Source organism: Idiomarina abyssalis (assembly GCF_019797805.1).
Taxonomy (GTDB): Bacteria; Pseudomonadota; Gammaproteobacteria; order Enterobacterales; family Alteromonadaceae; genus Idiomarina; species Idiomarina abyssalis.
In genome coordinates this window covers 1,439,259-2,362,004 of sequence record NZ_CP081832.1, presented here as the reverse complement: position 1 = coordinate 2,362,004, position 922,746 = coordinate 1,439,259, and the positions used below count along the sequence as shown (strand labels likewise).

The 922,746-nt window shown below is 47.1% G+C and carries 881 protein-coding genes, 23 tRNA genes, 6 rRNA genes, 3 other RNA genes, 1 pseudogene, 2 riboswitches and 1 other annotated feature (2 of these 917 running past the window's edge); of the genes and pseudogenes, 571 read left to right on the top strand and 343 right to left on the bottom strand.

Going from position 1 to position 922,746, the window contains the following annotated elements; all coding sequences use genetic code 11:
• On the bottom strand, nt 1-398 hold the 5' portion of the coding sequence (locus tag K5X84_RS11355; protein WP_234972492.1) for a MaoC family dehydratase. It extends 502 nt beyond the left edge of the window; 398 of the gene's 900 nt are visible here — the first part of the coding sequence; it begins with the start codon at nt 396-398; the stop codon falls past the left edge of the window.
• Nucleotides 399-500: 102 nt separating this feature from the next.
• Entirely contained in the window at nt 501-2,543 is a 2,043-nt protein-coding gene (locus K5X84_RS11350; RefSeq protein WP_222235903.1) for a BCCT family transporter, read from the bottom strand.
• 152 nt (nt 2,544-2,695) lie between these two features.
• Here K5X84_RS11350 and K5X84_RS11345 point away from each other — a divergent pair, with 152 nt between their 5' ends.
• Nucleotides 2,696-3,862 carry a GGDEF domain-containing protein gene (locus tag K5X84_RS11345; protein WP_199493784.1) on the top strand — a complete coding sequence of 389 codons (1,167 nt, stop codon included), beginning with the start codon at nt 2,696-2,698 and terminating at the stop codon, nt 3,860-3,862.
• A 9-nt stretch (nt 3,863-3,871) separates the two neighbouring features.
• Here K5X84_RS11345 and K5X84_RS11340 read toward each other — a convergent pair whose 3' ends face one another.
• Complete coding sequence (locus tag K5X84_RS11340) at nt 3,872-5,119, bottom strand: AMP-binding protein (RefSeq protein WP_222235902.1); 1,248 nt, start codon at nt 5,117-5,119, stop codon at nt 3,872-3,874.
• A gap of 1 nt (nt 5,120) precedes the next feature.
• A complete protein-coding gene (gene pyp, locus K5X84_RS11335) occupies nt 5,121-5,498 on the bottom strand; it encodes a photoactive yellow protein (RefSeq protein WP_054490088.1) in 378 nt (125 codons plus the stop codon).
• Nucleotides 5,499-5,638: 140 nt separating this feature from the next.
• Here pyp and K5X84_RS11330 point away from each other — a divergent pair, with 140 nt between their 5' ends.
• Nucleotides 5,639-6,229, top strand: coding sequence for a TetR/AcrR family transcriptional regulator (locus tag K5X84_RS11330; protein WP_199493786.1), 591 nt, complete (start codon nt 5,639-5,641; stop codon nt 6,227-6,229).
• Here the strand turns inward: K5X84_RS11330 and K5X84_RS11325 are convergent.
• The gene (locus K5X84_RS11325) at nt 6,213-7,400 is read right to left on the bottom strand and encodes a cyanate transporter (RefSeq protein WP_244994786.1); all 1,188 of its coding nucleotides are present in this window, start codon (nt 7,398-7,400) and stop codon (nt 6,213-6,215) included. The genes K5X84_RS11330 and K5X84_RS11325 overlap by 17 nt on opposite strands.
• Before the next feature lie 136 nt (nt 7,401-7,536).
• On the opposite strand from K5X84_RS11325, the gene gmk reads away from it, so the two are divergent.
• The 4 genes from gmk (at nt 7,537) to K5X84_RS11305 (ending at nt 11,111) form a co-directional block, all read left to right on the top strand.
• Nucleotides 7,537-8,172 (top strand): guanylate kinase, encoded by a 636-nt coding sequence (gene gmk / locus K5X84_RS11320; RefSeq protein ID WP_199493787.1) that lies wholly within the window; start codon nt 7,537-7,539, stop codon nt 8,170-8,172.
• 66 nt (nt 8,173-8,238) lie between these two features.
• Nucleotides 8,239-8,508 carry a DNA-directed RNA polymerase subunit omega gene (rpoZ, locus tag K5X84_RS11315; RefSeq protein WP_011235607.1) on the top strand — a complete coding sequence of 90 codons (270 nt, stop codon included), beginning with the start codon at nt 8,239-8,241 and terminating at the stop codon, nt 8,506-8,508.
• A 103-nt stretch (nt 8,509-8,611) separates the two neighbouring features.
• Complete coding sequence (gene spoT / locus K5X84_RS11310) at nt 8,612-10,717, top strand: bifunctional GTP diphosphokinase/guanosine-3',5'-bis pyrophosphate 3'-pyrophosphohydrolase (protein ID WP_199493788.1); 2,106 nt, start codon at nt 8,612-8,614, stop codon at nt 10,715-10,717.
• Nucleotide 10,718: 1 nt separating this feature from the next.
• Nucleotides 10,719-11,111: a RidA family protein gene (locus K5X84_RS11305; RefSeq protein WP_222235901.1), complete on the top strand. Its 393-nt coding sequence runs from the start codon at nt 10,719-10,721 to the stop codon at nt 11,109-11,111.
• Nucleotide 11,112: 1 nt separating this feature from the next.
• Here K5X84_RS11305 and K5X84_RS11300 read toward each other — a convergent pair whose 3' ends face one another.
• Nucleotides 11,113-12,453 carry a Na+/H+ antiporter NhaC family protein gene (locus K5X84_RS11300; RefSeq protein ID WP_222235900.1) on the bottom strand — a complete coding sequence of 447 codons (1,341 nt, stop codon included), beginning with the start codon at nt 12,451-12,453 and terminating at the stop codon, nt 11,113-11,115.
• A gap of 121 nt (nt 12,454-12,574) precedes the next feature.
• On the opposite strand from K5X84_RS11300, the gene K5X84_RS11295 reads away from it, so the two are divergent.
• Nucleotides 12,575-14,104, top strand: a complete 1,530-nt coding sequence (locus K5X84_RS11295) for a bifunctional GNAT family N-acetyltransferase/carbon-nitrogen hydrolase family protein (protein ID WP_222235899.1) — start codon at nt 12,575-12,577, stop codon at nt 14,102-14,104.
• Nucleotides 14,105-14,107: 3 nt separating this feature from the next.
• On the opposite strand, the gene K5X84_RS11290 is transcribed toward K5X84_RS11295, so the two are convergent.
• The gene (locus K5X84_RS11290) at nt 14,108-15,316 is read right to left on the bottom strand and encodes an EAL and HDOD domain-containing protein (protein ID WP_222235898.1); all 1,209 of its coding nucleotides are present in this window, start codon (nt 15,314-15,316) and stop codon (nt 14,108-14,110) included.
• A 97-nt stretch (nt 15,317-15,413) separates the two neighbouring features.
• On the opposite strand from K5X84_RS11290, the gene trmH reads away from it, so the two are divergent.
• Genes trmH through hemB form a run of 11 tightly spaced genes read left to right on the top strand, consistent with a single transcriptional unit; the run spans nt 15,414 to nt 26,155 of the window.
• Nucleotides 15,414-16,094 carry a tRNA (guanosine(18)-2'-O)-methyltransferase TrmH gene (gene trmH / locus K5X84_RS11285; protein ID WP_199493791.1) on the top strand — a complete coding sequence of 227 codons (681 nt, stop codon included), beginning with the start codon at nt 15,414-15,416 and terminating at the stop codon, nt 16,092-16,094.
• Between the two features lie 9 nt (nt 16,095-16,103).
• A complete protein-coding gene (recG, locus tag K5X84_RS11280) occupies nt 16,104-18,185 on the top strand; it encodes an ATP-dependent DNA helicase RecG (RefSeq protein ID WP_222235897.1) in 2,082 nt (693 codons plus the stop codon).
• Between the two features lie 41 nt (nt 18,186-18,226).
• Nucleotides 18,227-18,982, top strand: coding sequence for a bifunctional demethylmenaquinone methyltransferase/2-methoxy-6-polyprenyl-1,4-benzoquinol methylase UbiE (gene ubiE, locus K5X84_RS11275; RefSeq protein WP_222235896.1), 756 nt, complete (start codon nt 18,227-18,229; stop codon nt 18,980-18,982).
• Nucleotides 18,982-19,587, top strand: coding sequence for a ubiquinone biosynthesis accessory factor UbiJ (locus K5X84_RS11270; RefSeq protein WP_054490112.1), 606 nt, complete (start codon nt 18,982-18,984; stop codon nt 19,585-19,587). The genes ubiE and K5X84_RS11270 overlap by 1 nt, the downstream gene beginning before the upstream one ends.
• A gap of 2 nt (nt 19,588-19,589) precedes the next feature.
• Nucleotides 19,590-21,251: a ubiquinone biosynthesis regulatory protein kinase UbiB gene (gene ubiB, locus K5X84_RS11265; protein WP_222237027.1), complete on the top strand. Its 1,662-nt coding sequence runs from the start codon at nt 19,590-19,592 to the stop codon at nt 21,249-21,251.
• Between the two features lie 20 nt (nt 21,252-21,271).
• Nucleotides 21,272-21,496 carry a twin-arginine translocase TatA/TatE family subunit gene (tatA, locus tag K5X84_RS11260; protein ID WP_199493794.1) on the top strand — a complete coding sequence of 75 codons (225 nt, stop codon included), beginning with the start codon at nt 21,272-21,274 and terminating at the stop codon, nt 21,494-21,496.
• Nucleotides 21,497-21,847, top strand: coding sequence for a Sec-independent protein translocase protein TatB (gene tatB, locus K5X84_RS11255; RefSeq protein ID WP_222235895.1), 351 nt, complete (start codon nt 21,497-21,499; stop codon nt 21,845-21,847). It begins immediately after the preceding gene.
• The gene (gene tatC, locus K5X84_RS11250) at nt 21,844-22,578 is read left to right on the top strand and encodes a twin-arginine translocase subunit TatC (protein ID WP_054490121.1); all 735 of its coding nucleotides are present in this window, start codon (nt 21,844-21,846) and stop codon (nt 22,576-22,578) included. The genes tatB and tatC overlap by 4 nt, the downstream gene beginning before the upstream one ends.
• Nucleotides 22,568-23,359, top strand: a complete 792-nt coding sequence (locus K5X84_RS11245; RefSeq protein WP_222235894.1) for a TatD family hydrolase — start codon at nt 22,568-22,570, stop codon at nt 23,357-23,359. The genes tatC and K5X84_RS11245 overlap by 11 nt, the downstream gene beginning before the upstream one ends.
• Nucleotides 23,352-25,130: a sensor domain-containing diguanylate cyclase gene (locus tag K5X84_RS11240; RefSeq protein ID WP_222235893.1), complete on the top strand. Its 1,779-nt coding sequence runs from the start codon at nt 23,352-23,354 to the stop codon at nt 25,128-25,130. The genes K5X84_RS11245 and K5X84_RS11240 overlap by 8 nt, the downstream gene beginning before the upstream one ends.
• A 17-nt stretch (nt 25,131-25,147) precedes the next feature.
• On the top strand, nt 25,148-26,155 hold the full coding sequence (gene hemB / locus K5X84_RS11235; protein ID WP_222235892.1) for a porphobilinogen synthase: 1,008 nt from the start codon (nt 25,148-25,150) through the stop codon (nt 26,153-26,155).
• Here hemB and K5X84_RS11230 read toward each other — a convergent pair.
• Together K5X84_RS11230 and rhlB are read right to left on the bottom strand one after the other, a co-directional pair.
• Nucleotides 26,152-27,117 (bottom strand): Ppx/GppA family phosphatase, encoded by a 966-nt coding sequence (locus tag K5X84_RS11230; RefSeq protein ID WP_244994785.1) that lies wholly within the window; start codon nt 27,115-27,117, stop codon nt 26,152-26,154. The genes hemB and K5X84_RS11230 overlap by 4 nt on opposite strands.
• On the bottom strand, nt 27,080-28,360 hold the full coding sequence (rhlB, locus tag K5X84_RS11225; RefSeq protein ID WP_222235891.1) for an ATP-dependent RNA helicase RhlB: 1,281 nt from the start codon (nt 28,358-28,360) through the stop codon (nt 27,080-27,082). The genes K5X84_RS11230 and rhlB overlap by 38 nt, the downstream gene beginning before the upstream one ends.
• Before the next feature lie 91 nt (nt 28,361-28,451).
• Here rhlB and trxA (K5X84_RS11220) point away from each other — a divergent pair, with 91 nt between their 5' ends.
• From trxA (K5X84_RS11220) to K5X84_RS11180, 9 genes are all read left to right on the top strand, one after another.
• A complete protein-coding gene (trxA, locus tag K5X84_RS11220) occupies nt 28,452-28,778 on the top strand; it encodes a thioredoxin TrxA (RefSeq protein WP_054490132.1) in 327 nt (108 codons plus the stop codon).
• 249 nt (nt 28,779-29,027) lie between these two features.
• Nucleotides 29,028-30,296, top strand: a complete 1,269-nt coding sequence (gene rho, locus K5X84_RS11215; RefSeq protein ID WP_011235587.1) for a transcription termination factor Rho — start codon at nt 29,028-29,030, stop codon at nt 30,294-30,296.
• 7 nt (nt 30,297-30,303) lie between these two features.
• Nucleotides 30,304-31,776, top strand: a complete 1,473-nt coding sequence (gene ubiD / locus K5X84_RS11210; protein WP_199493802.1) for a 4-hydroxy-3-polyprenylbenzoate decarboxylase — start codon at nt 30,304-30,306, stop codon at nt 31,774-31,776.
• Nucleotides 31,777-32,478, top strand: coding sequence for an NAD(P)H-flavin reductase (fre, locus tag K5X84_RS11205; RefSeq protein ID WP_222235890.1), 702 nt, complete (start codon nt 31,777-31,779; stop codon nt 32,476-32,478).
• A gap of 50 nt (nt 32,479-32,528) precedes the next feature.
• Nucleotides 32,529-32,627: riboswitch (TPP riboswitch) on the top strand.
• A gap of 52 nt (nt 32,628-32,679) precedes the next feature.
• Nucleotides 32,680-34,809, top strand: coding sequence for a TonB-dependent receptor (locus K5X84_RS11200; protein ID WP_222235889.1), 2,130 nt, complete (start codon nt 32,680-32,682; stop codon nt 34,807-34,809).
• Between the two features lie 11 nt (nt 34,810-34,820).
• Nucleotides 34,821-35,078, top strand: a complete 258-nt coding sequence (locus K5X84_RS11195; RefSeq protein WP_222235888.1) for a YkoF family thiamine/hydroxymethylpyrimidine-binding protein — start codon at nt 34,821-34,823, stop codon at nt 35,076-35,078.
• Nucleotides 35,071-35,697, top strand: a complete 627-nt coding sequence (gene pnuC, locus K5X84_RS11190; RefSeq protein WP_054490142.1) for a nicotinamide riboside transporter PnuC — start codon at nt 35,071-35,073, stop codon at nt 35,695-35,697. The genes K5X84_RS11195 and pnuC overlap by 8 nt, the downstream gene beginning before the upstream one ends.
• Nucleotides 35,694-36,437, top strand: coding sequence for a phosphotransferase (locus tag K5X84_RS11185; RefSeq protein WP_222235887.1), 744 nt, complete (start codon nt 35,694-35,696; stop codon nt 36,435-36,437). Before pnuC ends, K5X84_RS11185 begins: the two co-directional genes overlap by 4 nt.
• A gap of 15 nt (nt 36,438-36,452) precedes the next feature.
• Nucleotides 36,453-37,766, top strand: a complete 1,314-nt coding sequence (locus K5X84_RS11180; RefSeq protein WP_222235886.1) for an MFS transporter — start codon at nt 36,453-36,455, stop codon at nt 37,764-37,766.
• A gap of 22 nt (nt 37,767-37,788) precedes the next feature.
• Here K5X84_RS11180 and K5X84_RS11175 read toward each other — a convergent pair whose 3' ends face one another.
• Complete coding sequence (locus K5X84_RS11175; RefSeq protein ID WP_054490148.1) at nt 37,789-37,986, bottom strand: DUF3185 family protein; 198 nt, start codon at nt 37,984-37,986, stop codon at nt 37,789-37,791.
• A 179-nt stretch (nt 37,987-38,165) separates the two neighbouring features.
• Here K5X84_RS11175 and K5X84_RS11170 point away from each other — a divergent pair, with 179 nt between their 5' ends.
• Entirely contained in the window at nt 38,166-40,622 is a 2,457-nt protein-coding gene (locus K5X84_RS11170; protein WP_222235885.1) for a TonB-dependent receptor plug domain-containing protein, read from the top strand.
• A gap of 75 nt (nt 40,623-40,697) precedes the next feature.
• Here K5X84_RS11170 and K5X84_RS11165 read toward each other — a convergent pair whose 3' ends face one another.
• Nucleotides 40,698-41,174 carry a Dps family protein gene (locus K5X84_RS11165; protein ID WP_222235884.1) on the bottom strand — a complete coding sequence of 159 codons (477 nt, stop codon included), beginning with the start codon at nt 41,172-41,174 and terminating at the stop codon, nt 40,698-40,700.
• A 145-nt stretch (nt 41,175-41,319) separates the two neighbouring features.
• A complete protein-coding gene (trhO, locus tag K5X84_RS11160; RefSeq protein ID WP_222235883.1) occupies nt 41,320-42,243 on the bottom strand; it encodes an oxygen-dependent tRNA uridine(34) hydroxylase TrhO in 924 nt (307 codons plus the stop codon).
• Nucleotides 42,244-42,362: 119 nt separating this feature from the next.
• Here trhO and K5X84_RS11155 point away from each other — a divergent pair, with 119 nt between their 5' ends.
• On the top strand, nt 42,363-43,121 hold the full coding sequence (locus tag K5X84_RS11155; RefSeq protein ID WP_222235882.1) for a sulfite exporter TauE/SafE family protein: 759 nt from the start codon (nt 42,363-42,365) through the stop codon (nt 43,119-43,121).
• On the opposite strand, the gene K5X84_RS11150 is transcribed toward K5X84_RS11155, so the two are convergent.
• Both K5X84_RS11150 and K5X84_RS11145 read right to left on the bottom strand, forming a co-directional pair.
• Nucleotides 43,038-44,084, bottom strand: a complete 1,047-nt coding sequence (locus K5X84_RS11150) for a CNNM domain-containing protein (RefSeq protein WP_222235881.1) — start codon at nt 44,082-44,084, stop codon at nt 43,038-43,040. The genes K5X84_RS11155 and K5X84_RS11150 overlap by 84 nt on opposite strands.
• A 15-nt stretch (nt 44,085-44,099) precedes the next feature.
• Nucleotides 44,100-44,684 carry a YqaA family protein gene (locus tag K5X84_RS11145; protein ID WP_054490160.1) on the bottom strand — a complete coding sequence of 195 codons (585 nt, stop codon included), beginning with the start codon at nt 44,682-44,684 and terminating at the stop codon, nt 44,100-44,102.
• A 132-nt stretch (nt 44,685-44,816) separates the two neighbouring features.
• Between K5X84_RS11145 and hemH the strand changes: the two genes are divergently transcribed.
• The 4 genes from hemH to K5X84_RS11125 are packed head-to-tail and all read left to right on the top strand — an operon-like array spanning nt 44,817 to nt 49,692.
• Nucleotides 44,817-45,914, top strand: coding sequence for a ferrochelatase (gene hemH / locus K5X84_RS11140; RefSeq protein ID WP_222235880.1), 1,098 nt, complete (start codon nt 44,817-44,819; stop codon nt 45,912-45,914).
• A gap of 44 nt (nt 45,915-45,958) precedes the next feature.
• Entirely contained in the window at nt 45,959-46,429 is a 471-nt protein-coding gene (locus K5X84_RS11135; protein ID WP_244994784.1) for a retropepsin-like aspartic protease family protein, read from the top strand.
• Nucleotides 46,430-46,450: 21 nt separating this feature from the next.
• Nucleotides 46,451-46,990: a type VI secretion protein gene (locus tag K5X84_RS11130; protein ID WP_222235878.1), complete on the top strand. Its 540-nt coding sequence runs from the start codon at nt 46,451-46,453 to the stop codon at nt 46,988-46,990.
• Between the two features lie 26 nt (nt 46,991-47,016).
• A complete protein-coding gene (locus K5X84_RS11125; protein ID WP_222235877.1) occupies nt 47,017-49,692 on the top strand; it encodes an EAL domain-containing protein in 2,676 nt (891 codons plus the stop codon).
• A 2-nt stretch (nt 49,693-49,694) separates the two neighbouring features.
• Here K5X84_RS11125 and K5X84_RS11120 read toward each other — a convergent pair whose 3' ends face one another.
• Nucleotides 49,695-50,324 (bottom strand): peroxiredoxin, encoded by a 630-nt coding sequence (locus K5X84_RS11120; RefSeq protein ID WP_222235876.1) that lies wholly within the window; start codon nt 50,322-50,324, stop codon nt 49,695-49,697.
• 127 nt (nt 50,325-50,451) lie between these two features.
• Here K5X84_RS11120 and K5X84_RS11115 point away from each other — a divergent pair, with 127 nt between their 5' ends.
• The 3 genes from K5X84_RS11115 (at nt 50,452) to gdhA (ending at nt 53,528) form a co-directional block, all read left to right on the top strand.
• Nucleotides 50,452-50,895 carry a YaiI/YqxD family protein gene (locus K5X84_RS11115; RefSeq protein ID WP_054490176.1) on the top strand — a complete coding sequence of 148 codons (444 nt, stop codon included), beginning with the start codon at nt 50,452-50,454 and terminating at the stop codon, nt 50,893-50,895.
• A 2-nt stretch (nt 50,896-50,897) separates the two neighbouring features.
• Nucleotides 50,898-52,094 carry a GGDEF domain-containing protein gene (locus K5X84_RS11110; protein WP_222235875.1) on the top strand — a complete coding sequence of 399 codons (1,197 nt, stop codon included), beginning with the start codon at nt 50,898-50,900 and terminating at the stop codon, nt 52,092-52,094.
• A gap of 81 nt (nt 52,095-52,175) precedes the next feature.
• Nucleotides 52,176-53,528, top strand: coding sequence for an NADP-specific glutamate dehydrogenase (gdhA, locus tag K5X84_RS11105; RefSeq protein WP_222235874.1), 1,353 nt, complete (start codon nt 52,176-52,178; stop codon nt 53,526-53,528).
• Nucleotides 53,529-53,530: 2 nt separating this feature from the next.
• Here gdhA and K5X84_RS11100 read toward each other — a convergent pair whose 3' ends face one another.
• Both K5X84_RS11100 and K5X84_RS11095 read right to left on the bottom strand, forming a co-directional pair.
• The gene (locus tag K5X84_RS11100; protein ID WP_222235873.1) at nt 53,531-55,147 is read right to left on the bottom strand and encodes a serine hydrolase domain-containing protein; all 1,617 of its coding nucleotides are present in this window, start codon (nt 55,145-55,147) and stop codon (nt 53,531-53,533) included.
• A 20-nt stretch (nt 55,148-55,167) separates the two neighbouring features.
• On the bottom strand, nt 55,168-58,041 hold the full coding sequence (locus K5X84_RS11095; RefSeq protein ID WP_222235872.1) for an insulinase family protein: 2,874 nt from the start codon (nt 58,039-58,041) through the stop codon (nt 55,168-55,170).
• 144 nt (nt 58,042-58,185) lie between these two features.
• On the opposite strand from K5X84_RS11095, the gene K5X84_RS11090 reads away from it, so the two are divergent.
• Both K5X84_RS11090 and K5X84_RS11085 read left to right on the top strand, forming a co-directional pair.
• Nucleotides 58,186-58,860 carry a hypothetical protein gene (locus K5X84_RS11090; protein WP_222235871.1) on the top strand — a complete coding sequence of 225 codons (675 nt, stop codon included), beginning with the start codon at nt 58,186-58,188 and terminating at the stop codon, nt 58,858-58,860.
• 96 nt (nt 58,861-58,956) lie between these two features.
• Complete coding sequence (locus K5X84_RS11085) at nt 58,957-59,406, top strand: SRPBCC family protein (protein ID WP_054490187.1); 450 nt, start codon at nt 58,957-58,959, stop codon at nt 59,404-59,406.
• 83 nt (nt 59,407-59,489) lie between these two features.
• Here the strand turns inward: K5X84_RS11085 and K5X84_RS11080 are convergent, their stop codons facing one another.
• Nucleotides 59,490-60,125 (bottom strand): hypothetical protein, encoded by a 636-nt coding sequence (locus tag K5X84_RS11080; RefSeq protein ID WP_054490189.1) that lies wholly within the window; start codon nt 60,123-60,125, stop codon nt 59,490-59,492.
• A 34-nt stretch (nt 60,126-60,159) separates the two neighbouring features.
• Here K5X84_RS11080 and K5X84_RS11075 point away from each other — a divergent pair, with 34 nt between their 5' ends.
• Entirely contained in the window at nt 60,160-60,501 is a 342-nt protein-coding gene (locus K5X84_RS11075) for a YnfA family protein (protein WP_054490191.1), read from the top strand.
• A gap of 27 nt (nt 60,502-60,528) precedes the next feature.
• On the opposite strand, the gene gorA is transcribed toward K5X84_RS11075, so the two are convergent.
• The gene (gorA, locus tag K5X84_RS11070; protein ID WP_222235870.1) at nt 60,529-61,881 is read right to left on the bottom strand and encodes a glutathione-disulfide reductase; all 1,353 of its coding nucleotides are present in this window, start codon (nt 61,879-61,881) and stop codon (nt 60,529-60,531) included.
• 138 nt (nt 61,882-62,019) lie between these two features.
• Nucleotides 62,020-64,320, bottom strand: a complete 2,301-nt coding sequence (locus tag K5X84_RS11065) for a S9 family peptidase (RefSeq protein WP_222235869.1) — start codon at nt 64,318-64,320, stop codon at nt 62,020-62,022.
• Nucleotides 64,321-64,455: 135 nt separating this feature from the next.
• On the opposite strand from K5X84_RS11065, the gene prlC reads away from it, so the two are divergent.
• The gene (gene prlC / locus K5X84_RS11060; protein ID WP_054490197.1) at nt 64,456-66,498 is read left to right on the top strand and encodes an oligopeptidase A; all 2,043 of its coding nucleotides are present in this window, start codon (nt 64,456-64,458) and stop codon (nt 66,496-66,498) included.
• A 35-nt stretch (nt 66,499-66,533) separates the two neighbouring features.
• On the opposite strand, the gene K5X84_RS11055 is transcribed toward prlC, so the two are convergent.
• Entirely contained in the window at nt 66,534-66,755 is a 222-nt protein-coding gene (locus K5X84_RS11055) for a DUF2970 domain-containing protein (protein ID WP_054490200.1), read from the bottom strand.
• A complete protein-coding gene (locus K5X84_RS11050; RefSeq protein WP_054490202.1) occupies nt 66,755-67,057 on the bottom strand; it encodes a hypothetical protein in 303 nt (100 codons plus the stop codon). Before K5X84_RS11050 ends, K5X84_RS11055 begins: the two co-directional genes overlap by 1 nt.
• A gap of 135 nt (nt 67,058-67,192) precedes the next feature.
• On the opposite strand from K5X84_RS11050, the gene rpe reads away from it, so the two are divergent.
• The 5 genes from rpe (at nt 67,193) to K5X84_RS11025 (ending at nt 72,760) form a co-directional block, all read left to right on the top strand.
• Complete coding sequence (rpe, locus tag K5X84_RS11045; RefSeq protein WP_054490204.1) at nt 67,193-67,867, top strand: ribulose-phosphate 3-epimerase; 675 nt, start codon at nt 67,193-67,195, stop codon at nt 67,865-67,867.
• Between the two features lie 10 nt (nt 67,868-67,877).
• A complete protein-coding gene (gene trpS, locus K5X84_RS11040; protein ID WP_222235868.1) occupies nt 67,878-68,885 on the top strand; it encodes a tryptophan--tRNA ligase in 1,008 nt (335 codons plus the stop codon).
• Nucleotides 68,886-68,893: 8 nt separating this feature from the next.
• Nucleotides 68,894-70,942 (top strand): putative bifunctional diguanylate cyclase/phosphodiesterase, encoded by a 2,049-nt coding sequence (locus tag K5X84_RS11035; RefSeq protein WP_222235867.1) that lies wholly within the window; start codon nt 68,894-68,896, stop codon nt 70,940-70,942.
• Between the two features lies 1 nt (nt 70,943).
• Nucleotides 70,944-71,525 carry an anthranilate synthase component II gene (locus K5X84_RS11030; protein WP_222235866.1) on the top strand — a complete coding sequence of 194 codons (582 nt, stop codon included), beginning with the start codon at nt 70,944-70,946 and terminating at the stop codon, nt 71,523-71,525.
• A gap of 68 nt (nt 71,526-71,593) precedes the next feature.
• Nucleotides 71,594-72,760 carry an HDOD domain-containing protein gene (locus tag K5X84_RS11025; RefSeq protein WP_054490212.1) on the top strand — a complete coding sequence of 389 codons (1,167 nt, stop codon included), beginning with the start codon at nt 71,594-71,596 and terminating at the stop codon, nt 72,758-72,760.
• 4 nt (nt 72,761-72,764) lie between these two features.
• Here the strand turns inward: K5X84_RS11025 and K5X84_RS11020 are convergent, their stop codons facing one another.
• Nucleotides 72,765-73,472, bottom strand: a complete 708-nt coding sequence (locus K5X84_RS11020; RefSeq protein ID WP_222235865.1) for a flagellar brake domain-containing protein — start codon at nt 73,470-73,472, stop codon at nt 72,765-72,767.
• A 341-nt stretch (nt 73,473-73,813) separates the two neighbouring features.
• Between K5X84_RS11020 and K5X84_RS11015 the strand changes: the two genes are divergently transcribed.
• From K5X84_RS11015 to K5X84_RS10990, 6 genes are all read left to right on the top strand, one after another.
• Entirely contained in the window at nt 73,814-75,019 is a 1,206-nt protein-coding gene (locus K5X84_RS11015; protein ID WP_222237025.1) for an aspartate aminotransferase family protein, read from the top strand.
• A gap of 13 nt (nt 75,020-75,032) precedes the next feature.
• A complete protein-coding gene (gene astA, locus K5X84_RS11010; RefSeq protein WP_054490215.1) occupies nt 75,033-76,055 on the top strand; it encodes an arginine N-succinyltransferase in 1,023 nt (340 codons plus the stop codon).
• 14 nt (nt 76,056-76,069) lie between these two features.
• Nucleotides 76,070-77,539, top strand: coding sequence for a succinylglutamate-semialdehyde dehydrogenase (gene astD / locus K5X84_RS11005; RefSeq protein ID WP_222235864.1), 1,470 nt, complete (start codon nt 76,070-76,072; stop codon nt 77,537-77,539).
• A 70-nt stretch (nt 77,540-77,609) separates the two neighbouring features.
• Entirely contained in the window at nt 77,610-77,960 is a 351-nt protein-coding gene (locus K5X84_RS11000; RefSeq protein ID WP_054490257.1) for a DUF3802 family protein, read from the top strand.
• Between the two features lie 30 nt (nt 77,961-77,990).
• Entirely contained in the window at nt 77,991-78,422 is a 432-nt protein-coding gene (locus K5X84_RS10995) for an OsmC family protein (protein WP_054490219.1), read from the top strand.
• Between the two features lie 3 nt (nt 78,423-78,425).
• On the top strand, nt 78,426-79,277 hold the full coding sequence (locus tag K5X84_RS10990) for a 23S rRNA (adenine(2030)-N(6))-methyltransferase RlmJ (RefSeq protein ID WP_222235863.1): 852 nt from the start codon (nt 78,426-78,428) through the stop codon (nt 79,275-79,277).
• On the opposite strand, the gene K5X84_RS10985 is transcribed toward K5X84_RS10990, so the two are convergent.
• From K5X84_RS10985 to K5X84_RS10975, 3 genes are all read right to left on the bottom strand, one after another.
• Complete coding sequence (locus K5X84_RS10985) at nt 79,278-80,177, bottom strand: phosphoribulokinase (RefSeq protein ID WP_054490221.1); 900 nt, start codon at nt 80,175-80,177, stop codon at nt 79,278-79,280. It lies immediately after the preceding gene.
• 75 nt (nt 80,178-80,252) lie between these two features.
• Nucleotides 80,253-80,477: a SlyX family protein gene (locus tag K5X84_RS10980; protein WP_054490223.1), complete on the bottom strand. Its 225-nt coding sequence runs from the start codon at nt 80,475-80,477 to the stop codon at nt 80,253-80,255.
• The gene (locus tag K5X84_RS10975; RefSeq protein WP_222235862.1) at nt 80,474-81,469 is read right to left on the bottom strand and encodes a WD40 repeat domain-containing protein; all 996 of its coding nucleotides are present in this window, start codon (nt 81,467-81,469) and stop codon (nt 80,474-80,476) included. The genes K5X84_RS10980 and K5X84_RS10975 overlap by 4 nt, the downstream gene beginning before the upstream one ends.
• Nucleotides 81,470-81,563: 94 nt before the next feature.
• Between K5X84_RS10975 and fkpA the strand changes: the two genes are divergently transcribed.
• Nucleotides 81,564-82,310 carry an FKBP-type peptidyl-prolyl cis-trans isomerase gene (fkpA, locus tag K5X84_RS10970; RefSeq protein ID WP_222235861.1) on the top strand — a complete coding sequence of 249 codons (747 nt, stop codon included), beginning with the start codon at nt 81,564-81,566 and terminating at the stop codon, nt 82,308-82,310.
• Between the two features lie 61 nt (nt 82,311-82,371).
• Here the strand turns inward: fkpA and K5X84_RS10965 are convergent, their stop codons facing one another.
• Nucleotides 82,372-82,848 (bottom strand): Rsd/AlgQ family anti-sigma factor, encoded by a 477-nt coding sequence (locus K5X84_RS10965; RefSeq protein ID WP_054490229.1) that lies wholly within the window; start codon nt 82,846-82,848, stop codon nt 82,372-82,374.
• Nucleotides 82,849-82,950: 102 nt separating this feature from the next.
• Between K5X84_RS10965 and nudC the strand changes: the two genes are divergently transcribed.
• From nudC to K5X84_RS10945, 4 genes are all read left to right on the top strand, one after another.
• Complete coding sequence (gene nudC / locus K5X84_RS10960) at nt 82,951-83,748, top strand: NAD(+) diphosphatase (RefSeq protein ID WP_222235860.1); 798 nt, start codon at nt 82,951-82,953, stop codon at nt 83,746-83,748.
• Between the two features lie 78 nt (nt 83,749-83,826).
• Nucleotides 83,827-84,903: a uroporphyrinogen decarboxylase gene (gene hemE, locus K5X84_RS10955; RefSeq protein ID WP_222235859.1), complete on the top strand. Its 1,077-nt coding sequence runs from the start codon at nt 83,827-83,829 to the stop codon at nt 84,901-84,903.
• A gap of 109 nt (nt 84,904-85,012) precedes the next feature.
• Complete coding sequence (locus K5X84_RS10950) at nt 85,013-86,068, top strand: efflux RND transporter periplasmic adaptor subunit (protein ID WP_222237024.1); 1,056 nt, start codon at nt 85,013-85,015, stop codon at nt 86,066-86,068.
• A 3-nt stretch (nt 86,069-86,071) separates the two neighbouring features.
• A complete protein-coding gene (locus K5X84_RS10945; RefSeq protein WP_054490236.1) occupies nt 86,072-89,170 on the top strand; it encodes an efflux RND transporter permease subunit in 3,099 nt (1,032 codons plus the stop codon).
• 12 nt (nt 89,171-89,182) lie between these two features.
• On the opposite strand, the gene K5X84_RS10940 is transcribed toward K5X84_RS10945, so the two are convergent.
• Genes K5X84_RS10940 through rsgA form a run of 3 tightly spaced genes read right to left on the bottom strand, consistent with a single transcriptional unit; the run spans nt 89,183 to nt 91,832 of the window.
• On the bottom strand, nt 89,183-89,911 hold the full coding sequence (locus tag K5X84_RS10940) for a glycerophosphodiester phosphodiesterase (RefSeq protein ID WP_222235858.1): 729 nt from the start codon (nt 89,909-89,911) through the stop codon (nt 89,183-89,185).
• Entirely contained in the window at nt 89,908-90,786 is an 879-nt protein-coding gene (asd, locus tag K5X84_RS10935; RefSeq protein WP_054490240.1) for an archaetidylserine decarboxylase, read from the bottom strand. Before asd ends, K5X84_RS10940 begins: the two co-directional genes overlap by 4 nt.
• A 2-nt stretch (nt 90,787-90,788) precedes the next feature.
• Nucleotides 90,789-91,832: a small ribosomal subunit biogenesis GTPase RsgA gene (rsgA, locus tag K5X84_RS10930; protein ID WP_222237023.1), complete on the bottom strand. Its 1,044-nt coding sequence runs from the start codon at nt 91,830-91,832 to the stop codon at nt 90,789-90,791.
• Nucleotides 91,833-91,900: 68 nt separating this feature from the next.
• On the opposite strand from rsgA, the gene orn reads away from it, so the two are divergent.
• From orn to K5X84_RS10915, 3 genes are all read left to right on the top strand, one after another.
• A complete protein-coding gene (gene orn, locus K5X84_RS10925; RefSeq protein ID WP_199493626.1) occupies nt 91,901-92,452 on the top strand; it encodes an oligoribonuclease in 552 nt (183 codons plus the stop codon).
• A gap of 68 nt (nt 92,453-92,520) precedes the next feature.
• Nucleotides 92,521-92,596 (top strand) — tRNA-Gly (locus K5X84_RS10920).
• 39 nt (nt 92,597-92,635) lie between these two features.
• Nucleotides 92,636-92,711, top strand: a tRNA-Gly gene (locus K5X84_RS10915).
• A 72-nt stretch (nt 92,712-92,783) separates the two neighbouring features.
• Here K5X84_RS10915 and K5X84_RS10910 read toward each other — a convergent pair.
• The 3 genes from K5X84_RS10910 to K5X84_RS10900 are packed head-to-tail and all read right to left on the bottom strand — an operon-like array spanning nt 92,784 to nt 96,738.
• Nucleotides 92,784-93,929 (bottom strand): dicarboxylate/amino acid:cation symporter, encoded by a 1,146-nt coding sequence (locus tag K5X84_RS10910; protein ID WP_222235857.1) that lies wholly within the window; start codon nt 93,927-93,929, stop codon nt 92,784-92,786.
• Nucleotides 93,930-93,975: 46 nt separating this feature from the next.
• The gene (locus K5X84_RS10905) at nt 93,976-94,893 is read right to left on the bottom strand and encodes a histone deacetylase family protein (protein WP_222235856.1); all 918 of its coding nucleotides are present in this window, start codon (nt 94,891-94,893) and stop codon (nt 93,976-93,978) included.
• Between the two features lie 3 nt (nt 94,894-94,896).
• Nucleotides 94,897-96,738: a GNAT family N-acetyltransferase gene (locus K5X84_RS10900; protein ID WP_222235855.1), complete on the bottom strand. Its 1,842-nt coding sequence runs from the start codon at nt 96,736-96,738 to the stop codon at nt 94,897-94,899.
• Nucleotides 96,739-96,829: 91 nt separating this feature from the next.
• Here K5X84_RS10900 and K5X84_RS10895 point away from each other — a divergent pair, with 91 nt between their 5' ends.
• Nucleotides 96,830-98,926, top strand: coding sequence for a tetratricopeptide repeat-containing diguanylate cyclase (locus K5X84_RS10895; RefSeq protein ID WP_222235854.1), 2,097 nt, complete (start codon nt 96,830-96,832; stop codon nt 98,924-98,926).
• Nucleotides 98,927-98,929: 3 nt separating this feature from the next.
• Nucleotides 98,930-100,153, top strand: coding sequence for an Nramp family divalent metal transporter (locus K5X84_RS10890; RefSeq protein ID WP_222235853.1), 1,224 nt, complete (start codon nt 98,930-98,932; stop codon nt 100,151-100,153).
• A 41-nt stretch (nt 100,154-100,194) separates the two neighbouring features.
• Here the strand turns inward: K5X84_RS10890 and K5X84_RS10885 are convergent, their stop codons facing one another.
• On the bottom strand, nt 100,195-101,193 hold the full coding sequence (locus K5X84_RS10885; RefSeq protein WP_222235852.1) for a DUF4382 domain-containing protein: 999 nt from the start codon (nt 101,191-101,193) through the stop codon (nt 100,195-100,197).
• 198 nt (nt 101,194-101,391) lie between these two features.
• On the opposite strand from K5X84_RS10885, the gene K5X84_RS10880 reads away from it, so the two are divergent.
• Nucleotides 101,392-101,757, top strand: a complete 366-nt coding sequence (locus tag K5X84_RS10880; protein WP_222235851.1) for a MaoP family protein — start codon at nt 101,392-101,394, stop codon at nt 101,755-101,757.
• Here K5X84_RS10880 and K5X84_RS10875 read toward each other — a convergent pair.
• The 12 genes from K5X84_RS10875 to cutA all read right to left on the bottom strand — a co-directional run bounded on the left by K5X84_RS10875 (nt 101,711) and on the right by cutA (nt 114,199).
• Nucleotides 101,711-103,519, bottom strand: coding sequence for a GGDEF domain-containing protein (locus K5X84_RS10875; protein WP_222235850.1), 1,809 nt, complete (start codon nt 103,517-103,519; stop codon nt 101,711-101,713). The genes K5X84_RS10880 and K5X84_RS10875 overlap by 47 nt on opposite strands.
• Nucleotides 103,520-103,591: 72 nt before the next feature.
• Nucleotides 103,592-104,875, bottom strand: coding sequence for a phosphoribosylamine--glycine ligase (gene purD, locus K5X84_RS10870; RefSeq protein ID WP_222235849.1), 1,284 nt, complete (start codon nt 104,873-104,875; stop codon nt 103,592-103,594).
• A 17-nt stretch (nt 104,876-104,892) separates the two neighbouring features.
• Complete coding sequence (locus K5X84_RS10865; protein ID WP_222235848.1) at nt 104,893-105,720, bottom strand: class I SAM-dependent methyltransferase; 828 nt, start codon at nt 105,718-105,720, stop codon at nt 104,893-104,895.
• An 86-nt stretch (nt 105,721-105,806) separates the two neighbouring features.
• Nucleotides 105,807-107,363, bottom strand: a complete 1,557-nt coding sequence (gene purH / locus K5X84_RS10860) for a bifunctional phosphoribosylaminoimidazolecarboxamide formyltransferase/IMP cyclohydrolase (RefSeq protein ID WP_222235847.1) — start codon at nt 107,361-107,363, stop codon at nt 105,807-105,809.
• Between the two features lie 78 nt (nt 107,364-107,441).
• Entirely contained in the window at nt 107,442-107,735 is a 294-nt protein-coding gene (gene fis / locus K5X84_RS10855; protein ID WP_011235515.1) for a DNA-binding transcriptional regulator Fis, read from the bottom strand.
• 7 nt (nt 107,736-107,742) lie between these two features.
• Nucleotides 107,743-108,714 carry a tRNA dihydrouridine synthase DusB gene (gene dusB, locus K5X84_RS10850; RefSeq protein WP_054491315.1) on the bottom strand — a complete coding sequence of 324 codons (972 nt, stop codon included), beginning with the start codon at nt 108,712-108,714 and terminating at the stop codon, nt 107,743-107,745.
• 124 nt (nt 108,715-108,838) lie between these two features.
• Nucleotides 108,839-109,720, bottom strand: coding sequence for a 50S ribosomal protein L11 methyltransferase (prmA, locus tag K5X84_RS10845; RefSeq protein ID WP_199493638.1), 882 nt, complete (start codon nt 109,718-109,720; stop codon nt 108,839-108,841).
• A gap of 3 nt (nt 109,721-109,723) precedes the next feature.
• Nucleotides 109,724-111,073 (bottom strand): acetyl-CoA carboxylase biotin carboxylase subunit, encoded by a 1,350-nt coding sequence (gene accC / locus K5X84_RS10840; RefSeq protein ID WP_222235846.1) that lies wholly within the window; start codon nt 111,071-111,073, stop codon nt 109,724-109,726.
• Nucleotides 111,074-111,093: 20 nt separating this feature from the next.
• Nucleotides 111,094-111,552, bottom strand: a complete 459-nt coding sequence (gene accB, locus K5X84_RS10835) for an acetyl-CoA carboxylase biotin carboxyl carrier protein (RefSeq protein WP_054491318.1) — start codon at nt 111,550-111,552, stop codon at nt 111,094-111,096.
• Nucleotides 111,553-111,566: 14 nt separating this feature from the next.
• Nucleotides 111,567-112,025: a type II 3-dehydroquinate dehydratase gene (aroQ, locus tag K5X84_RS10830; protein WP_054491329.1), complete on the bottom strand. Its 459-nt coding sequence runs from the start codon at nt 112,023-112,025 to the stop codon at nt 111,567-111,569.
• Between the two features lie 144 nt (nt 112,026-112,169).
• A complete protein-coding gene (locus K5X84_RS10825; RefSeq protein WP_222235845.1) occupies nt 112,170-113,882 on the bottom strand; it encodes a protein-disulfide reductase DsbD in 1,713 nt (570 codons plus the stop codon).
• Nucleotides 113,879-114,199 carry a divalent-cation tolerance protein CutA gene (gene cutA / locus K5X84_RS10820; protein ID WP_222235844.1) on the bottom strand — a complete coding sequence of 107 codons (321 nt, stop codon included), beginning with the start codon at nt 114,197-114,199 and terminating at the stop codon, nt 113,879-113,881. Before cutA ends, K5X84_RS10825 begins: the two co-directional genes overlap by 4 nt.
• Before the next feature lie 163 nt (nt 114,200-114,362).
• On the opposite strand from cutA, the gene K5X84_RS10815 reads away from it, so the two are divergent.
• The 3 genes from K5X84_RS10815 (at nt 114,363) to K5X84_RS10805 (ending at nt 116,988) form a co-directional block, all read left to right on the top strand.
• A complete protein-coding gene (locus K5X84_RS10815) occupies nt 114,363-114,653 on the top strand; it encodes a co-chaperone GroES (protein WP_054491321.1) in 291 nt (96 codons plus the stop codon).
• A 57-nt stretch (nt 114,654-114,710) separates the two neighbouring features.
• On the top strand, nt 114,711-116,357 hold the full coding sequence (gene groL, locus K5X84_RS10810) for a chaperonin GroEL (RefSeq protein ID WP_054491322.1): 1,647 nt from the start codon (nt 114,711-114,713) through the stop codon (nt 116,355-116,357).
• A gap of 124 nt (nt 116,358-116,481) precedes the next feature.
• Nucleotides 116,482-116,988, top strand: a complete 507-nt coding sequence (locus K5X84_RS10805) for a DUF3016 domain-containing protein (RefSeq protein WP_222235843.1) — start codon at nt 116,482-116,484, stop codon at nt 116,986-116,988.
• On the opposite strand, the gene priC is transcribed toward K5X84_RS10805, so the two are convergent.
• On the bottom strand, nt 116,969-117,289 hold the full coding sequence (gene priC, locus K5X84_RS10800) for a primosomal replication protein PriC (RefSeq protein WP_222235842.1): 321 nt from the start codon (nt 117,287-117,289) through the stop codon (nt 116,969-116,971). The genes K5X84_RS10805 and priC overlap by 20 nt on opposite strands.
• Nucleotides 117,286-118,332 (bottom strand): EF-P beta-lysylation protein EpmB, encoded by a 1,047-nt coding sequence (gene epmB / locus K5X84_RS10795; protein ID WP_222235841.1) that lies wholly within the window; start codon nt 118,330-118,332, stop codon nt 117,286-117,288. Before epmB ends, priC begins: the two co-directional genes overlap by 4 nt.
• Nucleotides 118,333-118,440: 108 nt before the next feature.
• Between epmB and efp the strand changes: the two genes are divergently transcribed.
• From efp to K5X84_RS10780, 3 genes are all read left to right on the top strand, one after another.
• Nucleotides 118,441-119,010: an elongation factor P gene (gene efp, locus K5X84_RS10790; RefSeq protein WP_011235502.1), complete on the top strand. Its 570-nt coding sequence runs from the start codon at nt 118,441-118,443 to the stop codon at nt 119,008-119,010.
• 6 nt (nt 119,011-119,016) lie between these two features.
• Entirely contained in the window at nt 119,017-119,994 is a 978-nt protein-coding gene (gene epmA, locus K5X84_RS10785) for an elongation factor P--(R)-beta-lysine ligase (protein WP_222235840.1), read from the top strand.
• A gap of 102 nt (nt 119,995-120,096) precedes the next feature.
• Nucleotides 120,097-120,501 (top strand): MerC domain-containing protein, encoded by a 405-nt coding sequence (locus tag K5X84_RS10780; protein ID WP_222235839.1) that lies wholly within the window; start codon nt 120,097-120,099, stop codon nt 120,499-120,501.
• On the opposite strand, the gene trmA is transcribed toward K5X84_RS10780, so the two are convergent.
• Nucleotides 120,498-121,601, bottom strand: a complete 1,104-nt coding sequence (gene trmA / locus K5X84_RS10775) for a tRNA (uridine(54)-C5)-methyltransferase TrmA (protein WP_222235838.1) — start codon at nt 121,599-121,601, stop codon at nt 120,498-120,500. The genes K5X84_RS10780 and trmA overlap by 4 nt on opposite strands.
• A gap of 135 nt (nt 121,602-121,736) precedes the next feature.
• Between trmA and K5X84_RS10770 the strand changes: the two genes are divergently transcribed.
• The 11 genes from K5X84_RS10770 to K5X84_RS10720 all read left to right on the top strand — a co-directional run bounded on the left by K5X84_RS10770 (nt 121,737) and on the right by K5X84_RS10720 (nt 135,605).
• Nucleotides 121,737-123,329 (top strand): S8 family serine peptidase, encoded by a 1,593-nt coding sequence (locus K5X84_RS10770; protein ID WP_222235837.1) that lies wholly within the window; start codon nt 121,737-121,739, stop codon nt 123,327-123,329.
• A 472-nt stretch (nt 123,330-123,801) separates the two neighbouring features.
• Nucleotides 123,802-125,344: ribosomal RNA gene (locus tag K5X84_RS10765) — 16S ribosomal RNA — on the top strand.
• Between the two features lie 66 nt (nt 125,345-125,410).
• Nucleotides 125,411-125,487: transfer RNA gene (locus tag K5X84_RS10760), tRNA-Ile, on the top strand.
• 151 nt (nt 125,488-125,638) lie between these two features.
• A tRNA-Ala gene (locus K5X84_RS10755) sits at nt 125,639-125,714 on the top strand.
• A 223-nt stretch (nt 125,715-125,937) separates the two neighbouring features.
• A 23S ribosomal RNA gene (locus K5X84_RS10750) occupies nt 125,938-128,826 on the top strand.
• 118 nt (nt 128,827-128,944) lie between these two features.
• Nucleotides 128,945-129,060, top strand: a 5S ribosomal RNA gene (gene rrf / locus K5X84_RS10745).
• Together the 16S, 23S and 5S rRNA genes with 2 tRNA genes alongside form the textbook arrangement of a ribosomal RNA operon.
• A gap of 174 nt (nt 129,061-129,234) precedes the next feature.
• Nucleotides 129,235-131,637, top strand: a complete 2,403-nt coding sequence (locus K5X84_RS10740) for a TonB-dependent receptor plug domain-containing protein (protein ID WP_222235836.1) — start codon at nt 129,235-129,237, stop codon at nt 131,635-131,637.
• Nucleotides 131,638-131,809: 172 nt separating this feature from the next.
• The gene (locus K5X84_RS10735) at nt 131,810-132,127 is read left to right on the top strand and encodes a hypothetical protein (RefSeq protein WP_054489679.1); all 318 of its coding nucleotides are present in this window, start codon (nt 131,810-131,812) and stop codon (nt 132,125-132,127) included.
• A gap of 44 nt (nt 132,128-132,171) precedes the next feature.
• Nucleotides 132,172-132,582 carry a copper chaperone PCu(A)C gene (locus K5X84_RS10730; protein ID WP_222235835.1) on the top strand — a complete coding sequence of 137 codons (411 nt, stop codon included), beginning with the start codon at nt 132,172-132,174 and terminating at the stop codon, nt 132,580-132,582.
• A gap of 29 nt (nt 132,583-132,611) precedes the next feature.
• The gene (locus K5X84_RS10725; RefSeq protein WP_222235834.1) at nt 132,612-133,298 is read left to right on the top strand and encodes a TIGR04219 family outer membrane beta-barrel protein; all 687 of its coding nucleotides are present in this window, start codon (nt 132,612-132,614) and stop codon (nt 133,296-133,298) included.
• Between the two features lie 93 nt (nt 133,299-133,391).
• Complete coding sequence (locus K5X84_RS10720) at nt 133,392-135,605, top strand: bifunctional diguanylate cyclase/phosphodiesterase (RefSeq protein WP_054489675.1); 2,214 nt, start codon at nt 133,392-133,394, stop codon at nt 135,603-135,605.
• On the opposite strand, the gene K5X84_RS10715 is transcribed toward K5X84_RS10720, so the two are convergent.
• From K5X84_RS10715 to K5X84_RS10695, 5 genes are all read right to left on the bottom strand, one after another.
• Entirely contained in the window at nt 135,602-136,075 is a 474-nt protein-coding gene (locus tag K5X84_RS10715; RefSeq protein ID WP_054489673.1) for a DUF3299 domain-containing protein, read from the bottom strand. The genes K5X84_RS10720 and K5X84_RS10715 overlap by 4 nt on opposite strands.
• The gene (locus K5X84_RS10710; RefSeq protein ID WP_054489671.1) at nt 136,072-137,298 is read right to left on the bottom strand and encodes an ABC transporter permease; all 1,227 of its coding nucleotides are present in this window, start codon (nt 137,296-137,298) and stop codon (nt 136,072-136,074) included. The genes K5X84_RS10715 and K5X84_RS10710 overlap by 4 nt, the downstream gene beginning before the upstream one ends.
• The gene (locus tag K5X84_RS10705; protein ID WP_222235833.1) at nt 137,295-137,990 is read right to left on the bottom strand and encodes an ABC transporter ATP-binding protein; all 696 of its coding nucleotides are present in this window, start codon (nt 137,988-137,990) and stop codon (nt 137,295-137,297) included. The genes K5X84_RS10710 and K5X84_RS10705 overlap by 4 nt, the downstream gene beginning before the upstream one ends.
• A 27-nt stretch (nt 137,991-138,017) precedes the next feature.
• A complete protein-coding gene (ppa, locus tag K5X84_RS10700) occupies nt 138,018-138,548 on the bottom strand; it encodes an inorganic diphosphatase (protein WP_054489667.1) in 531 nt (176 codons plus the stop codon).
• A gap of 82 nt (nt 138,549-138,630) precedes the next feature.
• The gene (locus K5X84_RS10695; protein WP_054489665.1) at nt 138,631-139,614 is read right to left on the bottom strand and encodes a class 1 fructose-bisphosphatase; all 984 of its coding nucleotides are present in this window, start codon (nt 139,612-139,614) and stop codon (nt 138,631-138,633) included.
• A gap of 150 nt (nt 139,615-139,764) precedes the next feature.
• Between K5X84_RS10695 and mpl the strand changes: the two genes are divergently transcribed.
• From mpl to panP, 6 genes are read left to right on the top strand one after another with little or no spacing between them, the layout of a single operon-like run.
• On the top strand, nt 139,765-141,129 hold the full coding sequence (gene mpl / locus K5X84_RS10690; protein WP_222235832.1) for a UDP-N-acetylmuramate:L-alanyl-gamma-D-glutamyl-meso-diaminopimelate ligase: 1,365 nt from the start codon (nt 139,765-139,767) through the stop codon (nt 141,127-141,129).
• On the top strand, nt 141,126-141,746 hold the full coding sequence (locus K5X84_RS10685) for a flavin prenyltransferase UbiX (protein WP_222235831.1): 621 nt from the start codon (nt 141,126-141,128) through the stop codon (nt 141,744-141,746). The genes mpl and K5X84_RS10685 overlap by 4 nt, the downstream gene beginning before the upstream one ends.
• An 8-nt stretch (nt 141,747-141,754) precedes the next feature.
• A complete protein-coding gene (locus tag K5X84_RS10680; protein WP_054489657.1) occupies nt 141,755-142,684 on the top strand; it encodes an ABC transporter ATP-binding protein in 930 nt (309 codons plus the stop codon).
• The gene (locus tag K5X84_RS10675; protein ID WP_054489655.1) at nt 142,681-143,457 is read left to right on the top strand and encodes an ABC transporter permease; all 777 of its coding nucleotides are present in this window, start codon (nt 142,681-142,683) and stop codon (nt 143,455-143,457) included. The genes K5X84_RS10680 and K5X84_RS10675 overlap by 4 nt, the downstream gene beginning before the upstream one ends.
• On the top strand, nt 143,457-144,131 hold the full coding sequence (gene trmB, locus K5X84_RS10670) for a tRNA (guanine(46)-N(7))-methyltransferase TrmB (RefSeq protein ID WP_054489653.1): 675 nt from the start codon (nt 143,457-143,459) through the stop codon (nt 144,129-144,131). Before K5X84_RS10675 ends, trmB (K5X84_RS10670) begins: the two co-directional genes overlap by 1 nt.
• Nucleotides 144,132-145,781 carry a pyridoxal-dependent aspartate 1-decarboxylase PanP gene (panP, locus tag K5X84_RS10665; RefSeq protein ID WP_222235830.1) on the top strand — a complete coding sequence of 550 codons (1,650 nt, stop codon included), beginning with the start codon at nt 144,132-144,134 and terminating at the stop codon, nt 145,779-145,781.
• Here the strand turns inward: panP and panC are convergent.
• The 7 genes from panC to sfsA all read right to left on the bottom strand — a co-directional run bounded on the left by panC (nt 145,774) and on the right by sfsA (nt 151,554).
• Entirely contained in the window at nt 145,774-146,619 is an 846-nt protein-coding gene (gene panC, locus K5X84_RS10660) for a pantoate--beta-alanine ligase (protein WP_222235829.1), read from the bottom strand. The two genes, panP and panC, sit on opposite strands and share 8 nt — an antisense overlap.
• Nucleotides 146,616-147,416, bottom strand: coding sequence for a 3-methyl-2-oxobutanoate hydroxymethyltransferase (gene panB / locus K5X84_RS10655; protein WP_054489648.1), 801 nt, complete (start codon nt 147,414-147,416; stop codon nt 146,616-146,618). The genes panC and panB overlap by 4 nt, the downstream gene beginning before the upstream one ends.
• Nucleotides 147,417-147,434: 18 nt before the next feature.
• Nucleotides 147,435-147,941, bottom strand: coding sequence for a 2-amino-4-hydroxy-6-hydroxymethyldihydropteridine diphosphokinase (gene folK / locus K5X84_RS10650; protein ID WP_222235828.1), 507 nt, complete (start codon nt 147,939-147,941; stop codon nt 147,435-147,437).
• Nucleotides 147,928-149,247, bottom strand: a complete 1,320-nt coding sequence (gene pcnB, locus K5X84_RS10645; protein ID WP_054489643.1) for a polynucleotide adenylyltransferase PcnB — start codon at nt 149,245-149,247, stop codon at nt 147,928-147,930. The genes folK (K5X84_RS10650) and pcnB overlap by 14 nt, the downstream gene beginning before the upstream one ends.
• Nucleotides 149,248-149,396: 149 nt before the next feature.
• Nucleotides 149,397-150,248 carry a tRNA glutamyl-Q(34) synthetase GluQRS gene (gluQRS, locus tag K5X84_RS10640; protein WP_222235827.1) on the bottom strand — a complete coding sequence of 284 codons (852 nt, stop codon included), beginning with the start codon at nt 150,246-150,248 and terminating at the stop codon, nt 149,397-149,399.
• A 6-nt stretch (nt 150,249-150,254) separates the two neighbouring features.
• Nucleotides 150,255-150,707 (bottom strand): RNA polymerase-binding protein DksA, encoded by a 453-nt coding sequence (gene dksA, locus K5X84_RS10635; RefSeq protein WP_054489640.1) that lies wholly within the window; start codon nt 150,705-150,707, stop codon nt 150,255-150,257.
• A gap of 142 nt (nt 150,708-150,849) precedes the next feature.
• A complete protein-coding gene (gene sfsA, locus K5X84_RS10630; RefSeq protein ID WP_199494282.1) occupies nt 150,850-151,554 on the bottom strand; it encodes a DNA/RNA nuclease SfsA in 705 nt (234 codons plus the stop codon).
• A gap of 58 nt (nt 151,555-151,612) precedes the next feature.
• On the opposite strand from sfsA, the gene pepB reads away from it, so the two are divergent.
• The 3 genes from pepB to mrcB are packed head-to-tail and all read left to right on the top strand — an operon-like array spanning nt 151,613 to nt 157,653.
• Nucleotides 151,613-152,911: an aminopeptidase PepB gene (gene pepB / locus K5X84_RS10625; RefSeq protein WP_222235826.1), complete on the top strand. Its 1,299-nt coding sequence runs from the start codon at nt 151,613-151,615 to the stop codon at nt 152,909-152,911.
• A 6-nt stretch (nt 152,912-152,917) separates the two neighbouring features.
• Nucleotides 152,918-155,389 carry an ATP-dependent helicase HrpB gene (gene hrpB, locus K5X84_RS10620; protein ID WP_222235825.1) on the top strand — a complete coding sequence of 824 codons (2,472 nt, stop codon included), beginning with the start codon at nt 152,918-152,920 and terminating at the stop codon, nt 155,387-155,389.
• Complete coding sequence (gene mrcB / locus K5X84_RS10615; protein WP_222235824.1) at nt 155,386-157,653, top strand: penicillin-binding protein 1B; 2,268 nt, start codon at nt 155,386-155,388, stop codon at nt 157,651-157,653. The genes hrpB and mrcB overlap by 4 nt, the downstream gene beginning before the upstream one ends.
• A gap of 10 nt (nt 157,654-157,663) precedes the next feature.
• On the opposite strand, the gene hemL is transcribed toward mrcB, so the two are convergent.
• The 4 genes from hemL to K5X84_RS10595 all read right to left on the bottom strand — a co-directional run bounded on the left by hemL (nt 157,664) and on the right by K5X84_RS10595 (nt 162,169).
• Nucleotides 157,664-158,947, bottom strand: coding sequence for a glutamate-1-semialdehyde 2,1-aminomutase (hemL, locus tag K5X84_RS10610; protein ID WP_222235823.1), 1,284 nt, complete (start codon nt 158,945-158,947; stop codon nt 157,664-157,666).
• A gap of 15 nt (nt 158,948-158,962) precedes the next feature.
• Nucleotides 158,963-159,976 (bottom strand): aspartate carbamoyltransferase, encoded by a 1,014-nt coding sequence (locus tag K5X84_RS10605; RefSeq protein ID WP_222235822.1) that lies wholly within the window; start codon nt 159,974-159,976, stop codon nt 158,963-158,965.
• Between the two features lie 70 nt (nt 159,977-160,046).
• Nucleotides 160,047-160,478, bottom strand: a complete 432-nt coding sequence (gene hemJ / locus K5X84_RS10600; protein ID WP_222235821.1) for a protoporphyrinogen oxidase HemJ — start codon at nt 160,476-160,478, stop codon at nt 160,047-160,049.
• Nucleotides 160,475-162,169, bottom strand: coding sequence for a chloride channel protein (locus K5X84_RS10595; RefSeq protein WP_054489628.1), 1,695 nt, complete (start codon nt 162,167-162,169; stop codon nt 160,475-160,477). Before K5X84_RS10595 ends, hemJ begins: the two co-directional genes overlap by 4 nt.
• Nucleotides 162,170-162,265: 96 nt before the next feature.
• On the opposite strand from K5X84_RS10595, the gene K5X84_RS10590 reads away from it, so the two are divergent.
• From K5X84_RS10590 to pepQ, 3 genes are all read left to right on the top strand, one after another.
• Nucleotides 162,266-163,012: a DUF6776 family protein gene (locus K5X84_RS10590; protein WP_054489626.1), complete on the top strand. Its 747-nt coding sequence runs from the start codon at nt 162,266-162,268 to the stop codon at nt 163,010-163,012.
• 56 nt (nt 163,013-163,068) lie between these two features.
• On the top strand, nt 163,069-163,419 hold the full coding sequence (gene erpA, locus K5X84_RS10585; protein ID WP_054489624.1) for an iron-sulfur cluster insertion protein ErpA: 351 nt from the start codon (nt 163,069-163,071) through the stop codon (nt 163,417-163,419).
• An 83-nt stretch (nt 163,420-163,502) separates the two neighbouring features.
• Nucleotides 163,503-164,819: a Xaa-Pro dipeptidase gene (pepQ, locus tag K5X84_RS10580; RefSeq protein WP_054489622.1), complete on the top strand. Its 1,317-nt coding sequence runs from the start codon at nt 163,503-163,505 to the stop codon at nt 164,817-164,819.
• A 5-nt stretch (nt 164,820-164,824) separates the two neighbouring features.
• Here the strand turns inward: pepQ and K5X84_RS10575 are convergent, their stop codons facing one another.
• Together K5X84_RS10575 and K5X84_RS10570 are read right to left on the bottom strand one after the other, a co-directional pair.
• Nucleotides 164,825-165,934 carry an anhydro-N-acetylmuramic acid kinase gene (locus K5X84_RS10575; RefSeq protein WP_222235820.1) on the bottom strand — a complete coding sequence of 370 codons (1,110 nt, stop codon included), beginning with the start codon at nt 165,932-165,934 and terminating at the stop codon, nt 164,825-164,827.
• Nucleotides 165,934-167,250 carry an OapA family protein gene (locus K5X84_RS10570; protein ID WP_054489618.1) on the bottom strand — a complete coding sequence of 439 codons (1,317 nt, stop codon included), beginning with the start codon at nt 167,248-167,250 and terminating at the stop codon, nt 165,934-165,936. The genes K5X84_RS10575 and K5X84_RS10570 overlap by 1 nt, the downstream gene beginning before the upstream one ends.
• 212 nt (nt 167,251-167,462) lie before the next feature.
• Between K5X84_RS10570 and tyrS the strand changes: the two genes are divergently transcribed.
• Nucleotides 167,463-168,668, top strand: coding sequence for a tyrosine--tRNA ligase (gene tyrS, locus K5X84_RS10565; protein WP_199494291.1), 1,206 nt, complete (start codon nt 167,463-167,465; stop codon nt 168,666-168,668).
• Between the two features lie 61 nt (nt 168,669-168,729).
• On the opposite strand, the gene K5X84_RS10560 is transcribed toward tyrS, so the two are convergent.
• Genes K5X84_RS10560 through K5X84_RS10530 form a run of 7 tightly spaced genes read right to left on the bottom strand, consistent with a single transcriptional unit; the run spans nt 168,730 to nt 177,359 of the window.
• Complete coding sequence (locus K5X84_RS10560) at nt 168,730-170,730, bottom strand: methyl-accepting chemotaxis protein (RefSeq protein WP_054489614.1); 2,001 nt, start codon at nt 170,728-170,730, stop codon at nt 168,730-168,732.
• Between the two features lie 30 nt (nt 170,731-170,760).
• Nucleotides 170,761-171,579 (bottom strand): symmetrical bis(5'-nucleosyl)-tetraphosphatase, encoded by an 819-nt coding sequence (locus K5X84_RS10555; protein ID WP_054489612.1) that lies wholly within the window; start codon nt 171,577-171,579, stop codon nt 170,761-170,763.
• 2 nt (nt 171,580-171,581) lie between these two features.
• Nucleotides 171,582-171,956, bottom strand: coding sequence for a Co2+/Mg2+ efflux protein ApaG (apaG, locus tag K5X84_RS10550; protein WP_054489610.1), 375 nt, complete (start codon nt 171,954-171,956; stop codon nt 171,582-171,584).
• Entirely contained in the window at nt 171,943-172,794 is an 852-nt protein-coding gene (gene rsmA, locus K5X84_RS10545) for a 16S rRNA (adenine(1518)-N(6)/adenine(1519)-N(6))-dimethyltransferase RsmA (protein ID WP_054489609.1), read from the bottom strand. Before rsmA ends, apaG begins: the two co-directional genes overlap by 14 nt.
• Nucleotides 172,787-173,779, bottom strand: coding sequence for a 4-hydroxythreonine-4-phosphate dehydrogenase PdxA (pdxA, locus tag K5X84_RS10540; RefSeq protein WP_222235819.1), 993 nt, complete (start codon nt 173,777-173,779; stop codon nt 172,787-172,789). Before pdxA ends, rsmA begins: the two co-directional genes overlap by 8 nt.
• Entirely contained in the window at nt 173,776-175,074 is a 1,299-nt protein-coding gene (gene surA / locus K5X84_RS10535; RefSeq protein ID WP_199494293.1) for a peptidylprolyl isomerase SurA, read from the bottom strand. Before surA ends, pdxA begins: the two co-directional genes overlap by 4 nt.
• An 11-nt stretch (nt 175,075-175,085) precedes the next feature.
• Entirely contained in the window at nt 175,086-177,359 is a 2,274-nt protein-coding gene (locus K5X84_RS10530) for an LPS-assembly protein LptD (protein ID WP_199494294.1), read from the bottom strand.
• 139 nt (nt 177,360-177,498) lie between these two features.
• Here K5X84_RS10530 and K5X84_RS10525 point away from each other — a divergent pair, with 139 nt between their 5' ends.
• The 3 genes from K5X84_RS10525 to djlA are packed head-to-tail and all read left to right on the top strand — an operon-like array spanning nt 177,499 to nt 180,000.
• Nucleotides 177,499-178,503 carry an aminoglycoside phosphotransferase family protein gene (locus K5X84_RS10525; protein ID WP_222235818.1) on the top strand — a complete coding sequence of 335 codons (1,005 nt, stop codon included), beginning with the start codon at nt 177,499-177,501 and terminating at the stop codon, nt 178,501-178,503.
• On the top strand, nt 178,500-179,168 hold the full coding sequence (gene murU / locus K5X84_RS10520) for an N-acetylmuramate alpha-1-phosphate uridylyltransferase MurU (protein ID WP_222235817.1): 669 nt from the start codon (nt 178,500-178,502) through the stop codon (nt 179,166-179,168). The genes K5X84_RS10525 and murU overlap by 4 nt, the downstream gene beginning before the upstream one ends.
• 1 nt (nt 179,169) lies before the next feature.
• Nucleotides 179,170-180,000 (top strand): co-chaperone DjlA, encoded by an 831-nt coding sequence (gene djlA / locus K5X84_RS10515; RefSeq protein WP_054489597.1) that lies wholly within the window; start codon nt 179,170-179,172, stop codon nt 179,998-180,000.
• Nucleotides 180,001-180,010: 10 nt separating this feature from the next.
• On the opposite strand, the gene K5X84_RS10510 is transcribed toward djlA, so the two are convergent.
• The 3 genes from K5X84_RS10510 to rapA are packed head-to-tail and all read right to left on the bottom strand — an operon-like array spanning nt 180,011 to nt 184,157.
• Nucleotides 180,011-180,814 carry a DUF3530 family protein gene (locus tag K5X84_RS10510; RefSeq protein ID WP_234972470.1) on the bottom strand — a complete coding sequence of 268 codons (804 nt, stop codon included), beginning with the start codon at nt 180,812-180,814 and terminating at the stop codon, nt 180,011-180,013.
• A gap of 26 nt (nt 180,815-180,840) precedes the next feature.
• Nucleotides 180,841-181,497: an RluA family pseudouridine synthase gene (locus K5X84_RS10505; RefSeq protein WP_054489592.1), complete on the bottom strand. Its 657-nt coding sequence runs from the start codon at nt 181,495-181,497 to the stop codon at nt 180,841-180,843.
• The gene (gene rapA, locus K5X84_RS10500; RefSeq protein WP_222235816.1) at nt 181,497-184,157 is read right to left on the bottom strand and encodes an RNA polymerase-associated protein RapA; all 2,661 of its coding nucleotides are present in this window, start codon (nt 184,155-184,157) and stop codon (nt 181,497-181,499) included. The genes K5X84_RS10505 and rapA overlap by 1 nt, the downstream gene beginning before the upstream one ends.
• A gap of 148 nt (nt 184,158-184,305) precedes the next feature.
• Between rapA and K5X84_RS10495 the strand changes: the two genes are divergently transcribed.
• A complete protein-coding gene (locus K5X84_RS10495; RefSeq protein ID WP_222235815.1) occupies nt 184,306-185,691 on the top strand; it encodes a PhoH family protein in 1,386 nt (461 codons plus the stop codon).
• Here the strand turns inward: K5X84_RS10495 and K5X84_RS10490 are convergent, their stop codons facing one another.
• From K5X84_RS10490 to K5X84_RS10465, 6 genes are read right to left on the bottom strand one after another with little or no spacing between them, the layout of a single operon-like run.
• Nucleotides 185,692-186,651: a hypothetical protein gene (locus K5X84_RS10490; RefSeq protein ID WP_222235814.1), complete on the bottom strand. Its 960-nt coding sequence runs from the start codon at nt 186,649-186,651 to the stop codon at nt 185,692-185,694.
• A gap of 21 nt (nt 186,652-186,672) precedes the next feature.
• Entirely contained in the window at nt 186,673-186,963 is a 291-nt protein-coding gene (locus K5X84_RS10485; protein ID WP_054489587.1) for a hypothetical protein, read from the bottom strand.
• A gap of 37 nt (nt 186,964-187,000) precedes the next feature.
• Nucleotides 187,001-187,435, bottom strand: a complete 435-nt coding sequence (gene ruvX, locus K5X84_RS10480; protein WP_054489585.1) for a Holliday junction resolvase RuvX — start codon at nt 187,433-187,435, stop codon at nt 187,001-187,003.
• Nucleotides 187,432-187,989, bottom strand: a complete 558-nt coding sequence (locus tag K5X84_RS10475) for a YqgE/AlgH family protein (RefSeq protein ID WP_054489583.1) — start codon at nt 187,987-187,989, stop codon at nt 187,432-187,434. The genes ruvX and K5X84_RS10475 overlap by 4 nt, the downstream gene beginning before the upstream one ends.
• Before the next feature lie 60 nt (nt 187,990-188,049).
• A complete protein-coding gene (gene gshB / locus K5X84_RS10470; RefSeq protein ID WP_222235813.1) occupies nt 188,050-188,994 on the bottom strand; it encodes a glutathione synthase in 945 nt (314 codons plus the stop codon).
• Nucleotides 188,995-189,004: 10 nt separating this feature from the next.
• Entirely contained in the window at nt 189,005-189,736 is a 732-nt protein-coding gene (locus K5X84_RS10465; RefSeq protein ID WP_222235812.1) for a 16S rRNA (uracil(1498)-N(3))-methyltransferase, read from the bottom strand.
• Between the two features lie 115 nt (nt 189,737-189,851).
• On the opposite strand from K5X84_RS10465, the gene metK reads away from it, so the two are divergent.
• The 10 genes from metK to tgt all read left to right on the top strand — a co-directional run bounded on the left by metK (nt 189,852) and on the right by tgt (nt 201,665).
• Complete coding sequence (gene metK / locus K5X84_RS10460; protein WP_222235811.1) at nt 189,852-190,997, top strand: methionine adenosyltransferase; 1,146 nt, start codon at nt 189,852-189,854, stop codon at nt 190,995-190,997.
• Nucleotides 190,998-191,088: 91 nt separating this feature from the next.
• Nucleotides 191,089-193,089, top strand: coding sequence for a transketolase (gene tkt / locus K5X84_RS10455; protein ID WP_222235810.1), 2,001 nt, complete (start codon nt 191,089-191,091; stop codon nt 193,087-193,089).
• Nucleotides 193,090-194,115, top strand: coding sequence for an erythrose-4-phosphate dehydrogenase (epd, locus tag K5X84_RS10450; RefSeq protein WP_199494304.1), 1,026 nt, complete (start codon nt 193,090-193,092; stop codon nt 194,113-194,115).
• 18 nt (nt 194,116-194,133) lie between these two features.
• Nucleotides 194,134-195,315: a phosphoglycerate kinase gene (locus K5X84_RS10445; protein WP_222235809.1), complete on the top strand. Its 1,182-nt coding sequence runs from the start codon at nt 194,134-194,136 to the stop codon at nt 195,313-195,315.
• Between the two features lie 28 nt (nt 195,316-195,343).
• Nucleotides 195,344-196,408: a class II fructose-bisphosphate aldolase gene (fba, locus tag K5X84_RS10440; protein WP_054489570.1), complete on the top strand. Its 1,065-nt coding sequence runs from the start codon at nt 195,344-195,346 to the stop codon at nt 196,406-196,408.
• 38 nt (nt 196,409-196,446) lie between these two features.
• Nucleotides 196,447-197,232 carry a DUF481 domain-containing protein gene (locus K5X84_RS10435; RefSeq protein ID WP_074930807.1) on the top strand — a complete coding sequence of 262 codons (786 nt, stop codon included), beginning with the start codon at nt 196,447-196,449 and terminating at the stop codon, nt 197,230-197,232.
• 170 nt (nt 197,233-197,402) lie between these two features.
• Nucleotides 197,403-198,083 carry a TIGR00153 family protein gene (locus K5X84_RS10430; protein WP_054489568.1) on the top strand — a complete coding sequence of 227 codons (681 nt, stop codon included), beginning with the start codon at nt 197,403-197,405 and terminating at the stop codon, nt 198,081-198,083.
• Between the two features lie 14 nt (nt 198,084-198,097).
• Nucleotides 198,098-199,369 (top strand): inorganic phosphate transporter, encoded by a 1,272-nt coding sequence (locus K5X84_RS10425; protein ID WP_054489566.1) that lies wholly within the window; start codon nt 198,098-198,100, stop codon nt 199,367-199,369.
• A 93-nt stretch (nt 199,370-199,462) separates the two neighbouring features.
• Entirely contained in the window at nt 199,463-200,518 is a 1,056-nt protein-coding gene (queA, locus tag K5X84_RS10420; RefSeq protein WP_222235808.1) for a tRNA preQ1(34) S-adenosylmethionine ribosyltransferase-isomerase QueA, read from the top strand.
• A gap of 31 nt (nt 200,519-200,549) precedes the next feature.
• The gene (tgt, locus tag K5X84_RS10415) at nt 200,550-201,665 is read left to right on the top strand and encodes a tRNA guanosine(34) transglycosylase Tgt (RefSeq protein WP_222237022.1); all 1,116 of its coding nucleotides are present in this window, start codon (nt 200,550-200,552) and stop codon (nt 201,663-201,665) included.
• On the opposite strand, the gene K5X84_RS10410 is transcribed toward tgt, so the two are convergent.
• Entirely contained in the window at nt 201,641-202,978 is a 1,338-nt protein-coding gene (locus tag K5X84_RS10410; RefSeq protein ID WP_222235807.1) for a serine/threonine protein kinase, read from the bottom strand. The two genes, tgt and K5X84_RS10410, sit on opposite strands and share 25 nt — an antisense overlap.
• Nucleotides 202,979-203,181: 203 nt before the next feature.
• Between K5X84_RS10410 and K5X84_RS10405 the strand changes: the two genes are divergently transcribed.
• From K5X84_RS10405 to K5X84_RS10375, 7 genes are all read left to right on the top strand, one after another.
• Entirely contained in the window at nt 203,182-203,940 is a 759-nt protein-coding gene (locus K5X84_RS10405; protein WP_222235806.1) for a PilZ domain-containing protein, read from the top strand.
• A gap of 56 nt (nt 203,941-203,996) precedes the next feature.
• Nucleotides 203,997-204,212 carry a 30S ribosomal protein S21 gene (gene rpsU / locus K5X84_RS10400; protein WP_054489551.1) on the top strand — a complete coding sequence of 72 codons (216 nt, stop codon included), beginning with the start codon at nt 203,997-203,999 and terminating at the stop codon, nt 204,210-204,212.
• A 138-nt stretch (nt 204,213-204,350) separates the two neighbouring features.
• Complete coding sequence (gene dnaG / locus K5X84_RS10395) at nt 204,351-206,096, top strand: DNA primase (RefSeq protein WP_222235805.1); 1,746 nt, start codon at nt 204,351-204,353, stop codon at nt 206,094-206,096.
• Nucleotides 206,097-206,198: 102 nt separating this feature from the next.
• Nucleotides 206,199-208,028 (top strand): RNA polymerase sigma factor RpoD, encoded by a 1,830-nt coding sequence (gene rpoD / locus K5X84_RS10390; RefSeq protein ID WP_222235804.1) that lies wholly within the window; start codon nt 206,199-206,201, stop codon nt 208,026-208,028.
• 25 nt (nt 208,029-208,053) lie between these two features.
• Nucleotides 208,054-208,830, top strand: coding sequence for an amidohydrolase family protein (locus tag K5X84_RS10385; RefSeq protein WP_199494309.1), 777 nt, complete (start codon nt 208,054-208,056; stop codon nt 208,828-208,830).
• An 18-nt stretch (nt 208,831-208,848) separates the two neighbouring features.
• Entirely contained in the window at nt 208,849-210,267 is a 1,419-nt protein-coding gene (locus K5X84_RS10380; RefSeq protein ID WP_222235803.1) for a sensor histidine kinase, read from the top strand.
• A 45-nt stretch (nt 210,268-210,312) separates the two neighbouring features.
• Nucleotides 210,313-210,388, top strand: a tRNA-Ile gene (locus tag K5X84_RS10375).
• A 78-nt stretch (nt 210,389-210,466) separates the two neighbouring features.
• Here K5X84_RS10375 and K5X84_RS10370 read toward each other — a convergent pair.
• The 3 genes from K5X84_RS10370 to K5X84_RS10360 form a co-directional block, all read right to left on the bottom strand.
• Nucleotides 210,467-211,471 (bottom strand): reverse transcriptase domain-containing protein, encoded by a 1,005-nt coding sequence (locus tag K5X84_RS10370; RefSeq protein ID WP_222235802.1) that lies wholly within the window; start codon nt 211,469-211,471, stop codon nt 210,467-210,469.
• A gap of 244 nt (nt 211,472-211,715) precedes the next feature.
• Nucleotides 211,716-212,060 (bottom strand): hypothetical protein, encoded by a 345-nt coding sequence (locus K5X84_RS10365; RefSeq protein ID WP_222235801.1) that lies wholly within the window; start codon nt 212,058-212,060, stop codon nt 211,716-211,718.
• Nucleotides 212,057-212,905: a phosphoribosyltransferase gene (locus K5X84_RS10360; RefSeq protein WP_222235800.1), complete on the bottom strand. Its 849-nt coding sequence runs from the start codon at nt 212,903-212,905 to the stop codon at nt 212,057-212,059. Before K5X84_RS10360 ends, K5X84_RS10365 begins: the two co-directional genes overlap by 4 nt.
• A gap of 523 nt (nt 212,906-213,428) precedes the next feature.
• Here K5X84_RS10360 and K5X84_RS10355 point away from each other — a divergent pair.
• Entirely contained in the window at nt 213,429-214,142 is a 714-nt protein-coding gene (locus K5X84_RS10355; protein ID WP_244994783.1) for an integrase domain-containing protein, read from the top strand.
• 293 nt (nt 214,143-214,435) lie between these two features.
• Here K5X84_RS10355 and K5X84_RS10350 read toward each other — a convergent pair whose 3' ends face one another.
• Nucleotides 214,436-214,648 (bottom strand): helix-turn-helix domain-containing protein, encoded by a 213-nt coding sequence (locus K5X84_RS10350; protein ID WP_336511859.1) that lies wholly within the window; start codon nt 214,646-214,648, stop codon nt 214,436-214,438.
• A gap of 996 nt (nt 214,649-215,644) precedes the next feature.
• Between K5X84_RS10350 and K5X84_RS10345 the strand changes: the two genes are divergently transcribed.
• Entirely contained in the window at nt 215,645-217,696 is a 2,052-nt protein-coding gene (locus K5X84_RS10345; protein ID WP_222235798.1) for a P-loop ATPase, Sll1717 family, read from the top strand.
• Between the two features lie 51 nt (nt 217,697-217,747).
• Nucleotides 217,748-218,530: a phosphoribosyltransferase family protein gene (locus tag K5X84_RS10340; protein WP_222235797.1), complete on the top strand. Its 783-nt coding sequence runs from the start codon at nt 217,748-217,750 to the stop codon at nt 218,528-218,530.
• A gap of 240 nt (nt 218,531-218,770) precedes the next feature.
• Here K5X84_RS10340 and K5X84_RS10335 read toward each other — a convergent pair whose 3' ends face one another.
• Nucleotides 218,771-219,820 (bottom strand): hypothetical protein, encoded by a 1,050-nt coding sequence (locus K5X84_RS10335; RefSeq protein WP_222235796.1) that lies wholly within the window; start codon nt 219,818-219,820, stop codon nt 218,771-218,773.
• 146 nt (nt 219,821-219,966) lie between these two features.
• Here K5X84_RS10335 and tehB point away from each other — a divergent pair, with 146 nt between their 5' ends.
• The 11 genes from tehB (at nt 219,967) to K5X84_RS10280 (ending at nt 231,696) form a co-directional block, all read left to right on the top strand.
• Nucleotides 219,967-220,536: a tellurite resistance methyltransferase TehB gene (gene tehB, locus K5X84_RS10330; protein ID WP_222235795.1), complete on the top strand. Its 570-nt coding sequence runs from the start codon at nt 219,967-219,969 to the stop codon at nt 220,534-220,536.
• A gap of 38 nt (nt 220,537-220,574) precedes the next feature.
• Nucleotides 220,575-221,042, top strand: coding sequence for a cytochrome c (locus K5X84_RS10325; protein ID WP_222235794.1), 468 nt, complete (start codon nt 220,575-220,577; stop codon nt 221,040-221,042).
• Nucleotides 221,043-221,086: 44 nt separating this feature from the next.
• On the top strand, nt 221,087-222,616 hold the full coding sequence (locus K5X84_RS10320; RefSeq protein WP_244994782.1) for a S10 family peptidase: 1,530 nt from the start codon (nt 221,087-221,089) through the stop codon (nt 222,614-222,616).
• A gap of 29 nt (nt 222,617-222,645) precedes the next feature.
• A complete protein-coding gene (locus K5X84_RS10315) occupies nt 222,646-223,257 on the top strand; it encodes a hypothetical protein (protein ID WP_222235793.1) in 612 nt (203 codons plus the stop codon).
• 200 nt (nt 223,258-223,457) lie between these two features.
• Complete coding sequence (locus K5X84_RS10310) at nt 223,458-223,991, top strand: hypothetical protein (protein WP_222235792.1); 534 nt, start codon at nt 223,458-223,460, stop codon at nt 223,989-223,991.
• An 18-nt stretch (nt 223,992-224,009) separates the two neighbouring features.
• Complete coding sequence (locus K5X84_RS10305; RefSeq protein WP_054489534.1) at nt 224,010-225,293, top strand: hypothetical protein; 1,284 nt, start codon at nt 224,010-224,012, stop codon at nt 225,291-225,293.
• Nucleotides 225,294-225,314: 21 nt separating this feature from the next.
• On the top strand, nt 225,315-226,742 hold the full coding sequence (locus tag K5X84_RS10300) for a tetratricopeptide repeat protein (protein WP_222235791.1): 1,428 nt from the start codon (nt 225,315-225,317) through the stop codon (nt 226,740-226,742).
• Nucleotides 226,743-226,783: 41 nt separating this feature from the next.
• Complete coding sequence (locus K5X84_RS10295) at nt 226,784-228,766, top strand: SUMF1/EgtB/PvdO family nonheme iron enzyme (protein ID WP_222235790.1); 1,983 nt, start codon at nt 226,784-226,786, stop codon at nt 228,764-228,766.
• Between the two features lie 137 nt (nt 228,767-228,903).
• Nucleotides 228,904-229,674: a MotA/TolQ/ExbB proton channel family protein gene (locus K5X84_RS10290; RefSeq protein WP_054489528.1), complete on the top strand. Its 771-nt coding sequence runs from the start codon at nt 228,904-228,906 to the stop codon at nt 229,672-229,674.
• Between the two features lie 13 nt (nt 229,675-229,687).
• A complete protein-coding gene (locus K5X84_RS10285) occupies nt 229,688-230,746 on the top strand; it encodes a VWA domain-containing protein (protein WP_222235789.1) in 1,059 nt (352 codons plus the stop codon).
• Nucleotides 230,746-231,696 (top strand): vWA domain-containing protein, encoded by a 951-nt coding sequence (locus K5X84_RS10280; protein WP_222235788.1) that lies wholly within the window; start codon nt 230,746-230,748, stop codon nt 231,694-231,696. The genes K5X84_RS10285 and K5X84_RS10280 overlap by 1 nt, the downstream gene beginning before the upstream one ends.
• Before the next feature lie 8 nt (nt 231,697-231,704).
• Here K5X84_RS10280 and K5X84_RS10275 read toward each other — a convergent pair whose 3' ends face one another.
• A complete protein-coding gene (locus K5X84_RS10275; protein ID WP_222235787.1) occupies nt 231,705-233,387 on the bottom strand; it encodes a GGDEF domain-containing protein in 1,683 nt (560 codons plus the stop codon).
• A gap of 103 nt (nt 233,388-233,490) precedes the next feature.
• Nucleotides 233,491-235,665, bottom strand: a complete 2,175-nt coding sequence (locus tag K5X84_RS10270; protein ID WP_222235786.1) for an OsmC domain/YcaO domain-containing protein — start codon at nt 235,663-235,665, stop codon at nt 233,491-233,493.
• A gap of 169 nt (nt 235,666-235,834) precedes the next feature.
• Between K5X84_RS10270 and K5X84_RS10265 the strand changes: the two genes are divergently transcribed.
• Entirely contained in the window at nt 235,835-237,475 is a 1,641-nt protein-coding gene (locus tag K5X84_RS10265; RefSeq protein WP_222235785.1) for a methyl-accepting chemotaxis protein, read from the top strand.
• Here K5X84_RS10265 and K5X84_RS10260 read toward each other — a convergent pair.
• On the bottom strand, nt 237,469-238,008 hold the full coding sequence (locus K5X84_RS10260) for a DUF3750 domain-containing protein (protein WP_222235784.1): 540 nt from the start codon (nt 238,006-238,008) through the stop codon (nt 237,469-237,471). The genes K5X84_RS10265 and K5X84_RS10260 overlap by 7 nt on opposite strands.
• Nucleotides 238,009-238,169: 161 nt before the next feature.
• On the opposite strand from K5X84_RS10260, the gene K5X84_RS10255 reads away from it, so the two are divergent.
• Nucleotides 238,170-239,579, top strand: coding sequence for a YdgA family protein (locus K5X84_RS10255; protein WP_222235783.1), 1,410 nt, complete (start codon nt 238,170-238,172; stop codon nt 239,577-239,579).
• A 57-nt stretch (nt 239,580-239,636) separates the two neighbouring features.
• Here K5X84_RS10255 and kynU read toward each other — a convergent pair whose 3' ends face one another.
• Genes kynU through K5X84_RS10235 form a run of 4 tightly spaced genes read right to left on the bottom strand, consistent with a single transcriptional unit; the run spans nt 239,637 to nt 243,574 of the window.
• Nucleotides 239,637-240,884, bottom strand: coding sequence for a kynureninase (gene kynU, locus K5X84_RS10250; RefSeq protein ID WP_222235782.1), 1,248 nt, complete (start codon nt 240,882-240,884; stop codon nt 239,637-239,639).
• Nucleotides 240,881-241,777 carry an alpha/beta hydrolase gene (locus K5X84_RS10245; RefSeq protein WP_222235781.1) on the bottom strand — a complete coding sequence of 299 codons (897 nt, stop codon included), beginning with the start codon at nt 241,775-241,777 and terminating at the stop codon, nt 240,881-240,883. Before K5X84_RS10245 ends, kynU begins: the two co-directional genes overlap by 4 nt.
• A 43-nt stretch (nt 241,778-241,820) precedes the next feature.
• A complete protein-coding gene (locus K5X84_RS10240; RefSeq protein ID WP_222235780.1) occupies nt 241,821-243,089 on the bottom strand; it encodes a mechanosensitive ion channel family protein in 1,269 nt (422 codons plus the stop codon).
• Nucleotides 243,086-243,574, bottom strand: coding sequence for an Mpo1 family 2-hydroxy fatty acid dioxygenase (locus tag K5X84_RS10235; RefSeq protein WP_222235779.1), 489 nt, complete (start codon nt 243,572-243,574; stop codon nt 243,086-243,088). Before K5X84_RS10235 ends, K5X84_RS10240 begins: the two co-directional genes overlap by 4 nt.
• A gap of 166 nt (nt 243,575-243,740) precedes the next feature.
• On the opposite strand from K5X84_RS10235, the gene K5X84_RS10230 reads away from it, so the two are divergent.
• The 3 genes from K5X84_RS10230 to K5X84_RS10220 all read left to right on the top strand — a co-directional run bounded on the left by K5X84_RS10230 (nt 243,741) and on the right by K5X84_RS10220 (nt 247,938).
• Entirely contained in the window at nt 243,741-245,654 is a 1,914-nt protein-coding gene (locus K5X84_RS10230; protein WP_222235778.1) for a hypothetical protein, read from the top strand.
• Between the two features lie 145 nt (nt 245,655-245,799).
• On the top strand, nt 245,800-247,353 hold the full coding sequence (locus K5X84_RS10225) for a methyl-accepting chemotaxis protein (RefSeq protein ID WP_222235777.1): 1,554 nt from the start codon (nt 245,800-245,802) through the stop codon (nt 247,351-247,353).
• Nucleotides 247,354-247,377: 24 nt separating this feature from the next.
• Nucleotides 247,378-247,938: a gamma-glutamylcyclotransferase gene (locus K5X84_RS10220; protein WP_054489497.1), complete on the top strand. Its 561-nt coding sequence runs from the start codon at nt 247,378-247,380 to the stop codon at nt 247,936-247,938.
• A gap of 1 nt (nt 247,939) precedes the next feature.
• Here K5X84_RS10220 and K5X84_RS10215 read toward each other — a convergent pair whose 3' ends face one another.
• Both K5X84_RS10215 and K5X84_RS10210 read right to left on the bottom strand, forming a co-directional pair.
• Complete coding sequence (locus tag K5X84_RS10215) at nt 247,940-250,195, bottom strand: EAL domain-containing protein (RefSeq protein ID WP_222235776.1); 2,256 nt, start codon at nt 250,193-250,195, stop codon at nt 247,940-247,942.
• Nucleotides 250,195-251,886 (bottom strand): EAL domain-containing protein, encoded by a 1,692-nt coding sequence (locus tag K5X84_RS10210; RefSeq protein WP_222235775.1) that lies wholly within the window; start codon nt 251,884-251,886, stop codon nt 250,195-250,197. The genes K5X84_RS10215 and K5X84_RS10210 overlap by 1 nt, the downstream gene beginning before the upstream one ends.
• A gap of 111 nt (nt 251,887-251,997) precedes the next feature.
• Between K5X84_RS10210 and K5X84_RS10205 the strand changes: the two genes are divergently transcribed.
• A complete protein-coding gene (locus K5X84_RS10205) occupies nt 251,998-253,044 on the top strand; it encodes an AI-2E family transporter (protein WP_222235774.1) in 1,047 nt (348 codons plus the stop codon).
• Here K5X84_RS10205 and cfa read toward each other — a convergent pair.
• The 3 genes from cfa to K5X84_RS10190 all read right to left on the bottom strand — a co-directional run bounded on the left by cfa (nt 253,041) and on the right by K5X84_RS10190 (nt 255,758).
• Complete coding sequence (gene cfa / locus K5X84_RS10200) at nt 253,041-254,156, bottom strand: cyclopropane fatty acyl phospholipid synthase (RefSeq protein ID WP_222235773.1); 1,116 nt, start codon at nt 254,154-254,156, stop codon at nt 253,041-253,043. The two genes, K5X84_RS10205 and cfa, sit on opposite strands and share 4 nt — an antisense overlap.
• Nucleotides 254,157-254,236: 80 nt before the next feature.
• Entirely contained in the window at nt 254,237-255,409 is a 1,173-nt protein-coding gene (locus tag K5X84_RS10195; protein WP_199494341.1) for an ammonium transporter, read from the bottom strand.
• Between the two features lie 10 nt (nt 255,410-255,419).
• Nucleotides 255,420-255,758, bottom strand: a complete 339-nt coding sequence (locus K5X84_RS10190) for a P-II family nitrogen regulator (RefSeq protein WP_054489485.1) — start codon at nt 255,756-255,758, stop codon at nt 255,420-255,422.
• A 219-nt stretch (nt 255,759-255,977) separates the two neighbouring features.
• On the opposite strand from K5X84_RS10190, the gene K5X84_RS10185 reads away from it, so the two are divergent.
• On the top strand, nt 255,978-257,030 hold the full coding sequence (locus tag K5X84_RS10185) for a cysteine synthase A (protein WP_222235772.1): 1,053 nt from the start codon (nt 255,978-255,980) through the stop codon (nt 257,028-257,030).
• Nucleotides 257,023-258,042 (top strand): glycerophosphodiester phosphodiesterase, encoded by a 1,020-nt coding sequence (glpQ, locus tag K5X84_RS10180; RefSeq protein WP_222235771.1) that lies wholly within the window; start codon nt 257,023-257,025, stop codon nt 258,040-258,042. Before K5X84_RS10185 ends, glpQ begins: the two co-directional genes overlap by 8 nt.
• Here glpQ and K5X84_RS10175 read toward each other — a convergent pair.
• Complete coding sequence (locus K5X84_RS10175) at nt 258,017-258,484, bottom strand: GNAT family N-acetyltransferase (RefSeq protein WP_054489479.1); 468 nt, start codon at nt 258,482-258,484, stop codon at nt 258,017-258,019. The two genes, glpQ and K5X84_RS10175, sit on opposite strands and share 26 nt — an antisense overlap.
• Complete coding sequence (locus tag K5X84_RS10170; RefSeq protein WP_222235770.1) at nt 258,474-259,934, bottom strand: RimK family protein; 1,461 nt, start codon at nt 259,932-259,934, stop codon at nt 258,474-258,476. The genes K5X84_RS10175 and K5X84_RS10170 overlap by 11 nt, the downstream gene beginning before the upstream one ends.
• A gap of 143 nt (nt 259,935-260,077) precedes the next feature.
• On the opposite strand from K5X84_RS10170, the gene K5X84_RS10165 reads away from it, so the two are divergent.
• Complete coding sequence (locus K5X84_RS10165) at nt 260,078-260,584, top strand: DUF2062 domain-containing protein (RefSeq protein ID WP_199494344.1); 507 nt, start codon at nt 260,078-260,080, stop codon at nt 260,582-260,584.
• Nucleotides 260,585-260,586: 2 nt separating this feature from the next.
• Nucleotides 260,587-262,338: a TIGR03545 family protein gene (locus K5X84_RS10160; RefSeq protein WP_054489475.1), complete on the top strand. Its 1,752-nt coding sequence runs from the start codon at nt 260,587-260,589 to the stop codon at nt 262,336-262,338.
• Nucleotides 262,339-262,349: 11 nt separating this feature from the next.
• Here the strand turns inward: K5X84_RS10160 and K5X84_RS10155 are convergent, their stop codons facing one another.
• Genes K5X84_RS10155 through K5X84_RS10145 form a run of 3 tightly spaced genes read right to left on the bottom strand, consistent with a single transcriptional unit; the run spans nt 262,350 to nt 266,469 of the window.
• A complete protein-coding gene (locus K5X84_RS10155) occupies nt 262,350-263,528 on the bottom strand; it encodes an E22 family MetX-like putative esterase (protein WP_222235769.1) in 1,179 nt (392 codons plus the stop codon).
• Nucleotides 263,525-265,153, bottom strand: coding sequence for a long-chain fatty acid--CoA ligase (locus K5X84_RS10150; protein ID WP_222235768.1), 1,629 nt, complete (start codon nt 265,151-265,153; stop codon nt 263,525-263,527). The genes K5X84_RS10155 and K5X84_RS10150 overlap by 4 nt, the downstream gene beginning before the upstream one ends.
• Nucleotides 265,154-265,176: 23 nt before the next feature.
• The gene (locus tag K5X84_RS10145; RefSeq protein WP_222235767.1) at nt 265,177-266,469 is read right to left on the bottom strand and encodes a GntP family permease; all 1,293 of its coding nucleotides are present in this window, start codon (nt 266,467-266,469) and stop codon (nt 265,177-265,179) included.
• Nucleotides 266,470-266,685: 216 nt separating this feature from the next.
• Between K5X84_RS10145 and K5X84_RS10140 the strand changes: the two genes are divergently transcribed.
• Entirely contained in the window at nt 266,686-268,896 is a 2,211-nt protein-coding gene (locus K5X84_RS10140) for a TonB-dependent receptor (protein ID WP_222235766.1), read from the top strand.
• Between the two features lie 98 nt (nt 268,897-268,994).
• On the top strand, nt 268,995-269,645 hold the full coding sequence (locus tag K5X84_RS10135) for a response regulator transcription factor (RefSeq protein ID WP_222235765.1): 651 nt from the start codon (nt 268,995-268,997) through the stop codon (nt 269,643-269,645).
• Here K5X84_RS10135 and K5X84_RS10130 read toward each other — a convergent pair.
• The gene (locus tag K5X84_RS10130) at nt 269,619-272,966 is read right to left on the bottom strand and encodes a PAS domain-containing hybrid sensor histidine kinase/response regulator (protein WP_222235764.1); all 3,348 of its coding nucleotides are present in this window, start codon (nt 272,964-272,966) and stop codon (nt 269,619-269,621) included. The genes K5X84_RS10135 and K5X84_RS10130 overlap by 27 nt on opposite strands.
• A gap of 2 nt (nt 272,967-272,968) precedes the next feature.
• Nucleotides 272,969-273,586 (bottom strand): trimeric intracellular cation channel family protein, encoded by a 618-nt coding sequence (locus K5X84_RS10125; RefSeq protein ID WP_054489461.1) that lies wholly within the window; start codon nt 273,584-273,586, stop codon nt 272,969-272,971.
• A 144-nt stretch (nt 273,587-273,730) separates the two neighbouring features.
• On the opposite strand from K5X84_RS10125, the gene K5X84_RS10120 reads away from it, so the two are divergent.
• The 12 genes from K5X84_RS10120 (at nt 273,731) to K5X84_RS10065 (ending at nt 283,961) form a co-directional block, all read left to right on the top strand.
• Nucleotides 273,731-275,245 (top strand): sigma-54-dependent transcriptional regulator, encoded by a 1,515-nt coding sequence (locus tag K5X84_RS10120; RefSeq protein ID WP_222235763.1) that lies wholly within the window; start codon nt 273,731-273,733, stop codon nt 275,243-275,245.
• A 138-nt stretch (nt 275,246-275,383) separates the two neighbouring features.
• The gene (yajC, locus tag K5X84_RS10115) at nt 275,384-275,719 is read left to right on the top strand and encodes a preprotein translocase subunit YajC (RefSeq protein ID WP_054489456.1); all 336 of its coding nucleotides are present in this window, start codon (nt 275,384-275,386) and stop codon (nt 275,717-275,719) included.
• 28 nt (nt 275,720-275,747) lie between these two features.
• Nucleotides 275,748-277,592 carry a protein translocase subunit SecD gene (secD, locus tag K5X84_RS10110; protein WP_222235762.1) on the top strand — a complete coding sequence of 615 codons (1,845 nt, stop codon included), beginning with the start codon at nt 275,748-275,750 and terminating at the stop codon, nt 277,590-277,592.
• 8 nt (nt 277,593-277,600) lie between these two features.
• A complete protein-coding gene (gene secF / locus K5X84_RS10105; RefSeq protein WP_222235761.1) occupies nt 277,601-278,548 on the top strand; it encodes a protein translocase subunit SecF in 948 nt (315 codons plus the stop codon).
• 40 nt (nt 278,549-278,588) lie between these two features.
• Nucleotides 278,589-279,365: a peroxide stress protein YaaA gene (yaaA, locus tag K5X84_RS10100; protein WP_222235760.1), complete on the top strand. Its 777-nt coding sequence runs from the start codon at nt 278,589-278,591 to the stop codon at nt 279,363-279,365.
• Between the two features lie 11 nt (nt 279,366-279,376).
• Nucleotides 279,377-280,255, top strand: coding sequence for a DUF3014 domain-containing protein (locus K5X84_RS10095; RefSeq protein ID WP_222235759.1), 879 nt, complete (start codon nt 279,377-279,379; stop codon nt 280,253-280,255).
• Nucleotides 280,256-280,259: 4 nt separating this feature from the next.
• Nucleotides 280,260-280,862 (top strand): lysophospholipid acyltransferase family protein, encoded by a 603-nt coding sequence (locus K5X84_RS10090; protein ID WP_199494353.1) that lies wholly within the window; start codon nt 280,260-280,262, stop codon nt 280,860-280,862.
• A complete protein-coding gene (locus K5X84_RS10085; protein WP_224798084.1) occupies nt 280,856-281,506 on the top strand; it encodes a GNAT family N-acetyltransferase in 651 nt (216 codons plus the stop codon). The genes K5X84_RS10090 and K5X84_RS10085 overlap by 7 nt, the downstream gene beginning before the upstream one ends.
• A gap of 55 nt (nt 281,507-281,561) precedes the next feature.
• Entirely contained in the window at nt 281,562-282,026 is a 465-nt protein-coding gene (ribH, locus tag K5X84_RS10080; protein ID WP_054489444.1) for a 6,7-dimethyl-8-ribityllumazine synthase, read from the top strand.
• Between the two features lie 10 nt (nt 282,027-282,036).
• Nucleotides 282,037-282,456 (top strand): transcription antitermination factor NusB, encoded by a 420-nt coding sequence (gene nusB, locus K5X84_RS10075; RefSeq protein WP_222235758.1) that lies wholly within the window; start codon nt 282,037-282,039, stop codon nt 282,454-282,456.
• Between the two features lie 3 nt (nt 282,457-282,459).
• A complete protein-coding gene (gene thiL, locus K5X84_RS10070) occupies nt 282,460-283,464 on the top strand; it encodes a thiamine-phosphate kinase (RefSeq protein ID WP_222235757.1) in 1,005 nt (334 codons plus the stop codon).
• 14 nt (nt 283,465-283,478) lie between these two features.
• Complete coding sequence (locus tag K5X84_RS10065; RefSeq protein ID WP_222235756.1) at nt 283,479-283,961, top strand: phosphatidylglycerophosphatase A family protein; 483 nt, start codon at nt 283,479-283,481, stop codon at nt 283,959-283,961.
• A 27-nt stretch (nt 283,962-283,988) separates the two neighbouring features.
• Here the strand turns inward: K5X84_RS10065 and dxs are convergent, their stop codons facing one another.
• Genes dxs through K5X84_RS10050 form a run of 3 tightly spaced genes read right to left on the bottom strand, consistent with a single transcriptional unit; the run spans nt 283,989 to nt 286,973 of the window.
• Nucleotides 283,989-285,845 (bottom strand): 1-deoxy-D-xylulose-5-phosphate synthase, encoded by a 1,857-nt coding sequence (gene dxs, locus K5X84_RS10060; RefSeq protein ID WP_222235755.1) that lies wholly within the window; start codon nt 285,843-285,845, stop codon nt 283,989-283,991.
• Between the two features lie 4 nt (nt 285,846-285,849).
• A complete protein-coding gene (locus K5X84_RS10055; RefSeq protein ID WP_222235754.1) occupies nt 285,850-286,737 on the bottom strand; it encodes a polyprenyl synthetase family protein in 888 nt (295 codons plus the stop codon).
• Nucleotides 286,734-286,973, bottom strand: a complete 240-nt coding sequence (locus tag K5X84_RS10050; RefSeq protein ID WP_054489432.1) for an exodeoxyribonuclease VII small subunit — start codon at nt 286,971-286,973, stop codon at nt 286,734-286,736. The genes K5X84_RS10055 and K5X84_RS10050 overlap by 4 nt, the downstream gene beginning before the upstream one ends.
• 202 nt (nt 286,974-287,175) lie before the next feature.
• Between K5X84_RS10050 and pomA the strand changes: the two genes are divergently transcribed.
• From pomA to K5X84_RS10030, 4 genes are all read left to right on the top strand, one after another.
• Complete coding sequence (gene pomA, locus K5X84_RS10045; RefSeq protein WP_222235753.1) at nt 287,176-287,943, top strand: flagellar motor protein PomA; 768 nt, start codon at nt 287,176-287,178, stop codon at nt 287,941-287,943.
• 2 nt (nt 287,944-287,945) lie between these two features.
• Entirely contained in the window at nt 287,946-288,884 is a 939-nt protein-coding gene (locus K5X84_RS10040; protein WP_222235752.1) for a flagellar motor protein MotB, read from the top strand.
• 66 nt (nt 288,885-288,950) lie between these two features.
• Nucleotides 288,951-290,402, top strand: coding sequence for a tRNA uracil 4-sulfurtransferase ThiI (gene thiI / locus K5X84_RS10035; RefSeq protein WP_222235751.1), 1,452 nt, complete (start codon nt 288,951-288,953; stop codon nt 290,400-290,402).
• 19 nt (nt 290,403-290,421) lie between these two features.
• Nucleotides 290,422-290,766 carry a VanZ family protein gene (locus tag K5X84_RS10030; RefSeq protein ID WP_054489423.1) on the top strand — a complete coding sequence of 115 codons (345 nt, stop codon included), beginning with the start codon at nt 290,422-290,424 and terminating at the stop codon, nt 290,764-290,766.
• Here the strand turns inward: K5X84_RS10030 and srmB are convergent.
• From srmB to K5X84_RS09985, 9 genes are all read right to left on the bottom strand, one after another.
• The gene (gene srmB, locus K5X84_RS10025; RefSeq protein ID WP_222235750.1) at nt 290,763-292,007 is read right to left on the bottom strand and encodes an ATP-dependent RNA helicase SrmB; all 1,245 of its coding nucleotides are present in this window, start codon (nt 292,005-292,007) and stop codon (nt 290,763-290,765) included. The two genes, K5X84_RS10030 and srmB, sit on opposite strands and share 4 nt — an antisense overlap.
• A gap of 31 nt (nt 292,008-292,038) precedes the next feature.
• Complete coding sequence (locus K5X84_RS10020; protein WP_222235749.1) at nt 292,039-292,887, bottom strand: universal stress protein; 849 nt, start codon at nt 292,885-292,887, stop codon at nt 292,039-292,041.
• Nucleotides 292,888-292,904: 17 nt separating this feature from the next.
• Complete coding sequence (locus tag K5X84_RS10015; protein WP_054489417.1) at nt 292,905-294,395, bottom strand: SulP family inorganic anion transporter; 1,491 nt, start codon at nt 294,393-294,395, stop codon at nt 292,905-292,907.
• Nucleotides 294,396-294,604: 209 nt separating this feature from the next.
• Complete coding sequence (locus K5X84_RS10010; RefSeq protein ID WP_222235748.1) at nt 294,605-295,282, bottom strand: NADPH-dependent FMN reductase; 678 nt, start codon at nt 295,280-295,282, stop codon at nt 294,605-294,607.
• A 77-nt stretch (nt 295,283-295,359) separates the two neighbouring features.
• Nucleotides 295,360-296,571, bottom strand: coding sequence for an organoarsenical effux MFS transporter ArsJ (gene arsJ / locus K5X84_RS10005; RefSeq protein WP_222235747.1), 1,212 nt, complete (start codon nt 296,569-296,571; stop codon nt 295,360-295,362).
• On the bottom strand, nt 296,571-297,566 hold the full coding sequence (locus K5X84_RS10000) for an ArsJ-associated glyceraldehyde-3-phosphate dehydrogenase (RefSeq protein WP_222235746.1): 996 nt from the start codon (nt 297,564-297,566) through the stop codon (nt 296,571-296,573). Before K5X84_RS10000 ends, arsJ begins: the two co-directional genes overlap by 1 nt.
• A 244-nt stretch (nt 297,567-297,810) precedes the next feature.
• Entirely contained in the window at nt 297,811-298,851 is a 1,041-nt protein-coding gene (gene arsB / locus K5X84_RS09995; RefSeq protein WP_222235745.1) for an ACR3 family arsenite efflux transporter, read from the bottom strand.
• On the bottom strand, nt 298,838-299,578 hold the full coding sequence (locus K5X84_RS09990) for a metalloregulator ArsR/SmtB family transcription factor (RefSeq protein ID WP_222235744.1): 741 nt from the start codon (nt 299,576-299,578) through the stop codon (nt 298,838-298,840). Before K5X84_RS09990 ends, arsB begins: the two co-directional genes overlap by 14 nt.
• Before the next feature lie 420 nt (nt 299,579-299,998).
• Nucleotides 299,999-301,651, bottom strand: a complete 1,653-nt coding sequence (locus K5X84_RS09985) for a dipeptidyl-peptidase 3 family protein (RefSeq protein ID WP_222235743.1) — start codon at nt 301,649-301,651, stop codon at nt 299,999-300,001.
• 97 nt (nt 301,652-301,748) lie between these two features.
• On the opposite strand from K5X84_RS09985, the gene K5X84_RS09980 reads away from it, so the two are divergent.
• A complete protein-coding gene (locus tag K5X84_RS09980; protein WP_222235742.1) occupies nt 301,749-302,597 on the top strand; it encodes an HDOD domain-containing protein in 849 nt (282 codons plus the stop codon).
• Here K5X84_RS09980 and rdgC read toward each other — a convergent pair.
• The gene (gene rdgC, locus K5X84_RS09975; RefSeq protein ID WP_222235741.1) at nt 302,594-303,484 is read right to left on the bottom strand and encodes a recombination-associated protein RdgC; all 891 of its coding nucleotides are present in this window, start codon (nt 303,482-303,484) and stop codon (nt 302,594-302,596) included. The two genes, K5X84_RS09980 and rdgC, sit on opposite strands and share 4 nt — an antisense overlap.
• A 71-nt stretch (nt 303,485-303,555) precedes the next feature.
• Entirely contained in the window at nt 303,556-305,289 is a 1,734-nt protein-coding gene (locus K5X84_RS09970; protein ID WP_222235740.1) for a sensor histidine kinase, read from the bottom strand.
• 181 nt (nt 305,290-305,470) lie between these two features.
• Here K5X84_RS09970 and K5X84_RS09965 point away from each other — a divergent pair, with 181 nt between their 5' ends.
• The 15 genes from K5X84_RS09965 (at nt 305,471) to phoU (ending at nt 321,506) form a co-directional block, all read left to right on the top strand.
• Nucleotides 305,471-306,265 carry a DUF3450 domain-containing protein gene (locus tag K5X84_RS09965; protein WP_222235739.1) on the top strand — a complete coding sequence of 265 codons (795 nt, stop codon included), beginning with the start codon at nt 305,471-305,473 and terminating at the stop codon, nt 306,263-306,265.
• A gap of 12 nt (nt 306,266-306,277) precedes the next feature.
• On the top strand, nt 306,278-307,657 hold the full coding sequence (locus K5X84_RS09960) for a MotA/TolQ/ExbB proton channel family protein (RefSeq protein ID WP_222235738.1): 1,380 nt from the start codon (nt 306,278-306,280) through the stop codon (nt 307,655-307,657).
• A gap of 2 nt (nt 307,658-307,659) precedes the next feature.
• Nucleotides 307,660-308,190 (top strand): MotA/TolQ/ExbB proton channel family protein, encoded by a 531-nt coding sequence (locus K5X84_RS09955; protein ID WP_054491243.1) that lies wholly within the window; start codon nt 307,660-307,662, stop codon nt 308,188-308,190.
• Between the two features lie 21 nt (nt 308,191-308,211).
• Nucleotides 308,212-308,619, top strand: coding sequence for an ExbD/TolR family protein (locus K5X84_RS09950; protein ID WP_199494367.1), 408 nt, complete (start codon nt 308,212-308,214; stop codon nt 308,617-308,619).
• A 3-nt stretch (nt 308,620-308,622) separates the two neighbouring features.
• Nucleotides 308,623-309,228 (top strand): energy transducer TonB, encoded by a 606-nt coding sequence (locus K5X84_RS09945; RefSeq protein ID WP_222237020.1) that lies wholly within the window; start codon nt 308,623-308,625, stop codon nt 309,226-309,228.
• An 11-nt stretch (nt 309,229-309,239) separates the two neighbouring features.
• Nucleotides 309,240-310,496, top strand: a complete 1,257-nt coding sequence (locus K5X84_RS09940) for a tetratricopeptide repeat protein (RefSeq protein WP_222235737.1) — start codon at nt 309,240-309,242, stop codon at nt 310,494-310,496.
• A gap of 150 nt (nt 310,497-310,646) precedes the next feature.
• Nucleotides 310,647-311,618, top strand: coding sequence for a porin (locus tag K5X84_RS09935; RefSeq protein ID WP_222235736.1), 972 nt, complete (start codon nt 310,647-310,649; stop codon nt 311,616-311,618).
• 88 nt (nt 311,619-311,706) lie between these two features.
• Entirely contained in the window at nt 311,707-312,624 is a 918-nt protein-coding gene (locus tag K5X84_RS09930; RefSeq protein ID WP_222235735.1) for an AEC family transporter, read from the top strand.
• Between the two features lie 94 nt (nt 312,625-312,718).
• The gene (gene phoB / locus K5X84_RS09925; protein WP_054491237.1) at nt 312,719-313,405 is read left to right on the top strand and encodes a phosphate regulon transcriptional regulator PhoB; all 687 of its coding nucleotides are present in this window, start codon (nt 312,719-312,721) and stop codon (nt 313,403-313,405) included.
• Between the two features lie 17 nt (nt 313,406-313,422).
• Nucleotides 313,423-314,718 (top strand): phosphate regulon sensor histidine kinase PhoR, encoded by a 1,296-nt coding sequence (gene phoR / locus K5X84_RS09920; protein ID WP_222235734.1) that lies wholly within the window; start codon nt 313,423-313,425, stop codon nt 314,716-314,718.
• Nucleotides 314,719-314,815: 97 nt separating this feature from the next.
• Entirely contained in the window at nt 314,816-315,793 is a 978-nt protein-coding gene (locus tag K5X84_RS09915; RefSeq protein WP_054491235.1) for a PstS family phosphate ABC transporter substrate-binding protein, read from the top strand.
• A 161-nt stretch (nt 315,794-315,954) separates the two neighbouring features.
• Nucleotides 315,955-318,219, top strand: a complete 2,265-nt coding sequence (locus K5X84_RS09910) for an ABC transporter permease subunit (RefSeq protein ID WP_222235733.1) — start codon at nt 315,955-315,957, stop codon at nt 318,217-318,219.
• 23 nt (nt 318,220-318,242) lie between these two features.
• Nucleotides 318,243-319,898 (top strand): phosphate ABC transporter permease PstA, encoded by a 1,656-nt coding sequence (pstA, locus tag K5X84_RS09905; RefSeq protein WP_222235732.1) that lies wholly within the window; start codon nt 318,243-318,245, stop codon nt 319,896-319,898.
• Nucleotides 319,899-319,957: 59 nt separating this feature from the next.
• Nucleotides 319,958-320,776, top strand: coding sequence for a phosphate ABC transporter ATP-binding protein PstB (gene pstB / locus K5X84_RS09900; protein ID WP_199494386.1), 819 nt, complete (start codon nt 319,958-319,960; stop codon nt 320,774-320,776).
• Between the two features lie 10 nt (nt 320,777-320,786).
• Nucleotides 320,787-321,506, top strand: a complete 720-nt coding sequence (gene phoU / locus K5X84_RS09895) for a phosphate signaling complex protein PhoU (RefSeq protein ID WP_054491232.1) — start codon at nt 320,787-320,789, stop codon at nt 321,504-321,506.
• On the opposite strand, the gene serA is transcribed toward phoU, so the two are convergent.
• The 3 genes from serA to K5X84_RS09880 all read right to left on the bottom strand — a co-directional run bounded on the left by serA (nt 321,503) and on the right by K5X84_RS09880 (nt 324,061).
• Entirely contained in the window at nt 321,503-322,732 is a 1,230-nt protein-coding gene (serA, locus tag K5X84_RS09890) for a phosphoglycerate dehydrogenase (RefSeq protein ID WP_222237019.1), read from the bottom strand. The genes phoU and serA overlap by 4 nt on opposite strands.
• Nucleotides 322,729-323,400, bottom strand: coding sequence for a ribose-5-phosphate isomerase RpiA (gene rpiA, locus K5X84_RS09885; protein ID WP_199494374.1), 672 nt, complete (start codon nt 323,398-323,400; stop codon nt 322,729-322,731). The genes serA and rpiA overlap by 4 nt, the downstream gene beginning before the upstream one ends.
• A 73-nt stretch (nt 323,401-323,473) precedes the next feature.
• Entirely contained in the window at nt 323,474-324,061 is a 588-nt protein-coding gene (locus K5X84_RS09880) for a 5-formyltetrahydrofolate cyclo-ligase (protein WP_222235731.1), read from the bottom strand.
• A 50-nt stretch (nt 324,062-324,111) separates the two neighbouring features.
• Between K5X84_RS09880 and K5X84_RS09875 the strand changes: the two genes are divergently transcribed.
• Nucleotides 324,112-325,680 carry an amidohydrolase family protein gene (locus K5X84_RS09875; protein WP_222235730.1) on the top strand — a complete coding sequence of 523 codons (1,569 nt, stop codon included), beginning with the start codon at nt 324,112-324,114 and terminating at the stop codon, nt 325,678-325,680.
• A 6-nt stretch (nt 325,681-325,686) separates the two neighbouring features.
• Here the strand turns inward: K5X84_RS09875 and ssrS are convergent.
• Both ssrS and zapA read right to left on the bottom strand, forming a co-directional pair.
• A non-coding RNA gene (gene ssrS / locus K5X84_RS09870) (6S RNA) lies at nt 325,687-325,871 on the bottom strand.
• Nucleotides 325,872-325,905: 34 nt separating this feature from the next.
• Nucleotides 325,906-326,217, bottom strand: a complete 312-nt coding sequence (zapA, locus tag K5X84_RS09865) for a cell division protein ZapA (RefSeq protein ID WP_054491227.1) — start codon at nt 326,215-326,217, stop codon at nt 325,906-325,908.
• 109 nt (nt 326,218-326,326) lie between these two features.
• Here zapA and K5X84_RS09860 point away from each other — a divergent pair, with 109 nt between their 5' ends.
• From K5X84_RS09860 to K5X84_RS09845, 4 genes are read left to right on the top strand one after another with little or no spacing between them, the layout of a single operon-like run.
• Nucleotides 326,327-326,917, top strand: coding sequence for a UPF0149 family protein (locus tag K5X84_RS09860; protein ID WP_244994781.1), 591 nt, complete (start codon nt 326,327-326,329; stop codon nt 326,915-326,917).
• Between the two features lie 24 nt (nt 326,918-326,941).
• Nucleotides 326,942-328,264 carry a Xaa-Pro aminopeptidase gene (gene pepP, locus K5X84_RS09855; RefSeq protein ID WP_222235729.1) on the top strand — a complete coding sequence of 441 codons (1,323 nt, stop codon included), beginning with the start codon at nt 326,942-326,944 and terminating at the stop codon, nt 328,262-328,264.
• The gene (gene ubiH / locus K5X84_RS09850; RefSeq protein WP_222235728.1) at nt 328,246-329,412 is read left to right on the top strand and encodes a 2-octaprenyl-6-methoxyphenyl hydroxylase; all 1,167 of its coding nucleotides are present in this window, start codon (nt 328,246-328,248) and stop codon (nt 329,410-329,412) included. Before pepP ends, ubiH begins: the two co-directional genes overlap by 19 nt.
• Nucleotides 329,409-330,590: an FAD-dependent oxidoreductase gene (locus K5X84_RS09845; RefSeq protein ID WP_222235727.1), complete on the top strand. Its 1,182-nt coding sequence runs from the start codon at nt 329,409-329,411 to the stop codon at nt 330,588-330,590. Before ubiH ends, K5X84_RS09845 begins: the two co-directional genes overlap by 4 nt.
• Nucleotides 330,591-330,772: 182 nt before the next feature.
• Here K5X84_RS09845 and K5X84_RS09840 read toward each other — a convergent pair whose 3' ends face one another.
• Nucleotides 330,773-331,615, bottom strand: a complete 843-nt coding sequence (locus K5X84_RS09840; RefSeq protein WP_222235726.1) for a LysR family transcriptional regulator — start codon at nt 331,613-331,615, stop codon at nt 330,773-330,775.
• Nucleotides 331,616-331,756: 141 nt separating this feature from the next.
• On the opposite strand from K5X84_RS09840, the gene gcvT reads away from it, so the two are divergent.
• The 3 genes from gcvT to gcvP all read left to right on the top strand — a co-directional run bounded on the left by gcvT (nt 331,757) and on the right by gcvP (nt 336,290).
• Entirely contained in the window at nt 331,757-332,836 is a 1,080-nt protein-coding gene (gene gcvT, locus K5X84_RS09835) for a glycine cleavage system aminomethyltransferase GcvT (protein WP_222235725.1), read from the top strand.
• A 50-nt stretch (nt 332,837-332,886) separates the two neighbouring features.
• Nucleotides 332,887-333,276, top strand: coding sequence for a glycine cleavage system protein GcvH (gene gcvH / locus K5X84_RS09830; RefSeq protein WP_054491221.1), 390 nt, complete (start codon nt 332,887-332,889; stop codon nt 333,274-333,276).
• Between the two features lie 125 nt (nt 333,277-333,401).
• Nucleotides 333,402-336,290, top strand: coding sequence for an aminomethyl-transferring glycine dehydrogenase (gene gcvP, locus K5X84_RS09825; protein ID WP_222235724.1), 2,889 nt, complete (start codon nt 333,402-333,404; stop codon nt 336,288-336,290).
• 167 nt (nt 336,291-336,457) lie between these two features.
• Here the strand turns inward: gcvP and K5X84_RS09820 are convergent, their stop codons facing one another.
• Nucleotides 336,458-337,171 carry a hypothetical protein gene (locus K5X84_RS09820; protein ID WP_222235723.1) on the bottom strand — a complete coding sequence of 238 codons (714 nt, stop codon included), beginning with the start codon at nt 337,169-337,171 and terminating at the stop codon, nt 336,458-336,460.
• 541 nt (nt 337,172-337,712) lie between these two features.
• On the opposite strand from K5X84_RS09820, the gene K5X84_RS09815 reads away from it, so the two are divergent.
• From K5X84_RS09815 to K5X84_RS09795, 5 genes are all read left to right on the top strand, one after another.
• Entirely contained in the window at nt 337,713-338,822 is a 1,110-nt protein-coding gene (locus K5X84_RS09815; RefSeq protein ID WP_222235722.1) for an FRG domain-containing protein, read from the top strand.
• A 141-nt stretch (nt 338,823-338,963) separates the two neighbouring features.
• The gene (locus K5X84_RS09810) at nt 338,964-339,629 is read left to right on the top strand and encodes an AbiV family abortive infection protein (protein ID WP_222235721.1); all 666 of its coding nucleotides are present in this window, start codon (nt 338,964-338,966) and stop codon (nt 339,627-339,629) included.
• A 349-nt stretch (nt 339,630-339,978) separates the two neighbouring features.
• On the top strand, nt 339,979-341,754 hold the full coding sequence (locus K5X84_RS09805; protein WP_222235720.1) for a GmrSD restriction endonuclease domain-containing protein: 1,776 nt from the start codon (nt 339,979-339,981) through the stop codon (nt 341,752-341,754).
• 457 nt (nt 341,755-342,211) lie between these two features.
• Entirely contained in the window at nt 342,212-342,532 is a 321-nt protein-coding gene (locus K5X84_RS09800) for a helix-turn-helix domain-containing protein (RefSeq protein ID WP_222235719.1), read from the top strand.
• Entirely contained in the window at nt 342,529-343,854 is a 1,326-nt protein-coding gene (locus K5X84_RS09795; protein WP_222235718.1) for a type II toxin-antitoxin system HipA family toxin, read from the top strand. Before K5X84_RS09800 ends, K5X84_RS09795 begins: the two co-directional genes overlap by 4 nt.
• A 7-nt stretch (nt 343,855-343,861) precedes the next feature.
• Here K5X84_RS09795 and K5X84_RS09790 read toward each other — a convergent pair whose 3' ends face one another.
• From K5X84_RS09790 to K5X84_RS09760, 7 genes are all read right to left on the bottom strand, one after another.
• Nucleotides 343,862-344,257, bottom strand: a complete 396-nt coding sequence (locus K5X84_RS09790; RefSeq protein WP_244994780.1) for a TM2 domain-containing protein — start codon at nt 344,255-344,257, stop codon at nt 343,862-343,864.
• 14 nt (nt 344,258-344,271) lie between these two features.
• Entirely contained in the window at nt 344,272-344,496 is a 225-nt protein-coding gene (gene yidD, locus K5X84_RS09785; RefSeq protein WP_222235717.1) for a membrane protein insertion efficiency factor YidD, read from the bottom strand.
• An 8-nt stretch (nt 344,497-344,504) separates the two neighbouring features.
• Entirely contained in the window at nt 344,505-344,720 is a 216-nt protein-coding gene (locus K5X84_RS09780; protein ID WP_222235716.1) for a DUF4177 domain-containing protein, read from the bottom strand.
• Nucleotides 344,721-344,744: 24 nt separating this feature from the next.
• Complete coding sequence (locus K5X84_RS09775; RefSeq protein WP_222235715.1) at nt 344,745-345,092, bottom strand: VOC family protein; 348 nt, start codon at nt 345,090-345,092, stop codon at nt 344,745-344,747.
• Nucleotides 345,093-345,180: 88 nt separating this feature from the next.
• Nucleotides 345,181-345,327 (bottom strand): hypothetical protein, encoded by a 147-nt coding sequence (locus K5X84_RS09770; RefSeq protein WP_244994840.1) that lies wholly within the window; start codon nt 345,325-345,327, stop codon nt 345,181-345,183.
• 115 nt (nt 345,328-345,442) lie between these two features.
• A complete protein-coding gene (locus tag K5X84_RS09765; RefSeq protein ID WP_222235714.1) occupies nt 345,443-345,967 on the bottom strand; it encodes a CC0125/CC1285 family lipoprotein in 525 nt (174 codons plus the stop codon).
• A gap of 200 nt (nt 345,968-346,167) precedes the next feature.
• Entirely contained in the window at nt 346,168-346,818 is a 651-nt protein-coding gene (locus K5X84_RS09760; RefSeq protein ID WP_222235713.1) for a hypothetical protein, read from the bottom strand.
• Nucleotides 346,819-346,988: 170 nt separating this feature from the next.
• Here K5X84_RS09760 and K5X84_RS09755 point away from each other — a divergent pair, with 170 nt between their 5' ends.
• The gene (locus K5X84_RS09755) at nt 346,989-347,381 is read left to right on the top strand and encodes a thiol-disulfide oxidoreductase DCC family protein (protein WP_222235712.1); all 393 of its coding nucleotides are present in this window, start codon (nt 346,989-346,991) and stop codon (nt 347,379-347,381) included.
• A 23-nt stretch (nt 347,382-347,404) separates the two neighbouring features.
• Here K5X84_RS09755 and K5X84_RS09750 read toward each other — a convergent pair whose 3' ends face one another.
• The gene (locus K5X84_RS09750; protein ID WP_222235711.1) at nt 347,405-347,656 is read right to left on the bottom strand and encodes a TIGR03643 family protein; all 252 of its coding nucleotides are present in this window, start codon (nt 347,654-347,656) and stop codon (nt 347,405-347,407) included.
• A gap of 240 nt (nt 347,657-347,896) precedes the next feature.
• Between K5X84_RS09750 and K5X84_RS09745 the strand changes: the two genes are divergently transcribed.
• The 5 genes from K5X84_RS09745 (at nt 347,897) to K5X84_RS09725 (ending at nt 350,981) form a co-directional block, all read left to right on the top strand.
• A complete protein-coding gene (locus K5X84_RS09745; protein WP_222235710.1) occupies nt 347,897-349,237 on the top strand; it encodes a diguanylate cyclase in 1,341 nt (446 codons plus the stop codon).
• Nucleotides 349,238-349,329: 92 nt separating this feature from the next.
• Nucleotides 349,330-349,527 (top strand): hypothetical protein, encoded by a 198-nt coding sequence (locus tag K5X84_RS09740; protein ID WP_054489355.1) that lies wholly within the window; start codon nt 349,330-349,332, stop codon nt 349,525-349,527.
• A 15-nt stretch (nt 349,528-349,542) separates the two neighbouring features.
• Nucleotides 349,543-349,842 (top strand): Rho termination factor N-terminal domain-containing protein, encoded by a 300-nt coding sequence (locus K5X84_RS09735; RefSeq protein ID WP_222235709.1) that lies wholly within the window; start codon nt 349,543-349,545, stop codon nt 349,840-349,842.
• 76 nt (nt 349,843-349,918) lie between these two features.
• Nucleotides 349,919-350,626, top strand: coding sequence for a nuclease-related domain-containing protein (locus K5X84_RS09730; protein WP_222235708.1), 708 nt, complete (start codon nt 349,919-349,921; stop codon nt 350,624-350,626).
• 184 nt (nt 350,627-350,810) lie between these two features.
• Nucleotides 350,811-350,981, top strand: coding sequence for a DUF3545 family protein (locus tag K5X84_RS09725; protein WP_074930865.1), 171 nt, complete (start codon nt 350,811-350,813; stop codon nt 350,979-350,981).
• A 61-nt stretch (nt 350,982-351,042) separates the two neighbouring features.
• Here the strand turns inward: K5X84_RS09725 and suhB are convergent, their stop codons facing one another.
• Nucleotides 351,043-351,819: an inositol-1-monophosphatase gene (gene suhB, locus K5X84_RS09720; protein WP_054489349.1), complete on the bottom strand. Its 777-nt coding sequence runs from the start codon at nt 351,817-351,819 to the stop codon at nt 351,043-351,045.
• Between the two features lie 108 nt (nt 351,820-351,927).
• On the opposite strand from suhB, the gene trmJ reads away from it, so the two are divergent.
• From trmJ to K5X84_RS09705, 3 genes are all read left to right on the top strand, one after another.
• Nucleotides 351,928-352,650 carry a tRNA (cytosine(32)/uridine(32)-2'-O)-methyltransferase TrmJ gene (trmJ, locus tag K5X84_RS09715; RefSeq protein WP_222235707.1) on the top strand — a complete coding sequence of 241 codons (723 nt, stop codon included), beginning with the start codon at nt 351,928-351,930 and terminating at the stop codon, nt 352,648-352,650.
• A 67-nt stretch (nt 352,651-352,717) separates the two neighbouring features.
• A complete protein-coding gene (gene iscR / locus K5X84_RS09710; protein ID WP_054489344.1) occupies nt 352,718-353,197 on the top strand; it encodes a Fe-S cluster assembly transcriptional regulator IscR in 480 nt (159 codons plus the stop codon).
• Nucleotides 353,198-353,227: 30 nt separating this feature from the next.
• Nucleotides 353,228-354,385, top strand: coding sequence for an IscS subfamily cysteine desulfurase (locus tag K5X84_RS09705; protein WP_222235706.1), 1,158 nt, complete (start codon nt 353,228-353,230; stop codon nt 354,383-354,385).
• On the opposite strand, the gene msrA is transcribed toward K5X84_RS09705, so the two are convergent.
• A complete protein-coding gene (msrA, locus tag K5X84_RS09700) occupies nt 354,382-354,927 on the bottom strand; it encodes a peptide-methionine (S)-S-oxide reductase MsrA (RefSeq protein ID WP_054489340.1) in 546 nt (181 codons plus the stop codon). The two genes, K5X84_RS09705 and msrA, sit on opposite strands and share 4 nt — an antisense overlap.
• Before the next feature lie 165 nt (nt 354,928-355,092).
• On the opposite strand from msrA, the gene ndk reads away from it, so the two are divergent.
• The 9 genes from ndk to der all read left to right on the top strand — a co-directional run bounded on the left by ndk (nt 355,093) and on the right by der (nt 364,120).
• Entirely contained in the window at nt 355,093-355,524 is a 432-nt protein-coding gene (gene ndk, locus K5X84_RS09695) for a nucleoside-diphosphate kinase (protein ID WP_011235266.1), read from the top strand.
• A gap of 58 nt (nt 355,525-355,582) precedes the next feature.
• Entirely contained in the window at nt 355,583-356,719 is a 1,137-nt protein-coding gene (rlmN, locus tag K5X84_RS09690; protein ID WP_222235705.1) for a dual-specificity RNA methyltransferase RlmN, read from the top strand.
• A gap of 33 nt (nt 356,720-356,752) precedes the next feature.
• The gene (locus K5X84_RS09685) at nt 356,753-357,208 is read left to right on the top strand and encodes a tetratricopeptide repeat protein (RefSeq protein ID WP_054489336.1); all 456 of its coding nucleotides are present in this window, start codon (nt 356,753-356,755) and stop codon (nt 357,206-357,208) included.
• A gap of 20 nt (nt 357,209-357,228) precedes the next feature.
• Entirely contained in the window at nt 357,229-358,335 is a 1,107-nt protein-coding gene (locus tag K5X84_RS09680) for a RodZ domain-containing protein (RefSeq protein ID WP_222235704.1), read from the top strand.
• A gap of 19 nt (nt 358,336-358,354) precedes the next feature.
• Nucleotides 358,355-359,473 carry a flavodoxin-dependent (E)-4-hydroxy-3-methylbut-2-enyl-diphosphate synthase gene (gene ispG, locus K5X84_RS09675; RefSeq protein WP_222235703.1) on the top strand — a complete coding sequence of 373 codons (1,119 nt, stop codon included), beginning with the start codon at nt 358,355-358,357 and terminating at the stop codon, nt 359,471-359,473.
• Between the two features lie 72 nt (nt 359,474-359,545).
• Nucleotides 359,546-360,823 (top strand): histidine--tRNA ligase, encoded by a 1,278-nt coding sequence (gene hisS, locus K5X84_RS09670; protein WP_222235702.1) that lies wholly within the window; start codon nt 359,546-359,548, stop codon nt 360,821-360,823.
• Between the two features lie 4 nt (nt 360,824-360,827).
• Nucleotides 360,828-361,436 carry a YfgM family protein gene (locus K5X84_RS09665; protein WP_222235701.1) on the top strand — a complete coding sequence of 203 codons (609 nt, stop codon included), beginning with the start codon at nt 360,828-360,830 and terminating at the stop codon, nt 361,434-361,436.
• On the top strand, nt 361,436-362,674 hold the full coding sequence (gene bamB, locus K5X84_RS09660; protein ID WP_222235700.1) for an outer membrane protein assembly factor BamB: 1,239 nt from the start codon (nt 361,436-361,438) through the stop codon (nt 362,672-362,674). The genes K5X84_RS09665 and bamB overlap by 1 nt, the downstream gene beginning before the upstream one ends.
• 6 nt (nt 362,675-362,680) lie before the next feature.
• Complete coding sequence (der, locus tag K5X84_RS09655; protein WP_199494909.1) at nt 362,681-364,120, top strand: ribosome biogenesis GTPase Der; 1,440 nt, start codon at nt 362,681-362,683, stop codon at nt 364,118-364,120.
• 45 nt (nt 364,121-364,165) lie between these two features.
• On the opposite strand, the gene hslO is transcribed toward der, so the two are convergent.
• Entirely contained in the window at nt 364,166-364,990 is an 825-nt protein-coding gene (gene hslO / locus K5X84_RS09650; protein ID WP_222235699.1) for an Hsp33 family molecular chaperone HslO, read from the bottom strand.
• 29 nt (nt 364,991-365,019) lie between these two features.
• Nucleotides 365,020-365,421 carry a ribosome-associated heat shock protein Hsp15 gene (hslR, locus tag K5X84_RS09645; protein ID WP_222235698.1) on the bottom strand — a complete coding sequence of 134 codons (402 nt, stop codon included), beginning with the start codon at nt 365,419-365,421 and terminating at the stop codon, nt 365,020-365,022.
• Nucleotides 365,422-365,571: 150 nt separating this feature from the next.
• Between hslR and gspC the strand changes: the two genes are divergently transcribed.
• The 13 genes from gspC (at nt 365,572) to K5X84_RS09580 (ending at nt 377,664) form a co-directional block, all read left to right on the top strand.
• A complete protein-coding gene (gene gspC, locus K5X84_RS09640; RefSeq protein ID WP_222235697.1) occupies nt 365,572-366,462 on the top strand; it encodes a type II secretion system protein GspC in 891 nt (296 codons plus the stop codon).
• 1 nt (nt 366,463) lies between these two features.
• Nucleotides 366,464-368,554, top strand: coding sequence for a type II secretion system secretin GspD (gene gspD / locus K5X84_RS09635; protein ID WP_054489315.1), 2,091 nt, complete (start codon nt 366,464-366,466; stop codon nt 368,552-368,554).
• Entirely contained in the window at nt 368,547-370,031 is a 1,485-nt protein-coding gene (gene gspE / locus K5X84_RS09630; protein WP_222235696.1) for a type II secretion system ATPase GspE, read from the top strand. The genes gspD and gspE overlap by 8 nt, the downstream gene beginning before the upstream one ends.
• A 3-nt stretch (nt 370,032-370,034) precedes the next feature.
• Nucleotides 370,035-371,261 (top strand): type II secretion system inner membrane protein GspF, encoded by a 1,227-nt coding sequence (gene gspF, locus K5X84_RS09625; protein ID WP_054489312.1) that lies wholly within the window; start codon nt 370,035-370,037, stop codon nt 371,259-371,261.
• A gap of 2 nt (nt 371,262-371,263) precedes the next feature.
• Complete coding sequence (gene gspG / locus K5X84_RS09620; protein WP_054489310.1) at nt 371,264-371,701, top strand: type II secretion system major pseudopilin GspG; 438 nt, start codon at nt 371,264-371,266, stop codon at nt 371,699-371,701.
• Nucleotides 371,676-372,242, top strand: a complete 567-nt coding sequence (gene gspH, locus K5X84_RS09615) for a type II secretion system minor pseudopilin GspH (RefSeq protein ID WP_244994779.1) — start codon at nt 371,676-371,678, stop codon at nt 372,240-372,242. Before gspG ends, gspH begins: the two co-directional genes overlap by 26 nt.
• Before the next feature lie 2 nt (nt 372,243-372,244).
• Nucleotides 372,245-372,637, top strand: a complete 393-nt coding sequence (gene gspI / locus K5X84_RS09610; RefSeq protein ID WP_222235695.1) for a type II secretion system minor pseudopilin GspI — start codon at nt 372,245-372,247, stop codon at nt 372,635-372,637.
• The gene (gene gspJ, locus K5X84_RS09605) at nt 372,627-373,310 is read left to right on the top strand and encodes a type II secretion system minor pseudopilin GspJ (RefSeq protein ID WP_199495129.1); all 684 of its coding nucleotides are present in this window, start codon (nt 372,627-372,629) and stop codon (nt 373,308-373,310) included. The genes gspI and gspJ overlap by 11 nt, the downstream gene beginning before the upstream one ends.
• Entirely contained in the window at nt 373,300-374,286 is a 987-nt protein-coding gene (gene gspK / locus K5X84_RS09600; RefSeq protein ID WP_054489302.1) for a type II secretion system minor pseudopilin GspK, read from the top strand. Before gspJ ends, gspK begins: the two co-directional genes overlap by 11 nt.
• Before the next feature lie 3 nt (nt 374,287-374,289).
• The gene (gene gspL / locus K5X84_RS09595; protein ID WP_222235694.1) at nt 374,290-375,510 is read left to right on the top strand and encodes a type II secretion system protein GspL; all 1,221 of its coding nucleotides are present in this window, start codon (nt 374,290-374,292) and stop codon (nt 375,508-375,510) included.
• Nucleotides 375,507-376,025, top strand: coding sequence for a type II secretion system protein GspM (gspM, locus tag K5X84_RS09590; protein WP_222235693.1), 519 nt, complete (start codon nt 375,507-375,509; stop codon nt 376,023-376,025). Before gspL ends, gspM begins: the two co-directional genes overlap by 4 nt.
• Nucleotides 376,022-376,768, top strand: coding sequence for a type II secretion system protein N (locus K5X84_RS09585; RefSeq protein ID WP_054489296.1), 747 nt, complete (start codon nt 376,022-376,024; stop codon nt 376,766-376,768). The genes gspM and K5X84_RS09585 overlap by 4 nt, the downstream gene beginning before the upstream one ends.
• 77 nt (nt 376,769-376,845) lie before the next feature.
• Entirely contained in the window at nt 376,846-377,664 is an 819-nt protein-coding gene (locus tag K5X84_RS09580) for a mechanosensitive ion channel domain-containing protein (RefSeq protein WP_222235692.1), read from the top strand.
• Between the two features lie 48 nt (nt 377,665-377,712).
• On the opposite strand, the gene K5X84_RS09575 is transcribed toward K5X84_RS09580, so the two are convergent.
• Nucleotides 377,713-378,981, bottom strand: a complete 1,269-nt coding sequence (locus tag K5X84_RS09575; RefSeq protein ID WP_222235691.1) for an O-acetylhomoserine aminocarboxypropyltransferase/cysteine synthase family protein — start codon at nt 378,979-378,981, stop codon at nt 377,713-377,715.
• Complete coding sequence (locus tag K5X84_RS09570; RefSeq protein WP_222235690.1) at nt 378,978-379,886, bottom strand: alpha/beta fold hydrolase; 909 nt, start codon at nt 379,884-379,886, stop codon at nt 378,978-378,980. The genes K5X84_RS09575 and K5X84_RS09570 overlap by 4 nt, the downstream gene beginning before the upstream one ends.
• A gap of 154 nt (nt 379,887-380,040) precedes the next feature.
• Between K5X84_RS09570 and xseA the strand changes: the two genes are divergently transcribed.
• The 3 genes from xseA to K5X84_RS09555 all read left to right on the top strand — a co-directional run bounded on the left by xseA (nt 380,041) and on the right by K5X84_RS09555 (nt 383,147).
• On the top strand, nt 380,041-381,351 hold the full coding sequence (gene xseA / locus K5X84_RS09565) for an exodeoxyribonuclease VII large subunit (RefSeq protein WP_222235689.1): 1,311 nt from the start codon (nt 380,041-380,043) through the stop codon (nt 381,349-381,351).
• Between the two features lie 75 nt (nt 381,352-381,426).
• Complete coding sequence (locus K5X84_RS09560) at nt 381,427-382,734, top strand: alkaline phosphatase (protein ID WP_222235688.1); 1,308 nt, start codon at nt 381,427-381,429, stop codon at nt 382,732-382,734.
• Between the two features lie 65 nt (nt 382,735-382,799).
• Entirely contained in the window at nt 382,800-383,147 is a 348-nt protein-coding gene (locus K5X84_RS09555; protein WP_054489284.1) for a DUF4870 family protein, read from the top strand.
• Between the two features lie 46 nt (nt 383,148-383,193).
• On the opposite strand, the gene K5X84_RS09550 is transcribed toward K5X84_RS09555, so the two are convergent.
• The gene (locus tag K5X84_RS09550; protein WP_199493581.1) at nt 383,194-384,366 is read right to left on the bottom strand and encodes a DcaP family trimeric outer membrane transporter; all 1,173 of its coding nucleotides are present in this window, start codon (nt 384,364-384,366) and stop codon (nt 383,194-383,196) included.
• Between the two features lie 182 nt (nt 384,367-384,548).
• Between K5X84_RS09550 and acs the strand changes: the two genes are divergently transcribed.
• Genes acs through K5X84_RS09515 form a run of 7 tightly spaced genes read left to right on the top strand, consistent with a single transcriptional unit; the run spans nt 384,549 to nt 394,042 of the window.
• Complete coding sequence (gene acs, locus K5X84_RS09545) at nt 384,549-386,489, top strand: acetate--CoA ligase (protein WP_222235687.1); 1,941 nt, start codon at nt 384,549-384,551, stop codon at nt 386,487-386,489.
• A 21-nt stretch (nt 386,490-386,510) separates the two neighbouring features.
• The gene (locus tag K5X84_RS09540; protein ID WP_054489278.1) at nt 386,511-387,143 is read left to right on the top strand and encodes a response regulator transcription factor; all 633 of its coding nucleotides are present in this window, start codon (nt 386,511-386,513) and stop codon (nt 387,141-387,143) included.
• Complete coding sequence (locus K5X84_RS09535; RefSeq protein ID WP_222235686.1) at nt 387,140-390,613, top strand: PAS domain-containing hybrid sensor histidine kinase/response regulator; 3,474 nt, start codon at nt 387,140-387,142, stop codon at nt 390,611-390,613. Before K5X84_RS09540 ends, K5X84_RS09535 begins: the two co-directional genes overlap by 4 nt.
• Nucleotides 390,610-391,611, top strand: a complete 1,002-nt coding sequence (murB, locus tag K5X84_RS09530; protein ID WP_222235685.1) for a UDP-N-acetylmuramate dehydrogenase — start codon at nt 390,610-390,612, stop codon at nt 391,609-391,611. Before K5X84_RS09535 ends, murB begins: the two co-directional genes overlap by 4 nt.
• Nucleotides 391,608-392,603, top strand: a complete 996-nt coding sequence (gene birA / locus K5X84_RS09525) for a bifunctional biotin--[acetyl-CoA-carboxylase] ligase/biotin operon repressor BirA (RefSeq protein ID WP_222235684.1) — start codon at nt 391,608-391,610, stop codon at nt 392,601-392,603. Before murB ends, birA begins: the two co-directional genes overlap by 4 nt.
• Nucleotides 392,590-393,378 carry a type III pantothenate kinase gene (locus K5X84_RS09520; protein WP_222235683.1) on the top strand — a complete coding sequence of 263 codons (789 nt, stop codon included), beginning with the start codon at nt 392,590-392,592 and terminating at the stop codon, nt 393,376-393,378. The genes birA and K5X84_RS09520 overlap by 14 nt, the downstream gene beginning before the upstream one ends.
• Before the next feature lie 37 nt (nt 393,379-393,415).
• A complete protein-coding gene (locus K5X84_RS09515) occupies nt 393,416-394,042 on the top strand; it encodes a tetratricopeptide repeat protein (protein ID WP_222235682.1) in 627 nt (208 codons plus the stop codon).
• A gap of 35 nt (nt 394,043-394,077) precedes the next feature.
• Here K5X84_RS09515 and nspC read toward each other — a convergent pair whose 3' ends face one another.
• The 9 genes from nspC to K5X84_RS09470 all read right to left on the bottom strand — a co-directional run bounded on the left by nspC (nt 394,078) and on the right by K5X84_RS09470 (nt 407,174).
• The gene (nspC, locus tag K5X84_RS09510; RefSeq protein ID WP_222235681.1) at nt 394,078-395,211 is read right to left on the bottom strand and encodes a carboxynorspermidine decarboxylase; all 1,134 of its coding nucleotides are present in this window, start codon (nt 395,209-395,211) and stop codon (nt 394,078-394,080) included.
• Nucleotides 395,212-395,226: 15 nt separating this feature from the next.
• A complete protein-coding gene (locus K5X84_RS09505) occupies nt 395,227-396,426 on the bottom strand; it encodes a saccharopine dehydrogenase family protein (protein ID WP_222235680.1) in 1,200 nt (399 codons plus the stop codon).
• Nucleotides 396,427-396,498: 72 nt separating this feature from the next.
• Nucleotides 396,499-398,655, bottom strand: coding sequence for a prolyl oligopeptidase family serine peptidase (locus tag K5X84_RS09500; protein ID WP_222235679.1), 2,157 nt, complete (start codon nt 398,653-398,655; stop codon nt 396,499-396,501).
• A 65-nt stretch (nt 398,656-398,720) separates the two neighbouring features.
• Nucleotides 398,721-400,559 carry a tRNA(Met) cytidine acetyltransferase TmcA domain-containing protein gene (locus tag K5X84_RS09495; RefSeq protein ID WP_222235678.1) on the bottom strand — a complete coding sequence of 613 codons (1,839 nt, stop codon included), beginning with the start codon at nt 400,557-400,559 and terminating at the stop codon, nt 398,721-398,723.
• 1 nt (nt 400,560) lies between these two features.
• Complete coding sequence (locus K5X84_RS09490; RefSeq protein WP_222235677.1) at nt 400,561-401,979, bottom strand: sodium-dependent transporter; 1,419 nt, start codon at nt 401,977-401,979, stop codon at nt 400,561-400,563.
• 250 nt (nt 401,980-402,229) lie between these two features.
• Nucleotides 402,230-403,351: a cell division protein ZapE gene (zapE, locus tag K5X84_RS09485; RefSeq protein WP_222235676.1), complete on the bottom strand. Its 1,122-nt coding sequence runs from the start codon at nt 403,349-403,351 to the stop codon at nt 402,230-402,232.
• Nucleotides 403,352-403,427: 76 nt separating this feature from the next.
• Nucleotides 403,428-404,279 (bottom strand): thioredoxin, encoded by an 852-nt coding sequence (gene trxA / locus K5X84_RS09480; protein WP_222235675.1) that lies wholly within the window; start codon nt 404,277-404,279, stop codon nt 403,428-403,430.
• 82 nt (nt 404,280-404,361) lie between these two features.
• Nucleotides 404,362-405,735, bottom strand: coding sequence for an aldehyde dehydrogenase family protein (locus K5X84_RS09475; RefSeq protein ID WP_222235674.1), 1,374 nt, complete (start codon nt 405,733-405,735; stop codon nt 404,362-404,364).
• Nucleotides 405,732-407,174: an NAD-dependent succinate-semialdehyde dehydrogenase gene (locus K5X84_RS09470; RefSeq protein WP_222237016.1), complete on the bottom strand. Its 1,443-nt coding sequence runs from the start codon at nt 407,172-407,174 to the stop codon at nt 405,732-405,734. Before K5X84_RS09470 ends, K5X84_RS09475 begins: the two co-directional genes overlap by 4 nt.
• Nucleotides 407,175-407,518: 344 nt before the next feature.
• Here K5X84_RS09470 and K5X84_RS09465 point away from each other — a divergent pair, with 344 nt between their 5' ends.
• Nucleotides 407,519-409,297, top strand: a complete 1,779-nt coding sequence (locus K5X84_RS09465) for a DEAD/DEAH box helicase (protein ID WP_054489249.1) — start codon at nt 407,519-407,521, stop codon at nt 409,295-409,297.
• Here the strand turns inward: K5X84_RS09465 and K5X84_RS09460 are convergent.
• Complete coding sequence (locus K5X84_RS09460) at nt 409,294-409,830, bottom strand: lipocalin family protein (RefSeq protein WP_222235673.1); 537 nt, start codon at nt 409,828-409,830, stop codon at nt 409,294-409,296. The genes K5X84_RS09465 and K5X84_RS09460 overlap by 4 nt on opposite strands.
• Nucleotides 409,831-409,841: 11 nt before the next feature.
• Complete coding sequence (locus K5X84_RS09455) at nt 409,842-411,398, bottom strand: cryptochrome/photolyase family protein (protein WP_222235672.1); 1,557 nt, start codon at nt 411,396-411,398, stop codon at nt 409,842-409,844.
• A gap of 119 nt (nt 411,399-411,517) precedes the next feature.
• Here K5X84_RS09455 and K5X84_RS09450 point away from each other — a divergent pair, with 119 nt between their 5' ends.
• Together K5X84_RS09450 and K5X84_RS09445 are read left to right on the top strand one after the other, a co-directional pair.
• Complete coding sequence (locus tag K5X84_RS09450) at nt 411,518-412,294, top strand: glycosyltransferase (RefSeq protein ID WP_222235671.1); 777 nt, start codon at nt 411,518-411,520, stop codon at nt 412,292-412,294.
• Nucleotides 412,295-412,299: 5 nt separating this feature from the next.
• Nucleotides 412,300-414,285: a 3-deoxy-D-manno-octulosonic acid kinase gene (locus K5X84_RS09445; protein WP_222235670.1), complete on the top strand. Its 1,986-nt coding sequence runs from the start codon at nt 412,300-412,302 to the stop codon at nt 414,283-414,285.
• Nucleotides 414,286-414,356: 71 nt separating this feature from the next.
• Here the strand turns inward: K5X84_RS09445 and K5X84_RS09440 are convergent, their stop codons facing one another.
• From K5X84_RS09440 to mutY, 4 genes are all read right to left on the bottom strand, one after another.
• Nucleotides 414,357-415,610, bottom strand: a complete 1,254-nt coding sequence (locus tag K5X84_RS09440) for a glutamate-5-semialdehyde dehydrogenase (protein ID WP_222235669.1) — start codon at nt 415,608-415,610, stop codon at nt 414,357-414,359.
• A complete protein-coding gene (proB, locus tag K5X84_RS09435) occupies nt 415,607-416,722 on the bottom strand; it encodes a glutamate 5-kinase (RefSeq protein WP_054489237.1) in 1,116 nt (371 codons plus the stop codon). The genes K5X84_RS09440 and proB overlap by 4 nt, the downstream gene beginning before the upstream one ends.
• Before the next feature lie 154 nt (nt 416,723-416,876).
• Nucleotides 416,877-417,149, bottom strand: a complete 273-nt coding sequence (locus tag K5X84_RS09430) for an oxidative damage protection protein (protein ID WP_054489235.1) — start codon at nt 417,147-417,149, stop codon at nt 416,877-416,879.
• 7 nt (nt 417,150-417,156) lie between these two features.
• Nucleotides 417,157-418,200: an A/G-specific adenine glycosylase gene (gene mutY / locus K5X84_RS09425; RefSeq protein ID WP_222235668.1), complete on the bottom strand. Its 1,044-nt coding sequence runs from the start codon at nt 418,198-418,200 to the stop codon at nt 417,157-417,159.
• Between the two features lie 115 nt (nt 418,201-418,315).
• Between mutY and K5X84_RS09420 the strand changes: the two genes are divergently transcribed.
• Both K5X84_RS09420 and trmB (K5X84_RS09415) read left to right on the top strand, forming a co-directional pair.
• The gene (locus tag K5X84_RS09420) at nt 418,316-419,407 is read left to right on the top strand and encodes an OmpA family protein (protein ID WP_199495119.1); all 1,092 of its coding nucleotides are present in this window, start codon (nt 418,316-418,318) and stop codon (nt 419,405-419,407) included.
• Between the two features lie 112 nt (nt 419,408-419,519).
• A complete protein-coding gene (gene trmB, locus K5X84_RS09415) occupies nt 419,520-420,236 on the top strand; it encodes a tRNA (guanosine(46)-N7)-methyltransferase TrmB (RefSeq protein ID WP_199495118.1) in 717 nt (238 codons plus the stop codon).
• A gap of 17 nt (nt 420,237-420,253) precedes the next feature.
• Here trmB (K5X84_RS09415) and hemW read toward each other — a convergent pair whose 3' ends face one another.
• Both hemW and rdgB read right to left on the bottom strand, forming a co-directional pair.
• Nucleotides 420,254-421,405, bottom strand: a complete 1,152-nt coding sequence (hemW, locus tag K5X84_RS09410; RefSeq protein ID WP_222235667.1) for a radical SAM family heme chaperone HemW — start codon at nt 421,403-421,405, stop codon at nt 420,254-420,256.
• Complete coding sequence (gene rdgB / locus K5X84_RS09405) at nt 421,402-422,013, bottom strand: RdgB/HAM1 family non-canonical purine NTP pyrophosphatase (RefSeq protein ID WP_222235666.1); 612 nt, start codon at nt 422,011-422,013, stop codon at nt 421,402-421,404. The genes hemW and rdgB overlap by 4 nt, the downstream gene beginning before the upstream one ends.
• A 131-nt stretch (nt 422,014-422,144) precedes the next feature.
• Here rdgB and K5X84_RS09400 point away from each other — a divergent pair, with 131 nt between their 5' ends.
• Nucleotides 422,145-423,875: a potassium/proton antiporter gene (locus tag K5X84_RS09400; RefSeq protein ID WP_222235665.1), complete on the top strand. Its 1,731-nt coding sequence runs from the start codon at nt 422,145-422,147 to the stop codon at nt 423,873-423,875.
• On the opposite strand, the gene K5X84_RS09395 is transcribed toward K5X84_RS09400, so the two are convergent.
• From K5X84_RS09395 to K5X84_RS09380, 4 genes are read right to left on the bottom strand one after another with little or no spacing between them, the layout of a single operon-like run.
• Nucleotides 423,872-424,297, bottom strand: a complete 426-nt coding sequence (locus K5X84_RS09395; protein WP_222235664.1) for a DUF4426 domain-containing protein — start codon at nt 424,295-424,297, stop codon at nt 423,872-423,874. The genes K5X84_RS09400 and K5X84_RS09395 overlap by 4 nt on opposite strands.
• 23 nt (nt 424,298-424,320) lie before the next feature.
• Complete coding sequence (locus tag K5X84_RS09390) at nt 424,321-424,848, bottom strand: YggT family protein (protein WP_054489223.1); 528 nt, start codon at nt 424,846-424,848, stop codon at nt 424,321-424,323.
• Between the two features lie 8 nt (nt 424,849-424,856).
• Nucleotides 424,857-425,681, bottom strand: a complete 825-nt coding sequence (gene proC, locus K5X84_RS09385) for a pyrroline-5-carboxylate reductase (RefSeq protein WP_199495112.1) — start codon at nt 425,679-425,681, stop codon at nt 424,857-424,859.
• Nucleotides 425,681-426,391, bottom strand: coding sequence for a YggS family pyridoxal phosphate-dependent enzyme (locus tag K5X84_RS09380; protein ID WP_222235663.1), 711 nt, complete (start codon nt 426,389-426,391; stop codon nt 425,681-425,683). Before K5X84_RS09380 ends, proC begins: the two co-directional genes overlap by 1 nt.
• Before the next feature lie 36 nt (nt 426,392-426,427).
• Between K5X84_RS09380 and K5X84_RS09375 the strand changes: the two genes are divergently transcribed.
• The gene (locus K5X84_RS09375) at nt 426,428-427,462 is read left to right on the top strand and encodes a type IV pilus twitching motility protein PilT (RefSeq protein ID WP_054489217.1); all 1,035 of its coding nucleotides are present in this window, start codon (nt 426,428-426,430) and stop codon (nt 427,460-427,462) included.
• A complete protein-coding gene (locus K5X84_RS09370; RefSeq protein WP_222235662.1) occupies nt 427,462-428,502 on the top strand; it encodes a metallophosphoesterase family protein in 1,041 nt (346 codons plus the stop codon). The genes K5X84_RS09375 and K5X84_RS09370 overlap by 1 nt, the downstream gene beginning before the upstream one ends.
• Here the strand turns inward: K5X84_RS09370 and K5X84_RS09365 are convergent.
• On the bottom strand, nt 428,480-430,036 hold the full coding sequence (locus K5X84_RS09365; protein ID WP_222235661.1) for an amidase: 1,557 nt from the start codon (nt 430,034-430,036) through the stop codon (nt 428,480-428,482). The two genes, K5X84_RS09370 and K5X84_RS09365, sit on opposite strands and share 23 nt — an antisense overlap.
• 126 nt (nt 430,037-430,162) lie before the next feature.
• Between K5X84_RS09365 and tsaD the strand changes: the two genes are divergently transcribed.
• Complete coding sequence (gene tsaD / locus K5X84_RS09360; protein ID WP_222237015.1) at nt 430,163-431,197, top strand: tRNA (adenosine(37)-N6)-threonylcarbamoyltransferase complex transferase subunit TsaD; 1,035 nt, start codon at nt 430,163-430,165, stop codon at nt 431,195-431,197.
• Here the strand turns inward: tsaD and plsY are convergent.
• Entirely contained in the window at nt 431,181-431,771 is a 591-nt protein-coding gene (gene plsY, locus K5X84_RS09355; protein WP_222235660.1) for a glycerol-3-phosphate 1-O-acyltransferase PlsY, read from the bottom strand. The two genes, tsaD and plsY, sit on opposite strands and share 17 nt — an antisense overlap.
• 97 nt (nt 431,772-431,868) lie before the next feature.
• On the opposite strand from plsY, the gene folB reads away from it, so the two are divergent.
• Together folB and folK (K5X84_RS09345) are read left to right on the top strand one after the other, a co-directional pair.
• Entirely contained in the window at nt 431,869-432,252 is a 384-nt protein-coding gene (gene folB, locus K5X84_RS09350) for a dihydroneopterin aldolase (RefSeq protein ID WP_126783000.1), read from the top strand.
• A gap of 11 nt (nt 432,253-432,263) precedes the next feature.
• Complete coding sequence (gene folK / locus K5X84_RS09345; protein ID WP_222235659.1) at nt 432,264-432,773, top strand: 2-amino-4-hydroxy-6-hydroxymethyldihydropteridine diphosphokinase; 510 nt, start codon at nt 432,264-432,266, stop codon at nt 432,771-432,773.
• Here the strand turns inward: folK (K5X84_RS09345) and K5X84_RS09340 are convergent.
• Nucleotides 432,770-433,882, bottom strand: a complete 1,113-nt coding sequence (locus K5X84_RS09340; protein WP_222235658.1) for a tRNA nucleotidyltransferase/poly(A) polymerase-related protein — start codon at nt 433,880-433,882, stop codon at nt 432,770-432,772. The two genes, folK (K5X84_RS09345) and K5X84_RS09340, sit on opposite strands and share 4 nt — an antisense overlap.
• Nucleotides 433,883-433,991: 109 nt before the next feature.
• On the opposite strand from K5X84_RS09340, the gene K5X84_RS09335 reads away from it, so the two are divergent.
• The 4 genes from K5X84_RS09335 (at nt 433,992) to K5X84_RS09320 (ending at nt 438,453) form a co-directional block, all read left to right on the top strand.
• On the top strand, nt 433,992-435,422 hold the full coding sequence (locus K5X84_RS09335) for an ExeA family protein (RefSeq protein WP_222235657.1): 1,431 nt from the start codon (nt 433,992-433,994) through the stop codon (nt 435,420-435,422).
• A gap of 2 nt (nt 435,423-435,424) precedes the next feature.
• Complete coding sequence (locus K5X84_RS09330; RefSeq protein WP_222235656.1) at nt 435,425-436,132, top strand: general secretion pathway protein GspB; 708 nt, start codon at nt 435,425-435,427, stop codon at nt 436,130-436,132.
• Between the two features lie 109 nt (nt 436,133-436,241).
• Nucleotides 436,242-438,026: an acyl-CoA dehydrogenase C-terminal domain-containing protein gene (locus tag K5X84_RS09325; RefSeq protein ID WP_222235655.1), complete on the top strand. Its 1,785-nt coding sequence runs from the start codon at nt 436,242-436,244 to the stop codon at nt 438,024-438,026.
• The gene (locus K5X84_RS09320; protein ID WP_222235654.1) at nt 438,016-438,453 is read left to right on the top strand and encodes a hypothetical protein; all 438 of its coding nucleotides are present in this window, start codon (nt 438,016-438,018) and stop codon (nt 438,451-438,453) included. The genes K5X84_RS09325 and K5X84_RS09320 overlap by 11 nt, the downstream gene beginning before the upstream one ends.
• Nucleotides 438,454-438,503: 50 nt before the next feature.
• On the opposite strand, the gene putA is transcribed toward K5X84_RS09320, so the two are convergent.
• A complete protein-coding gene (gene putA, locus K5X84_RS09315) occupies nt 438,504-441,671 on the bottom strand; it encodes a bifunctional proline dehydrogenase/L-glutamate gamma-semialdehyde dehydrogenase PutA (RefSeq protein ID WP_222235653.1) in 3,168 nt (1,055 codons plus the stop codon).
• A 225-nt stretch (nt 441,672-441,896) separates the two neighbouring features.
• On the opposite strand from putA, the gene K5X84_RS09310 reads away from it, so the two are divergent.
• On the top strand, nt 441,897-443,396 hold the full coding sequence (locus K5X84_RS09310) for a CYTH domain-containing protein (RefSeq protein ID WP_222235652.1): 1,500 nt from the start codon (nt 441,897-441,899) through the stop codon (nt 443,394-443,396).
• A 7-nt stretch (nt 443,397-443,403) separates the two neighbouring features.
• Nucleotides 443,404-446,253 carry a bifunctional [glutamate--ammonia ligase]-adenylyl-L-tyrosine phosphorylase/[glutamate--ammonia-ligase] adenylyltransferase gene (glnE, locus tag K5X84_RS09305; protein WP_222235651.1) on the top strand — a complete coding sequence of 950 codons (2,850 nt, stop codon included), beginning with the start codon at nt 443,404-443,406 and terminating at the stop codon, nt 446,251-446,253.
• On the opposite strand, the gene lpxL is transcribed toward glnE, so the two are convergent.
• Nucleotides 446,244-447,170, bottom strand: coding sequence for an LpxL/LpxP family Kdo(2)-lipid IV(A) lauroyl/palmitoleoyl acyltransferase (lpxL, locus tag K5X84_RS09300; protein WP_199495031.1), 927 nt, complete (start codon nt 447,168-447,170; stop codon nt 446,244-446,246). The two genes, glnE and lpxL, sit on opposite strands and share 10 nt — an antisense overlap.
• A 99-nt stretch (nt 447,171-447,269) precedes the next feature.
• Nucleotides 447,270-448,652, bottom strand: coding sequence for an outer membrane channel protein TolC (tolC, locus tag K5X84_RS09295; protein ID WP_222235650.1), 1,383 nt, complete (start codon nt 448,650-448,652; stop codon nt 447,270-447,272).
• A gap of 185 nt (nt 448,653-448,837) precedes the next feature.
• Here tolC and K5X84_RS09290 point away from each other — a divergent pair, with 185 nt between their 5' ends.
• The 6 genes from K5X84_RS09290 to rraB all read left to right on the top strand — a co-directional run bounded on the left by K5X84_RS09290 (nt 448,838) and on the right by rraB (nt 455,290).
• Entirely contained in the window at nt 448,838-449,449 is a 612-nt protein-coding gene (locus K5X84_RS09290; RefSeq protein WP_199495029.1) for an NUDIX domain-containing protein, read from the top strand.
• Nucleotides 449,450-449,463: 14 nt separating this feature from the next.
• Nucleotides 449,464-449,925, top strand: a complete 462-nt coding sequence (locus K5X84_RS09285; RefSeq protein WP_054489177.1) for a DUF1249 domain-containing protein — start codon at nt 449,464-449,466, stop codon at nt 449,923-449,925.
• A gap of 66 nt (nt 449,926-449,991) precedes the next feature.
• Nucleotides 449,992-451,884, top strand: coding sequence for a DNA topoisomerase IV subunit B (gene parE / locus K5X84_RS09280; protein WP_054489175.1), 1,893 nt, complete (start codon nt 449,992-449,994; stop codon nt 451,882-451,884).
• A 26-nt stretch (nt 451,885-451,910) separates the two neighbouring features.
• On the top strand, nt 451,911-454,157 hold the full coding sequence (parC, locus tag K5X84_RS09275) for a DNA topoisomerase IV subunit A (RefSeq protein WP_199495028.1): 2,247 nt from the start codon (nt 451,911-451,913) through the stop codon (nt 454,155-454,157).
• A 9-nt stretch (nt 454,158-454,166) separates the two neighbouring features.
• A complete protein-coding gene (locus K5X84_RS09270; protein ID WP_054489171.1) occupies nt 454,167-454,907 on the top strand; it encodes a 1-acylglycerol-3-phosphate O-acyltransferase in 741 nt (246 codons plus the stop codon).
• Nucleotides 454,904-455,290, top strand: a complete 387-nt coding sequence (rraB, locus tag K5X84_RS09265; protein ID WP_054489169.1) for a ribonuclease E inhibitor RraB — start codon at nt 454,904-454,906, stop codon at nt 455,288-455,290. Before K5X84_RS09270 ends, rraB begins: the two co-directional genes overlap by 4 nt.
• Nucleotides 455,291-455,302: 12 nt before the next feature.
• Here the strand turns inward: rraB and K5X84_RS09260 are convergent, their stop codons facing one another.
• The 4 genes from K5X84_RS09260 to pepA all read right to left on the bottom strand — a co-directional run bounded on the left by K5X84_RS09260 (nt 455,303) and on the right by pepA (nt 460,673).
• A complete protein-coding gene (locus tag K5X84_RS09260) occupies nt 455,303-455,740 on the bottom strand; it encodes a hemerythrin domain-containing protein (protein WP_054489167.1) in 438 nt (145 codons plus the stop codon).
• 119 nt (nt 455,741-455,859) lie between these two features.
• Nucleotides 455,860-458,709, bottom strand: coding sequence for a valine--tRNA ligase (locus K5X84_RS09255; protein WP_222235649.1), 2,850 nt, complete (start codon nt 458,707-458,709; stop codon nt 455,860-455,862).
• Nucleotides 458,710-458,716: 7 nt separating this feature from the next.
• Entirely contained in the window at nt 458,717-459,166 is a 450-nt protein-coding gene (locus K5X84_RS09250) for a DNA polymerase III subunit chi (RefSeq protein WP_199495025.1), read from the bottom strand.
• A 1-nt stretch (nt 459,167) separates the two neighbouring features.
• Nucleotides 459,168-460,673 carry a leucyl aminopeptidase gene (gene pepA, locus K5X84_RS09245; protein WP_199495024.1) on the bottom strand — a complete coding sequence of 502 codons (1,506 nt, stop codon included), beginning with the start codon at nt 460,671-460,673 and terminating at the stop codon, nt 459,168-459,170.
• 133 nt (nt 460,674-460,806) lie between these two features.
• On the opposite strand from pepA, the gene lptF reads away from it, so the two are divergent.
• A complete protein-coding gene (lptF, locus tag K5X84_RS09240; protein WP_174507663.1) occupies nt 460,807-461,916 on the top strand; it encodes an LPS export ABC transporter permease LptF in 1,110 nt (369 codons plus the stop codon).
• Nucleotides 461,916-462,986, top strand: a complete 1,071-nt coding sequence (gene lptG, locus K5X84_RS09235) for an LPS export ABC transporter permease LptG (RefSeq protein WP_199496430.1) — start codon at nt 461,916-461,918, stop codon at nt 462,984-462,986. Before lptF ends, lptG begins: the two co-directional genes overlap by 1 nt.
• Before the next feature lie 17 nt (nt 462,987-463,003).
• On the opposite strand, the gene K5X84_RS09230 is transcribed toward lptG, so the two are convergent.
• Nucleotides 463,004-463,513, bottom strand: coding sequence for an RDD family protein (locus K5X84_RS09230; RefSeq protein WP_054489157.1), 510 nt, complete (start codon nt 463,511-463,513; stop codon nt 463,004-463,006).
• Nucleotides 463,514-463,710: 197 nt separating this feature from the next.
• Here K5X84_RS09230 and K5X84_RS09225 point away from each other — a divergent pair.
• Nucleotides 463,711-463,796, top strand: a tRNA-Leu gene (locus K5X84_RS09225).
• 70 nt (nt 463,797-463,866) lie between these two features.
• Here K5X84_RS09225 and K5X84_RS09220 read toward each other — a convergent pair.
• Nucleotides 463,867-464,454, bottom strand: coding sequence for a CBS domain-containing protein (locus K5X84_RS09220; protein WP_222235648.1), 588 nt, complete (start codon nt 464,452-464,454; stop codon nt 463,867-463,869).
• 587 nt (nt 464,455-465,041) lie between these two features.
• On the opposite strand from K5X84_RS09220, the gene rnr reads away from it, so the two are divergent.
• From rnr to dnaB, 11 genes are all read left to right on the top strand, one after another.
• Entirely contained in the window at nt 465,042-467,351 is a 2,310-nt protein-coding gene (gene rnr / locus K5X84_RS09215; protein WP_199494390.1) for a ribonuclease R, read from the top strand.
• Nucleotides 467,348-468,094 carry a 23S rRNA (guanosine(2251)-2'-O)-methyltransferase RlmB gene (gene rlmB, locus K5X84_RS09210; protein ID WP_199494391.1) on the top strand — a complete coding sequence of 249 codons (747 nt, stop codon included), beginning with the start codon at nt 467,348-467,350 and terminating at the stop codon, nt 468,092-468,094. Before rnr ends, rlmB begins: the two co-directional genes overlap by 4 nt.
• Nucleotides 468,084-468,515 carry a signaling protein gene (locus tag K5X84_RS09205; protein WP_199494392.1) on the top strand — a complete coding sequence of 144 codons (432 nt, stop codon included), beginning with the start codon at nt 468,084-468,086 and terminating at the stop codon, nt 468,513-468,515. The genes rlmB and K5X84_RS09205 overlap by 11 nt, the downstream gene beginning before the upstream one ends.
• A 137-nt stretch (nt 468,516-468,652) precedes the next feature.
• The gene (gene rpsF / locus K5X84_RS09200) at nt 468,653-469,003 is read left to right on the top strand and encodes a 30S ribosomal protein S6 (protein WP_054489148.1); all 351 of its coding nucleotides are present in this window, start codon (nt 468,653-468,655) and stop codon (nt 469,001-469,003) included.
• A gap of 24 nt (nt 469,004-469,027) precedes the next feature.
• A complete protein-coding gene (gene priB / locus K5X84_RS09195; RefSeq protein ID WP_011235167.1) occupies nt 469,028-469,327 on the top strand; it encodes a primosomal replication protein N in 300 nt (99 codons plus the stop codon).
• 10 nt (nt 469,328-469,337) lie between these two features.
• Entirely contained in the window at nt 469,338-469,565 is a 228-nt protein-coding gene (gene rpsR / locus K5X84_RS09190) for a 30S ribosomal protein S18 (protein WP_011235166.1), read from the top strand.
• A gap of 41 nt (nt 469,566-469,606) precedes the next feature.
• On the top strand, nt 469,607-470,059 hold the full coding sequence (rplI, locus tag K5X84_RS09185; protein WP_054489146.1) for a 50S ribosomal protein L9: 453 nt from the start codon (nt 469,607-469,609) through the stop codon (nt 470,057-470,059).
• Nucleotides 470,060-470,193: 134 nt separating this feature from the next.
• Nucleotides 470,194-470,718 (top strand): RNA polymerase sigma factor, encoded by a 525-nt coding sequence (locus K5X84_RS09180; protein WP_222235647.1) that lies wholly within the window; start codon nt 470,194-470,196, stop codon nt 470,716-470,718.
• On the top strand, nt 470,711-471,226 hold the full coding sequence (locus tag K5X84_RS09175; RefSeq protein ID WP_199494394.1) for a hypothetical protein: 516 nt from the start codon (nt 470,711-470,713) through the stop codon (nt 471,224-471,226). The genes K5X84_RS09180 and K5X84_RS09175 overlap by 8 nt, the downstream gene beginning before the upstream one ends.
• Nucleotides 471,227-471,239: 13 nt before the next feature.
• A complete protein-coding gene (locus K5X84_RS09170) occupies nt 471,240-472,202 on the top strand; it encodes a DUF4097 family beta strand repeat-containing protein (RefSeq protein ID WP_222235646.1) in 963 nt (320 codons plus the stop codon).
• Nucleotides 472,203-472,297: 95 nt separating this feature from the next.
• Nucleotides 472,298-473,692 (top strand): replicative DNA helicase, encoded by a 1,395-nt coding sequence (gene dnaB, locus K5X84_RS09165; protein WP_199494396.1) that lies wholly within the window; start codon nt 472,298-472,300, stop codon nt 473,690-473,692.
• 6 nt (nt 473,693-473,698) lie between these two features.
• On the opposite strand, the gene K5X84_RS09160 is transcribed toward dnaB, so the two are convergent.
• From K5X84_RS09160 to zur, 4 genes are read right to left on the bottom strand one after another with little or no spacing between them, the layout of a single operon-like run.
• Nucleotides 473,699-474,169 (bottom strand): chemotaxis protein CheX, encoded by a 471-nt coding sequence (locus K5X84_RS09160; protein ID WP_199494397.1) that lies wholly within the window; start codon nt 474,167-474,169, stop codon nt 473,699-473,701.
• Between the two features lie 3 nt (nt 474,170-474,172).
• A complete protein-coding gene (locus tag K5X84_RS09155; protein WP_199494398.1) occupies nt 474,173-474,679 on the bottom strand; it encodes a DUF6702 family protein in 507 nt (168 codons plus the stop codon).
• Complete coding sequence (locus K5X84_RS09150; protein ID WP_199494399.1) at nt 474,672-477,002, bottom strand: M1 family metallopeptidase; 2,331 nt, start codon at nt 477,000-477,002, stop codon at nt 474,672-474,674. The genes K5X84_RS09155 and K5X84_RS09150 overlap by 8 nt, the downstream gene beginning before the upstream one ends.
• A gap of 41 nt (nt 477,003-477,043) precedes the next feature.
• On the bottom strand, nt 477,044-477,484 hold the full coding sequence (gene zur / locus K5X84_RS09145; protein ID WP_054489128.1) for a zinc uptake transcriptional repressor Zur: 441 nt from the start codon (nt 477,482-477,484) through the stop codon (nt 477,044-477,046).
• A 196-nt stretch (nt 477,485-477,680) separates the two neighbouring features.
• On the opposite strand from zur, the gene dusA reads away from it, so the two are divergent.
• The 15 genes from dusA to K5X84_RS09070 all read left to right on the top strand — a co-directional run bounded on the left by dusA (nt 477,681) and on the right by K5X84_RS09070 (nt 487,215).
• Complete coding sequence (gene dusA / locus K5X84_RS09140; protein ID WP_244994839.1) at nt 477,681-478,640, top strand: tRNA dihydrouridine(20/20a) synthase DusA; 960 nt, start codon at nt 477,681-477,683, stop codon at nt 478,638-478,640.
• Nucleotides 478,641-478,813: 173 nt separating this feature from the next.
• Nucleotides 478,814-479,071 carry a hypothetical protein gene (locus K5X84_RS09135; RefSeq protein ID WP_054489123.1) on the top strand — a complete coding sequence of 86 codons (258 nt, stop codon included), beginning with the start codon at nt 478,814-478,816 and terminating at the stop codon, nt 479,069-479,071.
• 183 nt (nt 479,072-479,254) lie between these two features.
• Entirely contained in the window at nt 479,255-480,466 is a 1,212-nt protein-coding gene (locus K5X84_RS09130; RefSeq protein WP_404813281.1) for a dipeptidase, read from the top strand.
• A gap of 208 nt (nt 480,467-480,674) precedes the next feature.
• Nucleotides 480,675-480,986, top strand: a complete 312-nt coding sequence (gene rpsJ / locus K5X84_RS09125) for a 30S ribosomal protein S10 (RefSeq protein ID WP_053954198.1) — start codon at nt 480,675-480,677, stop codon at nt 480,984-480,986.
• Between the two features lie 38 nt (nt 480,987-481,024).
• Nucleotides 481,025-481,663, top strand: a complete 639-nt coding sequence (gene rplC, locus K5X84_RS09120; RefSeq protein WP_054489121.1) for a 50S ribosomal protein L3 — start codon at nt 481,025-481,027, stop codon at nt 481,661-481,663.
• An 18-nt stretch (nt 481,664-481,681) separates the two neighbouring features.
• A complete protein-coding gene (rplD, locus tag K5X84_RS09115; RefSeq protein WP_054489119.1) occupies nt 481,682-482,287 on the top strand; it encodes a 50S ribosomal protein L4 in 606 nt (201 codons plus the stop codon).
• Nucleotides 482,284-482,586: a 50S ribosomal protein L23 gene (gene rplW / locus K5X84_RS09110; protein ID WP_054489117.1), complete on the top strand. Its 303-nt coding sequence runs from the start codon at nt 482,284-482,286 to the stop codon at nt 482,584-482,586. The genes rplD and rplW overlap by 4 nt, the downstream gene beginning before the upstream one ends.
• Nucleotides 482,587-482,600: 14 nt before the next feature.
• Entirely contained in the window at nt 482,601-483,425 is an 825-nt protein-coding gene (rplB, locus tag K5X84_RS09105) for a 50S ribosomal protein L2 (protein WP_011235150.1), read from the top strand.
• Between the two features lie 16 nt (nt 483,426-483,441).
• Nucleotides 483,442-483,720 carry a 30S ribosomal protein S19 gene (gene rpsS / locus K5X84_RS09100; protein ID WP_034822534.1) on the top strand — a complete coding sequence of 93 codons (279 nt, stop codon included), beginning with the start codon at nt 483,442-483,444 and terminating at the stop codon, nt 483,718-483,720.
• A 13-nt stretch (nt 483,721-483,733) separates the two neighbouring features.
• Entirely contained in the window at nt 483,734-484,066 is a 333-nt protein-coding gene (gene rplV / locus K5X84_RS09095; RefSeq protein WP_054489115.1) for a 50S ribosomal protein L22, read from the top strand.
• Between the two features lie 10 nt (nt 484,067-484,076).
• Complete coding sequence (gene rpsC / locus K5X84_RS09090) at nt 484,077-484,757, top strand: 30S ribosomal protein S3 (protein WP_054489113.1); 681 nt, start codon at nt 484,077-484,079, stop codon at nt 484,755-484,757.
• An 11-nt stretch (nt 484,758-484,768) separates the two neighbouring features.
• Nucleotides 484,769-485,182, top strand: coding sequence for a 50S ribosomal protein L16 (gene rplP / locus K5X84_RS09085; RefSeq protein ID WP_011235146.1), 414 nt, complete (start codon nt 484,769-484,771; stop codon nt 485,180-485,182).
• On the top strand, nt 485,182-485,373 hold the full coding sequence (gene rpmC, locus K5X84_RS09080) for a 50S ribosomal protein L29 (protein ID WP_011235145.1): 192 nt from the start codon (nt 485,182-485,184) through the stop codon (nt 485,371-485,373). Before rplP ends, rpmC begins: the two co-directional genes overlap by 1 nt.
• A complete protein-coding gene (gene rpsQ, locus K5X84_RS09075) occupies nt 485,373-485,636 on the top strand; it encodes a 30S ribosomal protein S17 (protein WP_054489112.1) in 264 nt (87 codons plus the stop codon). The genes rpmC and rpsQ overlap by 1 nt, the downstream gene beginning before the upstream one ends.
• A gap of 169 nt (nt 485,637-485,805) precedes the next feature.
• On the top strand, nt 485,806-487,215 hold the full coding sequence (locus tag K5X84_RS09070; protein WP_222235644.1) for a carbohydrate porin: 1,410 nt from the start codon (nt 485,806-485,808) through the stop codon (nt 487,213-487,215).
• A 44-nt stretch (nt 487,216-487,259) separates the two neighbouring features.
• Here the strand turns inward: K5X84_RS09070 and K5X84_RS09065 are convergent, their stop codons facing one another.
• Genes K5X84_RS09065 through K5X84_RS09040 form a run of 6 tightly spaced genes read right to left on the bottom strand, consistent with a single transcriptional unit; the run spans nt 487,260 to nt 493,066 of the window.
• Entirely contained in the window at nt 487,260-487,652 is a 393-nt protein-coding gene (locus K5X84_RS09065) for a Na+/H+ antiporter subunit G (protein WP_054489109.1), read from the bottom strand.
• Between the two features lie 12 nt (nt 487,653-487,664).
• The gene (locus tag K5X84_RS09060; protein ID WP_054489107.1) at nt 487,665-487,934 is read right to left on the bottom strand and encodes a K+/H+ antiporter subunit F; all 270 of its coding nucleotides are present in this window, start codon (nt 487,932-487,934) and stop codon (nt 487,665-487,667) included.
• Nucleotides 487,928-488,416, bottom strand: coding sequence for a Na+/H+ antiporter subunit E (locus tag K5X84_RS09055; protein ID WP_054489105.1), 489 nt, complete (start codon nt 488,414-488,416; stop codon nt 487,928-487,930). Before K5X84_RS09055 ends, K5X84_RS09060 begins: the two co-directional genes overlap by 7 nt.
• Nucleotides 488,417-488,421: 5 nt before the next feature.
• Nucleotides 488,422-489,936: a monovalent cation/H+ antiporter subunit D gene (locus K5X84_RS09050; RefSeq protein WP_222235643.1), complete on the bottom strand. Its 1,515-nt coding sequence runs from the start codon at nt 489,934-489,936 to the stop codon at nt 488,422-488,424.
• Nucleotides 489,936-490,277, bottom strand: coding sequence for a Na+/H+ antiporter subunit C (locus K5X84_RS09045; protein ID WP_054489101.1), 342 nt, complete (start codon nt 490,275-490,277; stop codon nt 489,936-489,938). The genes K5X84_RS09050 and K5X84_RS09045 overlap by 1 nt, the downstream gene beginning before the upstream one ends.
• On the bottom strand, nt 490,277-493,066 hold the full coding sequence (locus K5X84_RS09040; protein ID WP_222235642.1) for a monovalent cation/H+ antiporter subunit A: 2,790 nt from the start codon (nt 493,064-493,066) through the stop codon (nt 490,277-490,279). The genes K5X84_RS09045 and K5X84_RS09040 overlap by 1 nt, the downstream gene beginning before the upstream one ends.
• A 271-nt stretch (nt 493,067-493,337) precedes the next feature.
• Between K5X84_RS09040 and rplN the strand changes: the two genes are divergently transcribed.
• From rplN to rplQ, 17 genes are all read left to right on the top strand, one after another.
• Nucleotides 493,338-493,706, top strand: coding sequence for a 50S ribosomal protein L14 (gene rplN, locus K5X84_RS09035; RefSeq protein ID WP_006956444.1), 369 nt, complete (start codon nt 493,338-493,340; stop codon nt 493,704-493,706).
• A gap of 10 nt (nt 493,707-493,716) precedes the next feature.
• Nucleotides 493,717-494,031, top strand: a complete 315-nt coding sequence (rplX, locus tag K5X84_RS09030) for a 50S ribosomal protein L24 (RefSeq protein WP_034822544.1) — start codon at nt 493,717-493,719, stop codon at nt 494,029-494,031.
• A 20-nt stretch (nt 494,032-494,051) separates the two neighbouring features.
• Nucleotides 494,052-494,591 carry a 50S ribosomal protein L5 gene (gene rplE, locus K5X84_RS09025; protein ID WP_054489097.1) on the top strand — a complete coding sequence of 180 codons (540 nt, stop codon included), beginning with the start codon at nt 494,052-494,054 and terminating at the stop codon, nt 494,589-494,591.
• An 11-nt stretch (nt 494,592-494,602) separates the two neighbouring features.
• Nucleotides 494,603-494,908: a 30S ribosomal protein S14 gene (rpsN, locus tag K5X84_RS09020; protein ID WP_011235134.1), complete on the top strand. Its 306-nt coding sequence runs from the start codon at nt 494,603-494,605 to the stop codon at nt 494,906-494,908.
• 26 nt (nt 494,909-494,934) lie between these two features.
• Nucleotides 494,935-495,327: a 30S ribosomal protein S8 gene (rpsH, locus tag K5X84_RS09015; protein WP_011235133.1), complete on the top strand. Its 393-nt coding sequence runs from the start codon at nt 494,935-494,937 to the stop codon at nt 495,325-495,327.
• Nucleotides 495,328-495,341: 14 nt separating this feature from the next.
• On the top strand, nt 495,342-495,875 hold the full coding sequence (gene rplF, locus K5X84_RS09010; RefSeq protein ID WP_054489095.1) for a 50S ribosomal protein L6: 534 nt from the start codon (nt 495,342-495,344) through the stop codon (nt 495,873-495,875).
• Between the two features lie 9 nt (nt 495,876-495,884).
• The gene (rplR, locus tag K5X84_RS09005; RefSeq protein ID WP_054489093.1) at nt 495,885-496,238 is read left to right on the top strand and encodes a 50S ribosomal protein L18; all 354 of its coding nucleotides are present in this window, start codon (nt 495,885-495,887) and stop codon (nt 496,236-496,238) included.
• A 9-nt stretch (nt 496,239-496,247) separates the two neighbouring features.
• The gene (rpsE, locus tag K5X84_RS09000; protein ID WP_011235130.1) at nt 496,248-496,748 is read left to right on the top strand and encodes a 30S ribosomal protein S5; all 501 of its coding nucleotides are present in this window, start codon (nt 496,248-496,250) and stop codon (nt 496,746-496,748) included.
• Between the two features lie 6 nt (nt 496,749-496,754).
• Nucleotides 496,755-496,937: a 50S ribosomal protein L30 gene (rpmD, locus tag K5X84_RS08995; RefSeq protein ID WP_054489091.1), complete on the top strand. Its 183-nt coding sequence runs from the start codon at nt 496,755-496,757 to the stop codon at nt 496,935-496,937.
• A 3-nt stretch (nt 496,938-496,940) separates the two neighbouring features.
• Nucleotides 496,941-497,375, top strand: coding sequence for a 50S ribosomal protein L15 (gene rplO, locus K5X84_RS08990; RefSeq protein ID WP_054489089.1), 435 nt, complete (start codon nt 496,941-496,943; stop codon nt 497,373-497,375).
• 5 nt (nt 497,376-497,380) lie between these two features.
• Nucleotides 497,381-498,709 carry a preprotein translocase subunit SecY gene (gene secY, locus K5X84_RS08985; RefSeq protein WP_054489087.1) on the top strand — a complete coding sequence of 443 codons (1,329 nt, stop codon included), beginning with the start codon at nt 497,381-497,383 and terminating at the stop codon, nt 498,707-498,709.
• 24 nt (nt 498,710-498,733) lie between these two features.
• On the top strand, nt 498,734-498,847 hold the full coding sequence (rpmJ, locus tag K5X84_RS08980) for a 50S ribosomal protein L36 (RefSeq protein ID WP_006956433.1): 114 nt from the start codon (nt 498,734-498,736) through the stop codon (nt 498,845-498,847).
• Between the two features lie 120 nt (nt 498,848-498,967).
• Complete coding sequence (rpsM, locus tag K5X84_RS08975) at nt 498,968-499,324, top strand: 30S ribosomal protein S13 (RefSeq protein WP_011235126.1); 357 nt, start codon at nt 498,968-498,970, stop codon at nt 499,322-499,324.
• A 12-nt stretch (nt 499,325-499,336) separates the two neighbouring features.
• Nucleotides 499,337-499,726: a 30S ribosomal protein S11 gene (gene rpsK, locus K5X84_RS08970; protein WP_011235125.1), complete on the top strand. Its 390-nt coding sequence runs from the start codon at nt 499,337-499,339 to the stop codon at nt 499,724-499,726.
• Between the two features lie 28 nt (nt 499,727-499,754).
• Entirely contained in the window at nt 499,755-500,375 is a 621-nt protein-coding gene (gene rpsD, locus K5X84_RS08965) for a 30S ribosomal protein S4 (protein WP_054489085.1), read from the top strand.
• 25 nt (nt 500,376-500,400) lie between these two features.
• Nucleotides 500,401-501,390: a DNA-directed RNA polymerase subunit alpha gene (locus tag K5X84_RS08960; RefSeq protein WP_054489083.1), complete on the top strand. Its 990-nt coding sequence runs from the start codon at nt 500,401-500,403 to the stop codon at nt 501,388-501,390.
• Between the two features lie 39 nt (nt 501,391-501,429).
• Nucleotides 501,430-501,831: a 50S ribosomal protein L17 gene (gene rplQ / locus K5X84_RS08955; protein ID WP_034822551.1), complete on the top strand. Its 402-nt coding sequence runs from the start codon at nt 501,430-501,432 to the stop codon at nt 501,829-501,831.
• Nucleotides 501,832-501,899: 68 nt separating this feature from the next.
• Here the strand turns inward: rplQ and K5X84_RS08950 are convergent, their stop codons facing one another.
• Entirely contained in the window at nt 501,900-502,685 is a 786-nt protein-coding gene (locus K5X84_RS08950) for a hypothetical protein (protein WP_199496424.1), read from the bottom strand.
• A gap of 504 nt (nt 502,686-503,189) precedes the next feature.
• On the opposite strand from K5X84_RS08950, the gene K5X84_RS08945 reads away from it, so the two are divergent.
• The 5 genes from K5X84_RS08945 (at nt 503,190) to rrf (K5X84_RS08925) (ending at nt 508,447) form a co-directional block, all read left to right on the top strand.
• Nucleotides 503,190-504,732 (top strand): 16S ribosomal RNA (locus K5X84_RS08945).
• 66 nt (nt 504,733-504,798) lie between these two features.
• Nucleotides 504,799-504,875 (top strand) — tRNA-Ile (locus tag K5X84_RS08940).
• A gap of 151 nt (nt 504,876-505,026) precedes the next feature.
• Nucleotides 505,027-505,102 (top strand) — tRNA-Ala (locus tag K5X84_RS08935).
• Nucleotides 505,103-505,325: 223 nt separating this feature from the next.
• Nucleotides 505,326-508,213 (top strand): 23S ribosomal RNA (locus K5X84_RS08930).
• 118 nt (nt 508,214-508,331) lie between these two features.
• Nucleotides 508,332-508,447, top strand: a 5S ribosomal RNA gene (gene rrf / locus K5X84_RS08925).
• A 325-nt stretch (nt 508,448-508,772) separates the two neighbouring features.
• Here the strand turns inward: rrf (K5X84_RS08925) and K5X84_RS08920 are convergent.
• Both K5X84_RS08920 and K5X84_RS08915 read right to left on the bottom strand, forming a co-directional pair.
• Nucleotides 508,773-512,147, bottom strand: coding sequence for a translocation/assembly module TamB domain-containing protein (locus tag K5X84_RS08920; RefSeq protein WP_222235641.1), 3,375 nt, complete (start codon nt 512,145-512,147; stop codon nt 508,773-508,775).
• Nucleotides 512,144-513,871, bottom strand: a complete 1,728-nt coding sequence (locus K5X84_RS08915) for an autotransporter assembly complex protein TamA (protein ID WP_222235640.1) — start codon at nt 513,869-513,871, stop codon at nt 512,144-512,146. The genes K5X84_RS08920 and K5X84_RS08915 overlap by 4 nt, the downstream gene beginning before the upstream one ends.
• 86 nt (nt 513,872-513,957) lie before the next feature.
• Here K5X84_RS08915 and K5X84_RS08910 point away from each other — a divergent pair, with 86 nt between their 5' ends.
• From K5X84_RS08910 to K5X84_RS08870, 9 genes are all read left to right on the top strand, one after another.
• Nucleotides 513,958-514,815, top strand: a complete 858-nt coding sequence (locus K5X84_RS08910) for an HDOD domain-containing protein (RefSeq protein ID WP_222235639.1) — start codon at nt 513,958-513,960, stop codon at nt 514,813-514,815.
• Nucleotides 514,816-514,910: 95 nt separating this feature from the next.
• Nucleotides 514,911-514,987 (top strand) — tRNA-Trp (locus K5X84_RS08905).
• 67 nt (nt 514,988-515,054) lie between these two features.
• A complete protein-coding gene (locus K5X84_RS08900) occupies nt 515,055-515,381 on the top strand; it encodes a hypothetical protein (protein ID WP_054491107.1) in 327 nt (108 codons plus the stop codon).
• Nucleotides 515,362-515,823 carry a ribosomal protein S18-alanine N-acetyltransferase gene (gene rimI / locus K5X84_RS08895; protein WP_222235638.1) on the top strand — a complete coding sequence of 154 codons (462 nt, stop codon included), beginning with the start codon at nt 515,362-515,364 and terminating at the stop codon, nt 515,821-515,823. Before K5X84_RS08900 ends, rimI begins: the two co-directional genes overlap by 20 nt.
• Before the next feature lie 10 nt (nt 515,824-515,833).
• Nucleotides 515,834-516,580, top strand: a complete 747-nt coding sequence (gene deoC / locus K5X84_RS08890) for a deoxyribose-phosphate aldolase (protein WP_222235637.1) — start codon at nt 515,834-515,836, stop codon at nt 516,578-516,580.
• A 3-nt stretch (nt 516,581-516,583) separates the two neighbouring features.
• Nucleotides 516,584-517,918, top strand: a complete 1,335-nt coding sequence (deoA, locus tag K5X84_RS08885; protein ID WP_222235636.1) for a thymidine phosphorylase — start codon at nt 516,584-516,586, stop codon at nt 517,916-517,918.
• Between the two features lie 2 nt (nt 517,919-517,920).
• Nucleotides 517,921-519,117 (top strand): phosphopentomutase, encoded by a 1,197-nt coding sequence (locus K5X84_RS08880; protein WP_222235635.1) that lies wholly within the window; start codon nt 517,921-517,923, stop codon nt 519,115-519,117.
• A gap of 123 nt (nt 519,118-519,240) precedes the next feature.
• Nucleotides 519,241-520,830 carry a peptide chain release factor 3 gene (gene prfC / locus K5X84_RS08875; protein ID WP_054491102.1) on the top strand — a complete coding sequence of 530 codons (1,590 nt, stop codon included), beginning with the start codon at nt 519,241-519,243 and terminating at the stop codon, nt 520,828-520,830.
• A gap of 5 nt (nt 520,831-520,835) precedes the next feature.
• On the top strand, nt 520,836-521,633 hold the full coding sequence (locus K5X84_RS08870; protein WP_222235634.1) for a TatD family hydrolase: 798 nt from the start codon (nt 520,836-520,838) through the stop codon (nt 521,631-521,633).
• Here the strand turns inward: K5X84_RS08870 and K5X84_RS08865 are convergent.
• Complete coding sequence (locus tag K5X84_RS08865) at nt 521,590-522,222, bottom strand: YtjB family periplasmic protein (RefSeq protein WP_233399240.1); 633 nt, start codon at nt 522,220-522,222, stop codon at nt 521,590-521,592. The two genes, K5X84_RS08870 and K5X84_RS08865, sit on opposite strands and share 44 nt — an antisense overlap.
• 27 nt (nt 522,223-522,249) lie before the next feature.
• On the opposite strand from K5X84_RS08865, the gene serB reads away from it, so the two are divergent.
• Nucleotides 522,250-522,912 carry a phosphoserine phosphatase SerB gene (gene serB, locus K5X84_RS08860; protein ID WP_199493871.1) on the top strand — a complete coding sequence of 221 codons (663 nt, stop codon included), beginning with the start codon at nt 522,250-522,252 and terminating at the stop codon, nt 522,910-522,912.
• Here serB and K5X84_RS08855 read toward each other — a convergent pair.
• Complete coding sequence (locus tag K5X84_RS08855) at nt 522,886-525,390, bottom strand: PilZ domain-containing protein (protein ID WP_222235633.1); 2,505 nt, start codon at nt 525,388-525,390, stop codon at nt 522,886-522,888. The two genes, serB and K5X84_RS08855, sit on opposite strands and share 27 nt — an antisense overlap.
• A gap of 65 nt (nt 525,391-525,455) precedes the next feature.
• Here K5X84_RS08855 and radA point away from each other — a divergent pair, with 65 nt between their 5' ends.
• Nucleotides 525,456-526,820 carry a DNA repair protein RadA gene (gene radA, locus K5X84_RS08850; protein ID WP_054491098.1) on the top strand — a complete coding sequence of 455 codons (1,365 nt, stop codon included), beginning with the start codon at nt 525,456-525,458 and terminating at the stop codon, nt 526,818-526,820.
• Nucleotides 526,821-526,867: 47 nt separating this feature from the next.
• Here the strand turns inward: radA and ettA are convergent, their stop codons facing one another.
• Nucleotides 526,868-528,532 carry an energy-dependent translational throttle protein EttA gene (gene ettA, locus K5X84_RS08845; RefSeq protein WP_222235632.1) on the bottom strand — a complete coding sequence of 555 codons (1,665 nt, stop codon included), beginning with the start codon at nt 528,530-528,532 and terminating at the stop codon, nt 526,868-526,870.
• 159 nt (nt 528,533-528,691) lie between these two features.
• On the opposite strand from ettA, the gene glyA reads away from it, so the two are divergent.
• The 4 genes from glyA to ribBA are packed head-to-tail and all read left to right on the top strand — an operon-like array spanning nt 528,692 to nt 532,685.
• Nucleotides 528,692-529,948: a serine hydroxymethyltransferase gene (gene glyA, locus K5X84_RS08840; RefSeq protein WP_222235631.1), complete on the top strand. Its 1,257-nt coding sequence runs from the start codon at nt 528,692-528,694 to the stop codon at nt 529,946-529,948.
• Nucleotides 529,949-529,987: 39 nt separating this feature from the next.
• Nucleotides 529,988-530,437 carry a transcriptional regulator NrdR gene (gene nrdR / locus K5X84_RS08835; protein ID WP_054491095.1) on the top strand — a complete coding sequence of 150 codons (450 nt, stop codon included), beginning with the start codon at nt 529,988-529,990 and terminating at the stop codon, nt 530,435-530,437.
• Nucleotides 530,430-531,557: a bifunctional diaminohydroxyphosphoribosylaminopyrimidine deaminase/5-amino-6-(5-phosphoribosylamino)uracil reductase RibD gene (gene ribD, locus K5X84_RS08830; RefSeq protein WP_222235630.1), complete on the top strand. Its 1,128-nt coding sequence runs from the start codon at nt 530,430-530,432 to the stop codon at nt 531,555-531,557. Before nrdR ends, ribD begins: the two co-directional genes overlap by 8 nt.
• Before the next feature lie 12 nt (nt 531,558-531,569).
• Entirely contained in the window at nt 531,570-532,685 is a 1,116-nt protein-coding gene (gene ribBA / locus K5X84_RS08825; protein ID WP_222235629.1) for a bifunctional 3,4-dihydroxy-2-butanone-4-phosphate synthase/GTP cyclohydrolase II, read from the top strand.
• On the opposite strand, the gene K5X84_RS08820 is transcribed toward ribBA, so the two are convergent.
• The 4 genes from K5X84_RS08820 to K5X84_RS08805 are packed head-to-tail and all read right to left on the bottom strand — an operon-like array spanning nt 532,686 to nt 536,050.
• Nucleotides 532,686-533,579 (bottom strand): ketopantoate reductase family protein, encoded by an 894-nt coding sequence (locus K5X84_RS08820; RefSeq protein WP_222237014.1) that lies wholly within the window; start codon nt 533,577-533,579, stop codon nt 532,686-532,688.
• A complete protein-coding gene (locus tag K5X84_RS08815) occupies nt 533,569-534,912 on the bottom strand; it encodes an AmpG family muropeptide MFS transporter (protein WP_199493866.1) in 1,344 nt (447 codons plus the stop codon). Before K5X84_RS08815 ends, K5X84_RS08820 begins: the two co-directional genes overlap by 11 nt.
• A complete protein-coding gene (locus K5X84_RS08810) occupies nt 534,912-535,502 on the bottom strand; it encodes a peptidylprolyl isomerase (protein WP_222235628.1) in 591 nt (196 codons plus the stop codon). The genes K5X84_RS08815 and K5X84_RS08810 overlap by 1 nt, the downstream gene beginning before the upstream one ends.
• A gap of 2 nt (nt 535,503-535,504) precedes the next feature.
• A complete protein-coding gene (locus K5X84_RS08805) occupies nt 535,505-536,050 on the bottom strand; it encodes a YajG family lipoprotein (protein ID WP_222235627.1) in 546 nt (181 codons plus the stop codon).
• A 129-nt stretch (nt 536,051-536,179) separates the two neighbouring features.
• On the opposite strand from K5X84_RS08805, the gene K5X84_RS08800 reads away from it, so the two are divergent.
• The 3 genes from K5X84_RS08800 (at nt 536,180) to ffs (ending at nt 538,218) form a co-directional block, all read left to right on the top strand.
• A complete protein-coding gene (locus K5X84_RS08800; RefSeq protein ID WP_054491088.1) occupies nt 536,180-537,268 on the top strand; it encodes a ketoacyl-ACP synthase III in 1,089 nt (362 codons plus the stop codon).
• A 20-nt stretch (nt 537,269-537,288) separates the two neighbouring features.
• Complete coding sequence (locus K5X84_RS08795; RefSeq protein WP_222235626.1) at nt 537,289-538,038, top strand: enoyl-CoA hydratase-related protein; 750 nt, start codon at nt 537,289-537,291, stop codon at nt 538,036-538,038.
• Nucleotides 538,039-538,121: 83 nt separating this feature from the next.
• Nucleotides 538,122-538,218: signal recognition particle sRNA small type (ffs, locus tag K5X84_RS08790), an RNA gene on the top strand.
• 17 nt (nt 538,219-538,235) lie between these two features.
• Here the strand turns inward: ffs and K5X84_RS08785 are convergent.
• Genes K5X84_RS08785 through K5X84_RS08775 form a run of 3 tightly spaced genes read right to left on the bottom strand, consistent with a single transcriptional unit; the run spans nt 538,236 to nt 539,971 of the window.
• Entirely contained in the window at nt 538,236-538,511 is a 276-nt protein-coding gene (locus tag K5X84_RS08785; protein ID WP_222235625.1) for a late competence development ComFB family protein, read from the bottom strand.
• Entirely contained in the window at nt 538,501-539,454 is a 954-nt protein-coding gene (locus K5X84_RS08780; RefSeq protein ID WP_222235624.1) for a histone deacetylase family protein, read from the bottom strand. Before K5X84_RS08780 ends, K5X84_RS08785 begins: the two co-directional genes overlap by 11 nt.
• Nucleotides 539,441-539,971 (bottom strand): primosomal replication protein, encoded by a 531-nt coding sequence (locus K5X84_RS08775; protein ID WP_222235623.1) that lies wholly within the window; start codon nt 539,969-539,971, stop codon nt 539,441-539,443. Before K5X84_RS08775 ends, K5X84_RS08780 begins: the two co-directional genes overlap by 14 nt.
• Nucleotides 539,972-540,437: 466 nt before the next feature.
• Between K5X84_RS08775 and K5X84_RS08770 the strand changes: the two genes are divergently transcribed.
• From K5X84_RS08770 to K5X84_RS08685, 19 genes are all read left to right on the top strand, one after another.
• Nucleotides 540,438-541,226: a DUF3450 domain-containing protein gene (locus K5X84_RS08770; protein ID WP_222235622.1), complete on the top strand. Its 789-nt coding sequence runs from the start codon at nt 540,438-540,440 to the stop codon at nt 541,224-541,226.
• Nucleotides 541,223-542,590: a MotA/TolQ/ExbB proton channel family protein gene (locus K5X84_RS08765; protein WP_222235621.1), complete on the top strand. Its 1,368-nt coding sequence runs from the start codon at nt 541,223-541,225 to the stop codon at nt 542,588-542,590. The genes K5X84_RS08770 and K5X84_RS08765 overlap by 4 nt, the downstream gene beginning before the upstream one ends.
• Nucleotides 542,591-542,593: 3 nt before the next feature.
• Nucleotides 542,594-543,118 carry a MotA/TolQ/ExbB proton channel family protein gene (locus K5X84_RS08760; RefSeq protein ID WP_222235620.1) on the top strand — a complete coding sequence of 175 codons (525 nt, stop codon included), beginning with the start codon at nt 542,594-542,596 and terminating at the stop codon, nt 543,116-543,118.
• 12 nt (nt 543,119-543,130) lie between these two features.
• Nucleotides 543,131-543,532, top strand: coding sequence for an ExbD/TolR family protein (locus K5X84_RS08755; RefSeq protein WP_199493857.1), 402 nt, complete (start codon nt 543,131-543,133; stop codon nt 543,530-543,532).
• Between the two features lies 1 nt (nt 543,533).
• Nucleotides 543,534-544,145 (top strand): energy transducer TonB, encoded by a 612-nt coding sequence (locus tag K5X84_RS08750; RefSeq protein ID WP_054491078.1) that lies wholly within the window; start codon nt 543,534-543,536, stop codon nt 544,143-544,145.
• Nucleotides 544,146-544,148: 3 nt separating this feature from the next.
• Nucleotides 544,149-545,447: a tetratricopeptide repeat protein gene (locus K5X84_RS08745; protein WP_222235619.1), complete on the top strand. Its 1,299-nt coding sequence runs from the start codon at nt 544,149-544,151 to the stop codon at nt 545,445-545,447.
• Between the two features lie 69 nt (nt 545,448-545,516).
• Nucleotides 545,517-546,326, top strand: a complete 810-nt coding sequence (locus tag K5X84_RS08740) for an HvfB family MNIO-type RiPP peptide maturase (RefSeq protein WP_222235618.1) — start codon at nt 545,517-545,519, stop codon at nt 546,324-546,326.
• Nucleotides 546,319-547,074, top strand: coding sequence for an HvfC family RiPP maturation protein (locus K5X84_RS08735; protein ID WP_222235617.1), 756 nt, complete (start codon nt 546,319-546,321; stop codon nt 547,072-547,074). The genes K5X84_RS08740 and K5X84_RS08735 overlap by 8 nt, the downstream gene beginning before the upstream one ends.
• Nucleotides 547,075-547,140: 66 nt before the next feature.
• A complete protein-coding gene (locus tag K5X84_RS12565; RefSeq protein WP_263621018.1) occupies nt 547,141-547,263 on the top strand; it encodes a hypothetical protein in 123 nt (40 codons plus the stop codon).
• A gap of 35 nt (nt 547,264-547,298) precedes the next feature.
• Nucleotides 547,299-547,676 carry a response regulator gene (locus K5X84_RS08730; RefSeq protein WP_199493853.1) on the top strand — a complete coding sequence of 126 codons (378 nt, stop codon included), beginning with the start codon at nt 547,299-547,301 and terminating at the stop codon, nt 547,674-547,676.
• A 16-nt stretch (nt 547,677-547,692) separates the two neighbouring features.
• On the top strand, nt 547,693-548,226 hold the full coding sequence (locus K5X84_RS08725; protein ID WP_222235616.1) for an adenine phosphoribosyltransferase: 534 nt from the start codon (nt 547,693-547,695) through the stop codon (nt 548,224-548,226).
• Nucleotides 548,227-548,251: 25 nt separating this feature from the next.
• Nucleotides 548,252-550,201, top strand: a complete 1,950-nt coding sequence (gene dnaX, locus K5X84_RS08720; protein WP_222235615.1) for a DNA polymerase III subunit gamma/tau — start codon at nt 548,252-548,254, stop codon at nt 550,199-550,201.
• A gap of 29 nt (nt 550,202-550,230) precedes the next feature.
• On the top strand, nt 550,231-550,557 hold the full coding sequence (locus tag K5X84_RS08715) for a YbaB/EbfC family nucleoid-associated protein (protein ID WP_199493850.1): 327 nt from the start codon (nt 550,231-550,233) through the stop codon (nt 550,555-550,557).
• Between the two features lie 16 nt (nt 550,558-550,573).
• Nucleotides 550,574-551,179: a recombination mediator RecR gene (gene recR / locus K5X84_RS08710; RefSeq protein WP_054491062.1), complete on the top strand. Its 606-nt coding sequence runs from the start codon at nt 550,574-550,576 to the stop codon at nt 551,177-551,179.
• 65 nt (nt 551,180-551,244) lie between these two features.
• Complete coding sequence (gene htpG / locus K5X84_RS08705; RefSeq protein WP_199493849.1) at nt 551,245-553,158, top strand: molecular chaperone HtpG; 1,914 nt, start codon at nt 551,245-551,247, stop codon at nt 553,156-553,158.
• Nucleotides 553,159-553,275: 117 nt separating this feature from the next.
• Complete coding sequence (adk, locus tag K5X84_RS08700; RefSeq protein ID WP_054491058.1) at nt 553,276-553,923, top strand: adenylate kinase; 648 nt, start codon at nt 553,276-553,278, stop codon at nt 553,921-553,923.
• A 75-nt stretch (nt 553,924-553,998) separates the two neighbouring features.
• Nucleotides 553,999-554,406, top strand: coding sequence for an MAPEG family protein (locus K5X84_RS08695; protein ID WP_199493848.1), 408 nt, complete (start codon nt 553,999-554,001; stop codon nt 554,404-554,406).
• 9 nt (nt 554,407-554,415) lie between these two features.
• Nucleotides 554,416-555,207, top strand: coding sequence for an alpha/beta fold hydrolase (locus K5X84_RS08690; protein ID WP_222235614.1), 792 nt, complete (start codon nt 554,416-554,418; stop codon nt 555,205-555,207).
• Nucleotides 555,208-555,225: 18 nt separating this feature from the next.
• A complete protein-coding gene (locus K5X84_RS08685; protein ID WP_054491052.1) occupies nt 555,226-556,614 on the top strand; it encodes an MATE family efflux transporter in 1,389 nt (462 codons plus the stop codon).
• On the opposite strand, the gene hisIE is transcribed toward K5X84_RS08685, so the two are convergent.
• From hisIE to hisG, 8 genes are read right to left on the bottom strand one after another with little or no spacing between them, the layout of a single operon-like run.
• Nucleotides 556,611-557,219, bottom strand: a complete 609-nt coding sequence (gene hisIE, locus K5X84_RS08680; protein WP_199493846.1) for a bifunctional phosphoribosyl-AMP cyclohydrolase/phosphoribosyl-ATP diphosphatase HisIE — start codon at nt 557,217-557,219, stop codon at nt 556,611-556,613. The two genes, K5X84_RS08685 and hisIE, sit on opposite strands and share 4 nt — an antisense overlap.
• Complete coding sequence (hisF, locus tag K5X84_RS08675) at nt 557,216-558,013, bottom strand: imidazole glycerol phosphate synthase subunit HisF (protein ID WP_222235613.1); 798 nt, start codon at nt 558,011-558,013, stop codon at nt 557,216-557,218. The genes hisIE and hisF overlap by 4 nt, the downstream gene beginning before the upstream one ends.
• Entirely contained in the window at nt 557,995-558,732 is a 738-nt protein-coding gene (hisA, locus tag K5X84_RS08670; RefSeq protein WP_222235612.1) for a 1-(5-phosphoribosyl)-5-[(5-phosphoribosylamino)methylideneamino]imidazole-4-carboxamide isomerase, read from the bottom strand. The genes hisF and hisA overlap by 19 nt, the downstream gene beginning before the upstream one ends.
• Complete coding sequence (gene hisH, locus K5X84_RS08665; RefSeq protein ID WP_199493843.1) at nt 558,726-559,316, bottom strand: imidazole glycerol phosphate synthase subunit HisH; 591 nt, start codon at nt 559,314-559,316, stop codon at nt 558,726-558,728. The genes hisA and hisH overlap by 7 nt, the downstream gene beginning before the upstream one ends.
• The gene (gene hisB, locus K5X84_RS08660; RefSeq protein ID WP_222235611.1) at nt 559,313-560,389 is read right to left on the bottom strand and encodes a bifunctional histidinol-phosphatase/imidazoleglycerol-phosphate dehydratase HisB; all 1,077 of its coding nucleotides are present in this window, start codon (nt 560,387-560,389) and stop codon (nt 559,313-559,315) included. Before hisB ends, hisH begins: the two co-directional genes overlap by 4 nt.
• Nucleotides 560,386-561,444: a histidinol-phosphate transaminase gene (hisC, locus tag K5X84_RS08655; RefSeq protein ID WP_222235610.1), complete on the bottom strand. Its 1,059-nt coding sequence runs from the start codon at nt 561,442-561,444 to the stop codon at nt 560,386-560,388. Before hisC ends, hisB begins: the two co-directional genes overlap by 4 nt.
• Nucleotides 561,441-562,754 carry a histidinol dehydrogenase gene (gene hisD / locus K5X84_RS08650; protein WP_222235609.1) on the bottom strand — a complete coding sequence of 438 codons (1,314 nt, stop codon included), beginning with the start codon at nt 562,752-562,754 and terminating at the stop codon, nt 561,441-561,443. The genes hisC and hisD overlap by 4 nt, the downstream gene beginning before the upstream one ends.
• A 2-nt stretch (nt 562,755-562,756) precedes the next feature.
• Complete coding sequence (gene hisG, locus K5X84_RS08645) at nt 562,757-563,650, bottom strand: ATP phosphoribosyltransferase (protein WP_011235066.1); 894 nt, start codon at nt 563,648-563,650, stop codon at nt 562,757-562,759.
• Between the two features lie 336 nt (nt 563,651-563,986).
• Between hisG and K5X84_RS08640 the strand changes: the two genes are divergently transcribed.
• The 11 genes from K5X84_RS08640 to K5X84_RS08590 all read left to right on the top strand — a co-directional run bounded on the left by K5X84_RS08640 (nt 563,987) and on the right by K5X84_RS08590 (nt 573,465).
• Complete coding sequence (locus K5X84_RS08640) at nt 563,987-564,262, top strand: hypothetical protein (protein WP_054491036.1); 276 nt, start codon at nt 563,987-563,989, stop codon at nt 564,260-564,262.
• 49 nt (nt 564,263-564,311) lie between these two features.
• The gene (locus K5X84_RS08635; RefSeq protein ID WP_222235608.1) at nt 564,312-566,264 is read left to right on the top strand and encodes a DNA repair helicase YoaA; all 1,953 of its coding nucleotides are present in this window, start codon (nt 564,312-564,314) and stop codon (nt 566,262-566,264) included.
• On the top strand, nt 566,242-566,925 hold the full coding sequence (tsaB, locus tag K5X84_RS08630; protein WP_222235607.1) for a tRNA (adenosine(37)-N6)-threonylcarbamoyltransferase complex dimerization subunit type 1 TsaB: 684 nt from the start codon (nt 566,242-566,244) through the stop codon (nt 566,923-566,925). Before K5X84_RS08635 ends, tsaB begins: the two co-directional genes overlap by 23 nt.
• A gap of 66 nt (nt 566,926-566,991) precedes the next feature.
• The gene (locus tag K5X84_RS08625) at nt 566,992-567,291 is read left to right on the top strand and encodes a hypothetical protein (RefSeq protein WP_222235606.1); all 300 of its coding nucleotides are present in this window, start codon (nt 566,992-566,994) and stop codon (nt 567,289-567,291) included.
• A 12-nt stretch (nt 567,292-567,303) separates the two neighbouring features.
• Nucleotides 567,304-567,882 (top strand): Slp family lipoprotein, encoded by a 579-nt coding sequence (locus K5X84_RS08620; protein ID WP_054491030.1) that lies wholly within the window; start codon nt 567,304-567,306, stop codon nt 567,880-567,882.
• A gap of 11 nt (nt 567,883-567,893) precedes the next feature.
• Complete coding sequence (locus K5X84_RS08615) at nt 567,894-568,763, top strand: alpha/beta fold hydrolase (RefSeq protein ID WP_222235605.1); 870 nt, start codon at nt 567,894-567,896, stop codon at nt 568,761-568,763.
• Nucleotides 568,764-568,851: 88 nt separating this feature from the next.
• Nucleotides 568,852-570,519, top strand: a complete 1,668-nt coding sequence (gene fadD, locus K5X84_RS08610) for a long-chain-fatty-acid--CoA ligase FadD (protein ID WP_222235604.1) — start codon at nt 568,852-568,854, stop codon at nt 570,517-570,519.
• Nucleotides 570,516-571,685: a ribonuclease D gene (gene rnd / locus K5X84_RS08605; protein WP_222235603.1), complete on the top strand. Its 1,170-nt coding sequence runs from the start codon at nt 570,516-570,518 to the stop codon at nt 571,683-571,685. Before fadD ends, rnd begins: the two co-directional genes overlap by 4 nt.
• Before the next feature lie 52 nt (nt 571,686-571,737).
• Nucleotides 571,738-571,986 (top strand): YcgL domain-containing protein, encoded by a 249-nt coding sequence (locus K5X84_RS08600; protein ID WP_054491022.1) that lies wholly within the window; start codon nt 571,738-571,740, stop codon nt 571,984-571,986.
• Nucleotides 571,980-573,017: a lytic murein transglycosylase gene (locus K5X84_RS08595; RefSeq protein ID WP_222235602.1), complete on the top strand. Its 1,038-nt coding sequence runs from the start codon at nt 571,980-571,982 to the stop codon at nt 573,015-573,017. Before K5X84_RS08600 ends, K5X84_RS08595 begins: the two co-directional genes overlap by 7 nt.
• A 4-nt stretch (nt 573,018-573,021) precedes the next feature.
• Entirely contained in the window at nt 573,022-573,465 is a 444-nt protein-coding gene (locus K5X84_RS08590) for a YcgN family cysteine cluster protein (protein WP_233399243.1), read from the top strand.
• 12 nt (nt 573,466-573,477) lie between these two features.
• Here K5X84_RS08590 and dsbB read toward each other — a convergent pair whose 3' ends face one another.
• Nucleotides 573,478-574,023, bottom strand: a complete 546-nt coding sequence (gene dsbB / locus K5X84_RS08585; RefSeq protein ID WP_054491018.1) for a disulfide bond formation protein DsbB — start codon at nt 574,021-574,023, stop codon at nt 573,478-573,480.
• A 143-nt stretch (nt 574,024-574,166) separates the two neighbouring features.
• On the opposite strand from dsbB, the gene fadR reads away from it, so the two are divergent.
• From fadR to K5X84_RS08550, 7 genes are all read left to right on the top strand, one after another.
• Nucleotides 574,167-574,877, top strand: a complete 711-nt coding sequence (gene fadR / locus K5X84_RS08580) for a fatty acid metabolism transcriptional regulator FadR (protein WP_222235601.1) — start codon at nt 574,167-574,169, stop codon at nt 574,875-574,877.
• Nucleotides 574,878-575,112: 235 nt separating this feature from the next.
• Nucleotides 575,113-575,709 (top strand): DUF5610 domain-containing protein, encoded by a 597-nt coding sequence (locus tag K5X84_RS08575; RefSeq protein ID WP_222235600.1) that lies wholly within the window; start codon nt 575,113-575,115, stop codon nt 575,707-575,709.
• Nucleotides 575,710-575,761: 52 nt separating this feature from the next.
• Nucleotides 575,762-576,529, top strand: coding sequence for a M90 family metallopeptidase (locus K5X84_RS08570; protein ID WP_222235599.1), 768 nt, complete (start codon nt 575,762-575,764; stop codon nt 576,527-576,529).
• A 169-nt stretch (nt 576,530-576,698) separates the two neighbouring features.
• A complete protein-coding gene (locus tag K5X84_RS08565; RefSeq protein WP_222235598.1) occupies nt 576,699-577,286 on the top strand; it encodes a hypothetical protein in 588 nt (195 codons plus the stop codon).
• Between the two features lie 99 nt (nt 577,287-577,385).
• Nucleotides 577,386-578,381, top strand: a complete 996-nt coding sequence (locus K5X84_RS08560; RefSeq protein ID WP_222235597.1) for an alpha/beta hydrolase — start codon at nt 577,386-577,388, stop codon at nt 578,379-578,381.
• Nucleotides 578,382-578,547: 166 nt separating this feature from the next.
• Nucleotides 578,548-579,000, top strand: a complete 453-nt coding sequence (locus tag K5X84_RS08555; RefSeq protein WP_143441132.1) for a hypothetical protein — start codon at nt 578,548-578,550, stop codon at nt 578,998-579,000.
• A gap of 76 nt (nt 579,001-579,076) precedes the next feature.
• Nucleotides 579,077-579,583 carry an Lcl C-terminal domain-containing protein gene (locus tag K5X84_RS08550; RefSeq protein WP_222235596.1) on the top strand — a complete coding sequence of 169 codons (507 nt, stop codon included), beginning with the start codon at nt 579,077-579,079 and terminating at the stop codon, nt 579,581-579,583.
• 56 nt (nt 579,584-579,639) lie between these two features.
• Here the strand turns inward: K5X84_RS08550 and K5X84_RS08545 are convergent, their stop codons facing one another.
• The gene (locus tag K5X84_RS08545) at nt 579,640-580,221 is read right to left on the bottom strand and encodes a superoxide dismutase (protein ID WP_054491003.1); all 582 of its coding nucleotides are present in this window, start codon (nt 580,219-580,221) and stop codon (nt 579,640-579,642) included.
• A 204-nt stretch (nt 580,222-580,425) separates the two neighbouring features.
• On the opposite strand from K5X84_RS08545, the gene K5X84_RS08540 reads away from it, so the two are divergent.
• Together K5X84_RS08540 and K5X84_RS08535 are read left to right on the top strand one after the other, a co-directional pair.
• Nucleotides 580,426-580,764: a Grx4 family monothiol glutaredoxin gene (locus K5X84_RS08540; RefSeq protein ID WP_011235037.1), complete on the top strand. Its 339-nt coding sequence runs from the start codon at nt 580,426-580,428 to the stop codon at nt 580,762-580,764.
• A 157-nt stretch (nt 580,765-580,921) separates the two neighbouring features.
• Nucleotides 580,922-581,527 carry a peroxiredoxin gene (locus K5X84_RS08535; protein ID WP_054491001.1) on the top strand — a complete coding sequence of 202 codons (606 nt, stop codon included), beginning with the start codon at nt 580,922-580,924 and terminating at the stop codon, nt 581,525-581,527.
• A gap of 67 nt (nt 581,528-581,594) precedes the next feature.
• On the opposite strand, the gene rnt is transcribed toward K5X84_RS08535, so the two are convergent.
• Entirely contained in the window at nt 581,595-582,242 is a 648-nt protein-coding gene (gene rnt / locus K5X84_RS08530; protein WP_222235595.1) for a ribonuclease T, read from the bottom strand.
• A 128-nt stretch (nt 582,243-582,370) separates the two neighbouring features.
• Between rnt and K5X84_RS08525 the strand changes: the two genes are divergently transcribed.
• Complete coding sequence (locus K5X84_RS08525) at nt 582,371-583,267, top strand: flagellar protein MotY (protein ID WP_054491111.1); 897 nt, start codon at nt 582,371-582,373, stop codon at nt 583,265-583,267.
• Nucleotides 583,268-583,272: 5 nt separating this feature from the next.
• Here the strand turns inward: K5X84_RS08525 and nth are convergent, their stop codons facing one another.
• The 7 genes from nth to rsxA form a co-directional block, all read right to left on the bottom strand.
• The gene (gene nth / locus K5X84_RS08520; protein ID WP_222235594.1) at nt 583,273-583,908 is read right to left on the bottom strand and encodes an endonuclease III; all 636 of its coding nucleotides are present in this window, start codon (nt 583,906-583,908) and stop codon (nt 583,273-583,275) included.
• Nucleotides 583,909-583,937: 29 nt separating this feature from the next.
• On the bottom strand, nt 583,938-584,618 hold the full coding sequence (locus K5X84_RS08515; RefSeq protein ID WP_054490994.1) for an electron transport complex subunit E: 681 nt from the start codon (nt 584,616-584,618) through the stop codon (nt 583,938-583,940).
• On the bottom strand, nt 584,615-585,256 hold the full coding sequence (gene rsxG, locus K5X84_RS08510; protein WP_054490992.1) for an electron transport complex subunit RsxG: 642 nt from the start codon (nt 585,254-585,256) through the stop codon (nt 584,615-584,617). Before rsxG ends, K5X84_RS08515 begins: the two co-directional genes overlap by 4 nt.
• A gap of 1 nt (nt 585,257) precedes the next feature.
• Complete coding sequence (gene rsxD / locus K5X84_RS08505; protein ID WP_222235593.1) at nt 585,258-586,310, bottom strand: electron transport complex subunit RsxD; 1,053 nt, start codon at nt 586,308-586,310, stop codon at nt 585,258-585,260.
• Between the two features lie 150 nt (nt 586,311-586,460).
• Nucleotides 586,461-587,954: an electron transport complex subunit RsxC gene (rsxC, locus tag K5X84_RS08500; RefSeq protein WP_244994778.1), complete on the bottom strand. Its 1,494-nt coding sequence runs from the start codon at nt 587,952-587,954 to the stop codon at nt 586,461-586,463.
• The gene (gene rsxB / locus K5X84_RS08495) at nt 587,951-588,532 is read right to left on the bottom strand and encodes an electron transport complex subunit RsxB (protein ID WP_222235592.1); all 582 of its coding nucleotides are present in this window, start codon (nt 588,530-588,532) and stop codon (nt 587,951-587,953) included. The genes rsxC and rsxB overlap by 4 nt, the downstream gene beginning before the upstream one ends.
• Nucleotides 588,532-589,113, bottom strand: a complete 582-nt coding sequence (gene rsxA / locus K5X84_RS08490; RefSeq protein ID WP_054490984.1) for an electron transport complex subunit RsxA — start codon at nt 589,111-589,113, stop codon at nt 588,532-588,534. Before rsxA ends, rsxB begins: the two co-directional genes overlap by 1 nt.
• Nucleotides 589,114-589,305: 192 nt before the next feature.
• Between rsxA and K5X84_RS08485 the strand changes: the two genes are divergently transcribed.
• Together K5X84_RS08485 and K5X84_RS08480 are read left to right on the top strand one after the other, a co-directional pair.
• Entirely contained in the window at nt 589,306-589,815 is a 510-nt protein-coding gene (locus K5X84_RS08485) for a phosphatase PAP2 family protein (protein WP_222235591.1), read from the top strand.
• Complete coding sequence (locus tag K5X84_RS08480; RefSeq protein WP_222235590.1) at nt 589,812-590,846, top strand: glycosyltransferase family protein; 1,035 nt, start codon at nt 589,812-589,814, stop codon at nt 590,844-590,846. Before K5X84_RS08485 ends, K5X84_RS08480 begins: the two co-directional genes overlap by 4 nt.
• Nucleotides 590,847-590,862: 16 nt before the next feature.
• Here K5X84_RS08480 and K5X84_RS08475 read toward each other — a convergent pair.
• The 3 genes from K5X84_RS08475 to K5X84_RS08465 form a co-directional block, all read right to left on the bottom strand.
• Nucleotides 590,863-590,939: transfer RNA gene (locus tag K5X84_RS08475), tRNA-Asn, on the bottom strand.
• A gap of 22 nt (nt 590,940-590,961) precedes the next feature.
• Nucleotides 590,962-591,038 (bottom strand) — tRNA-Asn (locus K5X84_RS08470).
• 718 nt (nt 591,039-591,756) lie between these two features.
• A complete protein-coding gene (locus K5X84_RS08465) occupies nt 591,757-592,944 on the bottom strand; it encodes a pyridoxal phosphate-dependent aminotransferase (RefSeq protein ID WP_222235589.1) in 1,188 nt (395 codons plus the stop codon).
• A gap of 133 nt (nt 592,945-593,077) precedes the next feature.
• Here K5X84_RS08465 and K5X84_RS08460 point away from each other — a divergent pair, with 133 nt between their 5' ends.
• From K5X84_RS08460 to K5X84_RS08445, 4 genes are all read left to right on the top strand, one after another.
• The gene (locus tag K5X84_RS08460) at nt 593,078-594,436 is read left to right on the top strand and encodes an MATE family efflux transporter (protein ID WP_222235588.1); all 1,359 of its coding nucleotides are present in this window, start codon (nt 593,078-593,080) and stop codon (nt 594,434-594,436) included.
• Nucleotides 594,429-596,462, top strand: coding sequence for an excinuclease ABC subunit UvrB (gene uvrB / locus K5X84_RS08455; protein ID WP_222235587.1), 2,034 nt, complete (start codon nt 594,429-594,431; stop codon nt 596,460-596,462). The genes K5X84_RS08460 and uvrB overlap by 8 nt, the downstream gene beginning before the upstream one ends.
• A 98-nt stretch (nt 596,463-596,560) precedes the next feature.
• Nucleotides 596,561-596,779, top strand: coding sequence for a DUF2061 domain-containing protein (locus tag K5X84_RS08450; protein WP_222235586.1), 219 nt, complete (start codon nt 596,561-596,563; stop codon nt 596,777-596,779).
• Nucleotides 596,772-597,215, top strand: a complete 444-nt coding sequence (locus tag K5X84_RS08445; protein WP_244994777.1) for a DUF2919 family protein — start codon at nt 596,772-596,774, stop codon at nt 597,213-597,215. Before K5X84_RS08450 ends, K5X84_RS08445 begins: the two co-directional genes overlap by 8 nt.
• On the opposite strand, the gene K5X84_RS08440 is transcribed toward K5X84_RS08445, so the two are convergent.
• From K5X84_RS08440 to K5X84_RS08420, 5 genes are read right to left on the bottom strand one after another with little or no spacing between them, the layout of a single operon-like run.
• On the bottom strand, nt 597,202-597,585 hold the full coding sequence (locus K5X84_RS08440) for a YchJ family protein (protein ID WP_222235584.1): 384 nt from the start codon (nt 597,583-597,585) through the stop codon (nt 597,202-597,204). The two genes, K5X84_RS08445 and K5X84_RS08440, sit on opposite strands and share 14 nt — an antisense overlap.
• 43 nt (nt 597,586-597,628) lie before the next feature.
• Nucleotides 597,629-598,234: a DUF502 domain-containing protein gene (locus K5X84_RS08435; protein ID WP_054491295.1), complete on the bottom strand. Its 606-nt coding sequence runs from the start codon at nt 598,232-598,234 to the stop codon at nt 597,629-597,631.
• A 48-nt stretch (nt 598,235-598,282) separates the two neighbouring features.
• Nucleotides 598,283-598,996, bottom strand: a complete 714-nt coding sequence (locus tag K5X84_RS08430) for an SIMPL domain-containing protein (RefSeq protein WP_222235583.1) — start codon at nt 598,994-598,996, stop codon at nt 598,283-598,285.
• An 18-nt stretch (nt 598,997-599,014) separates the two neighbouring features.
• Nucleotides 599,015-599,698, bottom strand: coding sequence for a DNA-3-methyladenine glycosylase I (locus K5X84_RS08425; protein WP_222235582.1), 684 nt, complete (start codon nt 599,696-599,698; stop codon nt 599,015-599,017).
• Between the two features lie 14 nt (nt 599,699-599,712).
• The gene (locus K5X84_RS08420; RefSeq protein WP_222235581.1) at nt 599,713-600,402 is read right to left on the bottom strand and encodes an aspartate/glutamate racemase family protein; all 690 of its coding nucleotides are present in this window, start codon (nt 600,400-600,402) and stop codon (nt 599,713-599,715) included.
• Nucleotides 600,403-600,627: 225 nt separating this feature from the next.
• Here K5X84_RS08420 and K5X84_RS08415 point away from each other — a divergent pair, with 225 nt between their 5' ends.
• From K5X84_RS08415 to K5X84_RS08390, 6 genes are all read left to right on the top strand, one after another.
• Nucleotides 600,628-602,988, top strand: coding sequence for a TonB-dependent receptor domain-containing protein (locus tag K5X84_RS08415; RefSeq protein ID WP_222235580.1), 2,361 nt, complete (start codon nt 600,628-600,630; stop codon nt 602,986-602,988).
• Between the two features lie 77 nt (nt 602,989-603,065).
• Nucleotides 603,066-604,109 carry an alkaline phosphatase D family protein gene (locus tag K5X84_RS08410; protein WP_222235579.1) on the top strand — a complete coding sequence of 348 codons (1,044 nt, stop codon included), beginning with the start codon at nt 603,066-603,068 and terminating at the stop codon, nt 604,107-604,109.
• Between the two features lie 23 nt (nt 604,110-604,132).
• Nucleotides 604,133-604,711: a transcriptional regulator BetI gene (gene betI / locus K5X84_RS08405; protein WP_222235578.1), complete on the top strand. Its 579-nt coding sequence runs from the start codon at nt 604,133-604,135 to the stop codon at nt 604,709-604,711.
• Nucleotides 604,712-604,740: 29 nt separating this feature from the next.
• Nucleotides 604,741-606,204: a betaine-aldehyde dehydrogenase gene (gene betB, locus K5X84_RS08400; protein WP_222235577.1), complete on the top strand. Its 1,464-nt coding sequence runs from the start codon at nt 604,741-604,743 to the stop codon at nt 606,202-606,204.
• Nucleotides 606,204-607,898, top strand: coding sequence for a choline dehydrogenase (gene betA, locus K5X84_RS08395; RefSeq protein WP_222235576.1), 1,695 nt, complete (start codon nt 606,204-606,206; stop codon nt 607,896-607,898). The genes betB and betA overlap by 1 nt, the downstream gene beginning before the upstream one ends.
• Nucleotides 607,892-609,091, top strand: coding sequence for a BCCT family transporter (locus tag K5X84_RS08390; protein ID WP_222235575.1), 1,200 nt, complete (start codon nt 607,892-607,894; stop codon nt 609,089-609,091). Before betA ends, K5X84_RS08390 begins: the two co-directional genes overlap by 7 nt.
• A 69-nt stretch (nt 609,092-609,160) precedes the next feature.
• Here K5X84_RS08390 and K5X84_RS08385 read toward each other — a convergent pair whose 3' ends face one another.
• Both K5X84_RS08385 and K5X84_RS08380 read right to left on the bottom strand, forming a co-directional pair.
• Nucleotides 609,161-610,150: a c-type cytochrome gene (locus tag K5X84_RS08385; protein WP_199494514.1), complete on the bottom strand. Its 990-nt coding sequence runs from the start codon at nt 610,148-610,150 to the stop codon at nt 609,161-609,163.
• A 10-nt stretch (nt 610,151-610,160) separates the two neighbouring features.
• Nucleotides 610,161-610,820 carry a c-type cytochrome gene (locus K5X84_RS08380; RefSeq protein ID WP_199494515.1) on the bottom strand — a complete coding sequence of 220 codons (660 nt, stop codon included), beginning with the start codon at nt 610,818-610,820 and terminating at the stop codon, nt 610,161-610,163.
• Nucleotides 610,821-610,921: 101 nt separating this feature from the next.
• On the opposite strand from K5X84_RS08380, the gene K5X84_RS08375 reads away from it, so the two are divergent.
• Nucleotides 610,922-611,917: a porin family protein gene (locus K5X84_RS08375; protein WP_222235574.1), complete on the top strand. Its 996-nt coding sequence runs from the start codon at nt 610,922-610,924 to the stop codon at nt 611,915-611,917.
• Between the two features lie 45 nt (nt 611,918-611,962).
• On the opposite strand, the gene K5X84_RS08370 is transcribed toward K5X84_RS08375, so the two are convergent.
• Nucleotides 611,963-613,243, bottom strand: coding sequence for an acetyl-CoA hydrolase/transferase family protein (locus tag K5X84_RS08370; RefSeq protein WP_199494517.1), 1,281 nt, complete (start codon nt 613,241-613,243; stop codon nt 611,963-611,965).
• Between the two features lie 204 nt (nt 613,244-613,447).
• On the opposite strand from K5X84_RS08370, the gene K5X84_RS08365 reads away from it, so the two are divergent.
• The gene (locus K5X84_RS08365) at nt 613,448-615,286 is read left to right on the top strand and encodes a methyl-accepting chemotaxis protein (RefSeq protein WP_199494518.1); all 1,839 of its coding nucleotides are present in this window, start codon (nt 613,448-613,450) and stop codon (nt 615,284-615,286) included.
• 9 nt (nt 615,287-615,295) lie between these two features.
• On the opposite strand, the gene fghA is transcribed toward K5X84_RS08365, so the two are convergent.
• Together fghA and K5X84_RS08355 are read right to left on the bottom strand one after the other, a co-directional pair.
• Nucleotides 615,296-616,132 (bottom strand): S-formylglutathione hydrolase, encoded by an 837-nt coding sequence (gene fghA / locus K5X84_RS08360; protein WP_222235573.1) that lies wholly within the window; start codon nt 616,130-616,132, stop codon nt 615,296-615,298.
• A gap of 11 nt (nt 616,133-616,143) precedes the next feature.
• Nucleotides 616,144-617,262, bottom strand: a complete 1,119-nt coding sequence (locus K5X84_RS08355) for an S-(hydroxymethyl)glutathione dehydrogenase/class III alcohol dehydrogenase (RefSeq protein WP_271331215.1) — start codon at nt 617,260-617,262, stop codon at nt 616,144-616,146.
• 131 nt (nt 617,263-617,393) lie between these two features.
• Here K5X84_RS08355 and K5X84_RS08350 point away from each other — a divergent pair, with 131 nt between their 5' ends.
• A complete protein-coding gene (locus K5X84_RS08350; RefSeq protein ID WP_222235572.1) occupies nt 617,394-618,272 on the top strand; it encodes a LysR family transcriptional regulator in 879 nt (292 codons plus the stop codon).
• A 19-nt stretch (nt 618,273-618,291) separates the two neighbouring features.
• Here the strand turns inward: K5X84_RS08350 and K5X84_RS08345 are convergent.
• A tRNA-Val gene (locus tag K5X84_RS08345) sits at nt 618,292-618,367 on the bottom strand.
• Between the two features lie 36 nt (nt 618,368-618,403).
• A tRNA-Val gene (locus K5X84_RS08340) sits at nt 618,404-618,479 on the bottom strand.
• 192 nt (nt 618,480-618,671) lie between these two features.
• Here K5X84_RS08340 and gltX point away from each other — a divergent pair.
• Nucleotides 618,672-620,078, top strand: coding sequence for a glutamate--tRNA ligase (gene gltX, locus K5X84_RS08335; protein WP_222235571.1), 1,407 nt, complete (start codon nt 618,672-618,674; stop codon nt 620,076-620,078).
• Between the two features lie 45 nt (nt 620,079-620,123).
• On the opposite strand, the gene K5X84_RS08330 is transcribed toward gltX, so the two are convergent.
• Entirely contained in the window at nt 620,124-620,990 is an 867-nt protein-coding gene (locus K5X84_RS08330) for a LysR family transcriptional regulator (RefSeq protein ID WP_199494522.1), read from the bottom strand.
• Nucleotides 620,991-621,102: 112 nt separating this feature from the next.
• On the opposite strand from K5X84_RS08330, the gene K5X84_RS08325 reads away from it, so the two are divergent.
• The 8 genes from K5X84_RS08325 to K5X84_RS08290 all read left to right on the top strand — a co-directional run bounded on the left by K5X84_RS08325 (nt 621,103) and on the right by K5X84_RS08290 (nt 626,366).
• A complete protein-coding gene (locus tag K5X84_RS08325; protein WP_222235570.1) occupies nt 621,103-622,422 on the top strand; it encodes an NADH-quinone oxidoreductase subunit L in 1,320 nt (439 codons plus the stop codon).
• A complete protein-coding gene (locus tag K5X84_RS08320) occupies nt 622,419-624,686 on the top strand; it encodes a putative inorganic carbon transporter subunit DabA (RefSeq protein ID WP_222235569.1) in 2,268 nt (755 codons plus the stop codon). Before K5X84_RS08325 ends, K5X84_RS08320 begins: the two co-directional genes overlap by 4 nt.
• Nucleotides 624,665-624,886, top strand: coding sequence for a hypothetical protein (locus K5X84_RS08315; RefSeq protein WP_222235568.1), 222 nt, complete (start codon nt 624,665-624,667; stop codon nt 624,884-624,886). Before K5X84_RS08320 ends, K5X84_RS08315 begins: the two co-directional genes overlap by 22 nt.
• A gap of 273 nt (nt 624,887-625,159) precedes the next feature.
• Nucleotides 625,160-625,816, top strand: a complete 657-nt coding sequence (can, locus tag K5X84_RS08310; protein WP_054491278.1) for a carbonate dehydratase — start codon at nt 625,160-625,162, stop codon at nt 625,814-625,816.
• Nucleotides 625,817-625,951: 135 nt separating this feature from the next.
• A tRNA-Ala gene (locus K5X84_RS08305) sits at nt 625,952-626,027 on the top strand.
• A gap of 45 nt (nt 626,028-626,072) precedes the next feature.
• Nucleotides 626,073-626,148 (top strand) — tRNA-Glu (locus K5X84_RS08300).
• Nucleotides 626,149-626,181: 33 nt separating this feature from the next.
• Nucleotides 626,182-626,257 (top strand) — tRNA-Glu (locus K5X84_RS08295).
• 33 nt (nt 626,258-626,290) lie between these two features.
• A tRNA-Glu gene (locus tag K5X84_RS08290) sits at nt 626,291-626,366 on the top strand.
• A gap of 45 nt (nt 626,367-626,411) precedes the next feature.
• Here the strand turns inward: K5X84_RS08290 and K5X84_RS08285 are convergent.
• On the bottom strand, nt 626,412-627,029 hold the full coding sequence (locus K5X84_RS08285; protein ID WP_054488465.1) for an arylesterase: 618 nt from the start codon (nt 627,027-627,029) through the stop codon (nt 626,412-626,414).
• Nucleotides 627,030-627,032: 3 nt separating this feature from the next.
• On the opposite strand from K5X84_RS08285, the gene K5X84_RS08280 reads away from it, so the two are divergent.
• The 5 genes from K5X84_RS08280 (at nt 627,033) to K5X84_RS08260 (ending at nt 632,197) form a co-directional block, all read left to right on the top strand.
• Entirely contained in the window at nt 627,033-627,713 is a 681-nt protein-coding gene (locus tag K5X84_RS08280) for an ABC transporter ATP-binding protein (protein ID WP_054488463.1), read from the top strand.
• Nucleotides 627,703-630,228, top strand: coding sequence for an ABC transporter permease (locus K5X84_RS08275; protein WP_199494525.1), 2,526 nt, complete (start codon nt 627,703-627,705; stop codon nt 630,226-630,228). The genes K5X84_RS08280 and K5X84_RS08275 overlap by 11 nt, the downstream gene beginning before the upstream one ends.
• 19 nt (nt 630,229-630,247) lie before the next feature.
• Nucleotides 630,248-631,138 carry a TIGR01777 family oxidoreductase gene (locus K5X84_RS08270; RefSeq protein ID WP_222235567.1) on the top strand — a complete coding sequence of 297 codons (891 nt, stop codon included), beginning with the start codon at nt 630,248-630,250 and terminating at the stop codon, nt 631,136-631,138.
• A 63-nt stretch (nt 631,139-631,201) separates the two neighbouring features.
• The gene (locus tag K5X84_RS08265) at nt 631,202-631,609 is read left to right on the top strand and encodes a septal ring lytic transglycosylase RlpA family protein (RefSeq protein ID WP_199494527.1); all 408 of its coding nucleotides are present in this window, start codon (nt 631,202-631,204) and stop codon (nt 631,607-631,609) included.
• A 105-nt stretch (nt 631,610-631,714) separates the two neighbouring features.
• Nucleotides 631,715-632,197, top strand: coding sequence for a hypothetical protein (locus K5X84_RS08260; RefSeq protein ID WP_199494528.1), 483 nt, complete (start codon nt 631,715-631,717; stop codon nt 632,195-632,197).
• A 64-nt stretch (nt 632,198-632,261) separates the two neighbouring features.
• On the opposite strand, the gene K5X84_RS08255 is transcribed toward K5X84_RS08260, so the two are convergent.
• Nucleotides 632,262-632,882 carry a thiol:disulfide interchange protein DsbA/DsbL gene (locus tag K5X84_RS08255; protein ID WP_222235566.1) on the bottom strand — a complete coding sequence of 207 codons (621 nt, stop codon included), beginning with the start codon at nt 632,880-632,882 and terminating at the stop codon, nt 632,262-632,264.
• 164 nt (nt 632,883-633,046) lie between these two features.
• Between K5X84_RS08255 and K5X84_RS08250 the strand changes: the two genes are divergently transcribed.
• Nucleotides 633,047-633,820 carry an MBL fold metallo-hydrolase gene (locus K5X84_RS08250; RefSeq protein WP_244994776.1) on the top strand — a complete coding sequence of 258 codons (774 nt, stop codon included), beginning with the start codon at nt 633,047-633,049 and terminating at the stop codon, nt 633,818-633,820.
• A gap of 21 nt (nt 633,821-633,841) precedes the next feature.
• Complete coding sequence (locus tag K5X84_RS08245; RefSeq protein ID WP_222235565.1) at nt 633,842-634,816, top strand: GlxA family transcriptional regulator; 975 nt, start codon at nt 633,842-633,844, stop codon at nt 634,814-634,816.
• Here K5X84_RS08245 and K5X84_RS08240 read toward each other — a convergent pair.
• The 12 genes from K5X84_RS08240 to K5X84_RS08185 all read right to left on the bottom strand — a co-directional run bounded on the left by K5X84_RS08240 (nt 634,803) and on the right by K5X84_RS08185 (nt 647,518).
• On the bottom strand, nt 634,803-635,930 hold the full coding sequence (locus tag K5X84_RS08240) for a DSD1 family PLP-dependent enzyme (RefSeq protein ID WP_222235564.1): 1,128 nt from the start codon (nt 635,928-635,930) through the stop codon (nt 634,803-634,805). The two genes, K5X84_RS08245 and K5X84_RS08240, sit on opposite strands and share 14 nt — an antisense overlap.
• A 25-nt stretch (nt 635,931-635,955) precedes the next feature.
• Nucleotides 635,956-637,218 (bottom strand): MgtC/SapB family protein, encoded by a 1,263-nt coding sequence (locus K5X84_RS08235; protein ID WP_222235563.1) that lies wholly within the window; start codon nt 637,216-637,218, stop codon nt 635,956-635,958.
• Nucleotides 637,219-637,259: 41 nt separating this feature from the next.
• The gene (locus tag K5X84_RS08230; protein ID WP_222235562.1) at nt 637,260-638,108 is read right to left on the bottom strand and encodes an alpha/beta hydrolase family protein; all 849 of its coding nucleotides are present in this window, start codon (nt 638,106-638,108) and stop codon (nt 637,260-637,262) included.
• Between the two features lie 18 nt (nt 638,109-638,126).
• The gene (locus K5X84_RS08225) at nt 638,127-638,429 is read right to left on the bottom strand and encodes a YciI family protein (RefSeq protein ID WP_222235561.1); all 303 of its coding nucleotides are present in this window, start codon (nt 638,427-638,429) and stop codon (nt 638,127-638,129) included.
• Nucleotides 638,429-638,971 carry an inner membrane-spanning protein YciB gene (locus tag K5X84_RS08220; protein ID WP_054488444.1) on the bottom strand — a complete coding sequence of 181 codons (543 nt, stop codon included), beginning with the start codon at nt 638,969-638,971 and terminating at the stop codon, nt 638,429-638,431. The genes K5X84_RS08225 and K5X84_RS08220 overlap by 1 nt, the downstream gene beginning before the upstream one ends.
• Before the next feature lie 20 nt (nt 638,972-638,991).
• A complete protein-coding gene (gene trpA / locus K5X84_RS08215; RefSeq protein WP_222235560.1) occupies nt 638,992-639,801 on the bottom strand; it encodes a tryptophan synthase subunit alpha in 810 nt (269 codons plus the stop codon).
• Nucleotides 639,798-641,021, bottom strand: a complete 1,224-nt coding sequence (gene trpB / locus K5X84_RS08210; protein WP_054488440.1) for a tryptophan synthase subunit beta — start codon at nt 641,019-641,021, stop codon at nt 639,798-639,800. The genes trpA and trpB overlap by 4 nt, the downstream gene beginning before the upstream one ends.
• Nucleotides 641,018-642,472 (bottom strand): bifunctional indole-3-glycerol-phosphate synthase TrpC/phosphoribosylanthranilate isomerase TrpF, encoded by a 1,455-nt coding sequence (trpCF, locus tag K5X84_RS08205; RefSeq protein WP_222235559.1) that lies wholly within the window; start codon nt 642,470-642,472, stop codon nt 641,018-641,020. Before trpCF ends, trpB begins: the two co-directional genes overlap by 4 nt.
• The gene (gene trpD / locus K5X84_RS08200; RefSeq protein ID WP_222235558.1) at nt 642,465-643,478 is read right to left on the bottom strand and encodes an anthranilate phosphoribosyltransferase; all 1,014 of its coding nucleotides are present in this window, start codon (nt 643,476-643,478) and stop codon (nt 642,465-642,467) included. The genes trpCF and trpD overlap by 8 nt, the downstream gene beginning before the upstream one ends.
• Entirely contained in the window at nt 643,475-644,110 is a 636-nt protein-coding gene (locus tag K5X84_RS08195; RefSeq protein WP_222235557.1) for an anthranilate synthase component II, read from the bottom strand. Before K5X84_RS08195 ends, trpD begins: the two co-directional genes overlap by 4 nt.
• Entirely contained in the window at nt 644,110-645,708 is a 1,599-nt protein-coding gene (locus K5X84_RS08190) for an anthranilate synthase component 1 (RefSeq protein WP_222235556.1), read from the bottom strand. The genes K5X84_RS08195 and K5X84_RS08190 overlap by 1 nt, the downstream gene beginning before the upstream one ends.
• Nucleotides 645,709-645,760: 52 nt before the next feature.
• Nucleotides 645,761-645,865, bottom strand: a sequence feature (Trp leader region).
• Between the two features lie 117 nt (nt 645,866-645,982).
• Nucleotides 645,983-647,518, bottom strand: a complete 1,536-nt coding sequence (locus tag K5X84_RS08185) for a S10 family peptidase (protein WP_222235555.1) — start codon at nt 647,516-647,518, stop codon at nt 645,983-645,985.
• A gap of 122 nt (nt 647,519-647,640) precedes the next feature.
• Here K5X84_RS08185 and K5X84_RS08180 point away from each other — a divergent pair, with 122 nt between their 5' ends.
• The 8 genes from K5X84_RS08180 to K5X84_RS08145 all read left to right on the top strand — a co-directional run bounded on the left by K5X84_RS08180 (nt 647,641) and on the right by K5X84_RS08145 (nt 655,205).
• Complete coding sequence (locus K5X84_RS08180) at nt 647,641-648,339, top strand: AsmA family protein (protein ID WP_233399180.1); 699 nt, start codon at nt 647,641-647,643, stop codon at nt 648,337-648,339.
• Nucleotides 648,340-648,409: 70 nt separating this feature from the next.
• Nucleotides 648,410-650,431 (top strand): NADPH-dependent 2,4-dienoyl-CoA reductase, encoded by a 2,022-nt coding sequence (locus tag K5X84_RS08175; RefSeq protein ID WP_222235554.1) that lies wholly within the window; start codon nt 648,410-648,412, stop codon nt 650,429-650,431.
• Nucleotides 650,431-651,258, top strand: a complete 828-nt coding sequence (locus tag K5X84_RS08170) for a PHP domain-containing protein (RefSeq protein ID WP_222235553.1) — start codon at nt 650,431-650,433, stop codon at nt 651,256-651,258. The genes K5X84_RS08175 and K5X84_RS08170 overlap by 1 nt, the downstream gene beginning before the upstream one ends.
• A gap of 18 nt (nt 651,259-651,276) precedes the next feature.
• Nucleotides 651,277-651,900, top strand: a complete 624-nt coding sequence (locus K5X84_RS08165; protein WP_199494621.1) for an L-threonylcarbamoyladenylate synthase — start codon at nt 651,277-651,279, stop codon at nt 651,898-651,900.
• 26 nt (nt 651,901-651,926) lie between these two features.
• Nucleotides 651,927-652,742: a segregation and condensation protein A gene (locus tag K5X84_RS08160; RefSeq protein ID WP_199494622.1), complete on the top strand. Its 816-nt coding sequence runs from the start codon at nt 651,927-651,929 to the stop codon at nt 652,740-652,742.
• Nucleotides 652,723-653,295: an SMC-Scp complex subunit ScpB gene (gene scpB, locus K5X84_RS08155; RefSeq protein WP_222235552.1), complete on the top strand. Its 573-nt coding sequence runs from the start codon at nt 652,723-652,725 to the stop codon at nt 653,293-653,295. The genes K5X84_RS08160 and scpB overlap by 20 nt, the downstream gene beginning before the upstream one ends.
• The gene (gene rluB, locus K5X84_RS08150; protein ID WP_199494624.1) at nt 653,295-654,155 is read left to right on the top strand and encodes a 23S rRNA pseudouridine(2605) synthase RluB; all 861 of its coding nucleotides are present in this window, start codon (nt 653,295-653,297) and stop codon (nt 654,153-654,155) included. The genes scpB and rluB overlap by 1 nt, the downstream gene beginning before the upstream one ends.
• On the top strand, nt 654,156-655,205 hold the full coding sequence (locus K5X84_RS08145) for an agmatine deiminase family protein (RefSeq protein ID WP_222235551.1): 1,050 nt from the start codon (nt 654,156-654,158) through the stop codon (nt 655,203-655,205).
• Here K5X84_RS08145 and K5X84_RS08140 read toward each other — a convergent pair.
• Nucleotides 655,202-657,046, bottom strand: coding sequence for a tetratricopeptide repeat-containing diguanylate cyclase (locus tag K5X84_RS08140; protein WP_224797222.1), 1,845 nt, complete (start codon nt 657,044-657,046; stop codon nt 655,202-655,204). The two genes, K5X84_RS08145 and K5X84_RS08140, sit on opposite strands and share 4 nt — an antisense overlap.
• A 71-nt stretch (nt 657,047-657,117) precedes the next feature.
• The gene (locus K5X84_RS08135) at nt 657,118-657,837 is read right to left on the bottom strand and encodes an SIMPL domain-containing protein (protein WP_222235550.1); all 720 of its coding nucleotides are present in this window, start codon (nt 657,835-657,837) and stop codon (nt 657,118-657,120) included.
• 50 nt (nt 657,838-657,887) lie between these two features.
• Between K5X84_RS08135 and K5X84_RS08130 the strand changes: the two genes are divergently transcribed.
• The 9 genes from K5X84_RS08130 to K5X84_RS08090 all read left to right on the top strand — a co-directional run bounded on the left by K5X84_RS08130 (nt 657,888) and on the right by K5X84_RS08090 (nt 665,180).
• Complete coding sequence (locus K5X84_RS08130; protein ID WP_222235549.1) at nt 657,888-658,355, top strand: regulatory protein RecX; 468 nt, start codon at nt 657,888-657,890, stop codon at nt 658,353-658,355.
• An 81-nt stretch (nt 658,356-658,436) separates the two neighbouring features.
• Nucleotides 658,437-661,034, top strand: a complete 2,598-nt coding sequence (gene alaS, locus K5X84_RS08125) for an alanine--tRNA ligase (RefSeq protein WP_222235548.1) — start codon at nt 658,437-658,439, stop codon at nt 661,032-661,034.
• A 148-nt stretch (nt 661,035-661,182) separates the two neighbouring features.
• Nucleotides 661,183-661,371 (top strand): carbon storage regulator CsrA, encoded by a 189-nt coding sequence (gene csrA / locus K5X84_RS08120; protein ID WP_011234973.1) that lies wholly within the window; start codon nt 661,183-661,185, stop codon nt 661,369-661,371.
• Nucleotides 661,372-661,534: 163 nt separating this feature from the next.
• A tRNA-Ser gene (locus K5X84_RS08115) sits at nt 661,535-661,627 on the top strand.
• Between the two features lie 20 nt (nt 661,628-661,647).
• Nucleotides 661,648-661,724: transfer RNA gene (locus K5X84_RS08110), tRNA-Arg, on the top strand.
• Nucleotides 661,725-661,745: 21 nt separating this feature from the next.
• Nucleotides 661,746-661,822 (top strand) — tRNA-Arg (locus K5X84_RS08105).
• 154 nt (nt 661,823-661,976) lie between these two features.
• On the top strand, nt 661,977-662,237 hold the full coding sequence (locus tag K5X84_RS08100; protein WP_054488408.1) for an oxaloacetate decarboxylase subunit gamma: 261 nt from the start codon (nt 661,977-661,979) through the stop codon (nt 662,235-662,237).
• Complete coding sequence (oadA, locus tag K5X84_RS08095) at nt 662,237-664,051, top strand: sodium-extruding oxaloacetate decarboxylase subunit alpha (protein WP_222235547.1); 1,815 nt, start codon at nt 662,237-662,239, stop codon at nt 664,049-664,051. Before K5X84_RS08100 ends, oadA begins: the two co-directional genes overlap by 1 nt.
• A 1-nt stretch (nt 664,052) precedes the next feature.
• Complete coding sequence (locus K5X84_RS08090; protein ID WP_222235546.1) at nt 664,053-665,180, top strand: sodium ion-translocating decarboxylase subunit beta; 1,128 nt, start codon at nt 664,053-664,055, stop codon at nt 665,178-665,180.
• Here K5X84_RS08090 and K5X84_RS08085 read toward each other — a convergent pair.
• Both K5X84_RS08085 and K5X84_RS08080 read right to left on the bottom strand, forming a co-directional pair.
• Nucleotides 665,177-665,350, bottom strand: coding sequence for a hypothetical protein (locus tag K5X84_RS08085; protein WP_167336995.1), 174 nt, complete (start codon nt 665,348-665,350; stop codon nt 665,177-665,179). The two genes, K5X84_RS08090 and K5X84_RS08085, sit on opposite strands and share 4 nt — an antisense overlap.
• A 9-nt stretch (nt 665,351-665,359) precedes the next feature.
• Nucleotides 665,360-667,960: a response regulator gene (locus K5X84_RS08080; protein ID WP_222235545.1), complete on the bottom strand. Its 2,601-nt coding sequence runs from the start codon at nt 667,958-667,960 to the stop codon at nt 665,360-665,362.
• Between the two features lie 168 nt (nt 667,961-668,128).
• Between K5X84_RS08080 and gshA the strand changes: the two genes are divergently transcribed.
• Together gshA and K5X84_RS08070 are read left to right on the top strand one after the other, a co-directional pair.
• Nucleotides 668,129-669,742, top strand: coding sequence for a glutamate--cysteine ligase (gshA, locus tag K5X84_RS08075; protein WP_222235544.1), 1,614 nt, complete (start codon nt 668,129-668,131; stop codon nt 669,740-669,742).
• 126 nt (nt 669,743-669,868) lie between these two features.
• The gene (locus K5X84_RS08070) at nt 669,869-670,507 is read left to right on the top strand and encodes a transglycosylase SLT domain-containing protein (protein WP_054488398.1); all 639 of its coding nucleotides are present in this window, start codon (nt 669,869-669,871) and stop codon (nt 670,505-670,507) included.
• Here the strand turns inward: K5X84_RS08070 and K5X84_RS08065 are convergent.
• A complete protein-coding gene (locus K5X84_RS08065; RefSeq protein ID WP_222235543.1) occupies nt 670,504-671,802 on the bottom strand; it encodes an HlyC/CorC family transporter in 1,299 nt (432 codons plus the stop codon). The two genes, K5X84_RS08070 and K5X84_RS08065, sit on opposite strands and share 4 nt — an antisense overlap.
• Nucleotides 671,803-671,870: 68 nt before the next feature.
• Nucleotides 671,871-672,665 carry a cytochrome C assembly family protein gene (locus K5X84_RS08060; RefSeq protein ID WP_222237011.1) on the bottom strand — a complete coding sequence of 265 codons (795 nt, stop codon included), beginning with the start codon at nt 672,663-672,665 and terminating at the stop codon, nt 671,871-671,873.
• A 159-nt stretch (nt 672,666-672,824) separates the two neighbouring features.
• Here K5X84_RS08060 and ffh point away from each other — a divergent pair, with 159 nt between their 5' ends.
• The 7 genes from ffh to tyrA all read left to right on the top strand — a co-directional run bounded on the left by ffh (nt 672,825) and on the right by tyrA (nt 678,083).
• Complete coding sequence (gene ffh, locus K5X84_RS08055) at nt 672,825-674,189, top strand: signal recognition particle protein (protein WP_054488392.1); 1,365 nt, start codon at nt 672,825-672,827, stop codon at nt 674,187-674,189.
• Between the two features lie 119 nt (nt 674,190-674,308).
• On the top strand, nt 674,309-674,557 hold the full coding sequence (rpsP, locus tag K5X84_RS08050) for a 30S ribosomal protein S16 (protein WP_011234962.1): 249 nt from the start codon (nt 674,309-674,311) through the stop codon (nt 674,555-674,557).
• A 28-nt stretch (nt 674,558-674,585) separates the two neighbouring features.
• On the top strand, nt 674,586-675,110 hold the full coding sequence (gene rimM / locus K5X84_RS08045) for a ribosome maturation factor RimM (protein ID WP_222235542.1): 525 nt from the start codon (nt 674,586-674,588) through the stop codon (nt 675,108-675,110).
• Between the two features lie 11 nt (nt 675,111-675,121).
• Nucleotides 675,122-675,868: a tRNA (guanosine(37)-N1)-methyltransferase TrmD gene (gene trmD / locus K5X84_RS08040; RefSeq protein WP_222237010.1), complete on the top strand. Its 747-nt coding sequence runs from the start codon at nt 675,122-675,124 to the stop codon at nt 675,866-675,868.
• 32 nt (nt 675,869-675,900) lie between these two features.
• Nucleotides 675,901-676,260, top strand: coding sequence for a 50S ribosomal protein L19 (gene rplS, locus K5X84_RS08035; RefSeq protein WP_054488388.1), 360 nt, complete (start codon nt 675,901-675,903; stop codon nt 676,258-676,260).
• Between the two features lie 72 nt (nt 676,261-676,332).
• Nucleotides 676,333-676,944, top strand: a complete 612-nt coding sequence (locus K5X84_RS08030; protein ID WP_222235541.1) for a DNA-J related domain-containing protein — start codon at nt 676,333-676,335, stop codon at nt 676,942-676,944.
• Nucleotides 676,941-678,083, top strand: a complete 1,143-nt coding sequence (gene tyrA / locus K5X84_RS08025) for a bifunctional chorismate mutase/prephenate dehydrogenase (protein ID WP_222235540.1) — start codon at nt 676,941-676,943, stop codon at nt 678,081-678,083. Before K5X84_RS08030 ends, tyrA begins: the two co-directional genes overlap by 4 nt.
• 3 nt (nt 678,084-678,086) lie before the next feature.
• Here tyrA and K5X84_RS08020 read toward each other — a convergent pair whose 3' ends face one another.
• Entirely contained in the window at nt 678,087-678,446 is a 360-nt protein-coding gene (locus K5X84_RS08020) for a response regulator (protein WP_199494633.1), read from the bottom strand.
• Between the two features lie 78 nt (nt 678,447-678,524).
• On the opposite strand from K5X84_RS08020, the gene K5X84_RS08015 reads away from it, so the two are divergent.
• A complete protein-coding gene (locus tag K5X84_RS08015; RefSeq protein ID WP_222235539.1) occupies nt 678,525-679,169 on the top strand; it encodes a cytochrome b/b6 domain-containing protein in 645 nt (214 codons plus the stop codon).
• Here K5X84_RS08015 and K5X84_RS08010 read toward each other — a convergent pair whose 3' ends face one another.
• Entirely contained in the window at nt 679,170-679,634 is a 465-nt protein-coding gene (locus K5X84_RS08010) for a c-type cytochrome (RefSeq protein WP_222235538.1), read from the bottom strand. It lies immediately after the preceding gene.
• Nucleotides 679,635-679,776: 142 nt separating this feature from the next.
• Between K5X84_RS08010 and K5X84_RS08005 the strand changes: the two genes are divergently transcribed.
• Together K5X84_RS08005 and K5X84_RS08000 are read left to right on the top strand one after the other, a co-directional pair.
• Nucleotides 679,777-682,857 carry an amidohydrolase family protein gene (locus tag K5X84_RS08005; protein WP_222235537.1) on the top strand — a complete coding sequence of 1,027 codons (3,081 nt, stop codon included), beginning with the start codon at nt 679,777-679,779 and terminating at the stop codon, nt 682,855-682,857.
• Nucleotides 682,857-684,158: an amidohydrolase family protein gene (locus tag K5X84_RS08000; protein WP_222235536.1), complete on the top strand. Its 1,302-nt coding sequence runs from the start codon at nt 682,857-682,859 to the stop codon at nt 684,156-684,158. The genes K5X84_RS08005 and K5X84_RS08000 overlap by 1 nt, the downstream gene beginning before the upstream one ends.
• A 76-nt stretch (nt 684,159-684,234) precedes the next feature.
• On the opposite strand, the gene K5X84_RS07995 is transcribed toward K5X84_RS08000, so the two are convergent.
• Nucleotides 684,235-685,029 carry a response regulator gene (locus tag K5X84_RS07995; protein WP_054488372.1) on the bottom strand — a complete coding sequence of 265 codons (795 nt, stop codon included), beginning with the start codon at nt 685,027-685,029 and terminating at the stop codon, nt 684,235-684,237.
• A 101-nt stretch (nt 685,030-685,130) separates the two neighbouring features.
• Here K5X84_RS07995 and K5X84_RS07990 point away from each other — a divergent pair, with 101 nt between their 5' ends.
• Both K5X84_RS07990 and K5X84_RS07985 read left to right on the top strand, forming a co-directional pair.
• On the top strand, nt 685,131-685,436 hold the full coding sequence (locus K5X84_RS07990; RefSeq protein ID WP_126779991.1) for an STAS domain-containing protein: 306 nt from the start codon (nt 685,131-685,133) through the stop codon (nt 685,434-685,436).
• Entirely contained in the window at nt 685,436-687,106 is a 1,671-nt protein-coding gene (locus tag K5X84_RS07985) for a PP2C family protein-serine/threonine phosphatase (protein ID WP_222235535.1), read from the top strand. Before K5X84_RS07990 ends, K5X84_RS07985 begins: the two co-directional genes overlap by 1 nt.
• Here the strand turns inward: K5X84_RS07985 and yciH are convergent.
• From yciH to K5X84_RS07970, 3 genes are read right to left on the bottom strand one after another with little or no spacing between them, the layout of a single operon-like run.
• Nucleotides 687,087-687,422 (bottom strand): stress response translation initiation inhibitor YciH, encoded by a 336-nt coding sequence (gene yciH / locus K5X84_RS07980; RefSeq protein ID WP_222235534.1) that lies wholly within the window; start codon nt 687,420-687,422, stop codon nt 687,087-687,089. The two genes, K5X84_RS07985 and yciH, sit on opposite strands and share 20 nt — an antisense overlap.
• Before the next feature lie 5 nt (nt 687,423-687,427).
• A complete protein-coding gene (locus K5X84_RS07975) occupies nt 687,428-688,186 on the bottom strand; it encodes a hypothetical protein (protein ID WP_199494159.1) in 759 nt (252 codons plus the stop codon).
• 27 nt (nt 688,187-688,213) lie between these two features.
• Nucleotides 688,214-688,897, bottom strand: coding sequence for a sensor histidine kinase (locus K5X84_RS07970; protein WP_199494160.1), 684 nt, complete (start codon nt 688,895-688,897; stop codon nt 688,214-688,216).
• A 123-nt stretch (nt 688,898-689,020) separates the two neighbouring features.
• On the opposite strand from K5X84_RS07970, the gene cysB reads away from it, so the two are divergent.
• Entirely contained in the window at nt 689,021-689,995 is a 975-nt protein-coding gene (cysB, locus tag K5X84_RS07965; RefSeq protein WP_222235533.1) for an HTH-type transcriptional regulator CysB, read from the top strand.
• Between the two features lie 22 nt (nt 689,996-690,017).
• Here the strand turns inward: cysB and K5X84_RS07960 are convergent, their stop codons facing one another.
• The 3 genes from K5X84_RS07960 to pabB form a co-directional block, all read right to left on the bottom strand.
• Nucleotides 690,018-691,391 carry an L-serine ammonia-lyase gene (locus K5X84_RS07960; protein WP_222235532.1) on the bottom strand — a complete coding sequence of 458 codons (1,374 nt, stop codon included), beginning with the start codon at nt 691,389-691,391 and terminating at the stop codon, nt 690,018-690,020.
• 96 nt (nt 691,392-691,487) lie between these two features.
• A complete protein-coding gene (locus tag K5X84_RS07955) occupies nt 691,488-692,102 on the bottom strand; it encodes a CoA pyrophosphatase (protein WP_222235531.1) in 615 nt (204 codons plus the stop codon).
• The gene (gene pabB, locus K5X84_RS07950; RefSeq protein ID WP_222235530.1) at nt 692,099-693,481 is read right to left on the bottom strand and encodes an aminodeoxychorismate synthase component I; all 1,383 of its coding nucleotides are present in this window, start codon (nt 693,479-693,481) and stop codon (nt 692,099-692,101) included. The genes K5X84_RS07955 and pabB overlap by 4 nt, the downstream gene beginning before the upstream one ends.
• Nucleotides 693,482-693,618: 137 nt before the next feature.
• Here pabB and K5X84_RS07945 point away from each other — a divergent pair, with 137 nt between their 5' ends.
• Complete coding sequence (locus tag K5X84_RS07945; RefSeq protein WP_222235529.1) at nt 693,619-695,142, top strand: fumarate hydratase; 1,524 nt, start codon at nt 693,619-693,621, stop codon at nt 695,140-695,142.
• Entirely contained in the window at nt 695,142-696,485 is a 1,344-nt protein-coding gene (gene rmuC, locus K5X84_RS07940; protein ID WP_222235528.1) for a DNA recombination protein RmuC, read from the top strand. Before K5X84_RS07945 ends, rmuC begins: the two co-directional genes overlap by 1 nt.
• Before the next feature lie 25 nt (nt 696,486-696,510).
• On the opposite strand, the gene cysZ is transcribed toward rmuC, so the two are convergent.
• Nucleotides 696,511-697,251: a sulfate transporter CysZ gene (gene cysZ / locus K5X84_RS07935; RefSeq protein ID WP_222235527.1), complete on the bottom strand. Its 741-nt coding sequence runs from the start codon at nt 697,249-697,251 to the stop codon at nt 696,511-696,513.
• A 144-nt stretch (nt 697,252-697,395) separates the two neighbouring features.
• Here cysZ and smc point away from each other — a divergent pair, with 144 nt between their 5' ends.
• From smc to ligA, 3 genes are read left to right on the top strand one after another with little or no spacing between them, the layout of a single operon-like run.
• Nucleotides 697,396-700,854: a chromosome segregation protein SMC gene (gene smc / locus K5X84_RS07930; protein ID WP_222235526.1), complete on the top strand. Its 3,459-nt coding sequence runs from the start codon at nt 697,396-697,398 to the stop codon at nt 700,852-700,854.
• A gap of 21 nt (nt 700,855-700,875) precedes the next feature.
• Nucleotides 700,876-701,775 carry a cell division protein ZipA gene (gene zipA / locus K5X84_RS07925; RefSeq protein ID WP_222235525.1) on the top strand — a complete coding sequence of 300 codons (900 nt, stop codon included), beginning with the start codon at nt 700,876-700,878 and terminating at the stop codon, nt 701,773-701,775.
• Between the two features lie 12 nt (nt 701,776-701,787).
• Complete coding sequence (ligA, locus tag K5X84_RS07920; RefSeq protein WP_222235524.1) at nt 701,788-703,800, top strand: NAD-dependent DNA ligase LigA; 2,013 nt, start codon at nt 701,788-701,790, stop codon at nt 703,798-703,800.
• Here the strand turns inward: ligA and K5X84_RS07915 are convergent.
• Genes K5X84_RS07915 through gloB form a run of 3 tightly spaced genes read right to left on the bottom strand, consistent with a single transcriptional unit; the run spans nt 703,797 to nt 706,753 of the window.
• Nucleotides 703,797-704,303: a hypothetical protein gene (locus K5X84_RS07915; protein ID WP_222235523.1), complete on the bottom strand. Its 507-nt coding sequence runs from the start codon at nt 704,301-704,303 to the stop codon at nt 703,797-703,799. The two genes, ligA and K5X84_RS07915, sit on opposite strands and share 4 nt — an antisense overlap.
• Nucleotides 704,304-704,311: 8 nt before the next feature.
• Nucleotides 704,312-705,943, bottom strand: coding sequence for a lytic transglycosylase (locus tag K5X84_RS07910; RefSeq protein WP_222235522.1), 1,632 nt, complete (start codon nt 705,941-705,943; stop codon nt 704,312-704,314).
• A 48-nt stretch (nt 705,944-705,991) separates the two neighbouring features.
• Nucleotides 705,992-706,753, bottom strand: coding sequence for a hydroxyacylglutathione hydrolase (gene gloB / locus K5X84_RS07905; protein WP_222235521.1), 762 nt, complete (start codon nt 706,751-706,753; stop codon nt 705,992-705,994).
• Nucleotides 706,754-706,827: 74 nt separating this feature from the next.
• Here gloB and K5X84_RS07900 point away from each other — a divergent pair, with 74 nt between their 5' ends.
• Together K5X84_RS07900 and K5X84_RS07895 are read left to right on the top strand one after the other, a co-directional pair.
• Nucleotides 706,828-707,583, top strand: coding sequence for a methyltransferase domain-containing protein (locus K5X84_RS07900; protein ID WP_222235520.1), 756 nt, complete (start codon nt 706,828-706,830; stop codon nt 707,581-707,583).
• A 15-nt stretch (nt 707,584-707,598) separates the two neighbouring features.
• Nucleotides 707,599-707,988 carry a rhodanese-like domain-containing protein gene (locus K5X84_RS07895; protein WP_054488326.1) on the top strand — a complete coding sequence of 130 codons (390 nt, stop codon included), beginning with the start codon at nt 707,599-707,601 and terminating at the stop codon, nt 707,986-707,988.
• Nucleotide 707,989: 1 nt separating this feature from the next.
• Here K5X84_RS07895 and rnhA read toward each other — a convergent pair whose 3' ends face one another.
• Nucleotides 707,990-708,463 (bottom strand): ribonuclease HI, encoded by a 474-nt coding sequence (gene rnhA / locus K5X84_RS07890; protein ID WP_222235519.1) that lies wholly within the window; start codon nt 708,461-708,463, stop codon nt 707,990-707,992.
• A 51-nt stretch (nt 708,464-708,514) separates the two neighbouring features.
• Between rnhA and dnaQ the strand changes: the two genes are divergently transcribed.
• The 9 genes from dnaQ to tilS all read left to right on the top strand — a co-directional run bounded on the left by dnaQ (nt 708,515) and on the right by tilS (nt 720,501).
• On the top strand, nt 708,515-709,222 hold the full coding sequence (gene dnaQ / locus K5X84_RS07885) for a DNA polymerase III subunit epsilon (RefSeq protein WP_222235518.1): 708 nt from the start codon (nt 708,515-708,517) through the stop codon (nt 709,220-709,222).
• Nucleotides 709,207-710,535, top strand: a complete 1,329-nt coding sequence (locus K5X84_RS07880; protein ID WP_222235517.1) for a TIGR03503 family protein — start codon at nt 709,207-709,209, stop codon at nt 710,533-710,535. The genes dnaQ and K5X84_RS07880 overlap by 16 nt, the downstream gene beginning before the upstream one ends.
• 140 nt (nt 710,536-710,675) lie before the next feature.
• Nucleotides 710,676-710,752 (top strand) — tRNA-Asp (locus K5X84_RS07875).
• A gap of 25 nt (nt 710,753-710,777) precedes the next feature.
• Nucleotides 710,778-710,854 (top strand) — tRNA-Asp (locus tag K5X84_RS07870).
• Nucleotides 710,855-711,062: 208 nt separating this feature from the next.
• Nucleotides 711,063-713,240 carry a M3 family metallopeptidase gene (locus tag K5X84_RS07865; RefSeq protein WP_222235516.1) on the top strand — a complete coding sequence of 726 codons (2,178 nt, stop codon included), beginning with the start codon at nt 711,063-711,065 and terminating at the stop codon, nt 713,238-713,240.
• Nucleotides 713,241-713,340: 100 nt separating this feature from the next.
• Nucleotides 713,341-714,636, top strand: a complete 1,296-nt coding sequence (locus K5X84_RS07860) for an NAD(P)/FAD-dependent oxidoreductase (protein ID WP_199494177.1) — start codon at nt 713,341-713,343, stop codon at nt 714,634-714,636.
• A gap of 78 nt (nt 714,637-714,714) precedes the next feature.
• The gene (dnaE, locus tag K5X84_RS07855; RefSeq protein WP_222235515.1) at nt 714,715-718,191 is read left to right on the top strand and encodes a DNA polymerase III subunit alpha; all 3,477 of its coding nucleotides are present in this window, start codon (nt 714,715-714,717) and stop codon (nt 718,189-718,191) included.
• A gap of 15 nt (nt 718,192-718,206) precedes the next feature.
• Nucleotides 718,207-719,163 (top strand): acetyl-CoA carboxylase carboxyl transferase subunit alpha, encoded by a 957-nt coding sequence (gene accA / locus K5X84_RS07850; RefSeq protein WP_222235514.1) that lies wholly within the window; start codon nt 718,207-718,209, stop codon nt 719,161-719,163.
• Between the two features lie 6 nt (nt 719,164-719,169).
• Entirely contained in the window at nt 719,170-720,501 is a 1,332-nt protein-coding gene (gene tilS / locus K5X84_RS07845) for a tRNA lysidine(34) synthetase TilS (RefSeq protein WP_222235513.1), read from the top strand.
• On the opposite strand, the gene K5X84_RS07840 is transcribed toward tilS, so the two are convergent.
• Nucleotides 720,467-721,372 (bottom strand): GGDEF domain-containing protein, encoded by a 906-nt coding sequence (locus K5X84_RS07840; protein WP_222235512.1) that lies wholly within the window; start codon nt 721,370-721,372, stop codon nt 720,467-720,469. The genes tilS and K5X84_RS07840 overlap by 35 nt on opposite strands.
• A gap of 166 nt (nt 721,373-721,538) precedes the next feature.
• On the opposite strand from K5X84_RS07840, the gene K5X84_RS07835 reads away from it, so the two are divergent.
• The 9 genes from K5X84_RS07835 (at nt 721,539) to K5X84_RS07795 (ending at nt 735,136) form a co-directional block, all read left to right on the top strand.
• Nucleotides 721,539-723,506: a monovalent cation:proton antiporter family protein gene (locus K5X84_RS07835; protein ID WP_222235511.1), complete on the top strand. Its 1,968-nt coding sequence runs from the start codon at nt 721,539-721,541 to the stop codon at nt 723,504-723,506.
• A gap of 120 nt (nt 723,507-723,626) precedes the next feature.
• Nucleotides 723,627-724,853, top strand: a complete 1,227-nt coding sequence (locus K5X84_RS07830) for an efflux RND transporter periplasmic adaptor subunit (protein WP_222235510.1) — start codon at nt 723,627-723,629, stop codon at nt 724,851-724,853.
• A gap of 5 nt (nt 724,854-724,858) precedes the next feature.
• A complete protein-coding gene (locus K5X84_RS07825; RefSeq protein WP_222235509.1) occupies nt 724,859-728,035 on the top strand; it encodes an efflux RND transporter permease subunit in 3,177 nt (1,058 codons plus the stop codon).
• 125 nt (nt 728,036-728,160) lie between these two features.
• On the top strand, nt 728,161-728,871 hold the full coding sequence (locus tag K5X84_RS07820; RefSeq protein WP_054488304.1) for a DUF599 domain-containing protein: 711 nt from the start codon (nt 728,161-728,163) through the stop codon (nt 728,869-728,871).
• Nucleotides 728,872-728,883: 12 nt separating this feature from the next.
• Nucleotides 728,884-729,915, top strand: a complete 1,032-nt coding sequence (gene astE, locus K5X84_RS07815) for a succinylglutamate desuccinylase (RefSeq protein ID WP_222235508.1) — start codon at nt 728,884-728,886, stop codon at nt 729,913-729,915.
• Between the two features lie 160 nt (nt 729,916-730,075).
• Nucleotides 730,076-731,263 (top strand): thiamine pyrophosphate-dependent dehydrogenase E1 component subunit alpha, encoded by a 1,188-nt coding sequence (locus K5X84_RS07810; RefSeq protein ID WP_199494570.1) that lies wholly within the window; start codon nt 730,076-730,078, stop codon nt 731,261-731,263.
• Complete coding sequence (locus K5X84_RS07805) at nt 731,263-732,240, top strand: alpha-ketoacid dehydrogenase subunit beta (protein WP_054488299.1); 978 nt, start codon at nt 731,263-731,265, stop codon at nt 732,238-732,240. Before K5X84_RS07810 ends, K5X84_RS07805 begins: the two co-directional genes overlap by 1 nt.
• 12 nt (nt 732,241-732,252) lie before the next feature.
• On the top strand, nt 732,253-733,833 hold the full coding sequence (locus tag K5X84_RS07800) for a dihydrolipoyllysine-residue acetyltransferase (RefSeq protein WP_054488297.1): 1,581 nt from the start codon (nt 732,253-732,255) through the stop codon (nt 733,831-733,833).
• A 247-nt stretch (nt 733,834-734,080) separates the two neighbouring features.
• Nucleotides 734,081-735,136, top strand: coding sequence for an endonuclease/exonuclease/phosphatase family protein (locus K5X84_RS07795; protein ID WP_222235507.1), 1,056 nt, complete (start codon nt 734,081-734,083; stop codon nt 735,134-735,136).
• On the opposite strand, the gene K5X84_RS07790 is transcribed toward K5X84_RS07795, so the two are convergent.
• Both K5X84_RS07790 and K5X84_RS07785 read right to left on the bottom strand, forming a co-directional pair.
• Nucleotides 735,126-735,974, bottom strand: a complete 849-nt coding sequence (locus K5X84_RS07790) for a DMT family transporter (protein ID WP_336511858.1) — start codon at nt 735,972-735,974, stop codon at nt 735,126-735,128. The genes K5X84_RS07795 and K5X84_RS07790 overlap by 11 nt on opposite strands.
• A gap of 72 nt (nt 735,975-736,046) precedes the next feature.
• Nucleotides 736,047-736,460 (bottom strand): DUF3293 domain-containing protein, encoded by a 414-nt coding sequence (locus tag K5X84_RS07785; protein ID WP_222235506.1) that lies wholly within the window; start codon nt 736,458-736,460, stop codon nt 736,047-736,049.
• Nucleotides 736,461-736,530: 70 nt separating this feature from the next.
• On the opposite strand from K5X84_RS07785, the gene K5X84_RS07780 reads away from it, so the two are divergent.
• The gene (locus K5X84_RS07780) at nt 736,531-736,941 is read left to right on the top strand and encodes a VOC family protein (RefSeq protein WP_222235505.1); all 411 of its coding nucleotides are present in this window, start codon (nt 736,531-736,533) and stop codon (nt 736,939-736,941) included.
• A gap of 15 nt (nt 736,942-736,956) precedes the next feature.
• On the opposite strand, the gene K5X84_RS07775 is transcribed toward K5X84_RS07780, so the two are convergent.
• Together K5X84_RS07775 and K5X84_RS07770 are read right to left on the bottom strand one after the other, a co-directional pair.
• Complete coding sequence (locus K5X84_RS07775) at nt 736,957-737,742, bottom strand: SDR family oxidoreductase (RefSeq protein ID WP_222235504.1); 786 nt, start codon at nt 737,740-737,742, stop codon at nt 736,957-736,959.
• Between the two features lie 4 nt (nt 737,743-737,746).
• A complete protein-coding gene (locus K5X84_RS07770) occupies nt 737,747-739,318 on the bottom strand; it encodes an AbgT family transporter (protein ID WP_222235503.1) in 1,572 nt (523 codons plus the stop codon).
• Between the two features lie 103 nt (nt 739,319-739,421).
• Here K5X84_RS07770 and rnhB point away from each other — a divergent pair, with 103 nt between their 5' ends.
• The 4 genes from rnhB to K5X84_RS07750 all read left to right on the top strand — a co-directional run bounded on the left by rnhB (nt 739,422) and on the right by K5X84_RS07750 (nt 744,007).
• Nucleotides 739,422-739,985 (top strand): ribonuclease HII, encoded by a 564-nt coding sequence (rnhB, locus tag K5X84_RS07765; RefSeq protein ID WP_222237008.1) that lies wholly within the window; start codon nt 739,422-739,424, stop codon nt 739,983-739,985.
• A 66-nt stretch (nt 739,986-740,051) separates the two neighbouring features.
• A complete protein-coding gene (locus tag K5X84_RS07760; protein WP_222235502.1) occupies nt 740,052-740,987 on the top strand; it encodes an isopenicillin N synthase family dioxygenase in 936 nt (311 codons plus the stop codon).
• A 12-nt stretch (nt 740,988-740,999) separates the two neighbouring features.
• Nucleotides 741,000-742,805, top strand: coding sequence for a bifunctional metallophosphatase/5'-nucleotidase (locus tag K5X84_RS07755; RefSeq protein ID WP_222235501.1), 1,806 nt, complete (start codon nt 741,000-741,002; stop codon nt 742,803-742,805).
• Nucleotides 742,805-744,007 carry a multidrug effflux MFS transporter gene (locus tag K5X84_RS07750; RefSeq protein ID WP_199494576.1) on the top strand — a complete coding sequence of 401 codons (1,203 nt, stop codon included), beginning with the start codon at nt 742,805-742,807 and terminating at the stop codon, nt 744,005-744,007. The genes K5X84_RS07755 and K5X84_RS07750 overlap by 1 nt, the downstream gene beginning before the upstream one ends.
• Nucleotides 744,008-744,012: 5 nt before the next feature.
• On the opposite strand, the gene K5X84_RS07745 is transcribed toward K5X84_RS07750, so the two are convergent.
• Nucleotides 744,013-745,581, bottom strand: coding sequence for an AbgT family transporter (locus K5X84_RS07745; RefSeq protein WP_222235500.1), 1,569 nt, complete (start codon nt 745,579-745,581; stop codon nt 744,013-744,015).
• A 102-nt stretch (nt 745,582-745,683) separates the two neighbouring features.
• The gene (gene fadE, locus K5X84_RS07740; protein ID WP_222235499.1) at nt 745,684-748,137 is read right to left on the bottom strand and encodes an acyl-CoA dehydrogenase FadE; all 2,454 of its coding nucleotides are present in this window, start codon (nt 748,135-748,137) and stop codon (nt 745,684-745,686) included.
• Between the two features lie 146 nt (nt 748,138-748,283).
• Between fadE and K5X84_RS07735 the strand changes: the two genes are divergently transcribed.
• Nucleotides 748,284-749,036, top strand: coding sequence for a DUF3108 domain-containing protein (locus tag K5X84_RS07735; RefSeq protein ID WP_222235498.1), 753 nt, complete (start codon nt 748,284-748,286; stop codon nt 749,034-749,036).
• Between the two features lies 1 nt (nt 749,037).
• On the opposite strand, the gene purN is transcribed toward K5X84_RS07735, so the two are convergent.
• Together purN and purM are read right to left on the bottom strand one after the other, a co-directional pair.
• A complete protein-coding gene (purN, locus tag K5X84_RS07730; RefSeq protein WP_222235497.1) occupies nt 749,038-749,676 on the bottom strand; it encodes a phosphoribosylglycinamide formyltransferase in 639 nt (212 codons plus the stop codon).
• Complete coding sequence (purM, locus tag K5X84_RS07725; RefSeq protein ID WP_199494580.1) at nt 749,676-750,731, bottom strand: phosphoribosylformylglycinamidine cyclo-ligase; 1,056 nt, start codon at nt 750,729-750,731, stop codon at nt 749,676-749,678. Before purM ends, purN begins: the two co-directional genes overlap by 1 nt.
• A gap of 117 nt (nt 750,732-750,848) precedes the next feature.
• Between purM and K5X84_RS07720 the strand changes: the two genes are divergently transcribed.
• From K5X84_RS07720 to ssrA, 4 genes are all read left to right on the top strand, one after another.
• Nucleotides 750,849-751,991 (top strand): peptidase C39 family protein, encoded by a 1,143-nt coding sequence (locus K5X84_RS07720; protein ID WP_222235496.1) that lies wholly within the window; start codon nt 750,849-750,851, stop codon nt 751,989-751,991.
• A gap of 84 nt (nt 751,992-752,075) precedes the next feature.
• Nucleotides 752,076-753,194 carry an NADH:flavin oxidoreductase gene (locus K5X84_RS07715; protein ID WP_222235495.1) on the top strand — a complete coding sequence of 373 codons (1,119 nt, stop codon included), beginning with the start codon at nt 752,076-752,078 and terminating at the stop codon, nt 753,192-753,194.
• 35 nt (nt 753,195-753,229) lie between these two features.
• Nucleotides 753,230-753,883 (top strand): isoprenoid biosynthesis glyoxalase ElbB, encoded by a 654-nt coding sequence (gene elbB / locus K5X84_RS07710; protein WP_222235494.1) that lies wholly within the window; start codon nt 753,230-753,232, stop codon nt 753,881-753,883.
• A gap of 101 nt (nt 753,884-753,984) precedes the next feature.
• Nucleotides 753,985-754,343: a transfer-messenger RNA gene (gene ssrA / locus K5X84_RS07705) on the top strand.
• Between the two features lie 83 nt (nt 754,344-754,426).
• Here the strand turns inward: ssrA and K5X84_RS07700 are convergent.
• Nucleotides 754,427-754,621 carry a hypothetical protein gene (locus K5X84_RS07700; protein ID WP_222235493.1) on the bottom strand — a complete coding sequence of 65 codons (195 nt, stop codon included), beginning with the start codon at nt 754,619-754,621 and terminating at the stop codon, nt 754,427-754,429.
• 210 nt (nt 754,622-754,831) lie between these two features.
• Here K5X84_RS07700 and K5X84_RS07695 point away from each other — a divergent pair, with 210 nt between their 5' ends.
• Nucleotides 754,832-755,851, top strand: coding sequence for a zinc-dependent alcohol dehydrogenase family protein (locus K5X84_RS07695; protein ID WP_222235492.1), 1,020 nt, complete (start codon nt 754,832-754,834; stop codon nt 755,849-755,851).
• 157 nt (nt 755,852-756,008) lie between these two features.
• A complete protein-coding gene (locus K5X84_RS07690; protein ID WP_222235491.1) occupies nt 756,009-756,878 on the top strand; it encodes an aspartyl protease family protein in 870 nt (289 codons plus the stop codon).
• Nucleotides 756,879-756,951: 73 nt separating this feature from the next.
• Here K5X84_RS07690 and smpB read toward each other — a convergent pair whose 3' ends face one another.
• On the bottom strand, nt 756,952-757,431 hold the full coding sequence (gene smpB / locus K5X84_RS07685; RefSeq protein WP_054488260.1) for an SsrA-binding protein SmpB: 480 nt from the start codon (nt 757,429-757,431) through the stop codon (nt 756,952-756,954).
• 107 nt (nt 757,432-757,538) lie between these two features.
• On the opposite strand from smpB, the gene K5X84_RS07680 reads away from it, so the two are divergent.
• Genes K5X84_RS07680 through sixA form a run of 3 tightly spaced genes read left to right on the top strand, consistent with a single transcriptional unit; the run spans nt 757,539 to nt 758,819 of the window.
• Complete coding sequence (locus K5X84_RS07680; protein WP_222235490.1) at nt 757,539-757,982, top strand: type II toxin-antitoxin system RatA family toxin; 444 nt, start codon at nt 757,539-757,541, stop codon at nt 757,980-757,982.
• Entirely contained in the window at nt 757,975-758,340 is a 366-nt protein-coding gene (locus K5X84_RS07675) for an RnfH family protein (RefSeq protein WP_054488256.1), read from the top strand. Before K5X84_RS07680 ends, K5X84_RS07675 begins: the two co-directional genes overlap by 8 nt.
• Nucleotides 758,337-758,819, top strand: a complete 483-nt coding sequence (sixA, locus tag K5X84_RS07670; RefSeq protein WP_054488255.1) for a phosphohistidine phosphatase SixA — start codon at nt 758,337-758,339, stop codon at nt 758,817-758,819. The genes K5X84_RS07675 and sixA overlap by 4 nt, the downstream gene beginning before the upstream one ends.
• Nucleotides 758,820-758,822: 3 nt before the next feature.
• Here sixA and smrB read toward each other — a convergent pair whose 3' ends face one another.
• Nucleotides 758,823-759,386, bottom strand: a complete 564-nt coding sequence (gene smrB / locus K5X84_RS07665) for an endonuclease SmrB (protein WP_222235489.1) — start codon at nt 759,384-759,386, stop codon at nt 758,823-758,825.
• A gap of 86 nt (nt 759,387-759,472) precedes the next feature.
• Between smrB and prmB the strand changes: the two genes are divergently transcribed.
• Genes prmB through K5X84_RS07640 form a run of 5 tightly spaced genes read left to right on the top strand, consistent with a single transcriptional unit; the run spans nt 759,473 to nt 763,337 of the window.
• Nucleotides 759,473-760,402, top strand: coding sequence for a 50S ribosomal protein L3 N(5)-glutamine methyltransferase (prmB, locus tag K5X84_RS07660; RefSeq protein WP_222235488.1), 930 nt, complete (start codon nt 759,473-759,475; stop codon nt 760,400-760,402).
• The gene (gene aroC, locus K5X84_RS07655; protein ID WP_222235487.1) at nt 760,402-761,490 is read left to right on the top strand and encodes a chorismate synthase; all 1,089 of its coding nucleotides are present in this window, start codon (nt 760,402-760,404) and stop codon (nt 761,488-761,490) included. The genes prmB and aroC overlap by 1 nt, the downstream gene beginning before the upstream one ends.
• 6 nt (nt 761,491-761,496) lie before the next feature.
• Nucleotides 761,497-762,042, top strand: a complete 546-nt coding sequence (locus K5X84_RS07650; RefSeq protein WP_199494214.1) for an elongation factor P hydroxylase — start codon at nt 761,497-761,499, stop codon at nt 762,040-762,042.
• 20 nt (nt 762,043-762,062) lie between these two features.
• A complete protein-coding gene (locus K5X84_RS07645) occupies nt 762,063-762,191 on the top strand; it encodes an entericidin A/B family lipoprotein (protein WP_074930774.1) in 129 nt (42 codons plus the stop codon).
• A 3-nt stretch (nt 762,192-762,194) separates the two neighbouring features.
• Nucleotides 762,195-763,337, top strand: coding sequence for an ATP-NAD kinase family protein (locus K5X84_RS07640; RefSeq protein ID WP_222235486.1), 1,143 nt, complete (start codon nt 762,195-762,197; stop codon nt 763,335-763,337).
• Nucleotides 763,338-763,351: 14 nt separating this feature from the next.
• On the opposite strand, the gene K5X84_RS07635 is transcribed toward K5X84_RS07640, so the two are convergent.
• Nucleotides 763,352-763,672: a 2Fe-2S iron-sulfur cluster-binding protein gene (locus tag K5X84_RS07635; protein ID WP_054488243.1), complete on the bottom strand. Its 321-nt coding sequence runs from the start codon at nt 763,670-763,672 to the stop codon at nt 763,352-763,354.
• Between the two features lie 109 nt (nt 763,673-763,781).
• Here K5X84_RS07635 and K5X84_RS07630 point away from each other — a divergent pair, with 109 nt between their 5' ends.
• A complete protein-coding gene (locus tag K5X84_RS07630) occupies nt 763,782-765,074 on the top strand; it encodes an NCS2 family permease (protein ID WP_222235485.1) in 1,293 nt (430 codons plus the stop codon).
• Nucleotides 765,075-765,081: 7 nt separating this feature from the next.
• Nucleotides 765,082-765,567, top strand: a complete 486-nt coding sequence (gpt, locus tag K5X84_RS07625) for a xanthine phosphoribosyltransferase (protein ID WP_054488237.1) — start codon at nt 765,082-765,084, stop codon at nt 765,565-765,567.
• A gap of 68 nt (nt 765,568-765,635) precedes the next feature.
• On the opposite strand, the gene K5X84_RS07620 is transcribed toward gpt, so the two are convergent.
• Both K5X84_RS07620 and tsaA read right to left on the bottom strand, forming a co-directional pair.
• Complete coding sequence (locus tag K5X84_RS07620; RefSeq protein WP_222235484.1) at nt 765,636-767,339, bottom strand: proline--tRNA ligase; 1,704 nt, start codon at nt 767,337-767,339, stop codon at nt 765,636-765,638.
• Nucleotides 767,340-767,417: 78 nt separating this feature from the next.
• Nucleotides 767,418-768,125: a tRNA (N6-threonylcarbamoyladenosine(37)-N6)-methyltransferase TrmO gene (gene tsaA, locus K5X84_RS07615; RefSeq protein ID WP_222235483.1), complete on the bottom strand. Its 708-nt coding sequence runs from the start codon at nt 768,123-768,125 to the stop codon at nt 767,418-767,420.
• A gap of 211 nt (nt 768,126-768,336) precedes the next feature.
• On the opposite strand from tsaA, the gene K5X84_RS07610 reads away from it, so the two are divergent.
• Entirely contained in the window at nt 768,337-768,981 is a 645-nt protein-coding gene (locus K5X84_RS07610) for a hypothetical protein (RefSeq protein ID WP_222235482.1), read from the top strand.
• Here K5X84_RS07610 and rcsF read toward each other — a convergent pair.
• The 12 genes from rcsF to K5X84_RS07550 form a co-directional block, all read right to left on the bottom strand.
• Entirely contained in the window at nt 768,978-769,274 is a 297-nt protein-coding gene (rcsF, locus tag K5X84_RS07605) for an Rcs stress response system protein RcsF (RefSeq protein WP_222237007.1), read from the bottom strand. The genes K5X84_RS07610 and rcsF overlap by 4 nt on opposite strands.
• Before the next feature lie 186 nt (nt 769,275-769,460).
• Nucleotides 769,461-769,877, bottom strand: coding sequence for an H-NS family histone-like protein (locus K5X84_RS07600; RefSeq protein WP_054488227.1), 417 nt, complete (start codon nt 769,875-769,877; stop codon nt 769,461-769,463).
• A 160-nt stretch (nt 769,878-770,037) separates the two neighbouring features.
• The gene (locus K5X84_RS07595; RefSeq protein ID WP_222235481.1) at nt 770,038-770,463 is read right to left on the bottom strand and encodes a hypothetical protein; all 426 of its coding nucleotides are present in this window, start codon (nt 770,461-770,463) and stop codon (nt 770,038-770,040) included.
• A 133-nt stretch (nt 770,464-770,596) separates the two neighbouring features.
• Complete coding sequence (locus K5X84_RS07590) at nt 770,597-772,246, bottom strand: electron transfer flavoprotein-ubiquinone oxidoreductase (protein WP_222235480.1); 1,650 nt, start codon at nt 772,244-772,246, stop codon at nt 770,597-770,599.
• Between the two features lie 17 nt (nt 772,247-772,263).
• Complete coding sequence (locus K5X84_RS07585; RefSeq protein ID WP_222235479.1) at nt 772,264-774,480, bottom strand: putative bifunctional diguanylate cyclase/phosphodiesterase; 2,217 nt, start codon at nt 774,478-774,480, stop codon at nt 772,264-772,266.
• A gap of 3 nt (nt 774,481-774,483) precedes the next feature.
• Nucleotides 774,484-776,427 carry an acetoacetate--CoA ligase gene (locus K5X84_RS07580; RefSeq protein WP_222235478.1) on the bottom strand — a complete coding sequence of 648 codons (1,944 nt, stop codon included), beginning with the start codon at nt 776,425-776,427 and terminating at the stop codon, nt 774,484-774,486.
• A gap of 2 nt (nt 776,428-776,429) precedes the next feature.
• Nucleotides 776,430-777,335: a hydroxymethylglutaryl-CoA lyase gene (locus tag K5X84_RS07575; RefSeq protein ID WP_222235477.1), complete on the bottom strand. Its 906-nt coding sequence runs from the start codon at nt 777,333-777,335 to the stop codon at nt 776,430-776,432.
• 2 nt (nt 777,336-777,337) lie between these two features.
• On the bottom strand, nt 777,338-779,308 hold the full coding sequence (locus tag K5X84_RS07570) for an acetyl/propionyl/methylcrotonyl-CoA carboxylase subunit alpha (protein WP_199494904.1): 1,971 nt from the start codon (nt 779,306-779,308) through the stop codon (nt 777,338-777,340).
• Between the two features lie 14 nt (nt 779,309-779,322).
• On the bottom strand, nt 779,323-780,108 hold the full coding sequence (locus K5X84_RS07565; RefSeq protein WP_199494903.1) for an enoyl-CoA hydratase/isomerase family protein: 786 nt from the start codon (nt 780,106-780,108) through the stop codon (nt 779,323-779,325).
• Between the two features lie 16 nt (nt 780,109-780,124).
• On the bottom strand, nt 780,125-781,732 hold the full coding sequence (locus K5X84_RS07560) for a carboxyl transferase domain-containing protein (protein ID WP_222235476.1): 1,608 nt from the start codon (nt 781,730-781,732) through the stop codon (nt 780,125-780,127).
• A 15-nt stretch (nt 781,733-781,747) separates the two neighbouring features.
• Entirely contained in the window at nt 781,748-782,917 is a 1,170-nt protein-coding gene (locus tag K5X84_RS07555) for an isovaleryl-CoA dehydrogenase (protein ID WP_199494901.1), read from the bottom strand.
• Nucleotides 782,914-783,333, bottom strand: coding sequence for a MerR family transcriptional regulator (locus tag K5X84_RS07550; protein ID WP_054488207.1), 420 nt, complete (start codon nt 783,331-783,333; stop codon nt 782,914-782,916). The genes K5X84_RS07555 and K5X84_RS07550 overlap by 4 nt, the downstream gene beginning before the upstream one ends.
• Nucleotides 783,334-783,411: 78 nt before the next feature.
• Between K5X84_RS07550 and K5X84_RS07545 the strand changes: the two genes are divergently transcribed.
• Entirely contained in the window at nt 783,412-784,593 is a 1,182-nt protein-coding gene (locus tag K5X84_RS07545) for an acetyl-CoA C-acyltransferase (RefSeq protein ID WP_054488206.1), read from the top strand.
• A gap of 20 nt (nt 784,594-784,613) precedes the next feature.
• On the opposite strand, the gene K5X84_RS07540 is transcribed toward K5X84_RS07545, so the two are convergent.
• A complete protein-coding gene (locus tag K5X84_RS07540) occupies nt 784,614-785,492 on the bottom strand; it encodes an EamA family transporter (protein ID WP_054488205.1) in 879 nt (292 codons plus the stop codon).
• 68 nt (nt 785,493-785,560) lie between these two features.
• Here K5X84_RS07540 and K5X84_RS07535 point away from each other — a divergent pair, with 68 nt between their 5' ends.
• From K5X84_RS07535 to rlmM, 9 genes are all read left to right on the top strand, one after another.
• Nucleotides 785,561-787,060, top strand: coding sequence for a CoA-acylating methylmalonate-semialdehyde dehydrogenase (locus K5X84_RS07535; RefSeq protein WP_054488204.1), 1,500 nt, complete (start codon nt 785,561-785,563; stop codon nt 787,058-787,060).
• A gap of 12 nt (nt 787,061-787,072) precedes the next feature.
• On the top strand, nt 787,073-788,230 hold the full coding sequence (locus K5X84_RS07530) for an acyl-CoA dehydrogenase family protein (RefSeq protein WP_199494897.1): 1,158 nt from the start codon (nt 787,073-787,075) through the stop codon (nt 788,228-788,230).
• A 9-nt stretch (nt 788,231-788,239) separates the two neighbouring features.
• The gene (locus K5X84_RS07525) at nt 788,240-789,361 is read left to right on the top strand and encodes an enoyl-CoA hydratase/isomerase family protein (RefSeq protein ID WP_222235475.1); all 1,122 of its coding nucleotides are present in this window, start codon (nt 788,240-788,242) and stop codon (nt 789,359-789,361) included.
• Nucleotides 789,362-789,388: 27 nt separating this feature from the next.
• Complete coding sequence (gene mmsB / locus K5X84_RS07520) at nt 789,389-790,285, top strand: 3-hydroxyisobutyrate dehydrogenase (RefSeq protein WP_054488201.1); 897 nt, start codon at nt 789,389-789,391, stop codon at nt 790,283-790,285.
• A gap of 20 nt (nt 790,286-790,305) precedes the next feature.
• Nucleotides 790,306-791,070 (top strand): SDR family oxidoreductase, encoded by a 765-nt coding sequence (locus K5X84_RS07515; RefSeq protein WP_054488200.1) that lies wholly within the window; start codon nt 790,306-790,308, stop codon nt 791,068-791,070.
• Nucleotides 791,071-791,167: 97 nt separating this feature from the next.
• Nucleotides 791,168-792,067: a transcriptional regulator GcvA gene (locus tag K5X84_RS07510; protein ID WP_054488199.1), complete on the top strand. Its 900-nt coding sequence runs from the start codon at nt 791,168-791,170 to the stop codon at nt 792,065-792,067.
• The gene (locus K5X84_RS07505; protein WP_222235474.1) at nt 792,067-792,690 is read left to right on the top strand and encodes an alpha/beta family hydrolase; all 624 of its coding nucleotides are present in this window, start codon (nt 792,067-792,069) and stop codon (nt 792,688-792,690) included. The genes K5X84_RS07510 and K5X84_RS07505 overlap by 1 nt, the downstream gene beginning before the upstream one ends.
• Nucleotides 792,687-793,067, top strand: a complete 381-nt coding sequence (locus K5X84_RS07500) for a DUF423 domain-containing protein (RefSeq protein ID WP_222235473.1) — start codon at nt 792,687-792,689, stop codon at nt 793,065-793,067. Before K5X84_RS07505 ends, K5X84_RS07500 begins: the two co-directional genes overlap by 4 nt.
• Complete coding sequence (gene rlmM / locus K5X84_RS07495) at nt 793,067-794,176, top strand: 23S rRNA (cytidine(2498)-2'-O)-methyltransferase RlmM (protein ID WP_054488194.1); 1,110 nt, start codon at nt 793,067-793,069, stop codon at nt 794,174-794,176. The genes K5X84_RS07500 and rlmM overlap by 1 nt, the downstream gene beginning before the upstream one ends.
• Before the next feature lie 44 nt (nt 794,177-794,220).
• On the opposite strand, the gene K5X84_RS07490 is transcribed toward rlmM, so the two are convergent.
• The 5 genes from K5X84_RS07490 to K5X84_RS07470 form a co-directional block, all read right to left on the bottom strand.
• Nucleotides 794,221-795,225: an isocitrate dehydrogenase gene (locus K5X84_RS07490; RefSeq protein ID WP_199494893.1), complete on the bottom strand. Its 1,005-nt coding sequence runs from the start codon at nt 795,223-795,225 to the stop codon at nt 794,221-794,223.
• Between the two features lie 106 nt (nt 795,226-795,331).
• On the bottom strand, nt 795,332-796,855 hold the full coding sequence (locus tag K5X84_RS07485) for a hypothetical protein (RefSeq protein ID WP_222235472.1): 1,524 nt from the start codon (nt 796,853-796,855) through the stop codon (nt 795,332-795,334).
• A complete protein-coding gene (locus K5X84_RS07480) occupies nt 796,852-797,238 on the bottom strand; it encodes a DUF3192 domain-containing protein (RefSeq protein WP_222235471.1) in 387 nt (128 codons plus the stop codon). Before K5X84_RS07480 ends, K5X84_RS07485 begins: the two co-directional genes overlap by 4 nt.
• A 7-nt stretch (nt 797,239-797,245) precedes the next feature.
• Nucleotides 797,246-798,601 (bottom strand): nucleotide 5'-monophosphate nucleosidase PpnN, encoded by a 1,356-nt coding sequence (gene ppnN / locus K5X84_RS07475; RefSeq protein WP_054488189.1) that lies wholly within the window; start codon nt 798,599-798,601, stop codon nt 797,246-797,248.
• Nucleotides 798,602-798,674: 73 nt separating this feature from the next.
• A complete protein-coding gene (locus K5X84_RS07470) occupies nt 798,675-800,198 on the bottom strand; it encodes a GGDEF domain-containing protein (RefSeq protein WP_054488188.1) in 1,524 nt (507 codons plus the stop codon).
• A gap of 151 nt (nt 800,199-800,349) precedes the next feature.
• On the opposite strand from K5X84_RS07470, the gene K5X84_RS07465 reads away from it, so the two are divergent.
• Nucleotides 800,350-802,128, top strand: a complete 1,779-nt coding sequence (locus tag K5X84_RS07465; RefSeq protein ID WP_222235470.1) for a M61 family metallopeptidase — start codon at nt 800,350-800,352, stop codon at nt 802,126-802,128.
• Nucleotides 802,129-802,132: 4 nt separating this feature from the next.
• Here the strand turns inward: K5X84_RS07465 and queF are convergent, their stop codons facing one another.
• Entirely contained in the window at nt 802,133-802,957 is an 825-nt protein-coding gene (gene queF / locus K5X84_RS07460) for an NADPH-dependent 7-cyano-7-deazaguanine reductase QueF (protein WP_222235469.1), read from the bottom strand.
• A gap of 59 nt (nt 802,958-803,016) precedes the next feature.
• Here queF and syd point away from each other — a divergent pair, with 59 nt between their 5' ends.
• The 4 genes from syd (at nt 803,017) to K5X84_RS07440 (ending at nt 805,121) form a co-directional block, all read left to right on the top strand.
• Entirely contained in the window at nt 803,017-803,565 is a 549-nt protein-coding gene (gene syd / locus K5X84_RS07455) for a SecY-interacting protein (protein ID WP_222235468.1), read from the top strand.
• 141 nt (nt 803,566-803,706) lie between these two features.
• Nucleotides 803,707-804,087 carry a DUF3192 domain-containing protein gene (locus K5X84_RS07450; RefSeq protein ID WP_222235467.1) on the top strand — a complete coding sequence of 127 codons (381 nt, stop codon included), beginning with the start codon at nt 803,707-803,709 and terminating at the stop codon, nt 804,085-804,087.
• 33 nt (nt 804,088-804,120) lie between these two features.
• Nucleotides 804,121-804,801, top strand: a complete 681-nt coding sequence (locus K5X84_RS07445; protein ID WP_222235466.1) for a GNAT family N-acetyltransferase — start codon at nt 804,121-804,123, stop codon at nt 804,799-804,801.
• A 5-nt stretch (nt 804,802-804,806) separates the two neighbouring features.
• A complete protein-coding gene (locus tag K5X84_RS07440; RefSeq protein WP_199494888.1) occupies nt 804,807-805,121 on the top strand; it encodes an Mpo1-like protein in 315 nt (104 codons plus the stop codon).
• Here K5X84_RS07440 and K5X84_RS07435 read toward each other — a convergent pair.
• On the bottom strand, nt 805,092-805,403 hold the full coding sequence (locus K5X84_RS07435; protein ID WP_054488180.1) for a DUF3301 domain-containing protein: 312 nt from the start codon (nt 805,401-805,403) through the stop codon (nt 805,092-805,094). The two genes, K5X84_RS07440 and K5X84_RS07435, sit on opposite strands and share 30 nt — an antisense overlap.
• Nucleotides 805,403-806,434: a DUF3549 family protein gene (locus K5X84_RS07430; protein ID WP_222235465.1), complete on the bottom strand. Its 1,032-nt coding sequence runs from the start codon at nt 806,432-806,434 to the stop codon at nt 805,403-805,405. The genes K5X84_RS07435 and K5X84_RS07430 overlap by 1 nt, the downstream gene beginning before the upstream one ends.
• A gap of 93 nt (nt 806,435-806,527) precedes the next feature.
• Here K5X84_RS07430 and K5X84_RS07425 point away from each other — a divergent pair, with 93 nt between their 5' ends.
• Both K5X84_RS07425 and truC read left to right on the top strand, forming a co-directional pair.
• Complete coding sequence (locus tag K5X84_RS07425) at nt 806,528-806,872, top strand: YqcC family protein (RefSeq protein WP_054488177.1); 345 nt, start codon at nt 806,528-806,530, stop codon at nt 806,870-806,872.
• Between the two features lie 2 nt (nt 806,873-806,874).
• Nucleotides 806,875-807,585, top strand: a complete 711-nt coding sequence (truC, locus tag K5X84_RS07420) for a tRNA pseudouridine(65) synthase TruC (protein WP_222235464.1) — start codon at nt 806,875-806,877, stop codon at nt 807,583-807,585.
• Between the two features lie 3 nt (nt 807,586-807,588).
• Here the strand turns inward: truC and dapD are convergent, their stop codons facing one another.
• The 3 genes from dapD to map are packed head-to-tail and all read right to left on the bottom strand — an operon-like array spanning nt 807,589 to nt 811,869.
• On the bottom strand, nt 807,589-808,413 hold the full coding sequence (gene dapD, locus K5X84_RS07415) for a 2,3,4,5-tetrahydropyridine-2,6-dicarboxylate N-succinyltransferase (protein ID WP_054488173.1): 825 nt from the start codon (nt 808,411-808,413) through the stop codon (nt 807,589-807,591).
• A gap of 9 nt (nt 808,414-808,422) precedes the next feature.
• On the bottom strand, nt 808,423-811,062 hold the full coding sequence (gene glnD, locus K5X84_RS07410) for a [protein-PII] uridylyltransferase (protein WP_199494886.1): 2,640 nt from the start codon (nt 811,060-811,062) through the stop codon (nt 808,423-808,425).
• A gap of 18 nt (nt 811,063-811,080) precedes the next feature.
• On the bottom strand, nt 811,081-811,869 hold the full coding sequence (gene map, locus K5X84_RS07405; RefSeq protein ID WP_222235463.1) for a type I methionyl aminopeptidase: 789 nt from the start codon (nt 811,867-811,869) through the stop codon (nt 811,081-811,083).
• 286 nt (nt 811,870-812,155) lie between these two features.
• Here map and rpsB point away from each other — a divergent pair, with 286 nt between their 5' ends.
• The 16 genes from rpsB (at nt 812,156) to K5X84_RS07325 (ending at nt 827,851) form a co-directional block, all read left to right on the top strand.
• Nucleotides 812,156-812,884: a 30S ribosomal protein S2 gene (gene rpsB, locus K5X84_RS07400; RefSeq protein WP_054488169.1), complete on the top strand. Its 729-nt coding sequence runs from the start codon at nt 812,156-812,158 to the stop codon at nt 812,882-812,884.
• Between the two features lie 15 nt (nt 812,885-812,899).
• Nucleotides 812,900-813,778: a translation elongation factor Ts gene (gene tsf, locus K5X84_RS07395; protein WP_222235462.1), complete on the top strand. Its 879-nt coding sequence runs from the start codon at nt 812,900-812,902 to the stop codon at nt 813,776-813,778.
• 103 nt (nt 813,779-813,881) lie between these two features.
• Complete coding sequence (pyrH, locus tag K5X84_RS07390; RefSeq protein WP_222237006.1) at nt 813,882-814,616, top strand: UMP kinase; 735 nt, start codon at nt 813,882-813,884, stop codon at nt 814,614-814,616.
• Nucleotides 814,617-814,647: 31 nt separating this feature from the next.
• On the top strand, nt 814,648-815,205 hold the full coding sequence (gene frr / locus K5X84_RS07385; RefSeq protein WP_054488165.1) for a ribosome recycling factor: 558 nt from the start codon (nt 814,648-814,650) through the stop codon (nt 815,203-815,205).
• Nucleotides 815,206-815,287: 82 nt separating this feature from the next.
• Entirely contained in the window at nt 815,288-816,061 is a 774-nt protein-coding gene (uppS, locus tag K5X84_RS07380; RefSeq protein ID WP_199494885.1) for a polyprenyl diphosphate synthase, read from the top strand.
• Between the two features lie 3 nt (nt 816,062-816,064).
• Nucleotides 816,065-816,928, top strand: a complete 864-nt coding sequence (locus K5X84_RS07375) for a phosphatidate cytidylyltransferase (protein ID WP_222235461.1) — start codon at nt 816,065-816,067, stop codon at nt 816,926-816,928.
• Between the two features lie 4 nt (nt 816,929-816,932).
• On the top strand, nt 816,933-818,126 hold the full coding sequence (gene ispC, locus K5X84_RS07370) for a 1-deoxy-D-xylulose-5-phosphate reductoisomerase (protein WP_054488161.1): 1,194 nt from the start codon (nt 816,933-816,935) through the stop codon (nt 818,124-818,126).
• Nucleotides 818,123-819,478, top strand: a complete 1,356-nt coding sequence (gene rseP / locus K5X84_RS07365) for a sigma E protease regulator RseP (RefSeq protein WP_222235460.1) — start codon at nt 818,123-818,125, stop codon at nt 819,476-819,478. The genes ispC and rseP overlap by 4 nt, the downstream gene beginning before the upstream one ends.
• Nucleotides 819,479-819,510: 32 nt before the next feature.
• Nucleotides 819,511-821,994 carry an outer membrane protein assembly factor BamA gene (gene bamA / locus K5X84_RS07360; RefSeq protein WP_222235459.1) on the top strand — a complete coding sequence of 828 codons (2,484 nt, stop codon included), beginning with the start codon at nt 819,511-819,513 and terminating at the stop codon, nt 821,992-821,994.
• Between the two features lie 45 nt (nt 821,995-822,039).
• The gene (locus K5X84_RS07355) at nt 822,040-822,555 is read left to right on the top strand and encodes an OmpH family outer membrane protein (protein WP_224797305.1); all 516 of its coding nucleotides are present in this window, start codon (nt 822,040-822,042) and stop codon (nt 822,553-822,555) included.
• Nucleotides 822,556-822,558: 3 nt separating this feature from the next.
• Nucleotides 822,559-823,584, top strand: a complete 1,026-nt coding sequence (gene lpxD / locus K5X84_RS07350) for a UDP-3-O-(3-hydroxymyristoyl)glucosamine N-acyltransferase (protein ID WP_222235458.1) — start codon at nt 822,559-822,561, stop codon at nt 823,582-823,584.
• Between the two features lie 14 nt (nt 823,585-823,598).
• A complete protein-coding gene (gene fabZ, locus K5X84_RS07345) occupies nt 823,599-824,054 on the top strand; it encodes a 3-hydroxyacyl-ACP dehydratase FabZ (RefSeq protein ID WP_054488152.1) in 456 nt (151 codons plus the stop codon).
• The gene (lpxA, locus tag K5X84_RS07340; protein WP_054488150.1) at nt 824,055-824,822 is read left to right on the top strand and encodes an acyl-ACP--UDP-N-acetylglucosamine O-acyltransferase; all 768 of its coding nucleotides are present in this window, start codon (nt 824,055-824,057) and stop codon (nt 824,820-824,822) included. It abuts the gene before it with no gap.
• Nucleotides 824,822-825,961 (top strand): lipid-A-disaccharide synthase, encoded by a 1,140-nt coding sequence (gene lpxB / locus K5X84_RS07335; protein WP_222235457.1) that lies wholly within the window; start codon nt 824,822-824,824, stop codon nt 825,959-825,961. Before lpxA ends, lpxB begins: the two co-directional genes overlap by 1 nt.
• A gap of 94 nt (nt 825,962-826,055) precedes the next feature.
• Entirely contained in the window at nt 826,056-827,018 is a 963-nt protein-coding gene (locus K5X84_RS07330; protein ID WP_222235456.1) for a glutathione S-transferase family protein, read from the top strand.
• Entirely contained in the window at nt 827,015-827,851 is an 837-nt protein-coding gene (locus K5X84_RS07325) for a pirin family protein (RefSeq protein ID WP_222235455.1), read from the top strand. Before K5X84_RS07330 ends, K5X84_RS07325 begins: the two co-directional genes overlap by 4 nt.
• On the opposite strand, the gene K5X84_RS07320 is transcribed toward K5X84_RS07325, so the two are convergent.
• Nucleotides 827,848-829,491 carry a tetratricopeptide repeat-containing response regulator gene (locus K5X84_RS07320; protein ID WP_199494204.1) on the bottom strand — a complete coding sequence of 548 codons (1,644 nt, stop codon included), beginning with the start codon at nt 829,489-829,491 and terminating at the stop codon, nt 827,848-827,850. The genes K5X84_RS07325 and K5X84_RS07320 overlap by 4 nt on opposite strands.
• Before the next feature lie 85 nt (nt 829,492-829,576).
• Here K5X84_RS07320 and K5X84_RS07315 point away from each other — a divergent pair, with 85 nt between their 5' ends.
• Nucleotides 829,577-830,545, top strand: a complete 969-nt coding sequence (locus tag K5X84_RS07315; protein WP_222235454.1) for an NAD(P)H-quinone oxidoreductase — start codon at nt 829,577-829,579, stop codon at nt 830,543-830,545.
• Nucleotides 830,546-830,549: 4 nt separating this feature from the next.
• On the opposite strand, the gene K5X84_RS07310 is transcribed toward K5X84_RS07315, so the two are convergent.
• Nucleotides 830,550-830,634 (bottom strand) — tRNA-Tyr (locus K5X84_RS07310).
• Nucleotides 830,635-830,745: 111 nt separating this feature from the next.
• Here K5X84_RS07310 and K5X84_RS07305 point away from each other — a divergent pair.
• The 6 genes from K5X84_RS07305 (at nt 830,746) to lysS (ending at nt 837,388) form a co-directional block, all read left to right on the top strand.
• On the top strand, nt 830,746-831,216 hold the full coding sequence (locus K5X84_RS07305; RefSeq protein ID WP_222235453.1) for a VC2046/SO_2500 family protein: 471 nt from the start codon (nt 830,746-830,748) through the stop codon (nt 831,214-831,216).
• Nucleotides 831,217-831,297: 81 nt separating this feature from the next.
• Entirely contained in the window at nt 831,298-832,200 is a 903-nt protein-coding gene (xerD, locus tag K5X84_RS07300) for a site-specific tyrosine recombinase XerD (protein WP_054488138.1), read from the top strand.
• A gap of 55 nt (nt 832,201-832,255) precedes the next feature.
• Nucleotides 832,256-832,987, top strand: a complete 732-nt coding sequence (dsbC, locus tag K5X84_RS07295) for a bifunctional protein-disulfide isomerase/oxidoreductase DsbC (protein ID WP_054488542.1) — start codon at nt 832,256-832,258, stop codon at nt 832,985-832,987.
• A gap of 3 nt (nt 832,988-832,990) precedes the next feature.
• Nucleotides 832,991-834,703 (top strand): single-stranded-DNA-specific exonuclease RecJ, encoded by a 1,713-nt coding sequence (recJ, locus tag K5X84_RS07290; protein WP_222235452.1) that lies wholly within the window; start codon nt 832,991-832,993, stop codon nt 834,701-834,703.
• Between the two features lie 38 nt (nt 834,704-834,741).
• Nucleotides 834,742-835,840, top strand: a protein-coding gene (gene prfB / locus K5X84_RS07285; protein ID WP_143441131.1) for a peptide chain release factor 2 whose coding sequence is annotated in 2 segments (ribosomal slippage) — nt 834,742-834,816 and nt 834,818-835,840 — 1,098 coding nt in all. Because the reading frame shifts where the segments join, the coding sequence is not laid out codon by codon here.
• 36 nt (nt 835,841-835,876) lie between these two features.
• Nucleotides 835,877-837,388, top strand: coding sequence for a lysine--tRNA ligase (gene lysS / locus K5X84_RS07280; protein ID WP_054488136.1), 1,512 nt, complete (start codon nt 835,877-835,879; stop codon nt 837,386-837,388).
• Between the two features lie 87 nt (nt 837,389-837,475).
• Here the strand turns inward: lysS and K5X84_RS07275 are convergent, their stop codons facing one another.
• Nucleotides 837,476-837,958 carry an FKBP-type peptidyl-prolyl cis-trans isomerase gene (locus K5X84_RS07275; RefSeq protein ID WP_199494195.1) on the bottom strand — a complete coding sequence of 161 codons (483 nt, stop codon included), beginning with the start codon at nt 837,956-837,958 and terminating at the stop codon, nt 837,476-837,478.
• A gap of 4 nt (nt 837,959-837,962) precedes the next feature.
• Nucleotides 837,963-838,856 (bottom strand): CAF17-like 4Fe-4S cluster assembly/insertion protein YgfZ, encoded by an 894-nt coding sequence (gene ygfZ, locus K5X84_RS07270; RefSeq protein ID WP_222235451.1) that lies wholly within the window; start codon nt 838,854-838,856, stop codon nt 837,963-837,965.
• An 80-nt stretch (nt 838,857-838,936) separates the two neighbouring features.
• On the opposite strand from ygfZ, the gene K5X84_RS07265 reads away from it, so the two are divergent.
• Together K5X84_RS07265 and K5X84_RS07260 are read left to right on the top strand one after the other, a co-directional pair.
• Nucleotides 838,937-839,209, top strand: a complete 273-nt coding sequence (locus K5X84_RS07265) for an FAD assembly factor SdhE (RefSeq protein WP_054488124.1) — start codon at nt 838,937-838,939, stop codon at nt 839,207-839,209.
• Nucleotides 839,206-839,475, top strand: a complete 270-nt coding sequence (locus tag K5X84_RS07260; RefSeq protein WP_054488122.1) for a hypothetical protein — start codon at nt 839,206-839,208, stop codon at nt 839,473-839,475. The genes K5X84_RS07265 and K5X84_RS07260 overlap by 4 nt, the downstream gene beginning before the upstream one ends.
• A 10-nt stretch (nt 839,476-839,485) precedes the next feature.
• Here K5X84_RS07260 and nadB read toward each other — a convergent pair whose 3' ends face one another.
• Entirely contained in the window at nt 839,486-841,099 is a 1,614-nt protein-coding gene (nadB, locus tag K5X84_RS07255; RefSeq protein WP_222235450.1) for an L-aspartate oxidase, read from the bottom strand.
• A gap of 145 nt (nt 841,100-841,244) precedes the next feature.
• Between nadB and rpoE the strand changes: the two genes are divergently transcribed.
• From rpoE to K5X84_RS07120, 27 genes are all read left to right on the top strand, one after another.
• Entirely contained in the window at nt 841,245-841,823 is a 579-nt protein-coding gene (gene rpoE, locus K5X84_RS07250; RefSeq protein ID WP_054488120.1) for an RNA polymerase sigma factor RpoE, read from the top strand.
• 17 nt (nt 841,824-841,840) lie between these two features.
• Nucleotides 841,841-842,425 (top strand): sigma-E factor negative regulatory protein, encoded by a 585-nt coding sequence (locus K5X84_RS07245; RefSeq protein ID WP_199494194.1) that lies wholly within the window; start codon nt 841,841-841,843, stop codon nt 842,423-842,425.
• A 4-nt stretch (nt 842,426-842,429) separates the two neighbouring features.
• The gene (locus K5X84_RS07240) at nt 842,430-843,395 is read left to right on the top strand and encodes a MucB/RseB C-terminal domain-containing protein (protein WP_054488118.1); all 966 of its coding nucleotides are present in this window, start codon (nt 842,430-842,432) and stop codon (nt 843,393-843,395) included.
• Complete coding sequence (locus K5X84_RS07235; RefSeq protein ID WP_054488117.1) at nt 843,395-843,844, top strand: SoxR reducing system RseC family protein; 450 nt, start codon at nt 843,395-843,397, stop codon at nt 843,842-843,844. Before K5X84_RS07240 ends, K5X84_RS07235 begins: the two co-directional genes overlap by 1 nt.
• Nucleotides 843,845-843,938: 94 nt before the next feature.
• On the top strand, nt 843,939-845,750 hold the full coding sequence (gene lepA, locus K5X84_RS07230; RefSeq protein WP_054488116.1) for a translation elongation factor 4: 1,812 nt from the start codon (nt 843,939-843,941) through the stop codon (nt 845,748-845,750).
• Nucleotides 845,751-845,753: 3 nt separating this feature from the next.
• Nucleotides 845,754-846,674 carry a signal peptidase I gene (gene lepB, locus K5X84_RS07225; protein WP_222235449.1) on the top strand — a complete coding sequence of 307 codons (921 nt, stop codon included), beginning with the start codon at nt 845,754-845,756 and terminating at the stop codon, nt 846,672-846,674.
• Nucleotides 846,671-847,360 (top strand): ribonuclease III, encoded by a 690-nt coding sequence (gene rnc, locus K5X84_RS07220; protein WP_222235448.1) that lies wholly within the window; start codon nt 846,671-846,673, stop codon nt 847,358-847,360. The genes lepB and rnc overlap by 4 nt, the downstream gene beginning before the upstream one ends.
• Nucleotides 847,357-848,274, top strand: a complete 918-nt coding sequence (gene era / locus K5X84_RS07215) for a GTPase Era (protein ID WP_054488110.1) — start codon at nt 847,357-847,359, stop codon at nt 848,272-848,274. Before rnc ends, era begins: the two co-directional genes overlap by 4 nt.
• Before the next feature lie 3 nt (nt 848,275-848,277).
• On the top strand, nt 848,278-848,991 hold the full coding sequence (recO, locus tag K5X84_RS07210) for a DNA repair protein RecO (RefSeq protein WP_222235447.1): 714 nt from the start codon (nt 848,278-848,280) through the stop codon (nt 848,989-848,991).
• 3 nt (nt 848,992-848,994) lie between these two features.
• Entirely contained in the window at nt 848,995-849,723 is a 729-nt protein-coding gene (gene pdxJ / locus K5X84_RS07205) for a pyridoxine 5'-phosphate synthase (RefSeq protein ID WP_199494203.1), read from the top strand.
• Nucleotides 849,723-850,103 (top strand): holo-ACP synthase, encoded by a 381-nt coding sequence (gene acpS, locus K5X84_RS07200; RefSeq protein WP_199494189.1) that lies wholly within the window; start codon nt 849,723-849,725, stop codon nt 850,101-850,103. Before pdxJ ends, acpS begins: the two co-directional genes overlap by 1 nt.
• Nucleotides 850,104-850,124: 21 nt before the next feature.
• On the top strand, nt 850,125-851,486 hold the full coding sequence (rlmD, locus tag K5X84_RS07195) for a 23S rRNA (uracil(1939)-C(5))-methyltransferase RlmD (protein WP_222235446.1): 1,362 nt from the start codon (nt 850,125-850,127) through the stop codon (nt 851,484-851,486).
• A 3-nt stretch (nt 851,487-851,489) separates the two neighbouring features.
• On the top strand, nt 851,490-853,679 hold the full coding sequence (gene relA / locus K5X84_RS07190; RefSeq protein ID WP_222235445.1) for a GTP diphosphokinase: 2,190 nt from the start codon (nt 851,490-851,492) through the stop codon (nt 853,677-853,679).
• A gap of 50 nt (nt 853,680-853,729) precedes the next feature.
• On the top strand, nt 853,730-854,494 hold the full coding sequence (gene mazG, locus K5X84_RS07185; protein ID WP_244994836.1) for a nucleoside triphosphate pyrophosphohydrolase: 765 nt from the start codon (nt 853,730-853,732) through the stop codon (nt 854,492-854,494).
• A gap of 189 nt (nt 854,495-854,683) precedes the next feature.
• The gene (locus K5X84_RS07180; RefSeq protein ID WP_222235443.1) at nt 854,684-855,178 is read left to right on the top strand and encodes a hypothetical protein; all 495 of its coding nucleotides are present in this window, start codon (nt 854,684-854,686) and stop codon (nt 855,176-855,178) included.
• 105 nt (nt 855,179-855,283) lie between these two features.
• On the top strand, nt 855,284-855,616 hold the full coding sequence (locus K5X84_RS07175; protein ID WP_222235442.1) for a hypothetical protein: 333 nt from the start codon (nt 855,284-855,286) through the stop codon (nt 855,614-855,616).
• Between the two features lie 60 nt (nt 855,617-855,676).
• On the top strand, nt 855,677-855,847 hold the full coding sequence (locus tag K5X84_RS07170) for a hypothetical protein (protein WP_159430337.1): 171 nt from the start codon (nt 855,677-855,679) through the stop codon (nt 855,845-855,847).
• A 6-nt stretch (nt 855,848-855,853) separates the two neighbouring features.
• Nucleotides 855,854-856,333, top strand: coding sequence for an energy transducer TonB (locus tag K5X84_RS07165; protein ID WP_222235441.1), 480 nt, complete (start codon nt 855,854-855,856; stop codon nt 856,331-856,333).
• Between the two features lie 13 nt (nt 856,334-856,346).
• On the top strand, nt 856,347-856,571 hold the full coding sequence (locus tag K5X84_RS07160) for a hypothetical protein (protein ID WP_222235440.1): 225 nt from the start codon (nt 856,347-856,349) through the stop codon (nt 856,569-856,571).
• A 57-nt stretch (nt 856,572-856,628) separates the two neighbouring features.
• On the top strand, nt 856,629-856,853 hold the full coding sequence (locus K5X84_RS07155; RefSeq protein WP_222235439.1) for a hypothetical protein: 225 nt from the start codon (nt 856,629-856,631) through the stop codon (nt 856,851-856,853).
• Nucleotides 856,846-857,088 (top strand): hypothetical protein, encoded by a 243-nt coding sequence (locus K5X84_RS07150; RefSeq protein ID WP_222235438.1) that lies wholly within the window; start codon nt 856,846-856,848, stop codon nt 857,086-857,088. Before K5X84_RS07155 ends, K5X84_RS07150 begins: the two co-directional genes overlap by 8 nt.
• A gap of 7 nt (nt 857,089-857,095) precedes the next feature.
• The gene (locus K5X84_RS07145) at nt 857,096-857,452 is read left to right on the top strand and encodes a DUF488 domain-containing protein (RefSeq protein WP_222235437.1); all 357 of its coding nucleotides are present in this window, start codon (nt 857,096-857,098) and stop codon (nt 857,450-857,452) included.
• Between the two features lie 18 nt (nt 857,453-857,470).
• On the top strand, nt 857,471-858,052 hold the full coding sequence (locus tag K5X84_RS07140; protein ID WP_222235436.1) for a DUF2238 domain-containing protein: 582 nt from the start codon (nt 857,471-857,473) through the stop codon (nt 858,050-858,052).
• A gap of 143 nt (nt 858,053-858,195) precedes the next feature.
• The gene (locus K5X84_RS07135) at nt 858,196-858,639 is read left to right on the top strand and encodes an energy transducer TonB (protein ID WP_222235435.1); all 444 of its coding nucleotides are present in this window, start codon (nt 858,196-858,198) and stop codon (nt 858,637-858,639) included.
• Nucleotides 858,640-858,738: 99 nt separating this feature from the next.
• The gene (locus K5X84_RS07130; RefSeq protein WP_222235434.1) at nt 858,739-858,945 is read left to right on the top strand and encodes a hypothetical protein; all 207 of its coding nucleotides are present in this window, start codon (nt 858,739-858,741) and stop codon (nt 858,943-858,945) included.
• Between the two features lie 11 nt (nt 858,946-858,956).
• Nucleotides 858,957-859,190: a hypothetical protein gene (locus K5X84_RS07125; RefSeq protein WP_199494953.1), complete on the top strand. Its 234-nt coding sequence runs from the start codon at nt 858,957-858,959 to the stop codon at nt 859,188-859,190.
• Nucleotides 859,190-859,501 carry a MazG nucleotide pyrophosphohydrolase domain-containing protein gene (locus tag K5X84_RS07120; RefSeq protein WP_222235433.1) on the top strand — a complete coding sequence of 104 codons (312 nt, stop codon included), beginning with the start codon at nt 859,190-859,192 and terminating at the stop codon, nt 859,499-859,501. Before K5X84_RS07125 ends, K5X84_RS07120 begins: the two co-directional genes overlap by 1 nt.
• Nucleotides 859,502-859,538: 37 nt before the next feature.
• Here the strand turns inward: K5X84_RS07120 and K5X84_RS07115 are convergent, their stop codons facing one another.
• Nucleotides 859,539-860,174: a cation diffusion facilitator family transporter gene (locus K5X84_RS07115; RefSeq protein WP_222235432.1), complete on the bottom strand. Its 636-nt coding sequence runs from the start codon at nt 860,172-860,174 to the stop codon at nt 859,539-859,541.
• 159 nt (nt 860,175-860,333) lie between these two features.
• Between K5X84_RS07115 and K5X84_RS07110 the strand changes: the two genes are divergently transcribed.
• The 3 genes from K5X84_RS07110 to K5X84_RS07100 are packed head-to-tail and all read left to right on the top strand — an operon-like array spanning nt 860,334 to nt 863,934.
• Nucleotides 860,334-861,971 carry a CTP synthase gene (locus K5X84_RS07110; protein WP_199494951.1) on the top strand — a complete coding sequence of 546 codons (1,638 nt, stop codon included), beginning with the start codon at nt 860,334-860,336 and terminating at the stop codon, nt 861,969-861,971.
• Between the two features lie 39 nt (nt 861,972-862,010).
• Nucleotides 862,011-863,303, top strand: coding sequence for a phosphopyruvate hydratase (eno, locus tag K5X84_RS07105; protein ID WP_110014058.1), 1,293 nt, complete (start codon nt 862,011-862,013; stop codon nt 863,301-863,303).
• Nucleotides 863,257-863,934, top strand: a complete 678-nt coding sequence (locus K5X84_RS07100) for a hypothetical protein (RefSeq protein ID WP_222235431.1) — start codon at nt 863,257-863,259, stop codon at nt 863,932-863,934. Before eno ends, K5X84_RS07100 begins: the two co-directional genes overlap by 47 nt.
• On the opposite strand, the gene thiH is transcribed toward K5X84_RS07100, so the two are convergent.
• The 11 genes from thiH to K5X84_RS07045 all read right to left on the bottom strand — a co-directional run bounded on the left by thiH (nt 863,885) and on the right by K5X84_RS07045 (nt 874,089).
• On the bottom strand, nt 863,885-865,027 hold the full coding sequence (gene thiH / locus K5X84_RS07095; protein WP_222235430.1) for a 2-iminoacetate synthase ThiH: 1,143 nt from the start codon (nt 865,025-865,027) through the stop codon (nt 863,885-863,887). The genes K5X84_RS07100 and thiH overlap by 50 nt on opposite strands.
• Complete coding sequence (locus K5X84_RS07090; RefSeq protein WP_222235429.1) at nt 865,024-865,794, bottom strand: thiazole synthase; 771 nt, start codon at nt 865,792-865,794, stop codon at nt 865,024-865,026. Before K5X84_RS07090 ends, thiH begins: the two co-directional genes overlap by 4 nt.
• 3 nt (nt 865,795-865,797) lie before the next feature.
• Complete coding sequence (gene thiS, locus K5X84_RS07085; RefSeq protein ID WP_054488062.1) at nt 865,798-865,998, bottom strand: sulfur carrier protein ThiS; 201 nt, start codon at nt 865,996-865,998, stop codon at nt 865,798-865,800.
• Complete coding sequence (locus tag K5X84_RS07080) at nt 865,982-866,740, bottom strand: HesA/MoeB/ThiF family protein (RefSeq protein WP_222235428.1); 759 nt, start codon at nt 866,738-866,740, stop codon at nt 865,982-865,984. Before K5X84_RS07080 ends, thiS begins: the two co-directional genes overlap by 17 nt.
• On the bottom strand, nt 866,730-868,247 hold the full coding sequence (thiE, locus tag K5X84_RS07075; RefSeq protein ID WP_244994775.1) for a thiamine phosphate synthase: 1,518 nt from the start codon (nt 868,245-868,247) through the stop codon (nt 866,730-866,732). The genes K5X84_RS07080 and thiE overlap by 11 nt, the downstream gene beginning before the upstream one ends.
• Complete coding sequence (thiC, locus tag K5X84_RS07070; RefSeq protein ID WP_199494943.1) at nt 868,244-869,947, bottom strand: phosphomethylpyrimidine synthase ThiC; 1,704 nt, start codon at nt 869,945-869,947, stop codon at nt 868,244-868,246. The genes thiE and thiC overlap by 4 nt, the downstream gene beginning before the upstream one ends.
• A gap of 83 nt (nt 869,948-870,030) precedes the next feature.
• Nucleotides 870,031-870,149: riboswitch (TPP riboswitch) on the bottom strand.
• 43 nt (nt 870,150-870,192) lie between these two features.
• Nucleotides 870,193-870,819, bottom strand: coding sequence for an SCO family protein (locus K5X84_RS07065; protein WP_199494942.1), 627 nt, complete (start codon nt 870,817-870,819; stop codon nt 870,193-870,195).
• Nucleotides 870,812-871,564, bottom strand: a complete 753-nt coding sequence (locus K5X84_RS07060; protein WP_199494941.1) for a formylglycine-generating enzyme family protein — start codon at nt 871,562-871,564, stop codon at nt 870,812-870,814. Before K5X84_RS07060 ends, K5X84_RS07065 begins: the two co-directional genes overlap by 8 nt.
• An 11-nt stretch (nt 871,565-871,575) precedes the next feature.
• Nucleotides 871,576-872,733 (bottom strand): multicopper oxidase domain-containing protein, encoded by a 1,158-nt coding sequence (locus K5X84_RS07055; protein ID WP_199494940.1) that lies wholly within the window; start codon nt 872,731-872,733, stop codon nt 871,576-871,578.
• 33 nt (nt 872,734-872,766) lie between these two features.
• Nucleotides 872,767-873,159 (bottom strand): c-type cytochrome, encoded by a 393-nt coding sequence (locus K5X84_RS07050; protein WP_199494939.1) that lies wholly within the window; start codon nt 873,157-873,159, stop codon nt 872,767-872,769.
• Nucleotides 873,160-873,294: 135 nt separating this feature from the next.
• Nucleotides 873,295-874,089: a hypothetical protein gene (locus K5X84_RS07045; protein ID WP_222235427.1), complete on the bottom strand. Its 795-nt coding sequence runs from the start codon at nt 874,087-874,089 to the stop codon at nt 873,295-873,297.
• Nucleotides 874,090-874,177: 88 nt separating this feature from the next.
• On the opposite strand from K5X84_RS07045, the gene K5X84_RS07040 reads away from it, so the two are divergent.
• A complete protein-coding gene (locus K5X84_RS07040) occupies nt 874,178-874,834 on the top strand; it encodes a Fe2+-dependent dioxygenase (protein WP_222235426.1) in 657 nt (218 codons plus the stop codon).
• Between the two features lie 21 nt (nt 874,835-874,855).
• On the opposite strand, the gene K5X84_RS07035 is transcribed toward K5X84_RS07040, so the two are convergent.
• The 3 genes from K5X84_RS07035 to K5X84_RS07025 are packed head-to-tail and all read right to left on the bottom strand — an operon-like array spanning nt 874,856 to nt 876,372.
• Nucleotides 874,856-875,278, bottom strand: coding sequence for an MAPEG family protein (locus K5X84_RS07035; RefSeq protein ID WP_222235425.1), 423 nt, complete (start codon nt 875,276-875,278; stop codon nt 874,856-874,858).
• Between the two features lie 22 nt (nt 875,279-875,300).
• Nucleotides 875,301-876,038 (bottom strand): ZIP family metal transporter, encoded by a 738-nt coding sequence (locus K5X84_RS07030; RefSeq protein WP_199494549.1) that lies wholly within the window; start codon nt 876,036-876,038, stop codon nt 875,301-875,303.
• Nucleotides 876,039-876,069: 31 nt separating this feature from the next.
• Entirely contained in the window at nt 876,070-876,372 is a 303-nt protein-coding gene (locus K5X84_RS07025) for a putative signal transducing protein (RefSeq protein WP_222235424.1), read from the bottom strand.
• 107 nt (nt 876,373-876,479) lie between these two features.
• Between K5X84_RS07025 and K5X84_RS07020 the strand changes: the two genes are divergently transcribed.
• A complete protein-coding gene (locus K5X84_RS07020) occupies nt 876,480-876,746 on the top strand; it encodes a DksA/TraR family C4-type zinc finger protein (protein ID WP_199494548.1) in 267 nt (88 codons plus the stop codon).
• On the opposite strand, the gene K5X84_RS07015 is transcribed toward K5X84_RS07020, so the two are convergent.
• A complete protein-coding gene (locus K5X84_RS07015; protein ID WP_222235423.1) occupies nt 876,743-879,235 on the bottom strand; it encodes a bifunctional diguanylate cyclase/phosphodiesterase in 2,493 nt (830 codons plus the stop codon). The genes K5X84_RS07020 and K5X84_RS07015 overlap by 4 nt on opposite strands.
• Before the next feature lie 40 nt (nt 879,236-879,275).
• Nucleotides 879,276-879,998: a sulfite exporter TauE/SafE family protein gene (locus K5X84_RS07010; RefSeq protein WP_199494546.1), complete on the bottom strand. Its 723-nt coding sequence runs from the start codon at nt 879,996-879,998 to the stop codon at nt 879,276-879,278.
• Nucleotides 879,999-880,090: 92 nt separating this feature from the next.
• Between K5X84_RS07010 and ftsB the strand changes: the two genes are divergently transcribed.
• The 9 genes from ftsB to rpoS all read left to right on the top strand — a co-directional run bounded on the left by ftsB (nt 880,091) and on the right by rpoS (nt 886,609).
• On the top strand, nt 880,091-880,372 hold the full coding sequence (gene ftsB, locus K5X84_RS07005; protein ID WP_222237003.1) for a cell division protein FtsB: 282 nt from the start codon (nt 880,091-880,093) through the stop codon (nt 880,370-880,372).
• Between the two features lie 6 nt (nt 880,373-880,378).
• The gene (ispD, locus tag K5X84_RS07000) at nt 880,379-881,137 is read left to right on the top strand and encodes a 2-C-methyl-D-erythritol 4-phosphate cytidylyltransferase (protein WP_199494545.1); all 759 of its coding nucleotides are present in this window, start codon (nt 880,379-880,381) and stop codon (nt 881,135-881,137) included.
• A complete protein-coding gene (gene ispF, locus K5X84_RS06995; RefSeq protein ID WP_054488022.1) occupies nt 881,134-881,613 on the top strand; it encodes a 2-C-methyl-D-erythritol 2,4-cyclodiphosphate synthase in 480 nt (159 codons plus the stop codon). Before ispD ends, ispF begins: the two co-directional genes overlap by 4 nt.
• Nucleotides 881,613-882,665: a tRNA pseudouridine(13) synthase TruD gene (gene truD / locus K5X84_RS06990; RefSeq protein WP_222235422.1), complete on the top strand. Its 1,053-nt coding sequence runs from the start codon at nt 881,613-881,615 to the stop codon at nt 882,663-882,665. The genes ispF and truD overlap by 1 nt, the downstream gene beginning before the upstream one ends.
• A complete protein-coding gene (surE, locus tag K5X84_RS06985) occupies nt 882,662-883,414 on the top strand; it encodes a 5'/3'-nucleotidase SurE (RefSeq protein WP_199494543.1) in 753 nt (250 codons plus the stop codon). The genes truD and surE overlap by 4 nt, the downstream gene beginning before the upstream one ends.
• Nucleotides 883,414-884,055: a protein-L-isoaspartate(D-aspartate) O-methyltransferase gene (locus K5X84_RS06980; RefSeq protein WP_404813262.1), complete on the top strand. Its 642-nt coding sequence runs from the start codon at nt 883,414-883,416 to the stop codon at nt 884,053-884,055. The genes surE and K5X84_RS06980 overlap by 1 nt, the downstream gene beginning before the upstream one ends.
• Nucleotides 884,052-884,636, top strand: coding sequence for a YqaA family protein (locus K5X84_RS06975; RefSeq protein WP_199494542.1), 585 nt, complete (start codon nt 884,052-884,054; stop codon nt 884,634-884,636). Before K5X84_RS06980 ends, K5X84_RS06975 begins: the two co-directional genes overlap by 4 nt.
• Nucleotides 884,636-885,553: a peptidoglycan DD-metalloendopeptidase family protein gene (locus K5X84_RS06970; RefSeq protein ID WP_054488012.1), complete on the top strand. Its 918-nt coding sequence runs from the start codon at nt 884,636-884,638 to the stop codon at nt 885,551-885,553. The genes K5X84_RS06975 and K5X84_RS06970 overlap by 1 nt, the downstream gene beginning before the upstream one ends.
• Nucleotides 885,554-885,631: 78 nt before the next feature.
• Entirely contained in the window at nt 885,632-886,609 is a 978-nt protein-coding gene (gene rpoS / locus K5X84_RS06965) for an RNA polymerase sigma factor RpoS (protein WP_054488010.1), read from the top strand.
• A 26-nt stretch (nt 886,610-886,635) separates the two neighbouring features.
• Here rpoS and mutS read toward each other — a convergent pair whose 3' ends face one another.
• A complete protein-coding gene (mutS, locus tag K5X84_RS06960) occupies nt 886,636-889,224 on the bottom strand; it encodes a DNA mismatch repair protein MutS (RefSeq protein WP_222235421.1) in 2,589 nt (862 codons plus the stop codon).
• 30 nt (nt 889,225-889,254) lie between these two features.
• Between mutS and K5X84_RS06955 the strand changes: the two genes are divergently transcribed.
• Complete coding sequence (locus K5X84_RS06955) at nt 889,255-889,761, top strand: CinA family protein (protein ID WP_222235420.1); 507 nt, start codon at nt 889,255-889,257, stop codon at nt 889,759-889,761.
• Between the two features lie 99 nt (nt 889,762-889,860).
• Nucleotides 889,861-890,955 carry a recombinase RecA gene (gene recA, locus K5X84_RS06950; protein WP_054488004.1) on the top strand — a complete coding sequence of 365 codons (1,095 nt, stop codon included), beginning with the start codon at nt 889,861-889,863 and terminating at the stop codon, nt 890,953-890,955.
• A gap of 65 nt (nt 890,956-891,020) precedes the next feature.
• Here recA and K5X84_RS06945 read toward each other — a convergent pair whose 3' ends face one another.
• The gene (locus K5X84_RS06945; RefSeq protein WP_054488003.1) at nt 891,021-892,343 is read right to left on the bottom strand and encodes an anti-phage deoxyguanosine triphosphatase; all 1,323 of its coding nucleotides are present in this window, start codon (nt 892,341-892,343) and stop codon (nt 891,021-891,023) included.
• Between the two features lie 80 nt (nt 892,344-892,423).
• Between K5X84_RS06945 and rssA the strand changes: the two genes are divergently transcribed.
• Nucleotides 892,424-893,398 carry a patatin-like phospholipase RssA gene (rssA, locus tag K5X84_RS06940; RefSeq protein WP_054488001.1) on the top strand — a complete coding sequence of 325 codons (975 nt, stop codon included), beginning with the start codon at nt 892,424-892,426 and terminating at the stop codon, nt 893,396-893,398.
• Nucleotides 893,399-893,458: 60 nt separating this feature from the next.
• Here the strand turns inward: rssA and ggt (K5X84_RS06935) are convergent, their stop codons facing one another.
• The 8 genes and pseudogenes from ggt (K5X84_RS06935) to pspF form a co-directional block, all read right to left on the bottom strand.
• Complete coding sequence (gene ggt / locus K5X84_RS06935) at nt 893,459-895,168, bottom strand: gamma-glutamyltransferase (RefSeq protein ID WP_222235419.1); 1,710 nt, start codon at nt 895,166-895,168, stop codon at nt 893,459-893,461.
• Between the two features lie 106 nt (nt 895,169-895,274).
• On the bottom strand, nt 895,275-896,804 hold the full coding sequence (putP, locus tag K5X84_RS06930; protein WP_199494536.1) for a sodium/proline symporter PutP: 1,530 nt from the start codon (nt 896,802-896,804) through the stop codon (nt 895,275-895,277).
• Nucleotides 896,805-896,827: 23 nt separating this feature from the next.
• A complete protein-coding gene (locus tag K5X84_RS06925; protein ID WP_222235418.1) occupies nt 896,828-897,640 on the bottom strand; it encodes a peptide ABC transporter ATP-binding protein in 813 nt (270 codons plus the stop codon).
• Nucleotides 897,637-898,629 carry a peptide ABC transporter ATP-binding protein gene (locus K5X84_RS06920; protein WP_054487993.1) on the bottom strand — a complete coding sequence of 331 codons (993 nt, stop codon included), beginning with the start codon at nt 898,627-898,629 and terminating at the stop codon, nt 897,637-897,639. The genes K5X84_RS06925 and K5X84_RS06920 overlap by 4 nt, the downstream gene beginning before the upstream one ends.
• Complete coding sequence (locus K5X84_RS06915) at nt 898,629-899,522, bottom strand: ABC transporter permease subunit (protein WP_074930767.1); 894 nt, start codon at nt 899,520-899,522, stop codon at nt 898,629-898,631. The genes K5X84_RS06920 and K5X84_RS06915 overlap by 1 nt, the downstream gene beginning before the upstream one ends.
• Nucleotides 899,509-900,537, bottom strand: coding sequence for an ABC transporter permease (locus K5X84_RS06910; RefSeq protein WP_054487991.1), 1,029 nt, complete (start codon nt 900,535-900,537; stop codon nt 899,509-899,511). The genes K5X84_RS06915 and K5X84_RS06910 overlap by 14 nt, the downstream gene beginning before the upstream one ends.
• Nucleotides 900,534-902,158, bottom strand: a pseudogene (locus K5X84_RS06905) (ABC transporter substrate-binding protein). The gene K5X84_RS06910 and the pseudogene K5X84_RS06905 overlap by 4 nt, the downstream one beginning before the upstream one ends.
• Nucleotides 902,151-903,224, bottom strand: coding sequence for a phage shock protein operon transcriptional activator (gene pspF, locus K5X84_RS06900; RefSeq protein WP_054487986.1), 1,074 nt, complete (start codon nt 903,222-903,224; stop codon nt 902,151-902,153). The pseudogene K5X84_RS06905 and the gene pspF overlap by 8 nt, the downstream one beginning before the upstream one ends.
• Nucleotides 903,225-903,414: 190 nt before the next feature.
• Here pspF and pspA point away from each other — a divergent pair, with 190 nt between their 5' ends.
• From pspA to K5X84_RS06830, 14 genes are all read left to right on the top strand, one after another.
• Nucleotides 903,415-904,089 carry a phage shock protein PspA gene (pspA, locus tag K5X84_RS06895; protein WP_054487984.1) on the top strand — a complete coding sequence of 225 codons (675 nt, stop codon included), beginning with the start codon at nt 903,415-903,417 and terminating at the stop codon, nt 904,087-904,089.
• Between the two features lie 15 nt (nt 904,090-904,104).
• Nucleotides 904,105-904,347 (top strand): envelope stress response membrane protein PspB, encoded by a 243-nt coding sequence (pspB, locus tag K5X84_RS06890; protein ID WP_199493744.1) that lies wholly within the window; start codon nt 904,105-904,107, stop codon nt 904,345-904,347.
• On the top strand, nt 904,344-904,727 hold the full coding sequence (pspC, locus tag K5X84_RS06885; RefSeq protein ID WP_222235417.1) for an envelope stress response membrane protein PspC: 384 nt from the start codon (nt 904,344-904,346) through the stop codon (nt 904,725-904,727). The genes pspB and pspC overlap by 4 nt, the downstream gene beginning before the upstream one ends.
• Nucleotides 904,724-906,097 (top strand): YcjX family GTP-binding protein, encoded by a 1,374-nt coding sequence (locus K5X84_RS06880; RefSeq protein WP_222235416.1) that lies wholly within the window; start codon nt 904,724-904,726, stop codon nt 906,095-906,097. Before pspC ends, K5X84_RS06880 begins: the two co-directional genes overlap by 4 nt.
• Nucleotides 906,094-907,077, top strand: coding sequence for a YcjF family protein (locus K5X84_RS06875; protein ID WP_222235415.1), 984 nt, complete (start codon nt 906,094-906,096; stop codon nt 907,075-907,077). Before K5X84_RS06880 ends, K5X84_RS06875 begins: the two co-directional genes overlap by 4 nt.
• 108 nt (nt 907,078-907,185) lie before the next feature.
• Nucleotides 907,186-908,412: a trans-sulfuration enzyme family protein gene (locus K5X84_RS06870; RefSeq protein ID WP_222235414.1), complete on the top strand. Its 1,227-nt coding sequence runs from the start codon at nt 907,186-907,188 to the stop codon at nt 908,410-908,412.
• 59 nt (nt 908,413-908,471) lie between these two features.
• Nucleotides 908,472-909,266 carry a phenylalanine 4-monooxygenase gene (phhA, locus tag K5X84_RS06865; protein WP_054487971.1) on the top strand — a complete coding sequence of 265 codons (795 nt, stop codon included), beginning with the start codon at nt 908,472-908,474 and terminating at the stop codon, nt 909,264-909,266.
• Nucleotides 909,267-909,285: 19 nt separating this feature from the next.
• Entirely contained in the window at nt 909,286-909,627 is a 342-nt protein-coding gene (locus K5X84_RS06860) for a 4a-hydroxytetrahydrobiopterin dehydratase (protein ID WP_222235413.1), read from the top strand.
• Between the two features lie 116 nt (nt 909,628-909,743).
• Nucleotides 909,744-911,324: a transcriptional regulator TyrR gene (tyrR, locus tag K5X84_RS06855; protein ID WP_199493748.1), complete on the top strand. Its 1,581-nt coding sequence runs from the start codon at nt 909,744-909,746 to the stop codon at nt 911,322-911,324.
• Nucleotides 911,325-911,514: 190 nt separating this feature from the next.
• Nucleotides 911,515-912,588, top strand: a complete 1,074-nt coding sequence (hppD, locus tag K5X84_RS06850) for a 4-hydroxyphenylpyruvate dioxygenase (RefSeq protein ID WP_199493749.1) — start codon at nt 911,515-911,517, stop codon at nt 912,586-912,588.
• Nucleotides 912,581-913,711, top strand: coding sequence for a homogentisate 1,2-dioxygenase (locus K5X84_RS06845; RefSeq protein WP_011233973.1), 1,131 nt, complete (start codon nt 912,581-912,583; stop codon nt 913,709-913,711). Before hppD ends, K5X84_RS06845 begins: the two co-directional genes overlap by 8 nt.
• Before the next feature lie 6 nt (nt 913,712-913,717).
• Nucleotides 913,718-914,743 carry a fumarylacetoacetate hydrolase family protein gene (locus K5X84_RS06840; RefSeq protein WP_222235412.1) on the top strand — a complete coding sequence of 342 codons (1,026 nt, stop codon included), beginning with the start codon at nt 913,718-913,720 and terminating at the stop codon, nt 914,741-914,743.
• Nucleotides 914,743-915,381, top strand: a complete 639-nt coding sequence (maiA, locus tag K5X84_RS06835; RefSeq protein ID WP_222237002.1) for a maleylacetoacetate isomerase — start codon at nt 914,743-914,745, stop codon at nt 915,379-915,381. The genes K5X84_RS06840 and maiA overlap by 1 nt, the downstream gene beginning before the upstream one ends.
• A 29-nt stretch (nt 915,382-915,410) precedes the next feature.
• Nucleotides 915,411-917,894, top strand: coding sequence for a S9 family peptidase (locus K5X84_RS06830; protein WP_222235411.1), 2,484 nt, complete (start codon nt 915,411-915,413; stop codon nt 917,892-917,894).
• Nucleotides 917,895-917,905: 11 nt separating this feature from the next.
• On the opposite strand, the gene rrtA is transcribed toward K5X84_RS06830, so the two are convergent.
• Nucleotides 917,906-918,475 carry a rhombosortase gene (gene rrtA, locus K5X84_RS06825; protein WP_222235410.1) on the bottom strand — a complete coding sequence of 190 codons (570 nt, stop codon included), beginning with the start codon at nt 918,473-918,475 and terminating at the stop codon, nt 917,906-917,908.
• Between the two features lie 77 nt (nt 918,476-918,552).
• Between rrtA and ggt (K5X84_RS06820) the strand changes: the two genes are divergently transcribed.
• Both ggt (K5X84_RS06820) and K5X84_RS06815 read left to right on the top strand, forming a co-directional pair.
• Entirely contained in the window at nt 918,553-920,292 is a 1,740-nt protein-coding gene (gene ggt / locus K5X84_RS06820) for a gamma-glutamyltransferase (protein WP_222235409.1), read from the top strand.
• Nucleotides 920,293-920,298: 6 nt separating this feature from the next.
• On the top strand, nt 920,299-920,742 hold the full coding sequence (locus K5X84_RS06815; protein WP_222235408.1) for a hypothetical protein: 444 nt from the start codon (nt 920,299-920,301) through the stop codon (nt 920,740-920,742).
• 4 nt (nt 920,743-920,746) lie between these two features.
• Here K5X84_RS06815 and K5X84_RS06810 read toward each other — a convergent pair whose 3' ends face one another.
• Both K5X84_RS06810 and hspQ read right to left on the bottom strand, forming a co-directional pair.
• The gene (locus K5X84_RS06810) at nt 920,747-921,115 is read right to left on the bottom strand and encodes a histidine triad nucleotide-binding protein (RefSeq protein ID WP_054487947.1); all 369 of its coding nucleotides are present in this window, start codon (nt 921,113-921,115) and stop codon (nt 920,747-920,749) included.
• Nucleotides 921,116-921,176: 61 nt separating this feature from the next.
• Nucleotides 921,177-921,488: a heat shock protein HspQ gene (hspQ, locus tag K5X84_RS06805; protein WP_199493755.1), complete on the bottom strand. Its 312-nt coding sequence runs from the start codon at nt 921,486-921,488 to the stop codon at nt 921,177-921,179.
• 98 nt (nt 921,489-921,586) lie between these two features.
• On the opposite strand from hspQ, the gene K5X84_RS06800 reads away from it, so the two are divergent.
• Nucleotides 921,587-921,889, top strand: coding sequence for a PilZ domain-containing protein (locus K5X84_RS06800; protein WP_222235407.1), 303 nt, complete (start codon nt 921,587-921,589; stop codon nt 921,887-921,889).
• A gap of 11 nt (nt 921,890-921,900) precedes the next feature.
• On the opposite strand, the gene metG is transcribed toward K5X84_RS06800, so the two are convergent.
• Nucleotides 921,901-922,746, bottom strand: the end of a protein-coding gene (gene metG / locus K5X84_RS06795) for a methionine--tRNA ligase (RefSeq protein WP_199493757.1). 1,188 nt of this gene lie beyond the right edge of the window; 846 of the gene's 2,034 nt are visible here — the last part of the coding sequence; its start codon lies off the right edge, out of view — the gene reads right to left on this strand; the stop codon is at nt 921,901-921,903.

Below are 922,746 nucleotides of genomic sequence, written 5' to 3'. Positions count from 1 at the left end.
GAAACATCAGGACCACGTTTAGGGACTTTGACTTTTGAAATCAGTTGAAAAGGAGCTTGTGCAGAAATAACCTGATGTCGTTCGATTTTATTGCTGACATGAACGAGACCGGGTGCGGGCCAGGGAAAACTGTCATCCAGCATTTGAGAAAGATGTGCTCTTTGGGCTATACAGTAAAGCATAGCTAAAGGGACATCGCTGACAAAACCATTAAACGCTTGATGATAACGACTCAGGTGTTTTTCTGTAGGCGCAGGAATAGAGTAACTTTTGCATAAAGTCTCTGATTCGGCCTCAGACTCGTCACTGCGCTGCAAGGTTAGCAGTGAGCGCAACAGCATGCTTGGCATAGGTGCCAGCTTCTGAGTAGGTGTATCAACACGTTCCATAGTGACCATTAAACTCCATACTGATAATACGGCTATTCTCGCACATGTCTCGTACTATCAACAGTCCGACCACTGAAAGGCCGCTCCGTAGAGCGACCTTTTACACTCCTTTTACTTCTTTGTCTCAAGGTCGTCGTTCAAGTCCTCGTCATGTTTCTCAAGATCCCAGGGTAAGACACCTGGACTATGATGACGAAAATGAAGGTAGTTCTCAAATTGATTGATCACGTCGTTGATAATATCTGTTGTCTCATAACCATAGAGATCGTACGACTGACCACCTTGTCTAAGGAAAACCTCTGCCCGATAGTAAATTTCTCTATTTTTGTCATTAGTTAAGGCAAACTCTGGTAACAGATAGTCTCTTAAACGAATCTCATAAGCAAAATCGAGATCATCTTTTCGTTCAACACTAAGGATAATTCGGTTGTGTTCGTCATCAGCCCTGAATTCAGCAGGCCAGTCCTGGCCTTTCAGTTCGTCACGAACATTTTTAAGACTCTCTGTGGCAGGCCCGCTAATAAAGTCCAGTACCGGCTCCTTCTTCGGGAAATCTACCAGCCCGGCCAGACGTTTTTTCCAATAGTCCGGGCCTTCGTTAACACCACGGCGGTGAGAATGACGGTGACTCTGGAGACTATTGGACTGGTACCCTTCAATGACCAGAGCACGCCACATGCCCACTGCTGATATCAATATAATGACGGCAAAGGGTAAGGCGCTGGTAATGGCTGCCGTTTGTAGAGCCCCAAGGCCGCCTGCTACGAGCAGTACTGCGGCGACAATACCTTCCGTACTGGCCCAGAAAACACGCTGCCATGTAGGCGTTTCCATCATGCCGCCAGAAGATAGGGAATCAATGACCAGTGAACCGGAATCTGACGACGTTACGAAGAAGGTAATAATTAAAAGTACGGTCAGAAAGCTCAATATGCTGGTCATTGGCAGGTTTTCGTAAAGCTTAAACAGTGCGACTGCCTGGTTGTCCTGAACTTCTGAGATTAAGGTGGTATAACCCTCGTTCATTATCATGTTGAGTGCGGTGTCGCCAAACACTGCGAACCAGAAGAAAGTAAATATCGTAGGCACCAGCATGACCCCGAAAACAAACTGGCGAATGGTTCGGCCGCGGCTTATTTTAGCAATAAACAACCCGACAAAAGGCGCCCAGGCAATGGTCCAGCCAAATATAAATAAGGTCCAGTTACCAATCCAGTCGCTGCGCTCATAAGCTTGCAGGTTAAAGGTCCGCTCGACAATACCACTTAAATAAGCCCCGGTGTTTTGCAGGAAGGTTTCCAGGATGTGTATTGTTGGCCCTACCGCGAAAACAAACAGCAGCAAGAAGACAACCAGCGTCATGTTAATCAGTGATAGCCGTTTTATCCCTTTGTCCATACCGGCTACCACTGAAGCAATAGCGGCTAGAGTAATGAGTCCGATGGAAATAACCTGAACCATGGTGCCAACGGGGATATCCTCCCATAGATAATTGAGCCCTGCGTTAATTTGAATAACGGACAGCCCCAGAGTTGTTGCAATACCAAACATGGTGCTGAGAATGGCGAACGTATCTATGGTATGCCCAATGGGTCCATTTATTCTGTCGCCAATAAGCGGGTAAAGGGTTGAGCGCATGGTAAGTGGTAACCCGTGGCGAAAAGAAAAGTAAGCCAACACCAGGCCTACCAGGCCATAAATAGCCCAAATATGGAAGCCCCAGTGGAAGTACGCAATTTGCATGGCTTGTTTTGCCGAGCTGACAGTTTCAGCCGCGCCTGCAGGAGGCTCTGCATAATGTAATATGGGTTCGGACACGCCGAAAAAGAGCAATGCAATGCCGTAGCCAGCCGAGAACAGCATGGCAAACCAGGACGTAAAGCTGTATTCCGGCTCGCAATGGTCGGGACCTAGTTTAATCTTGCCCCAATTGGAAACAGCCACACCAATAATGAATATAAGAAACAGTGCGACTGCCAGCATATAAAACCAACCGAAATTGTCAGTAATGCCTGCTAATGTCCAGTCGAATAGCTCCCCGGCTTTGTCAGGCGCACTCAAAGTGCCTATAACCAGCAGTGCAATAACGATTACTGCAGGGAGAAATACTGGCACTAAAATCGCAGAATGCCATTTGCTCTTTTCGGCCGACATAAAAGCTCCTGTTTTTTCTAAGATTTATTTATATATAGACTACTCAGAAAGATTTGTAATGGGTCACTTTGTATTAATTTGCTGTTTAGTTTCTGGCCACTGCGGTATTATGAGCACTGTTGTTGCAGTAGATAAAAAGTGACTTAGTCGTTATGAATACTGATAAAAGCCGCGTGAATTTAGAGCTCTTAGCAAATGCTGTTCCAGGCGCTCTTTACCAACTTGAACGTTCGCCAGACGGGGAATTAAAATTTAACTATGTGAGCCAGGGCGTGGAAGCTATTTTCGGATGTTCCGCCGAGGCATTGAGTCACGATATTAATTTGCTCAGCAACATTATCCACCCCGATGACTTACAGTCGGTACTGAAAAGTATGCACGACTCCGCCCGTTACAAATACCGCTGGATAAAAGAATACCGTGTGATTAGAAACGGTAAAGAAGCCTGGATATACGGACACGCGGTAACGATTCAACAAGATGACGGCAGCACCTTGTGGAATGGGCAAATGCTCGACATTACCGAACGAAAAATGCTGGAACTGAAAGCTGAAGAGAACCAGCGGAATTTAATGTTAGCCGAGCGAGTCGGGGGGCTGGGTCATTGGCAGCTGGATTTAAAAACAGGGCTGTCCAAATGGTCCGATACTATGTACGACTTACATGGTCTGAATAAAGCAAAAACCAAACCGTCTTTAGCATTGGTTATGGATAAGACCCACCCGGAAGACAGACAAGCGCTGACTGAAGCTATTGAAGCGGTTAAGCAGTCGGGTGCGCGGGACGTGGAGCATCGCATCATGTTAGCGGACGGCGAAATTCGATGGTTACGGGAATCTGGTATTTACCGGACGAATGACAATGGTCAGGAAATTATTTTTGGCACCACTCAGGATATTACCGACTACAAAGAACTTGAACTGAAGTTACGGCAAACGGGGGGCAGCGATGAGAACACGGGGTTTTACAATCGGCGGCTTATGCTGCAGTCATTGCAACGCCGCTTTAGTCTATTTCAGGCGCACTCCGAATACCAATATTACGTTCTTGTTGTAAAAGTGGCTGATGATGTTGCGACGTTAAAAGCGACAAGCCATATATTGCGTAATAGCATTCGTGATTACGACATTCCGGGTAGCTTAGGGAATGGCCTTATTGTTGTGCTTATGTCGACTCTTTCTGCTGATCGTAATAATGAATGTCTGAACGCTGTTCGGGAGCAGTTAACACAACAGAATGTAAAGCATAAAATTGCTTTGGAATGTGCCCAGGTAACGGATCTACGCTTTGACGATGTACTCGTCAGAGCGCTGCATTAATTGAGTCGCTTAAGGTTTATCGATAGCCCAGTCACAGGCCTTGCCCATGGTATTAAGCGGTAACTGCTTACCAAAGCTGATGTGCTGAGGGACTTCGGCCGCAAGTAAACGTTCACTTAGCCAGTTTTTTAGACTTTGCTCAGTCATGGTGTTTTCAGAATGCCTTTGTAAAACAATAAACGCCTTTAAGCCTGTTCCTTCGTCCGCTACGAGTGGCCTGACAGTGGCATCAGCAATATCAGGGTGCTGGCGTAGACAATCAGCAACATGGTCGGGAAATACATTGGTTCCCCGTATTGAAATAGCTTTATCAACACGCCCTTTAATCTGAAATTCACTGTCGTTTTTCCAAGCTGCGCTATCCGGTAAATCAAAGGTTAATAGCGTCTGCCTGTCAACGATACACTGAGGATTGCTGTCGTGGCTGCGCCAGCGGGGAAGCAAACGATAATTATCCTCTGGCTCGCTGCGATAACCCACACCTGCAGTTTCTGAACTACCGTAAACCTCGACAGTTCTTGCAGCACCCATAGAGTAGAGCTGGTGCAATGTGCCTGGTGGGCAGTGACCCGTTGAACTCATAAAAAGCACTCCCGGCGGTAATGGCGGGATCTCTGTAGAAAGCTGAGTCAATAACTCTGGAAAGCCAACAACGATGTCGCCTGCACGCAAGCCGCCGTTACGAACATGGCTATAGGCTTTGAACCCTCTTATAACGGGAATATCGACGAGATTAGGTAATAACACAGTAAACAGGAAGCCATAAATGTGATGGCTGGGAACTAAGGAGACCACTCTGTTAGGCGATATGTCGTATTCATTATTAAAAATACGTATAAACGCATGAGCTTCCTCAACCAAAGTGCTCCATGAGTGTTCACAAGCCTTAGGTTGTCCGGTACTGCCAGAAGTCGTTACGGTTAAATTTTGAGAGTGAACTTGTCGTGACTTAAGCACCACTTCAGCCCATTCGGACAGACTGTGGCGACGTAAGAGATAGTCCTCGACTCCGCTGTCTCCCATGTGGAAAAACTGGACAACCCGCCCGGCCAGAGCAAGCCTTTCCAGGGAGTCTACCGCAACAGCTTCGTCGCCATCGTCTTTTGTGACCTGGTTTTTCGATATCAAATAATCGTCTTCGTGCCACTGACGGCGCTTCCAGTGCTCGCTTTCAGCCGGACGCATTCTGGAGAGCTCATCGGCGATAAGATCGCCGATGACAGTTACAATGAAGTGGTGATTAAGTGAGTTTGCCACGTTATAGCCGCTTAACAAACACCCAGTAGGTATCCCCTGTCAGGGCTTTTTTCATGTGAACTTTGACCTTAGTCGGCTTCATTTCATAGTCAAAAACGTATTCGAACATGGTGTTCAAGTCGCCATTTTTTACGCCCTCATCGAAGCGGCCTTTAAACTCAGGGCTGTTGGTACAAGGAGCGACTTCTTTAAAAAAGTTTTTACCAACAACAGCACCCGGATCGCGACCTGTAATATCGCCTTCAGCGGCATTGTACTGGATGATTTTGCCACTGCCGTCGAGCTGAATCGCGCCAAACGCAATGTCGTTTAATTTGTCATCTGACATTTTCGCCAGAGTATTTTCAATATCATCGGAACCGAACTGAACAATTTCCATAGTGTTACCCTTATTTGTAATGTTCCTTCTAATAGTCGTTCCCGAAAACTTTGGATCATAATTCTTAACACTTCTTAAAGTGAAATTAGGGACAAGCAGGTCTATACTTGTTTCCAGGTCAATAATTAAGGATGAAGAAAATGCCCAGAACGCCTAAATTTCACCGGGAAACAGCGCTTAATAATGCGCTCAAGCTTTTCTGGCGCAAGGGATATCATGCGACCTCGATGAAAGACATCGAAGAAGAAATGGACATGAGGCCAGGAAGTATTTACGCCGCCTTTGGTAACAAGGAAGCGCTATTTAAAGAAACTCTGGAAAAGTTCGCTGTGCTTGCAACGGAAGAGTTTGAACAGACATTGGCTCAAAGTTCGTCTATTTTGCAGGGTATCAGTTTGTACCTTCGCAATATAGCGGTAATGACATCTAATGAGTCGCCGACGAAAGCCTGCATGTTAGTGAAAACTTTGCTTGAGTTCACTCCGGAAGACAAGACGTTTAGTGAACCTGCCAAAGCTTATCTGGACGAGTTTGAGCGCGGCTTCACCGATGCTTTCAAGTTGGCGCAACAGCGTGGAGAAATTGGTCGGGCTCAGTCTCCCGAACGTCTTGGTCGCTTGTTGCAAACGAATGTTATTGGGTTGCGCACCATGGCGGGACGAGGTTTACCTCAGCAACAGCTAGAGAGTTTGGCCGACGACATTATTGCGAGAATTATTCCCGCAAGTTAAATAAGCCTTTGTAACTCTTGGGGTTAAAGCGCCAGGTTATCAGCAAAATTAATAAGCCAACAATGATGTGTAGTTGCCAGCCTAAACTGTAGTTGCCTGAAACATCTCTGAACCATCCGGTTAAAAGCGGCATGAGGCTGGCAAACATAAAGCCTATACCCTGCATAAAGGAAACCAGACGCCCGGCCTGCACTGGGTTATCGATATGGTCCAGTGCCATAACAATGCACAGCGGAAAAGCGCCACCTAAACCAAAACCGCACAGAGCGGACCATAACCACGGAGCCGCTGTCGGAAACCAACTGAGTCCGGCAAACCCCACCATTTGGGTGATAACCGCTAGCATTAGCCAAAAGCGTCGGTCTTGTGTTCGAGATAAAGCCGGCAACAATAAAGCGCCAATAACCTGAACTAAAGAAAACAGTGCCAGTAAATTTCCGGCTTTTTGTGCTGGCCAGTCAAACTCCGCGTAAAAAGGTGCTATCCAGGCAATGAACCCTGCATAGCCTGCATTAACCAGGGCAAAGTAAATACCGAGCAGCCAGGCCCGTGGATAACGATGAGCACGCAAAAGCAGGTGTCTTGGAGGGATGCTGGCTACCGGAACCCGGTTAAAAGGGAGATACCAAATGACGAGCACCAGTAAGGCCAACAGGGACCAGCTTCCCAGAGCCTGGAACCGTTCAGGTAGTAAGTTTGCGGCCCAGGGGGTGGCAACGGCGCCGAGTGCAGCACCGCCCATCAGTGCAGCAGACCAAAGACCGGTGACCATGCCTAAGCGATTCAGATACTTTTGCTTGGTCAGCTCAGGGATCACAATATGAAGCAGTGCAATACCAACCCCTCCAACCAGGGCACTACTGATTAAGCTTATATTTGTCGGTTCAAATAAGCGTACTAGCAGGCCTGCGCAAAGTACAAGCAGGCCAAGACCTATGCCCTGCTTATAACCTAATGCTGTCGTTACCCGGCCAGCGAATAACGCCATTAAACCAATCATTAAGATGGGCAGTGTGGTCAGTAGCGAAACTTCACTAAAAGACAGTTTGGTAATGGTTTGCAGTTCGTCGGCAAGAGGTCCTACCGAGGTTAGCAGCGGGCGTAGATTGAGCCCCAGCAACACCAGAACCAACAGGCCGAAAAAGAGGGGAAGTTTTGATGGTTTCGCCACTGGCGCTGATGAAGTCTGCAAATTAGTACCGCTGCTGCGTAAAAGCCATACTCTACTCAATTTTCATCGCGGTGTGAAACCGTGTTATTATTTCGCGCCAACAGTGATCGTCCGTTTCTTAAAAAGAGAACCCGTTATGACCGCGTCTCCGGTGTTAGGGAATTTGTTTATCATTGCGGCCCCCAGTGGCGCAGGCAAGTCGAGCCTGATACGGGCTTTGTTGGAAAAACACCCCGATCAATCCATGCAGGTATCTGTATCGTCTACTACGCGTGCTCCGCGCCCAGGTGAAGTGCAGGGCGTCCACTACCATTTTCTCAATACTGACGAGTTTGAACAGCGTATTGATGCGGGTGAGTTTTATGAATGGGCACGTGTGTTCGGCAATTATTATGGAACCTCTCGTAAAGTCGTCGAGTCCTTATTGGCTGAAGGCAAAGACGTTTTCCTCGATATTGACTGGCAGGGCGCGCAACAAGTTCGTGAACACCACCCTGAAGTGCGATCGGTTTTTATTGTCCCCCCAAGCTTGGATATTCTGGAAGAAAGGTTGCGATTCCGAGGTCAGGATTCCGACGAAGTTATTGCTGAGCGCATGGCAAAAGCTCAGGCAGAAATGTCGCATTATCATGAGTTTGACTACTTACTGGTAAACGATGATTTTGATAGTACTCTGGCATCGCTGGAGCATATTGTCTTTGCCCAACGGCATAAAATGCCGCACCAACAAGTAAGATATTCAAAGGTATTGAAGGAATTGCTTGGATCATAGGGCTTAATTCCGTATAATTCTTAGCCTTTCGAAAAATACGACTCACGCTTTATTTGGAGTAAAACCATGGCTCGCGTAACTGTAGAAGATGCTGTAGACCGTGTTGGTAACCGTTTTGATTTAATTTTGTTAGCTTCACGCCGCGCGCGTCAGTTGGCTAATGGTAAAGAGCCATTAGTTGAAACAAAGAACGAAAAGCCAACTGTTATTGCTTTGCGTGAAATAGAGCAAGGTCTTATCGACAACGAACGTCTGGATATCGAAGATCAAGCCGCTCAAAAGCAGCAAGACGCTGAAGAACTGCGCGCCGTAGATGCGTTGCGCGGTATCGAATAAAAATTTCTATTCGCCAACGGCATCAATGCCGTTGGCAATTCTATCAAATCCCCTTATTCTGAAAGTATATTCATAAGTCCGGTGTGACCCGGGGAGTTATCTGGTGTACTTATTTGAAGGCTTAAAGGCTCAAGTTAGTGAGTATCTTCCATCTGAGCAGGTGGAGCGTATTCGTGATGCCTTTGTTGTAGCAAATGAAGCCCATAGTTCGCAAAAACGCAGCAGTGGTGAACCCTATATTACTCACCCGGTTGCCGTAGCCAGTTTGCTTGCGGATATGAAGCTGGATTGTGAAACACTCATGGCTGCCTTACTGCATGACGTGATTGAAGATACCGAAACCAGCCGGGAAGACCTGGCCGAGCGCTTTGGCGCAACGGTTGCCAGTCTGGTCGAAGGGGTTTCTAAACTGGATAAACTTCAGTTTAACTCTAAAGAAGAAGCTCAGGCGGAAAACTATCGCAAGATGATTATGGCGATGGTGCAGGATATTCGGGTTATTCTGATTAAACTGGCTGACCGCACCCATAACATGCGCACTATTCAGCACCTCCGGCCCGACAAACGCCGCCGCATTGCCCGCGAAACCTTAGAAATTTATGCGCCGTTAGCGCACCGTCTGGGTATGCACGATATTAAAAACGAGCTGGAGCAACTGGGCTTTTGGGCGTTGTATCCCTGGCGCGGGAAGTTGCTGGAATCGGAAGTTAAACGGGCACGTGGTAATCGACGCGAGTTTACTGAGCGTGTACAGAGTGAAATCAACTCCCGGCTTGAAGGCAATAATATTAAAGCGCGGGTGTCCGGCCGTGAAAAGCATCTGCACAGTATTTACCGCAAAATGCAGGCCAAAGAAGTTAAGTTTGAACAGGTCATGGATATCTACGCTTTCCGCGTCATTGTGGACAGTGTGGATACCTGCTACCGGGTTCTTGGCGCGCTGCACAATTTGTATAAACCCATTGAAACGCGGTTTAAAGATTATATTGCAATTCCTAAGTCAAATGGCTATCAGTCGCTGCATACCTCTTTAAAAGGACCACACGGGGTACCGGTAGAAATTCAGATCCGCACTGAAGAGATGGATCTTATGGCTGACCGGGGTGTCGCGGCGCATTGGATGTACAAAAAATCTGATGACTCCAGTACTACCGCTCAGGTGCGCGCCCGTAAGTGGATGCAGAGTCTGTTAGAGCTGCAGCAAAGTGCCGGTAACTCTTTTGAGTTTATTGAAAGCGTCAAATCTGACCTGTTCCCCGATGAAATTTACGTATTCAGCCCGGACGGACGTATCACCGAATTACCTCAGGGCGCTACGGCAGTAGACTTTGCTTATGCGGTACACACCGATATTGGTAATACGTGCATTGGCGCCAGGGTTAATCATCGCACTTATTCATTGAGTAAACCGTTAGAAACAGGGCAGACGGTTGAGATAAAAACAGCACCGAACTCGCGTCCTAATATTGCCTGGTTGAACTTTGTCGTAACCGGTAAAGCACGAGCGAAAATCCGTCAGTACCTGAAAAGCCAGGAAGCTGATGAAGCGCAGCAACTGGGTGAACGTTTACTTCGCTCAGCGCTTGGGCAAGTCAGTTATGACGAAATTCCGGAATCGGAATTTAACCGAGTGTTGCAGGAAACCAAAATTGATACCCGCGAGAACCTATTAAAGCAAATTGGCCTGGGAAATATGATGTCGATAGCTATTGCGAAGCGGTTATTAGGCGATTTACAGCCAATAAAAGACGACAACGCATCGCAAAAAAGCCTCTCAATTAAAGGAGCTGAAGGTCTTCTGGTAAGCTTCGCGAAGTGCTGCCGGCCTATTCCGGGCGATGATATTATTGCCCATGTCAGTCCGGGTAAAGGTTTGGTTATCCATCGCCGTGAGTGTAAAAACGTTCGCGGACATGAAGATGATCCCGGTCGTTACTTCCCGGTTGAGTGGGATAACAAGCCCGACGCCGAGTTTATTTCTGAGATTCGCATTGAAATTGTTAACAATCAGGGTGTGCTGGCCAAGTTAACCTCGTCAATTGCCACCACGGGTTGTAATATTGACGGTCTGCAGACCGAAGAAATTGACGCCAACATTTATTTCATTGATGTGGCTTTAACCATAAAAAACCGTAAGCACTTAGCGGACGTGATACGTCACATTCGTAAAATGCCGGATGTTCAGCGCGTGACGCGCTTAAGGAAGTAATATGTCTAAAGTAATTATTTCAACGGATAAAGCGCCTGCTGCTATCGGCACTTATTCGCAAGCAGTCAAAATTGGCACGACCGTTTATCTTTCCGGGCAAATTCCGCTGGTTCCTGAAACTATGGAGCTTGTTAGTGAAGACTTCACGGCTCAGGCGGAGCAGGTGTTTAAAAACCTGACTGCAGTTTGTGAAGCATCCGGTGGTGAATTACAGGATATGGTCAAGGTTCAGATTTATCTGACCGACCTGGGTCAGTTCGCTATTGTGAACGAAGTGATGGCAAAACATTTCAGACAGCCGTATCCGGCTCGCGCGGCTATCGGCGTAAAACAATTACCGAAAGGCGCGCAGATTGAAATTGACGGCATTATGGAACTGCCCAGCACCAACTAATTTAGGCTGACTCTGGTGTCGGCTCTCTGTCCTCCAGAGGTCGGCGCCAGATGATAATAGCAATAGCCACTGCTGCCAGAATAAAGCAATAACCCGTATGCAAACTGACTGACAATGGGGATATTTTAAAGCTAGCCCCCATTAGCAGTGCTTGCGCTCCATACGGCAACGCGCCTTGTACAACACAAGCAAAAATATCTAATAAGCTGGCGCTTTGTCGTGGTGCTAAGTTACCCACTTTTGCCAAACGCTTGCTGACCTCACCGGCTAACAGAATACTGACGGTGTTGTTGGCAACACAGAAATTGGTCAGTGCGGTTAGTGCGGCAACGCCAATGGCGGAGGCTCGTTGCTTGTGTTTACTCACCTTGTTGGCTGCACTTTCGACAAAAGCGGCTAAGAAAGCCAGTCCGCCCTGCTGACGGATTAGCGCTGATAAGCCACCAATGAGTAACGACAGAAGGAAAATTTCCTGCATGCTGCCAAAGCCTTCGTAAATATCCTGACTGAAAGCAACCCATTCATAGTCGACCGTGAACATGCCAAAAGCAGCGGCTAAGACAATACCAAGGCCTAATACGGCAAAAACGTTAAGCCCCGTTACCGCCAGTACAATGATGGCGAAGTAAGGCAGTGACAGCCAGAGGTTAGCTTCCGGGATCTCCAGAGGCACCTGACTGGTATCGTAAGTGATCAGCCAAATAACGGTGAAAATAGCTGCTGGTATTGCAATTTTAAGGTTCGCACGGAATTTGTCCCTCATAGTACAACCCTGTGTACGGGTTGCAGCAATGGTGGTGTCAGAGATGATGGATAAGTTGTCACCAAACATCGCGCCGCTAACCAGCACTCCGGCCAGCAATGGCAGACTGATATCCGTTGCTTCACCAATACCCAGAACGACCGGGGCCAGTGCCGCCAAGGTACCCATTGATGTGCCCATAGCTGTGGATATAACGCCCGCTATGATGAATAGCCCGGGCAGCAGAAATGACGGAGGGATAATGTTTAAACCTAAAGCCACCATGGCATCTACACCGCCGGTTGCTTCTGCGACCGTGGAAAAGGCACCGGCCAATAAGTAGATTAAACACATGGTAATGATGTTGTTGTCGCCGACACCACCGACGAAGGTTTCAATACGTTCTTCAAAAGCCTGTTTGCTGAGCAGTATACCCAGCACTATTGCCGGTAAAATAGCCACCGGGCTGGGCAGTTGATAAAACGCGTACTCTACGCCTTCGCTTTGAAAATACAGCCCTGTTCCTAAGAACAAAACTAAGAATAACGCTAGAGGTAACAGCGCCTTAGCGCTAGCCGGTTGTGGCGAAGCATCTGTCATGTGTCAGCCTTTTATTTTTATTTGGACGTCCAGAAGTTTATACAGCTAATTATCCTGATGCAACCTTATTCCAATTACGTGTAGACTGTCGGTAAAGTTGTTTTAGATCAGGATAGAGATAATGAGCCCGGATGAACTGCATTTGCAAATACGAAATTTGCGCCTGGAAGATTACGAACAGTTGAAAGCGTTAATGGATGCGGTCTATAAAGATATAGGCGGCTCCTGGAGTCAGTTTACGATAGAAAAGCTGATAAAAGATTTCTCGGAAGGCCAGTTTTGTCTGGAGGACAATGGACGCATTGTCGGGGTCGCCTTGACCGTAAAAGTTGAGTACACCAAGTTCTCTAACCCCCACACCTACGACGACTTAATTGGTCACAGAGAAGCCATTCTTAATAATAAGAAAGGCGATGCGCTCTATGGCCTGGATGTTTTAATTCACCCTGAATACCGGGGTTACAGACTGGGCCGCCGTTTGTACGATGCGCGTAAAGAGCTTTGTCGACAGGCGAACCTGAGGGCTATTCTGGCAGGTGGTCGTATCGTCAATTACTATAAGTACTCTAACGAACTGACGCCAAGCCAATATTTGGATAAGGTGCAGCGCCGTGAAATTTATGATCCCATTCTGACCTTTCAGCTGGCCAACGACTTTAGCGTAAAACGCCTGCTGGGCAAGTATTTACCCGAGGACGAGAAGTCGCGCGGCTTTGCGACTTTGCTGGAATGGAATAACTTTCTGTACGAGCCATCGGATAACATTCTCACCACCCGTATTCAAAACGTACGCGTGGGGGCCGTGCAGTGGCAAATGCGCTCGGTTGAGTCGGTAGAAGAGCTGCTGAAGCAGGTGGAATACTTTGTTGATGCTTTGTCGGGTTATCAAAGTGACTTTGCTGTCTTTCCGGAGTTTTTCAACGCACCGTTAATGGGGCTGACTGACCAGAGCCAGCAAATGGACGCGATTCGTTTTCTGGCTGGGTACACCGATCTGTTTAAGCGTGAAATGTCGCAAATGGCGGTCAGTTACAACGTCAATATCATTACTGGCTCTATGCCGCTTCAGGATGGCGATACAATTTATAACGTGTCGTATTTATGCCGTCGCGATGGCTCGGTGGAAGAGCAGTATAAGTTGCATATTACGCCACACGAAAAACGCGACTGGGTTATTGAAGGCGGCAACGAAGTTAAAGTTTTTGATACCGACGCCGGACGCATTGGTATTTTGATTTGCTATGACGTCGAGTTTCCTGAGCTTGGCCGCATAATGGCCGATGAGGGTTTGGAAATTCTGTTTGTGCCGTTCTGGACGGACACCCGCAATGCCTATTTGCGCGTACGTCATTGCGCTCAGGCTCGTGCGGTGGAAAACGAATGCTATGTGGTTATTTGTGGCAGTGTGGGTAACTTACCTGAAGTAGAAAGTCTGGACGTGCAATATGCGCAGTCAGCTGTGTTCTCACCGTCTGACTTTGCTTTCCCGCATGACGCAATTATGTCGGAAACGACACCGAACACCGAAATGCTGATGTTTTCTGACTTAAACCTGGATGAGCTTCGTTATTTGCATCACGAAGGGTCGGTAACGAATAAAAAAGACCGTCGGACGGACATCTATGAGGTATCGCGTAAGCTTTTAGGTTAAGGTTCAAAATAGCGCTAAACGGCACCATTGGCTGGCATCGATATAGAGCTGCCCAATATCGGTGCCGTTTAATTTTTGTTTTAAAGGGTGCTTATCCAGAGCATCCCACTCGCCGCGCTCGTAAATTTCGGTCATTTGCAGTAGATAGCCCCAGACACCTTCGCGGCTTTTCAGCCCCTTTGTTATTTCTGAAGAAAGTGGCAGTTGTTTGAGAACATCGTCCATCGGTACCCCCAGTATAATATCCAGTAACGAAAGCATACCGGCTAGAAAAGCGCTGGAGCGGTGTTTTTCATTGAGAATTTCGACCGTGACTAACTCCATAAAACGCGCCCGGGTCACTGACTTAATGGTCAGCTCTTCAGGTTGCCCTGCCGAGACATTGGCTAACACCACCAAGGTAACAAAGCGGCGAATTTCGGCATCGCCTAAATAGACTAAAGCGTGCTGAATGTTTTCTATTTTCTTACGGCCGCCGTAAAGTGCGCTGTTCACCAGTTTCAGTAAACTGTATGTCAGCGACAAGTCCTGCTCGATGATCTGCCTTATGGTATTTAAGTCGAGCTCTTTTTTATGAACCTCAGATAATAATGTCAGCTTACTAATACGGTTTGGCGAGAGCGATTTTTGTTGTACGACCTGAGGTTTCTCAAAGAAAAAGCCCTGAAAATAATCGAAGCCCAATTCAAGACAACGTTCAAACTCGTCGTAAGTCTCAACCCGTTCGGCTAAAAGAGGAATTCCCTTTTCTTTGAAGAACCGAATTTTACTTTCGAGGTTTAAGCCCTGCTCCTGAATATCAACTTTCACCATGTTGATCATCGGAATAACCGGATCCCACTGCCCGTCAAAGTCGTGATCGTCTAACGCAATGCGGTAGCCTTTCGACGTAGTGCTGCTGCAGGCTTCAAGTAAAGGAGCATCAACGCCAACAGTCTCCAGCAGCTCCACCCATACCGTTCGGGCATTTAAAAAAGAAGGAAAGTCGTTTAACAAAGTGCGGGCATGGAAATTAATAAACGCCTGCTTTCCCATGCACAGCGTCTGAATATCACCCAGTAAGTGCTGCTCCAGAAGCAACTTGGAGGTTGCCTCATTTGGGTCAATATTAGGAAAACTGTTGGAGTTGCTGTCGCGGAAAAGCAGCTCATAACCATAGACTTTTTGGTCTCTGGTGAGTATCGGTTGCCGAGCAATATAGGAGTACGACATTATTATTCTTGTCTTCCTTGATGAAGCATAGGGTTAGTTCTGACCGATTCTCTCGGGTATACTGCTTATATCTAGTCCTATTTTTATAAAAAAGCAAATGAGTCCTGAACGATATCAACGAATTAACCAAATGCTGGACAAACGCCAGCCAGACCTGACCGTTGTCATGGAGAACGTGCATAAAAACCATAATTTGTCTGCGGTGGTTCGCTCGGCAGATGCGATAGGCGTCCATGAAATGCACGCGATATGGCTGACCAAAAAGGCGAGGTTGTCCGGCGGAACTGCTTTAGGAAGCCAGAATTGGGTAAAAATTCACAACCATAAAACCATTGGTGAAGCGCTGGAAGCAACTCAGGGGCAAGGTATGCAGGTGGTGGTGACTCACTTGTCAGAACACTCTGTAGACTTCCGTGAGGTCGATTACACCAAGCCGACCGCTATTTTACTGGGTCAGGAAAAATATGGCGTAACCGATGAGGCGCTGGATATTGCTGATCATCATGTGATGATTCCTATGGTGGGCATGGTACAGTCACTGAATGTTTCTGTAGCTGGCGCTGTGATGTTGTATGAAGCGCAACGCCAGCGTGAACTGGCTGGTTTGTACGATAAAACGCACGTGAGTGCCGAAGAACGACACCGAGTGCTGTTTGAAGGCGGTCATCCGATTTATGCCAAGGCATGCAAGCGTAAGAATATGCCTTATCCGGAGTTGGATGAAAATGGACAAATTGTCGCGGACGAAGCCTGGTGGCTGGCGATGCGTGCAAGATAAGGAGCAAAGGTGGCGGTAAAAGGACTGCAGCACATTCCACTGACGGTACTTAAAGGTGTGGGCGAAAAGGTTGCGGTTAAACTGCGCAAGCTGGGCTTAGCCTCTGTCAGTGATGCACTGTTGCACCTGCCGCTGCGATACGAAGACCGTACCCAAGTGACCGACGTTGCAAATTTGCGTGCTGGTGTGGCAACCAATGTTTTGGTCACGGTGCGGCATGCCGATATTAAGTACGGCCGTAAGCGCATGCTGATTTGTCAGGCCAGCGATGAAACCGGCAGTATCAGTCTGCGTTTTTTTCAGTTCAGTGCTGCTCAGTTAAAACAATTTGCTCAAGGCACGCATTTATTAGCCTTTGGTGAAGTGCGCCGCGGCATGACCGGCTGGGAGATGATCCACCCGGAATACCGCGTTGTTAAAGCCGGTGAGCCATTGAATATGCAGGAAACTCTGACACCAGTCTACCCAATGACAGAAGGTGTAACTCAAGGGCTATTGCGTAAGATCATTGAGCAGGCACTGACGTATCTTCAGCCTGGTTCTTTGCCCGAGCTTCTGCCGGAAAAATTAAGGCCCCATCAACTTTCTCTCGAACAAGCGATTTTAACTCTGCACCGGCCGCCGGTAGATGTTCCTTTGCATCAGTTGGAGCAAGGCGAGCATCCGGCGCAGCAGCGACTGGCGTCGGAAGAACTTATTGCGCATCAATTAAGTTTGCTGCAGTTACGCCAGTCCCGACAGGCTCAGGCGGGCTTTACCATTAAAGGCAATGGTGCGTTACAAGAGGCATTTTTAAAGCAGTTGCCGTTTTCACCCACTGGCGCGCAGGCAAGAGTGGTGAAAGAAATTACCAGCGATATGGCCCGAGGCCAACCAATGATGCGTCTCGTGCAGGGCGATGTTGGCTCGGGCAAAACTCTGGTTGCTGCGCTCAGTGCCCTGGCTGCGATTGAAGCGGGATACCAGGTGGCTTTAATGGCACCAACCGAGCTTTTATCTGAGCAGCACGCTATTACCTTTAGTCAGTGGTTAATGCCGCTGGGCATTAATGTCGCCTGGTTGAGCGGCAAATCAAAAGGTAAGTCCCGTCAGGAGTTACTGGCACAGTTAAAACAAGGTGAGATCCAGTTACTGGTTGGAACCCATGCGCTGTTTCAGGCGGATGTTGAATATCAGCACCTGGCATTGGTTATTATTGACGAGCAGCACCGTTTTGGTGTGCATCAACGGTTACAATTACGCGAAAAAGGCGTTCAGGCCGGTGTGCATCCTCATCAATTGATTATGACCGCAACACCCATCCCGCGCACTTTAGCTATGACAGCGTATGCGGATTTAGCCACATCAGTTATTGATGAATTGCCGCCCGGACGCACACCGGTCACGACGGTTGCCATTCCGGATACCCGGCGGGAACAAATTGTGGAGCGTGTGCGGGAGGTCTGTGCCACTGAAGGCCGTCAGGCGTATTGGGTGTGTACGCTTATTGAAGAGTCCGATGTACTTGAATGTCAGGCCGCAGAAGACACCGCCAATGACTTGCAGGAGCAGCTGCCAGGTTTAAGTATTGGCCTGGTGCATGGCAGGCTTAAGCACGAGCAGAAAGAACAGGTGATGCAGGCGTTTAAAGCGGGTGACATTGACCTATTGGTCGCAACGACAGTCATAGAGGTTGGGGTGGATGTTCCTAATGCGTCGCTGATGATCATTGAGAACCCGGAGCGGCTGGGCCTGGCTCAGTTGCACCAGTTGCGCGGACGAGTTGGTCGTGGCTCGGTAGCCAGTCACTGCGTGCTGCTGTATCACAGTCCGTTGTCACAAACGGCGCAGCAGCGACTGGGCGTTTTACGGGAAAGTAACGACGGTTTCGTGATTGCACAGCGAGACTTAGAAATTCGCGGACCGGGTGAATTGCTGGGGCACCGGCAGACCGGTCTGGCCGAATTGAAAGTGGCTGATTTAGAGCGCGATGAAGCGTTAATACCAGAAGCCCAAAATATTGCTCAGCACGTATTAGAGCACTACCCACAAAGCGCTGAAGCGTTAATTGAGCGCTGGTTACCGCGTCGTGACCACTATGCTCAGGTGTGATCATCAAGTACACTAGTACAAAATCAGTTCGGGATAGTTAAATGAACGATAAAAACGAAGAATCCATTGACTTTGGGTACCAAAAAGTTGCCCGCAGTCAGAAGAAAAGCCTGGTCGCTGATGTCTTTCAATCGGTAGCGGCAAAATACGATGTCATGAACGACTTAATGTCGTTTGGCATTCACCGTTTATGGAAACGTTACACCATTGACTGCAGTGGTGTTCGCCGCGGTATGAAAGTGTTGGATATTGCCGGTGGAACCGGCGACTTAACCGCGCAGTTTTCACGCCGTGTCGGGGCTGAGGGCGAAGTTGTACTGGCCGATATTAACGACGCTATGCTGAAAGTAGGCCGTGACAAATTGCGCGATAGCGGCGTTATTGGCAATGTACGTTATGTGCAGGCTGACGCGGAAGAACTTCCGTTTGATGACAATACCTTTGACGTTATTACCATAGCTTTTGGCTTGCGTAATGTCACCGACAAAGACAGAGCTCTGCGCTCTATGCTGCGGGTACTCAAACCTGGCGGACGTGTATTAATTCTTGAGTTTTCTAAACCGGTATCGGCTACGCTGAACCAGGTGTACGACTTCTATTCGTTCAACATTTTACCCAAAATGGGACAGGCTGTTGCTAACGATTCTGACAGCTACCAGTATTTGGCGGAATCTATCCGCATGCATCCGGACCAGGAAACACTGAAGTCGATGATGAGCACTGCCGGGTACGAAAAAGTCGATTACCAGAATATGACTGGCGGCGTGGTTGCACTGCACCGAGGGTATAAATTCTGATGACGCTATTACCGCTTATTCCAACTTTGTTGGTTGAAAAGGTAGCGAATAATCTGTTGCACCGTGACCCGGAGTCGGTGGAGCGTTTGCAGCGTCTGGACGGAAAGCGTCTGCGCTTTCATCTGAAAGAGCTGCCTTTTGAAATTACCGTGAGTGTGGACACCCACGGTGTGCAGCTCAGTACGTCGGATGAGAGCGATGTAGACTGCCGGATAGCAACAGAAATGGGTGTACTGCCCGAGCTGCAGGATACAGCCAACCTGACGCGACTGATCAAAGCGGATTTACTGGATATTGACGGTGACCCTATGCTGGCGCAACAGGTGGTGAGCTTGTTTAAGTCGTTAAACGTCGACTGGGAAGCGGAACTGGCGAAGACCATAGGCGACGTGCCTGCACACTGGTTGGGCAAGCTTTGGCGTCGCAGCCGCGAGCAGGTAAAAACACAATGGCAACAGCAGCAGCGCTGGGTCCATGGTGTGCTAACTGAAGAGAAAAAACTATTACCGGTAAGAGCTGAATTTGACCAGTTTAAAACCGATTTACAACAGCTGCGGGCTCAAATTGAGCGCCTTGAACGTCAGTGTCGTGAGAAGAAGGGTTAATGATGCGGACGCGTCGCTTTTATAAAATTACCAAAACACTACTGAGCTATGGGTTAGATGATCTTATCCCCGCACGCTGGTTGCCCTGGACCATTCGTTTAGGACGTCATGCGTTGTTTTGGTTACCCAATAAGCACAAAGACAAGCCTGCGGGTGTGCGGTTAAGGCTGGCGCTTGAAGAGCTTGGTCCGGTGTGGGTTAAGTTTGGTCAAATGCTATCTACCCGCCGCGATCTATTACCGCCTGATATTGCGATTGAACTGGCACGCCTGCAGGACAAAGTCCCTCCTTTCGATGGTCATGCAGCGCAGCGTATTATCGAAAAGTCCTTAGGTTTACAGAGTATTAGTGACTGCTTTGCTGATTTTGAAACAACCCCTTTGGCGTCGGCGTCAATTGCTCAGGTGCATACCGGTAAACTGAAGAAAAGAGACGGCGAGTTAACGGATATTGTTATAAAGGTTATTCGTCCGGATATCCGCGAGACCATTAATGCCGATTTGGAGCTGATGGAAACCCTGGCGTCGGTAGCTGCAAACCATTTACCGGATGGGCGGCGCTTAAAGCCGAAAGAGGTGGTTAAAGAATATCGGAAAACCTTGCTCGATGAGCTGGACTTAATGCGCGAAGCAGGTAATGCAATACAGTTAAAGCGCAACTTTGAAAACTCAGACATGCTTTATATTCCGGTGGTTTACAGTGACTACAGTCGCCATAACGTGATGGTTATGGAGCGCATTGACGGTATTCCGGTAAGCGATATTGCGACCCTGCAAGCTCGTGGTGTCGATATGAAAAAGCTCGCTGAACGGGGCGTTGAAGTCTTTTTCACCCAGGTATTCCGCGACAGCTTTTTTCATGCGGACATGCACCCGGGTAATATTTTTGTGGCGAAAGATGACCCCAGAAACCCGCGTTATATCGGTATTGATTTCGGTATTGTCGGAACCCTTAACCGCGACGATAAACGCTATTTAGCCGAAAACTTTCTGGCCTTTTTTAACCGTGATTATCGCAAAGTTGCGGAGCTTCATGTTGACTCAGGCTGGGTACCCAAGCACACCAATATTGAAGAGTTTGAGTCTGCCATAAGAACGGTTTGTGAGCCTATTTTTGAGAAGCCACTGGCGGAAATATCCTTCGGACACGTGCTGATCAACTTATTTAATACGGCGCGACGTTTTGAGATGGAAGTGCAGCCGCAGCTGGTTTTACTGCAAAAAACCTTATTGTACATTGAAGGTTTGGGTCGCCAGCTATACCCGGAACTGGACTTATGGAAAACCGCTAAACCATTCCTCGAGCGTTGGATGAATGAGCAACTGGGCTGGCGTGCTATTGTCCGTTCGGTGAAAGAGAACGCGCCGTACTGGGCTGAGAAATTGCCTGAAATGCCAATGATGCTGTATGAAAACTTACGCCAGCAACACAATATTGATGAACGAGAACGGCAGCTGCGCAGGCAACAGCTTTTAACTCAGAAGCAGGCTTCAACCTCCCTGTTCTGGACGGTATTAACCGGCAGCGGTTTAATTTGTACGACATTACTTTGGAACCAGTCCGAGTTATCTGAGGTTACTATTGGTTCCGGAGTCGTCACTGTTATTCTGGGAATTATGGCCTGGCGCACCCGGCCTAAAACGACAAATAGTGAACTTATTTAACGTAAACGATAGGAAATAAAATGGGTATATCACCTTGGCAGCTCCTCATACTGTTAGTCATTGTTGTCTTGCTGTTCGGCACCAAGCGTCTTCGCAATCTGGGTTCCGACCTGGGAAATGCGGTAAAGGGCTTTAAAAAGTCCATGGGCGATGAAGCGGATGACAAAGATAAAGACGATGACTCGCTGCAACACAAAGAAGAGCATGACGACAAGTCAGATTCGGATAAAACCGGGAAGTCGTAGATGTTCGATATTGGTTTTTGGGAGTTATTGCTTATAGCGATAGTCGGCTTGCTGGTGCTCGGTCCCGAGCGCCTGCCGTCAGCTATTCGCGGCTTTCAGAGAACCTTATCTGGTATCAGGCAATACTCCCAAAAAGTGCAAAGTGAGCTCGATAATGAGCTGCGCATAAAAGAATTGCACGAGCATTTGAAACAAGCTGAAAGTCAGGATTTGGAAAATTTAAGCCCGGAGCTGCAGCGCTCACTGGTTGAGCTAAGGAACGCGGCAGCCGATGTTCAGCGACCGTATTCAAAAGCCAGGCCGGAAACTGACAACAAGCCAAAAACGGACACGGATAAAGGTGCGGAATGAGTGACTCGCCTTTATTAGACCACTTACTTGAACTGAGAAACCGGTTACTGCGCTCTATACTGGTAATTTTGTTGGTGTTTGCTTCACTGGCTTACTTTGCCAATGACATTTACCACTTTGTTGCACAACCTTTGCTCAGTAATATGCCGCTCGGCACGCAAATGATAGCCACAGACGTCGCCGCCCCTTTTTTCACGCCCTTTAAATTAACTCTGGTGGTAGCCCTTGCGCTGGCGGTTCCTTATTTATTATGGCAAGTGTGGGGGTTTATTGCGCCGGGCTTGTATGGACGCGAGAAGCGCTTAGTGATTCCGCTTTTGGCCACCAGCACGTTACTTTTCTATGCCGGCATTGCTTTTGCTTACTTTGTGGTTTTACCTGTTGCTATGGCGTTTTTTACCGGCGCAGCACCGGAGGGTGTCACAGTAGCCACAGACATATCCCGTTACCTCGACTTTGTTTTAGCTATCTTCGTCGCGTTTGGTATTGCGTTTGAAACGCCAGTTGCCATTATGCTGCTTATTTGGACGGGAACCTGCAGTCGGGAGTCGTTGGCGAAAAAACGGCCTTATATTATTGTTGGTGCCTTCGCTATCGGAATGTTGTTAACACCTCCGGATGTTATTTCTCAAACTTTGCTGGCAATACCCATGTGGATGTTGTTCGAGTTGGGCTTACAAGTCAGTCGTTGGTATACGCCGGGTAAAAAGGAAGAGGACGATGTGGTTTGATGCGGGCGTAAACCTAACCAATAAGCGACTGCTGAAAGACCTGGATGGCGTCATGCTGAGGGCTCAGCAAGCAGAGGTGCGGAAGCAACTGATCATATCAACCTCTATTGATGAGGCTGAACAGGCCATTAAATTGTGTCAGCAGTTTCCTGAGCAATTGGTGATGACTGTAGGTATTCACCCTCATGATGCCGGTGAAGCGCCTGCGGATTACAAACAGAAGTTAAAAGAGTTAGCCCAGCACCCTGGCGTGGTTGCTATAGGAGAGTGCGGACTCGATTTTAATCGCAACTATTCTCCCAGACCCGAGCAGGAAGCTGTATTTGTTGCGCAAATTGAACTGGCTAATGAGCTCAACCTGCCGCTTTATTTACATGAACGTGACGCCATTGACCGACAAATTGAGCTGCTTAACCAATACTGTGCTGATAACACCTTATGTTTAACGCATTGCTTTACAGGCGGTGCCGATGAACTTAAACGCTATGCTGAGCGCGATCACTGGTTTGGTATTACCGGTTGGCTGTGTGATGACCGGCGTAATCAGGAGTTGGTAGCGGCGCTGCCGAATTTGCCACTCGACAGATTGGTTTTAGAAACGGATGCGCCGTTTTTATTGCCCAGAGGTATTAAACCGCGTCCTAAAATGAACGAGCCTGCATTGTTACCTGTTATCGGTGAAACGCTGGCAAAGCATCTGCAGATATCAACGCAAAAGTTAGCAGAGTTAACCTACGCAAACACTGAGCGTTTTTTTGGGCCGGGAGAACAAAGTGACTAAAGCATTCTCGCTGAATGTGTTGAAGTGGTTAGTGACAGCTTTCGTTCTGCTGGTGGTAATGATGCCCGCAGCTCAGGCGCAACTGTTACCGACAAGCCAGTCGGAACTTTCCATTGAATATACTCACAGCGAGCAAAAACTCGACCTGGAAACAGTCCGAAACCTGTCAGCCAGCCAATGGTCAAAACTGGAGAGTGATCGGGCATCCTTTGGTTATACCAGTGACGAATATTGGTTTCGTTTTCAACTTGAAAATAAACCCTACGATCGCATTCTGCACATTGCCTACCCGTTACTCGACGAGCTGACCATTTATATCATTCAGCCTGAAGGGGTCAGAACTTACCAGATGGGTGACACGGTGCCGTTCGGTGAGAGGCCGATACCCACTTCAGAGTTTGCTGTCCCATTACCTGAAAATACCAACGGTGAGATTTACATAAAAACCAATACTCAAAGCTCTATGCGTCTGCCTATTGCAGTGCGAACTGAAATTGGTTTCTTTGAAACGCAAATGAACCGACGGATAGCTGAAGGTGTTTACTTTGGTGTTTTGCTTTGTATGGCGGTATATAACTTGTTTGGTTTTATCGCTTCACGGGAACCGGAGTTTGGCGTTTACTCACTTTATACCTTATTTTTTGCCGGCCTTATGTTGTCGCTGGAGGGGCTGGGTTTCCATTACCTTTGGCCTAACTCCCTGTATTTGCAAGATAAAGGGATTCCCATATTCGGGAGTTTAACCTTTTTAACGGCTGCCTTATTTGCTTATCAGCTGCTTGAACTTAAGCGTTATCGGTACACATGGGGCCGGGGGCTGATGGTTATGGCGTTTCTGTCAGCTATCAGTCTGTTAATTGCAATTTTTGCCAGTTATCGAATCAGTATCCACGTGCTGCTGAGTCTGGCAGTGCCGGGATGTCTATTCCTGTTACTTGTCGGCGCCTACATGTGGCGTAAAGGCTTTGTCTACGCCCGTATTTTCACGCTGGCCTGGTGCAGTTTGTTGGTCTCGGTTGTTGCTAACTCGCTGGGATACCTTGGCGTTATTGACAGCATGTTCATTCAACGCCATGCCATTATGATAGGCTCCGGTATTGAGATCCTGCTGCTGTCCTGGGTTCTGGCTGTACGTTATAGCGAACAACGCAAAGAGCGGCTGCTGGCCGAGAAACGCTATAACCGTGAGCTTGCAGAAAGCGTTGATGAACGTACATTTGAGCTGCAAGTCGCTTTAAGAGAATTGCAGGATGTAAATACCGAGCTGGAGCAAAAGAACACTGAAGACCCATTAACGGGGCTTTATAATCGCCGTTACTTTCAACAGCATCTTGATAGAGAACTAAGACGAACGTTACGCCGTGAGTTGCCACTGGCGTTATTAATGATTGACGTTGATCACTTTAAGCCCGTTAATGACACCCACGGGCATTTGGCAGGTGACCAAATCTTGCAGCAGCTGGCAAGTTTAATGCAGAAACATGCAAAGCGTGCTGCTGATATTGTGTGCCGTTATGGCGGAGAAGAGTTTGCCATCATTCTTCCTGAAACCGACTTACAGGAAGCTGAGATTTTTGCAAAACAATTGCTTGAGCAAGTTCGTGAAACTGAGTTTGAAACCAATGCCGGCTTGCTTAAAATTACCTTGAGTGTTGGCGTTATCTCCACCAGTGCACGTATTTTTGATAACGTTGATGAACTCTTTAAAGCCGCAGATGACGCATTGTACGCCGCGAAACATGACGGCCGCGACCGAGTTGCGGTGCAGTAACTAATTAGGAGTCAAAGATGATAAACCAGGGTGCTTTTCCGGGCAGACGACTGCGACGCTTACGCCGCCATGACTTTAGCCGGCGGCTTGTGGCGGAAAATCAGTTAAGCGTTGATGATCTCATTTATCCGATGTTTGTACTGGAAGGTGACAGTCAGCGCGAACAAGTCAGCTCCATGCCTGGTGTTGAACGCGTCAGTATCGACTTACTGCTTCAGGAATGTGCAGAGCTGGTCGGCCTGGGTGTTCCTATGGTCGCATTATTCCCCGTTACGCCGGCATCGGCAAAGTCGGAAATGGCAGAGGCTGCTTATGACGATAACGGATTAGCCCAGCGTGCAGTTAAAGCGATAAAAGCGCAGTTTCCTGAACTGGGTGTTATGACCGATGTTGCTCTGGATCCATTCACGACTCATGGCCAGGACGGCATTATCGATGACAGCGGCTATGTACAGAACGATATTACTACCGATATTCTCGTTAAGCAGGCCTTGTCTCATGCGCGCGCCGGCGCTGACGTTGTGGCGCCGTCGGATATGATGGACGGCCGAATTGGTGCTATTCGAAGCGCGCTGGAATCTGAAGGTTTTATTAATACACAAATTATGGCGTACTCGGCTAAATATGCCAGTGCGTTCTACGGTCCGTTCCGCGATGCTGTCGGCTCTGCAGGTAACCTGAAGGGTGGCAATAAAAAGACCTATCAGATGGACCCTGCAAACTCAGATGAAGCCCTACAGGAAATAGCATTGGATATTCAGGAAGGCGCTGACATGGTTATGGTAAAACCGGGTATGCCTTATTTGGATATCGTGCGCCGGGTTAAAGACAACTTTGGGGTACCAACTTTCGCTTACCAGGTGAGCGGCGAATACGCCATGCTACAGGCTGCCATTACTAACGGTTGGTTAGGTCAGGATGTTATTGAAGAGAGTCTGTTAAGCTTTAAGCGTGCAGGCGCCGACGGCATTCTCACTTATTTTGCAAAAACGGTTGCCCAACACTTAGCTGAGAAGAAACGTTAAGCTGTGATTTCATTGGCAAGCTGTGCGAGTAGCCCCTCGCGCAGTGCGCCTGTAGTAACCTCAAATTTATCGACATTGAGTGTTTTTAGCACGGCAAACAGTATGGTGATTCCACCAACTAGAACAGCACGACGGTCATCCCTTAAGCCGGCAAAATTAAGGCGTTCCACTTGTCCCTGTTCAATACATCGCTGAATCAGTTGACCTAACCAATCCCGGCTTAGTACCTGCAGGCCTTCTGCTGTCGCAATTTCACTGATTGCACGAAAAGTACCTGACGCTCCCAATACTCTTAACCAGCCATGCTTTTGGTAGTCATCAACATAGGGAGCAAGTAACTGCTCGGCGGTTTTTGACGCTTGCTCAATGCTTTCGCTGTCAATGTGCCCCTGTTTAAAGAAGCGGTTTTGAAAAACCACACAGCCCATATCGAGACTGTTGAGAATATTGGCCCGGGAGCCGTTGCCTGCAATAACTTCCGTGCTGGCGCCGCCAATATCAATAACCAGGACCTTGTCTTTGCATTGAGAAGCACTGCAAACGCCGGAATAGATCAATTCGGCTTCGCGTTCACCGGTAATGATTTCAATGGGAGAGCCCAGCACAGCTTCAAATTTCGCAAGAAGTTGTGCTTGATTACTGGCTTTACGCAAAGCAGCAGTCGCCACTGCTTTAACGGCATGTGGCTGAAAACGTTCTAGCTCTTTCGCAAACAAATTCAGGCATTGTGCACCGCGTGAAATAGCCGGGTCGTCTATGCTGTCATTCTCATCGAGTCCGTCAGCTAAACGAACCTTTTGCTTATGGCGAGCCAAAATGCGGGGTTTAGGGAAGAACCCTGTCATGGAAACTTCTGCCATCAACAAATGAAAACTGTTGGATCCCATGTCGATGGCAGCGAGTTTGCGCTTTTTTGCAGGCATATTACGACGCGTTGCGCGGTGGTCCTGAGCGACGACCACGAGGCTTACCTTTGCTTCCGCCGCCAGAGTTGTGGCGACGGCGACGCTGTACAGGACGAGGGCGTCTTAAGTCTGACAGTAAAGCGTCAGGGTCGTATTTGGTTACCGGAATTGTATGACCAATATAGTCTTCAATAGCCGGTAAGTTGTAGACGTACTCTTCGCACGCCAGGCTGATAGCTGCACCACTGGCACCGGCACGTCCGGTACGGCCTATACGGTGTACATAGTCTTCGCAGTCGTCAGGCAGGTCGAAGTTATACACATGCGTCACTTCGGGAATATGCAGACCACGTGCCGCAACATCGGTTGCGACTAAAAAGTCGAGTTTACCTTCGGCAAAGTCTTCCAGAATGCGTAAGCGTTTTTTCTGCGGGACATCGCCGGTGAGCAGACCTGCGCGGTGTTCATTCGCAACCAGCCAGCCGTGTACTTTCTCACAACCATGCTTGGTATTTGCGAAAACGATAGCTTTATCCGGCCAGTCTTCTTCAATAAGCGTGAGTAATAACGGGAATTTTTCCGGCTTCGAGGGGTAGAACAACTCTTCGGTTACCCGTGTCGCGGTTTTCTGTGACGGTTCGACCTCAAGCTTCGTTGGTGCGTTCATGTGCTCGTAGGCGAGTTCTTGCACGCGATAAGACAATGTTGCTGAAAACAGCAGGTTTAAGCGCTTGGCCGGTTCCGGCATTTTCTGCAACAAATAACGAATGTCATCGATAAAGCCAAGGTCAAACATGCGATCAGCTTCATCCAGAACCACAACCTCAATGTCATTGAGACTGAACAGACCTTGCTTATAAAAATCAATAAGTCGGCCTGTGGTACCAACCAGTATGTCGGGTTGTGAAGCTAGCTGCTCTTTTTGGCCTTCGTAACCTTCGCCGCCATAGATAACGCCCATTTTTAATCCACAGTGCTCAATAAGAGCATCGGCGTCGTGCGCTATCTGAATAGCCAGTTCGCGAGTAGGAGCCATAATGAGTGCGCGCGGCCCCGATTCTGTTTTTTCGGACGATTCGTTCTGCATTAAGCGGTTGAAAGTAGCCAGCAGAAATGCCAAGGTCTTTCCTGTACCTGTCTGGGCTTGGCCGGCAACATCACGCTCAGAGAGAGCAACAGGCAGACTTAACGCCTGAATTGGAGTACAATACTCGAATCCGGCACTGGATATTGCTTGCTGGATTTTGGGGTGAAGCGCCAAATCAGCAAAGCGAGTTTCTGTAAGATGTGTTTTAGTCATAAGTTATAAGCATATCAGTTTGCGCTTGTATTCAAAAACAGAAATAATACTATTCTAATATTTCCACGCGAAGAAAGTAGCGGAGAGTACCATGAGTGACGCAATAGTTCAGCTAAGTGATGACAGTTTTGATGCTGATGTCATTAATTCCGATAAACCCGTATTAGTCGACTTTTGGGCTGAGTGGTGTGGACCATGTAAAATGGTAGCGCCTATTCTTGATGACATTGCCAGCGAATACGCTGACAAATTGGTTATCGGCAAGCTGAATGTCGACCATAATGAACAAACACCACCTAAGTACAACATTCGTGGCATTCCAACGTTATTGTTGTTTAAAGGCGGTGAAGTTGTTGGAACCAAAGTGGGCGCATTATCACGTGCTCAGTTAACCGAGTTCCTTGAGCAGCATATTTAATGATTGTCAAAAAGCGGCGCGTTATGCGCCGTTTTTGTTGAGAAAACTGGACGGATTGCTTTTTTGGTGATAACTTCTGCTCATTAACTGTTCATACGGGTTCACCAACTCCACCGGTTAACCTGTTTTAAAATGAAACTTCTGTTTCTGGTTTCGCACTTCGCGAATTCCGAAAGTTCCAATTGTTTTACTTTCTAGAGTCAAATTAAAAAAGGCTTTGTGTTCAATCGATAACTCGAAAACCCTCCTATGAATCTAACAGAACTTAAAGACAAACCCGTAAACGAGCTAGTTCAGCTCGCGGACTCAATGGGCCTTGAGAATATGGCCCGCTTGCGCAAGCAAGACATCATTTTCGCTATTTTAAAAGCGCATGCTAAAAGTGGTGAAGACATTCACGGTGGCGGTGTGCTGGAAATTCTGCAGGATGGTTTCGGCTTCTTGCGTTCAGCCGACTCCTCTTACCTGGCTGGTCCGGACGATATTTACGTCTCCCCAAGCCAGATTCGTCGCTTTAACCTGCGTACGGGTGACACTATCGGCGGGAAAATTCGCCCACCGAAAGACAGTGAACGTTATTTTGCCCTGCTGAAAATTCGCGAAGTTAACTTCGACAAGCCTGAAAACTCCCGCAATAAAATCTTATTTGAAAACTTAACACCGCTGCATGCGGAAGAGCGTTTTCACTTAGAGCGTGGTAACGGCAGTAAAGAAGATATCACGGCACGGGTACTGGACTTATCTGCCCCTATCGGGAAAGGTCAGCGCGGGCTTATTGTCGCGCCACCAAAAGCGGGTAAAACCTTACTATTGCAGAATATTGCGACTTCTATTGCGGCGAATCACCCGGATGCTGAACTGATCGTTCTGTTGATTGATGAGCGTCCGGAAGAAGTTACCGAAATGCATCGCCTGGTGCATGGTGAAGTGGTTGCCTCAACCTTTGATGAACCTGCCAGCCGTCACGTTCAGGTAGCTGAAATGGTTATCGAAAAAGCGAAACGCCTGGTTGAGCACAAAAAAGACGTGGTGATTCTGCTGGATTCAATTACTCGTTTAGCCCGTGCTTATAACACCGTTATTCCAAGTTCCGGTAAAGTGTTAACCGGTGGTGTGGACGCTAACGCATTGCATAAGCCGAAGCGTTTCTTCGGCGCTGCTCGTAATGTTGAAGAAGGTGGTAGCTTAACCATTATTGCAACGGCCCTAATTGATACTGGTTCGAAGATGGACGAAGTCATCTACGAAGAGTTTAAAGGTACCGGTAACATGGAGCTGCACCTGAATCGTAAGCTGGCTGAACGTCGTGTGTTCCCTGCCATTGATTTCAACCGTTCAGGTACACGTCGTGAAGAGTTGTTAACGACTCCGGACGAGCTGCAGAAAATGTGGATCCTGCGCAAAATCATGCATCCAATGGGCGAAGTTGAAGCCATGGAGTTCTTGATTGACCGTCTGCAGATGACCAAAACCAATGACGAATTCTTCGAATCGATGAAACGTCAACGCAACAGCTAAGCGGCGTATGAAATATCAAGATTTGCGCGATTTCATCGCGCTCCTGGAGGAGCGCGGTGAACTTAAACGCATCCAACAAGAAATCGATCCCTACCTAGAAATTACCGAAATATCAGACCGCACCTTAAAAGCCGAAGGCCCTGCCTTATTGTTTGAAAACGTGAAAGGCCACGATATGCCGGTATTAGCTAACCTGTTTGGTACGCCAGAGCGGGTGGCTTTAGGTATGGGGCAGGAATCGGTGACCGCTTTACGGGATGTCGGTAAGTTACTGGCGTTTTTAAAAGAGCCGGAGCCACCTAAAGGCTTTCGTGACGCACTGAATTTACTGCCTAAGTACAAAAAAGTGCTGAGTATGTCGCCGAAAAGCATTAAAAAGGCGCCGTGTCAGCAAGTGGTCATGAGTGGCGATGACGTTGACTTAACTAAGTTGCCGATTCAGCATTGTTGGCCGGGTGATGTAGCGCCGTTAGTGACCTGGGGTCTTACGGTAACTCGAGGGCCACATAAAGAGCGCCAGAACTTAGGCATTTATCGCCAGCAACTTTTGGGGCCGAATAAGCTTATTATGCGCTGGTTGTCGCATCGCGGCGGCGCGTTGGATTTCCAGGAGTGGTGTCAGCAGCATCCGGGTGAAAAATTCCCTGTGTCGGTAGCCTTAGGTGCTGATCCTGCGACCATTTTAGGTGCAGTAACACCGGTGCCGGACAGCTTGTCTGAATATGCTTTTGCCGGGCTGCTGCGCGACAGCAAAACCGAAGTGACGCAATGCATCAGTAATGAACTACAAGTACCGGCGCATGCAGAAATCATTCTTGAAGGTTACATCGAGCCGGGCGAAATGGCGCCGGAAGGGCCTTATGGCGACCATACCGGGTATTACAACGAAGTGGATGAGTTCCCGGTATTCACCGTGACTCATGTGACTCATCGTAAAGACCCAATTTATCACAGCACTTATACCGGACGTCCGCCGGACGAACCTGCGGTGCTGGGCGTTGCTTTAAATGAAGTTTTTATTCCGTTGCTGCAAAAACAGTTTCCTGAAATTGTCGATTTTTATTTGCCACCGGAAGGCTGTTCGTACCGTTTAGCAGTAGTCACTATGAAGAAGCAGTACCCGGGCCACGCCAAGCGCGTGATGATGGGGGTCTGGTCGTTCCTTCGTCAGTTTATGTACACCAAGTTTGTGATTGTGTGCGACGACGATGTGAATGCGCGAGACTGGAAAGATGTGATTTGGGCCATGACGACCCGAATGGATCCGGCACGCGACACTACCTTGGTTGAAAACACGCCAATTGATTACCTCGACTTTGCCTCTCCGGTGTCTGGTCTTGGATCAAAAATGGGTATGGATGCAACCAATAAGTGGCAAGGCGAAACCGACCGCGAATGGGGCGAGCCTATTGTCATGAGTGATGATGTTAAGCAACGTGTCGACCAGCTTTGGGACGAATTGAACATTATGGAGTCGTGAATGAGTCAACAAATGACCTGTAAAGCCGATATTTCGCGCCAGTTAGCGGACGCTGTTTGGGAAGTGCGTTTGCAACTGCCGCAACCGGTTAAATTTAAAGCAGGCCAATATCTGATGGTAGTCATGGGTGAAAGAGACAAACGGCCTTTTAGCATTGCTTCATGTCCTTCAGATAAAAGTGAGTGGTTACTTCATGTTGGTGCTACGCCGGATAACAGCTACGCAATGGAAGTTTTGGATAAAGTGCGCGCCGACGGGGAACTAGAGATTGATGCACCGGATGGTAGTGCCTTTTATCGTCAGGAAAGTACCCAGCCTGCGGTTTTAATTGCCGGTGGTACAGGGTTTTCTTATGCTTACTCTATTTTGCAGCAGCATTTACGCTTGTCACCAGAGCGCTCACTAAGCCTTTATTGGGGAGCAAAAAGCCTAAGCGACCTGTATTTGCATGACGAATTGGAACGTTTAGCAGGCCAGTACGAACATTTCGATTATCATCCGGTGGTCGAAGACGCGGATAACGACTGGTCTTATTCAATTGGCTTAGTACATCATGCGGTTATGGCGAGACAGAAAAACTTGCCGGACTGTGAGGTCTATATGGCTGGACGTTTTGAGATGGTGCGCGTTATCCGCGACGACTTTGTGGCTAAAGGCGTGCCGTTAGAGAATCTTTACGGCGATGCCCTGTCCTTCATTTAATTGTACTGAAAGTAAATTTGTTTAACGAATAAGCTGCGTTATACTGACGCCGCTTTACCAAGGGGTGCCGGCAACGGCTGAGATGCATTAGCGAACCCTTAAAACCTGATCCGGTTAATACTGGCGTAGGGATGGTAGAAAACCCGTCTAATACAGCCTTACCGGATCGTTTCTGACTCTGTTGTTTTGAGGAAATGATCCATGAAAATAATCCATTCATACCTGGCAGCCAGCATAACTACTGCGCTATTCACGTCACCTGTATTTGCTGATGTTGCAGAAGACACTCAAGATACGCAAGACATAGAAATTATTGAAGTGAGTGGTGACTTTCACCGCCGTACCTTAAATGAAACCACCAGCAGTGTTTCTATTATCGATAAAGACGCCATGCAGCAGCGTCACTCTCAGCATTTACAGGACACCCTGAATAGCTTTGCCAACGTAAACTTCTCAGGTGGTACCTCCACGGCTCGTTTCATTCAAATTCGTGGTATTGGCGAGCGTTCTCAGTTTGTTGATCCGGTGACACCGTCTGTCGGCTTATTGATTGATGGCATTGATTACAGCGGACTAGGCAGTGCCGCATCGCTTTTCGATATTAATCAGGTCGAAGTTTTCCGTGGTCCGCAAAGTGGTCGCTTTGGAGTGAATGCGATGGCCGGCTTATTGTTGCTTGATAGCACGGCACCGAGCAGCGATTTCAACGGTGAATTTCAGTTATCGGCGGGAAATTATTCTGAAGCCATGGGTGGTTTAGCCATGGGCGGTAGCCTGGGAGTATTGGGTAACGCGCGTTTCTCAGTCAGTCAGTTCCAACAAGACGGCTATATGGAAAATACTTACCTGGATAGGGATGACACTGAACAGCGCGATGAGTTAAGTGCCCGCTTACTGCTCGATACTGAGCTTAGCAAAGACTGGTTACTGCAGACGGTTCTGCATTATAACGATGTCGATAATGGTTACGACGCTTTCAGTCTGGATAACACGCGCGAGACTCTGTCTGATGAGCCGGGTTTTGACCGTTTAGAAAGTCAGGCGCTGCGTTTGCAGTTGAGTTACCTGGGCTTTGATAACAGCCGACTGGAAATGTCCGTTAACCAGCTAGATGCCGACACGGGTTATGCCTACGATGAAGACTGGACTTACGAAGGTATCGCTCCGGGCTGGGAATATTCTTCTTTTGACGCGTACTTCCGTGAACGTGACGACAAAACAGCCGAAGTTCGCTGGCTTTCAGATGATCCTGAAGCTCTTTTGGGCATTGACAGTGAATGGGTCCTGGGCCTGTATTACTACGATAAGTCGGTACAGTTAACCCGCGATTACTTTAATTGGGATTTAGGCGTGCCGGCCATTTTTGAAAGCGATTATGACAGCAAGCACGGTGCGTTGTACGGTGAGTTGACCCAACATTGGACTGACCGTGTTAGCACCATTACCGGTTTGCGGGTTGAGCGTTATAACAATGACTATCTGGACAGTCGGGGCGTCACGGCAGAACCAGAAGACACTATGGTTGGCGGGAATTTCAGTCTGCGCTACCAAGCTTCCGATGAGAGTTACCTGTACGCAACAGTAGCTCGAGGTTATAAAGCCGGAGGTGTTAATGGGGAAGCCCTGGGTAAAGCTGAAGATCAGGGACTGGAAGAATTAGAAAACTATCTATTAGAGCGAGCAACTTTCGCGCCCGAAATTCTCTGGAGTACTGAGTTAGGTGTTAAAGGTAGTAGCCCCGATGGCCGTTTAACTTCACGGGTTAGCGCGTTTTACCACTGGCGCGACGATGTTCAGCTAAAAGGTTGGGTGAATCGCGATCAGTCTTTTGTCGGTTATATCGAAAATGCAGCGGAAGGCACGGGCTATGGCCTGGAAGCAGAAATTCGAAATCAGTTGACTGACTGGCTGGCTGTTTTCGCTTCCGCCAGTTGGTTAAAAACCGAAATTGACGGTTTTGTAACGGAAGACGGTATGGACATGACGGGCCGTGAACAGGCGCAAGCACCTAACTACCAGTTTAATATTGGCCTTGAGGGCTGGGTCGGCGAGAACTTCCAGTGGGTGATTCAGGCCGACGGCAAAGATGAATTCTATTTCTCCGATTCGCATAACCAAAAAGCCGATAGCATGGCAGTATTGCACCTTGCGTTGAACTATCATTATCAGGACTGGCGTATCAGTTTGTGGGGTCGTAACTTATCAGATGAAGATTATGAAATTCGTGGCTTCTATTTTGGTAATGACCCACGTAAAGAGTACATCCCCGAAACTTACGTGCAGTATGGTGAACCCCGCCGCTTTGGGGTTACTGTCAGTAAGTCGTTTTAAAGGAGGGTAACATGCAAGTTTCAGTGGAAATGTCGTTGTATCCTTTAGCTGACAGCTATCTGGATACCATAAAAGACTTTATTGAGCGCTTAAACCAGCATTCAGAGTTAACGGTTCTGACCAATACGATGAGCACCCAAGTCTTTGGTGAGATGCAGGACGTTATGCGTATTTTAGGTGAAGAAATGGAACTGCTTTTTCAAAATGTGCCTTCGAATGTTCTGGTTTGTAAGTTTATTAATAAGGATTTAAGGCCGGAGAATGCTTGAGTCTTCGCTCGAGTTCTGGCTTGAACAGCTAATGGTCAGCTCCCCCTGGGAACTGACCGCTTTAGTTCTGGCGCTTGGCTATCTCGTACTGGCCGCGCATCAACGACAATGGTGTTGGGCTGCTGCCGCGGTCAGCTGTACTATTTACGCCGTATTGTTTTGGCAGGGCCGGTTGTATATGGAGTCTTTGCTGCAGACTATATACATTGCTTTGGCCGGATATGGCTGGTGGCAATGGCAACGTCAGCAAAGCGCCGCAAAAGAGAGTCCTGACGGTGCAAAGTATCCGCTGCGATGGCACCTTATACAATGGGCCTGGTTAGTTCCCCTGGCCGCTTTAATTGCTTATTTGTTGTCGGTCTACACAGACGCGGACGCTGTGTGGCTAGACACTTATACAACGGTCTTCAGTTTGTTAGCTACTTGGTTGGTAACCAAGAAGGCGTATGAAACCTGGTGGTACTGGCTGGTCATAGACAGTGTTTACGTTTATTTGTACGCCAGCAAAGGCTTTGTGGCTACTGCTTTGCTTTTTGTTGTTTATCTTATTCTGGTTGTTTACGCCATGTGGCGTTGGCGCCATGACACCCAGTTAAAGTCCGTGGGCGAAATTGGGTGATAGATAAGCCAGAAGAAATAAAGCTTTTAGCGTCCGGGCAGTCCAATCAGGCCTTACGCTTAATAACGGGCACTGACGACTACGTATTGAAACGTTGGCGGAATGAAGAAGTATTTGCGGTTGACAGAGAGCGGGAAGTATCGCTTCAGCAGCAGCTGGCCAAGCTTTCTTTAGCGCCGGAAGTATTGGATTACCACACTGGGCAAGGTTGGCTATTGCAGCATTATTACAAAGCCCCTTCGCTAGAGCAGGTCACTTTATCTCCGTTAATTAAAGCCACAGTGCTGGCTGAGACACTGGCCAAAATTCACTCCGTGCGCGTTGATGTTCCAACCTGGTCAATGGCGGATCGGATTGAGCATTACTTGCAGCAACTGCAAGCTTTTGACGCACCGTCTGTAACAGTTATGCGGCAGCAGCTAAAACCTATTGCCTCAGTTATTGATGACTGGCTCAGTTTTCCTGTGTTGTGTCACAATGACTTATCGATGAACCATATATTGATGACCGACCCAATGAGAATCATTGACTGGGAATATGCGGGCATAGGAAATCCGCTGTTTGATATTGCCAGTACCATAAAAATTAATCAGTTAAATAGCGGAATGGTTGAGCGTTTGATTTCTGATTATGAAAAACGAACTCACTACCAGGTTGATCGGCAACGTTTGTCACAATGGTGTGAGTTTGTGGAATGGCTGAACAAAGTGTGGCAGCATTTGTTCCGACATACCTCTTAATGTGAACACACTGCCATGACGGATAGAAAACTGACGGAACGCGTGTACGGTTATTTAGCTGAAGACGAAGATGCCCGTGTATGTAAAGACATTCCTGAATCAGCCTGTAATGAGCAGCCTCGCTCGTTTGTTTTAATGTTGCTATCGTTAATGCTAACAAAGTTGGGCGATAGCCTGGTCAGCGCCCGTTTGGTACTGCCGTGGATGCTGAGTTCGCTCGGAGCCCCTGCTATATTCATTAGTGCGCTGGTACCACTACGTGAATCATTAGCTCTATTACCTCAGCTTTTTGTTGCTCAAAAGCTTCGTGAACAACCGGTACGCAAATGGTTCTGGGTTGCCGGTAGTATCGGTCAGGCACTATCCCTGTTGGCCATGTTGTTTGCAGTAGCGACCTTAGATGGCGATATGCTGGGCTGGTCGGTCGTTATCCTGCTGGCGCTGTTCAGTTTGTCACGAGGCATTTGTTCGGTGGCCAACAAAGATGTGACGGGAAAAACGGTGTCTAAAACCCGCAGAGGGCGCATGTCGGGTGTCGCGGCTTCGGCTGCCGGACTGCTGACCTTACTCACTGCACTCGTTATCATTTTTGCTCCGGAGATGGATGGTCAGCGGCCTCTGTTTGTTGCTCTTCTAGGGGCGGGAGTCGCGTTATGGGTGGTTGCTGCACTGCTTTATGCAGGGATCCCTGAAGTTGCGGGGGCAACAGAAGGCGGCGGCAATGCGTTGACCGAAGCAGTAAAATCCATGTCGCTGCTTTGGCAGAATCGTCAGTTTGGTCATTTTGTAGTATCACGTGCGTTATTGGTAGCGGCTGCTTTCGCCATTCCTTACATTGTGGTTTTAATACAGCGAGAAGGCGAAGCCGAGTTAACAAGCTTAGGCAGCTTAATGCTGGCCAGTGGGCTTGCTGGTTTACTGGCAGGGCGTTTTTGGGGGCGTTGGTCTGACTCAGCCAGTCATCATGTTATGGCTGCCGCTTCCGTTATGTCGACCCTGGTTATGGGCATAGCTTTAGCCCTTTATTATTGGGCTCCTGATGCGTTAGGTATGCAATGGGTGGCAGCTGCTTTGCTGTTCAGTTCAGCGGTGGCTCACCATGGTGCCAGGGTTGGGCGAAAAACTTACTTGGTGGATATGGCAACTCAGGATAATAGAGCGCAACTGACCGCCGTATCTAACACAGTAATGGGTGTTGTGCTTTTAGCGGGTTTATTGTTGGGCTGGGTTGATGCTGCTTACGGCGTAGCTGCGGTACTGTGGGTGCTGGCGGCTATAGGCGTTATTGCAACCTTTGCAGCATTGCGATTGCCAGACGTATCAGGTTGATACGCCCGGCTAACCGAATCCGTTATTTTCCGCGAATTACCGCGTAGAGGCCAACAATCACAGCGGCAACTCCACCAATTAAATACCAAATGGTGTTGTCAGTTGGCTCATTTGTCGCCATTTCAGACATTTCAGAAGCCAGAGACTGAGAAGCTTCATAAGAAAAATACAGTAAAATAGCACCAACAACTAATAGAACAATACCTACGATACGAGTCATAAAGTCTTCCTTTTGTTGTGTTAACAACTTATCAATATAAAGCAGTGAGCAAGATCTTCAAGTTTCCTTACGAAATTTTGATCTATGTCATCTGATATATTCCCAAACCAGAAAAATGTCGGTAATTGTTAAAGGGCTGATCGCGTTTAAAACGAAAATAACAAAAGTAAGGCGGAACTATGAGCAGAGCATCTTTCAAGCTGGGTTATTTAGCCCTTTCACTGTCTGCCGCGTTAGCAATTCCGAATACCGGTTTTGCACAGCAAGCAGACGTTAATGCAGAGTCAGACGAATCGATGGAGCGCATTGTTACTCTGGGTTCTCGAGTGAACGGCCGTACAGCAACTGAGTCGGCATCGCCTATCGATATTATTTCCGCTGAGCAACTGGTGAATACCGGTGCAACGGAATTAGGTAAAGCTCTGCAAATGAGTGCACCGTCCTTTAACTTCTCCAGTACCACTATCTCTGATGGCTCCGATATTATTCGTCCGGCTACTTTGCGGGGACTTAACCCTGACCAGGTATTGGTGCTGGTTAACGGTAAGCGTCGCCACCAACAAGCTCTTGTGAACGTACAGGAAACGATTGGTAAAGGCTCTGCTGGTTACGATATTAACGCGATTCCTATTACAGCGGTTGCGCGTGTTGAAATTCTTCGTGATGGAGCCGCCGCTCAGTACGGTTCTGATGCGATAGCTGGTGTCATTAACATTACGCTGAAAAGTTCTGACGGCGGAAGTATTTCAGCGGAAGTTGGACAAACTTATGAAGGCGATGGCGAAGTTAATACCGTTGGTATCAACTTTGGTAAAGAGTTTGATAAAGGCTTTTTCAACGGAACGTTAGAATACCGTGACCGTGGTATGACAAATCGTGCGGCACCAGCTGAAGCCTCATTGATTGGTGACTGGTCGTCGCCCAGTGGCGACCCTGTGGTTCGCCTGCATATTGGTGACGCAGACTCTGAAAACTTATACGCCTGGTTTAACTCCGGCTTTAACTTGAACTCCAGCACAGAACTCTATGCCTTCGGTGGCGTTTCAACTCGCGATGGTGGATCTTCGGGCTTTTTCCGTGGTAGAGGACACCCCAGAACAATCGAAGCCATTTATCCGGACGGCTTCTTACCAAAACTAGAAACCGAGGCGGATGACCAGTCTCTGGCGGTTGGTATTCGAGGTGATCTGCCGAATGCCTGGTTATGGGACGCGAGCGTTGTCTACGGTAAAAATGAATTCGGCTTTAATTCATCGAACTCAGCGAATGTCAGTTGGTACTATGAACCTCACCCAGATGGCGGCATTTACGGTGAAACCCCTACGTCAGCCTTTGACGGTGAGTTAGTGTTTGAGCAAACTACGTTCAACTTAGACTTTAACGGAACCGTTGATATAGACAATGAACTGCTTTATTTAGCTTTCGGCCTGGAAATGCGCCAGGATGGTTATGAGATAAATCCGGGTGACCCTGTTTCCTGGGCTTATGGCCGGACCAATGATCCCAGTGTGGAAATCGTAACCCCATCGGGAGCTGGTGCAGAGGCTGGTATACAAGGCTTCCCGGGCTTTAGCCCAAGCCAGGCTGTGGACGCAACTCGTGACAGCTATGGTGCTTATGTCGATGCAGAATATTATGTGACTCCTGACTTTTTGTTAGCCGGTGCGTTGCGTTACGAAGACTACGACATAGCGGGTGACAACATCTCAGGTAAGCTTTCTGCTCGTTATGACATCGATAGCGACTTCTCTGTTCGAGGAACGGTAGCGACAGGCTTCCGTGCGCCGGGTGTGCAGCAAATTTATTACAGTCAGGTATCGACAAATATTGTTAATGGGACCTTGGTGGAAACAGGAACCATAGCTAATGATGATGAAGTGGCGCGTCAGTTTGGTATTAACGCACTCGAGGAAGAAACTTCTGAGAGTATTAGTTTAGGTTTAATTAAGCGCTTCGACAGTGGCTTTGATCTAACAATGGATTTCTACCAAATTAATATCGATGATCGGATTGTTTTGTCGGAATCTTTAACAGCCAGTGTCGGTGCGGAGTTTGGCCAGGTCCTGGAGGATAATAACCTTGGCGCTGCTCAGTTTTTTACCAACTCTGTTGATACAAAAACAACAGGTTTAGATGTCATTGCTTCATATCCAACTGAGCTTCTGGACGGTAATCTGAACTTAACCGCCGCTATGAGCTTTATGAATACTGACGTTGAACAGGTTAATTCGGTGTCTTCACTAATTCCGGGCGAGCAAATTTTTAACGATACTCAAATTTTGCGCCTTGAAGAAGGACAACCGAGTGAAAAAGCAACATTAAGTGGTGACTGGACTCGAGATGCCTGGAACGTCAACTTAGCTCTAAATTATTTTGGACCCGTTGAAGGCCAGGCTTTTACTGGTGTTCGTCATGAGTGGGGCGGCAAGTGGTTAACGGACCTTTCTGTTGGTTACGACTTTACCAGTAACCTGAACGTACGAGTTGGTGCCAATAACTTATTTGATACTTACCCGGATGAGTGGGGCAGTGCAGGCTCGCCATTCTCTGATGCCGGCTTTAAATACGGTTGGGAAACCTTCCCGTTTGGTATCAATGGTGGTTATTACTATGCACGTCTGAACTACACGTTCTAGGTGTTGCATGATCTACCAATAGAAACGAAAACGCCCCTTTCAAAGGGGCGTTTTTTATTTGGCCAGGCTGACAGTTTAGTTACCTAAATAAGAGGTCAGCATCCACGCTGTTTTTTCTTGCTCTTTAATGTAGTCACTCATTAGTGCATTAGTACCTTCATCACCAGCTTCGTCAGAAATTTCAAGAATTTCACGTTGCAGACGAATTGTAGTCTGATAGCTGTCCAGAATATTAGCTACACAGGCGCGGCCTTCGTGAACGTCTTTTACTTCTTCTATTTCACTGTTCTTGATATAGGTCGAGTAAGCATGCTGAGGGCGTTGACCCAGAGTCAGAATACGTTCTGCAATTTCATCAATTTTCAGCAGTAAGTCATCGTAGGTTTCTTCAAACTTAGCGTGCAATTCGAAGAAACGTTCGCCTTTAATGTTCCAATGGAAGCCGCGAACATTCATGTAAAAAACTTGGTAGTTTGAGAGCAACTCATTCAACTTGTCGCCAAGCCTCTCTGCTTTTTTCTGGTCTAAACCAATAACGCTTAACTGTTTCATAAACCCTCCTTTGTCATCGTTATGCCTTAACAATAGTTGAATCATAGAGTTAAAGAAAGCGATGAAAACCGATATAGCTGACAGTTAAAATCGATAACTGTCAGCTATAGCTTACATAAAGGTTACGGAGTTTCAGTGAGGCAGATCAACTGAGGCTTTCGACTTTACCGTCGCGAATGTGTTTCTCGCCGCGGGCTTTCGCCAGTTGAATTTGACGCTCGCGTTCTGCAAAACGTTCTTTCTGTTCGGCTGTGGTTTTATCGTAGCAGTGCGGGCAGCTGACGCCCTTCTGGTAGTGCTCTGACTGCATTTCTTCTTTGGTTATTGGCATACGGCAGGCGTAACATTGGTCGTATTCACCGGGTTCCAGGCCATGCTTAACAGTAACCCGTTGGTCGAAGACAAAGCATTCGCCATTCCAGCTGCTTTTCTCTTCGGGCATCATTTCCAAATACTTAAGAATGCCGCCCTTTAAGTGGTAGACCTCGTCAAAGCCTTGTTCTTTAAGATAAGCGGTCGACTTTTCACAGCGGATGCCGCCAGTACAGAACATCGCGACCTTTTTGTGTTTTTCCGGATTCAGGTGCTCTTTAACGTACTCAGGAAACTCACGGAAGGTATCGGTTTTGGGGTTAACAGCACCTTCGAACGTACCTACGGCATATTCGTATTCATTACGGGTATCAATAACCAGAACTTCCGGGTCGGCAATTAAGTCATTCCACTTGTCGGGGTCAACGTAAGTGCCAACAGAGCTTTTGGGATCAACCCAGTCAACGCCTAAAGTTACAATTTCTTTTTTAAGCTTAACCTTGGTGCGGTAAAAAGCCTGGCCGTCGCTGGGGGACTCTTTGTGTTCAATATCCGCAAAACGTTCGTCCGAACGTAAGTAATCGAGCACGTTATCAATACCCTCGCGAGTGCCACAGATAGTGCCATTAATACCCTCGCGGGCTAATAAAAGAGTGCCTTTTACATCGTTTGCAATAAGCGTTTGATACAGCGGTTCACGCAGCTCTTTATAGTCATTGAGCTCAACAAACTTGTACAATGCCGCACAAATATACATATCATGTTACCTTTTTCAGCGGTCCGGAACGTAAATCCGGAGCCCTATTTAAAATCGCGCGGATTATACCGTTTTGATCCTGATCAGCGCAAATCAGGTTTCCCGGGAGCAGTAAAGCCATGGTAAGCGACGCTTTGTTTTTTGGTTTAGTTCTTTTGTCGGCCGCAACCTCGTTACTGACAGCTGTAGCTGGTGCAGGTGGCGGTGCGGTCTTGATAGGTATGATGGCATTAGTCTTGCCGGGGGGCGCGGTGATACCGGTACACGGACTGGTGCAAATGGGTTCTAATGTGGGCCGTACCGGGTTGTCATGGAAGCATATTCACTGGCCTACCGTTGCCTGGTTTGTCCCTTTTGGTCTGCTGGGAACCTTTATTGGTAGTCTACTATTGGTTCAGCTTCCCACGCATTTTTTGCAAATTACCATCGCGTTATTTTTAATCTGGCTGACCTGGGGGCCTAAGTTGCCGCAAAGCTTCCGCGGCCGGGCAGGCTTAGTTGGCGGAGGTTTGGTAACCGGTTTTATTTCGCTATTTGTCGGGGCGTCAGGGCCGCTGGTAGCGGCCTTTGTAAAAGCTCGTTTTAGTGAAAGGTTGCAAACGGTCGCGACATTTTCTGCTGTAATGACCATGCAGCATGCCCCTAAAGCGTTGGTCTTTGGCATGGCAGGCTTTGTTTTTCAGGATTGGCTGCCGTTGGTGTTGGCAATGATTGCCGCCGGCTTTGTTGGTACCTGGGTTGGTCTGCATTGGTTGAAAAAAATCACCAACCAACGCTTTGACCAATTGTTTCGGTTAATCATTACCTTGCTGGCTCTTCGCCTGCTTTGGGTCGCGCTTGAGCCTTTTGTCCCAGCGTTGGCGAGCATAGCGGCGTAAGCTGGCAATGTTATCGGTTTCATCCATTATGGGCGTGCCCAGTATGGTTTCGATAATATCTTCCAGAGTAATGAGCCCGAGCCAACTGCCGTGTTCGTCGTAAACCAAAGCAAGATGCTGGCGCTCTTTGATGAGATGACTCATTAGCGCTTCCACGCTCACAGTTTCTGTTACTATTTCCACGGGTCGGACAATGTCACTTAATGCGTCTGACTCGTCAGCATCTAAAACATCACTTCGGAAAATGATGCCCTGAGGTTCCTCTTCACTGTCAATGACCGGGTAGCGTGAAAAAGGTAACTTGCGGATCTTCTCGCTGACTTCCAGCATACTTAAACTCGGGTTAATCGACTCGCAGACTGTGCGAGGTGTCATTACTTGACGCACGCGAATTTCATGTAAATCAAGAATGTTTAAAATTACCCGGCGCTCGTCATCGTCTAAAGCTTCTTCTTCGTGACCGATAGTTGCCATGGCCTTAATTTCCGAGCGAACATCAATGTCCGCTTCACCGCTGCCAATACGTTTTGTAATTTGATCAGAGAGCCAGATAAAAGGCTTAAGTGATAAAATCATAAAGTTAAGTATGGGAGGAAGCGAAGGTGCAATGGGTCGCCAGAACTTGGCCCCGATAGTCTTAGGAATGATTTCAGATAACACCAAAATAAGCAGCGTCATAACGGCTGAAGCGACACCCAGGTAGCCATCACCAAAAACCACTCCGACTTGAGCGCCAACACCGGCTGCTCCGGCTGTATGGGCTATCGTATTGAGTGTTAGTATAGCCGCGAGAGGTTTATCAATAGAGTCTTTTAGCTTGCGTAATTGCTGATGGGTTTTAGGCCTGCTCTCTTTTAATTGTGCAACATAACTGGGCGTAACCGATAAAAGAGCCGCTTCTAAAACCGAACAAACGAACGAAACACCCACCGCAATGATGGCAAAAACAATAAGTAAAAACATTAGTACCCTAAATGCTTACAGAAATTGCGTCAGTAATAACATAGTTCCTGCCAGAATCAGAATTGACCAGCCGACAGGACCTGCGTACTTACCCCATAAGCGCTCAGTATAAGGCCCTAACCACAAAACGATAAGCGCTAATACATAATATCTTAAAGCGCGCGCTGCACCTGCGGCGAATAAAAACAGAGAAAGTGGGTAGTCGCCAGCTCCGGCAGCCAGCATGGCAACCTGGAAGGGGACCGGAGTCACACCAACTAAGAAAATAGCGACAAAGCCGTCTTCTTTTAGTGTTTCCTGAAACTCTTGATAATAGTCCTGAATGGACAAGTAGCTGATAAACCATTCGCCCGCAGTGTCGAACAGCGCAAAGCCAATGTAGTAACCGCCAACGGCACCTGCCATGAAGCCAGCTAAAGCAACCGAGGCTACTAGCCAGATGCGTTTGCGCTCAAGCACCATGTAAGGCACGAGTACTAACTCTAAAGCAATGGGGAGTAAGGTTGCTTCCATAGCAGAAAGAAAAAAGAGAAGTACCAGAGCATGGGGGGAACTGGCAAGTTTCTGATACCATTGCTGCGTCTTTGTGTTTTCTGTCATTGGCGCGTCAATTTATTAATTTCGATAGTATTTATCGGTTTAGTGTAGCGTTATTTCTTTGCAAATAGGGATCGAAGCCGTTAAAACTTACGTAAACTTTGCATTAAGCGTATTGTTAAAAGGTAACTGAAAATGAAATATCGAGGAAGCCCTGCATTTTCTCACGGACAGGCAGATAAAATAGGGGTGCTGGTGACTAACTTGGGCACTCCTGAAGCTCCAACGAAGGGCGCGCTCAAGCCTTATTTAAAAGAGTTCCTGTCTGACCCAAGGGTGGTTGAGGTTCCTCGCCTGCTTTGGTACTTCATATTAAATGGCGTGATCCTTCGATTTCGTCCGAAACGTTCAGCCGAGGCTTATGAAACTGTTTGGACAGAACGCGGTTCGCCGTTGCTTTTTCATACTCAGGATCAAGCCGCTGCTATTGAGAAAAAACTGAAGGAAACCTGGGGCGACAATATTGTCGTCGACTTTGCCATGCGCTATGGGAATCCGGCGTTGGGTGATGTGGTCGAGAATATGATGCAAAAAGGGGTACGGAAATTACTGGTTCTGCCGCTATACCCGCAATATTCAGCATCTACCACAGCCTCAACTTTTGATGCTCTGGCAAAAGATTTCACCAAACGCCGCTGGTTACCTGAACTGCGTTTTATTACTCATTACCATGACTTTCCGCCGTTTATTGAAGCGGCAGCAAAACGCATTGAGAGACACTGGGAGCAGCATGGGCGCACTGATAAGTTACTATTTTCTTACCATGGTATTCCGTTACGCTACTTGAAAAATGGCGACCCTTACCACTGTGAGTGCTACAAAACCTCACGTTTACTGGCTGAACGTCTGGGACTTGGTGAGGAAGAATACCTGACAACATTCCAGTCGCGTTTTGGTCGCGAGGAGTGGCTACAACCGTATACTGATATGACCATGAAAGCGCTTCCCGGAAAAGGCATTAAGTCTGTTCAGGTATTTTGTCCGGGCTTTTCTTCAGACTGTTTAGAGACGGTTGAAGAAATTGGCGAGGAGAACCGAGAATACTTTATGGAAAGCGGTGGTGAACGGTACGAGTATATCTCAGCCCTAAATGCCGAAAGTGATCATATTATTGCGCTGACACAGCTTATTGAGAATAATTTGCAGGGTTGGTCAGTGGAAGAGGTTTCTGGGCTGCGACAGCAAAGAGCTGATGAAGTTAAGAAGCAAGGCTTGCCCTACAATAATGATTAAAGGGGGCTCCTTTGGGCAGAACGAATTCATTCGGTAAGCCTTTCATGTTTATTGCATGGGGGCTTGCTATTGCTATGCTGGTTTGGTTTTTTGAAGACAAACTTCAGCAACAGTTTAATCCTAACTCTCAGGTTCAAAGTCATGTAGACAATGGGCAGGTCACAGTCGTGCTGGAACAAAACCGTATGGGCCATTACGTAGCCCGGGGAAAGGTTAACGGGCAGTCGGTGACATTTTTATTAGATACCGGAGCTACCCTGGTCGCTATTCCCGAAGGTTTAGCGCAAAAGCTCGGACTTCGTAAGGGACGTCAGGGAATGTCCCAAACCGCCAATGGACGTGTTATAACATACCGTACAGAAATTGATCGTTTGCAGCTGGGTGATATTCAGTTGAGCAATGTTGCTGCTTCAATTACACCCGGGATGGACGGCGATGTCATACTTTTGGGCATGAGTGCATTGAAAGAATTTGAGTTAATGCAGAAAGGCGATACTCTTACTTTACGTTATTAAAAATTAGAGCAGGACGGATGTATGTATAGAAAACTACTAGGCGCAACGTTATTCATTATTGCCGGTACGGCCGGAGCGCAACAGGAAACAATGAAGGAATGCGCGGCGATTGAAGACTCACTGGAGCGCTTGGTGTGCTATGACAACTTAGCCAAGCGTCAGCAAGGTGAACCTCAGGACGAAAAAGCTAAAGGTAGAGCTAAAGCGGAAGAGATGAAAGCCCGGGGACAAAGCAAGGCCGAAGAGATGAAAGCTAAGGCTAAGCAACGGGGCAAGCGGAGCGACAATGCCGCAGAGCAGAACTTTGGTATGGAGCACAAAGGTAGTCAAAATAATACGATTGAAAGGTTAGAAGTAGAAGTTGCCAGCAAAAAGCAAGACCCTTACAAGAAATGGCAAATTGAGCTGACTAATGGTCAGGTTTGGAAGCAAATCGATAGCCGGGGTTATTTTTCCTGGGACGATGATGACACCTATTACATTGAGCGCGGTGCGTTGAACTCCTTTTTCTTCGGTCGAGAAGATTCAAATCGTCGGCTTAGAGTGCAGCGAATTAAATAAGCCAGGAACAATTATGCAGCGGACTAATGCAAGATAACTTACTCAGTTATAGTCAAATAGCGACAGGAGTCGTGCTGCTCCTGATTACTGCGACAGTTTTTGTCAGCGTGGTCCGTAGAAGAGCGGATAAGAAGTATCAGGGATTAAATCAGTTAATTCAGGCTCATTATAATACGTTTAATGCCCTGGCCCAGCAGCGGGATATTGAGGGTCGCTTGCTGGGTATTTGTCACCTAATTGAATCTCAAATTGATGGCGCCATGTGTTCTATCATGGTGGCAAATAAAGACAACAAAACTTTATCAACGGCTGCTTCAGCTTCATTACCCCGCTCCTTTTCTAATGAATTAAATGGATTAAAAATTGCTGATGGTTCAGGCGGCTGCGGTACCGCAGCCGCCATCGGTGAACCCGTTCTGGCTGCCGATATGAGGAACGATGAGCGTTTTGAGGCGTTCATGCCGTTAATTAATCAGTACGGCTTAGCTGCTTGTTGGTCTCACCCCATTTTTGGGGCTGCAGAGGGTGAAGTTATAGGAACTTTCGCTATCTACTTTGCCCAGCCGAGAGTGCCAACCGGGGGTGAGCTGGAACTGATTGTACGTAACCGCGACTTAGTTGCCTTAATCCTCGAGCAAGAAGAGCAACGAAAAGCGCAGGTTCGTTTAGAGCAACATCAACGCTCCTTATTTACATACAACCCCGATTCAGTTTTTACACTGGATTTAAACGGAAACTTCACCAGCGTTAATCGTGCAGGTTGCGAGCTTTTACTTCTTAGTGAGGAAGAGTTGCTGGGGCAGCATTACGAGCTGGCGGTTCCGGAAACCGAGCGGGAAAGAACGCTAACGTACTTTGAAACAGCAAAAAAGGGCACCCCTCAGTCTTACGAAATTAAAGTTGCGGACAGAATGGGGCAACTGCATGACTTATCAATAACCAATATCCCAATTATTATTGATGGCGAAGTTACCGGGGTGCATGGTGTCGCTAAAGAGGTTACTGAGCATCGGGCGAATGAGGCAAAACTTAAAGTTTTTCGAAGTAGCGTGCATGCCAGTGTTAATGGCGTCGTTATTAGCGAAGCCAATAAAAAAGGTTTCCCGGTTCTTTATGTGAACCCCGCTTTTGAGAAAATGAGCGGTTACTCTCTTACCGAAATGAAAGGGATAAGTTGCAACATACTGCAAGGCCCAGATACGGATCCAAAGGTAATTAATGAGATTCGAAAAGCTTTGCAGGAAAAACGAGAAATAAAAAGTGTTATTCGGAACTACCGCAAAGATGGAAGCATGTTTTGGAATGAGCTCTTAATAGCACCGGTTAAGGGCCCGGATAACAAAGTAACGCATTTTATTGGGTTACAAAGCGATATTACGGAACGAGTCCAAAGAGAGGATGCTTTAGCTTTTTATGCCTCACATGACAGTCTAACGCAGTTAGCCAACCGAAGTGCAATGGAAGAGCGACTACAACAGTTAGTATCCAATGACACGAACCAAGCCGTTTTTGTGTTGTTTATTGATTTGGACGGGTTTAAACCGATAAATGACAGTTTAGGGCACTACCTTGGTGACGAGGTGTTAATTGAAACTGCGCAGCGTCTGCAGCAGGTAATCCGTGAACCTAACCTGATTTGCCGCTTTGGCGGAGATGAATTTGTTGCTGTTATCCAAAGCATGGGGTCAGCAGAGCAGATTAATGTTTTATGTACCGAAGTATTAGCTATTTTCGACGAACCATTTCGTATCGATGAGATTGAAGTTTCCTTGTCGGCAGCCATTGGCGTTGCCGCAAACGATATTCAATATAAGCATCCCATGGAACTGACTCAGCGCGCCGATGTAGCAATGTATGAAGCGAAGAAGCGCGGCGGTAATGCAGTTTGTTGGTACTCCGAAAAGCTTGATGAGGGGCTGGGCTACAAGGTTGCTCTGCGGACACAAATTCAGGAGGCGCTGGCCAAGAAGCAATTTGAGCTGTTTTATCAACCCATCATGACCAGTACAGGGCAAATTTCAGGGGCTGAAGCGTTGATTCGCTGGCACCACCCAACCAAAGGCTACGTTTCTCCAGCGGACTTTATTCCTATTGCTGAGCGTACAGGTCAGATCATCCAAATTAGTGAATGGGTTCTTAGACAGGCCTGCCAAGACTTAAGTGAGCTGAAACGTTACGGTATTAACACTGTTTCTGTGAATTTTTCGCCCATTCAGTTTTATCGTGACGACTTTATTAGTAAAACCAAGTTTGTGCTCGAAGAATTTAATATAAAGCCGGGTGAAATTACCGTTGAAATAACAGAGAATGTGCTGGTTAACGACACTCAGCGTATCGCTGAACTTTTACAACACCTGCGCGAGTTAGGTCTTGATGTTGCAATTGACGATTTTGGAAGCGGGTTTGCCAGTTTGCGATACCTGAATGTCCTGCCCGTAAATAAACTGAAGATTGACCGCAGCTTTATTGAGAACATTGACCATAACAGACATAACGCTGCAATAACGGGTGGCATCTTAAATATGGTCGAGCACCTCGGTATACAAACGGTTGCTGAGGGTGTCGAAACTGAAAACGAATACCGCTACCTGGTCGAACACGGGTGTCCATTAATGCAGGGCTTTTTATTCTGTAAACCGAAGCCGCTGGGCGAACTACTCGTGTGGGCAGAACGCCAGCAGTCTCTCGAAAACGAAAGTTAAAGCTATTTGATATCGGTCAGACGTAAGTATGGGCGCAGCGTTTTCCAACCTTGCGGAAACTTCTGTTTTGCGTCTTCATCGCTTACTGTCGGGCGAATGATAACTGAGTCGCCAGGAACCCAGTCCGCCGGACAGGCAACTTCTTCGCGATCGGTCGTTTGCAGCGCATCAATAACACGTAAAATTTCATTAAAGTTACGACCTACCGTCATGGGATAAGTCATGATAAGCCGAACCTTCTGGTTGGGGTCGATGATGAAAACTGAACGTACAGTAGCGGTTGCGCTCTCGTTTGGGTGGATCATGTCGTAGAGTTCAGCAACTTTACGATCTTTATCCGCTACAATAGGAAACTCTAAGACGGTGCTTTGAGTGTCGTTTACATCCTCAATCCAGCCTTTGTGCGCATCCACAGTGTCAGTTGATAACCCCAGCGGTTTGACATTGCGCTTTTCAAACTCAGGGGCCAGTTGTGCTGTTCTTCCCATTTCGGTGGTGCAAACAGGGGTGTAGTCAGCCGGGTGACTGAAGAAGAACACCCAGGAGCCCTTTGCCCAGTCATGAAATTTTATCGAACCCTGAGTGGTATCAATGGTAAAGTCTGGTGCAGTATCGCCAATACGTAATGTCATAAAGTTACTCCTGGAGTCATTGTTGATAACCTTTATTGGTAACAACTAAATAGTAGCTTAGTAAACGCATTACAAGGTAATAGGCTTAGAACCATTTACTCTAATATAGACTCATGGATTATTAGTAATGACTTTATTTATTGATGCCGATGCCTGCCCACTGGCTATAAGAGAGATTCTGTTTCGAGCGGCGCAGCGTAAGCAGCTACACCTTTATTTAATCGCAAACCAGCGTATTCAGACACCAAAATCGAAGTTTATCCATATGGTTCAGGTAGGCAGTGGTTTTGATGTGGCTGATCATGAAATTGTCCGTCGCTGTGAAGCCGGCGACCTGGTGATAACCAGCGACATTCCTCTGGCGGCAGAAGTTATCGAGAAAGGTGCAAAAGCTCTGAGCTCCCGAGGCGAACTATTTACGCCGGACAATATTCGTCAGCGTCTCAATATACGCGACTTTATGGACACCATGCGAAGCAGCGGCATTCAGTCGGGAGGCCCTCCGCCTTTAACCAACGTTGATCGCAAAAATTTTGCTGACCATTTAGATCGGTTACTTGCGGGGAGTTGAATTTGGGATTTATTGCAGCATTACCGGCAATTCTCTGGGCTTTGGTTGCCTGGCTTTATCCTGAATGGTTGACGCAAATTCAGCTGCCGGTGCCGGGTGCCGTTTCTGTGGGCCTGGGTATTGTGTTTTTACTGGCCGCCTTTTTCCGGCAATGGCACTGGTTTTATTGGTGCGCCTGGGTTGGAGGTAGTTATGCAACGATTCAACTGGGGTTGCAGCAACCACTGGCGCAAAAAGAAGTGTCACAACTGTATCAGGCATTGCCTGTTTGGTTATCGGTCAGTGCCCTGTTATTAGCCTTTATAAAACAGCCAACCTTACTGACGCTAAAGGGTGTTCTTCTATTTATTGTTGTGGGAATTTTACCCTTAGCTTTGCTTTTGGGGCCGGTTGCTAACTCAGTTGCAACCCTGAGCCCAGTTGAACTGCTGACTCTGCCTGACTGGGAAGACACTGGACTTGCTGTTGGTTTGCTTCTTTGGATTGTTGCAATGGGAGGAAGTTGGGCAACTTTCCTATTGTATAAAGGCTCATCTTCCTTTGCCTGGAGCCAGTGGGCTTCATGGCTGGCACTGATGGTTTTTTTGCTGGTTGTTGACCATCGGGATGCGTCAACCTGGTCCTCGGTCGCGGCGGTAATTGGCCTATTATTGGCATTGGCCGATCAGATGTTGAAGTTGGCTTACATTGACGAGTTGACTGGATTACCGCAACGCAGAGCACTGGTCAGTCAATTGCAGCATTTACGCAGGCGCAGTGCGGTGTGCATGCTCGATGTCGATTACTTTAAGAAGTTTAATGATCGTTACGGGCATGAGGTGGGTGATCAGGTATTAAGGTTGCTTGGCAGTATTTTGAAAGATCATCGGGGTTTTAAAGCGTATCGTTATGGTGGCGAAGAGTTCACTCTGGTTTTTTCTCACAGCGACCCGGACAAATTGAAAAGTACATTAGAAAGTGTGCGCAGCAAAGTGGCGAATTATCCGCTTAAATTAAGGGAGTCCTCGCGACCTGACAGTAAACGCAAAGGCAAGGACGCTCGCGGAAAAAAAGATGCTGCAAAAGCCGTAAAAATAACGATCAGTTTAGGAGCGACTTTAAAAGAGCCCGGGGATACACCCGATAGCATATTAAAGCGCGCTGATGAGAACCTGTACTCTGCTAAAAAGTCGGGACGTAACCGGGTTGTCTTAAAATAGTGGCGATCTAAACTCACTGGTATACGTTATTAGTAGGTGCAAACCGTAAATCATGCTCTGTACACAATAACAGGTAGGTCAATGAGCTACATAAAAGAAACCATTGAAAAATTAAAACAAACGAGCCCCGCTCAAGTTGAGTTCTATCAGGCGGTAGAAGATGTGCTGGAGTCGATAGAGCCACTTCTGGAAGAGCGGCCTAAATATCGTGAGCATTCTATTATTGAACGCTTGGTTGAACCTGAACGGCAGATTATGTTTCGGGTTCCCTGGATGGATGACGACGGTAATATTCAGGTGAATAAAGGCTATCGAATTGAATTTAACTCGGCGCTAGGCCCCTACAAAGGTGGTCTACGTTTTCACCCAAGCGTCAATGCCGGCATTATTAAATTCCTTGGGTTTGAGCAAATTTTTAAGAATGCATTAACCGGGCTACCCATTGGTGGCGGTAAAGGTGGTGCCAACTTTAACCCGAAAGGAAAGTCCGATGCTGAAATTATGCGGTTCTGCCAGTCTTTCATGAGCGAGCTTTACCGTCATATTGGACCCAATACGGATGTGCCTGCCGGGGATATTGGCGTGGGGTCGCGCGAAATTGGTTACTTATTTGGTCAGTATAAGCGTTTGGCAAACCGCTTTGACGGCGTGCTTACAGGTAAAAGTCTGCTGTGGGGCGGGTCTCATGTCCGTAAAGAAGCCACCGGGTACGGTGCAGTTTATTTTGCGCAGTGCATGATGGATGACAAAGGTGACTCGCTGGAAGGCAAGCGCTGTTTAATTTCCGGCTCTGGCAACGTTGCTATATACGCTATGGAGAAGCTGTATGACTTAGGAGCCAAGCCCGTAAGCTGCAGTGATTCCAGCGGTACGATTTATCATGAGCAAGGTATTGATCTTGACCTGGTTAAGCGCATTAAAGAGGAACAAAAGGGGCGGCTGGAAGAGTACCTTGAAACTCATAATAACGCGGAATATACGCCCCGGGACGATTACCCTAAAGACGGTCATACGGTTTGGCGTTATAAAGCCGACTTAGCTTTCCCTTGTGCAACTCAGAACGAGCTGACCGAAAAAGACGCTCAGTCACTTTTGGAGAATGGCTGTAAATGTATTGTAGAAGGCGCGAACATGCCTTCAACACAGGCCGCCGTTGATCTCTTTATTGAAAGTGGTGCCGCATACGGCCCCGGGAAAGCTGCTAATGCCGGCGGTGTTGCAACAAGTCAGTTAGAAATGGTGCAAAATGCCAGTATGCTGCGCTGGGACTTTGAAGAAGTGGACGAAAAGCTCAAAGACATTATGCGGAATATCTATCAGGACGCAAAACGCACTGCAGAAGATTTCGGGCACCCGTCCAACTTGGTTCTTGGCGCAAACATTGCGGGTTTCCGTAAAGTTGCCGACGCCATGATAGAGCAAGGTGTGGTCTGAACTTATTGGCCTCCTGCATTCTGGGTCAGTCGTTTAATGGCTTCATCATTTACCGGTATCGATTGTGCGTTTAGCATAACGACAGCCCTTGAGCCATCGAGGTAAAAGCCAACAAAACTGCTGAACCCGGCTGTTTGTCCGTTGTGCCAGGCGTAGGCTTTACCGTTTTCGTCTTCGCTAATAAGCCAGGCTAAAGCCTGCTGGCAGCAGCCTTCAATGTTTTTTTGTGGGGCAAGTAACTGCTCGACAGTGGTATCGCCTTCTGCACTTTTTCGCATGATTGCTCTGGTGTAGTTGGCCATATCATTCAGTGTAGAAACGACAGCTCCGGCGCCGGCCAGAGATTGAAAGTGCCAGTGAGGTACTACGTCGCCCAAGACATTATGTCCTTTTGACAGGGAGCCTGAAGTATTTTCTTTACGGGTTGCCACATAAGTATCCGGCATACTGAAAGGTTCAAACACAACGTCATTTAACAGCTCAGGAAAAGCTTTTTCTGCACTCTTAGCGAGTGACTCTGCCAGTAAGCCATACCCGAAGTTGGAATATTCGTAATTGTTGGCACCGGGCTCTACCTCAGCCAAGGCACTTTCCAATTCTGACTGACCATAATGAGCGTAAGGGTCTGTCTGGTCGGCCTTACTTAATAAATTTTCAGGAAGTCGGGGCAGCCCGCTGTGGTGTGTGGCAAGCTGTCCCAGAGTCACTGTATCGGGTGCTTGCGGCCAAAACTCGTTGACCGGGGTATCAAGGGTTGTAGACTCATTAACTACTGCATGGGCCAGCAAATAAGCCACCATGGTTTTTGTGACCGAGCCAATTTCGTATTGTGTATTATGGTCATGCTCGCCATAAAACTGCGTTTTGACTTCATCTTGGTCAATGATGGCAACCGCTGCACCGTGCTCGCCCAACTCGGGTGTCGGGGTGCTGGCCTGTTTCTCATCCGAACCGGCTTTTTTGAAGGTGAGAGGAAATTCCTGCCCCTGTTTGAAAGTTCCTTCGTAGCCTTCTGTTGTCTTTTTCCCGTTAAAGCTCGCCTGAATCATCGGCGACTTAAAGCTGAGTGTGTTGTTATCAATATGAACGTCAGTCAAAGGTATACCAAAGCTTTGCTGAGCCGGACTGTCTAAAGTCGCAATATACCCGTCGTGCACAACGGCAATATTCACTTGTAAGGGTAAACTCGAGTTTTCACTGACGGGCAAGTCACCTTTGTAGGTTGCTTCGTAGGTAAGGCGGGCTTTGTCTTCCTGAGTTAGCTTATGCATGGTAATACTGCGTTCTTTACCTTGTGTGAATGTGCCCTCTAACTGACCATCATTCAGAGCACCCTGATAACTGGCCCTAAGGCTTGTATCGGTGAACTCTATCTTATTACCCTTAACTGAAAACTTCGTGGGTTGGTGGTCAAACATGTCCTGGTTCGGGCTATCGAGAGTTAGCTGGCCGTTATCGACATTAATACCAAGCGTAATGCTAACACCCTCTTGAAGGACAAGCTCTCCGCGCCATACGCCTTCCAGTTCCTCCTGATACTCTTTAGCTTGTAAAGCATGGTGGCAGAAAGCTGCCACCATAATAGTTGAGTAAATAAACCACTTAATAAAGGTCTTCATTTTATTGCCTCATTGGTTAATTACTGCTTTTTCATCTCCTGCTGGAATTCCGCCAGGTCAGAAATTACCGTTTGATTCGGTAAATCTGCGTATGGTTCATCAGCAAATTTAGTGCCGCGTAGTTGTACCGAAATACGAGCAGCATCCGGGTTTAACAGAGTTTCCTGATAGAAGGCTTTTGCGTTTTCCAATGTGACACCCTCAACAGCCTTGATCAGTTGCTCTTTGCTATCAAACTCAAAGCGCTGCAGTCTCAAATCGGCCAGAAGCGGAGACACCTCCTCGTTAAGGTTCTTTGGTGTCTCGTTCAAGGTAATGAGCGTGCTTTGCTTAAGTTGATTGAACTCTTCCTCAGTCATACCCTGCAGGTCTTCCCAGTATTCTTTCTTGAAGCTGTCAAAGCGTTCCTGCATATCGGCAACATTTTTCACCGGAGTTTGGATGTATAACCCAAAGCCGGCGTAATGGTCTAAGCTTGGGGCAAAGGCGCCAACTGCGTAGGCTAACTGCTCTTCTGTACGCAGCGTATCGAAAGCAACGGTACGGAAGTGACTTTGTAATACCGTACCGGCAGCTAACGACTCAAAACCAGGCTGTGGATGAATGTGTGCATCAACCAGTGCAACATCAGCGACCTCTAAGTCACGGCGCAGCACAATAGATTGCTCTGGTTGAGGTTCCCAGAACTGAGCCTGCTCAAAGTCTGTTACTTCCCGATTCTTCGGTAAGCTGTCCTTGATGCGTTTAACCGACTCATTAAGCCCTGCTTCGTCGTAGTTACCAAAAGCGAAAATGCGAATAGCATTATTACTCAGCATGGTATTCATGTAGTTCGATAAGTCTTCTGCACTTACAGAACCTGCTGTTTCAACTAACTCTTCCTGATTAAACCCACCTTCGCGGATCAACTGCCCGTAAGCATCGAAGCTTTGGTAAATAGGGAATTGCTGCCCCTTGTTGTTAAGCTCTCTAATATAGCGGTCAACTGCTTGTTTAAAAGCTTGCTGTTCAACTGTAAAACTCAGGTTGTTAATCGCCCTTTCCAGCAGTTGAGGCTGCTTATCGGTGAAACCTGACACCGTCAACGTGAGGCCGGTGCTGTCGCTTAGACTGATGTTCATTCCGGCAATATTTGCTTCGGTATCAAGCGCGCTAATATTCATATTGTATAAGTCGCGCCACAAAGCGGTTAAAACATTCGCTTTTGCACTTTCAAGCGGGGCCGCATTATTGATTTGAATGTTGAATACACCCCGAGGTTGATCGCTGTATAGTTGACTTGGGTACTGCCACACCTGAATACCATCGTCTTCAATAACCACCTGAGGTCTGTCAAAAGCATCGTTCTGTTTAATGGCAAAGTTTTCGGGTAAAAGTGTATTTACCTTAGGCAGGTTAATTGCCATTTTGGGCTCCTGGTCCCAGCTTGCGATTTCTTCTTGCGGTATATCCACAACTTTGTACTTACCTTCGTAAAAGTCGAGTTGACTGTCGTGCGGTTCATCCTGGCTGATGTACCAAACACGCAAATGCTCCGGAGTTAGCTGAGACAAAACAGAGCGTATGGCTTCAGGGTCAAACTCCTGATACTCGTAAGGTGCACTGATAGCGTATTCAGCCGGGAAATTTTGCATGGCTTCAGCCAAGTTAGAAACGTAACTGAATTCGTCACCTTTTTCTAAGAAACGGAAGCGATTGCTCAGGCTGGTTTTAATTTCGTTAAAGTATTTTTCATCAACGCCTTCAGCACGAACTTTATCAATGTACTTCATAATGAGAGCAACAATTTCTTCACGCTGCTTCATACCCGCATTGGTTAGCTCAACGTCAATTGCCAGAACGCCGTAGTTGCCGTAGAAAGTAGGCTGTGCCGATGCGTTTAAATTGGCAATAAGACCGGCATCTTTCAGTTGTTGTGCTGGTGTGCCCGGCATTTCAGAGCCAAGCAAATAGCTGACATAGCGGTTTGGTTTAACCGCGAACTGGTCTTGGTTGTCGTTAATAATGAACTCAAGTTTCAGCTGTTTAACATCTTCATTCGGCACATAATGAATGCGTTTTTTGCCCACATCGTCGAAGTTAATTTGAGCAGTAACCTCAGGCTCTTCAATACCGTCATCTTCAATGCTGGCAAAATGCTTGCGGGCCAGCTCTTCCATTTCTTCTAACGAACGGTTGCTTATCATGGCAACTTTCATGATATTAGAAGAATAAAAACGGTTATAAAAATCCACAGTTTCCTGATGAAGCTCGCTGCCTTCTTTGTCGCTTAAGCTGTCCAGATTACCGATAAGGAAGCGGTTAGACGGGTGTTTGCCCAAAAGCAGTCGGCCCAGTTTGAACTGACCAAAAAAGTCCATCTCGCGGCGCATAGACCACTCGGCATTAACTGCATTACGTTCTTTGTCGACATACTCTGGATACAACTTAGGAGCTTTGAAAAAGTCCGAGAAGCGATCCAGGCCCTCATTGTAGGCATCGTTATTGACTTTAAACATGTAGTTGGTGATATCCAGCCAGGTGTAAGCATTCTGACTACCACCGTTATTACTCATAAATTCGCTGTAGCCATTAGTGTCCGGGTATTTCTCGGTGCCCAGGAACAGCATATGCTCCAGATAGTGCGCCATGCCCTGTTGTGTTTCAGGGTCCTGCAGTAAGCCAACACCAACACTTAACGATGCGGCAGACTTATCCGTATTAGGATCAGACACCAACATAATTTCAATATTGTTATCCAGAGTTAATACACGATACTCACGCTGATCGTTAGGGCTTTTAATAACTTCCCCGGCAATAGCACTTTGCTGTGTGCTGGTTTCGGTCGCTGGTTGACTGCAGCCTGCGGCTAATAAGGCGGAGCTAATAGCGCTCGCAAGTAGTAACTTTTTCATACAATATTTTCCTTTAACAAGTTATAGCAACATCATACCTAGGAGTAATGGTGTAATTGAAGCGGCCCTGTTAATTATTTGTTGACTAATTTGTAACAGATTGTGAGAGTCATTTTATTAATGAAAAGACAAGGATGTTTAAAAGTGAAACGATTGGTCTCATCACTGGCTTTGCTGGTAATAACCGGATGTGCTTCTCCGACAGTGTTTTTAACAACTGAAAGGTTACCAGAGAAGGACAAGCAAGAGCTTGTAAAGGCATTATCTGAAAGTGGGTTTACCGTAAAAACAACCTCTGGTGTCAGGGTTCCGGAGGAATTCCCGAGTGTTGTTGTTGCTACCAACCCCGCGAATGAGAACCTAGAGTTTTTCGATAAGCTCGAGCAAGTTATTCGTAAGAAAGATTACCCTCCAGTCACTTATCAGAAGTTTTATCAGCAAAAGCATTATTACAAAGGGCGTAATGTCGGGCTTTATATAAGAGGAGATGCTGAAGAGTTAGTTCTTCCTCCGGTACTGCGCGGTAGCGAGGAAACTTGCAATGGTCAACGGATGATCCTTGAGTTTAAAGATAAAACAGAAATGAGCCTGGATATTGAAGATGAAGAAATTACTTCTTATACGGGAAGTTATCAGTCGGTATTGCCGGATACTGTATACGCCAACTTTGAGGATATGAAAGAGCCTGTGACATTTAAGTTTTCGCAGGTTGAGGTAAAAACTTATGTCGGTATGAAAACAGCAGATAAACTGGTGGTGACAAAGAGTGAAAACAAAGTGTTGCCTGTTGGTTGTGAGTTTATGATCATTAACTACTAACAACCCATGTTATCCATTTCAAAATTGCTGTCGAAATTCAAATCACCTATTCGATTAGTTGAAGCCATCTACTCATTTATTTAATGGAGGAAAGCTATGTCGAATACGATTCGCTTACATCGAGTTATTAAGGCACCGGCGGAGCGCATTTATAAAGCGTTTTTAAATTCTGATGCTCTGGCCAAATGGCTACCACCACACGGCTTCACGGCAAATATTGAGAGACTAGACGCTCGTGTTGGTGGCACTTACAAAATGTCATTTACGAACTTTTCTACGGGGAGTAGCCATGCGTTTGGTGGTGAGTATCTCGAGTTAGTGCCGAATAAAAAGCTGCGCTATACCGATAAGTTTGATGCCCCGGATCTGTCAGGCACTATGATAACCACGGTTGAACTTAACAGTGTGTCATGCGGAACTGACTTAAACGTTGTTCAGGAGGGTATTCCGAGCGTAATTCCCAGTGAAGCTTGCTATCTAGGCTGGCAGGAGACATTAAGCCAATTAGCACAGCTTGTAGAACCTGATATTCCGGATGATATGTAGATGTTGAGCGGCTTAGCCGCTCTTTTTTCCAGATAGTCATCAGAGATCTGGTACTGCAGTAAATAATGCATAAAGCTTTTCGTTTAAGGTTGTTTCTCTTGTGTGCATCCACTGTAAACTTCAGCATAAGTCTGGCCGAAACAACTGATAAACTTATCCACAATATTTAAGTTAAGTGGCCAGTCTATTTCGATAGGGTTTCCGTCAGCGTCTTTCGGATTAAAGTTTTCCGGCTTCGGAACCGCAGCGAGTTTTTCTCGGTGTATTCTTAGTTTTTCCATGTCTGACTGCAAAAAAGCAATGGTCGCGGCGACATAATGATTCCAGCCTGAAATATCCCTTTGTACTGGTTTCTCAGCTTGTTCCATAAGTTGAATAGCTTGGCGGTATTGCCCTATTTCCGCTCGAAGTTGCCCTTCGTGCCAAACAAAGGTTCTCTTAGCGCCAGCAGAAACTTCATTGGTTGTATAGTAGGTACGGATGAGATTGGCTGCGACTTCAAGGCAGTCATTATTTTTAGCAACTACTCGCCAACCGTTTTCAAAGTTCTGATCAAACTCGCGAGGAGACAGTTCCATCATTGCTTTTTCGTTATAGGTGCATGACTGTTGCAGTCTATTCTTGTCCTCTGCGAAGCTTAAAGGTGAGGCAATAGTTGCTAACAGAAAACTCAAAAATAGTGAGCCCCGAAGAGTTAGCTCACTTATAGTAGACTGCATAATGTCATTCTCCCGCTAAATTAAGGTTTTGAATATGTCCCTTTTATTAATAGCCAAAACGCTCGGACTGTTTTTTATAACCGCTATTGCTGAAATTATAGGCTGCTACTTACCTTACCTGTGGTTGAAAAAAGATGGAAGCGCATGGTTATTGATACCTGCGGCAATTAGTTTGGCGCTGTTTGCCTGGCTTCTTACTTTGCATCCGGCGGAAAGTGGTCGCGTTTATGCAGCTTATGGAGGTGTGTATGTGGTTACTGCACTGCTCTGGTTAAAGGCTGTGGAAGGGGCGTCGCTGTCTATGTACGATGCTGTGGGTGCTGCTTTTACTTTAACCGGTATGGCAATAATAGCCGCCGGTTGGAAAGCCCCCTGATTCATTCAGAGGGCTTAGAGTCGCAGGCTAGCGGAGCGTGACGAACTCCTCAGCGCTAGTAGGGTGCAGCGCCACAGTCGAGTCTAAATCAGCTTTTGTCGCCCCCATTTTCAGGGCAACGGCGAAGCCTTGTAAGATCTCATCCATGCCTTCGCCAATACCGTGAATACCAACTACTTTTTCTTCTTTGCCGTGGCAAACCAGCTTAAAGTAGCTGAGCGCACGGTGTGGTGTGACGGCATTGTACATAGCCGCAAAAGATGACTTATAAACGCTAATATTCTCTTCACCGAATTTCAGCTTCGCGTCTTCTTCGCTCAGGCCAACAGTACCAATGGTTGGATGGCTGAATACAACGGTTGGAATGTTTTCAAAGTCCATATGCGCGTTCGGCATGTTGTTAAACAAGCGTTCTGCGAGCAATCGTCCGGCTTTGATAGCAACCGGTGTGAGTGCGGCCGCGCCGGTATTATCACCAACAGCGTAAATGCCTTGTACGTTGGTATTCTGGAACTTATCGACATTAATGTAGCCTTCGTTATCCAGTTCAACACCGGTGCATTCCAGGTTGATGTTGTCCGTGGACGGCACGCGGCCTATGGCCCATACCAGACAGTCCACGCCGTCCATGGTTTTACCGCCTTCAAAGTGCAGCGTTAAGGTACCATCGTCCTGCTTAACCACTTCACGAACGGTGGTTTCTGTATGAAGTTCAGGACCATCCTGCTTCATGCGTTCCAGCAAACCATCAGTAATGTCTTTATCGAAGGTGCGCAGTGGTCTATCACGACGTACCAGTAAGTGTGTGTCCGTTCCTAACGCGTGGAACACACCGGCAATTTCAACGGCAATATAGCCAGCGCCAACGACAGCAGCTTTTTTAGGTTGCTCTGTTAATGCGAAAAAGCCGTCAGAGTCGATACCATGTTCAGCGCCCGGAATTTCAGGGATCATCGGGCGTCCGCCGGTGGCAATGGTAATATGGTCCGCAGTAATTTCTTCACCGTTGACTTCAACGGTTTTGTGGTCGATAAACTTGGCGAAGCCTTCAATAAATTCAACGCCGTTGCTTTGGAAGCCACGGTGGTAACCGCCATGAATGCGTTCAATGTAGGCTTCACGGTTATGCACCATGGTTGCCCAGTCAAAACCTTTTTGTTCAAGGTCAAAGCCATAGGACGGCGAATATTTGATAGCTTCTGCAATATGAGCGCCATACCACATGACTTTCTTAGGTACACAACCCACGTTTACGCAGGTACCGCCAACAAATTTTGCTTCAATAACGGCGGCCTTTGCACCACGAATGGCGGCACGGTTGGCTGAGGCAATACCGCCACTGCCGGCACCTATCGCCAGATAGTCATAATGTCTGCTCATACTGCTTAACTCCTGTGCTTAATTCAAAAACTGCGCATATCTTGAATAAAAACCCCGTATCTTGCAAATAAAGACACGGGGTTGTCATGCTTTTAATACCGATAGTGGCAATCGAAAGATCAGTTTACAGCACTGCTCTTAACGACCACCTGCCGGTAAGTTTTCTTTGACGAACTCGGTCATCATGGTGCGCAGGTGCAAAGTGGTGCCTTCACCCTCGTAAATACCATGTGAGCGGTTCGGGTAAGCAAAAAATTCAAATTGCTTACCGTGTTTAATCAGTTCGTTAACTAAGCGCTCACTGCCCTGGAAGTGAACGTTATCGTCGCCGGTGCCATGTACTAACAATAAGTCGCCTTTCAGGTTCTCAGCATGAGTAATCGCTGAGGTTTCTTTATAGCGCTCGGCTGATTCCGGCAATAACCCGGAGTAACGCTCCTGATAAATGGTGTCGTACAAGGTTAAGTCGGGTACTGGTGCCAGCGCCATACCCATGTTGTAGGCGTCCGGATAACGGAACAGCGCATTCAGGGTTTGTGAACCACCGCCGCTGTGTCCCCAAATACCAACACGGCTTTCATCAATAAAGTCCCAGCGTTCCAGCATTTGTTGCAGCGCGTCGTACTGGTCGCGTACGGTGACAACGCCCAGGTTTTTGTAGATAGAACGGCGCCAGTCAAAGCCGCGTGGTGACTTAGTGCCTCGGTTATCAATGGAGGCAACAATATAACCCTGCTGTGTCAGCATGGTGTGCCACAAATACAACGAGCCACCCCATTTATTGGCCACAGTCTGCCCCCAGGGTTCGCCGTAAACGTAGAACAAAATAGGATATTCTTTGCTCGGGTCAAAGTCGGTTGGCTTCATGATGTAGCCATCCAGTTCAAGGCCGTCGCGCGCCTCAACACGGAAAAACTCAACCGGTTGTTTCTCGACGTTTTCAACCGCTTTTTGGGCGTCAGTGTTATCGACGACCGTACGAATAACCTTATGGTCTGGCAAAGAAATCATCTTGGTTACAGGCACCTGATTCACAGAGTGAAAGGTGTGCTCTGCGTATTTGGCGTCTTGCGAAATACTGTAGCTGTGAGTACCTTCCATATCTGGCGTCAGACGTTCTAAGCGACCACTGCCGTCTAGGCTGGCGCGGAACAAATAACGCTCTAACGGTGTTTCAGGTGACGCAATAAAGTAGACCCAACCGTTATCTTCGTTGACACGCAGCACTTCAACAACGTCCCAGTTACCGCGGGTAACGGCGGTGGTTCTGCCCGAGTCGCGTTGCACACGGTAAATATGGCGGTAACCACTGCGCTCGCTTAGCCAGGTAAATTCGCGACCATCATTTAAAAAGTGAATGTCGTCTACATACTCGGCCCACGAGTCGGTGCTTTCGCGTAACAGCTCCTGACTACGACCGGTTTCAATATCGCTGATAAAGGCGCGGTTAATGTGTTGTTTGCGAGTCAGTTGCTGAATTAACAGCTGCTCGCTGTTCCCGGCCCAGTTCATACGCACCAGGTAATGTTGACGCGGATCACCTGGAATATCCATCCACTGAGTTTTACCGCCGCTGGCTGGCATAACGCCAATGCGCATGGCAGCGTTGGTTTCACCCACTTTCGGGTAAGGAAATTCTTTAAGCGTAGGGTACAGCTCGTCGGTGTTATTAATCATGGTGAATACCGGCGTACCCTCTGTGTCCAGCTGCCAATAAGCAATGTGCTTGCCATTGGGGCTCCAGCGGAAACCGTCACGCAGGAAGAATTCCTCTTCATTCACCCAGTCAAAGGTGCCGTTTACAATGGTTTCGTTACCGTCACTGGTCAGGGCATTAATTGTAAAGCTGTGAAGGTTCTGCACGTAAATGTTGTTCTGCATCACATAGGCGACTTTGGTGCCCTGCGGGTTAAACTTGGCAAACTGAAGGGTCGACTCGGGAGCATTACCGCCGAGCTTTCGCAGTTCGTTGTTGCTGCGGTCTAGTACCCAGTAATCGCCTAAAGTGTGAGTACGCCATGAGCGTTTTGTATTGGTGAAAATTAATACTTTGTCGCCATCGTCGGACCAGACGTAGTCAGCAATATGCAGTGCTTTATCTCTACCCTGTGGCGTAAGCTGTTCGGCGCTGACTAACACAGTGCGTTCGTTAGTCTCCGGATGATAGCGCACAATATCGCGACCATCGGCTGAATCAGATTGTTCCAGGGTGGTGTAACCTGAGCCGTCTTCCAGCCAACGCGTAGGGGCGGGGCGATCAATGCTAAAGATGTCGCTGGCAAAGATCTTTTCAGGTGTTAGCTGGTTAGTGCCGGTAACTTCAGCCGGTTTAGATTCATCGTCTGGTTGTGTACTACCCAGGTTACTACAGGCACTTAAGGTGATAATGGCCGTAACTGCTGCCATTAAACGCAAAGAGCGAAAAGAGGTGTCAGACATGACATTTACCTTTATTCTGATTTATTAACGATTTGATAATACCGTAAAAAACGCAGGAAACCACATAAGCGTGGTTGAAGACTAGCCTAAAGCCCCAATATCCACTGTAAGCATTTTGAAAAAATTGAGGTAACAATGAGCCGTAATCCGTTATTAGAAAAGAGCCAGCTTCCTGACTTTGAGCAAATTAAACCTGAGCACATTCAGCCAGCTTTGAAAGAGTGCATAGAGCATGCCCGGCAGACGATTGATGACGTGCTTGCGAGAGGAGATTTCAGCTGGAACGGCTTAATTGAGCCTTTAACCGACGCTGATGAAAAGTTAGAGCACGTGTGGGCGCCGGTGTCGCATTTAAACTCGGTTGTCAGCACGCCTGAGTTGCGTGAAGCCCATGACAGCTGCCTGCCGTTGCTGTCTGACTATGCAACTTATGTTGGTCAGCACAAAGGCTTGTTTGATGCCTACGAAACGCTGCGTAACAGTGATGAATTTGCCGAACTGACCGAAGCTCAGCAGAAGCTCATTAACGATACCTTACGTGACTTTCGTTTGTCGGGTGTCGATTTACCCGCGGACAAAAAGAAACGCTACGCTGAAATTTCTTCTCGCCTATCTGACTTGTCGTCGACGTTCAGCAACAACTTGCTGGATGCGACTCACGCCTGGACTTGCTTAATTACGGACGAAAGTCGCTTAGCCGGACTGCCTGACAGCATTAAAGAAGCGGCGAAAGAAACAGCGGCCGATCAGGAAAAAGAAGGTTGGTTATTTACCCTGGATATCCCCAGTTACTTGCCAGTGATGCTGTATGCCGAAGACCGGGAGCTTCGCAAGGACATGTATCAGGCATTTGTAACCCGAGCGTCAGAAACTGGGCCTAACGGTGGTAAGTTCGATAACTCGGCAGTGATGGATGAGACCCTGGCTTTGCGCCATGAAATGGCTAAGTTGCTTGGCTTTAATGACTACGCCGAAATGTCGCTAGCAACAAAAATGGCAGAGTCACCAGAGCAGGTATTGGGCTTTGTGAAAGACTTAGCTGACAAGTCGATGTCGCAGGCAAAAGAAGAATACGCTGAGGTGGAAGCCTTTGCCAAAGAGCAGGGCGTTGAGAAAATGGAAGCCTGGGACGTGCCGTATTTCAGTGAGCAACTGAAGCAACAACGCTACTCCATTTCCGATGAGTTACTGCGCCCGTACTTCCCGGAACAACAAGTGTTAAATGGTCTGTTTGAAGTGGTTAAGCGCTTGTTCGGCATGACGGTGAGTGAGCAGAAAGACGTGAAAACCTGGCATGAGAATGTGCGCTTTTTCCGCATTCATGACGCCGATGGTCACTTGCGTGGCAGCTTTTATTTAGACTTGTATGCCCGCCAGGGTAAACGCGGCGGCGCCTGGATGGCGGACTTTGTTGGGCGTCGGGTTCATGCCGACGGTGAGCTACAAAACCCTGTGGCGTTTTTAACCTGTAACTTCAGTAAACCAGTGGGTGGTAAGCCTGCGCTCTTTACTCACGACGAAGTACTGACGTTATTCCACGAGTTTGGCCATGGTCTACACCATATGCTGACACAGGTCGATACGGCAGGGCTTTCTGGTATTAACGGTGTTGAATGGGATGCCGTAGAGCTGCCAAGTCAGTTTTTAGAGAACTGGTGTTGGGAGCCGGAGGCACTGGCGCTTATTTCTGGTCATTATGAAACCGGCGAACCATTACCACAGGAACTGCTGGATAAAATGCTGGCGGCACGTAACTACCAGTCGGCGATGCAAATGATGCGTCAGTTAGAGTTTTCGCTGTTTGATATGCGCATTCACCACGAGTTTGATGAAAGCAAAGGCGCGCATATTAGCGAAATTTTGAGTGAAGTTCGCGAGCAGACCTCTGTACGTATTCCGCCGGAGTACAATCGGTTCCAGCACAGCTTTGGTCATATCTTTGCCGGTGGTTATGCTGCGGGGTACTACAGCTACAAATGGGCGGAAGTATTGTCGTCAGATGCATTCGCACGCTTTGAAGAAGAAGGCATTTTCAGTGCCGCAACCGGGCGCGACTTCCTGCAAGTTATTCTGGAGCGCGGCGGCAGTCGTAAAGCTGCTGACTTATTTCAGGAATTTCGTGGTCGCGAACCCAGCGTCGAGCCGTTGCTAAGACATAGCGGCATTAAAGCTGCGTAAATGAAGTGTCATGCCGTAGCCTGGTGTTATTTACGTCAGGCTACGTTCGCCATCACAATATTAACGAGGCCAACTAAACCAAGTACAAACAAAATGGTAAGAATAACGCCAATGATTATGTAGGCTTTGGGGCTTCCGTGCTGGAAGTCGCGTTGGCGGTTTTTTTCAGTTTGCACACCCAGAAACGCAGCCAGGACACTTACAACCATACTGACAATGCCGAGCTTAGGTGCTTTGTTATCGGAAGAATCTGACATTAATCGGTGTATTCGTTTTGGTAACGTTTTTTGCTGCTATCGCTTGAGCTTGAGATTAACTCAACCAAATCGAAAAAGTGGAACTGTACCGAACGACTGTCACCGGTTAACCAACTAAACCAGGTAACTTGCTCTGCTGCTAATTGGCACTGAGTTGAATTACTGTTTTGTTCGGATTCAGTCATAAGTTGTTGGCATTTTTGGGTAGCATTTTGTTGGGCCATAAGAGACGACGGGCTCACCAAAGCAAATGCGGTAAACGCAGCTAATGCCAGTGAAGTAATCATTGTGAGTAGTCGCATAAAGCCTCTCCAAAATCTAGATTGACCAATTTATCAGCGATTTTGTAAAAATTCTAGTCATCGATGCGAATTTTTTTGTCCGGGGTTAACTGCTACAATAACGCTCTTTTTTAATCAAGGTCGGGAAAACGAACGATGAAACCACTAATTGCGCCATCTATACTGTCGGCAGACTTCGCCCGTTTAGGTGAAGAGGTAGATGCGGTATTAAGTGCAGGTGCCGATGTTGTACATTTTGACGTTATGGATAATCATTATGTCCCTAACCTGACTATCGGGCCTATGGTTTGTAAAGCGCTGAGAGACTACGGTATCAAAGCGCCCATCGACGTACATTTGATGGTGAAGCCTGTTGATCGGATTATTCCTGACTTTGCAGAAGCCGGTGCTTCCATTATTACTTTCCACCCAGAAGCTTCCGATCACGTTGATAGGACTTTGCAGCTCATCCATGAAAGTGGTTGTCAGGCTGGGTTGGTTCTAAACCCTGCGACGCCGCTGCACTACCTTGATCATGTAATGGATAAAGTCGATGTGATTTTGCTGATGTCAGTAAATCCGGGCTTTGGAGGGCAGTCATTTATTCCTTCAACTCTGGATAAGTTGAGAGCTGTGCGTAAACGTATAGAAGAGAGCGGTCGTGATATCCGTCTGGAAGTCGACGGTGGAGTTAAGGTTTCAAATATTGGTGAAATTGCGGAAGCTGGCGCGGATATGTTCGTTGCGGGTTCAGCTATTTTTAATACGGATGATTACGCCAGTGTCATCCAGACAATGCGCGATGAAATCGCTGCGGTAACAGGTTCGTAGAGGAATAAGAATGTCTAAACCAATTGTATTAAGTGGTTGTCAGCCGTCAGGGCAGTTGTCTATTGGTAATTACATTGGCGCACTACGTCAGTGGGTGAATATGCAGGATACTCACGACTGCAAGTTCATGCTGGTTGATCAGCACGCAATTACCGTGCGCCAGGAACCTGAAAAACTGCAGCAGGCAACACTGGATGGCCTGGCTTTGTATTTAGCCTGCGGCCTGGACCCGGAGAAAAGTACCGTTTTCATCCAGTCGCATGTTCCAGAACATACTCAGCTGGCCTGGGTTCTCAATTGCTACACACAAATGGGTGAGCTCAACCGCATGACGCAGTTTAAAGATAAGTCTCAGCGTCACGCTAATAATATTAATGCGGGACTGTTTACCTACCCGGCACTAATGGCGGCAGACATTCTGTTGTATCAGGCAAACGAAGTACCGGTTGGTGATGACCAGAAGCAGCACTTGGAAATGACACGCAATGTGGCCGAGCGCTTTAATAATCTGTACGGCGATATTTTCACCATTCCAGAACCAATGATTCCAAAAGTGGGCGCGCGGGTCATGTCGCTGCAGGAGCCGACTAAGAAAATGTCAAAGTCGGACGACAATCCAAATAACTTTGTTGGCTTACTGGAAGAGCCGAAGAAAATTCTGAAGAAAATAAAGAAAGCCGTTACCGACTCCGATGAACAGGCACGCATTTACTTTAATCCTGAGGAGAAGCCTGGCGTTTCAAATTTACTCAGCATTATGTCCGCAGCTACCGGTAAATCAATTGACGAACTGGTTCCGGAATATGAAGACAAAATGTACGGACATTTAAAAGTCGATGTAGCGGAATCAGTGGTTGCTATGCTTGAGCCTATTCAGCAGCGATATCACGAAATGCGTAATGATCAGGCGTTCTTGCAGCAAGTTATGAAGCAAGGTGCTGATAAAGCACGTGAAGCCTCAGCAAAAACTTTGTCAGATGTTTATAAAGCGGTAGGTTTTGTACCTTACCCTGGGTAATTGTCATTATGGTGAGTGAGTCTCCGGAACAGCGCGAACAAGAATTGTTAACCAGCGTCGAGACCATGGCTAACATTGGTAGCTTTTGGTACGAACCGGCGACGGAACACCTATATTGGAGCCGCCAGTTAAGAGAGATTCACGGTATAACCGACAATGAGCCCATTAATTATGAAAAAGCGATGGCGTTTCATTTACCTGAGTACCGGGAAAACATAAAACAGCTTGTTGCACAGAGTCTGGAGTTCAATAGAAGCTGGTCGGCAGAGAGTTGTCTGGAAGACACCGCTGGTCATATCCACTGGGTGACCATTACCGGAGTGACTAAGCAGTTAGAAAGCGGTGAGACGGTTCTGTTTGGTGCGATTCAGGATGTAACTGAAAAAAAACACCGGCTGCAGCAATTGCAGGAACAGACAAGCGCGCTTCGCAGTACTCTGGATAATTTAATTGACGCCGTTATTACAATTGATAGCAAAGGTATCATTACTAACTTTAGTGCTCCGGCGGAGCGGATGTTTGGATACAGTGAAGCTGAAGTTAAAGGTAATAATGTCAGTATGCTCATGCCTGAGCCCTACGCCAGGGAGCATGATCGTTATATTGAAGCTTATCAGGAGACGGGTCGGGCGCGTATTATCGGCATTGGTCGAGAGGTTCAGGGCAAACGTAAAAATGGTGAAGTATTTCCCATCGATTTAGCCATAACCGAGGTAAGCCGTGCCGGAGAAGCTCAGTATATAGGTGTTATACGAGACATTACCGAGCAAAAAGAGAACGCGCGTAAGCTGGAGTATCTGGCCAACTTTGATGAGCAAACGGGTTTGCCGAATCGCCATCGCTTTCTCGATTTGGTAGAAAAACGCCTGGAGAGTAACCGGGCGATAGTCGTTGCTGCGGTTAATATGGACTATTTTAACCGAGTAAATACTATACATGGGCACGAAGAAGGTGATCGTGTTATTCAGTTAATCGCGCAAAGACTGAGAGAGACTATTGGAGACTCGGGCTGGATAGCAAGAGACCTTGGAGACAGGTTTTGGGTGGGAGTCATGCGTGACTCTACGCAGGCTGGCCTCGAGGTTATCAGGAAACTGCATGACGCTCTGCGTGAGCCCTTTAAAACGAAATTTCAGACACACTATTTAACGGCAAGTATTGGGGTCGGTTTAAGCGGCGGCGATGAGAATGCATCCGAGCTACTGTCTCTGGCTGATACAGCCACCTCTAATGCGCGTCATAACGGGCGTGACCAAATTGCGGTTTACGAAGCGGAAATATCCGAGTCCGTTGTTGCCGACGCGAAAACCGAGGTTGCCTTGCGAGCGGCACTGGGGAAAAGGCAATTTGAATGTTGGCTTCAGTCGAAAGTCGATACCCAGGGCGTTATTCGTGGCGCAGAAGCTTTGATGCGTTGGCGTAATGAGAACGGTGAGCTCGTTTCCCCCGCTCAGTTTATTCCGGTAGCAGAACGCTTACAGCTTATTATTCCAATGGCCAGAGAATTACTGCAGCAGGTAGCCTTTACACTGAACAAATTAAAAACACAGGGGCTGGATGACAATATCGCGGTTAATGTGAGCCCGGTTGAGTTTTTGCAAAGTGACTATGTGGAAACCGTACAGCAGATTTTTGCGGAGTATGATGCACCACTGAACCAGTTGACCATGGAAATTACTGAAAACCTGCTTTTAGCTGATGCCGAGAAAGTGCAGCAAACTATGGCCCGTCTTGCTGAGCTGGGCGTTGTGTTTTCAATTGATGACTTTGGTACCGGCTACTCTAATTTATTGAGGATTCAGCAGTTACCCATTACTGAATTAAAAATAGACAGAGAATTTGTTCAGCTCGCGGAAGTGAATGAAAAGCACATGGGCTTGCTAATGGCAATGTTAAACATGGCTCGTTCTTTGTCGGTTTCCTCGGTAGCTGAGGGGGTAGAAACCGCCGAGCAAGTTAAATTGCTTGGCGAAAATGGTGCTGATTTATTGCAAGGTTTTTACTTTGCAAGACCCGTGCATTATAAAACCTGGCTGGACGAGCGGTTGCCTCAGTAGCATGATCGTACTAATTGATAACTTCGACTCATTTACTCACAACCTGGCTCGCTATTTCCGTGAATTGGGGGAAGATGTTGTTGTTTTTCGTAACAATGAAATAACAGTTCCGGGCATTGAAGAACTCTCTCCGAAAGCTCTTGTGATATCTCCCGGACCTTGCACACCCAACGAGTCCGGCGTGTCTTTGGCCGCTATTCAACACTTTGGAAAGAAGCTTCCGATACTGGGCGTTTGCCTTGGGCACCAGGCATTAGCTCAGGTATTTGGTGCCAAAGTTGTTCGCGCCGAAAAAGTGATGCATGGAAAAACATCGGTTATTCGACACAACGGTAACGGACTGTTCCAACAGTTAGATAACCCTCTTGAAGTTACGCGCTACCATTCCTTGGTAGTTTGCCCCGCCAGTTTGCCAACAGATTTCTTAATTGATGCCGATACAGAGAGCGAGCGGGGAGTGATGGAGATTATGGCAATAAGGCATAAGGACTTACCTTTATTTGGCGTACAGTTCCACCCAGAGTCGGTAATGACAGCTCAGGGCCATAATTTGTTAGCGAATTTTTTACGTTATATACGATAATCAGTAAGTAGCATTTGTGGAATTTATTCAACATAATGCTGCCGCAGTTCAGTTAATATAGAGGTAATATGTTCCACTTTTTTGCGGGTACCACGGAAGGCGGCAGTAATGACCCGGCCCTGCGTTTAGAAAAACGTTTTATCAACTATTTGATAAGTTTTCCGTTTGCGCGCAAAGCTCGTTCAAAGGCTGACGGTACCGACGAGGAAGACAAAGAGCAGTTACGTAAACTGCTGGAAGTGGAGCGTCTGAACTATGAAGAACGTGACCGTAAGGCCCAGGCGCGCCAACGTTATGCTGACCGTATTTCTGACGAACTGCATGAAGAGATCTACCACCGCGCATTGAAAACGATAGATGACGGCGATTACATTCGCGAACGTTTGATACCGCTTCCTGAGAAACTGCCAGAGCTACTGGATACCTTAAGTCTGAAAGCCGCTTCTATGCGTCGCATTGAGTCAGTGGTGCAAGGTATGGACTGGTTTCACACAGGGTTGCTTCGAACGGTCAATCAACCTCCTTTTATCGATCGCAACAAGCAGGTAAAAATTGATAATTTACGTGTTGCCATGAGTTTTGTGGGCACCGAAAACCTGCGACTGTTAGCGCCCGCATACATCATGCAAAACTGGCTGCCTCCGGCTGCACAACCTTTCATGTTGTTCCGTCGTAAAATTTGGGAACACTCTTTGGGGACGGCTATTGCAGCGCATAACATTGCGGTAGAGCGTAAGCTGCGGGATCCGGTACTTGCTTATACTATTGGCATGTTCCATGAGCTTGGGAAGATAGCGTTAACCAAACTGTATCTTCGCTTATTCGACGACGTGCAACGTGAATTTGCGATGCAAAGCGTGAACGATAAATCACCTGAGCGGCATAATACGATTGTAAAACTGACTCCGGATGAGCGCTTTTTACGCGACTTAATGTTAGAGAAGGACAAAGACGTCAGTTACCTGGTGGCTGAAGGCTGGGGGTTGAAACGCGTTCCTGTCAGTAAACACCTGTTAGCTTTCACTCAAAGTCAGACCGCAGAGAATGAATCTGATTACGCGCAAGCTCTGGCGCAGGCAAACGCCTATTGTGAATTCAGAATGTTAAGAGAAGTGGACTTAGCCAGCCTGGAAGAAGGTAAACACCTGTTGAATAAGTACTCGATAACAGCAGACACCATTGCGCGCTTAAATAATGTGAGTTTAAAGCGACCGCCTATTGTTGTGCCGGAGTAAAGCGTTAACACTCAAACTCTGTGTCTATCAACAGATGGTCGAATACATTATTAATATGGGCTTCATCGTCGGTGAAGCGGACTCCAACACTGATCATCCCTCGTTCTTTGCGTTGGTTCATAATTTGGCCTGAAAGGCTCAGTGCTTCTTTATGCGCGCCAGAACCAATGCCCACCTTAATATTCATATGAGTAACATTACCGGCTTCATTGGGCGTGGCTTTAAAAACGATCCTGCATCCGGCGGAAGAGATATCGACAATGACGCCACTGGCGAGCTTTTTCTTAGTGCTTGCCTGGCTATTGTCCGCAGTGACATCAACCGGAATGTGGGTGCGTACTCGCTTTTGCGCTCTTAACGCCCTGTTCTCAACTTGCTCAGGGTATTCTAAGTACAACAACCTGAACGGGAAGTTAGTTACCGCTCTAATTTTCGTTTTAAACGCAATACACTCGCCAGTCTCTCCCTCTAAAACCAATCGGACAATAACCGGGTTACCCTCAAATAAAACATCTGAGTAGCTCCCTTCGGTACGGGGGTTGGGCTGTTTTAATAAAAGGTATTTGCCGGTGTCAAAACCGACCAGCTGGAGTTTTGTGCGTACTTTCGCTGCGGACGCAAACTCTACATCAATCATATCGCCTGGACGTAAGTAAGCCAGCTTTAGCTGTGGTTGAGACGGGGATTCCAGAGTTGGGGTCTGATTGTCCATAGTATTCTCTGTCGCCGAGCATTCATTCAATAAACTTCAGGCTAAGGTAAGTACTAATAAAAAGCAATGCAATTTTGCGTAGGTAAATGTTACAAGGTGTTTAACAAGTTATCTTGAGAAAAAATTATGACTAAAGATTCATTCTTTCTGCATGCATTAGCATAACTATTCGTATCTGATGCAAGAAAAGCGTAAAGCCCCGTTTTAAGCGATTTATAACGGAATTATCACAGACAAAGTGAACAAATTTTGGCATAATAGCGGGCTACTTTGAGAAATGAATTTGTTGACACCTTTGTTAACTCGCTAAGGCGATAAGGACGAGAGTAATGGCAGACAATATGACAGTAAACCGTGAAATGTTTAATGACGTAATGGTTCCCAACTATAACCCTGCATCAATGATCCCGGTAAAGGGCGAAGGCGCCCGGGTATGGGACCAGGACGGTCGTGAATACGTTGACTTTGCAGGCGGTATTGCTGTGAACTGTCTTGGTCATTGCCACCCGGCGATGGTGTCAGCTCTGCAGGAACAGAGCCAGAAGCTTTGGCATTTAAGTAATGTGTTTACGAACGAGCCGGCAATTCGTCTGGCGAAAAAGCTGACCGAGGCAACTTTTGCTGATCGTGTTTACTACGCTAACTCAGGCGCTGAAGCCAACGAAGCGGCATTAAAACTGGCGCGTCGCTGGGCGATTGAAAAGCACGGCGAACATAAACAAAAAATCATTGCTTTCACTAAAGGCTTCCACGGGCGTACTTTCTTTACGGTAACTGTTGGTGGTCAACCAGCATACTCTGATGGTTTTGGACCGAAACCTGGCGGTGTTGATCATGTTGATTACAACAATATTGATGCGCTAAAGGCGCTGATTTCTGATGACACTTGTGCTGTCATGATGGAACCGCTGCAAGGTGAAGGTGGCGTGGTTAGCCCTGACGTGGAGTTTGTGAAAGCGGTACGTGAACTTTGTGACCAGAACAACGCGTTGCTCATTTTTGATGAAGTGCAAACGGGTTTTGGCCGTACCGGTAGCCTTTATGCTTATGAGCAGTTGGGTGTTACACCGGACATTCTGACGTCAGCGAAAGCATTGGGCGGCGGTTTCCCTATTGGCGCTATGCTAACAACAACTGAAATTGCAGAGCATCTTAAACCAGGTACACATGGCAGTACTTACGGCGGAAACCCGCTGGCTTGTGCTGTGTCAGAAGCGGTGTTCGATATTGTTAATACCAAAGAAACTCTGGATGGCGTTAAGCAACGCGAGCAGTGGTTTAAAGAGCAGCTGGCGGCAATTAACGAAAAATATAACGTGTTTAGCGAAATTCGTGGCCAGGGTCTATTGCTTGGTGCGGCAATGAATAAAGAATACGAAGGACGCGCACGCGACTTCCTATTAGCGGGCCAGGAGCATGGCGTAATGGTTTTAATTGCCGGCGCTAATGTCGTGCGCTTTACCCCGTCACTTGTTATTTCTGAAGAAGACGTAAAAGAAGGCCTGCAGCGCTTTGAAAAAGCCGTTGCTCAGGTTGTCGGTCAATAACTGAGGCTGTTTTATGTTGCTAATCAGACCCATTAAGCCGTCAGATTACGAAGCGTTATATCAGTGCGCGATTGAGTCCGGTCATGGTTTTACTTCCTTACCGGTAGACCAGTCGCTGCTGGAGCGTCGTATCAATGCGGCGCAAAAAGCTTTTGCTAAAGACACCGTTGAAACACCCGGTGATGAAAGCTACCTGTTTGTTATGGAAGATACCGAAACTGGTACTATTGCAGGTGTTAGTGGTATCGAAGCTGCGGTGGGTTTGAATGAAGCCTTCTGGCATTACCGTTTGGGTAAAGTTGTGCATCATTCAGAGAAACTCAATATCTATAATGCGCTGGAAACTCTTACTCTGTGTAATGACTACACCGGTGTTTCCGAGCTATGCACGTTGTTTTTGCGAGAACCTTACCGACACAACATGAACGGACGTACATTGTCACGTTTCCGCATGTTGTTTTTGGCGCAATTTAAGCAACGCTTTAGTGACTGGGTAATAGCCGAAATGCGTGGCGTCTCAGATGAAAATGGAGACTCGCCATTTTGGAACTGGTTGGAAGAGAACTTTTTCTCAATGGACTTTCCAAAAGCCGACTACTTAAGCGGAATTGGCGATAAAGTCTTTATTTCTGAGCTGATGCCTCGCTTCCCTATTTATACCAACTTGTTGAGTAAAGAAGCGCAAGCGGTGGTCGGAAAGGTGCACGACAATACGCGCCCGGCTCTTAAACTGTTGGAATCGGAAGGTTTCCGTTTCAGAGGTTTTGTGGACATTTTTGACGCCGGACCAACGGTTGAAGCGGAAGTTTGTAATCTCAACAGTGTGCGTAACAGCCGTTTAGTGCCGGTAGCAGTGCGCGACTCGGTAGCAGAAGGTGAGGGTGTTCCTCATATTGTGTGTAATACGCAGTTGAAGAACTTCCGCGCGACAAAGCTTTCTTTGCCAGAAGGCGCAGAAGAACTCATATTGACGACAGAACAAGCACAGGCAATGCATTTAGAAAGCGGCGATGAAGCCCGCATTGTTGCACTCTAAGCAGGAGTATTTGTATGACGAACAGTATTCAATTTATCGATGGTTGTTGGGAAGCAGGCGAAGGTCAGTTGTTTAAATCAATTGATCCAGCCCGTAATGAAGCTATCTGGAGCGGTGAATCCGCCAGTGAAGCTCAGGTAGAAAAAGCGGTAATGGCTGCTCGCAAAGCCTTTCCTGACTGGGCGGGCCGCAGCGTCGAAGAGCGCTTAGCCATCTGCAAAAAGTTTTCAGCGCTACTTGAAGAAAATAAAGAGCACTTGGCGCAGGTCATGGCAAAAGAAACCGGCAAACCTGTGTGGGAAACCCGTACCGAAGTGGGCGCTATGATGGGCAAAGTCGCGATTTCTGAGCGTGCTTACCATGAGCGCACGGGTACCGTGGAAAACGAAATGCCGGGGGCTAAAGCTTTTATTCGTCATAAACCACACGGTGTGGTTGCCGTCTACGGTCCTTATAACTTTCCGGGACACTTGCCAAACGGGCACATTGTACCAGCACTGATTGCCGGTAACACGGTAGTGTTTAAGCCAAGTGAACTCACACCAATGGTTGCTCAGGAAACCATTAAGTTATGGGAAAAAGCAGGCATTCCAGCCGGCGTTTTAAACCTGGTTCAGGGCGAAGTTGAAACCGGTAAAGCATTATCGGCACACCCTCAAATTGATGGCTTGTACTTCACCGGCTCATCAAACACAGGGCACTTGTTGCACAAACAATTTGGCGGTCGTCCAGACAAAATTCTTGCGTTGGAAATGGGCGGTAATAACCCCTTGCTGGTTACTAACGTTGCTGACATTGATGCGGCGGTTCATAACATCGTGCAGTCGGCTTTTATTACTTCAGGTCAGCGTTGCACATGTGCACGCCGCTTGTTCATTGAAGACTCAGAACAGGGTCGGGCAGTGCTTGAGCGTTTAATTGAAGTGACTGAAAACATTTTGGTCGATGACTACGAAGCAGACCCTCAGCCGTTTATGGGCGCAATGATTTCTGCTAAAGCTGCGGGCGAAATGGTCGATGCACAAAATGAGTTGCTGCATAAAGGCGCTAAGTCATTAGTGCGCATGAAGCTGGCTGACTCAAAGAAAGGTTTTGTAACCCCGGGCATCGTCGATGTTACCGGCGTTGAAAACCTGCCGGATGAAGAGCATTTTGGTCCGTTACTAAAAGTGTATCGCTTTAAAGATATTGATGAAGCCATCAAAGAAGCGAACAACACACGTTACGGCCTATCTGCCGGTGTGCTTTGTGACGATGAACAAACGTATCGTTACTTTTTTAAACATATTCGCGCAGGTATTGTGAATTGGAATAAGCCGATTACTGGTGCCAGCAGTGCAGCACCTTTCGGCGGCATTGGAGCAAGTGGTAACCATCGTGCCAGTGCTTACTATGCGGCCGACTACTGTGCGTATCCGGTTGCGTCAGTGGAAGCTGACAGCATGAGTTTACCTGAGAATTTAGCGCCAGGGCTTAAATTTTAATCACAATCTGTGCTAGTTTATCGGCTGGGCAACGTGAATGGTTGCCTGGCCGCGTGACAAAGAGAAGCAGATGATAGTTGAAACAGACGGATATATTGAGCTCATCCAGTACCTGACAGGTCAGTTACCGGTCTTTACTGAGCAGGGTAATAGCGCAAAAACAGCCGATTACACCTTACGTGACTTAATGGAAGAGCGCTTATCAGAAAGCATGATGGCGGTTTTTGAGCAAAATGAGCTTGATCAGGAAGTGCGTCTGGATATTGTCCGTGAAACCGACGCTATTGTTTACGATTTAGAGGAAGTGTTATCTAAAGTTCTGGATACACACCCAACCCCTCAGCAGGAAGCTTTCATTAATGAGTTTGTCGGCCTGGTGAAAAACCTTTTTGATGAACGCCTGCAAAGTTACCGGCTATAGTTTTTAAGCACTCCAGTAAGGATTCTCCTAATGTCAGCAAATAATATGAGCGCGAAGGTTGCCTGGGTTGATGATATGACCTTTGTGGCTACATCAGGTAGTGGCCATCAGGTGGTCATGGACGGTGACAGCCCGGGGAATGCGCCAAGCCCAATGGAAATGGTGCTGATGTCCGCAGGAAGTTGCGCATCGGTTGATGTTGTCAGCATCCTTAAAAAAGCCAAACAAAACCTACATCGCTGTTACTGCGAGTTATCCGGTAAGCGGGCGGAGTCAGTTCCTAAAGTCTTTACCGAAATTCATTTGGAATTTGTTGTGGTGGGTGAAGACATTAACGAAAAGCATGTTGAGCGTGCAGTAAAACTTTCAGCCGACAAGTACTGTTCTGTTGCTAAAATGCTGGAAGCTTCCGTTAAAATGACACACAGCTATCGCATTGAATCTCCTCAAAAAGACGACTGACCTTTGAATTACCGACACATTTTTCACGCGGGCAACTTTGCGGATGTTTTTAAACATTTGCTGCAGGCCCGTGCACTTGAGTACTTTCAGCAGAAGAACAAGCCATATTTTGTACTGGATACCCATGGTGGTATTGGCTATTACGATTTACAAGGTGACGAAGCTGTTAGAACGGCAGAAGCCGAACAAGGTATTGTGCGCTTTGCTGAGCAAGCGGCAGATGAGCCCTTAGCAAAACAGTATTTACGAATTGTCAGTGGTCTTAATCCAGGCAGTGAGAGTTTGCGTTATTACCCGGGCTCGCCCGTGTTAACCTCAGAGTTTCTGCGCGAGGGTGACCGGCTGGTTGTTTGTGAATTGCACAAAGAAGATGCAGAAACGCTTAAACAGACGCCTTTAGGAAGACATCAACAGGTGCAGGTACTGGCGCCGGTGAATGGGTACGAAGCGGTTCGTTCACAATTGCCCCCAATTGAAAAGCGGGGCCTGGTTCTGATTGATCCCCCGTTTGAAAATACAAGCGAATTCGATGACGTGGTTGATGCTCTTAAACAGGGTTTGAAGCGCTGGAAAAGCGGCAGTTTCGCGGTTTGGTACCCAATAAAAGACGAGTTGAAAACAGCGGCTTTTCATCGTGATGTTGCGGCTCTTCCGGGTATTCCTAAAACCATGATAATGGAGCTCAACATACGAACAAACGATGAACGTAAAGGTCTCCATGGCTGTGGCTTTCTTTGGGTGAATCCGCCTTATGGTGTCGTTCAGGACAGTGAGCAATTACTGCCTTTGTTATGCAAAACATTAGCGCAGGACAAAGGTGCGAATTTTCACAGCCGCTGGCTGGTTGGTGAGTAGTTACTTACTTGATATCCAGTCAACTTGACGCCGTACCTGGTTTTTCCTTTCCATAATTTGTTCAATAAGCGGCGTTAAAATCAATTCCATAGCTAACGCCATTTTGCCGCCGGGCACAACCAGGGTGTTGGTCCTCGACATAAACGAGCCATCAATCATTTGCAGATAATACGGGAAGTCGACGTTTTTAATACCACGAAAACGTATGACAACAAAGCTCTCATCCAGCGATGGTATGTCTTTTGCGCTAAACGGGTTTGAGGTATCGACAGTGGGAACCCGCTGAAAGTTAATATGAGTTCTCGAGAATTGCGGCACAATATGGTGAATGTAATCTTCCATACCACGCACGATACTGGTCGTTACCGCTTCACGTGAGTGACCGCGCTCAGATGTGTCACGAATCAGTTTCTGGATCCATTCCAGGTTAACGATGGGTACCATACCTATCAGCAGGTCGACATACTGCGCAACGTCGTAACCATTACCACAGACACCGCCATGTAAACCTTCGTAGAATAAGGCATCGGTGCTCTCTGGAAGCTCTTCCCATGGGGTGAACGTGCCGGGCATCTGGTTATAAGGCACGGCATCGTCAAAGCTGTGTAAGTAACGACGAACTTTACCGTTACCAGTTTGCGAGTATGAACGAAATAAAGACTCCAGACGGTCGAAGTCGTTGGCTTCAGCTCCAAAGTAACTGATATGCCGCCCTTGCTCTTGCGCTTTGCGAATGGCCAAATCCATTTCGGGGCGAGAATAGCGATGAAAACTGTCGCCTTCCACAAAGGCGGCGCTGACATCTAACGAGCGAAAGATGTGGCGTACCGCCTGACCTGTTGTGGTAGTTCCTGCTCCTGATGAACCGGTAACGGCAATTATCGGGTGCTTCGATGACATAACATTCTCGCAAACTAAATAAGAACAGTTGTTATACTGACCTGTTTTACCAAGGTCAAGGTAAACTCGATGACTTTAATAGTGAGGTGGCGGTGGTTCAGCGGCCGGATCGGAGTCAGTTGACTGATTCTCCTGCATTTGTTTTAAGCGTTTGCCCAGCCACCGAATCTGCTTTTGCATTTCAGTCATTTGTTGAGTTTGTTCGGTAACCAGCTTATTTAATGAGTTGATGGTGTCTTCCTGAAAGGTGAGCTGCATTTCCAGGTTATCCAACTGCGCTTCAATTTTTTCTATTGTCATTCTTTACTACCTGTTAAATCAATATTCCACCACTCGGCGAGGCCGGCAGAACTTTCACTAATAACCATTTGTTCTTCTTCATCGAAGACGACAGATAACACAGAAGCGTTGCTTGGGCGGCCACCGTCGCGTAAATCCACCCGCCAATGCGAAAGTTGTTTCCCTGTCGCTGTGTCCCAAATTGCAATTTGACGTGATGGTGACCCGGTAAGGAGGTAATCACCGGATGCGCTAAAGCGAGCGGCGCTAAAAATTTTATGACGCTCCATGAATTTAAGCTTGGAAACGGTTTTTCCATCAGGGAGAGAGCGGATAACGGCGTTATCGGTAGCGTCTGCAATAAATGCGAAATGTCCATCGGGGTGCAGAGCAACCTGCGTGGTGCGTCCGTCTAGTGGCCAGCGGTGGACAATTTGTCCGCTACGGGTATCCCATAGTATGGCTGAGTGGTCATTAGAACCACTGAGCACATAAAAACCGTTGGGAGAAATAGCTAGTGCATTAATGGTTTCGGTATGACCATAAAATTCAATGCGCCGACCTGAAGCAGGGTTAAAGGCGACCTGTGTGCCATCACGCTTGCCCAGCACCACTGTTCCGCCCTTTTTACTGACGACAAGCTTTTGTATACCCCCGGAACCTATTTTCCAGAACCCTAAGTTTTCGCCGCTCTCAATGTCCCACATGGAGAACTCTTTACGAGAAGCAGCGACGGCAACTGCGCCATCTGCGCTGATATCAACATCGATAATTTGCGAAACTTCACTTTCATTATGTTGCCACTGATACTTTGCGTTGGTGGCGTAACGTGGCCAAAGCAGTAACCCGGTCTCATCTGTAGAAACCAGACTGAAACTGCCATCATCAGCTATATCGGCGGCGTAGGTACCATTTTCCGCGTGAATTGCTTTATTGACCTTCTCTGGTGATGGTTGGCAACCTGCCATGGCAATGAGCAGCATGAGTGCGCTGCACAGCTTGAGAAAAGGCATAGGCAAGTTCCTTATGGTTGTGTAGTATGGGTCTGTTACATAACACTATTATGGCATAGTCCGAAAGGATGCAAGACGATAATTGGAGAAAACGATGAAACAACTGATGAAGCCGTTAGCTATCTCAGCCATCGCGCTGGCGCTGACTGCTTGTTCACAAGAGAAATTTCCTGCTAATGACACTGAATTAGTTGATGAGAAAGATAAGCAGGCGTATGCCTTAGGCTCGTCTGTTGGTGGCTTTATCGCGCGTAACCTGGAGCGTCAGGAAGAAGCGGATTATATGCTTGAGCGTGATGTTGTTATTGCCGGCTTTGTCGATGCGATAAAAGGTGATCCTCAACTGACTGATGAAGAAGCAGAAGAAATTCTAAACGCGATGCGTCAGGAAGTCATGGAACAGCGCCAAAACGTTTTAGGTAAAAAGTCAGAAGAAGAAGGCAAGGCTTATTTAGCTGAAAACGCGAAGAAAGAAGGTGTGCAAACCACTGACTCAGGTCTTCAGTACGAAGTGCTGGAAGAAGGTGATGGAGTCAGCCCTTCAGAAACCGACATGGTTGAAGTTCACTATGAAGGTACGCTGGTAAATGGCGAGGTGTTTGACAGCTCTTACGAGCGTGGCGAGCCAACATCATTTCCATTGAACCGCGTTATTCCTGGCTGGACAGAAGGTTTGCAGCTGATGAAAGAAGGCGGTAAATATCGCTTCGTGATTCCGGCTGAACTGGCTTATGGTGAGCGCGAAGTGGGTGGTGGCCAGATACCACCAAATTCAACGCTAATTTTTACTGTTGAATTGCTGAATGTTCAAAAAGACGAACTGGATACAGAACAAAAGTAAGAACGGCTTAGTTGATAAAAGCGCCGGTAGATTTGCCGGCGCTTTTTTGTTGGTAACTGTGCTAGGCGGGTATTAGGTTATGTTCGTCTAAATGGTTGAGGAGTTTATCTTCAAATTCCATTCTTAACTCAAGCGCTTCGCCTAATGCGGATAAATCTCTATCGAAGGTTTCACAGTGGTCCGTGGAACTGATATCCCCGTATTTATCGTTAAAGTCTAAGGCAATCTCGGTCGTGTCAGAAATTAAAGGAAATAGCTCATCTGCTAGGTCATCAACAGAGTTTCCCTGCGAGCTGGCCTCGCGCACAATTTGATCATAAATTTCAAAATGACCGCTTGATACATAGTCGACCAGCTGACCGCAAAAGTTCCGGATATCGACAACATCAGGTAAGCCTTGACGGATGCTTTCGTAAGGAGGGAGCGCGGCAAGCTTAAAGTAATTAACTAATAAGTCCTGGCGTTCAGACAACCAGATATCGATACTTTTATGAGCGCCACCCCAGCGCTTTTTTGCCTGCTCATTACGGCTTAACATGATACTCTCCGTTTATAGTTTCAGTACCTAATGTAAATTCAGAAGCATTAGAACTCAACTGATTTTACAGAAAACTCAGCGGATTCGATACGCGGAATTATTATGGCCACTTTGTATTCAAAACCTGCAGATGATGAACCAGCATGGTGGTTCGTCGTCAGCTCCGATCACCTTTTTTTAGATGCGGCCGGCGAAGTGCCATTTGGCTGTTTACAGGAGCTAAGCTTTCCGGATTTGGATGAATACCGGGTTGTCGAGATAGGTGAGCTGCGTGAGCGCAGTTGCTATCTGGTAATGGCAGATTACATGGATGAGCAATTTACAGGAGGTGAGTTTGCTCCCTTGCGACAGCTTCTTGCCGTTGAAGACATGGAAAAGTTTGCAATGGCTGGCAGGGCACGCCAGTTCAGTGATTTCCTCAATACACACCGGTTCTGTGGTCGCTGTGGTGCGCGGATGCAGGCTATCGAATGGGAATTGGCAATGCACTGCAACCAATGCCAGCATCGCTGTTACCCCAGAGTGTCGCCGTGCATTATTGTGGCTATTCGCAAAGGCGATAACATTTTATTGGCTCAGGGTAAGCGACATAAAGCCGGACTGCACTCCATTCTCGCTGGCTTTGTTGAGGCGGGTGAGAGTCTGGAGCAGGCATTAGAGCGAGAAGTTTATGAGGAAGCAGGAATTCGCGTTAAGAACATTCAATACCATTTGAGTCAGCCCTGGTCTTTCCCTCATTCATTGATGATGGGGTTTACCGCCGAGTGGGCAGAAGGTGAGCTGCATATTGACCCACACGAACTGATTACCGGCGACTGGTTTGCTTTTGATAATCTGCCCATGATCCCCCCCGAGGGAACCATCGCAAGAACCTTGATTGATCTCTCTCAAAAGAGGTAAGCACAAGTTTTCATGGAGCCAATGCCTGCGGACTGATAAAATACCGGGCATTGATGTTGATTAAAAATTGGATTCGCTATGACCGCTCCGGCGCTTAAAAATGATCGTTACCTTCGTGCATTGGCAAAACAACCCGTTGATCGCACTCCCGTCTGGATGATGCGTCAGGCTGGACGCTATTTACCTGAGTATAAAGAAGTGCGCGCGCAGGCAGGCGACTTTATGTCACTATGCCGCAATACTGAACTCGCTTGCGAAGTGACCATGCAGCCGTTGCGCCGGTTTGACCTGGATGCCGCCATACTCTTCAGTGATATTCTGACCATTCCTGACGCCATGGGTCTGGGCTTATATTTTGAAACAGGTGAGGGGCCAAAGTTTAAAGACCCGGTACGCAGTATGGCCGCTATTAAAAACCTGGCCGTGCCCGATATGGAAGACGAGCTGGGTTACGTTATGGATGCCGTGCGTGCTATCCGTCATGAACTGAATGGCAGTGTGCCGCTTATTGGTTTCTCTGGAAGCCCATGGACACTGGCGACCTATATGGTTGAAGGTGGCAGCACCAAAAACTTTTCTAAAGTGAAGCAGCTAATGTTTGCTGACCCTGAAGCCATGCATACCTTGCTGAATGTATTGGCTGAATCAGTGACTCAGTACCTAAACGCGCAAATTGCTGCAGGCGCGCAGTCTGTCATGATATTCGATACCTGGGGTGGTGTACTCTCTCCGCGCGACTACAAAGCATTCTCTCTGGCTTATATGGAAAAAATTGTGGCTGGCCTTACACGGGAAGCCGACGGACGCAAAGTGCCTGTTACGTTATTTACTAAAAATGGCGGGCAATGGCTGGAAGCTATGGCGGCGACTGGTGCGGACGCACTGGGTGTGGATTGGACAACCGACTTAGGTGATGCCAGAGGGCGTGTCGGCGGGCAAGTTGCGCTGCAGGGGAATATGGACCCCAGCGTGCTTTATGCTAAGCCAGAGCGTATTGAAGAAGAAGTACAAACCATATTACAAAGCTATGGTTCAGGTACCGGCCATGTTTTCAACTTAGGTCATGGCATTCACCCTGAGGTCGACCCGGAACACGCCGCTGCTTTTATTAACGCCATTCATAAATACAGCCCAGCGTTTCATTCAAACGACTGAATTTGCGATTAAACCGCTATAATCCTCGTTAAGTGCACCGCCTTTTGGGCGGTGTTTTGCGTACAATGGTCTATGTTAAAGGCGTTGTATTATGAACTTAGAGGTAAACATGGCGAAACGTTCCTGGATAAACCCTATCACTATTGTTGTCGTTATTTTAATTGCGGCAGCTGTGTATTTGTTTGGGTTCCCTCCTGAAGAAAAGGTTGAAGAGGGCAAGGAACAGACTGTCCCGGTCAAAATTCAGACCGCTGAAATTAGTGAGTTCCGCGATACCATTGAAGCGCTTGGCACCGCCATGGCCAATGAAACGGTTCGTATTACCGCGCAAACTCAGGACGTTGTTGAAAAAATTTATTTTGAAAGCGGCGACTTAGTTGAGCAGGGACAACTGCTTGCTGAGTTAAATGCTCGCAAAGAAGTTGCCCGTGTGCAGCAGCTTAAGTTTAGTTTGGATGAAGCCAAACGTCAGCTTGAACGAGTCAGTGAACTGCGCCGCGGTAATGCTGCATCGCAACAACAGGTCGACGAGCAACAAGTACGTGTTAATGGTCTGCAGGCTGACTTAGAAGTGGCTGAAGCGACATTACGCGAAATGAAAATTTATGCGCCGTTTTCAGGCCGTGTGGGTATTCGTGAAATTAGTGCAGGTTCCTTAGTCAGCCCCGGCGATGTGTTTACAACGCTGGATGACATCAAGCCCATTAAAGTCGACTTTAGTGTTCCGGAACGCTATTTCGCCAGTATTGCCGTTGATCAGGAAGTGATTACCCGCAGCCGGGCTTACCCGGGAGAACAGTTTGTCGGACGTATTTCCAGTATTGATTCGCGCGTTGACCCCGTGACTCGTTCCGTGAAAGTGCGCGCTAAAATTGATAATGATGATGAGCGTCTGCGTCCGGGGATGTTGCTCCAGATAACGCTATTGCGGAGCATTGATGAAGCTTTATTGCTTCCTGAAAAAGCTCTTATTCCAATTCAAAACAGACAATATGTGTATGTGTTAACTCCGGATAACCGGGCGCGCCAAAAAGAAGTGACCATTGGCCGTCGTAAGCCGGGAATCGTAGAAATTACTGACGGCCTTAAGCCGGGAGAAAAAGTCATTATAGAAGGCATTGTTCGCCTTCGTGACGGTGTACCTGTTTCTGTGCAGGGAGGTTAAGTTATGTTGTTGTCTGACCTTTCTGTAAAACGTCCGGTTTTTGCAACCGTACTGAATATTCTGCTGGTGGTTTTCGGTATTGTCGCTTTTACCATGCTGCCGTTGCGTGAGTATCCGGATATTGATCGCCCCATAGTCTCTATTGATACCGACTACCCAGGGGCCTCTGCCGAAGTTGTAGAAACGCAGGTAACGCAGTTAGTTGAAGACCGCATTAGCGGCATTGAGGGCATTAAAAACATTAGCTCGAGCAGCCGCAATGGACGCTCCAGTATCAGTATTGAATTTAATCTGACTCGCGACATTGATGCTGCTTCTAACGACGTTCGTGAGCGCGTGTCGCGGGTACTCGATAATCTTCCCGAAGAAGCCGACCCACCCGAAGTTTCAAAAGCCTCAAGTGATGAAAGTACCATTGTTTGGTATAACCTTCGCAGCGAGAGCATGTCGATTCTTGAACTGACTGATTATGCGGAACGATACATTGTAGACCGTCTGTCGGTCGCCGATGGTGTCGCGCGAGTGGTCATTGGTGGTGATCGTCGCTATGCCATGCGCGTCTGGCTGGATCGTGACGCCATGGCCGCACGACAGGTAACGGTAACCGACATAGTCAGCCGCTTGCGTGAAGAAAACGTTGAGCTTCCGGCGGGGGAAGTTGAGTCAACCGATAGAGAATTTTCGGTTCGTATGGCGCGGGCTTATTTGTCGCCGGAAGACTTTAAAAACCTAGTGATACGACAAGGCGACGATGGCTATTTAGTGCGTCTGGGCGAGGTTGCCCGGGTAGAACTGGGTGCTGAGGATGACAAAACCGACTTCCGGGGTAACGGGGTTAACATGGTCGGTGTGGGTGTCATTAAGCAGTCGAAAGGCAACACTCTGGACGTGGTGAAGAACGTGCACCGGGAGATGAGAAAAATTCAGGAAACGTTGCCTGAAACCATGTACCTGGCGCCCAGTTACGACTCTTCGATATTTATTCAGGGCTCCGTTGATGAAGTTTACAACACGCTGGCTGTGGCGATGGCACTGGTTATTGTCGTTATTTACCTGTTCCTGGGGAATATAAGAGCCACCATAGTACCGGCGTTGACGGTACCTGTTGCCATTATTGCTTCCTACATAGTTTTGTTTGCACTGGGCTTTTCCATCAACTTACTCACCCTGCTGGCGCTGGTCTTAGCCATCGGTCTGGTCGTTGATGACTCTATTGTGGTGTTAGAAAACATCTATCGCCGCATAGAAGAAGGCGAGCCGCCTATTCTGGCTGCTTACCGGGGAGCCCGTGAGGTTGGTTTTGCTGTCATAGCAACCACACTGGTATTGATTTCTGTGTTTGTGCCTCTGGCCTTCTTAGAAGGTAATATTGGTAAGCTCTTTACCGAGTTTGCTATAGCCATAGCCGCCGCTGTGGCCTTTTCCAGTATCGCAGCATTAACTCTGACGCCGATGCTGAGCTCGAAGGTATTAAGCAAGAAAGAGCGAACCAGTAAATTCGGCAGAGCTTTTGATGCGACCTTTAACTGGCTTGAAAGAGGCTATCGCAATGTGCTCGAAAAGAGCGTAAAGCGTCCGCTTATGGCTGTCGTGTTGGTTGTTATGTCCGGCGTTGTTGCCTTTGGCTTGTTCAGCTTTATTCCTCAAGAGTTTGCGCCACCGGAAGATCGCGGTACGTTCTATATTCAGGTACGCAGTGCCGAGGGGGCCAGCTTTGAGTCGAGCTCCCGACATATGGACGAAATAGAGCAAATTCTTCTGCCTTATATCGATGAAGGAAAAATTGACCGCCTAATTGTTCGGGCTCCGGGCTGGGGTGGTAGTGCAGGTATTGCTATTGTCGGTGCCGTGCCTTTCGACGAGCGAGAATGGTCAAGTTTTGATTTAATGGAAGAGATGCGATCGCAGTTGGATTCTGTTGTGGGCGTTCAGGCTTTTGCGTTTATGCGCAGCGGCATTAGCGGAGGCGGTGGCCGGCCGGTACAGTTTGTGCTGCAAGGTAATACCTATGAGCGACTGGCTGAGTTTCGTGACATTGTGATTGAAGAGGCATCGACCAATCCTGGGTTGCAGAACCTCGACAGTGACTATAAGGAAACGCTGCCGCAGCTACTGATTCAGGTTGACGAAGCCAGTGCAGCCGATCTGGGTGTTTCCGTACAGGATATTGGTATTACGCTCCAGTCGGTACTGGGTCAAAGGCGAGTAACCACTTACCTTGACCGTGGCGAGGAATATGACGTCATGCTGGAAGGTGAAAAAGCCGATTATCGCAGCCCAAGTGCCATAGATAACATTTACGTTCGTTCACGCAAAAGTGACGAACTGATTCCGTTGTCAAACCTGGTGACGATTACTGAGCAGGCTACGTCAGCCCGGCTGAATCGTTATAACCGTATGCGCAGTGTGACTATTGAAGCGAACCTTGCGGAAGGCTACTCGCTGGGTGAAGCTTTGAGTTATCTGGAAGGAGTTGTGCAAGAGAAGCTGCCGGAAGACGTTTCTATTGACTATAAAGGTGAGTCGCAACTTTATAAGGAAAGCGGCAACTCAATCATCTTTGTTTTCGGTCTTGCATTGGTGATCACCTTCCTGGTTCTGGCGGCACAGTTCGAAAGCTTTATTCACCCGCTGGTTATTATGCTGGCCGTGCCTATGGCTATAGTAGGTGCCTTATTGGCATTGTACATAACGGGTATGAGTATCAATATTTACAGTCAGATTGGTATTGTGATGCTAATAGGCCTGGCTGCTAAAAACGGCATTCTTATTGTTGAGTTTGCGAACCAGTTGCGCGACTCCGGTATGGAGTTCAAAGAGGCAGTACTTAAAGCTGCTCAGCAACGCTTACGACCTATTGTGATGACGGCGTTCACAACCTTAATGAGTGCAATGCCGCTGATTCTTGGGTCAGGGCCCGGAGCAGAAAGTCGTATGGTCATTGGTACGGTGATTTTTGCTGGTGTTGCCGTATCCGCCTTTTTGACGCTATTTGTTATTCCGGCTCTGTATATAGCACTGGCTAGAAACACCAGCTCACCAATGGCTATCACTCGTAAGCTGGAGTCGTTGCAGGAAGAGTACCCGGACCATCATAGCTAATGGTCCGTCAGGCTAATAATGCAGAATAGGTTCGTTGCCGACGGTGGTTAAGCCGGCAATGACATTTTGAGCGTAGTTGGGGTGGTTGGTAAAAATGCCATCCACACCCATTGCGTGCAGCTCTTCAATATCGTGTTGGCCGTCTACTGTGTAGACATAAACTTGTAAGCCCCTGCGATGACCATCCTCAACCAGTTCAGGTGTCACAAAATCTACCGCAAAATGGGTTGAAAACGCCTGTAGCTCCTCTGCGAACTGACAATAGCTCAATGGGCAGCTGGCACTCAAAGCGCCAATTTTAATCTCAGGGCGACGCTTTTTAAGCCGCTGCAACCAGTGGTGATTAAAAGACGAAACTAAGAGTTGTTCAGGTTTGAAATTGGTGTTCTTTAGAGCGTAATCAATATCAAGCAGAAGCTCTTTGGTGGGCATATCACCTTTAAGCTCAATATTTACGTGACAATGTCCGTTAATATGAGCTAATGCTTCGCGCAAGGTGGGTATAGACTGCTGACCAAACACTTTCAGATGCTTTATCTGCTCAGCGGTTAAGTCTTTTAGCCGGCCGGGTGTGGCAGTCAGGCGTTCTAAATACCGGTCGTGGAACACAAAACGTTCACCGTCTATGGCATAAACGTCCAGTTCAATACCATGCACGCCGCTGTCCATGGCTCGCGAGAAAGCGGCAAGCGTATTCTCCGGGGCCTCATAACTGGCCCCTCGGTGCGCCCATAAAATCAATCGTTGCTCTCTTTTATCTCTGCCATAGTTTCTCCCATACGCGTGGTGGAAAGTGGCTTAAGATCGTCATCAAATTCAATCGAGTTTTCGGCAAAGGTAAGCACCACGGTTGAACCGAGTTTGAAATGACCCATTTCTTCACCTTTTTTGAGGTGTATAGCTGAGTGGCCTGACGTTGGATACGACCAGCTTTGAATACGGCCGCCGGTAGGCGGTGTGACGGTGCCGGACCAAACCGTACCGATACTGGCGACGATAGTTGCGCCAACCAATACCATGGACATGGGGCCAACTTCGGTATCAAAAATAGCTACAACGCGCTCGTTACGAGCGAACAGGTTCGGTACATTAGCCGCGGTTAACGGATTTACTGAATATAAATCACCCGGCACATAAATCATCTTTTTCAGGACACCATCGCAAGGCATATGAATGCGGTGGTAATCTTTCGGTGCCAGATAAATGGTCGCAAATTTACCGTTTACAAAAGGCTTGGCGTCTTCTTCGTTGCCACCGAGCAATTCCTGTAATGAATAGTCATGCCCTTTAGCCTGAAAAATGCGTCCGCCATCAATGTCGCCTAACTGGCTGACTGCACCGTCGACCGGGTGTGCTAATTCGTTGTCGTCTGCTTCCAGCGGTCGAAGCTCTGGTTTTAGCCTGCGTGTGAAGAATTCATTAAAGGTTTTATAAGCCTTGGGTGACTCGTGAATGGCCTCACTCATGTCAATTTTATACTGCCGAATAAACCAGCGGATAAAAACCTGTGTGAACCATCCGGCACGTGCAGCGGCAAACTTTCCCATTAACCTGGAAATTAAATGCTTCGGCATCACATGCTGGAAGAAAATTTTGACTTTATCGGTCTTTGACACAGTTACTTACCTCTAATTGCCCGACTGGGCTTTTGTGTTTTCATCGTCTCTATAATGCGATGATAATTAGAAAGGCGCCATTCATGCAATTGATTGTTACCGACAGCCTCTTGCAGTGCGCAGCCCGGATCATCGCCATGTTTACAATCGCGGAATTTGCAGCCGCCTAGGTAGTCGCGGAAATCGACATAGCACCGGGCTACTCTCTCAGGTTCCAGGTGCCATAACGAAAACTCCCGGATACCGGGTGAGTCAATAAGGGCTCCGCCTTCCTTTAAGTCATACCAGGTTGCAACCGTCGTTGTGTGCTGTCCTAATCCAGAGTTATCTGACACTAAATTTGTGTCGGCGTTCACGTCGGGTAAGAGCTGGTTTACCAGCGACGACTTACCCACGCCTGACTGACCGACAACAATCGAAATATGGTCTTTCAGCATCTCCTGCAAAGCATCCAGCCCGCTTTGAGTTGCACTGCTGACGTGAAGCACTTTGTAGCCGATGCTTTCATAGTCTTTCAGCCTTTGCTCAATATATTGACGTTCGGTCTCGTCAATTTCGGGCAGCAAATCAGCCTTATTCAGCACAATAACGGGCTCTATGCCAATGTCCTCGCAGGCGACTAAGTAGCGATCGATAATTTGCGATGAGAAGCTGGGGAGTACGCTGGAAATAACGAAAATTTGATCAATGTTAGCGGCAACAGGCTTTAATCCGTCGTAGTAATCAGGACGGGACAGCAGGCTATGTCTTTCCTGAACGGCAACAACTACACCCTGCATACCTTGTTGTTCGGCACTTGCTCTGGACCAGAGAACGCTGTCGCCACATACCAGGCTATCGACAACCCGGCGTATATGGCAGCGGTAGGTATTGCCTTCGGCATCGCGAATATCGGCGTGCTGACCGAAGCGGCTGATAACACGGCCTGCTTCCGGTGCATTGAGTTGGTTATCCGTCCACTCAATATCGGTGTTTTTCAGCCGTTTTTTTTGGTTGGCTGAAACCCGCCGTTGCTGGCCTTTGTTCAGACGTCTGCGTTTTACCAAGCCTGTAACCTGTTGTCGTGCTGGAAATGACGCTATCATACAACAAATTGCATTAAGAGAGCAGGGTAATGACAGAAGACGACAAGAAACAACGCCTAATTTGGATTGACCTCGAAATGACCGGGCTGGTGCCGGAAGAGCATCACATTATTGAAGTAGCAACCATTGTTACTGATGCACAGCTGAATACCTTAGCGGAAGGGCCTGTCATTGCTATTCATCAACCTCAAAAATACCTGGACAGAATGGACGACTGGAATGTCAAAACGCATACAGGGTCAGGCCTCGTTGAGCGAATAAAGCAAAGCCAGTATGACGAAAAGACAGCGGCAGCAGAAACCATTGAGTTTTTAAAACAATACGTTGATGCCGGGGTTTCTCCTATGTGCGGTAACAGTATTTGTCAGGACCGTCGCTTTTTAGCGAAACACATGCCTGAACTCGAAGCCTTTTTCCATTACCGCAACCTGGATGTCAGTACGTTAAAAGAGTTGGCAAAACGCTGGCAACCGGAGGTTGTTAATAGCTTCAAAAAGTCGGGTGCGCATGAAGCTTTGGCTGATATTCGCGAGTCTATTGCTGAATTGCAGCATTACCGAGAGCATTTTTTCAGCAAATAAGCCAATTGCGGCGCAAAAACTATTGACCTTATCGGTGGTATCAGTAGAATACACGCCGCACTGACGAAGCGGGAATAGCTCAGCTGGTAGAGCACAACCTTGCCAAGGTTGGGGTCGCGAGTTCGAATCTCGTTTCCCGCTCCAACGTCAGACTTTCCAGAATACTGTAAAAAGTACCAATACGCGGGAATAGCTCAGCTGGTAGAGCACAACCTTGCCAAGGTTGGGGTCGCGAGTTCGAATCTCGTTTCCCGCTCCAAGTTTTAATCGCTAGTACGGTTAAACTTCGTTTAATACGCACCAGCGACTCAATGCCTGCAATATTCGTTCGCTAACTCTTCTTCGAGCTGTCCACAAACATCGCAATAGCACCATCACCGGTAATGTTACAGGCGGTACCGAAGCTGTCCTGTGCCATGTACAAGGCTATCATTAAGGCGACTGCGGTTTCGCCGAAACCCAGCATGGAACCTAACAGGCCAACCGCCGACATAACCGCACCGCCTGGAACGCCCGGTGCAGCTAACATGACAATACCCAACATTAAAATAAACGGCAGCATGGTAAAGAACCCGGGAATGGCGAGGGAATTATGCAGCACCATAACCGCAACAGCACAGCTGACAATGGTAATGGTGGAACCGGCTAAGTGAACGGTGGCACAAAGTGGCACGGTAAAGTTGGCAACGTCGTTATCGACTTTGTTCTTGCGTACGCTTTGCAGGGTGACAGGAATAGTGGCGGCGCTGGACATAGTACCTAGTGCCGTAAAATACGCAGGCAGCATGTTTTTGATTAAAAACAGCGGAGAACGACCGGTTTTTATGCCCGCCATAATGTACATAGAGGTAATGTAAACCCAGTGCAGTGCGACAGCGAGTATCAGAATAACACCAAAGGTTTTCAACGTGTTAAACACAGTGCCTGCAACGGCCATTTCCGCAAAAATGCCGGCAATATACAGCGGCAGTAAAGGAATAATGACTTTAATCAGCAGCAGCTCAATAATGTCACGGCCTTGATCCGACAATTTCTTCAGGTTTTCAGCCTTGGTACTGGCAATACCCAACCCAAAGATAAAGGCTAAAACCAGTGCTGACATCACCTCCATTAGCGGTGGAACCGACAGCTCAATAAAGGGTTCGATAGTGGCTTTGGCTTCTGTAGAAACACTCTGAGCGTCGGTTGTCAGCCAGGGCACGACAATGCTGGCAGCGAAAAAGGCAACAATACCTGCAATAACGGTTGAGGCATAAGCAATGCCTAAGGTTTTACCCAGCATTTTTCCGGAGTTGCTCGGTAAGCTGGCAATACCGCTGGTAATGAAGAACAAAATAAGTAATGGGATAGTGAAGAACAGCAGTTGACCGAACAGTGTTTTGAAAGTCAGCAGAAGTTGGCTGACCCATTCTGGCATGTATAACCCAATAAGAATACCGGCGACAATACCCGCCACAAGCTTAAGAACTAATCCCATAATATTCGACTCTTTTTTTATGAATGTTTTAAGAATAGAGGTGCGCTTAGAGTAAGCCTTTTAAATGCGCAACAACACTGCGGCCTAACGCGCTGAGATTATACCCACCTTCAAGCGTAGATACGATACGACCGTCACAGTGTTTGTCGGCAATTTCTTTCAGCTTAACGCTTATCCAGTGGTAGTCTTCTTCTTTCAGGAGAAACTGAGACATGTCGTCTTCTGCGTGACCATCGAAGCCGGCAGAAATAAGCACCAGTTGGGGTTGGAAGTCGTCGAGTGCATGAAACCACTTTTCTGAAACGGCTTGTTGCCATTGTTCGCCTTTGCAACCAGCTGGTAGCGGCACGTTATGAACATTACCGGCGCTGCTGTCTTCGCCGGTAAACGGGTAGAACGCCTGCTGGAATGACGAGCAAAACAAGATACGGTCATCACCCTGAACAATGTCTTCGGTACCGTTGCCGTGGTGTACGTCAAAATCGACAATGGCAACGCGCTCAAGTCCGTGTTTTTCAATAGCGTGGTACGCCGCAACGGCAACATTGTTGAATAAACAAAACCCCATGGCTTTTGAGCGCGTAGCGTGGTGGCCTGGTGGGCGAACGGCACAAAAAGCCTGTTTGTTGAGGGTGGTCATAACATCGTCAACCGCATTAACCGCTGCTCCGGCTGCTTTCAAGGCAGCGGTTAAGCTACCTGGTGTCACTAAGGTGTCCGGATCTATCCATTCATGGTCGTACTCAGGAATTTCCGCACGAATAAAGTCGATATGTGCTTGGGAATGCGCCACCTGAATAGCTTCCCAGGGCGCTTCTGTTGCTTCTTTTCGTATAAGCACAAAGTCGAGGCCGGAGCGAATGAGTTGGTCATTAATGGCTTCAATACGGGCCGGGCACTCGGGGTGCTGCTCGTTGGGTATGTGTTTGAGGCAGTCATCATGACTGAATACGACTATCGACATAATTTACTCACTGCCTTGTTTAAGATCGAGTTTGAGCAAGACTTCACCCGGCTCTTCACTGGGCAAGCGTTTGAAGCCGCCCCGTTCAAACACACTTAACATGGGTTTATTCGCGGCTAATACGTAGGCTTGCATACTGTCCAGGCCACGCTCGCGTGCTATGCGAATCATTTCATCTAAGAGCTTGCCCGCCATGCCGCGGCCCTGGTATTTCTCGCGGGTCACAAAAGCGACCTCGCAACTATTTTGCGACTCGATGTAGTAGTAACGCCCAACCGCCTGAATCTGAACCGCAGAGCCTTTTTGATGCACAATACACAAGGCAAGATCTTTCGACTGGTCAACACTGACCAAGGTGCAGGATTTTTCCCGGGTCATGGTTGTGGGTACGGCGTTGTAGCGCAGTTGTAGAGTTTCTTTCGTATGAGAATAAAAGAACTCCTGCAGCCGACGTTCATCCGACGGATAAAGCGGTCTTAAATCAAAAGATTCGTTATTAATTTTGAGCTTTTTAAAGCCAATATCGCCTAACTCCGGCACATCAACTGGTGTTTGTTGCTGATAGTGGGGAACCCAATAATGTTTACGAACTTCCTGCAACAGGTGGCTACGGAATTTAGGGTGAGCAACGCGAATTAGCTCCATAGCCCGCTCGCGAATACTTTTTCCCCGCAATGAAGCGACGCCAAATTCGGTGACGACATAGTGTACGTGCCCGCGCGTTGTTACTACACCTGCGCCTTCCCGAATGAATGGGACAATGCGTGACACCTTACCGTCTTGTGTTGTTGAAGGTAGAGCGATAACGGGTTTACCGCCTTTACTTAAAGACGCTCCACGACTGAAGTCCACTTGCCCACCAATACCGCTGTAAAACTGGTGGCCAATAGAGTCCGATACGATTTGTCCGGTTAAATCCACCTCAATGGCGCTGTTAATTGCTATTAATTTGTCATTACGGGCAACGTTTGCTGGTGAATTTACATATTCACTGGGATAAAAACCGACATGTGGGTTGTGGTCAACAAAGTCATAAAGGGCTTTTGACCCCATGCAGAAGCTGGTCACAATTTTATTCGGGTGGAAGGTTTTTTTGCGGTTATTAATGACTCCTTTGAGCATTAAATGCATGACGTCGTCAGTAATAAGCTCGCTGTGAATGCCCAAGTCCTTATGGTTACTTAAGTAACGCAGTGCCGCAGCGCAAATAGTACCGACACCAATTTGAAGCGTAGAGCCATTATCAACCAGCAGCGCAATGTATTGGCCTATCCGCTCAATGATTTTACTGTCTTCAAGGCTGGGTGGTGGCAGTTCGGGCAGAGGTGCTGCATGTTCCCAAAAGTAATTAATTTGATTCGTGTGCAGAAAAGACTGTCCGTAAGTGACCGGCATATTAGGGTTCACCTGGGCAATAACGGTCTTGGCAGATTTAGCAGCGGCGGCGACCACGTCGACTGAAACCCCCATTGAATGGTAGCCGTACTTGTCTGCAGGACTGACCATAATTAAAGCGGCATCTAATGGCAGAATGCCGTTATTAAACAGGTTGGGAATATCGGAAATAAAGCTGGGGGTATAATCCGCACGGCCTTCATTCACCGCGGTTCTTACGGTATCGCCACCAATAAAAAAGGTATTGACCTTAAACAACTGCTGGTACTGCGGACCGGCCCACTTATTGTCGGACAGCGTCATTAACTGCACAATTTCAATATCATGCAGATTTTTTGCGTTTTCTATCAGGTCATCGATAAGCGCGGTTGGCACCGCAGCGTGAGAGCCAATAAAGATTCTTTGCCCTGACTTAAGTATCTTCGACCAGTCTAACTTTGTCGTTGTCATACTGCTGTTTTACCTCAGTGATTAGCTTTGTGCAATCATTCAAATTGAGATAAACTTGGTCGTTAATTAATCATTGAACGGACTCGCTCCCATGAAAAATAAAAACAAGAAATGGGTCAACTATTGCTTAGCCGCTTCAGCGTTTTTTCTGCTGGTAAGTTTTGGGTCCGTCTCAGCTCAGCCTTCGACAGAAAATATTAACGGTGTTCCGGTCGATATGGCCATGGAGGAGCAGCTGGATGATTACCTTAACTCTCTGGGTGAAGAGGAAGACTCGAGAGCTATTTTGTTTAATGTGCTGGAAGATATTTCGCCGAAAACGCCCGTAGCTACCCGGGCCAGAGCTAAAAGCTATGAAGTGTCCTGGTATTACTACGAGGGTGAAACCGAGTTAGCTTTCGAAAAACTGGATGAACTGCTGGCTCTTGCTGAAAACAGTGAAATTTCTGATGTAAAAGCTGAAGCTCAGGCGACGCGAGTTGAAATACTTCAAATGGAAGGTAAGTACGGCGAAGCGTTTTTGCTGCTCAACGATGTTGAGATTCCCCTTTCTAACTCTCGTATGCCAAGGGTTCGTTATTACGGTCACAACCTTATTTCGAGAATCTATGCTGACTGGAACCGTTACGATGATGCTTTGCGTCACTTGCTGCTGGCTCAGGATGCCGTCAACGAAACGCACAATGAAAGAACGCCCATCCGTCAACAATATCTGGACTACTCAATCGCAATTATTCAGTCTGAGTTGAAAAACTGGGAAGGGTCGTTAAAAACAATTAATAAAGCAATTCAAAGCGCTAAGCAGAACGAGCTGGAATACGACTTGCCTGATTTTTACCTGCACAAATCTTATATTGAAGCGGAAATGGACGAACGAGAAGCTTCTCTTGTTTCGTTAAGAAAAGCTTACCAAGCGGCAGTTAAAGATGAACGAGAGTATTTACTACCCGTTATTTTAAATAATTACGGTGACCACTACATGTCTGAAAAAAAGTGGGAAGAAGCCCGAAGTCATTTACGAGAAGCTTTGGAGTTGGCCGAAGAAGTCGAAGATATCTGGATGGCACAGACCATCCATTTCAATTTAGGCTTCATTGATGTGCATCAGGGCAACACGGAAGCCGGCCTTGAAGAAATGCGCGAAGCGGTTGAGTTTTATCGTGAGGAAGACATAAAAACGGAAGTTGAAGGGTTACTTGGCGAGCTTGCTGAAGCCTATGAGCTTGCCGGGCAACATCAAAAACAGGCCGAGACTCTAAAACAGCAGATGGAGTTGATGGAAGAGCTCTATCAAAGTGATCAACAGCAGAACCTGGCTAATTTACAGCAGCTTTATGAAAGCAAAGATAAAGAGCAGCAGATTGAGTTGCTGGAGCGCCAAAACGAACTTAAACAGCAGTTACTGGAAATTAACGAACAGAGAAACCTAATTTGGTTGTTATTGGGGATTGTTGCTGTATTCGCTGCTTTATTTGTTTTTCTAATGTACCGCAAAGCCCGACGCGCCAACTTAAGATTAAAAGAAGCTAATAATTTGTTGGCTGACCAGTCACGTAGAGACCCTCTTACTGGCTTGTGGAACCGCCGTGCTCTTCAGGAAGAGATGGAAGCGCGTAAACAGCATGGTGAGAGACGCGAAGCGGCGGCCCATTCCGATGGCCTTATTCTGCTTGATATCGACTTTTTTAAACGCATTAATGACAAATATGGGCACGCGGCCGGTGATAAAGTATTGATTGAAATCAGTCAACGCTTACAAAAAGAGTGTCGTGCAAGCGATAAACTGATCCGTTGGGGCGGTGAGGAATTTCTCTTTCTTGTTCGTAACGTAAGCAGTGCAGACCTGGAAGAAATGAGCGAAAGAATTTTGAAAGCGATAGCGAAAGAGCCGATTGCTTACGAAGGACAGGAAATTTTTGTGACAACTACTATAGGCTTTATTCGCCTGCCGTTTGCCGACATACCGGAACATGAAATGGATTGGGAGAAGGTCCTTCAGGTTGCCGATATGGCACTGTATACAGGTAAAGCCCATGGCCGTAATAGAGCCTGTGGCGTCACCGATTTATATGTTGAGTACGGCACGGCTCGCTCTGTGCTTGAGTCGGACTTATCCGAGGCACTGAATAAAAACTGGATTTCAATGGTGACTATTGAAGGCCCTCAATCCGCGAGAAAGTCTGTTTAGGTTATGTTGAAACTCTCTCAGTTCGGGCCTGGTGCGCTAGTAGCCGCGGCATTTATTGGGCCGGGAACCGTTGTTACAGCGTCGCTGGCCGGAGCAAACTTTGGTTACGCATTGCTGTGGGCTTTACTGTTCTCTATTGTGGCCTGCGTTATTCTTCAGGAAATGTCGGCCCGCATTGGTTTGGTGACACAAGCCGGGCTTGGCGAAAACATCCGTAATAACCTCACCTCTGGCTGGCTTCGTTGGTTGGCATTAATTCTCATTTTTAGCGCTATTGCTATTGGCAATAGTGTTTATCAGGGCGGAAACCTTTCCGGAGCCAGTTTAGGTGCTGGTGAGCTACTTGGGCCGGTACCAATACTGGATGCTTGGCTGAGCAATGCCTGGGCGCTTGTCATTGGTATTATTGCACTACTGATACTCTGGTCGGGTAACGCCAGGGTAATCGAGAAGGCCCTGATTGGAATGGTTCTGCTAATGAGCGTGGCCTTTATCGGCACCTTTTTATTAACAGCTCCAGACTGGAGTGCTGTATTTAAAGGTACCTTTGGGTTTTCATTGCCTACCGGAGCGACGCTCACTGTCGTTGCGCTAATTGGTACCACGGTAGTTCCGTATAATATTTTCCTGCATGCCTCCAGTGTGTCTAAAAAATGGCAATCTCCGAATGACCTTTCAGCTGCCCGTCGGGACCTTTTTCTTTCAATACCTTTTGGTGGTCTTATTTCTATGGCTATTGTTGCCACTGCAGCTTCGGCCTTCTTTGGCCAGCAAGTGACAATTGAAAGTGCAGGCGATTTAGCCGGATCGCTGCGTCCACTTTTTGGCGACGGGGCTACTTACTTAATGGCAATCGGGTTATTCGCTGCGGGCATTTCATCGGCGACAACGGCGCCTTTAGCCAGTGCTTATGCATTATGCGGCATTATGGGTTGGTCGGTTAATTTACGAAGCAGGGCTTTCAGAACGGTTTGGCTATCGATTTTGCTAATAGGTATTGTTATTTCAAGCGTTGGCATAAAGCCGGTAACGGTTATTTGGTTTGCTCAGGTTGCGAATGGGATTTTACTGCCAGTTATTGTCGGATTTCTGTGGTGGCTTTGTCAGAGTTCGATGTTAGGCAATTACCGTAACTCCGCTTTGCAAAATATGCTGGCTGCAGTCATCTTTTTAATTTCGGTGTTGCTCAGTGGCAGAAGTCTGGGGTCAGCATTTGGTTTTTGGTAAGAGGAAGGCTACGTCCCTGTAGCCAAAACTATCGAATGCCTTTATTCCTCAGCTGCACCAACAAACTCTAATTCCTGTGGCTCGCTAGATTCTTCAATAGTGACGTTCTCGGTTAAGAAAAAGTTCACGTCATCATCGGCTTCCGGATCGTCCCCACCATTACAGGTAAGCGCAGCTGTGTAGTCTCCTGCCGCAACAAAACCTATAGAGAAGTCGTAGGTGTCTACCCCGTCAAAATAAACCGCTGTGCTGGCATAAGGTTCGTTTTCTTCCGAACCGCCGTTATCAGCTAAGGTTGTTTCATCAAGGTCACTGCCTTCGTAGAGATAAACATAAGCTACCGGTTCTTCTGTGTTTTCCGGTGCTACGGTACAGGTTTCGTTAAATAGCAACGCACCTTCAGCAACAGTACCTTTCAGGTGACCAACAGCAGAGTTATCAACCAGACGAACGCCGCGCGGCTTAAGGATGTAGTGATCCTGGCCGACTGGGTTAGTCATGGCGTGGCGCAAATCAAACTCAACGGTAAAGTTAAGGTTTCCGCCTGCATCGGCAACAAAACCGTCTAACTTCAACTCGTTTGAAGGGACTTGTACGGCAACTTTTTCAGCTTCACCATCATCGTTGGTGTCTGTCATGATGTAAGAACCTTCAGCCATGACCAGTCTTAGCTGTCCGTACTGACCCGCATCAATTTCTGCGTTTTCAAGAAAAACCATCGAGTCATTGCCCGTAAACTCCAGCAAGTCGATGCCAATGGTATTTGCAATGGGTTGGCCATCTTCGTCGGTACAAAGGTCATTCTCTTCAGGGGCCTCAATATCCTCGCCGACGGTGAAAGTGCGGGGCTCATCGCCATTACCGGTAAGTTCAACTGCGTTAAAGCAGGCAACAACAGACTCAGCGTTGTCGACCGGGGCGTCACTAATGCCGAGGGAAAATTGTGCGGTATCGGTGTTATTGTCATCACTGTCAGAGCCCCCGCATGCGACTAGCCCTAACGTGGCGGTGGCTAGTGCCGTCAACATTAATTTATTCATAGTGCCCTTCCTTTTTATTTACGAAATAAAATGACATAACTTATTACACAGGGCTAATTTATAGGTGCTACAACCCTTTGTTAAAAGGTATTTTACAAAAATTTTCGTTGACAAAAGTTCGATATCGCTCTATATCGTCTTTGTCGTATACAACGACAGACTTTTTGTTCGGTTTTAGTCTGTAGGAAGGGCTTACACATGACCAAGATGACCCGTGAAGTATTGTTAAAGAAACCGTTTAACGATTTCCGCAACTACCCTTATGGCTTTTCTCGCTCAGGCGATTTCTCTATTCGTGAAAGCGATGCTTTGACCCATTACGGCTGCCTCATTACGGCAATGCTGGCGGGAGAGTTTGAACCTGTTTTACAAGAAGATATTGAGTTGCTGGCTGCGTGTCGGGGGGAACAAGCCCCTGTAACGGATGTAGAAAAGGTCTGGGCAAAATATCAGGCACGTATTCATCGGCCAAAAGTCGCCAGTATGTACGGGCGCGGTAAATTTGCTGATGATTCATTTAGCTCAGCGTCTGATACTGAAGATGATCTGATTGTTGAAGATTAACCTGGCGTAAACGTCTGGGTTTTTGACGGTGGCACATGTAGCAGTGGCTGCCGTCAGATTGTTTTGCTTCTTTTTTTGCTTCGCTGGCTAATAGTGCGACATCGTGATGTGATAAACACTCCGAGGGATCTGGCTGAACCACACCAATAGCAAGACTTAGTAATGGGTAGAAGGCCGGTTTACCGTTACGGGATAATGCTTTTATTCCCCCTAACTGAATGTGCTCCTGATGATAAAATCGGGTAATGTCTTGCTCAAAGTCTTTGATAATTTTATGACATAACTCTTCGGTTTGTTTTTTATCGGTGTCTTTGAAAATAGCGACAAAGTCGTCTCCGCCAATGTGACCAATAAAATGACCATGCCTGAATAAATTTTTTTGTAGTATCTGTGCTAACCATTTAATAATCTGATCGCCTTGTTCGTAACCGTAAATATCGTTAAAAGGCTTAAAATGGTTCAAGTCAAAGTAGGCCACTTGAAACGAACAGTCTCGGAAAAGCTGGTCTTCTATAACTTGGTTGATAGCTACGTTCCCCGGAAGTTGAGTTAAAGGGTTAGCATGGCGTGCGTTGGTAACTTTTAAATCGGTTATTCTGCGTAATAAATTTTTAATGGATGCTACACCGTAGTAAACATCTCTCTTAGTAACAATAATGTGCTGATAAATATCGACTTCATCATTATCGGTAATTAACTGACTCACTTCCTCCAGCGATGTTTGCCAGTCAACGGAAAGAGGGCGATCATCCATAATGTAAGAAACCGGTTTGTTGGCATAAAGAGCATGACCGTAGGAGCCAGAGAAGAATTCCATAACCTTTTCTCTTCGTATAATTCCGACGACCTTTTTCTCATAAATAACGGGCAAGGAGGATAACGTCTTATCTTGTGTGAAGGTGTCGAGCACTTGTGAAGAGCGAGTTTCCGCTGATACGCCGTGAATGGTATCGACCACACTGGCGATAGTTGTTTGGTAGTTTAGTGCAACAGAATGATTAGGAACGACCAGTGAAGAAGAGACCTCCAGTACCGGATAAAGCTGCGGCTTTCCGAGCAAGAATCCCTGACAATAATTAACACCCATAGACTGTAATTGCTCAAGTTCATCTGTGGTTTCGATGCCCTCTGCGATCACTTTCGTGCGTAAACTTGTGGCCAGCGATAGAATACTTTGCACAAATTCTCGTTTTACCGAAGATGTTTCAAGAGACTGAATAAAATAGCGATCGATTTTGACATAGTCAGGATGTAATTCCGACCAGAGCTTGAGCCCGGAGTAACCCGCACCTAAATCGTCAATAGCAATCATAAAGCCAAGTTTCTGATAGTGAATAATGGCGTGTTTCAGATTTTCGGTATCTTCAATTGGGTAGCGTTCTGAAATTTCAATGACAATTTGTTCTGGTGATATGCCAAATTGCTGGGACAAACGCAGTGTCGATCCATGCGGGTGAGAGTCATCCTGCAGAACATTGGGATTCACATTAAGAAAAAGTTTACCCTGCATAGAGTTTTTCTGAAACGCTTCCATGGCAGCAGAGCGACATGCTAGTTCCAGTTCTGATAATAGTCTTACTTTGCTGGCGAGAGAGAATAAGTTATCCGGGGATTCGAGAGAGTGTCCTTTAGGGCCGCGAATAAGCGCTTCATGGCCAATAACAACTCCGCGGACAGTGTCCATAACGGGTTGAAATAGAGGGTAAAGTTGCTTCCCCTGAATAAGGGTTAATAGCTCTTTTTTTAAATCACACCCAGGCATGAAACCTCCCATCACAACAGAGACAAAAGCTTAGTAAGCTTTTATGACAATGTAATGACAGGAGGTGGGTATTTAGCTTTCGCGTTTTATCGCACGGTGCGCGATATCGGTGCGATAATAAGCATCATTCCAGTTAATTTTATCAACCAGCTGGTAGGCAAGTTGTTGAGCCTCAGTAACGGTTTTACCCAGGGCTGTACAACAGAGAACCCGGCCACCACTTGTGACCACATTGCCGTCATCCATTTTAGTTCCCGCGTGGAATACCTTCTGGTTTTCAGAAGCTTGTTCAGGAAGGCCGTGAATGACATCTCCTTTGTTGTAACTTTCAGGATACCCTCCGGCAGCCATAACCACACCAACTGCAGCGCGCTCATCAAAGTCGATAGGCGCCTGATTAAGTTTGCCTTCAATTGCCTGCTGGCAAAGCTCAACCAAATCCGACTTTAAACGCATCATAATGGGCTGAGTTTCAGGGTCCCCAAAGCGACAGTTATACTCCAGAACTTTGGCTGTGCCGTCTTCAGCAATCATTAAACCGGCATAGAGGAACCCTTTGTATGGCGCTCCTTCTGCTGCCATTCCATCGACTGTAGGTTTAATAACGTGCTGCATAACCCATTTATGGATGCTTGGTGACACCACCGGCGCCGGCGAATAAGCGCCCATCCCACCTGTGTTAGGTCCTTTATCGCCGTTATCACGTGCTTTATGATCCTGGCTTGACGCGAAAGGTACAGCGTGTTCGCCGTCCACCATCACAATAAAAGAGGCTTCTTCACCGCGTAAAAACTCTTCTATAACGACGCGGTGCCCGGCATCGCCGAAACGGTTACCGGCCAGCATGTCGTCGATAGCGGCATCCGCCTGCTCCTGACTTTCAGCTATAATAACGCCCTTGCCAGCGGCAAGGCCGTCTGCCTTTATGACAATAGGAACGCCTTTTTCAGCGACATAGGCTTTGGCTGCCTCAACCTCTGTAAAGTTTTGGTAGTCGGCGGTGGGTATATTGTGGCGCTGCAGAAAGTCTTTGCTAAACGCTTTAGAGCCTTCTAGCTGCGCTGCTTTAGCTGTGGGGCCGAATGCGGCGAGTCCGGCTTCACTAAAGCGATCAACAATGCCCGCAACTAAAGGTGCTTCCGGACCAACAATGGTCAGTTCAACACCTTCGCTTTTGGCAAAGTTAAGCAAGCCTTCAATGTCTTCGGCGCTGATGGCCACATTTGTCAGGTTTGGCTCACGCTCTGTACCTGCGTTACCCGGGGCAACATATACGCACTCTACTTGCTGTGATTGTGCTGCTTTCCACGCCAGAGCGTGCTCACGGCCTCCGCCGCCAACGACCAATACTTTCATAAGGTTAGTTCTGTCCTCTAGTCTGTAACGGGTTTGCGAAACTTCAAGGTGAAGCGATCGCTTTCACCAATGGCTTCGTATTTTTCTCTGTTTTCTTCACCCAGCGTCAGGGTTGGAGGTAAAGTCCAGACACCTTTAGGGTGATCAGCTGTATCTTCTGGGTTTGCGTTGATTTCGGCACTAGCCACAAACTCGAAACCGGCTTGTTCAGCTAAGTCTATTACCCAGCTTTCTTTTACATAGCCAGAGTCTTTAAAAGCTTCAGCATCTTTTGACTCGGGCAGGCGATGGTCAACGATACCTAGCATACCGTTAGGTTTCAGCGTTTGATGAAACTGACGGAATGCCTGAATGACACCTTCTTCGCCTTCTTGCATATACCAGTTGTGAAGGTTGCGGAACGTGAGCACACGATCGGCACTACGAGCCGGTGCCAGGTCAGTGTCTTTACCCGGTGCAAATTCGGTCAAAATGACATTGCCATAGAGCGGATTAGTGGTTAATTTTTCTTTGAAGTTTTCAAGTGAACGTTGGTAGTAATCGCTACCTGAATCTTCCGGAAAGTGTGCAGCATAAAGCTGTCCTTCATCCGCCAGATAAGGGGCTAATATTTCAGTATACCAACCACCACCTGGCCAAATTTCCACTACCGTCATACTCGGCTCTAGCTCAAAAAACTCTAAAGTTTCTTTTGGGTTACGGAATTCATCACGAGCAGCGTATTTGTCGGTGCGGGATTCATGGTCGACTGCCGCTTGCAAAGAATCCGCCTCGGGGGCTGGAGAGCAGGCACTAAGGGCACTTGCTAATACTATGACAGAAGCGGATGTTATTAATTTTCTCATGCTATCACCTGTAGGGTTGGGAACTTGTCTATTAGACTAGCCCCCAAACGTTACGGACGCAATGCTATGCCCACTGGTTAAGTTGCCTAGTGGCGGAAATGTCTCATGCCGGTGAATACCATCGCGATACCGTGTTCATTAGCTGCGGCGATGATCTCTTCGTCACGGATCGAGCCTCCCGGCTGGATGATAGCGCTGATACCTGCTTCGGCGGCGGCATCAATACCATCTCTGAACGGGAAGAAAGCATCAGAAGCCATAACGGAACCAGGCACACTAAGATTTTCGTCGGCCGCTTTTATACCGGCAATTTTAGCGCTGTAAACGCGGCTCATTTGGCCGGCGCCTACGCCTACTGTCATGCCGTCTTTGGCATAAACAATGGCATTAGACTTAACAAACTTGGCAACTTTCCAGCAGAATAATAAGTCGGTCATCTGTGCTTCTGTTGGTTGCTTTTCAGTGACCACTTTTAATTCGTCTGCGTTAAAGTCCTGATTGTCGGTATCTTGTACTAATAAACCGCCACTAACTCGCTTGTAATCTAGCTGGGTGTTGGTTTCTTCCCAATTGCCGCACTCTAACAAACGAACGTTCTTTTTACCGGCAACCGCAGTTCTGGCTTTGTCGCTGACACTTGGCGCGATAATAACCTCAACAAACTGGCGCTCGACAATAGCTGTTGCCGTTGTTTCATCCAGCTCACGGTTGAAAGCAATAATGCCACCGAAGGCGGAAGTTGGATCGGTCTTAAAAGCGCGATCATAAGCATCGGTAATGGACTCACCAATTGCGACACCGCAAGGGTTTGCATGCTTAACAATAACGCAGGCCGGCTCATCAAAGCTCTTTACGCATTCAAGCGCCGCGTCTGTATCGGCAATATTGTTAAAGGACAACGCTTTGCCCTGAATTTGCGTAGCGCTGGAAACGGTACCGGCTGGAGCATTACGTTCGGTATAAAATGCTGCTGACTGGTGTGAGTTTTCGCCGTAGCGTAAGTCCTGCTTTTTCGATACCTGCAGGTTTAATGTACGCGCAAAGTCATTTCCACTCAGTTGCTTACCAAGGTAGTTGGCAATCATACCGTCGTATTGGGCGGTGTGTTCGAATGCAGCGACCGCTAAGTCAAAGCGAGTGCTGTGGCTGACTCCGTCCTGTTCTTCTAGTTCAGCAAGCACGCGTTGGTAGTCATTGGCATTGACAACAATGGTCACGTCTTTGTGATTTTTAGCTGCAGCGCGAACCATAGTCGGGCCGCCAATATCGATATTTTCTATCGCGTCCTCTAACGTGCAACCTTCTTTGGCTACCGTTTCAGCAAAGGGATACAGGTTAACCACAACCATATCGATAGGCGCAATATTCTGTTCCTGCATGACTGTCTGATCGATATCGCGACGACCTAAAATGCCTCCGTGAACTTTCGGATGCAAAGTTTTTACGCGCCCGCCCATAATCTCTTCCTGGCCGGTATGCTCAGAAACGTCAATAACGGTTATGCCTGAATCGCGAAGTAGCTTAGCGGTGCCACCTGTAGAGAGAATTTCAATGCCTTTTTTGGCCAGAGATTGAGCGAATTCAACAATACCGGTTTTATCAGAAACACTGATTAAAGCGCGTTGGATTGGACGGGTTTTCATTGTTTTGCCTTTCTATAACTCAGTTAAATTACGGGGAGGTCAATAAAAAAAGGGCGCCAAAAGGCGCCCAAAAAATTCTTAATTCATGCCGTATTTTTTCAGCTTCTTGCGTAAAGTGCCGCGGTTAATACCTAACATAGTTGCGGCGCGGGTTTGATTACCCCGGGTATAAGTCATGACTTCTTCTAGTAGCGGCGCCTCCACCTCGGATAACACCAGCTCGTACAATTCTTCAGGGTCCTGACCGTCCAGCTGGCGCAGAAAGCTATTCAACGCTTGCTTCACGGAGTCACGCAACGGCTTTGGCTGTGCGTTATTACCGATAGTGGTCAGGGGAGATACGTTTTCACGACTAGGGTTTTGATCAAACATAATACGCTTATCTCTTCTCTACAGTGACAAAATAATCTTCAAGTGCCTTAAGTTGCGCTTCGGCATCCTCAAGACGATTAAATGTTTGCCTGAATTCATCATTGCTGGCTTTTTCTTTTAAATACCAACCAACGTGTTTCCTGGCGATTCTGACACCCTGGTAACTGCCGTAAAATTCGTGCAATTTACCAACGTGATGAATGACGGTTTCAGCCACTTCAGTTAGCGACGGCGGTTGAAGTTCCTTGCCTGTCTGAAGAAAGTAAGCAATTTCTCTAAACAGCCAGGGATTACCCTGCGCGCCACGACCAATCATAATGGCATCTGCCCCGGTATACTCAAGAACTTGTTTTGCCTGTAACGGTGTACGAATATCGCCGTTAGCAACAACGGGAATCGAAACGGCGTTTTTAATTGCTTTTATCGTGTCGTATTCTGCACTACCTTTATACATGCAGGCGCGAGTACGACCGTGAATAGCAAGTGACTGAATACCACAGCGTTCTGCTAACTGCGCTATATCAATACCGTTTTTATGTTCAGGATCCCAGCCGGTTCTTGTCTTTAGCGTTACCGGAACGTCGACAGCGTTAACGACCGCTGTCAGTATCTCTTCAACTAACTCAGGGTGCTGCATAAGCGCCGAGCCAGCCATTTTTTTATTCACCTTTTTCGCCGGGCAGCCCATATTTATATCGATAATCTGCGCGCCCATACTGACATTAACCCGCGCAGCTTCAGCCATTAACTCTGGTTCAGAGCCCGCTATTTGCACGGCACGAATGCCAAGCTCTCCCGAATGATCCATGCGTTGCCTGGATTTATCGGTCTGCCATACCTTGGGGTTACTGGACAGCATCTCTGATACTGTAAGCCCAGCCCCCGTGCTGTAACAAAGCTGACGGAACGGCTGGTCAGTAACTCCAGCCATGGGAGCTAATATGACCTGATTGTCGAGTTGATATGGGCCAATCCGCATCGGTTAAAAACTACGCAGCGAAAGGGTGAGGAATTTTAGGGAATTTGCGCAATAAAGAAAAGGCTATTTATTACGCAATTTGGGTCTTTTTTTCATTTTTTACTATTGACAAAGCGGACGCTTGTTAACCAACCCGAGTACCGCTAAGCATTGCCCAGTCGCCGTCTATAGTCGGAGTGTCGAACTGTATCTGAGGTTGATAAGCTTCAATAACCCCTTCTATTTGTCGCTCCAATATTCCGGATAAGACTAATTGTCCCCCTGGCGCAACGAAGCCAATTATCGTATCGGCAAGTTCACGTAACGGGCCGGCAAGAACATTGGCCAGAACCAAATCAACTTGAGTATTAGGTTGCTGAGTCGGCAGGTAGAGACTGAATTTATCACCGACCTTGTTACGTTCGGCGTTGTCTTTTGTCGCAATCAGGGCTTGCTGGTCAATATCAATACCAGCGACATGTTTGGCGTCAAATAGTAACGCGGCAATGCCGAGAATTCCTGATCCGCAACCAAAGTCGACAACGGTTTTACCCGTGGGGGGATTGGCATCTATCCAACGTAAACACATAGCGGTTGTTGGGTGAGTTCCGGTACCAAAAGCCATGCCCGGATCGAGCAAAATATTAACGGCATCCGGCTGCGGTACTTCCCGCCAGCTAGGACAAATCCACAAGCTTTCGCCAAAACGAATAGGGTGGAAGTTATCCATCCATTCGCGTTCCCAGTCCTTGTCTTCCAGTGGGTCGACTTTGTATTGCAAGTCGTTGTCGAAAACGTTGGACTGCTTCAGGTTGGCAATAATAGCTTTTATATCAGCTTCGGCGTCAAACAAGCCCGTCGCTAAGGTGTGTTCCCACAATATAACGTCGCCGGGGCGTGGCTCAAAAATGGGGGTATCAGCGCCGTCGCGGTATGTAACCGCCTGAGCGCCGTTAGCCATGAGCATGTCCCCCACCTGGGGAGCATGCTCTTCACTGCAAGAAAGCGTCAGTTGTATCCAGGGCATTAATTAATGCCCGCCCAAACCGAGCTTTTTCTCTAGGTAGTGAATATTAGTACCACCGTGCTGGAAGTTTTCGTCTGCCATAATTGATTTTTGCAGGGGAATGTTCGTTTTAATGTTCTCGATGATCAGTTCACTCAAAGCATTACGCATACGTGCTATAGCAATATCGCGGTTCTCGCCGTAAGTAATCAGTTTACCTATCATTGAGTCATAGTTAGGCGGTACTTTGTAATCCGCGTAAACGTGTGAGTCCCAACGAACACCAAAGCCGCCCGGAGAATGGAAACGAGTGATGGTACCGGGAGATGGTGTAAAAGTATCAGGGTCTTCGGCGTTAATGCGGCACTCAACCGCATGACCGCGAATAACGACATCTTCCTGACTAATCGATAGTTGGCGGCCTGCCGCAATGCGCAATTGCTCTTTAATTAAGTCGATACCAGTGACCATTTCAGTAACCGGGTGTTCAACCTGAATACGCGTGTTCATTTCAATGAAATAAAACTCGCCGTTTTCATACAGAAACTCAAAGGTACCAGCACCGCGGTAACCCAGCTCTACACAAGCTTTCGCACAACGCTCACCAATGAACTTGCGCATTTCCGGAGTAATACCGGGAGCTGGCGCTTCTTCAACGACTTTCTGGTGACGACGTTGCATAGAGCAGTCACGTTCACCTAAATGAATGGCGTTACCTTGACCGTCGGCCAGAACCTGAATTTCAACATGGCGAGGGTTCTCAAGGAATTTTTCCATATAAACAACAGGGTTGCCGAACGCTGCACGAGCTTCGTTCTGAGTCATACTAATAGAGCTGAGCAATTCGCTCTCTTCGCGTACAACCCGCATACCGCGACCACCGCCGCCGCCTGCTGCTTTAATGATAATAGGGTAGCCGATGCGCTTGGCAAGCTTCATGTTACGCTCGTTATCATCGTCTAACGGGCCATCGGAGCCTGGTACGCATGGAACGCCGGTTTTCTTCATGGCTTTAATGGCTGACACTTTATCACCCATAAGACGAATGAGATCAGGTGTTGGGCCAACAAAGATGAACCCGGACTGCTCCACCTGCTCGGCAAAGTCAGCGTTTTCAGCAAGAAAACCATAGCCCGGATGGATGGCCGCAGCATCGGTAATTTCAGCGGCGCTGATAATACGTGGGATATTCAGGTAGCTTTCGTTTGCTGGCGCTTTACCAATACAAATCGCTTCGTCAGCAAGTAAAACGTGCTTTAAATTTCTATCAACCGTTGAGTGAACTGCCACTGTTTTAATGCCGAGCTCTTTACAGGCTCGCAGTATGCGCAGTGCAATTTCGCCACGGTTGGCAATGACCACTTTATCTAACATGACAAATTCCTGCGGTTACTTTATTCAATGACAAACAGAGGTTGATCAAATTCAACTGGCTCTTCGTTGTCTACTAAAATTTGCTTAACGACACCGGACTTGTCAGCTTCAATTTGGTTCATCATTTTCATGGCTTCAATAATGCACAGTGTTTCGCCAGCATTAACACGAGAGCCTACAGTGACAAATGGCTTGGCATCAGGCGATGGTGCTTCATAGAAAGTTCCAACCATAGGCGAACGAACAACATGACCGCTAATTTCTTCGCTGGCTGGCTCCGCTGAAGCTGCTGGCTGGCTTGCCGGTGCCGCTGGGGCTTGCTGAGGCGCCTGTTGAGGCTGTGGCGCATACTGCATTGGCGCAGGTTGCGCACTGTAACGGTTAATCCGAACGGATTCTTCACCTTCGGTTATTTCCAGTTCAGCAACGCCAGATTCTTCAACGAGCTCAATCAGTTTCTTAATTTTTCGGATATCCATGCTAACGTCTACCTTTAGTTATCTGTGTTATTCAATATGTTTAAAGCTGCTTGTAATGCGTATTCGTAGCCGCGGGCGCCAAGCCCGCAGATAACGCCGTCGGCCACATCGGCTAAATACGAGTGGTGGCGGAAGCTCTCCCGGCGATAAATATTAGAAAGGTGTACTTCGATAAAAGGGATTTGCACAGCGAGCAGAGCATCACGCAGCGCAATGCTGGTGTGAGCGTATGCTGCTGGATTGATCACGATATAATCGACAGAGTCTTTGGCGGCTTGTTGGATCCAGTCAATCAATTGATGTTCAGCATTTGACTGTCTGAAATCGAGCGAAGCGGAGTGCTTTTGGGCAATAGCGTCTAACGACTGGGCGATGTCATCCAGACTTTGACTACCATAAACCTCTGGCTCACGTTGTCCCAGTAAGTTTAGGTTAGGGCCATTTAGCACCAATATTTTAAAACGTTCTGCCATTGTGCCGCCATCTGCTGTGAAGTTACGGTAACTATTAAAATTGACCATAACTTTCAGTTTGGGTTCCTATAACAACAGTATTATAGGGAAAAAAAGCAAGATTGCAGCACTTTACTGGTCTTATCAGCGCATTTAGGCACAAGTTTACTCGGAAACTATCTTTTCCAGATGCGTTTCAAAATCTTCAGCGTTCATATAACCGGTAACTCGATACTCAGCTCGCTCCTTGCCTTCAGGGTCAAAGAACAGAATTGTGGGTAACCCCAATACCTGGTAGCGGCTTAGAATTTCAACGTCTTGCGCGTTATTGCGAGTAACGTCGGCCTGAATCAGTGTAAATTGCTCAAATTGTGCCTGAACGCCGGTATCCGAAAAGGTATATTGCTCAAACTCTTTGCAGGCAACACACCAGTCCGCGTAAAGGTCCAGCATAACCCAGCCGTCGCTATTTTCGACTTGTTGCTGTATTTCGTTAATGCTACTTACCTGGGTGAACAAGCCATGACTTTGCTGCTCTAACTGTGCTTTATTGACTTGCCAATAGCTTCCCGCGGTAGCCATAGCTGCCAATAAAATAATTGCAGTGACTTTGGTTGCAGTCCTGATTGACTGGCTGATTGCTACTGCCAGTGATACTGCCGCTAGAATGAAATAGAAAATCCACAACCACATACTGATGCTGGTGGGGAGTAATCGTTCTACTAAAAATAAACTGACCGCTAAGAGTAACCAGCCGAAAAACTGTTTCACCACCACCATCCATGCTCCGGCTTTTGGCAGAAGCTTCCCGCCGCTCAACCCGAACAATATTAATGGAACACCCATACCCAGGCTTAAGGCATAGAGAATTGCTGCACCGTTAATAATGTCGCCGGATTGCGCGATAAAAAGCAACGCGCCTGAGAGCGGAGCTGTGGTGCAAGGTGATGCAACCAGGCCTGAAATAGCTCCAATAACAAAGACACCAACAACATTGCCGCCGCTCTGCTGACCACTTAGGTTTTGTAGTTTTGACTGCCAGCTAATGGGCAGTTGCAGGGTATAGGCACCGAGCATACTGAGTGCAAAGAGTGCAAAGAGTGCCGCAAGAACAAGAAGTACGACGGGGTGCTGAAAATAAGCCTGATACTGCATACCTGCTGAGGCGACGACCAAACCTAATAAAGAATAGGTAATGGCCATGCCCTGTACATAGATAAAAGACAGCCAAAGCGTGTTTTTCCAGGTGCGTTCACGGTTGCCCAAAACCACACCGGATAAGATGGGGTACATGGGAAAGACGCAGGGAGTAAAAGCTAAACCAATACCCAGGGCAAAAAATAACAGTAAAGTGATAATTAAGTGTTGGTCTTCTATCCCGAAAAGACTGTTACCAGCGTTCTCTGCTGGTGCTGAAATGTCGCTGTTACCACCATTTGTAGGTAGTTTTATCTGCTTTTCTGTTGGTGGATAACAAAGTCCTGCATCGGCACACCCCTGGTAAAGTATGGTAATGCTGTCACCGGAAAAAGATGGATCCAGCGTAAAAGACCATTCAACGTAGTTACGGTAAACAACCGACTCGCCAAAAAACTCGTCCGTATGAGACTCTCCTTCCGGAAGTTCGGGGGCTTGAGCAGCAGCATTTGAGGGCACAACCTTGAACCGGTGTTGATACAGGTAGTATTCCGGGGCGATGACCCAACTGACAGTGATCTCGTCGCCGTCAATTTCGCTATCAAAATCAAAAGCCTGATCGACGGGTAAAAACTCATTCTGTTGCTGAAAAGGGTTAGATTGAACACCATGAGCAACGGGCGCAACCAAGGTTAGCGCTACGGTAAAAAGTATCAGGCATGAGATGAGCCGTTTTATCATTTGACTGAATCCTGTATCCACGTCAGGTAATCGGGTAATCCGTCTTCTATGTTAATGCTGATTAACTCCGGGGAATCGTATGGGTGATTCGCACTGACAAAGTCTTTTATGTCACCGAAGCGTTCATCGGTTGATTTTATCAGCATAAGCCACTCTTCATCTTCATGTACTTGCCCTTGCCAGGAGTAAATCGATGTCATATTAGGCACTATATTGACGCAGGCGACGAGCTTTTTCTCAACTAAGTTGCGGGCAAGTTGTTTCGCAGAAGAGTAACTGTCTGTGGTGCATAAAATCAATTTGGGTTGCTGAGTCATAGAACCTCCATATAGCGCCAGTGAGTCTGGCAAATTACCATAAAATTTTTTGCGCTTCCCCCTTGATAACAAAAATTCCTCCCCCATTTAATGAGCACGATGATTTTTACACGCCCTTAGGGGTACTAACCACTAACAACAATAGGTTGAGGAGTTATCAACAATGAAACTTCGTCCTTTACACGATCGAGTCATTATCAAACGCATTGAAGTCGAAGCGAAATCGGCTGGCGGCATTGTTCTGACTGGTTCTGCGGCAGAAAAATCTACGCGCGGTGAAGTCGTAGCGGTAGGCAAAGGCCGTATTCTGGATAACGGTGAAGTGCGTGCGCTTGACGTAAAAGCCGGTGATAAAGTGCTGTTCAGCGAAGGCTACGGTGTAAAAACCGAGAAAATCGATGGTGAAGAGTATTTGATCATGAGCGAAAGCGACATTCTGGCAATTGAAGAATAAGACGCCTGAGTCGCTTATTAGCACAACCGAATAAACGTATTTAAGAGGAAAGCAAAAATGGCAGCTAAAGAAGTCAAGTTTGGTAATACAGCACGTCAAAAAATGCTGAAAGGCGTAAATGTTCTTGCTGACTCAGTAAAAGTTACTTTGGGTCCAAAAGGCCGTAACGTTGTATTAGATAAATCGTTTGGCGCACCAGTTATCACCAAAGACGGTGTTTCTGTTGCGAAGGAAATCGAGCTGGAAGACAAGTTCGAAAACATGGGCGCTCAAATGGTTAAAGAAGTGGCGTCTAAAGCAAACGACGAAGCGGGTGACGGTACGACAACTGCAACCGTTCTGGCTCAAGCCATTGTTAACGAAGGTTTGAAGTCAGTAGCCGCGGGTATGAACCCAATGGATCTTAAGCGCGGTATCGACAAAGCCGTTATTGCCGCAGTTGAAGAGTTGAAGAAAATTTCTCAGCCTTGTGCCGATAGCAAAGCTATTGCTCAGGTAGCGACTATTTCTGCTAACGCGGATCACACGATTGGCGAAATCATTGCTCAGGCAATGGATAAAGTAGGCCAGGAAGGTGTTATTACAGTTGAAGAAGGTCAGGCACTGACTGACGAGCTGGATGTTGTTGAAGGTATGCAGTTCGACCGTGGTTACTTGTCTCCTTACTTCATTAACAATCAGGAAAGCGGTTCGGTTGAATTAGACAACCCGTTCATTCTTCTGATTGATAAGAAAATTTCTAATATCCGCGAATTACTGCCGGTATTAGAAGGTGTTTCTAAAGCCGGTAAACCTCTGCTTATTATTGCGGAAGACGTTGAAGGCGAAGCGCTGGCAACTCTGGTTGTGAACAACATGCGTGGCATTGTTAAAGTTGCTGCGGTTAAAGCACCAGGCTTTGGTGACCGTCGTAAAGCGATGCTGCAGGACATTGCTGTTCTGACTGGCGGTACTGTGGTTTCTGAAGAAATTGGCATGGAGCTGGAGAAAACTCAGCTGGAAGACTTAGGTACCGCGAAGCGCGTTGTCATTACTAAAGACAACACGACGGTTGTTGATGGTAACGGTGATGATGGCGCTATTGACGGCCGCGTTAACCAAATTAAACAGCAGATGGAAGACACAACGTCTGACTACGACCGCGAAAAACTGCAAGAGCGTCTGGCTAAATTAGCTGGCGGTGTTGCGGTGATCAAAGTCGGCGCTGCTACTGAAATGGAAATGAAAGAGAAGAAAGCGCGCGTTGAAGATGCGTTGCATGCAACTCGTGCGGCCGTTGAAGAAGGCGTAGTGCCCGGTGGTGGTGTTGCCTTGATTCGCGCAGCCAGTAAATTAGGTGACCTACGCGGTGACAACGAAGATCAGAACGTAGGTATTCGTCTGGCATTACGTGCAATGGAAGCGCCTCTGCGTCAAATTGCTATGAATGCTGGTGCTGAAGGTTCTGTTGTTGCTAACAGTGTTCGCGGTGGCGAAGGTAACTACGGTTACAACGCTGGTAACGACACTTATGGCGATATGCTGGAAATGGGTATTTTGGATCCAACCAAAGTTACTCGTTCAGCACTGCAGTTCGCAGCTTCGGTTGGCGCGCTGATGATCACCACTGAAGCGATGATTGCTGACATTCCACAAGATGACAACGCAGGCGGTATGCCTGGCGGCGACATGGGTGGAATGGGCGGTATGGGCGGCATGATGTAGTGCGCTCAAAGCTCGTTTAAAGAAGGGAGCCACTGCGGCTCCCTTTTTTTATGGAATTTTTTTGTAAAATAGTACTCTAACCGAATGGTAGTGTCCTTGGCGAAAGTATGGGAGGAAAATTAGCATGCGTGTTCAAGGTATATTAGGAACAGTTTTATTAGCTTTTAGTTTTTCGGCGTTAGCTGGAACGGCTGAGGTTTCGTGGAAAGATGTTGATAGTTACACAGATATTCGACCTGCGGATGGCCTGAAAGATCGTTATCAGCAAAAGGTAATGGACAATTTGACTGAACACTTTCAAAGTTTGGCCGAAAAACTGCCTGAAGAGCAAAAGCTAGAAATTACAGTAACAGATGTTGACCTAACCGGTCGTCTTGAGCCCACGTTTGGACGCTCAACTTCCAATTTCGTCCGTATTGTTCGGGAAATAGACTTCCCCAGAATGGAATTCGATTATCGCTTAGTTGGTAGTGCGGGAGAAGTTTTGAAGGAAGGCCAGGCAAATGTGAAAAACATGAGTTTTAACTACGATGGCCTGGCGTCAAGAGTACGTCGAAATGATCTGTACTTCGAAGAAGAAATGCTAACAGAGTGGTTTGAAGAAACGTTACTTAACCAGCCTGACGAATAGCTTTAAGGCGAGCAAGAGTTTCAGTCATCAACTGTAATTGTTGTACCAGTAACTGCAGCTGTTGTTCGTTGTCTTTGTTTTGTTGCCACTTTTCAAAGTTAGCAGCAATTTCGTTTAGATATGGCTGAAAACGGTTGCCTTTGCTTTCAAATACAGTTTGTTCTGCGAATACACCCTGGAACTTGGCTTTGCCTTGTTGACGTAAATCGTCAAGGTATTGGTCGGCATCAATAACTTGGCGATACAGTTGTTGAAGGTGTTCTTGTAATTTAACTTCTACACTTTCCAGGTTGTCGCTCATAATTTATCCTTTGTTGATTCATTTGTGCCATCCGGCATGATAGCTGTTTTACTGAGCTCCCCCGCCTGCTCGCGTACAAGGCGGGGAACCAGGAATCCCGGTAGCTCGTATGTCATTTGTTGCCACAACGTCTGGGCTTTATCATCGCCGACGGCGAAATGGCTGGCGCCTTCTACCTTATCCAGTTGATGTAAGTAATAGGGTAAAACACTGGCATTAAATAACTTCTCACTGAGCTGAGTAAGAGCTTCGATATTGTCATTCACACCATTTAGTAAAACGCTTTGGTTTAATAAGTGTATACCGGCGTGATGCCATTCTTTTAAAGTGCGAGTTAAGGTTTCTGAAACTTCGTTCGCGTGGTTCACATGCAAAACCAAAACGCTTTTAAACCGACTTTTACTCAGCAAATCTTTCAGCTCGCTTGTCAAGCGAGAGGGTATCACAACTGGCAATCGACTATGAATGCGTAAGCGGGTAAGTTGTGGCAAAAGCTCAAATTCTTTAATGAGATCTTTAAGCCGTTTGTCATTTGCCATTAATGGGTCGCCGCCACTTAGAATGACTTCGTTGATTTCCGGGTTGTCTTTAATGTAATTCAGTGTGTCTGATAACTGCCGTTTACTGAAGGTTAGCTCGTCATAAGGAAAATGACGGCGGAAGCAGTAACGGCAGTTTACGGCGCAGCCCCCCTGCAATATCAGTAGCACGCGACTTTTATATTTGTGCAGCAGCCCCTCTACCGGTCCTTTCTGCTCCTGCAATGGGTCTGTGCTGTAACCCGGTGCTGAGTCAAACTCGTTGCGTAACGGGAGCACTTGTCGTAGCAAAGGGTCGTTGCTGTCCCCCACTTTCATTTGTTCAACAAAAGGCCTGGGGACTCGCATGGAAAATAGCTTTCTCGCTTTAATGTCACCTAAAAACAACGAAGGCTCTAAACCAAGTGCACGCAGCAAATCTTCGGGTCGGGTGTAGGCTTGCTTCAGTTCGAACTGCCAGTCGGGGCGGTCGTTTAGAGAAATGGGATACGCTGACTCGGACACTTCGCCTCCGTAGCTGCTGCAAATAGCGTATATTTTACCTGAAAAAAGTCGCTATTTGTTTTATTATTGCGCGCAAATCATCAGGTATTTACAAAGGAAAGTCTCGTTATGGCGAACTACAGCACTAGTGAATTCAAAGGCGGTTTAAAAATCATGCAGGATGGTGAGCCTTGCTCCATCGTTGAAAACGAAATGGTTAAACCGGGTAAAGGTCAGGCCTTTAACCGTGTAAAAATCCGTAAGTTGATTAGTGGTAAGGTGGTCGAAAAGACGTTTAAATCTGGAGAGTCCGTTGAGGGTGCCGATGTTATTGAGCTTGAGTTATCGTACTTATATAACGATGGTGAGTTCTGGCACTTCATGAATAACGAAACCTTTGAACAGGTGCCTGCCGATGAAAAGGCGGTAGGTGAAGCGGAAAAATGGCTTGTTGAGCAAGATGTTTGTACCTTGACGCTATGGGAAGGTAAACCTATTAACGTTCAGCCACCAAATTTTGTTGAGCTAGAGATTACCGAAACCGACCCGGGCTTGAAAGGTGATACGGCTGGTACTGGTGGTAAGCCTGCGACTTTAAGCACAGGTGCCGTTGTTCGCGTGCCTTTATTTGTGCAAATTGGCGAAGTGATTAAAGTTGATACCCGTTCAGGTGAATACGTTTCCCGGGTGCAGAAGTAACTTAATATGACGATGAACTGGCGGCCGACAGCGGATTGGTCAGTGCTTGTTAAACGCGCTGAGTTAATGCGACAAGTCCGCCAGTTTTTTTATGAACGACAGATAACTGAAGTCGATACGCACCTCTTATCGCAGTTCGGTGTCACAGACTGTCACCTGAATAATCTCACAACCGAGTTCAAACACCCATTACCTTCAGGAAAGAAAAAGCTCTACCTTCAGACATCACCGGAATACGCAATGAAGCGAATTCTTGCTGCTTATGGGCAAGATATTTTTCAGTTAAGCCATGTGGTTCGTGATGATGAAATAGGCCGTTTTCACAACCCTGAGTTTACCTTACTTGAGTGGTATCGGGTTGGTTACGATGATGTTCAGCTAATAACCGAGGTTTCTGAGCTGCTAACGTCACTATGTGGCGCACCGGAAACTAAAGTGGTCACTTACCAACAAGCTTTTATTGAATATCTGGGCGTGGATCCATTGAGTAGTGCAGGTGTGGATACAATACGGCGACACCTGGTTGAGCGTCCTTCTTTGTCGGAGTGGATGTCAAAGGAAACAGACGAAGACACCATTCTACAAGTGGCTTTTTCCGAGCTTATTGAAAGCCAGTTTCCTGATAATAGACCAATTTGTGTAACCGAGTTTCCACAGTCACAGGCTGCTTTGGCCAGAATCGACAGCAATGATGCACGTGTCGCACGCCGGTTCGAGTTTTATTACCGTGGGGTGGAGTTGGCTAATGGTTATCACGAACTTTCGGATGCCGCTGAACAGCGTGTCCGCTTCAAAAAAGATAATGAGTGGCGAGAAAGGCATGGGCGGGAGATTCAGCCTGAAGATACCCGTTTACTCGATGCTTTAGACTCCGGTTTACCTGCATGCTCTGGTGTTGCTCTGGGATTTGACCGACTTTTGATGATTATATGTGGAGCAAACACAATAAGTGAAGTCCTGCCTTTTGCTATTGATACAGCATAAGTTTTCGCTGTTTAGAAACAATTTCTCATGATCTCCCTTGGTTATTCTTTCCGTATGTTATAATATAACAACTAAGCGTTTTCGAAGAAGGTATTGCCAAGTATGTCAGCAGAAACATCCAAAAACTTGGATAAAGCAGGAATCTGGATCACCACCTTGTGTGCGATTCACTGCCTGCTGCTGCCTGTTATTCTGCCGCTACTAGCTATGGCGGGGTTGGCCTTTATCGGTGAAGACGCGTTAGAAAATACTATTTTAGGGCTAAGTGTTGTTGTGGGGCTCTGGTCGTTGATTAGTGGCGCACGTAAGCATGGCAAATGGCACCTTTTATCATTATTACTTTTAGGTGCCGTTATTTACTCTCAACGGGATATTCTGGGCCACTGGGGCGAACCTATTATTATTCTCTTCGGTGCCGGGCTGATTATATACGCTCATGTATCCAATCTACGCTTAAACCGTAAGCTCAACTTTTCTACCCTTGCTGAAGAGCCTGCTCAAAACTAGTTGTGCTTTTCTAAAACCACGCCTGTTTCAATGTGATCGGTATAAGGGAATTGATCAAACATTGCTGCCGCTGTGACCTTATGAGTAGCCGATATCGCCTTAATATTGTCTATTAGCGTACTTGGGTTGCAGGAAATATAAATGATCCGCTGGTACTGAGAAACCAGTTTCAAGGTGTCTTTATCTAACCCAGCTCTGGGCGGATCGACCAATACCGTTTTGCAGTCAAAACTGTGAATATCTGCGTCAGCCGCTCGCTTTGATTCAAGCTCACCACTTAAAGCCGCACTAAACTCTTCAGCTGACATGCGTACAACAGTAACATTCTCGATGCCGTTTAACTGCGCCCCTTCACGGGCTGCAGCAACCGAGCCTTTGCTAATTTCGGTTGCCAGTACCGAATTGAACTGACCGGCCAATGGCAGAGTGAAATTTCCATTACCACAATAAAGCTCTAGTAAATCATGATTATTTTGGCCCGCCTGCTCACTGACCCATTCAATCATTTTCTCGTTAATACCCGAGTTTGGTTGAGTAAAGCTATTTTCGGTCTGAATTGACTGGTAGGTTTGCCCATTAACTTGAACATTCTCGATAACTGATTCAGAACCAAAAACAACTTTTTGTTTACGAGCCCGGCCAATTAGATGAACAACATCAGCAAAGGATTGAAGATAGCCATGTAACTCTTTTGCTTCAGCCTGCCACTCTTCTTCTAAGGGGCGGTGATAGAGAAGTGATACGATGGCCTGGTTGGACTTTGTCGTTAGAAAATCGACCTGAAACAACTTATGCCTCAATAAGGGTTTGTCGATAACGTGGTCTATGACCCCCTGCATCAGGCTATTTATAAGCTTGCTTCCCGGAGCAAAGTCATCTTTACGTATTTTTTCCCGAGTTTCAGGGTTAAACATAATGTAGTAAAGATCATCACCTTCGTGCCATACCCTGAACTCAGCCCTCATACGGTAATTGACAGGCTCTGATGGAAAAACGCGAAAGTCTTCAATACCAACTTCACTAAAGCTTTGGCGAATCTTATTAGATTTTTCAATAAGCTGTGCTTCGTAATTTAAAGTCTCGATAGACCGATACGTCATTTATCATACCTGTGTAAAATTTGGTTACAATTTGTTACAAATTGTGGCAACTTAATTTTGCCGACGAAAGAATAACTATTCTCTCACGTTGTGTTGGCCCTGAAAATTCAAAACATAAAAAACACAGGGTTAATTATGAAACTGTTATCAAAAAAATCTCTCGTATTTTTAGCTTGTTCTTCAGTCCTAGCGGCATCTGCTCAGGCTGCTAATGATAAAGAGCGAGTGATTGTTGCCTTTAAACCAGGTAACAAAGCTGCAATTGAGTCTGCAGTGGCAAAAGCTGGCGGGCAGAAGAACGTTGATTTGTCACGCTATAACGCGATGTCAATCACGGTTCCTGCGAACGCGCTGAAAGGGCTCAAGAATAATCCTAATGTTGAATACGTAGAAGCCGATGAAAAAAGACATTTAATGGCATCGGAGTATGAACCCAACCAACCCTACGGGATTTCTCAGGTCCAAGCTGATCTCGTTTCGGATGCTGCTGCAGGTAATACAAAAGTTTGTATTATCGACTCGGGCTACGATTTAGGGCACCCGGACTTACAAAGTGCCGGTGTTGATGGTAGCTATGACTCGGGAACAGGCAACTGGTACACCGACGAAAACAGTCATGGTACTCACGTAGCCGGTACAATAGCCGCACTTGCAAATGGTACGGGTGTTGTTGGCGTATTGCCAAATGGCAATATTAACCTCCATATTGTAAAAGTGTTTAATGCCGATGGTTGGGGATACTCCTCTTCACTGATAGCAGCAGCTGACGAATGTGCGGCGGCTGGTGCAAATGTTATCAATATGAGCCTGGGCGGCGACCGTGGCAGCAAAACCGAAGAAAGAGCTTTTGGTGACCTGGACTCACAAGGCATTCTGAGTGTTGCTGCTGCGGGCAACGCTGGTAATACTCGTCATTCTTATCCTGCGTCGTATGATGCGGTTGTCTCAGTTGCTGCAGTTGACGAAGCGAAGCAAGTTGCTTCTTTTTCTCAGCAAACCAATCAGGTTGAACTGTCGGGCCCTGGTGTTGCGGTTTTATCGTCAGTACCTCGCGGAATGGGTGAACGTTCCGAGGTTACGGTCTCCAATACTGCATACGATAATTTAGCGATGGATGGCTCTGCTAAAGGCAGTGCATCCGGTGCATTAGCGGATTGCGGCATTGGCGACCAGGCTTGTGCTGACGCAGTTGGCGATATTTGCTTAATTGAACGTGGTTCAATTAGCTTTGCGGAAAAGGTTCAAGCTTGTGAAGCCGGCGGTGGTGTTGGCGCTATCATATACAATAATGAGCCTGGTGTCGTTTCTGGCACGTTAGGCGAAACCGTAACATCAATTCCTTCTGTTGGAATTAGTGATGTCGATGGTGCTTCACTAATGAACCAGTTGGGAGCTTCTGCAACAGTATCTGTAGAAGACAGTGACTGGGCTTTCTTTGACGGGACGTCAATGGCGACCCCTCATGTTGTTGGTGTAGCTGCGTTAGTCTGGAGTCACTATTCAGAATGCTCCAACGGCGATATCCGCTCTGCATTGGCATCAACCGCTGAAGATTTAGGTACTGCTGGTCGTGATGATGCATATGGTTATGGGTTAGTCCAAGCTAAGGCAGCTTACGATTACTTGGCAACTAATGGATGTGGCGGATCGGATGGCGGTACCGACGATGGAGGAGATACTTCTGGCCCAGGTAACGGTAATGGGAAAGGTAATGGTAAGAACAAGTAGTAATACATACCTTTAGTAATAAGCAAGAAAGCCTCCATATACTGGGGGCTTTTTTGCTTTTAGGTTATAAAAAATGTTGGTTCAAATAACATCTGAGCAAACTTTACGCAGTCAGCAAAAAAACAGTTATAAAGGCATAAAAAGCGCTTGACGGGGCGAGTTAAATCTCTAAAATGCGCTCCACGTTCGAGGCAGGCAACGAAGCCGCCGAAAACCTAAGTTTTCTAAAAAATCTTTTTTCAAAAAAGTATTGACGGAAAACACACGGTGTGTAGAATACGCACCTCTCGCAGCCAAGGCTGCTGAGAAACGCTCTTTAACAATTATATCAAGCCAAGCAAACTGTGTGGGCACTTGCAGAAGTAAGCAAACAGAAATATTTGTATTGCAACTTTTGAATGAGTGTTCAGCAAGGTTTCATTAATGAAGCTAAGCAAAAACGCGTAATTCATTGAGTTGATTGAACTACTTTTAATTGAAGAGTTTGATCATGGCTCAGATTGAACGCTGGCGGCAGGCCTAACACATGCAAGTCGAGCGGTAACAGAGAGAAGCTTGCTTCTCTGCTGACGAGCGGCGGACGGGTGAGTAATACTTGGGAATTTGCCTTTAGGCGGGGGACAACCACGGGAAACTGTGGCTAATACCGCATAATGTCTACGGACCAAAGTGGGGGACCTTCGGGCCTCACACCTAAAGATGAGCCCAAGCGGGATTAGCTAGTTGGTGAGGTAAAGGCTCACCAAGGCGACGATCCCTAGCTGTTCTGAGAGGATGATCAGCCACACTGGGACTGAGACACGGCCCAGACTCCTACGGGAGGCAGCAGTGGGGAATATTGCACAATGGGGGAAACCCTGATGCAGCCATGCCGCGTGTGTGAAGAAGGCCTTCGGGTTGTAAAGCACTTTCAGCGACGAGGAAGGAGTGTGTGTTAATAGCGCACATTATTGACGTTAGTCGCAGAAGAAGCACCGGCTAACTCCGTGCCAGCAGCCGCGGTAATACGGAGGGTGCAAGCGTTAATCGGAATTACTGGGCGTAAAGCGTACGTAGGCGGCGTGTTAAGCAAGATGTGAAAGCCCCGGGCTCAACCTGGGAATTGCATTTTGAACTGGCATGCTAGAGTCCTGAAGAGGGTGGTAGAATTTCCAGTGTAGCGGTGAAATGCGTAGATATTGGAAGGAATACCAGTGGCGAAGGCGGCCACCTGGTCAGAGACTGACGCTGAGGTACGAAAGCGTGGGGAGCAAACAGGATTAGATACCCTGGTAGTCCACGCCGTAAACGATGTCAACTAGTTGTTCGTGTCATTAAGACGTGAGTAACGCAGCTAACGCACTAAGTTGACCGCCTGGGGAGTACGGCCGCAAGGTTAAAACTCAAATGAATTGACGGGGGCCCGCACAAGCGGTGGAGCATGTGGTTTAATTCGATGCAACGCGAAGAACCTTACCATCCCTTGACATCCAGTGAATTTTCCAGAGATGGATTAGTGCCTTCGGGAACACTGAGACAGGTGCTGCATGGCTGTCGTCAGCTCGTGTTGTGAGATGTTGGGTTAAGTCCCGCAACGAGCGCAACCCTTATCCTTAGTTGCCAGCACGTAATGGTGGGAACTCTGGGGAGACTGCCGGTGATAAACCGGAGGAAGGTGGGGACGACGTCAAGTCATCATGGCCCTTACGGGATGGGCTACACACGTGCTACAATGGCGCATACAAAGGGCAGCAAGCCAGCGATGGTTAGCGAATCTCATAAAGTGCGTCGTAGTCCGGATTGGAGTCTGCAACTCGACTCCATGAAGTCGGAATCGCTAGTAATCGTGGATCAGAATGCCACGGTGAATACGTTCCCGGGCCTTGTACACACCGCCCGTCACACCATGGGAGTGGGCTGCACCAGAAGTGGTTAGTTTAACCTTCGGGAGAACGATCACCACGGTGTGGTTCATGACTGGGGTGAAGTCGTAACAAGGTAGCCGTAGGGGAACCTGCGGCTGGATCACCTCCTTACAAAACAGCTTACGGAAGTGAGTGTCCACACAGTTTGCAGGCTTGATATGAAAAGAGAAGAAAACTGGGTCTGTAGCTCAGCTGGTTAGAGCGCACCCCTGATAAGGGTGAGGTCGGCAGTTCAAGTCTGCCCAGACCCACCATTTTGTCATTCTGGACGGCGTTATTCGGGTACTCGCATACTGGTGTATGCTTCGCACCCTCTTGCCTTGCCAAAATGCCAAAAACATTTCAAGTCTCAGGCTTTGCCTTACTTGAAATGCCCTTATCGGGGGTGGTCGAAACGCCCATAACGGGGCCATAGCTCAGCTGGGAGAGCGCCTGCCTTGCACGCAGGAGGTCAGCGGTTCGATCCCGCTTGGCTCCACCATTTCTTCTCTTCGTAACCGTTAGCGTTAAGTGTTCTTGCAAAAGAATGTTTACCGGTAACTTAGTGTTACGTGCTCTTTAACAACATGAAAAGCTGATTGTAATATTAAAAGTAAGAAATGCCACTCTACTTGAACAAACTGATTTGGTAGAGGCGTATCGAACTTGTGTACAGCGAGAACAAACAATCTTGGTCACGTATGCCAGACACCTTCGGGTTGTATGGTTAAGTGACTAAGCGTACACGGTGGATGCCTAGGCAGTTGGAGGCGATGAAGGACGTACTAACTTGCGATAAGCCATGATAAGCCAGTAAGAGGCATTTGAGTCATGGATTTCCGAATGGGGAAACCCACTCTGTTTACAGAGTATCCGGCACTGAATCAATAGGTGCCAGGAAGCGAACCCGGAGAACTGAAACATCTAAGTACCCGGAGGAAAAGAAATCAACCGAGATTTCCCCAGTAGCGGCGAGCGAACGGGAAGCAGCCCTTAAGCTTAACTTGTGCTAGCAGAATCCGATGGGAAGCGGAGCCACAGACGGTGAGAGCCCGGTATGTGACGGTGCAAGATAAGTGAAATCGAGTAGGTCGGGACACGTGATATCCTGACTGAATATGGGGGGACCATCCTCCAAGGCTAAATACTCCCAACTGACCGATAGTGAACCAGTACCGTGAGGGAAAGGCGAAAAGAACCCCGGCGAGGGGAGTGAAACAGAACCTGAAACCGTGTACGTACAAGCAGTAGGAGCGGACTTGTTCCGTGACTGCGTACCTTTTGTATAATGGGTCAGCGACTTATATTCTGTAGCAAGGTTAACCGTATAGGGAAGCCGTAGGGAAACCGAGTCTTAACTGGGCGTTGAGTTGCAGGGTATAGACCCGAAACCGGGCGATCTAACCATGAGCAGGTTGAAGATTGAGTAACATCAATTGGAGGACCGAACCCACTAATGTTGAAAAATTAGGGGATGACTTGTGGCTAGGAGTGAAAGGCTAATCAAGCCCGGAGATAGCTGGTTCTCCCCGAAATCTATTTAGGTAGAGCCTCGGACGAATACCATTGGGGGTAGAGCACTGTTTGGGCTAGGGGGTCATCCCGACTTACCAACCCCATGCAAACTCCGAATACCAATGAGTACTATCCGGGAGACACACGGCGGGTGCTAACGTCCGTCGTGAAGAGGGAAACAACCCAGACCGCCAGCTAAGGTCCCGAAGTTATGGCTCAGTGGGAAACGATGTGGGAAGGCAGAGACAGCTAGGAGGTTGGCTTAGAAGCAGCCACCCTTTAAAGAAAGCGTAATAGCTCACTAGTCGAGTCGGCCTGCGCGGAAGATGTAACGGGGCTAAGCCATACACCGAAGCTGCGGCTGCATACTTATGTATGCGGGGTAGGGGAGCGTTCTGTAAGTGGGTGAAGGTGTGTTGAGAAGCACGCTGGACATATCAGAAGTGCGAATGCTGACATGAGTAACGATAATGGGAGTGAAAAACTCCCACGCCGGAAGACCAAGGTTTCCTATCCCATGCTAATCAGGGTAGGGTAAGTCGGCCCCTAAGGCGAGGCGGAAACGCGTAGTCGATGGAAAACAGGTTAATATTCCTGTACCGATGTTCATTGCGATGGGGGGACGGAGAAGGCTAGGTGAGCCGGGCGTTGGTAGTCCCGGTGAAAGTGCGTAGGCTGAGGACTTAGGTAAATCCGGGTCCTTAAGGCCGAGACACGAGACGAGCACCCACGGGTGCGAAGTCATTGATGCCATGCTTCCGGGAAAAGCCTCTAAGCTTCAGATGAACATTGACCGTACCCCAAACCGACACAGGTGGTCAGGTAGAGAATACTAAGGCGCTTGAGAGAACTCGGGTGAAGGAACTAGGCAAAATAGTACCGTAACTTCGGGAGAAGGTACGCCACTGGCGGTGATTGACTTCGCGTCATGAGCTGTTGGTGGTCGCAGTGACCAGGTGGCTGGGACTGTTTATTAAAAACACAGCACTGTGCTAACACGAAAGTGGACGTATACGGTGTGACACCTGCCCGGTGCCGGAAGGTTAATTGATGGGGTTAGTTTTCGGACGAAGCTCTTGATCGAAGCCCCGGTAAACGGCGGCCGTAACTATAACGGTCCTAAGGTAGCGAAATTCCTTGTCGGGTAAGTTCCGACCTGCACGAATGGTGTAACCATGGCCACGCTGTCTCCACCCGAGACTCAGTGAAATTGAAATCGCAGTGAAGATGCTGTGTACCCGCGGCTAGACGGAAAGACCCCGTGAACCTTTACTACAGCTTGGCACTGAACATTGAACCTACATGTGTAGGATAGGTGGGAGGCTTTGAAGCATTGGCGCTAGTTGATGTGGAGCCATCCTTGAAATACCACCCTTGTATGTTTGATGTTCTAACATTGGCCCCTTATCGGGGTTGTGGACAGTGCCTGGTGGGTAGTTTGACTGGGGCGGTCTCCTCCCAAAGAGTAACGGAGGAGCACGAAGGTTGGCTAAGTACGGTCGGACATCGTACGGTTAGTGCAATGGCAGAAGCCAGCTTAACTGCGAGACAGACACGTCGAGCAGATACGAAAGTAGGTCATAGTGATCCGGTGGTTCTGAATGGAAGGGCCATCGCTCAACGGATAAAAGGTACTCCGGGGATAACAGGCTGATACCGCCCAAGAGTTCATATCGACGGCGGTGTTTGGCACCTCGATGTCGGCTCATCACATCCTGGGGCTGAAGTCGGTCCCAAGGGTATGGCTGTTCGCCATTTAAAGTGGTACGCGAGCTGGGTTTAGAACGTCGTGAGACAGTTCGGTCCCTATCTGCCGTGGGCGTTTGAGAGTTGAGAGGAGCTGCTCCTAGTACGAGAGGACCGGAGTGGACGAACCGCTGGTGTTCGGGTTGTCATGCCAATGGCACTGCCCGGTAGCTACGTTCGGAATCGATAACCGCTGAAAGCATCTAAGCGGGAAGCGAGCCTCGAGATAAGCTCTCACTAGCACTTAGAGTGCTCTGAAGGGTCGTTGAAGACGACAACGTTGATAGGCGGGGTGTGGAAGCGTAGTAATGCGTTGAGCTAACCCGTACTAATTGCCCGTGAGACTTAACCATACAACACCCAAGGTGTTTGGGACGTTACGCACAAGCGAGCGACTTTACCGAATTAGAGCAAATAGAGTGGCTTTTACTTAAAAAAGCAGTCAGTTTTTACATGTTGTGACAGTTTATGTCTGGCGGCCATAGCGGTGTGGCACCACCTGAATCCTTTCCGAACTCAGAAGTGAAACACACCAGCGCCGATGGTAGTGTGGGGTCTCCCCATGCGAGAGTAGGTCACCGCCAGACTATTAATAAAACAGCCCTCAGCTTACGCTGGGGGCTTTTTTTATGTCCGTCACAAAATACCTCACTTCAGCATCACGCTATTATAACTTTTGCTTATATCTAAGGTTTTTCCAGACTGAACCAAATCACTGATCTCCTGCTATATTCATTGTATAACCACAGGGGGAGAGCAGTATGAAACGTTTTAATGCGATAACACTTGCGTTGGCAAGTTCATTCTTCATAGCGCCAATTGCGTCTGCGCAACAAGGCTCTGAAGCTGAGAGTGTGGAAGAAGTCATTCAGGTGGTGGGTTCCCGATTGTCCATGCGCACAGCGACAGATGGTTCGGCGCCGGTAGACATTATTAGTGGCGAAGATTTAGCTGCAACAGGTATTACGGAAACAGCAAAGGCGCTTCAATACGCCGTACCAAGTTTCAATTACCCTTCATCATCTGTTACTGACGGTACGGACGCCGTTCGACCAGCTTCATTAAGAGGGTTGTCACCTGATCATACGCTGGTACTTATTAACGGTAAGCGACGCCATAGCTCAGCTTTGGTGCATCTAAACGGCACCACCGGACGCGGCAGTTCGAATGTAGACTTAAATGCGATTCCTATTGCGGCAATTAAGCGCATTGAGGTTTTAAGAGACGGAGCGGCAGCCCTTTATGGTTCTGATGCCATAGCGGGTGTGATTAATATCGTATTAAAAGACAATGACAGTGGCGGCAGTGCAAACTTTCAGGCCGGCCAGACGCATAAAGGCGATGGTGAGCAATGGAAACTGTCTGCAAGCTCCGGCTTTTCTATAGGCGATGACGGCGCTTTTACGTTATCAGGAGAGCTGCATCACAAAAACAGAACAAACCGGGCAGGCAATGACCCGCGCCAACAATACCCTGAACTGCCAAGCGGTGGGCTTGATCCCCGCGAACAGACTTTTGATAGACAAAGCTTTCACGTCGGTGATGCGGAATATGAAAATGCAGCCTTGTTTGCCAATCTTGACATCGGCATAGGTGACGGAAACTTTTACGCTTTTGGTGGTATTAGCGATCGCACGTCAGAGTCTGGTGCCTTCTACCGTCGTGCATTACAAAGCAATACATTAACCGAAATTTACCCTGACGGATTCTTGCCAATTTTAGCTCCCGACGTAAATGATTATTCTGCTTATGCCGGATACGAATGGGCTGTGGGCGAGTGGACACTAGATTTTAGCGGTGGTTATGGTTTCAGCAAATTCCAGTACAACGTTGAAAACTCTTTGAACGCATCTTTGGGTCCTGACTTAACACCAACTTCTTTTGAAGCCGGAACACTGGAAAACAGTGAAGCGAACCTGACATTTGATGCTCAGCGCTTCATTCCTTTTGCCAATAACTCCGAGCTTTCTATTGCTATGGGTATTAGCTACCGTGAGAATTCTTATGAAGTCATTGCCGGCGATGAAGCCTCTTACATCAATGGTGGTTACCAGGATCGCCCAGGCGGAAGTCAGGGCTTCACAGGGTTCACGCCTGAGTCGGCGGTTGATGAATCGCGTGATAACCTTGGTGTATACGTAGAAGCTGAAAATCAACTCACTACTGACTTTATGTGGGGAGCAGCAATTCGTCATGAAGATTACTCAGACTTTGGTAACAACACGAGTTGGAAGCTCTCCGGAAGATACGATTTGACGGACAGAGTTGCGGTTCGCGGCGCCATTAATACAGGCTTCCGGGCACCGAGTGTTCAGCAACTTTACTTTACTAATATTTCTACGCTGTTTGTTGATCGTGGTGATGGCCTGGCGCCAGAGCAGTCAGGAACATTCAATAACATTAGCCCGGTGACTCAGGCTTTAGGAATTGGCGACTTGCAACCTGAGGAATCTGAAAGCGTGAGTCTGGGAATGGTCTGGAACGGTTATGATGGTCTTGCTATTACCGTCGATGCGTTCCAAATAGAAATTGAAGATCGCATTATTCTGTCAGGCGATGTTTCACCGGTTGATTCACCTGCGGTTGAAGAAGCTCTAGCGACAACATCCGCTGAAAACGCCCGGTTCTTTTTGAATGCTGTTGATACAACGACTAAGGGTCTGGATATTGTTGCCAGTAAAACTTTTGGTGTCGGTGCTTATGGCGATCTGAAAGCACAGTTGGCGTATGGTTATAATAATACGGAAATAGACTCTATTAACTTACCACAATTGCTGGATGGTCTGGACGACGTTCTGTTTGATAGTGATGAGCAAATTAGAATGACCCGATCGACACCTGATCATTCAGGATCAATAGGTTTAACGCATACGAAAGGGAAGTGGACCAGTAATGTACAGTTTAGTTACTTTGGGAATTACTCTATAGGTTACACGAGTGGAACTGAAACCTACGGCCCAAATTGGATAACAGACGTTACTGTTAATTATCAATGGAACGATGCGCTAGCCCTAAGGGTAGGAGCTCAGAACCTATTCAGTGAGTACCCTGATGAACGTGCAGAGGGCAATCAGTTTAATGGTATTTTTAAATACCCATTAACCAACTCACCTATTGGTTTTAACGGTGGGTATTTTTACTCAGAAGTTGAGTATAAGTTCTAGCTTCTTGATAAAAACGAATATTAGTAAAAACCGCCAAATAGTGGCGGTTTTTTTATACCCGCTCTCCAAGTATATTTTTAACTAATTGAAAACATTAAATTAAATAGTTGGCATGGTAGTTGTAACTGTATCAATAAATCTTTTTAAATCGTTCGTTACTGAGGTCATGGTCATGTCAAATCGAAGCTTTGGTTGGTTATTGGTTCTATCTATTGTTGGGCTGCTATTTTTTGCAGAGGAAATATTTTCTGTTTTTGGAATGGCAATTGGATCTGTAATTGAAATATCGGTCTCATTATTGGTGAGCTTATTTTTTGTTGGTCTGGTGTTTTTTATCGTTGCAACCGTATTTGGTAGCGTGCTTCTGGGTATTGGAGCAGCACTTGTTGCGCTGTTACTCAGTGGCATAGGCTTATTCTGGCCTCTTATACTTTGCGTTTTGGTTCTTTACTTTATTTTTCGTAAACCAAAGGTTTCTAGAACAGGCTAATCACGTGTACTATAAGCCCTTAGTTACATTAAGAGGCTAAGGCAATGCTAAAAATAATCGCAGCCGCGGCGTGCTGTCTACCTGTTCTGGCTTTTGCAGATTCTTTAACGGTTACCGATGCATGGGCTCGTGCCAGCATTCCGGGAACTGAAAACGGAGCCGCTTATGCAACCTTTAAAAACGCAGGGAATGAAACCGTAAAAATAACTCACATCAGCTCGGATGTTAGCCGCGTGGCAGAAATACACCGGCATGTTATGTCTGCTGATGTGATGAAAATGGAAGCTGTCGAATCCCTATCTCTTGATCCTAATAAAGTTATCAAGTTCCAGCCTGGTGGTTACCACTTTATGTTGTTTGGACTTAATGCGCCTTTAAAAGCAGAAGAGCGCTTTTCTCTGACGTTAAATTTTGAATCAGGCTCAAGCCAAGAAATAGAAATTTTAGTTAAATAACCAAAGCTTCAAATTTTATAGGAATGGATATGTACAAAAGAACCTTAGTGTTGGCAGCTGCATTAGTAGCTCCGGGTAGTGTATTAGCTGACACCGTTTTCGGTGTTTATGCCGGTGGTCAAATTTGGAATGCTGACAACGAAGGGCAATATGCCGTTGGTTCTAATTTGATAGAACCTAATTTCGAAAATGATAATCACAGCAGCTATTACATTGCACTTGAGCATCCAGTCCCATTAATTCCTAATATAAAAATCAGAGAAAACTCTATAGAAGTTAATGGTGGTTACGGAGAAAACGACTTTAGTCATAGAGATTACATTTTATACTACGAAATTTTCGATAATGATTTAGTGTCTTTCGATATTGGTATAAACGCAATGGACTTTGACGGTACTTTGCGGACCGAAATAAGTAATACCTTTGGTCGTCAGGATTTTTCTGTTGTCGTGCCAACAGCCTACGTTGCAGCAAGAGTGGGGGTGCCCGCTACCGACTGGACGTTCTTTGCTGATGCCAGTGCGCTTAGCGTGAAAGACAGTAAAGTTCAGGATGCTCAAATTGGTGTGGAATATCGTTTGGTAGAAAATTTAGCGGTCGATATAAATCTTAATGCGGGCTACCGTCATTCAGTTGTTGAACTGGATGATGTTGATGAAATTTATTCAGATGTCACCTTTAAAGGTCCATTTTTTGGGGTAGAAGTACATTTTTAATCGATTAATTAGACTATTCTAAGCTTGCAGGCCATCCGTTATATAAGCTAGATTGTTATATGTTTGTAATTTCTTATTAATGGATGGCCTCGGATGGTCAGTAGTCAAGACGAACCTCTATTTCTTCACGATGATGACGAAATAATTCAGTCGGAATACAGTAAAGGTTTTTGGAAAATCCTGATTGTCGATGATGATCAGGAAATTCATGCAGTGACTAAGATGGCTTTAGCCGATGTTGTTATTTGTGGCCGCCAGCTTGAGTTCCATCATGCTTACAGTGGAAATGAAGCGCTGGACCGCTTAGTCGAGCATGATGACATTGCGATGGTGCTGCTTGATGTCGTCATGGAAACCGATAACGCTGGCTTGAAAGTGGCACAAGCCATTAGAGAGCAACTTGGCAATGATGAGATTCGGATTGTTTTGCGTACTGGTCAACCGGGTTATGCACCGGAAGAAAGTGTCGTAAAGAATTATGATATTAATGATTACAAAACTAAAACGGAATTAACCCGAAGCCGGTTATTAACGACTGTATTTTCCGCTGTCCGTTCCTATCAGCAACTCTGCACAATTAATGAAAACCGCCGTGGTTTGAGAAAAATTATTCATTCAGCGTCAAACCTGATGGAAAAGCATTCCATTGTGAATTTTTCTGAAGGTGTTGTTACGCAAATTGCGTCTTTGCTGGGATTGAGTGCAGAAGGCATTGTCGGTGCCAGAGCCCCTCATAAAGATAACGAAATTTTAGTGTTAGGAGCCGCAGGACACTTTGCAGACAGTATTAATAAGAGCTTATCAACGCTGAACTCAAGCGAAATTGAGAAAAGCGTCAGGCAGTGTCTGAATGAACAACGTCATATTCATACTGAGGATGCTACCGTTTTTTTCATTGATGGACAGGTGCATCAAGCCGCAGCCTATATAGAAACAAAAAACATTGTAGCGGAATACGATCAAGAGTTACTGGAAGTCTTCCTCGCTAATATCGCTGTTGGTTTTGAAAATGCCAACTTGTTTGAAGAGTTACAAACTGCCGCGTACCTTGATCCGCTAACGGGTATTCCTAATCGGGCTGAGTTTACAAGAAGCCTTCAGGCTTTGTCGGAGAAACCCGACAAAGATAAAATGGTCGCAGTTATCGATATTGACCACTTTTCTGACGTAAATGATGGCTTGGGCCAGGATGTAGGAAATTTGCTTCTTCGCTCAGTAGCTTTACGCCTTACTGATCAACTCGGCAGTAATGTATTCGTTTCCCGTATTGCCGCCGATGTATTTGGTATTTTTGGTCCGACAGATATTGTCACACCTAACGCTTTTAATGAGCTTTTTTCTTTACCTTTTAGAGCTGGCGAGCATTACATCCCACTGCGCGTTACCTGCGGCTTTGCATCGGGAGCTAACCCGGAAAGAGTTAATGGCAAAGGGCTATTGAAGCAAGTTTATATCGCCTTAAAAAATGCGAAGAATAACTCTTTTGACCGTTATAACTACTACCAACCCTCGATGGAGCAAGATACCCAACGCAGGCTTCATCTGGTACGCCGATTACGTGCGGATTTTGCTAACAGAAAACTGGAAGTTTGGTATCAGCCTCAGGTGGAGTTAACAACCCAAAAAGTCATAGGGGTGGAAGCGCTATTACGCTGGCCTCAAAGTGACGGCTCGTTTATTTCGCCGGCTGAGTTTATTCCTCTTGCTGAATATTCTGGGCTTATTGTAGAAATTGGCTCCTGGGTTATTGAAGAGGCTTGCCGGCAAATTAATGCATTTGATGAAATTGGTCTGCCACAGTTAAGAGTTGCTGTTAACGTATCGGTACCTCAGTTTCGTAAACGCGACTTCCCAGAGCTTGTTGAAAAACAAATTGAACAATGGGGAATTAATCCGGAACGAATTGAATTAGAAATTACTGAAAGTATCGTTATGGAAGATCCTGATCTGGTAGCTGATATTTTAAGACGATTAAAGCAGCAAGGTATAAAAGTTGCCATTGACGACTTCGGCGTTGGCTTTTCGTCGCTAAGCTACCTTCAGAAACTGCCGCTTGACCGAATTAAGATAGATAAAACCTTTGTAAACAACTCCGATCAGGCGAGTGGACAAATCATCATCGAAACTATTGTCGATATGGCCGGTCGTTTGGGCTTGAATGTTTTAGCTGAAGGAATTGAAGAACAGAGTCAGCTCGATTACTTTTTAGGATTAGAATGCGCCGAGGGGCAAGGTTATTTCTTTGCCAAACCTATGCCCGCGGATCAATTAATAAGCTTGCTGCAAAAGCAAATGAGTTACTCTTAGTTGTAAACTTCAACGCTATCGGCATCCATTTGATAGCCGACAACAGCAAGATCACCTTCTTTGCGTTCAACCTTTATGGTGCCTTCTATCCAGACGGCATCATAAGTGTTCTCATACGGAACACCTTCTTCATACTCAACATGGATAATTTGATTGGGAGGTGGTGGTGGCACATGAATGCAGGCACCAAAATAAGGAACCAACAGAAACTCAGTGACCTTATCAGCATCCCCTTCTAGTTGAACAACATACCCGGGAATACGGACTTTCTTTCCGTTAAGTGACTCGACTACCGGGGCGTCCAGGTTAGTCTGCCGATCTTCTTCAGGGTTAGCATCATAATATGATTGAGGCTTAACCGGAGGCGGTGTAAAACCTTCGGGAATTAAATCTTTCCAGCCAATTTTTTCCGCAGCCGCAAATGCGGGAAAAGTTAGCATTAATAATACAACCGCTAATAACTTCTTCATATTTTCACCGTAAGTCCGTCTGCAAGAGATTGGCGATAAGCTCGCCAGGCCGGAATTAAACTTAACATAAAGCCGACAATAATCACGAGTGCCATACGCCACCATTCACTAGCGCCAGGCCAGGTGGTGCTGAGTATTAGTCCTGTCTGAGACTGAATAACGCCTGCTAATGACCACTGCAGACCATATAGCAGAAGTAAGCCGGAAAAAGCACCAACTACAGTTAATAGCAGAGCCTCACTGAGCAACAGGCCGAATATGGTTCCAGGACCAGCTCCAACTGCTCTTAGGACAGCCATTTCGCGTCGGCGTTCCCTTAAGCTGGCCAACATAATTGTCAGCATGCCCAATAAACCTATGAGTACAACCATTGCCGATATTGCTGTTAAAGCCTGCTCAAAGACTCGCAGCGTTTTCCATAGCTCCTGCAAGGTCATACCCGGTAAAAGAGCGGTTAAGGGCTCTTTCTCATAAGTATTTATCTGACGCTGCAAGCGCAAAGCCAGTGGTTTTGCCTTTAAGCCAAGCAGGGCCGCGCTGATGCTGTCTGCCGGGGCTTCATTGTGATGATCGTGACCAGAATGCTCATGCTCACCGCTGTGAATCATTTCAAGGCTGTGTAATGTAACGAACACAGCCTGATCAACCGGAGTTCCTGTTCGTTGCAGGACACCAGTGACAGTAAGCGGGTGCTGGTCATGTTCGCTGAAGCTAATGCCACCGCTGCCATGAGCAATAATAATGTCGTCACCCATGGTTTTAGAGAGCTTCTCGGCGGCATCGGCTCCTAGTACGACTTCCTCATCTGAAGCAAAAGCACTACCTTGAGAAAACTCCAGAGCCTGCTTGTTGCCGTACTTAAAATGCTCAAAGTAGGCATTGGTTGTTGCGACAACGGGCAGGCCCTGAACGCTGTCACCTAATGACATGGGTATTGCCCAACTGACTTCGGGGCGTTCACGAATATCTTCAAAGCTTTCCCAGCTCATATTGTTGGTCATGCTGCCAATGTGGAAGACTGAAGACAGTAGTAATTGTGTCTGTCCGGTTCGGGCGCCAATTATTAAGTCAGTGCCAGAAACCGTATTAGCAAAATGACTTTGCACCTGTTCGCGAACCCGTTCCACAGCTAGCAGTAAGGTAACGCTGACGGCAATAGCAATAACAGTCAGCAGAACACTGGCGCGCCTGTTCATTAAGCTTTTTATGGCCAGGCGGATCATGGTTGAGCTCCTGCCTGATTGAGCTCATTAAGCTCAACATGCTTATCAAAGTAGGATGACAATGCAGCGTCATGAGTGACAAAAATAACTGTGGTGTTATTTTGGCTACTGAGCTCAAGCAACAATTGAATAAACGTATCCCGATGCTCGGCATCGAGTGCTGAGGTTGGTTCATCCGCTATAAGAAGCTTAGGAGCACCCAACAAGGCGCGTGCCGCGGCAACACGTTGCTGCTGACCAACACTCAGAGTATGAGCCGGTTGCTCAATTTGTGCGGAATTTAACCCTAAGCGCTGCAGCATCTCATTTGCTGTCGCTTCAGCAGAGCTGCCTTGTTCTGCGATACGTTGCCGCCTTTTTTTGGAAAATTGACAGGCGAGCAGCGCATTATCTAGAGCCGATAAATAGGGCAGCAAATTGAATTGCTGAAAAATATAGCCAATGTTGTCGGCACGATAACGGTCACGCTGTCTGCCGGACAAATTGGAAAAAGCGGTTTCAAATAGATTTAAAGAGCCACTTTGTGGGGTATTAATGCCGGCCAACAGCGATAGCAGTGTTGATTTACCACTACCGCTGGGGCCGCGCAGCAGCACCGTCTCACCTTGTTTTATCTGCCAGGCAGGAATATCCAGGGTGGGCTGTTGTCCAGACCATGAAAAGAGTAACTTTTCTATGCTGACAGCATGCATTATGTCGGTGCTATGGTTCACTCTAAATTAAGATTTTTTTGCGCGCTCAAAAGAAGACACAATTTCTTCTTTTGCGGCAGCTGCGTCAGCCCAGCCGTCAACTTTAACCCACTTGCCTTTTTCAAGCTCTTTGTAACGCTCAAAGAAGTGAGTAATTTGTGCTTTGAGTAGCTCTGGCAAGTCATCAATGTCGTTGATGTGGTCGTATTCTTTGGTCAGTTTACTCACCGGAACAGCAATGACTTTTGCGTCTTCACCAGACTCGTCCGTCATTTTCAATACGCCAACTGGACGGCATTTGATGACAGAACCTGCCTGCAGAGGGTATGGAGTAGGCACTAACACATCAACCGGGTCGCCATCCAATGACAAGGTTTCGTTAACAAAACCGTAGTTCGCCGGATAGAACATGGGTGTCGACATAAAGCGGTCAACCCAAAGTGTACCAGTGTCTTTATCGACTTCGTATTTGATCGGGTCAGCGTTTGCCGGGATCTCGATAATAACGTTAACTTCTTCAGGCATATTGGCGCCTGCGGTGACGTTTCCTAAGCTCATAGTACTTCCTGCTGTATGTATAAAATAAAAGTTACTGCGCGATTATAACGGTTGGACCTTTTCACGCAATATCGATATCAGTCTAATAAGGTTTTGGGTGCTTACTGTGGTACTCCATACACATATCCACTTCGTTTGCGGACCCCATAACCACGGATACCCGTTGGTGAATATGTTCCGGCACAATCTCCATTAAACGACGATAACCGTCAGTCGCTTTACCGCCGGCTTTTTCAACCAGCATAGACATTGGCGCAACTTCATATAAAAGGCGCAGTTTAAAAGGTTTGTCGGGGTTACGGGCATCCCAGGGGTAAGTGAACAATCCGCCGCGTGAAATCACACGGTGTACGTCGGAGACCATAGCGGCGTTCCAGCGCATATTAAAATTCTTGCCGCGAGGACCTTCTTCACCGTCGAGTAAATCAGTAATATAGGCGCGAATAGGATCGGCCCAGTGACGGCGGTTCGACATATTAATCGCGAACTCTTTGGTGTCTTTCGGAATTTCTGCTTTTTCGTGGGTCAGTAAAAACTCACCAACGGTTTGATCCAGAGTGTAAATGCGCACTGCTTTGCCTGTGGTCATAACCAACATGGTCGCCGGTCCATACAAAACATAGCCTGCTGCTACCTGAGCTTTGCCGGGCTGCAAAAACATGTTCTCGCTGGTTTCTTCGCCTTCGGGCTTGCGCAGAATAGAGAAAATAGTACCAACACCACCATTTATATCGATGTTAGAGCTGCCATCCAACGGGTCAAAGGCAACCAAATAATGTCCTGAATTTGGGCTTTCGACAATGGAATCTTCTTCTTCAGAAGCAATAGCATGTACGTTAGGTGATTCCAGCAACAGAGTTTTTAACAGCTGATTTGCAACAACATCGAGTTTTTTCTGTGTCTCGCCCTGAATGTTTTCATCCAGTGTTGAGCCTAATACACCGGCTAATGCGCCCTGGTGCAGACGGAAAGAAATTTCCTTGGCCGCAATTTGAATGGTGTTAATAACAGAGATAAGCGACTCGCTGGTTTGATCCGCTCTCAGTGTTGGTAATAAACGTTTCATGAAAGTTCCTGCAGCTCTGGTTGTTGGATGCTTACAAATGTATGTTCAGAGAGCGCAAATGATACCTTATTTTTTGGTAAAAATCCTGCTTGTCAGCGACGACGGTGGTACACTTTCGATATTTTTTAAACGAACGGGTTTGGATAACGCATGCACATTCATATCGTCGGGATTTGCGGTACTTTCATGGGGGGCGTCGCCGCTATAGCACAGCAATTGGGACACCGTGTTACCGGGTCTGACGCTCAAGTCTATCCGCCTATGAGTACGCAACTGGAAAATCTCGGCATTGAATTAATGCAGGGGTATTCGCAGAACAACTTAAAGCCGCGCCCCGATATGGTGATTATTGGTAACGCGCTAAGCCGCGGTAACGATGAAGTAGAAGCAGTCCTACGCGAGCGCATTCCCTACGTTTCTGGCGCGCAGTGGCTGCACGATAATGTGTTGACTCAACGCTGGGTGCTGGCGGTTGCCGGCACTCATGGAAAAACCACGACAGCCAGTATGCTGAGCTGGATTTTACAAGATAGCGGTTTTGAACCCGGTTTTATGATTGGTGGCGTACCGGGGAATTTCCCTGTGAGTGCACGCCTAACCGATTCCAACTTTTTTGTCATTGAAGCGGACGAGTACGATACGGCCTTCTTCGATAAGCGTTCTAAATTTGTTCATTACGCTCCGGATACTTTGATTCTGAATAACCTTGAGTTCGATCATGCGGATATCTTCCCTGACTTAGCTTCTATTCAGCGACAATTTGCGCATTTACTGCGGGTGGTTCCCGATACCGGACAGGTGATTTTACCCAGCGATGATGCCGCTCTGGAAGCGGTCATTGAGCAAGGTTGCTGGAGCCCGGTCGTACGTGTCGGAGAGGAAGGCGAATGGCAGGCTAAACTGCTTAAAGCTGATGGGACTGAGTTTGAAGTACATTATCAGGGCAAGTGTATCGCACGGGTTAACTGGAACATCCTGGGGACCCACAATGTAAATAACGCCATGATGGCCATTATTGCTGCAGCTCATGTTGGTATTAAAGCAGAGCAAAGCGCACAGGCTCTTGCCTTATTTAAAAGCCCGAAACGGCGCATGGAGTTATTGGGTGAATACGGTGGTATAAAGGTCTTTGATGATTTTGCCCATCACCCCAGTGCAATCAAAACAACCGTATCTGGCTTGCGACAGCATCAACCAACGAGCCGCATTATTGCCGTACTGGAGCCCAGATCAAATACCATGAAAATGGGGGTTCACAGCGATACTCTGGCTGAGTCGTTAGCCGATGCCGACGACATATTTGTACTGCAGCCAGAAGGGCTGAAGTGGCGCTTAGCTGAAAAAATGCCGAATGCTCATGTGTTTGAATCTACAGATGATTTGCTGGCAGGGTTGTTGACCGAAGCGCAAGCGGGGGACTCTGTACTGATTATGAGTAACGGCAGTTTCGATGGCTTGCATCAACGTTTTCTTAAAGCGCTGCAAGAACTGGATGACACAGGAGCCGAGTCATGAAAAACGACAATAGAATCACTGTTGCGATAACCGGCGCCTCGGGTGCCCCTTATGCCCTGCGTTTGCTACAATGCCTACTTGATCAAGATCAACAGGTACTGTTGTTGATCTCAAGTGCCGCGCGAGTAGTGCTGGCCACAGAGCAGAATATGCAAATTCCGGCAGCTCCTGAGAAAGCAGCTTCTATGCTGTGTGAGCACTTTTCGGTAGATGCTGAAAAGCTCAAAGTCTACGGCAAAGAAGAGTGGTTTTCGCCGGTCGCATCTGGTTCAGCGGCACCTGCTAAAATGGTGGTTTGTCCTTGTTCAACCAGTACTTTGTCAGCCATTGCCCATGGCAGTAGCAATACGCTGATCGAGCGAGCTGCCGATGTCGTAATGAAAGAGCGCGGCCAACTTATTTTGGTGCCGAGAGAGTCGCCGCTTTCAACTATTCATTTACAGAATATGCTGCAACTCAGTCAGCAGGGCGTGACCATAATGCCGGCAGCGCCTGGCTTTTATCATCAACCCGAAAGTATTGATGATTTAATTGATTTTATGGTGGCCAGAATTTTAGACCACCTGGGCCTTGAGCAGCGTTTAGTTAGCCGCTGGGGCTATGGAAAGGAGTCATAAAGAGGTTTATGAAAGCTTTAGAAATTGAAGACTTACGCAAAACATACCGCGGTGGCTTTGAAGCCCTGAAAGGTATTAATTTGGTGGTCGAAGAGGGCGATTTCTATGCTCTGCTGGGTCCTAATGGTGCCGGCAAGTCGACCACTATTGGTATTATTTCTTCGCTGGTTAATAAGACGTCAGGCAAGGTAAAGGTATTTGGTTATGACCTGGATACACAACTTACTGACTTAAAACGTCAAATTGGCCTGGTACCTCAGGAGTTTAACTTCAACCAATTTGAAACAGTGCATCAGATAGTGGTGAATCAAGCGGGCTATTACGGTGTGCCTCGTTCGCTAGCGAAAGAACGCTCAGAGAAATACCTTAAACAACTTGGGTTGTGGGATAAGCGTAATGAACCATCGCGGTCGCTTTCCGGTGGTATGAAGCGACGCCTGATGATTGCCCGGGCGTTATTGCACGAACCGAAACTGTTGATTCTTGATGAGCCGACAGCGGGTGTCGATATTGAGCTTAGACGTTCAATGTGGGATTACCTGACAAAAATAAATCAACAAGGCATTACCATCATTTTGACCACACATTATTTAGAAGAGGCGGAAACTCTGTGTCGTAATATAGGCATCATTGATAGTGGTCGTATTATTGAAGACACCTCAATGAAGCGTTTGCTGGCGCAGTTAAGTCGGGAGACTTTTGTGCTGGACCTGGCCCCTGGCCATAACGGAGCTGAGATTAAAGACTTCAACCACCTCTGGAAAGACGAACATACGTTAGAAGTTGAGGTAGATAAGGATGCCGGACTGAATGCGGTATTCGAGCAGCTTTCAGCACAAAAGGTAAAAGTCTTATCGATGCGTAATAAAGCGAACCGTTTAGAGGAGCTGTTTGTGTCTATGGTAGAACAAGGGCGTCAGCAGGAGGCCGCGAAATGAGTCATTCCGCCGCTAACTTTATCGCGTTAAAAACCATCTGGATTAAAGAGTGCACCCGTTTTCTCCGTATTTGGATACAAACTCTGGTACCGCCTGCTATCACTATGACTCTGTATTTTGTCATTTTCGGTAGCATTGTGGGTGAACGAATTGGTGACATGAGTGGCGTGGGTTATATGGAGTTTATTGTGCCCGGGCTTATCATGATGTCAGTCATTACTAACTCCTATTCTAATGTCGCATCGTCATTCTTTAGTGCTAAATTTCAGCGCAACATTGAAGAAATGCTGGTGTCGCCGGTACCTACTGCCGTTATTATTGCCGGTTATGTCGGTGGTGGTATGGCAAGGGCGATGATTGTTGCCGTTATTGTCACCTGCGTATCCTTCTTATTTGCCGATATCCAGATTGCCCATATTGGTTATGTCATCTTAACCGTGGTCTTAACCTCGACCTTATTCTGTCTGGGCGGACTAATTAATGCGGTTTACGGTAAGACTTTTGACGACATTTCTATTGTGCCAACGTTCGTTTTAACGCCTCTTACCTATTTAGGCGGGGTGTTTTACTCAGTCAGCTTGTTACCTGAGTTTTGGCAAAAGGTTTCTATGGCAAACCCTGTTCTTTATATGGTTAACGGTTTTCGTTACGGCTTTTTAGGACAGTCTGATGTAAGCATTGGCCTGGCTATAGGAGTCTTAGTTGGTTTTAATATTCTGTTTTTCGCGGCGGCTTATTATATTCTGGATAAAGGCATAGGAATTCGCTCCTGATGCAGCAGGCAAGACCAGTTTCGACGAATCAAAACGGGCCGCACGAAGATACCGAAGCGGTGGTTCGTCGTCATTTGCAAAGCGAGTTTCTGAAGCCGATTCAGGAGCATAACCAGCAGGCGTTTGATGAAATTAACGCACAAGTTGAAAGCTGGGGCGGGCCAATTATTCTCGACTCCTGCTGTGGTGTTGGAGAAAGCACCGCGAAACTGGCAGAGCTTAATCCTCACGCAATGGTTATTGGTGTCGATAAATCGGCGCACCGGGTAGAACGGCACAGTCACTACCAGAGCGGCGAGAATGGTCAGCGCTACTGGGTTGTGCGGGCTGACTTGAATGACTTCTGGCGACTGGCTAACCAGGCAAATTGGCAGCCACAGCAGCATTGCATTTTATATCCTAACCCCTGGCCTAAATCTGCTCACTTATCGCGTCGCTGGCACGGTAGTCCAGTATGGAAAGACGTTGTTGCGCTGGGTGGTCAACTGCAGATGCGTTCAAACTGGAGCCTGTACTTGCTTGAAGTGGCTCAGGCCCTTAAGGTGAGCGGATACCATGCCGATATTTCGTTATTGGCAGACAATGCAGACCCGATAACACCGTTTGAACGTAAATATAAAAACAGCGGCCAGGCGTTATGGCAACTGCATGCGAACCTATCTAAGGAGTCTTGATTGAGCCCCAAAAATGACATAGCGGAAGTCAGCCAGGAATCTCTGTATCGTATATTTACCATACCAGAGGCACCGGACTCGACGCTGGGTAAAATCGAAAAGCACCTTTCAGAAAACCTGATGGGGTTTCTGGGTGAGCACATTGTCGCCCGCGAGAAGCCTTTGCAGGAAATTGAAAGGGACTTCGATAAATCACAGATCCCGGAAGAGCCTCAGTTTGTTTCTGACCATACCGAGTTTCTGCTGGATAAGTTGGTTGCACATTCTGTGCATACAGCATCGCCTCGCTTTATTGGTCACATGACATCGGCCCTGCCGTATTTCCTTTTGCCATTGGCCAAACTGATGGTCGGGCTCAATCAGAACCTGGTAAAAATTGAAACCTCCAAGGCCTTTACACCTTTAGAGCGTAACGTTATCGGCATGCTGCATCATTTGGTGTATCAACAGGATGCGCCGTTCTATAACCGCTGGATGCACAGTGCTCAGCATTCTTTGGGGGCGTTTTGTTCGGGTGGAACCATCGCCAATATGACGGCGCTTTGGGTAGCCCGTAACCGCTTATTGCAGGCTGACGGTGACTTTGCCGGTATTGCAGCCGATGGCCTGGCTGCCGGTCTTCAGCATTATGGCTACTCTAAGCTAACGGTGGTGGTGTCTGAGCGAGGGCACTATTCGCTGAGCAAAGCAGCTGATGTACTGGGTATTGGTCGTAAGAATTTAGTCTCAGTGGCGACAGACAGTAATAACCGCATTCGTATAGATGAGTTGCGAAAGACCTGTGAACAGATTGCAAAAGAGGGCGGCAAGGTGCTGGCGCTGGTTGGTGTTGCAGGTACAACGGAAACGGGGCACATTGATCCGCTGGACGATATGGCAACAGTTGCGGAAGAAGTGGATGCTCACTTTCATGTTGATGCTGCCTGGGGCGGGGCAACGTTATTGTCTGAACAGCATCGTCCATTACTGGCGGGTATTGAACGGGCCGACAGTGTCACTATTGATGCTCACAAACAAATGTATGTGCCTATGGGTGCGGGTTTGGTGTTGTTTAAGAATCCGTCTTTGGTCAAATCTATAGAACACCATGCGGAATACATTATTCGTCAGGGCTCTAAGGATTTGGGTTCCCATTCAATGGAAGGTTCGAGAGCGGGTATGGCCATGATGGTATTTTCGGCTATGCACGTTATTGGGCGCCGGGGTTATGAATTACTGATTAATAACAGCATTGATAAAGCGCGTTATTTCTCAAAGCTCATTGCAGAGCAGGACGATTTTGAAGTGATTACAGAGCCGGAGCTTTGTATTTTAACGTACCGTTTTGTTCCGGCTAAAGTGAAAGCGGCTCTGGAAAAAGCAACGCCTGAGCAGTTGGCACGACTGACCCCTCATTTGAATGCCCTGACCCGCTATATTCAAAAACGTCAGCGGGAAAGTGGCCAATCTTTTGTGTCGCGTACAAAGCTAACGCCAGGCCAATATCATCATGAGCCAACCGTGGTGTTTCGTGTGGTGCTGGCTAACCCATTAACAACGGATGAAATGCTGCAGGAAGTTTTGAATGAGCAGCGTCAAATTGCCTCAAAAGCGACCAGTTTGCGAGGCGCACTGCATACCGAAATGCGTGAACTCGGTATGCTTACCTAGCGCTGGTGTTGGAAACCCTTAGGTTGTCAATCAGGCGCGTTTTCCCCATAAAGGCGGCTGCCAGGATCACCCACTCAGGGTCTTCTGCTGTCGCTTCCTGCAAGTCTTTTGCATTACGAATACTGAAGTAGTCAGGTACAAAGCCTGCTTGACTTAAATCTTCTTCGGCTGCTTTTTCCAGTTCAGAAAAGTTAGTGCTTACACCCAGTTCAACTTTGGTCTTTTGAAGAGTCCGGTAAAGTGCGGCCGCTTGTTGCTTCTGTTCAGGCGATAAATAACCGTTGCGCGAGCTCATCGCTAAGCCACTGGTTTCACGCTGAGTTGGTGCGCCCAGAACTTCAACGGGTAAGCTTAAGTCCTGTGTCATTAAACGAATGACCTGTAACTGCTGATAGTCTTTTTCGCCAAATACGGCTAACTGCGGCTGTACCATATTAAAGAGTTTGCAGACAATGGTCGCAACTCCGGTGAAATGCCCAGGCCGACTGGCTCCGCATAAAATGTCACTAATACCCGGCACTTCAATACGGGTCTGTTTGTCCAGGCCTCTGGGATAAACGTCACTGACCTGTGGCGTAAATACGGCAGAAACGCCAAGGGCATCCAATGCCTGGCAGTCGGCCTCTAAAGTGCGCGGATAGCTGTCGAGATCTTCGTTTTCTCCAAATTGCATAGGGTTCACAAAAATACTAACGACAACGTTATCGCAACGCTCCAGCGCTGTTTTTACCAGATGCAGGTGTCCATCGTGTAAGTTACCCATGGTCGGTACCAGAGCAACTTCTGATTGTTGCTGGCGCCACTTCCGAAGCTCAGCCAGTGACTTTAGTACCCTCATTTATAGCTGTGCTCTGAAGTTGGGAATTCGCCTGACCGTACCTGCTCTGCAAATGAGCGAAAGGCATCGGCAAGAGAGCCGCCCTGGCCTAAGAAGTCTTTAGCGAACTTAGGCAAATAGTCGCTGTTCATGCCCAGCATATCGTGCATAACCAGAATTTGTCCGTCAGTATCGGCACCTGCACCAATACCAATGGTTGGAATGGATAACTGCTCAGTAATGCGCTTACCAAGTGAAGCCGGAACGCACTCCAGAACAAGCAACTGAGCCCCCGCTTTTTCAAGCAATAGTGCCTGATTGAGCGTATCGTCAGCTTGCTGTTGCTCTTTACCCTGCACTTTATAGCCACCCAGAACATTCACCGACTGTGGCAATAATCCCAGATGTGCGCAGACCGGAATGCCGCGAGTTTTTAAGCCTTCAATGGTCTCGACTAACCACTGTCCGCCTTCTAACTTAACCATATTTGCGCCGGCCTGCATTAAGCGGCCGGCAACCTCGTAGGCTTGCTCAGGTGTGCTGTAAGTCATGAAAGGCATATCGGCTATAACAAAGGCGTCGCTGGCGCCACGACGAACGCACTGCGTATGGTAGACCATATCGTCGGTGGTAACCGGTACAGTTGAATCCCGGCCCTGTACGACATTACCCAGGGAGTCACCGACCAGAATAAAGTCCACGCCCTGTTCGGTCATAAGTTTGGCAAAGCTTGAATCGTATGCAGTCAGGGAGCTTATTTTGGTCCCTTCTTTTTTCATTTTCTGTAACGTTGCAATGCTGGTTTTGGTTGTTGCCATAACGCACCTTCAGCAGTATTAGATTATGATCTCAGACGAACAGATTATCACGTCTAAGCCGTCTTCGGTAAGTGCCTCTGCCTGTTGCTTAACGGTATTTCCGTTCGGAAGAATCCTGTCCGGCGCTATTTCGGCTAAAGGGAAAAGAACAAAGTTACGTTCGTATAAGCCTGGGTGGGGCACTTTCAATTGCTCGGAATGATGCTGTTGCTCACCAAACAGAAGCAAATCAAGATCCAGCGTGCGTTCTCCCCAATGTCTCACTCGTTTGCGACCAAATGCATCTTCAATATCGTGTAAGGCCTGAAGAAGTTCGGCTGCTGTTAATTCTGTCGCCACCGAGCAAACGGCATTAACGTAGTCTGGCTGATCCTGAGGGCCCATTGGCTTGCTACCGTAAAGAGACGAGTAAGCTAATAACTGCCAGCGCGAGTCCTCGTTCAGAGCCTGTAATGCCGACAGAAGGTTGTCTGTCGGCTGGCCCAGATTACTCCCTAGTGCAATAAAGGCCTTATGTGGCGTCATTGCCTTTATTTTCCTGAGGTTTACGGCGCGGTCCACGGCGTCTGCGTGGTTTGCGGCGGCCGCTTCCGGGGCCTGGCTTTGAAGCTTTTAGTTGAGCCGGGTTGTCCTGTGCTTTGCTCCAGTGGGCCGCAAGTTCAGACAGTTTTTTGTCACCGCTTTCGGCAAATGAACGCAGTAAAAGAAAGTCGTAAGCAGCACGGAAGCGCTTGTGCTCCAGCACCTTCATGGCACGAACGCCTTTAGTTACATTCAGCCGGCGCTGTAACTGCCAGATATCTCGCGCTGGCAGGCTAAAACGCTTAGGCAGTGATACGCGCTGTGACTGTCTGTGAATAACGTCAGCCGCTGCAACATTGAGGGCATCCATTGGCGGCAGACCGCCTTCGTTTTCAAGTTGTTCACGACGAGCCTGCAGCGGCCACCATAAGAGCACCGCAATTAAATATGCGGGCGTTACGCGTTGCTCTTCGGCAATACGCTTGTCGGTGTCTCTAAAAGCTTTCAGCATCATTTGGTAAGGTGCGGCCTGCTCATCGGCTAAGTAATCTTTCAGCATTGGGAAGAGCTGTTGGAACAGGCCAAACTCTACCATCATAAGAAAGTTTGCTTCCGCCTTACCCGACATGAACATCTTCAGAAATTCGTCAAATAAACGAGCCGGAGGAATGTTAATCAACAAGGGGGCAAGCTCTTTTAGCGGACCGCTGACCGAGTTATCCATCTGCATATTGAGCTTGGTGGCAAAGCGCACCGCACGAAGCATTCGTACCGGGTCTTCCCGGTAACGTACTTCCGGGTCGCCAATCATGCGTAATATACCGGCATTAATGTCACTAACGCCGTTAGCAAAATCGTAAATTGCGAAATCGGCAATATTGTAATAGAGCGCGTTGGCAGTAAAATCACGACGTTCCGCGTCTTCTTCTATAGTGCCGTAAACGTTGTCGCGCACCAACTGACCGTGCTCATCTTGATCTGCTGTCCGGTTCTTTTTATTTTCTTCCTGGGGGCTGTCGCCATGATGGCCGCGAAAAGTTGCAACTTCTATGACCTCACGCCCGAACACCACATGAGCCAGACGAAACCGACGCCCAATTAAGCGACAGTTGCGAAACAAAGACTTTATCTGCTCAGGTGTGGCATTAGTGGTAACGTCAAAATCTTTTGGCTCCAGGCCGAGCAGAATGTCGCGGATACAGCCGCCAACAAGATAGGCTTCAAAACCGCTGTTGTGCAGGCGGTAAAGAACCTTTATGGCGTTCTTACTGATATCGTTACGAGATACGGGGTGTTTATCCCTGGAGATAACTTGTAATTTGGGTAAACGGCTGGAGTCCTGCTCCGCCGCTTTACTGGAAAAGGCGCGCTTTGCCAGTGCTTTAATTCGCTTAATAATGGTGGTTCTCCCTTACCATTTTTTTATTCAGAGTTAGTAGCTGTTTGGATATTGTACCGTTAACAACCCAGGATATGCCACTTTTTGCGCCAACTTTGCAGCGCCTCCTGCAAAATGTCGTTCACTGAGCCTGTATGCAACTCTGGCTCAAGCTGAATCCCCAAATAGTCGAGCGCCGTCAGCAGGTTATTGCTGGCATAGCGTGAATCGATTGAGGGCGCATGATTTTGCTTACTCAGCTTCAGACCCTTGTCATTAGTTACCAGAGGCAAATGCATCATTCTGGGTTGCTTACCGGTAAAGTACTGCCATAAAGTGAGCTGCCAATAGCTGGGTGTGATTAAGTCACTCCCCCTGACAATGTCGGTAACCCCTTGCTCAATATCATCAACCACAACGGCCAGCTGGTAAGCATACAAACCGTCCCGACGTTTCAACACGAAATCTTCGCTAACAGAAGGCGAGTGGTCAGAAAGTAAGCCTTGGGCTCGGTCATTAAACTCAGTTATGGGGGCGTTATTTATAAAGCGCAGAGCATAAGGCGGTGTACGTGGTTGACGGTTTCGGCAGTATCCATCGTAATGGTCATTACGAGCCCGAATAGCCTGGCGACTGCAGTCACACTGGTAGAGAAGTTCAGCTTTTTGTAACTGATCTAACTGAGATTGATAAGTTGAGTCACGCTGGCTTTGGTACAAAACGGAGCCGTCCCATTCTAAACCATGGGACTCCAGCTGCGTTAAAATGGTATCGGCCGCTCCGGGAGTCGCTCTTGGTTTATCGACATCTTCGATACGAACCAACCATTCTCCCTGGTGGGCTTTGGCATCTAAGTAACTACCGACGGCAGCAACTAATGAACCCAGATGCAAAGGCCCTGAAGGTGTCGGCGCAAAACGGCCACGATACATGAGCCGTTAGGCTCCGGTCATTTGTTTCTCTTTGATTTCAGCCAGCGTCTTACAGTCGACACATTGGTCAGCTGTAGGGCGAGCTTCTAAACGGCGAATACCAATTTCAATGCCGCAAGAGTCGCAAAAGCCAAAGTCGTCTTCTTCAATTTTCTGTAACGTTTTTTCAATCTTCTTGATCAATTTACGTTCGCGGTCACGAGTACGTAATTCGATACTGAATTCTTCTTCCTGAGCAGCACGGTCTACCGGATCAGGAAAGTTCGCCGCTTCATCTTTCATGTGATGCACGGTGCGATCAACTTCCTGACGTAATTGACGACGCCATTCTTCCAGAATACGACGAAAATGCGAGCGCTGCGCATCGTTCATGTATTCTTCGCCCTGTTTCTCCTGATACGGCTCTAAGCCGGCCATCGCCAGGATGCCATGGGTTTTCTTATCCTTGCCTTGAGGCATCATGGATCTCCTACATTCTCTATTAAAGAGTGCTTTAAAAGCGTGCGTTTAAAAAAAGGACGCTACGTATACCAGAAAGGATTGGTATTGGCAACGTTATTAGCATCAATTTTATTGCTTAAAATCCCCACTGTGCTGAGTTTCAAAGGGTTACGGGAACTGGTCTCTCCAGTTTAATTTCCTGCGGCGTGATAACACATTTCACGGCGTAGAACTCGACGCCTTCAGACTCTGCTTGTTTACAGAGTTCAGCGTACTTAGGATCAATATGTTTTGCTGGTGTAACCGATTCGATTCCCTGGTGCATCACCATATAAAGTTGTATGGCGCGATGACCGTCTCTGGTCATTTGCATGAGTTCATTGAGGTGTTTGTGAGCCCTTTGGCTAACGGCGTCCGGGAAGTAACCGCACTTATCATCGGCTAAGGTGACGCTTTTCACTTCAATAAAACATTCCTGACGGTTTGCATCTATTCCCCACCAGTCGATACGACTTTTTTCCCTGCCATAGCGCAGTTCGGGCTTCAGCTCCTGCCACTGACTAAGTTCAGGCACAAGGTTCGCCTGCAATAATTCGCCGGCCATACGATTGGCGTGTTGCGTATTGACCACAATCATCTCGGCTTTGCTGTTTTGAGCCAGTTCCCAGGTGAGTGAGTATTTACGTTTAGGGTTTTCGGAAACACTACACCAGGCTTTAAAGCCTGGCTGGGCACAACCCGTCATAGCACCAGTGTTAGGACAATGCGCTGTGATGATATCACCCTGACCAAAATCGATGTCAGCCAGAAAGCGCTTGTACCTTTTTTGCAAAACTCCCTGGCGCAGGGGCTTGTTAAATTGCATCAGAGGCCTCATAACTCTAAAGTATAAACAGACAGCAAATTATCGGGAGAGGTACAGAATGTCCAGCGCACTCGCAATCTATTTAACTCAGGAAGCCCCCGCAAGTTATTGGAACCCAAAATCGAATTTAGTGTTTGGTGAAAACAAAGCACAAATCGTCTTAGTTGATGATGAAGCTGAAAACTTGCGACGTATCCAGAAAGCAGGCCGGACTCTGGACAATACCGGAGCCGTTACCATTGAAGCTGCCGGCGGTGACTGGAACCTGGAGCGTCAGTGGGCGTTGTCACAAGGTTTCACCTCAACTTTGTCAACCAATCAGGTTATCTGGAATAAAACCGATGAGCCCGCTGCAAAAGAGCTTAATGCCATGCGTGAAGCGACTCGCTTCAGTCGCGAACTGACCAATTTGTCAGCCGAAGAAATTTACCCTGAAAGCTTAGCGAAGCGGGTAACCGAGCACTTTAACGCCTTGGCACCGGATGCAGTCAGTGCGGAATTTATAAAAGGTGAAGCACTGAAAGATGCCGGCTGGATGGGAATTTACACGGTAGGTCGTGCCAGTCAGCACGCACCGGGGTTACTGGTGTTGGATTACAACCCAACCGGTGATGACAACGCGCCGGTTGAAACAGCCCTTATTGGTAAAGGTATTACCTACGACAGTGGTGGTTACAGCATTAAGCCCAGCGAAGGCATGTTGTCTATGAAGTGCGACATGGGTGGTGCTGCCACAGTATCCGGCGCATTGTCACTGGCAATACGTCGCGGCCTGAATAAGCGCGTGAAGCTGCTGCTCTGCTGCGCTGAAAACATGATTGATGGCCGTGCTTACAAGTTGGGCGACATTATTCGCTATAAAAACGGCCTGACCGTTGAAGTTGTGAATACCGATGCAGAAGGTCGACTGGTGCTGGCCGATGGCTTACAAGCCGCGGGCGAGTTTGGTGCGAAACAGATTATTGATGCGGCAACTCTGACCGGCGCTGCGCAAATGGCGGTCGGTAATGAGTACAATGCGTTATTTAGTGTAGATGAGCCTGCTGCCACTAAAGCTCTGGCCAACGCCGATAAAGAAAACGAGCTGTTGTGGCGTTTGCCTCTGGCTCCGTGGCACAGTGAAAACTGCCCGTCGCCTTTTGCTGATACGGCAAACAGCCGTCCACAAAAAGGTGGTGGTGCCGGTGGTGCAAGTAACGCTGCAGGCTTTTTACTGCGTTTTGCCCCGAACAAAGGCAAGGGTTGGCTGCACTTTGACTTAGCGGGTGCTTACCAAAAATCGGCGACCTCTATGTGGGCGACAGGTGCAACCGCTGCCGGTGTGCGTACCATAGCAGCAACCGTACAAGGTGATTAATTTGGCATGACCTTGCCAATTGAAAGCGTACTGCCGGAGCTGGCAAAAGCCTTTCCGGCAGCACGTGTCGTTATTGAGGCACCGCCCGGTGCCGGTAAATCCACACAACTTCCGCTATTTCTGTTGCAGCAGGGTGTTGCCGATGACGGTCTTATTGTCATGCTGCAGCCCCGGCGTGTTGCTGCGCTGAATATTGCTCATTATTTGGCTAAGCAGTTGGGCGAGTCGGTGGGGGAGCAGGTCGGTTATACGGTGCGCGGCGACAGCAAGCGCAGTAAGGAAACTCAGTTACTTATTATTACGGAAGGCGTGTTGGTGCGGTGGTTACAGGATGACCCTGAACTTAGCGGCATTGGCACTCTGATTTTCGATGAATTTCACGAACGCAATTTGCACAGTGACTTGAGCCTGGCGCTGGTTATTGATGCCCTGCCACTGCGTCCAGACTTAAACCTGCTGATTATGTCAGCCACCTTACCGGCAGAAAGTCTTAAGGTCTGGTTAGAAAACTACTGCGATAAAGTTCAGGTTCTGCGCAGCGAAGGCCGCAGTTATCCGGTTGAATACCATTACCGTCCTCCGTCTCATGTCACCCAGTGGCTGACTGAATTGCCCAAAGTGGTTGTTGAGGCCTTTGCTGTCGCCGAAAAAGGCGTTTTGGTGTTCTTGCCCGGTGTCTATGAAATACAAAAAGTGGCAGCTGAATTGAGCCAACGACTCCAGCCGGGAACACTCATTCTACCCCTCCATGGTCGTATCCCACTGCAGCAACAGCGGCAGGTATTAAAGGCGACGGACGAGAAGCGCATTATTCTGGCAACCAATATTGCTGAAACCAGCTTAACGCTGGATGGTATTGATGTGGTTGTTGACAGTGGCCGCGAGCGTCGGGCTCAATATCTGCCTCAGTACGGTTTAAGTCAGTTGGTGACTCAACGTATTGCCAAAGCATCGGCGACACAACGTGCTGGCCGTGCGGGGCGTCAGCAGGCAGGGCAATGTTTTCGTTTGTGGTCGCGCTCCGATGAGCATGGTTTTGCTGAGTACGCCCCGCCGGATGTCGCGACACAGGATTTATCGGCCTTAATGCTGGACGTTCTGCGCTGGGGCTCTCAGGTGAAGCAGCTGGCTTGGTTTTCTCAGCCTGAACCGGGACATTGCGCTGCAGCTATCGACTTTTTAACCAGTACTGGCCTATTGGAGCATGGGCAGTTAACGAGCAAAGCCCGGCAACTGGAACTCGGCGGCTCAGATCCCAGAGTCTTACTTGTGGCTAGTGCCGCGAAACAGTTGTCTGAAAAACAGCAGGCGGCTATGGCTTGTATTCTGGCAACCATTGAAGAGCCACAAAGCAGTATTAAATCGGTTGATTTGGCGGAGCGAACCCGGGCGCATTTCCAGCAGCGTAATCAGTTTGCTTTGTGGCAGCAGCGCTGGCGCTATTGGCTTAATTACTTTGGGCTCACGGATTCGTCCGGGAGTCATGACAAGATTGGTGATGACGGGCTTAGCGAAGCATTACTGCAGGGTTATCCCGATCGGTTGGCAAAGTTTGATGCCACCCGAGGTGACTTTCAACTAGCCTGTGGCGGACGGGTCACTGGCGACAGTAGCCGCCTTAAACAACCGTCCTGGGCCGTTATTTTTGACGTGACCTTCAATGAGCAAAGTAACTTGGGGCGCAGTCGCTGCCTGTTACCGGTTGATGACATCATGCCACTTTTAAAAAAGGCAGGGATTGCACCGCAAGTTAGCCAGACAAGCGAGTGGTTCGGTGAAAAGCAACAGCTGCGGCAGATAACTCGTGAAAAGTTAGGCGCTATAGTGCTGAGCGAGAAAGTCAGTAATGCCCCTGTAAATGACGAGCAAAGGGCTCAAGCTTTCTGTTTGTGGCTGCGAGAGAATGGCCTGGACAGGCTGAACTGGAGCAGGCGGTCACAGCAGCTACAGCGACGAATACACTGGCTACAACAAGTTGGTGGAGAACTGCTCTCTTATGATATGACCACAAAAGGCTTACTGAGCACCCTGGAGCAATGGGCTGTACCTTACTGGACGAGCGTTCGGTCTTTGAAACAGCTGCAACAGTGGGACCCTTATGAGGCTTTATGCTATTTTCTCGACTACTCAGAACTGCAACGTCTGAATTCGGCTTGTCCTGAATGGTGGCACACTCCGACAGAACGTAAAGTGTTTATAAATTATCTGGACGACACCCCCCGGGTTGAGGTCAAATTGCAGGAAATGTTTGGTGTTTCTGAGTCACCCAAAATTATCGATAATCGACAAGTTGTAACCGTTGATCTTCTTTCGCCGGCTGGCCGGTTGTTGCAGCGCACGAATGACCTTTCCAGCTTTTGGCAGAACGCTTACGCCGATGTGCGTAAAGAGATGCGTGGCCGCTATCCTAAGCACCCGTGGCCTGAAGACCCATTGAATGCAACCGCAACGTTTAAAACCAAAAGGCAGCAGCAGTGATTAAAAGTCGGTGGTTTCAATACCTTTTCTGGACAAGTTTTAAGATAGGGCTGGTACTTATCGCTGTAATTGGTCTTTACGCGATTTACCTCGATGCCAGCTTATCCCGTCACTTTAGTAATGAGCGCTATCAGGCTCCGGCGTTGGTTTATGCTGGTGAGGTGACACTAGAAAAAAATCACCCTATGCGTTTACAAAGGTTAGTCGATATTCTGGAGCGGGTGGGCTACCAGCGCAACACTAACACTGAACAGTCAGGTTACTATTCGGTCGGCGAAAGCAATGTCATGGTGCACCGTCGGCCTTTTGATTTTTCTGACGGGCCGCAAATGGCTCAACGAGTGCAGGTAAACTTCCGGGGCGAGCGCATTGAGTCGTTGAAAAGCTGGCCTAGTGGTCGGGAGTTAGAAAGATTACGACTGGAACCTGAATTGATAGGGCGTATTAGCACGTTGAGTAAAGAAGACCGTTTGTTAGTTGGTCTGGAGGTGGTTCCTAACTTACTCATTGAAACTTTGCTGAAAGTTGAAGACCAGGAGTTTTATCATCACCAGGGAGTGTCCCCCTGGTCTATTCTGCGGGCACTGGTTGCTAACCTTAAAGCAGGCAGAACGGTACAGGGCGGCTCAACGCTTACTCAGCAACTGGTTAAGAATATCTATCTGACCAGAGAACAAACACTGTGGCGTAAGTTTCATGAAGCCATGATGTCGCTGGTGATTGATTACCGCTTTGATAAAAACACAATTTTAGAGACCTATCTGAACGAGGTTTATTTTGGTCAGGATGGCAGCAACGCCATTCATGGCATTGGACTTGCCAGTCAATTTTATTTTGGTAAACAGGTTCAGGAGCTTAGTCCGAGCGAGATTGCGTTAATGGTGGGGATGATAAAGGGACCTTCCTATTACGACCCCAGGCGCTTCCCTGAGCGCGCTCGCGAGCGCCGTGATACGGTGCTTAAGGTCATGTTTGAGAATGACTTAGTCGGTAAAGACAACTTTGTTGCTGCTGTTGAACAAAAGCTCGATGTTAAAGAGAGTCGACGTTTGGTCGAGCACCCATACCCACATTATATGGATCTGGTGCGGCGTGAAATGAAACGCATTGTTTTACCGGAAGACTGGGAGGACACCGGATTAAAGATCTTTACTCACCTTCAGGTAGACACCCAAAACGCAGTGCAACGTTCCTTGGCAAAAAAGCTGATGGCAGATGGCGAGGATGAGAAATTAGAAGGCGCTATGGTGGTAGCTGACTATCGTCGTGGGACGGTTACTGCGCTGGCCGGAGGACGTTTGAGTCAGGCAATAGGTTATAACCGCGCGTTGTTAGCCTTAAGGCCCATTGGCTCCTTAATGAAACCAGTTATTTATGCTGCAGCTATGCAGGACTCCAACATAGGTTTAAATACGCCGGTGGCTGACGAGCCTGTTACCCTGTCCGATAAGAACGGTAAAGAATGGCAGCCGCTAAATTATGATGAAGAATTTAGTGGCAGCTTACTGCTTTATGATGCGCTTGTTCAGTCGCGGAACTTGCCCGCGGTCAGGGTTGGTATGGAAGTGGGTATAGACCAGTTAGTGCGGTACTTACGTGAGTTAGGCGTGACAACACCGTTACAGGCCTACCCATCATTGACGCTGGGCTCTGCTTCGCTATCTCCCATGGCGGTCGCGCGAATATACAGCGCGTTAATGAACGATGGCCATTACCAGCCTTTAACAGCGGTCTCCTCAATTACTACTCATCAGGGAGAGGTCTTATACCGTCGTCAGACACCTGAACAGAAGAAGGTATTTGACCAAAGCGTTTCCTATTTGACGCGTTATGGCTTGCACGGCGTGGTCGCTGAAGGCACCGCCAGCCGGCTTCAAAGTGCACTGGCCGGACAGATTGTTGGTGGCAAAACAGGCACCACGAATGACTACCGTGACAGTTGGTTTGTGGCTGTTGATGGAGAGCAAGTTGTGACTGTCTGGTTAGGGCGGGACGATAACCAACCCGTTGGTTTAACGGGAAGCAGCGGAGCACTGAAAGTTGCCGCCGACTTCTATGGGTATCTGCCGCCGTTGAGCATGGCGCTGGACGTACCCGAACCTTTGTTTATGCAGAATTTTCACCCAACTACGGGGCAGAGAATTCCGGAGGATTGTAATAATGGTCGTAAATTACCGGCAGAGGAAGTCAGACTCCCCGAGGATATTACCTGTGACGGTAATATCCGCGAGAAAAACTGGTGGGAACGTTTGTTCGGTGGCTAATCAGCTGATACTAAAGCAATTTAGCGAAAGCTTTTTCAGCGGCATCCAGGGTCTGCTGAATATCTTCTTCACTGTGTGCCGCAGACATAAAGCCGCCTTCGAAGGCTGACGGTGCCAAATACACTCCTTGCTCTAACATGGCGTGATAGAAAGTTTTGAAGTGTTCCATGTTGCACTGGGTAGCCTGAGCAAAGGTTGTGACTTCAGGTTCTTCGGTAAAGAAGAAACCAAACATGGAGCCGGCACGGCTGGTGGTCATTGGAACTCCGGCACGGTCAGCACGTTCCTGTAGTCCGTTGAGTAAAGTGTCAACTCGCTGATAAAGCTGGTCGTATAACCCTGGTGTTGATAATTGTTGTAAAGCCGCTAAGCCTGCAGCCATAGCAACAGGGTTACCCGATAACGTACCGGCCTGATAAACAGGGCCGACCGGGGCAATGTAGTCCATCACTTCCTTTTTGCCGCCAAAGGCACCAACCGGCATACCGCCGCCAATAACTTTACCCAAAGTAGTCAGGTCAGGCTTTATGTTGTAACGCTCCTGGGCCCCGCCAGGTGCTACACGGAAACCGGTCATAACTTCGTCAAAAATTAATACCGAACCGTGATCGTCGCAAATGCTGCGTAAACCTTCCAGAAAGCCTTCAACCGGAGGAATGCAGTTCATGTTTCCGGCGACAGGTTCAACAATAATACAGGCAATTTCGTCACCCATTTCAGCAAAAACTTTTTTCACTGATTCAATATCGTTGTAATTCACAGTTAGGGTGTGTTTGGCAAAGTCTTCCGGGATGCCGGGCGAATTAGGTACACCCAGAGTCAAAGCACCTGAACCGGCTTTAACCAGCAATGAATCAGCGTGACCATGGTAGTTACCTTCAAACTTCAGAATTTTATCCCGGCCGGTATAGCCTCGGGCCAGGCGAATAGCGGTCATGGTTGCTTCTGTACCAGAATTCACCATACGCACTTTTTCAATTGAAGGCACAATTTTGCGGATAGTTTCCGCCATAGTGATTTCAACTTCTGTCGGCGTTCCGAAGCTTAAGCCTCGCTTGGCCGCTTGCAGAGTCGCCTCTAAAACTGCCGGATGGTTGTGGCCCAGAATCATAGGTCCCCAGGAGCCAACGTAGTCTATGTAACGTTTGCCGTCAGCATCGAACATATAAGCGCCTTCAGCGCGCTCAAAGAAGATGGGTGTACCACCAACGCCATTAAAAGCCCGAACCGGCGAGTTAACGCCGCCAGGAATACTGATTTGTGCTTGAGTGTATAATTCTTCTGAGCGACTCATGTCGTAACTACCTCTTTACTGTTGGCTTTTCTCGCTGTACCAGTTGACCTCGCATTGGTGTTTATCAACTTGATCAACGACCCCAAGTGTTAATGCAAACAGAGCCATACGAATTAATACGCCGTTGTCTGCCTGGCGGAAAATAGCCAGATTGGGGTTTTGGTTTAAGTCATTATCCAGTTCATTTGCCTCGGCGCGGGAATCTCGCGGCAGAGGGTGCATGATGACGGTGTTGGGTTTGTAGTGCTTAGTATATATATCCTGGTTTAAACGAAACTTACCGCGATACTGATCAGCGTCTTCCGGGCTGGCAAAACGCTCTTGCTGAATGCGAGTCTGATAGACAATATCAGCGTCGACAAGACCGTCGACCTTTTCTGTGACAGTGACACGGTGACCTGCGTTTTCCAGCGTATCTAATACGGAGCCCGGCATAGAAAGTTCACGTGGAGAAATTAAAGTGAACTTAATATTTTTGTACATGGATAGTAGCGTCGACAGCGAGTGAACTGTACGTCCGTATTTTAAATCGCCAATCATGCAAATGTGCATGTTATCAATGCTTTGTTGATGATATGCCAGCTCTTTTTGAATGGTGTAAAGATCCAGTAGTGCCTGCGTGGGGTGCTCGTTTGCTCCGTCACCGCCGTTAATGACAGGCACCCGGCTGCCTTCGGCAAACTCTCTCACTGACCCCGATTTCGGGTGACGCATAGCAATAACGTCACTGTAACTGCTTAGCACACGGGCGGTGTCGTAAAGCGACTCACCTTTGGCTATGGCAGAACTTTCCATTCCGGTGGTTTCGCGTACTTCGCCCCCTAGCAGGTTGAACGCAGTACCAAAACTGACCCGGGTACGGGTAGATGGTTCAAAGAACAGGTTGCCGAGAATAGCGCCGTCGAGAACGCGGGTGCGTGTTTTGCGCCTTGCATAAGGTTGCATCTTGTCAGCAACGGAGAAAATATAATCAATACTGTCGCGATCGAACTGGTTTACAGAAAGAATATTGGAGCCGGTGAAATTCATCTTTAGGTGCGCCTCTGCCGCAGAATGTCACTGGGCGCACACTATAGCAAATCATGTGGCACAAGAGAATCTAATAAGGCTTAACCACGGCCAAAATTATGATCGCGAACAGCGCCAGTACCGGGAGCTCGTTAAAAACACGATAAAATCGATGGCTACGGCGGTTATTACCGGTTTTAAAGTCTTTAAGCAGCTTAAAGCAGTAGCCGTGATAGATATAAAGCAACAGTACCAACACCAGCTTAGTGTGCATCCAGCCACTGGCGGCAAACCAGGCCGAACCATAAGCAAAAATCAGCACAACGCCGAAAATGAGGGTAAGAATAGCGAAAGGCGTGACAAAATACAGTAGCCGCCTTTCCATGACGCAGAGCTGCTCGTCGACTGCTGGTTTTGCATTCATTGCGTGATAAACAAACAAGCGTGGCAAATAAAAAATGCCAGCGAACCAGGCAACCATAAAGGCAATGTGCAGGGCTTTAACCCATAGTATCCACGTCATGCGAGCTCTCTCTGTAAGGCTTTACGAACTATTTCCCAGGTGACAATTCCACAAGGTTGTCCGTCATCTGTTTCATAAACAAATACGGCGCCTCGTCTTTGCTGGCCTATTTCATCATAAACTTCAGCCAAAGTAGAGGTTACCCGAATTCCTTTAATTGGCGTATAGCTCAGGCTTGGGCTGTCACCGGCATTGATATCATAGGATACGAGTCGGTAAAGGGCCTGATTTTCTTCATCGACCGACATTACGATAACGGTTTTTGCCTGTGCTGATTCTAATGCGTCAACCAGTTCATTTTGAGTCGGTTCAAGCAGGAGTTTAAAGTCGGTTTCCATAACATTTTCAACCCCCGTTTTTTGCAGAGCAACATGTACTGGCGCAAGTTGATAGGGCAAGTTCTGAAGGTCAAGTTGGGCAATAAAAATCGACTTGGATTTGAGTAACTGGCTGGATATCAGATAAGCGGGCACAATAACCAACATAGCCGGAATAATAATTTCAACGCTACGGGACAATTCAACGATAGCCAGAAGAGCAGCCATGGGGGCATGAATACAGGCTGCCAAAATGCCTGCCATACCCAACAAGATGAAGCTGTCAAAAGAGAGACCCTGCTGAATACCGAGACCATTGACAGCCCCTACGAATACTGCCGCAATAATAGCGCCTATTCCAAATACAGCACCGATTAACCCGCCAGGTATGCCCATACCTAATGCAATCGCAGAAGCAAAGAGTTTGGCAATCAGTAAGGTGACCAGTAATGACATTTGACCTTGATGATTCAGCACCTGCTCAATGGCGGTAAGCCCCGGGCCTAAACTGGTGGGTATAATGACAGCAAGCATGGCGGTGATAAGCCCGGCAAATAATAAACGGGTAAACAATGACATGTCCTTGACCGTTTCCATGACATCCAGCATCAGTTTTTTAAACATTACGCCGACTAATCCAAGAACGACACCAAGCAATACGACCCAGGGCAGCTGCGTGGTCGGAATATCCTGTGCAGACAAAACGGCTAATTCGGAGGCAACACCAAAAATCTCTTCAGTTATCAGCGAGCCAGCAACCGCCGAGAGCATAACCGGGATGAAAACATGAACCTTATATTCCCGCAGCACCACTTCCATAACCAGAATCATAGCGGCTAGAGGGGTATTGAAGGATGCAGCTATTGCAGCTGCAATACCACAGGCCGCCAGGGTGCGAACGGCATTTTTGGGTGCATCAAAATGAAAGCCCAGCCAGGTTGCAGCCGCAGCGCCTAAATGAACGGCGGGACCTTCTCGGCCAACACTAAATCCCGCAACCAATGCAATAATACCGCCGAAGAACTGATTCACCGTGCTGCGCCAGGGCAGCATACCGTAGTGCTGCTTCATGCGGTGAATAACGTAAGGTATGCCCATTCGAACATGCTTCGACCCTGAAAGCCTGAACAGAATATAAATCATGACAGCCGCAACAACCGGGAGTAAAAAGCGGTAAGTAGTTGGTAAAGGCTGTTGCCAATAGCTGTCATTACCGACAAGATAGGCGCCTTGCTCTATGGCGAACCGAAAACCGGCAATCATGAGTGCTGCCAGAATACCGCCGGCCAGGCCCATTAAACAAATTGCGATAGTCGTAGAGGGCGTCGCCAGTTGTTTTCGCAGTTGTTGCCGGAGTACGGAGCTAGTGGCCATTTGAAATACGATCCTTACCTTAAACCGTGGGATGACGCTTGCATATTTATCAATAACATATCAGCATAAACGCTTGATGGAAATGAGCTGGAAGTTATGAAGCCCTATTTTAACCTGAAATACTGGCAACAGCGCTGGGGAGCCTTCCCGGTATTTTTAGTAATGATCCTGGCTGCCGTTTTGGTTGTCTACCTGGCGTATTTGGCTGGTGTGTGGCACGCGCAGGCGTTAAAGGAAGAAGTTGCAGAACAGGAAGAGCAGTTAGATCAGCTGTATCAGCGACTAGAGCAAATGGAATATCAGAGACATGTGCTGCAGGTTGAATTGGACATTGAACGTTCAGCGAACCAAAGCCTGCAGGACGAGCTGTCCGCACTGCAAAACGATAATTATGGGCTGCGACGCGACTTAGCTTTCTATCAGAAAATTATGGCGCCGGAGTTGCAGGAAAGCGGGGTTACTATTGACTCGCTGACTGTCACCGCGAACCGTTCTGAGAATCACTTTCACTTCTCTCTCGCGTTATTGCAGATAGAACAACGCCGTAATTTCGTTCAGGGTAATGTGACAGTCGAGCTTATAGGTCGCATCGACGGAGAAAAAAAGCGTTACGACTTATTAGATCTGGCGAACATTGGCGACGACGACCGCAGCTTTTCAATGCGCTACTTTTCGCTGTATGAGGGAGACTTTTTTATGCCGGAGGGCCTGGCTCCTGAGCGGGTTGAAGTTAGGGTTCGGTTAACCAAAGGTGGCAAAGGAACCCTGGACAGAGCTTTTTTCTGGAAAGAAATTAGCCGTAATGAAACAACCCCTGGTGTGCGGAGCGATGGCGATACTTGACCAAAATACTCAGGTAAGAGAAAATAGCCGTAGAGTTCAACGAAGGTAGAGAAATCATGAGCAGTGCAGCAGAACAGGCGATGCCGATTGAGTTTACTGAGCAAGCGGCAAGCAAAGTGGGTAAGCTGATTGCTGAAGAAGAAAACCCAAATTTGAAGTTGCGTGTTTACGTAACCGGAGGCGGATGCTCTGGCTTCCAGTACGGTTTTACCTTTGATGAAAAGAAAAACCCGGGTGACATGGAAATAGAGAAAAATGGCGTTACGCTATTGGTTGACCCTATGAGTTTACAATATCTGATGGGCGGTGTGGTCAGTTACGAAGAAGGGCTGCAGGGCTCTCGCTTTTTCGTTGACAACCCCAATGCAACCACGACCTGCGGTTGTGGGTCCAGCTTTTCGATTTAACGCCTTCCCCAATAGACTTGAGCGGCTGAAAGTTTGCGCTTTTTCCGCTAGAATAACCTCACAATTTTTTGTGAGGTTTTTTTATGGGCGCGTACGCAGAACACATCAAGACAGTTTGTAGCCGCTTTGATAAAGCGTTAGAGGACAATCAATTTGAATCCGTATTGGTTTACTCGGGGCAACCCCGGGTTGATTTTCTTGATGACAACGCGCCGCCGTACCGTGTTAACCCTCTGTTTAAGTATTGGGTACCGGTTACAGAAAGCCCTAAAAGTGCGATTTTTTATCGCAAAGGCAGTCAGCGTCCTACTGTGTACTTATTTCAGGCACGTGACTTCTGGCACGCTCCGGTTAACGTTCCGGAAGAAGAGTGGCAGCAGTATGTCGATTTAAAAATTATCGACGACTTAAGCATGTTGACCGAAGATTTAGGCAGTGACCTGGAACAGGCAGCCTTTATTGGAGAAGACTTTGCTCAACCAGTCAGTGACTGGAAAGTAAAAGCTCGTAACCCACAGGCACTGATTGATCACCTGCATTTCCACCGCTCGATAAAAACCGAGTGGGAAGTGGAAAATCTGCGCGAAGCCAACCGTTTAGCAGCAAAAGCTCATGTTGCAGCCAAAGAAGCATTTTTTGCGGGTAAAAGTGAGCTGGAAATACACCATGCCTACTTAGGAGCTATCGACTTTCGCGAGTCACAAGTGCCGTATAACAGCATTGTTGCTCTGAACAGCCACTCAGCAATTTTGCACTATGATGTTTACGACACGGTTCCGCCTAAGCAAATTCGCTCGTTCTTGATTGATGCTGGCGCACGATATCGCGGTTATTGCTCTGATATAACCCGTTCTTACGCTTATGAAGAAGGTTTCTACGCAGACTTAGTTGAAGCCATGGATAAGGCTCAGCAGGAGCTATTAAGCGAAATTAAGCCAGGCGTGAATTATTACGACCTGCATGTGTCAATGCATTTGAAAGTTGCGCAAATTTTAAGTGACTTTGAGTTTATTAAAGGTGATGCACAAAGCATTTACGACAAAGGTTACACCAGCGCCTTTATGCCGCACGGACTGGGCCACTTTATTGGTTTACAGGTGCACGATGTTGGTGGCTTCCTGAAAGACGATAAAGGTGACAGCTACGAGCGTAGCGAACGTCATCCATTCTTGCGTTTACTGCGCGACATTGAAGTGGGTCAGGTCTTTACTATTGAGCCGGGCTTATACGTGGTCGATCAGTTGCTGGAAGAGCACAAAGACAGTGCTGATATCAACTGGGATAAGGTGGATGAATTGCGTCCATACGGCGGTGTGCGTATTGAAGACAGTATCGTGGTTGGAGCCGATGGAAATGAGAATCTGACCCGCGATGCGTTTAAAGAATTGGGCGCTGAATAATACGTCTATTGATGCAGAACTTTGGAACCTAAAACAACCGGGTGGCTGGCTCCTGTAACTTCAGGCTGGTTACCCGGTTTTTTATGCTCATAGCACCAGCCTAGCCAGGCAAAGGCCATGGCTTCAACCCATTGCGGATCCACTCCCAGATTCTCCGTGGTATTGCATTTAGCCGGCGTCAGTAGCTCTGCAAAGCGCTCCATGAGTAACGGGTTGTTCGTGCCGCCGCCGCAAAAATAAACCGCGTCGGGTTGTTGTGGTAGTGTTTTCAGAGCATCTTTGACCGTTATAGCCGTAAGTTCAACTAAGGTGCGTTGAACATCGTCAAAAGAAAGCTGCTTTTTCTCTAATAGGGGCTTAAGCCAGTCTAAGTTGAACTCTTCCCGACCCGTGCTTTTGGGGGCAGGTTTTGAAAAGAAGGGGTGCTGAAGTAACTGTTCTAACAGTGCAGCCTGAACTTCACCTGCGCGAGCAAACTGTGCGTCTTTGTCGAAACTTTCATTCGGGTAATGCTGCTGAACCCATTGGTCCAGCAAGGTATTGGCAGGGCCTGTATCAAAGCCGAGCACCTGGCCTTCTGGACCTAACCAGGTGACATTGGCTATACCGCCTAAATTAATGACAGCAATACTTTGCTTCTGATGCGCAAATACTTGCTTGTGAAAAGCCGGAACCAGTGGAGCTCCCTGACCACCGGCGGCGATGTCTTTGCGCCGGAAATCATAAATGACATCGATACCTGTGCTAACTGCCAAGCGGGCCGGGTCGCCAATCTGGCAGGTATAAGGGGTTTTAATGTTGGGTTTATGGCGTACCGTTTGACCGTGACTGGCAATTGCGGTGATGCTTTCGGGTGTAAGCCGTGCCTTCACTAAAAGCGCTTTAACGGCTTGAGTGCAGTGTTCAGAAAACGCGACGTCCAGAGCTGCCAGCTCATCGGCTATCCAATTGTCGGTATGACTTATTTTAAGTAAACGAGAGCGGAGGTTTTGGGGTATCGCCAGAGAGTAGCAGGCTTCCAGTTTAACCTGACCTTGAGCGTTTATCTGGACTAATGCCGCGTCAACAGCATCCATACTGGTGCCCGACATGAGTCCGATAAAACGCTGAGGCATTATCGCATCGCCAAATAAACGCGCTTGTTGTCGTTGAGTATTGCCATCACCTGATCCGCATGCTGGCGGAAAGACGGAAGTTCTGACTCAGCCAATGACTTGGCTTTGGGCAGCTCAACGGTACGCGGATTACGGTGCACGCCGTCGACAAGAAATTCATAGTGTAAATGAGCGCCGGTAACGCGACCTGTTGCTCCGACACGTCCAATGACCTGACCCTGCTTAACTCTGTCGCCATTTCTTACGTGTTTGCGACTAAGGTGCAGGTATTTGGTAACGTAGCGCTCACCGTGTTGAACAAAAATATAATTCCCGTTTAACGAGGTATAACCTGCAGCTACAACTTTTCCATCGCCGGAAGACATCACCGGTGTTCCTGTCGAAGCCGCGTAATCAATGCCATTATGCGGTCGTACTCTACCGGTAACCGGGTGCAAGCGTCGAGGGTTAAAGCTCGAGCTGATATAGGTGAAGTTTACCGGCGAGCGCAAGAAGGTTTTGCGCATGGCACGTCCATTCGGTGTGTAATATTGACCGTTGTCGTGCAAAATCGCCTGGAAGTTTTCATCCCGGTTAACAAATTCTGCGGCTAAAATTTTGCCGTAACCGACAAATTCGCCGTCGACATAGTGAGTTTCGTAAAGCACGCTAAACTCATCGTTCTTGCGTAAATCTAAAGCAAAGTCGATATCCCAACCAAAGATATTAGCAATGCGCATAATTTGATTGTCAGTCAGTCCTGAATCTATGCCTGCGTTCCAGAAGCTTGAATCAATAACGGCGTGAGTAAACTCGGTACGAATCTCGACTTCTTTGGTTTCTACCTCTGCTACAAAGTTGTCGCTTTGACGAGTAATGATGAGAGTCTCGGTATCATTGATTTGATGTGCCAGCTGAACCAGCTCGCCTTCACCGTCAGTTGCGAAGCGCAATAAGTCGCCCGGGTGAACTTTACGCAAGTACTTAGCTTCGTCACCCGACTCGGTAACGCGATACAGCTGTTGAGCGCTAAAGCCCACTTTACTGAATATTTTGGCCAGGCTGTCGCCGGACTTAACTTGATAAGTTTGCCAGGTAAGCTCGGAGCTCTCAGAATTTTCATTCGAGTTTGATTGCTCAAACGCCAGCTCCAATTGGTAGCGTTTGCCTGGCATTAACTGTTCCGCTGGCGTACTGTTCTTAGAAGCAGTTGCCGGTTCTGACGGAATGATCAGTAATAGCAGGAGAGCAACGCTGATCGCACTGATCAGAATTTTATGAGAATGCGGAAGTTGCAGGAACATCCGCTGAATTTGGGTGACAGATTTCAATGTCATATTTTAGCGCACTTCACTTTCTTTATTGTGATTATCCAGTAAACATTTGTCAGCAAACACGGGGTTTACCGCACCTGTTTACGACCACGGAATAACCTTATGGTTTCGAGGATAATACGAAAAAAAGAAGAATACCAGATTAATAAGCTTAAAACAGTGTTAATAATCGCGTAAAATGGCTGGTTTATCAGTTTTTACAGTTGGAGATGAGGATGAAAACCGAAGTGGCGGAAGCTATTGCCGAGATTACTCGCGGTGCCGAAGAAGTTTTACTCGAGCAGGAACTGGCTGAGAAATTAGCGAGTGGTAAGCCACTAATAGTGAAAGCTGGCTTTGATCCAACTGCCCCGGATCTGCACTTAGGCCACACGGTCTTAATTAACAAATTGAGAGTGTTTCAGGACTTTGGCCACAAAGTGGTGTTCCTGATAGGGGACTTTACCGGCATGATAGGCGACCCCACAGGCAAAAATGTCACCCGAAAGCCGCTGACCACTGAACAGGTTATTGCAAACGCTGAAACTTATAAAGAACAGGTTTTTAAGATTCTGGACCCCGCTAAAACGGAAATTCGCTTCAACTCTGAGTGGATGTCGAAAATGGGGGCTGCCGATATGATTAAGCTAGCTGCCCGTCAGACGGTCGCGCGTATGTTAGAACGTGATGACTTTAAAAAGCGTTACCAGAACAATCAGTCTATTGCGATTCATGAGTTTCTGTACCCGTTAGTACAAGGTTGGGACTCTGTTGAGCTAAAGGCGGATGTTGAGCTTGGTGGTACCGATCAGCGTTTTAACCTGCTAATGGGGCGCGAGCTGCAAAAAGAAGAAGGGCAGCGTCCACAAACTGTCATTATGACGCCGTTACTGGAAGGCCTCGATGGCGTTCAGAAAATGTCGAAGTCATTAAACAACTATATTGGCATTACCGAATCCGCTAATGACATGTTTGGTAAAATTATGTCGGTATCTGATGAGCTTATGTGGCGTTACTTCCAGCTGCTCAGCTTCCGCTCCATAACGGAAATTGATGAATTAAAGGCAGCGGTAGCCGACGGTAAAAACCCACGCGATGTCAAAGTACTGTTGGCAAAAGAAATTATTGCACGCTTCCATTCTGAAGAAGACGCAGAGAAAGCGGAACAGGATTTTATTCAGCGCTTCCAAAAGAATGCATTACCGGATGATATTCCGGAAAAGACGGTGCAAGTTGGAACCGAGGGAATGGCGATAGGTAATGTGCTAAAGGAAGCCGGTTTAGTTCAGTCAACCTCTGAAGCGTTGCGGATGATAAAGCAAAATGCCGTTAAAGTAGATGGTGAAAAGTTCAGTGATGCGCGTTATGTGTGCACTGAGAAGGACTCAGGGGTCTATCAGGTAGGCAAGCGCCGCTTCGCAAAACTTAACTTAACGGCTTAACCGTTCAAGGTTTCAGACAATAAAAAAGGTGCCAGTTGGCACCTTTTTTGTTTCCGTGCTTTTAGACTCTAAAGCTCTTGATTGAGTCCTGCAGCTCATCGGCCAGTTTCGCTACTTCGTTAGACGCCTGAGCGGTTTGTTTCGAACCAGAAGCGGTTTGTTCTGCAATAGAAACAATAGCTTCAAGACGTTCGCTGATATCGTGTGCGGTACTGCTCTGTTCTTTCGCTGCGTTAGCAATATGGTTACTGCTGTCAGAGGCCTGGTGGACTGACTCAGTGATTGACTGCAGTGCCTGAGCGGCTTCATCCGACTGTTGAACACTGAGTTCGGCTTGTTCGCGGCCCTTATTCATTACACTAACAGCGCGTTGAGAGTCGTTCTGCAAGCTTTCAATCATATCCTGAATTTCTTCGGTCGACTCCTGAGTACGGCTGGCCAGGGTACGAACTTCATCGGCAACAACAGCGAAGCCCCGACCTTGTTCACCAGCCCGAGCAGCCTCAATAGCAGCGTTCAGGGCAAGCAAGTTGGTCTGATCCGCAATACCGCGAATAACATCTAAAATACCGCCAATGTTTTTGCTGTTCTCTGATAACTGATCGATAACCTCGGAGGCACTCTGAATTTCGCGAGCCAGGCCTTCGATAGTGGTACGGTTTTTATCTGAAATTTCCCGTACGCGCTTGGCTTCGTCATCGGAGTGCTGAATTTCCTGAAGAGCCTGATCAGCGCCATCAGCCATTTCGCTCGCTGTATTATTCATTTCTTGGGTGGCTGTTGCCACTTGCTCTATTTGACGGCGCTGTTCATCAATCGCGTTCGTTGTTTCGTCAGAGACATTGGAGGATTCCTCCGCCGCTGTCGCTAATTGAGTCGCGCGGTTAGCGATACCTTCAATAAGTTTACGCAAATTGCCGGTCAGCTTGTTCGTATTTGATGCCAGTTCACCAAACTCATCCTGAGCGTTGTAGTCGACTCGCTCAGTCAGGTTACCGTCGGCCATAATATTCAGCATATGGTTAACACGAGACAGTGGCTGACTGATACTGCGTACGGTATACCAGGAAATTAAAATGGCCAGTGCAATTGAAACAACCGTAATAATGCTGTTTATCCAGCTGCTGGTTGAAATTGAATCTGTCACAGAAACTCGTGTGTCTTCAGCAATGCCACGAACCGCATTCTGCAACTCATCCGTTTCTGTCATTAACTTGTTCAACTGGGTTTGTGAACTATTCAGTGAGTTTTCCGCGTCTACGCGAAGTTGTTGACGGCGAATGACATTTGCGGGATAGGAACCATTACCCTGCAGACTGTCGATGGCATTACGAACGGTCGTGATAGCGTCACTAACCATTGTCTCAGTTCTGCCGGTTGCCTCGTTCTCTAAAACTTCTAAGCGGGGGCGGATACTGTCAATATTAATATCAATTTCACTACGAATAACTTCGGCACTGTCTAGTTTGTTGGCTTTGTTTAAGTCGTACATCAAAGTGATAAGGCTCGACAGCGAGGACTCAACATTACTGGCTTCGCGTGAAATAACTTCGTTGTTAGACATATCCATGGTGTCTAGCAGCATTATAGCAGCGTCATCGATATTGAATGCAATTTCATCCAACTGAGAAGCTGTTGTGGTTTGAAGTTCCAGGTATTCGCGTTGCTGATTGAATAAGCGGTCGATTAAGTCGACATACTTCTGAGAGTCCTTTTCAATAGCATCAATTCTGTCGCCTTGACCGGCGCCCTGAATTAATCGGTTGAGTTCGTTTAACGAAGAAAAAAGCGAACTACGGGATGCTTCAAATTCTTTTCTGTGAGCATCGACCTCGCCAACTTTTTCATCATAGAAAGTTTCTAATTGCACGCTGCCCAATTCAAGAATATCCACTTTGACGGCAGCTACTTCATTGAGCGCGGGCACGGCCTGGTCGTTGAGATTATCAACCGATGAGCCAATGCTGTTGATATTAAACAACGAGCTTAAGCTAATGATGAGTAACAGCAATGTAATGATGGCAAAACCACCAATGACTCGCATGGCAACAGTAATTTTCATGAAACTTTCCTCAGCACTGCATGATTATTATCACTTCCCGGACAAAGCCGGTTGATGAAAGAATGTCTTACTTTCAACGTTATATAACGTCATATGCTGACCCCAGACACAGCCAGTATCGAGCGCTATTACATCTTGACGTCGGGTCTCACCCATTAACGCAGCCCAGTGTCCAAATATTACGCGATTATCGGATTCAGGCCAAAAGTTAAACCACGGCTTAAACGAATCCTGCGATGAACTTTGATACGGATTATCTTTTTTAGAAAATTCGAGTTCACCATCCGGGCTGCAGTAACGCATTCTGGTAAATGCGTTCACTATAAAACGGTATCGGTCGAATTCTTGCAGACTTGAGTCCCATTTTTCAGGAGTGTTGCCAAATAGTTCGCGCATGAAGCTCTCAAATTGAGTGCTGACAAGAACATTTTCGACTTCGTTAGCGTATTGAGCTGCTTCTTCCAGCTTCCACCAAGGGTAAATTCCTGCATGGGCTATAACCGTTTCATGACTTTTTAGCTGCTGCAGCAAGGGCTGCTGACGCAGCCAGTCTAGCCAACGGAAACGTTCGCTATCAGCAAGTAAGGTGTCGAGTTTATCCTTCGGGTTTGGCTTGCGGTAGCCGAGTAATACGGCCATTAAGTTTAAGTCGTGGTTGCCCAATACAGTATGCACTGAACGGCTGTTTTGATAGAAGAACCTGAGTGCATCACGAGAGTCCGGACCGCGCGCAACAATATCCCCAACGCACCATAGAGTATCGTTTTCTGGGTTAAAACTGACTTTGGTTAGCAGAGCTTCAAGTTCGCGGAAGCAGCCTTGAATATCTCCAACAATGTAATGGCTCATAGTTAATGAATAATATTAGGAATAGCCAACCGGAATGAGGGAATCGGTGTTTTAAACTGCTCGCCCTGGGCATCTATCATCAAATAATGACCTTCCATAGTACCAATAGGTGTTGCCAGGACCGTACCGCTCGTATAGCTAAAAGACTCTCCTGCCTCAAGCTTCGGTTGTTGACCGACAACACCGTCACCAGCTACCCGGGTTATTTTACTGTCTGCATCAGTAATTCGCCATTCACGGGCAAGCAATTGTACCAACTGACTGGATTCATTGGTTATGGTTATCGTATAAGAAAACACGTACTGGCCGGCATCAGGGTTCGACTGCGCCGCTAAATATTGCGTTTTTACATCAATTTCAATTTTACTGACTGTCATTCTTTTCCGCTTGTTCTGTGAGCCAGTCCGATATTCTGCAGTAGTCATCCACCGATAACGTCTCTGGTCTGGCGCCAGGATTAATGCCAAGCGCTTCGAGTTGCTCTGCAGGAACCAGCTGTTTTAAGTTGTTACGTATTGTTTTACGGCGTTGATTGAATGCTGTCAAACATAAGCTGTGTAGCTGAGCTTTGTCTTTCACCGGGTGTGGGCTGTCTTTGTATGGCTCTAAACGAACGACGGAAGACTCAACTTTAGGTGGCGGTGTAAAGGCTGACGGTGGAACCGAAACTACAGGTGTTACTCTGCAGGCTTGTTGCACGCCGACGCTAATTCGACCATAGCTTTTTGAGCCGGGTTCTGCAGCCAGGCGATCCACAACCTCTTTTTGCAGCATAAAGTGCATGTCCTGTATGTGCTCTGCAAATTTTAGCAGGTGGAAAATCAAAGGCGTCGAAATATTGTAAGGTAAATTACCGAATACTCTTGCCTGCGCTTTCTCTGCAAACTGGCTAAAGTCGATGCTTAATGCGTCTCCCTGTATCACTTCGAGTTTCGCACTTAAAAAAGGATGGTGTTGAAGACGCTCAACCAGGTCTCGGTCAATTTCAATGACCTTCAGATGGCCGGCGCGATCCACTGTGGGTTCGGTTAACGCTGCTAGCCCCGGACCAATTTCAATGAGGTTTTCACCAGCTTGAGGGTTAATGGCATCAACTATCTGTTCAATAATGTGCTCATCGTTCAGAAAGTTCTGACCAAACCGCTTCCGTGCACGGTGCCCCAGATGGGTTTTGCTCCCGCCTGAGTGTTTACTCCCATTTTGGTTTTTACTCATAGTACGCTGCTCTTGCCATATCGATAGCGGTTTTCATTGCCAGTCGACAACTACCGTCATTTATTTTACCTGTTCCAGCCAGTTCAAGGGCTGTACCGTGGTCCACAGAGGTTCGTATATAAGGTAGACCCAGAGTGATATTTACCGCTTGACCGAAGCCCTTATATTTTAGCACGGGGAGCCCCTGGTCATGATACATAGCAACTACTGCACTGGCGTCTTCCAGGTATTTTGGCTGAAAGATAGTGTCCGCCGGGTAGGGGCCATGTAGGTTCATACCCTGTTGCTTCAGATGCTCTATGACTGGAGATATAGTCTCAATCTCTTCACGGCCCAAGTGTCCGGACTCTCCGGCATGAGGGTTTAAACCACAAACCAGAATTTTTGGGGAGGACTCACCAAATTTCTTGCTCAGGTCGTTATGCAGAATCGTTAAAATGTTGGTCAGGCGCTCTTTGGTCACTGCTTTTGCAACATAGGCTAAAGGGATATGAGTCGTTACCAAAGCAACGCGTAAGCCTTCGGTGGCCAGCATCATCACAACATCATTGCAGTTGGCTTCGTGGGCTAAAAACTCTGTGTGTCCCGAGAAAGCAACGCCTGCCTGGTTAATCACGCCTTTATGCACCGGACCTGTGACGATTGCATCAAACTCGCCTGCAAGGTTGCCATCGGAGGCTCGCTTTAAACAGTCCACTACGTAATGACCGTTAGATACAGATAGCTGACCGGCAGTGACTTCTTCGCATACAGGGATGTGCTCAACCCATAAATGGCCAGGCTGGTGTTCTGGCACGTCCTCACCTTTACGATAGCGATGCAAAGTAATGGGCAGGTTGAGTTGCTCAGCGCGCTGTTTTAATAAGTTTTTGTCGGCACAGACAATCACAGCAGCCGGCCAGGGCTGCTGTGCAATTTTTATAATCAGATCCGGGCCTATACCTGCCGGCTCACCCGGTGTAAAAACTAGTGTCGGTAGACTCACTCGGCAACTCTTCTGACATAGGCCTGATCACGTTTTTCCTGTAGCCAGTTATCTAACTCTTCGCGGAACTTCCGACTGAAAAGCATTTGATAAGCTCGTTCTTGTTTACTTTCTTCAGTGGCGTCCTGAGTTCTGCGTTCAGTAACTTCCACGATGTGCCAGCCAAACTGAGTACGGAAAGGCTCGCTTATGGTGTTTGCTTCAATGGTTTCAACTTTTTGCTTGAATTCTGGTGCATATTTGTCAGGGCGTGCCCAGCCTAAATCACCGCCGCGTGAAGCTGAGCCTGGATCCGCTGAGTGCTCTCGGGCAAGTTCGGCAAAAGTTTTTTCGCCATTGGCAATTTGCTCACGATAGTTGTTGAGCATTTCTTTCGCTTTATTGTCCGACAAGATAACTGATGGTTTTACTAAAATATGTCGAGCTTTGACTTCCTGGACTTCTACCGTTTGTTCGCCACGTTTGTCCTGAACTTTTAGAATGTGAAAGCCAATACCGCTACGAATAGGACCAACAACTTCACCAACGGGTTTTCCGTCGACGGCTTCAGCAAATAGTGTCGGCATACTGTTCGCTGTCATCCAGCCCATATCACCACCTTCTAAAGCAGCAGAGCCTGATGAAGAACGTACCGCCAGGTCAGAAAAGTCCCGCCCTTTTTCAAGAAGGCTTAAAACGGCATCAGCACGTTCTTTGGCTTTTTCAAGTTCAGCTTGCGAAGCATCGGAATCCGCGGCGATTAATATTTGAGCCAAGCGGTATTCTTCCTGAACTTCCTGATTATTATCAATGAGTTTTACCAGGTTATTTATTTCCTGAGGCGTAATTGCAACTCGTTGTCGCACGGCAGCTCTTTGAACTTGCTGAATAACAATTTCATTACGGACATTTTCCCGGTACGAAGCCCAGGTCATGCCGTTATTGACCATCTCTTCGCGCAGCTCAGCAACAGTGATGTTTTGATTGTTGGCGATGTCGCTAATGGCTTGCTCAAGTTGACCGTCATCGACCTCGATGCCCATGCGGTCAGCCATCTGAAGCTGAATTTCCTGTAATATTAAACGTTCAATTGCCTGAGTTTCCAAAACCTCATCGGAAGGGGCATTACCATTATTAAAGTTTTGACTGTTTTTTACTTGCCGAACCAGATGATCAATTTGGCTTTGCAGAACCACGCCTTCGTCAACAATAACGACGACACGATCCAGAATCTGTTGAGCCTGAACGCTATTATTCAGCAAAAGGGACGATGCTATCAGCACTGCTGCTGAACAAAACATTGCAATTTTTTTCATTATACCTACCACTAGTTACTGAGATAAAAAGGACGGCGGTAGCCGTACGTACTTTTCTCAAGCATGTTAATTAGACCACTGTTATCAGAAGCTAATCCACTGATAATAAATTGTATACTAATGCCGTTGTCAAACTGTGTGTCGCCGTTTATCTGGTTCGCACTAAATGCTGGCTCGAGATCACGGTTTATACGTCGGTAAGCACTAACTCGTAATGCCCAGCAACAACTGCTGTATTGGACGCCCACCATAGCATCATTTAAACGGTCATGTGTGAGATCGTAAAAGACATTTGCAGCTACTTGCCAACGCGAACTAGCCGACCAAACTGCTTGTGTTCCAACCTGCTCTATATCGTTATTCAAAATATTTGTTGCTGTGCGGTGACTCACTTGTACCAGGTTCGAATTGTCTTTGCGAAACTCTATCGCGGTCTGACTCTTACGGGTGCTGTTAAGTTCCGTATCGTACTGAATTGAGCTGCGCAACGACCAGTTCTCATCAACCGCCCAGTTTATGTCAGCCACCCACTCACTGTTACTGGAAGTCGTGGTTTCTTCATTAGCGGCGAATAGCTGCGTGCGACTGTCTTCAATGTTGTATATTTGACCAAGACTGGCGCGTAGCATTTCACGTTCATTCTGAGTGAACAAGCTGCTACTGATTCCGTAAGTTACCTGGTTGGCCTCTGCTATACGGTCCAGACCTGAAAACCGACGGCTACGGAATAGACCATGATAGTCGTCCTGTAACAGCGAAGTGTCGTAAATACCGATGTCTTGTTGGTTTTCATAGGGCACGTAAAGGTATTGAATTTGCGGCGATAACGTTTGACGGTATTGATCATTGCCAATTTCAACAGACCTTTCCAGGTGCATACGAGCTCTGACCCGCGCTCTTGGCAACGTCCGTGTGACACTTTCCGCAATTGCACTGTCCGGACTTTCCTGCCAGTAGCGTGTATAAAGATAAGACAGCTCCGCTTCGGTATCGAAGGCCGGCTTTTCATAACGATATCTTAGGCTCGGTTCAATATGGGCGCGGGTAGCGTATTCGCGTGATTGGTCCTGATTCTGAAAATAAGTCAGTTCGTTATAAATACCTGCACTGAAACCATGAAGAGTCTTTGCGCTATAGTCCACGCTCAATTGCGGAAGTGTCCGGTAGGGGCTTCGGTAATCACCTATCAGCTCATAGTCTTCAGTCCGCAGTTGAGCGGTCCAGTTATCGTTATCGTAGTCCAGCTGTGCGACACGGTATAAATGAGTATCGGCTCTGCCAGCGAAGTCACTGCCAAAGTCGTTTAAATAATTGTCGTCGCTAATTTCGGTGGCATCCAGGTAAAAGCTTAGGTCCGGATTAATCTGCGCTGCATGCTGAACATGCCAAAGGTAACGCTTTTTATTTTCGATGCGGGTATCGTCATTACCTAAATACTCTAAATTGAATTGTCCGGCATTTTGCCCAAATAGATAGCGATACTCGCTTTTCAACATAGTGCCGCGTTCGGACATATAGACTGGCGCTATAGTGGCATCCATATTGGGTGCAATATTAAAGTAATAAGGGATTTCTACTTCAAAGCCACTGTTAGATGATGAGTCAAAAGTAGGGTAAAGCAGCCCGGTCTTTCTCGCGTCACTTATAGGAAAGTTAAAGTAAGGCAAATAAAGAATGGGCACGTCGAATAGCTCGAAACGGGCATGCCAGGCTTCCCCGAAATCACTGGTTTCATTAATTTGAATACGCTGCGCGCGTAATTGCCAGGCTGGTGAATCTCCGGGGCAAGTGGTAAAGCTTGAGTCCTGCAATAACACCTCTTGTCGAGATAAAGACAGACGTTCAGCATGACCCCGGGCATTATGATCCTGCAGACGATAATCGCTATTATAAAGCTCTGCTCTGTCTTCATTCAGGTCGAGAAATAAAGAATCGCCTGTGACGTTAAGGTAGCCGTCACTAAAGGTAATACCGTCAGAGGCAATAATTTCTCCTTTTTGCTGGTCGACTGTCGCTTTTGATGTGGATAGCCATTGCCCATCACGGTGAATAATAACGTTACCGGTAAAGTACGCCTTCTCATCTGCAAAAATTTCGGCGCTGCGCGATTCAACGCCAATAGTGCCTGCTTCAGTTTGCTGCAGTTGCACTGAACCAATTACATTTTCTGCGGGCCGGGAAGCCTCACAAGCCATGCCTTGTTGCACGTTTTGATTTTGTAAAGCCGCTAGCGCATCGCCAGTAAACGACAGTAGCATCAGCGGAGTAATAAACCTTAGCAGCAATTGAATCTTCCGTTCGTTGTTATTAAATGCATTTATTCTGTTTTGCAGCGCGAGGGTATAATAAAGCAATTTTGTTTGTTTCGCTATTTGGTACACTGCTAGTTTTAAGGCTTTGCGACAAAATTTGGTGGAGGATAATTTGGAAGACAAACGAGAAGTGGCTCTGCAGGCTTGGTGCGAAGCCCAGACCGGGGTTCCCCAGCCGACTTTAGAGGTTGTATCCGGCGATGCCAGTTTCCGTCGTTATTTTCGGGCAACTAACGGAAAAGAAAGCCTGATAGCGGTTGACTGTCCACCGGAAAAGGAACCTATGGAACCTTTTTTGGCGGTTGCACAAGCGTACGCTGATGCTGGCGTTACTGTGCCTGAAATTATCGCAGCCGATACCGAGCAAGGTTTTATGTTGCAGTCAGATTTCGGCCAGATTTTGTTGCTCAGTAAGCTACACCCTCGTAATGCCCGGCAGTACTATCAGCAAGCTTTAGCGGCTTTGCCGAATATTATGTCAGTACGCAGTACCGAGTTAGGTGAATTGCCTGCGTTCGACACGGCTTTGCTCAAACGCGAGTTGTCGTTGTTTAAAGACTGGCTGCTCCAGACTCACTTAAACCTTAACTGGAATAATGAAGACCAGGAAATTTGGCAGCAATTCAGCCAGCAACTTATTGATAATGCACTGGAACAGCCTCAGGTTGGGGTGCACAGAGATTACCACTCACGTAATTTAATGCTGCTGGATGACGACAGCATTGGGGTTATTGATTTTCAGGATGCGGTGTTGGGACCGGTCACCTACGATGCGGTCTCGCTGTTACGAGACTGCTATATTGAGTGGCCCGATGAATGGGTGGCTGAACTGGGTGAGGGCTTGCGGCAAAGGCTCGTTCAGTCAAACCATTTGGCTGCTCAGATTGAGCCTGAACAATGGCAGCATTGGTTCGACTGGATGGGCTTGCAGCGTCATACTAAGGCCGCAGGTATCTTCGCCCGCCTGGCTCATCGTGACCACAAGCCGGGTTACTTACAAGACGTTCCCAGAACTTTAGGTTATTTACAGCGAGTAAGTGCTAACTATTCACAGTTGTCAGATTATAACCAATGGCTGGAAAAACGCGTCATACCGGCCTGGAAGGAAGCAAAGTGAGAGCAATGATCTTAGCCGCTGGCCGAGGCAATCGCATGCGGCCGTTAACTGATAATCAGCCTAAACCTTTGCTACCCATAGCGGGTAAACCGTTGTTGGCTTATCACTTAGAAAAGCTGGCGCAGGCCGGCGTGAATGAGGTTGTTATTAATCATGCCTGGCACGGTGAGCAAATTGAGAACTTTGTTGGTGACGGCAGTCGGTGGGGGTTACAGGTATCTTTTTCCGCAGAACCGGAAGGTGGGCTGGAAACTGCCGGTGGTATTATTAAAGCCTTGCCCCTATTAGGTGACGAACCTTTCTGGGTCATTAACGGAGATATTTGGACCGACTGGGACTACCGTGATCTGCCGACTCAACTGGAAAAGGAACAGTTGGCGCATTTGATCATGGTTAAGAACCCTGTTCATCATCCTGAGGGCGACTTTGCTTTAGAAAATGGCTTGTTGGTTAATGACGGAAGTGAGCGCAAGACGTTTTCCGGTATTGGCTTATACCGAAAAGAGCTGCTGGAACCATACCCTCAGGGCAAGCAGCCACTTAAAACCTTCTTTGACCGGGCAATAAATCAAAGCAGGTTAGCAGCAAGCTATTGGGAAGGGCACTGGACCGACGTAGGGACCCCTGAGCGGCTGCATCAACTTAACCAGCAGTTGGAGAAATAACATGGTTTGGGGAAAAGTAGTAGGAGCCTTGGCAGGTTTTGCATTTATGAAATGGCCGGGCGCTATTTTAGGCGTTCTGATTGGCCATTGGTTTGATCGGGGAATGGCTCAGGACTTTTCCCAAAAAGGCGCCTGGGGACGCTTTTTATACGGTGCAGAGAAGGCTGCCGGGGATGCCAACTTCATTTACACCTTGTTTGCTGTAATGGGTCATGTTGCCAAGGCAAAAGGAAAAGTAACAACCAGTGACATTGCGCAGGCGCAGGAGCTTATGCGGCGCCTGAACTTAAGTTCTGATGCAACCCGTGAAGCGCAGGAAGCGTTCAGAGAAGGTAAAGAACCGACATTTCCTTTGCAGCAGGTCATGAAAGATTTTAGTGCGTCCTTTTACGGCAACCGGGATGTCTTGCAGCTTTTCATGGAGCAGTTAATTGGTCTGGCATTGAATGACGGAATTCTGGAAAAGTCGGAGCATGAAGTGCTGGTTAACGTTGCTAAGTCTCTGGGCTTTACGCGCTTTCAGTTAGACCAATGGTTAATGATGGAAAAAGCGGCTTTTCGTTTTCATCAGCATCGCCGTCAGCAGCATCAACAACAGCGTAAAACCACCAGTCAGGATGAAATTAACAACGCCTATGAAGTGCTTGGCGTGACCGCCCAGAACAGTAACGCTGAAATTAAAAAAGCTTATCGTAAACTTATGGCCCGACATCATCCGGACAAGCTGGCATCGAAAGGCCTACCTGAAGAAGTCATGAAGCAGGCTCAGCAACGGGCGCAGGATATTCAGGCGGCTTATGAAAAAATCAAAGAAAAGCGGGATATTCGTTAAAAGATTGCTGCTAAAAGCCGTGAAACTCAAGCCAGCCTTTTATGGTTGAGATTAACTCACGCTGCCCGGCATTCCCGGAGTTGATAAGTTGTCGCTGCCGGTAAGCCGGGTGCTGATATTTACTCGCCAGCTTTTTGCGCAGTTGCCAGTGCTTGCTTATCCATTGATTACTTTCAGCACTGCGAATATCCAGAACCGGCAGTTGTGACTGACTAATACGGTCGGCAAGAGCGCGGTTATACTGAAATTGCGGAACATAAGCATTAATCAGGACGATAGCATCCGGCATTATCGACGGATCACTTTCTAACAGTCGCAAAGTAATATCCGCTGTAATACCTTCAACCACCCACACTGAGAAGCCCGGCCGGCTTAAGGTCTCGTCCAGAAGCAGTGTCATGCGTTGTTGCAAGGCGCCAACCAGAGGCTCGAAGACCTCTTCATCAGCTGCTTCAGGAAAGTGTGTGGCACTGGCGGGGGTCTGCAGATTGTCCGTGCGTATGTCATTTTCCGGCGGAGTGAGCGCCCAGGTGGTCCAGCCAAAATCCGGTGCGTTTTCATACACCGGGCGAATATAAAAAGACTGCAAGGGATGATAGTGCCAGTCGGGTATAAGCACGATTTGACCGCGCTCAAAAGCCTGTAGGTATTCTTTCTTTAAAACCAAATAGCGTTGGTCGTCATTACCGGACAACCAGTGTAGCTGGTCTTGCGGTAAATAACGTTGTAAGTCGTCCTGGCTGACTGCGGGACTGATACACAGTGCCGCGAGTAGCAATAATGAATAACGCTTCATGCAGCTTATATCGGCCACAGCGGCGTCAGCTTGAGCGCAAAGTATTAAAACGGAACCGGGCTATGAAAGGCTATAGGTTGTTCAGTTTGTGGGTGTGTTACGCAAAGGTCCTCAGCATGCAGCAATAAGCGTTCAGCGGCAGAAAACGCCTCACTGTGCGCATAGAATTTATCGCCTAATATCGGGCAGCCAATGGCCTGCATATGAACTCTAAGCTGGTGCGAGCGGCCAGTGTATGGGGTCAGTTCAACACGACTACACTTGCCGTCAAATTCACTCACCCGGTAGAAGGTCGTACTTGGTTTGCCGGTGAAAAAATCCATATGCTGGCGCGGGCGATTCGGCCAGTCGCAGGAAAGCGGGAGTTCAACTTCGCCCTGTGAAGCAGGTAGTTCCCCCCATACCTTGGCAATGTATTTTTTGTGGGTTGTGCGGTCCTGAAATTGTTTGTTCAGGTGGCTTTGTGCAGCTTTGGTTTTTGCCAGTAACAAGATACCGGAGGTGGCCATATCCAACCGATGAACCACTCTAATTTCCGGGTGTACCCGTTGCACTCGAGTATAAGTGGAATCTTTATGCTGCGGTCGTTTTCCCGGAACACTCAATAGTCCGCTGGGTTTATCAACCACCAACAACTGAGCGTCTTCATAAATAACTTGAAGAAATGGCGTTGTTGGTGGCTCATAGTGAAGCAGCGTCATTAATGGTTGTTCACCAAAATGCGAACAGCCTGTAGCGACAACTGCGGACTTTCCAGTGCCGCTGTAATCTGCTCTTCGCGCCAGTTTATAGCTTCTATTTCACTGCTGCGTACCGATGGGTTTTTCTTCTGCAAGTCGAGCAGTCGTTGGCGTTCATGTTGCAGTGCCGCTGTAGCCTCTTGTCTTACCTGCTCCAGTTGCTCTTGCTGCCATTTGCGTGCTTGTTGTTGGCCTGACTGGATAAGCTTTTGCGCTGCATCTCTTAGCTGGCGCAATACCTGACGGGCGGTTTTCTTATCAATGAAGTTAGACTGCTGATCCAGTAGCTCGCGCGATACTTTGGCAGAGAGCTCCTGCCCCTGACCATTAAACAGAAGCCGCAGGCTTTGCAGTGGGCAAAACTCCTGTAGGGCCGCGGCTTTAGGCGCAGGAACTATGCTGGCAAAGTCTAATTCAAGGAACCAGCTGCCCGCCGGAATTGCCGGGTTTTTTAACTCGGCCACACAAGTGCTGCCAAAGTCATCAGCAGTCAGCAACTCGAGCGCTGCTTGTACCATCGGGTGATCCCAGCTCAGAAAGTCGGTATCTTCAAAGTTCAGCGCGGTAACCCTGTCAAAGGTTATGGTAATACCGTCGTCTGGCAAACCAGGCAGACTGCCAACACGCATGTGTTCTCCCGGGCGAATAAACCAGCGTTCTTCATCCAGAACTTCGTTATTAACACCAAAACGGTCAAAGAAGGCAATCATGAAATCGGCGAGCGTATCGGTATCGCTGTCGCTATGAATTTGCTCTATGATTTTTTCTGCGGTTTCCGGGCGACAAGCATTGAGTGCCTGCAGCTTGTCCTGACCTTCCCTGTTGTGCTCCAGCCAGGTTTTGTGCAGCTCTTTTGTCTGCTCTAATAGTTCAGAACTTAAAGGCTGCTGTTCAGTAATAGCCTGCTCAATTTCAGCGCCGAAAGCGTCGTACAGTTTACGGCCTATCGCATTACACTGAGTGAAGGCATTCATTCCCTGCTCGTACCATGGCAGCAATATAGCTTCGGCAGAGCCTCTACAATAAGGCAGGTAAATATCAATGTCCTGCTGCTGGCCAATACGGTCTAAACGACCAATACGCTGTTCCAGCAAGTCGGGGTTGGCTGGTAAGTCGAATAAGATCAGTTGATGCACGAACTGAAAATTGCGGCCTTCACTGCCAATTTCTGAGCACAGTAGGATAGGGCTGCCATCTTCTTCGCTCGCAAAAAAGGCAGCAGAACGGTCTCGTTCGGTCAGCGTCATTCCTTCATGAAAGGTGGCCGCGTGCACACCTGCGAGTACGCGCAGAGCTTCAGACAAATCCAGCACTTGCTCCGCAGTTTTACAGATTAGCAGCGCTTTTTCTGAGCGGTTTTGCTTAATGTGCTCCAATAACCAGTCAATACGCGGATCTTCCATCCACCAGGGCATGTCTTCATCGGGTTCGCACTCGTCCAGTTCTACCGGATGAAAATGGCGTTCAGGGAATCCGCCGATATCGGCCCGACGGTTACGAAACATAACGCGCCCTGTGCCGTGTTTATCGAGCAAGTCATCAAGCTCTGCCGGGTCAGTCACAGACTCCGCCTGTTCCGCTAACTCTTTGTAGTGCGCCTGTTCTTGCTGGAAACTGGCAAAGTCGGAGAACCTGTCCGGATCCAGTAACTGCAGTCGCTGGAAATGTCCCTCAGCACCTTCTTGTTCTGGTGTTGCCGTTAGCAGCAGCAAACTGGGCACAGCTTCGCAAAGGTCTTTTACGGCGCTGAATTCAGGAGCATTCGGTTGCAGATGGTGGGCTTCATCAATAATCAGCAGATCAAATTCCGCATCGAGTAAGGCCTCATTCCAGCGTGACTCATGCATAAACCGACTACTGATAATAATGTGTTGTTCGGTCAGAAAAGGATTTTCACTGTCGGCTTCCGCTTGCTCACAACGTTCGTCATCAAACAGGGTAAAGTTCAGTGCAAAGCGGCGACGTAGCTCCACTAACCATTGGTGCATAAGAGACTCAGGCACAACAATGAGTGCGCGTTGAGAGCGTCCGGTGGTTAGTCGACGCTTAATGATCATGCCGGCTTCAATGGTTTTTCCTAAGCCCACTTCGTCGGCCAAAAGCACGCGTGGGTGATAGCGATCAGCGACCGTCTTAGCAATATACAGCTGATGCGGCAGCAAATGGGTACGAACGCCTAATAAGCCGGCCACCTCGCTTGCCTGGTGATGCGCCAAATGTTCACCAGCCTCACAGCGCAATTGATACATATCGAGTCGGTCGGCCTGACCAGCAAGCAAACGAGTTAATGCCGGATTACTGTCAACTTGATGCGAGAGTTGAGTTTCAGGAACAACAACTGACTCCTGGTTGTCATCACGCAGTCCGTGGTAAGTCACAATACCCTGTGACTCAGTCAGCTCCTGAATAGTGAAGCTCCAGCCGTCGGCGTGCTTACCTTGCTGTTGAACTTGCAACTGATATCGAGCCAGAGGCGCATCTTGAGCAGAGTACAGTCGCACTTCACCGGTGGCAGGGAACATCACGGTTAAGTGACGACCTTCGGCCTGAGTTATCATACCCAGCCCTAATTCGGTTTCAGTTTCACTGAGGTAACGTTGTCCAACTCTAAACTCGCTCACTACACACTCCCGCATGCCATTTTCTAAGGCCGCAATGGTACTTAATTCAGTCACCAATTCCGAGGAAAAATTTATTTCTGTAACCGTTATGTCATGAATTTTAGGCTAAGCTGTAAGAAAAGAATAATCACAGCAAAGGTATGCGCTAATGACTAAACACACCGGCAAGTTCTTTATCCTGGATACCAATATTCTTCTGCACGACCCGCTAGCCTTCCTCAATTTCGATGAACACAACGTTATTATTCCCATGGTGGTTCTGGAGGAACTCGACAAAATCAAAGATCGGAATAAGGACGTCAGCCGGGAAGCCCGGGTGGCTATTCGCTCTTTAGAAGAAGTGTTAAAAGAAGCAACACCAGAGGAAATTGTTGCTGGAGTGCCCTTAAGCAGAATGCATGGTGAGCATACCGCGAACGGAACCTTGGCTATTTTCCCGGATTATCAGCTTGAGCAAACCGAGTCGGTACTTTCGTTAGCGGAAAATGACCACCGGATTATTCAGGCCGCTCTGGAAATTCAGCGCGAGCGAGCCCCCGCGGGTGTGGTGCTGGTAACCAAAGACATCAATATGCGTCTGAAAGCCAAAGGCGCGGGCATGAAATTTGTTGAAGATTATCGTACCGACCAGCTTATTGATGACATTCGATTGTTGACCAAAGGCTTCTATAAATTTGAAGGGGATTTCTGGTCGCAGGTAGGTGAAGTGAAAACTCAACAGGAAGGTCGCGATGCGTATCACACCGTAAGCCGGGACTTGCTGCCGCAAATTTTTGCCAATGAATACATTATTGACTCAACAGACAGCTTTGCTGCCCGGGTAGAGGAGTACGACAACGACACCGTTACTTTAATGGACTTGAGCATCGAACGCATGATGTCTTACGGCGCCTGGGGTGTTCACCCTAAGAACATCTATCAGGCCATGGCGTTGCATGCATTGCTTGATACCAGCATGGATATGGTCATCCTGACTGGTCCTGCTGGCAGTGGTAAGACTTTCCTGGCTTTGTCAGCGGCCTTGCAAATGGTGGTAGAGCAGGGAATTTATGAGAAAGTTATCGTGACCCGCAATACCCCGGAAATTGCCGAGTCAATTGGCTATTTGCCGGGCACGGAAGAGGAAAAAATGGCGCCCTGGTTATCGGCAATAACAGATTCCCTGGAGGCTTTGCATAAACACGATGAGAGTATGGAGTCGAGCCTGAACTATATTATGAAAAAAGCCAATATTCAGTTTAAGTCACTCAACTTTATGCGCGGACGCAGCATACAGAACGCTATAGTCATTCTGGATGAAGCGCAGAACTTAACGGCGTCTCAGTTGAAAACCCTAATAACGCGTTGTGGTGAAAATACTAAGCTGGTGGTATCGGGTAATTTGGCACAAATTGACAGTTATTACTTAACGGCTGTGACTTCAGGTTTAACTTATATTGTTGAGCGCTTTAAAGACTACCCCGGTAGTGCAACAGTTAACTTGAATGGGGTGGTGCGGAGTCCGTTAGCTAAGTTCGCAGAAGAGCATCTTTAATCAGTTAATGGGCACAACCGTGTATTGCTCAGTGTTGACCTGAAACTCGGTTTCTCCTCCAACCTGGCCCAGAGGCATTGCCGCCGGGCCAGTAACATCTACTAGTATGTAATTCACGCCATTGTGTTTCACGCTAATGTCATCGCTTCTGCTACTAATAGATATACCGAAAACCGCATGGTTGGGCAGGTAAATGATTGCCATTTTTGGGGTCTCAATAATTTCTTTAATTACCGAGCTCATTAACGTGACTTTGCTGTCGCAGTCGCCCTGATTATAGTAGAGCAGCTGGTTAGGGGGTACGAAGCCATCTCCACGGCTATCAAGCTTACTGCTCAAGTCGTTATAAGGGATCTGCTGAATAAAGCTGGCGATGTAATTGATGTAATTGCGCTGTGTGTTGTTACCTAACTGCTCTCCAATAGCTTGTATTAACGGGCGTAATACAGCCGTCATTTCGCTGGCAATAGCGGGGTGGTCGGGAATAATGCCCTGTTCACCCGGAGGCAGAGTGAGCTGACGATAAAAGTTGGCTTCTAAATAATCATTCCAGCGTTCATTGTAGTATTCGTGTAAAAGCCTTTTGTATTCATTCAGCTGCGCTTGTTTTTCCTGAGTTCTGCTATTGGCGGTGACCAGCTCTACTGACTGTTGACGGGGTGTAAGGCGAGCCTGAATACCCTGCCATTGTTGCTGCCGGATGTAGCGATTCAACTGGTGAGTAAGCTCGCGTTGACTGCGCTCCAGATTAAATCCCCGATAACGCTTTAAAGGTTGCAGGAACTCTCTTTTATCGACCTGGAAGTCAAAGGATTGCTGACTGTCGTTAAAGTCACGCCATTGATAAGAAAAGGTTAACTGGCCGTCTTGGGTTCCGTTAAGGTTAAAAAAGTTTTGGCCATTTGCTGTTAGAGGAAGAGTAAAGAGTAACCAGATAACAGCACAGATTTTATGTGTCACTCTGATTACTCCTGTTGCCCCTTAAAACTTCATTTCAGTAATAGGGCTGTCTTCGAATTTAAGGTCTACTTGATACTCAATGCCGCCGGCGCGAACGAAAAAATAAGTCTTTTCTTTCTTAAAGACTTCTTGCAGGGAAACAAGCCTTAAGCCTGGGCGACGCTCAGCAGGTAAGTCTGTAAATTCAACTGAACCTCGCGAAACCAGTATGTTTTGGTAACGAGGACCAGTAATTAAAAGCAGTTTCTTATTTTCGTCTTTCAGTAGAATGGTATTACCCGTTACTGAATAGGGTTCTTCATTACCAAACAAAGCCAGCTCCTGTCGTGTCAACTTATTACTGACGACACTATAACGAATTATCGGTTTTTGGCAAATAACCGTTCAGAAAATCTTCAACAATTATTAACGCCGCTTGACTGTCGACAAGTCCTTTTTCCAATTTTCGAAAGCCGCCTTCGGCAAACAAGCTTTCGCGTGCGGCGGTTGAAGTCAGTCTTTCGTCCTGAAAAGTAACAGGTAAGCCGAAACGCCCATGAAGTCGGTTACCAAACTTTTTGGCTCGTTGCGTCAAGGGTTGTTCGGTGCCGTCCATATTCAGAGGCAGGCCAACGACCAGTTGCTCTGGTTGCCATTCGGCAAACAGCTTTTCAATAAGCTGCCAGTCGGGTATACCTTCCTTTGCTTTTAGCGCGGTTAATGGCGAAGCTGTTGCGGTAACGGTTTGACCAACCGCAACACCAATGCTTTTGGTACCAAAGTCAAAGCCAATAACAGTACTCATGCGTGGCCGACATCCGGTCCCAGTTGCCACACATCAAAACCAAGCTGCTCTGTGGCTTTTTGCCAGCGCTCACTTGCTGGTGTATTAAATAACAGCTCAGGGTCTGCCGGAATCGCTAACCAGGAATTCTCACCCAGTTCTTCCTCTAACTGACCGGCTTCCCAGCCTGCGTAACCCAGGGTCAGTAAAAACTGAGGCGGAGCCGCTGATGAACCTAAGGCTTCCAGAATATCCCGAGAGGTGGTCACCATGATGTCATCGCTCAGCTTCTGACTGGCACGCCAGTTATCCTGAGGTGGGTGAATCACAAAGCCCCGTTCACGACCCACGGGACCACCCTGGTAGACATTACCCTGCAAGTGCTGGTTATTTTCCGGGTAAACAATTTCCAGTTTATCCAGCAGCGAGGTAACGCTTAAATCTGCAGGCTGATTAATTACCAGCCCCATCGCACCTTCTTCATTATGCTCACAGATATAGGTCACGGTCCGTTTAAACATCGGATCGTTCAGCATAGGTGTTGCTATCAAAAAGTGATTCTGCAAATTGTTCATCGATTCACCGACTCCTTAACGATAATCTCTAACAAGGATATGGGGGCGTCTCATAGAAATTCAATTCAGCTTCTCTTCAATTGCCTGAAAGACCATTTCTGCAATATTGATGTCGTAGGCGTTTTCAATTTCACGCATACAGGTTGGGCTGGTGACATTAATTTCGGTAATGCGGTCGCCAATCACGTCCAGCCCAACGATAATGAGCCCTCGTTTTTTCAGTTCAGGTGCGACCTTACGAGCCAGAGCCCAGTCATTGTCGGATAAAGGTTGAGCCCGTCCGTTGCCCCCGGCGGCAAGGTTTCCGCGAGTTTCTCCGGCGCTGGGAATTCGCGCTAAAGAGTAAGGCACTGGTTCGCCATTAATGATAAGAATACGTTTGTCGCCGTCTTTAATTTCAGGCAGGTACTTTTGCACCATGGCGTAGCGCTGACCTTTTTCGGTCAGGGTTTCAATAATAACGCCCAGGTTACTGCCGTCTGCCCCTACTTTAAATATCGAAGCTCCGCCCATGCCATCCAGAGGTTTTAAAATCACATCACCGTGTTTTTTATGGAACGCTTTAATCACGTCAGCCCGGGAACTGACCAATGTGTCAGCAATAGAATCTGCGAACCATGAAGTAAAGAGCTTCTCGTTGCAGTCACGCAAGCTCTGCGGTTTATTCACCACCAGGCTACCGCGTTGCTCGGCCAGTTCCAGAATTTGCGTCGCGTATAAGAACTCGCTGTCAAAGGGCGGATCTTTACGCATCATAATGACATCAAAATCTTCAAGCGGGCGGTACTGGCTGTCACTTAAGCTGTAAAAGTCACTTTTTTGATCCTGAACACGAACTTCCCGAGCAAAGGCCATTGGTTGACCGTTATCAATAACTAAGTCGCCCATTTCCAGATAAAAACATTGATAGCCGCGAGCCTGAGCTTCCAGCAGTAAGCGGAAACTGGTGTCTTTTTCGGTTTTTACAGCGGCGATTGGGTCCATCACCATAGCTAATTTTTTCATGTAAACTCCTTTAACCTAAGTCGCCAAACTGATATTGCACGGTGGTAAGCGCCGATAGCGCGGCGGTTTCTGTTCGTAACACGCGAGGACCCAAACGCATTGGATTAAACCCTTGCTGTTCAGCAGCACTGACTTCTTCGTCAGTAAACCCACCTTCGGGCCCAATGAGCAATTGTATCCCCTTTTCGGCGTGTTGAAACGATGAAAGCGGTTTTGTCGCAGTGGGGTCTAAAGTCAGACGAAGCCCGGCAAATGTGCTTTCAATAAAGTCGCTGAATTGCTGAGCTGGTTTAACTTCAGGAATTACACTGCGACCACATTGTTCACAAGCTGAGCGCACAATTTTTTGCCACTGCTGCTGCTTTTTCTCCAGCCTGTCGCCACTGAGTTTAACGCCGCAACGTTCACTGAACAGAGGCGTAATTTCGGTAACGCCCAGCTCGACTGACTTTTGCAGAACAAAGTCCATGCGGTCACCGCGTGAAATGACCTGAGCAAGATGCACGCTGACAGGCGACTCTGAATCATTTACCTTGCTGCCGGTTGCAAGAAAATACGCAGACTTTTTTTGAACCGAGGTTATGGTCGCCTCGTAGTCTTGTCCGTCACCGTTAAATAAAGCAATGTTATCACCTACGTTCAAGCGCAATACTTTGATCAGGTGCTGGAATGCATCCGAGCTCAGTTCGGTTTCAGTTTGTAAATTTATAGAGGCGGGGTGATAAATCCGCGGTACTCGCATGTCGTCAGCCTTATTCGGACTTTTAGACGTCCAGAAGTAGAAAAAAACAGAGTGATCGGTTACATTATGCAACCAGTATTGAGTGATTTCATCAAAATAAAGGAATAGTGGGCATATGTCACGTCACCTGTTTACCTCAGAGTCAGTGTCCGAAGGGCATCCGGACAAAATTGCCGACCAGATATCCGATGCGGTTTTAGACGCAATTTTAGCAAAAGACCCGAAAGCCCGTGTTGCCTGTGAAACCTATGTAAAAACCGGTATGGTGCTGGTTGGCGGCGAAATCTCAACAAATGCCTGGGTGGATGTTGAAGACCTGGCCCGCGAGACTGTCAAAGATATCGGTTACCGACATTCTGATATGGGTTTTGACGGCGCATCGTGTGCGGTATTGAACGCCATTGGTAAACAAAGTGGCGATATCAACCAGGGTGTTGATCGCGCTCATCCCGAAGAGCAGGGCGCTGGTGATCAGGGCCTGATGTTCGGCTATGCTTCTAATGAAACCTCTGTTTTAATGCCTGCGCCAATTACTTATGCGCACCGCGTTATGCAGCGTCAGTCGGAAGTGCGTAACAATGGCACCCTGGACTGGCTACGTCCTGACGCCAAAAGCCAGTTAACCTTCGTTTACGAGAACGGTAAGCCGGTCGCTATTGATACCGTGGTTCTGTCAACTCAACACAGAGAAGACATTACTCAGGAAACGCTGCGCGAAGCGGTTATGGAAGAAATCATTAAACCGGTATTGCCGGAGCAGTGGATTTCCAAAGATACGCAATTCCATATTAACCCAACCGGACGCTTCGTCGTTGGTGGGCCTATGGGCGACTGCGGTTTGACGGGTCGTAAGATCATCGTCGACACCTATGGCGGTATGGCGCGTCACGGTGGCGGTGCTTTCTCAGGTAAAGACCCGTCAAAAGTTGACCGTAGTGCGGCTTATGCGGCGCGTTATGTTGCTAAGAACCTGGTTGCAGCCGGTTTAGCAGAGCGTTGCGAACTGCAAATTTCTTACGCTATTGGTGTTGCTGAACCAACCTCTATTAGCATTGATACCTTCGGAACGTCTAAGCACTCAGAAGAGCAGTTAATTGCGCTGGTGCGCCGTCATTTTGACTTACGTCCTTACGGATTAATCAAAATGCTTGACCTGGAGCGCCCAATTTATAAGCAGACAGCGGCATACGGGCACTTTGGCCGTAATAACCTGCCGTGGGAGCAAACGGACAAAGCCGCCGATTTACAGGCTGATATTTAAACAAAATTTTGCCTATAAATTTGCTTGTACCCCCTGAAATGTGGAGAATACGCGCATCGCAAGTTGCTCTTCATCTTCCAGGGGGTTTTTCATGTCAGATCGTCAATATCTCGCCAATGCTATCCGCGCGCTTAGTATGGATGCGGTTCAAAAAGCTAAGTCCGGCCACCCGGGAGCGCCCATGGGTATGGCAGATATCGCCGAAGTGCTATGGCGTGACTACCTGAAACATAACCCTAATAATCCGGGCTGGGCTGACCGCGACCGCTTTGTTTTATCAAACGGGCACGGCTCAATGCTGATCTACTCGCTGTTACACCTCTCAGGTTATGACCTGAGTATTGATGATTTAAAGCAATTCCGTCAGTTAGACTCAAAAACCCCGGGTCACCCTGAATATGGTTATACCCCTGGTGTGGAAACTACCACCGGTCCGTTGGGGCAAGGGCTTGCAAATGCGGTAGGTATGGCATTGGCCGAGAAAGTATTAGCCGCGCAGTTTAACCGTGAGAACCACGAAATTGTTGACCACCACACCTACACTTTCCTGGGTGATGGCTGTTTAATGGAAGGCATCTCTCACGAAGCTTGTTCGCTGGCGGGCACCTTAGGTTTAGGTAAGCTCATCGCGTTTTACGATGACAACGGCATTTCTATTGATGGCGACGTTGAAGGCTGGTTTACCGACGATACTGCGAAGCGCTTTGAGTCTTATGGCTGGCACGTAGTCAATAAAGTCGACGGACACGACTCAGCAGCCATCACCCGGGCTATTGATGAAGCCCGTGCTAACGAAGATAAACCGACTCTGATCATTTGCAAAACGGTGATTGGCTATGGCGCACCGAACAAACAAGGCTCTGAAAGCTGCCACGGTGCACCTTTGGGCGATGACGAGATTGCAGCAGCGCGCAAACAGTTGAACTGGCCACACGAAGCCTTTGAAGTGCCGGCTGATGTTTACCAAAAATGGTCTGCGGTCGATAAAGGCGCAGCGGTTGAGTCTTCGTGGAACAAACGCTGGGTGGCTTATGAACAGGAACACCCGCAACTGGCAAAAGAATTGAAGCGCCGTTTGAATGGAGAGCTTCCGGAAAACTTCGAAAACACGGTACACAACTATGCTAAGCAACTGCAAAGTAGCCCAGAAGCTATAGCTACGCGCAAGGCGTCATTGAATGTACTGAATGAGTTTGGTCCTAAATTACCTGAACTGTTAGGTGGCTCGGCTGACCTGGCCGGCTCCAATCTAACCTTATGGAAGGACGCAAAAGGCATTACGGCGGATGACGCCAGTGGCAACTATGTGTTTTATGGCGTTCGTGAGTTTGGTATGTCCGCCATTATGAACGGCGTAACCCTGCATGGCGGGTTTAAAGCCTACGGTGCAACCTTCCTGATGTTTATGGAGTACGCCCGCAATGCTGTGCGTATGTCAGCGCTTATGAAACAGCCCAGCATCTTTGTTTATACCCACGACTCTATTGGTTTGGGTGAAGACGGGCCGACTCACCAGGCGGTAGAGCAGCTGGCTAATTTACGACAAACCCCTAATTTGCAGTGCTGGCGCCCGTGTGACCCGGTTGAAACCGCCGTTGCCTGGGGTGCGGCAATACAAAGCAGCAAAACGCCGACTGCGCTGGTTTTCAGCCGTCAGGGCATGCAACAGCAGGAGCGCAATGAAGATCAGCTCACTAATATTGCCCGTGGTGGTTATGTGCTGAAAGACTGCGACGGTGAGCCCGAAGTCATCTTAATAGCTACTGGCTCTGAAGTTGATTTAGCGGTTGAAGCTTATGAGCAACTTTCAGAACAAGGCCATAAGGTACGTGTTGTTTCTATGCCATCGACGAATGTATTTGATATTCAGGATTCTGAGTACAAAGAGTCTGTGTTGCCATCAAAGGTTACTCGTCGCGTTGCAATTGAAGCCGGTATTGCGGACTTCTGGTACAAGTACATTGGCCTCAACGGCGAAATCGTCGGCATGACCACCTTTGGTGAATCTGCTCCGGCCGGCGACTTATACAAACACTTTGGTATTACCGCAGAAAATACTGTGGCTGCCGCTAAACGTTTGCTGGGAGCGTAAATGAGCAAACCGGCTCGTATTGCAATTAATGGTTTTGGCCGAATTGGCCGCAGCTTTTTGCGTGCTTTGTATGAAAATGGCTATCGCGACAGCGTGCAGGTGGTTCTAATTAATGAACCTGCAGCGTCGGAAGCAATAGCTCATTTACTGAAATACGACTCAAGCCACGGCCGGTTTGGAGAAAAAGTGACGCACTCTGGTGACACTTTAACAGTCGCTGGTGACGCCATTGCTTTAACGCATCAAACCGAGATTGAAGCTGTTGACTGGCGCGCTAATGACGTTGACTTTGTGGTTGATTGTACCGGGGTATTTGGCAGCCAGGCTGACGGCCAGCTTTACCTGCAGCAAGGGGTGAAGCGAGTACTGTACTCTCACCCCGGCAAACCGGATGTTGATTTCACTGCAATTTATGGGGTGAATGAAAAAGAGTTAACGGCCGAGCATAAAGTCGTGTCTAACGGCTCCTGCACAACGAATTGTATTGTGCCGGTGATAAAAGTGCTGGATGACACTTTTGGTATTGATTCAGGCGCCATTACCACCATTCATTCAGCGATGCACGACCAACAGGTTATTGATGCCTACCACCCTGATTTAAGGCGTACCCGTGCCGCCGGGCGTTCTATTATTCCGGTGGATACGCGGCTGGCGCGAGGCATTGAACGTATACTGCCGCATTTAGAAGGGCGTTTTGAGGCTATTGCGGTGCGAGTGCCTACCACAAACGTCACCGCCATGGACTTAAGTGTTACGTTAAACAGTGATGCCACAATCGAGCAGATAAACCATGTGCTGCGTGAGCAAAGTGAGCATCAACTGGCGGGTATACTGGACTATACTGAAGAACCTTTAGTTTCAATAGATTTTAACCATGATCCACATTCTTCGATTGTCGATGGCACGCAAACCCGGGTCAGCCACAAGCGGCTGGTTAAGTTGTTGTGCTGGTGTGATAACGAGTGGGGCTTCGCTAATCGTTTGCTGGATACGGCAAAGACGATGGCTGAACAAATAGAACACTAAGTTTAGAGAGGATACCGCATGTCTGTCATTGCTATGACTGATTTGGATTTAAGTAATAAACGCGTACTTATCCGGGAAGATTTAAACGTTCCGGTAAAAAATGGCAAAGTTACCTCCGATGCGCGTTTAAAAGCAGCAATGCCAAGTATTCAACAAGCGTTAAAGGCTGGCGCTAAAGTTATGGTGATGTCTCATCTTGGTCGCCCGACCGAAGGTGAGTATGACGAGCAGTTCTCTATGCAGCCGGTTGTTGATTACCTAAAAGAGGCACTGGATTGCCCTGTCCGCCTGTGTAAAGACTACCTGGATGGTGTTGAAGTTAGTGCCGGGGAGCTGGTAGTTTTTGAAAACGTTCGCTTTAATGTGGGCGAAAAGAAAAACGACGACGAGCTTGCCAAAAAATTAGCCGGCTTGTGTGATGTTTATGTGATGGATGCTTTTGGCACCGCGCACCGGGCTCAAGCATCTACTCATGGTGTCGCTAAATATGCGCCAGTTGCCTGTGCCGGACCTCTGCTGGCTGGTGAACTAGAAGCTTTAGGCAAAGCACTGGAAAACCCTAAGCGGCCATTAGTGGCCATTGTTGGTGGTTCAAAGGTTTCGACCAAACTCACGGTACTGGAGTCATTGTCCGGCGTTGTTGACCAGTTAATTGTGGGCGGCGGTATTGCGAACACTTTTGTTGCGGCTGCAGGCCATAAGGTTGGTAAGTCATTATACGAAGCCGATTTAACCGACGAAGCTACCCGTTTAATGGCGCAGGCGAAAGCCAAAGGCGGTGACATTCCATTACCCGTTGATGTGGTGACAGGTAAGGAATTCAGCGCAGAAGCAACAGCTGAAACGAAAGCCGTTAACGCCGTTGCAGATGACGACATGATTTTTGATATTGGCCCGGAAACAGCACAGCAGCTAGCCGCTATGCTGAAAAATGCAGGCACCATAGTCTGGAACGGGCCAGTGGGTGTTTTTGAATTTGAGCAGTTTGGGCATGGTACAAAAACCATCGCCGAAGCCATTGCACAAAGTGATGCGTTTTCAATTGCAGGCGGTGGCGACACCTTAGCGGCAATTGATCAATACGCTATCGCTGATAAGATAAGCTATATTTCAACAGGTGGCGGAGCGTTCCTGGAATTCCTGGAAGGTAAAACATTACCAGCCGTTGCAATTTTACAAGAACGGGCTAAAGACGCCTGAACATAAGTTTTAAATAAGGAGTATTTTTATGGCCCTGGTGTCATTACGACAGTTACTTGACCATGCTGCAGAGCATGACTACGGTGTCCCGGCGTTTAACGTCAATAACCTCGAGCAGATGCGCGCAATTATGCAGGCTGCTGATGCAACCGACAGCCCGGTTATCGTGCAGGCTTCTGCTGGCGCTCGTAAATACGCCGGTGCTCCTTTTCTGCGCCACTTAATTCAGGCAGCCGTTGAAGAATGGCCACATATTCCTGTGGTTGTGCATCAGGACCATGGTACCTCTCCGGCGGTATGTCAGCGTTCTATTCAACTGGGCTTTAGCTCTGTGATGATGGACGGTTCTTTGCTGGAAGACGGAAAAACACCAGCCGAGTACGACTACAACGTAAAAGTTACCAAGCAAACTGTTGAAATGGCACACGCCTGTGGCGTTTCTGTTGAAGGTGAGCTGGGCTGTCTTGGTTCACTGGAAACTGGTGAAGCGGGTGAAGAAGACGGTGTTGGTGCCGAGGGTAAACTGTCGCATGAACAACTGCTGACAGACCCTGAAGAAGCGGCTGAATTTGTTAAAGCTACAAATGTGGATGCACTGGCTATTGCTTGTGGTACGTCACATGGTGCCTACAAATTCACTCGTCCACCAACTGGTGATATTTTGGCCATTGATCGCATTAAAGAGATTCATCGTCGCATTCCGGGTACACACTTGGTTATGCATGGTTCATCATCTGTACCGCAAGAGTGGCTGAAAATTATTAATGAATTTGGTGGCGAAATTCCGGAAACTTACGGTGTGCCGGTAGAGCAAATTCAGGAAGGTATTAAGCACGGTGTTCGCAAAGTAAACATTGATACCGATTTACGCTTGGCTTCAACCGGTGCTATTCGCCGGCACTTGGCGGAAAACCCGTCAAACTTTGACCCGCGTAAATTCTTTGCGGCAGCGACAACGGCAATGGAAGATATTTGCCGTGCACGCTATGAAGCCTTTGGTTGTGCTGGTATGGCGAGTAAAATTAAGCCAATTAACTTAGAATCAATGTTTCAGCGCTATGAAAATGGCGAATTAGACGCCATTGTTAAGTAACGAAATACTTTATAAAAGACACAAATAACGAGGTTAGTGTGCGATTTTCTTTATTATTCGCTAGTTTGTTTTTACCTGTTGTAGCGAGTGCTCAAACATTTATGTTTGACGATGCTGATGACATTGATACAGAAACGGTTGAAGAGTGGGAGGCGAGTGCAGAGTTTGGCTTGCTTTACACTTCTGGTAATACCGAAACAGAAAGCCTGAAAGGTAAATTTAATGCATCGCGCGATATTCAAAATTGGCGCCATAAAGGTGTCTTTGATTATTACACCGCCGAACAGGAAGATCAGGAAACTGGTGAAAGTGTAGAAACTGCAGACCGGATGTTCGTATCCGCTCAGAGTAACTACAAGTTTGATCCTGATAGCCGCGACTCGCTGTTTGTTTTCGGTTCTTATGAAGAAGATGAATTTAGTGGCTTTGAATATCAGGCAACCGTAGCAACCGGTTACGGTGCTCGCTATCGCTACGACGAAGACATCTATGCCGACTATGAAATTGGTCCTGGTTATTCACGAACCAAACCGGTTCAGGTTGAAGGTGAACCACCAGTGGAGTCTGATGGCTCTATGATTTTGCGTCTGGCTGGCGGTTTGAACTGGAAAATCAGTGAAAACTCGCGCTTTAACGCATTGTTGTCATCGGAGATTGGTGAAGACAATACCAAGAGCAAAGCTGAACTCTCTGTATCTGCTAACATTAATAGCTCTCTGGCTATGAAGTTTTCTGTTGGTGCAAATCACAACTCTCAGGTTGCTGATGAAAGCATCGAAAAACTGGATACAGAAACCGCTGTGACTTTAGTTTACTCCTTTTAATAAACTGTTGTGACTGCAGATAAAAAGCCGTGGCTATGCCGCGGCTTTTTTCTTTGCGAAGAAGTCGAATAAAAATTGAGTAATTAATCAAATCTTACGGTTTCCTTTATCTTTAGATTTCGCTAACATTCGCCGCAGCTAACATCGGCTGAAAAAAATCGGATAATGTTATGTCAGTGAACTCATTTCTTGGCGTATTTGCGAAGTCGCCAATCAAACCGATGATTGAGCACATGGATGAAGTGCACCGCTGCGCCTATGCGTTGAAAGATTTCTTTAAAGCGGTTTATTCAAAGGACTGGCAGAGTGCAGAAGTCGCTCGCGCAACCATCGTAAAACACGAATCCACCGCGGATGACATGAAGCGTAAAATCCGCCTGAACCTTCCCAGTGGCTTATTTATGCCTGTAGAACGAGCTGACTTACTTGAGCTTGTTTCACAGCAGGACAAAATTGCTAATAAAGCCAAAGACATCTCCGGTCTGGTTACGGGACGTGAATTGAGCATTCCTGAGTCATTAGTTAAAGACTTTGATGCGTATTTAAGTCGTTGCCTGGATGCTACAGACAAGGCTCGTGAAACCATTGGTGAATTTGACGATTTACTGGAGACGGGCTTTAAAGGCCGCGAACGTGATCTTGTCGACAACTTCATTGCCGAGCTTGACGCAATTGAAGCCGATACTGATCAACTTCAAATTAAACTACGTCAGGACTTGCGTGGAATTGAGCTCGAAATGAATCCGGTAGATGTGATGTTCTTATATCGTATTCTCGATTGGGTGGGCGATTTGGCCGACTTGGCCGAGCGAGTCGGTGCACGTTTCGAACTGATGCTAGCACGCGTCTAAGCGGAGTCTGATTTATGGATATTATTTCTAGCTACAGCCTCCTGCTTATCGGGATGGCAGCAGTTTTTGGTTTCTTCATGGCCTGGGGCATTGGCGCAAATGACGTCGCAAATGCCATGGGTACGTCGGTTGGTTCCAAGGCGCTAACAATAAAACAGGCAATTCTTATTGCTATGGTTTTTGAGTTTGCCGGTGCTTACCTGGCAGGTGGAGAAGTCACTTCAACCATCCGCAAAGGCATTATTGACTCGGGCTACTTCGTTGATCAACCCGAACTACTCGTATTTGGTATGATCTCAGCGCTATTAGCCGCCGGCTTTTGGTTGCTGATAGCTTCTTACCTTGGCTGGCCGGTATCAACGACTCACTCCATTATTGGTGCCATTGTTGGCTTCTCTGCCGTTGGCGTTAGTATGGAGTCGGTTCAGTGGATGAAAGTGGGAGGTGTCGTTGGAAGCTGGGTTGTCACCCCCGCCATATCCGGGTTTATTGCCTATCTCATATTTATGAGTGCACAAAAGCTCATTTTTGACCGCTCTAATCCTTTAGCAATGGCTAAGCGCTATGTGCCTTACTATATGGGGTTAGCCGGCTTCGTACTGTCGTTGGTCACCATCAAAAAAGGCCTTAAGCACGTTGGACTGAACCTTGGTAGCATTGAAGGTTATTTATGGGCTCTGGGTATTGCTGTATTGGTCTTTGCTATTGGCAAAATGGCCATTGGTCGTCTTAAGTTTAACCCTTCAGACGACAAAGACATGCACTACACCAATGTGGAAAAAGTCTTTGCGATATTAATGGTGGTAACCGCCTGTGCTATGGCTTTTGCTCACGGTTCAAACGACGTTGCTAACGCTATCGGCCCACTGGCCGCTGTAGTGAGCGTGGTTACCAGCGGTGGTGATATTGGCAGTAAAGCGACATTAGCCTGGTGGGTATTACCTTTAGGCGCTGTAGGTATTGTGGCTGGTCTTGCTATGTTGGGTAAACGCGTTATTGCCACCATTGGTAACGGAATTACGCATTTAACCCCAAGTCGCGGTTTTGCGGCGGAACTTGCCGCTGCTTCAACTGTGGTTCTGGCGTCAGGTACCGGGTTGCCGATATCAACCACACAAACGCTGGTTGGTGCAGTATTGGGTGTTGGTATGGCGCGTGGTATCGCGGCCCTGAATCTTGGTGTTGTTCGCAATATCGTTATTTCATGGGTTGTTACCTTGCCGGCAGGTGCCATTATGTCCATCATCTTCTTCTACATTCTGAAAGCAATTTTCGGTGTAGCTTAAGCTTGCGATAAACGGACAGCCTGTAACAGTGACAGGCTGTCCACTTTCCAGTAAAATCCGCGCTTCATTACATCTCGCAATTGCAGCACGGACATGTCAAATACCAATCATTCTTCTTTAAAAGTCAGTGACTTTTCATTCGAACTACCCGATGAGCTTATAGCCCGCTATCCGCAGGAGCAGCGCAGTGCAAGCCGGCTATTGTCGGTGAATGCGAATGAAAACAGCATTGCTCACAAACAGTTCAGGAATATCGTTGATGAGTTAAACGCGGGTGATTTACTGGTGTTTAACGATACCCGGGTTATTCCGGCCCGGTTACTGGGTGAAAAAGTCTCTGGCGGTAAAGTAGAGGTGTTAGTTGAACGTTTGCTGGACGACCATCGTGTACTGGCTCATGTTCGCGCTAATCGTGCGCCAAAGGCAGGTGCTGAGCTGCTGTTAGAAGGCCACGTAAAAGTCACTATGCTGGCCCGGCATGATGCGCTTTTTGAACTGAAATTTGAACACGAAGAAACGGTACTGGAACTGCTGGAACAATACGGGCACATGCCATTGCCGCCTTATATCGACCGCCCCGATGAAAGCTCTGACAAAGAGCGCTACCAAACCGTTTATAACCGCGAACCCGGTGCCGTTGCAGCACCTACCGCAGGCCTGCACTTTGACGACGAAATTTTGCAGCAGTTGCGGGATAAAGGCGTGAACTTTGCCTATGTCACCCTGCATGTAGGCGCCGGAACCTTTCAGCCAGTGCGTGTTGAAGACATTAACGACCATGTAATGCACAGCGAATACGCCAAAGTCAGTGCCGAAACCTGTCATGCTATTAAGCAAGCTAAAGCTTCGGGCGGCCGGGTGGTGGCGGTTGGTACTACCTCTGTTCGCTCGCTGGAGTCAGCTGCTCAGGCTTCAGCGTCAGAAGACATTGAACCGTTTTTTGATGACACCGATATTTTTATCTTTCCGGGGTATGAATTTAAAGTTGTCGACAGTTTGATAACCAACTTTCATTTACCTGAGTCCACGCTCATTATGCTGGTGTCAGCATTTGCGGGTCGTGATTTGATTATGAAGGCTTATAATGAAGCCATTAAAGAGCGCTATCGATTCTTTAGCTACGGCGATGCCATGCTGTTACAGCGCTAAATTTAATACACTGAAGTGAATACTTATGACAATGAAATTTGAATTAGATAAAACCAGTGGTCGCGCGCGTCGCGGACGTATGGTGTTTGAACGCGGAACCGTAGAAACGCCGGCATTTATGCCTGTTGGGACTTTAGGTACGGTAAAAGGCATGACACCAGAGGAAGTGAAAGAAACCGGCGCACAAATTTGCCTGGGCAATACCTTTCATTTAATGCTGCGTCCGGGGACACAAATTATCCAGCAGCACGGTGACCTGCACGACTTCATGAACTGGGACAAGCCTATTTTGACCGACTCAGGTGGCTTTCAGGTTTTTAGTCTGGGTGAGCTCCGTAAAATTACCGAAGAGGGCGTGACTTTCCGTTCGCCAATTAACGGTGAGAAAATTCTGTTAACGCCTGAAAAGTCTATGCAGGTTCAGCGTGAGCTGGGCTCCGATATTGTCATGATATTTGATGAATGCACACCGTTCCCTGCGACGCAGGCAGAAGCCCGCAGTTCAATGGAGCTTTCGCTGCGTTGGGCCGAACGTTCTAAGCAGGAGCACGGCGACAACAAGGCCGCGCTTTTCGGCATTATTCAGGGCGGCATGTACGAAGAGTTGCGTGATATTTCTCTGAAAGGCCTGACCGATATCGGGTTCGATGGCTATGCTATTGGTGGCTTGTCGGTTGGCGAGCCTAAAGAAGACATGATGCGCATTTTAGAGCACACTGCACCGCAAATGCCTGAGCAAAAACCTCGCTACTTAATGGGTGTGGGTAAACCAGAAGACTTAGTTGAAGCGGTGCGTCGTGGTATCGATATGTTCGACTGTGTTATGCCAACCCGTAATGCTCGTAACGGCCATTTGTTTATTAGCTCGGGCGTGGTAAAAATTCGTAACGCTGTGCACCGCACAGATACCTCCCCGTTAGATGAAAACTGTGACTGCTACACTTGTAAAAACTATTCTCGCGCGTATCTGCATCATTTGGATCGTACTAACGAGATGCTGGGCTCACGCCTGAACACCATCCATAACTTACGCTTTTATCAAAAAGTGATGAGTGACATGCGTGACGCTTTAGATGCGGGAACCTTTGATGAATTCGTAGAAGAGTTCTATCGATTAAGAGATCAGTCAGTACCACCACTGGACTGATACTGACTTATTTGACGGTGTAATTTTTGGTAGCGATCGACATTCGGTTGACTGTTGATCGCTGCTTTAGCGGATTGCGAGGCCGAGTCCGCCCACTGTTTTACCAGGTGAGGCTGTTCACTATTAAGCTTGGCTAAGCCTAAATACATTCTGGCTCTCAAATAAAAAGCTCCCGGTTTATCTTCATAATGTTCAGGTTCACCCAATTCATTAACGGCGTTAAGTAGCATAGTGGTGATTTGGGCCTGACTAAAAATACGCTCCGAGTTTAAGATGAAGTTTGCGCGCTCAACATGATATTGAAGCTTGTCGGGGTTATTACTGACAGCGTCGTCAAAGTGCGTCAAAGCTAGCTCAGCCTGCTCTGTTGCCTGCTGAATATAACCATCGTTAACTAAGTGTATGGAATAATGTGCAAAAACAACTGCGTGCGCATACTGATTTTTGTCGGTTGAATAATTTTTAAAAAGAAAGGCATTGGTTGGTTCGCGCAAAAACGCGAACATAACCAGTACGATAATCAGAGCGGCAGCATTGGCGGCACCAAGTTTCAAGAAACGTTGCTTCAATTTATAACGATGGAACCAGGTGTTCAGAGCCTTTTGAAAATCTCGACAGTTGCGAAAATTGGAATTCGGCTCCAGCGAAAGTGCCCGTTTTATAATTTCTCCCAGCCCCGATGGAAGCCGGTTGCGCTGTACGACTGAATTTTGAAAAAATGGTTCGGGCTTCATTCCCGTTAACAAAAACAGCAGCAACGCACTTAGCTGATAAATATCTCGTTGAATGGTTAGTGGAGAGCTTGGAGCGGCAATGCTTAAGTCAACTAATGCAACTTTATTGCGGTATTCTTTCGTAGCCTCCGCCGATGAGCGGATCATAATATTATGAGGATGAATGTCGTTGTGTGCGTAACCAGCTTCGTGCATACGGCAAACGGCATCCACTAAAGAGCTCGTAACACTTATAGCTTCGTTAGTCGACATACTGGCCTTAGCTTTACTAAGGGGCTCACCATCAATGTACTCTAAGACCATGAACAATGACGATGAGGAAACGTCAGGCTCACCAATGTCGAACACCCGGCACAATGCAGGGTGGTTAACGCTGGATAAAAGGCGCGCTTCATTGACTAATCTATGGCGACTGACAATAGACGGGGAGCGCGCAAACTTAATTGCGACCTCACGTTTTAAGCGCTGGTCGTAAGCTTTGTAGACCAGACCACTGCCACCATGCCCCAATAACTTTATGCACTGGTATCGTGCCGGTATTGGATAAGGAAATGTTTTGTCCGGATGTGCTTCAGCCAAATTCGTATCCTTACTGGTTAAGCTCAAATCCAGTCTAACTATGACTATGATCAAACAACAGGTTTTGAGTGGCTAGTCATCATTAACTTTGGGGTTGACGTCAATTGACATCAATTAAAAATAATCGAGCCAGTGCTTAAAAAGTAGCAGATATAAGCTATGATGAGCTTCATAAAAAAATAATAAAGCAGGGGTTAGCACTGATGCAGGAAGACAGTGATGTTTTAGCAAACAGTGGATTCAGGCAATTTGTTGAAGTCCAGATTAAGAACAATGACAGCTATACGCGTTTGAATATGACGTTAGTGGGGCAGCAGCATCCAGACTACCTTATTCTGGAACTGTCCCGGCAGTACTGTTGGCAGGATACTTTACCGCTTTTGGTTGCTGATAAAACCATCGGATTAAAGACCGTCTCTCCAAATGGCGAACAGATAACAGGCGTTGTCGATGTGCTTCACATGACACAATACCCACAAAAGCTGTTGTTTGTCAGCTATCCAAGACAGGCTGACGTACAAGTGTTACGTTCGTCCCCACGAATAGCGGTAAACTGCGACGCGACACTGCAATTCAATCTGAATAATAAATTTGGCGATCCTCTGCCTGGTAAGGTGGTTGATATTTCAGATAAGGGAATAGCTTTTAACTACCGCGGAACGTCCCCTGTTAATGCAGCTGAAATGAACCAGCTGAAGGCTGAAGTGAAAGTTAAAACTACCCCGCAGGCAGTCGTTTTTTCGGAGCTTTTGGTGAGAAGCGTTAAGTCTGTCGGCCCACAGCTTTGGCAATTAGGGCTGGCGTATAAAGAAAAACCAAATAATTTACAGGATTTAGTCAGTACACTCTTACTCGATTCCACGCCAGTCCGCGAGCTGCTTAGCGATAATGACTCTGGTTGGGATGCATCGGATAACACTTTACAAGGCGATTCTGAGTCGGTACAATTCAGCACCAATTGAACCCGTAGTGGTTAATTTTTAACCGAAACAGATAATTTATCCGAGGTGATTTTTTAATGCCAGTCGTTAAAGTGAAAGAAAACGAGCCGTTTGACGTAGCTTTGCGTCGCTTTAAGCGCTCTTGTGAAAAAGCAGGTGTTCTGTCTGAAGTCCGTCGTCGCGAGCACTACGAAAAGCCGACTTCAGAGCGTAAGCGCAAGAAAGCTGCTGCGGTAAAGCGTCACGCGAAAAAACTGTCTCGTGAAAACGCTCGTCGTACTCGTCTTTACTAAGACATTACTTACGACAATTTGAGTGTTCACTTTTTCGTAAAGTGCTGAAAGCCGTGACTGTATTGTCGCGGCTTTCGTGTTTCTGCTACTTTATTGTTTTCCAAATTCACGCTTTTAAAATTTTAATATTGAGACAATATGGCAGGCTTGATCCCCAAAAGCTTTATTCATGATTTGCTTGAACGAGCAGACATTGTCGAGATAGTAGATAGCCGCGTGCCGCTGAAAAAAGCCGGCAAAAATCATCAGGCCTGTTGCCCTTTTCATAACGAGAAGACCCCCTCATTTACGGTTAGCCAGGACAAGCAGTTTTACCATTGCTTTGGTTGTGGCCAGCATGGCAATGCCATTGATTTTCTGATGGAGTTCGACGGCTTAAACTTTCCTGATGCAGTGGAAGAGCTGGCGGGAATCATGGGGGTTGAAGTGCCGCGCGAACAGGCGGAAAACCCGGAGCTGGCTCAAAAGAAACAACAGCAAGTGCGGGACGATGCCGAGCTGATGAGCAAAACAGCCCGCTTTTTTCAGCATCAGCTGAAACACCATGAAAACTCTGAACGGGTTATTGATTACCTAAAAGGTCGCGGTTTAAGCGGTGAAACGGTAAAGCGTTTTCAAATTGGCTATGCGCCGGACGCCTGGGACAGCTTGCTGAGTACGTTTGGTAGTTCGGCGCCGCAAAGGCAACAGTTATTAGAGTTAAAGCTCATTAATCGTAATGAAAAAGGGCGGCATTACGACTTTTTCCGTGACCGGGTCATGTTTCCTATTCATGACAGACGCGGTCGGGTTGTTGGTTTTGGCGGGCGGATTATTGATGGCGACGGACCTAAATACCTGAACTCGCCGGAAACGCGCTTATTTCATAAAGGCAGTGAACTCTACGGATACTGGCATATGCAACAGGCGGTGCGTAAGCCTGAACAGGTCTGCATTGTCGAGGGTTACATGGACGTTGTTGCCTTGTCGCAGGCCGGTATTGATTATGCGGTCGCATCACTTGGAACGGCAACAACAAGTGAACAATTACAGCGTTTATTCCGTACGAGTCCAAGAGTGGTTTGCTGTTATGACGGTGACCGGGCAGGTCGGGACGCAGCCTGGCGTGCATTAGAAAATGCACTACCCTTATTGCGTGACGGACTGGATATGGCGTTCTTGTTTTTACCGGAAGGTGAAGACCCGGACTCTGTCGTGCGGGAACATGGCGCAGAAGCTTTTGAACAGCAATTAAAACGAGCGACACCTTTCACTGAGTATTTCTTTGAGCATTTACAGGCGGATATTGATGTTACTTCTGACGCCGGACGCTCACAATTGCTGAGTATTGCAAAACCATTAATAGAGAAAGTCGCGAGTGACTACTACCGCGATACCCTAATGCAACGGTTGGCAGAGAAGCTTCGTCGTGAAACCTCACAACTGGAACGTCATTTTGATAAGCCTCAGCGTCAGTCCCGGCCAAAAGACAGCGTTAAAATGACTCCGTTACGTAAGGCGATAGCTTTGCTGGTTCAATACCCTCAGCTAGCGCAGTCAATTCCGGTTAGAGAGGAACTGCGGGAGTTGCAAGTCAATGGTATCGATTTACTCATAGCGTTGCATAAACAATGCGCAGAACGAGCTATGACGACAGCGCAGGTTTTAGAAGGGTGGCGCGATACTGAGTATTACCAGCCTTTACAGAAGCTGGCTTTATGGCAGCATCAGCTCGACGAAGACAACGTTGAGCAAGAATTTAACGATATATTTATTTATCTTATTGACCAATATGTGGAACAGCGTGCAAACGCACTTTTAAAGAAAGAGCAGAAAGGGGCTTTAACCCGGGGGGAACGTCAAGAATATCAGACGCTCATTCAGTACTTAAGTAAGGCAAGATAGTACATCCCGGTGCGTCTTACGCTAGCTTAAAAGTCAGTATTCTGTTATACTGTTTGGTCATTTTGGATACTCTACATTCACAGTCACAGGTGGAACGTCTGTATGCAGCAGAATCGGCAATCGCAACTTAAGGTCCTTATTGCGAAAGGCAAAGAGCAAGGGTTTTTGACATTTGCTGAAGTCAACGACCATTTACCGCAAGAAATTGTTGATTCCGATCAGGTTGAAGACATTATTCGCATGATCAACGACATGGGGATCCGCGTTTTTGAAAGCGCGCCCGATGCCGATGATCTGATGATGGCAGAAAGCGCTGCTGATGAAGACGCTGCTGAAGAGGCCGCTCAGGCGTTAGCTTCTGTTGACGGTGAAATTGGTCGTACGACCGACCCTGTGCGTATGTACATGCGTGAAATGGGTACGGTTGAGCTACTGACCCGCGAAGGCGAAATTGACATTGCCAAGCGCATTGAAGAAGGCATTAACCAGGTTCAGTGCTCCGTTGCTGAGTATCCTGAAGCCATTAACTTCCTGCTTGAGCAATGGGACTCCTACGAAGCCGAAGAACTGCGCTTAACCGACATTATTTCCGGATTCATTGACCCTGACGAAGTAGACGAAGCTCCTGTGGCTGCTACTCACGTTGGTTCTGAACTTCCAACCGAAGAGCTGGAAGATGAAGACGATGATGATGACGATGACGAAGAAGAAACGGATACCGGTATTGATCCGGAATTTGCTCGCAGCAAGTTCAATGCACTTCGCGAACAATACGAAGCAACTCGTCAGGCTATTGCAAAGCATGGTCGTGATGGTGCCGATGCCCGCGTTGAAATTGACAAGCTCAGCGACTTATTCAAACAGTTCCGCTTAGTTCCTAAACAGTTTGACCGCTTGGTTAAAGACATGCGTGCCATGATGCAGCGCGTGCGTGTTCAGGAACGCATAATTATGAAGATAAGCGTTGAACAGGGGCAGATGCCGAAACGCAGCTTCATGAAAGCCTTTGCCAGCCACGAGAATAACCTGGCCTGGGTTGATAAAGAGATAGATTCCGGTGCAGCCTACGCCGATACATTGAAAGAAGTTCGCGGTGAAATAGAACGCTGCGTTAACAAGCTGGTTGATGTAGAAAAGGAAACAGGCTTAACCATTGGTAAAGTTAAAGAAATTAACCGTCGTATGTCCATTGGCGAAGCGAAAGCACGCCGTGCGAAAAAAGAGATGGTTGAAGCGAACCTACGTTTAGTTATCTCTATTGCTAAGAAGTACACCAACCGCGGGTTGCAGTTCCTGGACTTAATTCAGGAAGGTAACATTGGCCTGATGAAAGCTGTGGATAAATTCGAATATCGCCGTGGTTATAAGTTCTCAACTTATGCTACCTGGTGGATCCGTCAGGCTATTACTCGCTCCATTGCGGACCAGGCTCGTACTATTCGTATTCCGGTCCACATGATAGAGACCATTAATAAGCTTAACCGCATTTCACGCCAAATGTTGCAGGAAATGGGGCGTGAGCCTCTACCGGAAGAGCTGGCCGAGCGCATGATGATGCCGGAAGACAAAATCCGTAAGGTATTAAAAATTGCGAAAGAGCCAATTTCGATGGAAACCCCAATTGGTGACGACGAAGATTCGCACCTGGGTGACTTTATCGAAGACAATACGCTGGACCTTCCTATTGATTCAGCAACGTCAGAAAGCCTGCGTAACTCGGTTCGTGACGTGCTTGGCGGCTTAACAGCTCGTGAAGCAAAAGTATTGCGTATGCGCTTTGGTATTGATATGAATACAGACCATACTTTAGAAGAAGTTGGTAAGCAGTTTGATGTAACTCGTGAACGAATTCGTCAAATTGAAGCCAAAGCATTAAGAAAGCTTCGCCATCCAAGTCGCTCTGAGCAGCTTAAATCGTTCTTGGATGAGTAAGATATTCTCTGACACAGGAGGCAGCATGGGTAACAACCGTGACAATTGGCCGAAACGTATTATTGACTCTCATTTGCACATTTATGATGACGAGTTTCCGCTAATTGAAAACCAAGGTCATATCCCTGAGCCTTTTTATATTGATGATTATCGGAACTTAGTCCGTGGCATGCCGATAGAAGGCGGTGTCATTGTGTCTGGCTCTTTCCAGGGCTTCGAGCAACGCTATTTAAAAGCGGCGCTGGAAAACCTGGGAGGCAATTTTGTTGGTGTTACACAGTTACCAGGCTCAGTTAGCGATGAAAAAATTCAACAACTGAATGAGCATGGTATCCGCGGCGTACGCGTTAACTTAAAACGCGGCGTTCATCGTGACATTGAAGGTATTGTCGAGTTTGGTAAGCGTATTTGGGACTTAGCCGGTTGGCATTTAGAAATTTACGTCGATAGCCGTGAGCTCGACGACATGGTACCTACCTTACTTAAGTTGCCTAAACTGAGTGTAGACCACTTAGGTATGGCAAAATCAGGGTTGTCTCAGGTGCGTCGTTTAGCTGAAGGTGGTGTAAAAATTAAAGCCAGTGGCTTTGGTCGTACCGAAGTTAACGTAGAAGACGCCATTAAAACACTGAATAAGACCAACCCGGATGCTTTAATGTTTGGTACCGATTTACCGGGTACGCGCAGTACTCGCTCATTTGAACCCTCTGACATTACCACTATTGTGAATGCACTGGACGACGATGAAGCGGTTGATAAGGTGTTTTATCAGAATGCCCGAAATTTCTACAAACTACCTTAGTAAAAGAGAGTGAGGTAAGTGCAGTCTCTCTCTTCCCACACAAAACATAACCGCTGGCTGGCTATTGCAATGATTGCAGTAGCCGTTGGCGGTTTACTTGTTGCGTTCTGGTTTTCCGCGGGCGAGACTTTGCAGCGTAATCAAACCCTAATGGGCAAAGCCTGTAAAAATGCGCAGCTTGCTGTCGACAGTCTTTACCCTGAATCGGAGTCGCCGCAGCAGCAAGTAACTAACCCCGATTTAATGCATCAGGCACTGGCTGAAGCGCTAACTAATGCCGATGGCGTTAAAGGCGGTTTTTGGCATACAGCTCAGGGGTTTATAGGCTTCTCTTTACCGACCAACGGTGGTGACACCACAGACGTTGGTATCAGTAACGACGATGTTCCAATTGTTCGTTCCGCTGTGCAACGTTCTTTAGAGCAGCAAAGAGACATTGTGTCTGTTCAGTCCAATGAGCAGGTTGCAACTGTCGTGGCGGCCTGCCCTGAAAAGAATCACTACAACCTGGGTATTTGGCTGAAAAAGCGTGTCCAGTTTGTACCTCCTAACTTTACTCTTATTGTTAGCGCCCTGTTTGTGGTGCTTGCCGTTATTGGCGGCGTTTTAATTGTGCGCGAGTCTGTCTTTAACCGTAACTGGCACTCAGAGCGAGATCGCATTGTTGCACAGGCCGAAGACAGCTCTCAGGCGGTTTCGGTTACCACTGAAATTCCGGAAATTCAGCCATTGTTAATGCTGTTGTATCAAGCTCGACAGCAAATTCAGTCTAAAGAGCGCGAATTAAGCCAGCAAATGAACAAAGTTATTATGGCTAATCAGAAAACGTTGATTGGTCGTATTGCTCGTTCTATGACAGCTCTTGCAATGACTGAGCTTGAAGAAATAAAGCGTAAGTTACCCAAAGCAAACGCCAACGACATTAAAGAAAGGGTGTTACAGCTGACTGAGTTGTTCAGTTCTTTTGAGAGAGTTACTGAGGGTGCCGGGCATAGCAAGCCAACGTCCATTGATGCCGAAGACTTTCTCCAGGAGCTGTCCGACTACCATGAAAGCACCGGAAATGTTAAAGACATAACGCTTACCGCAATAGCTGAAAAAGGCCTTAAGTTTGAAGCAGAGCCCTTATTACTGCGTTTTGCACTGGATTACCTGATACGGCATATCATAACCTTTGTGCCAGCCAATTCAGAAATTATGCTGCAGGCAACGGCCGAAGAAAACTTTGTGAAAATTGCTATTAGCGATGAAAGTGCCGGTATAGAGAATAAAAACAAACACTTGCTGTTTCATGCCGATGAGCTTGCGCCGACCCAATACGGTATAGGGCTTAAGGTAGTGCGTGATACACTGCGGAACCAGAATGGCGACATTAGCTACGAAAAAGTCGATAAAACTTCGCGATTTAACGTGCTGATACCCATGACAAAAGCGTAAAAACTTCGTATAATCTGCGCCGCTTTACAGCTTCCAATCAAAAATGGCCCCTTAGCTCAGTGGTTAGAGCACCCGACTCATAATCGGTTGGTCCGCAGTTCAAATCTGCGAGGGGCCACCACTTTTTAAAAAGCTATATAGGTTAGCAGCCACTAACATGATGTTTATTTTTTACGGGATGTAGCTTTTATGTAGCTCTTTACTCTAGTTTTCGGAGATAGTTTAGTGCATCAATAGCGAACTCATTATCGGGCTCTACCTGCTTCAAGAAGTTTAGTTTACCGATTAAGCTCAGCTTATAGTTCGGATCTCGTATTTTTAGTTTGTTAATGTGCGATAAAAAACCAAACTTTTTAATGTAGTGCACTTCTTGACTTAGCTTACGTTTAAGTTGTTTGCTAGCTCTTAATCGGTTCCCTGATACGATGATTCCGGTGATCGCCTTTTTACTGTTACCAGTTCTAAGCGACGTTTTTGAATGGTTAACCATAAGACCAAAATCTGTAATGACCTCGCCAACTGAACTTATGAAGTTTTTTGATACGTAAGCTCCTGAGAAGCTCATATCGTCAGCATACCTAGAATAAACTAAGTGATGTTTTAGCGATAAGTTTGTTAGCCGCGAATCGAGCTGCTTTACCAATAGGTTAGATAAATATGGACTCGTAACGGCACCTTGGCTTAAGGAGCCCTCTAAGCAGCATAGAGATGCTAAGTAAAAACTGATATTACGAGGATAACCAAGCGAATAAAAAAGATTAATCACCCAATTGATAGGGATTGAATTAAAAAAGTCTTTTAGATCGATCTTAAGAACTGCGTTTTTGGAAAGGTGGCATTTGGCATTGGTTATAATTGAACGTCCGGGAGCAAATCCATGAGCAGCAGAGTGAATATCTAGTTTCAGTAGTATATTTTTGTATATCCACCTTTGACACTCTAGCAGTGAGGGATATGGAGAGCATATCTCTCTTTTTCCACCTCTCCTTTTAGGTATATAAAAAGTCCTGTAAAAGTTGCTAGGACTATTTATCATTGATGCTAAAGAGGCCTCGTTAAAGCCTAATATTTTTGCTAAGTGCTCAAATTCAAAAATGACTGGGAGCTTGTTGCTAGAGAGGGTTTGTATGATAGGACTTAGGCTTTCTATTACTTCAGTTTTAACCCCCCTATCATTTAAGAAGTCAATCCATTGCTCGAACACTTTACTCTCCGGAAATGTTGGGCTCTAAGAAACAACCTTCTATACTTGCGTGCACACCACTGAATCATTTGCAAGAGTCGCGAAACGCGACTATTGTTAATGATTCAGTGGTGATGCAAAATTTTGCTGGCAAAATTTTGCATCATTTGCTTTTCTTGCATCGGTTAAAGTAAACCTCAGCCACATGAGCGACTCGCTCAAAACTACTAGCTTCTTAGAGCCCAAAACTTTATTTTCCCTCAAACTATGACTTTACTACTGCACTGTCAAGTTTACTAAGACTTGGTGTATAAAATTCATTCTTTTTTAGTTTAGGTGCTTTAAAACGTTTTGGAACTGAACGGAACTCTTTGGTCGCCCTCCCAAATGCAATTTTTGATGCGCCGGTTTCGTTAAAGGCATCCCCTCCCAACTTATACTTCTTATTGTTATTGCTTAGGATGTACTTTTCTTCTTCGAGACTAATGAGAGCTTTAAAAAACGTTGAGAAGCCAACATGGGAACGCTTGAAAAGAGTGTATATATCTAATCCATCGCTACTTAAGTAGAGCTCTTTTAATATTGTCCGATGCAAATCATTCAAATTCATAAATCTTTTACCGCTCTTGTCAGTATAGAAGATCTTGGTGTTTTACCTAAGTATTGTGGCCACCAAAAGATAGGAAATACTGAGTTCGGTGTGTTGCCTCCATCGCGGCAATACAACGCTTCAGTTTCACCGTAGCCAAGGCTGGGTAAATCTGAATCGTTTACCACAGGCTCTAAAGAACGCTCAAGTTCACGCATAAGCTCTAACTTGTCACTTATTTCTTGAGAAGACAGGTCTCTATCGGATATACCTCTCTTTAATTCGTACAGACTATTTAGCTTTATTCCACTTTTCTTTAACTCTTGGGCTCCAACACTACATGCGGCGATTACGCAAGCTCTAATTTCTATATTCAAGCCTTTATCTGAAAAGAGTTCTTTTAAACTATCATGCGTCAAAGTTACAGTCTTTCCTGACCCCACAAGTTCATCAACTAATACGACATTTTTTATCTGCGGATTTTCTTTAACTTTTTTATAGCATTTATCTGCTGTGTTTATGTCTAAAAACTTTGACCATCCAAATTCGCTGAACCAAGGTTTCAAAGCATATGCAATGTTCTGACCGCTATCAAACTTGCTTGATCTAGTCATCGCGACAACAGCCGTAGATTCGTCTGTTAGGTCGGGATCCGTAACTATTAGCTCCGCTAACTCTTTTTGGCTGTTCGCATAATTATTGGAGTCAAGATATCGAAAATCATTAATCAGCTCCAGAAGAAGATCACGTTGCTCTTGACGTTTAGCTTCTTCGAATAGAAGCGTCTGGAGCTCTTGGTATTTGTTTACAAGCCAAGGCTGTTTTTTTGCCAATCCAAAGATAAGGTGAAAGTTGAATTTATCCATAGTTCCTCAGCATAAAAAAAACAGTGTACACTATAACCTTAATAGTACAGTTATTCCCAGTACTCCAAGGGAGGCGGCTATGCCGCCCCTGAATCAGAGCACCGATGCCAGCTTTCAGTCCGAGTTAAAAGGTGCATACCATTGGACTGCAAACCAACAACCTTAAATAGCGGCTCTCGGTCGTATTGGCCTAACCTTATCTCCCCGGTTTCCTTATCAAAGTTAGCGTCGTATAGAAGCTTTATAGGGCGCTTTCGGGCGGGAATACAAACTCCTCCCATGGCTCTTATATAGCTCGCAAAATCACCGGAGTCAGCAGCCGTATGCGAGAGGTGAAACGGTGAAGATTCGGGTAGTTCCTGTTTGACTTTGCGAAGCTCTCTCCAGCCAGTAATAAAAGGTAAGCCAAATGATTGGAATTGTCGGATTCCCCAACAACTAGCCCAGGCTTCTACTCTGAAGGCTTTAATTAGAATGTCGTTATCCTCTTTTTCCAAACCAAACACGTTAATTATTTTGTGCAGTGCGCTGGCAAGATGAGGGCCTCGCAGCAAAAACGATTAAAAATAGAATGGCTGCACTTCGTTGGCTCGCGCAAAAAATTGGCAAGCCCAACATTTGCTTACGTGGAAATGATGACTACGGCATTCCGCGAGTACGCAATAATCCCATTAGTAAGTCAAAAACACTCAAGCATGAAAAAATCAAAAGCGATTTGATCAAGCTTTCTCTGCGTTTGCAGCGGGAGTTTGGGCTGCGTAAGGAAGAGTGTATGAAGTTCAGCTTATCTTATGCGATGAAAGACGCTCAAACACTGAGAATCAAAAGTACTTGGGCCAAAGGTGGCAAGTATCGAGAAATTCCAATTTGGAAGGAGTCCCAATGGCGCCTCATTAAAGATATTGCGGCAGTAACCAAAGGCGCGCTTATCGAGCTGGAGAAGAAGTACGTGGATCAAATGCGTGAATATGACCGAGAAACAATACGAGTCGGGTTAAACAAAAATCATGGATTGCGGCACCACTTCGCACGGCAGCGTTATCTTGAACTCACGGGGTGGAAATGTCCTGCCGATGCCGATGCTGGGCCTCGTCGCAGGGAGCTATCTCCGATTGATTATGAACCAGATACTGAGGTGAGAGAGCAAATTAGCCGAGAGTTGGGCCATGAACGATTGAAGATTACGTATGCCTATTTGGGCCAGCTAGAATTTGGGATGCTCTTTAGAACCGAGTAAAAAAATAACCCTAAAATATTGAAACATAATAATTTTTAATTAAAACTTGTCCATGGGACCATAACTTGGAAAGTTAAATAAATTCGGGGGAGAAATGATAGATATTAAAAAAATTAAGGATGAGACTTCTGGCAATTTTCGCTATGAAGTAAGGAATTCTAGCGGTAAAGTTCTAGCTACTTTCAATTCCTTGACTGAAGCAGAAGAATACGTCAGAAAACTACGTCGTGATAACGATAACGATAACGACTACACACCGCATGGTCCCCGTATGTAGAGTTCATACTCCAACGTCATTTTTTAAGTGACCATATAAATATGTTCTCAGCCAAATCGTCTTCCACACAAAAAAGGAAGGCGGTCGGCACCTTCAATATCGCACTTAAAGCCATGACAGTCTTGAAGTCGGGAGTATTGACATCGCGTTCGTACTGATTCATTCGAGCAGACGCAACGATCTCGTCCAAACCAGCCTGGATTCCCAGCTGCTTTTGAGATAGACCCATCCGTTTTCTTATCTGCATTAACCGCTTAGGAAACGGCGAATTATCGTTCGCTTTCAATGAAGTTTATATCCGCTCTTGAAAACTAAGATTTTCTTAGCTTTAAATTTGGCATGCCAAATTGGGATGTTCCTATTTTGATGTTCTATTTTTCGCCGACCATTTATCGACCCAAGACCCTCCCCTTAAACTTACCCGAGTTTTTCCCAGCAATATAAAAATCACTCCCACAAAATACTCGCATCTACTTTCTTTTAATGAAACAAGAGGTGTTTTATGCGAGTTAATCCACTCTTTTACACCATGCAAGAAGTTGCAGATTTACTTTGCATGGCAAAACAAACGCTTTACAACAAAATTTGTGCAATAAGCTCTATAAGTTAAGCGGGCCAAGGGCATTTATAACATGGGAAGTGCTGAATAGTAGGGTGTTTACTAATTACCGACACCTGAAAGTATGGCCGTTTAAACAAAGGTTTATAGATGCTGTGGCTTTAATAAAGACGATTTACCCACAGCTGACTACTAAGGTAATTACTGATAGTAATGATGGAGTCACTCTGCGAAAGCATATCATAGTGCCTGTGGAAAAAGATGTTAGTAAATTAACTAGAGTTATGTAAAAGTAAAGAATAAGTTAAATCGAATTAAGCCAAAGTAGAGCGAAGTAAAATTCCAGTTGCGACGTCCAAGTGGTAGTTTGTGACGCACAAATTGTGTGTTGTGTCGGGGATTCGTTATTTTGTGTCGGACATCCGGATTTTTATGTCGCTCAAATTGGTATGCTTATCTCTATCCCCTTATTGACAAAGGATCTAGAGTATCTCTTATAAGGCTTTTAACTGAAGAACAAAAAACCTGTAACTTGAGTCGGCTTCGCCGATAAATAGTTGAAGCGTCAATGGAATATTGATGTAAGTCCAATAAAAGTAACAGCTGATTCGAGGGTGCTGTGTTGTGAATCCTAAGGTAAACATTTGACGTTGATATGGAGATATAATGAACAGAATACAATTACCAAAGGACGCGTTAAAGCGAGTGCGAATTGGTCAAGCTTTTGCGGAGTATGATGTTATAAGAAGTGAGCCAGAGCTCTTCGTTTCCACTCCCGCAACTTTAAGTTCATTAGCTCCCGATGCGACAGATTGCTTTTTTGTTGGAAGGCGAGGAGCCGGTAAGACCGCAATAACGTTTGAAGTACAACGTAAGTTTAAAAGATCAATTCACATAATCCCTCAAATCTTTGATCTTCTCTCTTTACCCTTACAACACGAAGAGTTTTTCGATACTCGTCAGCGACCTTTTAAATCACTAATGCACTCCATGGAGAGAGCATTAGTTGATGAGGTTGTGAAAGAATGGTTCGATAGAGGGTTATTTAAATTTGATAAAGATTATGACGCATTGAGGCGCGAGCGAGGTTTAATAGAGGATTGTGACTTTGATGTGAGAGTACTTAATCTTACTGAGGAGATATTTGAAGCGTATTCAAAAGAGAATGATAAGCTTTGGCTTCGGCAAATCAAGAGAGCCAAAGAAATCACCCAAGAAGCTAACGAGGTTGCTGCAAATGGCAATTATGACTTTATAATTTTAGTCGATAGGCTTGATGAATCGTGGGATGGCTCGGAGTCTGCCATTATCTGTCTCATGGCGATGATGCATGCCGCCGTGAGATTAAGAGCATCTACAAACTTTCTGAGGCCTTATATTTTCATTAGAGAAAATATCTATGACAGAATAAGAATGCTTGATAATGAATTTTCAAGATTAGAGACTTCCTCAGTATTTTTGGGCTGGTCAGAAACAAAACTTCTAGAATTAGTTGAAAGGCGGTTAGTAAGTCCGTTTAACACGAAACCGAAGCTTGGGGGGGAGGCTTGGAGTTATTTTTTCGAGGAAAAAGAGCATCGAAAAGACAACACCTCGTCACGGGTCATGGCTCTTTGCCAACATAGGCCACGTGATGTGCTTATGCTTTGCAGTTATGCAATAGATAACGCGATTAACAATGGACATGAAAGAGTTTCACATGATGACCTAGATAGTGCTGCGGTACGATACAGTACAAGTCGCCTCAAAGATCTAGGAGATGAATTTGCTGAGAACTATCCAAACATCAGTCTTGTTCTCGAGTACTTTTATGGTTTGGGGAATCAATTTACAGTAAATGGTATTGAAGATTTCATACAAAAGATATTAATTAATGAATTGATAGCTAAGCATTGCAAAGAGTGGCTTTTTGAACATACCACTCCGTTCTCATTCATTGAAGTATTGTATGGAATAGGATTTATCGGGATTAAAAGAAAGACTTCCACTCAATTCAAAGAATCAGGTAAAGACTCCAACGCAAAACCTGCCTTCGACAATAATTCGATATTCGAAATACATCCAACTTACCATCAAGCCTTAAACCTAAGATCTGTTCTTATAGCGGATCTTAAAGATGAAACGATGCTAAAAAACGAAGGTATACTGGAAGAACTACCAGAAAGCTTTCAAATAGATGACTATAAATTGGCGCTAGAGGAAGTTTTGGATCAGTTACAGTCTCTTCCCGAAGGGAAAAAAGGTGCCAAGGAGTTTGAAGAAATTGTTGGAATGGTAATTAAACTTTGTTTTTTTAGAGCGTTAACAAATGTTCAACCCCATGAAAGAGATGAAGATGGATCAGTTATAAGAGACTGGGTTGCATCTAATAGGGCGTCGGGAGGCTTCTGGGAGATGGTCAGAAGCAAATATGGGGCTACTCAAGTTGTTTGGGAGTGTAAAAATTATTCGGAATTGAAAGCTGATGACTTCCATCAAATTCAATATTATCTTAACGAAAACTTTGGACGGTTTGGGATTATTGTATTTAGAGGGGAAGAAATAAAAGATAAATATATAAAGCACATTTCTCGCATAGTAAATAAAAGCAGATCTGGTCTTGTTGTTTTATTAACACAAAGAGATATTGAGGTTTTTTTAAGACAATCTATAAAAGGAGCGTTTAAGGAAAGCCATATTCAGGATAGGCACGACTATTTTATTAGAAAGATAACTTAAGCGCAAAAACTTATATCGAAAGAATGGTCAAATTAATGGTTTAATAAGCTTATGGGATTTAAAGTTGACGGCTACGGTATTGTTTATTTGGACGAAAACACGGACATGTTTGGCGATACTAGGCTATCTCATAATCCAACATGTACAAAAACACTATGCAAAGAAGATCCGATATTTATTTATTCGCTCTTCTTAAGAAAAAGGAATAGAACTAAGAAACGTGATGTAGGTGATAACTGTCCTCTTATTTATGCCTTGAAGTCAAAGGAAAACCTTAAGGTAACTTATAACTCAATCAAGCCAGTAATATTGTTATTGAACGATATTATCGATAAATTTTTGGAGCAACAGTTGGCTATGGGTTGTAATTTTGAAGCTATCGTTCCGGTTCCATCGAATCATAAGATTGTTAGGATCCTCTCCCGACGTTTAGGTAAAAAGTTAAACATTCCCGTAGAAGAGAACTTGTTCAGAAAAGCGAGAAATGACGATATTAAAGGTCAGCTCTTGCTTGACAAGTTTGGTAATAATGCTGTTCCACAGGGGGCTCGTGTAAATATAATGAATGCAGTCGGAAATGCTGACAAAAATGGTAAGGACTTTTCTATAAGTGACGTAAAAACTAAGAATCGAAAGTATGTTAAACCGGTAATCTTTAATGAGGAAACGGATAGTAATAAATACAGGTCTATAGTTTTAGTTGACGATGTATGTTCTACTGGGAGTACTTTGGTACACGCAAAAGATGCGTTGCATTTAAACTCCTTCTGTTCGCAGATAGTTGCTGTCTGTTTATTCAGCCCGTTAAGTGGCCGTCTCAAAGAACGAATATAAATGTCGTTTTGGGGTTGTGGATTGGTTAGTAGTCTGCTACCTTAAAAGGAGATCGGGTATGAGTCCTCCCTATCTTAAAACATGTAACAGGATCTGCGAAGCGCCCTAGGTGGCCAGCGATAAGAGCAAGTAGCCTACAGAGTTCGAGAGCAGCGAGTCCGACTTAGTCTAGTCGTTAAAAGACAAAACTTTAGTTATTTTAAAAAAGGAGCCACTAGGCTCCTTTTTTTATCTTGAGTGTTAAAGCTTACTAGACTCCGCTTCTTTTTGTTTGATTATTTGCAATATTTTCTCAGTGTCTACTAATGGACTACCTGTTGTGAAGCTTGACTCAACTGTTCTGTCTTTTTTGGTCATGTTTAGATGTAAGTGGTCGGGGCCGTAGTCAATATCATGATGATTAGCCGAATCTACTCGCGCAACCTGCCTTCCACCAGGGTTAAAGACCATGTAAGCATAATTAGTTAACGAGTCGAGCCTGAAAATAATTTTAAAGCCAGATGGCCTTAGAAGTGTCACGGTGCTATCGCTAATTTTCTCTATTTTACAGTTTAGCTCTTTAGGTAACCAATCAAGAACCAGCTCAAAGTGTTCGTCTGCTTGCAGAGGAACGAACTGAAATGGTGAAGGCTGCTTGCCTAGCTTGGCTAGGTACTCAAGAAGACTTAACTCTGAGTTTGCAATTGCAGCATGCTCACTGCAAAGGTTGAAGCCTAAGATAAGCCCATTTCCTGAGGACACAGTTGATGTCATCATCTGGTATTTACTATTCCCACAAACTAAACATCCTGGCGAGTTAAGAAATATGGACTTACCTATACCTAAAGACCGAGAACGGCCCTCAAAAAGCCCCCTGAACGCCTTTGTTTCTTTAGCTTGTTGTAATTTAAAGTCCCTTACTCGGCTTTGATACTCTTTTATTTCTATTTTTTCGTTAAGCTCGCTAGGAGGGATAATCGGCAGCGGAAGTCCTTTAGACTTAAAGTAAGAGTGCATTCTGCCAATTCTTGCAAGGCTAGTTTCTCTAATGAAATAATTTCTACCTACAGGATATCGAGAGTTATGAGCGTAATAGGCGCAGAAATAAAAAGTGCCAGCTTCACCGTAAATATGAGGGAAGTCAGCGTCTTTTAACATTAGCAAAAGATGGTTAAGGTTTCTGAGCTCTATCGCCTGAAAAGGTAGATCTTCACTTATAGAGTTACACAATATGGACTTAGCGCATATGTCGGCGCTTATACCACTGCTAGTTTTGTTTAATGTATATTCGACAACGTTTATAACTTTCATTGCTATTAGCCTTGCTCCTCTGCAATAGAAACTTTCTTTACAACGCAGATATTGATCTATATCGCCTAACTCATCAGCTACGGTTATTCAATAACGAACTAAAAGTAGTACCATGCCAGCTCATTATTGAAAACTAGGTGAGTACAATGTCAGCTGATATAAATAGCCGTTATGGACTAAACCCTGCGCACAGCGAAGTCATAGAAGCAGGCGAGATTATAGCGCCGTGTAACGCCCTGGATATGGGCTGTTCTAATGGCCGTAACGCTTTGTATATGAGCCAGCTTGGTTTCAACGTGACCGCGTTAGACAATAACCCTGATGCTATCAATATGCTGCGGCAAATTATCAGTGAAGAGGGTATCAACAACATTGAAGCTCGAGTCTATGATATTAATGATGCAGCGTTAAGCGACGACTATGGGTTGATTGCCTGCACGGTAACTTTAATGTTCCTTAATCCCACGCGTATTGATGCAGTTATTGAAGATATGCAATCGCATACCCTACCCGGTGGTTATAACTTAATTGTTTGTGCTATGGATACTAATGAGCACCCATGCCCGGTTCCTTTTCCTTTTACTCTTAAAGCTGGTCAGCTGCGTGATGTTTATGAAGGATGGGAGTTAGTTAAGTACAACGAAGATGTCGGTACTATGCACAATGGCGCGCAACTGCAGTTTGCAACCATGCTAGCGCGTAAACCTAGAAAATAAAGAACACAAAGCTACGGTAGTTTTATTAAGGAGGCATCATGAAACTTCGTCAGAAAGTAGGCTATGTAGGTTTAACGTTAGCCGCCGTTGGTTTGTCTTTAAATACTTTAGCGGCGGATCCTGTCACCCCTAAACTTACAGACAGGCTAAGTCAGTTATTACAACAAGAAATGCGTTCAATTCAATCGGCAATGGCCTCAATTCATGTTTCCATGGTTACGGGTGAGCATGAACGGGTAGAAACCAAGGCGCAGCAAATACACGACAGTTTTATAATGAAGCAGGCTTTGACTGAACAGGACAAAGAAGACTTAATGTCGGCGGTTCCAGAGGGCTTCGTAAAGCTGGATAAAGACTTTCACCGACTCGCAGCAGGGCTGGCTGAGGCGGCGAAAGACAGAGATACTCAAAAACAATATGAACTTTATAACGAAATGACGGCTAGCTGTATTGCTTGTCATAGCCGGTATGTATCAGATCGTTTTGATGGGTTAGCAGAACAGTAATTTGTGGTAATCTGAAGAAATTACCCTGATTAGGAAGTAAAACTGTGAAATTGTTGACCAACTATCTAACTCTTTTATCTTTTCTTCTGTTGGTGTCATTACCCACCAGCGCGCTGGCACAAACCACTGAATCAGAAAGTGAAGAAAAACCTGTTCCTGATCCAACCGAGTTTGTTTCCGAGCATACCGGCTCCTTTAACGGAGAACGCATTGATTATCGGGTTACTGCCGGCGAGACCTACCTGCAAAACGCTGAGGGCGAGCCGACGGCTAGCATTTTCTCTTTTGATTATGTTGCCGAGGATGAAGAAAATCGTCCGGTGACGTTTGTCTGGAACGGCGGCCCGGGTTCGTCTTCAAACTGGCTGCATATGGGCGGTTATGGCCCTAAACGTATTGTTGTGCCAAGTGACGCAGAACATCCGGGCGCTGCGCCTTATACCATTAAAGATGCACCTGAAACCATTCTCGATGTTACCGACATGGTGTTTGTGGATCCGGTTGGCACGGGCTTTTCACGCGCTATTGGTAAGGGTGAAAAAGAAGATTTTTGGGGGCTGACGGAAGACGCAGACTCCATGGCTGCTTTCATTGCTCAGTGGCTAACCGAGAACAACCGCTGGAACTCGCCGGTGTTCTTGTTAGGTGAGAGCTTTGGTACCACCCGAGCCGCTGCCGTTGCTAAGGTACTGCTCGACGACTACGTAATAAACGTTAACGGTATTGTGTTTGTGTCCCAGGCACTTGATTATCAGGGTTCTACCCCGTATGTCGATGACAATATCATTTCCTACATTACTTATATTCCGACCATGGCTGCTACAGCGTGGTATCACGGCAAAGTAGATAACTCGGGTGACTTTGAGGCTTTTATTCAGCAAAGCCGTGAGTTCGCAACACAAGAGCTACTACCTGCGTTGTTTAAAGGGAATTTGCTCAACGAGAAGAAAAGAGCAGAGTTAGTCAGCGAACTGCAACGTTTTACCGGTTTGAGCAAAGAGTATATTGAGCGTGTTGACTTGCGCATTAATGCGTTTCGTTTTGCTAAAGAGTTGCGGCGCGACGAAGGTGTAGCCGTAGGCTTGCTCGATAGCCGTTATACTAAAGATGAACGCGACGATGTTGCCGCAAGCCCACGTGAAGATGCAGCCCGCGCTATTTCACCGGCCTATAAGGCATCGCTGATGAACTACATGCGCAATGAATTAGGAATTGATTGGGGTCGCACTTACTTAAATCCGGCTGACCCGGAGCTTTCCGGCAAATGGCGTTGGAGCCCTAAGCCTGAAGGCCAAACATGGGAACCTCATTACGTGAATACGGCTCCTGATTTAGCCGCGGTTTTGCGCAGTAACCCCGCGTTAAAAGTCATGGTGGGTTCTGGCTATTATGATCTGGTTACCCCGTTTTTTGATGCTGAGTACACACTGAATCGCCACGGTATTGCGAGCGATGACATTATTTACCGCTACTACCACGGCGGCCACATGATGTATGTGCATGAACCGGCGAGAAAGGCGTTACTGGAAGATACCCGACAGTTTATTCAGAGGCAGGCCGGAACAACGGAATAACTACTACGGATTTAATATTAGGGATAATAATGAAAAACACTTTGAAGATACTGGGGATATTGGCGTTTGGTGTGGTTGCCTATTTACTGGGGAAGAACCAGGCGTTTGAAACCGAAAAAACAATTACTTATGACGCCTCCGCTGCTGCTGTGAACACAGATACGCAAACGCAACGTGAAGCTCGCAGAGAACCAACCGCTGAACATGAAAACTCAACACCTAACCCCAGTGATGATTTGGGTGGCGAGAGCCTTGAGTTAACTTCTCAAAGTGAACCAGATAAATCTGTTGAGGAGTTATATCCACATTATTTTGAAAATGACTTTGAATTACTCGCCAGGAAAAGTGATTTATACGTAAGCGCTGTGGAATCACTGACGGCAGAGAACGGTATTAGTACGTGGGGAAAATCGCGCCTTAACTTAATGAAAGATGCGCTCCGTAAGAGATCGAATTTGATGACAAGCAATGAATTGGACTGCCGAATTTCTACCTGTTTGTTGACAGGATACACACGCGATTTAGAGTCTCTAAATAGTACTTTTGAAGAAATCATAGAAACGGAAGAGTGGGGTGTGCATATGAACTACAAAACACTAGATGACGGTAACCTCGTATTCTTTATCGCGTTGTATGACTAGGTTCAATTTCTCTAATGCTTTACACACTGTTGAATAGCTTCAATGAGCAACCGAAGTGCGCAATGGGGTTTTCTTACCTAAAACTGGCTTTTCCAGCAACACAAAAATTTCGTATTTACAGTTTATTTACACTTCTTTATATAATATCTTAACCTTATATTCTTTTCGAGTTACCCGTAAGGCAAGGTTATAGGCCCACCGTGGATAAAATCAGTTCATCACTTATTAGCTTTACATACGCTTCGGTCTCTTTGTTCGTTGCTCTTGGTTTAACAAGCGGAATGTCTGAGGCACAAGAGACTGGCTACTCCGACTGTTCGTATATTGAGTTTGATGACGTAGACCCCAGCACTCTCACACTGCAAGAGCGCATTGCTCTTGAAGAAGCTGCGCTTTTTGCGTCTTTGGATGAGTCTGCCGAGTGTATGGAAGCGGCAACGGCATCGGCCGCCGACAACCTTGCTGAAGCCGCAGCTGGCAGTTCCGGGGGGGGAGGCGCATCGGGTTCAACCGGCTCGAGCGCAGGCGGCGCAACGGGCAGTGAAACACAACAGCAGTCGAGCTCAGCTGTATCGGAAAGCTCCTCAGTGGATACAAAAGACCATAAGCGTGGCAATAGCGGTAGTGGCAGTTCGGCGGTATGCGACGCGGTGAAAGAAGGTATGGCTTCTGCCACAACAGAAGCCGAAAAAGAGCATTTCAAAGGCCTGATGGCCGAATATGGATGTCAATAATTAATGGAAGACAGAACAATGAATACACTAGCTCAACTAAAAAAAATAAAACGATTTTCAGTCGTTATGACACTCTCCGCACTATTTACATTAGCCGGATGCCAGTCAACCCAAACCAATGTCACCAGTGTAGGCCCAAGTATGAGTGGCCCGGGCAGTTCTAAGGCGCTAGGAAAAGAAGAGCGCAGCTACAGCTATAATTCCAATGTTTATCTTAATGTCGCTATTCCGGTTTTTGACCCGGGTTTGCCAAAAGATGAGTACGGAAATATCGACGATGAAGAGTTGGTTGAGGAAGACATTTGGCCACAGGTACGTCGTTTAGAAGCCAATCGTTTTGCCGTTAATACTCGCGAAGCGCTTTCTGACACTAAAGCTTTTGGTGCGGTTAATGTCACCCCCGATGCCAACGTAAGCGCGGATGTTTATGTGCTGGGAAAAATCAATTATTCAGACACTGAAACGGTTGAAATTGGCGTTCGCGTTATGGATGCCAGTAACCAAATTTGGGGCGAGGAAGAGTTTGAGTTTCGCGTGGGTGAGGGTTTCTACCGCGATGCATTAAGAAAGGGTGAGAACCCGTACGGACCTATTTTTAAAAGCATTGCGGGTTATGTTTATGACTTGCTAATGAAAAAGTCCGATGAGGAAAAGAAAACCATTCAGGCGGTTTCAGATATGCGCTACGCCACTATGTACAGCCCTGAGGCCTTTGGAGGCTATTTGGGTGAGTCCAGTAACTTTTTCTCGAACCGTTCGACTATAACTTTGACCGGCGCTCCGGCTGAGTCTGACCCTATGTACCAGCGGGTTAACGTTATTAAGGCGAAAGACGAGCAGTTTATTGACTCGCTACAGGACAGTTACGACACGTTCTACGCAAGCACACACGATGCATATCGTACGTATCAGCAGGAAACTCTTCCGGTTGCTATTGATATACGCCGGAAAAAAGAAGAGCGAACGCGTGCTCAGGTTGGCGCCGGTATTTTAGCAACAGCGGCAATTTTGCTGGGCAAAAACTCCGGCTCTACAGCTGGCCAGGTAGCAAGTGCGGCAGCAGGTTTAGGTGCGGTATACAGCTTAAGCGAAGCAATAAAGACTAACCGCGAGTTAGGCACACAGCGTGCGTTGCTTGATGAAATGGGTCAAAACCTGGACATTAAAGTAACCCCACAAGTTGTTGAGCTGAATGAGCAAAACATTGAGTTAACTGGTACCGCCGGCGAGCAGTACGCTCAGTTACGCGAAAAGCTGAAAGAAATTTATGACCTTGAATCTACACCATTAACTCAGCTTTAATTCACTCAGGGAAGGGTAACAATGTCGTCTGTCGATGAGCAAATAGCGCAAAGCCGGGCTAAAAAGAAGAGAGTTATTGTAACTGGCGTAATTACCTCCGTTTTTGCCTGTTTGCTGATTGGCGTTGTCGTTACCTTACTCGCCTATTTCCCGGTCTCTGGCGGCGACACGCCGGTAGCCGAGGAGAAAGGTGAGTCGCAGGCTAGTTTAGCTAACCATGCAGTAGACAGAAAAGCGCTGCAAACGGCCTTAAATGAGACTAATCAGCGCGTTTCTGAGCTCGTTGCTACTCCGTATTTATCAAAGTGGCAGTCCGCCAAAGTTGAGGGTTTTCAGGCCGACATAGATCAGGCTTTTAATGACTATGGCGCCAGTAATTATAGCCAGGCGCAAACCACTATTGAGCAACTCAATACAGATATTACAAAGTACCAAAGAGCGTTTGAACAGGCTTATAAGCAGGCTTATGAAAATGCAGGACAAGCCTTTGCGGAAGACGATATTGATGAAGCCGCTCAGCTGAACGCTCAGGCGTTAAAGGTAAAAGGCGACTCTAGCGACGCGCTGGCATTGCAGAAACGTATAGACACCTACCATGAAGTCGCTGATTTGTATGAACAGGCCAGAGTGGGCAGTGTAGAAGGTAACATAGAGAAGCAGCGTGCTGCTTATCAACAAATTATAAAGCTTGATCCGCAACAGCAGGATGCAAAGGCCGCCTTAGCGAAAGTGGAACAGCAAATTAAACAACAACGTTTTGCTCGTGCTTTGGCAACGGCGGTGAATGCGATTGATCGCAAGGACTTTGATCGCGCCCAGGAAGCATTAGCCAAAGCTTCGGCGATAGACAACAATCGACCGGAACTGGCAACCCTACAGGCGCAAATTGACGCTGAGTTAAAAAGTCAGGGTATGGAGTCGCTGGAAAAGCGAATTCAGGTATTTGCAGGGGCTGACGAATGGCAAACCGTGCTGATACTGGCGGAAAAGGGGATGGCTGATTACCCGGACAGCCAGGTTGTGCAGCAGGCTAAACAAAGCGCAGGTGAGATATTAGCAGCCAGTAGCGCGCTGGATGTTTATATTGATAGGCCGGATCGTCTGGCCGATAACAACATTCGTCAAAATGCTGTGAATGCGGTTTCGCGCTACAGCGGGCTTACGCAGCTGAGCGCTAAACTGGGTGAAAAAATAAGCCAGGTTGAGCAGCTAATTGAGCAGGAAAATCAACCCATAGACGTAACGGTTCGCTCCGACAACCGAACCTATATAAAAGTATTAGGTGTTGGGGTTGTGGGTGAAGTCAGAGAAAAAACCATTCAGTTAAAACCGGGTAAGTATCAATTTGAAGGCAGTCGCGAAGGATACCGCTCAACCATTGTCGATGTTGTGGTGGAGAAATCAGGCACACCTATTGTTATTAACGTTCAATGTAACGAACGCGTTTAGCATCATTTAGCGAAAAATAATAAAAGAACAGGAGAGACTTCGTGAACTCACTTGACGAAGCCATTGAAAAAGGACGACGCAAACGACGGTTAATGGCTATTGGCTTCTCGGTCGGTATTCTTGCACTGCTGGTTATTTATTTTGGCTGGCTGTTTTTAACCAAAGGTTACAGTTTTACGGTAAAACCGGCAGAAGCCGTTCAAACTCAGCGCTTTGCTGTTCATTCTGGTGTTGGCTTTTTCATCGACAACAAATATTACGCGGTAGGCTCTGGTGGCCTTGTAGCCGTGTCGGCCGACAAGTACCAAACCAAAGAAGTGCAGGTAAACGACAACAGCCCTTCAACCATTGAAGTTGAGTTAGAGCCGAAGCCAGCAAAAGTGACGATAACAACAGAGCCGGGCGCAGATAATATTGTCTGGTCAGTTAACGGTGAGCAGCGAGAAACGGCTTCTACCTTTGAGGGTGAATTTGCTCCGGGAGCTTATACGGTGTCGGCCTCGCATCCGGCTTACGAGCCGGCTTCAGTGGCTATTGAAGCGCTAATAGACGGTAAAGTTGAAGAACAAATTCGGTTAACTCCTATTAGTGGCACTATCTCTATTAATTCCAGCCCGGCTGGCGCTGCGGTTACCCTTGACGGCAAAGAGGTTGGGTCAACACCGGTAACCGTTGCTAAAGTGGGTGGCGACTACCCTGTAGTGGTGAATTATCCGGGGTATGAGCCGGTCACGGACACCGTGTCTTTAAACGTGCGCAACAAAGAACCGAAGCGTAACTACCGTCTTCAGCCCGTTCAGGCAACGGTCAATGTCTCAGTGAGTCCGAAAGGCGGTGCGTTGCTGGTCAACGGAGCGCCGGCAAAAAATCCAATTAGTGTTGATGCCAATAAAGAGCACGTTATTCGTTACGAAAAAGCTGGTTATATTAAGCAAAGCCAGACCGTTAAATTAGGGCCAGCGGAAAATCAGCAGCTGAGCTTCAGGTTGACGCCAGAAATGGGCGATGTGGCCTTTGCTGCAAACGAGCCAAGTGAAGTATACATTAATGGGCAGAAGCAGGGCGTAACGCCTTTTCGTGCCAGGCTACAGACGTTGCCTTCACAAGTTGAATTCCGAAAAAACGGGTACCGTACCGTGAAACAGGAATTTCAGCCAAGCAGCGAGCGAACTTTGAACGTAAAAGCAGAAATGCTGCGCGAGTTTGATGCCAGAAGAAAAGAAGGCAAGCCTTTGTTTGTCAGTACTCTGGGTATTGAAATGAGCCGCCTGTCACCGAAAAAGTTTACTATGGGGTCACCGGTTAATGAACCTAGCCGTGGGCGTAATGAGCATCAGGTGAAAGTGGATTTCTCACGGGACGTATGGATATCGCGCCATGAAATTACCGAGGCGCAGTTCGCCGCGTTTAAAGGCTCTGGTGGTAAAACCAAAATGCCGGTTACGAATGTGTCCTGGGACGAGGCTGCGTTATTTACCAACTGGCTGAGTGAACAGGAAGGCCTGCAGCCTTTTTATAAAGTCAACAATGGTAAAGTGGTGGGAACCGATGCGAGCTCGCGAGGTTACCGCTTGCCGACCGAAGCCGAATGGGAATACATTGCCAAAATTAATCGCAGAGCTGACTCTACTACTTACGTGTGGGGCAGCCAGGAACACCTGCGTGACAAGCAGGGCAACTTTGCCGATGAGTCTGCAAAAGGTCAGCAAACTTTCATTTTACGTGGTTACAATGACGGTTTTGCCGGTAAAGCACCTGTTGGCAGCTTTAAAGCAGAACGTGGCGGCTTTTTTGATTTAGACGGTAACGTCAAAGAGTGGGTGCACGATAGCTACACTTTAAACCCTCCAGACCTTGACCGGGTGTATACCGACTACCTGGGCGCGTTGCGTGGTAATGGCCATGTGGTAAAAGGCGCGTCATACAAAGTCGGACGGTTGAAAAATATTCGTGCCAGCGTTCGCGACGGTGAAAGTGCTTCGGCCGAGGATATCGGTTTTAGAATAGCCCGGTATCATGAGTGATGAGGAGAAACATCATGAAAAAACGCGTGATTTTGGGCGTCATACTGCTGGCTCTGGCCGGCAGCGCGACGGCTTATTTTGTGTCTTTGGATGCACCACAAGATTTCCCCACCAACATTTAACGCCCGGAATGCATAATGTCTAAAAATAATACGCTTTCAATGAGCCCTAACTTTTTTGTCAGTGGTGGTGTGCTACTGGCCATTTTTACCCTTGTACATTTGCTGTATGCAGGACTTATTCGCCCGGCGGCCGAAGTGGCAATGGCAGAGCAAGGAACCGAAGCTCTAACTGCATTTTCGGTTATCTTCAAAGATGTTGAACAGCAGGTGTGTATTTCGCTCATGTTGTTCTGCTTATTCCTTATGCTGTATAAGCTGTGGCGGTTAATTGACGAAGAAGAAATTTATTCGCGCGACTTACTGGAAAGCTACGACAAGTCTGAAGCGCTGGACGTTGATGCAGCATTAAATGACTTAGAAAGCTCGGCTTATAAAGAAACTCCCGCATACAGCACCTGGATTAACTGTATTCGTCGTTTTAAAAACACCAAAAACGTTCAGCACGCCGCTGACACTATTGAGTCGTCGGTAGACAATATTGCCATTCAGTTAGAAAGCGGCAACAACATGATCCGCTACATTATCTGGGCTATTCCGTCTATTGGCTTCGTGGGTACGGTGCGCGGTATTGGCTCGGCGCTGGCGCAGGCCGACAAAGCACTGGATGGTGACATTGCCGGTATGACTGCATCGCTGGGTGTGGCTTTTAACTCAACGTTGGTGGCGCTGTTCATTTCTTTGATTCTGATGTTGTTTATGCACTTGCTGAACAGCCGTCAGGACAAGATGGTGATCCGCACGCAAGAGTCCTGCGAGAAGCATTTGCTGTCTCATTTACACAGTTAATTGAGCGACTCAGATGCGACGAACACGCCAGGCTGGCGACGGCTTTAATCTATCTTTTCTGGATGTCATGGCATGCGGGCTGGGCGCCGTTATCCTTATTTTCATTCTGGTAGACTTTAAAGCCTTTACGCCCGAGTCCTCGGAAGAAAAGGAAAAGCTCGAACAGGAATTGGCGGCCTCAATGGACGAGCAGCAGCGCCTGAAAAAATCCATTGACGAAATCAATGACAAAATTGCGCTGGAGTCGGCTAAGCAGGAAGACTCTAAAGAAGCGAAAAACGACACCACACAAGATCAAACTAAAGCTTTGCAGGACTTGTCGACTCAGTTGGCTGTTGTTGCCGACCTGGAAAACCAGTTAGCGGCTTTGTCCAAAGAAGTTGAGAAGTCAGCCAACGTTGAGCTTTCGGGTACGGGTGAGCAGAACTTTATTACCGGCATGAAGGTGGAAGGCGAACAAATAGGCATTCTGGTGGATAAAAGCGCCTCCATGATGGGCGACAACTTAATCGACGTGCTGAGCAAGCTGGCTTTAAGCGATGGCGACAAAGTGTCTACCGCTAAGTGGATAAGAACCCGCCGGGTTGCTCAGTGGTTGCTGGCACGTCTACCGCAAACCTCAAAAGTGAGTGTGGTGACGTTTTCCAATACGGCGAACCGTTTAGGGCAACGGAACGTTAGCACTGCCTCAGTCAGCGGCTCTATGAACTCTATTGTGAAGGACTTAGGCGCGGTTGTGCCAGAGGGCGGAACCAACCTTCAGCTGGGTATTAGCACGTTATTTGAGACGAACCCGGATATTACTGACGTATACATTGTAACGGATGGGCTGCCAACATTGGGAGACGGCCTGCCGCTTTCCTGTCGTAATTTTATTTCGACGAAAAAATCTATTTCCTCAGACTGCCGTCAGGCATTGATGGTTGAGACCATAAAACGTGCGCCTAAAGGTATTCGCTACAATATTATCCTTTTGCCAATAGAAGGCGACCCTTACGCTTCACCGCTTTACTGGAACTGGTCGCGGGTAAGTGGTGGCACCTTCTTATCACCAGCTCCGGAGTGGCCATAATGAGAAAAATTCAGCGTGCGCCAATTGAGGTTTTTAACCTCTCATTCCTGGATATTATTTCTTGCGCTTTTGGTGCAGTTATTATGCTGGTACTGCTGGCGAAAAATGGTACAGAAGACACAGAACGCGGACCGGCTAACCTCAGTACCTTAGTTTCTGAAGTGCTTCAGGCCCAGCAGTCGGTTGAAGAATTAAAAGGTGCTTTGTCGGACAAACAAGACGAACTGTCTGCCGCCGAACAGAAAACGGCTTCAGTGACCGAGCAGGAAAGAAATTTAGAAAGCTCTATTCCGCGGGCGCAGAAAACCTTACGGCAACTGCAGAATAAAGCGTCCTCGTTACGAGCCGAAATACGGCAAGCCACTGCAATGCTAAACACTCCTAACAGCACGGATACGCCGGACGATGACGTCGGTGGTATTCCTACCGATGCGGAGTACGTGGTGTTTGTGATTGATAACTCAGGATCGATGTCCGGAGGCAACGGCTGGAACCGCGTCATTAGTGTGGTCAATGACATTATTGAAAGCCACCCTAAAATGAAAGGGTTCCAAATTATGGCCGCTGATGGCGATTTTATGTTCAGCAGTAAAGCTGGTGACTGGTTGCCAGATACCAAAAGCTTCAGGCAAACGGCTATGCAGCAAATGCCAAACTTCACCGGCGGTAAAAGTGCGCCTGAGCTGGGTATTCTGAAAGCCATTAACCTTTATAAAAAAACCAAGGGCACAACCAGCATTTATGTTTTTGGTGATGATTATCGGGTAAATAATCTGGATGCGATAGTTCGGCAGATCACCAGTCAAAATCAGGGCGCTGACGGCAAGCCTGTAATGCGCATTCATGGTATCGGCTTTAGCCGCGCAAGTGGTAACGCAGAAACTTTTGCTGCCTTTATGCAGGCAGTGGCTAAACGTAACCGTGGTGCTTTCGTCGGGCTGAACTTTTAAGGTTTAAATTAAAGGTCACTCGCCAGAAAAACCTGATCACGGCCCGACTGCTTACCTCGATACAACGCTTTATCGGCGCGGTTGAAGAGCTTGGTCCAGTTATCTCCGGACTGCACTTCTGCCACGCCTAATGTCACTGTCACAAAAATATCGTCGCCATTTTTCGAGAATTTATGTGCTGAAATTGTCGTGCGTAGCTTCTCTGCTACTGCAGCGGCGTCAGCCTGGTCAGTTTCCGGAAGCAAGGCTGCAAATTCTTCGCCGCCAATTCGGGCAGCGGTGTCGTGAGAGCGAATAGCATTTTCAAGGAGCGATGCAATTTTTATGATCACTTCGTCACCAAAGGGGTGTCCGTAAGAGTCGTTGCAGTTTTTAAAGTGGTCGATATCAAGAATGATAAGGCTTAAAGGGCGACCGTTTCGCTTTGCGCGTGACAGCTCTTTGTCCACTTGCTCTGTAAAATAGCCCCGGTTGTATATTCCGGTCATTCTGTCGGTGGATGACTTTTTCAAAAGCTCCAGTTCTAATGTTTTTTGCTCTGTAATGTCTCTGAAGGTACCAATTAGCGTGTAGCCATCGTCTTGCAGCTCAGCGAATTCCTCAACCCAAATATAATGCCCGTCGGCATGTTGCATACGGTGCTGAATTTGAAGTTTATTGTTGTCAGGGGTGAGTCTTTCTAGCGATTTAACATCTTCCAGGTCGTCCGGGTGAACTAAACTGTTAAAGCGCTCTATCGAGGTGTTGGAATCCGTTTTATCTAACCCAAGCAATTCCCTAACCATTGTAGAGCGAATTAATTCGCGGGATTTCAAATTCGCCTGCCAATGACCAACACGACCGACTTGCTGAGCACGTTTCAGCTCGTCATTTGTCCGCTTTAGCTCAAGTTCCAGAGACTTTTTATCAGTATTATCAATAAAAAGGCCGTTCCAGATAAGGTTCTCTTCTACTTGTTTGTCCGGCACGGCCCTGCCCGATATCCAAATTACTTTCCGCTCAACCATAACCCGGAACTCAAACTGCCATGGGGTGAGCTTGTTGCTGGCATCCTCCAGGCTTTCAATAAGAGGCTCCCGGTCATCTGGGTGTACTTTGTTAAAAAAGGCTTCGGCAGAGTCGGTTAATTCGCTGGGTGATATATCAAACAGTTTTTTTGAGTGAGCACTAATTAGCGGAAACGAAATGTCAGAGCGACTAACAAACCGTAATTGATACAAGACGCCGGGAAGAATGTAGCTCAATTGACGGAGTTGCTCCCGGGTTTTTACTAAGTCTTCAATAACTGTAATGGTGCCGACGAACTGGTCTGCGTGGTGTGTCGATGAAGAATGCTTTCTGATTAGGTCTTCGACCCAGAGGTAGCCTTCGGTTTTGTGTTTAAACCGATATTGACGTCGTAGTAATCCTTTAAAGTCGGCCTGTTGCCAACGGGAGAACTGGTCATTAGCAATGTTTATATCATCGGGGTGTACATTGCCATACCACCAATCTTCCAGGTTGTTTATAGTCGCCCTGGGATAGCCCAAAGACCGTTCAACGTCGTTAGAAATAAACGCGGTTTTAGGGCCCCCATTGTCTGATGACATGGGTGTTCTAAAAACGATGGACGGGATGTCGTCAACAATAGCCTGAAACTCATCAATGGCATCGAGCGGGTCAGTTCCGGCAATAAGACTGTTTTGAATCAAATGCTTACTCTGCTACTTAAGATCGTTCTGAAAATTGTACAATTTACAAACAACGATCTTATCCCTTGCCGGAACTTTTGTACACTATGCCAGAAGGAGTAGTCTACTTTGCTCTGGCGGTGTGTAGCTTCTTATAGCTCTCTATAAGGCGCAAGTGTCTGTCCAGACCTTCCAGTTGCATATTGGTCGGTTCCAAACCGTGGAAGCGCGCAGTGCCTTTAACAGAGCCTATAACCGCTTCAATGGTTTTTTCGCCGTACATGCGGCCTAAGTTGTAGCGGTAGTCATCCAGCTCCAGTTCTTCGTCCAGAGTAATTTCAAGCACCGCTTCAACAGCGCGATAAAACAACGTACGCTCAACGGTGTTGTCGTTGAACTGCAGGAACATTTCCACATATTCGAAAGCGTCGTCATGGCGTTGCAGTGCAAGGTAGATAAGCAGTTTCAATTCAAGAATGGTGAGTTGACCCCAAACCGTGTTTTCGTCAAACTCAATACCAATCAGGGTGATAATATCCATGTAGTTATCAAGCTGACTGTCTTCTAAGCGCTCAACTAAGTCTTCTAGCTGATCGTCGGTTAAGCGGTGCAGGTTGAGAATGTCTTCACGGTATTGCAAAGCTATATTGGTGTTGTCCCAAATGAGGTCTTCTACGGGGTAGACTTCCGAATAGCCCGGGACCAGAATACGACACACCGGCGCGCCAAGGTCTTCATGCACGGCTACGTAAGCTTCTTTGCCCATGTCCTGCAAAATACCAAACAGAGTATCGGCTTCTTCCTGGTTAGAGCCGCTAAAGTCCCATTCAACGAATTCAATGTCGGACTTGGCGCTAAAGAAACGCCAGGACACAACGCCCGACGAATCAATAAAGTGCTCAACAAAGTTGTTTGGTTCGGTCACAGCCATGGAGTTAAAGGTTGGTGCCGGGAGGTCGTTTAAACCTTCAAAGCTTCGGCCTTGCAATAACTCGGTCAGGCTGCGCTCCAGCGCCACTTCAAAGCTTGGGTGCGCACCAAAAGAAGCAAAAACACCGCCGGTGCGTGGGTTCATTAAGGTAACACAGGCAACCGGGAACTGACCGCCCAACGATGCGTCTTTAACCAATACCGGGTAGCCTTGTTCTTCTAAGGCTTTTATCCCTTCCTGAATATTCGGGTACTTGTTAAGTACCTCTAGCGGTACGTCCGGCAGGGCAATTTCTTCTTCAATAATTTGCTTTTTAACGGCGCGCTCAAAAATTTCTGATAAGCACTGAACCTGTGCTTCGGGCAGAGTGTTACCCGCACTCATACCGTTACTTAAATACAGGTTTTCAATTAAGTTCGACGGAAAATAGACCGTCTTGCCGTCGGAATGACGCACAAACGGCAAGGACACAATACCGCGGTCAGCCCGACCCGAGTTAGTATCAATTAAGTGTGAACCTCGCAGCTCGCCTTCCGGGTCATAAAATTCACGACAGTATTCGTCCAGAATTTCGGTGGGAAGCTCGTCGTTCACGCCGGGTTTAAACCATTTTTCGTTGGGGTAGTGTACGAATTCGGCGTTTGCTATTTCTTCGCCAAAGTATTGGTCGTTATAAAAGAAGTTACAGCTTAAACGCTCAATAAACTCGCCCAGAGCAGAGCATAAGGCACTTTCTTTGGTGGCGCCTTTGCCATTGGTAAAGCACATAGGAGAGGCGGCATCGCGAATATGCAGCGACCAGACATGCGGGACAATATTACGCCAGGAAGATATTTCTATCTTCATGCCTAAGTCCGCCAGTATGGCGGTCATATTGGCAATGGTTTGTTCCAGCGGTAAGTCTTTGCCTTCAATAAAGGTTCTGCTGTCGCTGTCAGGGCGTATGGTCAGTAACGCCTGAGCGTCTTGAGTAATGCTTTCAACCGCTTCAACGTCGAATTCCAGATCATTTTCTATAACGCGCTTAACGGCACAACGCTCAGCTGCCCGAATAATGGCTTTGCGGTCTTTCTCGGAAACATCGGCCGGTAATTCAACCTGAATTTTGAACAACTGCTTGTAGCGGTCTTCCGGGTCGACAACGTTGTTTTGTGAAATGCGGATATTCTCGGTTGGAATATCGCGGGCGTCGCAATACAGACGAATGAAGTGCGCCGCGCACATAACGGAAGACGCCAGAAAGTAGTCAAAAGGGCCGGGGGCGGAACCGTCGCCTTTGTATCGAATGGGCTGATCCGAAATAACCGTGAAGTCATCGAATTTTGCCTCAAGGCGCATATTGTCGAGAAAGTTTACATTGATTTCCATGGGAAAATTAACCGCTGAACGAAGGTATTTTAAATATGAGCGTATTATGCCTGCTTTCAGTGTTGGCGTCTTGGGTGAATGCTTTAAATTGAATATTTATTGACCGGCTAAAGCTTTGTTGCTTTGCTTACGATATAAAGTAATAGAACTGTCACAGGAACAAAAATCTATGGGCTGGTTTAATAATTTAACCGTTCGTTACAAGCTGCTATTACCCATCGTATTGTTAGCTTTGGTTCTCATTGCGATCACGGCTGTGAGTATGACTAACTTCAAATCGGTGGCGGGCAGTGTTGACAAAATTTCAGCCGAGCATTTACCGGGCCTTAATTTTTTGCTGCAAGCGGACAGAGATTTACACCAGGCCCAAGTGGCGGAGCGCACACTGCTGTCTGTAGAGCCGGGTAGCTCGCAACAGCAAAAGCTCATTGATACTCACAATGAAAATATTGAACAAGCACAGCAGCGGGTCGATAAGTTTCTGAAGCTTACCTCAAGCGATACTGAGCGCAGGATGGTGGCCGACTATAAACAAAAGAGTGAGGTCTGGATTGCAACAGCCGCAGAAGTTATCGCATTGCATGCTAGCGGTAACCTTGATGCCGCGGTGGGTTTAAGTCAGCAACAAAGCGGCCCCCAGTTCGAGACAATGCGCAGTGTCCTCGATCAGTTGGAACAGCGGCAAGAAGAGGCGGCACTTGCTCAGACAGAGTTAATTGATTCAACCATTGCACAAAGTAACTGGACACAAAGCGCAGTGCTTATTATTGGTTTAGCGGTTTGTGTGCTTTTAGCATTGTTTTTCCCTCCACTGATTTCTAAGCCACTGAATTTATTATTGGAGCGTTTCCGTGATATGGCCAAAGGTGAGGGAGATTTAACCGCACGAATTCACTTACAACGGACGGATGAACTAGGAAAAGTTGCCGATGCGTTTAATGAATTTATTGAGAAGTTGCAGCGAACCATTCAGAAAGTGAGCAGTATGGCTGAACAAGTGGCAACTTCGTCTGAGCAGCTTTCCAGTATTTCTGAGCAGTCTAACCAGAGCATTAAACAGCAACATCAGGCGGTCGAGCAGGTTGCGACTGCTATACATGAAATGTCGGCAACGGTGGATGAAATTGCCAAAAATGCCAATGAAGCTGCACAATCAGCGCAAGAAGCGGATACTCATACGAGAAGTGGTCGCAAGGCTGTAGGTGAAACTGTTGATGCTATTCAGGCATTAGCTAATCAGGTTCATCAAATTACTCAGGTAATTGATAAAGTAGCTGACGACAGCAACAATATTAACAGAGTAATTGAAGTTATCGGCAGTATTGCAGAACAAACCAATTTACTGGCACTTAACGCAGCGATTGAGTCTGCTAGAGCCGGTGAACATGGTCGGGGCTTCTCTGTGGTTGCGGATGAAGTGCGTACTTTGGCAAGTCGTACTCAACAATCGACCCAAGAGATTCAGGATATGATTGAACGTTTGCAGAGTGCAACAAGTGAAGCCGTGAGTTCTATGAACGCGGGCCGTGAAAGTGCCGATGCTACGGTGGATAAAGCTCAGCGAGCTGATAGTGCGCTTAAAGGAATTACTGACGCGGTGACTGAAATCAATGATATGAACAATCATATCGCCACCGCAGCAGATGAACAAAGCTCAGTAACTGAAGATATTAACAAGAATGTCAGCACCATAACCGATATTGCAGAGCAATCGGCGCAAAGTTCGGCTCAAGTTAGAGAGTCGAGCGATGATTTGGCCAAGCTTTCAATGTCACTGCAAAGAGAGCTTCAGCAATTTAAAATTCATTGATCATTATCCGCGTAGCCGCTGCCAATAGCACTGAAAGGTAATTTTAGGCCAAGCTCAGGAACTTGTATGGCTATCCAGGCCGGAAAGGTATTGCTGTTAGGCCCCGGTAGCACTTCGTATTGGTCCGCCCAGGGGTAACGGGAGGCTGCTTCCTCAATGCGCGAGATCATGCCGGCGGCCTGAGCTCCCGATACCGAGAGTATTTTTTCGGGTTCAGCGCCATACCAGTAGCGGTCAGGGGTTGCTGTCTGATAAACGCGCAGTGCCGGACGTCCATGCTCCACACCCCAGCCTACAACTTCGTATACGGTATACTCACTGGCATTTTCTGGCTTCACTGCCAGCCAGGTATGAACGGCAAACCAGCCACGCCAGCCAAAGGCATCGGCGGCATAGGCTTCTATGACGGCTTGTTTCTCAATCTCAGGGTCAGGCGCGATACCCGCGGGCTCTCTGGACGCATCTCGCCAGTCGCCTGAGGAACATCCAAAAAGAAGGAGGGCAGTCAATGCTGCCGTTACTATCCTGACCATATTGCTATACCTGCTTAAAAAAGACCTGTTACTTCTACTGGAAAACTAACACAAAGGTTCACACTCGCCTATTGCGGGCATAACTTTTGCTGTCGGTTTTCAATCTATGTATAATTTCAACATAATAATTACAACTCACCTCTATAAATGAAAGGACTACTATGAATAAGAAAGGACTCCTTGGCGGCGTCGCTATTGTCGTTGTCGCTGCTGCTTTAATTGGCCCCCGCTTTGCCGGCTCCCAAGTTGAAGACACATTGAAACAGCACGTCGAGGCATTAAATAATGTGCCTGCCTATACAGCGCAAGTTGTGTCATTTGACAGAGGCTGGTTTGGCTCAACCGCAACCGTCGAGCTGGGCGTTGATTTCAGCGGTGCGTTCCCCGAAGCAGAACAATCTGAAGAGCTTTCTTTTGAGGTGGTTATTGATGTTCAGCATGGCCCTGTGCTTACTCAGTTTTCTCCGGGGCTTGGTCTGGCGTCACTTGAAGCCAGCTCTAAAGACAAAGGCTTACGTGAGTTTCTGGACTGGGAAGATGAAACGCCTTTTTATCATATGGTTGGCTCTGTCGGCTTTTCCGGCAACTTTAGCTACAGCGACTCCATTTCTTCGTTTACCTTAGCGCCAAATGACGCGCGACAGCAGATTTCAGTGTCCCGCTATGAAGGCATTGGCGAGGTTTCGTCAGACAGCTTCAGCTATGAGGGCGTATTAGACGGTGCTGAAGTGCTTATGGAAGTTCAGGCTGTCAGCGTTGGTGAGATGAAAGTCCGTACGGAAGCTAAAGGCGATTTGCTCAGTATTATGCAGGGTGGACTTTATGAAAGCGAAATGTCGATGCAGCTTGAAAAGGTTACCGCGCGCTCGCCTGATGATGTTGATTTTTTCAATGTAGAAGAGCTTGATGTCGAGGCTATCAGTGCATTTAGCGATAATCAAAAACACATGAATGTGGATATGAACTATTCGATGAAATCATTTATGTTTGGCGACACTCACCTTGATAATCTTGTTGTAAACATGGCATTTAATAATCTCGATGCCGAGTTTTTGCGGGCCTACAACCAGACTATGCAAACTATTTATGACCAGGGGCCTGACGAAATGGAGGCAGCAACTGAGAAGTTGGTAAAAGACAGTTTACCGCAACTACTGAAGGCAGAGCCTGAGTTTGTTGTTAGTGAGTTTAGCGGTCAAATGGAACCGGGAAATTTTGAAGGCGACTTATCAGCTAAATTGGTTGGTGTGGCTCAGGTACCTGATAATTTGGATGATATTCGGTTCTGGCTTTCTAGTTTGATTGCCGATGCGTCGCTGACTGTTGATAAACCTCTATTAAAGTGGCTTGCTGAACAACAACTGTTATCAACTATGCGTATGCAGTATCCGGGTGCTGATGAGGCCGAGATGCAGAAAATGGCTGAGCAACAGGCGCCAATGATGATCAACATGTATTTACAGCAGGGCTTACTGACGGAAACTGAAGACGATTACCGCAGTGAGTTCCAAATGGAAGGCGGTGAGGCTATGCTCAATGGTCAAAAAGTTCCGTTAGGAAATATGATGTAAACCAAAGCCGTTCTGAAAAAGCCTCAACGCAGTGAGTTTCGTTGAGGCTTTTTGGTTTTAGGTGACGGTATTACGTTGTTGCCAGCGCGGATCCAGATGTTCATTTTCTGCTAACACTTGTCGCAACTGTTCGGCGGCCTGCCAAATGTCCTCGAAGCTGTTATACAGTGGGGTGAACCCAAAACGAATGTAGTTAGGTGCACGGAAGTCAGCAACAACGCCTCGTTGAATTAAAGCCTGGCAGAGACCGTAAGCATGCTCGTAGTGATAAGACAGTTGGCTGCCTCGTTCGCTTCGTTGCTCTGGAAAAATAGGCTGCAGTACGTCATCAAGGTCATGAGTCTTTAATAACTGATGAAACACATCGGACAGTTGTAGCGACTTTTCTCTTAGCTTTTCTAAGCTAACGCCTTTAAAAACATCCAGCGCGGCGTCCACGGCTGACATAGCCAGAACCGAAGGTGTTCCGGTAAGCATCTGCTGTATACCCGCAGCCGGTTCGTATTCCGGTGAAAAGTCGAAGGGCCTGGCGTGACCAAACCAGCCGCTTAAGGGTTGGCTCATGTTTTTGTGGTGCCGTTTTGCTGCATAGATAAAAGCGGGGGCACCGGGCCCTCCGTTCAGGTATTTGTAGGTGCAGCCGACCGCAAAATCCACTTGCCAGTCATCCAAATGAACGGGCATAGCACCGGCACTGTGTGCTAAATCGAGAATTACCAGAGCGCCGTTTTCGTGCGCATTGGCGACCAACTGCTTTGCGTTAATACGTCGGCCGGTCCGAAAGTTCACTTCGGTTGCCAGCACCAGAGCGGTTTTGCTATTTATGTGCTGTTCAAGCTCGCTTTCGTCAACGAGCTTCAATTGGCAGCGATGCTGCCCTAAAAACTGAGCAACACCCTGAACCATATATAAGTCGGTAGGGAAGTTGTCTTTTGTCGACAGCACAACTGTGCGCTCCGGGTCCTGCGTCTGAACGATGGTCAGCGCAGCGGTGAGTGCTTTGAATAAATTGACCGATATTGAGTCGCAGCAAATGGTTTGCTCTGGTTCGGCCCCTATTAAATGCGCAATTTTTTCACCGACGGTTTGCGGCAAGTTCACCCAGTTATGGTCGTTCCAGCTATTGATAAGATCTTGTGACCATTGTTTTTGTATAACGTTCTGCAAGCGAGTTTCTGTTGCTTTGGTCATTACTCCTAAAGAATTGCCGTCCAAATAGACTTTATTCTCAGGTAACTGAAATTGTTCGCGGTGCTTTGCGAAAGGGTCAATGATGTCAAGTTCTTGTATGTCGGTAAGGTTCATGGATTAAGCTCGTTGTTCAGGCGTTTAATAATGGCTTTCCATGCGCTTGAGTGTGGGTGTATCAGGTCAAAATGGCCGACACCTTCCAGTATCTCTGTTTCTACGTCAATATTGTGAGTTTGGCTCAGTGGCACAATACGGTCGGCATCTCCCTGAATTAACCAGGTATTATCGCGCAGTTTTTGGGTTCTTGGACTGGCTTTCTGGTAATCACTGGTATTTTCGTAGGCGGTTTTCATTAAGTTTAAAGCCGCGCGGTTACAACTACCATCGGTTTGTGTGTAACTGACCATGTCGGTAATGGCAGCAAGGCCAATCACAACGTTAATGTTAGGCGATGCAGGAGTGTCATTTGCAGTGGCCAGAAATGCAAGGTGCCCGCCTGCAGAGTGCCCCATAACAGCGCTGGGTCGGCCATTAAGCTTGTCGCCAATAAAGTCGATAGCGGCTTCTACGTCGTTTAAGCTCGCTGGCCAGTCACCGCCTTCTTGGCCTAAACGACGATACTCTATTGACCACACATTAAAGCCTGCGTTTCTTAATGCATTGCTGGCGGGGTTGGTGTGAGTAATGTCGTAGTCTTTTAGCCAGCAGCCACCGTGAATAAAAATAACGTTAGCGGCTGAGTCTGAATGTTCGCGCGTGCTCCAGAACTGGATAAACTGTGAAGTCTGGTCTCCGTAAGAGTAAGCTTTTGTCGGGCCCTCACTGTTAAGGGCGAGCACCTCATTAAAGGTAACTTGTTTAAGCGGCTCTTCGTTGTCTGCACTGACATTAGAAGTGCCGAAAATGAAGAGCAGCAACAAGCTTTTCGATAACAAGGAGAACGCTTTCACAACGATACCACCACTGTATTTTCGGGTTACAAATGAGGTGAAAGACCATACAAGCATTTTTGATCTGACTCAATAAATACTTGATTGATTACTACAGATCTCACTCCGGCTTATTTTGAGTCAGCCCTAGTTGCTGCACGGCTGTGCGCACATCCTGACCGGATGTTTCCTGAAATACTTGCAAATCAAATTGCGGCAGTATGGCAAACAAGTGATCAAAAATATCAGACTGTATGCCTTCGTAGGTTTCCCATGCTGTGTCATTGCTAAAGCAATAGATTTCAATAGGTAAGCCCTGAGGGCCAGGGTTCAGCTGCCTTACCATTAATGTCAGCCCTTTATGCACGTCAGGTCTGTTACTAAGGTACTGTTTCACATAGGCGCGAAAGGTACCAATATTTGTCACCTGTCGGCCATTAATTGGATCAGCTCCGGTTTGCTCAAGGCTAGAGTTCCACTCTGAAATATCTTTCTCTTTTTGCTCCAGATAGTCGCTAAGCAAGGAGAAACGCTTAAGCTTTTTCTTCTGCTCGTCGGACAAAAAATGAATGCTGTTCTGGTCAATATACAAGGCGCGCTTTATACGGCGTCCGCCGCTTTCCTGCATACCGCGCCAGTTTTTAAAAGACTCAGAGATAAGGCGTTTGGTCGGGATGTTAGTGATGGTTTTATCCCAGTTCTGAACCCGTACGGTATGAAGTGCGATATCAATGACATCGCCATCGGCGTTGAGCTGTGGCATTTCTATCCAGTCGCCAACCCGAATCATGTCGTTAGAGGAAAGCTGAATACTGGCAACCAGTGACAGTATCGTGTCCTGAAACACCAACATAGCAACGGCACCCATGGCACCAATACCGGAAAGCAGTATCACCGGCGAGCGGTCGAGTAATGACGCTATGATGAGAATGGACGCGACAACGTAGACCACAATTTTCGCTATTTGCAGATAACCTTTAATGGGCTTTTCATGCGCGTCGGGCTGACGGTTGTATATTTCATTAACGCTGGTCATGGCAGCGCTGAATGAACGCGCCAGAGTCAGTATTAAGTAAGCAATACTGATGTTACGTATGACTGTGGTAACGGTTTCAGGTAGGTCGGGTACCAGATAAATACCGGCGGACAATACCAAAGCAGGAACAACCTGAGCCAGACGGTGTACAATAACCCGAATGCCAACGCCTGGGTCACTGCCTAACTCTGTTTGTGACAGTAGTCGCGAAACACCACGTAATAAAACTTGCTGAGTGATGAGCTGGGATATCCAAACGGCAACTGCCAGAATAACACAGGCACTAATGGTATAAGCCCAGGGTTGGGAAGCCGCCCAGTCATGAAACCACTGAGGGTAATCCAGTTCCATCATAGTTTTTGTTCCACCGCTGCTTTTAAGTCCTTTCTAAAGCCTAAAATGAATACAACTTCTGCCACCACAAATAAGGGACCAATTGCTAAACCCATAATGTCATCAACAAAAGCGGGCTTTCTGCCCTCAAAATAATGGCCAATGAATTGGAAGATCCAGCCGACTACGAATAGGCCAATGCCCCAACTAAGCCACAACATTGTTGGTAAAGCTGCAATGTCCCGGCCAATGGCTAAAGACAGCCATAGCAGCACGGTCATGAGTAGCCCAAGCTTAATATCAAGCCGAATATAAAAAATAACAGCGGCTAAAACAACCAGACTGGCCGGGGTGATCAACAGATAATCCAAAGGTAGTGCAGGTCGAGACAAGAGACTAATGATACCAACGACAATCATAGGAATGCCGACAATGTGGGTCGCCACATTCTTACGATTACGATGATAAGCCGCATACTGCGCTAAGTGATCAACGATGTTTTTCATAGGTTTTGCCAGTTGGTGCCTAAATAGAAGGTTAGATTGCTACGCGTGGGGCTTGATGTCAATGAAGTAAGCGCCTTTGCCATACCTAACTTTCTATTGCTCAGCCGTTAACTTACCGCTAACCTAAAGCCTTTATTTTTATTAGGTATTAAATAGGGGAAGTTCGGTGGCGTTTGATTACGGTTCGATTGATCTGGGGTTAAAGAACCCGTTTAAAACCGAAGGATTGGTGACGAGTGTTCGCGGTGTGGTGCAATCGCTGTTTGGCATTTATTTACTGGTAGCAGGTGCAGGGGCCGTGAAGCCTGATGCAATTACAGGTTGGGTATTAGCTATCTTCGGGCTGCTATTGCTGGCTGGCGGTATTAAAGTGCTGAGTGGCGGTATTATGGCTATGCTGCGCTACTTTGTTGGTCGTAACCATCCAACATCATTGGCACGTAATTTTAGTAAGTCTGAGCGCAGTACAGCGCAGGAAGAGTCGCGTTACGTTGCTTATAACGATCAGGCATTGGAAGAAATGCTGATGGGTCGTAAGAACAGTACCTTTATAGAGCCAAAAGGCTTGTTGGCGCGCATTGCTCACACGGTATTTCCCAAGTTGCTGTTTATGCCTTACCCCATTCGAAACATGGCGCAGCGTTTGTTAGGTGCGTGGGTGCGTACTCTGACTGCAATGGTTGCCTTTGGTTTTGCTGCCTTTGTTTCTCTGGCTGGGTTTGCCGGTGACGCTGGTGTACTTGCGTTCCCGGTTTATACTGTATTGTTAACGCTGTATATCATGCATGTATGGAAGTCTGCAGGCCAGGCTATATCGCGCGGAGCAGAGCAGTCTATTGATTCAATGGGCAGTGGCGACTTGGTTAAAACTATAGCCTTTGCGCTGCTTCTACCGGTTGTTGTAGGTCTGGTTGTTGGGTGGTGGATGAACGCCGCAAATTTAACCGCGGCTGCAATTGAGCAACAGTTTGCGGCGTTACCAAACTTTCATGCCGGTTGGTATCTATTGAGCATTTTTGTCGGTGCTATTGTTTGTACGTTAGTAACCGTGGTGCTGTTGAAAAAACGCTTAGCCGATGCGAACCCGGTTTCCGAAGTTTCAGAGCTACGCGAAAACTGGCAGGAGTCAGTACACCCTAAAGAAATCTTTATTAATTTGGATAATCTGGTAATGGCGAACCGCCGTTACCGCGAAGTACCTAACCGAGTCTACCGTGAGCTTGATCCTAACTTGCAGGAACAAGTAGACGGTAAAGGCGCGTTCAGCGGTGAGATGATTCAGGAAGTGCAGCCACGAGTTAAACCTATGGGGTTGGGCGCTTTATTTGAAAAATCCCGCTTGGTGAGTTTGTTGTTGGGTAACAGCCTGTTTATTGTTGGTGCGCTTTTCACTTTCTTTTTAGCTTATGCCACGGTGGATGTGGTGAAACTGCTGGATAGCATGAACTACCGGTTATCAGAGAACACGCCTTACGCTGACTTAATGGCTCTGGCTGGTGTTGCCATGACGGCTATTCATTTCTTGCTTATCGGTTATGTGTTACGTGCCTTTGCGCGGTTAGCGGCAAATATTGCGCATCTGTTCTATGCTGAAATTCAGTTTGAATCAATGCTTATCTACTTTAAGTGCGAAGGTACTTTCACCGAGTCTAAAATATCAACTGGTGCGGGTATTCACGACAGTACCCGTTCAGAAAACACCTTAGTACGCAGCAGTATCACTCCCTGGGTTATTGTCTCTCGTATTGTGTCGACAACTTTTGCGGCCACAGGAATGAAAAACCTCGAACACCCTCGACACATTCTGGAAATGCATAAATCGGACGATGAAATGGCCTCGATTCGCAACGATGTCATCGACTTCCTTAAAGATCGTGAGTCTATTGCTTCTATTACCAGCAACAGAGACTTAGGTAATGCCTCCCAGATACATCAGCTAAATGAGCAGACACGCGCAATTCCTGCAAGTCAGGAAAAGTTGCAGCAAAACAAACCGCAGGCTTCGGACGAAGAAGCGGCGGGTTATTTGCGACAGCAAGAAGAACTTGACTCAAACGACGAAACTGAAAAGGAGCGTTGATTCTAATCAATTAAATGGTCAGGCGAGTTAGCGCTCGCCTGGCTTTGCTACCAAGGTCGTAGTGCACCGCCATAAAGTTTCATAGAAACTGTTCGATAAATATACATGGTTTGTTGCGTTGTTTACGCCTTATGGAAGCGAAAAAATGTCCACAGTTGATGTGAAACCACCTTTACTAATAACGGTTTTAGCGATAGTTGCCAGTTTAATCGTTACCTCTTTTGTCCCCTGGCTTTGGCTTCAACTCTGCCTGCAGTCTTTATTGTTCATTGGTTTAAGCGTTTTTTATATTAGCTACCTGCGGCGAGCCCAGGCTCCTTTTGATGAGCCTGAAGATACCGACGACAGCACCGACCACCTTGCTGAAAACTCAGGAAAGAATGCTATTGCAACGGCCGAACTCAGCTTTGCAATTACCCGTTTTAAGACTGTACTGGCCGATATTGTAGAGCGCCTGGAAGAGAGCGTCGATAACTCGTCCCGGGTGAGTGAGAGGGCTCAGGGAATAGAGGCTTTCTCGTCGGAAGTTGCGGTTGCTGCTGAGCAAACTAAGCAGATAAGTCATGAAGGCAGAGAACGAATAAAGCAGCTGACCCACGAAATTGATCTCGTTGTATCAGACAGCCGGGGAAGTGCCGAAGCAGTTAAGGGCCTGCAGGAGAAGGCCAGTGACATTCGCAAAGTGACTCAGGTTATTGACAGCATTGCCGAACAAACCAACTTGCTGGCGCTTAATGCGTCAATAGAGTCGGCTCGTGCAGGTGAGCATGGCAGAGGCTTTGCGGTCGTTGCTGATGAAGTGCGAACGCTGGCGGGAAGAACCTCGGATGCTACCGTAGAAGTCAGTAATCTGGTAGAGGCGATTCATACCGAAACGACTGCTGCTGTCAAAAATATCGAGCATTTATCAAAGCACATTGAGCAGCAGTCTGAGACAACTGCAGGCATTGTTGAGCAGCTGGCTAGCATTGTTGAGCAAGCAGAAACCGTCGAGCAACAACTGCAGAAAATAACGGCATTAATGGGAGAAAACGCTCAGGATCTTTCCCGAAACGGCGAGCTGCTGCATTCGGTTAATTCGGACCTGTCGGAACAGTATCAGCAACTTGATGATGTCAGTGGTCAGGCAGAGCAACTGGAAATGCAGTCGGAACAGTTATTTGCGCACTTGGTTGAGAACGACGCCGACGCAGAGCATAGAGTTATTTACAAAGCCGCGACGGATGCGGCACAGCAAATTGAACAGCGTTTAGAGCAGGCGCTCGAGCAGGGTGAACTGACATCCTCTGAGTTGTTCTCAAAAAACTATGAACCCGTGCCGGGGACAGATCCGGTAAAATACAAAACCGCTTACACAGAGTTTTTCGACAGTGTATTGCCCGCTATTCAAGAACCGGTTCTGAAGCGTCACGAACATATTGTCTACGCTATCGCGACTGATCCGAATGGGTATGTCGCCCGACATAATGACGCCTTTAATAAACCATTAAGCGGGGATCCAAACAAAGACTTGATCGGTAACCGTTCCCGTCGATTGTTTGATGATAAAACCGGTGCGCGTTGCGGAGCCCATACACAAGCGTTATTGTTACAGACGTACAAGCGCGACACGGGCGAGGTTATGCACGATTTATCGGTACCTGTCTATGTGAATGGAAAGCATTGGGGAGGTTTCCGTATCGGCTACAAACCTTTGTAACTGAGAAACGGGCAAGAGAGTTGTATGTCACACGATACCATTGCAATAAATAGAGAACGTCAGGATTTAAGTGGGCTGGAAGCTGTCTGGCTATTTGGTTATGGGTCACTCATTTACAAAGTTGACTTTCCTTATCTGGAAAGGGCGCCCGCCTCTATTGAAGGCTGGTCGCGCCGCTTCTGGCAAGGCTCGCATGACCATCGTGGTACGCCGGAAGCTCCGGGTAGAGTGCTCACCTTAATTGAAACGCCGGGTGAAGTTTGTACTGGTATGGCCTATAAAGTATCGCCGGATGTGTTTGAGCATTTGGATCATAGGGAGAAAAACGGTTACCTGCGTTTTACCACGGCAATGACGTTTCGCGATGGCTCTCAGAACGAAGGTCTGGTTTACATTGCAACAGAAGAAAATGAAGCGTTTCTTGGTGCTGCCCCTGAATCTGAAATAGCCCAGCATATTGCCCGTGCATCGGGACCCAGTGGCCCCAATGCCGAGTACCTGGTAAAGCTGCAACTGGCGCTACAGCAACTGGGTGTGAATGACCCACATATTACTCAGATTTATGAGGCCTTAGTAGAAGACTAAATCAGTCACTGCTAAAAACATCATCAGCGGCCTGGGGTAGCTTATAAAGCTGCCCTTGCCAGTAATGGCAGCCAAACTCTTTGAGTTTATCCAGTTGGGCCTGATTCTCTACGCCAACTGCCTGTACTTCTAAGCCTAACTCGGTGGTCATGCGTATAACTGCTTTGACCAGGTTTCGTGAGCGTTCGTTGGTATCAAGGTCGCGGATAAACTCACGTTCAATTTTAATTTTGCTGACCGCCATAGTTTTCAAATGCAGCATACTGCCTATGCCCTTCCCAAAACGGTCGATAACCAGCGTAATACCTAATTCGTGCAGTTGTTCAATAATATCGAGCGTGTTCGGCAGAGGTTCGCTTAAGCTACTCTCGCTTAAATCGAATTCAATTTTAGCTAAAAGCTTAGGGTTTTCTTTATTTAACCTGTTCATGGCCTGGTAGAGCCGCTGTGATATTTGCTCAGTGGCCAAATTAATGGCTATTTTACCTGGCGTAATATTCTGCTGTTGCCACCTTTCAACCTGGGCTACAACGTTTTCGATGACCCAAATACCCAAAGTGTCTAACATGCCGTTAGCGTCAAACTGGGGAAGGAATTTTTCAGGGTGTAAGGTACCAAGCTCTGGGTGTTCCCAACGCAGCAAAGCCTCAACACCGACGACCTGCTTATCCATATTGAGCACTGGCTGATAGACCAGTTGCATTTGCTCACTCTGAAGAACGCTATGTACATCTTCCTCTAGCTGAATTTCATCGTAAGAGCGGTTCTCAAGTTCTTGTTTGAAGTAAGCCTGGTTTTCATTCTGCTGGTCTTTAGCTGAGTTCATTGCCAAATTAGCCTGAGCTAAGAGCTTTCCGCTATCGTGCCCGTCTAAGGGGTAAACGCTGGCACCAATACTGGCTGTTAGTTGAACTTGCTGATCATCACTGGTCAGCCCAAAAGGGCGCTCGTAGGCTTTTTGAATTTGTAAGATAATATTCTGAATATCGATGTATTCGACAATGTGATTCAGCACAATAGCGAACTCGTCACCACCCAGATTGTATAGTTTAGTGCCAAAAGGAGTGACTTCTTTTAGCCTTTGGGTCAGGCGCTGTAAAATTTTGTCGCCAATGTGATGACCGTATTTGTCGTTTACCTGATGAAAATGATCGACGTTCATGACTAACACTGCAGCGAGGCGATCGCTGGGCAACTCATCCAGCAGTCTGGACAAATCTAATGCCAATGAATTGCCGTTAGGTAGCCCGGTTAAGTCGTCAAAAAATGCTAACTTCTGTAACTGCCGCTGTTGCTGTTTCATTCGGGTTACATCGCTTAATGTAGCGGTATAAGTCGCTTCTTCAGAAAAGCCTGAAACGGCCTCTCTAATTGTCAGAACAGCGGAGTAACGTTTTTTCTCTGCGTTACGGCCAACAATTAAAATGCTTTGGTTACAAGGGAAGTTACTGTCAAGATCGTCGATATCTGTAGCGGTGAAAAGCTCCTCTAACTTTGAGTTAACACACTGAGCTTCGGTTAATCCGGAAATTTCGGTAAATGGAGCATCCACGCTAATGACTTTGCGGTGCTTATTGAGCAAGGCAATACCAGATAAGACCCCATGTTCTGAGAGCTCGCCTGCTTTGCCGTTTGAGTTATCAACATAATCGGCTGAGATATTGGTCCATGAACCCTGAAAGCTTAAAGGGCGTCTGTTGGTGCGGCGTAATTCGTCCCGCACCCACACGTAGTGGCCTTGTTTATGACGGAAGCGATACTCGTAAACGAATTGGTCTTCTTCAAGGCTTCGCAAAATGGTTTTCTTGGCTAACTGCGTATCGTTCGGGTGGATATTGCGTAACCACCAGCCTGGCGCTTTCACCTCCTCGGGTGAGTAGCCCATAATGCGTTCACAATTTGGGCTGACCCAGTCAATGCGAATGCCTGAGTCCAGTGAACGCAGTTCGTAATGAATGGTAGGGCTGTTCCCAAGATAGTTATAAAGCAGTTCGCGAGATTTTTTTAGTCTTAAAACCCAAATACGAGTAAAGAAAAACAGAAAAAACACAGATAAAACGACAAAGCCCCAGGGTTTCCACCGGTTCATAAGGTTTTGGGTATCGGTTGCTAACGTTAAATTCTGAATTAGGGCGCTGGATCCAAGCTCCCAAACTATAGCTGCAACTATGTAGGCTATTACCAGAATAACTTCCGGGCGCTTGAAAAACGGTCGGCGCCACTTATGCTGAGTTGTTAACTTCATTTTGTCTTTCATTATCTTATCCGGGCCCAGGGTATATCAGCCTTTTTCAGCGACTTACTTAGAATCGATCCTTGTAGTTCCTCACATCCTATTTGTTTTAAGAGAAGGAGTTTAGCGCGGTCATTAATGCCTGTGGCTATGGTGGTTAAACCACGAGCTCTTGCCATTTTGACCATAGACGCTAACTCTCGTTTTTTGTCACTGTGCGACGTTGCTTTTTGTACCAACTCTTCAGAGAGTTTTACGGCATCTACGGGTAGTACAAAAAGTGACTGAATGGTCGAACGACCCTCTCCAAAATGTGAGGCTATGACGTTACAACCAACGCTTCTTAAACGCTCCAGATACCGTTTCGACTTATCAGACAGTGACATTAGAGCACGTTCGCTCACTTCAATATAAACTTGCCGCGCAGGAAACTTAGAGTCCTGTAGCTCGTGTGCCAGAACGTTTAGCACAATAGGGTCGACAATATCATTAATAGTGATATTAATAGAAACTCGCACTATGACTTTTTGTTTTAGCCAAGTTTTCAAGTCTTTAAAGGTGCGTTGAATCATCCAGGATGTGAACTGCTGGGTTAACGAAGCTTCCTCTATCATGGGCTTGAACTCTTCTAAATTCATGCCGCCACGTTTTGGGTGCACCCATTTTGCCGATATTTCCAGAACGGAAAAGTAACCCGTATTGGTGTTAAGGCGGGGCTGGAAGTAAAGCTGAATGTCATTATTCTTCATGGCCTCGCTAAACTGACGAGAGAACGTCACCTCTTCAATTTGGTCTATCGCGTTATCATTTTGTTCCAAAAATGAAAACTGCTGTTTTTTCTGAAAGGCATTAAATGCATGTGCCTGAGCTTCATCGAACACTTTTTGATGGTCTTCTTTTAGCTGGTCTTTTTTGACCCGGAGTACACCTGCTGCACTATCCATTTGGTACGAAACTCCGTCGACCACTATCGGCTTTTCTAAAAAGCTTTCAATTTTACTCTGCAGCTCTTTGGTATTCTCTTCTGCCTCTGCGCTAACGCCAACGAGTTCATTTTTCGACGTCTGCCCAACGTGGACCTGGTCGCCAAGTAGCTTTTTCAATTGTATTGCCATTTGTTTGACCAGTTCATTGGCTTTTTCAGTGCCTACTTGCTGCTGAATTTTCTCCATATTCTGCAAGCGAAAGTTGAAAATATCGATAAGGTCGTCCGGAGCTCCGTCCTTACTGTGACCAATAGTTTCTAGCTGTTCCAGTAAGGCATTAATGTTAGGCAAGTCTGTGCCCTGATATTTGAACTTCGCACTTTTTTCCGCGCCATTAAGTTCTTTAACGACTCTTGCAATAATGCCGGCGATAGTGGCAATGAAAGTGAAAGCCAGTAAGCGAAGGATCCAGCCGCCGGCAATTTCGTTACTGCTTATTAATGAATCAGAAAAAGAAAATGGGCTCAGTAAAACTCCGCACATGAATCCGGCCAGTGCGCCAATACGGGGGCCAAGTAGTAGTCCGGTTAATACTAAAGGAAAGTAAAGTAAATGCTCGTACAGGCTTGGAAGCCCACCGGTCATTTCAATAACCCGGATAAAAGCTGCAATAAATATCGCCAATACAAAGCCAATAAACACCTGTTTTTCGGCGTTCATCTTTGTAAAGTTAATCAAACTTTCTTTGCACCAAGTGGCAAAGCTGTATGGATCTTCCGATTTCGGCATTTATTCTTATCAGTTGTGATAAATTAAGCAGTTAGCTATGTTGAGATTGTTATCTAACGGGAAGTCTGTCAAGTCTTTACGCAAAGAATTACTAATGCCAAGGAAGCAAGTATGCGGGAATCATTAGAAAGACGTTCATTTTTACTGACACTGGCACTTGTCAGCGTTGCTTTTGCCTGGGTACTTATACCTTTTTGGGCTGCTATTTTTTGGGCCTGTGTCGTTACGGTAATTTTCTCGCCGTTGCAGCAACGGTTGAAGAACAAGTTTGGAGACAAGCCTAACCGGGCAGCGCTTGTTACGCTGCTAATTGCACTTGTTATTGTTGTTATACCGGTACTGGGAATTTCGTATTCATTCGTACAAGAGGGCGTTAGTTTTTACCAGCGACTGGATGAAGGCAAAATTAATCCAGGAAAACTTTTTGATGAAATTCAGACCGCCTTTCCGGTCATTAATGACCTACTTGCTCAGTTTGATATTAAAGCCAGCGATGTGCGAGACAAAATATCCTCGACAGCCGTCAGCGGTAGCAAGTTCTTAGCGGAAGAAGCACTCAGCATTGGTCAAAACACGTTTTCTTTTCTGATTAGCCTGGCTTTAATGATTTACCTGACTTTTTTCCTGCTAAGGGACGGACACCGTTTAATTAACTTGATGGTTAAGGCGTTACCTCTGGGAGATGAACGGGAGCGTAAGCTATTTACTAAGTTTGCGGAAGTAACACGCGCAACGGTCAAAGGGAACTTGGTGGTTGCGATAGTTCAGGGGGCGTTAGGCGGTATTATCTTTGCGTTGCTTGGCATTCCGGGTGCTTTACTTTGGGGTGTTGTGATGGCGTTCTTGTCACTCATTCCTGCAGTGGGTGCCAGCCTGGTCTGGCTACCTGTGTCTATTTATCTATACGCGACAGGAAGCTGGATAGCCGCGACCATACTCGTTGCTTACGGTGCAATTGTTATTGGTCTGGCCGATAATGTATTACGCCCAATTTTGGTTGGCCGCGATACAAAACTGCCGGACTACTTAGTGTTGTTTTCCACTCTGGGTGGTTTGTCTCTATTCGGAATTACCGGTTTTGTATTAGGGCCGCTTGTTGCAGCCCTGTTCCTGGTATTCTGGGATATCTTTATGACGGAATTTAACGCGGACCCTTAAAGCTGAGGCCGTGAATACCCGCCAACGCGCCCTTTAGGTGATAATACCCACTGCCAGAGTTGGATATCACGGGCGCGGAAGGCTCCGGCGCAAGATAGTAAGTAGTATTTCCACATACGGTAAAACTCATCATCAAATTGCGATTTAAGCTCCGGCCAGGCCTTATCAAAATTCTCAAACCAGGCCATTAGGGTTTTATCGTAATCAGCCCCAAAGTTGTGAAAGTCTTCGCAGACAAACTTTTCTTCCAGCGCGGTGCCAATTTGTGAAATAGAAGGCACTTCGCCATTAGGGAAAATGTATTTACTGATCCATGGGTCAGCTGCTGTGTCGCTGACATTTTTGCCTATCGTGTGAAGTAAAAACAGACCGTCTTCTTTAGTGCAGCGCAGGGCTACATCCATATAGTCGTCATAGTTTTTCTGGCCTACGTGCTCGAACATGCCCAGGCTGATAACCCGATCAAACTGCTCATCAAGCTCACGGTAGTCTTGTAATCGAAACTCGACAGGCAGGCCTTTACAGCGCTCTTCACCCAATGCAACTTGTTCTTTAGATATAGTAACGCCAACGCATTCAACGCCGTAATTTTCAGCAGCGTATTGCATAAAACTGCCCCAACCGCAGCCTATATCAAGCACTCGCATACCGGGTTTCAGGCCTAACTTTTTACAGCAAAGCTCAAGTTTGTGCCGTTGCGCTTCATCGACATCTTTCGCTTTTTCCCAATAAGCACAGGTATAAACCATGCGTTCGTCAAGCATAGCTGAGTACAAGTCGTTGCCCATATCGTAATGGTGCTGTCCAACTTCCCAGGCTTTCGACTGACTTTGTAGATTGAAAATGCGGCTTTTCAGAGAGTGAAAGATAAGGCGTGCGGGGTTTACTTTGTCTTGAATGCCCGACCGCAAAAGCTTGAAAAAAAACTGATCAAGAGACTCGGCATCCCATAAGCGTGCCATATAGGATTCGCCAAGACCCAGGTTGCCACGCGACAAAGCCTGATCAAAAACGGTTTCATCGTGTATTTGCATGTCCCAGGCCCGATTGCCGTTAATGCGAATATCTGCCTGAGCTAAAAGTTCTTCAACATACTCTCGTGATGTCGACATAATTGTCCGCCCATTCATGAAATTGATGGCATAAAACCGTATCAAGAACGGGCGGGCCTGGCAATATGACGTCGGTATTGCTACTTCTGCGAAGTAAACTCCGGATAAGCCTCAACGCCACAGTCAACCTGATCTAAGCCTACGTATTCCTGTTCTTTCGTCACGCGAATACCTACGGTCAGCTTGAGTATAGTCCAGATGATAAAGCTACAGGCAAAGACCCAACCGAAAATTGTGGCAACGCCGGCGAACTGAATCATAAAGCTGGCGCTGGAGTCAGTTATGGGCACTAGCAGGGTACCGAATATACCCACGACACCATGTACCGAAATGGCCCCAACCGGGTCGTCAATGTGCAGCTTATCCAGAGCAATAATTGACAACACAACAATGAGTCCGGCGACAAAGCCAAAAACACTTGCCTGCCAGGGTTCGGGAGTAACGGGTTGTGCAGTTATGGCGACTAAACCGGCTAAAGCACCGTTTAGTATCATAGTCAGGTCGGCTTTTTTCCAGAGTAACTTGGTAAACAGCAGTGCCGCTATTGTTCCTGCTGCTGCCGAGGTGTTGGTATTGACCATAGCGCGTGCAATGGCGTTGGCGTCATCAACTGAGCCCAGGGCTAACTGTGACCCGCCGTTAAAACCGAACCATCCGAACCAGAGAATAAAAGTACCCAGTGCGGCGAGAGGCATGTTTGAACCCGGTAAGGCATTAATACTGCCGTCACTCAGGTATTTGCCAGAGCGGGGACCCAGCAATATGACCGCCGCCAGTGCTGCTGATGCCCCGGTTAAGTGAACAATACTGGAGCCGGCAAAATCGACAAACCCCCAGTTTGCTATCATGCCGCCGCCCCAGGTCCACAAGCCCTGAACCGGGTAAATAAATGCGCTGAGTACCACACAAAAAACTAAAAAGCTCATGAGCTTCATTCGCTCTGCTACGGCGCCGGAAACAATGGACATAGCGGTTGCAACAAACACAACCTGAAAGAAGAAGTTTGCATCGGCGGCGTAAGCAGGGGAAGGATCCGGGTACATGACTTTATAACCAATGGCTAAATAAGTAATACAGGCAATGGAGTAGAGAGCAATATTTTTGGTCAGAATTTCAGTGGTGTTTTTGGCTCTTACCAGGCCTGCTTCTAGCATTGAAAACCCGGCCGCCATCCACATGACCAGCGCGCCGCAAACAAGCAGATAAAAAGTATCGAGGGCAAAAGTGAGTTGCTGTAAATCTTGTGCTTCCATGGGGGACTCCTTAAAGAGCGTCTTTGTCAGTTTCACCGGTACGTATGCGAACGCAGTGCTCAAGTGGCAGAACAAATATCTTTCCGTCTCCGATATTGCCGGTATGAGCCGCTGCGCTAACAACTTCCAGCGCCCGTTCAAGGGTTTCATCGGGAAGCGCCAGTTCTATTTTCATTTTGGGAAGAAAGTCGACCTGGTACTCGGCTCCTCGATACAGCTCGGTATGGCCTTTTTGCCGGCCAACACCACGAACTTCGGTTACAGTTAAGCCGGAGCAGCCAATTTCAAACAAAGCCTGCTTTACATCCTCCAGCTTGAAAGGTTTGATTAACGCAACGAGCATTTTCATGAGGCTTCCTTATTAAAAGATTGTTAAGCAACCTTCTAATTCAGGAAATGTGCCAAAGATTAATTTGTTGATATTTATGGATAAATAGAATTTCGATGAGAGCTCTGCACAAAAAACGTGCGCAACCTCTGTGCACTGCACCAAAAGTGCTATTGAACCCAGACCTTACAGGGGAGATACTATTTACCTACAGTAATGCAGGATGAAAGGTGCAGTAGCATGAAACTTGGAGCACGGCAGAGCGACCTTATTGGTGAGACAGATCTGTTACGGATACCATCGCTGTCTGATTTAACCGGGTGCGATATCTTTATTAAGTGCGAGTTTCAGAACCCGGGAGGCTCAATAAAAGATCGTGCTGCTAAACAGCTCATTGACGACGCTATGCAGCGCGGCGAACTTAAGCCGGGTATGACCGTAGTGGAAGGTACTGCCGGCAATACTGGCATTGGCCTCGCGGTTGTTGCTAAGTCCTATGGGCTGAACATGCTGGCGGTTATGCCTAATGATCAGACACCAGAAAAAGAACGGATGATACGCCTGCATGGCGGTGAGCTAATGGCCGTTGACCCGGTTCCTTTTAAAAACGAAAACCACTTTTATCACACAGCGCGTCGCTTAGCTGAAGAGCGTGACGACTGTTGGTGGGCCAATCAGTTTGAAAATACCAGCAACGCCCGCGCGCATTACCTTCATACTGGCGCGGAAATTTGGGAACAAACCGGTGGTAAAGTTGATGTTCTGGTTTCTGTAGCAGGTACTGGTGGCACCATTGGTGGTAACTCGCGCTTTTTGAAAGAGAAAAATCCGGATATTGATGTTTGGGTTGTGGACCCGGATGGCTCGGGAATTTATGAGTTCCTTCGCAGTGGTGAGTATGTTTCGACGGGCGGTTCCATGACAGAAGGCATTGGTATTATGCGGTTAGTGGATAACTTTCGTCAGGCACGCATTGATCATGCCGTTAACTTGCCCGATCAGGATTTAGTCACGCTGTCGCGTTATGTCAGAGACAAGGACGGTATTGTGCTGGGTAGCAGCTCCGCGCTTAATGTTGCCGGCGCTTTGGCTGCTGCTTTGCGAAAGGGGCCGGGGCAACGTATCGTGACGTTTTCCTGTGATTTAGGTGAGCGTTCGGTCAGTAAATTGTATAACCCGGAGTATTTACGAGGGCGTGAATTAAACCCTGAGCCCGAGCCCATTGAGGTGCTGATAAAACGTTACCGCGAGCTCGGCGATAAAGTGCTAGAGGTTAACTGGAATAATGAATAGATTCATCATTTGCACTTTGTTATCAGGCTTGGCAGTTGCTGCACCAAAAGCACAGGAGACTCTGCCGGACGCGCCGTTTCATGATTTAAAAGTACCTGAGTTTCTGGATATTGCGCATCGTGGTGCGTCGGGTTATCTACCGGAACATACTCAGGCCAGTACGGTTATGGCCCATGCATTAGGTGCGGACTTCATTGAACAGGACATACAGCTAACTCGTGACGGTGTGCCGGTGGTTTTGCACGACGAAAAACTGGACCATGTTACCAACGTGTCTGAAGTATTCCCGGAGAAGCACCGGCCCGATGGTAAATATTATGTGGTCGACTTTTCCCTGGATGAATTAAAGCGCTTAACGGTTGTTGCCCGCCATAAAGACTATGAGCTGGTCTATCCTAAACGCTTCGCTCAACCGGATGTGCGCTTCCCTATTCAAACCCTGGATGAACACATTAAGTTGATTCATGAACTGAACCGGGTGCGTGAGATGTCCACCGGTATTTATGTGGAGCTGAAATCTTCACGTTGGTATCAGCAACAAGGGTACGACATTACTTCAGCTGTTATGTCGGTACTTGCACGAAATGGCTATTCTGACAAACGGCCTACCCCTATTTATTTGCAGTCTTTTGATCCGGAAGTCTTGCGGCGCTTAAAACGAGAGTTTAACTGGGACGCGCCCCTCATTCAGCTGGTTGGCGATAACGAGTGGGGCGCGACAGATATTGACTACAGCGCTATGCGATCCAGTGCTGGTTTAGAGTCGGTTAAGAGCTACGCAGAAGGGGTCGGGCTGTGGTTAAATCATGTATTAGAAGGTGTCTCTGAAAACGGCGAGCCGCAATGGAGCGATGTTTTAGACTCTGCGGAAGAAAAGGGACTGAATGTTCATGTTTATACCTTGCGAGCTGACGACCTGCCCGACGGCGTTAAGTCTCATGGTCAGCTACGACAGTGGTTGAAGCAGGCCGGTGTTGAGGGTGTATTCACAGACTTTCCGGATAAAAAGTAAACCGCATTTTAAAACCGTCACTGCCGTCATCATAATAGTTTGGCAGAATATCGATAGTTTCGAAGCCACAGTTTTGATACCAATGAATGGCGGTTTTATTATCACTTTTTACTTCCAGAGACATAGCTTCAGCGCCCTGCCTTTTGGCGGTGTCCAGTACGTGATTAATGAGTAAATTGCCGACACCAAAACCACGAAAGTTTAGTGATACAGCAATAGAGTACAGGCGCCATACTTTACTGTTGCGCCGGGTGAACGCAATGGCATACCCGGCTAGCTGGTTTTCTGAACGCGCCACCCAGCAATAATTATGATCAGACTGAATAACCTGCCGGAAGCTGCGGCGACTAATACAACTGTAATTAAATGTCGCCCGCTCCAGTGTAACTAATTGATCAAGATCGGTGAGCTTTGCAGGCTCAACCCTAAACTCAGTATTCATCCAGACGTCGTCCAAAGTCAGCCATTATCAGCCGATAGAGTTCATATCCTAAATGTTTATCTTCAACACCTGACTCAATTGACGGGTTATCGTTAATTTCAATAACCACCGGGCCTTTAGGTGTTTGCTTAATATCAACACCGTACAGGCCGTCGCCAATTAAGCGAGTTGCCTGTAGTGCCAGTCTGACCACGTCTTTCGGGGCCTGATGTACGCCTAAAGTTGCAAAAGACCCACTCTTACCCCGCGAAGACGACTCGCTATGATTATAAATTTGCCAATGGTTACGGGCCATAAAATACTGACAGGCGTATATGGGGCGGTTATTCAGCACACCGATACGCCAGTCGTATTCGGTTTTCATAAACTCTTGTGCCAGCAAAATAGTGGATTGTTTGAAAAGCTCCGCTGCCACTTGTTTAAATTGCTCAAGGCTTTCTGCTTTTTCCACACCGATAGAAAATGAACCGTCAGGGATTTTCAGCACGACCGGATAACCCAGGCGCTCGCCTATGGCTTGGTAATCAATTTCTGACTGGCTCAGCAGCAGTTCTGTTTTCGGCGTTGCAACTTTATGCTTATCCAACAGTTCAGTTAAGAACACCTTATTGGCACACTTAACAATAGAGTCGGGGTGGTCAATAACCACCATGCCATTAGCCTCCGCTTTTTTAGCAAAGTGGTAGGTGTAGTGGTTAATACGGGTCGTTTCCCGTATGAAAAGCGCATCAAACTCCAGTAAACGGTTAAAGTCGTTCGCCGTAATCAGCTCAGCTTCAATATCCGCTTCTTTTGCGGCCTTAATAAACTGTGCCAGTGCCTTTTTGTCGCTGGTCGGAATGGCCTCGTCCGGATTATAAAGAATGGCTAAATCAAAACGGTACTCTTTACGTGTACGTGCCTTTCGCCACACTCGCTTACTGAAATGGTCCAGTGAGTTACCAAAAAAACTTTGTTGCTCGTCACTCAGCTCATTAAGCGCGCCGGAGGTGAGCTTGTTGATGTGCCAACGGCCGCTAAATTCCAGCTCAACTTTTAAAATAGGACACGGATAGCGCTCAAAAATTTGCCGTGCAAAAGACGCCAGTTCTGGCTGTTCGCACAAGCCAAAGCAAATTAATAGGGATAGCGACTTCTGATCATAGTTCTGCAAATACTTTGTGAGTGATCGGTCAGCGGTATTAATCAGTAACTGATAATGAGAGAAGTTAGTCAGGTCGTTAATGGTGGCGACAGAAGGCATGACTCTTTGCCCTCGGGCTTCTGCGAGCAGGCTGACGTAATAGCCGGTGGATAAGTAAGATAGGTCATTGCACAAATTTAAGACGTGATAACGACTTTGCAAATGCGCTGATTGTAAGTATTCACTTGCAGTGAGTAAGCTTTGACTTGGGTAATAAGGCTGCCAGTCGGCGGCATTATCTATGATAAGGTGAACGTGTTGCTGCATGTCGTAAAGTACTCGAAAGTCGCTAAAAGAGGTGTAAGTTATTTGCTTATTATTTGCGTAATAAATGCAACTCACACTATATTAGAAAGACAACGGATAACAAGCAGATTTGCTGTTTTATCTTTTTCAAAGGAGTCAGGTGAATGCTGACAATTCTGGCAAAGTTGTTAAAGGCTTTGAATTCTGAAACTAGCGCGTGGGCCCTGGCCTTAGCTGTCGTACTAGGGATGTTCATCGGGATAACGCCGCTATGGCGGATCCATAACTTAATTATAATTCTGGCGGCCTTGATCTTCCGCGTTAACCTCAGTTTATTTATCGTATCTTTTGGTGTGTTCTCGGGTATCGCCTACCTGCTTGACCCCTGGTTTCACAGCTTAGGGTTGAGCTTGTTAGAAGCTTCAAGTTGGCAGGGAATTTACGAAGCTATGTACGCTACTGCGTTAGGTCGCCTTTCCATGTTTAACCACACTATTACCATGGGTAGCTTTGTTATCGCTCTTATCGCTGCGCCAATAGTGGCAGCCATAAGCTACTGGGTTATTGCCAATTACCGCAAACGCATTCAGGCGAAAATAATGAAACTTCGTGTTGTACAGGTCATTCGTGGCAGCCGTTTCTGGCAAATTTATACGGACTTAAGGGGGTGAGCATGAAACGTAGCATCATTCGCTGGCCGGGACTGGCCGTATTTGCCGGATTTGTGCTGTTATTAGTCGCTATTTCCTGGCTCTTTCTGGACACCATTATAAAAGTGACCCTGGAACATACTATGGGTCGGTTAAACGGTGCTGAAGTGAATATTGAGCGAGTAGAGCATCGCTGGGTTCCGTTGTCTTTAACGGTAGCCGGAGTTCAGGTGACTGACCCTAACGCCCCTCAGAATAACCGGGTACAAATTGGTGAAGCCTCTGCTGACATCAGTCCAACCGAGCTGGTACTTGGCAGAACCTTAATTGAACAGCTTACTATGACAGGTATACGTGTCAATCAACCCAGAGAGAGCGAAGGTGAGGTTTACGTATTACCGGACAAAGAAGATATGCAGGGGTGGGCGAACCAATCCTGGGATAAGCTGACCATGTCGCTGCCTTCTGTGGATGAGATTGTTAGTCAGGTTGATTTGCGTACCGAAAAAGTCATTGAAGAAGCCAAAACGGCTTATGAACAACAAGAACAGGAAGTAAAAGCCGCGCAGGAAGCACTGCCCAGCGAGGAGAAAATAAAGGAATATGAGCAAAAAATTAAGCAAATAACCGAAGGTAAAGTAGAAGGTCTGGGCGATATTGCCGCCAGGAAAAAGGCTTTAGACGAGTTGAAAGAGTCGATAAGAGCCGATAAAGAGGCGGTAAGCAACTTTCGTGATGAAGTCAAACAAGCGAAAGACGTGGTGCAACAGCAAATTAGTGAGTTAAAAAATGCGCCCGGTAATGATATTGACCGCATTAAATCCTTTTTCAGTATGGACGGCAGTGGCTTACAGAACGTGACTGGTTTGCTTTTGGGAGATAAGGCCCGCGAGTGGAGTAAGTATGTACTTCTGGCGTATGAGCAGCTGGGCCCTATGCTGGCGCGCTCCGATAACTCAGCGACAGTAGAACCGGTTCGCGGTGAAGGCCAGAGAATCTCATTCGCTGATGACAACGCTCCGCCTGAGTTTTTAATTAAAAAAGCTCGTACGGAATTTATGGTGGGCGGTACCGTTATTGATGTCGACTGGCAGAACATAACGCATCAGCACAATTTACTGGGACAACCCACAACCTACCAGGCCAGAGCAGACAACAGCGATTTGTGGAGCGCATTTAACCTTAATGGTGAGATGTCGTTGACCGACTTGGGCATAGACGCAAGGCAGCAATGGCAGTTGAAAGGCGCTCAATTACAAAACCTGGGCCTTAGTGACAGCAGTGAGCTGAGTGCTCGTGTTTTGTCTTCTTTGCTGGATAGCGACGGAACGGTACTGGTTCGTGAGAATAAGCTTGATGGCAAAGCCATGGTCCGGATGTTGAACCTTGATCTGGAAGCCGAGGGCAGTAGCAAACTGACATCAGCTATTGCCGGTGCTTTGAAACAGCTGCAAAGGCTGGATATCACCACCAATATTGGAGGTGACATTCAAAGCCCTTCGCTGAGTTTTGAGTCGGACCTGGATAACCAGTTAGGTGACTTACTGACACAAAGTGCAATGGGTGAGGCCGATGAGAAACTGGCGGAAATTAAGGCCGATTTGACCGCAAAAGTCTCTGACCAATTGGGCGGTCAGCAAGGTTTGCTGGAAAACCTGACTCAGTGGGATAACGAATCAGGCGATAAGAGTGAGCAGCTCGAAGAGTTACTTAAGGCAAAAATTGAAGACAGCCTGAAAGATAAGCTTAAGGGCCGCATTTTCGGCGACTCTTAAGCTAAGCAGAGTTACTCAGTGGTTAAAAACTCGCTGAGTAACTCGGCTTTTTGTTGAATAGAAAACAGTCCGTTTAAGTGTCCCCAGGGACCATTAATTTCTTCGTACTGAACCTCTTTACCCATTTCTCTAAGTTGCTCCGCCGTGTTTTCTGCCATGTACGGCATTAACAGCAGGTCGTTACTGGATGGCAAAAACAAGGCTTTTGCGGAAATGTTTTTTAATCCATCTTTTAAAGTATCCTGATGACCGGCAACAAACAGCTGGTTTGCACGCACCAGGTAAAGAATATGGTTCGCATCTGCCAGTGGTGCACGCGCACGGCTGGCACCGTATAACCATTCTACGGCCGGCAGTTCATTAGTCACGGACTCAAGGCCCTTTTCAGGCAGGGTTTCCTGTTTCGGTACGGCCTGATTAATGTATTCCGGATGCATCGCACCATGGGTGATCATGGCTTGTGCCATAGTGACACCATCTAAAGGCGCGTCGCCGTCGTAGTAGTCACCACCGTTCCAGTTAGGGTCCAGCTTAATGGCTTGTGCCCACTGCTCCAGACCCATTATGGTCCAGGCGTCTAACGAGCCGGCACCAATAACAGAGACCATACGCTCAACCCAGTCCGGGTAAGCCGCTGCCCATTCAATGGCCTGCAATGAACCCATAGAAGCGCCAACCACTGCGTGCAGTTTTTTAACGCCTAATTCTTCCAGTAGGGCTTTTTGCACATTCACAAAGTCGCGTATGGTCACCACCGGAAAGTCTAAACCGTAGGGCTTTCCGGTATCCGGATTAATGCTGGCAGGACCGGTAGTAATGACAGTAGGAAGGTTAGGGTAAGCGTTGACTAACGAATCAACGCTAATAACATAGTACTTATCGGTATCAATGGCTTTGCCTGGGCCGATAATAGAATCCCAGTAGCCAGCCTGTTGGTCATCCTCACTGTACTTGCCAGCGGCGTGACTGTTGCCGGAGAAAAAGTGTGTAATAAGCACGACATTATCTTTTGCTTCATTAAGTGTTCCGTAGGACTCCCAGCCCACTTTGACGTCTTTAATGGTTTCACCGCCGTGGGTGGTATAACTGTCCATACTAAAGGTCTTTTTCTCGACCCATTGCTCGGCTGCTAAAGGTAAGCTGATCAGCAATATCGCAATGCTAATAACCGTTGTCCATAATCGTGTCATGACACATTCTCCTGCAAGTAATTTTGGTACTGCTCACGCAATTTATTTTTAACCAGCTTACCGGTGCCGGTATGGGGTAATTCATCAACAAAGACTACGTCGTCCGGCATCCACCAACGGGCAATTTTACCGGTTAAAAAGTCTTTAATGTCTTGCTTTGACAGCTGGTGACCTTTATTCAACACCACCAGCAATAACGGCCGTTCGTCCCATTTCGGGTGCTTAACACCAATAACACAGGACTCGTTAACTGCTTCCTGCTGGCTGACAATGTTTTCGATATCCAGAGAGCTTATCCATTCGCCGCCGCTTTTAATCACATCTTTTTTACGGTCAACCACTTTCATAAAGCCTTCAGGGTCAATAACGGCAATGTCTCCCGTAGCCAGCCACCCATCCGGAAAGCTACTTAAGTCATCATTGCGAAAATACTGCGACGCAATCCAGTGTCCGCGAACCTGTAATTCTCCGCGGGTTTCACCGTCGTTAGGCAGTGGCTGATCATCGGCATCAACAATGCGATGTTCAATACCAAAAACAGGACGGCCTGCGGTTGTCTGTAACAGATATTGTTCGTCCTTCGGTCTACTCACAATATCCGCTTGCGGCGGTACCGAATGAACCAGGGGCCCGGTTTCTGTCATACCCCATATCGGCTGCCAGTAAACGTCGTACTCTTGATCATAGGTTTTAACCAGCCCCATAGGGGAAGCCGCCCCTCCTACGCAAACGCGTTGCAGCGATGGGATGTCCAGCTTATTTTCATTCAAATAATTGTGCAAAGTGAGCCAAATGGTCGGTACGCCTAAGCCAACAGTGACGTGTTCGTTGCGAATCATGTCCGCCATAGCCTCACCCGAGGTACCGTCGCCAGTGAACACTAACTTACAACCGGACAAAGGACCGGCGTAGGGCGCGCCCCAGGCGGCTACGTGATACATAGTGACCATGGGCATTAATACAGTATCACTGCGTAGGTCAAGCATGTCGGCACTGACGGTTGCCTGGGCGTGTAACACCATAGCGCGATGTGAGGCTAGCACGCCTTTGGGGTTGCCCGTAGTGCCCGAGGTGTAACAAAGCAGCGCCGCGCTGTTTTCATCAACGTCTGGCCAGTCATAGTCTTTAGGTTCTGATTCCAGAAGTTCTTCATAACAAAGCACATTCTTAAGCTTGGTATTCGGCATGTGGTTTTGGTCGGTCATTACTACAAAGCCTTTTACCCCGGGCAGTTCGTCTTCAATGGACTCCAGTAGCTCGACAAAACTTAGGTCGACAAAGACCCACCCGCTTTCAGCATGGTTTAGGATCCAGGCTATCTGTTCGCCAAACAGGCGGGGGTTTACGGTATGCATAACAGCGCCGCTGCCGCTTACCGCATAGTAAAGCTCCATATGACGATACGTGTTCCAGGCCAGACTGGCTACGCGCTCGCCGGGTTGTACCCCCAGCTTTTTTAATGCGTGGGCTAATTGTCCGCTTCGTTGCCAGCATTCGGCATAGCAATACCGGTGAATGTCACCCTCCAGCCGTCGGGTGACAATCTCCTGTCGAGGGTGGCGGCTCGCTGCAAATTTCAGTAAATCGATAATTTGCAGCGGCCGTTTCATCATATTTCCTAACATGGTCAAATCCCCTTACTGCTGGGTTACAACATGAATAAGCCAATGGCCACGGCTAAGCCCATTAACGGCACAACAACGGTCACGGCTGCAACTGCCCAGTAAGCAGCACTGTGTTTCTCGTTACAAATGGCGCGAATGGTGGTAACCACATAGCCATTGTGCGGCAGGGAATCCAGTGCACCGGAGGAGATTGAGACAATACGGTGCAATTGCTCCGGGTTAACGCCGGCAGCCATATAGTGCGGTCCTACTTCAGGTAAGGCGATTGCCTGACCCCCAGAAGCCGAACCGGTTAAACCCGCGATAACGCTTACAGCAACGGCCGCGCCGACTAATTCATTACCCGGCAAACTGGTCATAGCATTTACCGCTGTATCAAAGGCTGGAGTAATCTTGGCGATGCTGCCAAATCCAACCACTGCCGCGGTGTTGCCTATAGCCACCAAAGCGCCGGTTGTGGCTTCATGAATGGCGGTTTGTGGCTTATGAAAATGTTTGAAGTTAATGACCGCAATGGCAATAACACCGCCCAGCAAAGCAACAATTAAAGCGTTTTGCTGCAAGGTATCGTGAAAGGTAAAGGACAGCCCAAGCACAACCAGTAGTGGAATTAATCCACTTATAGGAGACGGCAGTTCTCGTTCTAAAAGTATTGGGTCGCCTTCACGTGCTTCAAATTGCTCGCCGTTTGCGACGGCACGGTTAATGATTTTTTTGAGCCACCAGTAACCGAAGGATGCCATTAACACTGCAACGACCAGGCTCACTTCCCAGGCGGCATAGGGCGAAGTACCTAAGTATTTAACCGGTATCCAGTTTTGAATTTCCGGTGAACCTGCCGAGGTCATGGTAAAAGTCACAGAGCCAAAGGCTAACGCAGCAGGAATAAAGCGACGAGGTAAGTTCGCGTCTTTAAACAAACTGAGCGCCATTGGGTAAACCGAGAACGCCACCACGAATACGCTGACACCACCGTAGGTTAAAATGGCACAGGCTAACACCACAGCAAGCACCGCCTGCTTACGGCCTAACTTGTTAATTATCCAACGCGCAACACTGTCAGCAGCACCGGTGTCTTCCATAAACTTACCGAACATCGAGCCCAGCAAGAACATAAAGAACCAGGCCGCCACAAAGCTGGCAAAGCCGTCCATATAGGCACTGACAAAGTTCACGTCACCCGTGAGTAATGGCACGCCGCTACATAAAGCCACGACCACGGCGCAAAGAGGGGCACTGATAAACAGGTTCATCCCTCTTAAAGTGAGTATGATGAGCAACACAAGGCCGCCGATCAGACCAATCATACTTAACATGAGTTACCTCGCAACGAAAAAGAAAACGGACCATGCTCTGAATCGCTGCATGGATGTATTGTGCGTGATAAAGGGATTTGCCCCTATAGTACTATGGTACAGATCACAATCTTAACAATTTGCGCTAGTTTAGTAAGCAACCATGACTCTGAACCGTTAAATAGCTGTAAACGGAAATAACAATTACAAACGACATTATCTGTCAGGGGAACAACAATGAAACAACCCAAATTTCAGAAATCACTGATTGCAGCGGCGGTAACCACTCTGCTTAGCAGTCCTATGGTTTTGGCTCAGCAAAATGAGAATGCCGAGGCTGAAGACGGCAAGCTTGAACGAATTGAAGTGACCGCGCGCCGGACAAACGAGAGTTTACAAGAAGTACCCGTTGCAGTTTCGGCTTTCGGTGAAGGTGAACTGGAACGAGATGGTATCGAGGATATCACCGAGTTGCAGTACAAAATGCCGAATACAACCTTCCAGGTCAGCCGCGGCACTAATTCAACATTAACGGCCTACATTCGGGGCGTTGGTCAGCAGGATCCGCTATGGGGGTTTGAGCCAGGCGTTGGTATCTATATTGACGACGTTTACGTTGCAAGACCTCAAGGGGCGGTTTTAGAAGTATTAGATGTTCAGCGTGTCGAAGTCCTTCGTGGTCCTCAGGGAACGTTATATGGTAAGAACACCATTGGCGGCGCGATGAAATATGTGACTCGCGAACTAACAGGTTATGACGAATTTGAAGTTAAAGGCACTGTTGGAACTTATAACCAGCGAGACTTAAAAGTATCGGGACAGACCGCTTTAGCCGACAACTTCTATGTTGGGGGAGCCTTTGCGACATTAAACCGGGATGGCTTCGGTGAGTTCGTTAACACGGGCGATGAAAACTACAACAAAGAATTAATGACGGGGCGCTTTAACGCCAAATGGCTCGTCAATAAAGACATTAACGTTAAATTTGCGGCTGACTGGACAAAAGACGACTCAAACGCACGTGGTGGTCACCGGGAACAAGAGTCTCTGTTGAGTGATGAACCTCGTTTAACCGATGTTTACGACGCTTATACAGCCATGCCTACCTGGAACGAAGTTGAGAACGAAGGTTACTCAATGACGGTTGACTGGGCAATTAATAACGACTGGATGTTTAAGTCGATTACCGCATACCGGGAAGGTTCCACAAACACGAATATCGACTTTGATTCCACAGTAAACCCTGTATTACTGGTGCCTGCGGTCTATGAAGATGAACAGACGACACAAGAATTTCAGTTCATGTATCGTGATGACCGTTTAGATTTCGTGGGTGGTTTGTACTTTTATGAAGGTGAAGCCTGTGGTGAGTTCGGGACTGTCTTAGGTTTACTGGGACTTTCTATCGATACCGGCGGTTGTGTTGATACGTCAAGCGAGGCGTTGTTTGGTCAGGCAACTTATCAGCTGGATGATCAATGGTCAGTGACTTTGGGCGGGCGTTATACACGTGATGATAAGAGTGCCGATGTATTTCGATACACTTATGCTGGCATCAAATTCCTGGACCGCGGCGATTACTCGGCGGACCCTATTGTAATTAATTCAGACTTTACGACTCAGGCTGACTGGAGCAAGTTCAGTCCTCACGCAAGTGTCAGTTATCAAGTCGACCCTGCAGTTATGCTTTATGCAAGCTATAGCAATGGTTTCAAGTCGGGCGGTGTCGATATGCGAGCGGACGTGTCGTTGAACCCTGACGCTTCAAACCCTTATGACCCAGAAACGGTTGATACCGTTGAATTTGGTGTGAAGAGCGAAATGCTTGACGGACGTATGCGTTTAAATGCTGCCGCTTTCTTCTCTGATTACCAGGATATGCAGGTCACTGTGCAACGGGCTATCGAAGGCGGAGGTGTTGCCTCTCAAGTTCTGAACGCAGCCGATTCAACCGTTCAAGGGTTTGAGATTGAGTCCACTTTTGCGGCTACTCCAACATTAAACTTCAACGGCTCACTCGGGTATATCGATGCGGAATTCGATTCAGTAGCGTTCTTTAATCCGGAAACGCAACAAGTTGAAGACGTGTCTGATTTGTGGTCTTTCCAGAATACACCGAAAGTGACTGCCAACCTTGGTTTCACAAAAGAGTTTGCACTTGAAAGTGGCTCTTTGGTTTGGTCAACGAATGTCTCTTATCGCGATGACACACAGATTTTTGAAGTCCCATCACCATTAGATGAAGAGGCTTATAGTCTGACTAATACCAGTGTTGTTTGGTACTCAAACTCAAGTCAGTGGACGGTCGGTTTGCATGCCAAGAACGTATTTGATGAGGAATATCGCGTATCGGGCTACAACTTTGGCTCAACCTTTGGCGAAAATATTGTGACTGGCTACTACGGTGATCCGCGGACCGTATCTTTGTCTGTCGGTTATCGTTTTTAACCCCCCGGCCGGCGTTGCTGCATAAAGCGGTAACGCTGGCTTTTTTCTTTTAAGTCGCTAGCATGGTCATTAACTCACAGTTGAATTCAGCAGGAACTATGGCCAGAGCAATTATTGCTGATGATCATCCGCTTTTTCGGGCGGCAATGAAGCAGGCATTAAGTGATAGTTTAGATAGCGACATTATTGAAGCTTCAAGTTTTTCTCAGTTAGAACAGCAGTTAAAGCAGTTTCCTCAAATTGAACTGGTGTTTCTTGATCTCTCAATGCCGGGTAATCGGGGCTTAACCGGACTGTCTGTTTTACGCAGCCAATTTCCGGATATTCTGGTCGTTATTGTTTCTGCAAATGAAGACACTCGTGTTATACGCCAGGCAATGGCGCTGGGTGCCAGTGGCTATATTCCAAAATCTGTTCCTTTACCCGAATGGCAGACGGCTGTAACAACAGTGTTGTCGGGCGATAACTGGCTACCGGAGTCGATGTTAAGCATGAATTTAGCAGAGCCTGACGAAGAGATGAGTGAATTTGCTAATAAGCTTGAGCAGCTAACACCGCAGCAATTTAAGGTTTTACAGTGCATTGCCGACGGTTTACTGAACAAGCAAATAGCCTATGAACTGGGCGTGCAGGAAACCACGATTAAACAACACGCTTCCGCAATTTTGCGCAAATTAAACTGTGTAAACCGCACCCAGGCCGGCATTATGTTCCGAGAAATGCTAGACACGTCGGATACGCTTGAGTAAACGCTTTAAAGCCCCACTTTTTAGAGGTTTTGGAATAAAGTAAGCGTTGGCTTCTAACGCTTGCTCTCTGAGTTGTTCATCGGGGTCAGCTGAATTGATAATCGCCGGGGTATCAGCACTCCAGGCTTTTCGCATAGCCCAAACAAGTTCAATTCCGGTATGACCGTCGTCGAGATGATAATCGGCCAGAATCAGTTCACAGGGTGGTTGCATTTTAGCTTGTTTGATATCGGCCGCCGTGAAGGTTTGTGCGCCCCAGTCAGTTAGAAGACCCGCGGTAGCAACCAGAACCTGTGGGTCATTATCAATAACCAGTACCTTCATACCCTGTAATAACTTCTCATCAACGGAATAGTTTTGAATAACCATAGGTTGAGCTTCTTTCTCCCATCCTACAACAGGCAGGGTTAGGCTAAAAGCTGTGCCTTGTCCGGGCGTTGAAGACAGGCTTAACTCAATTTTCAACAGCCGGCACATACGTTCAACGATAGAAAGACCAAGCCCAAGTCCCGGGTTGTCGCCACTGGATTGCAGCTGATGAAACTCGCGGAATATCTCTTGTTGTTTATGCTCAGGAATGCCCGCGCCTGTATCAACAATGCAGATGGTAAGTTTATCTTTGCGACGGCGAAAGCCCAACACAATACGGCCTTGCTCGGTATAACGTAAGGCGTTAGACAGCAGGTTCTGCACAATGCGGGTCAGTAGTTTTCTATCCGTTTTTACCAAGCCAGAGCTTTTGTGGTAGTTCAGTTGCAGTTGCTTTTCTTTCGCCATCATTTGATAACGTTCAACGAGAGGTTGTAGCGCCTGATCAATAGAAAAGCACTGGTAGTCGGGTTGCAGGTTTCCTGCATCCAGTTTAGTCATATCGAGCAGCATGGTAAGCAACTCTTCGGCGTGTTCTAAAGACCGTTGAATATTTGAGGCTAGTGGCAGGTAGTCCTGTGGTAGTCGAGACTGCAGCATTTCACAAAACAAGCTGGCGGCATTAAAAGGCTGCATTAAGTCGTGGCTTACCGCTGCAAAAAATCGGGACTTACTTTCATGAGCTCTTTCTTCCGCCTGTTTGGCGGATAATAACTGCTGTGTTCGCTCGTCAACGCGTTGCTCTAGCTCCTGATTAACTTTTTGTAGCTGTTTTTGGGCTTCGATACGCTCAGTAATATCACTGTAGGTTGTAACAAAGCCTCCGCCCGGCATTGGGTTTCCCTGAAGCTCTATTGTTAATGAGCCCTGCTGGCGCTGGTAACGATAGGCACTACCAGCACGTAAGTAACTCAGACGTTTTTGAATTTCACTTTCGACGTCTCCGTTTTCGGAGGTACTTAGCAGACCGCGACTGGCGTTGTAACGCAGCAGTTCTTCAACAGGCATTCCTGAGCGGACTAATCCGTCCGGGTAAGCAAATATCTCCAGATAACGACGGTTCCAGGCTACCAGTCTCAGTTTTTGGTCGACCACACTAATGCCCTGCGGAATATTTTCGACGGAAGCCTGTAAAAGCTCCCGGTTAAACTGATAAAGACGTGACGCTTCTGTTGCCCAGTCAACCACCCGGGAAACCGGGAATTCCTGCTGTTCCGAAACGGTATCCAGCAGAAGCCGGCTGGCTGAGGTGCCTATTACCGCTGACAACTCGCGCTCGATACGAACCAGCATAGGAGCCGGAACCATCGCCTGGCCTTCCGGGGTTAACAGATCCATTCTCAGCCGCTGTTGAATAGCCGCTAGCTGCTGGTCATCGTAAAACCGGGATAAAAGTGAGCGCAACCGGGCCCAGGTGAGACTTGGCTGTTGTGTATAACTGTCACTGTTATCAATATGGGGCAGTTCCGTCTGAACATTTCTGCTAATTACCGAGAATAACCAAAAGCAGGCCAGGTTGGCTCCCAGGCTAATGAGTACGCCATTGGCGATATCAATATCGGTAACCAGAGGTTGACGGCCGATGGAAGGAATGAGTAAAAGTACCAGCCAGAGAATCGTACCGACAGCGAGTCCGGCCAGTACGCCGGTTTGAGTCGCATTTCGCCACACAACCGTCGCTAAAATCGCGGGAGCCAACTGAGCCAGTAAGGCCAGTGAGAGTAACCCGGAGTTTACCAATGGCATCGACTCAATGGTGGCCTGATAGTACAGGTAGGCCATAAACATGACCACGACCATTGTCATGCGCCGAATGGACAAAATTCGCTTGGGCGTAAAGCTAAACTGCCTGAGTTTTTGCCGGGTCATGCGCAACCAGACGGGCATAACCACGTCGTTTGAGACCATGATGCTCAACGCCAGTAACGCAATAATGACCATACTGGTCGCTGCTGACAAACCGCCAATAAAGGCAATAAGGGTAATATCCGGCCTGTCCATCATAAGCGGAATGGCAAGCAGAAAGGTATCCTGACCGGCGTGTTCCGGTGCAAGGTGTAATGCGCTTAATGCCAGCGGCAGTATGAAAAAGTTAATAGCGAACAGGTATAGCGGAAAAGCCCAGCGTGCTGTTTTTAATTCATCGGGATGGGTATTTTCCACATAGCCCACGTGAAACTGCCGTGGCAGACAAAACATGGATAGCCCGCCTAACAGCATATGTACCGCAAACACATAGCCGCCATGCTCACGCCCGGCCAGAACCTCCTGAGTGTGCGCAGACTGAAAACTGGTCTGGAAAAGGTCGGCTAAACCGTCGAACACGGTATAACTGGCAAATAACCCCACAATGATAAAAGCACCAAGCTTTACTAAAGACTCGAAAGCAATGGCATCCATTAAACCGGAGTGCTGTTCGGCCAAACTAAGGCGGCGTGTACCAAAAAGGAACCCGAATCCAATCATGGTTAAAGCTACCAGGAAGGAAAGGTCGAATAGCCACGAGGGGTTATTATCAAACCCAGTGACAGCCGCAAAACTTGATGTGACCGCACGTAATTGCAGTGATATGTAAGGCACAACGGCGATAAAGGCGGTAATGGCGACAATTCCGGCTAATAAAGGCGACTTGCCGTAGCGGGTGCCGATGAGATCGGCAATGGACGTAATATTCTGATGTTTACAATAATTGAGTAGCTTAAGTTGTAAGCCATGAAGCACGATAAAAACAACAATTGCACCGGCGTAAGTTGGCGCAAAGGCCCAGCCATAGTAGGCAGACTGAGTAATGGTTCCGAAAAACGCCCATGACGTGCAGTGCACACCCTGAGCCAGGGAGTAGCGATAAGGCTTTACCCGGTTGGACGCTGCCCGGTCACCGCGATAAGCAATGCTGAATAGAATGGTTAAGTAAGCAATTGCTGCAAAAACGGTGACTTCGATGCTTAGCATGGTTAATGGTGATCCTGTTGATCACGGAAAACAGTCAGCGACCAGTTAAACTTAATTGCCCCTAAGCGAATCAGCAGCGTTGATGTCATACCAGCAGCTAATGCAATCAAAGGTTGGTAAGGAACCAGCAGAACATAAACCGTAGCCCCTGCGATGCAAGTCGTTGCGTACAACTCACTTTTTAAAACCATGGGAATGTCACGGGCAAGAACGTCACGGAGCATGCCACCAAAACAGGCCGATATGGTTCCCATAATAATAGCGATAAAAGGTGAAAAGCCCGCTGATAAGGTTTTCTCCGCGCCCATTGTTGCAAAAAAGGCAAGTCCAATGGCATCGGCAACCATTAATGTTGTCATGGGAATATAGGCTTTAAAGCGCAGCCAGACTATAGTGAGTAACGCCGCAATAATAATGGTGTAAAGGTAGTTGGGATCGTAAGTCCAGAAAACCGGTAAACCCAGTATAAGATCGCGAGTCGTTCCGCCGCCAATAGCCGTTGCTGATGCTAAAACCAGTACGCCAAAACCATCCATTTTCTTACGAAACGCTAATAACGTACCAGCTATCGCAAAAACCGCGACACCAGCATGATCTGTCCAGTAAAATATCAATTCCATGAGTAATCAGAAAGTAGCAATGGTATAACTTAGTTTGTCATTAACCTTTATTGATTCCCAGCACAAATTGAGTGGCTATTTGCTATTCATAATTTTATCATGGCACCAACGTCAGAAAGGCTGTTGGGCTAAGGATTAGCGAGAATGAGTGCAACTCAGTACACGACAAAACACGCGGTTGACGAACTCGTTGACAGTTATCAACGAGTTCCCATGTTAGTTATTGCAACGCACCCGGATAGATCACGGATAGGCGAACGTGCCGCATTAATTGATTTGCACAATGAGGGCAATGATTATTTAAGCCGGGTAAAACCCGAATTCGCTAAAAATGGCAATGCCGGTAGAGCCTTGCTTGATGAATTTATTAGTCGTTCACCCATTATTTTTCAAAGTGAACCCGATGGGCGCATAAAGCTTCGGGCACATAGCACCAAAACGACGGTAACCGTTGTTGGCCGGGGCGTTCAGGACGAGTATGTGCTGCACGAAAGAGAGCTGGATAATGGCGTGGTTATTGGTTTAAACCATAGAATCGTTTTATTGTTGAAGCTTCTGCCGCTGCATGACTCTGCGGTTGATGATAACGATGTACTTTTTGGTATCAGTTCCGATATTCGGGCTATCAGACAACGTGTAGAGCAACTGGCCAGTATGAGCCTGCCGGTTATGATTAGAGGTGCGGCCGGAGTAGGAAAACAGCAGGCGGCTTATGCCATTCATCAGGCCAGTGAAAGGCGCGACAAGCCGTTCATCAGCGTGAACCTCGCTGCAATTCATGACGCAGTCGCCGAAGCTGAACTGTTTGGGAGCGAACGCGACGGAAACCGTCAGCTTGGCTATTTTGAGCAAGCAAACGGTGGAACTATTGTACTTGAAGATATCGAAGACGCTTCGGTGAATGTGCATCGCTTATTGCACACTGTTCTGCAAAGTGGCTCAGTTGTCCCTGTCGGCACCGAGGATACGCAGCCTATCAACTGTCGTATTATGCTTACCAGCCATAAAGACCCTGGCGACATTGAAGAAAACTCGACGTTATCGATGCTCATTGAAAAGCTATCCGCTTATCAGTTGTTTATTCCGCCTTTAACGGAAAGGCGTGAAGACATTGGCTTGTTGTTCGATTATTTTGTTCGGGAACAATGGCAAAAGCTTTATGGTAACCGCGCGTACGATGCGAAAATTTCCGGTGAACTAATGAGCCAGCTAATGACATTTCATTGGCCTGGCAATGTGCGGCAGTTGCGAAATGTTGCTCGACAGGTGGTTATTGATAGCCGCGATCAGGAGCAATTGCATTTGGATCCGCAACTACTCTCTATGCTTAGGCCCACCTCGGTAAATGGTCATTGGGAAGAAGAAACACATGTTCAGCGGCGACCAAACAGTGTGAGCCGCAACGAGTTATTAGAAACGCTGGAAAGTTGTCGCTTTGAGCTGCAGGCTACAGCGAAAAAACTCGGTATTTCCCGAGCGTCTGTTTATCAGTTAATTCAACGTTTTGAAGGTGTGCGAACCGCACAGGATTTATCCGAAGAAGAGATTAAGCAAAGCTACGAGAAAAACCGTTCTGACACCGAAAAAATGATGTGGGATTTACAAGTATCACAAATTGGTTTGAGGCGCAGGCTGAAAAGTTTGGGATATGATATTTGATAATACTGAGCGGCGTTAAACTTTCTGATAGTATAACGGGTTTAGATAAATTGAATTGTATTTTGCAATAGCTGTCCCCATATCGTGAGATGGTTGTTCAAAAATTAATAATAAATTTAAATTAACTGAGGGAATTTTATGGACTTTTTTATTAGCTCAGCTTACGCGCAAGACGCAGGTGGCCAAAGTGGCGGTGGCATGGAATTAATTTTCATGCTGGTAATGTTTGCTTTGATTTTCTACTTCATGATTTACCGTCCGCAAGCTAAGCGTGTTAAGCAGCATAAAGAATTGATGGGTGCATTGAGCAAGGGTGATGAAGTACTTACTCAAGGCGGTTTAGTCGGTAAAATTACCAAAGTAAGCGACGATAAAGACTTTCTTGTTATTGCTTTGACTGACGAGCTAGAAGTAACCATCCAGAAAGGTTCTGTGACTTCCGTTCTTCCTAAAGGAACAATGAAGTCTCTCTAATCTCTGACATTAGAAACAGGGGCACGACGTGTTAAATAAATACCCGTTGTGGAAAAACCTGCTGGTTATTTTTATCGTTTTAGTGGCAGCGCTTTATGCGCTGCCAAATATTTACGGTGAAGACCCGGCAGTTCAAGTTTCCGCAAACCGAAATGCGACCATTGATACCAGCACTATGGATCGCGTAAAAAGCAGTCTGGAAAACGTTGGCATACAAGCAAAAAGTATCGCACTGGAAGAAGAGCAGCTACTGGTCCGCTTAAACTCCGACGATGAGCAGCTAAAAGCCCGGGAAACTATCCTGGACAGCTTAGGTGATAATTACATTGTTGCTTTGAACTTAGCGCCCGCAACACCTGAGTGGCTGAAAAGTGTTGGTGCTCAGCCGATGAAGCTTGGGCTTGATTTGCGCGGCGGTGTGCACTTCTTAATGGAAATCGACATGGACGAAGCTGTCCGCAAAATTGTCGATGGTATGAAAGACACAATCCGCACAGAGTTGCGTGAAGAGCGTATTCGTTACAGTGCCGTTAGAGTTGACGACACTACGGTAGAAGTTGAGCTGCGTACTGACGAAGCCTATGCCGAGGCCGCAAGCTACTTAGACGGCAGGTATCAGGGCTATAACCTGGTAGAAGACGAAGAAAACCGACTGCTGCAGTTGCAGATGAGTGATCAGAAGCTTGCGGAAACTCGAGATTACGCGGTGTCGCAAAACATCACCATTATGCGTAACCGGGTGAATGAGCTGGGTGTTGCAGAGCCAGTTATTCAACGTCAGGGCTCTAACCGCATTGTTGTTGAGCTTCCCGGGGTGCAGGATACTGCCCGGGCGAAAGAAATTTTAGGGGCTACAGCAACGCTGGAGTTCCGTATGGTTGATACAGAAAATGACGTGCGTGACGCCATCAATGGCCGAGTGCCTTTCGGAAGCGAGTTGTTGCCAATGCGTGACGGTCCAACTCAGCTACTGAAAGAAGAAGTTATTGTAACGGGCGACCATATCGTAAATGCCGATGTCGGTTATGACGAGTACAACCGTCCGCAAGTTAACATTACGCTGGATGGTGCCGGCGGTGATAAAATGTCGCTGGCAACCAAAGACAATATCGGGAAACCAATGGCAACGGTTTTTATCGAATATAAAGCCACCGATGAGCGTGATGAAGAAGGTAACCTGCAGTTCACCAAAAACGCAGAAGTTATCAATGTAGCGACCATCCAGTCACGTTTACCCAGTAGCTTCCGCATAACAGGTGTTGGTGCTCAAGAAGCGAAGAGCCTTACATTGCTGCTTCGCGCCGGTGCGCTGATAGCACCCATACAGATTGTTGAAGAACGCACCGTAGGACCAAGCCTGGGACAGCAAAACATTGATTCAGGTACACAGGCCATTTTCTGGGGTTTTGTTTTAGTACTGGCCTTTATGGTTGTGTACTACAAAAAGTTTGGTTTGGTGGCAAACACAGCTTTGGCAGCTAACCTGATTCTTATTATCGGTGTTATGTCGATGATACCCGGCGCAACACTGACCTTGCCAGGTATGGCCGGTATTGTATTGACCGTCGGTATGGCCGTTGACGCCAATGTGCTTATTTTTGAGCGTATACGCGAAGAAATTAAAGCTAAGCGGAGTCCGCAACAGGCCATTCATCATGGTTACGACAGCGCTTTGTCGACCATTGCCGATGCTAACGTCACAACGTTAATTGCGGCGCTTATATTGTTCGCTATTGGTAACGGTCCTATTAAAGGCTTTGCCATCACTCTTGCTATCGGGATTATCACATCCATGTTTACTGCGATAGTCGGAACCCGAGCCATTGTTAACTCAGTTTGGGGCGGCAAAAAGCTGTCTAAACTGCCTATCTAGGGGGAGCCATGCAAGAGATTATAAAGACAAATGAACGACTTCCCTTCATGCGGTTCCGCGGAATTATGGGCATTATCAGTATTATACTGGTGGTGGCTTCCATAGCTTCTTTATCGGTTAATAAGCTCAATTTTGGGCTTGATTTTACCGGCGGAACATTACTTGAGGTGGGGTTTGAAAAACCAGCAGATTTAAGCCGGGTGAGAAGTGCGTTAGACAATAAGGGCTTCGGTGATGCCGTGGTGCAGAACTACGGCACCCAGGAAGATATCCTTATTCGTCTGGAGCCGCGTGAAGGCGTGAAAGCCGAGCAGCTCGGCACCGATATTCTTGACTCTTTGCGCGGTGAATTTGAGCAAACCGTTGAGATGCGCCGTATAGAGTTTGTGGGCCCCAATGTTGGTGATGAGTTCATCGAACAGGGTGGGCTGGCCATGTTAACCGCTCTTATTTGTATTTTGCTCTACATTGCGATGCGGTTTGAATGGCGTCTGGCAGTAGGTGCTGTCGCAGCATTGGCGCATGACGTTATTCTGACGCTGGGCTTGTTTTCAATACTGGGGCTTGAGTTTGACCTGACGGTATTGGCGGCATTACTTGCGGTTATCGGTTACTCCATTAACGATACCGTTGTTGTCTGTGACCGAATTCGGGAGACTTTCCGTAAATACGCTAAACTGACTCCTATACAGACGGTCAACCGCGCACTAACGGACACACTGAGCCGGACATTGGTTACCTCGTTAACAACCATATTGGTGTTGTTAACCTTGTTCTTCCTTGGTGGACCGTTAATTCACGGGTTTGCTACGGCTTTATTATTTGGTGTGGTTATTGGTACTTATTCATCCATTTATATCGCCAGCACAGTGGCTCTGGCCTTTGGCGTAAGCCGTGACGACTTAATGCCGACGGAAGTGGAAAAAGAAGGCGCGGATCAGGATCCTTTGCCTTAATATAGGTATAACTGTTTAACTTGAACGGAGTGCATTTGACATGTTGGCTGTAGTTTCACCTGCAAAAAACCTGGATTATGAAAGCAACTTGCCGAGCCTCGATGTAACTCAGCCACGATTGCTGGATAACGCCGAAGAGTTGGTGAAGGTGTGCCGGCAGTTGAGCCCTCAGCAATTGGGTTCGTTAATGAAAATTAGCGACAAACTGGCCGGGCTTAATGCCGCGCGGTTTGAGCAATGGCAACGGCCTTTTAATGAAGAAAATGCACGTCCGGCAATGTTCGCGTTTAACGGTGATGTCTATACTGGATTAGATGCTGCCAGTTTGAATTCGGAAGCCATTAATACGGCACAGCAACAGCTGCGAATTCTTTCTGGCCTTTATGGTGTCTTGCGTCCGTTGGACCTTATGCAGCCTTATCGGCTGGAGATGGGAACTAAATTGGACAATCCAAAGGGTAAAAACCTATATGAATACTGGGGCGATACCATTACTGAGCTGCTGAATGACGACTTGGCCAGGCTGGGGAGCTCGACGTTAGTGAACCTGGCGTCAAATGAGTACTTTTCTGCCGTTAAGCCAAAAGCGCTTAATGCGGATATTATCACGCCGGTATTTAAAGACGAGAAAAACGGCCAGTATAAAGTTATCAGCTTTTATGCGAAGAAGGCGCGGGGGCTTATGGCGCGATTCATCGTGAACCAAAAGCCAAAATCTGTGTCTGATCTTAAAGAGTTTGATGCAAGTGGTTATCGCTTTAATGAAGCAATGTCGAGCGATAAGCAATTGGTTTTTTGTCGTGCTGAGCAAAAATAAAGGAGCGCACAATGAGTGACGATCAGGTTGAAACATCACCGGCAACTGAAGAAGCCAGTCGTAAAACGACTTGGGTTGTCGTTAGCTTAATTGTGTTGGCAGTTATCGCCGCTATTGTATGGTGGTGGTTACCCGCTTCTGAGGACAAAAAACCACAAACTGAGACGGTCGAGGTGGATCAGCAGCAGTCTAGTGAAGTCGAAGTTGAAAGCTATGACGAAGAAACTGCAGAGCCGGAACCAGAGCTGGAGTTAGAGCCAATTCCAGCTGAGCCGGAAGCGGCTCCTGAACCTCAGGAACCGGAGCCTGAACCCATAGCTTTGCCTGAACTTGATGAAAGCACACCAACTGTGTTGCAAAACCTTGATTCAGCGGAAATCAATATTCGTCCATTAAAAAGCTCGCAGCTTATTCGCGATGCTGTTGTGCTAATGGATAACATCAGTAACGGCAGTATTGTTCGCGAGCGTACTATTGTACAACGCCCAGATGGGCGCTTTAAGGTATTGGAAGTTGATGGCGAGCTTTATATCGATGAAAGCAGTTATCACCGCTACGATGCCTTAGTTGACTGGTTTGTTAGCCTGGAAGCGGATGTCTTAGTTGAAAACTACGAGCTATTTAAACCCTTAGTGCAGGAAGCTTACGCAGAAATAGGGTATCCGGAATCTGACTTTGACAGTACTTTACTGGAAGCTATCGAAGTTGCTCTTGATACACCGGTGCCGGATGGACTGGTTCAAGTAAAAGACGATAGCGTAATGTATACCTTTGCGGACGATAGCTATGAGTCATTACCTGCGGCGCAAAAGCAGTTATTACGTATGGGGCCAGATAACATTCAGCGTGTAAAAGATAAATTACGCGAAATAAGAAGAGCGTTGCAGTAAATTTATGACTGATAAAAATACCATTCCGGAATTCGTTAAAGGCGAGTTCCCTGTTACCCATAATCGATTTCTGCGCTGGGTTGGCCGACTCGGCATGAGGGTTCTTGGTGGCTGGAAAATTAATGGTGAAATGCCGAGTGTGAAAAAAGCTATTCTTCCTGTGGCACCACATACCTCAAACTGGGATTTTCCAGTCGGTGCATGCGTTATGTTAGCTATGGGTTTGAAACTGAATTACCTTGCCAAGCATAGCTTGTTCCGTTTTCCGCTCAAAGGACTGCTGACAAAACTGGGTGGCATTCCTATAGACAGAAGTAGCGCCAACGGCGTGGTCGGCAATATGGTAAAGCAGTTCAGAGAAAAAGATGAACTGATTCTGGTCATAACGCCGGAAGGCACCCGGAAACGCGTGCATGAATGGAAAAAAGGGTTTTTACACATGGCACAGCAAGCAAAAGTGCCTGTTGTCCCCATAGCGTTTGACTATGCACGTAAAGCGATTGATATTGGCCCGGCACTAATGATTGGTGACGAAATTGAGAAAGAACTGGAGCGAGTGAAGTCCTATTTCGAACATGCTCAAGGTAAGCGGGGAGAGGCGTGTTGAAGCTTCCTTTGCGGCTTTGTCTACTGCTGTTAATACTGCCGGTTTTTCATTCGGCGGTAGCGGCAGACTTCTGGCGCAGTGAATGGATGGTACCTGAGTCTGCTGAAGGCAAAAAACTAATAATTCGCCCAATAGAAGCATCGGATGCTGATCGCTTCTTCCACAGTTACATGACATCGCAAAAGTGGCTGTATAACCGTCTTGGGTGGGCCTGGCCTTCGGAAAAAAGCAGTTTGGAACAAAATGAAACTATGGTGAGCTACCACCTGGAGCAAGCCAAAGAAAGAACAAGCTTTACCTACTTAGTACTTGATAAAGAAGACAAGTCCATAATTGGCGCCGTTTACATGGTACCCGTTGCCGCCAGCAGAGAAGAGAAAAGCGGTATTCCCCGCAATGCTTATAACGCTGAAATTAGCTGGTGGTTATTAGAGTCAGCGGTGAATGACAATTTGCACAATGACTTTTTTGTTTTGTTAACAAATTGGCTGGAGGCAAGCTGGCCCTGGCGGCAAGTGTTGTTCCCGGTATCGCAAAGCAACGATACAGCCTTACAGCTATTAGAAAGTAGTAACGCGCGTTCGCTCGGGCGTGACTTAGATGCAGAAGAAAAGTATTTCTCCTACGCAATATCACGCAAATAATCCCGCATTGTGCTATCATCGCGCGCAATTAACGAACGGTTAATAAGGAAAACTCATGCAGGTAATTGAAGGCGGAATTAACGCAGCTGGTAAAAAGTTTGCCATTATTGTCTCCCGGTTTAACCATTTTATGGTGGAAAGCCTGTTAGACGGTGCTGTGCAGACGCTGAAACACTACGGTGAAGTAGCCGATGAAGACATCACGGTTGTGCGTGTTCCCGGTGCTTATGAAATGCCGGTAACGGCTAAGCGCCTGGCCAGCTCAGGTAAATACGATGCGATTATTGCCGTTGGTGCTGTTATTCGTGGCGGAACACCTCATTTTGAGTTTGTTGCAGGTGAATGTAATAGCGGGTTAGGCCGGGTTGCAACGGAATTTGATTTGCCAGTGGCGTTTGGTGTTATCACCACCGATACGCTGGAACAAGCCATTGAACGCAGTGGTTCTAAAGCCGGCAATAAAGGCTCGGAAGCCGCACTAAGCGCGCTTGAAATGGTTAATGTACTGAAACAACTCTGAGACACATTAGATGAAACCCGCAGCAAGAAGAAAGGCCCGTAAGCTGGCCGTGCAAGCAATTTACTCATGGCAGTTATCGCAAAATAGCTTTAGCGATATTGAGGCTCAATTTTTAACAGAAAACGATACCAGCAAAGTTGATGTCGACTACTTTTTAGAGTTGGTTCGTGGTGTTGGCGGGCATTACCGGACACTGGACGATGCGCTGGAACCGTTTTTAGACAGACCCATTAAAGAACTCGACCCAATTGAAATGGCCGTTCTGAGACTGGCTGCCTACGAGTTGCGCGAGCGAGTGGATGTACCTTATAAAGTCGCGATTAATGAAGCGATAGAGTTGGCTAAATCTTTCGGTGCCGACGAAAGCCATCGTTTTGTAAACGGCGTTCTCGATAAAGCAGTAGATACTTTCCGCCCAACCAGGCAGTAACTTATGCCCCGCGATGAATTTTCGCTAATCAATGAATACTTTACTCATCGCTCCGCAAAACGGGGCGATGTTGCTATGGGGATTGGAGATGACGGCGCTGTTGTCCGTCCACTGCCCGAGCATGACCTGGTCATTGTTACTGACACTCTGGTAGAAGGCGTGCATTTTGATAAAACCACGCCGCCAAGAGCAATTGGTCATAAAAGTGTGGCTGTTAACCTAAGTGACTTAGCGGCAATGGGTGCCCAACCTTGTTGGGTGAGCCTGGCTTTAACCCTGCCAAACGTTGATGAAGACTGGCTGCAGGAGTTTAGTGGCGGGTTGGATGAAATTTGCAGTTACTACGACTGTCAGTTGATTGGTGGCGATACAACCAAAGGGCCACTCACTATTACCGTAACCGCGCATGGTCAGCTGCCTTCAGGAAGCGCAATACCGCGCTCCGGAGCTAAAGCAGGAGACTGGATTTACGTTAGCGGTTCTCTGGGCGATGCAGGCTTAGGCCTTAAGGTAACTCAGGACAAAGTCAGCACGACAGGACGGCACTTACAGCAAGTGATTGAGCGATTGCATTTTCCTACGCCCAGAGTGGCTTTGGGGCAAACGTTACGTGGCATAGCCAGCTCCTGTATTGATGTTTCCGACGGCTTACTTGCAGATTTGGGTCATCTAATGACTGAAGCCGGAACTGTCGGTCAACTCGAATTAGATAAACTGCCCTTGTCTTTAGCCCTAACCGAAACATTAAAAGTGGATGAAGCATTAGCTTTGGCACTAACAGCAGGCGACGATTACGAGCTTTGCTTTACCTTGCCAGAAGAGCATCGCGGACGTATGGAAACCCTGACAGCCCACCTTAAAACACGGCCAGTTTGTATTGGCAGGGTCGCTAATGGCGGACAAGGGGGCATTCAATTGCGTTATCAGGGCGAAGAATGGTCTCTGGCCGATGGTTACCACAGTTTTAATCATTTTGCGGAAAATGATCTTTCCGGGGAAAAGGGCTAGAGGGTTATGTACTAATGTCAAAGACATCGCTTTCATGGTTTAACCCAATACATTGGCTGGCTCTGGGGTTTGGTTCGGGTCTGGCGCCCAAAGCTCCCGGTACTTTTGGTACTCTTGTTGGTATCCCTGTTGTTTTCTTAATGGCTCAGCTTAACTGGTGGGAGTATCTGCTCGTGCTAGTGATTATGACGCTTGCGGGTATCTGGATCTGCCAGTATACGGCTAAGGCTATGGGAGAGCACGATCACCCTGCTATTGTCTGGGATGAAATAGTTGGCTACGCCATAGCCATGTTCGCGCTGCCGGTGGAACCTTTCTGGCTGATTGCTGCTTTTGTCCTATTTCGTATTTTTGATATCTGGAAACCCGGTCCAATAGGCTGGGCTGACAGAAAGCTGCACGGTGGTAACGGCATCATGATGGATGATGTCCTCGCCGGTATTTTCTCTGCTGCGTTACTGCACCTTGGATGGTGGGTATCGGGTTTACTCAGCTAAATAAACCCGACACTCTAACCGTCTGTTCTAACCTTTTTTCAGGAAGTTACTCACCTGGCTTTGGATGCCTTTCGCGTCAAGTCCAATTTCCTCACGAACCTCGCTTTGAGAGCCATGTTTAATGAACTCATCGGGCAAACCAATATTGAGAACCTGAGGACGGGCTTTGTGCTTAGCCACGTATTCACTGACTGCGCTGCCTGCACCGCCCGCTACAACGTTTTCTTCCACCGTAACCAGTACTGAGTGGTCTTTCATTAATTCGTCCACACAGTTGGTGTCCAGCGGTTTTACGAAACGCATGTCAATGACGGTAGCATTAAATGCTGAAGCGGCTTCTTCTACTTCGGGCAACAGGGTGCCAAAGCTTAAGAATGCGACGTCCTGTCCTTTTTTAACGGTTACCGCTTTACCAATTTCTATAGCCTTACCCTGACGTAACTCCAGACCAACGCCTGCACCACGAGGGTATCGTACGGCAGCTGGACCTTTATGCTGGTAGCCTGTGGTTAGCATATCCAGACATTCTTGTTCATTACTGGGCGCCATAACCAACATGTTTGGAATACAGCGCAGGTAGCTTAAATCGAAAGCGCCCTGGTGGGTCGGTCCGTCGGCACCGACAATGCCGGCACGATCTATGGCGAACAACACGTCTAAGTTCTGCAAAGCCACGTCATGAATTAATTGGTCGTAACCGCGTTGCAAAAAGGTAGAGTAAATGGCAACAACAGGCTTCATTCCGGCAATGGCTAAACCTGCGGCGTAGGTCACGCTGTGTTGCTCAGCAATAGCCACGTCAAAATACTGTTTTGGGAAGCGCTGCGAAAACTCAACCATACCTGAGCCTTCACGCATTGCCGGAGTTACTGCCATTAGCGACGGGTCGCCACTTGCGGTATCACACAGCCATTGTCCAAAAATTTCAGAGTAGCTGGGAACGCCTGCCGCTTTTTTCGGCAAGCTGGATTCCGCGGGGTCAAACTTAGGAACGCCGTGATAACCAATGGGGTCTTTCTCGGCCGGTTTATAACCTTTTCCTTTTTGCGTCACTATGTGCAGTAATTGCGGACCTTTTAAATCGCGCATGTTGGACAAGGTTTCCACCAGGGTGTCGACATCATGGCCGTCGATAGGACCTATGTAGTTGAAGCCCAGCTCTTCAAAAATAGTACCCGGTGCCATCATGCCTTTCATGTGCTCTTCAGCGCGGCTGGCAAAATGACGAATATGCGGCAGAGGACTGAGTAACTTTTTACTGCCTTCGCGTAATGAAGTATAAAAACGACCGGATAACAGACGGGCGAAGTGATGGTTCAAAGCACCGACGTTTTCAGAAATGGACATATCGTTGTCGTTTAACACCACCAGCATGTCGGGTTTTATGTCACCAGCATGGTTCATTGCCTCGAACGCCATGCCTGCGGTCATGGCTCCGTCACCAATAATAGACACCACTTTCTGGCGTAAACTTTGGCGTTGCGCTGCCACGGCCAGGCCTAAAGCAGCAGATATCGACGTGCTTGAGTGCCCCACCGATAAGACATCGTATTCGCTTTCTTCCCGCCACGGAAAAGGGTGTAACCCGTCTTTCTGGCGAATGCTGTGCAACTGCTGTTTACGCCCGGTCAGTATTTTATGCGGATAAGCCTGATGGCCAACATCCCACACCAGCTTGTCTTCAGGAGTGTGGTAGATGTAGTGCAGGGCGACTGTTAACTCAACCGTACCTAAACCGGAGGCAAGGTGGCCACTGCTCTGACTGACCGATGTCAGCAAAAACTGACGAATTTCAGCGCACAAGTCAGGTAATTGCGAGCGTGACAGGCGACGCAAGTCGGCGGGTAAATTAATTTTATCGAGTAACGGATATTGTTGAGTCATTCAGTTAGTGGTCCCGCTTTAACAGCAAGTCGGAAAATTGTTCGAGTTTGTCGGTATTGTAAGGGATATCGCTTAATGACTGTAGCGCTTTGTTATGTAAGTTTTGTAAGCGTCGTTGAGCGCCTTCAATACCTAACAAACGCACGTATGTGGATTTTTCAGACGCGGCATCTGAACCCTGAGGTTTACCCAGTGCTTCAGTGTTACCTACAACATCGAGAATATCATCCTGTACTTGAAATGCCAGCCCCAAATAACGCGCAAATTGTTCGAATTTTTCTTGCCACTTTTGGGCGTCGCTGCTACCACATAAAACGCCCATGCTGGCTGCTGCTGTTATTAATGCGCCGGTTTTACTTAAATGCATTTGCTCCAGTGCACTTTCGGTAAGGTTCTTTGCCGTTGCCTGTAAATCAATTGCCTGACCGGCACACATGCCCCGGGCACCGCTGGCTTTCGCCAATACATGAACGAGTTGCAGTTGGCGCTCTGCCGGTATGTCCTGCATGTTGCTTTCGGTCAGTATTTCAAAGGCCAGAGTTTGCAGTGCGTCACCTGCGAGAATAGCCGTAGCTTCATCGTACGCAATATGGCAAGTCGGTTGTCCGCGACGTAAATCGTCATCGTCCATGGCCGGTAAGTCGTCATGAATTAATGAATAAGCGTGAATTAATTCAATAGCAGCTGCTGCACGCAAGGCATCGTCCTGGTTAGCGCCGCAGATATCGGCAACAGTCATTACCAGATAGGGGCGAATACGCTTTCCACCCAGTAAAACACCATGCTGCATTGCCTGACTCAAACGCTTATTTAACGTCAGGGGCTCGAGCTTCTGCTGTAAAAATGTGTCGACTTGCTTTCTTGTATCTGCTGTTAACGAATTAATCGTCACATCAGTTCTCCATCACTTTCATCATTGCCTGATTGTTGTTGCTCGGCTAACAGGGTTGTGACTTTTTGTTCAGCCTGCTGCAATTGTTGCTGGCTGGAGCGTGACAGCGCAATGGCCTGCTCAAACTTTTTCAGCGACTGCTCTAAGGGTAAATCGCCTTGCTCCAGTTCATTAACCAGTTGCTCTAACTGTTCAAGAGCCTGTTCAAAGGATTGCTGCTTCTGTTCTTCTGCCATAGCTAAGTCTGCCTTAAAATCTGTTTTGAGCCGCATTGCTACAAGAATGAAAGTTAATTATCCGATAAAGAATCCCGAATGTCAGCCGATGATCTCATTATTCCTGTGTAAGATGATCAGATGTCGCTTGTCAGAGCGGCGCTATTGTTTAAGAATGAGCACAGCAGCATAAGCGAAAACGCAAATCGGGGAGGAAAGCTGAGTGGATATAGCAACGCTCATAGGAATTATCGGCGCCATCGGCTTTGTTGTGGTCGCCATGATTCTGGGTGGGGATATAAGTCTTTTTATCGATGCGCGTTCGTTTTTTATCGTATTCGGTGGCTCATTATTTATAACCTTAGCTAATTTCTCGTTAAGCCAGTTTTTAGGGACGGGAAAAGTCGTCGTTAAGGCCTTTTTCTTTAAAATTGAACACCCACAAGAGCTTATCGACACTGCCGTTGAAATGGCTGACTCTGCGCGAAAAGGCGGTTTCCTGGCATTGGAAGAGGCGGAAATTCCGAATAAGTTCTTTCGTAAAGGCGTCGACATGCTGGTTGATGGTCATGACGCCGAAGTGGTTCGCCAAACCTTGTCAAAAGACATAAAAATGAGTTTTTCTCGTCACGAGGAAGGTGCTCGCGTATTTAAAATACTCAGTGATGTCGCCCCGGCAATGGGTATGATAGGTACCTTGATTGGTTTGGTCGCTATGCTTTCCAATATGGACGACCCTAAAGCCATAGGTCCGGCTATGGCCGTTGCCTTGTTAACCACGCTTTATGGTGCGTTTCTGGCGAACGTTATTGCTATTCCTATTGCCAATAAACTGTTGCTGCGCGCAGAACAGGAAAAATTGAATCAACAATTGATACTGGATGCCATTTTAGGTATTCAGGACGGTCAAAACCCTCGTGTCATTGAAGGTATTTTGCGTAATTACCTGGCTGAATCTAAGCGTATTGGTAATGAGGATGAGGACGAGTAGTCATGGCCTCAGAGAAAGTCAGAGACGAAGAAGAAGAAGACTGCAACTGCCCGCCAGCGGGCTTACCTATGTGGATGGCAACCTTTGCCGATCTCATGACTTTGCTCATGTGCTTCTTCGTGCTCTTGCTGGCTTTCTCCGAGATGGATGTATTAAAGTTTAAGCAAATTGCCGGCTCTATGAAGTACGCCTTAGGTGTACAGAATAAAATTGAAGTTAAAGACATTCCTAAAGGTACCAGTGTCATTGCACAGGAATTCCGGCCCGGCCGTCCAGAGCCGACCCCCATTGAAACCATTCAGCAGCAAACCGTTGAAATGACCCAGCAAATGCTGGAATTTCAGGAAGGCGAGTCTGACTTTGCCGGGGGGCAACAAACCGAACGTGGTGGTCAGGAAGCTGACAGCGCAGAAGATCAAAAAGAAGCTGAATCTGAAAACACCGAAGCCATGACTCAGGTGTCTAAAGAGCTTATGCGCCGCATTGAACAACAGCTAGAGAATGAAATTAAAGCCGGAACCATAGAGCTGGAACAGCATGGTCAGCAAATCATTATTCGTATTCGCGAGCAGGGCTCATTCCCTGAAGGTTCTGCGTTCTTGCAGCCGCAGTTCCGGCCTATCATTCAGCAGGTTGCCGAGGCATTAAAAGATATTCCCGGCGAAATTACCATTTCCGGGCACAGTGATAATGAACGTCTGGTTTCAGAAATCTACTCGTCGCGTTGGGATCTCTCCAGCAAACGCGCGGTGGCCGTTGCTGAAGAAATGCTGAAAGTTGAAGACTTTAGTGAGGACCGCTTGGTTGTCATGGGCTTCTCCGACACTAAACCATTAGTACCAAACAATTCTGAAGAAAATCGTAAGCGCAATCGCCGGGTTGAAATTTCGGTTATGCAGGGTAAGGCGGCAGAATCTGACCCGGTTGATGTTATTGACTGAGTGCTGGTTTCTGTCGGGCAGGACACGTATAATTGCCCACTTTCCTAAAGACTTGACGATTTTGCTATGAAGTTTGTTGTTCGCCTGCACGCCGAAATTACCATTAAAAGCCGCTCTGTACGCAAGCGTTACGGTAAAGTACTTACCAATAACCTGCGTAAAATTCTGGCGCCAATCGATGACTCGGTTTACGCAAAGTGGCTGTGGGACCGAATTGAGGTTTCAGCCGATGGCGATGATTCTGAAGTACGTAATCAAATCAAAGAAGTCTTACAGAATACGCCGGGCATTTCCTGGTTTGCAGAGGTTATCGAGCAGCCATTAACCGACTTTGATGCCATTGCGGAATTAGTGGGCGAACACTGGCTACGGCGCCTGCCGGGTAAAACCTTTGCTATGCGTGTTAAGCGCAAGGGGCATCACGAGTTTAACTCGCAGCAGCTGGAGCGTTACATTGGTGGCTATTTGCTGCAACGCGTTCCCGATGCATCCGTTAACCTTTCTAAACCCGACCTTGAAATTGCACTGCAAATTACGAATAAGGTCGTGCACCTGGTTGGAGAACGTATTAACGGTTTAGGTGGCTTTCCAATTCCTACTCAGGAAACTGTATTGTCCTTGCTTAGCGGCGGTTTTGATTCAGGCGTTGCAACCTATGAGTTTATCCGGCGCGGTGCGCGAACGCACTTCTGCTTCTTTAATTTAGGCGGCGATGCTCATGAAGTGGCTGTGCGTCAAATAGCCTATTACCTCTGGAAGCGTTACAGCGCTTCGCATCCCATTAAGTTCATCAGCGTTGATTTTGCGCCCATTGTTGATGACATTCTTACCAATGTGGAAAACGGGCAAATGGGCGTGGTATTGAAGCGTCAAATGCTACGTGCTGCCGATAAAGTTGCGCGCTATGTCAAAGCTCAGGCTTTGGTCACCGGCGAGGCGATGGGGCAAGTTTCCAGTCAAACTCTGGCTAATTTGCGGGTTATTGACCAGGCAACGGATGCGTTAGTTTTACGGCCTCTTATTACCAAGGACAAACAAGAAATTGTTGATGAAGCCAAGCGTATTGGCACCGAGCCTTTGGCAAAATCGATTCCCGAATACTGTGGGGTTATTTCAAATAAGCCAACGGTTAAAGCTATTCCTGCGGTTATCGAAGCCGAAGAAGCAAAGCTTAATAAAGATTTACTCGATCAAGTGGTGCAGGCGTCAAACGTACTCAGCATGCAGGATATAGCAACTCAAACTGATAAAGAACTGGAGCTGCCGGATACAACCACGGAACTCAAAAGTCATACCACCATCATAGATATTCGAAATGATGAAGAAATTGAAGCTGCGCCTTTGTCGGTAGATGTAGAGGTTATTGAGATACCATTTTTTAAATTAGCCACTCAATTTGCTGAATTGGATCAAAGTCGTGAATACCTGTTGTATTGTGATCAGGGCATTATGAGCCGGATGCAGGCTTTGTTATTGCACGAAAATGGCTATAGCAACGTATCGGTTTATAAGCCTTAATTTAATAGAGAAGTAAATTATGCTGGCAAGAGTTCTGTTTTTTGTTCTGCTGTCGATAACCACCTTTTTATTTCTGTGGCAGTTCCCCAGTACCGGAGCTCAGAGTATCCCTTATATGGATAAGCTGGTTCATTTTGTGATCTTCTTCGTTCTGGCTTTGACGTTCCACCGGGCCTTTGCGTTGTCTGCCAGGTTATCGCTTTTGTTTTTAGCCTGCTACGGTTTAATGATTGAATTGGCTCAGGCTTATGCGCCGGGGCGTGGCGCAGATGTTTATGACTGGTTAGCGGATGCCAGCGGTGTTATCGCTTACTTTGCCTGGCATCACTTGAGAGAAAAATACCTAAGAAAAAAGTCGCGTTAACGCGACTTTTTCTTTGTATCTTTTTTCTTTGCATCCTTTTTCTTTTTATCTTTCTTCTTAGAACGAGCCTTTTCTGTCGACGGGAACTTATACTGAGGCTTCAAGCCCTGAATGGTTCTTCTGTCGAGCTTAGCGTCTAAGTAACGTTCAATACGCCCCAGTAATAAAGCATCGTGCGCTTCCACTAATGAAATGGCTATGCCTTTTTGCCCACCGCGAGCGGTGCGGCCAATTCTGTGCAGATAAACGTCCGCTTGCTTTGGTAAGTCGTAGTTAACAACCACGGTAATATCATCAACGTCCAGGCCCCTTGCGGCTATATCGGTAGCTACTAGCGTGATATCTGTGGTCTGTTTTAACTCGTTCATGATGCGCTGGCGATCACTTTGCGGCATGTCACCCCGCAAGGTGACAATTTTGCGCCCGGTACCAAACTGACTGCGTAAAAAGTTGGCGATGAGCTCTACTCGCTCACGTGTTCTGACGAAAACAAACTGCCGCCCCTGGTGTTCTTTCAGTGTGCTCATTAAAAGCTGGCGTTTATGCTCATCGGTATCCGCTAAGTGTACCCACTGAACAATTTTACCGCGTTCACGCTTTGGTGGCTGAACGTCAATGTATTCAGGTTCCGTCAGCAGCTCGCGCGAAAACTTAATAACACCAGAGCTATTCAATGTTGCAGACAGCAGCAATGACTGTTGGCGGTGGCGTGCCTGCAGTGCCATTTCTTTAACTGTTGCTGCAAAGCCCATGTCCAACATGCGGTCGGCTTCATCAATAATCAGCCACTCTATGCCTTCCAGGTTGTACTGCTCGGCTTCGAGCAAATCCATTAAACGACCGGGTGTGGCGACCAGAATATCGTGCGTTTTTTCCAGCAGAGACAGTTGCGAGCCGTAATTAATACCGCCGGTTACCACAACGGACGACAGCCCCGTCTTGCTTTCAAACTGCTGGGCCTGCTGATGAATCTGCTCAGCCAGTTCGCGAGTTGGAGCAAGAACCAGAATGCGGGCAGGACCTGGCTGTTGACGTGGGAAGTCCAGCAAATGTTGCAGAGCCGGTAACAGGAAGGCTAAGGTTTTGCCGGTTCCTGTCGGGGCACTAACAAGCAAGTCTCTGCCATCGAGGGCTGCAGGAATGCTCTGTTGCTGTACTTTTGCCGGTTTGTTCAGTTGTGCGTCCCGAAGGACCGCAATTAAGCGGTCATCAAGATCAAACTCTTCCCAGTCTGGGGTCATATTATTTTCCTTGAGATCATTTTGTCTGCGATTAACGCAGCAGCAATAAAGCAGAGTTGGTCGTTTGTAACAAACTGGTTGTGGTACTGCCAACTAAAAACTGACGAATACGCGAATGACCATAGGCACCCATTACCATTAGATCAATATTATGCTCTTTTTGATAGGCGTGCAGAGTCGGTTCAACTTCCCCGGAGCGTATTTCAAAATGCACGTTATGACCCAGCTCACGCAGATGGTTTGCTGCCGCTTCAATAGAGGCGTAGCTGTCATTCGTGTCAGCACCCACCATCACCAAATGCAGTGGCAGTCCACGAAATATTGGGCTTTCAGCCAAAAGACGAATGCCTTTTCGAGAAGAGTCGCTGCCATCAAATGCCAGCATGACACTTTTCGGTTCAGTGAACTCTTCAGGCGCAACCAGTATTGGTCGGTGCATGGTTCGTACAACAGTTTCAAGCTGACTACCCACGCGGTTGGTGCGAGAAGTGTCTTCGCCATGAAGACCCATAACCAGTAGCCGCATAGAGTCTTCAATTTCTAAAAGAGACTCGGCTAAATCACCATGACGTTGTCGCAGATTGACCTGTTCGACACCGTCATGAAGCGCTCTTTCCTTTGCGCTTTCAAGCATGTGGTGACCTTGCTCTAAAGCAAGCTTGCTGCGTTGCTGGTCCAGTTCTGCTAATTGCTCAAGCAAGGCTTCTCTGCTGCCTAAACCTATGTTGCCGGTCATATCCGGTTCGGTAGGGTAGCGGGCTTGGTCCAGAACATGAAAGAGTGTCAGAGGCGTACTTAAACGTAACGCCGCCCAACTGGCGTAATCACAGACCGACTGCGTTGACGCGGAACCATCAATACAAGCAACAACATGTTTCATTATTGAATCCTTTTCCATTAGTGACCGCCCATCAGCTTGTCAACGGCATCAGGCTTGTCGTGTACGCCAAAACGGTCAACGATAGTTGCACTGGCTTCGTTCAGCCCAATGACTTCAACTTCGGCACCTTCACGGCGAAATTTGACCACAGCCCGATCAAGCGCATCAACGGCGGTAATATCCCAGAAGTGAGCATGACTCAGGTCAATGACAATCTGCTCAACCCCTTCCTTAAAATCAAATGCCGCAAGAAACTTTTCAGATGAACTGAAAAATACCTGTCCAATGACACGGTAGGTACGCTTATTGCCGTCCGCATCGATGTCTGATTTAACGTAAAGATAATGACCAATTTTGTTCGCAAAGAACATAGCAGCCAGAAGCACGCCAACCAGAACGCCATAAGCCAGGTTATGTGTTGCGACAACGACAGCAACCGTGGTTACCATGACAATATTGGTGGACAGTGGATGCTTCTTCAAGTTCTTAATGGAGCTCCAGCTAAAGGTACCAATAGAGACCATTATCATTACGGCAACTAATGCGGCCATTGGAATTTGCACCAGTAATTTATCCAGAACTAAAACCATGACCAATAAGAATATACCGGCGACAAGTGTGGAGAGTCGAGTACGACCGCCAGACTTTACATTAATAATCGACTGACCAATCATGGCACAACCCGCCATACCGCCGAGTAAACCAGAGCCAATGTTCGCAATACCCTGACCTTTACATTCGCGGTTTTTGTCGCTGGAAGTATCGGTTAAGTCGTCAACAATGGTTGCTGTCATTAGTGACTCAAGAATACCAACAACCGCAAGTGCCGCAGAGTAAGGGAAAATTATCGCTAAGGTTTCAAAGTTTAACGGAACATCAGGCCACAGGAATATCGGCAGAGTGTCCGGGAGTTCGCCCATATCACCCACGGTACGAATATCCAGACCTAAGAATACGGCAACTATGGTTAAGGACACGATACAAACCAGCGGAGAGGGCAGTATTTTACCGATAACCGGAACGTAGGGGAAACCGTAAATAATGGCGAGGCCTGCTGCGGTCATGGCGTACACATGCCAGGTGACGTTTGTCAGTTCTGGTAGCTGAGCCATAAAAATCAGAATAGCCAGAGCATTCACGAAGCCGGTCACCACTGACCGCGAAACAAAGCGCATCAGCTCCCCAAGTTTGAGGTAGCCGGCAATGATTTGCAGTACGCCGGTCAATAGAGTGGCGGCTAGCAGGTACTGAAGTCCGTGATCTTTGACCAGAGTGACCATTAGCAGGGCCATAGCGCCGGTTGCGGCAGATATCATACCCGGGCGGCCACCCGTAAAAGCGATAACAACGGCAATACAGAAAGAAGCGTACAAGCCTATTTTCGGATCAACACCGGCGATAATAGAGAATGCGATAGCTTCAGGAATTAGCGCTAGAGCAACGACAATACCTGAGAGCAAATCACCACGTATATTAGAAAACCAGTTCTGCTGGATAGACTTCAACATAGTTAAATGACACCAAATTTTAGTAGCAAACATAAAGCGGCCGGAATGGCCAGAAAAGCAGTGAACAGCCTACTGCGCACCTGTGACAGGGAAGTGACGGCTAGGGTGGCGTAATACGCGTCAGCACGTAGGTGGCTCCTTCTGGTTTGAGGCTGGTCAAAAAAAGAGCGCGAATTTTAGCATAAAATGTGCCAACTACAACCGAAAAATTATTTTCGGTCGCTGTCTGGGGCATTGCGTTGTGACGGATCAGTCTTAAAGTCGTTGACCAGTTCACGCGGGTTTAGTGCTTCGCGTTGTTTTTGTGTGGCTTCGGCCCACCAGAATAACTGATTCAGAGTTCGGCCAAAATATTGGATCCAGCGTTCAGTGTCTTTAACTTCCTGATTGAACTTGCCATTTTCCTCAAACACGGTTTGTGCTTTAGGCACGTGGATCATAGCCGATACTGGCAAGCAGCCTAACTCTGACAGGAAAGTGCGCATGTTAACCGCAGCGCGAACACCACCCCACTGACCGGCCGAGTAAGTCACAATGGCACTGGGTTTATAGGAGTACAAAGACGCACCAAAATGATTCAGCAAGTTTGCCAGAGCTGGACTCATGGAGTGGTTGTACTCAGGACTGACCATAACGTAAGCATCGGCAGCTTCAATCTTTTTAGCCAGAGCGTCCAACTGTTCGGGAACGTCTTTTTCATGGTATGAAAAATGTGGCTTAAAAACATCATCAAATGAGTAGTCTAAAGGGTCGATAAGTTCGACTTCTGCGTTATCGAAGCTTTGTTCCAGATAATTAACGCAGGCCTTAGCTACACGTTCGCCCAACCTGGCCGGCTTGGGCGGTGTGCTATCGCGTACCGTACCTAAAAACACTAAATATTTCATTGTGGTTCCTTAATAGTAGCCTGACGTTTACGTCAGGTCAGATATCGCACCTGACATAAATGTCAGGCTACGACATATCAGACGCGCTGCTGCTCCCGCTCGGGCAAAAAGCTAATTGCAGCCGTGGATAATAGCAATAACAGCGTTGATATCATTAAACAAGCAATGAGCCCCCACTGTTGATATACCCAGCCCGACAAAATGGTGCCTAATAGACGCCCTGCGGCATTGGCCATATAGTAAAAACCAACGTCCAAAGATACACCGTCGGCGCGTGAGTAAGAGACAATAAGGTAACTGTGTAGCGACGAATTAATAGCAAACAGAATACCGAACAACCCTAAGCCAATAATAATGCTTTGGGTAACCGGCAAGTGTTGCCAAAGCGCCAGGGTTAACGCAAGCGGACTCAGCGTCAGTAGTGCATTCCATACCACCGCCTGAGTTTTGGGCACGTCCTTGCTACTTTTTGTGAATTTAGGCGCAATGCTTTGCACAAAACCGTAGCCAATAACCCACAAGGCCAAAAAGCTGCCCACTTGCCAGTGGCTCCAGTCCAGCTGGCTGGCTAAGAACACCGGTAAAGCGACGACGAACCAAACATCACGCGCGCCAAAAAGTAAAAAACGCGCGCACGATAGAATATTGATAGGCCGGCTTTTGGATAAAATGTCTTTAAATTTAGGTTTGAACTTGGCTTTGCCAGACTCTTTTTTCAGGAAGATCAAACTGCCTACCCAAACCAGGCTGAGCATAACTGCCATGGCAAGCACTGCGCCCTGAAAGCCAATTAATGTAAGCAACAAGCCACCCAGGAAAAAGCCAACGCCTTTTAATGTGTTTTTTGAGCCAGTGAGTATGGCGACCCACTTATACAGCTGGCCTTGTTTGTCGTCCGGCACCAGTAGCTTAATGGTGCTTTTGGCGCTCATTTTATTGAGATCTTTGGCAATACCGGACAGCGCCTGAGCGGCCATCACCCAAATAACAGTGAGCATCGAACTGGGCACCAACAGCATGGCAAGTGCCACAATCTGTATGCCGAGCCCAATGTTCATGGTGCGATTGAGCCCCCAACGGGCCCCCAGCCAGCCACCAAACAGGTTAGTGACTATGCCGAAAAACTCGTAGAACAGGAACAACATGGCCACTTCCAGCGCACTGTAACCCAACTGGTGGAAATGCAGCACCACCAGCATGCGCAGCGCGCCGTCAGTCAGGGTAAAGGCCCAGTAGTTGCCGGTAACAATTAAATATTGGCGTATTGCCGGCGACAGCTTACTTAGCATTATCCGACCTTTTCGACCAGCTCAACCGCGCGGTTGGCATAACCCCACTCGTTGTCATACCAGGCATAAATTTTTACGTGAGTGCCGTTAATGACTTTAGTGGATAGCGCATCCACAATGCTTGAGCGAGGGTCGGTTTTGTAATCTATTGACACTAACGGGCGTTCTTCGTAACCCAGAATGCCTTTAAGCTCACCTTCTGCGGCTTCTTTCATCCAGTCATTAATTTCTTCCACGGAAGTGGATTTTTCAACTTCAAACACACAGTCGGTTAGGGACGCATTGGCAAGGGGGACTCGTACAGCGTGGCCGTCAATTTTGTCTTTCAGTTCCGGGAAAATCTCCACAATGGCCGTTGCTGAACCGGTGGATGTAGGAATTAAGCTCATGCCGCAGGCACGGGCTCGGCGTAAGTCTTTGTGCGGCGCGTCCAGAATGGTCTGCGTGTTGGTTAAATCGTGAATAGTGGTAATGGACGCGTGCTTAATACCAATTTTGTCCTGCAGCACTTTGACTACCGGCGCCAGACAGTTAGTGGTGCAGGACGCGGCAGTGATTATCTGATGCTTGTCAGGGTCATAGAGGTGGTCATTAACGCCCATAACAATGTTCAAAGCGCCGGGCTCTTTGACTGGAGCTGATACCACCACGCGTTTAACGCCCTGTGACAGGTAATCGTTGAGCACCTTCACGGTTTTCATCTTACCGGAGGCTTCTAAAACCACATCACAACCACTCCAGTCGTTGTCAGCAATGGTTTTGTGTTGAGTGAAAGCAATGCGTTCATCACCAATTTGAATAGCATTGTCCGCGCCTTCGGCTTCATAACCCCAGCGACCATGCACCGAGTCAAAATTGAGTAAGTGCGCAAAAGTAGCTGCATCGGCACCCGGGTCATTCACCTGAACAATCTCCAGCTCAGTGTTTTCCCACGCCGCGCGTAGCGCTAAACGGCCAATACGACCCAAACCGTTAATTCCAACTTTAATCGTCATAAAAGACTCCTTTTGTGTATCTCTTACCTGCCTGCTTTTGGGCTCGGGGGGAGTTTGCTGTCTTGTTTCGCTTGAGCATTGCGCCCCCTATGGCGGAGACGCGACAAGCTCATCCATGAGGGCTTGACGAAGGCCATCCTTGGCCTTCGACACTCCACCATAGGGGGCGCAACACTCATAACGCTTACAAGACAACAAACTCCCCCTCCAGTATCTAAAGGGTTTTTGCGCTCATCATTCCCCTTTAACTTGGTGTAAACCAGTGTTTCGTCTTATTCGCGAACCAGACTAAAGAGAGCATCACCGGTACTTCAACCAGTACACCAACAACAGTGGCCAATGCGGCGCCGGACTGCAAACCAAATAATGAAATAGCCACAGCTACTGCTAACTCAAAAAAGTTGGATGTGCCAATTAAGCAGGCCGGAGCCGCAATTCTATAAGGCAACTTAATCAGCAACGCAATAATAAAAGTGATAGCAAAAATGCCGTAGGTTTGAATCAGCAACGGGGTTGCTATCATGGCAATGTCCAGTGGACGTGTGAGTAACACCTCTGCCTGAAAGCCAAACAGCAGCACCACGGTTAGCAGTAAGCCGACAATGGACCAGGGCTTCATGCGTGCATCAAAGGCCTGCAGTGCAGAGTCGACATTATGCTGCTGCGATGTTGCTTTGCTCTTTAGCCGCTGGCGCGTTAATAGCCCGGCAATAAGGGGTGCCACGACGTATAAGCCAACACTTAACAGCAAGGTTTGCCAGGGCACAATAATATCGGTAATACCCAGCAGCAGAGCGGCAATGGGGGCAAAGGCAAAAATCATAATGACGTCGTTGACCGACACCTGTACCAGAGTATAGCTGGCATCGCCTTTGGTCAGCTGACTCCAGATAAACACCATAGCCGTACACGGCGCAACACCAAGTAGAATGACCCCGGCCAGGTATTCGTTAGCGGTCTCGGGCTGAATAAAGTCAGCAAATACACCTTTGAAAAACAGCCAGCCAACCAGCGCCATGGTGAAGGGTTTTACCAGCCAGTTAATAACGATGGTTAGAATAAGCCCCTTCGGCTCTTTAGCAATTTGTGTAATAGACTCGAAGTTTACCTGCACCATGACCGGATAAATCATCAGCCATATCAGTACGGCGATAATCAGGTTAACCTGGGCAAATTCAATACCTGACAAGACTTCAAAAATTGCCGGGAATACATTGCCCAGTAAGGTTCCTGCAATAATCGCCAGAGCGACCCAAACCGATAAAAAACGCTCAAACACACCCATTATCGACATCCTTGACCTGTTGAGGAATTAACGACGCGTGATAAGCCGCCGTGGTTTTAATCATAGTCGCCATCCAGTCCTGTAGGGCGGGATTAATTCGATAGTACACCCAGCGCTGATCTTTACGGTCGGCCAACAAGCCGTATTCGCGCAGTTGCGCCAAATGCCGCGACACTTTTGGCTGTGACATACCAGTCGCGTCCACGAATTGGCAAACACATAACTCACCATGGTGTTGCAGCATTAAAATCATTTTCAGGCGCAGGGGGTCAGCCATAATTTTGAAGAACTCATGAGGTGCATCAAACAGCTGCGGACGGTCACTTTTCTTGCGTAAAATAAGCAACAGCATCTTTATACGCTCGCTTAATTCATGCGCCGTTTTCTTAAAAGCATCCGCTTTTTTACTGGCCACCGGGTCGGGGAAGTCCCAGGCAATGAAATGCTGCTCGCCGCATAAAGCTTGGCACTCAGTACGAGCTCGATCACACAGGCTTATCACGTAATCAAAGCTATTGAGATTAATTTCATCAAGCGCTTTTGAGTGCAGCCCATCCGTTTCAACACCCAAGTGCTCTAATGCCGCTAAAGCTCCTGGTTCAGGTTGTGTCGGCTCAGTACCCGCGCTGGCAACCTCAAAGTCATCACCAGCAAACTGCCGAAAAATAGCCTCCGCCATCAAAGACCGCGCAGAATTCGCCGTACACAGAAACAAAACCTTCGTCATCAGGTAACACCATACATTCGATAATCCATATATATGCTATACCGAATATATTGGCCGCGCAATAGCCAAGCTGGGAGGCTGGGGACTGAACCAAGAGCGCTGAGGCTACAGGAACCATTGTGGAGGACGCCCGTGAATACATCCCTGTAGGGCTTGGGCAGCGCCATCCATGGCGCTGCACACCTCCACAATGGCCCGCTGTAACCGTCGGGCGCGCTCCTGTTTCAGCCCTCACCTGATATCAATGGCAGGTAGGTGTAGATAGGGTAGGTTGCTCACTTGTAAGCGTTATGAATGTTGAGCCCCCTGTGGCGGAGTGTCGAAGGCCAAGGATGGCCTTCGTCAAGCGTTCATGGATGAACTTGTAGCGTCTCCGTCACAGGGGGCTCAATGTTCAAGCGAAGCAAGTGACAACCTGCCCTATAGCCCTAGCACGTCTTTGCCTTGTTTGAAAGTGACGTCAACGGGGATGCCGGCGTCGGCGAGTTTATCGAGGTCGGCTTTTAGCTGTGGGCTGACAACGCCTAAGGTTGCAACCAGTTCAGCCACACCGTTGTAGTCACCGTCGCCTTGCAGGGTCAGAATTTTTTCTGAAAGGCTGTTCATAGCGGCACGCATTTTGTCCATATCAATGGCGTATTGGCCTTTTTCATTGCGCTTGAAGGCGCCTTCATCGGCAAAGTAGTTGAAACGAATCATGTTGGCTTTGCCGTGGGCACTGGATGCACCAAAACGCACCGAGCGGAAAATGCTGGCCATAAAGGTGGTGTAATAGTCTTCCAGCTCACCTTCGGCTAGAACGCCTTGTTCAAACAACTGCGTTACCATGTAAAGCCCCAGAATATCAGCTTTACCTTCTTCCAGCGCAGAAGCGTGCTCTTTCAGCGCCGAACGCACGGTGCCTTTGTCATTCAGTGTGTTTTTAATACCCAGGCCGTGTGCTACTTCGTGGAACATGGTGTTCGCGAAAAAGGCATTAAACGTAATGTTCTCACGCTGCTCCGGTACAATTAACTGCTCAGCAATAGGCACCAGAATTTTATCGAACTTAGCCTGCATGGCGTTTTTCAGCTGTAAGCGGCGAGTGCCTTTTTCCAGTTGAACTTCTTCGTCGTTAGGCAGGTTTATGGCAATGGTCTTACTGCCTGCATTGGAGTGACCGGCATAGTAAACCGCGTCGTAGGCATTTAGCTGAGCATTGGCGCCCGGCATTTCTGCTTTATAAGCCGGCTCAACGGGCAAGCCTTCCTGTAATTGCGGTAAATACTCAGCGTATTTCGCTAAGCGCTCGCTCCATGCTTTATCTTTTATCAAAACATAAGACTCAAACGCGGTTTTGTAACCGTACAGATGGTCTTCGTAGTTTTCGATAGGGCCAATAACCACATCAACATCGTTATCGGTCATTTCCATCCAGGCCATATCTGACGGCTGGTATTCATTACTTAAAAAAGCCTCGGCGCGCAGACGCAAATATTTAGCGAACGCCTGACTCTCTGCCAAATCTGCGGCTTCAAGGAGTATGTCTGAGGCTCTGGTTAATGAATCTTTAAAAGCTTCTGAATAGGGTACGGTAATCAATTCACCTTGCTCATCACGGCGCAACAACGTGTATAGACTGTCTTTGTCAGCAAGGTCTGCATTTTCAAATTCAGTTTTGCTCATATCAGCCGGGTAAAAATTCGCTCCTTCAGGTTTTTCCTCAAAACCGGTCAAGAAAGGTTTGTTGTTATTGAGGCGATCCCAGGGGCCGTAGTTAATGGCGGTAAAATCTCGTACGTCACCTTCAACACTGCTTAAAAGGCTTTCTTTATTTCCGGGAAAAGCTTGTCGCCAGAACAGGTTGTCCATAATTTCCGACGCATCTATGAGTAAACTGACCATCTTTTTCTGGTCGTCTGACAAGTGCGATAAGTCGGTCTTGAGCTGATAAGGTGTATAAATATCAAGCCGTTGTTCAGCTTCAGCAACTAATTCGTAATTCTCAATTGATTTTTTATCGGCTGGCTCAGGCTCGCTGCAGCCCATTAAAATCAGCGCCAGTGGGGCTAAACTAAACAGTGTTTTTTTCATAATATGACTTTTGTATAAATTGTGTTGTTGGCAAGTTCTGTTAATCTACTTCCAAGCTTTTTGAGAAGCAAGAAAACCATAATAATAAGGACTTAAAATGTCATCGCAAAATGCGTTATATCTGCTAATTGACGAGCGACTTAAGCGCGATGAGCTCAAGCTTCCGGGCTTACCTGAAACAGCAGAGCAAGTGCGTAACGCAACCATGGACCCAGATTGTAACCTGCACGATCTTAGTCACATTATCCAGCAAGATACCGTATTGAGTGCCCGCCTGATTCGTCTGGCAAACAGTGCTTATCTGGGCGGAAGAAATAAGGCTGAGAGTTTGATGCAGGCGTTGACCCGTATCGGCATGCGGCGTATTCGTACTCTGGCACTGGCAATGGCGATGGAACAGGTATTCAAACCCGATAATGACATCGTAAAAATGTTTTCTGAGCAGTTTATTAACGAAAGCCGTGAAATAGCCGCAGCCTCGGTCGTTATCACTCAGGATCTTCAGCGGCGGGGAATCGGTCATCGGTTACATCAGGATGTGTCTTTGTTAGCCGGCATGATTTCACGCATTGGTGTTGCCCCAATTTTGCGTATGGCGAACGAGTTTGAAGACAGTTTCGCGAATCCGTCGTTTATTAACGAATGTATTACTCAATTCAGTTCTGCATTAGGCAGTAATATTCTGCGTTATTGGCAGTTCACACCCAACTTGGTGCAGGTGCCGTTGCATTTTTACAAAGGCCGGATGGAATTAGACGATGCGATAACGGTGAACTACTGCGATATTGTCCATTTAGCGAGCTTATTGACCGGTAATGCCAAACCCAATAAAAACAGTGTGACTGTTGTTGAGTATCAAATGCGAGGAGTTATTAAAACGGATGATTTTTGGCAGCAGGAATCGGTTCAGGATTCCTACCGCCAAATGCTGGAGTTACTGTCTTAACCAAAGGCTCGTTTTAAATCATCAAATAGAAGTCCGGCTTCTGCACTCACTAAGGCGAAGTCGGCATCAATTTTCTCTTCCGGGCTTGGATCCACTAAATCATCTTTGGCGTCAAGCAGACGGTCAGTGGGCTTAACTCGTTTAAGGGCCATGTCAGACTCGATAATAAACTCTAAGTTTTCCTGCCAAACCAAACCTAAGCGAGTCACCTGTTTGCCGCCGGCTAAGTGCGCCTGAATGTCTTCGCGGGTTAAGTCTTCCTGTTTACAACGAATGATGCCGCCATCGGCCTGCGGGGAACGTAGCTCGGCCTCGTCACCAAACTCAAAAGGGTTTGGTAAGTCTGTGCTTTGCAGCCAGTGAGTCAGGTAAGTTTCAACGGCATCGCCGGGGCTTACCGGACGCACAGGTAAAGAGCCTACAGAAGAGCGCAGTAACCCTAAAAAGTCTTCGGCTTTGTTGGCTGCAGATTCATCAATCGCAATAATTTGACGGTCGAGGTCAATATAACCCCAACTTTGACGAAAACGACTAAACGCCTGTGGTAAAAGCTGGTGAATTAAATCTTCTTTTAAATTCTGTTTTTCTTTACGTGGTACCGAACGGCCTTCAACTTCACTAATCTGGCGAACTTTTTCATCCAGCTGTGCGTTGACCACTGTGCTTGGCAGCACTTTTTCTTCACGTTTTGCACAAAGCAGCCAGCAGTTACCCAGGCTGTGGGTCAGTACTTCGTTGTCCGCACCAAAAGGGGAAGTCCAGCCGAATGAGCTCTGATCGGAGCGCGAACAGGGGTGAAAGCTGTGTTCCGCTAGCTGTTCAGAGAAGTCATCGGGTAATGAAAAGGTTTCGCTGAATTGGTAAAACCGAAGATTTTTAAACCACATAGATAAGCTGTTCCTGTCGCAACATAGTAAAGAAAGATAACAGCGGATTGTATCCCGTTAAGGGAGGTCTGTCAGTTTAAAACCTGTACAGGAAACGAAAAGAAATAGCTTAAACCGTCACCGGGTTCGCTCTCGGCTCTAATTTCGCCGGACAGAGTCTGGGTTACCAGGTTTCTGACAATATGCGTCCCCAGTCCGCTGCCACCCTGGTCCCGTTTGGTGGTAAAGAAGGGGTCAAACAGACGGCTGAGCTGGTCCTGAGATAAACCGTTGCCGGTATCTGAGTAGCGCACCTGAAGTGTTTCACCATCGAGCTTAATCGAAATGGTCATAACGCCGTTATTGATGCCGTCGAAAGCATGGCGTAATGAGTTAAGAATCAAGTTGGTAAATATCTGTGATAAAGCCCCTGCAGGGCAACGTATAAAAATGTCATCGGCGCATTCAAGTTGCACCTGATGGTTGGTTTTCTTCAAATGAGGCTGTAATGACTGGACCAGATCTTCGATATAACTTTTTAGATTAATATCGCGGATGGCGTCAGATGCCTGATCGACGGCCACCTGCTTAAAGCTGCTGATAAGATCAGACGCGCGGTGCAGGTTATTGTCCAGTAAGTTAAGACTTTCACGGCCTTCTTCAATAAACTTCTTCAATTGTGCCTGAGTCAGCTCTTTATTAAGCAGTGACTGATCCAGTGTGTCGAGCTTTTCCCGTAAGTAAGATGAGGCCGTGACACTAATGCCAATGGGCGTGTTTACGTCGTGAGTAATACCGGCCACCAGACCGCCCAATGAAGCCATTTTTTCTGATTCAATTAATTGCTGCTGTGTTTCCCGTAAATGGTTCAGTGAAGACTCTAAGCGTTGGTTCGACTGACGTAAGGTATTTTCAATGGCACGGCGCTGACCCACTTCGCGCTCCAGTTTGTCCTGGCGCATTTCCAGTTCGTTTTTCCGTTGCTCCAGGTCCAGCATAACCTGACTTAAACGCGACGTTTTGCGTGCCACTTCTTGTTCGAGTATGGCATTTTGTTCATCCAGCTGGCGGTTAGCTGCTTTGAGCTTCTTTTGGGTCCGGTCCAGGTCTGCCTGGTATTCCTCGATATTGTCGAGTAACTGGTTGTAGGCCTGCTCAACTAACACCAACTCGTTGTTGTGCTGGTCGTTCAGACGAATTCTTGAACGCTCCAGATTATCCAGCCGGAACCCTTTAATTTGCTGAGTTAAATCACTTAATGGGCGGCTCAACATACGGTTAAAGGCAATGGTAAAAAGCACAATAAGGAAGGTACTTTTAATAATGGCATTACCGATAATAAAGCCAAGACTGACTTTTATGCGGTCAATCGCAATATCGCGCGTCGAGAACAGACTGACGTCGCCGACTTTGGTGGAGTGACCGGAAAACTCGAAGATTAATGAATCGTAGTAACCGAAAATGCCTTCGCGTTCCGGAAGTAACATACCTTCGCTATTATCGTCCGGTAAATCACTCATTTCTGTGGTTTCACCCAGCTGTACCAGGATATTTCCGGCGTCGTCGCGGATAAGTACCCCGGCTATGGCGGGAATGCTGATAAGTCCGTCGGCGATGGTATCAATTTGGTTGCTATTGAACTCCCACAACGAGCGCGTAAGTGAGCCATTGAAGGTACTTTGTTGGTTCTGAAGTTCAGCAATCAATACACGCTTGGTATCGAAGTACTCCGCCCCTATCTGCACCGCAGTTACTATCAGTGTCAGCACGAAGTAAACGGATAATACCCGGGTAAGCAGCGAGGAAGAAATGCTTTTGATTGCCATAGACAGATGTCAACGAATTGAACAGATAGGGATAAACTAATTCATTGGCCAGAATAACGCAATAAAGCAATCCGCTCATCCTAAATAAAGCCACTGACATAAAAATGACATTTTTCGGTCATTAAGCTGTCACGAAAAGTCACTAAAGTCGCCACAAATTAATTCACAAAGGTCATAATTTATGAAGTTAATTACTTCTGCTGGCGTTTTAGTTGCCGTTGCCTTAGCTGTTGCTCCTGCTTATTCACAGGAAGATAAACTTGAGCCTGTGGTTGAGGGGGCTTCATCCATCAACGATTCAGCCCGTAAGTCGCAGCTTACCATCGATCAAGTCTCGGATGATATGCAGGAGCGGCTGCAACAGTATAAACGCATCATGAAAGAAATTGATGGCTTAAAAGTTTATACCACCCAAGTTGAGCAGCAAATCAGCAGCCAGGAAAGTGAAAAGCAGGACATCAATAATTCTATTGATCAGGTCAGCTATGTCGAGCGTCAAATTACTCCTCTGATGTTGCGAATGATTGACTCCCTTGAGTCTTTTGTTGAATTAGATGTGCCATTTTTGCAAACCGAGCGCAGTGAGCGGTTACAACAACTGAATGACCTTATGGAACGCGCGAATGTTGACGTTTCGGAGAAGTTCCGCCGGGTCATGGAGGCTTATCAGATAGAAGCCGATTATGGCCGCAATATTGAAGCCTATACCGCAGAACATGAAATTAACGGTCAGCAGCAAGACGTTACCTACCTCCGCATTGGTCGTGTGGCATTGATTTATAAAACGCGTGACGGTCAGCACTTAGGTCTTTGGAACCAGGAGCAGCGCAGTTGGCAAGAGTTGGACAGTAAACACCTACCTGCCGTAGACGAAGCGATTCGCATAGCCAGAAAGCAGTTAGCACCTGACTTACTGATGATGCCGCTGTTTGCAAATAAATCAAACAGTTCTACCCAAAACAGCGCCGGTCAATAAGGAGTAATAACCATGAATTTAATACAGCGTATCGCAAAATGGTTTTCAGTAACGGTATTGGCCTGTGCTTCTGTTACGGCGTTGGCAGCTCCTGTCCCTCAGGACCCGATTAACTTAGATGAACTTTTACAGCAGTTACAGCAGGGTAAGTTTTCTCAGTCGGAAAGTAATAAAGAGCGCGAACAGCGTTTCCGTGAAAAAGAGCAAGAGCAAAAAGCCATGCTGGCTGACGCTATTGCTGAGCGTAACCGTTTAGAGCAGCGAGCTGAAAATCTGGAAACTCAGTTCGAGCAGAATGAAGTCGACTTGGGTAACTTGAGCGATACCTTAACGCAGCGCATGGGCTCACTAAAAGAGCTGTTTGGTGTGCTGCAGCAGGTTGCCAATGATGCATCCAGTAACTTTAATAATTCGGTTATTTCGGCGCAGTATCCGGGCCGGGCTGAGCAGTTAGACGAGCTTGCTGAACGTATGGGGTCGTCTTCTAAGCTGGCGTCAATTGAGGACATTGAGAGTGTCTGGTTTGCTCTGCAACAGGAAATGACAGAGTCGGGCAAAGTGGCAGAATTCACCACCGAAGTAACGGCTGCTAATGGCGACAAAGCCGAGCAGGACGTGGTTCGTGTTGGCGCTTTTAACCTGGTTTCAAACGGTAAGTATCTGGAGCGCATGAACTCAACGGGCTCGGTTGCTGAGCTGGTGCGTCAACCTTCGGGTCGTTATCTGAACACTGCCGAAGACATTCAGCAAACCGACAGTGGCATTGTAACCTTTGGTCTGGACCCTACAGGCGGATCTATTCTTGGTTTACTGGTTCAGGCACCGAGTTTAGGTGAGCGCATCGACCAGGGCGGTACGGTTGGTTACATCATTCTGGCTTTGGGCGCTATTGGTCTGCTGTTTGCCTTAGAACGCTTTGTATCACTGATGCTGCTGGGTAACAAAGTTAAACGTCAGCTTAAGAAAGACAAGCCAAGCAATGATAACCCGCTCGGTCGCGTCATGCTGATTAAAGACAAGTACCCACAGGCGGATACAGAAACGCTTGAACTGAAGCTCAGTGAAGGCATTTTGCGGGAAGTGCCGAAAATCACTCGTAACCTGACGTTTATAAAGATCATTTCTGTGGTTGCACCGCTGATGGGTCTGTTAGGAACGGTAACCGGCATGATCAACACCTTCCAGGCGATAACACTGTTTGGCACCGGTGACCCGAAACTGATGGCAGGCGGTATATCGCAGGCTCTGGTAACAACGGTGCTGGGTCTGGTGGTTGCGATTCCTATGACCTTATTATTTGCCACCTTACATACCCGTAGTAAGAACCTGATTCATATATTGCAGGAACAAGCATCCGGCATTATAGCGGAGCGGTCTGAGCGAGGAGAGTAACCGTGTTATTCCTCATTGAATTCAGTAATGCGATTAGAGACTTCATCGAGGCCGGCGGACAAGTGCTGCTGGTCATCGGTATTCTCATCTTCACCATGTGGCTGATGATTCTTGAACGCATTTTTTACTATCTGAAAGGACACCGTGCCCGCGTTAAAGACACGCTAAAACGCTGGCAGCAGCGTGAAGACAAGTCGTCCTGGAATGCCGAACAAATTCGCCAGGCAATGATCTCGCGAGCCAGTTTAGCGCTTGGCGGCAACTTACCGGTTATTAAAGCGCTGGTTGCTCTTTGCCCCTTGCTGGGGCTGATGGGTACGGTAACCGGCATGATAGAAGTGTTCGATGTTATGGCTGTCACCGGAACCGGTAGCGCACGTTCAATGGCATCAGGTGTTTCTAAGGCCACAATTCCGACCATGGCTGGCATGGTGGGGGCTTTGTCCGGCGTTTTCGCAGCAACCTGGTTGCAACGAACCACACGTCGCGAGCGCATGAAGCTTGAAGATAAAATTTTATTGGAACGTCACTAAGGTGACGTTGAGGACAAGATTATGAAGCAGCATTTTGCCAATTTAATTGAAGAAGAAGAAAGTGCTATTGATATGACGCCGATGCTCGACGTGGTGTTCATTATGTTGATTTTCTTCATTGTCACCGCGTCTTTTGTGAAGGAAGCCGGAATTGATGTTAACCGTCCGGATGCCGCGACTGCGGTACAGAAAGATCGCGCCAACATTCTCATTGCAATAAGTGAAAACAATGAAATTTGGATAGACAAACGACAGGTGGACGTAAGAGCGGTACAAGCCAACATTGAACGTTTGTATGCGGAAAACCCTCAAGGTTCTGTTGTTATCCAGGCCGATGAAGAGTCAAACACCCGAGTGCTGATTAAGGTGATGGACGCGGCCCGATCAGCAGGTGTTTACGATGTTTCTGTAGCAACGGATGAAGACTAAATGATGAGATTCCTGGCAGCACTATTGGTTGCGGCATTTGTCACCATAGGCTTGTTCTACCTGATGCAATCGTTAATCAGTGGTGGTGAAGGTGCCATGAGCGAGCCTCCGCGCGGTAGCGTACTGGACTTTGTGCGTACGCCGGAGCCTGAAGAGGTGCAGGAAAAAGAGCGCAAGCCCGAGCGTCCTCCAGAGCCTGAACAGCCGCCTGAAGACTTACCGCAGCCGCAAATGAATAACGACATTGCCGATTCTGACAGCGGTTCAGGTTATGACTTTTCTGCCAACATGGATGCTGGCGGAGATATTGGAAATGGTATGTCGCTGCAGGCAAGTGACGGTGAGTATTTACCTATCGTTAAGGTACAGGCTGCTTATCCTCGCAGAGCCTTGCAACGTGGCATCGAGGGCTATGTGGTGGTTGAGTTTACAGTGACAAAGCAGGGGTCAGTACGAGACCCGGTTGTTGTAGAGGCGGAACCGGAAGGTATTTTTGATCAGGCTGCCATGGATGCCGTGCTGAAGTTCAAATACAAACCCCGGGTTATTGATGGTGAAGCCGTTGAAGTGGCCGGCGTTCGTAACCGCATGACCTTTGAAATGAACTGAATGGGTGACTTATGAAATTACAATTTCTGGCGTTAGCGGTTTGCAGTGTTTGGTTGTTATTTGTGCATCCGGCTCAGGCTCAACAGACAGAGCGTGTTCCGGCGTTGCGCGAAAAAGTCTACGGACAGCTAGCCCGTGCTCAGGAGCAGGCGGACAATGGTAACCTGGAGCAGGGGCTATCAATACTGGGCGAGGTAGCTGAAAAAGCGGACAGCATGAACAGCTATGAGCGCGCCATGATGTGGAACTTTTATGGCTTCATGTATTACGAGCAGGGCAATACCAAACAAGCCATTAATTACTTTGAAAAGGTAGTGAATGAGTCGCCTATTCCCGATTCTTTACAGAAAAGCACACTCTACAGCCTGGCTCAGTTGGCTTTAAGTGACGGTCAGTTCCAACGCGCAATTGGCTTTTTGGGGCAGTGGGAAGGTTTAGCGAAAGAGAATGAGATGAGTAAAGCCTGGGTGTTAAAAGCGCAAGCCTATTACCAGGCCGATAAACATCAGGAAGCCTTGCCACTCATTGATAAAGCCATAGCCGCCGCAGACTCGAAAAACAAAACACCCGATGAGAACTGGCTGATTTTAAAGCGTGCGCTGCATTACGAACTAGAACAGCCCAAACAGGTTGCTAAAGTGATGGAGCGTTTGGTTGCGGACTACAGCAAGCCGGAATATTGGTTACAGCTTGCCGGTGTTTATGCTCAGTTAGAGCAGGATGACAAGCAGTTAGCGGTTTTAGAAGCGGCGCGGCAGCAAGGCTTTATTGAAAAAGGCGGTGAGTGGAAGCAACTGGCGCAGGCTTACTATTTTAACGAGTTGCCGTATAAAGCCGCTGAAACTATGCACCAGGCAATGTCTGACGGTCAGGTTGAAAAGTCAGTAGATAACCTGAAATTTATGGCTCAGGCTTATACTCAGGCGAAAGAATATGAACTCGCAATTGAAGCCTACAACGAGCTTTCCGGTAAGGTTGAGCACGGGAACTTTGCGCTGCAGGTTGCCCAGTTACACTTAACTCTGAACAATAACGAGAAAGCTCTGGAAAGTGCGGAAAGCGCTCTCAGTAAAGGAAACCTGGACAACGAAGGCAACCTTTACTTGATAAAAGGTATGGCGTCTCTGAATTTAAAGCGCTACGAACAGGCAACGTCGCATTTTGAACAGGCTTTAGGTTATCAGGCAACGGAACAGTCGGCACAGCAGTGGCTCAAATACGCCAAAAGTCAGCTTAAGCAACAGCAGCAATTAGCAAAACTGAAATAAATCTTAAATAAAACCTTCATCTGTCATATTTATGTCATAAAAAGGACATAGAATTGACTCACGACAGAAAAATAACTGCAATAAATTTTGCGGGCACTATAATGTGCGTAAAATTTAGACAGTTCCAGTTTAGACCTCGTGAGGATGACTATGAAAAGGTACTCGGTTCCGCTATTAATTGCTGCTACTGCAGCCAGTTTTTCCACTTTTGCTAATGATGACGACAGTTTAACGGTTTACGGTCGCGCGAATGTGTCTTTGCAAAGCAATGACTATGGTAATGGGGCGGATACTGAAGTTGTCAGTAACTCGTCGCGTTTTGGATTTAAAGGCGCTGCTGAGCTGGAATCTGATTTAGAGGTTTTTTACCAAATTGAGTTTGGTATTGATCTGGCTGATTCAGATGATGATAAAGACGCTGTCACGAACCGTAATCAGGTGGTTGGTTTGCGTGGTAATTTCGGTGAGGTCATGATTGGCCGGTACGATACTTTTCTGAAAGATTCCCAAGGTTCAATTGATGAATTTACAGACTATGAAGCTGACCTGAAAAGCTTGTTCCGTGGCGAAAACCGCCCGGATAACACGCTGACCTATTACTCACCTTCGTTTAATAACTTTAAACTGGGTGTGACCTACGTTGCATCAGAGAATGACAATGAAGACGACGGTTTTTCATTTGGCCTGCTTTACGGTGACAGCAAGCTGAAGAAAACCAATTATTATGCAGCGTTAGCGTTTGACCGTGACGTTAATGGTTATGACATTACTCAGTTAACCGGCGCAACAAAGTTTGGTAAAACACGCGTTGGTGTGGCTCTGCAGCAGTTTGAAACCATTAACGGTGCGAACGACTCCGACGGCTACCTGGTAAGTGCTGCACACCCGTATCAAAACTGGGTGTTTAAAGCGCAGTATCAAGCTATTGATGACGGCAATGATAACGACGCTTCTTTGTCAGTGGGAGCCGATTACTTCTTTAGCGGTGATACCCGCGTTTACGCCTGGTACACAGGTCGTGAATGTGACATCGCGCTTTACTCAACCCGTGGTTGTGGTGCAACCCCCGGCGTAGAGCAAGACTTTATTGCTGTCGGCATTCGCCACGACTTTTCCTGGTAAGCGCTTTCTCCTAAAGTAAACACAAAAGTAGCCTGACAGTAGCTGTCAGGCTACACTATAGCGGTCACTCTCAAACTTTCTGTACGCTATGATCAACCTCGCAGTCTTGGGGCTCTACCTACTTATTGGTTTTATCCTTAAGCGTACCGGCAAGTGTCCGGATAACACCGCACAAGTTCTTAACCTTTACGTTATTTATGCCGCACTCCCCGGTGTTATTTTCAGCAAAGTTCCGGCCCTGGAGTTTTCCTCTGAGCTACTGATCCCGGTTGTTATTCCCTGGGTTTTACTGATAGCCAGTGCGGTTTTTATATGGCTGCTGGGTCGCGCTTTTAAGTGGCCAAGAGAGGTAGTCGGTGCATTACTCATTTGTGTGCCGCTGGGTAATACGTCCTTTTTTGGCTTCCCTATGATAGAAGCCTTTTACGGCAGTGACGCTATTGTTTACGGGTTATTGTACGATCAGTTCGGCTCTTTTTTCGGTTTAGCAATTTACTCGACAATTATTATTGCCTTGTATCGTGAGCAGGACGAAAAGCCCACAGTTGGCAGTGTTTCGCGGCAAATTTTGACCTTCCCACCATTTATTGCGCTGGTTATTGCGTTATTAACTAAGTCTTTCACTTACCCTGAAGTTTTTCAGCGGCTGATTGACTCATTAGCGGTAACTTTAGTGCCGGTTATTATGATTGCCGTTGGTTTTCAGCTTAAGTTTCGCTTGCCCAAGGGCAGTAAAACACCGTTAACCATTGGCTTGTTAACTAAATTGGTCTTAATGCCGGCATTAACAATTGCTTTATTGTTCGGCTTTGGTTTTGAAAGCACGCTGGTTCAGGTAACCGTATTTGAAAGTGCTATGCCACCTATGATCACGGCAGGTGCAGTGGCCATTATGGCAGGGCTGGCGCCAAGGTTATCGGCCGCCATGGTGGGTTACGGTATTCTGTTTGCTTTTGTTTCTCTCCCAATTGTTTACGAGTTATTGCAGTGGCTCTCTGTTCAATGACATAAGAAATTTTACAGAGATGTGTCCAGGTTCATAAAAGTGTCATATTCTTTAGTAATAATTGCAGCATCAGTTCATATTAGGGAACCAATGCATGTCACGTAGAATTCTAATTGTTGAAGACGAAGCGCCCATTCGTGAGATGTTGAGCTTTGTTATGGAACAACACGGTTATCAGGCTGTAGAGGCCAATGACTTCGATGCTGCTGTTAGTAAAATTGCTGAACCATACCCCGACATGGTGTTGCTGGACTGGATGCTTCCCGGCGGTTCTGGTCTGCAGTTGGCGAAGAAAATAAAAAGCGATGATTTCACCCGTAATATTCCCATCATTATGCTGACAGCACGAGGTGAGGAAGAGGATAAAATCAAAGGGCTGGAAGTTGGCGCTGACGACTACATTACCAAGCCGTTTTCACCGAAGGAATTGATGGCTCGTATGCGCGCTGTTTTTCGGCGTGTTGCTCCAACGGTTCTGGACGAGCCTCTGGAAGTTGAAGGGCTGAAACTTGATCCGGTATCACATCGTATTTCAGTCGATGATAAAGGTATTGATATGGGGCCAACGGAGTTCAAATTACTGCACTTTTTTATGACGCACCCGGAGCGGGTTTACAGTCGAGAGCAGTTACTTGATCACGTATGGGGTACCAACGTTTATGTTGAAGACAGAACTGTCGACGTGCATATTCGCCGCCTGCGTAAAGCGCTGACTGAGCATGGTTATGACCGTTTGATTCAAACGGTGCGGGGAGTCGGTTATCGTTTCTCAAGTCGTTAAGCTTAGGCTGATTTAGCATGGACAGGAACTACTCTAATTGGCAGTCTTTCAGCAATCTGCTTTTATTTTTGCTGCCTTTTTTATTTGTTGGCTGGTTATTTGACCTGTTCTGGCCAATAACGACTTTAGCCTTATTGGGGCTGGTTTGCTGGCATTATTATTATCAGCAAAAGCTCATAAAGTGGCTTTGGCAAAGTCGTACTTTAATGCCGCCCTCTGCACCGGGAAGCTGGTCTTATATTTACGACGGTATCTATCGGTCCCAGCGCCGCAGCCAAAAGCGACGTAAGGCTCTAGCGCGTTTATTACGGCGTTTTCGTGAAGCGGCTGAAGCCTTGCCCGACGCCGCTATTGTATTCCGTGCTGACGGTGCTTTGCTTTGGAGCAATAAGTTAGCCCAGTTTTATTTCGGCCTGCGCTGGCCTGACGATGCCGGTCAACGTTTATCGAACCTTATTCGTCACCCGGAATTCTATGCCTACCTGAACGAAGGTAACTTCGAAGAAGAGCTGACAATACCGTCGCCAATACGCGAAAGCCTGGATATTGAAATTCGTATCATGCCTTACAGTGAAGATCAGTTCTTGTTGGTTGCGCGTGATGTGACGCAGGTGAAACGGCTGGAAAATTTGCGTCGGGAGTTCGTGGCCAATGTATCGCATGAATTAAAGACGCCATTGACAGTACTGCAGGGCTATCTGGAAATGATGGACGACCCACAGCAAACGCCGCCGGCCATGTTGAAAAAAGCCGTTGAAAACATGAATGCACAAAGTACTCGTATGTCGAACCTGGTTGATCAGTTGCTGACGTTGTCACGCATGGAAACGCCCAGTGACGACGTATTCGACCATGAAGTGGATATGCCAGCTATGCTTGAACAATTGCAGGCTGAAGCCAAACGTTTAAATGAAGCGAAGCAGCATACTATTGAGTTCCAGGTGGCTCCTGTCAGAATTTACGGTAAAGAAAACCTTCTGCGCAGTGCGATGCAGAACCTGATAACCAATGCTATTTATTATACGCCAGAGGGCGGGAACATTACGGTGTCGTGGAAACGAGTGGCCGGCGGTGCGGAGTTTAGCGTCACGGACAATGGTAAAGGCATACCCGCTGAACACCTTCCTCGCCTGACCGAACGTTTTTACCGGGTTGAGGATGATCGTAACAGTGCCAGTGGCGGAACCGGGCTGGGCCTTTCTATTGTTAAGCATGCAATAGAGCATCATAACTCACAGTTGGATATTAATAGTTCACTAGAAAAAGGCAGTCGCTTTTCATTTCGCATTCCGAGCGGACTTTTAGTGAATTAGTCATAAATTTTTCACATTGTCATAAAGCTGTCACATAAGCGTCTTAAACTGGCCATAATTCGAAAACAGTTCAATAACCCTTAGAGGTGAATACACTATGTTTCAATCTACTTTGAACAAGACATTAACAGGCTTAGTTGTTGCAGGCTCACTGGCATTCAGTACATTGGCAGCGGCAACTGACGATTTACCAGAATACAAAAAAGTAAGTGGCTTATCCGGCAACTTATCTTCAGTGGGTTCTGACACTCTGGCCAATATGGTGACCTTCTGGAGTGAAGAGTTTAAGCGTAACTACCCAAGCGTAAACATTCAGGTGCAGGCGGCAGGTTCTTCAACGGCTCCACCGGCTTTAACTGAAGGCACGTCAAACTTCGGTCCTATGAGCCGCGCAATGAAGTCAAAAGAAATCGAGTCTTTTGAAAAGCGCCATGGTTACAAACCTACGCCAGTTCGTGTTGCTATCGATGCTTTGGCCGTTTTTGTGCATAAAGACAACCCAATTGAAGGTCTGACGATTCCGGAAGTTGACGCAATATTTTCCTCAACCCGCAAATGTGGCCTGAACGAGCAGGTTAATCGCTGGGGTGACCTGGGCATGGAAGGTGAGTGGACTAACCGTGACTTGCAGCTTTACGGCCGTAACTCGGTATCAGGTACCTATGGTTACTTTAAAGAAATTGGCCTGTGTGACGGCGACTTCCGCTCGAACGTGAATGAACAGCCCGGTTCAGCGTCGGTTGTGCAGTCAGTTTCAACCTCAATTAATGCCATTGGTTATTCCGGCATCGGCTATGTGACTTCAGGTGTTAAAGCGGTGCCTATCGCAAAAGCCGAAGGTCAGGAGTTTATCGGCGCAACTGCTGAGAATGCGTTGGCAGGTCAATATCCATTAGCTCGTTTCCTATATATTTATGTGAACAAGCATCCGACGAAACCACTGGGTAAAGCGGAAGGTGAGTTTCTGCGCATGATCTTGTCAAAAACAGGTCAGGATATTGTCAATAAAGACGGTTACATTGGACTGCCTAAAGCGGTTGTTGAAGCTGAATTGAAAAAGCTTGGCTTAGATTAATTTGTCCCTGAGACTGCTTTGCCGGTAGCTTGCTACCGGCTTTTTTATAACTATTACTGCATTATTAAGAAAATATGACAGTGGTGTAACAATACTGTCATATTTTTCAACTAAACTATTTGCAGAATTTTAGTAACGCGTATTCAAACCTGAGGTTTCTGATGGCATCACTGTCAGCTCAACAATTAGCCGCTAACCGGGGACGACTATTTAAAGATCGTGCCGCTCGCTATGGTGTCACTTTAGGTGGCATTATGGTGTTGGTAGCGCTGTTGCTTATCTTTTTCTATCTGCTTTATGTTGTTCAGCCTATTTTCGAGTCGGTTTCCTTAAAAGAGGAACAGAGCTTTTCATTGCCAAACAGTGATGATGTAGAAGCACTTGGCATGGAGGAGCAGGCCGAAATTGGTTACCGTCTAATGAAATCGGGGAAATTTGAGTTCTTTGCGCTGGCCGATAAATCTATCGTTAAGCGCAAGGCCGGCGATATCATCGACTCAAAAGAAGTGGTCTCTGATGACAAAATAACGAGCTTTGCCAGCACTCTGCCAGTCAACAAGCAGTACGCATACGGTCTGAACGATGGTACGGCGATGGTGGTTCAGCCTAAGTTTAAAGTGTCTTTTGCTGAAGACCCTCAGACAGGCGCACTTGAGCGTACGATAACGCCGCGTGTGGAGGTATTGAATAATGGCGAACCATTAGTTGTCGATGAAAGTGGTCAGGCTTTAGAAAAACTGGCTTACGAGAGCGATGGTGACACTATGATGTTTGCTGCTGTGCAGGGCGGCAATAATCTGCTTATTACCAAGTACGCAGCAGAAGAAAACTTTATGACTGGCGAAACGACATTAAAGCCGGTTTTTCATAAGGTGACACTAAACGGTACTATCGATGACTTAATTGTCACTCCGGATTTACGTCAGGTTATGGCGCGTCGCGGTAACCGAATTCATGTATTTGATGTCGGAATTTCAGGTCAGGTAAGTGAGCGTGAATTAATGCTGGTTAATGCGCGTGAGCAGGGTAATGCCACGGGTCTTTATTTACTGGCCGGAGCAAGCTCTATTTTGGTGACTCATGATACCGGGCTGGTAACACAGTGGTTCCAGGTATCGACAGATAAAGGTCGGCAATATCAATATATTCGCTCATTTGATGCTGGCTCACCGGTTAAAGACGTTGAAGTTGAATATTATCGACGTACTTTCTACACCGTTTCAGAAAACGGACAGCTAGGCATATTCTATACCACTTCAGAGGCGGACCTGTACCGGGGCAACCCTCTTGAATCCAGTTTAGAGCACGTCATGGTCGACCCTCGAGCCAACTACCTCATTATGCAAAGTGGTGATCGCTTCAGTGTGTTTGATATTAAGAACGAACATCCTGAAGTCACCTGGAGCGCTATGTGGCAGGAAGTCTGGTATGAGGGATACCCTGAGCCCGACTACACCTGGCAGTCGACCTCTGGTTCCGATGACTTTGAGTCTAAATACAGTTTGGTTCCTATTGCTTTTGGCACCATCAAGGCAGCCGCGTATGCAATGCTGTTTGCTGTGCCTATTGGTTTGGCTGCTGCTGTTTACACGGCGTACTTTATGTCTCCGTCGGTGCGTAAATACGTCAAACCGACCGTTGAAATTATGGAAGCCTTACCGACGGTTATTCTCGGCTTTTTGGCCGGTCTTTGGCTGGCACCGATAATTGAGAGGTATCTTCCGGGCCTGATAGCCGTGCTGCTGCTGGTGCCGTCAGCGATAATTTTGACCGCATTCTTATGGTCGAGGTTACCTTCCCATATTCGTAACACCGTTACCGATGGACGAGCCGCTTTGCTGCTCATACCTATTGTTATTCTGGTCGGTTGGTTATCGTTTGGCCTTAGTCCCTGGGTTGAGCAAGTGTTGTTCGATGGCAATGTGCGTGGCTATTTAACCAATGAGCTGGGTATTACCTTCGATCAGCGTAATTCCCTGGTTGTTGGTATTGCGATGGGCTTTGCGGTTATCCCAACCATTTTCTCAATTGCAGAAGATGCGGTATTCAGTGTGCCGAAGCATTTATCTAACGGCTCGCTGGCGCTGGGTGCTACACCATGGCAAACCCTGACTAAAGTGGTTCTGCTAACCGCCAGTCCGGGCATATTCTCAGCGGTTATGATGGGGCTGGGACGCGCCGTAGGCGAGACGATGATTGTACTGATGGCAACCGGTAACACACCCATTATGGACTGGAACATTTTTGAAGGTATGCGCACCTTGTCGGCAAACATTGCGGTCGAGATGCCGGAGTCGGAGGTTGGCAGTTCACACTACCGAATCTTATTCCTGGCAGCCTTTGTGCTGTTCGTATTTACCTTTTTCTTTAACACCATTGCTGAATTTGTTCGCCAACGTCTGCGCGACAAATACAGCTCGATGTAATTCCGGAACAGAGGTTTAATTCAATGAATACATGGTTTAAGTCCGGAAAGCCCTGGATCTGGTTAACCGCCGGCTCAGTTAGCATCAGCTTAATAGCGGTTATCGGGCTGGTATTAATGATTGGCTGGCGTGGACTGTCGTTTTTCTGGCCCGCCGCCATTCATGAAATGTCTATTGAACAGGCTGACGGTTCAACACGCACGCTCATTGGTGAAATCTATGAGAGCGAGTCGGTGCCAACATCACGAATCAGTAACTCGGGCACCATCATGGATGGTTACGAAGAAGAGGAAGTGACTCGTTACCTGATGAAAATTGGTAACCGTGAGTACGTACCTTTAGATTTTGCCTGGGTGCTTGGTCCTGCCATCCGCTCCGATGAAACACCGGCTGGTCTGGCGGTTATTGAACGTACCAAAGATGGTAATTTCTACGGTTATCCAGTTGCTATCGAGCAGGCAGGCGAACGTGTTGCGACACATGGCGACTTGCGAGATGAATTGTTTAAGCGGGTTGAGCGCGCCGTTGAGCTGAATGAACAGGCTATGGCGCTGCAGGAAGGTGAAATTGGCGCTATTAACTATGAGTTAACGCAATTGAACCTACAACGCCGTGGCCTTGAGCTTAGCGGCAGCTTGACTGAAGAAGCGATAAACGACATTGAGCAGCGTCGCGAAGAGCTTCAGGCCGAGTACCTGGAATACGAGAAAGAACTTTTTGCACTGCGTGACGAAGCCGGTCGTGACTCTTTAATTATGCGTGATATGCGCGGCGAAGAAGTCAAAGTACCTATGTACCGCGTACTGGATGTAAACTTCCCTAACGATATGGGCTTTTTCTCAAAGCTTGGGCATTTTTTCCAGCAAATTGGCAAGTTTGTTTCTGAACCGCCCAGGGAAGCTAATACCGAAGGTGGGGTGTTCCCGGCCATTTTCGGCACGGTATTTATGGTGCTGTTAATGTCCGTTATTGTCGCTCCGTTTGGTGTTATTGCGGCCGTCTATTTACATGAATACGCGGGCAAAAATGCGGTCACTAAATTAATCCGTATTGCTGTCATTAACCTTGCCGGGGTACCGTCGATTGTTTATGGCGTATTTGGTTTAGGCTTCTTTGTTTATATGGTGGGTGGGAGCCTCGACCAAATTTTCTACCCCGAAGCCTTACCGAATCCGACTTTTGGTACGCCGGGTGTTTTATGGTCTGCCGTTACTCTGGCTATATTGACATTGCCCGTGGTGATTGTTGCGACCGAGGAAGGACTTTCGCGCATTCCACCGGCGTTACGTGAAGGCAGCTTGTCGTTGGGCGCAACGAAGTGGGAAACCATTTGGCGTATTGTTCTGCCTATGGCATCACCGGCTATTATGACGGGTCTGATTCTCGCGGTTGCAAGGGCGGCAGGTGAAGTTGCGCCACTGATGCTGGTTGGTGTGGTTAAATCGGCACCTATGCTGCCGGTGGACGGGAACTTCCCTTACTTCCATCTGGACAGAAAATTCATGCACCTGGGCTTCCACATATACGATGTTGGTTTCCAGAGTCCCAACGTTGAAGCGGCCAGGCCGCTGGTTTACGCCACGTCATTCTTGCTGATCACCATTATTGTTGGCTTGAATTTAACAGCGATTGGTGTGCGTAACCATTTACGTGAAAAATACCGCTCACTTGAGCACTAATGTTGAACACGACAGTTGAACACGACAGTTTTGATGAATTAGCGAAAAGGTCTGAACTTATGATTTCGGTAAACCCGAGTACAAGCAACTTAGAAAAGCTGGACTTACACAACTTGCCAGCAGAACAGACTGCTTTAGATATTAAAAACTTGAATCTTTACTACGGTCAAGATCAGGCGTTACACGATATTTCTATGCGCATTCCCAATAACCGCGTAACCGCGTTTATCGGGCCATCGGGCTGCGGTAAATCAACACTGTTACGTTGTATTAATCGCATGAACGATTTAGTAGAAATTTGCCATATTGACGGCCAGATTGATATGCACGGTCACAATATTTACGACAAAAACGTCGATGTTGCGGCTTTGCGTCGCCGTGTGGGCATGGTGTTTCAGCGTCCAAACCCCTTTCCTAAATCCATTTATGAAAACGTGGTTTATGGCTTGCGTTTGCAGGGCGTGAAAGATAAGCGGGTATTGGATGAGGCGGTAGAAACCTCGCTTCGTGGTGCGGCGTTATGGGATGAAGTTAAAGACCGTTTAAACGCCAGTGCGTTCAGTTTATCCGGCGGTCAGCAACAACGTGTGGTTATCGCGCGTTCTATTGCCATTGAACCTGAAATTTTGTTGCTGGATGAGCCAACCTCTGCGTTGGATCCTATTTCAACCCTGACCATTGAAGAGCTGATTACTGAGCTGAAGGAAAAGTATACCGTTGTTATTGTTACGCATAACATGCAACAGGCGGCGCGCGTATCAGACCAGACCGCGTTTTTGTATATGGGTAAATTGATTGAGTATGCTGATACGGATACTTTATTTACTACCCCGTCTGAAAAACAGACAGAAGATTATATTACTGGTCGTTACGGTTAAGGAGCGAGTCATGGACAAGATGAATATGGGTAAGCACATTTCCGGTAAGTTTAATGACGAACTGGAAGCTGTGCGTAACCGTGTGTTAAGCATGGGCGGATTGGTTGAAAAGCAATTGCAGGATTCACTTCTGGCAATTCAGAAGGGCGACATCGACTTGGCAGAGAAAGTCCTGACCAGTGACCATAAAGTGAACAAGCTCGAAGTGCAGATTGATGAAGAATGCGTGCACATTATTGCTAAACGCCAACCAACCGCCAGCGATCTGCGTTTAGTCATTGCGATTATCAAAACCATTGCTGACTTAGAGCGTATTGGTGACGAAGCAGAGCGTATCGCAAAAGTCGCTAAGGAAAGTTTCAGTAACGACCAACAGCAACTGTTAGTCAGTCTCGAAAACCTGGGGCAACACGTATTAAGCATGCTGCGTAATGTACTGGATGCTTTCGCCCGTATGGACCTGGAGTCGGCTTATAATGTGCACCAGCAGGACGAGCAGGCTGACCGTCAGTACGAAGCGCTGACACGCCAGTTAATGACATACATGATGGAAGACTCGCGCTCTATTCCAAAAATTATGAATGTGCTTTGGTCCGCACGTTCTTTAGAGCGTATTGGTGACCGTTGTCAGAATATTGCCGAATACATTATCTTCTTTGTGAAAGGCAAAGACGTGCGCCATGTCTCACCAGAGAGCATGGAACGCACGGTTATGGGCAAAAAAGACTAGAATAAACGCCGGGCACGAATAGTGCCCGGAATGTCTTTCAGTTGTTGCAGTATATTGGCGCCGTTGTCACCGTCAATATCCATTACCACGTAGCCCACACTTTCATCGGTCTGTAAGTACTGACCGGCCACGTTAATTTCATTGTCGCTAATAATGCGGTTAATGGCGTTTAGCATACCCGGCTGGTTTTTATGAATATGCAGCAAACGCTGTGCGGTGGCGTGGGTTGGTAAGCTCACCTCAGGGAAATTCACGGCAGACAGGGTAGAGCCATTATCCGAATAACGGACCAATTTTCCGGCCACTTCAACGCCAATATTTTCCTGAGCTTCTAAGGTTGATCCGCCAATGTGTGGTGTTAACAGACAGTTCTTCAAGCCACGCAGAGGCGACATAAACTCGTCGTTATTACCTTTAGGTTCAACCGGAAACACATCAATTGCCGCACCCGCCAGGTGCCTTGATGACAGGGCTTCAGCCAGGGCGTCAATGTCCACTACCGTTCCGCGCGACGCGTTAATGAGCAGGCTGCCCGGCTTCATACGTTCAATTTGCCGACGGCCTATCATCCATTGCGTTTGTTCGGTTTCCGGTACGTGCAGAGTGACAATATCGGCTTGCGTGAGTAAGTCATCCAAAGTGGGAACCGACTGAGCGTTACCCATGGGCAGTTTGTCTTCAACGTCGTAGTAGCGAATGTGCATGCCCAACTGCTCGGCGAGCACACTCAACTGGCTGCCAATGTGACCGTAGCCGACAATACCCAGTATTTTTCCGCGTGCCTCAAAAGACTGTTTAGCCGATTTTAGCCAGCCACCTTCGTGGGCTACGGCATTTTTTTCAGGAATGCCCCGTAACAGCATAATAGCTTCGGCTAAAACCAGTTCGGCCACACTGCGGGTATTCGAAAAAGGCGCGTTGAAGACAACGACGCCGTGTCGCTTGGCCGCATCTAAGTCAATTTGATTGGTGCCGATGCAAAAGCAGCCAACCGCAATGAGTTTGTCGGCTGCGGAAAATACGCGTTCATTCAACTGGCTGCGTGAGCGAATACCAAGAATATGAGCGTCTTTAACTTTTTCGCAGAGTTCATCTTCGCTCAGAGAGGTTTGCAGTATTTCCAGGTTATGGTAGCCGTGGTGACGAAATAGCTGGATGGCACTGTCATGAACCCCTTCGAGCAATAAAACTTTGATTTTGTCCTTTGCTAGTGAGGTTTGCATCAGCCACTTACCTTCAGTGTCTGAACCCCGTCTTCACGGGCAATAAGCGCCACATCCGCACCACGCTGGGCAAAGAGTCCGTTGGTGACTACGCCGACAATATTGTTCAGTTGAGCTTCAAGCTTCATGGGCTCCATGATGTCAAAGTTGTGCACATCGAGTATCCAGTTGCCGTTGTCGGTGGTAAAACCCTGGCGCCAGACCGGGTCGCCGCCAAGTTTTACAATTTCGCGGGCAACGTATGAACGCGCCATAGGAATCACTTCAACCGGCAGCGGGAATTGACCTAAACGGCCAACCATTTTGGTTTCATCAGCGACACAAACAAACTTTTTAGCGACTGCGGCTATAATTTTTTCACGGGTCAGCGCTCCGCCTCCGCCTTTAATCATTTGCCCATGCTCATTAATTTCATCAGCACCGTCTACATAAACGGGAACATCGGCAACGGAGTTCAGTTCAAACACCTCAATACCATGAGACTTCAGGCGCTCGGTAGAGGCTTCAGAACTTGAAACAGCCCCTTCAATGTCATGTTTTCGCTCGGCTAATGCATCGATAAAAAAGTTTACGGTTGAGCCGGTACCGACTCCGACGACAGTGCCGTCTTCAATGTATTGCATAGCAGCTTCTGCTGCCGCTTTTTTTAGTGCATCAGCGTTGCCTGACATGAGCGTTTCTCCGTGTTTGTGCTTTAAGCTCAGTATAGGGAATTTGTTGTTTTTTATCGATCTTTCTTTTACTTCAAAAGCGCCAGTGTTGCGCTGGTGTAATGATTTCCGGCAGCGGAATATCCCAACTCTCAACCGGTATTTTTTCAACCTGTTGTTCGTTATAGCTTAACCCAATGGGCGATAAGTTGGGCCTATTCCCATTATGCCATTGAGCTAATGTTCGATCGTAATAACCGCCGCCCATGCCTAACCGGTTGCCCTGACTGTCGAAGCCGACTAATGGCATCAGCAGTATCTGAATACTGGACAATGGCACCACGTTTTGGACATTCAGTTCGGGTTCAGCAATACCGTACTTGTTGGTTGTCATTGGCGTATCCGGGGCATAGTGTAAAAACAGTAAATGACCTTTAGCAAAAGGGTGAAGCACGGGTAAAACGGTATTAAAGCCTGACTGCCACAGTTTTTGAATAATGGCTGAGGTGGGTAACTCGCCGGCAAAGCTTTTATACACGGCAACGGTGGTCTGCTGAGGGACCCGGTTGCTCAGATGTTGCTCCAGTTTGTCAGCAACCAGATGTGCCGCTTCGCTCTGCTGTTCGGCGGTTAAATTGCGGCGAATTTGCTGTAACTTGCGTCGGAGGTCCTGTCGAGTCATGCTAGAGTCTGCTTAATGATAACCGCTGAGTAATTGCCAGAGGATAACCGATGAAAACAATAAAAACGATAGCTTTAGCCATGGTAGCGATGGCTTTTACGGTTGCAGCCCATGCTGTACAGGCTCCCCCGAAAGCGCCGGAGCGTGATCGCGGTGAAGGTCCGTACGAGCGCCTGATATTACGGGGCGGAACACTAATTAATGGCGAAGGCGCACCACCAATTGGTCCGGTAGACATCGTCATTGAAGACGATCGTATCGTGAATATTGTCAGTGTTGGGAATCCGGGAGTGCCCGTTAAGCCCGAGGGGCGTCCTGAAGCTGAAGCAGGTGATAAAGAGCTGGATGTCAGCGGTCAGTACATCTTGCCCGGCTTTGTTGATATGCATGCGCATATTGGTGGCTCCGCAAAAGGTATTCCGGCGGAGTATGTACTGAAGTTGTGGTTGGCTCACGGCATTACAACCATTCGGGAGCCCGGCAGTTTTAATGGTCTGGACTGGGTTCAGTGGCACGAAGAGCGCGCTGTCGATAATCGCATTACTTCGCCGCGAATCATTCCTTATGTCGGTTTTGGGCAAGGCTGGGATAAGCCTATTTATAACGGCGAGCAGGCGCGTGAATGGGTTCGCTACATTAAAGACGAGGGAGCGAAGGGTATTAAGTTCTTCGGTGCTTCTCGCAAGGTTATGGAAGCGGCGCTGGACGAAGCCAACGAGCAGGGCTTAGGCACTATGATGCACCACGCTCAGCTGAATGTAATGTCGATGAATGCACTGGATTCCGCCCGCCTGGGTTTAACCTCTATGGAGCATTGGTACGGTTTGCCGGAAGCTCTGTTTGAAGAGCGTCGCGTGCAGGACTACCCGGCAGGTTATAACTACAATAATGAGCAAAACCGCTTTGAAGAGGCTGGCCGCTTATGGAAGCAGGCCGCGGAGCCCGGTTCAGAGAAATGGAATTCAGTGCGCAATGAACTGATTGAACTGGACTTCACGATTAACCCCACCTTAACCATATACGAAGCGTCGCGTGACTTAATGCGTGAACGTCAGGCCATTTGGCACGACGAATACACCTTGCCGCGGTTGTGGGAGTTTTTCGAGCCAAGCCGCTACGCTCACGGCTCTTATTGGTTCGACTGGACTACCGACAATGAAATTGCCTGGAAAAACAATTACCAGAAATGGATGGCGTTCTTAAAGGATTTCCACTCCAACGGCGGCAGAATTACCGTTGGTTCTGATGCGGGCTACATTTATAAGATTTATGGCTTTGGTTACATTCGCGAGCTGGAGTTACTGCGTGAAGCCGGTTTGAATGCGTTAGAGGTGATTCACGCAGCCAGCCTGGCCGGTGCCGAGGCATTGAATATGGAAGACGACATTGGCTCCGTTGCTATTGGTAAAAAAGCCGACATGGTTATTGTTAACGAAAACCCGATGGATAACTTTAAAGTGTTGTACGGCACCGGGCACTTCAAGCTGGACGGCAATAACGAACCAATGCGTACCGAAGGCATTCAGTACACCATTAAAGACGGTGTGATTTTCGACGCACAACAATTGCTAGAGGACGTTAAAGCCATTGTTGCTGATGAAAAGGCGGAGCGCCAATAGTAAGGGTGGTTTCCCAAGGTGCCGCTGCTGGCTGTAGCCCTTGAACCCATTGGTTCAAGGCGGGGAGCAAATGGTATCTGCCGTAGGCTTCCCGGTTCATGCCGGGCTTGCACATGGCAGGCCAGTGATCCCCTTTTAATACAAGCATCGGCTCAGGGACATAAGCCTGCTGGCAAACACCCCAGGAAACCGCAAAAGGGTTACAATGTTGCTTTAGGTTAACCGCTAACGGTTACGTTGTGAGCGTTGCTCACTCATTGCCTGTTCTATCGTTGCCTGAAGTAACTGAATTTTTTCTTCAAGCTTAGCTGTTTTTGCAGATTGTTCATTTTGATCCTGAATCCATTCATGGCATAAATTCAGGGCTGTCATAACAGCTATTTGTTCGACATTGGTCAGTTGCGTTCGTTCTTTGGTTTCCATCAGTCTTTCGTTGAGCGTATCTGCCGCTTGCTGCAACGCGCTTTCCTGCCCAACAGGGCAAGCCACCTTATAATTACGTTCCAGCAATTTTATATCCATGGTTTTTGCGGCCATTCAAAAGACTCCTTGCAACTGACTCAACAGCTTTGATAACTGCATTATGGCATGAGCTACCGGTGTTTGTCAGCTAGCGATTATGTAAAGCCAGTGTTAGGATTAATGCATGATAAATAAAGGGCAGAATTTAATGTCGACACGTTTTAATTATGACCGCTTAGTGGAACTTTACGCACAATACGACATGACGCCAAGTGCGTCAGAAGTGCAGGGCATGTTAACCGGGCTAATAGCCACCGGCAGCGACGCCAAAAGCAATGAATTAATGATCTTAATGTCAGACCTGGCATACGACGGCCAGGGCTTACCCGTCGAGCTGGAGAACTTGCTGCAACAGCAGGCCGAAGAAATCGAACACTCGCTGGGCGACGAAGACTTAGGCTACCGTTTGTTGTTACCTGAAGACACGACGCCGCTGTCTGACCGCTTAAGCGCACTGGCTGGCTGGGTTAATGCCTTTTTAGTGGGCTATGGCGTTAACCAGGAAAATATGACCAACTTAAGTGGTGACTTAAAAGAAGCCATTGAAGACATGGTCGAGCTGGCGAAAATAGAGTTTACCGACGATGGTGATGAGGAAGAAGAACGAGCTTACACCGAAATTGTCGAGTATCTGCGTGTTTCAGCCATGATGTGCTACGCCGAATTAGGCCGTAATGAGCTACCGGCAAATCAGCCACCCAAAATTCTGCATTAATTACTGACGGAGTAGAGGTCGTTGATGAGAAACGTTATTCCTCAGGATGAATTTAAGCAGCGCCGACGCCAGCTGCTGGAGTCTTTGCCTCCGCACTCGGTGGCACTGGTGGCTGCTAACAGTGAAGTTACGCGCAGCAATGATACCGAGTACCCTTTTCGCCAAAACAGCGACTTTTTCTATTTAACCGGTTTTAATGAGCCGGACGCGGTGTTGCTGCTGATTAACGACGGCAACCCACGCAGTGCTTTATTCTGTCAGGACAAAGATCCAAAGCACGAAGTCTGGCATGGGCTGCGTTTAGGCTATACCAATGCTGTTGAAGCCTTAGCCGTTGACAGCGCGGAAGATCTCGACACTTTGCCGGAACGTTTACCGGAGTTGCTGGAGGGTATTGAATCGGTTTTCTACCCCATGGGTGAAGACTCGGTGCTGGCTGAACTGGTGAGCGAAGCGCGCGATGAAGTCAGTGTAAAAGCAAGGCGAAGCGGTAAATTAGCGCCTCAAAGCTTGTCTGACTTAAGACCTCAGCTGGACGCCATGCGCCTTATTAAGTCAGCCAATGAAGTGGCAGTGATGAAAGAAGCTGGCCGAATCAGCTTGGGGGCATTCCGCCGCATTATGCGCTTTGTCGAAGCGGGCAAGCACGAGTACCAGGTAGCGGCAGAGCTGCACCATGAATTTGCCATGAACGGCGCTTTGCATCCGGCTTACGGTATTATCAGCGGAGGTGGTGCTAATGCCTGCGTTCTGCATTACACCGACAATAAGGACGAGCTGAAAAATGGCGACTTGCTGCTGGTAGACGCCGGCGCGGAGTATCAGGGTTACGCGGCCGATATTACCCGTACTTTCCCGGTAAATGGCAAGTTTAGTGAGCCACAGAGCATACTTTATAACTTAGTGTTGGAAGCCCAGCAGGCGGCCTTTGCTGAAGTTAAACCCGGCAGTAACCTGGTTCAGGCGAGCGAAGCGGCAGCCAGAGTCATTAGCGATGGTCTCACCGAACTGGGTATTTTAACCGGCGATGCCGAAGAAAACTTCAAAGAGCAACGCTGGAAAACGTACTTTATTCACGGCCTGGGCCATTGGCTGGGTCTGGACGTTCACGATGTCGGGCGTTATCGCGACAGCGAAGGCGAGCCCGTACCTTTCAAACCCGGCATGGTGCTGACAGTAGAACCCGGTATTTATATCCCGGAAGACGCTGACGTTGAAGATAAATGGCGAGGTATAGGCATTCGCATTGAAGATGACCTGGTTGTAACAGCGGACGGTTTTGACAACATGACCGCCGATGTACCCAAAACCATTGAAGAGATTGAGACATGGATGAAAGGCCAGTAACGCACGCCGATGTGGTAATAGCCGGAGGTGGCCTGGTGGGCGCCTTAACTGGCTTAATGCTGGCGCAACAACGGCCGGACTGGCACATTGTTGTCTGTGAACCCCGCGCTGAGGGTCCGCCCGCCGACAAACGCATTATTGCTCTGGCTGCTGCATCAGCGCAGCGGCTGCAAAGCCTCGGTGTACTCAATGGCATTGACACTACCCCAATAAAACACATTCACATTTCCGACCGGGGCTTTGCCGGTGCTACTGAACTGCACGCCGAGAACGAGCGGGTTGAGGCCTTAGGCCGGGTTGTTGCGGCCTCCGAGCTGGTTAATAACTTGTACCTTAGCTGTCAGAAGCAGACCAATCTTGAGTGGTTATCGGGTGTTCGTTTAGATTCATTGCAACAGCAGCAAAAGCAGGTGGAATTAAACCTGGATAACGGACAGCAGCTGTTGGCTAAGTTACTCATTGGTGCCGATGGCCAGAATTCACTGGTGCGCGAGCAACTGGGGCTAAAATCGGATGTTTACGACTATGGCCAGTTTGGGTGCATTGCAACGCTTGATTTAGAGCAGCCATTAGATGGCTGGGCCTATGAGCGCTTTACCGAGAATGGGCCTATTGCCTTACTGCCAATGCAGGGAAGTCAGGCTTCACTGGTGTGGAGCTTTACCGAAGCGCAGCGTGACGTTGCCCAGCAATGGTCCGACACCGAATTTATGCAACGGTGTCAGCAGGCGTTTGGCTACCGCGCAGGCTTATTTAGCGGCGTGTCGAAACGAGTTTTCTATCCGCTGACGTTACGCCGGGCAAAGCGCTCGACTCACCACCGCAGTGTGATCATCGGTAATGCATCGCACGCCTTACACCCCATAGCCGGGCAGGGTTTTAACCTGGGGCTGCGCGATACCGAAGTACTATGCGAGTCGCTGGCCAATGTCGATGACGCCGGTAACTTTCAGGCGTTACAAGGCTACGAGCAAAACCGCGAACGTGATTATCAGGCCATTATTAAACTGACTGACGGTTTAGTGCGCGGCTTTTCGAATCACTACTGGCCCACGGTGTTGGGTCGCAACAGTGCGCTGATGTTACTGCAGCATTGTTCGCCGCTGAAATCCGCCTTTGCACGCTTAACCATGGGGATGCAACCATGACCATGAAACGCAAAAAGCTCGATGTTGTGATTGTTGGCGGCGGCATGATTGGCCTGAGCCTGGCGATACGTCTGGCTCAGCAAAACCGGCGAGTAATGGTGCTGGAAAGACATTCTCAGCCTGAACTTTCTGAAGAGCTGGCATTGCGGGTAAGCGCACTGAATGATCGCAGTCGCAGCGTATTAAAAGACTGTGGTGCCTGGCCTTTAGTGCAGGCACACCGAATTGGCCCTTACCAAAGCATGCAGGTGTGGGACAAAGACAGCCCCGCGCACATTGAGTTTTCAGCCCGGGAAATTAACGCCGCAGATTTAGGCGCTATAGTTGAAAACAACGTGGTGGAGCATTTTTTGTGGCAACGTGCTGAGCAGGTCGGTGTTGAGATATTGCAGACGCAGCAGTGGACAATGGTTCATGCCGGCGATGATTCTCACCCCGCAGAAATAGACGTTGGTGAGTGGTTACTGTCAGCCGATCTTATAGTAGGAGCCGACGGTGGCCGTTCGAAAGTGCGTCAGTATGCTGAGTTACCACTAACTTTCTGGGACTACGGACAGCAAGGTATTGTTGCGAACATTCGCACGGAGCAACCGCATAATGGTGTGGCTCGTCAGGTATTTTTACCCACCGGGCCGCTGGCGCTTCTGCCAACGCCTGACTCTCATACCGTTTCCATTGTCTGGTCTGCCGATGAAGATCTCGCCAGAAACTTACTTAGTGAGCCGCCTGAGCGCTTTGCAAAACAGGTGGAAACAGAGTCAGGCCGGGTATTAGGCCATTGCGAGTGTGTCTCTGATATAAAAGCCTTTCCGCTTAAAATGCAGTACGCGCGCCAATGGTATCAGCATCGTATTGTTTTGGCGGGCGACGCGGCTCACACCATTCATCCGCTGGCCGGGCAGGGCGCGAACTTAGGTTTTGGTGACGTGAAAGCCTTAACCGAAAAAATTGAGGGTGTGGATTTGTCTTCACTGACGCAACTGCACCGCTCGCTGAGTGCGTATCAGCGCGAGCGCAAAGCCGACACTCAGCTAATGATAGCTGCAATGGAAACGTTTAAACGCGGTTTCGGCACAGCAAACCCAATAGTGAAAGGCTTACGCGCACTGGCCTTCGCACTGCCAAACAAACTCACCTTTTTAAAACGCAAGCTAGCCGAAGTGGCTCTGGGGAACTAGGTGGCGGTGGTTGCTACGTACTGGTCCGGGAGCCGCCCGTGAATACGTCCCTGTAGGGCTTGGGCGTCGCCATCCATGGCGCCGCACACTCCCTGACCAATAGGTACCAACCATAAGCGCCACCTATCTCAGCGGCTCAGCACTCACCAGATGTAGCCTGACGTTCACGTCAGGTGAGATGTTCAAATCCTCGCTTTCAGGTAGTCGGCTAATTGAGAGGCTGCACTTGAAGCGCCGCCGGCCAGGCGCATAATGACGTTTACAGAGCCGGGGGCTGGCAATTTCTTTCCATTGGCAAGCGCATCAATTACCGAAACACTTTCTGGCACCGTGCTACGGGCCAATACGGTTATTCCCAAGCTGCTGTGCAGGGCGGCGGTAAGCCCTGAGAAGTCGGTGTTGGTGTAGGTAATTCTGTAGGGCTGATGTATCCGTTGCAGACTCTGTTCGGCACGGCGGCGGTAAATGCATCCTTCCGGAGCTACAACCAAAGGCAAGCTGGGCTGTTCGACCAATGCAGGGGAGCCCACCCAAACCAGCTCTTCGCGCTGAATCAACACATCGCTTTTATTGGTCTGTTCGCGCAGTGCCAGAATAATATCGAACTGTTGCCCCAGTCCGGACAGTAAGTCTTTACTCAACGCCGAAGTCACCTGCAGTGTGACCTGTGGGTAAACCTGAGCAAACTGACCCAATACTTTGGGCAACAGACTGGACGCGAATTCACTGGTAATACCCAGCCGCACTTTACCGCTAACCTGTTGCGGTTCGAACTGCGCCCAGGCCTGGTCATTTAGCGCCAACATTCGCTGCGCGTAATCAAACAGTACGTCACCGTCGGCGGTAAGAGCAAAGCCGCTGCCCTGGCGCGTTAGCAGTTCAACGCCCAGTTGCTGCTCCAGCTTTTTAAGCTGCAAACTAATAGCAGGCTGAGAACGGCCCATGCGCTCGCCGGCAAGTGTCATACTGCCCAGCTCTATAACCGCACTAAAACTGCGTAAGGCTTCTAAGGATAAATGTTTCATTGGTTCGCTTTATAAAGTAGTTACTGGGTATTTGAAAAATTAATACCATTATAAGCATTATTGATTTTAAGTTTAAACGAATCACGCCTATAATTTGCGCCCATACACACGCACATAAAGTGAACAGAGAAGGAACACGGTATGGGTAGCAGAACGCCACTGTACGATGCACACGTAAAAGCGGGTGCGAAGATGGTTGATTTTCACGGCTGGGACATGCCGCTGAACTACGGCTCACAAATTGAAGAGCACCATGCTGTACGCCGTGACTGCGGTGTTTTTGATGTGTCGCATATGACCATTGTTGACGTAGAAGGGCCACAGGCTCAGGCGTTTTTGCGTTACCTGCTGGCTAACGACGTTGCTAAGCTAAAAACCGAAGGCAAAGCACAATACACCAGTATGCTGAATGAAAACGGCGGTGTTATTGACGACCTTATCGTGTATTTCTTCTCAGAAACCGCTTACCGCATGGTTGTTAACTCAGCAACCCGCGACCGCGACCTGGCATGGATTGAAAAAGTCGCGGCCGATTTTGATGTCACCACCAAAGAGCGTGACGACATGGGTATGCTGGCTTTGCAGGGCCCTAAAGCCGCTGAAAAAATTCAAAACGTATTAACCGCAGAGCAGTACGCAGACATTGACGGCATGAAGCCTTTTGTGGGTAAAGACGTTGGCGATTACTTTATTGCGACCACAGGTTACACCGGCGAAAAAGGCTACGAAATTGTGGTTCCGGCCGAGCAGCTTGAAGCCTTGTGGAATGACTTGCTAAAAGCCGATGTGGCTCCATGTGGACTGGGTGCTCGTGATACACTGCGCTTAGAAGCTGGCATGAACCTGTATGGTCAGGACATGGACGAGAACATCACGCCGCTGGAAGCCAATATGGGCTGGAGCGTAGCGTTTGAACCGGCTGATCGCAACTTCATTGGTCGTAAAGCCTTAGAGCAGAAAAAAGCGAAAGGTCATGACAAATTAGTCGGTCTTGTAATGGAAGAGAAAGGTGTGCTGCGCCACGGTCAAAAAGTAACCGTTGAGGGTGGCGAAGGTATCATCACTTCTGGTACATTCTCGCCTACACTTGGTTTCTCAGTTGCAATGGCTCGCGTTCCATCCAGTGTTGGTGATACAGCGGAAGTGGAAATGCGTAAGAAACAAATGCCGGTGAAGGTGGTTAAGCCAGGTTTCGTCAGAAACGGTCAATCTGTTTTATAATCGAACAAGATTCAATACATTCCGGGTAACCCGGGTAGAAGGAAAGCAATATGAGCAATATTCCAGCAGATCTGAAATACGCATCAACCCACGAATGGGTTCGTGATGAAGGCGACGGTACTTTTACTGTCGGTATCTCCGAGCACGCGCAGGAACTTCTTGGCGATATGGTGTTTGTTGAGTTACCGGACGTAGGCGACAAAGTTGCCACAGGCGACGATATTGCTGTCGCTGAATCTGTAAAAGCCGCTTCAGATATCTACGCACCAATGACCGGTGAAGTTGTTGCGGTTAACGAAGATCTGGAAGATGCCCCTGAAACGGTCAACAACGACCCTTACGGTGACGGCTGGTTATTCCGTATAAAAGCAGATGACAGCGGCGAGCTGGACAACTTATTAGACGCGAACACTTACGAGGCTTCAATCGACGAAGACTGAGGCCATTGGCGCATAGCACCAATGACACAGAGCGTCCTGAGCCCCGGAAATTAGCCGGGGTTCATTGTTTTTTGTATCCGATAAGTTTTCGATAAATTTCCGATAAATGTACGAGGCTGAGTTAAATGAGCAGTACTACCCTGACGCAATTAGAGCACCACGATGAATTCATTAGCCGCCACATTGGCCCAAGCGCTGATGAGCAAAAAGCCATGCTGGCTGAGCTGGGTGTAGATTCTTTAGAAGCATTAACCAAAGACACTGTGCCTGGTGCGATTCTGCGTGAACCGTTCCTGCAGACAGGGGAGCCGCAAACTGAACGCGAAGCTCTGGCCCGTCTTAAAAACATCGCGAAAAAGAACCAAATTTGTACCTCGTACATTGGTATGGGTTACTACGACACCGTAGTACCTAACGTTATTTTGCGTAACGTGCTGGAAAACCCGGGTTGGTATACCGCGTACACGCCGTATCAGCCGGAAATTGCTCAGGGCCGTTTAGAAGCGCTGCTTAACTTCCAGCAAATGACCATGGACTTAACCGGCCTGGATTTAGCCAGCGCCTCATTGCTGGACGAAGCCACCGCGGCCGCCGAAGCCATGGCTATGGCGAAGCGCGTTTCTAAAAACAAAAAATCCAACGCGTTTTTCATTGCCGACAACGTTTACACGCAAACGATTGACGTGGTGAAAACCCGTGCCGAATACTTTGGTTTCGACATTATTGTCGGACCGGCGCGTGAAGCCTCTGATCATGACGTGTTTGGCGCACTGTTGCAGTACCCGGACAAACAAGGCCAGTTGCATAGCATTGAACAGTTAATTGGTGAGCTGCAGGAGAAGAAGGCCATTGTTGCCGTTGCTTCTGACTTAATGAGCCTGTTAATGGTGAAGTCTCCGGGCGAAATGGGCGCCGACATGGTGTTCGGTAACGCTCAGCGCTTTGGCGTGCCAATGGGCTATGGTGGTCCTCACGCCGCGTTCTTTGCTACGCGCGACAAGTTTAAGCGTTCATTGCCTGGTCGTATTATTGGGGTTTCTAAAGACTCGCGCGGACGCCCTGCATTGCGTATGGCCATGCAGACCCGTGAGCAGCACATACGCCGGGAAAAAGCGAACTCGAACATTTGTACTGCGCAGGTTCTGCTGGCGAACATGGCGTCGTTTTACGCTGTGTATCACGGCCCTGAAGGCTTGCGTCGTATTGCCAACCGCATTCACCGTTTAACCGACATTGTCGCGCTAGGTATGCAGGACAAAGGCGTGAAACTGGTTAACAGCCACTGGTTTGACACCCTGACCTTTGAAATGAAAGAAAACGCCGCAGATGTACTAGCGCGCAGTAAAGCGCTGGGTCTTAACCTACGCGTTGACGGCGAAGGCGTATTTGGTATTAGCCTGGATGAAGCCAAAACACGTGACGACGTTGAAAACTTATTTGCCGCGCTGTTTGGCGACAACCACGGTTTAGACATTGACGTATTAGACAGCCGTGTTGCTGGTGGCGACGTTGAATCTATTCCTGCTGACTTAGTGCGTACTTCTCAGTATTTACAGCACCCGGTATTTAACGAGTACCACTCAGAAACCGAAATGCTGCGTTACATTAAAAAGCTGGAAAACAAAGATTTAGCCCTGAACCATTCAATGATTTCTCTGGGCTCGTGCACCATGAAGCTGAACGCCACCGCCGAGATGATTCCGGTCACCTGGCCCGAGTTTGGTCAGTTGCACCCGTTCTGCCCGGCAGAGCAGGCACAGGGTTATTACGAGTTAGTTTCCACCTTGTCTGAGTGGTTAATTGACGTAACCGGTTACGACGATATGTCGATGCAACCGAACTCGGGTGCGCAGGGTGAGTACGCGGGTCTGCTGGCTATTCAGAAGTACCATGAGAGTCGCAACGAAGGGCACCGCAATATCTGCTTAATTCCAAGCTCTGCACACGGTACTAACCCGGCTTCAGCTCAGATGATGAACATGAAAGTGGTGGTGGTTGACTGTGACAAGCACGGCAACGTGGATATGGACGACTTAAAAGCCAAAGCCGAAGAAGCGGGCGAGAACCTGTCGTGCATTATGGTGACTTATCCGTCTACCCACGGTGTTTACGAAGAAGGCATTAAAGACATTTGTGACCTGGTTCACAGCTATGGTGGTCAGGTTTACATGGACGGTGCCAACATGAACGCACAGGTTGGCGTAACCTCACCGGGTTACATTGGCTCTGACGTATCGCACCTGAACCTGCACAAAACCTTCTGTATTCCGCATGGCGGTGGTGGTCCTGGCATGGGTCCTATTGGTGTGAAGCAGCACCTGGCTGAGTTCCTGCCAAACCACTCTATTGTGAATATCGACGGGCCTAAAGCAGGCAACGGCGCGGTATCTGCTGCGCAGTTTGGTAGTGCCAGCATTCTGACCATTTCCTGGATGTACATTGCCATGATGGGCGGACGTGGCTTACGTGAAGCCTCAGAAACCGCTATTTTGAACGCCAACTACCTGGCTGAGAAGCTCAGTAAGCACTTCAAAATATTGTATCGTGGCCGCAACAGCCGTGTCGCGCACGAATGCATTATCGACTTGCGCCCAATGAAAGACGCTGCCGGTATTGCTGAAATTGATGTAGCTAAGCGCCTGCAGGACTACGGCTTCCACTCACCCACCATGAGCTTCCCGGTAGCGGGCACCATTATGGTTGAGCCGACCGAGTCTGAGTCTAAAGCTGAGCTGGACCGCTTTATTGAAGCCCTGGTCAGCATTAAAGCCGAAGCCGAGAAAGTAGCTGCCGGTGAATGGCCAAAAGACAACAACCCACTGGTGAATGCACCGCATACACTGGCTGACATTACCGACGCAGAGTGGGACCGCCCATACGACCGCAAAACGGCAACCTACCCGGTAGAAGCCGTTGGTTACGACAAGTTCTGGCCAACCGTTAACCGTATAGACGACGTATTCGGCGACCGTAACCTGATGTGCTCATGTCCGAGCATTGAAGAATATCGGTAATAGTCTTGCGGTGGGGGCCTGACGTTTACGTCAGGTTCGATATCTCAGTGACATGAATATGGAGCCCGCTTTTTAGCGGGCTTTTTTATGTATAAAGTCGTATCGCCAATATCGTTGGTCAGCGAGTAAAATATCTGTGTGTATCGGTTTGTTATGACGAATTAATTCTATGGAAATTCTCTCCAAACAAAAACCATTGCATCTTCAGGTTTTACACCAGAGGAGACGTAATTGAGAAAATGACGACACCTAGACAAGCCAGTCATTTTTTCTTCTTGAAGTTCCCCCCAACTCATTTCATCTTTTTTAATTAGTTTTTCCAAATAGTTATTCAAATTGTCCTTTTCAAAACTTGCCCAAACAGAACTGGCAATTTCCGGAAGATTTCTGTCATATTTAGCGCAAATATTTATTACTGGTTCACCGACTGTAGAGTCATTGCTTTTACCCGTAGTATTCCACTTTGGCTGAATTGCCTCGATGATAATTTGCTCTATGCCCTTGTTTATATTTACCTTTCGGCCATCACTTAATTCGGCATAAGGATCAACCGAAAGCCAAATGGAAACTTTTCGCCCTTCGATTAACGCCGCTTTTATAGTGTCGTCATGCTTGCCATGCCAAATATATTTACCTTTTTTCAGCCCCCAGCGATCTTTAAACACCCCAGAATACTGACCAACATAAACTGGTTTAACTTCATCATCTAAATAAACCAAATAGCAAGATTGCTCAGCTTTAGCGACTTCGGGGTACAATAAATCTAAAGCGGCATCCCATTCTATCTTTCTTCCCTCATAAGTCACTTTCCAAGGTACTTGTGACAAAAATGCATTAGCCACATGTAAAAATTTGAATCCCTCAACTTTTTTGTATCGCATAAACTTTCCTTTCTTCATAACATTTATATATTGTGCGTGCGCACTTCGGAACTCGTTCAATTGGCAGTTTTCGGTTCTTAACTTATTGTTCAAGCTAGCATTGCTGCTTTGAAAGGCTCCGAGTTAGCAAAGGCAATTTGAGCATTGCTCAATTACACTCTATCTAGCGCACAATATCTAATCTTTATTTTTCTTATGTCATTGACAGTAAACGATTTAAATAAACAACAGAACAACAAAGCGCGCAATATTGTCGTAGTGAACCTACTGCGCATCGTTAGCATCACCCACACTTACGAGTAACAGGACGGGTCGTCACTAGTTGAAGTAGGTCGAAAGTCAGAAGGTCCGCTGCTCGCTCATAGCGGACAATTTGCGCAGTGATATGTAACTTTTTAGATTTGGATAAAGCGTTCATTATTTCCACTCTATATTTTGTTAGTATTGTTAAGAATCTTCCTCAAATGATCCTGGACAGAAAAGCAGTTAGTATTTGTCTAACCCTAATTGTAATTTTGTTACGGACGCAGGTACTTTGATTATGGAAAGAAACATGGTTGGTCAATGGATAGGTCGATATCAAGGTTCAGCAGATGGCAGGCTAATGATCAATATCGATCAAGTTGGCAGTCATTTGGAGGGTGTGGCTTACGTTATGCCAGACGACAGAAACCTCCCCTCCTCAGTAGGCCGCTTTGCTACAAAGAGTACAGGTAATGAACATGTTTCCGAGGCTTTTATAAACCCTGTCGATCCTCGCTCAGGTTTCCAGTGTCAATGGGACGATATTAAGCATCTATACTCTGATCAGGTCCATCACTCAAGTGAAGCAAAAATATCTTTGAAACTAGAGAATGAAAAGTTAATAGTTGTAGCCAATTCGAGTGAGGGTTTTTATTGGGAAAGCACTTTGTCTCGGCCGATAAGTAACTCGCAGTCCAAAGTAACTAGCACAGTTAAGAGCTGGAAAGATTTTAAAGATTATTTGTCGGGCTTTTCTAAATCTAAATATTTATTTCGCGGCCAAAGAGAACCATGGCGCCTAAGAACGTCTTTTCATCGGAAGGGGAGGTATAGAATCAGTGAATTTACCAGTAAAGATGTCAAGCAGCTCCATAAGAGGTTGAGTGCGATAACGAAACACTATTTCAACTTGGAGGTTCCAGATCAAAATGGATCTTTTTTCAACTTATTACAGCATCACGGATATCCTACCCCTTTGTTAGACTGGTCTTATTCTCCTTTTGTATCAGCGTTTTTTGCTTTTCGAGACTTACCCCAAAATTATGACGGGGACGGCTATGTAAGGATCTATATATTCAATAGTGAAGCCTGGATAAACAATTACACCCAGATTCAAAATTTAGATCCTCCTTGTCCTCACTTGTCGGTTATGGAGTTCATCGCAATTGACAATCCGAGACTTGTACCCCAACAGGCTGTAACTACCGTGACTAATATAGATGATATTGAGGCCTACCTTCTTGAAAAAGCCAAGGATGACAAGGTAGCCTACATACAAGCTATTGATATTCCCGCTAATGAAAGAGAGCATGTCATGAGAGATCTTCGGTTCATGGGTATTACTGCTGGATCGATGTTCCCAAGTATCGACGGTGTTTGTGAAGAACTTCGTGAAACCAACTTTTAAAAAAGAATAAGCAGAATAGCTACTAGCTAAGATTGAGAACTCATAACAATGTTAGTTACAGCGGCGTAATTTTCGTTGCGACTTCGCCTTTACCATAAAACCATGCGTGCTGGCGACGTTATAACCGACGGATAAAGTTTTATGGCAAATGTTCTGAAGCAGTTCAAGAGTAACCTTAGCTATTCACAGATAGCTGATGGCATGAATGTGGCTTGTGAAAATGCTCGAAGACTAATTGAGGATGCACAAATTCTCTTCGATTCTCAGAGATATCCCTCCGCCGCTTCTCTTGCCATATTAGCAATAGAAGAGTCCGGTAAAACTGCTATCTTGCGCGAGATGGCTACTGCTCGAGACGGTAAAGCGTTAAAAGCAGCCTGGAAGTCGTATCGTTCACACACAAAGAAGAATGTTGCATGGATTCTGCCTGACTTGGTCTTTAATGGCGCTCGCAAATTAGAAGAGTTTGCTCAGATTACCTACCCTCAGGGAGAGCATCCAAAAGTTCTGGATAATGTTAAGCAGATAGGCTTCTACACAGACTGCCTGGGTAACGCTCATTGGTCTGTTCCGTCAGTGGTGATAGATGAGAGTACAGCGAAAAGCATTTTGTCTGTAGCTCAAATTCTTTCAAAAAGCAGAGTCCATACAGAAAGAGAAATTGAGCTTTGGGTTGCCCATATTGGCCCAGTCAAGGAAAGTACATTGGAACAGCAGAAAGAAGCTTTATACGGTTGGTTCAGAGCAATGGAGTCGGAAGGGCTTATCGAAGAAGGCGAGATCCCTTTCTCTAAATTTCTCGACTGACAAAAAGTTTTAAAAAGTAGTTGAAGCTCATTACGGGTCTGACTGCCAGCCATCGAGTGCCCGTTTCGCTGTGCGAGAAGGGTACCGCTGAACAAAGGCGTTAATGTCTGCCTCTGCCAAAACAGTCAGTCTGCTATGAGTGAGAGGCGGCCATCATCTATACCTGACTTCTTTCATAAAAACCGTTTTAAGATAAGGCTACTTTCCTTATTTTTCTTGTAAAGCAAGCTCTTCGGTTCCTGACTCGTTTTACATGTAGATCACAATGTGTGAGTATTGATGATTATTTATACTATTTAAAAAGCGATTTGCCGCAGCTCACTGCGGTCAACAATACTAGGGACAGGTCATGAGTATTACACCGAGAGGTATGAGTGTTCAGGAGGCATACCGATTATTTAGAGACGACAAGCTGATAGTAAACAGAAAGTACCAAAGAAAACTTGTCTGGACTACAGAAGAAAAGCAGAACTTAATCGATAGTTTAATTAAAGATTATCCAATTCCTCTGATTCTACTAGCTGATGCGTCAGAGGGAGCTAATCAAATTTTTGAGATTATGGATGGAATGCAAAGGCTGAATGCAATTTTCTCATTCATTGAAAACTCATTTCCTGTTAATGGTAAGTACTTTGATACGAACGAATTCACTAGGGCACGACAAGCGGCAGAATCAGGGGCGTTCACTCCTTCAAGTAAGGACAGATGTGAATTCTTTGCTCCTAATGTTTGCGCCGATATCTTAGATTACCAGTTGGCAGTTACTACCTTTCCAATAGAGAGCGATAAGCAGGTTACGGATGTTTTCGGGAGAATAAATTCAGGAGGCAAACAACTTAGTGCTCAAGAAAAACGACAAGCGGGAATGACTGACAGTTTTTCTATGGTTGTCCGTGAGCTTTCTTCTGAAATTCGAGGCGACTCGTCAAAAAATAAACTCGCACTTTCAGAAATGCCTGAAATTAGTATTGACTCTGTGAGAACAGATTTAGGCTATGCGTTAAAAGCAGAAGAAATATTTTGGTGCAAACAGGGCATATTGTGGAATAGGCACCTAAGAGATAGCGAGGACGAAGAAATGCTTGCAGATATTTGTTCCTCAATCGTACTCGGCGAACCTATAGCAAGAAGTAAGGTTTTATTCGATAAAATATATGATGAATCTGCAAGTGAATATGAAAAAGTTAGGCGTGAATTTACAAGTTATGGAAAAGATAGGCTCATAGAGGAAGTAAAGGTTACACTCTCTGTTTTGAGAGAGGTAATTGACGGTTATAGCACAGAACCAAATGCACTGAGAACCATAGTAAACCCTAAATCAGCGAACCCGATAAAAGGGTCTTTCTTTGCTATCTTTATGGCATTTCATAAGTTAGTAATTTCGGAAGAAAAAACACCAAGTGACTATTCTGGAATCATGGAGGCATTAAGTGGTCTCCACAAAAAGATGATTTCAAGTGCGAAGTTTTCAACAACACCTGACCGAATAAAAAATATAGATACCACTACAGGATTAATTCAGCGCTACTTTGTAAAGACTGAGCCTCCGATGCTGAGACATGGAGCAGGCTTAGCTCTGGACTTAGAAAACTCTCTTCGAAGATCTCGAATTGAGACATCTAGGTATGAATGTAAGCAGGGGTTTGTTGATCTCTCAGCCAGTAGGAAGTTTGATTCAAATCTTCCTAAGAAAATAATTGAAACCATATGTGCAATAGCAAACGTCGGTCCAGATGCCGATGGATATATATTTATTGGTGTTGCTGACTCTGCTACTGACGCAAATCGAATAGAGAAACTTGATAACGTAACACCCGTAAAAGTAGGCGCTCGTTATGTTGTAGGGCTTGAGAGGGAGAGAGCTATATTGGGGTACGATGAAGAACAATACCTCGAAAAAATTATGGCTTATATTCGCAATGCAGATTTATCAGAACCTTTAAAAAGCCAAGTGCTTTCTCAATCTGATTATGTTGAATACAAAAGCAAATCCGTATTGCGTTTGAGGATCCCCGCTCAGAGCGAGTTATCGTTTTTAGGAGATGATGTTTATATTCGTGAAAACTCATCAACTGTCTTAGCTACCGGAAAGAAAATGTTGGCTGCGAACAAGATATTTTTGTAAGGAAGCATGGCCTAGGTCATTTTAGGCTTTATTACGGTCACCGCAGGGTACAATTTGCCGTTCTGAAAGCGTTTTATGAGTAAAATGGTATTGGTAATAAAGTTCAAAGTTGACTATGAAGGCTTCATAAGTTTCAAAGATTAGCTTTCAGCGTAGGTTTAGAGCTCCATCGTTTCAAAAAGCTCAGAGCAAGTTTCAGTTTAGATTAATCTTTTAGGTAACGAATAACCGGATCATAACGTCCGCTCCTGGCACGAAGCGGACTATCGATTCGTACTCAAATCAAGTGTTATTAACAACCCTCTTTAAATAATATTTTATAGCCCTTAAAAAGGCTTCTAACATAACTCAATCACTTTATAGTCTATATAAAGGTTTTTATATAAATACAATTGCATGCCTTAAATAGTCTGCTACACTCTAATTATCAGTTTAAAACCTATTTAAGGTTCTTTATATGGATTCTGATCGAGTTTCAGCACTTATTGGTCAGCGAGTCAGGCAGTATCGGCTGAATCAGGATTTAACTCAGGAGGACTTAGCTACCTTAGCTAATGTCTCACTGAATGCGGTTAAATCCGCGGAGGGTGGTAAAAGCACCTTACCGACCTATGTCGCTATTCTTCAGGCTTTGGGTCATATCGACAATTTACTGGCCGCATTCCCGGACGAGGGCGTTTCTCCTGTGCAACTGCTCAAAAGTAGCACCAAACAAAAGAAACGAGCGAGCGGTAAAACGCGTGTGAAACCTGCTGACAATGGGGAGCTGGACTGGTGATTAATACCATTGAAGTTCGCTACAAAGGTGAGCCTGTCGGTGCCTTAAGTTATAACAAAGGCGACACGGCAGCGCGGTTCGAGTACTTATCTGAATTTGTCGAAAAAGACATTCCGCTGGCGCCTTTAACCATGCCTGCCGAGAAAGGACGAATTTACTCCTTTCCGGGGTTAAACTGGGATACGTTCAGAGGTCTGCCGGGCATGCTGGCAGACTCTTTACCCGACGACTTCGGTAATGCGGTACTGAACCAATGGGTTGCGCAACAGCCCGATCGCACCGAACCTCTGAGCCCGCTTGAACGACTTCAATATACCGGTGAGCGGGGCATGGGCGCTCTTGAGTATCATCCTGCTCGTAAGAATCAAACCAACGCCAAAAACAAAGACATTGAGCTTGAAAGCTTAATGAAGTTAGCACAGGAAGTGCTGGATGCACGAAAGGGTTTTCGCCAGCGCACGCACTTTGATGACGAGGCAGACAAAGAAATGATGCAGGCCTTATTAGCGGTTGGCACCAGCGCCGGTGGCGCAAGACCAAAGGCGGTACTGGCGTTTAATAAGGATTTCAGCCAGGTGCGTTCCGGGCAGGGGCTTGTGCCCGAAGGGTTTGAGCATTATCTGCTGAAGTTTGACGGGGTAAAGGAGCGCGACCCATCTCAGCAAACTTTTGGCGATCCGCTCGGTTACGGTGCCATGGAGTATGTGTATTACTTAATGGCCACGCAAGCCGGCATTGATATGATGCCATGCCACCTGCTGGATGAAGGCAACAGACGCCATTTTGTGACCAAACGCTTTGACAGAATAGGCAATGAGAAAAAGCACATTCAAACGCTGACCGCTATTAAGCACGTGAACTATCACGACATTGGCGCGTTTTCTTATGAAGAGCTGTTTCAGGTCGCCCGCCAGCTAAGGTTGCCACGGGCGGACGCTATAGATCTATTCCGGCGTATGGTCTTTAACCACGTAGCAACGAACCACGATGACCATTCCAAGAACTTTGGTTTTATGCTGGAGGATCAGCAGTGGCGGTTGAGCCCGGCTTACGACGTGGCCTTTAGCTTTAAGCCTGGAAACCCCTGGGTAGAGCAGCATTGGATGTCTTTAAATGGCAAGCGCAGCGGTCATACCCGCGCCGACTTTTACGCGCTGGCAGACGTTCAGTTACCAAAGGTAGAGCGCAAAGAAATTGATGCCATTATTGATGAGGTGATTAACGCGGTGTCTCAGTGGCGGGAATTAGCCACTGAACATGAGGTGCCCAAAGCGCTCGCCGACTCAATAGAGGGCCATCTCAGGCTGAAAGACTTTGCCTGAGAGGCGCTTAGGCGTTATCTGACTTCACTTTATGAATGAGCTCGCGCATAACGTTATTGTTGTAAGCATGGACAATTTGTTGCGACTTAAACAATTGCGGTAGCTCTACAATGACAATACCGACAAGAATAATAACCCCGACTATAGGCAAGAAAGGTAAGAAAACCAGGCCAACCAGCATGACACAAAGGTTGATTACACCACGCTGCGTGTTGCCTAAATAAAAGTGATGTAAACCGGCCATAATGAACCAGTTCAGTACCGCGTAAGTGTCTGGGTCTTTAACTTTCTGACCTTCAAGGCGGTGATATTCTTTTCGCTGCTCAGGCGTTAGCTCGCGTATTTGGTTACGCAGGGCTTCTTCTTCATCTCGCAACTGCTCAGAAGACATTTCGTAAGACATAAGGGCTACCTTATTTAAGGAACTGGGTCGTGTTTTTTGTGTACGCAGTCAGGGTCGTTACAACGCTTAATACGCGCTACACCAAGCTTTATACCTCGCCAGGTACCGTATTGGCTAATGGCCTGGTAAATATAGTGCGAACAGGACGGCTCAAAATTACAGTCGGTATTAAAGAAGTGACGCGAACCGCCACGACGCTGATACCAACGAATTGAAGCTAAAATGAGCCGCTTTACCATGGTCGGTTTTATCGACCCAGAGTTAAAATTGCCGCTTCACGTGTCCAGAACAGCCAAAAGCGTTTTTGCTCAAGTACCTGAAACACCATTTGCCAGCCGTCGGCAGCTTCCTGGTTCAAAGTAGATTCAATTTTCTTTAACGGCAGGCCACTTGAGCCCAGAAGCAGAGTACCACAGCCACCTTCCGCAATATGAATGACTTTGTATTCCGTAAACTTAGGCATGCTTTTTCCTTATTGTTATTTTGATTATTCTGACCATACTGCGTATTCGTTGCCGCTAGGGCAAGTAAATTGAAAGCGTCGACCACCGGGAAAATCAAATATAGGCTTAATGATTTTACCGCCTGCGTCTTCAACGCTTTTTAAACTTTGTTCAAGGTCTTTGCTATACAAAACCACCAACGCGCTGCCGGTAGATGTCTGAGCAACCAAATCAGATTGGTAAAACCCACCATCGAGCCCCGCATTTTGAATAGCAGAGTATTCCGGACCATAGTCGACAAACTCCCAGCCAAAGGCCTGCTGAAAAAAGCGCTTGGTTGCGTCAAGACTCCGCGCCGGTAGTTCAATGTAATTAATTTTGGTTGAGTTCATTGTGTGCCTCGCCTAGGGCTTTTAGAAAAACGATTTTGTCTTTCGTAAGCGTATCAGAGTTTTCGTAACCTACCATCAATCCAAATGTTTATTCACCTTCTACGGTTTCCCTAACTCGTAAAAAGCTGGTAAAGCGTGGCACGCCATTATTGGTGTAACCATGGTACTTGTAGGTAATGATACTGCCGACAGGTGGCGGGGTAGCGTGTTCTGCGTCTGTAAACTTTGGCTTTATGGTGTGGAGGCTACCAGTAGAGGGAGTTAGCGACAGAAAATGAGGTGCCTAACCGTTTTTGGACTCAATCGCCAGGCACCTCAAGTTGAAAGACTTTGCCTAATAAGTCTGTTTACTAGGAGCCTTCTGCTTTCGGTTTAAGGTTTTCATGCACTTCGCTAGCATCGAAGCTTGACTCTGAGTCCGGTTGCTCACCTTTACCGAACTTAATGCTCATTATGGCTTCGACTTCGCTGTCGCGGTTACCCCCTACAAAGACACCCGTTTCATAGGACGTCGATGGCCTGGTAGTGGTGCGGCACGACAATATGCCACATTCGCGAACTTGCTCATAACGACGAGTAAAACCTGCTTGAGAAGTGCTTTGCGTCTGCTCTCTGTCGACCAGGGTTTCACGGCTGGAAACCGTAAACCAGTCGTAGTCATTTTGTAAGGTCAATTCAGCTGCGCGAAGCATAGCAAAGTCCATTGCTTTTTCAGTATCGGAACCTTTCGCCTTAAAGTGAACCCGATATTGGGTGTCGCTTAGCTGGCTTTCCTTATAGCCGAAACCGTTATCTTCTGCCTGACGGTACTCAGGCGAACTTGAGCATGCAACCAATGCTATTGATGAAAGTAAAGCAAGTGCCCAATATTTCATAATATTGCCTCCTCATTGAGTGAGTTAGGTCAAAAACCTATTTATAGACTAGGTAAATTTTAGATAAATAGATTGGTATTTTCGAAATTTTTACGGCGGTTTGCGTTGTTAAGGCTAACCAGTATTTACACGGGTAGACGAATTACGATGAAATGATTTATGTGCCGCTTTGTTTGGTCTCAGCCTAATAAGTGAGTCAATTACAATTTAGATCTGCTTGGCTGTTTACAAATAAAACGTTCAGCTAGAGTATCAAATATGCAGTTCATTCGGTTTGTTTCTTCTTCGTTTGGCATGGATTGCGGTAACCCGAAAGAAAACTGAAGTAGGAGTTTGCCGATAGAAGATGGAGAGTTTTCTACGAGAATAAACTTTGACTCGTAGAAATCGAACAGCATACTTGCGTATGGAACACCGGTTTTTGACTCTAATAATAGCTTGTGTAGTTTATGGCCTGCGGTGTCGTGCATAATGAAAGGTGTAACGGATAGTCTCAATTCATCGACAAACGTTTCCCCTTCATATCTAAAGCCGAATCTATCGAAAAGCAACTCTAGTAAACTATCACTGTCTTTTCCCAAGCTACTGATCGTTATGTTACTAACGCTCGTTATGCCGTCACCATTAGAGGAAACCGGCTTATCAAACTCGATTTTAAGACCAATAGGATTTGAATAGCTCTCATCAGAGATATAAATATGATTATTTTTAATACCAAACGGAATTGAGATTGACTGAACACCAGCGTTGTAACTTTGTGTGTTCTCTTCCCAGCTCAATTTTTGCCCTGCTACTGAAGCAGAAGTAAAAATTATTAATGTGCAGATTATAACTTTTAGTTTTTGAAGCACTTCGACCCCTAAGGTAGATATACTGAAAGTCAGTAAATACTAATTCAAAAGTAAAAATGGAGGAAGCTGTTCACTAGCTCCAAGTCAACTTTTTTCATGAAATGAGAAGTCAAAAACAGGAAATACTCGTATTAATAAGTAAGCAATTCATAACCTCGGTGGTGGTATTCATGCAGAACGCTCAACTCATTATTTTTTACGATGGCGGATGCCCATTGTGCGTGAAAGAAATGCGGCATCTAAAACGGTTGGATAAAGAAGGGCGGATTCAATTCGAAAACGTGAATGAACCAGACTTTAGTCAGCGCTACCCTCAAGTTGACGTTGCTAAGGCCAACCAGTATTTACATGGGCAGACCAGCTCCGGTGACATGATCTACGGTCTGGATGTCACCCATGAGGCCTGGTCGTTAGTCGGTAAAGGCTGGATGATTGCCCCTCTGCGCTGGCCTGTTATTCGGTGGTTTGCTGACAAAACTTATTTATTTTTTGCACGTAACCGCAACCGCATTTCAAAGCTATTAACCGGTAAAGAGCGCTGCGCGCAGTGTTCTATTGATTGAGCTTTCTAATTTTTGGGAGGTTTTTAACGCGACTTGTATTGGGTAGGGCGATAGCCGCGGGATACTCCAGCCGGACGTAGCTTGCGGTGTTTGGTGGAACGACCTGTAACGCGTTGGCGCCAGAGCCGAAAGCTGCCAGGCTTTAGCTGCAATCGCATAAACTTCACAACCTGCTTTTCCTGCAGGCCAAATTGTTCTTCAATAGCCTCAAACGGCGTGCGGTCTTCCCATGCCATTTCAATAATTCGAGATTTCTCAGGTTCGGTCAGGTTCATAGGTGACTATGTAAAAGGTTTTATCAAATTACGTTGGCCAATCTTAATCGGATCGTTTTTTTGTGGTATCGATAAAGCGCTAAAACTATTTAGCATCGTTGAATGAACCCTTTGTCTGGCGCACTCGTATAACTAATGACATATTTAAACGCGAGTTGGGTCTATTTGATAATCCAATTCGTACCACATAGAACCTGTGCGGGTGACCCCCAGCAGTTTAACTTCAGACCAGGGGAACCTTTGGCTATAAAAAAACGAAGTTCACTGATAGCGATAATCCTCTATGTTGTGGGGTTAATTCCTTTATTAATGGTCGCGGCCTGGATCGGAGCTTTAGTGGAGGAACGAATTAAGCAATCCGCTAAAGATGAAGCACTAACAGAGCTTCTGCTTGCTAAGTCCTCTTTAGAGGCGTCTCTTTTCAGGGATGTTTTTTTATCCGATAGTCTGGCAACCGTATTCAGTATCGACCCTGAAGATGCGTCTAAGAATTTTCAAAACATTGGTTCTCGTCTGATTGAGAGATCGCAAAATGTTCGTAACGTTGGTATAGCACCAAATGATGTGGTCGAGAAAATTCTACCTCTAAAAGGAAATGAAAGGGCTGTTGGTTTAGATTTTAGAACCGTACCCTCTCAATATAAAACGGTGAAAGCTGCTCGTGACTTAAAAGATGTCTTTCTTGCAGGGCCTTTAGAACTGGTTCAGGGGGGGCGAGCTGTTATAGCCCGGCTTCCTATTTTTTATGATTACCCACGTAGTGAGAATTACTGGGGCTCAATAAGTGTGGTTATTGATTACGACAGACTGATGAACTCGGCAGGGCTTTTAGATATTGAGAATGCCAAAGTCGCTTTACGCGGAGTTAATGGACTTGGGGAAAAAGGGGAAGTATTTGAAGGGGACAAACTAACTTTTGAGCAGTCGGATTACCAAGGAACCTTAATAGTCCCTAATGGTGAATGGGCGGTAGCTGCGAAATTTGATGCGACAATCACTCAAACACAATCTCTTCTAATCGATATTGGACGGCTGAGTCTCTTATTTTTGTATACGTTGATTTTCTTTGGAACCTTTATGCTTTGGCGTTCTTACCAAATAGAGCGCAGCATGGCGAATCGAGATGCTTTAACTCAGCTTTTTAATCGACGGTTTTCACTCAGTTATCTCGAAAACTTAATGAGTAAGAGAAAGCCCAAAAAACATTTTTATGTGTTGGTTATTGATCTCAACCGGTTTAAGGAAGTGAATGACAAATATGGTCATGATGTGGGTGATAGCATGTTACAACTCGTCGCTAATGGTCTTGAGAAGTCGGTCCGAGCTTCGGATATCGTGGCCCGAATGGGAGGTGACGAGTTTTTAGTAGTTGTGAATAGAGTTGAGACCGAAGAAGCCATTACATCTATCATTGAAAATATAAAAAAGAACGTTGAAAGTGAGAGCGTCGAAGTGTCAGGAAGCATATTGAAACCATCGTTGAGTATTGGGTTCGCGAGTAACGCAGAGGGCGCGGGCACACCTAAAGATCTTTTGAAGCTTGCTGACCAGAGAATGTACGAGGATAAGAGTAAGGGCTAAGTGTATGCCTTTATTTTACTGTTTTTTCTTCTACACTTAATGATGAAAAGGAAAGAAAACGCACTGACATTTTTAATGATTAAGGAGGCTTTATGACAGGGCCAATGAATCCGAAAGTTAAAAAACACGAGCAGGATCTGACCGAAGAAGAAAAGCGCAAGCTGCAGTCGCAGCAGGATAAAGAGAACCAGAGCCGCGAAGATCACCGTCGGCCGGGTTCAACGCATGACACTCATTCGCAAAAAGATAAGCAGATTGCCCCTGAGCAACGTGGCAAGGACTCCCAATAGGAGTAGGAGGCTGTTATGCCTGACGTTTGGCGTGATAAAGACGAGCGAATGTATCAGCATATCAAGCAGTCGCAGCTAGATGACGGTAAGAGTGAAGACGAGGCTGAGGAAATTGCCAGTCGTACCGTGAACAAGCAGCGGCGCGAGGAAGGGGTTACTGATAACACCACCACTCAGGGTACCGGTAACCCCAATACCCGGCTGGAAGAGCGCACCAAAGATGAGCTTTATAACCGGGCGCAGCAGCTTGGTATTGATAACCGCAGCGAAATGAGTAAAGACGAATTGATTGAGGCGATAAGGCAAAAGCAGTAATGGATTAAAGCTGACGACTGACTGCTTTGATGGTTTAATATGGCCATTAGTAGCAAGGAAAAGTTGTCAAATTGTCATGGCAGACACGCAGTACATAACCAAAAATCGTCTTTCGCAAGAAGTGAATAAAGCCCGCGTATGGGTCGCTATTATTGGCGCGCCTATTGCGGGTTTTTTAATGTATAAATTACCAAATCTTTGGTGGATTGTTGGGCTAGCCTACTTATTCAGTGTTATTGGAGCAGCATCTACTAAACGCTCAGGTGCCCGGGGTGAATTAAAAACGCTTAGGCTTTTAGATAAACTCCCCGATAGCTATGTCCTGTTTAACCAGGTTGATGTCCCTAACTCGCGAGCAAAACGCGGGTTTACTGAGCTGGATTTAATTGTTGTGGGCCCTAACGGTGTGTTTGTAGTAGAAGTGAAAAACAACAATTCCAAAGTAACAGGAGATGAGCAGTCGGCTAACTGGATAGCCCATAAAGTGGGGCGTAAAGGTGGCCGTTATACAGCCAAAGTTCGCAATCCAATAAAACAGTTAAAAAAACAGATTCATGTTTTAGCTGAGCACCTGAAGAAAAACCGCGCATCAACCTGGATAGACGGCGTTGTGTTTTTCTCGCACCGCAGTGCACGGGTTAAACTGTCTTCACCACCCAGCGTGCCTGTTCTTGAACGTAAAGGACTGGTTGAATATATATTGAATTATCAGCCCAAGCGGGCACCCTCAAATGTAGAGAAAGTCGTGCAGCAGCTAGTAGAACTTAAGCAAATGACGGTTTAGTAATACTAACCAATGATTCTTCATACCTTTGCCACAACCTGTTAACAAAACCGTAACAAAGTTCTTTTAATGTGTCCCGGTGTGTGGTACTTATGAGTTGTGGTTTTTTTGTTAACGAACAGATTAACTGCAGCGCTAATACCATAATTAAAAAAGTTGTATCAAAAAAGCAGAGGGTCATACCATGGATAATTCCGAAGAACTGCAAAAGGTAAATGACAAGTCTGGAAAGGGTCGCGCCGCAAAACGTAAATGGCGTGAAATAGAACAACTAAAAGAGAAGTACCGGTTGCGGGAAGAACTCTCTGAAATGGATTACTCGCTAGAGCTCGATTTGGAAGAAATCGAATTATAAAAAAGAACGCCGTCTGGGTTAGCTCAGACGGCGTTTTGCTTTTTAGCGACTGAAAAACAGCTTAGCGAATTTGTGCCAGCATTTGTTTTAATGCTTTTGGTGCACCGGCTGCTATGTTGCCTGACTGAATGTAGTTGTGACCACCTTGAAAGTCACTGACTATGCCACCTGCTTCGCGAATTAATAATTCGCCGGCCAGCATGTCCCAGGGTTTTAAACCCATTTCCCAAAATGCATCATGACGTGCAGCAGCTACGTAAGCTAAATCTAAAGCGGCTGCGCCTGCGCGACGTACGTCAGCACAGTGTTCAAACAGTTTGCTGAACATATCCAGGTATTCTGGTAAGCGGTTTTTCATTTTGAATGGGAACCCGGTAGCAATAATTGCGCCTTTTAATTCCACTTTCGGTGAAATACGTAAACGACGGCCATTCAGCTGAGCGCCTGCCCCGCGAGATGCGGTGAAGAGTTCTTCGCGCATAGGGTCATACACAACGGCCTGCTGAACAGAGCCTTTGTGAAGCAAAGCAATAGAAATACAAAAGTGGGGAATACCGCGCATGTAATTGGTGGTGCCGTCTAGCGGATCGATAACCCACTGGAAGTCATTTTCTTTACCAGCCTGGGTACCGCTTTCTTCTGCAATGATGCCATGGTCCGGGTAGGACTTTTTGATAGTGTTGATAATAGCCTGCTCTGCGGCTTTATCCATTTCAGTAACCCAGTCATTTAAGCCTTTTGATTCGGCTTCAACAGGGCTGCCCTGATCGAAATTTTTAACTAAAATTTTGCCGGCCGCACGCGCTGCGCGCACCGCAATATTTAACATCGGATGCATACCAATTACCTGTGCTGTAAAAGAACAATTTTCGGTCGCGGATCATACCAGTGTTACGGTATCATGCCAAACTTTTCCATAAGTCGAGAAAAATCCAAGGGAAACGCCATGCTTGATAACATTCGTATTGTTCTGGTGAACACTTCTCACACCGGGAACATAGGCTCTGTTGCCCGTGCCATGAAAACCATGGGACTGTCTAAATTAACGTTAGTAGACCCTGTGCAGGAGCCGGACAGTCACGCATCCGCTTTGGCGGCTGGTGCAACTGATATTTTGGCATCGGCGACTATTGTGGACACCTTGCAAGAAGCGATTGCAGATTGCGGTCTGGTTATTGCGACCAGTGCTCGTAACCGTACGCTGGACTGGCCGCTTTTAGGGCCTCGCGAGTGTGCTGGAAAAGTGCTGGAAGAAGTAGGACAGCACGAGGTAGCTTTAGTATTTGGTCGTGAAAACAGTGGCCTAACCAATGAAGAGCTGCAGCAAAGTCAGTTCCACCTGCATATACCAACAAACCCGGATTACAGTTCTCTGAACCTGGCTATGGCGGTACAAACCGTGTGCTATGAACTGCGCATGCAGTGGCTGGAATCACAACAACGCAGCTCTGGAGAATTACCGGAGTATCCAAGAGCCGAAGATTTAGAACGGTTTTACGAGCACCTTGAGAAGACGTTGAGCCAAACGGGTTTCATTGTGCGTCAGCACCCGGGGCAGGTAATGACGAAATTACGCCGCTTATTCACCCGTGCCCGGCCGGAAGAGAACGAAATTAATATTTTGCGGGGTATTTTAGCCTCGGTGGATAAATCGACAGGCAATACTTGACTAAAATAGTCAGGAATGTAAAATTTCATAACATATTATGCTGATTTAAACACCAGAGGAAACCACCATGCGCCTGACGTCAAAAGGTCGATACGCAGTTACAGCTATGCTGGACGTTGCGCTTTTTACGGCAAATGGTCCTGTGCCGTTAGCGGACATTTCTGAGCGTCAGGGAATATCTCTGTCGTATTTAGAGCAACTGTTTGCGCGTTTGCGTAAGCACGGACTGGTGGACAGTGTGCGTGGTCCGGGCGGTGGTTATCGTCTGGGTTGCCCGGCAACCGATATTTCTGTTGGTGCGGTCATTCATGCAGTTGATGAATCTATCGATGCGACTCGTTGTCAGGGTAAAGCTAACTGCCAGGGCGGTGAGCGTTGTCTGACTCATTCGTTGTGGGAAGGCTTAAGCGACCGTATAGCCGACTTCCTGGACGGCATTACCTTGGCTGAACTGATGAAAAAGCGTGATGTTGGTGATGTTCTGAGTCGGCAAAATTCACTTCATAATAAAAGTGAAGAAGAGATTAAGTTAAACTCACATCTTTAATATTGTCTTTAGTTTGTCAGGAGCAACGAAGTGCCCAAGCTACCCCTTTATTTTGATTATGCTGCAACCACCCCTGTAGATCCTGTTGTAGCAGAGAAGATGATGGGCTGTTTAACTCAGGATGGTCTCTTCGGAAACCCTGCGTCACGTTCACATAAATACGGCTGGCAGGCTGAGGAAGCCGTTGATGTTGCCCGGCATCAGGTTGCTGATTTGCTCAATGCCGACGCGCGCGAAATTGTGTTTACCTCCGGCGCGACCGAGTCGGATAACCTGGCAATAAAAGGTGCGGCTCAGTATTACTCGGCTAAAGGCAAGCATATCATTACGCTGAAAACTGAACACAAGGCAGTATTAGATACTTGCGCTCAGTTAGAAAAAGAAGGTTTTGAAGTTACTTACCTGGACGTTGGCAGCGACGGACTGCTGGATATGGATCTGTTCCGCTCAGCTCTGCGTGAAGATACAGTCCTGGTAAGCGTTATGCTGGTTAATAACGAAGTTGGCGTTATTCAGGACATTGCTGCTATTGGGCAACTTTGTCGTGAAAACGGCACCTTATTCCACGTTGATGCTGCCCAGGCTTCCGGCAAAGTTTCTATGGATATGGCTGAGTTGCCGGTCGACTTAATGTCTCTTTCTGCTCACAAAATGTATGGTCCTAAAGGTATTGGGGCGCTCTATGTGCGTCGTACGCCCAGAGTTCGGTTACTTGCGCAAATGCATGGCGGCGGTCACGAACGGGGTATGCGTTCAGGTACCTTACCAACACACCAGATTGTCGGCATGGGTGTTGCGGCTGAAATTGCGCGTAATGAGTTGGAGCTGGAGCCTGTGCGGGTTAAAAACCTGCAGCGGCGGTTATGGAAGGGTGTTAGTCAGTTAGAAGGTGTAACCCTGAATGGCTCTGACCAGCAACGGGTTCCGCATATTACCAATATCAGCTTTGCCGGAGTTGATGGTGAACTGCTGCTAATGGCGTTAAAAGATCTTGCGCTTTCGTCGGGCTCGGCCTGCACGTCGGCCAGCGTTGAACCTTCGTATGTGCTGAGAGCATTAGGCGTTGAACATGAGCTGGCAATGAGCTCATTGCGCTTTAGTATTGGCCGTTACACGTCCGAAGACGATATCGACAGTGCAGTAGAGCTTATCCACCGCACTATCGGTACCTTGCGAGGGGCTGCTTAGTCTTTCAGCAGGCCGGCAAAGGTTTTGCGGAACTTAGCCAGCTTAGGTGAAATGACCGCCTGACAATACGGGTTTTCCGGGTTTCTGGCGTAGTAGTTTTCGTGGTAATCCTCCGCCGGATAAAAGGTCCCTAACTCGGTGACTTCCGTTACTATAGGCGCTGCAAATGCATCGTCAGCCTCTAGCTCAGCAATAATTTTCTCGGCTTCTCGTTTTTGCTCGTCATTATGATAGAAAATCGATGTGCGATATTGCGTGCCAACATCGTTACCCTGGCGATTCACCTGAGTCGGATCGTGCAGGGTGAAAAAGATTTCTAAGATTTGACGGTAAGAGATCTGCTCCGGATCGTACTGGAGTTGAGCGACTTCTGCGTGGCCCGTGTTTCCCGTGCAAACTTGTTCGTAAGTGGGGTTTGGCGTATGACCACCCGTGTAGCCGGATTTAACCGACTGAATGCCTTTTACCTGAAGGAAGGCAGACTCAACACACCAGAAGCAGCCGCCGCCCAGAGTAGCTTGTTGGTATTCATTGTTCGCCATGTCAGAACTCCTTATCGTCAAATAGACGTCTATATGGCTAATTTGTTTTAGCATCCTAGCTGAGAATAAGTGAAAAAACAATCACTGGGTATTCGATTTCTGCGCTGATCTCACGTATAATCCGCGCGACTAATTTATCCCTTTATTTTATTGGAGTTTATAACCATGGCTTTAGAGCGCACTCTATCAATTATCAAGCCTGATGCAGTTGCAAAAAACTTAATCGGCGCTATCTACAACCGTTTTGAATCTGCTGGCCTACGCATTGTCGGTGCTAAAATGATGCACTTAAGCAAAGAGCAGGCGGAAGGTTTCTACGCTGAACACAAAGAACGTCCTTTCTTTGGCGCTTTGGTTGAATTCATGACTTCAGGTCCTATCGTTGTTCAGGTTCTTGAAGGTGAAGACGCTGTGCGTAAAAACCGTGACATTATGGGTGCTACGAATCCTGCAGAAGCACTGGCAGGAACTATCCGTGCCGACTATGCTGAAACTATAGACGAAAATGCGGTACACGGTTCAGATGCAACTGAATCTGCTGCGCGCGAAATCTCTTACTTCTTCAGCGACGAAGAAGTTTGCCAGCGCACTCGTTAAGACGTAAGAAAATATAGCCTGACGGGAACGTCAGGCTACATCAGAACACTGGAGCTTTATGACCAACGCAATAGATAAAAAAGTGAACTTACTCGACCTGAATCGTGAGGGAATTAAAGAATTCTTTCGTGAAATGGGTGAGAAACCGTTTCGTGCCGAACAGGTTATGAAATGGCTGTATCACTTTTGTGTCGATGACTTTGATGAGATGACGAATCTCAATAAAGCTTTGCGTGAAAAGCTCAAGCAAGTAGCCGAGATTCGCGCACCTGAACTTCGTGAACAACAGCAGTCGTCAGATGGCACCATTAAGTTCGCGATGACTTTGTTTGACGGTCAGGACGTGGAAACGGTATGGATACCCGAAGGTGACCGCGCTACTTTGTGCGTGTCTTCTCAGGTTGGTTGTGCATTAGAGTGCACTTTCTGTTCCACAGGGGCTCAGGGCTTTAACCGTAACCTCAGTGTGGCAGAAATTATCGGTCAGGTGTGGCGGGTGAACCAGCTGTTAGGGGCTTATGGAAAAACCGGAATTAAACCCGTAACGAACGTTGTCATGATGGGCATGGGTGAACCACTGCTTAACTTAAACAATGTTGTTCCGGCAATGGAGTTAATGTTAGATGATCTGGGCTTTGGTTTATCAAAGCGTCGTGTCACTTTAAGTACTTCCGGTGTTGTTCCCGCATTGGAAAAGTTACGTGAACGCATTGATGTCATGCTGGCAATTTCGCTGCATGCACCAGACGATGAACTCCGTAACGAAATTGTACCTGTTAATAAGAAGTACAATATTGAAGAATTTCTGGCATCGAGCCGTCGTTATGTTGAGCAGTCAAAAGCTCAGCGTAAAGTAACGGTAGAGTATGTCATGCTGGACCATGTGAATGATTCAACTGATCAAGCGCATGCGCTGGCGAAAACATTAAAAGATACCCCAAGTAAAATTAATCTTATTCCTTTTAACCCGTTCCCGGGCTCGGACTACGGCCGTTCCAGCAACTCGCGTATTGACCGTTTTGCTAAGGTACTGATGGAGTATGGGTTTACTGTAATGGTAAGAAAAACCCGGGGTGACGATATTGACGCAGCTTGCGGACAATTGGTCGGCGATGTCATTGATCGTACAAAACGCATACTGAAGCGTCAGCAGAAACAGCGTGGTGGAGAAGCAATAGTTGTAAAGACCGCGTAAATTAACAGAATCGCAGGCACAAGGAGTGTGATAATGCGAGCCGCTTTATTATTGATAGCCGTAGTGCTATATGGTTGTACCGCTAACCCTGAACAGTCGGTTTCTGAGGGTAAAGATGTACGGTTGCAGCTGGGACTTGCTTACTTAGCGCAAGGGAAGTTAAAACTTGCGCATCCACATTTGCAAACCGCATTAAAGAATAACCCTCAGTCTCTGGATGCCAACCTTGCCTTAGGGCAATGGTATTTATCGACAAATGACGTTGATTCAGCTTTGTCACTTTACCAACAGGCATTATCATGGCAACCTATGAGCGGTGCATTGTACAATAACTATGCGGTTGCACTGTGTGTGGCTGGTGACTGGAAAACAGCACTGACGTATTTTGATAAAGTGAGGTTGGATAGTAAGTATTCACATCACGACCGGGCCAGGAAAAACAGAGCCGAATGCTTGGCACGAGGAAGTCACGACGCAGCTCAACCATAACAGGGAAACCCCTTACAATCATGACTGCTGAAAACGAACCAACACAAGATAACGAAAAAACAGAACCTGAAGCGGTAAAAGAAACAGAACAAATGCCGAGCAAGGGTCCTGGACAAATACTAAAAGAAGCTCGTGAAGCAAAAGGCCTAAGCCAACGCGAGGTTGCAGACCAACTGCGTTTGAGAAAGCAGATCATTGAGTTGCTGGAAGTCGATGACTACTCAACTTTTTCGACGCCTACTTTTATTAAAGGTTATTTAAGAGCTTACGCCAAGTTACTGGATCTGGACGACACTGAGTTATTTCAGGCCTACAAAGCAAAAGGCTTTCAAGAAGTTCAAAGTAGCCAGATGCAGAGCTTTTCACGACGTAAGAAGCATCAGGAAAACGATAACCGCTTAATGCTGATTACATACGTGGTCATTATTGTTGTTATTGCCTTAGTTATTTGGTGGTGGCAGGAGCCTGACCTTGGTTTTAATGAAAAAGCTAACGGCACTCAGGAAAGTTCAGAAGTTGCTCCGACGGATGCGGATGGTGAAGCCGACAGTGTTGGCGGTATTGAAATTTCGAATCAGCCGACCGAGCCACAAATCCGGCCTGACGAAGAAGACGCTGTATTAGAGTCAGATGTTGAAGCCGAAGACACTAACGTTGCTGTTGAATCTGTTCAGGAACCGACTGCAGAAGGCGAAGAACTGAATAGCGAGTCGACGGGCGACACCTTAGCAGGTGCTGAGCCGGTTACCGAAGAGACTGATAATGATTCGTCTCTTGAGAGTGCTGAAGAAGCTACCCCGGAAGCTCAGTCAGCAGAAGCTGATGCTGAACCTGTGGAAGCCGCTCAGGTGGCGGCAGAGCAATCTGAGCAGCCTGAAGCGAGCTCACCCAGTTTGGTTTTAGACTTTAATGAAGAATGCTGGGTGAAAATTGATGACGCCACCGGTGAAACTCAGGCCGTTGGTGTTAAAGCAGCGGGCTATCGCATGCCGGTACCGGGCGAGGCTCCATTTTCGGTTACACTATGTAAACCCGAAGCAGTTAACGTAAGTTTTAACGGTAATGCAGTTGATATGAGCCAGTTCCGTACGGGCCGTGTTGCGCGCTTTACCGTGCCGACAGAGTAGTAGAGGTCAATTTAAGGTTATGATGCACGAAAATCCAATTAAACGCCGTCCTTCACGCCGTTTGTATGTAGGTAATGTACCTATTGGCGATGGCGCACCGATTGCTGTGCAGTCTATGACAAATACTGAAACAACCGATGTTGATGCTACCGTTGCTCAAATTGATGCGTTGGCTCAGGCCGGAGCTGATATTGTTCGGGTTTCGGTACCGACAATGGAAGCGGCTGAAGCTTTCAAACAAATCAAATTACGCAGCTCTGTCCCTCTGGTTACTGACATTCACTTCGATTATCGCATAGCACTAAAAGTTGCTGAATACGGCGCTGACTGTTTACGCATTAACCCGGGCAACATTGGCCGTGAAGACAGAATCAAAGCCGTTGTTGATGCTGCGCGTGAGCGCAATATTCCAATTCGCATCGGTGTTAATGGCGGGTCGTTGGAAAAAGACTTACAGGAAAAGTATGGTGAGCCTACGGCTGAAGCCTTAGTTGAGTCTGCCATGCGGCATGTCGATATTCTCGACAAACTCGACTTTCACGACTTTAAAGTGAGCGTTAAAGCATCCGATGTGTTTTTAGCCGTTGACTCCTACCGTCTGCTTGCGAAGAAGATAGACCAGCCACTGCACTTAGGTATTACCGAAGCGGGTGGTAAACGCAGCGGCGCCGTTAAATCGTCAGTAGGCTTAGGTATGCTGCTCGCCGAAGGCATTGGTGACACGCTTCGGGTTTCGCTAGCGGCCGACCCAGTCGAAGAAATTAAAGTGGGATTCGACATTCTGAAGTCATTGCGCATTCGCGCACGTGGTATCAACTTTATTGCCTGCCCAAGTTGCTCGCGTCAGGAGTTTGATGTAATTAGCACGGTTAATGAGCTGGAACAGCGCCTGGAGGATATAACCACGCCTATGGACGTTTCGGTAATAGGCTGTGTTGTTAATGGTCCGGGCGAAGCCTTGATATCTCATGTTGGTCTTGCCGGCGCTAAAAATAAAAGTGGTTTGTATATTGGTGGTGCACGCCAGAAACAACGTTTAGATAACCATAATTTAGTGGATGAGCTGGAAGCGCAAATTCGCGAGCAAGTGAAGTTTATTGAAGCTAATAAAATTGACGTAAAAGAAATTAACGGTTGATTTTACCCGCATCGACAAAGTCCTTATAATACCCGCTTATTTTCTGTATCGATAACCAGACGAGAAGGTTCCGTGGCGAATACAATACAAGCAATTCGTGGCATGAATGATTTGTTGCCAGAGCAGAGTCCGGCCTGGCAGCAGGTTGAAGCAGTAATACGCCGTGTTGCTGCAAGCTACGGCTACAGCGAAATCCGTATGCCTGTGCTGGAAAGTACGCAACTTTTTAAACGTTCAATTGGCGAAGTAACGGATATTGTCGAAAAGGAAATGTACACTTTCGACGACCGTAACGGTGAAAGTGTCACTTTACGCCCTGAGGGAACGGCCAGCTGTGTTCGTGCAGGGAACCAACACGGTTTGCTGTATAACCAAATTCAGCGTTTGTGGTACATGGGACCCATGTTCCGTTACGAACGCCCGCAAAAAGGCCGTTACCGTCAATTTCACCAGTTTGGTATTGAAACCTTTGGTTTAGAAAGTGCTGATGCCGACGCTGAAGTCATCCTGCTTTCTGCCAGGCTATGGCGTGAGTTTGGTATTGCGGATCAGGTTGAACTGCAACTGAACTCTTTAGGGTCTAATGAAGCACGGACGAATTATCGGGATGCGTTGAAAAATTACTTATCTGACTACATTAGCGAGCTGGATGAAGACAGTAAACGCCGGCTGGAAAGCAACCCGCTGCGTATTCTGGATAGTAAAGATGAAAACACTCAAAAGATTCTTGAAGGTGCGCCAAGCCTGTCCGAATACTGGGACGCAGAATCGAAAGAACACTTCGAGCAATTAACGGCTCGCCTGGAAGCTGCTGGTATTTCCTATACCCTGAACGAACGTTTGGTGCGTGGTCTGGATTATTATAACCGTACCGTGTTTGAATGGGTAACCACAGCCTTAGGTGCTCAGGGTACTGTTTGTGCAGGCGGTCGTTATGATGGTCTGGTTGAACAGTTAGGCGGTAAAGCAACGCCTGCGGTTGGCTTCGCAATGGGTATGGAACGTCTTGTGCTGCTACTGCAGGAGCAAGAAAAGCTGACCCCAAGACGAGTCGTTGATGCTTACTTAATGCCGTTAGGCGAAGAAGCGGAACTAAACGCCCCGCGAATTGCCGAACAGCTGAGAAATGAGTTACCGGAACTGCGGCTGGTAAGCCACTGTGGCGGCGGTTCCATGAAAAAGCAAATGAAAAAAGCTGATAAGTCGGGTGCTGAAGTTGCTCTGATTATCGGTGCTGATGAAATCGCTCAGCAGCAAGTAACGGTAAAACCGTTGCGTACTGCTGAAGAACAACAAACTCTGGGCTGGCAGGCACTAATTGAGTATCTGCAACCAATGACGAGAGGGTAGTCAGGTGGATGAAGAACAACAAGTAGAACGTTTAAAAGAGTTCTGGAAAGAACACGGTAAAGGTATTGTTGCCGGTGTAGTCATTGGCTTTGGTTTGTTTTACGGTTGGCGTTACTACGATCAGCATACACTGGAAACGCAGGAGCGTGCGTCAGCTAACTATGAGCAATTAACCTCGGGGTTGTCCGAAGGTAGCGAGAACGCCGTACTCGAAGCTCAAAACTTTGTCAGCGAAAACCCAGGAAATGTGTACGCACAGCTTGTTGCGTTCCAATTGGCACAGCATGCAGCTGAACGCGCTGACCTGGCAACGGCAGTTACCGTTTTGCAATCCGTTGTAGATAACGCAGATGATGAAAACATGTCGGCTTTGGCGAGTATTCGTTTAGCTCGGGTGTTAATTGCTCAGGAACAACTGGACACGGCTTTAAGCTTGGTGCAAAAGCCTCTACCTGAAGCTTACGCTGGTTTTGCGGCGGAGTTGGAAGGTGACATACTTGCTGAGCAGGGCAATACCGAAGAAGCCCGAGCAGCTTATGAACGCGCATTGCAGGCAGGTGAGTCACTGACTCCGGCTTTGCAAATGAAACTCAACAGCTTGGCTAAGTCATAATGCAATTGATTAAACGCTTTATTAAAGGCAGCTTATTATTTTCTGCCACTCTTCTTGTTACCGGTTGTTCTATTTTTGGTGACGATGACGAAGAACCGAAATTTGCTGAGTTACAGCCCATTTCTTCGGAAGTACAGCCAAGAGTTTTATGGGATGCCTCTGTTGGTAGTGGCATAGGAGAGTATTTTTCCCGACTGAACCCTGTGGTTGAGTATGGCAAAGTTTTTGCCGCTGATCGTAATGGAATAGTCAGTGCTTTTGATAAATCCACAGGTGAGCGCTTATGGCGAATTGATTTACGTCAGAGTATTCAGTTTGACCAGGCAACCGATGAAGGTTGGTTTGGCGGTATTTTCTCAAGCCCATTCCCTGCGCGTATTTCAGGTGGTTTAGTGGCGAGCTACGACCGCGTTTTTCTGGGAACAGAAAATGGTGATGTCGTTGCACTAAATGCTGAAAGCGGTGACATTGTCTGGCACACAGAAGTCAATAACGAAGTCATGTCAGATCCTGCTGTCGGTGAAGGACGCGTTGTTGTGCATACTGGTGGCGGAAAAGTTATTAGCCTGGATGCGGAAACTGGCGAACAGCAATGGGAATATGAGTATCAGGCTCCAATGCTGACAGTTCGTGGCGCATCTGCGCCTGCTATTATTAGTGGCGGTATCGTTGTTGGAGACAGTAATGGTACAGGCATGATACTTATTGCCAATAATGGACAGCAGGCATGGACTCAAACCATTGGTAAGCCAAGCGGAAGCAATGAGCTCGAACGCCTGGCGGACGTTGATGCGAAGCCAGCTGTTCAGGGTACTACATTGTACATGATTGCTTTTAACGGTGAGCTGGTTGCGCTGGAATTAAGAGATGGCGAAGTACGCTGGAAGCGCGATTACAAAGCCTTTGAGAATATGTTGGTAACCAATGGTCGGATATTTTTAACTGATGTGAAAAGCCACGTTTATGCACTTGAGCAAAGCGGTGGTGTAGAACGTTGGGGTAATTCACAGCTGTTCGGACGTAAGTTAAGTGCGCCTGCATGGCATCGCGATTACGTTGTTGTCGGTGACTTTGAAGGTTACTTGCATTGGTTAGATAGCGACAGCGGCAATATTGTAGGCCGTTATGAAGTCGGTGGTGACGGTGTTTATGTAGCCCCGGTTGTTGATGACAACATTATGTATGTACAGACTCGGGACGGTGATATCATCGCGCTCGATATTCAATCAGGAAATTAATAAGAGATGTTACCTGTTGTCGCGCTGGTTGGGCGCCCAAATGTGGGGAAATCCACGCTTTTTAATCGTTTAACGCGGACACGCGACGCACTGGTAGCGGACTTTCCCGGGTTAACTCGGGACAGGAAATACGGTCAGGCAAATTACGACGGTTTTCAGTTTATTGTTATTGATACCGGTGGTATTCATGGCGATGAAGAGGGCATTGATGAAGAAATGGCAAAGCAGTCCCTGCTTGCTGTTGATGAAGCCGATGTTGTGCTCTTTATGGTCGATGCCCGAGACGGTGTGACCGTTGGCGATCAAGCTATTGCGGAACATTTGCGTAAGCAAAATAAGAAAGTTTATTTAGTCTGTAATAAAATTGACGGCATCGATGCGCACTCTGCGATGGGCGACTTTTATTCGCTGTCTTTGGGTGAACTCTATGGTATCGCTGCAGCTCATGGGCGAGGGGTTGAGCAGTTATTAGAAACCTGCTTTAGACCAATAGCGGAAGACTATCCCGATGTTATTGTGCCCAAGGACGTTGAGTCTGAAGAGCTTGAGCATGACGAAATCGATTACGAAAAGCTGCCGTTAAAGCTGGCTATTGTCGGCCGTCCTAATGTTGGTAAATCAACTTTAATTAACCGAATACTGGGTGAGGAACGGGTTGTTGTTTACGACATGCCGGGCACCACGCGTGATTCGGTTTATATCCCCATGCAACGCAACGAGCGTGAATATGTCCTGATAGATACGGCCGGAGTGCGTCGGCGAGGTCGTATTGGCGAGGCTATTGAGAAGTTCTCTGTGGTCAAGACATTGCAGGCGATTGAGGATGCAAACGTTGTCCTGATTGTTGTTGATGCGCGTGAGACTATCAGTGACCAGGACCTTAACCTTATTGGCTTTGCATTAAATGCCGGCCGCTCAATTGTTATTGCAGTGAACAAATGGGATGGTCTGCAAAACGACCACAAAGAAGAGATAAAGCGCGAGCTTGACCGCCGCTTAGGTTTTGTCGATTTTGCACGGTTACATTTTATCTCTGCTTTGCACGGTACTGGTGTAGGGCATTTGTTCGAGTCAGTGGAAGAAGCCTACAAAAGTGCAACTCAGCGAATTAGCACCTCTAAGCTGACTAAAATTATGGAAATGGCGCAGGAAGAACATCAGCCGCCATTGGTTAGCGGCCGCCGGGTGAAGTTAAAGTACGCGCATGCCGGGGGTTATAACCCACCACGTATTATTATTCATGGTAATCAGGTTAAAGATTTACCTGGCGCTTACCAGCGTTATCTCATTAATTACTTCCGTAAAGCGCTGGGCGTAATGGGAACGCCGATAAAAGTGGAATTCCGCGAGCCGGTTAACCCGTATGAAGGAAAGAAAAACCAACTGACGTTGTCGCAGCAGCGAAAACGCCGGCGTTTGATGAAGTTCCTGAAAAAGAAAAAGTAGTTTTAATAGAAAGAAGCCTGCAAAAACTGCAGGCTTTTTTATTGATTAATTGAAGTCTGAAGGCGCAAAGCGATATTCCGTCAGGCAATAATCGCAAGTCATGACAATTTCACCCTCCTGCGCCAAAATTTCCTGAATTTCTTCAGGGCTTACTGACGCCAAAGCTTCTAATGTTCGTTCACGCGAACAACCACAAACAAAGCTGACACCTTGTGATGGGTACAGATGGACTTTTTCTTCGTGATAAAGGCGATGCAACAACTCTTCAGCAGGCAAGGTATAAATTTCTTTTGCCGTAATAGTGTCGGTCAGAGTTGCCAGGTGCTCAAAGCCGCTTAAGTCCTTTCCGGTAGCGGGTAAGCGCTGCAGTAACATGCCGGCAGCATGCTCGCCGTCGGCGTATAACCAGACCCGGGTGTGCAGCTGTTCTGACTGTTCAAAGTAGTTTTCCAGCATGGTGGCAATTGAGTCGGCGTCTGCACTTACGACACCCTGATAGCGCTCACCGGTATCCGGCGTTAAAGTGATAACAAGCTGTCCTTTGCCTATCATTGAGCGCAGATCTGTAGCTCCAAGCTCGCTTTTTAAGCGTGCAATGCCCCGGAGTTCCTGATTATGGTTACCATTAACTGCAATAAAATTAAGTGGTCCATCACCCTGAAGCTGAACGGCTATGTGGCCGTTAAATTTTAATGTTGCCGTCAGTAAGGATACTGCCGCCATCATCTGCCCCAGTAACTCCTGAACCGGTGCCGGGTAATCGTGACCACGAATTAAGGTTTGGTAACTGCTGGTCAACTGAACGAGTTCACCGCGCACATCGTGCTCTTCAAAGGTGTAACGTGACAATTGATCAGTTGGGTATTCCATGGGCACTCCTATTTATCGACGACAGGGGCTTACTCGCCGCTATCTTTCATTCTGATAAGTTGACGGCGCTGTTTCTTATCCGGCCGTCCTTCCGGGTGCGGATTATACAACGCATTAAGCTTTCTTGCTTCAGCATTTTGTTCGCGCTTTTCAACGCTTTCTGCGGTTTCCTGATAGAGCAGCTGAGCTTCACTTGCGCCGCGACGTTGCTCACTTAAAGCCATTACTTCCACTTCTTTGGTATCAAAGCCCTGGCGCAAAGTAATAACAGCACCCACCTGTACAATTTTTGAAGGCTTGCTACGCTGTCCCTCATAATGTACTTTGCCTGACTGAACCATTTGCCGGGCAAGTGCTCTGGTCTTATAAAACCGGGCTGCCCATAGCCATTTATCAAGGCGAATAGAGTTCTCTTTTCGATTTCTTGTCATAAAAACGCAACGAATTCGTTATAAACTTTGTGTTAATCGATTGTTGACTCATGTTGCCTGCGCTAGAATGCATGAATCGTCTTTTGTCAGTGTAACAAGAATAAGAATAAAGTGACTGTCCGACTCAAACAAATATTTACAGATCCTCAAATGTGGCGCAGATTAATGCAGGCGCTCACGGCATTCGCGTGGTTTTTGGTCGCAGTACTACTGGCGCGTTTTACCTGGTCTTTAATTAATCCGGCAGAACCGGAGGGGACTGCGGTTCTGCCTAAAGTGACGGTTGACGTTGCGGACAACCGGAATACTGACTTAAGTAGCTTAAAATCATTAAACTTATTCGGTGCCGCTGAGCGAAATGACCGTTCAACGAATACCCGTAACGCACCAAAAACATCATTAAACGTGCGCTTAATTGGGGTTTCTGCCAGCTCTAATCCAGAGCGTTCAGCCGCTATTATCCAGCAAGGAACTAAGCAACAAACCTATGTTATTGGTGAGAACCTTGGTAGCTCATCTGTCACTGTTGAAGAAATTCATGCTGACCGTGTCATTCTTGATAATAACGGACGTTTAGAAACTCTTGAAATGGAAGACATTGGCGAAGATAGACCGGCACTGTCGCTGGTTATTGATGGTTCAGGAAATGGTGACGGGGCTTTGGTCCCGGAAGATGACGAAGGTGCTAATGCTGATGAAAGCAACTTGCCAGACGATGCGAGTGTTGAGGAGCAGTTGGCTCAGGTTGCCAATAACCCGTCTTCTCTACTGGATTACGTGAGTATTTCACCGGTGCAGGCGGATGGTGAACTCAAAGGGTATAAATTAAATTCGGGTAAAAACCCTGAATTGTTTCGAGACGCAGGTTTTCAAAACGGTGACTTAGCAGTAGCCATTAATGGCTATGACCTGACCGATATGGAGCAAGCAATGCTGGCCAGTCAGGAACTCTCAGAGCAAAAGCAAGTCAGTATCGAAATTGAGCGCGACGGTGAACGCATGGAGCTGTCGTTTGAGCTACCGGTAAAACAGGATAATTAATATGAACGTGGCAAAGAGTGGCTTAAAAGCATGGCTGGGAGCCTTAGGGATAACTTTAACCCTTATGAGCTCGCCATTAAGCAGCGAAGAGTATGCCGCTAGTTTCAAAAATACCGACATCAACGAATTCATTCAGGTGGTTGGACGTAACCTCGAGAAGACCATCATTATCGATCCAAACGTCAGAGGCAAAATTGATGTCCGCAGCTACGATGTCATGAATGAAGAGCAGTACTATCAGTTTTTCCTGAATGTGCTTGAAGTTTATGGTTTTGCTGTGGTCGAAATGGAATCTGGCGTGTTGAAAGTGATTCGTGACAAAGACGCAAAAACCTCGTCTCTGCCTGTGTTGGACAGAGATACCCGCGGCTCGGGCGACACTATGGTAACTCGTGTTGTGCCGGTAGAGAATGTATCAGTGCGTGAGTTGGCTCCTTTGCTTCGCCAGTTGAATGATCAAAGCGGGGGCGGCATGGTCGTCAGCTATGACCCTTCTAACGTGATTATGATGACCGGCCGTTCAGAAACGGTGCAACGTTTAGTCGAGATTATTGAGCGAGTGGATCAGGCCGGCGATCAGGATGTTGACATGGTCAGCCTGGAATACGCTTCTGCGAGTGAAATAGTGCGCATTGCTCAGTCGCTTTATGAAAAAAATAATGAGGGTGTGCCAGCTTTATTGATCCCGAAAATTGTTGCCGATGAGCGCAGTAACAGTGTCATTGTGAGTGGTGAGCCTCGTGCCCGCTCTCGCGTAGTGAAACTGATTAAACAACTGGACCAGGACTTAAAAACCGAAGGAAACACACGGGTTTTCTATTTGAAATATGCCAAAGCTCCCGAGGTTGTTGAAGTATTAAAGAACGTTAGTAGCTCTATTCAGGCGGAAGTAGAGCAGCAAACAAGCACCGGAAATAACAGTCAGCGTCGCCGTAGCAGCGGTAATGAAACGGTTAGTATCAGCCCGCACGAACCGACTAACTCGGTTGTTATTACAGCGCAAAAAGACATGCTGGCGTCACTGGAAAAGGTGATTCGGGAGTTAGATATTCGCCGCGCCCAAGTTCAGGTTGAAGCCATTATTGTCGAAATTATGGAAGGCGATAGCGTTGATTTTGGAGTGCAATGGATTAGCGAAGATGGCGGCATGGTGCAGTACAACAATGGTAACCAGGTTCCCATTGGCAGTTTGGCGGCTGGGGCTTATCAGGCTCGTGAAAGGCCAGGAACCACCACCACTCGTATAACGGACGGCGGTGTCGAAGTTACGACGACAGAACCCGACGAGCCAGGCGATATTTCGTTGTTGGCGAATTTACTCGGATCGGTAAACGGGATGATGTTCGGTACAATTCAGAATGATTGGGCTGCTGTCGTACAGGCCGTCACTCAGGATACTCGTTCCAATATTCTGGCAACGCCCAGCATTGTCACAGTGGACAACGAGGAAGCAAGTTTTCTGGTTGGTCAGGAAGTACCGACTATTAGTGGCTCAACTACTGGCGATAACAATGACAACCCATTCCAGACAGTTGATCGCACCGAGATAGGTATTAAATTAAAAGTTACCCCTCAGATTAACGAAGGGGATGCTGTGCAAATGACCATTGAGCAGGAAGTTTCCAGCTTGAGCGGTGCTACAGCGGTTGACGTTATTATTAATAAACGTGAACTGAAAACGACAGTGATGGCTGACGATGGCGAAACCATTGTACTTGGCGGTCTGATTGATGAAGACGTGCAGGAGTCGGTATCCAAAGTTCCTCTATTGGGTGATATTCCTATTTTGGGTAAGTTATTCAGTTCAACATCAACTTCTAAGCAAAAGCGAAATTTGATGGTGTTTATTCGCCCGACAATTGTGCGTGACGGTAACCGTATGCGAGATTTGAGCTCGGCCAAGTACAACTACATCAGGGCTTTGCAACTGGATGAACGCTCACGCGGCATTTCATTGATGCCAACTGAGGAAACGCCTTTACTTAATGACTGGGACAACAAACTGACATTACCTCCTGGATTTGATGAGTATCTGGAGAAGAAGGGTAAGGAAAGCAGCGACGACAAAAACAATGAGTCGACAAATGACTGAAGCTAGTGCCATTGCAACAACCCGCCTGCCTTTTGGCTTCGCTAAGCGTTTTGGCGTGGTCGTGGAGCATGGCGAACCCATGATTCTGCATTGTCGCGCCGGTATTTCTGCTGCAGCACTAAAAGAAGTAAGGCGTGCGATGGGACAGCCGGTAACCATAAAAGAGCACGCCGCCAGTGACTTTGAAAGCCTGTTAACTCGTGCTTATCAACGTGACTCATCCGAAGCCAAACAACTGATGGAAGATATTGGCAACGAGTCGGACTTATTTTCACTGGCTGATGAATTGCCGCAAACGGAAGATTTGCTGGAAAGTGAAGACGACGCGCCTATTATTAAGCTCATTAACGCTATGCTGAGTGAGGCGATAAAGGAAGGGGCTTCTGATATTCATATCGAAACCTTCGAGAAAGCCTTATTAATTCGTTTCCGTATTGATGGTGTATTGCGTGAAGTGCTGCGTCCAAACCGCAAGTTGTCGTCGCTGCTGGTGTCACGAATAAAGGTTATGGCGCAGCTGGATATCGCTGAAAAGCGGGTGCCTCAGGATGGCCGTATCTCATTATTAATTGCAGGCCGGGCGGTAGATGTTCGTGTTTCGACCATGCCGTCGAACCATGGTGAGCGGGTGGTACTGCGTTTATTGGATAAAAACAACGCGCGGCTCAATTTAACTGAACTGGGAATGACTGACGAGAACCGGAAAATTTTCCAGGAACTGATTTATAAACCGCACGGTATTATTTTGGTGACTGGCCCTACGGGGTCGGGTAAAAGTACGACCTTGTATGCAGGCCTTAGCGAGATCAACTCAAAAGACCGTAACATTCTGACCGTAGAAGATCCGATAGAATACGCTATTGATGGCATTGGTCAGACTCAGGTTAACCCTCGTGTTGATATGACTTTCGCTCGCGGACTTCGTGCTATTTTGCGGCAGGACCCTGATGTTGTAATGGTCGGGGAAATACGAGACGTTGAAACGGCACAAATTGCTGTTCAGGCGTCCTTAACGGGCCACCTGGTACTTTCTACTTTACACACCAACACCGCTGCAGGTGCTATTACCCGTCTGGAAGACATGGGCGTTGAACCGTTTCTGCTGTCCTCCAGCTTGCTGGCTGTGTTGTCCCAGCGTTTGGTGCGAACACTTTGTACTGAGTGCAAACAGCCGCATGAGCCAGACGACGAAGAAAAAAATATGCTGGGGCTCAGTGCCTCAGATAACAGCGTAATTTATCGGGCCGGTAGCTGCGAACGTTGTAATCATACGGGTTACCGTGGGCGGACCGGTATTCATGAATTACTGGTTGTCGATGATCATGTGCGTGAGTTAGTGCACAACGGGCATGGTGAGCAGTCTATTGAAAAGTACATTAGACAGTCGACTCCGGGCATTCGTCAGGATGGTCTGGCAAAAGTACTGAAAGGCAAAACAACGCTGGAAGAAGTGCTGCGGGTTACCCGCGAGGAGTAAAGGGTGGCAGCATTTGAATACCAGGCTGTTGAAGCTAACGGCAGAAAGAAAAAAGGGGTTTTAGAAGCTGACACTGAGCGTCAGGTGCGCCAGTTGCTGCGAGAGCAGGGCTTAATGCCATTGAGCATAGCCCCCGCAGCTGATCAGGACAGAAAGAAAACCTTAACGCCGCGTTTCGGCTTGCCTCAACGTAAAGTTAAAGCTCAGGATTTAGCGCTTATAACCCGTCAGTTGTCTACGCTGGTGGGTTCTGCACTTCCTATTGAACAGGCACTGCTGGCTGTTGCGGATCAAACCGAGAAGCCACGACTTAAAAAGCTGCTAATGTCAGTAAGAAGTAAAGTCGTTGAAGGTTACGGGCTGGCCGAAGCCATGTCTGAGTTTCCCGGGGTATTTGACTCCTTATATACAGCCATGGTGGCTGCCGGGGAAAAGTCCGGGCATTTAGACACCGTACTGGATGAACTGGCGAACTATACCGAGCAGCGGCAGCACATGAAAAGCCAGTTGACTCAGGCGCTTATCTATCCGCTCATGCTGACTTTGGTTGCAGTTGGTATTGTTGTCTTTCTGTTGGTGTCTATTGTGCCGCAGATAGTGGATAACTTCTCTACTATGGGACAGGAATTGCCCCCTACAACACTGGCGATGATAGCCATAAGTGAGTTCTTGCAGAACTGGGGGCTGTGGTTGTTAATAGCTATCGCCTTAGTTTTGGTGGCTTTTAATCAGTGGCTGCGAAACGAAAAAAACCGCCTGAAATATCATCGTCGACTGTTAAAACTTCCTATGCTGGGTAAGGTCATAAGAGGGGTGAGTACGGCGCGTTTTGCCAGAACACTCAGTATTTTGACTTCTTCTGCTGTTCCGCTGCTTGACGGCTTGCGCATTACATCGTCAGTGATAGGCAATTTAGCCATACGGCAGGCTGTCGATGAAGCTGCTGACCGTGTGCGCGAGGGCTCTTCAATGCGAGGTGCGCTGCAGGAAACCGGGTTATTTCCACCTATGATGCTGCATATGATAGCGGCTGGGGAGAAGTCAGGTGAACTGGAGCAGATGCTGAAACGCTCGGCAGATAACCAGGATAAAGAGTTTGAGAATTTGGTATCGGTCAGTTTAAAGGTATTCGAGCCGGTGCTCATTGTGACTATGGCCGGTATCGTATTCTTTATTGTGCTGTCTATCATTCAACCCATTTTACAATTAAATAATAGTGTAGGGCTTTAGCTATGAGACGTAATCAATCAGGTTTTTCATTAGTCGAAGTAATGGTCGTTATTGCCATTATCGGTATTCTGGCGACTATGGTGCTACCCAATGTTCTGGGCAATCAGGAAAAAGCGAATGAACAAAAAGTTATCGCTGACATTGTTGCTTTAGAAAATGCATTGGCACAGTATCACCTCGACAACGGCATGTTCCCAACGACTGAGCAAGGCCTTGAAGCTTTAGTTAACGAACCGAACTTAGATCCTCAGCCGCGCAGTTATCGTCGTGGTGGTTATATCCGCCGGTTACCACAAGACCCCTATGGTAATGACTATCTGTTATTGAACCCGGGCCAGTATGACGACGTTGATATTTTCTCGCCGGGTCCTGATGGGCAGCCGGGCACTGATGATGACTTCGGCAGCTGGATGATTGGCAACAACGACCGTGATCAATAAGCGTCGTCAATTTGGTTTTACCTTAATTGAAGTCATGCTGGTGATGGCCATCCTGGGCCTTATCGCCAGCGCTGTTGTGTTTACCCTGCCAGGCGGTGAGCGTGGCGGAGACTCTCCTCATAACGCTGCTGTTGCGTTACGTCAGCAGCTTAACTACGCACGCGAATATGCCATGGTCAGGCAGCAACCTGTTGGTCTCAAGTTTCATGAGGACGGATATCGTTTTTTATTCTGGCAGGACGAACAATGGAAAGAGAAGAGTCCCCGCGGTTTGCGGGCCCAGAAGACCGAATGGCCAATGCGCTGGGAGTTTACCAGTCGGGGTATAGCCATACTTGAGCAAAGTGAGTCCTTAGAGAGTGGCCTATTCGCGGATGAAAGTGACGATGACAGTCTGGTTCCCGATATTCTGATTCTTCCAAGCGGCGAGATGACATTGTTTAGTGTTCATATCGAGCATTTAAACGAGCCTGAAGCGGAACGCTGGCTGATTGCACAAAACAGTTGGTTAATCAGTATCTCCGAAGAGGCTCCGGAGTAGTTATGCGGCTAATGCGAGGGTTTACATTAATTGAAGTCATGGTCGCTTTATCGGTTTTTAGTCTGGCCGCTTTGGCGGCGTTACAAGCGGCCAGTGGACATTTGACCGGGTTAAGTGCCCTGCAGGATAAAACCTTCGCACAGTATGTGGCTTCTAACCGTCTGGCTGAGCTTTCTATTGAAAACAACTGGCCGCTGGAAAACGGGCGAAAAGGCCAGCAAGAACAAGCTGACATTACCTGGTACTGGCAACAACAAGTGACCGAAACCGTAACGCCAAATGTGGTTGCGGTAACGATAAAAGTGATGAAGAGCGAAAACGGCCGTGAACACTTTCGGCTAACCCGTTACGTGCGTAAACCGGATTCAGCGGGGGAGTCTCGCAATGGTCGCTAACTCTGCAAACAGAGGGTTCACCTTAGTTGAGGTGTTGGTCACCATGGTGATATTCGCCATCATCGGTATTGCGAGTTTTCAAGTGCTGAACCAAATGGTCAGCACAGAAGAGCAATCGCAGAAACAACGTGATCAGCTAGAGCGTTTGCAGTTTAGTCAGTTGCTGATGCAGCAGGATATTCGCCAAATGGTCGCTAAACCGACGCGGCCATCGGCTATGGAAATTACGCATCAGTATTTAAGTAACGACCCAAGATACTTTGAATCAGACGGCGGCGTGCTGGCGTTTGTCAGAAGCGGTTTTGATAACCCCGGCTATATTCTGCCGCGCAGCGAATTGCAGCCGGTGGTTTACCGCCTATGGGAGGGTGACTTACAGCGCGTTACCGAGACATTTGTTAATGATCGCTCATCAGAGCCGTCAATTCAGACGTTATTAGAAGATGTGAATGAACTCTCTTTTCGGTTTTATCGCAGTGAGACCGGGAGTCGCTCCAATCAGGACACAGAAGAAGGCTGGAGCGATAGCTGGGAGAGTGCAGGTGACTTACCTCAGGCGGTTGAAGTTACCATTGGCAGTGAAAACTTTGGCACCATTAGGCGGGTGTTTCTGATTGCTGGTGTTGGTCAGTTAGCAGTTGATGACTCTGAGGGGGATCGAGGTGCCAACTAACTTAACCCGGTCGTCGCAAAAGGGAGCGGCACTGATAACCGTCCTGCTGGTCATTGCTTTAGTATCGGTTATTGCCGTCAACTTAGGTGGCAAACTACAGTTGCAAATAACCCGTATGGGAAATCTGCAACAAGCTGAGCAGGGCTACTGGATGTGGCTAAGCGCCGAAGATGTTTTAAAAGAAGTGCTTAAAACAGAGCTCGATGAGAATGATGGTGTCGCCCATAGTGAACAAAACTGGGCGGGTCGCAATGGGCCTTTCCCTGTCGAGGGCGGCCAAATCGCCGCACGAGTAAATGACTTGTACAGCTGCTTTAATCTAAACAGTTTGAGTGCTGACGCGGAAGATCCAGGCACACTGGAAAAGCGCAAACGGCAATATAAAGCCTTGTTACAGGCATTAGATATTGATAATTATCAGGCCGAAATTTTGACCGACAGTCTGGTAGACTGGATAGATGAAGATAGCGAGTTATCGGGAAGCAATGGTGCAGAAGATCCAGACTACGAAAGCTTACCTAAGCCCTATCTTGCAGCAAATAGTCACTTGCTGGACTTGAGTGAGCTAAGAATGGTACGCGGTTACAGTGCTAAAATTGTTAATAAACTGAAGCCCGTTGTTTGTGTTATTCCTAATGAATCTGAATTAAAAATAAATATAAATACACTGGAACAAGAGCAGGCAGCGGTACTGACGGGCGTGACAGAAGGTAAGTTGTCAATTGCTGATGCTATGTCGCTTTTGGCCAATAGGCCGGAGCAGGGCTACGAGTCGGATGAAGAGTTAACCGAATTAGCTGAGCTTGAAAATGTTCGTTCTGAACTGGAAAGTGACCTTTCAGAGCTGACGGTAAAAAGCGAGTATTTCCAGCTGGTTGCGATGATCCAGTGGGGTGAAATAGAGATGAGAGCGCGCTCGGTATTACATTTAAACCAAGGTCGAGTACAGACATTGTACCGGGCGATGGGAGATTAGTTTATGCAAGAAACACTGATTCTGCGTTTGCCAGCTTACGGTACGAATGAACCCATACCCTGGCTGGTTTGGCATAAAAATCAGCAGGAGTTAATTGCCAGCGGTAGCCTGAATTCAGTCGATGAGCTTTCTCAGCTCAAAGACAAAGCAGGCCGTTGCGAGGTTGTTGTTGCCTTGCCGGGGCAGGACGTCTTTATGACAAAGGTAACACTGCCTGCGGGTACTAAGAGACACCTGCAACGCATTATTCCTTATGCACTGGAAGAAGAGCTGGCAAGTGACATAGAGCAGCTGCATTTCTCCTGGCCGGACGTAAAAGGAACGGAATTACCTGTCGCCGTAGTCGCAAAAGAGCGAATGGATGAATGGCTAAAACTGTTTTTAGAGGCCGGTATTGACGCTCCTTACTGGGTGCCTGATTGTTTCCTGCTTCCGTATCAGGAAGATGTTTGGCAGGCAATAGAGCTTGGTGACAGCGTTATTGTCAGAACGGGAACCTGGGAAGGTTTTACCGTTGAAAAGGAACAGTTTGCAGAGTTAGCACCGGCCCTTGCTTCAGAGCAGGAAAACCCAACCGAAATTGTTCACTACGGTGAGTTAAACTGGCCTCAGTCTCCGGCACCTTTAACTGCTGCCGATATCGAAGTACCTTTTACTATTGCGGTGCAAAGTCTTGAAACGGGTAATAAGCTTAACCTAAGGCAGGGAAACTACCGCTCACACAGAGCGAAACGTTCAGTAGAGCTTCCCTGGCGGGCTTTTGCCACAGCCGCAAGTGTGCTTTTTGTGTTGGCTATTGTGTTAAATGGTGTGCGTTACTGGCAGCTAAATTCACAAAGCGAAACGTTGAAAGCTCAGGCTGAGCAACTTTATCGGGATGCATTTCCAGGTAATACCCGAATTGTGAATTTGAAAGTTCAATTGCAACGACAGTTAGACGGACTGGGTCTTGGTAATTCAGACCAGGTATCAGTGCTTGCTGTTCTGCAGCAATTAGAACCGGCATTTAAGTCTCAACCTGACTTGCAGCTTGAGCTGTTGCGGTTTCAGAATAACGAATTGCGGTTGCAGGCAACGGCTAAAAGTTTTTCCCAGTTTGAATCTTTCCAGCAAGCCGCAAAGGCAGAAGGCCTGAATATTGAAGCCGGTTCAATGAGTAACCGCGGAGAAACGGTATCAGGCGCATTGACGGTGCAAGTTGAAAGTGGAGGGGCACAGTCATGAACGGACTCAAACGCTACTTAAAGCCTTATCTGGATTTGGGCGCCCAACGCTGGCGCCAGTTTAATCAACGTGAGAAGACGTTGCTGTCTGTATTAGGCGGTGTGCTTTTTATTGCTTTACTGTATTTCGCTGTGTGGCAACCCAGTGCTCAGGCCGTGGCTAATGCCGAGCGCAAGTTAGAGGCTCAACAGCAGCAGTACCAGTGGGTACAGCAAGCTATCGCACGTTATAAAAAGTTAGAGGGTAAAACCGGACAACGAGAAAGCGCGTCTGGTTCAGTGAGTCAACGCATTAACCGTGCTGCTGCAGCGCAAGATATCCAAATAGCGCGTTTGCAGCCTCAGGGTCAGGACTATTTATTGACCGTGGATGAAGTGTCTTTCTCTGACCTGGTAAGTTTTTTGGCTGAATTAGAGCAGCGACAGCAGTTAGTATTGACGTCGGTCGATATTGCGAAATTGAATGCACCCGGACAAGTTAGGCTCCGCAAACTTTTAGTAAGAGAGGCTTCATGAATCTAAAGCGCTGGATACCCTGGTTAGTTGTCGTGTATCTGGTTGCCATGCTGGTTATGTTACCGGCACGAGTGGTTTACTGGTTTCCGCTACCGGATAACATCCGGATATCTCAGGTGAGTGGTAGCTTATGGCAGGGGACTGCCGGACAGGTGGCTGTTGATGACATAGTGCTGAGTAATCTGGCGTGGGATTGGCAAGTCTCGTCTGTGTTGCTGGGCGAGCTTGTGGTGGATGTTAACCTTCCTCAGAACAACAACCCTTTTGCGTTGAACGGTCAATTGCTGGCCGGCTCAACAAAGGTTGGCGCGAAGAATGTAACAGCCAGTGGTGATGTCAACGCGCTATTGCAGCTGGTTGGTACTCGCTTACCGCTAAAAACGGGTGGTAACTGGCGCTTGTCGCTGGACAGCTTTGTGGTCACTGCTCCCGGGCCTGTGCGTTGGTGTGACGAGCTGCAGGGGCAGGCACGAGGAGAACAAATACGCGTATTGGTCAATAACCAATGGCAGTCTCTGGGGGATTTTCCGGTTGAACTCGGCTGTAGTGATAATAATGCCGTTACACTAGCTATGGACGGAAATAATAGTCTGGGGCTGAACTTTAACGGCAGTATTAATAGCCAAAGCTTTAATGCTCAGGGAACGGTTAAACCGACACCAAGAACACCTGAAGGTTTAGCTAGAATGATGGAGTATATGGGGAAACCAGACTCTCAGGGACGTTACTCCTTCCGGTTGTGATCTGACTTGCAGGTCAGTCCGTTTATAATTACTGTAATTAATAACTCGTTTAAGCCTCTGCCTAATAAGGAATTTGTATGGATAACATCGTTCAGTGGATTAATGATAACCAGGATATGCTGATCGGTTTCTCGATTAAGTTTGTTATCGCGATTGCGATACTCATTATCGGTAAAATGGTTGCGAATGCTGTTACCGGTGTAATGACCAAGAACATGCGTAAGCGCGAAGTAGACGGTGCAGTCATCAGCTTTGTGGGTGCGATTCTGAAAACGGTAATATTCATTGCCGCTATTATGATGGCGTTGTCACACGTTGGGGTTGAAACCACTTCCTTTATTGCTATTTTAGGTGCGGCAGGTTTGGCTATTGGTCTTGCTCTGCAGGGGTCTTTGTCAAACATTGCATCGGGCGTTTTACTGATTATGTTCCGTCCTATTCGTGCCGGCGAATATGTAGACGCTGGTGGTGTTTCAGGAACGGTTGAACAAATTAATATTTTTCAGACGATAATGAAAACGCCGGACCGTAAGGTGGTTTTTGTTCCTAACTCTGAAATTATTGGCGGCCCAATCGTCAACTACAACCGCGAAGAGTTGCGCCGTATCGATTTAGTGATTGGTGTTAGTTACAGTGCTAACTTACAGCAAACGAAAAAAGCACTGATGGATGTTATTACCAGCGATGAGCGTGTACTAAAAGATCCTGAACCCGTGGTTACGGTAACTAACCTAGGAAACTCTTCGGTCGACTTTAACGTGCGTCCGTGGACAAAAAATGAAGATTACTGGCCGACCCGCTGGGATCTTCTGGAACGTATTAAAGACCGTCTGGATGAAGAGGGTATTGGCATTCCGTTTCCCCAAATGGACGTTCACCTGAAAAAAGAAGACTAACGTTTTGTTTAAAAAGGCCACTGAAAAGTGGCCTTTTTTTGTACTTAATTAACTCAAAGCTTGTGAGATATCAGCAATAATATCTTCCACATTTTCAATACCCACACATAAGCGTATGGCTTCAGGTTTTACGCCAACCGAGGCTTGCTCTTCCGTTGATAGCTGACGGTGGGTTGTTGATGCAGGGTGGCAGGCCAGTGACTTGGCATCACCGATATTGACCAGACGCTTAAACAGTTTCAGCTTGTCATAAAAAGTCACACCGGCATCGTAGCCACCCTTAACACCAAAGGTTAGTAGCGAAGCCGGTACTGCATTCTTAATGTATTTCTTTGCCAGCCCGTGATTCCGATGTTCTGGTAAAGCTGCAAAGTTAACCCACTCTACCTGAGGATGTGCTTTTAAATATTCAGCCACTTTTAATGCGTTTTCACAATGGCGTTCAATACGTAAAGCCAGAGTCTCCAGCCCCTGCAATAGCAGGAAGGCGTTAAACGGTGACAGGCAGGCCCCGGTATTACGCAGCGCAACGGTTCGCACTCGTGCTATAAATGCGGCGGGGCCAAAAATATCAGTATAAACCACGCCATGATAGGCGGGCTCGGGTGAGCTAAACTGAGGGAAACGCTGTTTTTCCTGAGCCCAGTCGAAACGACCACTGTCAACAATTAGACCGCCAACCGAATTGCCGTGACCACCGATGTATTTCGTTAGCGAGTGAACAACAATATCGGCACCGAAATCAACAGGCTTGCAGAGTATGGGGGTTGCGACTGTATTATCAACGACCAAAGGTACCCCATGTTTATGTGCAACCTGAGCATACCCTTCTAAGTCGGCGATGTTACCGGCAGGATTGCCGATACTTTCGCAGTAAACCGCTTTGGTTTTACTATCAATAAGCTTCGCTATATCTTCAGGCTTGTCGGAGTCGGCGAAACGCACTTCAATACCAAATGATGGCAGCATATGACGGAATAACGTATAAGTTCCGCCGTAAAGCTGTGGTGTAGTGACAATATTGTCGCCCTGACTGGCCAAAGTAATGAGAGCATATTCAATAGCAGCCATGCCTGACCCCACGGCAAGTGCTGCGACACCGTGTTCCAGTTCTGCCACGCGTTTTTCCAGAACATCGTTGGTCGGGTTCATAATGCGCGAGTAGATATTTCCTTCAACCGCTAAATCAAACAGGTCGGCGCCGTGCTGAGCGTTATCAAACTCGTATGACACCGTTTGATAAATGGGCGTTGCTACCGACTTGGTTGTTGGGTCGGTTTCATAGCCATGATGTATGGCCAGTGTTTCGTCTTTCATGCGGACTCCAGTTGAGATTCAGTTAAAAAATGCGTTAAAGCCGATTGGTATTGTTCGACATTTTTAATAAAACCATCGTGACCAAAAGGTGTTTCAATGGTGACTCGACCTGTGTGATTAGGGAGTAATTGCTCCAGCTCCGTGACCAGACTTGGAGGCGCAATAGCATCATTATGAAAGTCGATAAGTTGTACCTTTGCCTGAACCCTGGTTGGATCAATGCTGTAGTCATTCAGTATTGGCGTTAGGTGTGTGAACAGGCTGCGACAGTTATTACCGTTTTGTTTTAACAGCTTTTCTCCCTGATACAGAAGATACTCAAACGCATCGTCGGCGTGGTTAAACCGTTGCTCGAACTCTTCAGCGGTACGGTAACTCAGCATGGCCAGCGCCCGGGCGAGAATAATTCCGGACTGGTCATCACCGCAGCGCTGAATCAATGCTTGTTGAAAATAGCGCAACAGGGCGGAATGAACAGAAGGCTTATGAGCGGCTCCAATAGCTGTCAGATGAGTTAATTCCGTTGGGTGGTCAGCAGCAAACTGAAGCCCCAAAACACCACCAAAAGATCCGCCAACCCAGGCTTGCAGATCAATGGTTTCATCTCGTAGTGCCTGACGTATGGCCTCACTGTGCTGTTGAACCGTTAAAGGAATAGCAGGGCAGTCAGAACCTCCCAACCCGCCAAAGTAATCAAAGCTAATGACTTGTACATCATCGAGATCAGAAAATACCGGGTGAAGTGACTGCCACCAGCCGCTTTTATCCGGCTTCCATAGTCTACCGCTGGCGCTGATGCCCCCTTGTACAACAATTGCAGGCGCACCGGCATTACCATAACGGTAGCCTTTGATGCGTCCGAAGGAGGTCTCTTTGTAAAAACTGCGGGCAACTGGCTGAACCATAGCTAACCTCACGTTGATGAACCATTCCCCGACTGTAATAAATGGATATAAAGCCGTCAAGACATTTAGACGTCTAAATGTAATTGAGCTTATTTTGATATCCATTGAGTGTGGTATGATTTCGCTATTAACTTTAAAGAAAAGAGTGACGTTCATGGTGTATTCGGTCAGCCAGTTAAACATTGAGATTCGGCAACTGTTAGAGCAGGGGTTTGGGCAAATTAGTCTGGTTGGAGAAATCTCAAATTTTGCGGCACCGGGCTCCGGACATTGGTACTTCACTTTGAAAGATGAGCGTGCTCAGGTTCGTTGCGCTATGTTCCGCAATGCCAATCAACGCGCTAAAGTTCGACCGCAAAATGGTATGCAGGTTCTGGTGCGGGCCAAGGTCACGGTTTATGAGCCGCGCGGCGACTATCAACTGATTATTGAGCAGGTGGAAGATGCCGGGCAGGGTCTATTACAGCAACGCTATGAGCAATTAAAGGAAAAGCTTTCAGCCGAGGGGCTGTTTGCGCCTGAACGCAAGCGGCCACTGCCCGATCATATTCATAAAGTGGGTGTGCTGACGTCGCCAACGGGTGCTGCAATAAAAGACATATTAGCTGTCATGAAGCGTCGCGACCCTAGCGTTGAAGTCATTATTTATCCTAGTGCCGTTCAGGGTGAAGCGGCGGTACCGCAGTTGCAGGCCATGCTGAAAACCGCTTTTGAACGTAATGAAGTGGATGTGCTTTTAGTCAGCCGTGGTGGTGGTTCACTGGAAGATTTATGGTGCTTCAACGATGAGAATTTTGCGCGCCTTTTGGCCACGGCACCCATGCCAACTATTAGCGCGGTCGGTCATGAAATTGACTTCACCATCTCTGACTTTGTTGCGGATGTCAGAGCTCCGACGCCGTCGGCGGCTGCCGAGCTGGTAACTCGCGACCAGCAGCAACAGCAACAAAAAGCTCAGGCTCTGCAACAACGCTTAGCTCTGGCCCAACAAAGACTGTTACAGCGTTTAAAGCAGCGCTGGCAGTTTCTGCAGACTCGTCTTCAGCAACAGCACCCGCAACGTCAGCTGCAACAACAATCACAATTGGCTGATGAATTGCAGGCTCGAGCCAGCCGTGCACTGCAGAATCGATTAGCACGTCAGCAACAGCGGGTTTCTTACCTGCAAGGCCGATTACAGGCGGTTCACCCGCAAAAGGAGCTACAGCGTTTACACGAAAAGTTGAATCATCAGCAACAGCGTCTGCCATTAGTCATGCAACGGTTGTTAAAAGAGAACAGGGCCCGACAGCAGCAGTTAATGCAGTCGTTAAACCTTGTTAGCCCGCTCAACACACTGGAACGCGGCTACGCAATTGTCCGCACTGAGAGCGGTGACGTTGTTCGCAGCGAGAAACAGGTGAACGTTGGCAGCACAATAGAGGTTAGGCTGGCCGACGGAAGCATTACCGCTAAACGGCAATGATCCTGAGTTTATTGTCATATTCCTGACATCCTGGCTTTGTTATACTGCGCAAGTTATTCAAAAAGGAGTCGTGGTATGAAACTCAAAGCATTAGTGGCTGGTATTGGACTGGCTTTCGCATCCTCTATGGTGCATGCAGAAGAACAGAAGCCAAATATTATCTATATTATTGGCGACGGTATGGGGTTTGAATTTATTACAGCCTACCGTTATGCCATGTCCGATTTAGACAGTAAAACCATTGCTAAAACCGAGTTTGACGCCATGCTGAAAGGCGCGGCAACAACCTATCCAGATGATGATACCTGGGTGACCGATTCGGCAGCCGGTGCAACGGCCCTTGCAACAGGGGTTAAAAGTTACAACGGTGCTATTGGTGTTGACGCTGACAAGTATCCTTTGCAGACGATGATGGAACTGGCACGTGAGAGCGGTTGGTCAACGGGCTCGGTATCGACTTCGCAAGTGAACCATGCCACGCCGGCATCCTTCTTTACTCACCACCCATCGCGCTACGAGTACAACCAAATAGCGGATAAAATTGCGACTCAGGTGGTTGAGGGTGAAGCTTCTTTTGATGTCATGTTAGGTGGTGGACAAAGCTACTTTGACCGTGATGATAAGAACTGGCTGGATATTTTACCGGAACATGGGATGCAAATTGTAACCGACATGGAGCAGTTGGAGTCAGTCGATACGGCACCAGTAATGGGACTTTTTGCTGAGAAAGGTTTGCCTTATGCCATTGATGGTGATGTTGATGCTCTGGCAAATATGACACGCACGGCTTTACGTTTGTTGGATAAAAAGCAGCAGCCTTTCGCGCTAATGATTGAAGGCAGTGAAATAGACTGGTGTGGCCACGCCAATGATATTGCTTGTGCTGTGCACGAAATGGACGGTCTGAACCGGGCACTGCAAGTTGTTCGTGAGTACCGCGAGAATAACCCGAATACTTTGATTGTTATGACGGCAGACCACTCGACCGGTGGGCTGACTATTGGGCGAGATGGCGAGTATGCATGGTATTCTGATCGCGTTATGCAAATTGAAAGCTCAATTGCGCATATGAGTGAAGAGATGCTGAGCATGGACTCTGATAATTGGCCGGAGTACGTTGCGGACAAAGTCAACTTTGAACTCACTCAGGACTATATCGATGAACTCGCTATCGCCGCTGAAGAAGAGGGCGAAGCGCGGGAAGACAGCCTACACCAGGCACTGGTTTATATAACGGCTGATATTACCGGTACCGGCTGGACAACCAGCGGGCATACGGGTGTTGATGTTCCTGTATTTGCCGCAGGTCCTTATAGTGAAAACTTCGGTGGCTATATGGATAACACCGATATTGGTAAAGCACTGATTGAGATTGTTCGTTAAAAGTAGTTAAATCGGTAGTTGTTGATGATGCAGTTTGGGATAAAACAACAATAAGAGGAAACCTTATGACAATGGAAGTGAACTCAGAACATCAGGAACAACTAAAGAAAATGGCACTTGTTGGGTATATTTTATATGCCCTGAGTCTCATTATTCCTTTTGCGTCGATTGCCGCTGTTATTTTAGCTTACTTAAAGCGTAGTGAAGCCCGTGGAACTTGGGTGGAAAGTCACTTTAACTGGTTAATTAAAACCTTCTGGGTAGGCGTTATTGGAACAATCATTGGTATTATACTGTTGTTTGTTGTGATCGGTTATTTAGTGCTACTGGCGGTTACCATATGGGTTATTTACCGTGTAATCCGTGGTTGGCTGGCGCTGTCAGAAAACAAACCTGTTATTGCTGACATTTAATAAAGAAAGATGTGTAGCCTGACATAAATGTCAGGCTACACGGCCTTTAGAATTTATACATCGCCATAAGTTGAAGGCGGTTTAAGTCACCGTCTACACTAGCTTCCGTTTCACGATTTGCTTTTGAAATCTCTGCACCGAAAGTCAGGTTAGATGCCGGTGAATACATTAAGTTAAACGCAAGGCGTTGAGTGTATTCTGTCATATCGCCTGCCAAAGCCAGTACTTCACCATCGTTATCTGCCCAGCCGCGAGAATACACCACGTTTGAACGCAGTTTCTCTGACCAGAAGTGGCGATAAGCAAAGGATACACCGGTTGAGTCAATGGCTTCTAACTCACCATTACTGTCAATATAGGCACCGTTCCAGGTGTTTAGACCTAAATAACGACCTAAACCAGAGCCCGTAGTAACTGATGCGCGGATATCATCCATGCCGAAGGTGTATTTAGCGCCAAAGCTGACACCGTAACCAAAGGTGGTTTCATCATCGCCAGTTTGACTGACATCGTAAGTTAATTGGCGTAAAAGTGCGGAAGCCTGCCAGGTTAAGTTGTCGGTTTTACCGGTATATTTAAAGGTTACGTCCGGTGCAAAACCGTCACTGGAAATAATACGACCGCCACCAACCGGTGTTACGGTTGTTTCAGGGTTTTCAATTGAGGCGCTAAAGCCGCCGGAGGTGTAGCGAATTTGTGCCTGACGGTTGAAGATAATGCCGTCGGTGATGCCGATAAAGTCGACGGATTCAGCCAGAATGTTTAGGTCCTGAAAGTTAGACCAGGTTTGACCAAAAGTCCATTTCCCATATTTTAAAAATGCGTGACGTAGACGCGGATTATAAGAGTTTGAAATACGTTGGTCACCGTCAGGGGTCAACATAAAATCCATTTCGATATGGCCGGTCAGCGTTTCGCCATTATCTAACTCAGTGTCGGTGGTAAGGAAAAAACGCGACTGACGTGCGTGAAAATCGGTGACCATGTCGTCGCCTTCACCACCCACAGGGGTGAGGCTTGGAATATACTGTTGCCGAGCGATACTGCCGCTTGAAGGTGCCTGACCATCGGTGTAGTCCGATACCATCATGTCCAGTTTAACAAAACCACCAAAATCGATGTCAGTTTCGTTTGCCTGAGCTCCTAAGCTCATAACACCGAGTACGGCAGCGCTTGCTGCTGATACGGTGAATTTCTTTGCGATACTTGCTTTAGCCATGGTGTTCTCCCCTGTAAGCCAAGTGTTCGTTTTGATCGTGCATTTTATTGTTATGCCAAAGATAAACGCTGTTAATTCTCGTTAACTGGTCAATTTTTATCAATCTAGACTATGGTCTAATAGTGTTTAAGCCCTTTAAAACGTACAACAGATACCATCTTGCGAATAAGGAGGAAGAGGTAATGTCGCAACTGTATTCAGTTCCTGAACATATCAAAGCTAAAGCCAAAATCGATAATGACGGTTATAAGAAACTTTACCAACAGTCAGTAGACGATCCTGAAGGTTTCTGGAGTGAACACGGACAGCGAATTACTTGGTTCACACCTTACACCAAAGTTAAAAATACCAGTTTCGAACCGGGTAAAGTCAGTGTTAAGTGGTACGAAGACGGCACTTTAAACGCCTGTTACAACTGTGTCGACCGTCACCTTGCTGATAAGGCCGATAAAACCGCGATTATCTGGGAAGGCGACGACCCTAGTGTAGACAAACACATCACCTACCGCGAGCTACATAAAGAGGTATCCCGTTTTGCTAATGGCCTGAAAAAACTAGGTATAAGCAAAGGTGACCGCGTTGCTATTTACATGCCAATGGTGCCGGAAGCGGCTTATGCCATGTTGGCTTGTGCGCGCATTGGTGCGGTTCACTCGGTTATCTTCGGTGGGTTCTCACCAAACGCCATTGCTGACCGTATTAACGACTGTCAGGCAAAAGCCATTATTACCGCGGATGAAGGTCGTCGTGGCGGCAGTACCATTGGTCTGAAAGCCAATGTGGATAAAGCTTTGTCGGACGGCGCCTGCCCTTCGTTAGAGCACAGCATTGTGTGCCGTGTAACTGAAGGTGATGTCGACTGGACTGAGGGTCGTGACGTTTGGTGGCATGAACTGGTTGGTAACGTCAGTGACGAATGTCAGGCAGAAGTGATGAACGCCGAAGACCCGCTATTCATTCTTTATACCTCGGGTTCAACCGGCAAGCCAAAGGGCGTGGTGCATACTACCGGTGGTTATATGGTGTACGCATCCATGACCCACGAGTATGTTTTTGACTATCAGGAAGATGAAGTCTACTGGTGTGCCGCGGACGTTGGTTGGATCACTGGTCACTCGTACATTGTTTACGGACCGTTAGCGAACGGTGCGACGACCCTGATGTTTGAAGGTGTTCCTACCTACCCGGGTGTTGGTCGTATTGGTGAAATTGTTGATAAACATAAAGTGAACATTCTTTATACGGCACCAACAGCTATTCGTGCGTTAATGGCAAAAGGTGACGAGGCAGCGAAAACCTCGACCCGCGAAAGCTTACGTATTTTGGGCAGTGTTGGTGAACCGATTAACCCGGAAGCCTGGGAGTGGTATCACCGCGCTATTGGTAACGGTAAATGCCCAATTATGGATACCTGGTGGCAAACGGAGAACGGCGGTATTTTGATTACTCCACTGCCGGGAGCCACGGATTTGAAGCCGGGTTCTGCCACTCGTCCTTTCTTCGGTATTCAGCCGGCATTAGTCGACAGCGAAGGCAACCTTCAGGAAGGCGAAGCGGAAGGTGGTCTGGTGATTAAAGATTCCTGGCCGGGTCAAATGCGGACACTGTGGGGTGACCACGAGCGCTTTGAGCAAACCTATTTCTCTACCTTTAAAGGTATGTACTTCAGTGGCGACGGCGCACGCCGTGATGCCGATGGTTACTACTGGATAACCGGTCGCATGGATGACGTTCTGAATGTGTCAGGACACCGTCTGGGTACCGCTGAAATTGAAAGTGCGCTGGTAGCACATAAGTCTGTGGCGGAAGCGGCCGTTGTTGGCTATCCGCATGACTTAAAAGGTCAGGGTATTTATGTGTATGTAACACCCGTTGAAGGTGTTGAGGTAACCGATGAGTTGACCAAAGAAGTTCGTAACTGGGTTCGCTCTGAATTAAGCCCAATTGCAACGCCTGATTTGATTCACTGGACCACTGGTTTGCCTAAAACACGTTCGGGTAAGATCATGCGCCGCATTTTGCGTAAGATTGCTGCGAATGAGTATGAAAACCTCGGTGACACCTCTACGCTTGCTGATCCAAGTGTGGTAGATTCATTGATAGAAAATAGAATGAATAAATAATGTCACTTAATTTGGAATCTCATGGCGAAATTTTTAATCGCAGATGACCACCCATTGTTTCGCGAGGCGCTGCAAGGCGCTCTCGCGAATCACTTTTCTGAACTTACCTTACGCGAAGCCGAAGACTTAGATTCAACTTTGGCTGCGTTAAATAAAGACGATGACGTTGATTTGCTTCTGCTGGATTTACATATGCCCGGCAGTGGCGATTTATATGGCCTTATTCGTGTAAGAGAAGATTACCCGCTTTTACCCGTCGCTATTATTTCTGGTAGTGAAGACTCGTCAATTGTTGCTAAGTGCATTGGTTTTGGCGCATTGGGCTTTATTCCAAAATCATTGCCTTCTGCCGAAATAGCAGAGGCTATAGACACCATTTTACAGGGGGAGACCTGGGTTCCAAAAGAAACCCGGGAGCGGCTGGATGTTATTTCAGATGAAGATCAGGAGCTGGCCCGTAAGGTTGCCGAACTGACTCCGCAACAGTACCGGGTGCTGCATTTCCTTCACGAAGGTCTGCTGAATAAGCAGATTGCCTATCAGTTGGGAATAACCGAAGCAACGGTTAAAGCGCACATTACTGCAATCTTTCGAAAACTGGGGGTTTACAGTCGTACCCAGGCTGTTTTGGTGGCTGAACGTCTGCAATTATGACCTGGCTATTAATATTTGCCTCACTGGCTTATGTGATCTTTCTTTTCGCAGTTGCCACCTGGGGTGACCGGCTTGGCTCGTGGGCGAATAAGGTCAGTCATAAGCCTTTTGTCTATTCCATGTCGTTGGCAATTTATTGCACGTCCTGGACTTATTATGGCGCTGTAGGAAACGCCGCTGTTGACGGCTGGGCATTTTTCCCTATTTTGTTGGGGCCTATTCTTCTGTTCTTGTTTGGTATCCGAATTCTGGAAAAACTGGTTTCGGTTAGTAAACAACAAAACATCACCTCCATTGCCGATTTCATTTCATCCCGCTTTGGGAAAAGGCGACGCCTTGCCGTAGCTGTTACCGGTATTGCGGCTGTTGCTATCATTCCTTACATAGCACTTCAGCTTAAGGCTGTCGGTATCAGCTTTGCCGTATTAACCGAAAATACCGGCATGATGGCTGAGTTCTCAATCAAAGAATTGGGTGCTGCGGCCTTAATGGCTATTTTCGCCATGCTGTTTGGCACCCGGCATGTTGAGGTTACCGAGTATCGCAGCGGTATGATTCTGGCGATAGCGGTAGAGTCCATGATTAAACTGGTGGCACTAATGGCTGCGGGTATATTTGCCTGGTCTCTTATTCAGGGCGATGCGCAGTCTGATTTAATCAGTTCGTTTACCGACATTAGTAAGCCGCAGTGGTCTTTCGCCTCATTCGGTGAGTTTGAGTTTATTGTCCAGACCTTTATGGCCGCCGGCGCAATTCTTTGTCTGCCCAGACAGTTTCACGTTGCGGTTGTGGACAATGTCGACGTTCGGCACTTACGCACTGCCCGTTGGGGGTTCCCGCTTTATTTAGCGTTAACGGCCGCCGCTATAGTTCCCATTGCTATTGCCGGTACCTTTTATCTTTCGGCAAGCTCTGACGGTTCAACTTATGCGCTGCAGCTGCCGCTTTTGAAAGATCAGTTGTGGTTATCTCTGGTTATCTTTATTGGCGGAATTTCGGCCGCAACGGCTATGGTGATTATTGCCTCTGTCACGTTGAGTACCATGATCACTAACGATGTCATCATGCCTATTTTGCTGCAGCGTGAATCGCGCTTGCCGTTAAAGCACAGACGTAGAGAATACGACCGGGCGTTATTGTTAATCCGCCGTGTGGCCATTGCCGTGACTATGGTTTTGTCTTTTCTGTGCTACTACTTCTGGGCGGCACGTACCAACCTGGTCAGTATTGGGTTGCTGGCGTTTTCTCTGGTTTTGCAGCTGCTGCCGGCTTTACTGGCTGCACTTTATTGGCGAAAAGGCCATGCCCGTGGTGTCTATGCAGGGTTGCTGGCTGGGTCCGTGGGTTGGGTCATTGCGGTACTCATTCCTTTGTATACGAACAACCAACTGACCGACGTTGAAATTATAACCCGGGGTACTGTTGTTTCACTGGGGCTCAATACCTTCAGCTTTATTGTTTTTTCTCTGCTGGCAAAGCCGCGGTTAGTTGACAGGATTCAGTCAACGGCTTTTGTAAAGCCAAGAGCAGCTCTACCTGACTTACACTTAAACAAGAATGACAACGCGACCAACGCAGACATGTTGTTGCTGCTCAAAACTTTCCTTGGCGCAGAGCGTGCCCAGCAACTGATGCAGTACTATCAGCGTCCCGAAAATACGGAACTTAAGCTGGAAGAAATTGCAGAAAAGCCGTTTATTAGCTTTGTTGAAAGGGCCATTGCCGGTGTCTTGGGTTCGGCAACAGCCCGTTCGTTAATTGATGCCGCCCTGAGGGATAAGCAGCTTAATCTGGAAGAGGTTGTTCACTTTTTTGATGACACGACTCAGGCACTACAAACGCAGCAGTCAATACTGTTCAGTTCACTTGAGAACCTGGCTCAGGGTATTAGTGTTGTCGATGCCGAGTTACGCTTGGTAGCCTGGAATAAGCGGTATCTGGATTTATTCGAATACCCTGAGGGGATGGTTAAGCCGGGCCAGCCGATTGCTACGCTCATTCGTTATAATGCAGAGCGCGGTGAATGTGGCCCGGGTGAGGTGGACGAGCTGGTTGATAAGCGTCTGCGTTATATGCAAATGGGCTCGGCGCACCGCTTTATTCGTCGCAGAGCGGACGGACGGGTTATAGAAATGGTAGGGAACCCGCTACCAACCGGCGGTTTTGTTACTAGCTTTACCGATATTACATCACACGTTGAGACTCAGCAGGCGCTGGAAGATGCAAATATTGACCTTGAGCAGCGGGTTGATGTTCGTACGCAGGAAATTCGGGAAATTAACCAGGAGCTGACGGCTGAAATCGATCGGCGCCGTCAGGTAGAAGAAGAATTAGAAAAGGCGAAAGCAGAGGCTGAAGCTGCAAATGCTTCGAAAACACGCTTTCTGGCCCTGGCCAGTCATGATATTTTACAGCCGCTAAATGCAGCACGGTTATACCTCTCGGCAATTCAGGAAAAAGAACTCTCAGAGCGTAACTTGTCGTTAGTGGGTAAACTTGATACGGCGCTTGGCTCAACCGAGCATCTTTTGTCGACTTTACTGTCGATAGCGAAGATGGATCAGGGCGCGTTAAAGCCGCAGTTCCGGCATGTTCAGCTCAGCTCCGTTCTGGAGCCTCTGGTGGAAGAATACGCTGTACTTGCTGAACAGAGAAAGCTGGACTTTCGCGCTTTTTATAAAGACAGGCCTGTGTATACCGATCCGACGTATTTACGGCGTATCGTGCAGAACTTCTTATCTAATGCCATTAAATACACTCAGAAAGGCAGTGTATTATTAGGGGTTCGTAAGCGCGGAGACGAACTCCAAATTGCGGTGTGGGATACCGGTCCGGGTATTGCTGCGCAGCAACAGAACAAAGTATTTGATGCATTTTATCGAGTGCAAAACCAGACGGTAGACGGAGTCGGGTTAGGGTTAAGTGTTGCTCAACGTATGGGTGAGCAACTCAATTGCGATATTCAGGTTGAATCGGTTGAAGGCAAAGGTTCCTGTTTTTCGGTGCGAGTACCGTTAGGTAATGCCGCTCAAGTCATCAGCCGCCCTAAAAAACAACAGGAAGATGCGCTGTCTGACCGCCTGCAACTGATGGTTGTGGATGACGATAATGAAAATTTGAGTGCCTTAAGTGCTCTTTTGAGTAAGTGGGAGTGTGAAGCTCTGACTTTTAACAGTTATAGCAAAGCTTTGGCTTATGCCAAGGCACACCGTGGTGATAAAGCTCCTCAGGGGCTGCTGCTGGATTACCAACTAGGTGACGGCGACGGTTTAGCCTTAGCAGAAGAGTTACGTGACATTTGGCAGCAAAAGATACCGGCGGCGTTAGTCACTGCAATGCGTGATGACGCTGTGAAACAGGCCGCCAGAAAAAGTGGCCTGCAATTTTTACCAAAACCGGCTAAACCCGCCGCATTAAAAGCATTTTTGAAGTACATCAGCACCCGAAAGGCAGGAGGAGCCAGAAGTTGATAGAGCTTGCTGAGCGACATACTTTTAAGTTACCGGCCAAATGCCGGACTTTAATTGAACTGAACAGCAGCGACGAGGTTGAGCAGCTAGCTTTTGAAGAGCCTTACTACTTACTGGGTGAAGGCAGCAACACCTTGTTTCTGGAAGACTTTCAGGGAACCGTTGTCTGTAACCGTTTGCTTGGCGTGTGCATTGAAGAGCAGGATGCAAGCTTTTTAGTTACCGCGGCAGCCGGTGAAAACTGGCACAATTTTGTGACCGACTTACGTGGCCGAAACATTGATGGTATGGAAAATTTGGCATTGATACCCGGCTCAGTGGGAGCGGCTCCAGTTCAAAATATTGGGGCCTATGGTGTGGAAGTGGCGACATTTATTGAACAGGTAACAGCCTGGGATATTAGCGAAAAATGCTGGGTGAGTATGAGCACAGAGGACTGCCAGTTTGCTTACCGGGACAGTTTGTTTAAACAGCACCCCGGGCGCTGGCTGATAACATCCGTAACTTTTCGTTTACCTAAAGACTGGCGGCCTGTGACTCATTACTCTCCACTGAACCAGTTGAGCGATAATGCGAGTGCACAAAGCATTTTCGACAAGGTTATAGAAGTGCGTCAGAAAAAATTACCTGACCCCAAAGTCATTCCGAACGCAGGAAGCTTTTTTAAGAATCCTGTTGTTTCTAATGCTCTACTGGAAAGCTTATTGCAGAAATGGCCAGATATAGTCTATTTTCCCGCTGACGAGAGTCGTTCAAAAGTAGCCGCCGGCTGGCTGATTGAACACCTGGGTTTGAAGAGCTTAAACGAAGGCGATGCAGCGGTTAATCCGAATCAGGCACTGGTGTTAATTAACCGGGCAAGAGCGACTGGAGCAGATGTCAGCCGGTTGGCACAGAAAATTATGAAGCACGTAAAAGAAGCCAGTGGAATTGAACTGGAGCCGGAAGTTCGTCTGGTTGGCCAGCACGGGCTTGTGCAGTTGGCGGCAGAAAAATGAAACAATCAGAGCGTCTTGATCAACTGATTACCTTGTTAGCTAATGGTGAATTTCACTCCGGGCAAGCTATTGGTGAGTCTCTGGGGATATCCCGGGCAGCGGTTAATCAGCATATTCATAAGCTGGAAGAGCTTGGTCTTGAGTTGTTTTCTGTCACAGGGCGTGGCTACAAACTGGCAAGGCCTATTGAGTTGCTGCGCTCACAAGCGATTGAAAAAGAAACACCGGCGCAATGGAAGAATAAACCAGAGTTTGAAGTACGCTCCGTGGTTGATTCCAGCAATGACCAGGTAAAAGAACTTGCTAAGTCAGGGACTTTGGACGCCGGCTTCTCCTTATTTGCAGAAGCTCAGACAGCCGGTCGTGGGCGGCGAGGCAAACAGTGGTACTCGCCTTTTGGCAGTAACCTCTACCTAAGTATTTACTGGCCTCTGGATGACGGTATTCATGGCGCTATGGGGTTAAGTTTAGCCGTTGGTGTTGCTTTGGCGGAATGCTTTACCAATTTGGGTATTGATGAGGTCAGTGTAAAATGGCCTAACGATGTTTATATTGCTGGTAAGAAAGTGACCGGAATTCTGGTTGATTTAGAAACCTCCCCAGAAGGTGCTGCGCACAGCATTATTGGTATTGGTATTAATTTAAGAATGCCGGACCATGTCGGAGAAAAAATTGATCAGGCGTGGACAGATTTAAACTCTGAGTTACCACAACCTGTTTCACGTAATAAGGTTGCGGCCGAGGTGCGGGCATCGTTGTTGTCTGCTTTGCAGCAGTATGGACAGAGCGGGCTTTCCGCGTTCCAGCAACGCTGGCAGCAGTACGACCGCTTTATCGATCAACCGGTAAAACTGATTATGGGGCAGAGGGTTTGCTTAGGAACCTGCCGTGGGATTGATGAGAACGGTGCTTTACTCGTAGAAGATGAGCAGGGCGTACGTCGCTATTTTGGTGGTGAAGTTTCATTGAGGGCGCAAGATGCTATTAATTGATGCCGGTAATACCCGCAGTAAATTTGCCTGGTGGGATACTGACACCGACGAGATTGAAATACTGGGTGCGATACCTCACCAAAGTTGGCTTAATGACTTGAGTCATTCGCTAAAAGAGCTATTGCTGGAAGTGATCAGCAACCAACAAATTCAGCACGAGAAAAAAGCCATAGGTTGCAGCGTTGCTGCGGTACAGGTGATGGATACCCTGAATAGCTCACTGGCGGAGCTTGGTATCAGTGTTGTCTGGCAAAAAACGAAAGCGGAACAGGCGGGAGTCATTAACGGCTATGGTGAACAAGCTGAGCGTCTGGGTTCTGATCGCTGGATGGCATTACTTGGCTGTCACGAGCAAATTCAAAAGAATGCCTTGATAGTAGATGCCGGTACTGCATTAACGATTGACTGGCTGAGAGCTGACGGCCGACATCTGGGAGGCTGGATAGTCCCCGGACGGCAGCTCATGCTAAATGCCCTTGGCCAGGGAACAGCGAATTTAAAAGGTATTACGGTAGACGACATTGAGCGTGACGGGCTTGCGGCCGGGCAAAATACCTTTGACGGTATTGCTCAGGGAACGGAAGCTGCGCTCACAGGCGCTATTGCACAGGCTATTCAGTTATCTCGGGAGCATTTCTCGCAAGAGTCTTTCGATGTCGTTGTTACCGGTGGCGATGGTGAGCATTTAATGCGAACCTTGTCTGGTAAATTTCGTCGTTATGACGATTTGTTGTTTAAGGGTTTGCGACTCTGTGCCGATAACCTAAACAGTTAAACCTTTAGGTAAATTCAGAGAGAGCACAGGCAACTTTATGAAAATAGTCATTCCAATGCTGATTGCTGTAGCCGGACTGACCGCAGTGCACAAAGCGCAGGCGCAGGACGTTGAGGCTGTGCAACTGTACTCAGACGCCGAACTTGTTGAGATGTTTGCAACCAACGCGCATCTTAAAAGAGTACGCGATACCGACCGCTGCCAGCTGGCGCAGGATATTGAGGCTCAGGCAGAGCTCGAGCGTCGTCCAACGTATCAGTTCTTATATGGCGACATGATGGCCTGGGGCGTCTGTTATGACCGTGACCCTGAAATTGGCCTGCTTTATATGGAAAAAGCGGCTCAGCATGGCTTACTGGAAGCTCTGGAGCAGTTGGGGCGCTATTATCATGAAGGAGTTCTGGTTCAAAAGGATATTGACCGCGCCATTTTGTATCTTCGTGAAGCTGCTTCGCTAGGGAATTTGCCGGCGCAACGACGCTTTGCTGAGATCTTGCTAGCGGATAAAGGCAGCCCGTATGACTACGAAAAGGCCTATCATTGGTTACATAATGCGATAACAGCAAACCAGGGCACCTATCAGGATATTGAGCAAAAACTGGCAAAGCTGGCTGAGAGAATGCCACCTTCGGTCGTTGAAAAAGCAAAAAGGCCACTGGATTAGTGGCCTTTGTTTGAGTTGCGCAAGTTTACTTGTGCTTAAGACAAGCGGTTGCGGAAATCTTCGTAACTAAATTGCCGTACACAGTCAAACTGACCACTTTCCCGTAAAATACCAATAGCGGGATGCTGAACGCCGTTAAAGAAGGATGTCTTCACCATTGTGTAGTGCATCATGTCTTCAAAAACTAAACGGTCACCCACAGCCAGAGGCTGATCAAAACTGTACTCACCGATAACATCCCCGGCTAAGCAACTGTTGCCACCTAAGCGGTAATTGAAGGCTTTCTCGGCGGGTAAGCCTGCGCCGGTAATGACCGGGCGATAAGGCATTTCCAGCACGTCAGGCATGTGAGCCGTTGCTGAAATATCCAGTAAAGCGATTTGTCCCTGGTTCTCAACAATATCCACCACTTCGCAGACCAGCGGACCGGTTTGCCAGGCCACTGCCGAGCCAGGCTCCAGTATCACTTGCAGATCATAAGTTTCGCGCAAGCGTTTCAGCTGCTTTATCAGGTGATCAACATCGTAACCCTGACGGGTCATGAGATGCCCACCGCCTAAGTTCAGCCACTTCATTTGTTTTAATTGCTCGCCAAAACGGCTTTCAACAGCATCAAGTGTGCGCTCAAGAGCAAACGAGTCGCACTCGCACAGGTTGTGCACGTGCAAACCGTCAACGCCGGTTAAGTCCTGCTGCTGAAGCTCGCTGGCGCGAATCCCCAGACGTGAACCGGGAGCACTGGGATCATAAAGCTCGGTTTCTGCTTCCTGATGCTCCGGGTTAATACGAAGACCAATAGAAACACCGGCAGCTGCAGTTTGTTCACGGTATTTATGCCACTGAGAGACACTGTTGAAGGACAAGTGATTGACCAACGGCAATAGCTCGTCGATGTCTTCTTGTTTATAAGCTGGCGCATAAGCGTGAACTTCGCGTGAAAACTCTTCCGCTGCCAGCTTTGCCTCCCAGACAGAGCTGGCTGTGCAGCCTTTCAGATACTGACGGATAAGCGGAAAGGCCGACCACATGGCATAGCCTTTCAGTGCCAGAATAATGTCAGCACCACTTTGCTCTTGCACCTTTTGCATCAGCTCCAGGTTCTTGCGCAGCAGTTTTTCATCCAGCACATAGCAGGGAGACGGAATTTCCGGCGATGTATATTGGCTCATGCGTTGTCTTCTCTGTTACTTCTCAAATGGCTTATTGCATTCCTGAACTTGCCATGGAAGGCCATACTTGTTCAGGCGCTCCATAAACTCGTCCGGGTCAAACTGCTCCATATTCCAGACACCAGGCTCCATCCATTTACCTTGTAACATTAAAGATGCGCCAATCATTGCTGGTACACCCGTTGTGTAGGATACCGCTTGTGCGCCCACTTCTTTGTTGGTTTCGGCGTGGTCCGTATTATTGTAAATGAAAATGGTCTTTTCCTGACCGTCTTTCATTCCTGTCACATAAGTACCAATACAGGTTTTGCCGGTGTAGCCTTCTGCCAGAGAACCCGGGTTAGGTAGCACGGCTTTTAAAAACTCCAGCGGTACAATTTTTTTGCCTTCAAACTCTACCGGTTGGATAGAGGTCATGCCGACGTTTTCAAGTACGCGTAGGTGAGTCAGGTATTGATCGCCAAAGGTCATCCAGAAGCGTGCGCGTTTAATGGTCGGGAAATGCTTAACCAGCGACTCTAACTCTTCGTGGAACAGCAGGTAAGAAGGGCGCACGCCAACATTAGGGTAGTCCAGATCTTTACGAACACTGATAGGATCTGTTTCGTGCCACTCGCCGTTTTCCCAGTACTTCCCTTTTTGGGTAATTTCGCGAATATTAATTTCCGGGTTAAAGTTGGTTGCAAAGGCCTGACCGTGGTCACCACCGTTACAGTCAACAATGTCCAGGTAATGGACTTCATCAAAGTAATGCTTAGCGGCATAGGCGGTAAAGACGTTGGTTACGCCCGGATCAAACCCGGCTCCTAATAACGCCATTAAGCCTTTTTCTTTGAAACGCTCCTGATAAGCCCACTGCCATGAGTATTCAAATTTGGCTTCGTCTTTTGGTTCGTAGTTTGCGGTATCAAGGTAGTGCACGCCGGTTTCCAGACAAGCGTCCATGATAGGTAAGTCCTGATACGGAAGTGCGACGTTAATAACCAACGATGGGTTAATACCACGGATAAGTTCAGCCACTTCTGCTGAATCATCGGCATCTACCTGATACACACCAACAACGCGGTCTTTACCTGCTTTTTCCTGCAACGCCTGACATTTTGACAGGGTACGGCTGGCCAGGTGAATCTCAGAGAATACTTCCGGCAGGCCTGCACATTTTTGTACGACTACGCCAGCAACACCGCCGGCACCAATAATTAGAACTTTAGACATGAATGCTATCCTTCACAGAAATCTTTTAACTAATAAAGTTGCTGCGAAAGATAGCATATTTTTATGGAATCATCATTCAGAAGCGTTGCTTTGTGCTGCCTCGGAATCCATACCTAAATGCTTATGTAAAAATGCCCAGTTTTCGGCATGTTCTTCAATACGCATCCAGGTTGGTGTACCGGCACCGTGTCCGGCCCGGGTTTCTACGTTTAATAATATTGGGTTGTCGCAGCTTTGGTCTCGCTGCAGTGCTGCTGCAAATTTATAACTGTGCCAGGGGACAACTCGGTTGTCGTGATCACCCGTAGTAATAAGGGTTGGCGGATAACAGGTACCACTCTCTGTATTGTGAACAGGGGAGTACTCGTACAATGTTTTAAAGTCTTCCTCGTTTTCGCTTAGACCAAACTCACTACTCCAGCCTCTGGCATTCGCGCTGGGAAGCTGATACCTCAGCATATCGAGCACGCCAACAGCCGGAAGAGCCGCAGCAAAGAGTTCAGGTCGCTGAACCATTGTTGCTCCTACCAGTAAACCGCCATTACTGCGCCCCTGAATAGCCAGTTTGTCTTTATTCGTGTAGTTATTATTTATTAGCCATTCGGCCGCGGCAATAAAGTCATCAAATACATTTTGCTTGTTTTCTTTAGTGCCCTGCTGATGCCATTTTTCGCCGAACTCACCGCCACCTCGTAAGTTGGGAATGGCCAGTACGCCGCCCATTTCCAGCCAGACAACACGAGTTGTATCGTAGCCGGGAGTGAGGGAAATATTGAAACCGCCGTAACCATATAACAGCGTCGGATTGTTACCATTTAGTTCCAGGTCTTTATGATGAACAAGGAACATAGGCACTTCGGTGCCATCAGCACTGTTATACACCACTTGCTCGGTTGTATATTGGTCTAAACTCGCTGGCACCTCGGTTTCATACCAAAGGGTTGTGCGCTGTTGTTCTGGTTGGTAACGATACACTTTGCCCGGCTCGGTAAAACCTTTAAACGTGAAGAATGTATCCGGCGCTTTGTGGCTGCCCTTAAAACCGTCAATTGAGCCAATACCCGGTAAAGCAAGCTCCTGCAGCATCGTTCCCTCGATATCAAAGATAGCCACCCGCGAGCGAGCCGACTGCAGGTAGTGAGCAAACAGCTGTCCACCTACGGCGCTGACCTCTTTTAAGGTATGAGTTTTAGGTGCGATAATTTCTGTCCAGTTTTCGGGGGCCGGTTGCTCAGGGTCAACGGCAATAACCTGGCCAGTTGGTGCGCCATTTGTGGTTTTAAAATAAAGCTTTCCGTTGTGACTGGTAACATATTGGTATTGCCCGTCCCACGCTGTGAACAGACCTTTAAATGGTGCGTCTTCCTGCGCTAAAGGTCGCACGTATACCGCGTTGGCATCATAGCCTTTGAATACATCAACGAGTAAGTACTGGCCGTCATCGGATATTTTTGGATAAGGGTTCCAGCTTGGTTTTTTATCAAAAGCAAAAATGAGCTCATCTTCACTTTGTTTGGTTCCCAGTTTGTGGAAATAGACACTGACCGGCTTTGAGTCATCAAAGCTTCCGTCTTCTTTTTGCGGATAACGGCTGTAATAAAAACCACGCTCGTTAGGCAGCCATGCCACCTCACTAAATTTCACCCCTTTGATCAGGTCGCTGGTGTCTTTTCCTGATTGAATATTACGGACTTTTATCTGTGTCCAGTCACTGCCCCCGTCAGATAGTGCGTATGCCACGTATTTTGCCTGTGGTGAAACACTAATGCGGGCCAGTGAAACGGTACCGTCGTCGCTAAATGTATTAGGGTTAATCAGTACATCCGGTGCGCTGCTTAGGTCGGTCATAGTATAGAGAACGGCTTGGTTTTGCAGCCCGTCGTTGGAGAAATAGAAGTAACGATCAGCATAGCGAAAGGGCGTACTCACTTTTTCGTAGTTCCAAAGCTCCGTCATTCTGTCTTTAATGTTCTGAAATTGAGAGTAGTCCTGAAGCGCCGGTGTTGATAGCTGGTTTTGCTCGTTAACCCAGTTCTCAACTTCTTGGTTGTTTTGTTCTAACCAACGATAAGGGTCTTCCACCAGAGTCCCGTGATAGTTATCTTGTTGTTCAACGGTTTTTGTTTCCGGGTAAGGGCCCTCAGGCTGTTCTTTCTCTTTTTCAAAAGAACTACAGGCGTTCAGTATCAGCACAGTAGAACAAGCAATAAAAACCGAATAACGAGTCATGGTAGAGATTCCTGATGAAGTTCTGTGTTGATGATAGAAAGTTGTAACGAAAACAACAAGTCACATTAGCGCAGTGCTCGTACGTCTTTACACAGTTTTTCGTTAGCTTGCCGCTGCGAAAGCCCGCCCCAGACTTGGCCGAGTTGTTTCAGTGTTATATCTGGCTTGCAGATCAACGATGTTAATGTGTGGTCGGGATATTGCCAGTAAAGCCACTGTGCTAAGGCAAAATGCGCGGCATCGAAGGGAATTATATGGCGAGTATAGGCATCGATAATCAGGGCTCTTATTTCGCTAAGATTTTCGGTGGAAGCTAACGCAGCTATATCTTTAGACAGCCACTGTAACTGCTGCTGCCCCCACGCACTGAGGCGTTGAAACTGTTGCGAATTGTTGGTGCTAAGCGGGTATGCATAAATAGCAGCAGGGCGGGCGGAAACGGAATCAATACGGCTGCTTATACGCCATGGCGCGTAATTGTTATTTTGCCAAAACCTATCTAACTCTGATGACCAGGCAAAACTGGTTCCTAATACTTGAAAGTGATTATCTCCGGCCCATTTGGATATTTCAGAGAGTAATGCTGAAGCGTATTTGCGGCGACGCTTGTCGGCTGGCACTGCTATTCGGGCTACTCGTAACCAGGATAAATCGAAAGCCCATTCTTGCTGCAGGAAATAGCCGATAGCCTGAGGAAGTAAGTTACCTTTTGGACGGCGTCGCCCCTGTTTAATATCGTGCTTTAATGGTGCGTCAATAGGGCCTTCAGCCATTAACCAGGCAACGGCAGTAACTTTACCTTGCTCAAGGCTATACGCAACTTTATGCAGCGGCTCGGTTAGTAAGAGGTTTAAGTCGTTAGGGCTGCTTTGGTAGTGAGCATTGAGCAGGAGTTGAAAGCATTGTTGTAAGAGGCTTTCTTCGAGTTCAGACGCGTGTTTTATAAAGGTGCCTGTCATGACTTCAGTTGAGACAACCAAGGGGCGTTTTTCGTCTAACAAAAAAGTTTCTGTTAGCCATTGTTCTAGTGGATCATTGACGGGCCAGCGCATGGGCTGAGTCAGCTGGTGAATAGCAACCCCGGCCAGGTTTTTCTTTGCCCAGTCTGTAAAATGCACCGCAAAGCCACGGCCACAGCCTTCATATCCGGCTACTGTGGTGGCAAGAAGCCACGGTGTAAACTTTTGACAAAGCCTCTCAGTTGCCCAAAGCGGCAGACCGGCGGCTTCATCGATAATTAACTGCTTGCCGGGGGCGTCTGGTTGTTCAAGAAGCTTATCCCAGGCGACAAACTTAGCCTGAGGAGCTTGTTGCAGTAAAACTTTGGCGTTGGCTTTTCGTGGGGCGGTGACAATAACAGAGCTTTTATTCTTTGCATGGGCGAGAGCCTGCCCCAGTAAAGTACTTTTACCCCGTCCACGCTCAGCCGTTATGATGTGAGTTGTCGGCTCACTCTTGGTGCCTGAACCGGTCTCGTTAACGAGCTTCAAAATGTCACTTTGTTCCGATGTGAGTTTAAGCTTGTTACCTGCCGGTAATGATTCAGTAGAGGTTTCAGGAGAAAGGTCAGCGGCGGCATTGCTCCAGTACTTTAAAGCAAAATGCTCCATGCGCTGGCTCATGGCATTGGGCTTTTCAGGTAGCAGTATCGATAAGAGCCCGCCGGCGGTTACCGTTCCGCAAAGCGCCGCAATGGCGTCAGCATGCAAACTGTCGCGGCAATCTATAAAGACACGTTCAAATTCATGGCCAAGGTAGTCACGATAACGTGAGAGCGCAGCATCTGCCCGTTTATCCGTGTCGGATAAATAGATAGAGAGGTTGGAGCGAGCCTGACAATGTTGTTGCCAAAGGCTCGCATCATGCAGCAGTTCAAGTTTTCTGTAACCGCTGCGTTTAGACATGCTAGAAAATAGAAATTGCGAAGAATTTCGTGAGCACCGTATTAATAAATACTGCTGCCAATATCAGTGGAATAAAGGTGCAAATGGATAAACGAACGTATTTAGCCAGCAGTGTATTTGGGTACCCTGGGTTGCCCTCGGCAAGTTCAGCGTCCAGATTCTTACGACGCCAGTGAAAGCTGACAAACAAGCAAATCAGCAGGCCGTTCAGTGGCAGAATGGTATCGTAGAAAACGTCATAGATAACATCAAAAACTGACTTAGGCGTGTCCGCGTAGAAAGTAAACTCAGTAAACGCCGGAACAAAACCAAAAGAAGTGGCGGCAATAAGGGTTAAAACGGTAACGGCAATACCCATAAACAACAGGGCTTTTTTACGGCTGATCTTGGCTTGCTCAATAACCGCTGCGGTCGGAACTTCAAGAATTGAAACCAGTGAAGTAATGGCTGCAATAAAGGTCAGAAGAAAGAAGACCGTCGCAGCAATACTCGCTCCCACATAACCGACAACGCCTTCAAGCGCGATGAAGATTTGCGGGAAAAACGAGAAGATCATGCTAACCGATGAGTCACTTAATGCGTCCGGGTCCGTATTTGGGTTGATGGCAAATATTGCCGGCAGTGTCATTAAACCTGCGGTAAAGGCTACGGCGGTATCTGTTAATGCGACCAGTTTGCCTGAAGTAACAATGTCATCGCGACGGCTAAAGTAAGAGCCATAAGTAATTAAAATACCCATGCCCAGAGAAAGCGAGAAGAATGCCTGTGCTAAAGCGCCGTTTATCACTGAACCGTCAATTTTTGAAAAGTCAGGGACTAAATAAAACTCCAGTCCGAGTACGGCGTTGTCCAGCGAAAGAACAAAGATAACCAGCAGAATAAGCATAATAAACAAGGCTGGCATAAGGAATTTGGCCGCTTTTTCAATACCCTGGCGAACCCCTCCAATCAAAATAACGTTAATAATGATAGTGACGGCGACAAGAAAGCCAACAAAACCGTAGTCGTTAACGAATTGAGAAAAATACTCCGGGTTGGCAAGCATATCGAGGTTACCCATGATGGAATGCCACAGGTAACCAAATATCCAGACAGTAATGACCATGTAGAAAACGGCAATCATGAATGGCGTAATCACCGCCAGTATGCCAGCAATGTGCCACCCTTTATTATTTGGCGATAAGGCCTTATAGGAGCCGAGAGGGCTTTTTTGTGCGCGACGGCCGAGACCCATTTCGGCAAGCATGACCGGTATACAGATGAAAGCAACGAACAAGGCATAGATAATTAAAAATGCACCGCCACCGTTCTTGGTAGCCGCAACCGGGAAGCCAACCAGGTTGCCAATGCCGACAGCAGAACCTGCTGCCGCTAATATAAATCCAATCTTAGAGCTAAATTGATCGCGTTGTTCGCTCATTCTGAACCTTCTTTTCTCGTTATTGTTTTAACGCCTTGTAAGCGCTGCCGTTCAGCAAATTTCAGCAATCCTAGCAAGGTGGCAATTTAACGGCAAGCAGCTAATCAGTGATTGTGCGGCAGAATGCGGGAAATTAGGTTTAAAAACAAAATTTATTTTAACATCCATTACAATTGCAATATTGGAATTTGTTAAAAATAATATAACCTTTTTATAACTCAGTTTTAACACGCTGGTAAATACAGGGAATTTAGCTCTCTGGAACAGATTGGCGTCTTTTTACCAGCGTGTTTCCTTTCATTGAGTTTCCCCACTGCTGCATTTCAAATAGACGAGAAACGCACCGTCTGAAAGGAAACTCCAGCTGCTTTGCCTGATACAACTTATCGATATCGGTTTCTGCGGTCAGTATTAGCAGGCACTTGTTGTCGTAGCATTCGTCAACCAAAGCGATAAAACGACGCGCTTCATTATCCAGTTTGCTGACGCTATTGGTTTGATGCTCACGTTGATAAGTTTCTTCAACGCCGTGTACCAGGTCTTTATCGGGCAGATAAGAAAATGTGGGCACACCATGGACCGCAATTGCACTATATTGAGCGGCTAACTCCATGTAGTCGCGTTGGCTTCTGGGGCCTGAGCAAAGTGCCATAAACTCAAAGCCAATGACGTTATCGTTTCGCCATAAAGAGTGAATTGACCGGTTCATAACCGAAATAGAGGAGCATCGGAGAGTTTCCCCAAACTGCTTTTCTGCGACCGAACGCAACTGCTTTTGAGTTCCCTGTTTGAGGTAAAACGGCAGGTCTGTATCCTTAAGTCGCCGATAGTCGGTGCCTAAGCCTAAATCCAGACATTCACATTCTTCATTCAGTAAGTCGATGGTAGGTTCAAAACGGTGACGTGCCAAACCACCTTTGTAAAGTTCTTTGGGTGGTGCGTTTGAAGTGGTTACCAAGGTAACGCCGTTATTGAACAGAGCTTCCCATAACCTGGCCAGGATCATTGCATCACCAATGTCTTCGACAAAGAATTCGTCAAGACAGATAACCGAATATTGCTGCGCCCAGGAACTTGCAATGGCTTCCATAGGGTCGGCTTCGCCTTGTCTTTGGTTAAGGGCTGTATGAATTTTTGCCATAAAGTGGTGATAGTGCAGACGTATGGCTTTGTCTTTCGGAAGGTATTGGTAAAACAAGTCCATTAAAAGCGTTTTCCCACGGCCTACAGGGCCAAACAGGTACAGGCTTTGTGGTTGATTACCTCGGGCAAGTGAGTCCAGTCGCTGTTGCAGTGCATTAACAGCACTGTGTTGGTGTTTATCGGACTGAAGTGACCCGGACTGAATACGCTGATGATAGATTTTCTGCATGGCGTTATTATCACGAAAAGCCAGAATAAAAAAAAGCCGGCTGAGGAAGCCGGCCAAAGTTGCTAGTGAACAGCCATTAATACATAGTGCTGTATAACTTTCTACGATAGGTCGCTGCCAGAGGATCACCATCCGGTAAGGAATTGATAATGTCGAGCGCGTATTTTTTCGCATCAGCAAAGTTCACATCTTTAGCTAACACGGTGAATACCAGCTCTAAGGCTTCTTCATCGCGGTGTGCTTCATGAAGTTTAAGAGCAAGCTGCAGCTTTAGAGATAAATCGTCGGGTTGCTTTTCGACCTGCTCCTGCAGAGCTCTCAGTTCCGGTGAGTCGGCGGCATCTTCGGCAAGTTCAAGTTTGCCTTTTATGCGCTGGTAGTCGCCATCTTGTTCAACCATTGGAATTTTAGAGACCAGTTCTTTTGCCTGGTCTAGGCGGCCAGCATCAACGGCAGCTTCGGCCAGCAGTTTCAATGCCTGCATATTGCTGCTGTCGATATCGTAAGCTTGCTTCGCTAAGGTATAAGCTGTGTTTGCATCGCCTTCGCCCATTGCGGTTTGAGCTTGCTGAATCAAGTCGTCAGACGGACTGGGCAGATGCTTATCCAGTATCTCACGAATTTCGCCTTCAGTTTTGACTCCGCCAAAACTGTCTACGGGCTGGCCATCTTTAAAAAAGGCGACTGTAGGCAGGCTTCGAATACCAAACTGCATTGCCAGCTCTTGCTGCTCATCACAGTTTATTTTGGCGAGGATAACCTGGTCACTGTATTGCGAGGCCAGCTTTTCCAGTACTGGCATGAGCTGTTTGCAGGGCTCGCACCAGTCTGCCCAAAAATCGATAATAATGAGTTTTTCTTTTGAACCTTCCAGTAGAACCTGCTGGAAGTTTTGCAAGTCAACGTTAACGATGTTGGATTCAGACATTAGCAGCGCGCGCTCCTGTAGATATTTCATTTCACTAAACTGTTACTAGTGATATGCAGACGCACCCGCTGAATTTCAATGCCTAGGGACTAAACCAGGATAAGATTTTGTCCTTAAACTTGCTGTAAGGCGGGTAGCGCAAGGCAACATCAAACCGAAAACTGCGCTTCATAACGGGCTTTAAATGGCTGAATGTGTCGAACCCAAACTTACCATGGTAGCGACCCATGCCACTGCGACCAACGCCGCCAAATGGCAGTTTGTCGTTAAGCATAAACATGAGCGTATCGTTGTAGCACACGTTTCCGGCAGAAACTTTCTCGGTAAATAAAGAGAGTAGCCGTTGAGTGTTGCTAAAGACATAAAGCGCAAGCGGTTTAGGATGGCGATGGATTGTCTCAATCGCATCGGCTGCTGATTTAATGGTAATAACAGGAAGTATTGGGCCAAAAATTTCTTCCTGCATGAGGGCACTGTTTTCTTTAACGCCATCGACTATGGTTGGTGCGATATAACGCTCCGCTTTATCAAAGTCGCCTCCAATAGCGATGTTTTCCTGATCCAGCATTTGCGTGAGACGCTGCCAATGCCCCTGGTGAATAATTCTGCCGTAACAGTCACTGTTCTGTGGGTCATCGCCGTAAAAGTTAACCAGCTCCTGATGCATAGCGCTAATGAGTTGTTCTTTTACACTGTCTTCGACCAGTACGTAGTCAGGTGCAATACAGGTTTGACCGGCATTCAGGAATTTACCCCAGACAATGCGTCGGGCTGCTACCTGAATAGGTGCGTCGGCTAAAACTACCGCGGGACTTTTGCCGCCAAGCTCAAGTGTGACGGGTGTTAAATTTTCAGCTGCCGCTGCCATAATTGATTTAGCGGCATGTTCACCACCGGTATAAAAAATGTGGTCAAAAGGCAATGTTGTCAGCTGTTGCGACTCGGTTGCCGCTCCGGTCACAATTTTTATGGCGGAGTTATCCAGGTAGTCGGGGAGCTGTCGGGACAGTAAATCCGCCGTTGCAGATGCATGCTCGGATGGTTTTATTAACGCGCAATTACCCGCAGCGATAGCTGCCACTAAAGGCGCTAAAAGTAGCTGTAAAGGGTAGTTCCAGGCGCCTAAAATTAATACGGTACCTAAAGGCTCCGGGACTAACTGACTTTTAGCAGGCCAGGCGAGTAATGGGTTGCCGACTTTACGGGCTTTGCTCCATTTCGGTAAGGCTTTTATCGTGTGTTTAATATCGTTTTGCAGGAACTGCAATTCAGTTAAGCGTGCTTCACTCGGGTGCTTGTTCAGGTCATTCTTTAATGCTTCAAGTAAAGGTTTTTCATTTTCATCCAGGAAGCGTTGAAGTTGTTTAAGCTGGTTTAAACGCCACGACAGCGGACGGGTGAGTCCGCTGTCGAAATGGCTTTTCAGCTGTTTAAGTGTGCTTTCGAATGGGTTCATCCAAGTCCGCCAAGAGTCACTGTTTTTAACTCAAGGTATTCGTCTATACCGTATTTAGAACCTTCACGACCAACGCCGGACTCTTTAATGCCGCCAAACGGATTGTAGGCGTGTGAGATTCCACCCGTGTTAACTCCGACCATGCCGTATTCAAGCGCGTCGCTGACGCGGAAGATACGAGCTGTGTCTTGTGCTGCAAAGTAAGACGCCAGACCAAAAGGTGTGTTATTCGCTTTCTCGATACCTTCTTCTTCGCTTTCAAAGGTATTGATAGCCACCACCGGGCCAAAGATCTCTTCTTCACTGATGTCCATATCGTCAGTGACGCCAGTTAATACCGTCGGAGCGTAGAATAAATCACCGAGTTCGGTCATTACTGAACCGCCGGTTTCTATGGTTGCACCATCAGACTTGGCCGACAATACCAGCCGCTGAACCTTATCAACTGCATCCTGATCGATAAGTGGACCTAAGTCGACGCCTTCTTCAGTTCCGGGCCCCACTTTCAGACCTTTTACCTTGCTGACAACAGCATCTGTAAACTTCTCGGCGACAGATTTTTGTACCAGTATTCTATTGGCCGATACGCAGGTTTGCCCGCCGTTACGGAATTTGCAGGCAATGAGCTGCTCAGCTGCTTGTTCAATATCGGCGTCATCAAAGACGATGAAAGGGGCATTACCTCCAAGCTCTAATGACAGTTTGGTTACGTGCTCTGAACATTGTTGCATTAAAATTTTGCCAACCCCGGTTGAGCCGGTAAATGACAACTTTCGAACCTTAGGAGAGGTAGCCAAACGTTTGCCGACCGTTTTTGCGTCGCTGGTTGGAATGATATTAATGACACCATCGGGAATACCCACTTCGCTGGCTAACTGTGCCAGAGCTAGACTGGATAAAGGCGTTAGCTGGGGCGGCTTAACTACGATAGTGCAGCCTGCTGCCAATGCCGGTGCTATTTTGCGAGTGATCATGGCATTCGGGAAGTTCCATGGAGTAATGGCCGCACAGACACCCACTGGCTCTTTAGTGACCATGACGCGCTTACTGCTGTCAGCATTAGGTAATATATCGCCATCGATGCGTTCAGCCTCACCGGCAAACCAATCGACAAAGCTGGCGCCGTATTCTACCTCACCAACGGCTTCGGCGACGGGCTTACCTTGCTCAGCACTCATTAATTCGCCCAGTGCTTGCTTGTTTTCCATCATGGCTTCGTACCATTTACGCAGAAGAACTGCACGCTCGCGAGCGGTTTTCTTACGCCAGCTTTTCAAAGCCGTTTCAGCAACATTGATAGCGCGTTGCGTTAAATCCTCGTCGGCGTCAGCAACTTCGGCTAACACGTCGCCGGTTGCCGGGTTGGTAACTGAGAAACGTTTGTCTGTAGGAACCCAGTGACCTTCGATAAAGCAATCTTTCTTAGTCAACGATGACATAGAATGTGCTGACATAATGCCTCCAAATTTGAAAAAACTCTCTAATAATGTAGGCAATATAAAGAGAAATGGTTCAACTTTTTCGATGATTTTGACAGAAATTGATGTGTTTGGTGAAAAAAAGCTCAAATACATTGCGTTCCTGGTAAAAAAACGTATAATCCGCCGTTCCTCAAGGAACACCGCATAACTGATGAGGCAGCGGTCACCCTTGATTCGTGGGGTTGCAGCGCCTGATTCCAGTCCAGACAGTTTAGAGACTGAATACTGATTCCTGTTGCCGGGCCATAACCCCTTTTTTGTTGTGTTTGCCAATGGGCAAACGGGAATAAAGTGAGACAAATATGTCAAATACCCAAACGGGCGTGTCGTTTAACGACATGGCCTTACCTAGTGCTGTGCTTGAACAATTAAACGCAATGCAGTTTTTAACCCCTACTCCTATACAGCTGCAGGCTATTCCTGCGTTGCTTGAAGGTCAGGATGTATTGGGTGAAGCCCAGACAGGTACCGGTAAAACTGCCGCTTTTGGTCTACCAGCGTTGGCAAAAATAGACGCATCAGTTAAGCAAACTCAGGTATTAGTAGTAACGCCAACTCGTGAGCTGGCTATTCAGGTTGCTGAAGCGCTTGAAGGCTTCGCTGCGAAAATGCGTGGTGTTGGTGTCGCAACGGTTTACGGTGGTGCGCCATTTGGACCTCAGGTTAAAGCCCTGAAGCAGGGCACCGCCATTGTTGTTGGTACTCCGGGTCGTCTTATCGACTTATTAAATAAAAACGTTCTGCAACTGGACGGTTTGAAAGTTGGTGTTCTGGATGAAGCTGATGAAATGCTTAACATGGGTTTCATTGAAGACATCGAAACGATATTAAAAGCTGTACCGAATACGGCGCAACGCGCATTATTCTCAGCGACTATGCCAAATGCAATTCGTAAACTGGCAAAAACTTTCCTGAAAGATCCGCTGAACATTCAGATTGAAGCTATTGCTCGCGAGAAGGCGACCATTAAGCAGAAAGCCTGGAAAGTTCAGGGCATGACTAAAATGACTGCTCTGACTCGGTTGTTAGAAGTGACTCCGTATCAGCGCGCATTGATATTCGTACGTACCCGTCAGGATACAATGGACGTGGCTGAATTATTGCAACGCAACGGCTTTAAAGCGGCGCCATTAAGCGGTGATTTGAACCAGGCTCAGCGTGAGCAGACTGTCAGTCAGTTACGTAGTGGACACATCGAAATTCTGGTAGGAACCGACGTTGTTGCTCGTGGCTTAGATGTTCCTGAAATTACGCACGTGATTAACTATGACTTACCGAGCGACACTGAATCTTATGTTCACCGTATTGGACGTACTGGGCGTGCGGGCCGTACAGGTGAGGCGATTTTGTTCTTCCGTGCAAAAGAGCGTCATTTGTTGCGTCACTATGAGCGCTTAACCAACGCACCGGTTGAGTTCTTTGAAGTACCAAACGCTAACGAACTGAGCAAATATCGTCAGCAACAGTTACTGGAAAAGCTACAAGCGTCTTTGGCTCCTGAAACTGCAAGTGCTGATAAGCCTAAACTTGAAAAGCTGTTAGGACAGTGGCTGGAACAGTCTGAATTGAGTGCTGAAGAAATTGCATTAGCGCTTCTGGCTCAACAGAACGAGCAGCGCCCATTGTTCCTGAAAGAGGACCGCCCTGTACGCGAAATGCGCAGTGAACGTTCAGGTCGCAATGAGCGCAGTGATCGTGGCGACAAGCGCAAACCTCGTGCAGAGCGTGCGACAAGTCGTGCCGCCGATGTGGATTTTGAAACTTACAAAATTCAGGTTGGCCGCGAACATGGTGCTCGTCCTGGTGACATCGTTGGGGCTATTGCTAACGAAGCTTCAATGGACAGCAAGTACATTGGTCAAATTCAGTTGTTTGATAATCATTCTTTAGTGCAGCTACCTAAGGGTATGCCAAAAGATATTATGCATGTACTGAAAAAAGCCCGTGTGCGTCAGCAGCCAATGGGTCTTGAGTTAAGCGATGAGCAAGTAAAACGTGCGCCACGCCCACCGCGTGACCGTGATGCTCGCGGCGGACCTAAGCGCAACTCCGGTAAGGGTGCTGCGCGCCGCTTTAATTAATTAGCGTCTTGAAATTCGGCCGGATGATCAACCATGATCATCTGGTCGATATCATATCCCCATTCATGAGCCTTAGCTAAGGCATAGTCAATATCATCCTGAGCAACATCAGGAGTTCGCGACAATAACCAAAAGTATTCGTGTGAGTCACTGGTTACTATTGCCAACTGATAGTTGTCATCCAGCCAACTGACATAGTACCCACCGTAGAATGGCCAGAAAAAAGTCACTTTGTAAGCTGCTTCCATGTTTTCAACGGGTTTAGCCAGACCAATAGCTGTCTGCCACTCTTCGTTTTCAACATGATAACCGCGATTTGTAACCTCTAAGGTACCATCACCGTTTAGGCGATACTCTGCCGTAACGCTTTGCAGACCTTCTTCAAAGCTGTGTGGCATACGGACAATTTCGTACCACTTGCCTAAGTAACGTTTTGCCTCAAAGTCTTCGACAACATTGGCTACCGGTGTTGGCTGCGTGTTACAGGCACTCAGCAGAACTGTTAAAAGTAGCGGGATTATCCATTTGTTCATTGTGCTTCCTTTTATAACTCGTTGATATTATCTAAGTAAATTTCGGCCTGTTTCAGTAGCGCCTGCTGTTCTTCGTTGGTTTTCTTACCCCATACCTGATACATCATGCGCATTCTGTGATTATCTTTAAACGGTTCTTTGTGACGCTCAATAAAATGCCAGTACAGGCTGTTAAAAGGGCAGGCTTTATCTCCCGTTTTCTTCTTTGGGTCATAATAGCACTCTTTACAATAGTGCCCCATTTTCTGCATATAGTTAGCACTGGCAATGTAAGGCTTTGTGGCAATCAGACCGTTGTCAGCATACTGACTCATACCTCTGGTATTAGGCATTTCTACCCATTCAATAGCATCAATGTAAATACCAAGGTACCAGTCATCCAGAGCGTCTGGTGACACACCCGCCAACAAAGCAAAGTTTCCGGTTATCATTAACCGCTGTATATGGTGTGCATACGCATATTCTAAGGATTGCTCAATAGAGTGATGCAGGCAATTCATTTTGGTGTCACCAGTCCAGTAAAAATGAGGCAAAGGTCTATTATGATCCAGGGCGTTAAGGTTTTTGTAGTCAGGCATATGCGCCCAGTAAATCCCCCGGACGAATTCACGCCAGCCGATAATTTGCCGGCAAAAGCCTTCAATCTGAGCGATTGATATACTTTCTTGATTCTCAGACCAGGTATTAACAGCTGCTTTTACAACTTCTAGTGGATGTAACATTTTCGTGTTTAAAGAGAACGAGAGCCTGGAGTGATACAAACTCCAGTGAGCTTCCTTAAGTGTGTCTGCTGTTGCCATGGTGTCCTGATAACGACCAAAATTAGGCAGCCCAAACTGACAAAAATGTTCAAGTAACTGTTTTGATTGTTGACGGTTTACCGGCCATATTAATTGGTTTGGGGAAGCTTTGCCCATTGTCTGAATATGGCACTTTTGCAGCAAAGTATCGATATCTGAGACATCATTAGAAAATACCAGGGGAGGTTCTACACCTTGATTGGCAGGAATCTTTTTCTGGTTTTCCTTATCGTAATTCCAGCGACCGCCGACCGGGCGACCGTTCTCCATCAAAATATCGTATTGCTGGCGCACCTTTCTGTAAAAGGTTTCCATTAAGTAGTTTTTGCTATCGGGAAAATATTCTTTTAATGAATCACGCGTAGTGAGGAAATGCTCAGTATCATACCAGTTTAACTTGATGTTTCTGGCGCCAGCCCAGCTTCTAAGTTGGTGATCGAGTCGATACTCGTCGGGTTGCTGACATTCCAGGACCGCTCCCTTATTTTGAGCGATAATATATTCAAGGTTTTGTGTCAGACTTTGCTGGTTGTCGCTGTCATCCAGTTTAATATAGTGTACGCGATGCCCAGCCGAGTCTAATGCATTAGCAAAGGCGCGCATTGCACTAAAAAAAGCCAAAACTTTTTGTCGATGATGAACGACATAGTCAGTCTCCTGTTTTAGCTCCATCATGACATAAAGTACACCTTGCTCCTTTTGTCGGAACCAGGAGTGCCTGACATTGAGTTGGTCGCCGAGTATTAACCGAACGGTGTGAGTGGTCATAGTCACTTAAGTTTAAATGTTCAGTCAGCTAATACGCAGGCTTTGAGGATTCAGATCGGCGTACCTAAATGAGCTAAAATATGGCATGATGCGCGGTAGTTTAAGATCCAGGAGTGATTATGAATCAGGTTACAGAGAGCGGAAACTCTTCAGAGCAAAACACAGTTAATGTAATTTGTATTAAATGGGGTAAAAAGTATGGCTCAGATTACGTCAATACTTTGCACTCTATGGTCAGCCGACATCTCAGTCGGCCATTCCGTTTTGTTTGTTTTACAGACGATTTTGAAGGCATTAATGACGACATTGAAGTAAAGGCGATTCCTAAAATCGGCTTCAAAGATTTTGACGAACAGCTTCCCTGGACTAAAGGACACGGTTGGCTAAAGCTGACTTGTTTCGCAAACCCTTTGTATGATCTTGAAGGGCCTACACTGTTTCTGGACCTGGATATTATTATTGTCAGCAGTCTTGATGAATTCTTTGAACCTGAAGGTGACTTTATGGTGATCAAAGAATGGGATAAATCCGACGCTACAGGCAATACCTCGGTATTCCGGTTCAATATTGGTGCACATGAAGACGCCTTAGAGCATTTGAAGAAAGACCCTGATGCAGCTACCGCCGATGTGCGAAATGAACAAGAGTACATTACGCACTTTGTCGACCGTCAGAACAAGCTGAAATACTGGCCGGAAAAGTGGTGTCGTAGCTTCAAACGTCATTGTCTGCGCCCGTTCCCGTTAAGCTTTTTCCAGGAGCCCCGTATACCTGAAGAAGCAAAAGTTATTATCTTTCATGGCAAGCCACACCCGGATGATGCATTAGAAGGCCGAAGCGGTAAGTGGTACCGGAAAGTCCTGCCGACTAAGTGGATTGCCGAGTATTGGCGTTAAAGAATATGAGACTGTGGCTCTATGGAATGCTATTGCGGCTGGTCACTCCAGCCGTTTTTGTCTGGTTGTGGCTGCGTGGCAAGAAGGATGCCCGTTACCGTCAGAACTGGTCAGAAAGGCTTGCATTAGGCGCTGTTGATAAAAAGCTGCAGGGGTGCCTAGTTATCCACAGTGTTTCTGTTGGAGAAACCTTAGCGGCTAAGCGACTAATAGAGCAGCTGTTGCATCAACAGCCCGGGCAAAAAGTGCTGATTACTTGTATGACACCAACCGCCAGGACACTCATTCAGCAGCATTTTGGCGAGTCTGTCAGCTGTCGTTATTGGCCAATTGATACTCCGGGTTCAGCGAAGCGCTTCGTGCGTAAGCTGAAACCTAAAGCTGTATGGATAATGGAGACAGAGCTTTGGCCGCAGATGCTGAACCATTTTTCCAAAGCTAATGTACCTGTAAGTTTATTGAATGCCCGGCTTTCGGAGCGCTCCGCCAAGGGTTATCGGCGTTTCCATTGGCTTATGAAGGCTGTATGGAAACAACTGACTCTGGTGTCGGTTCAGAATAAAGAAACTGCGCGTCGAATGAAAGTTTTGGGGGTAGCGCCGAGTCGACTTTTTGTCGACGGAAACCTTAAATACGATATCCAACTTTCCGGCAAGGATACTGATAAAGCTTACCCGTGGAAGCAGAGTTGCTCTGGAAGGAGCGTCTGGTTGGCGAGTAGCAGTCATCCCGGGGAGCATGAAGTTCTTCTTAAAGCACATAAGCTGGTTCAGGCAGAACAACCTGATGCCTGTCTTATTATTGCGCCAAGGCACCCTGAGCAATTTGAAAAAGTTGCGGAACTGACTCGGCAGTCGGGACTAAAGTTGGCTCGACGCAGCGAGCTTAATGAGATACCACAGGACTGTGATGTCTTTCTCGCTGACAGTATGGGCGAAATGATGCTGTGGGGGCAGTTAGCTTCTATGAGCTTTGTCGGCGGAAGTATCATTGAGCGTGGAGGGCACAACCCCCTTGAAGTTATTGCTTCTGGCTCCAATGTTATGTCTGGGCGGCATGTATTTAATTTCCCACAGGTTTACGCTGAGCTGTCTAAAGTCGGCGCTGTGCGATGGGTAAAAAATGCCGAAGAAATTAAACAGGCTGTGAGTTTGATACAGCAGACAGCGGTCATGAAAGCGCAACATGAAGCTGCTAAAAGCGTTTTACAAACGCATCAGGGTGCTACGTTAAGAGTCTTAAAGCGAGCACTGGAATATATTCTGACAGGAAGCGGTATGATAAAAACAGAGCAGACTCCCCGAGGGCTCATTCGCTATGACAGCGATATTATAGAAACGATAGAAGATAAGCATTTTTCAGCCCAATATTGGCAGCAACAAAAGGCGATTGCCGGGAATTCGACGGGGCGTGCAACTGTCTGGTTTATCCAACAAGGCGATCTGGGGCTTTTGTTACGACACTATTACCGTGGTGGTTTGGTTGGAAAAATTAATAAAGACCGTTTTTTACGCGAGCCAGCGGAGAAAAGCCGGGCAATACACGAGTTTGATTTGCTCTGTAAACTCCGTGATATTGGCTTGCCGGTTCCTCGCCCTGTGGCGGCGAGAATGGAAAAGACCGGCGTATTTAGTTATAAAGCTGATATTTTAGTTGAAGTGATTCCCGGCGCAGTTGATGTTTATCGGCTATTGCGTGAGAAACAGCTTTCAGCAGAGCTTTGGCAAAAACTCGGAAGTGCTATTAAGCAATTGCACGATACTGGTGTTTATCACTCGGATTTGAATTGTCACAACCTTATGCTGGATGACAACGACAAAGCCTGGATTGTGGACTTTGATAAGTGTGATTTCCGTGAGAGCGGGGAGTGGAAGGAAGCGAATATTCAGCGTTTGTTGCGCTCCCTGCGCAAAGAAAAAGAAAAGAACGAGACTTTTTACTGGAAGGAGTCTCGTGACTGGCCTGAGTTATTAACGGGTTATCGCCGTTAAGCTTTAAGCCATAAAAAAGCCCCGACTCACTTCAATGAGCCGAAGCTTTTTTTATGCGTTAAAGCACTGAATTAGTCGCGAACTTGACCGTTACCGGTTACCACGAATTTTTCAGTTGTTAGTGCTTCAAGACCCATTGGTCCATAAGCGTGCAGCTTACTGGTAGAAATACCAATTTCGGCACCTAAACCTAACTGACCGCCGTCTGAGAAGCGAGATGAGACATTCGCCATAGTAACGGCTGAATCTACTTCACGAATGAAACGCTTAGCGGTTTCATCGTTTTCAGTAATAATCACTTCTGTATGACCACTACCAAACTCCTGAATATGCTCAATAGCACCTTCGTAGTTATCAACGGTTTTAACCGCAATTTCCAGAGCAAGGTATTCTTCGCCAAAGGCATCGTCTGCAATCTCATCAGCGCCGTCAAAGTAGCTTACTGAACGTTTATCGGCGTGGATTGTTACGTTTTTCTCAGCCAGGGCTTTAGCAGCCATAGGTAAGAATTTATCAGCAACATCCTGATGAACCAGTAAGCCTTCAAGCGCGTTACAAACGCCGGTACGCTGGGTTTTACCATTAAGTAAAATAGCCAGGGCTTTATCAAGGTCAGCGTCTTTATCAACGTACAGATGGCAAACGCCTTTGTAGTGTTGAATCACCGGGATCTTACTGGTGTCACTAACAAAGTGAATCAGACCTTCGCCGCCACGAGGGATAACCAGGTCAATATAATCTTTCTGTTGCAGTAACTCGGTCATCAGTTCACGATCAGGTGTCGGTACTACCGTGATGACGTCTTTTGGCAAGTTGCTGGCTTCTAAAGCTTCGTGCAGTGCTTCAGCAATGGCTTTACTGCTCTCAATTGCTTCACGGCCACAACGTAATATAACGGCGTTGCCAGATTTGAAGCACAGGGCACCGGCATCGGCGGTCACATTTGGACGCGCTTCATAAATCATGCAGATAACACCGAGTGGAATGCGCATCTTTTCAATTTTCATTCCGTTAGGGCGCTCATCCAGCACGTAGCTGTCGCCGACCGGATCTTTTAATGCAATGATTTCCTCAATGGCGGAAGCCATGCCTTCAACACGTTCCGGTGTCAATTCCAGGCGATCCATCATGGCATCGCTCAGGCCTTTCTCTTTACCGGTGGCCAGGTCTTTCTTATTGACTTCAATAATCTTGTCCTGGCGTGCGCGAATTGCGTCTGCCATTTTCTGTAGCACACGGTTTTTATCTGCTTCAGATAAGGTTGCTACAGCGCGTGCTGCTTTTGCAGCGCGCTGTGAAATTTCTTTTGCTAATTGCTGGCTCATGCGTCCTCCAAAATCATTAGATCGTCACGGTGAATGACTTCTGTAATTGGGCTATAGCCAAATTTTTCAGCTATGTCTTCTGTTTGCTGCCCTTTAATGTGCATAAGTTCATGCGCGCTGTACTGACAAATACCTTTTGCAATGGCGTCAGTATCATTAGCACTACGAACCAGCACGGCGTCACCGCGATCAAAATCGCCTTGTACATCAACAATGCCTGAACTCAATAGCGAGGCACCGTTCTCAATTAATGCTTTTTCAGCACCTTCATCAACCAATATTTCACCTTGAGCAACCAAGGTATGTCTTAACCAATGCTTTTTGTTGCTAATTGGATCAGATTGGCGACGGAATAATGTGCCGGGGATGTCACCTTGTAACAACGATTCAAAGGTTTCGCCTTTGCGACCGTTGACTATGTAGGTATCAATACCATGGGAAGTGGCTTTCTCAGCGGCTTCAACTTTGGTCCGCATACCACCAGTACCTACAGAACTCACAGAACCACCGGCAAGTGAGTAAATACTTTCGTCAATTTGTTCAACCACCGGTATTTTCTTGGCATCCGGGTTCAGGTTTGGATCGGAATCGTATAAGCCGTCGATGTCTGAACAAATAAACAGAGCGTCAGCATCAACTAACGTGGCTACCATGGCTGACAAGTTGTCGTTGTCGCCTACTTTCATTTCGTCGGTAGCCAGAGCATCGTTTTCGTTTACCACAGGTAAAATGTTGTGCTCTAACAATCTGTTTAAGGTGTTTTTAATGCTCACGTAGCGAGCGCGGTCGCGTAAGTCACTGTGTGTCATTAACAACTGGGCGCAGGGGGAATCAAAGAAGCGCGACCAGTAGCCCATCATTTCATTCTGACCGACGGCTGACATTGCTTTGCGTACGGCTACAGGAACTTTCTTGTGTTCAAAGTTAATATGCTTGCGTCCGGCAGCGACACTGCCCGATGACACTAAGACAACTTCTTGTCCGCGTTCGCGGCATTCGTTAATAAAACGAGCGATGGGTAAAAGGTATTTGGTACTAACCCCAGTTTCATCTGGCGCGATGAGCGCACTCCCCACTTTCAGTACGGCTCTTCGCCAGGATGGCGCTTTCATAGAGACTCCCTTTTGTTGAATTCGTTAGTAGTCTAACAGATTGGCTGTCTAAGCTCCAGTGAGGCTCATAAGCCATACCTATTGTCAATATATTAGACAATAATTTAGATTGACAAGAAAAAAGAGCATTCTTTAAAAAAGATTACTGAGACAATTACTTCTCGGGAGGAGTATAGCCCTCTATTTGGGGATCTTTGCCTTCAAATAAAAAGGCCGTCATTTGGGCTTCAAGAAATTCGCGATCAGATGGATCCATCATATTTAGTCGCTTTTCATTAATCAGCATGGTCTGTTTCTTTTGCCATTCAGCCCAGGCTTCTTTTGATATGTTATTAAAAATTCGTTCGCCCAGTTCACCGGGGTAAAGCTGAAAGTCCAGTCCCTCGGCTTCTTTCTGATAATGCTGGCAAAATACGGTACGACTCATGTTGTACTCACTTATTGGTCATTAATTGTTTCATCAGTCTAACGGTTGGTGCAGCAAAGCCCAAGTCCTTATCGGTGTCAGGTTCTACCCAGAGGTGCTGGTTATCGTTAAGCTGAGTTTCAGCGGGAACGACGTCTATCAGCAGAGGGTAGCAATCCAGATGAAAATGGCTGAAGGTGTGCCTGAAACCGTGCAACTGTTGGCGGCTATGCTCAGTTAACCCGTACTGCCTGATCACTGAGGGCACTTCTGTTTCTTCTGAGCTTTGAGGGAAACACCACAGTCCTCCCCAAATACCTGTTTGCGGTCTTTTCTCCAATAACAAGTGGCCCTGGTGGCGGAAAAGCAGCATATGCGTTGCCTTGACTGGCTTGGCTTTTTTCGGCTTCTTACCCGGGTACTGTGTCATTGTATTCTTTGCTTTGGCTAAACAAGTATTGTTGACGGGACATTGCTCGCAGAGCGGCTTAGTTCGGGTGCATATCATTGCACCGATATCCATCATGGCTTGATTATAGGCACCAGAGTCACTCTCAGGAGTAAGCTCTTCGCTGAGTTGCCAGAGCTCTTTTAATACACTGGTTTTACCCGGCCAACCTGCGACAGCAAAGTGGCGGGCTAAGACACGTTTAACATTGCCATCTAAAATTGGAGCGTACTCACCATGCCCAAGTGAACGAATAGCGCCTGCTGTCGAACGACCAATACCGGGTAATTCTTCAAGCTCATGAACTTTTTTAGGAAACTTACCGTTAAAACGGGTGCAAATGATTTTTGCGGTTTTATGAAGGTTACGGGCGCGGGCATAGTAGCCTAAACCTGTCCATAAGTTCAGTACTCGGTCTTGCGGAGCCTCGGCTAATGCTTGAACTGTGGGAAATGTCTCCATAAAACGTTCGAAGTACGGAATAACGGTGGTGACCTGGGTTTGTTGGAGCATGATTTCTGAAACCCAGACACGGTATGGGGTGACATTTTTCTGCCAGGGAAGATGCTTGCGACCATGCTGTTGAAACCAGCGAAGGACTTGAGAGCTGAATGTTTGAGTCAACTGTAAATCTCTGCAAATAAAAATGACTAATTTCAAGAATGTACTATTCTTTATGACATACACAGTGTCTCATATTCCGAGCATGATTGTTATTGCAATTAAAAGGAGCTTTGCAATGAAAACCTTAAACCTAATTACTTTATCTTTGCTTACCGCCGGGTTAACTGCTCCGGTTTTTGCACAGCAGACTGAGGTTGAGCAAAACGACTTTTATCTGGGTGCGCGTTTGGGCGTGTTTTCTGCTGATGATGATCGCGTTGCGGTCAAAAATCAGCAGTTATTTTTTGTTGATGACGGTTTCAAAACCATCACCTCAGGTATTGAAGCTGGCATGATGTTTACAGAGGCATGGGAAGCCCGTATCTATTACGATTACATGGAAGCTGACTTAGTTGGCGGTGGCGATGGCTATGGCGACAGCTATGGTGTTGATGCGCTGTATCACTTTAATAACAGCTTTTATGCCGGTTTAGGTGTCAATAATACTGAAATTGGTGATGTAACCGATGTCGCAGCTCGCCTGACTCTCGGTCACCGTAGCTTTATTAACGATAATCTTGCGTGGCGGATTGAAGGTGGAGCCCAGCGTGGTTGGGAAGAAGACTACACCGAAATGTTTGCAAACATTGGTTTGCAGTGGTTCTTCGGCGGACGTGATACAAGCCCTGAGCCAAGACCTCGTCCTGAGCCACAGCCAGAACCTCAACAAGCAGCACCTGAGCCAGAATCAGAGCCTGTAGATTCAGACGGTGACGGCGTTGTTGATTCTAAAGACAATTGCGCAAATACGCCTAAGAACTACTCAGTGGATGAGAACGGCTGCATTTTATACGAGAACGAGACTATCACTGAAGAATTACTTGTTGAGTTTGACCTGAATTCATCTGAGATTCGTAGTGGCGAACGGAATGATATCGATGAAATGGCGGAGTTCATGAAAGAGCATCCACAACTCGATATTACTATTCATGGACACACCGACAGCACCGGTGAGGCTGAGTACAACCAGTGGTTGTCTGAGCGTCGTGCAGAAGCTGTTGCTAACGCGTTGGTTGAAAAGCACGGTATCGCCAGAAGCCGAGTCGACTTTAAAGGACATGGTGAATCTCAGCCTAAAGTTCGTGAAAACAGCGCGGCTGATCGTCAAACAAACCGTCGTATTGAAGCAACATTGAAAGTTGTTAACCGTGTACCTAAAACACGTTAATACCAATTGTATTGATTGCTTGAAATAGCGATAATAGCTCTACTGTAAACAGGCCTGATTTTTCAGGCCTGTTTTTTTGGTATTAGCTAAGTCACTAATTGTCAGGAAAGTCATGAGCCAGTTTAAAAGTGCCGAAGAAGCCGCAGCGGCGGGTAAGTATGTCAGAACAGTTCGGAGTTTCGTTAAAAGAGAAGGAAGGCTAACGAAAGGGCAGGCAACTGCAATTGAGCGCCTTTGGCCGACTCTTGGCTTAACGCTGGATAGTGGTCGGTTGGATCTTGCCCAGGTTTTTCATCGAAAGGCCCCTGTAACTCTAGAAATCGGCTTTGGTATGGGGCACTCACTGGTTGAAATGGCTGCTAATGCCCCCGAGCGCGACTTCATTGGTATCGAAGTTCATGAGCCTGGTGTTGGTGCCTGTCTTATGGCTGTCGAAGAAGCGGGGATAGACAACCTTCGGGTATTTCACGAAGATGCCGTTGAGGTGTTGAAACAGTGTATTCCGGACAAAAGCCTAAACTGCGTTCAGATTTTCTTCCCTGACCCCTGGCATAAAAAGCGTCACCATAAACGTCGTATAGTGCAACCAGAGTTTTTGAGCTTATTAACTCAGAAACTAGAGTCTGGTGGGATTATTCACCTGGCAACAGACTGGGAAAATTACGCGGAGCACATGCTGGAGGTGTTAAATGAAGCCTCTGATTTAAGCAATTTATCAGCTTCAGGAGATTACGTGCCAAGACCAGAAAGTCGACCCAAAACCAAGTTTGAACGCCGGGGCGAAGGTAAAGGGCATGGCGTCTGGGATTTACAGTTCCAGGTTAAGTAATGGTATACGCTTCTGGGTTAATCCAGAAGCGTATCTAAAACTGAGTTCAGAAAGCGGTGGCCTTGCTGTGTTAAACACCAGTGCTGTGTGTTTTCAGTTACCAAGTCCAGAGATTTTGCCTTGCGCAAGTGTTCTGACGCTAAGTCGGCGGAAAGTCCGGTAGTCTGTTCAAAGTTATGTTTGCTGACTGGCTCCAGTAAACGGAACTGATTCATAAAGAATTCAAACATACGGTCGTCAATTGCAACTTCTTTTAACTGATAACGCAGAGCTTTAGTCAGGTCTAAATAACCTTTAGGGTGCTTTATCTTTTCACAGCGCAGAATCTTATTTTGCTGTGGAAGTGTGATTTTGCTGTGAGCTCCGCAGCCAATGCCTAAGTAATCGCCATACTGCCAATAGTTTTTATTGTGACGGCTTTGGTGCCCCGGTTTTGCATAAGCACTCACCTCGTACTGATGATAACCGGCCGCTTCCAAAAGCTTATGACCCTGTTGGTAAATTTCCCATAAGGTGTCATCGTCAGGCAACTGAGGCGGCTGGCTTGCGAACAGGGTATTAGGTTCAATAGTCAACTGATACCAGGAAATATGTGGAGGGTTCAGCGCGATGACCTGACGCAAGTCATCTAATGCCATTTCTACGGTTTGGTCCGGCAGTCCATGCATAAGGTCAAGGTTAAAGCTGGCGAGCGGTAACTGACTTGCGTGTCTGGCTGCTTCTTTTGCCTGCTGCGGGTTATGAATACGCCCCAGACGCTGCAGTTGGTGCTCCTGCAGACTTTGAACGCCAATAGACAATCGATTTATGCCGGCAGCAACGAACGCGGAGAATTTTTCGGTCTCAAAAGTACCCGGGTTGGCTTCCATGGTTACTTCGCAGTCAGAACTCAGGGTTACTGTTGCCCGCACACCGTCCATTAATTGTTGTATTGCTGCAGCCGAGAGTACACTGGGTGTGCCTCCGCCAATAAAAATAGACCGAATTTCTCGTTCCTGTACCCACTCAAGGTCGGCCCTTAGATCTTCCAGCAGACGGCCGACATAACTTGCTTCGGGCACATCGCCCGTTAGCTTATGTGAGTTGAAGTCGCAGTAAGGGCATTTCTGAATACACCATGGAATGTGTATATACAGAGATAACGGCGGAAGCGTCAGTGGGTAAGTCATTTAGTGAGCTGCTCAAGCAGTTGTTTCAGAGCCTGACCACGATGGCTGAGCGCTTGTTTTTCTGTTTTATCAAGTTGTGCGGCTGAAGCATTTTTTTCTTCAACCCAAAAAACGGGGTCGTAGCCGAAGCCATGTTCACCGACTGGCTTTGTTAATATGCGTCCGTCCCAGCGGCCCTGGCAGATAATTGGCGTTGGGTCTTCTGCACTTTGCATATAGACCAATACGCAATGAAAACTAGCCTGTCGCTGGCGCTCTTCAACACCTTCTAAAGCCTGTAATAATTTATTGATATTATCGGAGTCTGTCGCATTGGAGCCGGCATAACGAGCAGAATAAACACCCGGTGCGCCGTTTAACGCTGCAACGGCAAGACCTGAATCGTCGGCAATAGCGGGTAGCCCGGTTTGTTGACACGCATGCCGCGCTTTAATAATGGCGTTTTCGACAAAGGTGGTGCCAGTTTCGTCAGCTTCAGCGAAGTTCCAGTCGGACTGTGGGCGGACCTGCCAGTCGGCAGTAGCCTTTGTTTGACTTAACATATGACGTAACTCGGCAACTTTACCTGCATTGCCGGTAGCCAGTACCAAAGTTTTTTGCGGCTTCATAAAACGGACCTGTACACTCATTATTAAGGGGCACAGGATAAAGGGTTTTAACGGGATTTGAAATCTTACATTAGCGTCTAAGTTAAACCTGTTATGATAAATAGGCAGAGACAGAGATAAGGAGATTCTATTTGGATTCGGCTAACACCTTGATTTTACTGTGTGGCTTGTTGTTGGTTGTCAGCATTTTAGCGGCTGTCGCCTCCAATCGACTGGGAGCCCCTGTACTACTGACTTTTTTGTTAGTTGGCATGCTTGCCGGTGAACAAGGAGTGTTGGGAGTCGAGTTTAACAATCCGGATATCGCCTTTTTTATAGGCTCTGCTGCTCTGGTCATTATCCTTTTTGACGGGGGGATGCGAACTCACCCCGAACGCTTTCGGGTCGCCTTGTGGCCTGCCATTAGCCTGGCAACAATAGGTGTTGCCTTAACCTGTACCTTAGTTGCCTCCCTCGCTGTTTATTGGTTTTCTTTGCCCTGGCCTGCAGCTTTGCTTATGGGGGCAATATTGAGCTCAACTGACGCGGCAGCGGTGTTTGGTATATTTCAATCCAGAGGACTACAAATTAAAGAGCGGGTTGCCTCAACACTTGAAATAGAGTCGGGCAGTAACGATCCAATGGCGGTCATTCTGACTTTAACGATGACCGGCGCCGTAGCCAGTGGCAGTTTTCCTGACTGGTATTGGATAGGTCTTGATATTGTCTGGCAGTTAATTGGCGGCCTGACAATAGGTTGGTTAGGTGGGCGGCTATTCATTATTGCCGCTCGAAAACTGCCGCTAAGCTTTAGCTTCTTCCCCTTATTGGCCGTAGCCTGTGCTATCTCCATTTACGCATTAACGGCGAAACTGCACGCCAGCGGCTTTCTGGCTGTTTATTTAATGGGGTTTGTTATCGGTAATGCGCGGTTGCCTCAGTTGGTTCATATTCTGCAGGTGCAGGACGGGCTGGCGTGGCTCAGCCAGATAGCGATGTTCCTCATTCTCGGGTTACTTGTTGTTCCTTCTCACTTAGTCGCTAACGCACCGGTCGCAATTGGTATTGCCTTTACTCTAATATTTATTGCTCGTCCGTTGGCGGTGGTGGTGAGTTTATTGCCCTTTAGCTTTCCTTGGCGAGAGCAGGTGTTTATTAGTTGGGTGGGGTTAAGAGGAGCCGTCCCCATTATTTTGGCTTTATTCCCATGGCTGAGTGGCGTACCAAATCAGGAGCTTTACTTCGATATTGCTTTTGTTGTGGTAATGATTTCATTGATTATTCAGGGCTGGAGTATTGCGCCGGTAGCGCGCTGGCTGGGGCTGGAAGTGCCGTTAAAAGCAAAACCGCAGCAACGTATGCCACTATCATCTGTGCCCAGTAAAGAGGCGCTGGAGGTCTGGCTTTATCGCATTGATAAAAACTCACCTGCCTGTGACCATACCTGGAAAGAGCTGAAGTTAACTGCGCCTGCCACTTTCGTTGGGTTGATCCGCGACGGCGAATGGTTGCAGCCGGAAACCCAGCCCATGGTTGAAGAAGGTGACGGTTTGCTGGTGGCTGCTACGGTGAAAGATATTGACGAGGTCAGTCGAATTCTTGCATCAGGTGGTAAAGGCTTAAAGGTATCAGAAAAAGACTTCTTTGGTGACTTCACGTTACGTGGCGATCTGACGCTGGCCGATGTCGGTAGCTTCTACCCTGTGGGGGAACTTAACGAAGGTTTATTGAGCACGACGATATCCGACTATTTCTTGCTGAAATTCCACCGGCGAGTGGTTATTGGCGACACCATACGTTTAGGTGATGTTATTCTGACCGTACGAAAAGTCAGTGACAAAGGCGATATCCAGTCAATTGGTGTCAAGCCGGTAAAAGGCTAGTCGTTTAACCAAAACTCCTGGTTAAATTTAAGCGTTTGCTGGTCACCAACTTCAATAGTAAAGCGCAGGGTTTCGGCGTTGGTGTAATTAAACTGTGCCAGGTAGTAACTGGCATCACCTTCTGTTACCTGCTGAAACTCGAGTTCCTGTATTTGGCCCAGCGGGTTAACAACTTGCCCGGTAACGCCAGGGGTTTGTGCTTTTTGAGTTTGTTTGTCGAGCACGGCAATATTAAGTACACCTTTTGAGGCGCTTCGGGTTAAGTCATATTGCGTCGCTACCGCCGGAGCTAATAAGGTGGAGGAAAAAGCGCTGTAGTGAACATCCCATTGAGCAAGAGTCTTTTTTTGCTCAGCCATAAGGCTGGCAGAGAGCAGCATGGACATAGCTATTACTGTCTTAACAAAGAATGTTTTACTCATCACTTTATCCTCCACCAGTAACGTTAAACGCCAATTAATATTCGTAAAAACTGCAGGGCAATAATAACAACCAGTACCGATAAATCTAGGCCACCAATTGGCGGAATAACTTTACGTACAGGTGCTAACAGAGGCTCTGTAATTTGATGCAGCATGGCTTCTACCGGGTTATACCCCTGTGAGAACCAACTGAGTATGGCGCGGATTATCAATACCCAGAACAGCATCGACAGCAGGCTGCTAATGGTTGTTAGTATGCCCTGAATGACAATAACCAGTGGACCCACAGCCAGACCATTTAGCCAGACCAAAGCTGCCACTTTCAACATGCCTAGCGCTAGCGCAAATATTAAACTGGCAGTATCCAGCTTACCTATCATTGGCATGAAGCTACGAAGCGGTCCGACAACGGGCTGTGTTGCTTTATACACAAATTGGCTGACCGGGTTATAAAAGTCTGCCTGGGTTAACTGCATCCAGAGTCGCAACAGCACAATGATCAGATACAGATCAATTAGGGTGGCGACTAAAAATGTGAGGGCGTTATTCATAGTGACTCCTAGAAGAGTTTCGCCATTTCCTGATTACGGTTTACCGCTGCTTTTACGGCTTTTTCCGAAATGCCGTGTAAGTCAGAGTCCTGGTAGGCTTCAACACCCTTAGCTGTTGAGCCGCCTTTACTGGTGACTTGTTTGCGCAAGTCTTCCAATGATAACTCACTTTCTTTAGCCATTTGCGCGGCGCCCAAACAGGTTTGCTGAACCATTGCGCGAGCTTTCTCTGCATCAAAGCCAAGCTCGGTTGCGGCTTTCGCCAGGCTGTCCATAAACTCGAAAAAGTAAGCTGGTCCGCTTCCGGCAACAGCACCGAGAATATCGAGCTGATCTTCATCACTAACCCATAGGGTTTCGCCTACACCGTTAAATGCTTCTGTGACAAAGTTTTTATCGGCATCGTCCACTGAGTTGTCTGTGACTAACCCCGACATGCCCTGGCCAACCAATGATGGCGTATTGGGCATAACGCGGATAATACGGATGTTTTCGCCTAAATACTCGCGATATTTCGGAATACGAATACCCGCAGCAATGGTAATAATTAGTTTGTCGGTCAGGTTGTGGACATTTTCACGTAAGTGAGCACAAACTTCTGCCATTAACTGAGGCTTAACGGACAATACGATAGCATCAGCATTATTCACAACTTCCAGATTGTCATTGCTGGTATTAACGCCCAGCTCCGACTTCATTTTCTCTAATTTGGCATCGCTGGGGTTACTGACCCAGACTTTGTCAGCAGGGTAACCGCTTTTACACATACCACCGACAATGCTTTGTGTCATGTTACCTGCGCCGATAAAGGCAATATTGCGAATGTCGTTCATTAGGACTCCCGTTCTCCAAAAATTGCTGTTCCAATACGTACCATGTTAGCACCCTCAAGCACTGCTTGTCGCATATCGCCCGACATCCCCATGGATAAGGTATCAATTTTCTCGCCACAGGTTTGTTGCAGTTGCTCATAAAGGCGAAACATGTGCTGAAAACTTTGCTTGCGTTGCTCTTCCGTTGTTCCTGCTTTGAGTATGGTCATTAAGCCGCGTAATTTAAGCTTTGAGCAACTCATCACATACTCAGCTAATTCTTCAACTTGCTCTGGCGCCAGACCCGACTTGTTGTCATCGTCGTCAATATTCACCTGTAGTAAAATGTTGAGTTGCTCGAGACTGTCTGGGCGCTGTTCATTCAGGCGGCGAGCTATTTTTTCCCGCTCCACGCTTTGTACCCAGTCAAAGTTCTGAGCAATATCTTTTGTCTTATTGGACTGAATCGGTCCAATAAAGTGCCACTGGACCGGGTCGGGTATGTGTTCTTTTAGCTGGGTGATTTTATCAACCGCTTCCTGAACGTAGTTTTCGCCGAAATGCATTTGCCCGGCGGCGATTGCGGCTTTTATTGCATCCAAAGAGTGTTTTTTACTCACGGCTAGCAGTTTCACTGACTGCCCATGTTGCGACTCTTCGGCTAAAATCTGCAATTGCTGACGTATTTCCGCAAGATTATTTGTTATCTTTTCTGATACCTTAGTTGTCATTGCCACCGTCATCTCACTGATTCAGGAATAAGATATATGAATGTTAACGAATTACTGGCCTTTAGTGTGAAACAAAATGCCTCGGACTTACATCTGTCTTCCGGCAGTGTTCCTATGATTAGAGTGGATGGGGACATTCGGCCATTAAATCAACCCGAGCACCAGCCCGATGAGCTGAAAGATATGTTGTTTGAGGTGATGAGCAAAGGTCAGTGGCAGGAGTTTGAAGAAAAATTTGAGTGTGACTTTTCGTTCGAGCTTGAAGGCATTGCGCGTTTCCGGGCGAATGTATTCACACAACGAAAAGGTATTGCGGCAGCGTTTCGTATGATCCCCAGTGAAGTCACCACACTGGAACAACTGGACGCTCCTGAAATATTTAAAGACATTGTCAGTGCCAACCGTGGTTTAGTTTTGGTGACCGGGCCAACGGGTTCCGGTAAATCAACGACCTTAGCGGCTATGGTCAATTATTTAAACCAAACCAGGTCGTTACATATTTTGACTATCGAAGATCCGATAGAGTTTGTTCACGACAACCAGAAAAGTCTGGTCAGTCAGCGCGAGGTACACCGGGATACGCGAAGTTTCAGTGCGGCGCTTCGCTCTGCATTGCGTGAAGATCCTGACGTTATCCTGGTAGGGGAAATGCGCGATTTGGAAACCATTCGTTTAGCCATGACAGCCGCTGAAACAGGACACTTGGTTTTAGGTACTTTGCATACAACGTCGGCGCCAAAAACCATTGACCGTATAATTGATGTGTTCCCGGGGGATGATAAGCCCATGATCCGCTCTATGCTGTCGGAGTCTTTACGTGCAGTAATTTCACAGAGTCTGCTGAAGCGTGTTGGCGGTGGTCGCGTCGCTGCCCATGAAATTATGCTGTCGTCACCCGCTATCAAGAACCTTATCCGTGAGGATAAAGTGGCGCAAATGTACTCGTCCATACAAACAGGGGCAGAGCGTGGCATGCAAACATTGGATCAGGCGCTCAAGAAATTGGTTGCACGTGGCGATATAGAAGCAAGTGAGGCGCGCCGCTGCGCGGTGAATAAAGAGGATTTCTGATGCAAATACGGAGTGTTTGGCTGTTTTTATTGCTGGCCTTTGCGTCCAGTGTGTCGGCACAACAATCGACACGAGTGGCTTTTGGTTGCTGCATTGACCATACCAGTCGACAGGAAATCTGGGATGCCGTTAACCATGCACAGCCTGAAGTGTTTGTTTTTCTGGGCGACACGGTTGATGTCGATGCTGATGATATGGATGACCTACTCGATGCCTACGAGGTTTTTAACCGTTACCGGGGGCCGAGGGTTTTACGCCGCAACTCGGCAGTAATGTCTGTGTGGAATCGCAATGATTACAGCCTGGGTGGCAACAGTGGCAAGAATAACCCGAATCGCTATGCCGTCCGAAATCACTTTTTGACTTTTTGGCGTGAGCCAGCAACTTCAGAACGACTTTTTCAGACGCACGGTATTGCTAAAAGCGTGATTTTTGGCAATGAACCGCAACGTGTTCAAGTCATTGTGCTCGATGGGCGCTGGAATAGAGATCCACTCACTACCGTAGGTTGGATGGAGCGCCAAACGCGCCGTTTTAATTCTGACTTAGGCCCTTATCAGGCAAATAATACCGGAGCCTTACTGGGTGACAAACAATGGCAGTGGCTTGCTGAACAGTTACAAAAGCCAGCTGAGGTGCGTATTATTATGAGTGCGACACCGGTACTGGCTCCGGCAAACGGCTATGACAGTTGGGCGCTCTATAAACGTGAACAAAAACGCTTAAAAGAATTGTTAACTGAGCTGAAGCCCTCTGGTTTACTCTTGGCCAGCGGCGATAGGTTTTTTGGTGAATTTGCAAAGTCTGACGAGTTTCTTTCTTACCCACTATGGCAGGTAACTCCGGGTACTATTAACTTTGACGGTGATATCCCTTACCAGTCAAGTTATCGCGACGGAAAGGCTTTTACGGAAAGCCGTTATGGTCAAATTGAAGTGATATGGAAAGAGCAGCCGGAATTGGTATTAACGCTCAGAGACATTGATGGCCGGCCGCTCGATAGTCGTAAACTTAACCTTAGTCAGTTGCAACCAGATTAGGAGCTACACGGTGTTGTGTGGCTTGTTCGTAAGCAAATGCCGCTTCTATCAGTATTGCTTCAGAACGTGCTGCTCCAAAAAAGCTCATTCCAACGGGTAGAGCCGGTTCGTCACCTATTTGAATGTAACCCATCGGCACGGTTATGTGCGGGTACCCGGCGACTGCCGCTGGTGAACTGGCCGAGCCTGAATAATTGTCTCCGAGAACATGGTCAATTTTCCAGGCCGGACTGGTTGTTGGAGCAATGAGTACATCAAGGTTGTTTTCGCTAAGCATGGTGTCAATGCCTTCTTTACCGGCCAGCTTTTTGCTGTTAGCCAGGGCCTGCTGATAAGCCGCTTCATCTTCCTGCGCATTGGCCATTTCAAAAAGCTCCTGACCAAATAATAAAAGCTCTTGTTCAGCCAGTTCATTATTGGCTTCTATCATATCGCCGAGGTTGCGGTAAGGAAGCTGGGTCTCGGCAAGGTACGAAGCCATGTCATTCTTAAATTCATACAGGAGCACTGTGAACTCGTCACCGCCATATTCGCCATAGGTTGGCATTTCGACATCAACAAGTTGCGCACCCTGAGCTTTCAGAATCTCAAGCTGTTGTTCAAATTGTTTGTCCAGTAGCTCGTTGTATCCCATTAAATTACGAACCACGCCAATGCGTTTGCCTTGTAGCCCGTCTGTTTTTAAATGAGAAGCAAAGGTTGTTTCACTGCTGTAGCCGGCAGGGTCGCTGGAGTCATGTGCTTTCATTACATCGAGCATCAAGGTAGCGCCGGTGACAGTGCGTGCCATTGGGCCAGCGGTGTCCTGACTGTGTGCGATAGGAATAATGCCGTCGCGACTGATAAGCCCCAGTGTTGGTTTTATGGTGACAATGCCATTAACAGCTGCAGGGCAGACTAACGAACCATCGGTTTCCGTACCGACCGATAGCGCAACGAAATCTGCCGCGACTGAAGTAGCAGAACCTGCACTTGAACCACAAGTTGAGCGGGTTCTGTCATAAGGGTTTACGGCCTGACCGCCTATGGCGCTCCAGCCTGAACTTGAACGCGTTGAACGAAAGTTAGCCCACTCACTTAAGTTGGCTTTGCCCAGAATAATCGCACCGGCATTTCTCAGTTGTTGCACTAAAAATGCGTCATCTTCCGGGTAATTTTCTGCAAACAGAAGCGAGCCTCCGGTGTTTGGCATGCCGTCGGCGGTATCAATGTTGTCTTTCAGAAGAACCGGTATACCATGCAGCGGACCGCGAGCTTTTCCCTGCTGGCGCTCTTTATCCAGCCGTTTGGCATCAGCTAATGCGTTTTCATTCAGGCTATTTACCGCTCTTAGTTCGGGACCCTGCTGATTGTTTTGGTGGATGCGTTGCAGGTAATATTGTGTGAGCTGTTCGGCAGTTAATTGACCTTCGTTCATGGCTTGCTGAAGCTCAGTTACAGAAGCATCCTGCCAGGTAAATTCGGTGTGATCTGCAGGTGATGTCTGGCAGGCTGTTAAGGCCAGAATAAACAGAAGTGAAACCAGTTGTCTCATTCTTAAACCCTTATTGTTTTTGTGTTTTCATAAAGTGGCATAACTTTGGTCGTAAGGCGAGTCATGCGAATAAAAATCAGGTAAAATGGCAGCAATTGTCGATAAAGAACTGAAGTGGTTAGCGCTATGCGGGTATTGGGTATTGAAACCTCCTGTGATGAAACAGGGGTTGCGGTGTATGACACTGAAAAAGGGTTACTGGCACACCAGCTGTATTCTCAGGTTAAATTGCATGCGGACTATGGTGGTGTGGTGCCCGAACTTGCCTCTCGTGACCATGTGCGTAAAACGTTGCCGTTAATTAAGGCAGCGCTTAAAGAAGCCGGTATTACGCATCAGCAATTGGATGGTGTGGCCTATACTATGGGGCCGGGGTTAGTCGGGGCTCTGTTAGTTGGCTCTTGCATTGGCCGTAGTTTAGCTTTCGGCTGGAACTTGCCGGCAGTGGGTGTTCACCATATGGAAGGGCATCTGCTGGCTCCTATGCTGGAAGAGAACCAACCCGAATTCCCGTTTGTTGCTTTGCTCGTGTCTGGTGGTCACACTCAATTGGTGCAGGTAAAAGGCATAGGCGATTACCATTTGCTGGGTGAATCCGTCGATGACGCAGCTGGCGAAGCTTTCGATAAAACCGCTAAACTGATGGGGCTGGATTATCCGGGGGGGCCACGACTGGCCGCTCTGGCAGAACAAGGTAATAGTGACCGGTTTACTTTCCCCAGACCAATGACAGACAGACCAGGCCTTAATTTTTCTTTCAGTGGTTTAAAAACTTCCGCAGCTAATACTCTGGCCGCTAATGATAGTGACGAGCAGACCCTGGCTGATATTGCACGGGCATTTGAAGATGCGGTGGTTGATACCTTGGTGATCAAATGTCGCCGGGCATTAAAAGAAACTGGCTACAAGCGTTTAGTCGTTGCTGGTGGTGTCAGTGCCAATAAACACTTACGCGCCAAACTTGAGGCTTTGTTGCAAAAGCAAAATGGGCAGGTGTTTTACCCCCGTACTGAGTTCTGCACCGACAATGGTGCGATGATTGCTTTAGCTGGCGCACTGCGTTTACAAGCGGGAGAACGTGAGTCACTGGCAGTAAAAACACATCCAAGGTGGCCAATGACAGACTTGAAACCTATGGTGAAGGTTAGCGACGCCGTTTAAAGGCTTTCTCCTTACCGGAGGATAAGCGCAAAATGTTGGCCTGGTGACGCCAGAGGATCAATAGTGAAATCATAATAACCGGCACCGTGTATTGGGGTTTTATCCAATAAGCATAAAACGGTGCCAGACAAACGGTTACCAGAGCAGCCAGGGATGATACCCGGCTTATACGGAAAACCAATAACCAGGTCACAATAAGCAATAAGGCCATTTCCCAGGCCACAGGAAACATAGCACCTAAGGCGGTCGCTACGGCTTTACCGCCACGAAAATGGAAGTAAAGCGGAAAGATATGACCAAGGCAGGCAGCAACGGCAATTAAGCCAAGGAAAAATGGTTCAATACCGAGAAAGTAAGACCCCCATACCGGAACCATACCCTTTAAAACATCAAACCAAAGAGTTAATAATGCGGGAATTTTTCCGCCTACCCGGTAAACATTGGTTGCTCCCGGGTTACCAGAGCCTTCTTTGCGTGGGTCAGGCAGCCCCCATAGCCGGCAGATAACCACAGCGCTACTGATAGAGCCCAGAAGGTAGGCTGAAAGTATCATCAGTAAAGTAAGCGCTGTCATGGGGTACGAATCCCTCGTTGGTTAAGGTAGACTGCGATTAAAAGTCAATGCCCATAGAATAAGCGGTTTTTTGGGCAATTACCACGGGTTAACACAAATGGAACAAGCAGATATTGATGTCGTCAGTATTGAGGGTCTAACCATAGAAACCATTATTGGCGTTTACGACTGGGAAAAAGAAAAAAAACAGCAGTTAGTGCTGGATATTCAAATGAGCTGGGACAACCAGCGCGCAGCGACCACTGATGATATTGACGACGCTTTAGACTACGCTCTGGTCAGCGAACGGGTTTCGGCCTGGGTGGCAGAGAAGCCGAGACAGTTAATTGAAACCGTTGCTGAAGGGGTTGCTACCTTAATTCTGAATGAGTTTGGTGTTCAGAATGTTGAAGTGCGCGTAGCTAAGCCCGGGGCAGTGCCCAATGCGAAAAATGTTGCGGTTACGGTTCGCCGAAGCGTGTTTGATAGTCCGTTTGGGTAAGAGGTAAGGTTGTGGCGCAAGTTTTTCTCGGGGTAGGCTCTAATACGGATCGTGAAAAATACATTCGTGCCGGCTTAGAAGCAATTGCCGAAAGCTTTGGCTGGCGTCAGCGTTCACGAATTTTTCGCAGTGAATCGGTTGGATTTTCCGGCAGTGATTTTTACAACCTGGTGGTAGAGGTGGAAACAAGCCGATCTGTTACCGAGGTTTTAGCCGAGTGTAAGCGCATTGAACAGCAAAATGGACGAGTGCCTGAAAGTGCCAAGTACAGTCCACGGACGCTGGATATTGACGTGCTGCTTTATGATGATGTAATACGAGCGCAACAGCCGCAATTACCACGTGCTGAGATCCTTGAAAACGCTTTTGTTCTATGGCCGTTAGCTGAAATTGCCGGCGATCTCCTGCATCCTGTTTTGGAAGTCAGTTATCAGCAGCTGTGGGAACAGTATCAGGAGTCCAATAAGCAGGCGCCGCAGCAGTTAGAGCCTCTTGAAAATACTGGCTGGCTGGAGGGTTAAACCAGCGCCTCTGCAAGTATTTGCTCGCGCTGTTCACGCAGTGCATTGCCCAGAGCTTTACCGGTGAGTCCCTGCTGCTGCAAAGCCTGAGAACTAAGTGCTGACGCTTTCTCGGCAGCTAAGCGCAGTTTTTGGTGCTGCTTATCAATAGTTGTCTTTTGTTCTGACCGACTAAACTCGGCTTCCCTTAATTGAAGTAACTGCCCGAGTTTCTCCGGGCGTCGCCAGTAGTCAATTTGTTTTAAAGTGGCCGAAAGCGACTCTGCCTCAGGAAGCTTAGCCTGGGTTATAAAGAGCTCATTATTCCTGGCAAGGGTCGCGGCATCGCGATAGTGGTTTGGAATAGCCAGTCGGCGACAAAACTGCTTGATATCATCGGGTGTCTTTTGCTCTACAAATAAACAGGCAAAACGCAGTATTGCCGAGTCTGAATAAGCTGAAGTCCTGTTGAGTCTTTGCAGCTGGCTATCACCGGCCGTGATACCCGGTAAAACCTGGGGCAGTGCGTCGATACTTTTAAGTAAGTTTAAGAAGACGGAAGGTGTTTCGCTTAACAGTGCTTTTTCCCATTCTCTCCAGACTCTCTCGGGAACTAAGTGACTGAGCTCTTCGCTCTCCGACATCTGTTGCAGTAGCTGCTGGGTTTCTGCAGCCACACTAAACCCTAAATGTGCAAAACGAGCCGCGAACCGCGCAACTCTCAAAACTCGTAGAGGATCTTCTGTAAAAGCTTCTGACACATGTCGCAGTTTACGGGCTTCAAGATCCTGTACACCTTTGTAAGGATCAATAATTGTTCCGTCTTCGCTTTCAGCAATGGCATTAATGGTTAAGTCACGACGAGCAAGGTCCTGCTCAAGAGTAACCTCTGGCGAGGCATAAACGGTAAATTCAGTGTGACCTCTGCCTGACTTTCGCTCGGTACGGGCTAACGCATATTCTTCATGCGTATCCGGATGCAAAAACACCGGGAAGTCTTTACCTACTTGCTGAAAACCCTGGTTCAGCAGCTCTTCTGAGCGGGCGCCAACAACCACCCAGTCGCGTTCATGCACGGGTAATTTAAGGAGTTTGTCGCGTATTGCACCACCGACTAAATAGACTTCCACTGTTCACCTCAACTTTGTTTGGCATGATCATGTCGAATCACTGGTCGATGTGCAAGCAAGTCGTTACACTGTTGGACAAATAATAACATCAGCACAGTAGCGGACCGATATGTATCAAAACTATTTTGGTCTTCAGGCAGAGCCTTTTTCTATTGCCCCAGACCCAAACTACCTTTACCTGAGTGAACGGCATCAGGAGGCTTTAGCGCACCTTACGCAAGGGCTGCAGGGTAGTGGTGGCTTTATTTTACTGACCGGTGAAGTGGGCACAGGAAAAACCACGGTGTCACGGGCGTTGCTGGAACAACTACCTGAGTCGACTGAAACCGCCTTTATTTTGAATCCGATGCTGAATGAGGACGAACTGCTTGCCAGTTTGTGCGATGAGTTTGGTATCCGTTATCAAAAGCGCTCCGCCACTCGTAAAACCTTGACTGACAAACTCAGCCAGTTTTTCCTGAAAGCCAATGATGAAGGTCGTCAGTGTGTGGTGCTTATTGATGAAGCTCAGCATTTGCGCCCGCAAGTGCTGGAACAGTTGCGGTTGTTAACCAATTTAGAAACTCATGATCGGAAATTATTGCGGGTGATTTTAATTGGTCAGCCAGAGCTTCAGGATTTATTGCGCAGGCAGGAGCTGCGTCAACTGGCACAGCGTATTACCGCCCGTTATCATATTTTGCCGCTGACAGAAGCCGATACTCAACGTTATATTGCATATCGACTTCAGGTGGCAGGAGCGAACCGGCCACTTTTCAGTGCAGCTGCGGCGCGTAAAGCGCATCAAATGACTCAGGGGATTCCCCGTTTATTAAACCTGTATTGCGACCGGGCACTACTGGCGGCCTATACGGAATCAAGTGCAGAAGTTTTACCACGGCACTTACAACAAGCACATGCCGAGCTCAATGGTCCGGCCGACAGAAGAAGCGGTGTTAAGCACCAGTCACCCTTCTGGCGTTGGGCTGGCGCACTTATCTTATTCGTGGCCAGTGCTATAGGAAGCTATAGCCTGGTCAGAGAAACGGCCCCTGAGCCGGACAGGACAACCACCATGCAGTATAAGGCAGCGCAAGAGCTGGCCAGTGTATGGGGTTTACCAGAGCCTCCGTTAGACACCGATTTTTGCAAGTGGGTAGAACAATATGACCTTGCTTGCCTGGAGTTACGGCAAAGCCTGCAACAGTTGCGCAGTATTAATTACCCGGCCTTACTTTATAAACGCGACAAAATGGCGAATCTGGTTACCGATGGTACGGCTATAGACACTAACGGCTGGAATGGTGCCTTTTTAATTTTGTACCAGAAACCGCTGGCAGACAGTCCAGATGAAAAAGAACAGTGGGTGCGTGAACAAGTGCGCGAACATGTAAGTTCAGAATGGCAAAAAAAGTCATCTGAGGAGCAGTTTAAAGCGTTGCAAAAGAGCCAGGGACTTCGTGTGACCGGCAAGTTGGATGAAGCAACGATGGCATGGCTGGCCTCAAGAGCTTCAGATTTTGGGCCCAGATTGAATAAAAGAGCGAGTAAAGAGAGTTAGTCATGTCCTCCTTATTAAAAGCATTAAAGCAACAGCAGTCGCCGCTATTAAAGCAACGGTCAATATTAGACGCGTCTTTAATGGCTACCGACAATAGTACCCGACGTTGGGGGTGGCTAATATGGCCCGCAATAATTGTTGCAGGGGGAGTGCTGGGGGCAGGAACCGCTCAGTGGCTCGCGAAAGAACCAGAGCCTGAAACTGTTGCGGCGGAGCGCTTTAGTTGGGGTGAAACCGAAACCGTTGAAGCGATAAGCTGGGATGCTGAACCGCAAGAAGAAACAGTAGAGGTTGCTAAGAGCTCAGAGTTGCCAGAGTCAGCTTCCACGGACGCGTCTCAGCCCGAACAAACAGAACCACAGCGCGAAGCTCTCGATTTGTCTGCCGTGTCGCCCGACTTGTTAGAGCGTTTTGAAGCCGCAGTAAATGATACTGGCAGTGACAATAATAATCAGACCGATACCAGCGTTATCCCGCCATTAGGTGAGCTTTCACGTTCATTTCAGCGACAGGTGCCAGCCTTTAGCTACGATAGCCATATGTACCGTTCCAGTGCGTCCCAGCGATGGATTGAACTCAATGGCCGGCGACTATACGAGGGCGATGCGCTGAATCAATTGACTATTCTGAGAATAGAGCCGCAGAAAGTGGTGTTGGTGATGGATTCACAAGCATTCTCACAAGCCGCTTTAGAAGACTGGCAACCGTAGAAATTATTGACATCCCGCAAAGGGATTCATACTCTTGTGCGATAAAGTTTAAACAGGCGTTTGAATTATTTGTTTGAATGCCCGTGTGATTCATACAAGAGGTAATGATATGGCTGACTACAGAGCTCCCCGCGACGATATGGACTTTGTCCTGCACGATGTATTCCGAGTTGCCGACGACTGGCAGCAAACCCCTGAACTTGCCGACATGATGGATGTTGAAACTGCCGGTGCTATTTTGGATGAAGGTGCCAAGGTTGCTGAAAACTTAGTAGCGCCGCTGGCCCGTGAAGCCGACGAGGAAGGCGTTAAATTTGAAGATGGGGTAGTGACAACTCCTAAAGGCTACAAAGAGAACTTTCGCCAGTTAGCTGAAGGCGGCTGGGTTGGCGTAACAGCTAACCCGGACTTTGGCGGCATGGGTTTACCTAAGTCTTTGTCGGCTCAATACGAAGAAATGCTTTGTAGCGCCGATATCGCCTTTTCTCTTTACCCGGGCTTAACCTCCGGCGCTATTATGGCAATTAACTCGCATGGTAGTGACGAACTGAAGAATCATTATCTACCACGCATGGTTTCAGGTGAGTGGACCGGCACTATGTGCCTGACAGAATCTCATGCCGGAACAGATTTAGGTATTATTCGCAGTAAAGCGATACCAGCTGAGGACGGCAGTTTTTCTATCAGCGGTACTAAGATATTTATCACCGGTGGCGAACACGATTTAGCGGAGAATATCGTTCATTTAGTGTTGGCCAAATTACCCGATGCTCCGGCCGGTACAAAAGGCATTTCGTTGTTTGTGGTGCCTAAGTTTTTGTCTGATGAACAAGGCAACCTGACCGAGCGTAACGCTGTTAGCTGTGGCTCAATAGAACACAAGATGGGTATTCATGGGTCAGCCACCTGCGTCATGAATTTTGACGGCGCAAAAGGCTGGCTGGTCGGTGAGCCGCATCGCGGGCTGCCTGCTATGTTCACCATGATGAACTACGAGCGCCTGGGGGTTGGCATTCAAGGGCTTGGAGCTGCAGAGCGTTCGTACCAGAATGCTCTGGAATACGCTAAAGATCGCATTCAGGGACGTGGCGCTAAAGCAACTCGCAACGACCAGGCCGAAGCCGATTCAATTTTAGTGCACGGCGATGTGCGCCGTATGTTGCTGACCATGAAGTCGCTTACTGAAGGCGGTCGCGCGTTCTCAACCTGGGTGGGTCAGCAGCTCGACCGCTCGAAATACGCCGAAGATGAGCAGGTTAGACAAAAAGCAGACGCGATGGTCGCGTTATTGACACCTGTCGCTAAAGCCTTTTTAACTGACACCGGACTCGAGTGCACGATTCACGGGCAGCAGGTTTTTGGTGGCCATGGTTACGTGCGGGAATGGGGTCAGGAGCAGTTGGTTCGTGATACTCGTATAGCGCAAATTTATGAGGGCACAAACGGTATTCAGGCACTGGACTTATTGGGTCGTAAAGTGTTTGGTTCGCAAGGCAAACTATTGCAGCCGTTTAATGAAGAAATTCAGAGCTTTCTGGATGAAACGGCGACCGGCAGTGAATGGATCAAGCAGCGTGAGCAATTGCAGCAGGCGCTGAATATACTGAATGGTGTCAGCGAGGAAGTACTGCAAAAGGCCGCGGGCGATGAGAACCTTGTTAACAGCGTAGCGGTTGAGTATCTGCATCTGGTGGGTTATGTTTCTTACGCTTACTTGTGGTTGAAGATGGCGATAGCAGCTGAGCCACTGGTAAACGAGAAACCCTATTTGGCAACCAAAACAAAAACGGCCCGCTTCTATTTTGCGCGTATTCTGCCACGTATTCATAGCCTGGCTTTAGCGATAAAAGACGGTAGCGAAAGCCTTTATTTACATAGTGACGATGACTTCTAAAAACGAAAAATCACAAGAAACAGCACTGACGTTTTATCGTGACAGTCGCCGCCCCCAAGCGTGGGGCGGCTTCTTTTTAGCGATATGGATGGCAATTTATATTGGTGATGCAGTTCCCCTGTGGATTATCATCACGGGCGCATTGCTGACCATGGCGATTGTTATGACGATTGTCGTGAAATTCAGGCCATTGCAGCCGGCTGCGTTTTATCGTGACCTTGAATTGACAGAAAAGCGCCTGATTTTGCCACCAAGAACTTATCAGCTCGATAAACCACCGGTATTACACCGGTACGAGAAAGACTTGGCCGGGTTGAGCTTTGCTGATGAAAAAGGACGCCGGCAGGAAATTATTATCGTTTTTAATGATAGCCTCAGGCAGCAGTTGGATGATTACCAAATAGAATTGAAAAATTACGAAGAGTAAAATAAAAAGCCAGCGATTTCTCGCTGGCTTTTTTGTACCTTACTTTGCTTTTAATCGTCTAAAGACAATAACGTTGCGTTACCACCAACAGCAGTAATGTTATCACTGCGTGTTTTTTCGGTGACGAAACGGGTAAGGTAATGTGGACCACCAGCCTTAGGCCCGGTACCAGACATGCCGCGACCACCGAATGGTTGCACGCCGACAATTGCGCCTATCTGGTTACGGTTAATGTAGACGTTACCCACATCGATTCGGCTTGCAACATCGTATGCAAAGGTTTCGTTCCGGCTGTGAATGCCAAAGGTTAAACCGAAGCCGGTATTGTTGATGCTGTCAATAACCTCATCAATTTCGCTGGTTTTATAGCGTATCACGTGCAGTATTGGGCCAAAGTTTTCTTTTACCAGTTGGCTAATACTGTCAATTTCTATCGCCGTAGGTGCGACAAAGGTGCCACCCATAGCATAATCAGGCAGAGGTGCGCGCGCAATTAAGCGTCCCGCCTGCTGAATGTCAGAAATGTGCTGTTCCAGGTTGGTTTTGGCGATACCATCAATAACCGGACCGACATCGGTTTCATGCAGTAATGGGTCGCCAACCTGCAATTCTTCCATAGCACCGCGTAGCAAGTCGATAATACGATCAGCCACGTCGTCCTGCACAAAGAGAACGCGCAGAGCTGAACAGCGTTGTCCGGCACTCTGGAAGGCGCTGGCAACTACGTCGGTGACAACTTGCTCTGGCAGAGCGGTTGAGTCAACCATCATGGCGTTCTGTCCACCGGTTTCCGCTACCAGAGGGACGATTGGGCCTGTTCGTGCCGCTAATGCACGGTTAATTGCCTGAGCTGTATAAGTTGAACCGGTAAAGCAAACACCACCAATATCTTCCTGACTGGTTAAGTAGCTGCCGACCTCGGCACCACTACCCGGCATAAAGTGCAATACGTTGCCCGGAATGCCAGCTTCTAAAGCTAACTGCACCGCGCGGTAGGCAATTAACCCCGTCTGCTCTGCTGGTTTGGCAATAACTGAGTTACCGGTAACTAACGCTGCCGCAACCTGGCCGACGAAAATTGCTAATGGGAAGTTCCATGGGCTGATACAGATAAAGGTGCCTCGACCTTCAACGAATAGCTCGTTGTCTTCGCCTGTTGGTCCTGGCAACTGAATGGGTTTACCCATTAGCTCACGGGCCTGGTTGGCGTAATAGCGACAGAAGTCTACGGCTTCGCGAACTTCGTCGATACCATCCTGTAAGCCTTTGCCCGCTTCGACTGAACATAAAGCGATCAGTTCGTTACGGTTAGCTTCCATTAGATCCGCGAATTTTTCCAGGCATTGTGCACGCTCTTCGGTCGGCACGTCGCGCCAGGATTTGTAGGCGGCGTTGGCGCTTTGTAGCGCTTTCTCGGAAAGCTTTTTATCGCCCCAGTAAATGCGGCCAGCCTGTTTAGCTGTTTCCTGAGGGCTGGTAATACTGACATGGTGGTCGGTTTCAACGGTTTTTCCATCAACGATGGGACCGCCTTGCCACTGTTTGTCGCGGTACTGTTGAACCGCTGCAATAAAATCATCTGCTTGTGAGTGAATATTCATATTCAATCCTAACGAATTTGTGCGATCCCCATACATTTGAGGGGGAAGTGGAATTTTGCTGTTTGCGTACTTTTCGTAACCTGAAGCTGTTTTCATGGGGTGTTCAACCAGCTCATTGACTGGCGTATCTGAATCTAACAGCTTGTGAACAAACGACGAGTTAGCACCGTTTTCTAACAGACGACGAACTAAATACGGCAGCAAATCTTTGTGCGGGCCAACTGGCGCATAAATGCGAACAACCATGCCCGGATTCTGCTCCATTATGGTGTCGTATAAGCTGTCACCCATGCCGTGTAAGCGTTGATATTCAATGCGCCGCTTATGAGTTTCGTTCATTTGTTCAATGGCCACAAAGGTTTGCGCATTGTGAGTAGCAAACTGCGGATAAATAGCTCCGTCGGTATCGTCACTTAACAAATAGCGTGCGCAGGCCAGATAAGAAATATCACTATGAGACTTGCGGGTAAATACAGGGTAGCCGAGCAGACCGTTTTCCTGAGTCCACTTAATTTCGTTATCCCAATAGGCGCCTTTAACGAGGCGTACCGGTATTTCGTCGCCACACTCTTTGGCCAGAGCTGTTATCCAACATAAAGTTGGCAGGGCACGTTTTGAATAGGCCTGGACCACCAGACCAAATCGAGGCCAGCCTTTGCAAACACCGCTGCGATAGACTTTTTCAAATAACTCCAGTGACAGCTCATGGCGGTCGGCCTCTTCGGCATCAATGGTCACACCAACATCAGCTTCTTTTGCCAGCTTAACCAAATCGGTTAAGGTGGTGGCAAGCTCAGTCAGTACGCGTTCGTGGTTGGCCGATTCATAGCGGGGGTGCAATGCCGACAACTTGATTGAAATGGTCGGTCGTGGTGCATCCGGGTTATTAAATTCTTCTTTGGTAATGGTCTTAATTGAGTTGACGTACTGCTGCTTGTAGTAGTTCGCATCTTTCATCGTTAATGCGGCTTCACCAAGCATGTCGTAAGCGTGAGTATAACCTTTATCGCGGTTGTCGCGACTTTCTTTCAGGGCTTCCTCAATGCTGCGTCCCAGCACAAACTGCTTACCCATAATTTGCATGGCGGTGTACGTCGCCTTGCGAATGACCGGCTTGCCGAGCTTACGGATAAGGCGTCGAAAAGCACCGCGTGGTGTTTCCATTGGCTTGCCGGTGGGGTTCGTTACACTGTTTGTCAGTGCCAGACCCCAGGTACCGGAATTGACTAACCATGAGGCGCTCTGGCCCATGTGCTTTTGCCAGTCGCCGCCGGAAAGTTTGTCCTGAATTAATGCGTCTGCTGTATAACCATCGGGTATACGTAATAGTGCCTCGGCAAGACACATTAAAATGATACCTTCTTTAGTATCCAGGCTGTACTCTTGCAAAAAGGCGTCAACAACGCCGTTATCTGCCCGTTCCCTCACTTGCTCAACTAATTTAGCTGCGCGCTCGGTAACTGCGCTAACCGTTTCATCATCGGCAGGAACCAGCGGCAGTAGCTCACGCATATATTGGTCTTCGTCAACAATATAATTGTCAGTAATTGCCTGCTGTAAGGACTTTAAGTCCTCAGCCTGATGCTGTTTGGATAGCACCTCACTCGCTTTGAACATAGCATCTCCTGTATAGCCAGGCCGAAGCTCGGCGTGCTTCCCCAATGTTGGGAATCAGCGCAAGTATAAGCTTATTATTGCGCTGGTAAAGACCCTTTATGGTCGGATCTCACGTTGCAACTTTTCACCCTTAGTGTCAAGTGAACTAAATGCCCGTGTTTGTTGACCGTTAGCCGCCAAGCCAGTACCTTTAATCTAACTTATTAAACGCATCGGAATCGATTTATGTCACAAGAAGTTGAGCTCAAATTACTGATTGCTCCTGAACAACGAGAAAAAGCACTCGAAGTCTGCCAGTCGTTGGCGGATGCTAATCAGGCTAAGCCCAATAAAGAGCAGTTTGAACTTACAAACGCTTACTTTGACACATCCGATTTGCGTTTACGTCAGTTCGATATTGGATTACGGATACGTAGCTATAAAGATCATAAAGAGCAAACAATCAAATTGGCTGGCCGGGTTATGGGCGGCATGCATCAAAGGCCCGAGTACAATGTTAATGTTGACAAGGACAAGCCTGACTTAACCTTATTTGACAACGAAATATGGCCGGATGACTTCCCGGTATACGATATCCAGCGAGACTTAGATACCCTATTTGTGACTGACTTTATGCGCACTCAATGGCGACTTCCCAGTGGTGAAGGTGTTATCGAGATGGTTTTTGATGATGGCTATATTGAGTCCGGGGAGCAACGTGAGCCGATAGCTGAAATTGAGCTTGAAGTGCAAAAGGGCTCTTTAACTGAGGCCTATCGACTGGCAAATGAGCTGGTTAAAAAAGCGGGTGCGAGAGTAGGCTCGCTCAGTAAAGCTGCAAGAGGTTATTTGTTAGCCGGGAAGAGCCTGCTTGAACCATTTACGCAGATGCATTACGTACCGCTAAAGTCGGAATATAATGTCGGTCAGGCATTATATCGGTCGTTAGAATCGGGTCTACGTCATTGGCAGCACAATGAAGCCTGTCTGGAGTTTCAGCCCAGTGTAAGAGCCGTGCAGGGCATGGCAGATGGTATTCAAATGGTGCAGGTTGTACTGGAGCAGCTGATTGAAAATGGTGTAGGAGAGCGCCGGCTACTGACCAATATCTCGCAAATAATGTCGAAGCTGCAGTGGTTAAAACGTTTTGAAGGGCTGGACGAATTAACCGCTGAAGATGGCGCTTATCATCGTGCGCTTAAGCGCTATAACAAGCTTTATGAGTCGCTGCTTAATAGCCAGGAGGATGTGATAAGGCTGACGGAAGTTTCGGAGCTGGTTCACTCAGTCAGCTATCAGAGAACGCTACTGGAACTGTCTGAATTTCTTTTCAAAGAAGAAATGACCGAAGAGTTAGAGCAGCCAGTTTTGCCCTGGAGCAGCCAGCTATTGAAAAGTGACTGGCAACTCGTGCAGACCGCTTTTTCAGAGCACGAAAGATTAAATGAAGAAGGCTATCTGAAATTGCTGACACCCTTGCAAAACAGCTTGCTTATGGGGACGTGCTTCGGTCATTTGTTTGATCCTGACTTAAGGGAAAAATTCCGTCTGCCGTGGCAAGATTTAGCAAGAGGCATCCGCGAAATTACGGCCCTGCATATTTTGCATGAGCGTATCAAAGAACGTGACGACGAAATTGATGAAAAGTTAATGGAATGGCAAAAGGTACAACGTGAATCCTTGTTGAAAGCGCTGGAGTATTCGCGAAAAGCAGCTCTGAAACGTGAACCCTATTGGATGAATTAAGGTAGCTATGCTGACTCCCGGCAAAGAATTACTTAAAGAGAGTGAGGCGGCCTGGCAACGCTACCAGGATGTTGCTTCCGGTTCCTTGTTAAACAATGAACAGCAGCAACTGCTAAGGTCTTTATTTGCTGTAAGCCCATTCATAGGCCGCGTAGCAGAAAGTTATCCCGAGCAATTGGTCACTGAGCTTTTTGTTGCTAGTAAGACAGCCATTCAGCTGCCCGACGTGAGCGGCTATGAAGCGCATATTGCAGAGGCGTTAGAACCTTTAAATAGTGAAGAGGACGCCAAAAAATGCCTTCGGCAATTGCGTCATTGCTGGATGGCAAAGCTGGCCGCCGCTGATATTTTACAGCAACTTTCTCTAAAAGAGTCTCTGGCTCACTATAGTGCTATTGCTGACGCCGCAATCAGCGAAAGCTTAAGTTGGCTGTTCGAGCGTTATATTAACCGTCATGGGAAGCCGCTTGATGGCGAAGGCAACCTCCTGCCGCTGTTGATTATTGGTATGGGAAAACTGGGCGGAAGGGAATTAAACTTTTCGTCGGATATCGATCTTATTTTTGCGTTCCCTGAGCAAGGTGAGACTCAGGGGCCGGGCCGTAACTTAGAGCATGGTGTTTTTTATAAACGATTGGCGCAGTCGCTTATTGGTTTACTCGATGAAACGACCGCCGACGGCCAGGTTTTCCGGGTTGATATGAGGCTTCGGCCTTTTGGCCAGTCGGGTCCTTTAGTGACCAGTGTTAACGCGTTAGAGCATTATTATCAGGAGCAAGGGCGTGACTGGGAGCGTTACGCTATGGTAAAAGCCCGGATGATAGGCGCAGATGAACAATACCAGCAGGCATTTCAGCAATTAATACGACCCTTCGTTTATCGTCGCTACATTGATTTTGGTGCGATTGAAGCCTTGCGTAAAATGAAGCTTCTTATTACGCAGGAAACCCGGCGCCAGGGCGTGAAAAATAATATAAAGCTGGGTGCCGGTGGCATCAGAGAAGTCGAGTTCATTGTTCAGGCACATCAGCTTATTCGCGGGGGACAGGAAAAATCCCTGCAGACACGCTCGGTTTATAAAGCGATGAATGAACTGACTGAGTTAGACTTAATTGATCAGAAGCAAGCCAGTCAGTTATTAGATGACTATGAATATTTGCGTGTTATAGAGCATCGTCTGCAGCAAATAGATGACCAACAAACTCAGCAATTACCGTCAGATGAGCTGGGTCGAGCGCGCTTATGCGCTATGTTAGATGAGCCGAATTGGCAAGAGCTGCAAGATAAAATTGATCAATGTATGGCCCGCATTCATAGTGAATTTCGGCAGGTAGTTGGGGCTGAGTCCGAAGATGACGAAGATGAGCAGAGCTTGCAGGTTTTATGGCAGGACATGCTGGATGATGATGCGGCGATAGAGATTCTGGAAAGTGAAGGGGTCAACGAGCCACAGGCTTTATGGACACAAATTAAAAACTTCCGTCAGGAGAGCCGTCGCCGCAGTTCCGGCCCCCGGGGACGAGCAGCTTTAGCTCGCTTAATGCCCATGATGCTGCGCCACGCAATTCAACATCAACATCCGGAACGTTTGCTGGAAAGGCTGTTATCCATCATTAAAGCCGTGATGAGTCGTACGGCCTATATCGAGCTGCTTGCGGAAAACCCCGGTGCACGCGAACAACTGTGCAAACTTTGCATGGCAAGCCCATGGATTTCGGAGCAGCTGGCATTACACCCGATACTTTTAGATGAGCTTATCGATCCCCAGCAACTCTATAGTTTGCCCGAATCGAAGGATTATGCGTCGGTGTTGCGGGAGTATTTGCTGAGGATCCCCGAGCAGGACTTAGAAACGCAGATGGACGCTTTACGGCAAGCCAAACAAGCGTTGCAGTTAAAAATAGCGGCGGCCGATATTAGTGGTGTTCTTGAACTGATGAATGTCAGTGACCACTTAAGCGCGCTGGCTGAAGCTATTATCGCTGAGGTGGTCGGTCTCGCATGGCATCACCTGACACAAAAGCATGGCAAGCCAGAGGGCACCAGTGTCGACAACACAGGCTTTGCCGTGCTCGGCTATGGAAAGCTCGGTGGTCAGGAATTAGGGTATGGCTCTGATCTCGATCTCGTTTTTGTTACAGACGCCAATTATCAGGGCCAGACCGATGGTCAACGACCTATAGAAGTTCAGCAATTTTACTTGCGTCTTGCGCAACGGATCTTGCACTTATTTACTACCCGGACTGTGGCTGGCATTTTGTACGATGTTGATTTGCGCTTAAGGCCTTCAGGCCAGGCGGGACTACTGGTGACTCAGGTAAGCTCATTTGCACGTTATCTGAGGGACGATGCCTGGACCTGGGAATTACAGGCATTGGTTCGGGCCAGACCGGTATTTGGTGTTCCGGCATTGCGTGAAACCGTTATGGATATACGACGCAGTATTTTGTCTCAGCCCAGAAACGAGCAGGAGTTGCGTAAAAGCATTGTGGAGATGCGAGAGAAAATGCGTGAGCATTTAGCACAACGCAACAGCAGCATGTTTGACCTAAAACAGGACGCGGGTGGCATTGCGGACATTGAGTTTATAACGCAGTACATCGTACTACGGCACGCACATAATCACCCGGAGTTATGTCAATACAGTGATAACGTCAGACTTCTGACTGAGGCACAACAACTGCATTTGTTATCTGAGGTGAATGCGCAAAATTTGATTAACGCTTTTCAGATTTTCCGTTGCGAGAGTCATGCTTTGGCATTACAAGGCGAGCAGTTGCTGGAAGAGCACAACCTGGATGCTGAGCGTCAGGCTGTACTCGACTGCTGGAATCAATTGCTGGAAGATCAACGGTAGTAGCTTGGCATATCAGGGTCGGGGCGCGTTTTAAAGCGCCGATGAACCCAGAGGTATTGCTCCGGTGCTTTCAGTATTGCTTGTTCGGCTAACTGATTAACCCGCTCTGCATCGGCTTTATCGTCGCCGCTGGGGAAGTTCTCAAGTGGTGGCTCGTAATAAAGATCGTACCCACTGCCGTCATCACGTCTGACACAGCGGCTGACCAGTACCTTGCAATTAGGGTTACGTGCAAAAAGCATGGTGCCTAAAGTGGTGGAGGTGTCTGGTACCTCGAAAAACTTAACGAACTCAACACGGCGCCGGCCATAATCTTGATCCGGCAGGTAACCGGCAATATCTCCCTGAGTCAGCGCATTCATCATGGCCTTAACATCGCGACGTTGGATCATGTACTTGTTTGAGCGCCCACGTCCGCGAGTCTGCAAAAATTCCATCACCGCATTATTGTGAGGACGATACAAGCCAACGGCTGGTTCGACAAAGCCATGCAGTCGCGCATGGACTTCCAGACTAAGGAAGTGAAAAAGCAATAACAGAATACCACTGCCGTCTTCCTGAGCTTTGCGAAGGTGTTCCTCACCGTGAATGTGCAGCTTTCGTTTAATTCGCCAGTTTGGCCACCACCAGGCCATGCCAATTTCAAAATAAGCGATACCGGTGTTTTTCATATTTTCGGTCAGTAACGCTTCAATTTTTTCATCGCTATAGTCAGGGAAACACAGCTTCAAGTTGGTTCGGGCAATGTTGACCCGGCGTGGCATGAGCTTCTTAAACAGTAAGCCTAACCCCCGACCCATAGCAAGTTGCAGGCGGTATGGCAGCCACGAAACACTGTAAAGGACAAAGACACCAAGCCAGGTTAGCCAAAACTTAGGATGCAGAAAGTAGAACTTAAATTTGGGAGGTTCGATCACAACAGATGCCGCTAATTATTCTTCAATTATCGCGGATAGTAACATAAAACATTTGAAATAAGGCACCACCTGAAAACGGCGGTGCCCTGGTCTGCTCTGTTAGTCAGCCGCAGTGCCTTCTACATTTTCAGAAAGGCTACTGTTTATTGCTAACAGGTCTTGTTCCTGTAGCTGTCCTGCAGCTTGTTCAAGGCGCAGAATTTGACGGATGTAACCATAACGAGCTTCAGATAAGTTACGTTTTGCATTATAGAGGTTACGGGTGCTATCCAGTACATCAACGATAGTACGAGTGCCGACTTCAAAACCGGCTTCAGTGGCTTTCAATGCACTCTCTGCAGACACAACCGACTGTTGAAACGCATTAATGCTGGCAATAGACGCTGAAACCTCGTAGTAGGCATTACGTACCTCGCGTTCAATATTCCGGCGAGTCTGAACCATTTGTTGGCTGCTGGCCACATAGTTGTCGCGAGCCTGAGCAACTTCCGCTGATGTACGGAAACCTGAGAAAATAGGTACGCTGACATTCAAACCAATAGAGCGGCTGTCCAGACGAGGTAAATCTGTTGTCTGTTGACCATTCTGATTCGAAATTGTGCGCTCTGTGTCCGATGTAGAATAGCTGGCCTGAAGTGAGACTGTAGGATAATGACCACCCTGGCGCAGCTTAATTTGCTGCTCAGCAATGTCTACCTGAACTTTACTTTCCAATAGGCTAAGGTTGCCATTTTCAGCTTTTTTCACCCACTGACGAACATCTTCTGGTGCCGGATCGCTCGGTGAAAAAGTTTCGGTATCTAAAGCTGCCAATGTTTGCGGGTATTGGCCGGTAATTTCGCGAATGTCTTCTAAGGCAATTTCAACCGCATTGCGAGCCTGAATCTCACGTGCGACAGCGCTGTCGTATTGAGCCTGTGCTTCGTGAACATCGGTAATAGCGGTTAAGCCGACTGAAAAGCGTTGCTTGGTTTGTTCAAGCTGGCGCTCGATAGCCTTCTTTTCGGCTTCTGCGAAAGATAAGTCATCACGGGCCTGAAGAGCCTGGAAGTACGCATTAACAACACGTAACATCAGGTCTTGTTGGGCGTTGCTGTAGGCAACTTCCGCCTGATAGGCTTGCTTCTCTGCAATGTCGGCGTTTCTCCAGACAGTCCAGTCAAAAATACTCTGGTTCAGCGTAATGCCGGCTTGCCAGCCACTGCTGTCGCTATCGAAAACTTGAATGCCTGACTCAAAAACTTGCGGGGATTCGCTTGTTGAGTCACTGTAACCAGCTTCTCCCGAAACCTGAGGCAGGAATCCTGACTTGGCAATATCAATACCTTTTTGTGCGGCATCACGCTCTGCTGCGGCACGTAATAAGGTCGGATCATTATCAACTGCTAAGCGATAAATTTGAGCCAAATCTTCAGCATTTGACGTAAAAGTGACTGTGGTCAATGCCAGACCGACAGCTGCCGACAAAAGATGCTTTTTCATGGTAGTCAGTTTCCTGTTACTTGACATGCAATGTTCAATAATTGCGCATAGTTTACATACAGCGCTGAATGATTACCAGTGTAAATGATTTGCGCAAATACTTTAAGAAAAACATGGTTTCAGAATTCGCTCAAGTGTAACAGAATGTTTGTTTTCAGTTACTCTCAATAATAGGACTCGTTAGTATGGCAATTCGTTTTCACCGAGATGATGTGAAAGTAAAGGAAAAGACACCGCTTTATCAAGGTTTTTTGTCAGTTTATCGCTATTCTTTACAACACCGTTTGTTTTCTGGTGACTGGAGTCCGGTCATTGACCGGGAATTAATGGAACGGGGACATGCGGTTGTTGTTATACCTTATGACCCGGTAACCGATGAGTTGGTGGTTGTTGAGCAGTTCCGCGTAGGCGCACTTGAGGACGAAAATGGACCTTGGTTGTTTGAGTTTGTCGCCGGGATGTTTGATGCCGACGAGAGCGCTGAAGAAGTGGCAACTCGTGAACTGGAAGAAGAAGCTGGTTTAACAGCCAAACGTTTAATTTACGCTACCAGTTATTACTCCAGTCCGGGTGGTACCGATGAAAAGTTAACGATTTATATTGCAGAAGTTGATAGTAAATCGGCCGCCGACTTTGGTGGTCTCCCTGAAGAAGACGAAGATATACGCGTGCATGTGATACCAAGGGATAAAGTTATCGCTATGCTTGAACGTGAAGAAATCAACAACGCAGCCAGTGTAATTGGGTTACAATGGTTGCAGTTACACCATGATAAGGTGTTCTCTGATCTGGAGTAAACTGAGGTTTTATTATGCTACAGCGCTATGTTGTCGACGTGGCTGAACTGCACCGACTGAACGAACTTAACTACGCAGGGTTGTTGCCTCTGCTGTCCCAGCTTGAGTCTCAGGCTCAGGTTACGATTTATGCCGGGGAGCATTTAGCATTCAGTTTGCGCAACGTGAGTGAAGCGCGCTATACCTCAGACATTGAAATTGAACAGTTGAAGCCGGACTGGGCAGACTACCTGCATGCTAAAATGACGGTGCGGTTATATCATGATGTGCGTATGGCTGAGATTATATCCAGTCAGGGCGTTACTCGTTTAGCCGCACGTTATCAGCAGCCTAACCGTGAAATGCGGCACCAGGATGAAAAACATCAGGTGAATCAATTTTTGGCCGACTGGTTAACCTTGTGTCGTAAGCAGGGCCATATTCAGCCTAAGCTGAGCGAAACTGCTCAGAAATTTATGCCGTACTACTTCAAATAGACGCCAGTTAGCGGTAAATTGAAGCACACTTTTCGTGGATCGAGCCAATAATAAAAACAGGGACTCATGACAGACTATAAATCCGACTCCATTGAGGTGCTGAACGGACTGGAACCGGTTCAGCGCCGCCCCGGTATGTACACTGACACCTCTCGGCCTAATCATTTAGGTCAGGAGGTTATAGATAATAGTGTCGATGAAGCTCTGGCGGGGCATGCCAAAACGTTGCTTGTTGTTCTGCATCAGGACCAGTCGCTGGAAGCCACCGACGATGGTCGGGGAATGCCGGTGGATATTCATCCGGAAGAAGGTGTTCCGGGTGTTGAGCTGATCATGAGTAAACTGCATGCCGGCGGTAAGTTTTCGAATAAAAACTATCAATTTTCCGGTGGTTTGCATGGTGTTGGTATCTCGGTGGTTAACGCTTTATCCAAGCGTGTTGAACTGACCATTAAGCGTGATGGGCAAGTTTATGAAATGGCCTACGAGAACGGCGATAAAGTCAGTGAGCTGGAAGTAACTGGAACGGTGGGGAAAAGAAACACCGGTACACGAGTTCACTTTTGGCCGGACCCTCAATATTTCGATTCTGCAAAATTCTCTGTTACCAAGTTAAAACACATATTGCGCGCTAAAGCTGTGCTATGTCCCGGCCTGACAATTACCTTCCGTAATAAAATTGATGACACGGAAGATACCTGGTTTTATCAGGATGGCTTAACAGATTATTTGGTTGAGGCGGTTAAGGATGTACCGACCTTACCGGAAGAACCCTTCGATGGTAGTTTTAGCTCGCAAACAGAAGGTGTTGACTGGGCTGTTACCTGGCTGCCTGAAGGTGGCGAAGGGGTCTCTGAAAGTTACGTTAACTTAATTCCGACCACGCTGGGCGGTACCCATGTAAACGGACTGCGTCAGGGGCTACTGGAGGCTATGCGTGAGTTTTGTGAGTTCCGTAACCTGTTACCCCGAGGGGTCAAGTTAACTCCGGAAGACGTATGGGAACGTTGTAGCTATATTTTGTCGACCAAAATGCAGGACCCTCAGTTTGCAGGGCAGACAAAAGAGCGCTTGTCCTCGCGGCAGTCCGCCAGCTTTGTCTCCGGGGTGGTAAAAGACTCTTTTAGCCTTTGGCTGAATGAGCATACCGATCAAGCTGAACTTTTAGCCGATGTCTGCATTAGCAACGCGCAAAGACGACTAAAAGCCAGTAAAAAAGTGGTTCGTAAAAAAGTAACGCAGGGCCCGGCGCTCCCCGGAAAGCTCACAGACTGTTCAAGTCAGGAGCCCGGCAGAAGTGAATTGTTTTTAGTGGAAGGGGACTCGGCAGGAGGCTCTGCGAAGCAAGCTCGAGATCGTGAGTTTCAGGCGGTTATGCCGCTTCGCGGTAAAATTCTGAATACCTGGGAGGTTGACCCGGAACAAATTCTGGCGTCGCAGGAAATTCACGACATTTCGGTTGCGGTAGGCGTTGACCCAAACAGTGTCGACTTAGACAAATTGCGTTATGGGAAAATTTGCATTTTAGCGGATGCCGACTCAGACGGTTTGCACATCGCAACCTTGCTTTGTGCACTGTTTGTGAAGCACTTCAGACCATTAGTGGAAAACGGTCATATTTTTGTCGCGATGCCACCACTTTATCGCGTAGATGTCGGCAAGGACGTCTATTACGCGTTGGATGAAGGTGAAAAGCAGGGCATTTTAGATCGTATCGAGGCTGAAAAGCGCAAAGGCAAAGTGAATGTTCAGCGTTTTAAAGGTTTGGGTGAGATGAACCCGTTAACCTTACGTGAAACCACTATGGATCCAAATACCCGCCGACTGGTTCAGTTGACCATTGACGATGGCGAACTAATGGAAGAGCTGATGGATATGCTTTTAGCGAAAAAACGAGCTGCAGACCGCCGTACCTGGTTGGAAAGCAAAGGTAACATGGCCGACTTGGCTGAACTGTAAGCACTTGTGAGCAAGGAGAAGTCAGAATGTCGACGGAAGTTACAGAAACCCGCCCACTGAGTCGCTTTACGGAAGAAGCCTACCTGAATTATTCCATGTACGTGATCATGGACAGGGCACTACCGAATATCGGTGATGGTTTAAAACCGGTACAGCGACGCATTGTATACGCAATGTCAGAGCTTGGACTCTCGGCACTTGCTAAATATAAAAAATCAGCCCGTACCGTGGGTGATGTTCTTGGTAAATTTCACCCTCATGGTGACAGTGCATGTTATGAAGCTATGGTGCTCATGGCTCAGCCTTTCACCTACCGTCACCCGCTGGTCGACGGTCAGGGTAACTGGGGTTCACCGGATGACCCTAAATCCTTCGCAGCTATGCGTTATACCGAGGCCAGACTGTCTAAATTTAGTGAAGTCTTACTCAGCGAGCTGGGTCAGGGGACGGTCGACTGGATACCGAACTTTGATGGCACCATGAAAGAGCCTCAGGTGCTGCCTGCGCGTTTACCCCATATTTTATTAAATGGTGTAACCGGCATTGCTGTCGGTATGGCCACGGACATTCCTCCTCACAATGCTCGTGAAGTGGCTAATGCCTGCGCAATGTTACTGGAAAAGCCGGGTAGTCAGCTTGAAGATATTATGGAAGTGCTGAAGGGACCGGATTACCCGACCGATGCTGAAATTATTACGCCAACGGATGACATCACTAAGCTTTATGAAACGGGGCGCGGTAGTATTAAAATGCGTGCCTGCTACAGTGTTGAAGATGGTGAAATTGTTATTACGGCCTTACCGCACCAGGCATCCGGGGCAAGAGTATTAGAACAAATAGCGCATCAAATGCAGGCCAAGAAACTGCCTTTAGTTTCGGACTTGCGTGATGAGTCAGACCATGAAAACCCGACACGGTTAGTTGTGGTTCCTCGCTCAAATCGAGTGGATACAGAACAGTTAATGAATCACCTGTTCGCCACAACAGATCTGGAAAAGCAGTATCGAGTTAACCTGAATATTCTGGGCTTAGATGGCCGGCCGAAAGTGAAGCCGCTGGTTGGCATTCTTAAAGAGTGGCTGGAGTTTCGTCAGACAACAGTAACGCGACGTTTGCAGCATCGCTTAGATAAAGTGCTGGCGCGCCTGCATATTTTAGAAGGCTTACTTATTGCTTATCTCAATATTGATGAAGTTATTGAGATTATCCGTACTGAAGATAAACCAAAAGACGAGTTAATGAGTCGCTTTGGGTTATCGGATAAACAAGCTGAAGCTATTCTGGAGCTGAAGTTACGCCACTTAGCAAAATTAGAAGAAATGAAGCTGACCGGCGAGCAAGATGAACTTAATAAAGAGCGCGAAAAGCTGCAGACTTTACTGGGCTCAGATCGTCGTTTGAAAACACTGATCAAGAAAGAGTTGCTAGCTGATGCGGAAACTTATGGTGACGAGCGCCGTTCGCCAATTGTTGAGCGCTCTGAAGCTAAAGCGTTAAGCGAGCGTGATTTAACGCCAGCCGAAGCGGTAACTGTTGTGTTATCGAAGAAAGGCTGGGTGCGCTCTGCTAAAGGTCATGATATCGAAGGTGAGAAGCTCAGTTATAAATCCGGTGACAGCTATTTGGCGTCGGCTGAAGGTAAGAGTAATCAGCCTGTGGTGTTCCTTGATACTTCAGGGAAAAGCTTCTCCTGTGAAGCGCATCTGTTGCCATCAGCAAGGAGCCAGGGTGAACCTCTGACCGGACGTTTCAGTTTAGTTGCGGGTGAAAACGTTGAGCACGTTCTAATGGCCAAAGACGAAAGTCATTTACTATTGGCATCCGACGCTGGTTATGGGTTTGTTTGCCAGTTCAGCGACTTAGTCAGCCGTAATAAAAACGGTAAAGCTATTATCACATTACCGACCGGCGCTAAGATACTGGCACCTAATAAAGTGAATGATTTGCAGGAAGACAAAGTTGTTGTTATTTCCAACGAAGGCCGGATGTTGGTCTTCCCTGTCGCAGACTTGCCTCAACTGAGTAAAGGAAAAGGCAACAAGTTAATTAGTATTCCTGCTTTGCGTGCGCAGTCTCGCGAAGAATATGTGGTTGCATTGGCTACTGCGGCGCCGGACAAAGCTATTACTTTGATTGCCGGTAAGCGTAAGCTGACTCTGAAACCTGCAGATTTAGAGCATTACTATGGAGAACGCGGACGGCGTGGTAATAAACTACCGCGCGGATTACAACGTGTTGATGAAATAGTGGTTGAGCAAGACAAGGATAATTGAGGAGTTTGAATGTTAGCCTTGTTGCGGTGGGTATTTCTTGGTGGATTCGTTGTATTGTTCGGTGTGGTCGGTTGCTTATTTTGTATCATCCGCCCCTTTCATCGTAATAATACTTACAGGTTCGCTCATATTTTTGGGTGGGCAATACGAGTTTTAGGCATGCGAATTGAAGTGAGTCGTCACCCGGACATTGAAAAGGGTGGCCCTTACGTCTTTGTCTGTAACCATCAGAACAGTTGGGAAATATTCACCATTGCAGCAATGCTGCCCAAAAATACCGTTACTGTGGGCAAGAAAAGCCTGCGCTGGATACCGTTCTTCGGGTGGCTTTATTGGTTAGCAGGAAATATTCTGATTGACAGAAAAAACGCCGGAAAAGCTCATGGCACCATAGGACAAACGGCGGATGCTATAAAGCAACGAGACATTTCGGTATGGATGTTTCCGGAAGGAACCCGAAGTTACGGAAGAGGGCTGTTACCCTTTAAGAATGGGGCTTTTCATACTGCGTTTCGGGCTCAGGTTGACGTGGTTCCAGTATGTGTCTCTGAGTTACATGGCAAGGTAAAGATGAACCGCTGGAACAATGGTGTGCTGAAAGTTGCTTTTCTGGAGCCGGTACGAATTGCAAACTACCAGCGTGAAAACTTACGTGAGCTGAGTGGGCACTGCCATCAGCTAATGGATGATAAAATTAAGCAGCTGAACACAAGTATTGAACGAGAACAGGCGGAAAAGGATAAATCATGAGCCGAGATCTTAATGATCTACTTAAGCAAAGTGAAGAAACCGTACAGGCTTTGATAGCTGACGGTGCGGAGACAGATCTCCTGTATGAAATTGAGCATCACCTGGCCAGCCAGGACTTTACTAAGTTGGAAAAAGCGGCCGTAGAGCTTGTTAAGCAAGGCTACCATGTGGACGATGCCGATGAGTTTGAAGACGAACGCGGTAAGCGTTGGTTTGCGTTTATGGCGGTCACAGATGCTGAGCTCGATAGCGATATTCTAAACCGGCAGGTGAGAGAAATAGCTGCTATAGCCGATGACTGTGAGGTTGAATACGATGGCTGGGGCACCTTGATTGAAGATGATGAACTTGAAGGTGAAGAGTTCGACGATGGAGAGGAATAACCTCTCCTGATTTTACAAACCTTTTTCTTTCATCATATTGCGGTAGTCACTTCCTAAGCCGGATTTTTCGGACTCACTTAATACCTTTCCTGCGCGCTGGAAAAATCCCTGCTCTTCATCTTTCAGATGATGTAAGACTTTATGTTTTAAATTTTTAAAGTGTTGAAGCCAGGCTGGCGACGACATTTCCGTTTGTTCTAAGGTTTCAATCAGTTCGTCAATTTCATGGTGCTCAGCGATACCGTGTCGCGACATTTCTATTGTGTCATCGTCTTTGATAAGAGGGTTATAAAAGTATCGTTCCTCAGCGGCAGCGTGTTGTTCCAGCTGGAGCTTTAGTTGCTGATAGTATTGTTCACGCTCCGGCGCTTCTCCGGTCGTTTCCAATAGCAATTCAAGCAATTTACGTTGTTTATCGTGATCAACTCTCAGTTCTTCGAAAATAGTCATGACTCTCTCCCTTTGTCTCGTTATTTTTCACTACGAGAGCCCTCTTAAAATAGATTATTTTTCAAAAAAAAAGCCCGAATCAGAGACTCGGGCTTTTAGCGATACACTTTTAATGAAAATTAAAGCGCTTTAATTTTCTCTTGCTGCTCTTGCAGTTGCTTGAGCGTAGTTTCTGCTTCAGCAAGCTTCTCACGTTCTTTAGCAATGACAGCTTCTGGTGCTTTACTGACAAAGTTATCGTTGCTCAACTTACCGTTCAGACGCTGCCACTCTTTGTTCGCTTTCTCGATAGATTTTTGCAGTCGCTGTAGCTCTGCTTCTTTATCAATTAAACCGGCCATTGGAATATGCAGCTTCAACGTATCAACCAGTGCGGTCATACTGGCTGGTGCATCATCATCGCTTTCAATAAACTCAATAGACTCCAGCTTTGCCAGGCTACTGAGGAAGCTTTGGTTATTCTCAATACGGCCTCTGGCCATTGAATCAGCATTTGAAAGCAGCAGAGGCAAAGGCTTATTCGGTGATAAATCCATTTCGCCACGAATATTTCGAATAGCTAAAATAACGCGCTTCAGCCACTCCATGTCCTGCATTGCCTGATGGCTGACGTTGTCCTCAACCTGCGGGAACGGCTGCAGCATAATGGTATCATCCGTATTACCAACCAGCGGTTTCACCCGTTGCCAGATAGTTTCAGTAATGTACGGCATAACCGGATGCAGTAAGCGCAGTAACTGTTCTAAAACATTCACCAGTGTGTGGCGAGTACCGCGTTGTTGCACTTCCGTGCCACTTTGGAGAACCGGCTTAGTGAGTTCAAGATACCAGTCACAAAACTGGTTCCAGGTAAACTCGTATGCAATAGCGGCTGCCTGATCAAAACGATAGGTATCTAAAGCCTGACGGAAGTCTTTTACTGTGCTGTTAAAGCGGGCAATAATCCACTCATCAGCCAGTGACAGGGTCATATCGTCGTTTTCAAGACCGCAGTCATTCTCTTCGGTACTCATTAACACATACCGACTGGCGTTCCACAGCTTGTTACAGAAGTTGCGATAACCCTCCAGACGCTTCATGTCCCAGTTGATATCGCGCCCAGTCGATGCAAGTGCTGTTAATGTAAAGCGCAGTGCATCGGTTCCGTGGGCGGTAATGCCTTCAGGAAACTCTTTGCGGGTGCGTTTTTCAATTTTCTCGCGCATTTTCGGCTGCATCATATTGGCTGTGCGTTTAGCCACCAGCTCGTCAGCGCTAATGCCGTCAATCATGTCCAGCGGATCTAACACGTTACCTTTAGACTTAGACATTTTCTGGCCTTCTTCGTCGCGAATAAGACCAGTCACATAGACTTTCTTAAACGGAACTTGCGGCTGGCCTTCTTCGTCTTTCATAAAGTGCATGGTCATCATGATCATGCGGGCAACCCAGAAGAAAATGATGTCAAAACCAGTCACCAACACATCGGTAGGGTGGAAGGTTTTTAAGTCCTCGGTATTTTTTGGCCAACCTAAGGTAGAGAAGGTCCATAACGCGGAAGAGAACCAGGTATCCAGTACGTCTTCGTCCTGCTGAAGAGGCGTATCGCCTAAGTTGTGCTTCTCCCGCACTTCTTCTTCGGTGCGACCGACATAGACATTGCCCTGTTCGTCGTACCATGCCGGAATACGGTGCCCCCACCATAATTGACGCGAAATACACCAGTCCTGAATATCGCGCATCCAGCTGAAATACATGTTCTCGTATTGCTTAGGCACAAATTCAATGCGTCCGTCTTCAACCGCTTCGGTTGCTTGTTTGGCCATAGGTTCAACGCGAACATACCATTGGTCGGTTAAATGCGGTTCAATAGGAACGCCACCGCGGTCGCCGTATGGTATTTTGTTGGTGTGTTTTTCAATTTTTTCCAGTAAGCCAAGCTCGTCAAATTCAGCAATAAGTTGCTTACGGGCCTCAAAGCGTTCTTTACCAGCGTATCGCTCAGGTAAAGCCCCATCAAACCCGTTCAGCTCTTCAAGCGCTTCACCCGTACTGGTGTAAAGGCCTGCTTTTGCCATGACGTGCGCAGTGTCATCAAAAATAGAAATCATCCCAGTTTGATGACGTTTGCCAATTTCGTAGTCATTAAAATCATGCGCCGGAGTTACCTTTACGCAACCTGTACCGAATTCGCTGTCAACGTGGTGGTCGGCAACAATAGGAATACGACGGTTAACAATAGGTAACTCGAGGTGTTTCCCAACCAAATGGGCAAAGCGCTCGTCGTCGGGATGCACAGCAACACAGACATCGCCTAACATGGTTTCCGGGCGGGTGGTCGCGACCACTAAATGGTCTTTGCCGTCTTCGGTTTTCTCGCCATCGGCCAGCGGGTAACGTAAATACCAGATAGAACCTTGTTGCTCTTTATTCTCGACTTCTAAATCAGAAATAGCGGTTTGCAGTGCCGGGTCCCAGTTGACCAGGCGTTTACCACGGTAAATCAAGTTATCTTCGTGCAGTTTTACGAAGACTTCACGTACCGCATCTGAAAGGCCTTCGTCCATAGTGAAGCGTTCACGATCCCAGTCAACAGAGTCGCCCAGACGGCGCATTTGCTGAGTGATGGTGCCGCCTGACTGTTCCTTCCATTCCCAAATTTTATCAATAAAAGCGTCACGACCAAGTTCCTGGCGAGTCTGTCCTTGAGCGGCCAACTGGCGTTCAACGACCATCTGCGTGGCAATACCAGCGTGGTCAGAACCGACTTGCCATAATGTATTACGGCTGTTCATTCTCTGGTAGCGGGTGAGCGTATCCATAATGGTGTGTTGGAAGGCGTGACCCATGTGCAGACTGCCGGTAACGTTGGGCGGCGGAATCATAATAGAGTAGGGGGCGCCCTTACCTGAAGGCTTGAAGTAGCCTTTGTCTTCCCATTGTTGGTAGAGGTCTTGTTCTATCGCTGCAGGGGAGTATGTTTTATCCATATTAACCTTACTTCTGTTCGGATGTCAGGGGCTCGGTATGCATTTGGCAACCTCTGGCCCTGTAATGTTTGTATCGCTCGCGAGCTACTTTTTTGCCATTGTCATCGGCTGGAACTGTGTCATAAAGTTTCTGGCTCTGTTGAGCTTGTACCGGAATGTCTTCAGCCAGGTTAAACAGGGCGTAACCGGGTCGGCTTTTAATGTCGCCAGACTCCGGCCAACAAAGTTCTACCGGCGCTCCGGTAGCCGGGCCTTCTCCAAGCAAATTATGCGGAATAAAGGCATCACTTGGTTGTTGCCATAACAGTTCGTCCAGCGCTTCCGCCTGTTGCTGATTGCGGGCCCAAACCCGCAACCTTTTATGCTTTCTGTATAGCTCCGCTATCTTATCGCAAATTAACCGATTTTGCTCGCCTTCAGCTTTGTCAGGCATTAAGAAAAAAGTGGCTGAGGGCATCTTACTCTGCGACCTCTGCGCTGCACCGGTTAATTAAAAACTGCGTCAATAATGGAACCGGGCGGCCTGTGGAGCCTTTGTCTTTACCACCTTGCCAGGCCGTACCGGCAATATCCATGTGTGCCCAATTGTATTTCTTTGTATAGCGAGATAAGAAACAAGCGGCGGTAATGGTGCCGGCTTCGCGACCACCAATGTTAGCCATATCTGCAAAAGGGCTGTCGAGCATTGACTGGTACTCATCCCATAGCGGCATACGCCAGGCTTTGTCGCCACTTTGTTGGGCAGCATTTAGAATTTCGTGTGCTAACGGATTATGTTGACTGAGTACGGCTGAAGCATGGCTGCCTAACGCAATAACACAGGCGCCTGTCAGCGTGGCTAAATCAATCACGGACTCGGGTTCGAAGCGCTCGATATAAGTCAGGGTATCGCACAGTACCAGTCGACCTTCTGCGTCGGTATTCAGCACCTCAACTGTTTGACCGCTCATCGTCGTCAGGATATCTCCGGGACGGTATGCTTTGCCATCTGGCATGTTTTCACAACCTGCCACAGCGCCAATAACGTTTATGGGAAGTTGCAGTTCAGCAAGAGCCTGCATAGCTCCTAAAACGCCGGCAGCACCGCCCATGTCGTATTTCATTTCATCCATATTGGCGGATGGTTTAATGGAAATACCGCCCGAATCAAATGTCAGGCCTTTACCGACCAGAACTATGGGGGGCTGGTCGTCGGGTGCGCCGTTGTAATGCATTAAAGTTAGTACTGACTCATGTTCTGAACCACGGCCAACGGCTAAGTATGCGTTCATACCCAGCTTTTCCATTTCGGCTTCTTCAACGGTGCTAACCGTTAAATTGTCGTAATTTTCAGCCATTAATTTGGCTTGATCGGCTAAATAACGAGGTGTACAAATGTTAGGTGGCATATTTGCTACGTTGCGGCAAATATCCATACCCGTAGCTACGGCTAACGCGTGTTGCACAGCTTGTTCGCCCAAAGCCAGCTCTTTTCGGCTTGGAACATTAAAGACCAGTTTACGCAACGGGCGTCGAGGTTCTTCTTTTTTACTCTTAAGCTCGTTAAAGTTGTATAATGTTGCCCGCGCAGCTTCTACGGCCTGACGAACCTTCCAGTAAGTATCGCGACCTTTAACGTGCAGCTCACTAAGAAAGCAGACCGCTTCCATTGAGCCGGTTTCGTTCAACGTGTTCATAGTGCGGGCTATAATTTGGCGATACTGGCGCTCATCAAGTTCGCGCTCTTTACCGCAGCCGACCAGTAATACCCGTTCGGCAAGAATATTGGGGACATGATGTAACAGCAGAACCTGACCTGATTTACCTTCAAGGTCTCCGCGGCGCAATAAGTTGCTTAAATAACCATCACTGACTTTGTCTAATTGTTCGGCAACGCCAGACAGACGACGAGGTTCAAACACGCCAACAACGATGCAAGCAGAACGTTGTTTTTCCGGATTACCACTTTTGACGCTGAACTCCATGACAGTGCTCCTGTTTCAGGTGGCTTCAATGCCTGCTATAGTTTCACTATAAAGACACTTTGTTGTTAAAATAACAAGTTTACTTAAAAATCACAGCTATTCCAGTAAAAACCTAAGTTATGAGTGAACGCCAGTGCGCATATTCCGCTATTTGATCAGTGAAACATTGAAGTCGCAGCTTGCTGTGCTTTTTATCCTGATGACGATTTTTGTCAGTCAGAAGTTTGTCCGTGTTCTGTCGGATGCATCAGAAGGGGATATTCCCGGCGCAATTATTTTTCAGCTTCTGTCGCTGAACCTCCCTGCATTAGTGTCTCTGATTCTGCCTCTTAGTTTGTTTTTGGGTATTTTACTGGCTCATGGACGTATCTATGCTGACAACGAAATGACGGTTCTGCACGCCTGTGGGGTAAGTGAGTGGTATGTAACCCGGGTGACTTTGGTGCTGTCATTAGTTTTGGCTTTGATAACAGCTTCTTTCACTTTATGGTTAGTGCCCTGGTCACTCGATCAGGAACAAAAGCTGGAAGACAAAGCTCGTTCAGAAAGTGGCTTAACGGCTTTAATGCCGGGACGCTTCCAACAAGCAAGTAACCGCAAAGCAGTCATATTCGTGCAAAGTGTCGGTGATAATGGCGACCTTGAGGAAGTTTTTGTCGCGCAGCATAACCACAGTCAGGGCGAGTTACAGTCGGGCAGCGTGGTTATGGCAAAGACCGGTAAAGTAATCAGTGAAACAACGGGGTCGCAATGGCTTGAACTGGGTGAGGGAAAACGCTACGCCGGTGACAACGACAGTTATCAGATGATGTCGTTTGACAGTTACCAGCTTCAAATTAAGGAGCAACAGGCCAGTGAGCAATTGCGAAAACTCGAAGCCTATCCCACTGTGGAGTTAATGTCGCAAACTGAACCGGCTGCGGTTGCTGAACTGCAGTGGCGTATTGCGATTCCTCTGGCTATGCCGTTATTGACACTTATTGCTGTACCGTTAAGCCGTGTGAACCCTCGTCAGGGTAAGTTTGGACGAATGGCCCCGGCTTTACTCATTTATTTAGGCTATTTTCTATTGCTTATGGCAGCTAAGTCGGCCATACGTGACGGCGTTATTCCTCCAGTTATCGGGTTATGGTGGATACACTTCATATTACTGGTGTTTGGCTTAGTGTTGATAGGTAAAGGCAGACCTGTTGGCTTGAGATTATTGGCAAATCTACGCTTCGGCGCGGCTCGGGGGCAATGATGTTTAGTATTTTAGATAAGTACATTGGTCTTGCCGTACTACGAACCTCGCTGTTAAGTCTTGCTGTATTAACCGGTTTGTCGTCTTTAATTCGCTTTGTCGAGCAACTAAAGTCGGTTGGTCGTGGCGACTACAACGTTATGGATGCTGCACTTTTCGTCTTTTACAGCTTGCCCAGAGATGTTGAAACCTTTTTTCCAATGGCCGCTTTACTTGGTGGCCTCATTGGGGTCGGTATGTTGGCGAGCAGCTCTGAGCTTGTGGTTATGATGGCGGCAGGGCGTTCCCGCTTGAATATTATTGGTGCGGTAATGAAATCCGCCATTATTATGATGGTTGCAGTAATGGCGATAGGCGAATGGATAGCACCACCCATGGAATCTCAAGGGCGCGCTATCCGCTCACAGGCTATTTCAGGTGGCAGCTTAATTTCGGCACAACAGGGTGTCTGGGCAAAAGACGGTTCTGACTTTATCAATATTGGTGAAGTTGAGGACACCGGACGTCTGAACGATGTTCTGATTTATGACTTTAATGATAATAGAGAGCTGCAACAGGTAACCTACGCCCGAACAGCTAATTTTAGCGGCGACAAATGGCGTATGCAGGAGGTGACGGTTACGCAAATGACGGAAAACCGTATGCTACGCGATGAAAAAGCTAATATGGCTTGGCAATCAAGCTTGACGCCCGATAAGCTCGGGGTCGTGACCATTAAACCAGAATCACTTTCTATTAGCGGGCTACTGGATTACCTGACGTACCTGGAAAGCAACCAACAGTCTGCGGAACGTTATGAACTTGCTTTATGGCGTAAGCTTTTTGCTCCAATAACTGTGGCTGTAATGTTGTTGGTCGCTCTGTCGTTTATCTTTGGACCTCTGCGTTCGACAACGATGGGCGCAAGGGTCTTGTTAGGTGTTATCACCGGCTTCGGATTTCATGTGAGTAATGAGATTTTTGGGCCTCTGGCACAGGTTTACCAAATTCCGGCTATTTTAGGGGCATTACTACCGAGTATGTTGTTTGCGGGGATTGCGGTCTACTTCATGCGTGGGCGCACGGCCTGACAACAGGCCGACCACACTTAAAGTTCGTTCCAGTAAAAAAGCTGGTTCGCTTCTTTCGAAAGGGTGACAACCTCTGTTGCTGCGGCGTAATCCTGCCAGGCTCTTCGGTTTTTAAAGTCAACAAGAACCCAAAGATTCCCGAGACCTCCGCAGCAGGTCAGCAACCTTATGAATACCTGGCGGTTGGTTAAGCGTGAGCCGTCACGGTTTTGCAGTTTTAAACGCCAGGCGCGCATGCCTAATGTTTGTCCTGAACGTTTCCAGAACCAGCCAAAAAATACCGCAACAACAGTAATAAGATATAAGCTGTACCATGGCCCCTGAGCCAGCCAGGCGGCGTGATCCATATCGTCCGATAGCACCAGCCAGTTGAAAGAGGTTAGTAGCGCGGCAAAAAGTAACGCTAACGCAGACGCCAGCATAATAATTGCTGCAGCAACTAAAAGGTCATAAACCCAGGCTGCCAGTCGTCTGGTAAAGCCAGCACTGGGAAAGCTGGCGTGTAGTCTTTGTGCTTCAGAACTCATGCGGAACTCATTTAAATTAAATGTATCTGGATCATATCATGAGCTAAGCTGACTGACAGCTGTCTCAGTTGTACAAGGAAGCAACAGTTAGTCATATTCTCGGTGATTTTCATGAATTATTGCTTGATTAGCGATGCTTGACGGGTATAATCCCGTCCCGTTACTTAATTACGTAACGCATTCACCTTAAATGGCATGGCGCTGTGGTGGAATTGGTAGACACGCCTGATTCAAAATCAGGTTCCTTCTGGGAGTGACGGTTCAAGTCCGTCCAGCGCCACCAAGTTTTCCCCTCGTAATTCGTATTAAAAAAATGCCAGAAGCGCACAGGCACTTCTGACATATAAGCGATTTCAGTCAATGACCTCATGATGATTTATCGCTGAAATAATCTCAGCAAAAGTTGAGGGCAAGTGATAAACGTTCACTGACTCACCTGTTAACTCAGCTATTCTAAGTGATGACACTACACCACAGACTTCTCCATTGTTAATTACGAGAAGAAAGTCACGCCCGCTGGCTTTGAGAGTCGCCGCAGCGTCTCCTACTTTAGCCTTTGTTAAGCTTTCTAGTTTAACTTGTGGTAATGCGAGAAGAGGTAACATCAACTCTTTTACCGCCAACTCTCTCCACCCAGTTTGGTTGACCGTACTTAGTTGGGTCGCTTTGCGTCCGTGAAGTTCGCGAAGCGCCAGTAAACCTGTCATTTCACCATTTTGGTTTTTTATGCAGGCATAACGACGGTTGGCATTCCGGAGTTTCTGTTCGGCGTCGCTGACCAATGTGTTCTCCGTTATTTCCAGAGGAGACACTTTAGTGAAATCGTCAACAACATTCATGGCGCTATCGTGCCAGCTAATGACGGGCTGATGATCATAGTTGTGGTGTATTGCAATTTTATCGGCTGCAGAAGACCATTGAATTTCTTTAAACTCACTCATGACAAACTCCTTTAAAAATTAGAAAGTACAGAATTCTTAAAGGTGAGTGGGTGGTCCTCTAACGAGGTGCCAATTCCATTGGGTAAGTTTCGATTCAGTTATTCTCAAAGAGATTGGAGCAAGCGCTAAAACGTTTTGAAAAACTCTTGAGGCAGAATCGATTGATTTATCGAGTTCGGGGTCTTCAGCCTGAACCTCAGAAATTGACGATGTCAGATCGACAACGAAAACGGTGTCAGAGTGTTGCTGAGTCGTTAGTTGGCTCTCGCTGCTACCAGATAAAGCGTAGCTGCATGTACTAAAAGCGATGAGTAATAAACACAACAGTACCTGAGAGCTCCATTTTTGGAGCAAGCTGAATTCAGTTGTTGCTGCTGCGTTTTTTAGCATTTTCTGATCTTAGTAAATGTTTCAGCTATCAAATTAGAGTATATCGAACGATTCGACAACTCATTCTTTATCTATTAGAGGATGTATGGGTACGTTTTGTTCAAAATACAAGCGAAGCACTGACATTATCCTTTTCAGCACGTATACTGTCCGCATCGGTCGTCCTTAACCGTGCAACCATACATATATAGGATTCTATGTCAGATAATCAGCAGAACAACAATACGCCAGACTACGAAGTCGAAATTCCAAGCCGCGAACAGTTATTGGAACTTGTTACTTCCAATAATAAACCTGTTCATTTTGACGAGTTTATTCGCCATTTCAACCTGGATGACGAACGTCAGGCTGTTGGCTTAAAACGTCGGTTGCGGGCAATGGAGCGCGACGGGCAGCTTATTTACAGTAAAGCAAATGCTTATGGTCTGCCTGAGCGTATGGACTTGATTAAAGGTCGTATCATTGGTCATAAAGACGGTTTTGGTTTCTGCCAGACTGAAGACGGCGGAAAAGATCTCTTTATTCCGCATCACCAAATGTATTCTGTATTACACGGCGACCGAGTACTCGTTCAGCCTAGTGGTAAAGACAGTCGGGGTCGCACCGAAGGGCGTATTGTACGTGTTACGGAGCCAAGAGACAGTAACATTGTTGGCCGCTACTTCATTGAACACGGTTTAGGTATTGTAGTGCCGGACGATGGTCGCATTAGTCAGGATATCCTCATTCCGGATGCGGATAAAAGTGGGGCTCGTCACGGTCAGTTAGTTGTTGTAGAGATAACTCGTCGGCCAAGTCGTCGAACCAGCCCCATAGGCCGGGTGACCGAGGTTCTGGGTGAACATATGGCGCCTGGCATGGAAATTCAGGTGGCTATTCGCGAGCACGATATTCCCACTGAATGGCCATCAGAAGTTGATGAAGAATTAAAAAAATACAGTGAAGAGGTTCCGGCAGAAGCTTATGAAGGACGTAAAGACCTACGTGAACTTCCGCTTATTACTATTGATGGTGAAGACTCTCGCGACTTTGATGACGCGGTTTGCTGTGTGCCTGAAGAGAAAGGTTGGCGTTTATGGGTCGCTATAGCCGATGTTTCCTATTATGTACGGCCCGATACGGTGCTTGATAAAGCCGCGACTGATAGAGGGAATTCGGTTTATTTCCCCAGTAACGTTATTCCTATGTTACCGGAGAAGCTTTCAAACGGCTTATGTTCATTGAACCCCGATGTTGACCGTCTGTGTATGGTTGCAGAGATGGAACTGGGGCCTCGTGGGAAACTGAAATCGACTCAATTCTACCCGGCAGTAATGAAAAGTCATGCTCGTCTGACTTACAACAAAGTTAAGAAGTTGCTTGATGGCGACGAAGAGCTGCAACAACAGTATCAGCATGTGATGGACAACGTTCAGGAGCTTGAACGTCTTTACAATGCGTTAAGTGCTGCCCGCAAACGCCGTTCGGCTATCGAATTCGATACGCAGGAAACCCGCTTCATTTTTAACGCTGAGCGTAAAATTGAAAGTATCGAGCCTGTTAAACGTCATGTTGCTCATAAAATTATTGAAGAGTGCATGATCATGGCTAACGTGGCATCCGCCCAGCTTATTGAGTCTGACAAAGAAATTGGCGCGTTATTCCGTGTGCATGAGACTCCGGCGGATGAACGTCTGAACAACTTCCGCAGTTTTCTTGGTGAACTCGGCCTGAATCTCGAAGGTGGTGATGAGCCCTCTCCGAGGGACTACGCGACACTGCTTGAACAAGTTAAAGATCGTCAGGATCACGAACTTATTGAGACTATGTTGCTGCGTTCAATGCAACAGGCCGTTTATCAGCCTGAGAATAAAGGCCATTTCGGTCTGGCATTGAAATCTTATGCACACTTTACTTCACCTATTCGTCGTTATCCCGATCTGATTTTGCATCGTGCGATAAAAGCTATTCTGCGCAAAAATGAAGGCGAAGGTAAAGGGCTTGTCGGAGCCTGGGCTTATTCGGAAAAACAGCTGGATGAACTGGGCGTGCATACCTCAATGACAGAACGTCGGGCAGATGATGCCACTCGTCAGGTAGATGAGTGGTTAAAATGCGAGTTCATGCTCGACCATATTGGTATGGAGTTTGAAGGTGTTATTTCATCTGTTACTAACTTTGGTTTATTTGTTCGTCTTAGTGATTACCAAATTGACGGGCTTATTCATATTAGTAACCTCGACAATGACTATTACCATTTTGATCAGCAAAAAGGGATGTTAGTTGGCGAGAACAGCCACAGCGTATTCCGTCTGGGTGATAACGTTAAAGTGAAAGTTAAAGACGTAAACCTCGATGACCGGAAAATTGATTTAACCTTACTGGAAGCGACGAGCCCGGGTGGCAAAAAGCGCAGTATGCCGGCAAAAGGTTCTGGAAAGGGTAAACGTAAGGGTCAACCCAGAGGCAAGGGTGGTCAACGGAAAAACACAAACCGCGGTGGCGGTAAAGGACGTAGTAAGTCATGAGCCAAAAAGTGACTGTGTTTGGCCTGCACGCAGTGCGGGCTATATTAAAAAACCACCCGGATCGTTTGGTTGAGCTCTACGTTTCTAAAGAGCGCCAGGACGATTCTGTGCGTGACATTGTAAACCAATGTCATGCGACGGGTGTACGTCCTCAATGGGTGCCTAAACAAGCTCTGGAAAAAAGGGCCGAAGGCGGGAATCACCAGGGGGTTGTTGCAACGGTTCAGTCTCCACCCACCTTAACGGAGCAAGATCTTCCGGGGTTATTGGAGCAAAGCCAAACCGCTGCGTTGTTTCTGGTGCTTGATGGCGTAACTGACCCGCATAATTTAGGGGCCTGTTTGCGTACAGCCGATGCCGCTGGCGTCACCGCTGTTATTGTCCCTAAGGATAAATCGGCACAGATTACGCCAACGGTACGTAAAGTCGCTTCTGGTGCGGCAGAAAATGTGCCTATGGTTGTTGTTACAAACTTAGCGCGGGCTCTGCGCGATATTCAGGAGCTGGGCGTCTGGGTATACGGTACGGCAGGGGAAGCGACTCAGTCAGTCTATGATGTCGATTACCGCGGACCGGTGGCTTTGGTGATGGGCGCTGAAGGAAAAGGAATGCGCCGTTTGACCCGCGAAACCTGTGACGATTTAGTATCTATTCCTTTATCTGGCAGTGTCAGTAGTCTGAATGTTTCAGTAGCCAGTGGTGTGTGTCTATTTGAGGTAGTCAGGCAGCGCAATGGATCTTAAACGTCGCCTTTTGCCTATTGCTATTGCTTTAGGCATGGTTGCTGTGCTCTTTGTAAGCTGGACGCCTAACTGGGAATCTCCCACCTGGTTGCGCTCAGAAAAGCCTTACGTTGCTTTTCATTTCGAACTGCAGGATAACGCTGAAAAGTCCGTGGAAAATTTGGCTTTTGATATCAGTAATCGGCTGGAAGTCAGACACGAATGGCACAGGGTCGAGGACAATAACGCTGAGTGGCAGGTGAATCTGGCTTTTCAGAACCAACAGGACGCGATACAAATTGATGCCACTGTAAGACGTCAGGAAAAGATTGTTGATCATATTGTTGTACGCGGAGAAAGCGCCGTGGCTAATGAGTTAGCCGACCGCATTGTTGCCCTGCTCAGTTCCCGTATCGAAAAGGCTCATAAAAACGCCGATTAATTTGCAATCGGCGTTCATTTTAGTTAGTATCGCGCGGCTTAAATCAGCCATATTTTAATTTTATTGAATGTGTTCCTTGCTTCTATGTTAGTGCGGCTGAGCTAAACTGAGGCTATACGAACCAAAAGGAAACTGTAATGCGTCATTACGAAATCGTATTTATGGTCCACCCGGACCAAAGCGAGCAAGTACCTGGCATGATCGAGCGCTATAGCGAAACGATTAAGCAAGGTGGTGGTCAAATCCATCGTTTAGAAGACTGGGGCCGTCGTCAATTGGCTTACCCAATCAACAAACTGCATAAAGCACACTATGTTCTGTTGAACATTGAAGCGTCTGCAGAAGTTGTGGAAGAGCTGGAAACTGCATTCCGTTTCAACGATGCAGTCTTACGCAACATGATCATGCGTAAGAAAGAAGCTATTACAGAGCCTTCGCCGCTGACTAAGCCGAAGGAAGATCGTAAAGGTGACAGTGAAGCAGCGTAAGCTTGCTGACTTTCTATAACCCTTATGAATCGACTGCATTTAACCGGAACACTTGGCAAAGTACCTAAGCTGGAAACCAGCCCTTCAGGTATTGAGCATTTACAATTAGTGATTGAACATCGGTCTATGCAACCGGAAGCTGGTATGAATCGTCAATCTTATGTGCGTATTCAGGTCGTTTTAAGTGGTGAAGGTTTACAACACTGGTTAGAAAAATTGACGGTGGGTTGTGAAGTTTTAGCAGAAGGTTTTCTGCACCGTCACGAGGATAGCAATGGCTCACCTCGTTTGGTACTTCATGCTCAGCATCTCGAATTGATTTAAGGAGACCATCATGGCTCGTTTTTTTCGTCGCCGCAAATTCTGCCGCTTTAAAGCAGATGGCGTAAAAGAAATTGATTATAAAGATATCGCTACGCTTAAGAACTACATTACTGAAACTGGTAAAATCGTTCCTAGCCGTATTACTGGAACATCCGCTAAGTATCAGCGTCAGTTAGCGCGCGCTATCAAGCGTGCTCGTTATTTGTCACTGCTGCCTTATACTGATTCACATCAGTAAGCTAGCACCGGTTCGATTACCAAAAGTAGAGGTAGCGAGAAATGAATGTCATTTTGTTAGATAAAATTGCTAACTTGGGAAGCCTTGGCGATCAAGTCAGTGTAAAATCAGGTTATGCACGTAACTTTCTTTTCCCACAAGGAAAAGCAGTACCGGCAACGAAAAGCAACGTTGAACTGTTTGAACAACGTCGTGCTGAGTATGAAGCTAAATTAGCTGATCACTTAGCTGCTGCCGAAGCCCGTGCTGAAAAAGTTAATGCTTTAGATACAGTTACTATTGCCTCTAAAGCAGGTGATGAAGGCAAATTATTTGGTTCTATCGGTACTCGTGACATCGCTGATGCAGTAACAGCTGCAGGCGTTGAAGTGAAGAAGAGCGAAGTATTAATGCCGCACGGTACACTGCGTGAAGTTGGTGAGTTCGATATCGAATTACATTTACACGCTGATGTATTTGCGAACATCAAATTGAAAATTGTAGCGGCTGAGTAAGTCACTATAGTTTTTAGAAAAAGCTGCCTTATGGCAGCTTTTTTTTTGGAAAATTTTCATTCGTGTAAACCTTTCCTGTGTAAGTGTCGTCTAAACTCACAAAGCAATTATAAAGTGGTATCAGGGAGATAACCTTGCAACGTGAACCAGCCAGTGATGACGTGCTATTAGCGGCGCAAGGTGACGTGGACGCTTTTCAGCGACTGTATTACCGACATATAAAGCAAGTGTATGGATTAGTGCTTAGACTCTGTGCTGATAAGGCACTAGCAGATGACTTAGTTCAGGAAGTTTTTGTGCAACTCTGGCAAAAATTAGGCTCTTTTCGGGGCGAATCAAAATTTAGTAGTTGGTTGTATCGAGTAACAACCAATATCTGCCTAACCGAAATACGTAAACAAAAGCGATGGTTTTCAAGGTTTACCTCTGACAGCAAAGAGACTTCAGAACCAATAAATGAAGGTAACCTCGATGTGAGCCAACTGGATAAACTGATTTTAAAATTACCGGAACAGACTCGGCAGGTCTTTGTTTTACATGCTTTGCAAGGTGAGTCCCATCAACAAATTGCCGACTGGCTGGGAATTGCGCCAGGCACCAGTAAAGCGCAGTTTCACCGGGCTCGTAAACGTTTAGAGGAGTGGCTACAAGATGAGTGATAACAAACAGGCTCAAAACCTTGAAGACCAACTCGAACAGATTAAAAAGGAGGGTATTGAGCCTCCTCAAGACTTCTGGCCGGTGATTGAGAACCGACTGAGTCACTCCGAGCCTCTGGCAAAAAAAGGGCGGGGCTTTTGGTCTGGTGCGGTAGCCGCCAGTATTGTTATTGCTACCTTCATGGCAGGATGGCAGCTTAGTGTGCCGAAGTCATCGGATAATCCCGTGACCGGGTACTATTTATTGGCGGAAAAAATGAATGCAGAGCAACAGGCACAAATATATAGCATGCGTGTTGGCTATGAAACGGCAGGTTACCGACAGATGAATGGTAATACTGAGGAGAATTTAACCCAGCTGGCTTTTGCCAGAGAAGAAATTACAGAGTCCCTGCGCAAAACACCCGGAGACCCGAACTTATTGGAATTATTGCGTTGGGTTAATGAACAGGAATTAAAGTTACTTAGTCAATCTTATACGTTGACCAAGACCGTACAAGAAATCTAACCAGGAGTTAAAAATGAAAAAAATATTAACCATAGTTGGTTTATCGCTACTTATGTTCGGTTCTGCTATAGCGGCTCAGGAAAAGGTGGATGAAACGCTGGCTGTTTCACCAGCGGCAAGGGTCTCTATTGATAATATGAGAGGGAAGGTTGAGCTTATAGTAAATGACAAAGATGAAATTCGGGTTGTGGGAAAACTCGATGAAAAAGCGGAAGACTTTGTTTTTGAACAGAGGGGGACAGGGGTTCACATTAACGTAAAAGTACCTGAACAAAGAGGCTTTAACTTGTCTTCAGACGACTCTGAAGGTTCAGATCTCAAAATATACCTGCCTTCATCTATGGATATTAGTGTCAATGGTGTCTCCATGGATGTCTCTGCAAATGACTTTGATGGCGGCCTGGAAATCCGCTTGGTTAGTGGTGACATAGAGGTTAGTAGCATCAAAAACCGGGTGCTTTTAAAGACTGTCAGCGGTGATATCGATGCTGAAGAACTTGAAGGAGAGGTTCGCTTCGAAACCGTTAGTGGCGACATTATGGACATTAACAATGGTTCAGAGTCAGCGACTTATCAGTCAGTAAGCGGTGATATTACCAGCCAGTCAGATTCTGTTACGGAACTTACAGTGCAGTCAGTTTCAGGCGATATTGATGTTAAAGCCGGTGTACTGCGCAAAGGGAAAGTGACAACAGTCAGTGGCGACGCCATACTGACCGCCGGCTTGCACAGTACTGCTCGCATAGAGTCCAGTTCGGTAAGTGGTGACTTAACCTTTAAGTGGATGGGCGATATTCATTCCAGCTTTAATATTAAGTCTAATGCGGGTGGTGAAATTACCAACCGACTAACTGATGATAAAGCTAATGAAGCAGAGTGGGGACCATCGTCCAGACTCGAGCTCTCTGTCGGTGATGCAAGTGCGGATGTTTCGGCGACAACCGTTAGCGGTGAAATTACACTCGATAAAAATTAAATACTTCAGTTAAGCCTTGCTGTGCTTTCTAAATAAGAGGGGATTTTGTATAGTAATCCCCTCTTATTATTTCCCTTGGCGAGACAACTTTCCTCATGGCAGAGAAGTCAAAAAAACGCGACGCATCCATAGAAGCTTTAAGATCAGCTCCACATTCAATTGAAGCCGAGCAGTCCGTTCTTGGTGGACTCATGCTGGACAATGATGCCTGGGATAATGTCGCCGGCAGTGTCATCGCAGAAGACTTCTATCACCGCTCGCATCGACTCATTTTCAAAGCAATGCACGAGCTTGCGCAGCGTAGTCAGCCAATGGACTTAGTTACCGTCTCTGAGACCCTGGAAAGCTCTGGTGAATTAGAACAGGTTGGCGGGTTCGCATACTTGGGAGAGATTGCAAAAAATACACCAAGTGCCGCTAATATACTCGCCTACGCAAATATTGTCCGCGAGCGAGCGGTATTGCGCGAGATGATAGGTGCAGCAAATGAAATTGCTGAGTCCGGCTATGATACACAAGGGCGCAGCAGCGCAGAGCTTTTAGACTTAGCCGAATCTAAAGTCTTTCAGATAGCAGAGAAACGTGTCAGCTCAAGTGAAGGGCCGCAAGGCATTAACCTGATTTTGCAGCGCACGGTTAGCCGTATTGAGCAATTAAGTAAACTGAAAAACAATAATGGCGTAACCGGTGTGTCGACCGGCTTTACCGACTTAGATCAGATGACTGCCGGGTTACAACCTTCCGATTTGGTGATAGTTGCAGCACGTCCGTCTATGGGTAAGACAACCTTTGCCATGAACCTGGCTGAGAATATTGCACTTAATGACGACCGCCCGGTGTTGGTCTTTAGTTTAGAGATGCCAGCCGAGCAGCTGATGATGCGTATGCTGGCATCGCTAAGCCGGGTTGACCAGAATAAGGTGCGTACGGGTAAACTTGAAGATGATGACTGGGCGCGCATTGCGTCGGTCATGAATATGCTAAATGACAAAAACAATATTTACATAGACGACTCTTCAGGCCTAACGCCTACCGAAGTCCGTTCCCGCGCCCGCCGCATTCATAGAGAGCACAAAGGTATTTCTATGATTATGGTCGATTACCTTCAGCTCATGACAGTGCCGGGCATGTCGGAGAACCGGACACTGGAAATCGCCGAGATCTCGCGCTCTCTAAAGTCGCTGGCGAAAGAACTGGAAGTGCCGGTTGTCGCGCTATCGCAGCTTAACCGTTCCCTGGAGCAACGCTCGGACAAGCGTCCGGTTAACTCAGACTTACGTGAATCAGGCTCTATTGAGCAGGATGCGGATGTTATTATGTTTATTTATCGGGATGAGGTTTATCATCCCGACTCAGCGGAGCAAGGCCTGGCGGAAATTATTATTGGTAAGCAGCGTAACGGGCCTATTGGTAAGGTAGAGCTGAAGTTCCATGGCCAATTATCGAGGTTCGATAACTATGCCCGCAACATTAGCGACGACCGTTACTAATCGTCGCTAGTTAATTTTGTCGAAGCAGATTTCAATATAAGCTTTTCCGGCGACATGATTGAACGGCATAATCAGTTTTGAACCTTCTGATTTGTGCGAAATGGTATGGTCCTTTCCGGATACTACTATCGGTGTTGCCATATCAAAATCATAGCCTTTTTCACCTAAAGTTTTTTTTGCGCCACCAGTGACCATATTGGTGATTTCACCGACCATGTCACACACATCTTCATTAATTGAGTCCGGCAGCTCGCCTAACATCTTGTTCATTATTTCACAGGCTAAGTTCTCTTCAAAAGATATGGAAAATGAGCCTTTAATTTGCGGTCCAACCATACCGATGATGCCCGATACATCCCCACGAGCGTACTCATCTTTTTTAAGCTGCGCCTTACCGGGTTTCAATTCCATTTGAGCCATCATCGACAAGACATTTTGCAGTGCTTGAAGAAATGGATTTACGAACTCGGCATTCATTGTTTATTCCTTTATATCTTGCTGACACTTAATTGTGTCAGATGTGTTTTCAATGGTTAAAATTAGACTACGATTACCATAGTCATCAACAACATTGATAGTATTTACCTGTGCTGAAAAATTGTTCATCAAAAGCGTATTGGATAATGTCCACCTGCACAGGTTATCACGCTTAGGGACTTCCTGATAAATCCAAATTTTCTGATAGTCTGCTTCAAAACCTACCCAGCTTGGTTTAACGGCTTCTCCCTGAGAGTCAGTGAGTTGAAATTCTTCATTTACCCAGTTACGAATTTGCTTTTCCGCATCTTCTTGCTCAAGTCTGAAGGCTTTACCCAGCCGCTTTTTCAGCGCCTGCTGTACGTCGTGCAAAGTATATTGATGCACAATTTCAATAGCATCGGTGTTCTTGTTGGTGCTAATTTCGGTCAACCCAAAAAAGTACCGATGCGCTGATACCGAGGGTATCAGCGCAAAAGTCAGAACAATAGCAGCAACGAATTTAATCATCGTTACCTGACTCCAACTCCTGGTTATAGTCTTCCATCATGCTCTTATTACGGTCATCTCGTTTGAAAAGCTCAATTCGTGATGGTACAGCACGAGCCGGCCAATAATTATTATCGGTGTCTACGTCTGCTGTTTCCCAGTTAGGGTCAACAATGACCTGAGTAAGCGTTTTATCACGGATTAATAACTTACTGACGCTCTCTGGTGAACGTCGCCAAACTTCAGCAGGAATACGAACATGCTCTTTAGTACCGTCTTCATAGTGAAGGTCTAGCAAGATAGGCATAACTAAGCCGCCTTTGTTAGCAAAGTCGAGCACATAGAAATTACTGCCGTTTTCCAGCATTTGTTTCTGTTCGTCATTGAGTCCTTCAATGAGTTTTCTGTATTCGTTACGGTCTGCATTAGTTACCGTAAACTCATCGTTTTCATTATAGAAGTCGGCAAGCTGTGGTTGTTGATGAATTTTGTAATTAACATCGGCGTTGCGCTTGGTGGTTAAAGACTCAGGCTCTGCATCATGTTGTTTTTCAGCCCAGGCCTTTTCAACTTCCGGATCCTGAGTATTAATCGTTAACTGGTTAACTTGTTCTAATGAAATATCGACATGGTCAGTCGAATAGAACCAGCCGCGCCAGAACCAATCCAAGTCGACCCCTGAAGCATCTTCTAAGGTTCTGAATAAATCTTCTGGTGTCGGGCGTTTAAATTTCCAACGCTGCGCGTATTCGCGAAATGCGAAATCAAACAGGTCGCGACCGACAATAGTTTCACGCAGTATATTTAGAGCGGTAGCTGGCTTCCCATAGGCGTTATTACCGAACTGCAGGATAGACTCTGAGTTGGTCATAATGGGCATCTGGTTACTACTGGCCATGTAACGGGTAATGTTACGCGGCTCACCACGCCATGAAGGGTAATCTTTTTCCCATTTTTGTTCAGCCAGGAATTGCAAATACGTGTTTATTCCTTCGTCCATCCAAGTCCATTGACGCTCATCCGTATTGACGATCATGGGGAAGTAAATATGACCAATCTCGTGAATAATGACCGAAATAAGGCCGTATTTCGTGCGTTTGGAGTAGTACTTCTCACCCGAGTCTTCGTCAACGTATGGACGAGGGCCATTGAAGGTTATCATTGGGTACTCCATACCACCGACAGGCCCATTGACTGAAATTGCTACCGGGTAGGGGTAGTCAAAGCTATAGTCATTGTAATGCTCAATGGTGTGGATAATAGAAGCCGTTGAGTAACGCTCCCATAAAGGGTTGCCTTCTTCGGGGTAGAAGGACATAGCCAGTACATCAGTGTCGTTTTTCTTGTAGCCCTGAGCGTCCCAGATAAATTTGCGTGAGGAAGCCCAGGCAAAATCACGAACTTTCTCAGCTTCAAAAATCCAGGTTTTGGTTTCGCTGGTCCCTTCTTTTTGGTTCTCCAGAGCTTCTTCTTCGGTAACAATTTTTATTGGTTCGTCGGCGTTACGTGCAGCTTCCAGACGCTGGCGTTGGATGGACGTCAGAACATCTTCCGGGTTCTGTAAAACACCGGTAGAGGCAACAATGTGATCCGCCGGAACCGTAATTTCTACACGGTAGTCACCGAACTCCAAAGCGAACTCCCCATTGCCGACAAACTGTTTGTTCTGCCAACCTTCAGCGTCATAATACGCTGCCATACGAGGGAACCACTGTGCCATTTCGTACAAGTAGTTGCCGTCTTCTTCAAAGTATTCGTAGCCGCCGCGACCGCCCAGCACCTCAGCTTCAATGATGTTGAATTGCCAGTTGATATTAAATGTGACGCTATCACCACTTTTTAGCGGCTCACTGAGATCAAGCCGTAACATGGTGTCGTTAACATAATGCGCAAGCGGTTCACCATTTTCTTTACTGATTTCAGTAAGCTCATAGCCAGCAGGAAAGCTTTCCTGAGTTAACATACTTTCCATACGGGAAAAACTAACACGCTCTAAACTTCCTGTGGCCCGGCTTTGTGGCCCGATAGAGTCCTTTTTGAATCGGTTTTGATCAAGCTGAACCCACAAGTAACGCAGGGTGTCTGGTGAGTTATTGGTGTAAGTAATGGTGCTTTTAGCGGTAATACGTTGATTCTCGTCATCTAACGCGACCTGGATCTTATAATCGGCTTCTTGTTGCCAGTATGCGTGGCCGGGCGCTCCGGACGCTGTCCGGTAGATATTTGGACTGCGAAATTTGTCGTCGTTCAGTTGACGGAACTTATCCTCGAATGCCTGGGCTGTTGCCGCTTGGTTTACGGTAAAGCAAACCGCTGCAGCCGCTATAAGATGACTGAGTTTCATTGTGCTACCTATTGTTATTTATTATTTATGGGTACAACCATTCAATGGCACTTAGCGCACAAGCCATGTGCCTCTATAGTTTGGTTTTGAACTTTAAAGCCTTGATCTTCCGCCTGGTGCTTTAACTCGTCATAAACACCCTCAGACTGAATTTCCTGAACGTCTCCGCAGGATTCACAAATGAGCATTTGCACAGGATGCTGATGATCAAAATGTGAGCAAAGAACAAAGCTGTTTGATGATGTGATTTTATGAACGAAGCCTTGCTCTTGTAGAAAGTCTAAAGCGCGATAAATAGTAGGAGGTTTTGCGTTTGGCATGACCTCACGCAGTTGATCGAGTAAATCGTAGGCTCCGACAGCTCCTGAGTGCTCAGCGAGTATTGCAAAAACTTCGCGCCGGGCATTTGTGAGTCGGGCACCGCGTTGTTGGCAGAGTTTCTCTGCTTTATGTATCAATCGTTGTGCTTCTTGAGCTGTCATTGTCTACTACTATTTAAGATCGTTCTGGTCATTGTAGAGAGTTTTACAGGCAAGGAAAAGGGTTTTACGGAAGAGGCTGCTTAGTCGCTTATTCTGAGTTAAAATGTCAGGCAATTACTCGAAATTTATTGACTAACTTTTTAACCGGGTGGATGTTTTGGCTGTACCATATTCTTACAAGCTCTCAGTAGCGCCTATGCTGGACTGGACCGATCGTCACTGTCGGTACTTCCATCGTTTACTAACATCAACCACCCTTCTTTATACTGAAATGGTGACGACTGGCGCTATTATTCATGGCCAACAGGATTTTTTAGCATTCAACTCAGAGGAACACCCCGTTGCGCTTCAATTGGGAGGCTCTGAGCCTGACGCAATGGCTCACTGTGCCGCTTTAGCCCAAGAGCGGGGCTATGATGAAGTTAACATTAATGTTGGTTGTCCTTCTGACCGGGTTCAGAATGGAAGTTTTGGTGCATGTTTAATGGCGGAACCTAAAAAAGTAGCTGATTGTGTGAGCGCGATGAAAGCGGTTACCGATATTCCCATAACGGTAAAGACCCGACTCGGAATAGACCATCAGGACTCCGATGACTTCCTTTATCAGCTAACTGATGCCGTAGTCGCAGCAGGTGCCGACCAATTGACTTTGCACGCGCGCAAAGCTTGGTTACAAGGCCTGAGTCCTAAAGAAAACAGAGATATTCCCGAGTTGCAATATGAGCGTGTTTACCGGGCACAGCAACGGTATCCCAGTATTCCTGTTTCGATTAATGGCGGAGTTGCAACTATTGAGGACGTTAAAGAGCATTTAGCTCAAGTTCAAGGTGTGATGATAGGGCGAGCGGCTTATCAGAACCCCTGGTTGTTGACTGAGTTGGATTCGTTGACGGGTGTTGAGCGGTCAGAGTTGTCCCGGGAAGCGATTGTTACCGCAATGATACCTTATATCGATAACCATATCCGTCAGGGTGGCCGAGCATGGCACGTGGCCAGACATATGCTGGGACTCTTTCAGGGAATGGCCGGGGGGAAGCGTTGGCGACAGTATCTTAGCGTGAAAGGTCCGAGGGCGACTTGTGCTGAGCAATTGCTTTACGGTGCCTTGGCGTTTCGGGATGACCACAGTCAACATGTTTCGTCACTAACCTCATAAATACACTAAAAATTAGTGAAAAACACTAACCTGCTGAAGGTAAGGTTTTTACTGTTAATTAAATAAATACATATAAAACAACACCTTAAATAAAATCAAAAAGCTGGCACAACCTTTGAATTAGTTAGTGCGACTTAACTAACGCACTGTCATTTATTCAAAGGAGAAAAATTATGAAAGCGTTAATCGTAAGTGTTGTCAGTGGTGTTATGTTGTTCAGCGCATCGGCTTCAGCTGCCGATGATAATAGAGATTCTATCGCTGCTGAGATACAAGCTCAGATTGCTGAAATATCAGAGCAAGGTATGGAAACTATCAAGCAGTCAGTTTCTGATTCTATTCAGGAGTGGGGCCTTGAATTGTTTTCCAGTCTGCAGTTGACTGAAACTCAAAGTAAAGCGTCCGAAGAAAAAAGTCAGCAGACTCAGTAGGGAGCTCCCATGATTTTATTAGATCAATGGTGGCTCATTTGGTTGACCGCGCCGGTATTAGGAACGTTAGTCGTCGGCGCTGTCATAAGTTTCAGCGCATCCCTAATGCGGCACAGCTAGACTTTTGGTACTCTGCGTATATCTCGTTATAACAATAAAAGAGGAATACGTATGTTTAAGTCTCTGATAGCCGCGTCCGTGCTGGCCGTAATAACTGGCTGCGCAACAGCCGCACAGCCCACAGAAGGTAACGCTGAACAAGCAAAGTATACAGCGAGTGATAAAGCTGAAAGGCTGGCAAAAGAGTACCTTCTGGTTGATACACATATTGATGTGCCTTACCGAATTCACGATAAATGGGAAGATGTAACAGAAGCGACTGCCGAAGGCGATTTTGACTACCCTCGCGCTGTTGAAGGCGGTCTGGATGCGCCTTTCATGTCAATTTATATTCCAGCTTCTTATGAGCAAAGCGGTGGCAGTGTTCAACTGGCTCACGAACTTATTGATGGTATGGAAGCTCTGGTTGCACGAGCCCCTGATAAGTTTGCCATGGCTTATAGTACGGATGATATCCGTAGTAATAAAGAGCAAGGGCTAATGTCTATTGCTTTGGGGATGGAGAATGGCACACCAATTGAAGGTGACCTTGATAACTTGCACATGTTTTATGAGCGTGGCATTCGCTACATTACTCTGGCTCACTCATTATCTAATCACATTTCTGATTCCTCTTATGACATTCGCCGCCAGTGGGATGGTTTAAGCCCCTTTGGTAAGGAACTGGTCAAAGAAATGAACAAAGTTGGCGTTATGGTTGATGTTTCTCACATCTCCGATGAGGCGTTCTACCAGGCCGTCGAAATTAGTGACGTGCCAGTCATAGCTTCGCATTCGTCGCTGCGCTCATACACCCCCGGTTTCGAGCGTAATATGAGCGATGACATGCTAAAAGCTTTAGCGGAAAATGAAGGTGTTATCCAGATTAACTTTGGTTCATCGTTTTTGGCTGAGCAGGCAAACCGTTACCGCGATATGATGAAAAAGCGTATTAATGCTGTAAAAGAGCAGTATGGTGAAGACAGCGATGAAGCCAAACGTCGCATTAAAGACATAGAGGCAAATAATCCGTACCCGTTTGCGACATTAGATACAGTTCTGGACCATATCGACCACGTGCGCGACTTAATTGGCGTTGAGCATATAGGTATTGGCTCAGATTATGACGGTGTCGGTGATTCATTACCGGTCGGCTTAAAAGATGTATCTACCTATCCAAACCTTGTTCAGGGCTTAATGGACAGAGGGTACTCAGATAAAGAAATTGAAATGATTCTGGGTGGTAATTTAATGCGTGTTTGGGAACAAGTGGAAGACTACGCCGAAACACATTAAGGGCTTGACACCCGGCCGTGAATCGGTATAATTCGCGGCCACGTCTTTTGAGTTTATCGGCTTTGGCCGTGTAAAAGGCGTTCGACAACAGTCCCGATTGGGGACTGAACGGTTGACGTAGAATGTCGCACCCCCGGTATGTGCCAGGGAGGTTGCGATTTTCTGTGCTCTTTTTTAAATGCTCTTTTATTGAGGCTTTGATTTATTTATGGCTAATCAAAGAATTCGGATTCGTTTGAAAGCGTTCGATCACCGTCTGATCGACCAGTCGACTGCAGAGATTGTTGAAACTGCAAAACGCACTGGTGCTCAGGTACGTGGCCCTATCCCACTGCCAACTCGGAAAGAACGCTTCACCGTGCTGACTTCTCCACACGTGAATAAAGACGCGCGTGACCAGTACGAAATCCGCACCCACAAGCGTCTGATTGATATCATGGACCCTACTGACAAAACGGTTGACGCGCTTATGCGTTTAGATTTGGCAGCTGGCGTTGATGTACAGATCAGCTTGGGTTAAGTGGGCAGTAATAGGATTACACACGAGAGGTTTTAACAATGGCTATAGGTCTAGTCGGTCGTAAAGTAGGAATGACGCGTGTCTTCCAGGAAGACGGCGCTTCTGTTCCTGTTACTGTGATCGAAGTGCTGGCGAACCGTGTGACTCAGGTTAAATCTGATGACACTGACGGTTACCGTGCCCTTCAAGTGACCACAGGCGAGAAGAAAGCGAGCCGTGTAACCAAGCCTTTAGCAGGTCATTTTGCTAAAGCTGGTACAGAGGCAGGTCGTGGTCTTTGGGAATTCCGCCTGAAAAACGGCGAAGGCGAAGATTACGCGGTTGGTTCTGAACTGACTGTTGATATTTTCGCAGAAGTTAAGAAAGTAGACGTTACTGGTACTTCTAAAGGTAAAGGCTTTGCCGGTACTGTGAAGCGCTGGAACTTCAGCATGCAGGACGCTACTCATGGTAACTCATTGTCCCACCGTGCACCGGGTTCAATCGGTCAAAACCAGTCGCCTGGTAAAGTATTCAAAGGCAAGAAAATGGCTGGTCAGATGGGTAATGAGCGAGTCACTACGCAGTCACTTGAATTAGTTCGAGTTGATGCAGAACGCAGTTTGTTGTTGATCAAAGGTGCGGTCCCGGGTGCAACCGGTAGTGATGTGATCGTTAAACCAGCGGTCAAGGCGTAACGTCTGAGGAGAATAGTGATGGAATTAACATTGAAAGACGCAAAAGGCGCTCTTGAGGTTTCCGAAGCTACCTTTGGACGTGAGTTTAATGAAGCCCTTGTCCATCAAGTAGTTGTAGCTTACGCTGCAGGTGCTCGTCAGGGCACTAAAGCTCAGAAAACTCGTTCTGAAGTAGCCGGTGGTGGTAAGAAGCCTTGGCGTCAAAAAGGTACTGGTCGTGCCCGTGCAGGTACAATCCGTAGTCCTATCTGGCGTTCTGGTGGTGCGACTTTTGCAGCTAAGCCGCAAAATCACAGCCAGAAAGTTAACAAAAAAATGTATCGCGGTGCGATTAAAAGCATTTTGTCGGAATTGATTCGTCAGGAACGTTTGATTGTTGTTGAGAAGTTTGGTGTTGAAGAACCAAAAACAAAACAGCTGGCAGCGAAACTGAAAGAAATGGATCTGAACGACGTTTTGATCGTGACTAAAGAAGTTGATGAGAACTTATTCTTAGCTTCTCGCAACTTGCATAAAGTCGACGTGCGTGATGTTCAGGGTATCGACCCTGTCAGTCTGATTGCTTTCGAGAAAGTGCTGATGACTGCAGACGCCGTCAAGCAGCTTGAGGAGGTGTTATCATGATGCGCGAAGAACGTTTGCTTAAAGTGATTTTAGCACCTCACGTTTCGGAAAAATCGACTATGACTGCTGAAGGCAACAACACGGTTGTTTTCAAAGTAGCAGTTGATGCGACGAAATCCGAAATTAAAGCGGCTGTCGAAAAACTGTTTGAAGTTGAAGTCAAAAACGTACGTACAGTAAACGTAAAGGGTAAAACCAAGCGTACTGGGTTCCGTTTTGGAAAACGCAGTAACTGGAAAAAAGCGTATGTTGCCTTGAATGAAGGTGCTGACATTGACTTCTCTGGCGGCGCTGAGTAACAGGAGGAATAAACATGGCTGTAGTTAAAAGTAAGCCTACGTCTCCGGGTCAACGCCACGTCGTTAAAGTCGTCGGTCAGGACCTGTACAAAGGCAAGCCTTACGCACCATTGCTGGAAAAAAACAGCAAGTCTGGTGGTCGTAACAATAACGGTCGTATCACGGTTCGTCACATTGGCGGTGGACATAAACACCACTACCGTGTAATCGACTTTAAACGTAATAAAGATGGTATCCCTGCAAAGGTTGAGCGTATTGAATACGATCCTAACCGTTCAGCGAATATCGCTTTAGTTTTGTATGCTGACGGTGAACGCCGTTACATTCTGGCTCCGAAAAACCTATCTGTAGGCGATCGTATCCAGTCTGGTGTTGATGCACCGATTAAACCTGGTAACAGTCTGCCAATGCGCAACATCCCTGTGGGTAGTGTTGTTCACGCAGTAGAGTTACAGCCAGGTAAAGGCGCACAGATGGCTCGTTCAGCGGGTGCTTATTGCCAGATTCTTGCTCGTGACGGTGCTTATGTTACCGTTCGTTTGCGTTCAGGTGAGATGCGTCGCGTTCAGTCTGAAGGTCGTGCAACTATCGGTGAAGTAGGTAACGCAGAACACATGCTGCGTCAATTGGGTAAAGCCGGTGCAAACCGCTGGCGTGGTATTCGTCCTACCGTTCGTGGTGTGGCGATGAACCCAGTTGATCACCCTCACGGTGGTGGTGAAGGCCGTACCTCTGGTGGACGTCATCCTGTGACTCCATGGGGCACGCCGACCAAGGGTTACAAAACCCGTAAAAACAAGCGTACTGATAAGTTCATCGTACGCCGTCGCAACAAATAAGAGTTGAGGATAAAACATGCCACGTTCTCTTAAAAAAGGTCCATTTATTGACCTTCACCTGCTAAATAAGGTGGAGAAAGCGTTGGAAGCCGGGGATAAAAAGCCAATTAAAACTTGGTCCCGTCGTTCAATGATCATCCCAGATATGATCGGCCTGACAATCGCTGTTCACAACGGTCGTCAGCACGTTCCTGTCTACGTGACAGATGAAATGATCGGTCATAAATTAGGCGAATTCGCGCCAACCCGTACTTATCGCGGCCATGCTGCTGATAAGAAAGCGAAGAAACGGTAAGAGGTAGAGAGTGATGGAAGCAATTGCTAAACACCAATTTGCCCGCGTTTCAGCGCAGAAGGGCCGTTTGGTCGCAGACCAAATCCGTGGACTTCCAGTAGAAAAAGCACTGGATATCCTGGCATACAGCCCCAAAGCATCTGCTGTCTTAATCAAGAAAGTACTTGAGTCAGCAATCGCGAACGCGGAACATAACGAAGGTGCGGATATCGATGAGTTAAAAGTAGCCCGGGTCTTTTTAGACGAAGGTCCTACTATGAAGCGCATCAAGCCACGGGCGAAAGGCCGTGCCGATCGTATCTTTAAGCGCACCAGCCACATTACTGTGGTCGTGTCAGATAGCTAGGAGATAAATTATGGGTCAGAAAGTACATCCTAATGGTATTCGCCTAGGTATCTCCAGACCATGGAATGCAACCTGGTATGCGAATACAAATGAGTTCGCTGATAACCTGCACAGTGATTTTCAGGTACGTAAGTTCCTGACAAAAGAACTGCGCAACGCATCAGTCTCTCGTATCGTTATCGATCGTCCAGCTAAGAGCGTTCGTGTGACTATTCACACAGCACGCCCTGGTGTGGTTATCGGTAAGAAAGGCGAAGACGTAGAAAAGCTGCGTAAGCAAGTTTCTAAATTGACAGGTGCTCCTGCGCAAATCAACATCTCAGAAGTTCGTAAGCCTGAGTTGGATTCGCAGCTAGTAGCTGACAATATTGCTGGTCAGTTGGAACGTCGTGTCATGTTCCGTCGTGCTATGAAACGTGCTGTACAAAACGCCATTCGCTTGGGTGCCAAAGGCATCAAAGTTGAAGTGAGTGGTCGTTTAGGCGGCGCAGAAATTGCACGTACTGAGTGGTATCGTGAAGGCCGTGTACCGCTGCACACATTACGTGCAGACATCGACTACTCGACCTCAGAAGCGAACACCACTTACGGTATCATCGGTGTTAAGGTCTGGATTTTCCGTGGTGAAGTTCTTGGTGGACTTCCAACTGAAGAAAAGCCAGCTCCTAAGCGCGGCAAGAACCGTAAGTAAGGAGAGACGATATGTTACAACCTAAGCGTACAAAATTCCGTAAGGTTCACACAGGCCGCAACCGTGGTCTGGCGCAGTCTGGTAACAAAGTCAGCTTCGGTACTTTTGGTTTAAAAGCTACTGATCGTGGTCGTATGACCGCGCGTCAAATCGAAGCAGGCCGTCGTGCAATGACTCGTCACGTTAAGCGTCAAGGTAAAATCTGGATCCGCGTATTTCCTGATAAGCCTATTACCAAAAAGCCTTTAGAAGTTCGTATGGGTAAAGGTAAAGGTAACGTCGAATACTGGGTTGCTCAGATTCAACCAGGTCGCGTTCTGTATGAAATGGACGGTGTTCCTGAAGAGTTGGCACGTGAAGCGTTCCGCCTGGCGGCGCGTAAACTGCCTTTCAAAACCACTTTTGTGACTCGGACGGTAATGTGATGAAAGCAAGTGAACTGAAAGATAAAACCGTTGAGCAGCTGCAGGAAGAATTGCTAGGCTTGCGTCGTGAGCAGTTCAATCTGCGTATGCAGGCGGCAACTGGTCAGCTGAATCAGACTCACATGATGAAACAAGTGCGTCGTGATATCGCACGTGTTAAAACCATCTTAAATGAGAAGGCAGGTGCGTAATGACTGATGAAAAACGTGTTCGTACTCTGCAAGGCAAAGTTGTCAGCGATAAGATGGATAAAACCATCACTGTAGCTGTTGAACGCCGTGTAAAACACCCGGTATACGGGAAGTACATCACGCGTACAACTAAAGTACATGCGCATGACGAAGAAAACCAGTGTAAAGCTGGCGACACCGTGATTGTTCGCGAAAGTCGTCCGCTGTCTAAGAATAAATCTTGGACTCTGGAAGAAATCGTAGAGCGTGCTACTGTTGTCTAAACGCAGATAACGAAGTAAAAAATACAAAGGCCTCCCTTGCGGAGGCCTTTTTTTTGATCTAAACCTTAATAGGTTGAGTACAAATATCTGAAATTAAATAATTTATTTTTATTAAAGAATTAATAATAAAAGCGCATATCAGTGCGTAATACTCAGAGGGAGTCAACCTATGTCAAAGAGCTTATTTTTTGCAGCTACGGTACTTGCAGCAAGTCCGGTGGTTGCCGCTCCACAGGAAAGTAACTCTGTCGAACAAGAGATACAAGCGCTTAAAGAGCGATTGGCTCAATTGGAAAAGCGTTTAGCAGAAAAAGAAGAAAGTGAGAAAGAAGAAGAAATTGTTGTTGTCAAAGAACAAGATACTGAGGAAGAAACAACAGCTGATAAAAGTGATGGCAAGCGCAGAGTTGTCTATGACTCAGGTGTTCACGCTCGTTTAGATGAGTTGGAAAAAAGAACGGAAGAAAACGAAAATTGGCCAATAAAGGTTCATGGTGCGGTCCGTTTTCAGTATGAATACAATAATTACGATTCTGATAATGAAGACAGAATGGGTGATTTAGATTTCGATATTTTCCGGCTGAATTTTGATGGCGAAATGGGTGGAGTGATTTTATCTGCCGAATACCGTTGGTTCAATTATCAAGATGTCGTTAAACATGCCTGGTTTGGTTATGATTTTACTGACAAGCTTCAAGGCCAGGTTGGTGTCGTAAAAATACCTTTCGGTAATATGCCGTATAATTCCCACAGTTACTTTTTTAACACTACCTTTTATGTCGGTTTAGAAGATGAGCACGATAATGGACTTCGGTTTAAGTATCGGGGGGACGAATGGGATTTTGATTTAGCTTATCTTAAGTCTGATGAGCAAGGTGGTATCGATGGCTCAACCTCTGACAGAACCGCTCGCTATAATTACGATACAGTAGGTATTAGGCTGCCAGGACAGGGTGCCTATGATGAACCTGGATTGCCTATTGGAGAAAGTAATAGCTATGCATTCCGTACGGCTCGTAAGTTTAATTTCAGTGATGACGAAAACTTAGAGCTCGGTGTATCGGTTCAGGGGGGGAACTTATATTCAGGAACTGCAGGAGAAGGCTTTACCGCAGCACAACAATACGAAAACCAAAATGTCGGTAATCGTTTAGCATGGGCTGCTCACGGGGTTTATAATAACGGGCCATGGAATGTCCAGCTGCAGTATTCTGACTATGACTATGACTTGAAATTAGAAAACAGAGGCGTCTATATGGCTGCCTATGCTTATTACGACGCTATCCCAACCGAAGCTAAGCTTTATACCGCTAACGTGGCTTACACCTTACCTGTTGATATTGGTCCTATTACTAGCTTTACCTTTTATAATGACCACAGTTTAATGACGGATAAAATGGGTTATCAGGACGATACCTGGATGAATGTGTTGGGTGTCGCTGTAGCAGCCGGCGGGGGCTTTTACACTTACGTTGATTACGTAAAAGCGAAAAACCAACCCTTTATTGGAGGTAATACAGCGACAGACGGTGGGGAAGTCAATGACCGTTTCAATATTAACTTCGGGTATTATTTCTAAAAAGCCTTAAGCCTGTATAGAAAAATTGAAGACATGGTTCCCTGTTAGGGTTCCATGTCTTTTTCTTTGGGCAGTATATGTTCGTAAGAATCACCTTCCTGACGGAAATCTCTTGTGCGATTGAACATTTTTAGTTCCGTATGCAGAGCTGCTTTTGCCATAATATGTGCGCTGATAGGAGCCGTCAAAAACAAGAAAATGGCGATTAAAAGCTCATTAAAATTTGGTGTTCCCTGAGCTGCCGTAATGATGATAGTGGCAATAACAATACCGCCAATACCAATTGTCGTGTTCTTTGTTGGAGCGTGAAGTCTGGTAAAAAAGTCAGGTAATATAGCCAGACCGAGTGAGCCAATAAAAGCAAAGCAAGCGCCTAAAAGAATAAAAAAAGCAGCTAACCATTGCGACCATTCGGGTAATTGATTTAGTGCGTCCATAATTGTCTACCTTTATTCTATTAAGTCGCCGCGCAGTAAAAACTTACCAGCGGCGATGGTGCCAACAAAGCCAAACATGGCAATAAGCAGGGCGGCTTCAAAGTAGGTTTGGGTGTTCTGATACATTCCCAGCAGAAGTAATAAAGCCAGGGAGTTAATATAAATGGTATCTAATGCCAATATCCGGTCCGGTAAATCAGGGCCTTTAACCAGCCGCCAGAAGTTTAGCAACACCGATAAACTGAATAGCAAGAAGGCAATTTGCAGTACTGTCGTTAACATTTAAAAATCTCCTTCAGGCGTCGCTCGTAACGATTTCTAATGGTGTTTATGACTTCTTCGGGGTTTTCCTCAGAGAATGCATGAATAAGAATCCCTTTACGTCCACGAGTTATTTCGCAAGAAACAGTACCAGGCGTTAATGTGATTGTGCTGGCAAGAATAGTAACCGGTAGTTCCTCTTTCATATCCAGTGGAAAGACGAAAAGTGCCGGTTTTATTGAGCGAGGTTTTCCTATTATCATTCCTGCAATTTTAAAATTGGCGACGACAATGTCATTTAAAAGAATAAAGAAATAAACCAACGCTAAATCTGGGCGCTTAATGGTTGCGAATTTAGGCCATGCTGAGCGAAAAAGAAATGGAACAAACCACGCAAATATGGCGCCCAGCAATACGACTCCGGGAGCAATAGAGTTAAACAGTAGCATCCAGACAGCCAGTAAAAATACTGACAGCCAAGGTGTCGGGAAAAGTTTTTTCATGACGATTATTTCTCCCCTTCAGTTAGTACGCGTGATGGATACTGTTGTATATCATAAAGCTGCTCCGCGACATCAGTAGTGTAACTACGAATAGGGTTGGCAAAAATTGTCATGGTCAGTGACAGCGCAAGCAGCATGATGACTGCAGCGCGTTTGCCTAAAGGAGCCGATTGCTCATTAGGTTTGCCTGATAGCGTGTGCCAAAGCATCTTACTTCCCGCTCTGGTTACAGAAATAAGCATAATAAGGGTGGCGCCTAATACAGCCCCCCACAGCCAAAAGTTTGTTCCATTCGGACTGGCCGACTCTAATATAAAGAGCTTTCCAACAAAGCCGGACAGCGGTGGTAATCCGATAATTGCAATTGCTGCGACCAGGAACATGACAGAATAGGTTGAGTGATTTGCCATTTTCTTACCAGAGACAATGCGAGAGGCTGTTTTACCACGCTCAAATGCAATGAGATCAGCCAATAAGAACAACGCACCAGTAATAAAGGTCGAGTGTATTAAATAAAACAGCATTGCGCCGGTGGTGGCTATGTCATTTAAGCTGTATGTCGCTATAAGCGTGCCTATAGAAATGACGACCAAATAGGCGACTAATAACCTCAGGTCGCGTGCGCCAAGAATACCAATGGCTCCGGCCAACATGGTAATAAGACCCATAACCCATAACCAGTCATGGGCAATAAAAGCCAGTTCGTTTGCTTCGGGACCAAAAATAAGAGTGTAAACCCGAACGATAGCGTAGACCCCGACCTTCGTCATTATCGCAAACAACGCAGCTACCACTCCGGTGGTTGTAGAGTATGCCTGAGGCAACCAGAAATGCAGAGGTAAGATAGCTGCTTTTATTCCGAAAACGATTAATAGCATCATACCGCCGGCTTTCGCTAAAGCGGCTTGATCACCGGTTAACTGTTGAATTTGTGTGGCAAGGTCAGCCATATTCAGCGTACCAGTCACACCATACAACGTACCTATGCCTATTAAGAAAAGCGCAGAACCTAACAGGTTAAGCAGGACATAATGCAATGTGGTGCGTAAACGGAATTTTCCTCCTCCATGCATAAGTAATGCATACGAAGAAATTAAAAGCACCTCAAAAAATACGAATAAGTTGAAAATATCGCCCGTGGCAAAAGCCCCCATTATGCCCATAATCTGAAATTGGAATAGGGCCTGGAAATGGGAGCCGAGATTATCCTCAGCGTAGCAGCCATAAATCAGAACGGGCAGGGCTAATATCGCGGTTATCAGCATCATCAATGCACTGAGTTTGTCTACCATCAGGACAATGCCAAACGGCGCCGACCAGTTTCCCAGAGCATAAACAATCATTTGGTTCTGGTTAACCTGAATGAGTAACGCGATGCTTAGTACGAGCGTCAATATACTTGCCAGAAGACCAATAGCTCTTCTTTTGGGTTGAGGTCTATCTCCCCAAGGCAGAAGTTGTAAGAGTGCTGCCAAAAGCGGCACTAAAATCGGAAGTATCGCCAAATGTTGTTGCCACATTAGCGGTTGCCCTCCGTGCTGTTATCCTGCTGATTAACTTCGTCCGTTCCAATTTCTCCACGGGCGCGTACGGCTAAGATGATCGAATAAGCTGTCATTGCAAAACCGATAACAATAGCGGTAAGAACCAGAGCTTGAGGCAACGGATCTGCATAAGTTTCCTGGGTACCATAAATTGGTGCCCCGTCTATTGTGAGTCGTCCGGTGGAAAAGAGAAATAAATTAACAGCGTAAGACAGCATAGTGATGCCCACGACCACAGGAAAAGAGCGGCCGCGTAAAATAAGGAAAACGCTGCATGCGGTCAAAACGCCAACGGTAACAGAGTATAAAGTTTCCATTAATGTCCCTCATGCGTTGGGCGATGACGCGTCGTCATCTTGCCAAAGTTACTTAAAATCATCATGGTTGCGCCGACAACAGTCAGGAAAACGCCCAAATCGAACAGTAAGGCTGTTGCAAATTCAAACTTACCAACCAACGGCCATTCTAAGTAGGTGAACCATGATGTCAGGAAGGGTTTATTAAACACCCAGCTACCAATACCCGTTAATGCCGCGGTCATTACACCAAATGACATAAGTGACTGGTAATTAACATTGAACCTTTCTTTTACCCAATCAACACCATTTGCGATGTATTGCAGGATCATGGCGGATGCGACAATAAGCCCGGCGATAAAGCCGCCACCGGGTAAGTTATGTCCTCTAAGGAAGATGTAGGCTGCAACGATCATCGCTATAGGCAGAATGATATTAGCTACCGTAGTTAACATCAGTGGGTGTTTGATACGATGCCAGGGGCGGCCATCGATATCGCTGGATGGCATAAAGGGCTTCAGTTTGTTTAAGAGTTTATGAATGCCGGCTGCTGCTATAGCCAGCACGGTAATTTCACCTAATGTATCGAAGCCACGGAAATCTACCAAAATAACATTAACCACGTTTGTTCCACCGCCACCGGATTTGGCATTGGCAAGGAAAAAGTCGGAAATGCTTTCAAACGGTGAGGTAAGAATGGCGAAGTTAAGTGTCGCGACAATACCACCAATAAAGCTGGCAATAATAATGTCTCTAAAAACGCGGTGTCCTGAGGAAGCCCGACTGGTTTTTTGTGGCATAAAGAATAGCGCCAGTATCATCAAAATAATGCTAACTACTTCCACGACTAACTGAGTCATTGCTAAATCGGGCGCCGAAAAATGCGCAAACGCCAGTGATACAACCAGGCCAACGACCGATAACATGCTTAGCATGACAAAACGGTTGCGGTGTAATGTTGCTGTTGCAAATGCCGCTCCAATAAGGACCAGAGCACCCACCATACTAACCATATCAACGGGCAGTTGCGGTTTGCCCCCGGTGACGACACTTAAATCACTTAATGACGGCAATAAGACAACAATGACACTGATAAGCACAAACGCAATATAACGCTGCAGCGAACCTGTATCTAACCGCTCATAGAAGTTTGCTGCGGCGTCCGACACTTTTTGAATAATGTGCTCAAAGTTGTGTTTCGCGTCCTGTCCGTCAAACTGTCGGTTGAAAGTAAATAGCTGGTCTCGCGCAAGGTAAATAAGGATTCCGCCGACAACCGCTACAGCACTCATGAGTAAAGGTATATTGAATCCGTGCCATAAAGACAATTTAACCTGAACAGGGGCGGCAGTAACTGCGGCTGCAGCCTGATCAAGTATGCCCGAAACCATTGTCATCGGAGCCAGCCCGATAGCGATACACAGTAAAGCCAGAACAACGACCGGAGCCGACATCATCCTTGGTGGGTCATGAGGCTTCTTTGGTAACTCTTTGTATTCACCGTTAAAGAAAACGTCATGGATAAAACGAATAGAGTAGGCTACGGAAAGCATCGCTCCGACTGTCGCCAGGATTGGAATAAACCAGGACAATCCGCCAAATAGGTGTTGTTGGAGTGCCTGATCAAGGAAGAGCTCTTTCGACATAAAGCCATTGAAAGGCGGAATGCCTGCCATAGAGGCAGCAACAATCATGGCCAATGTTGCGGTAATTGGCATCAGGCTCATTAAGCCTTGTAATTTGCGCATGTCACGCGTGCCTGATTCATGGTCAATAATACCGGCGGTCATGAATAGACCGGCTTTAAAACAAGCGTGATTAATAATGTGGAATAAGGCGGCTATGACAGCACCCTGCGTGCCAATGCCGAGTAACATACAAATGAGACCGAGATGACTCACGGTAGAGAATGCCAGTAGTCCTTTTAAGTCATGTTTTAGCAGCGCAAAGTAAGCACCTACTAACATGGTGATTAAGCCGGTTAAAGTTACTAGGGTAAACCAGAGCTCAGTCTCAGCTAATACCGGGTGAAAACGTGCCAGTAAAAAGATACCTGCCTTTACCATGGTAGCGGAGTGTAAGTATGCACTGACCGGAGTTGGGGCCGCCATAGCGTGTGGCAGCCAGAACTGAAAAGGGAACTGCGCTGACTTAGTGAAGGCGCCAAGTAAAACCAATATTAAAGCGGGGACATAATAGGCATGAGCCTTTATTTGTTCTGCCGCCGCAAAAATATCATCTAACTGATAACTGCCGGCGATATTGCCAATAATAAGCAAACCCGCCAATAAAGCGAGTCCGCCGGCTCCGGTCGTTGCCAGTGCCATTCGCGCACCGCGTCGGGCATCACTACTATGGAACCAGTAACCAATCAGTAGAAAGGAAGAAATACTGGTCAGTTCCCAAAACACCCACATTAATAAGATGTTGTCGGCCATAACGATGCCAAGCATCGATGACATGAATAACAATAAGCACGCATAAAAACGAGCTTCATCGTCTTCGCGACTTAAATAGTAGTGGGCGTATGTAATAATGAGTACGCCAATTCCTAAGATAAGCCCGACAAAGAGCAGAGAGAGTCCATCGAGCCGAACAGCAAAGTCGAGACCGATGCCGGGAAGCCACTCAACCATTTGTTTGGGGACATCACCAGCTAACGTTGCAGGTGCGTATTGAAATAAAACAATTAAGCACAGAACAGGAACCAGTAATGTAACTCCGGTTTTTACCGGTCGTGAAGCACGTTTAACCAATAGTGGTAAGAGCGCACCAAAAAATGGGGCAAAAATAATGAATAACAGATTCATACCATCGAAGTCCCAAGTCAGCTTGTGCTCTTTATATAAGGTGGATGTCGTAGAGCAACTTAAAGTATTGAATTTACCATTGGTTTTGTCGCAATCCAACTAAACTAAACCGTTATAGTCGTTAGTTCACCGTACACCTACGAAAAATTCTGAGATTACCCTACCACTCCTAAAATTTATCTGTTACACTTCGCGACCCTTTTTATAAGGGAAAAACCAAAGGCAGCACGACCCGAGAGGGTCTGTTTTTTTAACTAAGCGGGGCACTGAAATGATCCAAATGCAAACTACCCTGGACGTTGCCGATAACTCCGGCGCGCGCAGCGTACAATGTATTAAGGTTCTAGGTGGTTCGCACCGTCGCTACGCAAACATCGGCGATATCATCAAAGTTACTGTTAAGGAAGCAATTCCTCGCGGTAAGGTGAAGAAAGGCGATGTAGTGAATGCGGTGGTCGTTCGCACCAGAAAAGGCGTCCGTCGACAAGACGGGTCGGTCATCCGTTTTGACCGCAACGCGGCTGTGTTGTTGAATAACAACCAACAGCCCATTGGCACTCGTATTTTCGGGCCGGTAACTCGTGAACTGCGTTCAGAGCAGTTTATGAAGATTATCTCGCTGGCACCAGAAGTACTATAAGGAGTCAATTATGGCGGCAAAAATTAAACGTGATGACGAAGTAGTCGTCCTGGCAGGTAAGGACAAGGGCAAGCAAGGCAAAGTCCTGAAAGTTCTTACTGATAAAGATCGCGTGATCGTGGAAGGCGTCAACGTAGTCAAGAAACATCAGAAGCCAAATCCGGCTTTAGGTGAATCTGGCGGCATCGTTGAACAAGAAGCAGCCATCCACATTTCGAACGTAGCGATCCTTAACCCAGAGACAGGTAAAGCAGATCGTGTTGGATTTCGTATTGAAGATGGCAAGAAAGTTCGCTTCTTCAAATCGAACAACGCAATCATTTAATTCAAACTTGGAGTTTTACGATGGCGAAACTGCATGATTTTTATAGAGAATCGGTAGTTCCTGGACTGATGAAAGAGTTCAGCTACAACAGCGTCATGCAAGTCCCTCGGATTGAAAAAATCACCCTTAACATGGGTGTTGGTGAAGCTCTGGCTGACAAAAAAGTACTTGATAACGCAGTGGCGGACCTAGAGGCTATCTCTGGTCAAAAGCCAATTCGTACTGTGGCACGCAAGTCTGTCGCCGGTTTCAAAGTCCGTGAAGGCTTCCCGATTGGCTGTAAAGTAACTCTGCGCGGCGAGCGCATGTGGGACTTTTTGCAACGCTTAATTTCGATTGCAATCCCACGTATCCGTGACTTCCGTGGCCTGAACCCTAAATCGTTCGATGGTCGTGGTAATTACAGCATGGGTGTTCGTGAGCAGATCATCTTTCCGGAAGTCGACTATGACAAAGTCGACAAGGTACGTGGTCTGGATATCACCATTACCACTAATGCTGGCACAGATGACGAAGCTCGTGCTTTGCTAGCTGCCTTTAACTTCCCGTTCAGAAAGTAAGGTGTAGAGTTATGGCAAAACAGTCAATGAAAGCGCGTGACGTGAAGCGAGCTAAAATCGCTTCAAAATACGCAGAAAAACGCAACGCACTGAAAACGGTCATTAATGACCCTAAAGCATCAGACGAAGAGCGTTGGGAAGCCGTACTTAAGTTGCAACAGCTCCCACGTGATGCCAGTCCGACGCGTCAACGTAACCGTTGTCGTATAACTGGTCGTCCTCATGGTTTCCTTCGTAAATTCGGTATGAGCCGAATCAAGGTCCGTGAGATGGCGATGCGCGGTGAAATTCCTGGCTTGAAAAAAGCTAGCTGGTAAGCCACGAATCACGGGAGAAAGCAAATATGAGCATGCAAGATCCAATTGCGGATATGTTCACACGCATTCGCAACGCTCAAGGTGCTAACAAAGTAACGGTTAAAATGCCGTCTTCTAAGCAGAAAGTGGCGATTGCTCAAGTTCTGAAAGAAGAAGGTTTTATTACTGGTTACAGTGCCGAGAGTACTGTTAAACCTGAGCTTGAAGTCGAATTGAAATATTTCGAAGGCAAGCCAGTAATTGAAACAATCGAGCGCGTTAGTCGCCCCGGTCTGCGTATCTATAAGAAACGCAACGAGCTGCCTAACGTAATGGGTGGCCTTGGCATCGCAGTAGTTTCGACGTCTAAAGGCCTGATGACTGATCGTGCCGCTCGCCAAGCTGGTCTTGGTGGCGAAATTATCGGTTACGTAGCGTAATTAGGAGGTAGGAAATGTCACGTGTTGCTAAAGCACCCATTGAAATTCCTGCTGGCGTTGAAGTTACGCTAAATGGCCAGGAAGTCACGATTAAAGGTGCCCAGGGCTCACTGAGTCGTGTTGTAAACGATGCAGTTGAACTAGTGAAAGAAGACAGTGAGTTACGTACTAACGCCCGTGAAGGTGTTGCTAACTCAACTGCTCAAGCTGGTACGGCTCGTGCATTGTTGCAAAACATGGTGGTCGGAGTCACTAAAGGATTCGAACGTAAGTTACAGTTGATGGGTGTTGGTTACCGTGCGCAAGCACAAGGTAAAAAACTGAACCTGACGCTAGGCTTTTCGCATCCTGTGGAGTTCGAAATTCCAGAAGGAATTACAATCGATACTCCGACTCAGACTGAAGTCGTCGTTAAAGGTGCAGATAAGCAGTTAGTTGGTCAAGTTGCCGCTAACATTCGCGCATACCGTAAGCCAGAGCCTTATAAAGGCAAAGGCGTTCGTTATGCTGACGAGCAAGTGCGCCGTAAAGAAGCCAAGAAAAAGTAGGGTAATACGATGGACAATAAAGCAGCTCGCTTACGTCGTGCTACTCGCGCACGTAAACAAATTAAAGAGTTGGGTGCAAATCGCCTGGTCGTTCACCGTACACCACGGCATATTTACGCACAGTTGATCGCACCTAACGGTTCTGAAGTGCTGGCAGCCGCATCGACTGCAGAGAAAAGTGTTCGCGAAGGGCTTAAATCTACAGGTAATGTAGATGCAGCCAAAGTCGTGGGCAAAACTATCGCTGAACGAGCGATTGAAAAAGGCGTTAAAAGCGTTTCTTTCGATCGTAGTGGTTTTAAATACCACGGTCGCGTAGCCGCATTAGCGGACGCAGCTCGTGAAGCCGGACTTCAGTTCTAGGAGACGAACATGGCAAATGTAGAAGCTCAAACCGGTGAACTGATAGAAAAGTTGATCACAGTTAATCGTGTAGCAAAGGTTGTTAAAGGTGGTCGTATCTTTAGCTTCACTGCACTGACTGTGGTTGGCGACGGTAAAGGTAAAGTCGGTTTTGGTTATGGTAAAGCGCGTGAAGTACCCGCTGCTATTCAAAAAGCAATGGAAAAAGCACGTCGCAATATGGTTACCGTTCAGCTGAAAGGCGACACTTTACAGCACCCTGTTAAAGGGCGTCATTCAGGTTCACAGGTATACATGCAACCTGCTTCAGAAGGTACGGGTATCATCGCTGGTGGTGCAATGCGTGCGGTTCTGGAAGTTTCAGGTGTACATAACGTGCTGTCAAAAGCATACGGTTCAACCAACCCAATCAACGTTGTTCGCGCGACTATCAAAGCGTTGAACGGCATGAAATCGCCGGAGCAAGTTGCGGCGAAGCGTGGATTGCGCGTTGACGAAATACTGGGGTAGTGAACAATGGCGAATAAGACAATCAAAGTAACACAGACGCGTAGCTCTATCGGCCGTTTGCCGAAGCATAAAGCTACACTACGTGGCTTGGGTCTCCGCCGCATTGGTCACACAGTAGAGTTGGAAGACACTGCTGCAGTCCGCGGTATGGTGAACCGAGTTAATTACATGGTTAAGGTGGAGGGATAAGCGATGGAACTTAATACTCTTGCTCCCGCACCTGGTGCAAAAAGCAGCAAAAAGCGCGTTGGACGCGGTATTGGTTCAGGTCTTGGAAAGACTGGTGGACGTGGCCACAAAGGGCAGAAATCTCGCTCTGGTGGTACTGTTAAGCCAGGTTTCGAGGGCGGACAAATGCCAATTCAACGTCGTCTGCCAAAATTTGGTTTTACTTCTCGCAAAGCAATGGTTACTGCGGAAGTAAACTTGGCAGAGATCGCGAAGGTTGACGGTGATACCGTTGAACTGGCGACTTTGAAAGCAGCAGGTCTCGTTCGTAAGAACGTACTACACGCTAAAGTCATCAAATCTGGTGAGTTAAGTCGTGCTGTGACTGTAAAAGGTCTGAAAGTCACCAAAGGCGCTCGCGAAGCTATTGAAGCTGCTGGCGGCAAAATCGAAGGATAGAGCAAATGGCTAAACCAGGATTGGAATCAAATCGAGCGCAAGGTGGCTTGTCGGAACTTAAGCGTCGCCTGTTGTTTGTGTTAGGAGCGATTATCGTTTTCCGAGCGGGCTCCTTTGTGCCTATTCCTGGTATTGATGCCGCTGTATTAGCTCAGCTATTCGAGCAGCAGAAAGATACCATCGTTGCTATGTTTAACATGTTCAGCGGTGGTGCCTTGGAGCGCGCTTCAGTATTTGCATTAGGTATTATGCCGTATATTTCGGCTTCGATTATTATGCAGTTGGCAAGTGTGGTTCATCCACGCCTGGCCGAGCTTAAGAAAGAAGGTGAATCTGGTCGTCGCAAGATAAACCAGTATACGCGGTGGGGTACTTTAATACTGGCTACGTTCCAGTCGATTGGTATAGCTACTGGCTTACCAAACTTAATGCCAGGACTCGTAATAGACCCTGGTTTCGGCTTCTATTTCACTGCTATTGTGAGCTTAGTCACAGGGACAATGTTCCTTATGTGGCTAGGTGAACAAATTACTGAGCGTGGTATAGGCAACGGTATCTCTATCCTGATCTTTGTGGGTATTGTTGCAGGATTACCTTCCGCTATCGGCCAAACTGCCGAACAAGCGCGTCAAGGTGACTTGCACTTGTTATTGTTATTGTTAATTGGTGTTGTGGTTATTGCAGTAACCTACTTCGTTGTTTTTGTTGAACGTGGTCAACGTCGTATCGTCGTTAACTACGCCAAGCGTCAACAGGGTCGTAAGGTATTCGCTGCACAAAGCACTCACTTGCCATTGAAAGTGAATATGGCAGGTGTTATTCCACCAATTTTCGCGTCGAGTATTATTTTATTTCCGGGTACCATTGCCACTTGGTTTGGCTCTGGTGAAGGTGCGGTTGCAGACTTTTTGCAACAAGTATCAATGACATTGTCTCCCGGTCAGCCGTTATATGTGTTATTGTACGCGGCTGCGATAATCTTCTTCTGTTTCTTCTATACAGCGTTGGTATTTAACCCTCGCGAAACAGCGGATAACTTGAAGAAGTCAGGTGCGTTTATCCCGGGTATACGCCCAGGTGAGCAAACCTCGAGATATATCGATAAAGTAATGACGCGCTTGACATTAGCAGGCGCACTGTACATTACCTTTGTCTGTTTGGTTCCGGAGTTCATGATGATTGCATGGAATGTGCAATTCTACTTCGGCGGTACATCATTATTGATTATCGTTGTTGTTATCATGGACTTTATGGCACAGGTTCAGACTCATATGATGTCGCATCAATATGACTCTGTCCTGAAAAAAGCCAATCTCAAAGGCTACGGCCGGTAAGATTGGGTAGAACGGAGAGTAGCAATGAAAGTTCGTGCTTCCGTGAAGAAAATCTGTCGTAACTGCAAGATCATCAAGCGTAACGGTGTAGTTCGCGTTATTTGCACTGATGCTAAGCATAAACAACGACAAGGTTGATTCGAAGGAAAGGCTAGCGGCTTAACAGCCGCGGCCTTTGAAGTATTTGCAATTCGGCAATCGGTTGAGTATCCTAACGGGCTTTTCAACTGAAGCCTACAAATTAAAGGAGACGTGTTAGTGGCCCGTATCGCTGGCATTAACGTTCCTGACAATAAGCATGCAGTCATTGCCTTGACTGCAATCTACGGTGTTGGCCGTACTCGTTCACAGCAGATTCTTGCTGCAACGGGTATTGCTGAAGACACTAAGATTGGTTCATTGTCAGAAGACAAACTGGACGCGCTTCGTGACGCAGTATCAAAGTTCGCAGTAGAAGGCGATCTGCGTCGTGAAGTATCTATGAACATTAAACGTTTGATGGACCTCGGGTGTTTCCGTGGACTTCGTCATCGTCGTAGCTTACCTCTACGTGGGCAGCGCACTAAAACAAATGCGCGCACTCGTAAAGGTCCGCGCAAACCAATTAAGAAATAGGGGGATTGAGTAATGGCTAAAACACCAACTCGCTCTCGAAAGCGCGTTAAAAAGCAGGTCGCCGATGGCATGGCTCACGTACATGCATCTTTCAACAACACCATTATTACCATTACTGATCGCCAGGGTAACGCATTAGCGTGGGCTACCGCAGGTGGATCGGGCTTCCGTGGTTCACGGAAATCAACGCCGTTCGCAGCACAGGTTGCAGCAGAACGAGCAGGTGAAATGGCGAAGGAATACGGACTGAAAAACCTGGAAGTATTTGTGAATGGTCCAGGCCCAGGTCGTGAATCATCGATTCGTGCCCTGAACGCCGTTGGTTACAAAATCACAAATATTACCGATGTGACACCGATTCCTCACAACGGTTGTCGTCCGCCTAAGAAACGTCGCGTTTAAGGCGTGAATCGATAGTTGGAGAAAGATCATGGCAAGATATTTGGGTCCTAAGCTCAAGCTGAGCCGTCGCGAAGGAACAGATTTGTTCCTGAAAAGCGGCGTTCGCGCAATCGATTCTAAATGTAAGATCGAGACTGCACCAGGACAACACGGCGCGCGTCGCGGCCGTTTGTCAGACTACGGTGTTCAGTTGCGTGAGAAACAGAAAGTTCGTCGTATGTACGGCGTTCTGGAAAAGCAATTTCGTAACTACTACAAAGAAGCTGCACGACTGAAAGGCAATACCGGTGAGAACCTGTTGCAGTTGCTGGAACAGCGCTTGGATAACGTAGTGTATCGCATGGGTTTTGCGTCAACACGCGCAGAAGCTCGTCAGCTGGTCAGTCACAAAGCAGTTGTTGTGAATGGTCAGGTAGTGAACATTCCATCGTTCAAGGTTCGTCCTGAAGATGTCGTTTCTGTTCGCGAAAAAGCGAAAAAGCAGGCACGTATCGGAGCAGCACTGGAGCTTGCAGAACAACGCGAGAAGCCAGTCTGGATAGAAGTAGACAACAGCAAATTGGAAGGTGAATTTAAACGTCTTCCAGAACGTAGCGACTTGTCTGCTGAAATTAACGAACAGTTGATCGTAGAGCTTTACTCTAAGTAAAGCTTAAGCATAGAGAGAGGACACAATGCAGGGTTCTGTTACCGAATTCCTAAAGCCGAGGTTAGTCGACATCGAGCAAATCAGCCCGACTCATGCCAAGGTGACACTGGAGCCTCTGGAACGCGGCTTTGGTTATACACTGGGTAATGCGTTACGTCGCATTTTACTGTCGTCAATGCCAGGCTGTGCAGTGACTGAGGTTGAAATCGATGGCGTGCTGCACGAATACAGCAGCAAAGAGGGCGTTCAGGAAGATGTCATTGAAGTTTTGTTAAACCTGAAAGGGCTGGCTGTCAGCATTGAAGGTAAAGATGAAGCGACTCTGACTTTGAATAAATCCGGAGCAGGTCCTGTAACAGCAGGCGATTTCACTCACGATGGTGATGTTGAAATCGTTAATCCTGAGCACGTTATCTGTCATTTGACAGGCGACTATGAACTCGTTATGCGAGTTAAAGTTGAACGTGGTCGCGGTTACGTGCCTGCGGCATCACGTCAGTCCGCTGATGATGATGAACGTCCAATCGGTCGTCTACTTGTCGACGCGTCGTTCAGCCCGGTTGAGCGCATTGCATATTCTGTAGATGCGGCACGTGTTGAGCAGCGCACCGACTTAGATAAGCTGGTTATCGAAATGGAAACCAATGGTACATTGGATCCAGAAGAAGCAATCCGCCGTGCAGCAACAATTTTAGCTGAGCAGCTGGATGCCTTCGTTGAACTTCGTGATATCAGCGAACCGGAAGAGAAAGAAGAGAAACCGGAGTTTGATCCGATTCTTCTTCGTCCGGTAGACGACTTGGAATTGACTGTTCGATCTGCGAACTGCTTAAAAGCAGAAGCGATTCAGTACATTGGTGACTTAGTACAACGGACTGAGGTCGAGTTGTTAAAAACTCCGAACTTAGGTAAAAAGTCGTTGACTGAAATCAAAGACGTGTTGGCTTCACGTGGTTTGTCTCTTGGCATGCGCCTTGAGAACTGGCCACCAGCTAGCTTAATTGATAACGACTAAGGTCACCTTAGTAATAGATTTACTGAGAAGGGTATAGGTATGCGCCATCGTAAGAGTGGTCGTCAACTAAATCGAAACAGCAGCCATCGTCAGGCAATGTTCCGCAACATGGCAAGCTCTTTGGTGCGTCATGAGATCATCAAGACGACTTTGCCAAAAGCAAAAGAGTTACGTCGCGTTGTTGAGCCGTTGATCACAATGGCAAAACAAGACAGCGTAGCAAATCGTCGTCTGGCGTTCGCACGCACACGTGACAAAGAAGTTGTTGGCAAGCTGTTTAATGAGTTAGGTCCGCGTTATGAAGAACGCCCAGGTGGTTACACTCGTATTATGAAGTGTGGCTTCCGTACAGGTGATAACGCACCAATGGCTTACATTGAATTAGTTGGTCGCCCAGAAGTAGAAGAAGTTGAAGAAGTAGCGGAAGAAGTTACTGAGTAAACTGATTCAGAAAGTTAAAAAGCCGACTGTACGCAGTCGGCTTTTTTGTTTTTGGAATTGCGATTTTTTTAGTTTAGCTTCTCGTCAAAGATTTTCGCTAACGTCTCCTTTTCTAAATACCCTTCATTAACCAGCCACTCAAGTTCTTTACGGCTTACTCCCGACTGCTTTGCTTCTAAAGTAAGCAATCTCCACTCTTCCTTATTCAAACTGTAGTTCTGCTTTTCTTTATCAGTGCCGACAAAGAAGTCTTTTAACACAGAGACTAGTGCCGTAGCTGTGTCTGGCAGTGCTTTAATAGATTCGGTTATTGAGGAGAGTATAGAGTTAGGTGCTTCCTTTGCCGCAGTTCGCAAAACGGATTCGGTGAAGTCTGGGTGTGATGCCACTGCTTTTCGTATAATTATGTCTGCTTGCCCAGGTTCTCGTTTGAGAGCAATACTAATGATGTCGTCGATATAAGCCGGTTCGGTTTGAATAGCCGATTCGACGATAGCGTCACACAAGTCAGGGTAGCGCTGAATAGCTATGTCGACCACGCTGTAGGTAACAGCGGGTTCCGCCTGCATCGCAGCAACGACAATGGCTTTAACTCGATTTTCCCTCGCATCAAATGCTGCATCAACAATATAGCTGGCGTGCTCAGGGTAATGGTTAATTAAAATGCGGACTGTGCGCATAATCGAAAAATTTTTGTTTAGGTGGTTATCAATGATATTTCGGTAGGTACTTTTTAAATCGGACTCTGAACTTGTTGTGTTGCTATCAAGAGTGATAGCACTGCTCGTTCGTATTGCGCTCGGATTTAGAGTTGCCACAAGTAAACAGGTAAACGTAATTAATTTCCAGCGCATATAATCGAAGCCCCTAAATTGAGTCCATTTATTATTTGAGACTTTAATATAACAACAGTTCAAATAAAGCACAAAAAAACAACAAAATAGATTTAAAATCGTTCAATAATAAGGGGCTTTAAAGTGGTTAGTTTGTTTTTTAGTCAGTTGATGTTTGAGATCAAAAAAAGATCTTGAAAGGCTCAGAGAGATCACTATAATTCGCCGCCGTTGTCATGAGTTATCCGAAAGGGATTCAGGCAACGGCGTTTTGTTTCAACCGGGCTGAAAAAAGCCGCTAAAAAGTGGTTGACGAAACGACTGGGAAGTGTAGAATACGCCTCCCTGCTTCGAAAGAAGCAACGCTCTTTAACAATTATATCAAGCCAAGCAAACTGTGTGGGCACTTGCAGAAGTAAGCAAACAGAAATATTTGTATTGCAACTTTTGAATGAGTGTTCAGCAAGGTTTCATTAATGAAGCTAAGCAAAAACGCGTAATTCATTGAGTTGATTGAACTACTTTTAATTGAAGAGTTTGATCATGGCTCAGATTGAACGCTGGCGGCAGGCCTAACACATGCAAGTCGAGCGGTAACAGAGAGAAGCTTGCTTCTCTGCTGACGAGCGGCGGACGGGTGAGTAATACTTGGGAATTTGCCTTTAGGCGGGGGACAACCACGGGAAACTGTGGCTAATACCGCATAATGTCTACGGACCAAAGTGGGGGACCTTCGGGCCTCACACCTAAAGATGAGCCCAAGCGGGATTAGCTAGTTGGTGGGGTAAAGGCTCACCAAGGCGACGATCCCTAGCTGTTCTGAGAGGATGATCAGCCACACTGGGACTGAGACACGGCCCAGACTCCTACGGGAGGCAGCAGTGGGGAATATTGCACAATGGGGGAAACCCTGATGCAGCCATGCCGCGTGTGTGAAGAAGGCCTTCGGGTTGTAAAGCACTTTCAGCGACGAGGAAGGAGTGTGTGTTAATAGCGCACATTATTGACGTTAGTCGCAGAAGAAGCACCGGCTAACTCCGTGCCAGCAGCCGCGGTAATACGGAGGGTGCAAGCGTTAATCGGAATTACTGGGCGTAAAGCGTACGTAGGCGGCGTGTTAAGCAAGATGTGAAAGCCCCGGGCTCAACCTGGGAATTGCATTTTGAACTGGCATGCTAGAGTCCTGAAGAGGGTGGTAGAATTTCCAGTGTAGCGGTGAAATGCGTAGATATTGGAAGGAATACCAGTGGCGAAGGCGGCCACCTGGTCAGAGACTGACGCTGAGGTACGAAAGCGTGGGGAGCAAACAGGATTAGATACCCTGGTAGTCCACGCCGTAAACGATGTCAACTAGTTGTTCGTGTCATTAAGACGTGAGTAACGCAGCTAACGCACTAAGTTGACCGCCTGGGGAGTACGGCCGCAAGGTTAAAACTCAAATGAATTGACGGGGGCCCGCACAAGCGGTGGAGCATGTGGTTTAATTCGATGCAACGCGAAGAACCTTACCATCCCTTGACATCCAGTGAATTTTCCAGAGATGGATTAGTGCCTTCGGGAACACTGAGACAGGTGCTGCATGGCTGTCGTCAGCTCGTGTTGTGAGATGTTGGGTTAAGTCCCGCAACGAGCGCAACCCTTATCCTTAGTTGCCAGCACGTAATGGTGGGAACTCTGGGGAGACTGCCGGTGATAAACCGGAGGAAGGTGGGGACGACGTCAAGTCATCATGGCCCTTACGGGATGGGCTACACACGTGCTACAATGGCGCATACAAAGGGCAGCAAGCCAGCGATGGTTAGCGAATCTCATAAAGTGCGTCGTAGTCCGGATTGGAGTCTGCAACTCGACTCCATGAAGTCGGAATCGCTAGTAATCGTGGATCAGAATGCCACGGTGAATACGTTCCCGGGCCTTGTACACACCGCCCGTCACACCATGGGAGTGGGCTGCACCAGAAGTGGTTAGTTTAACCTTCGGGAGAACGATCACCACGGTGTGGTTCATGACTGGGGTGAAGTCGTAACAAGGTAGCCGTAGGGGAACCTGCGGCTGGATCACCTCCTTACAAAATAGCTTACGGAAGTGAGTGTCCACACAGTTTGCAGGCTTGATATTAAAAGAGAAGAAAACTGGGTCTGTAGCTCAGCTGGTTAGAGCGCACCCCTGATAAGGGTGAGGTCGGCAGTTCAAGTCTGCCCAGACCCACCATTTTGTCATTCTGGACGGCGTTATTCGGGTACTCGCATACTGGTGTATGCTTCGCACCCTCTTGCCTTGCCAGAATGCCAAAAACATTTTAAGTCTCAGGCTTTGCCTTACTTGAAATGCCCTTATCGGGGGTGGTCGAAACGCCCATAACGGGGCCATAGCTCAGCTGGGAGAGCGCCTGCCTTGCACGCAGGAGGTCAGCGGTTCGATCCCGCTTGGCTCCACCATTTCTTCTCTTCGTAACCGTTAGCGTTAAGCGTTCTTAAACAAGAATGTTTACCGGTAACTTAGTGTTACGTGCTCTTTAACAACATGAAAAGCTGATTGTAATATTAAAAGTAAGAAATGCCACTCTACTTGAACAAACTGATTTGGTAGAGGCGTATCGAACTTGTGTACAGCGAGAACAAACAATCTTGGTCACGTATGCCAGACACCTTCGGGTTGTATGGTTAAGTGACTAAGCGTACACGGTGGATGCCTAGGCAGTTGGAGGCGATGAAGGACGTACTAACTTGCGATAAGCCATGATAAGCCAGTAAGAGGCATTTGAGTCATGGATTTCCGAATGGGGAAACCCACTCTGTTTACAGAGTATCCGGCACTGAATCAATAGGTGCCAGGAAGCGAACCCGGAGAACTGAAACATCTAAGTACCCGGAGGAAAAGAAATCAACCGAGATTTCCCCAGTAGCGGCGAGCGAACGGGAAGCAGCCCTTAAGCTTAACTTGTGCTAGCAGAATCCGATGGGAAGCGGAGCCACAGACGGTGAGAGCCCGGTATGTGACGGTGCAGGATAAGTGAAATCGAGTAGGTCGGGACACGTGATATCCTGACTGAATATGGGGGGACCATCCTCCAAGGCTAAATACTCCCAACTGACCGATAGTGAACCAGTACCGTGAGGGAAAGGCGAAAAGAACCCCGGCGAGGGGAGTGAAACAGAACCTGAAACCGTGTACGTACAAGCAGTAGGAGCAGACTTGTTCTGTGACTGCGTACCTTTTGTATAATGGGTCAGCGACTTATATTCTGTAGCAAGGTTAACCGTATAGGGAAGCCGTAGGGAAACCGAGTCTTAACTGGGCGTTGAGTTGCAGGGTATAGACCCGAAACCGGGCGATCTAACCATGAGCAGGTTGAAGATTGAGTAACATCAATTGGAGGACCGAACCCACTAATGTTGAAAAATTAGGGGATGACTTGTGGCTAGGAGTGAAAGGCTAATCAAGCCCGGAGATAGCTGGTTCTCCCCGAAATCTATTTAGGTAGAGCCTCGGACGAATACCATTGGGGGTAGAGCACTGTTTGGGCTAGGGGGTCATCCCGACTTACCAACCCCATGCAAACTCCGAATACCAATGAGTACTATCCGGGAGACACACGGCGGGTGCTAACGTCCGTCGTGAAGAGGGAAACAACCCAGACCGCCAGCTAAGGTCCCGAAGTTATGGCTCAGTGGGAAACGATGTGGGAAGGCAGAGACAGCTAGGAGGTTGGCTTAGAAGCAGCCACCCTTTAAAGAAAGCGTAATAGCTCACTAGTCGAGTCGGCCTGCGCGGAAGATGTAACGGGGCTAAGCCATACACCGAAGCTGCGGCTGCATACTATGTATGCGGGGTAGGGGAGCGTTCTGTAAGTGGGTGAAGGTGTGTTGAGAAGCACGCTGGACATATCAGAAGTGCGAATGCTGACATGAGTAACGATAATGGGAGTGAAAAACTCCCACGCCGGAAGACCAAGGTTTCCTATCCCATGCTAATCAGGGTAGGGTAAGTCGGCCCCTAAGGCGAGGCGGAAACGCGTAGTCGATGGAAAACAGGTTAATATTCCTGTACCGATGTTCATTGCGATGGGGGGACGGAGAAGGCTAGGTGAGCCGGGCGTTGGTAGTCCCGGTGAAAGTGCGTAGGCTGAGGACTTAGGTAAATCCGGGTCCTTAAGGCCGAGACACGAGACGAGCACCCACGGGTGCGAAGTCATTGATGCCATGCTTCCGGGAAAAGCCTCTAAGCTTCAGATGAACATTGACCGTACCCCAAACCGACACAGGTGGTCAGGTAGAGAATACTAAGGCGCTTGAGAGAACTCGGGTGAAGGAACTAGGCAAAATAGTACCGTAACTTCGGGAGAAGGTACGCCACTGGCGGTGATTGACTTCGCGTCATGAGCTGTTGGTGGTCGCAGTGACCAGGTGGCTGGGACTGTTTATTAAAAACACAGCACTGTGCTAACACGAAAGTGGACGTATACGGTGTGACACCTGCCCGGTGCCGGAAGGTTAATTGATGGGGTTAGTTTTCGGACGAAGCTCTTGATCGAAGCCCCGGTAAACGGCGGCCGTAACTATAACGGTCCTAAGGTAGCGAAATTCCTTGTCGGGTAAGTTCCGACCTGCACGAATGGTGTAACCATGGCCACGCTGTCTCCACCCGAGACTCAGTGAAATTGAAATCGCAGTGAAGATGCTGTGTACCCGCGGCTAGACGGAAAGACCCCGTGAACCTTTACTACAGCTTGGCACTGAACATTGAACCTACATGTGTAGGATAGGTGGGAGGCTTTGAAGCATTGGCGCTAGTTGATGTGGAGCCATCCTTGAAATACCACCCTTGTATGTTTGATGTTCTAACATTGGCCCCTTATCGGGGTTGTGGACAGTGCCTGGTGGGTAGTTTGACTGGGGCGGTCTCCTCCCAAAGAGTAACGGAGGAGCACGAAGGTTGGCTAAGTACGGTCGGACATCGTACGGTTAGTGCAATGGCAGAAGCCAGCTTAACTGCGAGACAGACACGTCGAGCAGATACGAAAGTAGGTCATAGTGATCCGGTGGTTCTGAATGGAAGGGCCATCGCTCAACGGATAAAAGGTACTCCGGGGATAACAGGCTGATACCGCCCAAGAGTTCATATCGACGGCGGTGTTTGGCACCTCGATGTCGGCTCATCACATCCTGGGGCTGAAGTCGGTCCCAAGGGTATGGCTGTTCGCCATTTAAAGTGGTACGCGAGCTGGGTTTAGAACGTCGTGAGACAGTTCGGTCCCTATCTGCCGTGGGCGTTTGAGAGTTGAGAGGAGCTGCTCCTAGTACGAGAGGACCGGAGTGGACGAACCGCTGGTGTTCGGGTTGTCATGCCAATGGCACTGCCCGGTAGCTACGTTCGGAATCGATAACCGCTGAAAGCATCTAAGCGGGAAGCGAGCCTCGAGATAAGCTCTCACTAGCACTCAGAGTGCTCTGAAGGGTCGTTGAAGACGACAACGTTGATAGGCGGGGTGTGGAAGCGTAGTAATGCGTTGAGCTAACCCGTACTAATTGCCCGTGAGACTTAACCATACAACACCCAAGGTGTTTGGGACGTTACGCACAAGCGAGCGACTTTACCGAATTAGAGCAAATAGAGTGGCGTACTTTTAAAGACGCAGTCAGTTTTTACATGTTGTGACAGTTTATGTCTGGCGGCCATAGCGGTGTGGCACCACCTGAATCCTTTCCGAACTCAGAAGTGAAACACACCAGCGCCGATGGTAGTGTGGGGTCTCCCCATGCGAGAGTAGGTCACCGCCAGACTACAAATAAATAACCCCAGCCCAATCGGCTGGGGTTTTTTATTTCTGGTGGGGAGCTACGGCGAGAGTAGGGTGAAGCGGGTCCCTGGTAAAGCCAACCATTTGGCTTTACCCCGCTGAACAGGTTGAGCTCTGCGAAACCTTGTCCAGACTACAAATAGGAAGACCCCGGTGCTAACGCGCCGGGGTTTTTTTATGTCCGAAACAAAATACCTCGCTTCAGCAGCATCAGGTACTAAAAGGTCAGGTAAACTGTCTGATTATAATATGGAAGTAGCCTCGAAGAGGGGGCTTATTCAGCTTGCTTCTGAGTGCGAAGTTTAATTTTAGTTTTCTATGGTATATATCAAGTCACCACCTTGACCTTCTGTACTTGAGGTCGATTCGAACAGTAGCCTTTCAGATAGTGTGTAGCGCAATATGAAAGTGGAAGTGGGCTCGAGTAAACCTATTCCGTATTTGATATATAATTGAGGCGATAAGTATTTACCAATATAAAGAGATGTATCATTTACATCGTTGGTTTCTGAGTCCAACGACACTTCATCTAAATCAAAAGTACTTTTTATCCCTTCAGTCAGAAACTCCGTGCTCCGCCCCCCGACTAATAGTGCAGCTTGTAACTCAAGGTTATTGACATCTCCCTGGTTTCCTGGTGGTTTACCAAATAATAGGTAAGAAAGAATTGTGCTGTCAGGAAGCGGTGGTGTCGAAAATAAGCTGAGTTCAGGCTGTTCTATTGTCCCTGTTACTCGTGCTCCGATAATTTCAGGAGGACGTTGTGAAGCACCGTTACCTTTTATATTTCGCGTTACTCGTAGATTTAAAGACGGTGTATCTAAAGGCCCGCCGTTAAATAAGAGATCGCCGCGCTCTATAGCCAGTTTCTGCCCGTAGATTTCGTAATCTCCTGAAACAACGCCAATACTTCCATTTCCTGTAGCGGCAGAGTTTGGTTGTTGGCTAATTCGTAACTGTCCTTGCAGGTTCCCGGAGAACCCCATAGCTTCAACGCGTACACTTTTTCCTAAACTCACCGTAATATCTGCTTTTGTTCTGAACAAAGATTCTTCTTTCTTCTCGTTCTTTATATTGACGTCAGCAGACTCTGTAACAGCCTGGTTTAACTCTACCGGGGTAATGCGTGCTTTGGGAACGTCTAAGTCCCCAGTAAGAGTTATGAGGTTCTCTTGCAGCTCAATTTTGACATCAGGCGAAGCCGATAGTAAGAGATCCGGCGTATCTAAAATTAATAAGTCTTTGCCTTTTATCGTTAGCAGGCCAACTCGCTTAAGGACATTGAATCGACCCTTAATATCGACATCTCCTTGACCTACCGTACCATTAGCACTAACGGTAAACTGCCCAACATTTGCGTCGGCTGTTAGCTCGGCCTCTAAATTCGTTATCAAAGTACCGCTAGAAAGCAAAACAATTCTGTCTGCAGATAAGTTCATGCTTCCTGATGCGGTTGGATCGTTAAGCTTACCCGCTATAGTCAGTTCGGCTTTAGTGTTTCCGTCACCTATATTAATCTGTGGTGCAAATAGATTTAACAACTCCAGGCTTTTTGAGCTCAGTAGCACTTTTCCCGATATTGGGCTATTGGTATTTAACTGCTCAATATTCAGCTCTCCAGACAGATCAAAGTCCAGTTCATTGGCTTTAGCAGTCAGTGAAATATCAAGATCTTGCTCTGCGCCGTTTTTTGCTTTTAGCACTAGCTGATTTAAGGTTATGACTTCTTCACCCGCTTGTATTTTAGAGTTATCTGCGTTGACGACTCCCTCGAATTTTTCCAATCTCATTGTCTGATTATTAAATTCACCATCAATTTCTAAAGAGAGCTCTCCACTTAAGGTGTAAGGACTGTCAGGTAAGACAATTGCCTGAAGCAAATTCAAAGGCACTTGGCTGGCGTCTGCAGTAAAGTTTACTGAATCTTTTTGTTGCTCTAATTGAGCACATAACGGTTTACGTAGTCCTTTATAGTTTAGGCAAACCGGAGTTACGTCAAATGTGCTTTCTTGATAATTAAAAGAGCCGGCTACTGACTGGTTCAGAGTAATCGCATTATAGTCAGGTAATTTCAGGTTAAACTCTGCAATATCAAAATCAAACCTTGATTGGTTGAGTTGACCGTTGATACTTCCTTCCGTTGCCAGTTCACCTTTGATATCTGATAGCGTGCTTAAGTCTGCGGAGCTTAGCTTCCAGTTTAATTTGCTGCCAGGACTGAGCGCCCCATTGGCTAATAACGAGTGTGGGCCCCAGCGTGCTTCTAGTTGGTCGACAAATAAATAGGGATCTAACAGACGCAATCTAACTTTTGCGTCTACTGTCTGCTGTTGAAAACTACCTGTGAGGTTAGCGGCCAGCGAAAGGTTATCTTTCCACTCAATGATCGCGTTGCCATTTACTTGCTCGTCGTTTTGAGACAGTCGCCACTGAGTTAGCTTTAAACTTTTCTCCGTTAGTTCGGCTTCTGTTGTAAGGTTTAAATCATTCCCTAGTAATCCGGTAAGCGTATTGTCCAAATAGATAGCCAAATCACCTATCGTGCCCTGCGCTGTCAGTTTGCCATTTCGGCTAGTCAGTTGATTGGGTTCATAGATAATCTCATCCCAGGTTGCCGATACATTTATTTCCGGATTAGCTTTCAGTGATGAGATTTCTCCCTGAAGAGTTAACACACCGTCAATGTCTCTCTGGGGCTGAATATTAAGAGCGTTCAGGGCCAGTACGTTGTTCCTGTAGTTCAGGTTGCCATCAATATCTGCTTGTTGCTTATTAACCATGACGGAAATCGAAGGCTCCAGCTCGATATGATCCATACCGCCTTGTCCGTTAAGGGTTCCGTTGAAACTCAGGTTGAGGGTATCTGCGCCGAAACTCGCCAACCATGGAGTTATATTATTGTCTTGCCATTGACTCGTAAGCTGCCACTTAAGGTCATTAATTGGGTCCTGTAATTCAGCCGAGATCGTGCCGATAAGGCCTTCTGATAATTCACTAGTCGTCGATAGCTTATGCAGGTTACCGACTATACGACTTTTGACTTTTAGCTCGGGGTAGTCCGGCGAGTGCAGGTGTGTGTTGTTATTAAGGTTGCTATCAAACGGGTAAGAAAGCTTGGTTCTGCCGCTAATTGTCGTTGTCATGTATTGATGCTCGAGCTGGAGCTCCCGAATGTTTAGGCTCCCACTTGTATCAAGCCTCACTGACGCATTAATATTTAGGCTCTGCGCAGGAGTTTCTAGAATAAAAAATTGCGTTTTTTCAATGGATAACTTGAGCACATTGAAGTCTATAGGGAGTTCAATTGAAATGTCTTGAATAGAAGTTTCTGAGGCGTTACTTTGCTCTTGTTCTGCCGCTCGCAGCCTTATTTCACCGCCGTTACTTTTAACGCTGTTTATTCTAAGCACACCCGATAATAGAGCAAAAGGTTTCCAGCTTACTTTGAGCTGTTCCGGGGCATAAGAAAAAGTACCGGCCTCTAAGCTAAAGTCTCTGAACTCAAACTCATTTAAAAGGCTTCCATTAAACTGACTATAACTGAATTCAACAGGGGCATACTTCTGCGCCTGGGTTAATACCCATCGACTGCCGCTTTCGCTGGCGACCAGACTAAAAGCTATAATAGGAATCAGGAGAACCAGACTCAGGATAGTCCCTGCTAACCAGCGATATACCCTCATAGATCGGGGCCTAATGTAAAGTGCAGGCGCCACGGTTTACCTGGCTCGTCTATCGCCTGTGCCAAGTCAAGACGGATTGAGCCAATGGGCGATATCCAGCGAACACCAAAGCCGACACTTTGTTTGAGTTTTTCATTCGGTTCAATCATGGCATTACCAATATCGGTGAAGAGGGCGACACGCCAGTTATCCTTAAATCGATAGTCGATTTCCGCGCTGGCGACCGCTAGGTAACGGCCACCGATAACAGTTCCTGTATCATCTTCCGGCCCCAGTTGTTCATAGGCATAGCCACGTACACTATTGTCACCACCAGCAAAGAAACGTAGTGACGGTGGTAGTTGATCAAAGTCTTTAATATAAGTCGCCCCGGCTTCTGCCCGGGCAAGAAAGCGTATTCTGTCAGTTAAAGGGACAACAGCTTTAAAGCCAAGTTCCAGGCTCGCCAGGTCTGCATCGGATAACAGAGCCTCATTGGCAGCCTTTAAGGTAATATCAAACCGGAAGCCTTTATCAATGTTTAAGCGACCATCAGCGGTCATATAGTTCCAGCTTGCCTGAGGAATAAGGAACTGACTGGTTCCGGAACTTTCACCGATTTCGAAGTCGTCGCGCTGCCAGTGCAGCCCATATTCACGCCGCCACTTATTCATTGCCACGATACTAGAAGCTCCCAGACGATAGAGTCGGTTGTTCTGTCCTTCGTTGTTTTTATCCGAGGCTTCTGCTCGTATTTGGTAATAATCGGATTGTGGCTTCTTACCGGGAATGATGTAATTAACGCCGACAGTGCTTTCGACTTCAGAGATTTGCGTCGTTCCACGCAACTGGTGGCCTTCTGTATTCACCCAGCGGCGGTTAATACTGGCTCTCACGCGGGCTCCGGTATCGGTACCGTAGCCGATGCCGTATTGGTATTGGTTTCTGAAGTTTGGCTCAGAATTGACAGTAATAGGCACTCTGTGTTGCTTAGACTCATTCCACTGCGGACTGACCTGAACCGATGAAAAGTATCCGCTATCGCCCAGAGCTATTTGTAATTGACTGAGCTCTTGAGTGTTGTAGCCTTCACCTTGTTCAAAGGGAACGTAGCGCTGCAGTAACTCGTCATCCAGAATGTCTTGTTCAAAGGTAATTTGCCCATATTTGTAGCGTTGTCCGGAATCAAATACGACATTAATTGCGGCTGTATTCTTTTCAACATCTATTTCAACGTTGTGTTCTATGAAACGGGCATCGTGATAGCCGCGTTGACTGGCTAAGGATAAAAGACGCGATTTGACGCTTTCATAGCGGCTGTGAATAAAGCGCTCCTGCTCCTTCAGGTTACTGCTTTCAATAACTTTCCTAAAAGCTTCATCGTCCGTCGCATCGCCTTTTATTTTCCATGAATTTTGCGAAATTCGAACCGGTTCGTTTAAGCTCACCTGGTACGATGCTGACCAGCCGTAATCGACAGTTTCTAGTTGAGCATTCACTTCAACCTGATAATATCCGTACGGACGTAGTGCCTTTTTGATGTCTTTAGGCGCTTGTCGGTGTAAATACCGAACTCGATAAGCGGCATAACTTTTATTTTCGTCCAGACGGGCTATTTGCAACAATGCCATAACGTTGTTGTACTCATCGCCTTCAACACCTGAAACCTCAACTTCTACCGAAGCATGAGCAAAGGTGCTGAAAATTAACGCACAAACAAAGAGAATACATCGAAAGTAAGACATTGAAGTGTTATACCTGATAAAACGTTTCAACATAATGACATGCTTTAAGATTTCATGTAAATCATTGGGTTCAATCTGGAGATACTATGGCGATAGAAATTACGACAGCAGAGAAACGATTGCTACAAAGAGTCAGTATTCCTCCGCGCCCTCAAACTCTGTTAACTGTCAGTAGTGAAGCCAAAAAAGATGAACCTGATGTTGGTGTTATTGCGGAATCGATCTCTGCCGATATGAGTATAGCTGCAGCTGTTTTGCAGGTAGTTAATTCCGCTGCTTACCGTCGGGCTAAAGAGGTCGACTCTATCCAACAGGCTGTTATGACGCTTGGATTCCGTCGGGTGTTTCCTATTGTTCGGGCCGTTGCGCTAAAGTCAGCGTTAACTTCCGACTACGATCTTAACGAGTTCTGGCGGTATAACGAGTGGGTTGCCAGCGCCTGTGTTTTGGTCGCAGAATCTATAGGACGCCCCGAATTAAGAGACCATGCGTATATGCTCGGGTTATTTCAAAGCTCCGGCATACCGGTCATGCTGGCTGAATTTGATGATTATGCCGATTTGCTTAACGCATCAGCAAGCACTCCCTGGCCCAAGGTGCAGATAAAAGAACAAGAGTTATTTCAGACAACACATACTACGATAGGCGCCTTATTGGCTCAGCATTGGAAGTTGCCCAAAATCGTTGTCGAAGTGATTTACTACTTGTTTGAAGACAGCTCTATTTTCACTCACTCTAGTGAGTTGGATAGCCTGACGTTGGATCTTCTGGGAATACTTAAAGTTGCGCGTTACGCGGTGGATATGAGAACTCGGAGCCTGGCGGGAGAAGAAGAATGGGAGCAAGTTCAGGATGGGGTGCTGGAACATTTTCAAATTGATGAGTTTAAGGTAGAAGAAATACTACAAATTGTTCATGAAGAGCTCTTTGACGCAGAAGCTTAGTCAGAATTGTTTAATTAATCTGCAAACGATAAGTAGACTTGCAAATATCGCTTGTTTGAATGCTCGGTGTCGGTATAATTCTCCGCTCAAGTGTTAGGGGCGTAGTTCCAATTGGTAGAACAGCGGTCTCCAAAACCGACGGTTGGGGGTTCGAATCCCTCCGCCCCTGCCAGTTTCTGACTGGCTATCCTTCCAAAGCTTGAGTAAACTGCACTTATCTGTTTTCAACGGTAATCGTTATGCTTCCTGAATGGACCAGTCAACAACGCACTGCTTTGCAATTGATGGGTATTCCCGTATGGCAAACCAAAAGTGCGACAGCACCTGTATTTTACTACCGACTGGGCCCGCTCTACTTGCAGGGAGCTGTTGAATTGCCGGTTTCCCTTCCTGGCTGGATTAACGATCTTAGTTTGTATTTTGAGCAACGTCCGGTTGCCGTAAAAGCGCCAGTTCAAACGCCAGGCTTGTGTTTTAATTACACCGACTGGCTGGCTAAGCCCCTTTCTACTGAGCAGAAAAAGACGCTTTGGCTGCAGCTGCAAAATGAAGACCGTGAGTACTGAAGACACTAAAATTGAAAGTTTTGAACCCGGTAAACCCGAGTTTGAGGTCGAAAACAAAGCACACAGCCACCCCTGGTCATGGACGGTATTCAGTCAAAGTGTTGGCGAGCATTACCGTTGCAGGCGATTAATGCAAGGTTCACAAGTTATAGGCTTTACTATCTGTCAGCGAGTGGCAGATGAATTGACCTTGCACAACATTGCGGTCGATCCCGCTTTTCAGGGGCGGGGCTATGGTAACAAACTCATGCAGGACTTATTAGACTACGCCTATGACCATCAGTATGTTGTTTTTCTGGAGGTACGCGCATCGAATTCAGCGGCTATTCGCTTATATGAACACAATGGATTTGATACCGTAGGTCGCAGGTTAAACTATTATCCATTGGATGGCGGCAGAGAAGATGCTTTAGTTATGCGCTGGAGCCGTCAACAAGACTAACGGAGTAATTATGCCATCAACGCAACAAGTGCGGGCGTTACAAGCCTTGTCCTTCATGGACTTAACGACATTGAATAATGACGATAACCGCAAGGTCATTGAAGATTTATGCTCACGTGCATCTATCAATGAAAAAAGCGTCGCTGCAGTTTGTGTTTTTCCGGAGTGGGTTGCTTTAGCTAAACAGTTTTTAGAAGAGCAGGGACTTAGCACTAAGGTTGCTACCGTAACAAATTTTCCTGATGGCAGCAGTGACGTTGAGCGGGCAGCCGCTGAGACAGAACGTGCGATTGCTGCCGGTGCCGATGAAGTGGACGTTGTCCTGCCCTACAGAGCTTTATTAAATGGTGATGAAAGTACGCCAGCCGAGCTGGTAAGAGAATGCAAGGATATTTGCGGTGACTCAATACAATTAAAAGTCATTATCGAATCCGGAGAACTGGAGCAGCACGATAAAATCGTTCTTGCTAGTGAACTTGCAATTGCAAATGGCGCGGACTTTATTAAAACCTCAACGGGCAAAGTTTCAGTGAATGCGACCTTAAAAGCAGCTGAAGCTATGTTAGGAGTAATAAAAGCCAGTCAAACCGACTGCGGGTTTAAAGCTGCCGGAGGTATTCGTACAGTCGACGATGCCGTTCAGTATATTGAATTAGCTGAACAGCTGATGGGTGAAGACTGGGTCACCGCGAGTCATTTCCGCATTGGTGCCAGTAGCTTGTTACAGGACATTCAGAAGATTTTGGTTAAGGCTTAACCGATGTTTTTGCCACAAGAGGTCATTCGTAAAAAGCGAGACGGTATCTTCTTGTCTGCAGCCGATATTCAGGAATTTATTAACGGCATTTGTGACGAGTCGGTCAGTGAAGGCCAAATAGCTGCTCTTGCTATGGCGGTTTACTTTCAGGGAATGTCAGCAGAGGAAAAGAAAGCCCTGACGGTTGCGATGCGTGACTCAGGGGACGTTCTTGACTGGCGACAGCAGGATCTGAATGGCCCTTTACTGGATAAACACTCTACGGGTGGTGTGGGCGATGTGGTCAGCTTAATGTTGGGCCCTATTGTTGCTGCCTGCGGTGGTTACGTCCCGATGATCTCCGGCCGGGGGTTAGGGCATACAGGCGGCACACTCGATAAGTTTGATTCTATCCCCGGATATCAGACGGCTCCCGATAATCAGTTGTTTCGCGATACCGTTAAAAATGCCGGGGTCGCAATTATTGGTCAGACGGGGCGTTTAGCTCCTGCAGACAGTCGTTTTTATGCAACGCGGGATATCAGTGCGACGGTAGAATCAATTCCTTTGATAACGGCCTCGATTCTGGCAAAAAAGCTTGCTGAAGGGTTAGACGGTCTAGTTATGGACGTTAAAGCGGGTAACGGCGCTTTTATGCCCAGCTTTGAGAAGTCAAAAGAACTGGCGCAGAGTCTGGTTACTGTTGGTTGTGAGTTAGGGGTTGAGACCTCGGCGCTAATAACGGATATGAATGAAGCTTTAGGCTCAGCTGCCGGTAATGCCGTTGAAGTTCAGTTAGCTGTAGATTACTTAAGTGGGAAGCGCCGTGACTTACGTTTGCACGAGGTAACCAAAGCCTTGTCTGCTGAGCTTTTAATTTCAGGAAAGTTGGCGGGCAATACTGAACAAGCGGAAACCATGGTAGAGAAAGTACTGAGTGACGGAAGTGCGGCAGAGCGTTTTGCTAAAATGGTTAAGTCATTGGGTGGCCCCGGTGACTTTCTGGATAAAAGTCATGAATACCTGCCGCAGGCAAAAATCGTTAAGCCTCTTATCGCTCCCGCTGCATACAACGGGCATTATATTAGTGGAGTTGATACCCGAGAGCTGGGAATGGCAGTAGTGTGTTTGGGAGGAGGGCGCCGCAAAGCAGATGATATATTAGACTTAAGTGTTGGCGTTAGCGGTATCCTTGGTATTGGTTCAAAAGTTGAATCAGATACAGAGCTGGCAATATTACATGCAAGTTGTGAATCTGACTGGAATGAGGCTGCTGAACGTATCTTAAAAGCGATAAGTTTTAGTACGCAAAAGCCATCCACTACTGGTGTTATCTATCAAAGAATAGCGGGAAATTAAGCATGAGCAGAGCCATTGTCGTGGTATTAGATTCTTTTGGTATTGGCTGCGCTCCGGATGCTGAAAAGTTTGGCGACGCCGGAACTGATACCTTTGGTCATATCGCGGAGTATCGGCACAAACAGGGTAAACCTCTGCACTTGCCGAACCTAACCCGTCTGGGACTATTTGAAGCTCATAAAGAGGCGATGGGATTTTATGCCAGAGGTCACAAACCTTCCGCTCTAAGCGGTGCCTATGCCTGTGCGGCAGAGATTTCATCGGGAAAAGACACACCCTCAGGTCACTGGGAGTTGATGGGCGTTCCTGTGCACTTTGAGTGGGGCTACTTTGAAGATAAGGAAAACAGCTTTCCGGCGGAACTATTAGCTCAGATAACAGAAGCCTGTGAACTTCAAGGCATACTTGGCAACTGTCATGCATCGGGTACAGAAATTATTAAACAGTTAGGTGAGCAACACATTCGTACCGGCTGGCCAATTTTTTATACCTCTGCCGATTCCGTTTTTCAAATTGCGGCTCACGAAGAGCACTTCGGCCTTAAACGTTTATATCAGGTTTGTGAAAAAGTACGGGAGCTTCTGGAACCCTATAATATTGGCCGGGTTATAGCCCGGCCCTTTGTTGGTGAAAATGCCGACACCTTTGAGCGGACCGAAAATCGCAAAGACTATTCGGTTTTACCGCCTAAACCGACGGTACTGGATAAGTTGCAGGAGAAGGGTGGAGAGGTTATCGCTATTGGAAAAATAGCCGATATTTTTGCAGGGCAGGGTGTTACTCAGTCAATAAAAGCATCCGGTCTGGAAGGTCTGTTAACCGCAACATTAAATGCGATGGAAACGGGTTCGGACAACTCACTCATTTTTACGAACCTTGTTGATTTTGACACCTTGTATGGGCATCGCCGTAACATTGAAGGGTATGCAAATGAGCTTGAAGCCTTTGATAAATGGCTGCCAGTAATGGAGTCTGCAATGAAGCCGGGGGATATCCTGGTGTTAACAGCTGATCATGGATGTGACCCCACATGGGAAGGTACCGATCATACTCGCGAATACATTCCCCTGTTGCTGTCTGGTCACCATGTCTCTGCAGGCAGTCGGGGGAAACGACAAAGCTTCGCCGATTTAGGCCAGACCCTGTGTCATCTATTTGATTTACCGCCCATGGAAGAAGGGCAGGCTATAAAGTTGTAGAGAGCTATCCTTCTGGTATAAATACGGTAGCTACCATTTGATAACCATCCTTGGTTTGTGTATCGGTATAAGATCAGCGAAAATAAGCCGCATAAACCATTTTAACCACAAAGAGTGTCATTGATGTCGGAATCCAGCTTGCAGAATGAAGTCGCGAAACGTCGTACCTTTGCCATTATCTCTCACCCGGATGCTGGTAAAACAACGATTACCGAGAAGGTATTGCTGCACGGTCATCAGATTCAGAAGGCCGGTACAATTAAAGGGAAGAAATCGGGGCAGCATGCAAAATCAGACTGGATGCAGATGGAGCAGGAGCGTGGCATATCGGTAACGACCTCAGTCATGCAGTTTCCATATAACGATGCCTTGGTAAACTTACTCGATACACCGGGACACGAGGACTTTTCTGAAGATACTTACCGCACACTAACAGCGGTTGACTCCTGCCTGATGGTTATTGATGGTGCCAAAGGTGTCGAGGATCGGACGATTAAGTTGATGGAAGTGACTCGCTTACGCGACACACCAATTATTACTTTCATGAACAAGCTTGACCGTGACATTCGTGACCCTCTTGAGTTGCTGGATGAAGTGGAAGACGTACTGAAAATTATGTGTGCACCAATTACCTGGCCAATAGGTTCCGGTAAGAACTTTAAAGGTGTTTATCATTTACTTAAAGATGAAACCATATTGTACAAAACAGGCCAGGGACACAGAATACAGGAAGAGACCATTATAAAAGGTCTGGATAACCCTGAGCTGGATGAAAAAATAGGTGCATGGGCGGACGAGCTGCGTGAGCAAATAGAGCTGGTCAACGGTGCTTCTAATCCTTTTGATAAAGAACTGTTTCTTGCCGGTGAGTTGACCCCGGTCTTCTTTGGTACCGCATTAGGTAATTTTGGTGTTGATCATATGCTGGATGGCCTGGTTGATTGGGCTCCAAGACCTCAGCCCCGGGAGACTGATCAACAAGAAAGCGTCAGTGCAGATAACAAAGATTTCTCCGGATTTATTTTTAAAATTCAGGCGAATATGGATCCGCGCCATCGCGACCGTGTCGCTTTCTTAAGAATTGTTTCAGGCAAATATGAGAAGGGCATGAAGATGAGGCAGGTGCGTACGGGTAAAGACGTGCGTATTAGCGATGCTTTAACCTTCTTAGCCGGTGACCGTTCGCATGTGGAAGAGGCTTATCCTGGTGACATTATCGGCTTGCACAACCATGGCACTATACAAATTGGTGATACATTTACTGCAGGTGAGGATTTTAAATTTAGCGGCATTCCTAACTTTGCGCCTGAACTTTTCCGTCGCATTCGCTTAAAAGATCCCCTAAAGCAGAAGCAACTGCTGAAAGGTTTGGTGCAGTTATCCGAAGAGGGCGCGGTGCAGGTATTCCGCCCACTTATCAGTAATGACTTGATAGTTGGAGCTGTTGGAGTTCTGCAGTTTGATGTTGTTGTGCATCGTTTGAGAACAGAATATAAAGTAGATGCCATGTATGAAAACATCAATGTTGCCACAGCGCGCTGGGTCAGTAGTAAAGACGAGAAGAAGCTGGACGAATTTCGTCGTAAAGCCGAGTCTAACCTGGCATTAGACGGTGGTGATAATCTGACCTACATTGCACCCACTATGGTGAACTTAAGCCTGGCGGAAGAGCGTTACCCCGATATTGAATTTACTCACACACGCGAACATTAAGGCTTATGAGTAGGCTTTACGATACGCATTGTCATCTCGACTTCCAGGCATTTGATGACGATCGGGAGCAGGTTCTGGAGGACGCTAACGAGGTAGGCTTAGAGCGTTTTATGGTGCCGGGTGTCAGTGCTGAGCAATGGCCCCGGTTGCAGCAACTGGTTGAACAGTTTGCGAGCTGGCGTTTTGCGTTAGGTTTGCACCCTTGGTTTATAGAGAAGCACAGTCTGAATCAAATTGATGAGTTGGAACAGGCGCTGGATAAACCAAAGGAACGTTTACTGGCGGTAGGCGAAATAGGGCTGGATGCCACCTGTGAAAACTCAGAACTCCAGCGTAAACTTTTCATTGAACAGTTGAAGCTGGCGCGGCAATACCGTCTCCCGGCTATTATTCATCACCGCAAAACTCTGGAGACAACGCATCCGCTGGTGAAGCAGCACGGCCCGGAGTCTGGTGTTATACACGCCTTTAGTGGCAGTTACGAGCAGGCTATGAAATTTGTCGATTGCGGCTATAAACTGGGTGTTGGCGGAGTAATCACTTACACTCGGGCAAAAAAAACGCGTGAAGCAATAGCAAAAGTTCCTGTATCTGCATTAGTGCTGGAAACCGACTCACCGGATATGCCGGTTTGCGGTTATCAGGGCCAGCGTAACGAGCCGGCCAGAATTGCAAAGGTTCTGGATGTTTTAGCAGAGCTTAGAGACATGAGTAAAGAGTCACTGAGTGATACTTTGTGGCAAAACAGTTGCGAACTTTTTAGTGATGTTCCGTCTGCCAGTAGCGGTCACGTATCCGGTTAAAACCAAGCATAATAAATACGCCTGCCAACATAGCCAGCAGCAGAAGTAACTTTCCTTGCTGCATTAGCCCATTGTGGGCGGTCTGGCTTTTTTTAAGCAAAAGATTCTTATCAAAGACTACTTGTAAGTAACCACTTACGTTATCTTCAAGGCTTATTTCCTCTACGAGAACCCAGGGCTCTGATGCATCATCGGTTGCCGGCCAGTCAATCATCGATGCGCTGACCCCACTATGAACCAATAACTCACCAAAACGGTTACGGATTGTAGCTGCCATTACCTGCGGGTTGCTGGCAATATGATCGGTTAAGGCAGTCAAACGTTCGGTGTTTTGGTGCTCAAGCCAGTAATGCGCCTCATGCTCAGCCTGCTCAATCATTAATTGAGTAACTGACTGAGTTTGAGAGAACAGTTGCTGTTGAGACTGGACACTGGCAATATTCCAAACATTAATAATGATCAGCAACAAGCCGCCAGCAGTAGCCAGACGAAGCGCTCGTTTAAACATAATACGAGCAATCGCTTTGGTTTTGTTGTTAAGCAAGGTGTTTTTTAATCGATGCCATTGCTTAAATTCTGTTAGTTGCATGGGCCCAGCTCAGGAGTTTTCCGTTCAATGAAACACAGTTCCGGTTTAATCGTCTTCGACATGGATTCTACCTTAATTGGTATTGAGTGTATCGATGAAATTGCACGATTAAATGACCGTTATACTAAAGTCTCAGCAATAACGGAAGCCGCTATGCGAGGTGAAATTGATTTTAGTGAGAGCCTTAAGCTGCGTGTCGCTTGTTTATCGGGAGTTAAAGAAAGTGACTTAGAAAGCCTTTTTAATCCAATTCCATTTAACCCCGGCGCATCAGAATTACTGCTTTCGTTGCAAAATAGAGGCTGGAAAACTGCCTTAGTTTCCGGTGGCTTCACATGGTTTGCTGATAAAGTGCAAAAGGCACTCAAACTGGATGCTGTATTGGCGAACCGACTTGAAGTCGTTAATGGTTGTTTATCGGGGAAAGTTCTGGGAAGTATTGTTGATGCAAAAATGAAAGCACAACAGCTGGAAATACTTGCTGACAAGTGGAACATTCCACGGGAAAGAACGGTAGCTGTCGGTGACGGCGCTAACGATGCCCTTATGCTTGAAACTGCAGCAATTGGTATTGCTTACAATGCAAAGCCTGCTTTGCAGGCTGTTGCGGATTACTCGATAAATTCGAACAGTCTACTTGAGATCATTCCGTGTCTGCAGCATTCAAAACTTATTGAGCCAGGTGTTTAGCCGTTCTTGTTGCTCTTCAATTGTATTGGTATCAGGCAGGGCAAACTCGAGTAAGCTTTCAGTAACATCAACGGTATCGGCAATGGCATAGACTTGCCACAAGTCTTCTTCTATTTCCTGTGCCCGGTAAGCCGCGTACCGGCTAATGTAGTTAAGTTCGGCCTGAATAAATTGAGTATCAGGTTTCCCGGTTCTTGATAAAGTAACCCTTACTGCGCGGAAGATAGAATTAGGCAAGCATTGCTCAATAAAAGATTCAATGGCGTGGTTGTCGTTACTTTCCAGCCATTGAGTTTGAACAATATCTTCACCACTTTGGCGATAAAGACGTAATAACAGCAGCAATGTAACCGGTTCCGATGTGCGATCCATATCCTCAAGCTTTGGCAGTAGCTTTTCCGTTACTGAAGAGCCGCGCATTAACGGTTGCAAGTTTAGAGCACTCTGTTGGCTTCCCGGAAGTTTAGACAAGAGCCTGACCCAGTCAGACGGCCAGTTAGACAAACCAGCACGACGTACGGATGTTTTTCGTTTTTTATTTCGATAGAAGAAAATGGGGAGTGAGCCGGGGGCGTCACAATACAAATTGCGAAGACAAAGCTCCAGGCCGTTTATCGAGGTGTTCTCAACCTGCAGTTTTAATAAGTCTCTTTGCTCCCGAATTAGAAAACGAATGAACTCAGAACCCATATGCTGTTCATGATCGCCGTCTATCTTTAATCGTAATGTTGTGCGAGCGTCATCAACTGAAGCAATGGTATAAGGCAAGTGCTCAAGCTTTGCTTTTTTATACAGCTTCTTAAAGCCAGTCATCGATATTTCGACGTTATCACCTTTCTCAGCGGCAACCGGGGTATCAATCTGAACCTGCAAGCCACTAACGGAAAGGTCAATGATCATGCCGTCCCGGACATACTTTCCAACCCGAACGCGACAGCGGCTACGGTAGCTAAAACGTTTCTCACTGCGTAAATTGATAAACTCCAGCCGCGCCTCTTTTGTTCGAATTGGTACCGCAGGGGGATGGGCAAACGCCTTCAGTGATGAAAGGTTGTTTTTGTCCAGTTCGGTATCGAAAAAGCCATTTAAACTGTCGGTAATATCGTTAACGACCCCCATGTACCGCAATGGAGAAATTGCTCTTTTGACCTGCGCGGTAGGCGGATTTAACCGGAACGGGACATTGATATTTTTTGGCACACTCTGCGGCTGCCAGGCCTGATTCAGGTCAACTGGGCGCAAATCAATTTGGTAGACTCGCCACGAGGCTTTCTGACTTCCAAACGCAACATAGGTTTCCCATAACCCGGTTTTCTGTAGCTCTTCAACCGTTGCTGAGTAGTTATATATTTTACCTCGTGCCGTTATTGAAAAGGTCAGAATCAGTAACCGTGCACTTTTTTTGTTGAGTAAGTCCTGCAGTAACCAGCGGCTACGACGGACATTAAAGACTGAGCCGAAACTGATTTGGTTCAGTTCGTTTATCCAGTTATTTAAGATGAACCGGTTGTTATCCGTGGTTAAGACATAATCGGCAACAAGTTGACGGTTAGATTCAGAAAAGAACACCGGAAGTTGCTGCATTCTGGGCAACAGAAGCTGTTCATGACCTTTAGTGATGATGGTGTTGTAGGTGTTATCGACATTGACTCGGTAGCGCTTTTTGTAGCCGTTGATAAAGCGGTGAAAAAACTTATCCAGTTCGGCAGAGTGGTAGTCGGGGTCACGGTTTAATTTGAGGTAGTGCTTGTTGTCAACCTCCTGTACACCAACAACGCGGTATGGGATGCGAGTATCGGGATCTACCGTGAACTCTTTTGCCAGCCCGGTAAAGTAAAGCGATATCAGTTCGTCGTACTGAAAGCTATGCTCGTCATCTACACGCACGCGCATGCCGGTAATTGAAATATCCGTTGTTACCGCGTTATAAGTTTGTCCTTTACTGTCTTCAAGACCAACTTCGATGGTAAAATTCATCCGTTCTTCGGCACGATACGGGTATTGACCAAAGTGAAAGGTTTCCAACAAGTAGGATTCGGCTTCATTATCAGCATTAGGAAAGGGCGATTGACCATTTAAAGGCTCGGCGTTATGGTCGGCTAAACTTTGGGCAAAAGCTCTTTCTTCTTCACGAGCCTGGCGCAGATGGTTATCAGCATCCAGAATTTGCTCGAAAGTATCTTGTGTGAAAACGCCTTTATAGGTTTCCAGGCCGCGCTCAAAAATTTCAATGGCGACATCGTCAAGTTGATGCCTGCGGCCGTTGTACTCGTAAGGGTGACATTCACCGTCGACTTGATTACGTAAATCAACGGTACGGTGACAAGGAGCCGCCAAACGTCTAAGCTCCATTTTTAGTTTGAAGCGGGTCGGACCATCTTCGTTTTCAGTTAAAGACTGAAACAGCGTATCAAAGTCGGTATCGTAAACGAGCGGCTTTAACTGATCGATAAGTTGGTCAAAATACTGATTAGGCATCGAAGTCTACTATTTTTTATAATTATTCTTGAGTAATACCTCATCATAAAACGAGAAGCAGACGAATGGCAAAAGCAAAAAGTGCATATGTGTGTAATGACTGTGGTGCAGACTTCCCTCGTTGGCTGGGACAATGCACGGAATGTAAGGCCTGGAATACGCTTACTGAAATTCGTTTAACGTCTAAAACAACCTCTAATTCGTCAGACCGTCGGGGCTTTAGCGGTATTACCGATGCCAGGGTTCAGACTCTTAACGAGGTCGACTTGCAGGAAGTCCCGCGTTTCAGCTCGGGTTTTCAGGAATTTGACCGGGTTTTAGGTGGTGGTGTAGTCCCCGGTTCGGCAATACTGATAGGTGGTTCACCCGGTGCCGGTAAGAGTACTTTATTATTGCAAACCCTATGTAAGTTGGCGGAGCGTATGCCAGCGCTTTACGTGACCGGTGAGGAATCTTTGCAGCAGGTAGCAATGCGGGCACAGCGGCTTAATCTGCCAACCGACAAATTGCGCATGCTCTCTGAAACCTCGGTAGAAAGTATTTGTCAGCTGGCCGACAAAGAAAAACCTGCCATTATGGTCATTGATTCGATTCAGGTAATGCATATGGCTGACATTCAGTCAGCGCCGGGCAGTGTTTCGCAGGTTCGTGAGGCGGCAGCTTTTTTAACGCGCTACGCAAAGCAAAAGAACGTTGCCATTATTATGGTAGGACACGTGACCAAAGAAGGGCATTTGGCGGGGCCTAAAGTTCTGGAGCATTGCATTGACTGCTCTGTACTTCTGGATGGCTCATCAGACTCGCGCTATCGCACTCTGCGCGGTACTAAAAATCGCTTTGGTGCAGTGAACGAGCTTGGCGTATTTGCGATGACAGGCGGTGGTTTGAAAGAGGTTTCAAATCCATCGGCTATATTCCTGCAACGAGCGGAGGACCAGGGAAATGGCTCGGTTGTTATGGTGGTTTGGGAAGGTACGCGACCGCTATTGGTTGAAATTCAGGCGCTGGTTGATTACTCGGCTCTGGCAAACCCACGCCGGGTTGCTGTGGGGCTGGAACAAACGCGATTAGCATTATTACTGGCTGTTTTGCATCGGCACGGTGGCTTGCAGGTGTCTGATCAAGACGTTTTTGTGAACGTTGTTGGTGGCGTTAAAGTCTCCGAAACGTCAGCAGACTTAGCGTTGTTGCTTGCCATTGTCTCCAGCTTTAAAGGAGAACCATTGCCGCGCGAATTAATTGTGTTTGGTGAGGTTGGTCTGGCCGGTGAGATACGCCCGGTACCTAATGGCCTGGAGCGATTAAACGAAGCGGCTAAACACGGTTTTAAAAAAGCCATTGTGCCTGTCGGTAATGCGCCAAAAACGTCACCAAAAGGCATGGAAGTGATTGGCGTGAAAAACCTTCAACAAGCACTGGATGTGATGTAGTTTGCAGAAAAAAGGGAGCTTTATGCTCCCTTTTGATACCCGGTCTATTAACCAATAGGTTTGTATTTAATGCGATGTGGCTCCATCGCCTGCTCACCGAATTTTTCTTTCATGTAAGCTTCGTAGTCGCTGTAGTTACCTTCGTAGAAGACCACTTCGCCTTCATCACGGTAATCCAGAATATGGGTAGCGATACGGTCAAGGAACCAACGGTCGTGCGAGATAACCATGACAGAGCCCGGGAACTCCAGAATGGCTTCCTCAAGTGCCCGTAAGGTTTCAACATCCAAGTCGTTGGTTGGCTCATCGAGCAACAGAACGTTACCGCCGGCTTTTAATAGCTTAGCCAAATGCACTCGGTTACGTTCACCACCAGACAATTCGCCAATGCGTTTTTGTTGGTCGGTACCGCGGAAGTTAAAACGGCCAACATAGGCGCGACCATTAACTTCAAAGTTACCAATTTTCAGGATGTCGTTACCGTCAGTAATTTCTTCAAAGACGGTTTTCTTGTCATCCATGTTGTCGCGGAACTGATCAACACTGGCCAGTTGCACGGTTTCACCCAATTCGATAGAACCACTGTCAGGCTTTTCTTCGCCGCTGATCATACGGAACAAGGTTGATTTACCCGCGCCGTTAGGGCCGATAATACCGACAATAGCGCCTTTAGGAACACTGAAGCTTAGGTTGTCGATAAGTTGGCGCTTCTCGTAAGCCTTACTAATACCGTTAACTTCAATGACCTTATCACCCAGGCGAGGGCCTGGCGGAATAAACAACTCGTTGGTCTCGTTACGTTTCTGATAGTCGCCACTTTGCAGCTCTTCAAAGCGATTAAGACGCGCTTTGCTTTTCGCCTGACGGCCTTTGGGGTTAGTACGTACCCACTCCAGCTCTTGTTTAATCGTGCGTTGGCGTGCTTTTTCTGAACGCTCTTCCTGCTCCAGGCGTTTCTCTTTCTGTTCCAGCCAGGAAGAGTAGTTACCTTCCCATGGAATACCATAGCCACGGTCAAGTTCAAGGATCCAACCAGCAACGTTATCAAGGAAGTAACGGTCGTGGGTAATGGCAACGACGGTACCTGTGTAATCGTGCAGGAAGCGTTCAAGCCAGGCCACAGATTCCGCATCCAGGTGGTTGGTAGGCTCGTCTAACAGCAGCATATCGGGCTTAGATAACAGTAAGCGGCAAATCGCGACACGGCGTCTTTCACCACCCGACAAGTTGCCTATTTTGGCATCCCACTCAGGTAAGCGCAGTGCATCGGCTGCACGCTCGAGAATGTTGTCGATGTTATGACCGTCTTTAGCCTGCAACAAAGCTTCTAATTCGCCTTGCTCTTTTGATAGGGCATCGAAGTCCGCATTTTCGTCGGCGTAAGCCGCGTAAATTTCATCGAGCTTAGCGAAGGCTTCTTTAACATCCGCCACCGCTTCTTCAACGGTTTCTTTCACCGTTTTATTTTCGTCCAGCTGTGGTTCCTGAGGCAGATAACCAATTTGAGTTCCCGATAAAGCACGGGCTTCACCTTCGTACTCTTTATCAACACCCGCCATAATGCGTAGTAAGGTTGACTTACCGGCACCGTTGACACCCAGAACACCAATTTTGGCCCCCGGAAAAAACGACAGAGAAATATCTTTTAAGATGGTTTTCTTAGGTGGAACAACTTTGCTCACCTGAGACATTGAATAGATATATTGCGCCATAGCGACGTAAAATCCTTCCTATCAACAAAAAAGTTACTGCATAGTTTACTGTTATTTACGAACATCCCCAAACTTTGTTGCGCTGAACTAGGCACTCATTTGTGTTTTAAGGTAAAATACCGGACAAATTAAGACCATTTAATGATTTGGAGAGCTGTAATGCTGAAATCTGAGATGAACATTGCCGACTTTGATGCGGACTTATGGCAGGCGATGCAAGGTGAAGTTGAACGTCAGGAACAACACATTGAACTGATTGCATCAGAAAACTATACCAGTCCGCGGGTTATGCAGGCTCAGGGCTCGCAGCTAACCAATAAATACGCCGAAGGCTATCCGCATAAGCGCTATTACGGCGGCTGCGAGTTTGTCGATAAAGTCGAAGACTTAGCTATTGAGCGCGCAAAGCAACTGTTTGGTGCTAAGTACGCAAACGTTCAGCCGCACTCAGGTTCTCAGGCAAATACCGCTGCTTTCATGGCTCTTATGGAAGCCGGTGATACTTTCCTTGGTATGAGTCTTGCTCACGGTGGTCACTTAACTCACGGCTCCGGGGTTAATTTTTCAGGCAAACTCTACAACGCGGTTTCATATGGTTTGGATGAGTCCACTGGCGAAATCGATTACGCCGAAGTTGAAAAGCTGGCGCAGGAACATAAGCCGAAAGTGATTGTTGCAGGCTTTTCAGCCTACTCTGGTATTGTTGACTGGAAAAAGTTCCGTGAAATTGCTGACAAAGTCGATGCCTATCTAATGGTCGACATGGCTCATGTTGCAGGCTTAATTGCCGCCGGTGAATATCCTAACCCGGTACCTTATGCTCACGTTGTTACGACGACCACACACAAAACTCTTGCGGGTCCACGTGGCGGCTTGATCATTTCAGGTAGTGACGATGAGAAATTACACAAGAAGTTAAACAGCGCGGTATTCCCGGGTAACCAGGGTGGCCCACTTTGCCATGTTATTGCTGGTAAAGCGGTTGCTTTCCAGGAAGCCTTGCAGCCGGAATTTAAAGAATATCAAAAGCAGGTATTAGTGAACGCCAACGCTATGGTTAAAACCATGCAGGCGCGCGGCTATAAAATCGTCTCCAATGGCACTCAGAACCACTTGTTCCTGGTTGACTTAATTGACAAAGACATTACCGGTAAAGATGCGGATGCAGCTTTAGGTAATGCTTTTATTACCGTGAACAAAAATGCCGTGCCTAATGATCCGCGCTCACCGTTTGTCACTTCAGGTTTGCGTTTAGGCACACCGGCTATTACCCGTCGTGGTTTTCAAGAAGCCGAAGCCGAGCAGGTTGCGAACTGGATTTGCGATGTTCTGGATGATATTTCTGATGAAAGCAAAATCAGCGAAGTTCGCGAGCAAGTAAAAGCGTTATGCGCCAGGTTTCCTGTTTACGGTTAATGAATAGCAGTTGTAAAGCGCACTTAAAGGAGTCAGGCAATGCATTGTCCATTTTGCGGCACACAAGATACTAAGGTTATCGATTCGCGACTTGTTGCGGATGGGGCCTCGGTTCGTCGCAGGCGTGAATGCAACCATTGCAAAGAGCGCTTTACGACCTTTGAAACGGCAGAGCTGATTATGCCGCGAGTCATCAAAACCGATGGTTCGCGTGAACCATTTAACGAAGATAAGCTGCGCAACGGTTTATTAAGAGCGTTGGAAAAGCGTCCTGTGAGTCTTGAGCTGATGGAGCAGGCAATCAACAAAATAAAGTCGAGCATACGCGCCACCGGTGAGCGCGAAATTAGCAGCAACTTTATCGGTAGTTTGGTTATGGAAAACCTGAAACAGATTGATAAAGTTGCTTATGTTCGTTTTGCGTCGGTGTACCGTTCTTTCGAGGATATCCGTGAGTTTGGTGAAGAAATCGCACGCCTGAATGACTAATTTATTAGAACAACAGTTTGACCATATAATGATGCACCGCGCGTTAAAACTCGCGCGGCGTGGGTTAATGACAACCCGGCCTAACCCGGCTGTGGGCTGTGTCATTACTGTCGGCGAAGAAGTTATCGCAGAAGGTTGGCATCATCAGGCCGGTGAAGCTCATGCCGAAGCTCATGCTTTGCGGCTTGCAGGTACAAAGGCAAAAGGGGCAACCGCTTATGTCACTCTTGAACCCTGCAGCCATATTGGACGAACTCCGCCTTGTGCCGACGCTCTGATTGAAGCTGGCATTGCCCGCGTTGTTGTGGCTATGCGGGATCCTAATCCCCGCGTCAGTGGTAACGGGATTAAGCGTTTAGAAGAGGCAGGCATACGTGTTGACGTTGGTACGTTGCAGTCCGTAGCCGAGAGTTTGAACCCCGGGTTTATTTCCCGCATGACACGACAACGCCCGTGGCTCACCTTAAAAATGGCGACTTCACTCGATGGGAAAACCGCTTTGGCGGACGGTCGCAGCCAGTGGATTACCTCTGCGGAATCTCGCAGTGACGTGCAGACTTATCGCGCTCAGGCAGATGCTATTTTGACCGGCGCAACAACGGTCTTAGCTGATAACCCGAAGCTTACCGTACGAGTTAATCAATGGCCGGCATCACGACCACTGCCTGAACCATTAAAACAGCCAGTACGTATTATTATCGACAGCCAACATCGGGTGAATGATGATGCCCGGGTGTTTGAGTCACCGGCGCCTGTTTGGCTGGTACGCACAACGCCGGGCAAGGAAACTCGGCACCCACATTGCCATGAGCTTATTATTGAAGCGGACAGAGACGGCAAAGTGTGTTTAAAAGCACTGATGATTGAATTAGCTAAACGTGAAATCAATCAGGTGTGGACAGAGTGCGGCGCTAGTCTGGCAGGTGCGATTATTGAACAGCAACTCTGTGACCGAATGATGATATACAGCTCTGGTCAAATACTGGGTCACCATGGTCGTTCGGTTATCGACATGAGTGAACCATTAGAATTAGCTTCAGCGCCAAGATTTAAAGTTATTGATCGCCGGCAGGTTGGCCCGGATCAACGCTTGGTAGCAGTACCTCAAACACAAGATTAAGGGTAAAGCGTTATGTCACTGCATAGCACAGAAGAGATTATTGAAGACATTCGTCAGGGAAAAATGGTTATCCTGATGGATGATGAAGATCGCGAAAACGAAGGCGACATTATTATTGCCGCTGAGTGCGTAACGCCTGAATCCATTAACTTTATGGCGCGTTATGGTCGTGGACTTATCTGCTTGACGCTAACCGAGGAACGCTGTAAACAACTTAATCTTCCGTTAATGGTCGATAAAAACAACGCGCCTTATGCAACAAACTTTACGGTTTCCATTGAAGCCGCAGAGGGAGTAACAACGGGGATCTCTGCTGCCGACAGAGCGAAAACAGTGCTGGACGCCGTTAAAAAAGATGCGAAGCCCGAAGATTTAGTTATGCCGGGTCATATTTTTCCGTTAAAAGCTAAATCGGGTGGGGTGCTTAACCGCGCCGGGCATACCGAAGCCGGTTGCGACTTAGCGCGTTTAGCTGGTTTTGAGCCCGCCTCGGTTATTGTCGAAGTGTTAAACGAAGACGGTACCATGGCGCGTCGCCCTGACCTTGAAGCTTTTGCTAAAGCGCATGACATTAAAGTAGGCACCATTGCTGACCTTATTGAGTATCGCTCAATCCAGGAAAAAACCATTGAACGTGTCGCAGAATGCAGCCTGCCTACAGCCTTTGGTAAGTTTCATTTGGTGACTTATCAGGACACGATAGACAAGCAGGTGCATTATGCACTGGTTCATGGCGATTTATCGCAGGATAAGGTAACGAATGTGCGTGTTCACTTACAGGACACTTTCCATGACACCTTTTTAACCGAGCGAGCTGCCAAGCGCAGCTGGCCAATTCAAAAGGCGATGTCTTATATTGCTGAACATGACGGTGTACTGGTTATTATTGGTCGTCAACAAACACCGGATAATATCATTGCACAGGTTCAGGAGTTTGAGGCACAGGACAAAGGTGAGCACAAACCTACTGCGTCAGCTTCAAATGCTTCTCGTAATGTCGGTTTAGGTTCACAGATTTTGGCTGACCTTGATATTCATAAGATGCATTTAATGAGTTCACCAAAACGTTATTCGGCTTTATCGGGTTTTGGGCTTGAAGTGGTCGACTTTATTGAAGATAAAGACTAATTAACCGTAACGCTTTTGAAATTCATTCAGCAGCTGTTGGTGAGTTGGCGTGGCAACGCCTGCCGACTCACCTGTTTTAATCAAGTAACCGGTTAATTGCTCTATTTCAGTGCGCCTTTGCTGCTTGATATCCTGCAACATCGATGAGCTATTTAGCGCAGTCTCTTGTGCAACTCTCAATACTTCCCGGTGGCACATCTTAGCGTCTAAGACTACGTTCTGAGTTTCAGCCACAGCAACGGCTTCGTTAACCAAGCTTACGATTTGCGATTGCCACTTATCCTCAAGTAACTTTCCGTTTTCGCACTTATAAATGGCTGTTAGTGGATTTATTACACAGTTAATTATTAACTTTAACCAGCGTCGCTGGCTAATATTCTGCTCAAGTACAAGTGGCGGGAATGCTTGCTGAAGGGTTGACCAGGGCTCTGACTCTTCTTGCCTGACTTCGAGCCAACTGCGACCCGTGCCTCTGTGCTCAATACGAATAATACCGTTTTCGTTTTTGCTCTTAACTGCTCCATGAGTCGTCACCATAGGATGCAGATTAAGCTGCCTTAATGTCTTAGGTAGCTCAACCATGCCGTTATGACTCAAAACAATAGGCATACTTTTATCAAAACCTTCAAGCGCTGTTATGTGCAGCAAGGCACTAATAACATCAAAAGCTTTAACGGCAACAATGAAGACACTATTTTTCGGTATTGGTAATTGAGTTGCAGGAACTTTATAGTTTCTTTTCTCATGTGCGCGAACAAGTTGCCATTCAATAGTTGCCGCCCGGTCATGGCGTGATAACACAGAAACCGATTCGCCGTTATCGCATAACCCGCTGACAGTAAGCCCACTTACGGCTCCGGGGCCTAGCGTAATCCAGTGGTATTTAATTGGCATCACGCTGTTTCTCCAATGCCGTTAGCGGCTTGCGAATAAGCCAAAGGAAAGCCAGACTGGGTATGACCATAACCGCGGTTAGGACAAAAAACAGTGCCCAGTTACCCTGCATAGAGTCGACAATAACACCGCTGTAGGACGCTAGCATGGTTTTACCCAAGGTTCCCAGTGAGGCCATCAATGCATATTGGGTTGCGGTGAAAGTTCGGTTACAGAGCAGACTGATAAAAGCAACAAAGGCAACGGTAGACCAGGCGCTGGTAAAGCCATCAATCAACACTGCGCTTAAAAAGAGGTTAGTATCGGGGCCGACTAACGCTATCCAGGAAAACATCAGGTTAGACGACGCCATAGCAATACCGCCAATCATTAAGCCTTTAACAATGCCCAGACGCAGGTTGACCGCACTGCCAAGTAACGCAAATACAATAGTCACCCACCAGGTAACGAGTTTGGAGTAGGTACCAATTTCTGCGTTTGTGAACCCAATCTCTTTATAAAAGACGATCGACATACGACCAAGAAAGGCTTCACCAATTTTAAACAAAAAGATAAAAGCAAGAATGGATAAGGCCAGCTTTACCCCGTTTCGGGAAAAGAATTCGGCTATTGGCTGAACAACAGTAATAGAAATGCGTTCTTTCATTGCTGGCCAAAAGTTAGTCAGCTTTGTTTTTATCGTGGGATCGCTATGATAAGTCGTACGACGCACAAAGAGTACAACAACGGCCAGAGCAAGCATAACGCAGCCCAGACCGAAATAAGCATGCTGCCATTGCCAGTCAACGCCATCGACAATGAAAAAGGGTAAAGCACCTAAGCCGCTGTAACCTGTCCACCAGCCAGCTGTCGTCATTGCAGCCCCGGCATTTTGTAGACGTCCCTCGGTTTCAGCAAAAGACTCAATCCTATAGGCATCAATGGCTATATCCTGAGTCGCGGAACTAACCGCTATGCCCAGAGCAATAAAGCCGGCTAAGTGCAAATTGCTTGTAATATCCAGGCTCGCCAGCGCAAAGCATCCTGCTGCAATGAGTGCCTGACACAGAAATATCCAGCTCCGTCTTTGTCCTAACCAACGAGTCAGGAGGGGAAGCTTGAGGTTATCAATAAGAGGTGACCACAAGAAGTTAATGGAATAGGCACCAAAAACCGCTCCAAAATAGCCGATGACCGAGCGCGTGAGTCCTACTTCCTGTAACCAGGCAGATAAAGCCGAGCCAATCATTACCCATGGAAATCCGCTGGCAATACCCAGCACGAATATTACCCATACACGCGATTGACGATAAACTTGTAGATCCTGCCAGAACGTCGGTTTAGTGACTGCCATCAGTTTTGCGGTACAACCTCAATGCGTTTCAGAGTCGGCGGGTCAACCGGTACGTCGGCCCAGCCTATGTCATCACTGTAAGCCTGTGACTCTAGCTCAGCCATGGCCTCCAGCACTTCAACTCCCTCAACAATGCGGCCAAAGACAGCGTATCCCCAGTCACCATCATCAGGATTGAGAGAGGTGTTGTCGTTTAAATTAAAGAAAAACTGACGGGTGCCGCTGTGAGGCTCTCGTTCCCGCGCCATAGCAATAGTCCCGTATTCATTTTTCAAGCCATTACCTGACTCATTGACGATTTTCTCGTAAGAGGGTTTGTCCTGAAAGTTTTTGTCATAACCACCGCCCTGAATGACAAAGCCGGGTACTAAGCGGTGGAATATGGTGCCGTTATATTGTGCTTTTTTAACGTAACGGAAAAAGTTTTTAACCGTTAAGGGAGCAGCGTCTCGGTTTAACTCAACCACAATATCACCCATAGAGGTCACCATCTTTACTCGTGGAAAAGGATTATCTGGCTGAATTTCAGCGTGACTGAAACTGAGAAAGAAGGTAGCGGCAACGCCCAGTAAATACTTCGACCACTTCATGATTAAAAGTCCTCTTGTTCTGGCAGACGCAGTTTAGGATCATTGGCAATGTCAGACAGTACAGAGTTCAACAGTTGTTTAAATTGTCGTTCAATTGTGGCCTGAGCAGGTTTCAGACCGCCTGTTGAGCTGTAGGTTCCGGAGTAAAAGTTACTGTATCTGCGATTAGCGCGCATTGCTTCGACTCGTATGGTCACACTGTGCTCAAGCTCGTATTTAATCGTGTGCAGGGTGGCGTCAACCAGCGCTTTTTCAATAGTGACATACCAGGTTAAGCCGTTGTTGCTGCTCGAGCCTGTTACCGGCTGCAGTGCTTCTTCAACGATAGCTGTTAAAGGTCTTTGAGCGGGCGCGAACTCTGCTTTGTCTTCTTCTTTCTTATGACGATACAGGTAGGAGTAGGAGCGTTTATCCTCAACCTTCAACTGGTTTACTTTAGTATTAAGGCTATTCGTAACAGCATCAGCACTGATGATTAATGGATCAGGCTGGCTTTGACAGGCACTAATAAAAAGCGCAAAAGTAGCTGCAAGTATTATTCGAAACATATGATTTATCCTTTTTCCTGGCGGTCATTCACCTGACGTCGATTCGTGCTATGATACGATGAAACGGTATCGTCATAAAACACTCTATCATTATGAGGATACTAGCCGACAGAAGTAAAAGGTTTTGCCGTGACTAAATTTGCTGAAATTACCGGTTGGGGAAAATGTCTGCCACCGGCTGTAATGACCAATGATGACCTTGCGACCTTTCTTGAAACATCTGATGAATGGATTGTTTCACGAACAGGAATTTCTGAACGTAGAGTGAGCCATGTCGGGACATCTGAGTTGGCAACTGTAGCGGCGCGAAACGCGCTGGCAGCAGCTGACTTAGACCCCAGCGAACTTGACCTCATTATTGTCGGTACTTGCACTGCGGACGAAATCATCCCAAACGTTGCCTCGGCTGTACAGCGGAACATTGGTGCTAAAGACGCTGCGGCGTTTGACTTAAATGCTGCTTGCAGCAGCTTTTTATACGCTATGCATGTGGCGACTCAGTCGATAAAGACTGGTGCTCATAAAAAGGTTTTGCTCATTGGAGCTGAGCGTCTTACCCGGATTCTTGACTGGACTAAACGCGAAAGTGCCGTGCTATTTGGTGACGGGGCCGGAGCTATGGTGCTTGAAGCATCAGACGAAGAAGTCGGCTTACTGGCCAGTCATATTAGCTGTGATGCGGATGCCCGTGATGTCCTCAGCCTTGATTTTGGCTTAAGCTTTGACCGTTTCGGTTTTGACGGAATTATGCAGTTTGATTTTGTTGGCCAGGAAATCTTTAAACGTGCCGTAAAAGGTATGAGTGCTGCAGTAGAGAATGTCTTCCAGCAAACAGGAATGACAACCGACGATATCGACGCGCTTATCCCGCATCAGGCGAACAAGCGACTCATCGATTTTCTCGGTAAAATGTGCAAAGTACCGAGTGAAAAAACGGTTATTAATATTCAGAAGTACGGAAATACTTCTTCAGCAACCCTACCTATTGCCTTTGCTGAGGCAGCTGATAACGGCATTATTAAGCCGGGTGATAGTATTATGTCGGCGGTATTTGGTGGTGGACTCACTTGCGGGGCCGGTTTAATTAAGTGGGGGCAGAGAGTCACGCCGAAACGACCTAACCAGATGGAGTTACCAGCCGGCGATAAAACCGCGCTGGAACTTATTGTCCCAATGCATGAAGCGACAAAAAAAGCGTGGAAAAACCGCGGTCAGTAGACGGTGACAGGAGACGGATTTTGAGTACTGAAGAGCTTGTACAGGTTTCACAAGATAACGGCGTTGTTCGTATACGGCTAAATCGACCTGAAAAGAAAAATGCTTTTACCCAGGATATGTACACAGCGTGTAACGAAGCATTGAAAGCTGCGGACGCTGACAACTCAATTCATGCGGTACTTTTTGAATCCAGTGGTGACAGCTTTTCTGCGGGGAACGATTTAAATGACTTCTTAGCGATTGAGAACTTAGACGAGTCGGCGCCACCATTTAAATTCTTGCATACGCTGGCGCGTGTCGAGGTTCCTGTTGTTGCGGCTGTTAACGGGTTAGCGATAGGTATTGGGACTACTTTACTGTTGCATTGCGATATTGTTTACAGTAGCGATGAAGCCGTATTTGCCTTGCCTTTTGTACAGCTGGGACTGTTACCTGAGGCCGCCTCTAGTCTCTTACTACCGCAAATTTGTGGTTATCAAAAAGCGGCGGAGTTGTTGCTACTTGGTGAAAGCTTCGATGCACAGGCGGCACAGCAAGCGGGCTTTGTTAACCATATTGTTTCGCTTGAACGTCTGCCCGTTGTGGTTGATGAAACGCTCGATAAGCTGCGTAAACAATCCAGTAAGTCGCTACGAATTTCTAAGCGGTTACTTAAGCAGCCGGCGGAATCTGTCGCTGATCGCATCAGTCGGGAAGCGACGTTTTTTGCTAAAGCATTAAGTTCAGATGAAGCTCGTCAGGCTATTGCGGAAAAGCTGCAGAAAAAGTAAGCAAAAGGTTAGCTGCGGGTTGTTTCGGTCGAATAACTGGTTCATAATGCAGCCCGCTTTGAATAGAGCGTTTATGGTGACTCTGCGGGTCCCCTCGCAACGCTAACTGGCGAACCCGGTCAGGCCCGGAAGGGAGCAGCCGTAGTCAGGGATGTGTGTGCCGAGGTGTGGCTGGTAGAGTCGCCACCCAATTTTTATTAATCGCCGTCGGGGCGTTTCCTTCCTTTAAGAAATTCCAATGCTTCCGTTATTGCTTTATGTACTTGCATCTCCATATCCAGTCGCTTTGAAGGTGGCAGGAAGAATGCCATATCCACCTCGTGTCGAATGTAGCGGGGCGGTAACTGATTAAGTACCAGACAACACAGGTCAGAAAGAAACTCCTGACTGTATTGTTTTTCTAATTCCAACTCTTCTATTCGGTCGGAAACTAAGCGTTCATAGTAATTGTGGATGTCATCGTCAAACTTCATACGTCTTTCCTTCTGTTAGTAGCTGACTCTCAGTATAAACATGATAGCTGGCTCTTAGTAGTTGAGCATGAGCGCGGACTAAACGATCTAAGTTACGTTGATAACCGCCTCCGATAACGGCAGCCAGGGGAATATCTTCACGCTTTGCAAAGCCTAGTACAGAAAGGTCACGTTGAAAAATTCCGGCAAGGCTAATATTCAGGTGGCCGAGCTCATCACGTTGATAAATATCAACACCGGCGTCGTATAAAATAAGGTCGGGTTTAACGTCCCGCTTAATAAACTGCAGGGTCTCCTGCAAAGTATCCAGGTATTGCTCGTCGGACGTATGTTTGGCTAAGGGTTTGTCTAAGTCAGACTCAACTTTAGAGAACGGAAAGTTGCGCTCGCCATGGAGTGAGCAAGTAAAAACTCTGTCGTCATTAGCAAATAGAGTAGCCGTTCCGTCTCCCTGGTGAACATCGGTATCCAATACCGCGATTTTTAAGCTTGGGTACTTAAGCAACAGTTCATTACAGGCAATTGCCAAATCATTGATTAAGCAAAAACCACTTCCCCAGTCTTTATGAGCATGATGGTAACCTCCGGAGAAGTGAATGGCGATACCACGAGTTAATGCCAACTCAGTGGTTAACAGAGTTCCTCCGGCTGAGGTTAATGTGCGCTGCAATAAGCTTTTCGACCAGGGGAAGCCAATGCGGCGCCAGAGTGTCTTTTCCATGCTGTTTTGGCGAAGCTGCTCAATGTAACCTGAACAATGCGTACGGGCGACTTGCTGCCAATTAAGAGCGCTTGGTCTATGCCATTGGTGTTCTTTGGCCCCGTGCTTAATTGCCCAATTTTTTAATAAACGGTATTTCTCTATTGGGTACCGATGCCGGGGAGGTAAGTTTAATTCACTATATATAGGTGAATAAATAAAAGGGACGTCAACCTTCTTCATAACGACTGATCTTTTTCTCCAGAGTATCAATAGCCATTTGGCATCGGTTAAGTCGTTGTTGGGCTCGTTGTATTAACACCGGATTGTTTTGAGAAACGGCGTTATCCAGGTTTTCGGTCAACCGTCTTTCATAGTCTCTGTAAGTAACAAGCTGTTGATGCAATTGCTGAATCTTATTTTGTGCCGTAATGCGGCTGTCTTGTTCTTGCTTAGGAAGCTTATTAATACGCAATGCCGTGGTTAAAGCTTCCAATTGCAGGCTCAGACGCTCCGCAAGATAATACTGAGCTTGTTGACCTTCAGTTCTTTGAAGCTGAGCAAAGGTGTCCTGAGTTTCGGTTACGTAATCAATTGCCAGGTTAGAGCGTCTGCTGAAAAGTGATGGACTGAACCATTTTTCGCTCAGTTCGTTCTGCTTTTGTCGATTTTTTGCATCGATCTGCTCAGCACGCTCACTTAAATTAGTGAGCAGCTGTTCAATATGTTGTATTGACGTTGCATTTAATATCTCTCTCATGCCTTTATCTTAAAGGAATTTGGAACTTAGGTCACTAAATTGGGTCTGTCATTGAATATAGGTCGACGAATTAGTTGTTTAAAAAACGTTGAAATTCAAAAGTGAGTGTTGTTCGCCGATCAAAAAGTGATACTATTCTAGAAGGAGTAATATCCAGAGTTAGGTAGATAAGCACCTAAATTCAGGGTATGAAAAGAGTTGACGACAGGATGTTGTCCGAGAAAAAATCTGGAAATTACGCGACTCCAGATCCGTGTTCTACACTGGATATATAGCGACAGCTATAGCGCGGTTGACTCAGTTTACTTGGTTGACAGCGTATAGTCATCGTGGGAGTATTCATTGGTATTGCTGCATTTTAGGCAATAAAAATAAAGTGTAGAACTAGATCTTTTCGTCATTCAAACAACTGGTGTTTCGCGCCTTAGGCGTTGAAGCGGAAGTTAAGTCAAATTGGTTGGGAACTATGACCAAAGTAATCAAAAGAACCAAACTCGCTGCAACCCTGATGGGTGTGATGGCGTTTGCTGGCACCGGCGTTGCCGCTGCACAGCAAGTAGATGTAGCTAAGCTACAAAACGAAGAGAAGAAGATTTTGAACGCTGACGAACAGTCGCAAGAGAAAATCAACTCTTTGTTCGAGCAGAGCCAAGATCTTCTTATCGAGTATCGCTCAGTTGTTTCTGAGTACGAGAACTTGAAAGTCTATAACGATCACGTTCAGCGTTTGGTCAATGACCAAAACGCAACGCTTGAGTCTCTTCAGAAACAAATTGATGGAATCGAACGCACTAAGCAGGGCGTTGTTCCTTTGATGTATGAAATGATTGATTCGCTTGAACAGTTCGTGAAATTGGACATTCCAATTCACCGTGAAAAGCGTATGGATCGTGTTGAGCGTCTGCGTGACATCATGGACAGCTCAAGTGTTTCTACATCAGAGCAGTTCCGCCAAATCATCGAAGCTTATCAGACAGAAATGGACTACGGTTCAGGTTTGATTTCTTACCAGGGCAACCTGGAAGTTGACGGTGAGAAAGTGGCTGTTGACTATTTCCACATGGGTCGTGTTGCATTCTTAGCACAGTCTTTAGACTTGAAAAATGCTTGGATCTACAACAACGAGACCGATGAGTGGACTGCTTTGGAAGACGAGTTTATCCGTCCTCTGACCCAAGCGATTCGTATGTCACGTAAGCAAACAGCTTACGATCTGGTGAAACTTCCAGTATTCGCAGCGGAGAGTGCAGAATGAATAAATTAGTTAAATCGTTAATGATTGCAGCAGCAGTCACCCTTTCTGCCGGTACGACTCTCGCTGCACAGGCTCAGGATGAAACTGAAGCTAAGAACCTTGATGAGCTGCTACAGCTTGTTGAGAAAAATCGTGTTTCTTCTCGTGAACTTAACGCTGAACGTGAGCGCGAGTTTACAGCTGCCCGTGCCGATAAGCAGGCTTTGCTTAACCAGGCTAAGCAGGAGCTAGAGGAAGAGAAAGCTCGGGGCAAACGTTTACAGGAAGAGTTTTCTGAAAACGAAGTCCAATTGGCTAATAAAGAACAGGAACTTGAGAACGCCAAAGGTACCTTGGGTGAAATGTTCGGTGTTGTACGTGGTGCAGCGACAGAAACTATCGGTCGTGTTGCAACGTCAATTGTCAGCGCACAGTACCCGGGCCGTGAAGACGTCTTGGAAAGTTTATCTGAAGCAAAAGAACTTCCTACTCTGGAAGAACTTGAAGAGCTTTGGAAAGCACTTCTGACGGAAATGATTGAGTCAGGCAAAGTGGTTAAATTTAATACTGACGTGACGTTACTTGATGGTGGTACTGAAAACCGTGAAGTGCTTCGTGTTGGTGTATTTAACTTAATCGCCGGAGACGACTACTTAGTTTATAACGACACGACTGAGCAGGTTCAACCATTAGGTCGTCAGCCAGAAGGTGGCGCTACTGCGCAAGCAGAAGAGTTCTATAACACCGAAGGCGGTTATGAAGGTGTTTTCCTTGATCCGTCAAAAGGTCAGATTCTTGGCTTGTTAACTCAAAAAGCAACTTGGGAAGAACGTTATCACCAGGGTGACACTGTTGGTTATGTGATTACCGCAGTATTAATTCTTGGTCTGTTAATTTCAGTATTCAAGTTGGTTACGTTGACAGCAGCAGCCGGAAAAATCCGTTCTCAGTTGAAAAACCCTGAACAGCCTAAAGACAATAACGCATTAGGCCGTATCTTGAAGGTTTACCAAGAGAATAAAAACGCTGACCCAGAAAACCTGGAACTGAAATTAGACGAAGCTATTCTGCGTGAAACACCGAGAGTTGAAAGTGGCATTAATGTCATCAAGATTCTTGCGGCTATCGCACCGTTGCTTGGTCTGTTAGGTACAGTTGTTGGTATGATTGGTACTTTCCAGTCGATTACACTGTTTGGTACCGGTGATCCGAAGATCATGGCAGGTGACATCTCTATGGCGTTGGTAACAACCGCTATGGGTCTGATCGCTGCTATTCCATTGATTTTGGCTCACAGTATTGTGGCTTCTCGCGGCAAGTCTATTGTCCATATATTGGACGAGCAAGCTGCGGGTATCGTAGCTTCGCACTCGGAGAAGGAGTAACCCATGCTTTACCTGATGGAACTTTGGGAATCTATCAGGGATTTTCTGGCTACCGGTGGCGATGTCTTGTACATCGTCATGGGGGTGCTCTTTCTAATGTGGGTACTGATGATTGAGCGTTATTGGTACCTTACAGGTGCTTTCCCTAAACTTCGCAAAGAAATTATTGCGAAATGGGATGCCCGTAAGGACACCACCTCATGGTACGCCCATAGAATCCGTGAAGCATGGATTTCCGAAGCGAACAATAAACTGAATGCACGTATTCTGTTGATTAAAACTTGTGTTGCCTTATGTCCGCTGGTCGGACTGTTGGGTACCGTGACAGGTATGATTACGGTGTTTGAAATCATGGCAGTACAAGGGACGGGTAACCCTCGTCTGATGGCATCGGGTATTTCGATGGCGACTATCCCGACAATGGCGGGAATGGTTGCAGCGTTATCCGGTATGTTTTTCGCGACACGTCTTGAGAGTAAAGTGCGTAGAGCGAAAGAAGGCCTTGTTGACAGTTTGCCACATCACTAAGAGAGTAAAACTATGGCACGTAATCGTAATCGAGAAGAGGAAGATGCGTCGATCGACATGACGCCGATGCTCGACATCGTCTTCATTATGTTGATCTTCTTTATCGTAACGACCTCATTCGTCAAAGAAGCAGGTATTCAGGTTAACAAACCTGAAGCCAGTAACACGACCAAGGAGCCTTCAGCTAACATCTTTATCGCAATTCGCGAAACCGGTGAAGTCTGGATGGACAAGCGTCAAGTAGATGTAGAGCGTGTAGGCGCTAACATTGAACGTATGCTGGCTGAACAGCCGACTGACGTTGTTGTAATCCAGGCCGATAAGAAAGCTGAGCATGGTGTCGTTGTAGAAGTCATGGACCAGGTTAAGGAAGCGGGTATCGATAAGATATCCATAGCTGCGGAGAATAACTAATATGGTGCGCTTTTTAGTATCTTTACTACTAGGTGCCGCCGTTACGTTTGCTCTGTTTGCTTTCATGGCTTACTTAATCGGCGGAGGAGCGCAGCGCAACGAAGCGCCGCCTCCAACCCCGGTTATTGACATCGTAACGTCGCCACCTGAGTCTGACGTTCAGGAGCGTCGGCGTACTCCGCCGCCGCCACCGCCGCCGCCGGAGCAACCACCAGAAACACCACAGTCTGAGCCAGATACAACAGACAGTGGAATGAACATGAACATGGGTTTTGATGTTGATGTTGGTGGAGCTGATACAGGACTTTCTGGTCCAGGCGGAGGTTTAAGTTCTGACGGTGACGCAACACCAATTGTTCGAATTGAACCGCGTTACCCGCCATCAGCTGCTCGAAATGGCACCGAAGGTTGGGTTCAATTGCGCTTCACTATCGATCAACAAGGTGGTGTAACTGACGTTGAAGTCATCGATTCTGAACCTCGTCGAGTGTTTGACCGAGAGGCGCGCCGCGCTTTGTTGCGCTGGAAGTATAAGCCGAAGGTTGTTGATGGTAAGCCTGTCCGTCAGGAAGGCATGACCGTTCAGCTCGACTTCACAATGGATGGGAACTAAGAAATGAAATATATATTAAAAACATTTGTTAGTGTCCTGGCTTTTGCTTCGGTTATGTCGATGACAACGGTTCAGGCTTCGGCTCAGGATTTTGGCTTCAGCATACCGGATCAAGAGACCGTTGAGGCGCAGAAAAAAGCTCGCGACAATAAAGCTGCGTCGCAGAGTATTGGACGAGCTATCATGGACGCCTTTGAGCTGTATGAAGAAGAGAAAATTAAGGAAGCAATAGCTGTTCTTGAAGAGCAGGATCCTGACCCAGGTTACGACTCTGCTTACCTGGCTCGCTTTCTTGGGAATCTTTATGCAGCTGATGAGCGCATGGCCGACGCTTTAGAAGTTTTGAAAGACGCTGTTGATCAAGACGTGCTTGGTTGGAACGACCAGGCAGCAGCGATGAAACTGGTAGGGCAGATTAGTCTTCAGGAAGAAAAGTACGAGCAGAGTCTTGAATACCTTAAAAATTGGATTCAATTTACAGGTAAACGTGACTCTCAAGTTTTCTTATATATGGCTAATGCCCACTATCAGTTAAAGAACTTTGCTAAGGTCATTCCGTTTGCAGAGGCATCTTTAGAAGCTGCAGATAAGCCAGAAAAGAACGTTTACAATTTGATGATGGCCTCTTACTACGAGCGTAAGATGTATCCTGAAGCAATTGGTGTTCTTGAAGAAGGTTTGAATAAGCTTCCAGAGGTTACTACTTGGTGGCCACAGTTAGCTCAATTCTACATGTTAGAAGAAAACTTATCTAAGTCTCTTCAAACTTTGGAAGTGGCGTATTTAGCCGGATACCTGAGTACAGAGAGCCAGTTTAAAATGTTGGTTCAGTTGTACGACAATGAGGGTATTCCGTATAAAGCAGCTACTACCATGGAAAAGCATGTAGAAGCCGGTGATATTGAGGAATCTGCTCGAAACTTTGCAACTATTGCAAACAGTTACCACAGAGCGAAAGAGCTTGATGAAGCCGTTTCCTGGTATGAGCGCGCAGCGGAAGCAACTAACGACTCTGGCGACAAAGGTGAATATTACCGTAAGCAAGGTAACTTGATGCTGTTGAATGAACAGTATATTGCGGCAACTGAACCTTTGAAGAGAGCCCTGGACTACCTTGAGCGTGAAGACGAAGGTCGTGTCTATATGTCATTAGCAGAAGCGTATTTCTATGGTGGTGACTATCGCCAGGCAATGCGGTATGTTGATGAAGCGGCAACCTTTGACGGTCAACGTCGCAGTGCTCGCAGCTGGAGAGGCTACATTAGGTCGACAGCAGAGCGAAAAGGTATCGATCTCGATTAATCACTTTTCGTTTGAACTGCACTGTAAAACCCGGCCACTGTGTCGGGTTTTTGTTTTTCAGAGGGTAATATGAAACCGAATTCAATAGGTCTCGGCTTAAGAAATGAGTTACTGGATGCTGCTTTAGCAGGTGATATTGATGCCGACTTCCTGGAGCTCGCGCCGGAAAATTGGCTCCCTTTTAAAGGGCGTCGTTTAGAAACTCTGGCGAAAGTTGCCGAGAATTATCGCTTAACCAGCCACGGGTTGTCATTGTCTATTGGTAGCCAGGACCCTCTGGATTATACTTTTCTGAAAGACGTTAAACAGTTCGTGTCGCAATTTAATGTTGAAATCTACAGTGAGCATTTAAGTTACTGCTCACATAAAGGGCAGCTATACGACCTATTGCCTATACCTTTCACGGCCGATGCGGTTTCTCATGTTATAGACAGAATTAAAGATGTTCAGCACTATTTAGAAAGATCTCTAATATTGGAAAATGTATCTTATTACGCGAGTCCGGCACCTGAGTTAAGTGAGTTAGACTTTATCTGTCAGGTGTTGAAGCGAAGCAATTGTAAGCTGCTACTTGATGTGAATAATGTCTTTGTAAACAGCGTGAATCACCATTATAACCCTCGCGATTTTATAGCTGGCTTACCTTCAGAAAAAATCGCCTACGGGCATATAGCGGGGCATCATGAGGAGTTCGACGATCTTTATGTTGATACGCATGGTGCTAAAGTAAAAGATGAAGTGTATGAGTTGTTGGATTACGCCTATAAGTGCCATGGCGTTTATCCGACTCTTTTGGAAAGGGACTTTAACTTCCCGGCTTTGTCTGAGTTAAATGGCGAGTTGAACCAAATAAGAGTGATACAAAAGCGCCATGAGTAATGACACATTCAAACAAATTCAGGATCGCTTTGTTCAGCAACTGAAAGATCCACAAAAGTCCGTAGAAGAACCGTGGTTAGCTGATATTGAAGAGCGGCGGCTGGCAATTTATCAGCGGTTACTCCGTAATAATATTTTTCGCTTTGTAGACAGCGCTTTTCCGGTCCTCAAAAAGCTATGCGATGAAGAACAATGGCAAGCAACTAAAGAGCAGTTCTTTCGCTCTTTTTCGTCAAACTCTCCATACTTTACTGGTATTGCTAAAAGCTTTGTTGAGTATTTGCAGTCTGATAATGCACTTTTTGTCTTTGCTCCGGAACTCGCGCATTACGAATGGCTTGAACTCGAAGTGGAGCAAAAGCCGTGGCCGGAAAGCCATATTTGTGTGACAGATGAGCTTCATGAAGAGCAAATCATAGGCCTAAACCCAACGGCGGTTATTTCTGCATATCAGTATCCGGTTGACGAAATCGGCATTGAATTTAAACCGGAGAGACCGCTCTCACAACCGCGTTTTTTAGTTGTGTTTCGCGACGCGGAAGGAAAGGTTCGTTTTGTTCGTATAAATGCAATGACTTACCTGCTTTTAACAGAGTTACAAAGCCGCAATTATATTCGGCTGCAAGATTTCTTTGATTTGTTGCCGGAGCTGCTTCCTCAATGGCCGGCTGAACAAATTCAGGAGGGGGCTGAGCAGACGTTGCAACAGTTCGCTTCGCAGCAATTGTTATTGAGAGTAAAGAGCTGAATTCAACTTTTATCGTTGCTGAGGATCGAGTATGATCAGCACCGATTTCATCGAGAGGTAAAAGTTATGTCATCAGAAACATTTAAAGAACCGGCAGGCAAAGGCTTTTTGCTTATAGCTGTGGTTTTATTTCTAATTGCTGGCTGCTTGCCATTAATTTTACGTTTAGCACAGGTTATTTCCGCTTAATCAGCTCCTCACTAACTATCAGGTAAACGACATTTATGTCAGTCTCTTTGCTCGTTGTCGAGGATAAAGACAAAACCCTTCAATCCATTTGTAAGATGATAGAACCGCTAGGCTTTGAAGTAACGACAGCCCGCGACGGTCTGGACGGTTTAAGTAAGGCGAAACAGCAGTATTTTGATGTTATTTTGCTGGATCATAAAATGCCGGTGATGGATGGTTTGTCATTACTGAAAAACTTACGTGAATTAGAGGCTTATCAGCACAGTCCCTTATTATTTATGTCAACTCAGGACATGGTGGAAATAGAACCTAAAGCGTTAAAAGCTGGTGCAACTCAATGCCTTGCGAAGCCTTTGCATGAGGACTTCCTGCTCGATACTTTGAAAACCTGGGCGGTGCGTTTTGTTGCTTAGTAAAGAGAGCAAGAACATGGAATTAACTGTAGAAGGTATTCGGGACTCAATAGGTGCTATTCCTGATTACCCTAAGCCGGGTATTGTCTTTCGTGATATCACTCCATTGTTGCAAAACCCTGCGGCTTTTGAACTGTCAATTAACACGTTAAAGCAAAGGTATGAGCAGAGTGGAATAACTCAAATAGCGGCAATTGAAGCACGAGGTTTCATATTTGGCTCAGCGTTAGCTTATGCAATGGGCTGTGGTGTCACTCTCTTGCGTAAGCCCGGAAAGTTGCCCGGCAAGGTAGTAAGCCAGAGTTACGATTTAGAGTATGGTTCTGATGAACTGCAAATGCACGAGAACGCATTGACCGCAAACGACAGGGTCTTAATTGTTGACGACTTGCTGGCCACTGGCGGGACCGTAGTTGCGGCTCACAAGCTGATTAAAGCAACCGGCGCCGAAGTAGAGGAAGCCGCTTTTGTGGTCTCATTACCTGAGTTAGGTGGTGAAGATAAATTGCAGCAGGCAGGCGTTGCGTGCTATACCTTATGTCAGTTTTAACGAGACAGAGTTAAGAATCTCCCCTATGAGCTATCAGGTACTGGCAAGAAAATGGCGACCTTCCCAGTTTGCGGAAGTTGTTGGTCAACAACATGTTTTGAAACCGCTTGAACATGCGCTGGATAAGCAAAGGTTGCACCATGCCTACTTGTTTACCGGAACACGAGGCGTCGGTAAAACGACCATTGCGCGCATATTAGCTAAAGCTCTTAACTGCGAGCAAGGCATTACTTCGACCCCGTGCGGGCAATGCAGTGCTTGTCTTGAGATAGAGCAGGGGCGCTTTGTCGACTTGCTCGAAATAGACGCCGCGTCAAGAACGAAAGTTGAAGATACCCGGGAGTTACTGGATAACGTTCAATATCGTCCGACCCGCGGACGCTATAAAGTTTACCTGATTGATGAAGTCCACATGTTGTCGCGGCACAGTTTTAATGCGTTGCTTAAAACGCTGGAAGAGCCGCCTGAACACGTAAAGTTCTTATTGGCGACAACAGACCCTCAAAAACTTCCAGTGACCATTTTGTCACGCTGTCTGCAATTTAACTTAAAGGCGTTGTCGAACGACGATATTTCACAGCAGCTTAATTACGTTCTGGGACAGGAGCAGGTTCAGGCGGACGCTGACGCGTTACCATTATTAGCTCGTTCTGCTCGTGGCAGCATGCGTGATGCCTTGAGTTTAACCGATCAAGCAATCGCTCAGGGCAACGGCGCTGTGAGTATTGACAGTGTCAGACGCATGCTGGGTAATGTACCGGTCGCTGACATTGCGGCCTTACTGGATTGTGTTCTTGATGGTGAAGCCGAAAGTGTCATGCAGCGTGTTGACGCTATGGTTTCTATGGTGCCGGACTTAAGCTCCGTGCTGGTTGAGCTGCAAAGTTTACTGCATCAACTGGCGTTGGTACAGCAAGTGCCAGGTGCAGCAAACGCCTTTGAGAATAGCGATGTATTAAAGCCGCTTTTACGGCGCATGCCGGCCGAGTTAATTCAGGTATTTTATCGTATTGTTCTGGAAGGGCGTCGTGAGCAAGCCTATGCTATTGACGCGCGCAGCGGTCTGGAAATGACTCTGTTGAGAATGCTCTGCTTTCGCCCTGCAGAAAACGATAGCTATAACGATACCAGTGAACTGAGTGCCACCGCGCATACCGATGTTCCTCATTCAAATTTGGCCAGCGGCGAAGTGAATGAGCCCGCTGTCGAAGCTATGCCTGAGTCAGTGCCTGAATCAGAGTTAGAACCGGAACCGGCAGAGCCGATGCCGCCGGAGCTCGAGTCCCAGTACCAATCGGAGCCCGAGCACCAAACAGAATCCAAGCATCAACCGGAACCTGACTTCAGTTATTCGGAACCAACGGAAACACAGCAACAAGACTCCGGTGTTTCCGATCTATTGCGTGTTCGTGAGCAGTTGGCGGAAAAAAAAAAGCCAGACAACAGTAATGAATCGGTAGTCACTCCGGTCGTTAGTGAAGAGAGGCCAACCGCTCCAGACCCTGAGCCCGAAACACGACAAGAGCCCCTGGCTGAAGCTACACCAGTCAGAGACTACCAATTTCCCGAGTTAAATGACGATATCCGAGAAGCCGCAGAAATCGATAAATGGAGTGCGATGATCGCCGGCATGGACATTTCAGGTTTAGCGCGTCAGGTACTACTTAATTCAGAGTTAAAAAAGGTTGGGGACGATGACTGGCTCATTCTGGTTGCAGAAGAGCAGAAGAGTTTATTGAACGATTCAACCAGTGAAGCCGTCAGAGAGTCACTAACCGGATTGTTAGGGCCAGCTGCACGGGTGCAGTTTGATATTGGCGTTCCGAGTCAGCCGACGCCTCTTATGGTGCAGCAGCATATTGATCAGTACCGGCATCGGCGTGCTTGCGAAATATTGCAGGCCGACACCGGTGTACAGGAATTACAGCAAAGGTTTCAAGCGCAGGTTGATGAATCATCAATTCAAGCGCGTTAATTTTATAAAGCTTAAACGAGGAAATAATTATGTTTAAAGGTGGAATGGGTAACATGATGAAGCAGGCGCAACAAATGCAGGAGCGCATGCAAAAAGCCCAGGAAGAAGTGGCTAACATGGAAGTCACTGGTGAAGCCGGCGCCGGGTTAGTAAAAGTGACGATGCTTGGCAACCACAATGTTAAACGTGTGAGTATTGACCCAAGCCTAATGGAAGACGACCAGGAAATGTTGGAAGATTTGATTGCAGCGGCAACTAACGATGCCGTGCGTCGTGTTGAAGAGACCAGCAAAGAGCGTATGTCCGAAATTACAGGCGGCATGGGCTTACCTCCTGGCTTTAAAATGCCGTTCTAAGTCGTAAGGTCAGTTCATGAGTATTAGTCCGGCAATTGATCAGCTTGTTGATAATTTAAAACGTCTGCCAGGTGTTGGTCAGAAATCAGCACAGCGTATGGCATTTCATTTGCTTGAGCGCGATCGCGGCGGAGCCTCAAGGCTTGCCGAATCTTTGCAGTCCGCTGTTGAAAAAGTGGGGCACTGCGAGTGTTGCCGGACCTTAACTGAAGAGCCGCTGTGTCGAATTTGCAGCAATCCGATGCGGCGTGAGAACGGTGTGCTCTGTGTGGTTGAAACACCCGCCGACGTGCTTGCGATTGAACAAACTTCGCAGTTCCAGGGCCGCTATTTTGTGTTAATGGGGCATTTGTCGCCGCTGGACGGTATTGGGCCGTCAGACATTGGTCTGGATGAGCTTGAGCGACAGTTGCAGAATGAACCCGTTGAAGAGATTGTTCTGGCAACGAATCCGACGGTAGAAGGTGATGCCACCGCCCATTATATTGCCGATATTGCCGCCCAACAGAATATCAATACTACTCGAATAGCTCATGGCGTGCCGGTTGGTGGTGAGTTGGGCTATGTCGACCAAACGACTTTAGGTCACGCTTTCAGCGGTCGAAAACAATTTTCCCGATGACTTGAAAATATCTCCTGCGCCCCCATTGTTATTGGCATAGGTAATAACAGCAGGAGAAATATACTATGGCGGAAGCCGGTCAAATGGAAAAACATGGATTTCAGACAGAAGTAAAACAACTGCTTCACCTGATGATCCATTCTCTGTATTCCAATAAAGAAATTTTCTTACGCGAACTGGTCTCAAATGCGTCCGACGCAGCGGATAAATTGCGTTTTAAAGCCTTAAGCGACAACTCCCTGTATGGCGACGACAGCGACCTGCACGTTCGGGTTTCTGTTGATAAAGACAGCCGCACTATCACTATCAGTGACAATGGCGTTGGCATGACTCGTGACGATGTCATGAACAACCTGGGAACCATTGCCAAGTCAGGTACCGCTGAATTCTTTGGTCAACTGTCCGGCGACGAAGCAAAAGACAGCAAGCTTATTGGTCAGTTTGGTGTTGGCTTCTATTCAGCCTTTATCGTTGCTGATGAAGTTACCGTAAGAACTCGTTCAGCATTAGATAAAGACGCTCGCGGAGTTGAATGGCGCTCGCAAGGTGAGGGTGATTTCGAAATTGCTGACATTGATAAAGCTCGTCGCGGCACTGACATTATTCTGCACCTGAAAGACGATGCCGATGAATTCTTAGATGAAAACCGTCTGCGTGGCATTATCAATAAATATTCAGAACACTTGAGTATCCCGGTTCAAATGTGGAAAGAACCCGTACCTGAGTCAGAAGACGACGAAGGCAACAAAGTAGAAGGGCAACCCGGCGAATGGGAAACTGTAAACTCAGGTCAGGCACTCTGGACTCGTGAGAAGTCAGAAATTACTGACGAAGAATACAAAGAGTTTTACAAGACTGTCGCACATGACTTTGATGAGCCACTTTTATGGAGCCACAACAAAGTCGAAGGCACGACCGAGTATACTAATTTACTGTATATTCCTAAACGCGCTCCGTGGGACTTGTGGAACCGTGAGCAGCAGCACGGTGTTAAGCTTTATGTGAAGCGCGTATTCATTATGGATGACGCTGAGCAGTTAATGCCCACTTATCTGCGTTTTGTGCGTGGCCTGGTCGATTCAAACGACTTACCACTGAACGTTTCACGTGAAATTCTGCAGGACAATAAAATTACCCGTGCTATGCGGAACGGCAGTACCAAAAAAGTGCTGCAGATGCTGAAAAAGCTGGCAAAAGACGATAAAGAACAGTATCAACAGTTCTGGGATACTTTCGGTAACGTTCTGAAAGAAGGTCCGGCAGAAGATCATACCAACCGTGAACGTATCGCTGAACTCCTGCGTTTTGCTTCGACCCACAATGAAGGCGCGGTTCAGTCAGTCAGCCTGGATGACTACATTGAGCGTATGAAAGAAGGTCAGGATAAGATTTTCTACATTGTGGCCGACAGCTACGAAGCCGCCAGAAACAACCCCGCGCTGGAAATCTTCAATAAGAAAGGCATTGAAGTTTTACTGCTTTCTGAGCGTATCGATGAGTGGTTAATGAGCCACCTGACAGAGTTTAAAGAGAAGCAATTGCAGTCGGTTACTCGTGGTGATCTGGACTTAGGTGAACTGGACGACGAGGAAGATAAGGTTGAACAGGAAAAAGCCGAAGAGGCCTTCAAAGCGAACCTTGAGCGTTTTGAAAAAGCATTAGGCGATAAAGTGAAGAAGGTTCGCGTAACTCACCGGTTAACCGACTCGCCAGCTTGTATCATTACGGATGACAATGATATGAGCACGCAGATGGCCAAGTTGATGGAAGCTGCTGGACAGGCGGTTCCTGAAACTAAGTATATCTTTGAAGTGAACCCTGAGCATCCACTGGTAGAACGGATGCTGACTAAGGACGAGGACACATTTAAAGAGTGGGCCGAGGTATTATTGGACCAGGCTACTTTGGCAGAACGGGGTAATCTGAAAGACCCTGCCTCTTTTGTCACCCGCCTTAATAAATTAATGCTAAACGCTTAATTTTGCACCTTCTGCTGCGGGTAAGTCATTGCCCGCAGCGTCTTTCTGAGCTTGTAATAGCCCGCCCGTCAGGGTAAAGTTCGGGGCAGACTTTTGAATCATACAAAGAGGTTTTCTATGCGCATTATTTTGTTAGGCGCCCCAGGAGCTGGAAAAGGAACTCAGGCACAGTTTCTGATGAACACTTTTGGGATCCCTCAAATTTCCACTGGTGATATGCTGCGTTCAGCAATAAAATCGGGTTCGGAATTGGGTAAAAAAGCCAAACAAGTGATGGACGCCGGGCAACTAGTGTCTGACGATATCATCATTGAGTTGGTTAAAGAACGTATTGCCGAGCCGGACTGCCAGAACGGCTTTTTGCTCGATGGTTTTCCAAGAACCATTCCACAAGCCGATGCAATGCGCGATAACGGTATTGAAATTGATTATGTACTGGAATTTGATGTTCCGGACGAAATTATCGTTGATCGTATGAGTGGGCGTCGTGTCCACCCTGGATCAGGTCGTGTTTATCATATTGAGCACAACCCTCCGAAGGTAGATGGTAAAGATGATGAAACTGGTGAAGAGCTGGTGATTCGTCCGGACGATCAGGAGCAGACGGTTCGCAAACGCTTGTCGGTTTACCATGAGCAGACAGAGCCTTTGGTTGAGTACTACCAGAAGCTGTCTGAGGAAGGGAAAACAGAGTACCACAAAATTGATGGTACCCAGCCTGTCGACAAAGTCAGTGAGCAGCTTGGCGACTTGCTTAGAAAATAACAGGTTTAGCAAAAGGCTCACATGGTGAGCCTTTTTTGATGACGCCGACTAACAAAGAAAAAGAAGGGGCAGCAAGTGACATCACAACTTACAATTACCGGTTTTTATGCCGGAGTCTTAACGTTAATCTATCTTGCCCTGGCGGCGCGTATTATACGCTTACGCTGGAAGCACCGAGTCGGTATAGGCACCGGCGAAGCTCAGGATCTAAAAGCCGCCGTTCGCATTCATGGCAACTTTATTGAATATGTGCCGTTGGCTCTTATTCTATTTGCTATGATGGAAGTTCAGAATGCGCCTTTAGGCTTATTGCATGGCTTAGGTATTGCGCTGATTATTGCTCGTTTATGCCACGCCATTGGGTTAACTCGCAGTGTAGGTGTTAGCCTGCCAAGAACCATTGGTGTATTAACAACTTTTGCTGTTTTGCTATTAGCTGCTGGCTACGGTATCGGTCAGTTTGTTGGTGTCAGTTTATCTTAAAGTGAAGTTATGTCTGAAATAGAACCTGGAATTCATTTATATGGCGAGCAGCAAAATCCTCCGGTCATTTTGTTGCACAGCTCGCAGAGTGCCAGTACACAGTGGCGAGCTCTGTTAAAGGACTTAGTGAGCAGCCACTTTGTTATTGCGGTTGATCTCCTTGGTTATGGGCAGGCGCCTAAAGTTGAATTTACGGCGAACTTTAGGCTGGAGCAGGAGCTGCCACGTATCCTCTCTGCTGTCGAAAGTTTACAGCTGAAGCAGCCCGTTCAGCTGGTCGGGCACTCATACGGAGGTGCTGTTGCGCTAAAACTGGCATTAGAGAAGCCCTTTGAGATTGCCGACGTGGTGGTTTATGAGCCTGTGGCCTTTCATGTGCTACCGGATGACTCGCCGGGCATGCTGGAAATTCAGGAAATTAGTCAGGCAATGCATGGCAGAGACGCGAAAGAATGCACTCGCACTTTTGTCGACTACTGGAACGATGCCGGTTATTTCGATGCACTGCCTGAGCGAATTCAGCAGTTAATGGTTGCCCAGGCCGATAAAGTAGCGCTGGACTTTGATGCATTGCTTAACGAACCAAGGCGCCTGGCTGACTACAGTGGTGTTGATCAAAACCTGCTGCTGTTACAGGGCGATCACACTCGACGAAGCGCTAAGGCGGTTGCTGAGGCACTGTCCACGGTTTTGCCTAATATTACAAGAGAATCGGTTACTGCCGGGCATATGGGACCGCTAACTCATCCGGCGGATGTTAACCAACGAATTCTGCGCTTTTTGCGCAACCAACCTCATTAACCCAGAGAATAAGAACGAGTGAACTGGTGGAGCAATAACAAAGACGAATGTCATAAACTGGCCAAACTGACCGGTCCCATTCTGGTTGCCCAGCTCACTCAAATGCTAATGAGTGTGGTCGACACGGTCATGGCAGGACGCAAGGGCGCGCTTGACCTGGCGGCTGTGTCCGTTGGCGGAAGTATTTTCGTGCCCGCCACGTTATTGGTGTTCGGCCTGGCGTTGGCATTAGCGCCAATTATCTCTCATCTCGATGGTTCTAATTCACACAAGCGCGTTGCCAATATATTGCAGCAGGGCTTGTATGCGTGTGCCATTGTCGGTGTCATTACCTTAATTGGAATGTCCTCCGCTCCATGGTTACTGGATATTATGGAAGTGGAAGATGACTTCCGTGCTATTACGCTGGACTACCTATTTTATATAGCCTGGGGTATACCTGGCTTTGTTATATACGCGGTACTAAGAAATTTCTGCGAAGGTATGTCGAATACCATGCCATCGCTAATCATTGGCTTCATTGGCTTACTGATCAACATACCGGCAAACTATGTCTTTGTGTACGGTGAATTTGGCATGCCGGAGCTTGGTGGTGCGGGTTGTGGTCTTGCTACCGCTATCGTGCTGTGGGGTATGGCTCTCTCTATGGCCATTTATACCTTTACCGCCAAACGTTACAAACGGTTAAGGTTACTGCGCCGCTGGTATCGTCCGAACTGGGACGATGTCACCTACGTTATTCGTATCGGTTTTCCTATTTCAATGTCACTTTTTTTTGAAGTGAGTTTGTTTGCGGCCGTAGCCTTACTCATAGCTCCTTTGGGGCCAACGGTGGTTTCTGCTCATCAAATTGCGCTGAACATCAGTTCGCTGGTGTACATGGTGCCGCTGAGTATCTCTATGGCGGTAACGTTAAGGGTTGGCTTTGCGTTGGGAGCAGGAGACCCGAAAAATGCCATGTTGAGCTTTAAAATCGCTATGCTGTTTGGTGGCGCATTCGCAACGGTCAATGGGCTTATCATGTATTTGGGGGGAGGCTGGTTGGCAAGCCTCTATACACCTGACCAGGACATCATTAACTTAGCAGCCACTCTTATGGGGCTGGCGGCTATATTCACCGTGTCAGATACTTTCCAGGCTATTTCTATAGGTACACTTCGTGGCTATAAAGACACCAAGTACCCGATGATCCTCGCTTTTATTTCCTACTGGCCATTTGGTCTAAGTGTGGGCTTTATTTTGGGGCGTACCGACTGGGTAGTGCCGGCAATGGGGGCCGCAGGTTTCTGGATAGGTTTTATCAGCGGTCTAAGTGTTGCAGCTGTCCTGTTGTCATTGCGCTTACGCCGCGTATCCCGTCGATACGAGCGTAAGCACTTTCGTGAGCAGTTAAACAGTGCCGCTTAACCGCGGCGCTCAGCTAACACCTCCAGCACGTCGTCCAGGCTAAGCTCATTGGCTCGCAACGCGACCAGCAAGTGATAAAGTAAATCCGCACTTTCATTAACCAGCTCGTCTTTATCGGCGGTTGCTGCGGCCAGAGCAACTTCAACGCCTTCTTCTCCGACTTTTTGTGCAACTCGTTTTAACCCTTTGGTAAACAAGCTGGCGGTGTAGCTTTTACTGGCATCCGCGCCTTTGCGACTGGCAATAAGCGCATCCAGCTCGTGCAGTAAAGGTTTAGGTGCTTCGGCAAAGCAGCTGCGGTTACCTAAGTGGCAGGTAGGGCCATCGGGCAGAGCCTGAACCAGTAATGCGTCGTTATCACAGTCTGAATAAATACCTTCAAGCTGAAGGTAGTTTTTTGAGCTCTCGCCCTTAGTCCATAAACGCTCTTTACTGCGGCTGTAAAACGTTGTTTTGCCAGTTGCTAAACTCTCTTTAACAGCGTCAGCGTTCATATAGGCCTGCATCAGGATTTCACCGGTTAATGCGTGTTGCACCGTGCAGGGTAGCAGCCCCGACATTTTATCCCAGGCTAGCTGGTCTATCGTATCTAACTTAATTCTCATTGTGTCTCCTGAACCGCTTCTATAGGGCGAACAGCAACATTATTCGCTGCCATAGCGGCTTTTACGTCGCTAATACTGAATATATTCTTATGAAAAACCGACGCTGCCAATGCGCCATCAACTTTCGCTTGCTGAAAGGCATCGACAAAATGCTGAATTTCGCCGGCGCCGCCAGAGGCGATTAAAGGTACAGAACAGTATTCACGTAAAGCTGACAATTGAGCGATATCGTAACCCCGGCGAACACCGTCCTGATTCATACAATTCAGAACAATTTCACCGGCACCGCGAGAGATAACCTCCTGCAGCCAGTCTTTCGTTTGCCAGGCCGATTTACGAGACTTACTCTCGTCACCGGTAAACTGGTGGACTTCATATTGATCAGACTGTTCGTTATAAAAGCTGTCGATGCCAATAACAATGCACTGCTGACCAAACTCTTCGACCAGGGTATTGATCAAGTCCGGGTTAAGCAGAGCCGGCGAGTTAATGGAAATTTTATCCGCACCCATAGACAGCATGGTCTGTGCCTGCTCAACCGAACGGATGCCGCCGGCCACAGTGAATGGAATATTAATTTCGCGGGCTACTCGTTCCACCCAGGACTTGTCTACCGTACGTCCGTCAGCCGATGCTGTAATGTCATAGAACACTAACTCATCGGCGCCGCTTTCCGCATAACGTTTAGCGAGAGGCTGAATGTCACCAATAACTTCATGATTACGGAACTTAACCCCTTTTACCACTTGTCCGTCACGAACATCGAGACAAGGAATTACACGTTTTGCCAGCATGCCAGTGCCTCCTGCATCGTGAAAGCGCCGGTAAGTAAAGACTTACCAAGAATAACTGAGTCACAGTTAACGGCTTTCAAATCTTTAAGATCATCTAAGCAACTGACACCGCCGGATGCCTGCCAGACCACTTGTGGGTAAAGTGCTTTATAGCGCTTGTAGAGCTCGACATTGGTGCCGGTCATGGTGCCGTCTTTACTGATATCGGTACAAAGCACGTGGCGACAACCCAGATCCAGATAGCGGTTTAGAATATCATCCAGTGTATGCGTGCTGGCCTCTTGCCAGCCGTGCGTAGCCACCATTGCATTGCCATCTGCGTCAATATTGACATCCAGAGCAAGGACTATCTTTTCAGGTCCATAGGTCTCGAACCAGCGAGTGACTTTATCCGGATTATTCACCGCAGTTGAACCAATTACAGCCCGTTCAATGCCGGCTTCAAATAAGGCTTCCAAATCTGCTGTTGTGCGTATTCCACCCCCTGCCTGACACCGCATACCTGACTCTGAGGCAAGTTTAGCCAACAAGGCCTGTTGTCGTCTGTCAGGATCTTTGGCACCGTCTAAATCCACCAGGTGCAGCCATTTTGCACCTGCCTCAGCATAAAGCTGAGCCTGGCCTAAAGGTGTTAAATCAAATTCAGTTTTTTGTGCAAAGTCGCCCTGATACAGACGTACAACTTTTCCATCGATAAGATCCAGAGCAGGGATCAGCATAATTTTAACTCCAAAAAACGTTTCAACAGAGCTTCGCCGGTTTTACCTGAGCGTTCGGGGTGAAACTGCGCACCAAAATAGTTGTTGTGCCGTATCATAGAGGCAAACCGTTCACCGTATTCGCTGCTGGCAATGGTGTACTCATCAACGGCTACAGCAAAACTGTGTACGAAATAGCAGTAGCTGTCGTTTGTGTCGACTAACGGGTTGTCCTCGGTTGGCTGCAGTGTATTCCAGCCCATGTGCGGCAACGGGAGACCATGCTCGCGAAGGCGTTTGGTTTTTGCCGGAATCAGGTTAAGACAATCAACGTCACCCTCTTCTGAGTGCGAGGTCAATAATTGCATGCCCAGACAAATACCCAGCACGGGCTGGGTTAATTCTCGCAGCGGCTCTACGAGTTGCTTTCGCTGCAAGTTACGCATAGCCGCCGCAGCAGTGCCTACACCGGGCAAAATGACACGGTCTGCGGCTCTTATTTTTTCTGCGCTATCGGTAATAAGAACCGAGTAGCCCAGCCGTTCAACCGCAAAGCGGACCGATGTCAGGTTGGCACACTCGGTATCGACAATCACCACATTCATGCCAGCATCCCCTTACTCGACGGCAACTGTTGGTCTCCGGTTTTTGTTATAGCCTGACGCAGAGCCCGGCCAAACACCTTAAACAGGCTTTCAACCTGATGGTGAGTATTACCTTCAGTCGTCGACAAGTGCAGACTCATTGCCATGGCGTCGGTTAACGAGCGGAAGAAGTGTTCAACCATTTCGGTGGATAACTCGCCGACTTTGTCGCGAGTGAAATCGGCTTCCCATTTCAAATAGGGACGTCCGGATAAATCGATCAGACACTCCGCGCGACATTCATCCATAGGCAGAGCAAAGCCAAAGCGACCAATGCCACGTTTGTCACCTAGTGCAGAGCGCAATGCCTGTCCCAGTGCCAGAGCGGTGTCTTCAATGGTGTGGTGATCGTCAATGTGCAAGTCACCCTTAACCTTAACCGAAAGCGAGAAACCTGCGTGTGTGGCTATTTGCTCAAGCATGTGATCAAAGAAGCCAATACCGGTATCAAATTCGCGCGGTGCCTGGCTGTCTAAATCCACCTTAATGTTAATATCCGTTTCCCGGGTGGTACGTGTAACTGACGCTGTACGCGGGTTGTCCAGTAGCTGGTGAACAATGGCATCCCAGTTGAGCTCGTCACGGCTGTAGCGCAGGCCTTCAACACCCATATTCTCAGCCAGTTGCAGGTCGGTTTCACGGTCACCAATAACGTAGGAACTGGTAAAATCCACACGGCCTTCTTTCAGATACGACTTTACCAGCCCAAGCGCAGGCTTACGGCAGCTGCAGTTATCACTGTCAAAGTGAGGGCAAATCAGAACGTCATTAAACCGAATACCTTGTGATTCAAACACCGCCATCATCAAATTATGTGGTGCGTCAAAGTCAGCCTGCGGGAAGCTGTCCGTCCCCAGACCATCCTGATTCGATACCATCACCAACTGATAACCGGCCTGTTGTAGTTTCAGCAAAGCCGGTACCACGTTGGGCTCAAATACCAGCTTCTCAAAGCTGTCCAGCTGTTTGTCTATAGCGGGCTCTTCTACCAGAGTCCCGTCACGGTCGATAAATAAAATAGGCTTCTGGCTCATGAAAAATAATCCTTTAACTGTTGAATCAGTTCGTCATTTTCGGCGGCGCTACCAATGGTTATGCGAACAACGTTGTTTAGGCCCCGCTGCGCCGACTGATTACGTATTAATAGGCCGTTATCGGCAAGTGCCTTCACTAAACCAGTGGCATCTTCACACTGATACAGTAAAAAGTTTGTGTCACTTTCCGCTACCAGGGTCAGTGGTGTTTGCTCTAAAGCTGTTTGCACACGGTCGCGCTCGGCTAATAAGCTTGCTACCTGCTGCTGAAGTCGTTCCAGCGAACTTGTCTGCAAAGCCTGAACCGCAATTTGCACTGTCGGGTCTGGCAAAGGGTACGGCGCCAGAACTTTTTGCAGTAACTCAATGATGTCGTCATTCGCCAGCAAAAAACCGCAGCGAATTCCGGCCAGAGCAAAAGCTTTAGACAAGGTGCGTAGCACTACCAGGTTCGGGTATCGTTCCAGCCAACCGGCAACGCTGTTACCAGAGCTAAACTCAATATAGGCTTCGTCGACAACCACAATAGAGCTTGGAGAGTGTTGTAAAACTTGTTCAATGTCATCCGGATTCAACCTGTTGCCCAGAGGGTTTGAAGGTGAACATAAGAAGATAACCTTAGAATCAGCTGCTGCGTCTATCACTGACTCGGTGTCCAGTTGCCAGCTCTTCAGTAACGGAACTTCGGTAACACCAACGGCAAAGGTTTTAGCCGAAATAGCGTACATACCGTAAGTTGGTGGGCAAATCAGTACCTTGTCCTGACCGGGTTCACAAAAGGCTCGTATCAGTAACTCGATACCTTCGTCTGAGCCGCGGCTGCTTAATACCTGTGAGGATTCAACTCCAGCGTATTCAGCGTAAGCCTGATTTAAAGGCTGAGACTGAAACTCCGGGTAACGGTTAAGCTTGCTGTCATCGACCGTGTACGAGTTACTGTACGGAGACTCGTTTGCGTTCAGCCAGATATTGCCGCCGCTCATACTGCGACGCGCTGACGCATAAGGCGTTAACTGCTTCAGGTGCTGGCGCTGTAACTGGTCAACAATGCTCATGGCTTAGCCTCCGTGCGAATAGTTACGGCACGCTTGTGTGCGTCTAAGCCTTCAACGTCGGCCAGAGTGGTAATGGCTTCTGCTAACTGGCGTAGCCCATCCTGACTGGCTTCCTGTACCGTATAGCGACGGTAAAAGTCGACCAGTCCAAGGCTGCTGTAATTGCGGGCATAGCCATAGGTTGGCAGTACGTGGTTGGTGCCGGTGGCGTAATCACCGCCGGATTCCGGCGTATAGTGTCCGACAAAGACAGAACCTGCCTGGGTTAACTGTGGCAGCAGCTCACGCGCGTTATCCGTCTGAATAGAGAGGTGTTCGGGCGCGTAGGTTTCGCTAATGGCTATGGCTTCATTCATATCTGAAACCACCAGTAGACGACTGGCCTGTAATGCCTGCTCGGCAATATCGGCACGGCTTAACTGAGCGCACTGTGCAATCAGCTCCTGTCGTACATTTTCGGCTACAGCGATTGATGGCGTAAGCAAAATAACCTGAGAGTCAGGGCCGTGCTCAGCCTGCGAGAGTAAGTCCGCCGCCACATAAGCGGGGTTTGCACTGTCATCAGCAATAACCAAAAGCTCGGAGGGGCCTGCCGGTAAGTCCATGGCACAGCCGCTGTCATTTTGACTAACCTGTTGCTTGGCTTCGGTCACAAAACTGTTTCCCGGACCAAAGACTTTACCCACCGCGGGCGATGACTCTATGCCGTAGGCCAGCGCGCCAATTGCCTGAGCGCCGCCACACAGCAGAATATCAGTCACTCCGCAACACTTAGCCGCGTAGAGCAGGGCGGCTGGTAATTCACCCTGCTTATTAGGCGGGCTAACCATAACCACACGCTGACACCCGGCAATTTGCGCCGGCACACCCAGCATTAATGCAGTGGATGGCAAGGTTGCGCTGCCACCGGGAATGTATAAACCGACCGCATCTAACGGCGCATAACGTAATTCACACTGCACGCCTGGCGCGGTTTCAATACTTAAGTTCTGCGGACGTTGTGCTTCGTGAAAGCGGTAAATGGTTTGGTACGCAGTATCTATGGCGCGTTTTATCTTGTCATCTAAACCCGCTATAGCCGCATCGACTTGTTCACTGCTCATGCGCAGTGATGTCGCCTCCGGGTTGTCGAACTGACGGGTATAATTCAGTACCGCGCGCTCACCGTTATCACGAACGTCACTCAGAATAACTGCAACCTTCTCTCGCAGTGACTCTGCCTGAGCCCGTCCGGGGCGCGCTAAGCGTTGAGCTTGCTCCGCTTCTGACAGGCTTTGCCACTGTTCAATGGGTATCTGTAATCCACTCATGATCACCCCATCATTTTTTCAATAGGCAATACAAGTATTGAACTGCAGCCCATAGACTTAAGATCTTCCATGGTTTCCCAGAATAACTTCTCGGTGCTGACCATGTGTACGGCAACTTGTTCGTCGGTGTGGCTAAGCGGCAAAATGGTGGGTGTTTCTGCACCGGGTAATAACTCGACCACTTGCTCTAATTTGTTCTTTGGAGCGTGCAGCATAATGTATTTGCTTTCCCGCGCCATTTGCACACCGTCTATGCGAGGCAGCAACTGATCTATCATGGCCTGTTTTTCTTCCGACAGGCTGTCAGCGCGTTGTATTAGCTGAGCCTGGGAACGGAATATCACATCTTTCTCTACGAGTCCGTTCGCTTCCAGCGTAGCGCCGGTGGATACTAAGTCACAGATAGCTTCGGCAAGGCCTGCACGGGGAGCTACTTCCACAGAACCGGTCAGCATAACTGTACGCGCATTCACGCCGTTGTCTTTCAGGTAACGCTTAAGCAACTGAGGGTAGGTGGTTGCGACTCTTAAGCCGTCTAAATCTTTCAATGACTGATACTGGCTTTCTCGTGGAACCGCCAACGACAATCGGCACTGACCGAACTCAAGTCCACGTAATGGCTGATAGGCCGCGACAGAATCGGTTGCAATGCGCTCTAACCGAGCTTCTTCCAGCACGTTTTCGCCAACCAGACCTAAATCAACCACACCGTCCATAACCAGACCGGGAATGTCATCATCACGAACGCGCAGTAAATCGATAGGATGACTGGTGCTGTGCGCAATTAAACGCGCTTCGTTAACACTGAATTTCACGCCACAGGCGTTCAGCAGTGCCATAGATTCTTTACTCAGTCGTCCAGATTTCTGTATCGCGATGGTTAAACGGTCAGTCATAACAGCTCCTAAAATAAAAAACCCCCGAAGGTGGATGCCTTTCGGGGGTTGTATAGTCAATCGAAAGGCTAGCGTTTATACGGCTAGCCCAAACATTAAGTTCACGGCTAAGCCATACAATTCCAATGATGATGGTGGTGGCTGTGAACAAAATGCATGATTAACGCTCCAAAGAAATAAATGTACTTCGTTAAGTTGTATAGCACTATAACACTTGAGAAATGTAATGCAAGAGTAAACTTATTGGTTATTCAGTCGATATCAGGTTATTATTTAACCAGTGGTTGTATAGTCAAATAAATAACAAACCTTCTGAAGAGGCGTAAGACAAAAGCAATGGCTAACTTTGATGCAATGGTTCCGCTGATCCCCAAAGACACTCGTGTGCCTGTGGACCACGCCCGTGAGCAGATGAAAATCAACCAGGTTGAAAAAATACAAGAGCTTCGCGCCGTCAATGAAGAAGAAGGTTCGACTGTTAACAGCGACAAGCAAAGACAGGAAAATGAGCAACACCAGCAGCAAGGCCAGCCATCTGCTCAAACGGAAGTTGAAGAGCTTGCAGATGACGATGAAACCTCATCTTCAGGACATATAGACACCTACGCCTGAGCAAACATCTATGTCATAATACGCGTCTATTTTTTTAGCGGTTAGGGTTATGGCAACAGTTCTATCAGTATTTAAGCCAACAGGCGAACTGGCGCAGGCAATTACAAACTTCCAGCCGCGGGCCGCTCAGCAGCAGATGGCAGAAGCCATAGCTGCCACCGTTAAGAAAAAAGGCCAACTTGTTGTTGAGGCCGAAACCGGTACCGGGAAAACTTTTGCGTATCTTGCTCCAGTTCTGCTGGGTAAAGGTAAGGCCATTATTTCCACCGGAACTAAAAACCTCCAGGAACAATTGTTCCACCGTGACTTACCCACGCTAAGAAAAGTGCTGGCGCCTGAAAAAGTTGTCGCCTTACTTAAAGGTCGTTCAAATTATTTGTGCCTGCACCGCATGGAACAGGCGGTTCAGCAAGCCGGCCAATTCAATAAAGACATTCAGAGTCAGTTAATTACCGTTAAGCGTTGGTCGACATCGACACGCAGCGGCGACATGGGGGAGTTGAACGCTCTGCCGGAAGACGCCCCGGTTTTGCCTCAGGTTACCAGTACTCAGGACAACTGCCTGGGCCGAGACTGCCCGGTGTATGAAGACTGCCACTTAGTCAAAGCCCGCAAAGAAGCCATGGAAGCCGACATTGTGGTGGTGAATCATCACCTTTTCTTTGCCGATATGGCGCTAAAGGACACGGGCTTTGGCGAGCTGATTCCCAGTGTTGATACTGTGGTGTTTGATGAGGCGCATCAAATTCCGGATATCGCCAGCCAGTACTTTGGCGAAACAGTTTCCAGTCGACAATTATCCGAATTGTGTGAAGAGCTTCAACGTTTGTGTATGACTGAGCTTAAGGACTTGTCTCAGGGCAGCGCTATGGCTCGTACGTTATTGCAGACTCTGAAAGACTGGCGATTACTGTTTCCACGAGACCCTATGCGCGGCAATTGGCGTGACTGGCGTAAAAAGCCGGAGGTGGCGGAAGTTGCAGAGCGTGTGCAGGAACGTCTGACTTTGCTGACCGAGGTTATGAAAACCGCCATAGGCCGTAATAAAGACCTGGATAACTTGCATGAACGTGCCGAGCAGCATCTCTACATCTGGCGTCAGTTAATGGATGTGGATCGCACGGGTTACAGCTTCTGGTTCGAAACCACGCCGAGGCATGTCAGTTTGCACCAGACACCGTTAAGCGTTGCTAAAACCTTTGGTGGTTATATCAAACGCAACAAAATGAGCTGGGTGTTTACCTCCGCAACGCTGGCTGTTAACGGCCAGTTTGACTACTTTACCAAGCGTCTGGGTATAGAAGAGGCCGATACGCTGTTGCTGGAAAGTCCATTTGACTTCGCCAGCCAGGCTAAATTGTGTCTGCCACGTTATTTGCCCGAGGCCAATGATCCAAACCGGCATCAAATGCTGACAGAAATTGCTGAGCAGTGCGTTCAGGTAAACCGAGGCGGCACATTTTTGTTGTTTACCAGCCACCGAATGCTGCAACAAATGGCAGCAATATTAAGGGACCGGCTGGACCGGGATATTCTGGTTCAGGGCGAGTCGGGCAAAACAGAATTATTGGAAACCTTCACGAAAAAGGGCAATGCCGTTCTGCTGGGGACCTCTTCTTTTTGGGAAGGGGTCGATGTACGTGGTGAGGCGCTACGCTGCGTTATTATTGATAAACTCCCGTTTGCATCACCCGATGATCCATTGTTGAATGCCCGTGTTGAAGACGCACGGCTACGTGGCGTTGATGCTTTTAGCACGATACAATTACCACAGGCCATCATTGCTTTAAAGCAGGGGGCAGGGCGCTTAATTCGCGACAAAGACGACTCCGGCGTATTAATTGTTTGCGACAGTCGTCTGGTAACGCGTCAATACGGCAAGCAGTTTTTATCCAGCCTTCCGGCTATGTCACGAACCCGCGACTTAAATCAGGCGCTGGAATTTTTAGCGCAGGTTGCAGAGAAAGATGAAATCAAAAATGAAGAACTTACTAGCAGTTGATACCTCGACTGAAAATTGCTCCGTGGCTTTGCAGTGGCAAAACACCTTTTTCAGTGAAGCCATTGAAAGCCCAAGAGAGCATTCTCAGCGGTTACTGCCTTTTGTTGAAAAAGTACTGCAGAAGGCAGAAGCAAAATTGAATCAGCTGGACGGGCTGGTTGTCGGTGTTGGCCCGGGAAGTTTTACCGGAGTACGTATTGGCGTGTCGATGGCGCAGGGGCTGGCTTTTAGCTCCGAACTGCCGGTGTTTCCAGTCAGTAGTTTGCAGGCGCTGGCGCAGCAGGCTATACGCAAGCATGGTGCAGAAGCCGTTGTTGCCTGCATTGATGCACGCATGGGCGAAATTTATTACGCCCTTTATCGCAGCAAGAATGGTGTTGCGGAAGCTATAACAGAACCGGCTGTTGCCGTGCCATCTGCGGACTTATTTTCAGAGCATGATTTGCAAGGGTTCTATACGGCGGGTACTGGTTGGGATAACTATTCTGACGTGCTGGATCCGAATAAAAAATTAAAATACAGCAACGATTGTCGGCTGCCACTGGCAGAGGATATGCTTACAGTCGCTGTGAAAGGTGAGGTTTCAGCCGTAAGTGCGGAGCATCTGGAACCGCTTTATGTACGTAATGAAGTAACCTGGAAAAAATTGCCGGGTCGGTAACTTGCCGAATGGCACTGAACTCGCCATAATAAAACTAGTCTTAGTAACAGATGAGTCATCGTTGACGTGCGAATTAATCCGCAAGCGGTTCAGCCGCTAAACAATCAGCAGCAGGCACCGCAAAGGCCTGCGCCAGAGGATCAGCAACGCCAGGGGAACAACCGGGCGGAAATTGCTGAGTCCCGGCAAGTTGTCCCTGATGTGCGGCAAAGTCAGCGGCGTGCGGAACGGTGGGAGTCATTGAATACGTTTTACGATGAACCACCACAGCGTTCTCAGAAAGCACTCAATGCGTATCAAAATATCGCGTTAAGTGAGAAAAGAGAACAAATCACGTCAATGTTTGGTGTTGATGTTTACGCCTGAGTGAGGTCTGTTATGAAAATTATTTATGCATCATTAATGGCATTGGTGTTGGTGGGCTGCTCCTCAGTCCCTGATGAAATTGCCAGTGAAAACGAAGAGGCTTTAGTTGGCTATAAAGTCGCTAAACACCAGGGCGAGAAAGTTGCCGGTGAACCTGCCCGTTGGGGGGGAGTTATTGCCGATGTTCGCAACGCCGAAGACCATACTGTTCTGGAAATTGTCAGTTTTCCACTGCAGCGTTGGGGTCGTCCTGAGGTCAGCGATAATAGCCAGGGTCGTTTTTTAGCCGTGGTAAATGACTTCATTGATCCCGATGTTTATAAGCAAGGGCGTTCAATGAGCTTTGTTGGTACCATTGGCCAAACGCAACAAGGCAAAATTGGCGAGTACGTTTATACCTATCCGGTTATTGAAGCAACAGGCTATTACCTTTGGCAGCCTGAGCGCAAAAAAAGCCACGTAGAAGTTGATTACTCACCGCTTTGGTTCCGTCACAACTTCTATTCACCTTATTACCCATACCGTTACCCTGTTCCGGTGCGTGTTCGCGTTCAGGACAACTCTGGTACACCTGCTAAAGACCGCAATTAATCCACCAAATAATGGATTACCGCATTGCATTAGATCAAGCCACCCCAGTCAGTTATGAACTCGACTGGGGCACGGTAAGAGGCCTTTGCTGGGGTGACCCAAACGATATTCGTGTGGTCGCAACTCACGGTTGGTTAGACAATAGCCACAGCTTTTTACCTTTGGCCGCAAATTGGTCAGCTGATCGCGGTGGTCTGTTAGCACTTGACTGGCCCGGGCATGGTCACAGTGACCACAGACCTACGGGTAACTACTATCATTTTATCGACTATGCTTATGACTTATGGCAGTTGATTGAGCAGCAAGGCTGGCAGCAGTTAATCTTGTTAGGTCATTCCATGGGTGGCTTTGTCAGTAATGTTGTGGCGGCTTTGTGCCCCGAGCGGATAAAAAGTTTAATCCTAGTCGAAGCTTTTGGCTTGCTGGTCTCTGACGGAACCAATGCCAGAGAACAGTTACAGCAGGGCTTTGTAAGCCGGAAAAAATTAAAGACGCCACGTTGGCGCAGCCACAGTAATTTTGACTCTGCAGTGGATGCTCGTGCTGCACAGGCAGACTTCTCGTCCGACTTGGTTAAGCTAATTGTAGAGCGCGGTTCTGAACTTCGTTCAGATGGCCGCTGGCATTGGCGGGCAGATGCCAGAGTGAAAGCAACGTCGCCCTATAGATTGCCCAGTGCAGCTGTCGATGACCTTCTGCAAGAGTTGACTATGCCGGTTGTCGTAGTGCGTGGCAGTAAAGGCTATGACAAGTTAGAAAGCGCGTTAGAAAAGTGGCAACATAAAGTCTCAAAGCTCAGTTGTGTAACGCTGGAAGGTGGGCATCACGTGCATATGGAACAACCTGAAAAAATAGCTGAATTGCTCAAATCGCACGTTTAGCGGTTGTTAACGACTAGGATTAACTGGTCGGATATGCGATGATTGCGCCACTGAAAATAATGATAAATAGTGAGAGGCGGAGCCTTTTATGGATAAAATTTGGCTGAAAAATTACCCAGCAGGCGTACCGGAAACCATTGATCCGGATCATTTTGCGTCATTAGTTGATATACTGGAACAGTCCATAGAAAAGTACGGCGAGAAAACGGCGTTCGTCAATATGGACTCAGAAATGAGCTTTAAAGAGCTGGGTTTGAAGTCTCGCGAATTTGCGGCCTACCTGCAAAGTAAAGGGCTGAAAAAAGGCGATGCAGTTGCGGTCATGATGCCAAACCTGCTTCAGTATCCGGTGGCCTTGTTCGGTATTTTACGTGCCGGGATGACAGTTGTTAACGTCAACCCACTGTACACTCCGCGCGAGCTAAAGCATCAGCTGGTCGACTCTCAGGCGAAAGCGCTGGTTATTTTAGAAAACTTTGCTCACACCTACGACAAAATAAAAGACGAAGCTCCGCTTGATTTCGTTATCACCACACAAATTGGTGATCAGTTACCTGTGCATAAGCGCTTCTTGGTCAACTTTGTTGTTAAGTACATAAAGCGCATGGTGCCTTCTCATAATGTGAAAGAAACCGTTAGCTTGAATCAGGCTATGGCGAAAGGCGCAATAGCCGAGTACCAGCGCCCTGAGGTTACCGGTGATGACATTGCGTTTCTTCAGTACACTGGCGGAACAACCGGTGTAGCAAAAGGTGCCATGTTATCTCACCGAAATATGGTGGCTAACCTGGAGCAAGTGTCTGCGTGTATCACTCCTATTATGAGTGACGGCGAAGAAACGATTATTACTGCGCTACCGCTTTATCATATCTTTGCGTTAACAGCGAACTGCCTGACCTTTATTAAGCATGGCGGTAAAAATGTACTTATTACTAACCCGCGCGATATGCCGAACTTTGTGAAAGAGCTGAACAAGTATCCTTTCTCAATGATCTCCGGTGTTAACACCTTGTTCAATGGTCTGTTGAACACCAAAGGCTTTAAAGACGTTAACTTTTCTAACCTAAAAGTTGCGTTGGGTGGCGGTATGGCAGTTCAGAAAGCGGTTGCCGAAGAATGGGAACGTGTCACTAAGTCTCGTTTGCTTGAAGGTTATGGCTTAACCGAGTGTGCGCCTGTTGTTACCGTTAACCCGTATGACATTGAACATTATACTGGCAGCATTGGCTTACCGGTACCCAGCACCGATGTTCGTATTGTTGATCCTGAAACCCGCGAAGAAGTGCCTTTAGGTGAACCCGGCGAACTGGAAGTAAAAGGCCCGCAAGTTATGGTCGGGTATCTTAACCGTCCTGATGCTACTGCTGAATCGATTAAAGACGGCTGGTTTGCAACGGGTGACATGGCAACCGCTGACGAGCGTGGTTACTTCAAAATTGTAGACCGTAAAAAAGACATGATTTTAGTTTCGGGCTTTAACGTTTATCCAAATGAAATCGAAGATGTTTTAGCCGATCACCCTAAAATTCTTGAGTCGGCTGCTATTGGCGTGCCACATGAGTCTTCGGGTGAAGTGGTTAAAGTCTTTATTGTGGCAAAAGACAAGTCATTAACAGAACGTGAAGTGATTGATTTTTCTCGCGAGAACATGACCGGATACAAAGTACCTAAACTGGTTGAGTTCCGCGATGAACTGCCGAAGTCTAACGTAGGCAAGATACTTCGCCGCGAGCTACGCGACGAGGAAGACGCTTGACTCTGCCGTTGAACCTACCCGAGTCGGTACGCCAGTACCGGCTCGTTACTGAAACTCAGGAATTAGAACGTCTTTGTCAGCAAGCTAGAGAAGCTGGCTGGTTTGCCATTGACTCTGAATTTGTACGCGAGCGCACTTACTATGCTCAGTTGGGGCTTTTACAAATTTATGCCAATGGCACAACTGCTGTTGTGGATCCTCTCGCCGATATCGACTTAGAGCCACTGTGGGAGCTAATTGCAGATGACTCCGTTGAAACAGTCCTGCATGCCGGCGGTGAAGATATTGAGCTGTTTTTCCAGCAAAGTAATGGCCGTCAGCCTAACCGTATTTTCGACAGTCAAATAGCCGCAGGTTTTTGTGGGCTCGGTGATTCTATGGGCTACGCCCGTTTGGTCGATGCCTTATTTGATGGCGTTGAGTTAGATAAAAGCTTGTCACGCACCAACTGGCTGAAGCGCCCGTTAAGCGAAGAGCAGTTAGATTATGCTGCGGCTGACGCCAGCTACCTGGCGGTAATGTACCCTTATTTGAAGGCTTTGTGTGAGGAAAAGGGCTGTCTGGATATTGTGTACGAGGAGTCGCAAATTCAGGTTCGAAAACGCACACAAAGCTGGCCGGATGATTTGTTGTATTTAGCTGTAGGTAATGCCTGGCAGTTAAATGCACGCCAGCTGGGCGCACTTAAAATTCTGACGCCATGGCGTTTGCATAAAGCGCGCGAGCGGGACATTCCACTGGGTTTTATAGCCAAAGACGGCGTGCTACTTGAACTGGCTCGCAGAATGCCCAAAAGCGACGAGGAGCTAAGCCGAATTCCGGACTTAGCGCCTATGTCCCGGAAGTATTCTGGGCGGGATATTATTCGCTGCATTCAGCAAGCTGAGCAGGTGTCTGAGTCCGAACTGCCAAAAACGCTTGAACGCTTAGACGACATGGAAGGCTATAAGCCAACCTTTAAAGCCATAAAAAAAGTGGTGTCTGAACTTGCTGACAAACTGCAGGTGCCGGCATCCTTAGTAGCCTCCCGTAAGCAAATTAACGACGTTATTAACTTTCACTGGCAGTATTCAACGCAGCAACAACAGCGTTTGCCGCAACCCGACTTAATGATGGGTTGGCGCAAGCAAGCAATTGGGGCAGAATTACAGGCTATAATTGGTTAACATAGTATTTGTTAACCATTAGTGCGCTTAGCCCTTATTCAGGAGAACTGCCATGCTGTGTGATGTTTATCGCAGCTTAAAGAAAGCCGATACCTACCTTTACTTGCCTCACGGTAATGAATTCACAGAAGTACCTGACGTTTTGTGTGAACAGTTTGGTCGCGCCGAAAAGGTTATGACAATAAACCTTGCCGGGCGTGAACAGTTGGCCCGTTTAACGGTCGAAAAGCTACAGGAACATTTGCAAAACGATGGTTTCTATTTGCAGTTGCCACCGAAACGAGAGGAACTTCAATGTTAACAAATACAATAAAATTCACAGGGCTGGCGTTATGTCTGGCTTCTGTAGTTACGCTGAGTGCGCCGGCTTTTGCTTACCAGGATACCGATAAGAAAGCGAAAGAAGAGAGCAGTGAACAGGTTGACCAACAGTTTGCTACTTACGTTGAAGCTCTGAAAGCTGAAGCTATTGAAAGTGGCTACAAGCAAGATACTTTAGATAAAGCCTTTGCTAAGGTGAAGTACTACGAGCGTGCAGTCGAACTGGATAAAAATCAGCCTGAATTTAAACTCACACTCGACACCTACCTGCCGCGTGCGGTTCCGGAGTGGAAGGCTGACAAGGCACTGGAAAAATACAACGAGCATAAAGAACTGCTGGAAAAAGTCGGTAAAGAGTACGGTGTGCAGCCACGCTTTATTGTGGCGCTGTGGGGAATTGAAACCAACTTTGGTTCATTCACCGGTGGTTTTGATGTGGTTTCGGCTTTAACTACCCTGGCTTTTGATGGTCGTCGCGAAGAGTTCTTCAAAAAGCAGCTCTGGGAAGCTTTGACCATTATTGAAGAAGGCCATATTGCGCCCGAACAGATGAAGGGGTCATGGGCTGGTGCTATGGGGCAAACTCAATTTATGCCCAGTTCTTTTATGAGTTACGCAGTGGACTACGACGGTGACGGCAAAAAAGACATTTGGGGCAGCTTCCCGGACGTTTTTGCTTCAGCGGCTAATTACTTAAGCTCTGTTGGCTGGAAAGACGACGTAACCTGGGGACGTCAGGTGCAACTACCTGAAGGCTTCGATGAGTCACTGGCAGGCCTGGATACCAAGAAAAAACTGGCCGAATGGGCCGATCTGGGTATTACCCGTTTCGACGGCTCTGAATTACCATCGCGTGATGATATTGTCGCCTCAGTTGTTATTCCTGATGATAACGAAGGCCGCGTTTATCTGGCTTACGCTAACTACGATGCGTTAATGCGCTGGAATCGTTCACATTACTTTGTGGCGGCAGTGGGCTATTTGTCCGATCGCATTCGTTTTCCAAGGTAATGACTTGTCGGCATTGATGAAATGGTATGAGCAGCCACTGCATACGCTGAGTCACGCACAATGGGAAGCCTTGTGCGATGGCTGTGGGCAGTGCTGCTTAAATCAGCTGCAAGACGAAGAAGATAATCTGTATTCCACTGACGTTGCTTGTCGGTTATTAGATACCGACACCGCACGTTGTACTGACTATGCACACCGAAGCGAACGCGTACCTGCCTGCGTTACTTTAACGCCGAATAACCTCGAAGATGTCTATTTTATGCCTGCCAGCTGCGCTTACCGGCTGAGAGCAGAAGGACAACCCTTGCCTGAGTGGCATCCATTAAGGCATGAGGGTAGCAAAGAGCCAATGAAAAAAGCCGGCTATCATGTCGCCGGCCATTGTGTCAGTGAAGCGAAGTTTAAAGGCGATCTTGAAGACAGAATAGTGACCTGGCCCTTAACTTAAAAGCGCTTTGAACTATTTGTGGTAAAGCACCAGCCCGTCTTTTTTCTTAAACGACGCAATAATGTGACAGACAGCCACAATAATACCTATCAGTAAAAAGCCTGCGAAAATCACCGTCATCCAGCCCGGCATACCTAAGCCAAGCCATTGCCAGTCAATGTCACCGCATAAGCCGGGGGCGGCAAAAAGCCCGGGCATCCATTCATGCAGCGGTGCCCAGCCAGGGAAGTTTGGCGCGCTTTCACACACGGCAAAAAATGCGTTTTTTGAAGTCTGTAAGTCCCAGTGATCGTAAGCAATGAGCAAACCCTGGTAACTGCTGTAAAGCCAGCCAATTAAAGCCGCCCAGCGAGTTAACCAAAAGCCCGAACCAAACAGGCCAACAATGGCAGCCAGGCCAATGCCGACCACTGCCATACGCTGATACACGCATTTGACGCAGGGCTCTAAACCCAGAACCATCTGGAAATACAACGCTGCCGCTAACAGTCCCGAACATCCTAAAAACAATAATAACCAGGCAAAAGGTTTGTTAGGCCACTGACCCACAGATAGCATGGTGATTTTCCTTAAGAAACTGTAAAAACGTAGAAACCATACCCAAATAGCTTGGTGTTGTCGATATAAAGCCAGAAGTTATCTTGTCCGACCTCACAGAAGACTGCTAGAATCCTTCTATTAGTCAGTACACAGGCGGGAATATGATAATAAAAGCTAAAAGTCCGGCGGGTTTTGCCGAGGAGTACATCGTAAAATCTATCTGGAACGGGCATTTTGCACCGGGCACTATCTTACCCGCAGAGCGTGAGCTGTCTGAACTTATTGGTGTTACACGAACCACTCTGCGTGAAGTGCTACAGCGTCTGGCACGTGACGGTTGGCTGACCATTAAGCACGGCAAACCCACCAAAGTGAACAACTTTTGGGAAACCTCCGGCCTGAATATTTTAGAAACCCTGGCACGTTTGGACGAAGACGGTATGCCGGAGCTTGTGGATCAGCTGTTATCTGCACGCACCAATATTAGTGCTATTTATATTCGTGCCGCTATTCGTCATAACCCACAGCGGGTTATCGAGCTGCTGGAACCCACCAGCGAGCTGGAAGACAACGAAAAGACCTTTGCCGAGTTCGATTACCAGTTAAACCATGACTTAGCTATGGCCTCCGGCAACCCTATTTATGTGTTGGTACTAAACGGCTTTAAAGGTCTGTACGCACGAATTGGCCAGTACTACTTTTCATCGTCAGAAGCTCGCCAGTTAGCACGCGACTACTACGCCGACCTAATTGCCGTAGCGCGCGAAGGCGACTACAACGAGTCGGTAAATCTGGTTCGCCGGTACGGTTATGAGTCCGCTGAAATTTGGCATGGCCTGCGTGGTGATATGCCGAATGACTTGGTGGATTGATTAGGAGAGCTTTTTCAGTTTTCTTGATAAAGCCTAATTTCTTATTATTTAGTGCCTGATGACTCTTACTGAGTTGTCAGGCATTTTTTGTGCTCGCTTTATTTCCTTTCGGTTAAAAATCCATAGGTTCACAGCGCCGTTTTAATAAAAGTCTAAATCTTAACCACTACCTGCCGATAACCAGTTACGGGCTATACTAAAATCAAGTTATAGTCGACTTATCAGGAACAACATCATGTCAATTATCTCAGGCAATGGCACTTCTGTAGCGGGCGTTGGTAAGCAAAACGCCAATAGCGTAAAAGCGGATGATAATCGCAATACGAAAGAGGTCGCTCCAAATTCCAGGCAGGCACAAAACGAAGCCATTTTACGTGCCCATGAGAGAGTATCGCTTAGCAGCAATAATGATGCCCTCAGCTTGCTGTATAAAACCGCACTGGAAGGCATTAATGCTGAGCTAGAGCCGGTAATGGGCAAAAATGCGGTGAAGAAAACCTATGAGTCCGGCACGGATACTTCTCCCAAAGCAACGGCGGATCGTATTGTTTCTTTTGCTACCAACTTTTACAGTCGCTATAAAGAAATCAATGCAGGCGAGTCTGAAGAAGAAACCCTGAACAAGTTTATGGAAATTATTCGTGGTGGTATCGAAACGGGCTTTAAAGGCGCTAAGGATATTCTTACCAGCTTTCAGGTGTATGAAGGTGATGTTGAAAGCGATGTCGATAAAACCTATGAGCTGGTTATGAAAGGTCTGGATAACTTTCGTGAAAAAATGCTGGAACTGGCTGCCGAATCTGAAGAGTCTGATAGCGGCGTTGAGGATTAACCTCAGTGCTTTTATAGTGCGTACATGGAAAGAAGTATGGCCGTAACAACCGATGTTTAAAAGACTGCGTACGTGGTTTGAAAACCGGCGCATTAAAAAAATGGGCTTCACAGAAAGCGAGTGGGAATCCGCAGTTGCTGACTGGCCCGTTGTGGCGCGATACAAAGGTGCTGAGCGTGATGCACTGCGGGATATGACTCTTCGCTTTTTGGTTCGTAAAAACTTTGCTTCAGGCGGCGGCTTCCAATTCAACGACGCTATGTGTCTTAAAATAGCAACTATGGCCTGCGTACCTGTTTTGCACCTTGGGTTAGATTGGTACGATCACATCTATAGCATTATTCTTTATGAAGGCGACTTTGTACCTAATCGTCCTTACCGTAGTGACGACGGTGTTGTTCACACTCATAGTCCGGGGCTAAGCGGCGAGGCCTGGTTGCAAGGCCCGCTGATTCTTTCATGGCAGTCGGTGTGTCATACAGGCCCTCATTCTCGTCACGGAAAGGCCGCGAACGTTGTCATACACGAATTTGCGCACAAGCTTGATATGTTGCGCGATGGTGCCAATGGCGCGCCACCCATGCATCCCGATATGAAGCCCGGAGAATGGCACGATATTTTTTCAGCGGCCTGGGAAAGGCTGCAGAGTGACTCAGTTCATCACAGACCGTTACCACTAGACGGTTACTCGTTAACCAGCCCGGCTGAATTTTTTGCCGTCTGCAGCGAGACTTTTTTTGAAGACCCGGAAACGATGAAAGAGCATATGCCGGAGGTCTACCGGTTATTGTGTCAATTCTACCGCCAGACTCCTTGTTAATTACTCTGCGCTAACGCTCACTTCCATAGCAATATGCTCACTGTCACTCTACACGCTAAAGACTAAAGTTATAGTTTTAGTGTTTATTGTGTTAATTGAATAATAGGTCTATAACTAATCTCAATATGGCAACATTGGAGCTCGATAGAGCAACAATATAGAGGGCAATATGAAACTGATCGTATTGGCTGTTTTATCAACAGTTGTTGCTGGATGTACGAGTGCACCAACTGATCTTAGTGTCGATGCAAGCGCAGCGAAGACATTTTCTGTGAAGAAAATTACTGACAGTAGTAAGTCGACGAAACAACTCGATCAAGAAAATCAGGAATTGATCGAGGCAAAGCTCGCCGAAGTTCTGAATTTTTGTCTTCCCCGTTTATCAGGCTACGAACAAAAATCTGCGAATCAGGCAAGAATGGCGTACTGGCTTTCAATGAGTGGATTATTAGCTGGTTCAGTAGCAGTGCCTGCATTAGCTGCGGCGAGTCCTAGCGCAAATGCGGCCTGGGTTGCTGGTTTAGGCGGTTGGGCTGGCGCTACAAACTTTGCAGGTCAGGCTTTGAAGGAGTCAGGATTAAGCGGCTCTGCAATCGCACAAACCAGAAACGATATCATCCGCGGTGTGACTGATCAGATTGAGGTCGCAAGTGACGGGGCAAAGACGTTTGAAGAGAGAAGAAATGCTCTCATGAAAGCACGAGCGTCCTGTGTAATGTACGAAATTGCCGTTCCGACTATTCCTTCGAACGCGTAGAGCCTGCAAAGAACCTATTACTCTGTTGGGGCCGCAATACCTTGGGTAATAGGCGTGCAGCTGTAATAATGATGTCGAACTAGCTTTCAAGGAGTCCCTATGCGTAGCTGGATGTGTACGTTGTTTACCGCTTTTCTACTCGGGCTGACAGCACCTGTTTTTGCAGACGACAAAGCCCCCGAATACGATGCTCGCTTAAGTGGTTATTCGTACCCATTTGACGTTCAGACCTTTGAGTTTGATAGCCAACGACAGAGCCTGGAAATGGCCTACATGCATTTGCCCGCCGAAAAGGGGCAGTCAACCGTGTTGCTGTTACATGGCAAAAACTTTGCCGCCGACTATTGGGAAGAAACCGCTAATTACCTTCATGAAAAAGGTTACGGGGTGCTTATGCCTGACCAAATTGGTTTTGGTAAGTCGTCCAAACCGGCACATTATCAGTTTTCTTTCGAAGCCCTGGCTAATAACACTAAGGCGTTATTAAAGTCTGAGGGTATTGAACAAGTGATTGTTATGGGTCATTCCATGGGCGGAATGCTGGCTACTCGCTATGCGCTGAACCATTCCAGTAGTGTTGAGAAACTGGTGTTAGTTAACCCGGTTGGCTTGGAAGATTATCTGCGCTATGTGGAATACAAAGACCCAGCGTTCTTTTACGAGAATGAGAAGGGTAAAACCATTGACCAGATCCGCGCCTACCAGCGCAAAAACTACTATGACGGTAAATGGTCAGAAGATTATGAAGAGCTTATTGAAATTCACGTAGGTTGGATAAATGGAGATGACTGGAATCAGGTAGCCTGGAATAATGCGCTAACCTACGACATGATTTTTACCGGCAATGTGTCTAATGAGTTTGACCAGTTGGTGGTGCCGACACATTTGATTCTGGGAACGCGTGATACTACAGGCCCCGGTCGAGGCTGGAAGAAAGAGGGCGTTAATTACGAACTGGGTCGCTACGATAAACTCGGTGAAATTGTGGTAGAGCAAATTCCGGACGGCTACCTTTATGAACTGGAAGGTATTGGTCATATGCCGCAGTTTGAGGCTTTTGATCGCTATCGCGAGCAGTTGGATAAAATCTTTTAGGTGACCTTAAAATAATAACGAAGAGGGTTATCAAGATCATGTCATATAGGATAAAAAAATGAATTTCCACCGGTTTTGAGCCGGCAAATCAGGTAAACTAATGTAGTAATCTTAATGGGGTTATTACAACAAAAATAGGTGACTGATGTTTAATAAGTGGGGGCTAATGACTTTAGCCATTGTGGGGGTGTCAGGCTGTGCCTCTATCTTTCAAAATCCAGAAGCTGAGTTCGAATCTTTAGTTAAAACCAATGGCTTTTACTACTCTGACGGCAATTCAAAAGCAAAAAAAGCAATTGAAGAGCAATTGGCTAAGTTCAACCTAAACTCAGAATCTCTCGAATCGACTTCAACCAATAACAGATTCGCTATCCTTACTTTCGATGATTTATCCGAAAATAAGCTTACTTATATTATAGGGTCGGGAAAAATAGTAGAAGGCAAAATAGATAAGCAGCTCATTGAGAAAAAAGTAAGTAGCAAGTATAGAGTTTCCAGTGATCGGAACGGTGGTTACAGAATTCGGTTTTATGAAAATACCGGCAGTTTGCATTCTGACTATTTGTTACGAGCCAATAGTAAAGGTGATATTAGAGATTTTACATTTATAGCTAAGTAGCTATAGGTGTCGATGAATCTAATCGTCCATATGGCCGGTAAGTTTTTAATATAAACGAAACTGTTAAAGGAAAAAAATGAAGTTTAAAATTTTAATTGTAACCCTTGTATCTCTTTTTGTTTCGGCGTGCGCCTCTACCTCAAAAATTAGTGAGCTGGACTGCCAACCCTCTTTAGTAGATAACCAAGACGGAACTATTACCGACACAGAAACGAATTTAATGTGGGTAACTAACGATCATTTTTATGAGACTTTATCTGGTGGAAATCGTTGGGTTGGCTGGGAAGGAGCAATGTCTAAAGCCGAAAACAGTCAAATACAAGGCTATACAGACTGGCGGGTGCCTACGGAAAAAGAATTGATGACTATTCTGGATAGTAATTGTAAGTCTCAAGGTACTAAGATAGTTGAAAGACTTTCTATACCAATGTCACCTTTGTTTGGTAATCCAACCTATCCATTTTTTTGGACATCTGAAGAAAGAGGCGAAAAAGCAATAGTAGTAGACTTCGAAATAGGTGCGGCTCGGGAAGCTCCCAAAAACGCTGGTAATACAGTGCGCCTTGTTCGAGACATTAATTGATAAAAGCTAAAAAAAGGCGCCAAACGGCGCCTTTTTTAATCATTCACAAGTTTGCTTTAAGCAAAGTTCTTGTTAACGAAGTCCCAGTTTACCAGCTTCCAGAAAGCTTCTAAGTAGTTAGGACGAGAGTTACGGTAGTCGATGTAGTAAGCGTGTTCCCAAACATCAACGGTCAGCAGAGCTTCTACGCCGTCGTGCGCGACAGGAGTGTCTGCATCGTCTGTGTTCAGTAAATCGACAGAACCGTCAGATTTTTTCACTAACCAAGTCCAGCCAGAACCAAAGTTACCAGCAGCGCTTGCGTTGAACTCTTCTTTGAATTTCTCGAAAGAGCCAAATTTTGCGTTGATAGCTTCTGCTACTGCGCCAGTTGGTTCACCGCCGCCGTTCGGGCTTAGGCAGTTCCAGTAGAAAGTGTGGTTCCATACCTGTGCGGCGTTGTTGAACAGTCCGCCTTTTTCAGACTTGATGATGTCTTCCAGAGATTTGCTCTCAAGGTCGGTACCTTTAACGGCGTCGTTCAGCTTGCTCACGTATGTAGCGTGGTGCTTCCCGTAGTGGTATTCCAGAGTTTCTTCTGAAATATGTGGTTCCAGAGCGTTTTTCTCGTATGGAAGAGCCGGTAGTTCAAATGCCATAATTTTCTCTCCGTAGTTCTTTTTTGAGTGCAAATTTGCGACTCGCACTTTAATGCGTGCAAGTTCTTTTCTTGTTATACCTTACGATATATAGGGCTGACTGGTTTGCTTTTCAAGGAAATCTTTCAATTTAGGACAAAACTTTATAGGCTGTGTTAAAATACCTGAGTGTTTTAATCAACCATTATATTAAGCAGAGGTGTTATGGAAACGGTTGACAGAATTAAGCAGCAAATCGAAGAAAACCCAATCCTGTTATACATGAAAGGCTCTCCGAAGTTGCCTAGCTGTGGTTTCTCTTCACAAGCATCACAGGCCTTAATGGGCTGTGGCCAGGCGTTTGCTTACGTCGATATCCTACAGAATCCGGATATTCGTGCAGAATTGCCTAAATACGCAAACTGGCCAACCTTCCCGCAGCTGTGGGTTGAAGGTGAATTGGTCGGCGGTTGTGATATTATTATGGAAATGTTCCAGAACGGCGAGCTGCAAGAGTTGGTTTCTGAGGTTGCTGAGCGGCATCCAGAGCCTTCAGCTGAGTAAAGAGCCTTCAGCGGAATAAGTAGCCTTCGGCTGAATAAAGTTTAAGCAAACAGTAGACAATCTGTAGTGAAATTGACGGATGCCCTTGTTTTTTTATTTAGGCATCCCCATCACTACCGGTGAAGCTTTAACACTCAACATTAAATGGAGAGAATCGATGTCTGTATTAGTAGGTCGTAAAGCACCTGATTTTACTGCAGCAGCAGTATTGGGTTCAGGTGAAATTGTTGAAGATTTTAAACTGTCAGACGCTATCAAAGGCAAAAAAGCTGTTGTTTTCTTCTACCCGTTGGACTTCACTTTCGTATGTCCTTCTGAGCTAATCGCATTTGATAAGCGCTTAGACGAATTCAAAAAGCGTGGCGTAGAAGTTATTGGTGTTTCAATTGACTCTCAGTTTACTCACAGTGCATGGCGTAACACGTCAACTGACGCTGGTGGTATCGGTCAGGTGAAATACCCATTGGTTGCTGACGTTCGTCACAGCATTTGTAAAGCGTACGACGTTGAACACCCAGAAGCCGGTGTTGCATTCCGTGGTTCATTCTTAATTGATGAAGACGGTATGGTTCGTCACCAGGTCGTTAACGACTTGCCATTAGGCCGTAACATCGACGAGATGCTGCGTATGGTTGACGCACTGAACTTCCACCAGAAACACGGCGAAGTTTGCCCTGCAGGCTGGGAAGAAGGTAAAGAAGGCATGAAAGAAAACGCAGAAGGCGTTGCTTCTTACCTGTCTAAAAACGCTGACAAACTGTAAGCGTTTACTGAATCGAAAAAGCCGCTCGTTTGAGCGGCTTTTTTTATGCCTGAAATTTGTACTCGGATTAACTTTTGTCCTGACGAGACTCAGGTGGCCAGCCACCGAGTTCTTTCCAGCGGTTAATCATCCAGCAGTAGAGCTCTGCGGTGCGTTCGGTGTCGTATAAGGCTGAGTGTGCTTGTTTGCTGTCAAACTCAATACCGGCTGCCTGACATGCTTTAATCAGTACGGTTTGCCCTAAGGTCATTGCCGCAAGCGACGTGGTATCAAAACTGACAAAAGGGTGAAACGGGTTACGTTTTAAATTGGCACGTTCGGCGGCGGCCATAACAAAACCGTGATCAAAGTTTGAGTTGTGTCCGACTAAAACTGAACGCTGACAACCCGCGGCTTTCTGCGCTTTACGAATGGGTTTGAAAAGCTCACGCAGGGCTTCACCTTCCTCTACCGCGCCGCGTAATGGGCAGTGCGGATCAATGCCGTTAAAGTCGATAGCTGCCTGTTCAATATTGGCGCCTTCGAAAGGCTGTACATGGTAATGAACAGAGTCCACGGGCTTTAACAGACCATTGTCATCGAAATCCAGCAAGACGGCAGCTATTTCCAGTAACGCATCGGTTTTTGCGTTAAACCCCGCTGTTTCGACATCGACCACGACGGGCATGTATCCGCGAAAACGTTGCTTCATAAGCGAGTTAGAGCTGTCTGACATAGAATTTCCGTAGTGTCTTAAAGATAACGCTATTATGCCAAAGATCATCACGCTCTGCTTGCAGAAATACTAAAGCAACAGCAATGCGTGCCGATAACAGACGTATCAGAAATAAATCAGGGGCGCTTATGAAAAATTGGCCGATGTTGACTGCTGTTTCAGCTTCTGTGCTGCTATCAATTGGGCAGGCGCAGGCAAACTCAGTCAGGCACTACAGTGCAAACCTGGATAACTCCGCGTGGCAGGTAAGCGAAGAGAACCGTTTAGCCTGTGAAATGGAGCATGAGATTCCCCGTTACGGTAAGGTGCGCTTTCAAAGCGAGGCGAGTAAAGAGCTCAACTTACGTATGAAAATGGAAATGCGCAAGTTACCGGACAGCTATGGTGTGTCTGCCATTGAGTCCGTTCCGCCGCGCTGGCAGCCAGGCGAGTCCAGTTACCGTATTGGCGACATGAAGCTCTATAAGCAGTTTGATGGCGAGCTGCAGAAGCAACTGGCCTGGACCTTATTGAGCGAGCTGGAAAAAGGGCGTTACCCGACATTCTTTTACAACGACTGGTATAACAGCCGCGATGAAGTTGCTGTCTCTATTTCTTCAGTGAACTTCCGCCGTGCTTACGATGACTTCATGAGCTGTGTTAATGCGTTATTACCGTTCAGTTTTGACGACATTGCGTATACGGTGCTGAACCACGAAGCCGAAAGCGAAAAGCTGACTGTTGCGTCGCAGCGTAAGCTAAAACAAATTAGTGACTACCTGCAGGTGGATAACGATTTGGAACTGGTTTTAGTCGACGCTTATACCGATTCGCTTGGCGCGCGAGGCCCGAACAAAGAATTAACTGAGGAGCGGGCGAAAGAAATTCAGCAGTTTTTCGTCGAACGGGGTATAGATGCGGAGCGTATTAAAACCGTTGCTCACGGTGAAGACCGGCCGATTAAATCGAATGACAACGAGTTAAACCGTCAGATCAACCGCCGTGTTATTGTGCAGTTAAGCAAACCACCCATGATTGAGCTGTAAAAGGCTCAGTCACTGGTCTTTTCTTTAAATTCGCACAAGTCTTCTATGACGCAGGAACCACACCTTGGTTTACGGGCTATGCAGGTATAACGTCCGTGCAAGATTAACCAGTGGTGCACGTCTACTTTAAACTCAGCCGGCACCACTTTTATCAGTTTTTCTTCCACTTCTTTAACGTTTTTACCGGGGGCCAGTTTGGTGCGGTTAGACACCCGAAATATATGCGTGTCGACTGCGATAGTGGGCCAGCCAAAAGCCGTATTTAAAACCACGTTTGCCGTTTTTCGGCCAACACCCGGAAGAGCTTCCAGCGCGGCCCGGTCTTCCGGTACTTTGCCACCGTATTCTTCCACCAGAATTTTGCAGGTTTTGTAAGCGTTTTCGGCTTTGGAGTTAAACAAACCAATGGTCTTTATGTATTCTTTTATTCCATCTACTCTCAGGGCAAGCATGGCTTCAGCGGTAGGTGCGGCAGGGAATAGTTTACGGGTGGCTTTATTCACACCCACGTCGGTTGCCTGGGCGGACAACAAGACTGCAATTAACAGCTGAAAAGGGGAGTTATATTCCAGTTCAGTTGTTGGGTTCGGGTTATTGTCCCGCAGCCGACTCAAAATTTCGTAGCGCTTGTTTTTATTCATAAGAGTTCGTTTTTATTTGTGTTTTTTTATTAGGCCGTGACCCGTGCCCGGGTAACGGTTTTCTTCTCGGCACGGGCACTCCGCACAGCGTCAATCTTGTTTTTCAGGGCAATGATAAAGCCCATGCCAATAAAGGCTCCTGGCGGTAATATAGCCAGTAATAAAGGGTAATTAACGGTAAAGAGCTCAATTCGCAATTGTGCTGCCCACTCACCCAGAAGCAATTCTGCGCCATCAAACAGGGTGCCGTTACCAATAATTTCTCGCATAGCGCCCAGTACTATCAGTACCAGTGCAAAGCCAACCCCCATTGCCAGCCCGTCGAACGCTGCGCGTTGCCATGGGTTTTTAGAGGCATAAGCTTCGGCGCGGCCAATAATGGCACAGTTAGTCACAATGAGCGGAATGAAGATACCCAGCGACTGATAAAGCTGGAACACATAGGCGTTCATGAGCAGTTGAATAATGGTTACGAAGGTGGCAATGACCATGACAAAAACGGGTATGCGGATTTCCGAAGGGATAAACTCACGCACCAGAGATACGGTGATATTTGAGCCAACCAGTACGAACAAGGTCGCCAGACCCAGGCCCATGGCGTTGGTGACTGAGGCAGTCACTGCTAATAGTGGACACAAGCCTAAAAGCTGTACTAATGCGGGATTGTTTTCCCACAGGCCTTGCTTGGTCAGGTTTTTGTATTCGTTCATTCCTGAGCCTCCTGACAATGTGGTAAGTCGGCGTTAAACAGAACGTCTGCTTGCTGCTGAAGCTTTAATGTCGCTCGTTTTACGGCAGAGACCACAGCCCGGGGGGTAATGGTCGCGCCGGTGAACTGATCAAACATGCCGCCGTCGCGCTGAACAGCCCAGCGGTTATCATCTTCACCGCGAACACGCTTCTCAGCAAAGCTCTTTATCCAGTCACTTTTCTGAATTTCAATTTTATCGCCTAACCCCGGGGTTTCCTGATGGCGCAAGGTTCTTACACCTAAAACTTCGCCATTGGGTTGAATAGCCAGCAGCAAACGGATAGCGCCGGAGTAGCCGTCTGGAGCTACAATTTCAGCCGCTAAAGCAGTGGGCTCATCGTTAACCCATGCGCGATACAACGGCTGCGGCTTAGTACTGCCCAGAGCCGGATCCTGTAGTAATCGACAGGATTGGTATAAGTCGTTGTCGTGCAGTGCCGGCGGTATCAACTGATTCAGTGTGCGAAGCACTTGCTGCTGCTGTTGTCTGGCGATTTTGTCTTCTGTCAGCAGTTGCACACCAATAATTAAAGCGGTAGCAATGACCGCAAAAGCGGCCAGTAATAAACCATTTTTCTGCATACTGTTAAAGGTCATATCAGTCTCCGTGGCCGTAAACAACAGGCCGCGTATACCGGTCTATTAATGGTACACACATATTGGCAAGCAACACGGCAAAGGCTACGGCGTCGGGGTAGCCGCCCCAACTGCGAATAACAAAGACGATGAAGCCAATCAATAAGGCAAAAACCACGCGGCCCCGGTTTGACGTGGCGGCCGATACCGGGTCGGTTGCTATAAAGAAAGCGCCTAACATGGTTGCGCCACTTAAGGCGTGCACGATAGGTCCGGGCATAAGGTCCGGCGCAAAAATATGAGCAATAAAAGCGGGTAGGCAAAGGCCTGCAAGGAACCCCAGCGGAATGTGCCAGCTGATAATGCGTTGCTGAATTAAAAGTAAGCCACCGACTAAAAAGCCCAGATTAATCCACTGCCAGCCGGCACCGGCAAAATAACTGAACTCTGGTCCCTGATAAATTTCTGTCAGCGTATAACCCCGGGTCAGTTCTGTTTTTATGGTATCCAGCGGTGTTGCCATGGTGACACCATCAATACCTGCACGCAGTTGCTCTACGCTGTAACCGGCAGGGGTGTATTCAAACAATATGGTGTGCAGTGTTTGCCACAAAGTTAGCGAGTGCTCGCTAATAGTGGAAGCCGGTAGCCAGTTTGTCATTTGTACCGGAAACGAAATTAACAACAGCACATAACCTGCCATGGCCGGGTTAAATAGGTTCTGACCCATGCCACCATACACATGCTTGACCACAACAATGGCGAATAAGGTTCCTATAACGATGACCCACCAGGGCGCAAGTGAGGGAATGCTAATGGCCAGTAAAATGGCGGTGACTATTGCGGTGTTGTCACGCAGCGCGGAAAACGCCGGTCGCTCGCGGGCAACCGTACAGGCCATTTCGGCTAATACTGCAGTAGCAACGGCTAGTGTAATTTGAAACCAGACTCCGGGACCAAAAAAGTAGCTTTGCAGCAATACGCCGGGCACTAAGGCATAGCAGACCCAGCGCATCATTTCGCTGGTGGTTCTTTGGTTATGCCCGTGGGGTGATGGTGCAATTTTGAAACTCATGACTCATTTCCTTTGGCTGAGCTGTCCTCATCGGCGTTGTCTTTTGCTGCTTGTGCCGCTTTTTTGGCTTTAGCGCGGGCAATAGCGGCTGCAACTGCGGCGGATTTCCCAGCTGGTTTCTCGTCGCCACTGTCAGTTTTACTGTCAGGTCTACTGTTTTTTTTCCTGCTGCATTTTTTTGCGCTCTTCGGCGGCTTTGCGATGGCGTTCTAAACGTTCCTGCTTTTCGCGCTCCAGCCTTTCCTGGCGAGCTTCAAAGCGCTTCCGAGCCTGTTCGGCTTTGGCCTTTTCACGGGCAATGTTACGCACTTCAGCCTTAGCTTTGCGGTAATAGTGCACCAGCGGAATTTCGCTGGGACAAACATAGGCGCAGGCGCCGCACTCAATGCAGTCAAATAAATGATGCTTTTCCAGTTCGTCGTAGTCTTTCGCTTTGGCCAGCCACTGCAATTGCTGTGGCTGCAAAGTTGCGGGGCAGACGTCCGAACAGGCACCACAACGAATACAGGCCAGCTCGGGGTCAGGAGCCGGCAGCTCGTGATCGGTTGGTGCTAAAATGCAGTTTGTGGTTTTAATGACCGGTACTTCGGTACTGGGTAAGGTGAACCCCATCATCGGGCCGCCCATAATAATTCGTTGTTTCTTTTCCGGATTAAAACCGGATTCATCCAGCAAATGTTGAATAGGGGTACCTAATAAGGCCCAGACGTTACCGCGTTGTTCTAATGCTTCGCCGGTTAGGGTCACCACTCGCTCTAATAAAGGCTCACCGTGAATAATGGCGCGCTTAACAGCATATGCGGTACCTACGTTTTGCATCAGTAAACCAATGTCCATGGGCAGCTTGCCGCTGGGTACCTGATAGCCTGTTAGCAGCTCAATTAATTGTTTTTCGCCACCGGAAGGGTACTTGGTTGGCACCACTTTAAGCTGTATCTGCGTGTCATCATCAATAGCCGCAGCTATGGCTTTTATTGCCTCGGGCTTATTGTCCTCAATAGCAAACAATACTGAGTTACACCGGGTGATGTACTGTAAAATTCGGGTGCCGGCAATAATATCGTCTGCATACTCCTGCATTAGACGGTCATCGGCGGCAATATAGGGTTCGCATTCAACTCCGTTAATAATTAAATGCTTAAGGGGTTTTTGTTGTGCCAGTTTCTGCGCAGTAGGAAAACCTGCGCCACCCAGACCGGCAATACCCGCTTCCTGAACCAGCTCCAGCAAACGCGATATTTCAACATCGTGATAGTCGGGCAGAGCATGTTTGTTGCCCCAGCGTTCTTCTCCATCCGGATGAATGACAATGGCTTGCTCAGGCAGACCCGAGGCATGGGCCGTAGGGCGTTCCTCAATGGCCGCAATAACACCCGAGGTTGGTGCATGCAGCGGTAACCCCTGGCTTAACCCGGCTTCAGTCAGACGCTGGCCTTTATCAACACGCTCACCGACCTCAACTAATACTTTGCCGGACGGGCCTATGTGTTGACGTACGGGTAAAATGAGCTCTGTTGGCAATGGCAAACGTCTTATTGGACGGCTGCTGGCCGGTTGCTTGCGTTCCGGCGGATGAACGCCACCGGGGAACTGACCGATGATACCGGTGTTAAAGTCGCGGTTTACTGTTTTTACATCGCTCATTCAACCACCTTCACCGGAATACTATTGGCTTTTATGTTTTCTTTTACGGTGTCTAAGTCCCACTGCCAGGTTTCGGGCTTAGGTTTAACCGCCACCATGTCAATGCAGTCAACCGGACACGGCTCGACACAAAGGTCACAACCTGTACATTCATGTTCAATAACGGTGTGCATTTGTTTTGCAGCGCCTAAAATGGCATCAACCGGGCATGCCTGAATGCATTTGGTACAGCCAATGCACTCGTCTTCACGAATAACCGCGACTTTTTTAACGTCTTCTTCGCCGTGTGCATCGTCAAGGGGTTTGGGTTCAACGCCCATTAAGTCGGCAAGCTGTTTTATGGTTGCTTCGCCACCGGGAGGACACTTATTAATGTCATCGCCATCGGCAATGGCCTGTGCGTATGGGCGGCAACCCGGATATCCGCACTGCCCACACTGTGTTTGTGGCAGAATTTCGTCAATTTGGTCAACAATGGGATCGCTCTCGACACGGAATTTAACCGCGGCAAAGCCGAGTATCACCCCGAATATCAGCGCTAATACGCCCAGCGCGATAACTGCTCCGAATAAACTCATTAACCGCTCACCAATCCGCTAAAGCCCATAAAGGCAAGAGACATAAGCCCTGCGGTGATCATTGCAATAGCTGAGCCTTTAAATGCTACCGGCACATCGGCGGCAGCTAAGCGCTCACGCAGAGCTGAGAATAAAATCAGTACCAAGGAGAACCCAACTGCGGCACCCAGGCCATAAACAATGGACTGCACAAAGTTGTGTTGCTCGTTGACGTTAAGCAAAGCAACACCGAGAACGGCACAGTTGGTGGTAATTAGAGGCAGAAAAATGCCCAGCAACCGGTACAGCGTTGGACTCGTTTTGTGCACCACCATTTCGGTGAACTGCACAACTACGGCAATAACCAGAATAAAACTTAAGGTTTGCAATGACATTAAATCCAGCGGCTCTAACAAATACTGATTGACCAGATAACTGCAGACCGAGGCCAGTGTCAGCACAAATGTGGTGGCAGCGGACATACCTATGGCGGTATCTAACTTGCTGGAAACGCCCATAAACGGGCACAAGCCCAGGAACTTTACCAACACAAAGTTGTTTACCAGCACGGTGCCTATCAGTAGCAGTAAGTAATCGGTCATTTACCTTTCCGGGTACTGTGGTTATTTAAGACCGCATATTATCGGTGTTTTGGCCGCCATAAACAACAGACAGCGAGCATGGGTTTAGGAGAAAATTCCGACATTGTCATCTTTTATTCACGAAACTGATTATTTAGTGTCATAAAGGCTTGGCAAAGTAGCCCCAACTGAAGCCAACTTGGGTTTTCTACCATGGTATTGTTCAGTTATTTACAACGCTTTGATCGTTACTGTTATTGCCTGTTTTCCGGGTTGAGGGCGAAAGATCTTCCCGGACAAATTGCTCTACTGACTTCCCGCAGCGGCGATGGCTATGGATACCTCGCTATTGCTTTAATGGTCTGGATGCTCGATGACAGCGGTGACGAATATTTTACCAGTCTGATATGCGCATTTTCTCTTGAACTTCCTCTTTACTGGATCATGAAAAACAGTTTTCGTCGGCAACGTCCCTGTGAGCGTAACTTGTCTTTTGCGGCGCTTATTGTTGCCAGCGACAAGTTTAGCTTTCCTTCCGGGCATACGGCGGCAGCGGTTTTATTCGCCACGGTTACCTACCACTATTATCCTGCCGCGGGGTTAGCCTGTTTTGGCTGGGCAATGGCTATTGGGGCGTCAAGAGTGGTGGTCGGGGTTCATTATCCGAGTGATATTGTTGCCGGTGTTGCACTGGCTGTCTTAGTTTCGGAACTGACGATATGAAAATTCTTTACGGAGTTCAGGGTACAGGGAATGGTCATTTAAGTCGTTGCCACACATTAGCTCAGTCTTTGACTAAACATCGTAATGTTGAAATTGATTACCTCATATCGGGTCGCCAGCCTTCAGGGCTTTTTGACATGGAGGTTTTCGGTGACTACCAATGGCGTCAGGGCTTGTCGTTTGTCACCGAAAGGGGGAGGCTTCGCCGACGCAAGACATTACTCAATAACCATTGGCGGCAGTTTTGGCAAGATGTGAAAAACTTACCGGTTACCGACTATGACCTGGTAATTACTGACTATGAGCCGGTAACCGCCTGGGCGGCGAAGAAACAAGGCGTGCGCTGTGTTGGTTTGGGCCGACAATACGCTTTTCATGAACCCGATTTGTTTAAACGGTTGTCCTGGTGGCAAAAGCAGCTGATTTCCTCCTTTGCACCATGTTCAGAACCCGTTGGTATGCATTGGCTGGCTAGTGGCAATGCGATCCCTCCAGTAGTAAGACAGGAAGAAAACGCCTGTGTCGGGTTAATGCAGCGCGTTGTGGTTTACCTCCCTTTTGAGGATCCCCGAGATATTATTGACCAGCTTCAACCCTTGGATAACTATGAGTTCTCGCTTTTTCATCCTAAGGTAGAGCGGAAGTCGTTGGGGCACATCGAATGCTATCCGCCCTCACGAACGGAGTTTGCTCAGCACTTTAGTAAGGCGTCCGCTATTTTGTCGAATGCCGGTTTCGAAACGAGTTGCGAAGCGCTGAGCCAGGGAAAGGCTTTGGCAGTAAAACCTTTAGCAGGCCAGTTTGAACAAAAGTGGAATGCCCGCATATTACAGGAGCATGGGCTGGCGAGTGTCTTAAAACGAGTTGAGACCAGTGACGTTGACAGCTGGCTAGCGCAACGGGAACCTCATAGACTGTACTGGCCTAATGTCGCGGAAACGCTGGCACAATGGATTGCCGATGGCGCAACGCAACCAGTTGCTGAACTCAGTGCAGAGCTTTGGTCCAGAAACGAAAAAACCGCCATATAGGCGGTTCTTCTGAATGTGGCTCCCCAGGTTGGATTCGAACCAACGACACATGGATTAACAGTCCACCGCTCTAACCAACTGAGCTACTGGGGATTTGAATAGTCTGGATGTTGTTTGGCTCCCCAGGTTGGATTCGAACCAACGACACATGGATTAACAGTCCACCGCTCTAACCAACTGAGCTACTGGGGAACAACATTCAACGGCTGCGAATATTAAAGCTCATACGCAGGGGTGTCAACTATTCTGCGAAGGTTTTTAAAGGAAAAGGGCTCGGTTGTCGAAAAAGTCAGCAAATTGATTTTTTTAGTCACATCAATGCAAAAAGATGAGCTAATCCTTATCGCTGACAATGTCAAGTAACTGTCAAGTTTACATCTATAACATAAGTATTAGCTTTTTCGAGGATCTGATTATCCACAGATATCTGAATGTCGCAGTAGATAAAGGCTACATGATCTTATCCACGGAATCTGTGGATAACCTTGTGTTTAACTCTGTGAAGTCGTAATAATGATGCGGCTTTGAGGGCGATTTCCGTAGTGGTTAAAAAGTAACGATAAAACAAAATATACAGAATAAACAACAGGTTAGTTTATTCTGGTGAATAAATCTTCAGGTTGGTGATCGATTCACCAGTCAATGCGTGAAGAATCAGCAACTTGTGTATTTCTTAGTGAATTTGACTAAAAAACGCGCCAAAAAATCTCATGTTAAATTGAATTATTAGGCTTGACATCGGTCACTTAGATCTGGTTCCGATCACTAATGGCAGGAAGGAATTTTTAGTAACTTGTAATAAAAGTATCAAAGTGAAAAGAGTTGGTATTGATGGGATTTATGCTGTAACAAGCGTTCAATTAATAGGGTTTTGGCGCTCATTGCAAAAAATGGCGCCAAAACCTTCATTTTATAAACTTTCTGAGAAACTTTTGATACGTTTAACCGCTTCTTTCAAAACATCCATTCCGGTAGCGAAGGATAAACGGCAATAACCATCCGTGCCAAAAGCTGAACCTGGCACAAGGGCTACGTTGGCTTCTGTCAGCAGTTTTTCGCACAGTTCAACGTCGCTGCTGACATTGGCTTTAGCCATTAGCTTATCGACCTGAGCAAAAGCGTAAAAAGTACCGTCGCCTGGTACGCAGTCAATGCCGTCAATGCTGTTTAGAGCATCAACCAAATAGTCGTGACGCTCTTTAAATGCAGTCACCATGGTTTTAATACAGCTTTGGTCGCCGTTTAATGCTGCCGCTGCCGCGTACTGGCTAATGCTGGCAGGGTTCGATGTACTTTGTGACTGCATTTTTTTCATAGCAGCAATAATTGGTTTAGGGCCTGCAGCATAACCGATGCGCCAGCCCGTCATAGCGTAAGCTTTGGAGACACCCGTTAGGATGACGGTGCGATCTTTAAGATCCGGAGCCACCATTGGAAAGTTAGCAAAGGGCGAGTCGCTCCAGAGGATATGCTCGTACATATCGTCGGTGGCGATAAGTACATTTGGATAATCACGCAGCACTTCCGCAAGGGCTTCAAGCTCGTTCGCGGTATAAGCTGTTCCGGCCGGGTTGGACGGACTATTGATGAACATTAAACGTGTTTTATCCGTTAGTGCGTTACGCAATTGTTCTGGTGTAATTTTAAAACGTTGGTCTATGCCGGCTTTAACAATAACTGGCGTAGCGCCAACCAACTTGGTCATGTCAGGATACGAAACCCAGTAAGGTGCGGGAATAACAACTTCATCTCCCGGATTTAACCAGGCACTGAGTAAATTGAAAATACTGTGTTTACCACCGGCTGACACAATAATTTCTGAACGTTGGTAGCTAAGGCTGTTGTCGCGTTTTAGCTTTTTAATAACAGCATCTTTTAGCTCATCGATACCATCAACAGCCGTATATTTGGTCTTACCGTCATGGATAGCCTGAATCGCAGCATCTTTAATAAAATCAGGTGTATCAAAATCTGGCTCGCCGACACCCAGACCAATAACATCTTTGCCTTGTTGACGTAATTCATTGGCTTTTTGAGTCACCGCCAGAGTCGGTGACGGCTGAATTGCATTGATACGATCAGAGAGTTGGTAATCCACGTTCAGATCCTGTTTTTCGCAAGGGTTGAAATGCCCATTACTATACGGATCAGAGCGGCTAAAGTCCATTCTCCGTAGCCACAAAGCGCAGTCTCATGTACACTATTCGGCTATCGAACTGAGGAGGGATTGAATGGCAGCTGCCGACGCATCAAGAAGTCTTATCAGCGCGCCGGTAGGACAAAAACTCTGGGAAATGACCTGGCCGGTTATTTTCGGTGTGGCTACCCTTATCAGTTTTAATGTTGTCGATACCTTCTTTATTAGTATGCTTGGAACTGACCCCTTAGCGGCTGTCAGTTTTACTTTCCCTGTTACCTTTACTGTTGTCAGCCTGGCTATTGGTCTGGGTATTGGAACCTCTGCGGTTATTGCCCGAAAGTACGGTTCAGATAAACCCGACGAGGCTCATTTTGATGGTTTTTCGGCACTTTCCGTGTCGGCTTTATTAGTCGCGGCTTTGGCCTTAATCGGCTACTTGCTGATGGATCCAATTTTCAGCTTGCTGCAGGCTCAGGATAGGTTAATGCCACTTATCCGGGATTACATGACGCTATGGTATTTTGGCTGTGTCATGCTGGTGACGCCTATGGTGGGTAATGCCGTATTGCGTGCATCGGGGGATACTCGCACTCCTTCGCTTATTATGGCTTCCGGTGGTTTAGCTAACGCTATTTTCGATCCTATTTTAATTTTTGGTTTGGGGCCTATTCCGGCTATGGGGATTCAGGGCGCGGCGCTGGCCAGTGTCATCTCCTGGTTCAGCGGCGTCTTTTTAGTTTTCTGGTTGCTGCGTCGGAATAAATTGGTGTCTTCAAAACCGCCGGGCGGCAGACTGTTTATTGACGCCTGGATAAAGTCCGCCAGAGGTATTTTAAAAATTGGTATGCCGGCAGCCAGCGCAAATATGCTGACGCCTTTAGCCATGTCAGTAATGACCGCTATTGTTGCTTCCTACGGTGCGCCTGCGGTGGCCGCTTTTGGTGTCGGTTCGCGGCTTGAATCGCTGGCCAGCGTTATTATTCTGGCGTTGTCTATGTCGTTGCCGCCTTTAATTAGCCAAAATTACGGTGCCGACCGCATAGACAGAGTAAAAGAAGCGTATCGAACCGCTCTAAAAGCGGTGTTGGCGATTCAGGCTGTGATTTATCTGCTTATGTTGGTTGGTGCGCATTGGATAGCGCAGATTTTTGCTGAAGAGAAAGCCGTTGCCGACATTGTAAAACTCTTTATTTATATTATGCCGTTGGGTTACGGATTGCAGGGCATTATTATACTGACAAACTCCAGCTTTAATGCTGTGCACCGGCCAATGAATGCCTTATGGCTGAGCATTATTCGTTTATTTGTGTTGTTCGTGCCACTTTCCTATTTGGGAAGTTTATTAGCCGATTTGACCGGTTTATTCATCGGTGGTGTCGTCGCTAATCTGTTTACCGCTATTATTGCGTATTGGTGGTTTTCACGAGAGTTGAGGAGAGAACGTGGCTAAGAAATTTGAACTGGTTTCTAAATACAAGCCGGCGGGTGACCAGCCCAAAGCCATCGAATCGCTGCTCGATAATCTGGATGCCGGTTTGGCGCACCAGGTGCTTCTGGGTGTCACTGGTTCAGGTAAGACCTTTACCATGGCGAATGTAATTGAGCGTTCGCAGCGACCTACGTTGATACTGGCGCACAATAAAACATTGGCGGCGCAGCTGTATGGTGAGATGAAAGAGTATTTTCCCAATAACGCGGTGGAATATTTTGTCTCTTACTATGACTATTATCAACCCGAAGCTTATGTTCCGACGACCGACACCTTCATTGAGAAAGACGCCTCAATTAACGACCATATAGAGCAAATGCGTTTGTCCGCTACCAAGGCGCTTATGGAGCGGCGCGATGTAGTTCTGGTTGCTTCGGTATCGGCCATTTACGGCTTGGGTGACCCCGAGTCTTACATGAAAATGATGCTGCACTTGCGTCGTGGCGACATTATTGATCAGCGAGACATTATTCGACGCCTTGCTCAACTTCAGTACAAACGCAACGATGCGGCTTTTGAGCGCGGCACTTACCGGGTTCGTGGCGATGTTATTGATATCTTCCCGGCAGAGTCGGAAGAGATGGCTGTGCGAGTCGAGTTGTTCGACAGCGAAGTTGACCGCATCAGCTTTTTTGAGCCGCTGACAGGTCAGGTAACAGAAAAAGACGTTGCGCGCGCCACTATTTACCCGAAAACACATTATGTGACGCCGCGGGAAGTATTGGTTAAAGCCATTGAAAAGATAAAAGATGAACTGAAAGATCGCCGCGAAATCCTACTTAAGCAGAATAAATTGATTGAAGAGCAACGGATTAGTCAGCGGACACAATTTGATATTGAAATGATGCTGGAGCTTGGTTATTGCTCAGGCATTGAAAACTATTCTCGCTATCTGTCCGGTCGTGCGCCCGGCGAGCCGCCACCAACCTTAATGGACTATTTACCCGATGACGCTCTGCTGATTATTGATGAGTCTCACGTGACCGTTTCTCAGGTTGGCGCCATGTACAAAGGTGACCGCTCACGTAAAGAGAACCTGGTTGAATATGGTTTTCGCTTGCCGTCGGCGCTGGATAACAGACCACTTAAGTTTGATGAGTTTGAAGCCATAGCGCCACAGACAATGTATGTGTCGGCAACGCCGGGTAAATACGAGCTGGAACGCAGTAGCAACGAAGTGGTAGAGCAGGTGGTCAGGCCGACAGGGCTTATTGACCCGCAGATAGAAGTGCGGCCGGTTGCAACACAGGTGGATGATTTAATGTCTGAAATTCGTTTGCGCACCGAGCAGGGCGAACGGGTACTGGCAACCACATTGACCAAGAAAATGGCTGAAGATTTAGCAGACTACCTGGATGAACATGGAATAAAGGTACGCTACCTGCACTCAGACATTGATACTGTCGAGCGCATGGAAATTATTCGCGATTTACGTCTAGGCGAATTTGACGTGCTGGTAGGAATTAACCTATTACGAGAAGGCTTGGATATGCCCGAAGTGTCTTTGGTGGCAATTCTGGACGCTGATAAAGAAGGCTTTTTGCGTTCTGATCGTTCACTTATTCAGACCATTGGCCGTGCGGCGCGTAATGTTAATGGCCGGGCTATTTTATACGCTGACCGCATTACCGGCTCTATGCAGCGCGCCATGGAAGAAACTGAACGCCGCCGTAATAAACAAATAGCGCATAACAAAGAACACGGAATTACCCCTCAGGGGCTTAATAAAAGTATTACTGATGTGATGGACTTGGGGCAGGGCTCAGCCAAAGCTCGTAAGAGTAAAGCTGAAAAAGCTCTGGCTGAAGTGGCTTCTGGCTATGACGCCCGTACCGTTGTTGTTAAAGACGCAAAAGCTGTCATGAAAGAAATTGAAGCTAAGGAAAAAGAAATGTACAAAGCGGCGCAGAACCTTGAGTTTGAACTAGCCGGAAAGCTTAGGGACGAAGTGGCCGAACTGCGTGAACAATTAAAACGAGCGGTTTAACAGAATACTCTGAGACGAATAGGGTTATCGCTTTTTTCAATTGGTTTTAACAACCTTAATCGGCAATACTTTATACTAAGTCGAAGTGGGAGGTTGTTATGAAAGACGCAGCAAAAACAGTATCATTTGGTATCATGCATTTTACTATCGCCTTTGGCGTTGTCTGGCTGATGACAGGCGATATCGTACTAGGTGGTGCAATCGCCTTGATTGAGCCTTTAGTGAACACAGTAGGTTACTATTTCCATGAAAAAATCTGGCAGCGCGGAGATAAGCGCCGGGCAGCGGTTGGTCGAGAAAGCGCGATACTTGGATAAAGAGGGCAGAGCGAGTTTCCCGCTCTCGCTCTTGCTGGTTCTGTTATTTGAAATGCGCGGTTATGTCGCCGCCATTATTTCTCTGACTTTCGCTGAAGATCGTACCCGACTGCTAAAACTCTTTTATACCAGTTCGGAGCAATTTGGACTGATGCTGCTGGTCGGATTACCGGCGTTAATTGTTCTGCTGGCAACGACTTTTGCTGGTGAAGATGAGCGCAACTGGGCCAATGTATTAATGCGTTTTGCCCAACCCTTGTTATTACTCTCGCTTATTGTCGATGCAACATTAATTCTGTGGATGTTTATTGAACAGCATGGTGCGTTTTCTTTCGGCCGGGCTGGCATTATATTTGGCTGGTTTATTTGTGGTTGGTACTTAATAAATTCCAGGCGTTGGCGGTTCTATCGTCGACATTTAGCTAGTCGTTATTAACACGGCCATTCAGGTAATACCATTTGCCATCTTCTTGCACGAAGTCAGACTGTTCTTCCATAAAAGCTACGTCATTGCCGTCTTTGTAAAAAGCCCGGAAATGAACTTGTCCTTTATTCTGGTCAACGCTGGATGAAATGACCTGCAGTTTAAGCCAATTTGGAGAGTCACTTAAGTCGAGCAACGGCGGGCGCGAGCTACTGTGCCAGGTGGCTTCTAAATAGCTGGCCAGGCGGCCGACAAAGGCACTGTAGCGCGAACGCATAAGTGCTTCCGGAGACGGGGCTGTTGCCTCTCCGCTATGGTAAGCGTAGCAACAATCCTGATAGGTTTTATCTAAGCCGCAAGGGCAGGGTTCTGTCATTTTCATAGCGCGAACTTTACCAGTACGCGCTATGATTTCAACTGCAATTTTAGTCGGTTTTACCCGAATGGTTCTTACCCAGTCCGCCACTGATGGTTAACTGTAAGGCATCAGCTGGTTTCATGGTCAGTGACTCAACGCAGTCACCCGGAACAATCACCATATAACCGCCTACGTTATAACTCATGGGTAAGAACACGGCGACCTGGTCTTCTTTCATGAGTTCGGACAGGCGATCGCCTTTAATGCCACTTTTTTTAGTAACAATGCCAATAAGTCGTAAGTTACTACCGGGCAGGGTAACCAGTACAACTGATTCTTCAGCAAAGTTCTTACCTGACATCATCTCGAACACATCATTAATTGTGCCGTATAAGCTGCGCAACAAAGGCAGTCTATTCATCAGTTTGCCGGGTAGTTGCCATAGTGAATCAATAAAATTCCAACGAGAGCTGAAACCAATAAGAAGTGCAATCGCTAAAAAGCTAATAAAAGCCAAACCAGGGAAGTAAGATGACTCACCGAGTAACGTTGTCCAAATTGGCTTCAGCCAGGTCTCTATTGTGACTAACAGCCATTGTAATAAGGCAAAAGTCACGACAATGGGCAGTAAAATAGCTAACCCTTTAAACAAATACTGTAAGGTTCTTTTCATTATTCAGGCCTTATGGCTTTATGTCAGTCACATTGTGAAAGTAATAGCTTAATCGGACAAGTAATATTCTATGGTGGATACCACCCGTATTTTCTTCAGGTGAGGGTTATGACGGTCGCGTGCACTGATACTAAACTGCCCCTGTCGAGCCTGCTTTATTTTGCCCAGTTCAGAGTTAGAGTCTAAGGCAAACTTTTCGGCTACCTCCCGCGCTTTTTTGGTCGCCTCTTCTATCATTTCGGGTTTCACTTCATTTAAGCGAGTAAATACATAGTCGGGTTGAGCCTGGTAGCTATCGGTAGTAAAAACAATACCTTCTTTGCCCAGTTCACCGAGAAGACTCATGATACCGCGAACTTGCTCAACATTTTCGGAGTATACAGTTATGGTTTTTGTGGCTGTATAGCGAAACTCTGCAGGCTGAGATGAACCATAACTTTGAGCTGACTTATCGGTAATTGACGGCGCAGACGAAGAAATTTCATCCTGCTCTATGCCTTTATTTTGCAGAAACTCAATGACCTTTTGGTTGGATTTCTCAATGGTTTTATAAATGGCGGTTAAATCATTACTGGCGGTTGTAAATTGAATGGGCCAGATGACGGTGTCAGCAAGGTACTCACGCTCTGACAGCCCTTTTACAGTAACCGTGCGTTCCATCGACTTATGCTCAAGTACTGCATTTGAGCCAATCACAGCAATAATGGCGAAGCTGATGATCAGTGAAATACCGAGTATCAGAGTATTTTTAGTTGAGCTCATTTTAACTCCCATCGTGGTTTACTTACCTACACTATAGGATAAAATTCGTGACAAATGGCTATAGGGCAGTTGGGTTTGTTCGTGCCAGTGGTTAAAGGCATTTTGTGCCTGCTTCAGGCCTTTTTGACTGGTGGGGGAGGCATCTATCAGCTTGTAATTGGTCAGCGCGGTGACAACGTCATTAGACATAATAAAACCGTCCCAGCCAAGTTCGCGCAGAACGTATTGCGGAGTAACGCCGCCCAGCCGAGATCCGTTCTTTTTAAGGTAGTGCAGCAATTCTGCTTGCCGGCTTGATGGCCACTGCGCTAAGAACTTACCAAAGCTGCCGTACTCTTCGGATACTTCCACAATCATACGGGCGTTAGCTGGAACGGTATTTATTTTCTGCTGATTACGAACAATGCGTTCATCTTTTGACAGTTCTTCTAATATCTCTGGTGGTACTTGTTGCCAGTAAAGCGGAACAAAACCTTTAAAAGCTTCCTCAAAACCCGGCCATTTCGCCTCAATAATTCTCCAGACAAAGCCCGCCCGAAAAATACAGCGGGTAATAGTAGCAAGTACATCCCGGTCTTCGAGTTGTTCTAATTGGGTTACGGACGATACTTTAGGCAGGCGTGCAAGCATCGCACTTTCGCCACCTTTACGCTGGCAGGCTCTGTCATAGAAACGAGAAAAGTTGATTGTTATATCGGTCATGGTCTTCCTGCTTTTTAATCTAGCATCCAGTCTGCAATGGCGCGGCAATGAAGTTCGGTGGTATCGAACAATGGCAGGGCAGAATGTTCTTGTTGAACCAGCAGACCAATTTCAGTGCAGCCTAAAATAACGCCTTGTGCGCCTTGCGCTGCCAGATCTTCAATAATTCTTAGGTACTGTTTGCGCGCGCTATCAGTAAATTGGCCATGGCACAGTTCTTTAAAAATAATGTTGTCGACTGTATTGCCGTCACTTTCACCGGGTATCAGTACCTTAATGTTTTGTTGTTCAAGGCGCTCTTTATAAAAAGGTTGCTGCATGGTGAAGCGTGTACCCAGCAACCCAACCTGGTTAACGTTGTTTTGTTTAAGGTGCTCCGCCACGGCGTCGACAATGTGCAATAAAGGCAGTTTAACGGCATCTTCAACCTGTGGAGCCACTTTGTGCATCGTATTTGTCGCTATAACAATACTTTCAGCACCCGCTTTTTCCAACTGCCGGGCTTTGGCAATAAGAGCTTGTGTAGCTGCATCCCAGTCATCCTTACTTTGCATCTCTTCAATAGGCGCAAAGTCGAGGCTGGCCAGAAGAATTTCAGCACTGTGCAAGCCTCCCAGGCGCTTATTTATTAGCTGGTTCAAACGCTTATAATAAGTGCTGGTTGATTCCCAGCTCATGCCACCAATAATGCCGACTGTTTTCATTAAAGCCTCCGCAACCGTCTTTTAAACACAGCCTACCTTAGTTTCTTAAGCAAGTTAACGCAGAGTTTAGATGAAAAATATCTAATTTATATTGCATTTATTTTAATTGAACGGTCAATTAACTAAGTTTGATTTTAATTGAATGATCAATTAACCTTAACGCCGTTGTCACATTAGCCCCATACATTAAGGAACTTCACTACAACACAAGAAACAGGAACTTTTATGAAAACTTATGTGCCTATGAAGCAAAGCTTAATCGCACTATCTGTACTATCAGCATTATCTGCTACCTCCCTGCCAGCAATGGCGCAAGACACTCAAGATCAGCAAGCAGAAGAAGAAAAAGAACAAATGGAAGCCATTGTGGTTACTGGCCGCAGTGTTTCTTATGCGAATAACGCCGCTTCTGCAGAAATGAAAAAGCAACAAACGTCTATGACCAGCGCTTTGGCAATGGTTGATAACTTACCCGGCGTTTTGGTAAACGAAGGTGACCCGTTCGGATCTGATGAATGGTCAACCAGCATCTCAATTCGCGGTTTCCAGTTAGATTTAGAATCTCAGCAAATTGGTATGACTGTAGATGGTATTTCTAACGGCAACTCAAACTACGGTGGTGGTACTAAAGCCAGCCGCTACATTGACACTGAAAACTTACGTGGCACGGAAGTTTCTCAGGGTACAGCTGACATTAGTTCTCGTTCAAACGAAGCTTTGGGCGGTACCTTGAACTTTACGACTATTCGTCCTGCGTACGAAGAACAGTTTACCGTTAGCACCACGATTGGCGAGCATAACGCACAAAAACTGTATGCACGTTACGATACTGGCGAAATTGCTAAAGACACATACGCGTGGTTCTCTCTTTCGAGCCAACAAAACGATGACTACATGGATGGTTCGGTAACCAATACGCGTGACCATGCTGAAGGTAAAATTATCAGTCGTGTTGGTGACGTAGATTTAACGGGTTACGTGAGTTACGACGACGCTCAGGAATATACCTATCAACGAGTTTATGGTTTAGCACAGTATGAACAAAACTCTGAATGGGACGGCCTGACTGAAGACTGGACAGGCATTCCTTATCAAGACCAGGCATGGCGTGAAGGTTGGGTAACTGAACGTGAAAACTTGTTTGGTTACCTAAAAGCCGACTTCATGCTGGGTGAAGTGGATGTCAGCACTAACGTTTACTATCACGAAAACGAAGGTGCTGGTAAGTGGATTCCATATTACATCGCTGATGTTACCGACGACGGTGCAGGAAACCCTAACTCGGAACTGGACCCTTCAACCACAGCTTACGGCGGTTCTTCACAAGGTTTTATCTATTTTGTTAACCGCGACGGCCAGTCATTATCACCTGAAGCAGGCTGCGAGAGCTCAATTGGTTACCCTTATGGCGGCGGCGGAGCCGAAGTAGACCCAGGTTGCTATGAGCAAGGCGCTATGCCGGTCAGTTCGCATCGTCACACTCACTATGAGAAGCAACGCTACGGCGTCAATGGTGACTTTGTATGGGATACCACAATTGCCGGTATGGCAAACACCTTACGTGGTGGTTTCTGGTACGAAGATTACCAGCGTGATGAGTATCGTGACTGGCATAAAACCATTGATGCAGCAGCGAGCCCGCGTCCTGAAAGTAACCCTTACTGGGTTCAGTACAGCCGTGAATTCCCGGTCGAAACTTTGATGTACTACATTGAAGACGAGATTGATGCCGGATTTGCGAAATTTCGTCTGGGCGCCAAGAAGTTTGATGTTGAAGTGTCAAAAGAAGACCAGTTTAACCCGGATAACAATTTGAGCGTATCGTCTGACTCGGATGCTTTATTGTCAGCTGGTTTTGTGGCTCCTTTACCTGTTCGTGGACTGGAGGTTTTCGGTGGTTATGCAGAAAACTTTGCCGCAGTTAAAGATGCGGTACTAGAGCGTGATGACACCGATGTAAGTCAGGTTGAACCGGAAACGGCAGACAATATTGACTTAGGTTTACGTTATTCAACACCGGGTTTCAATGCGAGCTTAACTTACTATGACATTAGCTTTGAAAACCGTATTACCTTTGTTAGTAACGAAGACGTTGACGGTATCGACTTCTTAGAAGCGGCTGCCGGCGGTTATGTTAATACAGGTGGTATTGAGTCAAATGGTGTTGAGGCATCACTGGATTACAATCTGAGTGATAACCTTGGCGTTTATATGTCTTACACAAAAAATGACTCAACCTATACGGATGAAGCATTCCGCGGCAATACGGTACTGGGCAGTGCTCAGGACATGGCCGTTGTTAGCTTTGACTACACTAAAGGCGATTTCTATGCCGGCTTTAGTACTAAGTATGTTGGTGAGCGTTTCTTAGACCAGGCGAACACTCAGGAAAGCGATTCTTACGTTGTGAGTGACCTTTACATTGGTAAAACCGTTTATGACATTGGTGGTGCAATTGACAGCATGGAGCTGAGCTTCACTGTGAATAATGTCTTTGACGAAGATTACCTTGGTACTATCGCTCCGGGCGCTGGTTGGATTGGTGCGCCACGTACGGTTGCACTTAATGCTAAGTTTGTATTTTAAAACTACCCCGAACCACATGCGGTTAACGCCGCATGTGGTTGCTTTAGTAGCAAGCAACAACAAGGTAATCAATACACATGTATAAACTATTAGCACTATCCACATTACTACTGAGTGGCTCTGTTTTTGCCGATGCACCAGGCCGGATTTTATTTGGTTCATGTTCGCATCAGGACAAAGACATTCCCATTTTTAACAGCATTATTGATGACGACCCTGAAGTTTTTGTGTTTCTTGGGGACAATGTATATGGCGACACCGAAGACATGTCAGTGTTGCAGAATAAATATGAAAAACTGGGCTCTAAGCCGGGTTTTAAAGAACTAAAAGAGCAAGCAGAGCTCATCGCTATTTGGGATGATCATGACTACGGTGCGAACGACGCCGGCAAGGATTACCCTAAAAAAGAAGCGTCAAGAGATATCATGCTCGACTTTTGGGGTGAGCCGGAGAACTCTCCGCGTCGCACTCGTGAAGATGGAATTTACACCTCATACACCTACGGTGAGGGCGAAGAAAGCATTCACGTAATTTTGCCCGATTTGCGTTGGAACCGGGACGATATTGCCCACGTGACGCGTGAAGAGTATGCAAACGAACGTAAACCGAAAAACATGGGGCCTTATAAAGTTCACAGCGACCCTGACGCCAGTATGATTGGCGAAAAACAATGGCAGTGGCTGGAAGAACAGTTACAAAAGCCGGCGCGTATTAAAGTCATTGGCTCCAGCTTACAGCTTTTAGCTGATTTTACCGGTTGGGAGTCGTGGGCGAATTTCCCCTCTGACCGCCAACGTTTGTTTAATCTTATTAAAAAACATAAGGTTAATGGTGTTATCTTGATAAGTGGCGACACCCACTGGGGTGAAATCAGTTACTACGACGAAGATTTAGACTACCCACTATGGGAAGTTACGTCATCAGGACTGACTCAGGAGTGGAAAGACGTTAGCCCTAATAAACACCGCATCGGTCAGTTTATCAATAAGGTAAATTATGGTGCGCTGGACGTTGACTGGGAAAAAGACGATCCGGTAGTGACTCTTGGACTTTACGATGAAGAAGGTGATGTAGTTAACGAACACCGCTTCAGGCTGTCAACGCTGGAACCTTACGAATAAAAATTAAACCATGTGAGAAAGCTATGCCAAAAATAGGAATGGAATCAATGCGGCGTCAGCAGTTAATCGATGCCACCATCGATGTGGTTGCTGACGTAGGCTTACGAGGAGCAACCATAAACTTGATTTCGCGCAGGGCGGGGATGTCGTCCGGTATTATCAGCCATTATTTTGGCGGTAAGCAGGCGCTAATTGAGGCCTCTGTACGGTATTTGCTTTCTCAGCTCAAAATGGAGCAGTCACCGGATAACCCGTATGACCGCTTGATGAAAATTGTTGATTTGAACTTTTCTGATGTGCAGCAGGCAGATTCAAGCACAAAAACCTGGTTAAGCTTTTGGGGGCAGTCAATGCATGACGCCGACTTATATCGCTTACAGGAGCTGAATAAGCGCCGGCTTGTGAGTAATTTGCGTTACAGTTTCAAGCAACTACTGAATCCCGAAAGTGCGCGTGAGGCAGCGGAAGTGACGGCGGCGTTAATTGATGGTTTTTGGTTGCGCTGTGCATTAAGCCGGGCAAATGAAGAGAAGTTCAGTCAGGCAAAAAAATACTGCAAAAAATACATTAATGGTGTGCTGGAACAGCACGGTGTCAGTTAAACCATTGCCAAATTATAAGGGAGTTATCGTTGTCCTCTACATTACTTAAAAACTTTATTCATGGCCGTTACGTCGACGACAGTAACCATGAATACTTTGACGTGATCAACCCAGGTACCGGGAAAGTGATTTACACCGTAGAGTCGGCAGGAGAGTCGCTGTTGGAAGACGCGGTGGAAAGTGCTCAAAGAGGGTTTGAGGTTTGGTCACAAACCCCTGCAATTGAGCGAGCCCGAGTATTACAACGTGCAGCGGCGATTCTGCGAGAGCGCAATGACGAGCTGGCAAAGCTTGAAGTGCTGGATACCGGTAAACCCTGGCAGGAAGCTGTTGAAGTCGATGTTCAGACCGGATCGGATGCTATCGAGTATTTTGGCAACTTATGCCCGTCAATGATGGGCGAGCAACAAAGTGTCGGTAACGACTTCTTTTACACACGGCACGAGCCTTTAGGTGTCTGTTTTGGCATTGGAGCCTGGAACTACCCGTTGCAAATTGCTTGCTGGAAAGCGGCTGCGGCCCTTGCTGCAGGTAATAGTATGATTTTCAAGCCATCCGAAGAGACACCTCGTGGCGCTGCGATGTTGGCAGAAATATTTATCGAAGCAGGCGTACCGGAAGGCGTATTTAACGTGGTGCATGGTGATGGTGTTGTCGGTAATTATCTGGTTCAGCATCCGTCGATTGCGAAAGTGTCGCTGACAGGTGAAGTAGGCACGGGCAAAAAGGTAATGGCCGCGGCGGCAGGTACCCTGAAGAATGTGACCATGGAACTGGGCGGTAAATCACCGCTTATTGTCTTTGATGATGCTGACATTGATGAAGCGGTAACCGGTGCCATGATGGGTAACTTTTACACCCAGGGCGAGGTCTGCACCAATGGCACTCGGGTCTTCGTGCACAAAGACTGCTACGACACTTTTATGGAGCGTTTATTAGAGCGCACCAAGAACAATATCGTAGTCGGCGATCCTATGGATCCTGAAACCAACCTGGGCGCGCTAATTTCTGAAAATCACCTGCATAAGGTCATGTCTTATATCGAGCTTGGCAAAGAGCAGGGCGCTACTCTGGCATTTGGTGGCGAAAGATTAACGCCTGCGGGCTGTGAGAGTGGCTATTTTATTGGCCCCACTATTTTTACTGACTGCACAGATGACATGCGCATTACGCGCGAAGAGATTTTTGGTCCGGTGATGTCCGTTCTGACCTTTGAAACGGAAGAAGAGGTCATTCAACGAGCTAACAATACCGATTACGGACTGGCAGCTGGTATTTTCTGTCAGGACTTGCGCAGAGCTCATCGTGTCATCGCTCAGCTGGAAGCCGGTATTTGCTGGATTAATGCCTATGCTAATTCGCCGGTAGAGATGCCGGTAGGTGGATACAAGCAATCGGGTATTGGTCGTGAAAACGGTGTGGAAGCACTTAAGTCTTATACTCAGACAAAATCAATTTATGTCGGAATGGATAAGCTGGAAGGTCCATTCTAATGACAGTGAATGAGAAATTCGATTACATCATTGTGGGGGCGGGTTCGGCTGGCTGTGTGCTGGCCAACCGGTTAACAGAAGATCCGGATGTCTCGGTATTGTTATTAGAGACTGGAGGCTCAGACAAAAGCATTTTTATTCAGATGCCAACCGCGCTGTCGATTCCGATGAATACGAAAAAGTACGCCTGGCAGTTCCATTCGGAACCTGAGCCTTATCTGAATAATCGTGAAATGCATTGCCCCCGGGGCAAGGTTCTTGGTGGCTCCTCGTCGATTAACGGCATGGTTTATGTTCGCGGTCATGCGCGGGACTTTGATGAGTGGCAAGAGCATGGTGCTGAAGGCTGGGACTACCAGAATTGCCTGTCGTACTTTAAAAAGGCGGAAGACTGGGCTTTTGGTGCCGATGAATACCGTTCGAAAGATGGCCCTTTGGCGGTGAATAACGGTAACAATATGCAAAACCCGTTGTATAAAGCCTTTATTAAGGCCGGAGTTGACGCCGGTTATATGGAGACCAGTGACTATAACGGTTTTCAGCAAGAAGGTTTTGGTGCCATGCATATGACCGTGAAAAATGGTGTGCGCTGGTCCGCTGCTAATGCCTATTTAAGGCCAGCTATGAGCAGACCTAACCTAGCGATAAAAACCGGGGTTCAGGTCAGTAAAGTGCTGTTGGAAGACAAGCGGGCTATTGGTGTCGAGCTTTATGAGAAAAACAACATTGCTCGCTTTTTTGTGAATAAAGAAGTGCTTTTAAGTGCAGGTTCCATTGGCTCTCCGCATATTCTGCAGCTATCGGGTATTGGTAACAACGAGACTCTATCTGCAGCGGGCATTGAAACTCAGCATGAGCTGCCTGGTGTCGGGGAAAACTTGCAGGATCACCTGGAGTTTTATTTTCAGTATCAGTGCAAAAAGCCGCTGACGCTGAACAGTAAGCTAGGACCTCTGAGCAAGTTAGCTATTGGTGTACGCTGGATTTTATTCAAAACCGGCTTGGGCGCAACGAATCATTTTGAGTCCTGCGGTTTTATTCGCTCGAAAGAAGGTGTTGAGTGGCCGGATCTCCAATATCATTTTCTGCCGGCAGCCATTCGCTACGATGGTAAATCTGCTTTTGAAGGGCATGGTTTTCAGCTGCACATTGGGCACAATAAGCCGAAAAGCCGTGGTTGGGTTAAAGTGAAAAGCTCAGACCCTTTTACCTCGCCCCAGATTCAATTCAATTATTTGCAGCATCAGGACGACATTGAGGCATTTCGGGCCTGCGTAAGATTATCTCGCGAAATTATTGCTCAGCCGGCAATGGATGAATACCGCGGCCAGGAAATACAACCGGGAAAAGACATTGTGACCGATGAGCAGATAGATGCTTTCGTGCGTGATGCCGTAGAAAGTGCTTATCACCCCTGCGGCAGTTGTCGTATGGGTGCCGAAGATGATGACATGGCAGTGATTGACTCACAAATGCGTGTGCGGGGCTTGCAAGGACTTAGAGTTATTGACTCGTCGGTTTTCCCAACGATTCCAAACGGCAACCTGAACGCGCCAACCATCATGGTCGCGGAGCGAGCGGCTGATATCATCAAGCATCAGAACCTGCCGAGAGCTGAAGTTGATGTTTATAAAGACCCGCAATGGCAACAGCGTCAGCGCAGTGGTGAGGCCAAGCGGAGCGCGTCATGTTAACTCTTGTCAGTATTGGCATGCTGTTTTTCATGGCCATGGTGGTCTTTATTGTTATGCGCTGGGGGCGGCTGAAACTTAACGGTCGCTACCCGGTGTCTACTATGACATTCATTGCTATTCTGTTTACCTCGGGTCTGGATGTCGGACTCATTATGTTCCCGCTGACAGAGTTCCCGGTTTATGCCGATATAAAAGAAAACAGCGAGTACGCTTTTGCCAACCCTTTGGCTATTGAGTTTGGCTTCTGGGGCTTTCTGGTCTGGGCCATTTACTTTGTCACTTGTTTTTATTTCTGCGCAATTGAACCCAAAGTAAAATTCTTTGAGATTACCTGGGTTAAGTGGATTAATAACATCGTGATAATTGGCACCTGTGCTTTTACCGCGCATTTGTTATTTGCGAACTTGAGCTGGTATTTACCCAGTATTGCGGTTAGCGAAGGCTTCCCCTGGTACTACGCGCTGATTGTCGGCGGCACCATTTTATTTGCGGTGTACTCAAGTACCGAGCTTAAGTTTGTTAAGATTCTTAGCTTGTCATCTGGTGGGCTGTTCTTTGCGTTAATTCTTGGGCTAGGCAGTATCGCTTTACTGTCTGACAATGTTTCTGCGCCTGATTATTTTAGTACTTTACCCTTATTGACCGACTACTTTGAACATCTACACCGGTTTGTTCTGCCGATTAATGATTACCATGCGTTTTACCTGTTCTGGTGGTTTGCCTGGAGCATTATGATTGGTCAGTTCACTGCGCGCTTTGTTGGTAACATGCGCACCATCTGGCTGTTCTTAGCCATGCTGATATGGCCGTCATTGTCCATTGGTCTCTGGTTTAGTGTTTTATACTTATTCCACTTAAAAGGACTGGATACTTCAGGATTCATTAATCTGGCGATGGTGTTTGTTGGAATTGTTTTCGTGATCAACTCGCTGGACTCTTTAATCCGGCTTTATTCCGACAACCTGAACTTGACAGTAGCGCGTTTTGGCAAACAAAAATATATGGCCTTACATGCCTTTTTGATGATGTCATTAACTGTACTATTTAGCGTTCAGTTTATAAAAATTCAGTGGGTTGGTGCGTTGGTTATTGGTATTGGTTTGTGTTGCTTTGTTTACATCGCGCTTGGTAAGCAACAGCAGCCGCTGCCTAAAACTGAGGCATTGGTACCAATGCCTGTTAAGAAGAAGTAGAAACAAGAGGGTGTCTACGCGGAGTAATGCTCAAACTCCACTCAACACCCTCTTATCGGTGTGCGTTGCTTAATCAAACGAGCGAGACTTAAGAATCTCTGGTTTCAGGAAAGGTTTTTCACCGGTATTGTCATGGTCACCCAGAACCTGGCCATTGATCTCTTGTCCGTATAAAGACCATTGATAGAAATTCTTATATTTCTCTCTGGTTTCTTTTATTTCGCCAGTATAACGAGGATCTTGCGGGCGTTCGTGTGCATTGATGAAATAAGCGACATTCCAGGCTTCTTCATCACTTAGGCGACCAGGCTGTCCTAGTGGCATATTGTTTTGAATGAATGAGGCCGCAGTGAAAATGCGAGTCATTCCGGCTCCCCAGTTGTATGAGGCGTCACCCCAAAGAGGTGGAAATACCACTTGTCCATCTACTGTTTTACCGCCGCCATTTTGGCCATGACAAACCGCGCAGTTATCTTCATACACCTTTTTTCCGGCGTCGTAGCTTATGTTCTCTGGCATTTGTTTTCCTAAATGGCTAAAACCTCGCCCGGCTATATTGCTGTCGTAAACTTTTGCACCCTTTGCCATATATTGGTGATAGGCAACTATAGCTAACATATCGTCACTGCCATATTCGGGTGGCTTACCATTCATAGAAAATGAGAAACACCCGGCAATTCGTTCTTCCAGCGAGTTGACGTGCTGGTTTTTACCACGAAAGTCTGGAAGCGTTGTGGCTGCTGGCCAGACAGGTGCAGCCCAGGGTAGCCGACCTTCACCCATATGGCATGACTTACAGTCCATGTCGTTGAATACGTACTCACCACGGTACTGCTGAGTATTCATAAACATGTCACGACCTTTAAGAATGACTTTGCGCAGCTCTTTATGAAGGTTTGGGTCGTTCTCAATATCGCTTAATGTGGGTGCTTCGTGAACATATTTACCTTGTTCAAACTCAGGTAACTTAACCTCGCCCGGTGACTGAGATTGCGCTATCGCCAGCCCTGCTAAAGAAAGCCCAATTAAAGATAATGTGATTTTTAATGAAGTATCCATAGCTGAGCTCCTATTCCGAGGCCGGTATTGAAGCAAGGTAAGCAGAAACAGCCTCTATCTGAGCATCACTTAGGCGTTTTGCTACGGCTTCCATAAGCTGAACTTTGTCGGTTTTACGGTTGCCGTTTTTCCATGCATTAATTTGTTGCTTGATATAACTCGCATGCTGACCTGCGATGCCAGGAAAGTTTTCGTTAACGCCCCTGTTATTAGGTCCGTGGCAAGTACTGCAAGGCGGAATGTATTCCTCCCAATTGCCGATACTCACAAGGCGTTCACCCTGTTTTAATAATTCTGAATCGGTGTCTTTTGAGGTGCTAGCAGGCTTGCTCAAGCTGGCATAATAAGCCGCGATATCATGCAGTTGCTGTTCGTTGAAGTTATCAACATTCATGGACATAACGGCATTATTTCGTTCTCCTGTCTGGTAAGCCTTCATCTGTCGATATAAATACTGTTCGTTCATACCTGCAATGTAAGGAAATGCGCCTGCTGCATTACCTTCACCGTTAGGTCCATGGCAAGCCATACAGGGGGCACCGCTTCCGTCACCTTTCATCGATAACTGCTGACCTGATTCCGGATCGCCTTTAGCCGAAACACTCAGGGAAGCTCCCAGAAGTAGAGCACTCAGAATGCAATATACGACTAGCCCTTGTTTATTATTCATAGTAATACCCTATATTTAATGACGAGTATGATAGTTAGTATAGTAGTAAATAATATATTATAGCCACACCATTAGTATGGTTATTGGCAAAGGACTGAACTATGACACTTTCGAGAATTGCAGTCGCATTTTGCTTAGGTGGTTTACTGAACGTTTCAGCACAAGCGGAAACAAATTTATCGAGTCAGTTATTTATTAATGCAAGTAATATTCAGCAGAAAGGGCAAATTTCAAATAGAGAAGGTTGGGAACTGGACTTAAAGCGGTTTTATCTCGATTTTAGTCATAAGTTTGATGAAAATTGGAGCGCAGTAGTAACAACCGATGTTCAGTGGCGTCGTCAACAGGATCCTACCGATGTCTGGTTCCGTCACGCTTATGTACAATGCAAATTGCCGGATGGCCAGCTTCTGCAACTTGGTGTGGCACCACTGCCATGGATTGACTACATAGCCCGCAAAGTGGGCTACCGCTATGTGGATCCAAGTCTGACACCAATGAATCAGTTTGCCGGCCCCACTGATTTAGGTGTTCATTACTCGAATAAAAATGACAATGTCAGTTATGCCGTGTCAGTTGTGACTGGCGGTGGCTTTAAGAAGCCAAGAGTAGGGGATTCAGTCGACGTAGAAGCCTATGCAGCCTGGCATATTGCTCCGGGGTTCGATATTGCTGTTGGTGGGTACCGTGGCGCTCGGACTCAGGACAAAGATGAGGCACCCAAGATTAATACCGCTGAGCGCTTTAATGCCTCTATCAATTATCAGGTAAAGAGCATCCGCCTTGGGGTTGAGTATGTCCACAATAGTAATTGGGGACAGGTAGCAAGCCTTGTAAAAGATGCTAAAAGTGGTTGGGGAAGCTGGGCGAGTTATCGTTACGCACCAAAGCAGTCGGTATTTGTGCGTTATGACACAACGAAGCCAAATCGCCGCCTAAATCCTGGCTATGAGAAAGATTATGTTCAGGTTGGTTGGGACTGGAAAGTTGCACCCTATCTGACAGTGGCCATTGTTGGTAAACGCATTGAAGAAACTAGCGTTAATTTTCACAGAGAGTCGAACGAATTTGGACTGTGGAGCATGTGGAACTTTTAGTTTAAGGCGGCCTTAGTCTTTTCGACTAGGGCCGCATAAAGCCGTTTAACTTATGTTTAATCCCCAGTCGTTATAGGCTGCTTGCGCGAGTTCATCCCGGAATTTAGGATCGGCAATATGAATCAGTTCGCGCGCGCGTTCACTCATACTCTTGGCGCGTAAGTTAGCGACACCATGTTCAGTGACAATGTAATGCACATGGGCACGAGTGGTGACCACGCCGGCGCCTGGCGCAAGCAGTGAGCTAATGCGTGAGACAGTGCCGCCGCAGGCTGTCGAAGGCAGAGCAATAACCGAGCGACCACCTTCCGATAAGCTGGCGCCGCGTACAAAGTCCATTTGGCCGCCGACGCCCGAGTATATTTTAGTGCCAATGGAGTCTGCGCAAACCTGACCGCTCAGGTCGACCTGCAAGGCGCTATTTATAGACATAACCTGCTTGTTTTGGCGAATCACCGAGGTGTCATTGGTGTACTCAACATCAAGGAAAAAAACTTCCTGGTTGTCATCAACAAAGTCATAAAGTGCCTGAGAACCCATCGCAAAAGTGGTGACAATGCGGCCTCGGTGCTTACGCTTGCGGCTGTTGTTTATGACGCCACGCTCAACCAGCGGTAATACGCCGTCAGAGAACATTTCGGTGTGAATGCCTAAGTCTTTGTGATGATGAAGACAAGCTAAAGTCGCGTCTGGTATTGCGCCAATACCCATTTGCAAACAATCCCCGTCATTAATAAGGCCGGCAACGCGTTCGCCAATTTTTTGTGTCACAGGATTTTGTGGTGGTTGGTTGTGCAGTGGGATAGGAGCTGCTTCCTCGTAATAACGGTCAAACCGCTTTAACGAGACTAACGCATCGCCGTGCGTCCGTGGCATGTTGGGGTTTATCCAGGCAACCACTTTTTTCGCAACTTGCAGTGCGGCCCGGGTTGCTTCAACTGAAATACCTAAACTGCAATTACCGTGTTTATCCGGTGGTGACACCTGAATGATTGCGGCATCCAATGGCTGTTCGCCAGAGCGAAACAGCTTGGGAATTTCAGAGAGAAAAATAGGGACATAGTCGGCTAGACCTTGATTCACCGCCTGCCGAGTTGAGGCCCCAACAAAGAAAGCACGTTGGCGAAGATGTCCTTTAAGCTCAGGGTCACAGAGTATCTCGCTGTACTCTGTATGCAACTGTAACAACGTCAGGTCTTTACGTTGTGCAGCGATCTCTTTCAGACCTTCCAGAAGTTTATAAGGGGTGGCAGCCATCGACTGGCACCAGATGACATCGCCATCGTTGAGAATTGACAGGGCTTCTACCGCTGAGTTTACCTTCATTACTGCTTCCTTTTTAAGCGAGAAGTATTGAGCGAGATCAGAAGTATAACCGCTTTGGCTGTGAGGGTATTTACCCAGTAAGTAATACTTCTTTCGTTTGTCATACTACTGTCATAAAAAATTCATACCCTTAACAAAATAGATCATTGCGGAATGTGAAGGTGCTGTCTATTATTCCGCCACTTTTATTGTTGGGTGTTTGCTATGTCAATTCGTAATAAGCTTCTTTCTGTTGGTTTGATCGCCACAGCGGCCTTTATTTTGTTGCTTGCCTTAATGATGCTTTTCCAGTCACAAGTGAGTGAATTACATCGTGCGAGTGAACTTCGAGAGTCCGTACACAATAGCTTGCTGCAATTGCGCCGTGCGGAAAAAGACTTTCTGTTACGAATGGATAAGAGCTACTCAGAGAAGTTAGCTCAACAAGCTGCCATAACTGACAATCGGCTTGAGCAGCTTAATGCTCTGGTTGATGATAAAGCTTCCTCTCAACTGATTGAACAGTTAGAAAGCCAGGTAGAACGTTATAGCGAAAACTTTGAGCACTTGGTCAACGCATTTCAGCAGCGTGGGTTAGATGAAAATAGTGGTGCTTATGGCGCGCTGCGCTCAGCAACTCATGAGTTAGAAGAAGCGATTGATACCGCCGGACGTACTGAGCTTTTGGTTACTTTGCTGCAGGTTCGTCGCAGCGAAAAGGACTTTATGTTGCGCTTCGATGATAAGTATCTCGGCCGGGTAGAGGGCTTGCTGGACGAATTAAAAAGAGAGCTATCTGCAACGCCGGAACTTGCGGAAAAAGTCGATGCGTACCGCCGTGACTTTGGTCGTTATGCAGCTCTTTCTAAAGAAATAGGGCTTGATGAAGAGTCTGGAATAAAGGGCGAGGTCAGAACTATTGCCAGCAATATGGAAGCGTCGCTTGAGCAGTTAGATAAAGAGCTGAGCGAATTGCTCGCCTCTCGTCAGGCAACCATGAAGTGGGTACCTGTCGTTGTATTTGCTGTTATCGCACTCATTGTTATTGCAATGCTGGTTTGGGTGATACGTTCCATTAATCAGCCGCTGACCCAATTGCGTGAAGATATGCAAAGGGTCCAGACGAGTAATGACCTGACGTTGTCCTCGGAGAAGTTCCGTGATGACGAGCTTGGCGATTTAGTTGATAGCTTTAATGAACTGCTAAGTTATTTCCGCAGTGTTATTCAGCAAATAAACCAGTCTGTCGAAACGGTGAATAGCCTTACACAGCAAGTGTCTGATACGGTGACCCATACTTCACAAAACTTGGATATGCAGTCGCATGAAGTGGATCAGGTCGCTGCTGCTATTAATGAAATGGGTAGCACGGCACACACTATTGCCAATGACGCGGAAGATACTGCTGAGCAAGTGAACAGTCTGTCTGAACAGGCGAAACATGGTAGTACCTCGGTACAGGCTGGTGTTGAGAAAGTGCGTTATTTAGCAGAACGGTTGAACAGTAGCGTAACTGAAGCGAATACCTTGGCAGAGCGCAGTGCGTCTATTACACAAATTGTGACGGTGATTAATGGTATTGCTGAACAAACCAACTTATTGGCGCTGAATGCGGCTATTGAAGCTGCCCGCGCAGGTGAGCAGGGACGAGGGTTTGCCGTGGTGGCGGATGAAGTCCGTACGCTGGCTTCCCGTACTCAGAAGTCTATTGGTGAGATAGAGTCAATTACTAGTCAACTGAACCAGCAAACTCAGATTATTGTGAATACCCTGCAAGAGTGTAATGAGCTGGGTGAAGAGAGTGCGCAGCACTCTACTGAATCCGATGAGCTATTCAACCGCATTCATACTGAGCTGGTTAAAATTAACGACCGCTCGGCCTCTATTGCTACTGCGGTTGAGGAGCAGTCTGCAGTTGTCGACGAAACCGCAAGAAATATTACCCGGGTTCGGGATGCTGGTGTGGAAGCGGCAAATGATGCACAGTCAAACGCTGACGCAGTCACTCAGGTTCGTCAACAAACTGAGCAGCTGCGTCAGGCGGTTATAAAATTTACCGTATGATATGACGTATCACGCGGTCAGGTACTTCGCATGGAAGCGAAGCTGAGCTTCGATAAATGACGAGATGAAGTAATAGCTGTGGTCATAACCGTCGTGTAAATGAACCGTACCGCCGCCGTTAACTTCGCTAATGGCGTCTTTTAAGTTCTCAGGTTTTAACTGTTCTTCTAAAAATCCGTCAGCTAAGCCTTGATCAACTCGAATTGGGAGTGTCTGACCTTTAGATTTGATGATCTCAACAGCGTCGTATTGCTTCCATTGTTCGCGATCATCGCCCAAATACGCGCTAAAGGCTTTTTCACCCCAGGGGCATTGTGTTGGGTTGGTAATCGGCGAGAATGCAGAAATGCTGGTGTAGCGGTCACTGTTACGTAAGCCAATAACTAAAGCTCCGTGTCCGCCCATGGAATGACCTGCAATAGCGCGCTTGTCATTAATTGGCAGCTCCGCTTCGACTAATTCCGGCAGCTCTTTCACGATGTAGTCGTACATTTGATAATTCGACTTCCAGGGCTCTTCAGTCGCGTTGACGTAAAAGCCTGCACCTAAACCTAAGTCATAAGCGCCGTCTGAATCGTCGGCTACATTGTCTCCACGCGGGCTGGTATCGGGAATAATTAAGGCAATACCCAGCTCTGTGGCCACTCGCTGCGCACCGGCTTTGGTGGAAAAATTTTCATCAGTGCAGGTTAAGCCCGATAAAAAGTAGACCGCCGGAACCTCCGTTTTCTCTGCGCGTAATGGCAAAAAAACACTGAACTGCGTAGTGCAGTTCAGTACTTCAGAGTCATGTTCAAAGCGCAGCTGACGACCGCCAAAACAGCGGGTTTCGCTAACTTGTTTCATTCCTGGCTCCATTAATAATGAATGACTGAGCGAATCGACTTACCTTCGTGCATTAGGTCGAACGCTTTATTAATGTCTTCTAACGGCATGGTATGGGTAATAAAGGTATCCAAATCAAACTTACCGTCCATGTATTGTTTAACATAGTCAGGCAGTTCGGTACGGCCTTTAACGCCGCCAAAGGCGCTGCCACGCCATACACGGCCTGTAACCAGCTGGAACGGACGGGTAGAAATTTCTTCACCGGCTCCGGCAACACCAATAATGACAGATTCACCCCAGCCTTTATGGCAGCACTCAAGTGCAGCGCGCATAACGTCTACGTTACCAATGCACTCAAATGAGAAGTCGACGCCACCGTCGGTCATATCAACAATGACTTCCTGAATGGGTTTGTCGTGTTCGGTTGGGTTCACAAAGTCGGTTGCGCCTAGCTCTTTGGCAATTTTTTGTTTGTCGTCGTTCACATCAATGGCAATAATGCGTGAAGCTTTAGCTTGTACCGCGCCAATGATAACCGCCAGACCAATACCACCAAGGCCAAATACCGCAACCGTGTCGCCTTCCTGCACTTTGGCGGTGTTTTTAACCGCGCCCATGCCAGTGGTGACACCACAGCCAAGCAGGCACACTTTTTCAAGCGGTGCTTCTTTTGGAATTTTCGCCAGTGAAATTTCTGGTAGAACGGTGTATTCAGAGAAGGTTGAGGTTCCCATGTAGTGATAAATGGTCTCGCCGTCTTTTGAAAAGCGGCTGCTACCGTCCGGCATTAAACCTTTACCTTGAGTGGCACGAACAGCCTGACACAGGTTGGTTTTACCAGAGGTGCAGAACTTACATTCACCACATTCTGCGGTGTATAAAGGAATGACATGGTCACCGACTTCAACCGAAGTGACGCCTTCGCCGACAGATTCAACAATACCGCCACCTTCGTGACCTAATACGGAAGGAAAAATGCCTTCAGGATCTTTACCTGACAAGGTGTAAGCGTCAGTGTGGCAGACACCGGTTGCAATAATGCGAACGCGTACTTCGCCTTTTTTCGGTGGTGCAACATCAATTGTTTCTTCTTTCAGCGGTTCGCCCGGACCCCAGGCAACCATAGCGCGTGACTTAATCGTTTCCATATTGATTCCTTATACTGTTTGATTCGTCGTCTCATTACGTAAAAGCGTAGCCTAAGTTTAACTTTTTCTCATAAGCAGGTAATCTACTGTTTTTACAAATTACTTTTTCATTAATGAAATAATGGGGCAGTATGAAGCCTTGGCAGGGAATTAGCGAATTTGCGGCAGTGGCTGAATTGCATAGCTTTACCGCAGCGGCTCACCAATTGGGACTGTCGGTGGCACAGGTAAGCCGAAATATTGCAGCGCTGGAGCAAAGGCTGCAGATGCAACTGCTGTATCGCTCAACTCGAAGTGTCAGCTTAACAGAAGAGGGAAAGCTCTACTTACCCCATTGCCAGCACCTCGTTGCCAGCCTGAGAGATGCCGATCAGGCCATTCAGCAGCGCACACAACAGCCACAGGGTTTAATTCGCATTACGGCACCGGTCTACTATGGCGAGCGGTTTATTGCACCTCTGTTGAATGATTTTTTGCAGGTTTATGCGGATTGTCGTCTGGATTTACAGCTGACAAACGAGCAGGTCGACTTAATTGAAGGCAGTTATGATGTGGCTATACGCTTAGGGCAACTTGGCAATCCGAGGTTACGCGCCCGGAAACTAGGATCACGCCGGCATTTTGTCGTAGGCTCACCGGCTTATTTTAGTCAATTTGGATGTCCGCAAAACATTGATGACTTGGATGAGCATCGCTGTTTTACCGGAACGGTTAAGCAATGGCGTTTTCAGGTTGATGGCAAGCTGGAAACTGTGCGACCGGAGTCGTACCTGCATTGCAACAATGGTCTGGCACTTCGTGATGCCGCAATAAAAGGCTTGGGGTTGGCAATGTTGCCGGATTATTACGTGACTGAGTCGTTGGAAAATGGACAGTTAGAGGAAGTGTTAGCGGATTTTCGACAACCGGATGATGGTATATGGGCGTTGTATCCGGAAAATCGTCAGGTGATTCCTAAAGTACGGGTGCTACTGGATTATTTATCTGAAAAATTAATACTGAAAAGATAGAAAGCTGAGGGATAAAAAATGGTGGTTGCTACTGGGCTCGAACCAGTGACCCTCGCCTTGTAAGGGCGATGCTCTCCCAACTGAGCTAAGCAACCATCCTGAAGGTCTGCAACTAAGGGGAAGAAGAGAAGTGGTGGTTGCTACTGGGCTTGAACCAGTGACCCTCGCCTTGTAAGGGCGATGCTCTCCCAACTGAGCTAAGCAACCATTCTCACTGTGACACTTCTGCGTCGTTGCGAGGTGGCATTATAGGGCGCAGATATAAACTGTCAAATAAAAATTGCTAACTTTGGTTCGTTTGCTGACATTTTAATCACTTCGAATAGCAGATGCGTCAAGCGCTCAGTCTTGATAAACTTACGCTCATTAAATTGACCGGTTTCAAAGAAAGGAATAAACATGAGTGTGGTAACGCGTTTTGCCCCCAGCCCGACTGGGTATTTGCACGTTGGTGGTGCCCGTACGGCATTGTATTCATGGTTAGTTGCAAAGGCACAGGGCGGCGAGTTCGTGCTGCGTATTGAAGATACCGACCGTGAACGTTCAACGCAACCTGCTATCGATGCCATTTTAGAAGGTATGGAATGGCTGGGCTTAAGCTGGGATCGCGGACCTTATTACCAGACTCAACGTTTTGAGCGCTATAAAGAGTTAATCGACAAGTTACTGGAAGAAGACAAAGCCTATAAATGCTATTGCTCAACGGAGCGCTTAGAGAAAATGCGTGAAGAGCAAATGGCGGCTGGTGAAAAGCCTCGTTACGACGGTCATTGCCGTGACAATCCTGACGTCGGCGGTGATAAGTACGTGATCCGCTTCCGTAACCCGCAAGACGGCAGTGTGGTTTTTGATGATCACATTCGTGGGCGCATTGAATTCGCTAATACCGAACTGGATGATTTGATCATTGCCCGTACTGACGGCACGCCGACTTATAACTTCTGTGTGGTGGTTGATGACTGGGACATGGATATTACTCACGTAGTGCGTGGTGAAGACCATATTAATAACACCCCGCGTCAGATTAATATTCTGAAAGCTCTGGGCGCGCCGGTACCTCAGTACGCTCACGTGTCGATGATTTTAGGTGACGATGGTAAGAAACTGTCGAAACGTCACGGTGCGGTCAGTGTTATGCAGTATCGCGATGACGGCTATGTGCCGGAAGCGGTCGTGAATTACTTAGCACGCCTGGGCTGGTCTCATGGTGACCAGGAAATATTCAGCCGTGAAGAGCTGGTTGAGTACTTTAAGCTGGATGACGTTAACAAAGCAGCGTCAGCGTTTAATACCGAAAAGCTTAATTGGTTAAATCAGCACTACATGAAAACGTTACCGGCGGAAAAAGTTGCTCCGCAGTTGCAATGGCAGTTTGACCAAATTGGCGTGGACACAGGCAATGGTCCGGCGCTAGAGCAAGTTGTGTCGTTGCAGGCTGATCGGGTAAAAACCTTAAAAGAAATGGCTGCCATTAGCCGTTACTTCTTTGAGTCGGTTGAAGAGTTTGATGAGAAAGCAGCGAAAAAGCATTTACGTCCGGTAGCTAAGGAGCCTCTGGTAAAAGCCAAAGAACTGCTCGGGGCTGTTGCTGAGTGGAGTGCGGCGAATATTCAGGCGGCAATTAATCAGACCGCGGCTGACTTGGACGTGGGCATGGGCAAAGTAGGTATGCCGCTGCGTGTTGCAGCAACCGGTGGAGGCAACTCTCCCTCGTTAGATGTAACGCTGGAACTTATCCCCCAAAAGACGGTTCTGGCGCGTATTGACCTTGCGTTAGAGTTTATTGCCAACCGTGAAAAAGCGTAAGTTACCGCGCTGAACTGAGTGCGTAGCCTTTTGCCTTGCAACGGGCTACGCAAAGCGTTTGAGAAGCCGAGCCACCATTGGATGCTCGAAAGGGCGCTTTAGAGTAATCGCATAAAAGTGTTCGAACACGTTGGGCAGAGTCAGGTAGCGTTTTAACTGCCCGTTGTTCAACTCATCCCTCACAACAACATCCGGAATAACCGCCAGGGCTCCGGTATCACGCGCCAGTAGTCGCAACATTGCCATATCGTCTGCCTCGGCAAGTACCCGTGGTTGCCATTTGTATTCGGCGCTTAACATATCGAATGCCGCACGTTGGGGCATGTTTTCCGGTGGTAGAACCCAGTTTTTGTTCCGTAAAGAGGCATCTGTCAGGCGTTCTATATCGCGTCCCGGCGGCCCTATAACGGATACTGGCTGACGCGCTAACAGGCGGCTTTGCCATAATTGCTTGTCACTGCCCCGTACGTTGGTATTCGCCAGCGCCAGGTCAATTTGATGGTTAGCCAACTCATTAAATAACTGGTCGGGGGTCATTGAGTGCAGCCGGTATTGCACGTCCTGCTGGTGCACTAAGTCGCTGATAAATGCTTCGACAAAGTTACGTGACATGGTCGAGGCGTGACCAATGCGAATCACTAAATCTGCACCGTCCATTCCCTGTTTCAGTTGTTTGACCAGGTTCTCACCTTCGTGAAAAATCCGGTTGGCGTACTGACGAGCAATGTACCCGGCCTGAGTCAGCACTAGTTGTCGCCCCTGACGCTCAAACAAAGGCGTGCCTAACCATTCTTCCAACTGTTTTATTTGCGCCGATAACGCCGATTGCGACACATGAAGTTTTTGAGCGGTTTGGGTTAAATGGCCACTTTCCGCCACATGCCAGAAGTAAAAGAGATGTTTGTAATTCATAGTTGCTAATAACCGTTCTTTAAAATAGAACAATATTATATTTTATATCTATTTTACTTAACATTAAAGACGCCCCCATAATTGCCCCAAACAAAATACCCAGGATGCATCAATGACTGAATGGTTGACATTATCTGGCGTTCGCCCTGTGTTATTGGCTCTGGTGGCTTTATTAGCACTGGTAGTAACGCGCTACGCTGTCACAAACTTCCGGCTGGATCCGCGCCGTCGTTCTTTCGTCTCTAAATTGGTCGGCTGCTTAGTAGCGGTACTTGTACTTATCGTCAGTAATCACATTGTGGTCTTCTTTGTGGCCTGGATGAGCATCAGCCTGCAACTGCACAGACTGCTCATGTTTTATCCTGAGCGTGACAGAGCGGTACTGGCGGCTCATAAAAAGTTCATTCTGGCACGCTGCTCAGAAGCTTTTTTAGGCACGGCTTTTGTCCTTATGTACCTCAACACAGGCAGCTTTCAATTAGACACCATACTCAAGCAGTTTGCTACGGCACCTACCAGTATTCCCCAGCACATTGCGGCAGTCTGTCTGGTTATGGCGGCATTGATAAAGTGCGCTCAGTTGCCCCTGCATGGCTGGCTCATTCAGGTCGTTGAAGCGCCGACACCGGTTTCCGCGTTATTACACGCAGGCATTATTAACCTTGGCGGCTTCTTGCTGCTGGTTACCGTACCTTTATGGAGCAATAGTGTTCTGGCCGTGTGGTTATTGTGCCTGGTCTCGGCTGCCTCGTGCTGTTTTGCTGCATTAATTATGGCAACACGTATCAGCATCAAGGTGCGTCTGGCATGGTCAACCTGTGCGCAAATGGGTCTGATGCTGCTGGAAATAGGTTTGGGATACTACGACTTAGCCTTGCTTCACCTGGTTGCACACTCGGTTTACAAAGCTCATGCCTTCTTATCGGTCAGCGAAGTTGCTGTCATTAAACAGCCTCAGGCGCGCTCAATATTACGGGTGAGCCTGGTCTTTCTGATTTTTCAGGCACTCATTGCTGCTACCTGTTGGTGGTTACTGGGTGATCCGAAGTGGTTACCGTCGGCTCTATTAGCCATGGCGTTAGCGACTATTTGGATGAATCTCCACCAATGGCTGTTGCGATTTGCTGTTTCAGTGCTGGCGATAGCTGCTTATCTGCTTCTTGGTGCGCTGGTACAACAAGTTGTGGAGCCGCAACCTCCGTTTAACAGTTTACTGCTGGAACCGATTATTACCCTGCTGTTCAATATCTTCGCTTTTACCTATTGGCTGGTGCATCACACGCCATCGCGTCGTCTGAGCCAACGCTGGTTCATCACTTTGAACGCCGGACTTTATTTGGATGAGTGGCTGACGCGGCTGGTGTTGTGGTTGTGGCCCAGTCATCCCATTCGTTATTACCAACGTCGTAGCCGACAAGAGGGGCGCTTATGATCACCGTCAGTCGTTTTGTGTCTATCGCGGAACAGGTCAGTCAGTCCATTGCGCCGCAGTGGCCCTTGTCTCAATGGATAGCGGTTAACCCTTTCTGGCACTATCGCCAGCAACCGGTTAGCGGTGTCGCTGCACATTGGCGTTACTGTGCGGGGAGTCGACTGCTAATGAGCCCCGACTTCTATTGGCAGCAGTGGCAGCAGAATCAAATTGCCCCAGAGTTAGTGACCGAAGACATGGTGCGGGAGCTGGAGCAACGAACTCAGTCCCGTGAGTTGCTGCCGCAATGGCGAAACCTAAGCCAGTGGGTGGATAAATATCAGCAGCGTCGCCGAAAAATGCGCTGGAATGACGAAGTGGTGCTGCAAATTAGCCAGACCTGCGGCTTGTTCATGCAGTTTCCTACACGCTTCCAGCAAGCGGGTAAGGACAGCTCGTTGTATCAACATTGGTTGACGATATCCCGTGCTGACCGCGGTATTGAAACCCTGATGGACGAGGCCGATTTAAACGATTTATTTGCGGAGCTCCCGGATGATCCGCATGAGCTTATTAGCGTCTGTCAGGCGAGTTTTTTAACCGATGCGTCGGATTATGCACTGCGCTGTTACTGCCAGGCTCTTATCAGTGACCTGTGGGGCTGGGCCGCAGCTATGGCTTATCAGGACGCCCGCCAGCAGAGTCAGTGGGTATTTGAGTTGTTATGCATTCGACTGGCCTGGGAGTACATTCTCTGGCAACTGGCTGAGCGGACCAACACGGCTGTTTATCAGCAGTTGCAGCAAGCGCTTGCGACGCAGATAGAAAACTGTGCAGGGCAAGTGTCCCATATTGAAGAATATAACGACGTTCTGTGGCAGTGGCAGGCGGCTTATGAACGCTCGCAGTTGAAGACACTGAAATTTAGCCCCGAAAACTCAGATAAGGCCGCGAATGAAACCTCAGTGGTGCAGGCGGTGTTTTGTATCGATGTGCGCTCTGAGCGTTATCGTCGTGCGCTAGAACAAGCAGGGGAGCGCTTGGGGGTAAGTACACAAAGCAAAGGCTTTGCCGGCTTTTTTGGTGTGCCTTTGGCGGTTCAGATGAAGGAGCAGGACGTTCCCCATGCGCCAGGTCTGTTGCAGCCAGCCTATTACGTTAAGGCACCGGAGCGTAAGCATTCGGTTATGTCATTACTCAGTAACCTGTTTAATACGCCCGTTTCGATGTTCAGTGGCGTTGAAGCACTCGGACTTGGCAAATTGAAAGAGTTGCTGACCGGCGCGCCCGGAAAATTGGCAACTGCCGACGACACTGCCGTTTCCGGCAGCGCTATTTTTCAGGCTGATGGTCAGGCGTCAGTAGAGTCTTTGGTGAGCTTATGCGAGCAGGCATTGGCGGGAATGCAGTTCGACTCGTTCGGGAAGTACGTGGTTCTGGTTGGGCACGGTTCACATCACAGCAATAATGCTCAGCGTGCTGGCCTTAACTGCGGGGCTTGTGGTGGCCAGTCGGGAGCCTTGAGTGCCCGTGTACTAACCCGTTTATTAAACGATGGTGAAATTCGGAAGCATCTCGTTGACCGGGGAGTTCAGATCCCCGCGGATACTCGATTCTATTCAGCTCTGCATGAAACAGTAACCGACCAGGTGGTGTGGTTATCAGATTCCGTACCGGATCAGGTTAAGTGTTTATTCAGCAATGCCACAGAGGCATTAACCACGTCGACCGATGGGCCAGCTAAACAGCTTAAAAAGCAGGCGAACCATTGGGCGGAGCTACGTCCGGAGTGGGGGTTAGCCGATAATAATGTGCTGTTTTTCGGACGAGCTAGCCGATTAACGTCCTCGGAAACGGTCGGCAGTAACTTTTTGCATGACTACTGCAGCGAGCGTGACCCTAAAGGGGCATTGCTGACACAACTGTTGAGTGCCCCGGGACTGGTCGCCAACTGGATAAACTGGCAGTACTACTGCTCGGTGACTGATCCGAAACAGCTGGGTAGTGGCAATAAATTGCTGCACAACCGGGTCGCGAATGACATTGGTATTTTCGAGGGAAATGGTGGTGACTTACGTCAGGGACTGGCCTGGCAGTCGGTGCACGATGGTAGTGACTTTGTACACAGACCGGTAAGGCTGCAGGTGATTATTGAAGCCGATGAAGCCACCATTCAGCGTGCGTTAGCTGGTGCTACCGCGTTTAACGAATTATTTCAGCAGCAGTGGATCAATCTGTATCGGCTGAATGCAGGAGGTGAGTTATGCCAAGTAACAGCAGAATAACGCCAGCTAACGGAGTAACCTGTTATACATTTAAAGAACTTTACGAGCATGTCCGCTCACGGCCTTTTAATCAGCCATTTGCTCTGCGTTATGGCGATGGTAGTGTTGATCACGGTCTGAACTCGGAAGAGGCCATGAAAGAGAGTTTACGTGCTCACGACAATCCCTATTTAAAGCAGCCCGTGGTTATCGAGTGGTAATTCTCTTTTTGTCATTTTTATAACGGCAGTCAGTTGGAGTGCTCAGGAATTCAATAAAACCTGAGTGACTGACTGCCCACTTTTCTCCGCTGGTTTTATCTAGCGCAAAAATCTGAATAAAATCCTTTGCCAAATTCAGTGCAATTCTGGTTACAATAGCCTTTAGTTCTCTCCACTTTGTTTATATAGAAGCTTTGACCTCTATATAGGATTAACGATGCCTAAAATTTGGTGGAAGCGTCTTATCAGGCTACCGGGACCATGGGATAAATAATGCCAGATATAAAACACTTGATTGAAAATAACAAAGCGTGGGCAGAAGAGCAGGTAAAAAAAGATCCTGATTTTTTCAAACGTTTAGTGGGTCAGCAGTCTCCCGAGTACTTGTGGATAGGTTGTTCTGACAGCCGGGTTCCGGCAAATGAAATTGTCGGCATGGCGCCGGGTGAACTCTTTGTTCATAGAAATGTGGCAAACCAGGTCATTCAGACAGACTTTAACTGCTTATCAGTTATTCAATTCGCTATTGAAGCGCTTAAAGTACGGCATATTCTTGTTGTTGGTCATTACGGTTGTGGTGGTGTGAAGGCTGCAATTGAGAGTAAACCCCATGGTTTGGTTGACCATTGGCTGTATCCTATTCGCGACGTTTACCGTGAGCATGCAGAAGAGTTAGAGCGGTTGAATGAAAATGACCAACTTGATCGCTTGTGTGAGTTAAACGTGGTGGAGCAGGTTAAAAATCTGGCAAAAACCAATGTTGTTCAGGAAACCTGGGATAAAGATCAGCCATTGACGATACATGGTTGGGTTTATCGGTTGGATAACGGCTTAGTCAATGATATGAATGTATCGGTTTCGAGCCGGGAAGGATTGGAGCAGGTTTACCACGTTTACCATCAAAAACTGCCAAAAGCGGTTCGTGGTTAAGATTTGATGAATTACTGAGCAAACTGCAATAAAAATGCTCAAACAACAGTATTTTTAGAAAAAATAGTTGACACATTAGCTCAGGTCACAATAGAATGCGCCCCGCTGTCAGGGCAGTCTGAGACTGTTTAGTGCGGGGCTATAGCTCAGCTGGGAGAGCGCTTGCATGGCATGCAAGAGGTCAGCGGTTCGATCCCGCTTAGCTCCACCAAGTTGTTTTGGTAAAGCACACTGGTAGTAATAAGTATTTGGTTGCGTCCCCTTCGTCTAGTGGTCCAGGACACCGCCCTTTCACGGCGGTAACAGGGGTTCAAATCCCCTAGGGGACGCCATTCAAATACTGAAGTGTAAAAAGTAATAACTGCGTCCCCTTCGTCTAGTGGTCCAGGACACCGCCCTTTCACGGCGGTAACAGGGGTTCAAATCCCCTAGGGGACGCCATTACTTTTAAACACTTAAGAATTAAGTCCATGGGTCCCCTTCGTCTAGTGGCCTAGGACACCGCCCTTTCACGGCGGTAACAGGGGTTCAAATCCCCTAGGGGACGCCACTTAAATCAACCGCCCGCAGGCGGTTTTTTTGTTTCTGGCTTTCACTACTTCGCCAACTCCAGCAAATAAGGCTCCAGAAAATCAGCTATCTTTGGCTGGGCTTCAGCGGTGGGATGAATACCATCGTCCTGCACGTAATCGGCATTGGTGGCTATCTCTTCCATGAAAAATGGTATCAGCGTTACATTTTCTTCTTTTGCAACCTCTTCAAATACTTGGCGGAACTGTTCTGCAAAACGTTGGCCATAGTTAGGTGGTACCATAACCTGACTTAAGCCGACTTTAACGCCTTGTTTCTGCGCCTGGTCGATGATTTGTTTTAAATTCGAGCGAACTGTGTTTAGGTCGAACCCACGAAGGCCATCATTACCGCCTAGCTCGATAAATAAAGCGTCGGGCTTGTGACGCTCTAAAACGCCTTCTAAGCGGCGCAAACCACCACGAGTGGTCTCGCCACTAATACTGGCGTTAATGATGTTTATATCGGGGTGAGAGCTCTCCCAGCGACGATCTAACTCGGCAACCCAGGTTTGTTCCTGAGAAAGCCCATAACCGGCGCTTAAGCTGTCACCTAAAACAACAAGTGAGACATTTGCGGAAACGCTGCGTATAACCAACAACAGCGCTAAAAATAAACACGTTTTCAAAAGGAAGTTTTTCATCTTATGCTCATTCAAGCTCAACAACTGGAAAAAACCGTAGACACCTCTGAGGGTCCATTACAGATTCTGCAGCCAATTAACGTCAGTATCAATGCCGGTGACACCGTAGCCATTGTCGGCGCTTCGGGTTCCGGTAAGTCGACGCTATTGTCACTACTGGCGGGTTTAGACCTCGCATCCTCCGGAGAGGTTCTTATAGAGAACGAAAAATTAAGCGAATTGGATGAGGAGCAGCGCGCAAAAGTTCGTGCTGACAAAGTCGGATTCATTTTTCAGTCGTTCCTGCTGGTACCTAGTTTAAGTGCCTTAGAGAACGTTATGCTCCCGGCAGAGCTGGCCGGACATAAAGGCGCAGAGAAAGAAGCCAGAGAATTACTGGCGAAGGTTGGGCTGGAAGATCGCTGGCATCACTATCCAAATCAATTATCTGGTGGCGAGCAGCAGCGAGTAGCTATTGCCAGAGCCTTTGTCGGACAACCGAAGATTCTTTTTGCCGATGAACCAACGGGTAACCTCGATGCGAAAACCGGTGGAAAAGTCGAAGAGCTGTTATTTGATTTAAACAAGGATTATGGCACCACGCTGATTGTGGTAACTCATGATCAACGGCTTGCAAAGCGCTGTCAGCGCGTGTTGCAAATGGATGCAGGGCAGTTATCGGAGGCAGCTCAGGATGTGGCATAAAATTTCGTTTCGTTTGCTGAAGCATGAGCTGAAACGAGGTGAGCTGACAATTATGGCGCTGGCAATTATTTTGTCAGTCACTGCCGTGTTGTCACTGTCCATTTTCAGCGATCGATTACAGGCTGGATTAACTGAGCGTAGTAGTGAGTTTCTTGCTGCCGACAGAGTATTGAGCTCGCGGAGAGATATACCGCAAGAGTGGTTAGAGCAAGCCGGGCAAATGAATTTGAAAACCTCCTGGAAAGTTGTGTTCAACTCAATGGCGTTTGCTGATGAGAACATGACCCTGGTGGATATTAAGGCGGTAAGCGATGGCTACCCGTTACGAGGTCAGCTGGAAATTGCTGATGAACCTTTTGGGCAAGGTTATGTGGCCGAAGGTTTGCCTGCAGAAGGTGAGGCCTGGGTCGCTTCTCAGTTATTTCAGGCGCTGCAGTTAGATATCGGCGATGACATTGAGGTTGGCAACAGCAGCTTTAAAGTAACGAAAGTTGTTACCTATGAGCCGGACGTTGGTTTTTCAGTATTTACTGATAGTCCAAACGTTATTATTCGCCACTCACAACTGGAAGAAACGGGCTTGATCCAGCCCGGCAGCCGAGTGCGTTTTAATGTGTTAATGGCGGGTGACAACAGCGACATTACTGCCTATGAAGACTGGTTGCTACCACGCCTGAATGACGACACGCATAGCTGGCGCAGTATAGAAGATGGTGACAGTCCGTTGTCGCGTTCTTTGAATCGTGCTGAGCGTTTTATGATGCTGGCCAGCCTGCTCGGTGTGGTACTGGCTGCAACAGCGGTGGCAGTAGCAGCGCAGCGCTATTGTCAGAGAAATTACGATGTGGTTGCCATATTCAAAACCTTAGGGGCCAGTCGCCAGCAGATACGACGTATCTTTTTACTTCACCTGTTATTGCTTACAGCTGCCAGTGTGGCGGTGGGTATGGCGCTTGGCTGGGCCATTCAATATGTGGTTATTGAATGGGTGGCACAGAAACTGGATGCGACCTTACCTCAAGCCGGATGGCAGCCCTACGCATTAGCCGGAGCGACCGGTGTTATCAGTGCGGTTATGTTTACCCTGTATCCATTATTCAGGTTGGTATCAATTCCACCGCTACGCGTATTGCACCGTCAATTGACGGCTGGTAATGCGGTGCGTTGGTTGCAATGGGTACTGAGTGGCGGAACCATTTACGCACTGCTGGTGATTTACAGTCAGCAATGGTGGCTTTCCACGGCCTTGTTTGCCGGTGGCGCAGTTGCTGCTGTTATTTTACTGGGGCTGGGTCGTTTGTTTATTTCAGCCAGCCGTAAAGCGGGTATGCAGGCAGGCAGCAGCTGGCGACTGGCAATGGCTGGCCTGCAACGTCGGGCGGCAGCAAATAGCGTTCAAATGCTGAGCTTTTCAACGGCCATTATGCTGTTGCTGCTTGTCATTGTTCTACGGAACGATTTACTGGAAGACTGGAAACGTCAGCTACCTGCCGATGCGCCAAATTATTTCGCAATTAACATTGCTGAAGATAACGTTGATGACATGCAGTCAATGTTCGAGCGGGAAAATATTCCGTCGACCGATCTCTATCCTATTGTGCCGGGACGTTTAACCCATATTAACGGGGAGAAACTCGAGGACGAAGTTACCAAAGAGGATCGTGACGAGGAAGTCTCTGATGAAGATGCGTCAGAAAATGACGGTCGTGAAGGCATAGGCAGAGAGCTCTCTTTAACCTGGCGTGACAGTTTGCCTCCTAACAACGTACTTACCGCAGGAGAGTGGTGGGGCGACAATGCCGAACCTCAGGTCTCGGTGGAGCTGAATGTATCAGAACGACTGGATATTAAAGTCGGTGATGAACTACGCTTTAACTTAGGTGGCGAAGAATTCACTGTACCGGTGACCAGCTTGCGTAAAGCTGACTGGAATACCTTGCAGCCAAACTTTTACATGATCTTCAATACCTCGACTCTGGAAGATTTTCCGGCGACTTATATCACCAGTTTCAGACTGGATGAAGAACGTAAAAGTGACCTGTATGAGTTGTTCAAGCCTTTCCCACAGGCATCTTTAATTGATTTGGATGCCATGATAGATCAAATACGGGAAGTGATTGGGCAGGTGAGCTTAGCGATTGTGTTTGTATTGGTACTTGTGATCATTGCTGGCGCTTTAGTGCTGGTAGCGCAAGTTCAGGCGAGTATGGAAGAGCGCCAGAAAGAATTAGTTATTCTAAGAACACTGGGGGCACCGGGTAAATTACTGAGCCGTAGTATTACTTATGAGTTTTTGGTGTTAGGTGCCATTAGTGGACTGATAGCAACTTTGGCAATGGAGATATCACTGTTCATACTGCAGAACCAGGTGTTTAACATGACGCCGGTTATTCACTGGAAGTTGTGGCTGTTAGGGCCGGCATTTGGTGCCGTAGTGGTTGCTGTTTTAGGCCGCTTATCCTGCTACCGACTTATTCAGAGAAATACCGCTCAGTTAATACGCAAGCTGACTTAACAAAATAGGGAGGTGACCAATGAACATTTTAATGACAGGTGGTACCGGGCTTATTGGCTCAGCGTTTATTCGCAAGTACCGAAGTGAGCATCAGTTTACGGTCACTACCCGCAACAAGGAACGCGCAAAAAAGGCCTTGGGTGAGGATGTCACTTTGCTTTCTTCGGTGGACGAAGTAACGGATATTGGTCAATTTGAAGCCGTTATTAATCTACAAGGGGAAGGCATTGCGGATAAGCGTTGGAGCGATTCCCGCAAACAGGCATTAAAAGACAGCCGCTGGCAGGTTACCGAAAAGCTGGCGGCTATGATCAAGGCCGCAGAAACGCCTCCTAAGGTATTTCTGAGTGGTTCCGCTATTGGCTACTATGGCCCGCGTGACGCTCAGCCCGTAGATGAGAACGAGAGCCCTAAGCATACTGACTTTGCGGTGACCTTATGTCAGGAATGGGAGCGTCGGGCTTTAGCTGCAGAGGATGCAACCCGCGTGGTTCTGCTACGCACCGGTGTGGTTCTGGCAAAAGGCGAGGGCGCCCTGGCCAAAATGCTTTTTCCATATAAGTTTGGCTTAGGTGGCCCTTTGGGCGATGGTGATCAGATGATGTCGTGGATACAGCTTGAGGATATGATCCGCGCGATTCAGTATCTGCTGGAACACGACAATTTGTCGGGGCCAGTTAACATGACCGCTCCGGGGCCCGTTACTAATGAAGCCTTTAGCCGTACTCTGGCGTCGGTACTGAATAAACCGCACTTTATGAGAGTACCGGGTTTTGTGCTCAAGTTAGGTCTGGGGGAAGTGTCGTCGATGCTGCTTAAAGGTCAGGCTGTGGTGCCCGATAAGTTGCGCAGCCATGGTTTTGAATTTGAGTACCCTACGGTGCGGGAAGCCTTTCAGGTCAGTGTGTAATTCTTTACACGTCTTTTTATTTTCTTAACGGACAGTGTTTTCGAAACTCAGTAAAATTGAGGAATGAAAACAAAAAACCAGTATCCACATAAACGATTAACCCTTGGCGTTGGCATTTTTATGCTGGCGCTTGCAGGGTGTACTTCGATTCCCGCTGAAAGTCCTCAAAACTTAGTTGGTACCACAGAGTCCGGAAAAGCCTCTTATTATGCCATGAAATACCAATTCAGAACGACCGCAAGCGGCGAACGTTATAACCACTTTTCAAGTACGGCGGCTCATCGAACCTTACCGTTTGGAACTAAAGTCCGTGTAACCAATATTGCTAACAATAAAAGTGTTGTGGTCAAAATTAATGACCGGGGACCGTTTATTGATGGCAGGGTCATCGATCTGTCACGTTCCGCATTTAGTGAAATAGCCGATCTGGATCTCGGAATTATTGAAGTAACCACTGAAGTGGTTCACTGACTTCAATGCTCATGCTCTTATGTTACAAAATTTAACAATTTGAGGCGTGACCTTCTAACATATTGATATTAGCCTCCTTAGATAAGTTTAATCTAGGGAGTTAATATGTACTTTTGGAATATTGATGCACTGAAAAGGGACTTTCTTCAGGGACGTTTCAGTCAAACTCAAGCCTTTTACTACTTAGTCTTAATGTTGGTTTTGTTCACACTGCCAGTTGGTATTTGGGGAGATAATACAACGGTCTGGGACAAAGCGTCACTCTGGGGTGAGCTAGTTTGTGTGGTATTCGGAACCGCTGTTGCTTATAAATCTAATGGCGGACGTGATGGACGAGAGTTTCTGGAGCGTTATGTCTCGCTCAGTTGGGTTTTATTCATACGTCTACTTCCGCTCGTAATACTTCTGGCCCTTGTTGCTTCAATTTTCCGCGATATCTTTATCAGTGATGCCGGTTATGGGTTTACGGGTTATGACTTTGCCGCTTTAGTCTTGATAAGCTTAATCTACTACTGGCGTTTAAGCCATCATATGAGTGACTTGAATCAGTCAAGCTTTTCCGGAATACAAGTTAGTGCTGAGAATTAAGGCACTGCCACGGTTGATTTTATAAAACGAAGGGGAGAGCTTGTAGCTTTCCCCTTATTTATTTTTATGAAGACTTGCTCATTAACTGCTCGATGACGAGCTTCAGGTCACCAATAAGATCATCGCTGTTGCGGAAGCCATTCATCAGAATTTTGTATTTGCCGTTCACGATAAGTGTTGGGGTGCTAGTGATGTTTTTATCACGAGCGTCTTTATCCATTTGTTTTGCGCGGGCTTTTACCGAGAAGTTATTGAAGCCACGTTTAAAGTCATCTTCAGAAATGCCGGCCTGAATAAAAATATCTTTAATTTTTTCCTGGGTATCAATCGACCGACGTTGCCCGAATTGCTGTTCAAAAATATGCTCGCTAATGGCTTGCTCTTTGCCCAGCATTAAGGCTAATGAATAGGCTTGGGTCATTTTGCTGCCCATGCCCGGTTTAGGGCTCAACCCTGACGTGTGTGACTTCTTAAAGGCTTCAGGAAATGTAGCGGCAAGTTCTTTTGCGATGGGCTCGAAACGGTAACAGGCCATGCAATAAAGAGAGAAGTACTCAATAATTTCAGGCGTTGTCGAAGCCGGGTTATCTAAAACTTCGTAGTGCCTGTTCTCGCTAAACTCCTCGGCCTGCAATGTAGCTGCCATGAATAGTGCGCAAACGAACATTGTGATTCTTACTAGCATAGCGAACTCCTTTTCCTTTTTATTATTGTTGGTAATAAGTATTACAGGTAATTATGATAAGAACAATTGAGGCTGTCCCGATTATATCGTTAAATGTCCATCAGGCCACTCTTCTTTGTCGTGTTTATTGATAACAATAGCTTCCGTTAACAACAACGGAGACTATGATGAAATTTACACAAATTCGTAATGCGACACTAAAACTTACTTTTGCCGGAAAAACCTTTTTAATTGATCCTATGCTGGCGGAGAAAGGGCGCTACCCTGGTTTTGAAGGCACGCTAAACAGCCATTTGCGTAATCCTACTATTGGTTTGCCCTTGTCGATGGATGAAATTCTAGATGTGGATGCGGTGATTGTCACACATACTCATCCTGATCACTGGGATGAAGTGGCAGTGCAGAGCATTCCGAAGGACAAGCTGATTTTCGTGCAGCACGAAGCGGATGCTCATGTGCTTAAAGAGCAAGGCTTCATGAACCTTCAAATACTCACGGAAAATACTGAGTTTGAAGGCATGGCATTACACAAAACACCGGGCCAGCATGGCAGTGATGTGACTTTGTCGATGGCCAAGGATGTATTGGGTGAGGTTTGCGGTGTTGTCTTTAAGCATGATGGGGAAAAGACGCTTTATTTGGCGGGTGACACGGTCTGGAACGCTTATGTTGAAAATAGCTTGAAACAATACCAACCAGAGGTAGTTATACTGAACGCCGGAGATGCTCAGATACCTCAGTTAGGTTCCATTATTATGGATAAAGAAGACGTTTACCAGGTTTATAAGGCGGCGCCGGAAGCGGTATTAATTGCCAGCCATATGGAATCGGTGAATCACGCCGCGTTATCGCGCGTGGAGTTGCGTCAATTTTTAGTAGAAAAGAATATTACTAATTCAGTGTTGGTACCGGAAGACGGTGAAAGTTATAGTTTTTAAACGTTTTTCAGAGGGACAGTTATGAAACAGCCAGTTGTTGCCCCAGTGGTTGCTTTAGTGGCATTTAATCAGTTCAGCTCATTTCACTTTTCTGTCCCCTGCATTATTTTTAAAGACATTATGCCGGAGCAGCCTCTTTTTGATTTAAGGGTCTGCGCCGGCGACGTTGGGGAGCTTAAGTCGAATGCGGGGCTTCAAATAACGCCTGAATATGATGTTACCGGGTTAAGAAGTGCGGACATTGTCATTGTGCCCTTTTGGCGAAACCCGGCGGAACGTCCTCCTCAGCCATTGCTGGATGAATTGAGAAAAGCCTACGACCGGGGTGCACAGATTGTGGGCTTGTGTCTGGGCACTTATGTTTTGGCTTATGCGGGTCTGCTTTCTGGCAAGAAAGCTTCAACGCACTGGGAATTTGAGCAGGACTTTCAGCAGCGTTTTCCAGATGTAACTCTGGATTCTAATTCACTTTATGTGGACAGTGGAAATATCGTCACATCGGCCGGAACCGGTGCGGGACTTGATTGCTGTTTATATTTGGTACGCCAGCAATACGGCAGCGAAGTTGCCAATAAAGTGGCGCGACGTATGGTGATACCGCCTTATCGTAACGGCGGGCAGGCACAATTTATTGACAGACCGGTACCAAAGTCGACACCCAATAGCCGTATTAACCAACTGCTAGACTATTTAAGGCTGAAGTTGGGAGAAAGCCACAGCCTGGATGAGTTGGCTGAACGTGTCATGATGACTCGCCGCACATTCAGTCGGCAGTTTCAGAAAGCTACCGGCATGTCAGTTGGAGATTGGTTGGTGAACGAACGCTTACGTCTTAGCCAGGATCTTCTGGAGTCGACCGACTTGTCAATTGAAGTCATTGCGAGCCAATGCGGTTTCAACTCAGCTCTTTCATTACGGAATCATTTTAAAGCGCAATTTAATGTCTCCCCAAGTGAGTGGCGAAAAACCTTTAGGGGAGAACCTACCAGCCAATAATGCGTTGCCAGGTGTTATGCGAACCGTCACTCATTAATACGTGGTAAACCGGATGCATAGCCGCAGTGGCACAGGCATGGTTAGGTAAAATGCGCAGCTGATGGCCAACAGGAAAGTCTTCTGGTTGGTAAGCTTCGGTTAACTCAATGACACCGTGCTCTTGCGAGGTGCTGTTAACGCACAAGCCGTCCAGCAGTGAGCCATCTGCTCTGCAGACTTGTCCGTAGCCAAAGTCCTGGCTCTGGCCTGCTGTACCGCGATCACGCGACAGGGCCATCCAGCCGCTGTCGGTCAGCAACCAATTCTTTTCTTTGTTGTGGCCAATGACTGTTGTGACTACCGACATGGCTATGTCCGAAAAGCCGCACACGCCGATGTTTTTCATAACTAAGTCAAAGGTGGTGTAAACGCCGGCTCTGACCTCACTAATGTCACTAAAGTCGTCGCCAAAATGCGCTGTCGGCGTTGAACCAACGCTGGTTATAGCGCAGCTAATGCCAGCCGCCTGAAGGTTGTCCTGAGCAACTCTAACGGCATCGCATTCTTGTTTGGCGAAGTTTTTTACCCCTTGTTCCGTATTGCAGGCGTACGAGCCACCGGCGTGGGTCATTAAACCGGTGAAATGAGCGCCAAGTTCTTTGGCAATGGTTAACAATTGCGGGTCTCCCGGCTTAATACCACCACGGTGGTCATCACTGTCTATTTCGATGAAAACGGAAAAGTCTTGCCCGAACTGGTCAGCAAAATCGGAAACGGCCTGCGCCTGCACCATATTGTCTATCAGAATATGCAGGTGAATACCTTGCAGTCTTAGTGCGGCTACTCGTTTGAGTTTCTCGGGAGCTATGCCGACGGCATAGAGTAAATCGGTATAACCTGCCTTCGCGTAGGCTTCTGCCTCAGCTAAGGTTGATACTGTAGCCGGAGCATTCTTACTATCGAGTAGGTATTCAGCCGCTTCCAGAGTACGTAGAGTTTTTAAATGTGGGCGTAAATGACTGCCCAGAGACTCAACCCGTTGCTTAAGATAGCCAATGTTACTTTTTAATTTAGCTTCATCGATGAGCAAATAAGGTGTATCCGGATGTGTGATCCAGTCAGGAGCGGATTTCATAATTGTTGTCCTGCATTTGTGATGATTAAAACTGCCAAAAACCGTAAAGCGAGCCGGGAATAACGCTTAAAATCATGTAAACAGCGTAACGATAGTGCAATTTAATGCCGGCGACAGAGGCGAACATAACGCCTTTAAGCAGGGTATTGCTGGCACAGGCTAAGATAATTCCCATAGCGGCGACCTGACCGGAGAGTTCGCCCTGAGCCGAGCGTGACAGCGACAGGGTAATGGCGTCAACATCCATCAGGCCGGATACTATAGCAAGGCTGTATATTCCAGCATCACCAAACCATTTTTTCATTGCCTCCGCCAGTAGCAGAATAACCGCTAACAAAATACCAAACTGAATGGCAGTGGTCAGTTGCAGTGGGTTACTGATGGTTATCTCTCCGGTCTTCGATGGTGGTTTACGTTTATTTTGTCTGTACATGAGTGCTATGACCGTTAATAACCCGGCGAACATGAGAAGAATAGGCGGCCACAATAGCGTTAGAAGCTCACGGTTAACAACAAAGACCTCAATAAGAACACGCGGGAACATAATGCTACACGCGAGAAGCATGCCACTGGCGTAAATGACACTGTGAGAATTCTTTTTCGCAAAACGAGCCATCGTTAAGGTCACTGCGGTGGATGATGCGAAGCCCCCGGCAATGGCGGTAATTAAGGTGCCGCGCTTCTCTCCCAGCAACTGAGTAAACAGGTAGCCAATAAAAGACAGACCCGAAATTAATACCACCATCCACCACAGCCAGTAGGGGTTTAGTGCCTGCCAGGGGCCGTAACCTTCATCTGGCAGCAAAGGCAGAACAACCACAGATATCAGCAGTAAAGTGATGCCAGAGTAAAAGGCTTTAGGTGAAATGCGTTTAAGCAATTTGTGCAGACTCTTTTTATGGCCGAGAAGAGCAACCACTACAGCACCGCAACTGAGTGCAGGTAAAGGGTCGCCGGAGGCTGCCCAAATTGCCAGCGCAAAAGTCAGCAGCATTGAGAATTCGGTGGTAATACCCGCGTCATCGGAGAGCTTGCTATGACTGATATAAGACGATGCAATGAGTATGGCAACAACAAAGAACCCGGTAACGATAAGCCACACGCCCCATTGTTGAGCTAAAATCGCAAAAACGCCGCCACTGAGTCCTATTAAACTGAAGGTTCTTACGCCGGCAACTCGCGTGCCGTCATCACTGTCCCTGCCGCTCCAGCCGCGTTCAATGCCTATCATCAGGCCCAATGCCAGAGCTGCCAGTAAGGATAACGCTAGTTCCATTTGGTAATGCATTGTGAAGCGTCCTTATTAATTGCACTGACTTTATAATGACTTTAATTGACCTTCAGTGCGTCTAGCAAGTTTTTACGCCAGAGAGACTCTTTGAACTGACTGCGAAAGAAGTTGAAATGGCCAATACCTTTACTCTCGGTCATTTCCGGGGTCAGGTCTTTCAACACCTTGTCTGCGTTAGGGTAATGCGCTAGCAGGTTTTCAATATTGGAGCGTTGCAACAACTCGTCATCAGCAATATGAAAGGCGCTGATAGGGGCTGAAAATGCTTTATAGCGTTTCTTTTGTTCCGTGCTGATATTGTCAAACAAGTAGTCTTTACTGCGGCACCAGCGACTCCATTGCTTCATGGCTGCTGCAGGCATGTCACCGACCATATTCAGGCGCTTCCCCGGAAAATAACCGGCAATGGGAGTGCTAATAGGAGCTGCAAAATACCATAACAACCAGGATGTCCAGCGGACCTGTTTGCTGGCTTTCAGCCAATAGCCGGTACCGCTGGCTATGGTTACCATCTTATCTATCTTATTGGCGTTATGTGCCATGGCAACAATTTGCCCACCCAGGCTGTGAGCCAGCCAGATTAGGGGGTCGCCCTTCTGACAGGACTGCGCATAGTCAAGTACCGAGGTGATATCGAGCTCAGCCCAGTCAATAATATCGGATTTTATTTGCTTAAGTGGTTTATCAACCGACTGGCCAATACCGTAGTAGTCAAAAGTAATGACCCGGTAGCCCTGTTCGCTTAACCAACGGGCTATAGGCTGGTAAAAACGTTGCTTCACACCCAAAGCGGCGGCTATAACAATTGTGGCCTTAGCGGTTGACTCAGGTTCAAAACGTACACAATGCAGGTAGCGGTTATTGGCGGTGAGTTCAACGCTTTTCATAGTCACTGATTAATTCGGTTAGTTCGGTAAAACGGCGTTGAATGGCTTCACCGTCGCTTTCTTGTAGACACCGGCTTGCCAGTAAGGATCGTCGTTGGCCCATTGTTCCGCTTCTTCCTGAGAATCAAATTCAGCGATGACCACTGAGCCGGTAAAACCGAGTACACCCGGGTCAAGCTCTGCAATAGCCGGGCAGGGACCGGCGACCAGTAAGCGACCGTCGTTCTGTAAGGCTTTTAAGCGCTCAAGGTGAGCAGGGCGTGCCTGCTTGCGGCCTTCCAGTGAGTTTTCATGGTCTTCTGCGAAAATAACAAACCACATTAGTGTGTGTTCTCCTCATCAATGGCGTGGTGGTACATGTAAAACCCGGTGCCAATTGTGAATATGAGTGAAATACCCAAAATGCCGAATACTTTAAAATTAACCCAGGCTTCCTGACTCCAATACTCCGCAATGTAGAGGTTCACGGCTGCCAATGCCACGCAAAAGATGATCCATGCGTAGGTCAGCCTCAGCCAGGCAATGTCAGGCAGTTTGATATCTTTACCCATCATAGCCTGAATCGGGCTGCGTTTTTTCCAAACTAAGCCGCCCAAAAGTAGAAATGCAATAGCGAGATACACAACAGAGACTTTCATTTTGATGAACCAGTCGTCACGCAATAACAGCGTTACTGCACCGAATAGCATAACAACGACTAATATCACCCAGTGGCGTGTTGTCAGTGGTTGCTTTAGCAGCTTAAGGCCCAATAACTGAACCACTGTCCCTGCCATTAGTACGCCGGTAGCGACGTAAATATCGGCCATTTTGTAAAACACAAAAAAAGCGATTATGGGTAAATACTCTAACAACAGGGCCATTAACTACTCCGGTGGCAACTTTATGACAATTGGGTTGCGGCCTTCATGCCTTTTACAAAAGCTCTAAGATCCGCTGTTTGCTGCGCGTTATTGTCGAGGTTTTTCTCAATAAGCGCAACCACAGCTGAGCCACTAATTGCACCGTCGGCACCTGCCGCAAGCGCCCGTTGTACATGCTCAGGCCGGGATATGCCAAACCCAAGCAAAGTCGGCGGCGCACCGGCTTCTTTCAGTTTATTAATCAGCTCAGATGCCGGAGCCTGCATTTGCGTGTCGGCTCCGGTAACCCCTGAGCGGCTCAGCAGATAGACATAACCTGAGCATTGTTCAGCAATAGTGACTAACAGTGCATCACTGGCATCCGGTGGCGCAATAAACACAGCGTCTATACCAATCTCTTTTGCAATGTCGGCAAAACGTTTGGCTTCCTTGGTCGGAACATCGGCAATAAGTACTGAATCGACTCCAACATCTTTCATTTGCTGATAAAACTCACGAACACCTTTAGCGTAGATTAAGTTGGCGTAAACCAATAACCCAATGGGTATTTGTGGCGAATAGTCGCGAACCTCTCTTAAAATCCGCAAAATATCATTAAAGGTTGTGCCCGCGTCTAAGGCTCGTAGGTTTGCCCGTTGAATCATGGGGCCATCAGCTACAGGGTCCGAAAATGGGAGCCCAAGTTCCAGCGCATCGGCGCCGCCATCGATAAGTGCTTTGATAACTTCGACACTTTGCCCCGGAGTCGGGTCTCCTATGGTGACAAATGGCACAAAAGCGCCCTGATTATCATCTTTTAATTGTGCGAAACACGTTTCATAACGGCTCATTGTTGTTCCTCCGTAGCGCTAACTCCAGCATTCTCCTGAGCGCTGAATATACGACGTACGTGATCGATGTCTTTGTCGCCGCGTCCCGACAGGTTAATCAATAAAATTTCAGGTGCATCTGGTTCGGCTGCGCGTTTCAATGCATAAGCTAAAGCATGGGCTGATTCCAGCGCCGGAATAATACCCTCATGACGCGACAGCAACTTAAAGGCTTCCAGTGCTTCCTCATCGGTAACCGATTCATAGCGTGCACGACCAATGGCTTTTAGATGCGCATGCTGAGGACCTACGCCAGGGTAGTCGAGGCCCGCTGATACGGAATAGGACTCTTCGATTTGTCCTTCCGGGTTTTGCATTAAAAATGACAGACAACCGTGCAAAATACCGGGCTTTCCTGCAGTGAGTGTGGCCCCGTGATGCTTGGTTTCCACACCTTTACCGGCAGGTTCAACACCAACCAGCTCGACGTCTTCTTCGTCGATGAAGTCGGCGAACATGCCAATGGCGTTTGAGCCACCACCGACACAGGCAATAACTTCATCGGGTAAACGACCGGCCTGCTCCTTAATTTGGGCCTTAGCCTCCTCACCAATCATGCGGTGGAATTCGCGCACTATGGTCGGGAAGGGGTGTGCCCCGGCGGCAGTTCCTAATAAGTAATGAGTATCCGGGTAGCTGGAAGTCCAGTCGCGCAGCGCTTCGTTGACCGCGTCTTTTAAAGTACCGCTGCCGGTATCGACGGGCACAACCTTTGCACCCATTAATTCCATACGAAAGACATTGGGTTGTTGGCGTTCAACGTCTTTTTTACCCATATAAATAATGCATTCTAAGTCCAGCAGGGCACAGGCAAGGGCTGTCGCGGTTCCGTGTTGCCCTGCGCCGGTTTCGGCAATAATACGGGTTTTGCCCATGCGTTTAGCCAGCAATGCTTGCCCCAGTACCTGGTTGGTTTTATGGGCGCCGCCATGAAGTAAGTCTTCACGTTTAAGGTAAATTTTCGTTTTATTCGGGCTGTGCAGCGGCAGGTTACGGCACAAGCTGAGCGGCGTTGGCCTACCTAGGTAATTTTTCAACAATCCGCGAAACTCAGCTTGAAAATCTTCATCTTGTTGCGCTTCGATAAAGGCCTTTTCCAACTGCTCTAATGCCGGTAATAAGATTTCAGGAACGAACTGGCCGCCGAAATCGCCAAAGTAAGCGGGTAATGACTGACTCATACAGCCTCCTGTTGGGTATGCTTGTCTGATATTCTGTTTGACGAAAATCGACCGTAGTGGCGAATTTTCGTGAATGTTTGAGCTATTTTACTGCTATTTTTAACGCCGGGCTTCCACTCTGCTTGAGAGTTAATGTCGACTCCGGCAAAGCCTAGTTCAATTGCACTGGTAATACTGTCGGGGCCAATGCCTCCTGCCAGCAGGCAGCGTTGTCTTTCTTCATGACTTAATGGCGTCAACAATTCCCAGTTAAAAGCCTTGCCGCTGCCGCCACCGCGGTTGTCCAGAACAAAGGCATCAACCGGCAGGTCCGGCAATTGCGCCGGGCTTTCAATCGCTAAAGCTTTCCATATTCTGACGGCTTCCAGACCGGCTTGGCGTAATTGCTGACGCAATTGAACAACATAGTCGATATCTTCATGACCATGCAGTTGAATAGCGGAAAGCTCGACTTTTCCGGCCGTTTCGATAAGGCTCTCTAATGGCTGATCGGAAAAAACACCGACGTACTCAAGGCCAGTGGCTTCGGCTGTTATTTCTTTCGCCTGCTGCTGGGTAACGCAGCGGGGAGAGTGCTCAACAAATATCAGTCCACCATATGCGGCGCCTTGTGAGCGGGCGTTTATAGCGTCTTCTGCGCGGGTCAGGCCGCAGACTTTGTTTTGCCCGAAAAGCAGTTTTCGACAGGCTAAATCAACGTCTGGCTGAGCGCTCAATGCGCTGCCAATAAGGAAACCGTTAACAAAGGGAGCTACCCGGCGAATGTCCGCGTGTTCGGAAAATCCCGACTCAGCAATGAGTAAGGCATTCTCCGGTGCCAGCGGAGCTAACTGTGCGCTGCGGTTCGGCTCAATGCTTAAGTCCGTTAAGTCGCGGTGGTTAATACCAATAATGTTCGCGCCCAGGTTTGCGGCACGTTTCATTTCGTTTTCGTTAGCGACTTCGGTGAGCACGTCCATCGCGAGCGATTCGGCGATATCACGCAGGATGGTATACTGCGCATCATCGAGTACAGACAGCATAAGCAAAATAGCGTCTGCGCCAAAGTAACGAGCTCTGTAAACCTGCTCTTCATCAATAAAGAAGTCTTTGCATAAAACAGGCTGAGTCACTTGTTGGCGCACGGCGGTCAGGTAGTCCAGCCGGCCCTGAAAAAACTCAGGTTCGGTTAGTACGGAAATGGCTGCAGCATAAGGCTGGTAGTTTTTTGCCAACTGCGGTGCGTCAAAGTCAGCACGAATTAGACCTTTTGACGGGGAGGCTTTTTTACATTCCAGAATAAAACCTGCCTGCTCACCACTTAAGGCTTCATATAAGCTGCGATTACTGGTGCTAAGTTGAGATTGAATTTCCGCTAACGGCATCATTTCAGCCTGAGCTTTGTTTTGCTCAACTTTGCGCTCGACAATGGTTTTAAGCACATTCTTTTTCAAGCTGATGCTTTCAGACATGGTAAGTCTCCTGGGTATCCTGTACGCGGCGTAAGTGCAAGAGTGCCTGGCCGGTATCTAAATGCTCCAGTGTTGCTGCAGTTGCGGCTTTCATATCGCTGTATTGTCCACTTAAATAAAGCAAAGCTGCAACGTTCATAGCAACTGAGTGGCGCTGAGCGGGGCTGCCGCCTCCGGCAAGAATGTCTTCCAGAATACGGGCATTGAAGTCAGCATCGCCGCCTTTTAACTCGTCAAGCGGGGCGCTGGGAACACCAAAGTCGTCAGGAGTAACCCGGTACTCATTCAGCTCGCCGTCACGCAGTTCAATGACTTGAGTCGGGCCGTGCAGAGCCAGTTCATCCAGTCCACTTCCATGTACGACCATAGCACGCTTAACCCCCAGTCGCTGTAGGGTTTCAGCCATGGGTCTTACCCATTCCTCACTATAAACGCCGAGCAGTTGAGCATCGGGTCGGGCAGGGTTAACTAAAGGACCAATCAGGTTGAATAAGGTGCGTGTTTTCAGTGTTTGTCTTACCGGCATAGCGTGTTTAATGCCCGGGTGATAATGCGGAGCAAATAAAAAGCAAAAGCCGTTATCGGCCAACTGGACAGAGGCATCCGAAGGATCCAGATTAACGCGAAGTTTAAGTGCTTCGAGTACATCGGCTGAGCCTGAACGTGAAGACACACTTCGGTTACCATGTTTGGCCACAGCCAGACCCATACTGGCGGCAACCAGAGCAGCCGTGGTGGAGATATTGATGGTGTTGCTGCCATCGCCGCCGGTACCGCAGCTGTCAATGACTGTGGTATCGGGACGGACAAAAGGCTTTGCGGCCGATAAAATCGCTTCGGCGGCACCGGCTAACTCGGCTGGGGTTTCGCCCCGCATTTTCATGGCAATGAGCGCCGCGGTCACCTGAATGTCGTTGAGCTCGCCTTTAATTAAGCGCTGGAAAAACTCACGGGTTTGATCCTGCGTCAGAGCCTCACCAGACATCAGAGTTTGTAGGGCTTTCATGGCTTTGCTCCTGTTAATAAATACTGAATGCTGCTACTAAGTAATTGTTTTCCCTTTGGCGTTAAAAGCGACTCCGGGTGAAACTGAAAGCCAATGGCATGACTAACGGTTCCTGCTTCATTAAAAAACTCGGCAGCCATGGGGATACTGCCATCGGGGCCATCTAAACTGGCTATTACCTTTGTTGCTTCCGGAAGGTCGTAACCACTTAATGAGTGGTAACGCGCTACAACGCACTGGTTGTTATCCGTTGCGGCGGTAAATACGGGATGCGTCACAGTATCGACCTTAGCGGTTTTGCCATGGACAATCTCACCGCAGGTATCAACTCGTCCGCCTGCGTGCTCAATTAACGCCTGAAAGCCCAGACAAATACCCAGCATGGGTATGCGGCCGCTGCAGTATCGGATCACTTCCATCAGGTTTCCGGCATTTGTTGGGTGCCCGGGTCCCGGTGACAAGCATACCAGTTGAGGGCCACTGTAATTTTCCAGCTGTTCAATCACATCGGTTGCTGCCAGTTGGTTACGATAAACGACCAGCGGAAAACCTAACTGGCGCAACTCATCCACCAGGTTGTACGAGAACGAGTCGACGTTATCTATCAGTACGATACGAGCTGACTGAGTCATTATAGCGTCTCCTGTTCAGGTAAAGTGTGGGCTTGCTGAATTGCCAGGATAACGGCCTTAGCTTTATTCTCTGTTTCGGCGACTTCGCTGGCCGGATCTGAGTCATGCACTACACCAGCACCGGCCTGCACTATGGCTTCGTCGTTCTTAACAAACGCGGAGCGAATAACAATACAGGTATCCATGTCGCCATTACCGGCCAGATACCCAACAGCGCCGCCGTAGCTGCCGCGACGTTGTTGTTCGACCTGACGAATAAGAGTCGCGGCGCTAACTTTTGGAGCTCCCACTAAAGTGCCCATATTCATGCAGGCGCGGTAAGCGTGAAGAGCATCGCAGTCGTTCCTCAGTTTTGCCACCACGCGTGAAACCAGGTGCATAACATGAGAATAACGGTCAACCTGAAGCAGGTCGGCAACGTAACGAGTGCCGGTTTCGCTAATACGGGCTAAATCGTTACGGGCTAAATCAACCAGCATTAAATGTTCTGCGAGTTCTTTTTGGTCAAGTCGCAGTTCCAGTTCCATGCGGCTGTCTAAGTCCGGGTTAATACTGCCGTCGGCATTTTTACCGCGTGGACGGGTACCGGCAATCGGATAAAGCTCTACCTGATTGGTGTCCTGTTGATATTTCAGTGCGGACTCAGGTGAGGCTCCAAACAGGCAAAAATCCGGATGACTCATAAAAAACATATAGGGTGAGGGGTTATTCTTCTTCAACTGCTGGTAAGCGGCTAACGGATCAGGGCAGGGCATTTTAAAACGCCGGGACGGCACTACCTGAAAAATATCGCCCGCCACAATGTTTTCTTTTAGCCGGGTAACAATGCCTGCAAATTCTTCTGCTGAGGGTGTGGCTGTTACTTTTACATCAATCGGCTGAGTTTGAGGTTCTATTACCGGCAGCTGACAGCGCGCTGCCAGTTCTCCTATACGCTGACTCATAGCCTGATAACGCTGGTCGTGACCTTCACCGCTGAAAACACTGCCAAGAAGCTCAGTGGTTTGCTGTTGATGATTAATAATCAGCAAGGTTTCTGCCAGGTAAAAGACATAGTCAGGGCAGTTGTTTTCGCCTTCTTCAACTTCGGGCAGCCGCTCGTAGCTGGCAACAAAGTCATAGGCGAAAGCGCCGCCGAGAAAGACAGAAAACGGGTGCTGTTTTGCTGTGTCGTTTGCTTTATTGAGTTTTTGCTGGAGTAGTCGCAGCGGCTCCATGTTACTGATTTGACGTAAGCGGGAGTCTTCATCCAGTGGCATAGTTGCAGCACTGAAGGTTAATGTCAGTTGGTCTGGTGCTTTTTCAATCGTCGCACTATCTTTAAGCTGTTCTTCAATCCAGCTTAGCAAGGCAGAGCCGTTATCAGTCAGGGCATCAATAGTGACCTGTTGATTGTTACAAGTAATTCGTAACGCTGCATCAATCAGCAGCAAGCTCTTTACCTGCTGCTTGGTGCCGATATCGGCTGAGTCCAGCAGTAAATGCTCACCTTGTGTGCTGCAAGTATTCTGAAATACTTGTAGTGGCTCCGCCTGATAAGGCAGTGACACTCTCAGTGTCTCTAAATTGCCGTCTTGTTCAGTTGTCAGGTTTTTCACCTCAGACCTCGTTTTCTCTTGTTGATTTTTAAACCTGCTCCAGTGAAACGGCAATAAAAAACCCGCTCAAAGGAGCGGGTTTCTCAAAGTGAAGCTATTTACGTTACTCGCACAACTACACCACCCGCTCGTTCGGGAAGTGCCACCACCAATGTTGGGTTGTTGTACGTAAAAACATAAGTTGTATAGCTCTCTTAATTCGTTTTAATGCTGACAAACTAACGCTTGAGCGAAAGTCTGTCAACAGTTGTTTTCTTTCTGCTTTTATTCTTCTCTATTGATATTCTGCTGGTTTGCCTTTTGAATCAGACTTACGAATAAACTCACGCAAGTCGTCATTGGCTTTCTCTAAGTCGGCACGGCGCAGGTACATCATGTGGCCACTGCGGTAGCCTTTAAAGTCGATGCGGTCGCTCATTTGCGTGCTTGGATCTAAGTGCCACATGTTGTACTTAGCATCGAAGTAGTTAGTAGCGCCGTCAAAATAACCTGACTGAATTAACACATTCAGGTAAGGGTTTTGCGCCATGGCCTGACGTAATTGCTTACCGGTGTTGTTGTTCGAGCGATCCCACGGATGAACCGGACCGAACATGTTGTATTTAATGTCGGTTACAAAATTTAACTCTTCACGCAGGTAGTAGTTAATGGCTGGCGTGAACGAATGTAACCATGACGTCAGTTCTGCGTTATAGTCAGGACGGTCGCCCGAGCGTTTTTCATCCAGGCCTAAATAGCGTGAGTCAAGGCGGCCAATAGTGCGGTCGCGGTCACGCAGGAGTTCTTTCCAGAAATACCAGGTGCTCGGCGCCAGGTTGTTATCTAATACCGCTTGTTTCGATAAACCTGAGTAATAAGCGACGCGTTCGGCCATTTGCTCGCGGGCTTCACCCGTTAGCATGGCGCCTTTCGCCAGTGCCGGTAAGTACTGGTCCAGCGTGAATTGTTCAACTTCTGGTAGTAACTCGTCCAGATCTTTGCTCTGTAGTGCGTCTGGCAGTGCATCGTGATACCAGGCGGCTGCAGCAAAATAAGGCAGCTGGTTAGCTTGTTTTACCGGGCCATCGCGGTCAATACCAATATCAGTTGGTGACACTAAAATAACGCCGTTTAGGTACATCCACTGGCTGTTTTGCAGCTCCAGTGCAAGACCCGATACACGTGTTGTGCCATAGCTTTCGCCAATTAAGTACTTAGGTGACTGCCAGCGGTTCATGCGCGAAGTAAAGGTGTTCATCCACTCGGCAAGATATTTAACGTCGGCATTAACACCGAAGAACATGTCTTTTTGCTTTTCGCGCGACGGCATTTCGCCATCTTCATTTGGCAACACGCGTGAGTAGCCGGTATTGACTGGGTTAATAAAAACAATGTCAGCGACATCAAGAATGGAGTGCGGGTTGTCCTGCACGCCATAAGGCTGAACCGGATAGCCTTCGTCACTCAGGTTTAAAACCTTTGGGCCTGTGTAGGCAATGTGCATCCAAACCGATGCTGAACCAGGGCCGCCGTTAAAGGAGTAAACAACAGGGCGAGACTCACGGTTATCAACGTCCTGACGTTCATAATAGGTGTAGAATAACGATGCGGTTGGGTTACCTTCGTCGTCCCATACCGGTTGAGTGCCGGCTGTGGCTGTGTAGTCCACAGTTTCGCCATTAATTTCTACGCTGTGTTCGGTAACCACTTCGGTGTCTACCGGCAACATGCGTTTATGATTCGTTGAGCTTTCTTCGGCAACAACAGGTGCTGATACTACCGAGCAACCCATCAGTGACAAAGAGGCAATTAAAGCAAGGCTCTTTCGCATGAGATTGTTCTCCGTTTTTATAATGTTGTCTCAGATTAACAAATAATTACTTTAAAGAGTCAAAGGTTATGCGATTATTGGGTTTATTCCTGCGACTGGATCCTAATTGAATGAGGTCACCGATGAAAATTACACATTTAACACAGGCTTTTTGCTGGCTTTTGCTTCCGGTTATCAGCTTGTCAGCTAATGCCCAAAACCTGTCTGATGCAATGAAAGACGGTTTACAGACAATGGCGTCGGAGCAGTTAAATGCCGATCTCGAAGTGGAGGAGCTTGAGGTTAACTCACTAACTGATGGTTTGACGGCAAATAACGTTCGCTTTGCAACTCGTGTGGATGCCTTGTCGGAGCCTGAGAATCAATTGTTGTTAGCCAAGCAGTTGGTGTTAACTGGTGACTGGCAGGCGCTTGGCAGCAGTCGTGTTGATATTTCAAAAGTATCCATGTCCGGTGCTCAACTGACCGTGGCATATTACGGCACCGGGCGCTCGAATTTGCATGAGTTTTTAAAGCAGATGAACTCAGTGAAAGTGCAGAAAGTGAGTTCGGTACCTTTAAACTGGCGAGTTGATGAGTGGCTGATGGAAGACGTCACTATTAACTTGTTTGACAAAGGTGAACCCATTTTAAGTGTGCATGTAAGAGAGCTTGAGCTGACTGATCTGCAGTCAATGCAAAGTGCTGATGCACAGGTGAAAGAATTGCTCTGGCCTATTTTAGAGCAGGTAGCTGAGCAAGTTCGTGATGGTAACCCCAATTTACAGGTAGATAGCATGGCGCTTTCCCGCTTCTTGCTGCGTGAAGCTATGGCGTTCTGAGCTTGAGTTAAACGGGTTTAAGCAGTACAGTTAGGAAAAGTTAAACACCCGTTTAAAATAAGAGGTTGGCGTGGCAAATTCATACCCAAATTTACTAAAACCCCTGGATCTTGGCTTCACAACGTTAAAGAACCGAGTCTTGATGGGGTCAATGCATACTGGCCTGGAAGAAGAAAAAAATGGCTTTAGTAAATTAGCCAGCTTTTATGAAGAGCGTGCAAAAGGTGGCGTAGGTCTTATTGTTACCGGCGGTATCAGTCCAAACTTTCGAGGACGCTTAGCGCCGTTTGGCAGTGAAATGTCAAAGCCCTGGCATGTCGGTAAGCATCGTCAGGTGACCGATGCCGTTCACAAGTATGGCAGCAAAATCTGTCTGCAACTTCTGCACGCCGGTCGTTACAGCTATCATCCGTTTTCCTTAGCGCCCAGCGCGATAAAAGCGCCGATAAACCCGTTCAAGCCAAAAGCCATGTCGGAGCGCCAGATTAAAAACACCATCAAGCATTATGCCCGCGGCGCAAAGCTGGCGCAGAAGGCTGGCTACGATGGTGTAGAAATCATGGGCTCGGAAGGTTACTTGATTAACCAGTTTTTGTGTCCAAGAACGAATAAGCGCGATGATAACTGGGGCGGCAGCTTCGAAAACCGTATGCGGTTTCCACTGGAAATTGTCAAAGCCGTTCGGGCCGCGGTGGGTGAAAAGTCGATTATTATTTTCCGTTTGTCGATGCTGGATTTGGTGGAAGATGGACATCAGCTGGACGAAGTGCTGCAGCTGGGTAAGCTACTGGAGCAGGCGGGTGTTACCATTATTAATACCGGTATTGGCTGGCACGAAGCCCGTGTACCGACCATTGTCACTTCGGTACCGCGCGGTGCCTTCAGTTGGATAACCGAGCGCGTACGCAGAGAATTATCGGTGCCTGTGGTTGCCGTTAACCGTATTAATACGCCGGAAATTGCCGAGCATATTTTAGAAAGCAACCAGGCTGATATGGTCTCCATGGCGCGACCATTACTGGCTGACCCGGAGTTTGTGAAAAAAGCGGAACAAGGTCAGTCTGAACGCATTAATACCTGCATTGCCTGTAATCAGGCGTGTCTGGATCATGTGTTTGAGAATAAACGAGCGTCCTGTTTAGTTAACCCACAGGCGTGTTTTGAGCAGGAACTGGTCATGAAACCGGCTGAGCAGAAAAAGCGCATTGCGGTCATTGGGTCCGGCCCGGCAGGGCTTGCCTTTGCCTGTCACGCAGCAGAGCGTGGTCACCAGGTCGATTTATACGACAAGTCCGATGAAATTGGTGGTCAGTTTAACTACGCTAAGCAGATTCCGGGTAAAGAAGAGTTTTATGAAACCTTGCGCTACTTTAAGTACCGCATTGAAGACACTGGGGTTAATTTGAGGCTTGGAAAAGAGCAAACTTGCGAAGGGCTGTTGGCAGAAAAATACGATGATGTGGTTCTGGCAACTGGCGTCAGCCCACGGCAGATCGATATTCCGGGTATCGATTTACCGCATGTTCTGGGCTACTTAGATGTTTTACGTGACCACAAAGCTGTGGGTAAAAAAGTGGCTGTGATTGGTGCCGGTGGTATTGGTTTTGATGTTTCTGAATACCTGACCACCGAAAAGTCACTGACACTGGATGAATCTGAGTGGTCAGAGCGTTGGGGTATTGATAAAAGCTACAGTGACCGCGGCGGCCTAAAACCTCAGCAGCCAGAGCAGAGCCCGCGTCAGGTTTGGTTGCTTCAGCGTAAAGAGAGTAAAGTTGGTAAGGGGTTAGGCAAAACCTCTGGCTGGGTTCATCGTAACGAGTTAAAAAGTAAGTCTGTGAATATGTGGAATGGGGTGACTTATCACCGCATTGTGCCAGAAGGTATAGAAATAGAGCGTGAAGGTGAAAAACAATTGCTGGAAGTTGATAATGTGATTATTTGTGCGGGGCAGGTACCGCAACGGTCATTACACGACGCGTTGCAGTCTGCTGGTCAGACTGTGCACCTAATTGGTGGTGCCGACGTTGCTGCCGAGCTTGATGCTAAACGCGCGATTCGTCAGGGTACAGAACTGGCGGCGGAGATTTAATGCCAGTTTATGATTTACATTGTCACAGTACGCACTCGGATGGTTCATTGTCCGTCTCTGAGCTTTTGCACCGGGCTTGTGAGCAGGAAGTGGATGTACTGGCAATTACCGATCATGACTGTGTTGACGGCCTGCCCGAAGCGAACAGTCTGATTGCTCAGGAAAGCCTGCCGATTAAATTGATTAACGGTGTTGAAATCAGCTGTCGCTGGCACAGTTTTGAGATTCATATCGTCGGTCTCAATATCGATCCTGAAGAGGGACAGTTAAAGGCATTGTTAAACGAACAGCAGCAACGTCGTTATGATCGCTTTGATGCCATGCTTGAGAAGTTATACCAACGTGGCGTTAGTTTATCTGCAGAGGACTGTCAGGCGGATGGTATGCCAACACGCAAGCACATCGCCGATGCCATGGTACGCAAGGGAACTGTCAGTAAACCACAGCAGGCTTTTGACCGCTATATTGGTAAAGGCAGTAGTGCTTATGTAAACCCCGAATGGTGCGATATTCCTGAAGCAATCGATGCTATTCATAGCGCCGGAGGCAAGGCAGTGCTGGCGCATCCGCATGGCTATAAGATGTCAAACAAATGGCTGCGAAAACTTTTGGTAGAAGGGAAAGAGTGGGGGCTTGATGCCATGGAAGTCAGTTTGTGTCAGCAGTCTCCAGGTCATCGTGACGCTTTGGCAAAAATGAGCCGGGAATACGGGCTGTTAGCCTCTCAGGGTTCCGACTTTCACTATCCGGGAAATTGGCGCGAACTGGGCAAAAATCTTTGTCTGCCGGCGGACTGTGTGCCAATATGGGAGCATTGGTCACAGTAGAAGGATTGAGGGGAGATTATGAGTCAATTTTTTGAAATTCATCCGGAAAATCCTCAAGCACGTTTAATTCAGCAATCGGTTCAGATTATTCGTAAAAGCGGTGTGGTGGTTTATCCTACGGACTCGGGTTATGCCATTGGTTGCCAAATTGGTGACAAAGCAGCGGCGGATCGTATTTGTCAGATTCGAGAAATAGACAAAGAGCACAATTTTACCTTAATGTGCCGTGACTTATCTGAGCTTGCGACTTATGCCAGAGTTGATAACGATGCTTTCCGTCTACTGAAGAATAACACCCCGGGGCCTTACACTTTTATTCTGAAAGGTACTAAAGAAGTTCCCAAGCGACTTTTGAATCCCAAACGTAAAACTATCGGCATACGGGTTCCGACCAACCGTATAGCAATGGCCTTGCTGGAAGAGTTGAACGAGCCGTTAATGTCGACCAGCTTGATCCTTGGTGAAGGAATGCTGGCTGAATCCGACCCGGAAGAGATTCGGGATAAGCTGGAAAAATTAGTGGATTTAATTATTGACGGCGGTCATAAAGGTGAAGAACCAACCACGGTTGTGGATTTGTCTGAAGGCGCGCCGACCATTCGCCGTGAAGGCTCCGGAGACACAGAACCTTTTGACTTTTAATAACTTGCTAGGCATTTGGGTTAATTATGGCTGAACAGCAGTCACTGCCTTTAGGTTTTGTCCGCGGCGAACCGGTTATAGAAAAACCAGAAGACCTCTATATACCACCGGATGCGCTGGAAGTTATTCTGGATACTTTCAGTGGTCCGATGGACTTGCTGTTGTACTTAATCCGTAAACAAAAGCTCGATATTGTTGATATGCCTATTTTGGCCATTACCCGACAGTACGTTGAGTATGTGGATATGATGCAAGAGCTTAAGCTGGAGCTGGCCGCTGATTATTTGGTGATGGCCGCCATACTGGCGGAAATTAAAAGTCGACTGCTATTACCGAAGCCGCCTCAGGAAGAGGATGAAGAAGAAGATCCAAGAGCCGAATTAATCAGGCGCTTGCAGGAGTATGAAGCCATACGTCAGGGTGCAGAGTATATTGACCAGCAACCTCAAGTAGGGCGGGACATATTGCTGAGTGAGGTTAATACCAATGCGCGTGAGTGGGTAACATCAACACCTCCGGAAGTTACTTTAGAGGATTTGACGCTTGCCTTTAGTCGGGTATTGCAGCAGGTTGAGCTAAAAGCACACCATCAGATAAAACGGGAACAGCTATCCACACGGGCAAGAATGAGCCAGGTACTGGAACTATTAAGCAATAAAAAATATGTTTCTTTTAGTCAGCTGTTCACCCGCAAAGAGGGGCGCGCTGGGGCTGTGGTTAGTTTTTTAGCAATTTTAGAACTTGTGAAAGAATCAATGGTAGAATTGTCACAAGTAGAGCCTATGAGTGATATTCGCCTGAGTTTGAGACAGCACAGCCAAGATGAATCCGTTACAGCTTAAACAACTTATCGAAGCGGCCTTATTTGCACACCCTCAGCCTTTATCGGCTGAGCAACTGCATCAGCTTTTGCTGAATGAAGGGGAAGCGTCACTTACGGCAATAAAGCAACAGCTGAAAGAGCTGCAATTGGATTACCGGGAGCGGGGTATTGAATTAGTAAAAGTGGCTTCTGGTTACCGCTTCCAAACACGAGCTGAGCTTGGGCAGCGGCTAGCGGGGTTGTGGCAGGAAAAGCCACCCAGATACTCAAATGCTTTATTGGAGACTTTGGCTTTAATTGTTTACAGGCAGCCAATAACCCGCGGTGAAATTGAACAGATACGTGGCGTAAGTGTCAGTAGCCACATAATGAAGACGTTGCAGGAAAGGGGATGGGTCAAAGTGGTCGGGCACAAAGAAGTGCCGGGACGCCCTCAACTTTATGCCAGCACCAATGACTTTTTAGATGATTTTAATTTGAGTGACTTATCGGAATTACCCGATATCGATACACTCAGTGAAGATGATGAACGTACCGCTGAGACAGCGACTAACGAGAGAGATGATTCGTAATGACCGAGAAATTACAAAAGGTTTTAGCCCGATCTGGACATGGCTCACGCCGCGAAATTGAAGCTAAAATTTCCGCGGGCCGCATTCGTGTGAACGGTAAAGTGGCACAGTTAGGTGAGCGTATCGACGCAGACGCTAAGGTTCGCATTGATGGCCACGAAGTTCAGATTAAACCTGAAGAAGAGGTCATTTGCCGTGTTTTGATTTACCACAAGCCCGAAGGTGAGCTTTGTACGCGTAAAGACCCCGAAGGGCGGCCGACCGTTTATGACCGTTTACCACGAATGAGCGGCGCACGCTGGGTTGCTGTAGGGCGTCTGGATGTGAATACATCTGGTCTGTTGCTTTTCACCACTGACGGAGAGCTTGCTAATCGCCTGATGCACCCCAGCCAGCAGGTTGAGCGGGAGTATGCCGTACGTGTGTTTGGTGAAGTAGATGAGGCTATGATGCAACGCCTGAGAAAAGGTGTGCAACTGGAAGATGGGCCGGCACATTTTAATAGCATAAAGCCGGCAGGCGGTGACGGCATGAACCGTTGGTTTCATGTCACCTTAAGCGAAGGGCGTAATCGTGAAGTTCGCCGTTTGTGGGAGTCTCAGGAAGTACAGGTGAGCCGTCTTATCCGTGTTCGTTACGGCGATATTCCTCTGGAAGCCGGGTTGCCGCAAGGTGGCTGGGCGGAGATGAAGCTTGAGCAGGTTAATGCATTAAGGGCGCAAGTGAATTTACCCCCAGAGAAGCACTCATTTCTTGATCCTCGCAATGAAGAATCTAAACAGCGTCGTTTTGCGAAAATACGTAAAGCTACAGCCCGTCATCGGCAGGATAAAAAGCAGAGCAAACGACGGGGTAAATAAGTGGTTATCGGTGAAGGCTGGTTGCCAGATTTTGTGGCAAACCAGCGCTTGTTACTAGCATGGCCGTACCGGGGAGATGTCTGGCGCAGTCATGCAAAACCGGCGCAAAACGCCTTGCTCAGGTTATTGGATCAGTTACCGGCCTCGGCGCCAGTTTCGTTGGTAGTATCCTCTCAGGTTAAAGGTAACTTGCCTGACTCTCTGAAACGGATTCACCGTATTGAAGTTGATTATGACGATATCTGGTTACGGGATATTGCTCCGCTCTGGCTGAATAATGGAAAAGAGGTAAAAGCCTTATCCTTCAACTTTGATGGTTGGAGCGGTGTGCAACAAGCGATAACTGCGGACAGTCAGTTTGCTGAAAATTTATGCGGTTATTTCAATTTGTCGCACGACAAAGCACAACTGGTTGCAGAAGGTGGTGCTTTTACCCACAACGGGAAAGGTGACTGGATAGTTGGGTTAGCGTGCATAAAACGAAGAAACCCGGACCTGAGTCATAATGAATTAAAAGCGATACTCAGTAAGTTATTACCTGGCCAGCGTCTCTACTTTTTCAATAACTCTTTGTCGGCTGATGAAACCGGCGGCCACATTGACAATATGGCGATCTTTGTCGATTCTGACACCTTGTTATATGTGTTTACCGACGACGTAACACACCCGGACTATGAAGCCTGCCAGCAGTTGCAGAAGCTTGTCAGTCAATTACCAAAGTTTATTAACGCAATTCCACTTCCCTTGCCGCGGCCGCAGTCAGCAATGCCAGAAGAAAGACAGGATATAGAACTTAACGAACTGAGCTTAAAGCGAACCATTGATTTGCCTTTGCTTTGCAGCTACGTGAATGTGCTGCAGACCGATAAGCTGCTCGTGATTCCTGAATTTGGTTTAGAAACAGATGATGAGGCTTTTCAGCGAATTCAAAATGCTTTGCCGGAGAGGAAAGTGTTGTCGTTTAACGCCAGGGAATTTGTCCTCGGAGGTGGCGGTTTGCATTGTATAAGCCATAACCTGCCAGCTTCATTGAAGCCAACCGCTGGCTAGTCAGTAATAATCAAACGCTCGCGGCCTTTATCTTTAGCTTCAAACAAGACTTTGTCAGCGCGTTTATAGAGCGAGTCAAAGCTATCGTCCGGGTGGGCGTTAGTGAAGCCCATGCTAAAGGTCACGCGATAATCATTTGGTAAACCGTCAATGGGGCTTTTATTCAGTTCTTCAGTTATGCGCTCGAAAATGTTTTTCGCGTCTTCTTTACTGGCGTCGAAAAACACCATTAACCATTCTTCTCCGCCCAAACGGCCAAAACTGTCATGATTACGCAGACTTTGTTTAGCAACTGCAGCGAAACGTTTCAGTACATTGTCACCGACATCGTGGCCGAACTGGTCGTTTATCGTTTTAAAATAGTCAAAATCTACAACGGCTAATGCCAATTGGCGCTGTTGCTCCTGAGCTTGCTCCAGCCCTTTTTTGCATATACGAACAATAGCTCGTCTATTGGGGGCATTCGTCAGATCATCTTTCAGAGCGAGTTCTGCGAAATTCTTACGAGCCTTCCATTGTTGGTATAAAAAGGCTGAAACGATAATGACAACCAGGAAACCGGAAATGATAATCCATATGAGGAGGTAATACGACGTTTGCTGCTCCTGGAGCTCCAGTTGCTGCAATTCGTTCTCTTTCTTTAACAATTCGTTAGTTGTTTCCTGTTCTTTAATTTCCAGGCGCACCATAATTTCCTGCACCTGTTTATCACGAGTTTGTTGCTGAACTTTCTGCATGAAGTTTACGGACATTTTATAATGCTTAAGAGCAGCTTCGTAGTTACCTATTCTCTGATAGTAGTCCGACCAATGTTCGTGCAGAGTTTGATGTAGCTCGTCATTTGTGAGTGTATTGATGATAGAAGTTGCAGCCTCTAACTGACTCAGAGCATTATCAAGTTTATCAGTGCCTAAATAGACCGACACCATACTTAATCGGCTTTGTGCTTCCATGGGGTGTGCGGCGGCAGACTTAAATTGGGGGAGTGCCTCATTAAGGCGTGTTAAAGCTTGCTGGTAATCTTTGTCTGCAATATCTATTGAAGCCATTTGAAACAGTGCGTATGCAACACCCAGATCATCATTAATTGCTTCGCTGATTTCTAAAGCGGCTTTAAAATGTTGCTCGGCTTGATTGTCGTTTCCTGCGGCCTGATAGGCCCGGGCAAGGTTATATTCCAATACCGAGACATCCCACTCACCAAGGTGCTCCCTGCTTATATCCAGAGCGTCCTGTATGTGTGCTAACGCGATGTCATTAGCCCCGACATCCATATAAATAGAGCCGATAAGGGCGTGGAATTCCATTTGCAGTCTGGGGCGCGCAGTGTAGGCGCTTCGGTTTAGCTGCTCCAAAATTTGAAGGGCACGGGCAATATCACCCGTGTTCTGCATGACTTGAGCGTGCAGAATCTCTGCTTCAATCTGCAAGTCTTTATTACCGGAAGCTTTTGCGTACTCTATTGCGTAGACAATGCTTGTATTAGCCTGCCGAAGTTTCCCTCGCTGCAGGAAATACCAGGTTTGGTTCATTTTCAACAGCGTTTTTGCAATTTTTGACTCTGCCAACTCTGCAAAACGCAAGCCTTCCTGAATTGCACGTTGTGCTTCACTTTCTTTACCAGAATAACGGTAAGCCTCTGCTTGCAATGCGTAGGCCATAGCCAATTCTTCAAACTGACGCTGGTTATCGTACTGCTCTATGAGCTCCGAAGTCTTTTCTATCCATACATCGGGGTTACTGCTGGCTTCAACACGCTGCTGCTGCCACTCTTGAGCCATTACCATAGGAGCGGCTACCAGCAGAATGATGAATAAGATGTTACGGATTTTTTGGAACAAAACGACCCTGACTGTTAAAAAAGTGTTGAAGTATCAAGTATCTTACTCCGAGTGCAGCGCATAGCAATGATTTAATTGTCAGAGGAAGACTGACTTTGGGTTAAGAAAGTGACTTCAACACGTGCTTCAATGGTCTGCTGGCCCGGTAGCGATACTTTGTCTGAGCGACTACTCATTTCGGCCATCTGCATAATGACCGGCCGTGACATTGATTGCTCAGCAATGCTTAATGTGCTTTTTAGTTCCAGTCCTGCCGCTGTAGCAAGACGCTCAGCTTTCGCCTTGGCTTGTTGGTATGCATTCACCAGTGCTTGTTCATATAAACCTTGTTGGTCGCTAATTTCAAACTTAACCTGACCAACACGAGTAACCCCGCGCGCCAGGGCAAGATCGATAATGCTGTCGTAATTCTCCGGTTCCAGCAAAGTGACCTGAACTTCGCGTTGTACGACAAATCCGTTTTGTTCTGTTTTGCCATCGTCATTTTGTTCATAACGTGGATAAATCTGCAATTGATAGGAGCGGATGTCTTTATCTTCAACTCCTTTATTATTTAAATCGTTAATCAGACGGTTGGTTGTTTCATCGACTAAAGTCTTTTGCGAGCTGAGCTTATTTCCGCGCTCTTCAATCCAGAAGGTGAGTGACATTTGGTCCGGAATAGCCGATACGCTTCCACTGCCCGAGGTCGACAATGTCCGTTCATTAGCTTGAGTGACAGTGCTAAATGCTACTGTAAGAAAAGCAAGACAGGTTAAGAGAAACCTTGATTTTGTGTGGCTCTGAGTCATATTAATCATCCTTAGACCAAATTCCATAGTTACGTGTTGGAGTATAGACCATGGACGAAAGTTCAGAATATGACGAGAAATCGTTGCGCGACAGTGCCTTCAGGTTGCTTGCTATGCGCGAACAAAGTCGTACTGAATTAAAGCGTAAATTAATACAAAAGCAATGGCCCGCAGACATGGTTAAGCGCGTTGTTGATGAACTTGATAACGAAGGATGGCAGAGCGACGAGCGTTTTGCCGCAAGTTTTATTCGCGAGAAAGTAGGGCAAAAGCAAGGGCGGTTAAAAATCCTTGCTCAAGTAACTCAACAAAAAGGCGTCTCTGCGCAGATTGCCGAAAGTGTGCTCGATTCAATGGAAGTTGACTGGTTTGAGTTGTGTGCAGAGTTGAAACAAAAGAAATTCGGCGATGACCAGCCTGCGGACGAAAAAGAGTGGAGCCGTCAGGTTCGTTTTTTGCAGCAAAGAGGGTTTACTCCAGAGCAAATTTTCGCTTGTGTCAATCGACCACGACGCTAGGCTAGGCGGCTACTTCATGATAGTCTTAGGCCATTAAAATATTGACCTAAAGTCACTCAGTTAAGAAAAGTAGGACTCAACATGAGCATGAACAGTGCCCAAATTCGTGATGCATTTTTAAATTACTTTGCTGAACGAGGACACGAAAAAGTGCCTTCGTCATCAATGATTCCAGGCAACGATCCAACCCTCTTATTTACTAATGCGGGAATGGTTCCGTTCAAAGATGTTTTTCTGGGTACTGACAAGCGCCGTTATAACAAAGCCACCTCTGCGCAACGTTGTCTTCGTGCCGGAGGTAAGCATAACGACCTCGAAAACGTTGGTTATACCGCTCGTCATCATACATTTTTTGAAATGATGGGGAATTTTAGCTTTGGTGATTATTTTAAAAAGCAGGCAATTCAATATGCCTGGGATTTTTTAACCAAAGAGTTGAAATTACCGGCGGAAAAGCTTTGGGTAACGGTCTTCACTGAAGACGACGAAGCTTACGATATTTGGGCAAAAGATATCGGTGTTCCGGAAGACCGCATTTCACGCATTGGTGAAAAGGATAATTTCTGGTCTATGGGTGATACTGGTCCTTGTGGACCTTGCTCTGAGGTTTTTTATGATCATGGTCCGGAAGTCTGGGGCGGTCCTCCGGGAACACCAGAAGAAGACGGCGACCGCTATATCGAAATCTGGAACCTGGTCTTTATGCAGTATAACCGTCAGGCTGACGGAACTTTTGAACCATTGCCCGATCCGTCGATTGATACAGGCATGGGGCTTGAGCGCATTTCTGCCATTATGCAGAACGTTCACAGCAATTACGAAATTGACTTATTCCAGGCCTTGATTAAAGCGGCAGCTGAAATTATTGGTACCGACGATCTTGATAATAAGTCGTTGCGGGTAATCGCTGATCATATTCGTTCGTGTTCATTCCTGATTACTGACGGCGTGATGCCATCTAATGAAGGCCGTGGTTATGTGCTGCGTCGTATAATACGAAGAGCCGTGCGTCACGGACATTTATTAGGTGCTAAAGATGCTTTCTTTTTCCGCTTAGTTGATGAGTTAGCACGACAGATGGGCGATGCGTACCCTGAGTTAGTTCAGAAACAGCAGATCATTAAAGATGCGCTGGAGCGAGAAGAGCAGCAGTTTGCCCGGACACTTGAGCGAGGCCTGGCTATTTTGTCTGATGAAATTAGTCAGCTTAAAGGCAAAGTGATACCCGGCGATGTCGTATTCAAACTTTATGACACCTATGGTTTTCCGGTTGACTTAACGGCGGATATTGCACGTGAGCATGAGCTGACAGTTGATGAGGAAGGCTTTGAACAAGCTATGTCTGAACAGCGTCTGAGAGCTCAACAGGCGTCTCAGTTTGGTATGGATTATAACCAACAGTTAAAGTCTGAAAATCAAACGACATTTACCGGTTACGATGATGTTGCCGGGCAGGCAAAAGTGGTTGAGCTTTTCAAAGAAGGGCAACCGGTTGAAGAGTTGCAAGCTGGTGATAAAGGTATTGTTGTTCTTTCAGAAACACCGTTTTACGCAGAAAGTGGTGGCCAGATAGGCGATAAGGGTGTGTTAGTTGCAAGCGGTAACGCTTTTGAAGTCACTGATACTCAATACATTGGTAAAGCAATAGCGCACCATGGTGTTGCCAAAGCGCCTGTGAAGTTAAATGACAGTGTAAAAGCTGAAGTTGATTCAGAGCGTAGAGAAAATATTAAACGCAACCATTCTGCGACTCACTTGCTTCATGCCGCTCTTAGAAACTTGTTGGGTGAACATGTTACGCAGAAAGGTTCGTTAGTTGAGGCCGATAAAATGCGCTTTGACTTCTCGCATTTTGAACCCGTTACAAATGAACAACTGGCTCAGCTTGAGCGTGAGGTGAATGCTCAAATTCGAACTAACTTGCCATTACAAACTGAACTCATGGCAATTGATCAAGCGAAAGAAGCCGGTGCCATGGCGTTGTTTGGAGAGAAGTATGACGATCAGGTGCGTGTTGTGCGCATGGGAGACTTCTCTATGGAACTCTGCGGTGGTACGCACGTAAAAGCGACTGGTGATATCGGTTTATTCAGAATAACCTCTGAAGGGGGAATCGCATCGGGTGTCCGTCGTATTGAAGTTGTAACTGGTGAAGCCGCTATTCGCTACACCCAACAACAACAGTCTATATTGCAAAATCTTGCCGGTGAGTTAAAAACCGAGTCGAATTCTGTCGCTGAAAAAGTACAGCAGTTGCAGCAGAAGTTTCGTGAGCTTGAGCGTAAAAATGAACAGTTACAACAGAAATTAGCACAGCAAGCTGGTGGCGGTTTAATCGCCCAGGCCATTGATATTAATGGCGTTAAAGCAATAATTGCGGAGCTGGATCAGGCGGATCCTAAATCTTTACGCGGTTTAGTTGATGACCTGAAGAACCAAATTGGTTCCGGCATCGTATTATTAGGAACTGCAAATGGTAATAAAGTCAGCCTCATAGCTGGCGTTACTGCCGATTTAACGTCTAAAGTTAAAGCAGGGGATATTGTGAATCAGGCGGCTAACGTGGTTGGTGGTAAAGGCGGAGGTCGCCCTGATATGGCCCAAGCGGGTGGTTCACTCCCGGAACAGTTAAATGAAGCTCTGGCTACCGCAACAACTTGGTTACAACAGCAACTCTAGTTGTCGTGCCGAGGGTTAAAAACACAACGAAAAATTATGCGTTTCGTTATAGTGTAATCGCTCTCAGTATTGGTAGACTGCTTACGACAGTTCAGGGAAATGTTCGATATTCGCGGTAAGAATCGGAACAGTATTGAAGGAGCAATCTATGCTAATTTTAACTCGCCGTGTAGGTGAAACATTGATGATAGGTGATGATGTTTCGGTCACTGTTCTCGGCGTTAAGGGAAACCAAGTACGTATTGGTGTTAATGCCCCGAAAGACGTTTCCGTTCATCGCGAAGAGATTTATATGCGTATTCAGTCCGAAAAGGACGATGAGCAAGATAAAGAATAAACTTTCAGACTAAGACCGGCGAAAGCCGGTCTTTTTTTATGTTTTCGGCCATTTTGCAGAAAATTCATGCGAGATGGTTAATTATCCCACACTTAGACCCGAGTTTTTAAAAAAGCGATTGACATTATTGCCAACATCGCTAGAATTCACGCCACAACGATTTGGAGAGGTGGCCGAGTGGCTGAAGGCGCTCCCCTGCTAAGGGAGTATAGGGTTTGTAGCCCTATCGAGGGTTCGAATCCCTCCCTCTCCGCCAGTCGTTTATAGTAACAATACGCGCTCGTAGCTCAGCTGGATAGAGTACCTGGCTACGAACCAGGCGGTCGGAGGTTCGAATCCTCCCGAGCGCGCCATATTGTTACTAACCTGAATACGCGCTCGTAGCTCAACTGGATAGAGTACCTGGCTACGAACCAGGCGGTTGGAGGTTCGAGTCCTCCCGAGCGCGCCATTCTTTTTACTCCCTATAGTGTATCCTGCTTAATTTTCAATCGCATTTAATCTCTGAATACCCACTATTTACTGCTGTATCTCCTTGCGTGACTTGCTACCATAGTATTTAATAATTTTATAACAATACCTTAGCAACCAATTAGGAGTGCTTCGTGTCGGAACTGCTCAGTCAAGCTGCGCAACTCATGCTCGTTGGTATGGGTGCAGTCATTATCTTTCTTTGTCTACTGGTCGTTGCCATGAGCGCGATGAAGCGTTTGATCCCAACGCCGGAGGCTGTTACCAGCCGTCACTCTCCAGTCAAAGATAAAAACTCTGATACGGCACCTCCTGCGGTACTGGCTGCAATTTCAGCTGCCATTCATCATTATCGCAATGGCACGAAAGCAGCGAATAACAAGGAGAAATCATAATGAGTAAACCCCTGTTACTGACAGAGTTGGTACTTCGTGACGCTCATCAGTCACTACTCGCAACGCGGATGCGTCTGGAAGACATGTTACCTATTGCCGAGAAGCTGGACAGCATCGGTTATTGGTCAATGGAATCCTGGGGGGGAGCGACCTTTGATTCTTGTATTCGCTACTTGGGCGAAGACCCTTGGGAGCGCATTCGTGAATTGAAAAAAGCGATGCCTAACACTCGTCAGCAAATGTTGCTCAGAGGCCAGAACCTATTGGGTTATCGCCATTACGCTGACGATGTTGTAAAACGTTTTATTGAACGAGCTAAAGAAAATGGCGTTGATGTTTTTCGTATTTTTGATGCGATGAACGATGTTCGTAACCTAAAAACTGCGATTAAAGCGGCCAAAGATGTTGAAGGCCATGCACAAGGAACACTTGCCTATACTGTCAGCCCGGTGCACACACTGGATAAATGGGTGGCAATGGCACAGGAGTTAGAAGATTTAGGCTGTGACTCTCTATTCATTAAAGACATGGCTGGGTTATTAAGACCGAACGATGCCTATGAGCTGGTTAGTGCGTTGAAGAAAAACACCGACTTGCCTATTGCAATGCAGTGTCACGCAACAACAGGCTTAAGTGTCGCAACCTACCAAAAAGCAATCGATGCCGGTATTGATATGCTGGATACCGCTATTTCTTCAATGAGCATGACTTATGGTCATTCGCCGACTGAAACTTTGGTTGCAATGACAGAGAATACAGACCGGGACACAGGCTTGTCTCTGCCGGACCTCGCTGAAGTAGCCAGTTATTTCCGTGAAGTTCGGAAGAAGTACGCGAAATTCGAAGGCTCTTTAAAAGGCGTCGATGCACGCATTCTTCTGGCCCAGGTTCCGGGTGGTATGTTGACCAACATGGAAGGCCAGCTGAAAGAACAGGGTGCACTGGATAAATTTGATGAAGTACTGGAAGAAATTCCAAAAGTACGCGAAGACCTTGGCTTTATTCCTCTGGTTACACCAACGTCACAAATAGTAGGAACCCAGGCGGTTCTGAACGTATTGAGCGGTGAGCGTTACTCCAACATCTCTAAAGAGACAGCTGCCGTTTTGAAGGGTGAATACGGCGCGACTGCAGCAGAGGTGAATAAAGAGCTACAGAAACGAGTTCTGGATGGTGAAGAAGCCATTACCTGTCGTCCGGCAGATTTGCTGGACAACGAACTGGATGCACTCACGAAAGAACTTAAAGATAAAGCAACTGATGAAGATATTCGTCTTGCTGATGACGTTGTGGATGATGTTCTGACTTATGCACTCTTCCCACAAATTGGTCTGAAGTTTCTTAAAAATCGTGATAACCCCGATGCTTTTGAACCTGCGCCGGGTCAAGAGACTGAAGAAAAAGCTGAGGCCAAAGAAAAAGAAGCGCCTGCAACAACGGGTAGTGTCGAGCAGTACGAAGTTGAAGTTGACGGTAAACGCTATAACGTCAAAGTTGGACCTACAGGTAAGTTAGATTCAGTGAAGTCAGCCTCATCTGACGAACAGTCTAAGTCATCTGAAACGCAGTCCGACGCCTCCGGTGAATCAAGCTCTGGTGAGGGAGAAACCATTAAAGCGCCGCTGGCCGGTAACATTTTTAAGGTGGTCGCCAAAGAGGGATCAACGGTTAAAGCAGGCGATGTTGTGCTGGTATTGGAAGCGATGAAAATGGAAACCGACATTAAAGCGGAGAAAGACGGTAAGGTTCAGTCTCTTCACGTGAAAGAAGGTGATGCTGTGACCGTCGGCGATGCTCTGGTGACGGTAGGCTAATATGGATAAGCTGCAGATATTATGGGAAACCACTGGCATTGCCGCAATGACGTTCGGCCAACTCAGTATGATTGTTGTTGGTGGTGTGTTGTTGTACCTGGCAATTTCAAAGAAGTTTGAGCCGTTATTGCTGCTGCCAATAGGTTTTGGTGCAATTCTGGCAAACATTCCTTTAGGCGGCTTCACAGAGCCGGGTGGTGTTCTCTATTACGTTTATAGTATTGGCATCGATACGGGTATGTTCCCGTTGCTTATTTTCATGGGGGTTGGCGCATTAACCGACTTCGGGCCGTTATTGGCAAACCCCAAAATGCTGTTTTTGGGTGGTGCCGCTCAGTTCGGTATTTTTGCAACCTTATTTGGTGCTATTGCCCTGAACGGGATACCGGGTATTGAGTTTTCGATGTCGGATGCTGCTGCAATTTCTATAATTGGTGGGGCTGACGGGCCAACAGCGATTTTCCTGGCATCAAAGCTGGCACCTGATTTATTGGGGGCAATTGCAGTCGCGGCGTATTCGTATATGGCATTGGTACCTATTATCCAGCCCCCGATAATGAAGTTGCTAACCACTCAAGCTGAGCGTGAGATTAAAATGGAGCAACTGCGCCCGGTAGCTCGTCGTGAAAAGCTTTTCTTCCCGCTAATAGCTATGGGCCTGACGTTGTTGTTTTTACCTTCAGCAACGCCTTTGGTTGGCATGTTCTGTCTCGGAAATCTGATGCGTGAATCGGGTGTGGTTGAGCGTTTAACAAAAACCACTCAGAACGAGCTGATTAACATTGTGACCATCTTCCTTGGTTTGGCTGTTGGCTCTAAATTGCAGGCAGATCAATTTCTCAGTTTCCAAACGCTGGGCATCTTGGTATTAGGTGCGGTGGCATTTTCCATTGGAACCGCCAGTGGCATCTTAATGGCGAAGCTGATGGGCAAACTGAGTAAAGACCCGATTAATCCGTTAATTGGAGCCGCAGGGGTTTCAGCCGTTCCTATGGCGGCCCGGGTGGTGAATAAAGTTGGGTTACAGGCAAACCAGCAAAACTTCTTGCTGATGCATGCTATGGGCCCTAATGTCGCCGGAGTATTAGGTTCAGCAGTGGCTGCGGGCGTTTTACTGGCATTGGTTTAACGGCCGGTAAGAAACATCATCGCCGTGTAAAAAGCGGCGATGACAGCGCTTATTACTGCAATATATACAAAGCCTTTATAACCCTGTTTGATACTCCAGCCATTAGCGCGCAAATACAGCAACCAAAGCAGACTCAGTAATAACGGAATAATAAAAAAGTATCTTGTCATGGCAAGTCCTTAAGACTGATGTTGCTGAATGGCTTCTAAATCAACTGCTGCCTGATGGGCATAACGTAAACGCTTTTCGAGTTCTGTAATCTGGTCGGCAACTTTATCGATATTGCCTTCGGCCATAAACTGCTCTAAATCAGCCGCTTTATTTTGTAATTGTGTAAATCCAAGGTTAGCCGCTGCGCCTTTTAACGAATGAAAGTAACGACGAGCGCTGTCGTGCTGACCCCGGGTGATAAAATCAGAGACCTTGGTTGCGCTGCCCTGGTACGTTTCATAAAGCTGCTCAACCAGCTTAAGGTAAAGCTCTACGTTATACTGTAACCGTTTTAATGCGGCCTCAAATTCAATACCTTTCACCTGTGGTATACGAACGGGTGGCTTAGCCGGTTCATCCTCTTCAGTAGCGGCAGGCACTTCTGGCTGCTGATTATTCGTGTAGTCGCCGGGAACAGCCCATTTAATAATGGCTTTAATCAACTGCTGCTCATCAATAGGCTTGGCAATGTGCCCCTGCATGCCAGCGGCTAATGATCGCTCTTCATCACCACTCATTGCGTTGGCGGTCATTGCCAGGATAGGAAGCTGCTGATAGTTAAAGTCCGCACGTATGGTCCGGGCTGCTTTAAGCCCATCCATGACAGGCATCTGAATATCCATTAGAACCAAAGAATAATTTTTGTTGTGAACGGCCTCTACGGCTAACTGCCCATTTTCTACGATATCCACTTTGAACTTATGGCTTGTAAGAATTTCTCTGGCGACTTGCTGATTAATTTCATTGTCTTCTACCACCAAAATGGGGGCCCGCAGAATGCTCTCCGGGATACCGTCGCCGCTCTCTGCATCGCTTTCATCAGGGAGTTCACGTTGGAATAACGTCGAAGCCAGACTCCTACCCAAAGTTGACGCGGTAAAAGGCTTTGAAATGATGTCATTGACTCCCGCTTGTTTGGCCTTTTCCGATAACTCTTCGGCATAGTAACCCGTTGCCAGAGTTAGTTTAGGACGAACATCGTCTGCGTAACGTTCTGTTATTGTCTGGCAAAATTCAAGACCATCCATGCCGGGGAGACGCCAGTCAACTAATACTAATTGATAAGGGTTGTCCTCTTCTACGGACTGCTGGAAAACTTGCAACGCCTGTTCTGCAGTGCGACAAACTTTTACATCAACCTGGTAACTGCGCAGCATTTCATACAACATTTCACGAGTACTTAAGTTGTCATCAATGGCAAGAATACGCACGCCGCTGAGCTTTTGCAGAAGATATTGATGGTGGCTGTTGTCTTGTTCTTTCTGTAGGGGGAGCTCCACTTCTATGTAAAAAGTTGAGCCTTGCCCAGCCGCACTGGTGACACCGATATCGCCACCCATAAGCAATATAAGGCGACGGGAAATAGCCAGCCCAAGGCCCGTTCCGCCATATTTTCGGGTTGTCGAGGTATCGGCCTGAGTAAAAGCTTTAAACAGGTTGGCTCGCTGCTCTTCATCCATACCGATACCGGTGTCGGTGACGGAAATACGCAACAGAACATTGTCTTTTGAGCTATCCAGCAAGTTAACCGCTACATTAATTTCGCCGTCTTCAGTGAACTTAATGGCGTTGCTGATGAGGTTAACCAAAACCTGATTCAACCGCAGCGGATCGCCTATCAGGCGGGTGGGTATATTGGCCGGCAAATTAATGATGAATTCAAGATCTTTATCATAGGCCCGGTAGGCAAACATGTCTGCAAGAGAGGTTAGTACGTCCTGTAAATCAAAAGGAATTCGCTCAACGGTTAGTTTGCCGGCGTCAATTTTTGAAAAGTCCAGAATGTCGTTAATAACACCGAGAAGTGCCTGTGATGAGGAATCGATGACCTTTATATAGCGTTTCTGTTTTTGATTCAGTTCTGTTTTTAGACAAAGGTTTGCCATACCCACAATTGCGTTAATTGGAGTACGAATTTCATGGCTCATGTTAGCCAGAAACTCGCCTTTTGACTGGTTAGCGCGTTCAGCTGTTTCTTTTGCTTTCTCCATCTCCTCAGCAACCGACTTAATACCAGAAATATCGTAGTAGCTGCCAAGGATACCAATAATGTTATGGTCATCATCGTAAAGAGGAACGCTGGAGTGCTCTACCCATTGGCTCTTATTGTCAACTTTCAGTTCTATTTCTGCGTTGACAGAAGGGGCTTTCTGGCTAAATGTCTTTTTATCTCTTTCCAGTAAAACGTCATTAGCAGCAAGTGATTCAATTTCGGCATCTGATTTACCAGCTAAAGACTCTGGTGTAACGCCAAAATCGTTTGCAAAGGCGCGGTTTCCGCCCAGCAGTTTAAGCTGAGGATCGCGCCAGTAAACCCGTGTTGGCAGATCATTAAATACTTGCTCAAACAGTTGCAGCGAGTCGGACGACAAAAAGGGTTGACGAAAAGGTGCGGTCAGAGCATTACGTCTCGACCACCACCAAATAACGACACCGATAATCAAACTGAACAATATCATTGCGACTAATACTGTGTCGCTCCAGGGTGCAGGCAATAGTGCGTACAACGCCAGACTGGTTACCTGAAGGATGACAAAAATTAGTTGTAAAAACGTCCAGAATGAGTTCATGGTTAATCCGTAACCGAGTGGTTATATAATCGGCATGTAGTCTGCCACGTTGAGCCTGAATCGCCAAGGTATGAACGCAAATTAACAGTGACAAACATAGACCTTTGAGCGAATTACCAGTAAGCTAATCGGCAGAAAACTATCCGCCTCAGTGAATGGAGTTGTCTTTTGCAAGCAACATTTCAAGCAGTTATCGAAAAGCTTAAGCAATCGGGTAAAACAGCAGTCTGGCAGGGCATCGGGCGTGGTATTGAGCGAGAAGCTTTGCGCATAAAAGAAAATGGAACGCTGGCACCAGGCGATCACCCGCAGGAGTTAGGAAAAACCCTGACTCACCCAACAATTACGACCGACTACTCAGAGAATCTGCTTGAGTTTATTACCCCAGTGGCAAGTAATATTGAAACTACACTTGAGCAGCTTCGTGATATTCACCGGGTAACTTATAAAGCTATTGGTGATGAGCTGTTATGGCCAATGAGCATGCCTTGTTATATCGGATCTGACGAGGATATCCGTATTGCTAAGTATGGTGACTCTCACTCCGGGCGAATGAAAAGTCTTTATCGCCGCGGTTTAACCTATCGTTATGGCGCCACTATGCAAGTCATTGCCGGTGTGCACTACAATTTCTCTGTTTCCGATGAAATGTGGGAAGAGCTGGCTGCGATTGAAGGCGTTAGCAATAGCCAGGATTTTCGTACTAATCAATATTTTGCACTGATTCGTAACTTCAAGCGCATAGCCTGGGTTATTCCTTATTTGTTTGGAGCGTCTCCGGCTTTGTGTAAGTCGTTTTTCTGCCAGACCAATAATGAGGAAATACTGAACAAGTGGAATTTCGAGACCGTTGGTAAAGGAACCGTTTATCTTCCTTATGGTACGTCATTACGAATGAGTGATTTGGGTTATACCAACAAAGAACAGGCAACGCTTAAGATAACCTACAACTCTTTGCAGGAATACGTTTCAGGATTACGTAAAGCCATTACAACACCGTCTCAACAGTTTTCGAAAATTGGTGTAAAAGTAGGCGACGACTACCGTCAACTTAACGATAATATTTTGCAGATAGAAAATGAGTTTTACTCACCTATCCGCCCTAAACAAACCGCGCATGACGGCGAAACACCAAGTCAGGCTCTTGAGCGAGGCGGTGTAGAATATGTTGAAATCAGAGCTCTGGATGTAAATCCGTTTAGCGATGTTGGTATTACCGCTCAGCAAATGCATTTTCTTGATTTGATGTTGCTGTATTGTTTGTTGCAACCAAGTGAAGACATGAGCTGGGAACAACAGCAACAAGCTGATAAGAACTTTACTAAAGTGGTTATGCAGGGTCGGGATCCGCGCCTGAGTCTGCAACAAAATGGTATTGACCGTTTAATGGCGGACTGGTTAGAAGAGCTGTTTGCTGACTTTACTCCGCTGGCAAAAGCTTTAGATGATAGTGCAGGTGATAAACGCTACCAAAACCATTTAGCCGATCTCTATGAATGGGTTTTGAACCCGGAACGAACGCTTTCAGGCCAGATTTTAGGACTGCTTAAAGAACAAAATAGAGACAACAGCAGTTTAGGTATGCAATTAGCTAAGCAATACCGTGAGCAGTCTAATAATGAGCCACTAAGTTATTACGTGCAGAGTGACTTTACTAAATGGGCGCAAGAGTCGGAACAAGCTTTTGCAGACCGTTACAAACAAGACAATAAAGTTGACTTTGATACCTTTCTGGCAAATTATTTTAGTCAGGCGGCAAAGTCTGGTCAGGTATCTAACTGAAAGACATAAAAAAACGCAGCCCAAAAGGACTGCGTTAAACAAAACGTTCAGGGATGAACATGAATGCATTTTCTCAGTTACAACCTGTATTCAATTACTAAGAGTTTAATGAGTGAATAAAGTTCAATGGCAATAAAATATTTTTTTCCTATTCAGCCGAAACTGTTAACCAGTGCGCTGTTCATTGTGACGCTTAGCGGCTGCGCGACACCTCCACCGGCGAACCCGGAAAATGTCTGCCATATTTTTGAAGAGCATCGAGATTGGTATCACGCCGCTGCCGATGCACGTGAGCGTTGGGGAGTTCCCATTCATGTGCCAATGGCTATGATGTATCAGGAAAGCTCATTTAAGCATAATGCTCTGCCTCCGAGAGACTACCTGCTGGGCTTCATTCCCTGGGGAAGAGTCAGCTCAGCTTACGGCTATTCACAAGCTAAAACCATGACGTGGGAAGATTATCAACGAGAAACCGGTAATGGCTGGGCCAGTCGTGACGACTTTGAAGACGCGATTGACTTCATGGGTTGGTTTATTTCTAAAACGCACAAAATTAATGGCGTCTCAAAATGGGATGCTTATGGGCAATACCTTAATTATCACGAAGGTTGGGGTGGGTATCAGAGAAAATCTTATTTGAAGAAACCCTGGCTGGTTAAAGTATCCAGGGTAGTGAAAAGCCGCTCTATGACTTATGCCGCACAATTGAATAAATGCGAAGAAGATTTAAAACGCGGTTGGCTATGGCGATTGTTCTTTGGTTAATCATTAGATTGAACATCTGGTTTTCGGTAAAGCTTAGGCAAAACTCTGACTTGTTTGATCATGGTGTCGCCAATTTCGATGAGCTCTACCGGATAACCGCCTAAACGTAGCGACAATCTGGAGTCAGGGATATCACCAAATTGTTCAATAATCAGACCGCTTAAGGTTTTAGGCCCGTCTATTGGAAAATCCCAATTCATTTCTTTATTTAGCTCGCGTAAGTTAGCGGAACCGTCCACTAAGAAACTGCCATCGTTTTCCAGAGTAACGGATTCACTGGGAGCCGGCGCCATGGAAGTAGTGAAATCACCGACAATTTCTTCAAGGATATCTTCCAAAGTCACCAGACCCTGAATGTCGCCGTATTCGTCAACAACCAGGCCAATACGCTCTTTACGTCGTTGAAACTTTAATAGCTGAACATTCAGAGGTGTTCCTTCCGGAATAAAATAAGCGTCACGTGCAGCGCGGACTAAAATGGATTTATCGGCAGTAAACTGGTTTTTACTCATTAACCGCATAACATCGCGGGCGTGCAGGAATCCAATAGCATCGTCTATTTCATTTCGGTAAAGCAAAACGCGAGTGTGCTGGCCGTTTGATAGCTGTTTCACAATAGATTTCCAGTCGTCACTAATATCAATGCCGACAATCTCGTTGCGGGGGATCATGACATCCTCAACCGTGACTTTCTCAAGGTCTAGAATACTGACCAACATTTCCTGGTGCGAAGTCGGGATTAAGTTTCCGGCTTCGTTAACCACTGTGCGTAGCTCATCTGAACTCAAGGCGTCCGCCATTTGCGATTGTTTTGGGTTAACGCCCAGTAGTCGCATAAACGAATTGGTGATGAAGTTCATACCAATAACGATGGGGTACATGACTTTTAGTAGCGGCAGTAAAATAAAAGAGCTTGGGAATGAAATACGCTCGGGGTGCAGGGCGGCTATCGTTTTTGGGGTGACTTCTGAGAAAATGAGAATAATTAAGGTCAAACCTAACGTTGCGATAAGGATCCCAGCGTCACCAAACCAGCGTAGACAAAGTATGGTGGCAATAGCTGATGCACCGATATTGACCAGGTTATTTCCAATGAGAATTAAGCCTATCAACCGATCAGGACGATCAAGCAGATACTGGACACGTTTGGCACCCGGGTGATTATTTTGTACTAAGTGGCGCAGCCGATACCGGTTGATAGACATCATGCCAGTTTCGGAGCCAGAGAAGTATGCGGATAAAAATATCAGTACGGCTAAAATCACGAGCAACATGCCCGTCGATATCTCGTCCAACGCGTTATTCCTTAATTAAACTGTGAATGTGACAATGTAGAGTTCTCAGCGATGAAGTCAAGTACCATTCAGGATAAGAGAAAATCTTTCACGAACCGACTGCCAAAATAACCCAGTGTAAGCAAAGTGCTGGCAATAACCGTCAGTACAACAATAATGCGTCCACGTAACCCCGATGCGCGATGTAAAATTACCGCAATTAAATAGAGAAGAGCGGCTAGGCTAGTCAGAATAGTTTTGTGTGCTTGTTGCTGTGCAAACATATCGTCCAAAAATACAAAACCTGAGCCAAGCGCAATAAATAAAACAAAGGTGCCTAAAGCCAGAAGGTTGAAGAAATATTTTTCGACGGTCATTAACGGCGGTAGCTTACTTAAGAGAATATGACCTTTTCTATTCTTAAGAACCCGGTTTAAGTAACTTGTCTGTAACGCGTAAAGAGTGGCTAAGGCTAAAATGCCGTAAGCAACCAATGACAAGGTAATATGAAAAACTAACCCATGCCCGGCACTAATATCAGCGCCCCAGTCAACCGGAGTGAAAACTAACAGCACGGTAGTCAGGGCTGAAAACAGATAAATAACAGGCTTTAGAAATAAATTACTGGCTTGATTATTTTTTAGCAAAGTCAGGGTGGCTATTAAAAAGGCCACAATAGCTAAACTTGACGAGACATTAATGTGATCGAATTCGTCGTAAGAAAGTTGCAGCAGGATGAGCCAACCATGGGCGATGACTGCCAAGGCAGCAGGTACAATTTGGTAAGTTGGGTGAAGCGCTTTGTTTTTAAGTATATTTTGCAGAATAACAAAAGCGCTGGCGCTATAACCCAATAAGCTGATTAGCAACAATAAAGAGAGCATCACGCGCTCGAATTCCCTGATTCTGAGTTGTTCGTAGTCATGAGTATACGATGTCAGTCAGTTAAACCCAATACTTACGGGGCGAAACTTTCTTGCAAATCAGATATACTGCCCCCATTACTATTTCCGTCAGAAATCGCAATATAAGAGACGATCGACATGTTTGAGAATTTATCGGAACGTTTGTCGCAAACGCTGCATTCTATTGGCGGCCGGGGCCGACTGACCGAAGACAATATTAAAGAAACGTTACGCGAAGTTCGCATGGCTTTACTCGAAGCCGATGTTGCTTTGCCTGTGGTCAAAGACTTTATCGGCAAAGTGAAAGAGCGGGCTGTTGGCACCGAGGTGAACAAAAGTCTCACGCCGGGTCAGGTATTTGTAAAAATTGTTCAGTCTGAGCTTGAAGCGGCAATGGGCGAGGCCAATGCTCCGTTGCAGTTAAACACTCAGCCACCGGCCGTTATTTTAATGGCGGGTCTGCAAGGTGCGGGTAAAACCACCAGTGTGGGCAAACTGGCCAAATATCTAACTGAACGCCAGAAGAAAAAAGTCATGGTGGTCAGTGCCGATGTGTATCGTCCTGCGGCTATTAAGCAGTTGGAAACGCTTGCTGAGCAGGTTGGGGTTGAGTTTTTCCCTTCTACGACAGAGCAGAAGCCGGTTGATATTGCTAATGCCGCCATTGCCCAGGCTCGTAAACAGTTTATTGATGTGGTGTTAGTGGATACCGCTGGTCGTTTGGCCATTGACGAAGACATGATGCAGGAAATTCAGCAACTGCACTCAGCCATCAACCCAATTGAAACGCTGTTTGTGGTTGACGCTATGACTGGTCAGGATGCGGCGAATACGGCCAAAGCATTCAGTGAAGCTCTGCCGCTAACCGGTGTTATTCTGACTAAGACCGACGGTGATGCGCGCGGTGGTGCTGCGCTGTCTATTCGTCATATTACCGGTAAGCCCATTAAATTCCTGGGTGTTGGTGAGAAAAACGATGCGCTGGAGCCGTTTCATCCTGACCGTGTAGCCTCCAGAATTCTCGGCATGGGCGATATGCTTTCTTTAATTGAGGAAGTTGAGCAAAAAGTCGATAAAGAAAAAGCTGAGAAGGTTGCTAAAAAAGTCATGAAAAAAGGCCAGTTCTCACTGGAGGACTTTCGTGACCAATTAGTTCAAATGCGGGAAATGGGTGGCATGATGGGGTTAATGACCAAAATGCCGGGCATGGGTAAAATGACGGAACAAATGAAAGGTCAGATGGACGATAAAATGACCTTACGTATGGAAGCCATCATTAATTCGATGACTCCAAAAGAGCGGACCCGACCGGATGTTATTAAAGGCTCTCGTAAGCGCCGTATAGCGGCCGGCTCAGGTACACAGGTTCAGGACGTGAACAAATTACTTAAGCAGTTTACCCAAATGCAGAAAATGATGAAAAAAATGAAAGGCGGCGGCATGCAAAAAATGATGCGCGGCATGGGTGGAAAGTTACCTCCGGGAATGTTCCCCGGGCGTTAGGAAAAAGCGCGTCAAGCTTGCATTTGCAGTAAAAATCAGTAGAATTGCCGAGCCTTCCGACTCTGTCGGAGGGCTTTGCTATTTTTTACATTTACAAAACAGTTATATTGAGGAACGCAATGGTAACCATTCGTTTACAACGTGGTGGCGCTAAAAAACGCCCCTTCTACCAGATGGTAGTTGCTGACAGTCGCAATGCACGCGACGGTCGTTTCATTGAGAAAGTAGGATTCTTTAACCCTGTAGCTCGTGGTCAGGAAGAAAAACTTCGTGTTGATGTTGACCGCATTGAGCATTGGGTAAGCAAAGGCGCTCAGTTATCTGATCGTGTTGCTAAACTTGTTAAAGATGCAAGCGCTGCGGCGTAAGCATTAATAGATTCAGGTAGGTAAATTAATGCAGCAATCAGAACAAATCGTCGTTGGTCGCCTTGGTGCGGTGTATGGCGTTAAAGGCTGGTTGAAAGTGCAGTCATTTACTGATGATCCAGAATCGATATTTGAATACAGCCCTTGGTTACTCAGCCAGAAAACTGAGCGCGAAATGAAAGTTGTCGAGTGGCGTCGCCACAACAACGGACTTATCGCCAGGTTAGAAGGTATATCCGATCGTGATGAGGCTGCACGCCTTACTGGTGCGGATATCTGCATTACTGCAGATGAGTTACCGGCATTAGCTGATGACGAGTTTTACTGGCGCGACCTTATTGGTATGCGTGTAGTAAACACTAAAGGCTATGATATGGGTGTGGTTGAACAAATTATGCCCACTGCATCGAACGATGTGTTGGTCGTAAAGGCAAACAGCAACGACGGGTTCGGAAAGTCTGAACGTTTAATTCCCTTTATCCAGAGTGAGTATGTCACTGAGGTTAATAAGGAAGAGAAGCGTATTCAGGTTGAGTGGCCGTCAGACTTTTGATGAGTAAACCATTGCAGGTTGGCATCATCAGTTTGTTTCCTGAAATGTTTGCTGCAGTCACCGACTATGGTGTGACTGGCAGAGCAATAAAGGACGGTTTGCTGACAGTGAGTGTTTGGAATCCTCGTGATTTCACGCATGATCGCCACAGGACTGTTGATGACAGGCCTTATGGCGGTGGTCCGGGTATGCTGATGATGGTGCAGCCACTAGTGGATGCTATCAATGCAGCAAAAAAAAGCCTGGGTGAGGACACTCCTGTTATTTATTTGTCACCACAAGGGCAAAAACTTGATCACAGCGGAGTGCAGCAGCTCTCCAAAAATGATCGAATGATTTTGATTGCTGGCCGTTATGAAGGCATTGATGAACGTGTTATTAAGCAGTACGTCGATGCGGAATGGTCGATAGGGGATTACGTATTAAGCGGTGGTGAGTTACCAGCAATGGTGCTTATTGATGCGGTTTCACGGTTAATTCCCGGTGTGTTGGGACATCAGGATTCAGCGGCAGAAGACTCTTTTGCCAGCGGGTTACTGGACTGCCCTCACTATACTCGACCAGAAGTTTATAATGAGCAGCAAGTACCGCCGGTTTTATTAAGCGGTGATCATGAAAAGATACGTCGCTGGCGTTTACAGCAGTCTTTGGGTAAAACCTGGCTGCAACGACCAGAGTTAATTCATAGCCTAGCTCTGACTGACGAGCAGGAGACATTGTTGCAAGAGTTTATCGAACAACAATCATCCGGCAAATAAAGTACAGTTTACCTAGGATAGGAGATATAAAAATGGCAAAAGTTAGCCAAAACATCATTAAGGCTCTTGAAGAAGAGCAGATGAAACAAGATTTACCTGAGTTTGCACCAGGTGACACTGTTGTTGTAAATGTAAAAGTAAAAGAGGGTAACCGCGAACGTCTTCAGGCGTTTGAAGGTGTTGTTATCCGTGTTCGTAATCGCGGTCTGCATTCAGCGTTCACTGTACGTAAAGTATCGAACGGTGAAGGTGTAGAGCGTACTTTCCAAACGCACAGCCCATTAGTTGACAGCATCAAAGTCAAACGTCGTGGTGCGGTACGTCGCGCGAAACTGTACTACTTGCGTGAGCGTTCTGGTAAGTCTGCACGTATCCGCGAGAAGCTGTCTTAAGCTTTTAGCAAAAAAACGAAATAGCAAAGAAAAACCCAGCCTTGTGCTGGGTTTTTTGTTAGTGTTTTAAAAATGAAAGAAGATATAGAAATACTGACGCAGATTTTGGCTGAGAACCTCAATACGCAGCCTCACTGGACTGAGCTTGAGCTTATAGAGCGGCTGCAGTCTCAGCCCTATGAATTTTTTGACAAGGGCGCCTTGCGGGACCCCTTAACTCTGTTTCAAACGCATTTTTTATTGTTTCATTGTTTGTATAAATTACGTGAGCGCTGGCGTGAGCAGAAAAAGTATGAGCTTTTTATTCATACATTAAATATTGAATGCCAGCCCTGGCACAAAGGAACTTCTGCTTTATCTGAAAATGACCCATTGGCAGAGTACTACCTGGACTTAAATCAATTAAGTAGCACATCGGGAGCCGATGTCGAGTCAATGCTTGATGATTTTTGGCAACGCATGGGGCATTCTTCTGTAACGGCAGATATGCCAGTTGCAGAAGCCTGGCAGTTGATGGAAGTTGAACCACCGGCCAGTCGTGCACTGATTAAAAAGCAGTATCGAAAATTAGTGCATAAATACCACCCGGATAAAGGTGGAAGTGTTGCTAAGATGCAAAAAATTCAAAAGGCGTATCGCTGTATTACTGGTGTCATTAAAGAGGAACAAAGTAGCCACCCATGAGTCAAGAACCGGACAAACGATTATCAGAACTGCGTAATGCCATTGATGCGGCTGATAATGAGTTAATTGAAATTATTGCGCGTAGAGCTAAGCTAACGGCCGAAGTTGGTGAGGTTAAACGTTCATTGAAGCAGCCGCTTTATGTACCGGAGAGAGAGCGCTCTTTAGTGAAGGCTCGCAGAGTAAAAGCAAAACAAGCCGGTTTGTCTGAGGACTTAATTGAAGACGTCGTGCGCCGCATTATTCGTGAGTCATATCGCACGCAAACATCCCAGGCGGCAGCTACCTCCAGCCATCTTGAACGACCCGTTTTTGTGTTTGGTGGCGAGGGCGCTCTGGGGGCACGTTTGGTTGCTCAGTTAAGGCAAACAGGCTATCGGGTCATAACGATAGATAAAAACAATGAGTGGCCAACAGAGGATGAGTTAAGTCAGGCACAGTTAGTACTCATGAGTGTGCCTGTTAATAAGACTGCTGAACTGATAAGGCGCTTACCGCCGTTGCCCGATGATTGTGTCTTAGCCGATGTGACCAGCATTAAGGCTGCCCCTTTAAATGCAATGCTGGAGCAGCATGACGGACCGGTTGTCGGGTTACATCCGATGTTCGGGCCATCGGTACAGAACCTGGCAAAACAATTGGTTGTTGTTACTCATGGCAGGCAGCGGCAGCATTATCAGTGGCTGTTAGACCAATTTATTAACTGGGGAGCGCATTTACACGAGGTTGATGCAAATAAGCACGATGATGCTATGGGCTGGATACAGGCTATGCGCCATTTAAGTACTTTCGCTTATGGCGTTCATCTGGCATCAGAGCGGGTAGACATTAAGGAACTGTTAGAACTCAGCTCACCTATTTATAGGATGGAACTGATGATGATAGGTCGTTTGTTTGCTCAGAACGCAGAACTCTATGCTGATATCATCGCCGCAAATAAATCGCAGTTTTCCTCAATTAGACGTTATTTGCGTCGATTCTCCGAGATACTCGATGATATAGAAAATGGTAAGAAAGGAGACTTTGTTCTTCTTTTCGAAGAAGTTAGTCAATATTTTGGTGAATTTTCCAATCAATTTTTGCAGGAAAGTGAATCTTTGGTGCAACTGGCGGATGACCAAAGATTCAAACACGAATAATGTTTATGGCAGATATTCCGACATGAGTTCACTGAGTGCCTCCGGAGAAACAGGCTTATGCAGCGTGGCGTCCATTCCCGCCTCACGGCAAGCGCTCATTTCGCTGGCACTTTGGTGACTGGTAATAGCAATAATCGGTGTTGTTTTATGCTTTTCGGTCCGTCGCAAATGCTGACAGACTTCAGCACCGGACATATCGGGCATTTCATAGTCGAGAAAGATAAGCTCGGGTCCCTGTTCTGCCAGGTTTAAAGCTTCTTCTCCTGTCATTGCGACAAGCAGGTCAACTTCAAAGCTAGCCAGCATCGCTTTTAACACTTCGATACTGATAAAATCATCGTCAGCAATAAGAACTTTACGCATAGTCACTACCTATTTGCCATAATTAATTATACCCTAGCACTTAGCTGTTTATATTCCCAGTTATTTGGAGCTAACAATATGAAACAGAAAGGAAATTCTATTAAAGTATGGGACAGCTTTATCCGGGTGTTCCATGGCTTACTCATTGTTTTTCTGGGAGGGCTCTGGTGGACCGTCGAAAACGGCCGGATGGAGCTGCATAAAGATATTGGAGTGGCGCTGTTGGCTCTACTTGTGGTCAGAATAGGTTGGGGCATTTTCGGTAGTGAGAATGCGCGTTTTCATGTTTTTCTGAAATCGCCAGCCGCAATTTTAAAGCATTTGAGAAGGTTGTTCAGTGGTGCTTACGAAGCCGAAAATACGCACAGTGTAGCCGGTGGATGGGCGGTTATTTTAATGCTGGCGTTGTTGTTAAGTCAGGTGATGACAGGGCTATTTTCAACAGACGGGATTTTGTTTTCCGGTCCATTATCAAACTGGTTGTCATCTGATGGGCAAAAAGCAGTAACCAGCTGGCATAAGAGTCAGTTTGACGTCATATTAGTGGTGATTGCCATCCATATTCTGGCCGTGGTTTTTTACCGCTTTAAAGGGACGCCTCTTATTGCGTCAATGGTACACGGTTACCGCATAACCAAACAGCAAGCCCCTAACCTAAAACCCGGTTGGCAGGGCATGATATTAGCGGTTGCTGTTTGGCTCGTTTTAATGTTGTTGCTTTAATCAGTCTTTATAATTGTCGTGACAACCTTTACAGGTTTTCGCGGCATCCATAAATACAGGTTTAATTGAGTCAATTGAACCTTGCTGGCTAACTTCAGAGAGTTTTGCTGCGTATTCTTGTAAGTCGTTAGCGCGCTGCTGAAAGTCTTCCCAGTTGTCCCAAATTGCGGTCAGTGCATCGGAGTTGTCCCCCGGCATAGCACCTTCAACGGCGAAGCCGGACCATGGAATGCTGGACATTTTTTCAAAGTCGTCGGCCCTGCGCTGGAAAAAATCAGCATTGTATTCAACTTCGCCTTTAACCATGGCTGCCATAGCGGCAAAATTCTGTTGCATAACGGACAGGGCTTTTTGGCGGTACTCTACGGCTTTAGCGCCGTCGTTAAAGGCGTTTTCATCGGCAGAAACGTTAAACGAAAGGCCCATAAAGCCTGCTATAGCCGTTATTAATAATTGTTTTTTCATCGAAAACACTCCGGTTTGTTGAGTTCACTGATCGTTAATAATACACGATCTGTCGGTTAATGCTTGTCACCTCTATATATAACAAAGTAACTTGTCTTATGGGACAACCAGACTAAAAATAAGTCAAAATGGGGAACAATTCATGAAAAAAGTGCATCAGCTCAGTGCCTTGACGTTAGCAGTAACGTCTGTACTGACCGCTTCGGTTGCGGCTGATCAAACTTCCCGGACTAACGGGATGCGAGATAACACGCCGAGTCTGACCGCGATACAAAACGCAACAATCATAACCGAACCAGGGAAGTCTATTGAGAACGCGACTCTGGTTATAGAAAATGGCACCGTCCAGTCTATTGAGCGCAATAATCGTGCGCCGGCGGGTGCAAAAGTCATTGACGGAACTGGTTACACCATTTATCCAGGCTTTATCGACCCTTACGGAAGCTACGGTATAAAAGCCAGCGCCGAGCAAGAACGTTCGGATGCGCCAATTTATAATAATGAACGTGAAGGTGGTAATGCGGCCAATGACGCTATCCACTCACAAAAGCGTTGGTTTAGTGAGTTTAAAACGAACTCCGACGATGCGAAAAAGTGGGTTTCACAAGGTTTTACCAGTGTTCAGTCAGCAAATCTGGATGGTATTTTCCAGGGGCGTGCCGTAACGGTTTCGCTTGCTGATAAAATACCGAACGACGTCATTTATCAAAGCGAAGCCAAACATTTCGGTTCTTTTGACAAAGGTTCATCGCAGCAACAATATCCTTCGTCTTTAATGGGCAGTATTGCGTTGGTTAGACAGACGCTTTCAGATGCTAATTGGTACGAAAATTCTTACGGTAAACAATCACACAACCAACCGGTTGAGTTTAATGCGGCTCTGGATTCGTTGACGGACATTGAAAGTACCGGAATCGTTTTTAAAGTCAGTGACGAAAAATCACTATTGCGAGCTGATGATGTCCTTGACCAATTTGACGTTCCTTCCATTTATGTCGGTTCAGGTTATGAGTATTCTCGTCTGGAAGCTGTGAAAAACGCGGGTAGCGATTTGATTCTGCCGCTAAACTTTCCGGCTGCACCAGAAGTGGGTGACGTTGACGGCCATCTGGATGTCGATTTAGCCAAACTGCGTCATTGGGAGCGCGCCCCTTCTAACCCGGCAATGTTAGCTGAAGCTGGTGTTAACTTTGCGTTGACTCTGCATGACCTGGAGAAATCGGAAAGTTTCTGGCCTAACCTGCGTAAAGCCGTTAAGCATGGTTTAAGTGAAGACAAAGCTCTAGCTGCTTTAACAACGGTCCCGGCAAAAATTGCAGGTGTCGAAGACAAAGTGGGTAAGCTGGCACAAGGCTATATGGCCGACTTTGTCATGGTAAAAGGCGATTTGTTCGAAGACGGTACCATTCAGTCGGTCTGGTTACAGGGTGAAGAAAACGAACTGGTATCCAGAGATAAAGTCGACTTTGTTGGCACTTACACTATCGACTGGAATGATCGCGATGTTGAAATCTCGATTAAGCCAGGTCCAGTGCTTACTGGTGAAGTGAACGTTGGTGAGCAGTCTAGTGGGTTGCGTAATGTTCAGTCGGGCACTGAGTCTTTATCCTTTGTTGCTGACCTGGACATAGAGCCTGCGGGTAGCTGGCGCTTTAAGCTAGTGCCTGAGGCACAGCAAACATTTGCTGTAACGGCGGTTTCTCCAGCGGGTGAAGAAGTCACCTTACAGGCGCAGATGGATGCACCTGAAGGTGCCACTGAAACTCCAGAAGAAGATAGCCAGGTTGAATACGTCAGTGAGCTGACTTTCCCTAATGTTGCTTATGGTCTGGATGGCTTGCCAGAGCGTCAGGATGTGCTTATTCGCAACGTAACTGTATGGACAGCCACTGATGATGGCATTTTGGAAGAGACGGATGTCTTGGTCCGAAACGGTGAGTTTGCGGCTATAGGCGATAACCTGTCGGCTCCTTCCGGCGTCACAGAAATTGACGGTGCAGGCATGCATTTAACTCCGGGCATCATCGATGAGCATTCGCACATTGCTATAGAAGGTGGTGTGAACGAAGGTTCCGAGGCTGTGACTTCGGAGGTCAGAATTGGTGACGTGGTTAACCCGGACGATATTCACATCTATCGCTCGTTGGCCGGTGGTACAACTATGGCGCAATTGCTTCATGGTTCAGCCAACCCAATTGGGGGCCAGGCGCAGGTTATTAAACTACGCTGGGGTACCGATGCCAATATCATGAAGTTTGATGCTGCACCGGAGTCGATTAAATTCGCATTAGGTGAGAACGTTAAGCAGAGTAACTGGGGCGACAATATGACGGTTCGCTACCCACAAACTCGACTGGGTGTTGAGACTATCATGCGCGATGCTTTCCAGGCTGCACTTGAGTACCAGCAGCGTAAACAAGCTTATGACCGTATGAGCCGTTCGGAGCGTAATAAGGTTTCTGCTCCACGTCCGGACTATCGCCTGGATACGCTATTGGAGATTTTAAACAGTGAACGCTTTGTTCATGCTCACTCTTACGTTGCTTCAGAAATTCTGATGTTAATGGAAGTGGCTGAGGATTTTGGCTTCACGCTGGATACCTTCACCCACATTCTTGAAGGCTACAAAGTTGCTGATGAAATGGCTGCACATGGTGCCAGCGGTTCAACTTTTGCTGACTGGTGGGCGTATAAGTTTGAAGTTTACGACGCTATTCCACATAACGCGTGTTTGATGAAAGAGCGTGGCGTATTAACCAGTATTAACTCGGACAGCAACGACTTGCAGCGCCGTTTGAATACTGAAGCAGCTAAGTCAGTTCGTTACTGCGGTATGGAGCCACACGAAGCGCTGAAAATGGTGACGATTAACCCGGCCAAACAGCTAAAAGTTGATAACTATGTCGGCTCTATTGAAAAAGGCAAGCACGCCGACTTTGTTTTATGGAGTCATTATCCTTTAAGTGCGTATGCCCGCGCAGAGCAGACTTGGATAAATGGTCGTAAGTTCTTTGATCGTGAGCTGGACAAGCAACGTCAGCAAGCCGTTAAAGAAGAGAAAAACGCACTTATCCAGAAAGTTTTAGCAGCAGGTGATGATGCTAAGCAGGGTGCTAAAGATGGTTATAAACCGGAACAGCCAACCTGGCACTGTGATACTGAGCATGATTTTTGGCTGGATCACTTTACCGGTAAAGGGCATCAGCACGGAGGACAACACTAATGAATAAACTACTTACCACTGTTAGTGCCGCATTAGTTAGTGCGCTGACGCTGAATAGTGCAATGGCACATGATGAAGTTCCGGGTGAAAAGCAGCAGGCTCCTGTTGTGCTTCAGGGAGGAACTCTGCACACGGTATCTAATGGCGTACTAACTGACTCAGACTTAGTTTTCGAGAATGGGAAAATTACCGCTATTGGTCGTGATGTTAGTATTCCCCAAGGTGCCGAGGTTATTGATATTTCAGGAAAACACGTTTATCCGGGCGTTATTGCAATGGATACAACAATTGGTTTGAATGAAATTGAAGCGGTACGTGCTACACGAGATGCTCGCGAAGTGGGTGACATTCACCCGGAAGTAGCAGGGCACATTGCGTTTAACGCCGACTCGGAAATTATACCGACCGTACGTTATCACGGCATTACTCATGCTCAGGTAGTGCCTGAAGGCTCGCTTGTGGCTGGCCAGTCGTCGTTAATGCACCTCGATGGCTGGAATTACCAGGATGCGCTGGTTGCCGGTGAGCTGGGCGTGCACATTTCCTGGCCACGGACATACGTTGTTAATACCTGGTGGGAACGTCGTTCTGCCGAAGAGCAGCGTAAAGCCAATGAAGAAAATCGGCAGAAGCTGATGAAAGTATTTGCCGATGCTAAAGCTTACTACGACGCCAAGCAGGCTGATCGCGCTATTGATTTAGACCAGCGCTGGGAAGCTATGCTGGGACTGTTTGATGGCAGTAAAAAGCTGTATGTTCATGCTGATGACAAGCGTCAGTTGGAGCAGGCCATTGATACCGCTCAGGAATATGGGTTTGACTTGGTATTGATGGGCGCCAGAGATGCGTGGCGTATTGCCGACGAACTCGCCGAGCTGAATGTTCCGGTTGTTTTTGGCTCTCCATACGGTCTGCCAGGTCGTGACGATGAAGGTTATGATCAAGACTTTTCATCACCGGCTCGACTTGCAGAGGCTGGAGTGAACTTTGCGATTTCTTATCCTGGCTATTGGGACGTGCGTAACTTGCCTTTTGCGGCTGGTAATGCAGTCGCATTTGGTCTGGATCAGCAACAAGCGCTCGCGGCAATCACATTGAAACCTGCAGAGATTCTTGGCGTTGCGGATAAGCTGGGCTCACTGGAAGTCGGGAAAAGTGCCTCACTTAGCGTATCAGAAGGTGATTTACTGGACCCTATTGGGCAAAAGTTAACGCACCTCTATATTGACGGACGTAAAGTGAGCTTAAGTAGCCGCCATACCGAACTCTACGAGAAGTATCGCCAGAAACCATCTGAATAAAGACAATGTTTTAGTTAGGCAAACAAAAAAGCCCCTGTCATTTACGACAGGGGCTTTTCATTTCAGACATCCTAACTTAGCTATTTAGCAAGCGCGCTATAAGAGCTCTTAGCGTTGCTGGTTCAAATGGCTTATCCGTCAGGGCATCAACGCCACTTTGCTTCACATTGGCTAGTTGAGGCTCATTGGCGCGGGCTGTAACCATGAGTACCGGTGTATGAGCATGCGCTGAACTGTTACGAATGTATTGCGTCAGTTCGCTACCGTTGACTTGTGGCATATGAAAGTCGGTGACAATTAAATCAAACTGGTGTTCTGCCAGAATATCAATGGCTTGCTGTCCGTTCTCCGCTTCAACAAAGCTTTCAACACCAAGGTTTTCAAATACACGGCGCAGAACATGTCGCGAGGTCATACTGTCGTCCACAATTAACACTCTTAAGTCTTCGATATCATAGAGCTCAAGGTGCAGTGGTTCCGGCTCCATCATATCCATGGTGGCGGTTATGGCGCGTTGCAGCTGATCCGGCGTAAAAGGTTTGGGTAAAATGGCAATAATACCTGCTTGCTTGAACTGTTCGAGTTGATCCGCGCGATGTTCAGATGACACCAACATAAAATGTAAGGTATCTTTTAAGTCCTTAGCGTTAATAAACTGAATCAGCTCATGGGCAGTACCGTCGGAAAAATACATAGCACTGGTAACAATATCAGGTTGCCAACGAAGTATTTCTTCTTTGGCTTCTGCAATGGTTGAAGCGCCGCGGGTATGCTGAATACCTGCTTGATTCAGGTGTTGAGTAATGACTTTTCGTTGCACATCGGATGGTTCGATGAGCAAAATACGCAGTTCGTCGAAGGCTATAGCCATAATAAAATAACTAGGATTTATTGTGTCCGAAAGAGTAGGGTATTCAGCAGATAAACTCAATCAGAAAATCTGTGTTAAGCTCATTAAAAAAAGGGGGAAGTATGAGCGTTAGTCGCGATTTTTCAAATGATGGTAAGCAGTTAGTTATTGCCATAAAAGGTAAATTTGATTTTAGTCTGGTTCAGGAGTTTCGCCAGGCCTACAGTCATATTGGTGATTCCCAACCCACGGTTATTATTGATTTGAGGGAAACGGACTATTTAGACAGTTCTGCGCTGGGCATGTTGCTTAATATGCGTAAATCTCTGGGTAGTAGTGTCAAAGGTATCCAGCTAGTGAATGCGAAGCCTGACGTACGCCGTATTCTTGATATTTCGCGCTTTGATAAGATGTTTGTTATCGCTTAATGAAGGTTTTAATTGTTGATGACCAACCCGCAAACCAAGTCATGTTAAGCGGGTTAATTAAGCGTTTTGGTCATCAGGTAAGGTGCGCTTCAAACGGCATTGAGGCAATAGATGTTTTTTCTGATCTGGAGCCGGACGTCGTGTTGCTGGACGTTATGATGCCTATTATGGATGGGTTTGAAACCGCACCCTGTTTAAAGGCTTTAAGTGGCGATGTTCATCTACCTATTTTATTTATTACCGCACTGGATGATCAGGAAACCTTGCTGAAGTGTCTGGAAGCGGGCGGCGATGACTTCATTAGCGTGCCTTTCGAACCTGTAGTTTTGCAGGCTAAGTTGAATGCTCACGCACGGGTTCGTGAACTCAGTTATTCATTAAAAGGAAAAAATGAAGCCCTGGCTTATCACTCAAACCGTATGGAGCGCGAGCAAAACGTTGTCAGTCACATGCTGGCTAATGCTTTGCAGGAAAATGAAACACAATATCCTTTCCTGAAAACCTATCTGGCGCCTGCCAGCGAGTTCAATGGCGACTTAGTTCTGACTAAAGCCGGGCCCTTAGGCAACTTCTACCTTTTTGTTGGTGACTTTACCGGGCACGGCTTGGCACCGGCTACAGGGGCTCTTCCCGTTTCTCAAACCTTTTTTGATTTGGCTGATAAAGGCCTTTCAATAGCCAATATGGTTGAAGAGTTTAACCGCAAGCTGGTTAAACTCTTACCTGACGATATGTTTTGTGCTGCCTTCGTTGCGGAGTTATCGGCAAATGGCGAGCGCCTTACCTATTGGAACGGCGGAATTCCCGACGCTCTTTTGATTAATGAAGCTGGTCAGGTTGAAAATCGTTTGGTGCCGGAACATATGGCGTTAGGTATTTTGCCTCCTGAAGAATTTAGCAGTCAGGTCAGCCACTGCTTTATTGGGAAGGGCACCCGTCTTATTACTTATACGGATGGTGTTGTCGAAATGACAAACCAGGACGATGAAAGGTTGTCCGAGGATGGGTTTGAAGAATTATTGCGGCGCTATGCGTGCAAACGCGATTTTGACGGCCTGGTAACGGCTTTACAAAAGTTCCAGCAAGGTCAGGAGCAGTTTGATGATGTTTCATTGGTGTGCCTGGATTGTGCACCAACTAATTTGCCAGTCATAAGACCTGACACAAATGTGACGCATCTGCCTTTCCGGTTGGTAGTCTATTTAAAAGAAGATGAAATTAGAGGGCGCGATCCAATTATTAAGCTGGTCGATTCGTTGAGCCATCTGGAAGGTATCCGGGCACATAAAACAACTTTGTACTTATTGCTGGCCGAAGCCTTTAATAACACGCTGGAGCACAGTTTTCTTCAACTTGACTCTGAAATAAAACAGACAGGTCAGGGCTTTGATGAGTACTACCGGGCGCGTGAAGAGCGACTGGCAGAGTTGGAAGGAGTAGAGATAGAAATTGATATCGAGTATCGGCCAAAGAGCAGCCTGTTGTCTTTTAGCCTGTCCTCTAACAGCGAAAACGGTTTCAATGAATCTGTAAATGATACAGAAGAAGATGAGTCGCTGGCTTTCGGACGAGGATTACAGCTTATCAGGAATTTTTCGAGTCACGTCGAGTGGCGCGACAATGGGCGCTGCTTGTATATTGAATATGATCTTAGCCTCCCGAGCGCTTGACCTTGTAACCCTCTTTTTTCAACCAGCTTTCAATACTGTCCCTCTGGTCGCCCTGTAACTCAATTTCATACTCTTTAACTGCGCCACCAACACCGCAAAGCTGTTTTAATTTTTTTGCGATGCTTTTTAATTCTGCCTGGGGTTTGTTCAGTCCGTTGACAATAGTCACCCCTTTGCCTTTACGACCTTTAGTTTCCCGTCGCAGGCGCACAATACCGTCGCCTTCTGGAACACTTTCGGGTTCTGGTTCCGGATCAATTCGGCCTGAATCTGTTGAATATACTACTTGGCTGAGTTGCTCTTTCCAGTCGGACATGCCATTTACCACTTCTTCTTCGGTTGAAACAGTTCTTCTAAATCGTCTTCTTTTTTGTGTCTTTCTTTGTCTCGTGCGTGAGCATCTTTCAGTTCCTGAGCTATTTGCTCCAGCGCCTGTTTTATTGATTGCTGCCGCGAGGTTGTGTAATCATCACTGAAGTTCTGGTCTTCAATGGTGCGTAAAGCCTTCTCATAGTACTGACGAGCAGAGCCCAACATTTGACTTTCATAGGCGTGGCGGCCTCTGCGTATAAGAGTTTCAATACTGATTTTTAACTGCAATTTAGTTAAACGCTGATCCTCGACGCTAAAGACGTTACTGTCAACTCTGCCGCGCGAATGCTCGCTTCTCAGTGTTGCTCTTAAGCGCTTGAGCCCGTTTATCATGGCAATAATTTGTTTATTGTTTTGCGGAATCTCAAAGTCTTCACTAATAAGAGAAGTATCGTTGCGATCAACGCTTTGAATGCGCTCTTCGTAGTCCTTTATTCGTGCCTGATAGTCCTTTGAGGGGGATACGCTGTTCATATTCTTGAGCACTTCATAAGCGCGACTATTTAACACCGCCAGCATCGACTTACCAATAGGGAAAAAGCTCGACATGTGAATGAGGTCTTCGATTTGCTCAAGCGAGCTTCTCAAACGCGCCATTTTCTTGCGCCGTTCCAGCTCTAAACGTTGCTTATGTTGCTGCACCGCACCGACAACAATTGCCAGTATTATCAGTAATATAATCAGTGCGATAACAATGGTGTAAATCATATTACGCTCATTAGGTTATTATTGTTCTCAGGGTAATGTTAAAGAGAAAACACCACCACCTAAGTGTCCATTATTTTTTAGTTCGATAAAACCTTTTTTATCATTTCGTTCATGTGCATTTGCGATTAACTGCGCAAAGTAGAGCCCAAGGCCGGTTCGTGCCTGTTGAACCTTTAACTCTTGCATGAGCATAGCGGCATTTTTGAGCATAACAGGGGGAAAGCCATCCCCGTTGTCATGAACTCTGATTTGGCAGCCACCGTCATTTTTTGTTTGTACTTCAATAAAGAGTTTATCGGCGGTATAACGCATTGCATTAATGATGATGTCATTAAGCAAATTACAAATCAGGTCTCTGTCGAACCATGCTACAGCGCTCTCATCAATTTCTGTACTGACAGTAATACCGCGTTGCTCAAGGTACAGTTCGTTGTTTAATAACAGCTCTTCGACCAGCTCATCCAAATGATGTTGGTCGATATTTAATGGCAGCGCGTCGTTATTTTCACGATAGAGAGTCAACATCTGCATTAAACTGGAGTTGATGCGCTGAGCTTCGTAATGGACTTTTGCCATTTTTTCTGTTGCACTGCTGTCAGTGACCTGTTCAGATACTTCTTCTATCATTTGAATAAGTAAACACAATGAGTTTTTCATGTCGTGCACAGAGGACGCCAGTACGGTTGAAAAATCAAATGTGGGCTGAGTCATAGAAGGCAGTTCCTGCAATTTTGACAAATACCGTTGCTATCCGTTCTTTATTTGTCATAGTTATTAAGATTATTATAGTATTTTCTTATATCACATTTCGCAAACAGAGTGGCACGTTCCTCAATGAAATTACAGCAGTTACGCTACATTGTTGAAGTAATGAATCACAACCTGAATGTTTCCGCGACGGCTGAAAGCTTATTTACGTCGCAGCCGGGAATCAGTAAACAGGTGAGAATGCTGGAAGATGAGCTGGGCGTGCAGATATTTGGCCGGACAGGAAAGCATTTAACCCACGTAACACCTGCTGGTAAAGACATTATTTCGGTTGCACAACAAGTGCTGGATAGCGTTCAGTCAATAAAAACCGTTGCAGCTGAGCATACCTTGCCAGATCAGGGGAAACTCAATATTGCGACAACTCATACTCAGGCTCGTTATGCATTACCTGACGTTATTGAACGTTTTATTCAGCATTACCCTAAAGTGTCGCTGCATATGCATCAGGGGTCACCTGAACAAATTAGTGAAGCAGCAGCAAAGGGGCGAGCTGATTTTGCTATCGCCACTGAAGCATTGCACTTATATCATGATCTGATCATGCTGCCCTGTTATCACTGGAATCGTTCTATTGTGGTACCAAAATCGCACCCGCTTACGCAGCTCAGCAAAATAAGTATTGATGATATTGCTCAATTCCCGTTAGTGACTTACGTGCATGGTTTTACCGGTCGTTCTGAACTTGATAAAGCTTTCGCCGAGGCCGGGCATGAACCTAAAATTGTTTTTACGGCAACCGACGCTGATGTCATAAAAACTTACGTGCGGATGGGGTTAGGAATTGGTGTATTAGCGAGTATGGCTTATGACCCTAAAGTTGATACGGATCTTGTTGCGATACCGGCTGAACATCTGTTTGCGCACAGCACGACGAAGATAGGTTTCCGCCGAGGTACGTTTTTACGCACTTACATGTATGACTTTATAGAGAATTTTGCACCGCACCTAACCAGGGAGCAGGTACAAAAAGCGACGCAACTGAAAACTCAGGAAGAAATTGATAAGTTGTTTGAGAACTGCTCATTGCCGATGCGTTAAGCACCGGCAATGATTTGGGTCGTTAACATTCAATAATATTGACTGCCAAGCCGCCGCGAGCGGTTTCTTTGTATTTGGTTTTCATATCGTTTCCAGTGTCCCACATGGTTTTAATCACTTTATCCAGAGACACTTTATGGTCGCCTTCGCCTCGCATGGCTAAGCGGGCAGCGTTAATGGCTTTAACAGAACCCATTGCGTTTCGTTCAATACAGGGTACTTGTACTAAACCGCCCACAGGGTCGCAAGTTAAGCCAAGGTTATGTTCCATACCGATCTCTGCCGCATTTTCGACTCTGGATGGATCACCGCCCATAAATTCGGCCAGCGCACCTGCGGCCATTGAACAGGCAACACCGACTTCACCCTGACAGCCGACTTCAGCGCCAGAAATAGAAGCGTTTTTCTTATACAGAATACCGATAGCCGCTGAGGTTAGCAGAAAGCGCACGACGGCATCTTCGTCCAGGGTTTCGATGAATCTGTCAGCATAGCTCATTACTGCCGGTATAATACCTGCGGCACCGTTGGTGGGGGCTGTGACTATACGACCACCAGCAGCGTTTTCTTCATTAACGGCTAATGCGTATAAATCTACCCAATCCATTACCTGCATGGCATCGCTGGATTTTTCTTTCTTCAGGCGCTGATATAAAGACGACGCGCGACGGCGCACTTTGAGACCGCCGGGAAGAATGCCTTCGGTGGTAATACCGTTTTTGATGCTTTCCTGCATGGTGCGCCAGATTTTCATTAAACCGGCACGAATATCTTCTTCACTACGAAAGGCCTTTTCGTTGGCCATCATTAATGAACTCATGCGCATACCATGTTCTTTGCAATGCGCCAGAAGGTCAGCGGCACTGTCAAACGGGTACGGAATAGGTTTGGCGGACTGTTCTATCGCTTCTTCCAGAGTCTCGTCAAAGTCTTCATCGCGAACGATGAAGCCACCACCAATAGAGTAGTAAAGATCGCTATAGATTATCTCACCGTCTTTCAACAGCTTGAGCTCCATGGCGTTAGCGTGTTTCGGCATGGTTTTGCGGCGGTGAAAGGTAATAGCACCTTCACTCGGGAAGGAAACCTCCTTCTCACCCAATAAATTTAAAGTTTCGGTTTTACGCGTTTGTTCCAGAAAGTCCTCAACACTGTCAGTGTCGACGCTTTCAGGCGTTTCGCCTGCAAGACCAAGAATAACGGCTTTGCCCGTACCGTGACCTTTACCGGTTTGACCAAGCGAGCCGAACAATTCGACTTTTATGCCGTCGGCGTTGTCGAGATGCCCGGCTTCTTTTGCCATATGTAAAAAGTCATAGGCTGCTTTCATCGGGCCTACCGTATGAGAACTGGAAGGACCAATACCAATTTTATAGATATCAAAAACGCTAATCATAGTTATCCTTACCTGTCGCGCATGCTCGTTCTGATTATTATAGTATTGTCGCATGATTCATGTGGGGGGAAGCAAGTTTTAAACAAAAATAAGTGGTCAGTTCAGTGGTCTGAAATGATTTTTCCCGTCGGGTTGTAATTGTTCTGACAATTCGCGCAAGATCCCGGCGGTTGCCCCCCAAATATTTCGATGTTGCCAGGGGATGAAATACACCCGGTCGTAGATAAACTTACGAATACGGTAAACGTAGTGGTTTCCATGATCGAGAATATCAGCCAGTGGTACTTCAAAAATCTCTGCGACTTCACTTTCCTCGGCAACCAAGGGCTGTAGTGGTGAGACAAAAGCCACATAAGGGCGGATCATAAAATACGATAAGACCGGGTAGTCGTGTAAACGCCCTATGACTTCGACCTGACTGCGGGGCAGGCCAATTTCTTCTTCGGTTTCGCGCAGCGCAGTATCCAGCAGGTCAGTATCAGTATTGTCAAACCGGCCACCAGGAAAACTGATTTGGCCTGCGTGTTTACGCAGTTTACTGGAGCGCCGGGTGAGTATGAGTGAGAGTCCGTGTGGTCGCTCAATAATTGGGATTAACACCGCTGCCGGACGCAAACGCTTACGCAACGGCTCATCAATTCTGCGCTCAACCGGGGGGGATGGGTAAAGGCTAAAGCGACGAATAAAGTCTGCGCGGGTGTTAATCGTCATGATGCTAATACCGGCAGGATGCGTGACACTTTGTCCTTAGTCTCCTGATACTCCTCAGAGGCCGTTGAGTCCGCGACCAGACCTCCGCCGGCCCAGCAGTAAAGCTGACCGTCTTCGGCAAGCAGTGTACGAATGGTAATGCTGGTGTCACTGCGCCCGTGCTGAGAAAAATAACCCATACTACCGCAGTAAATATTACGACGGTGTGGCTCTAGCTCTTCAATGATCTGCATGGCCCTAATTTTAGGGGCTCCGGTGATAGAACCGCCGGGGAAAGCGCCGTTGAACAGGCTCAATGCGGTGCGGCCGGGTTGCAGTTTGCCAATAACCGTTGATACCAGGTGGTGAACTGCAGGAAAGCTCTCTATGGCAAATAAGCTGGGGGTTTTAATGCTGCCCGGCTCACAGTTCTTACTCAAGTCGTTACGCAGCAAATCAACAATCATCAGGTTTTCTGCCCGGTCTTTTTCTGAGATTAACAGAGCATGCTGGCTGGCTTGATCTCTGTGCGTATCGTCAAACCGCGGACGCGTACCTTTAATGGGTTTTGTTTCTACCTGACCCTTGGCATCGGTGAGCAAAAAGCGTTCCGGCGACAGGCTCAGAATAGCGCTGCCGGGAAGTCGCATAAAAGCAGAAAATGGTGCTGAATTCGCTTGCCGTAACTTCAGGTAAGCCGACCATTCACTGCCTTGATACCTGGCTGAATATCGCTGTGCTAAATTGATCTGATAGGCATCACCAGCCAGCAGATAGTTTTGTACCGCGTTAAATTTCCCGGTGTACTGCTGCTCGCTCATGTTGCTTTGCCAGTCGCTGACTAATTGAAAGGCTGCAGCCTTCTTAGGCTTCGTGGTCTGGTTCCAAAACTCGGTTAGCTCTTCTAACTGATCGACTGGCGCAACTAGCCATACCCTGTCGTTCTTCCGGTCGATAATCAACGCCTGGCTGTAATAGGCCAGTACCGCATCGGGAGACTGGTAGGTATCCGCATTAAACTCAGGAATGACTTCCAGTGAACGACCATGGTCGTAGCCAACAGCGCCGGCAAAGCCACCCTGAAAAGGCAGTTCAGCAGGCCCGGAATAATGACCGGATAACAGATTCAATTGCTCGGCATAATGACAAAGCTCGGCTGCCGACTCGGGAGCGGGGGGAAGTTTTGACGGCTTGTCTGTTGTTATTTTCAGTTTGCCTGCTTTACAACTTAAAACCAGTTCTGGCTGTCGGAAGATAATATCATAGGCACAGTTTTCATGGCTTTGTGCAGCAGAGTCCAGTAACAGTGCGTAGCTTTCATGCTGACAGCGCTGAAACAACTCAATAGCTGAGGCCTGGCAATTAAGTTTTATCGCACAGAGATCCGGGAAAACACTCACATCATGCTCGCAATTCAGGCTGGTTACTCATTACCAATATACTACCACAGCAAATATTCGCCGGTCAGTGGCACTGGTCAGTTGTTAGCGAAAACGCTATTATAGCGCCACGCAAAAGTTAACCAAGAGGCAGTTCCATGACCACCATTCGTCAGGCCGATTTTATTGACAGTATTGCCGATGCGTTGCAGTACATTTCTTATTATCACCCACTGGATTTTATTAAAGCACTGGATGAGGCATACCAGCGTGAAGAGAGCGAAGCGGCAAAAAATGCCATTGCTCAGGTACTGACTAACTCGCGTATGTCTGCACAAGGGCACCGTCCGATTTGTCAGGACACCGGTATTGTCACCTGTTTTGTGAAAGTGGGCATGGGTGTGCAGTGGGATAAAACCGACCTGACCGTTCAGCAAATGGTGGATGAAGGTACCCGTCGTGCTTATAACAACCCGGACAACCCACTGCGTGCATCGATTGTGGCAGACCCCGCGGGCGCCCGTAAGAACACCGGCGACAACACACCGGCTGTGGTTCACCTAGATATGGTCGCGGGCAATGAAATTGAAGTCATGATTGCCGCTAAAGGTGGTGGTTCTGAGAATAAATCGAAAATGGCCATGCTTAACCCAAGTGACTCTATTGCCGATTGGGTTGTTGAAACTTTGCCCAAGATGGGCGCTGGCTGGTGCCCACCGGGTATGCTGGGTATTGGTATTGGCGGTACGGCTGAAAAGTCTGCGGTATTGGCAAAAGAATCCTTAATGGAGTCTGTCGACATCCATGAGCTTATTGAGCGTGGCCCGCAAAATGCCGAAGAAGAGCTGCGTTTAGAAATTTTTAACCGCGTTAACGCGTTAGGTATCGGTGCTCAGGGCTTGGGTGGTTTAACAACGGTGCTGGACGTGAAGATTAAATCACTGCCGACCCACGCAGCCTCTAAGCCGGTGACCTTAATTCCAAACTGTGCGGCTACTCGCCACGTTCACTTTACGTTAGACGGTAGTGGTGCAGCAGATTTAACTCCGCCTAAATTAGAAGACTGGCCGGATGTCACCTTTGAGCTAGGCGATGATGCTCGTCGGGTGAACCTGGATGAAGTAACTAAAGAAGACATTCAGGACTGGAAAATGGGTGAAACTGTGCTCTTGTCCGGTAAGTTACTCACTGGTCGCGATGCCGCTCACAAGCGCATTAAAGGCATGCTGGATAACGGCGAAAAACTACCGGTTGATTTCAACAACCGCTTTATTTACTACGTAGGGCCAGTAGATCCTGTGGGTGATGAAGTTGTTGGTCCGGCAGGTCCTACAACTTCAACTCGTATGGATAAATTTACTGATCAGATGCTGGAAGAAGCCGGCATTATCGGCATGGTCGGTAAAGCAGAGCGTGGCCCTGAAGCCGTAGAAAGTATTCGTAAGCACAAAGCCGTTTATCTGATGGCCGTTGGCGGCGCGGCTTACTTAGTGGCTAAAGCTATTAAGAAATCTCGTGTGGTAGCCTTTGAAGATTTAGGTATGGAAGCCATTTACGAATTTGAAGTGGAAGACATGCCGGTCACTGTTGCTGTGGATAGCGATGGTCAAAACGCGCATACTCAAGGTCCTGCTATTTGGAAAGCCAAAATTGCTGACCTTAATGAAAAATTAGGAGCTTAATGATGTCGCTGGCACTGTGGCAATGGATGGTAATAATTGGAGTGCCGGTTGTGACTGTCATTACGGCGTTGTTGTTGCTTTGGCAACAGCAGCGCCGTTTACGTTTACAGGCAGAGCAGCAAAATACGGCACTGGAACAGGACTCAGATATTCTTCGTGAGCGCGTTGATGAGCTTCAGCGTGAAGTGTATGAAAAAGACAGTCGTTTGCGCGAAACGCTGGCCAGAGCTGAGCATGAGCAGAAAACCGCAGAAGAGAAGCTGAACTTATTAAAAGTCAGTGAAGAACGTCTGACCCAACAGTTTGAGAACCTTGCAAATCGTATTTTCGATGAAAAGTCGAAAGGACTGCAACAGCATCATCAACAGTCCTTGCAGGCTACGCTGGAGCCTTTCAAACAACAAATTGATGCGTTTAAAAAGCAAATTACTCAGCAGTATACTGACGAAACCAAAGAGCGCTCTGCTTTAAAAAATGAGGTTATGTCGCTTAAGGATTTGAATCGCCAAATGGCGTCTGAAGCTGAAGCATTAACCCGCGCATTAAAAGGCGACACCAAGCAACAGGGGAACTGGGGCGAGGTAGTACTGGAGCGTATTCTGGAGCAGTCCGGTCTGCGTGAAGGGCACGAGTATCAGACACAAGCGCATCACCGCGACGAAGACGGCAAGTCGTTCAAGCCCGATGTGATTGTGCATTTGCCGAATAAAAAAGACGTAGTTATCGACTCAAAAGTTAGTTTGTCGGCTTATGAGCGGTATTTTAATTCTGACGATGATGCAGACCGCGAACGGGCGTTAAATGAGCATGTTCAGTCGCTAAAGCAACACATAAAACAGTTGGGTAAAAAGAGCTACCATCAACTGGAAGGGTTACGCACGCTGGATTACGTGTTGATGTTTATTCCTATTGAGCCGGCGTTCTTGCTGGCGGTTGATCGTGATCCTGAGCTTATTCGGCTGGCGCTGGACAACCAGATTATGCTGGTAAGTCCTACGAATTTACTGGTTGCGCTGCGTACCGTTCACAATATCTGGCAGTATGAGTATCAGAACCAGAATGCTGAAAAAATAGCGACCGATGCCGCACGTTTGTACGACAAGTTTGTGGGTTTTGTTGAAGATTTAGAAAAAATTGGTAACGGCTTACAAACGTTGGATAACCGTTATCAGGAAGCCATGAAGAAGCTGAGTACCGGGCGCGGTAACCTCATAGGCCGAGTGGATAAATTCCGTCAGATGGGTGTGCAAACGAATAAGCGATTAAATCCGGATTACCTTGATTCCGAAGAAACCTCTCCGGAAGGTATTGAATCCGATGGTGCAGATAAGAAAAACGACTGAGCCAACGCTCAGTCGTTTACTTTTATCAACTTAATGCACTGCGACGATAATGATCAACCCACAATGAGGTCGCGCCACAAACCGCCAGCGGCATAATAATTAAATTAATCAGTGGTATCATGGTTAGTACGGTGACACCGAAACCAAACCCCAGTGTTTTACCGCGGCGTTTATGCAACTCGGAACGCATCCTCGGGAAGGACAGTTTGTGATTATCGAACGGGTAATCAAGGTACTGTATCGACATCATCCAGCAAACAAAAATATACCAAAGCACCTGCCCGATAACGGGAATAATGAGCGACAACAGAAAAAAGCCAAGCGCTCGGGGAATGTAATACATGAGTTTCTGCATTTCCCGTTTTAAAGTTCTTGGAATGTCCTTAAACAGACCTAAGAATCCCTCGTCGCCTAAGTTCTCGCCGCTTTCATAGCGCTCAACTTTTTCTGCCAGAAGCCCGTTAAAAGGGGCCGCAATTAAATGCATGATGGTGCTAAAAATAAACGAGAAGAGCGCAATAATGGTAATAACTGCAAGTGGCCATAAAAGAAATTCCAGCCATTGGAAAAAGTCGGGCAGCCAGCTCATAAAGCGATTCAACCAATAGTCGACTTGGCTATACAGCCAGCTGAAAGCAAGCGAGAACAGGATAAGGTTGGTCAGAATAGGTACTACGACGTAACGACGAAGGCCCTTAGTTCGGATAAGTTGTAACCCTCGACCTATGTAAGCAAGTCCAGAATCGCTGTAGGCTGCTTTTTGCATGAAAACTCCAGAGGTTTAAATTTGCTTATTATAATAAGGCAATACAGTGGCAATGTGAGGGCTAAATTGTTACAAATGGCTACCGGATCTGCTAGAGTCTTGTGATAATAAACTGTCGTGTTAATAACGAATAAAAACAACTGAATGCGCCTAAAACACATCAAACTGGTTGGTTTTAAATCTTTTGTGGATCCAACCAAAGTTCCTTTCCCTGACCAAATGACCTGCGTCGTCGGTCCGAACGGCTGTGGCAAATCCAATGTGATTGATGCCGTGCGCTGGGTGCTGGGTGAAAGTTCAGCCAAAAACCTGCGTGGCGATGCCATGAGCGATGTGATTTTTAATGGCTCCAGTGCCCGTAAGCCGGTTTCTCAGGCCAGTGTTGAGCTGGTATTTGATAACAGTTCGGGACGTATTCAGGGTGAGTACGCGGCATTCAATGAAATTTCAGTTAAGCGTCTGGTGACCCGAGACGGCCAGTCGAACTATTTTTTGAACGGCAGCCGTTGCCGACGCCGTGATATTACCGACCTATTTCTGGGAACCGGACTGGGTCCGCGAAGTTACGCCATTATTGAACAAGGCATGATTTCCCGCCTGATTGAATCACGTCCGCAGGAACTGCGGGTGTTTATTGAAGAAGCCGCAGGCATTTCAAAATACAAGGAACGTCGTAAAGAAACCGAAAACCGGATGCTGCATACACGCGAGAACCTTGAACGCCTGAGTGACGTTCGCGAAGAGCTCGGTCAACAGCTCGAGAAGCTTGAGCGTCAGGCAGCTGCTGCCATTCGTTATAAAGAACTGAAAGCCAGTGAGCGTAGATTTAAAGGTGAACTGCAGGCCCTGCGCTGGCTGAAATTGGATAATCAACGACAGCAGTTGCAGGCGCAGTACGCAGAGCAGCAAACGGAGCTTGAACGCTGGCAGGCACAGCAAAGTGGTGATGAGCTGGGTGCCATTGAGCTGAAAGAGCAGGCAGAAGAAGCGCGCGATAAGGTTGAGCAGTCGCAGGAAAAGATGTTCTCGGTGGGTAATGAAATAACCCGTATTGAACAAACACTGAAACATCAGCAAGAGTTAAAAGAGCAGCGCAGCCAGCGGCAGCAGCAGTTAAATGAAGAAATAGAGCAGCTTAACGAGCAACTGGCGGATGATCGCCTGCAAAGAGAACAACTGGAAGAGCAGCAACTGATGCTGGAGCCTCAGCTGGAGCAGGTTGAGGAACAGCTCGAAAGAGTATCAGAACAGTCTCAACAAGCTAATGAGCAATGGCGGCAGTGGCAGCAACAACAAAGACAACACCAACAACAGCAACGCGATGTTGAAAAACAGCGACAGCAGGCGCAACTGAAGCTGCAAGAGCTCAAACAAAGCCAGCAATATGCGTTGCAACAAGTCGAGCAACTTCACAGCCAGCAACAAGAGTTGCAGCAACAGGAACAAGCATTATCTGTCGACGAGAACGAACAGGCTCTGGTTGAGTTAAAGGGTCAGCTGGAGCAGGGAGAAACTCGGTATCAGCACAGTAAAGACCAACTGCAGAAACTTCAGCAAGCTCTTAAAGAACAACAGGAACAACATCGACAGACTCAACAGCAACAAGATAAAGCTCAGGCTCAGTTAACCGCCATTGAGCAATTGCTGGAAGGGAAGCAAAATAACGACAGCCGCAGTGAAAGATGGATACAGGAGAAGTATCCAGACAACTTGAAGGTCAGGGAATTACTGCAGGCTGAAAGTGGCTGGGAAATGGCGGTTGAACAGCTGGCTTATGACTGGTTGGATGCCGTGGTTCTGGAGCAAGCTCCGGAAGACACACAAGCAGTTTCCGGTGTAAAGTTGATTTGGCCTGCAAGCGCACAAGAGCCCGAGAGCTGGTCGCTGGCTAATAAAGTCAAAGGTCCATTACGTTATTGGGCGCCGTTGCAGCAGTGCCTGGCAATTGAACAGGAAGCAAGTGCGAGACAGCAGTTGCAACAGAGTGAGGCCAGTTTTGCCGTGTCGAAAGCCGGTAACTGGTATTGGCAGGACGGCTTTATTGCAGCTCGTGTTGACGAGGATAATAGTGTCCTTCACCTGCAGACACAGCGTCAGAAGTTACTCGAACAATTGGAGTCGCTGGCAGCCAGATTGTCTGAAAGTGAAGCGCAGCTGGAACAGACTCAGACGAAGGTTGAGCAGGCACAAGAGCAACTGGAGCAGGTTCAGGAGCAGGTTCAGCAGACTCGTAATCAGCAGGGTAAAGTCGAAGAGCGATTGCAGTGGAATATGCAGCAGGCTGAGCAAATACAGCAGCAATTAGCGAACGTGCAAGATAAGCAGCAAGAGCAACAACTGCATGCTGAAAGTTCGGCAGAGCAGCAACAGCAAATTGAAATGCAGCTGGAAGAGTTTGAATCGATGCTGGAACAAACTGAGCAGGTTGATGAAGACTTTGGCGCACAATTGGAATCTAAAGTTCGTGCCGAAGATGAACAGTTGCAGCAACTGCGCAGTCAACAGCAACAGATGACACTGCAACAGCAGAATTTACAGGCTCAGGCCGCGCAGTTGCAGAAGTTACTGCAACGCAGTGAACAACGCTACCAGCAACTTCTGCAGGAACGCAGTGAGCAACAGGCTGCAGACACAGATGAGAATCAAGATGCACTCGATGAGCGGTTGACGGAGTTACTGGATGAGCGCGGTGAAGTTGCGGAACAATTGCAGGAGCAACGCCAGCAATTGTCGCGGTTAGAACATGACTTGCAACAAATAACTCAGGGACAGAGTGCAATTCAAAGCAAAATAGGTCAGGCCAAAGAGGCGATGCAAACCACTGAAATTGAGCAGGTTAAGCTTCAGGAACGCAGTCAGGCCGTGCTTGAAACTCTGGCTGAGACAGGTCTTACTTTGAAAAGTATATTGGAAGAGCTGTCCTCTGAAGCTGACGAAAAGCAGTGGCAACAAGATCTGGAATCAATACAGAGTAAGATAAAACGACTCGGTGCGATAAACTTAGCGGCAATTGATGAAGCCGAAGCGCAAAGAGAACGTAAACAGTATCTCGACCAGCAGGTGGATGATCTATCATCGGCGTTAGATACTCTGGAAGCTGCTATCCGTAAGATTGACAAAGAAACGCGTCACCGGTTTAAAACAACCTTTGATGCAATAAACCATGATTTACAAATTTTGTTTCCTAAAGTTTTTGGTGGTGGTAGTGCTACGCTGGAACTTACCGATGATGACTTACTGGAAACAGGCGTTACTATCATGGCACGGCCACCGGGTAAGAAAAACAGTACAATTCATTTGCTGAGCGGTGGAGAAAAGGCGCTGACCGCATTATCATTGGTGTTCGCGATATTTCGCTTGAATCCGGCACCCTTTTGCTTGCTAGATGAGGTTGATGCACCGCTAGATGACGCCAATGTGGGTCGTTTTTGTCGCCTGGTCAGTGAAATGTCGGAATCGGTACAATTTATTTATATTAGTCACAACAAGGTGGCTATGGAAATGGCAACTCACCTGGCCGGGGTCACCATGCAAGAAGCGGGTGTCTCGCGGTTAGTAGCCGTTGATGTGGAACAGGCTGTGGCGATGACAGACGCTGGTTAAAACAGGCTTTATGGAGCGAAAATGGGCAGTTTACAAATTACCCTTAGTATTCTTGGGATTCTGGCAATAGCCGGCATTGTTGCACATGGCGTCTGGAAAATACGTAAAGGCAATGCGCAACAGCGTCAACGTGAACAACGCGTCGCTGAAAATAGGCAACAACAGTCGTCAGCTTTTGATGACGACGGTATAGGCGAAGTACGTGTCGTTAAACATAAGGCGGAAGAAGCGGCAGAAGCGAAAGAGTCTGTTGCGCCTGAACTAAGCTCTTCGACCTCAGAGAAAGAGGACGACAACGAGCATATTGAACAAATGTCGATGGATTTAGATCGTGATGACGAGCTTTCCGAGTCACTACCCTCTATGCGTGTCAGTAATGAAGAGCAAGTTGACGTTGAGCAAACGGAGCTTAAATTCGACGATAACGACGAACATGACGAGGAAGTCGAGCAGTACGAAACGTTAGAGGAAGATAATCAGAAAAACTCTGAAGATTTTGAGGCGGTTCCGGAAGAAGTTATTGCCTTGCATGTTAAGGGGCCGGTACAAGGCGCTGTCTTATTGCAAATGATGACTGAGCTGGGCTGTAAGTTCGGCGATCTGGGTATCTTCCATCGCTATGAAAATACGGCCGGTACGGGACCGATGATTTTCAGTGTGGCGAATATGTTCAACCCGGGAACTTTTGATCTGGATAATATGGAAAACTTCGAAACTGAAGGTGTTGCCTTTTTCATGGCATTACCCATGAAGTTTGACGGCCAGCAAGCCTTTAATATGATGCTTAATGCGGCTAAGAAGCTCGCCACCGAAATTCCGCAAGGACAGGTTTTGGATGGGCAGCGCCAGTTATTGACCCGCCAGTCGATTCACGAAGCTCGCCAACGTATTCGTGAGTTTGAACGTAAACATTCAGCTTAACTACAGGTCATTATGAATCAGTCTGTTTCCCAGCGTATGCAAGAGCTGGAAGAGTTACTTAATCGTTACAATAAAGAATACTACGAAAACGACGAACCAAGCGTACCTGATGCTGAGTATGACCGTTTATTTCATGAGCTAAAGGCATTAGAAACTGAGCATCCCGATTTAAAAAATGCTTCGTCGCCCACGGTGAAAGTTGGCGGGAAGCCGCTCGGTCAGTTCAAAACAGTTCAGCATGAAGTCCCTATGTTATCACTGGATAACGCCTTTTCTGTTGAAGAGTTTGAAGCGTTCAGTAAAAGAGTTGAGCAGCGCTTAGATACTAATCAAACAGTGACTTTTTGTTGTGAGCCTAAACTCGATGGTGCTGCAGTTAGTCTCCTTTATGAAAATGGGCTATTAGTACGAGGGGCAACACGTGGCGACGGTCAAAGCGGCGAAGACATTACAGAAAATGTGAAAACCATTCGTAATGTGCCACTAAAGCTTTCCGGCGATGTTCCCGAACGGCTCGAAGTGCGCGGTGAGGTAGTGATGCCGCTAGGTGCTTTCGAACGCTTCAATGAACAAGCTCGTTTGCGCGATGAAAAGGTGTTTGCTAACCCGCGTAATGCAGCAGCAGGCAGTTTGCGACAGTTAGATTCTAAAATTACGGCTAAGCGGCCGTTGCATTTCTATGCTTACAGTCTGGGGTTAATTTCGGAAACCACTCAATTACCTGATAGTCATTATGTGCGTTTACAGCAACTGAAAGACTGGGGGCTGCCGGTCAACATTGAAATTAAAACCGTTGATTCAGTGCAGGGCTGTGATGACTACTATGAATCTATTTTAGCGCGTCGAGACTCTCTGAACTACGATATCGATGGTGTCGTTTTTAAAGTCGACTCTGTTCGTTTGCAACAAGATTTGGGCTTTGTAGCCCGGGCTCCGCGCTGGGCTATTGCTCGTAAGTTTCCTGCGCAGGAACAGCTGACGACGATTACCGGAGTCGACTTCCAGGTTGGCAGAACAGGCGCTATTACGCCTGTAGCACGCTTAGAGCCGGTTAATGTCGGAGGAGTAACGGTATCGAATGCAACCTTGCACAATGCTGATGAAATTGAGCGTTTAGGTGTGCGAATTGGTGACTGTGTGAGTATTCGTCGCGCCGGAGACGTGATTCCGCAAGTTGTGAGTGTGGTAAAAGATAAACGTCCTGAAAAAACCGAAGCTATTGAGTTTCCTCTGTTCTGTCCGATTTGTCAGTCAGATATTGAGCGAGTCGAAGGTGAGGCTGTAGCCCGGTGTACGGGAGGCTTGTATTGCGCGGCCCAGCGCAAAGAAGCGATTAAGCATTTTGCTTCTCGCAAAGCCATGGATATCGACGGGTTAGGCGATAAAATTGTAGAGCAACTGGTTGAAAGAGACTGGATAAAGTCACCTGCGGATCTTTATCGTTTATCAAGAGCCGAGTTGGCAACTTTACCCCGAATGGGCAGTAAATCTGCTGAAAATCTTCGAAATGCGATTAAAGCAACACAAGAAACAACGTTAGCCCGTTTTATTTATTCATTAGGTATTAGGGAAGTGGGTGAAGCGACGGCCAACGCGCTGGCAAATCACTTTAAAAACCTGGATGCGCTCGTTGCAGCTAATAGTGAGCAGTTACAGGAAGTCCCGGATGTAGGGGCTGTTGTAGCGCACCACATTGTGTCTTTCTTTCATGAATCTCATAATCAGCAGGTTGTGGCGGAACTAAGGGAGTTTATTTCCTGGCCGGAAGGCGAAGACGCCAGCTCTGTTCAAAGTGATCGCCTGGCGGGTAATACTTATGTTATTACCGGTACTTTGTCGACGATGACTCGGGATGAAGCAAAGTCGGCGCTTGAAGCGCTGGGAGCAAAAGTCGCTTCCAGTGTTTCTAAAAAGACAACGGCTTTGGTTGCCGGAGAGAATGCTGGTTCGAAATTGACTAAAGCCCAGTCCCTTGGGCTTTCAATACTTGACGAAGATGCATTGCATCAGTTATTAAAAGACTAGCGCCCGCGGGAGCTCAGGTCTTTTAACAGGCCTGAGCCATTGATATCAATAATGCCTTTTTCTTCGTCGAATTCAAATTTGATCGTAGGGTGTGTTGTATCCAGCAAGAAACTACGGTCATTAATTTGTACGCGCAGATGCCGAAGAGGTTCCTCTTCATCAAATTCCTGACGGTGATTCACACTGATTTTATGCTCACCAATATTTAATTCAAAACCTTTGAAGAAGCCGTTAGCAAATTCAGCTACATAAACTTGCCCCTGCTTATTAACGAACAGGTTGAGAATATAGTTCGGCGGCATTTCTGAGGTCCGCATCTGAGATTTTCCTGCGGTGAAAATAATGGTGTCATAAACCTTTTTATATTCGAAACCAAAATTTAAAGGCTCAGTACGACCCGAAGGGTAAATGACTTTCCCGCTTCCCTCTGCTTTCCAGTCAGCTAAAGTTTGTGCACTAAAAAGTAATGCTATAACGACAAAAACAAATTTTAAGTTATTCATAGGTTGCCTCAACTACTCACCTCAGTGACATTTACTTTTAACTTAAGCATTTGCCCTGGCTGTAGATAACGATTGCGCTGAATATTATTCCATTGCTCTATTTGACGAATGGTGACATTAAATTTATCAGCAATCCTGGCCAGTGAGTCACCGGTGCGTACACGGTATCGGATATTACGCATAATGCTGTTGATACCGCTTTGTACTGCCGAAGAGGGTTCAGCTTCCGTCCAAACCACCAATTCTTGCCCTGGTCTTAAATAATCACCAGGAGCCATAGAATTCCAACGTGCTAAATCTCGTAAATTAACGCTGTAAGCACGGCTAAGATCCCATAGTGTATCACCCGACTGAACAACGTGCTCTAGACGTTTACCCTGACGTTTTTGGTCTTGACGGTCTTCACGTCGTTGATCCTTAGATAGTTTATAGTTGTCGATATTCAGGGTTGCAACAGGCACTAACAGATGTTCACCAGCACGGATGATATGACTACTGATATCATTCACCTGTTGAATGACGTCGACCGATGTATTGTATTTACTGGAAATGGTTAACAGGCTTTCACCGGATTTAACCTCATGGCGCGTCCAGCTCAGCCAGTCTTTAGGCTCAGTTTCACTTAATGCCTGTTTAAACTTTCCCGCATTCTGGTGAGGAAGAAGTAAACGATGAGGGCCGTTTGGTGCCGTTGCCCAACGGTTATAACCTGAGTTGTATTGGTGCAGGGAATCCAGCGGCATATCAGCCATGTCGGCAGCTAAAGCTAAATCAATTTGCGCCGGAGTCTCAACCACTTCCAGTTTTGGCTGGTTTTCAATGGGGTACCACGTGATACCATACTCTTCACTGTTGGCGAGTATTTCTGATAACGCAAGCAACTTGGGTACGTAAGCTCTTGTCTCGCGCGGCAGAGACAAGTTCCAGAAGTCAGTTGGTTTGTTTAATCGTTCATTTTTTCGAATAGCGGCGGCAACACGGCCTTCACCCGAATTGTAGGCTGCAAGGGCATGCATCCAATTGCCGTCAAAGTAACGGTGTAACGCTTGTAAATAGTCTAACGCGGCATGAGTTGCTGCGAAAACGTCACGGCGACCGTCATACCACCAGTTGATGTCTAACCCATATTGGCGCGCTGTACCTGGAATAAATTGCCAAACACCCGAAGCACTGCCGTGGGAGTAGGCGAATGGGTCGAAGGCACTTTCTACTATCGGCAATAAGGCCAGGTCAACCGGCATGTCGCGCTTTTCCAGCTCTTCAACAATTAAGTGAAGGTAAGGCTCGGCTCGCTTAGCTACGCGGTCCAAATATTCGGGGTGACTCGCATACCAGTTGCGCTGGCTTTGTACTCTGGGTACATCCGGTACCTTAAAATGAAGCTGCTGCCGAATTCTTACCCATAGGTCGTCCTGCTCCTGAGGTGTCAGCTCGACAGGTTTGGTCGCAGCAACTTCTTCTTCAGCGGGCTGGCTAATCGCTTCTTCAGGAATGGGTGTTAATTTGAGCTCAGATGGCTGGTTGGTTTCTATCGGGTCGTTGTCGCTAAACAGCATCGTGTTTTGGCAGCCACCTAATGCCAGGCCACTGGCTACCATACAGTACTTAAACCATGTGTTCTTTCGTTTGCTGTTTGTCATGCGTAATTTACTTCCGATAATTATTAAAATCTTGAGGAGTTTAAAGAATCACGCGTTATCTTTCCACTGTCTAATTGTGTAAAAAACGTCCTCAGGAGTGTTTTTTACACTTCCGGCATGTTCACTGGCTGCTGCAATAACACTTTTTTGATCAAAACGAAGAAAGGGATTAATGGCTAACTCCAGCTGTAACGTACTCGGTAGAGTAATTTGGTCTTGTTCACGCAGCATTTTGACCTTTTCGGCATAACTTTGCAGTACAGCGTTGTTTGGTTCAACTTTTAATGCAAATGAGAGGTTTGCCTGGGTGTACTCATGCGCACAGAATACTCGGGTTTCACCCGGAAGCTTGCGTAGCTTTAAAAGAGAATGGGTAAACTGTTCTGGTGTGCCCTCGAACATTCGGCCACATCCGCCAGAAAATAGCGTGTCACCGCAGAATAGGAAACCTGGAGTATAAAAACTAATGTGATCTAAAGTATGTCCCGGCGTACTAAAAACCTGCCATGAAGTGCCGCCAACCGTTACTGTGTCACCCTCGCTGACCGTTTTTGTTAAGGTTTTTATTTCAGGGTTATTCGGGCCAATGACCTGACATGGAGTTTCCTGGACCAATTCAGCAATACCACCTGTGTGATCGTAATGGTGGTGAGTGACCAGGATAGAATCAATACTTTTATTGTTTTGTTTCAGCCATTGTTGAACGGGTTTAGCTTCTCCAGGGTCTACAATAATAACCGTGTCATTATTACTGGTTTCAATTGCCCATATATAATTGTCATCAAAAGCTTCAATTGCATGAACTCGCATGTTAACCCCTATAACGCTAGGATGAGAAACCCAGCGAGTAAGTTGAAGATAAGTTCATAATACAGGAATTAGCCGTGTTAATTAAACCAGCGTACTCAAAAATTGATTTAGCAGCTCCGGAAGATTGGCAGCAAATGGCTTGTGGGCAGTACATGGTGGAGCAAACGGCTGAGCTTATCCGGTCTCATCAACGCAGGTTGAAACCAGGAAAGACGGTGGCAATTAGCTCATTGGGGCCGGGACTCAATGAGTGCTTTAGAGGTAACGCAGACTGGCTGACTTTAGGTGCCGCAGGAAAGGTGGCGGTGCGCAGTGAGCTGACTGACATGGCGCTAAAAGAAGACAGTGTGGATAACCTCATTGCTCCTTTTGTCCTTGAATTTTGCCAAAACCCACACAAGCTATTAAGAGAGGTTACTCGAGTTCTGGACGATGACGGTGTGCTGGTGTTGACGGGCTTTAACCCATATAGCCCGGCAGTAGCGAGTGGATTCTTTGTTCGTCATAAAAAGAGCTTTCCCTGGTGTGGGCGATATTTTACGTTGATAAGAGTAAAAGACTGGCTGGAAGTTTTAGGGTTTGAGGTGCTTGAGTCTGAATTTTATGTTTCACACTTTTTACACCACAGCGAACACAGAGGAAGCGACTGGTCAACAAAGCTGAGCGAAGTGATACCGGGAATGCGCGCCGCTTACTTTATTGTGGCCAGGAAACAAACTTTAATAACTCGATTGAAACCCTCGGTTCAGCGCAAACAGCTTGCCGTAAATGGAAGACAAACGGCAGCGGCAATGACGACAAAACAGTTTTCAAAATCTAAACGCAATTAAAGAGGTATTGAATTTATGATTACAGCACAAGAGTTATGTGGCAAAGCGAAATCTAATGTAAAAGAAGTAACAACCGATGACTTACAAAAGGCAATAGAGCAGGGCGCTCGTGTCATCGACGTGAGAGAACCTGCGGAATACGGTCAGGGTCATATTCGCGAAGCAGTGAATATGCCCCGGGGTGTGCTGGAAATGCAATTGAATCAACACCCCGATGTGGCAGGTTATGATAATGCACTTGAGCGCATTGCTGAGAAGCCTCTGTATCTTATTTGTCGCACCGGTGGGCGTTCAGCTCTGGCTGCGGAAAGTCTTCAGCGCATGGGATTCAACGACGTTTATAGCGTCGATGGAGGGATGAGTGCCTGGCAGGAGAAAAAACTGCCGGTAGTTGCCGGCGAGTAATTTACTCGCCTTCAAACCCTTTATCTTCTAGTAGTGGCTCGCGCGTTGCGGCGTTGCGGGCCAGTTCATCACAACGCTCATTTTGTTTATGTCCGGAGTGGCCTTTAATCCATTTCCACTCTACCTTATGACGACTAACTTCCTGATCCAGTTGTTGCCAAAGATCTTTATTTTTTACCGCTTTACGTGCCGACGTACGCCAACCATTTTGTTTCCAGCGTTGCATCCATTGTTCAATGCCTTGTTTTACATATTGACTGTCCGTTGTAAGAATAACGTGACATGAACGTTTTAGAGCACGTAAACCTTCAATAGTAGCCAGCATCTCCATTCGATTATTGGTTGTTAGATGATACCCCTGGCTTAGCTCTTTGTGATGTTTGCCATATTCCAGCACGGCACCATAACCGCCTGGACCGGGGTTCCCCAGGCAAGAGCCGTCGGTATATAAATGAACAGTTTTTGAGTTCGACATGTTACTTGCTACTATATCCATTGTTTTCAGCGAGTATATCAGGATTTCAGCATGCGTCAGGTCGTATTAGATACAGAAACTACCGGTATTGACCCTGCCAAGGGCCATCGAATTATCGAAATTGGCTGTGTGGAGCTTATTAACCGCAAATTAACCGGTAATCATTTCCATGTTTATATTAATCCTGAGCGGGTGGTTGAGCAGGAGGCCATTGAGGTTCATGGAATAACGAACGACTTTCTGACAGACAAGCCTGTATTTGCTCAGGTTGTCCACGATTTCATCGAGTTCATTAAAGGTTCGCAGTTAGTGATTCACAACGCACCTTTTGATGTGGGTTTTATGGACGCTGAGTTCAGCCGTATAAGACAGAATGTCGGCTTAACGAATGACTACTGTACGGTACTGGATACTTTGCAGTTAGCGCGCGAAATGCGGCCAGGGCAAAAAAATAATTTGGATGCTTTGTGCCGTGCCTTTGGTGTTGATAACTCGTCTCGTGAACTGCACGGCGCATTGTTGGATGCTGAAATTCTGGCTGATGTTTATTTAATGATGACAGGCGGTCAGACAGATTTGAACCTGGCTAGCCACGGAAAAAATAATCAGGATGGTTCGCAAAAAGTTGAGCACCAGCGAGTGACTAACCCTCCGGCATTAAAGGTTTTACGCGCAACGGCCGATGAAGAAGCATTACATGAGGCGCGTTTAGCGCGAGTTAAAGAAGAAGGTGGGCGCTGTCTGTGGCAAGACTCTTAGCTTTATTACTGGTTCTGGCGACTAGCTCAAAAGCACTCGCGATACAGAGTTTTAGTGATGTTGACTCTAAAGAGGAAGTTGAAAAGCAGGCGATGAGCCTGATAGAGGGCGATATTACCAATAAGTTGCCAATTAAAGGCCAACGCTTTCGTATCGACGACAATGTAGAGGAAATTACCTTACTGTTTTTTCGGGAGCCGGGCAGTAAACCTCTGGTTTTGATAAAACCGGATGGCAGTAAATGGTATGACTCACGCTACCCAGAAAATAAAGTTACGTGGTATACCGATCCTAATTTTGACATTATTCGAATTAAAGAACCTCAGCCGGGTCCATGGCAGGCTGCGGGTCGTATCGATGAAGATAATAAAGCATTGGTAATTTCTGATATTCGTTTTGAAGCCGAACCGTTGCCGAATCCTTTATTTCAGCATGAAGAGCTAAAAGTTGAGGGTAAGCTCTATAATGGCGATGAAATAGTCGAAACTGCACGTTTTCGCCAAACGGTCATATTAGATGTGCTTTTTGTCAGCACGAATAACCCGGATTTTGATAATTTTGGTGCTAATCCAGCGCGGGTTGCCCAATTTGAAGATAATGGACGGGGACACGATGAGCAAGCTGGTGACGGTGTTTTTACCGGCTTTTTTAACCTGAGTGTTGAACCCGGTGAGTGGATGGCGACTTATGAAATGACAACACCGCTGTATCAACGAGTGTTTGAGTTTGGCCCGCTTGAAGTTGAGCCCCTGCCTGTTGAATTTGAAGTTATCCAGTCTGAATCTGTCGACGAGAATCACCGGTTGCAGATTGAAGTGGATGACAACTGGATAGACCCAAACAGTTTGGTTATTAATGGTGAAACAGCTTTTCCTAATGGTGAAGTACGTAAATTCACTGTCAGCGAAACCGAAGGGTTTCCGCACCATGTTGAGATTGCAAACCTGGCCTTTGGTAAGCATTTAGTCGACTTGGATATTTTTGCGACGACTGCCGATGGTAGGGAGTTTGAGGCCAGAATTGACGACTTCAGCTTTATTGCAAAAGAGCCTCCACCACCTGAGCCTACCGCAGCCGAACTTGCTGAGCAGCAGCAAAGAGAATTAGAGCGACAGCGGGAGCAGGCTCGCCAGGAACGAGCAATAAAAGAAAAGCAGGCAATGACGAACCTTATCATCATTGTTGTCGTAAATTTTGTTTTGATTGGACTGGCTTTGTTTGCGTTGTGGTGGTTTAAATTCAGACAAAAGAAAGTATCCACTGAAGCGGCTAATCCTGAAACAGTAAATGCAGAGAAAAGTGGTAAAAAATGACCTTTGTGGTTAAAAAAGCGCAGATCTGAATATAAATCAGACAGTCGGCAAAAATCTTTAAAAAAAGTGTTGACTCATTTGCCCCTCACTCGTAATATGCACGCCGCGTTGAGGGAGACTTCAACGTGTAGTACTAATGCGGAGTGGTAGTTCAGTTGGTTAGAATGCCGGCCTGTCACGCCGGAGGTCGCGGGTTCGAGTCCCGTCCACTCCGCCATTTAGTACGCCCCCAAGAATTTTGCGGAGTGGTAGTTCAGTTGGTTAGAATGCCGGCCTGTCACGCCGGAGGTCGCGGGTTCGAGTCCCGTCCACTCCGCCATTATTCTGTTTAATCTCCCTGTCTTATAGCTTTGCTTTCCCATTTTGTCCATTACAGTACGCCTGCATTTCCGTGATCACAGTTTGTTTCACATTTTTACCCTGCAGATCATGCTTTTTGCCGTTTAACTCTTGAGCCAAAGCTTTCCTGAGGCTAGAGTATTGTCACCAAAATCACAATGACATAACAAAGACAACGGGAGATACCCATGCGTAAAACTTTACTGGCTGTAGCTGTGGGCGCAGCAGTATCGTTGGGAGCTTGCAGTGATGCAAATAACTCATCAACTACTGAAAACCAAGCTGCATCTGCTGACAGCAGTCAACAAGCAACAGCATCAAACCCTTTCTTCGAGGCAAGCTCATTGCTTTATCAAGCTCCTAATTTTGATGCCATTGAGTTCAAACATTTTGAACCTGCATTTGAGCGTGGTATGGAAGAGCACATGGCCGAGATTGAGGCTATTGCGACAAACTCAGAAGATCCTACGTTCCAAAACACCATTGTTGAGATGGAAAAAGCGGGAGAAATTCTTAGCCGCGTAAGCTCAGTATTTTATAACCTTTCATCTTCTAACAGCAGCGATGAAATTCGTGACTTACAAGGTAAGTTAGCACCTAAGATGGCGTCGCACCGTGACAATATCATGCTAAACGCAGACTTATTTGCGCGGGTTAAGCAGTTATTTGATAACCGTGAATCATTGGAACTGGACTCTGAATCTGAGCGTTTGCTGGAAGACACTTATAAAGGCTTTGTTCGTGCTGGTGCGGAACTGAACGATGAGCAAAAGCAGCAAATTAGAGATATCAACAAGGAACTTTCAAGTTTAACCACTGAGTTCCAGAAGAGCTTGATGGCGTTGACGCAGGAAAACGTTATTGTCGTAGATACTAAAGAAGAGTTGGCCGGATTAAGCGACAGCCAGATTGCTTCTTTGGCAAGTGCGGCAGAAAGTCGTGATTTGGAAGGCAAGTATGCAATTACTCTGACAAACACCACTCGTCAGTCAATTCTTACCGATCTGGAAAATCGCGAATTACGTCAGAAAATCTGGGAAACCTCAGCGAATCGTGGCTCAGGTAATACCGCGACTGATACTCGTCCTATGGTTCAGCGTTTAACTAAGCTTCGTGCCGATAAAGCAAAACTATTAGGCTATGACAGCTGGGGTGACTACGTACTAGCCGATAACATGGCGGGTACTCCAGAAGCTGCTCAGTCAATGCTGCGTGACCTGGTTCCGGCTGTTGTCAGCAACGTAGAGAAAGAAGCGCAAGAAATTCAGGCAATGATTGAAGCAGAAGGCGAAGATTTCGAATTGAAGCCTTGGGACTGGTTCTATTACGCTGAGAAAGTGCGTGAAGAGAAATACGCAATTGACGCAGACGAAGTAAAACAATACTTCGAATTTAACCGCGTATTAGAAGACGGTGTCTTCTACGCAATGAACCAATTGTTTGGTATCACCTTTGAAGAGCGCAACGACATTCCGGTTTATCATGACGAAGTGGTTGTGTATGAAGTAAAAGACGTTGACGGCTCAAGTATTGGCTTGTTCTATGCCGATTACTTTACTCGCGACAGCAAGCGTGGCGGTGCCTGGATGAGCTCATTCCGTACTCAGTCTGAGCTGATGAACCAGAAGCCGGTTATCCTGAACAACATGAACATCACTAAAGCGCCGGAAGGTGAACCAACCTTAATCAGCTTTGATGAAGTATCAACTATGTTCCACGAAATGGGACATGCCTTGCATGGTATGTTCTCTGACGTTAAATACCCGTCTCAGGCTGGTACTTCAGTACCTCGTGACTACGTAGAGTTTCCATCCACTTTCCAGGAAGACTGGACACTGAACGAAAAAGTTATCGCGAAGTATGCGAAGCATTACGAAACCGGTGAGCAGATACCTGACGAACTGCTGCAAAAAGTACTGGATGCACGTAACTTCAACCAGGGCTTTGATACCTTAGAGTATCTCTCTGCTGCATTACTTGACCTTGAATACCACACTGTGGAGCCAGGAACTGAGATTGACGACGTTGCGGCATTTGAGCAAGAGGCACTGGAGAAAAACGGTGTAGCCGTTGAAGCGGTACCACCACGCTATCGTTCGACTTATTTTGCTCACGTATTTGCCGGCGGTTATTCAGCGGGTTACTACGCTTACATGTGGAGTGAAGTGCTGGCGGCCGATGCGTTCAAACACATGGGCAATAACGGTGGTCTGAGTCTTGAAAATGGTCAGGCTTTCCGTAAGGAAATTCTGTCACAGGGCAGCAGCAAAGACCCAATGCAGCAGTACATAGACTGGCGCGGTCAGGAACCGACTGTTGAAGCTCTGCTTGAACGTCGCGGATTGACAGACCCAAGTATCGACTAAGTCATACTGAAATAATTTCGACTGAACAGTCGTTATCTAAAGCCACTGGCGTTATCATCGTCAGTGGCTTTTTTATTATCTGCAGATAGGCGAGGCACAAATGCAAGAACGGATTGTCATTGTTGGTGGTGGTGCAGGTGGACTGGAATTAGCGACCATGCTGGGGAGAAAGCTGGGTCGTAAAAAGAAAGCAAAGATTACCTTAATTGATCGTAATAGCACTCATTTATGGAAACCGCTATTACACGAAGTTGCTTCAGGTGCGTTAGATTCGCGCCTGGCTGAGCTGGATTATCGCGGGCAAAGCGCTCGCGAAGGCTTTCAGTTTCTGGTTGGCACTTTAGAGTCGGTGGATAAAGATGAAAAGTCGATTCAATTAGCGGCGATAAAAGATGAACAGGGTCATGAAGTGTTAGCGCCGCGAAGCATTCACTACGATAGATTAATTCTTGCGATAGGCAGTGTTACCGCGGACTTTGGAACTCCCGGAGTTGGTGATCACTGTTATTTTCTGGATTCATTGCGCCAGGCAGATGAGTTTCACGAACACCTGCTAAATGAATTCTTACGGGTAAATCAGTCAATTGAAGATGGTAAGGAAACGAAATTATCGTTGTCTATCGTTGGCGGCGGCGCTACTGGGGTTGAATTGGCGGCGGAGTTAATTCACTCGGTTTCGTTGCTATCGATTTATGGTTTGTCTTATCTGGACCAAAAGCATTTTGAAGTACGTTTAATTGAAGCCGGTAAAAGATTATTGCCTGCTTTGCCTGAACGCCTGTCGAAGTCAGTGGAGAAAAAACTAAAGTCGCTTGGCGTCGAAGTTATTCTGGATAACCCAGTGACAGAGGTTAAAGAAAACACACTGGTTCTGTCGGAAGGCGAACCGATTCAGGCAAACCTAATGGTTTGGGCGGCAGGAGTCAGGGCGCCGGATGTGGTTAAGGAATGGGGCCTGACTGTTAGAAAAAATAATCAGATTGAAGTTAACGAGTACCTTCAGTCGGTATCTGATCAAAGTATTTATGCCATAGGCGACTGCGCGGGCTGCAAAATCGATGATGAGCGCTGGGTGCCGCCCAGAGCACAGTCTGCGCATCAAATGGCAGAGTGCTTGTATGACAATATTGTTCGTGAATACAAAGGCAAGTCAGCCAAAGCATTTAAGTATAAAGATCGCGGCTCGTTAGTTTCGTTAAGTCGTTTTTCTGCTGTTGGCAACCTGATGCAAAGTAAAAGTTTATCAATGTCGCTTGAAGGCACGCTGGCGCGTTGGGCTTACGCCAGTTTATACCGGATGCACCAGAGAGCCCTACATGGCTGGTGGAAAATGTTGCTGTTGTTGATGGTGGATAAACTGAACCATGTGGTAAAACCGCGCCTGAAGTTACACTGACGATATACTTCGAAAGCCGCTTAAGGCACAATAAAGGCCATAAAATGATAACGAAAAAAGCCAGACTGTATTCGTAAAATGACTGCACCAAACTTTGTTCACCTAAGAATTCATAGTGACTTTTCCATGATAGATGGCCTGGCGAAAGTTGGGCCCATTTGTGAAGCGGTTGCTGATGCCGGTATGCCAGCGTTGGCAATTACTGACCAAATGAACTTTTGTGGTTTAGTCCGCTACTATGGCGCGGCGCACAAGTTAGGGTTAAAACCTTTAATTGGCTGCGACTTTTGGGTTCAGGCCGATTACCCGGAGTCCGAGCTTTTTCGGTTAACCGCCCTGGCGATGGACAATGAAGGTTATCAGCAAATTACACAGCTGATTTCAAAGGCGTATTTAAGAGGTAATATTAAAGGTAAGCCAGTTATCGATAAGGACTGGCTTAAAGAGCACAACGAGGGCATTATCCTTCTGTCGGGCAGTCGGCAAGGAGATGTTGGACAGGCTCTGATTAAAGGGCATGACAGCCAACTTGATCTTGCTCTGGATTTTTATCAGCAGTACTTTCCAAATCGCTATTATCTTGAGTTGGTGCGTACAGGGCGTCCTCAGGAAGAAGATTACCTGCATAAAGCGGTTGCCTTAGCTGGTCAAACGGAACTCCCTGTCGTTGCGACTAACGAAGTTGTTTTTCTTAAAGAAGAAGACTTCGACCCGCACGAAATTCGAGTAGCCATTCATGACGGTTACCAGCTAGAAGACAAGCGCCGTCCTAAAAAATATTCTCCGCAGCAGTACCTTCGTTCCAGCGAAGAAATGATAGAGCTGTTTTCTGATATTCCTGAAGCAATAGAAAATACGGTTGAGATAGCCAAACGTTGTAATGTTACTGTGCGTTTAGGGGAGTATTTTCTTCCTAAGTTTCCAACGGGCGACCTGACTACTGAAGCGTTTCTCATCAAAGCTTCAGAAGAAGGTCTGGAAGAGCGTTTAGAGTTTTTATTTCCAGACGCAGAGGAACGGCAACAAAAGCGTCCTGAATACGATGAACGGCTGAAACGCGAGCTGGGCGTTATTAACGATATGGGCTTTCCTGGCTATTTCCTTATCGTTATGGAGTTTATTCAGTGGAGTAAAGATAACGGTATACCCGTAGGACCGGGCCGGGGCTCGGGTGCTGGCTCTTTAGTGGCTTATGCGCTTAAAATCACGGATCTTGATCCGCTTGAGTTTGACCTGCTTTTTGAACGATTTTTAAACCCAGAACGGGTTTCCATGCCCGATTTCGATGTCGACTTCTGTATGGATCGCCGTGACGAGGTTATTGACCACGTAGCGGATCTTTACGGGCGTGGAGCGGTCTCGCAGATTATTACTTTTGGCACCATGGCGGCTAAAGCGGCCATCCGTGACGTTGGCCGGGTGCTGGGCCATCCTTACGGTTTTGTCGACAGAATTTCAAAGCTGGTACCGGGTGACCCGGGCATGACTCTGGCTAAAGCCTTTGAGGTAGAGCCTCAACTTGGTGCTGCGTACGAGCAAGACGAAGAAGTTAAGGCCATTATAGATATGGCCCGTATTCTGGAAGGTGTGACCCGTAATGCCGGTAAACATGCTGGTGGTGTGGTTATTTCTCCAACCAAAATAACTGACTTTTCGCCACTGTATTGTGACGATGAAGGCAACAACCCGGTTACTCAATTTGATAAAGACGATGTTGAATCAGCGGGCCTGGTTAAGTTTGACTTCTTAGGCCTCAGAACGTTGACCATTATCCAATGGGCTGTGGACATGGTAAACCGGCGCCACGCTAAAAGTGGCAAAGACCCTATAGATATTACCGCAATTGATTTAACCGATCCGGCTTGTTTTAAATTATTGAAGAAGGCCGAAACAACGGCGGTCTTCCAGTTAGAGTCTCGTGGCATGAAAGAGCTGATTAAAAAGCTTCTGCCGGACTCCTTTGAAGACATTATCGCTTTGGTTGCGTTGTTTCGTCCGGGGCCATTGCAATCGGGAATGGTTGATAACTTTATCGACCGAAAGCACGGTCGTGAAGAGATCTCTTACCCGGATGTTAAGTATCAGCATGATAGCTTGCAACCGATACTGGAGCCTACCTACGGGGTTATTCTGTATCAAGAGCAGGTAATGCAGATAGCGCAGGTTCTGGCAGGTTACACGCTTGGTGGTGCAGATTTATTACGTCGCGCAATGGGTAAGAAAAAGCCAGAGGAAATGGCCAAACAGCGCGAGATTTTCCGTGAAGGGGCCGCTAAAAATAACATCGACCCTGAACTGGCCATGAAAATCTTTGATTTGGTTGAGAAGTTTGCCGGTTATGGCTTTAACAAGTCGCACTCTGCCGCTTATGCGTTGGTTTCTTACCAGACTTTATGGATGAAGACCCATTACCCCGCAGAGTTTATGGCTGCGGTGATGTCAGCAGACATGGACAATACCGATAAAATTGTCACTTTAGCTGATGAATGCGAACGCATGGGGCTTGATTTATTACCACCCGATGTGAATAAAGGTGAGTACAAGTTTACTGTCGACGAGCAGCAGCGGGTTGTGTACGGCATTGGGGCCATTAAAGGTGTCGGTGAAGGTCCTATTGAATCGATCATTCAGGCGAGACAAGAGGGTGGTCCGTTTCGGGATTTATTCGATTTTTGTTGTCGGGTTGACCTGAAGCGCATGAATAAGCGTATTCTCGAACGCTTAATTCGCGCCGGCGCAATGGACAACCTTGGACCGCACCGTGCAGCGCTGATGGCAACGTTGGAAAAAGCGATTCGCCAGGCAGAGCAGCACCTTAATGCTGAGAAAATTGGTCAGTCTGACATGTTTGGGGTTCTGACGACCGAACCCGAAGCGGTTGAACAAGAGTTTGTTAGCGTGCGCAAATGGTCAGAAGCGGTATGGTTAGAGGGTGAGCGTGATACTCTGGGGTTATATTTAACCGGACACCCGATCAATCGCTTTCGTAAAGAGCTCAAGCACTACATTAATAGCACGCTGTCCAGTGTGACTCCTACGCGCAAAGATGAAAGTATCGCAATTGCGGGGCTGGTCATCGATATTCGCGTATTGACCAATAAACGTGGTCAGCGTTTTGCTATAGTTACTTTAGATGATAAAACAGCGCGCATGGATGTGCGTTTATTCAGCAATGAGTACGAAAGTTATCAAGAATTGCTAGAAAAAGACCGAATTTTGTGGGTAAAAGGTGAGGTCAGATTTGATAACTTCAGTAATAGCAATACAATGACAGCCAGAGAAGTGATGGCAATTGAGCAGGCTCGGGAAACGTATCTCAGACACATAGCAATTACAGTCACCGATGAGCAGCTCACTAATGGCCTTGCCAGCAAACTGGAAAAGCTATTAAAACCCTTTGCTGAAGGGACTTGCCCGATAAAAATGCGGTATCAGTCGGAACGTGTTGAAGCCACTTTAAATGTTGGCGCACAATGGTATGTGAATCCGTCTGATGAACTACTATACGAATTACAGAACTTGTTGGGAACTCAGCAAGTTTCACTCGAATTTTAAAGGAAATGACAGCGAATGAGCCTTAATTTTCTGGATTTTGAACAGCCGATTGCAGAACTTGAAGCGCAGATTGAAGAACTGAAATCTGTTGGTGACCGCGGGCAACTGGATCTCAACTTAGAAGAAGAAGTCCAGCGGCTGACCACAAAAAGTCAGGAGCTGACAGAGAAAATCTTCTCTGATCTCGGTGCGTGGCAGGTAGCACAACTGGCGCGTCATCCGCTACGTCCATACACGCTTGACTATATCCGTATGATCTTCACCGAATTTGATGAAATGGCGGGTGATCGCTCTTTTGCGAATGACGAAGCAATTGTCGGTGGTATTGCACGTTTGGATGGCAAGCCGGTGATGGTTATTGGTCAGCAGAAAGGGCGTGAAACGAAAGAAAAAATTCGCCGTAATTTTGGTATGCCAAAACCGGAAGGTTATCGGAAGGCATTGCGGCTTATGGAGACAGCTGAACGTTTCAATATGCCGGTAGTAACTTTTATTGATACGCCCGGAGCGTATCCTGGAATTGGCGCTGAAGAGCGCGGGCAAAGTGAAGCAATTGCTCGTAACTTAAAAGTTATGGCTCGTTTAACTGTTCCGATTGTTTGTACTGTTATAGGCGAAGGCGGCTCTGGTGGAGCACTGGCTATTGGTGTTGGCGACCGGGTTAATATGCTGCAGTACAGTACCTATTCGGTTATTTCTCCCGAAGGTTGTGCCTCAATTTTATGGAAAAGTGCCAGTAAAGCACCTTTAGCAGCAGAAGCTATGGGGGTAACTGCGCAGCGTAGTAAAGAGCTCGGTTTAATCGACGCTATCATTCCTGAACCTCTGGGCGGTGCGCATCGCCATAAGGAAGAAATGGCAACGCGACTGAAGCAGCAGTTGGTGTCAGACTTAGAAAGCCTAAAAGACCTAAGCCACGAAGAGTTGCTGGACCAGCGTTATCGTAAACTGATGTCTTTCGGTTACTGCTAATTTCCAATGACGGTTGACGGTCTATATGACCTATTTTGTGACGCTTTAGAATCTCTCGCTTTACAGCCGGGGCAGCAATTGGTTGCTGCTCTGGGCGGTGGGGCTGATTCGCAAACCGTTCTTGATTTGCTGATGCGTTATCGCCGGCAGCATCCTCAGTATGACTATCTGGCGATTCATTTAGATCACAGTTTCCACCCAAGCTCTGCTGACTGGTCCTCGACCATAGAGGAAGCAGCAAAAGCTTACGGTATTCCCACTATTTTTGAGCCACTCGACGTTCCTGTTGCAAACAGGCAGAGCAAAGAAGCCGCAGGTCGTGAAGGGCGCTACCAACGGATGGCTGAACTGACTCAAAATGACGCCGTGCTGCTGCTTGGTCAGCATCGTAACGATCAAATTGAAACCTTTTTTCTGCAGTTAAAGCGTGGTAGTGGTCCTAAGGGCTTATCTTCTATGGCACGTATTCAGGCGTGGGCAGGAAACCGTCGATTATGTCGACCTTTGCTGAGTGTCAGTAAAGAACAAATTTTAGATTACGCAACGCAGCGTAATTTGACCTGGATAGAAGACGATACCAATTACGATAAAAGCATTGAGCGAAATTTTCTCCGACATGATGTCGTTCCTGTACTGGAACAGCGTTGGCCTCAGTTTGGTCAAAGTGTTTTGCGCGCCGCAAAGCTTTGTGCTGAACAACAGCAGGTTATGGATGAACTGTTGTTAGAAAAATTACATAACCAACAGAGCCATACCCATCACTTTCCTATCTTGTTACTAAATCAGTGCTCAGAAGCAATGCAACGTGCCTTGCTACGCACTTGGCTGCAAGAGCAGAAAAAGCCGTTACCAAGTTACGAGCAGCTAGAACAAATTCGCCGTCAGGCACTTACAGCAAGCGATGACAGTCAGCTACAAATACAGTGTGACGGTTACGTTGTACGGTATTTTCAGCATGCGCTTTGGTGTGACGTTAAGGTAGCCGAATTACCCGGTGATTCTTTAGTAACTGAAACGAACGTCGACTTGGGCAAGTGGGGTAAACTGACTGTCCCGACTGAGCTTGTCAACGGCAGTAATCAGCTAAAACTGACCTTTTCATTGCCCGCGGAAAAACTGGCAAAGCCCGGACGTCAGGGACGAAAAAAACTTAAGGAGTGGCTAAAGCAGGCCGGTGTTCCGCCCTGGTTAAGACAAAGACGGCCCATACTCGAACTCAATGAAAAATACCTTTGGGTTGCGGGTATGGGTTGGTTCAGTTTTCAGACTGAGGACACTCTCAGTTTGCCGGAGCCGGTATGGTTTAACTCAGATGCTGATCTTTTCCCGCTACTTTAGCGGCGTAAAGACGTCTGTCGGCTTCATCAATAATGTCTTGTGCGCTGTGAAAGCTTTCCATGGCCAGACTGCCGGCACTGACACCAATGTTAAAAGTGGCAAGTTTAATGTCGTTATTAAGCGCATTACGTATGCGTAGGAACACTTCCTCGGCTTGTTCCGGTTGAGTGTTTTCGAGAATGAGTACGAACTCGTCACCACCGTAACGAAACACCCGGTCGGTATCTCGCAGCTGCTGTTGTAATAATTGACCAAACTGCTTAAGTACTTCGTCACCTTGTTGGTGGCCATGTCGGTCATTAACCGCTTTGAAGCCGTCCATGTCCAATAGCATGACAATATGAGACTGGCTGTTGTCTCGTTTTAGGCGAGCACTGAGGTGCTCTAATGTCTCGTCTAAAAGAGCTCTGTTGCCTAAGCCGGTTAAATGATCGCGCACCGCAACTTTCCGTAAACGAGAGAAGTGTATTGCATTTCTCAGCGGGAAGGTCAGGTGTTTATGCATTTGTTCCAGTCGCATTTTATTAACGTAGGAAGGGGTGCGTTTAAATTGATAGACCATTTGTCCTAAGTATTCGTTATCAGCGTAAAGCATGACCGAGTACTCACTATTTTGGTCCTGGTAATTACCAACCAAGTTAATAATTTGGTCGTCTGAGATGAATTGTAATGCGCTAACAGGCAGTCGTTGCAGCATATAGTCGGCATAAATTGACAGCACTTGATTTAAGTCGAGAGAGGTTTGCAGACGCTCGCTGAGCGGAGCCGACTTGGACTTTAGTTCTGTTGATGATGTTAACTGACTGATAATCGCCTGAGTTTTGTTCTCAGTTGTTTTAGTCTCAGCTTTAGCGACAGCTCTGTTTAACATGACAAACCTTTGTGCCTGAATTTAATAATTGAAATTAACTCTGCAAAATTCGAGCCAAAATAAAAATCTTTATAATTTACAAAACTTTATAAGAGCTAGTTTTTCTGAAACAAAAGAGTGTTACTATTTTGACACTACAAAAACAAAACGACTCAGGAGCTTCTGAATGAACGGTACTTTTTCCAGTCTGCTGCTTTTATTAGCCGTTGCTGTGATTCTGGTCTGGTTGTTCCGGAGAATTAAGTTACCCGCAATTTTGGCTTACTTAGTTGCAGGTATTATCGCAGGCCCAGATGTAATGGGTTGGATAGCCGATCCCGATGATTATCATCTGGTCGCAGAACTGGGAATTGTATTGCTGTTGTTCTCGCTCGGCCTGGAGTTCTCGTTGCCTAAAATGATTGCAATGCGACGCTGGGTATTCGGGTTAGGAGCCGCACAGGTTCTTGGTTCATTGCTGGTATTCTTGCTCATAGCTTTTATTTGGTTAGATGAATGGGCAGCTTCGTTAGCAATAGCCGGAGCGCTGGCTCTGTCATCGACGGCGGTTGTTATTAAGCAGTTGAAAGAAAGCGCGCAAACCTCCACCCGGCGAGGGCAGATGAGTGTCGCTATTCTGCTTTTTCAGGATATAGCCGTTGTTCCCCTGCTTATTATCATTCCACTATTAGCATCCGATGACGGCAATATTGGCACCACTTTATTGTTTGCCTTAGCCAAAGGTGCCGCGGTTATTGCCGTGCTTATGACTATTGGGAAATGGGTATTACCTTACTTATTTAAGGAAATAGCTAAGCAGAGAACCGATGAGCTGTTTGTGCTTGCTACGTTACTGGTCGCTCTGGTTGCCGGTGGTATGACGCATATCTTCGGGCTTTCCATGGCACTGGGGGCTTTTCTTGCAGGTATGATGCTGGGGGAAAGCCAATATAAGCACCAGCTAGAAGCCGATATTCGTCCATTCCGTGACATTTTGATGGGGCTCTTTTTTACCACCATTGGTATGCAGCTTCAGCTTTATGGTTTTGTTCAAAATTTTCACTGGATACTTCTGGCGCTGGTTATTATGGCGGTGATTAAAATTGCCCTGATAAGCTCGGTTGCCCGCTTTATGGGTGAGCGAGATGAAGACGCCTGGGGCAGTGGTATTTCGCTGTTTCAAATGGGTGAGTTCGGCTTCGTTATTGTGGCGTTAGCAAGCACTCATGGTTTACTGAGTAAAGAAATTGTGACCAGCATGATAGGTATTGGCGTACTGAGTATGGCCATGACCCCTATAATTATTCATCGTCTTAAACCCCTGGTTAACTTAGTGGTTCGTCACCCTGATCCATTAGTCGATATTGAGAAGCAACGCACAACGGGCAGTGAGGGTCTTGAAAATCAAGTACTGATTTGCGGTTTTGGTCGGGTTGGGCAAACCATGAGCCGGTTTCTTGATGCTGAGGGAATTACGCATATTGCCGTCGATAATGATCCGATGAGGGTTCAGGAAGCAGTCGCCGGTGGCGCCCGGGTTTATTTCGGAGACAGTGCCCGTAAAGACATTTTACGAGCCGTAGGAGCTGAAACGGTGGACTTGATTATTATCAGCTTTGCCGATGACCTACGCGCACTGGATGTATTGAAAGAACTGCGTCAATTGAACCCTGATGCTTACATTATTGTGCGCAGTAAAGATGATATGAGATTGACTCAGCTGCAGGAAGCTGGCGCTTCTCAGGTGGTACCGGATACATTGGAAGCAAGCCTAATGCTTATTTCTCACGTGTTGAACCGTAGCGGAATTCCGATACGCCGTATTCTTGCCCGGCTGGATAAAGAACGTCGTAACCACTATGGAGAGATGCACGGTTTCTTCCAGGGGTCAGAAACGGATATGGACCCAGAGCTTTCGGATAAGCTGGAGTTTCTGAAAGCGTTAACTTTGCCGGAAGGTGCCTGGGCTATCGGTAAACGCATTGATGAACTCGACTGGGACAAGCATCAGGTTCAGTTGAAAGCTTTGCGACGTGATGACGAGGAGTTTCCTGAGCCCGATAGTGATACAGAACTGGAGTCACAGGATGTGGTTTTGTTAATGGGTAAACCGCGTTATGTAGAGGCAGCCGAACGTTGGTTACTGGAGGGTTGAAACAGTCCGTTACAACTTTCCGGCGTATTAACACAACTGGCAACAGTTAACGTCTAACATTTTACAATATTAACAGCGATAATAAGGCTGTGAATTAATCAATAAGAGCAGAACAATAAAATGAAATTTCCAAAACGCGCCTTTATTCCACCTTTAATCATTGTGGGTGCTATTGTTTTATCAGTCTTGGCCAGTATGACTGCTGAGCCTCCAAAGCAACGCGACCAGACAAAGCCTGCAGCAATGGTTGAGGTTCTCGAAGTCAGTCCCCGCGACATGACTTTTATTGTTGATTCCCAGGGAACAGTAAGACCTAAGCATTCCACTATGCTGGTGGCAGAGGTTACCGGTCAGATTGTCGATGTGGCCGATAACTATAATGCCGGCGGTTTCTTTAAAGAAGGTGACATGCTGATTCAGGTGGATCCGTCTGATTACGAAGTCGCTGTCCAACAAGCTCGGGCTGCACTGTTGCAAGCTCAATCGGAACTTGAGCAGGAGAAAGCACGGGCAAGAGTTGCAGAAGAAGAATGGGCAGCATTTGAAGACGGAAAGGCTCCCGAGTTAGGTTTACGTAAGCCGCAACTGGCCAGTGCTATCGCGGCGGTGGAATCTGCAGAGGCAAACCTTGCAAAGGCAGAGCGTGATTTAGAGCGTACAACCATTAAGGCACCATTTGACAGTGTATTAAGAAGTAAAGAAGCAAACTTAGGGCAGTTCGTTTCAACGGGCAGCCAAATAGCCTTGGTGTTTGACACTCGTACTGCAGAAGTTCGCTTGCCTTTAAGTGACCTCGATATGACGTATATTCTGGATCCGGCCGTTGCTGAAGAAAAGCCTCGCGTTCAGCTAGAGTCACTCGTTTCGGGTCAGTCGGCGACGTGGCAAGGCAGACTGGTTCGTACCGAGGGCGTATTAGATGAAAACAGCCGTGTCATTTATGGCGTTGTTCAAATCCCTGACCCTTATAACTTAGAGGGTGAAACACACCAAGTGCCATTGCGCTATGGCCGATTTGTCCAAGCCCAGGTTGAAGGCAGATATGCGCAAGGTTTAATGGAAGTTCCTACCTATGCGTTGAATCCAGATAGCTCTGTATGGATTGTTCCGGAAAGTCGTGAACTGGAAAAACGCGATGTAGAGGTAGTGCGTACGCAAGGTAACAAGAGCCTAATAAGTTCTGGTTTGGAAAGTGGCGACAAAGTGGTGCTTACTCAGCTCAAAAATGCCTTACCGGGTATGAAAGTGCGTTTGCCGGGCGATCCTTTACCAGAACAAATGGAAACAGCAGCCAAGTCAGATGACGGTGACAAAGAAGACACTGACTCTGAAAATGTAGGCGGGTAAGTATCATGACGACAGAAAAACAGACTGGCCTGATTGCGTGGTTTGCACGCAATACAGTGGCCGCAAATCTATTAATGATCATTATTCTGGTTGCTGGCGCGTTATCGGTGTTTAGTGTACGCAAGCAAATGTTTCCAGAAGTTGAATTAAATATTATCAGCATTCAGGTGCCATTTCCCGGCGCCGCACCCCAGGAAGTAGAACAGGGTGTGATTATGCTGATAGAAGACGCTATTGAAGATGTTGACGGTATCGAGGAAATGACTTCACGCTCACGCGAGGGCGGCGGTACAGTCACATTAGAAGTAGAGCCTGATTATGATGTACAGGTTGTCATGGATGAAGTAAAAATGCTGGTGGATGCTATTCCTAACTTCCCTCAGCAAATTGAAAAGCCGAATATTTACCGGGTTCGTCCCCAGCGACAAGTTATCTGGATGTCAGTATACGGTGACCTGGATGAGAGGGGGCGCAAAGAACTGGCCAAGGAAGTTCGCGATGAACTGAAGACGGTGGGCGGCATTACCAAAGTTGATGTTGTTGGTGACCGTGATTATGAAATTTCAGTCGAAATTTCGCAGCAAGATCTTGAGCGTTATGGACTGACTTTCTCGCAAATAGTTGAAGCGGTGCGTGGTACCTCAATTGATGTGGCTGGCGGCTCAATTAAAACGCCTAATGGCGATATTCTATTGCGCGCGAATAACCAGGCTTATGTTGGCGGCGAGTTTGAAAAAATTGTTCTGTTAAGCCGGGCTGATGGTACTCGTTTAACTTTGGGTGATATTGCTAAAGTGCAAGACGGCTTTGTGGAAGAGGAGTCTTACACTCGTTTTGACGGTAAGCCGGCAACCTTTGTTCGGGTGCAGTCGGTCGGTGATCAAAATGATTTGAAAATAGCAGAATACGTTCGAAACTACGTAGAAAGAAAAAATAAGGAATTGCCCGATGCGGTCCAATTGGCGCAATGGGGAGACTCCTCTTATTACCTCCAGGGTCGCTTAGATCTTATGCTAAACAATATGTGGATGGGTGGTTTGCTGGTCTTCCTCATGTTGTCGCTTTTCCTGCAGTTGCGTTTGGCGTTCTGGGTCATGATAGGTATTCCTGTCTGTTTCCTGGGAACCATTGCATTAATGCCACTCCCCATGTTTGACGTTTCTATTAATATGATATCGCTGTTTGGCTTCATATTAGTGTTAGGGATAGTGGTGGACGATGCCATAGTCATAGGGGAGAGTGCTTACACCGAAATAGAAGAAAACGGCAAGACAGTTGATAACGTTATTGCGGGGGCTAAGCGAGTTGCTATGCCGGCAACCTTTGGCGTGTTGACTACCATGGTTGCGTTCGTCCCCATGTTAACTGTTGAAGGTGGTATGGGCGCAATCTGGGAGTCTATTGCCTGGGTTGTTATTCTTTGTCTGGCGTTTTCATTGGTCGAATCAAAGCTGATTCTGCCTGCGCACATCAGCAAAATGAAATACTCCAAGCAAGAAGGTGAAAAAGCGAATGCGTTTCAGCGATTCCGCAATAAATTTGCCGGTGCGATTAAGTCGTTCGTTGAAAATTATTACCGGCCGTTTCTTAAAAAGTGCCTGCATTATCGCTATACAACATTAGCGAGTTTTGTTGGTCTGCTGATTTTAATGATAGGCCTTATGAGCGGCGGTATCGTTCGCTGGGTTTTCTTCCCGGATATTCCAAGTGACTTTGTTCAGGCAAATGTAGAAATGCAGCCTGGTACGTCAGAAACACGAACTATTGAGGTTTTGAATAGTGTGGAGCAGTCTCTGACGGCAGTTGATAATCGTATTAAGGAAACAGAGGGTGACGGAGCTGTCAGACATACCAATATCTGGATGAATGGCACTACGGCAGGTACGGTTTTTGTTGAGCTGAAAAAAGGCGAAGATCGCCAGATAGACGGTTTTGAAATTGTAAATCAATGGCGTGAGGCGGTGCCTGAACTGGCCGGTGTACGAGCGCTTAACTTCCAGGGAAGTATAGGTGGAGGTAGTGGCTTTGACATTGAATTTCAGCTAGTAGGTGAAGACCTGGACGAACTAAAAGCCGCTGCGGATGAACTGAAGCTCGTACTTGCCGAATACGATGGTGTCTTCGATATAGAAGATACCTTTGGAGACGGTAAAGAAGAGATTCTGTTACAGACTAAGCCATTGGCTACAGCCATGGGTATTAACCTGGCTGAGTTGGCTACGCAGGTTCGCTACGCATTTTATGGGGCTGAAGCACAGCGTATTCAGCGGGGAGACGAAGAAGTAAAAGTCATGGTTCGTTACCCTCGTGATCAACGCGAGTCTGTTGGTAACTTACAGGATATGAAACTGCGCGCTCCGGACGGGTCTGAAATTCCATTTACCGAACTGGCGGATATTGAGTTTGCTGAAGGTTACAGCACCATTACTCGTATAGACCGTCAACGTTCTGTGAATGTTCGTGCTCGTGCGGATAAAGATAAAGTTGAGCCTTTCCGCATTGTCGAAGAGGTTCGTAAAGAGAAAATCCAGACTATTCTGGATAAGTATCCAAGTGTCAGCTTTGAATTACAGGGCGCTACTCAAGACGAGGCGGAAGCGACTGGTTCGTTGGCAATTGGTGGTTTGTTGGCGATGTTTGCAGTCTATGCGCTAATGGCTATTCCATTGAAATCATACAGTCAGCCGTTGATCATTATGTCGGTGATACCTTTTGGGGTTATCGGTGCGGTTATCGGGCACTGGGTAATTGGTATGCCGGTTAGCATTTTGAGTCTGTTCGGTATCATTGCGCTGGCTGGGGTTGTGGTAAACGACAGTTTGGTTATGGTCGACTATGTTAACCGTGCACGTGAAGTGGGAACCGACTTACGTAAGGCTGTTCTGGATGCCGGTTGTCGCCGTTTCCGGGCCATTACCTTAACCTCGTTGACCACCTTCTTTGGTTTGCTACCGATTGTACTGGAGAAGAGTCTGCAGGCGAAAATAGTGATTCCAATGGCGATATCATTGGCATTCGGTATTATCTTTGCCACCGTTATCACCTTATTGTTGATACCTTGCCTGTATCTCATTCTGGCCGATAGTAAAAGGGGCTTGCGTACTATGTTGTCCTGGTATGGGTTGGCAAAACCGCCGGAACCCAAAGATATGAGTACGAAAGAGGCATTAGAAAACTACTAAGTGCCTGAGAAGAGAAAATAAAGCCGGAGCTAAGTCTCCGGCTTTATCGTATGAGCGGTCATAAACTGGTAAACTAATGTCATTACACTATTTAATAAATGGATCATTTCATAGGAAACGCTGACATGTTGCTGTCACTTCTTGATCTTAGCGCTTTACTGTTTTTCTTTTTTTGCTGGATAGGCTACTCATTGTTTGCACGTAAGCGTGCCAGAACCACTCACTGCCTATCGAGTATCCTGTGTTCATTACGAATTGATTGGTTTAGTGCCGTGATGCACAAGGACAACCAGGTTGCCGATGCGTCTTTAATTGGCAATGTGGAGCGTACAGTGACTTTCTTCGCATCTTCTACGATTTTGGTGCTGGCTGGTGTCATTACTGTATTAGCTCATGCCGATGAAGTCGTTTTGGTCTTAAATGAAATTCCAATGAGTCCGGATACGGTTCCTATTTTAGTGCAGTTTAAGCTGTCGGTTCTGGCGCTCATTTTTATCTATGCCTTTTTTAAGTTTACCTGGTCAATTCGTCAGTTTGGCTTTGTATCGGTGCTGTTAGGAGCTTCGGTCGAGTACCATCAGGAGAATAAACCTGAGGAGGAGCGTCAGCGTTTTGCTATGCATGCAGCCAAAGTACTGGATCAATCCGGTCACGAGTACAATAAAGGCTTACGTACCTACTACTTTGCTTTGGCCTATTTATCCTGGTTTCTACACCCCGTCATGCTGATCATTTCAAGCACTATTGTTGTTGCAGTTCTGTATCGTCGTGAGTATCGTTCGCGCGTATTACGCGAGTTATTGGCGACTAAAGGTTATGTACCGGGAAAAAAATAATAGGAGAACGTTGTGATTAAGGTCTTTTCTGATTTTCTTGCCTGGACTCGTGAGCACCAGTGGGGCTGTGATGAAAGTCATGATTTAACGCTTGCCGATGGCACGAAATTGTCGGTTTGGGACAGTGGCGTACTAGAAGTTACTCCAGAAAACCCTGGCCGAAAGGACATTATTTTATCTTGTGCAGTGCATGGTAACGAAACGGCTCCTATCGAAATTTGTCGCGACATTATTAACGATATTATTAATGAAAAGCAGACAGTGACACACCGTACACTGTTTCTAATTGCAAACCCGGCTTCAATTAATAAAGGCGAACGCTTTGTTGAAGAAAATATGAACCGGTTATTCAGCGGCGCGCATAGTAAAGGTGATACCCAGAACAAAGAACGCGAGCGTGCGGCTAAAATTGAGAGTTACGTAGAGCGGTTTTATCAGTCAGCTCCTGATGGCTCCCGAGAGCGACTGCACTATGATTTGCATACAGCAATTCGGGACTCAAAACGCGAGAAGTTTGCCGTTTACCCGTTTACACACGGAGCCCCCTATAGTCGGCAGCAGCTCCAGTTCTTACTGGCCTGTGGGGTCGATACCGTTTTATTAAACCAGGCGCCGACAACCACCTTTTCTTACTTCAGCGTCAGGCAGTTTAATGCGCAGGCATTTACGGTTGAATTAGGAAAGGTTCGTCCGTTTGGCGAAAATGACCGTACTCAGTTTGCCGCCGCCGAAAATTCACTGCGGAAATTGATTTCTGAAACAGAGCTGGAATTTGGTCCCTTTGAGCCAGAACAACACTATGTCTTTAAAGAAGCACAAACCATTAACCGCACTCAGCAGGACTTTGAGCTAAACTTTGCGGATAATGTTGCTAACTTTACCTCTTTTAATAAAGGGGATTTACTAGCGCGGGACGGTGACAAAAAGCATTACGCTCAGCACGATGGTGAACATATTATTTTTCCCAATGCCAAAGTGGCGCTGGGACATCGGGCGCTATTAACTGTGGTACGGGTACCGACAGAATCGCTCGACCTGGTCTGAGACTCACTGGTCTAAGTAGTCAGGCTTTGTTGTTATTACTGTTCGTTTCTATTTACACTTAGCGCACTCAGTTTTCATTAGTGTGTGGTTTGCATGTCACTTTACGTAAAGGTAAAGTAGCGGCAATTTTCCACCCAGCTTAAAACCGAAAGAGAAGGTTATGGCCAAGGATAAAAAACACAACACAGAGATTGTGACCAAACCGAAATGGTTTGATAAAGACTCAGTCACAATTCCAATGCTGCAAATCTTAAAAGAAGATGGCAGTTTCCATAAAGATGCCGATATGCCGGAGTACGATAAAGAGCTGATCGTGAAAATTCACGACACTATGCAATTTATCCGTATTCTTGATGAACGCATGATTGCCGCTCAGCGTCAGGGTCGTATCAGTTTTTACCTGGCCTCCCGGGGGGAAGAAGCTGAAAGCGTGGCTTCTGCCGCCGCGCTGGATGCCGGTGACATGATCATGGGCCAGTACCGTGAGCAGGGCGCTTTAGCATATAGAGGTTTTACCGTTGAACAGTTTATGAATCAGCTGTTTTCTAACGAGAAAGACTTAGGTAAAGGCCGCCAGATGCCGGTTCACTACGGTTGCGCTGACTTAAACTTCATGACCATATCGTCGCCTTTGGGAACGCAAATTCCACAGGCAACAGGTTATGCGTTTGGTCAGAAAATGGATAAAACCGAAAAGTGCACTATCTGTTACTTTGGTGAAGGCGCAGCATCTGAAGGTGACTTCCACGCCGCTCTGAACATGGCATCAGTTTATAAAGTGCCGGTTATCTTTTTCTGCCGTAATAATGGTTACGCTATTTCTACACCAGCGCAAGGCGAGCAGTATGCTGGTGACGGTATCGCACCGCGTGGTATTGGTTATGGTATGAAAACCATACGTATTGATGGTAACGACGTTTTCGCTGTGTTGAAGGCAACGCAGGAAGCTCGTCGTTTAGCTGTAGAAGAAAACGAGCCTGTATTGATTGAAGCTATGTCATATCGTATGTCAGGTCACTCTACGTCAGATGACCCTACAGGTTATCGTACTCGTGATGAAGAAGCAGACTGGCAGGCCAAAGACCCACTTGATCGTTTGCAGAAGTGGATGATGAATGAAGGCTGGTTGGATAAAGATCACGTTGAAGAGCATCACGCAGAAGTAAAAGCGAAAGTTCTGGCAGCATTAAAAGAGTCAGAAAAAGTACCGGTCCCGCACATTGATGAACTGATCAATGATGTTTACGACGAACCGACTGACATGCTGAAAGAGCAGTTAGACGAGTTAAAAGAGCACATCCGCAAATACCCGGATGCCTACAGTAAAACGTCGGGGAGACTGGACTAATGGCTAAAATGAATTTACTACAGGCCATCAACAGCGCGCTAGACCTGGCGATGGCCAAACATGACAACGTATACAGTTTTGGTGAAGATACTGGTGGTTTTGGCGGTGTATTCCGTGCAACCTCAGGTTTGACCGAAAAATACGGCAAACATCGCAACTTTAATACACCCCTGGTTGAACAAGGCATTATTGGTTTTGCCAATGGTCTTGCTTCGCAGGGTAGCTTTGCTATTGCTGAAATTCAGTTCGGTGACTACATATTCCCGGCATTTGACCAAATTGTGAATGAGACGGCCAAGTTCCGTTATCGTTCAGGTAATGAGTTCAACGTTGGTGGTTTAACCATTCGTACACCGTACGGTGGCGGTATCGCCGGTGGTCATTACCACTCACAGTCTCCGGAAGCCTACTTTGCGCATACGCCGGGCATTAAAATTGTGACTCCACGTAACCCGTACGAAGCAAAAGGGTTACTGCTGAGCGCTATTTTTGATAAAAACCCGGTGTTATTCATGGAGCCGAAGCGATTGTACCGCGCCTCAACAGGTGAGGTTCCTGAAGAAGAATACACTATTCCACTAGGCAAAGCTGACGTGGTCAAAGAAGGTACAGATATTACCGTTCTTGGCTGGGGCGCGCAGATGGAAATGACCGAAAAAGCAGTTGAAAAAGCCGAAGAAGATGGCGTTTCATGTGAAGTGATTGACTTGCGCACCATCTCCCCGTGGGATGTTGAAACTGTGACTCAGTCAGTTTTGAAAACCGGACGCCTGGTGATTAGCCAGGAAGCACCTATTACCGGTGGTTTTGCCAGCGAAATCGCGGCAACCGTTCAGGACAAATGCTTCTTGTATCTTGAGTCTCCAATTGCCCGTGTTTGCGGTATCGACGTACCGTATCCGCTGTGTCATGAGAAAGAGTACATGGCTGATCATTTGAAGATTTATGAAGCGATCAAACGCTCAATGAACTACTAAGGACCCATCGACATGAGTAAAGACTTTATTCTGCCCGATATCGGCGAAGGGATCGTAGAGTGCGAAATCGTTGAGTGGCTGGTTGCCGAAGGTGACGAGGTTAAAGAAGACCAACCTGTGGTTGAGGTAATGACCGATAAAGCCATGGTTGAGATTCCAGCTAAAGACGACGGCGTTGTAGAAAAGCTGTATTACCAGAAAGGTGATATCGCTAAGGTCCACGAGCCGTTATTTGCCATTAAGCCAGCTGACGGCTCTTCTGATGAGTCGCCGGCCAAAGAAAAAGACAGCGCGCCGGCTAAAAAAGAAGAATCGAAAACTGAGCAAAAACAAACCTCAGCCGGTGGCGATACAACCGACTTTATTTTGCCGGACATTGGCGAAGGTATTGTTGAATGTGAAATTGTTGAATGGCTGGTGTCTGAAGGCGATGAAGTAAAAGAAGACCAGCCGGTTGTTGAAGTCATGACGGACAAAGCAACGGTTGAAATTCCGGCGAAAGACGACGGTACCGTGGTTAAGCTGTATCACAAGAAGGGTGATATTGCGGAAGTACACAAGCCGTTGTTTGCGTTGAAGCCCGCGGGTGGCGTTCAAGAATCGGATTCAAATGCTCCGCAGAGTCATGTTGAACCTGAGTCTAAGACACCGTCATCTGATTCCAAAGCAGAGGCTGAACCGCCAGCGAAAGCACGTCAGGGCAAAGCCATTGCAAGCCCGGCAGTACGCCGTCTGGCACGTGAGAACGATATTAATATTGCGGAAGTATCGGGTTCAGGTAAAAAAGGCCGGGTTCTGAAGCAAGATATTGAAGCCTTTAAGTCAGGTGACCAGAAAGCGCAGACAACAACTGATAGTCAGCCGTCACAAAAAACGGCTACTACTGGTGGTACTCGTACCGAGGCTATCCGCGGTGTTAAAGCGGCTATGGCTAAGCAAATGATGAGCTCGGTCAGCACCATTCCACATTTCACCTATGCTGATGAGTTTGATGTTACTGAGCTAATCGCATTGCGTGAAAAGCTGAAAGAGCAGTACAAAGAGAAAGGTATTCGTTTAACTGTAATGCCATTCTTCATTAAAGCTCTTTCGCTGGCACTGAAAGAGTTCCCGGTGATGAACGCACAGGTGAATGAAGACTGTACAGAGATCACTTACTTTGATGACCACAACATTGGCATGGCCGTTGATACCAAAATTGGCCTGTTAGTACCTAACGTCAAACAGGTACAAAACAAGAGCATTATTGATGTAGCCAATGAAGTCACTCGTCTGACTCAGGCATCGCGCGAAGGCAAGTTGCCGCAAGCCGATATGAAAGGCGGTACCATCAGCATTTCAAACATCGGCGTTATTGGCGGTACAGTGGCAACTCCTATCATCAATAAGCCGGAAGCTGCGATTGTGGCTTTAGGTAAAGTGCAGGAACTGCCGCGCTTTGATGCCAACGGTAACGTGGTAGCCCGTAAGATAATGACGGTAAGCTGGTCAGGCGACCATCGCATTATCGATGGTGGTACCATTGCCCGTTTCAACAAACTCTGGCAGGAATATCTCGAAGACCCAACCAGCATGCTGGTAAATATGGTCTGAGATAGAGGCTGAGACTCCTACGGACATTGCGCTCCGCTGGGAGTTAAGACCCTCTGATACAGGAGACGCAACGAGCTCATCCATGAGGGCTTGACGAAGGCCATCCTTGGCCTTCGACACTCCTGCATCAGAGGGTCTTAACTCCTGGCGCTACACACAATCCCCGTAGGAGCCTTAACACTTCCTTTCTATTTATTATTTTTAGCTGTGCTATGGTTTTCTTATCTGAGAAGCATTGAGAGCCAGCATGTTTGAAACTATTTACCTTTCTTTAGCGGTATTGTTGATGGTGCTCACATTGGCTCCGTTATCGTGGTCGCAGGTTTGGTGGATACGGGGTCTGGACTTCCCGCGTTTGCAGCTGTCGGTGTTATTAGCGGCCTTGCTGGTTGTGGGTCTGGTTGTTATTCGTGACTGGACGTCTGTTACTGCTATTGCTTCGGGGCTCCTCATTGGTTGTTTAGTTTGTCAGCTATGGTGGGTTGTGCCTTATACGTTTTTCTTTCCTAAGGAAGTTGAAGCTGTCCGGGCGGGTAGTCATTACGAGCGTTTACGTATTATGACGGCCAATGTTCTTACCCCTAACCATAATAGCGATGGCTTGATTAAGCTTGTTCATGATTTTACGCCAGATGTGCTGGTCACGCTTGAGTCTGATGACTGGTGGCAGGAGAAGCTGGATGCAATTGAATCGTATTATCCTCATACGGTAAAGGTACCTCTGGATAACCTTTATGGCATGCATGTGTATTCTCGTTATGTTTTGTCTGATGTCAGTGTTGAATATTTGGTTGAAGACGATAAACCGTCGGTACACTGCTTTATTGAACTGCCTTGCGGACAGAGAGTAGAAGCGCATTTTGTGCATCCGGCGCCACCGAGTCCTTCTGAGAATGAAGAGTCGGAAGAGCGGGATGCCGAACTGGTGCTGGTTGCTCGTAGGGTAGAGCCGGAGAAATACCCAACCATAGTCACCGGAGACTTGAACGACGTTGCCTGGTCACGTACCACGCTTCTTTTCAGAAAAATCAGCAGCTTGTTAGACCCTCGAATTGGGCGCGGTATGTTCAATACCTTTCATGCGGAATATTGGTTTGCACGCTGGCCGCTCGACCATATTTTCCACAGTCATCATTTTGCTTTGGTCTCAATGACGCGTTTACCGGGCTTTGGTTCCGATCACTTTCCGTTACTGACGGAACTTGCTTTGGCACCGGGAGAGAACGGTGTTGATGACGGCCCTTCACCAGATGAAGAGGACAAAGAAGCCGCCGATGAGATTGTGAACAAGGCTATGGCTTAAGCTTACGCCGAAAGTGAATACGTTGAACTAACAGCCCGAAGATAATCAGCATAAGGCCAACAAGGGTGCTTGGATAAATGGTTTCGCCAATCACTACTGAGAGCAGCAACAGCGAGATAAAGGGCGAAATAAAAATTAGATTACTGATAAGCGCCGTATTGGTGGCTGTCTTCATGGCTTTTAACCAGAATAAAAAGGTTATTCCCATTTCAAATAGGCCTACGTAGCTTACCGCTGCCCAGCCCTGCCAGGGTATTGCAGACCAGTCACTCCAGATAAAACTAGCGACAATGAGTATGGGTAAAGCCAGGCCGAAGGAAAGCACTAAGCTCACGACGGAGTCGGCGTTGCGGCGTGTATTCAGGATCCAGTAACCAGCCCACAAGAAAGTGGAAATTAACGCCAGTGTAACGCCCCAGGGGTCACTGAAGCTAAGAGCCAGCACATTACCTCGTGTGGCAATAACCAAAACGCCAAAATAACCTAAGGCGCAGGCAATCCAGTCGCGACGACGTATGCTTTGTTTTAAAAACAGCGCGGCCATAATACTAAGGGCAATGGCCCAGGTGTAATTAAGTGGCTGGGCTTCGGAAGCCGGCAATAGTTTATAAGCCTGAAAAAGCACCAGGTAGTAAATTAGTGGATTAATAAGCCCCATCAGCAGGTAATACAGAGGCATTTTACGCAGCTCAAGTATCAGCTCAGAGGTTTTTTTCTGAATAAAGCAGACCAGCGCTAGAATGACAAAAGATACCGTGCTGGCGGCCGTGACCATCTGCAGTGGTGTCATGTACTGAAGAGTTATTTTAAATGCAGTAGCGACCGTTGACCATAACAGTACGGCGATGATCGCATAAACAAAAGCTTGTTTATCAGCGGCTATGGTGTGATGGCATGGTGTCCCCTTAACTCATACGTCGATGAGCACTGCAGCTTGTTGATGTTCAATCCAGACCAGCGCATTCTGCTGGTACTCTCGTGCCAGGTCAATGGCTGTTTCCTGACTGAGTCCTAAAATCATAAAGCTGGCTTCCGGCGGCCATTGTTGGTCGCGGTCCTGTCCTGCACCAGAAAAACAGTAAACTTGGCTGACTTTCTCTAAATGAGTCGCTAATTGTTTGTTTCTGCCTTTATTTTCGTCATCTGTGAGCAGTTGGCTTTGCGGGTTAAAGGCTGTGATAAAAGCACCCGTAGTGCAGCCGAAACGTTCACATAAGCGGTCAAAGTCATTATTCTTCCGCCCTATATTCAGAGTGATTGTCTTGTCATCAACTGTGAACCAGTAATCTGTATTCTTATAATGGCTTAGCAGTTCTTTATCCATGTTTTGACCGGAGTATCAATGTTGATTAGAGTACATTGTAAGAGTTTAGCCTTAATCGTGAAGAGGTTCTATGAACCCCAGTATTAGTGTGATCACCTTAGGCGTTGATGATTTGAAACGTTCGTTGGCGTTTTATCAGGACGGCCTGGGTTGGGAAACCGACGGCATTATAGGTGAAGAGTTTGAGCATGGTGCCGTGGTGTTCTTTAAATTACCCAATGGGCTCAGACTGGCGTTATGGCCACGTAAAAGTATTGCGGCAGAAATGGGTGTTGATGTCGCTCGTGCGGCTAATGAAGTTCTGCTGAGCCATAATGTCAGTTCCCGGAATGCGGTTGATGAAGTTATGGTGGAAGCGGAACGAGCAGGAGCTGAGATTATTAAACCCGCGAAAGACTTATTCTGGGGCGGCTACGGGGGCTTTTTTAAAGACCCGGATGGGCATATTTGGGAAATTACCTGGAACCCTGCCTGGAATTAAAACCGGTAAGCGAACTCACCGGTTAGCCAACATTTTTCTGAGTAAACCCGGGAAGAATCGCTGTAGTAGCGGTGCCACTTTGCTCATGCCTTTGCCGCTAATGACTTCCGCTTTATTGCTTTCAATAGCGCGGATAATATCGGCGGCGCATTGCTCAGGACTAATGCCGCTGGCGTTGTCCTGGTCTTCTTTACCTCTTAAAGAGCCGTCGCCGGTCAATGCGTTGTGCGCTATTTGTGTGCGTACAAAGCCGGGAAGTACCGTTGTGCAACGCACATTGTGCTCGGCCATTTCTGCTCGCAGGCAGTCCATATAGCCGATGACTGCGAACTTAGCGCCTGAATAACCACTGCGTAGTTTGGTTCCAACTTTGCCTGCCACACTAGAAACGGTGACAATATGGCCATTACGGCGCTTTACCATGTCAGCTAATACCACCTGGTTTAACGCCACTACCGAGAAGTAATCGACCTCCATCAGCGTTCTGTATACAGTGAGATCAGTTTCCATAGCCGGGCTGCGCTGAGAAACACCGGCGTTATTAATAAGTATATCGACCGGTGTATTTCTCAATGCCGCAGACGCTGTTTCTTTGGCTTTCTCAGGCTGGCTTAAGTCCAGAGCTAATACCTGATGCTGTTCGCTGTTTGGAAGGCTCTGTCGTAACTCTTCCAATTGTTGCTCACGGCGTGAGGTTAAAATAAGTCTGGCACCCTGATTGGCTAACTGACGTGCCAAAGCCAGACCGATGCCCGAAGAAGCACCGGTTAGCCAGACTGTTTTATTGTTAACAGAGGTCATGAGTTTAGCCCGCCGGGTAAACGTAGTTAGCCTGAATACCGAGTGGGAACCCAAGTGTCCAATATAAAATCAGGAACGCTGACCACAAAATCAACAGAGCGATAGTGTATGGCAGCATCATCGCAACCAATGTGCCAATGCCGGTGCCTTTTACGTAACGTTGGCAGTAAAGCACAACCAGCGGGAAGTAGGGCAGCAGCGGAGTAATGATATTACTGGATGAATCACCGACACGATAAGCAGCCTGAGTTAAATCCGGTGAGTAACCCAGCTGCATTAGCATGGGCACAAAAATAGGTGATATCAAAGCCCATTTCGCTGAAGCTGAACCCACAAATAGGTTGATAAAGGCTACCAGAATGACGATGCCGACCATGGTAACTCCACCGGACAGCTCCAGGCTGGCCAAGAAGTTCGCGCCTTTAACGGAAATTAGCGTACCGAGCTGAGAGTCACCGAAGGCTTTAATAAATAAGGCACAGAAGAACGCCATGACCATATAGTAAGCCATACCTTCCATCGACTTGGTCATTGCGCCGATAACGTCCTGCGAGTTGGTAAAGTTACCGGAAACGTAGCCATGAACAATGCCCGGAATAATAAACAGCAGGAAAATAAGCGGAACAATCATGCCCATAAGAGGGGCTGAGTAGGATGCCAATTCACCCGTTGCCGGGTCAGCTAATGGTGTATTTTCAGCCGTTGCGGAAAAATACAACAGGGCCAAACCTACTGCCATGGTGATTACGCCAGCGTAAAACGCTTTGCGGTCACGCGGGGAAACATCATCCAGTGCAGGCATGTCATCGGCATCACCGTCAATTTCGGCACCGCGTAAACGAGGTTCAACCACCTTATCGGTCAGGAACCAGCCAATAGCGACAACGATAACTGACGAAGCGGCGGTAAAGTAATAGTTGTTTAATGGGTTTAACTGCATATCCGCATCAATAATTTGTGCGGCACTTTCAGTAAAACCTTGTAGCAACGGGTCTATAGCGGAAGGAACAAAGTTGGCACTGAAGCCACCGGAAACACCAGCGAAAGCGGCGGCGATACCGGCCAATGGATGTCTACCAGCAGCGTAGAAAATAACACCACCCAAAGGAATAACCAGTACATAGCCGGCATCAACGGCGGTATGGCTGACAATAGCAACCAGAATCAGCACTGGCGTCAGCAACATTTTGGGCGTGACGTTCAGCATTAACTTAATGGCGACATTAATAAAACCTGAGCGCTCGGCTACACCGACACCTAACATGGCAACCAGCACAACACCTAAAGGCGCAAAGCCCATAAAGGTGTCAACCATATTGGCAAGGAATGCGGCCATTTCGGTACCACTTAATAGGTTAGTAACGCCTATTGTGTCCCCGGTTAGCGGGTGTTTTTCGTCAAAGCTGACGCCGGATAATAGCCAGGACATTGCCCAGACAATGATCAATAAGCCAAAAAACATAACGGCCGGGTCAGGTAGTTTATTACCGACCTTTTCAACGCCATCAAGAAGGCGGTTAAGCAGACTGTCCGGTTTTTCCTTTTGCGAACGGTCTGGTTGTGGAGATTGAGCCATGGTGTAACCCCTGATTGTTATTTTATTGGTCTAATTATTATGCGCAGGTATCATAACCATTATTGTGCAGCGGAACAAAGCAAACAGGGTGAAAAAAGTGTCAATGATTTGTGGTACAGATGAAGCCGGTCGGGGGCCTATTGCAGGGCCGGTTGTGGCGGCAGCGGTGATACTGGATCCGGAGAATCCAGTTGAAGGGCTAAACGACTCGAAAAAGCTGAGCGAGAAAAAGCGCGAGAAGCTCAGTCTGGAAATAAAGGAAAAGGCGCTTTACTGGGCCATTGCTCAATCTGATCCTGATGAAATTGAGGCTATTAATATTCTCTGGGCGTCGATGAAAGCCATGCAAAGAGCCATTGAAGCACTTCCGGTTAAGCCTGACATGGTTTTAGTGGACGGTAACCGGGTGCCTGAATTAAACGTCCCTGCAAAAGCTATAGTGGGAGGAGATGCGAGTGAACAGTGCATTGCGGCAGCATCGATTTTAGCGAAAGTAGAACGGGACAGACAGATGCTAAAGTGGCATGAACTCTACCCACAGTATGAATTTGACAAGCACAAGGCTTATGGCACTCCCAAGCACCTTAAACTTTTAGAGAAATATGGGCCGTGCCCTATACATCGCAAGGGCTTTAACCCGGTGAAGCGTGTGCTCGCAAACTTGTGATTTAACCTGAATATTCATACAATACAGGCCTATTCATTAAGCTCTTTTAGGAAGTTGGAAGCCACCATGCAGTCTATCCCGCACGTTGATATGCGTCGTTACCATGACGACTTTGATGCCTTTACTCAAGATGTAGGCAACGGTTATGAGAAATATGGCTTTATTGCCTTAACTCAGCACGGAGTTGATACAACGCTTATTGAACGGGCACTGGATACCTGCCGTGAGCTTTTCGCGTTACCGGAAGACATTAAGAAGCAATATCATCGTCCGGGCGAGGGTGGCGCGCGCGGCTATACTCCTTTTGGTACCGAGGTTGCTAAAGACGCGACACATGTTGACTTGAAAGAGTTCTGGCATGTGGGCCGGGAAGTGGAAGGTGAGCCGGTTTACCCACAGTTGTTACCTAACGTGTGGCCGCAGGAACTGCCTAAGTTTAAGGACGACATGCTCGCTATATACGCGGCATTAGATAAGCTGGGTAATCAGGTACTGGATGCTTTAGCCGTTTATTTACGCCAACCGCGGGACTTTTTCCGAAATAAGGTCAACAACGGCAATTCAATTCTGCGTCCTTTGCATTATCCGCCTATTATTGATGAAGATACCCCTTCTGTTCGTGCCGGCGCACATGAAGATATTAACGTTTTAACCTTATTAGTGGGTTCGCGTGAGCCGGGGCTGGAAGTTTTAGCCAAAGACGGGACGTGGGTACCAGTAACAATTATCGAAGGTGCTATTATCTGTAATGTGGGTGATATGCTACAGCGGCTGACCAATCATGTGTTGCCATCCACGACGCATAGGGTAGTTAACCCTCCCGCACCATACAATGCTAAATCACGTTACTCTATTCCGTTCTTTTTGCACTTTAATCCGGATGTGATGATTACGCCTTTGGAAAGCTGTATTTCCGAAGAAAATCCGCAGCGCGATGAACCGATTACTGCGGATGACTATCTAATGCAACGCTTACGTGAAATTGGGTTGATAAAAGACTAAAAGGATCAGCTGGTGAAAACAGGCGAGTTTAATTTAAAACGTATGGTTCGGGGGTGGACGGCTGTTGCAGCTTCTGCGCTGTTAATCAGTTGTGCCTCAGCTCCTCAGGAGCCCCAAAGCAATAAGTTCCAATTAACGCTGTTACACATTAATGATCATCACTCCACTTTGGCGCCAAAACAGCAAACTCTGGTTTGGGGTGATCAGGAGTGGCAGGTTGAAGCAGGCGGTTTCCCAAGGGTCGCGGCTCAAATTAAGGCCCTGCGAGAAGCGAATAACAATGTGCTGACCCTGCATGCTGGCGATGCTCTTACTGGTAGCTTGTATTTTACGTTATTTGGCAGTGAAGCCGACGCCCGTATGATGAATAACGTGTGTTTTGATGCTTTCACGATTGGTAATCACGAGTTTGATAATGGCGACGCCGGGTTGGCTGATTTTCTGCAGCAGCTGGGCACTGAAAGCTGCCCTACAGCCAAACTAGGGGCGAACATTAAGCCTAAAGTGGGTGACTCTCCTTTAACACCGAACCGTGATTGGGAGATGTTCAAACCCTATACCGTTGTTGAGCGTAATGGCGAAGAAATTGCCATTATTGGTCTGGATATCGCCAGTAAAACTAAAAAATCGTCACAGCCCGATGAAACTACTGAGTTTTTAGATGAACTGGAAACGGCGCGTAAATATGTTGCCGAAGTTCAACAGCAGGGCATTGAGAAAATTGTCCTGCTGACTCATATTCAGTACGAACGTGACAAAGAGCTGGTGCAGCAACTGCCTGGCGTCGATATTGTCATTGGCGGTGACTCACACACCTTACTGGGTGATTTCAGCGGTTTTGGAATGGAATCTGATGGACCCTACCCAACTGAGTTAACAAATGCCGATGGCGACAAAGTTTGTCTTGCTCATGCTTACCAGTATTCACTCGTAGTTGGTGAAATGCAGGCGTTTTTTGACGGTGACAAAATTGAAGAATGCGGCGGCCGGCCACACTACCTTTTGAGTGAGGATATTCAAGTGAGTGACGGCATTGTGACAACTTATGAACCCATCAAAACTGCATTGGAAGAAAGTGGTGTGTTCAGCTTTGTCGAGCCGGATGCTGAACTGCAAAATATGCTGGAAGATTATCAAAGCAAAGTTGAGGACTTTTCTGCTGAAGTGTTAGCGCAAGTTCCGCAACAAATTTGCAGTCAGGAAATTGATTTACCACGACGCGACGGCTGCGCTGATGTAATGAGTTCAGGTGCTCATCGCCTGGTAGCCGAAGCCTTTTTGCATTCAGTGCCGGAGGCCGACTTTGCGATACAAAACGGTGGCGGTGTCCGTTCTGATATTAGTCAGGGAGACTTCACAGTCGGTGACGCATTTAACGTACTGCCTTTTGCGAATACGCTGGTGAAACTGGAGCTCAGTGGTTCTGAGTTCAAACAGGCAATGGAAGAAGCGTTAGCTTATTCCGTCTCTGACGGCGGCTCAACACGAGCTTACCCTTATGGTGCCGGTATTCGTTACTCGGTTGATTTAACCAAAGAAAAGGGCAGCCGTGTGTCTAATCTGCAGGTGTGGGATAAAGGCAGCAACAGTTGGCAACCAATGACGGCAAGGGCAACCTATGTCATGGTCACCAATAGCTTTATTGCCAGTGGTCAGGATGGTTATGATACGTTTTATCGTGTCAGTGAGCGAGGTCGGGCCCGCAATACAGGAATAGACTACGCTGAGTCTTTGGTGAATTACGCCCGTACTCAGGACGTATTAAAACGCCCACAGGATTTTGCAACACAGTCTTACGTTCCTGCCGGAGATAATTAGTGGCTCGACAGTTCGAGCCTGCACCTGTTTCAGATAACGCCAGATTTGATTTTATTGTTGTCATTCTGGCGTTATTGACGGCTTTTGCCCCGCTTTCCATCGATATGTATCTGCCTGCATTCAGCGCTATTGCGTCTGATTATGCAACCGATACACATCACGTTGAATTATCGCTTACTGCCTTTTTCTTCGGTCTTTTTATTGGTCAGTTACTTTACGGTACTGCGACCGATAAGTTCGGACGCAAGAATCCGTTGTATATCGGGCTGGCAATCTACGTGGTGACGTCTATTGGTTGTGCTTTTGCCCCGGACATTCAGTGGCTTATCGTTTTACGCTTTTTCCAGGCCATTGGGGCCTGTGCCGGTATTGTTATTGCCCGGGCGGTGGTGCGTGACTTATACACACCACAAGCATCAGCCCGTGTGTTCTCTTTTCTCATTCTTGTTATGGGCGTCGCGCCTATTCTGGCCCCGTTATTTGGGGCTTATGTAACGGAATGGATGGGTTGGCGCGCTTTGTTTCTGATTGTGGCTGCATTGGGCGTTGCGTCAGCGGTAACCATTCACTTTGTCATGCCGGAAACGCGGGGGCGCCGCTACGATGTGCGTATGCGGAACACCGGCAGCACCTATTGGTCAGTGCTTCGCGATCCGTCTTTTCTTCGTTATTCGTTAACAGGTGCTATCGCTCAGTCGGGTCTGTTTGCTTACATCACTGGTTCGCCGAAAATGTTTATTGAAGTTTTCGGTCTTTCGCCAACTCACTACAGTTGGTTATTTGGTCTGAATGCTATTGGTATTATCGGGCTTTCTCAATTAAATGGTTGGTTGTTGAAGTACCATTCCTCTCGAAAAATTCTTAATGTTTCTTTGCCTATGCTGGCAATAGTTTCGGTCATAATGTGTGTTATGGCTTACTTAAATGCGAGCTTCTGGGGAATTTTGCTGCCTTTATTCGCCTATATTTCAACGCTTGGTTTGGTTTTCCCCAATGCTATGGCCGGGGCTTTGGCAGAACAAAAAGAACGGGCGGGTTCAGCCTCGGCAGTGACCGGCAGTTTACAGTTTTTAATTGCGGGTTTGGTGTCTGCCGGGGTGAGTCAGGCTGGTTCGTTTACTGACTACGCTATGGCGTGGGTGATAGGTGTGGCCGGCTTATTAGCGGTTATTGCATACCGCGTAATGCGCCGGCCCGAATAGCTTTTTTAGTTATAGAAAGTCGGTGCTGCAGGCCCAACAGGGAAGCCGAACACAAACACCCAGAGGAAGAAGAGTACTGACCAACCGACAAAGAAGACCATAGAGTATGGCAGCATCATGGCAATCAGGGTTCCTATACCCAGGTCCTTCTTATAACGAGCGGCGACTGCCAATATCAAACCGAAGTAGCTCATCATAGGGGTAATGATGTTTGTTACCGAGTCACCAATACGGTAGGCGGCCTGAATAACCTCCGGCGAGTAGCCAATCAGCATGAGCATAGGTACGAAGATAGGCGCAGTAATAGCCCACTGTGCCGAAGCCGAGCCCAGCATTAAGTTAACGAAACCGCAAACCATAATGAAGAACAAGAAAATGATAGGACCGGTCATGCCAATATTGGTCAGGAACTCGGCTCCGTTAATAGCAAAAATGGTTCCGAAGTTAGTCCATTTAAAGAAGTTGACGAATTGCGCGGCAAAAAACACCAACACAATGTACATGCCCATAGTACTCATACTGTGCGACATAGCGTCAATGACATCGCGGTCGGTTCGCATGGTTTCAACGGTGCGACCATAAACGTAACCCGGAATGGCAAAGAAGAAGAAGATGTAAACCACAACGCCCTTGAGGAACGGGGAGCCTGTGACTTCACCGGTTTCAGGGTGGCGCAGAATGCCCCATTCAGGCACGACCGTTAACGCCAGAATGCCGGCAAGAATCAACACACTGATACCAGCGTAAATTAGCCCGCGTTTTTCCTGTTTGGTTAAAGGATCCATTGAAGATTGATCGGATAAATCAATAGAGGCTTCGTCTTTGTTGTATTTGCCCAGTTTTGGCTCAACAATTTTATCTGTGATCAAAGCACCCATAATGGCAATTAAGAAGGTGCTGACCATCATAAAGTACCAGTTGGCTTCGGCGCCGACGGTATAGCTTGGGTCGATTATTTTAGCGGCTTCTTCGGTAATGCCCGACAGTAAAGGGTCAACCGTTCCAATTAACAGGTTGGCACTGTAACCGGCAGAGACGCCGGCAAAAGCTGCTGCAAGACCGGCAAGAGGGTGACGACCCAGTCCATAAAAAATCATGGCAGCAAGAGGTACCAGAACCACATAACCAAGCTCGGCCGCGGTATTGGAAACGACACCGGCGAAGACCACAGTAACGGTAATAAGACGTGGCGGGGCTTTCATGACCAGTCCGCGCATGGCGGCTGAGATTAAGCCCGAACGTTCAGCAACGCCCACACCCAAAAGAGCAACCAAAACCGTACCTAAAGGCGTGAACCCGGTAAAGTTAGTGACTAGGTTGGTCACAATGCGTTGTATCCCTTCAGCATTCAGTAAGCTGACGGCTTTTATAACGGTTTCGCCGTCTCTGGGGTCTATTGCGCTGACACCGAAGTAAGCGGCAATGCCACTAATGAAAATAATGAAGAGGCAGAACAGAGCGAATAAGGTAATTGGGTGGGGTAACAGATTACCGAGCCACTCAACGGTATCAAGAAAACGGGTAAACCAACCGCGCTTGCTGGTTGCGTTGTAGTCGTTATTGGGAGACTGCATAACTCACGCCTTTATTATAAGTTTTTAAACCAGCGCAAGATTCTAGCATAAAAAAAAGGCGCCGCTGAAACCAGGGCGCCGTTTTTACTTAGAGGTTAGCGATTATGCAGCTTCACCTTTCTTTAGATTTTTTAATGCGTAATCAAACGCTGCTTTACCGGCTAACAGATCTTCCGGAGCAAAGTCATCAACATTGATGGTACGTAAGCGACCCGCTTCAGTGCGCTCTAGTAACGCAACTTCATCATCGCTCAGTACGCCCAGCTCTTTGCCTTTAGCACCAATTTGGTCTAACTGAGTAAAGCTAAAACGTTTACCGGCTGCTTTGCAGACTTTGTCGTACAGCGGCTCGGCAGCAATGACGTCTTGCAGTGTTTGCTCAAGGAAACCGAAGTGACCTTCAGGGCTCAGGAACTGGCCGTCGCCTAAGCGTGTGCGTACGTCATTAGGTGACATTAGCATACGAGCTATTTGGTGGTCGTTCTTGTCTGAAGGACGTTTAGCAATGCGGCCTAACGGGTACATTACTGCACGCATGAAGCTACCAACACCACCAAAGTTTGCCAGCATTTCTAACTGTGCTTCCTGCAGCTTATGCAAGGTATCCTGCATAGCCCAGTGAACTAACGGCAGGTCTTCTTTAATGCGGCCCTGGTCATGGAAGCGTTTCAGAATACAAGAACCAATGTACAAGTAGCTAAGCATGTCGCCTAAGCGTGCGGAAACGCGTTCTTTGCGTTTGAGGCTGCCACCCAGTTTGCCCATAGCAATGTCTGACAATAACGCCATGTTGGCACTAAAGCGGTTCATCTGCTGATAATATTTACGGGTTTCGTCGCTTGCCGGAACAGAGCTCAGACGGTGGCCACCAAAGCCATAAAATACCGAGCGAACGAAATTACTCATGGCAAAACCAATATGACCAAATACGGCTTTATCAAACTTTTTCAGAGCTTCAGGCCCTTGCTCCGCTGATGCTTCCATTTCTTTTAAAACAAATGGGTGGCAACGGATGGCGCCCTGGCCGTAGATCATCATGCTACGAGTCAGAATGTTGGCGCCTTCAACGGTAATAGCAACCGGAACACCCTGGTAACCACGGCCTAAGTAGTTATTTGGACCTAAACAGATGCCTTTACCACCATGGATGTCCATAGCGTCGTCCATGCAAGAACGTAACTTTTCAGTCATGTGGTATTTTGCAATGGCGCCGATAACCGAAGGCTTTTCGCCCAGGTCGATACCTTTGGTCGATAACATGGTGACAGCGTCCATCAGGTACGCGTTACCAGCAATGCGTGCCATTGGCTCTTCAACACCTTCCATTTTACCGATAGGCAATTTGAACTGACGGCGAATACGTGAATAAGCACCCGTTGCCAGAGCAATTGACTTAATGCCACCAGCGCTATTTGACGGCAGAGTGATTGAACGACCAACTGACAGACATTCAACCAGCATACGCCAACCTTTACCAGCGTTCTTCTGACCACCAATAATGTAATCTAATGGAACGAATACGTCGTTACCGCGAATAGGACCGTTCTGGAACGGGACGTTAAGCGGGAAGTGACGGCGACCTATTTCAACACCTTTAGTGTCACGAGGAATAAGGGCACAGGTAATACCCAGCTCTTCTTCTTCACCAATAAGGTTGTCAGGGTCGTACATTTTGAATGCCAGACCTAGTACAGTAGCCACTGGTGCTAACGTAATGTAGCGCTTGTTGAAATTCAGCTTAATGCCGACAATTTCTTCGCCATTCCATTCGCCTTTACAAACCACACCTGAGTCAGGAATAGCACCCGCGTCAGAACCGGCTTCCGGGCTGGTCAGTGCGAAACATGGAATTTCGTCACCGCTGGCCAGGCGAGGCAGGTAATGGTCCTGCTGTTCTTTGGTACCATAATGCTGCAACAACTCGCCCGGGCCTAATGAGTTAGGTACGCCCACGGTTGAAGCCAGTACGGTGCTCACGCCTGCCAGTTTCTGCAACACACGAGACTGCGCGTAAGCAGAAAACTCCAGACCACCGTATTCTTTCTTGATGATCATGGCGAAGAATTTCTCATCCTTCAGGTACTGCCAGACATGCTCGGGCATATCCGTTAGTTCGTGTGTGACTTCCCAGTCGTTCAGCATTTTACAGACTTCTTCACAGGGGCCTTCTAAGAAGGCTTTTTCTTCAGCCGTTAATTCGGCCTTAGGTACGTCGTGAAGCTTTTTCCAGTCAGGGTCGCCGCTGAACAAGTCACCATCCCACCATACGGTGCCGGCTTCCAGTGCATCGCGCTCGGTGTCAGACATTTCTGGCATTACCTTGCGATATGCGCTAAGAATAGGCTTAGTCAGCAGATTCAAACGAATTGGTGCTAAGTTGAGTGGTACCAGCACAATGGCTAAGATAACCCAAAGAACCGGGCCAACAATGTCGATTGCGCTACCAATAGCGAACATAATAACTAAACCGGCGCTGAACATTGCCAGGCTGGCTCGTTTGTAAATTAATGCAGCCGCAACTAAAACAGTAGCGACAATCCAAAGTGCAATACTCATAGTGTAATACTCCGACGTGGAGGTCTGACCAGTGATACTGTGCAAGTTAGATCAACGAGCGGTTATTTTCAAGCAAAAATTGAACGGGCGTTTGAATTTTGTTGTCAATATAAACGTCCAGTAGTAAATAAAGTGGAGAAGTGACAGTGAAAAGGACAGTCAGTTGGCTGGTATCCAGCGTTTTAGTAGGCAGCATGACAATGAGCTATGCCAACGCCGATAACCATCAAAATGCCGAACAGCCTATCGAACAGTCAATGAAACCTTATCAGGCTGATTATTTGATCACGCGTGGTGATAGCGAATATGGGGAAGGCTATCGTTACCTGGAAGTGTCGCCTGAGGACGAATGGCAGTTGCGAACGAAGTCCGATATTTCCTGGTTTATTTTGTCCGATACGCGTGAAGCTCGCTCCGTATTTATTGTGGATGAAAAAAATAGCCGATTGGAACCGCGCGAATTTATTTATATGAGAACCGGAACGGGGTCGGATAAGTCCTTTCATGGCGAATTTATAGCGGATGAGAAGAAAGTCCGTAACGTTGATACCGGGCGCATGCTGGATGTGAACTGGGAAGATGCCTTGTTCGATGAAGCTAACGTGACGGAACAGTTGCGTGTTGATTTAGCCAATGGTTCTGAAGTCTTCGAATACCGGCTTGTTGATGAAAAAGGGAACGAAGATGAGTATCGTTTTGAGGTATTAGCGCGAGACCAGCAATTATCTTTACCTTACGGCGAGGTTAAAGCAATAAAAGTAGGGCGCATAAGGGATAATAACCGGCGTCAGACCTTTTTCTGGTTTGCGCCGGAGCTAAACTATGTGATGGTTAAAATGCAGCAGTTTAAAGAAGGTGACGAGCAAGCGACCATGTCGCTTAAGAGCTTGTCTATGTAAATTAATCTGCTGCGTAGCCTTGGGCGCCTAGCACTTCGCCATCGAGGGTGACGCGCCCACCTTCCAGTTTCAGACGCCCCTGACAGAACCAGTTAACCACCAGTGGATAAATACGATGTTCCTGCTCGTGAACCCGGGCCTGAATATCTTCTACCGTGTCGCCTTCGAAAATAGGAACCTTAGCCTGCAATGCGACCGGGCCCCCATCCAGCTCTTCTGTTACAAAGTGCACACTCACACCATGTTCGGTATCGCCTGCGTCCAAAGCTCTTTGGTGCGTATTCACCCCTTTGTATTTGGGTAACAAAGATGGGTGAATATTAAACATGCGGCCTTCGTAGTGGCGCGTAAATTCGCCTGTCAGAATACGCATAAAGCCGGCAAGTACGACCAGATCGGGCTGGTAACTGTCTATCAATGTCTTTAACTCAGCGTCATAAGCTTCACGAGAGTCAAACTCTTTGTGGCTTAACACTTCGGTATCAATGCCTTTAGACGAAGCTTTCTCTAAACCTTTAGCGGAGGCTTTATTGGAAATCACCGCAACAACTTTACCGGCGATTTTACCGTCTTCACAGGCCTGTTGAATGGCCTGCATATTACTGCCCGTGCCTGAAATTAGTACAACAATACGCTTCATTAGTGAGTCTCGTCGGCCAGAATGTCGACTTGCTCTTCACCTTCAGCTGCATTGGCAATACGGCCAATTTTCCAGGCGTCTTCGCCAGCATCGGTCAGAATGTGGATGGCTTTGTCTGCGTGCTCGTTTGGAACCGCAATAACCATACCCACACCACAGTTAAAGGTGCGGTACATTTCTTTCATGCTGACATTGCCGTTTTCTTTTAACCAGTCGAAGATAACCGGCCAGTCCCAGCTGTTGCCATCAATAACGGCTTTACTACCTTTAGGCAATACGCGAGGGATGTTTTCCCAGAAGCCACCACCGGTAATGTGTGACAACGCGTGTACCGGTACGTGTTTAATCAATTCCAGAACCGATTTCACATAAATGCGTGTAGGTTCTAATAGGTGGTCTGCCAGTGTTTTACCTTGCAGGTGAGACTCTAAATCTGCGCCGCTGACTTCAATAATTTTCCGAATAAGCGAGTAACCGTTCGAGTGAGGACCACTCGATGCCAGGGCGATTAGAGCGTCGCCGTCGGCAACTTTAGTGCCGTCGATAATCTCTGACTTTTCGACCACACCCGTACAAAAACCGGCTAAGTCATAATCGCCGCCTTCGTACATGCCTGGCATTTCTGCGGTTTCGCCACCAATCAGGGCACAGCCTGATTGCTCACAGCCGTCACCGATACCGGCAACCACGTCAGCTGCTACGTCAACGTCCAGTTTGCCTGTTGCGTAGTAGTCGAGAAAGAACAGAGGCTCAGCACCCTGTACAATAAGGTCGTTAACGCACATAGCAACCAAATCGATACCCACCCCACGGTGACGTTTAAGATCGATAGCTAAGCGTAATTTGGTACCCACACCGTCGGTTCCGGAAACCAGAACCGGTTGTTTATAACCCGCCGGAATTTCACACAGAGCACCAAACCCACCAATGTTACCCATGACTTCAGGGCGGTGCGTGCGCTTGGTAACGCCTTTAATACGTTCAACCAATGCATTACCAGCGTCAATGTCGACGCCCGCGTCTTTATAACTTAAAGAAGGTTTTTTATCGCTCACAGAATAATCCCGACTGGCAAAATTTGCGCGCAAGTTTAACACGATTCGTGGTACAAAAGGTAGCCTGAAGCCTTAGGTTATTACCTCGGGAGCAGCGCTTGGAGAGATCGTAAATTTATGACTGGTAAAAGAACTCAAATAATCCCCGCACAAACGTCGCATTTAGATGCGGTAACTGCGCTGGAAGCTCTTACTTTCCCCGAAGATGCTATTAGTAAGCGTAGCTTTCGGCGGTTCATTGAGTCATCCACTGCAGACTTTCATGTGTTGGTGGCCGATGCCCGGGTAATTGGCTATACCGTTGTTCTTTACCGAAATAATACTAATCTGGCTCGGCTTTATGCGCTGGTTGTCGATGAAGGCTTCAGGAGCCGGGGGTATGGACGGAGTTTGCTACAAACTGCAGAGGAGCTCGCGGATAAGCGACATTCACTGTTTCTGCGTACCGAAGTCGCTACCTCTAATACGGTTGCGCAACAGTTGATGAACAGTGAAGGGTTCCGTGCGATAGAACTGCGCGAGGCGTATTTTCCTCCTTCATCTTCACAATCCACCGACGCATTAGTTTTACAAAAGCTGCTTCCCCGATATGAAATGGGCGAGGACTCCGGTGTGGGAGCAACGGATGAATATGTTCCTATGCTGACTCAGTCGACAGAGTTTACCTGCGGACCAGCCAGCTTGTTAATGGCGATGGATTATTTCGGCCGGCCGAGCAGCGATCCGCAAGCTGAAGAGCTGGAAATTTGGCGTCAGGCAACCACCATTTATATGACCTCCGGACATGGTGGTTGTGGGCCACATGGGCTGGCGCGCGCGGCGTATCAACGTGGCTTGAAAGTACGGGTGGAAGTTAATACCGAGCAGCCCCTGTTTGTAGATTCAGTTCGCCAGGAACAGAAAAAGACTGTGATGCAGCGTATACAGCAGGCCGATATGACCTATTTACGTGAACATGATGTGCCCATTGTTGTACGTGATTATGACGTTAATTTAATAAAAGAAGATTTGAGTCAGGGTTGTTTAATTATGGCGCTGATTTCAACTTATCAGTTCGACGGTATTCGCGCTCCACACTGGGTTTTAATTTGCGCCGCAGACGATGACTTTATTTACATCAATGACCCGGATTACGATACGTTACCCTGGGAATCTCCAACTGAACGTCAATATTTGCCTGTGCCTATAAGTACTTTCAGCAAAGCCTTTGGCTACGGCGGTCGTAAGCAAAAAGCGGCGGTTGTGCTTTGTGCTAATTAGGTAACAAAGTGATCAATTGCCCTTGAATTATCCGTAATTATGCTCAAAGTCATGTAACAGTACCAGATGATAAAGGAATTCCTTATGAGCTCAGCATTTGATGATTTTGAACTAAAAGGCCACAAACTGGAAAACCGTTTTGTCGTCGCCCCAATGACACGAACCAGTGCCGATAAAAAAGGTAAGCCAACCGAGTTAATGGGTGAATATTACGAACGCTTCGCCAAAGGTGGCTGGAGTATGATCATCAGTGAAGGCGTTTACACTGACCGCCAGGCAAGTCAGGGTTACGAAAACCAGCCGGGTATTACCGATGCTCCTCAAACCGATGCCTGGAAAGAAATTGTCGAGCGTGTTCACAAGCACGATTGCAAATTCATTATGCAGTTGATGCATGCTGGCGCCCAGTTTCAACACAATGAATACACCGATACGCCAATTGCACCTAGCGAAGTAAAGCCTAAGGGCGAGCCATTAGATTTATATGGTAAAACAGACGGTTGGCCTGAAGTGAAAGCCATGGATGAGACCGATTTTGATGCTGTTATGAACGGCTTTGTTGGTGCAGTAAACCGCGCTAAAGAAGCTGGTTTTGATGGTATTGAGCTGCATGCGGCTAATGGTTATTTACTGAACGAGTTTTTGAGTGATTACTTTAACCAGCGCCCGGACCAGTGGGGCGGTAGCATGGCGAAACGTATGCACTTTCTTGAGTTGGTAGTTAAGGCGGCGAAATCGGCAGCCGGAGACGACTTCATTGTTGGTGTGCGACTCAGTCAAATTACGGTGACGGATTCAGAATATCAGTGGCCGGAAGGTGAAGACGCCATGATAAAAGTGGTTAAGGCTATGGATAAAGCTGGTGTGGATTACATTCATACAACAGACACTGATGTTATGCGTAAACCGTTTAAAGGTGGAAGCAATAAAACGTTGGGTGATGTTGTACAAGAGTTCTCAGATATTCCGTTAATTGTTAATGGCGGCATTAGTGAGAAAAACTATGAGCATGTAGCGGCACATTATCCGAATGCGTTACTGGCTATGGCGAAAACGTCATTGGCGAATCCGGATTTTCCAATTCGGATAAAGTCTTCTGAGCCATTACGCCAGTTAGATTTTGCCATGCTTCAACCAACCGCTACACTTGAAAATGAGTGGAAATGGCGGGACGAAAATGACGCGCACATTGAACTGGATTGAAGCGGTTTTTAAGTAGCGGACAGGAGGTTTCTACGATGAAAAAAGTAGCAGTTATTTTATCCGGCTCCGGTGTCTTTGACGGCGCCGAAGTGAACGAAACGGTATTGACGTTATTGCATATAGCGAAGCAAGGCGCAAGCTACGAATGTTTTGCGCCAGATATAGAGCAGATGCACACCATTAACCACCTTAAAGGTGAAGAAAGCGGTGATAAACGCAATGTGCTTGAGGAAGCCGCGCGCATTACCCGTGGTGAGGTCCGGCCGCTAAGCGATTTGGATTCAACTGAATTTGATGCGTTAATTTTGCCAGGCGGCTTTGGTGTGGCGAAGAACCTGTGTGACTTTGCTGTAAAAGGCGCCGATATGACGATCAATGACGAGGTTTTAAAAGTTGGTCAGGCTTTTGTCGATGCCAAGAAACCTGCGGGCTATATGTGTATTGCGCCAGTGTTATTGCCGCATATTTACGGGAAAGGGGTCAAAGTCACCATCGGTAACGATGGCGAAGTAGCCAGCGCTATTAATAAAATGGGCGGCGAGCATGTGAACTGCGGTGTTCGCGATATTGTTGTGGATGATAAACACCAATTAGTCACCACACCAGCCTATATGCTGGCCGAAAACTTGCCCGATGCGGAAGAGGGCATCAGCAAATTGGTTGAAAAAGTCTTATATATGGCGGCCTAGTAGCTGAATTAAAGCCCAATAAATAACCGCTTAAGTGCGGAACTTATAGCACTTAAGCGGTGTCTGAGTTATAGTACACAGATTACGTAAGTAATAGCTTTGGGGCTGATCTGGATTCGACGGGATACACGAAACCCAAGGTGCATGCCGAGGTGAGGCAGGCCTCGTAAAAAGCCTCAACCTAATAGTTGCAAACGACGACAACTACGCTCTAGCGGCTTAATAACCCGCTAAGCCCATCCCCCGGCGCTTTGTCTGCGAGACCGGACCAGGATGGCTCAACCTAATGTAGACTCGCGTGGATGCTTTGTCCGGAGCTGAAGCGTTAAACTTAATCGGACTCGTCAGTTGTGAAGCCTGTCAGTCGGCGTCACACTGATTAACTAAAAGACTGACTAAGCATGTAGGACCGAGGATGTAGGTATTGCGGACGCGGGTTCAACTCCCGCCAGCTCCACCAATTCCATAAAAAGCCGCTCATTTGAGCGGCTTTTTTTATGGCTTTGCTCTCTCTTAGCGTAGTGTTTCTTGGCAGACTCTGAATTATTGCCTTGTTTTCCACGGGCCAAATGCAATGAAATAGAGAAGGATAATATTGGCAAAGGGAATCAGAATTAATATTCCTAACGGGCCCGGATAACCGATGCGCTGACATATTCGCCATGCGGGAATGACAAAAATAATACCAACCACTAACATCCATAGAAATCCCATACCACCGAACATTTCGTAACTCATAGCATTTTTCCTTGTTTGGCAAACACATAAATAACGTTAGATTCAAATTAGTTAATTTGCAAAGATGCTATGGCCGATGCCTGACATCATTAATTGGGTGTTGTTTGGCTATTTTGAAACCGACCGGGCTTTTTAGTTTGCGTCTGATGATCCAATTCCCCTTTATAAGAACTACTATTCAACACATGTTTTAGTTAAAGGACTGCGATCATGACTGATAAAATTAAAGCGTTAAGACTGAAAGAGCCATTTGGGCTTGATAATATTCAGGTGACAGAGATGGATGACCCAGGGCAGCCAGGGCCTGGAGAAATTCGTGTAAAAATAAAAGCAAGCTCTCTTAACTTTCATGATTACGGTGTCGCGGCCGGTTTTATACCGACCGATGACGGGCGCATTCCTATGTCAGACGGAGCAGGTGTAGTGGAAGCTGTTGGCGACGGAGTGGAAGAGTTTAAGGTAGGTGACAATGTCGTTTCTACCTTTTTCCCATACTGGCAAAGTGGGCCGGCGCCTGTCGGCGACTTCCGCAATACACCGGGTGACGGAATTGATGGCTACGCCAGAGAAGTTGTAGTACGCCCAACTCAGTTCTTTACTCACCAGCCTAAAAACTACAGTCATGCTGAATCCGCTACTCTGACCACGGCCGGGCTTACTGCGTGGCGTGCTCTGGTGGTGGACGGCGGCATTAAACCGGGGAACACGGTGCTGGTACTGGGTAGTGGCGGCGTCTCCGTATTTGCCTGCCAGCTAGCAAAAAGCCTGGGTGCGACCGTATTTGCAACTTCGTCTTCCAATGACAAGCTGGAGCATTACAAGAGGTTGGGAGCGGAGCACCTGATCAACTATAAAGAAGACCCTGAATGGGGTAAAACAGTTCGCAAATTGACCAATGGCAGGGGTGTCGACCACGTCATTGAAGTCGGCGGGCCGGGTACCTTGCCTCAGTCTATTAATGCTGTTGCTATTGCAGGTCATATTGCGCTAATTGGTGTGCTAACCGGAAGTGAAGGTGAAGTTCCAACTGCAAAACTCATGGCTAAACAAGCTCGTTTGCAGGGACTCATTGTAGGCAGTTGTGACCATCAAAAAGACTTTGTGCGCGCCTTAGAGTCCAATGGCGTTAAACCGGTGATTGATAAAACTTTTGCGTTGGAAGAGTTGGCTGACGCCTTTCGTTATGAGGAATCAGGCAAACACTTCGGTAAAATTTGCGTAGAGTTTTAGGCTCAGATAGCTCCTGTCGACACGAAAGCCCCTGAGATTAAAGCAGGGGCTTTTTTTATATCAATTGAAAGCTTACAAATAAAGCTAACGCATACGGCATCTGAGTATGAAAACCCTATTGGCGGCTGAATAATATTTTAGTAGGATTGTTGCTAAAATGTTATTTTCTATCGCTAGTCAATACATGGAGGTCGATGTGCGCTTTTTGGGGTTATTGCTGCTTGCGCTTGCGTTTACAAGTCATGCTGAAGTTACCGATTGGATCCCTTTTGAGTTGGACAGTGGTCACGTAAGAATTACCGTTGAAGTCGATGGCATTGAAGGCAATGCAATAATTGACTCAGGTTCTCAGCTCAATGTTATTAATAAAAAATTTATAGAAAAGCATGATTTAGGGTACGAAATTTCAACTTTTACGGGCGTTAGCGGCGTTCATCACAAGTCGCGTCAACCTATATATGAAAGCGTCCCGACCCAACTCTTTGGCTCTGAAATGGAGCTTAACCTGGTTGGTGCAGACTTTGGTCATTCCGGTAATGCTCTCATTATTGGTGCTCCGTTTTTACGAAACTTTATTGTGCAGTTTGACTATCCTAACGGGCGCTTACGCCTTGCCACTCGTGATGCTCTTAATCTGGATGAGGTTGCTAACTTGCCTATGAGAGCTCAAAAAGGGTCGGGTAGGCCATTGGTCCGGGTCACTCTTAATGATGAAAAAGATATTTGGATGATTCTTGATACCGGTAACAGCGGCGGAATTTATATGAAACGAGGTATTGCAGCCCGCAGGGGATGGCTCGATGAGTTTGCGCTGGGTAAGACCATGTCACGCGGTGTAAACGGTATTGCTTACACCGACACCTTTACTTTACCGTCCGTTATTTTTGGACCGTTCAAAGTGAAGAATGTGGATGTGGCTGTACCTGTTGCCGGTGAAGAAGCAGACTTTGGAGAACGTTACAAAATTCAACACAGTCGCATAAGAGGCGTTAAGGTTGAGGGGCATAGCCGGCTATGGTGTCTTTAAACACTTTGTCGTTACGCTTGACTATCAAAGCGGCAAAGGGCACGCAGAGCTGCCCTAATTACCTGATGATTGGCTAACGAACCGAATGCTTCATTATTCGAGCCTTCTGGCGTTGCCAGTCGCGCTCTTTAATGGTGTCGCGTTTATCATGTGACTTTTTACCCCGGGCTAAAAAGACTTCCACCTTTGCCCATGGACCTTTCCAGTACATAGTTGTTGCTACTATGGAATAGCCTTCACGCTCTGAAGCACCAATAAGTTTATCGAGCTCGCGGCGCTTTAAAAGCAGCTTACGGCTGCGGTCGGGTTCGCAATAAACGTGGCTTGAGGCTTGGTTCAGTGGCTGAATTTCGGCCCCCAAAAGGTAAGCCTCGCCATTTTTAATAATGACGTAGCTGTCGCTAATGTTGACCTTGCCAGCCCTTATGCTCTTAATTTCCCAGCCTTGCAAACTAATACCTGCCTCGAACTTATCTTCAAGGAAGTATTCATGCCGCGCTTTTTTATTACGAGCGATGGTATTGGACGATTGTTGTGGTTTCTTTTTACTCATGGCAGCTATTATACCTATGCGCACTGAAAAGAAAATTGCTTTAAGGGCTTCAAAGCGTTTCTGGTTGCGTTATTATTGCGCAGTTGATTTTTGTTGTAGGGAAAAAAATGCCCAGTATCCAAAAAAGTGCCTTAGTTTCGTACAGCGCCAAACAAATGTTTGATCTTGTTAATCATGTTGAAGCTTATCCGGAGTTTGTTCCCGGTTGTGCTGCGTCGCGTGTACTGGAGTCATCTGGCCAGCAAAAAGTGGCTTCGCTAGACATCAGTAAAGCGGGTATCAGTAAAACCTTTACGACCCGAAATACGCTGCTCGAACCTGAACGTATTGATATGGACCTAGTAAACGGACCATTTAAAAAATTGACCGGTGGTTGGGTGTTTACACCACTGGCAGATGACGCCTGCAAAGTTGAACTTAAGCTGGATTTTGAATTTTCGAGTCGTTTGCTGGGTATGGCCTTCGGTAAAATATTCAGTGAGGTAACCTCGCGCATGGTCGATGCCTTTGTTAAACGAGCCGAGCAGGTGTATGGCAACCAACATGGATAAGAAGTTAACCATAGAAGTGGCTTATGCGACGCCCGAAAAACAGGTGTTACTGACGGTGCACCCAAAAGAGGGCGCAACGGTGGAAGAGTGCATTAAAATGTCGGATGTGTTCGAACACTTTCCGGAAATTGATCTTGAACAGCAAAAAGTGGGTATCTGGAATAAGACGGTGAAATTAGATGCAAAGCTAAGAGACGGCGATCGCATTGAAATTTATCGTCCGCTAATTGCCGATCCCAAGGCTGTACGTAAACGCCGTGCGGAAGAAGCCAAGCAGTCAGGTCGTGCTGATCGTGTTACCGGCGGCAGACCTGATGCAAAACGCCGAGCGCAGGCTGAGGAGTCTAAGCCAGAATGAAGCTGTATATCATGCGTCATGGTGAAGCGAACTACCCACAGGGCAGTTATTCTGACCGCGAACGCCGTTTAACAACCAACGGTGAACGCGAAGTAATGACAACAACGACCTGGCTGATAGACAAGCAGCCAGAAGTTGACTGTGTTTATGTCAGTCCTTACCTGCGGGCCCAGCAAACGGCTTCTATTTTACTGTCACATTTGAAAACCGGGCAACGCCAGGATTGCGATGACATTACGCCCGACGGCCATGCTGCTTCGGTTGTCAGTTGGCTTGCTGCGGAAATTCAGGAGCATAACTTTAACAGCGTTGTGCTGGTGTCGCACATGCCATTGGTGAGTTACTTGGTGCATGAACTGGATGCCAGTGTACAGCCGCCTATTTTTCCAACAGCCGGCATTGCGGTTGTCGATTTTTCGCCGGAAACCTTACGCGGTAAATTTCAGCAGTTATTAATAGCGGAGCGCTGTGCGGGTTAAATGTTAGCTCGCAACCTTTAACAAAACCAGCAACGAGGCTGCGCCACCCCATTCCAGCGGAGCCTGATGAAACGCCCGAACATGCGGGTGTTGCACTAACCAGTGTGGCAGTTGTTGTTTTAACTTACCGCTCCCATGTCCATGCATAATACAGCAGCAGTCTATATGTTCGCGCTCACATGCCAGTAATAATGCCGCCAGCTCCTGGCGTGCCGTGGCCAGTGTCATACCGTGTAAGTCCAGCAACAACTCGGGCGTGTAGTCTCCCCGACGCAGTTGTTTTACCAAATAAGCAGATTCACCTTCGGCAGCAAAACGCACGGGGCCTTCACCAAAATGAGCTTCAAAATCATCGGAAAAGTAGTGGCTGGCAGAGCGGCTTGCGTCTGCAATCTGTTGCGCGCTGGGGTGTTGTGATAATTGTCGACGTTTGCGCAGCTCTGCAATCTTTGGTGACTCGGGTGGCAGTTTATCCTGCTTAATACGGGCAGCACCTTTCGCGGCTTCACGAAAAAGCTCAATATCGTCTTCAGAAAGTGATGAGGACTGACGTTTGTTTGCAACCATGATTGATGAAAACCGCGCTGAATTAAGGTATCTTTAAGGCATTAAGTTTATTCAGTATAAAACATTCAGTGGTCGGGAGACAGCCTTTGCAAGTGCGTAATCTGGAACAAGCCATTCAAGAGTTAGTGAGTATTGATGACATTATCCGCTGGAGCGTAACACAGCTGAACCAGTCCGATGTGTATTACGGTCATGGTACGGACAACCCGATTGATGAAGCACGGGCTTTATTAAGCTATGTATTACAACTTACCACTGTTCAGCTGGCTGACATGGGTCATTGCCGACTGTTAACTGCTGAGAAGCACGAGTTTACTGAATTGCTGAAGCAGCGTATTGAGCAACATATTCCGGCAGCTTACCTTACGCATCAGGCCTGGTTCGCGGGTTTGCCCTTTTATGTTGATGAGCGAGTGCTGGTACCACGCTCGCCAATAGCTGAGCTTGTCGAGAACGGCTTTCAGCCGTGGCTGACGCAACAGCCGCGCCGCGTTTTAGATTTATGTACGGGTGGAGGATGTATTGCGATAGCCTGTGCTTACGCTTTTCCTGAAGCAGAGGTCGATGCGTTGGATATTTCGACCGAAGCCCTGGAAGTAGCGGAATTTAATATTGAGCAACACGGTTTAACCCATCAGGTAACGCCTATTCAGTCTGACTTATTTGAGGCGGTTAAAGCTGAGAAGTACGATTTAATTGTCAGTAATCCGCCGTATGTGGATGCAGAAGATATGGCTGACTTGCCGCCGGAATATCATCATGAACCTGAGCTTGGCTTAGCTGCAGGCAATGACGGCTTAATTTTGGTGGATAAAATGCTGTTAGAAGCACCTGACTTACTAAACGATGGTGGCTTGTTTGTCTGTGAAGTGGGTAACTCGATGCCGGCACTTGCCGAAAAGTACCCACGAACGCCTTTTACCTGGCTTGAGTTTGCCAATGGTGGAGACGGCGTTTTCCTTCTGACAAAAGAGCAGCTTATTGAACATAAACAACGAGAGACTAAGGTCAGCTAATGCCAGGAAACAGTTTTGGGCAGTTATTTAAAGTAACCACTTTTGGTGAAAGTCACGGCCCTTCGCTGGGCGCGGTTGTGGACGGCTGTCCGGCTGGCCTGGCGCTGACGGAAACTGATTTACAAGAAGCACTGGATCGCCGTAAACCGGGTCAAAACCGTTACACCACGGCTCGCCGGGAGTCTGACCAGGTCAAGATTCTTTCCGGTGTTTTTGAAGGTGTCACAACCGGCACGCCTATTGGTCTGCTGATAGAAAATACCGATCAACGAAGTCAGGATTACTCTGATATAAAAGATACTTTTCGCCCGGGTCATGCCGACTACACCTACCAGCATAAATACGGTGTAAGAGATTATCGGGGTGGCGGTCGTTCTTCCGCCCGTGAAACCGCAATGCGGGTAGCTGCGGGTGCTATAGCGTACAAACTGTTGCAGCAGCAGGGCATTGAAGTTCAGGCCGCGTTGACACAAATGGGTGATGTTGTGGCCAGTAACATTGACTGGCAGCAGGTACGTGAGAATGAACTGTTTTGTGGCGATGCCAATGCGGTGGAGCCTATGCAGGATCTTATTCGTCAACTGAAAAAAGAAGGCGACTCGGTTGGCGCAAAAATTCGCGTTCGGGCCACCGGTGTTCCGCCGGGTTGGGGAGAGCCGGTTTTTGACCGGTTAGACGCTGATTTAGCCAAAGCTCTCATGAGTATTAATGCGGTGAAAGCGGTCAGTATTGGCGACGGTTTTGACGTGGTCAGTCAGCGGGGCAGTGAACACCGTGATGAAATGACGCCGGACGGATTTTTGTCGAACCATGCTGGCGGCGTTTTAGGTGGTATTAGTAGTGGGCAACCTGTGTTTGCCGATATTGCGTTAAAGCCGACATCCAGCATTGCCATTAGTGGCCGGACAATTGACCGCTGGGGCAAAGAGCAGGCTATCGTCACCAAAGGCCGTCATGATCCTTGTGTTGGTATACGTGCGGTTCCTATTGTTGAAGCTATGACCAGCCTAGTCCTGGCGGACCATTGGTTACGTCAGCGCGCGCACAACTTGTTAGCACAAACTGAAACGCCGGATATTAGTCGTTAAGCGGATATGAGTCAGAAGTCAGAACATCATTACCAGCGCTTAATTCAGGTGTTTAAGCGCTGTTTCAAAGAAGATTACAACACCTTATTGGTTGCAGGCGAGGACGAGCCTTATTATCAACCAGCAAGGCATGAAGGCGAGTATAACCAGGTGGTGTTCGCGCATGGTTTTTTTGCTTCAGCACTGCACGAAACGGCTCATTGGTGCATAGCCGGTGAAGCTAGGCGCAAGCAGTTTGATTACGGCTATTGGTATGAACCCGACGGACGAAATGAAGCCCAGCAAAAGTCTTTTGAGCAGGTTGAACGAAAACCGCAAGCGTTGGAATGGTTATTTTCATTATGCTGTGACTTTCCTTTTCAAGTCAGCGTAGATAATCTCAATGGCGTGGAAGTAGACAGGCAGGCTTTTACCGAAAAGGTGGCAGAGCAACTCACTCAATTGCTGGAAACTGATGCGCTACCAAAGCGTGCGGTAACGTTTGCAAAAGCGTTGTGTCGGGAGTTTAATTGTAGCTGGCCTAACCGCCAAAAAGTTCGTATTCATTATTAGTTAATAACAAGGAGTTACTTATGTTCTTAAGAGCGTTATTAGTTGCTATAGCGGTATTAGGCTTATCTGCCTGCGAAACGATAGAAGGCGCGGGGCGTGACTTAGAAAAAGCAGGCGAAGCGATTCAAGATGAGGCTAACGACGAATAAATAATGGAAGTGAGCAGTAAGCTGACCGTTGGTCTCATTATAAACCCCTATGCGGGGATTGGCGGCGCCTTAGCTTTGAAAGGAAGCGATGGCGCCGATATTCGCGAAAAAGCATTATCTGCCGGCGCTGAAAAAAAGGCATCGAAACGCGCAGAAACCGCATTACAATTACTCCAACCATACAAGCAACAGTTGAATTTTGTCACCGCTGAGAATGAAATGGGGGCAGACAGTCTAAATACCCTCGGCTTCTCTTTTGAGTCGGTTTATTCAGCTGCAGAATCACCATCTTCGCCTGAAGACACTAAAAAAGCAGTGTCAGCAATTATTGCTCACAAGGTCGATATCCTTTTATTTGCCGGAGGTGACGGTACCGCACGCGATATTTATGAAATGGTGCCTGAACAACAACTGGTATTGGGGATACCCGCCGGGGTAAAAATCCATTCTGGAGTGTATGCTATTAGCCCTACAGCCGCGGGGCGAGTTATTGAGAAAATTCTTCAGGGAGAGTTATCAAGTATTCATAATGCCGACGTTATGGATATTGACGAAGAGGCTTTTAGAAAAGGTACGGTAAAAGCCAGACGTTTTGGTGAAATGTCAGTACCGGCGGAGCTGGAATACGTTCAGGCAGTAAAAATGGGCGGCAAAGAAAGCGATGAACTGGTTCTGGACGATATTGCTGCAGAGGTTATTGAACGGGTTGATGATGAGCTTTTAGTAATGGGATCGGGCTCTACGGTGGAAGCCGTAATGCAGGCAATGGGGCACGAGAACACTTTACTTGGCGTTGACTTGGTTCAAGACGACAACTTATTAGCCAGCGATGTTACTGAAAGCCGTTTGTATGACGAAGTGAGTCAGCATAAAACGGGAAGTATTAAATTGGTTATTACCCTAATAGGCGGGCAAGGTCATTTATTTGGTCGGGGAAATCAGCAGTTGAGCCCCAGGGTAATTCGCCATATTGGTAAAGACAATATATGGGTCGTTGCTACTAAGACTAAGCTACAGGCACTGAACAATAAGCCGTTGCGGGTCGATACCGGCGATGCTGAATTAGACAGTTCGCTTTCAGGAACTATCCGGGTAATTACCGGCTACCACGACGAAGTTCTTATGCCGGTGGCAGCCGTCAATTAGTCTCTCTAATCTATTTAGAACTGAGACTTAGGCATATGGACCACTAAGCCGTCCAGCTCGTCAGTTATTTCTATTTGGCAGCTAAGTCGACTGTTTTCCTGTGGCTCCATGACCATATCGATCATATCTTCTTCCTGCTCTGACGGAGCAGGGAGCTTATCCTGCCACTCAGGCGGAATGTAGCAATGGCAAGTTGCACACGACATAACGCCGCCGCACTCTCCAATAATGCCGTCAATAAAGTTCTCGACTGCGGCTTCCATAACGTTGGTTCCCGAGTCGACTGTGGCTTCAAACTGATTCCCATCGGCATCGACGAAATAAACGGTTGGCATGATAAATTCTGTATCCTGTTTAAAAAATAAAAAGTGAACAACAAATTACGCGGCAATTAGGATAAAATACCTGCCTTTTAACCACAACGCCAAACTTTCAAGGTTTCTCATGCTGGAAAAGCTGTTTTCAATTAAAGCAAGTGGTAGTTCTGTTAAGTCCGAGATTATTGGTGGACTGACAACTTTCCTGACCATGGCTTACATTATCTTTGTTAACCCGTCTATTTTGAGCGAAACGGGTATGGATTACGGCGCTGTATTTGTCGCCACTTGTTTAGCGGCAGCTATTGGTTGTCTGATTATGGGGTTGTGGGCGAACTACCCAGTAGCACTGGCGCCGGGAATGGGGTTAAACGCCTTTTTCACTTACACCGTTGTATTTAGCATGGGGTATACCTGGCAAACGGCGTTGGGGGCTGTATTCTTCTCTGGTTGTTTGTTCTTTTTACTTTCTGCTTTTCGGGTGCGCGAGTGGATTATAAAATCCATTCCTACCACCTTACGTTTGGCTATAGCCGCCGGTATTGGTGCATTTTTGGCGTTAATTGGCTTGCAGAATGCCAACATAATTGTCGCCAACGACGCAACAATGGTGAGCTTAGGCTCTTTATCTGAGCCGTCTGTATTGCTGGCAGCAGCGGGCTTCTTCCTAATTATTGGTTTGGTTGCGCGACAAGTACAGGGAGCGGCGTTAATCAGTATTTTGCTGGTCACACTTATTGCCTGGGCAACGGGGTTAGTTGAATATAATGGTATTGTATCGGCCCCTCCAAGTCTGCTTCCGACCTTTATGCAAATGGACTTAGCGGCAGCTTTCGATATTGGTATGTTGTCCGTTATTTTTGCATTTCTGTTCGTGGACTTATTTGATACCTCAGGCACTTTGCTGGCCGTTGCACAAAAAGCGGGTCTGGCAAAGGCCAACGGTGAAATGCCCCGGCTGAATAAAGCGCTAATGGCGGACAGTACTGCCACCGTCGCGGGGTCAATGCTGGGTACATCAACCACCACCAGCTACATAGAATCTGCAGCAGGAGTTGCTTCAGGTGGGAAAACCGGGCTTGCTGCGGTGGTGGTCGGTACTCTCTTTCTTTTGGCAATGTTTTTCGCGCCGTTGGCTGGTATGATCCCAGCTTACGCAACCGCCGGGGCAATAATTTACGTTGCTGTTCTAATGTTGTTTACACTCAAAGACGTAAAGTGGGATGACATTACGGAGGCCGCACCTGTTGCTGTGGTTTTATTGATGACACCACTGACATTTTCAATAGCAGATGGTATTGCGTTAGGTTTTATCAGTTACGTTGTGGTGAAATTACTCGGCGGACGCTATCAAGATTTAACACCGAGCGTAATTTTCTTAGGCGCGCTTTTTGTCGCTAAATTTATTTGGTTAGGGTAACGAAATTATGGGATGGCATTCAAACCGCGAGTTTTTTGTATCATGGGAAGAGTTGCACCGTGCGACGCGTGAACTGGCGCGCCGTCAATTACCGGCGGAGCAATATAAAGGTATTATTGCGGTAAGCCGTGGCGGCTTAGTGCCAGCGGCTATTGTGGCGCGTGAGCTAAATATTCGTGTGGTCGACTGTGTGGCGGTGAGTTCCTATGATCACACCGAGCAACGAGACGACTTACAGGTAATGAAAGACGTTACCGCAACGACTGATGGTGAAGGCTTTTTGGTTGTAGACGACTTAGTTGATACAGGTAATACCCTGAAGTTTTTACGTGACCGCTTACCAAAAGCAAAGTTTGTTACGGTTTATGCAAAACCGGCAGGAATGGAATTGGTTGATGATTTTGTTGCTGATTTAGCACAAGACACCTGGATTCACTTCCCCTGGGACATGCACTTGCATTACATTGAGCCGTTGGCAGGGCAGGAATCTTAAAACTCGCTCTGTTAAGGTAAAAAGGCCTGATAGTTTAGCTATCAGGCCTTTTTCTTTGCTTATTGAGTTCAGAACTGCTGTTTAATGAAGTTAACGCAGTCGTCTAAACTGACTTTTTGCTTCTCGCCGCCTTTACGACTCTGGTACTCAACCTGGTTTTCATCCAGGTTACGTTCACCAACCACAACCTGATGTGGAATACCTATGAGCTCCATGTCCGTAAACATGACTCCAGGACGCTCTTTACGGTCGTCAAACAGAACATCAATACCTTGAGCCTTCAAGTCTTCGTAAAGCTTCTCAGCGGCCGCCTGAACACGTGCTGACTTATGCATGTTCATTGGCACAATAACGACCTGGAAGGGCGCCAGGGCATCTGGCCAGCATATACCACGCTCGTCGTTATTCTGTTCTATTGCAGCAGCAACAATGCGCGATACACCAATACCATAACAACCCATAGTCAGAGTTTCGTGTTTACCGGTTTCAGACAGTACACCAACTTTCATGGCATCACTGTACTTTGTGCCGAGCTGGAAAATATGGCCCACTTCAATGCCTCGGGCAATTTTCACTTTACCCTGACCACAAGGGCTTGGGTCGCCGGCAACAACATTGCGAATATCCACTACGGTAGAGTCCGGAGTGTCGCGCTCCCAGTTGACGCCCGTCAGCCAATGACCATTTTCATTGGCGCCACAGGCGAAATCGGCCAGGTGAGCGGCACTGCGATCAACCAGCAATGGGAGCTTTGACTTAACTACGCCAATGTAAGGCGCTTCTATACCCGTTGCTTTTTCAGTTTGAGTCAGTATTTCCAACGGAGCCGCGACTTGTTCGAGTTTTTCCGCTTTTACTGTATTCAGTTCATGATCCGCGCGTAATACAAGTTGAATGTACTCGGCTTCAATGTCATCTGATGCTTTGACAATAACGGACTTAACAGCTTGCTGACTTTCTACAGATAGTGGCTGTAATACAGCGGCCAGTTCATCACCATGTACTTGATGTTTTTCCATTTTTTGCGTTGCAGCAGGGCGTTCTCCTGCAGGGGCCAAAGCTTCGGCCATTTCCACATTGGCGGCATAATCTGATGAGTCAGAAAATGCGATAGCGTCTTCGCCGGAGCTGGCCAAAACGTGGAACTCGTGCGAGTGACTTCCGCCAATAGAGCCTGTGTCTGCAATAACCGGACGATAATCCAGACCCAGGCGCTCAAAAATACGGCTGTACGCTTTGTACATGTCATCGTAAGTTTTTTGCAGCGACTCGTCAGTGAGATGGAAAGAGTAAGCGTCCTTCATCATAAACTCACGTGCACGCATAACGCCAAAACGAGGGCGAATTTCGTCGCGGAATTTTGTCTGGATCTGGAATAAGGTTAATGGCAGTTGCTTATAGCTACTGACTTCCTTGCGTACCAACTGACTGATAATTTCCTCGTGGGTTGGGCCCAATAAGAAGTCACGTTGATTGCGATCCTTGATACGCAATAACTCCGGGCCGTAATCATCCCAGCGTCCAGATTCCTGCCAGAGATCGGCCGGTTGTACCATCGGCATTAAAATTTCCAATGCGTTAATGGCTTCCATTTCCTCACGGACAACATTCTCAACTTTACGTAGTACACGCAGGCCGGTGGGAGTCCAGGTATAAAGTCCGGCGGCGACCTTACGGATCATGCCTGCCCGCAACATAAGCTGATGACTCACGATCTCAGCGTCAGAAGGTGTTTCTTTAAGCGTAGATAATAAATATTGGCTGCTGCGCATAGTCCGGCATCTCTGCAATTTATAGTGGTCAAAAATTAGAGCGAAGTTTAGCAGTGTCTGACTCAGCTCAAAAGCCTTTTACGGCTGTTTTAATGAGATTTCTTCAACAAAAACGGTGTTTTGTTGTACATACCAACGAATATTATAGTTTAAAAGTGCGGTGCCGTAAGTTCTCTGGGGCGACTGCGCTTTGTGATAGGCCGGTCGAGGGTCCTGACTAAGTACCTCAGTAGCCAGTGTCCTTAGGCCGGAAGAGCTCGAGTGTGCGCTTTTCAACACTGCCTCGGCGGCGTCCGAAAACTGTACTTTCATACGAGACTCAGGCTTTTCTTGTGCAAATCCCGCTCGGGCATCGGTAATAGAGTCAACGTAGGGAATATACGGCTTTATATCGACAATTGGCGTTTTATCGACTAAATCTGCTCCGCGAACAGTCAAGACGACATTCGGTTCCGTTTGTACCGCAATCAGCTCGACAACGGACAAACCCAACTGGTTAGGCCGAAACGGAGAGCGTGTGGCAAATACCCCTAACTGTTGGTTACCGCCCAGACGCGGCGGCCGGACTCTTTCCTGCCAGGTATCGTGCTGATGAAACTCGAAAGTTAGCCAAAGGTGTGAAAACTGCTCGATGCCTTCTATGGCTTGTGCGTGCTGGTAGTCACCAACCAGTTCCACTTGAGCAAGTGCAGAAGGAACCAACCCCGGCTGTCGGGGAACGCTGAATTTCTCAGGAAAAGGCGTACGGATAACCGCAATCTGTGTCAGTTGTTGCTGGCTTTTCATATCGCCTCCGTTAGTGAACACGCGAAATACAGGTAGCCAATTTCACCACATAGTTAGCTATTTCGCTAATTGATTACTTTTCGATTTATTTAAGTATTTGATATTAAAGGGTTTTAATCTTTGGCATAAGCGTTGCAGAGCTAATCAATAAATTACATGACGTGCTTTAGAGTTTGGCATGAACGGTTTTAATAACAATAGGAAAAGAAAAATGATGAAACATAAAATTTGGCCTTTAACTTTAGGCTTTATCGGCTTAGTTACGCTTAGCACAGCGGCTTTCTCTGCAAATGATCGCGAGCGCACTCTGACTGACAGCTATATTGTCAGCAGCGATACAGAAATTCGCCTGGATGCAACGGTCGGGACTGTTGAGCTAAGAGTTACTGAAGATGAGGCGGTTGAAATTGAACTGCGCGTTGAATCTGATGATGACGGCTGGTTTGCCAGTGGTGGTGATTTGTCAGAGGTGCTCATAAAAGGGGAGCGTAGCGGTAATCAGTTGGAAATATCCGCCACGCCGCACGATGATATGTCTCAACATTGGAAGGTGTCAGTTCCTCGCTCACGGTTATTGGAAGTAAATTTGGGTGTTGGCGAAATATCCGGTGATTTGCCATTCAACAATGTAAAAGTAGATTTGGGCGTAGGCGATGTGTCACTGAACCTTGCCAACGGTGAGTATGGTTTGGTTGAAGCTTCAGTAGGTGTTGGCGATACCAGCTTGAGAAACTTCGGTAATACTCAGGAAAACAGAATGTTAGTAACTTCGGAATCCAGTTATCGGGGTAATGGTTCGACGGATGTTCAGGTTGAAGTTGGGGTAGGTGACGTGACGTTAACCAGAAACAACTAATCACGCCACCGAATTGCACGGCCTACACAGCTGACTTCACTGTAACAGATGGAGTCGGCTTTAGGTTTTAATGAAAAACACTGGGTTTCAATGACGGCATGTGCCTTAAATCGAACAGCGTCGACCCGTAGAGCTTGAATAGCTTTGTTATCTGACGCCGGTTCACCGTTAAATTGTCGCTGGCAGCTCTCACCATTTACAACACTAACGAGCTCGTATGCGCGCGCCGGCGTGTCGCCTGTATGGTAAATTCTGATGTCACCCGAGTCGATTTGATTAAAGCCTCCTGGCATCTGAGGTAAGATGCTGCAGGCAGAAAGGCCGAATAATGGCGTTAATACGAATGCTATGAAACGATAGCGCAATGTCGATCCTTGCCAGTTTGAATTTTCTATAGCCTAATCAAGCTGAGTCTATTGTTCAACAAAAAGCGTAGTCTTGATTAATTATTCATCGCGACTACGCATAAATTCGTCTTATTACTTAATTAAAAAAGACTCTAACGGTTTGCCATTATCAATCGCTGTTTTCATAGCTTTTGGCATGCGCCCCTGACCAGTCCAGGTTTGCTTTTCACCATTTTCATCAGTGTATTCATATTTAGGCGGCTTAGGCGCTCTTTTCTTGCGAGTTGTTTTAACAATAGGCTCTCCACCCAGCTCTTGCTCTAATATGTCTGAAAGCTCGATACCGGCGTCTGCCATTGCACTTTTAAACTCTTCAATTTTCTTTTGTTTGGCTTCATGCTGGCGCAGTTTCTCAGCTTCTTCTTCACGACGCTGAGCGATAACCGAATCGAACTTTTCTTTAATGCTTTCCAGTTCATTTAAGTTAAGTTCTTTTAGTGCAGCTTTTAAACGACGCTCATGACGCAGAATATTAATGAAATCACTCATTGATTCTTACCTTATTTGATTGACTTAAATTTCATGTTGATTTGTATTCATTATAGCGAGATAAAGTATTTTAATTGAAGTTTATTATTAATTAAAAATTATGTGTCAAACGGAAAAAGCGGATCATTGATCCGCCTTTTATACACTCAGTTATTAACAATTAATTGTTACCATTGTCATCATCGTTATTATCGTCGTCTTTGTCTTCATTCTTATCTGAGTCGTCAGACTTATCTTTAAGCGATTGGCGTTTTTCTTTCATTTTTTCTTTTTCTGATTTACGTTTCTCTTTCATCGATTTCCATTTCTCTTTTTTCTCAGCTTTGTCTTCCTTGCGCTCTGCTTTTTGTTGTTTCCGTTCCTCTTTACGTTCTGCCATTTTCGCTTTTTGCTCGTTGCGGATAGCTTCCATTTCAGCTTTTTGCTCGTTTCGCATGGCCTCCATGTCAGCTTTTAAGTCGTCTTGCTGCTTGCGAACTTCTTCGCTGCGCTCTTGTTCTTCATTGTTATTATCTTCAGATTGCTGAGCCAGAGCGAAAGGGGAGGCTAATAAAGATAATATTGCTAAGGACGTTAATAGTTTCATAATACACCTCGTTTAAGGGACACTTAGGACTTAAATAAGTCGACAGGTTAAAAATTTACAAGTTCCTAAAATGAAAAAACACCAAAACATTTAGCATGCTTTGGTGTTTTTTGTTATGAGATTTACACTTTACTTACATATTAGGATAAGTTGGTCCGCCACCACCTTCCGGAACAACCCAGGTAATATTCTGACTGGGATCTTTAATGTCACAGGTTTTGCAATGTATACAGTTTTGAGCGTTAATCTGGAAAACTTGTTTCCCGTCCTCTTCAACAACCTCATAAACGCCGGCGGGGCAATATCTTTGCGCGGGCTCGGCGTATTTCGGTAAATTAACCTCTAAAGGAATATCAGCGTTTTCCAGCTTTAAATGGCAAGGCTGATCTTCAGCATGGTTAGTATTAGATAAAAAGACAGATGATAAACGATCAAATGTGAGTTTATTATCAGGTTTAGGATAGTCAATTGCCTTAAAATCTTCGGCTTTACCGGTGGCTTTATAATCCGGTGTCCACTCTTTAAATTTAAAGGGTAATTTGCCGCCAAACCAATTTTGGTCAACCATGTTGTATGCGCCGCCTAACATGGTACCTAACTTATGAACCGCGCCGCCAAAGTTACGAGAGCGGTATAACTCATCAAATACCCATGAGTTTTCAAAGGCGTTTTTAAAGTTACTGATGTCGTCGTTGGCTTTACCATTTTTAAGCTGTTCAAAGACGCATTCAGCGGCAACCATGCCCGACTTCATGGCAGTATGGTTACCCTTAATTTTGGCGAAATTCAAAGTACCGGCGTTACAGCCGACAAGTAAACCGCCCGGGAATGTCATTTTCGGCAACGAGTAATAACCACCTTTGGCAATGGCTCGAGCCCCGTAGGATACGCGCTTACCGTTTTCTATCACGTTTTTAATTGCAGGGTGTGTTTTAAAGCGTTGGAACTCCTGAAAGGGGTTCAGATACGGGTTTGCATAGTTGAGGTCCACAATTAAGCCTAAATACACTTGCCCGTCTTCAGCGTGGTAAAGGTAACCACCACCGCTGGCATTACTATCGGTTAGCGGCCAGCCTGCGGTGTGAACCACTTTCCCGGGTTCATGCAGCTCTTCTGGTATATCCCAAATTTCTTTAAAGCCTAAACCGTAGTGTTGAGGTGTACTGTCTTTATCCAGTTCAAACTTATTAATCAGCTCTTTACCTAAGTGTCCACGGCAACCTTCTGCAAACAAAGTGTATTTAGCACGCAGTTCCATACCTGGCATGTAGCCATCTTTTTCACTGCCGTCTTTAGCAACACCCATGTCACCAGTTTGAATACCGGCAACGCTGCCGTCTTCGTTGTATAGGATTTCTGAGGCCGCAAAGCCCGGGAAAATCTCTACACCTAGTTGCTCTGCCTGTTCTGCCATCCAGCGACAAAGGTTACCCATACTGGCAATATAATTGCCTTTATTATGGAAGGTGTTTGGCACGGTAAAGTCAGGTAGACGAGTGTGACTATCTTCGTCTTTTAACAGCAGAATATCATCGCCGGTGACTTCCGTATTAAGCGGCGCGCCGCGCTCTTTCCAGTCAGGGAAAAGTTCATTTAAGGCACGTGGTTCAAAAACGGCACCTGATAAAATATGCGCGCCAATATCGGCGCCTTTTTCAACAACGCATATCATGAGCTCTTGCTCACTTTCTTGTGCGAGTTGACCGAGTCGACAGGCGGTTGCCAGCCCAGAAGGGCCTGCACCAACAATTACGACATCAAACTCCATACTTTCGCGTTCCACGTTAACCTCCGCTATATTCAGGCAATCTGGATAGGGATAAGCCCTTTATACTGCTGTAATAATTGGGTGATTTGTCGTGCCGGTACGGGTTTACTAAAAAGGAACCCCTGGCCGGTACTACATTCACGCTGTAATAAAAATTCGACTTGTTCTTCTGTTTCAATACCTTCTGCAACCAGTTGAATATTCAGGTTGCGTGCAAGACTAATAATCGCCTGCGTAATGGTTGCGTCATCTTCGTTGTGGGGCAGGTCTTTAACAAAGGAGCGGTCAACTTTTAATGAAGTCACCGGGAAGTTCTTAAGATACGACAATGAAGAGTAACCTACGCCAAAATCATCGATTGCCAGTGACATTCCGTGTTCACGTACCGAATGCATAAAGCGGGTATGTGACTGAATATTTTCAATAAAGACTTGCTCCGTAAGCTCTAGTTCGACTTTGCTCGGTGGTATCTGAGCTTCATTTACGCGCTCCATAATATCATCAACCAGCTCAGGTAAGTGTAGCTGCTTTCCTGAAATATTGATCGCGATACTGAGCTCTTCAAATCCGATATCGTGCCATTGCTTCAATTGGAGAAACGCTTCTTCCATAACGTATTCTGATATCGGAATAATCAAACCGGTATCTTCAGCCAATGGAATAAACTCATCCGGTGGAATAATGCTGCCGTCGTCGTCAACCCAGCGCACCAAGGCCTCAAGGCCGCTGATACGGCGACTGCTTAACTCAACCTTAGGTTGGTAATAAACCGTTAATTGTTGTTTAGAAACAGCATGGCGCAGTCGTTTAACGAGTTCCAGCTTCTTGGTCAAGTCTCTGTGTATGGCTTTATCGTACACTTTATAAGTGTTACGGCCATGCTCTTTAGCCTGGTAAAGCGCTGTGTCGGCATTACGAATAAAGTATTCAGCGTTAAAGTCGGCATCCTCAGCAAAGGTAATACCAATGGATGCACTAATAAATAACTCGTACACATCAACAAAGAAGTGGGTGTCGAGAGCTTGCAGTAACTGTTCAGATAGCTTTATAACGCTCTCGCGACTGTCCGGCTCTGCTATAGCGAGTAAGAATTCATCACCACCAGCCCGGGCAAGAACACTGGACTTAGGAGCCAGCTTCGTAATACGGCGCGCAACTCTGCGTAAGAGTTCGTCACCAACGGTATGCCCCAGCGCGTCGTTAACTTCTTTAAATCTGTCTAAGTCAATGAAAAGCAAAGCTGCTTTCTTATGCGGTGATTCAGTTTCCAGCCATTCACCCAAAATACGTTTTAGCGCATTACGGTTTACCAGTCCGGTGAGCGAGTCGTGTTCGGCCAGGTATGCCATTTGCTTTTCAATGCGCTCTCGCTCGTCAATTTCACTATAGAGCTCAATGTTTGAATCGGCCAGTTGTTGCGCCTTAAAGCGGCTTTGCCCCAGAATATAAAGCACAAAAGTCAACATACTGGTAACCAGTAGCCCGGCAATTAAGGCCGCTACTGAGATACCACCGCGCAGCTGTTCCAAATGATTCGTCGTAGGCCAAACCGAAAGCTCCCAACTGTTGCCGACCAACTGTAATGAGTGATAATGGGACCATTCATCACGTAACGAAGAGTCTCCGGCAAACTGGAAAAGGACGTCGTCTTCACTTCGTACACTCAGTTGAAAGCCTTCACTAATATTACTGCGAACAACATTGCTGAACAGACTCTGTAGGCTAATGATGAACCCCAGAAAGCCTGGATTTTGCTCTCGTTCAACCCGGACGAAAATGGCAATGTCGCTGCTAATACGACCGAGATTTCCGGCAGGCCCCATCATGGCATGCCTATTACCTTCAGATGCTTCCAGTTTTCCAACCAGTGAAGTTTTAGAGAAAGAGGTGCCTAATAACTCCGGCTGTTCATTTTGGGGATAGATTAATTCTATGTTGAGGTCGTCATTAAGCCAGGCGATACCTTGCACGTTTTGATAGTACAAGGTAACGATATCGGCATTTTCCTTCCAGCGTTCCTTTATGGTCAGATCACTGCGTTCCCACTCTCTCGCCAGAAGTTCAGCGACAAATAAATGTGAAACCAGACTTTGCCGGATATCACGCTGTAAGCTGTAAGTTTCAGCTTCCAGTGCGTCGTGGACAACTTGGTTTTCTTGGTAACGCAAATAGCTAAAAGCGGTAACCGTAATAACCAGGCCTACAATGGCTGCTACGACCGCCTGCCGTGATCCGTGCAGGAACATCATGGATTAACGCAACTCCTCTCTATCACGGAAGTAATCCAGTGCTTCTGGGTTTGCCAGAGCATCTGTGTTTTTAACAGGCTCACCGTGAACCACATTACGTACCGCTAATTCAACTATCTTACCGCTTATAGTACGGGGTATATCGTCAACCTGCAAAATTACAGCAGGAACGTGACGTGGAGTCGCGTTTGCACGAATGGTTTTTGCAATGGTTTGACGCAGCTCGTCGTTAAGCTCTATACCTTCTCTTAGCTTAACGAAAAGAACGACACGCTCGTCATCGTGATATTGCTGACCAATAGCGATACTTTCCAATACTTCATCAACTTTTTCTACCTGACGGTAAATTTCAGCAGTGCCAATACGCACGCCGCCAGGATTAAGAACCGCATCAGAGCGGCCGTAAATAATCACGCCATCGTGCTGAGTTAGCTCGGCGAAATCACCGTGGGCCCAGGTATTTTCAAAACGGGCAAAGTAGGCGTTGTAATAGCGCTCACCGTCATCATCTCCCCAAAAGCTCACTGGCATGCAAGGGAAGGAATTTTCGCAGACAAGTTCGCCTTTTTCGCCACGAACCGGCTTGCCGTTATCGTCATAAACATTCACGGCTAAACCAAGCCCGCGGCACTGCAATTCACCACGGTAGACAGGCAGAATAGGGCAGCCAAGGGCAAAACAAGAAACAATGTCAGTACCACCCGATATAGACGAAAGACAAAGGTCTTTTTTAATGTCGCGATATACGTAATCAAAGCTTTCTGGCGGCAGTACAGAACCGGTTGTTAAGATACTGCGCAGCTTTTCCAGGTTGTGACTTTCTCTTGGTTTAACGTCGGCTTTTTCAAGTGCCGCTAAGTATTTTGCGCTGGTACCAAATACGGTAATGCCTTCTTCGTCTGCAACGTCCCATAAAAATTCAGGTTCCGGTGCAAAAGGAGAGCCATCAAATAAGGTAAGGGTAGCGCCAACAGCTAAACCGCTGACTAACCAGTTCCACATCATCCAGCCACAGGTGGTGAAATAGAATAGGTTATCGTCACGGTCTAAGTCGGTATGCAGGCCGTGCTCTTTTACATGCTGCAATAGCGTGCCACCGGTACCGTGAACAATACATTTAGGTACGCCCGTGGTGCCAGATGAAAACATAATATAGAGCGGATCATTAAAATTACGAGGAACAAAGTCTATTTGTGTTTGTTCGGCATCGCTAAAGTCATTCCAGGCAAAAACATTTTCACCTTTAAGGCGGTCTTTTTGTTGACTGAAATTGACCACAACGGTGGCTTCAATACTTTTTATTTCTTTTATAATATCCGCGGTTTTGCTTTTTATGTTGAGGTTTTTGCCATTATAAAAATAGCCGTCAACGGTTATCAGTACTTTGGGTTCAATTTGACCAAAGCGGTCAAGCACGCCCTGAACACCAAAGTCCGGAGAGCAGGATGACCAGATAGCACCGATACTGGTAGTTGCCAGCATACCAATAATGGTTTCAATGCAATTGGGCATCATGGCAGCAACACGGTCACCAGCTTCGACGCCGCGTTGACGCAAGCCCGCGGCAAAGGCGGCTACTTCGTGGTTTAGTTCAGCATACGTGAGTTGTTGTCTTACGCCGTTTTCACCACGAAAAATAAGCGCAATGTGATCATCTTTATGGCGTAATAGGTTTTCAGCAAAGTTTAGTTTGGCTTCAGGAAACCATTTGGCACCCGGCATTTTTTCTTTATCGGTGACGACGGTAGAACCTTTTTCGCCAATAACATCAAAGTAATCCCATACCATAGACCAGAAGCTTTCGTCGTTGTCGACTGACCACTGGTAAAGGTCATGGTAATTGGCCAGTGCTACATTTTTTTCTGTATTCACCTGTTGCAGGAAATCCGTCATGCGGGCATTGGCAATGGTATCTGCTGACGGTTGCCACAATGCTTCTGAAGTCATGTTTAATCCCCTTGTTTTGCCAATTCTGCTATCGCGACTTGTGAACGGGGGCCATGCGCTAAATGCTGACAAATATCGGCCCCGGCTGCGATTAACTTATTCAAATCGATACCGGTTTTAATTCCCATACCGTTTAGCATGTACACCACATCTTCGGTGGCAACGTTACCACTGGCACCTTTAGCGTAAGGGCATCCGCCTAAACCAGCAACGGCCGTATCAATAGTGGCAACGCCTAATGGAAGGCAAGCCATAATATTAGCTAAAGCCTGTCCGTAGGTATTGTGAAAGTGCAATGCAAGCTTTTCCATGGGCACTTTTTCGGCTACCGCAGCGAGCATTTCCTGTGCTTTTAAGGGGGTTCCGACACCTATGGTATCGCCAAGTGAAACCTCATAGCAGCCCATGTTGTAAAGCGCTTCAGCAACCTTGACTACATTTTCCAGCGGCACCTCACCCTGATAAGGACAACCTAAAACGCAGGATACATAACCTCTGACAGGTATGTTTTTTTCTTTGGCGGCTGCAATAACCGGCTTAAAACGCTCCAGCGATTCATCAATACTGCAATTTATGTTTTTTTGTGTAAAGGCTTCCGACGCTGCGCCGAATACGGCAACCTCGTCCATATTGGCTGCAACGGCTGCTTCAAAGCCTTTCAGGTTGGGTGTTAAACCCGCGTAGGTAATGCCTGGGCGGCGCGTTATTTGTTCCATAACGGCACTGCTGTCGGCCATTTGCGGTACCCATTTAGGGCTCACAAAGCTGGCACTTTCAATGTAGGAAACGCCAGCATCAGCCAGCGCTTCAATCAAAGCAACTTTTGCATCGACAGAAACGGCGGTTTCATTTTGTAAGCCGTCACGCGGACCTACTTCAACGATCTTTATCTTGTCTGCAAGGCTCATTGTTACTCCGCTTCATTAACTGCTATAAGCTCGTCACCGTCACTGACTAAGTCACCAGCGGCGAAGAAAATGTCGGTCACCTCACCTTCATGCCCGGCGCGAATGGTGTATTCCATTTTCATGGCTTCCATGATGACAAGCGGTTGGTCTTTTTCAACAGTATCGCCTTTTTCTACCAGCACTTCCATGATGGTACCGTTCATTGGCGCAACATGGCCACCATGAGCGGCGTCGTCGGACAGGGTGTCTGCCACACGGTGCCGATGGAAAATGACAGGGCCGTTGTCAGTAAATACGGTAATTTGCTGATCATCGGCGCTGACATAACGATGATAACGCATACTGCCCGCAGTCAGCGTGAGTTTGTCGTCGGTTAAAGACGCCTGCCAGCGAATGCTTTCCTCATCAACTTTCTGCAGGAATTCGCCTGAGGCAGTTTCAATGAGCGATATCGCATAGGTTTCTTCGCCAAACTGCAGTGGCACTGTATGTGTAGCTGCCGAGTTCATTCTAAACGCATTACCACTTTGCCATGGTGAACTGCCACGTTGCTGCTGACGCTGACTAATATCAAATAAAGCGGCTTCGGTCGCAATTTGTTGATAATTCACAGAGTTATCCGGCAGCAGGTCTTCCTGATATTGCTGAATAAACTCTGTTGTCAGGTTGGTTTTCACAAACTCTGGGTGTGAAGCCAAACGATGCAAAAAGTCGACGTTCGTGGTCAGGCCGGTTAAACGGTACTCACGTAAGGCCTTTTGTAAGCGTAGCAGAGCACGAGTACGATCGGTGTCCCAGACAATGAGCTTCGCAATCATAGGGTCGTAGAAGGCGGAAATTTCATCGCCTTCTTCAATACCGGTATCAATGCGAACGCCGTTTTCTTCTGCCGGAGTGCGTAAGTGTTTAATGGTACCGGTGCAAGGTAAAAAGTCGTTGTCCGGATCTTCAGCGTAAATTCGGGCTTCAAACGCGTGACCGTTTACCTGAATGTCATTCTGCGCCAGAGGTAGTGGCTGACCGGATGCAACCAGTAATTGCCATTCGACTAAATCCTGTCCGGTAATCATTTCTGTAACCGGATGCTCAACCTGTAAGCGGGTGTTCATTTCCATGAAATAAAATTCGCCACTTTGGTCAAACAGAAACTCAACCGTACCTGCACCAACGTAGTCTATTGCCTGAGCGGCGCGAATGGCGGCTTCGCCCATTTCCGTACGTGTTTTTTCGGTTAATGCCGGAGCCGGAGCCTCTTCAAGCACCTTTTGGTGACGGCGTTGTACCGAACAGTCGCGCTCTGCCAAATAAACGGCGTTACCGTGTTCATCGGTGAACACCTGAATCTCTACGTGGCGGGGGTTACGAATAAAACGCTCCATGAGCATTTTATCATTACCGAAAGAGGACTTAGCTTCGCGTTTGGCCGAATTCAGAGCTTCATCAAATTCGCCCATGTTTTCGACCACACGCATACCTTTACCACCGCCGCCGTACGCCGCTTTCAGCAGTAGCGGAAAGCCGACTTTTTCAGCTTCTGCTTTTAAGGTTTCGATGTCCTGCTCGCTACCATGATAGCCCGGAACCAGTGGAACGCCGGCGTCCTGCATAATAGATTTAGCCGCGCTCTTAGAGCCCATAGCGGCAATGGATGATACCGGCGGGCCAACAAATATAATGTCATTAGCCTGACATTGGTCAGCAAAATCTTCGTTCTCTGAGAGAAACCCATAACCGGGGTGAATGGCTTCGGCACCGGTTTGTTTAGCCGCAGCAATGATTTTATCGCCACGCAGGTAACTTTCAGTACTTGCTGCCGGACCAATATGTACAGCCTGATCGGCCAATTTAACGTGGCGCGATTTGCGGTCGGCGTCAGAGAATACCGCTACGGTGCGAATTCCCATTTTTTTAGCTGTGGCAATAATACGACAGGCAATTTCACCACGGTTCGCAATCAATAATGTTTTGATCATAATGAGACCTGTTGTTAACTCTGTTTAAGCCAGGCGGCGGGGCGTTTTTCAAGAAACGCACTGAGTCCTTCCTGACCTTCGTCCGACACGCGAATTTCGGCAATGGCTTTAATGGTGTGTTCACGTACGTCTTTATCGATTGGTCGTGAACCGACATTGCGAATCAGTTTCTTACAGGCGCCTACCGCTTGTGGACTGTTCGCTAAAAGCGCTTCTAATAGTTTGTTCAGGGGCTCATCGAAGTCTTCAACAACGTCATTAACTAAGCCCAGTTCCTGCGCTTTATCGGCAAAGAAACGTTCTGCTGTCAGCATATATCGGCGTGATTGGCGCTCGCCAATGGTGCGGACAACATAAGGGCTGATAACCGCGGGGATCAGTCCAATTTTCACTTCACTCAAACAAAAGCTACTGCGCGGTTGCGCCAGTACAATGTCACAGCAGGCGGCAAGGCCTACGGCACCGCCGAAAGCGGCGCCCTGGACTAACGCGATACTGGGCTTGCTGAGCAAGTCCAGACGCTCCATTAACAGCCCAAGCTCACCGGCGTCATCCACGTTTTGCTGGTAGTTTTTATCCGCCATTGAGCGCATCCAGTTCAGGTCCGCACCGGCAGAAAAGTTTTTACCCTCTGAACGAAGCACCAGCACACGCGCGCTATCACTTTCTTCAACTTCTTTTAATGCCTTCAGGAGTTCCGCAATCATCACATCGTCAAAAGCGTTGTGAACATCCGGGCGGTTTAACGTCAGCGTTGCAACGCCTTGGCTGTTGATATCAAGCTCTGTGTATTTTGCCATGGTTAATAACCTCCGATTACATGCGGAAGACGCCGAAACGGCTGTCTTCAATCGGTGCATTTAATGAAGCGGCAAGGCTTAGTGCCAGAACTTCGCGCGTTTGTGCCGGGTCAATAATGCCGTCATCCCATAAGCGGGCAGACGCATAATACGGATGACCTTGTTTCTCGTACTGCTCAACAATCGGCTTTTTCAGCGCTTGTTCTTTTTCTTCACTCAGGCTTTCGCCTTTACGGGCTAAGTTATCTTTGGTGACCTGCGCCATAACGCCTGCAGCTTGCTCACCACCCATGACCGAGATACGCGCATTTGGCCACATGAACATCATGGTTGGGTCATAAGCGCGACCGCACATGCCGTAGTTACCGGCACCATAGCTACCACCAATTAAGACGGTAAACTTAGGAACTTTCGCACAGGAAACGGCCATAACCATTTTCGCGCCGTGTTTGGCAATGCCTTCGGCTTCGTACTTTTTACCGACCATAAAGCCGGTAATGTTTTGTAAGAACACCAGTGGAATTTTACGTTGGGCACAAAGCTCAATGAAGTGAGCACCTTTTTGTGCCGACTCGGAAAACAAAATGCCGTTATTCGCGATAATACCAACGGGGTAGCCGTCAATGCGGGCAAAACCCGTCACCAGCGTATTACCGTAGTTGGCTTTAAATTCATCAAAGTCAGAATCATCAACAATGCGTGCAATCACTTCGTGGACGTCATAAGGCTTGCGCAGGTCGGTACCGACAATGCCGTACAGCTCTTTTGCGTCGTAACGTGGTGGCTTTGATGGTTGGCGGTCCAGCTTAGTTGGCTCGCCTCGGTTAAGGCGTGCTACCGAGCGGCGTGCTAAAGCTAAAGCATGCTCATCGTTGTGAGCAAAATGGTCGGCAACACCGGAAATACGTGTGTGCACGTCGGCGCCGCCAAGCTCTTCGGCTGAAACTTCTTCACCCGTTGCAGCTTTAACCAAAGGTGGACCTGCCAGGAATATGGTACCTTGCTCTTTAACAATAACGCTTTCATCCGCCATCGCGGGTACGTAAGCACCGCCAGCAGTACAAAGGCCCATAACCACCGCAATTTGAGGAATGCCTTTGGCTGACATATTCGCCTGATTAAAGAAAATGCGGCCAAAGTGCTCTTTGTCAGGGAATACTTCGTCCTGACGGGGCAGGTTGGCACCGCCAGAGTCCACCAGGTAAATACAGGGCAAGTGACAACGCTCGGCAATTTCCTGAGCGCGCAAGTGCTTCTTCACGGTCAGCGGGTAGTAGGTGCCGCCTTTCACAGTGGCATCGTTGGCGATGATCATGCACTCAGTGCCTTCAACCTGACCTATGCCAGCGACAACGCCAGCAGCAGGAACGTAATCTTCATAGCATTCCCAGGCGGCAAACTGGCCAATTTCTAAAAATGGCGAGCCAGCGTCCAGCAACTTATTAATACGGTCACGAGGCAGTAATTTACCGCGAGATAAGTGGCGCTCCTGATACTTAGGACCACCGCCCTGATGAATCTTTGTCGCTTTTTCCTGCAAGTCGTTAACGACGTCTTGCATAGACTCACTGTTAGCCGCAAATTGTGCATCGCGGGTGTTGATTTTACTGGATAAAACCGCCACGGCGTTGCCTCCTTATTATTTTGATTCAGTGAACAGTTCGCGACCAATAAGCATACGACGAATTTCCGACGTACCGGCACCGATTTCATAAAGCTTCGCGTCGCGCAGCAGGCGGCCTGTCGGATACTCGTTAATGTAGCCGTTACCACCCAATAACTGTATAGCGTCCAGCGCAAGCTGAGTCGCTAATTCGGCTGCGTAAAGAATAGCGCCTGCGGCGTCTTTACGGGTAGTTTCACCACGGTCACAAGACTGAGCTACTGCGTAAACGTAAGCACGCGCCGCATTAGTGCGAGTGTACATATCAGCAACTTTGCCCTGAATCAGCTGGAATTCGCCGATCTCTTTACCGAACTGTTTGCGATCGTGAATATAAGGTACGCAAGTATCAAGGCAGGCCTGCATAATGCCTAAAGGACCAGCAGCAAGAACAGCGCGCTCGTAATCAAGGCCGCTCATCAGCACTTTAACGCCTTCGTTAAGTTCACCCAGAATGTTCTCTGCAGGCACTTCGACATCTTCAAACACCAGTTCACAGGTGTTTGAACCACGCATACCCAGTTTGTCGAGCTTTTGTGCCTGGCTGAACCCTGGCGTGTCTTTTTCAACAATAAAAGCGGTGATACCACGAGAGTTCTTTTCGGGTTCGGTTTTTGCGTAAATAACAAAGACGTTCGCTTCAGGACCGTTTGTGATCCACATTTTGTTGCCGTTCAGAATGTATTTGTCGCCTTTTTTATCGGCGCGTAGCTTCATACTGACAACGTCAGAGCCGGCGTTAGGTTCACTCATTGCTAAGGCACCAACGTGTTCGCCAGTACATAACTTAGGTAAGTATTTTTGCTTCTGTTCTTCATTACCGTTGCGGTGAATCTGGTTCACACACAAATTGGAGTGTGCCCCATAGCTCAGGCCAACAGAGGCTGATGCACGGCTAATTTCTTCCATCGCGATAACGTGCTCAAGGTAGCCCATGCCAGAACCACCATACTCTTCGGCAACGGTTAAACCGAGCAGACCCATATCGCCAAGCTTGCGCCATAAGTCGCTGGGAAACTCATTTTTTTCATCGATTTCAGCGGCGCGAGGGGCAATTTCGTCACGCGCAAAGGCATTAACTTGCTCACGGATCATGTCGGCTGTTTCGCCGAGCCCAAAGTTAAAGGTGGTGTATTGACTGATCATAACGACTCCTGAGAATGAACTTCTGAAACTGATGAGCTAATGGTCTTAAGCTCGTCCTGACAACGTTGCTCAAGACCGCTTAACTCGGTCAGTAACACATTAATATCTTCCATCTGTTGTTTGAGCGAGAGCTTTTTCTCACCGATGAGCTCAAGTACTTTTTGTAACTGCGCCGCGCTGCTGTTGTCTGCATCGTACAACTCAAATAAACGGCCGGTTTCAGCCAGTGAAAACCCCAGCCGTTTGCCGCGTAGAATCAGCTTTAAACGAACCCGGTCTTTATTGGTGTAAATGCGCTGTTGGCCCTGGCGTCTGGGAGAGAGCAGACCTTCGTCTTCGTAAAAACGAATGCTGCGAGTGGTAATGTCAAATTGTTTTGCCAGTTCACCAATACTGTAAGTTACTTTATTGTCCATCGGTACTTGCTTTTTGGTTGCTCTGGGATCTAAGCTTAGAGGAAGTTTACGTTAACGTAAAGTGCATTTGGAGGAAAGATGTCAAGCGATTCCATCGTGATTGTGGCGGCCAACCGTACGCCAATGGGCGGTTTTCAGGGTTGTCTGAGTGAAGTTTCTGCTCCTAATTTGGGTGCAGCAGCCATTAAGGCAGCACTGAGTAACAGCGGTTTGAAAGCCGATGATATTTCGGAAGTTATCATGGGTAATGTTTTGCCGGCAGGCTTAGGTCAGGCTCCGGCTCGTCAGGCGATGCTTTATGCTGACTTACCTCGTTCGACCGGCGCTACAACGATAAACAAGGTTTGTGGCTCGGGCCTAAAAGCCGCGATGATGGCTCATGACTTAATCAAAGCCGGTTCTGCTGACGTTGTACTGGCGGGCGGTATGGAAAGCATGTCCAACGCGCCGTATATGCTACCTAAAGGTCGCAGCGGCTATCGCATGGGGCATGGACAAGTGCTGGATCACATGATGTTCGACGGCCTTGAAGATGCTTACGAGAATAAAGCCATGGGAAGCTACGCGCAAAGTACTGCTGATGAGTACGGTATTGATCGTGAAGCAATGGATGAATTTGCGATTCATTCTTTAACCAAAGCGCAGGCAGCCATTAAAGACGGCTTGTTTAAAGATGAAATTACAGCGGTGACTTACTCAACTCGTAAAGGTGAAGTTACCGTAGATACCGATGAACAGCCGGGTAAAGCACGACTGGATAAAATTCCTCAGTTACGTGCGGCGTTCAAAAAAGACGGTACGATCACCGCGGCTAACTCAAGCTCTATTTCTGACGGTGCTGCGGCGCTTATCTTAATGCGTGAAAGTGAAGCAAAAGCCAAAGGTCTGCAGCCGTTGGCCCGGGTGATGGGTCACACAACGCACTCGCAGGCACCGTCTGAATTCACTATTGCACCTATTGGCGCAATGAACTCATTGTTGAGCAAGCTGGACTGGACAAAAGACGACGTCGATTTATGGGAAATTAACGAAGCCTTTGCCATGGTAACCATGCTGGCAATTCAGGAAATGAAACTGGATGCGAGCAAAGTGAATGTGCATGGCGGAGCTTGCGCTTTAGGGCATCCTATTGGCGCAAGCGGTGCACGTTTGCTGGTAACGCTGTTGCACGCCTTAAAACAAAAAGGCCAGAAACGAGGCATTACTTCGTTGTGTATCGGTGGCGGCGAAGCTGTCGCTCTGGCTGTGGAAATGATCTAGTCGGGCTTTGCCGGTATAGGCTAGCCTGCGGGTTTCAGCTTTTGAACCCGCCCGGCTAGCCAAACGGCAAGCACTATGATCAAAGCACCAATGCTTAAACGGGTGTAGTCAAAGGACTGTTCCCAGAATAAGACATTAACCAGAATTCCAGCGGGAATTAAGGCATTGTTCATAGTGGCAAGCTGTCCGGTGTTGACCCATTTACTGGCAAGGTTCCAACCAAGGTAACCAAGGCCTGAGGCGACAATACCTAGCCACAGTAAAATGCCCCACTGGAGGTTAGTTGCAGGCATCATGTTTAGGTCAGCAAAAAGCAAAACACCCAGGCCGGCAATAACACTGGCACCAAAGAAAAACGCAGCAAATTGCTGACTTTGTGCCAATGTCTTACCGGTCGGTAAACGTTTATAAGCAACTTGACCTAAGGCAAAGCAAGCATTGGCGGCCTGAATTAAAAAGAAACCAGTGATGAAATCATCAGACAGCGGTTGATACCGAATTATGGCAGCGCCGCAAACGGATACTGCCGCAGCAATCCACCATAAAAGAGGTAAATGCTTGCGGTTGAGTATGAGTTCGTCAATGAGGGTTATGTAGAGCGGTGTAAAAATAGTGAACAAAAGCACTTCGGCAACGCTCAAATACAAAAACGCATGGTAAAGAAACAAATACATGGCGCCAATTTGTATAGCGCCAATAACGGCCAGTTTAGTCAGTTGAGGTAGCTGCCCACTTTTGGGAGACAAATGCCGCCAACGAAATAACGGTAACACGGTTATCAGTGCTAAAATCATGCGGATAAACACAACAATATAACCGTCAACCTGACCGGCAAGATAAACGCCGATTAGCGAAAAACTGGCGGCCCAAAGTAAAGTAATCAGAATTAAGAGGGTCACGTTAAGGCTCACTTAACTAAATTTAGCTCATCAATAGATGACAAAATAACACAATAAGAAGGTGAATTATGTCTAAGAAAGTGCCTCTGTATATAGATGGCGAATTTGTCGCCTCGAAGTCAGAACAGTGGATTCCTGTCACCAATCCAGCGACACAGGAAGTTATCGCACAAGTGCCAGTTGCTACCCAGAGTGAAATGGAAGCAGCGGTTGAGAGTGCACGCGAAGCTTTTAAAACCTGGAAAGAAGTGCCTGTTTCTGAACGCGCTCGTGTCATGATGCGTTATCAGGCCTTGTTAAAAGAACATCAGGAAGAAATAGCAGAAACTCTGGCGCAGGAAACCGGTAAAACTTTTGAAGATGCAAAAGGTGACGTCTGGCGTGGTATCGAAGTAGTTGAACACGCAGCCAATATTCCTTCGTTATTAATGGGTGAAACTGTTGAAAACGTTGCCCGTAAAATTGATTCTTACAGCTACACTCAGCCACTTGGGGTTTGCGCAGGTATTACGCCATTTAACTTTCCGGCTATGATCCCACTGTGGATGTTCCCGCTGGCAATTGCTTGTGGTAACACCTTTATTCTTAAACCTTCTGAGCAAGATCCATTAACGCCAAATCGTTTGGTGGAATTATTTGAACAAGCTGGCGCGCCTAAAGGTGTGTTGCAGGTCCTGCATGGCAATAAAGATCAGGTTGATTTCCTGCTGGATCATCCGGCAGTTCGTGCCTTGTCATTCGTTGGTTCTGTGCCGGTTGCAGAGTACATCTACCGTCGTGGTACAGAAAATGGTAAGCGGGTACAGGCCTTTGCTGGTGCGAAAAACCATTGCGTTATTATGCCAGATGCCAATAAACAGCAAGTGATCAACAACATGGTTGGTTCTTCTGTCGGTGCAGCGGGTCAACGTTGTATGGCGATTTCTGTCGCAGTATTCGTTGGTGCGGCAAAAGAGTGGATCCCTGAAATTGCTGAAGCCATTGCGAAAGTTCGTCCGGGCGCATGGAATGATGAAAATGCCGCTTATGGTCCGGTTATTAGCCCACAAGCAAAAGAGCGCGTTGAAGCTTTGATTACTCAGGGTGAAAAAGAAGGCGCGAAATTGTTGGTTGATGGTCGTAATTGCAAAGTTGATGGCCTGCCAAACGGTAACTGGGTTGGTCCAACAGTATTTTCTAACGTAACGCCGGATATGGAAATCTACAAAACGGAAATTTTCGGTCCGGTATTGTGCGCCACAGAAGTGGACAGCTTAGAAGACGCATTAGAGCTGGTTAACAACAACCCTTACGGTAATGGTACGTCTATCTTTACTGCAAGCGGTGCGGCAGCGCGTAAATACCAGCACGAAGTTGAAGTGGGTCAGGTAGGAATTAACATCCCAATTCCGGTACCACTGCCTTTCTTCTCATTTACCGGCTGGAAGCGTTCATTCTTTGGTGATCTTCATGCTTATGGTAAGCAGGGCGTTCGTTTTTACAGTGAAACGAAGACAGTAACGGCGCGTTGGTTTGAGAGCGATCTGGAAGATCCAGCCGGCCCTAACATGTCAATTAACCTAAGGTAGTAGGGGATAGCGATGAATTTCGAATTGACAGAAGACCAGCAAGCCTTTGTTGATACGGCTAAAGCGTTTGCTGATAAAGAGCTGGCGCCTAATGCGGCTAAGTGGGATGAAGAACACCACTTCCCAATTGAAGTGTTCCGTAAAGCCGGTGAAATGGGCTTTATGGGCATGTACACGCCGGAAGAAGCTGGCGGCTTTGGAATGAGCCGCTTAGACTCAGCGCTCATTTTTGAGCAGTTGGCGGGTGGCTGTACAGCAACCACGGCTATGATGACGATTCATAACATGGTCACCTGGATGATTGGCTCCTTCGGCCAACAGTCAGTGATTGATCAGTGGGTACCAGAGTTGGTTACCGGCGAGAAGCTGGGCTCTTACTGCCTGACAGAACCCGGTTCAGGTTCAGACGCTGCCAGCTTACGCACCAGTGCAAAAAAAGATGGTGACGAGTACGTTCTGAACGGCTCTAAGATGTTTATCTCTGGTGCCGGTGAAACTGACGTTCTGGTGGTTATGGCACGCACTGGCGAAGATGGTCCTAAAGGCATTTCTGCCTTTGCTGTACCGGCCGATGCCAAAGGTGTTATTTACGGTAAAGCCGAAGAGAAAATGGGCTGGAACGCCCAGCCAACTCGCTTAGTAACGTTTGAAGACGTTCGTATTCCGGCAGAAAACTTGCTGGGTAAAGAAGGCGAAGGCTTTAAGTTTGCCATGATGGGCTTAGACGGTGGACGCATCAACATTGCGGTTTGCTCTGTCGGTACCGCACAAGCGGCGCTGAATACCGCTAAAGCCTACATGCAGGAACGTACGCAATTTGGTAAGCCGTTGGCAGCTTTTCAGGCGCTACAGTTTAAGTTAGCTGATATGGCCACTGAGCTGGTAGCAGCCCGTCAAATGGTGCGTTTGGCAGCCAGTAAAGTTGATAACAACGACGCTGACAAAACCACCTATTGCGCTATGGCGAAGCAGTTTGCGACCGATGTTGGTTTTAAGGTGTGTAACGACGCACTGCAACTGCACGGTGGTTATGGCTACATAAAAGAGTATCCATTAGAGCGCCATGTGCGTGATGTTCGTGTTCACCAGATTCTGGAAGGCACGAACGAAGTCATGCGTATGATTATTGGTCGCCGTATGTTGGCGGATAATGACCGCGAAATCTTGTAAGGAGACTCCATGCAAGACGTTGTACTTTTTGAAGAACTAAACGCCGGTGACAAAGTCATCGGCGTTGCTACATTAAATTCCGAAAAATCACTGAACGCTCTGAGTCTGGCAATGGCTGAAAAGCTGCTACCACAGCTCAAGAAATGGGCAGATGACGACAAAGTGGCTTGTGTCTGGTTGCAGGGCGCTGGTGAAAAAGCCTTCTGTGCCGGTGGTGACATTGTCGCTATGTATAAAGCTATGCAGGCCGAGCCAGGTAAATTAGTTGAAGAGGTTGAAAACTTCTTTACCCAGGAATATCAGCTTGATTACTTTATCCAGACATTCCCTAAGCCCTTCATTTGCTGGGGTGACGGTATTGTCATGGGCGGTGGTATGGGCTTAATGAACGGGGCCAGCCACCGTATTGTGACTGAGCGCTCGTTACTGGCCATGCCGGAAGTGACGATTGGCTTGTATCCGGACGTTGGTGCTACCTACTTCCTTAATCGCATGCCACAAGGCTGTGGTTTATTCTTAGGTATTACGGGTGCAACGATGAACGCAAATGATGCGTTATATCTGAACCTGGCAGACCATTTCGTGGGTCACGAAAGTAAAGAAACGATTCTGACTCAGCTTAAAGAAATGGAATGGGGTAATACCTCCGCACTGAATAAGCAGAAAGTGACCGACTTATTAAGTTCAGTTGCCAGCAACGACACAACGGCCTTACCTAACCCTCAGGTTGAGCCACACCAGTCGCTTATTACAGAATTAACAGCCGGCAATGACATTGGCGATATTGTTACACGTATTGTGAATGATGAAACCGATGATAAATGGCTGGCGCGGGCGCGTAAGAATCTGGCAAATGGTTGCCCGTTTACTTCGCACCTGGTCTGGAACCAACTGCAGCAGGGCTCTGATCTGTCGTTGGCGGATTGTTTCCGGTTAGAGCTGACCTTGTCTTGTAACTGTGCGGTTCGTGGTGACTTTGCAGAAGGTATTCGGGCATTGCTGATTGATAAAGATAAGAACCCACAATGGCAGCATAGCTCGGTAGGCGAAGTACCAGCAGAAGAGGTTGATGCATTCTTTTTACCGCCCTGGGGCGAGCGAACGCATCCATTAGCCGATCTTGATAAATAAAACGAATTAACAAGAAGGAGTGCCTGTATGGCAACCGTAGGATTTATTGGACTGGGAAACATGGGTGGCCCTATGGCCAGCAACCTGGCAAAAGCAGGCCACACCGTTAAGGCTTTTGATTTATCGGAAGACGCGCTGAAAGCTATAGTTGCGGACGGTGCACAGGCAGCGAAAACAGCGGCTGAAGCCATCGACGGCGTTGAGTTTGTGGTGTCTATGCTGCCGGCAGACCGCCACGTAAAAGCTGTTTACCTTGGAGACGACGGTTTAATTAATAAACTGACCAAAGATCAGCTCGTTATTGATTGCAGTACCATTTCATCAGATACCGCTATGTATGTGGGTGAACAGCTCGAGAAAGCCGGTATTGCCTTTATTGATGCGCCGGTTTCTGGTGGTGTGGGTGGCGCGAAAGCCGGCACCTTAACCTTTATTTGCGGCGGCACAGAAACCAATGTGGACCGCGCTCGCACCGTGCTTAACGACATGGGGAAAAATGTTTTCCGCGCCGGTGATGTCGGTGCCGGACAGATTGCAAAAATTTGCAACAACATGCTGTTGTCGGTGTTAATGGTGGGTACTTCAGAAGCTCTGCAATTAGGTAAGGCGAACGGGCTGGACCCGAAAGTTTTATCGGAAATTATGCTGGCAAGCTCAGGTAGCAACTGGACTTTACAGGTTTATAATCCGTGTCCTGGCGTAATGGACAACGTGCCTTCAAGTAACGACTATCAGGGCGGCTTTTTGGTTGACTTAATGGCTAAGGATTTAGGCCTGGCGCAACAAACCGCATTAGAAAGCGGTGCCGCAACGCCTATGGGGTCACTGACTCGTAATCTTTACCATAGCTGGTCTGAGCAAGGCCACGGTCGTCAGGATTTTTCCAGTATTTTTAATTATGTGGCACCTAAGTCACAGAAGTAACCTAAGAAACGAGGAAGCACATGCAAATTAAAGACAGTGTTATTGTTATTACCGGTGGTGCCCAGGGGCTGGGCCTTGCAATGGCTGAAGATTTCGCCAAACAAGGCGCTAAACTTGCACTTATCGATATTAACGGCGACGTATTAGGTGAAGCTCAGGAGCACTGCGAAAAGCTGGGTGCTGCCAAAGTAGTTGGCTATGAAGTTGATATTACTGACGAAGAGTCGGTAGAAACCGTGTTTGAACAAATTCAGCAAGAGTTTGATGGTATTGATGTGCTGGTAAACAACGCAGGCCTACTGCGTGACGGCCTGCTGATTAAATTCAAAGACGGCGAACTGAAACAGAAGATGCCACTGCAGCAATTTCAGTCGGTTCTGGATGTGAACCTCACCGGTACCTTCCTATGCGGCCGTGAAGCCGCAGCGCAGATGGTAAAAGCTGGTAAGAAAGGCGTTATCATCAATATTTCCAGTGTCGCGCGTGCCGGCAACATGGGACAGACTAACTATTCCGCAACCAAAGCCGGTGTGGTTGCCATGACAGTCACCTGGGCTCGTGAATTGGGTCGCTACGGCATTCGCTGTGGTGCCATTGCGCCTGGCTTTATCGAAACCCCAATGACTGCGCAGATGAAACCTGAAGCGGTTGATCGCGCGTTATCTATGGTTCCGTTGAAACGTTGGGGGCAGCCCAATGAAATTGCTCACAGCGCTCGCTACATTATTGAAAATGACTTCTTCAGCGGCCGTGTGGTCGAGATTGACGGCGGCGTTCGTCTGTAAGTCACATTAGTTAAAGTAATGATAAATAGCCGAACTAAGGGCGTCTCTGTTATAGTGGTAGTTATCTACTAAACAGAGACGCTTTTTAATTAATGGCATGCGGAAATTACCTCCCTTAAACGCGCTTAAATCATTTGAAGTGGCAGCGCGTCACCTTAGTTTTACCAAAGCAGCCGAAGAGTTATTTGTGACTCAGGCGGCCGTCAGTCATCAGGTAAAAGCGTTAGAAGATTTCCTTGAGCTTAAACTTTTCATTCGACGTAACCGCTCGTTGTTGCTGACCGAAGAAGGGCAGGAATACTACTTAGAGTTACGGGATATTTTTGAACAACTGGCACAGGCCACCGATAAGCTTCGGCTAGTGTCTGAACGAGGCGCGTTGACCGTTTCGGTTCCCCCCAGCTTTGCTATTTTATGGTTTGTCCCACGGCTCAGTAGTTTTCGTGAAGAGCACCCCGATATGGACATACGCATTAAAGCGGTGGATGAAATTAGTGGCTCTTTGACGGACGATGTTGATGTTGCTATTTACTATGGTGATGGTCGCTGGCCCGGCGTAAAAGCTTACCAGCTGCATGAAGAATATTTATGGCCAGTCTGTTCTCCCTTGTTGTTAGACAAAGCCAACATTCAAGAGCCGATAGATTTATTCAAACAAACGCTGCTGCATGATGAAACCCGAAATGCCTGGAAGGACTGGTTTCAGTTGGTAGGGTTGCCCCAGTATAAAGGCGATAACGGACCGGTATTCAGCCATTCCAGTTTGGCTTTGCAGGCGGCGGTTCACGGACAGGGCATTGCATTAGCGAATAATGTGCTGGTTAAATCCGAAATTGACAGCGGACACCTGGTTCGTATTTTTCCTCAGGCTTTGCAGCGGAATAAAGCCTTTTATCTGGTTTGTCGTGACAATCAGGCGGAGATAGGTAAAATCGCGACTTTCCGTCAATGGCTACTTGGTTTGGTTCAAAAAGAAGAGCAAGAGTTTAATCAATAATGCGCTATCAACAGCAGAATTTGAACGGAACCTTTCGTATTGTTTTTTTGCACGGGTCAGGTGGTGGGCCGGATACAGAGTTTATGGATTTTTTTGCGGAGCAGGGTGCGGTGCTTGGCGCGGAAGTTGTGCGGCCAGATTTTCCTTATTGGGAAATGGTCCGGGAAACCGGTAAGCAACGACCTCCTAATAAAATGCCGGTGTTGGTCGATGCAATTGACGAGCTGCTGAGCGAATTACAGCAAGATAATAAGCCGTTAGTTTTGATGGGTAAGTCATTAGGAAGCAGAGTGATGTTGCGCTTAGCTGACAAGTACAGCGCGAAAGCAGTAATTGCTCTGGGTTTTCCGTTTCATCCGCCGCATAAGCCGGAAAAGTCACGTTTGGAAGAGCTGGAAATGACAAAGGCTCCGGGCCTGATTTTACAGGGCACTCGGGACCCATTTAGTAAGCCTCTTTTAAAAAGAGCGGAGCAGGGGCAATGCGTGGAGCTACCGCACAACTGGCAGTTACAATGGCTAGAGGGTGCCGATCACGGTTTTGCCGCCACAAAAGCCAAAGCGGCGGATACGCCTAAGCTATGGCAAGAGGCGGCAGATGCTATTAAGGAGTTCATTCAATGAGTCAGTTATTTTTAATTGTGGCGGCCATTTTAGGCGGTACAGGCGTTATGCTGGGGGCTTTTGCTGCCCATGGGCTTAAATCGAAGTTAAGCGAAAACTTGTTAAGCGCATTTGAAACTGGTGTTACTTATCAGTTTTATCACGCCCTGGCACTATTTGCCTTAGCACTTTGGTTAAAGCAGTCACACTCGGTTTGGTTTGTTGCCAGCGGTTATTTATGGTTGGCGGGTGTTATTTTGTTTTCGGGCAGTTTGTATGCGTTAGCGTTGACGAGCATTAAATGGTTCGGGCCAATAACGCCGCTCGGCGGATTGTTATTTATTGCCGGTTGGCTCAGTTTGTTAGTTGGCGCAGTGAAGTTAGGAGCAGGTAGTTAATGAAAGACATCGTTAGCGGCAAAGGCAGTGGTATTGTATTACTGTGTCGCGCTGGATTTGAAGGCGATTGTGCGGCTGAAATTCAGGATAAAACGGCAGAGCTGGGTGTTTACGGCTACTGTCAGACTCAACCTGATCAGGCCTATGTCACTTATAACTGCCAGCATGAAGAAGCTGAACACATTGCCCGTAAGCTGTCGCTTAAAGATCTGGTTTTTGCACGAGAAATGTTTGCCTTACTTGGTCCGGTAAAATTGGCCGGTATTGAAGATCGTGCGTCCGAAGTTATTGATGTGCTGAAACCTCACAGAGAAACTTTTGGTTTGGCGGGTGAACTGCGAGTAGAAACGCCGGATACCAACGAAGCTAATCAGCTATCAAAGTTTTGCCGGAAGTTCAGTGTTCCACTGCGCCAGGCCTTGCGTAAAGAAGAGCTTTTAAGTAATAAGCCTTTGGCTAAGCGACCTATGTTACACGTGTTATTTGTTAACTCGGCACATGCGCTGGTGGGGTATTCTTATAGCTATAACCAGACAGTGCACGAAGGCGGTATTGTTCGTTTACGTATGCCCAAAGAAGCACCTAGCCGGTCAACCCTGAAACTGGACGAAGCTTTCCAGGTGTTTGTACCTGAAAATGAGCAGGAAAAACGTGTTCACTCGGGCATGAAAGCCGTGGATTTAGGTGCTGCTCCAGGCGGATGGACTTATCAGTTAGTACGTCGTGGCATGATGGTACAGGCGGTCGATAACGGACCGATGGCTGAGTCTTTAATGGAGACAGGTCAGGTTAAGCATATTAAAGAAGATGGTTTTAAGTTTCGTCCTAAACGTAAGAATATTAACTGGTTGGTTTGTGACATGGTCGAAAAGCCGGCACGAGTCGGTGAGTTGATGACCAGTTGGTTACTGGAAGGTGACTGTGAAGAAGCCATTTTTAACTTGAAGTTGCCAATGCGACAGCGCTATGCGGCAGTGAAAGAGTATTTGAGTCAGATTACCGATAAGCTTCAGACTGAAGGCACCAAGCCTTTTGAAATTCAGGCTAAGCACCTTTATCACGACCGTGAAGAAGTCACTGTACACTTACGTTGGCTGCCACGGAGCTAGCTCGTTTCGGCATAGCCATGAGAGCCATGGCCATGCCGAAAATCTTAAAGCCGGTCAATAACCGCCTGAGTAAAGTCTGTGGTGCCGTGTGAACCGCCTAAGTCGCGAGTTGTACGGTCGCCGCTGGCAATGACGTCGGCCAGTGCTTTGGTGATATTGGTTGCTTGTTCTTGCATTCCCAAATACTCAAGCATTTGAATCGAAGCCAGAATTACTGAGCTTGGGTTTGCCAGGTTTTTACCGGCGATATCCGGAGCTGAACCATGTACGGCTTCGAAAATGGCGCAGTTTTTACCAATGTTAGCGCCTGGTGCCATACCTAGCCCACCGACCAAACCAGCACAAAGGTCAGATAGAATATCGCCGAACAGGTTTGTGGTAACAATCACATCAAACTCTTCCGGGTTCATTACCAGACGCATACAAGCCGCATCGACAATCATTTCTGTCGACTCGATATCCGGATATTCTTCTGCAATTTCACGAGCAACTTTAAGGAATAAGCCTGACGTTGACTTCAGGATATTGGCTTTGTGAACCGCCGTAACTTTTTTACGACCTTCGCGGCGCGCTGTTTCATAAGCAAACCGCACGATACGCTCTGCACCTTCGCGCGTGATTTTGCTCATAGCTTCAGCTTCATTACCATCTTCAGAGACTTTTTGTCCTAAACCCGAGTACATGCCTTCGGTATTTTCGCGGATGGTGATGATATCAATATCTTCATAGCGGGCCTGAGTCCCTTTAAAGGACAATACAGGGCGCACATTTGCGTAGAGAGAAAAATGTTTGCGCAGGCTGACATTAATTGAAGTAAAGCCTTCGCCAACTGGGGTTGTTAATGGCCCCTTTAAAGTAACACCGTTACGTTCAATCGCATCAAGAGTATTTTGCGGTAATAGCTCTCCGGTTTTTTCCAAAGCAGTCAGGCCGGCTTCTACGTATTCATATTGAAAGTCACAACCCGCTTTATCTAAAATTGCGGTTGCTGACTTAACGATATCCGGGCCTATGCCGTCACCTGGAATAACTGTGATGGTTCTACTCATGAATTGCTTCCTTTAAACCGTGTTACAACAAAAAACAGGAACGGTCATTCTACCACCGCGCTGATAATACTGACTAGCTCTGTACTATTCACCACGCGAATAAGCACTATAACGGTGAGTAACAATGACTGTCGAAGGCTGCTTTTGTTTTAATTTTTGTCAATTGATCAGCGTCGATTTTTAATTGCTGACAACTGGATTTTAGCAGGGATTTGACTGAGCTGCTTAATGATACATCGGGGTAATAAGTGCTTAAGGTCAAATAGTGTGACAAAAAGAAAAGGGCACTTAACTCATCATTCTCTTCTTTATCTGGATCTAATAGGCGCTCAGTAGCCGGAGGCAGCTGCCAGCGTTTGACCAACTGCTTACTCCGGCGAAAATCACTAATATCCAGCGCTGAGCCTACCCAACTGGTGCTGTAGCAATGCTCAACGTATTTAGGCCGAGGCCATTTAGCGGACTTTATCAGCTCTGGGTGTCGAAATAAGTCGGAACCTGAAAGTAAAGCCAGTAGCGGCGCCGGTGTGGGTAAATTAATGCTTGTGGTATCTGATAAACGCTGCAATAAAGTGGTTAATAAGCCGAGCTTTTGCATCAAATTTTTATGCAAAGGAATAGTGTTTAAAGAAAACTGGTGCTGCAGGAATGCAGTGGCCAGAATTACGGAAGCTCGCTTAGAACCCAGCCACAAGTATGCCTGTTTTAAATCCATACGGCTCGCTTCGCTGTAACCAATACGCTCACTTTGTTGGACTGCAGCGTGCAGACTATTGGCTAAAAAAGGAAGCTGGTTTACCTGTTGAATGACGGCATTCAAGGCGCCATTTGCATTTGCGTATCGATTAATCGCTTTTAACAGCGAACGCGGTGTTTGCTGTATTGAGCTCTGTTGCTCTTGTTTCATTAAGCGATGGCTACTCAGAGCGTTGAGTTGTTCATTCGTCAGAGCTCGATTGTTTATTTGCCAATTTCCTGACTCTTCCGGGCTCAGGTAAAATGGACTGTCCAACTTATGAATTAAGGCTAAGATGGCATGCTTGCCTTCAAAGCCCAGCAATACGGCGGTTTGTTTGTTTTGTTCATTCGAAAACTTCTGGCCTGTCAGCCGTACTGAGAAGGTGTCTTGCTGGGTTAGAAGCGCCCAGAAACGGTAGCGAAAGTCTCCGTTTAATAACGGAAAAAACGCCAGGCTGGGTTCGATTCGTTTTAGCTGCACTTGAGTCAGCGCTTCAACCCAGTATCTAAATACAACGATATCGGGTGAGCTTAACGTCAATGTCTCTAAAGCAGAAAGCCACAGCGATTGTCGCAGCTGACGCTGTTTCCAATAGCCAGGGTCGGGATTAAGTTTTGCACTGATACAGGCCGCAGCCAGGATTCGGCGATAATGGGTGTGTAAAGACCACTGATAACCGCACTTTAAGGCGTTAACGCAAACGGCAAGTATCTCACTTATCGCGTGGTTGTCTTCCGGATAGTGTTGCTCGGCATAAATTGGAAGAAGCTCCGGCCAGCGGTTTTGCTGGTATTCCTCATCAATAAACTGAACTAAACGATAAAGCTGACGAATATCGTGTTGTTTCAGTAAATTACCGGCTTTTTCACAACACTCCGTCAGTTTATTCATTCGCGCCTCTGATTATCCTGATAGTCGCGGTATGAATCGTTACCCCAGGCGATGAGCTCATTGTCTCGGAAAACCAGAGGGGTACACTCATCTTTCGTAGTGATACCGTCAGAAGTCACGTGATGTGTACGATAAAACAATACTTGCATGTCACCTTTGGGTGAGGCTTTTGCTTCGTTGATATCCGGGGAGCCCAAAATTCGGATAACGCTGTCTTTGGACATACCGAGATCCAACTGACCAATTTGTCTGGCGTTGTAGGTTTCCCGTTCCTGCCACTGCAAATCGGCGGGGTCAGCCTGATAAAGCATCAGTACTGCCCCGACAATAGCCAGATAACTTACGGCACCAATAGCAAGTATGACAAAGACTTTATTTTTCATAAATCCTTCAGTCAGTAACAACCTTATAACAAGGATGATACACCGAACCCGGCAGTTTCATACGACCCTGTTCGACGAATGCTCTTAACAATACGTCAAGTCGCTTCATTAACTGTTTTTCACCATGAATAGTAAATACGCCTTTTTCTCTAATTTGGCGAATACCATCGTCTTTCACATTACCGGCAACAATGGCAGAGAAGGCGCGACGTAAATCAGCGGCAAGTTCTTCTTTGGGCTGCTCTGGGTGCAGGTTAAGCGATGAAACATTTTCATGAGTCGGATAAAAAGGACGCTGAAAGTTTTCATCGATAAAGAGGGTCCAGTTAAAGTAGTAAGCATCGCCTGAGTCACGGCGATACTGTTTTACCGCCGCCATACCCGCATGCATGTGCTGAGCGACACCGGCAGGGTCTGCGATAATAATACGGTAAAAACCGCGGGCGTCTTCGCCTAACGTATCGACGATAAAAGTATCTAAAGCATCAAAGTAGTCTTTAGAGCTTTCGGGGCCTGTCAAAATTACGGGCAAACTTTGTTGCTGGTTTTTCGGGTGCATCAAAATGCCAAGTAAATACAACAGTTCCTCTGCCGTACCCGCGCCACCCGGGAAAATCACAATTCCGTGGGCGCAGCGCACGAAAGCTTCCAAACGTTTTTCAATATCAGGCAGAATAACCAGCTCATTGACAATAGGGTTAGGTGGCTCTGCTGCAATAATTCCGGGTTCTGTAAGACCTAAGTAACGGCCACTGCTAATGCGCTGTTTAGCGTGTCCGATAGTAGCGCCTTTCATTGGACCCTTCATTGCTCCAGGGCCACACCCTGTGCAGATGTTGAGGCCTCGTAAACCGAGTTGATAACCCACTTCTTTGGTGTATTTATACTCGCCTTCATTAATGGAGTGGCCTCCCCAGCAAACTACCATGTCCGGCTCTTGCATCGCCTGAATGGTGCGGGCGTTGCGTAAAATATCGAATACCACATGGGTGAGGGTAGCGCTATCAGCGTCTTTAAGTTCTTCTTCCGAGTAACGGTCTCCGGTAAAAAGAATGTCACGTAATACAGACTCGAGCAGTTCACGTATTCCGACAATCAGTTCGCCGTCAACAAAGGCTTCGGCAGGTGGTTCTATAAGTTCAATTTTAATGCCGCGCTCTTTGCGAATAATATTAACTGCGAAGTCTTTGTATTTATCGTAGATTTCAGCACTGCTGTCGGTGTTACTACCGGCATTTAAAACCGCAAGACAGCAGTTACGGAATAATTTATAAAGTTGGCTGTTTGAGGACTGCTTTAAACGCTCTATTTCGAGCTGTGACAAAAGAGACATACTGCCTCTTGGAGAAATGCTTGCTCTCATTATGTTTTCATACTCCTGTAAAAACGATGACTCGGCGTCATCCTTGTGCCGGCGTTGGTCGTGCGTCTAGTTTCTATTTCGCTTTCATGACCTTATTGCGCCCGCTATTTTTTGCATCATATAGAGCTTTATCTGCTCTTTCGAAAACCGCTAATGGCGTATCTTCGTTGTATTGACACTTCGCTATTCCTGCTGAAATAGTAATACGAATGTCTTCACTTTTAAATTTAAACGGAATAGTCGCAACTTTTCCCCGTGCATTTTCGATGTGCTGATAAGCTTCCCGATCATCCGAACAGAATATAATAGCAAACTCTTCGCCACCGTAGCGACAGACAAAACCAGACTCTTTGAGTGCCTTGCTGAGGGTTCCTGCAATAACTTGCAGAGTTTTATCGCCGGCAATATGACCGAAGTTATCGTTAATATTTTTAAAGTGGTCGACGTCTATTACCGCGATAGTAAGCTGTGTCTCACCTTTTACCCAACGCTCAAACTCGAGGTTTAGGCGTTCCTCAAAAGCCGACCGGTTGGGTAACTTGGTCAGATTATCCTGTAAGCTACGAAACTGCTGTTTTGCTAATTCTTTTTTATAGTACTCGACCTGAGCTTCGGTATCCCTTAGCTGCTGCTTTATTTCCAGCGTGTTGCTGTTAAAGTTTTCACGCTCTTCATCATGCAACTTCAAGTGTTGATTCAGTGTTTCACTTAATGTCTGTAATTGTTTGCCAACGGACTCTTTTAAGTCATAAAGCTCACAGGCATCGGTGACACATGCACTGATCTCTGAGACGCCATTTTTCAGTTTTTGATTCAGATGAACGCGCTGGTCAGCGTAGTCTGAAGAATGATTAATAGTTTTACCCAGCACACTTTGAACCGATTCCAGCGAAGCATTCAGTTGCTTTAAGAAATGCTGTGCCGACTTTCGTTCATCATTAATGTTACTGAAAACTAACCGCATGATTTTTAAAGTGATGGCGAGCAGAGTTTCACTTGTCTGCGGTTTTTGCAGGGCAACTTTCATTTGTCGCAGAGTATCGGCAGCGTTTCCTGAAAACTCAACTTCGCTTAGTAAGTCGAGCAATTGGCTCTGGTACTGACTAACTTGAGTCTCTGTCTTAACAGCAGGCTGTTGATAGGAAAGTGCCAGTAATTGGTTCATCAACGGAAGATAGTGAGAAACCGTCATTGTCGGTTGCTCAAATTCGCTGGCGACACGCTGCAGTTTAGAGCGGCTGTTATTATCGTGCGGTTTAATTGAAGCCAGCGCCTGACGGATGCTTTCGTTGGTTAGCTTTAGCTGTGTCTGCAAACGAATCGTATGCTGCGATATTGCGTCGCTAAGCTTCTGCATAATTGGCTCGAGAACGGCCGCAGAAGCATTCTGCTGCAGGTGTCCGCGCAGCTTATGCAGCAGAGTGTCCAGCTCCGTATCAACACCACTTAACGCTAAGCAAAGATCATTCACAAAATTTGAGTATCTTTGTGAGTCACGTAAATAGTCATCTTCTAATTGCTTACGAGACTGGATGCTCTGTTGCAACTTTTTGCTAAGATGCTGAATCTTTTCTTGTGGTGTTTCAGGTACTGCCAATGCTCACCTACCCAATACTGAATGCAATAGCTATGATACGAAAATTATTATTATAAAGTCTAACCTATCTGAATTTATTTACTATTGGTGAATTGTGGTAGTCTTTGCAAAAACAGACTAACAAAAAACTCGAAATTAACGGAGACTGACTGTGCGTAAGAGCTTATTGGCTGTTGGTGTTATGTTAGCCCCTTCAGTAGTATTGGCAAATACCGATTATAAAATTGACCTGACGCAACCAGAACACCATAAAGGTGAAGTTTCAATTACTTTTCCGGCCAGCGAAGAAAAGTTCCTGGATATAAAAATGCCAGCCTGGAGAACAGGTTATTACCGAATTTTAAACTTGGCGAATGGCGTGCGCGACTTCGAAGTGCGCAGCAATGGTGAAGAACTGCGTTGGGAAAAAGTTGATAAAAGTACCTGGCGCATATACCTGCCAGAGCAAAGCGGTGAGGTTACCGTTGATTACGAAATCTATGCGAATCAGTTGGGGCGTCGTAGTCGCCATATAGACGACACTCACGCTTATTTGGATGCATCTGCCGTCTTTATGTATGCTGACGCGTGGCGCAATGAACCAATTTCAGTTTCTCTTGACGTTCCTGAGAACTGGAAAAGCTACTCGGGAATGAAGCGCCAGGGAGATCATCAGTTTACTGCTCAGAATTGGGATGTATTTGTTGACTCCCCAATAGAGACTGGTATTAACACACACTATGCATTTACTCAGGATGAACGGAACTATGAAGTGGTGTTCTGGGGTGAAGGAAATTACGATGCTGAAAAGACGGTTTCGGATTTAAAAAAGCTGGTGGGAACTGGTGATTCTATATGGAGTGATTATCCGTTCGAGCGTTATGTGTTCATGATCCACGCAACAACTGGTGCCGGTGGCGCAACGGAACACAAGAACTCCACGGTTATTCAGCGACCACGTTATAGCTTTGCCAGCCGCGATGACTACCTGTCTTTTATGTCGACAGCATCGCATGAGTTTGTTCACACCTGGAACGTAAAAGCATACCGCCCCAGTGGTTTAGTTCCTTATGACTATCAAAAAGAAAACTACACAGATTTATTTTGGATAGCAGAAGGCTCCACCAGTTATTTCCAGAATCATCTGTTGTTACACGCAGGCATTATGGAACCGTCAGAATACTTTGAACGTGTGGCCACAAGTATTGATCGGCACAAAGCGAAACCGGGGCGTGAAGAGATGTCGGTAGCTGAGGCGTCATTTGAAGCATGGATAGACCAATACGGTGACAGGGCTCATAACGATTCAGTTAATATTTATTCAGAGGGGGCGCTGGTTTCCTGGATGCTGGACAGTGAACTTCTGGAAACAACTGAAGGTGAAGTGAGTTACCGCGATGTTCATAATGAACTCTATCAGCGCTTTGATGCTGACCATGAAGGTTTTACTGCCGCGGATGTATTAACCATTCTAAAAGAGCTGACAGGCCGCTCCTGGCAGAACTGGTGGCAGAATAATGTTGAAACGCCTGCCGATATTCCGTTTGAAACCATGTTGGAACGAGTTGGTTTGGAACTGGTTTATGAGAAAGATGACGAGCCAGAAGTGTGGGCAGGCTGGAATGCTAATGACACAAGCGGCGGTATGGAACTGACTCGTGTTAGTAAAGGAAGCCCCGCGTGGGAAGCTGGCTTTACCCCCGGTGACGTTATTGTCGCCTTTGACGGACACAAAGTGGTTGATGGTCGTTTCAGCGATGCTTTTAAAGAGTATGAGGCAGGAGATTCTATAACCGTTACGTTTTTCCGTCGTGACCAGTTGCATGAAAAAACCTTGAGCGTAAAAGCAAAACCCGCCACAGATGCGAAAATTGAGCCTGTGGATGAGCCAACGGCTGAGCAACAGGCCCGGTTTCTTCAATGGTTACAAATTCCTCATCCTAATGCCTAAGGTTTTATTGTCGAGCCATGCGCTGCATCTGCAGCGCTGGTTCGAAGTCCGAACGAAATGGGTTTATGTCGAGGCCTCCGCGGCGAGTATAGCGGGCATAAACCGTCAGTTTTTTCATCCCCAGCGCCTTTAAGTCCTGATAAATACGTTCAACGCATTGTTCGTGGAATTCATTGTGGCGCCTGAATGAGACCAAATACGCCAATAATGACGCATGATCCAACTTGGGCCCCTGGTAATGAATATAGACGGATCCCCAGTCGGGTTGGTTCGTGATAAGACAGTTAGACTTCAACAGGTGACTGTGTAGCTTCTCTTCTGTCTCATTATGCTCCGTTATTAATAATGACGGCTGGTAGTCATATTGCGAAATTGTGATGTCCTGCTTATCAATACAAAGACCGGGAAAGGTTGCAATGGATTCACCTTCTAGCTCAGACAACGGCTTTAAGGTAACACTGACCCTGGCTCCGGCACATGCAGATAAGTCCTTTTCCATAACTACCTGAACCTCTTGCCAGGAGCCAAAATGAGAGTCATTGAAACTGTTTAAATAAAGCTTAAAGGACTTTGATTCAATGAGATTCGGACTTTCCGCAGGCACTTCAAAGTAACCGACAGCGACTTGTGGCAAGCCATTTGAGTTCAGCCAGGATATTTCGTAGCCAGTCCATAAGTCGACACCGGAAAAAGGCAGCTTACCAACAAGACCAATGGGCTCACGATTCAGCGAGCGGGGGACAGGTTGTAGCTGCTTCGGGTCATATTCACTCGGGTAGTCTGTGCTTTGCCCCAGCGATAAGTGGTCGAGTGCGTGCTTCTTTGGCATTTAAGTCGCTCCGTAAGTACAATGCCCTTATTGTAAATTTTCTTAGGTGTAAGTGCCAGATGAAGACGTTAGAAGAAACTATCGATGCCTTAATGGAGCGTTATCAAAATCAGGTTCCTGTCCGTTATACGGAGTATGTAGAAGAGTGGAGCAGTCCAATATATGGTGAGGTTATTGATGACGATACGGTTGAATGGACACCGTCTTTACAAGCTAAGCCTCTGGCTTTTGATGAGCTGGAAAAAGCCTTAGAAACAACCTTCCATGACAGCATTAAAGCGCTATTTGGGCGCTGGTATGCGGGCGACCTGGCGCTTTCTTATCAGGGACATCCGATACATTTATTACAGATCCAAAGTGAAGAAGATGGTGAGCGGTTGTTGGCAAATATAACCGGACATATTTTAATGAAACGCCGGTTAAAACAGCCAGAAACGGTGTTTATTGGGTTAGGAGTAGATAACGAAGACTTATTGTTGTCGATAGATAACCACAGCGGTGCTATTGGACTTGAATGGGTGGGGAAGGAACAGCATGAAGTCCTTGCCGACTCTTTGTCTGGGTGGCTCAATGAATGCGAGCCTAAAATTAGTGAAAATAACGATTAATTAGCAAATTAGCAAAACCTGAAAAATATAAAGCGCAATAAAAACATAGAGTTACGTTTTGGCCTGAAGCTTGCTTGAAATGAGCTGCTGAAAATATATTGAAGCAAACTTATTAATAAAATAATCAGGAGAATATGAAGCATGCTGAAAAGATCTTTATTGGCTGTTGCGTTGCTAAGCGCGTTAACTTTATCCGGTTGTGTTGTTGTAAAAGAGTCGAGTTACGATGGTAGTAGCGAAAAATATGAAGGGCAGCAGTCAGAGCAAAGAAACCGCTCTTCGATTGCGGCATTACCACCCTCACTTTCGGTTAGCGAAGCCTTGAGCCGATTAGGAACTCCCGATTTTAATGACTCCTGGGAATCTGAACAACATCGATATCAGGTTTTGTATTATCGCACACACAGAAAGCATGCTGACGGTATGACGACCCGTGATGAATGCACAGCTATTGTGTTCATTGATGATACCCTGGCAGGTATCGGAGAAATGGCTCTCGACAGGATCCCGAAAAATGGTTAACTTGGTGTTATAAAAAACTAATCAGTGGTTGTTATGCAAGGCTTAACCGAAAAAACAGAAAGTGAAATCGATAAGGCAAGTGAGAACAGCAGCGAGCATATTCAGGGAGAGCTTGTCTATCTTGTTGCCGAAGATCTTAAATTAGCGGCTTCGCTTTTGTTTCAGACTTACTATGACGATGAATTGTTGCAAAAGATTTTTCGGGCCGATAAGCCGGATTACGAAAAGCGCCTACGAGCCGCAATTCGTGAAGATCTGAATGCGTTTTGGGAAAGTGGACAACCCATTATTGGTATCCGTGACGGCGGCACACTATTAGGTGTCGCCTGTCTCACCCGTCCTGGTAAGAGCTTTGGTCCTGGTCGTTTTTGGCATTGGCGCATTAGTATGCTGCTGACTGCAGGTTTTTTAAGTACCCGACAGGTGCTTGAAAAAGAACGTCTTATTCAGCAAGCGATGCCCGATGTTCCCTACCATATGTTAGCTTTTATTGCCGTAGCGCCGCAGTATCAATCTCAAGGGGTAGGGCATTTATTGGTTGAGGCTGCTAAAACGGTATTTGAAGAAGATCCTGAATCGCAGGGCATTGCAGTTTACGTCACCCGCTCTGATTATCAGGCATTTTTCAAGAAGCGCGGTTACCGTTTGCAGGCCCAGATAGAGGTTGAAAAGCTACCCGGTGAAGTACTCTTTTACCCTAGGCAAGAAGATTAAAGCTAATGAGTTATTCCAGTTTTAAAGAGTTTTACCCTTACTACTTGCAAGAGCACTCTGACAAGCGTTGTCGGATCCTACATTATATTGGCAGCACCCTGGTGTTAGCCGTGTTAATTTACGCTCTGGTTAGCTCAAACTATTGGTGGTTACTGGCTTTGCCGGTTATTGGTTATGGATTTGCCTGGCTGGGTCACTTTGTGTTTGAGAAGAATAAGCCAGCCACTTTTCAGTATCCTTTGTATAGCTTACTGGGTGACTGGGTTATGTATAAAGATGCCTGGGTTAAATTATTGACCGGGAATTCGAAACGGCGGTAATTCAACACCAACTAAGCGCTGGTTATGAAGGGTTAGTTCCCCTTCATAACGAGTTTCTCCGTCGCTGCTAAACCCCATTTTAAATGTACTTCGCCAGCCCGGTTGGCTTCCTTTAAAAGACCATCGGGTATCCTCACGACGAATATCCAGAAACTGCAAACCTTGTTGTTTACAATAAAAAACCGCGTGTTTCTGCGCGCTTTCCGACTGCTGGCGGTGTTGCCAGAAAACCCATATTGCGGTTGCCAACCCGAGAAAAACAATAACATCAAGTAAGTTCATCAAGCGCTCCGGGTTTGCTGTTTTAATCGGTTTAAAGCTTCGCCAACGGCTTCCGACTGTTTCTGCTGTGCCAATATGGACAGAAGCAGGGGACGTATATCCGGTAAGGCAATAATATCCTGAAATAACGCATCAAACAGGGCGTTATCCAGTGAAGCGATTGCATCTAAATAGCTTAACAAGCTGTGCTCATCGTTAAGTACGGGCCATAATCGGGCGGCGACAACAACCAGTTGGTCAGCGTTTGCATCAGGAATGGTCTCGTTGACGGACTTTTGTACGCGCGGGTGAGCTGCAACGGAAGCTAACGCTCTCAGGCTGTCTGTACAAAGCAGTGCATCATTGCTCTTAACATGCTCAAGTAATGAATCTCGTAGTCGTGGCGTGATGCTTTGCTGTTCAAGGGCAACAGCGAGCGGCTGCCTTACCGCTTTAGGGTAAGTCGAAAAATGTGTTGCTATGGCTTCACTCAGTTCCGGCAGTTGCTCTAATCGGGCTGCACAGTCGTGCAGGCCTTGTAAGCCAATTTGCTGCCAGTCAATGTCAGCTTCCGGTTGTTTTAAGTAAGCTTCCGCGGTCTCAAAGTGAATTGACGGTGACAGCTTTAGCTGACGCTGAACCCGTGCATGCAACGCAGCCCGCTGATGCTCATTCGGTGTGAGTAAATAAGGATTCTGCTGCAGTTGCTTTTGTTGCTCCTCGGTCATCTCACCGGTAATTTCGTGGCCCAATGCGTTAACCACATATTCAAGGTATTGATTACGTGCCGCTAAATTTAAAAGCCCGCGCTCATCCAGAGGGAATTGCAAAAACCAGATGAAAGGCTGCTGATCATGCTGCTTATGCTGAAACAATATCGCCAGTTGAGCCTGTCTGGCTATCGGGTAGGGGTAAGGACGTTGCTGGTGCTCAATAGCAGCAAAATCATCCTGAGACAGTTCAGTAAGGCGTCTGCCAATATCAAAAATTTTGTACTCTGCTTGGCCGGCTTGCAAAAACTCACCCAAGGTGGTGATGGTCGGTGCTGACACAGGCGCTCCCTTTTTGCTTGAATTTTAAGGCGTATTAAATCACTATGGCGCCATTATATCGGTTTATACAATGATGTGGTAACGGAGTCTGATATGGAGCAGTATCAGAAAGCCGCTCGATTACTTGATAGAATAGAGCGCGAACTGAACAGTCTTGGCTTATGGCAGTCTCACCAGCCTCCCGTGCAGGCTTTGGAAAGTCAGCAGCCTTTTGCCGTTGATACGCTGGAGTTTCATCAGTGGCTGCAATTTATTATGTTGCCGCGGATGTGGTCTCTGGTCGACAGTCAACGACCTTTGCCTGAGGGCGTCGCGGTTAGTCCAATGGCTGCTCATACCTACCGTAACGAGCTTGAACAATACGAACAACTTATCGCTCTAATCCGTGAGTTTGATGTGCTGCTAAGTGGCACTGATCCTCTGCAGGAAGACGTCTAACGGTGAAGCAGTTAGAACTTATTTACCAAGACGAACATTTAGCTGTTATTAATAAACCCAGTGGCTTACTGGTTCACCGAAGCCGTATATCAAGCGGTGCCCGTGAGTTTGCTATGCAAATGCTGCGCAACCAATTGGGGCGTCATGTCTACCCTGTGCATCGGCTGGACAGGCCAACGTCAGGGTTACTCATCTTTGCTCTTAGTAGTGATATCGCACGAACTTTGACTGAACAGTTAACCGCTCGTGAGGTAAGAAAAACCTATCATGCGGTCGTCAGAGGTTATGTAGCTGAAAGCGGTACTATTGATTACGCGCTAAAAGAAGAACTGGATAAATTAGCGGACGCTGACGCAGATACCGATAAAGAAAAACAGCCGGCGGTGACGCATTATAAATGTTTAAAGCAGGTTGAATTGCCTTATAAGGTCAGCAAAAAGCACGATACCACGCGTTATTCATTGGTTCAGTTACAACCAGAAACGGGACGTAAGCACCAGTTACGCCGACACATGGCACATATTAGGCATCCCATTGTCGGTGATACAAACCATGGTGATGGACGGCATAATAACTTTTTTCGCGAGCACTTTAATTGCCACCGTTTACTGCTGGCAGCGACTGGACTTAGCTTTAAACATCCGGTCAGTGGCGAGTCCATCAATTTGGAAATACCACTGCCGGATGAGTTTCACCAGCCATTTCTTAAGTAAAAGTTATTCCGCGCTGCGTAGCAGGGCATTGATACCCACTTTGGCACGAGTTTTAGCATCAACCCGCTTAACAATGATGGCAGCGTAAAGGCTGTGCGTTCCGTTTGCAGAAGGCAATGAACCTGGTACAACAACGGAACCTGAAGGTACACGACCGTATAGAATGCGATCATTTTCGCGGTCATAAATGCGTGTGCTCTGGCCAATGTAAACGCCCATTGAAATAACAGCGCCTTCCTCAACAATAACGCCTTCAACAATTTCTGAACGCGCACCAATAAAGCAGTTGTCTTCGATGATGGTCGGGTTGGCTTGCAGTGGCTCTAATACACCACCGATACCCACGCCACCTGAAAGGTGCACATTTTTACCGATTTGTGCGCAGGAGCCGACAGTAGCCCAGGTATCAACCATAGTGCCTTCGCCAACATAGGCTCCAATATTTACGTATGACGGCATAACAACGACATTGCGGCCAATAAAGGCGCCTTTACGGACCATCGCCGGCGGTACAACACGCATGCCTTCGGCACGGAAACGAGCACTGTCATAATCAGCAAATTTAGCCGGAACTTTGTCCCAGAAACGTGTTTCGCCGCCTTCAATTAGGTCATTGTCGTTTAAACGAAACGACAGCAGAACGGCTTTTTTCAGCCATTGGTGAACAACCCACTCGCCCGAAATTTTTTCAGCGACTCGCAACTCACCGCGGTCAATCTCGTCAATGACGTAGCGAACTGCTTCACGCAAGTCGTCATTTTCAGTATGGGCGTTGAGCTGATCACGTTGTTCAAATGCATCGATGATGCGTTGTTTTATGTTTTCCATGATAAGGATTTAAAACTCCAGGTCTTTGATAATTTGTTTTTTTAACGTTTGTTTCTGCTTGTCGTCCAAAGCGGTTTGTTGCTCCGTGGTGACAATGAATAAATCTTCTGCCTGCTCGCCTATGGTGGTAATTTTTGCGGCAAGTAAGGTGACATTCTGTTGCTGTAAAATAGCCGCAAGTTTAGCAATAAGGCCGGGTCTGTCCAGAGTTACTAGCTCAAAGGTTGTGCGACCGTGATGCTTACTTGGTATAAATGTCACTTCTGTGGCTACTGAAAAGTTTTTCATGCGCCGTGACAAGGGGCGTTTTGTACTGGGGACAGGTATGCGTTTATGCAGAACGTCCAGCAATTGTTGTTTGACTTCTTCAATGCGCTGCGGTTCTGTCAATGGCTTGCCGTCCCGTTGCAGCACAACGAAAGTATCCATGACAAAACCGTCACGGGTGGCAAGGATTTGTGCATCCAGAATATTTAACTGCTGGCTATCCAGAACACCGGCAACAGAAGCAAATAAGTGGCTTTCTTCATGATGATAAATAAACAGCTCGGTTGTACCATAGTTGTTTTCATCACCAATTAGAATCAGTGGTAACTGGTCGGTCGGCAAGTTTAATATATGCTGTGAATGCCAGCTGATCTGCTCTGGCGTATGCCGGAAGAAATAATCGGCAGTAAAACGGCCCCACAAAGCGAGAATTTCTGACTTTTCAAACCCGGCACTTAACAGCAAAGCCATTGCATTGGCTTTGTTTTCGTTTATTTTCTGGCGAATATCCAGAGTTGGTTTATTACTGTCTTGTTGCAGCAAATAAGATGTTGCGTTGTATAGCTCTTCCAGCAGGGTTGCTTTCCAGTTATTCCAGAGCGACTGATTGGTTGCGCGAATATCGGCCACCGTAAGACAATAAAGGTAGTCCAGCCGCTCGAGCGTTGAAACCTGATTAGCAAAGTCTTGTATAACTTCAGGATCATGAATGTCACGTTTCTGTGCGGTAACTGACATGGTTAAGTGGTGTCTTACCAGCCAGGCAACCAGCTCAGCGTCTTCTTCGTCATAACCATGCTGATGACAGAAGTTGCGCGCGTCCATTTCGCCTAATTCAGAGTGATCACCTCCGCGCCCTTTGGCGATATCATGGAAAATACCCGCCAAATAAAGGCAATAGCGACGATCCATCTGTGCTACCAGCTTTTCGCATAAGGGAAACTGATCCTGATAGTCTTCGTCGCTGAAGCGGTAGAGGTTTCTCACCAGACGAAAAGTGTGCTCATCAACAGTGTAAGCGTGGAACAGATCAAACTGCATTTGCCCCACAATTTGTTGCCACTGGGATAAATAACTGGCCAATACGCTGTGGTGATGCATAAGTGCAAACGCCAGGCCACAGCCGCGGGGGTGCTGAATGAGCTGGTTAAACAGGTTTCTGCATTCAGGGTCATGGCTAAGAGGCTCGGTTAACTGAGCGCGCGCGTTTCTGAGTAAACGAATGGTATTTGAATGGATGCCTTTTATCTGTGGGTGTTCGGCAATGCAGACAAAAGCCCGGACAATATTGCAGTGGTCGTCGAATACGTTGTCATGTCGTGCAGTGAGCAACTCATTTGAGACCGCAAAGTCATCGCTAATATGCTCTGCGTGTTGTAAGTCCTGTGTGCCCAGTATGGCCTGATGAAAGAATTGCAGTAACATCTGGTTGAGCTCGCTGACACGAAGAACCACTTTAAAGTAATCTTTCATCATGGTTTCGACGGATGCTTTACCGTCATTGCCATAACCCAGGCGAACCGCTACGCCGGGCTGAAAGTCAAATAACAGGCGGTCTTCGCGTTTACCAGCTTCAAGATGGAGGGCAAAGCGGATGCGCCATAACCAGTTCATGCAGTCACGTAGCTCGACGAACTCATCGGCCGTCATATAACCGTATTCAACCAGGTTTTCATCTGAATGGGTGCGGAAGTGACGTTTAGCAATCCAGCCAACGGTCTGGATGTCACGCAGTCCACCGGGGCTTGATTTGATATTAGGCTCGAGATTATAGGATGTACTGTGATATTGCTGATGTCGTTGTTTTTGCTCATCAAGTTTGGCTTGATAAAAGTCTCGGCTCGACCATGGAAAGTCATTCAATAATTGTTGATGAAATTCGTTGTAAAGATCCTCAGAGCCATCAAGGTAACGGCTCTCAATAAGGTTTGTAGCAATAGTAATATCGTTTTCTGATTGACTAAAACATTCGTCGATGGTGCGTACCGAATGGCCAATATCTAAATGAAGATCCCATAAAAAGGTAATAAGCTGACTGAGCTTTTCAGACAACCTGGTTTCAGCGTCTTCGCTCTGGGGGGCAATTAAAATGAGTAAATCGATATCTGAACCCGGATGCAGTGTTTCACGGCCATAACCGCCAACAGCTAATATAGTGGCGGGTTCATTGTTAAGTTTAAACTGTTGCCACAATTGGCAAATGAGCTGATCAAAAAATGTCGAACGGTGATGAACAAGCTCATCAATGTCGGCCGTAACAAAACGCGCCGCAGACCAGTTACGGTAGCTCTCCAGAAGTGCTTTATAGTCTTTAATGCAAGGGGTATGAGTTCTGTCAGGCCAACGGCCATGGAAGTCTTTATCCTGTTCAACATCAGCCATAATACCCCCTGAAGTCAGTTAGTTGTGCTCGATAACTCGCGCTAAGTCAGGTTCGTCATTACGTAATGTCAGAACCTCTACACCGTTATCCGTGACTAATAGAGTGTGCTCCCACTGTGCACTCAGACTGCGATCCTTGGTAAGTACGGTCCAGCCGTCTTTCATCAGTTTCGTGTGGCGCTTGCCAACGTTAACCATAGGCTCGATAGTAAAGCACATTCCGGCTTTTAACTCTTCGCCGGTACCTGCCTGGCCATAATGAAGAATTTGTGGATCCTCATGAAACACGGAGCCAATACCGTGTCCGCAGTATTCGCGGACAATTGAGTAGCCGTGGCTTTCCGCGTGCTTTTGAATAACTTCCGCAAAGTCGCCGAGCTTGATCCCTGGCTTGACCATTTCTATCGCTTTGTAAAGGGACTCCTGGGTCACTTTAATCAAACGTTTTGCCATAATAGTAGGCTTACCTACCACAAACATTTTTGAGGTGTCGCCGTGGTAACCATCAAGCTTTACGGTGACATCAATGTTCATAATATCGCCATCTTTAAGCTTTTTGGGACCAGGAATACCGTGGCAGACACAATGGTTAACAGAGGTGCAAATGGACTTAGGGAACCCATGGTAATTTAACGGAGCAGGGTAAGCGCCATGGTCAGTAATATACTTGTGGCAGATATCGTCCAGCTCTTCTGTGGTTACACCTGGTTTTACGTATTCACCAATCATTTCAAGAACACTAGCGGCAAGCTTGCCTGCAGCGCGCATTTTTTCGATTTCTTCGGGTGTCTTAATTGAGATGGTCATTCTCTTCCTGTCCGTGACTGCTGGAAAAGCCGACAGTTTAACAGCGACTGATAGAATTCGCTATCTTTGAGGCGGGTTAAAACATAAGTTAAGTAACGTTTTTTGTTGTGTAAGTGTGCTCGTTATGGTATAAAACGCACGCTTTTTTGGCCTTATGCCAACAAAGTAAACTTGTATGTAAATGATAATCCACACATACATCGACACATAAGACGGGGTGCTTGTCTAAGAACAAGTCGGCTTATGGGATGTATGGAGGCTTAACCCCCTAAAAAGGAAAAATATTATGGCTAACGTGTCAATGCGTGACATGCTGAAAGCAGGTGTCCATTTCGGTCACCAAACTCGTTTCTGGAATCCAAAAATGAAACCTTACATTTTTGGTGCTCGTAACAAAATTCATATCATTAACCTCGAAAAAACTGTGCCTATGTTCAACGATGCGTTGAGCTACATGCAGCACGTTGCTTCAAACAAAGGTAAAATCCTGTTTGTTGGTACTAAGCGCGCAGCAGCAGAAGCGGTTAAAGAAGCAGCTATTAACTGTGGTCAGTATTATGTAAACCACCGTTGGTTAGGCGGCATGTTGACTAACTGGAAAACAGTTCGTCAATCAATCAAGCGTCTAAAAGACCTTGAAACAATGAGCCAAGACGGAACATTCGACAAACTAACCAAGAAAGAAGCTTTGGTTAACACTCGTGAAATGGAAAAGCTGGAAAAAGGCTTAGGCGGTATCAAAAACATGGGCGGCTTACCAGACGTTCTGTTTGTTATCGATGCTGATCACGAGCACATCTCTATTAAAGAAGCTAATAACCTGGGCATTCCAGTTGTTTCTGTTGTGGATACAAACTCTGACCCTGACGGTGTTGATTACATTGTTCCGGGTAACGATGACGCGATCCGTGCAATTCAATTGTATTTGAACACTGCTGCAGAAGCGGTAAAAGAAGCACGTACAGCGCAAGTTGAAGCAAAAGACTCTGACGATTTCGTCGAAGCAACTGAATAATCGAGGAATAGAATCATGGCAATTACAGCAGCTCTAGTAAAAGAACTGCGCGAGCGCACAGGCGCTGGCATGATGGACTGCAAAAAAGCATTGCAGGAAGTCGACGGTGATATGGAAGCGGCAATTGACCTGATGCGTAAAAGCGGTCAGGCCAAAGCAGCGAAGAAAGCAGGCCGTGTTGCAGCTGAAGGTGTTATTTTAGTTAAGTCTGAAGGCAACCAGGCAACGTTAGTTGAGCTAAACTGCGAAACTGACTTCGTAGCACGTGACGACAGCTTCCTGGCATTTGGCGATAAAGTCATTAACGTTGCATTTGCTAACAAAGAAAATGACGTTGAAGCGTTAAAAACGACTGACATCGGTGGTCAAACGGTTGAGAAAACTCGTGAAGACTTAGTGGCTAAAATTGGTGAGAACATGAACGTTCGTCGTGTTCAAACTCTTGAAGCTGGCGATGTTGTTGCAACTTACACTCACGGTGCCCGCATCGGTGTTGCAGTTGCTCTTATCGGTGGTGATGAAGACTTGGCTCGTGACTTATGTATGCACGTTGCAGCAAGTAATCCACAGTTTGTTAAGCCTGAAGACGTTGAAGCTGAAGTTGTTGAGAAAGAGCGCTCTATTCAGGTTGATATCGCAATGCAAAGCGGTAAGCCGAAAGAAATCGCTGAAAAGATGGTTGAAGGCCGTATGCGTAAGTTTACCGGTGAAATCAGCCTGACTGGTCAGCCTTTCGTGAAAGATCCATCAATGACTGTTGGTGAGTTACTGAAGAAAGCTGGTGCCGATGTTGTTACTTTCGTTCGCTTTGAAGTGGGTGAAGGTATTGAACGTAAAGAAGAAGATTTTGCTTCTGAAGTTCAGGCACAAGTGGCGGCAGCGAGCAAAGGCTAACAGCGTGGTCTCGACCAGCCCCATGAAATAGAAAATTATAAACCGCGTCTTGAGCGTTCAGGACGCGGTTTTTTTTAAACTAAAGGAAAGAGTAGAGGCAATGATGAGCACCCATCCGAAACCCAGTTATCGACGCATATTGTTAAAACTCAGTGGTGAAGCCCTTATGGGGGACGAACCATTTGGCATTGATGCTAAAGTGCTTGATCGTATGGCACAGGAAATTAAGGAATTAGTTGAACTTGGGGTTCAGGTAGGCTTAGTCATTGGTGGTGGTAACTTATTCCGTGGAGAAGGTTTAGCCAAAGCTGGTATGAATCGTGTTGTGGGCGACCATATGGGTATGTTGGCAACAGTGATGAATGGTCTGGCAATGCGTGACGCTCTGCATCGTGCTTTTGTTAACGCGCGCTTAATGTCAGCTATTGAATTAACGGGTGTTTGTGACAGCTATAACTGGGCAGAAGCTATTAGTTTATTAAAGTCAGGTCGGGTGGTGATTTTCTCTGCCGGAACTGGCAACCCTTTCTTTACGACAGACTCAGCGGCGTGTTTACGCGGAATTGAAATTGAAGCTGAAGTTGTTCTTAAAGGAACGAAAGTTGATGGGGTTTATTCGGATGATCCTGTGGGTAATCCGGATGCAACCTTGTATAAGCATATTAATTACGATGATATACTGGAAAAACAGTTAAAAGTAATGGATTTAGCGGCATTCACTCTGGCGCGAGACCACGCTTTGCCTATCCGGGTGTTTAATATGAATAAGCCGGGTGCTTTACGAGCCGTGATTATGGGTGAAGAAGAAGGTACACTAATTAGTAAAGACGCAGAGTAATCGCCGCTATTGAATAGAAGGGTATAAGACAGTGATAAAAGAAATTATAGAAGACGCTAAAGATCGCATGGAAAAAAGTGTTGAGTCATTGCGTAGTCAAATGTCGAAAGTACGCACCGGACGAGCTCACCCCAGCATTTTAGATAGTGTTATGGTGAACTATTACGGTACTGACACGCCGCTGAAACAGTTGGCTAATATCACCACCGAGGACTCCAGAACTTTAGCGTTGACCGTATTTGACAAGTCGGCTTCAGCTGCGGTTGAAAAGGCAATTATTAACTCGGACTTGGGGTTAAATCCGGCATCAGCCGGAGCTGTTATTCGCATTCCTTTGCCACCATTGACTGAAGAGCGTCGTCGCGACCTGGTTAAAATTGTGCGCGCGGAAGCAGAGCAGGGGCGAGTGGCGGTACGCAATATTCGTCGTGACGCGAACAGCGATATTAAAGACCTTCTGAAAGAAAAAGAAATTACTGAAGATGAAGAACGTAGTGCTGAAGATGAGATTCAAAAACTGACGGATAAATACGTCAAGCAAATTGATGAATCGTTGAAAGCAAAAGAAGAGGACTTGATGGAAATTTAACCATCAAACCTTACCTACGTTGGTCTATGACGCCGTGTCAGGTATACTCGCACGGCGTTTTTTAATGTTTACGGCAGATTGAATGAAAGAATTACCGTCAATAGAGCAGTTAGTTCCCCGACACGTTGCCATTATCATGGACGGCAATGGTCGTTGGGCGAAACAACGCGGTAAAATACGAACTTTTGGGCATAAGGCCGGAGCAGAAGCTGTGCGCAGAGCGGTCGCTTTTGCTCGCCGTAACGGTATAGAGTCTCTGACTTTATTTGCTTTTAGTAGCGAAAATTGGAAGCGTCCCGCTACTGAAGTATCGGTACTGATGGAGTTGTTTATGTCAGTATTGAAAAGCGAAGTAAAAAAGTTAGACGATAATGATATTCGCTTGCGCATTATTGGCGATAAAGGTGCTTTCTCAAAGCGTTTACAAAAGCGAATACAAGAAGCCGAAGAAAAGACTCAGAATAATAGTGGGCTAAATTTAAATATCGCTGCAAACTATGGTGGTCAATGGGATATCACTCAAGCCAGTCGTAAGTTGGCTGATAAAGTGAAAACCGGCGAGATCGAGCCTTCAGAAATTACCGAAGAGGCAATATCCGGTGAACTTATGATGGCCGATCAGCCATTACCGGATTTACTCATCCGAACGGGGGGTGAGCGTCGTATTAGTAATTTTCTATTATGGCAGTTGGCTTATGCAGAGTTGTATTTTACTTCAACATTGTGGCCAGACTTTGACGATGCCATTTTTGCTAAAGCAATAACGGATTTTGCTCAACGTGAACGTCGCTTCGGTTTAACCAGCGAACAATTGACCGTGCTTATGCAAGGCATAGAAACTCGGATAGAGGAATAACACTTGCTAAAACAACGTATTATTACAGCATTATTGCTGGTTCCAGTGGCACTATACGGGGTTTTTATGCTGCCGCTTTGGGGCTTTTCTCTGTTCATTCAGGCGGTTTTAATGCTGGGTGCCTGGGAATGGTCTCCTTTAATGGGCGTGCGTCGTACATCAGCGCGTATTGCTTATACTCTGTTTGTTGGAGCTATAATTGGTGTGCTTTCATGGCTGGCACCGTATGAACACTTATGGCGCGATGGCGAGCTTTCTAAACTGATTTATTACACTATCCTTGCCGGTGGCATCTGGTGGGTCGTAGCTTTGGCAATGATAGTTAATTACCCCTCAAGTCGCCGTATGTGGTCGCGAACCCGCGCCATTGTTGGTGTTTTTGGGTTGCTGATTTTTATTCCTACATGGGCTGCATTAGTCACGGTCCGCTCTATCGATATTGATGAGTCACGCTTCTTTGGTGGCTGGGTTGTTCTGTTTATTCTTCTTTTAGTCTGGGCTGCCGATGTCGGTGCGTATTTTGCCGGCGTTCGTTATGGGCGCAACAAAATGATGCCAGCCGTAAGTCCGGGCAAAACGATGGAAGGTTTATGTGGCGGGGTAACTCTGGCTTTTGTGGTGATGATGGTTGTGGCGCACTGGACTAAAGTGCCCGCTGATCAATTTACCGGTTATTACTTAACCGGGTTGTTTACTGTAGTGGCGTCGGTATTCGGAGATTTAAACGAAAGTATGTTTAAACGCAGTGCCGGAGTAAAAGACAGCGGATCAATTTTACCGGGGCATGGGGGAATTCTTGACCGTATTGACAGTCTTACAGCTGCAGTGCCTATTTTCACCTTAGCTTATCTGGAGTTTTTGCATTAAACCTATGCGTCGAATTACGGTTTTGGGAGCAACAGGCTCCATTGGTCAAAACACTCTGGATGTTGTTGCACGACACCCGGAAGACTTTGAGGTTTTTGCGCTAACCGCTCACAGCCAGGTTCAGGTTATGGCTGAGCTGTGTTTGAAGCACCATCCACAATACGCCGTTATGGGCTCTCAAAGCAGTGCGTCAGAGCTCAAAGAACTTTTAGGCACTCAGGTATCAACACAGGTAACCTACGGCGAAAAAGCTTTAGCAGAAGTTAGTGCCGCAGGCGACGTCAATATTGTTATGGCAGCGATAGTTGGCGCTGCAGGACTTGCCCCGACATTAGCTGCTATTGATGCGGGTAAAGATGTCTTGCTGGCCAACAAAGAAGCCCTGGTAATGAGCGGTCAATTGTTTATTGACCACGCACAACGTTCTGGCGCTCGAATAATACCAGTAGACAGCGAACACAATGCTATTTTCCAGTGCTTACCCCAGGCTGCCCAGCAGTTGGTTGGCACTATGTCTTTAGCAGAGCATGGTATTCAGCATCTGTTATTAACTGGCTCCGGTGGCCCGTTTCGGGATATACCACTTGAAGAGCTATCGAAACAAACTCCAGGGGCGGCATGTAACCATCCCAACTGGTCTATGGGACGAAAGATATCTGTCGATTCGGCCACTATGCTTAATAAAGGACTGGAATATATTGAAGCCCGCTGGTTATTCAATTGCTCACGTGAACAGTTGAAAGTGGTGATTCACCCTCAAAGTGTTATCCATTCTATGGTCCAGTACACCGATGGCTCGGTTCTGGCGCAAATGGGGGAGCCTGATATGCGCACCCCAATTGCCCATTCACTGGGGTATCCTGAGCGATTAGAAAGCGGTGTATCAAATCTGGATTTTACTCAAATTGGACAGTTAACGTTTAAACAGCCCGAGTCAGCTCGCTATCCCTGTCTGCAGCTTGCAATAGAAGCGTGTTGGGCAGGGCAGTGGGCAACGACAGCCTTAAATGCTGCCAATGAAATAGCCGTTGATGCGTTTTTGCAGGAACAGGTGGGCTTTACCGATATCGCTAAAGTCTGTGATTCCGTATTACAGTCGGTAACAACTCATGAGGCTGATAGCATCGAGACGCTATTAGCTATCGATAAAAAAGCGCGTTTAGCAGCTAAACAATGGTTGCAGGAGTACGCACAGTGATAGACGCAATTTGGTATTTCTTTTCGTTTGTTGTCACATTGGGAATTTTGGTTGCGTTTCACGAGTTCGGGCATTTTTGGGTTGCTCGACGCTGTGGCGTTAAGGTAATAACCTTTTCTGTTGGTTTTGGTCGCGCTATTTGGAAGCGTACCGGAAAAGACGGTACGGTCTATCAACTAGGTGCTATCCCTCTTGGCGGTTATGTTCGAATGCTGGATGAACGCATTGATGATGTTACCGAAGAAGAGCGAGATGTAAGCTTTAATGCACAGTCGGTTTATAAACGTTTTGCCATAGTAGCGGCGGGTCCTGTTGCTAACTTTGTCCTTGCGGTAGCGGTGCTATGGCTCATGTTCGGTATTGGTGTGCCGACGGTAAAGCCTGTTATTGGTGATATCAAAGAAAACTCCATTGCTGCAAAAGCAGATCTGGAAAGAGGCAGTGAAATTTTGTCAGTCGACGATGTAGAAGCTTATGACTGGCAACAAGTGCAGCTGGGCTTAATGTCCGCTATTGGCGATGACGAGACGATAATAACGTTAAGAACGCCGGCGGGAAGTGAAGTTCAGCGCAGGCTGGACTTGACTGGCTGGCGGTTTGATCCTGAGACAGAGTCGACCTTTGGAAGTTTAGGTATTGAGGTTTATCAGCCTGAAGTTTACACCGAGCTTAGTCAGGTTGAAGCAGACTCACCAGCTGATGCGAGCGGCCTTAAAGCGGGCGACACTATTATTTCTATTGACGGTGAGCAAGTCGATAGTTGGGAAAGAATACGTGAGATTATTGCTCAGTCGGCTGGGCAGAGTCTGTTGTTTACGGTTGAAAGAAATAGCGTTGAGCAGGAAGTTTCTGTTCAAATAGGGGAACGGGAAAGTCAAAATGGTGTCATAGGCTACCTTGGCGTAGTTCCGGTGACTGAACCGTTACCTGATAATTATGTTTTCAACCATCAATACGGGTTTTTCGGGGGCTTAGCGAAAGGCGCAGAAAAAACTTGGGAGTTGATGGTTGTTAGCGTGAAAATGATAGGTAAACTGCTGACCGGAGATGTTTCTGTAAAGAACCTGGCAGGGCCTTTAAGTATTGCTGAAGGTGCTGGTGTTAGCGCTAGTAACGGGTTCGTCTATTTTTTAAGTTTTTTGGCATTATTAAGTGTCAATTTAGGGATAATAAATTTATTACCTTTACCGGTGTTAGACGGCGGTCATTTAGTGTTTTACAGCATTGAATGGGTTCGTGGTAAGCCGGTATCCGAAAGAGTGCAAGACGTTTGCTATAGGATTGGTGGGGTGCTGGTATTCGCGTTGATGGCGTTAGCAATATCAAATGACATCGCCCGTTTCGCATTCTGAGTCACGAATTAACAAAAAAGTAGCTAGTGATAATGACGTTTAAAAAGCTGTTAGTGAGTGCCATGATTGCAGGTGCAGTAGCACCAGCCTACGCACAAGACGAGTTTGTTGTTCAGGATATTGAAGTTAAAGGGTTACAACGTGTCGCTTTAGGTGCTGCGTTAACTTATATTCCGGTTAGGGTGGGTGATGAGGTGAGTGAGTTACAGATTCGTAGCGCCATTCGCTCACTCTACTCTTCGACTCACTTCAACTATATTGATGCACGGAGAGATAACGATACGTTAATTTTCACCGTCAGTGAGCGACCAACCATTGCTGAAATTACCTTTGAAGGTAACAGCGATATCAAAGACGAGCAGCTTGAAGAGAGCTTGCTTGATAATAATATTGTTACTGGCGAACCTCTGGATAGAACCACTATTTCAGGCATAGAAAAAGGTCTGGAAGATTTCTATCATAGTGTTGGTAAATACAATGCATCGGTGGATATACAAGTTGTTGATTTGCCGCGCAACCGAGTTGAGTTGCGTATGAACTTCGACGAAGGCGACGCTGCTGAAATTGCACAAATTAATATTGTGGGTAATAAGGCGTTTGCCGATGAGCAACTTCTTGATGCTTTCGAACTTCGCGATGAGCTCCCGTGGTGGAACGTTATTGGCGAAAAGCGCTACCAGAAACAGCAGTTAAGTGGTGACTTAGAGACTTTAGAGTCTTTTTATCGGGACCGTGGGTATTTGCGTTTCCAGGTTGAATCCGTTCAGGTTTCTATGACACCCGATCGTGAAGGTATTTATATCACCATCAATGTTAAAGAGGGTGATAAATACAACGTAAGCGAAACCGATGTTATTGGGGATCTAAAAGGCCACGAAGAGCTAGTCAGCCGAATTGCGACTATTGAAGAAGGTACCCTCTATAACGCCGCACAGGTGACTTATATCGAGGATATGATTAGCCGCTTCTATGGTCGTTACGGCTATGCTTACCCTGAAGTTCGAGCTATCCCTGAACATAATGACGATGACAAAACGGTTAAAATTACTTTCTCGGTAGAACCGGGTAAGCGTGTCTATGTACGTCACATTAATTTTGAAGGTAACGGTGCGACAAAAGACCGGGTGCTTCGTCGTGAAATGCGCCAACTGGAAGGTGCCTGGTTATCTGACAATAAAATTGAACAAGGTAAGGTTCGTCTTGAACGTCTTGGTTTCTTTGAGACAGTTGAAACATCAACTGAGCGAGTCGAAGGCAGCGATGATCAGGTTGACGTGACCTATAAGGTGAAAGAGCAACCATCGGGCTCCTTTAACGCCGGCGTTGGTTATGGTGACTACTCAGGTTTGCAACTTAATGCGGGTGTTCAGCAAAATAACTTCCTGGGCACTGGTAACAGAGTTGGATTTAATGTCAGCACCAGCCGCTTTAATAAAAACGTTAACGTTTCCTATACTGACCCGTACTTCACAATGAATGGCGTTAGCCTTTCAGGACAAGTGTATATGAGTGAGTTTGATGCCGGCCAGGCGGAAAACTTAATTCGTTACAATCAGAAAACCTTTGGTGTTTCCAGCGGTGTAGGCTTCCCGGTTGATGAAATCAACAGCTTTAACTTTGGTATTGGTTATAAAAACCAGGAAGTAACGAACGTTGACGGTTATGAGCAAATACGGAAATTTTATTCCGCATACTTAAACCGGGAGAACCCTGACGACGGTGTCGCTTTCGATATTTATGAGTTTAATATGGGCTGGTCCCGTGTAACCTTAAATAGAGGGCGCTTTCCAACCAGTGGTTCTTCTCAACGCGCTGGCATTGAGATCTCTGCGCCGTTTAGTGACGTCCAGTATTTCCGGACGAACTATGAATATAAACATTACTACCCGTTAACGCGCGATCAGCAATGGACATTCCTGACACGCCTTAACCTAGGTTATGGTAATGGTTATGGTACAGATGACAGAGGTAATGATTACTTATTGCCATTCTGGGAGTCTTTCCGAGTTGGCGGACAGGGCGACTTACGTGGTTTCGAAGCTAACACTGTTGGACCACGAGCTATTTACAGTTCGGCAAGCCAGCTACCGGCACCACCAGACGTAACCGGGGCGCCAAATGGTTTGCCATCTGGCTCAGATTCACAACAAGTTCAGGTGAGCCGCTTTGCCGTTGGCGGTAACGCAAAAGTTGTCGGTGGGCTTGAGCTTATCGTACCAACACCTTTTGTCGATGAAGGTATGCGTAATAGCGTAAGAACAAGTGTCTTTGTTGACTTCGGTATGGTCTGGGATACAGAATTCGACTACGATAGGTATAAAGACCTGGAGCTGGCTCAGGGAAGTCAGCCGTTAACGGATTACAGTTCGCCAGGCGACTTCAGAGCTTCAGCGGGTGTATCCGTTCAATGGATATCACCAATGGGTCCGCTGACCTTTTCACTGGGGCGGGCTCTGAAAGAAGTTGAGGGTGATGAAACTCAAGTGTTCTCGTTTAATATCGGAACCACATTCTGATAATAATAATTAAATATTAGTAATAAAATTTGAAGGAGTTTTACCTTGAAAAAGTTAATTAAATCTACAGCTGCAGCTGTTGCTGTTTCAACAGCACTTTTTGCAGGCGCCGCGCAAGCACAGCAGAAAATTGGTGTGGTCGATATGATGGAAGTATTCCAGCAGTTACCACAGCGTGAGCAAATTTCAGAGCAGTTACAGAACGAGTTCCAGGATCGCTTTGAAGAAATGCGTCGTCTTGAGCAAAAGGTTCAGGAATTGCGTCAAAAGCAAGAACGTGATGCGTCAATTATGTCTGCGTCTGAAAAAACTCAGCTAGAGCGTGACCTGGAAGAGACTATCTCTCAGGCTCAGCTAAAAAGCAAAGCGCTTCAGGAAGACACCCGTCGTCGTCAAAACGAAGAGCGTAACAAGTTGCTTGGCAAGGTACAGGATGCAATTACTGCAGTAGCTGAAGACAAAGACTACGATATGGTTCTTGAAAGTAACGCTGTAACTTACATGAAAGCAGATAACGACTTGTCTGGTGCGGTTGTCGAGAAAATGACCTCAGGTAACTAATCTATGACTGAGTACACATTGCAGCAGTTGGCTGACCATGTGGGTGGGGAGGTGCGAGGAAATGCGCAGCTCCCCATTTTTCGCGTGGCGACCTTGCAGTCTGCTACTGGTGACGCTATAGCTTTTTTGGCAAATAGTCGTTACAAAAGTCAGCTAGAAACTACGTCTGCCGGGGCGGTTATTGTCTCCGAAAAAGACGACAGTGATGCCGTTAATAACGCAATTCGGGTATCCAACCCTTATGCTGCATTTGCCAAAATTGCACAGTTATTGGATACCACGCCTAAGCCTGCGAAGGGCGTGGCTGATTCCGCGAAAATTGCTGAATCTGCCAGTATTGGTGTTAACGTTAGTATTGGTGAATACGTCGTTATTGAAGACGGGGCCATCATTGGGGATAACACCAGTATTGGAGCTCACTGCTATATTGGAGCTGAAACACAGCTTGGTTCTGGCTGTACGCTCTGGTCGGGAGTAAAAGTTTATCACCGTTGTGTTATTGGTGATAACTGTCTATTTCATGCAGGTGCGGTTATTGGAGCTGATGGCTTTGGTTGGGCACCTGAAAATGGTAAATGGTTGAAAATTCCCCAACTGGGCCGTGTTGTTATTAAAGACAACGTTGAAATTGGGGCTAGTACTACGGTTGATCGTGGCGCACTCGATGACACCGTTATCTCATCGGGTTGTATCATTGATAATCAGTGCCAGATTGCTCACAACGTATTTATAGACGAAGACACTGCTATTGCCGGTTGTACCGTTTTAGCCGGTAGCTGTCATATCGGTAAACGCTGTATGATTGGTGGTGCCTCAGCCATTAATGGTCATATTAGCGTATGTGATGATGTGCAAATCATGGGATTTGCTATGGTAATAAAAGAGATCACTGAGCCGGGCGTTTATGCGTCAGGTATACCTGCCAGCGGACACCGTGAATGGCGGCGTAATGGTGCCAGGTTCCGCCAATTGGATGATCTCTTTAAGCGTGTAAAAGAACTGGAAAAACAAGCTGACAATAACAACTGAGTAAGGTGAAAGGTTTGAAAATTACGGAATCAGGGTTTGATATTCAAGGGGTATTAGATTTACTTCCCCATCGTTATCCGTTTTTATTAATAGACAGAGTTATCGAGACAAACTCGAAAGACTCTTTGCACGCGATAAAGAATGTCAGCTTTAATGAACCGATGTTTAATGGCCACTTCCCGGGCAAACCAATTTTCCCGGGAGTTTTGTTGCTGGAAGCAATAGCTCAGGCCTGTGGTTTACTCGGTTTTAAAATTACAGAGAGTAAAAAGAGCGCAAACGACTTATACCTATTCGCTGGTATTGATAACGCGCGTTTCAAGCGTCAGGTTATCCCGGGCGATACAGTAGACTTTTATGTCACCTTTGAAAAAGAACGCCGTGGTATCTGGAAGTTTACCGGGCGTGCCGAAGTTGATGGCGATGTCGCCTGTACTGCTGAAATTATCTGTGCAAGAAGAGAAGTTTAAGTGATTCACGAAACCGCAATTATTGACCCGAGCGCAGAGATTGGAGCCAATGTCAGCGTTGGCCCATGGACAGTCATTGGTCCAAATGTTGTTATTGGCGATAACTGCGACATTCGCTCGCACGTTGTTTTAAAAGGCCCTACGACCATTGGGAAAAACAACACTATTTATCAGTTTGCTTCTGTTGGCGAGGATTGTCAGGATAAAAAGTACGATGGTGAGCCAACTGAATTAGTGATTGGCGATAATAATGTATTTCGTGAATCCGTAACCATTCATCGTGGCACCGTGCAGGATGACTCGCTCACCAAGATCGGCGACAACAACTTATTTATGGCATATGTGCATGTGGCACATGACTGTGTAATAGGTAACGACAATATTTTTGCTAATCAGGTGACATTAGCCGGTCATGTTCATGTTGGAGACTGGGTTATCCTGGGAGGTATGACGGGAGTGCACCAGTTTTGCCATATTGGTTCACATTCGTTTGCTGCGGTGAATTCAATAGTGGTGCAGGATATTCCTCCATTTGTTATGGCGCAGGGCCATAATGCTAAGCCCAGAACAATCAATGCGGAAGGATTAAAGCGTCGGGGATATACTCCTGAGCAAATTCAGAATGTACGCCGGGCATACAAAATATTGTATCGCTCCAGTCTGACAGTAGAAGAAGCGCTGGAAGGTATTACTGCACTAAATGAACCGGCACTTGACGGCTTCACGGCTTTTGTAGAAAACAGTTCACGAGGCATTATTCGTCCGTAATGAGTAGCAAAAAGCCGCCGAAAATTGCCATTGTTGCCGGTGAGCACTCGGGTGATCTGTTAGGCGCCGGACTAATGCAGGCCATTTCAAAACGTCACCCCGGTGCATACTTTATTGGCGTCGGTGGACCATTAATGGCTGAGCAGGGAATGGACTCTTACTTTCCCATGGATGACTTAGCCGTTATGGGGATAGCCGAAGTCGTACAGCAACTTCCTAAGCTACTACGACACCGGAAAAAACTGGTGCAATATCTTATCGAAGAACAACCCGATGTAATGATAGGTATTGACGCTCCGGACTTTAACCTGACGGTTGAAACTCGCCTTAAAAATGCTGGTATAGCAACGATTCATTATGTCAGTCCATCGGTGTGGGCGTGGCGAGAAGGGCGTATTAAAGGCATTAAGAAGGCAGTAGATCATGTACTGTGCTTGCTGCCTTTTGAAAAGGACTTTTACGATAAGCACGGTCTCCCGGCGACTTTTGTCGGCCACCCTCTGGCCGATGACATCCCAATGCAATGGCAGCAGACTCCAGCGAGAAAGGAGTTAAAACTCGAACCTGAAAGCGAGTATTTGGCTATTCTGCCTGGTAGCAGAAAAGGTGAAATTGCCCGTATGGCGCCTGTATTTTTGCGAGTTGCCAAAAAAATAGCAGAGAAGTATCCGAACCTTCGTTTCGTGGCACCGATGATAAGCGACGCTCGTGCTGAGCAGTTTCAGGAACTCATTAAGCAATACAGTCCAGAATTGACCATTGCGCTTCCTGTAGGCGAAAGCCGTAAGGTTATGGCGGCATCAAATTACCTGCTACTGACATCGGGAACTGTGGCGCTTGAAGCATTACTTATTAAACGCCCTATGGTGGTGGCTTATCGGTTCCACTGGTTGTCTTATCAAATTATTAAACGTTTATTCCATGCGCCGTTCTTTTCATTGCCGAACCTTTTAGCGGGCAAAGAAATTGTGCCGGAACTCGCTCAGTCAGAGGCGTCTGAAGAAGGTATCGAGCAGGCCTTAGTTGAGTTAATCGAGCAGGACAACACCGTTTTGCTTGAACAGTTCAAAACTATCCATCAGCAGTTGAAAGTCTCAGCCAGCGAAAAAGCGGCTAATGTTGTAGACTCCTTTCTATAGTTCTATTTTTTAGAAATAAAACCTGAACACAATGCGCTAATAATTCCAAAAAATAGACCTTATTATAGAGGTATCTAAACAAGAGGAATTTATTATGGGTTTATTAGTGGATGGTCAGTGGCGCGATAAGTGGTATGACACAAAGAAACATGGTGGCCGCTTTGTGCGCAGCGAGTCACAGTTTCGAAATACAGTCGCTAAAGGTACAGAGTTTGAGCCCGAATCCGGCCGATATCATCTGTACGTTTCTTATGCCTGCCCCTGGGCTCACAGGGCATTAATTTTTCGGAAGCTAAAAGGTCTGGAAAGTCATATCGATGTCTCGGTAGTACATCCGTTGATGTTGGAGAATGGCTGGGAATTTTCTGAAGCTCCTCTTAACGAGCCTCTCTATGACGCTGACTTTCTTTATCAAATTTATCTGAAAGCCGATCCGGAATATACCGGGCGAGTTACGGTACCAGTGTTATGGGATAAGAAAACCCAGACCATAGTCAATAACGAGTCAGCGGAAATTATACGAATTTTCAATTCTGCTTTTGATGAACTGACCGGAAATACTCTGGACTTCTTTCCGGCGAATAAGCAAAAGCAGATAGAAGAAATCAACGAGTGGGTTTACAACGACATTAACAATGGTGTGTACCGCAGCGGCTTTGCGACCACACAAAAGGCTTACGAAGAGGCTTATCAGTCTTTATTTGCGGCACTGGATAAAGTCGAAGATATTCTCAGTCAGAGCCGTTACCTCGCCGGTGATGAACTGACAGAGGCGGACTGGCGGCTATTTACAACTTTGGTTCGTTTTGATGCGGTTTACTTCGGTCACTTTAAGACCAATAAGAAACGTATTGTCGATTATCATAATATGTGGAACTACTTGCTGGAGTTGTATCAACACCCGGGTGTGGAAGAAACGGTTGTGATGGATCATATAAAAACTCACTACTACGCCAGCCATACCACAATTAACCCGACTCAGGTGGTGCCTAAGGGCCCTGAAATCAATTTTCATCAAACACATAATCGGGGTCAAAATGGAGGTAAAAAATCATGAGCGCTATTTTGGCAAAACACCGGGGTATGCCTGCTCAGGACGGTGCTGGGGTTAAGCTTACCCGCATTATTAATCAGCCGGGTTTGAAACATCAGGATCCATTTTTAATGCTGGATGAATTTCGCTCGGATAATCCTGATGACTATATTGCAGGCTTTCCACCTCATCCGCATCGCGGATTTTGTACTTTGACTTATATGCTGGCCGGAACCATGGAGCACAAAGACTCGGTTGGCAATACGGGCGCAGTAGAGGCCGGTGGCGTACAATGGATGAAAGCAGCTAAAGGCATCATACACGCTGAAATGCCGAAGCAGGTTGAAGGTCTGATGTGGGGCTTTCAGCTATGGGTTAATTTGCCATCTGACGAAAAAATGAGTGAGCCTGATTGGCATGACTTTCCATCGGCGACTATTCCCGAAGTAAAAAGTGATGACGCTCTTGTCAGAGTTATTTCGGGCCAATATCAGCAGCAAGAAGGTCCGGTAAGAGCGCCCGGGCGTGATTTCTTAATGCTGGACGTACACTTAGGTAAAGAAGCTTTTAGTTTGCCTTCTCAGGGACAAAAACGTCGCCTGCTTTACGTTTATCAGGGGAGTTTAACGGTTAATGGAGAGCTCGCAAAGGAAGGTGAATTGCTCGTGCTTGATCCGGCGGACACGTTAACGTGCACTACTGACGAAGGTGCACGATTTATTCTTCTGGCGGCAAAACCCATCGAAGAGCCGATTGCTCAGTATGGGCCGTTTGTCATGAATAACTCAGGTGAGATTGAACAGGCGATAAAAGACTACCAGGCAGGGACTCTGGCAGCCAATCAAAAGCTAAGTTAGCGCAGTTCTAATGCTTCAGTCTGCCCCAGTAATCGCTCATAACGGTTACTGTGGCTGCTGGAAAGTTGCAGACCCTCTAATACTTTAAAGCACTGGTCACATTCTTTTTTCAATAACTTCCGTTCTGCGTTAGGCGTTTCTTCGATAAAGCGCACGGCCGCCTGGATAAAGTTAAGTGCAGCGCCACTGTTCATTGGAGCCACCTCCATCGCTTCACGGAACAGCTCCAGTGCGCGACTGTAATGACCTTCCTGATACGCTTCAGCACCTGCTTTGTGCACTTTAAAGAAGGCGTCCTGCTGCTTTTGAGCGGCGGCAAGTCTGGCTTGCAGGATTTTAGTGGTGTAACTGTCAAGTAACAGGTTGTCGTCTTTATAGGCGGCGAGCGCATTGGCTTTTTCGTACTCGCCGACATCCAGCAGAATCGCAATAACGTCTGGCAATAAATCTTTGTTGATAGGTTGGTTCGTTGCCAGATTTTCCCCGACAACTTCGTTTAAACGCTGTTGGGCTTCACGTAAACGACCGTTAAACGAATCAATTCGTGACAGTAAAATGGCTTCTAAATCTTCAAATGAAATATCGGCATGCAATAGATGCTCATCGTAACGGGCTCGCTGAAGCTCCATTGTAGCTTCGGTTTGGTACTTACTAATCTGCTGTGGCGTGTCGCTGTGTTCAGCTGCATCAAGAATACTGCGCAAGTAATTACATAAGTGCTGCGCATTACGAAAGACCGATTTGCGTGCTATTTGCAAAACGTTATTCATGGCTTGCTTGGCTATATCAAAGTCACCATTGTCGCGTGCTATGTGAGCCAGTTTGGTTTGTCGTTCAATAGAAAAGGGCGCCATGGTTATTGCATCGCGTGCGCTTTCCAGTGCCTCTTCAAGCTGTTGTTGTTGCAGGTAGCATTCGGTTTTTAAATCATGGGCCTCAATGGCATTGGGCATACGCTTAATAATATGGTTAAGAATATTAAGCGCTTCTTCTGGTGAGTTTTGCAGCAGTCTGGTCTCCGCCAGCTTTAGAAACACCCAGCTATGGGAGTTTTCTTCCAGCAGATCTTTAATGGCTATTTCGGCTTTATCCAGTTGCCCGGTTTTATTGTACAGCTCAATTTGCAGTTTTCGGCAATAATTGCTGTAACGGCTGTTTGACTGAATGTGTTTCTGGCAAGCGCTAATGCAGGCCTCATAATCGTGTTTAGTCAGAGCTTTAAATACATCTTTTAACCACATGCGACGCTTGTAGGCACGCATTAAACGAGAGCGCAAAACACGATGGGAAAAAGGCTTCATTAAATAGTCGTCTGGTTGCAGCTCCAGCGCGCTTAAAACCATTGGACGGGTATTGTCGCCGGTAATAATGAAGAACAGGGTGTGTTCTTTCATTAAACCGCGAACCTGAAGCTCTTCCAGTACCTGTCGGCCATTTCGGCCACGGCCGAGGTTATAGTCTACCAACAGAATATCGTGCGGGTTTTTGATGTAGGCAGCAATGCCCGCTTCACCCGTTGTCTTGATTTGGACGTCTTTTGCCCCCAAGTTTAACAGCAGGCCTTTGAGCATAACCTGAAAGGGCTTCTGGTCATCAATCAATAACACACGTTTATCATTGAGCTCTAAGGTTTTGTCCATTAGTGTCAAACAGTATCCTGATAGTATTCAATACCGACAGCATACTGGCTAATTTCAATAATGTTAAGCGGCAACGGAGGCTGATGTGAAAGCAATTCAGATTTCAGAGCAAAAAGTGATATGGAAAGACGGTATTAATTTAAGCGAGCCGCGTGCAGATGAGGTTCAGTTGCGTGTTTTAAGCGCCGGGGTTAACCGCGCCGATCTAATGCAAATAGCAGGGAAGTATCCGCCGCCTAACGGCGTATCCGATATTCCCGGGTTAGAAGTCTGTGGCGTTATAGAGCAGGTTGGCAGCCAGGTTTCCGACTGGAAGACAGGGCAACGTGTTAGTGCCTTACTAGCCGGAGGCGGTTTTGCAGAGCGGGTCAACGTTTCGGCAAAACAACTGCTGGAAGTGCCGGATGACTGGAGTCATGAAACCGCAGCTGGCTGGCTTGAGACTTTTGCTACTGCTTATCTCAATGTTTTCCAGTTAGCCGGGCTAAAACAGGGAGAGCGGGTATTGGCGCATGCCGGTGCCAGTGGGGTCGGAACTTCGCTAATACAGTTGTGCCGTGAAAGCGGTAATGACGTTATTGCGGTCGTAGGCAGCGATGAAAAATCACGATTTTGTCTGAACCTCGGTGCGAAGCATGTTATTAACCGATATCAGCAAGATATTGTTGAAGAAGTTAAGGCGCTGGGAGAAGTCGATGTCATCCTCAATCCGGTTGCCGGCGAATCTATCGCAAAAGACCAGCAGTATTTAAAGCAAGACGGTCGTATTATTTTGATTGGCTTAATGGGCGGTCGTACGGGAGAAGTTGATTTCGGGCGAATGCTAATGAAGCGTCAGAAGCTTATGGGCTCGACGTTGCGGGCGCTGTCTTCAGTACAAAAAGGTCATATTTTAAACGGTTTATGGCATGACTTTAGCGATAAGTTTAAAACCGGCAAAATAAAACCGATTATCGATCAGGTTTTTACGGCTGATGATATTCAAAAAGCGCTGGACTATGTTGCGGCGAATAAGACGCAGGGAAAGGTAATACTGAAGTTGGCCGAGCAGTAGTAAATGGTGGAGGGGGCAGGATTCGAACCTGCGAAGGCTGAGCCGTCAGATTTACAGTCTGATCCCTTTGGCCACTCGGGAACCCCTCCACTCAAGTGGCGCGTATAATAACAGTCTTAGCTTAGCTGTAAAGAGAAAACTTAAACTTTTAGGACTTTGGCCGATACAGAACTATCGGTAATTGATAATCCAGAGTCTTAATGAGTCAAGTTTCTGCTGTTCAGAACAATGCCGCTCATTTTTTTGAGCAACACGCGAGCGAAGCCGTTAACCACGGTTTCTCCGGTGAGTTCGCTTATTGGGTCTCGGCACTCGGCGCTGACCCGGTTGTCTCTGAACGCCCAACTGAGGTGAATTGGCAGCGCTCTATCGGTGCAGGCAGGGCAAGACCTTTAGATGTTCAGCCAGGTGCTGTGATGGCCTCAGGCGTTTATGCAACCGTAAGCCAGCTGTCGGACTTTAAATTACAGGACGCGACTCATCCTCAACCCCTCATTCCGGATGCAACGCCGGATCGTTTGCCTTTAGAGCTGATTCAGAACCTGGACTGGAAAGTACGGCAGCGACTTGAGAAGAAAAAGCAACCTCAGGCTGATGACAAAAACGACTACCGACACAAAGGGCCCGCCGGTCTTTACGATGTGCTGCAAAAACTGGGAATTACCCACTAAGCTTTTTATTGGTGTTAAAGAGTTCCCGACAACCTCTCTATATTGCATAATGCTGTTACCATTTCGCAAATTCGATAAAACATGAAGCAACTGCGCCCAGAGGACGAAGATCGTATTGACGCCTTTACTGAGCATTTGTGGCTGCATCATGGTTCCAGCGAAAACACTCAGGCGGCTTACCGTAGCGACTTACGACGTTTTTGTGAGTACCTTATACCCTCGAAAAAATCGCTGATGGACACCGATGAATTAGTACTTCAGGACTACTTGCTTTGGCGCAGAACTCAAGGGCTCTCGCCAAGAAGCACATCGAGATTTTTAAGTTCGGCAAAAAAGTTTTTCCAATTTGCGGTAAAACAGCAATGGGTAGCGGTTGATCCAACTGCGCGCCTGAAGCGTCCTAAATTGCCACAGAGCATTCCTCACTCATTAAGCGAAGCTGACGTTGAGTCGTTATTGCAGCAGCCTGATACAGAAACTCCCATTGGCCTGCGTGACAGAACCATGCTGGAAGTGCTTTACGCTACGGGGTTAAGGGTAACGGAGCTTATTCGTCTGCAGTATGACCAACTGAGCCGCCAGCAAGGCTTGGTAAGGGTTGTTGGGAAGGGAAACAAAGAGCGTTTGGTGCCTTTGGGGGAAGAAGCATTGGAATGGCTGGATACATACTTAAAACATGGCCGTCCGGCGATAACGGATAAAAGCAGTCCCTGGATATTCGTGACACAAAGAGGTTCGTTACTAACGCGTCAGGCATTTTGGTACCGTTTGCGGCATTACGCAGAGGAAGCCGGAATTTATGCTCATTTGTCGCCCCATACGTTACGGCATGCGTTTGCCACGCATTTGTTGAACCATGGCGCCGATTTGCGCGTATTACAGCTGCTTTTGGGGCATAGCGACTTGTCGACCACTCAAATTTACACCCAGGTTGCACGCGAGCGTCTGCAGGCCTTGCATGCTCAGCATCACCCACGCGGTTAATTGCATTTTAGCCGTTAAAAGGGTAGGGTTCGGACAGTTAATTTACGAGGTTATTATGCGCAATTTGATGTTTGTATTAGGGTTTGCGGGGCTGGCAAGTGTCGGCTTTAGTACCAGCGCTGTTGGTGCTGTACAAAATGAAGTTGATGCCCGCCATTTGAATAAAATTGGTATTGAGGTGTTGTCGACCGCGCCGGGTGAAATAGACGGTTATGTCCGTGCTGTTACTAATCAGGGCATGTTTTATGTTTCTGACGATGGTACGCGCTTAATCAGTGGAAATGTTTTCGATATTACCGGTAAGGAGCCTGTTAATTTAAGCGAAGCCGCAATGGCCAATGTGCGCTTAAAAATGCTGGAAGGTTTCACTGATGACATGATTGTTTATCCGGCAGAGAACGAAAAATATGAAGTTACCATTTTCACCGATACAACCTGTGGCTATTGTCAGCGTTTGCATCAAAACATGAGCAGTTATCATGCTGAAGGAATTACCATTAAATACTTAGCCTTCCCTCGTGGTGGTATGAGTAGCAAAGGTGCGCGTCAGTTGCAGACCGTCTGGTGTGCTGATGATAAAAAAGCAGCCATTGCCGCCTTTAAAGATGAAGAAAGTTTTAGCGGCAGCTCTAACTGTTCAAATCCGGTTGCTGAGCATTATCAACTGGGTAAATCCTTTGGCGTAACCGGTACACCAGCTATTATCCTGCCGGACGGACGTATGGTGCCTGGCGCATTACCGGCCTCAAGATTAGTGGCTGAAATCAAAAAAGGTGAGTCGCAGTAATTCATGAGTGACTATGAAATACGTCGTTATCAGGTTGTTGACGATGGTTTTCTGCCGCAGCAAATGCCTCCTTTGTTGCGGCAAATTTATGCACGGCGCGGAGTTCGCAGTGCGGACGAATTGTCTCTTAAAGCTTCAGGGCTTCTTCATTTCTCTTCGCTGAAAGATATTGCTAAAGCTGTTGAACTGCTTCGAACTGCATTAAAAAAGCAGCGACGCGTATGCATCTGTGGTGACTTTGACGCTGATGGAGCGACCAGCTCGGCGCTGATGGTTTCCGCTTTGCAGGCTTTTGGCTTAGAAAAGGTTGGTTACCGTGTTCCGAACCGAATGACAGACGGCTATGGGCTTTCTGTTGCTATGGTAAAACAACTGACCGCAGACAACGTCGATCTTATTATTACTGTTGATAACGGCATTGCGGCACACGACGCCATCTCTCTTGCGCGGGATAACGGCATACAAGTTTTGGTAACCGATCATCATTTACCTCCGGCGGAGCTTCCTCTTGCTGACGCCATTGTTAACCCAAACCAGCAGGGCTGCGAGTTCCCAAGTAAGAATTTAGCCGGGGTTGGTGTTGCATTTTACGTGTTGCTGGCGTTGCGCGCAGCGTTAAGAGAAGAAGGCATAGAACCTTTACCGAATCTGGCAGACTGGCTTGATCTTGTGGCTTTAGGCACTGTCGCCGATGTCGTACCGCTGGATTATAACAATCGCGTATTAGTGCAACAGGGTATAGCCCGTATTCGTAAAGGTATGAGCCGCCCCGGAATTAAAGCATTGCTGGAAGTTGCCAACCGTGACGCGAGTCAGTTGGCAGCCAGTGATTTGGGGTTCGCCCTGGGTCCGCGTATTAACGCTGCAGGCCGGTTAGACGACATTGGGCTCGGAATCGAATGTTTATTAGCGGGTGAGTCCCGGGCAAAGCAGTTAGCGCAGCAACTTAACGATTTAAACCAACAGCGTAAGTCTATTGAAACGGAAATGCGTGAGCATGCCGAAAGTGCAGTCGCGAAATTACGTTTTGACCAGGGGCAGGTACCGGATTTAGTTACCCTTTATCAGCCAGACTGGCATGCTGGTGTTATTGGTATTGTTGCGGGCCGGGTAAAAGAACAGGTGAACCGTCCGGTTATTGCATTGGCGAATGACGATGACAACTTACTAAAAGGCTCGGCGCGTTCGGTCAGTGGCTTGCATATGCGTGACTTATTGGAGCGTATTCATAGTCTGGAGCCTGGCATTATGGAACGTTTTGGCGGACACGCTATGGCAGCGGGGTTAACGCTAAAAAAAGTGAACCTAACGCGGTTTTCCGAACTGGCTGAACAAGTCGCATCCGAATGGTTATCGGAAGAACAAAAGCAGCGGGTATTCTGGTCAGATGGTGAGTTGACTGTACCGCAGTTGTCACTCGACAGTGTGAATACTCTGCAAAATGCAGGTCCATGGGGGCAGCAGTTTCCTGAGCCCATGTTTGACGGGCAGTTCGAGCTGGTTGATCAACGCATTGTTGGCGAACGCCATCTAAAATTGGTGGTGCGTCATCCTCAGGGGGAGTTGTTAGACGGCATCGCTTTTAACGTTGATACACAACAATGGCCAGCGCGGCAGGCTACGGTTGTTGAACTTTTATACAAGCCGCAACTTAATCACTTCCGCGGACGCACAAACGTCCAGTTGTTGGTGGAGCAAATCCGCGCAATACGTTAAACTACGCCCCTTTAAAATAAACAGAATTAGGTAGTCGCATGTTTGAGACCAACGCAACCTACAATAACATTAAAGATATGCGTGAGCGTAGCAATGCGCTTAGGGGGTATCTTTGACTACGATGCTAAGTTAGAGCGTCTGGAAGAAGTTACCCGTGAAATGGAACAGCCCGATGTCTGGGATGATCCACCAAAAGCGCAGGCGTTAGGTAAAGAACGTGCCGCATTAGAGCAAGTAGTAGAAACTCTGGATAAACTTCAGCAAGGTCTGGATGATGTAGAAGGCCTCGTCGATTTAGCTGTAGAGGCTGATGATGAAGATACCTTTAACGAAGCTCAGGAAGAATTATCAGGCTTAGAAAAACAGCTTGAAAACTTAGAGTTTCGCCGGATGTTCTCAAAAGACAATGACTCTGCCGACTGTTATCTGGATATTCAGTCAGGCTCTGGCGGAACCGAGGCTCAGGATTGGGCCAATATGTTACTGCGCATGTATTTGCGTTGGGCTGAAGCGCATGACTTTAAAGCGGAAATTACTGAGCTGTCAGAAGGGGATGTTGCCGGACTAAAATCGGCTACGGTGCGTGTAGCCGGAGAGTACGCTTATGGCTGGCTAAGAACCGAAACTGGTGTTCATCGCCTGGTTCGTAAGTCACCTTTTGACTCAGGTAATCGTCGGCATACATCTTTTGCATCGGTATTCGTTTACCCGGAAGTTGACGACGATATAGACATTGAAATTGATCCGTCAGATTTACGAGTTGATACCTATCGTGCTTCTGGCGCAGGTGGTCAGCACGTTAACCGGACTGATTCCGCCGTTCGCTTAACACACGAACCGACAGGCATTGTTGTACAATGCCAAAGTGACCGTTCGCAGCATAAGAACCGTGACTCAGCAATGAAGCAGCTAAAGGCAAAATTGTATGAGTTTGAGTTACAGAAGCAGAACGAAGAGAAGCAGGCATTGGAAGACTCGAAAGCAGACATTGGCTGGGGCAGTCAAATTCGTTCATATGTTTTAGATGATGCACGTATAAAAGACTTACGTACCGGCGTTGAAAACCGCAATACGCAAGCCGTGCTAGACGGCGCTTTAGACCCATTTATTGAAGCCAGCTTAAAAAGCGGGCTGTAAGTTTAATTTAAGTATCCCGACAGAGGAAAATCGATAATGACTGATAAATCGCAAGCACCCGAAGTAGACGTAAACGAACAGATCGCGCAACGAAAGGCGAAACTGTCGGCGCTTCGCGATAAGGGTATCGCATTCCCGAACGATTTCCGTCGGGACTCGTTAGCGGCCGACTTACATGCAGAATACGATGAAGTGAGCAAAGAAGAGCTGGCTGAAAAGGGCATTCGAGTCAAAGTTGCCGGGCGTATGATGACCCGCCGTATTATGGGTAAAGCGAGCTTTGCCACCATTCAGGATATGAGCGGGAAAATTCAGCTTTATGTTGCCCGCGACAATCTGCCTGAAGGTTACTACAACACTGAATTTAAAAAGTGGGACTTAGGCGACATTATTGGCGCGTCAGGTACGTTGTTCATTACCGGTACCGGAGAGCTGAGTGTTCAGGTAGACGACATACGCTTGCTGACTAAGGCATTACGCCCATTGCCAGACAAGTTTCATGGCTTAGCCGATCAGGAAACACGTTACCGCCAACGTTACTTAGACCTTATTACTAATGACGAGTCACGCAGCACTTTCGTGGTTCGTTCTAAAGTTATTGATTACATTCGTCGCTTTTTAAGTGAACGTCAGTTTCTGGAAGTGGAAACGCCTATGATGCAGGCAATTCCTGGCGGTGCGGCAGCGCGTCCATTCAGTACGCATCACAATGCGCTGGATATGGAACTGTTTTTACGTATTGCGCCGGAACTTTACTTGAAGCGTCTGGTGGTGGGTGGTTTTGAAAAAGTTTTTGAAATTAACCGCAACTTCCGAAACGAAGGTTTATCGACGCGTCATAACCCAGAGTTCACAATGTTGGAGTTCTACTGGGGCTATGCCGATTATCACGACCTGATGGACTTAACCGAGCAAATGTTACGCGGAGCGGCGGAAGCCGTGCTGGGTTCCGCTCAGTTTACCAGCCAGGGTGTTGATTACGACTTCGGTAAGCCATTTGAGCGTATGACGGTACTGGAAGCTATTCTCAAATATATGCCGGAAGTGAAGGTCGAGCAGCTGAACGATCTGAACAGCGCGACAGAAATTGCTGAGCAGGTAGGTGTTAACGTTAAGCCTTCCTGGGGCCTGGGTAAAATTCAAATTGAGATATTTGAGACGGTTGCAGAACACCGCTTAATTCAGCCGACCTTTATTACCGCATACCCGGCAGAAGTATCACCGCTTGCTCGTCGTAACGATGACAATCCATTTGTCACGGACCGCTTTGAGTTTTTTGCCGGTGGACGTGAACTAGCGAATGGTTTCTCTGAGTTGAATGACGCAGAAGACCAGGCTGAGCGCTTCCGTGAACAGGTTGAACAGAAAGAAGCGGGCGATGACGAAGCGATGTTCTACGATGAAGACTATGTTACGGCTCTTGAGCACGGCATGCCCCCAACAGCGGGCGAGGGTATTGGTATTGACCGTCTGGTGATGTTGTTAACTGATTCAGCCTCTATTCGTGACGTACTTTTATTCCCGCACATGCGCCCAAAAGCCGACTAATTTAACCGGCTGAAAAGTGAATCTAATGCGCATAAAAAAACCCGGCTAATTAGCCGGGTTTCTTTTATCGAAATCAAAAAGCTGTGCTTAGTGATCTTCGCCTTCAGTATGCACGTGACCGTGCTCAAGTTCTTGCTCAGTCGCATCACGAACTTCAAGCACTTCTACGTCAAAGTTCAGGTTAACACCTGCTAATGGGTGGTTACCGTCAACAGTCACTTCGTCGTCTTTTACTTCAACGATAACGACAGACTGCTCGCCTTGATCCGTGCTGGCGCGGAACTGCATGCCAGGCTGAACTTCGTTGTCGCCGAACAGGTTGCGCGGTACAGTCTGGATTAAGCCGTCATGACGTTCGCCATAAGCTTCTTCTGGCTTAACTTCTGCGGTGAAGCTATCGCCAACAGTTTTGCCTTCCAGTGCATTTTCCAGACCAGGAATCAGCATGCCACGACCGTGGATGAAGTTCAGTGGGCTGCCATCTTTAGACTGGTCCAGTGTCTGGCCATCTTCCGTTTTAACGGCATAGTTAATAGCCACGACTTTGTTTGGTGCAATGGTTTCGCTCATAAGTTTAACCTAATTGATAAGGCAGTGAGTGTATTTCCAGAAGACTTGCGTCGTCATCCCGAACCCGAATAGCTGTGTCAGCGTCTATATCGCTGGGTAAAACAGCTAGTAAGTCCACGTGGGTGTCGGTGCGGTTCACTGCCATAATGACCGTACCTGCACGACGCCAGTTATCGCCAATGGCTTTCTCTAATTGCACACCCGGTGTAACTTGAGCCGTTACTTTACCGGATAAGCGAAAGAGTGCCCGTTTCTGTTTGCCCAAATACTTCATTCGGGCAATAGTCTCCTGGCCGATATAACATCCTTTGTCAAAACTGATTCCATCCCACGCCTGCAAATTCATCATTTGCGGGACAAACGCCTGGCTGTTTTCAGACGTAAGTTGTGGGCGAACCCGTTCAATTTCCAACGCATCCCAGTAGGGTTGCGAATAATCCGTAGAAATTGGTTGTTGGCTGAGTAACAGATATTGGTCGGGACTTGTCCCAACCTGTATTACCCGGCCATCAAATTCTGATGCAACGCTGGCTGCTTTATTGCCAAAAACACCTGCAATGTTCCAGTCGTCACTGACATCTTCAGCTGTAATTTTACTAAACACACCGTATTTCTTTAATTGTGCCAAAGAGCCTTCAATTGCACTGCGATGCATAATCAGCAATACGGCATCGGCTTCACGACAAAGCCAAAAAACGCTAAAGGCTTTTCCGGTTTGATCACAATGTGCGCCATATAACCAATTATTCTGGTCGAGTTTGCGTAAATCACATGTCAGCTGACCCTGTAAAAAACTGTCAGCATCTGCACCGGAAACAGAAAGGATACCATAATCCGTCAGTTGAACGGAAAGGCTGTCCAGATTTGCGTCACTAAAATGCTGTGTTAACTCAACCACAATGACTCCTTATTAAATGGCTTACGTGGTAATATTAGGGCACATTATCGAATTACAAGGGCAATTGCTGCGGAGATTTTATGTTGCCGTTAAAACAATCGGAAGAAGCACTTAAAGACAAGCGTCGTTTACGTTGGGCCTGCCGCCGGGGAATGCTGGAGCTGGATGTATTATTTGAACCTTTTGTCGATCAGGCTTATGACGAATTGAGCGAAGAGCAGAAAGCGGTATTTCGTCGTCTGGTTACCTGCGATGACCCGGATCTTTTTGCCTGGTTTATGGGACACCAGAAGTGTGAAGATGAAGAGCTCGACGCCATGGTTCAGTTTATGCTGTCACGCGTCAAAGTGTGAATCCTGCTCATTTCTTTAATTTACAGCGGCCAATGGGGACACTGTCTGTTTCTTCATGTGGCCGTTATTGGTGGTGGCAACAGCAGCGCTGGCAGTTTTTTAGTAAAGCGCTGGTTATTGCTGGCTTGTTGGTGCTTTTACCTCTCACCCGTAGAACTGAAACGAATAAAGAAGTACGCCACTGGCTATGGATTTGGTGGTTTCAGCTGCCGCAGGCGCAGCAATTTAAATTGCGACGCCAACTGCAGCAGTTGTCTGATTATTAACACTCAAGAGCTAAGCCTGGGTGATTAACTTAGGAGAGAGTACGGTTGGCTTTGTTTCAGGCAAAGTTTCAGGATAATCGAGTGTATAGTGCAAGCCTCGGCTTTCTTTGCGACTCATAGCACTTCTTACGATTAACTCAGATACCTGAACCAAATTCCGTAATTCAAGCAGGTTATTACTCACCTTAAAGTGAGAATAGTATTCGTGAATTTCGCGCTGCAACAACTCAATGCGATGTAACGCACGCTCCAGCCGCTTGGTAGTGCGGACAATGCCGACGTAATCCCACATAAAGAGTCGTAACTCGTGCCAGTTATGCTGAATAATAACTTCCTCGTCGGAGTCTGCTACCTGACTTTCATCCCAGCCTGGCAGGTGAGTTAAGGCTTGTCGCTGTGACTGTTTCGACAAAATATCTTTAGCCGCGGCACGAGCAAAGACCAAGCACTCCAGTAACGAATTACTGGCCATGCGGTTTGCGCCGTGCAGGCCAGTACAGGCAACTTCACCAACTGCATAGAGATTCGGTAAATCGGTGGCAGCATTCAGGTCTGTCTTTACACCACCACAAGTGTAATGTGCAGCGGGCACCACAGGCATGGGTTCTTTACTGATGTCTATCCCAAGCGACAGGCATTTCTCCATAATAGTGGGGAAATGATGCTGGATAAACTCTTTAGGTTTATGAGAAATATCCAGGTACATACAGTCGGCACCCAGGCGCTTCATTTCGTAGTCTATAGCCCGGGCAACGACGTCGCGTGGCGCTAACTCTGCTGACTCGTGAAAATCAGGCATAAACCGGCTGCTATCCGGACGCTTAAGTAATGCGCCTTCACCACGCAAGGCTTCGGTGAGTAAAAAGCTTTGTGCGTTGGGGTGGAACAAGCAGGTTGGGTGGAATTGGTTAAACTCCATATTAGCAACGGCGCAACCTGCTCGCCATGCCATGGCTATACCATCACCGCTGGCAATATCCGGGTTACTGGTATATTGGTACACTTTACTGGCTCCGCCTGTTGCCAGAACAACACAGCCAGCAGCGACTGTTTCAACCTGTTCTTTAGGGCGACTCCAGATGTAAGCGCCGTAACAGCCGGCAGGTTTCCCAATGCGTGAACCGGTAATTAAATCAACGGCATTGTAACGTTCTAAAATGGTGATATTCGGGTGCTCTAAAGCCTTCTTCTGCAAGGTGGTTTGTACGGCCTTGCCGGTGGCGTCAGCAGCGTGCAGAATTCGGCGGTGACTATGCCCACCTTCCCGGTTTAAATGGTAGGTAGGGCTGTCATCCTTCGACTGCACCTGATCGAAGCCCACTCCTGCATCAATAAGCCATTGCAGACTTGCGCGGGCATTTTCTGTGGTAAACTTAACCGCTTCGGGGTCACAGAGACCTGCGCCGGCAATTAAGGTATCTTCGATATGGCTTTCGATACTGTCATTTTCATCGAAAACAGCTGCGATGCCGCCTTGAGCATAAAACGTTGAGCCCTCAGTCAGCGGGCCTTTACTTAGGACGGTGACTTTTAAATCATCAGCCAACTGTAAAGCGGTGGTTAAACCCGCGGCTCCCGAACCAATAATCAGCACATCGCATTGATAATTTGCAACAGGTTCCATAAAGTACTCAATGTGAATTTTGAACGATTTTACGCATTTGGCGATATTTTTGCGAACTTTTTACATGCGGTCCTGTCACAGTCAGTAAGATACAGGACGGGCCGCCAGTTCCAGCAGTTCCTGGGTTAAGGGAGAACAGGCTCGGATGAGCGAACAGGTGAGTGACCAACAGCTGGTCGAAAGAGTACAACAAGGTGATAACCGGGCTTTTGATCTGCTGGTAAAGAAGTATCAGCACAAAGTCATGAGTTTGATATCGCGTTATGTCAAACAACAGGGTGATGTAGCTGATGTTGCACAGGAAGCGTTTATAAAAGCGTATCGAGCGCTACCGAACTTCCGTGGTGACAGTGCTTTTTATACCTGGTTGTACCGAATTGCGGTGAATACAGCGAAAAACCATTTGGTTTCGCAAGGTAGAAAGCCGCCCGCATCCGATATTGATGCTGAAGACGCAGAGTTCTATGAAGGAGCTGGAGCACTCAGAGACAGTGCATCTCCGGAAAGACAAATGTTGTCTGATGAAATCAGAGATGTGGTACTTAAAACAATTGATGATTTGCCTGAAGATTTACGTCGGGCAATTACATTAAGGGAAATTGAGGGTCTCGGTTACGAGGAAATTGCGCTAGAAATGGATTGCCCTATCGGGACTGTCCGCTCTCGCATCTTTCGCGCTCGGGAAGCAATAGATAATCAACTCCGACCGTTGCTGGAACGGTAAACTAAAGAGGGGCAGTTATGTCTCGGAATGAATCAGAATCAACATCCGCGCTGTTTGATGACCAGGTCATCAATGCTGATGCAATAGAAGCGCTACTGGATGATGAACAGGCAACGCAGGAATGGCATCGTTATAGTGTTATTCGTGCAGCCATTAAAGGGGATTTAAACGCCGATATCAGCTTGGACATTAGTGAACAGGTTCGTATTAGTGTTAATGAGGAATCTAATAAAGTTGTGACACCAGGTTTTGGTCGCTCTAAGAGCCAAAATAAAGCTGCGTCACGCTGGTTCCAGCCTTTCGCTAAAGTGGCTGTCGCGGCCAGTGTTGCTGTTGTTGCGGTAATGACTGTACAAACTTACCAGCAGCCGGCAACGCCTGAAGGGGGGAGTGCGGAACCTGCGTTACTAACCAGCCCAATTGGAGGTGGTCGTGAGCCTGTCAGCCTGAATCGGGTTGAACCAATGTCACAAATTAACGATCAGCAACGCCGTCGCCAGGTTCAGTCGTACATGATTGATCACCAGCAACAACTTATGTTGCAGCAAAAAGCAGAAAGCGAAGAGAAACAATCTGAGCAGGAGCTCAACAAAGGTAATTAAAATCATGATATCTCGGTTGTACCGGTCCATTTTATGCGGGGCTTTTTTATTAGCAGGAAGCTCTGTTGTCAGTGCACAGCAAAATAGCGAACAAACAGAGAACGGTGCTGACTGGTTCAACCGTATGGCGGTCGCCTTAACAGAACTGAATTTTGAAGCTTCTTTAGTTCACGCGCATGGCGATCAAATCGAGCCCTACCAATGGTTACAGGGCAACGATCCTGACGCAGGAAGTGCCGAACTTTTAATTCAAATGAACGGCCCTGATTTTCGTATTTTAAGAGTCGATGATCGGGTTGCTCACTTCAATACCTCTGCCAGTAATTACGCATTGAAATCTGATAGCATCACTGCAATTCTTCCAGCGGCCTTTGCTGAACCTTTTGAACGCTTAAGTCATAGCTACCAGGTAACAGTTGGTGGAGGCGCGAGGGTTTTGGGGCGCAATGCGCAACATATTCGCATATTAAGCAGAGACAGCCAGCGTTACAGCTATTCGTTATGGATTGATCGTAAGCATGGTATGCCGCTCAAGGTCATTATGTTGAATCAGTCAGGCGATGTGGTAGAGCAGGTACAACTGACGAGCTTATCTGTTCGTGAAACTGCGCCCGAAATAATGACCGAAATTAAAAATATTGAAATGCCTCCCATGCTTGAGGACCTTCGAGTTAAAAGGCCAACACAGTATGATGCGCACCCCCGCTGGGCACCACAAGGTTTTAGATTATTAAGTCAGCAAAGTCATACCCTGGTGTTAGATTCAACGCCAGTCGACCATTACTTGTTTTCAGATGGTCTGGCAGAGTATTCAGTTTATGTTGCAGAACTTACTGAGGGCATGGAAACCGATCTTGCGCTATCTTCCTCACAAACTTTATTCTCAAAGCGGTATAATAATTTTCTTGTGACCGTTGTGGGGCAGGTGCCGTTGGCCATGGCTCAACGTATAGCGACAGAAGTTAAATAATGAAAGAGATTGCCGAAGTTACCGCGGTTGAAGGCAACCGGGTTACAGTAACAACTGAACTTAAAACAGCCTGCTCTGGGTGTGCACAGGTTTCTAACTGTGGTGCCGGTATTCTGAGCAAGGTCTTTGCTGACAGAAATGCACAGTTCACGGTAGTAACGGAACAAGCTTTTCGTCCTGGCGAACTTGTGCAACTTGAAGTACCTGATACCGCTGTAACGCGTTTTGCTTTATTACTTTATGGCTTACCTATACTGATGCTGCTTCTAATAGCCGTATTACTTGAGAATACAGGCACCTTAACTGAAGGCTTTATTATTTTGCTGTCTTTTGCGGGCTTCGCTTTAACCTTTTGGGGGTTAAAACGCTGGTTTCGCAAACGTGATATTCAAGTCAACGCGATGGTTAAACTGGAAGCTTCAGCTGAGGTTCAGCACTCAAACCCCTGAACTGGCATAAAGTCCTTTGTTCTTGCCGCTAACATGAGTATGATCGGGGCTAATTTTTTAAGTTCCAGAATTTAGTTTTACAGAGGTATCATCAATGCCGAATAGGGCGTTCAAGCAAAGTAATATTCGTAACTTCTCGATCATCGCTCACATTGACCACGGTAAATCGACCTTGTCGGATCGCTTGATCCAGCATTGTGGAGGACTGACAGACCGCGAAATGGCCGAGCAAGTGCTGGACTCCATGGACTTGGAGCGCGAACGCGGTATTACGATAAAAGCGCAAAGTGTAACGCTCTATTACACAGCAAAAGACGGTGAGACCTATCAGCTAAACTTTATCGACACGCCCGGACACGTTGACTTTTCTTATGAAGTATCACGTTCATTAGCTGGCTGTGAAGGTGCCTTGCTGGTTGTTGATGCTGCTCAGGGTGTAGAAGCCCAGACGTTGGCAAACTGTTACACCGCAATTGAAATGGACCTGGAAGTAGTACCGGTACTGAACAAAATTGACCTGCCACAAGCCGATGCCATGGGTGTTGCTCAGGAAATTGAAGACATTGTGGGCATTGAAGCGGTTGATGCAGTTCAGTGTTCGGCTAAAACTGGTTTAGGTATTGACGACGTGCTTGAGCGCATTGTCCGGCAAATACCGCCGCCCAAGGGCGAACCAGAAGAGCCATTACAGGCCCTGATCATCGATTCCTGGTTTGATAACTATCAGGGCGTGGTCTCTTTAGTTCGAGTGCGTAATGGTACTTTACGTGCTGGTGAGAAGATGACTGTGATGTCTACCGGACAGTCTCATCAAATAGATAAAGTTGGTTATTTCGACCCTAAACCGCACGAAACCGGTATTTTGCATACCGGTGAGGTGGGCTATGTAATTTCTGGCATTAAGGATATTTTAGGTGCTCCGGTTGGGGATACGCTGACCAACACGCGTAATCCGGCGAAAGAACCGGTTCCGGGCTTTAAAAAAGTAAAACCTCAGGTTTATGCGGGTATGTTCCCGATAAGCTCGGACGACTACGAGTCGTTTCGTGATGCCTTAGGGAAACTGTCGTTAAATGACGCCTCGCTTTTCTATGAACCAGAAAACTCAGCAGCGCTTGGCTTTGGTTTCCGTTGTGGCTTCCTTGGTATGTTGCACATGGAAATTATCCAGGAGCGACTTGAACGTGAGTACGATATTGACTTAATCACCACTGCGCCGACCGTGGTTTACGAAGTTGAAAAAACTGACGGTAGCATGGTGAAAGTTGATAACCCGGTTAACTTGCCGCCGGTTAACGATATCGAAACCATTTATGAACCGATTGTAGAAGCTAATATTTTGGTTCCTCAAGAATTTTTGGGGAATGTCATCACTCTTTGTGTTGATAAGCGTGGTGTGCAAACTGCCATGGCTTATCATGGTAAACAAGTCTCGGTAACTTACGAACTGCCTATGGCTGAAGTGGTTATGGACTTCTTTGACCGATTAAAGTCGACCAGCCGTGGCTACGCATCGTTAGATTATCAGTTCAAGAAATTTGAACCTGCGGACATGGTTCGTGTCGATATATTGATTAATGGCGACCGCGTCGATGCTTTAGCAATGATCACTCACCGTGATCATGCGGAAGGGCGAGGCCGGTTGCTGGTTGATAAAATGCGTGAGTTAATTCCACGGCAAATGTTTGATATCGCGATTCAGGCGACCATTGGCAACCATGTTATTGCACGTTCAACGGTCAAGCAGCTGCGTAAAAACGTAACAGCTAAATGTTATGGCGGTGACATTAGTCGTAAGAAGAAGCTTTTACAAAAACAAAAAGAAGGTAAAAAGCGCATGAAGAACCTGGGTAACGTTGAAGTGCCTCAGGAAGCCTTCCTTGCGGTTTTAAAAGTGGGCAAATAGGAAATGGCCAATTATTTTTCAATTATTTTAACCTTTATTACTGTTATCTCCGGATTGTTCTGGCTCTACGATGCCAGAGTATTAAAGCCAAAGCGCAAAGCGGTTATTGCTGAGGTTGAGAACAAAACAACCAGTGCTTTAACCGATGAACAAAGAGAGAGCCTTGCACCTCAGCCTAAATTAATGGAACTGAGTGAGTCCATTTTTCCTGTTATTGCTTTGGTGTTAGTGGTTCGTACTGTGCTGTATGAGCCATTCCAGATACCTTCCGGCTCAATGATGCCAACTTTGCTGAAAGGTGACTTTATTCTGGTAGAGAAGTTCTCTTACGGTATTAAAGACCCTGTTTTTCAGGAAACCTTAGTTGAGACAACTGAGCCTGAGCGCGGCGACATCGCTGTGTTTAAGTATCCGGAAAACCCAAATATTGATTATATAAAACGTATCGTGGGCTTGCCCGGTGATCGCATTATATACCGTAATAAAACGCTTTATATTCAACCGGCGTGTGCTGAAGGTCAACGCGACTGTGAAGAAATGAAAGTCGTTAAATCGTCATTAAAAGAAGACGGAACCTACTTTTCCGGTTCGTCACCGCTACGGACATACAGCGAAGACTTAGGTAACGTAACTCACGACATTCTCGTAGACCCGCGTGTTGCGTCACGTATGGCAATGTACTTTAATCAGCCGGGCACCCAAAGAGATGAATGGGTGATACCGGAAGGCCAATACTTTGCAATGGGTGATAACCGCGATAACTCTCGTGACAGCCGCTACTGGGGATTTGTTGATGAGGAATTACTGGTCGGTAGAGCCGTATTTATCTGGATGAGTTTTGAAATGGATCGCAGTCGCGATAGTTGGTTGCCGTCATGGGTTCCTACCGGAGTTCGATTTGAAAGGCTAGGGAGTATTGAGTGAGTTTGCCCAGACCACCGTTCACGGAACTGGAAAAAATTGTTGGTCATCGTTTTGAACAGCAGGATTTGCTGCGGCAGGCAATGACCCACCGTAGTGCGTCATCGAATCATAACGAACGTTTAGAGTTTTTAGGTGACTCCATTTTGGGGCTGGTTATAGCCGAGGCTCTATACCAGCAGTTTCCTAATGTCGCCGAAGGTGATTTAAGCCGTATGCGCGCAGCCATAGTCTGTGGGCGCTCGTTGGCTAAGCTTGGTAAGAAGATGGGCTTGGGTGACTTTTTGTCTCTGGGGCAAGGCGAGCTGAAAAGCGGCGGGTATCGTCGTGAATCTATATTGGCTGACGCAGTAGAGGCAATTATAGGCGCCATCTATCTCGATAGTGAAATAGACACTGTCCGCCAAGTGATACTGAACTGGTTTCAACCACAACTGGAACAAATTAAGCCAGGCGTCAGTCAGAAAGACCCTAAAACCCGATTGCAAGAATTACTGCAATCACGCCAACAGCCTTTACCCGAGTACGACGTTGTTGCTACGCAGGGTCAGGCTCACAACCAACAATTTACCGTAAACTGTTCTGTAGAAGGTATCGATGACCCTTTTAAAGGCACAGGTACCAGCCGCCGTAAAGCCGAACAGGCAGCAGCAACGGCCGCTTTAGGACATTTGCAGGAGAGCGCATGACGCTGGATATTGAACTGGATGAGAATAAACACAGTGGCTTTGTTGCCATCGTAGGTCGTCCTAACGTAGGTAAGTCGACACTGATTAACCATTTGCTTGGACAAAAAATCAGTATTACCTCCAATAAACCTCAAACGACCCGACACCGTATTCTGGGCGTTGATACTGATGGCGACTGCCAGGCTATTTATGTGGATACGCCGGGTATGCATAAAGAAGAACCCCGTGCGATTAACCGTGTGATGAACCAAACCGCTTCGTCTGCTCTAAAAGACGTCGACTTAGTGCTCTTTGTTGTTGAAAACTTAAAGTGGTTGGAAGATGACAAAATGGTGCTGGAGAAAATTCAGCGCAGCAAAACGCCTGTTGTACTATTGGTCAATAAGGTTGATCAGCTTAAAGACAAAGAACGATTATTACCGCATTTGCAGTGGTTGAATGAACAGCATTCATTTGCTGCTATTTTGCCAATATCGGCGACTCACGGCGATAATATCGACGAGTTGCGCAAAATTGTCCGCAGTCATTTGCAACCGGGGTATCACTATTATCCGGAAGACTATGTTACCGATCGTTCAGTACGCTTTATGGCGGCAGAAATTATTCGCGAGAAACTGATGCGTTTTACCGGCGACGAGCTGCCATACGAAACCACGGTAGAAATTGAGCAGTTCGGCCATTCTGATAAGGGAACTACCCATATTCATGCGTTAATACTGGTAGAGCGCGACGCGCAGAAGCGTATGATTATTGGGCAGGGCGGCAGTAAGTTAAAAACGATAGGCACTGAAGCTCGTCGTGACCTGGAAAAACTGCTGGATAATAAGGTGATGATGAAGCTTTGGGTAAAAGTGAAATCGGGCTGGTCAGACGACGAGCGTGCATTGAAGAGTCTGGGTTACCGCGAGGACTAAACAGTGGCGCAGCGGGCACTGGTGTTGCATCGTTGGGACTATCAGGAAACCAGTCTGATACTGGACTTATTCACCGAAGATGACGGTCGAGTCCGGGTTGTTGCCAAAGGCGCAAAACGCCCGAAAAGCCCGTGGCGTGGTCTGGCTCAGCCCTTTATACCTCTACTGGCCGAGTTTCAGGGGCGCAGCGAGTTAAAAACCTTAACCTTACTCGAGCCGCAGCAGACCACCGAAAGGTTGCAGCTACAAGGCGAGAAACTCTATAGCGGCTTTTACCTTAATGAGCTGATTCAGCGCTTGGTACCAGCAGAAGGTGAAGCTTCTGAATTGTTCCAAAGTTATTTATCCACTTTGCATAATATGACCGCTAGTGAGCGTGTAGAGCCAGCTTTACGTCAGTTCGAATGGCATTTGTTGCAACACCTTGGCGCTGCTTTTGACTGGTATTATGATGCTGATAGTGGTCAGGCATTATCGAATTACGACCGGTGTTATTTTATTCCCGATCATGGTTTTGTGACACAAGCCAGAGATGATCAACAACGAGCGTATTTGGTGGCTGATATTGAAAAACTGGCCGCCTGGGACGTTGATGACGAGAGCCGTTTACGGCAATTGAAATACATTATGCGTGACGCTTTATCTGTTTACTTAGGCGATAAACCACTGCGCAGTCGTGAACTGTTCCGCGGAAGCCACCTAAGCGAAAGGAGCTAAATGATGAAAGGTCTGCGCCTGGGCGTTAACATTGACCACGTAGCCACTTTGCGTAATGCACGAGGCGTGCGCTACCCCGACCCCGTTGCTGCGGCTGGCATTGCCGAGCGTGCAGGTGCTGACGGCATTACCATTCATTTGCGTGAAGACCGTCGCCACATTACTGACCGCGATGTTGCCATGCTAAAGCAGACTCTGAATGTGCCAATGAACTTAGAAATGGCCGTAACAGAGGAAATGTTGGATATAGCGATAAAAACAAAGCCGACATTCAGTTGCCTGGTGCCGGAAAAGCGTGAAGAACTGACGACAGAAGGCGGCCTTGATGTTGCTGGTCAACTGAACTCTATTACCCAGGCAACTCAACGACTGACTGAGGCTGGTATTCAGGTATCATTGTTTATTGATGCTGACCGCGAGCAAATAGACGCCGCTAAAAATGCTGGTGCCCCTATTATTGAACTGCATACGGGGCAATACGCTGAAGCAGAAACCGAGCAAGAGAAAACACGGGAATTAGCTCGCTTAATGGAAGCTGCTGAATATGCGCACTCTATTGGGTTGCAGGTAAACGCCGGACATGGTCTGCACTACCACAACACGTTAGAAGTTGCACAAATACCACAAATGGTAGAACTGAACATTGGTCATTCTATTATTGCCCGTGCGGTACTAGATGGTCTGGATAAAGCTGTCCGCGATATGCGGGAGATACTCGATAAGGCAAGATAATGGCGATAGTAGGACTGGGTACGGACATCATTGAAGTGTCTCGTATCGAGAAGTCGTTAGCGCGAGGCGATAGTTTGACCAAGCGTGTATTGACCCCGACAGAACAGGAAGAAATGAGCGCATCGGTAGACGAAGCGGCGTATTTAGCCAAACGATTTGCCGCTAAAGAAGCTTGTGCTAAAGCCTTTGGGCGGGGTATTTCGGCCGGACTTTCATTCCAACATATGCAAGTGATTCACGACGAGTTCGGTAAGCCGGGCTGGCATTTCACAGATACTGCCGCACAATGGATTGAAGAGATGGGGGTTGTTGCAAGTCATTTGTCGATAAGTGACGAGCAGCATTACGCCGTGGCAACGGTCATTTTAGAATCTGAATAAACTGGGTTAAAAACAACCAAAATGGCGCAATTCTTTAAACCGCAGAAGCGTAATAAATCCGTGAGTAAAACCCTGAGAGCGCAGGTTTCTGCGTTGGATCATCAGGCGCGGGCGGTTATCCGGGGTGAGGGTAGTAAAAAGCAAACACGCTTTATTATGGGGGCCTTACCCGGCGAAGTTATTCAGTACAAAACAACCGGCAAGCATAGTGGCACGCTTGAACGCATTCTGGAGCCAAGCGCTGACCGCCGGGATGCTCCCTGTAAATACTATGACCAATGCGGTGGTTGCGACTTTCAGCATGTGGCTGAAAGTTATCAGTTAGGCCACAAACAACAAGTGGTGGAAGAGCTGTTCCAGAAGTTCGGTGTGTTTGACTCAGCGACTGAGAGTTTGCCCTGGCAGGCACCGCTAGTTAGCGAGCCCACAAGGTACCGCAGGCGAGTGCGGTTAGCAACGCGCTGGTTAGGCAAAGAGCAAAAGCTGCTTATTGGTTTCCGGGAAGCGCAAAGCCATCAGATTGTTGCGGTTGATGACTGCTTAGTGGCCGACGAAAGTTTGTTGCAAGCTGTGAATAGGCTGTATCCGGTACTGAATACTTCAAGTATTGCAACTAAGCTGGGCCATTTAGAAGCTATTCGCACCAATAAGCCAGTTATTTTATTGCGTATAACGGACAGCTTGCCAAAAGACGCTCTGCAGGCACTAGGGAGCTGGCAGGCAGAACATAATATCGATATTTGGCTGCAAAGCGAAAACGAATTAACGCCACTGAACAACGCAGGTTTACCCTTTGATACCTCCATAGACGGCGACAAACTCTACTTTCAGCCGGGTGACTTTCTGCAGGTTAACGGCGGTATTAACGAACGTATGGTGCAGCAGGCGATCGACTGGCTAGCACCTGAGAAAACACAGCGAGTGTATGACTTTTTCGCAGGTATTGGTAATTTCAGCATTCCACTGGCACGCCGGTCGAAATCTGTGTTAGCCGTCGAAGGAGTCTACCGCATGGCGAAGCAAACGCTCAGCAACGCAGAAGCCAACGGTTTGAATAACTTAACGCCGCTGTCTGCTGACTTGAATGACATTAGTGCGTCCGACTTAAAGAACCCTGCAGATTTATGGTGTCTGGACCCGGCACGTCCGGGCGCGGAAGGTGTTATGACATTACTCAAAAAGCTCAAACCTGAGCAACGACCTTCCCGAATTGTGTATGTGTCTTGTGCGCCTGACACACTCGCGCGCGACTTGGCTATAATCGCTGGGTTAAAATCTGATAAAAAGAGCTCCGACTACCGTATAACTAAGCTCTGCACAGTTGACATGTTCCCGCAAACGCATCACATTGAAACCATGGTTTGTCTGGAACGAGCGTCGTAAATCATGGTCCATGTACGCAGTACCCACGTGGATGATCCCAAGTATAAAGACAGTGAACAGCATTGGCTGAACGCTGTGAGTGATCCTGAGCCATTAGAAAGCACTCTGGAGCAGTTAAAGCAGCAATTTCCGAAAGAAGAAGCAGCGCTGTTAAAAGGCCAGGAAATGGTTGAAATACTGGCTCCGCTCAAGCTCGATGCCGAATCGCTGCTGGCGGCGCTGTATATGCCTCTTTTAGAAGCCGGCAAACTCGATTTAGATAAATTAAACGGTAAACAGTCTAAAACCCTGGTAGTGCTGTTGCGCAATGTGCAACAAATGCAGAGTATCGGTGACTTACAGCATTTTCAGCACGGCCAGCCCGACGGCGGCCAAATAGATAATGTGCGACGCATGCTATTGTCCATGGTAGAAGACGTGCGTGCCGTATTGATAAAACTGGCAGAGCGAATCTGCTACCTGCGTGAAGTGAAAAAAGCCGATGAAGAAACTCGGGTGCTGGCCGCCAAAGAGTGTGCTGAAATTTACGCGCCGTTGGCCAATCGCTTAGGCATAGGCCAGCTGAAATGGGAGCTGGAAGACATCTCCTTTCGCTATTTGCACCCTAATACCTATAAAACCATTGCCAAACGCCTGCATGAGCGCCGGACCGACCGCGAGCAATATATTGATAATTTTGTCTCTGAGCTGCAAAACGCGCTGAGACAGCAAGGTATCGATGCGGACGTTTACGGACGCCCTAAACACATCTACTCGATTTGGCGAAAAATGCAGAAAAAGCATCTGCAGTTTGATCAGCTGTTCGATATTCGTGCTGTACGTATTCTGACGCACAATCTGAAAGACTGCTACGCAGCCTTGGGTGTGGTGCACTCGCGCTGGCGGCATATCGCGTCCGAGTTTGATGACTACGTGGCAACACCCAAGCCAAACGGTTATCAGTCTATCCATACGGTGGTTATTGGCCCCGAGCACAAAAACGTTGAAATTCAGATACGTTCGCACGACATGCACGACGACGCCGAGCTGGGCGTAGCCGCGCACTGGATGTACAAAGAAGGCGCGTCGGCTGGTAAACGTCACGGCTTTGAAGACAAAATAGCCTGGCTGCGTAAGCTATTAGCCTGGCACGAAGATATGGCCGGCAGCGAAACTCTGGTGGATGAAATTCGCTCGCAGGTATTTGAAGACCGCGTTTACGTTTTTACCCCGAAAGGCGAGGTAGTCGATTTACCCATGGGCTCTACGCCGCTGGACTTTGCTTATTATATTCACAGCCAGGTTGGCCACAAGTGTATTGGCGCAAAGATCGACGGTCGCATTGTGCCTTTTACCTATCAATTGCAGAATGGTGACAGGGTTGAGATTTTAACTCAGAAGAATGCTCAACCACGGCGCGACTGGCTTAACCCACAGCTCGGATATTTGCATTCCTCTAGGGCGCGAGCCAAGGTTCATACCTACTTCAAAAAAGAAGACAGAGAAAAGAACCTTCAGGCGGGTAAAGAGCTGCTGGAAAACGAACTGCAGAAGCATCAGTTGCATGTGCAGGACGCGAGCAAAGCGGTAGGGCGATTTAATGTACCCACACTGGATGACTTACTCGCCGCCATTGGTGCTGGTGATGTGCGCCTGCATCAGGTGGTTAATTTCCTGAAACCTCAGGAAACCGAAGTAGAAAAAGTTGAGCGTTTAACTAAACGTCGTAAAGCCAAGCAGTCGCCGAAAACACCGAAGTCTGATGTAACGGTAGAAGGCATTGGTAATTTAATGATGCACTTTGCCAATTGTTGCGAGCCCTTGCCGGGTGAGCCTATTACCGGTTTTATTACTCAGGGCCGGGGCGTATCTGTGCACCATAGAGACTGTGATCAGTTAACGCATTTATTGCATCAACACCCTGAACGCGGCATTGAAGTGTCCTGGTCGGGGCACTCCAAACAGGAATACCGTGCCAGTCTGCGAGTATCCGCATTAGACCGTAACGGACTTCTGCATGATATCACCAGCGTGTTGTCGAACGAAAAGGCTGCGGTAGCGCAAATGGACAGTGAAAGCGATGCTCAGTCACAGTCAGCTACGGTGGTGTTAACCTTAACGGTAAAAGACAGCGACGCACTCAGTCGAATTATGGACAGACTGCGACAGGTGCACGGTGTTGAACAGATCCAGCGAATCACGTTAAAACATTAGCCCTTTAAAACATCAGCCAATAAAACAGTGGAGGTACCTCAGTGAAAGGAATGCAACAGCTGCAACAGGTTATGGCACAGCTGCGAGATCCGGAAAGCGGTTGCCCATGGGACTTAAAGCAGAACATGACCTCGTTAATTCCTTACACCATTGAGGAAACCTATGAAGTTGTTGATGCTATTCAGTCGGGAAACTGGCAGTCGATAAAGGACGAACTGGGTGATTTGCTCTTTCAGGTGGTGTTCTACGCCCAGTTAGCGCGAGAAGAACAGCAGTTTGAGCTCGATGACATAGCTGCACACACCGCCGATAAGCTTATAAGCCGACATCCTCATGTATTTGGTACTGATGCCGAGCGCAACTTGTCCGACGCGGAAATTAAGGCTCAGTGGGAACAAATAAAGCAGCAGGAGCGTACAAAGAAAGACGCTAAAGGCTCCGTGTTTGATGACATTCCCAGTCAACTGCCCAGCGTTTTAAAAGCCGCTAAGCTGCAAAAACGTGCTGCGTCAGTGGGCTTTGACTGGACCGAGGCGGAGCCTGTTTACGCCAAAGTGGACGAAGAAATACAGGAAGTAAAAGAAGCTACAGACCAGGACCACATTGAAGAGGAAATTGGTGACCTGCTGTTTGCCGTTGTAAATTTAGCCCGCCACAAACAAGTAAACCCCGAAGCCGCACTGCAACGCGCCAATGAAAAGTTCAAAAGCCGTTTTCAGACTATAGAGCAGCGCTTGAGTGAGCAGGGTAAAAACGCTACCGACTGCAACCTCGATGAACTTGAAGCTCTTTGGCAGCAAGCCAAGCAGGGTTAATGGCGTAGCGTATCCCAATATTCATGTCAGATAAGGTTTGTAATCAACCTTTGCTTTTCAAGTTTCACTTCTTTATGATTGTTAACATATTTTATACATTGGTTCTGAATAGTGATTATAGTTTAGTGTTTGATCAATATTAAACATTCCGTTTACCTGGTAATTATTAACTTAATATAAGGATGTATTTTGAAAAAATTAGGGCTACTTGTCTCGTTAATTTCCATTTCAGCAGGTGCCAATGAACTTGACGCGGATAAGCAATATTCTGTTGGTGTTGGTATCGGACCTGCTTATAGCGGGTTAGGTGCAAATGTCGCTCTGGTGTCCAGGACTGACATGAAATATCTATCGGCTGGCTGTGTAGAGTACAGCTCAAACTATGGGCTTACCTGCGGTTTTGGTGCTGGTTGGATCGTCACCGATCTTTTTAACTCTAACTCAAATAAACACGGCTTAGGTGTTTATGTAACCAAAGCGGGCCATGAGACTAACGCTAGGATAGAGAACGGAAACTTGAATGTTTATGAGAATGAATATTATGGGGCGGGTGTCAGTTATACCTATTTTATGAATGGAATAGATAAACCGGGCTTTACTTTCGGTGTTTCTGCGCACGCGACAAACTCGGATTACGATGACTCAACCAGTGGTGTTCTGCTGCAGGTTGGTTATCAGTTTTAGTATATAACAAGCTAATACAGCTGGTTGAAGTCATACATCGAACGGTCAAATGATACTTCAAGCAAGCATCACCGTTGTTAACGGATTACAGCGTTGAGGAAATCTATGACGTTATACCCTTATTCAAAAATTAAAACTGAAAAGCTCGGTTTACTTCTGTTTGCTGCAAGAGCAACCACTATCATAGGCTTGCTTATTCTGCTTTTCTCAATTGGGTTTATACTTCTAATCTTCTTTACTGGTGGAACACATAGCCTCGGAGACGGAGCAACCATATCCTCACCACGATTCGGGATTCCATCGATTCTTACCGGGGTGTGGGGGTTCGCATCTTGCATTTTCTTTTTGCTGATTGGTGGTGTTGCTGCGGCTTTAGTTTCTCTGGAAAACCAGTTCTCAAAGTACATTAATAATAAAGAAAACAAGTCGGATGCATAGATATCGCTGCTTTTAGGCAATTATGGATTTCAAGGTATCTGCAATAGGCGGAGAATAAAAATGAAGAATGCATTATTCACTGGCCTGGGAATTGGCGCTGGTGTGGCTATCTATCAAGTATTGACGAATGGGATCTCCGGTGCAGACTGGTATCGCGCTATTTTTGTTGGCGTATTCTGCACGGTCATTTTTGCGGTTTATCACTCTCTTAAGCCTAACTCCAGGAATTAATTATTCATGACTAAACACTTTACTGTTTTCTCTTTTATTTTGGTAATAAGCGCACTGTTGATTAGTGGCTGCAAAACTACCAGCACTACTGTTGAGTATCCCAATCTACCGGTTGTGGATAATGAGCTTGGCAAATCGAAGTGGGCGCAGTTGGAACGGTTCCCGGCAAGGTATCCTCAGCAAGCTGTTATTAATTCAACGGAAGGTTGCGCTACCATTGAATACGTAATAACGCCTGAGAATAACGTCAGAGACATCGTGGTTGTTAAGTCGACTAACAAGCATTTCGCCGCGACAGCCCAAGACGTCGTTACAAACTGGAAATGGAAAGACCTTTCCAACAACATTATTTCTGAGCCTGTGAAAACCCAAACGCGTTTTGACTTCTGTTTCGATAAAGCCGGCCAGGCTTGCTCAACGATGGAGCCAGAATATTCTTGCCCGGGTGAAGATATTATATACTCTCGCGGTATGATGGTGCAGTAACTGGGAGTAAGTAATGAAAGATTTAAAAGATTCCCTTTTGTTTATAGTCGCTGTTGTTTGTTTATTAGTTTTCATCGGAGCAGTGGTTGATATCCTTTTCTTTTGGCCAGGTACCGGTTTTGACGGGATGTTTTTAGGTAAAAATGTGCTTTATGCAATTGCAACTGGCTATTGGGTCTGGAGGCTTTTAATCCAGCCTTATCGAAAGCGAAAAGCACTTGAAGCGGAAAGTTCTTAGTGGAGATTATGAATACGTCAGGTTGATATCTGTTGGTGATAAAGGCAGGGGAATAACGTGTTTAACCTAACCCAGAAAGAGCTCAATTCAATCATTAAAAAACATACGGGGTTTGCTGTATTTCTAGCGGTAGTGCCTGTCGTTTTCATCCAAGTCATTTCAATATTTGCCGGCGATATGAATTACCTGCTCATTTTTCTGATGCCGATAATTATTGTTGGCGCATGTGCAAATTTAGTGAAGAACGTGCTAACGGATATTCGGGAGCATAGCCATGAGTGAGTCAACTGCTCGGCAGCCATTTGGGTCTACTGTTGTACCTATTATTATTGCTGTAATTCTGACTGAAGTACTTATGTATAACTTAGGCTCAAAGTACAACCCAATAAGTGATGGCTTCAATATTCCTAATTTCCTAATTGATTTAGGCGTGTTTGTAGCAATTGCAATGGCCGCCACATGGTTATATCAGCGAGTATTTAAGTTGCTACGAAGGGACACTGCGAACAAGGAATAGTTAGAGTATGACTATCCAGCTTAAACGCATCTATAACGACCCATCATCTGACGACGGTTACAGAGTTTTGGTGGATAAGCTGTGGCCTCGTGGCATTTCAAAAGACGCAGCCAAACTTGATGAATGGATAAAAGACATAGCGCCTTCCAATGAGCTTCGTAAATGGTTTCACAGTAATCGTTCTGAGTGGGGCGAGTTTCGCAATCGGTATTTGTCTGAATTAAAAAAACACAAAGAAGCCTTACGCGACTTAGCAAGCAAAGCTAGTAGTGAAAAAGTCACATTGCTGTATTCCTCTAAAGATACTGAGCACAATAATGCCGTGGTGTTGAAAGAGTATTTAAATAAGCTGCACTCTGAGTAGTGCCACTAGGAGACTCCCATGAAATACCTCTGGATAGTGATTTTTACCATAGTTTTAGTCTGGTCGGGTATTAACCCTAAAGACCCATTTACCTGGTTGCTTGAAGTAGCTCCGGCGGTAATTGGGGCTGTGCTGGTGGCTCTCACTTATAATTCATTTCGTTTAACGCCTCTGCTATATGCATTTATTCTGGTGCATTGTGTGGTTTTAATGGTGGGCGGACACTACACATACGCGGAAGTACCTTTCTTCGAGGGGCTCTTCGGCGCAGAGCGAAATAATTATGACAAGTTAGGTCACTTCTTTCAGGGCTTTGTGCCTGCGCTGTTGGCAAGAGAAATATTAATTCGAAAAAACATTGTGAACGGGACTGTCTGGCGCAACATTATTATTGTTTCAATATGCTTGGCCTTTAGCGCGTTTTACGAGTTACTGGAATGGTGGGTTGCCCTTGCAACCGGTGAGGATGCTGAAGCTTTTCTTGGTACTCAGGGTTACGCTTGGGATACTCAATCTGACATGGGCTTTGCTCTGATTGGTGCCATTCTCTCGTTGTTTATCTTGTCCAAGAGTCATGATAAGCAACTTAAAAGTAAATAAGGTTTCATGTGAAGTATTCGTGATGTTTTTCTAGCGGAATCTCTTTAGAGATCCTGAACTGATCTTTTAATTAGGTATATAATTCTGTATAAATAATGTTTCAACTTTGCATTGGAAGGCTATTTAAGCTTAAGGACAGGGCGTTGAAAAAAGTAAGTATTATTTTTGCGAGCACGCTATTCGTTATTTCTTGTAGCTCAAATACCCAGAGCGATAAGACAGAGACAAAATTCCTGGATCTGTCAGCTGCGGAGCACTCGGAACTTGCTGATGAGTACTGGACTATCAGCAAACGTATCCCTCCTCAATACCCGGCTTCAGCCGCGCGGAATGATGTATCCGGTTGCGTCAAAGTTGCTGTAGGTATTGGTTCAGATGGACGCGCTAAAGGGTATGAAGTTCGCTCATCTTATCCAAAGGGTGTATTTGATGACTACGCGGTTGCGGCACTTCAAAAATGGAGGTGGGAAGCAACTGAAAAAAATTCGGGGCGTACACCGATATTAAAGACCGTTCAGTTAAACTTTGCGATAAAAGAAGCCCCGGATGACCATGAATATATTGAGAATTGCTCATCTAAAAGGTAAGAAGATTAACGTGTAAGAAACTTTTCCAATGAAGCCTGTTTGAAGGCTATAAGTGGGCTAAGAACGAATCAATCGTTTAACGACATAAGGAATTAAGTTTTGAATATTAATGCAACACTGTTAGGTCAAGTAATTTTAATCTTTATCCCAATAATAGTCATTTTAAGCTACTACCTTGGGAAAAGGAAAACACAAACACCTAAGCTGGCAACCTTAATTGGGCTTATTCTAGCTTTTATCCCGCCATTGGCGTTAATCTATGTAGCGGCATTAGTGATTAAAAATGACGTTCGGGTCTCAGAATAAAAGGTTTTTATATGAATAAAATTTTATTACTTCTCGGCGCTTTACTTTTATCGGGATGCACAAGTTCGGACATGCTTTACTATTTGACTCATCCTACCGACTCTTCCGATAAACCTTCTACGGCGGCTATCTATACAGGAGCGGCACTTATTCTGGGTGAAATGAAAGAAGAGTGCAGTTATGGTCATCCTGAAGACCAAATTAACTGCAAAAAGGAAAAGGAAGCTAGAGAGCGCAAGAAATAATGCCGACTTTAAAAAGCCAGCCTACTTTAGCCGATTTTCAGGAATATGTTACTGAGCTTGAAGCGGAACGGGGTTTTTCTGAACAAACCGTTAAAGACAAGTGCTTGCTGCTCGGAGAGGAAGTGGGTGAGTTATTTAATGCTGTTAGAAAAGTTGAAGGGCTAGCGATAGATCACCAATCTGAGATCGGTGAGGTCAATGATGAACTGGCAGATGTTTTTATTTATTTATGCGCTATTGCTAACCGTTACAACGTAGATCTTGAAAAAGCTTTTCTAGCGAAAGAAGCGAAGAATAAGCAACGAACCTGAACAAAAAGTCGATGAACTTTAAGTTTTAGCGAGAAAATTAACCACAACATCCCGAAATATCGGTTTTATCACCGGCTTTTACTGCTCGAGCATCGCGAATAATGCGTATTGCAGAGCGCAGCACAATTAAAGCAATTACTGTGGCTATCAGTAAATCTGGCCATGCCATGTCTAGCTGAGCAACCAGCAGAGCAGAAGCAATTACACCCGTGTTCATGAGCATGTCATTGCGAGAGCATATCCAGCTGGCGCGGATATTAATATCACCGTTTCTGGAACTGTATAAAAGCGCAAAGCAAAGCACGTTAACCACCAGCGCTAAGCCTGCCACCCATAACATCATGTTTGCATTGGGTTGGCTGCCAAAAATTAAACGTTGCAACACATCAGCCAAAACCATCAGCGCTAGGACGGTTTGTAGTGTACCGTTAAAAATTGCGGCATTGGCTTTGTATTTAATGGCTTTGCCAACTGCGTATAAACTGACCGCATAAACCAATGTATCGGCCAACATATCCAGTGAGTCAGCAATAAGGCCACTGGACTGTGCTAACAAACCGGCAATAAATTCAACGAAAAACATAACGCCGTTAAGAACCAGTACAGTCCATAACAATCGTCTTTGTGCTTTATCGATGTGTTCTTGTGCGGTGGTGCCACAGCAGGATGACATAAGGTAACTCCAGATGGGTTTGGCTGGCGCTATACTAACAAAAGAGCTTTGCAAAAGACTAGGCGGCGCGCTTTTTATTTGTTGTTGGGGCGGTCTTTCGGTATACTACTTTCCCGTCTGAATGCAATCCCAAATTTGACCTGACCAACTAGGTATCACATGGCGACAAACTATATTTTCGTAACCGGCGGAGTTGTATCCTCGCTGGGTAAAGGCATTGCTGCGGCCTCTCTGGCGGCAATTCTAGAAGCACGGGGCCTCAACGTTACCATCATGAAGCTGGACCCCTACATTAACGTAGATCCGGGTACCATGAGCCCAACTCAGCACGGTGAAGTTTTTGTCACTGTAGACGGGGCTGAGACCGATCTTGACCTGGGACACTACGAGCGTTTCATTCGCACCCGTATGACCAGCAGCAACAACTTCACCACCGGCCGTGTCTATGAAGACATTATCCGCCGTGAGCGTAAAGGTGAGTTTTTAGGAGCGACCATTCAGGTCATTCCTCACATTACCAACGAAATTAAACGTCGTGTTATTGAAGGCAGTAAAGGCTTTGATATTGCCATTATTGAAATTGGCGGCACGGTAGGTGACATAGAGTCACAACCTTTCCTTGAAGCTATTCGCCAGTTGGGCACGGAAATAGGTCGTGATCACACCTTATTTATGCACCTGACTCTGGTGCCATTCTTAGGCGCTGCAGGTGAGGTGAAAACCAAGCCGACTCAGCACTCTGTGAAAGAACTGCGTTCTATTGGTATTCAGCCAGATGTATTGGTGTGTCGTTCGGATCGCTCCTTACCGGCAACAGAGCGTTCGAAAATTGCTTTGTTTACCAATGTAGAAGAGCGAGCGGTTATTGGCTTGCGCGACGTAGACAGCATTTACAAAATTCCTTCTATGTTAAAGGCCCAGAGTTTGGATGACATAGTCACCAAGCGCTTTAATTTAGATTGCCCCGAAGCCGACTTGCATGAATGGGAAGAGGTTCTGTATCAAGAATCTAATCCGAATGGTGAAGTGACCGTCGGTTTTGTTGGTAAGTACGTTGAACTGCCGGATGCCTATAAGTCGGTGAACGAAGCGCTGGCTCATGCCGGCCTTAAAAATCGTTTAACGGTAAACATTCGTTACATCGACTCTCAAGACTTAGAAACCAAAGGTACGTCTAAACTTGAAGATGTGGATGCTATTTTGGTGCCAGGCGGTTTTGGTGATCGTGGTATTGAGGGCAAGCTTATTGCGGCAAAATACGCACGCGAGAATAACATTCCTTACTTAGGCATTTGCTTAGGCATGCAAGTGGCAATGATTGAATTTGCCCGTAATGTTGCTGGTTTAACCGGCGCTAACAGCACTGAGTTTGATGAAAATTGCAGTGACCCGGTAGTTGGTCTTATCACGGAATGGATGGACGCCAGTGGTCAAAAAGAACTGCGCGACAAGCATTCCGACTTAGGCGGCACGATGCGTCTTGGTTCACAGGAATGTCATTTAGAAAAAGGTTCTAAAGCGCTTAAAATGTATGGCAAAGAAACCATTGAAGAGCGTCACCGCCATCGCTACGAAGTAAACAACCATTACATTGAGCCGCTGGAAAAAGCAGGCTTAAAAATCACGGGTTACTCGCATGACAAGCAGTTAGTTGAGATTCTGGAAAACCCGAAACACCGTTGGTTTGTTGCGGTACAGTTCCACCCGGAATTCACTTCAACGCCGCGTGACGGGCACCCGTTATTTAAAGGCTTTATAGAAGCTGCAGGCGAATTTCATAAAGAGCGTTTGGGTTAATAACCCGGCTAATGATTAAGCATTAAACAGGATTAAAGCATGAGTAATATTGTTAAAGTTATTGGTCGCGAAATCATGGATTCCCGCGGTAACCCAACCGTTGAAGCTGACGTTTATTTAGAGTCGGGCCATATGGGCCGTGCAGCGGCACCAAGTGGCGCTTCAACCGGTTCACGTGAAGCTCTGGAGCTGCGTGACGGTGACAAGTCGCGTTACCTGGGCAAAGGTGTTGAAACGGCGGTTGCTAACATTAATGGTGCTATTGCTGAAGCATTAAGCGGTATTGATGCGACTAACCAGGACGCTGTCGACAACATTATGCTAAAGCTCGATGGTACTGATAACAAAGAAAAGCTGGGTGCTAACGCCATTCTGGCTGTTTCTCTGGCGGTGGCTAAAGCAGCGGCTTTGAGTAAAGGCATCGAGCTGTACGAACACATTGCTAACCTGAACAACACCAGCGGTAAATACAGCATGCCATTGCCAATGATGAACATCTTAAACGGCGGTGAACATGCGGATAATAACGTGGATATTCAGGAGTTCATGATCCAGCCGGTTGGCGCTGAAAGCTTCAAAGAAGGCCTGCGTATGGGCGCTGAAGTGTTCCATGCTCTGAAAAAGGTTTTGCAGAAGCGCGGTTTAAGTACGGCAGTTGGTGACGAGGGCGGCTTTGCACCCAATCTGGCGTCTAACGAAGAAGCCTTGCAAGTTATTGTCGAAGCGGTTGAAAACGCGGGCTATAAAATGGGCAGCGACATTACCCTGGCTTTGGATTGCGCGGCCTCTGAATTCTACCGTGATGGTAAATATGAATTGTCCGGTGAAGGCAAGTCCTTTACTGCGGAAGAGTTTGCCGACTACCTGGCAGAGCTTTGCGATCGTTACCCAATTATTTCTATTGAAGACGGCCTGGATGAAAGCGACTGGGACGGCTGGAAAGTCTTAACCGAAAAACTGGGCAGCAAAGTACAGTTGGTCGGTGATGACCTGTTTGTGACCAATACGCGTATTCTGAAAGAAGGTATCGACAAGTCGATTGCCAATTCAATTTTGATTAAATTTAATCAGATTGGTAGCCTGACAGAAACCTTAGCAGCTATAGCAATGGCGCGTGAAGCGGGTTATTCGGCGGTTATTTCTCACCGTTCAGGTGAAACCGAAGACGCCACCATTGCCGATTTAGCAGTAGGCACCGCAGCGGGTCAAATTAAAACCGGTTCACTGTGTCGCTCTGACCGGGTTGCTAAGTACAACCAATTATTGCGTATAGAGGGCGATCTTAATGGCCAAGCGCCTTACCGCGGACGACAGGAAGTCAACGCTGGCTAATCAACAGGCGGACATATTTCAGCCGCTGGCACAGCAAGGCGATTTTGCCGAGCTGTGTTCAGCGCTGTATGAACGCGAATTACCTCAACTTGCGCAGGTTAATGATATGCCTGTTGCGGCTTTGCAACGTCGTTTAGCCAGTCTTCCGCACTATATTCGTCACGCCGCTCATGGTTGTCTTAACGCGGTACAACATTCGCCGTTAAAACTGGATGTTCAGAACGCCAGCTGGCAAGCCCCTCAGCCGACAAAAGTTCCTTCAGCTGGTATATCTGCTGAAGGGCAGAGCCAATGGTTTGCTAAGCATGCCGCTTTGGGGTTGGTGGTTCCGGTTCGCTATCAAACCCCTGAATTTACGACCATAATGCTGGACAGTATCGACCGGGTGGATCCTGATAAAAAGCGTCTGCACCTTAACTACCGTGGCTGGTTTGATTTTTCCGGGCAGGGTGAGCACACTCAGGATACCTTACTGAAGCCCAATAAACGCATTATGACCGCAGCCAGCTGTGGACATCAGTGGAATCATAAAGGGCGCATTAACCCACGCACTTTAACGCTGCGTGAGCTGTTATTAGTGGCTACTCTGGACTGGAAAAAGTTTCAGGTGGCATTGCGGATAGCTCGTTAAGCCAGTCTTGCCATACCGGTTGTAATCCTTTCGCTCTAATTGCCTGTGCTACCTCACTTACTGATCTGTCATCGTCTATCGAAAACTGTTCCAGCTCTTGTTGCTCGTTGGCGTAACCGCCGGGCTGCGTTTTAGATTCCGCACTGACCGAGGTCACACCTAGTCGAAACAACCCATCACGAAGCGCTTGTTGTTCGCGGGTGGAAAGGCTGAGCTCTACATCGGGAAACCGCAATCGATACGCACAAATTAACTGAACCAGTTGTTTATCAGAAATTGTTTTTGCGTTATCGACACCTCCGGCACAGGGACGTAGCCGGGGAAATGACAATGAATAACGACTGCGCCAGTAGCGTCTCCGTAGATAATCCAGGTGCATGGCGGTAAAGGTGCTGTCGATACGCCAGTCCTCCAGTCCAATCAGCGAGCCGAGGCCAATTTTATCGATACCGCATTCGCCCAGGCGGTCAGGTGTTTCAAGCCGCCAACGGAAGTCGCGTTTCTTGCCTTTTAAGTGATGCTTAGCATAGGTAGCGGCCTGGTAAGTTTCCTGATACACCATAACCGCATCCAGACCCAGCGTGCGTAATTCAGCGTATTCATGGGTAGCCAATGGCTGCACTTCAAACATGACATAGCTGAAATAGCGTTTGACAATGGGGAGCGCCTGACGAAAGTAATCAATACCTACCTTGGCTTCATGCTCGCCAGTCACTATCAGCAGGGTGTCAAAACCTTTGGCTTTTATGGCCTGACATTCCTGCTCGATTTCAGCTGGCGACAGGGTTTTGCGTTTTAAGCGGTTACTCATAGAAAAGCCGCAGTAGCTGCAATCATTAGCACAAAGGTTTGATAAATAAAGCGGAATAAACAGGTGCAGAGTGTTACCAAAGCGTTGCCGGGTCAGTTGCTGTGAGCGTTCGGCCATAAGGGGCAGATAAGGCTCCGCCGCCGGCGACAGTAAGGCCATGAAGTCGTCCGTATTCAGATGTTTTTTGCTTAAAGCGGTTTCAACGTCAGCCGCGTTTTTACTGTAAAGCTGCAGGCGGGTATCATCCCAGCTGGTCTGCTCCCAGGTAGTATAAAAGCTCATAGCGACTCCAGAAACTCCGTTAACGGGCTGGATGCGGACGCTTTTAGCGAAGCGTTTTGACTTAAGCCTGCGTCAAAGGCCTGACGCCCAACAATAACCGCATCGCGAAAGGCTTTTGACATAGCGACGGGGTCGTTTGCAGTGGCTATGGCGGTATTCACCAGCACAGCGTCTGCGCCCATTTCCATGGCTTCAACGGCGTGGCTTGGCGCGCCAATGCCCGCATCGACAATGACCGGCACCGATGCCTGCTCGATAATAATTCGTAGGAAGTCTCGAGTAACCAGGCCTTGGTTTGAACCTATGGGGGCGCCTAACGGCATAACCGCCGCGCAGCCAACTTCTTCTAAGCGTTTGCACAATACCGGATCAGCACCGCAGTAGGGCAGTACGGTAAAGCCCTCTTTTACCAAAGCTTCAGCGGCTTTTAGGGTTTCTATGGGGTCTGGCAGCAAGTAGTTAGGGTCGGGGTGTATCTCCAGTTTAAGCCAATGGGTACCTAAAGCTTCACGGGCAAGACGTGCAGCAAAAATAGCGTCTTGTGCAGTTTTGGCACCAGAGGTATTTGGCAAAAGCTGTAAACCTAAGTTTTGTATAGGCGTGACAATGTCGTCAGTGGGGCGTTCAAGTTCAACGCGCTTTAACGCCAGCGTTACTAATTCGCTAGCGGAAGCAGCAAGGGACTTCTGCATAACGTCCGCACTGCTGTATTTGCCGGAGCCTATGAGTAATCGGGAATGAAAATCGCGATCGGCTATTTTCAGCATGGTTTAACCTCCGGCCACGGCCTGAACAAGTGTAATGGTATCGTTGTTTTTAAGCTCGGTTTGTTGCCATTGTTCCCGGTGTATAATTTGTCCGTTTAAAGCGACGGCAACGGCCGAGGTATCTACGTTCTGAGCAGACAATAGCTGCGATAAATTGCTTTTCTCAGTGATCTCAAAATCTTTGTCATTAATTTGAATGCGCATTTTGACCTCCGCATACAGGGCATGAAGCGGCCCGCGGTAAATAGAGTTGTTGCCAGTTTTGTGATAGTCCATTGAAGGTGTGCAGGTAACCCCAGGCAAGCTTATGTCCGGTAAAATAATTAATTGCCTGTAGCGCCTGACTGGATCCCATAATGCCCACAACAGGAGCGGCTATACCCGCGTTACTGCAGTTCAGTGGCTCAGTAACAGCGTCGGGATAAAGGCACTGATAACAGCCGTGGGAATTCTCTGGGTTAAGCGCAATAAGTTGCCCGTTAAAGCCGCGCGCCGCGGCAGAAATGAGCGGCGTATTCACGCGGTAGCAGCTTTGGTTGATCAGGTACCGGGTCTCACGATTGTCGGTGCAGTCGAGGACTAAATCGGCTTGTTCGGCGAGCGCGTCCAGGTTTTCTTCATAGGCCTTTTCTTCAATAGCGGTGATACGAATGTCCGGGTTTAACCGCGACAAAGAATGACCAGCTTGCCGCGCCTTGGACAAGCCAATATCATCGCTGGAATAGAGTGTTTGCCGCTGTAAGTTGCTGAGGCTGACGGTGTCATGATCGACCAGTGTGATTTGCCCAACGCCCGATGACGCCAGATATTGGCTGGCAGGACAACCAAGACCACCCAATCCAATAATCAGCACATGCCTTTTCAGCAAACGCTGTTGTCCAACTTCGCCTATTTCTTTCATCAGTATGTTACTGCTGTAGCGCAGAAGTTGTTCGTTACTCAGCATGGGCAGCCTCGTTCTCTTCCTTAATTTCGGCTTCAGCGTCCATCGCAGTCAGTAACTGATGGACAGCCTGCTCGACGTCGTTCGCAGCAGTAATCGCGCTAACAACCGCTATGCCGTTAATTCCGGTAGCTTTTACGGCAGCTACGCGATCTAAAGAAATGCCACCAATAGCGACTGTCGGTATGTTAGTTGGCGCTAGTAATGCGACATAGCGGCGCAGTCGCTCCAGACCTTGGGGGTTAGACGGCATAGCCTTGGTCTGAGTTGGAAAGATATGACCCAGAGCGATGTAAGAGGGCGTGTACGCTTGAGCAATTAATAACTCGGTGTAGCTGTGAGTGGAAATGCCCAGCCGCAACCCCGCTTGCTGAATAGCGTGAAGGTTAGCTTCCGTTAAGTCTTCCTGACCTAAATGCACGCCATAAGCGCTGTGCTTAATAGCGAGTTGCCAGTGGTCATTAATAAACAACTGAGCTGAATATTGCTCCGCCAGCTGAATGCTTTTTTTAATAGCGGCTTCCAACTGAGGAGCATCTGGGTCTTTAATACGCAGCTGAAGCGTTTTAATGCCCAGTTTTAAGAGCTTTTCTATCCACTCATAAGAATCTACTACCGGATACAGTCCGGGTTCCTTGTCCAGCCTGGGAAACTGGAGGTCAACGCAGGGCAACTCCGGCGTTTTAATCCTTGGAAAATGTTTAATTTTCTGTGGCCAGTGTGTATGAGCAACAAGGCCTGGTCCGCGGCCTATACCTTTCGCCTCAATCAGGCCCTGATGGACATAGGCATTAGCGACTGTTATGGCATCCTCAAGTGGATAGTCATGTGCTAGTGCCGCGGCAATGGCAGAAGACAAGGTACAACCGGTTCCGTGGCTGTGCTTTGTTTCCAGCTTTTGCTGAATGTACTGAATATGCTCATCGGCGCTAAGGTAATAGTCAGAGATTTCATCGGAGTGACCAAACTCAGTACCAGTGATAAGGATCTGAGTTAGTCCCGCATGAAAGAGTTTTTCGGCGGCGCGACACATTGAGTTTTCATCAATAACTTCTACGCCGCTAAACCAACTGAGCTCATCCAAATTCGGTGTCATAATATCAACCAGTGGGAGCAACTCCGTACAGTGTTCCGGGAGCAGCTCTGACAGCCTATCCTGCTGAGTGCTGACAACGACCGGATCCCAAACCACGAAAGGTCGGGGAAGGGTATCAGGCCATTGCTTTAAAAAGTCAGCCACACACTGAAGCTGTTGCACATTACTAAGCAACCCAATTTTTATCGCAGCAGACGGCATGTCCTGTTGCAGGCATTCCAACTGCTGACGAATGGCGTCAGCAGCTAAAGGGAATAGCCCGGTGGTTTCAACAGAGTTTTGGGCGGTAATTGTGGTTATGACACTGCAGCCATGCACGTTCAGACTACGGAACGTGTGCAAGTCCGCCTGAATGCCTGCGCCACCGCCGCTGTCGGAACCTGCGATGGTCCATACGACAGGTACCGACATCATTCTGCTCCTTCGGTCGCCGCATCTTTTACTTTTACATCAATGCGAGTGTCCGGATTGTATTGACGCACCTCGTGAGAAATTTTCATGGAGCAGAACTTAGGACCGCACATGGAGCAAAACTGCGCGGTTTTGTTCGAATCCTGCGGCAGCGTTTCGTCGTGATAGCTGCGGGCAGTTACAGGATCCAACGCCAGGTTAAACTGATCCTCCCAGCGAAACTCAAAGCGGGCTTTTGACATAGCGTCATCCCGCGCCTGAGCACCCGGGTGACCTTTGGCTAAATCGGCGGCATGAGCAGCTATCTTGTAGGCGATCATCCCTTGTTTAACATCTTCTTTATTAGGCAGACCTAAGTGTTCTTTCGGTGTTACGTAGCAGAGCATGGCACAGCCAAAAGCGCCGATCATGGCAGCACCAATACCTGAAGTAATATGGTCGTAACCGGGGGCGATATCGGTGGTTAGCGGCCCTAAGGTATAGAACGGCGCGCCATGACAATGCTTTAACTGCTCATCCATATTTTCCTGAATTTTATGCATGGGCACATGGCCTGGGCCTTCTATCATCACCTGCACATCGTATTCCCAGGCTATTTGAGTCAACTCGCCGAGTACCCGAAGTTCTGCGAACTGAGCTTCATCGTTAGCGTCGGCTATTGATCCGGGGCGCAGGCCGTCACCTAAAGACAGTGATATGTCATATTTCGCACAAATTTTGCAGATATCCCGGAAGTGCTGGTAAAGAAAGCTCTCTTGCTGGTGCGCCATACACCATTTCGCCATAATTGAACCGCCGCGCGAAACAATGCCGGTAACCCGCTTTGCGGTCAGTTTAATGAAGTCGTGCAGTACGCCGGCGTGAATCGTAAAGTAGTCGACTCCTTGCTCAGCCTGTTCCAGCAGTACGTCTTTAAATACTGGCCAGTTCAGATCCTCGGCAATGCCATTGACGCGCTCTAGTGCCTGGTAAATGGGGACAGTACCAATAGGGACTGGACTGTTGCGTAAGATCCATTCCCGAGTTTGGTGAATATTACGGCCGGTCGATAAGTCCATAACGGTATCAGCGCCCCAGCGCGTGGCCCATACCAGCTTCTCAACTTCTTCTTCAATGGACGAACTGACCGAGGAATTACCGATATTGGCGTTCACTTTCACTAAAAAGTTGCGTCCAATGATCATTGGTTCTGATTCGGGATGATGGGTATTAACGGGTATAATTGCGCGCCCACTGGCAACTTCATCGCGAACAAACTCGGGCGTTATGGGGTTTTCCAGATGCTCCCGACCCATATTCTCGCGCAGTGCAATGAACTCCATCTCCGGAGTAACGATGCCACGCCGGGCGTAGGCCAGTTGAGTAATACCGTGATTGTTTTGTTGACTCTCGCGGTGTCGTTGCTGAATCCAGTTCTCACGAACCTTTTTCAAACCCGCTTTAACGTCAATTGTAGCGTCCGGGTCACCGTAGACACTGGAGGTATCATACACATCCACCGGTTCGTTAGGTGGTAACTTAACGCCAGGCGTGGGCTGGTGCAAAGTTTCGCTTAGATGAATGCGGCGAAAGGGCACCTGGATATCGTTAGTGCCGGACAGAAATTCACGGCTGGAATTAGGGTAATAATGCCCGGAAAGTGAGGATAAAAAAGATTCAGCCTGTTGGCGGTTTAAACGGTTATTCGATGGTGCAGTTGACATAGCATTCTCTCATTTTGTTGATGTTAGAGATGCTTGTCAGGAGTGTTGAAAGGAACACCAGCGCAGAAACGACGGTTGTGTCATGCTGGTGCTCTCTTGTTCCCTTCGCAGGTATTAGCCTGATCAGGTTCAACGGATCCCGCAATTGCGGTCTCAGCCGACTACTTACTCAATAAAGTAACCGGCACTCCGACAAGATTCTTTTTTAGTGGAACAAAATCTTAGAGCGAATGCAACCGCCGTTATTATCTAACCAGTTTAGTGACAACTTTTGCAGGCTTATCCATCGGCTGGCTTAAGCCCTCTATACGCTCAGCAATAACCCCTTGCTTATCGAGAATGGTGATCAAATTGCTGTGATCAAAATCACCGTCGGGACGTTGGCGATATCTCACTCCAAGTACTGTAGCAAGTGTTCTGATGTCCTGCTCTGAACCGTTCAGAAACAGCCAGTTGTCGTTGTTAAGCTTATATTGCTTAACGTAGTCGGCTAGTGCCTCGGGTGTATCGCGATTAGTGTCGAAGCTCACCATAACAAGCTTAACGTGCTTTTGGGTATCTTCGTCCAGCTTGCTGTATAAGCGTTTTACGTCATGAACCAACACCGGGCAGGCGGTGGTGCAACTGCCGTAAATCATCGAAATAATTACCGGTGTTCCTTCAAGCTCAGACAGTTTTAACTCATTTTTTTGATGTGTCTTCCAGGACGCATCAATTTGGTATACCGACTGGGAGTGAGACACTTCTGCCGCATTCATTGTTGTGTGATTGCTATGGTCACCGTGCTTATTGTGGTGTGAATGATCTTGCGCCATTAACTGCGCAGAGAACACCAATGAAGCCAGAGCAGTAAGTTGAAAGAATTTATTCATGGTCGTTCTCCAGGTCGTATGCGCAGCGGAATCCCATAGTGCTGGTTGCACTTTGAGGAGCGTAATCACTGCGAGACTGATAACGGAAAAATGTGGCGTAATTGGCGTTGGTGAAACTGGACATAAAGCGCGCTCCGTCGCCACAAGAACCGGAGAGCAAATCGACATCATCGCCGTTACTTAATAATAATTGATAGTCGTTCACCCATTCGTTGACGCGGTCGTGCATATGCATCAGTTGGTCTGCGTTTGGATCAACAGTTTGTTGTTTACTCGTGTGTGGCTGGCTATACCAGGCAAACAGTTTGCGTGCGTAGTCATTGTCACTAATGTTTTGCTGTTGCCGATATAGCACAGAAGCATATTCCCACTCATTAAGACTGGGCAACCGACCACCTTGAGCGGCGCAGTATTCTCGTGCGGCAAACCAGGAAACATAAGTCACAGGTTCGTTTTCTCTATCCTCTGCAATAGCGGTGTTCCCACTCCAGTGTTTCAGATAGTTTCCATCGTGGAACAGGGCAGCGATGTTATCTCGTTGCCAACGAGGGTTCTCATGTACAAATTCCAGGTAAGCTTGGTTAGTGACCGGAGTTGCATCCAGCATAAAACTGTCCATTTCAATGCTGAGGCGCTCTTTGTCCAGTAATACCGGAGGTTCGAAAGGACCACCGTTAATCAGGACTGGGTCCGCGAGCACTAACGGTGAAAACAAAACACCTGCAACTCCAAGCCACTTAACCATAACCTTTCCCCTTATTTCTCTTTACGAGGGCCGGCAATTAACGCACCAGCTGCACCACGTTCTGCATCAGCAAATTCATGATCAACCAGTTTGTAAATGCCTTCTTCCGGAACAATAAAGTCGATGGTTGCACTGTTACTGGCACCCAGCAAAACAGTTTGCATTCCGTACCACTCGTTACGCGGGTCGCCTTCGTACCACACGCGGTCAAAAATCGCTCCAATAACGTGGAAGCTTGATGTGCCGGACGGGCCTGCGTTTAATACATGTAGGCGTACCCGGTCACCTTCGTTTGCACGTAATGGGTTGTCGCTAAGAGCTGCAACATGACCATTAAAAGTAACGTGGCTTGGTTGACGATCGAGCGCTGCGCCGTGGTTGTAAATATAATTACCTTCAGCCGCTTCTTCCAAATAGTGCTCTGATTGCACCAAAACGTACTCGTGATCAACGTCTTTATCAGTTGGGTAACCGTCTTTGGGCGATACAACAACCGCACCATACTGGCCCATAGCTGTGTGCATAAGCACACTGGAAGTACCACAGTGGTACATGTAAGTACCGGCGTAGTTGGCTATCCATTCAAACTCAATAGTTTCACCCGGAGAAATGGTACGCCACTTGTCTTCCGCCGCTACTGTTCCGCTATGGAAATCCATAGAGTGTGGCATAGGATTAATCACTGGCTGATTATTCTGATAATTGTTCGCTTGTACTTGCTGGAAAAATGGTGAACCATTTTTGACCGGTTTTGTAATAGTTACTTCTTCATCAGACCGATTTTTCATTTTAAAAATGACGCGGTCGCCTTCACGTACGTGCAATACAGGACCTGGTACTGAGCCACCGAATGTCCAGGCTGAATAGCTGACGCCAGGGGCAACCTCAATTTTCTGTGAAAAAACGTCCATGCGTACGTCGTGAGTTTTGTTACCCTCATAGTCAAGCTTCGCTATGTTTGGAACCTGAGTGAGATAGTCACCCACAACGGCTGGGCCATTGTAGTCTTCACGATAAACCTTAGCTTCTGGTAAGCCATAGATTTTACCGTCAATAACATACTCACTGTCGTGCTTAAGTTTCATATCGGCAGCAGTAGCTGGAGTTGATACAGAAGCCATAGCGGCAAGCAGAGACGCACTGATAATGGATAAGCTTAGAGTTTTCATAGTGATATTTCCTTTAACAACTAATAAATAGATTTAACGTAAACTGCTAACCGCATCGGCAGTTGTTTCTTCGCTGCCTTGCACCAGTTCTGTGTTGATGTAATTAACTAACGCTGCAATATCTGCGTCTTTTAGATAACCCATGGGCGGCATTGAGCCGTTGTAGTTGGTTCCGTTGACAGTGATAGGACCTGACTTACCTTTAATGATGGTTTCAGCGATATAAGCTGGTTTGTCTTTAAGATTTGAATTGTTAGCTAACGGAGGAAAAACGCCCTGCATACCTTTACCGTTTGGCTGATGGCAGGCTTGGCAATATTTTTTATAGACGTTTTCGCCATCGCTGGCGCTGACTGGCTGGCTTATAAATAGACCGGCAAGTGACACTGCAATGAGTGATACTTTAACGAAAGAATGAATGCTCATAATGACACCTTAGTGACTGACTTAAGATGTCCCTAGAATAGCGCTGTGGCGGGTTTTAGCTAGTGATATGAAGAGGTAAGAAAGACCTACTCCTATGGGTATAATGGGAGTAGGTCAAAAACCAAGAAAGGGGTACTAAATACTGCGTGCTTCTAATTCAATACGAGATGCAGCCCCATAAATTTTACTGGGTTCGCCATCAACTTTGGCTTCCGGAGTGGTAGTCGGCCAGAGGTTATTCAGGTTATTAATCACTTGACGAGTTTCATTGATTGCATCCTGGGCTTTATGAGCTTCTGCATCGTTAATGCGATTCAAACGATCCAACGCAATCTCTTTAAAGCCCAGGGCGTCCTGATATTCGTGTACGTTTGCAACCTCGCCGTTTTGGATGCCAACGGCGTACTCGTCGGCGGCAACCATTAACATTGATGAAATGCTTAGTATCACATCTTTAGCCAACATATTATCAATGGGCTCATTAGCGCTGATAGCATCCCGGAGTTCGTTGTAATTATTCATAACAACGTCTTTACTCTGGTCATTAATCACGCTTTCTGCCAGTGTATTCAAAGGTTCAGCGAAACCCGGTAAGCCACGGGCTTCAAAGGCTTCAGTCAGACCACTGTAAAGCTCATCGCCGGGGTGTTTCATATGGGTCTTGGCCATTTCAATGTGGCCTTGTTCATAAAGCTTCATGCCAACCCACAAGTGACCACGAATAAAACCAAGCTGCGCCAGAAAGGCGGTGTCATTCGTGTTTAGATCTATTTCCGGGGCCGCCATTTCGCCTTCTGCCATAGGGGCAGCCATAAACATTGTCGGTGCCGCACTGGGTTGCGTGAGCGCCGTGGCTGATACTTGTGACGCGGCTACGGTGGTGGCAAGAACACTACCAACACCTAACCAGACTTTTTTCTTTTCAAACATAGATAAACCTTAGTAAGCTTTTTTAAAAGAGTGAACTTCTGTATATTTGCAGAAATGATAACTATTCGCAAGTTGGAAATGCAGCAGTATGATATTACAAATCAGTAATGCCATTGATAAAGAGACCATAAGCAGCGTTGTTTCCGGTCTGGATGTCAGTCAGTTTAGTGACGGTAAAAGCACGGCTGGTTGGGCGGCAAAGGATGTGAAAAACAACCAACAACTAGCCGGCAAGAAATCGCAGGCAGCCACGGAGGTATTGCTGGACAGGCTGCAGCAAAATAGCCTGGTGCAATCAGTAATGCGACCTAAGCAGGTTGCCAGGGTTTCTATCAACCGGTATCAACAGGGAGAGTATTACGGTACTCATATGGATGATTCGTTAATGAACGGCGTGAGAACGGATATTTCTTTTACCTTGGGCTTATCACCATTGTCTGACTTTGAAGGCGGAGAATTAGTTATCGAGGATACCAGTGGTGAGCGAAGCTGGCGTCTGGGGCAGGGTGATATTCTCATGTATCCAAGTCATTACCTCCATCGGGTTAATTCGGTAACAAAAGGGGAGAGGCTGGCGATGATAGGTTGGGTACAGAGCTTAGTAAAACGGCCTTCCCACAGAGAACTACTGTTTGATCTGGAGCAATCCCTAAAAGCCGAGTTTGATGCCAATGGTAAATCTGAAAACTTTGATCGTCTGACCAAAGTTTTTCATAACCTGCTAAGAGAATGGGCTGATGTATAATCAGCCCATTTAGCAGAATAGTTAGATGAGAGTTATCCCGCACAAAATCAGTAACGCGACGTTGGCTGCCAGGCCAATCATAAAGAAATAACTACGGGGGCTTGGGTTTTTCTCGGTGGCAATCTTGTAGTAGAGAATCATGTGAATTAAACGAGCAATGACGAATACCCAGATAAACAAGCCAGTCCAGAACGCGCTGGTGCCGATAAAAAAGGCAAGAAATACCGTTCCCAGCATCAATGGGTAGTTTTCCAGCGAGTTCATTAAGGTGCGATGAGCGCGGAATACAAAGGATGAGTGACTGAGCGAGTCATCAATTTTTCCGGGGACAGCTCCGGGTTGTTTTGCTTTCTGACCGCTGGCGATAAGCCATTGAACCAGCAAAATAACCAACGCACTGAGCACACCCCAATAAGCCATAGTATAAGTTTCACTTCCGTTCATGTTTTATGTCTCCTTTTTCAAATTAAGCCAGGGTATTTACCCAGCCGATAATTGCGATACCAATGATTATCATAATAAACTGCCGAACCGATGAGGCAGGGTTGTGTTGTCGCTGCAGCGTCGGGATAAGATCCGCTGCTGCAATATAAATAAAGCTTGAAGCGGAAATTGCTAATACGTAGGGAACAGCGGCGCTGACCTGGGCAAGCCAGAAATAAGCAATTAAAGCACCGGGGATGGCTGTTAATGAAGCCAAGCTATTCAGTAAAAGTGCTCTTTTCCGTTCAAAGCCACTCTCCAGTAAAATAGCGAAGTCGCTGACTTCTTGCGGTATTTCATGCGCTATGATTGCGACTGCGGTGGCAATGCCTAACGGTACAGAGGTGAGAAAAGCCGCGGCAATAACCACACCGTCGGTAAAGTTATGTACAGCGTCGCCAATAAGAATTAAGGGGCCTGCACGTTCGTGAGGGTCGCAGTCGCGGTCGCGGCAGTGGCGCCAGAGAATCAGCTTTTCTACTACGAAGAATAAAATAATACCGGCCAGTACACTGGCCGATACCTGATAACCGTCAGCTAGTTCTAAAGCGGCGGGTATCATGCCAAGAAAAGCCGCAGCTAACAGGGTACCGGTGGCAAAACTCATTAAGCTGGGCGTTAATAACTTACGCACACTGTGCGGGAAGGTCAGAAAAAGGCCGGCGCAAAAGATAGCACCTAAGCTGCCTAATAACGTAAAGCCAAGAATCCATAGCAGCATATTATGATATCCCTCAGTTACTTTTAGTTAGTTAAGCCGGGCTTCCACAACTCCAGCAGACCTCAAAAGCGGCTCCGTTAACTTCCTGACAGTTATTGCAGCGCCAGTCATCACCTTCAGCCTGCTCTTCCATTTTCTCAAGCAATGCCTTGGCTTTGTCCAGTTGTATCTCATCGACTAGCCAAAGCTCAGGCCAGGTGTCTTGTGGCGCCAGGTCACCCGCCGCGCCACTGGAAAACTCGTTCTTCATTACTGTTTCAATACCTTCCATTTGCAGTAAGTTACGGGCGTTTTCCACCAATAGTTTGTTTTCGCGCGTATAAATAAGTTTCATAAGGCCTTCTTCGGCTGTCACTAAAGTGTTTGTGGTTTTTACGTTATAATTAATGTATCAGACTAAGAGTTCGTTTGTGTTCTCCATTTTGTTTTGAGGAGTTAATTATGGCCGGTGGCTGGTCACACGATGGTGCGGTGCAGGAACAAATTGATGCAAGCACAGAAGACGAAGTAAAACGGGTAAGAAGCCAATTATCGGATGGCAAGAGCCTGGAGTATTGCGAAGAGTGTGGTGAGCCCATTCCTCAGGCCCGGCGAGAAGCTATTGCCGGTGTTCGTTTATGTGTCGACTGTCAGGCTGAGCAAGATAAGCAAGATTCACGCGAAGGCAGCTTTAATCGACGCGGAAGTAAAGACAGCCAACTTCGTTAAATAGAGGAGTTATCGCTTTTAGAAAACTCAGCTTCAGGCAGGGGTTTACTGAATAAATACCCCTGAAAATTACTACAGCCCAAGCTCGATAAATAATCGAACTGTTGCTGAGTTTCTACGCCTTCAGCAACGATGCTGAGTTTCAGGCTTTCCCCTAACTGAATGATGGTATGAACAATCTGTGCTTTTTCTTCGCTGTCTAACATATTGCGAACAAAAGAAACGTCAATTTTAAGTGTATCGAACGGAATTTGCATAAGGTAAGAAAGGGAAGAATAGCCGGTTCCGAAGTCATCCAGTGCAAACTCGACGCCTACCTCTTTTAGCTGCTGTATCTTGTTCGTAATATCGGAAATATCATCCATGAGCAAACTTTCCGTTAATTCCAGTTTCAGTTGATGCTTTTTGACTGCATATGCTTTGATTAATCCCTTTACTTGCTCAACAAAGTCAGGCTGTTGAAATTGCTTAGCGCTGACATTGATTGACAACTGCAAAGTGGATTTAACCGGGTCTTGTTGCCATTGCTGCAAAATGCTACAAGCTCGTTCCGTTATCCAATAACCCAAAGGGATGATTAATCCCGTTTCTTCCGCAAGTGGTATGAAGTCGGCGGGAGAGATAAAGCTGCCGTTCTTTTGTGGCCAACGGATAAGTGCTTCTGCTCCGGTTATCTCTTCAATGGAATTTACCTGAGGTTGCAGGTAGAGCTCGAACTCCTGTTGTTTAATGGCATGGCGCAACTGTTCTTCGAGTTTCACTCGCTTTGTTACGGCATCAGCAAGCTCTTGATGAAAAAGTGAGACCTCACCAATGCCTTTGCGCTTAGAGTGAGATAACGCCAGCCCTGCCTGTGTCATTAAAGTTTCTGCGTTTAGTTGACTGTCCTCGAAAAGCGAGGCTCCGGCGCTAAAAGAGCATAGGTGAGTATAACTATTCAGTTGATAAGGTTGCTGGAGTTGTTCCTGTAACTGATAAATTCGGGTTAATAATTGTTGCTTTACATTGGCAAGGTTACCACTGCTTATTCCAGTTAAAACAATTGCAAACTCGTTAGCGCTTAAACGAGCGAGAAAGGAGTTACTTTTGGTGGAGTTTTGTAATCTTTCTGCCACACGTTTCAGTAACAGGTCGCCCATATCCGAGCCCAGAGTATTATTAAGTATTTTAAACTTATCAATGTCACAAAGAATTAGGGCGCCGGTTTCATCACTTTTCTCACAATCTGTTAGCTCTTGGTGCAGATGGTCCAGTAATGAGCGACGGTTTGCCAGTCCGGTTAATGCGTCGTTATAAGCTAGGTTTCGTATACGTTCGCTGGCCTCAACCTCTGCGGTGATATCTGTTACTGTGGCAACGAAGTGACGTTCTTTTTGATCCTGATAACGCACTTCGGAAATGCTTAAACGTACTGGGAAGCTAACCCCCGAGCGCTCCTTTACTTTGACTTTGCCATGCCAGGCTTTACCGCTGTCCAATGTACTTTGTATATATTCTAATAACTCATTCGCGTGTTCGAGATAGTGTTCGATATCCAGCTTTTGAGCCTTAATTTTATCCAGGTTGTCACCCGTTAACCTTGCAAAGGCTTCATTAGCGAGAAGTACGCGGTTGCGCTCATCAAATAACAGCAGTCCATCATCAATTGCACTGATGACCTCATAAAGCTGTTTGGCAGACATTTGAGCTAATTTCTGCTGTTGCTGAAGACGGTGATCAATTCGGGTTGCAACAATTGCCATACACGCACTGAAAGCAGCGCCAATACCCACACCGTATGCAAGCCAGCTACTATGGCCGGTAAACAGAGCTTCCGATTCGCCCGTTGGATAAAAGTTAGCGGCAATCATGGCGGTATAGTGCATCCCGGATATGGCCAATGCCATAATGGCCGCAACGATAATTTGAACCGTTCGACGGTTGCTTAACGTCATATTTTCTGCATGTCGGTAACGACGGTAGGTAAGCAGTGCAATTATGCCCAGCGAGACAGCAACAACGACAGAAAACAGAAACCATAAAGGATCGTAACGCAGCGACGCTGGCAATATCATCGCGGCCATCCCCGTATAATGCATGAGTCCTATACCGGCACCTAAAACAGTTCCTCCGAATAAAGTCTGTCGTACCGATGGCGCAGCTACTTGCCCTTTTAAAGCGAAAAAGCTACCGACTATTGCCGGAATGATGGAAAGTAAGGTTAAGCCTACGCCATGGTTCATTGGTAAGTTAAGCTCAAAGGCAAGCATACCAATAAAATGCATGCTCCAGACGCCTATGCCGGCAATAATTGAGCTGACTAATAACCAGCTGTATCTGGAGGCCTTTCGCGTATGAAGCTGCACTCGCTCAAGTGTTAAAATGGCGGTATAAGAAGCTAATAATGCGACACAGTAGGAGAGCGCCACCAAACCAGAGTGATGGGACCCCGTCAGTGGTAGCCGGGCAAACTGACCTAAATCAAAAAATGTATAAAGAGTGTCTTGCATAATCTTGACTTTACCAGAGCCGGTGGCTTGAGTACTAAGACTATTTAATGCTTTGTATTACGACGCTTAGGCCGGAAAGTATCATAAGTATGAGAGTAAACTGACGAAAACGTCTCTCTGAAACATGGTGCTGAAGCCTATGGCCGACACTTGCGCCAATCAGGGCGCAAGGTAGTAGGGTCAAAATGAGATAAAGATGCGGTTCGGCGTAAATCGATTGGCGCGAAAAGTTTGCGACATTCGCAATGGCAATACAGCAAAAGAATAAGCTGAGGGTGGCGCGGAACTGCTGTTTAGGGATACGAGCATTGGCCAAAAATAATACTATGGGCGGTCCGCCTAAAGTCATTAAACCATTGAGTAGCCCAGAGCCAGTGCCTACGGCAATGTGCCCGGGAGCGTGCTCAGCTGTCGGCAGTTGCTTACCGCTGGCGAGGATAAGCGCGACAGCAAGTATGACAAACCCAAGAATGAGTTTAATAAATTGTTCATTAACGGTTAATAGCAAAGAGCCTGAAATTAAAGAGGCGATAACGCCGGACAGAATAAGCCACTTCCACTGCGACGGTCGCGCTGCTTCTTTGTTTTTCCAGTAGATCCAACCGCCGACAATAATATTAATAACAGATAACGCTGGAGTAAGAACGCTAATTGGGAACCAAAGAGCAAGAATTGGCACGGCGAGCAGTCCAGAGCCAAAGCCGCTGATACCCTGCAGTAAGGCCGCAAAAAAGAACACCAAAGCAGCAGCAAAATACTCCAAATTAACCTCTTTTATCTGTAAATTCTGAAAACGGCTTTTCAGCCACGCGAATAGTCTTCATAATGATAACAGGAAAAACAACGGAGCTGGGTATGCGGGTGACTCTGGTCGTGTTGTTGGCCTTGTTTATTGCGTTACAGTATCGTCTGTGGTTTGGGAAAAATAGCTTACCTGACTATTGGCGGTTGCAGCAAGAAGTCAGCAATCAGATAACAACGAACGAAAACCTGGAACGGCGCAATCAACTGATTTACGCGGATATTGAAGATTTGCGTGAAGGGGAGGATGCGCTGGAAGAACGTGCTCGCAACGAACTAGGGATGATTAAAAAGGATGAAGTTTTCTTCCGTCTTGTTGCTGACCGCAACCCGTAGCGTCAGATGGATAATCAGGTGGAGAGTCAGGTGAATAATGCATTGATGGCAGTAATTCCGGCTGCCGGCAACGGAAGCCGCATGCAAACCGATGTTCCTAAGCAGTTTTTGACCGTCGCTGGAAAGACCTTATTGGAGCATAGCATTGACGCGGTTTGTCAGGATCCTCGCGTACAGAAGGTTTTTGTTGCTGTTTCAGATCCCGATGCTGAGTTCATAGATGATATTAAAAAGAGACAGTCATTACCGGTAGCCTGGTTAAAAGGCGGAAGTAGTAGAGCTGAGTCTGTGTTAGCCGGAGTACGGGCCGCGGTTTCGCAGGGAGCAACCCATGTACTGGTTCACGATGCAGCGCGCCCGTGTCTCCCTGAACCTGCGTTAAAGCGTGTTATCGATACCGGTTTATTTGACCCTCAGGGTGCTATTCTGGCTATCCCTGTGCGTGATTCATTAAAGCGTTCACTTATTTCAACGGAGTCAGGAAAGGGATCTGTCCACATTGAATCCAGCGTTGAACGCGAAGCCCTATGGCAGGCTCAAACCCCTCAGGTTTTTAGTGCAGAGAAACTGCAACATGCCATTGAACATATGGGCACACAAAATCCCCAGTTAACGGATGAAGCATCGGCAATGCAATGGTGTGGTTTCCAGCCGGCGCTTATTACGGGTTCTATTCGCAATTTAAAAGTGACTCACCGGGAAGATTTCGACTGTGTTCGTGACTGGTTGCTTGCCAAAGACAACAATAAGGAAAATGGTTCATGAAAATCCGTGTTGGTCATGGTTATGACGTTCACCGCTGGGGCTCTGATAAACCTTTGATTTTGGGTGGTGTTAACGTTGAACATCATCAGGGATTGTTGGCTCATTCTGATGGCGATGTGGTGTTGCATGCAGTAACCGACGCTGTATTAGGGGCTCTTGCATTAGGTGATATAGGACAGCATTTCCCAGATACCGATGAGCGGTATGCGGGTGCTGACAGCGCTGAGCTGCTAAGTCATGCCGTTCAACTTTGTCAGGAGAAAGAATTCCGAACGGGAAATATCGACGTAACCATTGTTGCTCAGGCACCTAAAATGGCACCGCACATCGACGATATGCGAGCCAGCATTGCTCAGTGCTTAAAAACTTGTGTTGATAACGTCAATGTTAAAGCTACAACAACTGAAAAGCTCGGCTTTGTCGGGCGTGAAGAAGGTATAGCTTGCCATGCAGTGGTTCTGATGGAGTCTCTTTAATGCTGGCTCCGCAAAAAGTGACACTTGATGAGCTGACGCGTTTAAATCATGGCGACCGGCCAGAGGCTGAGTTTAAGCAAACACCGCAGGACTTTCAGGTAATTGAGCAATTGGATGTACCCGATGACGGGGAAGGCGAACATCAGTGGCTTTGGGTCAGAAAAGAAGGTGCAAACACCAATTTTTGTGCTGAGAAAATAGCGCGTTTTTCTGGCGTATCTGCAAAAAATGTTAGCTATTCAGGATTAAAAGACCGTCAGGCGGTAACCTGGCAGTGGTTTTCAGTTCAATTGCCGGGTAAAGAAACGCTGAACTGGCAAGAGTTGAACGACGAGGAAATGTCCGTCGAGCGAGTCATTCGCAGAACAAAAAAGCTAAAGTCTGGTTTTCACGACGGTAACCGATTTGTGATTCGGCTTGGCGGTGTCAGCTCTGCGCAGCGGCTGGAAGCGTTATGGAAGAGCGTTACTGAGAAGGGTGTTATAAACTATTTTGGTGAGCAACGCTTTGGTCGCAACGGCGACAACGTTGCACAGGCTGAACGCTGGTTGATGGCAAACCGTCCTGCACAAATTAGCCGTAATAAACGAAGCTTGTATTTATCGTCTCTGCGCAGTTATTTATTCAACCAGATTGTGGCCGAACGACTGCGTCAGTTTGGGCCAGAAGGCACACTGGCGGGTGATTGTGTCATGCTAAAAGGCTCTCGGTCTGTTTTTACCGTTGAACAATGGGACGATGAACTCAGGCAACGCTTTGCAACTAACGATATTTATTTAACCGCACCTCTGGTTGGCACGACCAATAAACCGTTGGTAAAAGATGAGGCAGAAGCGTTTGAATCAAGTTTTTTAGAGCCTTATAAAAACTGGCTAGAAGCATTGAGAAAACTACGGGTCGATGCGGCGCGACGCAGTATACTATTGCGCGTAAAAGAGCCAGAGTTAAGCTGGCATGGCAAGGATGCTGAATTGCGTTTTACGCTGCCTTCAGGCGCCTATGCAACGACTGTGTTAAATGAAATTGTGGACTTAAGTGGTGAATCCAGATGATGAAAATTCTATTAAGTAACGACGATGGCGTTCATGCGCCGGGGATTCGGGCATTGTATCTAGCGTTAAAGGAAGTCGCTGATGTAAGAGTCATCGCCCCGGATCGTAACTGCAGTGGCGCAAGTAATTCATTGACACTGCATAATCCATTGCGGGTGCGTCGTCTGGATAACGGTTTCTTTTCAGTTAACGGCACACCGACCGACTGCGTTCATTTGGGCACGAACTCACCGATGGCGGAAGACGTGGATTTAGTTGTTTCCGGCATTAATGACAGCCCCAATATGGGTGACGATGTGCTGTATTCCGGCACTGTTGCAGCGGCAATGGAAGGGCGCTTTATGGGGCTTCCTTCTATTGCAGTGTCGATGGGCGGTCGAGGGCACGACTACTACGATACTGCCGGACGTGTTGTCGCCGAGATTGTTGCCAGCATGGAAAATGATCCGCTTCGCCTGGACACAGTATTGAATATTAATGTGCCTTACACGACTTACGATAAGTTAAAAGGTACGCGGGTAACTAAACTGGGTCGTCGGCACCGTGCAGAAACTATGGTCCACGATCGCGACCCTTTTGGCAGTGAGATATTTTGGTATGGCCCAATTGGTCACCACGCAAGTGACGAGCCAAATACCGATTTCACAGCAATACATGAAGGTTATGTATCTATAACTCCGTTAAGTCTGGACATGACAGCTCAACGACATACCGACACACTGACAGACTGGTTAGAACAACAAAAATGATGATTAGTAATGGACAGTCGCGGGTAAAGCGGCTGATTCAACAACTGGAAGAACTGGGTATTACCAATAAAGAGGTGCTGCGGGTTATTGCTAATACCCCGAGGCACCTTTTTATGCCTGAGTCATTAGCTCATAAAGCCTATGAAAATACGGCGTTGCCCATTGGTAACGGGCAAACCATTTCGCAGCCGTTAATGGTGGCAACAATGACGCAGTTGTTAATGCAGCATCATTGTAAAAACGTGCTGGAGATAGGTACAGGCTCGGGTTATCAGACGGCAGTGCTGGCTCAGCTGGTTGATAAGGTCTTTAGCGTCGAACGTATTGCTACTTTGCAGTATCAGGCGAAGCGACGTATGCGTCAGCTTGACTTGCATAATGTGTCTATGCGCCACGGTGATGGCTGGAAAGGCTGGCGCAGTAAAGGTCCGTTTGACGGTATTATTGTCACGGCTGCGGCAAGCGATATCCCTCAGGATTTAGTCGATCAACTTGCGGATGGCGGTGTGATGATCATTCCGGTTGGTGAACAGAATGAATCACAAAGTTTGGTCGTTATGCGTCGTTTTGGAGACTCATTAGAGCAACAGCGCATTGGCGATGTTCGTTTTGTGCCTTTAGTTAAGGGAGATGTCATTTGAAGTTGTTCTCAGCATTGTACGATAAGGTATTATCCTGGGCACAACACCCCAGAGCGAATGTCATCCTCGGTTTATTAAGTTTTGCTGAGTCCGTTATTTTTCCAATCCCTCCCGATGTCATGCTGGCGCCAATGGCTATGACTCAACCCCAAAAAGCCTGGAGGCTGGCGTTTTTAACGACCGTTACTTCAGTAGCTGGGGGGATTCTGGGGTACTTCCTCGGTTATTGGGCTTATGAGTCACTGGTATTGCCTGCTGTGGAAACGCTCGGTTATCAAGACAAACTCTTAACCGTACAGGGTTGGTTCGCCGACTGGGGCGTATGGATAGTCTTTATTGCCGGATTTTCACCAATTCCTTATAAACTATTTACGGTAACTGCAGGTGTCATGCAGATAGCCTTTTTCCCTTTTGTTATTGCATCCGCTATTAGCCGTGGAATGCGTTTCTATCTTGTCGCATGGTTACTACGTACCGGCGGTCCTGAAATGGGTGTAAAACTGCGTGAATATGTTGACCGTATTGGCTGGACACTGGTAATACTGGTTATTATTGGGTACGTAATAGCGCAATTGGTGTAATGATGGTTTTATCGTCCGGGGCAATCAAGCAATTAATATTATTGATTTTTGCCATTACTCTGCTTCAGGCATGCAGCGGTCGTTCAGCACCTGCACCGGTCGATGAACTGTACACCGGAAAAACCTACCGGGATTTTGAGCCAAACTCATTGAACGATAAAGAATATGAAGTTCAACGCGGCGAAACCCTCTATTCAATCGCATTCAGAGCCAATATGGATGTTCAGGATATTGCCCAAATTAATAATTTACAAAAACCTTACACTATTTATCCGGGACAGAAACTGAGTCTGGTGAGTAAGCCGCAATACGGGGCCACCTCAGCCAGAAAGGCGCAGCGAACGACTAGTGCTAAACAGAATAATAAAACCTCAAATAACGCACAAAATAATATAAAAACGCCCGTTGCTAATACTGAACAGAAAGAGTATGGTCAAAAAACGAGCACAAAAAAAACAGTTGCAAAACAAACCGATAAGCGTCGTAAGAGACAGCCTAAGCAGCAGATTAAAAGGCCTGAAGTTGATCTGCCCAGTAACGATAAAATTGTCTGGCGTTGGCCTTCCTCGGGAAAAGTCTTAGCTGATTTTTCGTTGCAGGAACAGGGTAATAAAGGTATTGATTTTGCAGGTGAGCGCGGCGATTCGGTGAATGCTGCAGCAGCTGGAAAAGTCGTTTATGTCGGAAATGCATTACGCGGATTTGGTAATTTAATCATATTGAAACATAACGATGATTTTATTACTGCGTACGCCCACAACGATAAAATTCTCGTAAAGGAACAGGAATGGGTGGACGTAGGTGAGACAATTGCCCGAATGGGAGATTCAGGCAGTCCGCGAGTGAAGTTACATTTTGAAGTTCGTTTCCGTGGTAAGTCGGTTAATCCGAGGCATTACTTACCAAGATCTCGCTAGTAATGTGGGAATAATAATAACAAGATAGGGAAGTCGACGTGTGTAGTAACACGGTGTTCAGTATAACAGGAGCTTGTTATGAGCCGCATAAAGGAAGAATCAGTCGACAATGCAGAAATTAATGGTGAAGTTAACGAAGAAACGTTAGTCGATAGCGCGGACAGTTCTGCAGAAGAGCTGGAAGAAGCGTTATTGTCATCATCCACCAGTTATCAAAAAAAGATGGACGCAACGCAGCTTTATTTAGGAGAAATAGGATTCTCTCCTTTATTGACTGCTGAAGAGGAAGTCTTTTATTCCCGCCGAGCCTTAAAAGGCGACAAGGCAGCTCGCCGCCGAATGATAGAGAGTAATTTACGATTAGTGGTTAAAATTGCCCGTCGTTATTCTAACCGGGGCTTACCCCTTTTGGATTTAGTTGAAGAAGGCAACCTGGGTCTTATCAGAGCAGTCGAAAAATTCGACCCTGAACGTGGTTTTCGCTTTTCAACTTATGCCACATGGTGGATACGACAAACTATCGAGCGAGCTATTATGAATCAGACGCGAACCATCCGTCTGCCAATTCATGTAGTTAAAGAGCTGAATGTGTATCTTCGTGCTGCTCGGGAATTAGCGCATAAGCTGGATCATGAGCCAACGGCTGAAGATATTGCAGAAAGTCTGGATAAACCGGTCGGTGACATTACCAAAATGCTGCGCTTGAATGAACGAATAAGTTCAGTCGATACGCCTATTGGTGGTGATAACGACAAAGCATTGCTAGACATATTAACGGATGATTCTGATACCGGCCCGGAAGGCATTCTTCAGGATGAAAATCTGAAAATTAACATTACCGAGTGGCTGCAGTCTTTAAATCCTAAGCAAAGGGAAGTACTTGCTCGTCGCTTTGGGCTTATGGGTTATGAGCCGTCAACACTGGAAGATGTTGGCCATGAAATAGGGCTGACGCGTGAACGTGTTAGGCAGATACAGGTTGAGGCTTTACGAAAACTGAGGGACTCCCTTAAGCAGCAAGGATTAACACTTGATTCGTTGTTTAGCCCGGAATAGAAGTCGTTAGAAGAAAAAGCTCAACCTCAGGTTGAGCTTTTTTGTTTCTGCTGCCATTGGTAAAGGATATCCAGTGCCTGCCTTGGCGTTAAATCGTTTAAGTCGAGCTGTTCTAACTCGCTAAGCAAAGGGTTCTGCTCTTCAGTTGGCAAGGGAAGTTCCATAGCTTTTTGTTGAGGCGCTTTCGAAATGCCATGATGCGTGTGTTCGAGCTCTGTTAGTTTTTGCTTTGCGCTTTTTATGACATTATCGGGAACCCCGGCTAACTTCGCAACTTGCAGACCAAAACTTTGGCTTGCAGCTCCCGCACTGACTTTATGCAAAAACGCTATGGTGTCGCCATGTTCTTTAGCATCAACATGCACGTTGATGGTTGCCGGCAGCTCTTCAGCAAGCTCCGTTAGTTCAAAGTAATGTGTTGCAAATAAAGTTAAACATTTAAGCTGTCGGGACAGGTAGTCCGCACAGGACCAGGCTAGAGATAAACCATCATAGGTTGACGTGCCACGACCTATCTCATCCATGAGAACCAGGCTTTTTGCGGTAGCGTTATGCAAAATATTAGCGGTTTCTGTCATTTCTACCATAAACGTTGAGCGACCTGAGGCTAGATCGTCGGAAGCTCCAATACGTGTAAAAATGCGATCGATATCTCCAATAATCGCCTTATCCGCGGGCACGTAGCAGCCCATGTGAGCCAGAATAACAATGAGCGCTGCTTGTCTCATATAAGTCGACTTACCGCCCATATTCGGGCCTGTAATCATTAGCATTCGCTGCTCGGGTGTCAGAGACATCGGGTTAGCGATAAAAGGCTCGTCACTTAGCTGCTCAATAACTGGGTGACGGGCCGCTTCCAGCTCAATTAAGCTATTGTCTTTTTTAAGTTGAGGCCGACAGTAGCGGTAGTTATCCGCTAGCTTTGCAAAGCAACAAAGAGCATCGAGTTGCGCAAGGCCGGAGGCACTCTTTTGTAAAGCATTGACCTGCGGTAGAAGATGTTCAAAAAGCTGATCGTACAGCCATTTTTCTCTGGCCAGCGAGCGAGCCTGAGCGTTAAGTACTTTATCTTCGTGCTCTTTTAGCTCGGGAATTATATAACGCTCAGTGTTTTTAAGCGTCTGACGGCGCTGATAATCATCTGGAACGGACTCTGATGACAGCCGGCTGACTTCAATAAAGTAGCCGTGGACTTTGTTGTATCCAACTTTTAGTGTGGCAATGCCGCTTCTTTCCCGTTCGCGCTGCTCTAACTGCTTAAGGTAGTCGGTAGCTCCGGTAGCGAGATCTCGTAATTCATCGAGTTCTTTGTCGTAGCCTTTTGCAATGACTCCACCATCACGAATCAATAAGGGCGGTTGTTCAATTACGGCTCTGGTCAGCAGATCGACAATTTCCGGAAAGGGTTGGATGTTCTGTTTCAAATAACTTAAAGCGTTATGAGACAGGTAGTCGCGGATTTCGGGTACTTGCGCCAGGCTGTCGCGCAGTCTGGCAAAGTCTTTGGGGCGGGCACTTCTCAAACCAACCCGCGCGACAATACGTTCAATGTCGGCCAGTTTCTTCAGCGACAACTGCACATTTTCGTAGCCATTATTTTCCTTTAAAGCGTCGACAGCGTCGTAACGTTGGTTCAGTTCCTCATGGTTACGGATAGGGCGCTGTAACCATCGTTGAAACTGACGGCTTCCCATAGCGGAAACGGTTTTGTCGAGTACCGCAGAAAGATGGGTATTGCCATCGCCCATGCTCTGTTGCAGCTCAAGGTTTCTCCTCGTTGCCGCGTCCAGAATAATGGCATCCTGCGGATGTTCAGTTACCAGGGACTGAATATGGGGCAGAGCGGCGCGTTGAGTTTCTTTTACGTAGTGTAGAATAGCTCCGGCAGCAGCAAGGGTCGGCTCATTGTTTTTAATACCGAAGCCTTCAAGGTGCTGAGTTCCGAATTGACGGGTCAGCAACATGAAAGCTGTTTGTTGTTCGAACTCCCAGGCAGGGCGGCGTTTACACTTAGCTTTTGCCAGTGGCAGCCCGGCCAGAGAAATCGATTCTGGGTAAAGAAGTTCAGCGGGTTCAAGGCGTTGCATTTCTGCTGCAAGCTGCTCGGCTGAGTGCGCTTTGGTTAACCAAAAGCGCCCACTGCTAAGCTCAAGACTGGAAATGGCATACTCGCCTTCTGGTTGTTTCGGATCCAGAGGGCAAATAGCGACTAAAAGGTTTTGCTGCTTCTCAGTTAATAGTGATTCATCGGTGACAGTTCCGGGAGTGACAATGCGGACTACCTTTCTTTCAACCGGGCCTTTACTGGTCGCGGGGTCGCCAATTTGTTCGCAAATCGCAACGGATTCTCCCATATTAACCAGGCGTGCTAAGTAGTTCTCTACCGCATGATAAGGCACACCTGCCATAGGGATAGGTTCGCCATTACTTTGGCCTCGCGCCGTTAGAGAAATATCCAGTAACTGTGCCGAACGTTTAGCGTCTTCAAAAAACAGTTCGTAAAAGTCCCCCATACGATAGAATAAAAGCATGTCAGCATGTTCTGCTTTTATACGTAGGTATTGCTGCATCATCGGGGTATGTGATTGGATCTGTTTGTCAGAGAATTCAGGCATAGTTGAATATTCTTATCTGGAGCCATTGTTATGTTAGCAACCACGGCAGTCGCGCCGCAAACCTTTGAACTCGCGGAACAAGTCGGTCTACGCCTGCAGCAAAAACAGCAGACAGTCTGTACCGCAGAATCCTGTACCGGAGGAGGAATAGGATACGCTATTACCGAAGTTGCTGGAAGTTCTGCTTGGTTTAATGGTGGAATAATCACCTATACTAATGCGCTCAAACAAAAGCTGCTGGCGGTTGAAACACAAGTACTGGAAAAACATGGGGCTGTTTCTGAAGCCTGTGTTGAACAAATGGCTTCCGGGGCTTTGTCCTTATGCGGTGCTGACTGGAGTATTGCAGTTAGCGGTGTAGCAGGGCCGGGAGGTGGCACTGCCGATAAACCGGTTGGTTTGGTCTGGATGGCTATTGCGAATAGTAAAAGCTGCTGGACCTGGCATGAGCACTTTTCAGGTAATCGCGCAGAGATTCGTTTGAAAACAATGGACTCAGTTTTAAATAAACTGATAAATACAATTGAATTACAATAACTTAGTTGTATTTCAAGGAAAAAGTCAGAACAATACTTGATACTGTAAATGTGTACAGTATACTGTGTATAAAACCAGTGATTAATAACGGAGCTTATAATGAGCAATGATCGTCAAAAGGCGTTAGATGCAGCGCTCGGACAAATCGAACGTCAATTTGGTAAAGGTTCTATCATGCGTCTGGGCGATAACCAGACTCTGGATATTGCCTCTGTTTCAACCGGTTCATTAGGGCTGGATGTTGCTCTGGGTATTGGCGGCTTGCCTTTTGGCCGGGTCGTAGAAATTTATGGTCCTGAATCGAGCGGTAAAACAACGTTAACTCTGGAAGTTATCGCTGAAGCCCAGAAAATGGGTAAGACCTGTGCTTTCGTTGATGCTGAGCACGCACTCGACCCAATCTATGCTGAAGCTCTCGGGGTTAATGTCGATGATTTATTGATATCACAGCCAGACACCGGAGAGCAGGCGCTGGAAATCTGCGATATGTTAGTTCGCTCAGGCGCTGTCGATGTGGTTATTGTCGACTCTGTAGCGGCTTTGACACCTAAAGCTGAAATCGAAGGCGAAATGGGTGACAGCCATGTTGGTTTGCAAGCACGTTTAATGTCACAGGCTTTGCGTAAATTGACATCGAACATTAAGAAATCAAACACCATGTGTATTTTCATCAACCAAATTCGGATGAAAATAGGTGTTATGTTTGGTAACCCTGAAACGACGACAGGTGGTAACGCCTTGAAATTCTACTCTTCGGTTCGTCTGGATATTCGCCGTACCGGCGCATTGAAAGAAGGCGACGAAGTGGTCGGTAACGAAACCCGTGTTAAAGTCGTTAAGAACAAAGTTGCACCGCCCTTTAAAGAAGCAAACTTCCAAATTTTATACGGAAAAGGTATATCTAAAGAAGGCGAGCTAATTGACTTGGGTGTTAAGCACAAAATGGTCGACAAGGCAGGAGCCTGGTATAGCTATAACGGCGATAAAATCGGACAGGGTAAAGCGAACTCAATGAAGTTCTTGCAAGACAACCCGAAAATTGCTGATGAACTAGAAGGTCGTCTGCGTGAGCTGTTGTTATCCAGACCAGAAAAGAGAACGAAAGAAGACCGCGAAGCTGAACGCGCTGCGGCGAAAGAAGAAGCTAAGAACGAAGCAAAAACCAATGAGAAAGATGACATTAGTCTGTCATAAATAAAAGCTTTCTTATCAGAGTTAAAAGCCGAAGCTTATTGCTTCGGCTTTTTTGTCTAGAAGTGTTACTGAAAAGCGCTTTTGGGTGAGCTAACAGAGAACAGCTCTTGATACAGCTTAGCCGCGTAACCGTCGGTCATGCCTGACAGGTAGTCGGAAATAACGCGTAATGCATTTTCGCCTTTCTGCTTTTGCTGCATATAACGTAAGCGCGTATTTTCCGGAAGCAACCGTTCAGGTTCTACGGCCAGAACTTCGAATAATTCCATGACAATTTGCTGGCCTTTAAACTCCTGAGCCTGCATTTCCGGCTTACGAATTACCCAATTAAAAATAAACTGTTTCAATGAGTTCAGCAGAATTTTCTCGGCTTCACCGAGCTGAACTTGATACTGAAGTAACGGACATTCGAAGTCATAGGCCGTTCGTTCTAACTTTGCAGATGTCAGTAAGCGGTTCACTAAGCCACCAATGGCTTGTTTTCGACGGTGATGGCTTCCGGAAAAGAGATCCTCTGTCAGTTCCTTTGCATTAAAGTTAGGTAGCTCTGCTTCCAGTTGTCGCAGGTCAGAAAGCATTTGGTCTTCCCAGTGATGTCGCTGAATAAGACCTACGACAATAGCGTCTTCAAGATCGTGGACGCCGTAAGCGATGTCATCTGCAGCTTCCATAATGGATGCATCAATGCTTTTGAGCGCGCTTTTGCCATGGGTATTGCCAGAAGGTTGCTGTAATAATTCCTGGAAGCCTTTCTTATCTGAATCACTTAAGGGTTGAAGGACCCAGTTCAACTGCTCAGAGTCATCATCGTATAAGGCTTTAGGAGGTAACCACTCGCGGGTGCGTAAATGGCGAAAGTTAGTGACATCGGCAGGGAGTTTCTGTTGGCAAATACGACTGGCTAAGACCGGATACTTTAGTAACCCCATTAAGGTTCGCCGGGTTAAGTTCATGCCATGCTGGGGCGTGTAGGCTTCAAGTTGAGTTACAATGCGAAAGGTTTGGCCATTACCTTCAAACCCTCCGTTATTTCGCATCATGTAGTTAAGGGCAATTTCGCCGCCGTGACCAAATGGTGGATGGCCTATATCGTGAGCCAGACATAATGATTCAAGTAACGGCTCTGACAGTTCAAGCTGAGAAGCGACGTCTGGATTCTGGTTACTTAAATGAACAACCAGACTTGCGCCTATTTGGCTGGCTTCGAGCGAATGTGTCAGTCGAGTCCGCGGGAAGTCGTGCATACCAACATACATGACTTGCGTTTTAGCCTGCAGTCTCCTGAATGCAGCGCTATGAAGAATCCGGGCTTTATCGCGTTGAAAGTCCGTGCGGGTATCGTTCGGGCGCTGCTCTGATGTACCTGACTGGCGTTCTGTCCAAATCATCTAACTGCTCAGTGATGTTGTTGACGAATGAATAATCATAGTACGATAGATGCATTAGTAAGAAAAGCAGGAAAAAGAACATGTCGGAAGTGAAAGTCGCTTTGGCTCTGGGCTCTGGTGCTGCTCGGGGTTGGTCGCATATTGGGGTTATAAAGGCGCTGGAAGAAATGGGCGTCCGGATTAATATGGTGGCAGGAACGTCAATAGGCTCTTTAGTCGGAGCGGGTTATGCTTCAGGTCGGTTAGCTGAAATCGAGCAATGGGTTCAGGGCATGAACCGCTGGGAAGTATTCAATTTGCTGGATTTCGGCTTTAACCATGGCGGTATTATTGGCGGCGAAAAGGTATTTAACCGTGCGCGGGAAGAGTTCGGTCAGCGAAATATAGAAGACTTGCCAATTACTTATGGTGCCGTGGCTACAGATTTATACAGCGGCCGCGAAATTTGGTTGCGCGAAGGCGACCTCTACGATGCTTCACGCGCTTCTTGTGCGATGCCGGGGGTTTTATCCCCTAAATCTTTTGACGGAAGATGGCTAATTGACGGTGGTCTGGTTAACCCGGTACCTGTGTCTTTGTGCAGAGCTCTAGGCGCAGACTTTGTTATTGCAGTACATCTTAACTCGCAGTTGAATTCTAAAGCACTACAACGGCGTGGGCGCAGTATTCCACCTCAAACAGAAGCTGAACAGCTTGAAAAAGAAAAAGCTGATATGGAAGTTCAGGATAACGAAAATGGCTTTTTCGATAACATGTGGTCTGGTAGTAAAGAATATCTGGATAGTTTTAAAGAACGCTTTAGAAATAATGGTGAAAAAGCACCGGGTATGTTCAGTGTTATGGCCAGCTCCATAGACATTATGCAGGAGCGTATTACTAAGGCCCGTATGGCGGGTGATCCGCCGGACATACTCGTACAACCAAAGCTTGGTCATATTGGTATTATGGAGTTTTATCGTGGTCAGGAAGCCATTGATCTTGGTTATGAGACAACAACGAGAATGCGTGATTTGATCATGGAAGAAATTGACCTGTATCGCGAGCGAAGAGGTTAGTTCGATACAGTAAAAACAAAGCCGTTTCGCTGCTCGGTAAGCAGCGAAACGGGCGCTTAATTAGTAACCAGCTGCGTGGCCGTCTTTACGGCTTTCAGAAGCACCAATGTAGACATCTTGCTCATGGTCTTTCCAAATAGCCTGATAACCACCGTATGGACCAACAGCCTCCTGTAGGGTGTGCCCCATTTTAATTAACTCGCGGCGTGTATGCTTTGAGAAGCCATTTTCCAGACTAACGACACCTCCGTCGTTCATTTTAGATCCTGTTGGCTGACTTGAGCCTGTGTGCAGTATGCGAGGAGCGTCACCAGCTTCTTGTAGGTTCATACCAAAATCAATCATATTGATAAGAATCTGTGCATGCATTTGAGGCTGTGTTGCGCCCCCCATAACACCGTAGCTCATTACTGGTTTGCCATCTTTAGTCACAAAGGCAGGAATAATGGTATGGAAAGGGCGCTTTCCTGGCTCAAATACGTTGCGATGGTTTGGATCTAAAGCAAAGAGCTCTCCACGGTTTTGCAGAACAAAACCTAAGCCTGTCGGGGTGACACCAGAGCCCATACCACGATAATTACTCTGGATAAGAGAAACCATATTGCCGTCTTTATCGGCCGTGGTGAGATAAATAGTATCGCCCTCAGTTGGCGGGTTTCCCGGTTCATAAGAACGTCCGGCACGTTCAGAGTTAATCAGTTTAGCGCGTTCTTTGCCGTACTCTTTGTCAATAAGACCTTCAACCGGTACGTCGCTAAAGTCCGGATCGGAATAGTATTTAGCACGGTCTTCAAAAGCGAGCTTCTTGGCTTCAACAAAATGATGAATGTACTCCGGGCTGTCATAACCCATCGCTTTGATATCAAACTGTTCAAGCATGTTTAAAATTTGAAGAGCGGCAATTCCCTGGGTGTTAGGCGGCAATTCCCATAAATCGTACCCGCGGTAGTTAGTCGAGACAGGGTCGACCCAGGTTGATGTATGCTGAGCTAAGTCCTCGTAGGAAAGAAAGCCACCATGCTCCTCCACGAAGTCACTAATGGTGCGGGCAATTTCACCTTTATAAAAACTGTCACGACCCTCGTTGGCGAGCATTTTGTAAGTATTTGCCAGATCAGGGTTTTTAAATCGCTCTCCTTTTTCCGGTACATTACCGTCACGCATAAAGACATCTGCAAACCCTGGTATGTCTTCCAGTACTGCAGCATTACGCTCCATGTAATAAGCGATGACTTCGGTAACCGGGAAGCCAGACTCGGCATAGTTTATGGCCGGTTGCAGGATATTATCCATACTCAAATTGCCAAACCGGCCGTGTAATTCAAACCAACCATCTACGGCACCGGGTACAGACAGTGGCAATACGCCCCGGGCCGGAATCGACTCATAGCCATTCTCTTGAAAGTATTCCAGCGAAAGACTTTGTGGCGAACGGCCAGAGGCATTCAACCCATAGAGTTTTTCTGAGTCGGCATCCCATACAATGGCGTATAAGTCGCCGCCTATACCGTTACCTGTGGGCTCAACCAGTCCTAATACAGCATTGGCAGCAATTGCCGCGTCAATAGCGTTACCGCCTTCCTGCATAATATCTAACGCAACCTGAGTTGCTAGGGGTTGACTGGTTGCAGCCATAGCTGTCGGTGCCATAGCTTCAGATCGGGTCGCAAAGTGATGGCCAGTAATGCGGTCACTGGCATTGCTTGGTAGAGTTGCGGCAGCGCATGAGAAAGCGATTGCGGCTGATGCAATAATGTTTAATTTAGCCATAGTGTTTACCTTTTTTGTTTTCTATCACTATAGGCTGGACTCTTAAAACAAAAAAGACCAGCCGCGATGGGCTGGTCTTTTTATCAGTTACATAGCGAAAGCTACTTTAGCCTTTTTTGTCACCATGGTAGTAGTCGTCAATGACACTTTCCATTTCAACAAATTTATCCTGAAGCTCTTGCTCTGGTTCAGCGGTAAATTTACTGAAGATAATAATAGCCAGAGTAGACAGAATAAAGCCGGGCACAATTTCATAGACGTACGCTGAAAGGTGCTCGCCGCCAAAGGTTGGTCCGTAAATCCAGAACAGTACAGTGATGGCACCGGCTAACATGCCTGCTAATGCGCCATTACGGTTCATGCGTTTCCAGAATAGACTCAGAATAACTACGGGGCCGAATGCGGCACCGAAGCCTGCCCAGGCGTTACTGACCAGACTCAAGATGGTGTTTTCCGGGTTCCACGCCAGCCAAATAGCGACTAAAGAAACCGCTAAAACTGACATGCGTCCAACAAAAACAAGTTCTTTATCACTGGCGTCTTTACGCAGGAAGGCCTTATAAAAGTCTTCTGTTAAAGAGCTTGAGCTAACCAACAATTGCGATGAGATGGTACTCATAATTGCGGCCAGAATAGCTGCCAGCAGGAAACCACCAATTAATGGGTGGAACAAGAACTGCGAGAAAATGATGAAGATAGTTTCAGCATCGGGCAGGCTCATTTTGGTTTCTGCCACATAAGCTATGCCGACAAAGCCCGTTGCCATGGCACCGATGATAGAAACGGTCATCCAGGAAATACCAATACGGCGAGCCGCTTTTACATCACTCACTGAACGAATCGCCATGAAGCGCACGATAATATGTGGCTGGCCGAAGTAGCCAAGACCCCAGGCCAGAAGCGAAATGATACCCAGTGTGCCTAACATCTCCCCGGTAGCTCCGTCCTTAAAGAAGGCAAGGAAGTCCGGATTAATGTCTCCTACCTGACCGACAACACTGCTGTAGCCACCAAGTTCGGAAAAGGCCACGATAGGCACCAAGACCAAAGCGACAAACATGATACAGCCTTGCACAAAGTCAGTCATACTGACCGCAAGGAAGCCCCCGAACAGTGTATAAGCACAAACAACACCGGCTGTTACCCAGAGGCCGGTGGTGTAGTCCATGCCGAAGGAGCTGTCGAACAGCTTGCCTCCCGCAACCAGACTGGCAGAGGTGTATAGGGTGAAGAATATAATGATAACGACGGAAGAAAAAATACGCAGCCGACGACCTTTATCGTTAAAGCGATTGGCAAAGTAGTCGGGAATAGTAATAGAGTCGTTAGCGACTTCTGTATAGGTTCTTAGGCGTGGTGCGACAATCACATAGTTAAGATATGCACCGATGACCAGACCCACTGCAATCCACAACTGTGATACGCCAGAGACGTAAATTGCACCGGGTAAGCCCATCAACATCCACCCACTCATGTCGGATGCACCAGCTGACAATGCTGTAACACCAGGTCCTAAACCCCGTCCTCCAAGCATATAGCCTGAAACTGAGTCAGTAGATTTTTTGTAGGCATAAAGCCCAATACCTAGCATGACAATAAAGTACAGCGCTAGTGATATCAGAGTACCTGTTTCCACATTAAACTCCTGTTTTTTTAGTTTTAGTCAGCGATCTTAGCGCTTCTGTCGCTGTTATATTGAATGTTCTGTTTCAAGTGCTCGTGCAGCAACTGTTGAACATAAGGTTGCTGCGTGTCTTCTAGTACTATGTCTGTTTTATCAAACGCGATCATTTTACCACGATATAAAATTAAGATCTTATCAGCAATGTGTTTCACGATTTGCGGCGAATGTGTCACTAAAATGTAAGATATACCCATATCTTTCTGAAGATCGAGCATTAGGTTAATGATTTGAGCTCTAACTGATGGGTCAAGTGCAACCAAGGCTTCATCGGCAACCACAATTTGTGGTTCAAGAATAATAGCCCGCGCAATGCACACTCTCTGTTTCTGGCCACTAGAGAGCATATGGGGGTAAAACTCCCAATGCTCTCTCAGCATACCAACACGCTGTAAAGTCAGATTGACCCGTTCCCGGCGCTCAGCAGGACTAAGCTCCTTATTGAACAACAAAGGCTCTTCCAGCTGCTTACCTATGGTGAGGTGAGCGTTCAGTGAGTTTTCGCTGTCCTGAAAAATCATGCGAATATTGTTGCATAACTGAGAGTAGTTCTTGCTATGAACTTTTTGACCATTGAGCCAAATTTCTCCACTGCTGGCGGTCGCAACGCCGCCAATAATTTGCGCAAGAGTGGATTTCCCCGAACCCGTTTCGCCCATAACGGCCAGTATTTCGCCAGCTTCAAGTGTAAATGAAAGTGGTTCTATCGCGACCGACTTGGGTGACCAAGGCCAGCCTTTACGCGAACGAAAGGTTTTACCCAAATTGCGCACTTCGAGTAAATGACTCATGGTGTTGTATCCAGTAATGGAAAGTGACAATGAAAGACACGTTGCCGTTCATGGGTTGCTACCGGTGCTTTTACACAGGTTTTTTGCGCGTATGGGCATCTTGGTCCTAAGCGGCAACCAATGGGCATATGGCGCAGCGTTGGAATAGTACCTGGTAAGGTCGGTAGCCGAGCTTTATGAGGAAGCTGCTGTTGTGTTTGTAACGACATGCGAATCATTGAGTCGGTGTAAGGGTGCGCAGGCTCTGACAATACTTCATTTGCCGGGCCGGTTTCCATTAACTGACCACAGTAGAGCATTGTTAGCCGCTTAGTTTCCGGCAAAATTGACGCTACGTCCTGTGAAATAAGTACGACTGACATCTGCTGACTGACAGCCAGCCGGGCAATCAAACGATGAATCTGCAGTCGTGTCGATGGCTCCATGGCAGTGGTTGGCTCATCAGCAATGAGTAGACGGGGGCGGTGAGCTATAGCGATGGCGATACTCACTTTCTGTGCAATGCCCTGAGACAATTCGAAAGGGTAACTGTCCATAATTGATTCATGGTCGCGAATACCAACCCGGTGCAATAATCTTTTTACCCGAGTTTTACGATCTACTCTGCGGCGCATAAAGGTGCCGCGCACATCGCCTTGTGGAATGGCCTCAATAATTTGCTGTTCAACCGTGCTGTTAGGGTCAAGATAGGCGTTAGGATCCTGAAAAATCATTGCCATGTCGCGACCCGTAATGTGCCGACGTTGCTTAGGTGTCATTGCCAGCAAATCCTGACCGTTCCACCAGAGTCTGTCTGCAGTAACCTGCCAGTTAGGATTAATAAAGCCGACAATCGCTTTAGCCAGCAAGCTTTTACCTGAGCCAGATTCGCCCACTATGCTGTGTATTTCGCCTTCGCTGAGTTGCAGGTTGACCTTGTCGAGCACGCGAACAACACCTTGTGGCGTTTGCATTTCAACCGTCAAATTGCGGATGTCGAGTAACTGCATTAGCTGTTAACCCTTTCTTTTAAGGCGCGACGTAAACTGTCTCCAACAATATTAATAGCCATTATCGTAATGAACAGGGTAACGCCCGGTAACACCATTGACCAGGGTGATAAATAAACTTCGTCCAGGCTCCGCGCTAACATGCTTCCCCACTCTGGAGTAGGTGCCTGAATACCCAGGCCAAGAAAGCTAAGCGCAGCAATATCCATAATAGCAACAGAAAGAGACACCGTTAACTGCATGACCAGTGTTGGTGTAACATTGGGTAAGATAACCCGATAAAGCAAATAAGCCTTTGAGCAACCATTTAGCCGCGAAGCTGTCACGTAGTCTTTGTGCCACTCTTCGTGAACAGCATTGCGCGTGACAAAAATGAACTGTGGAATGAGCGACAGTGTTATAGCAAAGGCAACGTTGTTAAAACCGGTGCCGAGAATAGCAATAATGATAAGAGCCATCAAAAAGGATGGGATAGATAGCAGAGTATCAAATAATCGCGACAGACTTTGATACTTGATGGTGCGATCAATGCCCGCAAGTGCGCCAATACTCATTCCTATTAATGACGATACAGCAACCATAAGTATGGGAAGGCCAAGGCTGTATAACCCGCCTATCAGAAGCCTTGAAAGCATGTCGCGACCAAGATCATCCGTACCGAATAAATACTTCATATTACCGCTTTCAACCCATGAGGGTGGTAGTGCGATAGCGTCAGAAAATTGAGCTGAAGTGTTAAACGGCGCCAGCAGTGGCGACAAAATAACCACGAGAATCATTGCTAATAAAACATAAAGCGCTGCCATGGATAAAAATCGGGCTCGATAGCTTTTCCAGACCAGTTGCAGCGGAGACGGTGTTTCGTCGTGATGATAGAGGTTAATCTGTGGCATTTTGTTCATGCCTCACTATTGGAAAGCGCCAGCCGTGGTACAGCTCAACCAGGAGGTTGAATAGTAAAATCACGAAAGCGAACATAAGCACTGCAGCCTGAATAATAGGGTAGTCGCGTTCAAATATACTGCGGATAAGCCAATTACCCATTCCGGGCCAGTTAAAAATGGACTCGACAACAATACTGTTCGTTAACAATAAACTAAAAAGTAGCGTGGTTTGTTGCAGTACCGATTGCACGGCGTTGGGAATAGCGTGCTTTACTAGTACGCGCCATTCGCTTAAACCGCGGGCTCTGGCTGCTTTGACAAAAGGTTTCTGCAGCATTTCCTGAGTTGCGTTTCGCATAAGTCTGAGTAGCAACATCATAGGCATAATGGCCAATATCAGCACCGGCAAAACAATATGGTTTAAAGCGTCCTGAAGTGCTTCAGCTTTATACTCTGACTGACTAAGGAATACATCGATTAGAATAGAGCCGGTTTGTGGTTCTACGCCATATAGTGGATTAATTTGGCCCGTAATGGGAAACCAGCCCAGCTTTATAGCGAACAGTAAGATCAAGAGCTGTGCTAGCCAGAATACCGGAATAGAGTAGCCCATCATTGCCAGGCTTATTACTGCCTTGTCTGAGCGTTGTCTGAAGCGGGTCGCTGCAAACACGCCCAAAGGTAAACCAAAGATGACTGCAACCAATAACGCCAGAATAATCAGCTCCATTGACGCCATAAAATGCTGGAGACCGTCAGCAAACACTGGTGTGCTATTACTTAACGACAGCCCCCAGTCACCTGCGAACAAGTGGCGTAAGTAATGCAGATACTGCGCGGCAATGTTTTCGTCTCCGGCGCGTAACTCCATCACTAATGAATAATTGTTCTGGAAGGTACGAACACCGGTCATATTGGTTATAGGGTCACCCGGAAACAGGTAATTAAGACTGAAGCTAAAAACTGTCAGTAAAAAAACGGCAATAATAAAAACACTTAAGCGGCCAACAAGATAGCGAGTCATTGCGATTGCTCCTGTACAGGCTTTTTAGTCGCAAGACGAAAGTTAATGCCGCCATAAGGGGGTAATTCGACACCGCTAATACTTTTCTGTTGTGCCTGAAAACGTTTTGAATGAGCAATCGGCAGTAAAGGTTGTTGTTGATTCAACAAGTGCTGCGCTGACTGATATAGAGCTTTGCGCTCTTCTGGGTTTGTCGTTGCAATGGCACTGTACAGAAGTTGATCAAAACCGGTATGGCACCAGTTCGCTCGATTGCCGCCGGTCGCTACTGCGGCACAACTCAGCAGGGGCCGGAAAAAGTTATCAGGATCGGCATTATCGGCATACCAGCCTATAAGTACTGTATCGTGTTCCCCCGAGAAAGGCGTCGCCGAAAGGTATTCCATTCATATGAAACAATGCGCGCAGATACGCCTATTTGAGCTAAATCCGATTGCATCAACTCTGCCATTCTACGGGCATTGGGGTTGTAGACTCGCTGTACTGGCATCGCCCAAATCGTAATATCCAGGCTGGAGTGGCCTGCTTCCTGTAACAGGCGTTTGGCTTTTTCCGGATCGTATTGATACTGAATGCCCCGGTCATCGTATGCCCAGGATGTAGGCGGCAATATCGACAGCGCCAGCTCTGCGTTGCCGTAATAAATTGTCTGAATAATGGCTTCGCGGTTAATCGCGTGACTTAAAGCCTGACGAACGAGAGGATCATCAAAGGGTTCTTTTTGCGTGTTAAAAGCCCAAAATGAAACGTTAGGACTGACCTCATTGGTGACCATGAGTTGCTCCCGGTTAAGAGCTTTCAACTCGCTGACCAATGGGTAAGGAATGATGTCACATTCGCCGGTAACTAATTTCAGCATGCGTTTGTTGGCGTTGGGTGTAATGGAGTACACCAAGTGCTTAATACCTGGCCCTTCACGCCAGTAGTCAGGGTGACGCGAGTACCGAATTAAGATATCTTTTCGGTAACTTTCAAAACGATAAGGACCGGTCCCTATCGGTAAGCTGTCAATTTGCTCTGGTCGTTCCGCGACTAAAAGTTTCTGTGCGTACTCGGCGGACAAAACGATAGCGAAATCTGTTGCTAAATTTGCCAGGAATGAGCTGTCGGCATTGTTAAGTACAATATCGACTGTCATTTCGTCAATCTTCACGACTTTATTAATGAGTTGATCAAGGCCGGTAGCACTGAAAAACGGATAGCTTCCGCCGACATGATGGTAAAGACTGGTTTCATCGAGCCAACGGTTAAAACTAAATTGAACATCTTCAGCGGTTAATTCTCTGGTTGGTTCAAAATAGTCAGTTTTATGAAACTGAACGCCTTCACGTAAATAAAATCGGTAGCGTGTTCCATTGTCTAAAGTTTCCCAGCGCTTTGCTAATGCAGGTACAAACTTTTGCTGCTTGGCATCGTAGTCTATTAGGCGGTCGTATAACTGAGCTGCCGTAGCATCTACTGTTGTTCCGGAAGTGATGAGCTGCGGATTAAAGGTATCCGGGTTGCCTTCTGAGCAGTAAATAATGCCGTCAGCCAGAGGCGCGGGCTCTGGCTCTTCCGACTGGCAACCCGATACCAGTGCGGCCGCAATAACAGCGACGTTGGCGTACGCTTTAATCATTAGCTGCAGAAGCCCCTTCCAATAACTGGTACTTTTTTAAGTAACCACGTAATTGATGATATGTCAGTCCGAGAAAACTTGCTGTCTTCTTTTGGTTAAACTGACATAAACGTAAGGCTTGTGACAAGACTTCAGTTTCATACTCCTGAGACTTCAGCTTAAAGTCGATGGGTTGTTCTGGGTTCAATTTAGGCAGGTCGTTCGATCCGTTATTGTCCTGAGGCGCTATTTCGCTGACCACCGGCTCCTGTGCCGCAGTTTTCGTGACTGAAGTTTTAGGGCGGAACGGACTATTAAACGGATCAATAATAATATCGTGAATAGGGACATGCCCATTGCCCAGTCGGTACAGGCTGCGCTCAACGGTATTCTTTAATTCCCTTACGTTACCGGGCCAGTGGTATTCCATTAATGTTTTTCGGGCTTTCTCTGAAAAACCGCTAAACAGTTCAAGCTCCATTTCTCTGGCCATTGAAATCGCAAAATGCTCAGCAAGTAACATAATGTCGTCGCGTCTTTCACGTAAGGGTGGCAGGGTGATGACATCAAAAGCGAGGCGGTCAAGCAAATCTGAGCGGAATTTACCACTGGCAGCAAGTGAAGGAAGGTCTTCATTTGTAGCGGCTATCAGGCGCGTATCCACTTTAACCGGGTGGCGTCCGCCGACTCGTTCGAACTCTCCATACTCAATAACGCGCAGGAGTTTCTCTTGTACTCGTAATGAAGTATTTGCCAGCTCGTCAAGAAACAACGAGCCGCCGTCGGCACGTTCAAAGCGGCCTTCGTGTTTTTTAGCGGCTCCGGTGAATGCGCCGGCTTCATGCCCGAACAGCTCACTGTCTAACAGGTTTTCATTCAGCGCAGCACAATTAAGCGTAATATATTGTTGTTGCCAACGTTTGGAAAGGTAATGACAGCGTGAGGCGATAAGCTCTTTACCGGTGCCGCGTTCTCCAATAATAAGGACGGGTTTATCGAGAGGCGCAATTTGCGAAACTTGTTCCAGCACGTCGGAAAAACTGTTGGACTGGCCAATGAGGTTGTCGGGTTGTCGCTCAGGGCGCATGTCGAATGCCTTATATTATAGTTATTTTTGCTAATTATTAGTTTATTTTACGAACTGGCGCAAGTGCAAAATGTTCGTAAAATCAAAAAAACTTTTATAAAACAGCTTGTTAAAAAATAAATAAAAGTTGGCTTGATACTTGAATAATAAATTACCGAATCGTTTATTAAACCAGTATGAGGTAATTATTATGGGTATTTTTTCACGTTTTAGCGATATCGTGAACTCCAATATCAATTCTTTATTGGATAAAGCTGAAGATCCGCAGAAAATGGTGCGACTGATCATTCAGGAAATGGAAGATACGTTAGTTGAAGTACGCTCAACATCTGCACGTTTGTTGGCTGAAAAGAAAGACATTCAGCGTCAGCAGCAGCGTATGGAAAACGAAGTTCAGGAATGGGAAAACAAAGCTGAACTGGCGTTAACTAAAGAGCGTGAGGATTTAGCACGCCAGGCTTTAGTTGAAAAGCAAAAAGCACAGCAAGGCGTTGATGCGCTGCAGCAGGAAATGGATCGTGTTAACGAAAGCCTGGATAAGCTGAATGATGAAATTGGTCAGCTTCAGGAAAAACTGGCCGATGCTAAGTCTCGTCAAAAAACCATTTTAATGCGCCAGAAAACTGCGAGCAGCCGCTTACAGGTTAAGCAACAGGTTGATAGTGGTAAAGTCGATGATGCAATGCAGCGTTTTGACCGGTATGAAGCGAAGATTGATGATTTAGAAGCTCAGGTCGAGTCCTACGATATGGGTAAGCGGACATTGCGTGATGAGTTTGCAGAGCTGGAAAACGAGAGTAAAGTGAATGACGAGTTGGAAGCTTTACGCGCTCGTATGAGCTCAAAAACAAAACAAGACTCTTAAAGCAGGCTGAACAAAATGGATATTGAAGCAATTTTAGGGATGTTTATGGCGCCGATCATTCTGTTTGTTCTGGTGGTCGCGCCCATCTGGATCATCCTTCATTATCGCAGTAAGCGGCAAATGAACCAGGGATTGAATGAGGAAGAAAGGGAATCTTTGGCGTTACTGGCCGATCAGGCGAAACGCATCCGGGAGCGTGTACAGACACTGGAACGCATTTTGGATGCTGACGCTCCGGGTTGGAGGAACAGACAATGAGTGTGCAATTACCGAAACGTGAACTACGTCGTGACTCAGAAAGAGGAAAAATTGCCGGTGTTTGCGCCGGGCTGGGGGAATACCTGAATTTAGAACCCTGGTTGGTGCGCGTTGTATTTTTTACCGGCTTAATTTTTTCCAGCGGATTCTTCTTTGTTCTTTATATGGCAGGTTGGCTGATTCTGGATAAAAAGCCCGCGAATGGCATACGTCATAATGTCGATGTGAAGACAAAAGTATGGCAGGGCGGAGAGCCGCCAAGAGATGCTTTTCGTGATATTAAATGTGAGTTTGATGAGCTGGAAGAGCAGTTGCAATCAATGGAAAAATACGTAACCTCGAATCACTATAATCTTCAACGAGAATTCAATCGTCTGTGAGCCGTTTTCAGAAGTTTAAACACCAAACCCGCGACGCTATTCATCGCGGGTTTGATCGTCATATCCGTCTTGCTGTAACAGGCCTAAGTGGTGCCGGTAAAACCGCTTTAATTACCGGAATTTTAGAGCAGATGCTCTACGCCAACGAGACTCAGCAACTGCCGTACTTTAAGGTGAAACAGCAACAGCGGCTTAATGGCTGTCGTTTACATACCAGCAGCAACTGGCAGGTTTCCCGTTTCGATTATGAGGGGGCTATTAATTGTTTAACCGGAGACACCCCGAAGTGGCCTCAGTCAACCCGCGACGTTAGCGAAATACGGGTAGAAGTAAAATATCAGCCGCGAAGTGGTCTTGCTGGGCGGGTTTTGGATACGCGCCGATTAACCTTAGACTTAATTGACTACCCGGGTGAATGGTTACTCGATTTACCCTTGTTGCAGCTGAATTATGATGAATGGAGCCAGCAACAGCAGCGGCTGCTTAACGCCGAATTGCGCCATAAACTGGCCAGTGAGTGGCTCGAAAAAGTTAACTCAATGGCAAATGAGGCATCGGAAGACAATGCTGAGCAACAGTTACGCGAGTTAGCGGCCGACTATCGCGCCTTCTTGCGTCAGTGCAGAAGTCGAAAATTATTACTGTTGCAGCCCGGGCGGATGGTGTTACCCGGTGAGCTTGAAGGAGCTCCGGTTCTTGAATTCTTCCCCTGGCCCTTGTCCCGGCCAGTACCTGATGTCTGGGCAAAACGACTGCAGGAAAAATACCGCTATTATCAACAACACGTTATTACACCGTTTTACCAAAAGTACTTTAAGTATTTTAACCGACAGGTTGTATTGGTTGATGTGCTGCAGGCGCTACAAAATGGTGAACACCATTTTGCCGAGCTGCAACTGGCTATCAATGAGCTGATGAAGAGCTTCTCTTACGGCAATAACAGCTTGCTGAAACGATTGTTTTCACCCGTGATTGATAAAGTGGCTCTGGTTGCCACTAAAGCTGACAGCATAGCTCCGCAAGACCATCAAAAACTGACTAATCTATTACGATTGATGACACAAAAGCAGCGTCAGGAGCTTCAGTTCGATCAAATTCCGCATCAAGTATTTAGTGTTGCCGGCATTGCGACCAGTCAAATTAAGAAACTGAGTGACGGAACTACGGTGCTTGACGGTATTAATGAACAGCGAGAGTTTGTGCGGGTGGGGGCTCCGGAGATGCCGGACGCTATACCAACCGGAGCAGACTGGCGACGGGGTTATGTTTATCCGCAATTTTATCCAGGTTTCACTGTGCAAGACTCGCCGTTGCCACATATTCGTCTCGATCAGCTACTTGAATACGTTTTAGGAGATAAACTGAAGTGAGTGACTCGCGCAAGCTAACTTATTATTCGGTGGAAGAACCGGCAGTTGAAGTCTCAGAAAGCAGTAATGTGCCAGATGGATTAAAGCCAGAGGCGACAGCAGGCACAGTTGACCGCAAACCCGGCCGTTGGGGTAAGTGGCTGGCAGTGGGTGTGATTTTTGCGTTGTCGGCCGCCTTAATTGAAGCGGTATTGATGGTTCTTGAGCGGCTGCAGCAGAATATTTTTTTAGGCAGTTTATGGGCTGTTGGCTTTGGCGTTATTGCTTTGGCATTTTTAAGTTTTATTGTGCGGGAAGTTTGGTTGTTACAGCGCTTGAAGCGGCGTTGGAAAAAGCAATCTGATGAGCCGGAACCAGAGCAACAGCTGCAGTTGTTGCAACACCCCGATTTAGAGCACCGCTGGCAGCAAATCAAGCAGCCGTATTGGTCCGCAGATGAAGAGCGTGAGCGATTTGAAGTCGATATTCTAAGCCGGGTTGATCAGCAGGCGACCCGGGTTATCAGCCGCTGGTCAGCTGAAGCTGCCGCTATGGTGGCTGTTAGTCCCTTTGCTTTACTGGATATGTTGATTGTGATGTGGCGTAACCAGCGCATGATATCGCGTATTGCTGAACTTTACGGCGTAAAACTGGGTTACTGGGCCCGTATTCGTTTATGGCGTCAGGTATTCGCGAATATTGCTTACGCCGGGCTCAGTGAAGTTGCCGTTGACCTGGGTGCGCAGTGGGTAAGTGCGGAGCTGTTAACACGCTTGTCTACCCGGGCAGGACAAGGGCTCGGTGCTGGTTTGCTCACAGCTCGTCTGGGATACCAGGTCATTGAACTCTGTCGGCCGATGCCTTTTGTTAACGTAAAAAAGCCAGGCTACCTTAAATTACAAAAGGACTTACTAAGCCAGTTAAAGAGCGTTTTGCCTTTTGTCTATAAGTCTCGTCAGGCAAAGGCTAAAGCGGCCTCAGAGCAGGAAGTGGAAAATTAGCGTTACAGTTTTTCCAAGCTTTGACGCAGCGCAAAGATTGCCAATTAAGGTAAGCTCGTTGCACTCTGTTGCTCGTTAACAAATTTCTGACAAACGAGCCCAAAACGCATGTCCTCTGATGTAAAAACACATAATAATAATTGGCAGCCAGCGACTCAGGTTATTCATGCCGGTGCAGCGCACGATGACCCCCATGGGGCGTTAACTTCACCACTTTACCAAACGTCCACATTTAAGTTCTCTTCTGCAGAGCAGGGCACTCGCCGTTTTGCAGGCGAGGAAGAAGGTTATATTTACAGCCGTTTAGGCAACCCCACAACAGCCGAGCTTGAACGCCGTATGGCAACGCTTGAAGGTTATGAGGCAGCGGCAGCTGCTGCGACCGGAATGGGTGCTATAGCTGCCGCGACTATGGCTTTTGTGCGCAGCGGTGATCATATTGTGGTATCTGATGCCATTTACGGCTGCAGCTTCGCATTGTTCAGCGAGCTGTTTGAACGCTTTGGGGTCGAAGCCGACTTTATTGATTTAAACGACGAAGGCCTGTTAAAAGAAACTTTGCGAGAAAATACCCGCTTAGTATTCCTGGAAACTCCGGCTAACCCTCACCTGAAAGTGGTTGATATCGAAAAGGTTCATGCGGTAATTGCTGATTTAGACATTAGACTCGTGGTTGATAATACGTTTATGACGCCACTGATGCAGCAACCCAAAAGGCATGGCGCCGATATTGTTGTGCATAGCGCAACTAAGTTTCTGAATGGGCACGGCGATGTGGTTGCCGGCATTATTTGTGGCAGTGACGAAGATATTAGCACCATTAAAAGTACGACGTTAAAAGACATGGGGGCAACTATCAGCCCGCATGACGCGTGGCTTATATTACGAGGTCTGAAAACTCTGGATGTGCGTATGCAGCGCCACTGTGGAAATGCTGACGCGGTTTATCAGTTTCTGGCAGCGCGCGATGATATTAAGAAGATTTACTACCCTGGAGCGCCGGATCACGAAGCGCAGTCCTTAATGGGTAAACAAATGAGCAGTCACGGCGCGGTTATTGCGTTTGAGCTGGAAGGTGATGAAACAAAAGCGCGTTATTTCTTGAATCAACTGCAGATGATTACTTTGGCTGTGAGCCTGGGAGATGCAGAGACTTTGATTCAGCACCCGGCATCGATGACACATTCGCCATATACGCCTGAAGCAAGGGCTAAAGCAGGTATCTCGGATACATTGATTCGAATTGCCGTTGGTTTAGAGGCGGCGGACGATATTATTGCTGATCTTGAACAAGCGTTGGAAGCGTGCCGCGTTCAATGGATGCAATCTGCGTAATCTGAACTAATAATAACAACAACGATCTAACACTAATGAGGAAGCAACAAGGCTGAATTATGGGTAAACAAAGTCAATACGTATCAAAGCAACCGGACGAAAACGGTATTATTCACTGGAGCGACGAAGAGAACGGTATCTGGAAAGATCTCGTTGAACGTCAGTTGGAATGCATACCAGGAAAAGCTTGCGATGAGTATATGAAGGGACTGGAATTACTCGACCTGCCGAAGGATCGCTTACCACAGATGCATGAAATTAATGAAGTACTGGAAAGAGAGACAGGCTGGCAAGTTGCAGCAGTTCCAGCATTAATTCCATTTGACGAGTTTTTTCGCTTACTGGCAAACAAGCAGTTTCCGGTAGCAACCTTTATTCGCACACGGGAAGAGTTTGATTACTTGCAGGAACCGGATATTTTTCACGAAATATTCGGACACTGCCCGCTATTAACCAACCCGGCGTTTGCGCATTTTACTCACCAATACGGTAAATTGGGTTATGCAGCTACACCTAAAGAACGGGTCTATCTGGCTCGTCTGTACTGGTTTACCGTAGAGTTCGGGTTATTGAAAACCGAAGAGGGCATTCGAATTTATGGCGGCGGTATTTTATCGTCACCGGCGGAAACAGAATATGCCGTTAATAGTGATACGCCAGAGCGTAAACCGCTAAAAGCGTTGGATGCACTGCGTACACCGTACCGAATTGATATCATTCAACCTATCTACTACACCATAGAGAGTGTGGACGAGCTGTTTAAGATATCCGACATGGATATTATGGCGTTGGTTCATGAGGCTATGGAGCTTGGGTTGTTTGAGCCGAAATTTCCACCAAAAGATGCAGCTTAAGGCAAAGGAGTAATAAATAATGTCAAACTTGGAAAATGCACGTTGTGAAGCGTGTCATGCAGACGCGCCACAAGTGAGCGATGAAGAACTGAAAGAGCTGATGCGTGAAATACCGGACTGGACTCCGGTAACAAAAGACAACGTTATGATGCTGCAGCGCGAGTTTAAGTTTAAGAACTTTAAACAGGCGCTGGCTTTTACTAACCGAGTTGGTGACATTGCTGAGGAAGAAAAACATCATCCTGAGCTAATCACTGAATGGGGTAAAGTAACGGTTACCTGGTGGACACACGCCATCAACGGTTTGCATAAAAATGACTTTATTATGGCAGCAAAAACCGACACCGTGCTTGACGCATAACTCGCTTTTGTCGATGAATGACATAAAACCCCGGTCTGTTGGCCGGGGTTTTTGTTTTTTAAGCGGGAACAATAGTGTATTATTTGCTTTACATTTAGTTCGATGCAGTAGGGTTTATGCGACTTGAGATAACGTGTGATGACCGTCTGGGTATCTGCCAGGACGTTCTGCAAATCTTGCGAGACCACGAGATTGATTTACGTGGTATTGAGGTCGATCCTAAAGGAAAAATCTTCCTGAACTTTCCTGAACTCGCTTTCGATGACTTTCGGCATTTAATGCCCCAAATTCGTCGCATTCCTAACGTTATTGATGTGAAAACCATTCCTTATATGCCGTTTGAACGCGAGCACTATGAGTTCAGTTTGTTGTTGAGCACGTTACCTGATCCGGTGCTGTCCATTGATAGCAAAGGCTGTATAGACATTATTAATGATGCCGGACTGCGGCTACTGGCTGGCCACGAAGACAGTCTTAAGGGCGAGCCGCTGATGCAGTATGTACACGGTATCTCTTTGCAGCGGTGGTTGGACAAAAAGCCTCAGGACCCTATTTATGAAGCGGTTACCATTGGTAACTCGGAATACTATGCTCAGCTTTTACCTATCTGGGTGAATGACGAGGAAGGCAGCACCGCGTTTGCGGGGGCGGTAATGACCTGTAAGTCAGAACCGGTAACAGCAAGCTGGCAGAGTCAGAGTAACGAAAAAGCCTTTGAACGCTTGCTGACAGACAACAGCACAATGAAGCGGGTGATTAAAGACGCTCAGCGAATGGCTGAGCTGGATGCACCACTTTTGATTGAAGGTGAGACCGGAGTTGGCAAAGAGCTGCTGGCAAAAGCTTGTCATCTGGCCAGCCCGCGTAAAGACAAACCATTTTTGGCGATAAACTGTGCAGCGCTACCGGATAATGTTGCAGAGAGCGAACTCTTTGGCCATGGTGAAGGCAGCCTGAGCGCTCAAAGCACTCGTAAAACTGGCGTTTTAGAGCAGTCCGCCGGCGGCACCGTGTTACTGGACTCGGTTAGTGAGATGTCTATTGGCCTGCAGGCTAAGCTACTGCGTTTTTTAGAAGACGGCGTTTTTCGACGCATCGGCGAAGAGCAGGAAGTGAGTGTCGATGTGCGGGTCATTTGCACCGCTCAGGGAAATCTCTATGAGTTGGTTGAAAGCGGTGAGTTCCGTGAAGACTTGTATTATCGACTCAATGTATTAGCGCTCAATGTTCCACCACTGCGCGAACGTAAAAGTGATATCTTGTTGTTGGCGGAGCATTTCGTTACCCAGGCCTGCAAGAAGCTCGGACGAAGCCAGGTGAGCTTAAGCAGGGCAGCAAAAGAGCGACTAAAACGTTATCAGTGGCCAGGTAATGTTCGCCAACTGGAAAATACCATGTTTCGTTCTGTCTCAATGATAGAAGGCTACACACTGGAGCCCGCCGATATACGTTTGCCCGAGTTGAATCAGGAAGACGACCAGTTAGCATTAGACATTGATGACATGAGCCTGGATGATGCGGTACGCCGTTTTGAAAGCCACGTACTGCGCCGTTTATACCCCAGCTTTCCGAGTACCCGCCAATTGGCGAAACGCCTGGGACTCTCACATACTGCCGTTGCGAATAAACTGCGTGATTATGGCATTGGAAAGCAGCGCAGCGGACGCGCTCGTAAAGCAGAACGGACAAAAAACTAGAGTTGTAAATTTAACTTTACGCCTTAACAAGGCTGCACCTTGATCCAGAGCAAGTGTGTAGCCTGTACAGTAAACTTTACGTTCTGGTCATAAATTCCCCGCTCAGTTATCTTTTTCTCTTATTCGCCTTTTTCCCTCATGTACCGCTACAGTCATGTTGTTAACAACCGAATAATAAGAGGAAGTAACCATGACAGATAAGATGATTAATCCGTTAAACACAGACGGTTTTGAATTCGTTGAGTATACCGCTCCGGATCAAAAAGGCATTGATGCGTTAAAAGACTTGTTCGACAAGCTGGGTTTCACTGAAGTGGCTAAGCACAAAAGCAAACAGGCCTGGTTGTACAAACAGAACGACATTAATTTCATCATTAACGCTGAGCCGGGCGGACAGGCTGAAGAGTTTGCTAAAGACCACGGCCCAAGTGTCTGCGGTATGGCATGGCGTGTTAAAGACGCTGACCACGCGTTAAAGCACTCTCTTGATAACGGCGCCAAAGCTTTCCCAGCTGATAAAGGTGTTGTTGAAGGTGTACCGGCGGTGTTTGGTATTGGCGAAAGTGCGTTGTATTTTGTCGATAACTACGAAAACCATGAAATTTATAACCAGCATTTCGATTTCTATGAAAGCTGGGAAGCGAAAATGAGCGATCACGCAGCCGGGTTGTTCGAAATAGACCATCTGACGCATAACGTATTCCGTGGAAACATGGATACTTGGGCAGGTTTCTATGAGCGCATTGGTAATTTCCGCGAAATTCGCTATTTCGACATTGAAGGTAAGCTGACAGGCTTGTTAAGCCGCGCTATGACAGCGCCTTGCGGTAAGATCCGTATTCCAATTAACGAATCTCACGACGACAAATCGCAAATTGAAGAATACTTAAAAGAGTACAAAGGCGAGGGTATTCAGCACATTGCTTTAACCAGCGACAATATCTACAAAACCGTAAAAGATCTGCGTTCTATTGGTATGGATTTCATGGACACACCTGAAACCTACTACGAGAAAGTCAATGAGCGCGTTGAAGGGCACCAGGAAGATTTAGACGCACTGCGTGAACAGCGCATTCTAATTGACGGTGCGCCAATGAAAGACGGCATTTTACTCCAAATCTTTACTCAAACCGTCATTGGTCCGGTGTTCTTTGAAATTATTCAGCGTAAAGGCAACGAAGGTTTCGGCGAAGGTAACTTCAAAGCACTATTCGAAAGCATTGAAGAAGACCAGATCCGCCGGGGAGTGTTAAGCGATGCGTAAATGGATCAGCTTTCCGAAACAGGTGGGCAAGTCGTCTCGACAAGCTCATGCTGATTTTCCGGAGCAGGCCATTTATGAACGTGAAGCTGGCCGTAGTGGCTTTTTTGGCCCGGCCACGCATTTTCACCATCAGCATGCTCCGACCGGTTGGTCGGAGTGGCGTGGGCCCTTGCGTCCACGGGCGTTTGACTTTAATAAGTTAGAAGCCATAGCTCCGGAAAACCCCTGGTTAACGCCTGACTTACTGCACAATAATAACTGTCGTTTTCGTTTGTGGCATTGCCACAGCAAAATGGATTATTTAGTGCGTAATGCCGATGGCGATGACTTACTCTTTGTGCATGAAGGTAGCGGTCATTTACATTGCGACTACGGCCACATTCACTTAGTGAAAGGGGACTACTTCTTAATTCCCCGTTCTACTAACTGGCGTCTGGAACCTGATGAAACCATGCAGTTGCTGATGATTGAAGCGACCAATGGTTCTTATAGCTTGCCGGAAAAAGGTCTGGTCGGTAATCATGCCATTTTTGACCCTGCGGTTCTGGATACGCCGGATATTGATGAGGCGTTTCAGGCGCAATACAGCGAAGAGCAGTGGCAGGTGTATGTAAAACGTCATCAGCAAGTGTCGGTTATTACGTACCCTTATAACCCGCTGGATGCGATAGGCTGGCACGGTGAGTTAGCTCCGGTTCGTTTGAACTGGCGTGATATCCGGCCGTTAATGAGTCATCGTTATCATTTGCCGCCGTCGGCGCACACGACTTTTGTTGCTGATCGTTTTGTGGTTTGTACCTTTGTTCCGCGTCCTATTGAGTCAGACCCGGGCGCATTGAAGGTGCCTTTCTACCACAACAATGACGATTACGATGAAGTGCTTTTTTATCATGAAGGTGACTTTTTCAGCCGTGATAATATCGATCGCGGTATGGTAACCTTTCATCCGGCAGGCTTTACTCATGGCCCACACCCGAAAGCGTTTAAAGCCGGGCGTGAGCATAAAAAGAAATTCACTGACGAAGTTGCGGTCATGCTCGACACCCGCGATGCCTTGCAAGCAAGTGACGAGGCATTGGCAGTAGAGAACCCGGACTACGTCTACAGTTGGCAGGAGAAATAACAACTTATGAAACTCGCCACATACAGAAATGGTACACGTGACGGCCAGTTAATGGTGGTCAGCAAAAATTTAAGTTCAGCAGTAGCGGTTCCGGCCATTGCATCTTGCATGCAAGAGTTGCTGGACGACTGGGACGGTATTGCACCGAAGCTTGAGAAAATTTATCAGCAGTTGAATGACAGTGACGTTGATGGCAGCGTCCAGTTCGATGAAGCTTTATGTGAATCGCCTTTACCTCGTGCTTATCAGTGGGCCGACGGAAGTGCCTATGTGAACCATGTTGAATTGGTTCGCCGTGCACGTGGTGCTGAAATGCCACCAAGCTTCTGGGAAGACCCTTTGATGTACCAGGGCGGCTCTGATGACTTTTTAGCGCCGTACGACGACATTGAAATGGGCAGCACCGACTGGGGGATCGACTTTGAAGGCGAAGTCGCCATTATTACTGATGATGTCCCTATGGGCGTTGATGCTAAAACCGCAGGGCAGCATATTAAGCTGTTGATGCTGGTTAATGATGTATCATTGCGTGGACTTATTCCGGGCGAACTGGGCAAAGGCTTTGGCTTTTTCCAGAGTAAACCATCGTCAGCTTTTTCGCCGGTAGCGGTAACACCCGATGAACTGGGTGATGCCTGGAAAGCGAATAAAGTCCACTTACCGTTATTGTCAGAGTACAACGGTAAGGCCTTTGGTAAGCCTAACGCTGGCGAAGATATGACCTTTGATTTCGGTCAGTTAGTTGCTCATGCTGCGAAGACACGTCACTTAGGTGCCGGAGCTATCATTGGTTCAGGAACCGTCTCAAATAAACAGGGGACTGATCACGGTACGTCCATCGATGAAGGTGGCGTAGGTTATAGCTGCATTGCCGAAGTGCGCATGATTGAAACTATTCGTGATGGCAAGCCGGCAACTCAGTTTATGCAATTTGGCGACACCATTAAAATTGAAATGAAAGATGATGGTGATCAGTCAATATTCGGCACCATTAATCAGAAAGTTGTTCAATACGAAGGTCCTCAAAAGTGATGAAACTCTACGGCTACTGGCGCTCAAGCGCCAGTTACCGTGTTCGTACTGCTTTAAACCTGAAGGGCTTATCCTACGAGTATGAACCGGTACATTTAGTAAAAGATGGCGGGCAACAGCACAGTGACGCTTATCGAAAGCTTAATCCAGCGCGGTTGGTTCCTACCTTTATCGATGGCGATGTTAAGTTAAACCAGTCCTTAGCCATTATTGAGTATCTGGAAGAGTGTTACCCACAAAACCCATTATTACCGTCGGCTCCCGCTGATAAAGCCAGAGTCAGAGCCTTGGCTTACGATTTAGCCTGCGAGTTGCAACCCGTTACCAATTTACGGGTGTTACAGTATTTAACCGGTGAGTTGAATTGCAGCGATAAACAACGCTCAGACTGGATAGCAAACTGGGTAGAAAAAAGTTTTACCGCATTTGAACAGCGGCTGACCGAGTATGCAGGTGATTATTGCTATGGTAATTCGGTAACATTGGCTGATATCTGTTTGATACCTCAGGTATACAATGCACAACGTTTTAATTTGGATTTGTCTTCTTATCCAACCTTAATGGCGGTGCATGAACGTTTGCAAGCGCTTGACGCGGTGCAACAGGCTCGGCCTGAAAATCAAGCGGATGCACAATAATCCAGCGGATCCTAAAAAGGAAAAATAATATGGTGAAATCACGTCTGGTGATGGCCATTGGGGCGACATTGTTTGTTGCCTCTTGCGCATCAACCTCCCCACAAGGCACGACCACTGCTGATACGCAGAGAAGCACACCGACCATACAAGCCAACTCACTTGCCAGTGCGCAAGGAACGGCTGAACTGACTATGGAACAAATTATGGCTGATCCAGACTGGATGGGGAGATTCCCTGAACAGGCTTTCTGGAGCATGGACGGTGAAGACATTCTGTTTTACCAGAAGCGCGAAGGTAGTGATATTCGTGACCTAATGATGCTGGAAAATGGGGCTGGAGAACCGCAGAAAGTTACTGTAGAAAACCTGCACCAGTACGTGGCAGATGAAAAGGTTCATGCAGCGGATGGCAGCTTTTTAGCCTATACCTTTGAAGGCAATGTTTTTGTTCGCTTTAATGACGGTACGGTTCGCCAGTTGACACGTGACGACGCCAGGCAGCACAACCTTCAGCCTATGGCAAATGGACAACTGAGTTACCAGCAGGGTAATAACTTCTTCATTATTGATGTGAACTCAGGTTTAAGCCGTCAGGTCGCTGCTTTGGCCTTTCAGGAAAAGCCGAAAGCGAATGAAGAGCCGAAGGATTACCTGGCCCGTGAAGAACAACAGTTAATTCAGTACGTGCAGAAAGAACGAAAAGCGTCTGAAGAGCGTTTTGCTCAGCGTTCTGAGTTACAAAACCGAAATTCGACATTGGCGCCGGAGCCGTTCTATTTGCCAAAGGATAAGGAACTGGTTTCTGCAAGCTTATCGCCAAAAGGCGATTTCATGCTGATAGCCATTACCGAGCCGCAAAGCTGGCGTGACGAAGGCGATATTATGCCGAATTACATTAGCGAAGATGGCCGTGTAAAAAGCGAAAATGTGCGTCGTCGTGTGGCCGATGCAGAACCGGTTGAACACCAATTGGTTTTACTTAATTTAAGCGACGGCAGCCAGTCGACGCTAACCTACAACACCTTACCGGGCTGGAATGAAGATGTTCTGGCAGAAGTTAAACGTGAAAACCATGAAGCTCGTGGTGAAACCTACAAGTCGGAAGAGAAACCTCGCCCAATTACGCTAATGGCTGACTGGGGCTGGGAAAACGGCGCTATTCAGTGGAATGAAGAGGGCACTGAAGTTGCGGTTATGCTGGAAGCCTGGGACAACAAAGATCGCTGGCTTGCAACGGTAGACACCGCCGGTAGAAAACTGGTTTCTCAAGACCGTTTACACGATGACGCCTGGATCAACTACACTCATAACGAATTCGGCTGGTTAGACAGCGATGAGTTGTGGTTCATGTCAGAGACCGATGGTTATTCGCACTTGTATGTTAAACCGCTTGACGGCAGCACGCGTCAATTGACTGACGGAAGTTATGTCGTTGAAGATGCAGACTTAAGCAGTAATGGCGATTACTTATACTTTCAGGCAAACATCGAGCACCCGGGTATCTATGAAGTGTACCGGGTGAAGACTGATGGTAGTGGTGACCCGGAAGCGCTGACGGACCTTGATGGTATGACAGCCTTTGAGCTCAGCCCTGAAGATGATGAGTTATTGCTGACGCATTCAACGCCGTTAATGCCACCAGAGCTATACCATAAGTCTGTCAATGCTTCTGGAACAGCAGAGCGTTTGACTCATACGGTTTCGGAGAAGTTTTTAAGTATTGACTGGACGGCTCCTGAGTTGGTGGGGGTGGATTCCTCTCATGTTGACGAGCCTATTTATACCCGCATCTATAAACCAGAAGGCTTTGATGAAAACCGAGCTGAGGAATATCCCGCGGTTGTGTTCATACACGGTGCTGGCTATTTGCAAAATGCGCACATGGGCTGGTCAGGGTATTTCCGTGAGTTCATGTTCCATAGTTTGTTGAATAAGCACGGTTACGTGGTTGCTGACCTCGATTACCGTGGCTCAAAAGGTTATGGACGCGACTGGCGCACGGCTATTTACCGTCAAATGGGAACGCCGGAAGTTGAAGATCTGGTCGATGTTGCAAGTTACTTAGAAAGTGACCTGAACGTTGATGGTGACAAATTAGGAACTTATGGCGGTTCTTACGGTGGCTTCCTGACTTTTATGGCTTTGTTTAACGAACCCGGATTATTTGAAGCGGGCTCGGCGCTGCGTCCTGTTACAGACTGGGCTCATTACAACACAGGCTATACGTCTAATATCTTGAACTTGCCACAGGATGATGCAATTGCGTACCGTCGCAGTTCACCCATCTATTTTGCTGAAGGCTTAGAGGATGCCTTGTTAATCAATTCACCCATGATTGATGACAATGTTTTCTTCCAGGACAGTGTTCGCCTTGTTCAACGGTTGATTGAGTTGAAGAAAGAAGACTGGGAAACGGCAATTTACCCGGTAGAGCCGCACGGTTTCCGCCAGCCAGAAAGCTGGCTGAACGAATACCGTCGGATATTTAAATTGTTTGAGGAAAACTTAAAGTAAACTTGTTGGTTTTACTCATCCCGACTAACGGCGTCGCTAATGCGGCGCCGTTCTAGTTTGTACAGCAATAAAGAACTCACTAAACCCGCTGCGTGAATATAGCTAACGTGCTCTCCGACAAAATGGGTAGGTCGCCAGCCCAGGAGTTCAGCAATGACTTTGGCAACCAGTGCTATCAATATTAGCCACATCCATTTTTTACCTGAACGAATGTCCTTTATTAAACAGTAAGCCAGTAAGCCATGGAGTACTCCTGATAAACCAACAAAGCTAAGGTTCAATGGAGCCAGCCAGAGCAATAAAGCAGTTGCAGTGCCACTGAGCAATAACGCATTAATTAACCAGCGGGTGGTCCAGTATTCCCGCCAAATTAGAACAATAAGTGTTAAGCCAATAAAATTGAATAAGGCATGCCACCAGTCAAGATGAATAAAATGGGTCGTAATGAGTGGCCAACCCTCGGACATGACAGTACTTGAGTTAAAGCTCAGTGTCGCATGCCAGTGAGGCATCAATTGCAGAAAAACCGATAGTAGCAGAACCAGAATGAGCCCTGCCCAATATTGGTTAAACCTTTCCATTTACTTTCCTTTTCGTTGCGTCATTGGTTTCTGGTTCGTATGATAGGGCAAATTGTTCCTAATATGAATGAGGCCTTATGAAGTTCTGGCTCCCTGGTTTAATAGCCGCAGGCGTTTTATCTGCCTGTAGCCCTGGTACTGAACAAGAAGTACGTGAACCGGAAGCGGCTACTGGTTTTTCCGAGAAAACCGCTGCGACCGCCAATAAGTACATGGTTGCTGCCGCAAATAAACATGCAGTTGAAGCCGGGTATCATGTATTAGAAAAAGGCGGCTCTGCCGTGGATGCGGCTGTAGCAGTTCAGTCTATGCTGGGATTAGTTGAGCCTCAGTCTTCAGGTATTGGTGGCGGCGCTTTTATTCTCTATTGGGATAACAACGAAAACAAGCTTTATACCATTGATGCGCGTGAGACTGCACCTCAGGCTGCTACAGAGGAACTCTTCCTGGACGACAAGGGTAATCCACCCAAATGGATAGAGGCTGTCGTTGGCGGTCGCTCAGTAGGGACTCCCGGTGTTCTTCGCGGACTGGAGCTGGCTCATGAACGCTGGGGTAAGTCAGACTGGTCTTCACTCTTTAGTGAAACCGTTGAGTTGGCAGAAGCGGGGTTTGAAGTGTCGCCAAGGCTCGCTAAGTTAGTGGAAATGGAGATTAACCCCGGTGTTAAGAAAATGCCGGTGGCCAGCAGCTATTTCTTCCCTAATGGTAACGCCTTAAAAGCTGGAGACACACTGAAAAATCCTGAGTATGCAAAGAGCCTTAGTTTGATTGCTGAGCAGGGGGCTGATGCCTTCTATGAGGGCGAATTAGCCGAGAAAATTGTTAAGGCCGTGCAGAACAGTGCTATTGAACCTGGTGTGTTGAGCCTTGAAGACCTGAGTCAATACAGCGCAAAACTGCGCGAACCGGTATGTAATGATTACCGTGAATATCAGGTTTGCGGTATGGGGCCGCCTAGCTCGGGAGGAATAACAACGCTGCAGACATTGGGCGTACTGGAGAATTTTGAGCTAGGTAAACTGAAACCAAATTCTGAAGAATTTGTGCATTGGTTCACTCAGGCATCGCGTTTAGCTTATGCCGACAGAAACCAGTGGATAGCTGATCCTGATTTTGTTGAGATTCCGATCGAGGCTATGTTGGATAAAGCTTATTTATCGAGCCGGGCAGAAACCATAAAGAAAGACGATATGGGGAAAGCCAAGCCGGGTGTTCAACTGCAGCCCGCGTACGAGCAAGATATTGCCTACGAGCTGCCTAATACCAGCCACATTTCTATTGTCGATGCTGAAGGTAACGTGGTTTCCATGACCACCAGTATTGAAATGGGATTCGGTTCCACTGTTATGGCTGGTGGCTTTCTGCTCAATAATCAATTAACGGACTTTTCTCTGGCGCCGGGTGATGGTAAAGAGAAGTTTGCGAACCGTGTGGAACCTGGCAAGCGGCCTCGTAGCTCAATGGCGCCGACTGTGGTTCTTGATAAAGAAGGGCAGCAGCTTATACATGCTATTGGCTCGCCCGGTGGAAGCAGAATTATTAACTACGTTACTCAAACGTTAGTGGGTATGCTGGACTGGAACCTCAACGTGCAGGAAGCGATTAACCTTGGTCATGTAACCAACCGTAATGACTACACCTCTCTGGAGAAAGGACGGGATATCAGCGAACTCAAAGCGGCTTTAGAGAAGCGAAAGCATGATGTCAGAGTCATCGACTTAAACAGCGGTTTACATGGAATTACTATTAATTCAGACGGCACTTTGGTGGGTGGCGCTGATCCGCGCCGTGAAGGCGTGGCAAAAGGAGAATAGAGTATCATGGCACTATTACGAGTAGTTTTTTTAGCTCTGGTCGTAACCGTTATCTCCGCTTGTAGCGGTGACGAACAGCCCGACGACTATGCATCTGCGAAACCTGCTGAAGTGATCAGCGGATTTTATAAGGCGGTGTACGAACAAGAAGACTTGGAACAGGCGAAAAAGCTTTCGTCGAAACGACTGGCTGACCTAATTACGCATTACGGAGCTGTCAGTCAGGTTCAGCGTTATGTGCTTGGACGTTATTTCGATACCGTTGAAATTGAAGTTGTCAGTGATTCGCTTACCGATTATTTGAACGATTCAAATGAGCTACGAGCAACGGTTATTTTTGAAGGAACTTACGAAGGCGATAATATTAAAGACAGTCGCGATGTGGTTCTGATTCAACAGGACGGCAGCTGGGTTGTCGATAAAATCCTCGACGCCAGATACCGCCCATAACGGCTTAGCCCTGCTTCTTTTTATCGGTATAAGGTGGCCAGCCCATTTGCTTTCCTGCTAAAACGTGCAGGTGAATGTGGTATACGGTTTGGCCGCCGTATTCGTTACAGTTCATCACAAGCCGGTACCCGTCTTCTGCAAAACCATGCTCAGCAGCCAACTTAGCGGCTACAACATAAAGGTGTCCCACCAATGCGGCATTGTCTTCATTAATGTCGTTAGCTGTAGCAATAGGGGTTTTAGGAATTACTAAACAGTGGAAAGGTGCTTGCGGGTTGATGTCTTTAAACGCAAGCGCCTGATCGTCTTCGTAGATAATATCCGCAGGAATTTCACGGTTAATAATTTTCGTAAAAATTGTCTCTTCTGCCATTACCTTGCCCTTATTACGCTATTTTAGTCTATGGTAACTATAGCAGTGGGCATCGGCAAATTTAGTTAAGATTTTCAGACAACTTATATTGGCTGGCAGATTTCCCGGAAAATAAAAGGTCCACCATAGGGTGCTGAATTTCTTGTTCTGAAAAGTCAGCTTCCAGACTGCTTTCACTGACATAGGTTTGGATTGACGAGTTGTTCACTAGAATATGGTACCAAGGCTGATTTTTTGCCGGTTTAGAGGTCGCCATTTTGTCATACCAACTGTCAGATAATGTGAAGCAGGGGTCAGCATCAATGATCACACCACGATAACCATAAAGACTGTGGGTGATGAGTTGACCAATTGAAAATTTTGCTTCTACCATGATGACGGTTCCTTGTTATCCGATACTATTTTTTTATCGGCCAGACCGTGCTAAAACTGAAGTAAGATTTACACTTTTTAAACAAAGTTGAGGGCAACATGCTGGAATCGCAGGAAAACCGGAATTTTATGCGGATGGCTGTCAATGCGGATGCGAAAGTTACTTTGGCAGAGGGTGAGAATAAAAAAGTACTCGAAGGCGTTTGTCTTGATTTGAGTGCAGAGGGGTTGTCACTTCAGCTGTCGGCTAATCTCGAGGTTGGCGATAAAGTCTTTGTTGAAATTTCGTCTTCGGGCCCAGTTGCGCCTTTAAAAATCAACGCTGAAGTCGTTCGCAGCCAGCGACTGGACGACAACAGCGGAGACTCTCTTGTAGGCTGTCGTATTATTTCAATGGATTGACAGCCTGGTTATTACATAACTCTCATGCCTGGTTTTGCGCCATCATGCGGGTTCAGAATATAGATTTCATCTTTACCCGGACCAGCTGCAAGCACCATGCCTTCGGATAGACCAAAGCGCATTTTACGGGGAGCCAGATTGGCGACCATAACAGTCAGTTGGCCTTTCAGAGCTTCTGGCTCGTAAGCTGATTTAATACCGGCGAAAACCTGTCGAGTTTCACCACCCAGATCCAGCGTCAGTTTCAATAGTTTATCAGCACCTTCAACGTGCTCAGCATTGGCAATAAGAGCAACCCTTAAGTCAACTTTAGCAAAATCATCAAAGTTAATTTCATCGGCAATTGGCTCTTTTTTGAGCTCATCATTAACTTCAGTCACTGGCGCTTGCGATGCTTGCTCTTCTTTTGATGCTTCAATCATGGCGTTTACGTCGTCCATTTCAACACGCTGCATGAGCGCTTTAAATTTATTAATAGGATGGTCGGTCAAAGCTATTTTGTGACTTTCCCAGGTAAAAGTATCGTTTAAAAAGTGTTGTACTTCTTCAGTCAACTTAGGAACTACCGGCGCAAGGTAAACCATTAACACGCGGAACAAGTTGATCCCTAAAGAGCAGATTTCATGAACTTCCTGCTCGCTGCCTTCCTGTTTAATTAACTGCCAGGGTTCTTTATCAGCAATATACTGATTGGCACGATCCGCTAATGCCATAATGTCGCGCATAGCACGGGAAAATTCGCGTTTTTCGTAAAGGACAGCAATATCATCACCGGCGATCTGAAAATCTTTTAGCAGTGTTGAGTCAGCAATATTGGCAGACAACTTTCCGTCAAATTTCTTCTGAATGAAACCGGC

Coding starts and splice junctions, on each gene's coding strand:
- K5X84_RS11350 (WP_222235903.1), bottom strand. CDS start 2,543: ATGTCGGCCGAAAAGAGCAAATGGCATTCTGCGATTTTAGTGCCAGTA.
- K5X84_RS11345 (WP_199493784.1), top strand. CDS start 2,696: ATGAATACTGATAAAAGCCGCGTGAATTTAGAGCTCTTAGCAAATGCT.
- pyp (WP_054490088.1), bottom strand. CDS start 5,498: ATGGAAATTGTTCAGTTCGGTTCCGATGATATTGAAAATACTCTGGCG.
- K5X84_RS11330 (WP_199493786.1), top strand. CDS start 5,639: ATGCCCAGAACGCCTAAATTTCACCGGGAAACAGCGCTTAATAATGCG.
- gmk (WP_199493787.1), top strand. CDS start 7,537: ATGACCGCGTCTCCGGTGTTAGGGAATTTGTTTATCATTGCGGCCCCC.
- rpoZ (WP_011235607.1), top strand. CDS start 8,239: ATGGCTCGCGTAACTGTAGAAGATGCTGTAGACCGTGTTGGTAACCGT.
- K5X84_RS11305 (WP_222235901.1), top strand. CDS start 10,719: ATGTCTAAAGTAATTATTTCAACGGATAAAGCGCCTGCTGCTATCGGC.
- K5X84_RS11300 (WP_222235900.1), bottom strand. CDS start 12,453: ATGACAGATGCTTCGCCACAACCGGCTAGCGCTAAGGCGCTGTTACCT.
- K5X84_RS11295 (WP_222235899.1), top strand. CDS start 12,575: ATGAGCCCGGATGAACTGCATTTGCAAATACGAAATTTGCGCCTGGAA.
- K5X84_RS11290 (WP_222235898.1), bottom strand. CDS start 15,316: ATGTCGTACTCCTATATTGCTCGGCAACCGATACTCACCAGAGACCAA.
- trmH (WP_199493791.1), top strand. CDS start 15,414: ATGAGTCCTGAACGATATCAACGAATTAACCAAATGCTGGACAAACGC.
- ubiE (WP_222235896.1), top strand. CDS start 18,227: ATGAACGATAAAAACGAAGAATCCATTGACTTTGGGTACCAAAAAGTT.
- K5X84_RS11270 (WP_054490112.1), top strand. CDS start 18,982: ATGACGCTATTACCGCTTATTCCAACTTTGTTGGTTGAAAAGGTAGCG.
- ubiB (WP_222237027.1), top strand. CDS start 19,590: ATGCGGACGCGTCGCTTTTATAAAATTACCAAAACACTACTGAGCTAT.
- tatA (WP_199493794.1), top strand. CDS start 21,272: ATGGGTATATCACCTTGGCAGCTCCTCATACTGTTAGTCATTGTTGTC.
- tatB (WP_222235895.1), top strand. CDS start 21,497: ATGTTCGATATTGGTTTTTGGGAGTTATTGCTTATAGCGATAGTCGGC.
- tatC (WP_054490121.1), top strand. CDS start 21,844: ATGAGTGACTCGCCTTTATTAGACCACTTACTTGAACTGAGAAACCGG.
- K5X84_RS11245 (WP_222235894.1), top strand. CDS start 22,568: ATGTGGTTTGATGCGGGCGTAAACCTAACCAATAAGCGACTGCTGAAA.
- hemB (WP_222235892.1), top strand. CDS start 25,148: ATGATAAACCAGGGTGCTTTTCCGGGCAGACGACTGCGACGCTTACGC.
- rhlB (WP_222235891.1), bottom strand. CDS start 28,360: ATGACTAAAACACATCTTACAGAAACTCGCTTTGCTGATTTGGCGCTT.
- trxA (WP_054490132.1), top strand. CDS start 28,452: ATGAGTGACGCAATAGTTCAGCTAAGTGATGACAGTTTTGATGCTGAT.
- rho (WP_011235587.1), top strand. CDS start 29,028: ATGAATCTAACAGAACTTAAAGACAAACCCGTAAACGAGCTAGTTCAG.
- ubiD (WP_199493802.1), top strand. CDS start 30,304: ATGAAATATCAAGATTTGCGCGATTTCATCGCGCTCCTGGAGGAGCGC.
- fre (WP_222235890.1), top strand. CDS start 31,777: ATGAGTCAACAAATGACCTGTAAAGCCGATATTTCGCGCCAGTTAGCG.
- K5X84_RS11200 (WP_222235889.1), top strand. CDS start 32,680: ATGAAAATAATCCATTCATACCTGGCAGCCAGCATAACTACTGCGCTA.
- K5X84_RS11195 (WP_222235888.1), top strand. CDS start 34,821: ATGCAAGTTTCAGTGGAAATGTCGTTGTATCCTTTAGCTGACAGCTAT.
- pnuC (WP_054490142.1), top strand. CDS start 35,071: ATGCTTGAGTCTTCGCTCGAGTTCTGGCTTGAACAGCTAATGGTCAGC.
- K5X84_RS11180 (WP_222235886.1), top strand. CDS start 36,453: ATGACGGATAGAAAACTGACGGAACGCGTGTACGGTTATTTAGCTGAA.
- K5X84_RS11175 (WP_054490148.1), bottom strand. CDS start 37,986: ATGACTCGTATCGTAGGTATTGTTCTATTAGTTGTTGGTGCTATTTTA.
- K5X84_RS11170 (WP_222235885.1), top strand. CDS start 38,166: ATGAGCAGAGCATCTTTCAAGCTGGGTTATTTAGCCCTTTCACTGTCT.
- K5X84_RS11165 (WP_222235884.1), bottom strand. CDS start 41,174: ATGAAACAGTTAAGCGTTATTGGTTTAGACCAGAAAAAAGCAGAGAGG.
- trhO (WP_222235883.1), bottom strand. CDS start 42,243: ATGTATATTTGTGCGGCATTGTACAAGTTTGTTGAGCTCAATGACTAT.
- K5X84_RS11155 (WP_222235882.1), top strand. CDS start 42,363: ATGGTAAGCGACGCTTTGTTTTTTGGTTTAGTTCTTTTGTCGGCCGCA.
- K5X84_RS11150 (WP_222235881.1), bottom strand. CDS start 44,084: ATGTTTTTACTTATTGTTTTTGCCATCATTGCGGTGGGTGTTTCGTTC.
- K5X84_RS11145 (WP_054490160.1), bottom strand. CDS start 44,684: ATGACAGAAAACACAAAGACGCAGCAATGGTATCAGAAACTTGCCAGT.
- hemH (WP_222235880.1), top strand. CDS start 44,817: ATGAAATATCGAGGAAGCCCTGCATTTTCTCACGGACAGGCAGATAAA.
- K5X84_RS11135 (WP_244994784.1), top strand. CDS start 45,959: ATGTTTATTGCATGGGGGCTTGCTATTGCTATGCTGGTTTGGTTTTTT.
- K5X84_RS11130 (WP_222235878.1), top strand. CDS start 46,451: ATGTATAGAAAACTACTAGGCGCAACGTTATTCATTATTGCCGGTACG.
- K5X84_RS11125 (WP_222235877.1), top strand. CDS start 47,017: ATGCAAGATAACTTACTCAGTTATAGTCAAATAGCGACAGGAGTCGTG.
- K5X84_RS11120 (WP_222235876.1), bottom strand. CDS start 50,324: ATGACATTACGTATTGGCGATACTGCACCAGACTTTACCATTGATACC.
- K5X84_RS11115 (WP_054490176.1), top strand. CDS start 50,452: ATGACTTTATTTATTGATGCCGATGCCTGCCCACTGGCTATAAGAGAG.
- gdhA (WP_222235874.1), top strand. CDS start 52,176: ATGAGCTACATAAAAGAAACCATTGAAAAATTAAAACAAACGAGCCCC.
- K5X84_RS11100 (WP_222235873.1), bottom strand. CDS start 55,147: ATGAAGACCTTTATTAAGTGGTTTATTTACTCAACTATTATGGTGGCA.
- K5X84_RS11095 (WP_222235872.1), bottom strand. CDS start 58,041: ATGAAAAAGTTACTACTTGCGAGCGCTATTAGCTCCGCCTTATTAGCC.
- K5X84_RS11085 (WP_054490187.1), top strand. CDS start 58,957: ATGTCGAATACGATTCGCTTACATCGAGTTATTAAGGCACCGGCGGAG.
- K5X84_RS11080 (WP_054490189.1), bottom strand. CDS start 60,125: ATGCAGTCTACTATAAGTGAGCTAACTCTTCGGGGCTCACTATTTTTG.
- K5X84_RS11075 (WP_054490191.1), top strand. CDS start 60,160: ATGTCCCTTTTATTAATAGCCAAAACGCTCGGACTGTTTTTTATAACC.
- gorA (WP_222235870.1), bottom strand. CDS start 61,881: ATGAGCAGACATTATGACTATCTGGCGATAGGTGCCGGCAGTGGCGGT.
- K5X84_RS11065 (WP_222235869.1), bottom strand. CDS start 64,320: ATGTCTGACACCTCTTTTCGCTCTTTGCGTTTAATGGCAGCAGTTACG.
- prlC (WP_054490197.1), top strand. CDS start 64,456: ATGAGCCGTAATCCGTTATTAGAAAAGAGCCAGCTTCCTGACTTTGAG.
- K5X84_RS11055 (WP_054490200.1), bottom strand. CDS start 66,755: ATGTCAGATTCTTCCGATAACAAAGCACCTAAGCTCGGCATTGTCAGT.
- K5X84_RS11050 (WP_054490202.1), bottom strand. CDS start 67,057: ATGCGACTACTCACAATGATTACTTCACTGGCATTAGCTGCGTTTACC.
- rpe (WP_054490204.1), top strand. CDS start 67,193: ATGAAACCACTAATTGCGCCATCTATACTGTCGGCAGACTTCGCCCGT.
- trpS (WP_222235868.1), top strand. CDS start 67,878: ATGTCTAAACCAATTGTATTAAGTGGTTGTCAGCCGTCAGGGCAGTTG.
- K5X84_RS11035 (WP_222235867.1), top strand. CDS start 68,894: ATGGTGAGTGAGTCTCCGGAACAGCGCGAACAAGAATTGTTAACCAGC.
- K5X84_RS11030 (WP_222235866.1), top strand. CDS start 70,944: ATGATCGTACTAATTGATAACTTCGACTCATTTACTCACAACCTGGCT.
- K5X84_RS11025 (WP_054490212.1), top strand. CDS start 71,594: ATGTTCCACTTTTTTGCGGGTACCACGGAAGGCGGCAGTAATGACCCG.
- K5X84_RS11020 (WP_222235865.1), bottom strand. CDS start 73,472: ATGGACAATCAGACCCCAACTCTGGAATCCCCGTCTCAACCACAGCTA.
- K5X84_RS11015 (WP_222237025.1), top strand. CDS start 73,814: ATGACAGTAAACCGTGAAATGTTTAATGACGTAATGGTTCCCAACTAT.
- astA (WP_054490215.1), top strand. CDS start 75,033: ATGTTGCTAATCAGACCCATTAAGCCGTCAGATTACGAAGCGTTATAT.
- astD (WP_222235864.1), top strand. CDS start 76,070: ATGACGAACAGTATTCAATTTATCGATGGTTGTTGGGAAGCAGGCGAA.
- K5X84_RS11000 (WP_054490257.1), top strand. CDS start 77,610: ATGATAGTTGAAACAGACGGATATATTGAGCTCATCCAGTACCTGACA.
- K5X84_RS10995 (WP_054490219.1), top strand. CDS start 77,991: ATGTCAGCAAATAATATGAGCGCGAAGGTTGCCTGGGTTGATGATATG.
- K5X84_RS10985 (WP_054490221.1), bottom strand. CDS start 80,177: ATGTCATCGAAGCACCCGATAATTGCCGTTACCGGTTCATCAGGAGCA.
- K5X84_RS10980 (WP_054490223.1), bottom strand. CDS start 80,477: ATGACAATAGAAAAAATTGAAGCGCAGTTGGATAACCTGGAAATGCAG.
- K5X84_RS10975 (WP_222235862.1), bottom strand. CDS start 81,469: ATGCCTTTTCTCAAGCTGTGCAGCGCACTCATGCTGCTCATTGCCATG.
- fkpA (WP_222235861.1), top strand. CDS start 81,564: ATGAAACAACTGATGAAGCCGTTAGCTATCTCAGCCATCGCGCTGGCG.
- K5X84_RS10965 (WP_054490229.1), bottom strand. CDS start 82,848: ATGTTAAGCCGTAATGAGCAGGCAAAAAAGCGCTGGGGTGGCGCTCAT.
- nudC (WP_222235860.1), top strand. CDS start 82,951: ATGGCCACTTTGTATTCAAAACCTGCAGATGATGAACCAGCATGGTGG.
- hemE (WP_222235859.1), top strand. CDS start 83,827: ATGACCGCTCCGGCGCTTAAAAATGATCGTTACCTTCGTGCATTGGCA.
- K5X84_RS10950 (WP_222237024.1), top strand. CDS start 85,013: ATGGCGAAACGTTCCTGGATAAACCCTATCACTATTGTTGTCGTTATT.
- K5X84_RS10945 (WP_054490236.1), top strand. CDS start 86,072: ATGTTGTTGTCTGACCTTTCTGTAAAACGTCCGGTTTTTGCAACCGTA.
- orn (WP_199493626.1), top strand. CDS start 91,901: ATGACAGAAGACGACAAGAAACAACGCCTAATTTGGATTGACCTCGAA.
- K5X84_RS10910 (WP_222235857.1), bottom strand. CDS start 93,929: ATGGGATTAGTTCTTAAGCTTGTGGCGGGTATTGTCGCCGGTATTCTT.
- K5X84_RS10905 (WP_222235856.1), bottom strand. CDS start 94,893: ATGTCGATAGTCGTATTCAGTCATGATGACTGCCTCAAACACATACCC.
- K5X84_RS10900 (WP_222235855.1), bottom strand. CDS start 96,738: ATGACAACGACAAAGTTAGACTGGTCGAAGATACTTAAGTCAGGGCAA.
- K5X84_RS10895 (WP_222235854.1), top strand. CDS start 96,830: ATGAAAAATAAAAACAAGAAATGGGTCAACTATTGCTTAGCCGCTTCA.
- K5X84_RS10890 (WP_222235853.1), top strand. CDS start 98,930: ATGTTGAAACTCTCTCAGTTCGGGCCTGGTGCGCTAGTAGCCGCGGCA.
- K5X84_RS10885 (WP_222235852.1), bottom strand. CDS start 101,193: ATGAATAAATTAATGTTGACGGCACTAGCCACCGCCACGTTAGGGCTA.
- K5X84_RS10880 (WP_222235851.1), top strand. CDS start 101,392: ATGACCAAGATGACCCGTGAAGTATTGTTAAAGAAACCGTTTAACGAT.
- K5X84_RS10875 (WP_222235850.1), bottom strand. CDS start 103,519: ATGCCTGGGTGTGATTTAAAAAAAGAGCTATTAACCCTTATTCAGGGG.
- purD (WP_222235849.1), bottom strand. CDS start 104,875: ATGAAAGTATTGGTCGTTGGCGGCGGAGGCCGTGAGCACGCTCTGGCG.
- K5X84_RS10865 (WP_222235848.1), bottom strand. CDS start 105,720: ATGAGAAAATTAATAACATCCGCTTCTGTCATAGTATTAGCAAGTGCC.
- purH (WP_222235847.1), bottom strand. CDS start 107,363: ATGAAAACCCGTCCAATCCAACGCGCTTTAATCAGTGTTTCTGATAAA.
- fis (WP_011235515.1), bottom strand. CDS start 107,735: ATGTTTGATCAAAACCCTAGTCGTGAAAACGTATCTCCCCTGACCACT.
- dusB (WP_054491315.1), bottom strand. CDS start 108,714: ATGCGGATTGGCCCATATCAACTCGACAATCAGGTCATATTAGCTCCC.
- prmA (WP_199493638.1), bottom strand. CDS start 109,720: ATGCCCTGGATACAACTGACGCTTTCTTGCAGTGAAGAGCATGCTCCC.
- accC (WP_222235846.1), bottom strand. CDS start 111,073: ATGTTAGATAAAGTGGTCATTGCCAACCGTGGCGAAATTGCACTGCGC.
- accB (WP_054491318.1), bottom strand. CDS start 111,552: ATGGATATCCGAAAAATTAAGAAACTGATTGAGCTCGTTGAAGAATCT.
- aroQ (WP_054491329.1), bottom strand. CDS start 112,025: ATGGCAGAACGTTTTAAAATATTGGTGCTAAATGGCCCTAACCTAAAC.
- K5X84_RS10825 (WP_222235845.1), bottom strand. CDS start 113,882: ATGATAAAACGGCTCATCTCATGCCTGATACTTTTTACCGTAGCGCTA.
- cutA (WP_222235844.1), bottom strand. CDS start 114,199: ATGACTCAGCAACCCAAATTGATTTTATGCACCACAGACAGTTACTCT.
- K5X84_RS10815 (WP_054491321.1), top strand. CDS start 114,363: ATGAAACTTCGTCCTTTACACGATCGAGTCATTATCAAACGCATTGAA.
- groL (WP_054491322.1), top strand. CDS start 114,711: ATGGCAGCTAAAGAAGTCAAGTTTGGTAATACAGCACGTCAAAAAATG.
- K5X84_RS10805 (WP_222235843.1), top strand. CDS start 116,482: ATGCGTGTTCAAGGTATATTAGGAACAGTTTTATTAGCTTTTAGTTTT.
- priC (WP_222235842.1), bottom strand. CDS start 117,289: ATGAGCGACAACCTGGAAAGTGTAGAAGTTAAATTACAAGAACACCTT.
- efp (WP_011235502.1), top strand. CDS start 118,441: ATGGCGAACTACAGCACTAGTGAATTCAAAGGCGGTTTAAAAATCATG.
- epmA (WP_222235840.1), top strand. CDS start 119,017: ATGACGATGAACTGGCGGCCGACAGCGGATTGGTCAGTGCTTGTTAAA.
- K5X84_RS10780 (WP_222235839.1), top strand. CDS start 120,097: ATGTCAGCAGAAACATCCAAAAACTTGGATAAAGCAGGAATCTGGATC.
- trmA (WP_222235838.1), bottom strand. CDS start 121,601: ATGACGTATCGGTCTATCGAGACTTTAAATTACGAAGCACAGCTTATT.
- K5X84_RS10770 (WP_222235837.1), top strand. CDS start 121,737: ATGAAACTGTTATCAAAAAAATCTCTCGTATTTTTAGCTTGTTCTTCA.
- K5X84_RS10740 (WP_222235836.1), top strand. CDS start 129,235: ATGAAACGTTTTAATGCGATAACACTTGCGTTGGCAAGTTCATTCTTC.
- K5X84_RS10735 (WP_054489679.1), top strand. CDS start 131,810: ATGTCAAATCGAAGCTTTGGTTGGTTATTGGTTCTATCTATTGTTGGG.
- K5X84_RS10730 (WP_222235835.1), top strand. CDS start 132,172: ATGCTAAAAATAATCGCAGCCGCGGCGTGCTGTCTACCTGTTCTGGCT.
- K5X84_RS10725 (WP_222235834.1), top strand. CDS start 132,612: ATGTACAAAAGAACCTTAGTGTTGGCAGCTGCATTAGTAGCTCCGGGT.
- K5X84_RS10720 (WP_054489675.1), top strand. CDS start 133,392: ATGGTCAGTAGTCAAGACGAACCTCTATTTCTTCACGATGATGACGAA.
- K5X84_RS10715 (WP_054489673.1), bottom strand. CDS start 136,075: ATGAAGAAGTTATTAGCGGTTGTATTATTAATGCTAACTTTTCCCGCA.
- K5X84_RS10710 (WP_054489671.1), bottom strand. CDS start 137,298: ATGATCCGCCTGGCCATAAAAAGCTTAATGAACAGGCGCGCCAGTGTT.
- K5X84_RS10705 (WP_222235833.1), bottom strand. CDS start 137,990: ATGCATGCTGTCAGCATAGAAAAGTTACTCTTTTCATGGTCTGGACAA.
- ppa (WP_054489667.1), bottom strand. CDS start 138,548: ATGAGCTTAGGAAACGTCACCGCAGGCGCCAATATGCCTGAAGAAGTT.
- K5X84_RS10695 (WP_054489665.1), bottom strand. CDS start 139,614: ATGAAACGTTTATTACCAACACTGAGAGCGGATCAAACCAGCGAGTCG.
- mpl (WP_222235832.1), top strand. CDS start 139,765: ATGCACATTCATATCGTCGGGATTTGCGGTACTTTCATGGGGGGCGTC.
- K5X84_RS10685 (WP_222235831.1), top strand. CDS start 141,126: ATGAAAAACGACAATAGAATCACTGTTGCGATAACCGGCGCCTCGGGT.
- K5X84_RS10680 (WP_054489657.1), top strand. CDS start 141,755: ATGAAAGCTTTAGAAATTGAAGACTTACGCAAAACATACCGCGGTGGC.
- K5X84_RS10675 (WP_054489655.1), top strand. CDS start 142,681: ATGAGTCATTCCGCCGCTAACTTTATCGCGTTAAAAACCATCTGGATT.
- trmB (WP_054489653.1), top strand. CDS start 143,457: ATGCAGCAGGCAAGACCAGTTTCGACGAATCAAAACGGGCCGCACGAA.
- panC (WP_222235829.1), bottom strand. CDS start 146,619: ATGAGGGTACTAAAGTCACTGGCTGAGCTTCGGAAGTGGCGCCAGCAA.
- panB (WP_054489648.1), bottom strand. CDS start 147,416: ATGGCAACAACCAAAACCAGCATTGCAACGTTACAGAAAATGAAAAAA.
- folK (WP_222235828.1), bottom strand. CDS start 147,941: ATGACGCCACATAAGGCCTTTATTGCACTAGGGAGTAATCTGGGCCAG.
- gluQRS (WP_222235827.1), bottom strand. CDS start 150,248: ATGTATCGTGGCCGTTTTGCGCCGACACCTTCAGGGCCTTTGCATCTG.
- dksA (WP_054489640.1), bottom strand. CDS start 150,707: ATGCCTCAAGGCAAGGATAAGAAAACCCATGGCATCCTGGCGATGGCC.
- sfsA (WP_199494282.1), bottom strand. CDS start 151,554: ATGCAATTTAACAAGCCCCTGCGCCAGGGAGTTTTGCAAAAAAGGTAC.
- pepB (WP_222235826.1), top strand. CDS start 151,613: ATGTCCAGCGCACTCGCAATCTATTTAACTCAGGAAGCCCCCGCAAGT.
- hrpB (WP_222235825.1), top strand. CDS start 152,918: ATGACCTTGCCAATTGAAAGCGTACTGCCGGAGCTGGCAAAAGCCTTT.
- hemL (WP_222235823.1), bottom strand. CDS start 158,947: ATGAGTCGCTCAGAAGAATTATACACTCAAGCACAAATCAGTATTCCT.
- K5X84_RS10605 (WP_222235822.1), bottom strand. CDS start 159,976: ATGAATTTCACCGGCTCCAATATTCTTTCTGTAAACCAGTTCGATCGC.
- hemJ (WP_222235821.1), bottom strand. CDS start 160,478: ATGACGTGGATACTATGGGTTAAAGCCCTGCACATTGCCTTTATGGTT.
- K5X84_RS10595 (WP_054489628.1), bottom strand. CDS start 162,169: ATGGCCACTAGCTCCGTACTCCGGCAACAACTGCGAAAACAACTGGCG.
- K5X84_RS10590 (WP_054489626.1), top strand. CDS start 162,266: ATGAAGCCCTATTTTAACCTGAAATACTGGCAACAGCGCTGGGGAGCC.
- erpA (WP_054489624.1), top strand. CDS start 163,069: ATGAGCAGTGCAGCAGAACAGGCGATGCCGATTGAGTTTACTGAGCAA.
- pepQ (WP_054489622.1), top strand. CDS start 163,503: ATGGGCGCGTACGCAGAACACATCAAGACAGTTTGTAGCCGCTTTGAT.
- K5X84_RS10575 (WP_222235820.1), bottom strand. CDS start 165,934: ATGCCTCAGCGTTTTATCGGACTCATGTCGGGCACCAGTATGGATGCT.
- K5X84_RS10570 (WP_054489618.1), bottom strand. CDS start 167,250: ATGACATTGAAATCTGTCACCCAAATTCAGCGGATGTTCCTGCAACTT.
- tyrS (WP_199494291.1), top strand. CDS start 167,463: ATGAAAACCGAAGTGGCGGAAGCTATTGCCGAGATTACTCGCGGTGCC.
- K5X84_RS10560 (WP_054489614.1), bottom strand. CDS start 170,730: ATGAAAATTACTGTTGCCATGCGAGTCATTGGTGGTTTTGCCATCATT.
- K5X84_RS10555 (WP_054489612.1), bottom strand. CDS start 171,579: ATGAGCCATTACATTGTTGGAGATATTCAAGGCTGCTTCCGCGAACTT.
- apaG (WP_054489610.1), bottom strand. CDS start 171,956: ATGACAGTCAGTAAAATTGAAATTGATGTAAAAACGCAATATTTAGCG.
- rsmA (WP_054489609.1), bottom strand. CDS start 172,794: ATGAGTAAAAACCAAAATGGGAGTAAACACTCAGGCGGGAGCAAAACC.
- surA (WP_199494293.1), bottom strand. CDS start 175,074: ATGAAAAAAATTGCAATGTTTTGTTCAGCAGCAGTGCTGATAGCATCG.
- djlA (WP_054489597.1), top strand. CDS start 179,170: ATGGTTTGGGGAAAAGTAGTAGGAGCCTTGGCAGGTTTTGCATTTATG.
- K5X84_RS10505 (WP_054489592.1), bottom strand. CDS start 181,497: ATGACGCTGCTTCACTATGAGCCACCAACAACGCCATTTCTTCAAGTT.
- K5X84_RS10495 (WP_222235815.1), top strand. CDS start 184,306: ATGACTAAACACACCGGCAAGTTCTTTATCCTGGATACCAATATTCTT.
- ruvX (WP_054489585.1), bottom strand. CDS start 187,435: ATGAGTACTGTTATTGGCTTTGACTTTGGTACCAAAAGCATTGGTGTT.
- K5X84_RS10475 (WP_054489583.1), bottom strand. CDS start 187,989: ATGAACAATTTGCAGAATCACTTTTTGATAGCAACACCTATGCTGAAC.
- gshB (WP_222235813.1), bottom strand. CDS start 188,994: ATGAAAAAATTAGCTATGGTGATGGACCCAATCGCCGCTGTAAAAACC.
- K5X84_RS10465 (WP_222235812.1), bottom strand. CDS start 189,736: ATGCGAGTACCGCGGATTTATCACCCCGCCTCTATAAATTTACAAACT.
- metK (WP_222235811.1), top strand. CDS start 189,852: ATGTCACGTCACCTGTTTACCTCAGAGTCAGTGTCCGAAGGGCATCCG.
- tkt (WP_222235810.1), top strand. CDS start 191,089: ATGTCAGATCGTCAATATCTCGCCAATGCTATCCGCGCGCTTAGTATG.
- epd (WP_199494304.1), top strand. CDS start 193,090: ATGAGCAAACCGGCTCGTATTGCAATTAATGGTTTTGGCCGAATTGGC.
- K5X84_RS10445 (WP_222235809.1), top strand. CDS start 194,134: ATGTCTGTCATTGCTATGACTGATTTGGATTTAAGTAATAAACGCGTA.
- fba (WP_054489570.1), top strand. CDS start 195,344: ATGGCCCTGGTGTCATTACGACAGTTACTTGACCATGCTGCAGAGCAT.
- K5X84_RS10430 (WP_054489568.1), top strand. CDS start 197,403: ATGTCAGTGAACTCATTTCTTGGCGTATTTGCGAAGTCGCCAATCAAA.
- K5X84_RS10425 (WP_054489566.1), top strand. CDS start 198,098: ATGGATATTATTTCTAGCTACAGCCTCCTGCTTATCGGGATGGCAGCA.
- queA (WP_222235808.1), top strand. CDS start 199,463: ATGTCAAATACCAATCATTCTTCTTTAAAAGTCAGTGACTTTTCATTC.
- tgt (WP_222237022.1), top strand. CDS start 200,550: ATGAAATTTGAATTAGATAAAACCAGTGGTCGCGCGCGTCGCGGACGT.
- K5X84_RS10405 (WP_222235806.1), top strand. CDS start 203,182: ATGCAGGAAGACAGTGATGTTTTAGCAAACAGTGGATTCAGGCAATTT.
- rpsU (WP_054489551.1), top strand. CDS start 203,997: ATGCCAGTCGTTAAAGTGAAAGAAAACGAGCCGTTTGACGTAGCTTTG.
- dnaG (WP_222235805.1), top strand. CDS start 204,351: ATGGCAGGCTTGATCCCCAAAAGCTTTATTCATGATTTGCTTGAACGA.
- rpoD (WP_222235804.1), top strand. CDS start 206,199: ATGCAGCAGAATCGGCAATCGCAACTTAAGGTCCTTATTGCGAAAGGC.
- K5X84_RS10385 (WP_199494309.1), top strand. CDS start 208,054: ATGGGTAACAACCGTGACAATTGGCCGAAACGTATTATTGACTCTCAT.
- K5X84_RS10365 (WP_222235801.1), bottom strand. CDS start 212,060: ATGAATTTGAATGATTTGCATCGGACAATATTAAAAGAGCTCTACTTA.
- K5X84_RS10360 (WP_222235800.1), bottom strand. CDS start 212,905: ATGGATAAATTCAACTTTCACCTTATCTTTGGATTGGCAAAAAAACAG.
- K5X84_RS10350 (WP_336511859.1), bottom strand. CDS start 214,648: ATGGGTCTATCTCAAAAGCAGCTGGGAATCCAGGCTGGTTTGGACGAG.
- K5X84_RS10345 (WP_222235798.1), top strand. CDS start 215,645: ATGAACAGAATACAATTACCAAAGGACGCGTTAAAGCGAGTGCGAATT.
- K5X84_RS10340 (WP_222235797.1), top strand. CDS start 217,748: ATGGGATTTAAAGTTGACGGCTACGGTATTGTTTATTTGGACGAAAAC.
- K5X84_RS10335 (WP_222235796.1), bottom strand. CDS start 219,820: ATGAAAGTTATAAACGTTGTCGAATATACATTAAACAAAACTAGCAGT.
- tehB (WP_222235795.1), top strand. CDS start 219,967: ATGTCAGCTGATATAAATAGCCGTTATGGACTAAACCCTGCGCACAGC.
- K5X84_RS10325 (WP_222235794.1), top strand. CDS start 220,575: ATGAAACTTCGTCAGAAAGTAGGCTATGTAGGTTTAACGTTAGCCGCC.
- K5X84_RS10315 (WP_222235793.1), top strand. CDS start 222,646: ATGAAAAACACTTTGAAGATACTGGGGATATTGGCGTTTGGTGTGGTT.
- K5X84_RS10305 (WP_054489534.1), top strand. CDS start 224,010: ATGAATACACTAGCTCAACTAAAAAAAATAAAACGATTTTCAGTCGTT.
- K5X84_RS10300 (WP_222235791.1), top strand. CDS start 225,315: ATGTCGTCTGTCGATGAGCAAATAGCGCAAAGCCGGGCTAAAAAGAAG.
- K5X84_RS10290 (WP_054489528.1), top strand. CDS start 228,904: ATGTCTAAAAATAATACGCTTTCAATGAGCCCTAACTTTTTTGTCAGT.
- K5X84_RS10285 (WP_222235789.1), top strand. CDS start 229,688: ATGCGACGAACACGCCAGGCTGGCGACGGCTTTAATCTATCTTTTCTG.
- K5X84_RS10280 (WP_222235788.1), top strand. CDS start 230,746: ATGAGAAAAATTCAGCGTGCGCCAATTGAGGTTTTTAACCTCTCATTC.
- K5X84_RS10270 (WP_222235786.1), bottom strand. CDS start 235,665: ATGGAAATCAATGTAAACTTTCTCGACAATATGCGCCTTGAGGCAAAA.
- K5X84_RS10265 (WP_222235785.1), top strand. CDS start 235,835: ATGGGCTGGTTTAATAATTTAACCGTTCGTTACAAGCTGCTATTACCC.
- K5X84_RS10260 (WP_222235784.1), bottom strand. CDS start 238,008: ATGGTCAGGATAGTAACGGCAGCATTGACTGCCCTCCTTCTTTTTGGA.
- K5X84_RS10255 (WP_222235783.1), top strand. CDS start 238,170: ATGAATAAGAAAGGACTCCTTGGCGGCGTCGCTATTGTCGTTGTCGCT.
- kynU (WP_222235782.1), bottom strand. CDS start 240,884: ATGAACCTTACCGACATACAAGAACTTGACATCATTGACCCTTTCGCA.
- K5X84_RS10245 (WP_222235781.1), bottom strand. CDS start 241,777: ATGCTTGTATGGTCTTTCACCTCATTTGTAACCCGAAAATACAGTGGT.
- K5X84_RS10240 (WP_222235780.1), bottom strand. CDS start 243,089: ATGATGGAACTGGATTACCCTCAGTGGTTTCATGACTGGGCGGCTTCC.
- K5X84_RS10235 (WP_222235779.1), bottom strand. CDS start 243,574: ATGAAAAACATCGTTGATCACTTAGCGCAGTATGCGGCTTATCATCGT.
- K5X84_RS10225 (WP_222235777.1), top strand. CDS start 245,800: ATGTCCACAGTTGATGTGAAACCACCTTTACTAATAACGGTTTTAGCG.
- K5X84_RS10220 (WP_054489497.1), top strand. CDS start 247,378: ATGTCACACGATACCATTGCAATAAATAGAGAACGTCAGGATTTAAGT.
- K5X84_RS10215 (WP_222235776.1), bottom strand. CDS start 250,195: ATGAAAGACAAAATGAAGTTAACAACTCAGCATAAGTGGCGCCGACCG.
- K5X84_RS10210 (WP_222235775.1), bottom strand. CDS start 251,886: ATGCCGAAATCGGAAGATCCATACAGCTTTGCCACTTGGTGCAAAGAA.
- K5X84_RS10205 (WP_222235774.1), top strand. CDS start 251,998: ATGCGGGAATCATTAGAAAGACGTTCATTTTTACTGACACTGGCACTT.
- cfa (WP_222235773.1), bottom strand. CDS start 254,156: ATGTCGACATCACGAGAGTATGTTGAAGAACTTTTAGCTCAGGCAGAT.
- K5X84_RS10195 (WP_199494341.1), bottom strand. CDS start 255,409: ATGGAAGCACAAGATTTACAGCAACTCACTTTTGCCCTCGATACTTTT.
- K5X84_RS10190 (WP_054489485.1), bottom strand. CDS start 255,758: ATGAAAATGCTCGTTGCGTTAATCAAACCTTTCAAGCTGGAGGATGTA.
- K5X84_RS10185 (WP_222235772.1), top strand. CDS start 255,978: ATGAAACTTGGAGCACGGCAGAGCGACCTTATTGGTGAGACAGATCTG.
- glpQ (WP_222235771.1), top strand. CDS start 257,023: ATGAATAGATTCATCATTTGCACTTTGTTATCAGGCTTGGCAGTTGCT.
- K5X84_RS10175 (WP_054489479.1), bottom strand. CDS start 258,484: ATGAATACTGAGTTTAGGGTTGAGCCTGCAAAGCTCACCGATCTTGAT.
- K5X84_RS10170 (WP_222235770.1), bottom strand. CDS start 259,934: ATGCAGCAACACGTTCACCTTATCATAGATAATGCCGCCGACTGGCAG.
- K5X84_RS10165 (WP_199494344.1), top strand. CDS start 260,078: ATGCTGACAATTCTGGCAAAGTTGTTAAAGGCTTTGAATTCTGAAACT.
- K5X84_RS10160 (WP_054489475.1), top strand. CDS start 260,587: ATGAAACGTAGCATCATTCGCTGGCCGGGACTGGCCGTATTTGCCGGA.
- K5X84_RS10155 (WP_222235769.1), bottom strand. CDS start 263,528: ATGACACGATTATGGACAACGGTTATTAGCATTGCGATATTGCTGATC.
- K5X84_RS10150 (WP_222235768.1), bottom strand. CDS start 265,153: ATGTTAGGAAATATGATGAAACGGCCGCTGCAAATTATCGATTTACTG.
- K5X84_RS10145 (WP_222235767.1), bottom strand. CDS start 266,469: ATGTTAAGTATGATTGGTCTGATCGGCGGCCTTGTGTTGCTCATCATA.
- K5X84_RS10140 (WP_222235766.1), top strand. CDS start 266,686: ATGAAACAACCCAAATTTCAGAAATCACTGATTGCAGCGGCGGTAACC.
- K5X84_RS10135 (WP_222235765.1), top strand. CDS start 268,995: ATGGCCAGAGCAATTATTGCTGATGATCATCCGCTTTTTCGGGCGGCA.
- K5X84_RS10130 (WP_222235764.1), bottom strand. CDS start 272,966: ATGCTAAGCATCGAAGTCACCGTTTTTGCAGCAATTGCTTACTTAACC.
- K5X84_RS10125 (WP_054489461.1), bottom strand. CDS start 273,586: ATGGAATTGATATTTTACTGGACAGATCATGCTGGTGTCGCGGTTTTT.
- K5X84_RS10120 (WP_222235763.1), top strand. CDS start 273,731: ATGAGTGCAACTCAGTACACGACAAAACACGCGGTTGACGAACTCGTT.
- yajC (WP_054489456.1), top strand. CDS start 275,384: ATGGACTTTTTTATTAGCTCAGCTTACGCGCAAGACGCAGGTGGCCAA.
- secF (WP_222235761.1), top strand. CDS start 277,601: ATGCAAGAGATTATAAAGACAAATGAACGACTTCCCTTCATGCGGTTC.
- yaaA (WP_222235760.1), top strand. CDS start 278,589: ATGTTGGCTGTAGTTTCACCTGCAAAAAACCTGGATTATGAAAGCAAC.
- K5X84_RS10095 (WP_222235759.1), top strand. CDS start 279,377: ATGAGTGACGATCAGGTTGAAACATCACCGGCAACTGAAGAAGCCAGT.
- K5X84_RS10090 (WP_199494353.1), top strand. CDS start 280,260: ATGACTGATAAAAATACCATTCCGGAATTCGTTAAAGGCGAGTTCCCT.
- ribH (WP_054489444.1), top strand. CDS start 281,562: ATGCAGGTAATTGAAGGCGGAATTAACGCAGCTGGTAAAAAGTTTGCC.
- nusB (WP_222235758.1), top strand. CDS start 282,037: ATGAAACCCGCAGCAAGAAGAAAGGCCCGTAAGCTGGCCGTGCAAGCA.
- thiL (WP_222235757.1), top strand. CDS start 282,460: ATGCCCCGCGATGAATTTTCGCTAATCAATGAATACTTTACTCATCGC.
- K5X84_RS10065 (WP_222235756.1), top strand. CDS start 283,479: ATGTCAAAGACATCGCTTTCATGGTTTAACCCAATACATTGGCTGGCT.
- dxs (WP_222235755.1), bottom strand. CDS start 285,845: ATGACTCAACAATATCCGTTACTCGATAAAATTAATTTACCCGCCGAC.
- K5X84_RS10050 (WP_054489432.1), bottom strand. CDS start 286,973: ATGGCAGAAGAACAGAAGCAGCAATCCTTTGAACAGGCTCTTGAACAG.
- K5X84_RS10040 (WP_222235752.1), top strand. CDS start 287,946: ATGGCCTCAGAGAAAGTCAGAGACGAAGAAGAAGAAGACTGCAACTGC.
- thiI (WP_222235751.1), top strand. CDS start 288,951: ATGAAGTTTGTTGTTCGCCTGCACGCCGAAATTACCATTAAAAGCCGC.
- K5X84_RS10030 (WP_054489423.1), top strand. CDS start 290,422: ATGCTGGCAAGAGTTCTGTTTTTTGTTCTGCTGTCGATAACCACCTTT.
- srmB (WP_222235750.1), bottom strand. CDS start 292,007: ATGACCCCAGACTGGGAAGAGTTTGATCTTGATGACCGCTTAATTGCG.
- K5X84_RS10020 (WP_222235749.1), bottom strand. CDS start 292,887: ATGAAACATGTTGTTGCTTGTATTGATGGTTCCGCGTCAACGCAGTCG.
- K5X84_RS10015 (WP_054489417.1), bottom strand. CDS start 294,395: ATGTTGAAGTCTATCCAGCAGAACTGGTTTTCTAATATACGTGGTGAT.
- K5X84_RS10010 (WP_222235748.1), bottom strand. CDS start 295,282: ATGAAATATTTAGTGTTTTTAGGTACGGTACGCGATAGCACACCGCCC.
- arsJ (WP_222235747.1), bottom strand. CDS start 296,571: ATGCTAAGTAAGCTGTCGCCGGCAATACGCCAATATTTAATTGTTACC.
- K5X84_RS10000 (WP_222235746.1), bottom strand. CDS start 297,566: ATGACGATTAAAGTTGGAATTAACGGTTTGGGTCGTATTGGCCGTTTA.
- arsB (WP_222235745.1), bottom strand. CDS start 298,851: ATGGGTGTGTTTGAGCGTTTTTTATCGGTTTGGGTCGCTCTGGCGATT.
- K5X84_RS09990 (WP_222235744.1), bottom strand. CDS start 299,578: ATGACGAAGGTTTTGTTTCTGTGTACGGCGAATTCTGCGCGGTCTTTG.
- K5X84_RS09985 (WP_222235743.1), bottom strand. CDS start 301,651: ATGAAAAAAACACTGTTTAGTTTAGCCCCACTGGCGCTGATTTTAATG.
- K5X84_RS09980 (WP_222235742.1), top strand. CDS start 301,749: ATGTCATCGCAAAATGCGTTATATCTGCTAATTGACGAGCGACTTAAG.
- rdgC (WP_222235741.1), bottom strand. CDS start 303,484: ATGTGGTTTAAAAATCTTCGGTTTTACCAATTCAGCGAAACCTTTTCA.
- K5X84_RS09970 (WP_222235740.1), bottom strand. CDS start 305,289: ATGGCAATCAAAAGCATTTCTTCCTCGCTGCTTACCCGGGTATTATCC.
- K5X84_RS09965 (WP_222235739.1), top strand. CDS start 305,471: ATGAAGTTAATTACTTCTGCTGGCGTTTTAGTTGCCGTTGCCTTAGCT.
- K5X84_RS09960 (WP_222235738.1), top strand. CDS start 306,278: ATGAATTTAATACAGCGTATCGCAAAATGGTTTTCAGTAACGGTATTG.
- K5X84_RS09950 (WP_199494367.1), top strand. CDS start 308,212: ATGAAGCAGCATTTTGCCAATTTAATTGAAGAAGAAGAAAGTGCTATT.
- K5X84_RS09945 (WP_222237020.1), top strand. CDS start 308,623: ATGAGATTCCTGGCAGCACTATTGGTTGCGGCATTTGTCACCATAGGC.
- K5X84_RS09940 (WP_222235737.1), top strand. CDS start 309,240: ATGAAATTACAATTTCTGGCGTTAGCGGTTTGCAGTGTTTGGTTGTTA.
- K5X84_RS09935 (WP_222235736.1), top strand. CDS start 310,647: ATGAAAAGGTACTCGGTTCCGCTATTAATTGCTGCTACTGCAGCCAGT.
- K5X84_RS09930 (WP_222235735.1), top strand. CDS start 311,707: ATGATCAACCTCGCAGTCTTGGGGCTCTACCTACTTATTGGTTTTATC.
- phoB (WP_054491237.1), top strand. CDS start 312,719: ATGTCACGTAGAATTCTAATTGTTGAAGACGAAGCGCCCATTCGTGAG.
- phoR (WP_222235734.1), top strand. CDS start 313,423: ATGGACAGGAACTACTCTAATTGGCAGTCTTTCAGCAATCTGCTTTTA.
- K5X84_RS09915 (WP_054491235.1), top strand. CDS start 314,816: ATGTTTCAATCTACTTTGAACAAGACATTAACAGGCTTAGTTGTTGCA.
- K5X84_RS09910 (WP_222235733.1), top strand. CDS start 315,955: ATGGCATCACTGTCAGCTCAACAATTAGCCGCTAACCGGGGACGACTA.
- pstA (WP_222235732.1), top strand. CDS start 318,243: ATGAATACATGGTTTAAGTCCGGAAAGCCCTGGATCTGGTTAACCGCC.
- pstB (WP_199494386.1), top strand. CDS start 319,958: ATGATTTCGGTAAACCCGAGTACAAGCAACTTAGAAAAGCTGGACTTA.
- phoU (WP_054491232.1), top strand. CDS start 320,787: ATGGACAAGATGAATATGGGTAAGCACATTTCCGGTAAGTTTAATGAC.
- rpiA (WP_199494374.1), bottom strand. CDS start 323,400: ATGTCAGGCAACGCTGATGCACTAAAAAAAGCGGCAGCAGAAGCTGCT.
- K5X84_RS09880 (WP_222235731.1), bottom strand. CDS start 324,061: ATGACTCGACAGGACCTCCGACGCAAGTTACAGCAAATTCGCCGCAAT.
- K5X84_RS09875 (WP_222235730.1), top strand. CDS start 324,112: ATGAAAACAATAAAAACGATAGCTTTAGCCATGGTAGCGATGGCTTTT.
- zapA (WP_054491227.1), bottom strand. CDS start 326,217: ATGGCCGCAAAAACCATGGATATAAAATTGCTGGAACGTAATTATAAG.
- K5X84_RS09860 (WP_244994781.1), top strand. CDS start 326,327: ATGATAAATAAAGGGCAGAATTTAATGTCGACACGTTTTAATTATGAC.
- pepP (WP_222235729.1), top strand. CDS start 326,942: ATGAGAAACGTTATTCCTCAGGATGAATTTAAGCAGCGCCGACGCCAG.
- ubiH (WP_222235728.1), top strand. CDS start 328,246: ATGGATGAAAGGCCAGTAACGCACGCCGATGTGGTAATAGCCGGAGGT.
- K5X84_RS09845 (WP_222235727.1), top strand. CDS start 329,409: ATGACCATGAAACGCAAAAAGCTCGATGTTGTGATTGTTGGCGGCGGC.
- K5X84_RS09840 (WP_222235726.1), bottom strand. CDS start 331,615: ATGAAACATTTATCCTTAGAAGCCTTACGCAGTTTTAGTGCGGTTATA.
- gcvT (WP_222235725.1), top strand. CDS start 331,757: ATGGGTAGCAGAACGCCACTGTACGATGCACACGTAAAAGCGGGTGCG.
- gcvH (WP_054491221.1), top strand. CDS start 332,887: ATGAGCAATATTCCAGCAGATCTGAAATACGCATCAACCCACGAATGG.
- gcvP (WP_222235724.1), top strand. CDS start 333,402: ATGAGCAGTACTACCCTGACGCAATTAGAGCACCACGATGAATTCATT.
- K5X84_RS09820 (WP_222235723.1), bottom strand. CDS start 337,171: ATGCGATACAAAAAAGTTGAGGGATTCAAATTTTTACATGTGGCTAAT.
- K5X84_RS09815 (WP_222235722.1), top strand. CDS start 337,713: ATGGAAAGAAACATGGTTGGTCAATGGATAGGTCGATATCAAGGTTCA.
- K5X84_RS09810 (WP_222235721.1), top strand. CDS start 338,964: ATGGCAAATGTTCTGAAGCAGTTCAAGAGTAACCTTAGCTATTCACAG.
- K5X84_RS09805 (WP_222235720.1), top strand. CDS start 339,979: ATGAGTATTACACCGAGAGGTATGAGTGTTCAGGAGGCATACCGATTA.
- K5X84_RS09800 (WP_222235719.1), top strand. CDS start 342,212: ATGGATTCTGATCGAGTTTCAGCACTTATTGGTCAGCGAGTCAGGCAG.
- K5X84_RS09790 (WP_244994780.1), bottom strand. CDS start 344,257: ATGTCTTACGAAATGTCTTCTGAGCAGTTGCGAGATGAAGAAGAAGCC.
- yidD (WP_222235717.1), bottom strand. CDS start 344,496: ATGGTAAAGCGGCTCATTTTAGCTTCAATTCGTTGGTATCAGCGTCGT.
- K5X84_RS09780 (WP_222235716.1), bottom strand. CDS start 344,720: ATGCCTAAGTTTACGGAATACAAAGTCATTCATATTGCGGAAGGTGGC.
- K5X84_RS09775 (WP_222235715.1), bottom strand. CDS start 345,092: ATGAACTCAACCAAAATTAATTACATTGAACTACCGGCGCGGAGTCTT.
- K5X84_RS09765 (WP_222235714.1), bottom strand. CDS start 345,967: ATGAAATATTGGGCACTTGCTTTACTTTCATCAATAGCATTGGTTGCA.
- K5X84_RS09755 (WP_222235712.1), top strand. CDS start 346,989: ATGCAGAACGCTCAACTCATTATTTTTTACGATGGCGGATGCCCATTG.
- K5X84_RS09750 (WP_222235711.1), bottom strand. CDS start 347,656: ATGAACCTGACCGAACCTGAGAAATCTCGAATTATTGAAATGGCATGG.
- K5X84_RS09740 (WP_054489355.1), top strand. CDS start 349,330: ATGACAGGGCCAATGAATCCGAAAGTTAAAAAACACGAGCAGGATCTG.
- K5X84_RS09735 (WP_222235709.1), top strand. CDS start 349,543: ATGCCTGACGTTTGGCGTGATAAAGACGAGCGAATGTATCAGCATATC.
- K5X84_RS09730 (WP_222235708.1), top strand. CDS start 349,919: ATGGCAGACACGCAGTACATAACCAAAAATCGTCTTTCGCAAGAAGTG.
- K5X84_RS09725 (WP_074930865.1), top strand. CDS start 350,811: ATGGATAATTCCGAAGAACTGCAAAAGGTAAATGACAAGTCTGGAAAG.
- suhB (WP_054489349.1), bottom strand. CDS start 351,819: ATGCATCCGATGTTAAATATTGCGGTGCGCGCAGCGCGTGCGGCCGGC.
- trmJ (WP_222235707.1), top strand. CDS start 351,928: ATGCTTGATAACATTCGTATTGTTCTGGTGAACACTTCTCACACCGGG.
- iscR (WP_054489344.1), top strand. CDS start 352,718: ATGCGCCTGACGTCAAAAGGTCGATACGCAGTTACAGCTATGCTGGAC.
- msrA (WP_054489340.1), bottom strand. CDS start 354,927: ATGGCGAACAATGAATACCAACAAGCTACTCTGGGCGGCGGCTGCTTC.
- ndk (WP_011235266.1), top strand. CDS start 355,093: ATGGCTTTAGAGCGCACTCTATCAATTATCAAGCCTGATGCAGTTGCA.
- rlmN (WP_222235705.1), top strand. CDS start 355,583: ATGACCAACGCAATAGATAAAAAAGTGAACTTACTCGACCTGAATCGT.
- K5X84_RS09685 (WP_054489336.1), top strand. CDS start 356,753: ATGCGAGCCGCTTTATTATTGATAGCCGTAGTGCTATATGGTTGTACC.
- K5X84_RS09680 (WP_222235704.1), top strand. CDS start 357,229: ATGACTGCTGAAAACGAACCAACACAAGATAACGAAAAAACAGAACCT.
- ispG (WP_222235703.1), top strand. CDS start 358,355: ATGATGCACGAAAATCCAATTAAACGCCGTCCTTCACGCCGTTTGTAT.
- bamB (WP_222235700.1), top strand. CDS start 361,436: ATGCAATTGATTAAACGCTTTATTAAAGGCAGCTTATTATTTTCTGCC.
- der (WP_199494909.1), top strand. CDS start 362,681: ATGTTACCTGTTGTCGCGCTGGTTGGGCGCCCAAATGTGGGGAAATCC.
- hslO (WP_222235699.1), bottom strand. CDS start 364,990: ATGGAATACCCAACTGATCAATTGTCACGTTACACCTTTGAAGAGCAC.
- hslR (WP_222235698.1), bottom strand. CDS start 365,421: ATGACAAGAAATCGAAAAGAGAACTCTATTCGCCTTGATAAATGGCTA.
- gspC (WP_222235697.1), top strand. CDS start 365,572: ATGTGGCGCAGATTAATGCAGGCGCTCACGGCATTCGCGTGGTTTTTG.
- gspD (WP_054489315.1), top strand. CDS start 366,464: ATGAACGTGGCAAAGAGTGGCTTAAAAGCATGGCTGGGAGCCTTAGGG.
- gspE (WP_222235696.1), top strand. CDS start 368,547: ATGACTGAAGCTAGTGCCATTGCAACAACCCGCCTGCCTTTTGGCTTC.
- gspG (WP_054489310.1), top strand. CDS start 371,264: ATGAGACGTAATCAATCAGGTTTTTCATTAGTCGAAGTAATGGTCGTT.
- gspI (WP_222235695.1), top strand. CDS start 372,245: ATGCGGCTAATGCGAGGGTTTACATTAATTGAAGTCATGGTCGCTTTA.
- gspJ (WP_199495129.1), top strand. CDS start 372,627: ATGGTCGCTAACTCTGCAAACAGAGGGTTCACCTTAGTTGAGGTGTTG.
- gspL (WP_222235694.1), top strand. CDS start 374,290: ATGCAAGAAACACTGATTCTGCGTTTGCCAGCTTACGGTACGAATGAA.
- gspM (WP_222235693.1), top strand. CDS start 375,507: ATGAACGGACTCAAACGCTACTTAAAGCCTTATCTGGATTTGGGCGCC.
- K5X84_RS09585 (WP_054489296.1), top strand. CDS start 376,022: ATGAATCTAAAGCGCTGGATACCCTGGTTAGTTGTCGTGTATCTGGTT.
- K5X84_RS09580 (WP_222235692.1), top strand. CDS start 376,846: ATGGATAACATCGTTCAGTGGATTAATGATAACCAGGATATGCTGATC.
- K5X84_RS09575 (WP_222235691.1), bottom strand. CDS start 378,981: ATGAAAGACGAAACACTGGCCATACATCATGGCTATGAAACCGACCCA.
- K5X84_RS09570 (WP_222235690.1), bottom strand. CDS start 379,886: ATGGTTCAGCCAGTTGCCCGCAGTTTTTACAAAGAGACCTCCTTCGGA.
- xseA (WP_222235689.1), top strand. CDS start 380,041: ATGGTGTATTCGGTCAGCCAGTTAAACATTGAGATTCGGCAACTGTTA.
- K5X84_RS09560 (WP_222235688.1), top strand. CDS start 381,427: ATGAAACTCAAAGCATTAGTGGCTGGTATTGGACTGGCTTTCGCATCC.
- K5X84_RS09555 (WP_054489284.1), top strand. CDS start 382,800: ATGACAATGGAAGTGAACTCAGAACATCAGGAACAACTAAAGAAAATG.
- K5X84_RS09550 (WP_199493581.1), bottom strand. CDS start 384,366: ATGGCTAAAGCAAGTATCGCAAAGAAATTCACCGTATCAGCAGCAAGC.
- acs (WP_222235687.1), top strand. CDS start 384,549: ATGTCGCAACTGTATTCAGTTCCTGAACATATCAAAGCTAAAGCCAAA.
- K5X84_RS09540 (WP_054489278.1), top strand. CDS start 386,511: ATGGCGAAATTTTTAATCGCAGATGACCACCCATTGTTTCGCGAGGCG.
- K5X84_RS09535 (WP_222235686.1), top strand. CDS start 387,140: ATGACCTGGCTATTAATATTTGCCTCACTGGCTTATGTGATCTTTCTT.
- birA (WP_222235684.1), top strand. CDS start 391,608: ATGAAACAATCAGAGCGTCTTGATCAACTGATTACCTTGTTAGCTAAT.
- K5X84_RS09520 (WP_222235683.1), top strand. CDS start 392,590: ATGCTATTAATTGATGCCGGTAATACCCGCAGTAAATTTGCCTGGTGG.
- K5X84_RS09515 (WP_222235682.1), top strand. CDS start 393,416: ATGAAAATAGTCATTCCAATGCTGATTGCTGTAGCCGGACTGACCGCA.
- nspC (WP_222235681.1), bottom strand. CDS start 395,211: ATGAGCCAATATACATCGCCGGAAATTCCGTCTCCCTGCTATGTGCTG.
- K5X84_RS09505 (WP_222235680.1), bottom strand. CDS start 396,426: ATGTCTAAAGTTCTAATTATTGGTGCCGGCGGTGTTGCTGGCGTAGTC.
- K5X84_RS09500 (WP_222235679.1), bottom strand. CDS start 398,655: ATGACTCGTTATTCGGTTTTTATTGCTTGTTCTACTGTGCTGATACTG.
- K5X84_RS09495 (WP_222235678.1), bottom strand. CDS start 400,559: ATGTCTAAACGCAGCGGTTACAGAAAACTTGAACTGCTGCATGATGCG.
- K5X84_RS09490 (WP_222235677.1), bottom strand. CDS start 401,979: ATGAGCGAACAACGCGATCAATTTAGCTCTAAGATTGGATTTATATTA.
- zapE (WP_222235676.1), bottom strand. CDS start 403,351: ATGCAGAAAATCTATCATCAGCGTATTCAGTCCGGGTCACTTCAGTCC.
- trxA (WP_222235675.1), bottom strand. CDS start 404,279: ATGTCTGAATCCAACATCGTTAACGTTGACTTGCAAAACTTCCAGCAG.
- K5X84_RS09475 (WP_222235674.1), bottom strand. CDS start 405,735: ATGAACCCATTCGAAAGCACACTTAAACAGCTGAAAAGCCATTTCGAC.
- K5X84_RS09470 (WP_222237016.1), bottom strand. CDS start 407,174: ATGTCATCGTTGACTAAGAAAGATTGCTTTATCGAAGGTCACTGGGTT.
- K5X84_RS09465 (WP_054489249.1), top strand. CDS start 407,519: ATGTCAAATACCCAAACGGGCGTGTCGTTTAACGACATGGCCTTACCT.
- K5X84_RS09460 (WP_222235673.1), bottom strand. CDS start 409,830: ATGAACAAATGGATAATCCCGCTACTTTTAACAGTTCTGCTGAGTGCC.
- K5X84_RS09455 (WP_222235672.1), bottom strand. CDS start 411,398: ATGACCACTCACACCGTTCGGTTAATACTCGGCGACCAACTCAATGTC.
- K5X84_RS09450 (WP_222235671.1), top strand. CDS start 411,518: ATGAATCAGGTTACAGAGAGCGGAAACTCTTCAGAGCAAAACACAGTT.
- K5X84_RS09445 (WP_222235670.1), top strand. CDS start 412,300: ATGAGACTGTGGCTCTATGGAATGCTATTGCGGCTGGTCACTCCAGCC.
- K5X84_RS09440 (WP_222235669.1), bottom strand. CDS start 415,610: ATGAGCCAGCAATTAGCAAAAGAAATTTCACAGCGCGCTGCAAAAGCA.
- proB (WP_054489237.1), bottom strand. CDS start 416,722: ATGAAAGCGCCATCCTGGCGAAGAGCCGTACTGAAAGTGGGGAGTGCG.
- K5X84_RS09430 (WP_054489235.1), bottom strand. CDS start 417,149: ATGAGTCGTACCGTATTTTGCCAGCATTATCAGAAAGAAGCCGAGGGA.
- K5X84_RS09420 (WP_199495119.1), top strand. CDS start 418,316: ATGAAAACCTTAAACCTAATTACTTTATCTTTGCTTACCGCCGGGTTA.
- trmB (WP_199495118.1), top strand. CDS start 419,520: ATGAGCCAGTTTAAAAGTGCCGAAGAAGCCGCAGCGGCGGGTAAGTAT.
- hemW (WP_222235667.1), bottom strand. CDS start 421,405: ATGACTTACCCACTGACGCTTCCGCCGTTATCTCTGTATATACACATT.
- rdgB (WP_222235666.1), bottom strand. CDS start 422,013: ATGAAGCCGCAAAAAACTTTGGTACTGGCTACCGGCAATGCAGGTAAA.
- K5X84_RS09395 (WP_222235664.1), bottom strand. CDS start 424,297: ATGAGTAAAACATTCTTTGTTAAGACAGTAATAGCTATGTCCATGCTG.
- K5X84_RS09390 (WP_054489223.1), bottom strand. CDS start 424,848: ATGAATAACGCCCTCACATTTTTAGTCGCCACCCTAATTGATCTGTAT.
- proC (WP_199495112.1), bottom strand. CDS start 425,681: ATGAACGACATTCGCAATATTGCCTTTATCGGCGCAGGTAACATGACA.
- K5X84_RS09380 (WP_222235663.1), bottom strand. CDS start 426,391: ATGACAACTAAGGTATCAGAAAAGATAACAAATAATCTTGCGGAAATA.
- K5X84_RS09375 (WP_054489217.1), top strand. CDS start 426,428: ATGAATGTTAACGAATTACTGGCCTTTAGTGTGAAACAAAATGCCTCG.
- K5X84_RS09370 (WP_222235662.1), top strand. CDS start 427,462: ATGCAAATACGGAGTGTTTGGCTGTTTTTATTGCTGGCCTTTGCGTCC.
- K5X84_RS09365 (WP_222235661.1), bottom strand. CDS start 430,036: ATGAGACAACTGGTTTCACTTCTGTTTATTCTGGCCTTAACAGCCTGC.
- tsaD (WP_222237015.1), top strand. CDS start 430,163: ATGCGGGTATTGGGTATTGAAACCTCCTGTGATGAAACAGGGGTTGCG.
- plsY (WP_222235660.1), bottom strand. CDS start 431,771: ATGACAGCGCTTACTTTACTGATGATACTTTCAGCCTACCTTCTGGGC.
- folB (WP_126783000.1), top strand. CDS start 431,869: ATGGAACAAGCAGATATTGATGTCGTCAGTATTGAGGGTCTAACCATA.
- K5X84_RS09335 (WP_222235657.1), top strand. CDS start 433,992: ATGTATCAAAACTATTTTGGTCTTCAGGCAGAGCCTTTTTCTATTGCC.
- K5X84_RS09330 (WP_222235656.1), top strand. CDS start 435,425: ATGTCCTCCTTATTAAAAGCATTAAAGCAACAGCAGTCGCCGCTATTA.
- K5X84_RS09325 (WP_222235655.1), top strand. CDS start 436,242: ATGGCTGACTACAGAGCTCCCCGCGACGATATGGACTTTGTCCTGCAC.
- K5X84_RS09320 (WP_222235654.1), top strand. CDS start 438,016: ATGACTTCTAAAAACGAAAAATCACAAGAAACAGCACTGACGTTTTAT.
- putA (WP_222235653.1), bottom strand. CDS start 441,671: ATGTTCAAAGCGAGTGAGGTGCTATCCAAACAGCATCAGGCTGAGGAC.
- K5X84_RS09310 (WP_222235652.1), top strand. CDS start 441,897: ATGTCACAAGAAGTTGAGCTCAAATTACTGATTGCTCCTGAACAACGA.
- glnE (WP_222235651.1), top strand. CDS start 443,404: ATGCTGACTCCCGGCAAAGAATTACTTAAAGAGAGTGAGGCGGCCTGG.
- tolC (WP_222235650.1), bottom strand. CDS start 448,652: ATGAAAAAGCATCTTTTGTCGGCAGCTGTCGGTCTGGCATTGACCACA.
- K5X84_RS09290 (WP_199495029.1), top strand. CDS start 448,838: ATGGCAATTCGTTTTCACCGAGATGATGTGAAAGTAAAGGAAAAGACA.
- K5X84_RS09285 (WP_054489177.1), top strand. CDS start 449,464: ATGCTACAGCGCTATGTTGTCGACGTGGCTGAACTGCACCGACTGAAC.
- parE (WP_054489175.1), top strand. CDS start 449,992: ATGACAGACTATAAATCCGACTCCATTGAGGTGCTGAACGGACTGGAA.
- parC (WP_199495028.1), top strand. CDS start 451,911: ATGTCGACGGAAGTTACAGAAACCCGCCCACTGAGTCGCTTTACGGAA.
- K5X84_RS09270 (WP_054489171.1), top strand. CDS start 454,167: ATGTTAGCCTTGTTGCGGTGGGTATTTCTTGGTGGATTCGTTGTATTG.
- rraB (WP_054489169.1), top strand. CDS start 454,904: ATGAGCCGAGATCTTAATGATCTACTTAAGCAAAGTGAAGAAACCGTA.
- K5X84_RS09260 (WP_054489167.1), bottom strand. CDS start 455,740: ATGACTATTTTCGAAGAACTGAGAGTTGATCACGATAAACAACGTAAA.
- K5X84_RS09255 (WP_222235649.1), bottom strand. CDS start 458,709: ATGGATAAAACATACTCCCCTGCAGCGATAGAACAAGACCTCTACCAA.
- K5X84_RS09250 (WP_199495025.1), bottom strand. CDS start 459,166: ATGCCCTCAGCCACTTTTTTCTTAATGCCTGACAAAGCTGAAGGCGAG.
- pepA (WP_199495024.1), bottom strand. CDS start 460,673: ATGGAGTTCAGCGTCAAAAGTGGTAATCCGGAAAAACAACGTTCTGCT.
- lptG (WP_199496430.1), top strand. CDS start 461,916: ATGTTTAGTATTTTAGATAAGTACATTGGTCTTGCCGTACTACGAACC.
- K5X84_RS09230 (WP_054489157.1), bottom strand. CDS start 463,513: ATGAGTTCTGAAGCACAAAGACTACACGCCAGCTTTCCCAGTGCTGGC.
- K5X84_RS09220 (WP_222235648.1), bottom strand. CDS start 464,454: ATGAGTGAGTTTAAAGAAATTCAATGGTCTTCTGCAGCCGATAAAATT.
- rnr (WP_199494390.1), top strand. CDS start 465,042: ATGTCAGATAATCAGCAGAACAACAATACGCCAGACTACGAAGTCGAA.
- rlmB (WP_199494391.1), top strand. CDS start 467,348: ATGAGCCAAAAAGTGACTGTGTTTGGCCTGCACGCAGTGCGGGCTATA.
- K5X84_RS09205 (WP_199494392.1), top strand. CDS start 468,084: ATGGATCTTAAACGTCGCCTTTTGCCTATTGCTATTGCTTTAGGCATG.
- rpsF (WP_054489148.1), top strand. CDS start 468,653: ATGCGTCATTACGAAATCGTATTTATGGTCCACCCGGACCAAAGCGAG.
- priB (WP_011235167.1), top strand. CDS start 469,028: ATGAATCGACTGCATTTAACCGGAACACTTGGCAAAGTACCTAAGCTG.
- rpsR (WP_011235166.1), top strand. CDS start 469,338: ATGGCTCGTTTTTTTCGTCGCCGCAAATTCTGCCGCTTTAAAGCAGAT.
- rplI (WP_054489146.1), top strand. CDS start 469,607: ATGAATGTCATTTTGTTAGATAAAATTGCTAACTTGGGAAGCCTTGGC.
- K5X84_RS09175 (WP_199494394.1), top strand. CDS start 470,711: ATGAGTGATAACAAACAGGCTCAAAACCTTGAAGACCAACTCGAACAG.
- K5X84_RS09170 (WP_222235646.1), top strand. CDS start 471,240: ATGAAAAAAATATTAACCATAGTTGGTTTATCGCTACTTATGTTCGGT.
- dnaB (WP_199494396.1), top strand. CDS start 472,298: ATGGCAGAGAAGTCAAAAAAACGCGACGCATCCATAGAAGCTTTAAGA.
- K5X84_RS09160 (WP_199494397.1), bottom strand. CDS start 474,169: ATGAATGCCGAGTTCGTAAATCCATTTCTTCAAGCACTGCAAAATGTC.
- K5X84_RS09155 (WP_199494398.1), bottom strand. CDS start 474,679: ATGATTAAATTCGTTGCTGCTATTGTTCTGACTTTTGCGCTGATACCC.
- K5X84_RS09150 (WP_199494399.1), bottom strand. CDS start 477,002: ATGAAACTCAGTCATCTTATAGCGGCTGCAGCGGTTTGCTTTACCGTA.
- zur (WP_054489128.1), bottom strand. CDS start 477,484: ATGACAGCTCAAGAAGCACAACGATTGATACATAAAGCAGAGAAACTC.
- dusA (WP_244994839.1), top strand. CDS start 477,681: ATGCTGGACTGGACCGATCGTCACTGTCGGTACTTCCATCGTTTACTA.
- K5X84_RS09135 (WP_054489123.1), top strand. CDS start 478,814: ATGAAAGCGTTAATCGTAAGTGTTGTCAGTGGTGTTATGTTGTTCAGC.
- rpsJ (WP_053954198.1), top strand. CDS start 480,675: ATGGCTAATCAAAGAATTCGGATTCGTTTGAAAGCGTTCGATCACCGT.
- rplC (WP_054489121.1), top strand. CDS start 481,025: ATGGCTATAGGTCTAGTCGGTCGTAAAGTAGGAATGACGCGTGTCTTC.
- rplD (WP_054489119.1), top strand. CDS start 481,682: ATGGAATTAACATTGAAAGACGCAAAAGGCGCTCTTGAGGTTTCCGAA.
- rplW (WP_054489117.1), top strand. CDS start 482,284: ATGATGCGCGAAGAACGTTTGCTTAAAGTGATTTTAGCACCTCACGTT.
- rplB (WP_011235150.1), top strand. CDS start 482,601: ATGGCTGTAGTTAAAAGTAAGCCTACGTCTCCGGGTCAACGCCACGTC.
- rpsS (WP_034822534.1), top strand. CDS start 483,442: ATGCCACGTTCTCTTAAAAAAGGTCCATTTATTGACCTTCACCTGCTA.
- rplV (WP_054489115.1), top strand. CDS start 483,734: ATGGAAGCAATTGCTAAACACCAATTTGCCCGCGTTTCAGCGCAGAAG.
- rpsC (WP_054489113.1), top strand. CDS start 484,077: ATGGGTCAGAAAGTACATCCTAATGGTATTCGCCTAGGTATCTCCAGA.
- rplP (WP_011235146.1), top strand. CDS start 484,769: ATGTTACAACCTAAGCGTACAAAATTCCGTAAGGTTCACACAGGCCGC.
- rpmC (WP_011235145.1), top strand. CDS start 485,182: ATGAAAGCAAGTGAACTGAAAGATAAAACCGTTGAGCAGCTGCAGGAA.
- rpsQ (WP_054489112.1), top strand. CDS start 485,373: ATGACTGATGAAAAACGTGTTCGTACTCTGCAAGGCAAAGTTGTCAGC.
- K5X84_RS09070 (WP_222235644.1), top strand. CDS start 485,806: ATGTCAAAGAGCTTATTTTTTGCAGCTACGGTACTTGCAGCAAGTCCG.
- K5X84_RS09065 (WP_054489109.1), bottom strand. CDS start 487,652: ATGGACGCACTAAATCAATTACCCGAATGGTCGCAATGGTTAGCTGCT.
- K5X84_RS09060 (WP_054489107.1), bottom strand. CDS start 487,934: ATGTTAACGACAGTACTGCAAATTGCCTTCTTGCTATTCAGTTTATCG.
- K5X84_RS09055 (WP_054489105.1), bottom strand. CDS start 488,416: ATGAAAAAACTTTTCCCGACACCTTGGCTGTCAGTATTTTTACTGGCT.
- K5X84_RS09050 (WP_222235643.1), bottom strand. CDS start 489,936: ATGTGGCAACAACATTTGGCGATACTTCCGATTTTAGTGCCGCTTTTG.
- K5X84_RS09045 (WP_054489101.1), bottom strand. CDS start 490,277: ATGGAAACTTTATACTCTGTTACCGTTGGCGTTTTGACCGCATGCAGC.
- K5X84_RS09040 (WP_222235642.1), bottom strand. CDS start 493,066: ATGAATCTGTTATTCATTATTTTTGCCCCATTTTTTGGTGCGCTCTTA.
- rplN (WP_006956444.1), top strand. CDS start 493,338: ATGATCCAAATGCAAACTACCCTGGACGTTGCCGATAACTCCGGCGCG.
- rplX (WP_034822544.1), top strand. CDS start 493,717: ATGGCGGCAAAAATTAAACGTGATGACGAAGTAGTCGTCCTGGCAGGT.
- rplE (WP_054489097.1), top strand. CDS start 494,052: ATGGCGAAACTGCATGATTTTTATAGAGAATCGGTAGTTCCTGGACTG.
- rpsN (WP_011235134.1), top strand. CDS start 494,603: ATGGCAAAACAGTCAATGAAAGCGCGTGACGTGAAGCGAGCTAAAATC.
- rpsH (WP_011235133.1), top strand. CDS start 494,935: ATGAGCATGCAAGATCCAATTGCGGATATGTTCACACGCATTCGCAAC.
- rplF (WP_054489095.1), top strand. CDS start 495,342: ATGTCACGTGTTGCTAAAGCACCCATTGAAATTCCTGCTGGCGTTGAA.
- rplR (WP_054489093.1), top strand. CDS start 495,885: ATGGACAATAAAGCAGCTCGCTTACGTCGTGCTACTCGCGCACGTAAA.
- rpsE (WP_011235130.1), top strand. CDS start 496,248: ATGGCAAATGTAGAAGCTCAAACCGGTGAACTGATAGAAAAGTTGATC.
- rpmD (WP_054489091.1), top strand. CDS start 496,755: ATGGCGAATAAGACAATCAAAGTAACACAGACGCGTAGCTCTATCGGC.
- rplO (WP_054489089.1), top strand. CDS start 496,941: ATGGAACTTAATACTCTTGCTCCCGCACCTGGTGCAAAAAGCAGCAAA.
- secY (WP_054489087.1), top strand. CDS start 497,381: ATGGCTAAACCAGGATTGGAATCAAATCGAGCGCAAGGTGGCTTGTCG.
- rpmJ (WP_006956433.1), top strand. CDS start 498,734: ATGAAAGTTCGTGCTTCCGTGAAGAAAATCTGTCGTAACTGCAAGATC.
- rpsK (WP_011235125.1), top strand. CDS start 499,337: ATGGCTAAAACACCAACTCGCTCTCGAAAGCGCGTTAAAAAGCAGGTC.
- rpsD (WP_054489085.1), top strand. CDS start 499,755: ATGGCAAGATATTTGGGTCCTAAGCTCAAGCTGAGCCGTCGCGAAGGA.
- K5X84_RS08960 (WP_054489083.1), top strand. CDS start 500,401: ATGCAGGGTTCTGTTACCGAATTCCTAAAGCCGAGGTTAGTCGACATC.
- rplQ (WP_034822551.1), top strand. CDS start 501,430: ATGCGCCATCGTAAGAGTGGTCGTCAACTAAATCGAAACAGCAGCCAT.
- K5X84_RS08950 (WP_199496424.1), bottom strand. CDS start 502,685: ATGCGCTGGAAATTAATTACGTTTACCTGTTTACTTGTGGCAACTCTA.
- K5X84_RS08920 (WP_222235641.1), bottom strand. CDS start 512,147: ATGAGGGTATATCGCTGGTTAGCAGGGACTATCCTGAGTCTGGTTCTC.
- K5X84_RS08915 (WP_222235640.1), bottom strand. CDS start 513,871: ATGTCTTACTTTCGATGTATTCTCTTTGTTTGTGCGTTAATTTTCAGC.
- K5X84_RS08910 (WP_222235639.1), top strand. CDS start 513,958: ATGGCGATAGAAATTACGACAGCAGAGAAACGATTGCTACAAAGAGTC.
- K5X84_RS08900 (WP_054491107.1), top strand. CDS start 515,055: ATGCTTCCTGAATGGACCAGTCAACAACGCACTGCTTTGCAATTGATG.
- rimI (WP_222235638.1), top strand. CDS start 515,362: ATGAAGACCGTGAGTACTGAAGACACTAAAATTGAAAGTTTTGAACCC.
- deoC (WP_222235637.1), top strand. CDS start 515,834: ATGCCATCAACGCAACAAGTGCGGGCGTTACAAGCCTTGTCCTTCATG.
- deoA (WP_222235636.1), top strand. CDS start 516,584: ATGTTTTTGCCACAAGAGGTCATTCGTAAAAAGCGAGACGGTATCTTC.
- K5X84_RS08880 (WP_222235635.1), top strand. CDS start 517,921: ATGAGCAGAGCCATTGTCGTGGTATTAGATTCTTTTGGTATTGGCTGC.
- prfC (WP_054491102.1), top strand. CDS start 519,241: ATGTCGGAATCCAGCTTGCAGAATGAAGTCGCGAAACGTCGTACCTTT.
- K5X84_RS08870 (WP_222235634.1), top strand. CDS start 520,836: ATGAGTAGGCTTTACGATACGCATTGTCATCTCGACTTCCAGGCATTT.
- K5X84_RS08865 (WP_233399240.1), bottom strand. CDS start 522,222: ATGCAACTAACAGAATTTAAGCAATGGCATCGATTAAAAAACACCTTG.
- serB (WP_199493871.1), top strand. CDS start 522,250: ATGAAACACAGTTCCGGTTTAATCGTCTTCGACATGGATTCTACCTTA.
- K5X84_RS08855 (WP_222235633.1), bottom strand. CDS start 525,390: ATGCCTAATCAGTATTTTGACCAACTTATCGATCAGTTAAAGCCGCTC.
- radA (WP_054491098.1), top strand. CDS start 525,456: ATGGCAAAAGCAAAAAGTGCATATGTGTGTAATGACTGTGGTGCAGAC.
- ettA (WP_222235632.1), bottom strand. CDS start 528,532: ATGGCGCAATATATCTATTCAATGTCTCAGGTGAGCAAAGTTGTTCCA.
- glyA (WP_222235631.1), top strand. CDS start 528,692: ATGCTGAAATCTGAGATGAACATTGCCGACTTTGATGCGGACTTATGG.
- nrdR (WP_054491095.1), top strand. CDS start 529,988: ATGCATTGTCCATTTTGCGGCACACAAGATACTAAGGTTATCGATTCG.
- ribD (WP_222235630.1), top strand. CDS start 530,430: ATGACTAATTTATTAGAACAACAGTTTGACCATATAATGATGCACCGC.
- ribBA (WP_222235629.1), top strand. CDS start 531,570: ATGTCACTGCATAGCACAGAAGAGATTATTGAAGACATTCGTCAGGGA.
- K5X84_RS08820 (WP_222237014.1), bottom strand. CDS start 533,579: ATGCCAATTAAATACCACTGGATTACGCTAGGCCCCGGAGCCGTAAGT.
- K5X84_RS08815 (WP_199493866.1), bottom strand. CDS start 534,912: ATGGCAGTCACTAAACCGACGTTCTGGCAGGATCTACAAGTTTATCGT.
- K5X84_RS08810 (WP_222235628.1), bottom strand. CDS start 535,502: ATGAAGTGGTCGAAGTATTTACTGGGCGTTGCCGCTACCTTCTTTCTC.
- K5X84_RS08805 (WP_222235627.1), bottom strand. CDS start 536,050: ATGTTTCGAATAATACTTGCAGCTACTTTTGCGCTTTTTATTAGTGCC.
- K5X84_RS08785 (WP_222235625.1), bottom strand. CDS start 538,511: ATGAAGTTTGACGATGACATCCACAATTACTATGAACGCTTAGTTTCC.
- K5X84_RS08780 (WP_222235624.1), bottom strand. CDS start 539,454: ATGAAGAAGGTTGACGTCCCTTTTATTTATTCACCTATATATAGTGAA.
- K5X84_RS08775 (WP_222235623.1), bottom strand. CDS start 539,971: ATGAGAGAGATATTAAATGCAACGTCAATACAACATATTGAACAGCTG.
- K5X84_RS08770 (WP_222235622.1), top strand. CDS start 540,438: ATGACCAAAGTAATCAAAAGAACCAAACTCGCTGCAACCCTGATGGGT.
- K5X84_RS08765 (WP_222235621.1), top strand. CDS start 541,223: ATGAATAAATTAGTTAAATCGTTAATGATTGCAGCAGCAGTCACCCTT.
- K5X84_RS08760 (WP_222235620.1), top strand. CDS start 542,594: ATGCTTTACCTGATGGAACTTTGGGAATCTATCAGGGATTTTCTGGCT.
- K5X84_RS08755 (WP_199493857.1), top strand. CDS start 543,131: ATGGCACGTAATCGTAATCGAGAAGAGGAAGATGCGTCGATCGACATG.
- K5X84_RS08750 (WP_054491078.1), top strand. CDS start 543,534: ATGGTGCGCTTTTTAGTATCTTTACTACTAGGTGCCGCCGTTACGTTT.
- K5X84_RS08745 (WP_222235619.1), top strand. CDS start 544,149: ATGAAATATATATTAAAAACATTTGTTAGTGTCCTGGCTTTTGCTTCG.
- K5X84_RS08740 (WP_222235618.1), top strand. CDS start 545,517: ATGAAACCGAATTCAATAGGTCTCGGCTTAAGAAATGAGTTACTGGAT.
- K5X84_RS08735 (WP_222235617.1), top strand. CDS start 546,319: ATGAGTAATGACACATTCAAACAAATTCAGGATCGCTTTGTTCAGCAA.
- K5X84_RS12565 (WP_263621018.1), top strand. CDS start 547,141: ATGTCATCAGAAACATTTAAAGAACCGGCAGGCAAAGGCTTTTTGCTT.
- K5X84_RS08730 (WP_199493853.1), top strand. CDS start 547,299: ATGTCAGTCTCTTTGCTCGTTGTCGAGGATAAAGACAAAACCCTTCAA.
- K5X84_RS08725 (WP_222235616.1), top strand. CDS start 547,693: ATGGAATTAACTGTAGAAGGTATTCGGGACTCAATAGGTGCTATTCCT.
- dnaX (WP_222235615.1), top strand. CDS start 548,252: ATGAGCTATCAGGTACTGGCAAGAAAATGGCGACCTTCCCAGTTTGCG.
- K5X84_RS08715 (WP_199493850.1), top strand. CDS start 550,231: ATGTTTAAAGGTGGAATGGGTAACATGATGAAGCAGGCGCAACAAATG.
- recR (WP_054491062.1), top strand. CDS start 550,574: ATGAGTATTAGTCCGGCAATTGATCAGCTTGTTGATAATTTAAAACGT.
- htpG (WP_199493849.1), top strand. CDS start 551,245: ATGGCGGAAGCCGGTCAAATGGAAAAACATGGATTTCAGACAGAAGTA.
- adk (WP_054491058.1), top strand. CDS start 553,276: ATGCGCATTATTTTGTTAGGCGCCCCAGGAGCTGGAAAAGGAACTCAG.
- K5X84_RS08690 (WP_222235614.1), top strand. CDS start 554,416: ATGTCTGAAATAGAACCTGGAATTCATTTATATGGCGAGCAGCAAAAT.
- hisIE (WP_199493846.1), bottom strand. CDS start 557,219: ATGAGAATTAAGTTAGATACGATAGACCAGCTAGCCTGGGATAAAATG.
- hisF (WP_222235613.1), bottom strand. CDS start 558,013: ATGCTGGCAAAACGTGTAATTCCTTGTCTCGATGTTCGTGACGGACAA.
- hisA (WP_222235612.1), bottom strand. CDS start 558,732: ATGCTGATCCCTGCTCTGGATCTTATCGATGGAAAAGTTGTACGTCTG.
- hisH (WP_199493843.1), bottom strand. CDS start 559,316: ATGAATGTGGTGATTGTCGATACCGAGTGTGCCAACCTGACATCGGTC.
- hisB (WP_222235611.1), bottom strand. CDS start 560,389: ATGAGCCAGAAGCCTATTTTATTTATCGACCGTGACGGGACTCTGGTA.
- hisC (WP_222235610.1), bottom strand. CDS start 561,444: ATGAGCATTGTTGACCAGTTACAGCGCCAGCACCTGAAGCAGTTAACG.
- hisD (WP_222235609.1), bottom strand. CDS start 562,754: ATGAGTGGATTACAGATACCCATTGAACAGTGGCAAAGCCTGTCAGAA.
- hisG (WP_011235066.1), bottom strand. CDS start 563,650: ATGACTGACCGTTTAACCATCGCGATACAGAAATCTGGACGACTGAGT.
- K5X84_RS08640 (WP_054491036.1), top strand. CDS start 563,987: ATGGCTAACTTTGATGCAATGGTTCCGCTGATCCCCAAAGACACTCGT.
- K5X84_RS08635 (WP_222235608.1), top strand. CDS start 564,312: ATGGCAACAGTTCTATCAGTATTTAAGCCAACAGGCGAACTGGCGCAG.
- tsaB (WP_222235607.1), top strand. CDS start 566,242: ATGAAGAACTTACTAGCAGTTGATACCTCGACTGAAAATTGCTCCGTG.
- K5X84_RS08620 (WP_054491030.1), top strand. CDS start 567,304: ATGAAAATTATTTATGCATCATTAATGGCATTGGTGTTGGTGGGCTGC.
- K5X84_RS08615 (WP_222235605.1), top strand. CDS start 567,894: ATGGATTACCGCATTGCATTAGATCAAGCCACCCCAGTCAGTTATGAA.
- fadD (WP_222235604.1), top strand. CDS start 568,852: ATGGATAAAATTTGGCTGAAAAATTACCCAGCAGGCGTACCGGAAACC.
- K5X84_RS08600 (WP_054491022.1), top strand. CDS start 571,738: ATGCTGTGTGATGTTTATCGCAGCTTAAAGAAAGCCGATACCTACCTT.
- K5X84_RS08595 (WP_222235602.1), top strand. CDS start 571,980: ATGTTAACAAATACAATAAAATTCACAGGGCTGGCGTTATGTCTGGCT.
- dsbB (WP_054491018.1), bottom strand. CDS start 574,023: ATGCTATCTGTGGGTCAGTGGCCTAACAAACCTTTTGCCTGGTTATTA.
- fadR (WP_222235601.1), top strand. CDS start 574,167: ATGATAATAAAAGCTAAAAGTCCGGCGGGTTTTGCCGAGGAGTACATC.
- K5X84_RS08575 (WP_222235600.1), top strand. CDS start 575,113: ATGTCAATTATCTCAGGCAATGGCACTTCTGTAGCGGGCGTTGGTAAG.
- K5X84_RS08570 (WP_222235599.1), top strand. CDS start 575,762: ATGTTTAAAAGACTGCGTACGTGGTTTGAAAACCGGCGCATTAAAAAA.
- K5X84_RS08565 (WP_222235598.1), top strand. CDS start 576,699: ATGAAACTGATCGTATTGGCTGTTTTATCAACAGTTGTTGCTGGATGT.
- K5X84_RS08560 (WP_222235597.1), top strand. CDS start 577,386: ATGCGTAGCTGGATGTGTACGTTGTTTACCGCTTTTCTACTCGGGCTG.
- K5X84_RS08555 (WP_143441132.1), top strand. CDS start 578,548: ATGACTTTAGCCATTGTGGGGGTGTCAGGCTGTGCCTCTATCTTTCAA.
- K5X84_RS08550 (WP_222235596.1), top strand. CDS start 579,077: ATGAAGTTTAAAATTTTAATTGTAACCCTTGTATCTCTTTTTGTTTCG.
- K5X84_RS08545 (WP_054491003.1), bottom strand. CDS start 580,221: ATGGCATTTGAACTACCGGCTCTTCCATACGAGAAAAACGCTCTGGAA.
- K5X84_RS08540 (WP_011235037.1), top strand. CDS start 580,426: ATGGAAACGGTTGACAGAATTAAGCAGCAAATCGAAGAAAACCCAATC.
- K5X84_RS08535 (WP_054491001.1), top strand. CDS start 580,922: ATGTCTGTATTAGTAGGTCGTAAAGCACCTGATTTTACTGCAGCAGCA.
- rnt (WP_222235595.1), bottom strand. CDS start 582,242: ATGTCAGACAGCTCTAACTCGCTTATGAAGCAACGTTTTCGCGGATAC.
- K5X84_RS08525 (WP_054491111.1), top strand. CDS start 582,371: ATGAAAAATTGGCCGATGTTGACTGCTGTTTCAGCTTCTGTGCTGCTA.
- nth (WP_222235594.1), bottom strand. CDS start 583,908: ATGAATAAAAACAAGCGCTACGAAATTTTGAGTCGGCTGCGGGACAAT.
- K5X84_RS08515 (WP_054490994.1), bottom strand. CDS start 584,618: ATGAACGAATACAAAAACCTGACCAAGCAAGGCCTGTGGGAAAACAAT.
- rsxG (WP_054490992.1), bottom strand. CDS start 585,256: ATGACCTTTAACAGTATGCAGAAAAATGGTTTATTACTGGCCGCTTTT.
- rsxD (WP_222235593.1), bottom strand. CDS start 586,310: ATGAGTTTCAAAATTGCACCATCACCCCACGGGCATAACCAAAGAACC.
- rsxC (WP_244994778.1), bottom strand. CDS start 587,954: ATGAGCGATGTAAAAACAGTAAACCGCGACTTTAACACCGGTATCATC.
- rsxB (WP_222235592.1), bottom strand. CDS start 588,532: ATGAGTTTATTCGGAGCAGTTATCGCGCTGGGCGTATTAGCGCTGATA.
- rsxA (WP_054490984.1), bottom strand. CDS start 589,113: ATGACCGATTACTTACTGCTACTGATAGGCACCGTGCTGGTAAACAAC.
- K5X84_RS08485 (WP_222235591.1), top strand. CDS start 589,306: ATGGTATTGTTCAGTTATTTACAACGCTTTGATCGTTACTGTTATTGC.
- K5X84_RS08480 (WP_222235590.1), top strand. CDS start 589,812: ATGAAAATTCTTTACGGAGTTCAGGGTACAGGGAATGGTCATTTAAGT.
- K5X84_RS08460 (WP_222235588.1), top strand. CDS start 593,078: ATGGCAGCTGCCGACGCATCAAGAAGTCTTATCAGCGCGCCGGTAGGA.
- K5X84_RS08450 (WP_222235586.1), top strand. CDS start 596,561: ATGAAAGACGCAGCAAAAACAGTATCATTTGGTATCATGCATTTTACT.
- K5X84_RS08440 (WP_222235584.1), bottom strand. CDS start 597,585: ATGAAAATGACAGAACCCTGCCCTTGCGGCTTAGATAAAACCTATCAG.
- K5X84_RS08435 (WP_054491295.1), bottom strand. CDS start 598,234: ATGAAAAGAACCTTACAGTATTTGTTTAAAGGGTTAGCTATTTTACTG.
- K5X84_RS08430 (WP_222235583.1), bottom strand. CDS start 598,996: ATGAGCTCAACTAAAAATACTCTGATACTCGGTATTTCACTGATCATC.
- K5X84_RS08425 (WP_222235582.1), bottom strand. CDS start 599,698: ATGACCGATATAACAATCAACTTTTCTCGTTTCTATGACAGAGCCTGC.
- K5X84_RS08420 (WP_222235581.1), bottom strand. CDS start 600,402: ATGAAAACAGTCGGCATTATTGGTGGCATGAGCTGGGAATCAACCAGC.
- K5X84_RS08415 (WP_222235580.1), top strand. CDS start 600,628: ATGAAAACTTATGTGCCTATGAAGCAAAGCTTAATCGCACTATCTGTA.
- K5X84_RS08410 (WP_222235579.1), top strand. CDS start 603,066: ATGTATAAACTATTAGCACTATCCACATTACTACTGAGTGGCTCTGTT.
- betI (WP_222235578.1), top strand. CDS start 604,133: ATGCCAAAAATAGGAATGGAATCAATGCGGCGTCAGCAGTTAATCGAT.
- betA (WP_222235576.1), top strand. CDS start 606,204: ATGACAGTGAATGAGAAATTCGATTACATCATTGTGGGGGCGGGTTCG.
- K5X84_RS08390 (WP_222235575.1), top strand. CDS start 607,892: ATGTTAACTCTTGTCAGTATTGGCATGCTGTTTTTCATGGCCATGGTG.
- K5X84_RS08385 (WP_199494514.1), bottom strand. CDS start 610,150: ATGGATACTTCATTAAAAATCACATTATCTTTAATTGGGCTTTCTTTA.
- K5X84_RS08380 (WP_199494515.1), bottom strand. CDS start 610,820: ATGAATAATAAACAAGGGCTAGTCGTATATTGCATTCTGAGTGCTCTA.
- K5X84_RS08375 (WP_222235574.1), top strand. CDS start 610,922: ATGACACTTTCGAGAATTGCAGTCGCATTTTGCTTAGGTGGTTTACTG.
- K5X84_RS08370 (WP_199494517.1), bottom strand. CDS start 613,243: ATGAAGGTAAACTCAGCGGTAGAAGCCCTGTCAATTCTCAACGATGGC.
- K5X84_RS08365 (WP_199494518.1), top strand. CDS start 613,448: ATGTCAATTCGTAATAAGCTTCTTTCTGTTGGTTTGATCGCCACAGCG.
- fghA (WP_222235573.1), bottom strand. CDS start 616,132: ATGAAACAAGTTAGCGAAACCCGCTGTTTTGGCGGTCGTCAGCTGCGC.
- K5X84_RS08355 (WP_271331215.1), bottom strand. CDS start 617,262: ATGGAAACGATTAAGTCACGCGCTATGGTTGCCTGGGGTCCGGGCGAA.
- K5X84_RS08350 (WP_222235572.1), top strand. CDS start 617,394: ATGAAGCCTTGGCAGGGAATTAGCGAATTTGCGGCAGTGGCTGAATTG.
- gltX (WP_222235571.1), top strand. CDS start 618,672: ATGAGTGTGGTAACGCGTTTTGCCCCCAGCCCGACTGGGTATTTGCAC.
- K5X84_RS08330 (WP_199494522.1), bottom strand. CDS start 620,990: ATGAATTACAAACATCTCTTTTACTTCTGGCATGTGGCGGAAAGTGGC.
- K5X84_RS08325 (WP_222235570.1), top strand. CDS start 621,103: ATGACTGAATGGTTGACATTATCTGGCGTTCGCCCTGTGTTATTGGCT.
- K5X84_RS08320 (WP_222235569.1), top strand. CDS start 622,419: ATGATCACCGTCAGTCGTTTTGTGTCTATCGCGGAACAGGTCAGTCAG.
- K5X84_RS08315 (WP_222235568.1), top strand. CDS start 624,665: ATGCCAAGTAACAGCAGAATAACGCCAGCTAACGGAGTAACCTGTTAT.
- can (WP_054491278.1), top strand. CDS start 625,160: ATGCCAGATATAAAACACTTGATTGAAAATAACAAAGCGTGGGCAGAA.
- K5X84_RS08285 (WP_054488465.1), bottom strand. CDS start 627,029: ATGAAAAACTTCCTTTTGAAAACGTGTTTATTTTTAGCGCTGTTGTTG.
- K5X84_RS08280 (WP_054488463.1), top strand. CDS start 627,033: ATGCTCATTCAAGCTCAACAACTGGAAAAAACCGTAGACACCTCTGAG.
- K5X84_RS08275 (WP_199494525.1), top strand. CDS start 627,703: ATGTGGCATAAAATTTCGTTTCGTTTGCTGAAGCATGAGCTGAAACGA.
- K5X84_RS08270 (WP_222235567.1), top strand. CDS start 630,248: ATGAACATTTTAATGACAGGTGGTACCGGGCTTATTGGCTCAGCGTTT.
- K5X84_RS08265 (WP_199494527.1), top strand. CDS start 631,202: ATGAAAACAAAAAACCAGTATCCACATAAACGATTAACCCTTGGCGTT.
- K5X84_RS08260 (WP_199494528.1), top strand. CDS start 631,715: ATGTACTTTTGGAATATTGATGCACTGAAAAGGGACTTTCTTCAGGGA.
- K5X84_RS08255 (WP_222235566.1), bottom strand. CDS start 632,882: ATGCTAGTAAGAATCACAATGTTCGTTTGCGCACTATTCATGGCAGCT.
- K5X84_RS08250 (WP_244994776.1), top strand. CDS start 633,047: ATGATGAAATTTACACAAATTCGTAATGCGACACTAAAACTTACTTTT.
- K5X84_RS08245 (WP_222235565.1), top strand. CDS start 633,842: ATGAAACAGCCAGTTGTTGCCCCAGTGGTTGCTTTAGTGGCATTTAAT.
- K5X84_RS08240 (WP_222235564.1), bottom strand. CDS start 635,930: ATGAAATCCGCTCCTGACTGGATCACACATCCGGATACACCTTATTTG.
- K5X84_RS08235 (WP_222235563.1), bottom strand. CDS start 637,218: ATGCATTACCAAATGGAACTAGCGTTATCCTTACTGGCAGCTCTGGCA.
- K5X84_RS08230 (WP_222235562.1), bottom strand. CDS start 638,108: ATGAAAAGCGTTGAACTCACCGCCAATAACCGCTACCTGCATTGTGTA.
- K5X84_RS08225 (WP_222235561.1), bottom strand. CDS start 638,429: ATGTGGTTTGTTATTTTCGCAGAAGACCATGAAAACTCACTGGAAGGC.
- K5X84_RS08220 (WP_054488444.1), bottom strand. CDS start 638,971: ATGGCCCTGTTGTTAGAGTATTTACCCATAATCGCTTTTTTTGTGTTT.
- trpA (WP_222235560.1), bottom strand. CDS start 639,801: ATGAGCCGTTATGAAACGTGTTTCGCACAATTAAAAGATGATAATCAG.
- trpB (WP_054488440.1), bottom strand. CDS start 641,021: ATGAGTCAGTCATTACCCGCTTACTTTGGCGATTTCGGCGGCCAGTTC.
- trpCF (WP_222235559.1), bottom strand. CDS start 642,472: ATGTCTGAAAGCATCAGCTTGAAAAAGAATGTGCTTAAAACCATTGTC.
- trpD (WP_222235558.1), bottom strand. CDS start 643,478: ATGAAAGCCCTACAAACTCTGATGTCTGGTGAGGCTCTGACGCAGGAT.
- K5X84_RS08195 (WP_222235557.1), bottom strand. CDS start 644,110: ATGACTCAGTCAGCTCGTATCGTACTGATAGATAACGTCGACTCGTTC.
- K5X84_RS08185 (WP_222235555.1), bottom strand. CDS start 647,518: ATGCGAAAGAGCCTTGCTTTAATTGCCTCTTTGTCACTGATGGGTTGC.
- K5X84_RS08180 (WP_233399180.1), top strand. CDS start 647,641: ATGAAAATTACACATTTAACACAGGCTTTTTGCTGGCTTTTGCTTCCG.
- K5X84_RS08170 (WP_222235553.1), top strand. CDS start 650,431: ATGCCAGTTTATGATTTACATTGTCACAGTACGCACTCGGATGGTTCA.
- K5X84_RS08165 (WP_199494621.1), top strand. CDS start 651,277: ATGAGTCAATTTTTTGAAATTCATCCGGAAAATCCTCAAGCACGTTTA.
- K5X84_RS08160 (WP_199494622.1), top strand. CDS start 651,927: ATGGCTGAACAGCAGTCACTGCCTTTAGGTTTTGTCCGCGGCGAACCG.
- scpB (WP_222235552.1), top strand. CDS start 652,723: ATGAATCCGTTACAGCTTAAACAACTTATCGAAGCGGCCTTATTTGCA.
- rluB (WP_199494624.1), top strand. CDS start 653,295: ATGACCGAGAAATTACAAAAGGTTTTAGCCCGATCTGGACATGGCTCA.
- K5X84_RS08135 (WP_222235550.1), bottom strand. CDS start 657,837: ATGACTCAGAGCCACACAAAATCAAGGTTTCTCTTAACCTGTCTTGCT.
- K5X84_RS08130 (WP_222235549.1), top strand. CDS start 657,888: ATGGACGAAAGTTCAGAATATGACGAGAAATCGTTGCGCGACAGTGCC.
- alaS (WP_222235548.1), top strand. CDS start 658,437: ATGAGCATGAACAGTGCCCAAATTCGTGATGCATTTTTAAATTACTTT.
- csrA (WP_011234973.1), top strand. CDS start 661,183: ATGCTAATTTTAACTCGCCGTGTAGGTGAAACATTGATGATAGGTGAT.
- oadA (WP_222235547.1), top strand. CDS start 662,237: ATGAGTAAACCCCTGTTACTGACAGAGTTGGTACTTCGTGACGCTCAT.
- K5X84_RS08090 (WP_222235546.1), top strand. CDS start 664,053: ATGGATAAGCTGCAGATATTATGGGAAACCACTGGCATTGCCGCAATG.
- K5X84_RS08085 (WP_167336995.1), bottom strand. CDS start 665,350: ATGACAAGATACTTTTTTATTATTCCGTTATTACTGAGTCTGCTTTGG.
- K5X84_RS08080 (WP_222235545.1), bottom strand. CDS start 667,960: ATGAACTCATTCTGGACGTTTTTACAACTAATTTTTGTCATCCTTCAG.
- K5X84_RS08070 (WP_054488398.1), top strand. CDS start 669,869: ATGGCAATAAAATATTTTTTTCCTATTCAGCCGAAACTGTTAACCAGT.
- K5X84_RS08060 (WP_222237011.1), bottom strand. CDS start 672,665: ATGCTCTCTTTATTGTTGCTAATCAGCTTATTGGGTTATAGCGCCAGC.
- ffh (WP_054488392.1), top strand. CDS start 672,825: ATGTTTGAGAATTTATCGGAACGTTTGTCGCAAACGCTGCATTCTATT.
- rpsP (WP_011234962.1), top strand. CDS start 674,309: ATGGTAACCATTCGTTTACAACGTGGTGGCGCTAAAAAACGCCCCTTC.
- rimM (WP_222235542.1), top strand. CDS start 674,586: ATGCAGCAATCAGAACAAATCGTCGTTGGTCGCCTTGGTGCGGTGTAT.
- rplS (WP_054488388.1), top strand. CDS start 675,901: ATGGCAAAAGTTAGCCAAAACATCATTAAGGCTCTTGAAGAAGAGCAG.
- K5X84_RS08030 (WP_222235541.1), top strand. CDS start 676,333: ATGAAAGAAGATATAGAAATACTGACGCAGATTTTGGCTGAGAACCTC.
- tyrA (WP_222235540.1), top strand. CDS start 676,941: ATGAGTCAAGAACCGGACAAACGATTATCAGAACTGCGTAATGCCATT.
- K5X84_RS08020 (WP_199494633.1), bottom strand. CDS start 678,446: ATGCGTAAAGTTCTTATTGCTGACGATGATTTTATCAGTATCGAAGTG.
- K5X84_RS08015 (WP_222235539.1), top strand. CDS start 678,525: ATGAAACAGAAAGGAAATTCTATTAAAGTATGGGACAGCTTTATCCGG.
- K5X84_RS08010 (WP_222235538.1), bottom strand. CDS start 679,634: ATGAAAAAACAATTATTAATAACGGCTATAGCAGGCTTTATGGGCCTT.
- K5X84_RS08005 (WP_222235537.1), top strand. CDS start 679,777: ATGAAAAAAGTGCATCAGCTCAGTGCCTTGACGTTAGCAGTAACGTCT.
- K5X84_RS08000 (WP_222235536.1), top strand. CDS start 682,857: ATGAATAAACTACTTACCACTGTTAGTGCCGCATTAGTTAGTGCGCTG.
- K5X84_RS07995 (WP_054488372.1), bottom strand. CDS start 685,029: ATGGCTATAGCCTTCGACGAACTGCGTATTTTGCTCATCGAACCATCC.
- K5X84_RS07990 (WP_126779991.1), top strand. CDS start 685,131: ATGAGCGTTAGTCGCGATTTTTCAAATGATGGTAAGCAGTTAGTTATT.
- K5X84_RS07985 (WP_222235535.1), top strand. CDS start 685,436: ATGAAGGTTTTAATTGTTGATGACCAACCCGCAAACCAAGTCATGTTA.
- yciH (WP_222235534.1), bottom strand. CDS start 687,422: ATGTCCGACTGGAAAGAGCAACTCAGCCAAGTAGTATATTCAACAGAT.
- K5X84_RS07975 (WP_199494159.1), bottom strand. CDS start 688,186: ATGATTTACACCATTGTTATCGCACTGATTATATTACTGATAATACTG.
- K5X84_RS07970 (WP_199494160.1), bottom strand. CDS start 688,897: ATGACTCAGCCCACATTTGATTTTTCAACCGTACTGGCGTCCTCTGTG.
- cysB (WP_222235533.1), top strand. CDS start 689,021: ATGAAATTACAGCAGTTACGCTACATTGTTGAAGTAATGAATCACAAC.
- K5X84_RS07960 (WP_222235532.1), bottom strand. CDS start 691,391: ATGATTAGCGTTTTTGATATCTATAAAATTGGTATTGGTCCTTCCAGT.
- K5X84_RS07955 (WP_222235531.1), bottom strand. CDS start 692,102: ATGACGATTAACACCCGCGCAGACTTTATTCGTCGCTTTAGCCTTTAC.
- K5X84_RS07945 (WP_222235529.1), top strand. CDS start 693,619: ATGACCACCATTCGTCAGGCCGATTTTATTGACAGTATTGCCGATGCG.
- rmuC (WP_222235528.1), top strand. CDS start 695,142: ATGATGTCGCTGGCACTGTGGCAATGGATGGTAATAATTGGAGTGCCG.
- cysZ (WP_222235527.1), bottom strand. CDS start 697,251: ATGCAAAAAGCAGCCTACAGCGATTCTGGACTTGCTTACATAGGTCGA.
- smc (WP_222235526.1), top strand. CDS start 697,396: ATGCGCCTAAAACACATCAAACTGGTTGGTTTTAAATCTTTTGTGGAT.
- zipA (WP_222235525.1), top strand. CDS start 700,876: ATGGGCAGTTTACAAATTACCCTTAGTATTCTTGGGATTCTGGCAATA.
- ligA (WP_222235524.1), top strand. CDS start 701,788: ATGAATCAGTCTGTTTCCCAGCGTATGCAAGAGCTGGAAGAGTTACTT.
- K5X84_RS07915 (WP_222235523.1), bottom strand. CDS start 704,303: ATGAATAACTTAAAATTTGTTTTTGTCGTTATAGCATTACTTTTTAGT.
- K5X84_RS07910 (WP_222235522.1), bottom strand. CDS start 705,943: ATGACAAACAGCAAACGAAAGAACACATGGTTTAAGTACTGTATGGTA.
- gloB (WP_222235521.1), bottom strand. CDS start 706,753: ATGCGAGTTCATGCAATTGAAGCTTTTGATGACAATTATATATGGGCA.
- K5X84_RS07895 (WP_054488326.1), top strand. CDS start 707,599: ATGATTACAGCACAAGAGTTATGTGGCAAAGCGAAATCTAATGTAAAA.
- rnhA (WP_222235519.1), bottom strand. CDS start 708,463: ATGTCGAACTCAAAAACTGTTCATTTATATACCGACGGCTCTTGCCTG.
- dnaQ (WP_222235518.1), top strand. CDS start 708,515: ATGCGTCAGGTCGTATTAGATACAGAAACTACCGGTATTGACCCTGCC.
- K5X84_RS07865 (WP_222235516.1), top strand. CDS start 711,063: ATGCGTAAAACTTTACTGGCTGTAGCTGTGGGCGCAGCAGTATCGTTG.
- K5X84_RS07860 (WP_199494177.1), top strand. CDS start 713,341: ATGCAAGAACGGATTGTCATTGTTGGTGGTGGTGCAGGTGGACTGGAA.
- dnaE (WP_222235515.1), top strand. CDS start 714,715: ATGACTGCACCAAACTTTGTTCACCTAAGAATTCATAGTGACTTTTCC.
- accA (WP_222235514.1), top strand. CDS start 718,207: ATGAGCCTTAATTTTCTGGATTTTGAACAGCCGATTGCAGAACTTGAA.
- tilS (WP_222235513.1), top strand. CDS start 719,170: ATGACGGTTGACGGTCTATATGACCTATTTTGTGACGCTTTAGAATCT.
- K5X84_RS07840 (WP_222235512.1), bottom strand. CDS start 721,372: ATGTTAAACAGAGCTGTCGCTAAAGCTGAGACTAAAACAACTGAGAAC.
- K5X84_RS07835 (WP_222235511.1), top strand. CDS start 721,539: ATGAACGGTACTTTTTCCAGTCTGCTGCTTTTATTAGCCGTTGCTGTG.
- K5X84_RS07830 (WP_222235510.1), top strand. CDS start 723,627: ATGAAATTTCCAAAACGCGCCTTTATTCCACCTTTAATCATTGTGGGT.
- K5X84_RS07825 (WP_222235509.1), top strand. CDS start 724,859: ATGACGACAGAAAAACAGACTGGCCTGATTGCGTGGTTTGCACGCAAT.
- K5X84_RS07820 (WP_054488304.1), top strand. CDS start 728,161: ATGTTGCTGTCACTTCTTGATCTTAGCGCTTTACTGTTTTTCTTTTTT.
- K5X84_RS07810 (WP_199494570.1), top strand. CDS start 730,076: ATGGCCAAGGATAAAAAACACAACACAGAGATTGTGACCAAACCGAAA.
- K5X84_RS07805 (WP_054488299.1), top strand. CDS start 731,263: ATGGCTAAAATGAATTTACTACAGGCCATCAACAGCGCGCTAGACCTG.
- K5X84_RS07800 (WP_054488297.1), top strand. CDS start 732,253: ATGAGTAAAGACTTTATTCTGCCCGATATCGGCGAAGGGATCGTAGAG.
- K5X84_RS07795 (WP_222235507.1), top strand. CDS start 734,081: ATGTTTGAAACTATTTACCTTTCTTTAGCGGTATTGTTGATGGTGCTC.
- K5X84_RS07785 (WP_222235506.1), bottom strand. CDS start 736,460: ATGGATAAAGAACTGCTAAGCCATTATAAGAATACAGATTACTGGTTC.
- K5X84_RS07780 (WP_222235505.1), top strand. CDS start 736,531: ATGAACCCCAGTATTAGTGTGATCACCTTAGGCGTTGATGATTTGAAA.
- K5X84_RS07775 (WP_222235504.1), bottom strand. CDS start 737,742: ATGACCTCTGTTAACAATAAAACAGTCTGGCTAACCGGTGCTTCTTCG.
- K5X84_RS07770 (WP_222235503.1), bottom strand. CDS start 739,318: ATGGCTCAATCTCCACAACCAGACCGTTCGCAAAAGGAAAAACCGGAC.
- rnhB (WP_222237008.1), top strand. CDS start 739,422: ATGATTTGTGGTACAGATGAAGCCGGTCGGGGGCCTATTGCAGGGCCG.
- K5X84_RS07760 (WP_222235502.1), top strand. CDS start 740,052: ATGCAGTCTATCCCGCACGTTGATATGCGTCGTTACCATGACGACTTT.
- K5X84_RS07745 (WP_222235500.1), bottom strand. CDS start 745,581: ATGCAGTCTCCCAATAACGACTACAACGCAACCAGCAAGCGCGGTTGG.
- fadE (WP_222235499.1), bottom strand. CDS start 748,137: ATGAGTATTGCACTTTGGATTGTCGCTACTGTTTTAGTTGCGGCTGCA.
- purN (WP_222235497.1), bottom strand. CDS start 749,676: ATGAAGCGTATTGTTGTACTAATTTCAGGCACGGGCAGTAATATGCAG.
- K5X84_RS07720 (WP_222235496.1), top strand. CDS start 750,849: ATGACTGGTAAAAGAACTCAAATAATCCCCGCACAAACGTCGCATTTA.
- K5X84_RS07715 (WP_222235495.1), top strand. CDS start 752,076: ATGAGCTCAGCATTTGATGATTTTGAACTAAAAGGCCACAAACTGGAA.
- elbB (WP_222235494.1), top strand. CDS start 753,230: ATGAAAAAAGTAGCAGTTATTTTATCCGGCTCCGGTGTCTTTGACGGC.
- K5X84_RS07700 (WP_222235493.1), bottom strand. CDS start 754,621: ATGAGTTACGAAATGTTCGGTGGTATGGGATTTCTATGGATGTTAGTG.
- K5X84_RS07695 (WP_222235492.1), top strand. CDS start 754,832: ATGACTGATAAAATTAAAGCGTTAAGACTGAAAGAGCCATTTGGGCTT.
- K5X84_RS07690 (WP_222235491.1), top strand. CDS start 756,009: ATGTTATTTTCTATCGCTAGTCAATACATGGAGGTCGATGTGCGCTTT.
- smpB (WP_054488260.1), bottom strand. CDS start 757,431: ATGAGTAAAAAGAAACCACAACAATCGTCCAATACCATCGCTCGTAAT.
- K5X84_RS07680 (WP_222235490.1), top strand. CDS start 757,539: ATGCCCAGTATCCAAAAAAGTGCCTTAGTTTCGTACAGCGCCAAACAA.
- K5X84_RS07675 (WP_054488256.1), top strand. CDS start 757,975: ATGGATAAGAAGTTAACCATAGAAGTGGCTTATGCGACGCCCGAAAAA.
- sixA (WP_054488255.1), top strand. CDS start 758,337: ATGAAGCTGTATATCATGCGTCATGGTGAAGCGAACTACCCACAGGGC.
- smrB (WP_222235489.1), bottom strand. CDS start 759,386: ATGGTTGCAAACAAACGTCAGTCCTCATCACTTTCTGAAGACGATATT.
- aroC (WP_222235487.1), top strand. CDS start 760,402: ATGCCAGGAAACAGTTTTGGGCAGTTATTTAAAGTAACCACTTTTGGT.
- K5X84_RS07650 (WP_199494214.1), top strand. CDS start 761,497: ATGAGTCAGAAGTCAGAACATCATTACCAGCGCTTAATTCAGGTGTTT.
- K5X84_RS07645 (WP_074930774.1), top strand. CDS start 762,063: ATGTTCTTAAGAGCGTTATTAGTTGCTATAGCGGTATTAGGCTTATCT.
- K5X84_RS07640 (WP_222235486.1), top strand. CDS start 762,195: ATGGAAGTGAGCAGTAAGCTGACCGTTGGTCTCATTATAAACCCCTAT.
- K5X84_RS07635 (WP_054488243.1), bottom strand. CDS start 763,672: ATGCCAACCGTTTATTTCGTCGATGCCGATGGGAATCAGTTTGAAGCC.
- K5X84_RS07630 (WP_222235485.1), top strand. CDS start 763,782: ATGCTGGAAAAGCTGTTTTCAATTAAAGCAAGTGGTAGTTCTGTTAAG.
- gpt (WP_054488237.1), top strand. CDS start 765,082: ATGGGATGGCATTCAAACCGCGAGTTTTTTGTATCATGGGAAGAGTTG.
- K5X84_RS07620 (WP_222235484.1), bottom strand. CDS start 767,339: ATGCGCAGCAGCCAATATTTATTATCTACGCTTAAAGAAACACCTTCT.
- tsaA (WP_222235483.1), bottom strand. CDS start 768,125: ATGAAAAGCCAGCAACAACTGACACAGATTGCGGTTATCCGTACGCCT.
- K5X84_RS07610 (WP_222235482.1), top strand. CDS start 768,337: ATGATGAAACATAAAATTTGGCCTTTAACTTTAGGCTTTATCGGCTTA.
- rcsF (WP_222237007.1), bottom strand. CDS start 769,274: ATGCCAGGAGGCTTTAATCAAATCGACTCGGGTGACATCAGAATTTAC.
- K5X84_RS07600 (WP_054488227.1), bottom strand. CDS start 769,877: ATGAGTGATTTCATTAATATTCTGCGTCATGAGCGTCGTTTAAAAGCT.
- K5X84_RS07595 (WP_222235481.1), bottom strand. CDS start 770,463: ATGAAACTATTAACGTCCTTAGCAATATTATCTTTATTAGCCTCCCCT.
- K5X84_RS07585 (WP_222235479.1), bottom strand. CDS start 774,480: ATGATGTTCCTGCACGGATCACGGCAGGCGGTCGTAGCAGCCATTGTA.
- K5X84_RS07580 (WP_222235478.1), bottom strand. CDS start 776,427: ATGACTTCAGAAGCATTGTGGCAACCGTCAGCAGATACCATTGCCAAT.
- K5X84_RS07575 (WP_222235477.1), bottom strand. CDS start 777,335: ATGAGCCTTGCAGACAAGATAAAGATCGTTGAAGTAGGTCCGCGTGAC.
- K5X84_RS07570 (WP_199494904.1), bottom strand. CDS start 779,308: ATGATCAAAACATTATTGATTGCGAACCGTGGTGAAATTGCCTGTCGT.
- K5X84_RS07565 (WP_199494903.1), bottom strand. CDS start 780,108: ATGGCAAAATACACAGAGCTTGATATCAACAGCCAAGGCGTTGCAACG.
- K5X84_RS07555 (WP_199494901.1), bottom strand. CDS start 782,917: ATGATCAGTCAATACACCACCTTTAACTTTGGGCTCGGCGAAACAGCC.
- K5X84_RS07550 (WP_054488207.1), bottom strand. CDS start 783,333: ATGGACAATAAAGTAACTTACAGTATTGGTGAACTGGCAAAACAATTT.
- K5X84_RS07545 (WP_054488206.1), top strand. CDS start 783,412: ATGTCAAGCGATTCCATCGTGATTGTGGCGGCCAACCGTACGCCAATG.
- K5X84_RS07535 (WP_054488204.1), top strand. CDS start 785,561: ATGTCTAAGAAAGTGCCTCTGTATATAGATGGCGAATTTGTCGCCTCG.
- K5X84_RS07530 (WP_199494897.1), top strand. CDS start 787,073: ATGAATTTCGAATTGACAGAAGACCAGCAAGCCTTTGTTGATACGGCT.
- K5X84_RS07525 (WP_222235475.1), top strand. CDS start 788,240: ATGCAAGACGTTGTACTTTTTGAAGAACTAAACGCCGGTGACAAAGTC.
- mmsB (WP_054488201.1), top strand. CDS start 789,389: ATGGCAACCGTAGGATTTATTGGACTGGGAAACATGGGTGGCCCTATG.
- K5X84_RS07515 (WP_054488200.1), top strand. CDS start 790,306: ATGCAAATTAAAGACAGTGTTATTGTTATTACCGGTGGTGCCCAGGGG.
- K5X84_RS07510 (WP_054488199.1), top strand. CDS start 791,168: ATGCGGAAATTACCTCCCTTAAACGCGCTTAAATCATTTGAAGTGGCA.
- K5X84_RS07505 (WP_222235474.1), top strand. CDS start 792,067: ATGCGCTATCAACAGCAGAATTTGAACGGAACCTTTCGTATTGTTTTT.
- K5X84_RS07500 (WP_222235473.1), top strand. CDS start 792,687: ATGAGTCAGTTATTTTTAATTGTGGCGGCCATTTTAGGCGGTACAGGC.
- rlmM (WP_054488194.1), top strand. CDS start 793,067: ATGAAAGACATCGTTAGCGGCAAAGGCAGTGGTATTGTATTACTGTGT.
- K5X84_RS07490 (WP_199494893.1), bottom strand. CDS start 795,225: ATGAGTAGAACCATCACAGTTATTCCAGGTGACGGCATAGGCCCGGAT.
- K5X84_RS07485 (WP_222235472.1), bottom strand. CDS start 796,855: ATGAATAAACTGACGGAGTGTTGTGAAAAAGCCGGTAATTTACTGAAA.
- K5X84_RS07480 (WP_222235471.1), bottom strand. CDS start 797,238: ATGAAAAATAAAGTCTTTGTCATACTTGCTATTGGTGCCGTAAGTTAT.
- ppnN (WP_054488189.1), bottom strand. CDS start 798,601: ATGAGAGCAAGCATTTCTCCAAGAGGCAGTATGTCTCTTTTGTCACAG.
- queF (WP_222235469.1), bottom strand. CDS start 802,957: ATGCCAAAGAAGCACGCACTCGACCACTTATCGCTGGGGCAAAGCACA.
- syd (WP_222235468.1), top strand. CDS start 803,017: ATGAAGACGTTAGAAGAAACTATCGATGCCTTAATGGAGCGTTATCAA.
- K5X84_RS07450 (WP_222235467.1), top strand. CDS start 803,707: ATGCTGAAAAGATCTTTATTGGCTGTTGCGTTGCTAAGCGCGTTAACT.
- K5X84_RS07445 (WP_222235466.1), top strand. CDS start 804,121: ATGCAAGGCTTAACCGAAAAAACAGAAAGTGAAATCGATAAGGCAAGT.
- K5X84_RS07440 (WP_199494888.1), top strand. CDS start 804,807: ATGAGTTATTCCAGTTTTAAAGAGTTTTACCCTTACTACTTGCAAGAG.
- K5X84_RS07435 (WP_054488180.1), bottom strand. CDS start 805,403: ATGAACTTACTTGATGTTATTGTTTTTCTCGGGTTGGCAACCGCAATA.
- K5X84_RS07425 (WP_054488177.1), top strand. CDS start 806,528: ATGGAGCAGTATCAGAAAGCCGCTCGATTACTTGATAGAATAGAGCGC.
- dapD (WP_054488173.1), bottom strand. CDS start 808,413: ATGGAAAACATAAAACAACGCATCATCGATGCATTTGAACAACGTGAT.
- glnD (WP_199494886.1), bottom strand. CDS start 811,062: ATGGCTGATGTTGAACAGGATAAAGACTTCCATGGCCGTTGGCCTGAC.
- map (WP_222235463.1), bottom strand. CDS start 811,869: ATGACCATCTCAATTAAGACACCCGAAGAAATCGAAAAAATGCGCGCT.
- rpsB (WP_054488169.1), top strand. CDS start 812,156: ATGGCTAACGTGTCAATGCGTGACATGCTGAAAGCAGGTGTCCATTTC.
- tsf (WP_222235462.1), top strand. CDS start 812,900: ATGGCAATTACAGCAGCTCTAGTAAAAGAACTGCGCGAGCGCACAGGC.
- pyrH (WP_222237006.1), top strand. CDS start 813,882: ATGAGCACCCATCCGAAACCCAGTTATCGACGCATATTGTTAAAACTC.
- uppS (WP_199494885.1), top strand. CDS start 815,288: ATGAAAGAATTACCGTCAATAGAGCAGTTAGTTCCCCGACACGTTGCC.
- ispC (WP_054488161.1), top strand. CDS start 816,933: ATGCGTCGAATTACGGTTTTGGGAGCAACAGGCTCCATTGGTCAAAAC.
- bamA (WP_222235459.1), top strand. CDS start 819,511: ATGACGTTTAAAAAGCTGTTAGTGAGTGCCATGATTGCAGGTGCAGTA.
- lpxD (WP_222235458.1), top strand. CDS start 822,559: ATGACTGAGTACACATTGCAGCAGTTGGCTGACCATGTGGGTGGGGAG.
- lpxB (WP_222235457.1), top strand. CDS start 824,822: ATGAGTAGCAAAAAGCCGCCGAAAATTGCCATTGTTGCCGGTGAGCAC.
- K5X84_RS07330 (WP_222235456.1), top strand. CDS start 826,056: ATGGGTTTATTAGTGGATGGTCAGTGGCGCGATAAGTGGTATGACACA.
- K5X84_RS07325 (WP_222235455.1), top strand. CDS start 827,015: ATGAGCGCTATTTTGGCAAAACACCGGGGTATGCCTGCTCAGGACGGT.
- K5X84_RS07320 (WP_199494204.1), bottom strand. CDS start 829,491: ATGGACAAAACCTTAGAGCTCAATGATAAACGTGTGTTATTGATTGAT.
- K5X84_RS07305 (WP_222235453.1), top strand. CDS start 830,746: ATGAGTCAAGTTTCTGCTGTTCAGAACAATGCCGCTCATTTTTTTGAG.
- xerD (WP_054488138.1), top strand. CDS start 831,298: ATGAAGCAACTGCGCCCAGAGGACGAAGATCGTATTGACGCCTTTACT.
- dsbC (WP_054488542.1), top strand. CDS start 832,256: ATGCGCAATTTGATGTTTGTATTAGGGTTTGCGGGGCTGGCAAGTGTC.
- recJ (WP_222235452.1), top strand. CDS start 832,991: ATGAGTGACTATGAAATACGTCGTTATCAGGTTGTTGACGATGGTTTT.
- lysS (WP_054488136.1), top strand. CDS start 835,877: ATGACTGATAAATCGCAAGCACCCGAAGTAGACGTAAACGAACAGATC.
- K5X84_RS07275 (WP_199494195.1), bottom strand. CDS start 837,958: ATGAGCGAAACCATTGCACCAAACAAAGTCGTGGCTATTAACTATGCC.
- K5X84_RS07265 (WP_054488124.1), top strand. CDS start 838,937: ATGTTGCCGTTAAAACAATCGGAAGAAGCACTTAAAGACAAGCGTCGT.
- nadB (WP_222235450.1), bottom strand. CDS start 841,099: ATGGAACCTGTTGCAAATTATCAATGCGATGTGCTGATTATTGGTTCG.
- rpoE (WP_054488120.1), top strand. CDS start 841,245: ATGAGCGAACAGGTGAGTGACCAACAGCTGGTCGAAAGAGTACAACAA.
- K5X84_RS07245 (WP_199494194.1), top strand. CDS start 841,841: ATGTCTCGGAATGAATCAGAATCAACATCCGCGCTGTTTGATGACCAG.
- K5X84_RS07240 (WP_054488118.1), top strand. CDS start 842,430: ATGATATCTCGGTTGTACCGGTCCATTTTATGCGGGGCTTTTTTATTA.
- K5X84_RS07235 (WP_054488117.1), top strand. CDS start 843,395: ATGAAAGAGATTGCCGAAGTTACCGCGGTTGAAGGCAACCGGGTTACA.
- lepA (WP_054488116.1), top strand. CDS start 843,939: ATGCCGAATAGGGCGTTCAAGCAAAGTAATATTCGTAACTTCTCGATC.
- lepB (WP_222235449.1), top strand. CDS start 845,754: ATGGCCAATTATTTTTCAATTATTTTAACCTTTATTACTGTTATCTCC.
- era (WP_054488110.1), top strand. CDS start 847,357: ATGACGCTGGATATTGAACTGGATGAGAATAAACACAGTGGCTTTGTT.
- pdxJ (WP_199494203.1), top strand. CDS start 848,995: ATGAAAGGTCTGCGCCTGGGCGTTAACATTGACCACGTAGCCACTTTG.
- acpS (WP_199494189.1), top strand. CDS start 849,723: ATGGCGATAGTAGGACTGGGTACGGACATCATTGAAGTGTCTCGTATC.
- rlmD (WP_222235446.1), top strand. CDS start 850,125: ATGGCGCAATTCTTTAAACCGCAGAAGCGTAATAAATCCGTGAGTAAA.
- relA (WP_222235445.1), top strand. CDS start 851,490: ATGGTCCATGTACGCAGTACCCACGTGGATGATCCCAAGTATAAAGAC.
- mazG (WP_244994836.1), top strand. CDS start 853,730: ATGCAACAGCTGCAACAGGTTATGGCACAGCTGCGAGATCCGGAAAGC.
- K5X84_RS07175 (WP_222235442.1), top strand. CDS start 855,284: ATGACGTTATACCCTTATTCAAAAATTAAAACTGAAAAGCTCGGTTTA.
- K5X84_RS07170 (WP_159430337.1), top strand. CDS start 855,677: ATGAAGAATGCATTATTCACTGGCCTGGGAATTGGCGCTGGTGTGGCT.
- K5X84_RS07165 (WP_222235441.1), top strand. CDS start 855,854: ATGACTAAACACTTTACTGTTTTCTCTTTTATTTTGGTAATAAGCGCA.
- K5X84_RS07160 (WP_222235440.1), top strand. CDS start 856,347: ATGAAAGATTTAAAAGATTCCCTTTTGTTTATAGTCGCTGTTGTTTGT.
- K5X84_RS07150 (WP_222235438.1), top strand. CDS start 856,846: ATGAGTGAGTCAACTGCTCGGCAGCCATTTGGGTCTACTGTTGTACCT.
- K5X84_RS07145 (WP_222235437.1), top strand. CDS start 857,096: ATGACTATCCAGCTTAAACGCATCTATAACGACCCATCATCTGACGAC.
- K5X84_RS07140 (WP_222235436.1), top strand. CDS start 857,471: ATGAAATACCTCTGGATAGTGATTTTTACCATAGTTTTAGTCTGGTCG.
- K5X84_RS07125 (WP_199494953.1), top strand. CDS start 858,957: ATGAATAAAATTTTATTACTTCTCGGCGCTTTACTTTTATCGGGATGC.
- K5X84_RS07120 (WP_222235433.1), top strand. CDS start 859,190: ATGCCGACTTTAAAAAGCCAGCCTACTTTAGCCGATTTTCAGGAATAT.
- K5X84_RS07115 (WP_222235432.1), bottom strand. CDS start 860,174: ATGTCATCCTGCTGTGGCACCACCGCACAAGAACACATCGATAAAGCA.
- K5X84_RS07110 (WP_199494951.1), top strand. CDS start 860,334: ATGGCGACAAACTATATTTTCGTAACCGGCGGAGTTGTATCCTCGCTG.
- eno (WP_110014058.1), top strand. CDS start 862,011: ATGAGTAATATTGTTAAAGTTATTGGTCGCGAAATCATGGATTCCCGC.
- K5X84_RS07100 (WP_222235431.1), top strand. CDS start 863,257: ATGGCCAAGCGCCTTACCGCGGACGACAGGAAGTCAACGCTGGCTAAT.
- thiH (WP_222235430.1), bottom strand. CDS start 865,027: ATGAGCTTTTATACTACCTGGGAGCAGACCAGCTGGGATGATACCCGC.
- K5X84_RS07090 (WP_222235429.1), bottom strand. CDS start 865,794: ATGCTGAAAATAGCCGATCGCGATTTTCATTCCCGATTACTCATAGGC.
- thiS (WP_054488062.1), bottom strand. CDS start 865,998: ATGCGCATTCAAATTAATGACAAAGATTTTGAGATCACTGAGAAAAGC.
- K5X84_RS07080 (WP_222235428.1), bottom strand. CDS start 866,740: ATGCTGAGTAACGAACAACTTCTGCGCTACAGCAGTAACATACTGATG.
- thiE (WP_244994775.1), bottom strand. CDS start 868,247: ATGATGTCGGTACCTGTCGTATGGACCATCGCAGGTTCCGACAGCGGC.
- thiC (WP_199494943.1), bottom strand. CDS start 869,947: ATGTCAACTGCACCATCGAATAACCGTTTAAACCGCCAACAGGCTGAA.
- K5X84_RS07065 (WP_199494942.1), bottom strand. CDS start 870,819: ATGAATAAATTCTTTCAACTTACTGCTCTGGCTTCATTGGTGTTCTCT.
- K5X84_RS07060 (WP_199494941.1), bottom strand. CDS start 871,564: ATGGTTAAGTGGCTTGGAGTTGCAGGTGTTTTGTTTTCACCGTTAGTG.
- K5X84_RS07055 (WP_199494940.1), bottom strand. CDS start 872,733: ATGAAAACTCTAAGCTTATCCATTATCAGTGCGTCTCTGCTTGCCGCT.
- K5X84_RS07050 (WP_199494939.1), bottom strand. CDS start 873,159: ATGAGCATTCATTCTTTCGTTAAAGTATCACTCATTGCAGTGTCACTT.
- K5X84_RS07045 (WP_222235427.1), bottom strand. CDS start 874,089: ATGTTTGAAAAGAAAAAAGTCTGGTTAGGTGTTGGTAGTGTTCTTGCC.
- K5X84_RS07040 (WP_222235426.1), top strand. CDS start 874,178: ATGATATTACAAATCAGTAATGCCATTGATAAAGAGACCATAAGCAGC.
- K5X84_RS07035 (WP_222235425.1), bottom strand. CDS start 875,278: ATGAACGGAAGTGAAACTTATACTATGGCTTATTGGGGTGTGCTCAGT.
- K5X84_RS07030 (WP_199494549.1), bottom strand. CDS start 876,038: ATGCTGCTATGGATTCTTGGCTTTACGTTATTAGGCAGCTTAGGTGCT.
- K5X84_RS07025 (WP_222235424.1), bottom strand. CDS start 876,372: ATGAAACTTATTTATACGCGCGAAAACAAACTATTGGTGGAAAACGCC.
- K5X84_RS07020 (WP_199494548.1), top strand. CDS start 876,480: ATGGCCGGTGGCTGGTCACACGATGGTGCGGTGCAGGAACAAATTGAT.
- K5X84_RS07015 (WP_222235423.1), bottom strand. CDS start 879,235: ATGCAAGACACTCTTTATACATTTTTTGATTTAGGTCAGTTTGCCCGG.
- ftsB (WP_222237003.1), top strand. CDS start 880,091: ATGCGGGTGACTCTGGTCGTGTTGTTGGCCTTGTTTATTGCGTTACAG.
- ispD (WP_199494545.1), top strand. CDS start 880,379: ATGGATAATCAGGTGGAGAGTCAGGTGAATAATGCATTGATGGCAGTA.
- ispF (WP_054488022.1), top strand. CDS start 881,134: ATGAAAATCCGTGTTGGTCATGGTTATGACGTTCACCGCTGGGGCTCT.
- truD (WP_222235422.1), top strand. CDS start 881,613: ATGCTGGCTCCGCAAAAAGTGACACTTGATGAGCTGACGCGTTTAAAT.
- surE (WP_199494543.1), top strand. CDS start 882,662: ATGATGAAAATTCTATTAAGTAACGACGATGGCGTTCATGCGCCGGGG.
- K5X84_RS06980 (WP_404813262.1), top strand. CDS start 883,414: ATGATTAGTAATGGACAGTCGCGGGTAAAGCGGCTGATTCAACAACTG.
- K5X84_RS06970 (WP_054488012.1), top strand. CDS start 884,636: ATGATGGTTTTATCGTCCGGGGCAATCAAGCAATTAATATTATTGATT.
- rpoS (WP_054488010.1), top strand. CDS start 885,632: ATGAGCCGCATAAAGGAAGAATCAGTCGACAATGCAGAAATTAATGGT.
- mutS (WP_222235421.1), bottom strand. CDS start 889,224: ATGCCTGAATTCTCTGACAAACAGATCCAATCACATACCCCGATGATG.
- K5X84_RS06955 (WP_222235420.1), top strand. CDS start 889,255: ATGTTAGCAACCACGGCAGTCGCGCCGCAAACCTTTGAACTCGCGGAA.
- recA (WP_054488004.1), top strand. CDS start 889,861: ATGAGCAATGATCGTCAAAAGGCGTTAGATGCAGCGCTCGGACAAATC.
- K5X84_RS06945 (WP_054488003.1), bottom strand. CDS start 892,343: ATGATTTGGACAGAACGCCAGTCAGGTACATCAGAGCAGCGCCCGAAC.
- rssA (WP_054488001.1), top strand. CDS start 892,424: ATGTCGGAAGTGAAAGTCGCTTTGGCTCTGGGCTCTGGTGCTGCTCGG.
- ggt (WP_222235419.1), bottom strand. CDS start 895,168: ATGGCTAAATTAAACATTATTGCATCAGCCGCAATCGCTTTCTCATGC.
- K5X84_RS06925 (WP_222235418.1), bottom strand. CDS start 897,640: ATGAGTCATTTACTCGAAGTGCGCAATTTGGGTAAAACCTTTCGTTCG.
- K5X84_RS06920 (WP_054487993.1), bottom strand. CDS start 898,629: ATGCAGTTACTCGACATCCGCAATTTGACGGTTGAAATGCAAACGCCA.
- K5X84_RS06915 (WP_074930767.1), bottom strand. CDS start 899,522: ATGCCACAGATTAACCTCTATCATCACGACGAAACACCGTCTCCGCTG.
- K5X84_RS06910 (WP_054487991.1), bottom strand. CDS start 900,537: ATGACTCGCTATCTTGTTGGCCGCTTAAGTGTTTTTATTATTGCCGTT.
- pspF (WP_054487986.1), bottom strand. CDS start 903,224: ATGCGCCCTGAGCGACAACCCGACAACCTCATTGGCCAGTCCAACAGT.
- pspA (WP_054487984.1), top strand. CDS start 903,415: ATGGGTATTTTTTCACGTTTTAGCGATATCGTGAACTCCAATATCAAT.
- pspB (WP_199493744.1), top strand. CDS start 904,105: ATGGATATTGAAGCAATTTTAGGGATGTTTATGGCGCCGATCATTCTG.
- pspC (WP_222235417.1), top strand. CDS start 904,344: ATGAGTGTGCAATTACCGAAACGTGAACTACGTCGTGACTCAGAAAGA.
- K5X84_RS06870 (WP_222235414.1), top strand. CDS start 907,186: ATGTCCTCTGATGTAAAAACACATAATAATAATTGGCAGCCAGCGACT.
- phhA (WP_054487971.1), top strand. CDS start 908,472: ATGGGTAAACAAAGTCAATACGTATCAAAGCAACCGGACGAAAACGGT.
- K5X84_RS06860 (WP_222235413.1), top strand. CDS start 909,286: ATGTCAAACTTGGAAAATGCACGTTGTGAAGCGTGTCATGCAGACGCG.
- tyrR (WP_199493748.1), top strand. CDS start 909,744: ATGCGACTTGAGATAACGTGTGATGACCGTCTGGGTATCTGCCAGGAC.
- hppD (WP_199493749.1), top strand. CDS start 911,515: ATGACAGATAAGATGATTAATCCGTTAAACACAGACGGTTTTGAATTC.
- K5X84_RS06845 (WP_011233973.1), top strand. CDS start 912,581: ATGCGTAAATGGATCAGCTTTCCGAAACAGGTGGGCAAGTCGTCTCGA.
- K5X84_RS06840 (WP_222235412.1), top strand. CDS start 913,718: ATGAAACTCGCCACATACAGAAATGGTACACGTGACGGCCAGTTAATG.
- maiA (WP_222237002.1), top strand. CDS start 914,743: ATGAAACTCTACGGCTACTGGCGCTCAAGCGCCAGTTACCGTGTTCGT.
- K5X84_RS06830 (WP_222235411.1), top strand. CDS start 915,411: ATGGTGAAATCACGTCTGGTGATGGCCATTGGGGCGACATTGTTTGTT.
- rrtA (WP_222235410.1), bottom strand. CDS start 918,475: ATGGAAAGGTTTAACCAATATTGGGCAGGGCTCATTCTGGTTCTGCTA.
- ggt (WP_222235409.1), top strand. CDS start 918,553: ATGAAGTTCTGGCTCCCTGGTTTAATAGCCGCAGGCGTTTTATCTGCC.
- K5X84_RS06815 (WP_222235408.1), top strand. CDS start 920,299: ATGGCACTATTACGAGTAGTTTTTTTAGCTCTGGTCGTAACCGTTATC.
- K5X84_RS06810 (WP_054487947.1), bottom strand. CDS start 921,115: ATGGCAGAAGAGACAATTTTTACGAAAATTATTAACCGTGAAATTCCT.
- hspQ (WP_199493755.1), bottom strand. CDS start 921,488: ATGGTAGAAGCAAAATTTTCAATTGGTCAACTCATCACCCACAGTCTT.
- K5X84_RS06800 (WP_222235407.1), top strand. CDS start 921,587: ATGCTGGAATCGCAGGAAAACCGGAATTTTATGCGGATGGCTGTCAAT.